The 920792-nt window shown below is 66.0% G+C and carries 783 protein-coding genes, 7 tRNA genes and 7 pseudogenes (1 of these 797 running past the window's edge); 366 read left to right on the plus strand and 431 right to left on the minus strand.

Translation table 11 applies throughout. The annotated features are described in order from the left end of the window. Positions 1-1002: the 3' portion of a dicarboxylate/amino acid:cation symporter gene (locus LO55_RS18300; protein ID WP_071362567.1), read on the plus strand. 348 nt of this gene lie to the left of the window's left edge; 1002 of the gene's 1350 nt are visible here — the last part of the coding sequence; the start codon falls outside the window, past its left edge; the stop codon is at positions 1000-1002. A 26-nt stretch (positions 1003-1028) separates the two neighbouring features. Here LO55_RS18300 and LO55_RS18305 read toward each other — a convergent pair whose 3' ends face one another. Next, positions 1029-1940 (minus strand): LysR family transcriptional regulator, encoded by a 912-nt coding sequence (locus tag LO55_RS18305; RefSeq protein ID WP_071362568.1) that lies wholly within the window; start codon positions 1938-1940, stop codon positions 1029-1031. A gap of 244 nt (positions 1941-2184) precedes the next feature. Here LO55_RS18305 and LO55_RS18310 point away from each other — a divergent pair, with 244 nt between their 5' ends. The 16 genes from LO55_RS18310 (at position 2185) to LO55_RS18385 (ending at position 26057) form a co-directional block, all read left to right on the plus strand. Continuing rightward, on the plus strand, positions 2185-3291 hold the full coding sequence (locus LO55_RS18310) for an acyltransferase family protein (RefSeq protein ID WP_143054554.1): 1107 nt from the start codon (positions 2185-2187) through the stop codon (positions 3289-3291). 346 nt (positions 3292-3637) lie between these two features. Beyond that, entirely contained in the window at positions 3638-6304 is a 2667-nt protein-coding gene (locus tag LO55_RS18315) for a TonB-dependent receptor (protein ID WP_071362570.1), read from the plus strand. 97 nt (positions 6305-6401) lie between these two features. Further along, positions 6402-8318, plus strand: a complete 1917-nt coding sequence (locus LO55_RS27060) for an MFS transporter (protein ID WP_071362571.1) — start codon at positions 6402-6404, stop codon at positions 8316-8318. After that, entirely contained in the window at positions 8315-9559 is a 1245-nt protein-coding gene (locus LO55_RS18325) for an ABC transporter substrate-binding protein (RefSeq protein ID WP_370659611.1), read from the plus strand. The genes LO55_RS27060 and LO55_RS18325 overlap by 4 nt, the downstream gene beginning before the upstream one ends. A 38-nt stretch (positions 9560-9597) precedes the next feature. Then, entirely contained in the window at positions 9598-12159 is a 2562-nt protein-coding gene (locus LO55_RS18330; protein WP_071362573.1) for a family 20 glycosylhydrolase, read from the plus strand. A gap of 87 nt (positions 12160-12246) precedes the next feature. After that, the gene (locus LO55_RS18335) at positions 12247-13542 is read left to right on the plus strand and encodes an ABC transporter substrate-binding protein (RefSeq protein WP_229410175.1); all 1296 of its coding nucleotides are present in this window, start codon (positions 12247-12249) and stop codon (positions 13540-13542) included. Continuing rightward, positions 13514-14221: a response regulator gene (locus tag LO55_RS18340; protein WP_071363851.1), complete on the plus strand. Its 708-nt coding sequence runs from the start codon at positions 13514-13516 to the stop codon at positions 14219-14221. Before LO55_RS18335 ends, LO55_RS18340 begins: the two co-directional genes overlap by 29 nt. A gap of 43 nt (positions 14222-14264) precedes the next feature. Then, positions 14265-15692 (plus strand): ATP-binding protein, encoded by a 1428-nt coding sequence (locus LO55_RS18345; RefSeq protein WP_143054671.1) that lies wholly within the window; start codon positions 14265-14267, stop codon positions 15690-15692. Between the two features lie 74 nt (positions 15693-15766). Then, a complete protein-coding gene (locus LO55_RS18350; protein ID WP_071362575.1) occupies positions 15767-16756 on the plus strand; it encodes a LysR substrate-binding domain-containing protein in 990 nt (329 codons plus the stop codon). Positions 16757-16833: 77 nt separating this feature from the next. After that, positions 16834-17805: a glycoside hydrolase family 43 protein gene (locus LO55_RS18355; protein ID WP_083415418.1), complete on the plus strand. Its 972-nt coding sequence runs from the start codon at positions 16834-16836 to the stop codon at positions 17803-17805. Between the two features lie 82 nt (positions 17806-17887). Further along, complete coding sequence (locus tag LO55_RS18360; RefSeq protein WP_229410176.1) at positions 17888-19183, plus strand: extracellular solute-binding protein; 1296 nt, start codon at positions 17888-17890, stop codon at positions 19181-19183. Between the two features lie 19 nt (positions 19184-19202). Continuing rightward, on the plus strand, positions 19203-20126 hold the full coding sequence (locus LO55_RS18365; RefSeq protein ID WP_071362577.1) for a carbohydrate ABC transporter permease: 924 nt from the start codon (positions 19203-19205) through the stop codon (positions 20124-20126). 8 nt (positions 20127-20134) lie between these two features. Next, on the plus strand, positions 20135-20968 hold the full coding sequence (locus tag LO55_RS18370) for a carbohydrate ABC transporter permease (RefSeq protein ID WP_071362578.1): 834 nt from the start codon (positions 20135-20137) through the stop codon (positions 20966-20968). 30 nt (positions 20969-20998) lie between these two features. Next, the gene (locus LO55_RS18375) at positions 20999-22141 is read left to right on the plus strand and encodes an ABC transporter ATP-binding protein (protein ID WP_071362579.1); all 1143 of its coding nucleotides are present in this window, start codon (positions 20999-21001) and stop codon (positions 22139-22141) included. A gap of 146 nt (positions 22142-22287) precedes the next feature. Then, positions 22288-25059 carry a TonB-dependent receptor gene (locus LO55_RS18380; protein ID WP_071362580.1) on the plus strand — a complete coding sequence of 924 codons (2772 nt, stop codon included), beginning with the start codon at positions 22288-22290 and terminating at the stop codon, positions 25057-25059. 17 nt (positions 25060-25076) lie between these two features. After that, on the plus strand, positions 25077-26057 hold the full coding sequence (locus LO55_RS18385) for a glycoside hydrolase family 43 protein (RefSeq protein WP_071362581.1): 981 nt from the start codon (positions 25077-25079) through the stop codon (positions 26055-26057). A gap of 61 nt (positions 26058-26118) precedes the next feature. On the opposite strand, the gene LO55_RS18390 is transcribed toward LO55_RS18385, so the two are convergent. Continuing rightward, on the minus strand, positions 26119-27087 hold the full coding sequence (locus LO55_RS18390; protein WP_071362582.1) for a phytanoyl-CoA dioxygenase family protein: 969 nt from the start codon (positions 27085-27087) through the stop codon (positions 26119-26121). A 155-nt stretch (positions 27088-27242) separates the two neighbouring features. Further along, a complete protein-coding gene (gene ppk2, locus LO55_RS18395) occupies positions 27243-28163 on the minus strand; it encodes a polyphosphate kinase 2 (RefSeq protein WP_071362583.1) in 921 nt (306 codons plus the stop codon). A 154-nt stretch (positions 28164-28317) separates the two neighbouring features. Here ppk2 and LO55_RS18400 point away from each other — a divergent pair, with 154 nt between their 5' ends. From LO55_RS18400 to htpX, 3 genes are all read left to right on the plus strand, one after another. After that, a complete protein-coding gene (locus LO55_RS18400; protein ID WP_071362584.1) occupies positions 28318-28701 on the plus strand; it encodes a hypothetical protein in 384 nt (127 codons plus the stop codon). 136 nt (positions 28702-28837) lie between these two features. Then, a complete protein-coding gene (locus LO55_RS18405) occupies positions 28838-30421 on the plus strand; it encodes a TerC family protein (RefSeq protein ID WP_005670472.1) in 1584 nt (527 codons plus the stop codon). A 38-nt stretch (positions 30422-30459) separates the two neighbouring features. Further along, the gene (htpX, locus tag LO55_RS18410) at positions 30460-31335 is read left to right on the plus strand and encodes a protease HtpX (protein WP_005670474.1); all 876 of its coding nucleotides are present in this window, start codon (positions 30460-30462) and stop codon (positions 31333-31335) included. Here the strand turns inward: htpX and LO55_RS18415 are convergent. Together LO55_RS18415 and LO55_RS18420 are read right to left on the minus strand one after the other, a co-directional pair. After that, entirely contained in the window at positions 31332-32345 is a 1014-nt protein-coding gene (locus tag LO55_RS18415) for an Lnb N-terminal periplasmic domain-containing protein (RefSeq protein WP_071362585.1), read from the minus strand. The two genes, htpX and LO55_RS18415, sit on opposite strands and share 4 nt — an antisense overlap. Further along, on the minus strand, positions 32342-33718 hold the full coding sequence (locus LO55_RS18420) for a uracil-xanthine permease family protein (RefSeq protein WP_071362586.1): 1377 nt from the start codon (positions 33716-33718) through the stop codon (positions 32342-32344). The genes LO55_RS18415 and LO55_RS18420 overlap by 4 nt, the downstream gene beginning before the upstream one ends. A gap of 101 nt (positions 33719-33819) precedes the next feature. Between LO55_RS18420 and LO55_RS18425 the strand changes: the two genes are divergently transcribed. Further along, a complete protein-coding gene (locus tag LO55_RS18425) occupies positions 33820-35163 on the plus strand; it encodes an MBL fold metallo-hydrolase (protein ID WP_071362587.1) in 1344 nt (447 codons plus the stop codon). 1 nt (position 35164) lies between these two features. On the opposite strand, the gene LO55_RS18430 is transcribed toward LO55_RS18425, so the two are convergent. After that, on the minus strand, positions 35165-35854 hold the full coding sequence (locus LO55_RS18430; protein WP_071363854.1) for a lipid-binding SYLF domain-containing protein: 690 nt from the start codon (positions 35852-35854) through the stop codon (positions 35165-35167). 2 nt (positions 35855-35856) lie between these two features. Further along, entirely contained in the window at positions 35857-37284 is a 1428-nt protein-coding gene (locus tag LO55_RS18435) for a DUF1254 domain-containing protein (RefSeq protein ID WP_143054555.1), read from the minus strand. Between the two features lie 188 nt (positions 37285-37472). Between LO55_RS18435 and LO55_RS18440 the strand changes: the two genes are divergently transcribed. The 8 genes from LO55_RS18440 to LO55_RS18475 all read left to right on the plus strand — a co-directional run bounded on the left by LO55_RS18440 (position 37473) and on the right by LO55_RS18475 (position 45928). Then, positions 37473-38330 carry a Na+-dependent transporter gene (locus LO55_RS18440; RefSeq protein ID WP_177185546.1) on the plus strand — a complete coding sequence of 286 codons (858 nt, stop codon included), beginning with the start codon at positions 37473-37475 and terminating at the stop codon, positions 38328-38330. A 10-nt stretch (positions 38331-38340) separates the two neighbouring features. After that, entirely contained in the window at positions 38341-39285 is a 945-nt protein-coding gene (locus LO55_RS18445; RefSeq protein ID WP_218145986.1) for an HAD family hydrolase, read from the plus strand. Next, positions 39282-41408 (plus strand): hypothetical protein, encoded by a 2127-nt coding sequence (locus LO55_RS18450; protein WP_071362588.1) that lies wholly within the window; start codon positions 39282-39284, stop codon positions 41406-41408. The genes LO55_RS18445 and LO55_RS18450 overlap by 4 nt, the downstream gene beginning before the upstream one ends. Before the next feature lie 133 nt (positions 41409-41541). Further along, complete coding sequence (locus tag LO55_RS18455; protein WP_143054556.1) at positions 41542-41787, plus strand: hypothetical protein; 246 nt, start codon at positions 41542-41544, stop codon at positions 41785-41787. A gap of 28 nt (positions 41788-41815) precedes the next feature. Further along, positions 41816-42826: a DUF1254 domain-containing protein gene (locus LO55_RS18460; RefSeq protein ID WP_071362590.1), complete on the plus strand. Its 1011-nt coding sequence runs from the start codon at positions 41816-41818 to the stop codon at positions 42824-42826. An 11-nt stretch (positions 42827-42837) separates the two neighbouring features. Then, positions 42838-43308 (plus strand): YidH family protein, encoded by a 471-nt coding sequence (locus LO55_RS18465; RefSeq protein ID WP_218145987.1) that lies wholly within the window; start codon positions 42838-42840, stop codon positions 43306-43308. Positions 43309-43339: 31 nt separating this feature from the next. Then, positions 43340-44902 (plus strand): arylsulfatase, encoded by a 1563-nt coding sequence (locus LO55_RS18470; protein WP_071362591.1) that lies wholly within the window; start codon positions 43340-43342, stop codon positions 44900-44902. A gap of 12 nt (positions 44903-44914) precedes the next feature. Continuing rightward, on the plus strand, positions 44915-45928 hold the full coding sequence (locus LO55_RS18475) for a formylglycine-generating enzyme family protein (RefSeq protein WP_083415422.1): 1014 nt from the start codon (positions 44915-44917) through the stop codon (positions 45926-45928). Here LO55_RS18475 and LO55_RS18480 read toward each other — a convergent pair whose 3' ends face one another. Together LO55_RS18480 and LO55_RS18485 are read right to left on the minus strand one after the other, a co-directional pair. Beyond that, positions 45929-46399, minus strand: coding sequence for a glycine zipper family protein (locus LO55_RS18480; RefSeq protein ID WP_071362592.1), 471 nt, complete (start codon positions 46397-46399; stop codon positions 45929-45931). A 9-nt stretch (positions 46400-46408) separates the two neighbouring features. Continuing rightward, a complete protein-coding gene (locus LO55_RS18485; protein WP_071362593.1) occupies positions 46409-47116 on the minus strand; it encodes a DUF3313 domain-containing protein in 708 nt (235 codons plus the stop codon). 127 nt (positions 47117-47243) lie between these two features. Between LO55_RS18485 and LO55_RS18490 the strand changes: the two genes are divergently transcribed. The 5 genes from LO55_RS18490 to LO55_RS18510 all read left to right on the plus strand — a co-directional run bounded on the left by LO55_RS18490 (position 47244) and on the right by LO55_RS18510 (position 53222). Next, positions 47244-49430, plus strand: coding sequence for a patatin-like phospholipase family protein (locus tag LO55_RS18490; RefSeq protein ID WP_083415423.1), 2187 nt, complete (start codon positions 47244-47246; stop codon positions 49428-49430). A 48-nt stretch (positions 49431-49478) separates the two neighbouring features. Beyond that, on the plus strand, positions 49479-50219 hold the full coding sequence (locus LO55_RS18495) for an outer membrane protein (RefSeq protein WP_071362594.1): 741 nt from the start codon (positions 49479-49481) through the stop codon (positions 50217-50219). A gap of 282 nt (positions 50220-50501) precedes the next feature. After that, positions 50502-51188, plus strand: a complete 687-nt coding sequence (locus LO55_RS18500) for a response regulator transcription factor (protein WP_071362595.1) — start codon at positions 50502-50504, stop codon at positions 51186-51188. A gap of 142 nt (positions 51189-51330) precedes the next feature. After that, entirely contained in the window at positions 51331-52080 is a 750-nt protein-coding gene (aqpZ, locus tag LO55_RS18505) for an aquaporin Z (protein WP_071362596.1), read from the plus strand. 236 nt (positions 52081-52316) lie between these two features. Beyond that, positions 52317-53222 carry a PLP-dependent cysteine synthase family protein gene (locus LO55_RS18510; protein WP_229410177.1) on the plus strand — a complete coding sequence of 302 codons (906 nt, stop codon included), beginning with the start codon at positions 52317-52319 and terminating at the stop codon, positions 53220-53222. A gap of 2 nt (positions 53223-53224) precedes the next feature. On the opposite strand, the gene LO55_RS18515 is transcribed toward LO55_RS18510, so the two are convergent. Both LO55_RS18515 and LO55_RS18520 read right to left on the minus strand, forming a co-directional pair. Next, positions 53225-53914, minus strand: a complete 690-nt coding sequence (locus LO55_RS18515) for a trimeric intracellular cation channel family protein (protein WP_083415425.1) — start codon at positions 53912-53914, stop codon at positions 53225-53227. A gap of 83 nt (positions 53915-53997) precedes the next feature. After that, positions 53998-54912, minus strand: coding sequence for an alpha/beta fold hydrolase (locus LO55_RS18520; RefSeq protein ID WP_370659612.1), 915 nt, complete (start codon positions 54910-54912; stop codon positions 53998-54000). Positions 54913-55158: 246 nt separating this feature from the next. Here LO55_RS18520 and LO55_RS18525 point away from each other — a divergent pair, with 246 nt between their 5' ends. From LO55_RS18525 to LO55_RS18540, 4 genes are all read left to right on the plus strand, one after another. Further along, positions 55159-55377, plus strand: coding sequence for a hypothetical protein (locus LO55_RS18525; protein ID WP_071362599.1), 219 nt, complete (start codon positions 55159-55161; stop codon positions 55375-55377). 137 nt (positions 55378-55514) lie between these two features. After that, positions 55515-56054, plus strand: coding sequence for a 2Fe-2S iron-sulfur cluster-binding protein (locus tag LO55_RS18530; protein WP_071362600.1), 540 nt, complete (start codon positions 55515-55517; stop codon positions 56052-56054). After that, positions 56051-57037, plus strand: a complete 987-nt coding sequence (locus tag LO55_RS18535) for an FAD binding domain-containing protein (protein ID WP_071362601.1) — start codon at positions 56051-56053, stop codon at positions 57035-57037. Before LO55_RS18530 ends, LO55_RS18535 begins: the two co-directional genes overlap by 4 nt. Before the next feature lie 11 nt (positions 57038-57048). Beyond that, a complete protein-coding gene (locus tag LO55_RS18540; protein ID WP_071362602.1) occupies positions 57049-59370 on the plus strand; it encodes a xanthine dehydrogenase family protein molybdopterin-binding subunit in 2322 nt (773 codons plus the stop codon). 46 nt (positions 59371-59416) lie between these two features. Here LO55_RS18540 and LO55_RS18545 read toward each other — a convergent pair whose 3' ends face one another. The 3 genes from LO55_RS18545 to LO55_RS18555 are packed head-to-tail and all read right to left on the minus strand — an operon-like array spanning position 59417 to position 61927. Then, positions 59417-60808 (minus strand): pilus assembly protein, encoded by a 1392-nt coding sequence (locus LO55_RS18545; protein WP_071362603.1) that lies wholly within the window; start codon positions 60806-60808, stop codon positions 59417-59419. 1 nt (position 60809) lies between these two features. Next, entirely contained in the window at positions 60810-61427 is a 618-nt protein-coding gene (locus tag LO55_RS18550; RefSeq protein ID WP_177185547.1) for a TadE/TadG family type IV pilus assembly protein, read from the minus strand. 26 nt (positions 61428-61453) lie between these two features. After that, positions 61454-61927, minus strand: a complete 474-nt coding sequence (locus LO55_RS18555) for a TadE/TadG family type IV pilus assembly protein (protein ID WP_071362605.1) — start codon at positions 61925-61927, stop codon at positions 61454-61456. Positions 61928-62016: 89 nt separating this feature from the next. On the opposite strand from LO55_RS18555, the gene LO55_RS18560 reads away from it, so the two are divergent. The 14 genes from LO55_RS18560 to LO55_RS18620 all read left to right on the plus strand — a co-directional run bounded on the left by LO55_RS18560 (position 62017) and on the right by LO55_RS18620 (position 74510). Continuing rightward, positions 62017-63738 (plus strand): sensor histidine kinase, encoded by a 1722-nt coding sequence (locus LO55_RS18560; protein ID WP_083415428.1) that lies wholly within the window; start codon positions 62017-62019, stop codon positions 63736-63738. Between the two features lie 24 nt (positions 63739-63762). Next, positions 63763-64416, plus strand: coding sequence for a response regulator (locus LO55_RS18565; protein ID WP_071362607.1), 654 nt, complete (start codon positions 63763-63765; stop codon positions 64414-64416). A 217-nt stretch (positions 64417-64633) separates the two neighbouring features. After that, entirely contained in the window at positions 64634-64768 is a 135-nt protein-coding gene (locus LO55_RS27195; protein ID WP_267871923.1) for a hypothetical protein, read from the plus strand. Positions 64769-64803: 35 nt separating this feature from the next. Then, on the plus strand, positions 64804-64977 hold the full coding sequence (locus LO55_RS18570) for a Flp family type IVb pilin (RefSeq protein WP_071362608.1): 174 nt from the start codon (positions 64804-64806) through the stop codon (positions 64975-64977). 79 nt (positions 64978-65056) lie between these two features. Then, positions 65057-65632: an A24 family peptidase gene (locus LO55_RS18575; protein WP_071362609.1), complete on the plus strand. Its 576-nt coding sequence runs from the start codon at positions 65057-65059 to the stop codon at positions 65630-65632. A gap of 8 nt (positions 65633-65640) precedes the next feature. Then, positions 65641-66996: a DUF8689 domain-containing protein gene (locus LO55_RS18580; protein WP_229410178.1), complete on the plus strand. Its 1356-nt coding sequence runs from the start codon at positions 65641-65643 to the stop codon at positions 66994-66996. Then, a complete protein-coding gene (gene cpaB, locus LO55_RS18585) occupies positions 66989-67852 on the plus strand; it encodes a Flp pilus assembly protein CpaB (RefSeq protein ID WP_071362611.1) in 864 nt (287 codons plus the stop codon). Before LO55_RS18580 ends, cpaB begins: the two co-directional genes overlap by 8 nt. A gap of 14 nt (positions 67853-67866) precedes the next feature. Continuing rightward, a complete protein-coding gene (locus LO55_RS18590) occupies positions 67867-69309 on the plus strand; it encodes a type II and III secretion system protein family protein (protein ID WP_071362612.1) in 1443 nt (480 codons plus the stop codon). A 2-nt stretch (positions 69310-69311) separates the two neighbouring features. Then, positions 69312-69554, plus strand: a complete 243-nt coding sequence (locus LO55_RS18595) for a hypothetical protein (RefSeq protein WP_071362613.1) — start codon at positions 69312-69314, stop codon at positions 69552-69554. Between the two features lie 17 nt (positions 69555-69571). Continuing rightward, complete coding sequence (locus LO55_RS18600) at positions 69572-70750, plus strand: CpaE/TadZ family protein (RefSeq protein WP_071362614.1); 1179 nt, start codon at positions 69572-69574, stop codon at positions 70748-70750. 17 nt (positions 70751-70767) lie between these two features. Next, positions 70768-72156, plus strand: a complete 1389-nt coding sequence (locus LO55_RS18605) for a TadA family conjugal transfer-associated ATPase (RefSeq protein WP_143054557.1) — start codon at positions 70768-70770, stop codon at positions 72154-72156. Positions 72157-72178: 22 nt separating this feature from the next. Beyond that, a complete protein-coding gene (locus tag LO55_RS18610; protein WP_071362615.1) occupies positions 72179-73153 on the plus strand; it encodes a type II secretion system F family protein in 975 nt (324 codons plus the stop codon). 21 nt (positions 73154-73174) lie between these two features. Then, on the plus strand, positions 73175-74104 hold the full coding sequence (locus LO55_RS18615) for a type II secretion system F family protein (protein ID WP_071362616.1): 930 nt from the start codon (positions 73175-73177) through the stop codon (positions 74102-74104). 190 nt (positions 74105-74294) lie between these two features. After that, the gene (locus LO55_RS18620) at positions 74295-74510 is read left to right on the plus strand and encodes a hypothetical protein (protein WP_071362617.1); all 216 of its coding nucleotides are present in this window, start codon (positions 74295-74297) and stop codon (positions 74508-74510) included. Positions 74511-74576: 66 nt separating this feature from the next. On the opposite strand, the gene LO55_RS18625 is transcribed toward LO55_RS18620, so the two are convergent. After that, positions 74577-75509, minus strand: coding sequence for an IS1595 family transposase (locus LO55_RS18625; RefSeq protein WP_071362618.1), 933 nt, complete (start codon positions 75507-75509; stop codon positions 74577-74579). A gap of 764 nt (positions 75510-76273) precedes the next feature. On the opposite strand from LO55_RS18625, the gene LO55_RS18630 reads away from it, so the two are divergent. The 20 genes from LO55_RS18630 to LO55_RS18725 are packed head-to-tail and all read left to right on the plus strand — an operon-like array spanning position 76274 to position 102595. Then, positions 76274-76855 (plus strand): Pvc16 family protein, encoded by a 582-nt coding sequence (locus LO55_RS18630; RefSeq protein ID WP_071362619.1) that lies wholly within the window; start codon positions 76274-76276, stop codon positions 76853-76855. After that, positions 76852-77661 (plus strand): hypothetical protein, encoded by an 810-nt coding sequence (locus LO55_RS27065; RefSeq protein ID WP_071362620.1) that lies wholly within the window; start codon positions 76852-76854, stop codon positions 77659-77661. The genes LO55_RS18630 and LO55_RS27065 overlap by 4 nt, the downstream gene beginning before the upstream one ends. 17 nt (positions 77662-77678) lie before the next feature. Further along, positions 77679-79277, plus strand: a complete 1599-nt coding sequence (locus tag LO55_RS18640; RefSeq protein ID WP_071362621.1) for a phage tail sheath family protein — start codon at positions 77679-77681, stop codon at positions 79275-79277. Between the two features lie 55 nt (positions 79278-79332). Then, a complete protein-coding gene (locus LO55_RS18645) occupies positions 79333-79791 on the plus strand; it encodes a phage tail protein (RefSeq protein WP_071362622.1) in 459 nt (152 codons plus the stop codon). Between the two features lie 45 nt (positions 79792-79836). Further along, entirely contained in the window at positions 79837-80430 is a 594-nt protein-coding gene (locus tag LO55_RS18650; RefSeq protein WP_229410179.1) for a phage tail protein, read from the plus strand. Between the two features lie 4 nt (positions 80431-80434). Further along, positions 80435-80620: a DUF5908 family protein gene (locus LO55_RS18655; protein WP_071362623.1), complete on the plus strand. Its 186-nt coding sequence runs from the start codon at positions 80435-80437 to the stop codon at positions 80618-80620. A gap of 1 nt (position 80621) precedes the next feature. Next, complete coding sequence (locus LO55_RS18660; protein ID WP_071362624.1) at positions 80622-81251, plus strand: CIS tube protein; 630 nt, start codon at positions 80622-80624, stop codon at positions 81249-81251. 2 nt (positions 81252-81253) lie between these two features. Then, positions 81254-83047 carry a type VI secretion system tip protein VgrG gene (gene vgrG, locus LO55_RS18665; RefSeq protein ID WP_071362625.1) on the plus strand — a complete coding sequence of 598 codons (1794 nt, stop codon included), beginning with the start codon at positions 81254-81256 and terminating at the stop codon, positions 83045-83047. Between the two features lie 7 nt (positions 83048-83054). Continuing rightward, a complete protein-coding gene (locus LO55_RS18670; protein WP_071362626.1) occupies positions 83055-83354 on the plus strand; it encodes a PAAR domain-containing protein in 300 nt (99 codons plus the stop codon). A gap of 1 nt (position 83355) precedes the next feature. Continuing rightward, positions 83356-83766 (plus strand): GPW/gp25 family protein, encoded by a 411-nt coding sequence (locus tag LO55_RS18675; RefSeq protein WP_071362627.1) that lies wholly within the window; start codon positions 83356-83358, stop codon positions 83764-83766. Further along, complete coding sequence (locus LO55_RS18680; RefSeq protein WP_071362628.1) at positions 83763-87515, plus strand: baseplate J/gp47 family protein; 3753 nt, start codon at positions 83763-83765, stop codon at positions 87513-87515. The genes LO55_RS18675 and LO55_RS18680 overlap by 4 nt, the downstream gene beginning before the upstream one ends. Before the next feature lie 7 nt (positions 87516-87522). Beyond that, positions 87523-88320 carry a hypothetical protein gene (locus tag LO55_RS18685; RefSeq protein ID WP_071362629.1) on the plus strand — a complete coding sequence of 266 codons (798 nt, stop codon included), beginning with the start codon at positions 87523-87525 and terminating at the stop codon, positions 88318-88320. Beyond that, entirely contained in the window at positions 88317-88637 is a 321-nt protein-coding gene (locus LO55_RS18690) for a hypothetical protein (RefSeq protein ID WP_071362630.1), read from the plus strand. The genes LO55_RS18685 and LO55_RS18690 overlap by 4 nt, the downstream gene beginning before the upstream one ends. Beyond that, positions 88634-91126: a hypothetical protein gene (locus tag LO55_RS18695; protein WP_143054559.1), complete on the plus strand. Its 2493-nt coding sequence runs from the start codon at positions 88634-88636 to the stop codon at positions 91124-91126. Before LO55_RS18690 ends, LO55_RS18695 begins: the two co-directional genes overlap by 4 nt. 10 nt (positions 91127-91136) lie before the next feature. Then, complete coding sequence (locus LO55_RS18700) at positions 91137-92153, plus strand: contractile injection system tape measure protein (protein ID WP_071362632.1); 1017 nt, start codon at positions 91137-91139, stop codon at positions 92151-92153. Continuing rightward, the gene (locus LO55_RS18705; protein WP_071362633.1) at positions 92081-95668 is read left to right on the plus strand and encodes a contractile injection system tape measure protein; all 3588 of its coding nucleotides are present in this window, start codon (positions 92081-92083) and stop codon (positions 95666-95668) included. Before LO55_RS18700 ends, LO55_RS18705 begins: the two co-directional genes overlap by 73 nt. Positions 95669-95704: 36 nt before the next feature. Next, positions 95705-96787 carry a contractile injection system tape measure protein gene (locus LO55_RS18710; protein WP_143054560.1) on the plus strand — a complete coding sequence of 361 codons (1083 nt, stop codon included), beginning with the start codon at positions 95705-95707 and terminating at the stop codon, positions 96785-96787. Positions 96788-96797: 10 nt separating this feature from the next. After that, positions 96798-98159, plus strand: a complete 1362-nt coding sequence (locus LO55_RS18715; RefSeq protein ID WP_229410180.1) for an ATP-binding protein — start codon at positions 96798-96800, stop codon at positions 98157-98159. Further along, the gene (locus LO55_RS18720) at positions 98159-101002 is read left to right on the plus strand and encodes a hypothetical protein (RefSeq protein ID WP_071362636.1); all 2844 of its coding nucleotides are present in this window, start codon (positions 98159-98161) and stop codon (positions 101000-101002) included. Before LO55_RS18715 ends, LO55_RS18720 begins: the two co-directional genes overlap by 1 nt. An 18-nt stretch (positions 101003-101020) precedes the next feature. Further along, positions 101021-102595: an eCIS core domain-containing protein gene (locus LO55_RS18725; RefSeq protein WP_071362637.1), complete on the plus strand. Its 1575-nt coding sequence runs from the start codon at positions 101021-101023 to the stop codon at positions 102593-102595. Between the two features lie 49 nt (positions 102596-102644). On the opposite strand, the gene LO55_RS18730 is transcribed toward LO55_RS18725, so the two are convergent. Continuing rightward, positions 102645-103712, minus strand: coding sequence for an AI-2E family transporter (locus LO55_RS18730; RefSeq protein WP_071362638.1), 1068 nt, complete (start codon positions 103710-103712; stop codon positions 102645-102647). A 247-nt stretch (positions 103713-103959) separates the two neighbouring features. On the opposite strand from LO55_RS18730, the gene LO55_RS18735 reads away from it, so the two are divergent. The 4 genes from LO55_RS18735 to LO55_RS18750 all read left to right on the plus strand — a co-directional run bounded on the left by LO55_RS18735 (position 103960) and on the right by LO55_RS18750 (position 108469). Beyond that, positions 103960-104817: a hypothetical protein gene (locus LO55_RS18735; protein WP_071362639.1), complete on the plus strand. Its 858-nt coding sequence runs from the start codon at positions 103960-103962 to the stop codon at positions 104815-104817. A 100-nt stretch (positions 104818-104917) separates the two neighbouring features. Then, the gene (locus LO55_RS18740; protein ID WP_071362640.1) at positions 104918-106204 is read left to right on the plus strand and encodes a paraquat-inducible protein A; all 1287 of its coding nucleotides are present in this window, start codon (positions 104918-104920) and stop codon (positions 106202-106204) included. Then, positions 106197-107822 (plus strand): PqiB family protein, encoded by a 1626-nt coding sequence (locus tag LO55_RS18745; RefSeq protein WP_071363863.1) that lies wholly within the window; start codon positions 106197-106199, stop codon positions 107820-107822. Before LO55_RS18740 ends, LO55_RS18745 begins: the two co-directional genes overlap by 8 nt. Next, complete coding sequence (locus tag LO55_RS18750; RefSeq protein WP_071362641.1) at positions 107822-108469, plus strand: PqiC family protein; 648 nt, start codon at positions 107822-107824, stop codon at positions 108467-108469. The genes LO55_RS18745 and LO55_RS18750 overlap by 1 nt, the downstream gene beginning before the upstream one ends. Positions 108470-108473: 4 nt before the next feature. On the opposite strand, the gene LO55_RS18755 is transcribed toward LO55_RS18750, so the two are convergent. Together LO55_RS18755 and LO55_RS18760 are read right to left on the minus strand one after the other, a co-directional pair. Further along, the gene (locus tag LO55_RS18755) at positions 108474-109541 is read right to left on the minus strand and encodes an SDR family oxidoreductase (RefSeq protein WP_071362642.1); all 1068 of its coding nucleotides are present in this window, start codon (positions 109539-109541) and stop codon (positions 108474-108476) included. Between the two features lie 124 nt (positions 109542-109665). After that, positions 109666-111894, minus strand: a complete 2229-nt coding sequence (locus LO55_RS18760) for a TonB-dependent siderophore receptor (RefSeq protein WP_071362643.1) — start codon at positions 111892-111894, stop codon at positions 109666-109668. A 251-nt stretch (positions 111895-112145) separates the two neighbouring features. Between LO55_RS18760 and LO55_RS18765 the strand changes: the two genes are divergently transcribed. Further along, positions 112146-112547: a RidA family protein gene (locus tag LO55_RS18765; RefSeq protein ID WP_071362644.1), complete on the plus strand. Its 402-nt coding sequence runs from the start codon at positions 112146-112148 to the stop codon at positions 112545-112547. Here LO55_RS18765 and LO55_RS18770 read toward each other — a convergent pair. Continuing rightward, positions 112537-113457: a LysR family transcriptional regulator gene (locus LO55_RS18770; protein ID WP_071362645.1), complete on the minus strand. Its 921-nt coding sequence runs from the start codon at positions 113455-113457 to the stop codon at positions 112537-112539. The two genes, LO55_RS18765 and LO55_RS18770, sit on opposite strands and share 11 nt — an antisense overlap. A gap of 240 nt (positions 113458-113697) precedes the next feature. Between LO55_RS18770 and LO55_RS18775 the strand changes: the two genes are divergently transcribed. From LO55_RS18775 to LO55_RS26455, 4 genes are read left to right on the plus strand one after another with little or no spacing between them, the layout of a single operon-like run. Then, positions 113698-116484 (plus strand): type VI secretion system Vgr family protein, encoded by a 2787-nt coding sequence (locus LO55_RS18775; RefSeq protein WP_229410181.1) that lies wholly within the window; start codon positions 113698-113700, stop codon positions 116482-116484. Positions 116485-116497: 13 nt separating this feature from the next. Next, entirely contained in the window at positions 116498-117370 is an 873-nt protein-coding gene (locus LO55_RS18780) for a DUF4123 domain-containing protein (RefSeq protein WP_177185548.1), read from the plus strand. Next, on the plus strand, positions 117364-119832 hold the full coding sequence (locus LO55_RS18785) for a T6SS effector BTH_I2691 family protein (protein WP_071362648.1): 2469 nt from the start codon (positions 117364-117366) through the stop codon (positions 119830-119832). The genes LO55_RS18780 and LO55_RS18785 overlap by 7 nt, the downstream gene beginning before the upstream one ends. An 8-nt stretch (positions 119833-119840) precedes the next feature. Beyond that, positions 119841-120911, plus strand: a complete 1071-nt coding sequence (locus LO55_RS26455; RefSeq protein ID WP_143054561.1) for a DUF6708 domain-containing protein — start codon at positions 119841-119843, stop codon at positions 120909-120911. 78 nt (positions 120912-120989) lie between these two features. On the opposite strand, the gene LO55_RS18795 is transcribed toward LO55_RS26455, so the two are convergent. The 4 genes from LO55_RS18795 to LO55_RS18810 form a co-directional block, all read right to left on the minus strand. Next, positions 120990-121589, minus strand: a complete 600-nt coding sequence (locus tag LO55_RS18795) for a class I SAM-dependent methyltransferase (RefSeq protein WP_071362650.1) — start codon at positions 121587-121589, stop codon at positions 120990-120992. Positions 121590-121640: 51 nt separating this feature from the next. Next, on the minus strand, positions 121641-123044 hold the full coding sequence (locus tag LO55_RS18800) for an APC family permease (RefSeq protein ID WP_071362651.1): 1404 nt from the start codon (positions 123042-123044) through the stop codon (positions 121641-121643). A 226-nt stretch (positions 123045-123270) separates the two neighbouring features. Continuing rightward, positions 123271-124437, minus strand: a complete 1167-nt coding sequence (locus LO55_RS18805; protein WP_071363864.1) for an alpha/beta fold hydrolase — start codon at positions 124435-124437, stop codon at positions 123271-123273. 146 nt (positions 124438-124583) lie between these two features. Further along, on the minus strand, positions 124584-125741 hold the full coding sequence (locus LO55_RS18810) for an acetyltransferase domain-containing protein (RefSeq protein WP_071362652.1): 1158 nt from the start codon (positions 125739-125741) through the stop codon (positions 124584-124586). Between the two features lie 119 nt (positions 125742-125860). Between LO55_RS18810 and LO55_RS18815 the strand changes: the two genes are divergently transcribed. Further along, positions 125861-126805: a 2-hydroxyacid dehydrogenase gene (locus LO55_RS18815; protein WP_071362653.1), complete on the plus strand. Its 945-nt coding sequence runs from the start codon at positions 125861-125863 to the stop codon at positions 126803-126805. A 7-nt stretch (positions 126806-126812) separates the two neighbouring features. Here the strand turns inward: LO55_RS18815 and LO55_RS18820 are convergent, their stop codons facing one another. Next, positions 126813-127565: a siderophore-interacting protein gene (locus tag LO55_RS18820; RefSeq protein WP_071362654.1), complete on the minus strand. Its 753-nt coding sequence runs from the start codon at positions 127563-127565 to the stop codon at positions 126813-126815. 18 nt (positions 127566-127583) lie between these two features. Here LO55_RS18820 and LO55_RS18825 point away from each other — a divergent pair, with 18 nt between their 5' ends. Continuing rightward, positions 127584-128078 carry a MarR family winged helix-turn-helix transcriptional regulator gene (locus tag LO55_RS18825; RefSeq protein ID WP_229410182.1) on the plus strand — a complete coding sequence of 165 codons (495 nt, stop codon included), beginning with the start codon at positions 127584-127586 and terminating at the stop codon, positions 128076-128078. Between the two features lie 20 nt (positions 128079-128098). On the opposite strand, the gene zwf is transcribed toward LO55_RS18825, so the two are convergent. The 5 genes from zwf to LO55_RS18850 all read right to left on the minus strand — a co-directional run bounded on the left by zwf (position 128099) and on the right by LO55_RS18850 (position 137398). Continuing rightward, positions 128099-129577, minus strand: coding sequence for a glucose-6-phosphate dehydrogenase (gene zwf / locus LO55_RS18830; RefSeq protein ID WP_071362656.1), 1479 nt, complete (start codon positions 129575-129577; stop codon positions 128099-128101). 192 nt (positions 129578-129769) lie between these two features. Then, entirely contained in the window at positions 129770-132721 is a 2952-nt protein-coding gene (locus LO55_RS18835; RefSeq protein WP_071362657.1) for a TonB-dependent receptor, read from the minus strand. 156 nt (positions 132722-132877) lie between these two features. Then, entirely contained in the window at positions 132878-134746 is a 1869-nt protein-coding gene (locus LO55_RS18840; RefSeq protein WP_071362658.1) for a glycoside hydrolase family 28 protein, read from the minus strand. Positions 134747-134754: 8 nt separating this feature from the next. Further along, complete coding sequence (locus LO55_RS18845) at positions 134755-135978, minus strand: DUF4861 family protein (RefSeq protein WP_071362659.1); 1224 nt, start codon at positions 135976-135978, stop codon at positions 134755-134757. Between the two features lie 13 nt (positions 135979-135991). Further along, positions 135992-137398 carry a glycoside hydrolase family 88/105 protein gene (locus tag LO55_RS18850; protein ID WP_071362660.1) on the minus strand — a complete coding sequence of 469 codons (1407 nt, stop codon included), beginning with the start codon at positions 137396-137398 and terminating at the stop codon, positions 135992-135994. Between the two features lie 250 nt (positions 137399-137648). On the opposite strand from LO55_RS18850, the gene garD reads away from it, so the two are divergent. The 4 genes from garD to LO55_RS27070 are packed head-to-tail and all read left to right on the plus strand — an operon-like array spanning position 137649 to position 143354. Then, on the plus strand, positions 137649-139190 hold the full coding sequence (gene garD, locus LO55_RS18855) for a galactarate dehydratase (RefSeq protein ID WP_071362661.1): 1542 nt from the start codon (positions 137649-137651) through the stop codon (positions 139188-139190). A 22-nt stretch (positions 139191-139212) separates the two neighbouring features. Next, positions 139213-140040: an NAD-dependent epimerase/dehydratase family protein gene (locus tag LO55_RS18860; RefSeq protein WP_005670577.1), complete on the plus strand. Its 828-nt coding sequence runs from the start codon at positions 139213-139215 to the stop codon at positions 140038-140040. Beyond that, positions 140041-140916 carry an aldose 1-epimerase gene (locus LO55_RS18865; RefSeq protein ID WP_071362662.1) on the plus strand — a complete coding sequence of 292 codons (876 nt, stop codon included), beginning with the start codon at positions 140041-140043 and terminating at the stop codon, positions 140914-140916. It abuts the gene before it with no gap. Next, on the plus strand, positions 140913-143354 hold the full coding sequence (locus LO55_RS27070; RefSeq protein ID WP_083415429.1) for an alpha/beta fold hydrolase: 2442 nt from the start codon (positions 140913-140915) through the stop codon (positions 143352-143354). Before LO55_RS18865 ends, LO55_RS27070 begins: the two co-directional genes overlap by 4 nt. Here the strand turns inward: LO55_RS27070 and LO55_RS18875 are convergent, their stop codons facing one another. The 5 genes from LO55_RS18875 to LO55_RS18895 all read right to left on the minus strand — a co-directional run bounded on the left by LO55_RS18875 (position 143355) and on the right by LO55_RS18895 (position 152352). Continuing rightward, a complete protein-coding gene (locus tag LO55_RS18875) occupies positions 143355-144509 on the minus strand; it encodes a pectate lyase family protein (RefSeq protein ID WP_071362663.1) in 1155 nt (384 codons plus the stop codon). Positions 144510-144577: 68 nt separating this feature from the next. Beyond that, complete coding sequence (locus LO55_RS18880) at positions 144578-147388, minus strand: TonB-dependent receptor plug domain-containing protein (protein WP_177185549.1); 2811 nt, start codon at positions 147386-147388, stop codon at positions 144578-144580. 252 nt (positions 147389-147640) lie between these two features. Next, complete coding sequence (locus LO55_RS18885) at positions 147641-148339, minus strand: FadR/GntR family transcriptional regulator (RefSeq protein WP_005670584.1); 699 nt, start codon at positions 148337-148339, stop codon at positions 147641-147643. Between the two features lie 111 nt (positions 148340-148450). Then, positions 148451-151618: a pectinesterase family protein gene (locus LO55_RS18890; protein WP_071362665.1), complete on the minus strand. Its 3168-nt coding sequence runs from the start codon at positions 151616-151618 to the stop codon at positions 148451-148453. Further along, positions 151615-152352, minus strand: coding sequence for a rhamnogalacturonan acetylesterase (locus LO55_RS18895; RefSeq protein ID WP_071362666.1), 738 nt, complete (start codon positions 152350-152352; stop codon positions 151615-151617). The genes LO55_RS18890 and LO55_RS18895 overlap by 4 nt, the downstream gene beginning before the upstream one ends. Before the next feature lie 184 nt (positions 152353-152536). Between LO55_RS18895 and LO55_RS18900 the strand changes: the two genes are divergently transcribed. The 5 genes from LO55_RS18900 to LO55_RS18920 all read left to right on the plus strand — a co-directional run bounded on the left by LO55_RS18900 (position 152537) and on the right by LO55_RS18920 (position 158274). Next, complete coding sequence (locus tag LO55_RS18900; RefSeq protein WP_071363866.1) at positions 152537-153265, plus strand: FadR/GntR family transcriptional regulator; 729 nt, start codon at positions 152537-152539, stop codon at positions 153263-153265. A 127-nt stretch (positions 153266-153392) separates the two neighbouring features. After that, complete coding sequence (gene kdgD / locus LO55_RS18905) at positions 153393-154304, plus strand: 5-dehydro-4-deoxyglucarate dehydratase (protein ID WP_005670592.1); 912 nt, start codon at positions 153393-153395, stop codon at positions 154302-154304. Between the two features lie 2 nt (positions 154305-154306). Next, a complete protein-coding gene (locus tag LO55_RS18910; protein ID WP_071362667.1) occupies positions 154307-155893 on the plus strand; it encodes an aldehyde dehydrogenase (NADP(+)) in 1587 nt (528 codons plus the stop codon). A 72-nt stretch (positions 155894-155965) separates the two neighbouring features. Further along, the gene (locus LO55_RS18915; RefSeq protein WP_143054562.1) at positions 155966-157360 is read left to right on the plus strand and encodes an MFS transporter; all 1395 of its coding nucleotides are present in this window, start codon (positions 155966-155968) and stop codon (positions 157358-157360) included. Between the two features lie 14 nt (positions 157361-157374). Beyond that, the gene (locus LO55_RS18920; protein WP_071363867.1) at positions 157375-158274 is read left to right on the plus strand and encodes an SMP-30/gluconolactonase/LRE family protein; all 900 of its coding nucleotides are present in this window, start codon (positions 157375-157377) and stop codon (positions 158272-158274) included. Here the strand turns inward: LO55_RS18920 and LO55_RS18925 are convergent. From LO55_RS18925 to LO55_RS18935, 3 genes are all read right to left on the minus strand, one after another. Next, the gene (locus tag LO55_RS18925; protein WP_229410183.1) at positions 158260-159228 is read right to left on the minus strand and encodes a DUF4380 domain-containing protein; all 969 of its coding nucleotides are present in this window, start codon (positions 159226-159228) and stop codon (positions 158260-158262) included. The two genes, LO55_RS18920 and LO55_RS18925, sit on opposite strands and share 15 nt — an antisense overlap. A gap of 128 nt (positions 159229-159356) precedes the next feature. Next, a complete protein-coding gene (locus LO55_RS18930; protein WP_005670599.1) occupies positions 159357-159746 on the minus strand; it encodes a hypothetical protein in 390 nt (129 codons plus the stop codon). 112 nt (positions 159747-159858) lie between these two features. Further along, positions 159859-160746: a LysR family transcriptional regulator gene (locus LO55_RS18935; RefSeq protein WP_071362670.1), complete on the minus strand. Its 888-nt coding sequence runs from the start codon at positions 160744-160746 to the stop codon at positions 159859-159861. Positions 160747-160843: 97 nt separating this feature from the next. On the opposite strand from LO55_RS18935, the gene LO55_RS18940 reads away from it, so the two are divergent. Then, entirely contained in the window at positions 160844-161776 is a 933-nt protein-coding gene (locus LO55_RS18940) for a DMT family transporter (protein WP_071362671.1), read from the plus strand. Here LO55_RS18940 and LO55_RS18945 read toward each other — a convergent pair. Then, positions 161773-162426 carry an MOSC domain-containing protein gene (locus LO55_RS18945; protein ID WP_229410184.1) on the minus strand — a complete coding sequence of 218 codons (654 nt, stop codon included), beginning with the start codon at positions 162424-162426 and terminating at the stop codon, positions 161773-161775. The two genes, LO55_RS18940 and LO55_RS18945, sit on opposite strands and share 4 nt — an antisense overlap. A 28-nt stretch (positions 162427-162454) precedes the next feature. Further along, the gene (locus LO55_RS18950; protein WP_071362672.1) at positions 162455-163912 is read right to left on the minus strand and encodes a M28 family peptidase; all 1458 of its coding nucleotides are present in this window, start codon (positions 163910-163912) and stop codon (positions 162455-162457) included. 385 nt (positions 163913-164297) lie between these two features. On the opposite strand from LO55_RS18950, the gene LO55_RS18955 reads away from it, so the two are divergent. After that, positions 164298-166865 (plus strand): TonB-dependent receptor plug domain-containing protein, encoded by a 2568-nt coding sequence (locus LO55_RS18955; protein WP_071362673.1) that lies wholly within the window; start codon positions 164298-164300, stop codon positions 166863-166865. A gap of 279 nt (positions 166866-167144) precedes the next feature. Here LO55_RS18955 and LO55_RS18960 read toward each other — a convergent pair whose 3' ends face one another. From LO55_RS18960 to LO55_RS18970, 4 genes are all read right to left on the minus strand, one after another. Further along, complete coding sequence (locus LO55_RS18960; protein WP_143054563.1) at positions 167145-167519, minus strand: hypothetical protein; 375 nt, start codon at positions 167517-167519, stop codon at positions 167145-167147. A gap of 9 nt (positions 167520-167528) precedes the next feature. Continuing rightward, positions 167529-167933: a DUF6973 domain-containing protein gene (locus tag LO55_RS26460; protein WP_143054564.1), complete on the minus strand. Its 405-nt coding sequence runs from the start codon at positions 167931-167933 to the stop codon at positions 167529-167531. 272 nt (positions 167934-168205) lie between these two features. Next, the gene (locus tag LO55_RS18965; protein WP_071362675.1) at positions 168206-168583 is read right to left on the minus strand and encodes a hypothetical protein; all 378 of its coding nucleotides are present in this window, start codon (positions 168581-168583) and stop codon (positions 168206-168208) included. A gap of 49 nt (positions 168584-168632) precedes the next feature. Then, positions 168633-168998 carry a DUF6973 domain-containing protein gene (locus LO55_RS18970; protein ID WP_143054565.1) on the minus strand — a complete coding sequence of 122 codons (366 nt, stop codon included), beginning with the start codon at positions 168996-168998 and terminating at the stop codon, positions 168633-168635. Between the two features lie 162 nt (positions 168999-169160). Here LO55_RS18970 and LO55_RS18975 point away from each other — a divergent pair, with 162 nt between their 5' ends. The 11 genes from LO55_RS18975 to LO55_RS19025 all read left to right on the plus strand — a co-directional run bounded on the left by LO55_RS18975 (position 169161) and on the right by LO55_RS19025 (position 183721). Further along, the gene (locus LO55_RS18975) at positions 169161-169949 is read left to right on the plus strand and encodes a ferritin-like domain-containing protein (protein ID WP_071362676.1); all 789 of its coding nucleotides are present in this window, start codon (positions 169161-169163) and stop codon (positions 169947-169949) included. Beyond that, positions 169949-172321, plus strand: coding sequence for a DNA polymerase II (locus tag LO55_RS18980; RefSeq protein ID WP_071362677.1), 2373 nt, complete (start codon positions 169949-169951; stop codon positions 172319-172321). Before LO55_RS18975 ends, LO55_RS18980 begins: the two co-directional genes overlap by 1 nt. A 78-nt stretch (positions 172322-172399) precedes the next feature. After that, positions 172400-174178, plus strand: a complete 1779-nt coding sequence (locus LO55_RS18985) for an alkaline phosphatase D family protein (RefSeq protein WP_071362678.1) — start codon at positions 172400-172402, stop codon at positions 174176-174178. A gap of 119 nt (positions 174179-174297) precedes the next feature. Next, on the plus strand, positions 174298-175707 hold the full coding sequence (locus LO55_RS18990; RefSeq protein ID WP_071362679.1) for a GntP family permease: 1410 nt from the start codon (positions 174298-174300) through the stop codon (positions 175705-175707). A 135-nt stretch (positions 175708-175842) separates the two neighbouring features. Then, a complete protein-coding gene (locus LO55_RS18995; protein ID WP_005670620.1) occupies positions 175843-176802 on the plus strand; it encodes a chemotaxis protein in 960 nt (319 codons plus the stop codon). A gap of 49 nt (positions 176803-176851) precedes the next feature. Next, positions 176852-177793, plus strand: coding sequence for a LysR family transcriptional regulator (locus LO55_RS19000; protein ID WP_071362680.1), 942 nt, complete (start codon positions 176852-176854; stop codon positions 177791-177793). A gap of 142 nt (positions 177794-177935) precedes the next feature. Further along, positions 177936-179348 carry an efflux transporter outer membrane subunit gene (locus LO55_RS19005; RefSeq protein WP_229410185.1) on the plus strand — a complete coding sequence of 471 codons (1413 nt, stop codon included), beginning with the start codon at positions 177936-177938 and terminating at the stop codon, positions 179346-179348. A gap of 17 nt (positions 179349-179365) precedes the next feature. Next, a complete protein-coding gene (locus tag LO55_RS19010; protein WP_071362682.1) occupies positions 179366-180550 on the plus strand; it encodes an HlyD family secretion protein in 1185 nt (394 codons plus the stop codon). Positions 180551-180565: 15 nt separating this feature from the next. Then, complete coding sequence (locus tag LO55_RS19015) at positions 180566-182023, plus strand: MFS transporter (protein WP_071362683.1); 1458 nt, start codon at positions 180566-180568, stop codon at positions 182021-182023. Between the two features lie 49 nt (positions 182024-182072). After that, positions 182073-182600, plus strand: a complete 528-nt coding sequence (locus tag LO55_RS19020) for a TetR/AcrR family transcriptional regulator (RefSeq protein ID WP_071362684.1) — start codon at positions 182073-182075, stop codon at positions 182598-182600. After that, complete coding sequence (locus tag LO55_RS19025) at positions 182597-183721, plus strand: MFS transporter (RefSeq protein ID WP_071362685.1); 1125 nt, start codon at positions 182597-182599, stop codon at positions 183719-183721. The genes LO55_RS19020 and LO55_RS19025 overlap by 4 nt, the downstream gene beginning before the upstream one ends. Before the next feature lie 190 nt (positions 183722-183911). Here the strand turns inward: LO55_RS19025 and LO55_RS26465 are convergent, their stop codons facing one another. The 8 genes from LO55_RS26465 to purU all read right to left on the minus strand — a co-directional run bounded on the left by LO55_RS26465 (position 183912) and on the right by purU (position 193681). Continuing rightward, positions 183912-185294: a PIN-like domain-containing protein gene (locus LO55_RS26465; RefSeq protein WP_143054566.1), complete on the minus strand. Its 1383-nt coding sequence runs from the start codon at positions 185292-185294 to the stop codon at positions 183912-183914. 164 nt (positions 185295-185458) lie between these two features. Further along, complete coding sequence (locus LO55_RS19035) at positions 185459-186961, minus strand: tripartite tricarboxylate transporter permease (RefSeq protein WP_005670634.1); 1503 nt, start codon at positions 186959-186961, stop codon at positions 185459-185461. 6 nt (positions 186962-186967) lie between these two features. Then, on the minus strand, positions 186968-187432 hold the full coding sequence (locus LO55_RS19040) for a tripartite tricarboxylate transporter TctB family protein (RefSeq protein WP_005670636.1): 465 nt from the start codon (positions 187430-187432) through the stop codon (positions 186968-186970). A gap of 160 nt (positions 187433-187592) precedes the next feature. Next, the gene (locus tag LO55_RS19045; RefSeq protein WP_071362687.1) at positions 187593-188567 is read right to left on the minus strand and encodes a tripartite tricarboxylate transporter substrate binding protein BugD; all 975 of its coding nucleotides are present in this window, start codon (positions 188565-188567) and stop codon (positions 187593-187595) included. 257 nt (positions 188568-188824) lie between these two features. Next, the gene (locus LO55_RS19050) at positions 188825-191137 is read right to left on the minus strand and encodes a xanthine dehydrogenase family protein molybdopterin-binding subunit (RefSeq protein ID WP_071362688.1); all 2313 of its coding nucleotides are present in this window, start codon (positions 191135-191137) and stop codon (positions 188825-188827) included. Continuing rightward, positions 191134-192168, minus strand: a complete 1035-nt coding sequence (locus tag LO55_RS19055; RefSeq protein ID WP_071362689.1) for an FAD binding domain-containing protein — start codon at positions 192166-192168, stop codon at positions 191134-191136. Before LO55_RS19055 ends, LO55_RS19050 begins: the two co-directional genes overlap by 4 nt. After that, on the minus strand, positions 192165-192692 hold the full coding sequence (locus tag LO55_RS19060) for a (2Fe-2S)-binding protein (RefSeq protein WP_005670645.1): 528 nt from the start codon (positions 192690-192692) through the stop codon (positions 192165-192167). The genes LO55_RS19055 and LO55_RS19060 overlap by 4 nt, the downstream gene beginning before the upstream one ends. Before the next feature lie 98 nt (positions 192693-192790). Further along, positions 192791-193681 (minus strand): formyltetrahydrofolate deformylase, encoded by an 891-nt coding sequence (gene purU / locus LO55_RS19065; RefSeq protein WP_005670647.1) that lies wholly within the window; start codon positions 193679-193681, stop codon positions 192791-192793. 215 nt (positions 193682-193896) lie between these two features. Between purU and LO55_RS19070 the strand changes: the two genes are divergently transcribed. After that, positions 193897-194394, plus strand: a complete 498-nt coding sequence (locus LO55_RS19070; protein ID WP_229410186.1) for a GNAT family N-acetyltransferase — start codon at positions 193897-193899, stop codon at positions 194392-194394. Between the two features lie 9 nt (positions 194395-194403). Here the strand turns inward: LO55_RS19070 and LO55_RS19075 are convergent, their stop codons facing one another. After that, complete coding sequence (locus LO55_RS19075) at positions 194404-194868, minus strand: hypothetical protein (RefSeq protein ID WP_005670650.1); 465 nt, start codon at positions 194866-194868, stop codon at positions 194404-194406. Between the two features lie 182 nt (positions 194869-195050). Here LO55_RS19075 and LO55_RS19080 point away from each other — a divergent pair, with 182 nt between their 5' ends. Both LO55_RS19080 and LO55_RS19085 read left to right on the plus strand, forming a co-directional pair. Next, positions 195051-195347, plus strand: coding sequence for a putative quinol monooxygenase (locus tag LO55_RS19080; protein ID WP_005670652.1), 297 nt, complete (start codon positions 195051-195053; stop codon positions 195345-195347). A gap of 193 nt (positions 195348-195540) precedes the next feature. After that, positions 195541-196164 carry a PEP-CTERM sorting domain-containing protein gene (locus LO55_RS19085; protein ID WP_071363869.1) on the plus strand — a complete coding sequence of 208 codons (624 nt, stop codon included), beginning with the start codon at positions 195541-195543 and terminating at the stop codon, positions 196162-196164. Between the two features lies 1 nt (position 196165). Here LO55_RS19085 and LO55_RS19090 read toward each other — a convergent pair whose 3' ends face one another. Together LO55_RS19090 and LO55_RS19095 are read right to left on the minus strand one after the other, a co-directional pair. Continuing rightward, the gene (locus tag LO55_RS19090) at positions 196166-196699 is read right to left on the minus strand and encodes an ankyrin repeat domain-containing protein (protein WP_071362691.1); all 534 of its coding nucleotides are present in this window, start codon (positions 196697-196699) and stop codon (positions 196166-196168) included. A 65-nt stretch (positions 196700-196764) separates the two neighbouring features. Beyond that, the gene (locus LO55_RS19095) at positions 196765-197973 is read right to left on the minus strand and encodes an MFS transporter (protein WP_071363870.1); all 1209 of its coding nucleotides are present in this window, start codon (positions 197971-197973) and stop codon (positions 196765-196767) included. Positions 197974-198079: 106 nt separating this feature from the next. Between LO55_RS19095 and LO55_RS19100 the strand changes: the two genes are divergently transcribed. Together LO55_RS19100 and LO55_RS19105 are read left to right on the plus strand one after the other, a co-directional pair. After that, positions 198080-198994 (plus strand): LysR family transcriptional regulator, encoded by a 915-nt coding sequence (locus tag LO55_RS19100; RefSeq protein ID WP_071362692.1) that lies wholly within the window; start codon positions 198080-198082, stop codon positions 198992-198994. 67 nt (positions 198995-199061) lie between these two features. Continuing rightward, positions 199062-199439, plus strand: a complete 378-nt coding sequence (locus LO55_RS19105) for a Rap1a/Tai family immunity protein (protein ID WP_071362693.1) — start codon at positions 199062-199064, stop codon at positions 199437-199439. A 10-nt stretch (positions 199440-199449) separates the two neighbouring features. On the opposite strand, the gene LO55_RS19110 is transcribed toward LO55_RS19105, so the two are convergent. Then, a complete protein-coding gene (locus tag LO55_RS19110; protein WP_071362694.1) occupies positions 199450-201594 on the minus strand; it encodes a TonB-dependent receptor domain-containing protein in 2145 nt (714 codons plus the stop codon). A 271-nt stretch (positions 201595-201865) separates the two neighbouring features. Between LO55_RS19110 and LO55_RS19115 the strand changes: the two genes are divergently transcribed. After that, positions 201866-202177: a c-type cytochrome gene (locus LO55_RS19115; RefSeq protein WP_005670663.1), complete on the plus strand. Its 312-nt coding sequence runs from the start codon at positions 201866-201868 to the stop codon at positions 202175-202177. Between the two features lie 36 nt (positions 202178-202213). Here the strand turns inward: LO55_RS19115 and LO55_RS19120 are convergent, their stop codons facing one another. Further along, entirely contained in the window at positions 202214-203179 is a 966-nt protein-coding gene (locus LO55_RS19120) for an IS1595 family transposase (protein WP_071362695.1), read from the minus strand. Between the two features lie 181 nt (positions 203180-203360). On the opposite strand from LO55_RS19120, the gene LO55_RS19125 reads away from it, so the two are divergent. The 7 genes from LO55_RS19125 to LO55_RS19155 all read left to right on the plus strand — a co-directional run bounded on the left by LO55_RS19125 (position 203361) and on the right by LO55_RS19155 (position 210961). Next, on the plus strand, positions 203361-204083 hold the full coding sequence (locus tag LO55_RS19125) for a hypothetical protein (protein ID WP_071362696.1): 723 nt from the start codon (positions 203361-203363) through the stop codon (positions 204081-204083). Between the two features lie 395 nt (positions 204084-204478). Then, positions 204479-206065 carry a flavin monoamine oxidase family protein gene (locus LO55_RS19130; protein ID WP_071362697.1) on the plus strand — a complete coding sequence of 529 codons (1587 nt, stop codon included), beginning with the start codon at positions 204479-204481 and terminating at the stop codon, positions 206063-206065. Continuing rightward, positions 206062-206472: a c-type cytochrome gene (locus LO55_RS19135; protein WP_083415430.1), complete on the plus strand. Its 411-nt coding sequence runs from the start codon at positions 206062-206064 to the stop codon at positions 206470-206472. Before LO55_RS19130 ends, LO55_RS19135 begins: the two co-directional genes overlap by 4 nt. Before the next feature lie 30 nt (positions 206473-206502). Continuing rightward, on the plus strand, positions 206503-207027 hold the full coding sequence (locus tag LO55_RS19140) for a RidA family protein (protein ID WP_071362698.1): 525 nt from the start codon (positions 206503-206505) through the stop codon (positions 207025-207027). A 62-nt stretch (positions 207028-207089) separates the two neighbouring features. Beyond that, positions 207090-209570, plus strand: a complete 2481-nt coding sequence (locus tag LO55_RS19145) for a TonB-dependent receptor plug domain-containing protein (RefSeq protein ID WP_071362699.1) — start codon at positions 207090-207092, stop codon at positions 209568-209570. 225 nt (positions 209571-209795) lie between these two features. Beyond that, on the plus strand, positions 209796-210497 hold the full coding sequence (locus LO55_RS19150; protein WP_071362700.1) for a pirin family protein: 702 nt from the start codon (positions 209796-209798) through the stop codon (positions 210495-210497). A gap of 68 nt (positions 210498-210565) precedes the next feature. Then, positions 210566-210961, plus strand: coding sequence for an OsmC family protein (locus LO55_RS19155; protein ID WP_071362701.1), 396 nt, complete (start codon positions 210566-210568; stop codon positions 210959-210961). On the opposite strand, the gene LO55_RS19160 is transcribed toward LO55_RS19155, so the two are convergent. Next, positions 210958-211890, minus strand: coding sequence for a LysR substrate-binding domain-containing protein (locus tag LO55_RS19160; RefSeq protein WP_005670667.1), 933 nt, complete (start codon positions 211888-211890; stop codon positions 210958-210960). The two genes, LO55_RS19155 and LO55_RS19160, sit on opposite strands and share 4 nt — an antisense overlap. 162 nt (positions 211891-212052) lie before the next feature. On the opposite strand from LO55_RS19160, the gene LO55_RS19165 reads away from it, so the two are divergent. The 9 genes from LO55_RS19165 to LO55_RS19205 all read left to right on the plus strand — a co-directional run bounded on the left by LO55_RS19165 (position 212053) and on the right by LO55_RS19205 (position 218811). Next, positions 212053-212325: a XapX domain-containing protein gene (locus LO55_RS19165; RefSeq protein ID WP_143054675.1), complete on the plus strand. Its 273-nt coding sequence runs from the start codon at positions 212053-212055 to the stop codon at positions 212323-212325. A gap of 34 nt (positions 212326-212359) precedes the next feature. Then, complete coding sequence (locus tag LO55_RS19170) at positions 212360-213046, plus strand: hydrolase (RefSeq protein WP_071363873.1); 687 nt, start codon at positions 212360-212362, stop codon at positions 213044-213046. 108 nt (positions 213047-213154) lie between these two features. Further along, positions 213155-215041, plus strand: coding sequence for an amidohydrolase (locus tag LO55_RS19175; protein WP_071362702.1), 1887 nt, complete (start codon positions 213155-213157; stop codon positions 215039-215041). Positions 215042-215043: 2 nt separating this feature from the next. Beyond that, positions 215044-215739, plus strand: coding sequence for a YoaK family protein (locus LO55_RS19180; RefSeq protein WP_370659622.1), 696 nt, complete (start codon positions 215044-215046; stop codon positions 215737-215739). After that, positions 215736-216296 (plus strand): TMEM175 family protein, encoded by a 561-nt coding sequence (locus tag LO55_RS19185; RefSeq protein ID WP_071362704.1) that lies wholly within the window; start codon positions 215736-215738, stop codon positions 216294-216296. The genes LO55_RS19180 and LO55_RS19185 overlap by 4 nt, the downstream gene beginning before the upstream one ends. A gap of 64 nt (positions 216297-216360) precedes the next feature. Then, positions 216361-216993 carry a response regulator transcription factor gene (locus LO55_RS19190; RefSeq protein ID WP_005670682.1) on the plus strand — a complete coding sequence of 211 codons (633 nt, stop codon included), beginning with the start codon at positions 216361-216363 and terminating at the stop codon, positions 216991-216993. A gap of 130 nt (positions 216994-217123) precedes the next feature. After that, positions 217124-217588 carry a RidA family protein gene (locus LO55_RS19195; RefSeq protein WP_071362705.1) on the plus strand — a complete coding sequence of 155 codons (465 nt, stop codon included), beginning with the start codon at positions 217124-217126 and terminating at the stop codon, positions 217586-217588. 118 nt (positions 217589-217706) lie between these two features. Beyond that, positions 217707-218186: a helix-turn-helix domain-containing protein gene (locus LO55_RS19200; protein WP_071362706.1), complete on the plus strand. Its 480-nt coding sequence runs from the start codon at positions 217707-217709 to the stop codon at positions 218184-218186. 16 nt (positions 218187-218202) lie between these two features. Further along, positions 218203-218811, plus strand: a complete 609-nt coding sequence (locus LO55_RS19205) for a DedA family protein (RefSeq protein WP_071362707.1) — start codon at positions 218203-218205, stop codon at positions 218809-218811. A gap of 3 nt (positions 218812-218814) precedes the next feature. Here the strand turns inward: LO55_RS19205 and LO55_RS19210 are convergent, their stop codons facing one another. The 7 genes from LO55_RS19210 to LO55_RS19240 form a co-directional block, all read right to left on the minus strand. After that, positions 218815-219738: a diguanylate cyclase gene (locus LO55_RS19210; protein ID WP_071362708.1), complete on the minus strand. Its 924-nt coding sequence runs from the start codon at positions 219736-219738 to the stop codon at positions 218815-218817. Further along, positions 219735-223271: a hybrid sensor histidine kinase/response regulator gene (locus tag LO55_RS19215; protein ID WP_071362709.1), complete on the minus strand. Its 3537-nt coding sequence runs from the start codon at positions 223269-223271 to the stop codon at positions 219735-219737. Before LO55_RS19215 ends, LO55_RS19210 begins: the two co-directional genes overlap by 4 nt. A gap of 152 nt (positions 223272-223423) precedes the next feature. Further along, positions 223424-226882 (minus strand): hybrid sensor histidine kinase/response regulator, encoded by a 3459-nt coding sequence (locus LO55_RS19220; protein ID WP_071362710.1) that lies wholly within the window; start codon positions 226880-226882, stop codon positions 223424-223426. Positions 226883-226884: 2 nt separating this feature from the next. After that, positions 226885-228270 carry an oxygenase MpaB family protein gene (locus tag LO55_RS19225; protein WP_071362711.1) on the minus strand — a complete coding sequence of 462 codons (1386 nt, stop codon included), beginning with the start codon at positions 228268-228270 and terminating at the stop codon, positions 226885-226887. A gap of 47 nt (positions 228271-228317) precedes the next feature. Further along, positions 228318-230567 (minus strand): TonB-dependent receptor, encoded by a 2250-nt coding sequence (locus tag LO55_RS19230; RefSeq protein WP_071362712.1) that lies wholly within the window; start codon positions 230565-230567, stop codon positions 228318-228320. A gap of 287 nt (positions 230568-230854) precedes the next feature. Further along, the gene (locus LO55_RS19235; RefSeq protein WP_071362713.1) at positions 230855-232468 is read right to left on the minus strand and encodes a methyl-accepting chemotaxis protein; all 1614 of its coding nucleotides are present in this window, start codon (positions 232466-232468) and stop codon (positions 230855-230857) included. Positions 232469-232680: 212 nt separating this feature from the next. Next, positions 232681-234285 (minus strand): methyl-accepting chemotaxis protein, encoded by a 1605-nt coding sequence (locus tag LO55_RS19240; RefSeq protein WP_071362714.1) that lies wholly within the window; start codon positions 234283-234285, stop codon positions 232681-232683. A 277-nt stretch (positions 234286-234562) separates the two neighbouring features. Here LO55_RS19240 and LO55_RS19245 point away from each other — a divergent pair, with 277 nt between their 5' ends. Continuing rightward, entirely contained in the window at positions 234563-234922 is a 360-nt protein-coding gene (locus LO55_RS19245) for a hypothetical protein (RefSeq protein WP_071362715.1), read from the plus strand. A gap of 102 nt (positions 234923-235024) precedes the next feature. On the opposite strand, the gene LO55_RS19250 is transcribed toward LO55_RS19245, so the two are convergent. Next, positions 235025-237286, minus strand: coding sequence for an eCIS core domain-containing protein (locus tag LO55_RS19250; protein ID WP_071362716.1), 2262 nt, complete (start codon positions 237284-237286; stop codon positions 235025-235027). A 205-nt stretch (positions 237287-237491) separates the two neighbouring features. Next, a complete protein-coding gene (locus LO55_RS27200; protein WP_267873240.1) occupies positions 237492-237617 on the minus strand; it encodes a hypothetical protein in 126 nt (41 codons plus the stop codon). Positions 237618-237818: 201 nt separating this feature from the next. On the opposite strand from LO55_RS27200, the gene LO55_RS19255 reads away from it, so the two are divergent. Next, positions 237819-238463 (plus strand): TetR/AcrR family transcriptional regulator, encoded by a 645-nt coding sequence (locus tag LO55_RS19255; RefSeq protein ID WP_071362717.1) that lies wholly within the window; start codon positions 237819-237821, stop codon positions 238461-238463. 36 nt (positions 238464-238499) lie between these two features. Here the strand turns inward: LO55_RS19255 and lpdA are convergent, their stop codons facing one another. From lpdA to LO55_RS19275, 4 genes are read right to left on the minus strand one after another with little or no spacing between them, the layout of a single operon-like run. Continuing rightward, positions 238500-239894, minus strand: coding sequence for a dihydrolipoyl dehydrogenase (gene lpdA / locus LO55_RS19260; protein ID WP_071362718.1), 1395 nt, complete (start codon positions 239892-239894; stop codon positions 238500-238502). A 4-nt stretch (positions 239895-239898) separates the two neighbouring features. Next, a complete protein-coding gene (locus tag LO55_RS19265) occupies positions 239899-241239 on the minus strand; it encodes a dihydrolipoamide acetyltransferase family protein (protein ID WP_071362719.1) in 1341 nt (446 codons plus the stop codon). Between the two features lie 4 nt (positions 241240-241243). Further along, the gene (locus LO55_RS19270) at positions 241244-242254 is read right to left on the minus strand and encodes an alpha-ketoacid dehydrogenase subunit beta (protein ID WP_218146018.1); all 1011 of its coding nucleotides are present in this window, start codon (positions 242252-242254) and stop codon (positions 241244-241246) included. A gap of 38 nt (positions 242255-242292) precedes the next feature. Next, complete coding sequence (locus LO55_RS19275) at positions 242293-243525, minus strand: 3-methyl-2-oxobutanoate dehydrogenase (2-methylpropanoyl-transferring) subunit alpha (protein WP_005670714.1); 1233 nt, start codon at positions 243523-243525, stop codon at positions 242293-242295. A 414-nt stretch (positions 243526-243939) separates the two neighbouring features. Here LO55_RS19275 and LO55_RS19280 point away from each other — a divergent pair, with 414 nt between their 5' ends. Further along, on the plus strand, positions 243940-244503 hold the full coding sequence (locus LO55_RS19280; protein ID WP_071362720.1) for a S41 family peptidase: 564 nt from the start codon (positions 243940-243942) through the stop codon (positions 244501-244503). Here LO55_RS19280 and LO55_RS19285 read toward each other — a convergent pair. The 5 genes from LO55_RS19285 to hmgA all read right to left on the minus strand — a co-directional run bounded on the left by LO55_RS19285 (position 244500) and on the right by hmgA (position 250511). Further along, complete coding sequence (locus tag LO55_RS19285; RefSeq protein ID WP_071362721.1) at positions 244500-245852, minus strand: amino acid permease; 1353 nt, start codon at positions 245850-245852, stop codon at positions 244500-244502. The genes LO55_RS19280 and LO55_RS19285 overlap by 4 nt on opposite strands. 259 nt (positions 245853-246111) lie before the next feature. Further along, positions 246112-246813, minus strand: coding sequence for an MBL fold metallo-hydrolase (locus tag LO55_RS19290; RefSeq protein WP_005670722.1), 702 nt, complete (start codon positions 246811-246813; stop codon positions 246112-246114). Between the two features lie 59 nt (positions 246814-246872). After that, complete coding sequence (locus tag LO55_RS19295) at positions 246873-247679, minus strand: TlpA disulfide reductase family protein (RefSeq protein WP_071362722.1); 807 nt, start codon at positions 247677-247679, stop codon at positions 246873-246875. A gap of 66 nt (positions 247680-247745) precedes the next feature. Beyond that, complete coding sequence (locus LO55_RS19300; RefSeq protein WP_071362723.1) at positions 247746-249071, minus strand: hemolysin family protein; 1326 nt, start codon at positions 249069-249071, stop codon at positions 247746-247748. Positions 249072-249203: 132 nt separating this feature from the next. Then, positions 249204-250511 (minus strand): homogentisate 1,2-dioxygenase, encoded by a 1308-nt coding sequence (gene hmgA, locus LO55_RS19305; protein WP_143054567.1) that lies wholly within the window; start codon positions 250509-250511, stop codon positions 249204-249206. Between the two features lie 177 nt (positions 250512-250688). Here hmgA and LO55_RS19310 point away from each other — a divergent pair, with 177 nt between their 5' ends. From LO55_RS19310 to LO55_RS19330, 5 genes are all read left to right on the plus strand, one after another. Beyond that, entirely contained in the window at positions 250689-251597 is a 909-nt protein-coding gene (locus tag LO55_RS19310; RefSeq protein WP_071362725.1) for a LysR family transcriptional regulator, read from the plus strand. A gap of 33 nt (positions 251598-251630) precedes the next feature. Then, positions 251631-252725, plus strand: coding sequence for a 4-hydroxyphenylpyruvate dioxygenase (gene hppD / locus LO55_RS19315; protein ID WP_071362726.1), 1095 nt, complete (start codon positions 251631-251633; stop codon positions 252723-252725). Between the two features lie 110 nt (positions 252726-252835). Then, complete coding sequence (locus LO55_RS19320; RefSeq protein ID WP_071362727.1) at positions 252836-253189, plus strand: CidA/LrgA family protein; 354 nt, start codon at positions 252836-252838, stop codon at positions 253187-253189. Further along, complete coding sequence (locus LO55_RS19325) at positions 253182-253919, plus strand: LrgB family protein (RefSeq protein WP_071363875.1); 738 nt, start codon at positions 253182-253184, stop codon at positions 253917-253919. The genes LO55_RS19320 and LO55_RS19325 overlap by 8 nt, the downstream gene beginning before the upstream one ends. A gap of 67 nt (positions 253920-253986) precedes the next feature. Next, the gene (locus LO55_RS19330; RefSeq protein WP_229410187.1) at positions 253987-255018 is read left to right on the plus strand and encodes a patatin-like phospholipase family protein; all 1032 of its coding nucleotides are present in this window, start codon (positions 253987-253989) and stop codon (positions 255016-255018) included. Positions 255019-255076: 58 nt separating this feature from the next. On the opposite strand, the gene LO55_RS19335 is transcribed toward LO55_RS19330, so the two are convergent. Beyond that, complete coding sequence (locus LO55_RS19335) at positions 255077-255679, minus strand: hemerythrin domain-containing protein (RefSeq protein WP_083415432.1); 603 nt, start codon at positions 255677-255679, stop codon at positions 255077-255079. 345 nt (positions 255680-256024) lie between these two features. Here LO55_RS19335 and LO55_RS19340 point away from each other — a divergent pair, with 345 nt between their 5' ends. From LO55_RS19340 to LO55_RS19360, 5 genes are all read left to right on the plus strand, one after another. Further along, positions 256025-257026 carry a manganese catalase family protein gene (locus tag LO55_RS19340; protein ID WP_005670742.1) on the plus strand — a complete coding sequence of 334 codons (1002 nt, stop codon included), beginning with the start codon at positions 256025-256027 and terminating at the stop codon, positions 257024-257026. An 83-nt stretch (positions 257027-257109) separates the two neighbouring features. After that, the gene (locus LO55_RS19345; RefSeq protein WP_071362729.1) at positions 257110-258018 is read left to right on the plus strand and encodes a ZIP family metal transporter; all 909 of its coding nucleotides are present in this window, start codon (positions 257110-257112) and stop codon (positions 258016-258018) included. Positions 258019-258091: 73 nt separating this feature from the next. Then, the gene (locus tag LO55_RS19350) at positions 258092-258682 is read left to right on the plus strand and encodes a TetR/AcrR family transcriptional regulator (protein ID WP_071362730.1); all 591 of its coding nucleotides are present in this window, start codon (positions 258092-258094) and stop codon (positions 258680-258682) included. A gap of 100 nt (positions 258683-258782) precedes the next feature. Continuing rightward, entirely contained in the window at positions 258783-259499 is a 717-nt protein-coding gene (locus LO55_RS19355; RefSeq protein ID WP_071363877.1) for an SDR family oxidoreductase, read from the plus strand. Between the two features lie 37 nt (positions 259500-259536). Beyond that, a complete protein-coding gene (locus LO55_RS19360; protein WP_143054568.1) occupies positions 259537-260265 on the plus strand; it encodes a hypothetical protein in 729 nt (242 codons plus the stop codon). Positions 260266-260341: 76 nt separating this feature from the next. Here LO55_RS19360 and LO55_RS19365 read toward each other — a convergent pair whose 3' ends face one another. Continuing rightward, the gene (locus tag LO55_RS19365; protein WP_005670752.1) at positions 260342-261685 is read right to left on the minus strand and encodes an MFS transporter; all 1344 of its coding nucleotides are present in this window, start codon (positions 261683-261685) and stop codon (positions 260342-260344) included. Between the two features lie 144 nt (positions 261686-261829). Between LO55_RS19365 and cyoA the strand changes: the two genes are divergently transcribed. Genes cyoA through LO55_RS19405 form a run of 8 tightly spaced genes read left to right on the plus strand, consistent with a single transcriptional unit; the run spans position 261830 to position 269027 of the window. Then, on the plus strand, positions 261830-262837 hold the full coding sequence (gene cyoA / locus LO55_RS19370; protein WP_005670754.1) for a ubiquinol oxidase subunit II: 1008 nt from the start codon (positions 261830-261832) through the stop codon (positions 262835-262837). A gap of 2 nt (positions 262838-262839) precedes the next feature. After that, positions 262840-264849, plus strand: a complete 2010-nt coding sequence (gene cyoB / locus LO55_RS19375; RefSeq protein WP_005670755.1) for a cytochrome o ubiquinol oxidase subunit I — start codon at positions 262840-262842, stop codon at positions 264847-264849. Next, positions 264842-265480, plus strand: coding sequence for a cytochrome o ubiquinol oxidase subunit III (cyoC, locus tag LO55_RS19380; protein WP_005670756.1), 639 nt, complete (start codon positions 264842-264844; stop codon positions 265478-265480). Before cyoB ends, cyoC begins: the two co-directional genes overlap by 8 nt. Next, positions 265477-265854, plus strand: coding sequence for a cytochrome o ubiquinol oxidase subunit IV (gene cyoD, locus LO55_RS19385; protein WP_005670758.1), 378 nt, complete (start codon positions 265477-265479; stop codon positions 265852-265854). The genes cyoC and cyoD overlap by 4 nt, the downstream gene beginning before the upstream one ends. Further along, positions 265855-266667: an SURF1 family protein gene (locus LO55_RS19390; RefSeq protein ID WP_071362732.1), complete on the plus strand. Its 813-nt coding sequence runs from the start codon at positions 265855-265857 to the stop codon at positions 266665-266667. Between the two features lie 58 nt (positions 266668-266725). Then, positions 266726-268081 carry an ATP-binding protein gene (locus tag LO55_RS19395; RefSeq protein WP_005670761.1) on the plus strand — a complete coding sequence of 452 codons (1356 nt, stop codon included), beginning with the start codon at positions 266726-266728 and terminating at the stop codon, positions 268079-268081. Beyond that, a complete protein-coding gene (locus tag LO55_RS19400) occupies positions 268068-268607 on the plus strand; it encodes a response regulator transcription factor (RefSeq protein WP_005670764.1) in 540 nt (179 codons plus the stop codon). Before LO55_RS19395 ends, LO55_RS19400 begins: the two co-directional genes overlap by 14 nt. A 12-nt stretch (positions 268608-268619) precedes the next feature. Further along, the gene (locus tag LO55_RS19405) at positions 268620-269027 is read left to right on the plus strand and encodes a c-type cytochrome (RefSeq protein WP_229410188.1); all 408 of its coding nucleotides are present in this window, start codon (positions 268620-268622) and stop codon (positions 269025-269027) included. Here the strand turns inward: LO55_RS19405 and LO55_RS19410 are convergent. Then, positions 269024-269743, minus strand: a complete 720-nt coding sequence (locus LO55_RS19410) for a ZIP family metal transporter (RefSeq protein ID WP_229410189.1) — start codon at positions 269741-269743, stop codon at positions 269024-269026. The two genes, LO55_RS19405 and LO55_RS19410, sit on opposite strands and share 4 nt — an antisense overlap. A gap of 420 nt (positions 269744-270163) precedes the next feature. Here LO55_RS19410 and LO55_RS19415 point away from each other — a divergent pair, with 420 nt between their 5' ends. Together LO55_RS19415 and LO55_RS19420 are read left to right on the plus strand one after the other, a co-directional pair. Next, complete coding sequence (locus tag LO55_RS19415) at positions 270164-271393, plus strand: cation:proton antiporter (RefSeq protein ID WP_071362734.1); 1230 nt, start codon at positions 270164-270166, stop codon at positions 271391-271393. Then, the gene (locus LO55_RS19420) at positions 271380-272501 is read left to right on the plus strand and encodes a YbdK family carboxylate-amine ligase (protein WP_071362735.1); all 1122 of its coding nucleotides are present in this window, start codon (positions 271380-271382) and stop codon (positions 272499-272501) included. The genes LO55_RS19415 and LO55_RS19420 overlap by 14 nt, the downstream gene beginning before the upstream one ends. A 3-nt stretch (positions 272502-272504) precedes the next feature. On the opposite strand, the gene LO55_RS19425 is transcribed toward LO55_RS19420, so the two are convergent. Further along, positions 272505-273005, minus strand: a complete 501-nt coding sequence (locus LO55_RS19425; RefSeq protein WP_071362736.1) for a MarR family winged helix-turn-helix transcriptional regulator — start codon at positions 273003-273005, stop codon at positions 272505-272507. Between the two features lie 102 nt (positions 273006-273107). Between LO55_RS19425 and LO55_RS19430 the strand changes: the two genes are divergently transcribed. Both LO55_RS19430 and LO55_RS19435 read left to right on the plus strand, forming a co-directional pair. After that, positions 273108-275921: a bifunctional diguanylate cyclase/phosphodiesterase gene (locus LO55_RS19430; protein ID WP_071362737.1), complete on the plus strand. Its 2814-nt coding sequence runs from the start codon at positions 273108-273110 to the stop codon at positions 275919-275921. A gap of 94 nt (positions 275922-276015) precedes the next feature. Beyond that, positions 276016-278493: a penicillin-binding protein 1A gene (locus LO55_RS19435; RefSeq protein ID WP_071362738.1), complete on the plus strand. Its 2478-nt coding sequence runs from the start codon at positions 276016-276018 to the stop codon at positions 278491-278493. On the opposite strand, the gene LO55_RS19440 is transcribed toward LO55_RS19435, so the two are convergent. The 3 genes from LO55_RS19440 to LO55_RS19450 form a co-directional block, all read right to left on the minus strand. Further along, positions 278438-279037, minus strand: coding sequence for a M23 family metallopeptidase (locus LO55_RS19440; RefSeq protein WP_071362739.1), 600 nt, complete (start codon positions 279035-279037; stop codon positions 278438-278440). The genes LO55_RS19435 and LO55_RS19440 overlap by 56 nt on opposite strands. A gap of 11 nt (positions 279038-279048) precedes the next feature. Further along, the gene (locus LO55_RS19445; RefSeq protein WP_071362740.1) at positions 279049-279888 is read right to left on the minus strand and encodes a glucose 1-dehydrogenase; all 840 of its coding nucleotides are present in this window, start codon (positions 279886-279888) and stop codon (positions 279049-279051) included. 100 nt (positions 279889-279988) lie between these two features. Further along, the gene (locus tag LO55_RS19450; RefSeq protein ID WP_071362741.1) at positions 279989-280165 is read right to left on the minus strand and encodes a DUF3606 domain-containing protein; all 177 of its coding nucleotides are present in this window, start codon (positions 280163-280165) and stop codon (positions 279989-279991) included. 181 nt (positions 280166-280346) lie between these two features. Between LO55_RS19450 and LO55_RS19455 the strand changes: the two genes are divergently transcribed. From LO55_RS19455 to LO55_RS19465, 3 genes are read left to right on the plus strand one after another with little or no spacing between them, the layout of a single operon-like run. After that, positions 280347-280667: a thioredoxin family protein gene (locus LO55_RS19455; RefSeq protein ID WP_071362742.1), complete on the plus strand. Its 321-nt coding sequence runs from the start codon at positions 280347-280349 to the stop codon at positions 280665-280667. Continuing rightward, positions 280664-281959, plus strand: a complete 1296-nt coding sequence (locus LO55_RS19460; protein ID WP_071362743.1) for an MFS transporter — start codon at positions 280664-280666, stop codon at positions 281957-281959. Before LO55_RS19455 ends, LO55_RS19460 begins: the two co-directional genes overlap by 4 nt. After that, positions 281956-282444: a GNAT family N-acetyltransferase gene (locus LO55_RS19465; RefSeq protein ID WP_071362744.1), complete on the plus strand. Its 489-nt coding sequence runs from the start codon at positions 281956-281958 to the stop codon at positions 282442-282444. Before LO55_RS19460 ends, LO55_RS19465 begins: the two co-directional genes overlap by 4 nt. Before the next feature lie 55 nt (positions 282445-282499). Here the strand turns inward: LO55_RS19465 and LO55_RS19470 are convergent, their stop codons facing one another. Continuing rightward, positions 282500-283303: a DUF481 domain-containing protein gene (locus LO55_RS19470; protein ID WP_005670787.1), complete on the minus strand. Its 804-nt coding sequence runs from the start codon at positions 283301-283303 to the stop codon at positions 282500-282502. 206 nt (positions 283304-283509) lie between these two features. Next, entirely contained in the window at positions 283510-284802 is a 1293-nt protein-coding gene (locus LO55_RS19475) for an NCS2 family permease (protein WP_143054569.1), read from the minus strand. A 133-nt stretch (positions 284803-284935) separates the two neighbouring features. On the opposite strand from LO55_RS19475, the gene LO55_RS19480 reads away from it, so the two are divergent. Together LO55_RS19480 and LO55_RS19485 are read left to right on the plus strand one after the other, a co-directional pair. Continuing rightward, the gene (locus LO55_RS19480) at positions 284936-286138 is read left to right on the plus strand and encodes a hypothetical protein (RefSeq protein ID WP_071362746.1); all 1203 of its coding nucleotides are present in this window, start codon (positions 284936-284938) and stop codon (positions 286136-286138) included. 397 nt (positions 286139-286535) lie between these two features. Beyond that, positions 286536-287714 (plus strand): glycosyltransferase, encoded by a 1179-nt coding sequence (locus LO55_RS19485; protein WP_071362747.1) that lies wholly within the window; start codon positions 286536-286538, stop codon positions 287712-287714. Positions 287715-287820: 106 nt separating this feature from the next. Here the strand turns inward: LO55_RS19485 and LO55_RS19490 are convergent, their stop codons facing one another. The 5 genes from LO55_RS19490 to LO55_RS19510 form a co-directional block, all read right to left on the minus strand. Next, positions 287821-290166, minus strand: coding sequence for a hybrid sensor histidine kinase/response regulator (locus tag LO55_RS19490; protein WP_071362748.1), 2346 nt, complete (start codon positions 290164-290166; stop codon positions 287821-287823). Positions 290167-290265: 99 nt separating this feature from the next. Further along, positions 290266-290526, minus strand: coding sequence for a hypothetical protein (locus LO55_RS19495; protein WP_071362749.1), 261 nt, complete (start codon positions 290524-290526; stop codon positions 290266-290268). Between the two features lie 85 nt (positions 290527-290611). Beyond that, entirely contained in the window at positions 290612-290881 is a 270-nt protein-coding gene (locus tag LO55_RS19500; protein WP_005670797.1) for a DUF5985 family protein, read from the minus strand. A gap of 4 nt (positions 290882-290885) precedes the next feature. Next, positions 290886-291146 carry a DUF5985 family protein gene (locus LO55_RS19505; RefSeq protein ID WP_005670799.1) on the minus strand — a complete coding sequence of 87 codons (261 nt, stop codon included), beginning with the start codon at positions 291144-291146 and terminating at the stop codon, positions 290886-290888. Between the two features lie 127 nt (positions 291147-291273). Further along, entirely contained in the window at positions 291274-291666 is a 393-nt protein-coding gene (locus tag LO55_RS19510) for a hypothetical protein (RefSeq protein ID WP_071362750.1), read from the minus strand. Between the two features lie 205 nt (positions 291667-291871). On the opposite strand from LO55_RS19510, the gene LO55_RS19515 reads away from it, so the two are divergent. From LO55_RS19515 to LO55_RS19525, 3 genes are all read left to right on the plus strand, one after another. Beyond that, positions 291872-292660: a DNA/RNA non-specific endonuclease gene (locus LO55_RS19515; protein ID WP_071362751.1), complete on the plus strand. Its 789-nt coding sequence runs from the start codon at positions 291872-291874 to the stop codon at positions 292658-292660. 9 nt (positions 292661-292669) lie between these two features. Further along, positions 292670-292933: a hypothetical protein gene (locus LO55_RS19520; protein WP_071362752.1), complete on the plus strand. Its 264-nt coding sequence runs from the start codon at positions 292670-292672 to the stop codon at positions 292931-292933. A gap of 250 nt (positions 292934-293183) precedes the next feature. Further along, the gene (locus LO55_RS19525) at positions 293184-295241 is read left to right on the plus strand and encodes a hypothetical protein (protein WP_071362753.1); all 2058 of its coding nucleotides are present in this window, start codon (positions 293184-293186) and stop codon (positions 295239-295241) included. Positions 295242-295316: 75 nt separating this feature from the next. Here the strand turns inward: LO55_RS19525 and LO55_RS19530 are convergent, their stop codons facing one another. From LO55_RS19530 to LO55_RS19540, 3 genes are all read right to left on the minus strand, one after another. Then, the gene (locus LO55_RS19530) at positions 295317-298187 is read right to left on the minus strand and encodes a M16 family metallopeptidase (RefSeq protein WP_071362754.1); all 2871 of its coding nucleotides are present in this window, start codon (positions 298185-298187) and stop codon (positions 295317-295319) included. Positions 298188-298265: 78 nt separating this feature from the next. After that, on the minus strand, positions 298266-299240 hold the full coding sequence (locus LO55_RS19535; protein ID WP_083415434.1) for a sensor domain-containing diguanylate cyclase: 975 nt from the start codon (positions 299238-299240) through the stop codon (positions 298266-298268). 142 nt (positions 299241-299382) lie between these two features. Continuing rightward, positions 299383-300426 carry a sensor histidine kinase gene (locus tag LO55_RS19540; RefSeq protein WP_143054570.1) on the minus strand — a complete coding sequence of 348 codons (1044 nt, stop codon included), beginning with the start codon at positions 300424-300426 and terminating at the stop codon, positions 299383-299385. Between the two features lie 172 nt (positions 300427-300598). On the opposite strand from LO55_RS19540, the gene queE reads away from it, so the two are divergent. The 9 genes from queE to LO55_RS19585 all read left to right on the plus strand — a co-directional run bounded on the left by queE (position 300599) and on the right by LO55_RS19585 (position 308336). Beyond that, positions 300599-301234 carry a 7-carboxy-7-deazaguanine synthase gene (gene queE / locus LO55_RS19545; protein WP_071362757.1) on the plus strand — a complete coding sequence of 212 codons (636 nt, stop codon included), beginning with the start codon at positions 300599-300601 and terminating at the stop codon, positions 301232-301234. A gap of 15 nt (positions 301235-301249) precedes the next feature. Further along, positions 301250-301693, plus strand: coding sequence for a 6-carboxytetrahydropterin synthase QueD (gene queD / locus LO55_RS19550; protein WP_005670817.1), 444 nt, complete (start codon positions 301250-301252; stop codon positions 301691-301693). Further along, positions 301693-302217, plus strand: coding sequence for a tRNA adenosine(34) deaminase TadA (tadA, locus tag LO55_RS19555; RefSeq protein ID WP_051205216.1), 525 nt, complete (start codon positions 301693-301695; stop codon positions 302215-302217). Before queD ends, tadA begins: the two co-directional genes overlap by 1 nt. 174 nt (positions 302218-302391) lie before the next feature. Beyond that, complete coding sequence (locus tag LO55_RS19560; protein ID WP_071362758.1) at positions 302392-303321, plus strand: alpha/beta hydrolase; 930 nt, start codon at positions 302392-302394, stop codon at positions 303319-303321. Next, positions 303318-304235 (plus strand): muramoyltetrapeptide carboxypeptidase, encoded by a 918-nt coding sequence (gene ldcA, locus LO55_RS19565; RefSeq protein WP_071362759.1) that lies wholly within the window; start codon positions 303318-303320, stop codon positions 304233-304235. Before LO55_RS19560 ends, ldcA begins: the two co-directional genes overlap by 4 nt. Positions 304236-304332: 97 nt before the next feature. Then, the gene (locus LO55_RS19570) at positions 304333-305931 is read left to right on the plus strand and encodes an ABC-F family ATPase (RefSeq protein ID WP_083415435.1); all 1599 of its coding nucleotides are present in this window, start codon (positions 304333-304335) and stop codon (positions 305929-305931) included. A 69-nt stretch (positions 305932-306000) separates the two neighbouring features. Continuing rightward, positions 306001-307140: a quinolinate synthase NadA gene (gene nadA, locus LO55_RS19575; protein ID WP_071362761.1), complete on the plus strand. Its 1140-nt coding sequence runs from the start codon at positions 306001-306003 to the stop codon at positions 307138-307140. Next, positions 307137-308000 (plus strand): carboxylating nicotinate-nucleotide diphosphorylase, encoded by an 864-nt coding sequence (gene nadC / locus LO55_RS19580; RefSeq protein WP_071362762.1) that lies wholly within the window; start codon positions 307137-307139, stop codon positions 307998-308000. Before nadA ends, nadC begins: the two co-directional genes overlap by 4 nt. Before the next feature lie 18 nt (positions 308001-308018). Continuing rightward, entirely contained in the window at positions 308019-308336 is a 318-nt protein-coding gene (locus tag LO55_RS19585; protein WP_005670826.1) for a hypothetical protein, read from the plus strand. Between the two features lie 15 nt (positions 308337-308351). On the opposite strand, the gene LO55_RS19590 is transcribed toward LO55_RS19585, so the two are convergent. From LO55_RS19590 to nadB, 4 genes are all read right to left on the minus strand, one after another. Beyond that, the gene (locus tag LO55_RS19590; RefSeq protein WP_229410190.1) at positions 308352-309386 is read right to left on the minus strand and encodes an alpha/beta fold hydrolase; all 1035 of its coding nucleotides are present in this window, start codon (positions 309384-309386) and stop codon (positions 308352-308354) included. Continuing rightward, positions 309383-310276: an NAD-dependent protein deacetylase gene (locus tag LO55_RS19595; protein WP_071362764.1), complete on the minus strand. Its 894-nt coding sequence runs from the start codon at positions 310274-310276 to the stop codon at positions 309383-309385. Before LO55_RS19595 ends, LO55_RS19590 begins: the two co-directional genes overlap by 4 nt. Before the next feature lie 95 nt (positions 310277-310371). After that, a complete protein-coding gene (locus LO55_RS19600; RefSeq protein WP_071362765.1) occupies positions 310372-311277 on the minus strand; it encodes a DMT family transporter in 906 nt (301 codons plus the stop codon). A gap of 1 nt (position 311278) precedes the next feature. Beyond that, positions 311279-312907, minus strand: coding sequence for an L-aspartate oxidase (nadB, locus tag LO55_RS19605; RefSeq protein WP_071362766.1), 1629 nt, complete (start codon positions 312905-312907; stop codon positions 311279-311281). 162 nt (positions 312908-313069) lie between these two features. On the opposite strand from nadB, the gene LO55_RS19610 reads away from it, so the two are divergent. Both LO55_RS19610 and pnuC read left to right on the plus strand, forming a co-directional pair. After that, the gene (locus LO55_RS19610; RefSeq protein WP_005670836.1) at positions 313070-313564 is read left to right on the plus strand and encodes a pyridoxamine 5'-phosphate oxidase family protein; all 495 of its coding nucleotides are present in this window, start codon (positions 313070-313072) and stop codon (positions 313562-313564) included. A gap of 61 nt (positions 313565-313625) precedes the next feature. Continuing rightward, positions 313626-314195, plus strand: coding sequence for a nicotinamide riboside transporter PnuC (pnuC, locus tag LO55_RS19615; RefSeq protein WP_071362767.1), 570 nt, complete (start codon positions 313626-313628; stop codon positions 314193-314195). On the opposite strand, the gene LO55_RS19620 is transcribed toward pnuC, so the two are convergent. Then, entirely contained in the window at positions 314196-314597 is a 402-nt protein-coding gene (locus LO55_RS19620; protein WP_005670839.1) for a hypothetical protein, read from the minus strand. A gap of 182 nt (positions 314598-314779) precedes the next feature. Here LO55_RS19620 and LO55_RS19625 point away from each other — a divergent pair, with 182 nt between their 5' ends. Together LO55_RS19625 and LO55_RS19630 are read left to right on the plus strand one after the other, a co-directional pair. Then, a complete protein-coding gene (locus LO55_RS19625; protein ID WP_071362768.1) occupies positions 314780-315115 on the plus strand; it encodes a four-helix bundle copper-binding protein in 336 nt (111 codons plus the stop codon). 81 nt (positions 315116-315196) lie between these two features. Next, entirely contained in the window at positions 315197-316360 is a 1164-nt protein-coding gene (locus LO55_RS19630; RefSeq protein WP_071362769.1) for a tyrosine-type recombinase/integrase, read from the plus strand. A gap of 2 nt (positions 316361-316362) precedes the next feature. Here LO55_RS19630 and LO55_RS19635 read toward each other — a convergent pair whose 3' ends face one another. Continuing rightward, the gene (locus LO55_RS19635) at positions 316363-316641 is read right to left on the minus strand and encodes a hypothetical protein (protein ID WP_005670844.1); all 279 of its coding nucleotides are present in this window, start codon (positions 316639-316641) and stop codon (positions 316363-316365) included. Between the two features lie 203 nt (positions 316642-316844). Here LO55_RS19635 and LO55_RS19640 point away from each other — a divergent pair, with 203 nt between their 5' ends. From LO55_RS19640 to LO55_RS19650, 3 genes are all read left to right on the plus strand, one after another. Further along, on the plus strand, positions 316845-318611 hold the full coding sequence (locus LO55_RS19640; RefSeq protein WP_071362770.1) for an amidohydrolase: 1767 nt from the start codon (positions 316845-316847) through the stop codon (positions 318609-318611). Positions 318612-318723: 112 nt separating this feature from the next. Continuing rightward, on the plus strand, positions 318724-320910 hold the full coding sequence (locus LO55_RS19645; protein WP_071362771.1) for a histidine kinase dimerization/phosphoacceptor domain -containing protein: 2187 nt from the start codon (positions 318724-318726) through the stop codon (positions 320908-320910). 24 nt (positions 320911-320934) lie between these two features. Continuing rightward, positions 320935-323418 (plus strand): two-component system response regulator, encoded by a 2484-nt coding sequence (locus LO55_RS19650; protein WP_071362772.1) that lies wholly within the window; start codon positions 320935-320937, stop codon positions 323416-323418. A gap of 3 nt (positions 323419-323421) precedes the next feature. Here the strand turns inward: LO55_RS19650 and LO55_RS19655 are convergent, their stop codons facing one another. Next, complete coding sequence (locus tag LO55_RS19655) at positions 323422-325389, minus strand: PKD domain-containing protein (protein WP_071362773.1); 1968 nt, start codon at positions 325387-325389, stop codon at positions 323422-323424. 79 nt (positions 325390-325468) lie between these two features. Beyond that, positions 325469-327412 (minus strand): PKD domain-containing protein, encoded by a 1944-nt coding sequence (locus LO55_RS19660; protein ID WP_083415437.1) that lies wholly within the window; start codon positions 327410-327412, stop codon positions 325469-325471. Positions 327413-327825: 413 nt separating this feature from the next. On the opposite strand from LO55_RS19660, the gene LO55_RS19665 reads away from it, so the two are divergent. Both LO55_RS19665 and LO55_RS19670 read left to right on the plus strand, forming a co-directional pair. After that, positions 327826-328242 (plus strand): hypothetical protein, encoded by a 417-nt coding sequence (locus LO55_RS19665; protein ID WP_071362775.1) that lies wholly within the window; start codon positions 327826-327828, stop codon positions 328240-328242. Between the two features lie 166 nt (positions 328243-328408). Further along, positions 328409-329266 (plus strand): protein phosphatase 2C domain-containing protein, encoded by an 858-nt coding sequence (locus LO55_RS19670; RefSeq protein ID WP_083415438.1) that lies wholly within the window; start codon positions 328409-328411, stop codon positions 329264-329266. An 845-nt stretch (positions 329267-330111) separates the two neighbouring features. On the opposite strand, the gene LO55_RS19675 is transcribed toward LO55_RS19670, so the two are convergent. The 4 genes from LO55_RS19675 to LO55_RS19690 all read right to left on the minus strand — a co-directional run bounded on the left by LO55_RS19675 (position 330112) and on the right by LO55_RS19690 (position 335233). Next, on the minus strand, positions 330112-331179 hold the full coding sequence (locus LO55_RS19675) for a DNA-binding protein (RefSeq protein WP_071362777.1): 1068 nt from the start codon (positions 331177-331179) through the stop codon (positions 330112-330114). A gap of 158 nt (positions 331180-331337) precedes the next feature. Next, positions 331338-332006 (minus strand): carbonate dehydratase, encoded by a 669-nt coding sequence (gene can, locus LO55_RS25980; protein ID WP_083415439.1) that lies wholly within the window; start codon positions 332004-332006, stop codon positions 331338-331340. A 192-nt stretch (positions 332007-332198) separates the two neighbouring features. Next, complete coding sequence (ppsA, locus tag LO55_RS19685; protein ID WP_083415440.1) at positions 332199-334643, minus strand: phosphoenolpyruvate synthase; 2445 nt, start codon at positions 334641-334643, stop codon at positions 332199-332201. Next, complete coding sequence (locus LO55_RS19690; RefSeq protein ID WP_071362780.1) at positions 334640-335233, minus strand: glutathione peroxidase; 594 nt, start codon at positions 335231-335233, stop codon at positions 334640-334642. Before LO55_RS19690 ends, ppsA begins: the two co-directional genes overlap by 4 nt. A 112-nt stretch (positions 335234-335345) precedes the next feature. On the opposite strand from LO55_RS19690, the gene LO55_RS19695 reads away from it, so the two are divergent. The 3 genes from LO55_RS19695 (at position 335346) to LO55_RS19705 (ending at position 337939) form a co-directional block, all read left to right on the plus strand. Next, complete coding sequence (locus LO55_RS19695; protein WP_071362781.1) at positions 335346-335819, plus strand: bacteriohemerythrin; 474 nt, start codon at positions 335346-335348, stop codon at positions 335817-335819. A 108-nt stretch (positions 335820-335927) separates the two neighbouring features. Next, the gene (locus LO55_RS19700) at positions 335928-337328 is read left to right on the plus strand and encodes an aromatic ring-hydroxylating dioxygenase subunit alpha (RefSeq protein ID WP_229410192.1); all 1401 of its coding nucleotides are present in this window, start codon (positions 335928-335930) and stop codon (positions 337326-337328) included. A 41-nt stretch (positions 337329-337369) separates the two neighbouring features. After that, complete coding sequence (locus tag LO55_RS19705; protein WP_071362783.1) at positions 337370-337939, plus strand: 3-phenylpropionate/cinnamic acid dioxygenase subunit beta; 570 nt, start codon at positions 337370-337372, stop codon at positions 337937-337939. A 31-nt stretch (positions 337940-337970) separates the two neighbouring features. Here LO55_RS19705 and LO55_RS19710 read toward each other — a convergent pair whose 3' ends face one another. The 18 genes from LO55_RS19710 to LO55_RS19795 form a co-directional block, all read right to left on the minus strand. Next, positions 337971-339191 (minus strand): multidrug effflux MFS transporter, encoded by a 1221-nt coding sequence (locus tag LO55_RS19710; protein ID WP_083415441.1) that lies wholly within the window; start codon positions 339189-339191, stop codon positions 337971-337973. Then, positions 339192-340226, minus strand: coding sequence for an aromatic ring-hydroxylating oxygenase subunit alpha (locus LO55_RS19715; RefSeq protein WP_071362784.1), 1035 nt, complete (start codon positions 340224-340226; stop codon positions 339192-339194). Beyond that, the gene (locus LO55_RS19720; protein WP_071362785.1) at positions 340223-341164 is read right to left on the minus strand and encodes a Rieske 2Fe-2S domain-containing protein; all 942 of its coding nucleotides are present in this window, start codon (positions 341162-341164) and stop codon (positions 340223-340225) included. Before LO55_RS19720 ends, LO55_RS19715 begins: the two co-directional genes overlap by 4 nt. Positions 341165-341176: 12 nt before the next feature. After that, positions 341177-342103, minus strand: a complete 927-nt coding sequence (locus LO55_RS19725; protein WP_071362786.1) for a quinone oxidoreductase family protein — start codon at positions 342101-342103, stop codon at positions 341177-341179. Then, positions 342103-342933 carry an SDR family NAD(P)-dependent oxidoreductase gene (locus tag LO55_RS19730; RefSeq protein WP_071362787.1) on the minus strand — a complete coding sequence of 277 codons (831 nt, stop codon included), beginning with the start codon at positions 342931-342933 and terminating at the stop codon, positions 342103-342105. Before LO55_RS19730 ends, LO55_RS19725 begins: the two co-directional genes overlap by 1 nt. 30 nt (positions 342934-342963) lie before the next feature. Then, positions 342964-343794, minus strand: coding sequence for an enoyl-CoA hydratase/isomerase family protein (locus tag LO55_RS19735; RefSeq protein WP_005666971.1), 831 nt, complete (start codon positions 343792-343794; stop codon positions 342964-342966). A 1-nt stretch (position 343795) separates the two neighbouring features. Continuing rightward, positions 343796-344761: a VOC family protein gene (locus tag LO55_RS19740; protein WP_071362788.1), complete on the minus strand. Its 966-nt coding sequence runs from the start codon at positions 344759-344761 to the stop codon at positions 343796-343798. Next, on the minus strand, positions 344754-347210 hold the full coding sequence (locus LO55_RS19745; protein WP_005666967.1) for an efflux RND transporter permease subunit: 2457 nt from the start codon (positions 347208-347210) through the stop codon (positions 344754-344756). The genes LO55_RS19740 and LO55_RS19745 overlap by 8 nt, the downstream gene beginning before the upstream one ends. Position 347211: 1 nt before the next feature. Further along, the gene (locus LO55_RS19750; RefSeq protein ID WP_083415442.1) at positions 347212-348369 is read right to left on the minus strand and encodes a WD40/YVTN/BNR-like repeat-containing protein; all 1158 of its coding nucleotides are present in this window, start codon (positions 348367-348369) and stop codon (positions 347212-347214) included. Between the two features lie 95 nt (positions 348370-348464). Then, positions 348465-349829, minus strand: coding sequence for a DUF1329 domain-containing protein (locus tag LO55_RS19755; protein WP_005666963.1), 1365 nt, complete (start codon positions 349827-349829; stop codon positions 348465-348467). A gap of 23 nt (positions 349830-349852) precedes the next feature. Continuing rightward, positions 349853-351532: a DUF1302 domain-containing protein gene (locus tag LO55_RS19760; RefSeq protein WP_071362789.1), complete on the minus strand. Its 1680-nt coding sequence runs from the start codon at positions 351530-351532 to the stop codon at positions 349853-349855. Positions 351533-351700: 168 nt separating this feature from the next. Then, the gene (locus LO55_RS19765) at positions 351701-352552 is read right to left on the minus strand and encodes an SDR family oxidoreductase (RefSeq protein WP_005666960.1); all 852 of its coding nucleotides are present in this window, start codon (positions 352550-352552) and stop codon (positions 351701-351703) included. 77 nt (positions 352553-352629) lie between these two features. Next, a complete protein-coding gene (locus LO55_RS19770; protein ID WP_005666958.1) occupies positions 352630-353802 on the minus strand; it encodes a thiolase family protein in 1173 nt (390 codons plus the stop codon). After that, the gene (locus tag LO55_RS19775) at positions 353799-354704 is read right to left on the minus strand and encodes a 3-hydroxyacyl-CoA dehydrogenase (RefSeq protein WP_005666956.1); all 906 of its coding nucleotides are present in this window, start codon (positions 354702-354704) and stop codon (positions 353799-353801) included. The genes LO55_RS19770 and LO55_RS19775 overlap by 4 nt, the downstream gene beginning before the upstream one ends. A 10-nt stretch (positions 354705-354714) precedes the next feature. Continuing rightward, on the minus strand, positions 354715-355587 hold the full coding sequence (locus tag LO55_RS19780; RefSeq protein ID WP_005666954.1) for a fumarylacetoacetate hydrolase family protein: 873 nt from the start codon (positions 355585-355587) through the stop codon (positions 354715-354717). Continuing rightward, positions 355584-356678 carry an amidohydrolase family protein gene (locus LO55_RS19785; protein ID WP_005666952.1) on the minus strand — a complete coding sequence of 365 codons (1095 nt, stop codon included), beginning with the start codon at positions 356676-356678 and terminating at the stop codon, positions 355584-355586. Before LO55_RS19785 ends, LO55_RS19780 begins: the two co-directional genes overlap by 4 nt. A gap of 177 nt (positions 356679-356855) precedes the next feature. Beyond that, entirely contained in the window at positions 356856-357548 is a 693-nt protein-coding gene (locus tag LO55_RS19790) for a TetR/AcrR family transcriptional regulator (protein ID WP_071362790.1), read from the minus strand. 39 nt (positions 357549-357587) lie between these two features. Beyond that, positions 357588-358388: an SDR family NAD(P)-dependent oxidoreductase gene (locus tag LO55_RS19795; protein WP_040776565.1), complete on the minus strand. Its 801-nt coding sequence runs from the start codon at positions 358386-358388 to the stop codon at positions 357588-357590. Between the two features lie 100 nt (positions 358389-358488). Between LO55_RS19795 and LO55_RS19800 the strand changes: the two genes are divergently transcribed. After that, positions 358489-359256: a DUF2889 domain-containing protein gene (locus tag LO55_RS19800; RefSeq protein WP_071362791.1), complete on the plus strand. Its 768-nt coding sequence runs from the start codon at positions 358489-358491 to the stop codon at positions 359254-359256. Between the two features lie 49 nt (positions 359257-359305). Here the strand turns inward: LO55_RS19800 and LO55_RS19805 are convergent, their stop codons facing one another. The 5 genes from LO55_RS19805 to LO55_RS19825 form a co-directional block, all read right to left on the minus strand. Continuing rightward, a complete protein-coding gene (locus LO55_RS19805; RefSeq protein ID WP_177185552.1) occupies positions 359306-360937 on the minus strand; it encodes a tannase/feruloyl esterase family alpha/beta hydrolase in 1632 nt (543 codons plus the stop codon). 92 nt (positions 360938-361029) lie between these two features. Next, positions 361030-362262, minus strand: a complete 1233-nt coding sequence (locus tag LO55_RS19810; protein ID WP_071362793.1) for an NAD(P)/FAD-dependent oxidoreductase — start codon at positions 362260-362262, stop codon at positions 361030-361032. 50 nt (positions 362263-362312) lie between these two features. Then, positions 362313-363578, minus strand: a complete 1266-nt coding sequence (locus LO55_RS19815; RefSeq protein WP_071362794.1) for an MFS transporter — start codon at positions 363576-363578, stop codon at positions 362313-362315. A gap of 78 nt (positions 363579-363656) precedes the next feature. Further along, positions 363657-364643, minus strand: coding sequence for a fumarylacetoacetate hydrolase family protein (locus LO55_RS19820; RefSeq protein ID WP_071362795.1), 987 nt, complete (start codon positions 364641-364643; stop codon positions 363657-363659). A gap of 98 nt (positions 364644-364741) precedes the next feature. Next, a complete protein-coding gene (locus tag LO55_RS19825; protein WP_071362796.1) occupies positions 364742-365440 on the minus strand; it encodes an SDR family NAD(P)-dependent oxidoreductase in 699 nt (232 codons plus the stop codon). 146 nt (positions 365441-365586) lie between these two features. On the opposite strand from LO55_RS19825, the gene LO55_RS19830 reads away from it, so the two are divergent. The 6 genes from LO55_RS19830 to LO55_RS19855 all read left to right on the plus strand — a co-directional run bounded on the left by LO55_RS19830 (position 365587) and on the right by LO55_RS19855 (position 370207). Continuing rightward, positions 365587-365985, plus strand: a complete 399-nt coding sequence (locus LO55_RS19830) for a Zn-ribbon domain-containing OB-fold protein (RefSeq protein WP_071362797.1) — start codon at positions 365587-365589, stop codon at positions 365983-365985. Then, positions 365982-367175, plus strand: a complete 1194-nt coding sequence (locus tag LO55_RS19835) for a thiolase family protein (RefSeq protein ID WP_218145988.1) — start codon at positions 365982-365984, stop codon at positions 367173-367175. The genes LO55_RS19830 and LO55_RS19835 overlap by 4 nt, the downstream gene beginning before the upstream one ends. A 106-nt stretch (positions 367176-367281) precedes the next feature. Then, positions 367282-368070 carry an IclR family transcriptional regulator gene (locus LO55_RS19840; protein ID WP_005666932.1) on the plus strand — a complete coding sequence of 263 codons (789 nt, stop codon included), beginning with the start codon at positions 367282-367284 and terminating at the stop codon, positions 368068-368070. 92 nt (positions 368071-368162) lie between these two features. Further along, positions 368163-368378, plus strand: coding sequence for a ferredoxin (locus LO55_RS19845; RefSeq protein ID WP_005666930.1), 216 nt, complete (start codon positions 368163-368165; stop codon positions 368376-368378). Positions 368379-368483: 105 nt separating this feature from the next. After that, a complete protein-coding gene (locus tag LO55_RS19850) occupies positions 368484-369242 on the plus strand; it encodes an SDR family NAD(P)-dependent oxidoreductase (RefSeq protein WP_071362799.1) in 759 nt (252 codons plus the stop codon). A gap of 44 nt (positions 369243-369286) precedes the next feature. Further along, the gene (locus tag LO55_RS19855) at positions 369287-370207 is read left to right on the plus strand and encodes a VOC family protein (RefSeq protein WP_071362800.1); all 921 of its coding nucleotides are present in this window, start codon (positions 369287-369289) and stop codon (positions 370205-370207) included. A 9-nt stretch (positions 370208-370216) separates the two neighbouring features. Here LO55_RS19855 and LO55_RS19860 read toward each other — a convergent pair whose 3' ends face one another. From LO55_RS19860 to LO55_RS19955, 20 genes are all read right to left on the minus strand, one after another. Then, positions 370217-370972: a Crp/Fnr family transcriptional regulator gene (locus LO55_RS19860; RefSeq protein WP_071363881.1), complete on the minus strand. Its 756-nt coding sequence runs from the start codon at positions 370970-370972 to the stop codon at positions 370217-370219. Positions 370973-371024: 52 nt separating this feature from the next. After that, a complete protein-coding gene (locus LO55_RS19865) occupies positions 371025-371954 on the minus strand; it encodes an electron transfer flavoprotein subunit alpha/FixB family protein (RefSeq protein ID WP_071362801.1) in 930 nt (309 codons plus the stop codon). 46 nt (positions 371955-372000) lie between these two features. After that, complete coding sequence (locus tag LO55_RS19870) at positions 372001-372750, minus strand: electron transfer flavoprotein subunit beta/FixA family protein (RefSeq protein WP_071362802.1); 750 nt, start codon at positions 372748-372750, stop codon at positions 372001-372003. An 11-nt stretch (positions 372751-372761) separates the two neighbouring features. After that, positions 372762-376307, minus strand: a complete 3546-nt coding sequence (locus LO55_RS19875) for an indolepyruvate ferredoxin oxidoreductase family protein (RefSeq protein ID WP_071362803.1) — start codon at positions 376305-376307, stop codon at positions 372762-372764. A gap of 65 nt (positions 376308-376372) precedes the next feature. Then, positions 376373-377497, minus strand: coding sequence for an acyl-CoA dehydrogenase family protein (locus tag LO55_RS19880; protein ID WP_005666918.1), 1125 nt, complete (start codon positions 377495-377497; stop codon positions 376373-376375). 33 nt (positions 377498-377530) lie between these two features. Continuing rightward, positions 377531-378331, minus strand: coding sequence for a crotonase/enoyl-CoA hydratase family protein (locus tag LO55_RS19885; RefSeq protein WP_071362804.1), 801 nt, complete (start codon positions 378329-378331; stop codon positions 377531-377533). Further along, positions 378328-379383 (minus strand): acyl-CoA dehydrogenase family protein, encoded by a 1056-nt coding sequence (locus LO55_RS19890; protein ID WP_071362805.1) that lies wholly within the window; start codon positions 379381-379383, stop codon positions 378328-378330. The genes LO55_RS19885 and LO55_RS19890 overlap by 4 nt, the downstream gene beginning before the upstream one ends. A gap of 2 nt (positions 379384-379385) precedes the next feature. Next, positions 379386-380531 carry an acyl-CoA dehydrogenase family protein gene (locus LO55_RS19895; RefSeq protein WP_071362806.1) on the minus strand — a complete coding sequence of 382 codons (1146 nt, stop codon included), beginning with the start codon at positions 380529-380531 and terminating at the stop codon, positions 379386-379388. A gap of 136 nt (positions 380532-380667) precedes the next feature. Next, positions 380668-381975, minus strand: a complete 1308-nt coding sequence (locus LO55_RS19900; protein ID WP_071362807.1) for an amidohydrolase family protein — start codon at positions 381973-381975, stop codon at positions 380668-380670. 122 nt (positions 381976-382097) lie between these two features. Continuing rightward, a complete protein-coding gene (locus LO55_RS19905; protein WP_071362808.1) occupies positions 382098-383372 on the minus strand; it encodes a cytochrome P450 in 1275 nt (424 codons plus the stop codon). 112 nt (positions 383373-383484) lie between these two features. Further along, a complete protein-coding gene (locus LO55_RS19910; RefSeq protein ID WP_071362809.1) occupies positions 383485-384255 on the minus strand; it encodes an SDR family NAD(P)-dependent oxidoreductase in 771 nt (256 codons plus the stop codon). Between the two features lie 36 nt (positions 384256-384291). Continuing rightward, the gene (locus LO55_RS19915) at positions 384292-385440 is read right to left on the minus strand and encodes an MFS transporter (RefSeq protein ID WP_071362810.1); all 1149 of its coding nucleotides are present in this window, start codon (positions 385438-385440) and stop codon (positions 384292-384294) included. Positions 385441-385462: 22 nt separating this feature from the next. After that, a complete protein-coding gene (locus LO55_RS19920) occupies positions 385463-386524 on the minus strand; it encodes a phosphotransferase family protein (protein WP_071362811.1) in 1062 nt (353 codons plus the stop codon). Then, the gene (locus LO55_RS19925; RefSeq protein ID WP_071362812.1) at positions 386521-387795 is read right to left on the minus strand and encodes an acyl-CoA dehydrogenase family protein; all 1275 of its coding nucleotides are present in this window, start codon (positions 387793-387795) and stop codon (positions 386521-386523) included. The genes LO55_RS19920 and LO55_RS19925 overlap by 4 nt, the downstream gene beginning before the upstream one ends. A gap of 21 nt (positions 387796-387816) precedes the next feature. Next, on the minus strand, positions 387817-388554 hold the full coding sequence (locus LO55_RS19930; RefSeq protein ID WP_071362813.1) for an SDR family NAD(P)-dependent oxidoreductase: 738 nt from the start codon (positions 388552-388554) through the stop codon (positions 387817-387819). After that, the gene (locus LO55_RS19935; RefSeq protein WP_071362814.1) at positions 388551-390809 is read right to left on the minus strand and encodes a CoA transferase; all 2259 of its coding nucleotides are present in this window, start codon (positions 390807-390809) and stop codon (positions 388551-388553) included. Before LO55_RS19935 ends, LO55_RS19930 begins: the two co-directional genes overlap by 4 nt. Then, complete coding sequence (locus LO55_RS19940) at positions 390809-391324, minus strand: carboxymuconolactone decarboxylase family protein (protein ID WP_071362815.1); 516 nt, start codon at positions 391322-391324, stop codon at positions 390809-390811. The genes LO55_RS19935 and LO55_RS19940 overlap by 1 nt, the downstream gene beginning before the upstream one ends. A 173-nt stretch (positions 391325-391497) precedes the next feature. Further along, positions 391498-391854 (minus strand): nuclear transport factor 2 family protein, encoded by a 357-nt coding sequence (locus LO55_RS19945; RefSeq protein WP_071362816.1) that lies wholly within the window; start codon positions 391852-391854, stop codon positions 391498-391500. Then, positions 391851-392906, minus strand: coding sequence for a hypothetical protein (locus tag LO55_RS19950; RefSeq protein ID WP_071362817.1), 1056 nt, complete (start codon positions 392904-392906; stop codon positions 391851-391853). Before LO55_RS19950 ends, LO55_RS19945 begins: the two co-directional genes overlap by 4 nt. Before the next feature lie 4 nt (positions 392907-392910). After that, the gene (locus LO55_RS19955) at positions 392911-394185 is read right to left on the minus strand and encodes a cytochrome P450 (protein WP_071362818.1); all 1275 of its coding nucleotides are present in this window, start codon (positions 394183-394185) and stop codon (positions 392911-392913) included. A gap of 179 nt (positions 394186-394364) precedes the next feature. Here LO55_RS19955 and LO55_RS19960 point away from each other — a divergent pair, with 179 nt between their 5' ends. Continuing rightward, positions 394365-395051, plus strand: a complete 687-nt coding sequence (locus tag LO55_RS19960) for a TetR/AcrR family transcriptional regulator (RefSeq protein WP_229410193.1) — start codon at positions 394365-394367, stop codon at positions 395049-395051. On the opposite strand, the gene LO55_RS19965 is transcribed toward LO55_RS19960, so the two are convergent. Both LO55_RS19965 and LO55_RS19970 read right to left on the minus strand, forming a co-directional pair. Further along, positions 395029-396609 carry a phytoene desaturase family protein gene (locus LO55_RS19965; RefSeq protein ID WP_071362820.1) on the minus strand — a complete coding sequence of 527 codons (1581 nt, stop codon included), beginning with the start codon at positions 396607-396609 and terminating at the stop codon, positions 395029-395031. The genes LO55_RS19960 and LO55_RS19965 overlap by 23 nt on opposite strands. A gap of 100 nt (positions 396610-396709) precedes the next feature. Further along, complete coding sequence (locus tag LO55_RS19970; protein ID WP_083415445.1) at positions 396710-397504, minus strand: TetR/AcrR family transcriptional regulator; 795 nt, start codon at positions 397502-397504, stop codon at positions 396710-396712. 191 nt (positions 397505-397695) lie between these two features. Between LO55_RS19970 and LO55_RS19975 the strand changes: the two genes are divergently transcribed. After that, the gene (locus LO55_RS19975) at positions 397696-399327 is read left to right on the plus strand and encodes an ATP-dependent acyl-CoA ligase (protein ID WP_071362821.1); all 1632 of its coding nucleotides are present in this window, start codon (positions 397696-397698) and stop codon (positions 399325-399327) included. Positions 399328-399365: 38 nt separating this feature from the next. After that, positions 399366-399749, plus strand: coding sequence for a VOC family protein (locus LO55_RS19980; protein ID WP_071362822.1), 384 nt, complete (start codon positions 399366-399368; stop codon positions 399747-399749). A 27-nt stretch (positions 399750-399776) separates the two neighbouring features. Here LO55_RS19980 and LO55_RS19985 read toward each other — a convergent pair whose 3' ends face one another. Beyond that, positions 399777-402065, minus strand: coding sequence for a hybrid sensor histidine kinase/response regulator (locus tag LO55_RS19985; RefSeq protein WP_071362823.1), 2289 nt, complete (start codon positions 402063-402065; stop codon positions 399777-399779). Positions 402066-402357: 292 nt separating this feature from the next. On the opposite strand from LO55_RS19985, the gene LO55_RS26470 reads away from it, so the two are divergent. Beyond that, on the plus strand, positions 402358-402846 hold the full coding sequence (locus tag LO55_RS26470) for a TolC family protein (RefSeq protein WP_143054571.1): 489 nt from the start codon (positions 402358-402360) through the stop codon (positions 402844-402846). A gap of 143 nt (positions 402847-402989) precedes the next feature. Here LO55_RS26470 and LO55_RS19995 read toward each other — a convergent pair whose 3' ends face one another. Continuing rightward, positions 402990-403739, minus strand: a complete 750-nt coding sequence (locus LO55_RS19995) for an MBL fold metallo-hydrolase (RefSeq protein ID WP_071362825.1) — start codon at positions 403737-403739, stop codon at positions 402990-402992. A 222-nt stretch (positions 403740-403961) separates the two neighbouring features. Between LO55_RS19995 and LO55_RS20000 the strand changes: the two genes are divergently transcribed. Next, on the plus strand, positions 403962-404771 hold the full coding sequence (locus tag LO55_RS20000) for a TlpA disulfide reductase family protein (RefSeq protein ID WP_229410194.1): 810 nt from the start codon (positions 403962-403964) through the stop codon (positions 404769-404771). 30 nt (positions 404772-404801) lie between these two features. On the opposite strand, the gene LO55_RS27300 is transcribed toward LO55_RS20000, so the two are convergent. The 4 genes from LO55_RS27300 to LO55_RS20020 all read right to left on the minus strand — a co-directional run bounded on the left by LO55_RS27300 (position 404802) and on the right by LO55_RS20020 (position 410251). Then, a complete protein-coding gene (locus LO55_RS27300) occupies positions 404802-406415 on the minus strand; it encodes a methyl-accepting chemotaxis protein (RefSeq protein WP_083415447.1) in 1614 nt (537 codons plus the stop codon). A 302-nt stretch (positions 406416-406717) separates the two neighbouring features. Continuing rightward, on the minus strand, positions 406718-407545 hold the full coding sequence (dsbG, locus tag LO55_RS20010; RefSeq protein WP_083415448.1) for a thiol:disulfide interchange protein DsbG: 828 nt from the start codon (positions 407543-407545) through the stop codon (positions 406718-406720). A gap of 25 nt (positions 407546-407570) precedes the next feature. Further along, complete coding sequence (gene dsbD, locus LO55_RS20015; RefSeq protein ID WP_370659613.1) at positions 407571-409418, minus strand: protein-disulfide reductase DsbD; 1848 nt, start codon at positions 409416-409418, stop codon at positions 407571-407573. A gap of 26 nt (positions 409419-409444) precedes the next feature. Further along, a complete protein-coding gene (locus LO55_RS20020) occupies positions 409445-410251 on the minus strand; it encodes a TlpA disulfide reductase family protein (RefSeq protein ID WP_083415450.1) in 807 nt (268 codons plus the stop codon). Between the two features lie 203 nt (positions 410252-410454). Between LO55_RS20020 and LO55_RS20025 the strand changes: the two genes are divergently transcribed. The 3 genes from LO55_RS20025 to LO55_RS20035 all read left to right on the plus strand — a co-directional run bounded on the left by LO55_RS20025 (position 410455) and on the right by LO55_RS20035 (position 412888). After that, positions 410455-411120 (plus strand): response regulator, encoded by a 666-nt coding sequence (locus LO55_RS20025; protein ID WP_071362830.1) that lies wholly within the window; start codon positions 410455-410457, stop codon positions 411118-411120. After that, positions 411117-412448: a HAMP domain-containing histidine kinase gene (locus tag LO55_RS20030; protein WP_071362831.1), complete on the plus strand. Its 1332-nt coding sequence runs from the start codon at positions 411117-411119 to the stop codon at positions 412446-412448. The genes LO55_RS20025 and LO55_RS20030 overlap by 4 nt, the downstream gene beginning before the upstream one ends. 134 nt (positions 412449-412582) lie before the next feature. Continuing rightward, entirely contained in the window at positions 412583-412888 is a 306-nt protein-coding gene (locus tag LO55_RS20035; protein WP_071362832.1) for a hypothetical protein, read from the plus strand. A 185-nt stretch (positions 412889-413073) separates the two neighbouring features. Here LO55_RS20035 and LO55_RS20040 read toward each other — a convergent pair whose 3' ends face one another. Genes LO55_RS20040 through LO55_RS20060 form a run of 5 tightly spaced genes read right to left on the minus strand, consistent with a single transcriptional unit; the run spans position 413074 to position 419576 of the window. After that, entirely contained in the window at positions 413074-415365 is a 2292-nt protein-coding gene (locus LO55_RS20040; protein ID WP_071362833.1) for a heavy metal translocating P-type ATPase, read from the minus strand. Then, positions 415304-416452 (minus strand): c-type cytochrome, encoded by a 1149-nt coding sequence (locus LO55_RS20045; RefSeq protein WP_071362834.1) that lies wholly within the window; start codon positions 416450-416452, stop codon positions 415304-415306. Before LO55_RS20045 ends, LO55_RS20040 begins: the two co-directional genes overlap by 62 nt. A 24-nt stretch (positions 416453-416476) precedes the next feature. After that, on the minus strand, positions 416477-417337 hold the full coding sequence (locus LO55_RS20050) for a c-type cytochrome (RefSeq protein WP_071362835.1): 861 nt from the start codon (positions 417335-417337) through the stop codon (positions 416477-416479). After that, entirely contained in the window at positions 417334-417966 is a 633-nt protein-coding gene (locus LO55_RS20055) for a cbb3-type cytochrome c oxidase subunit II (RefSeq protein WP_071363884.1), read from the minus strand. Before LO55_RS20055 ends, LO55_RS20050 begins: the two co-directional genes overlap by 4 nt. A 2-nt stretch (positions 417967-417968) precedes the next feature. Continuing rightward, a complete protein-coding gene (locus LO55_RS20060) occupies positions 417969-419576 on the minus strand; it encodes a cbb3-type cytochrome c oxidase subunit I (RefSeq protein WP_071363885.1) in 1608 nt (535 codons plus the stop codon). A gap of 330 nt (positions 419577-419906) precedes the next feature. Between LO55_RS20060 and LO55_RS20065 the strand changes: the two genes are divergently transcribed. Continuing rightward, the gene (locus LO55_RS20065) at positions 419907-421106 is read left to right on the plus strand and encodes a cation:proton antiporter (RefSeq protein ID WP_071362836.1); all 1200 of its coding nucleotides are present in this window, start codon (positions 419907-419909) and stop codon (positions 421104-421106) included. A gap of 156 nt (positions 421107-421262) precedes the next feature. On the opposite strand, the gene LO55_RS20070 is transcribed toward LO55_RS20065, so the two are convergent. The 26 genes from LO55_RS20070 to LO55_RS20195 form a co-directional block, all read right to left on the minus strand. Next, positions 421263-421874, minus strand: coding sequence for a YeeE/YedE thiosulfate transporter family protein (locus LO55_RS20070; protein WP_083415452.1), 612 nt, complete (start codon positions 421872-421874; stop codon positions 421263-421265). Next, positions 421867-422373, minus strand: coding sequence for a YeeE/YedE thiosulfate transporter family protein (locus LO55_RS20075; RefSeq protein WP_071362838.1), 507 nt, complete (start codon positions 422371-422373; stop codon positions 421867-421869). Before LO55_RS20075 ends, LO55_RS20070 begins: the two co-directional genes overlap by 8 nt. 18 nt (positions 422374-422391) lie before the next feature. Next, positions 422392-423771, minus strand: coding sequence for an MBL fold metallo-hydrolase (locus tag LO55_RS20080; protein WP_071362839.1), 1380 nt, complete (start codon positions 423769-423771; stop codon positions 422392-422394). Between the two features lie 218 nt (positions 423772-423989). Next, positions 423990-425723, minus strand: a complete 1734-nt coding sequence (locus tag LO55_RS20085; protein WP_083415453.1) for a bifunctional metallophosphatase/5'-nucleotidase — start codon at positions 425721-425723, stop codon at positions 423990-423992. 170 nt (positions 425724-425893) lie between these two features. Next, complete coding sequence (locus LO55_RS20090) at positions 425894-426319, minus strand: DsrE family protein (RefSeq protein ID WP_071362841.1); 426 nt, start codon at positions 426317-426319, stop codon at positions 425894-425896. 27 nt (positions 426320-426346) lie between these two features. After that, a complete protein-coding gene (locus LO55_RS20095; protein WP_083415454.1) occupies positions 426347-427345 on the minus strand; it encodes an MBL fold metallo-hydrolase in 999 nt (332 codons plus the stop codon). Between the two features lie 43 nt (positions 427346-427388). Next, a complete protein-coding gene (locus tag LO55_RS20100; RefSeq protein ID WP_071362842.1) occupies positions 427389-427895 on the minus strand; it encodes a GlcG/HbpS family heme-binding protein in 507 nt (168 codons plus the stop codon). Then, positions 427892-428392: a thioredoxin fold domain-containing protein gene (locus LO55_RS20105; protein WP_071362843.1), complete on the minus strand. Its 501-nt coding sequence runs from the start codon at positions 428390-428392 to the stop codon at positions 427892-427894. Before LO55_RS20105 ends, LO55_RS20100 begins: the two co-directional genes overlap by 4 nt. Positions 428393-428402: 10 nt before the next feature. After that, on the minus strand, positions 428403-429005 hold the full coding sequence (locus LO55_RS20110) for a rhodanese-like domain-containing protein (protein WP_229410195.1): 603 nt from the start codon (positions 429003-429005) through the stop codon (positions 428403-428405). A 10-nt stretch (positions 429006-429015) separates the two neighbouring features. Beyond that, complete coding sequence (gene soxB / locus LO55_RS20115) at positions 429016-430728, minus strand: thiosulfohydrolase SoxB (RefSeq protein WP_177185605.1); 1713 nt, start codon at positions 430726-430728, stop codon at positions 429016-429018. A gap of 60 nt (positions 430729-430788) precedes the next feature. Next, positions 430789-431409, minus strand: a complete 621-nt coding sequence (gene soxX, locus LO55_RS20120) for a sulfur oxidation c-type cytochrome SoxX (RefSeq protein ID WP_071362845.1) — start codon at positions 431407-431409, stop codon at positions 430789-430791. 9 nt (positions 431410-431418) lie between these two features. Next, on the minus strand, positions 431419-432216 hold the full coding sequence (gene soxA / locus LO55_RS20125; protein ID WP_229410259.1) for a sulfur oxidation c-type cytochrome SoxA: 798 nt from the start codon (positions 432214-432216) through the stop codon (positions 431419-431421). A gap of 84 nt (positions 432217-432300) precedes the next feature. Further along, positions 432301-432612, minus strand: coding sequence for a thiosulfate oxidation carrier complex protein SoxZ (soxZ, locus tag LO55_RS20130; protein WP_071362847.1), 312 nt, complete (start codon positions 432610-432612; stop codon positions 432301-432303). A gap of 27 nt (positions 432613-432639) precedes the next feature. Then, entirely contained in the window at positions 432640-433101 is a 462-nt protein-coding gene (soxY, locus tag LO55_RS20135; RefSeq protein WP_071362848.1) for a thiosulfate oxidation carrier protein SoxY, read from the minus strand. A gap of 50 nt (positions 433102-433151) precedes the next feature. Beyond that, positions 433152-433586: a pseudoazurin gene (locus tag LO55_RS20140; RefSeq protein ID WP_071362849.1), complete on the minus strand. Its 435-nt coding sequence runs from the start codon at positions 433584-433586 to the stop codon at positions 433152-433154. 54 nt (positions 433587-433640) lie between these two features. After that, positions 433641-434705 carry a c-type cytochrome gene (locus tag LO55_RS20145; protein WP_071362850.1) on the minus strand — a complete coding sequence of 355 codons (1065 nt, stop codon included), beginning with the start codon at positions 434703-434705 and terminating at the stop codon, positions 433641-433643. Beyond that, a complete protein-coding gene (gene soxC, locus LO55_RS20150) occupies positions 434689-436038 on the minus strand; it encodes a sulfite dehydrogenase (RefSeq protein ID WP_071362851.1) in 1350 nt (449 codons plus the stop codon). The genes LO55_RS20145 and soxC overlap by 17 nt, the downstream gene beginning before the upstream one ends. 118 nt (positions 436039-436156) lie before the next feature. After that, complete coding sequence (locus LO55_RS20155; RefSeq protein WP_071362852.1) at positions 436157-436522, minus strand: ArsR/SmtB family transcription factor; 366 nt, start codon at positions 436520-436522, stop codon at positions 436157-436159. A gap of 144 nt (positions 436523-436666) precedes the next feature. Beyond that, positions 436667-437236: a DUF302 domain-containing protein gene (locus LO55_RS20160; protein ID WP_071362853.1), complete on the minus strand. Its 570-nt coding sequence runs from the start codon at positions 437234-437236 to the stop codon at positions 436667-436669. A 142-nt stretch (positions 437237-437378) separates the two neighbouring features. Beyond that, positions 437379-438539: a c-type cytochrome biogenesis protein CcsB gene (ccsB, locus tag LO55_RS20165; RefSeq protein WP_071362854.1), complete on the minus strand. Its 1161-nt coding sequence runs from the start codon at positions 438537-438539 to the stop codon at positions 437379-437381. Between the two features lie 71 nt (positions 438540-438610). Then, a complete protein-coding gene (locus LO55_RS20170; protein WP_083415455.1) occupies positions 438611-439240 on the minus strand; it encodes a class I SAM-dependent methyltransferase in 630 nt (209 codons plus the stop codon). 19 nt (positions 439241-439259) lie between these two features. Continuing rightward, the gene (locus LO55_RS20175; RefSeq protein WP_071362855.1) at positions 439260-439958 is read right to left on the minus strand and encodes an MBL fold metallo-hydrolase; all 699 of its coding nucleotides are present in this window, start codon (positions 439956-439958) and stop codon (positions 439260-439262) included. A 45-nt stretch (positions 439959-440003) separates the two neighbouring features. Then, complete coding sequence (locus LO55_RS20180) at positions 440004-440807, minus strand: sulfite exporter TauE/SafE family protein (protein WP_071362856.1); 804 nt, start codon at positions 440805-440807, stop codon at positions 440004-440006. 27 nt (positions 440808-440834) lie between these two features. Continuing rightward, positions 440835-441272: a YeeE/YedE family protein gene (locus LO55_RS20185; protein ID WP_071362857.1), complete on the minus strand. Its 438-nt coding sequence runs from the start codon at positions 441270-441272 to the stop codon at positions 440835-440837. Between the two features lie 13 nt (positions 441273-441285). Next, a complete protein-coding gene (locus LO55_RS20190; protein WP_071362858.1) occupies positions 441286-441717 on the minus strand; it encodes a YeeE/YedE family protein in 432 nt (143 codons plus the stop codon). Further along, positions 441714-442013 (minus strand): ArsR/SmtB family transcription factor, encoded by a 300-nt coding sequence (locus LO55_RS20195; protein WP_083415607.1) that lies wholly within the window; start codon positions 442011-442013, stop codon positions 441714-441716. Before LO55_RS20195 ends, LO55_RS20190 begins: the two co-directional genes overlap by 4 nt. Before the next feature lie 342 nt (positions 442014-442355). On the opposite strand from LO55_RS20195, the pseudogene LO55_RS20200 reads away from it, so the two are divergent. The 3 genes and pseudogenes from LO55_RS20200 (at position 442356) to LO55_RS20210 (ending at position 445635) form a co-directional block, all read left to right on the plus strand. Continuing rightward, positions 442356-444022, plus strand: a pseudogene (locus LO55_RS20200) (bifunctional protein tyrosine phosphatase family protein/NAD(P)/FAD-dependent oxidoreductase). Between the two features lie 583 nt (positions 444023-444605). Then, on the plus strand, positions 444606-444872 hold the full coding sequence (locus tag LO55_RS20205; protein WP_071362859.1) for a hypothetical protein: 267 nt from the start codon (positions 444606-444608) through the stop codon (positions 444870-444872). Positions 444873-444888: 16 nt separating this feature from the next. Beyond that, positions 444889-445635 (plus strand): hypothetical protein, encoded by a 747-nt coding sequence (locus tag LO55_RS20210; protein ID WP_071362860.1) that lies wholly within the window; start codon positions 444889-444891, stop codon positions 445633-445635. Positions 445636-445638: 3 nt separating this feature from the next. On the opposite strand, the gene LO55_RS25985 is transcribed toward LO55_RS20210, so the two are convergent. The 8 genes from LO55_RS25985 to LO55_RS20240 all read right to left on the minus strand — a co-directional run bounded on the left by LO55_RS25985 (position 445639) and on the right by LO55_RS20240 (position 458364). Continuing rightward, positions 445639-446124 (minus strand): Mov34/MPN/PAD-1 family protein, encoded by a 486-nt coding sequence (locus LO55_RS25985; RefSeq protein WP_083415608.1) that lies wholly within the window; start codon positions 446122-446124, stop codon positions 445639-445641. Continuing rightward, positions 446121-447782 carry a HesA/MoeB/ThiF family protein gene (locus LO55_RS25990; protein WP_218145989.1) on the minus strand — a complete coding sequence of 554 codons (1662 nt, stop codon included), beginning with the start codon at positions 447780-447782 and terminating at the stop codon, positions 446121-446123. Before LO55_RS25990 ends, LO55_RS25985 begins: the two co-directional genes overlap by 4 nt. A 12-nt stretch (positions 447783-447794) precedes the next feature. Then, positions 447795-449042: a nucleotidyltransferase domain-containing protein gene (locus tag LO55_RS20220; protein WP_218145990.1), complete on the minus strand. Its 1248-nt coding sequence runs from the start codon at positions 449040-449042 to the stop codon at positions 447795-447797. 12 nt (positions 449043-449054) lie between these two features. After that, positions 449055-450692, minus strand: a complete 1638-nt coding sequence (locus tag LO55_RS26475) for an SAVED domain-containing protein (RefSeq protein WP_143054572.1) — start codon at positions 450690-450692, stop codon at positions 449055-449057. Positions 450693-451153: 461 nt separating this feature from the next. After that, positions 451154-451423, minus strand: a complete 270-nt coding sequence (locus tag LO55_RS25995; RefSeq protein WP_083415457.1) for a PAAR domain-containing protein — start codon at positions 451421-451423, stop codon at positions 451154-451156. Beyond that, on the minus strand, positions 451424-453247 hold the full coding sequence (locus tag LO55_RS20230) for a type VI lipase adapter Tla3 domain-containing protein (protein WP_071362862.1): 1824 nt from the start codon (positions 453245-453247) through the stop codon (positions 451424-451426). It abuts the gene before it with no gap. Next, complete coding sequence (locus LO55_RS20235) at positions 453244-455511, minus strand: T6SS effector phospholipase Tle3 domain-containing protein (RefSeq protein WP_071362863.1); 2268 nt, start codon at positions 455509-455511, stop codon at positions 453244-453246. Before LO55_RS20235 ends, LO55_RS20230 begins: the two co-directional genes overlap by 4 nt. Positions 455512-455526: 15 nt before the next feature. Beyond that, positions 455527-458364: a type VI secretion system Vgr family protein gene (locus LO55_RS20240; RefSeq protein ID WP_071362864.1), complete on the minus strand. Its 2838-nt coding sequence runs from the start codon at positions 458362-458364 to the stop codon at positions 455527-455529. Between the two features lie 602 nt (positions 458365-458966). Here LO55_RS20240 and LO55_RS20245 point away from each other — a divergent pair. Further along, on the plus strand, positions 458967-459500 hold the full coding sequence (locus LO55_RS20245) for a hypothetical protein (RefSeq protein WP_083415459.1): 534 nt from the start codon (positions 458967-458969) through the stop codon (positions 459498-459500). Positions 459501-459604: 104 nt separating this feature from the next. Here LO55_RS20245 and LO55_RS20250 read toward each other — a convergent pair whose 3' ends face one another. From LO55_RS20250 to LO55_RS20275, 6 genes are all read right to left on the minus strand, one after another. Further along, entirely contained in the window at positions 459605-459790 is a 186-nt protein-coding gene (locus tag LO55_RS20250; RefSeq protein WP_071362865.1) for a hypothetical protein, read from the minus strand. Beyond that, a complete protein-coding gene (locus tag LO55_RS20255; protein WP_370659614.1) occupies positions 459787-462207 on the minus strand; it encodes a heavy metal translocating P-type ATPase in 2421 nt (806 codons plus the stop codon). Before LO55_RS20255 ends, LO55_RS20250 begins: the two co-directional genes overlap by 4 nt. 71 nt (positions 462208-462278) lie before the next feature. Next, entirely contained in the window at positions 462279-462617 is a 339-nt protein-coding gene (gene fdx / locus LO55_RS20260; RefSeq protein ID WP_071362866.1) for an ISC system 2Fe-2S type ferredoxin, read from the minus strand. 337 nt (positions 462618-462954) lie between these two features. Continuing rightward, a complete protein-coding gene (locus tag LO55_RS20265) occupies positions 462955-463677 on the minus strand; it encodes a DUF305 domain-containing protein (RefSeq protein WP_071362867.1) in 723 nt (240 codons plus the stop codon). Positions 463678-463706: 29 nt separating this feature from the next. Beyond that, positions 463707-464375, minus strand: coding sequence for a PEP-CTERM sorting domain-containing protein (locus LO55_RS20270; RefSeq protein ID WP_071362868.1), 669 nt, complete (start codon positions 464373-464375; stop codon positions 463707-463709). Between the two features lie 643 nt (positions 464376-465018). Next, positions 465019-465423 carry a DUF305 domain-containing protein gene (locus LO55_RS20275; RefSeq protein WP_229410196.1) on the minus strand — a complete coding sequence of 135 codons (405 nt, stop codon included), beginning with the start codon at positions 465421-465423 and terminating at the stop codon, positions 465019-465021. 741 nt (positions 465424-466164) lie between these two features. On the opposite strand from LO55_RS20275, the gene LO55_RS26480 reads away from it, so the two are divergent. From LO55_RS26480 to LO55_RS20315, 8 genes are read left to right on the plus strand one after another with little or no spacing between them, the layout of a single operon-like run. Next, on the plus strand, positions 466165-466527 hold the full coding sequence (locus LO55_RS26480) for a hypothetical protein (RefSeq protein WP_143054573.1): 363 nt from the start codon (positions 466165-466167) through the stop codon (positions 466525-466527). A gap of 12 nt (positions 466528-466539) precedes the next feature. Next, complete coding sequence (locus LO55_RS20285; RefSeq protein ID WP_229410197.1) at positions 466540-467958, plus strand: TolC family protein; 1419 nt, start codon at positions 466540-466542, stop codon at positions 467956-467958. An 18-nt stretch (positions 467959-467976) separates the two neighbouring features. Then, positions 467977-469368, plus strand: a complete 1392-nt coding sequence (locus tag LO55_RS20290; protein ID WP_071362872.1) for a multicopper oxidase family protein — start codon at positions 467977-467979, stop codon at positions 469366-469368. A gap of 39 nt (positions 469369-469407) precedes the next feature. Further along, complete coding sequence (locus LO55_RS20295) at positions 469408-469848, plus strand: DUF411 domain-containing protein (RefSeq protein WP_071362873.1); 441 nt, start codon at positions 469408-469410, stop codon at positions 469846-469848. A gap of 24 nt (positions 469849-469872) precedes the next feature. After that, positions 469873-470220 (plus strand): copper-binding protein, encoded by a 348-nt coding sequence (locus LO55_RS20300; RefSeq protein ID WP_071362874.1) that lies wholly within the window; start codon positions 469873-469875, stop codon positions 470218-470220. 60 nt (positions 470221-470280) lie between these two features. Next, the gene (copC, locus tag LO55_RS20305) at positions 470281-470646 is read left to right on the plus strand and encodes a copper homeostasis periplasmic binding protein CopC (RefSeq protein ID WP_071362875.1); all 366 of its coding nucleotides are present in this window, start codon (positions 470281-470283) and stop codon (positions 470644-470646) included. Beyond that, positions 470647-471588, plus strand: coding sequence for a CopD family protein (locus tag LO55_RS20310; RefSeq protein WP_071362876.1), 942 nt, complete (start codon positions 470647-470649; stop codon positions 471586-471588). A 26-nt stretch (positions 471589-471614) separates the two neighbouring features. After that, on the plus strand, positions 471615-472058 hold the full coding sequence (locus LO55_RS20315; protein WP_083415461.1) for a YybH family protein: 444 nt from the start codon (positions 471615-471617) through the stop codon (positions 472056-472058). Positions 472059-472125: 67 nt separating this feature from the next. Here the strand turns inward: LO55_RS20315 and LO55_RS20320 are convergent, their stop codons facing one another. The 5 genes from LO55_RS20320 to LO55_RS20340 form a co-directional block, all read right to left on the minus strand. Further along, positions 472126-473637 (minus strand): calcium-binding protein, encoded by a 1512-nt coding sequence (locus LO55_RS20320; RefSeq protein ID WP_071362877.1) that lies wholly within the window; start codon positions 473635-473637, stop codon positions 472126-472128. Positions 473638-473701: 64 nt separating this feature from the next. Next, positions 473702-474079, minus strand: coding sequence for a four-helix bundle copper-binding protein (locus LO55_RS20325; RefSeq protein ID WP_071362878.1), 378 nt, complete (start codon positions 474077-474079; stop codon positions 473702-473704). Positions 474080-474176: 97 nt separating this feature from the next. Continuing rightward, a complete protein-coding gene (locus tag LO55_RS20330; protein WP_229410198.1) occupies positions 474177-474917 on the minus strand; it encodes a copper resistance protein B in 741 nt (246 codons plus the stop codon). Between the two features lie 716 nt (positions 474918-475633). Then, positions 475634-477502, minus strand: a complete 1869-nt coding sequence (locus tag LO55_RS20335) for a copper resistance system multicopper oxidase (protein ID WP_071362879.1) — start codon at positions 477500-477502, stop codon at positions 475634-475636. 1071 nt (positions 477503-478573) lie between these two features. Next, complete coding sequence (locus LO55_RS20340; RefSeq protein ID WP_071362880.1) at positions 478574-478780, minus strand: heavy-metal-associated domain-containing protein; 207 nt, start codon at positions 478778-478780, stop codon at positions 478574-478576. 171 nt (positions 478781-478951) lie between these two features. Here LO55_RS20340 and LO55_RS20345 point away from each other — a divergent pair, with 171 nt between their 5' ends. After that, entirely contained in the window at positions 478952-480241 is a 1290-nt protein-coding gene (locus LO55_RS20345) for a type II restriction enzyme NmeDI-related protein (protein ID WP_071362881.1), read from the plus strand. Between the two features lie 92 nt (positions 480242-480333). Here LO55_RS20345 and LO55_RS26000 read toward each other — a convergent pair whose 3' ends face one another. Beyond that, on the minus strand, positions 480334-480993 hold the full coding sequence (locus tag LO55_RS26000) for a c-type cytochrome (protein ID WP_083415462.1): 660 nt from the start codon (positions 480991-480993) through the stop codon (positions 480334-480336). Positions 480994-481498: 505 nt separating this feature from the next. Here LO55_RS26000 and LO55_RS20355 point away from each other — a divergent pair. Then, positions 481499-482674, plus strand: coding sequence for a S8 family peptidase (locus tag LO55_RS20355; protein WP_083415612.1), 1176 nt, complete (start codon positions 481499-481501; stop codon positions 482672-482674). 124 nt (positions 482675-482798) lie between these two features. Here LO55_RS20355 and LO55_RS20360 read toward each other — a convergent pair whose 3' ends face one another. From LO55_RS20360 to LO55_RS20385, 6 genes are all read right to left on the minus strand, one after another. Then, positions 482799-484598 carry a 2Fe-2S iron-sulfur cluster-binding protein gene (locus LO55_RS20360; protein ID WP_177185553.1) on the minus strand — a complete coding sequence of 600 codons (1800 nt, stop codon included), beginning with the start codon at positions 484596-484598 and terminating at the stop codon, positions 482799-482801. Next, positions 484595-485287 carry a PepSY domain-containing protein gene (locus LO55_RS20365; protein ID WP_071362885.1) on the minus strand — a complete coding sequence of 231 codons (693 nt, stop codon included), beginning with the start codon at positions 485285-485287 and terminating at the stop codon, positions 484595-484597. The genes LO55_RS20360 and LO55_RS20365 overlap by 4 nt, the downstream gene beginning before the upstream one ends. Positions 485288-485378: 91 nt before the next feature. Beyond that, the gene (locus LO55_RS20370; RefSeq protein WP_071362886.1) at positions 485379-488087 is read right to left on the minus strand and encodes a TonB-dependent receptor; all 2709 of its coding nucleotides are present in this window, start codon (positions 488085-488087) and stop codon (positions 485379-485381) included. Positions 488088-488382: 295 nt separating this feature from the next. Further along, positions 488383-488712, minus strand: a complete 330-nt coding sequence (locus LO55_RS20375; protein ID WP_071362887.1) for a four-helix bundle copper-binding protein — start codon at positions 488710-488712, stop codon at positions 488383-488385. Between the two features lie 85 nt (positions 488713-488797). Then, the gene (locus tag LO55_RS27080; protein WP_229410199.1) at positions 488798-490042 is read right to left on the minus strand and encodes a copper resistance protein B; all 1245 of its coding nucleotides are present in this window, start codon (positions 490040-490042) and stop codon (positions 488798-488800) included. After that, positions 490039-491904 carry a copper resistance system multicopper oxidase gene (locus LO55_RS20385; RefSeq protein WP_071363896.1) on the minus strand — a complete coding sequence of 622 codons (1866 nt, stop codon included), beginning with the start codon at positions 491902-491904 and terminating at the stop codon, positions 490039-490041. The genes LO55_RS27080 and LO55_RS20385 overlap by 4 nt, the downstream gene beginning before the upstream one ends. Before the next feature lie 274 nt (positions 491905-492178). On the opposite strand from LO55_RS20385, the pseudogene LO55_RS20390 reads away from it, so the two are divergent. Both LO55_RS20390 and LO55_RS20395 read left to right on the plus strand, forming a co-directional pair. Beyond that, positions 492179-492634 (plus strand): annotated as a pseudogene (locus tag LO55_RS20390) (HAD-IC family P-type ATPase); the annotation flags it as partial. Positions 492635-492642: 8 nt separating this feature from the next. Then, a complete protein-coding gene (locus tag LO55_RS20395) occupies positions 492643-493023 on the plus strand; it encodes a cupredoxin domain-containing protein (RefSeq protein WP_071362890.1) in 381 nt (126 codons plus the stop codon). 235 nt (positions 493024-493258) lie between these two features. Here the strand turns inward: LO55_RS20395 and LO55_RS20400 are convergent, their stop codons facing one another. Beyond that, on the minus strand, positions 493259-493681 hold the full coding sequence (locus LO55_RS20400; protein ID WP_071362891.1) for a copper-binding protein: 423 nt from the start codon (positions 493679-493681) through the stop codon (positions 493259-493261). 76 nt (positions 493682-493757) lie between these two features. Continuing rightward, positions 493758-493985, minus strand: coding sequence for a hypothetical protein (locus LO55_RS26485; protein WP_143054574.1), 228 nt, complete (start codon positions 493983-493985; stop codon positions 493758-493760). Positions 493986-494464: 479 nt separating this feature from the next. Here LO55_RS26485 and LO55_RS20405 point away from each other — a divergent pair, with 479 nt between their 5' ends. Continuing rightward, the gene (locus LO55_RS20405; RefSeq protein ID WP_071362892.1) at positions 494465-495139 is read left to right on the plus strand and encodes a heavy metal response regulator transcription factor; all 675 of its coding nucleotides are present in this window, start codon (positions 494465-494467) and stop codon (positions 495137-495139) included. Continuing rightward, positions 495136-496560, plus strand: a complete 1425-nt coding sequence (locus tag LO55_RS20410) for a heavy metal sensor histidine kinase (RefSeq protein WP_083415464.1) — start codon at positions 495136-495138, stop codon at positions 496558-496560. The genes LO55_RS20405 and LO55_RS20410 overlap by 4 nt, the downstream gene beginning before the upstream one ends. 325 nt (positions 496561-496885) lie before the next feature. Here LO55_RS20410 and LO55_RS26005 read toward each other — a convergent pair whose 3' ends face one another. After that, positions 496886-497212 carry a CzcE family metal-binding protein gene (locus LO55_RS26005; protein WP_083415465.1) on the minus strand — a complete coding sequence of 109 codons (327 nt, stop codon included), beginning with the start codon at positions 497210-497212 and terminating at the stop codon, positions 496886-496888. Positions 497213-497795: 583 nt separating this feature from the next. Between LO55_RS26005 and LO55_RS20415 the strand changes: the two genes are divergently transcribed. The 4 genes from LO55_RS20415 to LO55_RS27455 all read left to right on the plus strand — a co-directional run bounded on the left by LO55_RS20415 (position 497796) and on the right by LO55_RS27455 (position 504337). Further along, positions 497796-499085 carry a TolC family protein gene (locus LO55_RS20415; RefSeq protein ID WP_071362894.1) on the plus strand — a complete coding sequence of 430 codons (1290 nt, stop codon included), beginning with the start codon at positions 497796-497798 and terminating at the stop codon, positions 499083-499085. Between the two features lie 12 nt (positions 499086-499097). Next, a complete protein-coding gene (locus tag LO55_RS20420; protein ID WP_071362895.1) occupies positions 499098-500657 on the plus strand; it encodes an efflux RND transporter periplasmic adaptor subunit in 1560 nt (519 codons plus the stop codon). Next, a complete protein-coding gene (locus tag LO55_RS20425; protein ID WP_071362896.1) occupies positions 500654-503806 on the plus strand; it encodes an efflux RND transporter permease subunit in 3153 nt (1050 codons plus the stop codon). The genes LO55_RS20420 and LO55_RS20425 overlap by 4 nt, the downstream gene beginning before the upstream one ends. Positions 503807-504004: 198 nt before the next feature. Then, positions 504005-504337 (plus strand): four-helix bundle copper-binding protein, encoded by a 333-nt coding sequence (locus LO55_RS27455; RefSeq protein WP_083415466.1) that lies wholly within the window; start codon positions 504005-504007, stop codon positions 504335-504337. 533 nt (positions 504338-504870) lie between these two features. Here the strand turns inward: LO55_RS27455 and LO55_RS20435 are convergent. Together LO55_RS20435 and LO55_RS20445 are read right to left on the minus strand one after the other, a co-directional pair. Next, a protein-coding gene (locus tag LO55_RS20435; protein WP_370659615.1) for an IS3 family transposase occupies positions 504871-506021 on the minus strand; the annotation gives its coding sequence in 2 pieces (ribosomal slippage) (positions 504871-505778 and positions 505778-506021; 1152 coding nt in all). A gap of 191 nt (positions 506022-506212) precedes the next feature. Then, positions 506213-507471, minus strand: a protein-coding gene (locus LO55_RS20445) for an IS3 family transposase (RefSeq protein WP_229410200.1) whose coding sequence is annotated in 2 segments (ribosomal slippage) — positions 506213-507141 and positions 507141-507471 — 1260 coding nt in all. Because the reading frame shifts where the segments join, the coding sequence is not laid out codon by codon here. 97 nt (positions 507472-507568) lie between these two features. On the opposite strand from LO55_RS20445, the gene LO55_RS20455 reads away from it, so the two are divergent. Next, positions 507569-509497 (plus strand): cytochrome c/FTR1 family iron permease, encoded by a 1929-nt coding sequence (locus tag LO55_RS20455; RefSeq protein WP_071363898.1) that lies wholly within the window; start codon positions 507569-507571, stop codon positions 509495-509497. Between the two features lie 166 nt (positions 509498-509663). Here LO55_RS20455 and LO55_RS26015 read toward each other — a convergent pair whose 3' ends face one another. The 6 genes from LO55_RS26015 to LO55_RS20480 form a co-directional block, all read right to left on the minus strand. Further along, on the minus strand, positions 509664-510035 hold the full coding sequence (locus LO55_RS26015) for a CzcE family metal-binding protein (RefSeq protein WP_083415467.1): 372 nt from the start codon (positions 510033-510035) through the stop codon (positions 509664-509666). A 338-nt stretch (positions 510036-510373) separates the two neighbouring features. Continuing rightward, complete coding sequence (locus LO55_RS26490) at positions 510374-510703, minus strand: hypothetical protein (RefSeq protein WP_143054577.1); 330 nt, start codon at positions 510701-510703, stop codon at positions 510374-510376. Between the two features lie 292 nt (positions 510704-510995). After that, on the minus strand, positions 510996-511496 hold the full coding sequence (gene lspA / locus LO55_RS20465) for a signal peptidase II (RefSeq protein WP_071362901.1): 501 nt from the start codon (positions 511494-511496) through the stop codon (positions 510996-510998). 7 nt (positions 511497-511503) lie between these two features. Further along, a complete protein-coding gene (locus tag LO55_RS20470; protein ID WP_071362902.1) occupies positions 511504-514689 on the minus strand; it encodes an efflux RND transporter permease subunit in 3186 nt (1061 codons plus the stop codon). A 36-nt stretch (positions 514690-514725) separates the two neighbouring features. Then, entirely contained in the window at positions 514726-515973 is a 1248-nt protein-coding gene (locus LO55_RS20475) for an efflux RND transporter periplasmic adaptor subunit (RefSeq protein ID WP_071362903.1), read from the minus strand. 3 nt (positions 515974-515976) lie between these two features. Continuing rightward, positions 515977-517224 (minus strand): TolC family protein, encoded by a 1248-nt coding sequence (locus LO55_RS20480; RefSeq protein ID WP_083415468.1) that lies wholly within the window; start codon positions 517222-517224, stop codon positions 515977-515979. 68 nt (positions 517225-517292) lie between these two features. Here LO55_RS20480 and LO55_RS20485 point away from each other — a divergent pair, with 68 nt between their 5' ends. Both LO55_RS20485 and LO55_RS20490 read left to right on the plus strand, forming a co-directional pair. Continuing rightward, positions 517293-517697 carry a MerR family transcriptional regulator gene (locus LO55_RS20485; protein WP_071362905.1) on the plus strand — a complete coding sequence of 135 codons (405 nt, stop codon included), beginning with the start codon at positions 517293-517295 and terminating at the stop codon, positions 517695-517697. Between the two features lie 104 nt (positions 517698-517801). Next, positions 517802-518869 (plus strand): cation efflux transmembrane domain-containing protein, encoded by a 1068-nt coding sequence (locus LO55_RS20490; RefSeq protein ID WP_071362906.1) that lies wholly within the window; start codon positions 517802-517804, stop codon positions 518867-518869. 164 nt (positions 518870-519033) lie between these two features. Here LO55_RS20490 and LO55_RS20495 read toward each other — a convergent pair whose 3' ends face one another. The 3 genes from LO55_RS20495 to LO55_RS20510 form a co-directional block, all read right to left on the minus strand. Further along, positions 519034-520917, minus strand: coding sequence for an ATP-dependent nuclease (locus LO55_RS20495; RefSeq protein ID WP_083415469.1), 1884 nt, complete (start codon positions 520915-520917; stop codon positions 519034-519036). Positions 520918-521298: 381 nt separating this feature from the next. After that, a protein-coding gene (locus LO55_RS20500) for an IS3 family transposase (protein ID WP_229410200.1) occupies positions 521299-522557 on the minus strand; the annotation gives its coding sequence in 2 pieces (ribosomal slippage) (positions 521299-522227 and positions 522227-522557; 1260 coding nt in all). Between the two features lie 54 nt (positions 522558-522611). Next, on the minus strand, positions 522612-523742 hold the full coding sequence (locus LO55_RS20510; RefSeq protein WP_071362908.1) for an acyltransferase family protein: 1131 nt from the start codon (positions 523740-523742) through the stop codon (positions 522612-522614). A gap of 194 nt (positions 523743-523936) precedes the next feature. Here LO55_RS20510 and LO55_RS20515 point away from each other — a divergent pair, with 194 nt between their 5' ends. After that, complete coding sequence (locus tag LO55_RS20515; RefSeq protein ID WP_071362909.1) at positions 523937-525133, plus strand: tyrosine-type recombinase/integrase; 1197 nt, start codon at positions 523937-523939, stop codon at positions 525131-525133. Between the two features lie 71 nt (positions 525134-525204). Here the strand turns inward: LO55_RS20515 and LO55_RS27390 are convergent, their stop codons facing one another. Then, positions 525205-525444: a helix-turn-helix domain-containing protein gene (locus tag LO55_RS27390; RefSeq protein ID WP_083415470.1), complete on the minus strand. Its 240-nt coding sequence runs from the start codon at positions 525442-525444 to the stop codon at positions 525205-525207. Between the two features lie 211 nt (positions 525445-525655). After that, the gene (merR, locus tag LO55_RS20525; protein ID WP_003131969.1) at positions 525656-526090 is read right to left on the minus strand and encodes a mercury resistance transcriptional regulator MerR; all 435 of its coding nucleotides are present in this window, start codon (positions 526088-526090) and stop codon (positions 525656-525658) included. Positions 526091-526161: 71 nt separating this feature from the next. Here merR and merT point away from each other — a divergent pair, with 71 nt between their 5' ends. The 7 genes from merT to LO55_RS20560 all read left to right on the plus strand — a co-directional run bounded on the left by merT (position 526162) and on the right by LO55_RS20560 (position 530866). Continuing rightward, entirely contained in the window at positions 526162-526512 is a 351-nt protein-coding gene (gene merT, locus LO55_RS20530; RefSeq protein WP_003131974.1) for a mercuric ion transporter MerT, read from the plus strand. Positions 526513-526524: 12 nt separating this feature from the next. Beyond that, positions 526525-526800: a mercury resistance system periplasmic binding protein MerP gene (merP, locus tag LO55_RS20535; RefSeq protein WP_003131987.1), complete on the plus strand. Its 276-nt coding sequence runs from the start codon at positions 526525-526527 to the stop codon at positions 526798-526800. Between the two features lie 71 nt (positions 526801-526871). Continuing rightward, the gene (gene merA, locus LO55_RS20540) at positions 526872-528557 is read left to right on the plus strand and encodes a mercury(II) reductase (RefSeq protein WP_071362911.1); all 1686 of its coding nucleotides are present in this window, start codon (positions 526872-526874) and stop codon (positions 528555-528557) included. Between the two features lie 17 nt (positions 528558-528574). Beyond that, a complete protein-coding gene (gene merD, locus LO55_RS20545; RefSeq protein WP_000995360.1) occupies positions 528575-528940 on the plus strand; it encodes a mercury resistance co-regulator MerD in 366 nt (121 codons plus the stop codon). Then, complete coding sequence (gene merE / locus LO55_RS20550; protein WP_003132004.1) at positions 528937-529173, plus strand: broad-spectrum mercury transporter MerE; 237 nt, start codon at positions 528937-528939, stop codon at positions 529171-529173. Before merD ends, merE begins: the two co-directional genes overlap by 4 nt. Beyond that, on the plus strand, positions 529170-530159 hold the full coding sequence (locus LO55_RS27090) for a DUF3330 domain-containing protein (protein ID WP_071362912.1): 990 nt from the start codon (positions 529170-529172) through the stop codon (positions 530157-530159). The genes merE and LO55_RS27090 overlap by 4 nt, the downstream gene beginning before the upstream one ends. Before the next feature lie 131 nt (positions 530160-530290). Further along, a complete protein-coding gene (locus LO55_RS20560) occupies positions 530291-530866 on the plus strand; it encodes a recombinase family protein (RefSeq protein WP_071362913.1) in 576 nt (191 codons plus the stop codon). A 36-nt stretch (positions 530867-530902) separates the two neighbouring features. Here LO55_RS20560 and LO55_RS26020 read toward each other — a convergent pair whose 3' ends face one another. Both LO55_RS26020 and LO55_RS26025 read right to left on the minus strand, forming a co-directional pair. Then, positions 530903-531238 (minus strand): H-NS histone family protein, encoded by a 336-nt coding sequence (locus tag LO55_RS26020; RefSeq protein WP_083415471.1) that lies wholly within the window; start codon positions 531236-531238, stop codon positions 530903-530905. A gap of 248 nt (positions 531239-531486) precedes the next feature. Beyond that, on the minus strand, positions 531487-532272 hold the full coding sequence (locus LO55_RS26025; protein WP_083415472.1) for a metallophosphoesterase: 786 nt from the start codon (positions 532270-532272) through the stop codon (positions 531487-531489). 128 nt (positions 532273-532400) lie between these two features. On the opposite strand from LO55_RS26025, the gene LO55_RS20565 reads away from it, so the two are divergent. After that, on the plus strand, positions 532401-533045 hold the full coding sequence (locus tag LO55_RS20565; protein WP_083415473.1) for an HAD family hydrolase: 645 nt from the start codon (positions 532401-532403) through the stop codon (positions 533043-533045). A gap of 297 nt (positions 533046-533342) precedes the next feature. Next, a complete protein-coding gene (locus LO55_RS26495; protein WP_143054578.1) occupies positions 533343-533801 on the plus strand; it encodes a hypothetical protein in 459 nt (152 codons plus the stop codon). A gap of 561 nt (positions 533802-534362) precedes the next feature. On the opposite strand, the gene LO55_RS27395 is transcribed toward LO55_RS26495, so the two are convergent. The 10 genes and pseudogenes from LO55_RS27395 to LO55_RS20590 all read right to left on the minus strand — a co-directional run bounded on the left by LO55_RS27395 (position 534363) and on the right by LO55_RS20590 (position 548242). Next, complete coding sequence (locus LO55_RS27395) at positions 534363-534632, minus strand: antitoxin Xre/MbcA/ParS toxin-binding domain-containing protein (protein WP_083415475.1); 270 nt, start codon at positions 534630-534632, stop codon at positions 534363-534365. 454 nt (positions 534633-535086) lie between these two features. Further along, complete coding sequence (locus LO55_RS26500; protein ID WP_143054579.1) at positions 535087-535938, minus strand: hypothetical protein; 852 nt, start codon at positions 535936-535938, stop codon at positions 535087-535089. Between the two features lie 1339 nt (positions 535939-537277). Then, positions 537278-538336: pseudogene (locus LO55_RS20575) on the minus strand (integrase core domain-containing protein). Between the two features lie 183 nt (positions 538337-538519). Continuing rightward, positions 538520-539263 (minus strand): hypothetical protein, encoded by a 744-nt coding sequence (locus LO55_RS27100; RefSeq protein ID WP_229410201.1) that lies wholly within the window; start codon positions 539261-539263, stop codon positions 538520-538522. A gap of 312 nt (positions 539264-539575) precedes the next feature. Next, positions 539576-539986, minus strand: a pseudogene (locus tag LO55_RS27400) (TniQ family protein); the annotation flags it as partial. A 156-nt stretch (positions 539987-540142) separates the two neighbouring features. After that, positions 540143-541165: an ATP-binding protein gene (locus tag LO55_RS26045; RefSeq protein WP_083415477.1), complete on the minus strand. Its 1023-nt coding sequence runs from the start codon at positions 541163-541165 to the stop codon at positions 540143-540145. Positions 541166-541494: 329 nt separating this feature from the next. Next, complete coding sequence (locus LO55_RS26505; RefSeq protein WP_143054580.1) at positions 541495-543141, minus strand: hypothetical protein; 1647 nt, start codon at positions 543139-543141, stop codon at positions 541495-541497. Positions 543142-543565: 424 nt separating this feature from the next. Then, a complete protein-coding gene (locus LO55_RS26510; RefSeq protein WP_143054581.1) occupies positions 543566-544252 on the minus strand; it encodes a hypothetical protein in 687 nt (228 codons plus the stop codon). Positions 544253-545213: 961 nt separating this feature from the next. Beyond that, entirely contained in the window at positions 545214-547007 is a 1794-nt protein-coding gene (locus LO55_RS20585; RefSeq protein WP_143054582.1) for a hypothetical protein, read from the minus strand. Between the two features lie 209 nt (positions 547008-547216). Next, positions 547217-548242 carry a hypothetical protein gene (locus LO55_RS20590; protein ID WP_071362918.1) on the minus strand — a complete coding sequence of 342 codons (1026 nt, stop codon included), beginning with the start codon at positions 548240-548242 and terminating at the stop codon, positions 547217-547219. A 594-nt stretch (positions 548243-548836) separates the two neighbouring features. Between LO55_RS20590 and LO55_RS20595 the strand changes: the two genes are divergently transcribed. Then, complete coding sequence (locus LO55_RS20595; protein ID WP_005670960.1) at positions 548837-549037, plus strand: hypothetical protein; 201 nt, start codon at positions 548837-548839, stop codon at positions 549035-549037. An 82-nt stretch (positions 549038-549119) separates the two neighbouring features. Here the strand turns inward: LO55_RS20595 and LO55_RS20600 are convergent, their stop codons facing one another. Next, positions 549120-550268 carry a glutathione-independent formaldehyde dehydrogenase gene (locus tag LO55_RS20600; protein ID WP_071362919.1) on the minus strand — a complete coding sequence of 383 codons (1149 nt, stop codon included), beginning with the start codon at positions 550266-550268 and terminating at the stop codon, positions 549120-549122. A 378-nt stretch (positions 550269-550646) separates the two neighbouring features. On the opposite strand from LO55_RS20600, the gene LO55_RS20605 reads away from it, so the two are divergent. The 3 genes from LO55_RS20605 to LO55_RS20615 all read left to right on the plus strand — a co-directional run bounded on the left by LO55_RS20605 (position 550647) and on the right by LO55_RS20615 (position 553786). Next, on the plus strand, positions 550647-551810 hold the full coding sequence (locus LO55_RS20605; RefSeq protein WP_071362920.1) for an L-dopachrome tautomerase-related protein: 1164 nt from the start codon (positions 550647-550649) through the stop codon (positions 551808-551810). A gap of 190 nt (positions 551811-552000) precedes the next feature. Continuing rightward, positions 552001-552603 (plus strand): SRPBCC family protein, encoded by a 603-nt coding sequence (locus LO55_RS20610; RefSeq protein ID WP_143054583.1) that lies wholly within the window; start codon positions 552001-552003, stop codon positions 552601-552603. Between the two features lie 10 nt (positions 552604-552613). Next, positions 552614-553786 carry a zinc-dependent alcohol dehydrogenase gene (locus LO55_RS20615; RefSeq protein WP_071362922.1) on the plus strand — a complete coding sequence of 391 codons (1173 nt, stop codon included), beginning with the start codon at positions 552614-552616 and terminating at the stop codon, positions 553784-553786. A gap of 200 nt (positions 553787-553986) precedes the next feature. On the opposite strand, the gene LO55_RS20620 is transcribed toward LO55_RS20615, so the two are convergent. Continuing rightward, positions 553987-554400, minus strand: coding sequence for an Rrf2 family transcriptional regulator (locus LO55_RS20620; protein ID WP_071362923.1), 414 nt, complete (start codon positions 554398-554400; stop codon positions 553987-553989). 412 nt (positions 554401-554812) lie between these two features. Between LO55_RS20620 and LO55_RS20625 the strand changes: the two genes are divergently transcribed. Together LO55_RS20625 and galB are read left to right on the plus strand one after the other, a co-directional pair. Continuing rightward, on the plus strand, positions 554813-556513 hold the full coding sequence (locus LO55_RS20625) for a glycoside hydrolase family 43 protein (protein WP_071362924.1): 1701 nt from the start codon (positions 554813-554815) through the stop codon (positions 556511-556513). Between the two features lie 145 nt (positions 556514-556658). Then, a complete protein-coding gene (galB, locus tag LO55_RS20630; RefSeq protein ID WP_177185607.1) occupies positions 556659-559463 on the plus strand; it encodes a beta-galactosidase GalB in 2805 nt (934 codons plus the stop codon). A gap of 70 nt (positions 559464-559533) precedes the next feature. Here galB and LO55_RS20635 read toward each other — a convergent pair whose 3' ends face one another. Further along, on the minus strand, positions 559534-560127 hold the full coding sequence (locus LO55_RS20635) for a CGNR zinc finger domain-containing protein (protein WP_005670977.1): 594 nt from the start codon (positions 560125-560127) through the stop codon (positions 559534-559536). A 132-nt stretch (positions 560128-560259) separates the two neighbouring features. On the opposite strand from LO55_RS20635, the gene LO55_RS20640 reads away from it, so the two are divergent. Continuing rightward, complete coding sequence (locus LO55_RS20640; RefSeq protein ID WP_218145991.1) at positions 560260-561198, plus strand: alpha/beta fold hydrolase; 939 nt, start codon at positions 560260-560262, stop codon at positions 561196-561198. Between the two features lie 26 nt (positions 561199-561224). Here LO55_RS20640 and LO55_RS20645 read toward each other — a convergent pair whose 3' ends face one another. The 7 genes and pseudogenes from LO55_RS20645 to LO55_RS20680 form a co-directional block, all read right to left on the minus strand. Further along, positions 561225-561683, minus strand: a complete 459-nt coding sequence (locus LO55_RS20645; RefSeq protein WP_071362925.1) for a DUF2721 domain-containing protein — start codon at positions 561681-561683, stop codon at positions 561225-561227. A gap of 105 nt (positions 561684-561788) precedes the next feature. Beyond that, positions 561789-563379 (minus strand): annotated as a pseudogene (locus LO55_RS20655) (alpha,alpha-trehalose-phosphate synthase (UDP-forming)). Positions 563380-563471: 92 nt separating this feature from the next. Beyond that, positions 563472-564401 carry a heme o synthase gene (cyoE, locus tag LO55_RS20660; RefSeq protein ID WP_083415481.1) on the minus strand — a complete coding sequence of 310 codons (930 nt, stop codon included), beginning with the start codon at positions 564399-564401 and terminating at the stop codon, positions 563472-563474. Positions 564402-564527: 126 nt separating this feature from the next. Continuing rightward, a complete protein-coding gene (locus LO55_RS20665; RefSeq protein WP_071362928.1) occupies positions 564528-565208 on the minus strand; it encodes a hypothetical protein in 681 nt (226 codons plus the stop codon). Positions 565209-565349: 141 nt separating this feature from the next. After that, a complete protein-coding gene (locus LO55_RS20670) occupies positions 565350-565823 on the minus strand; it encodes a copper chaperone PCu(A)C (protein WP_071362929.1) in 474 nt (157 codons plus the stop codon). A 34-nt stretch (positions 565824-565857) separates the two neighbouring features. Then, the gene (locus tag LO55_RS20675) at positions 565858-566472 is read right to left on the minus strand and encodes an SCO family protein (protein ID WP_071362930.1); all 615 of its coding nucleotides are present in this window, start codon (positions 566470-566472) and stop codon (positions 565858-565860) included. Positions 566473-566584: 112 nt separating this feature from the next. After that, entirely contained in the window at positions 566585-566941 is a 357-nt protein-coding gene (locus LO55_RS20680; RefSeq protein ID WP_071362931.1) for a DUF2946 domain-containing protein, read from the minus strand. Positions 566942-567223: 282 nt separating this feature from the next. On the opposite strand from LO55_RS20680, the gene LO55_RS20685 reads away from it, so the two are divergent. From LO55_RS20685 to map, 3 genes are all read left to right on the plus strand, one after another. Next, on the plus strand, positions 567224-570439 hold the full coding sequence (locus LO55_RS20685) for a di-heme oxidoredictase family protein (protein WP_071362932.1): 3216 nt from the start codon (positions 567224-567226) through the stop codon (positions 570437-570439). 129 nt (positions 570440-570568) lie between these two features. Further along, positions 570569-570781, plus strand: coding sequence for a ParD-like family protein (locus LO55_RS20690; protein WP_071362933.1), 213 nt, complete (start codon positions 570569-570571; stop codon positions 570779-570781). Beyond that, a complete protein-coding gene (gene map / locus LO55_RS20695) occupies positions 570778-571551 on the plus strand; it encodes a type I methionyl aminopeptidase (RefSeq protein WP_071362934.1) in 774 nt (257 codons plus the stop codon). The genes LO55_RS20690 and map overlap by 4 nt, the downstream gene beginning before the upstream one ends. A gap of 155 nt (positions 571552-571706) precedes the next feature. On the opposite strand, the gene LO55_RS20700 is transcribed toward map, so the two are convergent. The 4 genes from LO55_RS20700 to udk form a co-directional block, all read right to left on the minus strand. Then, positions 571707-572093, minus strand: a complete 387-nt coding sequence (locus LO55_RS20700; RefSeq protein WP_071362935.1) for a DsrE family protein — start codon at positions 572091-572093, stop codon at positions 571707-571709. Further along, positions 572090-572536 (minus strand): glycine cleavage system protein H, encoded by a 447-nt coding sequence (locus LO55_RS20705; protein WP_071362936.1) that lies wholly within the window; start codon positions 572534-572536, stop codon positions 572090-572092. Before LO55_RS20705 ends, LO55_RS20700 begins: the two co-directional genes overlap by 4 nt. A gap of 37 nt (positions 572537-572573) precedes the next feature. Beyond that, positions 572574-572669, minus strand: a tRNA-Sec gene (locus LO55_RS20710). A gap of 32 nt (positions 572670-572701) precedes the next feature. Then, a complete protein-coding gene (udk, locus tag LO55_RS20715; RefSeq protein WP_005671004.1) occupies positions 572702-573379 on the minus strand; it encodes a uridine kinase in 678 nt (225 codons plus the stop codon). Positions 573380-573561: 182 nt separating this feature from the next. Between udk and LO55_RS20720 the strand changes: the two genes are divergently transcribed. Both LO55_RS20720 and LO55_RS20725 read left to right on the plus strand, forming a co-directional pair. Then, complete coding sequence (locus tag LO55_RS20720; protein WP_071362937.1) at positions 573562-575805, plus strand: phosphocholine-specific phospholipase C; 2244 nt, start codon at positions 573562-573564, stop codon at positions 575803-575805. 22 nt (positions 575806-575827) lie between these two features. Then, a complete protein-coding gene (locus tag LO55_RS20725; RefSeq protein ID WP_071362938.1) occupies positions 575828-576418 on the plus strand; it encodes a PEP-CTERM sorting domain-containing protein in 591 nt (196 codons plus the stop codon). Here LO55_RS20725 and selB read toward each other — a convergent pair. The 8 genes from selB to LO55_RS20770 form a co-directional block, all read right to left on the minus strand. After that, positions 576380-578296, minus strand: coding sequence for a selenocysteine-specific translation elongation factor (gene selB / locus LO55_RS20730; RefSeq protein ID WP_071362939.1), 1917 nt, complete (start codon positions 578294-578296; stop codon positions 576380-576382). The genes LO55_RS20725 and selB overlap by 39 nt on opposite strands. 18 nt (positions 578297-578314) lie before the next feature. Then, positions 578315-579766, minus strand: coding sequence for an L-seryl-tRNA(Sec) selenium transferase (gene selA / locus LO55_RS20735; RefSeq protein ID WP_071362940.1), 1452 nt, complete (start codon positions 579764-579766; stop codon positions 578315-578317). Between the two features lie 2 nt (positions 579767-579768). Then, positions 579769-580788, minus strand: coding sequence for a formate dehydrogenase accessory protein FdhE (gene fdhE, locus LO55_RS20740; protein WP_071362941.1), 1020 nt, complete (start codon positions 580786-580788; stop codon positions 579769-579771). 15 nt (positions 580789-580803) lie between these two features. Then, positions 580804-581439 (minus strand): formate dehydrogenase subunit gamma, encoded by a 636-nt coding sequence (locus LO55_RS20745; protein ID WP_071362942.1) that lies wholly within the window; start codon positions 581437-581439, stop codon positions 580804-580806. 10 nt (positions 581440-581449) lie between these two features. After that, positions 581450-582379, minus strand: coding sequence for a formate dehydrogenase subunit beta (fdxH, locus tag LO55_RS20750; protein WP_071362943.1), 930 nt, complete (start codon positions 582377-582379; stop codon positions 581450-581452). A 4-nt stretch (positions 582380-582383) separates the two neighbouring features. Then, on the minus strand, positions 582384-585458 hold the full coding sequence (fdnG, locus tag LO55_RS20755) for a formate dehydrogenase-N subunit alpha (protein ID WP_143054585.1): 3075 nt from the start codon (positions 585456-585458) through the stop codon (positions 582384-582386). A 132-nt stretch (positions 585459-585590) separates the two neighbouring features. Continuing rightward, positions 585591-585944, minus strand: coding sequence for a hypothetical protein (locus tag LO55_RS20765; protein ID WP_143054586.1), 354 nt, complete (start codon positions 585942-585944; stop codon positions 585591-585593). Positions 585945-586091: 147 nt separating this feature from the next. Then, complete coding sequence (locus tag LO55_RS20770; RefSeq protein ID WP_071362947.1) at positions 586092-587969, minus strand: patatin-like phospholipase family protein; 1878 nt, start codon at positions 587967-587969, stop codon at positions 586092-586094. Positions 587970-588322: 353 nt separating this feature from the next. On the opposite strand from LO55_RS20770, the gene LO55_RS20775 reads away from it, so the two are divergent. From LO55_RS20775 to LO55_RS20790, 4 genes are all read left to right on the plus strand, one after another. Then, positions 588323-591325 (plus strand): TonB-dependent receptor, encoded by a 3003-nt coding sequence (locus tag LO55_RS20775; protein ID WP_071362948.1) that lies wholly within the window; start codon positions 588323-588325, stop codon positions 591323-591325. A 70-nt stretch (positions 591326-591395) separates the two neighbouring features. Then, entirely contained in the window at positions 591396-593588 is a 2193-nt protein-coding gene (locus LO55_RS20780) for a beta-glucosidase family protein (protein ID WP_071362949.1), read from the plus strand. Between the two features lie 9 nt (positions 593589-593597). Then, complete coding sequence (locus LO55_RS20785) at positions 593598-594893, plus strand: helix-turn-helix domain-containing protein (RefSeq protein WP_071362950.1); 1296 nt, start codon at positions 593598-593600, stop codon at positions 594891-594893. Next, complete coding sequence (locus LO55_RS20790; RefSeq protein WP_071362951.1) at positions 594890-596458, plus strand: GH39 family glycosyl hydrolase; 1569 nt, start codon at positions 594890-594892, stop codon at positions 596456-596458. Before LO55_RS20785 ends, LO55_RS20790 begins: the two co-directional genes overlap by 4 nt. A gap of 4 nt (positions 596459-596462) precedes the next feature. Here the strand turns inward: LO55_RS20790 and LO55_RS26515 are convergent, their stop codons facing one another. Next, positions 596463-597230, minus strand: a complete 768-nt coding sequence (locus LO55_RS26515) for a hypothetical protein (protein WP_143054588.1) — start codon at positions 597228-597230, stop codon at positions 596463-596465. Between the two features lie 203 nt (positions 597231-597433). Here LO55_RS26515 and LO55_RS20800 point away from each other — a divergent pair, with 203 nt between their 5' ends. Next, complete coding sequence (locus tag LO55_RS20800) at positions 597434-597634, plus strand: hypothetical protein (RefSeq protein ID WP_071362952.1); 201 nt, start codon at positions 597434-597436, stop codon at positions 597632-597634. A 7-nt stretch (positions 597635-597641) separates the two neighbouring features. Here LO55_RS20800 and LO55_RS20805 read toward each other — a convergent pair whose 3' ends face one another. The 6 genes from LO55_RS20805 to LO55_RS20830 are packed head-to-tail and all read right to left on the minus strand — an operon-like array spanning position 597642 to position 608536. Then, the gene (locus LO55_RS20805) at positions 597642-598277 is read right to left on the minus strand and encodes a class I SAM-dependent rRNA methyltransferase (protein ID WP_005671042.1); all 636 of its coding nucleotides are present in this window, start codon (positions 598275-598277) and stop codon (positions 597642-597644) included. Between the two features lie 42 nt (positions 598278-598319). After that, positions 598320-599405, minus strand: coding sequence for an SGNH/GDSL hydrolase family protein (locus LO55_RS20810; RefSeq protein WP_083415484.1), 1086 nt, complete (start codon positions 599403-599405; stop codon positions 598320-598322). Between the two features lie 47 nt (positions 599406-599452). Beyond that, the gene (locus tag LO55_RS20815; RefSeq protein WP_083415485.1) at positions 599453-602323 is read right to left on the minus strand and encodes a glycoside hydrolase family 31 protein; all 2871 of its coding nucleotides are present in this window, start codon (positions 602321-602323) and stop codon (positions 599453-599455) included. Between the two features lie 26 nt (positions 602324-602349). Further along, positions 602350-604023, minus strand: a complete 1674-nt coding sequence (locus LO55_RS20820) for a GH35 family beta-galactosidase (protein WP_071362954.1) — start codon at positions 604021-604023, stop codon at positions 602350-602352. A 20-nt stretch (positions 604024-604043) separates the two neighbouring features. After that, positions 604044-606350 carry a glycoside hydrolase family 95 protein gene (locus LO55_RS20825; protein WP_083415486.1) on the minus strand — a complete coding sequence of 769 codons (2307 nt, stop codon included), beginning with the start codon at positions 606348-606350 and terminating at the stop codon, positions 604044-604046. After that, on the minus strand, positions 606347-608536 hold the full coding sequence (locus LO55_RS20830; protein ID WP_229410202.1) for a beta propeller repeat protein: 2190 nt from the start codon (positions 608534-608536) through the stop codon (positions 606347-606349). The genes LO55_RS20825 and LO55_RS20830 overlap by 4 nt, the downstream gene beginning before the upstream one ends. Positions 608537-608727: 191 nt before the next feature. Between LO55_RS20830 and LO55_RS20835 the strand changes: the two genes are divergently transcribed. After that, complete coding sequence (locus LO55_RS20835; protein WP_071362955.1) at positions 608728-610305, plus strand: aldehyde dehydrogenase (NADP(+)); 1578 nt, start codon at positions 608728-608730, stop codon at positions 610303-610305. 21 nt (positions 610306-610326) lie between these two features. On the opposite strand, the gene LO55_RS20840 is transcribed toward LO55_RS20835, so the two are convergent. From LO55_RS20840 to LO55_RS20865, 6 genes are all read right to left on the minus strand, one after another. After that, on the minus strand, positions 610327-611469 hold the full coding sequence (locus LO55_RS20840; protein ID WP_071362956.1) for a sugar ABC transporter permease: 1143 nt from the start codon (positions 611467-611469) through the stop codon (positions 610327-610329). 16 nt (positions 611470-611485) lie between these two features. Next, positions 611486-613009, minus strand: a complete 1524-nt coding sequence (gene xylG / locus LO55_RS20845; RefSeq protein ID WP_071362957.1) for a D-xylose ABC transporter ATP-binding protein — start codon at positions 613007-613009, stop codon at positions 611486-611488. A gap of 72 nt (positions 613010-613081) precedes the next feature. Continuing rightward, positions 613082-614077, minus strand: coding sequence for a D-xylose ABC transporter substrate-binding protein (xylF, locus tag LO55_RS20850; protein ID WP_143054682.1), 996 nt, complete (start codon positions 614075-614077; stop codon positions 613082-613084). Positions 614078-614160: 83 nt separating this feature from the next. Next, positions 614161-614967, minus strand: coding sequence for a D-xylose 1-dehydrogenase (gene xylB, locus LO55_RS20855; protein WP_071362959.1), 807 nt, complete (start codon positions 614965-614967; stop codon positions 614161-614163). A 150-nt stretch (positions 614968-615117) separates the two neighbouring features. Continuing rightward, positions 615118-616221, minus strand: coding sequence for a LacI family DNA-binding transcriptional regulator (locus LO55_RS20860; RefSeq protein WP_071362960.1), 1104 nt, complete (start codon positions 616219-616221; stop codon positions 615118-615120). Positions 616222-616390: 169 nt separating this feature from the next. Next, the gene (locus LO55_RS20865; protein WP_071362961.1) at positions 616391-618691 is read right to left on the minus strand and encodes an FAD-dependent oxidoreductase; all 2301 of its coding nucleotides are present in this window, start codon (positions 618689-618691) and stop codon (positions 616391-616393) included. 167 nt (positions 618692-618858) lie between these two features. Between LO55_RS20865 and LO55_RS20870 the strand changes: the two genes are divergently transcribed. Both LO55_RS20870 and LO55_RS20875 read left to right on the plus strand, forming a co-directional pair. Further along, positions 618859-620844, plus strand: coding sequence for a peptidase U32 family protein (locus tag LO55_RS20870; RefSeq protein WP_071362962.1), 1986 nt, complete (start codon positions 618859-618861; stop codon positions 620842-620844). A gap of 237 nt (positions 620845-621081) precedes the next feature. Continuing rightward, positions 621082-621819 (plus strand): SDR family oxidoreductase, encoded by a 738-nt coding sequence (locus LO55_RS20875; RefSeq protein ID WP_071362963.1) that lies wholly within the window; start codon positions 621082-621084, stop codon positions 621817-621819. A 12-nt stretch (positions 621820-621831) separates the two neighbouring features. Here the strand turns inward: LO55_RS20875 and LO55_RS20880 are convergent, their stop codons facing one another. The 14 genes from LO55_RS20880 to mltG form a co-directional block, all read right to left on the minus strand. Further along, positions 621832-622530, minus strand: a complete 699-nt coding sequence (locus LO55_RS20880; RefSeq protein WP_071362964.1) for a glutathione binding-like protein — start codon at positions 622528-622530, stop codon at positions 621832-621834. A 105-nt stretch (positions 622531-622635) separates the two neighbouring features. Further along, positions 622636-623235: an NAD(P)H:quinone oxidoreductase gene (gene wrbA, locus LO55_RS20885; protein ID WP_071362965.1), complete on the minus strand. Its 600-nt coding sequence runs from the start codon at positions 623233-623235 to the stop codon at positions 622636-622638. Positions 623236-623357: 122 nt separating this feature from the next. Continuing rightward, the gene (gene lpxO / locus LO55_RS20890) at positions 623358-624257 is read right to left on the minus strand and encodes a lipid A hydroxylase LpxO (RefSeq protein WP_071362966.1); all 900 of its coding nucleotides are present in this window, start codon (positions 624255-624257) and stop codon (positions 623358-623360) included. Positions 624258-624437: 180 nt separating this feature from the next. Then, the gene (locus LO55_RS20895) at positions 624438-624665 is read right to left on the minus strand and encodes a DUF6139 family protein (RefSeq protein ID WP_005671071.1); all 228 of its coding nucleotides are present in this window, start codon (positions 624663-624665) and stop codon (positions 624438-624440) included. A gap of 121 nt (positions 624666-624786) precedes the next feature. After that, on the minus strand, positions 624787-624987 hold the full coding sequence (locus LO55_RS20900) for a hypothetical protein (protein ID WP_005671072.1): 201 nt from the start codon (positions 624985-624987) through the stop codon (positions 624787-624789). A gap of 146 nt (positions 624988-625133) precedes the next feature. After that, on the minus strand, positions 625134-626072 hold the full coding sequence (locus LO55_RS20905) for a class I SAM-dependent methyltransferase (protein ID WP_071362967.1): 939 nt from the start codon (positions 626070-626072) through the stop codon (positions 625134-625136). Positions 626073-626199: 127 nt separating this feature from the next. Further along, positions 626200-626862 carry an ankyrin repeat domain-containing protein gene (locus LO55_RS20910; RefSeq protein WP_071362968.1) on the minus strand — a complete coding sequence of 221 codons (663 nt, stop codon included), beginning with the start codon at positions 626860-626862 and terminating at the stop codon, positions 626200-626202. Between the two features lie 3 nt (positions 626863-626865). Next, complete coding sequence (locus LO55_RS20915; protein ID WP_071363905.1) at positions 626866-627648, minus strand: TatD family hydrolase; 783 nt, start codon at positions 627646-627648, stop codon at positions 626866-626868. Between the two features lie 80 nt (positions 627649-627728). After that, on the minus strand, positions 627729-628166 hold the full coding sequence (locus tag LO55_RS26520) for a GNAT family N-acetyltransferase (RefSeq protein WP_143054589.1): 438 nt from the start codon (positions 628164-628166) through the stop codon (positions 627729-627731). 85 nt (positions 628167-628251) lie between these two features. After that, positions 628252-628773: a GNAT family N-acetyltransferase gene (locus tag LO55_RS20920; RefSeq protein ID WP_071362969.1), complete on the minus strand. Its 522-nt coding sequence runs from the start codon at positions 628771-628773 to the stop codon at positions 628252-628254. Between the two features lie 16 nt (positions 628774-628789). Next, positions 628790-629167 (minus strand): PilZ domain-containing protein, encoded by a 378-nt coding sequence (locus tag LO55_RS20925; protein ID WP_071362970.1) that lies wholly within the window; start codon positions 629165-629167, stop codon positions 628790-628792. 10 nt (positions 629168-629177) lie between these two features. Beyond that, positions 629178-630194: a DNA polymerase III subunit delta' gene (locus LO55_RS20930; protein WP_071362971.1), complete on the minus strand. Its 1017-nt coding sequence runs from the start codon at positions 630192-630194 to the stop codon at positions 629178-629180. A gap of 2 nt (positions 630195-630196) precedes the next feature. Then, positions 630197-630805: a dTMP kinase gene (tmk, locus tag LO55_RS20935; RefSeq protein ID WP_071362972.1), complete on the minus strand. Its 609-nt coding sequence runs from the start codon at positions 630803-630805 to the stop codon at positions 630197-630199. A gap of 141 nt (positions 630806-630946) precedes the next feature. Next, positions 630947-631966 carry an endolytic transglycosylase MltG gene (gene mltG / locus LO55_RS20940; protein WP_177185556.1) on the minus strand — a complete coding sequence of 340 codons (1020 nt, stop codon included), beginning with the start codon at positions 631964-631966 and terminating at the stop codon, positions 630947-630949. Positions 631967-632091: 125 nt separating this feature from the next. On the opposite strand from mltG, the gene ygfZ reads away from it, so the two are divergent. From ygfZ to LO55_RS20955, 3 genes are read left to right on the plus strand one after another with little or no spacing between them, the layout of a single operon-like run. Continuing rightward, positions 632092-633150 carry a CAF17-like 4Fe-4S cluster assembly/insertion protein YgfZ gene (gene ygfZ / locus LO55_RS20945; protein WP_071362973.1) on the plus strand — a complete coding sequence of 353 codons (1059 nt, stop codon included), beginning with the start codon at positions 632092-632094 and terminating at the stop codon, positions 633148-633150. Positions 633151-633152: 2 nt separating this feature from the next. Then, positions 633153-633440, plus strand: a complete 288-nt coding sequence (locus LO55_RS20950; RefSeq protein WP_071362974.1) for a DUF4936 family protein — start codon at positions 633153-633155, stop codon at positions 633438-633440. Then, on the plus strand, positions 633431-634192 hold the full coding sequence (locus LO55_RS20955; protein WP_005671088.1) for an NRDE family protein: 762 nt from the start codon (positions 633431-633433) through the stop codon (positions 634190-634192). Before LO55_RS20950 ends, LO55_RS20955 begins: the two co-directional genes overlap by 10 nt. A 135-nt stretch (positions 634193-634327) precedes the next feature. Here LO55_RS20955 and LO55_RS20960 read toward each other — a convergent pair whose 3' ends face one another. From LO55_RS20960 to LO55_RS20970, 3 genes are read right to left on the minus strand one after another with little or no spacing between them, the layout of a single operon-like run. Then, positions 634328-635233 (minus strand): SDR family oxidoreductase, encoded by a 906-nt coding sequence (locus LO55_RS20960; protein WP_071362975.1) that lies wholly within the window; start codon positions 635231-635233, stop codon positions 634328-634330. 17 nt (positions 635234-635250) lie between these two features. Next, positions 635251-636033, minus strand: a complete 783-nt coding sequence (locus LO55_RS20965; RefSeq protein WP_071362976.1) for an SDR family oxidoreductase — start codon at positions 636031-636033, stop codon at positions 635251-635253. A 38-nt stretch (positions 636034-636071) separates the two neighbouring features. Next, a complete protein-coding gene (locus LO55_RS20970; protein WP_071362977.1) occupies positions 636072-636374 on the minus strand; it encodes a Dabb family protein in 303 nt (100 codons plus the stop codon). Positions 636375-636686: 312 nt separating this feature from the next. Here LO55_RS20970 and LO55_RS20975 point away from each other — a divergent pair, with 312 nt between their 5' ends. Continuing rightward, on the plus strand, positions 636687-638387 hold the full coding sequence (locus LO55_RS20975) for an MFS transporter (protein ID WP_071362978.1): 1701 nt from the start codon (positions 636687-636689) through the stop codon (positions 638385-638387). Between the two features lie 81 nt (positions 638388-638468). Here LO55_RS20975 and LO55_RS20980 read toward each other — a convergent pair whose 3' ends face one another. From LO55_RS20980 to LO55_RS20990, 3 genes are all read right to left on the minus strand, one after another. Further along, entirely contained in the window at positions 638469-640559 is a 2091-nt protein-coding gene (locus LO55_RS20980; protein WP_005671097.1) for a 3-hydroxyacyl-CoA dehydrogenase NAD-binding domain-containing protein, read from the minus strand. Positions 640560-640653: 94 nt separating this feature from the next. After that, the gene (locus tag LO55_RS20985) at positions 640654-640851 is read right to left on the minus strand and encodes a YqaE/Pmp3 family membrane protein (RefSeq protein ID WP_005671099.1); all 198 of its coding nucleotides are present in this window, start codon (positions 640849-640851) and stop codon (positions 640654-640656) included. A gap of 115 nt (positions 640852-640966) precedes the next feature. Continuing rightward, entirely contained in the window at positions 640967-642619 is a 1653-nt protein-coding gene (locus tag LO55_RS20990; protein ID WP_071362979.1) for a 3-(methylthio)propionyl-CoA ligase, read from the minus strand. A 288-nt stretch (positions 642620-642907) separates the two neighbouring features. Between LO55_RS20990 and LO55_RS20995 the strand changes: the two genes are divergently transcribed. The 7 genes from LO55_RS20995 (at position 642908) to LO55_RS21025 (ending at position 647936) form a co-directional block, all read left to right on the plus strand. Then, positions 642908-644302: a protein adenylyltransferase SelO gene (locus LO55_RS20995; RefSeq protein ID WP_071362980.1), complete on the plus strand. Its 1395-nt coding sequence runs from the start codon at positions 642908-642910 to the stop codon at positions 644300-644302. A gap of 52 nt (positions 644303-644354) precedes the next feature. Beyond that, on the plus strand, positions 644355-644750 hold the full coding sequence (msrB, locus tag LO55_RS21000; RefSeq protein WP_005671103.1) for a peptide-methionine (R)-S-oxide reductase MsrB: 396 nt from the start codon (positions 644355-644357) through the stop codon (positions 644748-644750). 10 nt (positions 644751-644760) lie between these two features. After that, positions 644761-645396, plus strand: coding sequence for a septation protein A (locus LO55_RS21005; protein ID WP_071362981.1), 636 nt, complete (start codon positions 644761-644763; stop codon positions 645394-645396). Further along, positions 645393-645686: a BolA family protein gene (locus LO55_RS21010; protein ID WP_005671106.1), complete on the plus strand. Its 294-nt coding sequence runs from the start codon at positions 645393-645395 to the stop codon at positions 645684-645686. Before LO55_RS21005 ends, LO55_RS21010 begins: the two co-directional genes overlap by 4 nt. Before the next feature lie 106 nt (positions 645687-645792). After that, positions 645793-646572: a peptidylprolyl isomerase gene (locus LO55_RS21015; RefSeq protein WP_071362982.1), complete on the plus strand. Its 780-nt coding sequence runs from the start codon at positions 645793-645795 to the stop codon at positions 646570-646572. A gap of 82 nt (positions 646573-646654) precedes the next feature. Next, positions 646655-647431, plus strand: coding sequence for a peptidylprolyl isomerase (locus LO55_RS21020; protein WP_071362983.1), 777 nt, complete (start codon positions 646655-646657; stop codon positions 647429-647431). A gap of 118 nt (positions 647432-647549) precedes the next feature. Continuing rightward, a complete protein-coding gene (locus LO55_RS21025) occupies positions 647550-647936 on the plus strand; it encodes a GNAT family N-acetyltransferase (RefSeq protein WP_229410203.1) in 387 nt (128 codons plus the stop codon). A gap of 9 nt (positions 647937-647945) precedes the next feature. Here LO55_RS21025 and LO55_RS21030 read toward each other — a convergent pair whose 3' ends face one another. The 3 genes from LO55_RS21030 to purL form a co-directional block, all read right to left on the minus strand. Then, entirely contained in the window at positions 647946-649001 is a 1056-nt protein-coding gene (locus LO55_RS21030; RefSeq protein WP_083415489.1) for a S41 family peptidase, read from the minus strand. A gap of 85 nt (positions 649002-649086) precedes the next feature. After that, a complete protein-coding gene (locus LO55_RS21035; RefSeq protein WP_071362985.1) occupies positions 649087-650100 on the minus strand; it encodes a hypothetical protein in 1014 nt (337 codons plus the stop codon). 200 nt (positions 650101-650300) lie between these two features. Further along, a complete protein-coding gene (purL, locus tag LO55_RS21040; protein ID WP_071362986.1) occupies positions 650301-654320 on the minus strand; it encodes a phosphoribosylformylglycinamidine synthase in 4020 nt (1339 codons plus the stop codon). A 210-nt stretch (positions 654321-654530) separates the two neighbouring features. On the opposite strand from purL, the gene LO55_RS21045 reads away from it, so the two are divergent. Beyond that, positions 654531-656162 (plus strand): tetratricopeptide repeat protein, encoded by a 1632-nt coding sequence (locus LO55_RS21045; protein ID WP_071362987.1) that lies wholly within the window; start codon positions 654531-654533, stop codon positions 656160-656162. Positions 656163-656168: 6 nt separating this feature from the next. Here LO55_RS21045 and LO55_RS26745 read toward each other — a convergent pair whose 3' ends face one another. Next, positions 656169-656480 (minus strand): hypothetical protein, encoded by a 312-nt coding sequence (locus LO55_RS26745; RefSeq protein ID WP_177185557.1) that lies wholly within the window; start codon positions 656478-656480, stop codon positions 656169-656171. Between the two features lie 163 nt (positions 656481-656643). Here LO55_RS26745 and LO55_RS21050 point away from each other — a divergent pair, with 163 nt between their 5' ends. Continuing rightward, positions 656644-657018 carry a hypothetical protein gene (locus LO55_RS21050; RefSeq protein ID WP_005671120.1) on the plus strand — a complete coding sequence of 125 codons (375 nt, stop codon included), beginning with the start codon at positions 656644-656646 and terminating at the stop codon, positions 657016-657018. A 19-nt stretch (positions 657019-657037) separates the two neighbouring features. On the opposite strand, the gene LO55_RS21055 is transcribed toward LO55_RS21050, so the two are convergent. Further along, positions 657038-660640: a hydantoinase B/oxoprolinase family protein gene (locus LO55_RS21055; protein WP_071362988.1), complete on the minus strand. Its 3603-nt coding sequence runs from the start codon at positions 660638-660640 to the stop codon at positions 657038-657040. Positions 660641-660748: 108 nt separating this feature from the next. Here LO55_RS21055 and LO55_RS21060 point away from each other — a divergent pair, with 108 nt between their 5' ends. Then, entirely contained in the window at positions 660749-662248 is a 1500-nt protein-coding gene (locus LO55_RS21060; protein ID WP_071362989.1) for a bifunctional ADP-dependent NAD(P)H-hydrate dehydratase/NAD(P)H-hydrate epimerase, read from the plus strand. Positions 662249-662253: 5 nt separating this feature from the next. On the opposite strand, the gene LO55_RS21065 is transcribed toward LO55_RS21060, so the two are convergent. Beyond that, a complete protein-coding gene (locus LO55_RS21065) occupies positions 662254-662982 on the minus strand; it encodes an ABC transporter ATP-binding protein (protein WP_051205201.1) in 729 nt (242 codons plus the stop codon). Here LO55_RS21065 and LO55_RS21070 point away from each other — a divergent pair. After that, positions 662981-663607: an arylesterase gene (locus LO55_RS21070; protein ID WP_071362990.1), complete on the plus strand. Its 627-nt coding sequence runs from the start codon at positions 662981-662983 to the stop codon at positions 663605-663607. The genes LO55_RS21065 and LO55_RS21070 overlap by 2 nt on opposite strands. 15 nt (positions 663608-663622) lie before the next feature. Beyond that, positions 663623-664678 carry a tRNA 2-selenouridine(34) synthase MnmH gene (gene mnmH / locus LO55_RS21075; RefSeq protein WP_071362991.1) on the plus strand — a complete coding sequence of 352 codons (1056 nt, stop codon included), beginning with the start codon at positions 663623-663625 and terminating at the stop codon, positions 664676-664678. Here the strand turns inward: mnmH and LO55_RS21080 are convergent, their stop codons facing one another. From LO55_RS21080 to LO55_RS21135, 12 genes are all read right to left on the minus strand, one after another. Further along, positions 664679-665074, minus strand: coding sequence for a hypothetical protein (locus LO55_RS21080; RefSeq protein ID WP_071362992.1), 396 nt, complete (start codon positions 665072-665074; stop codon positions 664679-664681). 197 nt (positions 665075-665271) lie between these two features. Continuing rightward, on the minus strand, positions 665272-667191 hold the full coding sequence (locus tag LO55_RS21085) for a SurA N-terminal domain-containing protein (protein ID WP_083415490.1): 1920 nt from the start codon (positions 667189-667191) through the stop codon (positions 665272-665274). Positions 667192-667310: 119 nt separating this feature from the next. Then, positions 667311-667387 (minus strand) — tRNA-Asp (locus tag LO55_RS21090). A 26-nt stretch (positions 667388-667413) separates the two neighbouring features. After that, positions 667414-667490: transfer RNA gene (locus LO55_RS21095), tRNA-Asp, on the minus strand. Between the two features lie 82 nt (positions 667491-667572). Then, on the minus strand, positions 667573-667884 hold the full coding sequence (locus LO55_RS21100) for an HU family DNA-binding protein (protein ID WP_162819654.1): 312 nt from the start codon (positions 667882-667884) through the stop codon (positions 667573-667575). 167 nt (positions 667885-668051) lie between these two features. Continuing rightward, positions 668052-670466 (minus strand): endopeptidase La, encoded by a 2415-nt coding sequence (gene lon / locus LO55_RS21105; protein WP_071362993.1) that lies wholly within the window; start codon positions 670464-670466, stop codon positions 668052-668054. A 272-nt stretch (positions 670467-670738) separates the two neighbouring features. Then, complete coding sequence (gene clpX / locus LO55_RS21110) at positions 670739-672007, minus strand: ATP-dependent Clp protease ATP-binding subunit ClpX (protein ID WP_005671144.1); 1269 nt, start codon at positions 672005-672007, stop codon at positions 670739-670741. A gap of 182 nt (positions 672008-672189) precedes the next feature. After that, positions 672190-672813, minus strand: a complete 624-nt coding sequence (gene clpP, locus LO55_RS21115; RefSeq protein WP_005671146.1) for an ATP-dependent Clp endopeptidase proteolytic subunit ClpP — start codon at positions 672811-672813, stop codon at positions 672190-672192. A 70-nt stretch (positions 672814-672883) separates the two neighbouring features. Further along, complete coding sequence (gene tig, locus LO55_RS21120) at positions 672884-674224, minus strand: trigger factor (protein WP_005671148.1); 1341 nt, start codon at positions 674222-674224, stop codon at positions 672884-672886. Between the two features lie 31 nt (positions 674225-674255). Next, positions 674256-674342 (minus strand) — tRNA-Leu (locus LO55_RS21125). Positions 674343-674585: 243 nt separating this feature from the next. Further along, the gene (locus tag LO55_RS21130) at positions 674586-677675 is read right to left on the minus strand and encodes an efflux RND transporter permease subunit (RefSeq protein WP_071362994.1); all 3090 of its coding nucleotides are present in this window, start codon (positions 677673-677675) and stop codon (positions 674586-674588) included. Continuing rightward, complete coding sequence (locus tag LO55_RS21135) at positions 677672-678811, minus strand: efflux RND transporter periplasmic adaptor subunit (protein WP_083415491.1); 1140 nt, start codon at positions 678809-678811, stop codon at positions 677672-677674. Before LO55_RS21135 ends, LO55_RS21130 begins: the two co-directional genes overlap by 4 nt. Positions 678812-678953: 142 nt before the next feature. Between LO55_RS21135 and hpnC the strand changes: the two genes are divergently transcribed. The 6 genes from hpnC (at position 678954) to LO55_RS21160 (ending at position 683917) form a co-directional block, all read left to right on the plus strand. Further along, positions 678954-679763: a squalene synthase HpnC gene (gene hpnC, locus LO55_RS21140; protein WP_071362995.1), complete on the plus strand. Its 810-nt coding sequence runs from the start codon at positions 678954-678956 to the stop codon at positions 679761-679763. A gap of 108 nt (positions 679764-679871) precedes the next feature. Then, a complete protein-coding gene (hpnD, locus tag LO55_RS21145; RefSeq protein WP_071362996.1) occupies positions 679872-680705 on the plus strand; it encodes a presqualene diphosphate synthase HpnD in 834 nt (277 codons plus the stop codon). Continuing rightward, complete coding sequence (hpnE, locus tag LO55_RS21150; RefSeq protein WP_071362997.1) at positions 680692-682107, plus strand: hydroxysqualene dehydroxylase HpnE; 1416 nt, start codon at positions 680692-680694, stop codon at positions 682105-682107. The genes hpnD and hpnE overlap by 14 nt, the downstream gene beginning before the upstream one ends. A 31-nt stretch (positions 682108-682138) precedes the next feature. Next, positions 682139-682288 carry a hypothetical protein gene (locus LO55_RS26750; RefSeq protein WP_177185558.1) on the plus strand — a complete coding sequence of 50 codons (150 nt, stop codon included), beginning with the start codon at positions 682139-682141 and terminating at the stop codon, positions 682286-682288. Positions 682289-682305: 17 nt separating this feature from the next. Continuing rightward, the gene (locus LO55_RS21155) at positions 682306-683103 is read left to right on the plus strand and encodes a DUF1700 domain-containing protein (RefSeq protein ID WP_071363910.1); all 798 of its coding nucleotides are present in this window, start codon (positions 682306-682308) and stop codon (positions 683101-683103) included. Between the two features lie 19 nt (positions 683104-683122). Next, positions 683123-683917: a head GIN domain-containing protein gene (locus tag LO55_RS21160; protein WP_229410204.1), complete on the plus strand. Its 795-nt coding sequence runs from the start codon at positions 683123-683125 to the stop codon at positions 683915-683917. A 217-nt stretch (positions 683918-684134) separates the two neighbouring features. Here LO55_RS21160 and LO55_RS21165 read toward each other — a convergent pair whose 3' ends face one another. Further along, positions 684135-685352: a YeeE/YedE family protein gene (locus LO55_RS21165; protein WP_071362999.1), complete on the minus strand. Its 1218-nt coding sequence runs from the start codon at positions 685350-685352 to the stop codon at positions 684135-684137. An 86-nt stretch (positions 685353-685438) separates the two neighbouring features. On the opposite strand from LO55_RS21165, the gene arfB reads away from it, so the two are divergent. Further along, a complete protein-coding gene (arfB, locus tag LO55_RS21170) occupies positions 685439-685834 on the plus strand; it encodes an alternative ribosome rescue aminoacyl-tRNA hydrolase ArfB (protein ID WP_071363000.1) in 396 nt (131 codons plus the stop codon). Positions 685835-685843: 9 nt separating this feature from the next. On the opposite strand, the gene LO55_RS27105 is transcribed toward arfB, so the two are convergent. The 5 genes from LO55_RS27105 to LO55_RS21195 form a co-directional block, all read right to left on the minus strand. Then, a complete protein-coding gene (locus tag LO55_RS27105; protein ID WP_229410205.1) occupies positions 685844-686047 on the minus strand; it encodes a hypothetical protein in 204 nt (67 codons plus the stop codon). A 180-nt stretch (positions 686048-686227) separates the two neighbouring features. Beyond that, positions 686228-687409: a tetratricopeptide repeat protein gene (locus tag LO55_RS21180; protein ID WP_083415492.1), complete on the minus strand. Its 1182-nt coding sequence runs from the start codon at positions 687407-687409 to the stop codon at positions 686228-686230. Positions 687410-687479: 70 nt separating this feature from the next. Continuing rightward, a complete protein-coding gene (locus LO55_RS21185) occupies positions 687480-688595 on the minus strand; it encodes a YsnF/AvaK domain-containing protein (RefSeq protein ID WP_071363003.1) in 1116 nt (371 codons plus the stop codon). A 24-nt stretch (positions 688596-688619) separates the two neighbouring features. Then, positions 688620-689042 carry a YsnF/AvaK domain-containing protein gene (locus tag LO55_RS21190; RefSeq protein WP_071363004.1) on the minus strand — a complete coding sequence of 141 codons (423 nt, stop codon included), beginning with the start codon at positions 689040-689042 and terminating at the stop codon, positions 688620-688622. A gap of 114 nt (positions 689043-689156) precedes the next feature. Continuing rightward, the gene (locus tag LO55_RS21195; protein ID WP_071363005.1) at positions 689157-690407 is read right to left on the minus strand and encodes a TIGR03862 family flavoprotein; all 1251 of its coding nucleotides are present in this window, start codon (positions 690405-690407) and stop codon (positions 689157-689159) included. Positions 690408-690544: 137 nt separating this feature from the next. On the opposite strand from LO55_RS21195, the gene LO55_RS21200 reads away from it, so the two are divergent. From LO55_RS21200 to dctP, 5 genes are all read left to right on the plus strand, one after another. After that, positions 690545-690943: a hypothetical protein gene (locus LO55_RS21200; protein WP_071363006.1), complete on the plus strand. Its 399-nt coding sequence runs from the start codon at positions 690545-690547 to the stop codon at positions 690941-690943. Then, entirely contained in the window at positions 690940-691143 is a 204-nt protein-coding gene (locus LO55_RS21205) for a helix-turn-helix transcriptional regulator (RefSeq protein WP_005671186.1), read from the plus strand. The genes LO55_RS21200 and LO55_RS21205 overlap by 4 nt, the downstream gene beginning before the upstream one ends. Next, on the plus strand, positions 691140-692099 hold the full coding sequence (locus LO55_RS21210; RefSeq protein WP_071363007.1) for an alpha/beta fold hydrolase: 960 nt from the start codon (positions 691140-691142) through the stop codon (positions 692097-692099). Before LO55_RS21205 ends, LO55_RS21210 begins: the two co-directional genes overlap by 4 nt. Before the next feature lie 13 nt (positions 692100-692112). Further along, positions 692113-692331, plus strand: a complete 219-nt coding sequence (locus LO55_RS21215; RefSeq protein WP_005671190.1) for a hypothetical protein — start codon at positions 692113-692115, stop codon at positions 692329-692331. A gap of 230 nt (positions 692332-692561) precedes the next feature. Further along, positions 692562-693602: a TRAP transporter substrate-binding protein DctP gene (gene dctP / locus LO55_RS21220; protein ID WP_071363911.1), complete on the plus strand. Its 1041-nt coding sequence runs from the start codon at positions 692562-692564 to the stop codon at positions 693600-693602. A gap of 31 nt (positions 693603-693633) precedes the next feature. Here the strand turns inward: dctP and moaD are convergent, their stop codons facing one another. The 6 genes from moaD to LO55_RS21250 form a co-directional block, all read right to left on the minus strand. Continuing rightward, positions 693634-693891 (minus strand): molybdopterin converting factor subunit 1, encoded by a 258-nt coding sequence (gene moaD, locus LO55_RS21225; protein WP_071363008.1) that lies wholly within the window; start codon positions 693889-693891, stop codon positions 693634-693636. Positions 693892-693898: 7 nt separating this feature from the next. Further along, on the minus strand, positions 693899-695170 hold the full coding sequence (locus LO55_RS21230; RefSeq protein WP_071363009.1) for a molybdopterin molybdotransferase MoeA: 1272 nt from the start codon (positions 695168-695170) through the stop codon (positions 693899-693901). Then, complete coding sequence (gene thrC, locus LO55_RS21235; RefSeq protein ID WP_071363010.1) at positions 695170-696645, minus strand: threonine synthase; 1476 nt, start codon at positions 696643-696645, stop codon at positions 695170-695172. The genes LO55_RS21230 and thrC overlap by 1 nt, the downstream gene beginning before the upstream one ends. 147 nt (positions 696646-696792) lie before the next feature. Further along, on the minus strand, positions 696793-698181 hold the full coding sequence (locus LO55_RS21240) for an L-serine ammonia-lyase (RefSeq protein WP_071363011.1): 1389 nt from the start codon (positions 698179-698181) through the stop codon (positions 696793-696795). Between the two features lie 89 nt (positions 698182-698270). Continuing rightward, on the minus strand, positions 698271-699233 hold the full coding sequence (locus LO55_RS21245) for an NAD-dependent epimerase/dehydratase family protein (protein ID WP_071363012.1): 963 nt from the start codon (positions 699231-699233) through the stop codon (positions 698271-698273). A 25-nt stretch (positions 699234-699258) separates the two neighbouring features. Beyond that, complete coding sequence (locus tag LO55_RS21250; RefSeq protein WP_071363013.1) at positions 699259-700461, minus strand: glycine C-acetyltransferase; 1203 nt, start codon at positions 700459-700461, stop codon at positions 699259-699261. Positions 700462-700697: 236 nt separating this feature from the next. Here LO55_RS21250 and LO55_RS21255 point away from each other — a divergent pair, with 236 nt between their 5' ends. The 3 genes from LO55_RS21255 to LO55_RS26530 all read left to right on the plus strand — a co-directional run bounded on the left by LO55_RS21255 (position 700698) and on the right by LO55_RS26530 (position 703151). Further along, positions 700698-701273, plus strand: coding sequence for a helix-turn-helix domain-containing protein (locus tag LO55_RS21255; protein ID WP_005671205.1), 576 nt, complete (start codon positions 700698-700700; stop codon positions 701271-701273). Positions 701274-701586: 313 nt separating this feature from the next. Continuing rightward, complete coding sequence (locus tag LO55_RS26525; protein WP_143054590.1) at positions 701587-702504, plus strand: DUF4747 family protein; 918 nt, start codon at positions 701587-701589, stop codon at positions 702502-702504. Beyond that, positions 702501-703151, plus strand: coding sequence for a hypothetical protein (locus tag LO55_RS26530; protein WP_143054591.1), 651 nt, complete (start codon positions 702501-702503; stop codon positions 703149-703151). Before LO55_RS26525 ends, LO55_RS26530 begins: the two co-directional genes overlap by 4 nt. A 181-nt stretch (positions 703152-703332) precedes the next feature. Here the strand turns inward: LO55_RS26530 and LO55_RS26050 are convergent. The 5 genes and pseudogenes from LO55_RS26050 to LO55_RS21280 all read right to left on the minus strand — a co-directional run. Next, positions 703333-703629, minus strand: a pseudogene (locus tag LO55_RS26050) (prolyl oligopeptidase family serine peptidase); the annotation flags it as partial. A gap of 167 nt (positions 703630-703796) precedes the next feature. Beyond that, positions 703797-705965 carry a prolyl oligopeptidase family serine peptidase gene (locus LO55_RS21265; protein ID WP_177185559.1) on the minus strand — a complete coding sequence of 723 codons (2169 nt, stop codon included), beginning with the start codon at positions 705963-705965 and terminating at the stop codon, positions 703797-703799. Positions 705966-706177: 212 nt separating this feature from the next. Next, positions 706178-707602: a tetratricopeptide repeat protein gene (locus LO55_RS21270; protein WP_071363015.1), complete on the minus strand. Its 1425-nt coding sequence runs from the start codon at positions 707600-707602 to the stop codon at positions 706178-706180. Between the two features lie 124 nt (positions 707603-707726). Next, positions 707727-708392 (minus strand): 3'-5' exonuclease, encoded by a 666-nt coding sequence (locus LO55_RS21275; RefSeq protein WP_071363016.1) that lies wholly within the window; start codon positions 708390-708392, stop codon positions 707727-707729. Positions 708393-708433: 41 nt separating this feature from the next. Next, positions 708434-709699: an Hsp70 family protein gene (locus LO55_RS21280; protein ID WP_071363017.1), complete on the minus strand. Its 1266-nt coding sequence runs from the start codon at positions 709697-709699 to the stop codon at positions 708434-708436. 184 nt (positions 709700-709883) lie between these two features. On the opposite strand from LO55_RS21280, the gene LO55_RS21285 reads away from it, so the two are divergent. From LO55_RS21285 to cphA (LO55_RS21295), 3 genes are read left to right on the plus strand one after another with little or no spacing between them, the layout of a single operon-like run. Beyond that, positions 709884-710795 carry an isoaspartyl peptidase/L-asparaginase gene (locus LO55_RS21285; protein WP_071363913.1) on the plus strand — a complete coding sequence of 304 codons (912 nt, stop codon included), beginning with the start codon at positions 709884-709886 and terminating at the stop codon, positions 710793-710795. After that, complete coding sequence (locus LO55_RS21290) at positions 710792-711670, plus strand: cyanophycinase (protein ID WP_071363018.1); 879 nt, start codon at positions 710792-710794, stop codon at positions 711668-711670. The genes LO55_RS21285 and LO55_RS21290 overlap by 4 nt, the downstream gene beginning before the upstream one ends. Next, complete coding sequence (gene cphA / locus LO55_RS21295; protein ID WP_071363019.1) at positions 711667-714255, plus strand: cyanophycin synthetase; 2589 nt, start codon at positions 711667-711669, stop codon at positions 714253-714255. Before LO55_RS21290 ends, cphA (LO55_RS21295) begins: the two co-directional genes overlap by 4 nt. A gap of 516 nt (positions 714256-714771) precedes the next feature. Here the strand turns inward: cphA (LO55_RS21295) and cphA (LO55_RS21300) are convergent. From cphA (LO55_RS21300) to bcaP, 5 genes are all read right to left on the minus strand, one after another. After that, a complete protein-coding gene (gene cphA / locus LO55_RS21300; protein WP_071363020.1) occupies positions 714772-717405 on the minus strand; it encodes a cyanophycin synthetase in 2634 nt (877 codons plus the stop codon). 89 nt (positions 717406-717494) lie between these two features. After that, positions 717495-718949, minus strand: coding sequence for an iron-containing redox enzyme family protein (locus tag LO55_RS21305; RefSeq protein ID WP_083415494.1), 1455 nt, complete (start codon positions 718947-718949; stop codon positions 717495-717497). A gap of 146 nt (positions 718950-719095) precedes the next feature. After that, on the minus strand, positions 719096-720871 hold the full coding sequence (locus tag LO55_RS21310) for a thiamine pyrophosphate-requiring protein (RefSeq protein ID WP_071363022.1): 1776 nt from the start codon (positions 720869-720871) through the stop codon (positions 719096-719098). Positions 720872-720966: 95 nt separating this feature from the next. Further along, on the minus strand, positions 720967-721581 hold the full coding sequence (locus tag LO55_RS21315) for an isochorismatase family protein (protein WP_071363023.1): 615 nt from the start codon (positions 721579-721581) through the stop codon (positions 720967-720969). A gap of 111 nt (positions 721582-721692) precedes the next feature. Further along, positions 721693-723090, minus strand: a complete 1398-nt coding sequence (bcaP, locus tag LO55_RS21320; RefSeq protein WP_071363024.1) for a branched-chain amino acid transporter BcaP — start codon at positions 723088-723090, stop codon at positions 721693-721695. 373 nt (positions 723091-723463) lie between these two features. Between bcaP and LO55_RS21325 the strand changes: the two genes are divergently transcribed. After that, positions 723464-725473, plus strand: coding sequence for a GGDEF domain-containing protein (locus LO55_RS21325; protein ID WP_229410206.1), 2010 nt, complete (start codon positions 723464-723466; stop codon positions 725471-725473). On the opposite strand, the gene LO55_RS21330 is transcribed toward LO55_RS21325, so the two are convergent. Next, positions 725470-727464 carry an MHYT domain-containing protein gene (locus tag LO55_RS21330; RefSeq protein WP_071363025.1) on the minus strand — a complete coding sequence of 665 codons (1995 nt, stop codon included), beginning with the start codon at positions 727462-727464 and terminating at the stop codon, positions 725470-725472. The genes LO55_RS21325 and LO55_RS21330 overlap by 4 nt on opposite strands. A 143-nt stretch (positions 727465-727607) precedes the next feature. Here LO55_RS21330 and LO55_RS21335 point away from each other — a divergent pair, with 143 nt between their 5' ends. Then, positions 727608-728237 (plus strand): class I SAM-dependent methyltransferase, encoded by a 630-nt coding sequence (locus tag LO55_RS21335; RefSeq protein ID WP_071363026.1) that lies wholly within the window; start codon positions 727608-727610, stop codon positions 728235-728237. Positions 728238-728329: 92 nt separating this feature from the next. On the opposite strand, the gene LO55_RS21340 is transcribed toward LO55_RS21335, so the two are convergent. The 7 genes from LO55_RS21340 to LO55_RS21365 all read right to left on the minus strand — a co-directional run bounded on the left by LO55_RS21340 (position 728330) and on the right by LO55_RS21365 (position 732071). Next, the gene (locus LO55_RS21340; protein WP_071363027.1) at positions 728330-728776 is read right to left on the minus strand and encodes an STY0301 family protein; all 447 of its coding nucleotides are present in this window, start codon (positions 728774-728776) and stop codon (positions 728330-728332) included. 12 nt (positions 728777-728788) lie between these two features. Further along, entirely contained in the window at positions 728789-729226 is a 438-nt protein-coding gene (locus tag LO55_RS26055) for a BPSL0067 family protein (RefSeq protein ID WP_083415495.1), read from the minus strand. Between the two features lie 480 nt (positions 729227-729706). After that, a tRNA-Val gene (locus LO55_RS21345) sits at positions 729707-729781 on the minus strand. A gap of 163 nt (positions 729782-729944) precedes the next feature. Beyond that, positions 729945-730019: transfer RNA gene (locus LO55_RS21350), tRNA-Val, on the minus strand. Positions 730020-730056: 37 nt separating this feature from the next. Next, a complete protein-coding gene (gene dnaQ / locus LO55_RS21355) occupies positions 730057-730764 on the minus strand; it encodes a DNA polymerase III subunit epsilon (RefSeq protein WP_071363028.1) in 708 nt (235 codons plus the stop codon). A 73-nt stretch (positions 730765-730837) separates the two neighbouring features. Beyond that, positions 730838-731305 carry a ribonuclease HI gene (rnhA, locus tag LO55_RS21360; RefSeq protein ID WP_005670352.1) on the minus strand — a complete coding sequence of 156 codons (468 nt, stop codon included), beginning with the start codon at positions 731303-731305 and terminating at the stop codon, positions 730838-730840. Further along, positions 731283-732071, minus strand: coding sequence for a class I SAM-dependent methyltransferase (locus tag LO55_RS21365; RefSeq protein ID WP_005670350.1), 789 nt, complete (start codon positions 732069-732071; stop codon positions 731283-731285). The genes rnhA and LO55_RS21365 overlap by 23 nt, the downstream gene beginning before the upstream one ends. 26 nt (positions 732072-732097) lie before the next feature. On the opposite strand from LO55_RS21365, the gene gloB reads away from it, so the two are divergent. Then, on the plus strand, positions 732098-732898 hold the full coding sequence (gloB, locus tag LO55_RS21370; RefSeq protein ID WP_071363029.1) for a hydroxyacylglutathione hydrolase: 801 nt from the start codon (positions 732098-732100) through the stop codon (positions 732896-732898). A 49-nt stretch (positions 732899-732947) separates the two neighbouring features. Here gloB and aceB read toward each other — a convergent pair whose 3' ends face one another. Continuing rightward, a complete protein-coding gene (gene aceB / locus LO55_RS21375; protein WP_071363030.1) occupies positions 732948-734537 on the minus strand; it encodes a malate synthase A in 1590 nt (529 codons plus the stop codon). Between the two features lie 171 nt (positions 734538-734708). Between aceB and LO55_RS21380 the strand changes: the two genes are divergently transcribed. Then, on the plus strand, positions 734709-735614 hold the full coding sequence (locus LO55_RS21380; RefSeq protein ID WP_005670344.1) for a LysR family transcriptional regulator: 906 nt from the start codon (positions 734709-734711) through the stop codon (positions 735612-735614). Positions 735615-735722: 108 nt separating this feature from the next. On the opposite strand, the gene LO55_RS21385 is transcribed toward LO55_RS21380, so the two are convergent. The 4 genes from LO55_RS21385 to LO55_RS21400 all read right to left on the minus strand — a co-directional run bounded on the left by LO55_RS21385 (position 735723) and on the right by LO55_RS21400 (position 739088). Then, positions 735723-735926, minus strand: a complete 204-nt coding sequence (locus LO55_RS21385; RefSeq protein ID WP_005670341.1) for a cold-shock protein — start codon at positions 735924-735926, stop codon at positions 735723-735725. A 342-nt stretch (positions 735927-736268) separates the two neighbouring features. Next, positions 736269-736640, minus strand: a complete 372-nt coding sequence (locus LO55_RS21390; protein WP_005670338.1) for an Hpt domain-containing protein — start codon at positions 736638-736640, stop codon at positions 736269-736271. A gap of 9 nt (positions 736641-736649) precedes the next feature. Beyond that, on the minus strand, positions 736650-737300 hold the full coding sequence (upp, locus tag LO55_RS21395; protein ID WP_005670336.1) for a uracil phosphoribosyltransferase: 651 nt from the start codon (positions 737298-737300) through the stop codon (positions 736650-736652). Positions 737301-737396: 96 nt separating this feature from the next. After that, entirely contained in the window at positions 737397-739088 is a 1692-nt protein-coding gene (locus tag LO55_RS21400; RefSeq protein WP_071363031.1) for an isovaleryl-CoA dehydrogenase, read from the minus strand. A 348-nt stretch (positions 739089-739436) separates the two neighbouring features. Between LO55_RS21400 and LO55_RS21405 the strand changes: the two genes are divergently transcribed. Together LO55_RS21405 and LO55_RS21410 are read left to right on the plus strand one after the other, a co-directional pair. Continuing rightward, positions 739437-741188 carry a putative bifunctional diguanylate cyclase/phosphodiesterase gene (locus LO55_RS21405; RefSeq protein ID WP_143054593.1) on the plus strand — a complete coding sequence of 584 codons (1752 nt, stop codon included), beginning with the start codon at positions 739437-739439 and terminating at the stop codon, positions 741186-741188. Next, positions 741185-742702 (plus strand): HDOD domain-containing protein, encoded by a 1518-nt coding sequence (locus tag LO55_RS21410; protein ID WP_071363032.1) that lies wholly within the window; start codon positions 741185-741187, stop codon positions 742700-742702. Before LO55_RS21405 ends, LO55_RS21410 begins: the two co-directional genes overlap by 4 nt. Positions 742703-742756: 54 nt before the next feature. Here LO55_RS21410 and aroC read toward each other — a convergent pair whose 3' ends face one another. Continuing rightward, a complete protein-coding gene (gene aroC, locus LO55_RS21415; protein WP_005670328.1) occupies positions 742757-743851 on the minus strand; it encodes a chorismate synthase in 1095 nt (364 codons plus the stop codon). A gap of 203 nt (positions 743852-744054) precedes the next feature. Here aroC and LO55_RS21420 point away from each other — a divergent pair, with 203 nt between their 5' ends. Continuing rightward, complete coding sequence (locus LO55_RS21420) at positions 744055-746301, plus strand: EAL domain-containing response regulator (protein ID WP_071363033.1); 2247 nt, start codon at positions 744055-744057, stop codon at positions 746299-746301. 59 nt (positions 746302-746360) lie between these two features. Here LO55_RS21420 and LO55_RS21425 read toward each other — a convergent pair whose 3' ends face one another. After that, complete coding sequence (locus tag LO55_RS21425) at positions 746361-746813, minus strand: CBS domain-containing protein (RefSeq protein WP_005670324.1); 453 nt, start codon at positions 746811-746813, stop codon at positions 746361-746363. Positions 746814-747013: 200 nt separating this feature from the next. On the opposite strand from LO55_RS21425, the gene LO55_RS21430 reads away from it, so the two are divergent. The 3 genes from LO55_RS21430 (at position 747014) to LO55_RS21440 (ending at position 750255) form a co-directional block, all read left to right on the plus strand. Further along, positions 747014-748324: an O-acetylhomoserine aminocarboxypropyltransferase gene (locus tag LO55_RS21430; protein WP_071363034.1), complete on the plus strand. Its 1311-nt coding sequence runs from the start codon at positions 747014-747016 to the stop codon at positions 748322-748324. Between the two features lies 1 nt (position 748325). Then, positions 748326-749135: an alpha/beta fold hydrolase gene (locus LO55_RS21435; RefSeq protein WP_071363035.1), complete on the plus strand. Its 810-nt coding sequence runs from the start codon at positions 748326-748328 to the stop codon at positions 749133-749135. 85 nt (positions 749136-749220) lie between these two features. Then, positions 749221-750255: an alpha/beta hydrolase family protein gene (locus LO55_RS21440; protein ID WP_071363915.1), complete on the plus strand. Its 1035-nt coding sequence runs from the start codon at positions 749221-749223 to the stop codon at positions 750253-750255. 25 nt (positions 750256-750280) lie between these two features. Here LO55_RS21440 and LO55_RS21445 read toward each other — a convergent pair. Together LO55_RS21445 and LO55_RS21450 are read right to left on the minus strand one after the other, a co-directional pair. Then, positions 750281-750829, minus strand: a pseudogene (locus LO55_RS21445) (cytochrome-c peroxidase); the annotation flags it as partial. 196 nt (positions 750830-751025) lie between these two features. Continuing rightward, positions 751026-752435: a YihY family inner membrane protein gene (locus LO55_RS21450; RefSeq protein WP_071363036.1), complete on the minus strand. Its 1410-nt coding sequence runs from the start codon at positions 752433-752435 to the stop codon at positions 751026-751028. Positions 752436-752506: 71 nt separating this feature from the next. Here LO55_RS21450 and wrbA (LO55_RS21455) point away from each other — a divergent pair, with 71 nt between their 5' ends. The 14 genes from wrbA (LO55_RS21455) to LO55_RS21520 all read left to right on the plus strand — a co-directional run bounded on the left by wrbA (LO55_RS21455) (position 752507) and on the right by LO55_RS21520 (position 769709). Then, a complete protein-coding gene (gene wrbA / locus LO55_RS21455) occupies positions 752507-753118 on the plus strand; it encodes an NAD(P)H:quinone oxidoreductase (RefSeq protein WP_005670314.1) in 612 nt (203 codons plus the stop codon). After that, positions 753118-753519, plus strand: a complete 402-nt coding sequence (locus LO55_RS21460; RefSeq protein ID WP_071363037.1) for a DUF2069 domain-containing protein — start codon at positions 753118-753120, stop codon at positions 753517-753519. The genes wrbA (LO55_RS21455) and LO55_RS21460 overlap by 1 nt, the downstream gene beginning before the upstream one ends. Continuing rightward, positions 753512-754933: an FAD-binding oxidoreductase gene (locus tag LO55_RS21465; RefSeq protein WP_071363038.1), complete on the plus strand. Its 1422-nt coding sequence runs from the start codon at positions 753512-753514 to the stop codon at positions 754931-754933. Before LO55_RS21460 ends, LO55_RS21465 begins: the two co-directional genes overlap by 8 nt. Before the next feature lie 13 nt (positions 754934-754946). After that, positions 754947-755375 carry a DUF4124 domain-containing protein gene (locus tag LO55_RS21470; RefSeq protein WP_071363039.1) on the plus strand — a complete coding sequence of 143 codons (429 nt, stop codon included), beginning with the start codon at positions 754947-754949 and terminating at the stop codon, positions 755373-755375. Then, on the plus strand, positions 755363-757912 hold the full coding sequence (locus tag LO55_RS21475) for an FtsX-like permease family protein (protein ID WP_071363040.1): 2550 nt from the start codon (positions 755363-755365) through the stop codon (positions 757910-757912). The genes LO55_RS21470 and LO55_RS21475 overlap by 13 nt, the downstream gene beginning before the upstream one ends. Continuing rightward, positions 757912-758979 (plus strand): lipocalin-like domain-containing protein, encoded by a 1068-nt coding sequence (locus LO55_RS21480; protein ID WP_071363041.1) that lies wholly within the window; start codon positions 757912-757914, stop codon positions 758977-758979. The genes LO55_RS21475 and LO55_RS21480 overlap by 1 nt, the downstream gene beginning before the upstream one ends. 42 nt (positions 758980-759021) lie before the next feature. Then, positions 759022-760869, plus strand: coding sequence for an ABC transporter transmembrane domain-containing protein (locus tag LO55_RS21485; RefSeq protein WP_071363042.1), 1848 nt, complete (start codon positions 759022-759024; stop codon positions 760867-760869). A 157-nt stretch (positions 760870-761026) separates the two neighbouring features. Continuing rightward, positions 761027-763048, plus strand: coding sequence for a methyl-accepting chemotaxis protein (locus tag LO55_RS21490; protein ID WP_071363043.1), 2022 nt, complete (start codon positions 761027-761029; stop codon positions 763046-763048). 71 nt (positions 763049-763119) lie between these two features. Continuing rightward, positions 763120-764235 (plus strand): threonine aldolase family protein, encoded by a 1116-nt coding sequence (locus tag LO55_RS21495; RefSeq protein ID WP_071363044.1) that lies wholly within the window; start codon positions 763120-763122, stop codon positions 764233-764235. A gap of 4 nt (positions 764236-764239) precedes the next feature. Then, positions 764240-765034, plus strand: coding sequence for a thymidylate synthase (locus LO55_RS21500; RefSeq protein WP_071363045.1), 795 nt, complete (start codon positions 764240-764242; stop codon positions 765032-765034). Beyond that, the gene (locus LO55_RS21505; protein WP_071363046.1) at positions 765031-765528 is read left to right on the plus strand and encodes a dihydrofolate reductase; all 498 of its coding nucleotides are present in this window, start codon (positions 765031-765033) and stop codon (positions 765526-765528) included. Before LO55_RS21500 ends, LO55_RS21505 begins: the two co-directional genes overlap by 4 nt. Then, entirely contained in the window at positions 765528-766160 is a 633-nt protein-coding gene (locus tag LO55_RS21510) for a DUF4337 domain-containing protein (RefSeq protein WP_071363047.1), read from the plus strand. The genes LO55_RS21505 and LO55_RS21510 overlap by 1 nt, the downstream gene beginning before the upstream one ends. Before the next feature lie 174 nt (positions 766161-766334). Further along, entirely contained in the window at positions 766335-768593 is a 2259-nt protein-coding gene (locus LO55_RS21515) for an arginine/lysine/ornithine decarboxylase (protein ID WP_071363048.1), read from the plus strand. 147 nt (positions 768594-768740) lie between these two features. Beyond that, positions 768741-769709, plus strand: a complete 969-nt coding sequence (locus tag LO55_RS21520; RefSeq protein ID WP_071363049.1) for an IS1595 family transposase — start codon at positions 768741-768743, stop codon at positions 769707-769709. A gap of 149 nt (positions 769710-769858) precedes the next feature. Here LO55_RS21520 and dcd read toward each other — a convergent pair whose 3' ends face one another. Then, the gene (gene dcd, locus LO55_RS21525) at positions 769859-770425 is read right to left on the minus strand and encodes a dCTP deaminase (protein ID WP_005670287.1); all 567 of its coding nucleotides are present in this window, start codon (positions 770423-770425) and stop codon (positions 769859-769861) included. A gap of 168 nt (positions 770426-770593) precedes the next feature. Between dcd and LO55_RS21530 the strand changes: the two genes are divergently transcribed. After that, positions 770594-770839 (plus strand): hypothetical protein, encoded by a 246-nt coding sequence (locus LO55_RS21530; protein WP_143054594.1) that lies wholly within the window; start codon positions 770594-770596, stop codon positions 770837-770839. 8 nt (positions 770840-770847) lie between these two features. Here LO55_RS21530 and LO55_RS21535 read toward each other — a convergent pair whose 3' ends face one another. From LO55_RS21535 to LO55_RS21545, 3 genes are all read right to left on the minus strand, one after another. Continuing rightward, positions 770848-771639 carry an alpha/beta fold hydrolase gene (locus LO55_RS21535; protein ID WP_083415497.1) on the minus strand — a complete coding sequence of 264 codons (792 nt, stop codon included), beginning with the start codon at positions 771637-771639 and terminating at the stop codon, positions 770848-770850. 62 nt (positions 771640-771701) lie between these two features. After that, positions 771702-772277, minus strand: coding sequence for a peptidase associated/transthyretin-like domain-containing protein (locus LO55_RS27110; protein WP_229410207.1), 576 nt, complete (start codon positions 772275-772277; stop codon positions 771702-771704). A 337-nt stretch (positions 772278-772614) separates the two neighbouring features. After that, a complete protein-coding gene (locus LO55_RS21545; RefSeq protein WP_071363052.1) occupies positions 772615-773184 on the minus strand; it encodes a Spy/CpxP family protein refolding chaperone in 570 nt (189 codons plus the stop codon). A 133-nt stretch (positions 773185-773317) separates the two neighbouring features. On the opposite strand from LO55_RS21545, the gene LO55_RS21550 reads away from it, so the two are divergent. Beyond that, positions 773318-774004 (plus strand): response regulator transcription factor, encoded by a 687-nt coding sequence (locus LO55_RS21550; RefSeq protein WP_005670278.1) that lies wholly within the window; start codon positions 773318-773320, stop codon positions 774002-774004. A 1-nt stretch (position 774005) separates the two neighbouring features. Further along, positions 774006-775403: a sensor histidine kinase gene (locus LO55_RS21555; protein ID WP_071363053.1), complete on the plus strand. Its 1398-nt coding sequence runs from the start codon at positions 774006-774008 to the stop codon at positions 775401-775403. 13 nt (positions 775404-775416) lie between these two features. Here the strand turns inward: LO55_RS21555 and LO55_RS21560 are convergent, their stop codons facing one another. The 8 genes from LO55_RS21560 to LO55_RS21595 form a co-directional block, all read right to left on the minus strand. Beyond that, entirely contained in the window at positions 775417-777768 is a 2352-nt protein-coding gene (locus LO55_RS21560; RefSeq protein WP_071363054.1) for a DNA internalization-related competence protein ComEC/Rec2, read from the minus strand. 62 nt (positions 777769-777830) lie between these two features. After that, entirely contained in the window at positions 777831-779501 is a 1671-nt protein-coding gene (locus LO55_RS21565; protein ID WP_071363055.1) for a T6SS immunity protein Tli4 family protein, read from the minus strand. Continuing rightward, entirely contained in the window at positions 779498-781204 is a 1707-nt protein-coding gene (locus tag LO55_RS21570; protein WP_071363056.1) for an esterase/lipase family protein, read from the minus strand. The genes LO55_RS21565 and LO55_RS21570 overlap by 4 nt, the downstream gene beginning before the upstream one ends. Then, a complete protein-coding gene (locus LO55_RS21575) occupies positions 781201-784023 on the minus strand; it encodes a type VI secretion system Vgr family protein (RefSeq protein WP_083415498.1) in 2823 nt (940 codons plus the stop codon). The genes LO55_RS21570 and LO55_RS21575 overlap by 4 nt, the downstream gene beginning before the upstream one ends. A gap of 141 nt (positions 784024-784164) precedes the next feature. Next, positions 784165-784965 carry a TatD family hydrolase gene (locus LO55_RS21580; RefSeq protein ID WP_071363057.1) on the minus strand — a complete coding sequence of 267 codons (801 nt, stop codon included), beginning with the start codon at positions 784963-784965 and terminating at the stop codon, positions 784165-784167. Positions 784966-784968: 3 nt separating this feature from the next. Then, the gene (lolD, locus tag LO55_RS21585; protein WP_071363058.1) at positions 784969-785670 is read right to left on the minus strand and encodes a lipoprotein-releasing ABC transporter ATP-binding protein LolD; all 702 of its coding nucleotides are present in this window, start codon (positions 785668-785670) and stop codon (positions 784969-784971) included. Then, complete coding sequence (locus LO55_RS21590; protein ID WP_071363059.1) at positions 785663-786928, minus strand: lipoprotein-releasing ABC transporter permease subunit; 1266 nt, start codon at positions 786926-786928, stop codon at positions 785663-785665. Before LO55_RS21590 ends, lolD begins: the two co-directional genes overlap by 8 nt. A gap of 38 nt (positions 786929-786966) precedes the next feature. Further along, on the minus strand, positions 786967-788250 hold the full coding sequence (locus tag LO55_RS21595) for a lipoprotein-releasing ABC transporter permease subunit (protein WP_071363060.1): 1284 nt from the start codon (positions 788248-788250) through the stop codon (positions 786967-786969). A 159-nt stretch (positions 788251-788409) separates the two neighbouring features. Between LO55_RS21595 and LO55_RS21600 the strand changes: the two genes are divergently transcribed. Then, the gene (locus LO55_RS21600) at positions 788410-789426 is read left to right on the plus strand and encodes a hypothetical protein (RefSeq protein WP_071363061.1); all 1017 of its coding nucleotides are present in this window, start codon (positions 788410-788412) and stop codon (positions 789424-789426) included. Between the two features lie 19 nt (positions 789427-789445). Continuing rightward, positions 789446-791149 carry a single-stranded-DNA-specific exonuclease RecJ gene (gene recJ / locus LO55_RS21605; protein ID WP_071363062.1) on the plus strand — a complete coding sequence of 568 codons (1704 nt, stop codon included), beginning with the start codon at positions 789446-789448 and terminating at the stop codon, positions 791147-791149. On the opposite strand, the gene LO55_RS21610 is transcribed toward recJ, so the two are convergent. After that, a complete protein-coding gene (locus tag LO55_RS21610; RefSeq protein WP_005670255.1) occupies positions 791146-791904 on the minus strand; it encodes a YdcF family protein in 759 nt (252 codons plus the stop codon). The genes recJ and LO55_RS21610 overlap by 4 nt on opposite strands. 145 nt (positions 791905-792049) lie before the next feature. Here LO55_RS21610 and LO55_RS21615 point away from each other — a divergent pair, with 145 nt between their 5' ends. Continuing rightward, positions 792050-793162, plus strand: a complete 1113-nt coding sequence (locus LO55_RS21615; protein ID WP_005670253.1) for a metallophosphoesterase — start codon at positions 792050-792052, stop codon at positions 793160-793162. 3 nt (positions 793163-793165) lie between these two features. Here the strand turns inward: LO55_RS21615 and LO55_RS21620 are convergent, their stop codons facing one another. Continuing rightward, positions 793166-794254, minus strand: a complete 1089-nt coding sequence (locus LO55_RS21620) for an MBL fold metallo-hydrolase (protein WP_071363063.1) — start codon at positions 794252-794254, stop codon at positions 793166-793168. A 338-nt stretch (positions 794255-794592) separates the two neighbouring features. Between LO55_RS21620 and LO55_RS21625 the strand changes: the two genes are divergently transcribed. The 3 genes from LO55_RS21625 to LO55_RS21635 are packed head-to-tail and all read left to right on the plus strand — an operon-like array spanning position 794593 to position 797295. Continuing rightward, on the plus strand, positions 794593-795756 hold the full coding sequence (locus LO55_RS21625) for a sialidase family protein (RefSeq protein WP_071363064.1): 1164 nt from the start codon (positions 794593-794595) through the stop codon (positions 795754-795756). Next, positions 795756-796469 carry a hypothetical protein gene (locus tag LO55_RS21630; RefSeq protein ID WP_071363065.1) on the plus strand — a complete coding sequence of 238 codons (714 nt, stop codon included), beginning with the start codon at positions 795756-795758 and terminating at the stop codon, positions 796467-796469. Before LO55_RS21625 ends, LO55_RS21630 begins: the two co-directional genes overlap by 1 nt. A gap of 4 nt (positions 796470-796473) precedes the next feature. After that, positions 796474-797295, plus strand: coding sequence for a hypothetical protein (locus tag LO55_RS21635; RefSeq protein WP_071363066.1), 822 nt, complete (start codon positions 796474-796476; stop codon positions 797293-797295). 46 nt (positions 797296-797341) lie between these two features. Here the strand turns inward: LO55_RS21635 and LO55_RS21640 are convergent, their stop codons facing one another. Beyond that, positions 797342-797785, minus strand: coding sequence for a YybH family protein (locus tag LO55_RS21640; protein WP_071363067.1), 444 nt, complete (start codon positions 797783-797785; stop codon positions 797342-797344). Between the two features lie 124 nt (positions 797786-797909). Between LO55_RS21640 and LO55_RS21645 the strand changes: the two genes are divergently transcribed. Genes LO55_RS21645 through LO55_RS21655 form a run of 3 tightly spaced genes read left to right on the plus strand, consistent with a single transcriptional unit; the run spans position 797910 to position 799369 of the window. After that, positions 797910-798347: an antitoxin Xre/MbcA/ParS toxin-binding domain-containing protein gene (locus tag LO55_RS21645; RefSeq protein WP_005670241.1), complete on the plus strand. Its 438-nt coding sequence runs from the start codon at positions 797910-797912 to the stop codon at positions 798345-798347. Between the two features lie 3 nt (positions 798348-798350). Continuing rightward, the gene (locus tag LO55_RS21650) at positions 798351-799037 is read left to right on the plus strand and encodes an RES domain-containing protein (protein WP_071363068.1); all 687 of its coding nucleotides are present in this window, start codon (positions 798351-798353) and stop codon (positions 799035-799037) included. An 11-nt stretch (positions 799038-799048) separates the two neighbouring features. Next, positions 799049-799369, plus strand: coding sequence for a DUF2288 domain-containing protein (locus LO55_RS21655; RefSeq protein ID WP_005670238.1), 321 nt, complete (start codon positions 799049-799051; stop codon positions 799367-799369). Between the two features lie 48 nt (positions 799370-799417). Here LO55_RS21655 and LO55_RS21660 read toward each other — a convergent pair whose 3' ends face one another. Beyond that, on the minus strand, positions 799418-801430 hold the full coding sequence (locus tag LO55_RS21660; RefSeq protein ID WP_005670237.1) for a bifunctional 2',3'-cyclic-nucleotide 2'-phosphodiesterase/3'-nucleotidase: 2013 nt from the start codon (positions 801428-801430) through the stop codon (positions 799418-799420). Between the two features lie 123 nt (positions 801431-801553). Here LO55_RS21660 and prfB point away from each other — a divergent pair. The 3 genes from prfB to lysS all read left to right on the plus strand — a co-directional run bounded on the left by prfB (position 801554) and on the right by lysS (position 804904). After that, a protein-coding gene (gene prfB, locus LO55_RS21665; RefSeq protein WP_143054595.1) for a peptide chain release factor 2 occupies positions 801554-802658 on the plus strand; the annotation gives its coding sequence in 2 pieces (ribosomal slippage) (positions 801554-801634 and positions 801636-802658; 1104 coding nt in all). Between the two features lie 15 nt (positions 802659-802673). After that, complete coding sequence (locus LO55_RS21670) at positions 802674-803339, plus strand: HAD family hydrolase (RefSeq protein ID WP_005670235.1); 666 nt, start codon at positions 802674-802676, stop codon at positions 803337-803339. Positions 803340-803365: 26 nt separating this feature from the next. Further along, the gene (lysS, locus tag LO55_RS21675) at positions 803366-804904 is read left to right on the plus strand and encodes a lysine--tRNA ligase (protein WP_005670234.1); all 1539 of its coding nucleotides are present in this window, start codon (positions 803366-803368) and stop codon (positions 804902-804904) included. 162 nt (positions 804905-805066) lie between these two features. On the opposite strand, the gene ppnN is transcribed toward lysS, so the two are convergent. Beyond that, positions 805067-806473 (minus strand): nucleotide 5'-monophosphate nucleosidase PpnN, encoded by a 1407-nt coding sequence (gene ppnN / locus LO55_RS21680; RefSeq protein WP_005670233.1) that lies wholly within the window; start codon positions 806471-806473, stop codon positions 805067-805069. Between the two features lie 323 nt (positions 806474-806796). On the opposite strand from ppnN, the gene LO55_RS21685 reads away from it, so the two are divergent. Further along, on the plus strand, positions 806797-808245 hold the full coding sequence (locus LO55_RS21685; RefSeq protein ID WP_441293279.1) for a peptide MFS transporter: 1449 nt from the start codon (positions 806797-806799) through the stop codon (positions 808243-808245). Positions 808246-808305: 60 nt separating this feature from the next. Here the strand turns inward: LO55_RS21685 and LO55_RS21690 are convergent, their stop codons facing one another. After that, the gene (locus LO55_RS21690) at positions 808306-809205 is read right to left on the minus strand and encodes a LysR substrate-binding domain-containing protein (protein ID WP_071363070.1); all 900 of its coding nucleotides are present in this window, start codon (positions 809203-809205) and stop codon (positions 808306-808308) included. A 105-nt stretch (positions 809206-809310) separates the two neighbouring features. Here LO55_RS21690 and LO55_RS21695 point away from each other — a divergent pair, with 105 nt between their 5' ends. Next, positions 809311-810222: an NAD-dependent epimerase/dehydratase family protein gene (locus LO55_RS21695; protein ID WP_071363071.1), complete on the plus strand. Its 912-nt coding sequence runs from the start codon at positions 809311-809313 to the stop codon at positions 810220-810222. Between the two features lie 54 nt (positions 810223-810276). Here LO55_RS21695 and LO55_RS21700 read toward each other — a convergent pair whose 3' ends face one another. Beyond that, positions 810277-812547 carry an OPT family oligopeptide transporter gene (locus tag LO55_RS21700; RefSeq protein WP_071363072.1) on the minus strand — a complete coding sequence of 757 codons (2271 nt, stop codon included), beginning with the start codon at positions 812545-812547 and terminating at the stop codon, positions 810277-810279. A 192-nt stretch (positions 812548-812739) separates the two neighbouring features. Between LO55_RS21700 and LO55_RS21705 the strand changes: the two genes are divergently transcribed. From LO55_RS21705 to LO55_RS21745, 9 genes are all read left to right on the plus strand, one after another. After that, complete coding sequence (locus LO55_RS21705) at positions 812740-815181, plus strand: penicillin-binding protein 1A (RefSeq protein ID WP_229410208.1); 2442 nt, start codon at positions 812740-812742, stop codon at positions 815179-815181. Between the two features lie 163 nt (positions 815182-815344). After that, positions 815345-815704, plus strand: a complete 360-nt coding sequence (locus LO55_RS21710; RefSeq protein WP_071363074.1) for a DUF1428 domain-containing protein — start codon at positions 815345-815347, stop codon at positions 815702-815704. A gap of 133 nt (positions 815705-815837) precedes the next feature. After that, positions 815838-816230 (plus strand): phosphonate transporter, encoded by a 393-nt coding sequence (locus tag LO55_RS21715; protein ID WP_071363917.1) that lies wholly within the window; start codon positions 815838-815840, stop codon positions 816228-816230. A gap of 6 nt (positions 816231-816236) precedes the next feature. Beyond that, positions 816237-817058, plus strand: a complete 822-nt coding sequence (locus LO55_RS21720) for a hypothetical protein (RefSeq protein ID WP_071363075.1) — start codon at positions 816237-816239, stop codon at positions 817056-817058. Further along, positions 817048-818838 (plus strand): putative bifunctional diguanylate cyclase/phosphodiesterase, encoded by a 1791-nt coding sequence (locus tag LO55_RS21725; protein ID WP_071363076.1) that lies wholly within the window; start codon positions 817048-817050, stop codon positions 818836-818838. The genes LO55_RS21720 and LO55_RS21725 overlap by 11 nt, the downstream gene beginning before the upstream one ends. Positions 818839-818935: 97 nt before the next feature. Continuing rightward, positions 818936-819199, plus strand: coding sequence for a hypothetical protein (locus LO55_RS21730; RefSeq protein WP_143054596.1), 264 nt, complete (start codon positions 818936-818938; stop codon positions 819197-819199). Between the two features lie 123 nt (positions 819200-819322). Continuing rightward, positions 819323-819589 (plus strand): hypothetical protein, encoded by a 267-nt coding sequence (locus tag LO55_RS21735; RefSeq protein WP_005670219.1) that lies wholly within the window; start codon positions 819323-819325, stop codon positions 819587-819589. Positions 819590-819693: 104 nt separating this feature from the next. Then, a complete protein-coding gene (locus tag LO55_RS21740; protein WP_071363078.1) occupies positions 819694-820677 on the plus strand; it encodes an HDOD domain-containing protein in 984 nt (327 codons plus the stop codon). Beyond that, complete coding sequence (locus LO55_RS21745) at positions 820678-821676, plus strand: 5'-nucleotidase (protein WP_071363079.1); 999 nt, start codon at positions 820678-820680, stop codon at positions 821674-821676. On the opposite strand, the gene LO55_RS21750 is transcribed toward LO55_RS21745, so the two are convergent. After that, on the minus strand, positions 821630-822949 hold the full coding sequence (locus LO55_RS21750) for a GDSL-type esterase/lipase family protein (protein WP_071363080.1): 1320 nt from the start codon (positions 822947-822949) through the stop codon (positions 821630-821632). The genes LO55_RS21745 and LO55_RS21750 overlap by 47 nt on opposite strands. 75 nt (positions 822950-823024) lie before the next feature. After that, the gene (locus LO55_RS21755) at positions 823025-823696 is read right to left on the minus strand and encodes a class I SAM-dependent methyltransferase (RefSeq protein ID WP_071363081.1); all 672 of its coding nucleotides are present in this window, start codon (positions 823694-823696) and stop codon (positions 823025-823027) included. A 144-nt stretch (positions 823697-823840) separates the two neighbouring features. On the opposite strand from LO55_RS21755, the gene mfd reads away from it, so the two are divergent. The 4 genes from mfd (at position 823841) to LO55_RS21775 (ending at position 830213) form a co-directional block, all read left to right on the plus strand. Further along, positions 823841-827287, plus strand: coding sequence for a transcription-repair coupling factor (gene mfd / locus LO55_RS21760; RefSeq protein ID WP_071363082.1), 3447 nt, complete (start codon positions 823841-823843; stop codon positions 827285-827287). A gap of 14 nt (positions 827288-827301) precedes the next feature. Continuing rightward, complete coding sequence (gene serB, locus LO55_RS21765) at positions 827302-828150, plus strand: phosphoserine phosphatase SerB (protein WP_071363083.1); 849 nt, start codon at positions 827302-827304, stop codon at positions 828148-828150. Positions 828151-828334: 184 nt separating this feature from the next. Then, positions 828335-829654: an SGNH/GDSL hydrolase family protein gene (locus tag LO55_RS21770; RefSeq protein ID WP_083415500.1), complete on the plus strand. Its 1320-nt coding sequence runs from the start codon at positions 828335-828337 to the stop codon at positions 829652-829654. A 94-nt stretch (positions 829655-829748) separates the two neighbouring features. Beyond that, positions 829749-830213, plus strand: a complete 465-nt coding sequence (locus tag LO55_RS21775; RefSeq protein ID WP_071363084.1) for a hypothetical protein — start codon at positions 829749-829751, stop codon at positions 830211-830213. Positions 830214-830294: 81 nt separating this feature from the next. Here the strand turns inward: LO55_RS21775 and LO55_RS21780 are convergent, their stop codons facing one another. Continuing rightward, a complete protein-coding gene (locus LO55_RS21780) occupies positions 830295-831695 on the minus strand; it encodes an aminotransferase-like domain-containing protein (RefSeq protein WP_177185560.1) in 1401 nt (466 codons plus the stop codon). Between the two features lie 135 nt (positions 831696-831830). Here LO55_RS21780 and LO55_RS21785 point away from each other — a divergent pair, with 135 nt between their 5' ends. Further along, a complete protein-coding gene (locus tag LO55_RS21785; protein ID WP_005670196.1) occupies positions 831831-832067 on the plus strand; it encodes a hypothetical protein in 237 nt (78 codons plus the stop codon). A 62-nt stretch (positions 832068-832129) separates the two neighbouring features. On the opposite strand, the gene LO55_RS21790 is transcribed toward LO55_RS21785, so the two are convergent. The 4 genes from LO55_RS21790 to LO55_RS21805 all read right to left on the minus strand — a co-directional run bounded on the left by LO55_RS21790 (position 832130) and on the right by LO55_RS21805 (position 834694). After that, complete coding sequence (locus LO55_RS21790; RefSeq protein WP_005670194.1) at positions 832130-832516, minus strand: cupin domain-containing protein; 387 nt, start codon at positions 832514-832516, stop codon at positions 832130-832132. A gap of 137 nt (positions 832517-832653) precedes the next feature. Beyond that, positions 832654-833043: a hypothetical protein gene (locus LO55_RS21795; RefSeq protein WP_071363920.1), complete on the minus strand. Its 390-nt coding sequence runs from the start codon at positions 833041-833043 to the stop codon at positions 832654-832656. A gap of 53 nt (positions 833044-833096) precedes the next feature. After that, on the minus strand, positions 833097-833915 hold the full coding sequence (locus LO55_RS21800; protein ID WP_071363085.1) for a Mut7-C RNAse domain-containing protein: 819 nt from the start codon (positions 833913-833915) through the stop codon (positions 833097-833099). A gap of 23 nt (positions 833916-833938) precedes the next feature. Further along, positions 833939-834694, minus strand: coding sequence for a DUF72 domain-containing protein (locus LO55_RS21805; protein ID WP_071363086.1), 756 nt, complete (start codon positions 834692-834694; stop codon positions 833939-833941). Positions 834695-834825: 131 nt separating this feature from the next. Between LO55_RS21805 and trxC the strand changes: the two genes are divergently transcribed. Beyond that, positions 834826-835263, plus strand: coding sequence for a thioredoxin TrxC (trxC, locus tag LO55_RS21810; protein WP_071363087.1), 438 nt, complete (start codon positions 834826-834828; stop codon positions 835261-835263). Positions 835264-835361: 98 nt separating this feature from the next. Then, a complete protein-coding gene (locus LO55_RS21815) occupies positions 835362-835724 on the plus strand; it encodes a DUF4870 family protein (RefSeq protein ID WP_005670185.1) in 363 nt (120 codons plus the stop codon). Between the two features lie 34 nt (positions 835725-835758). Here LO55_RS21815 and LO55_RS21820 read toward each other — a convergent pair whose 3' ends face one another. The 4 genes from LO55_RS21820 to phaC form a co-directional block, all read right to left on the minus strand. Further along, positions 835759-836922, minus strand: coding sequence for a cystathionine beta-lyase (locus tag LO55_RS21820; RefSeq protein ID WP_071363088.1), 1164 nt, complete (start codon positions 836920-836922; stop codon positions 835759-835761). A 32-nt stretch (positions 836923-836954) separates the two neighbouring features. Further along, entirely contained in the window at positions 836955-838403 is a 1449-nt protein-coding gene (gene rimO / locus LO55_RS21825; RefSeq protein WP_229410209.1) for a 30S ribosomal protein S12 methylthiotransferase RimO, read from the minus strand. Between the two features lie 99 nt (positions 838404-838502). Continuing rightward, a complete protein-coding gene (phaR, locus tag LO55_RS21830) occupies positions 838503-839069 on the minus strand; it encodes a polyhydroxyalkanoate synthesis repressor PhaR (protein ID WP_005670179.1) in 567 nt (188 codons plus the stop codon). 206 nt (positions 839070-839275) lie between these two features. Then, positions 839276-841042, minus strand: a complete 1767-nt coding sequence (gene phaC / locus LO55_RS21835; protein WP_071363089.1) for a class I poly(R)-hydroxyalkanoic acid synthase — start codon at positions 841040-841042, stop codon at positions 839276-839278. On the opposite strand from phaC, the gene LO55_RS21840 reads away from it, so the two are divergent. After that, complete coding sequence (locus tag LO55_RS21840; RefSeq protein ID WP_177185483.1) at positions 841041-841346, plus strand: hypothetical protein; 306 nt, start codon at positions 841041-841043, stop codon at positions 841344-841346. The genes phaC and LO55_RS21840 overlap by 2 nt on opposite strands. A gap of 26 nt (positions 841347-841372) precedes the next feature. On the opposite strand, the gene pgeF is transcribed toward LO55_RS21840, so the two are convergent. After that, on the minus strand, positions 841373-842164 hold the full coding sequence (gene pgeF, locus LO55_RS21845; RefSeq protein ID WP_071363090.1) for a peptidoglycan editing factor PgeF: 792 nt from the start codon (positions 842162-842164) through the stop codon (positions 841373-841375). Then, positions 842161-843255: an RluA family pseudouridine synthase gene (locus tag LO55_RS21850; protein WP_071363091.1), complete on the minus strand. Its 1095-nt coding sequence runs from the start codon at positions 843253-843255 to the stop codon at positions 842161-842163. The genes pgeF and LO55_RS21850 overlap by 4 nt, the downstream gene beginning before the upstream one ends. A 64-nt stretch (positions 843256-843319) precedes the next feature. Here LO55_RS21850 and LO55_RS21855 point away from each other — a divergent pair, with 64 nt between their 5' ends. After that, a complete protein-coding gene (locus tag LO55_RS21855) occupies positions 843320-844159 on the plus strand; it encodes an outer membrane protein assembly factor BamD (protein ID WP_005670171.1) in 840 nt (279 codons plus the stop codon). A gap of 54 nt (positions 844160-844213) precedes the next feature. Here the strand turns inward: LO55_RS21855 and yaaA are convergent, their stop codons facing one another. Beyond that, the gene (yaaA, locus tag LO55_RS21860; RefSeq protein WP_071363092.1) at positions 844214-844984 is read right to left on the minus strand and encodes a peroxide stress protein YaaA; all 771 of its coding nucleotides are present in this window, start codon (positions 844982-844984) and stop codon (positions 844214-844216) included. 36 nt (positions 844985-845020) lie between these two features. On the opposite strand from yaaA, the gene LO55_RS21865 reads away from it, so the two are divergent. Together LO55_RS21865 and LO55_RS21870 are read left to right on the plus strand one after the other, a co-directional pair. Next, positions 845021-845476: a putative toxin-antitoxin system toxin component, PIN family gene (locus tag LO55_RS21865; RefSeq protein WP_071363093.1), complete on the plus strand. Its 456-nt coding sequence runs from the start codon at positions 845021-845023 to the stop codon at positions 845474-845476. 30 nt (positions 845477-845506) lie between these two features. Beyond that, positions 845507-846664 (plus strand): pyridoxal phosphate-dependent aminotransferase, encoded by a 1158-nt coding sequence (locus LO55_RS21870; protein ID WP_071363094.1) that lies wholly within the window; start codon positions 845507-845509, stop codon positions 846662-846664. Positions 846665-846667: 3 nt separating this feature from the next. Here the strand turns inward: LO55_RS21870 and LO55_RS21875 are convergent, their stop codons facing one another. The 16 genes from LO55_RS21875 to LO55_RS21955 all read right to left on the minus strand — a co-directional run bounded on the left by LO55_RS21875 (position 846668) and on the right by LO55_RS21955 (position 861771). After that, on the minus strand, positions 846668-847144 hold the full coding sequence (locus LO55_RS21875; protein ID WP_071363095.1) for a hypothetical protein: 477 nt from the start codon (positions 847142-847144) through the stop codon (positions 846668-846670). Between the two features lie 116 nt (positions 847145-847260). Continuing rightward, complete coding sequence (gene paeA / locus LO55_RS21880) at positions 847261-848592, minus strand: polyamine export protein PaeA (protein ID WP_071363096.1); 1332 nt, start codon at positions 848590-848592, stop codon at positions 847261-847263. Between the two features lie 174 nt (positions 848593-848766). Continuing rightward, entirely contained in the window at positions 848767-849123 is a 357-nt protein-coding gene (locus LO55_RS21885) for a translation initiation factor Sui1 (protein WP_071363097.1), read from the minus strand. Next, entirely contained in the window at positions 849113-849310 is a 198-nt protein-coding gene (locus LO55_RS21890; protein WP_071363098.1) for a type II toxin-antitoxin system antitoxin, read from the minus strand. The genes LO55_RS21885 and LO55_RS21890 overlap by 11 nt, the downstream gene beginning before the upstream one ends. 12 nt (positions 849311-849322) lie before the next feature. Then, on the minus strand, positions 849323-850219 hold the full coding sequence (locus tag LO55_RS21895; protein WP_005670155.1) for an SPFH domain-containing protein: 897 nt from the start codon (positions 850217-850219) through the stop codon (positions 849323-849325). A gap of 81 nt (positions 850220-850300) precedes the next feature. Then, the gene (locus LO55_RS26755; protein ID WP_177185561.1) at positions 850301-851563 is read right to left on the minus strand and encodes a TonB C-terminal domain-containing protein; all 1263 of its coding nucleotides are present in this window, start codon (positions 851561-851563) and stop codon (positions 850301-850303) included. A 72-nt stretch (positions 851564-851635) separates the two neighbouring features. Continuing rightward, positions 851636-852652, minus strand: a complete 1017-nt coding sequence (locus tag LO55_RS21910; protein WP_083415503.1) for a tetratricopeptide repeat protein — start codon at positions 852650-852652, stop codon at positions 851636-851638. Then, positions 852649-853539 carry an ExeA family protein gene (locus tag LO55_RS21915; protein WP_071363101.1) on the minus strand — a complete coding sequence of 297 codons (891 nt, stop codon included), beginning with the start codon at positions 853537-853539 and terminating at the stop codon, positions 852649-852651. Before LO55_RS21915 ends, LO55_RS21910 begins: the two co-directional genes overlap by 4 nt. Next, complete coding sequence (mshL, locus tag LO55_RS21920; protein WP_071363102.1) at positions 853539-855344, minus strand: pilus (MSHA type) biogenesis protein MshL; 1806 nt, start codon at positions 855342-855344, stop codon at positions 853539-853541. Before mshL ends, LO55_RS21915 begins: the two co-directional genes overlap by 1 nt. A 14-nt stretch (positions 855345-855358) precedes the next feature. Further along, positions 855359-855706 carry a hypothetical protein gene (locus LO55_RS21925; protein ID WP_229410210.1) on the minus strand — a complete coding sequence of 116 codons (348 nt, stop codon included), beginning with the start codon at positions 855704-855706 and terminating at the stop codon, positions 855359-855361. Then, complete coding sequence (locus LO55_RS21930) at positions 855703-856377, minus strand: type II secretion system protein GspM (RefSeq protein ID WP_071363104.1); 675 nt, start codon at positions 856375-856377, stop codon at positions 855703-855705. Before LO55_RS21930 ends, LO55_RS21925 begins: the two co-directional genes overlap by 4 nt. Further along, positions 856374-857021: a hypothetical protein gene (locus LO55_RS21935; RefSeq protein WP_071363105.1), complete on the minus strand. Its 648-nt coding sequence runs from the start codon at positions 857019-857021 to the stop codon at positions 856374-856376. The genes LO55_RS21930 and LO55_RS21935 overlap by 4 nt, the downstream gene beginning before the upstream one ends. After that, on the minus strand, positions 857018-857950 hold the full coding sequence (locus tag LO55_RS21940; protein ID WP_071363106.1) for a type IV pilus biogenesis protein PilM: 933 nt from the start codon (positions 857948-857950) through the stop codon (positions 857018-857020). Before LO55_RS21940 ends, LO55_RS21935 begins: the two co-directional genes overlap by 4 nt. Positions 857951-858145: 195 nt before the next feature. After that, positions 858146-858625 carry a type II secretion system protein gene (locus LO55_RS27205; RefSeq protein ID WP_071363107.1) on the minus strand — a complete coding sequence of 160 codons (480 nt, stop codon included), beginning with the start codon at positions 858623-858625 and terminating at the stop codon, positions 858146-858148. 198 nt (positions 858626-858823) lie between these two features. Further along, positions 858824-860056 (minus strand): type II secretion system F family protein, encoded by a 1233-nt coding sequence (locus LO55_RS21950; protein WP_071363108.1) that lies wholly within the window; start codon positions 860054-860056, stop codon positions 858824-858826. An 11-nt stretch (positions 860057-860067) separates the two neighbouring features. Further along, positions 860068-861771, minus strand: coding sequence for a GspE/PulE family protein (locus LO55_RS21955; protein WP_071363109.1), 1704 nt, complete (start codon positions 861769-861771; stop codon positions 860068-860070). Positions 861772-862072: 301 nt separating this feature from the next. On the opposite strand from LO55_RS21955, the gene LO55_RS21960 reads away from it, so the two are divergent. Continuing rightward, a complete protein-coding gene (locus LO55_RS21960) occupies positions 862073-866176 on the plus strand; it encodes a response regulator (RefSeq protein ID WP_071363110.1) in 4104 nt (1367 codons plus the stop codon). Between the two features lie 11 nt (positions 866177-866187). Continuing rightward, entirely contained in the window at positions 866188-867126 is a 939-nt protein-coding gene (locus LO55_RS21965; RefSeq protein ID WP_005670125.1) for a diguanylate cyclase domain-containing protein, read from the plus strand. A gap of 7 nt (positions 867127-867133) precedes the next feature. Here LO55_RS21965 and LO55_RS21970 read toward each other — a convergent pair whose 3' ends face one another. The 11 genes from LO55_RS21970 to LO55_RS22020 form a co-directional block, all read right to left on the minus strand. Beyond that, entirely contained in the window at positions 867134-867589 is a 456-nt protein-coding gene (locus tag LO55_RS21970) for a MaoC family dehydratase (RefSeq protein WP_071363924.1), read from the minus strand. Next, entirely contained in the window at positions 867589-868122 is a 534-nt protein-coding gene (locus LO55_RS21975; protein WP_083415505.1) for a MaoC family dehydratase, read from the minus strand. The genes LO55_RS21970 and LO55_RS21975 overlap by 1 nt, the downstream gene beginning before the upstream one ends. Next, positions 868119-869363: an acyl-CoA dehydrogenase family protein gene (locus tag LO55_RS21980; RefSeq protein ID WP_071363112.1), complete on the minus strand. Its 1245-nt coding sequence runs from the start codon at positions 869361-869363 to the stop codon at positions 868119-868121. Before LO55_RS21980 ends, LO55_RS21975 begins: the two co-directional genes overlap by 4 nt. Positions 869364-869370: 7 nt before the next feature. Next, positions 869371-870573 carry an acyl-CoA dehydrogenase family protein gene (locus LO55_RS21985; RefSeq protein WP_071363113.1) on the minus strand — a complete coding sequence of 401 codons (1203 nt, stop codon included), beginning with the start codon at positions 870571-870573 and terminating at the stop codon, positions 869371-869373. A gap of 128 nt (positions 870574-870701) precedes the next feature. Continuing rightward, a complete protein-coding gene (locus tag LO55_RS21990) occupies positions 870702-871442 on the minus strand; it encodes a PEP-CTERM sorting domain-containing protein (protein ID WP_143054599.1) in 741 nt (246 codons plus the stop codon). Positions 871443-871805: 363 nt separating this feature from the next. After that, positions 871806-874109: a carboxy terminal-processing peptidase gene (locus LO55_RS21995; protein ID WP_005670109.1), complete on the minus strand. Its 2304-nt coding sequence runs from the start codon at positions 874107-874109 to the stop codon at positions 871806-871808. Positions 874110-874291: 182 nt separating this feature from the next. Continuing rightward, positions 874292-874870: a hypothetical protein gene (locus LO55_RS22000; RefSeq protein WP_071363115.1), complete on the minus strand. Its 579-nt coding sequence runs from the start codon at positions 874868-874870 to the stop codon at positions 874292-874294. 7 nt (positions 874871-874877) lie between these two features. Beyond that, positions 874878-875429 carry a thymidine kinase gene (locus LO55_RS22005; RefSeq protein WP_071363116.1) on the minus strand — a complete coding sequence of 184 codons (552 nt, stop codon included), beginning with the start codon at positions 875427-875429 and terminating at the stop codon, positions 874878-874880. Positions 875430-875527: 98 nt separating this feature from the next. Next, positions 875528-876055: a sugar O-acetyltransferase gene (locus LO55_RS22010; RefSeq protein ID WP_307188256.1), complete on the minus strand. Its 528-nt coding sequence runs from the start codon at positions 876053-876055 to the stop codon at positions 875528-875530. Positions 876056-876122: 67 nt separating this feature from the next. Continuing rightward, the gene (locus tag LO55_RS22015; RefSeq protein WP_071363118.1) at positions 876123-878366 is read right to left on the minus strand and encodes a penicillin acylase family protein; all 2244 of its coding nucleotides are present in this window, start codon (positions 878364-878366) and stop codon (positions 876123-876125) included. 23 nt (positions 878367-878389) lie between these two features. Beyond that, positions 878390-879238, minus strand: coding sequence for a ParB N-terminal domain-containing protein (locus LO55_RS22020; RefSeq protein ID WP_083415506.1), 849 nt, complete (start codon positions 879236-879238; stop codon positions 878390-878392). A gap of 149 nt (positions 879239-879387) precedes the next feature. On the opposite strand from LO55_RS22020, the gene LO55_RS22025 reads away from it, so the two are divergent. The 7 genes from LO55_RS22025 (at position 879388) to paoC (ending at position 887792) form a co-directional block, all read left to right on the plus strand. Then, positions 879388-879474 (plus strand) — tRNA-Leu (locus tag LO55_RS22025). 841 nt (positions 879475-880315) lie between these two features. After that, entirely contained in the window at positions 880316-880561 is a 246-nt protein-coding gene (locus LO55_RS26535) for a hypothetical protein (RefSeq protein WP_143054600.1), read from the plus strand. A 407-nt stretch (positions 880562-880968) separates the two neighbouring features. After that, positions 880969-881817, plus strand: a complete 849-nt coding sequence (locus tag LO55_RS22040) for a universal stress protein (protein ID WP_071363121.1) — start codon at positions 880969-880971, stop codon at positions 881815-881817. A gap of 28 nt (positions 881818-881845) precedes the next feature. Further along, positions 881846-883654, plus strand: a complete 1809-nt coding sequence (locus tag LO55_RS22045) for a PHA/PHB synthase family protein (protein WP_071363122.1) — start codon at positions 881846-881848, stop codon at positions 883652-883654. A 322-nt stretch (positions 883655-883976) separates the two neighbouring features. Next, positions 883977-884630, plus strand: coding sequence for an aldehyde dehydrogenase iron-sulfur subunit PaoA (gene paoA, locus LO55_RS22050; protein ID WP_071363123.1), 654 nt, complete (start codon positions 883977-883979; stop codon positions 884628-884630). Further along, a complete protein-coding gene (locus LO55_RS22055; protein ID WP_005670083.1) occupies positions 884627-885580 on the plus strand; it encodes an FAD binding domain-containing protein in 954 nt (317 codons plus the stop codon). Before paoA ends, LO55_RS22055 begins: the two co-directional genes overlap by 4 nt. Positions 885581-885584: 4 nt before the next feature. Next, positions 885585-887792, plus strand: coding sequence for an aldehyde oxidoreductase molybdenum-binding subunit PaoC (gene paoC, locus LO55_RS22060; protein WP_071363124.1), 2208 nt, complete (start codon positions 885585-885587; stop codon positions 887790-887792). Between the two features lie 40 nt (positions 887793-887832). Here paoC and LO55_RS22065 read toward each other — a convergent pair whose 3' ends face one another. The 3 genes from LO55_RS22065 to LO55_RS22075 all read right to left on the minus strand — a co-directional run bounded on the left by LO55_RS22065 (position 887833) and on the right by LO55_RS22075 (position 889521). Beyond that, on the minus strand, positions 887833-888807 hold the full coding sequence (locus LO55_RS22065; RefSeq protein ID WP_071363125.1) for a sensor domain-containing diguanylate cyclase: 975 nt from the start codon (positions 888805-888807) through the stop codon (positions 887833-887835). A 99-nt stretch (positions 888808-888906) separates the two neighbouring features. After that, a complete protein-coding gene (locus LO55_RS22070) occupies positions 888907-889116 on the minus strand; it encodes a hypothetical protein (RefSeq protein WP_005670080.1) in 210 nt (69 codons plus the stop codon). Further along, a complete protein-coding gene (locus tag LO55_RS22075) occupies positions 889117-889521 on the minus strand; it encodes a hypothetical protein (RefSeq protein ID WP_071363126.1) in 405 nt (134 codons plus the stop codon). A gap of 122 nt (positions 889522-889643) precedes the next feature. Here LO55_RS22075 and LO55_RS22080 point away from each other — a divergent pair, with 122 nt between their 5' ends. Further along, the gene (locus LO55_RS22080) at positions 889644-890324 is read left to right on the plus strand and encodes an SOS response-associated peptidase (RefSeq protein ID WP_071363127.1); all 681 of its coding nucleotides are present in this window, start codon (positions 889644-889646) and stop codon (positions 890322-890324) included. A gap of 74 nt (positions 890325-890398) precedes the next feature. Here the strand turns inward: LO55_RS22080 and LO55_RS26065 are convergent, their stop codons facing one another. From LO55_RS26065 to LO55_RS22100, 4 genes are all read right to left on the minus strand, one after another. Next, positions 890399-891781, minus strand: a complete 1383-nt coding sequence (locus tag LO55_RS26065; protein ID WP_218145992.1) for a right-handed parallel beta-helix repeat-containing protein — start codon at positions 891779-891781, stop codon at positions 890399-890401. A 242-nt stretch (positions 891782-892023) separates the two neighbouring features. Then, entirely contained in the window at positions 892024-893175 is a 1152-nt protein-coding gene (locus LO55_RS26540) for a right-handed parallel beta-helix repeat-containing protein (protein WP_071363128.1), read from the minus strand. A 333-nt stretch (positions 893176-893508) separates the two neighbouring features. Next, complete coding sequence (locus LO55_RS22095) at positions 893509-894660, minus strand: right-handed parallel beta-helix repeat-containing protein (RefSeq protein ID WP_071363129.1); 1152 nt, start codon at positions 894658-894660, stop codon at positions 893509-893511. Between the two features lie 336 nt (positions 894661-894996). Next, positions 894997-895479, minus strand: coding sequence for a hypothetical protein (locus LO55_RS22100; RefSeq protein ID WP_071363130.1), 483 nt, complete (start codon positions 895477-895479; stop codon positions 894997-894999). A 221-nt stretch (positions 895480-895700) separates the two neighbouring features. On the opposite strand from LO55_RS22100, the gene LO55_RS22105 reads away from it, so the two are divergent. Continuing rightward, positions 895701-896072 carry an Lcl C-terminal domain-containing protein gene (locus tag LO55_RS22105; protein ID WP_005670069.1) on the plus strand — a complete coding sequence of 124 codons (372 nt, stop codon included), beginning with the start codon at positions 895701-895703 and terminating at the stop codon, positions 896070-896072. 23 nt (positions 896073-896095) lie between these two features. Here the strand turns inward: LO55_RS22105 and LO55_RS22110 are convergent, their stop codons facing one another. After that, positions 896096-897538, minus strand: coding sequence for a M20/M25/M40 family metallo-hydrolase (locus tag LO55_RS22110; protein ID WP_005670068.1), 1443 nt, complete (start codon positions 897536-897538; stop codon positions 896096-896098). 112 nt (positions 897539-897650) lie between these two features. Then, on the minus strand, positions 897651-898787 hold the full coding sequence (locus LO55_RS22115) for a metallophosphoesterase (protein WP_071363131.1): 1137 nt from the start codon (positions 898785-898787) through the stop codon (positions 897651-897653). 257 nt (positions 898788-899044) lie between these two features. On the opposite strand from LO55_RS22115, the gene LO55_RS22120 reads away from it, so the two are divergent. From LO55_RS22120 to LO55_RS22140, 5 genes are all read left to right on the plus strand, one after another. Next, complete coding sequence (locus LO55_RS22120; protein ID WP_229410211.1) at positions 899045-899461, plus strand: glycine zipper 2TM domain-containing protein; 417 nt, start codon at positions 899045-899047, stop codon at positions 899459-899461. A 99-nt stretch (positions 899462-899560) separates the two neighbouring features. Then, the gene (locus LO55_RS22125) at positions 899561-900523 is read left to right on the plus strand and encodes a protein kinase domain-containing protein (protein ID WP_071363132.1); all 963 of its coding nucleotides are present in this window, start codon (positions 899561-899563) and stop codon (positions 900521-900523) included. Continuing rightward, positions 900520-902871 (plus strand): FtsW/RodA/SpoVE family cell cycle protein, encoded by a 2352-nt coding sequence (locus LO55_RS22130; RefSeq protein ID WP_071363133.1) that lies wholly within the window; start codon positions 900520-900522, stop codon positions 902869-902871. Before LO55_RS22125 ends, LO55_RS22130 begins: the two co-directional genes overlap by 4 nt. Next, positions 902841-904418 (plus strand): hypothetical protein, encoded by a 1578-nt coding sequence (locus LO55_RS22135; protein WP_071363134.1) that lies wholly within the window; start codon positions 902841-902843, stop codon positions 904416-904418. The genes LO55_RS22130 and LO55_RS22135 overlap by 31 nt, the downstream gene beginning before the upstream one ends. Before the next feature lie 8 nt (positions 904419-904426). Continuing rightward, positions 904427-904897: an SH3 domain-containing protein gene (locus LO55_RS22140; protein WP_071363135.1), complete on the plus strand. Its 471-nt coding sequence runs from the start codon at positions 904427-904429 to the stop codon at positions 904895-904897. On the opposite strand, the gene LO55_RS22145 is transcribed toward LO55_RS22140, so the two are convergent. From LO55_RS22145 to LO55_RS22155, 3 genes are all read right to left on the minus strand, one after another. Then, positions 904898-905680, minus strand: a complete 783-nt coding sequence (locus tag LO55_RS22145; RefSeq protein WP_071363136.1) for a hypothetical protein — start codon at positions 905678-905680, stop codon at positions 904898-904900. It abuts the gene before it with no gap. A 45-nt stretch (positions 905681-905725) separates the two neighbouring features. Next, complete coding sequence (locus LO55_RS22150) at positions 905726-906448, minus strand: MarC family protein (RefSeq protein WP_071363137.1); 723 nt, start codon at positions 906446-906448, stop codon at positions 905726-905728. 119 nt (positions 906449-906567) lie between these two features. Further along, positions 906568-907053: a GNAT family N-acetyltransferase gene (locus tag LO55_RS22155; protein ID WP_071363138.1), complete on the minus strand. Its 486-nt coding sequence runs from the start codon at positions 907051-907053 to the stop codon at positions 906568-906570. 108 nt (positions 907054-907161) lie between these two features. Here LO55_RS22155 and LO55_RS22160 point away from each other — a divergent pair, with 108 nt between their 5' ends. The 3 genes from LO55_RS22160 (at position 907162) to LO55_RS22170 (ending at position 911134) form a co-directional block, all read left to right on the plus strand. Further along, a complete protein-coding gene (locus LO55_RS22160; RefSeq protein WP_071363927.1) occupies positions 907162-908427 on the plus strand; it encodes an MFS transporter in 1266 nt (421 codons plus the stop codon). A 62-nt stretch (positions 908428-908489) separates the two neighbouring features. After that, on the plus strand, positions 908490-909473 hold the full coding sequence (locus LO55_RS22165; RefSeq protein WP_071363139.1) for a PP2C family protein-serine/threonine phosphatase: 984 nt from the start codon (positions 908490-908492) through the stop codon (positions 909471-909473). A gap of 116 nt (positions 909474-909589) precedes the next feature. Beyond that, positions 909590-911134, plus strand: coding sequence for an FHA domain-containing protein (locus LO55_RS22170; protein ID WP_071363140.1), 1545 nt, complete (start codon positions 909590-909592; stop codon positions 911132-911134). 233 nt (positions 911135-911367) lie between these two features. On the opposite strand, the gene LO55_RS22175 is transcribed toward LO55_RS22170, so the two are convergent. The 7 genes from LO55_RS22175 to LO55_RS22205 form a co-directional block, all read right to left on the minus strand. Then, positions 911368-912258, minus strand: a complete 891-nt coding sequence (locus tag LO55_RS22175; RefSeq protein ID WP_071363141.1) for a pirin family protein — start codon at positions 912256-912258, stop codon at positions 911368-911370. A 45-nt stretch (positions 912259-912303) separates the two neighbouring features. Continuing rightward, positions 912304-914556: an SUMF1/EgtB/PvdO family nonheme iron enzyme gene (locus tag LO55_RS22180; RefSeq protein ID WP_071363142.1), complete on the minus strand. Its 2253-nt coding sequence runs from the start codon at positions 914554-914556 to the stop codon at positions 912304-912306. A gap of 10 nt (positions 914557-914566) precedes the next feature. Next, positions 914567-916621 (minus strand): coiled-coil domain-containing protein, encoded by a 2055-nt coding sequence (locus LO55_RS22185; protein WP_071363143.1) that lies wholly within the window; start codon positions 916619-916621, stop codon positions 914567-914569. Positions 916622-916766: 145 nt separating this feature from the next. After that, entirely contained in the window at positions 916767-917777 is a 1011-nt protein-coding gene (locus LO55_RS22190) for a hypothetical protein (protein ID WP_071363144.1), read from the minus strand. Continuing rightward, complete coding sequence (locus tag LO55_RS22195; protein ID WP_229410212.1) at positions 917774-918880, minus strand: hypothetical protein; 1107 nt, start codon at positions 918878-918880, stop codon at positions 917774-917776. Before LO55_RS22195 ends, LO55_RS22190 begins: the two co-directional genes overlap by 4 nt. Before the next feature lie 25 nt (positions 918881-918905). After that, the gene (locus LO55_RS22200; RefSeq protein ID WP_229410213.1) at positions 918906-919466 is read right to left on the minus strand and encodes a hypothetical protein; all 561 of its coding nucleotides are present in this window, start codon (positions 919464-919466) and stop codon (positions 918906-918908) included. After that, positions 919463-920773: a hypothetical protein gene (locus LO55_RS22205; protein WP_071363146.1), complete on the minus strand. Its 1311-nt coding sequence runs from the start codon at positions 920771-920773 to the stop codon at positions 919463-919465. Before LO55_RS22205 ends, LO55_RS22200 begins: the two co-directional genes overlap by 4 nt. Positions 920774-920792 lie beyond the last annotated feature (19 nt).

The raw sequence follows: 920792 nt of genomic DNA on the forward strand, positions 1-920792 counted from the left end.
ATCAGCAACTACACGGCAGCCGCGGCGACCTCCGGCGGCTTCGTCGACTTCCTGCTGGCGATGGTGCCCACCAGCGTGATCGATGCCCTGGCCAACAACAATATTTTGCAGATCCTCGTGTTCGCGACCATGTTCGGCATCGCGCTGTCGCATATGGGACGGCGCGCGAAGCCTGTCGTCGACGTGCTCGAGGCGTTCAGCAGCGCGATGTTCGTGGTGGTCGGCATGGTGATGCGCATCGCGCCGATCGCGGCCTTCGGCGCCATCGCCTTCACGGTCGGCAAGTACGGCCTCGAGTCACTGGTCTCGCTGGGCCAGCTGATGGCCTGCATGTACCTGACCTGCGCCGCCTTCGTGGTGTTCGTCCTGGGCGCGATCGCCCGCGCGGCGGGTTTCAGCCTGTGGAAGTTCTTGCGCTACATCCGGGACGAACTGCTGACCGTGCTGGGCACCAGCTCGTCGGAGTCGGTGGTGCCGCAGCTGATGCACAAGCTCGAACACCTGGGCGTATCCAAGCCCGTGGTCGGTCTGGTGGTGCCGTCGGGCGTCACCTTCAACCCCGACGGCCAGTGCATCTACTACACCATGGCCGCGATCTTCATCGCCCAGGCCACCAACACGCCGCTGTCGCTGGTGGACCAGTTCGTGATCCTGGGCGTGCTGATGGTGACGTCCAAGGGTTCGGCGGGCGTGACCGGATCGGGCTTCATCACCCTGGCTGCGACGCTGGCCTCGATGGGCAACATCCCGGTCGCCGGCATGGTGCTGCTGCTGGGCGTGGACCGCTTCATGTCGGAAGCGCGCGCCATCACCAATACCATCGGCAATGCCGTGGGCACGGTCGCCATCGCGCGCTGGGTGGGGGCGCTGGACCGTCCGCGCATGCAGCGCATCCTCGACGGCCACGAGGCTGCGCCGCTGGCCAGGGAGCCGGGCGAGGCGCCGGAAGCGGTCGAGCTCAACCTGGTCGGCGTGCCGGCCACTCACAAGGCCAGCGCCTGAGCTGATGCCGTCCGGTGCGCCGCCGCTCAGGCCGGCGTCGCCGCGGCAAAGGCGTCGGCCACGAAGTCGACGAAGGCGCGCACCCGCGCCGCCGTCTGCAGCTGGTGCGGATAGACCGCGTAGATGTCGGCCGGCGGCGTTTCCCAGTTGGGGAGCACCTGGCGCAGCCTGCCGCTTTCCAGGTAGTGCGCGATATTCCACTCCGCCCGCATGATGATGCCGTGACCCGCGAGCGCCCAGTCGACGGCGATCTCGCCGTCGTTGGTGCTCAGTGGGCCGCGTACCTTGACGGTCTCGGAGCGCGTTCCCGACTTGAGGTGCCAGATGCCGTAGCCTTCCGCTCCCTGGCGAATGCCGATGCAGCTGTGGCGGGCCAGGTCGTTGGGCACGCGCGGCGTACCGCAGCGCTCCAGGTAGGCGGGCGCCGCGCACAGCAGGCGCCGGTTCGAGGCGATGCGGCGCGCGATGACACGGGTGTCGGGCGGTTCGCCGAAGCGGATCCACACATCGCAGGCATCTTCGACCAGGCTCGGAGGGTTGACCGTCAGTTGCAGCTGGATTTCGACGTCCGGGTAGCGCTGGTGGAAGGACGAGATCAGCGGCGCGATATGGCTGCGGCCGAAGCCGAGCGTGGCATTCACCCGCAGTAGCCCCTTGGGGGCGGTGCTGGCGCTGGTGATCATCTGTTCCATGTCCGCGATGTCGCCGAGGATGCGGCGCGAATGGGCGAGGTACATCTCGCCTTCGACCGTCAGGCCGATGCGGCGCGTGGTCCGCTGCAGCAGGCGCACGCCCAGGCGTGCCTCGAGTTGGGCCAGGCGCTTGCTGACGCCCGCGGTCGTGAGGTTCAGCTCGCGCGCCGCGGCCGACAGGCTGCCGGCGCGCACCAGCAGGCTGAAGAACGACATCTCGGAAGGGGCATTGGAAGGTGTCGACATTCTTGACTCAAATTTGACAATGCCGCGACCTTAGCACCATCTTCAAACGGCAACAAGGTGCATCTTCGGCGCCGGACGCCGTGAACGCCGTGTAAGGAAGTGTAAGCGCCATCTCTTTGTGCGCGGTAGGGATGTCTCGTGAAATCAATGACTTGCGCTTTGCGGGGCGGGCGAAGGGAGGGGCATTGCAGCGCGCCGCGACGTCATGCTACGGTGGATCCGTCATGTCAAACGGAAACGCCAGATGCCACCCTCGACCATTTCACGCAATCTCTCGATCGACGTCCTGCGGGGTCTGACCCTGGCCCTGATGATCGTCGTAAACACCCCCGGCAGCTGGGGCGCGCAATATGCGCCGCTGGTGCACGCGCCATGGCACGGCTATACGCTGACCGACCTCGTGTTCCCATCCTTCCTGTTCGTGGTGGGCTGCGCGCTGCGCCTGAGCATGAAGAAACTGGCGGCCATGGACGATGCGCGCTTCCTGCGCACGGTGTTGCGGCGCGGGGCCCTGATCTTCCTGTGCGGCTTCCTGCTGTACTGGTTCCCGTTCTTCACGCCGGACGGCGCCTTCATCCCCTTCGAGGAGGTGCGCATCATGGGCGTGCTGCAGCGCATCGGCCTGTGCTACCTGGTTGCGGCCCTGGTCGTGCGCCACGGCGGCGTGCGCGGCGCACTGGCCGCCGGCGCCGTCCTGCTGCTCGGCTACTGGTGGGTGCTGTGGCAGCTCGGCGACTATACCCTGGCCGGCAACGCCGTGCGCATGCTCGACCTGGTCGTGCTGGGCGCCTCGCACATGTATGCGGGCGACGGCATTCCCTTCGACCCGGAAGGCATCCTCAGCACCGTGCCGGCCGTCGTCAACGTCCTTGGCGGCTACCTCGCCGTCGCCTGGATCGAGCGGACGGGCCGCAGCCTGCGAACCGTGGCGGCGCTGCTCGCGGCCGGCGCCGCCTGCATCCTGTTCGCCCACGGCTGGGACGCCGCCTTCCCGATCAACAAGAAGCTGTGGACCAGCTCCTACGTCGTGGTCAGCATCGGCTGGAACCTGGTGTTGCTGGCCGTGCTGGTGTGGGCCATCGACTTGAATGGGCTGCGCGCCGGGACCGCCTTCTTCGATGTCTTCGGCAAGAACACGCTGTTCATCTACATGCTGTCGACGCTGGGCGTGGTGGCGCTGGTGCGCCTGCGGGTGGGCGACATGTCGCTGTACCAGTGGCTTTACCAGCGGGCGATCCTGCCCTGGACCGAGCCGGTCCTGGCGTCCTTCCTGTTCGCGCTGGGATACATGCTGGCCTGCTGGATCGTGGCGTGGGCGATGGACCGGCGCGGCGTCTACGTCAAGCTGTAAGTCGCTTGTTGCAATTGCGGCACAGCGCTCTGTAATGAATTGTAAGGATTTGAATACTTGTCTCGCGTGAAATCCCAGGCGCTGGGGATTTCGCGGCGAAAAATCCCGCGCAACGTAAAGAAGTGTAAGCGCCGGGATGGGGCTCGTGAGGAAAATGTATAAAAATCAGGCGCTTATGAATATTCCGGCGCGTCCGGCGGCCTCGTTTGGCCTGTCCTGGCAACGGTGCTACTGTCAAAACATGCAACGAAGAAAGTAGAAACGACCGCAGCAGACAGCAGCACACAGGCAGGTGGGATCACTCGAGATGACGGCATCACCGTCGCGCTACCAAAAGGAAAACAGCATGCTTGAATCGAACCGCAGGAAGACCTTGATCAGTTCGGCCGTCGCCGGCGCCCTGGCGCTGCTCGCGGCGCCGGGTTCAGCGCAGGAGGCCGCGGCGCAAGTCCCGCCGCCGAATCCGGACACCATCCAGGAAGTGATGGTCACCGCCACCCGCTACAGCACCTCGCTGCTGAAGACCCCGGTCGCCGTGTCCGCCGTGACCCAGGAAGAACTCACCCGCAAGGGCGTGGTCAACATCAAGGCGCTGACGGGCGACATCCCGAACCTGCAGCTGGGCGGCGCGGTCGACGGCAGTTCGGGTGTGCAGATCGCGATTCGCGGCGTCTCGAACTCGGACTTCACCGAGATCGGCAACCCGGCCGTCGGCCTGCACGTGGCGGGCATCTATTCGCCGCGTCCGCAAGGCGCGCTGGCGCTGCTGTTCGACCTGGACCGCCTGGAAGTGCTGCGCGGCCCGCAGGGCACGCTGTTCGGCCGCAACTCGACCGGCGGCAGCATCAACATCATCCCGAACAAACCGGTCCTCGATAGCGACGAGGGCAATGTGATGCTGGACGTCGGCAACTACAACCAGCGCCAGCTTTCGGTCGTGCAGAACATCCCGGTCAACGAGCGCTTCGCGCTGCGCCTCACCGCCAGCGGCGTCAAGCGCGACGGCTGGATCGACCAGACCCGCGACGACTACGACGTCCACATGCCCTCGAAAGGCTTCTACGCCGACGGCATTCCCGACACCGACCAGCGCCTGAACCGCGACGTCGACAAGAGCGACTACTACACCAACCGCGACCAGTGGGCAGCGCGCATATCCGGCCTGTGGAAGGTGACGAACAACCTGCAATGGCTGCTGGCGTTCGAGAATTACCAGAACAACGATGCCGGCGACATCGCCATGAAGGATTGCGACCAGGCGGCCGGCACGCCTTATGCCTGCACGGGCGGCAAGTACAGCGTGGCGATCAACATCCCGGGCATCACCGACATGTCGATCCGCACCGCGCGCTCGAACCTGGTATGGAACGTCAATGCGCAGACCGACGTGGAGTACAGCTATGCGCACGCGATCCAGCGCCGCTTCCAGCAGCAGGACAGCGACGGCGGCTACCACCCGATCGAGGCCGACGTCGACGCCACCGCCTGGGCTATCGGCGACCGCTGGCCGGTGTACGATAACGGCACCTATACGCTGGCCTCGAAGTTCGCTTCCGATGTACACGAGCTGCAGCTGCGCCAGAACTTCGGCGGCTTGCGCTACGTGGCCGGCCTGTTCTACATGAAGGAAAAGAACACCCTCGATTACGGCCAGGACTTCCGCGGCGGCGGCCCCAATGGCTACCCGACCGCGAACTTCTACCACCAGCCGCACCGCATCTCGGAGTCGAAAGCCGTCTTCGCCCAGGCCGATTGGGAATTCATCCCCAAATGGACGCTGACCGTCGGGGCGCGCGCAAGCCGTGACGAGCGCGAGGACGCCAACGGCCAGTTCTGGGAAGCCTACGGCACCGACTATTTCAACGGCCTCTACACGCCCGGTGCGCCGGGCACACCGGGCTGGCAGGGCATCGATTCGAGCATGCTGTTGCCGGGCATGGGCGCCTATTACGGCAGCGGCGCCTTCCCGGCCGCAGCCTCGATCAGCAATCACAAGGACTCGTGGCGCAAGACCACCGGCCGCCTGGGCCTGACCTGGCAGCTTGATACCCGCACCATGTTCTACACCTCGCTGTCGACCGGCTACAAGGCCGGCGGCTTCAACGACCGCTTCAACCTGTGCGGCAATATGCTGGACCCGAACGGCGTGCCGTACGACTGCGCCACCGGTCCGAGCGGCCCGCAGTATTCCTTCCTGCCGTACAGCCCGGAGACCGTCACCAACCTGGAATTCGGCTACAAGGGCAAGATGCTGGACGACCGCCTGACCCTGTCGGCCACCCTGTTCTACAGCCGCTACAAGGACATGCAGATGACGGGCCAGCACACGGTCGGCCAGAACAAGCGGCCGTGCGCCGCCGACAACCCGGGCTGCAACGCCGTGATCAGCTGGTGGTCGACCCGCAATATCGGCCGCGCCAACATCAAGGGGCTGGAACTCGAAGGGCAGTACCGCCCATGGCGCGACGCCCGCATCACCTATTCGGCTTCGCTGCTGTCGGCCAAGGTGGCCGACTACCACACCTTCAGCGACGACCTGGGTTGCGGCTCGCGCCTGGCCCAGGGCATCACGCCATGCCCGGATTACTACTCGGGTCCCGACACCGCGCTGTCCCAGTTGCGTCCCTACGATGTGGTCGGCAATCGCCTGCCGTACTCGCCGCCGCGCACGATGAACCTGAGCTTCTCGCAGGACTTCCACTTCAGTAATGGCTGGATGCTGACGCCGTGGATCCAGGCGCGCTGGCAGGACAAGATGTTCTTCAACCTGCGCAACCTGGACGAGGCCCACCTGTCGAGCGTGCAGGGCGCTTATGCCCAGGTGGACGGTTCGCTGCGCCTGAATGGGCCGGACGGCGACCGCTTCCCCTGGTATGCGGAGCTGTACGTGCGCAACGCCTTCGACAAGCGAGCCAAGACCTGGGCCGGCATCGGCGGACCGGACGAGCGCTTCCTGCTCGCGTCCTATAACGATCCGCGCATGTTTGGACTGCGGGTCGGCACGTCCTGGTAATCTCCGGTAGCAGTAGATGGGAGGACGCAGCCGCGCGCCGGAGACCGCGCGGCCACGCTCCTGGAACAAGAAGCATTGATCGAGGCGAAGGCAAGGAATGGCCAATCACAACAAACAACGCATGCACCTGTTCTTCCTGACGGCGATCTGCGGCCTTGGAGGGCTGCTGTACGGGATCGACATCGGGATCATCGATCCCGCCTTGCCCTATCTGCACCGGGCCACCAGCCTGACCGAGGGCCAGCTGTCGCTGGTGGTGGCGGCCGTGATGGCCGGCTCGATCCTCGGCTCGGTGGTGGCCGGCATGCTGGCCGACTGGCTGGGGCGCAAGCCGATGCTGGTGGTGAGCGCGCTGCTGTTCGTCGGCAGCGTCACGGTGATCTACCTGTCGCAATCCTTCGTGCCGCTGCTGCTGGGGCGCCTGCTGCAGGGCCTGTCCGGCGGCGTGATCGCGGTCGTGGTGCCGCTGTACCTGGCCGAATGCCTGCCGGCCGACCGGCGCGGCCGCGGCCTCGCCCTGTTCCAGTTTGCCCTCACGGCCGGCATCGTGCTGGCCGCCTTCATCGGCAACCACTATCTGGGCAATGCCGAGCTGGCGATCCAGGCCGCCGGCAGCGACGCCGCCGCGGCGACGGCCGCCGCCGACCACGCCTGGCGCAGCATGTTCATGGCCGTGGTGTATCCGGGCGCGCTGTTCCTGCTCGGCTGCCTGTTCGTGGCCGAGTCGCCGCGCTGGCTGATGCGCCAGGGACGCGCCGACCAGGCGCGCGCCGTGCTGGGACGCTTGCGGCCGGCCAGCGCCTGCGCGCTTGAAGCCGACGAGATCCAGGCCTCGCTGGCGGAAGAACGCGCGCGCCCGAAGCTCTCGCGCGGCGCGGCGCTCACCGAGATGCTGACCGAGCGGCGCTACGTGCTGCCGTTCGTGCTGGCCTGCGTGATCCTGGGCTGCAACCAGGCGACCGGCATCAACTCGCTGCTGCAGTTCATGTCGACCATCCTGCAGCATGCCGGCCTCGATCCGGTGAGCGCGGCCAGCCACGGCACCGCGATCAAGATCCTGAACATGGTGATGACGGTCGGCGCCATCATGCTGGTCGAGCGCAAGGGACGCGTCTTCCTGCTCAAGATCGGCACCGCCGGCATCATGGTCTCGCTGTGCCTGCTGGCGTTGCTGTTCCACCGCTTCGAGTCGCAGCGGGTCGACGTGCATGCCGAGGTGGCGGCGCTGGTACGTGATAATGCGCTAGACCTCAACCTGGTCGACGCCAGGCTGGGTCATGCCGCCGGCCCGGCGCAGCTGACGATCCTGTACCAGTACGGCGATGCGCAGCAGGTGGCCGAAGCGTATACGCCGACCGCCGAAGCCCGGGCGGTGCTGGCGCGCGAGGCGGCGCTGGCGGCAACATTGCCGCCCGACCAGCGCGCACTGTTGGAAGGGGCGCGCGCCGCCTGGGCCGGCCGCGGCGCTGCGTCCGCACTGGACGCAGCCCAGCAGATGATCGCGAGCCTGCCGGCCGAGGCCCGCGCCACGGTCGATGCCGCGCGCCGGGTGTACATGGCCCAGCGCGTATCGGTGCAGCCGCCGAAGGGCGCGCCGGCCGGCGTGCCTCTGGAGATCGTGCGCGCCACCGTCGGTCCTACGCCGGACGAGGGCAGCGGCCAGCTGGCGGCCGTGTTCATCGCCTTCTTCATCGCCTCGTTCTCGATCGGCCCCGGCGTGTGCGTGTGGCTGGCCCTGTCCGAATTGATGCCGACCCGGATCCGGTCGGTGGGCATGGGCGTGGCGCTGCTGATCAACCAGGGGACGGGCACGCTGATCGCCGGCGCCTTCCTGCCGATCGTCGGCAATTTCGGCTACCACATGATGTTCCTGTTCTGGGCCGCATGCACCGCCATCTACTTCGTCACCGCCACCTTCTTCCTGCCCGAGACCCGCGGCAAGTCGCTCGAAGAGATCGAGCGGCTGTTCGCGGCGCCCAAGGCCAAGCGCGGCGCGGCGGGACAGCACGGGTGAGAGGGATCCTTTACGGCATGCTCGGCGCGCTGCTGGCGGCTCTGGCGCTGCCGGCAAGCGCCGGCACACTCGTGATCGAGAGCTGGCGCGTGGACGACAAGGCCTTGTGGGAAAACGTGCTCCTGCCGGCCTTCGCACGCCACCATCCCGACGTCACGGTGAAGTTCGCGCCGACCGCGCCGACCGGCTACGACGTGGCCGTCGGCGCACGCCTGGCCAGGGGTACGGCGGGCGACCTGATCGCTTGCCGGCCGTTCGACGTGTCGCTGGCCTTGTATCAGGGCGGCCACCTCGATCGCCTGGACGGCAGGCCAGGCCTGCAGAATTTCGACCGATCGAGCCTGGTGGCCTGGCAGACCGACGACGGCAAGGATACTTTCTGCATGCCGGTCGCTTCCGTCATTCACGGCTTCTTCTACAACAAGGACATCTTCCGGCGCCACGACCTGCAGCCGCCGCGTACGGTGGATGATTTCTTTCGCGTGCTCGACGTCCTGAAAGAGGCGGGGGTGACGCCGCTGGCGCTGGGAACGGCCGAGCAGTGGGAGTCGAGCCAGATCGTCTACACGAGCATCGGCCCGAATTTCTGGCGTGGCGAAGAGGGGCGCAAGGCCCTGATCGCCGGGCGCGCCAGGCTTACCGACCGGCCCTATGTCGACGCGCTCGATTTCACCGCGCGCCTGGGCCGTTACCTGCCGGTGGGCGCCGCAAGACAGACCTATGCGGCCAGCCAGGCCAGGTTCGCGTCGGGCGGCGCGGCGATCTATCCGGCCGGCTCGTGGGACATCGCGCACTTCAGCCGCACGCCCGGACTGGCGCTGGGCGTGTTCCCGCCGCCGCTGCCCCGTGAGGGCGCCGCCTGCCATATCTCGGACCACATGGACCTGGGGCTGGGCGTGAACCGCCATTCGAAGAATAAGGAAGACGCCTACAAATTCATCGCCTGGGTCGGGTCGCAGGAATTCGCCGACCTGTACACCAACCGGCTGACCGGGTTCTTCACCCTGTCGCACCACTTGATCGCAGTGCGCGACCCGGTGGCCAAGCAGATGGCCGAATGGCGCAAGCGCTGCGCGTCGACGATCCGGATTAACGCCCAGGTGCTCAATCGCGGCCAGCCGAGCATGGAAGTCGAACTGTGGAACGTGACGTCGCAGGTATTGAACGGGAGCCTGGCGCCGGGTGATGGCGCCGTCAGGCTGCAGAACAGGGTCGAGCAAGGCCGACCAGGGCAAAAATGATGTGGACGAGCGCGCATCGGCGCAATAAGGAGACACTCTTGGGTAAGACAACGATGGTTGGCGGCGCTGTGGCGTCGACCCTGATGGCGGCCATGATGGCCTTCGCGCTGCCGGCGACGGCGCAGGAAGCACAGGCTGCGGCGACATCCGCCGGCGCCGTGGCGAACGGCGCCAGGCTGCACCTGCAATGGGAGCTGCGGCGCCCCGTGGCGGACGCACAGCTGCCCAAGGGGACGTCGCCGGCGCGCTTCACCCTGACCAACCGCGACACCCGGGCCTTGCCGGCGCACGGCTGGTCGCTGTACTTCAATGCGATCGACCGCATGCCCAAGGGCGTGCAGTCGAACGGCATCCTGCTCGAGCAGATCGCCGGCGGCCTGTTCCGCCTGTATCCCGGTCCCGGCTTCAAGGGGCTGGCGCCGGGACAGACAGTCGCCTTCGATTACCAGCATTCGGATTCGGTCTACACCTCGTCAAAGGCGCCGTCAGGCCCTTACCTGGTGTACGACGCCGCGCCGGATACCGGTGTCGCGCTCGCCTACAGCGTCGTGCCGCTGGCGCAACCGCCGCAGGCCGGCGTCAAGGACAGCCCGCACTCGCTGGTCACCCCGCAGGATACCTACCAGCGCAATGCGCGCGCCGCGCTGCTGCCCGCGTCCGCCGTGCCGAAGGTCTTGCCGACGCCATTGCAGCTCGATGCCGGGAAGGGCGCGCTGGCGCTCAAGGGCAAGCCAAACGTGGAGGCGTCATCGAAGCTGGCCAATGAGGCGGCGCTGGCGCGTTCCTTGTTCGCTGCAGACCTGCCGGCCAGCGGCGGTCCTTCGCTGCGCCTTTCCGTGGCCAGCGTGCCCGGCCAGAGTTCGCCCGAAGCCTACCGCCTGACGATCGCGGCCGATGGCGGCATCGCCATCGTCGGCAACAGCGCGGCCGGCGTCGCCCACGGCCTGCAGTCACTGCGCGACCTGATGCCGCTGCCGGGGACGAAGTCGCCGGCGCTGCCTGAGCTGACCATCGTCGACGCCCCGCGTTTCGGCTATCGCGGCTTCATGCTGGACGTATCGCGCAATTTCCACGGCAAGGAGACCGTGTTCAAGTGGCTCGACCTGATGGCGCGCTTCAAGCTCAACAAGTTCCACTTCCACCTCACCGACGACGAAGGCTGGCGCCTCGAGATCGCCGGCCTGCCCGAGCTGACCGACATCGGCGCGGTGCGCGGCCATGCCGCCAGGCCCGGCGTGCGCCTGCAGCCGGCCTACGGTTCCGGCCCCGACCCGAAGGACGCCAGCGGCAGCGGCTATTTCACGCGCGACGAGTACAAGGAAATCCTGCGCTACGCCCAGGCGCGCCATATCGAGGTGATTCCCGAGATCGAGATGCCGGGCCACGCGCGCGCCGCCGTGCAGGCGATGGAGTCGCGCTACCACCGCCTGAAGGCGGCCGGCGACCCGGACTACGCCAAATATCTTCTCAACGACCTCGAAGACCGCTCGGTGTACAACTCGCCGCAGCTGTTCGGCGATAACGTGATCAACCCGGGCCATGAGTCGACCTACACCTTCATCGCGCACGTGGTGGACGAGGTGGTCAAGCTGCACCGCGAGGCCGGCGTGCCGCTGTCGACCATCCATATGGGCGGCGACGAATTGGCCCACGGCGCCTGGGAAAAGTCGCCCGTCAGCGCCGCCATGATGAAGAAGCACAATCTGGAGACCGTGGTCGACCTGTGGGATTATTTCTATGACCGCGTCGAGGGCATCCTGCGCAAGCACGGCCTGTTCATGTCAGGCTGGGAAGAGCTGGCGGCGCGCCAGACGATGCTCGACGGCCGTCCGAAGCTGATCCCGAATCCGCGCTTTCCGCAACGTGGCTTCTCGGCCTATGTGTGGAATAACACCACCGGCAACGAAGACCTGGCCTACCGCCTGGCCAATGCCGGCTACGACATCGTCCTGACGCCGGTGACGCGCATGTACATGGACATGGCCCACAACGCCAATCCCGATGAACATGGCGTGAACTGGGGCGCCTACGTGGAGCTGGACACCGTGTACGACTTCATCCCGCTCGACATCAACAGGAATGCGCCAGAAAGCGCGCGCATCGGCAAGGACCGCCTGACCGACTACGGCAAGCGCCGCGTGCGCGGCCTGCAGGCCAACCTGTTCGTCGAGACCGTGCGCGACCCGGCCCGCATCGACTACCTGGTGATGCCGCGCCTGGTGGCGGTGGCCGAGCGCGGCTGGGCGCCTGACCCGGCCTGGGCGCGCGAGAACGATCCGGCCAGGGCGCACGTGCTGCACCGCGCCGCCTGGACCGGCTTCGTCAACGCCCTCGGCCAGCGCGTGCTGCCGCGCCTCGACCTGGACGGCTCGCGGGTCGCTTACCGGATCGCGCCGCCGGGGATGGTCGAGGAGGGCGGGCAGGTGAAGGTGAACCACGTCCTGCCCGGGATGCTGCTGCGCTACACCGTCGACGGCAGCACGCCCAGCGCGAGCAGCCCGGTCGTGAACGGCCCGATCGCGGCGCGCGGCACGATCCGCGCCGCCGCCTTCGACCGCAACGGCAGGATGGGCGAGGTTGCCACCATCGAGCGACGCTAGCGCCCTGGCCGCCCTTGCGATATAGTCGGTGCTTTCAGCGGGATCGTGGTGATGGCGTCGATGAAGAAAGTGGCCTGGCCTGGTGTCATGAGGTGGGCGTTGGCCCTGGCCTGCACCTGCGCCGCCGTCCCTTCTGCCGCCACGCCATCCGCCGACGGACCCGGCCTGCAGGTGCTGCACTGGTGGACTTCGGCCAGCGAACGCAAGGCCGCCGACCTGCTGGCGGCGCGCCTGGCCGACGAAGGCATCGCGTGGCAGGACGCCGCGATCCCGGGCGGCGCCGGTCTTGGCGCCGGCAAGGTCCTCAAGGGCAGGGTGCTGGCCGGCGATGCGCCCGAAGTCACCCAGCTGATCGGCCCGTCGATCGCCGAATGGGCCGACCTGGGCCTGCTGCTCGAACTCGACAAGGTCGCCGATTCTGACGATTGGGCCGGCTTCCTGTTCCCGACCATCCGCCAGCTCGTCGTGCACCGTCGCCACGTGGTGGCCGCGCCGCTCGGCATCCATCGCGTCAATACCCTGTATTACAACCGCCCGCTGTTCGCCCGCCTCGGCTTGACGCCGCCCGTCACCTGGCGCCAGTTCGAGGACGTGGCGCGGCGCCTGCGCGCGGCCGGCGTGGCGCCGCTGGCCCAGAGCAGCGAGGCCTGGCAGGTCGCCGCCCTGTTCGAGAACCTGGTGCTGGCCGAGAGCGGGCCGGCCTTCTACCGCGAACTGTTCGTGCAGCGCAGCCCGGCCGCGGCGGCGGACCGGCGCACCCACGAGGCCTTGCTGCGCCTGCGCACCATCAAGGGCTGGCTGCAGGGCGAGATCGACGAGCGTCCCTGGCCCGAGGTGGTGCGCCGTTTCGCGCGCGGCCAGGCCGGCATGATGATCATGGGCGACTGGGCCAAGGCCGAATTGGCCGAGTTCAAGGCGCTGCCGGACCGCGACTTCGGCTGCGCGGCGGCGCCGGACACCGCCGGCTACCACCTGTACAGCGTCGACACGCTGGCCATGTTCGCGGGCGACTACCGCCAGATGGCGGCCCAGGAAAGGATGGCGCGGCTGATGGTGGCCCCAAGCGTGCAGGCCGGCTTCAATGCGCTCAAGGGCGGGGTGCCGGTGCGGCGCGACGCCGACCCCGCCGCCATGGACAGCTGCGCGCGCCAGTCGTGGACCGTGTTCGCGCGCGGCGCCGCTGTCCAGGCGCCCAGCCTGGTGCACCGCATGGCGCTGGACGAAGCGAGCCGCGAGGCCGTCATCGCCGAGGTGCACCGGTTCTTCCTGGACGACCGGGTGCCGCCGTCCCAGGCGCAGCGCCGCCTCGGCGCGCTGTTCCGGCTATTCAATCTCAAACCTCTTGGAGTGGCAGGTGCGCAAGATACTGATCGTGGACGATGACCAGAAGACCCGGGAACTGCTCAAGACCTACCTGGAGAAGAACCAGTACGAGGTGATCCTGTCGCATGACGGCGAGAGCTTCCTGGCCGCGCTGCAGGCCCAGCCCGAGGGCTTGTGCCTGGTGATCCTGGACGTGATGCTGCCCGATACCGACGGCTTCATGCTGTGCCGCCAGGTGCGCCAGCGCTCCAACGTGCCGATCATCATGCTCACCGCCAGCTCGGACGAGACCGACCGCATCGTCGGCCTCGAACTGGGCGCCGACGACTACATCGCCAAGCCCTACAGCCCGCGCGAGCTGCTGGCGCGCATCAAGGCGATCCTGCGCCGCTCGGCGCAGGACGCGCCAGCCGCGCGCTATTACCGCTTCGTCGGTTTCACGCTCGACCTCACGGAGCGCAAGGTGCTCGATCCCGACGGCGTCCAGGTGGCGCTGACCGGGCTCGATTTCCAGCTGCTGAAGTATTTCGTCGAGCACCCCGGCATCGTCCTCGACCGCGGCCTGCTGTGCGAGGAAACCCGCGGGCGCGACGTCGGGCCGACCGACCGCTCGCTCGATGTCCAGGTCAGCCGCCTGCGCCTGCGGCTGAACGACGACGGCAAGCAGCCGGCGCTGATCAAGACCGTGCGCGGGGCCGGCTACGTGTTCTCGGCCGACGTCAGCGTGTCGAGTGCGTAGCCGGCTCCAGCGCTGGGTGCCGGCGTCGCTGCTGGGACGCCTGATGCTGGTGATGGCGGCGGGCCTGCTGGTGACGCAGGTGGCGGCCAGCGCGATCTGGGCCAGCCAGCTGCGCTACAAGTCGCAGGTCGAGACCCAGTCGGCCGCCAGGTACGTGGCGCACAGCGCGGCCGGCGCGATCCGGTTCTTTCGCAGCCTGCCGCCGGCCTATCGCGCGCTCATCATCCAGCAGTTGCGCGAGATGGGCGGGACGCGCTTCTTCGTCAACCTGAACCACGCCTACGTGCCGATCGAGCAGATCGCGCCGCATCCGCTGGCCGACAAGGCGATCGCCACGGTGGCCGCCACGCTGAAAGGCGACCTGCCGAATTCGCCGGGCTTCCGGCTCGCCTTCGCCTGGCCCGACCGGCTGGTGGTGGCCGAGCACGACGTGCGCCTGGAAGACCTGCCGAACGCCTGGGTCCAGCATGTGCTGCTGCTGCAGCCCGATCCGGCGCCGATCCTGGTGATCCAGACCGAGATCGAGCCGGGCAACTGGCTATACCTGGCGGCGCTGATGCCGAACCCGTACTTCCTGAGCGGCAGCGATCCGTTCAGCTGGGACCGCTTGATGCCCCAGGCGCTGTCGCTGGCCGTCGTGCTGCTGCTTTGCCTGCTGGTGGTGCGCTCGATCACGCGCCCGCTGGCCGCGCTGTCCGACGCCGCCGCCGCCGTCGGCCAGGGCCAGGACGACGCCAGAGCGCCGCTGCCCGAAACCGGCAGCCGCGAATTCGTCAACACGGCGCGCGCCTTCGGGGCCATGCGCGAGCGGATCGCCCGCTACATCGAGGACCGCGAGCGCCTGTTCATCTCGATCTCGCACGACCTGCGCACCCCGATCACGCGCCTCAAGCTGCGCGCCGAACTGCTCGACGACGAGGCCTTGCGCGACGACTTCGAAGAAGACCTGGATGAACTGGACATGATGGTCAAGGGCGCGCTGCAGTGCGTGAAGGACAGCGACATCCACGAGAACCCGGCCCGGATCCGCCTCGACGCGCTGCTGGGACGGTTGGTCAGGAGCGCGCGCCTGGCCGGCCACGAGGTGCTCTACCAGCCGTCCGGCGTCGACGTGCGCGGCAAGCCGCTGGCGCTCAAGCGCGCATTGGGCAACCTGCTGGACAACGCCCTGTACTACGGCGCCCGGGCCGAGATCGCGGTGCGCGAGGAGCCGGGCAGCGTCGTGGTCGAGGTGCGCGACCACGGGCCGGGCGTGCCCGAGGACGCGCTGGCCAGCCTGTTCGACCCTTATGTGCGGCTGGCCCATGGGCGCGAGCGCAACGATGGCGGCATGGGCCTGGGGCTGGGCATCGCGCGCGGCATCGTCGAGGCCCACGACGGGCGCCTGGAACTGCGCAACCATCCAGAAGGCGGCCTGGTGGCGCAGGTAAGGCTGCCCGCGCGCAGCCAGGCGGCCGTTGCCGCCGCGTGACAGAACCAGACATTATTTGACGCCCGCGCGCGCAATGCTTTAGGATTAAAAAAACGACAATTGGCCAATGCGGCATGCGCGACGCATCCTCGACCCGGTTCATCCGTTTCCACCTCAAGACGCGCCATCTGGTGCTGCTGGTCGAGCTGGGGCGCCACGCATCCATCCTGCATGCCGCCGAAGCGGCGGGGCTGACCCAGCCCGGCGCCTCGAAACTGATCGGTGAGCTCGAGCATGCCCTCGGCGTGCCCTTGTTCGAACGCCTGCCGCGCGGCGTCGTCGCCACTTGGCACGGCAAGATCCTGATCCGGCGCGCCGGCGCGGCGCTGGCCGAGATGGACGCCGCCCACCAGGAAATCATGCAGGGCCTGGCCGGCGTCGACGGCCGCGTGTGCATCGGCAGCGTGCTGACGCCGGCCGTGGCCTTGCTGCCGCAGGCGGTGCGGCTGCTCAAGGAGCGCAGCCCGCGGGTGCAGGTGGCCTTGACGGTCGAAGCCAGCGAGACGCTGGTCGAGACGCTGCGCGCCGGCGACTTCGACATCGTGCTCGGCCACGTGCTCGATCCCGCGGCCGGCGCCGAACTCGACTTCGAGCCGCTGGCCGACGAGCCGCACGCGCTGGTGGTGCGCGCCGGCCACCCCTGGCTGGCGCGCGCCGACCTGGCGCTGTCCGACCTGGCCGGCGCGGCCTGGATCCTGCCGCCGCCGTGCCGCCTGCGCGAGCAGCTGATGGCCCTGTTCATGGGCAATGGGCTGGAGCCGCCGCAGGACGTCGTCGAGACGGCGTCGCTGCCGCTGGTGCCGCAGCTGCTGGCCGACGGCGAGCGCGTGGTCGCCTTGCCGCCCGAACTGGTGCGCGCCCAGCTCGACGCCGGGCAGCTGGCGCTGCTGCCGTTCGACCTCGGGCTGCGCGCCGACGTCTATGGCATCGTCACGCGCAAGCGCCATCACCTGTCGCCCTCGGCCGAGGCGATGCTGGGGGCGCTGCGCGAAGCGGCCGGCGTGGCGCGCCGCGCGCGCCAGATGAATACGGAATTGGCATATCTCCCGCGCGTTTCGTTATAGGAAACGGGCGGTGGGCGTTCGTATGATGCCTGTCACCACACGAGCAGCCGCCCACGGCGCCGAGGAGACAGCCATCCATGGACTACCGCTTGCCACTTTGCCTGGCCGGCCTGTGCGCGGCGCTTTTGCCGCTGCCGGGCCAGGCCCAGCGCCACTCCCAAGGCGCCAGCTCGCTGGGCGACTTTCCCGACCCATTCGTGCTGCCGCACGACGGCGGCTACTACGCCTACGCGACCAATGCCAACGGCAAGCACGTCCAGTTGCTGCATTCGGCCGACCTGCAGGCCTGGCGCGCGCTGCCCGATGCGATGCCGGCGCTGGCGTCCTGGGTGCGCCAGCCGGTGCCGCACGTATGGGCGCCCGAAGTCGTCAAGCTCGGGGAGCGCTACGTGCTGTACTACACGGCGCACGACCGGACCACCGACCGCCAGTGCGTCGGCGCGGCGCTGGCGCGCTCGCCGCGCGGCCCCTTCGTCGACAGCGCCGCCGCGCCGCTGATCTGCCAGGCGGCGCTGGGCGGCACCATCGACGCCAGCCCGTTCCAGGACGGCGGGCGGCTCTACCTGTACTTCAAGAACGACGGCAACTGCTGCAAGCAGCCCACCCATATCTTCGCCCAGGAGCTGAGCCCGGACGGCGTGGGGCTGGTGGGCCAGCCGGTCAGGCTGCTGACCAACGGGCGCGCATGGGAGGGCAAGGTGATCGAGGCGCCGACCATGGTCCTGCGCGACGGCCGCTATACGCTGCTGTATTCGGCCAACGATTTCGGCGACGGCTCGTATGCGGCCGGCCACGCCAGCTGCGCCGGTCCGCTGGGGCCGTGCCAGCCGGTGGGCGACGGACCGTTCCTGAAAAGCCGCCCCGAGGTGGCGCTGGTGGGGCCGGGCCACCAGTCGGTGTTCCGGGCCGGGGGGCGCGACTACATCGCCTATCACGCCTGGGAACTCGAGCGCGATGGCAGTCGCGGCAAGCGGCGTTTCCTGTATATCGACAGGCTCGATTGGGTCGACGGGGCGCCGGTGGTGCGGGGACCGACCCTGGTGCGGTGAGCACGCGCCCCAGGCGTGCCGCGGCGCCGGGCGATTGCGGTCCATAATGTCGGCAGTGCGCAACCAGACGACAGGAGACAGGGTGACAGAGCGCAGGAGATTTCTCGCGGCTTCGATCCTGCTCGGATTGCCGGCGGCGCGGGTAGCCGCGCAGGCGCCGGTCGAGATCCGCATGTGGACGCTGCTCAGCGGCGGCGACGGCGCGCGCATGCGCGCGCTGGTCGAGGCCTTCAATGCCAGCCAGGGCGCGGCGCGCGTGGTCAGCACCACGCTGAAATGGGGCGAGCCGTTCTACACCAAGCTGATTACGTCGTCGGTGGTGGGCGAGGGGCCGGACATCGCCACCATCCACCTGTCGCGCCTGCCCAACCTGGCCGGCGGCGGCGTGCTGCGGCCGATCGGCGAGCACGAACTCGCGGCCGCGGGCCTGAAAGGCGGCGATTATTTTCCGCGCCAGTGGGAAAAATCGCGCCATGCCGGCGCCAACTATGCGATCCCGCTCGACCTGCATCCGCTGGTCCTGTATTACAACAAAACCCTGGCGGCCACGGCCGGGTTGCTCGACGACGCCCGCCTTCTGAAGCCGATCGAGGGGTATGCGGCCCTGAGCGCGGCCTTTCGCGGCGTGAAGGAGAAAAGCGGCAGGGCGGGGCTGGCGATGGAGGCCAGCCAGAGTTCCTACGCGATCTGGCGTCTGTGGGTGTCGCTCCTGGCGCAGCGCAAGGCGCCGCTGATCGAGGACGGCCGCTTCGCGTATGGCGCGGCCGGCGTCGAGGAACTGGCCAGGGTCAGCGCCTGGTTCACCGGCGGCTATGCGCAGGCCGGGCTGGATTACCCTGCCTCCACCAGCCAGTTCATGGGCGGCGGCGCCGGCTTCATGATCAACGGCGTGTGGGAGGTGCCGGAACTGGTGCGCGCCACGCGCCAGCGCACGCTCGGCTTCGAGTACGGCATCGTGCCGCTGCCGCGCCTGTACCAGGACGCCAGCGTGTGGACCGATTCGCACGCGTTCGCGATTCCCGCCAACGAAGGCAAACCGATGGCCGCCGCCAAGGTGCGCGCGGTGCTGGCCTTCATGGACTTCGTGAGCCGCAACTCGATGGGCTGGGCCGAGGGCGGCCACGTGCCGGCCTACCGTCCGGTGGCCGAGTCGCCTGCGGCGCGCACCCTGATGCCCAACGCCCTGTATGCCGGGGCGACCGCCAACGTCGTCTATGATCCGGACGGCTGGTATATGGGCGCCGCCGGGCCGGTCGAGGCGATGGCGTCGAAATACCTGCCCGGGGCCTTGTCCGGGCAGCTGGCGCCGGCACGGGCGCTCATCATGTTCGAAAAAGAGGCGTCGCGCCTGCTGCGCAAGCGGCCGCCCCGTTACTGATAAAAGAGAAGGCAATCCGATGCTCAAACGCGCAGCGAGTACAGACCTGTCCCGGGCCGCGCCGCCCGGCGCCGGGCGCGCCGAGGGCCTGCCCGCGGCGCTGCTGCTGGCGCCCTTCGTGCTGGTCTTCGTGCTGTTCTTCCTGGGTCCGGCGGCCCAGACCTTCTGGCTCAGCCTGACCGAGAGCAGCCTGACCCGCACCAGCGCCTTCGTCGGCGTGGCCAACTATGCGACCCTGGTGCGCGACGAGGCGTTCTGGGCCTCGCTCGGCCACACCTTCTATTTTTCGCTGCTGACCGTGATCCCGCTGACCGCCCTGGGTCTGCTGATGGCGTTGCTGGTGCACCGCTTCGTGCGCGCGTCGAGCTGGCTGCAGGGCGCGTTCTTCCTGCCCTATGTGTTGCCGATCTCGGTGATGACCCTGATCGCCGACTGGATGCTGCAACCGTCGTCGGGCGTCATCAACCACATCGTCGGCGGCCAGCGCGCCTGGCTGGCGGACGTCGACTGGGCCATGCCGATGGTGGCGATCGGCACCATCTGGTGGACCGTGGGCTTCAATATGCTGATGCTGCTGGCCGGCCTGCGCAATATCCCGGCCGAGCTGTACGAAGCGGCGGCGCTGGACGGTGCGCGCGGCTTCACCCTGTTCCGCGCGATCACGTGGCCGGCCCTGCGGCCGGTGGTCGGCACTGCGCTGCTGCTGCAGCTGATCGCCTCGCTCAAGATCTTCGGCCAGACCTATATCCTTACCACCGGCGGTCCGTTCAACACCACCCGCGTGACCCTGCACTATATGTACGAAACCGCGTTCACCCAGAGCGACGCCGGCTATGCGGCGGCGATCGCGATGGCGTTCATGACGGTGGTCATCGCGCTGTCGCTGCTGCAGGTGTGGCTGGGCCGCTCGTGGCAGCGGGCGCGCAGCGGGAGGGGGACATGAAGCGTGGCATGAGGCATCCGTCCCAGCTTGGCTGGAGCATCGTGGCCACGGCGTCGGCCTGCATGCTGGCGGCGCTGTGGGTCTTTCCGCTGCTGTGGGCCCTGTCCACCGCGCTGCGGCCCGAACTCGAAACCGTGTCGGCCACCTTCCACTGGCTGCCGCGCACCTGGACCGTGGAGGCCTTCGCCAAGACGCTCGGCGCCGGCAACCTGCCGCGCTGGCTGTTCAACAGCGCCCTGGTGGCGTTGCTGGTGACGGTGGTGACGATGGCGATCAGCCTGATGGCGGCCTACGCCTTTTCGCAGCTGCGGTTCAGGGGGCGCTCGCTCCTGTTCGGCAGCGCCATGCTGGCCTTCCTGCTGCCGTTCGAGGCCTTGCTGGTGCCGCTGTTTCGCACCATGCACCAGCTCGGGCTGATCAACAGCTACGCCGGCCTGGTGCTGCCGCAGGTGGTCTCGCCGGTGGTGATCTATGTGTTCAAGCAGTTCTTCGACGCGATTCCGGCCGACTTCCGCGAGGCGGCCGTGATGGATGGGGCAGGGCCCTTGCGGGTGCTGTGGAGCGTCTACCTGCCGATCTCGGGCAACATCGTGTGGGCGATGGCGATCGTGACCTTCATCGGCGCCTGGAACAACTTCCTGTGGCCGTTCATCATCGTGACGTCGAACGAGATGATGACGATTCCGCTGGGCCTGACCCAGACCTACGACGCCTTCGGGGTGCGCTATGCCCAGTTGATGGCGGCGGCCCTGCTCGGGGCGCTGCCGGTGGCGCTGGCCTACGTGGCGTTCCAGCGCCGCGTGACCCAGGGCTTCCTGGCCGCCAGTGGCCTCAAGGGCTGAACGAAAGAGAATGATGAGCAGAGGCAGAACATGGCATCGGTAAGCCTGCGCGGCATCCGCAAGCGCTTCGACGACAACCTCGTGATCAAGGACGTCGACCTGGAGATCCTGGACGGCGAGTTCGTCGTCTTCGTCGGCCCGTCCGGCTGCGGCAAGTCGACCCTGCTGCGGATCATCGCCGGCCTCGAAGACGTCAGCGAGGGCACGCTGGAGATCGGCGGGGTCGTCAGCAACGCGATCGAGCCGGCCCGGCGCGGCATCGCGATGGTGTTCCAGAGCTACGCCCTGTATCCCCATATGAGCGTGTTCGACAATATGGGCTTCGCGCTCAAGCTGGCCAGGGTGCCGAAGGCCGAGATCCGCGCGCGGGTGGAGCGCGCCGCCGAGATCCTGCAGATCGGCCATCTGCTCGAACGCAAACCCAGGGCGCTGTCGGGCGGCCAGCGCCAGCGGGTGGCGATCGGGCGCGCCATCGTGCGCAAACCCGAGGTCTTCCTGTTCGACGAGCCGCTGTCGAACCTGGACGCCGCGCTGCGCGGCCAGACCCGGGTCGAACTGGCGCGCCTGCACCGGGAGCTGGGCGCCACCATGATCTACGTCACCCACGACCAGGTCGAGGCGATGACCCTGGGCCAGAAGATCGTCGTGCTCAATGGCGGCCGCATCGAGCAGGTGGGCAGTCCGTTCGAGCTGTATGAACGTCCGGCCAACCGTTTCGTCGCCGGCTTTCTCGGCTCGCCGCGCATGAATTTCTTCGACGCGACCCTGGTCGCGGCCCAGGCCCGTGGCGCAACCGTCGAGCTGGCGCACGGCGCGAGGGTGCAGGTGGCGGCCGACGCCACGCGCGCCAGGGCGGGCGACAAGGTGGTGCTGGGCGTGCGTCCCGAACACCTGCAGATCGTGCGCACGGGCGAGGGCGGCGGCATCGGCGCCAGCGTGGCCCTGGTCGAGTACCTGGGCGACGTGACCCTGGTCTACGCGCACCCCGACGGCGGCGGCGACATGGTGGCGCTCAAGTGTGACGCCGACACCGCGCCCCCTAGCCCCGGCAGCCGCGTGACGCTCGCTTTCCCGGCCACCCGCGCCTTCCTGTTCGACGCCGACGACCGGGCCTTCACGCCCGGCTGGGCCGACAGCGCCGTCGCCACTGGCGCGCGCGAATCCATGCCATGACGATTTCGGATAGCTCGCGCGCGTTTCGTTATGGGTGACGCGGGTGGCGCGCTCTTAGTATGTGTCACGGCCCCAAGTCGGCAGCGACCGGCGGGGCGGGCGACGGGACCGACGAGGCCCCGCGACCACTACAACAGGAGACAGGCATGAACCGATCGAACATCAAGCCGATCTGCGCGGCCATCATGCTGCTGTCGGCGCACGCCGCGCCGGCGCTGGGGCAGTCGGGCCAGGAAGAGACGGCGGACACCGTGACGCCGCCCGTATCCGAACCGATGCGCGGCGCTACCGCCGTCGTCGAAGTCACCGGCCTGCGCCAGAGCCTGCGCTCGGCCGAGACCATCAAGCGCGACGCGGTGCAGGTGGTCGACGCCATCAATGCCGACGACATCGGCAAATTTCCCGACCGCCAGGCGGGCGACGCCCTGCAGCGCGTGGCCGGCGTGCAGGTCGGACGCGACCGCGGCCAGACCGATACCGTCATCATCCGCGGCCTGCCCGACGTCGCCACCACGCTCGACGGCAACGAAATCTTCACCGCCGCCGGCCGCCGCCTGTCGTACCAGGACTTGCCGGTGCAGTCGATCGGCGGCATGGAGGTGTACAAATCGGCCACCGCCAACCAGTTCGAGGGCGGCATCGCCGGCGCCGTCAACATCCGGCTGCGCGCGCCGTTTGACAGCAAGGGCTTCACGGCCAGCGGCTACATCGAGGACCGCCTGCAGCAGACCAATGGCAGCGAGGCGACGAAGGACCGGCACAATCCAGGTGGCGGCTTCCTGGTCAGCAACCGCTGGCAGACCGGCGTCGGCGAGATGGGGGCGCTGTTCGACGTCGCCGTCAACCGCGAGAACTGGGCCTATCCGGTGCAATGGGTCGACCGGCCGACCAATGTGTTCGCGGTGCGGCCCGACGGCAGCGCCACCCGGCTGGGCGAGCGGCCGCCGTTCGCGCTGGGCGAGGGCGAGGTGCTGGGCCAGTTGCCGAACATCGGCGGCATCTACAATAGCGGCCAGCGCGAGCGCCAGAGCGTGCACGGCGCCTTCCAGTGGAAGATCAATCCGCGGCTGCAGGCCAGCGCCCAGTATCTGGGCATGGGCTACCAGGGCCGCAATGCGGTCAACTACATCCTGAACATCGTCACCTGGGCGCCGCGCCTGACGAACGTGGTGCTGGCCCCGCAGGGAGAACATTGCAACACGCCGATGGGCGCCATCTGCCCGATCCTGGCGGCGGACGCGCCGGCGGCCCGGTTCGGCGGCGCCTATGACTGGGATCCGTACGCCGCCACCAGCACCTGGGGCCAGAACGAGCGCACCACCACGCATTACCTGAACCTGGGCCTGAAGTACGCCGACGGACCGTTGACGGTCGATTCGCAACTGGGCTACACCCGCTCGAAGTTCGTCAACGACACGGTGATCGTCGACCAGCAGGCGCCGGGCGCCAGTTCGAGCGTGTTCGCGTCCGGCGCCGACGGCCACGGCGGCTACAACACGGTGACCACGCCGGGCAGCGCCAACGCCTTGCGCGACCCGGGCCAGTTCGTGCTGCGCGGCCTGGTGCAGAACTGGAACGAGCAGGCCGGCTCGCAGTTCCAGTGGCGCTCGGACGCCACCTGGCGCCTCGGCGGCGACGGCATCTTCAGCGCCTTGCTGGGCGGCGTGCGCCTGTCGACGCGCAAGGCCAGCTACCACGGCGCCGAGGGCCATGCCGACTTCACGGGCGCGCTGCGGCCCACGCCCCTGGAAGCCTTCGGACCGTCGTTCCAGCAGCTGTCGCCGGGCCTGGACCGCCTGGGCGGGCCGTGGATGACGCCCTCGGCCGACTTCCTGATCGACCACGCGCACCTGGTGCGCGAAGGCTACGGCGTGGGGCCGGGACGGGTGCCCGAAGACCCGACGCGCCTGTTCGACCAGCGCGAGCGCAGCGCCACGCTGTACCTGGCCGCGCGCTGGGACACCGAGCTGGCCGGCATCGACATCAGCGGCGAGGCCGGCGCGCGCGTGGTGCGCGTGAATCGCGAGCTGCGCGGGCAGACCCGCATCGGCGACGCGATCTCCGACGTTGACCTGTCGACCTACGAGACCAACTACCTGCCGAGCGCCTCGGCAATCATCGGCTGGACCGACGTCTGGCAGTCGCACCTGTCGGTCGGGCGCACCATCACGCGGCCCAACTTCAGTTCACTGAACCCGGCCCTGTCGCTGGTGCCGCCGACCGTGAACGCGCCCGGCAGCGGCGGCGCCGGCAATCCCTACCTGAGCCCGACCCGCTCGACCAACCTGGATGCGACCCTCGAATACTACTTCCAGAACAACGGCTATGCCCAGCTGGCGCTGTTCCATCGCGACATCACCGGCTACCTGCAGAACTTCACGCTCGACGAATCGATCGGCGGCCAGGTCTACCGGGTGACGCGCCCGCAAAACTCGGGCCAGGGCACGCTGCGCGGCGCGGAATTCGGCATCCAGAAGTTCTTCAACTTCCTGCCCGGCCCGTGGAGCGGGTTCGGCGCGCAGTTCAACTATACCTGGATCGACGGCGACAACGAAAGCAAGACCGCCTTCGACAGCGACGCCTTCACCACCACCGCGCTGGTGGGCGTGGCGCGCCAGAACTACAATGTGGCGCTGCTGTACGAGGGCAACGGCATCACCGGCCGCCTGGCGGCGACGCGCCGCGGGGACTATGTGGAACAGATCGCCGAACCGCCGTTCAACCAGGACCGGGTGGTCAAGGCCACGACCTTCGTCGACCTGAGCATCGGCTACGAACTCGATCCACGGCTGTCGCTGCAGTTCGACGCGATCAACCTGACCCGCGCCAGGTTCCAGAGTTCGCTCGGCCCCTACCAGCCGCGCGACATCCGCTACAACCCCACGACCTATGGCGTGAGCCTGCGCTTCAAGATGTGAGCCGCCCAGGAGAGACGATGCAGCGAAGCTACCAGAACCCGGTATATCCGCAGCCCATGGCCGACCCCTTCGTGCTCAGGCACGAGGGCGTCTATTATGCCTACGGCACCGGTCCCGCCGGCGCCGACGGCCGCCAGGTCCCGGTGCTGCGCTCGAACGACCTGGTCGCGTGGGAGTCGCTGGGCCATGCGCTGGCGCCGAACGGCGACACCGACTACTGGGCGCCCGAGGTGGCCTGTCATGAAGGCCGTTTCTACATGTACTACTCGTCGGGGAGCGCGCCCGAGGGAACCGACCAGCGGCTGCGGGTAGCGCTGGCCGATCACCCGGCAGGCCCCTTCGTCGACAGCGGCGCGCTGCTCGTGCCCGACCAGCCGTTCTCAATCGACGCCCATCCTTTCCGCGACCGCGACGGCCGGTGGTATTTGTTCTACTGCGTCGATTTCCTGGAGCCCGACGGTGACCAGCGGGTCGGCACCGGGATCGTGGTCGACCGCCTGCTCGACATGCGCACGCTGGCCGGGGAGCCGCGCGTGGTGGTGCGGCCGCACCACGACTGGCACCTGTTTCGCAAGGGCCGTCAGATCCATGGCGCGGTGCGCGACTGGCATACGGTGGAGGGCGCCGCGGTGCAGGCGCGCGACGGCGCCATCTACTGCTTCTACAGCGGCGGCGCCTGGGAGCGCGAGAACTACGGCATCAGCTGGGTGATGGCCCCCCATCCGCTCGGCCCCTACCGGCGCCCGGCGGGCGACGCTGATGCGCTCCTGATGCGCAGCCGTCCGGGCCTCGTCGTCGGCCCCGGACACAACAGCTTCACCAGTTCGCCCGACGGCAGCGAGACCTGGATCGTGTATCACGCCTGGGACGTCGGCCAGAGCGCGCGCCGGATGTGCATCGACCGCCTGGAGTGGGATGGCGGGCGGCCGTTCACCGGCGGCCCGAGCGCGACGCCGCAGGCCGCGCCTTCAGTGGACGCAGGCGACGTCGGCACATAGGCGCCCCCGGGCGCGTTCTCGCCCACGGCGGCGCGCCCGCCGCGGCGCGCGCCGTGCAGGGTCAGATCCATTGCACCGGATGGTCGAGGGTGTCGGGCAGGTAGGTCAGGTATTGCACCATGCGCGGCAGCGCGCCGCGGTTCGGCGTGGCGCAATGGGGCAGGGCCTGGTGCCACAGGATGAAGTCGCCGGCCTGGCCCGGCACCGGCGCCGGCTCGAGGTCGCGCAGCGCCCAGTCGCGTGGATGAACGCCCGCCGGCACGCGCGCCAGCCAGTCGGCAAGGCGCCGGTGAAAGCCGGGAACGCAGTGGAAAGCGCCATCGAGCGGCCCGCAATCGCCGAGGTACAGCAAACCCTGCAAGCGGAACGGCATCGGCAGGCACAGGCTTGCGTCCCAATGCAGCGGGCTGCCGTGGAAACGCCAGGAGTCCGACTCGGGCGGGTTGAAGCTGACCTTGTCGATCGACGGATAGATCGCCGTGGCGCCATACAGTTGTTCGCAGACCCGGCGCACCAGCGGCGCTGCGCGGTTGGCGGCCAGCGCAGGATGGTCGTAGAAGTCGAGCATCATGCCGCGCTTGCCGGGATGCTCGCGATACCAGGAACCGGGATCGTCGGCGCTGGCCCCGAGAAAATCCCAGATCGCCTGGCGCGCCGCCTCGCACTGCGCGCGCGGCACGACGCCCGGCAGCACGAGGTAGCCATGGCGGTCCCAGAATTGCCGCTGGTCCGCCGACAGCGGGCCGCCGTCCGCGCACGCGCCTGGGTCGTGGGCGGCGGGCGGTGGGCGGCCGTGCGCCAGCAACCAGGACTGGAACGCCGCGCGGCCGGGGCGCTCGTGATACAGAAACTGCAGGGCGGTCTCGATCGAGATGCCGCGCCGGTACAGTGCCCGCACCTGGCGCTGCCAGTCCGGCCCGCTGGCCGGGCCATGCGTGCCGACGCTGTTCTCCCGCAACGCTTCGAGCGCGGCCTCGTCGTCGTCCAGCTGAGTAGAAAAATTTGTCTCGAGATACTCTTGCAAGGTCATCAGTCCAGTCCAGGAAGTCCCGTCCCACCCCGCCAGCGCCTTCGGCGCAACGGGATGGCCACGCAGCAAGTCGATCTGGAGCTTAGCAAAAAAGACAGGCCCAGGACAGGAGATCGTCGACCCGCTTTACCAGCCTGCTGCGTGCCGGCCGGTGCCTAGAACACTTCCGGCACGATGATCTCCGGCGGCACCGGCCGCCGCACGTAATCGTCGTGGTACTCGCGTTGAGGCAGCTCGATCGCCGGCCGCTCGACCTCGACATAGGGCATCTGCTGCAACAGGTGATGGATGCAGTTCAGGCGCGCGCGCTTCTTGTCGACCCCTTGCACCACCCACCAGCGCGCCTCTGGAATATGCGTGCGCTCGAGCATGATTTCCTTGGCCCGCGTGTATTCTTCCCATCGCCGGCGCGATTCCAGGTCCATCGGGCTTAGTTTCCACTGTTTTAGTGGATCGTGGATGCGGCTCAGGAAGCGCGCGTTCTGCTCCTCGTCCGAGATCGAGAACCAGTACTTGATCAGCTGGATGCCGGAGCGCACCAGCATGCGTTCGAACTCCGGCACGGTCTGGAAGAATTCCTCGTACTGGGCGTCGGTGCAGAAGCCCATCACGCGTTCGACCCCGGCGCGGTTGTACCAGCTGCGGTCGAACAGCACGATCTCGCCCGCCGCCGGCAGGTGCGACACGTAGCGCTGAAAATACCACTGGGTGCGCTCGCGGTCGTTCGGCGCCGGCAGCGCCGCCACCCGGCACACGCGCGGATTGAGGCGCTGGGCGATGCGCTTGATGACGCCGCCCTTGCCGGCGGCGTCGCGGCCCTCGAACAGGATCACGACCTTGTGGCCGGTGTGCACGACCCAGTCCTGCAGCTTGACCAGCTCGGCCTGCAGGCGGAACAGCTCATGGAAATACTGGCGCCGGGCTTCTTTCTCCTGCTCGCTGCGGGTGGGCGCGGGCAGCAGCGTGTCGGAATCGAGGTCGCGGTCGTCGAGTTCCAGTTCGAGCTCTTCGTCGTAGCTGTCGGTGAGGTCGCGCTGTACGCGCTGGTTGAGGTCGGTGGATTGGGCGGCGGGCATGGCGGCCTCCTCTGGAATCGGATGTTGGACGGTGGACGATCCATTCCAGTCTAGCGTCGTTCCGTGTCACCGGCATGACGGCGTCCTGCTGCATGAGCGGAACGGAGCTGAAGCGACATGCTATACTGGCGCCGTTCCGACTCTCGCACCGTATATGAGACGATTTTTCGTCATCTGCCTGACCCTGTTGCTCCCCCTGAACATGTTTGCCCTGGCCATGGCCGCATCCGCGATGCAGCCCGCCGCAGCGACGGAACACGTCACACCTTCCGAAGTCCTCATCCACACGGCTGCGCTCGAGACCGATGCCGCCGTGCCGCTGTTCGCCGACGCCTACCTGGCGGGCGGCTACGATTGCCAATCCGCCTGCGACATCGATCCCGATGAACCGCCGGCCGGCGCCGACGTCCACGACTCCGTGCACGAAGAGCTCGGCCTGCAGCTGTCCGGCCTGCCGGGCGGGGCGATCGCGCCCCCGTCGCCGCCGCGCGCCAACCATTCCTCGTTCCCGCCGCTAAAACCCCCGCGCAAGCCCTGAGGGCCTGCCTTCGCCGCAGTCGCGGCGCCCCTGGCCGATCACGATCCTTGCATCGCGACGCGCGTCGATCCGACCGCGCCGCCGTGCCCGCGATCGCGGCCGCGACACACTTTTAGCAAAATAACGAGGTAACACCATGGAATGGCTATTCGACCCGGCAATCTGGGCGGGTCTGCTCACACTCGTTGTCCTGGAAATCGTCTTGGGCATCGACAACCTGATTTTCATCGCGATCCTGGCCGACAAGCTGCCGCCGCACCAGCGCGACAAGGCGCGCCTGATCGGCCTGACCCTGGCCATGCTGATGCGCCTGGGCCTGTTGACCATCGTGTCCTGGCTGGTGACGCTGACCACGCCGCTGTTCGCGCTGGGGCCGTGGTCGCCCTCGGGGCGCGACCTGATCCTGCTGCTGGGCGGCGTGTTCCTGCTGTTCAAGGCCACGGTCGAGCTGCACGAGCGCCTGGAAGGCGTGACCCACGTCCATACCCAGTCGAAGGTGTATGCCAGCTTCGGCGCCGTGGTGGCGCAGATCGTGGTGCTGGACGCCGTGTTCTCGCTCGACGCCGTGATCACCGCGGTCGGCATGGTCGACGAACTGGGCGTCATGATGGCGGCCGTGATCATTTCGATCGGCGTCATGATCCTGGCGTCCAAGCCGCTGACCCGCTTCGTCAACGCGCACCCGACCGTGGTCGTGCTGTGCCTCTCCTTCCTGCTGATGATCGGCCTGTCGCTGGTGGCCGAGGGCCTGGGCTTCCACATCCCGAAAGGCTATCTGTATGCGGCGATCGGCTTCTCGATCCTGATCGAGACCCTGAACCAGTTCGCGCGCCGTAACTTCCTCAAGAACGAGGCGCGCCTGCCGCTGCGCGACCGCACCGCCGACACCGTGCTGCGCCTGATGGGCGGCAAGCGGCGCCAGGATGCCGAGCCGGACGGCCAGGACGAGCAGATCGACGAGGCGCAGGCCTTCGGCGTCGAGGAGCGCAATATGGTCAGCGGCGTGCTGACCCTGGCCGACCGCTCGATCCGCTCGATCATGACGCCGCGCTCCGAGATGTCCTGGGTCAACCTCGACGACGAGGCCGACGCCATCCTGCGCCAGCTGCAGGAGTCGCCGCACAGCCGGATGCCGGTCGGCCGCGGCCAGCTCGACAACCTGGTCGGCATCGCCCGCACCAAGGACCTGATCAGCCAGCTGGTGCTGCAGGCGCGCATCGACGACGTGGTCGACGACGGCAATGGCGCCACTGGACCAATCCGCAAGCCGATCCTGCTGCCCGATACCGCCGGCGTGCTCAAGGCCATGGACACGCTCAAGCGCGCCCACGGCCAGCTGGTGCTGGTGACCGACGAATTCGGCATCGTCCAGGGCCTGTTGACCCCGGTCGACATCCTGGAAGCGATCGCCGGCGAGTTCCCCGACGAGGACGAGCAGCTGGCGATCCAGCCCAAGGGGCCCGGCGAGTGGGAAGTCATCGGCACCGCCGACCTGCACCAGCTGGAGCAGGTGCTGGAGACCGGGGGGCTGGTCAGCAGCGACGACGACTACACCTCGCTGGCCGGCTTCCTGCTGGCGCGCTTCGAGAGCTTGCCGGAGCCCGGCCAGGAGATCGAGATCGACGGCCTGCGCTACCGCATCCTGAGCGTCGAGGAGCGCCGCATCGCCAGGGTGCTGGTCCGGCGTATCGCGGCCGACGATGCCGCGCAGGCCGCCTGAACCCGTTTTTTTACCGTAACCGTACCAAGAAGGACATCATGAAACGTACTCTGTTGTTTATCGCGACCAACCTGGGCATCATGCTGGTGCTGGGCATCACCGCCAGCCTGCTGGGCGTGAACCGCTTCCTCACCTCGAACGGCCTGGACCTGCCCAAGCTGCTGATGTTCGCCGGCCTGATGGGCTTTGGCGGCGCCTTCATTTCGCTGCTGCTGTCCAAGCCGATCGCCAAATGGTCGACCGGCGCCCGCGTCATCGCCCAGCCTTCGAATCCGACCGAGCAGTGGCTGCTGAACACGGTGGCGGCCCAGGCCCAGCGCGCGGGCATCGGCATGCCTGAAGTGGCCATCTACGAGGGCGAGCCGAACGCCTTCGCCACCGGCGCGACGAAGAACTCGTCGCTGGTCGCGGTGTCGACCGGCCTGCTGCAGTCGATGACCGAGCAGGAGGTCGAAGCCGTGCTGGCCCACGAGGTGGCCCACATCGCCAACGGCGACATGGTCACGCTGACCCTGATCCAGGGCGTGGTCAACACCTTCGTGATCTTCCTGGCGCGCATCGTCGGCTACTTTGTGGACGGCTTGCTGCGCAAGAATGACGAGGAAAACACCGGCCCCGGCATCGGCTACATGGTCACCGTGATCGTGTGCGAGATCGTGTTCGGCATCCTGGCCAGCATCATCGTGGCCTGGTTCTCGCGCCAGCGCGAGTTCCGCGCCGACCGCGGCGCCGCCAGCATCATGGGCCAGCCGCAGCCGATGATCGCGGCCCTGCGCCGCCTGGGCGGCATGGCCGAGGGCGAGCTGCCGAAGAACATGAGCGCGTTCGGCATCTCGGGCAAGGGCGGCGCGCTGGCGCTGTTCTCCAGCCATCCGCCGATCGAGGAGCGGATCGCGGCCCTGCAGGCGCGTTAATCGTTCGGGGCGATGCCCGGCACGCCGGCGCGGATGGCGCGCGAATAGTCGTCGGCGTCGCGGTCGGACTTGCGGGCGCGGGCATTGATGTGGCCGCGTTCGCGCAGCACCGCATACGGCAGGCCCGCGGTGAGCGCGCCCTGGTCGTAGGCATATTCGGCGAAATGGCCGGAGGCCAGCAGCCGGTAGTCGAGCGGCAGCGTCGGGTCGATATGGCGCGCCAGTTCGAACAGGATCGTGGTGCAGTTGCTGGTCAGGGTGTTGTAGAACTCGGGCTGGCCGCGCAGCCGTTCGGCGCGCGCCAGGTAGTCGAGCAGCACCGAGCGCAGCTGCGCCGGCGTCGCGCGCAGCCGGTACAGGTAGACCTGCTCGCCGCGCGCATTGCTGCGCGTGCGGATCAGGTCGCGCTCGTCGGCGGCGACGATCACCTGCTCGAACTTGCGGAAGAATCCGCCGAGCGCCGAGAACGTTTCGTCGCGTTCCTTGCGGATCTCGAGCGAGAACACCAGTCGCTGGCCGTCGCTGAAGCCGAACGACACCAGCGTGTGGGCGATGTGCGGCCCCATCCAGTACGACAGGATCAGGTCGGCCGACTCGAGGCGCGACAGGTCGTAGCGCCGGGTTTCCCAGCGCGGCGTGTAGTCGGTCTCGGTGCGCCACTCGAAGGCGCGCACATTGCGCAGTTCCAGGCGGTCGCCGTCCACCGTCGATTCCAGCAGGCGCGCCACGTCGTCGGCCCATGGGCGATCGTGCGACGGCGCGAGCGACTGCCACCATCCCAGCAGCGCGAGCGCCGCCAGCGCGCCGGCCAGCAGCAGCCTGCGTTCGTGCCGCCAGCCCGGCGTGCGCGCCAGGACCAGCGCCACGGCCAGGCCGAGCAGGGTCCAGGCGCCGCCCAGGGCCAGCGCGAGCGCCGGCGCCAGCTGGAACCACAGCGCCAGCGCGCCCCAGGCCGTCGCGGCCACGACCGCCAGCGCCGCCAGGCTCCTGGCCAGCCGCTTCCAGTTCACTGCGCTTCCTTCGCCGCTGGCGGTTCGGGCAAGAACCAGTTCAGCAGCAGCGCGCACAGGCCGCCGGTGGCGACGCCGGATTCGAGCACATTGCGCACCGCGCCCGGCATATGGGCCAGGAATTCGGGCACCTGGGACACGCCCAGCCCCAGCGCCAGCGAGACCGCGATCACCAGGAGCGCGCGGCGGTCGAGCGTGACGCTGGCCAGGATGTTGATGCCGGCAGCGGCGACCGCGCCGAACATGACCATGGCGGCGCCGCCCAGCACCGGTTCGGGCACCGCCTGGATCACGCCGGCGACCGCGGGAAACAGGCCCAGGATCACCAGGAACAGGGCGATCCACATGCCGACGTGGCGGCTTGCGATGCCGGTCAGCTGGATCACGCCGTTGTTCTGGGCGAAGATCGAACTGGGGAAGGTGTTGAAGATGCCGGCCAGCAGGGAGTTGGCGCCGTTGACCAGCACCCCGCCCTTGATGCGCGCCATCCACAGCGGCCCTTCGACCGGCTGGCGCGAGACCTTGCTGGTGGCCGTCACGTCGCCGATCGCCTCCAGCGAGGTGACCAGGTAGATGACGATCATCGGGATGAACAGCGACCACGAGAAGCCCAGGCCGAAGTGCAGGGGCGTGGGCACCTGGAACAGCGGCGCCTCGTGCATGCCGCTGAAGTCCAGACGGCCCATCCAGCCGGCCAGCGCATAGCCGACGCCGAGTGCAATGACGATGGCGGCGCTGCGCATCCAGACCACCGGCACCCGGTTCAGGATCACGATGATGGCCAGCACCACGCCGGACAGCAGCAGGTTCTCGCCGTTGGCGAAGCTGCCGCCCGCCATGGCCGCATAGCCGCCGCCCATGCTGATCAGGCCGACCTTGATCAGGGTGAGGCCGATCATCAGCACCACGATGCCCGTGACCAGCGGCGTGATCAGGCGCTTGACGAAGGGCAGCACGCGCGAGACGCCCATCTCGATGAAGGAGCCGGCCACCACGACGCCGAAGATCGCCGCCATCACCGCCTCCACCGGCGTGCCCTGCTTGACCATCAGGGCGCCGCCGGCGATCAGCGGGCCGACGAAATTGAAGCTGGTGCCCTGCACGATCAGGAGGCCCGCGCCGAACGGACCGAAGCGGCGGCATTGCACGAAGGTGGCGATGCCGGAGACCACCAGCGACATCGAGACGATCAGGTTGGTGTCGCGGCTCGATACGCCCAGCGCCTGGCAGATCAGCAGGCCCGGCGTGACGATGGGGACGATGATGGCCAGCAGGTGCTGCAGGGCGGCCAGCATGCCGAGCAGCGGGGGCGGGCGGTCGTCGAGGCCGAGGATCAGTTCCGGGTGGGTCTGCTGGGAGTGCGGTGTCGACATGGGGAACGGCTGGCTGAGTAAAGAGGCGATTCTACAGGCAGACGGGCGGCGCGGGCGGCCGGCGTTGTAGAATGCGCCCTTTCACGGGGAGAGAGCAGGGCATGGCGGAGCTGACGATATCCAGGATCCTGCACGCGGGGTATGTCTTCGAGTGCGAGGGCAGGCGCATCGCCTTCGACCCCATCTTCGAGAACCCGTTCAGCCGCAACTGCCATGCCTTCCCCGAGGTGCGCTTCGACCTGGAGGCCATCCGGCGCCAGCGTTTCGACGCCGTGTTCATCTCGCACTTCCACGACGACCACTGCTCGCTCGACAGCCTCGACCTGCTGGAGCGCGCCACGCCGATCCATCTGTATTGCCAGTTCGAGGCGCTGTTCGACATGCTGCGCCAGCTGGGCTTCACGAACGTGCACGCGCTGGCGCTGGACCAGGCGGTCGAGGTCGGGCCGTTCACGGTCATCCCGCGCGAGGCGATGGATATCGACGTCGACTCGATGTTCCAGGTGCGCGCCGCCGGCATGAACGTGCTGAACGTGGTCGACTCCTGGATCGACGACGACACGCTGGGCCAGCTGGTCGCGCAGGGGCCGTGGGACATGGTGCTGTGGCCGTTCCAGACGATGCGCGAGCTCGAGGTGCTGGCGCCGTCGCGCCACGCCGCGGCGCCGCCCGGCCTGCCCGAACAGTGGCTGGTCCAGCTGCGCGCGCTGGCGCCGCGCTACATCGTGCCGAGTTCCTGCCAGTTCCGGCAGGAGCCGTGGTCCTGGTATAACCGCGCCTTCTTTCCGATCTCCTACGCCCGCTTCGCGCACGAGGTGGGAGCGGCCTTGCCGGAGGCGCGGGTGGTGCGCCTGAACCCCTCGGTGTCGGTGCGTCTCGACGCCGCCGGCCTGCACCCGGCGCCGCCGCTGGTGTGGGTCGTTCCGGTGGGCGAGCAGGACGTCGATTACGCCTATGCCGGCAATGCCGCGCCCCCGTCCACCGGCGAGATCGCGCGCCATTTCGCGCCGTTGAACGCGCAGGAACAGGCGCGCGTGACCGAATACTGCCGCCGGGAACTGGTGACCAGGTATGGCGACATCGAAGCCGGGTCGGTGTATTTCGACCGGCCCCGCATCTGGCGCCTGTCGCTGTTCGACCATGCGGGCGGGGCCTGCCACTATCATTATCGCCTCGAAGGCGACAGCGCGGAACTGCTGGACGGCGCCGCCGGCCCGCTCGGCTGGAGCACCGAGGTCCCGGCCGCCAAGCTGTATGCGGCGCTCGAGCTGGGCGAGTCGCTGACCTCGATGTACATGCGCATCAATGACGAGCGCTTCGCGCCGGATGCCGAGCGCGAACTGATGGATGCCGACGTGGTCGACGATCCCTTGATCCGCTGCCTGTTCGGCGATACCTTCGGCGCCTACCAGGCGGCCCAGCTGCGCCGCCTGCTGGCGCGCTAGCTCACTCGCCCACCGCGCTCGACGCCACCCGGGCCAGCGACTGGCCATGGGGGTTGCTGACGCTGTGCGAGACCAGGATGTCGACCGGCGTCGCCGCCCGGCCGTAATAAGCGTGGTTGCGGCCGTCATCGACCGAGATGACGGTGCCGTCGAGGTTCAGGCCGCCGTACAGCCCTTTCGAACGGGTGTACACCACCATGTCGGCATTGATCGGCGCCCCCGTGCCGGCGCCGACCGGGCCGGCCGCGACGCTCACGTCGCCGCCGAGCTTGAACGACGTCGACAGCAGCGAATTGACGCCTTTCTCGCTCATTATCAGGGCCACCATCTCGGACGCCTGGGCGCCGGCCTGCAATCCCACCGAGCCCGCGGCGATGCGGTAGAAGGCCGGGCCGGCCCAGGTTTCGCCATCGCGCGAGATGAGCACCGCCGAGCCGCCCGAGCCGCCCACGATGAAACCGGCCTGCACGATCTGGGGGCTGATCAGCACCGCCTTGGCGCTTCCGACGTGCTCGCGGAACCAGGTCATGTCGGGGTCGCGCACGAAGTTGGCCAGGGTGGCCTGGGCCGCGTCGACCTGGGCCTGGGTTTCGTCGCGGGTCGGCTGACTCGTGCAGGCGGCGAGCCCGAGCGCGGCAACGGCGGCGATTACGCAGCTGCGCCGCGTCGTGTTGTGCAATGATGTCGGCATGATCACCTCGCAGGTGGCGGTAGGGTGGGGAGCGGCTCGAAGTCGCCCGGCTTCCAGGCGCCGTCGAAGGCGGCCGGTTCGGGTCCGTAGATACGAAAGTAGGCGAACCAGCCCTGGCCGGGAATGGTCTGGATCCACTGCGCCTCGTGGCCGGGCGGGGCGTCGGGGCCGAAGCGCAGCTCGGCCACGTCGTCGCGGGCGGCGCCAGCCAGCTCGAACAGCGAGCGCAGCGCGGCCTTGCCCTGGGCGGTGGCGACCTGGCTGCGGGTGCCCGCGTCGTACACGGTCACCGACCAGAACAGCTTGCCGGGCACCGGCTGCGGCACCCGCAGGCGGTAGTGACGGCCGCCGTCCAGCCAGGCGCCGCCCGCATCGCGCAATCCAAGCCAGTACACCGAGCCGCCGCCGGCGCTGCGGCGGAACATGGCCGGCGAGGCGGCGATGGCCTGGAAGAACCATTTGTCGCGCGCATGGGTGTCGGTGTAGTCTGGCGTGTCGAAGGAACCGTTCTCGAAGCGCAGCGCGGCCCATTCCCACCGGCGGTCGGGCCAGACCACGCGGTCGGGACGGCGGTCGGCGAAGGACAGCACCCGCATCTGGGCGCAGCCGGCCATGGCGGCATCGATCAGTATGCCGCGCATGCGCGCGTCGGGCGCGAAGGGCGCGCCGCGCGTGATGCCGAGGGCGGCCAGCTCGCCATAATGTTCGCGCCAGGCGGCGAGCGGCGGCTCGGCGCGCACCACGGCGGCCAGCGTTTCCCAGAAGCGCAGCGTGTCTTCCCAGGCATGGGGCGTCGAATCCTGCGGTGCGGGCGTCATGTCGAGCCACTCTGGCGTGCGCCATTGCGCGTCCGCCCGCAGCGGATGGACCTGGATCCGGCGCAGCAGCGCGAAGGCGCCGGCGACGTCGCCATCGACCGGCAGGGCGCGCGCGGCGCCGATCACGCCGAACGAGGTGGCGCTGGCCACGTGGTAGCCGTCCGGGATGTCGCCAGCGTAGCCGGGCGGCAGCAGCAGGTGGCGGCCGCCCATGCCGGCGTCCGGTCCGGGGATGCCGATATCGGCGATCGGGCGCTGATTGATGTCGATCACGGCGCCGACCAAGGGGCCGGGCGGCAGTTCGAGCACCAGCGGGCCGGCGCGCAGGTCGAGTGGGATCGCGCCGTAGGGCGTGTCGGAGTTGAGCGTATAGCCCACGTGGCGGGGCTGGGTATCCATCAGTCCGAATACCCGGTTCGGCGCGAGCCCGATCCTGGCATTGCTCTCGACGATGGCGGCGCACGACACCGTTGGGTAGAACACGCGGTACAGTTGGAGGGCACGCGCCATGTCCATGTCGTCATAGGCCTGGCGCACCGTCTGTGGCGTCGGATAGCCGCCGTCAACATCGTAGGCCGACGCCATCAAGCCTGCCTTGCGCTTCAGATCCATCGTTCATCCTTTCGCGGCGGATTGCCCGGGCAGCACAGCCTAACGCCACCGCGCACGCCGGCGCTATTGGACTTTCGTCCAACACGGTCATTCCTTGGGACCATGGTCCAATGCCGCTGCGCGGCCGCCGCGGCTAACATCGATGGACGGTCGGCGCACCGGTGACCGGGCGCTGTATGGGAGACGATATGGACTTGCTGCACGAACTGGTGGCGCTGGCCCTGCACGCAAGCCTGCTGCTGCTGGCGCTGGGCATCGGCCTGGACATCGCCAAGGGCGACGGCCTGTACGTATTGCGCCGTCCGCGCCTGCTGCTGCGCGCCCTGCTCGCGGTGGTGGTCGTGGTGCCGCTGGTCGCGGCGCTGCTGGTGGCGCTGCTGCCGCTGAAGGAGTCGGTCGAGATCGCGATCGTGTTGATGGCGGTGTCGCCCCTGCCGCCGATCGTGCTGGCCAAGGAGATCCGCTTCGGCGGGCGCAAGCCCTACGCCTATGGCCTGCTGGTGGCGGTCGCCTTGCTGTCGATCGTGACGGTGCCGGCGGCGGTGGCGATCCTGGCCTGGCTGTTCGACGCCCACGCCGCGGTGGCGCCGCTGGCGGTGGCGCAGCTGGTGTTCGTGTCGCTGTTCGTGCCGCTGGGGCTCGGCCTGGGCCTGCGCGCGCTGGCGCCCGGCCCGGCCGTGCGCGCCGCGCCGTTGGTCGGCAAGTTCGCTTTCGGCTTGCTGGCGCTGGCCTGCCTCCCGGTGCTGGTGACCGCGGCGCCCGAGCTGGCGCGCCTGGTCGGCGACGGCACGGTGCTGGTGATCCTGGCCGTGGTGCTGGCGGGCCTGGTGGCCGGCCACCTGCTGGGTGGGCCGGAGCCGCACGACCGCGTCGCGCTGGCGCTGTCGTGCGCGACCCGCCATCCCGGCATCGCGATGCTGGTCGCCAGCGCCAATTCGCTGGGCGAACAGGTGCGGGCGACGGTCCTGCTGTTCGTCGTCGTCGGCCTGCTGGCGGCGCTCCCTTACCAGCTCTGGCTGCGGCGCCACGCGCTGGTGCCGCAGTGAGGAGAAGACGATGACGCCCGTGCTGCCATCCTGGACCGACGGCCCCGCCCGCGACGGGATCATCGATTTCGTGCGGCGCGTGACGGACGAGGAATCGAGCGCCCACGTGCCGCCTTCCGGCCGGATCGCCGTGTTCGACAACGACGGCACGCTTTGGTGCGAGAAACCCGGTCCGATCCAGGCCGAATTCCTGTTCCGCCAGCTCGCGCGCATGGCCGAGCGCGACCCCGCGCTGGCCGCGCGCCAGCCGTGGAAAGCGGTGCTGGCGCGCGACTATGCCTGGCTGGGCGCCGCCATCGAACGCCATTACCGGGGCGACGACACCGCCCTGCACGCCATGGTCGACGGCCTGTTGCAGTGCTATGTCGGCCTCAGCACCGACGACTTCGCGCGCGCGGCCGGCGACTTCCTGCGCGGCGGGCGCCATCCCGAGCTGGGCCGGCCCTATCTCGAGTGCACCTACGCGCCGATGACGGAGCTGCTGCACTATCTGGCGGGGCACGGCTTCACCAATTGCGTCGCCAGCGGCGGCACGCGCGACTTCATGCGCACGGTGACCGAGGAGGTGTATGGCATCCCGCCCGAGAACGTGGTCGGCAGCTCGGTCGCGCTCGAGTACCGCGAGGACGTGGGCGACATCGTCCACACCGCCGCGGTCGAGGTGTTCGACGACGGGCCGATGAAGCCGGTGCGCATCTGGAGCCGGCTGGGACGGCGTCCGATCTTCGCCGCCGGCAACGCCAACGGCGACATCCAGATGCTCGATTACTGCGCGCGCGGCCCTGGCGCCTCGATGTGCCTGCTGATCCACCACGACGACGCCGAGCGCGAATATGCGTACACCGGCGGCGCCGAAGAAGCCTTGCTGCGCGCGGCGCGCGATGGCTGGACCGTGGCGGGCATGGCCGGCGCCTGGCGCACCGTGTTCGCGCCGCCCGCGGGAGCGTTGCAATGAAGCCCGGCTCCAGGCCCTGGCCGACGCTGGCGCTGCTGGTGGCGCTGGCGCCCAGCCTGTCGTGCGCCGCGCAGGGACCGACCGCGTTGCAGGACAACCCGCAGGCGCGCGTGGGCGATGCTGCGCCGCAGGAGCCCGCGCGCTGGCCGCGCCAGGTGCGCGCCGGCGCCGTCACGCTCACCATGTACCAGCCCCAGCTCGACGCCTGGGATGGCGCGCGGCTGCAGGCGCGCGCCGCCGTCGGCGCCAGCGCCGGCGAGCCGCCGCGCACCCGCTACGGCGTCGTCACGCTCGAGGCCGACACCCTGGTCGACAAGGGCACCCGCAGCGTGACCCTGGTGCGGGCCCGCATCGTGCAGTCCGAGTTTCCGTCCGCCTCCGCCGCCGAGAAGGGCGCCTGGGAGGCGGCGATCCGCGCCGAACTCGAAGGCCGTTCGCGCACCATCGAACTCGACCGCCTGGAGGCGGACCTGCAGGCGCTCGGCGCCGGCCGCGCGAGCGCGCAGGTAGCCCTGCGCAACACGCCGCCGCGCTTCGTGTTTTCCACCGTGCCTGCGATCCTGGTGGGCATCGACGGCGCGCCGGTCTACCGCCGCCTGGCGGGGCTGCCGCTCGAGCGCGTGATCAATACCCGGCCGTTGCTGCTGCGCGATGCGCGCGGCGTGCACTACCTGAAGATCTTCGACGGCTGGATGAGCGCCCCAAGCCTGGACGGCCGTTGGAGCGTGCTGGCGGCGCCCGGCGCCGACCTCGAACGGGCCTGGCGCCAGGTGGCGGACGCGCACCTGGCCGATCCCTTGAGCGGCCAGGCGTCGCCGGACGATCCGGCGCCGCGCCTGGCCGCCGGCGCGCCGGCGCTGGTCTTCGCCACCGCGCCGACCGAGCTGGTGGTGACCGAAGGCGCGCCGCGCTATGTGCCGATCGCCGGCACGCGCCTGCTGTACGTCGACAACACCACCGGCAACGTGTTCAAGTCGACCCTTGACAGCCGCACCTATGTGCTGGCCTCGGGGCGCTGGTTCCGCGCGGTCGACGAGGGCGGACCGTGGGAATACGTGGCGCAGTCCGCGCTGCCGCCCGATTTCGCGGCGATTCCCGACGACAGCGCCAAGGAAAACGTGAAGGCCTCGGTGGCCGGCACCGCCCAGGCGCGGGAGGCGGCGATCGCGGCCGCCATTCCACAGACGGCGACCGTGCAGGTCGCCCAGACTACCTTGCCGACGCCGGTGTTCGATGGACCGCCCCAGTTCCGGCCGATCGCCGGCACCGCGCTGCGCTACATCGTCAATACCGCCACCACCATCATCGAGGCCGGGCCGGCCAGCTACTACGCGGTGCAGGACGGCGTCTGGTTCACCGCCAGCGCGCCCGCCGGCCCGTACCGGGTGGCGACCAGCGTGCCGTCCGAGATCTATGCGATCCCGCCCGAGTCGCCGCTGTACTTCGTGACGGCGGTGCGCATCTACGGCGTCGACGACGGCAGCGTGACGGTCGGCTACACCCCGGCCTACCAGGGCGCCCTGGTCGATCCCGGGAGCGGCGTGGTGGTCTATGGCACCGGCTATGCCTACCAGCCCTGGATGGGCAGCTACTGGTATGGCGTGCCGGTCACCTACGGCTATGGCGCGTCGGTGGCCTATACGCCCTGGACCGGCTGGGCGGTGGCGTTCGGCCTGGGCTGGGCCTGGGGCGCGGCCGTCTCGTCCTGCGGCTGGGGCTGGGGCCCGTATCCCTACTGGGGCGCGTGGGCGGCGCCGGCATGGGGAGGCGCAGCCTATGGCGCGCGCGGCGGGGCCGTGGCCTGGGGCGCGCGTGGCTGGGCCGGCTATACGGGGAATATCTATTCGCAGTGGGGCAGCCGCGCCAGCGTGGGCCGCGCCGCGGGCGGTTTCGATGCCTGGAGCGGCAACGCCTGGGCCAGCCGGGTCGGCTCTTCGTACAACTCGCGCACCGGCGTGGCCACCGCCGGCCAGCGCAGCGCGGTGCGCAATGTGTATACCGGCGAGTTCGCGGCCGGCGCGCGCGGCGTGGCCCAGGGGCCGCGCGGCGCCGTGGCCGCCGGCGGAAGGGGGTCGCGGCCGACCCCGCGCGCGGCGTCGCCGCCGCCGGCCGGCGCGGCGTGATCGCCGACCCGGTCGGCGGCAGGGCGGTGCAGGGGGCAAGCGGCGTGGTGGTCGACCGCGCCAGCGGCCAGGCCGAACGGGTGGCCGGCGCACGCGGCGCCGGGGGGGCGCGGTGGCGCGGGTCGGCAACGACATGTACGCCGGGCGCGATGGCCAGGTGTATCGCAATACCGGCGCCGGCTGGGAGCGGCACGGCGCCCAGGGCTGGAGCGCCGCCGAGGGCAGGGCAAGCCAGGGCGCCGCGACGATGCGCCAGCGGCTCGACGGCGACCGCGGCGCGCGCCAGTTCGGCGAAATGCGCACCCGGAACTTCGAACGCTCCTCGATGAACCTGCAGCGCAGCTTCGGCGGCCATCGCGGCGGCTTCCGGCGGCGCTAGCCACGACCAAGCGAGTGCGGAGACATCCATGAACAAGCCAGTCACGCCCAACCTGACGCGCGCCCAGCCGTTGGCGGTCACGATCGACAACTTCACGCGCGCCGAGAGCGATATGTATTTTGCGTCGACGATCAAGCTGGCCGGCGGCATCGGCCGGTTCGACCACCGGCGCGAGCTGATGCCGATCGATGCGCAGACGGTGGTGCGGGCCAACCGCGACACCCTGTATTCTGCCGCCGTGATCGACCTCGACGCCGGGCCGGCGACGGTCATCCTGCCCGATGCCGGCGCTCGCTTCATGTCGCTGATGGCGTTGGACGAGGAGCAGTACGCCTTCGGCGTCTGGTATGGCGCCTGCGCCGTGACGTTCACCCGCGAGCGGGTCGGCACGCGCTACATGATGGCGGCGGTGCGCACCCTGGTCGACCCCACCACGCCGGGCGACTTCGGGCGCGCGCACGCGCTGCAGGACCGGATCGCGATCGAACAGCCACGCACGGGACGCTTCGAGGTTCCGGACTGGGACGCGGCCAGCCAGGGCCGGGTGCGCGACGCACTGACCTTGCTGGGCGCCAGCCTCCCGGATTCGCGCCGCACCTTCGGCACCCGCGAGCAGGTCGATCCGGTGCGCCACCTGGTCGGCACCGCGGTCGGCTGGGGCGGCAATCCCGAACGGCACGCGCTCTACCTCGGCGTGACGCCGCGGCGCAACGACGGCCGCACCGTGCACGCGTTGCGCCTGGGCGAGGTGCCGGTGGACGGCTTCTGGTCGATCAGCGTGTACAACGCGCGCGGCTACTTCGAGCCGAATGCGCGCGACGCCTACACGGTGAACGGCTACACGGCGCAGCGCGAGGAGGACGGCACGGTGCTGGTGCAGTTCGGCGGCTGCGGCGATGGGAATGAGCATCGCAATGGCAGGGCCGCCAACTGCCTGCCGGTGATGCCGGGCTGGAACTACACAGTGCGCCTGTACCGGCCGCGCGCCGAACTGCTGTCCGGCGAATGGACCTTCCCGCCGGCCGAGCCGGTGGAATGAGAGCGTGCGCCATGGACACCGTCAGCGCGCCGCGCGGCGCCAATCCCTTCGACGATCCGGCGGTCGAGCTGTCGGCGCGCCGCACCGGCATGTCGTTCCAGCGCACCCGCATGAGCGCCGACCGCACCTTGATGTCGGTGATCCGCACTTCGCTTTCCTTGATCAGCTTTGGCTTCACGATCTTCCAGCTGTTTCTCAAGCTGGCCCAGGCCAAGGTGCTCGAGGAGGGCGGCGGGGTGGCGCGCGGCTTCGGGGTGTCGCTGGTGCTGCTGGGGATCGCGATGCTGGTGTGCGGCATCGGTTTTCACGTGGCCTTCATGCGCGGCCTGCGCAAGGAGCGGCGCGAGATGGCGGCCGAGGGCCTGATCCATGCCCAGAGCGCCTTTCCGGTGTCGCTGACGCTGATTGTGGCGCTGGCGATGCTGCTGATCGGCCTGTTCGCGATCGGGGACATGGTGATCGGCTTCGGACCGGTCGCCTGATTTTTCATTCACCACTACGAGGGAGAGCACGATGGCAAAGACATCGACATCCTCCGGCGCCAGGCCGAACATCCTGGTGATCTGGGGCGACGATATCGGCATCACCAACCTGAGTTGCTATTCGGACGGCCTGATGGGCTACCGGACGCCGAACATCGACCGCATCGCCAACGAAGGCATGCGTTTCACCGACTGCTACGGCGAACAATCCTGCACCGCGGGACGCTCGTCCTTCATCACCGGCCAGAGCGTGTTTCGCACCGGCCTGTCGAAGGTCGGCATCCCGGGCGCGCCGGTCGGCCTGCGCGTCGAGGACCCGAGCATCGCCGAGCTGCTCAAGCCGCTCGGCTATGCGACTGGCCAGTTCGGCAAGAACCACCTGGGCGACCGCAATGAATTCCTGCCCACGGCCCACGGCTTCGACGAATTCTTCGGCAACCTGTATCACCTGAACGCCGAGGAAGATCCCGAATCGCCCAACTATCCCAAGGCACAAGACTTTCCCGAGTATCGTGCGCGCTTCGGCCCGCGCGGCGTGCTGCGCGCCTGGGCCACCGACGAGGAGGACACGACCATCCAGCCGCGCTGGGGCAAGGTGGGCAAGCAGCGCATCGAGGACACCGGCCCGCTGACGGTCAAGCGCATGGAGACCTGCGACGACGAGTTCGTGGACGCCGCCGAGGACTTCATCACGCGCAAGCACGACGAAGGCCAGCCGTTCTTCTGCTGGGTGAATACCACCCATATGCACCTGTTCACCCATCCCAAGCCCGAGAGCGTGGGCCAGGCCGGGCGCTGGCAGTCGCCTTATCACGACACCATGATCGACCACGACCGCCACGTGGGCCGGCTGCTCGACCTGCTCGACAAGCTGGGCATCGCCGACGACACCTTCGTCATGTACAGTACCGACAACGGGCCGCACATGAACACCTGGCCCGACGGCGCGATGACGCCGTTTCGCAGCGAAAAGAACACCAACTGGGAAGGCGCGTTCCGGGTGCCGATGGCGGTGCGCTGGCCGGGACGCATCCCGGCAGGCGTGGTGTCGAACGAAATCGTGCAGCACCACGACTGGCTGCCGACCTTCCTGGCGATGGCCGGCGAACCGGACATCGCCAACAAATGCAAGGCCGGCCACCAGGCCGGGGACAAGCGCTTCTGCGTGCACCTGGACGGCTACAACCTGCTGCCCTACCTGACCGGCGAAGAGGACAAGTCGCCGCGCAAGGGGTTCATCTACTTCTCGGACGACGGCGACCTGGTGGCGCTGCGTTTCGACAATTGGAAAGTGGTGTTCATGGAGCAGCGCGTTCCCGGCACCCTGCAGGTGTGGATGGACCCGTTCATCCCCTTGCGCATCCCGAAGCTGTACAACCTGCGCACCGATCCCTTCGAGCGGGCCGACATCACCTCCAATAATTATTGGGAGTGGTACACCCACACCGCCTACCTGGCGCTGTCGGCGCAGGCCATCGTGAGCGAATTCCTGGAGACCTTCAAGGACTTTCCGCCGCGCCAGAAGGCGGCGACCTTCACGATCGACCAGGCCATGCAGAAGATGACCGAGGCCGCGAGCGGCGCCTATCACTGACGAGGAGCACCCATGCAGGAAGGAGCAATCCCTGCGGCCGCCGGCGTCGACCGCCGCGCCGCCTACCTGGCGGCGTCCCCGGCGCCAGGCCCGGCGCCGCAGCCGGGCCTGGCCTGGGTGCCCGGCGGGCAATTCGAGATGGGGTCGGGCCGCCATTATCCCGAGGAGGCGCCGCCGCACCCGGTGCGGATATCCGGCTTCTGGATGTCCGCCACCACCGTCACCAATGCCGAGTTCGCGCGATTCGTCGACGCCACCGGCTATGTGACGATGGCCGAGCGCGATCCCGACCCGGCGTTGTATCCGGGCGCCTTGCCCGGCATGCTGGTGCCGGGCGGGATGGTGTTCTTCAAGCCGCCGGGGAGGGTCGACCTGCGCGACATCGGCAACTGGTGGGCCTATGTGGGCGGCGCCGACTGGGAACATCCGCGCGGGCCGGACAGCACGCTGGACGGCCTGGACGAGCATCCGGTGGTGCAGGTGGTGCACGAGGATGCGCTGGCCTATGCGCGCTGGGCCGGGCTGGACCTGCCGACCGAGGCCGAATGGGAATTCGCGGCGCGCGGCGGCCTGGACGGCGCCGATTACGTGTGGGGCGCCGACTTCATGCCGGACGGCGCGCCGATGGCCAATACCTGGCACGGCGAATTTCCCTGGCAGCGGCTGGCGCCCTCGGTTGCCGGCGGCACGATGCCGGTACGCGCCTTCGCGCCGAACGGCTACGGCCTGTACCAGATGGCGGGCAATGTCTGGGAATGGACGGCCGACTGGTACCGCACGCGGCATCCGGCAGCGGCGCACAAGGCCTGCTGCGTGCCGCTGAACCCCCGTGGCGGAGCCCGGGACGGCAGCTATGAAACTGGCCAGGACGGTGCGCTTCCCAGGATCGCGCGCAAGACCATCAAGGGCGGCTCGCACCTGTGCGCGCCGAATTATTGCCGGCGCTACCGGCCGGCGGCGCGCTATCCGCATCCGCTCGACACCGCCACCTGTCACCTGGGTTTTCGCTGCATCCTGCGCGCGTAGTTACTCGACCGTATAGCCGCGGCCCCGCATGCAGGCATGGTAGGCGCGCCGGTATTCGTCGATCGCGGCCTGCTGGGCGCCGGCGCTGGCCGCATTGCGGTCGGCCTGGTTCTGGCGCGCGCGGTGGCCACCGGCGATGGTGCCGACCCCGGCGCCGATGGCCGCACCTTCGCCGGCGTCGCCGCCGATCGCGCCGATGGCCGCGCCGCCGAGCGCGCCGCGCAGGGCGCCGCGCACCCGCTCGCCGCCGCCAACGGCCGGGCCGGTCTCTTGCGCTGGCGGCTGGGACGCGACCGCGGCCGGATCGATCCCGGTCTGCTTCCTGGCCCAGGTGTGGCACTCGCCGTCATCGCGATCCTGGCGCGCCTGGCTCTGGCCCTGGGATGGATAGGCGATCGGACGCTGGGCCTGGGCGACTGTCGCAGTGACGGCCAACAGCAGCGCCCAGGCAAGATGTCGCGTGAGAGCCATGGCGCGCTCCTATTCGTCGGCGCTGACCCCGGCCGCCGCCGGGCTACGCACCTCGTCGAGGCGACGGCGGAAGCTGCCCGCCCAGTAGTCGCTGATCGATTGCAGCTCGGTCCAGGTGATCTGTTCGCCCTGCGGCAGGGTCTTGTCGCCGCGCCGGGTGGCGGTGGCGGCGATGACCCGCCGGCCGTCCGGCGCCAGGGCCTCCATCTCGGCCGTCATTTCGACCAGGCGCGGCGAGGTGCCGGCGACGGCGCGCCCGGCGTTGTACAGCGCCTTGATCGGGATGAAGTCGCTGGCGCCGGTCGGCGGCTTGACCGCCTGCACATTGGTGATCGCGATGCGCACGCGCAGCACGTCGGGGCCAGGGGTGGTCACGACCTGGTAGGCGGGCGCCAGCGCCCGCTGCAGCGACTGCTGGAAATCGGCGCTCATGCGCGCGATCGCATCGGGCGCGGGTGGGGGCTGGCCGGGCGCCGGCGCGGCCAGCACCTGGATCGGATCGAGCAGCAGCTTGGTGTAGCGCGTGTAGTCGACCGAGCGGTCGACGTACAGCTCGACGCCGTCACGGTCGGGCGCCGGCTTGAGCTGGGAATAGTCGCCCAGGAAGCCCGAGCGCTGGGCCTGGGCCGTGCCGACCTCGCCAGGTTCGGTGGTCTGGCTCGATTGGCAGCCTGCCAGCGCAATGGCCACGAGCACTGTGCCGATGGAAGTTTTCATTTGAAAGATCCCTCAAAAGTCTGATGGCCATCGTTATCTTGGGCGAATCGCGGGAACAAGCCTATAGTCCTTTGGTCCTACCGCAAACCTGATCGACGGCCACGACAGTACAAAGGACTCAAGGACAATGACGGCGAGCACCCGCCTGCGCCTGGCGTTCATGCTGGCGCTTTCTTTCGGCTTGGCCTGGCCCGTGGCATGGGCGCAGCCGGGGCCGCGCATCGGCCTCGTGCTGGGCGGCGGCGGCGCGCGCGGCACCGCCCACGTCGGCGTGCTGGAGGTGCTCGACGCCTTGCGGGTGCCGGTCCATTGCGTTGCCGGTACCAGCATGGGCTCGCTGGTCGCGGGCGCCTGGCTCGGCGGGCTCACGCCGCCGCAGATGCTCGAGCGCATGGGCAAGGTCGACTGGCACGACCTGTTCGACGACGAGACGGCGCGTGGCCAGACCAACTACCGCGAGCGGCGCCTGGCGCAAAGCTATTATCCCGGCCTCGAGGCCGGCATCACCCCGGATGGCCTGCGCATGGCGCGCGGGCTCGTCGGCGGCCAGAAGATCAAGCTGTTCTTCAACACCCTGGTCGGCGCCGACCGCGGCGAGCGCACCATCGAGAGCCTGCCGCTGCCGCTGTCGATCGTGGCCACCGACATCGGCACCGGCGAGCGCGTCGTGTTTCGCAGCGGCGAACTGGCGGCCGCCATGCGCGCCAGCATGAGCGTGCCGGCGGTGCTGGCCCCGGTGGCCTACAAGGGACGCTACCTGGTCGACGGCGGGCTGGTCGACAACCTGCCGGTCCTCGAGGCGCGCGAGCGCTGCCAGGCCGACGTCATCATCGCGGTCGACGTCGGCTCGCCGCTGCTGCAGCCGCAGCAGGTGCAGTCGCTGGCCAGTGTGTCCTTGCAGATGATTAATATTCTGACGGAGCAGAACGCCCAGGCCTCGCGCGCCCAGCTGGGCCCCGGCGACATCTATATCCAACCCGACCTCAAAGGCATCACGGCGGCGGATTTCGGGAAATTCCGCGAGGGCGCCGCGCGCGGCAAGGCGGCGGCCGAGGCGGTGGCGCCCCAGCTGGCGCGCCTGGCGCTGCCGGCCGCCGACTACGCGGCGTGGGCATCCCGCCTGCGCGGCCCGGCGCCGTCGGCGCCGCTGATCGACGGCGTCCAGATCGCCGGGCTGCGCCATGTGAACCCGGTCCTGGTGCGTGAACACCTCGATATCGCCCCCGGCCGGCCGCTCGACACCGCCCGCCTCGAGGACGGCCTGGCCCGCGTGTATGGCGAAGGCGACTTCGAGAGCGTCGACTATGCGCTGCTGGGCACCCGCGCGCGGCGCATCCTGCAGGTCACGCCCACCGAGAAGAGCTGGGGGCCCGATTACCTGCGCTTCGGCGTCGACCTGCAGGCGTCGAACAAGGAAAACGACTTCGCGCTGCGCGCGGCCTACCACCGCAAATGGCTCAACCGCTTCGGCGGGGAATGGCTGACCGGCGTTCAGATCGGCGAGCGCGCCATTTTGTTCACCCAGTTCTACCAACCGATCGAGGCGCGCCAGCGCTTCTTCGTCCAGCCCGCGCTGGCGGTGGCGCGCGACCGCCTCAATGTGTACCAGGACGACAGCCGCATCGCCGAATACCGCTTGCGCAGCCGCGGCGCCAGCCTCGGGCTGGGCGTCAATGCCGGCACCGTCGGCCAGCTGCGCCTGGAACGCACGGTGCGCGAGATCGATGCGACCGTCGAAACCGGGGCGGCGACCTTGCCGGCCGGCGACTCGACCCTGCGCGGCTGGCAGCTTGTCGCCGACCTCGACCAGCTCGACAGCGCCTTCTTCCCCAGCCGCGGCTGGTCGGCGCGTGCCGCCTGGTTTCGCCACGACCACGGAAACTACAGCCGCCTGGCGACCGAGCTGCGCGCTGCGCGCGTCTGGGGACCGTACGTGATCAACGGGCGCCTGCACTACACCGGTTCGACCAGCGGGCGGCTGCCGCTGGCCGATGCCGCCGCGCTGGGCGGCTTCCTGAACCTGTCCGGCTATGTGCGCAACCAGGTGCTGGCCGACGACGTGCGCTTTGCCAGCCTGCGCGGCGAGAAGATCATCGGCCGCATGCCGCTGGGCCTGCACGGCGACCTGCGCATCGGGCTGTCGCTCGAGGCGGGCAGTGCGCGCAATCGCTTCACCGAGACGCGGCTCGACGGCTGGCAGGCGGCCGCGTCGCTCTACCTGGGCGGCATGACGCCCCTGGGCCCGCTGTACTTCGGGGCCGGGCTGGCCCAGGGTGGCCGCTCGTCGCTGTACCTGTTCATTGGTTTGCCTTGATGCGCCGCGATCCTTCCCGACTTTATCTGATGACAACCGGAGGCTGGCATGAACATCCGTTCCACGAGCAAGACGGCAGTGGCGCTGGCAAGCTGTGCGTTGTTGACGGCATTGGCCACCCCCGCCGCCGCCCAGGCGCAGGCCGGGGAGGGCTGGGCCTACGAATTCTCGCCCTATCTGTGGGCCGCCGGCCTCGACGGCGCCACGACGGTGGGGGACCTGTCGATCGAGAGCAAGCACAGCTTCTCCGACTTGGTGGACAAGGTCGATTTCGGCGTCACCGGCGCTTTCGAGGCGCGCAAGGGGCGCTGGGGCGTCCTGTTCGACGCTATCTACATCAAGCTCTCGGACGACGTCGGCACCGCCCGCGGCACGGTCGATGTGGAAGCGGTGCAGCAGATGTATACGCTGGGCGGCGCCTGGCGTGCCCTCGAGGGCACCACGCCGGTCGACCTGATCGCGGGACTGCGCTTCAATTACCTGAAGCCGACGCTCGGGCTGGGCGGCGTCGAGCGCGCCCAGAGCAAGGACGCGCTCGATCCGTTTATCGGGGTGCGCGGACACTATCCGCTGGACCCGCGCTGGACCCTGGTCGGCCACCTCGATGCCGGGACCTTCGACGGCAGCGACTATGCCTGGCAGTTGCTGGTGGGGGCCAGCTATGCCTGGCGCCCGGACCGTTCGCTCAAGTTCGGCTACCGCCAGCTCAAGACCAGGTACAGCGGCGAGCGCATCGACGTCGACACGACAATGCAGGGCCTGTACGTCGGCGTCGGCTTCCGCTTCTGACGCGAGATTTCTACAATGGAAATGCGATCAACACCGGATCGCGCGGCAACAGCGAAGTCATACGACCGCTTTAACCTCAATTGGTTTCGCTGGAGGCTGGCTAAGCGCACTCGATGTTTGTGACATATCAAAGATGCCAAGTGTCCTTCCGTGCGCGGGTTGAGGGGCATCTAGAATCGTCTGCACCGCGCTTGCATGCGCAGGATGATGGTTGACGGCGGATGGCGCTGGCCACGCACTACGGCGGCGGCTTCCGGTCCATTCTCGCAGCGGGAGTTGCCTATGCATACGATCGAACCCCTGACCTATCTTGTCGATGGCGATGCCGGGGCGCTGAAGGACATGGCGTGCCTGCTGCAGGCCGCGGGCCTGCGCGTCGCCGCCTTCGACCGCACCGACGGCTTCCTGCAGGCCCACGATCCGGCCACCCCCGGCTGCGCCGTGATCGATGTGCGCAGTCCAGGCCTGAACGGCATGGACGGCATGGACGGAATGGACGGCCTGGCGCTGCTGGGCGAACTGCAGCAGGGCGGCGCCGAGCGCGCCATCGTGTTCGTCGCCGGCGGCGGCGCCAGCGATGTGGCGCTGGGCGTGCGGGCGATGAAGGCCGGCGCCGTCGACTTCCTGATCAAGCCGCTCGAGGCGGATGGCTTCATCGCCGCAGTGCGCCATGCGCTGGCGCGCGACGCCCATGAGCGGGCGGTGCGGCTCGAGCTGCAGCGCATCCGCGCCCACCTCGACACCCTGACCCGGCGCGAGCAGCAGGTGCTGCGCCATGTGGTGTCGGGCCGCCTCAACAAGCAGATCGCGTTCGACCTCGGCATCGCCGAAAAGACCATCAAGGTGCATCGCGCCCGGGTCATGGAAAAGATGGGCGCGACGTCGCTGGCCCAGCTGGTGCGCGAGACCCTCGAACTCGAGGCGGGCGCGGTGTTCGCTGCCGACGGCGTGGACAAGGACGCCGGCTGAGGGCGGCCGCGTCCGGCCCCGGCCCCGGCCCCATGCGCCGCATCGCCCTTTGGTCCAATAGGCGCTTGCCATCGGCCAGCGCAGGATGGCGATCCGCAGGCGCGCGCCGTACGTGCGCCCGGCACGATGGGGGAGGAGCGTCATGTTGAACAAACTCTTGGCCGAGTTCATCGGCACATTCTGGCTGGTGCTGGGCGGCTGCGGCAGCGCCGTGCTGGCCGCCACCTTTCCCGAGGTCGGCATCGGCCTGACCGGGGTCTCGCTGGCCTTCGGCCTGACCGTCCTGACGGCGGCCTATGCGCTCGGCCCGATCTCGGGCGGCCATTTCAATCCCGCCGTGTCGGTGGGCCTGTGGGCCGGCGGACGCTTCCCGGCGCGCCACCTGGCGCCCTACGTCGTGGCGCAGGTGGCCGGCGCCGTGCTGGCCGCGGCCCTGATCTATGTGATCGCGAGCGGCAAGGCGGGCTTCGACGTCCAGGCCGGCTTCGCGGCGAATGGCTATGGCGAGCACTCGCCGGGCGGCTATTCGCTCGGCGCGGCCTTGGTGTGCGAACTGGTGATGAGCTTCATGTTCGTGCTGGTGGTGCTGGGCGCGACCCACCAGCGGGCGCCGGTCGGGTTCGCCGGCATCGCGATCGGCCTGGCCCTGGCCCTGGTGCACCTGATCAGCATCCCGGTGACGAACACCTCGGTCAACCCGGCGCGCAGCACCGGCCCGGCGCTGTTCGTCGGCGGCTGGGCGATGGCCCAGCTGTGGCTGTTCTGGCTGGCCCCCTTGCTCGGCGGTGCGCTGGCCGGGGTGCTGTACCGCAAGGTGCTGCAGCGCGAACCGGTCGAGCCGTCGGTTACCGGCCAGCTGGAACCGGGCCTCGGTCTCGGGGCGCGCACCTGACTTGCTCTCGCTTCTGCTCTCACATCCGCTCTCACTTTTTAGCCTAGGGGAAATAGCGCCGAAAATATTCCTGACATTGACGCAGATTAAGCACTACAATCGTCATGCATCCTGTTATGACGATGCACCGTCAGCGCCCGCCCTTGTGCGGGCGCTTGTTCGTTGTGCCTCGCATGCAGCTGGCATATCCGCCCCGGCGGATATGGCATCGCGGGTCTGGCTCGAAAGGAAGCGGCGTGCAATCCGAGATCAAGTCATCTGTCATGGAAGCGATCGGCAACACCCCGGTGGTCAGGCTCGGCCGCGTGTTCGCGACCGCCAATGTGGTGGCCAAGCTGGAATTCATGAATCCCGGCGGCAGCATCAAGGACCGCATGGTGCGGGCGATGCTGCGCAAGTTGCCGCCGGAGGCCGGGCGGGTGGTCGAGGCGTCTTCCGGCAACACCGGCGCGGCCCTGGCGATGGCCAGCGCCGTGCTCGGCCTGGACTGCGAGGTCGCCGTCCCGGTCGCCACCAGCCGTGAAAAGATCCGGCGCATCGAAGCCTATGGCGCCACGGTGCGCGTATGCGACGCCGAACGCGGCCCGGACTACCAGGAGACGGCCCTGGACATCGCGCGCCGGGGCGGCGCCCACCACCTCGACCAGTATCGCTCGAGCCTGAACAGCCAGGCGCACTACGGCGACACCGCCCCCGAGCTGTGGTCGCAGATGAAGGGCGAGATCGACGTCTTCGTGTGCGGCGTCGGCTCGGGCGGGACGATCTCGGGCATCGGGCGTTACCTGAAGGAGCGCGATCCGTCGATCCGCGTGATCGGGGTCGAGCCGCTGGATTCGGCCTACCGGAAGCTGGTCACCGACCTGCCGGCGAACGGCGAATTCTCCAGCGCGATCGAGGGCGTCGGCAAGGGCTGTCCGTCGCCCGTGTTCGATCCGACGGTGGTCGACGACGTGGTCCAGGTGCCGGACGAAGAAGCGCTGGCCTGGATCCACCGGCTGGCGCGCGAAGAGGGCATCCTGGCCGGCGGTTCGAGCGCCTGCGTGGCGGCGGGGATCGCCCGCCTGCTGCCGCAACTGGGCAATGCCCGTGTGGTGACGATCTTTCCGGACTCCGGCGCGTTCTACCTGTCGAAGTATTTCTAGGCTCAGCGGCCGTCGCGGCCGGCGTCCTTGTCTGCCTCCGCCGGTTCCGGCGCGCGCGCCGTCGGCAGGTGCCAGCCGTAGCGGATGGCGGCCAGGCGCAGGCCGAAGCACAGGGCGGCGCCGGCCAGCGCGGTCGGGGTGCTGGGCAGCCCCAGGGCGTCACCAAGCACCACCACGGTGGCCCCGGCCAGGGCGGCGACGGCGTAGATGTCCGACCTGAACACGGCCGGCACGTTCGACAGCAGCACGTCGCGCGCGACGCCGCCGCCGATGCCGGTCAACATGCCGAGCAGCGCCGCCATCACCGGCTCCAGGCCGAACACCAGCGCCTTCTGGGCGCCGGCGACGCAGAACAGGGCCAGCCCGGCGCCGTCGAATATCAGCACCGGGTGGCGCAGGCGGTGCACGGCGGGCGACCAGAAGAAGATCGCCACCCCGGCCAGCAGCGACACGCCCAGGTAGCGCCAGTCGGTGAAGGCGGCCGGCGGCGTGGCGCCGATCAACAGGTCGCGCACGATGCCGCCCGAGGTGGCGGCGACGAAGGACAGCACCAGCACGCCGAACAGGTCGAGCTGGCGCCGCATACCGGCGGTGGCGCCGCTCAGGGCGAACACGAAGGTGCCGACCAGGTCGAGCGTCAGCACCAGGGTCTTCATGGCGGCGCCCATGTCGAGGGCGGAAACGGGGAACACGGCGTACCTCTGAACATGAAAGGTGCAATCCGCACCGAGGATGCGGATTCTATAGCACCGCGCCCATCCGCGCCCGTCAATGCTCAGCCGCGCACGAAGGCCAGCAGGTCGGCATTGACCTGATCCTTGTGGGTGTCGGTCAGGCCGTGTGGCGCGCCCGGATACACGATCAGCTGCGCGTGCGGCACCAGGCGCCTGGAGGCGCGTCCGGCGGCGTCGATCGGCACGACCTGGTCGTCGTCGCCGTGGATGATCAGGGTCGGGATCGTGAATTTCTTCAGGTCTTCGGTGAAGTCGGTCTCCGAGAACGCCTTGATCGAGTCGTAGGTGTTCTTGTGGCCGCCCAGCATGCCCTGCATCCACCACGACTGGATCAGCCCTTGCGAGACCTTCGCCCCGGGCCGGTTGAAGCCGTAGAACGGGCCGCTCGGGATGTCCAGGTAGAACTGGGCGCGGTCGGCCAGCTGGCTGGCGCGCAGGCCGTCGAACACCTCGCGCGGCAGGCCGCCCGGATTGACCTCGGTCTTGAGCATCAGCGGCGGCACCGCCGAGATCAGGCCGGCCTTGGCGATGCGTGCGGTGCCGTGGCGGCCGATATAGCGCGCCACTTCGCCGCCGCCCGTCGAGAAGCCGAACAGCACCGCGTCCCTGACGTCCAGGTGGTCGAGCAGCTCGGCCAGGTCGTCGGCGTAGTGGTCCATGTCGTTGCCGTCCCACGGCTGGCTCGAGCGGCCGTGGCCGCGGCGGTCGTGGGCGATGCAGCGGTAGCCCTGGCCGGCGAGGAAGATCATCTGCGATTCCCAGCTATCCGAGTTCAACGGCCAACCGTGGCAGAACACGATGGGCTGGCCGCTGCCCCAGTCCTTGTAATAGAGTTCGACGCCTTCCCTGGTGGTGTAGATGGCCATGTAAGTTTCTCCTTGGTATGAATGTGGTGAACGGGAACAGTGGGCGACTGGGCTTGCCGCGCCTGCAACATTGAGTAGACGCGAATTCACAGCGCGGCGATACCTGCCTGAAGGAAGAGCCGGCAGCCACACGATCGGTGGTGGCGGACGCGGGCAGCACCGCCGGCGTGGTTGCGCAGTCCTGTGTCGCAGCCCCGTGTATTTACTGCTTGTCGCGCGGATGGCGAACGCTCAAGGTAGCGAAGGATGGATTCTTTACTGGCGCAGCCGCCCGCGCTGCACTACATTGAGACAAGGCGGGCGCCGTAGGCCGGCCGCATCGAATGGAGCGAACCGATGAACCTGTCGAAACCCGGGGCGAACCAGCGCGGGACGTCGTCGCGCCGGCAAGCCGGCGGCGCCATGCCTGGGCGCCCGGACCCGCACCAGGAAGCCGCGCTCGATGAAGCGCTTGCCGAATCCTTTCCCGCCAGCGACCCCGTGGCGGTCTCGATCAGCACGGCGGCTCCGGACGCGAAGCGGCGCATTGCACGATCCTCCGAACGCCCATCCTGAGTCCCAAGCGTGCGCCTTTTCGGCACGGCTGACTCTACACTTGGTACTCGTTATCGGCGCACCTACGGTTACTTTCCCGCATGTTCTTCAGCACGATGTGCAGGCAGGCGACCGCCACCCGAGAAGGAGTCTCTACCGTGTCGACCACCATCACCATCAACGGAAACGCCGTTGCACTGCCAAGCGACCCGCGCGTTTCCCTGCTCGACTTCCTGCGCGAGCACCTGCACCTGAGCGGCACCAAGAAGGGCTGCGACCAGGGCGCCTGCGGCGCCTGCACCGTGCTGCTCGACGGCGAGCAGCGCATCCTGTCCTGCCTGGCGCTGGCCGTGCAATACCAGGGCCGCGCGATCACCTCGGTCGAGGGGCTGGCGGGCGACGGCCAGCTGCACGCCCTGCAGCAAGCATTCATCGAACATGATGGCTTCCAGTGCGGCTATTGCACGCCAGGGCAGATCTGCTCGGCGCTGGGCATGGAGGCCGAGCTGCGGCGCGGCGTGCCGAGCTACGTCACCGACGACCTCGGCCTCGAGACGATCGCGCTCAGCGAAGAAGAAGTGCGCGAGCGCATGAGCGGCAACCTGTGCCGTTGCGGCGCCTACAACGGCATCGTGGCCGCGGTGACCGAACACCATGTGCAGCTGCACGCCAGGGCGCCGGCCGGGGAGGCGTCATGAACCCGTTCACCTTCGCCCGCGCCCAGGACGTGCAGGACGCCGTGCGCCAGGGCGCGGCGGCGGGCAGCCGCTATCTTGGCGGCGGCACCAACCTGGTCGACCTGATGCGCGAGACCATCGAACGGCCGGCGCAGCTGGTCGACGTCAGCGGCCTGTCGCAGCAGATCGACGAGCGTGCCGACGGCAGCCTGCTGGTCGGCGCCGCCGTCAGGAACACGGCGCTGGCCGAACACCGCGCGGTGCGTACGCGCTTTCCGCTGCTGGCGCGCGCCATCGCTTCCGGCGCATCGGGCCAGATCCGCAATATGGCCACCGTCGCCGGCAACGTCCTGCAGCGCACCCGCTGCGCCTATTTCTACGACCGCGAGGGCGCCCACTGCAACAAGCGCAATCCGGGCGAGGGCTGCGACGCGCTTCAGGGCGTGCACCGCATGCATGCGGTGCTGGGGGCCTCCAGCGCCTGCATCGCCACCCATCCGTCCGATATGTGCGTGGCGCTCGCCGCGCTCGACGCCGTGGTCCACCTGCAGGGCGTGGGCGAGGCACGCCAGGTGCCGTTCGCCAGCTTTCACCTGCTGCCGGAAGACCATCCCGAGCGCGAAACCGTCCTCCAGCCCGGCGAACTGATCACGGCGATCGAGATCCCCGCGCTGGCCTTCGGCGCCAACTCCACCTACCGCAAGGTGCGTGACCGCGCCAGCTATGCGTTCGCGCTGGTGTCGGTGGCGGCCGCGCTCGAGGTCCGGGACGGGGTGGTCAGCGACGTGCGCCTGGCCCTGGGCGGCGTGGCGCACAAGCCGTGGCGCGCCGCGACGCTGGAGCAGATGCTGCGCGGCCAGCCGGCCGACGCGGTCCATTTCGAGGCCGCGGCGCGGGCCGAAATGGCCGACGCCAAGCCCTTGCGCGACAACGCGTTCAAGATCCCTCTGGCCCAGCGCACGATGGTGGCCGTGCTCGACCGCCTGGCCACCGTCCATTCCTGAGGAGCTCGAGTATGAAAATCGTGCAGAACATCCAGAAGGCCGGGCAGGCGATCATGCAGAAGGCGGTGGCGCTCGCGCCCGACCGCTACGTCACTGGCGGCAAGCCCGATCCGCTCGCTTCCAGCGACGATCCGCTGATCGGCGCGCCGGTGTCGCGCCTCGACGGCCCCGTCAAGGTCAGGGGCGAGGCGAAATATGCCGCCGAGTTCGCACCGGCCGGCATGGTGCATGGCGCCCTCGTGTACAGCACGGTGGCGAAAGGACGCATTGCCGCCATCGACGTCGCCGGGGCCGAGGCGGCGCCCGGCGTCGTGCTGGTGATGAGCCACCTGAATGCGCCGAAGATGCAGCCGCCGCCGCTCCTGATGCGCGAGCCGCTGGGAGGCAGCGGGGATGCGCTGCCGGTGTTCCAGGACGACCGCGTGCACTGGAACGGCCAGCCGGTGGCGGTGGTGCTGGCGCAGACGCGCGAGCAGGCCGACCATGCCGCATCCCTGGTGCGCGTGCGCTACGCGGCCGAGGACGGGGTGACTTCCATGGAAGCCGCGCGCGCGGCAGGCGCGACAGTGGCCGAGTTCATGGGCGCGCCGCTGCAGGACATCATCGGCGACGCCGAGGCCGCGCTGGCGTCCGCGGGGCAGCGGGTCGATCTGGTCTACCGGACTCCGCGCCAGAACCATCACGCGATCGAGCTGCACGCGGTGACGGTGGCCTGGGAAGGCGACGTCCTACGGGTCCACGACTCCACCCAGGGCGTCGTCAACGCCGCCTTCACGCTGGCCCAGGTGTTCGGCATCGCGCAGGAACAGGTGCGGGTGACGTCGCCCTTCGTCGGCGGTGGCTTTGGCGGCAAGCTGGTGTGGCGCCACCATCTGCTGGCCGCCGCCGCGTCGAAACTGTCCGGCAGGCCGGTGCGCATCATGCTGTCGCGCGAAGGCGTGTGCCGCGCCGTCGGCGGCCGGACGACGACCGAGCAGCGGGTGGCCATCGGCGCCGACCGCGACGGCCGCTTCGTTTCCCTGATCCACACCGGCGTCGCCGTGATGACCGAATACAATGCCATGCCCGAGCCGTTCATCCACAACGCACGGGTCCTGTATGCGGCCCCCGCCATGAAGCTCGAGGTGCAGAAGGTGACCATGAACATGGTCGCCAACGTCCCGATGCGCGCGCCGGGAGAATCGGTGGGGTCGTTCGCCCTCGAGAGCGCGGTCGACGAGCTGGCCGACCAGCTGGGCATCGACCCGATCGTGCTGCGCCGGCGCAACGAGCCGGTGCAGGACCCGATCGAGGGCACGCCGTTCTCCTCGCGCCACCTGATCGAAGCCTATCGCGCCGGCGCCCAGGCCTTCGGCTGGCAGGAGCGGCACACGAAGCCGCGCATGCGGCAAGAGGGCGAATGGCTGGTCGGCCTGGGCTGCGCCAGCGCGGTCTTTCCCTACTATCGGATGGAAGGCGGGGCGGCCCGCATCGTGCTTTCTCGCGACGGCCACGCACGGGTGTCGGTCGGCGCGCACGAGATGGGCATGGGCACGGCCACGGCGCAGACCCAGCTGTGCGCGGTGCGGCTGGGGCTGCCGATGGAAAAGGTGAGTTTCGGCTACGGCGACTCGGCGCTGCCGGGCGCGGTGCTGGCCGGCGGCTCGCAGCAGACGGCCGTGGTCGCTGCCGCCGTCAAGGCGGCGCACGCGGCGCTGTGCGCCGAGCTGCTCAAGCTGGCCGGCCGCGAGTCGCCGCTGGCGGGCTTGAAGCCGGAACAAGTGCGCTCGCGCGACGGCGGCCTGTGCAAGGCCGACGATGCCGAGCGCTGGGAAAGCTACGCCGACATCCTGGCGCGGGCCGGCCGCGACGAGGTGGAGGTGACGGCCAAGGCGCCGCCGTCGCAGGAAAGCGAGCACTGGTCGATGCATTCCTATGGCGCGATCTTCTGCGAGGCGCGGGTCAACGTCGTCACCGGCGAGCCGCGCGTGACGCGCCTGCTCGGTTCCTTCGACGTCGGCCGCATCCTCAACGCCAAGACCGCCGCCAGCCAGTTGCGCGGCGGGATGATCATGGGCCTGGGCGCGGCGCTGATGGAAGAGACGCATCTCGACGAGCGCAACGGGCGTGTGGTCAATGCCAGCCTGTCGGAATACCACGTGCCGGCCCACCTGGACGTGCCGGAGGTCGAGGTGATGTGGCTCGACATTCCCGATCCGCATGCGCCGGCCGGCATGCGCGGGGTCGGCGAGATCGGCATCACCGGCACGATGGCGGCGATCGCCAACGCCATCTACAATGCCTGCGGCAAGCGGGTGCGGGAGTTGCCGATCACGCTCGACAAGCTGATGTGAGCGGGCGGTGAGGGGCGCCCCGGTTGCTGCCGGGGCGCCTCGGGGCTTATTTCGAGATGCGCAGGATGGCCGATGCCAGGCGCGAGAAGCAGGGCGTCAGGTCGGCGTCGGTGGCGGCGTAGCAATACATGCCGACCGGCTGGTTGGCGTTCTGGCAGCGCTTCGGTGCATCGACGGCGTTGGCCATGCACTTCAAGACCATTTCGCCCGTGTTGGCGGTATCGTAGGCGCCGGTTGCTTTCAGGGCCGCACCCATGCCGAGCGTAAAGACGACGATCCCCTGGTCGCGTGCGCTGGAGGCGATGGCTTCCGCCAGGTTGCGCGAGGCGTTCTCCACGTTGCGCCGGTATTGCGCGCTGGTGGCGCTGTTGGTGCTGGCGATGTCGGCTGTCACCTCGCGCGGCGTCTTGGTCACGATCTGGAATTCGCGCTTGGTCGTATCGTTGGGGGTGCGCGGATCGTTGTGCGCGTTGTACCAGTCCGGCAGGCGTCGCGCCGCATAGGCGCTATTGCGATAAATCCTGCAGCTTTCCTTGATGACCACGTTGTCGCTGTCATCCATTTTGCTCAAGCCGAACGTGGCGCCGCCGCTGTCCAGGGTGCCGGGTATGTCGCGTCCCAACGTATCCTTGCAGTCGGCGGCATTGGTGAACGACAGGTAGGAGCCGAACGCGGTCGGCGCGCCATCCGAGAAGAAGACGATGACGCGCATGGTAGAGCGGTTCGCGAGGGGCACCAGGTTGAGCTGTTCGCGTGCGTTCCACATGCCTTCCACCGATGCGGTGCCACCGGTGAATACGTAGCTGTTGATCTTGGCATTCATCGTCGTGCGATTGAAGCCACGCGTCGAGGGGTTGATGGCCACGTCGGTCTCCGCTCCGGAGGCAAAATGCACCAACGCCACCCGATCTTGCGTGACATTGAACTTGCTGAGGAAGCTGCGCGCCGAATTGCGCACCGTCGTCGCCGAATCGCTCAGCGAACCCGAGGTATCGATCACCAGCGCCATGTCCAGGTCGTTGCGGATGGTCTGCGCCGCCGCCACCGGGGTCAACGACTCGAAGCCCATCACCTGCATGATCGATACCGGCATCTTCGCATCGGCGTCGACGTCGATGATCGCCTGGCCACCCTTGAAGGTCACGTTCGTGCTCAGGATCCTCGGCGCGGAGAGCAGGTAATTGGTGGGGATATTGGCCGCGAAGAAATCCGCCGCCGCGGCGCGCGCGCTGGCGGTCTGCTCGGCCTGGTTGTTGCCGGTCGTGACGGCGCGGGCGCCAGCCAGGGCGGCCGAGTCGACCGCCGCGTTCAGGCGCGCCTTGATGAGATAAGCCAGGCCGGCATCGATGGTCAGGCCGACCACGCCGAGCAGGACGAGCATGGCGATGGCCACCATGATGGCGACAGCGCCGCGCTGTCGGAGAAGAATCGGACGCATATCAGAACACGCTCATGGAATACAGGTCGGGCCCGAAGGTGGGCAGGGCATCCTTGCGGAAGGTAAATGCGCTGACGAGCATGTCGAACTTGTAGAAAGTCTCGACCACGTAGACGATCTCTCCATCGTCGAGTTTGCCCGTCAGTATGGACACGGTCGGTCGCGACGCGCTGCTGATGCTGCTGCACTTGCCGGCGCTGTTCCACGAGCCGCAGGCATAGACGCGGCTGGTGGGCTGGTAAGTGCTCTTTCGCGCGCCGAGGTTGCGCGCGGCGTCGTCCCAGCGGTACTGGTCCAGCACCACGCTGCGCGTTCCGCCGGTCCCGGTCACGCCCATCACGCGCGTAATGTACATCATCCCTTGCTGATTGACATTCAGTGGCGGCGCGCTGGACATCACCGCGTAAATGATGTCCTGGCTGCCATCCTCGAGGTCGGTGCCGCCGCGCGCCACCAGGTTGGCGCCCTCGCGCCCGATATTGGTCATGATGATGTTCGCCTGCAGTGCCCGGGCGCCGTCGATGGCGCACAGCGCCAGGATCACCAGCATGGGCAGCAGCAGGGCAAGCTCGACCGCCGCAACGCCGCGCTCGGATTTGCGGATTTTCGGTACAGTCATGACGGATTTGCGCATTCTGAATTGCGTCATGGGAATATCTCATTACGCATGGTGGCTGCGACGGAGAAGCGGTAAGTGCCATCGGTGAAAAAGCTCGACAAAATCGGTGTCGTCACCGGCCAGCTGCAATCGAGCTGGATCACGAGGATATCGCCGGGTGCGCCGAACATGCCCTTGCCGTAGGTCGTATATTTGGTGCCATTGACCGAGACCTGGGGCGCCGTGCGGTCGAACATCCCGATCGAGTTGTCGCGGATCCTGGCGACGACGACGTTGGGATCGGCAGTCTGCCCGGTGATGGCGTAGCGGCCGCCTTCGCGCACCGCATACTGCATCGTCAGGGTCGCGAAGAACATCATGCTGAGCTCGATGATCGCGACCAGTACCAGCAGGAACACCGGTGCGATGATCGCCATTTCGACGATTGTGGCGCCGGACTGACGTCGGGGAAGGGAATACATCGTCATCCAGTAATTTTTACGGAAAGTATAACTTGGCATGCGGTAAGCTTCGGGGATTCTACAGGGCAAAAATCATTTCCCGCATCGCTTTTAGAAAGGATTCAACGCCGCTGTCGGCGCCGCACAACATGAATTGGCTAGCTAGCATCGTTCCCTCCTTCCTTCGTTCAACGGTCCGCGCGCGCGCGGCCCAGTCGAGCGCCGAGCAGCGTGTGGCCTCCGCCGACGCCGAAGTGTGGATGGTGTTCGGCATGCGCGTGCTGCTGGCGGTATCGGCGCTGCTCACCCTGTATATCGGGCCGGGCGGCGTGACGGTCTCGGGAGAATGGACCTGGGCCGTGTTCGCGGCCTATGTCCTGCACAGCCTGACCCTGCTGGCGATTGCCGGCTACCGCGCCGGCTTTTCGCACGGCCCGCTGGTGTACTGGATCGACATCGCCTGGTATGGCGTGATCGTCTGGGCCAGCGGCGGCAGCGCCAGCCCCTTCTTTTCGTTCTTCTTCTTCGCCATCCTGGCCGCCTCGTTCCGCCACGGCTTCGACGCCGGTGCCAAGCTCACCCTCGGTTCGGTCGGCGTTGTGGCGCTGTCGGTGCTGGCGGCGCAGGGCCTGGCGTCGCTGCACATCCTGCTGCTGCGCGCGACCTTCGTGCTGGCGCTCGGCTATATGGTCGCGTTCTGGGGCGGATTGGCGGTCGACCAGCGCCGGCGCCTGGCGTTGCTGCGCGACGTCAGCCGCCTGTCCAATCCGCGCTTCGGGGTGCAGCACACCCTCGACTCCCTGATGGAAAAGATCCTGCGCTTCTACGGCGCCGACAGCTGCGTGCTGCTGATGCAGGACAGCCATGAGCGCTGGGTGATGAGCACCGCCCACCATCCAAAGAGCGCGCGCGCGATCAGCCGCAGCCGGCCGGACGAGGCCGACATCGAGCCGCTGCTCGGGCTCGAGGATGGCGCCAGCCTGTACCAGGCGCCGCCGCGCCACTTCGGCCTGTTCGTGCTGGGCCGGGCCACGGCGCTACACCAGGGCAAGGACACGCGCGAGTGGCGCCGGGCCGATCCCGATGCCTGCGGCCACGTCGCCGACCTGCTCGATGCCGAGGGCTTCATCAGCGCCACGCTGCCTCTGCGCAAGGGCAGAGGCCTGATCATCGTCACCGGCGCGCGGCTCAAGCGCAGCGATGCCAGTTTCCTGAAACACATCGTGCAACAGGCGTTCCCGGTCATCGAAACCATCGACCTGCTCGACCGGTTGGCGTCGGAAGCGGCGCTTCGCGAGCGCCAGACCATCGCCCGCGACTTGCACGACAGCACAATTCAGCCGTATATCGGCCTGCGCCACGCGGTGGCCGCGATCCGCAACCAGGCCGGCGACGACAGTCCGGTCGCGCCCGAGCTGGACCGCCTGATGGCGATGTGCTCGGGCGTGATCGGCGACATGCGCGACTTCGCCCAGCGTTTTCGTAGCGGGCGCCAGGAAGAACCGGAACTGCTGATCGCGCTGCGGCGCCAGCTGCGCCAGGTGGAAACCTTCTATGGCCTGGACGTGATGCTGGAAATGCATGCCGACAGCGGCATCAACGACCGCATGGCGGCCGAGGTGTTCCAGATCGTCACCGAAGGCATCAGCAACATCTGCAAACATACGCGGGCGCGCACGGCCGGCGTGGTGGTCGAAGAAGAGGGCGGTCTGCTTGCCATCGATATTTTCAACCCGGCGGCCGTGGCCGGACAGGCCGCGGCGCCTTTCGTGCCGCGCTCGATCGCCGAGCGGGTCCAGGGCCTGGGCGGCAAGCTGGAGGTCGAGGCCGACGGCCGCCAGACCCTGCTGCGCATCCGCATTCCGATCTGAACACGCCAAGTTTCAAGGAGAACCATGACCATTCGTATCCTGCTGGTCGATGACCATAAAACCATGTTGTGGGGCCTGGAGCGCCTGATCCAGGCCGAGGGCGACGCCTTCCAGCTGGTCGGCAGCGCCAGCGACGGCGTCGAGGCCAAGGCCTTGTGCGCCGAGTTCAAGCCCGACATCGTGCTGCTGGATCTCGACCTGAAAGGGAGCAGCTCGATCGACTTCCTGCCGGCGCTGATCGAGAACGGGACCAGCAAGGTCGTGATCCTCAGCGCCAACCGTGACCAGGCGACGCTGGCGGCGGCGGTCAAGGCCGGCGCGCGCGGCGTGGTCAGCAAGGAGGCGCCGACCGACGACGTGCTGGCGGCCGTGCGCAAGGTGCATGGCGGGGAATTGTGGCTCGATCAGACGCTGATGCAGGCCCTGCTGGGCCAGCTGGTGGCCCCGAGCCCGAAGGCCGATCCGGAAGCCCAGCGGATCGCCTCGCTCACGGCGCGCGAGCGCGAGGTGATCGGCATGATCGTGCAGGGCAAGGGCGCCCTGAACAAGGACCTGGCCGAGCGCGCCTTCATTTCCGAGCGCACGCTGCGCAACCACCTGACGACGATTTACCAGAAGCTGGACGTGGCGAACCGCCTCGAATTATACGTTTACGCCACCAAGCACGGCCTGTCCTGACCGTATGCCCGCGGGCGCCCTTCCTGGGCGCCCGCTCCCTCGCTGTCGTCCCCCTCCCACACGGCGTCTAGGACATATGTCCTAGGCCGCCACGGCAAGAAGTCCCCCTCAAAAAGGTAGTTTTGACGGATGGCAACAAAACGGCCGATCCGTAAGATTCAACTCATGCGCTGCGTATCGATTCATGCGGTACGGCGGCAAGAGGACAGGAGCGAACGTGTACGACAAGGAAGATAACCCGGAGCAGCATTACGAAAGAAGCGGCAGCCCGGCGATGTCGTACCTGGTCCTGAGCGTCCTGCTCGCAGTCGTCTGCTTCATTGCGGCGCTGGCCGTGTGGACGAGCGCATAAAGCCCAACTCATTTATATCACTGAAAGGAACTACCATGAACTTCATCGCCAACCTGATCAAAGAAGAAGACGGCGTCACCGCAATCGAATACGCACTGATCGCCTCGCTGATCGCCGGCGTCATCATCGCCGCAGTCACCACGCTGGGTGGCAACATCAGCACGCTGTTCACCAACCTGGCCGCGAAGATCAAGCAGCCAGCAGCCTAAGCGACATCCCGCCGCCCGACGGCGGCCCCGATCCGGCACGGTCTTTCCGTTGCCGGATTTTTTTTGACCGGAGCCCAACTTGACAACCCTGCCACTCCTGCTGCTGCTTGCCCTGCTCGGCGCCGCCGTCTGGCACGACGTGCGCGCGCGCCGCATCCCGAATGCCATCGTGTTTCCCGGCATGCTGGCGGCGTTCGCGCTGCACGCGCTGGTGCCGCAGGGGGAGGGCCTGTTCGGACCGCAGGTAGGCGGCCTGGGCCTGCTGCAGTCGCTGGGCGGCTGGGGCCTGGGGCTGGCGCTGCTGCTGCCGATGTATGCGCTGCGCCTGATGGGCGCCGGCGACGTCAAGCTGCTGGCGATGGTGGGCGCTTTTGTGGGCGCCGGCCAGATCCTGACCGTGGGCCTGGTCACGCTGGTCGCCGGCGGCCTGCTGGCGCTGGCGTTCGCGGCATGGCAAGGCAGTCTGCGCCGTCTGGTCGGCAATGCGTACCATATGGCCATGCACAGCGCTTTTTCGGCGCTGGCAGGCAGCATCGCCGCGCCGGTCACGCCGCCGGAGGCAGCCAGCGGCCGCCTGCCGTACGCGGTGGCAATCGCCGTCGCCACGGTCGGCTGCGTGCTGTGGATCCGTGTGCACGGGGAGCTGCCGTTGTGAACCAGACCGTGAGCAACAACCTCCTGGCCCCGGCCGACAATCGCGCCCCGCGCACCGTCGACGAGACCGGCCTGCCGTTCCTGTTCCTGGCCGAACTGATCTCGAAAGTGCTGTTCCAGCGCGGCCAGTTGCGCCTGGCCGAACTGGCCAGCCACCTGAAACTGAACGTCAGCGTGATCGATCCGCTGGTGGCCTTCCTGCGCGCCGAAAAGCTGTGCGAGATCGCGCGCGTCGGCAACAGCGGCACCGATGCCGATCTGTCGTACATCCTGACCGACGCCGGCCGCGCGCGCGCCGCCAATGCGGTCGCCCGCAACGCCTATGCCGGTCCGGCGCCGGTGACCCTGGCGGCCTATACCGCCCAGGTGCAGGCCCAGAGCGTGGCGGCGATGCAAGTGACGCGCGCCGCCATGGCCGCCGCTTTCGAAGGCGTGGTGGTCAATCCGCGGGTCCTCGACCAGCTGGGCGCGGCGATGAATTCGGGCCGCGCGATCTTCTTGCACGGCCTGGCCGGCAGCGGCAAGACCTACCTGGCCGAGCGCCTGCGCGACCTGCTGGTCGGCACGATCTCGGTGCCGCACGCCCTGATGGTGGACGGCGAGGTGATTCCCTTCTTCGACGCCGTGCAGCACGTGGCGGCCGACGAAGGCGTCGCCACGGGCCTGGGACTGGATCGCGGCAGCGCGCCGGACGCGCGCTGGGTGCGCGGCGTGCGCCGTCCGGCGGCGCTGGCCGGCGGCGAGCTGACCCTGGACATGCTCGACCTGCGCTTCGACCCGCATACCCGCCTGTACCAGGCCCCGCCGCACCTGAAGTCGAACAATGGCATTTTCATCATCGACGACCTGGGGCGCCAGCGCTGCACCCCGGAAGCCCTGATGAACCGCTGGATCGTGCCGATGGACCGCAGCGTCGATTACCTGACCCTGCACACCGGCCACAGCTTCCAGATTCCGTTCGACGTGATCGTCGTGTTCTCGTCGAACTTCGTGCCTCAGCGCCTGTCGGACGGCGCTTTCCTGCGCCGCCTGGGCTACAAGATCGAGGTGCCGGCGGCGTCGCTCGATGAATACGCGACGCTGTTTCGCCAGGCATGCGCCGGCGCCGGTGTGACGTTCGACGCCGCGGCGTTCGACTACCTGCTGGCGCGCCATGGCGAGCGCAAGGTGCCGCTGCTGGCCTGCTATCCGCGCGACCTGGTGCGCCAGCTGCGCGACCTGGCGCGCTACGAAGAGCGCGCCCCCGAATTGAACCGCCAGACCATCGACTGGGCCTGGGACAACTATTTCGCCGCCGGCGCCCCCGGCCGCCCCTTGGAGCTTGAGCGCCGCGAACGCGGCGCCGTGGAGTACGACAATGCGTAAATCTGTAACGAATTCGCGGGCATTCCTGATCATCGGCGTGGCCCTGGTGCTGGCGCTGGGCGCGGTCGTGATGGCCGCCAAATGGATGGGCGAGCAAGGCCCGTCCGGCAGCCGCGTGGTGGTGGCGGTCGCCAACATCAACCAGGGCTCGCGCCTGGCGCCCACCAGCCTGCAACTGGCCGACTGGCCGGCGACCTCGGTGCCGCCGGGCGCGATCCTTGATCCCAAGGCACTGGAAGGCCGCATCGCGCGCGCCGAGATCCTGGTCGGCGAGCCTGTCACCGAATCGAAGCTGGCGCCGAAGGGCACCCTGGGCGGCCTGTCGGCCGTGGTCAGCGCCGGCAAGCGCGCCATGACGGTGCGCGTCAACGACGTGGTCGGCGTGGCCGGCTTCGCGCTGCCCGGCAACTACGTCGACATCCTGGTCAACCTGCAGGCTACCGGCAGCGACCTGGCCGCTTCGCCGTCGATTTCGAAGATCGTGCTGGAACGGATCCTGGTGCTGGCCGTGGCCCAGGAATCGACGGTCGACGACAGCAAGCCGCGCGTGGTGAACGCCGTCACGCTCGAACTGACCCCGGACCAGGTCGAAAAGCTCGACCTGGCGCGTTCGATCGGCGAACTGTCGCTGGTGCTGCGCAACCAGGTCGACCCGCAGCCGGCGGCCACCACCGGCGCCACCCGCGAGTCGGTGCTGGGCCTGCCCGAGCGCAGCCCGGCGCCGGCGCCTGCGGTCGCCCACGAACCTGCCCATGAACCGGCGCCGCGTGCGGCAGCCCCGGTGCGCCAGAGCGCGCCGCGCGGCGACGGCGTGCTGGTGATCCGCGGCCTGGACGCCGCTTCGCAAAGCTTTTGATTGAAGACCCCATCATGAATCCATCGTTCAATAAAACCCTGCTGGTTTCGAGCCTGACCCTGGCGCTGGCGGTGCAGGCCGGCCTGGCATCCGCCGCCGACTGCATCGACCTGCGCAGCGAGGCCGCTCCGCGCCTGGAGCTGGTGCGCGGCAAATCGGTCATCAAGCGCTTCTGCGCGCCGGCCAGCCAGGTCACCGTGGGCGACCCGCAAGTTGCCAACGTGGTGGTCCCGAATTCGGGCGAGGTGGTGATCGTGGCGCGCAGCGTCGGCACCACGAACCTGATCGTGTCGGGCCGCGACAAGAAGTCGACCGTGATCGACATCGCCGTCGGCGTCGACACCTCGGCCCTGCGCAGCCAGTTCGACACCCTGTTCCCGCAAGAGAAGGACGTGCGCATTGGCAGCAGCGGCAACGCCCTGATCCTGTCCGGCATGGTGAGCGACGCCGCCGTTGCCAGCCAGCTGGTGGAGCTGGCGACCGCCTTCCAGGAGATCGGATCTTCCGGCGCCGAGTCCAACAGCGGTGCGGGCAGCCCGTCGCCGGCCGGCGTCGGCGCTCCCGCGGCCGCAAGCGCCGGCGGCGCGGCGCAGTCGGCTGGCGCCAAGGTGCTCAATATGCTGTCGATCGCCGCCCCACAGCAGGTGATGCTCGAAGTGAAGATCGCCGAAGTGTCGAAGTCGCTGGTCGACCAGCTGGGCGCCAAGGCGGGCTACACCAAGACCAACGGCAGCTGGACCTATGGCGTCGTCTCGAGCCTGCTGAGCGGCGGCGCCGGCTCGCTCGGCGGCGTCGGCGCCGGCATCAAGGAACTGACGATCGACGGCGAAAAGCGCGACGGCCTGGTCAAGATCCTGGCCGAGCCGAACGTGATGGCGGTGAGCGGCCAGGAAGCGAGCTTCCTCGCCGGCGGCAAGATCTTCATTCCGGTCGCCCAGTCGTCCGGCGGCGGCACGCCGATCATCACGCTCGAAGAGAAAGAATATGGTGTCGCCGTGAAGTTCACGCCGACCGTGCTGGCCGGTGGCCGCATCAACCTGCGCGTGGCGCCGGAAGTGTCGGAACTGAACCGCGAAGGCATCGGCATCTCGACTGGCGGCAGCGGCAACGCGAGCGCGATCCTGCCGTCGTTCACCACCCGCCGCGCCTCGACCACGGTGCAGCTGCTGGACGGCCAGAGCTTCGCCATCGGTGGCCTGATCCGCAACAACGTGACCAGCAACATCAAACGCTTCCCCTTCCTGGGCGAAGTGCCGGTGCTGGGCACGCTGTTTCGCAGCAGCGACTTCCAGAACGACCGCACCGAGCTGGTGTTCATCGTGACGCCGCGCCTGGCCAAGCCGATGGAAGCCGTGCCGGCGCTGCCGACCGACCACTACGTGCAGCCGAGCCGCACCGAGTTCCTGCTCGGCGGCCAGCATGAAGGCAAGCGCGCCACTTCCACTTCGAAGGAATGATCATGAAAACCATCCTGTGCGCCAGCCTGCTGGCCTCCCTGGGCATCCTGGCCGGCTGCGCCACCGAGGGTCCTGCCACCAATGGCGACAGCGTGCGCGCCATGATCGCGAGCCAGACGGTGCCGCCGCAGCCGCGCGTGGAGCGGGGCAGTGACGCCCGCGCCGCCGTCGCCGCCTATGCCAATTACCAGAACTCCTACGTGACGCCGACCTCGCAGGGCGACGCCAGCGCGTTCGGCAAATAAGAGACCAGAGAGCCACCATGAAGATCGCAGTCCTTTCGCGCGACGAGCGCCACCTGATCGAGCTGTCGCGCCAGTTGCGCGCCCGGCCGGGCAGCGACGAAGTCGACATGATCGCCGGCACCGCCGCGCGCCTGTCGACCATGGCCGACGAGGCCGTGCCCGACCTCCTGATCGTCGATGCGCCGCGCGCCGACGAAGGCGAGCTCGACCAGCTGGAGCGCCTGGGCCACCTGTTCCCGCGCATGGCCTTCATCGTGCTGTCCGAAGACCAGTCGCAGGACTTCCTGCTGCGCGCGATGCGCGCCGGCGTGCGCGAGGTGCTGGCGGCCCGTCCGCAGCCCGCCGACCTGATCGCGGCGGTCGACCACGTGGCCGAGAAGCTGGGCAGCCAGGGCGCGGCCCAGGGCCGGGTGCTGGCCTTCATCTCGTGCAAGGGCGGCAGCGGCTCGACTTTCCTGGCCACCAACCTGGCCTATGCGCTGAGCGCCGGCGGCGCCAAGCGCGTGGCGCTGATCGACATGAACCTGCAGTTCGGCGACGCCTCGCTGTTCGTCTCGGACAGCAAGCCGCTGGCCACGCTGTCCGACGTCGCCACCCAGATCCACCGCCTGGACCCGTCCTTCCTATCCTCGAGCATGGTCAGCGTCACGCCGAACTTCAGCGTGCTGGCCGCGCCGTCCGATCCGGCCCACGCCAGCGACGTCAAGCCCGAGCACATCGACGCCATCATCAAGCTGGCGCGCCGCCAGTACGATTTCATCGTGCTCGACGTCGGCCGCAGCCTGGACCCGGTCAGCATCCGCGCGCTGGACCATGCCGACACGATCTACCCGGTGCTGCAGACCACCTTGCCCTACATCCGCGACGGCAAGCGCCTGTTGACGGTGTTTCGCAACCTGGAATACGGCAGCGACAAGGTCGAGCTGATCGTCAACCGCCACGACAACAACAGCGACATCCGCCTGAAGGACCTCGAAGAGGCGTTCGACACCACGCAGCTGCGCACGATGCCGAACCACTACGACGCCGCGGCCAAGTCGGTCAACCAGGGCGTGCCGGTCACGCGCCTGGCGCCGGACAGCCAGCTGAGCATGGCCTTGATGACCATGGCGCGCGGCCTGACCGGCGAAGCCGCGCCGGTGCACAGCGCGGGCCTGATGGCGCGCCTGTTCAAACGACGCAAGACAGACGTCTGAGATAGAGAAAGACCGACATGAACACGATGCCCCCATCCTCCCTGCGTGAACGCCTGGCCAGCATGAACGGCGGCGCCGCCACGAGCATTGGCGCCGGCGCCATCGCGCGTCCGGTCGCCCAGCGCGGCGGCCCGATCGACAACCGCGCCTACCACCAGCTCAAGGCCCGCATCCACGAGGCGCTGCTCGACCGCGTCGACCTGGAAAGCATGCAGCGCCTGAACCAGGACCAGATCCGCCAGGAGCTGCGCCTGCTGGTCGAACGCCTGCTCGAAGAAGAGATGGTCGTCATCAACGACGCCGAGCGCAAGACGCTGACCCGCGACATCCAGAACGAGATGCTGGGTTTTGGCCCACTGGAGCCGCTGCTGGCCGATCCGAGCGTGTCGGACATCCTGGTCAACACCCACAAGCAGGTCTACGTCGAGCGCCGCGGCAAGCTGGAACTGACCGACGTCACCTTCACCGACGACGCCCACCTGATGAAGATCATCGACAAGATCGTCTCGCGCGTGGGCCGCCGCATCGACGAATCGAGCCCGATGGTCGACGCTAGATTGCCGGACGGGTCGCGCGTGAACGCGATCATCCCGCCGCTGGCGATCGACGGTCCGGTGATGTCGATCCGCCGCTTTTCCGCCGATCCGCTGCGCCTGGCCGACCTGGTCTCCTACGGCAGCATGACGGCCGACATGGCCGAGGTGCTGCAGGGCCTCGGCAAGGCCAAGGTCAACATCCTGATCTCGGGCGGCACCGGCAGCGGCAAGACCACCATGCTCAACGTGATCTCGGGCTTCATCAGCCATAGCGAGCGCGTGGTGACGGTGGAAGACGCGGCCGAGCTGCAGCTGCAGCAGCCGCACGTGGTGCGCCTGGAGACCCGTCCCGCCAATATCGAGGGTAAGGGCGAAGTGAGCCAGCGCGCGCTGGTCAAGAACGCGCTGCGCATGCGCCCCGACCGCATCATCCTGGGCGAGGTGCGCGGCGAAGAGGCGATGGACATGCTGGGCGCCATGAACACCGGCCACGAGGGCTCGATGGCGACCATCCACGCCAACACCCCGCGCGACGCCCTGACGCGCCTTGAAAACATGATCAGCATGGCGGCGCCGAACCTGCCGCCGAAAGCGATGCGCCAGCAGATCGCGTCCGCGGTCGGCGTGGTGGTGCAAGTCTCGCGCCTGACCGACGGCAAGCGCAAGGTGCTGTCGATCTCGGAAGTGACGGGCATGGAAGGAGAGGTGATCACGATGCAGGAGATCTTTACCTTCCGCCAGACCGGCGTGGCCGACGACGGCGCCGTGATCGGACAGTCGAGCGCCACCGGCGTGCGCCCGCATTTCGCCGAGCGCCTGCGCACCTTCGGCGTGAACCTGGCGCCGCACATCTTCGAGCCGCGCTTCTAAGCCCGCTGAGCGAAAAACCCACATGGACACCACCTTCATCCTGTTCATCCTGATGCTGTTCGCGGCCGTCATGCTGCTGGTCTGGGGCGTGTACGCCGCCTGGCAAGCGAGCCGCGACCCCGAGGCCGAGCGCGTCGCGCGGCGCCTGCGCAGCGTCATCAAGAGCGATACCCGCCAGGAAGACGTCACCATCACCAAGGATCGCCGGCTGTCCGACAATCCCGAGCTCGAGCCGCTGCTGCGCCGCCTGCCGCTGGCGCGCCGCCTCGACCGCATGCTGGTGCAGGCCGGCAGCGGCCAGCTGGTGGCCTCGCTGCTGGCCGTGTGCGCCGCCTGCTTCGGCGCCGGCCTGGTGGCCGCGCTGGCGCTGCGCCTGCCGCTGCCCGCGGTGCTGGGCTGCGCTGTTGGAGCGGCCGGCCTGCCGCTGCTGCGCCTGGCGCGCGCGCGCGACCAGCGCATGGTGCGCTTCGAGCGCCAGTTGCCCGAGGCGCTGGACATGATGGGCCGCGCGATGCGGGCCGGCCATGCCTTCCCGACCGCGCTCAAGCTGGTGGCCGACGAAGTGGCGGCGCCGCTGGGCGAGGAATTCAAGACGGCCTTCGACGAAGTGAACTTCGGCGTCTCGATGGCCGATGCGCTGAACAACCTGGCGCAGCGCGTGCCGAGCATGGACTTGCAGTACTTCGTGGTCGCGGTGCTGATCCAGCGCGAGAGCGGCGGCAACCTGACCGAACTGCTGTCCTCGATCTCGGGCATCATCCGCGACCGCCAGAAACTGGCCGGCCAGGTGCGCGTGCTGTCGGCCGAAGGGCGGATCTCGGCCTGGGTGCTGTGCCTGCTGCCGTTCGGCGCCGGAATCATGATGTACGCGGTCAATCCGGAGACGATGGGCGTGCTGGTAAACGATCCGGTGGGGCGCCAGCTGACTGGCGCGGCGCTGGGCATGATGGCTTTCGGGGTGCTGGCGATCCGCAAGATCGTGCGCATCCGCATGTAAGAACTTTCAGGATTCAACAAGATGACGATGCCTCAAATCGTGATGCTGGCGGCGATGTTCGTGCTGGTCTTCGGGATCGCCGTGGCGGCCATGCTGCTGCTGACGCGCGACCCCGTGAAGGCGCGCCTGGTGGCGCTCGACGAACGCGATACGCCCCGCACGAGCCGCGCCGACGGCTGGAGCGTGCGCCTGGCGCGCCTGGCCGAGCCGCTGGCGAAGCTGTCGGTGCCGGCCGAGGGCTGGGAAACCTCGCCGGTGCGGCTGCGCTTCATCAACGCCGGCTGGCGCGCGCCGTCGGTGCCGGGCCTGTTCCACGCCGGGAAGACCGCGCTGACGATCGGCCTGCCGCTGATGGTGTATATCGCGCTGCCGCACCATAACGAACGCCCGCTGGTGCTGACCTTCCTGTACCTGGTCGGCTCGGCCGCCATCGGCTACTACGTGCCGGACGTTGCGCTCAAGCGCCGGATTGCCAACCGCCAGCGCGAGATCTTCGAAAGCTTCCCCGACGCGCTGGACCTGATGACGGTGTGCGTCGAGGCGGGCCTGGCGATGGACGCGGCGCTGGCGCGGGTCGGCAACGAGATCGGCCTGAAAAGCCCGGTGCTGGCCGAGGAGCTGCAACTGGTGACGCTGGAACTGCGCGCCGGCAGCAGCAAGGAGAAAGCACTGCGCAACCTCGCGCTGCGCACCGGCGTGGAGGACGTCGACGCGCTGGCCAAGATGCTGATCCAGGCCGAGCGCTTCGGCACCAGCATCGGCACCGCGCTGCGCGTGCAATCCGAACAACTGCGCACGCGGCGCCGCCAGCTGATCGAGGAAAAGGCGGCCAAGATCGCGACCAAGCTGTTGTTCCCGCTGATCTTCTGCATCTTCCCGGCGCTGTTGGTCGTGCTGCTGGGACCGGCGGTGTTGCAGATCATGCGGTCGGTGATGACGGTGGCGATTTGAGTGTCCGATAGGGCGGGGAGGGGCACCATCAGCGGCGTCATAGTGCGATAAGCCTCATACACAGGGCGTATGACTGGATCGTGACAAGATAGTTGATATGTGAATGACGTTTATCATGGATCGCAATTTGATTTCTATCTTGGAGAGCCCATACTGGAGTCATACCAGCTCACACACGAAAGAGAACATCATGTCCACCTTGTCGCTCCGTCCATCCTTCGCAGCCCAGCTGTCGGCCTTCGCCACCACCCTCGCCAACTTCGTGCGTGCGAAGGCGGCGCCAGGCGCCGTCGCGCGCGGCGCCGATGCGAACGACGTCTGGGCCCTGTACCGCATGACCCGCGGCGCCGACGCCGTTTCGCCGGCGGTGGCCCGTCGCCTGGAAGCGCACGCGCAGTCGAAATAACCCACTGCAGCGCTTGGTCAACAACGCCCCGCCCAGAGCGGGGCGTTTGCTTTGGCGCTGTCATCGTTATCTGTTGATGAATCCGAATGCAATACGCAGCAATTGCTCGACAGAAGTGACTCGCCCACCATCAAGGGCCCGCTGCCAGCCCAGATAATTGGGTAGCCAGCGCGACGCCACGCCATGGAAGCGCGTCAGCCATTCCTTGAAGCGCCGGTGGTAGGCGTTGACGTTTTGCACATGGATGGCGCCCTCGGTGCCGTTGCGGACTCGTTCCCCAGCACCGAGGTTGACAGCCTGGTGTGCGATGCCATGGGCACAGGCGAAGGCGGAGTAGGCGGCGTTGGCATCGGTGACCAGCAGCGCTTGCCGATCGAGTTTCGGCAGCAGGTGCCTGACCAGCTGGACCACCTTCAGGGCGCCGCGTCCGGTCACGGCGTCGATGGTCAGGCCGCTGCGGTCGCGCGCCACCAGGATGCAGTCGAGATGATGCGAGATGCCGCGCAGCGCGGCCCTGCCGCCGCGCTTGCGCGGCTGGCGATCCAGCTTGCGCGAACCTTTCTGCGATTCGAGCAGGAACATTTCATCGGCCTCGACGATGCCGGCCAGGCGCTCCGGCCGGTCGTCCTTGGCCCGGTCGAGGAAGCGGTGACGCCAGCGGAAGGTCGTGTTGCGGTGCACGCCGACACGCTTGGCCGCAGCGCGGAGCGTGCGCGAATCGAGCACCGTGTCCAGATAATCGAGCCACTTGCTCTTGTGCCTGAGCCGGGCCAGCGGCGTGCCTGTCAGGTCGTTGAAGGTGCGGCCGCATGCGCAACAGCGAAAGCCCTGCAAGTCGTTGGCCTGGCCATGCCGGTGGCAACGCTCGCAGGCGCAACGAGGACAGCGCCTCGCGCTCGAGCGGATGTCGCCGATGAGGGCGATCACCCTGTTGAGCCCGTCTACAGGATGCAGTGCCGCCCGCTGGGCAAACAGCTTCTCAAACTTCGGCGCTTGCATGGCGCGCTCCCCGATCGATGGCGACCGGGATTGGACCGCGGGTCAGCTCAGCAGTTCAGTGCTCATCCATATCTAACGAGTACAGCGCCTTTGCTTTTGTTGTCAGGGTTGTGCTTAGAAAAAGTAGGGAGGTTGAGCTGAATCAATGGAAATTGATGGGCGGCAATTGTAGCAATCGGCTTCTTGAATAGGGACGCTCGTGCCGACTTGTACGGCAATCAATTTATTGGCGATAAATGAAAGTCCGTTATTGGACATACATGTTCGCGATATTGAATCCATGACGTGCGCGCGTCCTGGTGAATATTCACATTCAAATGCGAATGTCGGCGGGTCGAATCGACATTCTCGTGACATTCTCACCCTGAGGGCTGGGTAAATATCGAATCAGCGGCAATATCGCAGGCTGCGGGGCGCCCTTACGCGCGTGAAGGATAGCCGAGCCAGGTCATCGCTGACAAGCCATTTTTTAGCAACGTGGCATAAAAAATATCTGCAAAGTATGTGGAGTTTTTTCTCCGCAGCATGCATGATTAATGCCTGTGCCATCGTTGATTCCACTCAAAAACGAAATCGGCTGCCGGCAATCTTCAGTGATTGTGGCATTGCCGTGGAATTCAGTTTGCACCTATAAATATAAGCGGTAATTACATAGTGCGGTGCCGGATGCGATGCAACGGCCAAAGCGCATATACAGGGATGTCTTTCGGCAGGGCGTCAAGCGCTCGCCGGGGAATGATGACGGCCGTTTGTTCAGGAAGTATATGATTGACCGCGCAATCAGTCAGATAGCGGCGCAACTCAACGAATACCTGAGAGGCCTGCTGGGAACGTCCGAAGATGTCGTCGTCGTCTCGAACCTGCTGGGGCCCGATGGCTCGCCGGCGCCAAACGTTAATAATCGGGTGATCCTGTTCCTGACCTCGATCGAGAAGGATACGGTGTCCCAGCGCCTGCCCGAAGTCCGCAGTACGGCATTTTCCGCCTCCCAGCCGCTGTTCCTGAATATCTACCTGATGGTGGCGGCCAATTTCACGGGCGCGAATTACCCGGAATCCCTGAAATTCCTGTCGCTGGTCATTGGATTCTTCCATCGCCAGCCAGTGATCGATCACGCCAATTCGCCCGATCTCGACCAGCGGATCAGCAAGCTGGTGCTGGACATCGAGAATACCTCGCCCCAGGCCATGAGCAATATCTGGGGCGTGCTCGGCGGCCGTTACCTGCCGTCGGTGCTGTACCGCGTGCGCATGGTCGCCGTCGGCGGCAATGACGTTCAGGGCCGGATCTCTCCAGTCACCGCGCCGGATGCGGCCGCCAGCTATCGCCCGGAGAGCGCCGCATGAGCGCCTACCGCGCGTGGTTTCGCTTCGATGTCGAGCATGCCTACTATGGTGGCCGCTTCGGTGGCTGGCGTGCGTTGCCGGACGAGCCGACCGGCCGTGTGCTCAAGCGCGCCGGCGCCCTGATGCGCCAGGTGGACGGCGGCGTCATGGTGCTGATCCCCGAGCATGGCTGGGAGCTGCTCAATGCGCAGGACGACGCCGCCCTGATGTTCGAGGTGCGGGTCGACGATCCGCTGTTCGGCGCCTACACCTTGCTCCAGCCGGCGCGGGGCCAGGCGCTGCTGGCGGACAGCCGGCGGGCGGTGAGCGAGCCGTCCGGCGCGTGGCGCCTGCATGCCGGCGAGCTGCTGGGCGAAGAGGCGCTGGTGCCGGACCTGCCGCGCCAGCCCGGCGCGCCGCGCCCGGCGCTGCTGCTGCGCATCGAGCCACCGCTGCCCTGCATGCCGCCCAGTGGCTCGGCGCCACGCTACGTCGTGCGCCTGGGCGCCGCGGCCAGTCACTGGAAGTATTACCTGATGGACGGACTCGCCGAGCGCGCGCTGTCGATCGTCGACCTCGACGACGAGGTGGAGTTCAGGCGCGTCGATGGCGCCGGCGTGGATGGCCGCAGGGCCGCCGTGTTCGTGTCCGACCGCGCGCTCGCGCTGCGGGAACGGTCGGCGCGCCGCTTCCAGCTGCGCGAGCAGGCGGCGTTCGGCGACAAGGTGCTGATGAAGAGATTGCCCGTGGCGTGCGCGGGCATCCGCCGCAAGGCGGAGGTCGATGGGCACGCGGTGCTGGTATCGGAAATTTTTGTCAATTATTAACTTGCGGAGCTGAGGACGTGGCATACAAAACCCCTGGTGTATATATCCTAGAGAAGGACGCCTTCCCGAATTCGGTCGTGGAAGTGGCCACCGCCGTCCCGGCGTTCATCGGCTATACCGAAAAGGCCGACAACAAGGGCACGACGCTGAACCGGAAGGCCTGGCGCATCACCTCGATGACCGAATTCATCGACTACTTCGGCGGTCCGCCGGCGGCGCGCTTCAACCTGGCCGAAGTCGACCTGAAGGATGCGGGCGAGGACGACGTGGTGGTGCCCGATCCGGCCAACCCGGCCGGGCCGCGCAAGGCCTACCGCATGAGCCAGGGCAGCGGCGCCTACCTGCTGTACTACAGCATGCAGCTGTTCTACCAGAACGGCGGCGGTCCCTGCTACGTGGTGTCGGTGGGCGGCTACGGCGACGCGATCGAGGCCGATCCGATCGTGGCCGGACTGGACGTGCTGCGCAAGGAACAGGAGCCGACCATGGTCGTGGTGCCTGACGCGATGCTGCTCAAGGGCACCGAGGAGAGCGCCGGCGCGACCGCGATCAAGGTGCAGCAGGCCGTGCTCCAGCATTGCGGCGAAGTGATGAAGAACCGTTTCGCCATCCTCGACGTCTACGACGGCTGGCGCGACCGCAAGGACCCGGCCGGCGACCCGATCGCGCAGTTCCGCGATGCGCTGGGCGTGAACAACCTGCACTTCGGCGCGGCCTACTATCCGTGGGTCGACACCACCATCGTGCCCGAGACCGCGCTGAGCTTCCTGAACCTGAACGACAAGGGCCTGCTCAAGACCCTGCTCACGGCCGACATGAAGCTCGATCCGGCCAACGCGCCGGCCGATCCGATCCCGCGCAAGGGCTTCGACGAGAAGGTGGCGGCGGTGAACAACCTGGACGCCACCTGGGAGATCGACGGCAAGCGTTACCAGAACGAGTCCGAGGTCGCCAAGGGCCAGCTCGACCTGCACCAGCTGCTGGCCAAGTTCAGCCCCCTGTACGCGAGCCTGATGGGCCGCCTGGCGCGGCGCCTGAACCGCCTGCCGCCGGCGGCGGCCATGGCCGGCGTCTACACCAGCGTCGACAACGGCCGCGGCGTGTGGAAGGCCCCGGCCAACGTCAGCCTGAATTCGGTCATTGCGCCGGTGGTCAGCATCAGCCACGCCGAGCAGGAAGACCTGAACGTGACCACCTCGGGCAAGTCGATCAACGCGATCCGCGCCTTCATCGGTTCGGGCGTGCTGGTATGGGGCGCGCGCACCCTGGACGGCAACAGCCTCGATTGGCGCTACGTCAACGTGCGCCGCACCATGATCATGCTCGAGGAATCGCTGCGCCTGGCGATGGCGGCCTACGTGTTCGAGCCGAACACCGCCAACACCTGGGTCACGGTCAAGGGCATGGCAAGCAACTTCCTGACCGGGATCTGGAAGCGCGGCGGCCTGGCCGGCGCCTCGCCGGGCGACGCCTTCAGCGTGTTCTGCGGCCTGGGGGAGACCATGACGGGGGAAGACATCCTCGAAGGCCGCATGAACATGACGATCCTGGTCGCCCTGTCGCGCCCGGCCGAGTTCATCGAGATCACCTTCCAGCAGCAGATGCAGAAGTCGTAAGCCCGCGGGCCGCGACACCCAACCACCTTATTGAACATAGCAAAGCGAGGATACGATGGCAGACGACGGTTCCGCACAATCCAAGAACCTGTGGCCCCTCCCCAAGTTCTATTTCGAAGTGAAATGGGACTCCGAAGTGATGTCGTTCCAGGAGGTCAGCGGCCTCCAGGTCGAGATGGAAGAGCTCAAGTACCGCGCCGGCGACAGCAAGTCGTTCGGCGTGATGAAGATGCCGGGCATGATGAAGGTCGGTAATGTGACCATGAAGAAGGGCGTCTACAAGGGCGACAACAAGTTCTGGGACTGGTTCAACGAGATCAAGATGAACACCATCAAGCGTAAACCGGTGACCATCAGCCTGCTCGATGAAACCGGCGCCCCGACCATGGTCTGGACCCTGCTCAACGCGTTCCCGATCAAGATCACCAGCACCGACCTGAAGGCGGAAGGCAACGAAGTGGCGATCGAGACCATCGAGATCGCGCACGAGGGCCTGACCATTGCCAACAGCTGATGGTGATCGCATGCCGATGATGCACGATGAGAAGGAGACGGCACAGTGACGGATGATGTCAAGATTCCACCCGCGCCGCCCCCGCCGCCTGGCCTTGCGCCGTCGCCCCGGTCCATCCCGGCGGCGCGTGGCGGCGTGACCGTCAGCAGCCTGCAGACGCAGATCCTGGCGCGTACGCTGCGCGCAGAGCATGCCAACTTGCCGCCGGTGGCGTTTTCGTTCCGGGTCGTCTTCGCGGAGAACGGCTTGAAAGACGAAACCAGCTTCCAGGAAGTGTCGGGCATCGGCGGCGAAATGCAGGTCGAGGAAGTGGTCGAAGGCGGGGAGACCCGTTTCGTGCACCGCTTGCCGACCGGCGTGAAATACAAGCCGCTGGTGCTCAAGCGCGGCGTGGCGCCGGCGAAGTCGGCGCTGGCCACCTGGTGCCGCGCGACGCTCGAGGGGGGACTGGGGCGCCAGGTCAGCACCGTGCCGCTGACGGTCTACCTGCTCGACGAGGAGGGCAATCCCTTGCGCGCCTGGCTGTTCGCCGACGCCTATCCGACCCAGTGGGAGATCGGCAATTTCGATGCGATGAACAATGCGGTCGCGATCGAGACCATCACCCTGAGCTATACCTATTCCACCCGACTCCTGTAACAGCATGGCCATTGAAATCCGCAATCTGTCGATCTCCTCGAAGATCGTCCAGCGCCAGGCGTCCGAGCCGGATGCCGAAGGCAAACCGGGCGCTGCCTCGAAAGAAGACTGCTGCAAGCCGCCGTCCGACTGGCGCGTCGAGTGCCGGCGCATGATCCAGGAGCTGCTCGAACTGCAGCGGGAGCGCTGAGATGGCCGCCAAACAGCGGTTCAAGATCAGCGGCTGGGATATCGCGACGTCGAACGCCCGCAGCGGCACGCCATTCGAGGCGCTGATCAACCCCAGCACCTATACGATCGAACGCACGGCGCGGATCACCGGGGATGGCAAGTGCGATGGCAGGGTAGGCGAAGCGCTTTCCTTCGACGACCTGGTGCTGGACGGCACCGGTGTGGTGGCGACGCAGAGCGTCGAGCAGCAACTGGCCGACCTGCTGGCCGTGGTCCGGTTCAAGCCCAGTGGCGCCAACATGGCCTATCCTGTGCTGGAGCTGGTCTGGGGCACGCTGTACTATCTCGGTCGGGTGACCAGCCTGACCACCAAATACACGCTGTTCGCGCCGGACGGCACGCCATTGCGCGCGCGCGTCTCGATGAAGATCGAGGAATACGTGCCTCTCACCGCCAAGGCGACCGAGCGCGCGGCCAAGGCGGTGACCAGAAGGCAGCAGGAGGTCGGCGCCGGCATGCGCCTGCCCGAACTGTGCTTCGCCGCCTACAGCGATCCGGGAATGGCTGCCGCGGTCGCGCGGTTCAATGGCCTGACCTCGATACGTAACGTGCCGGCGGGAACTTCAATCAACTTCCCACCCAAGGCTTGAACATGGCTCAGTCTCCACTCGACAACAGCGAAGGCGACATCCAGGTTGCGATCACCTGCGATGGCACGGCGCTGCCCGACGCGGCGCGCATCCTCACGCTCGAAGTCACGCACGCGGTCAACCGCATCCCCTCGGCCCGGATCGTCCTGCTCGACGACAGCGAGGTCGATCCCGCCCTGCGCATGGCCCTGAGCGACGGCGACCTGTTCAAGCCGGGGGCCGCAATCGAGATCACGGCCGGCCATGGCGGCGCGGCCGACGTCATCTTCAGCGGCATCGTGATCCGCCACGGGGTGCGCATCGGGCCGTTCGGCCGCAGCAGGCTGGTGGTCGAATGCCGCGACAAGGCGATCAGGATGACGGTCGGCCGGCGCAGCGCGAACTTCGTCGACATGAGCGACGACGCGATCCTGTCCAAGCTGATCAAGGCGCACGGCCTGGAGGCGAGCGTCGCGTCGACCACCGTCACCTACAAGGAACTGGTGCAGTTCGAGGCCAGCGACTGGGACTTCGTGCTGGCGCGGGCCGAGGCCAACGGCCTGGTCGCGCTGGTCGACGCCGGCAAGGTGACGCTGGCCGCGCCGGACACCTCGACCGCGGCCGCGCTGGCGGTCAAGTACGGCGCCGACCTGCTCGAGTTCGACGGCGACATCGACGCCAGGAGCCAGTTGTCCGCGGTGGGCGGCGTGGCCTGGGATCCGTCCACGCAGGACGTGGTGGAGCAGAGCGCCAGCCCGGTCACGCTCAACAGCCAGGGCAACCTGGACGGCGCGACCCTGGCCGGCGTGCTCGGACTCGACAATTTCCGCCTGCAGTCGGCGGCGGCGCTCGACAGCGAAGGGCTGAAGGCCTGGACCGCGGCGCGCCAGATGCGCGCCGGGCTGGCGCGCCTGCGCGGCAGGCTGCGCTTCATCGGCAGCGCGCTGGCCAAGCCCGGCGCCTTGCTGACGGTCAGCGGCGCCGGCAAGCGCTTCGACGGCGACGCCTGGCTGTCCAGCGTGACCCACATGATCGCGGACGGCGACTGGACCACCGAGGCCGAGTTCGGGCTGGCGCCCGAGACGCCGTCGGAACGCGGCGAGCTGGGTGCGCCGCCGGCATCGGGCCTGACGGCCGGCGTGTCCGGCCTCCAGGTCGGGGTCGTCACGAAGCTCGACGCCGACCCGGAATCGCAGTACAAGATCCAGGTGTCGCTGCCCGTCACCAAGGCCGAGACGGCGGGCGTATGGGCCCGCCTGGCCGGTTATTACGCCTCCGACGGCATCGGCAACTTCTTCATCCCCGAGATCGGCGACGAGGTGGTGCTGGGCTTCCTGAACGCCGACCCGTCGCACCCGGTCATCCTCGGGAGCCTGTACAGCAGCAAGCGCAAGGCGCCTTGCGAACTCACCTCGGACAACTTTACCAAGGCCATCGTCACGCGCAGCAAGCTGAAGGTGGAGTTCGACGACGACAAGAAGTCGGTCACGATCACCACGCCCGCCGCGAACAGGATCGTGCTGAGCGACGACGCCAAGTCGATCCTGCTGCAGGACCAGACCGGCAACAAGGTGACGCTGGACACCGGCGGCATCACCCTCGACAGCCCGAAAGACATCGCGATCACGGCCAAGGGCAAGATCACGCTGGACGCGGTCGGCAACGTCGCGCTGTCGAGCAAGGCCGATATCAAGCAGGATGCCCTGAACATCGCCAGCACCGCCAAGGTGGCGCTCACCGCCAAGGCTTCGGCCAGCGCCGAACTGTCCGCCAGCGGCCAGACCACGGTCAAGGGCGCCCTGGTCATGATCAATTGAGGACGCCATGCCACCTGCCGCCCGCCTGACCGACATGCACGCCTGCCCGATGGTGACGCCCGGCCTCCCGCCGATCCCCCACGTCGGCGGGCCGGTGGTCGGCCCCGGCGTGCCGACAGTCCTGATCGGCAAGCTGCCGGCGGCCGTGGTCGGCGACGCCTGCGTCTGCGTGGGACCGCCCGACAGCATCGTCAAGGGTTCCGCCACGGTGCTGATCGGCGGCCGTCCGGCGGCGCGCATGGGCGACACCTGCGCCCACGGCGGCAGCGTCGTGATCGGCTGTCCGACCGTCCTGATCGGGGGCTGAAGTGGGCGCAGCGCGCAAGACGCCATCCTTCCTGGGGACCGGCTGGGCGTTTCCGCCGCAGTTCGGCCGCGACGGCCGCGCCGTCATGGTGTCGGACGAACGCGACATCCGCGAGAGCCTGGGCATCCTGCTGGCCACGCGGCCGGGCGAGCGCGTCATGCATCCGCGGTATGGCTGCAACCTGCACGCACTGGTGTTCGAGCACGTCAGCGAAAGCGTGGTGACCGAGATCCGCCAGGCGGTCCTGCAGGCGATTGCGCGCTGCGAGCCGCGGGTCGAGGTCGAGCGCGTGCTGGTGTTGCCCGGGCCGGACGCCCACGGCGTGCTGCCGATCGAGGTCGTGTACCGCATCCGCGCCACCAACACCCGGTCGAACCTGGTCTATCCCTTCCATGTGGAAGCCGCTTCATGAGCATGCGGGAGGGGCTGGCGCAGCATACGCGCCTGCTGGCGGCGCTGGCGCCGCACTACATCGACGTCGATGAGCTGAGCCAGGCGCAGTTGATGACGCTGGCCTTGCACTACGCCGGGCTGGTGCGCTTCGCCACCGAAGCGCCGCCGGCCGACTGGGACCGCACCTGGCGCGATTACTTCGGCGACGACGAGACGCTGGTGATGGCCGAGATCCTGTCCCTGCGGGTGCACCGCAATCGCGCCGGCTTCGACGCCCTGGTCGACCGCGCGCTGGACGGCATGGCGCCGGCCGGCGTGCCGGCGGAGACCGGCGGCTCGCCGATCGTGTTGCTAGCAGCGATGGTCGAGCGGCTCGAAACCTGGTCCGGGGCGCTGCTCGCGCGCGGCAGCCCGGTCGGGATCGACCTCAGCACCCTGATCGCTGGCGTGCTGGAGAACCTGCCGCCGTCGCTGCGGCGCGCGCTGGCCTACCGCGCCGCGCACCCCGAGTGGAATGCCGGCCGCGACGCGCCGGCGCTGGTGGCCCAGCTGAGCGCGATGCTGGGGCTGGCGCCCGGTGGCGCGGTGCGCGACGACGAGCTGCGCGCCCTGTGCCGCACCTGGTTCAACCAGCTTGCCAAGGCCATCGAGATGGTCCAGCGCGGCGCCGCCCAGCGCCTCGAGCAGAGCCTGTCGAGCGGGGTGCACGACCCCGGCGCCGGCCTGCTGCTGGCCTTCGTCCAGCTGTACCGGCGCGCCCAGGACGCGGCCAACACCCTGACCGAACGCCACCTCGACTTCTACTACGACCGCGTGCTGCGCATGCGCCCCAAGCCGGCGGAAGTCGATTCGACCTTCCTGGTGTTCGCCCCGAGCGCGCCGGGCGCGCGCGCCGCGGTGCCAGCCGGCGCCGCGTTCCTGGCGCCGGCCGGACGCCAGGCGGGCGACCTGGTGTTCGCGCCGCGCGAACACCTGACGGTGGGCGACGCGCGACTGCGCGCGATGTTCACCCTGTTCTGCGAGCGCAATCCGCTGACCGCGCCCGAGAACGCGCTGTCGGAGCAGCGCCACGGCCGGACCAAGGGCTACCCCACCGCCTGCCGCCTGGCCAGCCTGCCGGTGCTGGAGCCGGACCAGGCGCTCGAGCGGGCCAGCCTGGCGCCGCGTCCGCTGTTCGGGGCGCCGCGCACCGCCACCAGCGCCGCCCCGGGCCAGCCCGCGCGCCTCGGCTTCGCCCTGGCCAGCAACGTCCTGGCCATGCGCGAGGGCGAGCGCAGCGTGCACGTGACCCTGCTGCTGGGCGCCCAGCGCCACGCCGCGGCGGACGACGAGACCCTGGGCGGGCGGCTGGCGCGGCTGGCCGTCCAGATGCGCGAATCGCAGGCCGAGGTGCGCTACAAGGTGCTGCGGCGGATGTTCACGCTGGCCTTGACCGGCGCCGACGGCTGGATGGCGGTGCCGGCCTACGGCGCCACCTTCGAGCCGGCCGGCGCGGGTGTCCAGGGCGGCGTCCCCGACGCGCTGCACATCCATTTCACGCTCGGACACGAGGCCGGCGCCGTGGTCCCGTACGATCCGGCGCTGCACGGCCCCGGCGTGACCGGCGCCTGCCCGCTGCTGCGCTTCGAGCTCAATGGCGAGGGTTACCTGTATCCCTACGGCCTGCTGCGCGGCCTGCCGATGGTGCGCGCCCAGGTCGACGTCAGCGTGCGCGGGCACCGCTCGCTGGCGCTGTACAACCAGATGGGCGCGCTGTCGCCCGCGGCGCCGTTCCAGCCTTTCGGCCCGTTGCCGGCGCACGGCGCCTGGCTGGTGGTCGGCAGCGCCGAGACGGCCTGCAAGCGCCTGACGGCGGCCGAGCTGGCGTTCGAGTGGGGCGGCCTGCCGCAGGTGGCCGGCGGGCTGCGCGCCTGGTATGGGGGCTATGACGGCGAGCCGTTTCGCGACGTGCGCTGCACCGTGGCGGCGCTGGCCGACGGGCGTTGGCAGCCGGTCGAGACCCAGGTCCAGGCGCGCCCCACCCAGGTCCTGTTCGCCGACGGCATGGCGTCGGGCGGCCGGCGCCATGCCGTCGGCGCCTGCGATGTGGTCAACCTGGGGCCGGTGCTGCACCTGGCGCGGCCGCCGGCGCCGGGCCGCTGCGCGCCCGACCAGCCGTTCGCGTGGGAACCGGGTGCCAGCAGCGGCTTCTTCCGCCTCACGCTCGATACGGGCGAATTCGCCTTCGGCCACCGCGACTATCCTTACCAGCTGGCGCGGGTGCTGACCCGCAACAGCCAGTGGCGCTACCGGCGCGAGCCGCGCGCGCTGCCCAATCCGCCGTACACGCCGACGGTGGAGACGGTCGCGCTGCATTACGCCGCCACCAGCACGATCGGGCCGACGCCGGCGGCGTCCGGCGAGGCGCTGCTGCGGCTGCATCCCTTCGGCTGGGAAGCGGCGCGCGGCGGCAGCGAGCACGGCGACCTGCTGCTGCCGTCGATCGACTATTCCGGCAACCTGTACCTGGGCCTGAGCGCGAGCGCGCTGGACGCGCCCCTGACCCTGTTCTTCAACCTGGTCGAGGACGCGCTGCCGATGTCGGGCCAGCACGCGCGCGACATCAGCTGGGCCTACCTGGCCGGCAACCGCTGGATCGCGCTGCCGCCCCATGCGGTGCTGGGCGACACGACCCAGGGCTTCATCCGCCCCGGCATCGTCGCGCTGGCGTTGCCGCCGGATGCGGGGAGCGACAACACCATCATGCCGCCCGGGCTGGTCTGGTTGCGGGTGTCGTGCGAGGATGAGTTGAACCGCTTCTGCCAGCTGTACTCGGTGCATCCGCACGCGCTGCAGGTGTGGCGGGCCGCGGACGACATGACGGCCGGGATGCCAGAGCGCATCGCGGCGGCCACGATCCGCCGTCCGCGCCAGGCGATCCCCGGCCTGGGGCGCGTGACCCAGATGACGGACTCCGGCGGCGGGCGGCTGCCCGAGAGCCGGGTCGAGCTGCGCCGCCGCAGCGCCGAGCGCCTGCGCCACAAGGGACGCGCGATCGTGCCGGACGACTACGAGCGGCTGGTGCTGGAGCGCTTCCCGGACATCGACCGCGTCAAGTGCTTTCCCAACCTGTCGCTGGCGCTCCGGCCGGACGGCGGCGCCTGCCCGGGACACGTGCTGGTGGTGGCGCTGCCGGCGTTCGCATCCAGCGGCCACCTGGGCGCGCCGCCGCGCCTGAACGGCGACATGGTGGCCCGGGTGCACGCCTTCCTGGCCGCGCGGGTCGGCGCCGACGTGCGCCTCGAGGTCGCCAATCCCTTCTACCAGCGCATCCAGGTGCGCTGCAAGGTGCGGCTGGCGCCGGGACTGGACCATGGCCGCCACGTCAACCTGCTCGACCGGCTGGTATCGGACTTCATCTCGCCATGGCGCCCGGCGGGCAACACCAGCCTGTTCGGCTGGACCTTGCGCCAGCATGACGTCGAAGCCTTTCTGCTGGCCCAGCCGGGGGTGCTGGGCGTCGGCGAATTCTCGATGCTCAGCGTCAGCGACGCCGGGCGCGACCGGTACACGCTTACCGACACCGCGGCGCCCGGCCGCAAGGGCGAACCGGCGCCCGACGTGACGCCGCGCTATCCGTGGAGCGTGGCAGTGCCGATCCGGCGCCACGCGATCCTGGTGGCCGACAGCGAACAGTCGCGCGTGGCGCAGCGCACCGGCATCGGCAAGCTGGAAATAGGCAGCACTTTCATCATTTCATCCGAGACCGACAATGACCAAGCGAAATAGAGACACGTTGAAGAGGCGCTTCGGCGACGGCGAAATGCCATCGGCAGGCGACTTCAGCGACCTGATCGAATCGGTGCTGAACATCCACGACGACGGCATCGCGCACAACGAGCGCGATGGCCTGCGCCTGACCCAGATCAGCGGCAACAGCCGGGTCCTCAGCCTGTACGGCGCGGTGGAGGAAGAGAGCACCGCCTGGGCGTTCGGGCTGGATGGGCGCACGGCGCGACTGACGCTGGACGCGACGCGACGCAGCGGCGCGCCCGCCGACATCGATGCCGACGACGAGACGGACGGCGGCGGCCACGCCGTCCTGACCCTGCTGGCGCCGGACGGAAACGGGCGGATCGATGGCCGGATCGGCGTCAATACCCTCCATCCGCGCCACCAGCTGGACGTGGACGGCGTGGTGGCCAGCAGCGGCCGGATCGGCGCCGCCGGCAGCCGGCCGGCGCCGGCGGACGCCGAGTGGCACACCATCGGCGGCCCCTACCAGGGCTGCACCGCGCTGGAAGTGACGGCCGGCGCCGGCCGCCGCGACTCCGGCAAGTACGCGCTGATGCATGCGTTCGCGCTGCGCGCCTTCGACGCCAAGGGCGAGATCACCTATCATCAGGCGCATTACGGCTCGCGCCGCCACCGCCTGCAGCTACGCTGGCTGGACGACAAGACGGTGCCGGGCAACTACCACCTGCAGCTGCGGGTTGGCTGCCCGTATGGCGAGAACACCCGCATCCAGTACCATCTGACTTCGCTGTGGCTGGACCCGCGCATGGACGGCGGCGCCGCGCAGGAGCAGGCATGAACGGCCGCAGCGATGGCGCGGCGCGTTTCTCCCTGCGGCTCGCGCCGCGCCAGGCGCGCCTGGTGGCCGAGGCGCTCGGCCTGCGTCCTTACGCCCAGGTGCAGGCGCTGATGGCGCGCCTGGAGGAGTGGGCCAGGGCGTGGCGCGCCGAAGACGATGCCGGCCTGGTGCTGGATGCGGGCGAGCTGGCGCTGGTGGTGTCGGCGCTGTCCGACCTGCCGTACCGGCGCGTGCACGTGCTGGTGCGCGGCCTGGAGGCCCAGCTGGCGGCGCTGCGGGCGCAGGCCGGCCGGCCCGCGCTGGAGCCGCTGGCATGACGTCCCCGATGGCCAGCGGCGTGCCGGACGACGCCAGCTTCGACGCCCTGCGCAGCGCCGGCATCGCCGCGCTGCAGCGCCTGTGCGGCGAACTCTGGACCGACTTCAACCTGCACGATCCGGGCGTGACCACGCTCGAGCAGCTGGTCTACGGCCTGACCGACCTGGCCTACCGCGCCGGCTTCGACATGGCCGATTACCTGGCGGGGCCCGACGGCGGCATCGACTACGCCGGCCTGGCGCTGTATCCGCCGGAGGAAATCCTGCCGGGGGCTCCGCTCACGATCGAGGACTATCGGCGCCTGCTGTACGGCGAGATCCCGGAGCTGGCCGACGTCTGGATCCGCGCCGAGGGCGGCGGCTTGCTGGCGATCGACGTGCTGCCGGAGCACGACGGTCCGGCGCTGGAGTCCGGCGCCGCGCGGGACGCGGTGGACGGGGCCGCGCTGAGGCGCCGGGTGCGCCAGGTCTATGCGGCCCACCGCGCGTTGGGCGCCGACCTGGCCCGGGTGCGCGTGCTGCGCCCGCGCGCCTATTACCTGCGCGGCGAGATCGACACCTGGGGCGAGCGCTCCCAGGCCGAGGTGCTGGCCCAGATCCTGTTCGACTGCGGCCGCTACCTGTCCTCGGGCCTGTCGGCGCGGCGCCTGCGCGACGTGATCGTCCTCGACTGGAGCCCGGAGCGCGTCTACGACGGCCCGGCCACCCGCCACGGCCACGTCGAGGCGCTCCCCGTGGCCGAGGGCGATGCGCCCGTCACCGTGAGCGAACTGATCGGCGTGATCCAGAAGATCGACGGCGTGCGCCGCATCCGCGCGCTGTCGATCGTGGACGCCCACCTGCGCCCGGTGGCGGCGATCCCGCGCGACCGCGCCGACGGCGCCTGCGGGGTGCTGGCCTTTCCCGCCGGCGAGGACCTGGCCGAGCTGCTGCGGGTGCAGCCGGAGCAGGGCATCGAGTATGGCGTGAGCGAACAGACCATCCCGCCGGCGCCGGCGTGGCGCAGCGCCAACCGCCTCCTGTACGAGGAGGCCAGGCTGGAGCTGGCCAAGCTGCGCTTCGAGCAGCAGGCCTTCCGCGCTGACGACGGCGGCGCACGCACGCGGTATGCGCTGCCGTCCGGGACCCGCCGCGAGCTGCACGCATATTATTCGGTCCAGCACGAGTTCCCCGCCGTGTACGGGATCGGCAAATACGGCCTGCCCGACAGCGCCAGCCCCGCGCGCAAGGCCCAGGCGCGCCAGCTGCAGGGCTACCTGTATCCGATGGAGCAGCTGATGGCGAACTACCTGCAGAACCTGCAGGACTTCCCGCGGCTGTTCGGGCTGGGGAACGAGGACGCGCGCAGCTATGGCTCGCAGTACCTGGACGGCCCGGCGGCGCCGGGCCTGGACGCGCTGTACCGCGCGTCGCCGGACGCCACGCGCGCCCGCCTGGCGCGCGTGCTGGGGCGCCAGGACGAGCACCTGGAGCGCAAGGGGCGGGTCTACGACTACCTGCTGGCGATCTATGGCCAGGCCTTCCCGCAGACCGCGCTGCGGCGCTTCAACCACTACCACCCGCACGACACCGACGCCTGGCTGCTGGATGCCAAGCGGCGCCTGCTGGCCCAGCTGGTCGACCTGAGCGCGGGCCGCGGCAGCGGCGCCGACTACACCCTGGCGCCGGACGCGCCCGCCGCAGTGGCGCCGCTGGCCCGGCGCGCCGCCATCCTGCTCGGCTTCGACGGCGGCGAGCGCCTGCGCAGCCTGTGCCCGGAGCAGCGCCTGGTCGAACAGGACGCGGCGGAGCAGGGCGCCGTGGCGCCGGAGGCCCCGGACGACTGGCTGCCGCTGCCGCCCGCGGCCGGCAGGACCGAAGCGCCGCCGGCGCGGCTCCCGGCGCGCCGTGGCGAGATCGACGAAGGCTGGTTCCGCGACGGCGCGCTGCTGTCCAACTACCGGCTGGCGCGCAGCGGCGGCGCCTATCAGGTGCATGTGCGGGCCGGGCCGCGCTGGCGCCTGCTGGCCAGCTATGGCCGGCGCGCCGAAGCGGTGGCGGCGGCCCATGCGGCGGTGGCGGAACTGGCGGCCCGGAACCGGCGCTGCGAGGGCATGCACGTCGTCGAGCACGTGCTGCTGCGGCCTGGCCTGGGGCGCGAGGTCGAGGAACTGCGGGACGACGATGGCCTCGGCAATCCGGCCTTCTACGCGGCCCACGTCAGCGTGGTCCTGCCGCGCTGGACCTTGCGCTGCGCCGACCCGGCTTTTCGCAATTTCGTCGAGGAGACCGTGCGCGAGCATTGCCCGGCCCACATCCAGCCCGGCTTCCTGTGGCTCGGCCCGTCCCACATGGCCGAGTTCGAGCAATTACAGGACGCCTGGCGCGGCGCGCTGCGCGACTGGCACGCCGCCGACGAGGATGCGCGCGCGCGCCACGCCCGGTCCCTGCACGACGCGGCCGGCGCGCTGGTGCACTTCCTGAGCGCGCACCGCACGGAGCCGGCATGAGGCAGGCCCGATGAGCGCCCCGCACCTGATCGAACGGCTCGACGTCGCGTTCGAGTTCGACGCGCCGGATCCTGCGCTGCAGGACGAACAGCAGTTGCTGCGGCTGGTCAGGGAGTCGCTGCTGTCGGTGCTCGACGAGGTGATGGACGCCTGCGACGAACCCGGCGCCGTCCTGGTGCTGCCGTCGCTCGCGCTGGACCTGGGCATGATCGAGCGCCATGCGCTGCGCGAACAGGCGCCCGCGCGCCTGCGCGCGCTGCTGGAGGATGCGCTGGCCGCGGCGCGCCAGCAGGCGCGGCTGGCTGCCGCCGTGCCGCCGGCGCGCGCCATGGACATGGATGTGGCCGGGGGCGACACCCCGCGCCTCGGGAGCGCGAACGACCACGCGCTGGCGCGGCTGGCGGCCTTCCTACGCAGCGGGCGCCTGGGCTGGGATGCGCCGCTGGGGCGCGGCGACCTGCACGTGGAATGGCTGGACCGCCTGCTGGACGCGACGCCCGGGGAGCTGGTGCGGATGCTGGCCGGCGCCGTCCGCCAGCCGGATGCCCTGCTGCGGCTGGCGCGGCAATTCCCGCCACGCCAGCTCGAGGCGATCCTGGAGCTGGCGGCGCCCGGCCAGGCGCGCGCGCTGCTGGCCTGGCGCGCGGCGGCCGCAGCGCCGGATGTGGCGTGGACCCGGGTGCTGGGGGTAGCGCTGGGGGCGGCGGCGCCGGCCGCCGCGCTGGCCATGGTTTGCGCAGCGCTCGGGGATCCGCGCGCGGCGCTGGCGCCGCTGGACGGCGAACGGCTGGCGGTGTGGTGGCGGCGCGGCGAACGCGATGCCGGGGCCGAGGCGGTGCTGGAGCGCTTGCTGGCGGGCGGCGGCGTGGCCGCGGCGGCCGGACGCGACGGCCTGGCGCGCGCGTTGGGGCGGCGCTGCTGGAGCCGGACGCCGCGCGCCGGCTGGCGGGCGCCATGTCGTCGCGCCTGCGCGAGCGCCTGCTGCGCTTTCTGCTGCCATCCGGCGCCGCGGGCCTGCTCGCGCTGATGACCGACGTCGAGCGGCAACTGGTGTCGCGGGTGGGCGACCGCCGCCGCGCCGCCGAGGCGCATGCGCGCTGCTGGCTGGAGCTGCTCGCGGCCGCCTTGGACGGCGCGGGCGTCGTGATGCGAAACGATGTGGTGCGCGCGCGGCTGCTTGCGGTGCTGGATGCGGCGGTGCTGGATGCGGCGGAGCTGGAAGCGGCGGCGCCGGAGCGCGGCCAGTTCGCCGCCCCCGAGGGCGCCGCGCCGGACGAGCTGGCGCAACTGGCGGCCTTCCTCGAGCGGGGCCGCTTCGAGGACGCGCCGGCGCTGGAAGTCTCTCTGCAGGGCGCGCTGCACGTCACCTTGCTGGAACGCCTGCTGGAACGCGCACGCCGCGGCCGCGCGCCGCGCGAGGCGCTGCTGCGGATGCTGGCCGCGACGCTGGCCAGCCCACGGGCGTTGCGCCGGCTGCTCGGACAGTTCCCGCAGCGCCAATTGGCCGGCATCGTGCATGTGGCCATGCCCGGACAGGCGGCTGCGCTGTTGGCGTTATTGCTGGAAGCGCAGGACGGCGCGCGCCTGGACCAGCCGGCGCTGGAGGACGACGTGCGCGACGCCTGGGGCGGCCTCGTGCTGCGCGCGCTGCGCGAAGGCTGGCCGGCGGCGTTCGGGGCGGCGCATGACGCCGGGCAGGAGGACGCGCCGAATCGTGCGCAGCCGGCCGGGCTGGAAGCCTGGTGGCGCAGCGGCCGCTTCGATCCGGCCGGCGCCGCACGGCTCGACGCGTTGCTGGCCACGGTGGAAACGGAAGGCGTGGAAGGGCGCGCGCGGGCGGCGCTCGCGGCGGCCGTGGCGCGCGTGCTGTCCGCTCCCGACGGCGCGCTGCGGCTGGCGCGCGCGCTGCCGGAACGCCTGCGCGAATCGCTGATCCGCTTCGCACTGCCCGGCCTGGCGCCACGCGCGATCGCGCTGATGCAGCGGCTGCGCGCGCATCATGTCCAGGCGCCGGAGAGCTGTATCGAGGCCTGGGCGCGGCTGTTGACGGCGTGCCTGGCGCCGCCGGTGTCGGCGGCCGCCGTGCAGGCCCTGTGCGAACGGCTGGATACCACGCTCATGCCGGCGCCGGCGCGGCTGGAAGCGCCGGGCGCGCCCCTGGAGCAATTGCCGCTAGACGAGCTGGAGGCGTGGTGGCGTGCCGGCCAGGCCGACCCCGCGCGGGCCGCGCGGATGGAGCGGATGCTGGCGCTGGCCACGGCGGTCGGTGGCGACGGCGGCCCAGGCGCCGGGAGGCCGCTGGCAAAGGCGCTCGTCGCCGCGCTGGCGCGCACGGTGGCCTTGCCCGAGGGGCCACGGCGTCTGGCGGCGGCCCTGCCCGAGGAGCTGGGCATCGCCTTGCTGTGGTTCGCCGTGCCGGCGCTGGCGCCGCGCCTTGTGGCCTTGTTGCGGCGCCTGGGCCGGCGTCGCGCCTCCACGCCGGACGCATGGCGGGATTGCTGGTCTCAGGTGTACGCGCTGTGCCTGGGGCCGGCGCCTTCCTCGGCAGCGGTGGATGCCTTGTGCCGGCGCCTGGAGGATGCCGCAACCCCGCCGGACGCGGCGCCGCGCGCGCGCGACGCGAACCCCGGGCGCCGGCGCACGAAGGGCGCGCTGGACGGATTCGCAGCCTGGTGGCGTTCGGGGCACGCCGATCACGGCCGCGCCGCCCAGCTGGAACGCCTGCTGGCGGTCGGGGCGGCCGGTATGGCGGGTTCGCCGGATGCGGCGCAGGCGGGGGAACTGGAGGGCGCGCTGGCCGCGGCGCTGCAGCGCACGCTCGCCTCGCCGGGCGGCGCGCGCCGGCTCGTGTCCGCGATGCCGGTGCACCTGCGCGAAGCCTTGCTGGCGCGCCTTGCCCCCGCTTTCGCGTCCGCCGTGATCGTGCGCCTGCATGCGCTCGCCCGGCAGTTGGCCTTGGCGCCGGGCGCCGCCGGCCCGGCGCCGGGCCTGCATACGCTGTCGTGGGCACAAGTGTTCGAGGCCTGCCTGTCGCCGACGGCGACGGCGGCCTCGGTGCAGGCCTTGTGCGCGCGGCTGGACGAGGTCGTCGGCCGGGTTGCGCGCCACGACCAGGATAGGGCGCGGGAGGGTAGGCGGGAGCGGGCGCCAGGCGGAACGGCGGCGCGGCATGGCGCTAGCGCCCTCGAGCGCCTTACGGCCTTCCTGCGCAAGGGGCGCCTGCTGGGAGCGCATGCGGCGGCCAGACCGGCCGGCCAGCAGCATGGGCCGGACGCAGAGGTCCATGTGGCGCTGCTCGACGGTTTGCTGGCGTCGCCATCGCTGCAGCCGCTGTGGCGCATGCTGGCCGACGCGCTCGCGCGTCCGGCGGCGGCGCGGCGCATGGTGGAACAGTTCCCCGAGCGGCAGTTGCGCGACGTGCTGGCGCGGGCGACGCCGGTCCTCGCCGTGGCGCTGTGTGCGCTGGCGGACGAGCTGCAGCGTTCGGGTCTCGAGGCCGGCGTCGCGCCGCGCCGGTTGCGCCTGCTGCTCTGGCCCGCGCTGCTCGGCGCCGCCGTGCGCGCCGCCGCCGGGCTCGCGCCGCTGCCGCCGCTGAAGGCGCTGCGCGCGCAAGCGCTCGACCGCCTTGCCGTGCCGCCGGACCAGACGGGCGCTGAGCAGGATGGCGCGCAGTGGCTGGCGCGCATCGCCGGCCATCTCGAGCGGGATGGGCGCATCGCACCCGCGCGCCGCGCCGACATGATGGAAGCGATCGCGGCGGCGGCCCGGGCCAGCGGCGGCGCGCAGGCCTGCCTGCGCGCGGTGATGGAAGTCCTGGAGCGAGGCGCGCCGCTCGACCTCGAAGCGATCGTCCGGCAACGAGGCGCGGCGGCTCCGGAAGCCTCGGTGGCGGCGCGCACGGCAAGCGAGCCGCGCAGCGCCATGGTCGCGGCGCTGCCGGCTGCCGGCGGCGGTCCGCCACCGCCCGCCGCAAGGAGGCCCGCGGTCGTTCCGGCGCCAACGGCGGGCGCTGGCGACGACACGCCTGGCCTGCCGGCCGGCGAGCGCATCGCCCTCGGGAATGCCGGCATGGTGCTGATGGCGCCCTACCTGCCGCGCCTGTTCGGCATGCTGGGCCTGGTGGCAGACGGCGCCTTCGTCGACCTCGATGCCGCCGGGCGCGCCGCGCACCTGCTGCAATTCGCGGTGTCGGGCGCCAGCAGCACCCCGGAGTATGCGCTGCCCCTGAACAAGCTGCTGTGCGGCCTGCCTTTGGCGACCCCGGTCGTCGCCGGCATCGCGCCGACGCCGGCCGAGCGCGAGACGATCGAGGGCCTGCTCGAGGCGATGATCGCCAGCTGGAGCGCGCTGGGACGCACCTCGGTGGAGGGGCTGCGCCAGTCCTTCCTGATGCGCGACGGCGAGCTGGCGCTTGGCCCCCAGGGTTGGGAACTGTCGGTCGTGCGCGGCCCCTTCGACGTGCTGATGGACCGCCTGCCGTGGAGTTTTTCGATTGTGCGCTTTGCCTGGATGCCGGCGCCGGTGCACGTGACCTGGCATTGATGTGGTTGAACAGTAGAAATGAAAAGGATGACGGATATGGAAAAGACAACAGATCACGCCGATATGCGTGGCGCGCCTGGTAGCGCAATGCTCGCCGCGCTGCTGGCCGCCGAGGACGGGCCGCCCGCGCCCGCATGGAGCGCGTTGCTGGAAACACGGCCGGAGGAGGTGCTGCGCGTCCTGCGCGCGGCGCACCGCCGTCCCCTGTGGCGGGCGGCGCTGCGCGCCGGCTTGCCGCAGTGGATGCTGGCCGACCTGGTCAACCTGTCCCGTCCCGAGCTCGGCGCCGCGGTGCGCCGCATCGTGGAACGGCGCGAGGCCATCGCCCATCTGCTGGGAAGCGGATGGCAACGCGCGCTGTGGGGCGGCGCTTTCGAGCTGGCGGCGCAGCGGACGCTGCGCGCCGCTTCCGACCTCGAAAGCGCGTGCATCGAGGTGCTGCGTGCGGCAACCGGCCCGCATGCGCAGGCCCAGGAAGCGCTGCTGGCGGCGTGGCGCGGCGCCGCGCCGCTGGCTGCGCCGGCCGAACCGCCCCCCGCGCAAGCCGACGCGCCTCCCACGCCGGCGCCGGTGGCCGGTGCGCCCGCCGGGGACGACGGGCGGCTCGCGCAAGAAGGTGAATTCATTTACCTGGGCAATGCCGGCCTGGTCCTGCTCGGGCCCTTCCTGCAGCGCCTGTTCGCCATGCTGGGGTTGACCGCAGGCCCGACATTCGTGAGCGCGGCCGCCGCCGGGCGCGCAGTGCACCTGCTGCAGCACGTGGCGACGGGAGCGAGCGACGCGCCGGCGCGCGCGCTGCCGCTCAACAAGGTGCTGTGCGGGCTGGCGCCGGAGGCGCCTGTCGCGGCCGACATCGTGCTCACGCCGGCCGAGCGCCAGGCGACGGAGGAGATGCTGAAGGTCTTCATCGCCCAATGGCGCGGCTTGGGGAACACCTCGGCGGACGGGCTGCGCAGGGGGTTCCTGATGCGCGAAGGCCGGCTGGAGCCGGACGCCCAGGGCTGGCAATTGCGGGTGAGTCCCGCGCAGATGGACATGCTGCTGGACCGCCTGCCCTGGGGTTTCTCGAACACGCATCTGCCGTGGATGGCGGCGCCGGTGCGCGTGCACTGGCGCTGAGGGGAAACCGGTGAACCCGCCAAAGATGGCGCAGCCGATGTTGCAGGCCAATGCGGCCGCGCTGGCGCGCGAGGCCGACTGGTTCGGCAGGGTGCTGCACGCGCGCTTCACCCATTATTTCGGCGACGGCGGCGCGCCGTGCGTGCTCGAGGCGCCGCCCGGGCTGGACGGCGACGGCTCCGAGTATGCGGCGCTGGTAAGGGAGCTGGGGTTCGGCATGGAGGAGCGCCTGGTGCTGCTGCTGGCGCTGCTGCCGCATATCCGGCCGCAGGCGCTCGACCTGTTCTTCACCCAGAACAAGCTGCAGGGCCAGCGGTTCACCGAGTTCGGCGGCTGGCGCGGCAAGACCCACGAGGGCTTCCTGCCGACTTGCGAGACCGCCGCCTTCCTGCTGGCGGGCGACGACCTGGCGCAGCGCTTCCGGGTGCTGGCCCTGTTCGACGACGACCATCCGCTGGTGCGGGGCCGCATCGTGCGCCTCGAGCATCCCGCCGCCGGCGAGCCGCGGCTTGGCGCGATGCTCAGCCTGGCCCCGGAATACCTGCAGCGCTTCACCACCGGCGCGCGCCACAAGCCAGACTACGACCGCCAGTTCCCGGCCAAGCTGATCACGACCCGGCTCGGCTGGGACGACCTGGTGCTGGCGCCCGAGGCGCGCCACGACGTCGAGAGCATCGGCCTGTGGATCCGCGAGTCCGGCAAGCTGCTGGAGGAGTGGGGCCTGGAGCGCGCCGTCAAGCCGGGCTACCGCTGCCTGTTCTACGGGCCGCCCGGCACCGGCAAGACGCTGACGGCGACGCTGATCGGCGCCAGCGCCGGGGTCGACGTCTACCGCATCGACCTGTCGATGATGGTCTCGAAGTACATCGGCGAAACCGAGAAGAACCTGGCGAACGTGTTCGACCAGGCCCAGGACCGGCGCTGGATCCTGTTCTTCGACGAGGCCGACGCGCTGTTCGGCACCCGCACCGAAGGCAATACTTCGAACGACCGCCACGCCAACCAGGAAATCGCCTACCTGCTGCAGCGGGTCGAGGATTTTCCGGGCGTGGTGATCCTGGCAAGCAACCTGAAGGCGAATATCGACCAGGCCTTCGCGCGCCGCTTCCAGAGCGCCGTGTACTTCGGCATGCCGGACGCGGCCCAGCGCCTGCGCCTGTGGCAGGGGATGTTCCGGGATCCGCGCCGGCTGGGACCGGACGTCGATCTGCGCGCGCTGGCCGAGGGCTACGAGCTGGCTGGCGGCGCCATGACCAACGTGGCGCGCCATGCCGCCATCAGCGCCACGCGCCAGGGGCGCGACCACGTGACCCAGGCCGAGCTGCTCCTGGGCGTGCGCAAGGAAATGATCAAGGAAGGAAAGACATTCTGATGAAGCCGATCGCCATCGTCATCCACATCGTGCTGGCCGCCGCCCTGCTGGGCGCGGGCGGCGCCGGCGCCCAGGGTAGCGCGGTGAAGCCGGGCCCGGCCGCCGAGCGCGCTCCGGGTCCGGCCTACGCCGACGCCGCCGGAAGGACCCTGCTGGAGCGTCTCGCAAGGCCGGAAGCGGCGCACGCCTTCCGCCAGTACAATGCCGCCAACAGCCGGCGGATCCAGGATCACCTGGCAGTTGTCTATGGCAAGAATCCTCACTACAGGCGCGACGCCGGCGGCCCTGGTCTTCCGCTGCGCGACAGCATCGTCGGCCCGGTCACGCTCAAGTGGCTCGCCCGGTTCTGCCTGGACTACGGCATCGTCGCGAGCGCCCCCCACTTCGAGCGCACCGTGGTGGCCTCGCTGGAGCAGGTGGCGCGCATCGTCGAGGCCCTTCCGGAATGGGACCAGGTCCTGTCCAGCGCCGCGTTCCAGGCGTGGATCGACGGCGGGCAAAGCCCGGACCGGATACGCAGCCTGCAGCTGCGGCGTTCGGGCGACGCCTCGCAGGTGATCGCCCTGATCGAACAGTTCCAGCGCGAGCGCGCGCAGGCGCCGGCGGCGCGCCGCTTCACCGCGGTGACGCAGACCTTCGGCTACGATTCTGAACGGCGCAAGCGCAGCGCCGACCCGGTCCAGATCGCGCAACTTGTCGAGAAACTGTCGGGCCGTCCGCCCGAGCAAGCCCGGCCGTTCGAGGAAGACGTGCGCGGCGCATTGGACGGAAGCGAGGTGCCCGACGAGATGATGGCGGTGGTCAAGCGCTACTCGCGGATGGACGCCTACCTGGTGCAGGATGAGCTGCTGCTGCAGTTGCGTCGCGAAGGACTTCCCGGGGAGGCGATGATCGAGCTGAGGGACGCGCTGGAAGGCGAGGAGTTCCCCAGCCAGCAGGACTTCATGGACAGGCTGCGCGAGATCTCCGTGGCAAGCGGCCAGCGCGACGCGCTCGAGCGCCATCGGCTTGCGATCGTGCGCGGCGCGCGCGTGGACCGCTATCGGGTGCCTGCCACCCTGGCGGACAGCCTGGCCGCGGACGCGCCACCGGAGGTGGTGTCGAAGATACTCGGCGGATTCGAGAAGATTGCGTATCCGACCCGTGGGCTGTTCGATGCCGCCCTCGGCTGGCAAGTGCGGCGCGCGCTCGGCATGTGCGCGGCGCCGCCGCGCAACAAGCAGGGCGAGGTGGTGGAGGACTGGGTGCTGCAGGGCGCACTGCGCGCCGGTCCCGACCCCGATCCCGACGATATCGCCGCGCTGGGCAAATTGATGGAGAACGATCCGGAGCTCAGTATCGATATCAGCACAATCAAGAGACTGCGCGCCAAGCAGGGCGAATGCGCGGACGAGGACCTGCTCGAGGCCGACGCGCAGGTCTACCGTGTGACCCGGTTCGTGGAGCAGCTCCTGCACAGCAGGATGGATCTCGAGGTCCTGAACCGCATGCCTACCCCGGCGCAGCGCACCAGCGGATGGGCGCCGAACGGGTGCCGTTGCGCGCGCCCGGAGCGGGATGGCATGAGCTATGGATTCTTCCCCTTGTGGCTCGATGCCGGCGAGCGGCAGATCGATTTCGGCGCGCTGACGCGCATTGGCCTGTACGGCGTGACGGTCGACGACGACGGTCGGCTGCGCGGCCCCAGGGGCATGGAGGCGCTCGATCTGCCGGACCACCTGGCGCAGATGCTCAGCGAGGCGCACCGCCATGACGTGAAGGTGGACTGGGTGCTGACGCGCGACTGGACCGGGTGGCGCACGCAGGCGCCCGACCGCAAGAGCAGGCTCCTGGATGCCTTGCGCGTCGAAATCAGGACCCTGCTGACGCAGGCGCATCCCGGTAACGGCCAGACGATGACATGGCTGGCTTCGCTCGGCCGCGATCCTGGTCCGACCGGTGGCGACGGCGTCGTGCTGCACTTGCGCGGTTTTCGTGACATCGACAGGGAGCTGTTCAAGAAATTCCTGAAGGATCTGTCCGAAGATCTGGGCCGGATGGAGGGGCCACGGCGCAGGCTCAGTCTCGCGGTCGACTACGACGATCTTGTCGAGGCCGGTCCGGAAGGCTTCCGCTACCTGATCGAGATGATCGAACACATCAATCCCCTGGAAAAGGACGAGGCGTTCGCGTCGAGCGGCAGGCAGATGCTGGGCGACATGCCGATTCTCACCTTCATCCCCGAGCCGACCCAGTACAGCAAGAAGTCGCTGCGTACCGCGATCCAGAATGCGCTGCACGGCATCCAGGCCGCGCGCCTGCAGTGGGCGGTCGTGCCGGTGGTCCAGTATGACCGCGTGGGCTCGGCCCAGCTGGCCGACGACATCGTGTTCGCGGCGGCCAACTACCATGGCATCGGCTTCTGGCCGCTGGCCTTCGCCGATCCGGACGCGGGTTCACGGTTGAAGACGCCCAGGGACGCCAACCTGCTGCTTGCCAACTACCTGCAGCCGTTCGGCGACCCAACGTCGAGGATCAGCTATCGGGCCAGCTACCTTTGCCCGCACCGCCTGCGGCTGCGCTGGCTGTTCTGGGGATCGCTGGCGCTGGCGGTGGGCGTGGGGGCGGTTTACTTCAATTGTCGCGGTTGCAACGAGCGGGTCGACAACAGCGGCCTGTACTTCGCCGGCATGGTGGCCGTGCTGGTCCTGCCGCTGCTGATCCTGTCGGTGCTGGTGGTGAGCGATCCGCTGCTGACGGCGTATTCGGAATTCACCTTGGCGCTGTACGGCACCGGCGGCATCGTGGCCGCCGTGCTGGTGGCGCGTCATTACTTCAAGAAGTCGCGCCGCAAGCTGCCGTAAGGCGGGCACGACGCGGGAATGATCTTTATCGACAGGGGCAATGCCATGCGAGACCGTCAGCAATCACCGCAGCGAACGGAAGTCGAGACCGGGGGCGTCCAGCAACCACATACCGGCGCCGTGGCGCACGCCCCGGCTTTCGTGGACAAGCGCGCATCGGCGGTGGTGCAGGGCAAACTGGTCGACATGATGAACGGCAGCCCGCGCCTATCGCGGCAACCGGCGCTGAGCGACGCGATACACGACAGTCCGAGGATGGTGGGGAGCGGTCGTCGAACCAGATCGCTGGCAGAGGGAAAGCCCAACGATACCGGCCTGCCTGATCGGCTGAAGTCCGGAATCGAGTCGCTGTCCGGGATGAGCATGGATCATGTGAAGGTCCACTACAATTCGCCCGAGCCGGCACGGTTGCAGGCGCATGCTTACGCACAAGGCAGCGAGATCCACGTGGCGCCGGGACAGGAGCGGCACCTGCCGCACGAAGCCTGGCATGTCGTCCAGCAGGCCCAAGGCCGGGTTCTGCCGACGATGCAAATGAAAGCAGGTGTGAACCTCAATGACGATGTCGGGCTGGAGCGTGAGGCCGATGTCATGGGGGATAAAGCTCTGCAGATCAGTTCTTCTCCCACACGGTGGCCGGTTGGGTTGCCGTACCTGCGCGCGGCGGCCTCGTTCGGCGCGGAAGTGCAGTTGGTCAAGACAGGCAAGCGGTCGTTGACCGACTACCTGGCCTCGCACCAGGGTAATGGCATGGCGGACGAAGACGATGAAGACCATGAACCCGACCCTGGACTCAAGCGCGTCAAGATTGCGTCCGACGATAGCAGCGACGAGGATGCCGACGTCGAGGATAATGATAGCGACTCGGCATCGTCGGTGGACTATGGCGAGTTCATGCGGCGCTCACGCGACAGCAAGAAGAAGTTCCACCGCAGGACGGCAACCGCTTTCGCCACGTTCAGCAATATCAAGGACAGGGATGGCAAGCTGAAGAAGAAACTGGCGGGGCCGCACATTCTCAGTCATGTCGCCACCGACGTCGGGTTCGGCGCGATCGAGCCGAGTGGCCGAGGGTACCAGCCCTTGTTCGGCACGCATGTCATTCCGACGCCGAAGCAGGCCAACTCGTTGTTGAAGTCACAGGCGCCAAGCGATCCGACAATGGCGAGCGCCTACCGCAAGCAACGTCACCAGCACATCCACAGCTACACCGATGCCTATCGCACGGCCGAAGGCGACCCGTTCAATCTCGCGTACGCCGCGGCGGCGCGTGAGCTCAGTCCCAATGCCACATACAACTTGCATACCGGCAGTTATACCGCAGATGAGATCAAGGGCAAGGGTGAGCGCAGAACGAATGCATACACCGACTTCCAGGCCATTCACGATGCGGACTGGAAGCCGGACGATCCGCTGCCCGATGGCTTGAAAAATATCGATGCTCCCTCGACTGGAGGCTCGGACACGATGAGGCGATCGGCCGAAATATCAGCCGGACAGTTCGTCCAGTACTGCTTCGGCATACGTCCCCGGCGGGCCAGCTTCTCCGGCAGCGAGCTGTCCAGCACGGACAGCGAAAGCGATTCCGACTAGTTGCCGGGGTAGCAGGAAGCAGCGCCGAAGAAGAGGACGGCGAGCCCCGCTAGCCCTGCCCGGGCTCGTGAAATTCATCGGCCCGCGAGAACAGATCCCACGCCGCGATGAACAGCGCCGCAATCACCGGCCCGATCACGAAACCGTTCAGCCCGAACAAGGCCATCCCGCCCAGCGTCGACAGCAGGATCACATAATCGGGCAGCTTGGTGTCCTTGCCGACCAGGATCGGGCGCAGGATGTTGTCGACCAGGCCGATCACCAGCACGCCATAGGCGGCCAGCACGACGCCCTGCCAGATGTCGCCGGTGGCCAGGAAGTAGACCGCCACCGGCGCCCACACCAGGGCGGCGCCGACCGCCGGCAGTAGCGACAGGAAGGCCATCACCACGCCCCACAGCAGCGCGCCGCTGACGTCCAGCGCCCAGAAGATCAGGCCGCCCAGCGCACCTTGGGCCATCGCCACCAGCACATTGCCCTTGACCGTGGCCCGGATCACCGTCGTGAAGTTCTGGAACAGGCGGCCCTTGTATTCGCTTGACAAGGGCACCGCGCGCTGGATGCGCGCGGCCAGGATGCGGCCGTCGCGCAGCAGGAAGAACAGCAGGTACAGCATGATGGTCATGCTGACCACGAAGTCCAGCGTGTTGCGGCCGATATTGAGGGCGTAGTGCGCCGTCGCCTGGCTGATCTGGGCCGCGCCTTCGGTGATCTTTTCCTGCAGCGAAGCCAGGTTCGTCAGTTCGAAACGCTCGAGCAGCGAAATCGCCCAGTCGGGCAGCGCGCGGATCACCAGATTGAAATAAGAGGCGAAATTGACCTGGCCGGCGCTGACCCGGGCGTAGATGGCGGTGACTTCATTGATCAGCGACGAGGTGATCAGGGCCAGCGGCAACAGCACCATCAGGATGATCACCAGCAGCGAGAGCAGGGCGGCGAGCGTCGGGCGCCCCTTGGTCGCGCGCAGCAGGCGCGATTGTAGCGGCGCGAACAGGATGGCGAACACCACGCCCCAGAACACGGCCCCGGAATAGGGCAGCAGCACCCAGAAGAAAGCGATCGTCACGATCGCCAGTAACAGAAGGAAGGAGTTCTGAGGCAGCGTGTATTGCTTCATCGGCGGGGTGGAAATAGTTGATGTTTCCTGATGATAAACCATGCCATCGCGGCTACGGCCGCGATTTGCGTGCCGCGGTACGCCAGCTAACACATGTTTCGAGTTTTGGTCGATTGTCGCTTGTTGACCACAAAGTCAGTTCAATCGTGCGCATTGTTTAAATGACATCTTGCGATAATAAATGTCGCCGCGTCAAGACATAGTCTGGCGGGCAATTGAATAACATTTTTTATCGGAGAGTCCCCCCATGTCCCGCACCGCGCCGCGCACCACCGTGTCCACCGTTCACACCACACTCGTCTCGGCCCTGAAGGGCGCCATCCTGCTGGGCGCGGCAAGCGCCGGCATGGCCCAGGCCCAGCAGTCGCCGGCCCTCGACCGCATGAGCATCTCGGCCGGCGCCTTCTATGCCGAACCGAAGATCCACGTGGGCGGCGATACCCGTTATGGCCGGGTCGACACGCCCGACGAGGAAATCGACGACGTCACCCTGCCGCGCGTGAAAGCCGAGATGCTGATCGGCGATAGCCATGGCCTGTCGTTCGACTACTTCCGCTTCGACGAGGACTGGGCCGGCAGCGCCAGCGGCGACACCGTCTACGAAGGCCGCCCGGTCAGCGGCACCATCAGCGCCAACGCCGACCTGCGCCTCGAAATGGCCCGCTTCGCCTACAAATGGTGGATGGGCAAGGAAAAGAACGCCTTCGGCGTCGGCCTGGGCGCGGCCTACCTGCGCGCCAAGATCTCGGGTTCGGGCGAGGCCAACCTGAGCGCGTCGAATCCGGTCGAGAATTACTCCTGGAGCGGCTCGGCCGAGGGCAGCGACAGCGTCTGGGCGCCGACCGTCGAGCTGGCATGGCGGCATACGCTGAACGAGCAATGGCGTTTCTACGCCGAAGCTTCGGGCATCAAGAAGAATGGCGGCACGGTCGAGGGGCATGTCTGGAACGGTTCCGTCGGCGTCGAGTGGTTCCCGCACAAGAACGTCGGCCTGGTGCTCGACTACAACGTCCAGAAGATCGACCTGCACCGCAATGGCGACCGCACCGCCGATCTCGACCTGAAACTGAAGGGACCGTCGGCCTTCGTCAAGGTCCGCTTCTGAGCGGCGAAGCGCACGCGATTCCGCGCCGACTGCACGCTCAATTGCTTCCGGTCATAATACATAGTGCGAAAGCACTAATGTAGCAGAGCGAGGAGAGCGATTGAGCGCGGAGCATCTGATCGGTTGTCATGATTGCGGTTGCCTGTATCACCGGGAGCCGCTGAACTCGTGCGAGCGCGCGCGCTGCGCGCGCTGCCGTCACGAGCTGTACCGCTGGCATGCCGGCGGGCCGCTGCGGCGCGCCGATTCGCTGGTGGCGCTGAGCCTCGGCGCGCTGCTGGTCTACCTGCTGGCCCAGAGCTTCCCGATCGTCACGCTCGAGATGGGCGGCATGACCTCCGGCGCGACCCTGCTGCAGGCCGTGGGCGTGCTGTGGAACGAAGGGATGCAGGTGATCGCGGCGATGGTGCTGTCGTGCGCGATCGTCTTCCCCGGCCTGGAACTGGCGTCGCTCCTGTACGTCGCCGTCGGCCTGCGCCGCGGCCGCCGCGTCCCGGGCTTCAACATGGTGCTGCGCGTGGTGCAGGGCGCGCGCCACTGGGCCATGACCGAAGTGCTGATGATCGGCATCCTGATCACGGTGATCAAGATGACCAGCATGGCGCGGGTGGTGCCCCATCCCGGCTTGTTCGCCTTCGGCGTGCTCACCATCCTGTGCGCGCTCGTGATGCGCTACGAACCCAAGGCGCTGTGGGAACTGGCGGACCGCCTGGCGCCGCGTCCGAACCGGGATGCGGCCGCCGATGCCGTCGCCCACGCTCCCGGCACGCTGGTCTCCTGCGGCGCCTGCGGCCTGGTCAACGGCCAGCCCTGGCAGCGCGCGAAGAATGGCGCGGCGCACTGCCGCCGCTGCGGCGCCGCGCTGCACCGCCGGATCCCGAACAGCATCGGCTGGACCTGGGTGATGCTGGCCGCGGCCACCTTGCTCTACGTGCCGGCCATGGTCCTCCCCGTCATGTACACCCGCACGATCGGCGGCGGCGCCGAGGGCGACACCATCATGAGCGGGGTGGTGCTGTTCTGGAACACCGGCTCGCCTGGCCTTGCCATCATCATCTTCATCGCCAGCGTGGTGGTGCCGGTCTCGAAGCTGGTGGCGCTGGCCTGGCTCAACGCCACCGCCCAGCTGCGTTCGCGCGCCGCGCCGCTGGCGCGCACGCGCGCCTATCGCGTGGTCGAATTCGTCGGCCGCTGGTCGATGCTCGACGTCTTCGTGGTCACGCTGACCGTGGCGCTGGTGCGCTTCGACGCGCTGGCCACGATCACCGCGGGGCCGGGCGCGATCGCCTTCGGCTGCGTCGTGATCGTGACCATGGTCGCTTCGCACCAGTTCGACCCGCGCCTGATCTGGGACCCTATTGAATCGAATGGAGAACGACATGTCTGAACAGGACGGCGCACGACCGCCGCAGGGGCCGGCGGCCCCGGGGCCCACTTCGCCCGACGTCGACCGCCCGAGCCGCTGGCTGCCGTCGCTGATCTGGCTGATCCCTTTGCTGGCGGCCATCATCGGCGCCTGGCAGGTGGTGCAGTGGATGACCAACAAGGGCCCCACGGTGTACGTCTATTTCGCCACCGGCGAAGGCCTGGAGGCGAACACCACCCGGGTCAAGTACAAGGACGTCGACATCGGCCGCGTGGTGTCGGTGACGCTGGCCGAGGACGGCAACCGGGTGGTCGCCAAGATCGAGATGGTCAAGGAGGCCGACCGCTTCACGGCGAAGGATTCGCGCTTCTGGGTGGTGCGCCCCCAGATCGGCGCCAGCGGCGTGTCGGGCCTGGGCACCTTGCTGTCCGGCCCGTACATCGGCGCGGCGCCCGGCACGTCGGAGGATTCCAGCAATGCCTTCACCGGCCTGGAGACGGCGCCGCCGATCCCGATCGGGCTGAAGGGGAGGGAGTACCTGCTGCACGCCGACACCCTGGGCTCGGTGGCGCCCGGCTCGCCGGTCTATTTCAGGCGCGTGCGCGTGGGCCAGGTGGCCAAGGTCGAGCTGGACAAGGCCGGCCAGGGCATCGACATGTCGGTGTTCGTCGAGCAGCCGTATATCGGCTTCGTCGGCATGGACACGCGCTGGTATCACGCGAGCGGCGTCGACCTGCGCCTGGACGCGAGCGGCCTGAAGCTCAATACCCAATCCCTGGCGGCGCTGGCCACCGGCGGCATCGCCTTCGAATCGACCGACGGCAAGAAGCCAGGCGCGCCCGCCCCGGCGGGCAGCCGCTATCGCCTGGCCGAAGACCGCGCCGCGGCCTTGCGCCCGCCGGACGGCCCGGCCACCAGCGCCGTGCTGTACTTCGACCAGACGCTGCGCGGCCTGGCGCCGGGCGCGCCGGTCGACTTCCGCGGCGTGGCGCTGGGCGAGGTGCGCAGCGTGGGCATCGAATGGGACCGCGAGCGGCGCCGCTTCAATATGCCGGTGACGATCGACATGTACCCGGGGCGCCTGGGCCAGGACTTCATGAATGCCCTGAACCAGGGCCGCGAAGGCAAGGACATGATGGGCATGATGGTGGGCCGCGGCCTGCGCGCGCAGCTGCGCAACGGGAACATCCTCACCGGCCAGCTGTATGTGGCGCTCGACTTCTTCCCCAACGCGGCCAAGGCCGCGATCGGCCAGCAGGGCGAGCTGGTGGTGCTGCCGACCGTGCCGGGCCAGCTCGACGAGCTGCAAAGCCAGGTGGCGCGCATCGCCAACAAGCTGGACAAAGTGCCGTTCGACGAGATCGGCGCCAACCTGAATCGCACGCTGGCGCAGGCGAACGCGACCCTGGCGCGCCTCGAAGGCGAGGTGCTGCCGGAGATGACGGGCACGCTCAGCGCCGCTAAAGGTACCTTTGCGCGCGCCGAGAACCTGCTGGCGCAGGATTCGCCGCTGCAGTCCGACCTGCGCCAGGCGCTGCAGGAAGTGACGGACACGATGGCCAAGCTCAATGCGCTGGCCGATTACCTCGAACGCAATCCGCAGTCGATCATCCGCGGCAAACCCCAGGAGAAGAAGTGATGACCTCGTTCCGTTTCCCTCGCCGCGCCCTGGCCGCGACTGCCTTCGCCGCCGTGCTGGGCGCCTGCAGCAGCACGCCGGTGGACCGCTTCTACACGCTGAGCGGCGGCCCGGCGACGGCCACGCCGCCGGCGCGTGGCGCCGCGCCGCTGTATTTCGAGATGCGGCCGGTGACGGTGCCGGCCCAGCTGCGCCGGCCGCAGATGGTGGTCAGCACCGGAGAGGGCACGATCGACCTCGAGGAACACCACCGCTGGGCCGGGCCGCTGGCCGAGGAGATCGGCAACAGCCTCTCGCTCGGGATCGCGGCCCGGCTGGGCGGGGTGGACGTCTACCGCAGCGCGGCGCCGGACGGCAGCACGCTGTACCGGATCGGCGCCGACGTCCAGCGCTTCGAGTCGCGCCCCGGCAGCCTGGCCCTGCTCGACGTGGTGTGGAGCGTGCGCCGGCTCGATGGCAAGCAGGTTGGCGGCCCGATGCAGACTTGCCGCAGCGTGTTCCAGGAACCGGTGGGGATGGGCCACGACGCCCTGGTGGCTGGCCACCGGGCGGCGCTGGACAAGCTCTCGGCCACGATCGCGCAAGCGGTGCGCGCCCAGCAGGAGGGGCAGGCCGGGGGACCGGCGCCGGCCTGTCCAGCCGGCTGAAACGTCAGGGAATCAGGCGTTCGGCGCGCAGGCGCGCGAACAGGTCGTAGAAGGAATCGTCGGTGGCCTGGTAGGCGGTGAAGCCCAGGCGCCGGCTGTTGGCCATGTCGGTCATCACTTCCAGCGGTCGGCCCAGGTCGAGGTCGGTATGCCATGGCGAGGCCAGGCGATCCAGGTCGGCTTCGACCAGGCCGTGGCGCGCGGCGATCTCGCGCCACACCGCGTGGTCGTTCGCCATCGCCGCTTCGAGTGGCTGGATGGCGCCGTTGAAGCCCGCCGCTTCCACACCGAAGAAGGCGGCCAGCTTTGGCCACAGCCAGCTCCAGCGGAACACATCGCCATTGACGATATTGAAGGCTTCGTTACGCGCGGCGTCGGTGTCGGCGGCCCAGACCAGCTGTCTGGCCAGCATGCGCGCGTCGGTGACGTCGGACAGGCCATTCCACTGCGCCGCGGAACCCGGGAACTGGAACGGGCGCCCGGTTTCCTTGCAGATGGTCGCGTACACAGCCAGGGTGGTGCCCAGGTTCATCGCATTGCCGACCGCCAGGCCGATCACGGTGTGCGGGCGGTGCACAGTCCAGGTGAAGCGGTCACGCTCGGCCGCGGCATAGACCTCGTCTTCCTGGGCGTAATAGAAATTCTCGAGGGGCAGGCGCGGCTGGCTTTCGCGCAGCGGGGTGTCGGGCAGGGTGCCCGAGCTGGCGTAGGCTTCGAACGGGCCCAGGTAGTGTTTCAGGCCGGTCACCAGCGCGACGTGGCGCACGCTTTTCTTTGGCGCCAGCGCGTCGAGCAGGTTGCGCACCAGGGCGGCATTGACGCGGATGTTCTCGGCTTCGGTGTCCTGGCGCATCCAGGTGGTGATGAAGACGTGGGTCGGCGCGACGTCGGCCAGCGCGGCGCCCAGGGCTGCGGGGTCGAGCAGGTCGGCGGCCACGTGGCGCACGGCGGGCAAGTCTTGCGGGGCGCGGCGCGACAGGCCGACCACGTCCCAGCCCGCGGCCAGCAGTTCGCGCGCGACATGGTTGCCGCCGATGCCGGTGACGCCGACGACCAGTGCGGTTCGTTTCATGTGTTTACTCCCGATGTGACAATTGAACCTCATTCTACCGGCTGGGGGAAATCGGCGCGCAGGCCCAAAAGAAACGGGGCGCCGCATCGCTGCGGCGCCCCGTCCCGGTCGTCACTTCAGGCTATCAGAAGCGGTAACGCAGGGTCAGCGAGGTGTTGCGCGGCGCACCATAGGTGATCTGGTTGTAGGCGGCGAACATCGCGAAGTGGGTCTTGTCGGTCACGTTGTTGACGTTCAGCTGGGCCGAGAGCTGCTTGGTGAACTCGTAGCGCGCCATCAGGTTGACCAGGGCGAACGAATCTTGTTCCATGCGGCCGTCGATGCCCGGCGCCACGGTCGCGTCGACCGTGTAGGTGCTGCCTTCCCAGTTGACGCCGCCGCCGACGGTCAGCTTGCTCCAGGCGCCCGGCAGGCGGTAGCTGGCGAAGGCGCGCAAGGTCTTGCGCGGATAGATCGAGTTGAAGTCGACGCCGGTTTCGTCCTTGGCGCGGAAGATCGCGTAGCCGATGTTCGCGTTCAGGCCCGGGATGATTTCGCCCGAGACGTCCATCTCGATGCCCTTGCTGGTGGCGCCGTCGACCGCACGGTAGTAGGCTTCCGGCAGCAGCGGACCGGTCGGACCGTCGCGGTCGATCATGCCGGCGGATTGCGCCAGGCCATCCTGCTTCAGGTGGAACACGGCCAGCGACGCGTTCACGCGGCGGTCGAAGAATTCGCCCTTGATGCCGGCCTCCGACGCCTTGCCTTCGATCGGATCGAGCAGATTGCCGTTGATGTCCTTGTTGTTCTGCGGCTGGAAGATGCTGGTGTAGCTGGCGTACAGCGAATAGGTGTCGTTCAGGTCGAACACGAGGCCGGCGTACGGGGTGATTTCGTTGCTGTACTTGATCGCGTACGGGTCTTGCCACTGGCCTCCGCCTTCCTTCTCGTACTTGGTCACCCGCGCGCCGACGATCGCCTTGAGCTGGTCGGTGACCGAGAAGCGCGCCATGCCGTACAGGCCTTGCTGGGTGGTCTCGCTGGTCTCGTAACGCGCCTGCGGGCCCCAGACCGGCGCCGGGTAGCTGGCAGGGTCCCAGTTGTTGAAGTCGGCGACCGGCGGTGCGAAGCCGTCGGCCGTGGTCGGGAACTCGGCCAGGCGGTTGTTCGCGTAGAAGTCGGTGTTCGCGTGCAGGTAGCCGACGGCCGCCTGGTGCTCGCGGCCGAACAGCGAGAACGGCCCGCTGGCGTGGACGCCGAAGTCCTTCTGCTTGGTCTGGATCACGTAGGAGCCGGCGAAGGCGCCCAGACCGGCGCCGCTGACGCGATCCGGCACGCCCGACAGGTACAGCAGGCGCGAGTCGCCGTCGCGGGTGGCGTCGGTGTAAGTGAAACGCAGGTTCCAGCCGTTGGCGAAGCGGTGTTCGTAGTCGGCGAAGAAGTTGTCGTACTGGTTGTCGTAGCCGGCCCACGGGGCAGCGGTGGTCAGCGAGCGGTTCTCGGGGATGAGCGATCCGTCGGTATAGCGGTAGGGCAGGCCGCCCCACATCGGGCCGCGCGGGCTCATTTTCTGGCGGCTGAAGCCGGCCGAGAAGGTGCCGTCACGGCCGATGTCGGCTTCGACCGTGGCGTAGAAGGTGCGGTCCTTGTTTTCCAGGTAGCGGATCCAGCTGTCGCCTTCGCCGTACTCGCCGACGAAGCGGCCACGCACGCTGCCCGATTCGTTCAGCGGGGTCGAGACGTCAGCCATCACATGGCGCTTGTCCCAGCGACCGACGGTGGCTTCGATGCGGCCGCCCAGCTTCTTGCTGAAGGCGCGCTTGCGCACCAGGTTCAGCGCGGCCGACGGCGTGCCTGCGCCGGTCATCAGTCCGGTGGCGCCGCGCACCACTTCGACGCGGTCGTACAGGGCCAGGCTGCCCAGCACCTCGCCGGCGCTCCAGGCGGCGTCCCAGGTGGTCGGGATGTTGTCGATCTGCAGGTTGGTGACTTCGAAGCCGCGCGCCGTGAAGCTGCCGCGGTGGGTTTCGTACTGGTTGACCGAGACGCCGGTGACGTTGTTGGCGACGTCGGTGATGGTCTGCAGGCCCTGGTCTTCGATGCGTTGCTGGGTGATGACCGAGACCGACTGCGGGGTGTCGCGCAGCGACATGTCGAGCGGGGTCGCGGTGCGGGTGCGGCCGATGGTGTACGAACCGACGTCGTCGGCCAGCTTCTGGGCCTGGACCTGCACCTGCGGCATCGAGGTGGTGCCAGCCGCGGTATTGCTGGCCTCGGTGGATTGCGCCTGGGCGACGAAGGGGAGCGCGAGGCCCACACAGACCGTCAGGGTCTTCAGTTTATGACGTCCGGTGGCGCTGACCTGCTTTTCCATCTTTTTTCCTGTTTTTAACGATGAGTGGGTGGCGGACCAGCGCTCCATGAGCACGCGTCTGCCTACGACAATGAAATGCGACTACGAATGATAACGATTCTCATCTATTTATGTCAATGTATGACAATGACAAAGCCGCTAGGGCAGCGGATTGTGCAACTTTGTGGATGGTATTGGCAGCGATCGGGGCTGTATCCCGGTGACGGAAGGGGCTAAGCTGGCATCACTTCAGAAACAGAAAGGATAGGCACATGGACAAACCGGAATTCTTCGTCACCCCGGGCTACGGCGAGATGTTCTACAAGAAGCTGGGCTATTCGCAGGCAGTGAAGGTCGGCAACCGGGTCGAGATCTCGGGACAGGGCGGCTGGACCGACGACCTGCAGTTCCCGGAACGGCTGGAGGACGAGATCGAACTGGCCTTCAAGAATGTCGAGCGCGTGCTGGCGGCGGCCGGCGCCACCTGGGAACACGTGATCCACGTGAATTCCTACCACGTGGGCGGCTTTCCTCCCGAGACCAACGAGACCATGGCAAGGTTGTTCCGCCAGTACATGCCGAACCGGGCGCCGATCTGGACCGAGCTGGGCGTGCAGGAGCTCGGCGCCCCGGACATGCGGATCGAGATCCGCGTGACCGCGATCATCGAGTAAGCAGCCTGCCGCCAGGGTCGCCCTGGTCGCGGAAGGTGTCGATCAGCCAGTCGACGAACACCGTGAGCCGCGCATTCTGGTGGCGGTTCGGCGGGTACAGGATGTGGAAGGGCATGGCGGGGCGGCTCCACTCCTGCAGGACCGGCGTCAGTTCGCCGGCGTCGATCGCCGGCTGCACCATGCGCGTGAAATGCTGGCCGATGCCCAAGCCGGCGCGCAGCAATGCCAGCAGGCCGTTGCCGTCGTTGGTGGAGAGCTCGCTGGCCTCGATGTCCAACCGCTCTTCTGCGCGTTCGAAAACCAGCGGATTCGGCTTTGTCGTCGCTGCGAAGAAGTAACCCAGGCGCACGTGCTGCGCGAGGTCGGCCGGCGTGCGCGGCGTGCCCGCCCGTTCCAGATAGGCGGGCGAGGCATAGGTGCCGTAGTGCAGGTCGAGCAGCTTGCGGCCGACCATCGACAACTGCTGCACGTCGCCGGCGCGGATCACGCAGTCGACGCCTTCGCCGACGATATTCGCGGGGCGGTCGCTGACGCCGAGCGCCAGGGTAATGTCCGGATATTCCCGATGGAAGGCCGGCAGCGCCGGAATCAGCAACGAGGTCGCGAACGAGGCCGGGGCATCGACCCGCAGATGGCCGCGCGGCTTGCGCTTCTGGCCGCGCATCGCATGGTCCATCGCGTCGAGCTCGGCGAGCAGGCGGACCGACTGCTGGTAGTAGGCCATGCCTTCGGCCGTGGCGGCCACCGTGCGCGTCGTCCGGTGCATCAGTTTGTTGCCGAGGTGGACCTCCAGATCGCCGATCAGCTTGCTGACCGTCGAGCGGGGCAGGCCCAGCTGGTCCGAGGCGCGGCTGAACGAGCCGGTGTCGATCACGCGGGCGAAGGCGCGCATGGCCAGGAGCTGGTTCATGGGTAACGATGAATGTCCGGAATCTGCATAGGTGAGAATTATCCACGAAGCTGGATAGTGTCGGGAATCTCCGTCGTACGGATGGAAAAGCTTGTCCGTAATTGCATGAGTTTTCTCAAGGGCATCGGCTCGCATGTCGCGTGTAATTCCGAATGTTTCCCGCGCTCCATATAGACATCGGAAGTTCTCCGCGGTCGATGGGCGCCGCACGGAGGACTCATGCCGACACCAGGGACAGCCTTGCTTGCATCGCTCGTTGACTTTACACAAGACACCCGCCTGCTCGCGCTGCACACGCCTGCCGGTCCGGCACTGCTGGCCGAATGCGTGCGCGGCGAGGAAACGATCAGCGCCGGATTCCGGTTCAGCATCGACGCGCTGTCGACCGATGCCCATCTGTCCTTGCGCAGCCTGCTCGCTCAGCCAGTGCTGCTGCAGTTGCTCACCGCTGAATCGCGCGACACCCATCGCGCCTTTCATGGATACGTGACGGCGGCCGAGCTTGCGGGATCGGACGGAGGTTTTGCCCGATACCTACTGACCGTCGAGCCATGGACTGCCTTCATGGCGCTTGGACGCGACAGCAGGGTCTTCCAGGACATGGACGTCATCGACATTCTTGAAACCCTGTTCAGGCAATACCAGGGCAAGGCAAGACTGGATCCGGCGTGGAGGATCGAGGTGGCCGATCAGGCCGTCTACCCGAAACGAAGCCTGACCACCCAGTATCAGGAGAGCGATCTGGCGTTCGTCGAGCGTCTCATGCTCGAGGAAGGGCTGTTCTACTATTTCGAACACGAGGGCAATCCCGGCAGCCCGTCGCGCGGGATGCATACGATGGTCATCGGCGACCACAACGGCGTGTTCCGACGCAACAGGCAGGCGCTCGTGGACTTCACCCGGCCTGGCGCGGTCATGAAGGCCGACAGCATCGACCGCTGGCGCACCGAAGCGAAAATGCTTGCCAATGCGATCGACCTGGATACCTGGGATTATCGCGCCGCCCAAACGCGGCCGGTGAACGCCGATGAGTGGAATGCGGATGGGCCGCCGCTTCGCAGTCGCGACATGCCGGGGGTGTATGCCTATCCGAACCGCGCCCAGGGCAATCGCCTTGCCGAGGTCCAGTTGCAAGCCTTGCAGGCGCGTCGTGTCGTGCATGTTTGCGCCGGAACGGTGCGCACCCTGATGCCGGGGACAACATTCACCTTGCGTGGGCATGCGTTATTCGATCGTGAGCAGAACGACGAGGCGCGCACCTTTCTCGCAACCCGCGTCGTTCACCTGATGCACAATAATCTACCCGCGCAGCTGCGCGGCGAGGTCACCGACCTGCTCGGAGCCGGACCTACCGCAGGCATGCTGCTCACCGAGCGCGAGCTGCAAGCGGTCGGCGCCCAGAAAGTCGAGCGGCCCCTGTATCGCAATTACGCCGAAGCGATCCTGGCCAGCACCCCATATCGCAAGAGCGGCACCGACGATTTCGGCCAGTTGCTTCATCCACGACCAATGGTCCATGGGCAGCAGACGGCGATCGTGGTCGGCCCGCCGGGATCGTTGGTGCATACGGATCGCGATCATCGCATCAAGGTGCAGTTTCACTGGCAACGCGGGACGGCCAGCCACAGCCGCCTGGAGCACCCTGCGCCGGCCGGGCATACGGGCGCGCCAGCCAACGACATGGCCGGCACCTGGATCAGGGTGGTGGCCCCGGTGGCAGGAGCCAACTGGGGAGCCAGCTTGGTTCCCAGGGTCGGGCAAGAGGTATTGATCGATTTTCTGGATGGGGATATCGACCGGCCGGTGGCCATTGCGAGCCTGTACAACGGCCGCGGGCAGAAGGATGCGCAACATAACCAGGTGCATTGCGGTGGCGGTGCTGCGACCGGCAACGCGCCGCCATGGTTCGCCGGCGATGAAGGCGGCCATGCGCATCCAGCGGTGCTGTCCGGGATCAAGTCGCAGGCGATGCACGGCAGCCAGCTCGGTACGGATGCCTACGGTCAGCTGGTATTCGACGACAGCGCGGGCCAGTCTGGCCTCGGCCTGCAGCGGCACCAGCGCGCGCATGATGGCGTGGCGGAACTCAATCTTGGCTACTTGCGGCACCGGGCCGACAACCAGAGACTGGAAACGGTTGGCGCCGGCGCCGAGCTGAAGACCGCGCATGCCGCCGCACTCAGGGCCGGCGGCGGCCTGCTGCTGGCCGCCGGAGCGCAGCACGGCGCGCGCGACCAAATGGGTTCGGCCGCGCGCGAGGAGATCGAGAAGTGTTGCGAGCTGCAGGACGACTTGGCCAGGCGTGCCCGTGACCATCAGGCGGTGCTTGCAGGCGAGCCGGCGCAGGATGCGTTGCCGGCGCTGGCCGCGCTGCGCCAGACCTCCGAATCGCTGGCTGGCACGGCAGCGGGGCGATCCGGTTCCGCTGGCGGCGGATCGAGTCGCGCGACCGCCTACGGCCAAGCCCACCTGCAGCTCTGGAGTCCGGCAGGCATTGTCGCGGTCTCACCGGCGAACGTCATTCTGGCGGCAGAACAGACCGGGGCGCTGACCGCGGGCGAAGACGTCGGGATCCTGGCGCAGGGGACCATGTCGATCATGGCGGCCGCCGGAATTAGTATCTTCAGCGACGGCAGGGCGGACGACAAGTCGCGACCCCTCCAGGAAACCGGAATGAAGTTTCACGCGGCTAGTGGTCGCCTGAGCCTGCAGAGTCAATCCGGGGCAAGCCGGTTCGTTGCCGACAAATCGGTCACAGTAGCCAGCATCGCCAAGTCGGTGACGGTGCGCGCACCGAACAAGCATGTGTTGTTGACTGCCCAGGGCGCCTGCATCCGCCTGGAGGGAGGCAATATCGAGGTGCATGCGCCTGGCAAGGTCGAGTTCAGGGCCGGCAAGAAGGAACTTGGCGGGCCGCAGAAAGCGTCTTCCGAGACCAGGCTACCGCAGCCTGGGGAGCTGAAATTATGCGAGATGCGTGCGACCGGTGCGGCGGCGGCAGGCGACAGCATCGTGCCGGTCGCTTGATATGGACGGCGCCATGCCTTCGCACATCGATGAATTGCTCAGTGGGCATGCTTATGGCGTGGTCGATGCCACGATGCGTGCGCTGGTGCCCAAGGGAGTCCGCGTCGCGCCGCTGGTGCCGCGCAGATTGACAGGCAGCGCGCATTTGATGCCTGCCTTGATCGACCTGAAGTCCGGTCAGGAATCGGCGCTGCGGGACCTATTTGCCGGCACCGATGACACTGGTCCTGGCTTGAAAACCGACGTCGTGGCGGTGATGCTGAAGACGACAATCGGCATGGAGGAAGTCGAGCGGCGTTGGAATGCCATGCAGCTCGCTTCCCCTGATGGCAAAAAGTTTGTTTGGCTGCGCATGCATGACCCGCGCGTCCTCCATCAGCTATTCCGCATTCTTTCGCCTGCCCAGTGTCGCCACATGTTCGGACGGATCGATGCCATCAGATATCGGATCGATGATGAATGGTTGGAACGAGAGATTGGAGCGATTACAACGCGGCCAGGCCCCGGCCGTGCCGATGAGGCGCCAGCGTACAGGGACTGGGCACGTATCGCTCGCATTGGGATCGTGAATCGCGCACTACGACGTGCGGGCATACGGGATGCCGCAAGGCTGGATGTTTGCAGCGGAACAGCCGAGGAGGCCCTGTGTCGTGGGGCCGCGCGATATGGGCTGCTGGAGGCCGAGGATCTTACCGAGTTCGCGTTTCGCGCCTTGGTGTGCTGCCCCGGCTTCGATGACGACCCTTGCGTCGCGGCCGCTATAAGACAACACGCCGCAAGCCGCAACGATTCCTATTTATCAGACCATTTCGCGCTGATCGCCCCGGATGTCTGGCGCGCCTTGCGCGAGGCTGCCTTGCCGGAAGATCGGAGACTGTCATGCTAGCGTCAAAGAAATGCGAGTTCTGTGACAAGCGCGGTTTGCCCCTGTTGCTCGTGCGTGATGCGGTCGTGCCCGCGCGCGCAGGAGCGCCGGAGACGAAAGGCCCGCCGATCGCATTGCCGTCCACGACTGCCCACTATACCAAGCGGCTGCTGCGCAGTGGTTATGTCAACGTATATGACGAAGCGAGGCAGCGGTGGGACTGCTATTTCGTGACACCGGAAGCGCTTCTCTACAAGCTTACGCTGACGTCGATTCTCGGGTCTCTGCTCACGCCAACCGGACCATTCAACTGCACGATCGAGGGCCATCGCGAAGCCGCAGGCTGTATCACGATTTCTGATCCGGCCAATGCTACCTCGGTATGGATCGGATTCAGCGATACGCTCTGGACCCCGAATGTGCGCAAGGCGAATGAGGACCGGGAACTGCGCAGGCGGCATATGGTGGAGGTGGATGTCCGCAGCGTCATGGCGGGGAAGCGAGGGCCGCACGATTCGATCCGGCAGGTGGAGGCGGTCGTGGCGGAGTATTCGCTGCCTTCGCCTCGCATCAAGCCACTGATCGATGCGAGTCCATTCCGATATTGTGCCTGCTTCGGCGGCGGCGAGAAGCTGGTGAAGGAGTTCGAGGACATTCGGACAGGAAAAGGATTGATTGTGACGGTGCCTGACCCTGCCGGCATAGTACAGGAGCTGGCGTTCCTGATGACGCATTTGCTCGAGGCGTTCATTGCGAAAAATCCCACCGACCAGAGGAATCTTGCCGCAAGTGCGGGCATTGATCAGATAAAAGCTTCGATCGTTGGCAAGGCCGAAACGGCAGAGATCGAGGCTGCACGGATGGCGGCATCGAGAATGGAAGCGGTCAACCCTTTAGGACATGTTCTGTCGGAGTCAACACGTAACAAGACCTCGAATGTGCGAGAAGTCACGGCCAGTGAGCTTGATCGAGCCACAGCGTCGGCATGGTCTAAATACGGCAGGAAATTCGATGACGCTGCGCGGCAGAAATGGCGGGTGGAATTCGATGCGAAGCTCAAGGCATTCGATGAAAAATCGATCGCACCGTTGGCTCTGCGCCATGTGGAATGGTTCAAGAGTGCAGCATTCACGGATTATTTTGAGTTCAATTATGATCCGTCCAACGCATTGTGTGGAGTGGCTTATACCAATGTCGTGACCGGCTGTATCGCCGGGACCCAGGATAAAGCCTGCTGCAATAAATTATATGTAGAACTCCTTCAGGGAAATTTTCACGATAAAAAGAATGTTCTTTTGAGGGCATCTATCCTTAACCAGTCTGCAGTTGCTGAGTCGATAGAGGAATCTTCAAAAATCGCTCTCGATAGTCGGCAAATACCATGGGACAGTCTGTTCGAAGTTTACAAGGCTGCAATGGAAGCGCTTGATGATAATTCCACAAATGGGCTTGCACTGTATATTGCGCAAATATCCGGTCCAGTGGCCCGGATCCTGGGTAAAGTCGTGGATGGCCGTCCCGGCTTTCATAAGGCCTTGATGATGTTGGGGTTTATCTCTGGAGATGCCGTCACCGTCTTCGAAATTAGTGGGAAGCGATCGCAGTTCGTGAGGTATCTCGCAAAGCAGATGTTACGGACGAGCGGTGCGGTGATCAGCGAGAATCAGCTGCGGGCGGCAGTAAGCCTCGAGTTGGAGCGCCTCCAAATACGCGGCATGAAAGTTGAAGGAAGCAGAAAATTGCGTTGGGTGGTCAGCGCCGACCGCGCCTCTATCGAGAACCTGACCAGCGGTATGAGTCGAGTTGCACAAGAAACGCAGCTGAAGTCTAGTCTGCGATCGGTGGAGCAACTGGAGTCGCTTCGCCTGGAGCGCTGGCGATCGGTAATTAATCAAAAAGTTCGGTGGGGCGTGGTGACGGCAATCCTGCAGACTGTTTGTCTGACAAAAATATATGAAGATGAAGAAATGGGCCTCGCGAATGAAAGGCAAGATGCTCGCTGGCGACGGATAGCAGGGATTAGTGGCTTGGTCGGGACAACATGTGAGGTCATTGGGAACGCTCTGAAATCTCGCGTACGACAGGGACTTCGCTTTGGGCGAGAATTTATCTCACTAGCGGCAAAGGTTCTAACATTCGTTGGGAGAGTCGCCGGCGCGGCGGCAGGTATGATCCTGGCGGCACTGGACACGGCCAAAGCGTTCGAAGCGAGCAAAGAAGGTGGCTCCGGTTTGCTTATTGCCGCGTATTTAACATCTGGAATCGGAGGCTTATGTCTGACCGTGGCAATCGTTTTCGGAGCTGCATTCCCGGTAATCGTCGCACTTGTGGCGTTGCTGGTGGCCGTTGGGATATTCATTGAGTTCATTAAAGATGATCCTTTGCAAGACTGGCTGGAGCGGTGTCCATGGGGGGTGCTGCCGAATCAACGCTATCTGGATATGAAAATCGAGCAAGAGCAGCTTGCACAAGCCTTTAAGTGAGTTTGTGAATGAACTATTTCGGATTATTCCCCGCATACAAAGTTAATCGACGCCTTAGTGATAACGAAATGAAGCGTCGGTTAGTGCAAAAGCAACGATTGGATGTTGAGCCGCGTTCTCAGTTGTGTGTAATAAAGATGAACTCAACATTCCTCGAATCTGTTGATAAATGGTATGGCTGGCGCGGAGGAATTTTACTATTTTTGATTCCTGCAACGGCTATACCTTTGTGGATGCTGGGTGGGATGGTGTGCATAGCAGTCTCGAGAGCTGATGGGTGGAACCTGCGGCCTTATGATGTCGAGATTCTATTAATAACAGCGGTGATTACCATCCCGACGTTTCTTGCAGGGATTTGGATTCTGCTTAAGGATTGCTTTTCTTTCACACATTATCCGATGAGGTTCAATCGTAAGAAGCGAGTCGTCCACGTGTTCCATACAGATGGCACCGTCAGTACAACACCTTGGGATGAGATTTATTTCACATTAGGTCACATGAAGGGGTTGCACGAATGGGAGGTCCGGGGGCACATCCTTGAACCAAATACCTCGACTATAAAAAAAACGTTTGCTTTAAGTTATACAGGACCGTTGAAGGCGCATGATGTCAACCCGGGTGTGAGCGGTCCATCCGAGTACGACTTTATTCGGTCGCATTGGGAATTCATCAGACGTTACATGGAAGAGGGGCCTGAGGAAGTTTCGAGCCAGGTTCAGTTCTGTATGCCGTTGGATGGCCGCAGAGAGAGCATCCGCGTGGGGACTGAGCGAGTATTTGCAAATTTCGCTTCGGTGCCACTTGTGCTATACGTCGTGACTTGGCCGTTGTGTGCGCTTATCAGCCTGTTTCGCATCTTCGCAATGCGAACCAGTAAAATTCCTGTATGGCCAGATGATGTCGAGGAAGACTGCAAGATAGAAGTTGGCGATCCGTATGCCATCATCGGCGACGAGAATGGCGACAGAGTCGCCGTGTATCCTGAAGCAGCTGCAGCAGCGGGAGTCGAATTCCGTGAGCCTGTGGAGGTGGCCGGACATTTACGATCGAGAATTGGAATCACCAAAGTTACTAGGTGAGATGTCAAGCAGCTTTGAGCACAGCATGACTAGCTTTGCGGTTGGAGCCCCACTTCGGGGCTCTCGTCCGTTGTTAAATCAAGCGACTTCTTTCTTGTTCGCCTCAGTAATTGTCCAGTAATAAATCGTCCGGCCATCCACCTCGACCGTCTTTTCCGCCGGCCATTCCGACCCCATGTCGAAGGCATGCGACACCACGCGCGTCCCCACCTTGAGCTGCTTCCACAGCTGCGGACGCAGCTTGGCGTTAATCGTCGGCAGCAGGTACAGGGTCACCACGGTGGCGGTCGAGAAATCGGTCTTGAACAGGTCGCCCACACGGAACTGGGCGCGGTCCGAGACGCCGGCCTTCTTGGCGTTTTCCTTGGCTTCCGCGATGCGCGTCGGATCGATGTCGATGCCGGTGCCGCGCGCGCCGCGTTGCTTGGCGGCGGTGACGACGATGCGGCCGTCGCCGCAGCCCAGGTCGAACAGGGTGTCGTTCTTGCCGACCTTGGCCAGGTCGAGCATCTTGTCGACCACTTCTTGCGGGGTCGGCACATAAGGCACGTCGAGGCGCGGCGTGGCGGCGGTGGCCGCGGTGGCCTGGGCCAGCGCGCGGCCGAACGGGAACATCATCAGGCCGGTGGCGGCGGCGGTGGACAGCAGCAGGGTACGACGGCGAGGTTGCGGATTCATCAGCACAGCTCCTTGGGTCAAGTGGACTTGGGGGGATAAAACGCTTGGTATTTATTGTTCGCTCTTCGAGCGCAGCAGCAGCAACAGCACGACACCGATGGCCAGCACGGCGACGCCGATCCAGGCGGCGTTGAGGCCGCCGAGCTGCTGGCTGTACACGTAGGACAGGCTCGACCACAGCATATAGGCGCAGCTCGCGCAGAACAGCAGCGGCAACACCGGATACAGCGGCACCTTGAACGGCCGCGGCGTATGCGGCTCGCGCCGGCGCAGCACGAACAGCGAGATGCCGGTGAGCAGGAAGAACAGCCAGAACACGGGCGCCGTGAATTCGACCATGGCCTTGAAGCCGCCGCCCAGCGCGGCGCCGGTCGCGACCAGGGCCAGGGCGGCCACGCATTGCACCGTCATGGCCACCGTCGGTGTGCCGCGCTCGCTGTCCCACTCGGCCAGGCGGTCCAGCTTTTTCCAGTCGAGGCCGATCGCGTAGCTGGTGCGGGCGCCGACGATCATGGTGGCGTTGATCGATGTGAGGGCCGAGACCGCCACCAGCACCGAGATGATTTTTTCGCCGGCCGGGCCGAAGACGACCTTCATGACGTCGGCCGCGACCGCCTCGGAGGCGGACATGCCTTCCATGCCGAGCACCTTCCAGTACGCCCAGGTCACCATCAGGTAGAGCACGGTGATGACGACGATGCCCATGGTCAGCGCCTTGACCATGTCGCGCGGACCGCCGCGCATCTCGGCGCTGATGTAGGCGGCCTCGTTCCAGCCGCCATAGGTGAGCAGGACGAAGACCATCGCCATGCCGAGGGCGGCAGTGGCCGGGCCGGATGCGGCGGCGGCCGTCGCGCCGGCCGCCGGTGCGGGCGCCGGGTCGGTGAACAATGCGGCGGCGCCGACGATGAGCAGCAGGCCGAGGATTTCCGCGACCGTCAGGAAGGTCTGGGTGCCAGTACCGGTGCGGATGCCGCGCAGGTTGAGCGCAGACAGGCCCACGATCACGGCGACCGCATATACGGTGCTGCCCCAGCCGGCCGGCAGCATGCTCAAGGGAACCGCCTGCTGCATGTAGTCGCCGAAGACGAAGCCGAGCAGCGCGATCGAGCCGGTGGTGATCACCGAGAAGCGCGCCCAGCCGAACAGGAAGGCGACCGAGCGGCCATAGGCGCGGTGCAGGTAGTGATAGTCGCCGCCGGCATGCGGATACGAGGTGGTCAGCTCGGCGTAGCACAGGGCGCCGATGAGCGAGACCAGGCCGCCCATGATCCACAGGGTGAACATCGCCGTGGCCCCGCCGCTCATGCTGGCGACCAGCGACGGGGCCTTGAAGATGCCGGCGCCGATCACGACGCCGACGATGACGGCGACCGCTTCGCGCAGGCCGATGGTGGGGCGGGGGCGGGTGTCGTGAGGGGCTGAGACAGTGCGCTGCGCTTCTATGGCATCCATGTCGTGATCGGTTGGGCACGTCTGCGGCCGGGGTCGCGTCGCGCTTGGTTGCACATGGGGAGCCTATAAATACACTATCGCTCACCCGCTTTTCGGTACTGGATGTTATCCAGACCGCAGAGCAGATGGCGCGCGATTGAATTGCTACAAAGATAAATACAGTTTGGTCCGCAGGGTGCGGCGCGCTGGTCGATGCAAGGGCGCGGCCGAGGGCCGCGCCATGCCATCAGTCCGATGCCGGAGAGGCGCCGGACGTCACCGCCGGCAACGCCGGCTTGCGTTCTTGGTTCGAGGCATTCGCCAGCGCGGGCGAGCCAAGCCACTCGAAGATGGCCGGCCAGATCGCGGCGTGCGCGCTGCGCCCGACCAGCACGCCCACGTGCTGCAGGTTGACGCCGACGTCGCCCTGGTATTCGAGGACGTGCTTGCGTTCGCTGCCGGCGGCCTCGTGGAAAGGCAGCACGGACTCGGGTGGAATCACCTTGCTGCGGAAGTCGACCACGCACAGCAGCGGCGCGCGCAGGTCGCGCGGGCCGATCGTGCGGCCCCCGATGTCGAGCCGGCCCTGCATGAACTCGTCGTTGCGGTACAGCGATTCGACGATTTCAGTGAACAGCCGGCCGGGCAGCGGAAATTCGTCATGGGTCCAGCGCTCGACCCGCATGTGGGTGGCGAGCGCCTTCGGGTCGAGCAGCGACAGCCAGCGGTCGGCGATGCGCTCCCACTGGAAGGCCTGCGGTTCGGCCATGGCGCTCATCATGTTCAGGTAGACGCCCGGCACGTGGCGGAAGGCGTCGGCGATGCCGCGCGCGTGCGGGGTGGCGTTGACCAGTGGCGAGAAGCAGCAGCTGGCCTGCTCGAAGTGCAGCGGCGACTCGAGCAGGATGGTCGCGGCCACGCGTTCGGGGTGCATGCAGCTGTAGATGGCGGCCAGGATGCCGCCCAGCGAGTGGCCGACGATCGTCAGTCGTTCTTGCCCGCTGTCTTCCGTGATCGCGCGCTGGCAGGCCGACAGCATGCGGTCGCCGTAGTCGTCCAGGCCGACGTCGCCGTCGCCGTCAGGCATCGGCAGCCATTCGGCCAGGTAGACCCGGTAGCCGCGTTCGTTCCAGCGCTGCACCACGCTGATGTCGGGCGCCAAGTCCCAGATATAGGCGCGCTTGATCGGCGCCGGCACCAGCAGGACCGCCGGGCCGCCGCCCGGGGCGTCCTGGAAGCGGTGCAGCCTGAGGCCGGGCTGCTCGAGGATCACGGTGGACGGAGTCTGTTGCGGCCCATAGCCGGCGCGTTCCAGCATCTTGCCGCGCGCCTGGCGGCTGCGGTCCATCTGCTTGAGGGCCTGTGTTCCGAGGTCTCCGAAGGCCCCGAGGTTGTTCCAGTTGCTGGCGTACATGGATGGCGATCCCGTCGAATTGGCGATCACGAGACTCTACGCCAACTACTGCCCGGCTCCAACCGCGCACGCTTCGAATCGCGAGCCGGTTTGCGCTAGGTAAAACTTTGCACGAACAGAACTAGCCGAACGGAATCGAACCAGGTTCACAGATACTTGACCCAGGCCTTGCCGCTCACGCGCTTGTAGTGTCCGAAGCGTTTCGTCGGCCAGTACAGCAGCGCCGCCAGCACAACGGCGCCGACCCAGACCTGCCATACCTGCGTGAAATCCGCGCGCGCCACGCCCAGCACGCCGGCCGCGATCCTTTGCGCGGCCAGCAGCAGGTACAGGTGCAGGGTGTAGAAGAACAGCGGCGCGCCGCCGAACACCGCCGCCACCCGCACCCAGCCGGCATCGACCCGCTCGATCCAGGCCAGCGCCAGCAGGCCGACGCCCAGGGTCAGCAGCAGGAAGTCGAGCGAGGGCGGGTATTTAGTGAAGTTCAGCCACGCCATCGCGCTGCGCAGCAGTTCGTCCTGCGGCGCCCACGGCAAGGTCTCACCATAGATGTTCCAGGTGCGCAGCACCAGCAGCAGGGCCAGGCAGCCCAGGCCGCCGGACACCAGTCGGCGCCGGCGCAGCGCGGGATCGAGGGCGCGCGCGTACAGCGGGCCGCAGGCATAGCCCAGCAGGATCACGCCGATCCAGGCCAGCAGCGGATAGCTGATGCGCACCCGCACCGGTTCCTCGAGCAGGTAACCGCGCTGTTCGAGGATGGTCCAGGCGGTAGCAAGCCAGGAGCCGGGTTCGAACGACAGCCCGGCCAGCGCATTGTGGCCGCCGACGATGACGACCCCGAGCGCCGCCAGCAGCGCCAGGGGCAGGCGGTGCAGCAGGGCCAGCGCCAGCATCGACAGCCCGATGGCCCAGATCACCTGCAGGTAGACCGTATGCGGCGTGAAGCTCCCGGTCCAGGCGAAGTTGATCACGACGATCTCGAGCAGGATCAGGAAGGCGCCGCGTTTGGCGAGAAAGCCGGTGGCGCTGCGCGGCCCGCTCGCCGGATTGGCGTACAGCCAGGCCGACAGGCCGGTGAGGAACACGAACATCGGCGCGCAGAAATGGGCGGCCAGGCGCGAGAAGAACAGGCCGGGATCGGTCGCGGTGACGTCCATCGGGTCACTGACCTGGTGCTGCAGGAAGAAGGTCTCGCGGACGTGGTCCACCGTCATCAGGAGCATGACCAGGCCGCGGGCGACGTCGATGGAGGCGATGCGCGTGCTTGCGCCGTGATGTGGAAGGGGGGAGGCACTCGTATTCATGTCGGTCGGGATTGTACGGGAAGCCGGCCACCGGCGAGAAAAAAAGCGGCCGGCGCATGGCTCGCTCGTCTGGCATACTGGACCCATCCATATTCAGTGACGAGGCAGGATATTTACCGATGAAGCCAGAGATTCTCGTGTTGGGCAGCGTGTGGTCGCCGGAGGTGCGCGCCCAGGTGGAGCAGGCGTTCCAGTGCCATTTCGTGCCGGCGATTCCGGTCGCCGGAGACCCGGATTTCCAGCGCATGGCCAAGGGCATCCGCGCCGTCCTCACCACCGGCACGGTCGGCGTCACGCCGGCGCTGGTGGCCAGCCTGCCGGCGCTCGAGATCGTGTCGGTGCATGGTGTCGGCGTCGACGCGGTGCCGCTGGCGCTGCTGGCGCAGCAGGGCGTCCACGTGACCAACACGCCCGACGTGCTGACCGACGACGTGGCCGATTTCGCCGTCACCTTGCTGTTGTCGGCCGTGCGCCGCCTGCCGCTGCTGGACCGTTACGTGCGCGCCGGCGCCTGGCCGGCCAAGGCGCCATTGACCCAGGCGCGCAGCCTGAAAGGCAAGGTGGCGGGCATCGTCGGCTTCGGCCGTATCGGCCAGGCGGTGGCGCAGCGCCTGCAGGGTTTCGGGATGGAGATCCGCTACCACCAGCGCAGCGCCGGGCCGGCGCCCGAGCGGCGCAGCAGCTCGCTGCTGGCGCTGGCGGAAGAAAGCGATATGCTGGTGCTGTGCATGCCGGGCGGCGCCGAGACCCGGCACATGATCGGGCTGGATGTGATCGAGGCGCTGGGCCCGGAGGGCACGCTGGTCAACATCGCGCGCGGCTCGGTGGTGGACGAGGCGGCGCTGGTCGCGGCCCTGCAGGACGGGCGGCTCGGCGCGGCGGGGCTGGACGTGTTCGAGGATGAGCCGAACGTGCCGGCGGCGCTGTTCGCGCTCGATAACGTCGTGCTCACGCCCCACGTCGGCAGTTTTACCGTGGAAGCACGGCGCGCGATGGGGCGGCTGGCCGTGGCCAATCTGCTGGCCCACTTCCATGGCGAGCCGTTGCCGACGCCGGTCCTGTAGTCGAGGCTCAGTCCAGGTGCTCGTGGTGGTCGGCCACGCCCTGCTTCCAGTAGGCCGAGATGCGCGCGGCCTGGCGTGGCAAGCCTTTGTCGATCAGGAGCTGGCGCACCTGCGCCATCAGCGAGGCCTCGCCGCCGCCCCAGGCCAGGCCGGCGCCGCTGTGCAGCGGCAGGTCCTTCAGCGCCTGCAGCAGTTCGTCGTTCGACGCCACCCAGTGGACGTCGGCATTGGCCTGGGTGGCGAGTTCGCGGCGGTCGGCCGCGTCCACCAGCAGCACCACCTGGGCGCGGGCCTGCGGCGGCAGCTCTTCCAGGCGGCGGCTCACCGCCGGCAGCGCGCTGGCGTCGCCGACCAGCAGGTGCCAGTCCATCACCAGGGGCAGGATCATCGAGCCGCGCGGGCCGCCGATGATGGCCTTCGAGCCCACCTGCGCATTGCGCGCCCACTCGGCGGCGCCGCCATGGCCGTGCAGGGCGAACTCGAGATCGACTTCGCATGCCTGGCGGTCGAAGCGGCGTGGCGTATAGTCGCGCCGAACCTGTTGCCCATCAGGGCCGTCGAACATGAACTTGACGTGGTCGTCGAAGGACAGCGAGTTGAAATCCGACAGTGCAGCGCCCTTGAAGGTGATGCGGGCAAAGCCGGGGCTGATCTGCTCGATGCGCGCGACTTCGACCTCGCGTATCTTGAGGTCGTGGCGCACGCGCTCGATGGAGGGGATCAGCGCCGGAATATCTGTGGGAATGTGGGATTCAGACATGCTACACTCCAGAATTAGTTGATAGTATCCACCATTATGCGAAAAGAAGTTGATAGAGTCAACCAAAACCACGGCAATCGTGCGGACGATCCCCTGGAGGCGATGCACGCGATCGTGCATCTCTACCGTTCACGGCAGTTGCGCGGTTTGCGCAGCGGGCCGCACGAGCTGGCGCATATGGAGATGAAGGCGCTGGGCTATTTTGCCCGCCATCCCGGCGCCACACAGAGTGATCTGGTGGCGCATTCGGGAAGAGACAAGGCCCAGGTGGCGCGTCTTATCCGGGTGCTGCGCGAAGCGCAGCTGCTGGAGGCCGCCGCCGACGAGCAGGACCGGCGCAGCACGCGCCTGACGCTCAGCGCGGCCGGGCAGGAAGTGTTTGCGGGATTGCACCGCCAGAGCGGCGCATTGGGGGAGGCGGCGCTTGCCGGCCTGTCCGAAGATGAACAGGCCCAGCTGATGGCGCTGCTGGCGCGGGTGCGCGCCAATCTGGAAGGACAGCGGGCGGATTAGCCCGCCCGGTCGTCCGGCGATTACTCGACCCAGCCGAAGCCGTCGCGCGCCAGTAGCGCGAACGACTCCGCCGGACCCCACGAGCCGGCCGCATACGGATGCGGTTTCTCGTTCAGGGTTTCCCAGCCGTTGATGATCGGCTCGACCCATTCCCAGGCCGCTTCCAGTTCGTCGCGGCGCATGAAGTGGGTCAGGCGGCCGCGCACCACGTCGATCAGCAGGCGCTCGTAGGCTTCGGCGCGGCGCTGCTGGAAGGCCGATTGCAGGTCGAGGTTGAGCGCGACCTGCTGCATCTGCATGCCGCTGCCGGGCTGCTTGGCGAAGATCTGCAGCTTGATCGCTTCCTCGGGCTGCAGCTCGATCACCAGGCGGTTGGCGACGCCGCCCGGGGTTTCCGGGAACAGCGGGAACGGCGGATTGGCGAATTCGATGACGATCTTGGACGAGCGGCGGGCCATCCGCTTGCCGGTGCGCAGGTAGAACGGCACCTTCGACCAGCGCCAGGTGTCGATGTGCGCGCGCAGCGCCACGAAGGTCTCGGTGTGGCTCTGCGCCGGCACGTTGCTCTCTTCGTGGTAGCCCTTGACCTCCTGGTTGCCGCTCACGCCGCGCGTGTACTGGCCGCGCACGGTGTCGCGCGCGATGTCGGCCAGCGTCATGCGGCGCAGCGAGCGGATCACCTTCAGCTTTTCGTCGCGCACCGCGTCCGGCGACAGCGAGGTCGGCGGCTCCATGGCGACGATGCACAGCAGCTGCATCAGGTGGTTCTGCACCATGTCGCGCATCGCGCCGGCGCTGTCGTAGAAACCGGCGCGGCTGCCCACGCCCACTTCTTCGGCCACCGTGATCTGCACGCTCGAGATGTTCGGCGCGCGCCACAGCGGTTCCAGGATCGAGTTCCCGAAGCGCAGCACCATCAGGTTCTGCACCGTCTCTTTACCCAGGTAGTGGTCGATGCGGTAGATCTGCGATTCGGCGAAGTGCTTGCCGACCGCCTCGTTGATCTCGACCGCCGAGGCCAAGTCGCGGCCCAGCGGCTTCTCGAGCACCACGCGCGCGTTGGCGTCGACCAGGCCGGTGGCGGCCAGTTTGTCGCAGATGGTGGTGAACAGCGCCGGCGCGGTGGCAAGGTAGAACACGCGCTGGGCGCCGTCGCGCGAGGCGGCCTTCAGGGTGTCGAAGATCTCGGCGTTCGAGACGTCCAGACGCACATAGACCAGCAGGTCGAGAAAGCCGGCCCAGCTTTTTTCGTTGAAATTGGCGGCGCTGATGAAGGAGCGCGAATGTTCCTCGACGAAGGCCAGATAGGCGGCGCGATCGTAGTCCTGGCGGCCGGTCGACAGGATGCGGGTCGACGGCGGCAGGTTACCGTGCAGGAAGGCCATGTACAGGGCGGGCAACAGCTTGCGCATGGCAAGGTCGCCCATGCCGCCGAAGATGGTCATGTCGAGGGGAAGGCCGTCATTGTGCTGATTCGCTTGCTCGTTCGAGGTGCTCATGTCTCTTTCGCTGACAGGTTGTATAGATCGCTTGCGTCGTGCGCTCGCCTGAAATGGTCTTTGATTGTAGCCTACATGACCGAATAAAGTCTGGCAAAAGCGGCAAGCTTGCCGTCGCCGGCGGGTGAACCTACGGCGGAACGAAAAAAAGCCCGCGCAAGCGCGGGCCGCAAAGCCACCAGGATGTAATACTCAGAACTTGTAGCGCAGGCCGAACAGATACTCGCGGCCGGTCACGTTGTTCACCACCACGCTGTCGCGTGCGCGGCTGATGAACTGGTCGTTTTCCTCGTTGGTCAGGTTGACGCCTTCGAGCGTGAATTCGAGGTTCTCGTTGACCTTGTACGACAGCGACAGGTCGACGTTGAAGGTTTCGTTCTTGCCCTCGACGTCGTTGTTGTTCTGGCCCGGCACGCGGGTCACGAAGCCCGAGCGCTTGGCGCCCGAGATGCGCGCGCTGAACTTGCCGTCGTCATAAAAGAAAGTGGCGTTCCACGATTTGGGCGACAGGTTCAGCAGGTCGTCGGTGATGGTGGCGCCGCCGGTCGGCGAGACCAGGTATTCGATCTTCGAGCTCACCTTGGTATAGTTCAGCAGGGTGCCGAAGTTCTTGCCCCAGCCCGGCAGGAAGGTGAACGGCTGCTGGTAGCTCAGCTCGAAGCCTTTCAGCTTGCCGCCATCGGTATTGACCGGCAGCGTCTGCTGGAAGACTTCCTCGCCCGTGAAGTTCGCCGGCAGCAGCGACAGCGGCAGGCCCGAATCCTTGAACGCCACGTTGGTGCGCAGGCTCTGGATATAGGTGTCGATGTTCTTCTGGAACAGGCCCAGGCCGACGAAGGCCTTGTTGGCGAAGTAGTACTCGAAGCTGCTGTCGAAGGTCTTGGCGCGGAACGGCTTCAGGAACGGATTGCCCGAGTTGATCGACAGGTTGCCGGTGGTGGCGATGCTGCCGCCGGGCGACAGGAAGCCCAGTTGCGGACGGGTCATCACCTTGGCCGCGCCGAAGCGCACGATGAATTCGTCGGTCACGTTGGCGGTCAGGTTGAACGATGGCAGGGTGTCGGTGTAGTCGTGCTCGACCTTGACCTGGGTGCCGCCGCCGGCCGCCTGGTAGCCGATGGTCTCGAGGTCGGTCTTCACGTAGCGCACGCCGATGTTGCCGCGCACCGGAATATTCCACAGGTCGTGGCGGAACTCGCCCATCAGGTAGACGCCGTCGCTCTTCTCGGTCACCGAGCGGTTGTTGCCGCGCGCATTGCCGTTCTCGATCGACGACAGCGTGAAGTCGCCCGGGCCGCCGGCAGGGCCGCTCTTGATGCAGTTGCAGTAGATGTCGTAGGCGGCGGCGATGGCCTGCAGGTTCGGCACCACCCAGCCGGTCGCGTTCCCGGCCGGCATGCCGAGCTGGCTGCCGAAGCCGGTCATATTGGTGGTCAGGCCGGTCGCGCCGGCCGGCGGCGCGAAGATCGTGTCGTTCTGGTTCACGCGGCGGAACTCATAGGTGTCCGACGTGTACTTCTTGCTGTTGACGCCGCCCTTGAAGGTCAGGTTGTCGCTCGCTTCCCACGCCAGGTCGAACTGGGCGACGTTGTTGACGTTGTCGGTGCCTTGCGGACGGATGCGGATCTCGCTGGTGGTGGTGTTCGGCACGGTGGTCGGCTGGGTTCCGCTGGCGACCTGCGGCACGCCGATCAGGCCCAGTTGACTGCCGTTGACGTCGAACGGATAGCTGATGACCGGGCGACGGCTGTCGCCGCGGAAGTCGATGCTGTAGCCATCCACGTTCAGGGCGTCGAGCGTGACCGTGGTCTGGACCGGATTGCGGAACTTCGATTCGGCGCGGCCGTACCTGGCGCTCATGCTCCAGGTGTCGCTCAGCTTGTGCTCCAGGGTCAGCGTCGGCTGGGTGAAAGTGGTCTTCAGTTCGTCGAAGCGCTGCTCGGAGCGGATGTCGACGTTGTCGTAGCGGCCGTACAGCAGCGAGCCGTTCGGCGCGTACTGCGCTTCGAGCACGCCGACCTGCGGCTTGCCGCCCTGGCTGGCGCTGCGGCTGAACGAGGTCGCCTGCAGGAAGTCTTCCTGGCGGGTCGCATCGAGCTTCGAGTACAGCATGTCGAAGGTGAGCAAGGTGCCGCGTTGCGGACGCCATTGCACCGAGCCGGTCAGGCCCAGGCGGTCCTGGTCGTGGGTCAGGCGGCCGTAGCGCGGCAGGCGCGGATGGAAGTTGTTCGGGTCGCTGGCGGCGTTGTAGGCGGCGATGTTCTCTGGCGTGCCGGGCAGGCGATCGGCGCCTTGCGCGGCCGGGCCGCAGGTGGTCGCGGTCGAGTTGCTCGGATTGGCGGCCATGCCTTGGGGCGCGCACCAGCCGCCCGAGGATGGGCCGTTATCCCAGCGCACGGTGCTGAAACCGTCTTCCAGCACGCGGCGCTTGGAGTAGGCGCCCGAGAACAGCACGCCGACCTTGCGGTCGAAGAAGGTGTTCGAGACCATGAAGGCCGCGCGTGGGTCGGTTTTTTCCGAGCCGTCGTTGTACTTGCCCTTCAGGGCGACGGTGGCGTTGAAGCCGCGCAGGTCGAACGGGCGCAGGGTCTGCAGGTCGACGGTGGCGCCGAGCGAGCCTTCGTCGACGTCGGCCGAGGAGCTCTTGCGCACCGTCAGGGCGCTGAACAGTTCGGACGCGAACACGTTGAAGTCGAAGCCGCGGCCGCGGTTGGTGCCGCCCGAGCTGTCGGTGCCGCCGGTGGTGGCCAGGCCTTCGATGCCGTTGATGCGCACGCGGGTGAAGTCCTGGCCCAGGCCGCGCACGGTGATGCTGCGGCCTTCGCCGGCGTCACGATCGATCACGACGCCCGGCACGCGCTGCAGCGACTCGGCCAGGTTCGTGTCCGGGAACTTGCCCATGTCTTCCGACTTGATGACGTCGACGATGCCGTTGTCCTGGCGCTTGGCGTTCAGCGCGCTCTCCAGCGAGGCGCGCAGGCCGGTCACGACCACGGTCTGGGCGTTGACGGTGTCGGCGCCAGTCGGCGTCGCGGCTACCTCCTGGGCAAAAGCCGGGCCGAGCGAGAGCGCCGATACCGAGGCGGTGCCGAGCAGGCACAGGGTCAGTTTGCGCAGGACTGCGCGGTGCGGGGTGTGATTCATCTTGTCTCCGTGCGTTTTTATAGCGGCGCGTTCAGGTGATCGGCCGGTGTTGCATCTGGGATCTGGTCAGGCCAGTTTTGTAATTCTATGGCAACCTAACGACTTTTGGTCAGGCCAAAGTAAAAATATTTACGAATTGGCCTGACCTGATGACGCTTAACCCTGGGTGGATAGGGTTTGCTTGTAGCGTTTGCCTGCGATGGTGACGTTAGCGAGCGTGATGGCGACGGCGTTGTGCAGGAACCACGGTTTGGCCGCATTGCGCGGCGTGCCGAAGTCCGAATCGCTGATGCGCACGCGGGCGATCGGCGCGATGGCGGTGCCCGGCTTGCCGTTGAAGCTCGACGCGACCGGTCCCAGCAGCACGAAGGCCTGGTAGCACGAGAAGCTGCCCTTGCCGGTATCGACGTTGGACGTGCGCACATTGCTGATCTCGATATCCGACACTTGCGGCGGCCGGATGCGCATGGTGTCGTCGCCCGGCACGTAGTCGCAGTCGATCGTGATGATCGCGCCCGCGGTCGATGCCACCGGCTCCCTGATCTCGCGCGCGCCCGGCAGCGGCTTGTACAGCATCGGCTCGGTCGCCACGCCATGCGGCAGCGTGACGTCACGCACGTACAGGTGGCGCAGGAAGCCGCCCCGGTTCATATTGGTCTTGAGCCGGATCGCGGTGTTGAGCGGGTCGTCCTTCCAGTGGATGTTGCGAAACTCGAGCTTCTCGGCATACACGTGCTCGATGCCGCCGGCCATCTCGCTGCCCAGGGTCACGCCGCCATGGCCGCTGTTCATCACGCAGTTGCGGATCACCACATTGCGCGTCGGTCCGTGGCCGGTGTCGAGGTTCTTGCCCGACTTGATTGCGATGCAGTCGTCGCCGTTGTTGAACAGGCAGTCGTCGACCAGCACGCCGTCGCAGGACTCCGGGTCGAAGCCGTCGCTGTTCGGTCCCAGGCTCTCCATGTTCACGCGCCGGATTAACAGGTCGCGGCAATCGACCGGATGGTGCAGCCAGAACGGCGCCGCGTTCACCTGGTAGCCCTGCAGCAGCACCTTGCTGCATCCGATCAGTTCGATCATGCACGGGCGCAGGAAGTGCCCGTGGCCGAACACGCGCTGCTCGACCGGCACGCCGGCTTCGGACAGCGCCGGCAGGTAGCGCGAATCGGTCTGCCAGCGGCCGCCTTCGCCCTGGATGGCGGCCTGGCGCTGCGCATCGATGCCGGGAACCACCTGGTCGAGCGGCGGGTTGTTCGGGTTCGCATGGACCTCGGTGCGTTTGCGCACCGGCTTGCCGCGGCCCTTCCAGTCCCACCAGCATTCCGGCTGGTCGGCAAACCCCGCCTCGAACGGCACGCCGCCCTGGCCGTTGAGGATGCTGGTCCAGTCCTCGCCGGTGAGGGCGATATTGGTCTGGTTGAGCGCATACACCATCGGCGAATAGTTCAGGCAGTCGTTGCCCTGCCAGCGCGACAGCACCAGCTTGCCGTTCTCGCCGCAGTCATGCTCGCCGTGGCGCGCGTAGTGGGCCGGATTGGCGGCGAAGTGCACCCGCGCGCCGGCGGCCAGGTGCACGTGCACGTTCGAACGCAGCATGATCGGCCCGGCGCAATACCACTCTCCCTTGGGGATGACGACCCGGCCGCCGCCCTTGGCGTGGCAGGCCGCGATCGCCGCGGCGATCGCGGGATGGCAGTCCGTGGAGCCGGGCGCCGGCGTGTCGAGGGTGCCCTCGACCAGCGATTCGGTCTGGCCCTTGACCTTCACCAGCGCGCAGGGCCGGGCGCCATGCGCGGTGATGGGGAAGTCTTCATCGCGGAACACGAGGGGCGTGGCGAAGCGGGCCACGATGTCGGCCGCGCGCTGCCATGGATCGGGGCGGGCGGCATTGGCCAGCGCGGCAGCGGCGGCGGCTGCGCCATCCTGGTGGGCACGGGCGAAGCTGGCGGCGCCGAGGCCGGTCATCATCAGCGAGGCGGCGGGGACGGTGCGCAGCAGCGCGCGTCGTTTGGCTTGGAATGGCATGTCGCTCCTTATCGTTGTTTTGCCAAGTTCACGCGCACCGGGCTGGCGTCGCGCGCGGCCTGGTCTTGCGCCACCTGCTGCCACCTGGCGCGGCTGGTGATCTCGCCGGCGCGGCTCCAGGCGCCGCCGGCGTAGTAGCGCAGCGGCTGGCCGGGCGTGGCCGTGGCGTAGATCAGTTCATTGAGCGGGTCCTGGGCGAAGCCCTCGGCCGCCGGCAGCACGACGGCGGTGCCGAAGGCGTCGTTGCTCTTCTGCTCCACCCATTGCAGCAAGACCTTGCCGTCGCGGCCGACCTGGATCTTCGGATCCTGGCCCTTGTCGCCCGGCGTCTTGTTCAGGCCAATGGCGACGGTGAGCGCAGCGGTGTCTCCGGGCGTCGTGGTGAAGGTGCTCTCGATCCGGTCCAGCCAGTGGCCGGCATCGACCGTGAAGCGCTTGACCTCGCTGACCTGGCGGCCGCCCGCATCCCATGGCGCGTAGTGGAGCTCGAACACGGCGCGGATCGGGCCGTTGGCCAGGATTTTGTAGCTGGCCCAGTTCACGCCCGTGTGCAGCGTCTCACCGATCCAGATGCCGCTACCGCCGGCGCCGCGGGACTTGCCGACGTTGTACATGTCCATGCCTTCGCCCTGGTCCTTGTGGTAGTGGTCATGGCCCTTGTTGTACCAGCGGTCGACGATCGGATAGTCGACCCGCTTGAACCACAGGTCCAGGCCACTGGTCACCAGCACTTCCTTGACCACGCCCGCGGGCGCCGGCGCGGCCAGCGCCGGGCCATAGGTGCGGTGCGCAACCTTGTCGTTCTCCCAGGCGAAGTCGTCGAGGCGCTCCGGGACGTGGCGCGCGAAGGCCTTGACCGGGAACGGCGGCGCCACGCCGTCGATGCGCTCGATGGTGAAGCTGGCGCTCTTCTCGCCGGCGGCGAAGCTGTGCTGGAACAGCAGCTCGCCATAGGCGATGCCTTCGTTGTTCGGGTCTTTCGCCTGCGGCGCGATATTCGTCACCTGGTGCGGCAGCACCCGGCCGCGCGCGTCCTTGACCGCGATCTTCTGGATCATGGCGCCGGGCAGGGCGGCGTTGACGTCCTTCCAGGCGATCGCGATGGTTTCGGACGGGCGCGCGATCGCCAGGTCGTGCTGCACGCTGACGTTGACCTTGTCGGCCGCCTGCGCGGCGCAGGTGGACAGGACGAGCGGCGCCCCCAGCAGGCTTGCCAGTACGAGTCGTTTCATGGTGTCTCCCGGATCAGTGGTGTTCGCGGTAATCGGTCTTCCCGCCCTTGGGCAGGTAGTGGTAGGTGCGGACCTTGTGCTGGATCTCGAACGCCGGGTTGCTCACCAGGCGGATGATCTCGGCGCCAGCCAGCAGCATCGGACCATAGCCGTGCAGGGCGTCGACGCTGGTCGGGCGATGGTAGTAATAGACCATGTCGCTGGCCAGGGTCGTGCCGACGCAGGTGCCTTCGACCTGGCCCAGCGAATTGATGCGGGTCGACAGCGCGTTCCAGCCGGTCTGGGCGATCGAGCCATAGGTGGTGGCGCTGATCCAGCCTTCGTTGACCGCATGCGCGAACACATAGGTGAAGATGGCGCTGGCCGAGGTCTCGAGGTAGGAGTCGTTCCGGTCCAGCATCTGGTGCCACAGGCCGCTGCCGCTTTGCAGCTCGGCGATGCCCCTCAAGGAAGCGCGCAGCTGGGCCAGCACCTTCGGATAGCCGGGGTGGTCCTTCGGCAGCACGTCGAGCAGGTCGGACATCGCCAGCACCGCCCAGCCGTTGGCGCGCGCCCAGTAGAAGCGCGGCGCGTCGGGGTGATTCGCGTGCCAGCCGTGGGTGTACAGGCCGAGCTGCGGGTTGAACATGCGGCTCGACATCCCGATCACGTTACCCACGGCATCGTCGAAGTAGGCGCGCTCGCCGGTCAGGCGGCCCATCTCGGCCAGCGCCGGGATGCTCATGTACATGTCGTCGGCCCACAGCGAAACCTCTTGCGGACGCTTGCGCGCCATGGTGCCGTCTTCCAGGCGGAACTGGCGTTTATAGACCCAGTCGCTGCAGGTGTCGATCATGTTCTTCAGGTCGGGGCCGACCCTGGCGAAGCGGGCGCGGATCAGGGCCGCGCACATCGAGCCGCTGTCGTCGAGCGAGCGCGGATCGAGGAAGCGCGAGAAGCTGTTGGCGCGCTCGAGCTTGAACTTCTGTTCCTGGGCGCGGAAGTAGGGAAGGGTGTCGTTGAAGAACTGGAAGTGACGGCGGGTCATGCTGGTGAAGCCGGCGTCGCCGGTGACCTGCGCCGCCTTGAGCAGGCCCGAATGCACCACGCCCATCTCGTACACCTGGATGCCGTAGTCGCCGGCGCTGCGCTCGAAGACCGCATCCGCGACCGGGTTTTTCAGGTCCGTGATCGGCTGGCCGGTGCGCTTGCTGACGATGCGCGTCGGGGTGGCGCGGTCCATGAAGGCCCGGATCGACTGCAGCTGGGCGGTGACTTCGGCCACTACCGGCTTTTTATACGGAATCGGGTAGGTGCCTTCGCCCGGATCGCCCAGGTTGCCGTTGTCGGGATTGCGGTATTTGCCCTCTGCCAGGGCGGGTCCGCAGGCGAGCGCGCAGCCCAAGAGCGCTGCAAGCAGGTGCAGGGTGTGGCCTTTCATGTGTCTCCAATCGCTTTGTTGTATTACCGGATATCGGCATGTGCTTCAGCTACCGTACTTCTAGTATTGCTGGCTTGCATGGTGCAGGTCCAGGACTTCGTTACCGCCTTGACACTGCTTATCTTGCGTTTTGGTCAGGCCATTCTAATTTGGTCCGGCCAAAATCGCAAGGTGGACTAGCCGCATTCGATTTATTTATGGCATACTAAAAATGACCCTCCCCAATCAGCCAAGAGACAGGCAAAGAGACATGAACCACCAAGTTCCGCGCACCATCCGCATGCAGGCCAGCGACAACGTCGCGATCGTCGTCAACGACGGCGGCCTGCCCGCCGGCACCGCATTCCCGGACGGCCTGGTGCTGCTCGAAGGCGTCCCGCAAGGCCACAAGGTGGCGCTGACGGATTTGCAGGATGGCGACGCCGTGATCCGCTACGGCGTGACCATCGGCTATGCCGACGGCGCGATCGCGCGCGGCAGCTGGGTCTCGGAACGCGTGCTGCGCATGCCGGCCGCGCGTTCGCTCGACGACCTGCCGATCGGCACCCACGCCGTCGATGCCGGGCCGCGCCTGGAAGGCTTCACCTTCGAGGGTTACCGCAACAAGGATGGATCGGTCGGTACCCGCAACATCATGGCGATCACCAGCACCGTGCAGTGCGTGTCGGGCGTGATCGACTACGCGGTCAAGCGCATCCGCGAAGAACTGCTGCCGCGCTACCCGAACGTCGAGGACGTGGTCGCGCTCGAGCACGTGTATGGCTGCGGCGTGGCGATCGACGCCCCCGGCGCCGACATCCCGATCCGCACCATCCGCAACCTGTCCAGGAACCCGAACTTCGGCGACAGCGTGATGGTCGTGAGCCTGGGCTGCGAGAAGCTGCCGCCGGCGCGCCTGTTCCCGGCCGGCGCCATCCCAATCGGCAACGCCGCGCCGTCGGTGGTGACCCTGCAGGACCAGCAGCACGTCGGCTTCATGTCGATGATCGATTCGCTCATGCGCACCGCCGAGCAGCACCTGCAGGAACTCAACGCGCGCCGCCGCGAGACCTGCCCGGCATCCGACCTGGTGGTCGGCGTCCAGTGCGGCGGCAGCGACGCCTTTTCGGGCGTCACCGCCAACCCGGCGGTGGGCTTCGCCACCGACCTGATCGTGCGCGCCGGGGGCGCCGTGATGTTTTCCGAAGTGACCGAGGTGCGCGACGGCATCGACCAATTGACGGCGCGCGCGTCGAGCCCCGAGGTGGCGCAGGCGATGGTGCGCGAGATGCAGTGGTACGACGATTACCTGGTGCGCGGCGGCGTCGACCGCAGCGCCAACACCACCCCCGGCAACAAGAAGGGCGGCCTGTCGAATATCGTGGAAAAGGCCATGGGCTCGATCGTCAAGTCGGGCAGCACCGCCATCACCGGCGTGCTGTCGCCGGGCGACCGGCTGCAGCAGAAGGGCCTGATCTATGCCGCGACGCCGGCCAGCGACTTCATTTGCGGCACGCTGCAGATGGCCGCCGGGATGAATGTCCACATCTTCACCACTGGCCGCGGCACGCCCTACGGCCTGGCCGCGGTTCCGGTCATCAAGGTGGCCACCCGCACCGAGCTGGCGCGCCGCTGGCACGACCTGATGGACCTCGACGCCGGCAGCATCGCCAGCGGCGACGCCACCATCGAGGACGTCGGCTGGGAGCTGTTCCGCCTGATCCTGGACGTGGCCAGCGGCCGTAAAACCTGGGCCGAGCACTGGAAGCTGCATAATGCGCTTGCGCTGTTCAATCCGGCGCCCGTGACCTGAACACCTATTATTGGAGACCCGAATGACCGCTGCAGTACAAAACAAGACCGGCAAGCCTTTCAAACGCATCCTGCTGACCGGCGCCGCCGGCGGCCTGGGCAAGGTGCTGCGCGAGCGCATCAAGCCCTGGGCCGAGGTGGTGCGCCTGTCCGACGTGGCCGAGATGGCCCCGGCCGGCCCCGGCGAAGAAGTGGTCCAGTGCGACCTCGCGGACAAGGAGGCCGTGCTGGCCTTGCTCGACGGCGTGGATGCGGTGCTGCACTTCGGCGGCATCTCGACCGAGAAGCCGTTCGAACCGATCATGCAGGCGAATATCCTCGGCGTGGCCAACCTGTACGAAGCGCTGCACAAGGCCGGCACCCGGCGCGTGGTGTTCGCGAGCTCGAACCACGCGATCGGCTACCACCCGGTGACCACGGTGCTCGACGCCGATTCGCCGACCCGTCCCGACAGCTACTACGGCCTGTCGAAGGTCTTCGGCGAGCAGATCGCCCGCTACTACTATGACCGCTTCGGCATCGAGACCGTCTGCGTGCGCATCGGCTCGAGCTTCCCGGAGCCGGCCAACAAGCGCATGATGAGCACCTATCTGTCGTACGACGACCTGACCGAATTGCTGCGCTGCTCGCTGTTCGCCCCGCGCGTCGGCCACACCATCGTGTATGGCGTGTCCGACAACGACAGTACTTGGTGGGACAACCGCCTGGCCTCGCACCTGGGCTACAAGCCGAAGGACAGCTCGGCGAAGTTCGCCCACCTGTTCCCGGATTCGTCCGAGTTCCCGGCCAGGGACGACGTGACCACGATGTACCAGGGCGGCAAGTTCCTGCTCGACGGTCCGCAGTACTGAATGGTCGAGCGCATCGTCATGCGCAACGCCAGCCTGCTGGCCGAGATCGTCCCCCAGGTCGGGGGCGGACTGGCGCGGCTGGACTGGCTCGGCTCTGGCGAACCGGCCCCCTTGCTGCGCGCCTTGCCGGCCGATGCGCCCGGCGTGCCGACGCCGTCGCAGCTGGCCTGCTTCCCGCTGCTGCCCTGGTCCAACCGCATGGCGCCGTCGGGGTTCGCGTTCGAGGGCCGGCAATACGTGCCGGCGCCGAACCGCGCCGGCGAGCCGTGCCCGATCCACGGCGACGCCTGGCAGCAGGCGTGGCAGGTGACCGAACGTTCCGACACGGCCGTGCGGCTGACGCTGGCGCGGCCCGGGGCAACGCCATTCTCCTACGATGCCGGCTTGCGGTACTCGTTGGATGGCGCCGCGCTGGTGGTCGAGGTCGAGGTGCGCAACACGGGCGCCGCCGCGCTGCCGTTCGGGATCGGGCTGCATCCATGGATGCCCGATCCGCACGGCGCGAGGCTGCAGGCCGGCGCCGCCGGGGTGTGGTTCAGCGGCCCGGACAAGCTGCCGCGTGAGCGCCGCGCGGCGCCGGCGCACTGGCGCTTCGATGCGCCGGGCGCGCTGCCGCAGGACGGGGTCGACCACGTGTTCGACGGCTGGCCGGGGCAGGCGCGCATCGCCTGGCCGGCGCGCGGCGTGGCGCTCGAACTCGACGCCGACATGGACTGCTTCATCCTGTATGTTCCGCCGGGGCGCGATTTCTTTTGCTTCGAGCCGGTGGATCACCCGATCAATGCGCACAATCTGCCGGGCCGACCCGGCCTGACCGTGGTCGCCCCTGGTGCGACATTGCGGCGGCGCTGCGCCTTCCGCGGCGCGTCCCTATGAGACAGACTTCCCGTGCCGCCGCACTGGCGCTGGCCGCGGTGCTGACGCCGGCCAGCGCGCAGTCTCCCTATAACGCCGAAACCACCTACCGCAAGCTGGTGCGCGACTACCCGCAGATCCGCATCGCCAGCGCCGAGGCCCCGGCGCCGGTGCGGGTGCGCAAGGACCTGGTCTATGCGCGCCGCGCCGATCTGGCGCTGGCGCTCGACCTCTACCTGCCCGCGCCCGATGCCAAGCCCGCGCCGCTGGTGCTGCTGGTGCACGGCGGCGGCTGGGGCAGCGGCGAGCGCGCGAATATGGCGCCGCTCGCGGCGCGCCTGGCGGCGCGCGGCTATGCCGCCGCCACCGTCAGCTACCGCCTGTCGGGCCAGGCCCGCTATCCGGCCGCGATCGACGATGTCAAGGCGGCGCTGGACTGGCTGCGCACGCGCGCGGGCGAGTTCGGCGTCGACGCGGACCGGATCGCGCTGGCGGGCGGTTCAGCCGGCGGCCAGATCGCCGCCCTGGTCGGCATGACGAATCCGCATGACGTGCGCGCCGTAGTCAATATCGATGGCCTGTCCGATTTCACCTCGCCCGAGGCGCTGCGCCACGAGGACGATCCGGCCAAGAAGCCATCGGCGGCCGGCGCCTGGTTCGGCGGCCGTTACGCCGAGAAGGCGGCGCTGTGGCGCGACGCCTCGCCATTGACCCACGCCGGCAAGGACAGCCCGCCGGTGCAGTTCATCGTCAGCGGCGTGGCGCGCTTTTCCAGCGGGCGCGAGGCGCTGGCGGCCAGGCTGGCCGCGCACGGCATCGCGACCGACACCGTGGCGCTGGCCGGCGCGCCGCATTCGTTCTGGCTGTTCGATCCCTGGTTGGCGCCGACGGTCGACGCCATGGACCGCTTTCTGAGTCAGCAGCTGGGCGCCATGCCGGCGCGTGCGCCGTGGTCGGCCGACCTGGGCGATGGCAGCTACCGCAACCCGATCCTGCATGCCGATTATTCCGATCCGGACGCGATCCGGGTCGGGGAACGCTATTACATGGTCTCGTCCAGCTTCGCCAACGCCCCCGGCCTGCCGCTGCTGACTTCCAGCGACATGGTCAACTGGGAGCTGGTCGGGCATGCGCTGCCGCAATTGACGCCGCAGGCGACTTTCGCGACGCCGCAGCACGGCAAGGGGGTATGGGCGCCGAGCCTGCGCCACCATGACGGGAAATTCTGGATCTTCCATCCCGATCCGGACCATGGCGTCTACGTCAGCACCGCCATCGACTTCGCCGGACCCTGGAGCACGCCGCACCTGCTATTGCCCGGCAAGGGCATCATCGACCCGGCGCCGCTGTGGGACGACGATGGCCGCGCATGGCTGATCCACGCCTGGGCCAGGAGCAGGGCCGGCTTCAACAACGTGCTGACCCTGCGCCGCATGGCGCCGGACGGCCGCAGCCTGCTCGACGGCGCGGGCCGGGTGATCATCGACGGCAACCGCCTGCCGGGCTACCGGACCCTCGAGGGTCCCAAGCTGTACAAGCGCGACGGCTGGTACTACGTGTTCGCGCCGGCGGGCGGCGTCGAGCATGGCTGGCAGTCGGTGTTCCGTGCGCGCCGCATCGAAGGCCCGTACGAAGACCGGATCGTGATGGAGCAGGGCGCCACCGAAATCAATGGCCCGCACCAGGGCGCCTGGGTCACGACGCCGCAGGGCGGCGACTGGTTCTTCCACTTCCAGGACCGGCGCGCTTATGGCCGCGTGGTTCACCTGCAGCCGCTGCGCTGGATCGACGGCTGGCCGCTGATCGGCGAGCCATCCGCCAAGCCGGGCGTGGGGCAGCCGCTGCGCGAACACGCCAAGCCGGTGGCCGGAGACTTCGCCCGGCGCGAGCCGGCGGTCGGCGACGAATTCGACGGCCCGGCCCTCGGCCCGCAATGGCAATGGGCCGCCAATCCGCAGCCCGGCTGGCATGCGCTGCACGCGCGCCCCGGTTTCCTGCGCCTGTTCGCGCAAGTGGCGGCGCCGGTACGGCAGCTGCCGTCGGTGCTGACCCAGAAATTCCCGGGTCCGGCGTTCGGTGTGACGGCGAAGGTGGAGTTACGCGCGCGGCAGGACGGCGACCAGGTGGGGCTCGGCGTGATGGGCCTGGCCAGCGACTGGTTCGGCGTGCGCCGCGTCGACGGCCAGCCGCGCATGGTCGGCGTGCGCTGCGGCCAGGACGGCGCCTGCGCCGAGACGGTCGGACCCGTATTGCCTGCTTACGCGGTCACGCTGCGCATGCACGTAACGCATGGCGCCCGGGTATCGTTCTCGTACAGCACGGACGGCCTCCAGTACATGTTCCTGGGCGAACCTTTCGACGCCACCATGGGCCGTTGGGTCGGCGCCCAGGTCGGCGTGTTCGCGACCGGAACGCCGGGCGCCTACGCGGACCTGGATTACGTCCGCATCAATCCCTGATCACTTGCCGGCGCCCGCGTGCCCGCGCACATGCGCCGGGACGGCGGCCGCGGGCAGCGGCGCGAACGCATAAGGCACCTCGAACGCTGGCGCGGCATCCACGCCGCAGCCGGCCAGCGGCGCGCCGTTCAGCAGCGAGCCGGTGTCGCTGAAGCTGCCTGCGTCCGCCCCCTGTGCGAACGGCTTCACCGCGTCGGTGCAGCCGCGCGCATTGGCCACCTCGAAGACGTTGGCTTGAGAGACGATGCGCGCATGCCTGGCCACGCCGACGCTGTAGTCGTGGCGGTAGGCCGGTTGCTTGCGGTCGCCGACGTGGTAGTTGTTGAACAGGTGGACCTGGCCGAAGCGCACCCGCGGCGCGCGGCTGGCAATGAATTCGAACAGGTTGTTGCTGACGGTGATGCGCAGATGGCCGGCATCGCCTTCGGCCCGGTCGCTGGCGCCGATCAGCGTGTTCTTGGCATGCAGGGCGAAATGGTTGTACGAGACGGTGACGTAGTCGCTGGCGTCGCGGATGTCCAGCGCGCCATCGTGGCACTGCCGGGTCTTGCCGTCCACGACCGGCAGCGTGTCGTCGGTCAGCGGGGCGTCGGTGAAGCTGTTGCGGTCGACCCAGACGTGGGTGGAGGCGACGATGGCGATGGCGTCGAACTCGGCATTCCAGTTGCCGTCGCCGTCCTTGGGGTCCCAGCGCGGCGCGACGTCGCAGGGATTGCGCAGGTGCAGATTGCGGATGATGACCTGCGACACCCTGGTCACCGTCAGGTGGGCGTTGACGAAGCCGGATCGCGGCCCGAGCCCGACCAGGGTGGTGTCGCCCGGCAGCGCGACCCGCCCACGCCTGGACTGGTCCGCATGGTCGGCGAAGGGCCGGCCTTCGCTCATGTCGATCACGCCGTCGACCTGTACGATGCGGCTGCCTGCTACCGACTTGCCGAGCGCCCGGCGCAGCTGGGCGGCGTCGGTGACGGTGAAGACGTTGGCGGCCGGTGCGTCGGCGCCGCCGCGGGTGCCGCCGGCCTGGGCCGCCCAGCCGTCGGGCGGCGCCGCCTGGCGCGACAAGGGGACGAAAGCAGCAGCGCGCGGCGCGTCGCCGGCGCAACCGGCACCGCTCGCGGCGAGCCACAGGATCAGGAACTTGGACAGGTGCTTCATGGCGCTCCAGGATACGTCGTTACCTCCACCGGAGGTAACGACTTTTCGCGCAGGCGAGAACGACGGGCTTAGAACGTGTAGTCGGCGCGCAGCGTGAAGGCGCGGCCGATCGGCTTGGCGATGTTCTGCGCGAACACGACGCGCGAGGACAGGCGCTGGTTCGACAGCGGCGGATCGGTGTCGAACAGGTTGTTCACGCCGGCGCCGAGCTTGAAGTTCTTCGACACCTTGTAGGTGGTCGACAGGTTGTACACGCGATAGGGCTCGATCACGTTGTAGAACGGCTGGCCCGGTTGCTGGGTCGGCAGGGCGTTGGTGTCTTCGTAGCTCGACGTGTACTGCTGCGTCAACTGGGCGAAGAACGGGCCGTAGCTCCAGTTCACGCGCGCCTGGTGCTTCCACTTGAAGATATACGTGTTGGCCGAGGTCGAGCCGGTGGACAGGGCGCCGATGCGGCCGACGCTGTCGACCCATGGGCTGCCTTCGTCGTTCTGGCCCTCGTAGCGGTCGGTGTAGGTGCCGTCCATCGAGAAGCCGAAGCGGCCCCAGTGCGCGGTCGGCACCAGGTAGTTCAGGCCGATGTCGACGCCCTGGGTCTTCAGGCCGCCCATGTTCAGGCGGGTCTTCGTGATGTACGCCAGCGTGCCGTCGGGATTACGCACGAACAGGTCGCTGTAGCGGTCCAGGTTGTCGAAGATCGAGTCCTCGTTGATCTGGGCGATCGTGCGCTTCATGTCGATCTTCCAGAAATCGACGGTCGCCACGAAGTTCTTGACTGGTTCGATCACGAAGCCGACCGTGTAGGTCTTCGACTTCTCCGGTTCCAGGTCCGGATTGGCGCCGACCAGCGTCGTCAGGCGCGTGTTGCAGACACGTTCGGCGTCCAGGCCCAGGCCGGCGAAGCGCGGATCGGTGGTCAGGGAGCCGGAGCCGGCCACGTTCGGGGTCGGGCCGGGGCACAGCAGCGGGTCGTCCCAGCTCGAGGTCGAAGGCTGCAGGCTGCGCGGCACGCCGTACAGTTCGGGCAGGGTCGGGGCGCGGAAGCCCGTGCTGACGGTGCCGCGCACCATCAGTTCCTTCATCGGCTGGTAGCGGAAACTCGCCTTAGGATTGAAGGTCGAGCCGAAGTCGCTGAAATGGTCGCCGCGCACCGCGAAGTTCAGGTTGAGCGCTTTCGTGACCGGCGCATCAAGTTCGGCGTACAGGCCCGAGACGCGGCGCGCGCCGCTCGGGTTGTTGCCCGGCGTGCCATTGACGCGCCATACCACCTCGTCGCCGATCATCGGCACGTTCTCTTCGTAGGTCTCGCGGTGCCAGTCGCCGCCGACCGCCAGTCCCAGAGCGCCGCCCGGCAGGTCCATCAGGGTGCGGCTCAGGTTGAAATCGACGCCGTAGTAGCGCACGTCGGCCTTGCGGAAGACTTCACCGTCGGCCGAGATGCTCTCGAGGTAGGCGCGGCCGGCTTCGTCCTGCGCGCCGAAGGGGTTCAGGATGCCGTTGGCGACGCCCGCATACACGGCCGGCGTGCGCACGAAGTTTTCCTTGAAGCCGCTGTCGCGGTGGCTGTAGCCGTAGGAAGCGCCCACGCGGTAATCCCAGGACGCGACCTGGCCCTCGTCGGCGACCACCAGGCGGTGGTTGGTCTGCACGTCGTGCAGCTTGACCGGGCCCAGTTCGTCCAGGCTCCAGGTCAGCGCCAGGTCTTCGCCATTGAGGCCAGCCACCGCCGGCACGCCGCCGCTGCCGCCCGGATACCATTTGCTGGCGGACGTCATCATCAGCGGGCGGCGCGAGGCCGTCAGGCGGTCATAGTCGGTATTGTTGCCGAAGGGCTGGGGCCCGCTGACGGCGTCGATGTACGAGCGCGCCAGGTTCAGCTCCACAGTGAGCATCTTGCCTTCGCCGTGCGCCAGGCTGGCCTTGGTGAACAGGGTGACCTGCTGGTTCTCCGGCAGCAGCTCGGGATAGATGCTCGGATCGGTGATGCAGGTGTTGCCGCCGTTGGCGTTGGTGCGGGTCGACGGCACCGTGGTCTGGGCCAGGCCCGGCGCCACGCAGCCGTTCGCGAAATAGGGATTGCCCGTGATGTTGGCCGAGCGCCCATTGCGATAGATGGTGAAGTTGGCCGGCGAGGCGGAGCCGCCCGAGGTGTTCGAATTGAACGGCGTGCCGCCCAGCGAGGCGAGCTTCGCGGCATCCCAGATCTGCGGCCGGTCGCGCTGCAGCAGCGAGTCGCGGCGCTGGGCGCTGAAGGCGGTGTAGACGTTCCAGCCATCCCTGGCGATGTCGCCCTTGCCGGCCACGATGGTGACGCGCTTCTGGTCGCCGCCGCCGGACTGCTGCGGCTGCACGGTGCTGGCGTGCAGGGTCACGTCCGTTACCTGGCGCCTGGTGATGAAGTTGACCACGCCGGCGATCGCGTCGGTGCCGTACAGGGCCGAGGCGCCGTCGCGCAGCACTTCGACCCGTTCGATCGCGGCCATCGGGATCACGTCGACATTGACCGAGCTTGCGCCGAGCGCCTCGTTGGCCAGGCGGCGGCCGTTGAGCAGCACCAGGGTGCGGTTGGTGTTCAGGCCGCGCATATTGATCATGGTGCCGCCGCCACCGCCGCCCACCGGTTCGTTGGTCGCGGCCACGGTCAGGGCCACCGCGACTTCGGACATCGTGGTCAGGCCCTGGTTGACCAGTTCCTCGGCCTTGTAGGTGGTCAGCGGCAGCGCGTTCTCGGTCGCCAGCCGCTTGATCGAGGAGCCGGTCACCTCGATGCGCTGCATCGGCGCTTCCTGCGCCGCGGCGAGGTTGGCCAGGGTCATCGTCGCGAATGCGACGGCCGAAAGGATGAAGCGGGGTTGCTTGGTCGTGCGAAGGTTGTTCACTGCGTGTCTCCTGCCTGTAGTCGTCGAATGCGGCCGGATGTGCCCCCGGCTCGCCCGCATGTGTGCCCCGGTTCCGCCGGGTCGTCGATGATTGGTATGGAAACAATTCTACTTTGGTCAGACCACTTTGGCAATCTGGACGTGCCGGAATTTAATCCGGTCTAACCTTTGCGGGTAGGATGGGCGAGCGACCGCCCGCGCGGAGCGCGCGGGGCAGGAAACGGCGGCGCAGGAAAGGGCGGGAGGGGCGGGTCAGCCGCGCGAGAAGGTGCGGGTGACGCGGTCAAGATGGGCGCGCATGGCCTGGCGCGCGCCGGCGACGTCGTGGGCGGCGATCGCGGCGAAGATGTTGCGGTGGTCGATCAGCGTCTGCTGGCGCAGTTCCTCGGTCTGGAAGTGTTCCTTCAGCTTGTGCCACAGCGAGCCGCGCTGGCTCCACAGGTATTCGATCACGCCGACCATCGCGCTGTTGCCGGTGGCGCGCGCGATCGCGAGGTGGAAGTTGCGGTCGGCCGATTCGTTGCCGCTGCGGTCTTCGTGGTGCTGCTCCATCTCTTCGACCGCCACCAGGATGGCGTCGATCGCCGAATCGCTGGCGTGCTTCGCGGCCAGCGCCGCGACCTCGACCTCGATCAGGCGACGCGCGGCCAGCACCTCGAACGGGCCGGGGCCGGCGGTGGGCACGTCGGCCTTCGGCGCGACGTCTTCGCTGACGTACACTCCCGAGCCGCCGCGCACTTCGACCTTGCCGCTCAATTCGAGCGCGATCAGGGCCTCGCGCAGCGAGGTGCGGCTGACCCCGAGCTTGGCCGCCAGCTCGCGCTCGGCCGGCAGGCGCTCGCCGGCGCGGATGTTCTCGGCGCGGATCAGCTCCTCGATCCTGGCCGAGACGACCCGATACAGCCGCGGCTCGGTGGTGCTAGGTTCATTCAGCGCTGGGGTCTTCTTCATCGATCGGTTCGTCCTGGATTATTGGCAGCGGGCGCCAAAACTAGCGAATCTTAGTTTGGTATGGTTAATGTTGCAAGTGGACGGGTAGATATTGTGGCGCGCGCCGGCCGCCTAGGGCTGCGGGTTCCAGCCGCGCCCCGCGAACACGGCGGCCCGGGTCGACAGGCGGGCGGCCTGTTCGCCGTCGAGCATGATGCCGCCATAGCTGCGCGCCCGACCGTCCGGCCCCCGGTTGCCGTATTCGCGCCATCCGCCTGCGGCCGGATTCGGCGCCGGCCGCCGCAGCCAGCCGTCGGCGGCGATGTGCGGGCCGACGCTGCAATCGATGAAGGCGACGTTGTCCCAGGTGTTGGCGGTGCCGGGCGAGCGCGCCAGGTAGGCGCTGCCGTCCGCCGGCAGGTTGCCGGCTGGCCCGGGGCCGCGGGTCAGGCGCGAGCGCAGGAAGACGAAGCCCGGTTCGGCGGCGCCGATCGTGCGCGCCTGCACGATGTAGCCGCCGCTGTCCGGGCGGGCGCTGTCGCCGATGCTGCGGATTTCGCTGTCCTCGAACAGCGCGGCGCGGTTGTTCCCCCAGATGAAGTCGACGTTGCCTTCCACCAGCGACTTGTGGAACCAGGCATAACCGGTCAGCTGCAGCGTATCCTGCTCGCTCAGGAAGTGGGCGTTGCGCGCCATCAGGCGGCCGTCGCGGCTGCTGAAGAACAGCGTCTCGGCCTGCGGCGAGTGGCCGTCGGTGCGCAGGGTGCTGTTGTGCAGGGCGATGTCGCGCAGGTCGAGCAGGTCGCTGTCCTGGACCAGGAACAGCGCGCGCCCTCCCAGCAGCCCGGGCGCGCCGGCTTCCTGTCCGGCGCCGGAGCCGGGGTTGAGGGTGTCGCTGTTGGCGGCGCGGATGACGGTCGATTCGCGGCTGGCGCCGCGCAGGGTGAGGTTGTCCTTGTCGCGCAGGTACAGCAATTCGGGATAGACGCCGTCGGCCACATTGACCGTGAGCGCTTGCGCGCGCGGCAGCGACATCGCGTAGTCGAGCGCGCCCTGCACGGTGCGGAAATGCGACCGTCCCTCGGCGGCCACCGTCACGCTGTCGCCGACCGGGCGGTGCGGCGTGGTGCGAAAGCGCCAGCGCGCGCCGTGGAACGCCGCGCCGCGCACCAGGCGCGCCTCGGCCAGCGCCTCGTACTCGGTGTCGTACTCGAGCGCCTGCGGCAGGCGGGCGCGCAGTTCACCGTCGACGATCCGCAGATCGTGCTGGCGCACCAGGCGCCGGCGCGGCGCGGGGCCGATGGCGGCCACCGTCTCGCCCGGGCGCACCACGGCGACCAGCAGGCCGTCGCGCTTGCGCAGTACCCGGATGCTGCCTTCCCCGGTCAGTTCGGCGCCAGGCGTCAGGGCCAGGCGCAGCGGCGTGTCGGGCGGCACGCCACGCTCGCCGGTCCTCGGATGGGTAGCGACGCTCGTGGCGCCGCGCGGCGCGATGAAGCGTTCGCCGACCACGACGTCGAAACTGGCCTGGGCCCACGGATCGCCGGCGCTGCGCATGGTGACCGCGGTGCGGCCGGCCGTCAGCGGGGTCACGCGCACGGCGCCGTGCGCGATGGCGACGCTGGCGATGCGCGGATCGGCGCTGACCGCCGCGAAGCGGGCGGCCCCGCCAATGGGGACGTCGGCGGCCGGGTCGCCGGCCTGCAGCAGGATGCGCCCCACGGCGACCTGGGCGTAGAGGCGCGCCGGCGCCGCGTCAAAGGGGCCGCCGCGCAGGTCGAGCAAGCGGTGCGCGCCCGCCTCCCAGTCGAGCGGCCGGGTGGCCGCCAACGGTTCGGCCAGCGCGGTGGTCACGCGCTCGCCATCGATCAGCGCCGCCAGTTGGTCGGCGTCGGCGGCAAAGCCCAGCACCAGCGGCATGCCGCTCGGCACGGTGCGGCGCCGTATCTGCTTCAGGCGCTGCACCTGGCCGCCGCGTGCGGCGAGCAGCTCGACCTGCAGCGTCTTGCCGCCGTCGACCAGTTGCAGGCTGGCGCCTTGCCAGTCGCCGTTGGCGGCGCGTCGGGCGCGCAGCACGAATGGCGCGCCGGTCGACGGCGCGATGCGCGCCTCCACGAGGGCGCCGGCGGCGTCGCCGGCGCCTGGCCGCGGCCCCGCATTGGCGCGCACGTGGGCCGGCACCTGCGACGCCGGCAGCGCCGTGTACGAATACGGGACGCGCCAACCGGCGTCGCCGCCATGAGGGCAGTCATCCAGCGGCTGGCCATTGAGCAGGGAGCCGGTGTCGACGAAGACGCCGGGACTGTGCGCCGGGTCGCGCACCAGCTGGCTGCAGGCGCTCGCGCCGGCCACGTCGAAGGCATTGGCGTCGGAAATCAGGCGCGAGGCATGCGCCACGCCGATGCTGTAGCCGTGGCCATAGACCGCGCGTCCGCGCTCGCCCACATAGTAATTGTTCAGCAGGTGGACCTGGCCATAGCGCACCCGCGGGGCGCGTTCGGCGACGTGCTCGAACAGATTGCCCTTGAGCGTGATGCGCAGCCGCCCGCGGTCGCCGGTGAAGCGGTCGCCGGCGCCGATCAGCATGTTCTTCTCGTGCTGGGCGAAATGGTTGTAGGTGACGCTGACCAGGTCGGATCCCTGGGTGATGTCGAGCGCGCCATCGTGGCATTGCTTGCGCTTGCCGTTCTCGACCGGGGCGCGGTCGTCGGTGTCGGGCGAATCGGTGAAGCTGTTATGGTCGATCCAGACATGGCGCGCGTCGCGCACCGTGATGCCGTCGAATTCCGAGTTCCAGTTGCCCTTGGCGCCGTCTCGCGGATCCCACTGCGGCGCCACGTCGCAGGGATTGCGGATCGCCAGGTGGCGCACGATCACCTGTTCGACGCCGGCGACCAGCAGGCTGGCGTTGACGAAGCCGGCGCCCGGCGCCACGCCAATCAGGGTGGTGTTCGATGGAAGGCGCACGGCGCCGCGCCGGGCCTGGTCGTCGTGGTCGCGGAAAGGCCGGCCTTCGCTCATGTCGATGGTGGCCGCCACGCGCACGATGCGCGCCGGCGCCGATGCCTCCAGCGCGGCCACCAGCTGGGCGCGGTCGGCCACCGTGTAGACGTGGGCCGGGCTGGCGAGGGCGCCGCCGCGGGTGCCGCCTTGTTGGGCGGCCCAGCCGTCCGCCGGAGCATGCTGGCGCTCGGCGATCGGGCCCGGGATGGGGGCGGCTGCGAAGACGATGGCCGGGACCAGCGAAGCCAGGGCGAAGGCCGGGAGGAGGGTGGCGACGACCGCGCGCGCGCCGCTCATTGCGCGCTCCACGCGGCAGTGCGGGCCTCGGGCGCGAACGCCGGGGCGAGGGCCGGGACCTTGCGCAGCAGTTCGCGTGCGACGATCTCCGAAAAGCGCTGCGCGCCCAGCGGGCCGACGTGGGTATGGTCGAAATTGGCGCCGGCGCGCGCCAGCTTGTCCGCTTCCCGCGGTCCCATGGCCTGCACCGCAGCCAGCGACAGCGCATTCAGGTCGACCAGCGGCGTGCCGGTCGCGGCAGCGATCCTGCGCACCGTGCCGGCCCATGGCGCCAGGTCGTTCTGTACATAGCCCTGCCTGAAGCTGCGGCGCGTGAGCGGGGTCACCAGCACCGGCAGCGCGCCCAGTGCGCGCGCTTCCTCGACGTAGCGGGTCATATTCGCGGGAAACTCGGTCGCATAGTCGGTGGAGCGTCCGGGTTTGCCCGGCTGGTCGTTATGGCCGAACTGGATCAGCACATAGGTGCGGCGGTAGCCGGCTCCCTGGCGCAGCAGGCCGGTCACCTCATCCCAGCGGCCTTCGGCCCTGAAGCTGCCCGAGCTGCGCCCGCCGCGCGCCAGGTTCAGGCAGGCCGTCTCGGGGGTGAGGCGGGCGCACAGCGCGTCGCCATAGCCGGTGCTGCTGGCCATGGTCGAGTCGCCGACCAGGATCACGCGGTCGTGCGCCGGCGGCGCCGACCAGGCGGCGCCGGCCAGCAAGAGGGTAAGCAGGGGGAACAGGCGGACCGACGGCATGGAGTCTCCAGTATTTCTTTTTTGATACCCGATTCTAGTTTGGTCGGGCCAATATCGCAAGGTGGTTGTACCACGCAGCTGTCGCGTACCGACACTATGCAGATAGGATGTCAGACAACTGATATATGTGGCAACCGACCCTTCGCGTATAATCCCGCCATCCCATCCAATCCAGCGAATGACCATGACTCTTCCCCAACGCAAGCACCGCAGCCTCGCCCAGGGCGTGGTCGAGCATATCAGCGGCACCATCCGCCAGGGGGCGCTCAAGCCGGGCGACAAGCTGCCCACCGAATCGTCGCTGATGACGCAGCACGGCGTCAGCCGCACCGTGGTGCGCGAAGCGATCTCGCACCTGCAGGCGGCCGGCCTGGTGCAGACCCGGCACGGCATCGGCACCTTCGTGATCGAGCGGGCGCAGGCCGGGCTCGGGCTCGACGCCGAGCACATCCTGACCCTGCGCGACGTGCTGTCCATCCTCGAGCTGCGCATCGGCGTCGAGACCGAGACGGCAGGGCTGGCTGCGAGCCGGCGCAGTGAGGACCAGGTCGACGAGCTGGCCGGCGCGCTACTCGAGATGCAGCAGGCGATGGCCGAGGGCAGGTCGGCGGTGGATGCCGACAAGCGCTTCCACCTCCTGATCGCCCAGGCGACCGGCAACCGCTATTTCGTCGACATCCTCGAGCAGCTGGGCAACGCCATCATCCCGCGCGCGCGGCTGGACACGCCGAAGCTGGAACAGGACAAGCCGGCCGACTTCCTCGAGCGTGTCAGCCGCGAGCACGACGATATCTTCCGCGCCATCGAGCGGCGCGATTCGGAAGCGGCGCGCGCGGCGATGCGCACCCATCTGTCCAACAGCCGCGAACGCCTGGTGCAGGCCCAGCGCCGCCTGGAGGGAACCCTCAACTAAGCATTTGCCGCACATTTTGCTTGCGGTCGACCCGACTAGGTTGTACGATGACTTACAACTTGATTTTAGCGAATGACTTATCGCTACTCTTTTTCGTCCAACACCTAGACCCACGGAGACCTCAGCAATGCAACCAAATGAACTCAAGCAAGTCCTGTCGCACGGCCTGCTGTCCTTCCCGATCACCGACTTCGACGCGCAGGGCGAGTTCGATCCGAAAGGCTATGCCGCGCGCCTCGAATGGCTGGCGCCGTTCGGCGCGACCGCGCTGTTCGCGGCCGGCGGCACCGGCGAATACTTCTCGCTGCACGGTGAAGAATACGGCCAGATCATCAAGACCGCGGTCGACACCTGCGCCGGCGTGGTGCCGATCCTGGCCGGTTGCGGCGGCCCGACCCGCACCGCCATCGCGCACGCCCAGGAAGCCGAGCGCCAGGGCGCCAAGGGCCTGCTGCTGCTGCCGCACTACCTGACCGAAGCCAGCCAGGACGGCCTGATCGCCCACGTCGAGGCGGTGTGCCGCTCGGTCAAGATCGGCGTCGTGGTCTACAACCGCGCCAACTGCCGCCTGACCCCGGATTCGCTGGCCAAGCTGGCCGACCGCTGCCCGAACCTGATCGGCTTCAAGGACGGCAACGGCGACATCGAACTGATGGTCTCGATCTGGCGCAAGCTGGGCGACCGCTTCAGCTACCTGGGCGGCCTGCCGACCGCCGAAGTGTATGCCGGCGCCTACAAGGCACTGGGCACCCCGGTCTACTCGTCGGCCGTGTTCAACTTCGTGCCGCAACTGGCGATGGACTTCTATCACGCCACCGCCGCCGGCGACACCGACACCACCAACCGCCTGATCGACGAGTTCTTCCTGCCTTACCTCGAGATCCGCAACCGCAAGGCCGGCTACGCCGTCAGCATCATCAAGGCGGGCGCCCGCCTGGTCGGCCACGGCGCCGGCCCGGTGCGTCCGCCGCTGACCGACCTGACCGCCGAAGAAGACGCGATGCTGCTCGACCTGCTCAAGAAGAACGGAGTGCTGTGATCATGACGATTCTCGGTGAAATGATCATTGGCCAGCAGTGCGTGCGCGGCACTGCGGGCGAGGCCTTCGGCTTCAACCCGTCCACCCGCGCCAACCTGGAGCCGGGCTTCGGCCAGGCGACCGGCGACGACGTCGAGCGCGCCTGCGCGCTGGCGGCCCAGGCCTTCGACCCTTACCGCGCCTTGCCGCTCGAGCAGCGCGCGCGCTTCCTGGAAGCGATCGCCGAACAGATCCTGGCCGTCGGCCCGGCACTGATCGAGCGCGCCATGCTCGAGACCGGCCTGCCGCAGGCGCGGCTGGAAGGCGAGCGGATGCGCACCGTGAACCAGCTGCGCCTGTTCGCCAAGGTGGTGCGCGACGGTTACTTCTTGGATGCGACCATCGATAGCGCGCTGCCGGACCGTGCGCCGCCGCGTCCCGACCTGCGCCTCTCCAAGATCGGCCTCGGCCCGGTCGCCGTGTTCGGCGCCAGTAACTTCCCGCTGGCGTTCTCGGTGGCCGGCGGCGACACCGCATCAAGCCTGGCGGCCGGCTGCCCGGTCGTGGTCAAGGCCCATGCCGCCCACCCGGGCACCTCGGAACTGGTCGGCCGCGCCGTCCAGCGCGCGGCCAGGGAAGCCGGCATGCCGGAAGGCGTGTTCTCGATGCTGTATGGCGACGGCCGCACCGTCGGCCAGCAGCTGGTGGCGCACCCCGCGATCAAGGCGGTGGGCTTCACCGGTTCGCGCCAGGGCGGCACCGCGCTGATGCGCACCGCCGCCGGCCGTGCCGAGCCGATTCCCGTCTACGCCGAAATGAGCAGCGTGAACCCGGTGTTCCTGCTGCCGGCCGCGCTGCAGGCCGGCGGCGCCGGCCTGGCGCAGGGCTTCGTCGATTCGCTGACGCTGGGCGTCGGCCAGTTCTGCACCAACCCGGGCCTGGTGTTCGCGCTCGAAGGCGCCGACCTGGACGCCTTCGTCAAGGCGGCCGGCGAGGCGCTGGCGGGCAAGGGCGCCGGCACCATGCTCACCGCCGGCATCCACGAGGCCTACAACAGCGGCGTGGCGAAGTTCGGCCAGGTCGAGGGATTGCAGCTGGTGGCGCAAGGAAGTGAACAGGGCGCGGGCTGCGCGGCGCGCGCCGCGCTGTACCTGTGCGATGCCGACACCTACCTGGGCAATGCGGCGCTCGAAGACGAAGTGTTCGGCCCGGCCGCGGTGCTGGTGCGCTTCAAGGACGCCGATCAGTTGCTGCGGGCGGCCGAGGCGCTGCACGGCCAGCTGACTGCCACCGTCCACGCGCAAGCCGCCGACCACGGCCTGGCCGGCGCGCTCTTGAGCATCCTGGAGCGCAAGGCGGGCCGGGTGCTGTTCAACGGCTTCCCGACCGGCGTCGAAGTGTCGCACGCGATGGTCCACGGCGGCCCGTTCCCGGCCACCAGCGACAGCCGCACCACCTCGGTCGGCGCCAGCGCGATCGACCGCTTCCTGCGGCCGGTGTGCTACCAGAACGTGCCCGCCGACCTGCTGCCGGAAGCGCTGCGCGACGAGAACCCGCTGGGTCTCGCGCGCCTGCTGGACGGCGCCTTGCAAGCTGGAGGGAACGCGTAACGCCGTAAGTTTCTGTCGCAGCACCAGCCGGGGGAGACACCGGCTGTTTTAACTTGTAAAGAACTGATCACCATGAATCAGCAAGTCATCGACCTCGCACCGGCACGGACGGTGGTGGGCAAATATCGCTGGACGATTTGCGCACTGCTGTTCTTCGCCACCACCATCAACTACCTGGACCGCCAGGTCCTCAGCCTGCTGGCGCCGATGTTGTCCGCCGAATTCGGCTGGTCCAACACCGACTACGCCAACATCGCGGCCACCTTCCAGTTCGTCTACGCCATCTCGATGCTGTTCGCCGGCCGCGTGATCGACCGCATGGGCACCAAGCGCGCCTACGTGCTGGCCATCGTGGTCTGGTCGCTCGGCGCCGTCGCCCACGCCTACGCGATCTGGCTCGGCGAGGCGGTCAACACCGTGTTCACCGCCATCGGGCTGGCCGTGGTGCCGGTGTCGATCGCCGGCTTCATGATCGGCCGCGCGGTGCTCGCCATCGGCGAAGCCGGCAACTTCCCGGCCGCGATCAAGGCCACCGCCGAATACTTCCCCAAGCGCGAGCGCTCGTTCGCGACCGGCATCTTCAACTCGGGCGCCAACGTCGGCGCCATCCTGGCGCCGTTGACGGTGCCGGTGATCGCCGAGTTCTGGGGCTGGCAGGCTGCCTTCATCGTGATCGGCGCCATCGGCTTCGTCTGGATGGGCGCCTGGATCTGGCTGTACGACGTGCCGGAGCGTTCGGCGCGCGTCGGCGCGGCCGAACTGGCGTATATCAACAGCGACGCCGGCGTCAGCCCGGCGGCGGTCGACAACACCCGGGTGGCCAGGAGCTCGTGGTTCAAGCTGCTCGGCTACCGCCAGACCTGGGCCTTCGTCGCCGGTAAATTCCTGACCGACGGCGTGTGGTGGTTCTTCCTGTTCTGGCTGCCGAAGTACATGTCGGCGCAATACGGCATGTCGGCCACCGCCATGATCCTGCCGCTGGCGGTCCTGTACAGCATGACGATGGTGGGCAGCATCGGCGGCGGCTGGCTGCCGACCTACTTCCTGAACCGCGGCGCCGACATCTATCACGGCCGCATGCGCGCCATGCTCCTGATCGCCCTGTGCCCGCTGGTGGTGCTGCTGGCGCAGCCGCTGGGCTACCTGGGCTTCTGGATTCCGGTGATCCTGATCGGCATCGGCGCCTCGGCCCACCAGGCCTGGTCGGCCAACCTGTTCACGACGGTGTCGGACATGTTCCCGAAACACAGCGTCGGCTCGGTGGTCGGCATCGGCGGCATGGCCGGCGGCCTGGGCGGCGTGCTGCTGACCAAGCTTGGCGGCTGGCTGTTCGACTATTATGGCGCTCTGGGCCAGCTGTCGACCGGTTACATGATCATGTTCTCGATCTGCGCGCTGGCCTATCTGGTGGCCTGGTGCGTGATGAAGGCGCTGGTGCCGCAGCACCGTGAAATCAAGGACCTGTAAGGATGGCGATGGAAATGGACATCGTCGCCGGCGTGCACTGCGCGACCGGCGAGAGCCCGATGTGGCATGCGGGGGAGCAGGCCTGGTACTGGGTCGACATTCCGGCCCGCCGCATCTGGCGGCGGGACCACGCCAGCGGGGAATTGCGCCGCTGGCTGGCGCCGGAGATGGTGGCCTGCATCGCGGCCGCCGATGCTTCCTGCGGCGGCGGGCTGGTGGCCGGGATGGAGAGCGGGATCTTCCACCTCGACCTGCACGACGATGGTTCGGTCGGCGCTCGCCGGCTGGCCGCGCCGGCGGCAAGCGAGCTGGGTGAGGGCATGCGCTTCAACGACGGCCGCTGCGACCGCCAGGGGCGTTTCTGGAGCGGCACCATGTTCATGGACATGGGCGCCGCGCGCGCGATCGGCGGCCTGTATCGTTATTCCGGCCGTGACGGCCTGCACGGGCCGGTGGTGTCGAACATGCTGACCCAGAACGGATTGGCCTGGTCGCCGGATGGGAAGACGATGTACCTGTCCGACTCCCATCCCAAGCGCCGCATGGTCTGGGTCTACGACTACGACGTCGACGCCGGCCTGCCGCATGGGCAGCGGGTGTTCCTCGACCTGAACGGCCAGAAGGGCCGGCCGGATGGCGCCGCGGTCGACGCCGACGGCTGCTACTGGACCTGCGCCAACGATGGCGGCGTGGTGCAGCGCTACACCCCGGCGGGCAAGCTCGATCGGGAGATTGAACTGCCGATGGCCAAGCCGTCGATGTGCGCCTTCGGCGGGCCGGATCTCGATCTGCTGCTGGTGACCTCGATCGATCCCGCAGGCGGCGGCAACCCGGGCGGGGATGCCGGCGCGGTGGTGGTGCTGCGCCCTGGCGTCAAGGGCATGGCCGAGACGCCGTTCTCACCGGATGCCTGATATTCCGAGCTGGGCCGCGTGCCGGCGCAGGAATGCCAGGTGGGCGTCGCGGGCCGCGGGACCGTCGTAGGGCAGGATGGTCCACAACTCCGACGCCCGCATCGCCTCGCCGGGCGCCAGCCTGACGTAGGGCGCGTGCACTTCCAGCTCCAGCATGCCTTTGTCCGCCGCGCGAGGGTCGATGTCCTGGTACAGCTCCACCTGGCCCTGGGCCGGGTGGATCGCCGCGCGCGGCTGGTGGGCGAACTGGATCACCAGCAGCTGGCCGTCGCGGAATGCCGCCAGCCAGCCGCTCGAGGGCTGGACGAACAGCTTGCCTTTGCGCGCGGGGTCACCCGGCGCCGGCAGGTCCAGCGACAGCAGGCCGCCTTCGAGCGTGTAGCGCAACGCACCGGCCGGCTCGATCCGGACATCGTCCGGCGCCGCCACCGGCACATAGGCCATCGTGTGCGCCGGCACGCGCGTATTGAACCAGATGTCGCGTCCGGCCTGTTTGCCGCTGCGGTTGGTTGCTTTGGCTTCCAGCCGCAGGCTGTGCGGCTTGTCCGCGACCAGGGCGTAGCGCTTGCGCAGCTGGATGCCGGACACGGGACTGGCCGGGCTGTCGAGCACGATTTCGTCGCGCTTGCTTTCCGCCAGCGTGTACTTCGCAAGGCTCAGCCAAGGGTCCGGAGGCCAGGCCGCCTTCGCGGCGGCGCGCGCCGGATTGACGTCCTGATGCACCCACCACTCACTTTGTGGCCCGATCCAGACTTCGTGTCCCTGGTAAGGCACGTGGCCGGACGCCGCATTGGGTATGGCGTCGGGTGCGCCGGCGGTTTCGTCGACGAGCAGGAAATTGGGTTTGCCTGCCAGTGCGAACGACAGCAGCCGGCCACCGGCCGACTCGGCGATTCGCGCCTGGACGACGCCATTGTCGAGACGGTGCGAGAGCAGCTGCGAGGGCGGCTGCAAAGCCGCGTGCGCGGACGCGAGGGAGATAAGGCAGAGACAGGCGAGACGGCTCGCCTGGACGGATGAGAACAAGCCGCGCAGCCGGTTACCCGGCCACGCGGCTAGTCTGAAACGATGACGCTGGACGATTATTTCGAAGCGTCCTGCATTTTTTCGCCGGCGCGTTCGACGCTGCGGCCAGCAGCGGCGGTGGTGTCGCTGACGGCTTCCTTGGCTTCGGCGGCGGCTTCACGCGACTCCTGGCGCACTTCGGCGGTGGCGTTGTCGATGCGGTCGCCGGCGCGCTCGGCAGCGGCTTCGGCGCGGTCGCCGGCGGCTTCGATGCGGTCGCCCGCACGTTCGGCGGCGGCGTCGGCGGCGGCCACGCCTTCACGGGTTTCTTCGGCCACGGCGCGGCCGGCATTGTCGACAGCGGCGCCGGCTTCTTGCGCTGGGCCCATATTGTCGTTCTTGTTGCAGCCGGTGGCCAGGACGGCGACGGACAGCATGATGGCGGACAGGGCGAAGGTGGTTTTCATGGTGTGCTCCTTAAAATAAATGTTGTCGTTTAGCTTACACCTGCTGCTAATTTTTTGACTCACGCCACGACCGCAATCGTGCGCGACGAAGCCATTACAACATTTCCAACACTCATCCGCTGTGCGCTAGATAACGTAACAACGTTTCCGCATGCGGACTCAGGGTATTCGGATCGGCGAAGCACACCCGAAGTTCCCGGTTGGCCCAGGCGTCGTCGAGCGACACGATGCCGACCGGCAGCTCGCGCGCGAAGCGGCTGGCGGCGGTCTCGGGCAGCATGGCGATCCCGGCGTCCTGCGCCACCAGCTGGGCGATGGCGTCGAAGCTGGGCGCGCGCACCCGCACCTTGAGCGGGCGCCCGCTCTGCACTGCGCGCGACTCGACGAAGTGCTGCATCGGGCGTTCGGCGGGCAGGCAGACGAAGGCGAACTCGAAGGCGTCGCGCAGCCGGGTGGCGGGGCGCGCTCCCAGCGGGTGGCCGTTCGGCACCAGCAGCACCAGGCGGTCGGTGCGAAACGGCAGCGAGATCACGTCGCCGGTCGCCACGTTGCCGTCCAGGATGCCGATCTCGATCTCGCGGGCGCGCACCGCCTGCAGGATGTCGCGGCTGGTACGTTCCTCGAGCTGCAGGTCGACTTCTGGATGGTCGCCCAGGAACACGCCCAGCGCGGCCGGCAGGAAGGTGCTGATCGCCACCGTGGTGCCGGCCAGGCGCACCGCGCCGCGCTGCGGCCCGCGCAGCTCGCGCACGGTATCGCGCAACTGCTCGACCTCGCTGACCACGCGCGCCGCGCGCTCCAGGATGAAGCGGCCGGCCGGCGTCGGCGCCATCCCGCCGGCCGAGCGGGTAAACACCACGATGCCGCAATCTTCCTCGAAGCCGCGCAGGCGGTTGCTGGCGGCCGACAGGGCGATCGGGAAACGCTCGGCCGCCTTGCTGAGGCTTCCGGCGTCGGCGATGGCCAGCAAGAGGCGGAGATCGGTCAGGTCGACGTGCATGGGGTTTCTCGTATCGCGAAGGCAGAGTCCAGGAGTGACGTATTCTAGCGCGGATGCTTTCGCGGCAGAATAAGGTCTTTGCCGCCAACATCCGATCATGAGTTCAACCCAAGCAGTTCTTCGCAGCTGGTCCCAGGATGGCCGCCTGTACGCGGTGCTCGCCGCCGCCGGCTTCAGCATGAAGGCGGTGTTCGTCAAGCTGGGCTATGCGGCGGCGCCGGTCGATGCGCTCACCCTGCTGGCCTTGCGCATGGGCTTCGCGCTGCCGTTGTTCCTGTGGCTGGCCTGGCTGGCGCGCGACCGCGCCGCCGAACCGCTGTCGGTGAAGGACGGGCTCCACATCGCCGTGCTGGGTTTTCTTGGCTACTATCTTTCCAGCCTGTTCGACTTCTATGGCCTGGAAACCATCACGGCGGGCCTGGAACGGCTGATCCTTTACCTGTACCCGACCCTGGTCTTGCTGTTCCAGGTCTGCCTGACGCGCCAGCGGCCATCGGGCCGCACCTTGCAGGCGCTCGCGATCTGCTACCTGGGCCTGGGCATCGGCTTCGTGCACGACCTGCAGGTGACCGGCTGGAGCCGCGAGGTGATGGTGGGATCGGCCTGGGTGTTCGCCAGCGCGGTCACCTACGCCGTGTACTATCTCGGCACCGGGGCGCTCGTGGGCCGGATCGGCTCCATGCGCCTGGCCGGCCTGGCCGGCAGCGCGTCCTGCGCGTTCGTGCTGGGGCACTTCGTGGCGGCTGGCGACCTGGCCGCGCTGCCGGCGCTGCCGCCCGCGGTCTGGCTCAATGCCGGCTTGATGGCACTGGTGTCGACCGCGCTGCCGATCTACTGGCTGGCGCTGGCCATCGGGCGCATGGGCGCGCCGCAGGCAGCCGCGGTGGGTAATCTGGGGCCCGTGCTGACCGTGTTCGCTTCATGGCTGCTGTTGGGCGAACCGTTGTCGTTATATCAGTTGGGCGGGCTGGCGCTGGTGATTCTCGGGGTGGCCCGGCTCAAGCCGGCGCCGAAAAAGGTCGCCGCCTAGTCGAACAGGCCGGCGCCGTTCCAGCGCGGAAGCGGGCAGGCGGCGCGCGCCGGGATGGCCTTGGCCGCATGGACCGATCCCAGTGCGCGCAAAAGGCGCGGAAAGGCGCGGCAATAGCTGGACTGGATGCCCGCCAGGCGCGCCAGCTGGGCGTACTCGACCACCGCGCCAGGCGGGACGGCGTCCAGCACCTGGGCGATGCGCAGGCGCCAGTCGTCCGGCCACGACGCGAAGCCTTGACCGAGATTGCGCACCGGATCGCCCGGACGGATGACCCCGCCCTCGACCACGCGCGCCAGCACGCCGCGCCGGGCGCCGATCCTGGCCGCCAGCCGCTCGCCGTGCAGATCGAGCCGGCCGCAGGCTTCGCAGGCGAACATCAGCCGCACCTTGGCCTCGGCCCCGATCTGCAGCACAGTGCCGGAAGGCAGACGTTCGACGTCGTCGTCGAGCAGGATGTTTTCGCGCAGCGCCTGCGGCGCGAGCGATAGGGCGGCGTAGCCGGCACGTGAAGCCAGCAGCAACTGGCGCGGGGACAGCGGATCGAGATGGCGGTCGCCTTCGGCGCCGCTGCCCGCGATCAGCCGCATGCCGTCGACCCGCAGCGGCGCGGGCGCGCCGGGAGGGCGGATCGACAGGGCGGCGATCACAGGGCCGGCGCCAACGCGGACGCCGACATCACGGCGCCGCGTGCAGCGCGCGCGCCGCCTCGCGGTACTTGGCGGCGTTGGGGACGTCGGTCCACGCCGGCTTGGCCGCGTCGTTGGCGATGTCCTGCAGGGCCAGGGCGATCATGCGGTTCACGCGCGCCATATTGTCGTAGTCGATCTTGTCCCAGGTGTCGTCCTTGCCGTGGTAGTCGGGGAAGCCGAAGGCCACCGCCAGGGTGTGCGCCGGCACGCCGGCGTCGGCCAGGGCCTGGTTGTCGCTGCGCGCGAAATAGCGGTCGCTGTTGGTCGGATGCTTCCAGAAGCGGATGCCGGTGCGCCCGGCGGCGCGCTGCAGCGTCGTGCCCACGGTGGAGTAGTCGAAGCCGGTCATGGTCGCCGACGAGACCTGCGGGCCCTCGCTGTCGTCGGTGCGGCCCAGCTGCTCCAGGTTCAGGTTCATCACGGTGTCCTTCAGCGGGAACACCGGGTGCTTGGCATAGTAGCGCGAACCCAGCAGGCCGAGCTCTTCGCCGAACAGGGCGACGAACACGATGCTGCGGCGCGGGCGTTCCTTCTGCGCGGCCATGGCGGCGGCGATCTCGATCATCGACACGGTGCCGCTGCCGTCGTCGTTGGCGCCGTTATAGATTTCGCCGTCGCGGATGCCCAGGTGGTCGTAGTGGGCGCTGAGCATGACGTAGGTATTCTTCAGTTGCGGATCCGATCCGCGCAGGACGCCGATCACGTTGCGCAGCTTGACCGGGCTGACGGCTGGCGCCACCACCTTGGCCGCGACGCTTGCGCCACCCTGTTCGAGCGTGGCGGCGATGTCGGCCGCGTGCAGCAGCACGACCGGCGGGCCGTCCTTGGCCACCGGCTGGCTCGGGTCGATCAGCCAGCCGCCCTGGGTGCGGCCATGGCGGCGTTCGCGGTCGATCATCAAGACCAGCGCGGGTTTGCTCTGCAGCTTCGATTTCAGCACGCCGGCCGCGCCCGGGATCGCCGCCGCGGGCACGACCAGCACCTTGCCGTCGGCCGCGCCCTTGTCGTCCAGCGCCGCCTGCCATGGCATGAACACGGCCGGCGTGTTCCCGAGGGTGACCGGGTCGACGAAATTGGCCGAGGCGCCGCCGGCCGGGACCTCGATCGTCTTGCCGCCAGCCTTCACCGTGAGCGTGATGTCCTTTTCGCCGCGCTTCGCGTACTGCCAGTTGGCGCTCTGGTAGTAGCCGTCGTCGCCGGCCGCTTCGAGCCCGGCGCGGCGGAACTGGGCGGCGATGTACTCGGCCGCCAGGTCGACGCCGCGCGACGGCGTGCCGCGGCCCTCCAGCAGGTCGGACGAGAGGAAGGACAGGTGGCCGCGCAGCGAGTCGGCCGAGATGTGGCTGGTGAGCGCATCAGGGGCGGACGCGCGGGGCGCGTCAAGCTGGGTCGCGCAGCCGGCGAGGGCGAGGCTGAGGCCGAGGACAGGGACAAGGTGACGCATGCGTTGACTTCCTTGGGTGGAAAAAATGGCAATATGACATGTCGGGCTAGTGCGGTCAATCGCCCGGTCGACAGGGCGTTTCGATGGCGATTTGCATAAGCTTGTATTTATTTATTCGTTTGGCATGGCATTTCCGCCCGGTATTATGCGTCTTCCACAGCAATTCAACGATTATTCGGTCATGACACATTCGCAGCATCCTGCTTCACGAACCCGCACGGCGCACCTGCCGGGCAAGGCCGGGTCGTGCTGTCGAATGTCGCGCAACTGATCGCCTGATCCATACCGCCGTCTTCCGCACCCGTCCCTCGAGGATGGGGCAGGAAGCGCACGCCCGCGGCGACGCCTGGAGCGCCGCCGCGGGAAGACCACCACCAGGAACACCATGCACAAACCGCTCGCTATCGTCGTGGCGCTCGCCGCCGCATTCTCGCAACACGCCGTCGCCCAGGACATCGAAAAAGTCGTCGTCACCGGCTCCAACATCCGCACCACGCAAAAGGAAGGCGCCAGCGCCGTCCAGGTCATCTCCGCCAAGGAGCTGGCCGCCACCGGCAAGGCCAGCATCGCCGACGTGATCCGCTCGATCTCGGCCAACAGCGGCAACAGCTACAACGAACAGTTCACCGGCAGCTTCTCGGCCGGCACCGCCGGCCTGTCGCTGCGCGGCCTGGGCCAGAAGAACACGCTGATCCTGGTGAACGGCAAGCGCGTCAGCCCCTACGCCACCGCCCAGAACCTGCAGGAAGTCTTCGTCGACCTGAACAGCCTGCCGATGGCGGCGGTGCAGCGCATCGAGGTGCTGAAGGACGGCGCCTCGTCGGTCTACGGTTCGGACGCCGTCGCCGGCGTGGTCAACATCATTCTCTACAAGGAGTTCAAGGGCACCGAGATCAGCGCCCAGGTGGGCCGCTCCACCGAAGGCACCGGCCAGGACGACAAGAGCGTAACCCTGCAGTCCGGCTTCGGTTCGCTGGTCGAGGATGGCTACAGCGTCGTGTTCTCGCTTGATGCCCAGTGGCGCGACAAGCTGCAGCAGGACCAGGTGGGCTGGATGGCTGGCAGCGACTTCCGCGGCAATCCGAACGGCACCCTGGCCTGGGTGCCGACCAACTACGTCAACAACGACCCGACCCAGTGGCTGGGCGGCGCATCCGGCGCGAATGCGGGTCCGCTGGCGGTCCAGCCCTACGGCGAGATCACGCCTGGCCGCAGCGGTAACGTCCTGGCCTACAACCCGGCCACCTACAAGACCCTGATTCCGGGCATCCAGCGCGCCCACGCCTTGCTGCGCGGCACCGTCAAGCTGGGCCAGGACCATGAAGCCTACGCCGAAGTGCTGTACGGCCGCTCGCGCGCCGACCAGACCTTCAGCGCGCCGCTGACCGTCGGCACCGGCCTGCGCGCCTGGAACGACGCCACCCAGCAGCTCGACAACATCAACGTGGTGCTGCCGGTCGGCCATCCGAACAATCCCGGCGCCACGCTGCTGCCGTTCAACGCCACCCTGTTCGACCTGGGCCCGCGCATGAAGCAGGGCCGTGTGGAGTTCTTCCGCGTGTTGACCGGCGTGAAGGGCTATGCCGGCGGCTGGGAATACGACGCCTCGGTCGGCCACTCCGGCAGCGAGCTGAAGGAAACCGTGCAGAACTTCGTCAACCGCTACGAGTTCGAGAAGGTGCTCGCGGACGGCAGCTATGACTTCGTCAACCAGGCCAACAACAGCGAAGCAGTGCGCAACCGCCTGCGCCTGTCGACCTTGCGCCCGGCCGAGTCGAAGCTCACCACGGTCGACCTGAGCGCGACCCGTGAACTGGCGCAGCTGCCGGCCGGGGCGCTCGGCTTCGCCGCCGGCGCCCAGTGGCGGCGCGAAGAGATGGATTCGCAGACCTCGACTGCGGTGCTGTCGGGCACCGAGCTGCGCCCGGCGATCAACATCATCGACGGCAGCCGCGACGTGGCGGCGCTGTTCGCCGAGCTCAACGTGCCGGTGCTGAAAGACCTGAGCGTCAACCTGGCCGGCCGCGGCGACCATTACGACGACTTCGGCAGCGCCTTCTCGCCCAAGGCCAGCGTGCGCTGGCAGGCGGCGCCGTGGCTGCTGGTGCGCGGCACGCTGTCGCGGGGCTTCCGCGCGCCGTCGCTGCCCGAGATCACGAATTCGACTTCGGTCAGCTACGGCAACGTGGTCGATCCGCGCGATCCGATTTCGCCGACCCAGGCGCGCGGCATCACCAATCTGACGATCGCCAACCCCGACCTGTCGCCGGAGCGTTCGACCAATGCCAACTTCGGCATCGTGCTGGCCCCGAACAACCGCACGAGCCTGGGCCTGGATTTCTACCGCATCCGCACCGAGGGCGTGATCGGCACCGAATCGGCCGACAACATCATCGCCAACGAAGCGACCGCGCCCGGCAAGATCGTGCGCGACGCCCAGGGCCGCATCCTGACCCTGTACCGCCAGTATGCCAACCAGGGCAACCGCGTGGTGTCGGGCTTCGACGTCGACCTGCGCCACGTGCAGCCGCTTGCCGCCTACGGCAAGCTGACCCTGAACGCGCAACTGAGCCGGGTGCTGTCGTTCGAACAGCCGCTGGCGGTCGGCCTGCCGCTCACGGAAGGCGCCGGCAACAACTACTTCGGCTCGATTCCGAAGTGGCGCGGCGTGACCGGCCTGACCTGGGACATCCAGGACTGGAGCAATACGCTGGTGTGGAACTATGTCGACGGCTACGACCAGACCACCCGTCCGGGCGAGCGCGTCAAGCCGTACGCTACCTTCGACCTGAACCTGGCCTGGAAGGCGACCCAGGCGGCCACCGTCAGCTTCATCGTGCATAACCTGGGCGACAAACGTCCGTCGTGGGATTCGTCGACCGCCTTCTTCGACTACACCCAGGGCGATCCGCGCGGCCGGGTGGCGTCGGTGAAGGTCAATTACCGCTTCTGATAGACGTTTCCAGGCGCTGATGCGAAGCGGTTGCGGTCGACTCGGGAGCCGCTTCGCGCCATTCAATTTCTGGGGCGGGCCGCTCCGGCTCGTGCAGGGTGTGACGATATGGGCGAGGGGACCTTGAGTTTGCGCGGGCGACTGGACAAGCCGGGGGAGTCAGGTGTACGCGCATTTGTTCAGGCAGGTGCAGGGGCACTGGTTGCCTTATTCGACTTTCAGGCAACTGGAGGTGGCGAAGCCGAGTTACGCTGGCAGATATGCGAGTGAAATCAGCCTTCATTCCACCTCGGGCAGGAAGAATACTCTGTCAACTTCCCCATTGTATTTGTCGGTTTCAAATACCAGCAAGTAGCCTTTTCCGTACATGCTCTCGACGGTCGTTGGCCCGACAAAATAGGCTGGGTTTGTATCGTAATCATAGTAACCCGTCGGCGCGCCAAGCAGCGCAACTACTTCTTTACGATGAAAGCTGGTGACGTCATGTTTCCTGAGGAGCGAAGCAGTCATCTCGCCACGCTGCAGATCCGTGGCGGTTGCCCAGGTTTCAGCGGTAAACTCACGCGCCCCCAATTTGCTGGCTTGATCTTCGACTGATTTCCAGCAGCCGGAAAGTAGGATCGAAAGCAATAAAATCTGTGCCCAGGTTGGCATCTGGTCATCTCACTGGCTGAGTACTTTTAACCGGCCGGACCGTAAAGCGCTAATGCAAAGTTGGCCGAGTAATTGATTCGACGTGGGAATACGGCCAATGCTCAGACCGACTGCATTGTTATGCAGATCCATGGCTTTTTCCTCAGGTGGGTTCTCCGGGAAATCTTCGTGCGCCGAAGTGTATCTGAGCGCATTGTTATAGCCTATCTCGCGACAAAGAATTGCAGACCAGAAGCAGTGGCGAAACGCGTCGCCCTGGCCGTTGTGGTCGTGCCTGCCAAATAGTCTCTTCGTCTCGTCGGTCGCAGTACGCGCTGCCTCGTCGATCAAGGTCGCATGCTCTGGGTACATCATTAAATATACTTTCTCGCTCCTGCTGAGATTCCAAATTTTTATGAGTACCGATGCGGGCATTCTAAGAACTCCTGGAACGAATCAACGTTTAAGTGTTCCATGCGTCGCGAAAGTGTCATTTGGCGTCCCTCAAGAGAATGCAATGAAATTGAGTAAAGCTTGAGAGGCCTGTGCCCAGGCTTGCACGCTGAATTCGCGGTCTCCGAGCTTGCGTGCCTGGCGTTCGACCGAGTACCACCAGCCGTGCGCGAGTGTCAGCAGCCCAATCATTGCGGCCAGTAAGACAAAAACCGGGCGACGTTGTGCCATCTGTCGGGTGTGACTGGTTTTGATTACTTCACTTCGGGAACGAAATGAACGCGTTCGATCCGGCCGTTGGTCTGGTTTGCTTCAAACACCCATAAATAGCCCTTTCCATGAATACTGGTGACGGTATCTGGCCCGACAAAATAGGCTGGATTATTATCGTAGTAGTAGTAGCCTGTGGCTGGACCCAGTATCTTTTCGATCTGGCGCCGGTCGAGGGCGGTAGCGTCATACTGGCGCAGGAATGACGCGGTCATCTGGCCACGCTCGATCCGCGATGCAGTGGCCCATGATTCAGGCGTGAACTCTCGCTCTCCCAGTTTGATTGCTTGATCAAGGGCTACGTCCGGCGAGCACGCTGAGAGGAAAAGCACTGCGGAAAGCGCGGTGAGGACGGGTCGCATGGTTTCATCCTAGCGTTCGATGATCTTGAGTCGTCCAGTGCGGAGTGCATCAACGCATCGCAAGATCAGTATCTGATTCGGACCTCCGTAGCGGGCCGATACTCAGTCCGACGGCGTTATTATGCAGGTCCATCGCCTTCTCGGCCGGTGGATTGTCCGGAAAAGCTTCGTGCGCATTCGTGTACCGCAATGCACCGGCATACCCAATGTCTCGCGCGAGAAGTGCGGACCAAAAACAGTGTCGAAACGCGTCCCCCGGCGTATTGCGGCGGCTTCCTGGAAACCGCAGTTCGCTTTCGAGCAGTGCGCGCTGCGCGGATCGCTTGATTACCGCCGCCTGCTCGGGAAACAAGGCGAGATGAATTTTTTCACTTGCCGTCAGCTTCTGGAACAGTTCCGCATACGTCGTTGTCATATTAGTTTCCTTCTATGATAGGCGGTAAGAGTATTTCATGCCCTGTCGTATTCACTCTTGGTCATGCTCAATCCGTACGCTGGCCCGGCGCGTCAGAAATCAGCGGCACAGGCGCTAAACGAATTGAGTAAAATGCCGTCTTTCGCCAGTACAGATCACACCATGGAACTCCGCGCCGCCGCGCTGTACGCGCTGCTCGAAACCGACCCCGCCACCAAGGCCCAGGCGGTCGCCGCCTTGAGCGCCGCCTGCAAGGCCGGGAACGTGCGCATCGACACCGCCACCGCGCTTGCCGCGCCCGCCGGCATCCCCGGCCGCCCGGCCCGCCCCGAACTGGTGCCGCCGCTGCAGGTCGGACGCCGCTCGATGGCCACGCCCGAGGGGCGGGCCATGCTGGTCCACGCCCTGGCGCACATCGAATTCAATGCCATCAACCTGGCGCTCGACGCGCTGTGGCGTTTCCATGGCATGCCGGAGCAGTATTACCTCGACTGGCTGCGCGTGGCCGACGAAGAGGCGCTGCATTTCACGATGCTGAGCGCGCACCTTGGCACGCTTGGCCACGCCTACGGCGACTTCCCCGGCCACGACAGCCTGTGGGAGATGGTGGCCAAGACAGGGGACGACGTCATGGCGCGCATGGCGCTGGTGCCGCGCACCCTGGAGGCGCGCGGGCTCGATGCGATCCCGCCGCTGCGCAAGAAGATCGCCCAGGCCGGCGACCTGGCCGCGGCCCAGATCCTCGACCGGCTGCTGGTGGACGAAGTAGGGCACGTCGAGATCGGCAACCGCTGGTACTTCAGCCTGTGTCATGAACGGGGACTGGAGCCGATCGCCACCTACGACGAACTGACCGTGCGCTACAAGGCCCCGGTCCTCAAGGGACCGTTCAACATCGAAGGCCGGCGCCAGGCCGGCTTCACCGAGGCCGAGCTGCAGCGCTACCGCTGATGGACACTGGTGTGGAAACTGGCTTCTTGTTGACGCGCCACTGGCGCGACACCGGCGCCGGCTGCGAGGTCGAGTTCTGGCTCGCCACCGACGCCGGGCCGCGCCGCCTGCGCCTGCCGGTGCAGAAGCCCGTAGCCTTCATCCCGGAAGAGCAGCGCGCCACTGTCGAGCAGTTGCTGAGCGATGAACGCGGCTGGGAGCTGCGCCCGCTCGACCTGCTCGATTTTCGCCACCGGCCGGTCGCCGGCCTGTACTGCCGCAAGTACCGCCAGCTGCTGCGCATCGAAAAACAGCTGCGCCAGCACGGTCTCGACGTGTTCGAGGGCGACGTGCGCCCGCCCGAGCGCTACCTGATGGAGCGCTTCATCACGGCGCCGGTGAGCTTCGCCGGCACGCTGGTCGATGGCGATCCGCTGCTGCTGGTCGACGCCGTCCTGAAGCCGGCGCCGGGCTACAGGCCGGCGATCCGCACCGTCTCGCTCGACATCGAAACCACCTTCCAGGGCGAGCTGCGCTCGATCGCGCTCGAGGGCTGCGGCCAGCGCCAGGTCTATATGCTCGGGCCGCCCAATGGCGAGGACGGGGAACGCGATTTTGAACTCGACTACTGCGACACCCGGCTCGAACTGCTCGACCGCCTGGAAGAATGGTTCATCCGCCACGACCCCGACGCCATCATCGGCTGGAACCTGATCCAGTTCGACATGCGGGTGCTGCAAAAGCATGCCGATCGTTTCAACCGCCCGTTGCGCCTGGGCCGCGACGGCAGTGCGATCGAGTGGCGCGAACATGGCGGCAAGCAGGAGCATTACTTCATCTGCATCGCCGGTCGCCTGGTCATCGACGGCATCGATGCGCTCCATTCGGCCACCTGGAGCTTCCCGTCCTTCAGTCTCGAAAACGTGTCGCGCGCCTTGCTGGGCGAAGGCAAGGCGATCGACAACCCGCACGACCGCATGGCCGAGATCGACCGCATGTTCGCCGAGGACAAGCCGGCGCTGGCCTGGTACAACCTCAAGGATTGCGAGCTGGTCACGCGCATCTTCGACAAAACCAGGCTGATGGCCTTCCTGCTGGAGCGCGCCAGCGTGACCGGGCTGGCGGCCGACCGCAGCGGCGGTTCGGTGGCGGCCTTCGAGCACCTGTACATGCCGCTGCTGCACCGCCAGGGACGGGTGGCGCCGAACATCGGCGACGTCGCCGGCGCCGACAGTCCCGGCGGCTTCGTGATGGATTCGCGCTCCGGCCTGTACGATTCGGTGCTGGTGCTGGACTACAAAAGCCTGTATCCCTCGATCATCCGCACCTTCCTGATCGATCCGCTCGGCCTGGTCGAAGGCTTGCGCGAGCCCGAGGACGCCACGGTGCCGGGCTACCGCGGCGGGCGCTTCTCGCGCACCAGGCACTGCCTGCCCGGGATCGTGACCCAGGTCTGGGCCGGCCGCGAAGCCGCCAAGCGCGAGCACAATGCGCCGCTGTCGCAGGCGCTGAAGATCATCATGAACGCCTTCTATGGCGTGCTCGGCACCACCGGCTGCCGCTTCTTCGACCCGCGCCTGGCCTCGTCGATCACGATGCGCGGCCACGACATCATGCACCGCACGCGCGAGCTGATCGAGGAGCAGGGCTACCAGGTGATCTACGGCGACACCGATTCGACCTTCGTCTGGCTCGGGCGCGAGCATGCCGAAGGCGATGCGCGCCGCATCGGGCAGGCCCTGGTCGACCACGTCAACGGCTGGTGGCGCAACCACTTGCAGGCCGAACTGGGCATCGAGAGCGCGCTCGAACTGGAGTACGACGTGCACTTCCGGCGCTTCCTGATGCCGACCGTGCGCGGTTCGGACGAAGGCAGCAAGAAGCGCTACGCCGGCCTGGCCGCGAGCGCCGACGGCGGCGAAGAGATGGTCTATAAAGGCCTGGAGACGGTGCGCACCGACTGGACTCCGCTCGCGCAAGCCTTCCAGCAGGGGCTCTACGAACGCATCTTCAAGGGCCAGCCCTATGAAGACTATGTGCGCGAGCTGGTCGCGCGCATGCTGCGCGGCGAATGCGACGACGATCTCGTCTACCGCAAGCGCCTGCGCCGGCCGCTGGAGGAGTACCAGTGCAACGTCCCGCCGCACGTGCGCGCCGCGCGCATGGCCGACGAGCACCACCTGCGCCAGGGCCGCCCCGCGCTCTACCGCAAGGGCGGCTGGATCCGGTATGTGATGACCTTGAACGGCCCCGAGCCGATGGAAGCCCGCCACGGCGCCATCGACTACGAACACTACCTCACGCGCCAGCTCGAACCGGTGGCCGACGCCATCCTGCCCTTCCTGGGCGACAGCTTCGCCAATCTCACCAGCCCGCAGCAGACGCTGTTCTAGCAGTTCTTGTCGCCCTGTCACGCGTTGGAAACATCGGCTCGCTAGACTGCCGTCACGTTTTCAACAGGAGGGGACCACGTGGACCGTCGGGGCTTTTTACGTAGCAGCGCATACTTCACCGTCGCCGCCGCAGGCGGCTTGCTTGCCGCCTGTGGCGGTTCGGACGACACGCCGCCGCTGGGCAGCTTCACCTTCCCGCTGGGCGTCGCCAGCGGCGATCCGAAGGAGGGCAGCGTCGTGTTCTGGACCCGTTGCGCGCCGGAGAGCGGCAGCGAAGCGGTCGAACTGCGGCTCGAAGTGGCGATGGACGCCGCCTTCACCCAGGTCGCCGGCGTGGTCGAACTGAACGCGCTGCCGACCTATGACCATACGGTGCGCGCCAAGCTGACCGGCCTGGCCCCAGCCACCCTGTATTACTATCGCTTTCGCGCCGGCGCCGACCTGAGCCCGGTGGGAAGGGCCAGGACCGCGCCGGCCGCCGCCAGCACCCCGGCGCAGGTGCGCTTCGCCTGGATGACCTGCCAGGACTGGAGCGTCAACCACTGGGCCGCGATGGGCATGATGGCGGCCGAGGAACTCGATTTCATCGTCCACCTGGGCGATTATGTCTACGAGACGGTCGGCGCCGACTTCCAGTCGGGCCGCGCCGAGCCGGCCCATACGCGCATCGACCTGCCCGACGGCGTGACGATCGCGGGCGGCGCGCGCTACGCCAATACCCTGGCCGACTATCGCACCTTGTACCGCACCTATCGCAGCGATGCGCGCCTGCAGGCGCTGCACGCCAAATGCCCGATGATCGTGATCTGGGACGACCACGAGTTCTCGGACGATTGCTGGCAAGACCACCAGACCTACGACAACGCCAACCAGCAGCAGACGTCGCGCCGCCGCAATGCGACCCAGGCCTGGGCCGAATACATGCCGGTCGACTGGGGCGACGTCTCGTTCGACCTGAACAAGGCAGGCCACGACAATATCCGCATCTACCGCGACTTCCGCTTCGGCGCCCTGATGCACCTGGTGATGACCGACCAACGTTTGTACCGCGACGACCACGTGGTCAATGAAGCGGCCTATGCCGGCATGCTGCAGGGCGACCCGGTGGCCGGTGACGATTCGATCGGCTCGCGCTACTTCGTGCCGCAGCCGCTGCTGGCCCGGTTCGAGGCCGGCGCCAGGACCGCGCTGGGCCGCAATCCGGGCCTGCTGGGACCGACGCAGACCCAGTGGTGGAAGGACACCATGCAAGGCTCGACGGCCACCTGGAAGGTATGGGGCAATGAAGTGACCCTCAACCGCATGTGGCTCGACATGCGCACCATGGCGCCGCCGCCGTACGACAACCTCTACATCGTGAATGCCGACGGCTGGGATGGTTATCCTTCCTATCGCGCCGAGATGCTGGGCCACCTGGCCAGTAACGACGTCAAGAACGTGGTGGCGATCACCGGCGACCTGCACGCCTTCCAGTGCGGCGTGATCTACGACAGCAACGATCCGCGCAGCGGCCGGCCGGTGGCGGTCGACTTCGTCGCAGCCGGCATCAGCAGTTCCTCGTTCTACCAGTACCTGCGCGCCGGCGCCGGCAGCACGCCGCTGGCGCCGCTGGTGGCCACGCCGCAGGGCTTCGACCAGGTGCTGCGCATGAACAATCCCGCCTTTGCCTACGCCGACCATGACGCCCAGGGCTATGCGGTGGCAACCGTCACGCCGGCGACGTTCAGCGTCGTGTTCACCAAGGTCAAGCCGCTCGATGCCAATGGCGCCGCGCCGGCCGCGCCGCTGGCCAAGCGCACCCGGATCACGCTGGCAAACGGCTCGACGACGCCGCGCGTGGAGGACAACGTCGCCTGAACACAGCGTGCCGATGCCGCCTGCATAAACGCACACGACATCGGCGCAAACGCTGTCCCACGGCCGCGCTCCCTTTCTATAATGATGACGTCCTTGCACGCCATCGCCATGGAGTCGTCTTGTCCTTCCTGATCGTCCTGGCCGCACTGGCCTTCCTGATGTTCGCCGCCTACCGCGGCTACAGCGTCATCCTGTTCGCGCCGGTCGCCGCCCTGGGCGCCGTGCTGCTCACCGACCCGGCGCAGGTGGCCCCGGTCTTTTCCGGCATCTTCATGGAAAAGATGGTCGGCTTCGTCAAGCTGTACTTCCCGGTGTTCATGCTCGGCGCGGTGTTCGGCAAGGTAATCGAACTGTCGGGCTTTTCCGAGTCCATCGTGGCGGCGGCGATCCGCTACATCGGCGCCGCGCGCGCGAATGCCGTCATCGTCGCCGTCTGCGCCTTGCTCACCTATGGCGGGGTGTCGCTGTTCGTGGTGGTGTTCGCGGTCTATCCGTTCGCGGCCGAACTCTATCGGAAAAGCGACATCCCCAAGCGCCTGTTGCCGGGGGCGATCGCGCTGGGCGCCTTTTCGTTCACGATGGATGCCTTGCCCGGGACTCCGCAGATCCAGAACATCATCCCGACCACCTTCTTCCAGACCACCTCGTGGGCCGCGCCGGTGCTGGGCACCCTGGGAGCGCTGTTCATCCTGGCGGTCGGGCTGACTTACCTGGAGTGGCGGCGGCGCGCGGCCGCCGCCAAGGGGGAGGGCTATGGCACGTCGCTGGTGAACGAACCGGAGCGGGTGGAGACCAGCGCCGGCGGCTTGCCGCATCCGCTGCTGGCGGTGGCGCCGCTGCTGCTGGTGGGCGTGGCCAACTTTGCCTTCACCCGCATGATTCCGGTCTGGTATGGCGGCGACAGCCACACGGTGCCGCCCGAGATCCTGCCCGGCATCGCCACGCCGGTCACGACGACGATCAAGACCGTGACCGCGATCTGGGCGGTGCAGGCGGCGCTGCTGCTGGGGATCCTGTTCGTGGTCGCGACCGCGTTCACGCGCGTGGCGAAGCGCTTCGCCGACGGCAGCAAGGCGGCGGTGGGCGGCGCGCTGCTGGCGGCGATGAACACGGCGTCGGAGTATGGCTTCGGCGGCGTGATCGCGGCGCTGCCCGGCTTCCTGGTGGTGAGCGACGCGCTGCGCAGCATTCCGAATCCCCTGGTGAACGCGGCGGTCTCGGTCAGCGCGCTGGCCGGCATCACCGGCTCGGCCTCGGGCGGCATGAGCATCGCGCTGGCCGCGATGTCCGACGTCTTCATCCGCGGCGCCGAGAGTGCCGGGATACCGCTCGAGGTGATGCACCGGGTGGTGGCGATGGCCAGCGGCGGCATGGACACCCTGCCGCACAACGGCGCCGTGATCACCTTGCTGGCGGTGACCGGCCTGACCCACCGCGAGGCCTACCGCGACATCTTCGCCGTCACCCTGATCAAGACGGCGGCCGTATTCTTTGTCATCGGCGTATATTACGCCCTCGGTCTCACGTGACAATTCGTGGTTTTTTTGCACCTGTTCCCGCAAAATCAGCAAGGCTTATGGCTTGTATTGACCCAAGAAAGAGCCACGCGACTACAATGAGTTCCGCAATGGTTTCCGTGAAGCACTATTAATCCAGGATGGAACATGAAATCGGTACAACAAGAAGTCGACGAACGCAGCAACCTGACCGGCACCAACAAATTCGAATTGCTGTTGTTCCGCCTGGGCGGTGACGAGCAGGGCAACCATAACGAGCTGTTCGGCATCAACGTCTTCAAGATCCGCGAGATCGTCGCCATGCCCGAGATCACGGCGGTGGCCGGCGCGCCGCAGCACGTGCTGGGCGTGGTCAACCTGCGCGGCCAGATCATCCAGGTGCTCGACCTGCCGGGCATCACCGGCGTCAAGCCCAAGACCGGCCTGAACATCATGCTGGTGACCGAGTTCGCGCGCACCACCCAGGCCTTTGCCGTCGAGAGCGTGGAAGAGATCGTGCGCCTGGACTGGAGCCAGGTCATGACCGCCGAGCACAGCGCCGGCAGCGGCATGGTGACCAGCATCGCGCGCCTGCCCGAGCAGGATGGGCAGCCGGCGCGCCTGGCCCAGGTGCTGGACGTCGAGACCATCCTGCGCAACCTGAACCCGAACCAGGAGCGCGAGAACATGGAGCAGGCGGTGGGCGCCAAGATCGTGATCAAGCCGGGCGCCGTGATCCTGGCGGCCGACGATTCGGTGGTGGCGCGCGCGCTGATCGAGCAGGGCCTGGACGCGATGGGCCTGCCCTACATCATGACCAAGAGCGGCAAGGAAGCCTGGGACCAGCTGGGCACGATCGCCGCCGCGGCCGAAGCCGAAGGCCGCACCGTGTACGACCGCGTGGCCATGGTGCTGACCGACCTCGAGATGCCCGAAATGGACGGCTTCACGCTCACCCGCAACATCAAGTCGAGCAACCGCTTCGGCAACCTGCCGGTGGTCATCCACTCTTCGCTGTCGGGCACCACCAACGAAGAACACGTCAAGAACGTGCGCGCCGACGCCTATGTGGCCAAGTTCTCGGCCGAAGACCTGTCGCGCACCCTGCGCAAGGTGCTGGGCGGCTGATCCTGCCCCGGGGATCACATGCCAGTTGCCGCAATGATATGATGCGGCCGTGATCCCCGACCTTTCCCACTTACTGATCCTCGACAGCCTGCTGCGCGAGGGCAGCCTGACCCGCACCGCCGAACTGCTCGGCATGACCCAGCCCACCGTCAGCCGCGCGCTGGCGAAACTGCGGCGCCATTTCGGCGACCCGCTGTTCGTGCGCTCGGGTCAGCGCATGCAGCCCACCTCCCGCGCCCTCGAACTGGCCGGCCCGGTGGCGGCCGTGCTGGACGCGGCGCGCCAGCTCGAAGGCGGCCCGGCCGCCTTCGATCCGCTCAGCGCCACCCGTTCCTTCGGCCTGTACATGGTCGACGGCGCGGTGGTGAACATCCTGCCCCAGTTGCTGGACGGGCTGGCCAGGCTGGAGAACGGCGCCGCTGGCCTGCAGCTGCGCAGCGTGCACATCGATCCCGGTTCGCTCGAGGCCCAGCTCGAACGCGGCCATATCGACCTGGCCATCGGCCGCTTTCCGCACCTGCTCAACAACATCCGCCAGCGCAAGCTGTGGGACGACGAATACGCCTGCCTGATGCGGCCCGGCCATCCGTGGGCCGGGCAACTCGACCGCGACGCCTGGCTGACCCACCGCCACGTGCTGATCGAGATGGAGCACACCAGCCACCACAACGTGGCCGTGACCCGCAAGCTGGAAACGCTGCTGGAGCCCACCCGCATCCTGTGCCATGTGCCGAGCTTCACCTCGGCGGCGCACATCGCGCTGCATACCGATGCCATCGCCACCATTCCGCTGCGCCTGGCGCGCCCGCTGGCGCGCGACCTCGGCCTGACGCTGGCGCCGATGCCGGTCGAGCTGCCGCCGCTGCAGCTGGCGCTGTACTGGCACGAGCGCAGCCACCGCGACCCGGCCAACCGCTGGCTGCGCGAGTTCGTGCTGACGACCTTGACCAATACGCTGGGGGCCGGGACCGGTTATGCAGATTCTGCATGATGTCCATGCCGCTTATGGCATGGCCTAAATAACTCAGAGCAACTATGCTTCGGCTATCCCTGTATTTTTGCCGAGGCACACCATGCTTCAATCCCTTTCCGCGCCAGGCCGGTGTCCGACCCGCCTGGCGCTTGTTTCTGCGATGCTCGTACTCAGCGGCTGCGTGTCGATGGGCGCGCAGCCGCAATTGGCCCGCCTGAACCAGGACGCGGCCGCGAATTCATCGCGCGCTATTGGGTCGTTGGCGACCGGGACCGCCGCCTGGCCGGCCCAGGATTGGTGGCGCGCCTATGGCGACCCCCAGCTCGACCGGCTGGTGGAGGGCGCGCGCGACGCCAGCCCGACGATCGCCGGCGCGCTCGCGCGGGTGCGCCAGGCGGCGGCCCTCGAAGGCCTGGCCGCGGCGAGCCTGGGGCCGCAGGCCAACGCCTCGGTCCGTTCGGCGCGCCAGCGCTACAGCGAGAACGGCAGCGTGCCCAAGCCGCTGGCCGGCAGCTGGCAGTGGGTCAACGACGCCAGCCTCAACCTGGGTGTCGAACTCGATTTCTGGGGCAAGAACGCGGCCAGCGTGGCCGCCGCCGCCGGCCGCGTCAATGCGCGCCAGGCCGAAGCCCAGGCCGCGCGCCTGGCGGTGTCGACCGCCGTGGTGCAGGCCTACCTGCGCCTGGACCACCTGTATGCGCAACGCGACCTGGCCGAGCAGGAGCTGCGCCAGCGCAGCCGCATCCTCGAGCTGGTGCAGCAGCGCGTCTCCGCCCAGCTCGACAGCAAGGCAGAGCTGAAGCAGGCCGAGATCGGCGTGCCGGCCGCGCGCGGCCAGATCGCGGCGCTGGACGAGGCGATCGCGCTGACCCGCGGCCAGATCGCGGCCCTGGGGGCGCAAGGCCAGGACGCGGCCGAATCGATCGCCCGTCCACGACTGCGGCTGGAGCGCCCGGCGGCGGCGCCGGCCGACGTGCCGGCCGCGCTGCTGGGCCGCCGTCCGGAACTGGTGGCGCTGCGCTGGCAGGTCGAGGCGGCCAGCGGCGAGATCGACGTCGCCAAGGCGCAGTTCTATCCGACCGTGAACCTGAGCGTGTCCGGCGGCCTGGCCAGCCTGGGCTTCGACCGCCTGCTGCAGGGCGGCAGCCGCAGCTTCGCGGCCGGTCCGCTGGTGACCCTGCCGCTGCTCGACGGCGGCCGGCTGCGCAGCAACCTCGCCGCGCGCAACGCCGAATTCGACGTCGCGGTCGAGAACTACAACGCCGCCGTGATCGATGCGCTGCGCGACGTGACGGCGCAACTGACGTCGCTGCGCTGGCTGGGCGAACGGGTGCGCGAGCAGGACCAGGCCCTGGCCGCCGCCGAACAGGCCTATGAGCTGGCCGAGCAGCGCTACCGCGCAGGGCTGGGCAACTTCGTGCAGGTCCTGATCGCCGAAACCCAGGTCGTGGCCCAGCGCCGCGCCCAGGCCGAGCTGGACGCCCGCGCCTACGAGCTGGACGTGAACCTGGTGCGCGCGCTGGGTGGCGGCTACCAGGCCCCGTCCGCAAGGCCCGCGCTGGCCGCGCATTGAACAATCGAGAGAACGCTATGGACACCAATAATACGAACAACGCTCCCCAGGGCCGCCGCAAGGGCGCGCTCGGCCTCACTGTCGGTCTGACCGCGGCCGTGCTGGCCGCGGCCGGCGGCATCGCCTGGTCTTCGCCCGAGGTGCTGGGCATCGGCTGGAACAGCCAGCACACCGAAGACGCCTACGTCGAGGGCAACCTGGTGCAGGTGACCCCGCAGGTCGCCGGCACCGTGACCCGCATTGCTGCCGACAACACCGATTTCGTGCGGCCCGGCGACGTGCTGGTGCAGCTCAACGAGGTCGACGCGCGCCTGGCCCAGGACCGCGCCGAGGCGGCGCTGGCCAAGTCGGCGCGCCAGGTGCGGGCCCAGTTCGCCGGCGTCGAGCAGCTGCGCGCGACGGTCGCCCAGCGCGAGGCCGATCTCGGCAAGGCCGCCAGCGACCTCGAGCGCCGGCGCAAGCTGGCCGACACCGGCGCCGTGTCGGGCGAGGACATCCGCCATGCCGAAGACGCCGTGGCGGCCGCCCGCGCGGCGTTGACGGCCGCGCGCCAGCAGGTCGGCTCGGCGCTGGCCCTGGTCGACGGCACCACGGTCGAAAGCCATCCGGACGTGCAGGCCGCGATCGCGCAGCTGCGCGACGCCTCGCTGGGGCTGGCGCGCACCACGCTGGCCGCGCCGGTGGGCGGCATCGTGGCGCGCCGCAACGTCCAGATCGGCCAGCGCGTGGCGCAGGGCACGCCGCTGATGGCGATCGTGCCGCTAGACCAGATGTGGGTCACCGCCAACCTGAAGGAAACCCAGCTCAAGGACGTGCGCATCGGCCAGCCGGTGGCGGTGACGGCCGACGTGTACGGCAAGGACGTCGTCTTCCATGGCCGCGTGGTCGGCCAGGAAGCCGGCACCGGCAGCGCCTTCGCCGCCGTCCCGGCGCAGAACGCGACCGGCAACTGGATCAAGGTGGTGCAGCGGGTGCCGGTGCGCATCGCGCTCGACCCGGCCGACCTGGCGCGCCATCCGCTGCGCCTGGGCCTGTCGATGAAGGTGGCGATCGACACCAGCAGCAAGCAGGGCCTGAGCCTGATGCAGGCCGGCGCCGCGCGCCAGCAGTACAAGACCGTCGTGTTCGAGACCGAGTCGCATGGCGCCGAGGAGGCGATCCGGCGCGCGCTCGGTCACCCGGGCGCGGTGGCGTCGCGTTGATGGAAAGGGCAGGCGATGAACGCCCCCGCTAAGCTTGCGATTCCACGTCCGGCGCTGCTGGCCGCGATCTTCGTGTTCAACTTCATCGAGTTCCTCTCGACCGGCATGACGGTGTTCGCGGCGTCCGCCATCATGGGCCACGTCGGCGCCTCGCCCGAGGAATACGCGACCGTTTCGGCCCTGTATGCGGCAGTGGCGGTGCTGTCGATCTCGCAGCTGACGGTGATGGTGCAGCGCCTCGGCTGGCGCAACTACCTGCTGGGCGGCGTGGTGTTCTACATGGTCGGCGCCTGGATCTGCGCGGGCAGCGGCAGCGTCGCCGCCTTCGCCGGCGGCCGGCTGTTGATGGCCATCGGCGGCGGCGTGTTCATGACCGCCTCGCGCATGATGGTGAACCTGATACCGCCGTCGCCCCAGCGCCTGCAGGGCATCGCGGCCTTCGGCGGCGCGCTCTCGCTCGGCCTGGCGCTCGGCCCGCTGGCCGCGGCGAAATTCATCGGGCACGAAGCCTGGGGCGGGATGTTCCTGCTGCTGGCGGCGCTGGCCGCGATCGGCGCCGGCATCGCGGCGCGCTGGCTGCCGCTCGGCGCCGACACGCTGGACGGCACGCCGACGCGCCTGCACGTGCCGGATGCGATCCTGCTGGGCGGCGGGGCCGCGATCACGCTGTTCGCCCTGCAGCACCTGACCTACGACTGGCATGGCGGCCAGCGCGGCGCGCTGCTCGGCCACCTGGCGCTGGGCCTGGCCTTGCTGCTGGCCTTCGGCCTCGTCAAGGCGCGCCGCCACGAACCCTTCCTGCACCTGAACATCCTGGCCAGCGCGCGCTATCGCCTGGGCCTGGTCATCTTCGCGGTCTGCTACGCGGTGCTCGGGATGGTCAATACCCTGTTGCCGCAGGCGGTGCAGAAGGGCCTCGGCATGGGGCTGGAACAGGCCGGCGTGCTGCAGGGCGTGGGGCTGCTGTCGACCTTCGTCGTGTTCGTGGTGATGCTGCAGATGGTCAAGCGTAATCCGCATCCGACCAGGTTCTTCGTGACCGGCTTCCTGATGCTGGCGGCGCTGGGCTGGCGCTTCGCCACCCTCGATCCGCGCGCCAACGCCTGGGATACGGTGATGTTGTGGATGGGCCTGTTCGGCGGCTTCCTGACGCTCGGCATGGCGACCGCCGCGATCCACTCGTTCAAGGATCTGCAGGCCGACAACGTGGTGTTCGCGCACGCCCAGCAGCTCAAGAACATGCTGGGGCAGGTGGGCCTGGCGCTGGGCGTCGGCGTGACCAATATCGCGCTGCAGGAGCGCACGGCCCTGCATTCCTCGCGGCTGGCCGAGAAGGCCGGCGCGATCGGCGACGGCGGCCTGGAACTGGCGCGCCAGGCCGGCCTGCTGGCGAGCCAGGACCTGTTCTGGATCGTGATGGGGGTGGGCCTGGCCGGCGCCGTGCTGCTGACCATGCAGCGCCGGTTCGACTAAGGGGGCAAGCGTGCGCCCTGGGGTAAAACGATCGTTTTACACTGGGGCCATGGATACCAACCTAGCACTCCTTGCCATTGCCGAGCGCCTGTTCTACGAACACGGCTACATGGCCACCAATATGGACACCCTGGCGCGCGCCGCCAGGATGTCGAGCCGCACCCTCTATAAACATGCCGGCAGCAAAGCCGCGCTGGTGGGCGAGGTGCTCGCTGCGCGCGACCGGCGCTTCTTCGAGCAGGTCGATGGACTCGACGTGCGCGCGCTGTTCGCCGCGCTGGCCGGCTGGATCGCGCACGAAGGGGCGCGCGGCTGCCTGTTCCTGCGCATCCTCGGCGAGACCGGCGGCGCCGAACCGGCGATCGTGGCGGCGGTGCAGGCGCACAAGGCCAGGCTGCGCGAGCACGTCGCGCGGATCGTCCACGCCGACCTGGGCCGCGCCGAGGCGGTGCTGGCCGGGCGCATCGTCCTGCTGTTCGAGGGCGCGGTGGCGGCCAGCGCCTGGCAGGGGGCAAGCGCGATCGAGGCGGCGTGCGGGGCTGCCGTGGACCTGGTTGCGATGGCGCGTGCGGCGTGAAGCAGACCCTCGCTCTCGGCGTCACCGGCTTCGGCCTGATCGCGGTCTGCTACGGCTTCGCGCGCTTCGCCTTCGGCCTGTTCCTGCCCGCGATTTCGGCCGATTTTGACCTCTCGTCCTCGCTGGCGGGGATCATCTCGGCGGGGTCCTTTCTTGGATTTTGCCTGGCGATCGTGCTGGCGGCCTGGCTGACCGAACGCCGCGGGCCGCGCTTCGTGGCGGTGGCGGCAGGGGTGTCCGGCGCCGCCGGCATGATCGGGATCGCCAGCGCCGCGTCGCCCGCCTGGCTGGCCGTTGCGGTGATCGTGGCCGGTTCGAGCACCGGCCTGGCGTCGCCGGCGCTGGCCGCGGCCGTCACGGCGATGCTGGCGCCCGCCAGGCACGACACGACCAACACCTTCATCAACGCCGGCACCAGCGCCGGCGTCGCCTTGTCCGGCCCGGTGGCGGCGCTGATGGGGGCCGAGTGGCGGCTGGCCTATGCCGGCTTCGCCGGCGCGACGCTCCTGATGGTCGGCGCGACCCTGAAGGTGCTGTCCGCCGGCAACCCGCGGCCCGCCGCCGCTGCGCCGCTGCTGCCCCGGCTTTCGCCCGACCTGATGCGGCTGGCCGCGGCCGCCGGCCTGAGCGGAGCGGCGAGCACCGTGGTCTGGAGTTTCGGGGCCGACCTGCTGGAGGCCAATCTCGGCTGGAGCGGGCGCCAGGTTGGCATGCTGTGGACCGTCATGGGGTGCGCGGGCGTGGCCGGCGCCATGGCCGGATCGCTGATCGCCCGCTACGGGATGCGCGCGGTGCACCTTGTGTTCCACGTCGCGCTGGGGCTGGCGGTGGCCGCGGTCGGCCTGGATGGCGCGCCGCCGTGGCTGGTGTTCATGGGCGGCGGCCTGTTCGGCGCGGCCTATCTGATGCTGACCGGCGTCTATCTGGTGTGGAGCATCGCGGCGCTGCCCGCGCGGCCCGCCACCGGCGTGACCCTGGCCTTCTTGGCGCTGGCGGTGGGCCAGACGCTGGGCGCGATGGCGTTTGGCTTCGTCATGGAGCGCGCTTCGGCGAACTACGCGGTGGCGGCGTTCGCGGCCCTCGCGCTCGCTGCGGGCGGTATTCGCAGACCTCTGAAATAAAGCTAACGCACGAGCGATGCTGGCGGACGCGAGATAGGGTTCGTTCGAATGGCAAGTTTAGCGCCTGTTTCAACTTGAATTCCTGCTTAAGTTTCAGTTCTTGGACAGCTTCTTCGAGGTCAACGTCTAGCTGGCGAAATCATATGAAGATTTGATATGTAGTGACTAAAATACAGCGTTCTATACCAAGCTATAGTGAGCGAACTGAGAACTCATCTACGACATTAACTGCCCCATTGCTAACGTCGAGGAAGACGGTGGATTGGATTTTTTGTTTGTGCATAATTTCGAGCAGCCTGGTAAACAAATCTTGATTATCACCAAATGCAAAGTCAGCTAGCGCAACCCCTTCGAGCACCACAAGAATGTACTGAGAAATGTCATCAAATAATTCGGTTGCCGCAATTTTTGCAGCTGTAAGTGCCAACTGTTTTACTTTAATAATTTGATAGATTGCCGTGATTTCTCCGCCGTCCTCAACCGCAATGTCGACTCCCAATCCTGCAGTCAACATTGATGAAGGATGCCTATGCTGGACCCACTCTCGAACAATTTGCAAGTCTGAGAAGTCGAGTTGATTGAATGATGATTTTCCTTGATGAACTCCAATTGACCTGCTGCGTTTAGAAACAAGAGTAAGTTGATAAAGGGATGATGTCTCGAGAGTGCTTTGCTTAACTTGTTCAAGAGTCTGATCGGCCACAGCTACGGCGAATTGTTTACGGGCATGTTCAAGGAATTGATCCGGGGTATATATCCAGAATCGACGCGCTGCAGTTTCTCTCAGAAATTCTTCAATTAATGCAGGATGAGGGCCGAGGCGTTGTCCAGATTTTTCACTTATCCACCAGTCCTCTTTTACATCGGCTGTTACAAAAATGATGTTCCTGAGCTGCTTGTCTTTAACATGCTGGATAATCTGTCGCCAGATAATTAAGTCCCCGTGCTTGGCCTCGTAGCGAAGGCCACGGTCAAAATACGCCTCTCCCTTTTTTTGATCCGAAAATCCAGGGGGAATTGAGGATGTATAACGATCCGCAGATCCAGTGCATAGTTCATCCAAAGCAGTCTGGTTTGGAGGAGGTGGTCCAACATTTCCAGTTAATAGCTTGGAAAGACGCAACGCGATCGGGTCGTCAAGGCTGACTTGTGGCAGCTTTCTCTTAGCTGCTTCAAGCGCGACGTCTAGCTGCGCGTGAGCGCTCTGAAGTTGCTCTAGGATCTTAGGTAAATCATCAATCCCAGTATTCCACTTTTCAAACTGCATAGCGTTAACTCGTGAAATGATCTCATTAGAGTTAGATAAGGCAGTTTTCTTCAAGTCCGCGATATTCTTCGACGCAGCAGAGATCTTGCTAAATCTGTTCCGATGAAACTCGAGAGCCACTTGGTAAGGAATCCAAATCCGCTGCGCGATTTTTTCAAGAACGACTAGAAATTCCTCTCTTGCTTGTTCTGGTAGTGCATATGGTTCTAATAGGACATTGGTATCAAATACAAAACAAGCTTCACTCCAGAAGGACTCAGTATCTTGTGGGCTGAATCGATAGTATCCAGGAAAGAGATCTCGCATAGCTTTTGTCCAAGAGGATTGAATATCGCGAATAGTAATGACGGATTGCCGTGGGATGCCGGCAGTTTTGATTAAAGACTAGCTTACAACTCTCCCGCCACTTTAAAGCGAAAAAGGCCCGCCGCAGCTGAAATGCTGTTGACGGGCCACATCCAATTAGGGCATCAGTCTTCCTGGAACGCCTCTTCGCGCTTCTTGCGCAGCGACGGCAGCAGCACCACGATCATCGCCGCCGCGGCCAGGCCCAGCATCACGCCCGAGATCGGACGCTCGATGAACACCATCGGATCGCTGCGCGACAGCAGCAGGGCGCGGCGCAGGTACTCTTCCATCATCGGGCCGATGATGAAGCCGAGCAGCATCGGCGCCGGTTCCAGCTCCAGCTTGGCGCACAGGTAGCCCAGCAGGCCGAACAGCGCCATCAGGTAGACGTCGAAGTTGCTGTTGTTCAGGCTGAACACGCCGATCGCGCAGAACATCAGGATCGCCGGATACAGCAGCTGGTAAGGCACCATGATCATGCGCACCCAGATGCCGATCATCGGCAGGTTCAGCACGACCAGGAACAGGTTACCGATCCACATCGAGACGATCAGACCCCAGAACAGGCCGGGCTGCTCGGTCATCACGGCCGGACCCGGCTGGATGCCCTGGATGATCATCGCGCCGATCATCAGCGCCATCACCGGGTTCGACGGAATGCCGAGGGTCAGCATCGGGATGAACGAGGTCTGGGCGCCGGCATTGTTGGCCGCTTCCGGGGCCGCCACGCCTTCGATCGCGCCCTTGCCGAACTGCGCCGAGTTCTTCGACACCTTCTTCTCCAGCGAGTAGGAGGCGAACGACGCCAGCATCGCGCCGCCGCCCGGCAGGATGCCGAGGATCGAGCCGAGGCCGGTCGCGCGCAGCACCGGGGCGATGATGCGCTTGAAGTCGTCCTTGCTCAGCATCAGGCCCTTGACCTTCTTCATCACCAGGTTGCGCGACTCGTCGTGCTCCAGGTTGCGGACGATCTCGCCGATGCCGAACATGCCCATCGCGACGATCACGAAGTTGATGCCGTCGGCCAGCTGCGGCAGGTCGAAGGTGTAGCGCGCCGAGCCCGAGTTGACGTCGGTGCCCACCACGCCCAGCAGCAGGCCGAGCAGCACCATGCCGATCGCCTTGAGCAGCGAGCCGCTGGCCAGGACCACCGAGGCGACCAGGCCGAGCACCATCAGCGAGAAGTATTCGGCGGGGCCGAATTCGAGGGCCATGTCGGCCAGCGGCGGCGCGGCCAGGGCCAGCAGCACGGTGGCGACCGAACCGGCGAAGAACGAGGCGATCGCCGCGGTGGCCAGCGCCTTGCCGGCGTTGCCGTTGCGCGCCATCTGGTAGCCGTCCAGGGCCGTCACGACCGACGAGGATTCGCCCGGCAGGTTGACCAGGATCGCGGTGGTCGAGCCGCCGTACTGGGCGCCATAGTAGATGCCGGCCAACATGATCAGCGCCGATTCCGGCGGCAGGCCGAAGGTCGCCGGCAGCAGCATGGCGATGGTGGCGATCGGGCCGAGGCCCGGCAGCACGCCGACCGCGGTGCCGACGAAGACGCCGACCAGGCAGTAGAACAGGTTTTGAAGCGTGAAGGCCGTTTCGAGGCCGAGGGCGAGATTGCTGAAGAGTTCCATATTCTATTAATTCCCACCGAGCCAAGGACCAAAGATAGGCATCGGCAAGCCGAGCAGCTTGACGAACAGGCCCACCGCGAACAGGGCGCCGCCGACGGCCAGCGCCACGGCCTTGCCCAGATTAAATTTCTGGCCGGCGTAGCTGCTGATCAGGATCAGCAGGAAGGCCGCCGGCACCAGGCCCGCGTCGCGCACCAGGAAGCCGAACAGCAGCACGGCCACCAGCACCAGCGACAGCTCTTTCCAGTACAGGCGGCCGATCGGCTCGCCCTGGCGGAAGAAGGAGCGCAGCAAGGAAGCTGCGCCGACCAGCGACAGCAGGCCGCCGAGGGCGGTCGGGAAATAGGCCGGGCCCATGCGTCCGGCCGTGCCCATTTCATAGTCCTGGCCGATGACGATGGCGCTCAGGCCGAAGAAGAGAAAGACGATGCCACTCCAAAAATCCTTTGGGTGGCGTATGAATGCTGGCACGTGGTGGTCCCCTTTTTTGTGATGCAAATGCGGTGATACAGATGCAATGGTTCGAAGTGTGTTTCAACTACGGTGCTGCGGGTGCGGCAGGTACGACAGCTACAACAAAACGCACCGTCCCGGTGGAGCCGGCACAGTGCGTGATATCAGATGCTCATGCTCAGTCGGCGAAAGCGCCGGCTTTCTTGATGATCGGACCCCACAGGTCGATCTGCTGCTTGAGGTGGGTGCGCAGCGCTTCCGGCGTCGCCTGGTTGGTCGGCACCGGCTCGGTGCCCAGGTCGTTGAAGCGCTTGATCACGTTCGGATCGCGCAGCGAGGCGCGCAGGGCGTTCGCCAGCGCATCGACGACCGGCTTCGGCGTGCCCTTCGGCGCGTACAGGCCGTGCCAGACGCCGACTTCGAAGTTCGGCAGCGCGCCGGAGGCCAGGGTCGGCAGGTTGGGCAGCGACGGCACGACGGTCTTGGTGGTCACGCCATAGGCCTTGATCTTGCCGCTCTTGATCTGGCTGGTGGTGTTGGTGGTCTGGTCGCACATGAAGTCCACCTGGCCGCCCAGCAGGTCGTTCATCGCCGGGCCAGTGCCCTTGTAGGGCACGGTGGTCAGCTCGACGCCCATTGCGGTCTGCAGCAGCATCCCGCACAGGTGCGAGGCCGAACCCAGGCCGGCGTGGGCGTAGGTCACCTTGTCCTTGTTGGCCTTGACGTAGGTGATCAGCTCCTTCATGTCCTTGGCCGGGAAATTGCCGCGCGCGACGACGGTCATCGGCACGTCGGTGATCAGGCCGATCGGCTCGAAGCTGGTGATCGCGTCGTACGGCAGCTTGCGGTACAGGGCAGGGGCGGTCGACTGGCCGATGTGGTGCAGGAACAGGGTGTAGCCGTCGGGAGCGGCCTTGGCCGCGCGCGCCGCGCCGATGGTGCCGCCGGCGCCGCCGACGTTCTCGATGATGATCTGCTGCTTGAGGGTGGTGCCCATCGACTGCGCCACCAGGCGCGCGACCGTATCGGTCGGGCCGCCGGCCGCGAACGGCACGATCATGGTGATGGTCTTGTTGGGGTAGTTCTGGGCCTGGGCCAGGCCGCTGCCGAAAGCGGCCAGGCACGCGACAGCGCACAGCATCTTGAGCTTCATGTTTGTCGTCCTCGTTATCTCGTTCTTGGTATGGGATGGCAGTGCGCACCTTTGCGGTGCGTCGCTGCGCTCTAGCGTTGTCTTACGCAGCTAGGGTTGTACCAGTAAACATATTGATATGCAACTACGTGGAAATACGTATGTCGCATGGGTGTGACGAGGTTCAGTAAAAGCTGTACAGCCGAAGGCGAAAATTCGAAAATGACAACGCCGACGGCGGTGGCCGTCGGCGCTTCGATGCCGTCGAGAGACTCGGGTTACACCGGCGCCTGCACTGGCAGTTCGCGATCTCCCATCAGCAGCTTGGCCGGGGTCATCGGCGTGGTGCGCAGGCGCTTGCCGGTCGCGTGGAAGATGGCGTTCGACACCGCCGCCGCCACGCCCACGATCCCGATCTCGCCCACGCCCTTGGCGCCGAGCTGCTTGCTCACGATGCGGTCGTCCTCTTCCACGAAGATCACGTCGATGTCGTGGATGTCGGCGTTCACCGCCACGTGGTATTCGGCGTAGTTGTGGTTCATGAAGCGCCCGTACCTGTCATCGGTATGGGTTTCTTCATGCAGGGCCTGGCTGATGCCCCACACCACCGCGCCGCTGATCTGGCTGGCCGCCGTCTTGGCGCTGATGATGCGCCCGGCCGCGACCGCGCTCACCACGCGGGTCACGCGCACCATGCCCAGCTTCTCGTTGACGCGCACCTCGCAGAACACGGCCGAGTGCACCGCGCGCGTGTACTTGCGCTGCTTGAGCATCTGCGGCGTCATGAAGAATTTCTCCTCCAGGCGGTCGAGGTTGGCGTCGCGCAGCACGGCGGAGAGTTCGACCCGCTGCGCCGGATCCTTCTTCAAGAACACTGCGCCGTCGCCGAACTCGACGTCGCGCATGCGCGCCTTGGCCAGCGGCGAATCCTGCATCGCCGCCGCCATCTTGAGCAGCTGCTTCTTGAGCTTCTCGCAAGCGCCATGCACGCCCGAGCCAACCGTGGCCATGTGCGACGAGCCGCCTTCGATCGGCGCCATCGGCAAGGTCGAATCGCCCAGCTGGAAGGTCACCTGCTCGAGCGGCAGGCCAAGCTGTTCGGCGGCGACGATCGACATCGCGGTATAGGTGCCGGTGCCGATGTCGGTCGCGGCGCTGCTCACCACCAGGCGGCCATCGGCATGCAGCACGGCGGAGACGCGCGCCACCATCACCAGCGAATCCCAGATCCCGGTCGCCATGCCCCAGCCGACCAGCTCGTCGCCGTCCCGCATCGAGCGCGGCTCGAGCGGACGCTGGTCCCAGCCGAAGCGCTCGGCGCCCTGGCGGTAGCATTCGCGCAGCTCCTTGGTCGAGAACGGCTTGTCCTCGATCGGGGCGACGTCGGTGTAGTTCTTCAGGCGCAGGGCCAGCGGGTCCATCTTGAGTTCGTACGCCAGCTCGTCCATCGCCACTTCGAGCGCGTGCACGCCGTGGGCGGCGCCGGGCGCGCGCATGTCGAGTGGCGTGAATCGATCGTGCGCCACCACCTGGTAGCCGAGCTTAATGTCGGGACAGGCGTACAGCTGGCCGGACCAGTTGACGATCACTTCCACGTAGTCCTCGAGGCGCGAGGTTTCCTGGATCGCCTCGTGCCAGATCGCCTTGAGCGTGCCGTCATGGTCGGCGCCCAGGCGGATGCGGTGCCAGGTCTCGGGACGGTGGCCGAAGCTGAACATCTGCTGGCGCGTGAGCACCACGCGCACCGAGCGTTTCAGCTGCAGCGCGCCCATCACGGCCAGCGGCAGCTGGTACTGCGGACGCAGGCCGGAACCGAAAGCGCCGCCCACGTAGGGATTGCGCACCGTCACCTTGTCCTTCGAGATGCCGAAGCCGTGCGAGACGTACCAGCGGCTGTTCTGCGAGCTCTGGGTCTTGTCGTAGATGGTCAGGTGGCCATCCTCGCCATAGATCACGGTGGAGGCAAACATCTCCATCGGATTGTGGTGCTCGACCCCGTTGTAGTACTGCGAGTCGACCTTGACCGGGGCATTCGCGAACGCCTTTTCGCCGTCGCCGGTGCTGCTCGGCGGCGTGAAGCCGGCCTTCATCTTGCGCGGCTCGTAGGCTTCGTCCAGGCGTTCCAGGTGGTTGGTCTCGTGCTCGTCGACGTCGTAATGCACGCGCACCAGCTGGGCCGCGTGGCGCGCCGCCTCGAAGGTGTCGGCGATCACCAGCGCGACCGGCTGGCCGCTGTAGAAGATCTCGTTCGAGAACAGGGGCCGGAAGGGCGAGCCGGCGGGCGCGGTCATGTCCTTCCAGGCGATGTCGAAGGAGCGCATCTTGGGGCGGTTCTCGTGGGTCATCACGGAAATCACGCCATGCGCGGTGAGGGCGTCGACGGTGTCGATGCGGGTGATGCGGCCCTTGGCCACGGTGCTGCTGACGACGACGCCATAGCACAGGTCGGGCGCGAACACCTCGGCCGCGTACTGGGCCTGGCCGGTGACCTTGGCGCGGCCGTCGACGCGCGAGACGGCCATGCCGCTCTTGACGCGGCCGGTGCCGGCCGGCGCGCTCGGCGCACGCAGTTCTGGAATCAGGTCGGTCATGCTCGGTCTCCTTCTGGATGGCGGTCGCTGCCGCTGGCGATGTCGGTGCCGCGGGCGGCGCTGGTCAAGGCCTGGACGATGGCGTTCTTCGCCAGCGCCGGCTTGAAGTCGTTCTGGCCGAAGCTGCGCGCGCCCTGCAGCATGGTGTCGGCGGCGGCGGCGAAGGCTTCCTCGCCGGCCGCCTTGCCCACCAGCTGCGCTTCGGCCGCTTCGATCCGCCATGGCTTGTGGGCGACGCCGCCGAGCGCGATGCGCGCAGCCTTGATCGTGCCGTCGGCATCGAGGTCGAGGGCGGCCGCCACCGACACGAGCGCGAAAGCATAGGACAGGCGGTCGCGCACCTTGATGTAGGCGCTGTGGGCGATGAAGCGGTCGGCCTGCGGGACGGTGATGTGGGTGATCAGTTCGCCCGGCTGCAGGGTGTTGTCGATCTCGGGACGGTCTTCCGGCAGGCGGTGGAACTCGGCGAAGGGGATTTGCCGCTTGCCGCTGCTGGACTGGACGTGCACGGTCGCGTCCAACGCGCGCAGGGCCACGCACATATCGGACGGGTGGGTCGCGATGCAGGCTTCGCTGGTGCCCAGGATCGCATGCTGGCGGTTGACGCCATCCCTGGCCGGGCAGCCGGTGCCGGGCTCGCGCTTGTTGCAGGCGGTGCCGACGTCATAGAAGTAGACGCAGCGGGTGCGCTGCATCAGGTTGCCGCCATTGCTCGCCATATTGCGCAGCTGGGGCGAGGCGCCGGCCAGGATCGCGCTCGACAGCAGCGGAAAGCGCGCGCGCACCAGCGGGTCGTAGGCGGTGTCGGCGTTGCGGGCGAGGGCGCCCAGCAGCAGGCCGCCGTCGTCGCCGACCTCCACCTTGTCCAGGCCGAGGCCATTGATGTCGACCAGTTGCGAAGGGCGCATCACGCCTTCCTTCATCAGGTCGAGCAGGTTGGTGCCGCCCGCGATCGGGCGCGCTTCGCCGGCGCTCAAGGCCGCCAGCACGCCGTCGAGGTCTTTCGATTGGGTGAAGGTGAATGGATTCATGCGAGCACCGCCCCGGTCGTGAAGGCGGGCTTGTCGCCGCTATCTTTCTTGCGCAGGTCCATCACCTGGACCACGGCGTCCGCGATCTGCGGATAGGCGCCGCAACGGCAGATATTGCCGCTCATGAGTTCGCGCACGTCGTCGCGCGACCTGGCCTGGTCCTCGTTCATCAGGCCCACGGCCGAACACAGCTGCCCAGGGGTGCAGTAGCCGCACTGGAAGGCGTCGCAGTCGATGAAGGCTTGCTGGATCGGGTGCAGGTCTTCGCCGTTGGCCAGGCCTTCGACCGTGGTGATCTCTTTACCGTCCTGCATGACCGCCAGGGTCAGGCAGGAATTGATGCGCTTGCCGTCCACCAGCACCGTGCATGCGCCGCATTGTCCCTGGTCGCAGCCCTTCTTGGTGCCGGTCATGCCTGCGCGCTCGCGCAACAGGTCAAGCAAGGTCACCCAGGACTCGACGTTGAATTCGCGGTCCTGCCCGTTGATACGCAGGCGGACCGGATACTGCTGGTGAAGTTCCATGGTCATTCCCCTTTATGAGAAGCCATGACCTTACCCGTGCAGCCGGGTGCGTCACGGTTAGGTGACGCACCTATTCTTGAGGTAACTTGTTATTTTGCTCAGGGACCGCGGAATACCACTGTTTTGTTGCCGTCGACAAAGACGCGGCGTTCGATGTGGAACTTGACCGCCGCCGCCAGCGCCAGGCACTCGTTGTCGCGGCCGACGCGGGTCAGCTGGTCGACCCGGTAGTTGTGGTCGACCCTGGTCAGCACCTGCTCGATGATCGGGCCCTCGTCGAGATCGGGCGTGGCGTAATGGGCCGTCGCGCCGATCAGCTTGACCCCGCGGTCGAAGGCTTGCTGGTAGGGTTTGGCGCCCTTGAAGCCCGGCAGGAAGGAGTGGTGGATATTGATGCACTTGCCGGCCAGGCGCCGCGCCAGCTCGTCCGACAGGATCTGCATATAGCGCGCCAGGATCACGAGTTCAGAGCCGGTCTCCTCGAAAATCTCGAACAGGCGCGCCTCTTGCTGCGTCTTGTTGTCCTTGGTGACCGGCAGGAACACGAAGCGGATGCCTTCGCGTTCGACCATCGGGCGCAGGTCGAGGTGGTTCGACACCACCGCCGTGATCTGCATGTTCAGTTCGCCGTTACGGCGGCGGTACAGCAGGTCGTCCAGGCAGTGGTCGGTCTTGGAGACCATGATCACGGTGCGCACCGGATCGAGCGGATCGAACATCTTCCACTGCATCTCGAGGCGGCCGGCGACCAGGTCGGCGAACTCGCTGCGGATGCGGTCGATCGGTGGGGAGTTTTCTTGCTGGCGAAACACGGCGCGCATGAAGAAGCGCGCGGTCGAATCGTCGTCGAACTGTTCCAGCGCGCAGATATAGCAGTCGCGCTCGGCGAGGAAGGTCGCCACGGCGGCGACGATGCCGGTGCCGGCCGGGCAGCTGGCGTTGAGGATGTATTCGATGCGGCCGGCGGGCGCCGGGGCGATGCTGCTCATGGGTGATTCCTGTCGGTTAGGGGCTGGATGCGAAGTGCCCGTCCGTCACGCGACACCGGCCAGGTGGGACGGCGGCAGCTCTGGTTTCCGGCGCCGCCGGGTCGGCAGCGCTGGCAAGGCGATGTTGTCAGAATGTATAGAATGATGGATGTGGCCGATGTCGTCAAGCGTGCATGTCAGGCGTGCTACCATGCGCGCTTTTTTCCAGGGTTCCGATGCCGACGCCAACGCATATCCGTCCGATGCTGTTCGCCGATCTCGATGCCGTGCTGCGCGTGCAGGCGGCCTGCTATCCGCCGGCGATGCAGGAAGCGGCGCCCGTGGTAAAGGCGCGGCGCGATGTGGCGGCCGCCACCTGCCTGGTCGCATGCGACGCCGACGGCGTGTGCGGCTACCTGTTCGCCTACCCGTCGCGCCTGGGGCGGGTCACCGACCTCGGGGCGGCGTTCGAGATCGCGCCGGACGCCGACACGCTGTACCTTCACGACCTGGCGGTCGATGCGCGCGCGCTCGGGCGCGGGCTGGCGCGGGCGCTGGTGGAGCGCTTGCTGGACCTCGGCCGCGACCTGGCGTTGTCCCATGCCGCGCTGGTGTCGGTGCAGGACAGCACGCGCTTCTGGCGCGGCTTCGGCTTCGCGGCGCGGGCCACCGGCGATGCGGGCCTGCTCACGTATCCGGCGGGCGCGCTCTACATGGCGCGCCCGCTGGCCTGACGCACTGGATCATTCGACGCGGCGCACCTTGGCCGAGGCGTTGGTGCCGTCCACGCGCATGAAGATGGTGCCGAACAGATTGCGTTCCATGCTGACCTTGACGTCGGTGCGCGGCGCCAGGACCGCGTCGCTGCCGTCGATGACGCGCCACACCTGGCCGTTGGCCAGGCGGATCCGCGAACCCGGGCCCCAGCCTTCGAAGCTGCCCACGATGGTGCTCTGCACCGACTGGGGCTGCTCCTCGCGCTGTTTCACCGCTTCCATGCCGAAGTTTTGCTCGGCGCGGGCCGCCGCCACCGGCGCACCGGCCGCCTGCGCGGCTGCCGCGGGACTGGCCGCGCCAAGGGGAATCGCGTCATAGCAGGCCACGCGCGCCGCGACGTCGCTCACGGCGCGGCATTTCAGGAGCGCGGCGTCGTTGGCGAGCGCGGAACCGGAGGCAAGGAGCAATACGGCAAGAGGCAGGGCTTTCATCGGAATCCTAGGTAGTGGTGGAAGCTCGCCCGCGGGCGGGGCCGGGGCGGCTACGATTATAGGGGATGAGCATGCCGGAGTGGAAATCGCGGGCCGGCCGGCAGATGCGCGCGGTTCATCCTATACTGCAGGGCGGCGCCAGGCACTCCCAAGCCATCGCGCCTCCGACACGAAGGAAGAACATGAACCAGCAAGTGACGATCATCGCCACCCTGTACGCCAGGGCGGGCCAGGAAGCCGCGCTCGCGGCGCGCATGCACGCGATGACGATGGAAACCCGCAAGGAAGCCGGCTGCATCCTGTACGAACTGCAGCGCTCGACCGAAGACCCGCGCGAGTTCATCATGGTGGAATACTGGCGTGATGCCGAGGCGGTGGCGCTGCACGACGCCAGCGCGCACATGGCGGCCCTGGTGGCCGACCTGCCGGCGCTGGTCGAGCGCCCGGTGGCGGTGCGCAAGTACACACCCGCCGGCTGAAAGCGGCAGGGCCTCGCCCGCGGCCACGCTTCGGACCTGGTCCGAACGGATGAGCTGTCGAGATATTTAACACTCGCTGCTTCCGTATTGACAATAGGCGAAAAATCTTTCGTCAAATCAAGGAGTTGCCGCCGCGAAGGTCACAGGCCCGGTTCTTGCTCATTCATGGTGAGTAACCATGAGGAGCATGTCGATGTTGCGTATCACCCCGTTGCTGTTCGCGGCCGCACTGCTGGCCCAGCCGGCGCAGGCCGCCGTGACCTATTCCTGGCAGCAGGTCGAGGCATCCGAGTCGATGCCGCCCGGCTTGAACCTGGAGCTGGTGTTTTCCGATGCGGCGGTCGCGCAGGGCAGCCTCTACCTCGATTTCACCAATATGTGCGACCTGGACGGGCCGTGCCTGGATCCCCAGGACAGCCTGCTGTCGCTGCGCTACTGGTACGAAGAGCCGTTCTCGGGCGATTACCGGCACAACTACATCGACTACGGCTACCGCCAGCTGCCGCAGCACTACTATGACAAGATCAGGCTGGACGTGACCTTCCTGCCTGGCGGCGTGCTCAGCGGCGAGATCTTCGCCACCGACGGCAATTCGCACTTCACGCTGGGCAGCACGGGCAGCCTGTTCACGGTGCTGAACGCGCACAGCGACGAGCCGTTCGGCTGCGCCTACGAAAGACCGGCCTGCTCGGGCTCCACCGGCCTGCTGGTGGGCGAGCCGCTCGAGGGCGAGGTGCCCGAGCCGTCCAGCGTGCTGCTCGCCGGCCTGGGCCTGGCCGCGGCCTGGCTCACCCAGCGCCGGCGGCCAGGGCGCTGACTCAGGCAGTCGGCGCCAGCAGCGCCGCGGTGTCGGCCGCGCCCATGCGCTGCGCCGCGTCGAAGGCGCTGACGCCGTCGGCATCGCGCCGTGACGGGTCGGCGCCGTGCTCCATCAGCAGGCGGGCGATCTCGACCCGGTTGAACATCGCGGCGAACATCAGCGCGGTCTTGCCGGACGGTCCCGCATGGTCGGCGATGGCGCCGTGGTCCAGCAGCAGCTTCGTCACCGCCAGGTCGCCCTTGAACGCGGCGCCATGCAGCGGGGTCTGGGAAGCGTCGTTCATGAGTTGCGGATCGGCCCCGTGCTCCAGCAGCACGCGCGCGGCGTCGTGGTGGCCGTGGTAGCAGGCCAGCATCAGGAGGCTGTCGCCGCGTTCGTTGCGCAGATTGGGCGGCAGGCCCTGGGCCAGCAAGGCGCCGAGCGGTTCGGCTTCGCCGGCGCGGGCGTGCTGGAATACCTTGCGCACCCATTCGAGGGTGGCTTCATCGAGTTCCGCCGGCGCGGCCGGCGGGGTGGTGTCATTGGCTTGCATGCATGTTCCTGGTGTCGGTGCGATGCTTGATTAAATCACATCCGGCTGCGACACGCAGGCGCGCTTCAGGCTTGCTGGCGGCTGGCCGTGTGCTCGGCCGCTTCCCACAGCCAGGCCGGCAGGGCCAGCGCCGGCAGCAGCATGCCGGTCACCAGCGCCGCATGCCAGCCATACTGGGCATAGACCCAGCCGCCGAGCGCCGAACCGAGCGCGCCGCCGGCGAAGAACAGGGCGAAGTACAGGCCGTTCAGGCGGCTGCGGATCTCGGCGCCGAGGGCGAACAGCGCGCGCTGGCCCAGCACCAGGTTGGCGGCGACCGCGGCGTCGAGCACGATGGCGGCCACGGCCAGCAGGCCGAGCGCCAGCGGCTTCGAATGGGGAGCGAACAATGGCAGCAGGAAGCTCAGCGCGCCGACCGCCAGCGCGATCGCGGTGGCGCCCAGGGTATGGCCGGCATCGGCCAGGCGGCCGGCGATCGGCGAGGCCACCGCGCCGGCCATGCCGACCAGGGCGAACAGCGCGATCCCGTTCTGGCTCAGGCCGAAGTCGGGGCCGGACAAGGCTTGCGGCGCCACGGTCCAGAACAGGCTGAAGGCGCCGAACAGGCCGGCGTGGTACAGCGCCCGGCGCCGCAGGACCGGGGTGTTGGCCAGCACCGGCCACAGCGAGGCGATCAGCGCGCCGTAGCGCTGGGTGGCGGCCGGCCGGCGCTGCGGCAGCTTGAAGTGCAGCACCACGGCCAGCAGCAGCACCAGCGCCGCGGCGATCCCGAACACGGCCTGCCAGCCGCCGAAACCGGCCAGCACGCTGGCCACCGGACGCGCCACCATGATCCCCAGCAGCAGCCCGCTGACCACCTTGCCGACGGTCTGGCCGCGCGTCGCCTCCGGCGCCAGGTGGGCCGCGAACGGCACCAGCACCTGGGCCACCACGGCGCCCAGCCCGATCGCCAGCGCCGCCAGCAGGAACTGCCAGGCCGTGTCGGCGTTCGCGGCCAGCGCCAGCGCGGCGCCGGTGGCGACCAGGCCGCTCACGATCAGGCGCCGGTTTTCGAACAGGTCGCCCAGGGGCACGATGAACAGCAGGCCGAGGCAGTAGCCGATCTGGGTGAGGGTGACGATCAGGCCGGCGGCGCCCGGAGGCATGCCGAGGGCGGCCCCGATCGGGCCGACCAGCGGCTGGGCGTAATACAGGTTGGCGACGATGATGCCGGCGGCGGCGGCCAGCAGCCGCGTCATGCCGGTCGATATCCGTGCTTCGGTGTTAATTGTCATGGCTTGCTCCTCGATAGGGTAGTTGAACAGTTCCATTCTAGGCAGGCATGAGGCAAAGATAATTAGTGCATAATGCGCACATACAATTCATATAATGTGAACAATCATGGACAAGGTGAAGGCGATGCAGACCTTCGTGCGGATCGTCGAGGCGAACAGCTTCACGAAGGCCGCCGAATCGCTCAACCTGCCGCGCGCCTCGCTGACGGCAACCATGCAGAACCTCGAGCGTCACCTCGGCGCCCAGCTCCTGCAGCGCACCACGCGCCGGCTGTCGCTCACGCAGGACGGTGAGCGCTACTATGAACAATGCGCCGCGATCCTGGCCGCGATCGAGACGGCGGAAGCCGATTTCCTGGGCGTCGACGGGCGCCGCATGCAGGGACGGCTGCGGATCGACCTGCCGGGCGCACTGGGCCGCGCCATCGTGCTGCCGCGCATCGCCGAGTTCCGCCGCGCCTGGCCCGGCATCGACCTCTCCATCGGCATGGGCGACCGCCTGGTCGACCTGACCGGCGAAGGCATCGACTGCGCGCTGCGGGTGGGCGAGCTGCAGGATTCCAGCCTGGTGGCGCGCCGCATCGGCCTGATGCGCTTCGCCGTCGCGGCCACGCCCGACTACCTGGCGCGGCGCGGCGTGCCGGCCTCGCTCGACGAGCTGGCGGGGCACGAGGGCATCGTTCACTTCTCGGGACGCACCGGGCGCGCCTTCGAGTGGGAATTCCAGCAAGCGGATGGGCTGCGCAAGGTCGCCGTGAAAGGGGGGATCGCCATCAACGACGCCGACGCCAACCTGATTCTCGCCTTGCAGGGCCTGGGGCTGATCCAGCTGGCGCGTTACCAGCTGCGCGCGCATGCGGGCCAGCTGGTGGAAGTGTTGGCGGACACGCCGCCGACGCCGATGCCGGTGTCGCTGCTGTACCCGCAGGGACGGATCGCCAATCCACGCCTGCGCGCCTTCGCCGACTGGCTGGCCGAGGTGTTCGAGGCCGACCCGGACCTGCGGCTGGCGCACGATTGAGGGTCCGCAAGCGGCGGCAGGGAGCGGCGCAGCACGATGGAAGGCCGAATGTTCGTCAGGAGCGGCAATGACAGCGTGCGCCTGGATCGCGATCGCCGCCTGCCTTCCCTTGTGGGCGCAGGCATCGATTCCCTACGTTTACCCATTCAATGCGATGAGCGGCCAGGAAGTGATCGAGCACCGGCTCAAGGAACCGAAGAGCCAGCTCGACTACATCAACCGCGAGAAGGTCGAAGCCTACCTCAATGGCATCAAGGACGGCGCCCACGGCCGCGAGTGGTGCCTGGCGCGGCCCGTGCTGCCCGATGAACTGAACCTGGCCGTGGTGCGCCGCCTGAAGGCGACGCGCAAACCGGCCGAACTGAAAGAGAACGCGGCGCCGCTGGTGCTGGCCGAGCTGCGCCGGCGCTTCCCCTGCCCGAAGCCGGGCAAGAAGAAGCGCTGACCGGTGTGCGTCAGAAGTCGACGTTCATCGACACCCACAGGCGCCGGCCATCCATATTGTTGACGTACACGCTGCTGTAGGTCGGCGCCGCGGTCGGCGACGACTGGTAAGGGCGGTAGTCGACGAAGTCCTTGTTGAGCAGGTTGTAGATCGCGGCATTGATCGAGATGGTCGGGCTGAGCTGGTAGGCGGTGCCCAGGTGCAGCATGCCGTAGGCCTTGTAGTCTCCCAGCGTCGCCTTGGCGGCGCGGGTGGCGGCCGAGGTGCCCGGGTCGCGATAGCGCTCGCTGCGGTACTCGGCGCGCAGCCATGTGTTCCATTGCTGCGTGATGTCCCAGGTCAGGCGCGCATTGAACGCGTGCTCGGGCGTGTCGGACAGCGGCTTGCCGGCGCTGGCGCCGCTTTTCTGCTCGCTCTCGGTATAGGTATAGTTCGCGCTCGCGGCCCAGCCGGCGGCGATGGGGAAGCGGGTGGCCAGTTCCAGCCCGCGCGTCACCGCCTCGTCGACGTTGATCGACTGGCCGAAGGCATCGACGTTCGGCCAGTTGCCGAAGCTGACGCAACCCGGGCGGTTGGGCGCCAGGCGGTAGGAACAGTTCAGCAGGCCGGTGCCGCTGGTGATCTTGTCCTCGAACTCGTTGTTGAACACGGTCGCGTTGGCGGTCCAGCCGGCGCCATTGTCGAAATAGGCGCCGAGTTCAGTGGTCACGCTGGTCTCGGGTTTCAGGTTCGGGCTGCCGACCAGGGGAATCGTGCCCTGGCCGCCGAAGCCGTTGATGCCGGGCGAGAGCTGCTCGACGCGCGGCGTCTTGTAACCCTTGCTGATGCCGCCCTTGAAGGTCCAGCGCGGCGACGCCGTCCACACCAGGTAGGCGCGCGGACTGGTCTGGCCGCCGAAGATGCTGTGGTCGTCGTAGCGCGCGCCGAGGGTCAGGGCCAGGCGCTCATGGAAGCGCCATTCGTCTTCGAGGAACAGCGCCTTTTGGGTGAAAGCGAATGCTTCGGGCGCGACGCCGTCGATCATCTCGGCATCCCAGTGCTGGGCGCCGATGGTGGTCAGGTGATTTCCCCATGGGACCATCAGCTTGGTGTCGAACACCTTGCTTTCGACTTCCAGCGTGCGCGCGCTGCCCGCCACCATGCCCGGGGTGCCGGGCGGGATGGTGCGGCCGATGGTTTCGGTCTGGTTGACCATATAGCTGCTGTCCCAAGTGCCGAACGGCAGGCGCGCCTTGTAGGCCAGGGTCGCCTGGTCGCGGTTGTACTTCTGTTCGGGGCCGTAGCCGCCCTGCACGCTCTGGGTGCCGACCTGGCCGCGCGAATTGTCGTAGGTCTGGCGGGTGCGGTCGGCGTCCAGGGTGAATTCGTGGTAACGGTTGGGCGTGAACGCCAGCCGCGCGCCGACGTTGTCGACCTCGGCCTTGACCGGGTTGGAACCCATGTTCAGGTTCACTTCGCCGTTCTGGTTGTCGTAGCTGAGCGTCGCTTCGTCGCGGCGTAGAACGCTGCCGCGCAGCGCCAGGCCCAGCACGTCGCTGGCGATCGGACCGTTGAGGTAGAACTTGGCGCCCTTGACGTCGCCGAACCTGGATTCCTCCTGCAGGGTGTAGTCGGCCGACACCGTGCCGCCCCACTGCTTGCCGACCTTGCGCGTGATGATATTGATGACGCCGCCCATCGCATCCGAGCCGTACAGGGTCGACATCGGACCGCGGATGATCTCGATGCGTTCGATCGCGCTGACCGGCGGCATGAAGCTGGTCGAGGTGCCGCCGAAACCGTTCGGGGTCACGTTGCCGGCCGCGTTCTGGCGCCGGCCGTCGATCAGGATCAGGGTGTAGTCGCTCGGCATGCCGCGCACGCTGATGTTCAAGCCGCCGGTCTTGTCGCCGGCGGCGGCGACGTCGATGCCTTCCACGCTCTCCAGGGCCTGGGCCAGGTTGCCGAAGCGTTCCTGCTCGAGCTGTTCGCGGGTCAGCACGGTGATCGAGGCCGGCGCTTCGCGGATGGTCTGCTCGAAGCCCGAGGCCGAGACGACGACGGTCGCCATGTCGGCCGGGACCGCATTGGCATGCGCGGCGAAGGGCAGGGCGCCGATGGCGAGGCTCAGGAGCGAACGGCGCAGCAGCGGGGCGTGAAGGGTTGGGGTAGGCATCATTTATCCGTAGTTGTAGTTAAGAGCGTGTATTTACAGGTGTAAAGATATGTAAAGAGGTCAGGCCGGCAACATTCTAAACACAAATAAGAATCATTCCCATTCTTATTTTTAACCATGCCGGATGGATGAGGAAGTCAGATAGGGCTATCTCTGCCGGTGGTCGCAATGAAGACCTGTTGTCGGCTATCATGCCGGGTGCGCCAGGGACGAGGCTGTCGGTCCCCGGCCACAGCGCCCCATTGTCATTACAGCCCATCGAGGAGTACACATGAAAAAGACCATGATCCTGGCCGCGAGCCTTGCCGCCGCCGCCGCCATCCCTTCGGCCCACGCCAGCGCCGACCTGGCCAAGGCCAAGGCCTGCATGGCCTGCCACACCGTCGCGAGCAAGCTCGTCGGCCCTTCGTACAAGGACGTCGCCGCCAAGTATGCGAAGGATGCCGGCGCCGAAGCGCGCCTGGCGCTGAAGATCCAGAAGGGCAGCAGCGGCACCTGGGGCCCGATTCCGATGCCGGCCAACCCGCAGGTCAGCGATGCCGAGGCAAAGACGCTGGCCAAGTGGATCCTGGCGCAGAAATGACGGCGCTGTTCGCGTTATTTCGGCATGCGGCGCGGATCAGTCCGCCTTGACGGCGGCCTTCAGTAATTGATGCGGCGTGGCCGGGCTGCCCACGTCGAGCACTCGCCGCCAGCCCGAGTAGTGGGCCAGATACCGGCTGGCGACGCCGTTGAAACGCGCTAGCCAGCGCTTGAAGCGGCTATGCCAGCCATTCATATGGTTCAGGTGGACCGCACCGCGCGCCCGTTCGCCAGCGCGCAGGTTGATGGCTTCGTGGCGGATGCCATGATGCTTGGCAAATGCACGATAAGCGGCGGCGCCGTCGCTGATCAGCCAGGCGTCCGGCGCCAGCACCGGCCCCAGGCACTGGTCGAGTTCGGCGAGCGAGACCGGCCCGCGCCCGCAATGGAAATCCAGCGTCGGGCCGTCGCGCTCGCAAGCGACCAGCAGGCAGTCATGGTCGCGGCCGACGCCGCGGTGGCGAGCCACGCCACCCCTCTGCCGTGGCGGCCTGGTCAGCTTGCGCGACCCTTTTTGCGACTCCAATAGATAGGTCTCGTCCGCTTCAACCACGCCACCCAGGCGCGCCGCGCGCTCATGGATGAACCCGGCCACCATCCGGTGACGCCAGCGAAAACTGGTGGTACGGTGCACCTGGACGGCATCGGCGCTGGCGCGCACGGTGCGTGAATCGAGCAGGCACTGCAGGTAATCGAGCCAATGTTCTTTCTTGCGCAGGTGTGCGAGCGGGGTCCCGCTCAGGGCGTTGTAGCTGCGCCCGCAAGCCAGGCAGCGCCAGCGCTGCAGGCCACTGGCTTGCCCACAGCGGTGGGAACGTGCGCCGCCACAGCGAGGACAGCATTTTCCGATGGCCGCCTGTTCGATGAGCGCGATGCAGTCAGCCACGGCGTCTGCTGCGTCGTCGACCGTAGCCAGCCAGGCACGTAATCGTGAGCGTTCTTGAAGGTCCAGCGAGACGCCGCGCAAGGCGGCAAACAAGGTATCGAAATCCAGACTGTCCATAGCCGCCTCTTCGGGATGACTCGACAGTGCTGAGACCGGGCTGGGCCAGGAAGGTTCGCTGAAATAACGCGAACAGCGCCGAAATGACCGACCGGCGGCGCCGTCCGGCGCCGCCACCGCGACCGCGCCACTGGCGCGGTCCTTGCATACGGGCGAGGCACCTGAACGACGGGACCCGTCCATGTTCCTCCCCAACGACGTCATCGAGTACCTGGACGCTCCCGGCCGGCCGCTCCGTATCCTGTGGATCGACCCGGCCGGCATCCAGGCCTATACCTATGCGCTGGGCAGTCCGGGGGCCGTGCCCCGGCCGGTGTCCCTGCGCGTCCTGTACGCGGCGGTGCGCGAGCGGCGCGCGCGCCTGCTGCTGCCCGATCCCTGGCGCGCCGCCAGCCCGCCGGCGGCGCCGTCCGACAGCCAGCGGCGCCGGCAGCTGAAGGCCTGGGACGTGGTGCGCGCGCTGCACCTCGACCTCCCGGCGCTGTACCTGCCGCGCGAGCGCGCCGCCATGCTGGCGGCATGCAGTGTTCAGCACGGCATCGCGCCCGCCAGCATCATGCGCTACCTGCGCCGCTATTGGGAACGGGGCCAGACCATCGATGCGCTGCTGCCCGATTACGCCAACTCCGGCGCGCGCGGCAAGACGCGCGAGGTACGCGCGGGCGTCAAGCGCGGCCGGCCGCGCAAGGGCGCTGTAACGGGCGCGAACATCGACGCCGCGCTGCGCGCGCTGTTCCGGGACGCGGTGGCGCGCTACGCGGCGACGCACCGCAGGTTCTCGCCGGCCGCGGCCTATCGCCAGATGCTGACCGAGCACTTCGGCGATGCCGCGCCCGGCGCCATCCCGAGCTACGGCCAATTCAGCTACTGGATCGTGCGCGACGGCCTGCTGCCGCCAGCCTGACGGGCTGCCGCCGCCCGGCACGGTGCATCGATTATTTCCACATCCCAATAAGGTGCGGCCTGACGCCACCGCGGTGCATGGCCGTGTCGGCGGACGCCGGGGCGGTTGATGCCCGCGGTATCCGGCCTGCACCGCTGTCGGCGCTGGTAAATGTAAATACTGTTTGCGCCGTCACAAGACATGCCGCCCTTACAACCCTTGTACATACGAATGTGACACCGATCAAGCCAAATTCTGTATGCATAAATTGGCTTACAACCGACTGACATTCGGGCCGTGGTTAAATAATCTCTATTTTGTCTGGATTTTATAGCGCGAAATTCCCCCTCTGGTGGCATAGCGATTGCTGTGAGGTCACTTGTCCGAGTTCCTGACAATGACATGTGGAGGTGTGGATGAGCGTTGTGACGTCGCCGCTGACCCGGCGTGCTTTCCTGTACCGCGCGGCCGCCGTTGGCGGCTCGGCGCTGTTGTTGAAGTCGATGAATGCGTGGGGCATGGGCATCGCCTCGAAAGTGACGGCGCCGCCGCCGCTCACGGGGAGCGGCAAGGGCATCAAGGTCGCGGTCCTCGGCGCCGGGCTGGCCGGCCTGAGCGCGGCCTACGAGTTGCGCAAGCTTGGTTACCGGGTGCAGGTGCTCGAGGCGCGCCCCTACGCCGGCGGACGCTGCCAGACGGCGCGCCGTGGTTTCACGCTGCGCGAGCTCGGCGGCGAAGAACAACAGTGCCGCTTCGACCGCGGCCACTACATCAATCACGGACCGTGGCGCATCCCGCTCGACCACCAGTCCACCCTGCATTACGCCCGCGAATTCGCGGTGCCGCTCGAAGTGATGGTGAACGAGAACGACCACGCCTGGGTCTACCTGGAAGAGGGCGGGCCCTTGTCGAAACGGCGCCTGCGCGGCGCGCAGATCAAGGCCGACATGCGCGGCCACGTCGCCGAATTGCTGGCCAAGTCGGTCCAGTCGCGCCAGCTCGACGTTCGGCTGAGCAGCGAGGACCAGATGCTGCTGCTCGACTACCTGGCGCGCGAAGGCGCGCTCGGCGCGGGCGACCTGGCCTACAAGGGCCGCAGCGGGCGCGGCTACGCGACCAATCCCGGCGCCGGCCTGGTGCCGGGCGCCGGCACGCCGTCCGACCCGCTGGCCTTCGGCGACCTGCTCGCGGCCAAGGTGGGCAAGGTGTACAGCGCGGTGCAGGAGTTTCCGATGCACGCGACCATGTTCCAGCCGGTCGGCGGCATGGACCGGATCCCGCAAGCCTTCGCCAAACGCCTGGGCGACACGATCCGCTACGGCGCCGAGGTGCGGCGCATCCGCCAGGACGCGGCCGGCGTCACCATCGACCTGCACGACACCGCCAGCGGCCGGGCCTCGAGCCTGAAGGCCGACTATTGCCTGTGCACGCTGCCGCTGTCGGTGCTGCGCATGATCGACACCGATTTCTCGGACGGCTTCAAGACGGCGCTCAAGGCGGTGCCCTATGCCCCGGTCGGCAAGATCGGCCTGCAGATGGGGCGCCGCTTCTGGGAAGAGGACGATCACATCTACGGCGGCCACGTGCTCACCGATCTGAAGGGCATCAACACGATCTCGCTGCCGTCGAGCGGCTGGCAGCAGCGCAAGGGCGTGGTGCTCGGCTACTACAACTATGCGCTCGACGCCATCGAAGTCAGCGCGCTGACTCCCGCGCAGCGCGCCGAGTTCGCGCTGGCGGCCGGCGAGAAGATCTTTCCCGCCTATCGCAGCGCCTACGAGAACGCCTTCTCGGTGGCCTGGCACCGGGTGCAGTACAGCCTGGGCGGCTGGGCCGAATGGAACGAGGCGGCGCGGCGCAGCGCCTATCCGCTGCTGCTCGAGGGCGAGGGCAGGGTGCAGCTCGCCGGCGAACACCTGAGCTACCTCACCGGCTGGCAGGCCGGGGCCATCGAATCGGCCTGGCAGCAGATCGAGCGGTTGCACCGGAGGGCGAGCGCATGAAGCCCATGCTCAATCAATGGGCGCTGGCCGCCTGGCTGTGCGCGGGCGCGGCCTTGGCCCAGACGGCGCCGGCGCCCGCCGACGGCAAGACCCTGTTCGCGAAGAACTGCGCGGCCTGCCACCAGGCCGACGGACGCGGCATCCCCGGCGCCTTCCCGGCGCTGGCCGGCAGTCCGCTGGCCATCGGCGCGCCGGCCGAGGCGGCCGAGGTGCTGCTCAAGGGCCGCGGCGGCATGCCCGACTTCAGCGGCAGTCTCGATGACGCCGACATCGCGGCGGTGCTGAGCTATGTCCGCGCCAGCTGGGGCAACCGCGCCGCCCCGGTCACGGATACCGAGGTCGGGGCGCAGCGCCTGTCACTGCAACTGCCGCCCGCCAGCCGCAACCGTTTCGGCAACAAGCATTGAACGTTTCCACCCGCCACGAAAGGCTTGCCCATGAAGATAGTCGACCGCCGTTCCGCCATACGACTCGCCACCTCGCCGCTCCTGCTTCCATTGTTGCTGTCCTTGCTGCCGGCCGCGGCCGGCGCCCAGGACATCGTCCGCCACAAGATCCCGAACTCCGATTTCCCGATCGCCCAGGCCGTGAGCGTGCCGGGCAACGCCACCATCCACTTCATCAGCGGCCAGGTGCCGCCGATCGTGCACAAGGAGCGCGATCCGAACACCATCGCGGCTTTCGGCGATACGCGCACCCAGACGGTCGGCGTGCTGCAGCGCATCCGCGACATCCTGCAAGGCATGGGCCTGGGCATGGGCGACGTGGTCAAGATGCAGGTGTTTTTGGTGGGCGATCCGGAGCACGGCGGCCGCGCCGATGTCGCCGGCTTCATGGCCGGCTACACCCAGTTCTTCGGCGGCGCCCAGCCGAATCTGCCGGCGCGCGCGGTGATGCAGGTGGCGGCCCTGAGCAATCCGGGCTGGCTGGTGGAGATCGAAGTGGTCGCCGCGAAGAAGTAGGCAAGCAAATCGGGAAGCAAGCAAGGCTGTTCTCGTCTAACAATTCCAACTAGGGGAAACACATGGTCAAGGGCTTTCTTCATACCGGCATCGCCGGCCTGCTCACCTGCGGCATCTGCGTCCACGCCGCCGCCGAACCCGGCCCGGACGCCGGGCGCGACGAAGACAACGCGCCCGCGCTCGATGCCGCCGCCTCGGGCGTTGCCAACAGCGGCGTGGTGATCGTCACCGGCACCCGCGCCGCCGGCCTCACGGTCGAGAACAGCGCCTCGCCGATCCAGGTGCTGGACGCGGCTTCGCTGGGCCGCACCGGCCAGCCCGACCTGATCCAGGCGCTGTCGCAGAACCTGCCTTCGCTCAACGCCCAGGCCTTCGGCAGCGACATGGCGAACATGACGCTGTCGGCGCGCCTGCGCGGCCTGAGCCCGAACAACACGCTGGTGCTGGTCAACGGCAAGCGGCGTCACGGCACCGCCAACCTGGCGGTGCTGGGCGGCCCTTACCAGGGCGGGGCGGCGGCCGACCTGAACTACATTCCGGTGGCGGCAATCGACCGCATCGAGGTGCTGCAGGACGGCGCCGCCGCGCAGTACGGCACCGACGCCATCGCCGGTGTGATCAACATCATCCTCAAGTCGAACAGCCGCGGCGGCAGCGCGAACGTCAACGGCGGCGGCTATATGGACGGCGGCGGCCATACCGGCGACGGCATGGCCAATATCGGTCTGACCCCGTTCGCCGACGCCTTCCTGAGCCTGACCGCCGAGACCAAGTATCACGGCTTCTCGAACCGCGGCGGCATCGATCCGCGCGTGGTCGACCCGGCCACCGTGGCCGCCATGCCGGCGCTGGTCGACGCGCCCGGCTACCCCTACCTGAACAAGATCCAGGGCGACGCCCAGTATCGCCAGCACATCGCCGCCGCCAACTTCGGGGTCGACTTCGGCAGCGACACCTCGCTGTACAGCTTCGCGACCTATGGCAAGAAGGAAGCGCGGGCCTGGGAGAACTACCGCATGCCGGACCGGCTGCCGCAGATCTATCCCTTCGGCTTCAGCCCGCAAGAGACCTTCGACGAGGAAGATTACGCCTTCACCCTCGGCGTCAAGGGCCGGCTGTTCGGAACCTGGAACTGGGACCTGTCGAGCACCTACGGCAAGGACGTGGCCAAGCTCGGCGTGGCCAATTCGGCCAACGTCTCGCTGTACACCGACACCGGCGCCACGCCGCTCGAGTTCAAGGCCGGCGAGTTCCGCGCCAGCCAGTGGGCCAACAACTTCGACCTGAGCCGCGAGTTCGACGTCGGCTGGGCCACGCCGCTGACGCTGGCGCTGGGCCTCGAACACCGGCGCGACACCTACGAGATCGTGGCCGGCGACGCCGCCTCGCGCTACAAGGAAGGTTCGCAGTCGTATCCGGGCTTCTCGCTCACCGACGCCGGCAGCCACAGCCGCAACAACAAGGCCGCCTACGTCAACCTCGCGGTCCAGCCGTTGCCCGGCTGGACGGTGGACATCGCCGGCCGCTACGAGCGCTTCAGCGACTTCGGCAACGCCAAGGTCGGCAAGCTGACCAGCCGCTACGACTTTTCGCCGGCGGTGGCGCTGCGCGCGACCTACAGCAACGGCTTCCGCGCGCCGACGCTGGCCGAGTCCTACTATTCGGCCACCAACGTCTCGCCGCGCAGCGCCTTCGTGCAACTGGCGCCGAATTCGCCGGGCGCGCGGCTGGTGGGCATCGACGGCCTCAAGCCCGAAGCCTCGACCAATATCAGCGCCGGCCTGGTGCTCAACCCGCGCCCCGGCGTGGCGATCACGCTCGACGCCTACCAGATCACGATCCGCGACCGCATCGTCGGCAGCGGCGCGCTGTACGGCTCGGGCGGCGCGGTCAATGCGCCGGCGGTGACCGCGGCGATCCTCGCCAACGGCAACGTGCTCGACCCGACCGTGGTCCAGACCGGGATCAACATCTTCTCCAACGCGGTCAATACGCGCAGCCGCGGCATGGAGGCGGTGGCCACCATGAGCAGCAACTACGGCAGCTACGGGCGGGTCGACTGGTCGGCCGCAGCCAACTACAACCACGTCGAGGTCATCAAGATCAACCAGGCGCCGCCCCAGCTGCAGCCGCAGACCCTGCTCGACGAAACCGCGATCTCGCACCTGGAGACGGCCTCGCCGCGCATGCGGGTGAACCTGGGCGCGCTGTGGAAGGTGGGCGCCTGGACCGTCAACCTGCGCGAGAACTACTTCGGCAAATCGTCGGAACAGTTCTCGTCGGACGGCTCGGTCTACTATGAAAACAGGATCAAGCCCAAGCTCTTGACCGACCTCGAGGTGAGCTACCAGTTCAGCAAGGCGTGGACCCTGTCGCTGGGCGCCAACAACCTGTTCAACGAGTACCCGGACATGGTCAATCCGCTGGTGCTGGCCGAGCAGCGCGCCAACCTGGACAACGGCGCGGTGACGATCTACCCGGCGTTCTCTCCCTTCGGCATCAACGGCGGCTATTACTATGCGCGCGCCAGCCTGAAGTTCTGATAGAGAGAGATGTACCAGCGGACGGCGGCGGGGACGCCGCCATCCGCTGGTTTCTAGCCCATGTTCGAAAATTTCGATGAAAGGCTGTGAAATTATCCGTTTTTCAAGTCCTCGTGGCGCGAGCATAATGACTCCATCGCATCGAACACAAGACGGATCGGCCGGCGGATTCCCCGCCCTGGCGATCGAGTGGATCGATGATCACCACCACGAAAGGATGACACCATGTTGAACGTACGTAAAAGCAATGAACGCGGCGGCGCAAGCTTTGGCTGGCTGGACTCGAAGCACACCTTCTCCTTCGGCCACTACCACGATCCCAAGCACATGGGCTTCGGTCCGCTGCGCGTCATCAACGAGGACAAGGTGCAGCCCGGCCGCGGTTTCGATTCGCACGGCCACCGCGACATGGAGATCATCTCCTATGTGCTCGACGGCGCGCTGGAACACAAGGACAGCATGGGCAACGGTTCGGTGCTGCGCTACGGCGACGTGCAGATCATGAGCGCGGGCTCGGGCGTGGTGCACAGCGAGTACAACCACTCCAAAACCGAGGGCGTGCACTTCCTGCAGATCTGGATCATGCCGAACGTGGGCGGCGCCGAGCCGCGCTACGAAGAGAAGCACTTCGACACCGCCGACAAGACCGGCAAGCTGCGCCTGATCGGATCGCCCGACGGCCGCGACGGCTCGGTTTCGATTCGCCAGGATGCCGCCCTGTATGCGACCATCCTCGATGGCGACGATCAGGTCGAGCATGCCCTGGGCGCCGGCCGCCAGGCCTATGTCCACGTGGTGCGCGGGCAGTTGACGGTCAATGGCATCTCCCTGGAAGGCGGCGACGCGCTGAAGGTGACCGGTGAAGAGGCCGTGACCCTGGCCCAGGCCGCCGGCGCCGAAGTATTATTGTTCGACCTGCCGCAATAAGCAGCCGCGTCATACGCCGCCCCGCCAGCGGGGCGGCGCCGGGAACACCACGATAACAGGAGACCACCATGCAAGTGACGACCACTCGCGGCAACGACAAGCTGCAATACAAGATCCGGATCGGCAAGCACGAGCTAATCGCAGACGCTCCCGAAGCCTTCGGCGGCGACGCCAGCGGTCCCGAGCCGCACGATCTCCTGGCCGCCTCCCTGGCCGCCTGCACCGCGCTGACCGTGACGATGTATGCCATACGCAAGGGCATGCAACTCGACGACGTGCGGGTCGCCATCGACCATGGCCAGCAGGACGGCGCCTACGAGCTGCGCCGCCACATCGAATTCGTCGGCCAGCTGAGCGCGGACGAACGCGCGCGCCTGCTCGACATCGCCAACAAGTGCCCGGTCCACAAGACCCTGTCCGGCACGATCCACATCCACACCGACGCGGTTCAAGCGACAAACTAAGCCCCCGCAGGCCCGGCGCAGGGGTCGGGCAGCATGCGGGCAAACGTCGCGCCGGTCCGCATGCGCTCGATCCACCACTTGAGCGCAGCGCCATCCTCGCCGCTGCGCCAGGCGAGATAGAAGGTCTCGTCGGCCTTCGGTTCCACCACCTGTTTTTCGACCAGCAATCCCTGGTCGATGGCCGGTCGCGCCCATGCCTCGGGCAGGAAGCCGAAGCCGAGGCCCTGGACCTGGAACTCGTATTTGGTGCGCATATCGGGCACCGCCAGCGTCTCCTGCCCGAACAGCAGGCCGACGGTGCGCGCGCCGAGCACGCGCGCCGAGTCCGAGACCGAGATCGCCCGGTAGGGCAGCAGGTCGGTCTTGTCGAGCGGATGCGCGAGCCGCGCCAGCGGATGGTGCGGGGCAACGGTGAACACGAAGGCGCTGGTGCCGAGCGGTTCGGCGGTATAGCCGCCGCCCGACGGGCCCTCGCCGGCGGCGCCCACCAGCAGGTCGACGCGGCGGTCGAGCAGGGCGTCCCAGGTGCCCGACAGCGACTCGCGCACGATGCGCAGCCGGGTCTGGTCGGCCACGCCATAGAAGGCTTCGATGTCCGGCTGCAGGGCGCCGCTCGATAACACCGAATCCATGCCCAGGGCGATCTCGGTCTCCCAGCCCGAGGCCACGCGCCGCACCCGCGATTCGAGGTCGCCCGCGGCGCGCAGCAGGTAGCGGCCTTCCTTGAGCAGTTCCTGGCCGGCGGGGGTGAGCGTCACCTTGGGGCCGAAGCGGTCGAACAGGCGCACGCCCAGGTCGTCCTCGAGCTTGGAAACGGTGTAGGAGATGGTCGATGGCACCCGGAACAGTTCTTTCGCGGCCCCGGCGAAGGAACCGCGGCGGGCGATGGTTTCGATGATCTGGAGGGCGTCGAGGCTGAGCTTGAGCAATTGTCTGTCCCATGGTGCGTGATGGCGCCATGGTAGCGCCAAGGCCCGCTCCGCACCAAGCCCCCGGCTGCTGAAAATAGCAATCTGATTCTATCGCCGCGGCGATGGTCTAACGATACTGGAATGAATGGGCGCCGGTGCGGCGTCACCCGCGACAAGGAGCTGAACATGTATCTGATTTCACTGGGCGCCGGCATCCTGGCCGGCCTGTTGTACGGCCTGATCAACGTACGCTCGCCGGCGCCGCCCGCCATCGCGCTGGTCGGCCTGCTGGGCATGCTGATCGGCGAACAGATCGTCCCGGTGGCCAAGCGCCTGATGGACGGCGCGCCGGTCACCGCCAGCTGGTTCGCCAGCGAATGCAAGCCCAAGATCACCGGCGTCGCCGCCAAGGCGCCGGAACCCGGCGTCAATGACGGCCGGCGCCAGGGCTGATCCGTCAAGTTTCATCACCAACAAGGAGAACATCATGAGCAATCCAAAACTCGAAGTCCTGACCCCGCAGAATTCGCAGCTGATCATCATCGACCACCAGCCGCAGATGGCCTTCGGCGTGCAGTCGATCGACCGCCAGACCCTGAAGAACAACGTCGTCGGCCTGGCCAAGGCGGCCAAGGTGTTCGACATCCCGACCACGATCACCACGGTCGAAACCGAATCGTTCTCCGGCAACACCTATCCCGAGCTGCTGGACGTGTTCCCGGGCCAACAGGTCCTGGAGCGCACCTCGATGAATTCCTGGGACGACCAGAAGGTGCGCGACGCGCTCAAGGCCAGCGGCCGCAAGAAGGTCATCGTGGCCGGCCTGTGGACCGAAGTGTGCAACACCACCTTCGCCCTGTGCGCGATGCTCGAAGGCGAGTACGAGATCTACATGGTGTCGGACGCCTCGGGCGGCACCAGCAAGGAAGCCCACGACATGGCCATGCTGCGCATGGTGCAGGCCGGCGTGGTGCCGGTGACCTGGCAGCAGGTGCTGCTCGAGTGGCAGCGCGACTGGGCCCACCGCGACACCTACAACGCGGTGATGAAGATCGTCACCGAGCACTCCGGCGCCTACGGCATGGGCGTCGACTACGCCTACACCATGGTGCACAAGGCGCCGGCGCGCGCCCAGGGCACGCACGAGGTGCTGGCGCCCGTCCCGGCCCGTTGATCGGCACGCAAGCATAGAAGTTCTCGCCGCCGCACGCCCTCCAAAGCGCGCGGCGGTTGCCGCAAACCCGCCGGACGCGTCGCGCCCGGCGACATTTGGAGTACACGCATGAACCAAGCACAGTCCAGCGCGGGCGCGCAATCGACCCCGCCGCTCATCCTGATCAACGGTTGCTTCAACACGATCGACCGCGAACAGCCCCAGGCCAGCGCGGTCGCCATCCAGGACGGCCGCTTCCTGGCCGTGGGCGACACCGACTACGTGATGCGCCACCGCCGCGACGGCAGCCAGGTGATCGACCTCAATGGCCGCACCGTGGTGCCCGGCCTGAACGACTCGCACCTGCACCTGATCCGCGGGGGGCTCAACTACAACCTCGAACTGCGCTGGGAAGGCGTGCCGTCGCTGGCTGACGCCCTGCGCATGCTGAAGGAACAGGCCGACCGCACGCCGCATCCGCAATGGGTAAGGGTGGTGGGCGGCTGGAACGAATTCCAGTTCGCCGAGCGCCGCATGCCGACTCTCGACGAAATCAACGCCGCCGCGCCGGATACGCCGGTGTTCATCCTGCACCTGTACGATCGCGCCTTGCTCAATCGCGCGGCCCTGCGCGCGGTCGGCTATACGAAAGACACGCCGAATCCCCCGGGCGGCGAAATCGTGCGCGATGGCGCCGGCAACCCGACCGGCATGTTGATCGCGCGTCCGAATGCGATGATCCTGTACGCCACCCTGGCCAAGGGCCCCAAGCTGCCCTATGACCTGCAGCTGAACTCGACCCGTCAGTTCATGCGCGAACTGAACCGCCTGGGCCTGACCAGCGCGATCGACGCCGGCGGCGGCTTCCAGAACTACCCCGAAGACTACGCCGTCATCGAGGAACTCGACAAGGCCGGCCAGCTCACCATCCGCATCGCCTACAACCTGTTCACCCAGAACAAGGGCCAGGAACTGGAAGACTTCCAGCGCTGGACCGGCATGGTGACGCCGGGGCAGGGCAGCGACTACTACCGCCACAACGGCGCCGGCGAGATGCTGGTGTTCTCGGCGGCCGACTTCGAGGATTTCCTGGAGCCGCGGCCCGACCTCGATCCCGGCATGGAAGACGAGCTGGAACGCGTGGTGCGCCACCTGGTGGCCCAGCGCTGGCCGTTCCGCCTGCATGCCACCTATGACGAATCGATCTCGCGCATGCTCGACGTGTTCGAGAAGGTCAACCGCGACATCCCGTTCGACGGCCTGCACTGGATGTTCGACCACTGCGAGACCATCACCCAGCGCAATATCGACCGCGTCGCCGCGCTCGGCGGCGGCATCGCGATCCAGCACCGCATGGCGTTCCAGGGCGAGTATTTCGTCGACCGTTACGGCGCCGACGCCGCCAAGGCGACGCCGCCGGTGAAGAAGATGCTGGAAACCGGCGTGCCGGTCGGCGCCGGCACCGACGCCACCCGCGTGGCCAGCTACAACCCGTGGACCTCGCTGTACTGGCTGGTGACCGGACGCACCGTCGGCGGCCTGCCGCTGTACGGCAGCGCCGGCCACCTGCCGCGCCAGGTCGCGCTGGAACTCTGGACCGCGGGCAGCGCCTGGTTCTCCAGCGAGCAAGAGCGCAAGGGGCGCATCCGCGAAGGCATGCTGGCCGACCTGGCCGTGCTGTCGCGGGACTTCTTCAGCATCGACGCCGAAGAGATCAAGGCGATCGAATCGGTGCTGACCGTGGTCGGCGGCCGTATCGTGTACGGCGCCGCCGAATTCACCAGCCTCGGACCGCCGCCAATTCCCGTGTTGCCCGAGTGGTCGCCGGTGAGCAAGGTGCCTGGCCATTGGAGGAAGGTCGAGCCGCAGGCGCAGCAGAAGGCGCTGCCGCACCAGTGCAGCGGCCCATGCGGCGTGCATGCCCACAGCCACGATACCGCGCGCCGTTCGAACATGCCGGTATCCGATTTCAGCGGCTTCTGGGGCGCGCTGGGTTGCAGCTGCTTCGCGTTCTGATGATGGCCGCTACTCCAGTTCCATCGCGCCTGCAGGGTTTCAATATGGGCTTCCTCGGCGGCTATGTCGACACCCTGGGCTTCATCGGCCTGTTCGGCCTGTTCACGGCCCACGTCACCGGCAACTTCGTGCTGCTCGGCGCTTCGCTGGCCGATCCGGCGAACATTCCGTCGCTGCTGAAGATCCTGGCCTTCCCGGCCTTCATCCTCGGCATCGCCGCGGCGCGCCTGCTGGTGGCGTCGTGCGAGCGGCGCGGCGTCGATGCGCACCGGCCCTCGTACCTGCTGCAGCTGGTCCTGCTGATCGGCTTCATGGCCTGCGGCATGCTGTCCGAGCCGGTGGCGCGCGACATGTCGGCGCTGGCCATGGCGGCCGGCCTGCTCGGCACCGCGGCGATGGGCGCCCATAGCGCGGCCAGCAAGCTGCTGCTGGCCCACCTGGCGCCGACCTCGATGATGACCGGTAACGTGACCCAGTTGGTGATCGATACCGTCGACCAGCTGCGCGGCGCCGGCGACGCCGCCACCACGGCGCGCTGCAGCAAGTTCTTCTGGCCGCTGTTCGGCTTCGCGATCGGCTGCGCGGCGGGCGCCTTCCTGTTCCTGGCGGCCGGCTTCGTGGCGCTGATCGTGCCGGTGGCGATCCTGTGCCTGCACCTGCTGCGGCCCGGCCTGGACGGCGCTCGGGCAACGGCATGACCAAGACCCGCCTGGAGGCGTTCAGCGACGGCGTGATCGCCGTCATCCTCACCATCATGGTGCTGGAGCTGACGCCCCCGCACGGCACGGCCATCGGCGACATGCTGGCGGTCGTGCCGGGCTGGTTGCGCTATGCCCTGAGTTTCGTCTACGTCGGCATCTACTGGGTCAACCACCATGCGCTGTTCGAGCGCGTGGAACGGGTCGACTGGGCGACGCTGTGGGCCAACCTGCACCTGCTGTTCTGGATGTCGCTGATCCCGTTCGTGACCGCCTGGGTGGCCGAACACCCGACGGCCCCGGCGCCGGTGGCCCTGTACGGCGTGGTGCTGTTCCTGTGCTCGGTGTCGTTCATGCTGCTGTCGTGGCGCCTGGGGACGCTGGCCGGCCTGGATCACGCCCACACCTGGCAGAACGCCAAGAACCGGCTGTCGCTGGCCATGTACGCGCTGGCGGTGGTGGTGGCGCTGTGGCACCCGCCGCTGGCGGCGGTGATCCACGTGCTGCTGGCGGCGCTGTGGCTGGTGCCGAACCGGATCGAACGCGGGCAGTCCTGACTGGACGCCGCGTGGCGGCGCTGGCATGATGCCGTCGCCAGCCAAGAACAAGAAGAGGAGCACCGTGAACAGTCAACAGCGCACCATCGACGTCCTGATCGCCGACGACCATCCCCTGATGCGTGAGGGGATCGCGGCGGTGATCTCCAGCCAGCCCGACATGCGGGTGGCGGGCGAGGCGGCCGACGGCCTGGAGGCCGTCGCGCTTTACCGCAAGCTGCGGCCCGACGTCACCCTGATCGACCTGCAGATGCCGCACCTGAACGGCATGGATGCGATTGCCGCGATCCGCGCCGAATTCCCCCAGGCCTGCCTGGCCATCCTGACCACCTTCCGCGGCGACGCCCGCGCCATGCAGGCCATCAAAAGCGGCGCCCAGGGCTACCTTCTCAAGAGCTCCCTGCGCAAGGAACTGACCGACGCGATCCGCATGCTGGCCGCCGGCCACCGCTACATCCCGTCCGAGATCGCCGGCGAGCTGGCGCGCCACCTGGGCCAGGAAAGCCTGACGGTGCGCGAGCTGCAGGTGCTCGAATTGATCGCCCGCGGCAACGGCAACAAGCAGATCGGGGCCGCCCTGAACCTGTCCGAGGACACGGTCAAGGGCCACCTGCGCAGCATCATGGACAAGCTGGGCGCCAATAATCGCACCCATGCGGTGACCATCGGCATCGAGCGCGGGTTCCTCGAAATCTGACCGGGACTGACCGCGACAGCAGATTTCTGCAATACGGCCGGGCACTGCGTTTGCCAGAATCGATGACGGTTGCGGCGCCGGACTGCCCGGTGTGCACACCGACTTCGATAACGAACCTGGAGCACGCAGAATGAGCAAGAACCCTACGCTTAGCAAGAAAACCGCCAATCATGGCGTCCCATGGGAATCCATCTACGGCTACAGCCAGGCGGTGCAGGTCAAGGACGTGGTCTACCTGTCCGGCCAGCTGGGGCACGACAAGGACGGCCAACTGGTCGCGCCTGCGCCGCTCGACGCCCAGGGCCGGCCAACTGACTTCGGCGGCATGGAAGAACAGATGCGCCAGACCTACCGCAATGTGGTCGACCTGCTGGCCCGATTTGGCGCGACTCTCGACGACGTCGTCGAGGAAACGCTGTACGTGCTGGACGTCGACGCTGCCTTTGCCGTGGCAGGCAAGGTCAGGAAAGAATTCTACGGCATGGACCAACCACAATGCGCGAGCAATCTCATCGGCGTTACCCGCCTTGCATTGCCGCCACAACTGATTGAGGTAACCTTCCGAGCGGTACTCCCGGACGCCGGCGCGGCCTGAACCCGCCCCCCCACTTTAGTGGGGGTAGGCGGGGGCCCTATCTTGTCTGTGCAACATCTCCAGCGGGCGGCAACATTCTGCCCAGATCGTCTCGAACACGACCACCCTGGAGAGCACCATGCAGACCGCGCTATCGATCCCCGTCGCCCTTTCTTTCCAGCCCGCCGCCGGGGGCCAAGCCGCCCAACCCTGCCACGGCGGCCTGCCGCGCTGGCAGGTCAGGCGGATCACTGACTACATCGACGCCAACCTGGGCGCCACCCTGCGCACGGCCAGCCTGGCGGCGACACTGGGCCTGAGCGTCAGCCATTTCACGCGCGCCTTCAAGCACAGCGTCGGCGTGCCGCCGCGCATGTACGTGATCCGGCGCCGGCTGGCGGCGGCCTGCGAGGCGATGGTCAGCTCGGACACGCCGCTCACGACCATTGCCCACGCCCACGGTTTCTGCGACCAGTCGCATTTCACCCGCACCATCCACGAGGTGATCGGCCTGTCGCCCCACGTCTGGCGCTGCCTGCACCGGCCGGGCGTCGGCGTCGATCCGTACGAAAGCGAACAGAAGCGCACGAACGAACTGGATATGGTGGAGACTGCCTAACCAGTGGGGGTGCCCCGTGTTCGATTTCATTACCGAGTTCATGCAGAGCGGCGGCTATCTGGCCGTATTCGCCTTGATGGCGCTGGAAAACATCTTCCCGCCAATCCCGTCCGAGCTGATCATGCCGTTCGCCGGCTTCGTGGCGGCGCGCGGCGACCTGAACGTGATCGGCGTGCTGATCGCCGGCACCGCCGGCTCGGTGGCCGGGGCTTTGCCCTGGTATTACGCCGGCAAGGTCTACGGCAAGGAGCGCCTGGAAAAATTCGCCGACAAGCATGCGCGCTGGATGACCGTCACCCACGGCGACATCGAGCATGCGATGGAGTCATTCGAGAAACATGGACGCAAGGTCGTGCTGTTCGGACGCCTGATCCCGGCCATCCGCACCCTGATCTCGGTGCCGGCCGGCCTTGCCGGCATGCCGATGGGGCAGTTCCTGCTGTATTCGACCGTCGGCTCGCTGGTCTGGACCGGCATCCTGACCGGCGCCGGCTATATGCTCGAAAGCCAGTACGAACGGGTGGCGCAGTATGTCGATCCGGTGTCGAAGGCGATCCTGATCGGCCTGCTCGGCTGGTACCTGTACCGCGTGGCGACCTTCAAGAAGCGGGCGAAGGCCCAGTAATCTTCAGACCGCGGCGCCGCCGTCGCGCCACCAGACCTGGTTGCGACCGTTCTGCTTGGCGCGGTACAGCTGGGCATCGGCCGCCTCGAACAGCTCGGCTTGCTGTTCGTCGCTGTCCGGATCGAGCGTGGCGCCGCCGATGCTCACCGTCAGCAGCGGCGCCACGCTCGACGCCTCGTGCGCGATGTTCAGGGCGGCCACCGCCTCGCGCACTTCTTCCACCATCCGGCGCGCCTCGAGCGCGTCGGTGTCGGGCATCAGGAGCAGCAATTCCTCGCCGCCGTAGCGCGCCGCCAGGTCGCCCGGGCGGCGCATGGCGGCGCCGGCCACCCGCGCCACCGAGCGCAGCGCGCGGTCGCCGGCCGGGTGGCCGTAGCGGTCGTTGAACTGCTTGAAGGCGTCGATGTCGAGCAGGGCCAGCGACAGCGGCCGGCTCGAGCGCCGCGCGCGCTGCCATTCGAGGTTGTACATCTCGTCGAAGCGGCGCCGGTTGGCCAGTTCGGTCAGGCCGTCGATGTTCGCCAGCCTTTCCAGCATGCGGCGCTGGCGCACCACCTGCAGGTGCAGCGCCACGCGCGCCATCACCACGGTCTGGTTGAATGGCTTGACGATGTAGTCCGAGGCGCCCATCTTGAGGCCGTTGGCCTCGTCTTCGGGGCGGTCCAGGCCCGAAATGAAGATCACCGAGATATGGGCCGTGCGCGGGTCGTCGCGCAGGCTGCGCAGCACCGCGTAGCCGTCCATGTCGGGCATCATCACGTCCAGCAGGATCAGGTCGGGCAGGTGGCGCGCGGCGCGCTCCAGGGTCTGGGCGCCGTTACGGGCCAGCAGCACCGTGTATTCGGGCTTGAGCAATTCGCCCAGCACTTCGCGGTTGATGGCGTCGTCGTCCGCCACCAGGACTTTCTGCGTCTCCACTACGTTCATCGGCTGCTTTCGAGGCTGAGGCTATGACTGAGGTCGAGTTGCGTCGCCAGCGCGGACAGCGGCGCCAACGCGGCAGCATACTCGATATCGGCGACCGCGCGCCGCACGCCATCGAGCGCGGCGTCGTACAGGTTCGGGTCGACGCTGACCGCGAGCAGGGCCTCGAGCTGCGCCAGCGCGTCCTCGGCGCGCGCGTCGTCATTGCGCAGGTGGCGGTCGAGGCGCGCGATGACGGCCGCCAGGGCCTCGGGATCGCTCGGTTTCGGCAGGGTGGCGGCGGCCAGCTGGGCCAGGCCCGCCAGCACCGATTCGGCGGCCGTCACCAGCGCCGGCACCTGGGTGCCGACCCGTTCCAGCTGGCCGGCGCGCAGGTCCTGCTCGAGCCGGCTGGCGGCGCCGGCCAGCTCGAAGGCGCCGACGTAGGCCGCGCTCGACTTCAGGTTGTGCGCCAGCGCCTGCAGGCGCGGGTGGTCGCCCGCCGCCAGCGCATCGCGCAGGATGCGCGGCGCGGCGGCGTATTCCCGCACGAAGCTGCCGGCGCGCTTTTCCAGGCGGCGGCGCTGGCCGTCGACCTTGTCCAGCGCCAGTCGCCAGTCGATGCCGGGCACCGCCGGCAGCGCCGCCGCCGCGGGGTCCGGGTCCCGGCCCGCGGCCTGCGGCGCGGCGGCGCTCTGGCTCCCCTCGGGCGCCGGGCGTCCCTCGAGGCGCACCGGATCGATCCACTTGAGCAGGGTGCAGAACAGCAGGTCGGGATCGATCGGCTTGGTCACGTGGTCGTTCATGCCGGCCAGCCGGCTCAATGCGCGGTCGCTGGCCAGCGCATGCGCCGTCATGGCCACGACCGGCAGTTCGCGCAGGCGCGCGTCGAGGCGGATCTCGCGGGTGGCCGTGAGGCCATCCATCTCGGGCATCTGGATGTCCATCAGCACCAGGTCATAGTCGCCGGCGCGCGCCATGCGCACCGCCTCCACGCCGTTGAAGGCGACGTCCACCTGCATGCGGGCGGCGGCCATGAATTCGAGCGCCACCTCGCGGTTGTTGGCATTGTCCTCGGCGAGCAGGATGCGGGCGCCGTCCAGGCGCGGCAGGTCGGCCATGGCCGGCAAATATTTTTCCATAGGTTCGAAGGGGCCGAGCTGCGGGTGCAGGGCTTGCAGCAGGCTGTGATAGAGCAGGGCGGGACCGACCGGCTTGTGCAGGAAGGCGTCGACCGGCAGTTCGCCTTCCTCTTCCATCACGGTCTCGCGGGTGCAGGCCGAGATCATCAGGATCGCGGGCGGCGGGCAGTCGTGCCCGTGTTCTTGCGCACAGCGGCGGATGCGGCGGATCGTCTCCATCCCGTCCAGCCCCGGCATCAGGTAGTCCATCAGCACGACCTGGTAGGGCTGGCCGGCGGCCTCGGCGCGGCCCAGCAACGCCAGGCAATCCTCGCCCGAAGCCGCGGCGTCGGCGCGCATGCCGAGGCCGGCCAGCATCTCGGACAGCGCGCCGCGGGCGCTGGCGCTGTCGTCCACCACCAGCGCGCGCACGTCCTGCAGCAGGGCCTGGCACACGGTGGAGGCGGCCGCCGCCTGGCCGTCGGCGATCCCGAGCGGCACGCTGAAGGTGAAGCGGCTGCCCTTGCGCGGCGCGCTGCGCACCGCGATGTCGCCACCCATGAGCTCCACCAGCTGGCGCGAGATCGACAGGCCGAGGCCGGTGCCGCCATACTTGCGGGTGGTGGAACTGTCGGCCTGGCTGAACGACTGGAACAGGCGCCCGATGGCTTCCTCGGTCATGCCGATGCCGGTGTCGCTGACCGAGAACGCCAGCGTCACGCGTCCGGCCACGGTCTTGACCGCTTCGACCGCCACCACGATCTCGCCATGCTCGGTGAACTTGACCGCGTTGCCGGTCAGGTTGATCAGGACCTGGCCCAGGCGCAGCGGGTCGCCGACCAGTTGCGTCGGCACGCCCGGCCCGACCCGGAACACGAGTTCGAGGCCCTTGGCCTCGGCCTTCACCGCGGTCAGGCTGGACAGGTGTTCGAGCAGCTCGTCCAGGTCGAACTGCACTTCCTCGAGGTGCAGTTTGCCGGCCTCGATGCGCGAGAAGTCGAGGATATCGTTGATGATGCCCATCAGGTGCTCGCCCGCGCCGAGAATCTTGCCCAGGTAGTTGCGCAAGGCGGGCGCCGGCTCGCTCATCAGGGCCAGCCGGCTCATGCCGATGATGGCGTTCATCGGGGTGCGGATCTCATGGCTCATATTGGCCAGGAATTCGGACTTCATGCGGGTGCTGGCTTCGGCGCGCAGCATCGCTTCCTGGATCGCCTTGGTGCGCAGGCCCAGGATGCGCATGAACACCAGCATGTCGAAGGTGCTGCCGAACACCAGCGCGTGCATGGTCCAGAAGTTGGCCGGCAGCCTGCCGTTGATCAGCTGGGCGGTGATCAGCGCGCAGGCGAAGGCGCCGGCCCAGCCGATCAGGAAATAGGTGCCGACCATGTCGCCGGAACGGGCGCGGCGGAAGGCGCCGGGCAGGCCGAGCAGCATCGGCATGATGCCGAGCGTGCCGACGATCATGACCAGGTAGCGATGGCTGATCAGGCCGAAGCCGAAGCCGAGCGCCGTCACCACGCACAGCGCCGCCAGCGTCTTCATCAGCAGACTGAAGATGCGGTCGCGCCCGGGGCGGGCCAGCGACTGCTCGACGAACAGGTAGGCGCCGCATGAGGCCAGGATCGAGGCGAGGCCGGCCCCGTGTTCGAGCAGCCAGGCGTTGCCGGGCCAGACGTACTGGCCGGCGATGCCGAACCAGGCGGCCGAGTACACGGTGACCCCGGCCGCCAGCAGCGCGTACTTGCCGAACAGGTGGTCGCGCAGCGTGATCCATTGGCCGATCGCGTACAGGAACAGGGTGATGCGCAGGCCAAGCAGCAGTCCTTGCAGGATCTGCTCGCCCAGCGCCTCGGGCAGCACGGCGTGCGGCTGCATGAAGGTGATCGGCAGGATCTTGGGGCCCACCGAGCGCACGCGCAACAAGACCGTGTAGTCGTTGCCCGGTGTGAGGCGCAGCAGGGCGCCGGGCACCCGGCCGGCGAGCGATTCGCCGGATGGCGCCTGCATGCGGCCCAGGCTGGCGACCTTTTCCAGGCCTTCCGGGCGGGCCAGGTAGACGTCCAGTTCGTCGAGCAGCGCGTAGTCGACCTGCAGCACCCAGCCATTGGTGGCGTCCTGCGGCACCGTCACCGGGATGCGCAGCCAGGTGGTCCCGGGCAGCATGCCCAGGCTGGCATGGGCGGTGCGCGGCCGCTCGAAGCGCTGCGGCGCCGCCAGCGCGGCCGCCGCGTCCAGGCGGCTGTCCGGGTCGTGCAGGACGGTCACGGCGGCCCAGGCCTCGATCACCTGGGCGTCGCGCGCCAGTTGCAGCGGCGCCGCCTGCGCCGGCCGCGCGCAGAGCACCAGGAGGGCGAGCAAGAGCGCGAGCGTCAACGCCAGGCGCGGGAAGGCGCCAGGGACCGGGCGATGTGCGGCGGATGACGTGGAGGCCATGAATCTTTCGGTAGAGGCGGCGGGCGAACCGCCCGGCAGTCTAGCAGGAAGGCTCTGCCGTGGACAGTGATAATGCAACCCCGGACCGGCGCGCCGCGGCGCGCGGTAGCGCGACCCGGTACCGCGCCCGTGGCCGGCGCGCCGCCGGGGCCTCAGGCGCGGCTCCCGGCCCGGGGCGCGAGCTGCCCCGCCAGGCGCGCCAGCGGCGCCAGCGCGGCGCCGTATTCCACCTCGTCGATCGCGCGCCGCAGCGGCGCCAGTTCCTGCGCATAGGGGCCGCCGGCCAGCAGCGCCTCGAGCTGATCGAGCGCGTCCTCCGCCCGCGCGTCGTCGGCGCGCAGCCAGGCTTCGAGGCGGGCGCACACCTCGGCCAGCGCCTGCGGATCGGCCGGCTGCGGCCGGCCGCCGCCCGCCACCTGGGCCAGGCCGGCCAGCACCGGTTCGGCGGCGGCGATCAGCGCCGGCACCTGGACTCCGATCCGTTCATGCAGTCCGGCGCGCAGGTCCTGGTCGAGGCGGCCGGCGGCGGCGGACAGCGCGAAGGCGCCGATATAGGCGGCGCTCGACTTGAGGTTGTGCGCCAGCGACTGCATGCGCGCATGGTCGCCGCCGTTCAGGGCCTCGCGCAGGATCTCGGGCGCATTGCCGTACTCGCGCACGAAACTGCCGGCGCGTTTCTCGAGCCTGCTGCGCTGGCCGTCGACGTTGTCCAGGGCCAGGCCCCAGTCGATTCCCGGCACCGCCGGCAGGGCGCGCGCGGTGGTCGCAGGCGCCGCCGGCGCCTGTGGAACGTGCGCGATGTGGCGGCCGACGAGGCGGGCCGGGTCGATCCACTTGAGCAGGGTGCAGAACAGCAGGTCGGGGTCGATCGGCTTGGTGACGTGGTCGTTCATGCCGGCCAGGCGGCTTTGCTCGCGGTCGCTGGCCATGGCGTGCGCCGTCATGGCCACGATCGGCAGCGCGCGCAGGCGGGGATCCTCGCGGATCGCGCGCGCGGCGGCGTGGCCGTCCAGCTCCGGCATCTGGATGTCCATCAGCACCAGGTCGTAATCCCCCTCGCGCGCCATGCGCACCGCCTCCACGCCATTGAAGGCGACGTCGACCCGCATACGCGCCGCCGCCATGAAGTCGAGCGCGACCTCGCGGTTGTTCGCATTGTCCTCGGCCAGCAGGATGCGCGCGCCGTCCAGGCGCGGCAGGTCGGCCATGATGTGCGGCGGCATACGCTCATCGGCGCCGTCGTCGACGCCGTCGCGCGCCGGCGCGGCGTGCGGATGCAGCACCTGCAGCATGCTGTGGTACAGCAGCGCCGGTCCGACCGGCTTGTCGAGGAAGGCGTCGACCGGCAGTTCCCCGGCCGTCTCCAGCACCGCCTCGCGGCCGACGGCCGACACCATCAGGATCGCCGGCGGCGTGGCCCCGGCCACGCAGGCGGGGATGCGGCGGATGGTGGCGACGCCGTCGAGGTGGGGCATCAGGTAATCCATCAGCACGATCTGGTAGGGGCGTCCTTCGGCCTGGGCCGCGGCGAGCATGCGCAGGCACTCCTCGCCCGAGGCGGCGCTGTCGGCCTGCGCGCCGAAGGTGACCAGCATCTCGCACAGCGCGGCGCGCGCGCTGGCGCTGTCGTCGACCACCAGCGCGCGCAGGTCGGTCAGGATCGCCGGGCGCAGCGCGCCGGCGTCGCCCTGGCCGTCGTCGAGCCCGAGGGCGACGGTGAAGGTGAAGCAGCTGCCGGCGCCGGGCGTGCTCTGGACCGAGATCCGTCCTCCCATCAGCTCGACCAGCTGGCGCGAGATCGACAGGCCCAGCCCGGTGCCGCCATACTTGCGGGTGGTCGAGCTGTCGGCCTGGGTGAAGGAGTCGAACAGGTGTTCGAGCTGGCCTGCGGTCATGCCGATGCCGGTGTCGCTGACCGAGAACGCCAGCATGACCCGGCCGTCGGCCGCCGCGCCCGGGCGGACTTCGACCGCGACCACGATTTCGCCGCGTTCGGTGAACTTGACCGCGTTGCCGGTCAGGTTGATCAGCACCTGGCCCAGGCGCAGCGGATCGCCCACCAGCCGTTGCGGCACGCCCGGCCCGACCCGGAACACCAGTTCGATGCCCTTGGCGTCGGTTTTCACCCCGATCAGGTTCGACAGCTGCTCGAGCATCTCGTCGAGCGAGAACGGCGCCGCCTCCACCGACATCTTGCCGGCCGCGATCTTCGAATGGTCGAGGATGTCGTTGATGATGCCCAGCAGGTGTTCGCCGGCGCCCAGGATCTTGGAGACGTAATTGCGCAGCCTGGGGTTCGGATCGGCCATCAGGGCCAGCCGGCTCATGCCGATGATGGCGTTCATCGGGGTGCGGATCTCGTGGCTCATATTGGCCAGGAATTCGGACTTCATGCGCGCTTCGGTCTCGGCGCGCTGCATGGCCTCGCGCAGCGCCTTGGCGCGCAGGCTCAGGATGCGCATGAAGACCAGCATGTCGAAGGTGATCCCGAATTGCAGCGCGTGGGCGGTCCAGAAATTGACCGGCACCTCGCCGGCGGCGATCAGGGTCTGCGTGATCGTGCCGCCGTAGCTGGCCACCCAGCTGATGAGGAAATAGGCGCCGATCGCGTCGCGCTGGCGCATGCGCCGAAATGCCGCCGGCACGCCGAGAAGCATCGGGACCGCGCCGATGGTCGTGGTGATGAAGATCATCGGAAGGTAGCCGATCCAGTCGAACGCCCACCCCACGCCGGTCACTGCGCAGATCGTCGCCCCGCTGCGCATGATGATCCTGAAGATGCGGTCCTTGCCGGGCCGGGCCATGATCTGCTCGACGAACAGGTAGGCGCCGACCGAACCGATCATCGAGGCGATTCCCATCATGTGCGCGCTGAACCACAGGTGCTCGCGCCACAGGAACTGCTCGGCGGTCCCGTACCAGCTCGCGAGGTAGACGGTCAGGCCGCCGATGAACAAGGCATATTTGAGGAACAGCGCGTCGCGCAGGGTGGCCCACTGGCCCAGGCTGTAGACGACCAGGCAGGCGGCGATGCCGAACAGGAGCCCTTGCAGCATCTGCTCCTTGAGCGAGGCGTGGTGGAAGGCATCCTCGTGATAGAAGGTCACCGGCAGCAGCTTGGGGCCGCGCGATTCGATCCGCACCAGCAGCGTGTAATCCCGGCCCGGGGCGAGCTTGAGGGCGACGGCCGGCACCCGGCCCTTGAGCGCCCCTTCCATGTCCTGGCGGCGGCCGGCGGCGGCCAGCTTTCTCGGCTCCCCGCCTTCGACCAGATAGACGTCGAGGTGTTCGATCACGGCGACATCGAACTCGACTACCCAGGCCGAAGGCGCATCCGGCGCGACCCGGAACGGAATCCGGATCCAGCTCGGCGCCGGATTCAGGCCCAGCGTGGCGTACGCCTTGTCGGGCGCCGTGAAGCGCTCCGGCGCGGCCAGGACGGCGGCCGCGTCCAGGGCCTTGCCGGGGTCGCGCAGCAGGCTGGCCGCGGGCCAGCCTTCGACCGCCGGCGTGTCGGCGGCCAGGATCGCCGCGCCGGCGCCGGCAGCGCCGGCGCCGGCGCACACGAAGAGGCAGAGCGCCAGGCCGACGAAGATGGACAGCGCGCGCATGCTCAGGCCGCCCGTTTGTCCGCGTCGGCGCCAGCGCCCGCCGCCGGCGGGGCGCGGTGCCCGGCCAGCCTGGCTTCGAGCCGGTTCAGCCAGCGCGGCGCGCGCGGGTCGTGGCGCCACTGGCCGAGCGCGTCGTTCAGCCTTCCCAGCAGCGCGTCGGGCAGGCGCAGGGGCCGGGTCTGGTCCATCAGGAAGCGGGTCACCAGGCGGTAGCCGAAGGCGCGCGTGAGCATGCGACTGATCGAGAAGCCGGGCACAGCCAGGCGCACGAGGGCGTCGACGGCGCGCACCAGGCCCAGGCCAGCCGTGAACACGAGCCGCGACAACAGCGGCTGGCGCCGGTTCAAGCCGAGGTCGGCGCTGGCGTCGCGCCCGCACAGGTGGCGCGTGAGCAGGGTCGGGAAGGGCTTGAACAGGCGCAGGGGGATTTCGTCCTCCATCGCGCGCATCAGCGCCGCCGCCAGCGCCGGGCGCGGATCCGGCGCGCGCGCCAGCTCGCGTCCGCGCGCCTGGATGTCCAGGAACGCCTGCTGCGCCTGTGCCATGGTGTCGGGCATCAGGGAGCGCTCGATGCCGAGCATGTGACCCAGGACGTTCCAGGCATGCAGGTAGTCTTCTTCGTCCTGGCGCTCCAGGCCCAGGCCCAGCTTGCGCAGGCTGCGCAGGAACACATAGTGGAAGGTCAGCAGGGTGTAGGCCAGCTCTTCCTGGTTGCACGGCAGGCCGTTGCGCGCGGTGTCCCAGCCGTGGGCATACAGCGTGTGATAGATGCCGCCGCCGGCGGGGAGCAGCGGGCGCACGGGGCCGGCGCCGAGCGAGTCGTCGGGCGAGCCGCGCAGGATCAGGTGGCGGATGGTGGCGTGGATCAGCCTGACCTTCAGCGCCTGGGCCACGCCGGCGCCCTCGCGGCCGGTCAGCCCGCCGGCGAGCATGACGGGGAAGATCATGGCGGCGGTGGAGCGCACCCGGTAGTCGGTGTGCGCCTCGAGCTGGCCGGCCGCGTGCAGCACCGCCGACAGGTCGGGCAGCACGTAGCATTCGGGCAGGCTGGCGCAGAACAGCAGGGTGCAGGACAGCATGCTCATGTCCATGAACAGGCTTTCCGCGCGCGCGATGCGCGCCGGCTCGGCCCACCCGGGCAGGGCCAGGCAGGCGGCGAGGTAATCCTTCAGCGCCGCCCCGGCGCGCGGATCGAGGCCGGGCCCCGGTTCCCAGTGCGCCAGGGCGCCGTTGCTGTCCCAGCGCGCCAGCTCGCGATTGACCGCGGCGATGCGCTCGGCCAGCTGGTGCGGACCTTCGGCCCCGGCCAGCATGCCGGCGACGGCGAGATCGGCGGGCGGGTCGGCCCGCATGGACGGGGACGGCGGATGGGGTGCATCGCGGTGCATACGGTCTCCTGGTGCGGCGGTGGGAAGCGTCGGAACGCGGCCCCGGGTCAGAATCGCCAATCCAGGCGCAGGTCGGCGGTGCGCGGCGCGGTCGGCGTGGCCATCCCGAAGCTGTCGATCAGCGACGGCCGCACCGAGTTCTCGAGATTGCGCACGCGCGCCAGCAGGCTCCAGTTCGCGGCCATCGGCTGGTAGCGCAGGGTGGCGTCGGTCGTGGTGTGGGCCGGGATACGGTATTCCAGCAGGTTGCTCGGGATCGTGATCGCGTATTCGGCGCTGCGGCGCGCGAACACGCCGGCATGCAACTGCCCGCCCAGGGCCTGGAAGCGGTGCTCGTAGCCCAGGGTGTAGACGTGGCTCGGCGTGCGGTCCAGCTTGCGGCCGGCCCAGGACACGCCGGCGGTCGGCCTGTAGACGGCGTAATGGGCGTCGAGGAAGGTGGCGCCGTAGCGCAGGCGGCCGTTGGCCCCGACCCGCAGCTCGCCGTCGAGTTCCAGGCCGCGCGAGCGGGCCTGGCCGGCATTGCCGGTCAGGAGGCGCGGCGCGCCCGAGACGATCGCATTGCTGCTCAGCTGCAGGTTGGTGTAGTCGTAGTAGAAGGCGGCGGCATTGAAGCTGAGGCGCCCGTCCAGCAGGCGCGACTTGAGGCCGGCCTCCCAAGCGCGCAATTCCTCGGGCTGGTAATACAGGTAATCCGGATCGACCGCGGCGGCGGCCGGGCAGGCGACGCCGCCAACGTCGGCGCCGGCCACGCAGCCGTCGTTGAAGCCGCCGGCCTTGTAGCCGGTCGCCAGGCTGCCGTACAGCAGCGTGGTCGGCGCCAGGTCGACTTCGACGCCCAGGCGCCAGGTGGTGCGCGCGGTGGACAGCGCGGCGGCGTTCGGCAGGCGGCGGTCGGTGGCCGGATTGAACACCGGTCCCTGCTGGAAGTCGGTCGAGCCGACGCGGTCCTTGTCGTCCTCGGTGCGGCGCGCGCCGGCGGTCAGGCGCAGCGCGTCCAGCACGCGCCAGGTCAGCTGGCCGAACACGGCGCGGCTTTCCGCCCGGGTGTGCAGCGGGAAGGAGTAATACGGCGGCAAGCCGACCGGCCGCAGGCCCTGGAACGCATACGAGGTGTTCGAGTCTTCGCTGAAGTAGTACAGGCCGGCTTGGGCGCTGAGCGGACCGCTGCCATTGGTGGCGACGCGCAGCTCGTGCGAATCCTGTTCGTTGTGGCCGTCGTAGTCGTTGACCACGCCGAGGGCGACGGTCGGGGCAACGCGGTAATAGTAGTTCTGGCGGATCGCCTGGTCGAGCTTGCGGTGCGAACCCAGGTAATACACGGTGGCCGGACCCAGGTTCCAGCTCAGGTCGGCCGACAGGCCGCGTGCGCGGCGGTCGTGCCAGCCCTGCACCGGCGTCATGTTCGGCGGGCGGAAGCTGTTCGTCAGCCGCTCGTCGGTGGTGCTGTCGCGCCAGACCGGCCGGCCGCTGGCCACGCCGGTGAAGAAGTTGGTGTCGGGGACCATGCGGTCGTTATTGCCCTCGGTCTGGCCATGGTCGTAGCGCATCACCAGGGTGGCGTCGCGGTTGAGCTGGAGCCTGGCGCTCAGGCGCGCATCGCGTTCGTCGCGGTCCATCCCGGGGCGGTGCGGCGTGCCCTGGCCGTTCTTCAGGAACGGATCCTGGCGCAGCTGGCTGACCGCGGCGCGCAGCGACAGCGCATCGTTGACGGGAACGTTGATCACGCCGTCGACCTTGCGCCTGCCGTAGGTGCCGGCCTCGAGGCCGAGCGCGCCTTCCAGGCGGTCGGTCGGCGCATTCGAGATCACGTTGACCAGGCCGGCGGTGGTATTGCGGCCGTACAGCGTGCCCTGCGGGCCGCGCAGCACTTCGATGCGGTCGACGTCGAGCAGGTTGGCGCTCTGGCCGGCCGGGCGGGCGATATAGACGCCGTCGAGCATGAAGGCGGCCGACGGGTCGCCCTTGTCAGTGGTGTCGTTGTTGCTGATGCCGCGGATCGTCACGCGCAGGCCCGAGAAGGCCTGGTCGATGTGCACGTTCGGCAGGCGCGGGCCGATATCGGCCGGGCTGATGGCGCCGAGGTCGCGCAGTTGTTCGCCGCTGACGACGCTGACCGCGACCGGGGTGCGCGACGCCAGCGCGGCGGTGCGCTGGGCGGTGACCACGACCTCCGGCACGGCCGAATCGTCATTTTGGTTGGGGGGGACCTGCTGTGCGTGAGCGATGCTGCAGACGATGCCGGATACCGCCGCGACCAGCAGCTTCCGGGCTGGTCGGACCTGCTTTGCTTTCATGTAAAACTCCCTGTCTGGACCGATACTCACCCGTCCTGGGTAAGCCATCCTCAACTGTTCTATTTTGGCAAATAAAATTGCGCCAGAGGATGCAAAGTCTGCCAGTCTAGCAGCACATGATTACAGGCAATAGGCCCGGAAAGAGATATTGAACAGAATGCGACGAGAATGCAACGCTCGCCTGTCGGGGGTCTGGTCAAGAAGCCAACGGAATGCGCCGGACAGTCTTGCGTGGGCTGCATCGCGCGGTCGGCCCCGGCAGCGCCGCGGACCGACCGCCGGCCCAGTCAGGCTGCCAGGACGGGACGCGCGGCAGGCGCGGCGCGGCGGGCATGCGGCGCCGCGGCGGCGCCTTGCTCCAGGCGGAAGGTGCCGACCACGGCCGACAGCTGCGCCGCCTGGTCGCGCATCGCATCGGCGGCCGCCGCCGCCTCTTCGACCAGGGCCGCGTTCTGCTGGGTCACCCGGTCCATCTCGACGATGGCGGTATTGACCTGCTCGATGCCGGCGCTCTGTTCCTCGCTGGCAGCGGCGATCTCGCCCATGATCACGGTCACCTGCTCGATGCTGTGGACGATCTGTTCCATGGTGGCGCCGGCGCGCGCCACCTGTTGCGTGCCCTGCTGGACCTGGCTCACCGAATCGTCGATCAGGCCCTTGATTTCCTTGGCGGCGGCGGCCGATCGATGGGCCAGGGTGCGCACCTCGCCGGCGACGACCGCGAAGCCGCGGCCTTGCTCGCCGGCGCGGGCCGCCTCGACCGCCGCGTTCAGGGCCAGGATATTGGTCTGGAAGGCGATGCCGTCGATGACGCCGATGATGTCGACGATGCGCTGCGACGCGGCGTCGATGCGGCCCATGGTGCCGACCACGTCGGCCACCATCTTGCCGCCTTCGCCGGCCACGCCGGCGGCGTTGGCGGCCAGGCCGTTGGCGCGGCGCGCGTGTTCGGTGTTCTGGCGTACGGTCGAGGTGAGTTCTTCCATCGAGGCCGCGGTTTCTTCCAGCGAGCCGGCCTGCTGCTCGGTGCGGCTCGAGAGGTCCTGGTTGCCGCTCGCGATCTCGCCGGAAGCGGTGGCGATGGTGGCGGTGCCGTCGCGCACCTGGCCGACGATGGCGGCCAGGCTGGCGTTCATGCGCGACAGCGCCGCCATCAGCTGGCCGACCTCGTCGCCGCGCTCGAGCGCCTGGCGGCTGAACTGGCTGGTCAGGTCGCCGCCGGCCACGCGTTCGGCCACATCGAGCGCCTCGCGCAGCGGCGCCGTGATCGAGCGGCTGATGAACCAGGCGCAGGCGGCGCCCAGCAGCAGGGCCGCGCCACCCAGCGTGAACAGGATCACGCGGGTGCTGGCATAGGACGCCAGGATCGACTGGGCGACGCCGTCGGCGGCGCTGATCTGCATGGCGGCGAACTTGTCGACCGTGGCCAGGTAGGACACGGTGCGCGGGCTCAGCTGCTCGCGGTAGATCGCGTCGAGACGGGCCTGGTCGCCTGCGCGCTTGGCCTGGAACAGGGCGTCGCGCGCGGCCATATACGCCAGGCGCTGTTCCTTGACGAGCATGAACTGCTCGCGCACGGCGGGATTGCGCAGCGACTCTTCGATCTCCTTTTGCAGCACGTTGGAGCGGCTGGTGATCGCCTGGCGGCGCGGGCCGATCACGTCGAGGATGCCGGCGTCGACCGCGTAATAGACGGTCTCGTTGATGGCGCTGTTGATCTCGATGTTGCGGCGCCATTCGGCGACGCTGCGCTGGTTCTTGATGCTGGTATTGACCAAGCGGTCGGTCAGGTCGGCCGCCGACTGCATGCGCGTCAGGGCGGTGGCGCTCATGGCGAGCAAGAGCACGAGAACGATGGCAAAGCCGATGCCCAGGCGGGCGCCGATATTGAGTTTTTTCACGAGGGTAATTTCCAGGCGGCTTAGGGATCCAGGCTGACCGCGCACGCGGCCAGGCCGGACTGGCGCCCCGCATGCGCTCCCGTGAGGAAGCCCACATGCGGCGCCAGATCGAAGGCCCTCAGTATAACCCGCAAATCCAGCAAAGCAATTGCTGTGCGGCAAATTTGCAACATACGGGAATTCCGACGTTGCAATTGCATGTACCCGGCCGGTCAGCTGAGTGCCGGCAGCGCGGCGCGCTCCTGCCGCTGTCGCGGCGCGGTCCTGGCGGCGTCACCGTTTCCGAGGCGGAAAGTGCCGACCACGGCCGACAGCTGCGCCGCCTGGTCGCGCATCGCATCGGCCGCGGCGGCCGCCTGTTCGACCAGGGCCGCGTTCTGCTGGGTCACCCGGTCCATTTCGGCGATGGCGGTATTGACCTGCTCGATGCCGGCGCTCTGTTCCTCGCTGGCGGCGGCGATCTCGCCCATGATCACGGTCACCTGGCGGATGCCGTCCACGATCTGCCCCATGGTGGCGCCGGCGCGCGCCACCTGCTGCGTGCCTTGCTGGACCTGATGCACCGAGTCGTCGATCAGGCCCTTGATTTCCTTGGCGGCGGCCGCCGAGCGGTGGGCCAGGGTGCGCACCTCGCCGGCGACGACCGCGAACCCGCGCCCTTGCTCGCCGGCGCGAGCCGCCTCGACCGCCGCGTTCAGGGCCAGGATATTGGTCTGGAAGGCGATGCCGTCGATCACGCCGATGATGTCGACGATGCGCTGCGACGAGGCGTCGATGCGGCCCATGGTGCCGACCACCTCGTCGACCATCTTGCCGCCTTCGCCGGCGACGCCGGCGGCGCTGGCGGCCAGGCCATTGGCGCGGCGCGCGTGTTCGGTGTTCTGGCGCACGGTGGAGGTGAGTTCCTCCATCGAGGCCGCGGTTTCTTCCAGCGAACCCGCCTGCTGCTCGGTGCGGCTCGACAGGTCCTGGTTGCCGCTGGCGATTTCGCCGGACGCCTGCGCGATCGCCGCGCTGCCGTCGCGCACCTGGCCGACGATGGCGGCCAGGTTGGCGTTCATGCGGCCCAGCGCCTCCATCAGCTGCGCCACCTCGTCGCGGCCCTGCGCGTCGACCCGGCTGCCGAGGTCGCCGTCGGCCACGCGCTCGGCCACCTCGACCGCCTGGCGCAGCGGCGCCGTGATCGAACGGGTGATGAACCAGGCGAAGCCGGCGCCGAGGATGATCGCGGCCACGGCGAGCACCAGCAGGATGATGCGGGTCTCGGCGTAGGAGGTCAGGATGGTGGTGCCGACCGCGCCGGTGGCAGTGCTCTGGCGGTTGGCGAACTCTTCCAGCGCGGCTTCGAAGGCCCGGGCGCGCGGCACGAACTGGACGTTATAGGCCTGTTCGAGGCGGGCCGGGTCGCCCGACAGCTTGGCTTCGAGCACGGCGTCGCGGGCGCCGTCATAGGCGCCGCGCAGTTCCTTGGCGCGGTCCAGGAAGACGCGCACCTTCATGTTGAGCAGGTTGGCGTCGACGTCGGCCTGCAGGGCTTCGGCCCGGCGCACGTTGTCGCGCAGGCGCGGCGCGAGTTGCGCGACCACGCCAACGTCGCCCGCATGGTAGACGGCGTCGATCAGGGCGTCATTGACCTCGACCGCCTTGCGCCATTCGGACACCGTCTGCTGGTTCTTGGTGCTGGTATTGACGAGGCGGTAGGTCAGGTCGCCGGCCGTCTGCATGCGGGTAAGCGAGGTGGCGGCCATGGCGAATAGCAGGGCAAGCACGACGGCAAAGGCAAGCCCCAGGCGGGCGCCTATCTTCAGGTTCTTCACTGGATATTCCTTCTTGGTTGGCGGCGCGGCCGCCGTGGCGCTCGCGTAGGGCGAGACGGAGGCGGGGCCGATGCATAACAAGCATCAATCGAGATGCCGAAACCAATAGTGTATCGCAATAATCGGATTTATGTTGCCGTGCAGCATCAAAGTGTGACGAATCCGTATCGGAACGGGTGCGCGCGCAGTCCTACAGCGCGCGAAGTCGCCCGCCTATTGCCGTCACAGGCTCACCGGCTAAGATGGGGCGACCATTATTGAACACGAGGAGATCGCCATGTCGACGCACAACGAAGGCAAGGATGTGAAGGGCCGCAGCTGGGACCAGGTGACCGATGGCACCACCAGCGCGGCGACGATGGGCGCCGGCGCGACCGGCGAGGTCGGCGCTAGCGCCGAGCGCAAGGATCCGGCCCAGCGCCAGGGCGATGGCGCAATGCAGCAAGGCAGCCGGGGCAGCCAGGCCGGCCGCACCGACGACCTGTTGGCCGGCGGCGCGAACGACGAGCAGTCCGACCGGGGCTTCCAGGGTGACGGCAACCGTCAGTCGGGTCCTATGGAAAATAGTCAGGCCGAGGCAGGCGCGGCCAAGGCCGACGACGATGAGTACGACCAGGGGACGGCCCGGCGCGATTAGAGCCTGTAATCGGTCCTTCCCAGTCGGCGCGCCGCTCGCCAGCGCGCGCGCCGGAAGAATGGTCTATTGTTGGACACCTTTTAGGGCTGGCAGTCAGTGACTTCAAGCCCAATTCAAATTGTATTTATATCTGAGTATCCAGCCGAGCGTTTGGCCGTCCATCGACTGCACCTTGTCCACCGCATGGAGAAGGACGATTGCTCCATTGACCAGAAGATGCTGGCCAGGCAAGACGTCGGGTACCTGGTTGAAGGTAGTCGCGTTGATATGAAGTTCTCCGCCTGAAGAACCTTCGATAAGGCGATCGTATTTGCCCTTCATGTCCACGAATTGACGGTTTTTTGCTTCGATTTCATCGGCCTTGTCCGGATTCGCCTGTTGAAATTCCGGAGTGGCCTGTTCGATGGCCATCTCATAATCGGCTGCATAACGTTCGGGCGGCTGGAGTTGTTGTGACCCATCCCCCTTGGCAGGCGAAAAGAAAAACTGAGGACTTTGTTCTTGTTTGATTTCTTCAGCTTTTTCTTTCAGCGCATCCACCCATCCCTTCGCCATCACGAGATAATGAATCGCCATGCCAAGTTCCGTGGCATCCTGGCGCGCAAGATTGATGTAGTTTTCGATTCCTGGCCGGGCCGTCTCGAGAAACGGCCGGAAATCCCTGGTGTCCGTCAAGGCGCTCACCGTTGAAGTCAGATCAAGTAATGCGAGTGCTATCTCGCCGGCTGCTGACCGAATGAGTTTGTTGGCTGAAGCGCGGATGACCTGATGATCCTTGGTAAGAATCGTTTGCGCAATTTCAGCTTCCGACCCAAGGTCTTCGAAATTCTTCGACAGGAGCGAGACGAGATCGGGGGCACTGATATCCTCCCGTGGGTACCATTGGAGACCGCTGGCGTAAGTCCCGTGCGATAGCATTTGATTGGCGTCGACGATCACACCATGGTCCATCGAGAAAGGGGCGCCAAGGGTCGGACTGGTCGTGGCGCCAAGATGCCCGGACGGCACATGTACAGGCGCACCAATATTCGACTGGGAGAATTTTGCGCTAAGCGACCATTTGTCAGGAATACGACGCGGAATCTTCAGAACGTGATTGTCCGGCTTGCTCGATTGAGCGATGATGCCGCGTTTTTTCAAATGCGCGACAGTTACCGAGTAGTCGGGCGGATAGTCGACCGACACCGACACCTGGTAGCTGAATCCCTGTTTTGCAAACGCAGCAATCCCGCTTTCAACCCCTGAGTAAGCAGGGGTGTTGAAGGTCGACACTTGCGGCGCCAGATTGCCGTATACAAAGGAGTCGATTTTTTTCCCTATCAGCTGATCTCCGACCAGGTGGCCTGCATCATAAAATTTTTGCATATCGGCACCCTGCAGGATGCGCTGCTCGGCACGTGCCATCGCCGTGACCTTGCTTAGAACACCGTCTTTGGCGCGATCGCCATCGCGAATCGTGTTCTGGTCGATCGTGGCGGTCACGGTCCTTGGCCTGACCGCCGACATCGGTTGGCTACCCGGTAAAAGCTGTGAATTTCCAGGTTGACCAGTGTGGTCCTTGATGACACCCGAAGGGGTAGGCAACTGATCGGTAGTGCACACCATGCGTTGGACGGGTTCGGTGGCATTTCGCGTGCCGGGATTTTCGGGCTGACCGCCCGACAGGCGAAACGCGTCGGCGTGCCGGCTTGCCATGCCGTCGGCGGTCTCCTCCGGCGCCCCTCCTGTTGCGCTCTGGCCGCCCCTGAACCGCACGGCTTCCTCGCCCATCGTGTCGGCCTCGCTTTCCAGTACAGGATCATCATTCACCAAACCTGCTTTCATCTGCAGGGTGGGCCGAACCCGGCCTTGAGCTTGCTGCACGACATGCCACGCCTCGTGCGGCAAATGATGCTGCTGGCCCGGTCCAAGATGAATTTCGCTACCCTGGGCATAAGCAAGTGCCTGTAACTGAGCAGGCTTGTTCGAGTTGTAGTGCACCCTGACGTGATCCATGCTCATGCCCGCGAGCGACTCGATTCCCGACTTTAAGCTGTCAGGCAGGCCGGTGCGGTTGGCCCGCCGCTCTCGCCGTGCGGGCGGTAGAGCGGCTGACATCGCATCGTCCTCCTGGAAAAGGCTGGTCTCGTCAAACAAGCCATCCATCTCGCGGCGCTGCGCCACGATGCGCGGACTCTCGTGGATCGCGACGGCGACCGCGCGCTGCTGCAACACACGCGGGCTGTTGTTCCACAGCGCGGGCAGTTCACTCTGCGCCTGCGCAACTGCCCGGTTGTCAGCCAGGACCTGCCCTTGCCGGGGGGTAGCGGCGGCTTCCGTCCCCACAGTATCGGCGTCGATTCGTGGCTGCGATGATGCTTGCATGGATTGCCTCCGTCACAGTGGCGTTATCGGACATAACTGCGCAATCATAAACGCATTTTGTACGGTCTTGACTCAGCGGTTAGATGGTGGTGATGTTTTTTGTCGCCACTGTGCTCGACACTTTCAAGGGCCTGGCACCTGGCCCGCCGGACGCGTCAGCCGCGCTAGCAGCAGTCGTTCGCTACGGAGCGGCTCCAAGGCCGCCTCAGGCCGCCACGCGGCGCGCTTCGGCGGCATCGACGTTGAAGCGGGGGATCAGCGCGGAATCGGTCACCGGCAGCATGTAGCCGCCCGCGACCGGCTCGAGCCGCGGGCCGGGCCGATCGACCATGAACACGCGAAAATGGCGAGACAGCCAGGATCGGAGGCGGCTTTCATGGAAAGGTTTCGGCAGCGGGGCGGCACGGAAGGCGCGATGATCTCACCTCGCACGGCAGGCGGCGCGAAGCATTACCCGGCCAGGCGCCGGGCGCGTTTACCGACATTCGTCGCTTTTTGATAACTGACGGCAAGTTTGTGTCAAAATGTGGCGATGAACCACGAGCTCTCCAATACGCCCGCGCTGACGCGGTCCTACCGCGGCCAGTCGCAGGAGCAGCGCCGCGCCGAGCGCCGCGCCCGTCTGATCGAGGGCGCGATCGCCGTCTACGGCGAGCGCGGCTACCACCAGGCGACGGTGAAGGCGGTCTGCGAAGCGGCCGGCCTGACCGAACGTTATTTCTATGAGTCCTTCGCCAACAGCGAGGCGCTGCTGATCGATTCCTACAATACCGTGACCTACGCGGTGCTGGGCGAGATCCTGCGCGCCGGCGAAGCCGCCGGGCGCGGCCGGGTGGGGCGTTCGCGCGCCATGCTGCACGCCTATTTCGCGGCCCTGCAGCGCGAACCGCAGTCGGCGCGCGTGTTCCTGGTCGAGATCCGGGGCGTGAGCCGCGCCGTGGACCAGGCGTTCGACGCCTCGCTGCGCGCCATCGGCCGCGACGTCGCGCGCCTGCTGGGCTCGAGCGCCGCGAACGATGAATTGCTGCAGGCGGGGGTGATCGGCGGGGTGATCCACATTGCCCTGCGCTGGATCGAGGACGGCTACCAGCCGCCGATCGAGCGCGCGGTCGAGACGGCGCTGCGCCTGGGCACGGCCCTGGCCGCGCCGCCGCGCAGGCGCGTCCGGCCGGCCTGAGCATGAACGCCGCCCCGAGCGGGGCGGCGCGCCGGTTCAGATGTGCAGGGCGTGGCCGAGCGCGCGCAGCGCGGCTTCCTGCACCGCTTCGCCCAGGGTCGGATGGGCGTGGATCGTGCGCGCGACGTCTTCCAGCTGGGCGCCCAGCTCGATCGACTGGGTGAAGCCGGCCGCCAGCTCCGACACGCCGACGCCGACCGCCTGCCAGCCGAGGATCAGGTGGTTGTCCTTGCGCGCGACCACGCGCACAAAGCCGTCCGTGCCCTCGATCGTCATCGCGCGGCCGTTGGCGCTGAACGGGAAGCTGGCCTGAATGGCGTCGATGCCGGCGGCTTGCGCTTCGGATGGCGACATGCCGGCCACGACGATCTCCGGATCGGTGTAGCACACCGCCGGAATCGCCGCCGGCTGGAACCAGCGGCGCTTGCCGGCGATGATCTCGGCCACCATCTCGCCCTGGGCCATGGCGCGGTGGGCCAGCATCGGCTCGCCGGTGAGGTCGCCGATCGCCCACACATTGCGCATCGACGTGCGGCATTGCTCGTCGACCTTGACCGCGCGGCCCGCCATGTCGAGCATCAGGTTCTCGAGGCCCCAGCCGGTGGTCGCCGGCTTGCGGCCGACGGCCACCAGCACCTTGTCGGTTTCCAGGTAGGCCTCGACGCCGGATGCGTCGCGCACTTTCACCCGTTCACCCTCCATCCCCAGCACCGAGGTCGCCAGGCGCAGCTCGACCCCGAGTCGTTCGAGCGACCTCGCCACCGGCTTGACCAGGTCGGCGTCATAGGCCGGCAGGATGCGCTCGGCCGCTTCGACCACCGTCACTTGGCTGCCCAGCTTGCGGTAGGCCGTGCCCAGCTCGAGGCCGATGTAGCCGGCGCCGACCACCACCAGGCGGCGCGGCACGCTGTCCTGGGCCAACGCCTCGGTGGAGGAGATCACCGGCCCACCGAACGGCATGAACGGCAGCTCGACCGCCTGCGAACCGCTGGCCAGCAGCAGGTGTTCGCAGCGGATGCGCACCGTTTCCTGGCCGTCGGCCTCGACTTCGACGGTCTTGCCGTCCAGGACCCGCGCCCAGCCGTGCACCACGCGCACGCCCTGTTTCTTCAGGAGGGCGCCGACGCCGCCGGTCAGGCGCTTGACGATGCCGTCCTTCCAGGCCACGGTGCGCGCCAGGTCGATCCTGGCGCTGTCCACGGTGATCCCGAGCGGCGACTCCTGGGCCGCGTAGGTGGCGGCCTTGTGGAACTCGTCGGCGGCGTGGATCAGCGCCTTCGACGGGATGCAGCCGACGTTCAGGCAGGTGCCGCCGGGGTTCGCGCGCTCGACCACGATGGCCGGGATGCCCAGCTGGCCGGCGCGGATGCCGGCCACGTAGCCGCCGGGACCGCCGCCGATGATCAATAATGTCGTGTTGATCGTCTCCATCGGCTCACTCCACGAACAGGGTTGCAGGGAACTCGAGGTAGCCGCGGATCGCCTGCACGAACTGGGCCGCCACCATGCCGTCGATCACGCGGTGGTCGAACGAGGACGACAGGTTCATCATCTTGCGCGCCACCATGGCGCCATCCCTGATCACCGGGCGGTCGACGATGCGGTTGACGCCGACGATCGCGACTTCGGGGCGGTTGATCACCGGCGTGGTGACGATGCCGCCCAGGGCGCCCAGGCTGGTGATCGTGATGGTGGAGCCGGTGAGTTCGTCGCGCGTGGCCTTGCCATTGCGGGCGGCGTCGGCCAGGCGCGCAATCTCGGCTGCGCTCGACCACGGGTCGCGCGACTCGGCGTGGCGCACCACCGGCACCATCAGGCCGTTATCGGTCTGGGCCGCGATGCCGATATGGGCCGCGTCATAGGTGGTGAGCAGATTGTGCTCGTCGTCGTAGCGCGCGCTCATCATCGGGAACTCGCGCAGGGCCAGCACCACGGCGCGCATCAGCAGCGGCAGCAGGGTGAGTTTGCCGCGCTCCGCCCCGTAGCGGGCGTTGAGCTGCAGGCGCAGCGCTTCGAGTTCGGTGACGTCGACTTCTTCCACGTAGGTGAAGTGCGGGATGTTGCGCTTGGCTTCCTGCATCTTCTCGGCGATCTTGCGGCGCAGGCCGATCACCTGCGTCGCATGTTCGCCATGCTGCTCGGCGTAGCGTTCATCGGGGCCGCCATTGGCCGCGCCGCCGCGGTGGCCGGCCACGTGGGCGTCGAGGTCGGCGTGGGTGATGCGGCCGGCCGGGCCGCTGCCGGCCACGAACTGCAGCTCGACGCCCAGGTCCCAGGCGCGCTGGCGCACGGCCGGCGCGGCCAGCGGTTTTTCGCCCTCGACACGCAGCTGGGGCGTGCCCTTTGACACTGGTGCCGGACGTGCGGCCGGCGCCGGCCGGGAGGCAGGGGCGGAGACAGGGGCAGAGGCGGGCGCCGATACTTCATTGGCCGCCACGGCCTCGAGCTGCGGCTCGGCGACTTCTTCGGCCGGCGCGGCTGCGGCGGCCGTCTTGACCGGTTCCTGGACAGCCTTGTCCTTCTGGTTGCCGGCGCCTTCGACCTCGAGGCGGATCAGTTCCGCGCCCACGGCGAGCGACTGGCCGATCGCGCCGCCCAGGCTCGTGATGGTGCCCGCGACCGGCGACGGGATCTCGACCGTCGCCTTGTCGGTCATGACGTCGGCCAGCACCTGGTCTTCTTTTACGACGTCGCCTGGTTGGACGTGCCAGGCCACCACTTCGACTTCGGCGATGCCTTCGCCGAGGTCGGGCATCTTGATGACGTGAATACCCATTGAATCAACCCTCCATCACGCGTTTCAGGGCCGCGCCGACACGGTCGGGACCCGGGAAATAAGCCCATTCCTGCGCATGCGGATACGGGGTGTCCCAGCCGGCGACGCGCCCGATCGGCGCTTCGAGCTGGTAGAAGCAGTGCTCTTGCACCAGCGCCGCCAGTTCGGCGCCGAAGCCGCTGGTCTGCGTCGCTTCGTGTACGATCACGCAGCGGCCGGTCTTCTTGACCGAGGCGACGATGGTGTCGAGGTCGAGCGGCCAGATGCTGCGCAGGTCGATCACCTCGGCATCGACGCCGGACTCGCGCGCCGCCGCTTCGGCGACCCAGACCATGGTGCCGTAGGCCAGCACGGTGACGTCATTGCCGGGGCGGACGATGGCAGCTTTATCCAGGTCGACGGTGTAGTAGCCCGTTGGGACTTCGCCCTTCGGATGGCCGGACCAGGGCACGACCGGACGGTCGTGGTGGCCGTCGAACGGCCCATTGTAAAGACGTTTCGGTTCCAGGAAGATCACCGGATCGTCGTTCTCGATCGAGGCGATCAGCAGGCCCTTGGCGTCGTACGGGTTCGAGGGCATCACGGTGCGCAGGCCGCACACGTGGGTGAAGAAGGCTTCGGGGCTCTGGCTGTGGGTCTGGCCGCCGTAGATGCCGCCGCCGCAGGGCATGCGGATCACCATCGACGCCGTGAATTCGCCGGCCGAGCGATAGCGCAGGCGCGCCGCCTCGGACACGATCTGGTCGGTCGCCGGATAAAAATAGTCGGCGAACTGGATCTCGACCACCGGGCGCAGGCCATAGGCGGCCATGCCGACCGCGGTGCCGACGATGCCGCCTTCCGAGATCGGCGCGTCGAACACGCGCGACTTGCCGTACTTTGCTTGCAGCCCGTCGGTGACGCGGAACACGCCGCCAAAGTAGCCGACGTCCTGGCCATACACCACGACGTTGTCGTCGCGTTCCATCATCACGTCCATGGCCGAACGCAGGGCCTGGATCATGGTCATCGACATCGATGCGATGTCCTTGGGTTGATCGTCTCGTGCCATCCTCATACTCCCAACTGCTGACGCTGACGGCGCAGGTGCTCCGGCATGTCTTTATAAACGTCCTCGAACATGGTCGCGGCGCTCGGCGCGCGCTCGTCGCCCAGGGTGCCGTGGCTTTCGGCTTCCTTCTGCGCGGCCAGCACTTCGGCTTCGAGCTCGGCGTGCACGGCCTCGTGCTCGGCATCCGACCACCAGCCCAGATTCGTCAGGTACTGGCGCAGGCGCGCGATCGGGTCGCCCAGCGGGAAGCGGGCATAGTCGTCGGCCGGACGGTAGCGCGATGGATCGTCCGAGGTCGAGTGCGGGCCGCCGCGGTAGGTGACCCATTCGATCAGGGTCGGACCGAGATTGCTGCGCGCTCTTTCGGCGGCCCAGCGCGAGGCCGACAGCACGGCCAGGAAGTCGTTGCCGTCCACGCGCAGCGAGGCGATGCCGCTGCCGATGCCGCGGGTGGCGAAGGTCACGCTCTCGCCGCCGGCGATCGCCTGGAAGCTCGAGATCGCCCACTGGTTGTTGACCACGTTGAGGATGACCGGCGCGCGGTACACATGGGCAAAGGTGAGGGCGGTCGAGAAATCGGATTCGGCGGTGGCGCCGTCGCCGATCCAGGCCGACGCTATTTTCGTGTCGCCCTTGATGCTTGACGCCATGGCCCAGCCCACCGCTTGCGGGTACTGGGTGGCGAGGTTGCCGGAAATGGTGAAGAAGCCGGCCTCGCGCACCGAATACATCACGGGCAGCTGGCGGCCCTTGAGCGGATCGCGCTCGTTGGACAGCAGCTGGCAGATCATGTCGACCAGCGGTACCTGGCGCGCCATCAACAGGCTTTGCTGGCGGTAGGTCGGGAAATTCATGTCGCCGTCGCGCAGGGCGAGGGCGTGGGCGGTGCCGATCGCCTCTTCGCCGAGCGAGACCATGTAGAACGACATCTTCTTCTGGCGCTGGGCGATCACCATGCGCGCGTCGAAGATGCGGGTCTTCATCATGGTGCGCAAGCCGAAGCGCAGCAGCTCGCGGTCGGGTTCCTCGGCCCAGGGGCCGACGGCGTTGCCGTGCTCGTCGAGCACGCGGATCAGTTGTTGGGCGATGTCGCTTGTCTCCAATGGAGCGACATCGATCGGTGGACGCCGGACCGAACCGGCAGCGCTCACCTGGAGAAACGAAAAATCGGTCTTGCAGCCCGGGCGGCCGGTAGGCTCCGGTACGTGCAGCGACAGAGGATTGCTCTGGCTCATATTATGCTTTCCCTTTTGAGGTGTTTTGCAGCAAGAGGCATCATAGACCTTTACTTGACGTTTACGTCAACTGCGCGAAACTATTTTCATATTGCTGTGCACCATAGAAAGCCGCCATTGCTTGCCATTGCGGGTGGGGTTGCCTGGATTGGCGCGACTGCGGCGGTTCATGCGGCATGGGTGCGCCGCACAGCGCTGGGGTGCACGGATGACAATAGAGCATTGAGCGGGCAGGTCGTTGGGCTTGGCTAAACGGACGCACGCCTATGCGTGCCCGGGCGGCGTTTGGCCGCATTCGTCGCCCAATCGTGCATTTCGTCGCAAACCGCATGCCGTGCAGAAAGGGCGGCGGTAGCATGCGTGCATTCCCGATGAGCTGACCGACAAGGCTACTTTAAGCACGCTGGGCGGGCGGTGCTGACGGTCGACACCTTCGGCCTGGCCGATCCCGCGCCATTCCTGGCGTTTACGCGCGACGCCTTCGCCCGCATCCGGGCGCAGGGTGTGACCAGCCTGGTGATCGACGTCAGCAAGAACGGTGGAGGCGACGACGTGGTGTGGCTGGACGGCTTGATGCCGTATCTGGCCACGCAACCCTACCGGACCGGCTCGACCTATCGCGGCCTGGCGCGCGCTCCAGCGGGTGCGCCGGCCAAGCCCATGCAGGGGGAAATCGCGACCTGGCGCCAGCCGCAGCCGGACAATCCGCTGTGCTTCGCGGGCAAGACCTATGTGCGGATCGGGCCTGGAACGTATTCGTCCGCCATCCTGTTCGCCAACGTGATGCACGATTTCGGCTTCGCGACCCTGGTCGGCGCGGGCGGCGCCGCCAGGCGCTCGCAATCAGGCGGCATCCGCGACGTCGCGCTGCCGCATACGGGCCTCACGCTGACCCTGCCGCGCTTCATCCTCGACCCGCCTTCCGGCAGTGCGCCGCGGTCGCTGCTCGAAGGGGATGCGCCAGGCCCAGCCAATTAGCGGGTCTTGCGCCGCTCGCGCAGCCAGTAGCCCACGCCAAGCACCGCCAGCCATACCGGAATCAGGAATACCGAGATACGCAGGCCGGGCGTCAGCAGCATCACGACCAGCAGGAGGGCGACGAATCCCAGGCAGACGTAGTTCGACAGCGGGAACCAGGGGCTGCGGAAGCTCGTCTTCGCGCCGAGCTGGTCCTTGCTGCGTCGAAAACGCAGATGGCTCCACGAAATCATGGCCCAGTTCAGGACCAGGGCGGTCGTGGCCAGCGTCATCACCATGCCCAGCGCCTCGCGCGGCAGGAAATAATTGATCAGGATCGCCGAGCCGGTCGCCACGGCCGACACGCCCAGCGCCACCAGCGGCACGCCGCGGCGGTTGGTGTACTTCAGCGACGCCGGCGCATTGCCCTGTTCGGCCAGGCCGAACAGCATGCGGCTGTTGGCATACACGCAGCCGTTGTACACCGACAGCGCGGCGGTCAGCACGACCAGGTTGAGGACGTTGGCGACCCAGCCGCTGTCGAGCGCCTGGAAGATCAGGACGAAGGGGCTGCCGCCCGTGACCACCTTCTGCCACGGGTACAGCATCAGGAGCACGGCCAGGGCGCCGATGTAGAAGATCAGGATCCGGTACAGCGCGTTGTTGGTGGCGCGCGGGATCGTGCGCGCCGGGTCGTCGGCTTCGGCGGCGGTGATGCCGATCAGCTCCAGGCCGCCGAAGGAGAACATGATCACCGCCATCGCCATCGCGAGGCCGGCCACGCCGTGCGGGAAGAAGCCGCCGTGCTGCCATAGATTGGCCACGCCGGCCTCGGGGCCGGCGCCGCCGCCCACCAGCAGGTAGACGCCGAACACGATCATGCCGACCACCGCGACCACCTTGATCACGGCGAACCAGAATTCCATTTCGCCGAAGGCCTTCACGTTGAGCAGGCTGATGCAGTTGACCAGCACGAAGAAGCCGAGCGCCGAGACCCAGGTCGGCAGTTCCGGGAACCAGTATTGCATATAAATGCCGAGCGCGGTCAGCTCGGCCAGGCTGACGAGGATGTACATCACCCAGTAGTTCCAGCCCGAGACGAAGCCGGCCCAGCGCCCGCAATACTTGTCGGCGAAGTGGCTGAAGGAGCCGGCCACCGGCTCGTCGACGATCATCTCGCCGAGCTGGCGCATGATCAGGAAGGCGACCGCGCCGGCGATCGCATAGCCCAGCAGCACCGAGGGGCCGGCCATCTGGATGGTGGAGGCGATGCCGAGGAACAGGCCGGTGCCGATGGCGCCGCCGAGGGCGATCAGCTGGATGTGGCGGTTCTTCAGCCCGCGCTTGAGTTCGTTGTGCCCGTCGGCCATGGTCCGTCTCGTGGTCTTGCCAGAAAGACAGGGATTCTACTGCATCCTTTGGGCCAGGCAAACCTGCGCCGCCAAGTGCGGGCTCGGGCTATGCTGGCGGCAACGGCATGTCGCCGATCACCAACGAGGAGAAACCATGCGCAAGATGATCATGATGGCCCTGGCCGGGCTGATCTGGAAACAGTTTCAAACGAAGGTCATGAAGCGCCCACCGGCGCCCAAGCGCACCTGGCGCTACTGATCCGTCGCGTTTCATCCGTCATACGCTGTGCGGCAGGCCGAGGTTGCGGTTTGCCGGCACGGCGACGTCCATCATGCGCGGGCGCGGCAGGTCGAGCGCGGCCATCAGGGCGATGAAGTCGTCGCGGCTGCGGTTGGCCAGGCGCGCATTGTGGCGCCGCTCCCAGCCGATGGTCGACACCGACTGGCCCTTGTAGTCGTGGCCCGGCCACACCCGTACGTGGTCGTCCAGGGCGAACAGCTTGCGGGTGACGCTGTCGTACAGGCTCTCCGAACTGCCGCTCTGGAAGTCGGTGCGACCGCAGCCGTCAATGAGCAGGGTGTCGCCGGTGAACAGATTGCCGCGCCATAGATAGCACATGCTGCCGGCCGTGTGGCCGGGCGTGTGGATCACGGCGATGTGCTCGTGCAGGCCGAAGCGGACCTGGTCGCCATCTTGCAGCTGGACTTCGGCCGGCGGGATGTCGCAGCCGCTCGGCACGCAAGCCTTGGCGCCCGTCTGCGCGCGCAGGCGGCCGGCCGAGGTCACGTGGTCGGCATGGGCATGGGTTTCCAGCACATGGGTCAGGCGCAGGCCGAGGCGCTCCACATGCGCCAGGTCGCGCGTGAAATGGCGGTCGACCGGGTCAATGATGACGGCATCAATGCTGCCCGGCGCGGCCAGAATATAGGTGAAAGTCGACGATTCGGCGTCGAACAGCTGGATCGGATTGACTTGCATAGACATCTCCTCGGTTGCCGCGCTGTTGTACCACAAGTCGCCGGCGGCGGGTAGGCGCTTCAAGGCCGCAGGCTGGTCAGCTTGTCCTTCAGCGTCGCCTCCGACAGCTCGCCGACGTGACGCAGGCGCAGCTTGCCGTCGGCGTCGTAGAACAGGGTGGTGGGATAGCCGGCGGCGCCGGTGCGCGCCGCGACCTGGCCGGCCGGATCGATCACGACGTTCTGCAGGCGCAGCTGCTGGGTGGCCAGGAAACGCCGCACCACCACGCTGGACTCGCCCTGGTTGACGAACACGAAGCCGATGTCCGGGTTGGCCTGCTGCGCCGCCTGCATGGCGGGCATCTCGCGCCGGCATGGTGGACACCAGGTGGCCCACAGGTTGACCACCAGCGGGCGACCCGCCAGGCTACGGAGCGGCACCTCGCTGCCGTCGAGCCGGCGCACCATCAGGTCCGGCATCGGCGGACGCGGCGGCGCCAGCGCCTGGGCCGCCACCAGCCCGCCGATCCAGACCGCGCCGCCTGCCAGCACGCTGGCCAGCAGCGGACGGCGCAATTCGGCGCGGCGCCGCGTCAGTTCGGCGCCGATCACGCAGGCGACGATCAGGCCGGCCACCGGCTCGAAGCCGCCGTCGCGGATGTCCAGCGCGCTCCATGGCGCCTTGATGTAGATGTCGTGGTGCTTGAGGACGAACACGGCGCGCGCGGCGACGAAGCCCGCCACGATCATCCGCCACAGCACCGTGCCGGCGTCATGGCCGCGCCGGCGGCGCAGCCAGTCGGCCGTGGTGGTCGCCGCCAGCAGGGCCAGCACGACCAGCGCCGCCGACAGCGGAATGATGAGGGGGCCGAGCCTGACGACGTCCATGCCGATCCTTGTGCGGTTCAAAGCACAAGTATACTTGCTCGCCGCGCGCGGCGCGCCGGACCGTGGTCAGGTCTCTTCGGCGACCGGTTCCGGCGTGGGCAATTGCTGCACCAGGATGCGGTCGATGCGGTTGCCGTCCATGTCGACCACTTCGATCCGGTAGCCGTCCCATTCGAAGAACTCGGACGTCTTTGGGATGTAGCCGAACTGGTACAGCACGAAGCCGGCCAGCGTGTGGTACGCCCCGGTGCCTTCGTCCGGGAAGCGCACGTCGGTGTTCATCAGGTCACGGAAGCGGTCGAGGTCCACGCCGCCGTCGAGCAGCCAGCTGCCGTCCTGGCGCTGCACCGCGTCCGGATCGTTCTCTTCGCCGATCACGGTGACGTCGCCCACCAGGGCGCTCATCACGTCGGACAGGGTCACCATGCCCTGGATGTCGCCGTACTCGTCGACGATCAGGGCCAGTTCGGCGCGGTTCTTCTTGAACAGCTCGAGCAGCACCATCGCGCTCACGGTCTCGGGCACGAACAGTATATCGGACACCGCGTGCTCGATATTGACCGCCTCGAGCGAGCCATGGCGCACCGACTGCGCCAGCAGGTCGCGCACCTTCACGTAGCCCAGGATCTGGGCGCGGTCGCCGCGGTACACGGGAAAGCGGCTGTAGTTGTGGCAGCTGATGAGCTCCAGTGTGTCGCGCCGCTCGGCGTCGAGGTCGATCATGACCAGGTCGACCCGCGGCGTCATGAGCGCCTTCAGGTGGCGGTCGTCCAGGCGCAGCGCGCGCGAGACGATGTCGTACTCGGTCTTTTCGAACAGGCCGGCGTCGGTGCCTTCCTTGAACATGCCGGTGATGTCTTCCTCGGTCGGCGCTTCTTCCTTGGCGTCGTGGATGCCGAACAGGCGCACGATCGCCTCGGTGGTGAGCGACAGCACCTTGACGAACGGCGACATGATCACCGACAGCATGTTCAGCGGCGGGGCGATCAGGGTCGCCATCGTCTCCGGATGGCGCATCGCGATGCGCTTCGGTACCAGCTCGCCCAGGACGATCGAGACGAAGGTGATCGCCAGCACCACCACGAACAGCGCGATCTCGTAGGCGTAGGGCGCCAGGAAGCCGATGGTCTCGATCTGCGGCGTCAGGCGCGACACCAGCGAGGCTTCGCCGAAGGCGCCGGTGAAGATGCCGATCAGGGTGATGCCCACCTGGACGGTGGACAGGAAGTGGCTGGGATTGTCGGCCAGCGCGATCGCGGTGCGGGCGCCGCGGCTGCCTTCTTCGGCGCGCCGTTCCAGGCGCATGCGCTTGGCGGAGACGAGCGCGAGTTCGCTCATCGCGAACACCCCGTTCAACAGGATGAGAACGAGGATGATCAATATGTCTGACATGCTGGGCTCTTGCCCCATGACCGGTCGTGCCGGGCCGTGGCCGGGCAGGCCACCATGGCCTGCCCGCGAATCATGGCATAAATGACAAAATGCGGGAACACCGCTGCGTGCGCTGCGCGCTTCACTGCCGGCTCAAGGCTCGAGACGGAAGTGCTTGCGGATGCCGGCCCAGCACTGCTGGTAATCGCCCTGCAGCTGGGGCGAGGCCAGCGCCTGCGCCGTCGGCGCCAGGGCGGCGCGGGTCTCGAACATGAAGGCCATGGTGTCGCCCACCTTGTGCGGGCGACTGGTATCCAGGCTGCTGGCCTTGTCGAAGGTGGCGGCGTCCGGACCATGCCCGCTCATGCAGTTGTGGATGCTGGCGCCGCCCGGCACGAAGCCCTCGGCCTTGGCATCGTAGGCGCCGTGGATCAGGCCCATGAATTCGCTGGCCACGTTGCGGTGGAACCAGGGCGGGCGGAAGGTGTCCTCGGCCGCCAGCCAGCGCGGCGGGAAGATCACGAAGTCGATCGTGTCCACGCCCGGCGTGTCCGACGGCGACTGCAGCACCAGGAAGATCGACGGATCGGGGTGGTCGTAGCTGATCGAGCCGATCGTATTGAAGTGGCGCAGGTCGTATTTATAAGGCGCGTAGTTGCCGTGCCAGGCCACGACGTCCAGCGGCGAGTGGCCGATTGGGGCGCGCCACAGGCGGCCGCCAAACTTGCTCACCAGTTCGAAGTCGCCTTCCAGGTCTTCGTAGCGCGCGCTCGGCGTCAGGAAGTCGCGCGGGTTGGCCAGGCCGTTGGAACCGAGCGGGCCCAGGTCAGGCAAGCGCAGGAGGGCGCCGAAGTTCTCGCAGATATAGCCGCGCGCCGCGCCGTCGGGCAGCAGCACCTGGAAGCGCACGCCGCGCGGGATCACGGCGATTTCCTGCGGTTCGACCTCCAGCAGGCCCAGCTCGGTCGCGATCGACAGCCGGCCAGATTGTGGTACGAGCAGCAATTCCCCGTCCGCGTTATAGAAATAGCGGCCATCCATGCCGCGATTGGCCGCGTACATATGGATGGCGCAGCCGCTCATCGATTCGGGCGAGCCGTTGCCGGCCATGGTCACCCAGCCGTCGATGAAATCGGTCGGAGCATGAGGCATCGGCAATGGGCCCCAGCGCAGCTGGTTCGGGGGGACGGGCGTATCGAAACGGCCCATCAGGCGCGGGGCATCCAGGGGCACGAAACTGCCATGCACCGCCGCCGGGCGGATGCGGTACAGCCACGAGCGCCGGTTGTGGCTGCGCGGGGCAGTGAAGGCGGTGCCGGACAGCTGCTCGGCGTACAGGCCATAGGCCACGCGCTGCGGTGAATTGCGGTGCCGGGGCAGGGCGCCGGGCAGGGCTTCGGTGGCGAACTCGTTGCCGAAACCGCTCATATAGGCTGACGGATGGCCGGGCTCGTGGCTCATGGGGTCTCCTGGACGGTGGATAGCATCTTCGATGGCGCCACTCTAGAATAATCCGCCATCTTTTACGAGATGAATAGATAAATGTAGACTATTCATATCATCAATATTACTGTCGGGCGAGCGCCGGGATGTGGACAATGCGTGTCACGCCGGTCCGGCCGGCAGCCCGGGAAATCCATGATCGAAGCACACGATATAGACCTGAACCTGCTCTCGGTGTTCCAGGAGGTATACAGGGAGCGCCAGATCTCATCGGCCGCCCGGCGCCTGGGGCTGTCGCAGTCGGCCGTGAGCAATGCGCTGGCGCGGCTGCGGCGCAGCTTCGGCGACGAGCTGTTCGTGCGCACCGCCAGCGGCATGCAGCCCACGCCGCTGGCCAGCCAGATGGCCGAGCCGATCGGGGCGGCGATGGCGCAGGTGGCGCTGGCCCTGAACCAGCGCAGCCGCTTCGAACCGGGCACCAGCAACCGGCGCTTCATGCTGGCCATGACCGACGTCGGCGAAGTGTATTTCATGCCGACGCTGATCGAGCGCTGCCGCCAGCTGGCGCCCCACGTCGAGATCAGCTCGGTGCGGGTGGGGACGCTGTCGCTCAAGGAAGAGATGGAAGGCGGGCGGGTCGACCTGGCGGTCGGGCCGTTCGAGGACGTGTCCGAGGCGCTGTACCAGCGCCACCTGTTCCGCCAGCCGTTCGTGGCCATGTTCCGCAAGGGGCACCCGCTGGCGCGCGGCGAACTGACCCTCGAGCGCTTCGCGCAAGCCGAGCATCTGCTGGTGGACGCGGCCGACAGTCCCTACGACCGGGTGAACGCGGCGCTGGCCAGGGCCGGCATCGGACAGACAACGAAATTCCGAGTGCCGCATTTCACCGCGGTGCCGTATATCGTGAGCACGAGCGACCTGGTCGTGACGGTGCCGCAAAAACTGGCCGAGCGCGCGGCCGTGCCGTTCGGGCTCGAATGGGCGACGCCGCCGCTCGACCTGCCGCCGCTGCAGACGAATATTTTCTGGCACCGCCGCTTCAACCAGGATCCGGGCAACCAGTGGTTGCGCGGACTCCTGGCCGACGTGTTCGCGGAAACGTGAGTCAATAACAATGCTTAACTAAAGGAAGAGACAATGGCAGACCTGTTCGACAATCCGATGGGCCTGATGGGCTTCGAGTTCGTGGAGTTCGCATCGCCCACGCCGGGCGTGCTGGAGCCGGTGTTCGAGGCGCTGGGCTTCACCAGGGTGGCAACCCACCGCTCCAAGGACGTGGCCTTGTTCCGCCAGGGCGGCATCAACTTCATCGTCAACAACGAGCCGAAGAGCTATGCCGCGTATTTCGCGGCCGAGCACGGCCCGTCGGCCTGCGGCATGGCCTTCCGCGTCAAGGACGCCCACAAGGCTTATGCGCGCGCCCTCGAACTGGGCGCCCAGGCGGTCGAGATCCCGACCGGCCCCATGGAACTGCGCCTGCCGGCCATCAAGGGCATCGGCGGCGCGCCGCTGTACCTGATCGACCGCTTCGACGAGGGAAAATCGATCTATGACATCGACTTCGAGTTCATCGACGGCGTCGACCGCAACCCGGTGGGCCATGGCCTGGCCATCATCGACCACCTGACCCACAACGTCTACCGCGGCCGCATGTCCTACTGGGCCGGATTCTACGAGAAGCTGTTCAACTTCCGCGAGATCCGTTACTTCGACATCAAGGGTGAATATACCGGCCTGACCTCGAAGGCGATGACGGCGCCGGACGGCAAGATCCGCATTCCGCTGAACGAGGAAGGCAAGGCCGGCGGTGGTCAGATCGAGGAATTCCTGATGCAGTTCAATGGCGAGGGCATCCAGCACATCGCACTGCTCACCGACGACCTGATCGACACCGTCGACAAGCTGCGCGCGGCCGGCGTGCCCTTGATGGCGCCGCCGCCGGACACCTATTACGAGATGCTCGACGAACGCATTCCGGGCCATGGCCAGGATGCCGAGGCGCTGAAGGTGCGCGGCCTGCTGCTGGACGGCGCCGTGAAGGACGGCCATGCGCGCCTGCTGGTGCAGATCTTCGGCGTGCCGCAACTGGGGCCGGTGTTCTTCGAGTTCATCCAGCGCAAGGGCGACGACGGCTTCGGCGAAGGCAACTTCAAGGCCTTGTTCGAGTCGATCGAGCGCGACCAGGTCAAGCGCGGCGCGATCGCCGGGGCGCACGCGACGGCCGAAGCCTGACGCTTTGCGTGGCCGGCGTACGCACGCACGGCCGCGGGATTTGCTATCCTGTACACTTTTCGGCGGCCGGGTGCGCTACGCGGCCGCCGTCCTGCGTCAGGAGTAGAGGTATGCTGGCTGCGTTCGCGGTCCTGTTGTTGTTCCAGTGCCTGGGCGAAGGCATCGTATTCGTCTTCCATCTTCCCTTGCCGGGGCCGGTCGCCGGCATGCTGCTGTTGATGGCGGCGTTGCTGGCCATGCCGAAGCTGCAGGCGCTGGTCGAGGGGGCCGCCAATACGCTGCTGTCGCACCTGTCGTTGCTGTTCGTGCCGGCCGGCGTCGGCATCCTGGTCGCCGCCAGCAGCGGCAGCGGCCACTGGATCGCGATCCTGGCCTCGCTCGTGGGCAGCACCGTGCTAGCCCTGGCCGTGACCGGCCTGATCCTGCGCGGGATGGACAATGGGAGCAGGGATGGCGATGCCTGATTTCGCCGAGTTCAGCCATTTCTGGGTCTACCTTTCCGCCTCGCCGCTCCTGGGCCTGACCATGACCCTGTGCGCCTACCTGGCGGCGCAGCGCATCCTCGCCTTGTGCAAGGCCTCGCCGCTGGCCAATCCGGTTGCGATCGCGGTCGCCCTGATCGTGGCGCTGCTGTGGCTCACCGGGATGTCCTACGAGCGCTATTTTGCCGGCGCCCAGTTCGTCCACTTCTTACTCGGCCCGGCCACCGTGGCGCTGGCGGTGCCGCTCGTGCGCCAGCTGCCGCGCCTGCGCCGCGCGGCCTTGCCGCTGGGCGCCGCGCTGCTGGCCGGCAGCGTGACGGCCATCGTGTCGGCCGTGGTGGTGGCGCTGCTGCTGGGCGCGACGCCGGAGCTGGCATATACGCTGGGACCGAAATCGGCCACCTCGCCGATCGCGATGGCGGTGTCCGAGCGCCTGGGCGGCATCCCGGCGCTGACGGCCGCGCTGGTGATCGCGACCGGCATCTTCGGCGCCGTGTTCGGACGCTATGTCTTCATGCTGCTGGGCGTGCGTTCGGACGCCGCCTGCGGCTTCGCGCTGGGCCTGGCCTCGCACGGCATCGGCACGGCGCGCGCCTTCCAGGTCAGCCCCGAGATGGGCGCCTTCGCCGGCCTGGCGATGGGCCTGAATGGCGCGCTGACCGCGCTGCTGGCCCCGTGGCTGGTGCCGCTCGTGATGGCCTGGATGTCCTGAGGCTACGCTGCGCCGCAACATCGGGCGCCGCGTTAAGCTCGCTCCATCAATCACGATGGAGCAGATCTTGACGACTTACAAGACGATCAGCCTCGCCATCCAGGGCGGGGGCACCTACGGCGCCTTTGGTTGGGGTGTGCTCGACCGGCTGCTGCAAGAGGACGACCTGGTCATCGACGCCCTGAGCGGATCGAGCGCCGGCGCCATCAACGCGGTGGTGCTGGCCGACGGCTACGCGCGCGGTGGCGGCCGCGAGGGCGCGCGCCGCGCCCTCGACCGGTTCTGGCGCACCCTCGGCAGCGCGGCGGTCCTCAGTCCGCTGCAACGCACCCCGCTCGACCGCATGGCGCCCACGTTTACGATGGAATTCTCGCCGGCCTACCACCTGCTGGAGATGATGGGGGCGCTGATGGGGCCGGTGCGTGAAGGTCCGCTCACACTCAATCCTCTGCGCAACTTCCTCGCCAGCATGATCGACTTCGACCGGGTGCGCGACTGCGAAGAACTGCAATTGTTCGTCGCCGCCACCAATGTGCGCACCGGCACCGGCAAGCTGTTCCGGCGTCAGGAAATGGACGTGCAGCGCCTGGTGGCCTCGGCCTGCCTGCCGACGGTGTTCGCGGCGGTGGAGGTGGAAGGGGAGATGTACTGGGACGGCAGTTACGTCGCCAATCCGCCGCTGGACCCGCTGATGCGGCACTCGACCGCCAGCGACCTGATCATCATCCAGAACAATCCGATCGCGCGCAGCGACATGCCGACCAATATCGCCGACATCGCCAACCGCTCGAACGAGATCGCGTTCAACATCAGCTTCGTGCGCGAGGTCAGCGCGCTGCGCTACCTGAACGGCTTGCCCGACGAGGTCCGCGGGGCCGGCGCGGCGCCCAACAGCAAACACCTGCACCTCATCAGCGGCAACGACTACCTGCAGGATCACGGCATCTCGGCCAAGATGAATGCCGAGATGCCCTTCCTTCAAATGCTGCACGACCGGGGCGTCGAGACCGCCGACCTCTGGCTCAGGGAGCAGGGCGCCCATCTCGGGGTCAAGTCGACGCTCGACCCGATGCCGGTGTTCTTCCCGGATCAGATCTGAATGTAAAAACGCCGCCGGTCTCGCGAGCGGCGGCGTTATCGGCAAGCGAAACAGGCGATCAGGTATTCGCCGGCTGCGTCTTCCAGGTATTCTTCTTCGGCTTGAGCGCGAACGCCGCCAGCAGGGCGCCGGCCACGCCGACCACCATCGCCGCGGTGCTGCCCGAGAAGCCGACGAGGTGTTCCTTGGCCAGCTTGCCGGCCTTCGGTCCCACCAGCTGCATGCGGCGGCGCGTCATCTCGGCGCCCATCTCGGCCAGGCGCTGCTTGCCCAGGATCGCCTCGGCGTCCGGCAGCAGCTTGGTTTCTTCCTCCGCCACGTGGTGCATCACGTCGCGCATCAATTCCATCACCAGGTCGTCGTGGCGCGGATCGGCGCCCGAGGTGGCGCGCAGCTCGGCGATCAGGCGGCGCATTTCGTCGTGCTCGGGCTCGGCCTCGTGGATGAAGGGCTCGCTGCCGTCGCGCCGGCGCATCACCGGGTAAAAGATCTCTTCCTCGAGCGTGGCGTGGATTTCCAGGCCGTCACAGATGGTATCGGCCAGCGCCTTCTTGACGGTCGGGCTCTTGTCCTTGGAGTACTGGTGGAAGGTGACCATCACGTGCGAGTGGTCGAAGCGGATCATGTCTGTAATGCTTGGGCTCAGTTGCTTGAGATTCATGGTAATACCCCCGTTCGTGATTGTTTGAACAATATGGTAGACCGGCCCCGCCACCGATGACTGTAGGAGCGCGTGCCGGAGGCGTGTCAGTGACCGGCCCACCCGGGCGCACGCATGAGACGGCAGATGGACTTGACTCGGGGATTGTTTATTTGGAATAACAGATTGTCACATTTGTCCTACAAGGACACGGGAGTGCTCCTGACGGTCAATCCATTGTCGACCTGAGAACATGGGGTCATTGAGCTACCGGTCCCGGCGGTAGCCTATCCATTGGCAGTGCACGCAGGTCGCGTGGCTGCCGAGGTTGATACGAACCTTCCACTTCAATCGGAGATACCTGTCATGTTTGCACACAACAAGCGCTTGCAATATACAGTCCGTGTCAGCGAGCCGAACCCGGCCCTGGCGAACCTCATGCTCGAGCAGTTCGGCGGACCGCAGGGCGAGCTGGCCGCGGCCATGCGCTACTTTACCCAGGCTGTCGCCGAAGACGATCCAGGCCGCAAGGACATGCTGTTCGACATCGCGACCGAGGAGCTGAGTCACCTGGAGGTGATCGGCCACATCGTCGCCATGCTGAACAAGGGCGCCAAGGGCCGCCTGGCCGAAGCCATCGACACCGAGGCCGAAATGTACCGCGCCATTACCGGCCCGGGCAACGACAGCCACATCACGCAAGTGCTGTATGGCGCTGGCGCTCCGCTGACCAACTCGGCCGGCGTGCCATGGACCGCCGCCTACATCGACTCGATCACCGAGCCGACCGCCGACCTGCGCTCGAACATCGCCGCCGAGGCGCGCGCCAAGATCGTCTATGAGCGCCTGATCGCGCTGACCGACGACCCGGGCGTGAAAGAAGCGCTGGGCTTCCTGATGACGCGCGAAGTGGCGCACATGAAGTCGTTCGAGAAGGCGCTGTACGCGATGGAGCCGAACTTCCCACCGGGCAAAATGCCTGTGGTGCCGGCGTTCGCCAGCGTTTACTACAATATGTCGCAGGGCCCGGGCGAGGTGCGCGGCGCCTGGAACCAGGGCGCCGACTGGGACTTCATCAGCGACCGCGAGAAGCAGATGGCCGTCGACGGCGGCTCGGGCGAGGCCGAAGTGGCCCTGCCGACCGGCGACATCGACGTGCTCAAGCAGATGGCGATGCGCACCATGTCCGACCCCTCGGCCACGCCGCGTACCGGCTCCGAATTAGGCATGATGCAATCGGCAACTGGTGGTACGATGGGTGGATCGGGCGGTAATGCCATGGGCGACGCCAATGTCGGTTCCAAGGGCGGTCCGCTCGACGATACCGGTGTCGGCAACCCGATGGGCAGCGGCAAGCCGCTGAAGTAATACCCGCCTCGTAGTACGGCCGCGCCGGCGGCCGCCCACGCGGGGAGCGGGGCGGCCTGGCGCGGTCTTTGACAGGAATATGCATGGATATCCAAACCGACAAGAGCAACCACCCTCGTGGCCTTCCGCGCTGGCTGACCCCACGCCGCGCCATCGGTTTCGGCATCTGCGCCATCGGCTTCCTCGTCCTGCTCGGCAGCATGATCGAGCAGATCATGAATGCCAATCCCAAGATGCTGGCGGCGCTGGCGGGCGGCAGCACGGCGGCGGCGGCGACCGCGCTGGGCACCCTGCCGGTCCTGTTCGCACAGAATTTCACCAAGCGCACCTACGATTGCTTCCTCGGCTTCGGCGCCGGCGTCATGCTCGGCGCCACCGCGTTTTCCCTCGTGATCCCCGCCCTGAGCGCCGCCAAGACGGCCGGCGCCGGTAACTGGGAATCGAGCCTCATGGTCGGCGCCGGCATCATGTTCGGCGCCGGCGCCATCCTGCTGCTCGGGCGCGCGGTGCGCACCGAGGGCATCCTGTCCAACGAGCCCGACAAGGTGTCGCTGCGGCGCGCCTGGCTGTTCGTGTGGGCCGTGGCGCTGCACAACCTGCCCGAAGGCCTGGCCATCGGCGTGGCCTTCGCCGGCATCGACGTCGAGAAAGCCACCTCGCTCGCCACCGGCGTGTCGATCCAGGACGTGCCCGAAGGCCTGGTGGTCGCCCTGGCGCTGCATGCCGTCGGTTACAGCCGCCTGACCGCGGTCGCCATGGGCGTGGCCTCGGGCCTGGTCGAGCCGATCGCCGCCGTGTTCGGCGTGGCCCTGATCGGCATCTCGGCCGGCCTGCTGCCGTATGCGCTGGCCGCCGCCGCCGGCGCCATGCTGCTGGTGATCGTCAACGACGTGATCCCCGAATCGCGCCAGTCGGGCAACGGCACCCAGGCCAGCATCGCGCTGATCTTCGGCTTCATCCTGATGACGGTGCTCGACACGGCGCTGTCCTAGCATTCGCCCACCGTTGACCATCGTGGTGGGATGATCGTAGCATGCGGATCATCCCACACACGGCAAGCACGGCATGACCATCCCCTCCAAACGGGAACAAACCCATCAGCGCATCCTCGAGGTCGCGGCGCGCGCGTTGCGGCGCGACGGTTTCGCGGGCGTCGGCGTGGCCGACGTCATGAAGGGCGCCGGCCTGACCCACGGCGGCTTCTATGCCCACTTCGACTCGCGCGAGGCGCTGCTGGTCGAGGCGCTCGAGCATGCCGATGCGGCGTCCACGGACAGTCTCGATCGCCGCACCGCCGCCTTGCGCGCGAACGGCGCCTGCCCGCTGGCCGCGCTGGTCACGGCCTACCTGTCCGAAGAACACCTGGCTGCCCGTGAGTCGGGCCTGGGCTGCGTGGTCGGCGCGCTCGGCTCGGAAATGGCGCGCCAGGAAACGCCGCTGCGCGAGGTCGCGCGCAGCCGCATCGAGCGGCTGGTGCGGCAGGTCCAGGCGGCGCTGGAAGAAGAAGGGCGCACCGACGCCGCTGGCCCGGCCCTGGCGCTGGCCGGCGCGATGGTCGGCGCCCTGCAGATCGCGCGCACCTTCGGCCCCGGCCCGCAGGGCGGTGCGATGCTGGCGGCCAGTCGGGACGCCTTGCTGGCCCAGTACGGGCGCTAGCGTCGCCACATCCAGCCCTGTCAGTACGCAGCCCATTTTTCTGGACTAGAATATGATGATCGTCATATTCCATGACGCCGCCAACCAGAAAGGGATAGCCATGCAACTCGACAATGCCACCGTCCTCGTCACCGGCGCCAACCGTGGCCTGGGCCTCGAATTCGCGCGCCAGGCGCTCGCGCGCGGCGCCAGGAGGGTCTATGCGGGGGCGCGCGATCCCGCCAGTGTCACCCTGGCCGGCGTCACCCCGGTCCGGCTCGACGTCACCGATCCAGGCAGCGTGGCGGCGGCGGCGCGCGAGCTGGGCGATGTCGACCTGGTCATCAACAACGCCGGCATCGCCCATTTCCAGCAGGTGCTGGCCGATGGGGTCGAGGACTCGCTACGGGCGATGCTGGAGACGAATGTCTTTGGCATCCTGGGCATGAGCCGGGCTTTCGCGCCGGTGCTGGCCCGTAACGGCGGCGGCGCCTTCCTGAACGTGCTGTCGGTGGCGAGCTGGATCAGTTCGCCGATGCTGGCGGCCTACGGGGTGTCGAAGTCGGCGGCCTGGGGGCTGACCAATGCGCTGCGCAACGAGTTGCGCGGGCAGGGCACGCAGGTGCTGGCACTGCACGTGGGCTTCATCGACACCGACCTGACGCGCGACATTGCATTGCCCAAGCTGGCCCCGGCCACCGTGGTGGAGCGCGGCTACACGGCGCTGGAGGAGGGCGCCGACGAAGTCATGATCGACGAACTCACCCAGGCGGTGAAGGCCGGGCTGTCGCGCGTTCCAGGCATCTACACCGAAGAGGTCAGGCGCAACAATGCGTGAGTAATGGACGGTCCGGCGCCGGCTATACTCGGGCCATATGCCCCCAACCCGACCACCGCGCCAGGATCCGGACAGCCGCCTGGCAGGCCTTGCCCTCACCTTGCTGGTCCATGCGGCGCTGGTGGCCGGCTGGCAGCAGGCGCGCAAGCTCCGCTTGCCCGAGCAGGGCGAGGCGGACTTCGTCCAGTGGGTGCAGGTCGAGCCGCGCTTGCCGGAGGCGGTGGTTGCCGAGACGGCCCCTGACCGCCCGCGCGCGCATGCCGCGCCACGACCCGTGGCATCTTCCGCGCCGCCTACGCCGGCACGAGAAGCCATTGCGGCCCCCGTTCCGGCCGAGGCCGTGGCTGCGCCGGCGCCGGCGCCGACGACAGAACCGGCTGCCGGCGCTGCGCGCCAGATGATCGAGCAAGCCATGCGCGACGCCGGCGCCATGGACCGCGCCGTGCGCAAGGACAGCAAGCCGACCATCGTCGCCCCGCCGGACAGCCCGCAAATCCGCATGGCGAACAAATTCAGGGAAGCCGCCGCGCTGGCGCCGAACAAGTGGTACGAGGCGCCCAAGATCGTGGAACTGGTCAACGATGGCGGCGATGGGGCGCGCCGTTTTCGCGTCCTGACGGCCCTCGGCATCTATTGCATCACGGAGCGCTCGCCGGCCACCAGCATCGACATGATCGAAAAGCACGGCAAGCAGCGGATCACGAACTGCGGCCATGAACACGAGCAGCCGGCCAACCCCCAGGAATGGCGTACGGCGCGCGACTGAGTCGCTCCGCGATGCGCCCCCATAAAAAAACGACGGCCCCGCAGGGCCGCCGTCATATCACGTCAAGCGACAGGCATCAGTCGCGAATCTCCAGCTTGCGGTTCAGGCTCAGCGCCGCCAGCGAGACGACCGCGCCCGACAGCAGGTACAGGCTGACGTAGCCCAGGCCGAAGTGGGCCGACAGGCCGAGGGCGACCAGCGGTGCGAAGGCCGCGCCGACCAACCATGCCAGGTCGGACGTCAGGGCCGCGCCGGTGTAGCGGAAACCCTTCTGGAAGTTCGAGGTGGTCGCGCCCGCCGCCTGGCCGTAGGAGAAGCCGAGCAGGGTGAAGCCGATCAGGATGAAGGCGTTCTGGCCGCCGGTGCCGCTATTGATCAGGAACGGGATCGAGGCCGAATACAGGGCGATCAGCGCCGCCGCGGTGCCGAGGGTGGTGCGGCGACCGAGCTTGTCGGCGACGATGCCCGAGATCAGCATGGCCACCGCAGCGAGGCCGGCGCCCCACATCTGGATGTGCAGGAATTCGTCCATCGGACGGGTATCGTAGAGCTGGATCCACGACAGCGGGAACACGGTCACCAGGTGGAACAGGGCGTAGCTGGCCAGGGCAGCCATGGCGCCGATGGCGATATTGCTGCCTTGCTTGCTCACCAGTTCGCCGACCGGGGCCGGATCGAGGTGGTGCGAATCGAGCAGGCGCGAATATTCGGGCGTGCTGGCCAGGCGCAGGCGGGCGAAGGTGCCGACCACGTTGATGGCGAAGGCCACGAAGAACGGGAAGCGCCAGCCCCAGGTCAGGAAGTCTTCTTCGGCCGTATAGGTGATCAGGAAGGCGAAGATGCCGGCCGCGATCACGAAGCCAAGCGGTGCGCTCAATTGTCCGAGCATCGCGTACCATCCGCGCTTGTTCTCGGGTGCGCTGAGCGCCAGCAGCGACGGCAGCCCATCCCACGAACCGCCCTGGGCGAAACCCTGGGCGATACGCAGGCCCGCCAGCAGGATGATCGCGGTGGCGCCGATTTCACTATAGCTCGGGAGCATGGCGATGACGACGGTGCTGGTGCCCATCATGAGCAGCGAGATGCCGAGCTTCATGTCGCGGCTCCAGCGCTTCTGGATCGCCATGAACACGACCGTGCCGATCGGGCGTGCGATGAAGGCGAGGGCGAAGATGGCGAAGGAATACAGCGTCGCGTCGAGACGGTCGGCCCACGGGAAGAAAATGGCAGGGAAGACGAGCGCCGACGCGATTGCGTACGTGAAGAACTCGAAGTATTCCGCCGCACGGCCGATGACCACGCCGACGGCGATGTCGCCGGGACTGACGTGGGCATCCCTGGCATTGATGTTGCGAGCCCCGCTGTGCGGGTGTGTGATTGGAGCGGCCCCTGCGCCGCCGTACGTCGTCGTGCTTTGCATATTGTGTTCTCCAGAGAAGTCGACGGTCGCCACTGTTGTTGAAATTGCATTCCGGCAAAGGTGGGACAATGTGTCCAATGTTCTTCGGCGACCGTTGGCATTACAGTAGCATGTTCTCCTTCCATGTAACGTTAGATACCTAGCATGATTCCTAAAATTGTCCGCCGCGGACTCCCATTACTTCCGCTTGCAGCGCTGGCCGGCTGCAACACGGTCGTCATGAATCCCACCGGCGATATTGCGAAGCAGCAGGCCGATCTGATCACCATATCGGTTGTGCTGATGTTGTTGATCATCGTCCCTGTGATGATCCTGACTGTCCTGTTCGCCTGGCGCTACCGCAAGAACGCCAACGCGAAGTACGAACCCGATTGGGACCACTCGACCAAGCTCGAGCTCATCATCTGGGGCGCGCCGCTCCTGATCATCATCGTCCTTGGCCTGATCACCTGGGTCAGCACCCACAAGCTCGATCCTTACCGTCCGCTCGAACGCCTGGACGAACACCGTCCGATCCCGGCATCGACCAAGCCGCTCGAAGTGCAGGTCGTGGCGCTGGACTGGAAATGGCTGTTCATCTATCCGGAGCAGGGCATCGCCTCGGTCAACCAGCTGGTGACCCCGATCGACACCCCGGTGCGCTTCAAGATCACCGCCTCGACCGTGATGAACACCTTCTATATCCCGACCCTGGCCGGCATGATCTACGCGATGCCGGGCATGGAGACGGAACTGAACGCCGTCCTGAACAAGACCGGTGACTACCGCGGCCTGTCGGCCAACTTCAGCGGCGACGGTTTCTCGCACATGAAGTTCGCCTATAAAGGCGTCACCAACGAAGAGTTCAACACCTGGGTGCAGGAAATGAAGGCCAATCCGGCCGTCCTCGATCGCGCCGACTACCTGGTGCTGGAAAAGCCGACCGCCAAGGAGCCTGTGCGCCACTATGGCCAGGTCGAGCCGGCGCTGTTCAACCGTGTCGTCAACCGCTGCGTGGCGGAAGGCAGCATGTGCATGAACCAGCAGATGCACGAAGACGAGAAGCGCAACCAGATGGCCGCCGCCATCCGCCAGCAATCGCAGGGCGGCAAGTCGCAGTTGGCGGAAGCGCTGGAAATGTGCGTCGCTCCTATTAATACCTTGATGAAGTAATCATGCAAGAATCATTCGACTTGACGAAGTTCATCTTCGGTCGGCTGGGCTGGGACGCGATCCCGCTCCATGAGCCGATTCTGATCGCTACCTTCGCAGGCGTGATCGTCGGCGGCCTGGCCCTCGTGGCCATCCTGTCGTACTTCCGCCTGTGGGGCACCCTGTGGAAGGACTGGATCACCAGTATCGACCACAAGAAAATCGGGATCATGTACATGATCCTGGGCCTGATCATGCTGCTGCGCGGCTTCGCCGACGCCCTGATGATGCGCGCCCAGCAGGCGATCGCCTTCGGCGACAACGCCGGCTTCCTGCCGCCGCACCACTACGACCAGATCTTCACCGCCCACGGCGTGATCATGATTTTCTTCGTGGCGATGCCGTTCGTGACGGGCCTGATGAACTACGTGGTGCCGCTGCAGATCGGCGCGCGCGACGTGGCCTTCCCGTTCCTGAACAACTTCTCGTTCTGGATGACCACCATGGGCGCCGTGCTGATCATGGCATCGCTGTTCGTGGGTGAGTTCGCACGCACCGGCTGGCTGGCGTATCCGCCGCTGTCGGGCATCCTGGCAAGTCCGGGTGTCGGCGTCGACTACTACATCTGGGCGCTGCAGATCGCGGGTGTCGGCACGACCCTGTCGGGCGTCAACCTGATCGTCACCATCATCAAGATGCGTGCGCCGGGCATGGACCTGATGAAGATGCCAGTCTTCACCTGGACCTCGCTGTGCACCAACATCCTGATCGTGGTCACCTTCCCGATCCTGACCGCCGTGCTGGCCATGCTGGGCATGGACCGCCTGCTCGACACCGCGTTCTTCACGAGCGACCGTGGCGGCAACCCGATGATGTACGTCAACCTGATCTGGATCTGGGGTCACCCGGAAGTCTACATCCTGATCCTGCCGGCCTTCGGTATCTTCTCCGAAGTCGTCTCGACCTTCTGCGGCAAGCGCCTGTTCGGCTACACCTCGATGGTGTACGCGACCTGCGTCATCATGGTCCTGTCGTACCTGGTGTGGCTGCACCACTTCTTCACCATGGGTTCGGGCGCCAGCGTCAACGCGTTCTTCGGCATCACGACGATGATCATCTCGATCCCGACCGGCGCCAAGATCTTCAACTGGCTGTTCACCATGTACCGCGGCCGTATCCGCTTCGAACTGCCGATGATGTGGACCGTGTCGTTCATGCTGACCTTCGTGATCGGCGGCATGACCGGCGTCATGCTGGCCATCCCGGCGGCCGACTTCGTGCTGCACAACTCGCTGTTCCTGATCGCGCACTTCCACAACGTCATCATCGGCGGTGTCGTGTTCGGTATCTTCGCCGGTATCAACTACTGGTTCCCGAAAGCCTTCGGCTACAAGCTGGACCGTTTCTGGGGCCTGGTCTCGTTCTGGCTGTGGTCGATCGGCTTCTGGGTCGCGTTCACCCCGCCGTACATCCTGGGCTTCATGGGCTACACCCGTCGCGTCAGCCATTTCGACGATCCTTCGGTGCAGTGGCTGTTCCAGATCTCGTTCGTGGGCACGCTGATGATCGCTGGTGGTATCGCCGCGCTGCTGATGCAGGTCTATGTCAGCTTCCGTGACCGCAACACCGCGCGCCTGCGTGACTTCACCGGTGATCCGTGGGAAGGCCGTACGCTGGAATGGTCGACCTCGTCGCCACCGCCGGACTACAACTTCGCGTTCACCCCGGTTGTGCATGACAACGACACCTTCGCCGACATGAAGAAGAACGGCTATCGTCGTCCGCTGAAGGACTTCGTGGCGATCCACATGCCGAAGAACACCGGCGCCGGTTTCGTGATCTCCGCGATCTCGTGCGTGGTCGGCTTCGGCATCATCTGGCACATGTGGGCGCTGACCGTGGCTTCCTTCGTCGTCATGATGGCCGCGATCATCATCCATACCTTCAACTACAAGCGCGACTACTACATTCCGGCCGAAGAAGTGGCCCGTACTGAAGCAGAGCGCACCCGTATGCTGGAAAGCCATGTCTGAACTTAAAGCAACTGTAACCGGCGGCAGCGTCGCCGACGACGTGAGCGGACGTTACTTCGTCCGCGACCACCACCCGGAGCAGGGCACGCTGCTGGGCTTCTGGCTCTACCTGATGAGCGACTGCCTCATCTTCGCGTCCCTGTTCGCGACCTACGCGGTGCAAGGCCGCTCGTACGCCGGCGGTCCGACCGGCGCCGAGCTGTTCGAGCTGCCGCTGATCGCGCTGAACACCGCGTTCCTGCTGGTGTCCTCGCTGACCTTCGGCTTCGCCATGATCGCCGCGCAAGCGAAGAACCTGGCCAAGACCCGCATGTGGCTCGTCGTGACCGGCATCCTGGGCCTGGCCTTCCTGTGCGTGGAAATCTATGAGTTCCAGCACCTGATCCACATGGGCGCCGGTCCGCAGCGTTCGGGCTTCCTGACCGCGTTCTTCGCGCTGGTCGGCACCCACGGCCTGCACGTGACCTTCGGCTTCATCTGGCTGGTGACCCTGTTCTTCCAGTTGGGCAAACACGGCCTGACCCCGGAGAACTTCCGTCGCCTGTCGTGCCTGTCGCTGTTCTGGCACTTCCTGGACCTGATCTGGATCTTCGTCTTCACCTTTGTCTATCTGATGGGAGTCCTGCCATGAGCGACCACCACGACCACGGCCATCATGGCCACGACGTCTACGTGACGCACTACAGCGCCAAGGACTACATGATCGGCTTCGCCCTGTCGGCGATCCTGACGATCATTCCGTTCTGGCTGGTGATGGGCAACGTGCTGGCGCCAGAGACCACCAAGTGGGTCATCCTGGCCTTCGCCGGCGTGCAGCTGATCGTACAGATGATGTACTTCCTGCACCTCAACTCGAAGTCGGAAGGCGGCTGGAACATGATGGCCGCCATCCTGACCATCGTCATCCTGGTCATCGTGCTGGCCGGTTCGATCTGGGTCATGCATCATATGAATTCCAATATGATGCCTGGCATGGGTCCGAACAGCACCCACGACATGACCTAAATGGCAGCAGTGCACGAACAGCCGGCGGCGCCGGCGCATCCTCAGCGCTCCGCCTTCGCGCGGCGCGCCCTGGCGGTGGCGGCCCTGCTGCTGTTCGTGCTGTTTGCCGGCCTGGGGACCTGGCAGGTGTTTCGCCTGCAGTGGAAACTGGACCTGATCGAACGCGTCGACGCACGCGTTCATGCGGCCCCCGTTGCGCCGCCCGCGGTGGCGCAATGGCCGCAAGTCTCGAAAGAGTCCGACGAATACCGGCGCATACGCCTGTCGGGCCGCTATCTCTACGAATTGACCACACCGGTGCAAGCGCTGTCCGATCTCGGCGCCGGTTTCTGGCTGCTCACGCCGTTCTGCACGGAAGAGGGCCACATCGTTCTCATCAACCGCGGTTTCATTCCGTCGAGCGGCAATATCGCGCAGCAGTACCCGGCCAACAAGGCCGCTGGCGACCCGTGCGCGGCCGCCGCTGGCGCGCCGGTCGCGGTCACCGGCCTGCTGCGCATCGCCGAACCGAAAAGCGGTTTCCTGCGCGACAACGACCCCGTCAACAACCGCTGGTACGCGCGCGAAGTCGGCGCCATCGCCGCCGCGCGCGGCCTCGATCCTGCGAAGGTCGCGCCGTTCTTCGTCGACGCCGGCAAGGGCCAGGACCCGAAGGACGCGCCGGAAACGGCGGTCGGCGGCCTGACCGTGATTTCTTTCCCAAATAATCACCTCGTCTACGCGCTCACTTGGTATGCTCTGGCCCTGATGGTGGCCGCCGCCACGTGGTGGGTCGCCCGCTACGAGGCCAGGCGCGGCGCCACCGACGATTGAAGCGGCCGGCGCACGCCGAACCGCAGCACGGACCGCAGCTCAGACATAACGGGTTTTGATGCAATCTCCGCTGGATTTCTTCGCCAGGGCGGCGCGCTCGTCGCCGTCCGCCGCCGCCGCCAACGTCGAGTTCGCGGCCGGCCACAAGAACATGCTGCAGCTGATCGAGCTGCGCTGGATCGCCGTCATCGGCCAGATCACCACCATCGCCTCGGCGATCCTGATCTTCCGCATCGAGCTGCCGCTGGTGCACATGCTGCAGGTACTGGCCTGCCTGATCGCCTTCAACGTCGCCAGCCACCTGCGCTGGCACGAGCGGCGCCCGGTGTCCAACGGCGAGATGTTCCTGGCGATCCTGGTCGACGTCTCCAGCCTCACCGTGCTGCTGTACCTGTCGGGCGGCACCACCAATCCGTTCGCCTTCCTGTACCTGCTGCAGGTGATCGTCTCGGCCGTGCTGCTCGACGTGCTGTGGACCTGGAGCATCGTGCTGGTCACGATCGCCTGCATGGCCGGCCTGGCCATCTATGCCCAGCCGCTCGCGCTGCCGTTCGACCATGCGCGCGGCATCGGCAGCCTGTACGTGCAGGGCCTGCTGGTGTGCTTCGCGCTCAACGCCGCGCTGCTGGTGATGTTCATCTCGCGCATCTCGGACAATGTGCGCGACAAGGCCACCCAGCTGGCCGCGCTGCGCCAGCGCGCGGCCGAGGAAGAACATATCGTGCGCATGGGCCTGCTCGCCAGCGGCGCCGCCCACGAACTGGGCACGCCGCTGTCGACGGTCTCGGTGATCCTGGGCGACTGGAAGCGCATGCCGGCCTTCCGCGACGACCCCGAACTGCTCGAAGAGCTGACCGAGATGCAGACCCAGCTCAAGCGCTGCAAGGCCATCGTCAGCGGCATCCTGCTGTCGGCCGGCGAGGCGCGCGGCGAGTCGGCCGAACGCACCACCGTCAGCCGCTTCCTCGACGAGCTGGCCGAAGGCTGGGAGGCCAGCCGTCACGTGCGCACCTTCATCTACAATAACCGGATCGCCGAAGACCTGCCGGTGGCGAGCGACTCGGCGCTGCGCCAGACGGTCGACAACCTGCTCGACAACGCATTGGAAGCCTCGCCCGACTGGGTCTATATGGATGCCCACATCGACGAGCGCACCCTGGTGCTGACCGTGTTCGACCGCGGCCCCGGCTTCGCGCCCAGCATGCTGGCCCACTTCGGCAAGCCGTATCACTCGACCAAGGGCAAGCCCGGCGGCGGGCTGGGGCTGTTCCTGGCGGTGAACGTCGTGCGCAAGCTCGGCGGCACGGTCACGGCGCGCAACCGGCGCCACGACGAGGGCGGCGGGGCCGAGGTATCCGTGCGCCTGCCCCTGGCCGCGATCGAACTAGAGGAAACAGACGATGCAGAATCCTGAGCCGTTGCTGCTCATCATCGAAGACGACGAAGCCTTCGCCCGCACCCTGAGCCGCTCCTTCGAGCGGCGCGGCTACCGCGTGCTGGGCGCCACGGGTCATGACGAGGCGCAAGCCCTGCTGGCCCACCACAACCCCGGCTACGCCGTGGTCGACCTGAAACTCAAGGGCAATACCTCGGGCCTGGCCTGCGTGCAGCTGCTGCACGAGCACGACCCGGACATGCTGATCGTGGTGCTGACGGGCTTTGCCAGCATCGCCACCGCGGTCGAGGCAATCAAGCTGGGCGCCGTGCAATACCTGGCCAAGCCGTCCGACGCCGACGACATCGAGGCCGCCTTCGGCCACGTGGCCGGCAGCACCGACGTCGAGGTCACCAACCGCTCGACCTCGATCAAGACCCTGGAGTGGGAACGCATCCACGCGGTGCTGGCCGAGACCGATTTCAATATCTCGGAGGCGGCGCGGCGACTGGGCATGCACCGGCGCACGCTGGCGCGCAAGCTCGAAAAGCAGCGGGTCAAGTAGGTGCGTACCCCCATGGCCATGCTGGGTCTGGTGCTGGCCCTTGGCGGCTGTGGCCGCAGCGATACCGCAGCCGATGCGAGCGTGGCCGCCGCTGGCGCGCCGTCGGCGGCCCGGATCGAGGCCGGACGCAAACTGTTCGCGCGCTGCGCCGGCTGCCACCAGGTCGGGCCGAATGCGGGCACCATCTTCGGACCGCATCTCAATGACGTGCTCGGCCGCAAGGCGGGCGGCGTGGCCGGCTACGCCTATTCGCCGGCGCTGAAGGCGTCGGCGCTGGTGTGGGACGAACGCAACCTGGCCGCCTTCATTCGCGATTCGGAGGCGGTGGTGCCCGGAAACAAGATGCGCTTCATGAATTTCATGAGCGAACAACAGGCTAGCGACATCGTCGCCTACCTGGCCACGCAGGACGGACGTTAGCCGCCCAGCTTGCTGAGCGCGAACGCCGCCAGGAAGCCGGCGGCCACGATCAGGCCGGCGAAGTCATGGGTCTCGTCGAACGCTTCGGGGATCATGGTGTCGACCACCATCGCCAGCACGCCGCCGGCGGCCACGGCGGTGGTCGCGGCCAGCATTTCGGGCGGAAAGCGGTGGAACACGGTGTAGCCGAGCAGGGACGCGAGCCCCGACGCCACCGCGATGCCGGTCCAGACCCCATAGATATGGGCCGCCGAGCGGCCCGCATGGCGCATGCCGGATGCGCTCGACAGGCCTTCCGGCAGGTTGGACAGGAACACCGCCGCGACCACCGCCACGCTGACGCCTTTGCCGCCCAGCAGCGACAAGCCGATCACGATCGATTCCGGAATGCCGTCGAGCAGGGCGCCCACGGCGAGGGCGGCGCCGCTGCCTTCCTGCCGCGCGGTCGCCAGGCGCGCCGCCGAGCGCTTGCGGTGGCGCGCGCCTTTTCGCGCCAGCCGCCAGTTCGCGGCGGTGTAGAACAGGGCGCCGAGCAGGAAGCCGCCCGCAGTGGAAGCGAAGCCGCCGGTCGCGATCGCCTCGTCCATCAATTCGAACGACAGCGCCGAGATCAGCACGCCGCTGCCGAAGGCCATGACGGCCGCGACAAGCCGTTGCGGCACCTTGAAACGCACCCCGATGAAGGCGCCCAGGAGCAGGGCGGCACCCGCCAGCAATCCCCAGCATCCTGCCTCTAGCCACCCCGGCAATGTCTCCAAAGCACCTCCGAATATTTCATCCATGATAATATTTTCGCGCACATATGGTGCGCACGAACGAGTGAACAAAGGGATTCCCACCTTGACCGGCGGGTAGGGGCGCCTATCGCCTGTCTGTACATTCGCACAAATAGGGTTGCCACGATTATATTTTTCGTGCAGTATAGCTGGGTGGCAACCGGTAGCGTCCGGATGCCCGATCAGCGATGAGGCGGCTCAACCCGTTTCTTTTCGCCCCCCGCATCCGTCGGGGGGCATTTTTCGACACGCGGCGCAGCGTTCCCACATCTGCCGCGTCTGGCGCTCCCCGCGCCGAATCGGACCATCGTGCCTGCGCGGCTCCCTGCCGCCGGTTGGCGCGTCCCACCGGAGGATTGGATGAGCGAGCTGCTTTCACTCACGCATGCGCTGGCCTGGCCGCTGGCGCTGACGCTGGCCTGGATGACGGGCGAACTGCTGTACCGCTGGGCCAATGTGCCGCGTATTTCCATCTATGGCTTGTGCGGCTTCGTGTTCGGCAACCTGTCGAGCGGCTATCTGCCCCCGGCCCAGGCCGACAACTTCATGATGCTGGCCAACCTCGGTTTCGGCCTGATGCTGTTCGAACTCGGCTACCGCATCAACCTGCGCTGGCTGCGCACCAATCCCTGGCTGCTGCTCACCTCGCTGCTGGAGGCCGGCCTGACCTGGGCCGCGGTGTATTACGTCTCGCGGATCTGCGGTCTCGCCGTGCTGCCGGCCTGCCTGCTGGCGGCCCTGGCCATGGCCAGCTCGCCGGCCGGCCTGCTGCGCATCGTCAACGAGCAGGGCGGCGGCGGCCAGGTGACCGAGCGCGCCATGCACCTGACCGCGCTGAACTGCGTGCTGGCCGTGTTCGTGTTCAACGTGACGGTGGGCTTCGGCGTGTTCCAGACCTCGGGCGACGTGGTCCACGCCAGCTGGACCGGCCTGGTGGTGCTGGCGGCGTCCAGCGGCCTGGGCGCGGCGCTGGGCTGGCTGCTGCCGCTGTGGCAGCGCGTGGCCGGCCATGTGCGCAGCAATTCGACCCTGACGTTCGCGGTGTTCGTGTTCCTGCTGGTGGCGATCACCCATGTGCTGAAACTGTCGCCGGTGCTGGCGGCGCTGACCTTCGGCCTGGTGGCGCGCCACCGCCGCGTCACCCTGAGCCCGGCCCAGCGCAATTTCGGCGCCCTGGGCGACCTGCTCACCGTGCTGCTGTTCTTTTTTGTCGCCACCACCATCGCCTGGCAACCGACTGCCGAAGGCCTGATGCTGGGCCTGTTGCTGCTGCTGGTGCGCGCGCTGGTGAAAGTGGCGGTCTGCACCGCCACCGCGCGGGTGTCGGGCATCTCGGCGCGCAAGGGCGCGCTGACCGGGGTGGCGATCATGCCGCTGACCGTGTTTGCCATCATCCTGATCGAGCAGACCCGGCGCTCGGGCGTCGACCTGTTCGACACCCTCGCGCCGCTGGCGCCGCTGGCCGCGATGGCCATGATCCTGGAGGTGCTGGCGCCGATCCTGACCCAGATCGCGCTGACCGGCGCGCGCGAGTCGGGCTTCGCCAAATATAAGAATGTCGTGAAGGAGGACAAGGATGCCGCTGCCTGAATTTGCGCGCTCGGAACCGCTGACCATGGGCGTCGAGCTGGAGTTGCAGCTCGTCGGCCTGTCGGATTTCGACCTGGCCCCGGCCTCGCCGGACATGCTCGACCTGTTGGCGCGCGCGCCTTTCCCGGGCGCCGTCACGCCCGAGATCACCGAGAGCATGATCGAGATTAACAGCAGCATCCATACCGGCTATGCGCCGCTGGTGGACGAGCTGCGCCTGATCCGCGACACCCTGCTGCGCGCCGGCGACCGCCTGAACGTGGGCGTGTGCGGCGGCGGCACCCATCCGTTCCAGCAATGGACCGAGCGCCGCATCTACGAAAAGCCGCGTTTTCGCGAAGTGTCGGCGCTGTACGGCTACCTGGCCAAGCAGTTCACCGTGTTCGGCCAGCACGTGCACATCGGCTGCGGCAGCGGCGACAACGCCCTGTTCCTGCTGCACGCGCTGAACCGCTACATCCCGCACTTCATCGCGCTGTCGGCCTCGTCGCCCTTCCTGCAGGGCAGCGACACCCAGTTTCACTCGTCGCGCCTGAATTCGGTGTTCGCCTTCCCGCTGTCGGGCCGCGCGCCGTTCCTGCTGAAATGGGAAGATTTCGAGCGCGATTACTTCAGGCGCATGGAAGACACCGGCATCGTGCGCAGCATGAAGGACTTTTACTGGGACCTGCGCCCCAAGCCGGAATACGGCACCATCGAGCTGCGCGTCTGCGACACCCCGCTCACGGTCGAGCACGCGGCGGCGCTGGCGGCCTACCTGCAAGCGCTGTGCAGCTACCTGCTCGCTGGCATGGATGCGCCGCCGCGCGAGGACGACTACCTGGTCTACAACTACAACCGCTTCCAGGCCTGCCGCTTCGGACTCGACGGCAATATCGTGCTGCCGCAGGAGCACCAGCAGGTCACCCTGCGCGACGATATCCTGGCCACCCTGGCGCGCATCGCGCCGCATGCCGAGCAGCTCGGCTCCAGCGCCGCGCTGGCCCACCTGGCCCGGGTGACGAAGGCGGTCGGCGACGCCGAACAGCTGCGCATCGTGCATGAGCACGAGGGCAGTGTGGAAGCGATGGTCAATCTGGCGTTGGGGAAATTCCGCGGCGAGGTGTAGACGCTAGGATTGGCTCAGCGGGATCTTGCCTGCCGCCTCATCCGCATCCAGGCGGGCGATGAGGGTCGCCAGGTCCTGTTCCAGGCGCAGCAGGGTCGCTTCGTCCAGCGTCGCCAGCGCGCTTGGCAGCACGCCGGCCGCCGGGCCGGGGACGCGGCGCAGCACTTCCTGACCTGCCGGCAAGATGCGCAGCGCGACGTTGCGCCGGTCCGCGCCTTCGCGCGCCGCCGCCACATAGCCGCGCTCGACCAGGCCGCGCACCAGGTTGCTGGCGGTCGACTGGTGGATGTCCATCGCGCGCCCCAGGCTGGTGGCGCCGATGCCCGGCTGGCTCTCGATCACCGACAACGCCCAGACCTGGGCTCCGCCCAGGCCGGCGTCACGCTCGAGCTGGCGAAAATGCGTCTTGACGGCATTGAAGACGATACGGAACTGGCGCAGCACGCGCTGCGGCGGAGCGTCGCTGGGCGCGGGCAGGGATTCTGGATTGGGTTCGTGCGGCATGGGCGAGATGATAATGCAACAGGCCGCATAACGGGGCCGGCCGCACCGTTTTTTTGGGCCCGGGGTTCACCCTAAACCGCTGTTCTGCGCTAGCATCGATTCATGCGCAACGCATCCGCCAGCCCTGGTGTTCCGGAACGCGGCCTGTCCCGGGCCGCGATAGGCACCTGCCTGCTCGGCCTGGTGCTCACGTCGCTGCTGTGCGGCACGGTGCGCAAGATGGAATACGATCGTGCCCATGCCGAATTCGACCAGCGCGCCGTGGTGCGGGTCGCGGCCGTCACCCGCGCCTTCGCCGAGGCCACCGACGCCGCGCGCGCCGTCAACCTGTTCTTCCGCGCCTCGACCGAGATCACGCGCGAAGAGTTCGACGCCTTCGCCCAGCCGCTGGTGGCGCGCCACGGCTACATGCAGGCGATGATATTCCAGCGCTTCGTGGGCGACGCCGAGCGCGCCGCCTTCGAGGCCCAGCGGCGCGCCTTCTGGCCGGGCTTCGAGATCCGCGAACGCGTCAAGACCGCCGGGCCCGCCCTGACCCGGGCCGGCATGCGCTGGCGCTACCTGGTCAACGACTACGTGGCGCCGATCGTCGGCAATGAGGTGGCATTCGGCTACGACGCCTGGTCCAACCCGCCGCAGCGGGTCGATACCCAACGCGCGATCGACACCGGCGATCCGGCCGCCAGTCCCATCATCCCCCTCCTGCAGGGCGGCGGCGCCCGCCACGGGATCCTGATCATCCTGCCGGTCTACCGGCCCGGCACCAGGCCTTTGGCGACGCCGGAGCGGCGCGCGGCCGTGGTGGGCGCCACCGAGGTGGTGATCGATGTCGCCCAGCTGGTGGGCGGCACCCTGGAATCGGTGCGCCTGCTCGACGACGACAATTTCGCGCTGTCGCTGCGCGGCCCCGACGCCCTCGGCAACGTCGTCACCGCCTACCAGCATGGCAGCCTGGCCGCGCCCGAGGGCTGGTGGGAGCGCCTGCTGGACGGCATGAACCTGCGCCACGTGGAAGCGTTCGAGATCGCCGGCAGTCCGTGGCAGGTGGTGGTCGAGGAACAGCCGCCGGCCCTGGGCGCCCACATGGCCGAGCTGGTGGCCATGGTGCTGGGGCTGATCCTGAGTTTCGCCGCCGCCGGCCTGGTGCAGCAGCGGGTGGCGCGCACGCGCCGCATCGAGGCCCTGGTCGAGCAGCGCACCGCGGCGCTCGAGCGCGCGACCGGCTCGCTGCGGCTGTACGAGCGCGCGATGGAGGCCAGCGCCAATCCGATCCTGCTGGTCGACGCACAACAGCCGGGCTACCCGATCGAGTACGCCAACCCGGCCTGCGAGCGCACCTTCGGCTATCCGGCGCGCGAACTGGCCGGCCAGCCCCTCAAGCTGCTCGCCGGCCTGGACGCCGACCAGCCGGAAGTAGCAGAACTGCGGCGCGCGCTGCATCAGCAGCGCGAGGAACACGCGCTGATCACGGCCCACACCCGCGACGGGGTGGAGCTGATCAGCGACGTCTACGTGGCGCCGGTGCGCCGCGCCGACGGCCAGGCCGGACATTTCGTGGTCACCGTCTACGACGTCACCACCGCCAAGCGCTACGAAGCCGAGCTCGAACGCCATGCCCACTATGACACGCTCACCGGCCTGGCCAACCGGTCCCTGCTGTCCGACCGCATCGAGCGCGCCACCGCCAATGCCGGCGGCATGCCGGTATGGACCGTGCTGCTCGACTTCGACCACTTCAAGCTGATCAACGATACGCTCGGCCGGCGCGCCGGCGACGAGGCGCTGCGCATGCTCGCGGCGCGCATCAAGGGCGCGCTGCGGCCGGTGGACACCGCGGCCCGGGTCGGCGGCGACGACTTCGTGCTGGTGCTGGTCGGCGTGGCCGACGAGCGCCAGGCCGCGGCCCGCATCCAGCAGGTGCGCGAGGCGGTGAGCGAACCGATCCACCTGGCCGGCCAGCGCCTGGTGCTCAGCTGCAGCGCCGGCGTGGCGGCGTTCCCGGCCGACGGGCTGGACGCCGACACCCTGGTCAAGCACGCCGAGATCGCGATGTACCGCGCCAAGGCCATCGGCCGCAACGGCGTGCAGTTCTACGCGCCGCACATGAACGCCCAGGCCTTCGACCGCCTGGCCCTGGAGAGCGCGCTGCGCCATGCGCTGCAGGAAGACCAGTTCGAGCTGCATTTCCAGCCGCAGGTCGACCTGGCCACCGGCTGCGTGGTCGGCAACGAGGCGCTGATCCGCTGGCGCCATCCGCTGCTGGGCACGGTGCGCCCCGACCGCTTCATCGCCCTGGCCGAAGAGACCGGCCTGATCGTGCCGATCGGCGCCTGGGTGCTGCGCACCGCCTGCCGCCAGAACCGGCGCTGGCAGCGCGCCGGCCTGGGGCCGCTGCGCATCGCGGTCAACCTGTCGGCGCGCCAGTTCGCCGAGCCGGACCTGGTCGACACCGTGGCCCAGGTGCTGGTCGAGACCGGGCTGGCGCCGGCCTCGCTCGAGATCGAGCTCACCGAAAGCATGATGATGGCCGACGCCGACGCCGCCATCCGCACCATGGAATGCCTCAAGCGCATGGGCGTCAAGCTGTCCATCGATGATTTCGGCACCGGCTATTCGAGCCTGCAATACCTCAAGCGCCTGCCGGTGGACGTGCTCAAGATCGACCGCTCCTTCGTGCAGGATATCGTGGGCAACCCGGACGGCGCGGCCCTGGTCGACGCCATCATCTCGCTGGCCCACGGCCTGCGCATGCAGGTGATCGCCGAAGGGGTGGAGACGATCGAGCAGCTCGACTACCTGCGCGGCTGCGGCTGCGACGAGGTCCAGGGCCACGTCTACAGCCGGCCGCAGCCGGCCACGCGGGTCGAGGCGCTGCTGCGCGCGGGGAGAGTGGAGCCGGCTGCCAGCACCGCCTAGGCCGCTCGCGTCAGCGCGCGTCCCGTGCCGTCGCGGCGGTCGCGGTCAGCTATACTTGCCCACATTGTTACCTTGATCAGGGCAGGAATAGCGAGTGGACCAGAAACAGAACAACGAGAACACGGAAACCGCGGACAGCGCGCCAACCGTGCAGCAACGCATCAAGCAAGTCTCGCGGCACCTCGCCCGGCGCCTGCTGGCCGGCGCCTCGACCCGGGCCGGGGCCCTCAAGAGCGGCGCCCGTGCGCGCCTGCACGGCCGGCCGCTGCCGGTCAAACTGGCGCTGATCTCGCTCTGGAGCCTGGCCGCCGGCCTGATGGCGATCCTGGCCTGGCTGCTGATCCTGATCCCGTTCACCCCCGGCATCGACGACCTGGAACAGGTCAGCCGCTCGCGCCCGACCGTGATCCTGGACGCCGGCGGCCGGCCGCTCGGCACCTTCGAGAAAGGCCTGCAGGAACGCGTCCGGCTGTCGCAGGTGTCGCCGCACGTGGTCGAGGCGCTGATCTCGACCGAAGACCACCGTTTCTACCAGCACCACGGCGTCGACTTCAAGCGCGTGGCCGGCGCGCTGTGGGCCAGCCTCAAGGGCGACCCGCAGGGCGGCTCGACCATCACCCAGCAGCTGGCGCGCAATATGTTCCCGCAAGAGATCGGCCGCGCGCGCAGCGTGAACCGCAAGATGAAGGAACTGATCACCGCGATCAAGATCGAGAACACCTACAGCAAGACCCAGATCCTCGAAGCCTACCTGAACACCGTGCCTTTCCTGTACAACGCCTACGGCATCGAGATGGCGGCGCGCACCTATTTCGGCAAGCCGGCTTCGCGGCTCGACGTGCTGGAGTCGGCGACCCTGGTCGGCATGCTCAAGGGCACCCATTACTACAATCCGGTGGCCAACCCCGAGCGCTCGCTGGCGCGCCGCAACGTGGTGCTGGGCCAGATGCGCAAGCATGGCGCCTTCGACGACAAGCGCTACGCGCAACTGGTCAAGCGCCCATTGCGCCTGCGCTTCGCGCGCCTGCCCGACCGCAGCGGCAAGGACGACCATTTCACCCATCACGTGCGCAAGTGGCTGCTCGACTGGGCCGATGAGAACGACTACAACCTGCAGCTGGACGGCCTGGTGGTGCGCACCACGCTCGACCCGGAACTGCAGGCGGCGGCCGAGCGCGCGGTGCGGCGCCAGGCCGACATCCTGCAGGCGATCGCCGACGTCGAGTGGGCCAATCCCGGCCTGCCGCGTTCGACCGCCACCGCCACCTATACCGCGATCCGCCCGAACATCGCCCCGTTCTCCTACTACTGGATCACCAATGCGCGCGTGCTGGACGCTTTCGTGCGCGAGAGCGGCGCCTACCGCAACGCGGTCGAGGAGGGCGAGGAACCGGCCGCCGCGCTCAAGCGCCTGAAGGCTGATCGCGGCTTCATGAACGAACTCAAGAGCGCCAAGTCGCGCCTGGAAGCCGGCTTCGTCGCAGTCGACCCGGCCAGCGGCGAGGTCAAGGCCTGGGTCGGCAGCCGCGACTTCGAGCGCGACCAGTACGACCACGTGGCCCAGGCCGCACGCCAGCCGGGATCGACCTTCAAGCCCTTCGTCTACGGCGCCGCGCTCGAGCGCGGCATCCCGCCCGACCAGGCCTACCGCGACGTGGTGCTCGAATTCAAGGGCGACGACGGCAGCGTATGGAAACCCACCGACATGGACGGCAACAGCGGCCGCTCGATGCCGATGCGCGACGGCCTGGTGTTCTCGAAGAACACGATCACCGCCCAGGTGAGCCAGGATGTGGGCATCGGGCCGATCGTGCGCCTGGCCCAGGGCCTGGGCATCCGCCAGAGCCGGCTGCACGCGGTGCCCTCGCTGGCCCTGGGCACCAGCCCGGTCACCCTGCTCGAGATGGTGAGCAGCTACGCCACCATCGCGGCCCTGGGCGAGTACCGCACGCCGATTTTCGTGCGCGCCATCGAGGACCGCGAAGGCAACGTCATCGCCGATTTCGGCGTCGGCCAGCCCGAGCGCGCGATGTCGCGCGAGTCGGCCGAAGCGCTGATCGACATGCTGCGCGGCGTCGTCACCCGCGGCACCGGCAACGGGGTGCGCAGCCGCTTCGGCATCCGCGGCGACCTGGCGGCCAAGACCGGCACCAGCCAGAACAACCAGGACGGCTGGTTCATCATGATGCACCCGAACCTGGTGGCCGGGGCCTGGGTCGGCTTCAACGACAACCGCGTCACCATCCGCAGCAGCTATTGGGGGCAGGGCGGCCACAACGCGGCGCTGGTGGTGGGCGACTTCTTCCGCGGCGCGTTCGACGCCGGCAGCCTGGACGCCCAGGCCACGCTGCCCGGCTGGCGCGCGCCGGAGCCGCGCCGCTACGTGGAGGAAGAAGAGCCCGAGGAAATCTATATCGACGAGGCGGTGGAGGTGGCGCCGGAAGGCGGCCCCGAGGAGATCGAGATCCCCCTTCCGCTGGAACCCAGCGAGGTCATCGAGCCGCTCGAGGCCGCGCCTATCGCGCCGCCGACCTCGGCGCCGGTCCCGGTGCCGCTTCCGCCGGAGCTGTAGCCGGGGCCGGAGCGGCGATCAGGGCCGGATCGGCCTTCAGCAGCGGATAGGGGTTGATGGCGCCGCCGGTGTCGTACACGCCGTAGTGCAGGTGCGGCGGCGTGCCCTTGGCATTGCCCGTATCGCCGACATAGCCCAGCACCCGGCCGGCCTCGATGCGCATGCCGGGTTCGACGTCCGAATAGCCGTCGAGATGGGCGTAATAGTGGCGCTGGCCGCCGGGTCCCAGCACCCAGACCACCAGGCCGCCGAGGCGGTTGGTGCCCACCCGGGTCACGATGCCTTCGGTGCTGGACACGACCGGCGTGCCGCGCCTGGCGAAGATGTCGATCCCTTCGTGCTTGCGGCCTTCGCTGCGCGCGCCGCCCCAGGTGTCGCGCAGCGCGCGTGGACGCACGCCCTCGACCGGCACCGGCAGCGCCTGGGGCTTGGGCATGGCCGCCAGGCGCATGGTGTACAGGGCGCGCTCGATGTAGGGCTCCAGCAGGCCATACGCCAGCACCAGAAAGACGGCGACGAACAGGGTGCGCAGGAGAGCGGCCATCCAGCGCCCGTCTACAGGATCGGCGTGCCGCCGGTCACGGCGATGCGCGCCCCCGAGATATAGCTCGCTTCGTCGGACGCCAGCATCACGAACACCGGCGCCACCTCTTTGGGCTGGCCGGCGCGCTTCATCGGCACCTGGCTGCCGAAGTTCTCGACTTCTTCCGGCGGCATGGTCGACGGGATCAAGGGCGTCCAGATCGGCCCCGGCGCCACCGAGTTGACGCGGATGCCTTTGTCGGCCAGCAGCTGGGCCAGGCCGGCGCTGAAGTTGGCGATCGCGCCCTTGGTGGTGGCGTACGGCAGCAGGGTGGGCTTGGGATTGTCCGAGTTGATCGAGGTGGTGTTGATGATCGAGGAGCCGGGCGCCATGTGCTTCACCGCCGCCTTGCAAAGGTGGAACATCGCGGTGATGTTCACCTTGAAGGTGTAGTCCCATTCGTCGTCGGGGATCTCGTCGAGCGAGTCGTGCGACATCTGGAAGGCGGCGTTGTTGACCAGCACGTCGATGCGGCCGAACTCGGCCACCGCCTTGTCGATGATGGCGCGGCAATGCGCGCGGTCGGCGATGTCACCCGGCACCAGGATGGCGCGGCGGCCGGCTTCCTCGACCAGGCGCGCCGTTTCCTTCGCGTCGTCGTGCTCGTCGAGGTAAGAGATCAGGACATCGGCGCCCTCGCGCGCGAAGGCCAGCGCAACCGCGCGGCCGATGCCGCTGTCCCCGCCGGTGATCACGGTGGCCTTGTCCTGCAGGCGGCCGGAACCGCGGTAGCTCGTTTCGCCGTGGTCGGCTTGCGGGGTCAGCTCGGCTTCATGGCCGGGCGGTTGCTGCTGTTGCTTCGGAATATCCATCGTGTGCTCCATGTCTGGGTGCGAAGGGTAGGGAAATGAACGGGCAATAGAGAGCACGGACCGGCAGGCGGCCGGTCCGCGCGATCGAGCGGGAAGCGGTTCAGCGGCCGAGGTGTTCGCGCACCGCGCTGGCGCTCACGCCGACCTGGTCGACGGCGCGCTGCAACTCCTCGCGGGTCACGCCCAGCGCCTCGGTCCAGTAACGCACCTCGTGCTCTTCGTGCATATTGATGCGGGAACGGTCCTGCTGACCGCGTTTGTTCAAGTCATCCGACATGATGTGCTCCTGATTAGACGATGAGTCACAGGGTGACAGCCTCGGGAGCCAGGTTCCGTTAGGTGCCACACGCTGGAGGGAGATCGGGCAGGCAAGAGCGCGGCCTGGCGCGCCGGCATGCCAGGCGGCGCGTTTTGAGGTACGCTTGCGGTATTCGAATAGCAATAAACTAGGAGACTCCATGGCTGCCCCCTACGCTAGCAACCAACCCGAACGCAGCGCCATCGACGCCACCCAGGGCCTGGTCGCCCTCGACTTCGGCGCCAACTGGTGCGGCTATTGCCGCGCCGCCGAGCCGCTGATCGACCAGGCGCTGGGCGACTATCCGGCCGCCCGCCACATCAGGGTCGAGGACGGCCCCGGCCGCCCGCTGGGCCGCTCGTTCCGCGTCAAGCTATGGCCGACGGTGGTGGTGCTCAAGGATGGCCAGGAAGTCGCGCGCGTGGTGCGTCCGGTCGACGCCGACGCGGTGCGCCAGGCCCTGGCCCAGGCGGGTGCATGAGCGAAGCCACGCTGGAAGGCCGAGCTGCGGGCAACAAACCCCGCACCGTCCTGTTTGCAAGCCTGATCGGCACCACGATCGAGTTCTACGATTTCTACATCTATGCCACCGCCGCGGTGCTGGTGTTTCCGCGCCTGTTCTTCCCGGCCGCCGACCCGGGCGCGGCGGTGCTGCAGTCGCTGGCGACCTTCGCCATCGCCTTTTTCGCGCGGCCGGTCGGCTCGGCCGTGTTCGGCCACTTCGGCGACCGCATCGGCCGCAAGGCGACCCTGGTCGCGGCCCTGCTCACGATGGGCCTGTCGACCATCCTGATCGGCCTCTTGCCCACCTATGCCCAGATCGGCGTGGCGGCGCCGCTGCTGCTGGCGCTGTGCCGCTTCGGCCAGGGCCTGGGCCTGGGCGGCGAATGGGGCGGGGCGGTGCTGCTCGCCACCGAGAACGCGCCGCCGGGCAAGCGCGCCTGGTACGGCATGTTCCCGCAGCTGGGCGCGCCGATCGGCTTCTTCCTGTCGGGCGGCGTATTCCTGCTGCTGGGCGAGCTGATGAGCGACGAAGCCTTCTTCGCCTGGGGCTGGCGGATTCCCTTCCTGGCCAGCGCCCTGCTGGTGGCGGTGGGCCTGTACATCCGCCTGAAGATCACCGAAACGCCTGACTTTCAAAAGGTGCTCGACCAGAAGGCGCGGGTCAAGGTGCCGATGGTGGCGGTGCTGCGCGACCACCGCCGCGCGCTGCTGCTCGGCACCCTGACCGCCTTGTCGACCTTCGTCATCTTCTACCTGATGACGGTGTTCGCGCTGAGCTGGGGCACCGCGCAGCTGGGCTACACGCGCCAGGAATTCCTGGTCCTGCAGCTGTTCGCGGTAGTGTTCTTCGCGCTCACGATCCCGCCGTCGGCGCTGCTGGCCGACCGCCGCGGACGGCGCAGCGCCATGATGCTGGTGAGCGCCGCGATCGCCGTGTTCGGCCTGCTGTACGGGCCGCTGTTCGGCGCCGGCGGCTGGGTCGCGGTGACGCTGTTCATGGTGCTCGGCATGTGCCTGGTCGGCTTCACCTACGGCCCGCTCGGCACCTTGCTGGCCGAGATGTTCCCGCCCGAGGTGCGCTACACCGGCGCCTCGCTCACCTTCAACTTCGCCGGCATCCTCGGCGCCTCGGTGGCGCCCTATATCGCCCTGTGGCTGGCCACGAACCACGGGCTGGAATACGTCGGCTATTACCTGAGCGGCGCGGCGCTCATCAGCCTGGCCGCCCTGGCGCTGGCCAGGGACCTGGCGCCGTCGCCCGCCAGGTGAGCGGGCGCAGCTTCGGACGTCTCGCGGCGCGCTCTCCCTCGGCCGACGACGAGGCTTTCCTCGAGGCGCTCTACCTCGACTCCCGCCCCGACCTCGGCGCGCTGCCGGTCCCGCGTGGCGTCATCGAGGGCATCGCGCGCCACCAGCGCGCCATGCAGGTCGACGATTATGCGCGGCGCTTCGCCGCGCCCGAGACCTGGCTGGTGACCGAAGAGGAGCGCCCGGTAGCGCGCATCGTGCTGGCCGAAGAGGCCGGCGCGCTGCGCGTGGTGGACCTGTCGGTGGCGCTGGCCGCGCGGCGCAAGGGCATTGCCCGGTGTATCCTGCGCGCGCTGCAGCAGGAACGCGCGCGCGTCACGCTGCGTGTGCGCAGCGGTAACCTGGCCGCACGCCGGCTGTACGGGGCGCTGGGCTTCACGCTCCTGCACGCCGACGACGCCGCCATGGAACTCGAGTGGCGCCGGACGGGAGCGCATCCGGAATAAGGCTCGCGGCGTCCGCGAAGTGCGCCAGGCGATGGCCTGGCGCAGGTGGGGTAGCTTAGAACGAATAGACCATCGTCAGCGAGGTCTGGGTATCGGTGTTCTTCTTGTCTTCCGGGACGTCGCTGTCGTTGCGCACGCTGAAGCCGGCCTTCATCTGCATGCTGCCGTTGATCTTGGTGCTGAGCGACGTTTCGGCCACCGAGTGGGTGTTGCCGGTGCCTTTCTCGACGCTGACGGTCTGGGCGAAGAAGGCCGATGGGCTGACCTGCCAGCGGAACTGGGCCGCGCTGCGCACCGTCATGCCGCGTTCTTCTTCCTCGTTGTCGCGCTTGCCGACCGAGTAACCCGGACCGATCTCGACGTCGAGCGTCTTGTCGGGCGCCGTGTACCAGCGCGAGCCGTAACCGATGCCGACCGTCGAGTACTTCCGATAGGCGCCGAACCGGTCGTCGGTGTGGGTGGCCAGCACGAAGGCGCGGCGGCCGTCGCCCAGCAGCTTGAGCGAGGCCTTGGCCGAGGTGGCCCAGCGCTGCGCCGAGCGGCTCTTCACGGGCTCGCCGAACTCGTCCTCGTACTCGTCTTCCTTGAAGTAGCCGCTGGCGATGAATTCATGGCTCCAGCGCGCGGTCTCGTGACGGGCGTCGATCTTGCCCGTGACCGAGGTGCCGTTGGTATTGCCCGAGGTCGTGATCGCGCCGAGTTCGGCGGAGGTGAACCAGCCGCCGTCGGGAATCGCCGGCATCGCAACGGTGAGCGGCGCATGGACGTCGCCGACTTGCGGAAGGTCCGGAGCGGCGAGCGCCACACCGGGGAGGCCGGCCAGGGCCAGCGCCAGGATCGAAAATGGTTTCATCAGCATCTAAGCGGTCGCATGGGCTGCGCCGTACCGCGTGGCATGCGCAGGGCGACCGGCCCATCGTTCGTGGATCGTGCGCGACCGTGGTGATAGCCGCGAGTTGGCGGACATTGTAACGCAAAGACAGCGCGATGCGATGCAATCGGGCATGAATGGGCGCTTGTTTAGTCAGTAGCGGCGCGAACGACCGGTCACTTTTATCGAGCGACTCAGGTGCCGACGTAGACGATCTTGAAAGCGAACAGCGCCGCGATCACCCACACCACCGGCTTGACCTCGCGCGCGCGGCCGGTCAGCAGCTTGAGCACCGCATAGCTGATGAAGCCGAAGGCGATGCCCTCGGCGATCGAATAGGTGAACGGCATGCCCAGGGCGGTGACGGCGGCCGGGATGCTCTCGGTGCTGTCGCCCCATTCGACGTCGCCCAGGTCGGACAGCATCAGGCAGGCCACGAACAGCAGCGCCGGCGCGGTGGCGTAGGCGGGCACCACGGCCGCCAGCGGCGCGATGAACAGGCAGGCCAGGAACAGCGCGGCCACGGTCAGGGCGGTGAGGCCGGTGCGCCCGCCGGCCTGCACGCCGGACGCGCTTTCCAGGTAGGCGGTGGTGCTCGAGGTGCCCAGCACGCTGCCGGCGACGATGGCGCCGCTGTCGGCCAGCAGCGCCTTGTTCATCCGGTCCATCTTGCCCTCGACCAGCAGGCCGGCGCGGCGCGCCACGCCCATCAGCGTGCCGGTGGCGTCGAACAGCTCGACCAGGAAGAACACCAGCACCACGTTCAGGATGCCGGCGGCGAGGGCGCCCGGGATGTCGAGCTGGAACAGCGTCGGTTCGATCGACGGCGGCAGCGAGAACAGGCCCTGGTAGGTGTTCCCGCCGAAGAAGAAGCTGAGCACGGTCACCAGCACGATGCCGATCAGGATCGCGCCGCGCACGCGCAGGCGGTCCAGCGCCACGATGGCGAAGAAGCCGACGATCGCCATGATCGCGGCCGGCTGGTGCAGGTCGCCGGCCTTGACCAGGGTGGCTTCGTTGGCCACCACGATGCCCGCATTCTTGAGGGCGATCAGGGCCAGGAACATGCCGAGGCCGACCGTGATCGCGACCCGCATCGAGCGCGGGATGCCGTCCACGATCATGGCGCGCAGGCCCACCATCGTGACCAGGATGAACAGGCAGCCCGAGATGAACACGGCGCCCAGCGCCGCCTGCCACGGGATGCCCATGCCCAGCACCACGGCGTAGGCGAAATAGGCGTTCAGCCCCATGCCGGGCGCCATCGCGATCGGGTAGTTGGCGTACAGGCCCATGATGGCGGTGCCGCCGGCGGCCACCAGGCAGGTGGCGACGAACACCGATTCCTTCGGCATGCCGGCGTCTCCCAGGATCGAGGGGTTGACGAAGATGATGTAGACCATCGTCAGGAAGGTGGTCAGTCCGGCCATCATCTCGGTGCGGATGTTGGTCTTGTTTTCGCTGAGTTTGAAGAGTCGTTCGAGCATGGGGGACTTTCTGGATTCGTTTTTTGCCCGAAGCATAACACCGGCACACGCCGCTTGCAGCCCGCGGCGCTACGCCGGGCCGCGCGGCGGTGTTACCATGCCGGCTCGAACCTCCATCTATTTTGTCCACACTATGCCGAAGAACAAGCGTCCCGCACCCCGCACCTCGAACAACACGCGCGAACCCGACACCGATGCCCAGGCGCGGCTGATGGCCGACATGGCCCTCGAGATCGCCGAGCGCGAGGACGAAGCGGCGCAAGGCGGCGAGCAGGCCGAGGCCCTGGCCAGCCTGGTGCGCAAGGCGATCCGCAAGAAGCACGACGAGGTGCTGTACGAAGCGATCGAACTGGCGCGCTACACCGATCCGCTGGCCTGCCGCCTGCTGCGCGCGCGCGTGGAAGAAGAAGCCGCCACCCTGCGCATCCGGCGCGAAGACGGTCCGGAAGTCGAGATCGACGCCTTCCTGGTGCCGCTGTTCGTGCGCAGCCGCGGCGGCCTGGACGGGCGCGAGAACTTCCAGGATCTTGACGCCTTCGAGCGTCTCTCGGCCAGCTTCCAGGAGCACGGCCTGGACAGCAAGGGCGCGAAGGTGGTGCTGCTGCAGCATGCCTACGACCTGGCCGAGATCGATCACATCGCCTACGGCACGCTGCACCAGATGCTGCGCGAAGCCGCCGCTTCGCTGCTCGAAAAAAAGCTGCAGCCGGCGCCGACCATCGAGGCCAGCATGCGCGGCTGGACCGGCGAGCCGGTGGCGCCCGACGAGACGGCGCTCGAGCTGCGCTTCCTGCTCGGCTTCTCGCTCAAGCGCGCCGACGATCCGTTCTACCGGGTGCCGCAGGACGAAGCGGGCAGCGACGCCTATTTCGCGGCGCGCATGGCGCGCTACCGCGCCTGGACCGAGGCCGTCGCCCCGCTGGTGGCGCGGCTGCTCGCGCGCGAGCCGGACCGCCTGGAGCTGAACTTCCTGTACCAGGACCTGTTCTACGGCGCCAAGGAGCAGGGCGTGGCCGAACTGGCGACGCTCGGCGTGCTGGCCGAGGCCAAGCGCCTGCTGGCGGCCAAGGACCTGGCGCCCGACGCGGTGCACGCCGCGGTGGCGCCGCTGGACATGGGCGAGCACGTGGTCCTGCGCGCCAACCTGTACGCGCTCGACGGCGGCCAGCCGTGGGGCACCGTCGAGAAGCCGGTCGACCTGGCCGCCGACCTGGCCGCCGAGGTGGACGAATTGTGCGATGCACTACTGGCGCTCGGCCTGGAGGGCGTATCGATTGCCGCCGGGTTCAGCGCCGACGGGCACGCCGAAGGCGCCGAGCCTTATCACCCCGCCTGACGCCCCGTTTTCGAACCGTCCGCAACGCCCCACCGCCCCCCGATTTCGGCCGTCGGGGCGGTAAACCGGCGATTTCGGCCCCCGATTTCAGTGCAAACAGTAAAGTTTTTGCCGTTTTTTCGTAGTGGATTTTCCTGTGTTGGTGTAGGAGGCCCCTTACAAAAAATTGCCTCCCAGACGGACTCTCCCTATGAGGCCCAGCAGTAGGGCGGCAATATTTAGTTACATCTGGTGCAATGTTGCTCTGCACAACTGAAAATATTAGGAAAATTGCATGATACGATTCCGTGGTCAGACCGGCTTCCCGGGCGCCGCCACGGCCTTGTGAGAGAGAGAGGGACCGGTCCGGTTTTACTTGCCAACTACTAGAACGCCGCCGAGGCGAAAGGAAATCGACATGCCGACCCTGATCGTGTTTTGCCATCTCCGCTGGGATTTCGTGTTCCAGCGTCCACAGCACCTGATGACCCGCCTGGCCGAACACTACAACATCCTCTTCATCGAAGAGCCGATGCACACCGAGGGCGAGGCACGCCTGGAAAAGACCGACGTCGCACCGAACATCACCGTCTGCCGTCCGCACACGCCGATCCAGCAGTTCGGCTTCCACGACGACCAGCTGCCGACCCTGCAGGCGCTGCTGGCCAACCTGGTGCCCAAGGACGAGGCGCCGATCGTCTGGTTCTACACCCCGATGGCGCTGCCGCTGCTGCAGGTCTTCAAGCCGTCCAAGGTGATCTATGACTGCATGGACGAACTGGCCATGTTCAAGAACGCGCCGAAGCAGCTGCTGCAGCGCGAAAGCGCGCTGCTGAACATCGCCGACGTCGTCTTCACCGGCGGCCCGAGCCTGTACCAGTCGAAACGCGACCGCCACGCCAATGCCCACTGCTTCTCGAGCAGCGTCGACGCCAAGCACTTCCGCCAGGCACAGGATCGCGCCATCTCGCACCCGGACCAGGCCCATATCGCGCATCCGCGCCTGGGCTTCTACGGCGTGATCGACGAGCGCTTCGACGTCGACCTGGTCTCGAGCATGGCCGACGCCCATCCGGACTGGCAGATCGTGCTGGTCGGCCCGGTCGTCAAGATCGACCCGGCGACCCTGCCGAAGCAGCCGAACGTCCATTACATGGGCCAGCGCACCTATGACCAGCTGCCGCAGTTCCTGGCCGGCTGGGACGTCTGCCTGTTGCCGTTCGCCATGAACGATTCGACCAAGTTCATCAGCCCGACCAAGGTGCTGGAATACATGGCGGCCGAGCTGCCATGCGTGTCGACCCCGATCACCGACGTCAAGGTGCCGTATGGCGACGTGGTGGAAATCGCCGAGTCGCACGGCGACTTCATCGCCGCCTGCGAGCGCCAGCTGGCGCTGAGCGACGACGCGCGCCAGGCCATGGTGCAACGCATGCGCGAAGTGGTGGCCGGCACCTCGTGGGACCTGACCGCCAGCCGCATGCACGAGCTGATCGGCAACGCCGTCCCGGGCAACAAGGTCGAACGCTTCTTCGCCAACAGCCAGGAAGCGGCGCGCGCGCCGGCGGACACGCTGCCGGTCGCGCAGGTCGGTTGATTGGATTGGGCCGGTCGAACCCGGCCTGAACACGTCGTCCCGGCGCAGGCGGGGACGACGTTCCGGACTCCGGCAAAGCGCCGGGTCCCGCCGTACGGCAGTAGCTTCACACTCTCCTGAGCACTTCCTCGATCGCCTCCACCGTCGCCGGCTTGGTCAGGTGTTCGTCGAACCCCGCCGCCTTCGTCCTGGCCCGGTCGGCTTCTCCGCCCCATCCCGTCAGCGCCACCAGCCGGATGCCCGCCAGGCGGGCGTCTTGCCTGATCGCCGTCGCCACTTCGTAGCCGGACATGCCCGGCATGCCGAGGTCCAGGAACACCACGTCCGGCATCAGGCTGGGCAGCATGCGCAGCGCCTGGCGGCCGTCGTTGGCCACCGGCGCGCGGTGGCCCATCATATTGAGCAGGGCGGCCAGGGTTTCGGCCGCGTCGCGGTTGTCGTCGACCACCAGCACGCTGCGCCCCGTCGGCGCGGCCTCGGGCGCCGTTCCGGTCGTCCCGTCCTCGTCCGCGAGCGCCGCATGCGCAGCGGCGAGCAGCGGCAGGCGCACCGTGAAGACGCTGCCGGCATTGGTGCCGGCGCTGGCGGCGCTCACGCTGCCGCCGTGCAGCTCGACCAGGCTGCGCACCAGCGACAAACCGATGCCGAGCCCGCCGGATCCTGGCTGCTGCGCCTGACCGACCTGGGTGAACATGCGAAATACCTCTTCCAGCGCCTCGGGCGCGATGCCGATCCCGTTGTCGGACACCGTCACCAGCGCCTGCTCGCCGTCGCGCCTGGCCTCCAGCGCGATGCGTCCGCCCTTGGGCGTATAGCGCGCCGCATTGTTCAGCAGATTGCTCACCACCTGGGTCAGGCGGGTCGGATCGGCGTCGAGCACCAGGGCTTCGTCAGGGAGGCGCAGGTCGAAAGCGTGGCGCCCCGCCTCGATCAGCGGCATGCTGGTCTCGACCGCGGCCGTCAGGACCGTCGCCAGCTCGACCCGCTCGCGCCGCAGCTCGACCTGGCCGCGCGTGATGCGCGCCACGTCCAGCAGATCGTCGACCAGGTTCACCAGGTGGTCGAGCTGGCGCTCCATGATGTCGTGCACGCGGCTGACCGCATCACGGTCGGCGGGCGAGCGGCGGATGAACTGCAGCCCGCTGCGGATCGGCGCCAGGGGATTGCGCAGTTCGTGCGCCAGCGTGGCCAGGAACTCGGTCTTGAGACGGTTGGCCTCGGACAGGTCGGCCGCCATGCGGCGCAGCGCGGCGTCCGCCCGGCGCCGTTCGGTAATGTCGGTAAACAGCACCGCGACCCGGCGCCGCTCGGGCGGACCCAGCCGCGTTGCGTGCACGTCGTACCAGCGGTGCAGGCCGCGCGCCTCGTTCTCGAAGCGCACCGCCTCGCCGGTTTGCGCCACCCGGCCATAGGTGTCGAACCAGTGCTGCTCGTGGTTGGGCACCAGCTGGCGGATCGTCTTGCCCACCGCATCGAGCAGGCCGGTATGCTTGACGAAGGCGGGATTGGCCTCGACGAACAGGTAGTCGCAGGGCTGGCCTTCACTGTCGTAGATCATGTCGATCACGCACAGGCCTTCGTCGATCGAGTCGAACACGGTATGGTAGCGCTCCTCGGTGGCGCGCAGCTGCTGCTCGGCCTCGCGCTGGCGCGTGGCGTCCATGACCACCCCGTGCACCTCGCACGGCGCGCCATGGTCGTCATACTCGACGTGGCCGCGCGCGATCATCCAGCGCCAGCCGCCGGCGTCCGCCCGGATGCGGTAGGTGGCGGCATAAAGGCCTTCGCCGTCGATCGCGGCATTGATCTGCGCCACCGTCGGTTCGATGTCGTCCGGATGGAAGGCCGCCAGGTAGGTGGCGAGCGGCGCGTCCAGGCGCCGCTCCTCTGCAACCCCGAACAGCGCCGCCATGCGGGCGTCGGCCCGGACCCGGTCTTGCAGGATGTCCCACGACCAGATGCCAAGCTCGGCGGCCTCGACGATGCGTTCCAGGCGCGAACGGGTCTGCTCCAGTGCCGTCTCCGCCCGCTGCCGCTCCTCCTGGCTGTTGAAGGCCTCGATATAGAAACGCGCCTTGGCGCGCAGGATGGTGGGGGAGAGCGGTTCGGTGAGCACGGCGATGGCGCCGGCGTCGTACAGCAATTCCTGGGGGAAGGGCAGGGGTTGCGGCAGGCCGAGCGCCACGATCGGCGTGCGGCTCGAACGGGGATTGGCGCGCACTGCGCGAATGGTGTCGAGCATGCCCTCGGCGTCGCCCGAATAGCCGACCAGGATCAGGGCGAAGTCGCCCATGCGTGCCTGGTCCAGGCCGCCCGCCTGGGTGGTCGCCCGGACGATGACCTGGTCCAGCTCGCGCGAGACCTGGTTGACGATCGGGTCGTCGATCGCGCGCTTGCAGATGAAGAGGACGCTCCGGTGGCTGGCGTGAGGAATGGTGTCGATCAAGGACATCGTGGCCCGAACATATGGTTATGGTTATTTCGGCAATCTAAGTGTGTCGCCGGGCCATGTCAATGATTTTGCGCCGTTCCGGTGCGCCGGCGTCCCCCGTCACGATTTGTCCGGCACCTGCTGCGAGGGCACGGGTGTGCGCAGCGCCTCTGGAACGGCGTCGGCGATGCCCTGCGACGGTGCCTGGCCGATGCGGCGCGCCTCGTCGGAGTGCTGGTCGAGGTTCACTTCCTCGGCCACGTCGAAGCGGCCGTCCTCGGCGCCGTCATCGCCCGGCAACAGGTTGTCGGAACGGTTGTCCTGGCCTCCGGCGGGAACCGGGACGTCCTGCCCGTGGTCAGATTGATCGGGAGCGCTCATGTGGACCTCCATGAAATGGTAGACATGGGCCGATTATGGCGCAGGGCCCCTGCGCCGGGCGCACGCGAGCGTCGCGTGCGGGCGCCTACGGGCCCCGCTTTTTGCGCGGCAAATTCTTTTCCAGGATGGCCCACAAGATCAAGCCATAGGCCAATAACCGGATCAGGTAGTGCAGCGGCGAATCCTCGCCGCCGCCGTCGCGCAATACCGCATACACGCGGTGCAGCCCTTCGATCGCGAACGACAGGGCGAAATACAGGAAGAAACGGTCGCCGCTGGCGCGCCAGAAGCGCAGGAAGAACAGGGCGATGATCAGGGAAGCCATGGCAATGGCGCCGGCCAGCAGATTGGTCATCGCTTCAGTCCTTCTCGTAGATCAGGCCGTAGAGCAGGAGCAGGCAGGCCACCAGCGCGCTCGCCTGGCGCCACGGCAGCAGGTCGACCTGGGTGGGAAACACGACCTTGTCCAATAACAGCAAGAGATTATTCAAGGTCATGCCCGCGAAACAGGCGCCGCTCCAGAACAGCAGCCGCAGCCGCGTACGCCGGTAGCCGGCGAACAGCAGCACGGCGCAGGTCAGCGCGGTCAGCATGCAGAGGGTATAGATCACTTCGCCCATATCACATCGTCCCGAAGGGTATGCTCATCATTCTTGTCGGCGCTCGGCGCCCGCTCTTTGCGTCTGATTCTGTGTCTGACTACGACATCTAGTTTATTGCATACGGACCACTGGCCACGCCTTCCTCTCATTCGTCCTTGCGCAGGCGGAAAGCGTCGGCGAACTGCTGGGCCTGGCGCTCGAGGCTGGAGTGGATCAAGTGGGTGACCTCCACCAGGTGCCGGGCATACAGGTCGGCCAGGCGATCGATCCGTTCGCACAGGGCCTCGCTGACGGGCTCGTAGCGATAACAGTGGGCGGCCGGCGGATCGCAGGGCTGCGCGATGCCCGCCTTGCATAGATCGGACAGCAGCTGGCCCGCCACGCGCTCACGGATATAGAGCCGGCTGGCCAGCATGGCGCTTTCCCACTGCTGGGTGGGGTCGGCGCGCAGCAGCAGCAAGGCTTCCAGGAAGGGCACGGAAGGAACGCTCGTCAGGACGAAACGGCGTAGGTCTTCCGGGATTGGCGGGTGGGTCATTCGTGGCGAACTTGTTTCCCAAATGGAAAATCTTATTGAGAAAGCGATAATTTTAAAACATTCCGTGAGGAATTGCTCATGCAATCGTGCGCACCCGGTGCGCAGTGTCATGGGTATCGCCGCGTGCGCCGATCGATGCAAAGTTAATGCTCAGGAACACCTGCTCAGCTAAAATGCCCGCTTTCTTCACCATTGCCGTTCAATCATGCTTCGCTCCACCCTGGGCAGACTTCTTGCCCGCCTCGCCGTCGCCGGCGCCTTGCTGTCCACCGGCGCGGCGCAGGCCGACAGTTGTCCTGTCCACTACCTCGACGGCCGCGCGCCCGAGATCCACAACCAGAAACTGGCGAAGTCCACGCGCGAGCTGTGCTACGGCGTGTTCGGCGTCATGCATTCGGGCGTGACCCGCACGCCGCTGTGGTCGGCCGAATACGTGCGCGCCGATAACCTCAAGCGGGCCCAGGGCCTGGACCGCGACGACAAGTTCCACGCCGAGGGGCGCCTGCCGCGCGGCCAGCGCGCCGAGCTGTCGGACTATGCGCGCAGCGGTTTCGATCGCGGCCACCTGGCGCCGAACGCCAATATGCCCGACCGCCGCACCCAGCGCGAGAGCTTTTCGCTGGCCAATATGGTCCCGCAAGACCGCGACCACAACCGTCACATCTGGGCGCCGATCGAGGGCGCGGTGCGCACCATGGCGAAGAAGGAAGGGGAGCTGTACGTGATCACCGGCCCGGCCTTCCTCGGCGCCAGCCTGAAGAAGGTCGGCAACGTCATCGTGCCGAGCCATCTGTACAAGGTGGTGTACAGTCCGCGCCAGAAGCTGGCCGCGGCCTGGTTCACCGAAAACCGCGCCGATGCGCCGATCAATGTGGTGCCGGTCGCCGAGCTGGAACGCATCGTCGGCATCGAACTGCTGCCGTCCCTGTCGGCAAAGCAGAAAGAACGCATGCTGCGCCTGCCCAAGATCAAGCAGCGCAAGAACCGATCGTAAAGGAACGCCATGAGCAAGAAGAAACCAACCTCGTTCACCCCGTTCGCCAACGAAGCCGACGTCGCCGGCATCGGCGACCTGATGCTGGAAAACCGTGTCGACCGCATCACGATCTCGGGCGACGTCGACCTGACCGCCGACGTGCCCGGGCTGGACAAGGCGCGCCGCCTGCACGCGCTGCTGGGCGAGATCGTGGCCGCGCTCGAGGCGCGTGATCTGCCGGACGCGCTGCCGCCGCCCGAGGTCAAGACCATCGACAACCCGTTCGCCTGAGCACGGCGCACCGGCTCCGGTGCGCTATCCATGCCGGGCGCCCGCCCGGCATTCCGCCCCCTGTCGTCCTGCGCCTACGTGCTCATCCGTAGGTGGTCCGACGCCGCATTTCGCCTTGTTCTGACATGATCTTTCCAACGGTCAATGGTGTGCGAGCCCCATCAGTATTGGAGTAATCTTGACAACAAAGCGCAAACGAGCGGCAGTCTCGTCGCCGGCGCCAGTACCACCATTTTTCGGAGGAACGACCATGCAACATACCCTTGTCGCGGTGTTCGACAACCGCACCGATGCGCAGAACGCCATGAACGAACTGCTGTCGTCGGGCTTTACCCGTACCGACGTCCGCCTGTCCAACGCCGACCCGACCGGTCAGACCGACAGCGTGTCCGGCCGTTCCGACCTCGACACCGAACGCAGCGCGGACGGTGACACCGGCATCACCGCCAGCATCAAGAATTTCTTCAGCGACCTGTTTGGTTCGGATAATGCGGAACATGTGAGCCGCTACGAAGGCGCCGTCACCCGTGGCCACCACGTGCTGACCGTGGTCGCCGCCTCGCTGCCGGAAGTCGAGCGCGCGGCCGACATCGTCGAGCGCTACGGCCCGACCGACATCGACGAGAATGCCACCGGCACGCCGGACATCGCAGCGGGCGGCATCAGCGCCGGCGCCATGCGCATGGGCAGCAGCTCCGGCATGCAGCAATCGTCGTCGATGTCGGCCCAGTCGGGTACGCTCGGCAATGCGCAGGCGGCATCGACGCCCAAACTCGACAATCCGGGCGACCGCGCGCTGTTCCAGCAAGGTTCCCTGAACCAGGGCCAGACCGTGGGCGGCACCCACCAGGAATCGCTGGGCAGCAGCGGCCTGACCGCCACCGGCGGCACTTCGCTGCAAAGCTCGACGCTGCGCGACGACCCGCTGCAGAATGCGCCGCTCGAAGGCAGCCAGCAGGGCGGCCTGGCGGCCGGCAGCGCGCAGCTGGACAACGACCGCATCGCCGCCCAGGGTTCGAACCTGGGCAACACCGCAGCGTCGGGCAGCACCTCGTCGATCCAGGGCTCGGCCCTGGAAGGCTCGATCCGCAGCGACTCGCTGCAGCGTGACACCCAGACCGGCTCGCTGGCGGGCGGCAGCGCCAGCCTGGACAAGCAGCGCAGCGGCGTGCGCATTTTCTCGCGCGGCCAGTCGGACGCCGCCCTGGGCCTGGGCGGCAGCGCGGGTTCGGCGTCGAGCGCCATGGGTTCGTACGACGACGATACCTACTATCGCAACCATTTCAACACCACCTACGGCGCCACCGGCGCGTCCTACGACGACTACCTGCCGGCCTACAGCTACGGCAGCGAAGCCGCGCGCAGCGGCCGCTACACCAACCGCGCCTGGGACGACATCGAAACCGACCTGCGCAGCGACTGGGACAGCCGCCACGCCACCGGCGGCGAGCCATCGACCTGGGAAAAGATGAAGGCCGCGGTGCGCCACGGCTGGGAACGCATGACCCGCGACGATGACGACGACCAGTACCGCAGCCACTACGACAGCACCTATGCGAGCAGCGGCACGAAGTTCGAAGAGCTGAAACCGGCCTACGCCTACGGCAGCGAGATGCGCCGCAGCGAGATGTATCGCAACCAGCCATGGGACGACGTCGAGGGCACCCTGCGCACCGGTTGGGACAACCGCATCGACGGCACCCGCGACTTCAGCACCACCGGCAGCGACACCAGCGAGCCGTCGACCTGGGATCGCGTCAAGAACGCCGTCCGCCACGGCTGGGACCGCATGACGGACGACAATGACGACGACGTCTATTACCGCAACCACTGGAACTCGACCTACGGCGCCGCCGGCGGCTCGTATGACGAGTACCGCCCGGCCTACAGCTACGGTTCGGAAATGGCGCGCAACGACCAGTACCGCGGCCGCAGCTGGGACGCGGTCGAGACCGACCTGCGCAGCGACTGGGATCGCCGCTATCCGGGTGAGCAATCAACCTGGGACAAGATGAAGTCCGCCGTGCGTCGCGGCTGGGACCGCATGACCGACGGCGATAACGACGCCTACTACCGCAACCACTGGAATTCGGTGTATGGCGCCACCGGCGAGGCGTATGACGAATACCGTCCGGCCTACAGCTACGGTTCGGAAATGGCGCTCAACGACAAGTACCGCGGCCGTCCGTGGAACGACGTCGAGACCGACCTGCGCAGCGACTGGGATACCCGCTATCCGGCCGACCAGTCGACCTGGGAAAAGATGAAATCGGCCGTGCGTCACGGCTGGGATCGCATGATGCGATAAGCCCGCACCTCGGGAAATGAAAGCGGCGCCCTCGGGCGCCGCTTTTTATGGCACTACACGTGTTGCTCTACCGGTTCACCTGGCGAACACCTGCGCCGCCGGCGTGATGGTCACCGCCTCCGGCTTGATGTTCAGCTTCATCGAGCCGATCTGCTGGTCCTCGTCCAGCAAGGCCTGCGGCTTGTTGGCGTCGTACTTGATCGGCGAGAAGGCGTCGCTCACCAGCGCCTGTTTCAGGCCGGCCGCATCCTTGGTGATGATCACCACCGACAAATTCTTGGCCGACAGGTGCTTCCTGATCGCCGCATTGACGTCGGCCGCGCTCAGCTTCGACAGGGCGTCGCGCATCATGGCGGTGAAGTCCGGCGTGCCGTACCACTGCGAATCGAGGGCATAGCCCAGCTGCTGGTCCTGGGTCGCGGTCATCACGAACACGTTCTTCAGCAGATAGTCGCGGGTGGTCTCGAAGTCGGCCTGGCTGATGCCGCCGTCGACCATCTTGCCCAGCTCGTGCAGCGCCACGCGCAGCGCGAAGTGGCCGTTCTGCGGCGCCACCGGGCGGATCCAGACCTCGAACAGCTGCGCCTTGCGGCCCAGGTTGGGGTTCGGGAAGAACTGGAACATCCCGCGCGGGAAGGCTTCGATATACGCGTAGTCGCCATAGTTCATGCCGCGCTCTTCGCGGATGCGCTGGTACAGGTGGGCGCTCGAGGAGCGGTGTTCGCCGAACCAGGTCTTGGCCAGCCACAGGGAGGCGAAGTCCGGGTGCTTGCGCGTGACCTCGAGCGGCAGGCCGAACGAGATCGCGGTGGCGCGCGTGTTCTTCTCGACGATTTCCACTTCCAGGCCATTCGGCATGCGGCCTTTCGGCACGCCCGTCGCGGGGAGACCAGCGCCTTGCGGCAGGCGCGCCAGCTGCGCCTTGAGCGAGGCCGTCATCGCATCCGACACGTCGCCCGAGATGCCGACCTTCACCGCGCCCTGGGTATACGCCTTGGCGTAGAAGGCCTTCACGTCATCCAGCGTGATGGCGTCGATGCCGGCGACGGTGCCGAGCACCGGATGACCGTAGCCGGTGCCGGCGAACACATTCGCTTGCAGCCGCTCTTTGCCGAATTCCTCCTCGTTGTTGTCCTTCAGGTCCAGCACCAGCGCGTTGCGCTGGGCGTCCTTCAGGCGCCGGAAATCTTCCTCGCGAAAGCCCGGGTCCACCAGCAGGGGCATGGCGATGCCGAGGAATTGGTCCCAGTTGTCCTTGTGGATGGTGCCGGTGAAGGTCGTCATCTCCTTGTCGGTCTGCTCGGTGAAGCTGCCGGCCATCGGGAACAGCGACTTGGTCACCTCGTCGATCTTGCGCTCGCGCGAACCGCTCGCCGCCACCATCGCGGCGGTGAGGGCGGCCAGGCCTTCCTTGCCCTTCGGGTCGTGGCTCGATCCGGCGGCGAACAGCAGCTTGAAGCGGATCTGCGGCAAGGCCGACTTCTGCACCAGCACGTCGAACTTCGCATCAACCTCCCGAGGGGCGAACGATGCCAGCTTCGGCAACGCTTCGATGCCCTTCGGCAGCGCCTCATGCGACAGGGTGGTGACCACCATGCTGTCGTCGACCAGGTATTTGCGGGCGGCGGCCTGCAGGTCGGCCAGCGTCAAGCTGTCGATCGCGCGGTAGTACCCGTTCAGGGTGCCGTAGGAGCGCTCGAAATGCACGTAGGACGCCAGCGTCGAGGCGATCGCCTCGGTGTTGTCGAGCGAGCGGATCAGGCCATACTTCTGGGCCGACTTGGCCGCTTCCAGTTCCTGGCTGCTGACCGGTTCGTCGCGCAGTTTCGCCACCGTCTGCAGGATGGCGTCGCGCACCATCAATGCGTCGGCTGGATTCTTCACGCGCGCGCCGACGGTGGCCAGGGTCGGATCGACCCGGTTCGGGGTGAAGTCGAACAGCTGGTCGACCTTTTGCTCGTCCTGCACCAGGCGCTTGTACAGCGGCGAGGTGCGCCCGAACGACAGCGACAGCGCCATCGACAGCGCCGCCTGCTCCTTCTGCCGGGCGACGAAGCTCGGGGCGCGCCAGGCGACCGTCACCAGCGGCAAGGTCGGGGTCTGCCAGGCCACGTGGCGGTACTGGGCGCCGCGCGGCGCGGGTTCGACCGGCACGTTCGAGGTGAAGGCGCCGCGCTTCCAACCGGCCCAGTACTTCTCGACCATGGCGATCGCCTTCGACGGTTCGACGTCGCCGGCGATGATGATGGTGGTCTTTTCGGGACGATACCAGCGGTCGAAGAAGACCTTCGAGTAATCATACTGGTTGGGCATGTCCTCGATGTCCTTGAGGAAGCCCATCGTGGTGTGCTTGTAGGTGTGGGTGGTGTAGGCGGCGTCGCGCTGCACCTCGAACAGCTTCGACATCGGGTTCGCGCTGTTCTTGTTGTATTCGCCCAGCACGGCGCGCGATTCGGTCTTGAAGGCCGCGATCGGATACGACAGGTGCTGGAAGCGGTCGGCCTCGACCTTCAGCACCGTTTCCAGGTCCTGCTTGGCGAAGGTGGTGTAGTAATTGGTGAGATCGTCGCTGGTATACGCGTTCTGGCGCGCGCCGGCCTTCGTGATCACTTCCTGGTATTTTTCGGGCGGGTAGGTCGGCGTCCCGCGGAACATCATGTGCTCGAAGAAGTGGGCGAAGCCCGACTTGCCCGGTTCGACTTCGTTGCGCGACCCGGTCTGCACCGGGATGTGCACCGAGACCAGGTTGGGGAAGCCGGTCGGCACCACGATGACCTTCAGCCCGTTGGGAAGCAGTTTTTCGGTTGCCTTGAATGGCAGCACGTCACCACCGGTGGCGGCCTTGGCGGCCGTGGGGGTGGCCGACGCCGCATGGACGGCGCCCGCCACCAGCACGCCGGAAATCAATGTCGCGAGCGTGGTGCGCGACAGGGTCGATTGAAACACAATGTCTCCTTGGGAAATAGACAATCGCGAAGGATAGTCTATCCACCAAGGAATGAACAGCCGTAGGAATACCCGTCTTTACGCGGCTTCCGTCATCGGCAGGCTGATGCGGTTGCGACCCAGGTGCTTGGCGCGGTACAGGGCGGCGTCGGCGATCGCGACCAGCTGGCTGGCATGGTTGTCGGGCCCGGCGATCGCGGTGGCGGCGCCGATCGACACCGTCACGTGGCCGGCGGCGAAGCGGCACGGCAGTTGCAGCTGTTCGACCCGGCAGCGGATGCGCTCGGCCACGATGGCCGCGCCTTTCAGCGACTGGTTGGGCAGGATCACGGCAAACTCCTCGCCGCCGTAGCGCGCCACCAGGTCGTTGGCCCGCATCTCGCTGGCCACGGCGCGCGCCACCCGCTTCAGGCACTCGTCGCCGCCCAGGTGGCCATGGGCATCGTTATACGCCTTGAAGTTGTCGACGTCGACCATCAGCAGCGACAGCGGCTGCATCTGGCGTAGTGCGCGCGTCCATTCCGCATGCAGGGTGTCGTCGAAGCAGCGCCGGTTGGCCAGGCCCGTCAAGCCGTCGCGCGTGGCCAGCTGCTCGAGCGCGATCTGCGCCATCTTGGCGTCGGTGAGGTCGCGCAGGGTCTCGACCACCGCCGACAGCTGGCCCCTGGCATTGAAGATCGGGCTGGCGTCGGCCGCCAGGTAGCGGCGCCGGCCGGCGCGCGGCATGTCGCACCAGCTCTCGATCGACAGCGGACCGGGACAATGGCCCTCCACGCCAGGGGGCGGCCGGACCTCGTCGCGCCGGCCCTTGAGCACCAGGTCGGCCAGGGTGGGGCGCTGGATCTCGTAGAAACTGCGCCAGTGGTCGCCGGTGCCGAGCACTTCCGGCGCCGGCACGCCGGTCAGCTCCTCGCAGGCGCGGTTCCAGATCATGACGCGGGCGTCGGTGTCCAGCACGAAGACCGGCACCGACAGGCTTTCCATCAATTGCCCCACGAATGCCACGTCCTGGACCAGGGCTGTCGGGCCTGTGCCGGTGCTGGGTGCGCTCATGAGCCGTCCTCTGTGGTTGCGGTGTCGGAGAGCGACAACCGGTGAGTTGCCGCTAGGGACCGATTCTGCAACCTGCGCAGGATCACGCCATTGATTTTCAGCAAGGACAATGGCGAGGTGGCATTTTGCAACGCTGGGCGCGTCAGGCAACCTTCGCCATGATGGCGGGGGCGCCCGGCGCCGGGGCGTGGACCGGCTCGTGGAGGGAGTTGCGTAGTGGATCTTGCACCACACTGCGCACCGGCACCGAAAGCAAGCAGCGGGCGCGGCGCTCGCCGGTGGCGACCATCCGCAACACGCCGCCCATGGCGCGGATATGCTCGACCAGCTCGGCGGGCAGGGCGGCGACGTCGTCCACCGAGCCGGCGCAGCCGTCGATCTCGAGGCCGAGCGTGCTGGCCCCTTCTAGCAGCCGCACATGCAGCTCGCATTTCTGCTCACCCTCGTGCCCGCGCTCCTGCGCATCACCGCCATGGCCGATCCTGCGCGCGGCGCCGGCCAGCACGTCCTGCAGCACGCGGAACACGGCCAGGCGCGCCGCGCGGTCCTGGCCGGCGCGCGAACTCGGATCGACGCCGGCCTCGAAGCGGTAGCGCAGGCCGTGGCGGTGCGCATGCTCGGCCAGGCAGCGCTCCAGCGCCTGGCGCAGGCGGTCTTCCGGATGGGCGCCGCGCAGGCCGCCGGCGACGGCGCGCACCGCCTGGATGGCGCCGTCGATGCCGGCCAGCGCGCGGTCGACGCGGGCCAGCAGGAGCGGAGCAGGCGTCGCCTGGGCGCAGTCGCGCAGGCTCGCCATGTCGTCGCGCAGGCTCGACAAGCGGCGGCCCAGCTCGGCCTGCAACTCGCTGCCGATCCGGGTCCGCTCGCCTTCGCGCACGCCTTCGTGCTGGCGCACCAGGCGGCACAGCACGTCGTGGTTGTCGGCCAGCGCCTGGTCGGCCTGGCAGCGCGCCTCGCGCTCGGCCTCGAGCTGGTGCTGCAGCGCGCGCGCCCGTTCATCGCTGGTGACGCTGCGGCGCAGGCCGATATAGGCCAGGACCAGGGCGGCCAGCGTGACCATGATGCAGGCCAGCACTTCCGGCGCCGCGCTGCGCCAGGGCAGCGGCACCAGCGCATGCGCGTCGCCGGCCTCGGCGCGGTGAGCAAGCAAGCACATCGACACTAGGAGAACCGAAGACTTTTTCATGAGTCGCCCTCTTACCGGATTCGGAACATTCCGTAGGACCATACCGCCGTCCTGCTGTAGGAATATTGTTTCTTCTCAAGCAGCTGTTATGCGACACGTTTTGTGGAACGGCAGCAACCGCAGCGTCACGGCGCCCGGCGCGCTATAATGGAAGGTTGACGAGAGGCTTACCGTGACTTACAGCATCAAAGAGATCTTCTACACCTTGCAGGGCGAGGGCGCCCATGCGGGGCGGCCGGCCGTGTTTTGCCGGTTTTCCGGCTGCAACCTCTGGACCGGGCGCGAAGCCGACCGCTTGAACTCCGTGTGCCAGTTCTGCGATACCGATTTCGTCGGCACCGATGGCGAACGCGGCGGCAAGTTCAAGGAAGCGGACCTGCTGGCGGCCGAGATCGACAGCCTGTGGCCAGCCACTTATCCGGCCAGCAAATACGTGGTGTTCACCGGCGGCGAACCGCTGCTGCAACTCGACCGTCCCCTGATCGACGCCATGCATGCGCGCGGCTTCACCATCGCCATCGAGACCAACGGCACCCTGCCGGTGCCGGAAGGCGTGGACTGGATCTGCGTCAGCCCCAAGATGGGCTCGACCCTGGCGGTGCATAAAGGCAGCGAGATCAAGGTCGTCATCCCGCAGGTCGGGCAAGACCTGGCCGCCTATGAAGGGCTCGATTTCGAGCATTTCTATGTGCAGGCGATGGACGGCCCGCTGGCCGCCCGCAACCTCCAGCTGGCGATCGAGACCTGCCGCGCCAACCCGAAATGGAAGCTCAGCCTCCAGACCCATAAACTTCTTCAGATTCCTTAAAGATCCACACGCAGCATGTTGACCATTACCCGCAAGCTCGAATTCGATGCCGGACACCGGATTCCCGACCACAAGAGCCAGTGCCGCAACCTGCACGGGCACCGCTATACCCTTGAGATTACTCTGACGGGCCAGGTGATCGATTCCGACGGCAATTCCGACAATGGCATGATCATGGATTTTTCCGACGTCAAGGCCCTGGCTAAGCAGCACCTGGTCGACGTGTGGGATCACGCCTTCATTGTGTACGAAAAGGATGACAAGGTGCGCGAGTTCCTGGCAAGCCTGCCAGACCACAAGACGATCGTGATCGACCGCATCCCGACCGTCGAGAACCTGGCCCAGGTGGCGTTCGACATCCTGAAGGCCGTGTTCATCGACCGCTACGGTACGGGCCTGCGCCTGCACAAGCTGGTGCTGCACGAAACCCCGAACTGCTGGGCCGAGATCACGGAATGATGCCGGATTCGACCCTCCAGGCCACCGGGAACGCTTCGCCGGATGCGGCGGCCGGGCGCTATATGGGGCTGGCCCTGGCCCAGGCGCAATTGGCCTGGGACCGGGGCGAGGTGCCGGTCGGCGCGGTCGTGGTCAAGGATGGCGAGGTCATCGCGACCGGCTTCAACCAGCCGATCAGCGGCCACGACCCGACCGCCCATGCCGAGATCGTCGCCTTGCGCGCCGCCGCCGAAAAACTGGGCAATTACCGGCTCCCGGGCTGCGAGCTGTACGTGACGCTGGAACCCTGCATCATGTGCTCGGGGGCGATGATGCATGCGCGCCTGGCCAAGGTGGTGTACGCGGCGCTGGACCCGAAGACCGGCGCCTGCGGCTCGGTCGTCGATCTGTTCGCCGAAGACAGGCTGAACCACCACACCGCCGTGGTCGGCGGCGTCATGGCGGAGGAGGCGAGCGCCTTGCTCAAGGCCTTTTTCGTGGAACGCCGCAACGCGGCGCGCAAGCCCGCCGCCATCCAGGGCTGACCGGGAAGGGCGCTCCCAGCCGCATTCCATCAGGCGGAGCGCCATCCGCGCCAATTAGCTGTTATGCTGTTTTCAAGTCGCCATGACGGCACGGCCGTCCGACCCTAGGGATGTGAACCACGAACAGCATCGGCGCCAGGCTGGCGCCACATTACGCGCTCCTGACCTGCCGTCATGCCCACCCTCCACGCCAATGGCCTGCGCATCGCCTTCGACACCGCGGGCGACCCCAAAGCCGCGCCGCTGCTCCTGATCCACGGCCTCGGCATGCAGCTGACCAACTGGCCCGACGACTTCGTCGAAGGGCTTGTCGAGCTCGGCTTTTACGTGATCCGCTTCGACCACCGCGACTGTGGCCTGTCGACCAGGTTCGAACAGGCCGGCACCCCGAACCTCACGCTGGCGCGCATCAAGGCCGCCCTGGGCTGGCCGCTGCGCTCGCCCTATGGCATCGAGGACATGGCGGCCGACGCCCTCGGCGTGCTGTCGGCGCTGGGCGTGGCCCGGGCCCACCTGGTCGGCGTGTCGGCGCTGGGCGGCATGATCGCCCAGCAACTGGCGGCGCGCCACCCGCAGCGGGTGCTGAGCCTGACCTCGATCATGTCCACCAGCGGCCGGCGCGGCCTGCCTGGGCCGGGCGCGGCGGTGCGCAAGGCGCTGGCCAGCCATCCCGCCGATCCCACCGATCTCGACAGCGTCATCGAGCACGCCGTCGGGCTGCTGCGGCTGCTCGGCAGCCCGTCCTATCCGACCCCGGACCGGCAGCTGCGCAAGCGCGTCACGCGCTCCATGCGACGCTGCTATTGCCCAAGCGGCAGTGCGCGCCAGATGCTGGCGCTGCTTGCCGCCGGCGACCGCAGCGCGCTGCTGCCGGCGATCTCGGCGCCGACCCTCGTCATCCACGGCGCCGCCGATCCGCTGCTGCCCGTGGCCTGCGGCCGCGACGTGGCACGCCACATCGATGGCGCGCGGCTCGAGATCATCGAAGGGATGGGCCACGACCTGCCGCCCCAGCTGGTCGAGCGCATCCTTGCCTTGATCGACTCCCATGCGCGGGGTAAGATGTTGCCAGATTCAACACCCCGGCTCTTCGTCAAACAGTGATCACTTCCCGTCCCGGCATCGCCATCGTGGCGCCAGCCGGCTGCATTCCCGAGCCATCGGCGCTCGAACGCGCCATCGCGCGCCTCGAAGGGCAGGGCTTCCTGGTGCGTAATTACTACGACCACAGCTGCACCCACCAGCGCTTCGGCGGCACCGATGACGCACGCCTGGAACAATTGCACGCCGCCGTGGCCGATCCAAGCGTGCATCTCATTATTGCCCTGCGCGGCGGCTATGGCATCAGCCGCCTGCTGCCGCGCATCGATTTCGAGGCGATCGCCGCCAGCGGCAAGATCGTGGTCGGCTTTTCCGACCTGACGGCCCTGCACATGGGCCTGATGGCGAAGGCGGGCGGCCTGAGCTATGCCGGGCCGATGATCGCGGGCGACTTCGGTGCGCTCGAACCGGTCGCGTTCACGCTCGACGATTTCTGGGCCTGTCTGGCCGGCCCGACGCACACGATCACCGAGCGCATTGCCGGCAATCCGCCGCTCGACGTGCGCGGCGCCGTCTGGGGCGGCAACCTGGCCATGATCGGCGCCATGGTCGGCACGCCGTATTTTCCGCGCATCGACGGCGGCATCCTGTGGCTCGAAGACATCGCCGAACATCCGTACCGCATCGAGCGCTTGCTGCTGCAACTGATGCAGGCCGGCGTGCTCGAACGCCAGCAGGCGGTGATGCTGGGCGACTTTTCGGGCTATCGCCTGGGGCCGATGGACAATGGCTACGACTTCGACGCCATGCTGGCCTATTTGCGCCAGACCCTGCCGCTGCCGGTATTGACGGGCCTCTCCTTCGGCCACATCGAGCGCCGCGTCACCATTCCGTTCGGCGCCCAGGGTCACCTGGTGTCCGATGCCGACGGCTTCCGCCTGACCTTGTCCGACTATCCGACCCTGCGCCGCATCTGATCCGCGCGCCACTGTCCGGAATCCACCCTTATTCGCCTGGCAAGGCGCAGAATGGTAGAATAGCCGGTTAATCAAATATGCTTTTTGGGGTAATACAGTGCTATCCACAGCCAATATCACGATGCAATTCGGCGCCAAGCCGCTGTTCGAGAACATTTCCGTCAAATTTGGCGAGGGCAACCGCTATGGCCTGATCGGCGCCAACGGCTGCGGCAAGTCGACCTTCATGAAGATCCTGGGCGGCGACCTCGAGCCGTCCGCGGGCAACGTCAGCCTCGATCCGGGCGAGCGCCTCGGTAAGCTCCGCCAGGACCAGTTCGCCTACGAAGACGTGCGCGTGCTGGACGTCGTCATGATGGGCCACACCGAGCTGTGGAACGCGATCGCCGAACGCGATGCGATCTACGCCAACCCGGAAGCCACCGACGACGACTACATGAAGGCCGCCGAGCTCGAAGGCAAAGTGGCCGAATACGACGGCTACTCGGCTGAGGCGCGCGCCGGCGAACTGCTGCTGGGCCTGGAAATCGCCACCGAGCTGCACCAGGGCCCGATGAGCGCCGTGGCGCCGGGCTGGAAGCTGCGCGTGCTGCTGGCCCAGGCCCTGTTCTCGAATCCGGATATCCTGCTGCTCGACGAACCGACCAACAACCTGGACATCAACACGATCCGCTGGCTGGAAAACATGCTCAACGAGCGTAATTCCACCATGATCATCATTTCCCACGATCGTCACTTCCTGAACCAGGTCTGCACCCACGTGGCCGACATGGACTACGGCACCCTGAAGGTCTATCCGGGCAACTACGACGACTACATGCTGGCCTCGACCCAGGCACGCAACCAGCAGCTGGCGAACAACGCCAAGGCCAAGGAAAAAGTGGCCGAACTGCAAGACTTCGTGCGCCGCTTCTCGGCCAACAAATCGAAGGCGCGCCAGGCGACCTCGCGCGCCAAGCAGATCGACAAGATCAAGATCGAGGAATTCAAGCCTTCTTCGCGCGCCTACCCGTTCGTGCGTTTCGAGGGCGAGAAGAAGCTGCACCGCCTGGCGGTGGAAGCCGAGAACATCTCGAAGGCCTACGAGCGTCAGTTATTTAAAAACTTCTCGATCATGGTCGAGGCGGGCGAGCGCATCGCGATCATCGGCGCCAACGGCGCGGGCAAGACCACGCTGCTGCGTTCGATCGGCGGCGACCTGTGCGGCCTGCAGCCGGACACCGGCCGCGTGAAGTGGGCCGAGAACGCCAATCCGGGCTATATGCCGCAGGATCCGACCGAGGAATTCGCCAGCGGCGAAACGCTCACCGACTGGATGGGCAAGTGGACGCAAGAGGGCGACGACGACCAGGCCGTGCGCTCGATCCTGGGCCGCCTGCTGTTCGGCGGCGACGAAGTCAAGAAGTCGGTCAAGGTGCTGTCGGGTGGCGAGAAGGGCCGCATGATGTACGGCAAGCTGATGCTGGGCCGTCACAACGTGCTGCTGCTGGACGAGCCGACCAACCACATGGACATGGAATCGATCGAATCGCTGAACATCGCGCTCGACAAGTACGCCGGCACCCTGATCTTCGTCTCGCACGACCGCGAGTTCGTGTCCTCGCTGGCCACCCGCGTGATCGAGATCCGCGAGCACGACGTAGTCGACTTCCAGGGCAACTACGAGGAATACCTGCGCAGCCAGGGCATCGACTGATCGACAGGTAGACATCGATTCGAAGGAGGGCGGGGCCCCGGCCCCGCCAACGCGAGGAGACGCGCGAGCATGAATGCCGTGACAGCACCAATCAAGACCTATGAATACGACCGGCCCCAGGCCGGCATGGCCTGCACCGCCGAGGCCTGGGCGAAAGTCCCGAACGCGCCGGAAATGGCCGAGCGCGCCGAACTGAAGGACCGCATCCGCCGCCTCCTGAAAGAAAAGGGCGCCGTGCTGGTGGCCCACTACTACGTGGACGCCGACCTGCAAGACCTGGCCGAGGAAACCGGCGGCTGCGTCTCGGATTCGCTGGAAATGGCGCGCTTCGGCCGCGACCATCCGGCCCAGACCCTGGTGGTGGCCGGCGTGCGCTTCATGGGCGAGACCGCCAAGATCCTCAGCCCCGAGAAGACCATCCTGATGCCCGACCTCGACGCGACCTGTTCGCTCGACCTGGGCTGCCCGGCCGACGAGTTCGCGGCCTTCTGCGACCAGCATCCGGACCGCACCGTGGTGGTGTACGCCAACACCAGCGCCGCCGTGAAGGCGCGCGCCGACTGGATGGTGACCTCGTCGATCGGCCTGGACATCGTGGCCGAGCTGCACGCCCAGGGCAAGAAGATCCTGTGGGCACCCGACCGCCACCTGGGTTCCTACATCCAGGCCAAGACCGGCGCCGACATGCTGCTGTGGCAGGGCTCCTGCCTGGTGCACGACGAATTCAAGGGCATCGAGCTCGACCTGCTCAAGGCCGAATACCCGAACGCCAAGGTGCTGGTGCATCCCGAGTCGCCGGCCAACGTGGTGGCCCAGGCCGACGCGGTCGGCTCGACCACCCAGCTGATCAACGCGGCCCAGACCATGGACGCGACCCACTTCATCGTCGCCACCGACAACGGCATCCTGCACAAGATGCGCATCGCCGCCCCGGGCAAGACCTTCATCGAGGCGCCGACCGCCGGCAACAGCGCGACCTGCAAGAGTTGCGCGCACTGCCCGTGGATGGCGATGAACGGCTTGCGCAATCTGGCGGAAGTGCTGGAATCGGGCGCCAACCAGATCCACGTCGAGCCAAGCGTCGGCCTGCAGGCGAAACGCGCGATCGACCGCATGCTCGACTTCGCCGCGGCCAAGCGCGCCAAGGCGCTGCCCACCGGCAAACTGGAAAACAATGCCCCGATGTTCTCGGGGGTAGGACCCGCATGACCACACTGAAGAACCCACACGCCCAGTTCGACGACAAGCTGCAAGCCGCCTTCGAGCAGAACATCCTGGCTGCGCTGCTGGAAGACGTCGGCACTGGCGACCTGACCGGCAAGCTGGTACCAAGCGACACCCGGGTGACGGCGCGCGTCATCGTGCGCGAAGCGGCCGTGCTGTGCGGCGCGCCATGGTTCGAGGGCCTGATGCTGGCGGTCGACCAGGATACCGAGATCGACTGGCACTACGCCGAGGGCGACCTCATGGCGCTTGACTCGACGGTGTGCACGATCCGCGCCAATCCGCGCTCGCTGCTCACCGCCGAGCGCGGCGCGCTGAACTTCATGCAGCTGCTCTCTGGCGTGGCGACCGCCACCCGCCGCTACGTCGACGTCATTGCGGGCACGAATGCCGCGATCCTCGACACCCGCAAGACCTTGCCGGGCCTGCGCCTGGCGCAGAAATACGCGGTGCGCGTCGGCGGCGGCAAGAACCAGCGCATGGCGCTGTATGACGGCATCCTGATCAAGGAAAACCATATCGCGGCGGCCGGCGGCGTGACGGCCGCGCTGCAGGCGGCGGCCAGGCTGGATTCCGGCGCGCCGGTGCAGATCGAGGTCGAGACCATCGCCCAGCTCGAGGAAGCGCTGGCCGGCGGCGTGAAATCGGTCCTGCTCGACAACTTCGACCTGGCGCGCATGCGCGAAGCGGTCGAGGTGAATGCCGGCCGCGCGCTGCTGGAAGCCTCGGGCGGCATCAATATGGAGACCGTGCGCGCGATCGCCGAAACGGGCGTCGACCGCATCTCGATCGGCAGCCTGACCAAGGACGTGCGCGCGACCGACTACTCGCTGCGCATCCTGTAATCCCTCATCACGACATCCATGACGACTACCAAGTTGAAACGTTCGCTCGGCTTTCGCCTGTTCTGGCTCGGCTTCGGCCTCTTGCTGGGCGTGCCCCAGCTCCTCGACGGCATCATGTACGGCATGAAGGGCGAGCTGTTCTTCGGCATCGGCATGCTGCTGGTCGGCATCCGCGGCTTCCTGCGCCCGGTCGTGCTGGGCCGCGCCATGGCGCTCAAGCGCGACGATTCGGCCGAGGCGTCCTCGATCGGCTCGACCACGGTGCACGCCGTGCTGTCGCTGGCCATGGCGGGCAGCCTGATCGCCGGCCTGGCGATCAAGCTGGGCAATAGCTGATTCTACGCCCGCCGTCTACACCCCGCTCTCGCCGGCCGCCGCGGCCGTGTTCTCGCGCGCGGTCGGCAAATGCGCCGGCACGCCGACCTGGGATGCGATCGCATCGATCGCTCCCAGCACCTTGCCCGGCTCGGCGTAGTGCAGCATATGGCCCACCCCGGGCGTGACCGACAGCTCGCTGTGGCGCAGCGCCGCGTGCAGTCGCTCGGCATTGCGGGCGCAATCGCAGACGCCATCCTGGGTGCCCGACAGGATCTGTACCGGCACCTTCAGCCGGCCATAACGCCGCGCCAGCGACATCGCGGCCGGCACCATCAGGCTCGAATCGGCGGCGTTCGCCCGCAATTGGGCCGGCCGCAACACCATCCACGGCGACATCTCGCGGAAGCGCTCCGATACGGGTAATGGCGCGAACGCGCGTCCGGCCGCGGCTGGCCAGATCAGCCGGCCGGCCAGCGGCGCCACCGTATAGCGCAGCGCGTCGCCCACCAGCGGCAGGGCCGGCGGCGCGCCGACCATCACGTCCATGCGCAGGCTCGGATAGTAGTAGCCCGAGACCAGCACCAGTCCGCGCACGAAGTCCGGCACCTGCAGGCCCATCGCGAGCGCCACCAGCGTGCCCCAGGAGTGGCCGGCGACGATCGCGCTGGCGACCTGCAGTTCCTGCAAGGCGTGGTGCAGCAGGCGCGCCTGCCGGTCGGGTGTCCAGACCGTGCTGCGCGGCCGCTCGCTGTAGCCGAAGCCGGGGCGGTCGAAGGCGATCACCCGGTAATGCTCGGCCGCGGCGTCCAGCACGCCGCTACGCTCCCAATCGGTCGCGTCGACGCCATTGCCGTGCAAGAGCACCAGCGCCGGCCCGGTTCCGCGCTCCAGGTAATGCAGGCGCACACCGTCGACCGTGATGAAGCGGCCGGCGGGAGGATGCGCCTGTTCGGCGCGCCGGGTCCTGGCGCGCACGAACAGCCACGAAGCCAGAAGGCCGATGCCGGCAAGCGCGGCCCCGGTCGACAAGCGGCGGCCGGAGCTTGCGCCGCGAAGATTCGATGTCACATGGTCCCCCTATGGTCGATGAGGTCGGATGGCGGCGCAGGCCGGTTCGCGTCCAGCAGTTGCGCCACCTGCGGCAGGATGTGTTCGGCCGAGGCTTCGAGTTTCAGCGCCAGCATGTCGTCGGCGCGGGTGCGGCCGAGGTTGATGGCGGCGATCGGCTTGCCCGCCGCCTGCGCCAACCGGCAGAAGCGAAAGCCCGAATACACCATCAGCGACGAGCCGACCACCAGCAGCGCATCGGCCGCCTCCATCTGCGCCAGCGCGCAGGCGGTGCGCGCCGGCGGCACGTTGTCGCCGAAAAAAACGACGTCGGGCATCAAGACCCCGCCGCAGTGCACGCACGCCGGAATGGCGACGCCGGTGACGGCGTCCGGATCGAGCGCCGCGTCGCCATCCGGCAGCGGCGTGGCCATCGCCTGCAGCAGGGCCGGGTTGGCGAACTCCAGTTGGGTCTGGACGAAGGCGCGCGGAAAGCGTGCATCGCAGGCCAGGCAGCTCACATAATGGATATTGCCGTGCAATTCGAGCAGCGCGTGGCTGCCGGCCTGCTGGTGCAGGCCGTCGACGTTCTGGGTCAGGATGAAACCGAGCTTGCCGGCCGCCTCGAGGGCGGCCAGCGCCCGGTGCCCGTCGTTGGGCCGGGCGCGCGCCAGCAGCGGCCAGCCGACCATGCTGCGCGCCCAGTAGCGGCGCTGGACCGCCACGTCGCGCCGGAACTCGGGCCCCTGGATCGGCAGGCGGCCGCGGCGTACGCCGTCACGGTCGCGGTAATCGGGGATGCCGGAAGCGGTCGACAGGCCGGCGCCGGTCAGGACCAGCGTGCGCGGGTGCCTGGCCAGGAACGCGGCCAATGCCCCGACGCCCTCGTGAATGCTGAGACCTTCTGCCATGCCGCTCCTTCCTCCAATGCTTTCCTCCCATGCATGGGATCGTAACATCGGCCATCCGGACGCCACACACGATTCCCCGGATCAGCGCGCCGCGCTCACCTGGCGGATACGGCGATCCCGCCAACGATCATCCCGAATGCCAGCACATGATACAGGTGCGGCGCCTCGCCGAGAAACGCGGACGACAGCAGCGCCGTGAACAGCGGCGTCAGGTTGATGAAGAACGCGCCCAGGCTCGGCCCGGCGCGCTGCACGCCCGCGCCCCAGCAGCGCATGGCGATGATGGCCGGCCCGATCGCCACGTACAGCAGGGCGGCGGCGAGCGGCCAGCTCCAGGCGATGTGCACGTCCTTGACCGCCCATTCGCCGCCGGCCAGCGCGCCCGACCACAGCACGCCGAACCCGACCTGGGCCAGCAGGAAGGCGGCCCAGTCCGCGCGCAGCGCCGGCACGTCCTTTTGCTGCATCAGCAGCCAGCTGTAGAACGACCAGGCGATGGTGGCCAGGATCATGTACAGGTCGCCCGCCACCAGCCGCAGCGCCGCCAGCTCGGCCAGCGAGCCGCGACACATCACGACCAGCACGCCGGCGATCGACAGCGCCGCCCCCACGACCTGCTTGCGCTTGACCGGCACGTTGAAGAACAGCCGCCCGACCAGCAGCATCCACACCGGCACGCCGGAGGCGACCAGGGTCACGTTGATCGGCGACGAACTTTGCAGCGCCAGGTATTGCAGCGAGTTGTACAGGCCGACGCCCAGCAGGCCGAGCATGCTGTAGCGCTTCCAGTTGGCCAGCACGCCGTAATCGGCGCGCAGGACGGCCCGGCCCAGCGGCAGCAGGACGGCGAGCGCGATCGACCAGCGGATCAGGTTGAGCGTCATCGGCGGCACCGCGTCGCGCACCAGGCGTCCGACGATGGCGTTGCCGGCCCACAGCACGGGCGGGACGGTCAGGAGCAGGGCGGTGGCCGGGGTCAGCCGATAGCCGGGCGTCGACATCTCAGCCGCGCCGCGGCGTCAGGACGCTCGGCAGCGCCTTCGGCAGCGTGTCCGGGAAGTCGCGCGAATAATGCAGGCCGCGGCTCTCGTGGCGCGACAGCGCGCTCTTGACGATCAGGTGCGCCACCTCGACCAGGTTGCGCAGCTCCAGCAGGTCGGGCGTGATGCGGAAGTTGCGGTAGTACTCGTCGATCTCTTCCTTGAGCAGCTTGATGCGGTGCTCGGCGCGCTCGAGGCGCTTGGTGGTGCGCACGATGCCGACGTAGTTCCACATGAAGCGGCGCAGCTCGTCCCAGTTGTGGGCGATGACCACTTCTTCGTCGGCGTTGGTGACGCGGCTCTCGTCCCAGGCCGGCAAGGCCGGATGCTCGACCGGGGTGCTGGTCGCGATGTGCTCGGCGCAGGCGCGGCCCACCACCACGCATTCCAGCAGCGAATTGCTGGCCAGGCGGTTGGCGCCGTGCAGGCCGGTGCAGGCAGTCTCGCCCACCGCATACAGGCCGGGGATGTCGGTGCGCCCGGCCAGGTCGGTGACCACGCCGCCGCAGGTGAAGTGCACGGCCGGCACCACGGGGATCGGCTCGCGCGTGATGTCGATGCCCAGTTCCAGGCAGCGCGCGTAAATCGTCGGGAAGTGCTCCTTGAGGAACTCCGGGTCCTGGTGGCTGATGTCCAGGTCCATGTGGTCCAGGCCGCGCTTCTTCATCTCGAAGTCGATGGCGCGGGCGACCACGTCGCGCGGCGCCAGCTCCCCCCGTTCGTCATGGGCCGGCATGAAGCGGGCGCCCGCAAGCGGGCCGGCCTCTTGCGGCAGCTTGAGCAAGCCGCCTTCGCCGCGGATCGCCTCGGTGATCAGGAACGATTTGGCATAGGGGTGGTAGAGGCAGGTCGGGTGGAACTGGATGAATTCCATGTTCGACACCCGGCAGCCGGCGCGCCAGGCCATGGCGATGCCGTCGCCGGTGGCGGTGTCGGGATTGGTGGTGTACAGGTAGACCTTGCCGGCGCCGCCGGTGGCCAGCACCGTGTGTTCGGCCTCGAAGGTCAGCACCTTGCCGCTCTCGATGTCCTGCACGTACAGGCCGTGGCAGCGCGGCTGGCCGACCAGCGACGGCGCGCCGGCATGGATGCCGTCGGGGCCCAGCTTGTCGGACGTGATGACGTCGATCGCCACATGGTGCTCGAACAGCGCGATGTTCGGGTGCGCGCGCACCTTCTGTTCGAGGGTCACCTGCACCGCATGGCCGGTGGCGTCGGCGGCGTGGATGATGCGGCGCTGGCTGTGGCCGCCTTCGCGGGTCAGGTGGAAGCCCAGTTCGGCCGTGGCGTCGCGCGTGAACGGCACGCCCTGGTCGATCAGCCATTCGATGGCGGCGCGGCCATGCTCGACGATATAGCGCGTGGCGCCTTCGTCGCACAGGCCGGCGCCGGCGACCAGGGTGTCGTCGATGTGCTGGTCGTGACTGTCGCCCGAATCGAGCACGGCGGCGATCCCGCCCTGGGCCCAGCTGCTCGCGCCATCGAGCAGTGCCCGCTTGGAGATGATGGCGACCTTGCGGGTCTGGGCCAGGTGCAGGGCAACGGACAGGCCGGCCAGGCCGCTGCCGACGATCGCGACGTCAAATTTCATGGCAATGTCAAATTTGTACAGAGGCATCACTATAAGCGATTTGTCATCCTCACGTCAGGCTCGCCGTCAGGCTTGCCGAGGGCCGCCACTGTACGGCTGCGCACCGAAAGGCGCGGCCCGGCCGTCTAGGATGGGGTTTTACTCATCCATCAAGGACACGCCATGACCGCAGACCGCCACCACGCAGCCGCGCTCGCCGACCGGATCGGCTCGATGCGCTTCGCCATGTTCACCTTCCGCGACGGGTATGACCACCTGGTCAGCCAGCCCATGACCAAGCAGGACGTCGACGCCGAGGGCGGCCTCTGGTTCTTCGTCAATTCCACGACCGAGCTGTGGGACAGCATTGCGCACCAGCCCGAGGTCAACGTCAGCTTCGCCGACAACGAAAACAGCACCTATGTGTCGGTCAGCGGCCGCGCCGAGCGCGTGGTCGACCGCGCGCAAGTCCAGGCCCGTTGGAATCCGATGGTCCAGGCCTGGTTCCCGGCCGGCCCGGAAGACCAGCACGCGGTGCTGGTGCGGGTCGATCCGCACGCGGCCGAATACTGGGATTCGAACGACAGCAAGATGGTGCGCCTGTTCGCCATGGCCAAGGCGGCCGTGACCGGCACCCAGCCGGACGTGGACGGCGAGCACGGCACCATCAAGCTGTAGTTCTTGCAGTAGGGCACATACGTGCCTTACAGTAGCGCTCCCGAATTCTGGAGCGCATACGATGACCAGCCCGCTCGAACTGGCGGCCAACGCCTTCACGGCCGCCGCCATCCTGCTGGCCGGCCGCAACAACGTCCATACCTGGTGGACCGGCATCGTCGGCTGCGCGCTGTTCGGCCTGCTGTTCGCCCGGAACCGGCTGTATGCCGACGTCGTGCTGCAGATGTTCTTCGTCGGCACCGGGGTGTTGGGCTGGTGGCGCTGGTTGCGCGGCAATAACGGCGCGCCGCTGCCGATCACCCACGCCGGCTGGCGCAGCCTGGCATGGATGATCCCGGCCGGGATCGCCGCCACCGCCGCCTACGGCGCCTTGCTGCACTTTTACACGAACGCCTACGCGCCCTTCATCGATTCGGCGGTGCTGGTGTTCAGCGTCATCGCCCAACTGCTCATGATGCAGCGCCGGATCGAGAATTGGCCGGTCTGGCTGCTGGTCAATACGATCGCCGTGCCGCTGTACTACAGCCGCGGGCTGCACCTCACGGCCTTTCTCTACCTGTGCTTCTGGGTCAATGCGATCGTGTCCTGGGTCTGGTGGACCAGGCTGGCCAGACGCGAAGCCGGCGCCTGATCAGGGCTGGGTCGGCGGCAAGTCCCTTTCGTCCTGGTTGCCGCCCGTCTCGCGCGCCCCCAGCCCGGTTTCCCTTGGTCCCGCCTGGCTGGCGCGGGTATCCTGGGCGCCCGGATTGGCATGGGTCATGGCCGCATCCACCGACTCGGTGCGCGGCGCCGCGTCGCGCGTCTCGACGTTGGTGGCGGCTGCGTCCGGCGCCGTGTCTGCCGTGCCGTCGGGCGCGTTGACGTAGGGTCCCGATTGGTTGCGGGTGAGGCCCGGTCCGCCGTTGCCGCCGGTCTCGGTCTGGCTCTCGTGGCTGGGCGTGGCGCCTTGCTGGCCGCTGGTCAGGCCGCCGACGCCGACGGTCACGCTGCCGTCGTCGGGTTTGCCCTGGGGTGTCGATGTGGACTGGGTCATCTGCGCCTCCTGTCGAGTTGGTGTGTGATGCGCAATTGTGACGCTCCGGGAGCGGTGCGGGTATCGGCGGCGGTGGGCAGGCGCTGTAGGAGGGTGGCGCATGAGCATGCTCGCAGGTATCGTGCGCGAGCGCCGCGGGTCGAATGCTAGGGTAGCTCCATCGACCATTTCTGGAGACTGCCATGGAAAAACCTGACTACGCCGCCTGCATCGCGGCCTGCAATGCCTGTGCCGACGCCTGCGACCGCTGCGCCGCCGCCTGTTTGAGCGAGGAAGACGTCAAGATGATGGCGCGCTGCATCGCCCTCGACATCGATTGCGCCCAGCTGTGCCGCCTGGCGGCGGCGGTCATGGCGCGCGGCGGTGAGATCGCCGCGGCGCTGTGCGGGGTGTGCGCCGAGGCCTGTGAGCGCTGCGCCGGGGAATGCGCACAGCACCCGATGGACCACTGCCAGGCATGCGCGGCCGCCTGCCGCGCGTGCGCCGACGCCTGCCGGCGCATGGCTGCGGCCGCTTGATACGGATCTGTCCGATATCCCTTCCTGAGCCGGAGACGTGGTGCTATACTGTATATTCATACAGTTCTTTATCGCACCACCATGCCCGTCTTCCTGCCGATCGACCTCGACCCGCTGCCCACGGAACATCCGGACCGGGCAGCGGCGAGTCGTCCGGACACGGGCATCTTCTCCGGCGTGCACGACGAACCGGTCACCTCGGCCCGCAACGACGCCGAACTGGCGCGCGAATACATCTCGCATGGCGAACTGAGTGCCAAGTCGATCGCCAACCTGCAGAAAGAACTGTACCGCTTCCTGACCTGGTGCCGCGAAGAAGCGCAGAAGACCTTCCAGCAGCTGAACGTGGCCGACCTGAACGCCTACAAGGAGTTCATCCGCAACCCGCCGCCCGAGTGGGTATGCACGACCAAGTGGCCGCGCAACGACCCGCGCTACCGCCCGTTCTCGGGCCCGCTGTCCGACACCAGCCGGCGCCAGTCGATGATCGCCATCAAGGGCTTGCTGGCGTTCGCCGAGCACACCGGCTACCTGCGCCGCAATCCGGCGCGCCTGGTGCGCAATGTGCGGGCGCCGCATGCCGGCCGCATCACGCGCTACCTGACCCCGGCCGCGCTGGCCTATGCGCTGGCCGCGGCCGAGGCGCGCGACGCCGATTCCGACGCCGCGGCGCGCCAGCGCGCCCGCGACCGCTTCCTGCTGATCGCCTTCGCCCAGACCGGGGCGCGCCTCAATGAAATCGTCGGCGCGCGCATGGGTTCGATCTACAGCGAGGGCGACGGCCGCTGGTGGCTGGACGTCCTGGGCAAGGGCAACAAGCCGCGCCGGCTGCCGGTGCCGCCGGCCACCCTCGCAGCCTACCGCGACTACCGGCGCGCCTTCGGCCTGCTGGAACAGACCAGCCGCGGCGACCACATGCCGCTGGTGCTGTCGAGCCGCACGCGCGACCACGTGCGCGTCACCGACGAAGCGGCCTCCGAGGCGCTGAAGGCGATCTTCCAGCTGGCCGCCAGCGAGGCGGCGGCCCGGGGCGACGGCGACAGCGCCGCCATGCTGCGCCAGGCGTCGCCGCACTGGCTACGCCACAGCATGCTGACCAACCACGCCAACAGCGGGGTGCAGCTCAAGACCCTGCAAGACACCGCCGGCCACGCCAATATCGCCACCACCGCCGGCTATCTGCACAAGACCGACAAGGAACGCCACGACGAGATCCTCGGCGCGGACGGCAAGGGCATCCTGTAGGGTCAGACCGGGATCGACGAGGTCCCGCCGTCCGAGCTGCCGTAATTCTGCAACTCGTCGAGTGACAGACGGCGTTCGTTGAGCGCCGTCACGATCGAACCCAGCTGTTCATCGTCGGGCTGGATATAGACGATGCGTTGCTCGAGCAGGTTGTCCCAGTAGGGCGTGTAGGGCACGGCGGTCTCGGTCATCACCTTTGCCTTGAAACTGCCATCCTGCAGCTCGCCGACCAGGGTAATGCGCGCGGTATCGGGGACGGTATTCTGGACCGTGATGTTCATGCTCATCCTTTGAGTGATCAGTTCGTGTGGAGCCATTGTGACGCAGCCAGGGATTGCATGCACGCCGCCGGGCGCCTGCCGTGCGCACCCTGGCCGGGTGGAACGATCGATGGTATCGAATGCCATCGTCAAAATTATCCGCTTTTCAACATTGGCGACGGCGACCGATACTGGACGCTGCTCAACCAACAAGGAGTCAAGCAATGAATCCACTCGCGCTCGCACTGTTCGCCGCCGGACTACTGACCGCCGCGACTGCCGAGGCCCAGGCCGACCTGATCGTCACCAACGGCAAAATCGCCACCATGGCCGCCGAGGGCGAATTTGTCCAGGCACTGGCGGTCAAGGATGGCAAGATCGCCGCCGCCGGCAGCAACGAGCGCGTGCTGCGCCTCAGGCAGAAAGACACACGGGTCGTCGACGTGGGCGGGCGCACCGTGATTCCGGGCCTGAACGATTCCCACACCCACGTGATCCGCGCAGGCCTGAACTACAATATGGAAGTGCGCTGGGATGGCGTGCGCAGCCTGAAGCGGGCGATGGAGATGCTCAAGGAACAGGCGGCGCGCACGCCCGAGGGCCAGTGGGTCAAGGTCGTGGGCGGCTGGAGCGAGCACCAGTTCGCCGAAAAGCGCCTGCCCACCCTGGCCGAGATCAATGCCGCGGTGCCCGACAAGCCGGTCTTCATCCTCTATTTATATGGCAAGGCCTTCCTGAACCGGAAAGGCATCGAGACGCTCGGCTATACCAGACAGACCAGGTACCTCGACGGCGAGCTGGAAATCGACGCCGCCGGCAAGCCGACCGGGCTGCTGCTGGCGAAGCCGAACGCCATGATCCTGTACTCGACCCTGGCCAAGACCAACAAGCTCGACCGCGCCGACCAGCGCAACTCGACCCTGCACTTCTACCGCGACCTGAACCGCCTGGGGATGACCAGCGCCGTCGATGCCGGCGGAGGCGGCCAGGCCTATCCGGACGACTATGGCGTGACGCTCGAACTGGCGAAAGAGGGCAAGCTGACGGTGCGCACCGCGTACTACCTGTTCGCGCAGAAGGCCGGCAAGGAGCTGGAAGACTACGAGCGCTGGATCAGGATGACGAAGCCGAACCGCAACGACCACCTGTTCTATGCCAACGGCTTCACGACCGAGGGCGCGGGCGAGAACCTGGTCTCGAGCGCCGCCGACTTCGAGAACTTCCTGGAGCCGCGGCCCGACCTGCCGCACCATATGGAAGACGAGCTGGAGCGCGTGGTCACCCTGCTGGTCAAGAACCGCTGGCCGTTTCGCATCCACGCCACCTATGGCGAAAGCATCGAGCGCGACCTGGCGGTGATCGAAAAGGTCAACCGCAGCACGCCCCTGGCCGGCCTGCGCTGGATCGTCGACCACGCCGAGACGGTGACCGACGAGCAGCTGAAACGCATCAAGGCGCTGGGCGGCGGGGTGGCGGTGCAGAACCGCATGTACTTCCAGGGCGAGGCCTACCGGGCGCGTTATGGCGCCCAGACCCGGCAACTGCCGCCGATCCGCAAGATGCTCGAGCTCGGCCTGCCCGTGGGCCTCGGCACCGACGGCACGCGGGTGAGCAGCTACGGCCCCTGGCCGTCGATCTACTGGGCGGTCACCGGCAAGACCGCCGGGGGACTGTCAACCTGGCAGGCGAAAGACGTGCTGTCGCGCCACGAAGCCTTGCAACTCATGACCCGCGGCAGCGCCTGGATGAGCGGCGAAGAAGACGTCAAGGGCCGGCTGGTCGTGGGCCAGTACGCCGACTTCGCCGTGTTGCCGCAGGATTATTTCACCATGGACGTCGAGAAGATCAAGGACCTGGAAAGCCTGCTGACGGTGGTCAACGGCCAGGTCGTGTACGGCGCCGGCCAGTTCGAAACCCTGTCGCCGGCGCTGCCCGCGGTGTCTCCGGCCTGGAGTCCGGTGACCCGCTTCGGCGGCTACCAGAACCGCTGACCCTGCTTGTATCGGGAGGCGCGGCGGCGTAGGGTGGAGCCACCAGGAGGGCAAGCCCATCGCCCCATACTCCTTCCGTCGCCGCGCGCCGACCATCCGTCAATGGCTGGCCTTGCTGCTGGCGGCCTTCATCGTCCCGACCACGATCGCGGTGGTCGCGCTTTTCCTGCATTCCTATGGCCGGGAGCGGGCCGGCATCGAACGCGCCTCCCAGGACGTGGCGCGGGCGCTGATGCAGGCAATCGACCGCGAGCTGAGCAGCGCCCAGGCCGCCCTCCAGGCGCTGGCGACCTCGCCCAGCCTGGACGCCCACGACCTGCGCGCCTTCCACGCACAGGCCATCGAGGTGCTGCACGCGCGGCCCGGCAATGTGCTGGTGGCCGCCGATACCAGCCTGGACCAGGTGATCAATACCGGCCTGCCGTTCGGCGCGGCGCTGCCGCGGCATGGCAACGCGGAGCAGGTGCGGCATGTGTTCGCGACGGCCCGGCCGCAGGTATCCGACCTGTACGTGGGGCCGACCGTCAACCGCCTGCTGAGCAGCGTCGACGTGCCGGTGGTGCGCGACGGCCGGGTGCGCTACGTGCTGTCGATGCAATACTTCGGCGAGCGCCTGGGCGCCATCCTCGAGCGCCAGCGGGCGCCGCCGGGGGCTACTGTGACGATCTACGACGGCAAGGCGCGCATCGTGTGGAGCAGCCGGGCCCGTCGCGCCGAGGTCGGCCGGCGCGCCAGCTCGGCCCTGGCGGCCGGTTTCGCGCTGGGGCCGGAAGGCACGGTCGATGAACCCGGGCAGGATGGCGCCGGCCTGGTGACCGTGTTCAGCCACTCTTCGCTATCGGACTGGACGGTGGCGATCGCCCTGCAGCGCAGCGTGCTCAACGCCAGCCTGTGGCGCGCGCTGGAATGGATCGTGGTGGGCGGTTGTGGCTTGCTGGCGCTGGGGGCGGCGCTGGTGGCGCTGATCGGCACCCGCATCGAGGCGGCGTTGCGCGGGCTGGTGCGTCCCGCCATCGCCCTCGGCCACGGCGAGCAGGTGGTGCTGCCGCCGCTGCCCCTGGACGAGGCGCTGGACGTCGGCCATGCCCTGGTCCAGACCGCGGCGCTGCTGCGCGAACGCACCATCCAGCGCGACGAGGCCGAGCACGCCGAACGGGTGCTGCGCGAAGCCAAGCGCGCGGTCGAGCGCAGCGAAGCCTTCCTGCGCGGGATCTTCGAAGAAACGCCGGACGGCATCCTGCTGGTCGGTCCCGGCGGCCGGGTGACCCGCGCCAATGTCCAGGCCGAGCGCATGTTCGGCTACGCCGCCGGCGCGCTGGAAGGGCTGGCGCTGGATGCGCTGCTGGTGGAGAGCGGCCCGACGCCGGCCTCGGTGTACGAGCGCATGCGGGCCGCCCCGGCCCGGAGCAGCATGGCCGGCACCACCCACCTGCGCGGCCTGCGCCGGGACGGCCCGGCCTTCGCGGCCGACGCAATGGCCAATCCGCTGCCCGAGCGTGCGCTCCTGATCGTGACCGTGCGCGACGTCAGCGCCGGCTGGGAACAGGAAGAAGCGCTGCGCCAGGCGCTGGACGACAAGAGCACCTTGCTCAAGGAGCTGTACCACCGGGTCAAGAACAATCTGCAGCTGATCATCAGCCTGTTCAACCTGCAGGCGCGCACGCTCAGGGATGGTCGTGCCCAGCGCGCCCTGTCCGAGGCCGCCAACCGGGTACGCGCCATGTCGCTGGTGCACGAGCGCCTGTACCAGTCGCGCACGCTGGGCACCATCCGCCTCGACGACTACGTGCGCGAGCTGTGCGACCAGCTGGCCAGCGCCAATGGGGCCGACCGCCGCGGCATCGCCCTGGCGCTCGAGGTGGCGCCGGTCGACGTCGGGCTGGACCTCGCTGTGCCGCTGGGCCTGCTGCTCAACGAACTCGTCTCGAACAGCCTCAAGCACGCTTTCCCGGCCGGGCGGCGCGGCACGATCCGGGTGACGCTGGCGCCGGACGCCGGGGAGGGCGCCGATGCCAGCGAGCAGATGCTGCGGCTGACCGTCCACGACGATGGCATCGGCCTGCCGCCGGACGCCGAACGAACTTCTCCCCAGACGCTGGGTCTAAGACTAGTTGCCGCCTTGAGCGAGCAGTTGCATGCGGAGCTGGTATTCGAAAATCGCGACGGCGCCTGCGTCATGCTCGTCTTTCCTGCCCCGGCCAACGGCAGGCGCGGCCCCGACCACGCGGCGGATACCTTGTCCCGGCACGCGGCCACCCATCGCACCCATGATCGCACCTACACAGCGGCGCCCGAATAGGCCGCCACCGACCCAGGAACCCGTATGCTGCAATCCCTCCCCGGCGCCGCGCAGGACGCGCCGGCCCTGCTGGTGGTCGAGGACGAAGCCGTGGTCGCCATGGACATCGCCGGCCAGTTGCGCGACATGGGTTACCGGGTCTGCGGCTGCGTCGACAATGGCCGCGACGCCATCGCGCGGGCGCGCGCCGACCGGCCCGACCTGGTGCTGATGGACGTGGTGCTCAAGGGCGACATGGACGGCATCGCGGCGGCCGCCGCCATCGGCGCCGAACTGCAGATCCCGATCCTGTTCCTGACCGCCTACAGCGACGACCAGACCGTCGACCGCGCCGCCGGCGCCATGCCTTACGGCTATCTGACCAAGCCGTTCCAGGGACGCGAGCTGCGCGCGGTGATCGAGGTCGCGCTGCGCAAGGCCGAGGTCGAGCGCGCGCTGCGCGACAAGGAGCGCTGGCTCAGCTCGGTACTGCACGGGGTGGGCGACGCCGTGATCGCCCTTGACGCCGACGGCCGGGTCGGCCTGGCCAACCCGGCCGCCGAAAGCCTGCTCGGCGCCGAGATCTTGCGCGGACGCAGCGCCGCCGAGGTCGTGCGCCTGGAGGACGATGCCGGGGGGACGGTCGGACTGGCGCACCACGATTGCACGGCGCGCAGCGGCGCGGCGATGCTGGTGACCGGCGCCGGCCAGCGCATCCCGGTCGATTATTCGGCGGGCCCGATCTGCGACGAACGCTCCCACCCGATGGGCACGGCGATCGTGCTGCACGACGAGCGCGAACGGGTGGCGGCCGAGCTGCGCCTGGCGCACAGCGAGCAGCGCTTTCGCAGCGCCTTCGACAATGCGCCGCTCGGGCTGGCGCTGGTGGACCGCGACAACCGCTACGCCCGCGTCAACCGCGCCATGTGCCGCCTGCTGGGCGCGCCGGCCGAGGCGCTGGTGGGCGCCGTCCAGGACGCCTTCGGCGACAGCGGCGACAATGCGATCGAACGCGAGTACCAGCAAGACCTGCTGGCCGGGCGCAGCGACGCGGTCCAGTACGAACGACGCTACCGGCCCAGGGACGGGCGCACGGTATGGGCGCTGGTGTCGGCCACCTTGCTGCCGGCCGACCACGAACCGCAGCACTTCCTGATCCAGGTGAACGACGTCACCGAGCGCAAGCGGGCCGAGGAAGAACTGGCCCACCTGGCCCACCACGACGCCCTGACCAGGGTCGCCAACCGCGCCATGCTGAGCGAGCAGGTCGAGCGCGAGCTGGCCGTGGCGCGCCGCCGCGGATCGCGCCTGGCGGTGGTCTTCATCGACCTGGATTATTTCAAGCACATCAACGACACCTATGGCCACGAGACCGGCGACGTGGTGCTCAAGGAGCTGGCGAGCCGCCTGGCCCACAGCGTGCGCGCGATCGACATCGTCGGGCGCCTGGGCGGAGACGAGTTCGTGGTGGTGCTGTCCGAGGTGTCCGACGCGCGCGATGTGGTCGCCCTGACCGACAAGCTGCGGCTCGAATGCGGCCGCCCGCTGCACTTCAACGGCCACGAGGTACGCCTGGCGGTCAGCATGGGCGTGAGCCTGTTCCCCGACGACGCCCGCGATTTCCGCACGCTGCTGCGCTTCGCCGACAGCGCGCTGTACCAGGCCAAGGGAGAAGGCCGCAACAACGTCCAGTTCTACCGGCCCGAACTCACGGCGCGCATGGAAATGCGGGTGCGGCTGGGGGCCGGCCTGCGCACCGCCCTCGAGCGCGGCGAACTGGAGATGTTCTACCAGCCGATCGTGGCCCTGGCCGACGGCCGCCCGGCCGCCGCAGAGGCATTGCTGCGCTGGCACCATCCCGAACTGGGCCTCTTGATGCCCGACCTGTTCCTGCCGATGCTCGAAGAATCGTCGATGGCCGAGGAGATCGGCGCCTGGACCATCCGCGAGGCCTGCCGCCAGGCCGCGCGCTGGAACGCCGACGGCGGCGCCGGCCTGCGCATCGGCGTAAACGTGACCGCGGCCCAGTTCAAGTCCGGCCGCCTGGCGCCGGTGGTGGAGGCGGCGCTGCGCGCCACCGGACTGGCGCCAGGCCGCCTGTGCATCGAGATCACCGAGCAGAGCCAGCTGGCCGACACCGGGCAGACCCGCGCCACCCTGGCCGCGCTGAAAGACCTGGGCGTGCTGGTGGCGATCGACGATTTCGGCACCGGCTACTCGTCGCTGGGCTACATCAGCCGCCTCAAACCCGACGAACTGAAGGTCGACAAGTCGCTGGTGACCGACGTCGACACCGACGCCGAGCGCGCCGGGGTGGTGGTGGCCGCGCTGGCCATGGCGCGCAGCCTGCGCCTACTGGTGGTGGCCGAAGGCGTCGAGACCGAAGCCGAGCAGGCCTTCCTGCAAGCCCACGGCTGCGACATGGCCCAGGGCTTCCTGCATGCGCGGCCGATCCCGGCGCCGGAGTTCGAGGCATGGCTGGCGGCGGCCGGCCGGCCGAGGGGCGCCGGCGGGGCGCCGGCGCATTGATCCTCAGTGCGCACCCAGGCTCACCCTGCTGCCGGCGATGAGCGGGGCGCCAGGCGTGCCGGCCGCCGCGCCCGCGTCGCCGGCCGCATTGTCGTAGTCGAGCACCTCGGCTCCGGTCACGGCGTCGCGGTGCGTGATGCGCACATGGATGCGGCTGGCGTCGGCGGTTGCCCCGTCCCGCACCACGCTCAGGGCGAAGCGGTAGCCATGCCGTCCATTCAGCACCCCGCTGCCTTCATAGCGCACGCCTGCCGGATCGTGGGCCAGGGCGTCGTAGCCGCCGCTGTCGAATTCGATGCCCGGCGCGCTGAAGCGGATCGCGGCCTTGCCGCCACCGTGGGAGGCGTCGCCCGCGGAGTGGAAAGAGAAGCGGGCGATGCCGGCGTCGTGGGACGCGAGCCGCGACGCGCCGCGTGGCGACAAGAAGCGGCCATCGCCGGCGAGCACGATGCCGGACTCGCCCACGACGACCGTCGACTGCGCCACGCTGCGCTCGCCCCCGGTGTCACTCACCGTCAGGCGGACCTTGTACACGCCCGGCGTGCTGTACGTATGTTGTCCGCTGACGCCGCCGCTGCCGCGCGCCGAGGCGACACTGCCGGCGCTGGTGTTGCCGTCGCCCCACGACCAGCTTGCTGTGTGGGCATCGCGTACATCCCCGTCCCTGAACACGGCCGCGAACGTCAGCAGGGCGCCGGGCCGCGCCACGCCCTGGGTCTTGATGGACCCGATCACCGGCGGCGCCTTGCGGCAATCGCCCGGCACCAGCAGCACCAGCGCCCTGGTAGTGGTGCTGGCGACGATCGAACCGTTGTCCGAAACCGCAAGAGCCTCATCGAGTTCAAACCCGTCCGGAGCGTCCCTGAGACGGGTGTTCAGGTCGACCAGGCCCCCGGCACGGGTCCAGACGAAGGCGCGGGCGTTGAACCGGCCCACGACCTGGCCGTGCTTGTTGACGTCGCGGGCGCTCGAGTCGTCGACGCCCGGGGTGCCGAGCAGACGCGGACCGCCTTTGGGGGTCCACACGAAGGCAATGACCTTGCCCGGCCCGACCTCGCTTTCTCCTACCACCATGTCCTTGTCGTTCATTTTCAAGGCCCAGGCATCGCCGGGCACCTTCAGATCGGTCGTGCCGATGGCGGACGTCCAGAAGAATGCGGAGCGAGAACTGGATTGACTGGGTGCGAACGCGCCGTTGCCGACAATGTGCCCGGCCGCGTTGATGTCGGCCGCACGCGACCACGGGAACTGGTTCAACAGTAGCGGCTGCGGCGCCGGCCCCAGCGTCCACCGTGTCGGGACGAAGTAGTTGTATTCGAGTGGCGCCGGGATGTTGCTGAAGCCGACCACGACGCCGGCATCGTTCATCGCGGTCACGCGGGCGCGGCTGTTCAGCGTGCCCAAGCCACGCATGCCGAGACCGGGAATCCAGCGAAAGCCCTGGTCGGGGCCGTCCGCGGAAAACCGGGCATCGCCCGCGACGATGCCCAGGTTGTTGATCGCCCGACCCTCCGAGTAGTACATCCCGGGCGGGTTCAGGTTGACCATCCCCGTCGACTCGCTCCAGCGATAGGCATAGTATCCGGCGCCCATCGGTTCCAGGAAAGAGGTGCCGGTCACCTGTCCGCGATCGTTCAGCGCGCGAGCGCTGGTGTAGATCGCACCGTTGTTGCCGACCAGCGTACCGAGGTCGCGCACCCTGACGCCATCGTACAGCCTGGCGCGCGTGACGCCGATCGCGACAACCTCGGTGAGCGCCACCTGGCCCTTGGCATTGATGTCGGCGTAGGAATGGGCTTCCGCGGACAGCGGGATGATCCGATAGAGGACCTTTGCCGAAGGGGGAAGGGCACCGGCGCTCAGCGCCGTCGAGATCGACAGGCACAGGATCGCGACCGGATAGCGCAGCCGGCGCGTGCGGCTGCGGCGCTGGTGGCGAATGAACCGGGCGGCATTGGTGTTCGCTTGCATGTGATCCTCCTGACAAGTAAAGTTTGCACCGTCTGCGATGCGGGCGCTGTCGGGGCGGACCGCTAACGGGGCGAGACCGCTAACGGGGCGAGACCGATAAGGTGCTTCCACTTTCCACGACACTGCCTTCGACCGGTCCGGCTCCCGCCGCCCCGTTGTCGTAGACCACCACGCCATCGCGCGCACCGGTCTTGCGCTGGACGATCCGGATGTGGAACCGATCCCGCACTCCGGCAGCCCACCCGCCTGCGCTCATCGTGAAGTCGTAGCCGTTCTCGCCGTTGACGGCGCCGCTGCCCTGGATGCGGACCTGGCCGCCCTCGACCGACTGGGCCAGGATGTGCGTGCTCTCGAACCGCAGGCCGACGGTGTTGAAGCGCACGCTGGCGCGTTGCGGCTGGGCGGGGTCGCCGAGGAAGGCATAGGTGGCGCGTGCGGCGTGTTTTTGCGCAGCGGCGGCGGCGTCCGGCGCGGACATAAAGGCGCCTTCGCCGGCGATATGGGCGCCGGCGCCGCAGACTACGATCCTGCGCTCGGCCGTCACCGTCTTGCCGCCGCTGTCGCGGATCACCAGGCGCACCGTATAGATGCCGGCCTTGCGGTACACGTGCTGCCCGCTGACGCTGCCCGCGCCGTGCTTCGCGCTCACGTTCCCGGCTTCGCTCGCGCCGTCGCCCCAGGTCCAGGTGGCGCTGTGGGCGTCACGCGGGTCGGCGTCCTTGAAGTCGACCGAGAACGAGAGCAGGGCGCCGACCCGCGCCGGGCCGGCCACCTGGATCGGTCCGGCCACCGGCGCGGCGTTGTGGTCGCCGCGCGGCGCCAGCAGCACCAGGCCGGTATTGGCCAGGGCGACGATCGCGCCGCCGTCCGAGATGCTGCGCGCGCTGCGCAGCACCAGTCCCGGCGGCGCGCCGGGGACGCGGGTATTCAGGTCGACCACGCCGCCGGCGCGGGTCCAGACGAAGGCGCGGCTTTCGAGGTCGCCGACGACCTGGCCGGCATTGTTGACGTCGCGCGGGACGCCGTCGACCCCGGCCCCGGCGAATTCGACCAGGCCGCCGGCGCGGGTCCAGGCCAGCGGCCGCGTGGACTCGAACGGGTCTTCGACGACGCCGATCACCAGTCCCTTGTCGTTCAGGCGGCCAGCCTCGGATTGCTGGCCGCTGCCGCTGCCCAGGTTGACGATGCCGTCCTGCCGGCTCCAGAAGAAGGCGCGGTCGCCATCCTGGCCGGGGAAGGTCGACGTGCCGGTGATCTGGCCGACAGCATTGATGTCGGTCGCGTCCGATCCGCGACTGGAAAAACTCGTGAGCGGCACCACGCCTTCGCTGCGGGTCCAGCGAAATGGCAGGCCTTCCGGGTCGCCGCTCGGGACGCCGACGAAACCCACCGCCGTGCCGGCGTCGTTGATGTCGTTGGCGCTCGAGACGCTGGCGCCCGGCGTCAGGTCGACGATCCCGGTCTGCGGCGTCCAGTGGAATGCATGCCGCGCCGTCTGGCCCGGCTCGCCGAACCACGCGCGCCCGACCACGTGGCCCTTGTTGTTGACCGCGATCGCCACCGAATCGGCGCTGCCGGCCGGATCGAGGTCGATCATGCCGGCGCCCCTGGTCCACCTGAAGGCGTGGGTGGTGGCGTTGCCTGGGGTGAACTCCGACGCGCCCACGACCTGCCCGTGGTCGTTGAGCCCCACCGCATAGGCGTTGGCCCCGCCCAGCGTGCCCAGCTCGCGCACCTGTCCGGCATCGTACAGGCGAGGGCGGAACACGCCGTCGCGGGTCTCCGTAAAGACCACCTGGTCGCGGTTGTTGATGAAGCCGGTCGCGCCGAGGTCCGGGGAGAGCTGGATCACCTGATAGCTGGTGCGCGCCGCCGGTCCGCCGGCCGCGGACCCAGTCGCCACGGCAGCGACAGTGCCGGCGACGACGACGAACAGCACTCCCAGGCGTCGCGGCCAGGAAGGCAGGGGGGACGCGTCCTTGCGGCAAGCTGCAACACCGCCTTTGATATTGTCAGTGCTCATGGAACTCTCCTGAATGGTGGGAGGGTGAAACCGAGATGCGCTCGCCAGTCAGCCGCTCGTCAGCGCGCAGCCTGACGGCCCGCGTTTATCGCGGCAGTGGCGACCTCGACCTGCCGTCTTACCGACGAGATGGAGCCCTTGTTGTCGGTGACGGTGCGCGTGACGGTGCGGAGCGTGGCGGCAGCGCTCGTTATTATTCTTGGTCGCATTGTTCCTCCTGATCAGTTTGATGCGTCAGGTCAAGATGCAGCCTGGGAAGAGGTGCTAGAGGGGACGTACCGGATCAGCTTAGGACGTTCGACGAGGTCGCCTCTGGGCGATATCAACTGCTGTGCTGGTCGGCGCGAGCCTGGTGGAGGACCGGTTGACGCAATCAGGGTAGCCTTCGACGCTTATTTCCGGCCGAGGCGAACTTGCTCAAAAATGCCTTCCTCTACGACGGGACCACGGTCACCGACCTCGATCCAGACGCGGGGAACACCTTGGGCTACGACATCAACAACGCGGGGGAGGTCGTCGGCGTCGCTGACGACCGCGCGGTCCTGTACGCGGACGGTGGGCTGTTCGACCTGAATACGCTCATCGACCCCGAGGCCGACTTGCTGCTGAAGTCCGCCGACGACAGCAACAACCAAGGGCAGATCCTGGCGCATCGCTGCGACCGTTCCGGCGTATTCTGTTACGGGTCCGTGTTGCTGAATCGCGTGCCGGTTGTTGCCGAGCCTTCGGCAGCCATGCTGCTGTTAGCGGGGCTGGCCCTGATGGCGGGGCGGCGATGCAGGATTGCGCGGCAAGCCATCTACGACATTGCGGCACGCCGTGCTGCTTGACAAATTCAGCGACTAACTCGTGGCAAATGCGACAGCATGCAGGCCTTAATCTAACTCGACATTAGCATATATATTGTCGAGTGAAATGCGGGAGAGGGTCGATGCGCTTGTCTTCCGCTTCCCGCGCGGGTAGAGTCCTCCGACAAATAATAACCCGGCCACGTCCGTGAAGATCACCTATATCTCTGCAGGAGCAACATCCCACCGTAACGACGACCATGTGGCCGTCTTCGAGCATGCCGGCGCCACCGACATCCTCGTGATCGATGGCGGCACCTCGGTGACCGAGCGCGATTACCTCGATCGTGTTCATGGCGACGTCACCTGGTTCGTGCACGCCTTCACGGCGGCGCTGGAGCAGGAACTGGCGCCCGGGCGCAGCCAGCAGGAATGCGTGCATGCCGCGATCGACGTGGTCCGCGCCAGGTTCGAGGAAATGATCGGGCCAGGTGCGATGCCGCTGCATGCATGGCCGATCGCGGCCATGACCTGGCTGCGCATCGACGAGCGTGACGGCGTCCAGCGCGCCGCGTTGTACAGCCTCGGCGACTGCACGAGTCTGCTGCGTACGGCGGACGGCAGCTGCAGCGATCTCGATCCGTTTGTGAATCCACAGGATGCCGTGCTACAGGCCGAGATCGCGAAACTTCGCACCGAAGGCGTCACCGATCCCGAACTGCGCCGCGAACGCATGCTGCCGATGCTGCGTGCGCGACGCGAGTTCCAGAATACCCAGCCGGCGCCGACCGTCCTGTGCCTGCGTCCGAACGGTGCATTCCAGGCGCGCGTGCGCAGCCTGGACCTGGAGCCCGGAACGAGCCTGTTGATCATGACGGACGGCTTTTATCGGCTGGTCGATCCTTATGGCCGCTACACGGATGGCGCGCTGGTGGATGCCTGTCTTGAACGGGGATTGCCGGCGATGCTGGACGAGCTGCGGACGCATGAATCGGTCGCCGGCGGGACTGGGGTACGTGCGGTCAAGGTGGCGGACGATGCGTCGGCGGCGGTTTGGGCGGTGTAGCAGTTGGTGGATTCCAGGCCGTGGACGTATTGACGCAGGAGTGGGTGCCCCGGCTTTTCAGCGCACGTAATCTTGGCCGCCACGGAGGGCATTTAACATAATATAGATTATGCGAAGTTTGCCCTGGGCAGCCTTCCGATCGACGTGCAGGCCTGATTACTCGCGCCGAAGCGCTCCAAACTAATTCTATGCACGATCTTTCGATTTTGCGGATATTTGCGGGAAAAAGGTTGATTCCGCCTCAAGTACTCACTTTTAGTTTAACTTGGCTCGTCGCCTCCAGTCTTTTATCGCTTCGTGGCGATAGTTTTAGTTTCGAGATTTTTTCTAAAATTGACTTGGTGCGCCCTGCGCACGAGTAATCACTTTAATTCTGCCTTATACGCATATGATTAATTGTAAATAGGTGACGGAGTACTTTAGTACAGTTGTCTGGACTAACGACGCAAAGTACGGTGAAAGCAGTCTCTAGACGCTTTTACCTCCTGTTTATACGTCGTGATTAACTTCCTTTCCCGACCATCAGATCGGGCGATAAGGATGTTTTCGAAATCGACTGGGAGGGTCGTCGACTCCTTTCCCAGCAATGCAGAAAGTTACGGGGGAGCACCGCGATGGTTGTTGTCTTGCGGAACAGTCATACACCTTCCTTTCATTGGGGTTAAGCAGAGCGGATACATGAATTGCTGATCTTAACCATATGGCAACTCGGACTTGCGATGGAATGACCGTTTCGACAACTGAAAACGGACGTTTTCAGCGGCTCAGTGCCGCGGGCCCTCCTCTGAGAAGAAATAGACCAAGCGCTTAAAACTTCTTGTCTTCGTTCCCTGTATCCGACGCATTCATGTAGCTGGCTTTGCTTTAGACCTGCGCGCGGCGCTGATTTCCCCCTGTCGACTTGGTTTGGAGACACGTTTGGACGTAGACGGGCGACGATTTAGCTGCTCACGAAGCACCTCCGCGCGAGCTCGCTCGACCGCGATTTGCGAGGTCAAATCCGATGTAATGGATTGCAATTGCTCGACCTTGTCTCTAGCAATATTCCTCTCATTGGTAGCTGCTTTCAGGTTATCTTTGAGCGCGGAAAAGTCTCTGTCCCGCTTCGCCCCTTCGATCTGCGATTGCGTCAGCTCGGACTGGAGTCGCTGCAACGATGCCGCAGACAGGCTCCGCTCTGACTCAAGGGCCTTCTCCATTTTATTCACGGCCGTGCGTTCACGATCAATTTCGACCAGGGCGCGATGTTCCAACGCTGCGTAGCGCTCCTCGGCTTGCGCAATCCGTGCCGTAACTCGCTCAATTTCCGCAGCGTGTTCGGCACGGATTGCCTGAAGCTGCCGCCCGGCTTCCGAAACAGCTTGGCGAGCATCAGCTAGCTTTGCATTCATCTCGGCAGCTGCCGAAGCACTAACAGCCGCTTCTTCACGCAAGATCGCGTTTTCTCGCGAAGCAGCCTCCAGTTTTGCAGAAAGCACCTGCAGTTCTCGATCGGCGTTATCGAGTTGATCCTGGACAGTCTGTTTATCTCGAAGCGCCAAGTCACGTTCGTGTGCCGTAGTCTGCCGAAATTCGTCGAAAGACTGATTCGCCGAGGCCTGAGCCGAGCTCCAGAGCTTCGACACTAGGTCGCCGGCAGCCTGCGCCAGGTCGTTAGGCAGACTGGGTTGCCCCAGCTCTACTTTGCCTGACCGGCGTAGGTCGCCCCAGAAACCGCGCAGCGCTTCAGTTGGAGCCGACATGCTCCCTTTACGGACTAGCTGATACAGCTTATTCGCCGTCGGTGTAATGCCGTATCGGAAAAACATGACGATGCACACCTCCCTATAGAGGTCAGGGGTGCGTGGATACGCAGCCCGCAGGCTTTCCACGTCCTCCTGCAGGGCAGTGTCCAGATCGTTTCGCTCTAGCATGAGGCTCTCCTGATTGCGCAATATTACTACATAATACGTAATAATTTGGGTCCCCTACCCTGAAAATATGACATTACTTCTATAATGTCGAATATCTTATGCTTTCCGTCAGGGTGCCATAACGTGCATTTGCCACAGACTCACCTCTCATCTGGTGGCTACGGAACATCTGGTTTGCAACGCTTGGTAACCATTGCTAATGCATTGCGATGCCCCTCCTCCCAGTTTCCTGGACCGCTCAGACCTTGACCAATCTGATGGAGTAAGCCATCGCATACATCGTAGACAAGTCCATGTACTTCAAATCTCTGCCCACGGGCCCAGGCCCGGCGCACAATGGTCGTGCGACAGACATTCGCCACCTGTTCGACCACGCTGAATTCACACAGGCGGCGCGCGCGTTCCTCGTCACCCGAAAGTGCACCAAGCAACGAAGCATGGTGCAGAGCGATGTCCTCCACATGACGCAACCAGTTATCGGCCAGTCCTACCGATCGTCGCTCTGCAACCGCCTGGATGCCGCCACACCCATAGTGGCCGACTACCATGACGTGCTCGACCTTCAACACTTCGATCGCATACTGAAGCACAGACAGGCAGTTCAGGTCTGTGTGTACCATCAGGTTGGCGATATTGCGATGAACGAAGACCTCGCCAGGACGCAAGCCAAGGATTTCGTTCGCCGATACCCGACTGTCGGAGCAGCCAATCCATAGATAACGCGGCGCCTGCTGCCTCGCCAGGCGTGCGAAGAACTGGCCGTCCTCCTCCAGCATTCGTTCCGCCCAGGAGCGATTGTTTGCGATAAGTTGAGCTAGACTGGACATCGTTACCTGCCTCCCAAGTGTTAGGGTTGGTGAATCGTCCGCGAAGCGCCACCGATCGCGGCGGTTAGCTGCTGCGCTACCGCGTCCGAAGTGGTCCATGTCACGCGGCGATTCTACCCAGCACGCTGGGCCTTCAGCCTGCAAGGAACGCTCGGCGTCCAAGCCGGCCCTCTCCGGAATATGCGAGCGCTCTTACTTCATCGCCAAGCTCTGCCAAGTCGCGATTACTGAGTCCGGATTCAGCGACATCGATTTAATGCCCTCGTCTACCAGCCACCGGGCGAAGTCCGGGTGGTCCGACGGCCCCTGGCCGCAGATGCCGATGTACTTGCCCTGTGCGCGGCATGCCTTGATCGCCAGCGACAGCATGGCTTTCACTGCCGGGTCGCGCTCGTCGAAGTCCTTGGCCAGCAGCTCCATGCCGGAGTCGCGGTCCAGGCCCAGGGTCAGCTGGGTCAGGTCGTTCGAGCCGATCGAGAAGCCGTCGAAGTACTGCAGGAACTGCTCGGCCAGGATGGCGTTGGACGGCACTTCGCACATCATGATGACGCGCAGGCCGTTCTCGCCGCGCTTCAGGCCGTACTTGGCCAGCAGCTCGATGACCTTCTCGGCCTGGCCCAGGGTGCGCACGAACGGAATCATCAGCTCGACGTTGGTCAGGCCCATCTCGTCGCGCACGCGCTTCATGGCCATGCACTCCATCTCGAAGCTTTCAGCGAAGTCCTCGGCCAGGTAGCGCGCGGCGCCGCGGAAGCCCAGCATCGGGTTCTCTTCGTCCGGCTCGTAGCGCGAACCACCGATCAGCTTCTTGTACTCGTTCGACTTGAAGTCGGACAGCCGCACGATCACCGGCTTCGGCCAGAAGGCCGCGGCGATGGTGGCGACGCCTTCGGCCAGCTTGTCGACGTAGAAGGCGCGCGGCGAGGCATGGCCGCGGGCCACCGACTCGACTGCCTTCTTGAGGTCCGCATCGATGTTCGGGTACTCGAGGATCGCCTTTGGGTGCACGCCGATGTTGTTGTTGATGATGAACTCGAGCCTAGCCAGGCCGACGCCGCCGTTCGGCACCGACTGGAAGTCGAAAGCCAGCTGCGGGTTGCCGACGTTGAGCATGATCTTGGTCGGGATCGGCGGCAGTTCGCCGCGTGCGACTTCGGTGACCTCGGTTTCCAGCAGGCCGTCGTAGATCTTCCCTTCGTCGCCTTCGGCGCACGAGACGGTGACAAACGTGCCGTCCTTCAGGGCCTCGGTGGCGTCGCCGCAGCCGACCACGGCCGGCACGCCCAGTTCACGCGCGATGATCGCCGCATGGCAGGTACGGCCGCCGCGGTTGGTGACGATGGCCGAGGCGCGCTTCATCACCGGCTCCCAGTTGGGGTCGGTCATGTCGGCAACCAAGACGTCGCCCGGCTGCACGCGTTCCATCTCGCTCGGGTCGTGGATCACGCGCACCGGGCCGGCGCCGATCTTCTGGCCGATCGCGCGGCCGGAGGTCAGCACGGTGCCCGAGCCCTTCAGGCTGAAGCGCTGCTGGGCGTCGGTGGCTTTTTGCTGCGACTTCACGGTTTCCGGACGCGCCTGCAAGATGTAGAGCTTGCCGTCGCGGCCATCCTTGCCCCACTCGATGTCCATCGGACGGCCGTAGTGCTGCTCGATGATGACGGCGTACCTGGCCAGCTCGACCACTTCGGCATCGGTCAGCGAATAACGGTTGCGCATCTCGATCGGCACGTCGACGGTGCGCACCGAACGGCCGGCCTTGGCTTCGCTGGTGAACTCCATCTTGATGAGTTTCGAGCCGATGTTGCGGCGGATGACCGGCAGCTTGCCCTGCGCCAGCATCGGCTTGTGGACGTAGAACTCGTCCGGGTTGACGGCGCCCTGCACCACGGTCTCGCCCAGGCCGTAGCTGGAGGTGACGAAGACCACGTCCTTGAAGCCGGATTCGGTATCGATGGTGAACATCACGCCGGCCGCGCCGGTATCGGAACGCACCATGCGCTGCACGCCGGCCGACAGCGCCACTTCGGCGTGGGTGAAGCCTTTGTGGACGCGGTAGGAGATCGCACGGTCGTTGTAGAGGGAAGCGAAGACGTGCTTCATGGCTTCCAGCACGTTGTCGATGCCGACCACGTTCAGGAAGGTCTCCTGCTGGCCCGCGAAGGACGCGTCCGGCAAGTCTTCGGCGGTGGCCGAGGACCGCACGGCAAACGAAACTTCGGTGTCGGAATCGGCCACCAGGCGCTCGTAGAAGGCGCGGATTTCCTGCTCCAGGCGCGGCTGGAACGGGGTGTCGACGATCCACTGGCGTATCTCGGCGCCGGCGGCGGCGAGCGAACGCACGTCGTCGATGTCGAGGCCTTCGAGGCGGGTGGCGATACGCTGGCCCAGCGAGGGGCCGCCATCGGAATGGTCGAGGAAGTCACGGAAGGCATCGGCCGTGGTGGCGAAACCGCCCGGCACACGCACGCCAGCGCCGGCCAGCTGCGAGATCATCTCGCCGAGCGACGCGTTCTTGCCGCCGACCGACTCGACGTCGGTCATGCGCAGTGTTTCAAATGACGCCAGGTAAACGCGGCGCAGTCCGTTAGTCGAAGGATCGGGCTTTGTCCGCCCTATATTAAACAGCTCAGTCATGCTTGCTCACCTTGTACATGATTGGACTTGCGATCGGCATTGATTTCCAGCTCGCGCTCGACCGCCTCGACAAGCACCGGGTGATCGGGTGCGACGTCCGGGCTGAAGCGTGCGGCCACACGGCCGTCACGTCCGATCAGGAACTTTTCGAAGTTCCAAAGTACGTCTGCAGGGTCGGACTGCTGGTAGCCATAACCCGCCAGCCTGGCACGCATGGCGCCGTTTGCCGGATCGATCGCTTGCGGCTGCAGGCGTGTCAGCGCGCCGTACAGCGGATGTTGCGCTGGGCCGGTAACCGCAATCTTCTGCCCGAGCGGGAAGTCGACACCGAACTTGGTCTCGCAAAACTGGGCGATCGTTTCGTTGTTGCCAGGCTCCTGGCCGCCAAAATCGTTGGCGGGAAAACCCAGCACGACGAGGCCGTCTGCGCGCCGGTCCGCGAACAGCTTCTCCAGGCCTTCGTACTGCGGCGTAAGCCCGCACTGGGATGCCACGTTAACCACCAATACGACTTTCCCGGCATAGCCGGCCAGCGTAGCTTCGCTGCCGTCCATCAGCCGGAACGGTATGTCGACGACTTGTGTTTCCATCTTTGGACACTCCTCTCTGATTGCAATTGCGGATAAGCTGTAAAGCTATGCTACCATTTTGCTAGACACTTTTAGCAAAAGTGTCACATCTTTTAATTGGGAGGTCGATTAAATGGCAGCGAATAGCGAAGAGAACTTCACCTGGTCCGACCGGTTCCTGATTGGCCACGAGGCCATGGACGCTACCCACCGCGAGTTCGTCGACATTGTCGGCGCCATGTTGTCGGCGCCCGACAGGGAACTCGGCCGGCTCCTCGATACTTTCGCGGACCACGCCGAACGCCACTTCGAGGAAGAACGCAAGTCGATGCTCGCGACCGACTTCCCCGCCGCCCAGTGCCACATCGACGAACACAGCGCCGTGCTTGCCTCGGTACACGAAGTACGCGCACTCATGGCGGCCGGAGGAAACGAAGCGACCTGCCGCGCCCTTGCGCGCGAACTGAGCCGCTGGTTCTCCGGCCACGCCGACTACATGGACGCCTCGCTCGCCCAATGGCTGGTGAAGAAGCGCACCGGCGGCATTCCCGTCGTACTGCGCCGCAGCAAATCCCCGGACGCACCGGTGGAGCCGGCCCAACACTGATCCGCGTGCGTCAGGTTCCGGCTAAATAAATTTGTTGGGATCGCATCCATTTGTTGAACATACTTCTTATTTGTGTACAATTAAGAAGCGGGCAAAACAAAGGAGACAATGATGCACCAGAATGCCGAAACGAGACTGCGGGACGGGACAAGGATCTCGGACCTGATCAACCACGAAACACGCGAGGTCAAGGTACGGACCCTGTCCGATCCGGAGTTGTACGAACTGGAGATGGAGCGGATTTTCGCCAAGACCTGGATCTTCCTGGGCCACGAGACCGAAATTCCGAACAAGGGCGACTTCATCACCCGCGACATGGGTTCCGATGCCGTCATCGTCGCACGTGACCGCGACAACGAGATCCACGTTTCCCTGAACGTCTGCCCGCACAGGGCCATGAAGGTGCAGACGCACGACGCCGGCAATACCAACGTCCACATGTGCATCTACCACGGCTGGGCGTTCAAGCCGAACGGCGACTTCATTGGCGCGCCGGTCGAGAAAGAATGCATGCACGGCAACATGACGCCGAAGGACCAGCTGGGCCTGAAAAAAGCGCGCGTCGCGCTGTACGGCGGCCTGATCTTCGCTACCTGGAACATCGAAGGCCCGAGCCTCGAGGAATTCTTCGGCGACGCCAAGTACTATTTCGATACCCTGTTCCTGCGCACCAAGGGCGGCCTCGAGGTCCTCGGCCCGCCGCAGCGCTTCCGCCTGAACGCCAACTGGAAAACCGCCTGCGAGCAATCGGCCGCAGATGGCTTCCACACCCTCACCCTGCACCGCTGGCTCGCTGAGGTCGGCCCTTATGCGAAGAAGCCGGACGCTGAGGGCAAGGGCGCCGACCTGTCGCCCGAGATGTACGGCAGCGAAGTCTGGACCGACCACGGCCACGCCATGCGCTGCATCGACCTGGACCGCAAGATCGTGCGCCTGACCGGCAAGGATCCGGCCGAGCTGTCGCCGGTCGAGCGCCTGAAGGCCCTGCCCCCGCCAGGCATTACCCCCGAGATGGTTTCCGAACTGCTGGAACGTTTCGACGACGGCCAGCTCAAGCTGATGTCCTGGCGTCCGCCGCAGGTCGGCGGCTTCTTCCCGAACGGCCTGTTCGAGTTCATCTACCTGCCGCAGCCGGACGGCACCATCGTCGGCGCGTGTGCGCTGCACGCCTACATCCCTAAGGGACCGGACAAGCTCGAGTTCATGAACTGGATCTTCGCCGAGAAGGATACGCCGCCGGAACTCAAGGCGCGCATGCTGCGTCAGTCGGTCCAGATGCTCGGCACCTCGGGTATGGTGGAGATGGAAGACTCGGATACCTGGCCGCACCAGACCGAGGTGGCCAAGGGCGCGGTCAGCAAGACCCTCACCCTGAAGTACCAGGCCAAGTTCGACAAGGGCGCCCCGGAAGGCTGGCCTGGCCCCGGCCATGTGGGTGACGGCTTCACGAAAGACGACACCCAGTGGGCATGGTGGAAGTACTGGCACGAGCTGATGACCGCGGAATGAGCACTCAGCCCGAAACCACACAACACCATCAGGAGACTCACATGGAAAAGAATCCGCTCGAACCGACGCCGCTGCCGCCTTCGGTGCGCGCCAACCGGGTCGCCATCGGCAGCCAGGTGTACAACGACATCGTCGAATTCATGTACGACGAAGCCGAATACTTCGACACCCTGCGCCTCCGCGACTGGATCGCAATGGTCGCCAAGGACATCGAGTACACGGTGCCGCTGCGCCATACCCGCGCCACGCGCGACCAGGACAAGTCGGTCGTGCGCACCGTGCAGCACATGTTCGACGACTACCGCTCGATCATGCTGCGCGTGATGCGGGTGATGGACACGCGCAGCGCCTGGGGTGAGGATCCGCCCTCGCGCACCAAGCACATGGTGTCGAACATCCGCGTCTACCGCACCGACAAGGAGAACGAGTTCAAGGTCCACAGCTACCTGTTGCTGACCCGCAACCGTTTCGACAACGACAAGTTCGACCTGATCCCGTGCGAACGCCACGACGTGATCCGCAAGACCGACGAAGGCTACCTGCTGGCGCGGCGCGAGATCATCATCGACCAGGCGGTGCTGGGAACGCCGAATCTCGGCATCTTCCTGTAAGCGCCCATACTTCCGAACCCGCCCGCCGCCATCAGGCGCCGGGCGGGTTTTTCTTTGAAAAGCGCAGGGCGGCAAGCACGCCCGCGCCGGCACACAGCCACAAGCCCGCGGCGCCGCAGGCCAGCGACATCGGCGAACCCCACATCATGGGCGCGAGCAGGGCCGCGAGGACCGCATTGAAGCTGGTCTGCACGAACAGCTGGACCGACGAGCCCATGCCGCGGCGCTCCGGGACGCAGTCCAGGCCGCGGATGGTCATGGCCGGGATCGCCAGCGACATCCCGAGGTTGAAGACGAACAGGTAGGCGACATACCAGCCTGCGCGACCGGGCGCCACCCAGGCCACCGCCAGGTTGTAGCAGTTTGCCGCCGCCATCAGGGCGAACGCGGCCGCCATCGTACGCCCGAAGGACCAGCGTACCGCCAGCCGTCCCGCCAGTGCCGAACCGACCACCAGCCCGGCCGTCGCCGGACCGAACAGCCAGATGAAGTCGCCCTCGCCGAGGCCGAGGTGGGTCATCACGAACACCGGCGCCGACAGGACGTAGATGAAGAAGGCCCCGAACATCAGCGCGTATGCCAGCGTCCAGGCCATGAAACCGCGGTCGCGCAGCAGCGCGAGGTAGCCGCGCCCGAGGTCCGCCACGTCGAACGGCCTGCGCGCCTGTGGCGGCAAGGTTTCCGGCAGGCGCAGCGCCACCGCCGCCAGCAGGCTGGCAGCCAGCAGCGCCAGGAACAGGAACACCGAGCGCCAGCCGAAGGCGATCTGCAGCGCGCCGCCGACCAGCGGCGCGATCGCCGGGGCAAGCCCGAAGATCATCACCACCTGCGACATCATGCGCCGTGCCAGCGGCCCATCGTGTAGGTCGCGCACTACCGCGCGCCCGATGACGATTCCGGCGCCGGCCGAGAATCCCTGCAGCGCGCGCAACGGCCATAGTTGCTCCACGGCGGTGGCGAAGACGCAGCCCAGCGAGGCCAGTGCATAGACCGCCAGGCCCCATAGCACCACCTTGCGCCGGCCGAAGGAATCCGAGATAGCTCCATGCCAGAGCGACATGAAGGCGAAAGCGAAGAAATACACCGAGATGGTCTGCTGCAGCGCGACCGCGTCGGTGTGCAGAACAACAGCCATCTCGCGGAAGGACGGCAGGTAGGTATTGATCGAGAACGGTCCCAGCATCGCCAGCCCGGCCAGGATCAGGGTGATCCCGAAGGTGCCCGGCGCAGCTGCCGTGGACGCGGCCCGCACTCAGGCCTTCATGCCGAGCAGCCGCGAGATGTCCGTCGCCGGATCGGCGTCGGCGCCGTAGCTGAAGTCGCCCTGCTGCTGGCGCTGCGCCAGCCGCGCCAGCAGCACGCGGTAACGGTTGCCCGGCGCGTCGAAGCGCGAACTCAGGTCGCGCCGCTGGCCGGTGTCGAAGTAACGCGCGTTCTGCGGGCGCAGCACCGAATTGTCTTGCGGTTGGATGACGTAGGAGATGCGCGGCATCAGCCAGCGGAACGGCGCCGGCGCATGCACCGTATAGTTGGTCTGGTCGACCCGGCTGCGGTGTCGGCCGACGGGGACGAAGGGCTGCACGTTGGGAATCGCATAGCCCGGTTCGAAGCTGGGGTAGGAAATGCAGAGGTTGTTGCGCAGGTGGACGTGCAGCACCGCGCGCAGGTCCTGGTATTGCGCGCGCACGCCGCCGATCCAGCGCATCACCGGCGCCACCGACTTGCGCGTCACGATACGGGTGCGCGTCAGCGTTTCCGAAGTCGAGCTGAACTCGACCACGTCGCTGTCGGAGCGGCCATCGCCGATCGTATTCGCATGCAGGAAATCCGCATGGGTCAGGTCGATCAGGTTTTCGACCGACAGCGGCGAGGACGCATCGAAGCGCACCGAGCGCTGGGTGTAGCGCGGAATGCCGATGCCGTCGGCCGGCAGGAAGGGAATCAGCGGAATGAGCTGTTCGTGCGCATTGTCCGGATTGCCGTACCAGACCCACACGTAGCCGTAGCGCTCCCGGACCGGGTAGTGTCCCGATCCACCAGTGAAGGCGGTCGGCCGGCGGCCCGGCTGCCCGGGCAGTTCCGGATGCAGCTCGGCGGCGCGCACGCGGCCCTGCTCGCGCCACAGGTAGACGTCCTGCGCGTGAATGATCCGGCGCACCGGGCGGCCGGCGATGTCGGCGCTGTAGGCCACCGGGAACCAGGTATCGCGCAGGTCGATGTTGCCCGGCACCCAGTCGCGCTTTTCGTCCGGCGCGGCAAAGCGCATCCCCTTGTCTTCCGGCTTCATGCCAGGCTCCTTTCCTGCGCGGATGGCACGACCGGCCTGCGATCGCGCGAGGGCGCGACTTCCAGTGCGGCGACGGCGCGCCCGTCGATCATACTCTTGACGGCAAACGGCGCACTGCCGGCAAGCCGGCGCAGGCGCCAGCCCAGCGGCGCGTCCCCCGCATGCGCGTGGGCGAACCCGCGCCATGCCAGGCTGGTGGTGCTGCGGCGGTTGGCGCTGGCGGCGACCAGTACCGTCACCAGCGCGCGCTCGCCGGCGTCCAGCAGCTCCACCATGAGGTCGCCGCCAGCCAGCGGGACCCGGGTGCGGACCAGCAGCGGGTGGTCGCGCACGAAGGCCGGTCCGATGCCCTTGCCCTTCCAGACGGCGCCGCGGTCGAGCACCAGATGGCGGCCGTCGCGGCGTGGATCGCCCAGGAAGAAATCGGTGATAGCGACGCCCGGGAAGTCCAGCAGGCATTCCGGCCCGTCGAGCATGACGTCGAGGTATTCCTCGAAGGCGATACCCGCCACGGCGGTTCCGCTGTACTCGCGTCCGCCCGCGCGGTAGGCGGCTGCCGGCAGCGGGGCATCCGGTTCGCCGGCGCCCGCGCCCTCCCCCAGCAGGACATGCACGAAACCGTTCAGTTCCGCGACCGGGTAAGCCTGTGCCACGGCGGGCGGAATCTTCTCCTCGCGCCGCAGGTTGGGGATGTCGGTACATTTTCCGCTTGCGCCGTCGAAGGTCCAGCCGTGGTAAGGACACTGCAATCCACCCGGCTTGACCAGCCCCGGCGACAGCGGCACGCGCCGGTGCGGGCAGCGATCTTCCAGTGCGAAGGCCTCGCCCTCGTTATTCCGGAACAGGGCCAGCTGCCGGCCGTCGCACACCGCCGCCAGCGTCTTGCCCGGCGCCAGCTGCTCCGACAGCGCCACGATCCACCATTGTCCAGCCGTCATCGGCACGCTCCCTCAGTCGCGCAGGCGCGCGGTGATCTTCGCATGCGGCCCGCTGGCCTGCGCTGCCCAAGCCTTGCCTGCGTCGTCGAAGGCGAAGTCGGCGTAGTCGACCTGGATGTCCTGCTCGCGCGCGATGCGCAGCAGCCGTTCCCAGATCGCACGGCGGTCGGCCGGCGGACGCTGGCCGGTACCGATGCACGACAGGGTGCGGAACAGCAGGTCGGCGATGTCGAGGTTCACCTGGCGCCCGGCCCCGGTGCCGATCGTCATGATGCGCGCGCCCCAGCGCGTGGCCTTGAGCGCATTGATCATCGGCTGGCCGCAGACCAGGTCGAGTACCACGTCGAAGCCCTCGCCGGCGGCCGCCTTGAGCGCCGCGACGTCGTCCGCGCCGCCCAGCACCACGACCTCGTCGGCGATGCCGCGCTCCTTCAATCTAGCCAGCGCCTCGGCCGAGCGCGCGGCCGCCACCACCCGACCGGCACCGAGATAGCGCGCCAGCTGCAGGGCGATCTGGCCGAGCGTGCCGGTGGCGCCCAGCACCAGTACCTGCTCGCCCGGCTGGATCCTGGCCTGCTCGAGCGGCACCAGGGCGCCGGTGGCGGCGATGCCCATCGTGATGGCGGTGCGATCGTCGACATCGTCCGGAACCTCCCACACTTCCTCGGCCGGCACCAGGGTGCGCTCGGCCCAGGCGCCGTAAGGCAGCACCGAGCGTTCGCCGAAGTAGACCCGCCGTCCGTCAGGCGCCCGTCCGACGCCCTCGCCGCGGATCACGCAGGGGTATTGCACGCCGAGGCGGTAGGCGCCCAGCACGTCCCAGCCGCCCAGGCCCGCCGTGTCGACCTCGATCAGCACCGCGCCGTCCTGCGGGCCCGGCTCCGGGAATTCGCCGACGACGGGGGCGGCGCCGCGTTCATGGATGATGGCGGCCCTCATCACATCCCCTTCGCGCCGGTCTGCGCAAACAAGGCCTTCATCGCCACCAGCGATGGGGTGTGGCTGCCGAAGCCGCCGTCGGCCACCAGCGTGGTGCCGGTGACGAAGGCGGATTCGTCGGATGCCAGGAAGGCGACCACGTCGGCGATCTGGCGCGGCGTTCCCAGCTCGGGGGTCAGGTGGTTGTCGCGCAAGATGTCGAGCAGCGGCGCCGGCATGCTGCTGTGCGCATTCTCGGCCGGGGCCAGGCCGATCTGCAGCGCGTTCGATCGAATGCCCTGCTTGCCATATTGCGCCGCGACGGAGCGGCTCAGCATGATCAGGGCTGCCTTTGACGCCGCGTAGGCGGACAGCGACAGGTCGCCCTGCACACCCAGGCCCGAGGTGACGAAAATCACCGAGCCCTTGCCGTTCTTGAGCATCTCGCGGATCGCGTATTTACTGCACAGCATGGCGCCGCGCAGGTTGACCGCCATCGCACGGTCCCAGGCCTCGACGTCCATGTTGATCACGTCGCGGTCGCGCTGGCGCTGTTCCACGCTCAGCACTGCGGCATTGTTGTGCAGGATGTCGACCCGGCCGAAGCGGCCGACGACCGTTTCGACCATGTTGCGCACCTCGGCCTCGAGGGAAACATCGCACGGCACCGCAAGCGCCTGCCCGCCTTGATCCTCGATCTGCGCCGCTACGCGCCGTGCGGCATCGCCGTCGATGTCGACAATCGCCACCTGCGCTCCATGCCCGGCGAGCACGCGCGCCGCTTCGGCGCCCAGTCCGTTTCCGGCGCCGGTCAGGATGGCGACCCGGCCTTCCAGTTTCTTGTTATGCATCTTGCTGTCTCCGTCAGGTAGGCCGCGCTTCTAGCGGCCGGTGAATTGGGGCGGCCGCTTCTCGCTGAAAGCCAGTGCGGCTTCCCGCGCGTCCTCGCTCGGCTTGAGCATCGCGAACAGGTCCAGCTCGAGGTCGAGGCCCTGGCGCAGTTCGAGCTCGAGGGCGCTGCGCGCCGCGCGCTTGACCGACAGGGTGGCGGCGGGTGCGCGCGCCGCGATGCGCAGCGCGAAGGCGCGCACTTCCTCGACCAGCGCGCCGGATTCGCTCGCGATGCGGGTGACCAGTCCGATATCCCTGGCGGCCCGGGCATCGAGCCGCTCGCCGGTGAGCAGCAGGTCCATCGCCCGCCCCGGGCCGACGACGCGCGCCAGGCGCTGGGTGCCGCCGCCTCCCGGAATCAGGCCGAGCGCCGTCTCCGGCAGGCTGAAGATAGCGTCGGGCGCCGCGAAGCGGATGTCGCAGGCCAGCGCCAGTTCCATGCCTCCGCCCATGCAGTAGCCATGGACGGCCGCGATGACCGGCTTCTGCACGGCGTCGATCGCCTCGATCCAGCGCGCGCCCTGCATCCGGCGGCGCACCTCGATGGCGCTCTCGGGGGCGCGTTTTTCCTTGATGTCGGCGCCGGCGCAAAAGCCGCGCTGTCCGTCGCCGCGAATCGCGATGACGCGCACCTCGGGGTCGGCGTCGAGTTCGCGCAGCGCCTGCGGCACGCCCTGGCGGATGTCGTCGTTGATGGCATTGATCTGGGCGGCACGGGTCAGCACCACCCAGGCCAGCGCGCCCTCGCGTTCGATGGCGACGGCGCTGTTGACCACGGCCACTGTGGCGGCGGCTGTCGGGTTCTGGTCGAGCACGTCCATGTCAGGCTTCCTCGAACTCGATGAGCTGCCCGCGCAGCTCGGATGCGTCGATCCGGATCAGCGGCTTGCCATCGGCCGATTCCGACTCCTCGACCCAGGTGAATCTGGTGCCGCGTTCGCGCAGGTCCTCGGCCTTGGCCGCCAGGTTATTCACCGCGATGCGGATGTAATACAGGCCCGGGCCCCAGTTGTTCAGGTAATGCGCCGCCGGGGTGTTCCAGGCGGTCGGCTGGATTACGTGCAGCGCCGCGCTGTTGGCCACCGTGAACGGCATGATGGCGCGGCGCTGGCCTTCGCGGCCGAGCAGTTCCACCCCGCCCTGCGGTTCCCAGTCGAGGTTCTTCGAGCAGCAGCGCAGCGTGTGGTCGAGGTCGCGCACCAGGAAGGCGCGGGAGCTGACGCGCACCATGTCGCCCGGACGCGGATCGCGCGGCTGGGCCGGCGTTGCAGCGAAGGTTTCCGGCGGCATCTGCAGCGGCTCGGTCGGCATCACTTCGATGCACAGGCCGCCGTCCACTTCCGGGGAGTAGCGCGGCCGCTCGGGGGTGGCGCCGAGCCACAGGCGGTCAAAGGGCATCTCCGGCGTGCGCTGCGCCATGCGGAAGGCCAGGCCGCGGCGCATCAGCTTGTCGACGAAGGCATCGAACTTCGGCCCTTGCAGCGCCAGCACGACCGAATGGGTCAGCATCGGGCGATGCCGTCCCTGGTAGTCCTTGAGGCTCTCGAGGAACTCGTGGAACATCGGGTCGCCCGGGTTCTCGTAGTCCAGGTGCCATTGCGGCTCCAGGCGCGTCGGCGACACGGCCAGCGACTTGTGCACGCGCAGGAAGTGCGCGATGTACGGGTGGTTGTCGAAGGCCTGGCGCCAGTTCGGGTGGCTGTGCACGCCGAGCTTCTTCACCAGCAGTTCGGTCATGCCGTCCGGGTCGGGCAGCATCATGTCGGCTGACAGCAGCAGGTCAAACATAGTTCTTCTCCAGTGTTGGGGTCAGGCGCGCATCTTCACGTGCGCTTTTTGGATTGAGCAGGAAGTACGACAGGGCCGGCGTCAGCATCAGCGCCCCCAGCATGTTCCAAAGGAACATGAAGGTCAGCAGGATGCCCATGTCGGCCTGGAATTTGATGGGCGACCAGGCCCAGGTGACGACGCCGGCGGCCATCGTCAGGCCGACCAGGGCCACCACCTTGCCGGTGAAATCGAGCGAGCGGCGGTAGGCCGCGCGCAGGCTGTCGCCGCGGCGCTGGCAGGCCACCTGCACGGACAGCAGGTAGAGCGCGTAATCGACGCCCACCCCGACGCCGACCGCGATCACCGGCAGGGTCGCGACCTTCAGGCCGATCCCGAGCCAGACCATCAGCGCCTTGCACAGGATGGTCGTAATGACCAGCGGGATCAGGGCGACGATGGTGGCGCGCACGCTGCGGAAGGTCACCAGGCACAGCAGTGCGGTCGAGCCGTACACCGCCAGGTACATCGTGATGATGCTCTTGCCCACCTCGATGTTGGTGGCGGCCTCGATGCCGGCGCTGCCGGCGGCCAGCAGGAACTCGACAGGTTCCTTGGCGCCGGGCGCGGTGTTGTTGAGCTGCGCATAGCCTTCGGCGGTCCTCAGAATGCGGGCCACGGTGTCGGCCTTGTGGTCGGCCAGGTAGGCCACCAGCGGCGATACCGAGCAGCTCTGGTTGGTGATGTCGGGCGTGGCGATGGCGGCGGCCGACATCGCGCCGTCGGTGATCGACTGGTTGCGGCTGATCGTCAGCCACTTGCCGCTGCCCTCGGTCATGGCGGCGGTGGTGAAACGCACCGTCTCGGCCAGCGAAGTCGTGGTCTGCACCGCCGGGTCGGCGCGCAGCAGCTGGGCCAGGCCGTCCATCCGGTTCAGCGCCGACACCAGCCGGCAGCCTTCGTCGGCGGTCTTCATGATGACGACGAACTGGTCGCTCGACAGGCCGTAGTGCTGGGTGATGTAGGCGTTGTCGCGGTTGTAGCGCGAATCCGGGCGCAGCTCGGGCGCGCCGGCGTCGAGGTCGCCGATGCGCAGGTCCTGCATCACCACCGCCGACACCGCCGTCACGGCTAGCGCCACGCCGATCGTCGGAATCGCCCAGCGCCGTTCGGTCAGGCGGTCCAGGCGCGCCCATACCCTTCCCAGCACCGAACGGCCCTGGGCCATTTCCTGGTCTTCCTCGAGCGCGCGCTGGGCCGCCTTCGGGCTGATGCCGATGTAGGACAGCGCCACCGGGATCAGGAACAGCTTGGTGAACACCAGCACCGACACGCCCATGCTGGTGGTGATCGCCAGGTCGCGGATCACCGGGATGTCGATGATGATCAGCACCGCGAAGCCGACGATGTTGGCAAGCAGGGCCGTCACGCCGGCGACGAACAGGCGGCGGAAGGTGTAGCGCGCCGCCACGTAGCGGTGGGTGCCGCGGCCGATGTCCTGGATGATACCGTTCATCTTCTGGGCGCCGTGCGACAGGCCGATGGCGAAGATCAGGAAGGGCACCAGGATCGAATAAGGATCGAGTTCGTAGCCGAGCAGCTGCATCAGCCCCAGCAGCCAGACCACGCCGAGGACGGCCGCGCTCACCAGCAGCGCGGTGCTGCGCAGGCAGCGCGTGTACAGGTAGACGAACACGGTGGCGATCGCCACCGACACGGCGAAGAACAGCATCACCGACTTCAGGCCTTCGATCAGGTCGCCGACGATCTTGGCGAAGCCGACGATGTGGATGCCGACCTTGTCGCTCTCGTAGCTGCGGATCTTCTGTTCCAGCTGCTGGGAAAAAGCGCCGTAGTCGAGCGCTTCCCCGGTTTTCGGGTCGGTGTCGAGCATCGGCGCGACGATCATGCTCGACTTCATGTCAAGCGCCACCAGGCGGCCGATGATGCCGGCCTTGGCGACGTTCTCGCGCAGCTTGGCCAGTTCGGCCGGGCTGCCGTCGAACTGGGCCGGCATCACCGCGCCGCCGGTGATGCCGTCCTCGGTCACCTCGCGCCAGCGCACGATCGGCATCCAGATCGACTTCATCCAGGAGCGGTCGACGCCCGGGATCATGTACAGGTCGTCGTTCACCTTGCGCATGACCTCGAGGAAGGCCGGGTCGTAGATGTCGCCGGTCTTGTTCTCGACCACGATGCGCACCGTGTTGCCGAGGCCCGGAAGCTGGTCCTTGTAGGCCAGGTAGTTCTGGATGTAGGGGCTGCCGAGCGGGATCATGCGCTCGAAGTTGGCGTTGACCTTGATCCGCGTCGCCGAGTAGCCGAGGAACAGGGTCGCCAGCAGGCAGGCTAGCAGCACCAGGATGCGGTTGTTGAAGATGACCCGCTCGAGCAGGTTGCCCGAGCGGCGGTCGAAGGATTGCAGGTCCCGGATCACGGGCATGCGCGGCTGTTCGCTGTGGGCGGCCATGTCAGTTCTTCCCCATTCTTGCGGCATCGGCGCCGCAGCCCGGCAGCTTCGCTAACCGTGCACCGCCGGTGCCGGCCAGGGCGACCTGCCCGCTTCCGGCGGGCGCGGCGCCGAATATTTCGCCATTGCGGGCTACCTGCGCATCGGCAGTGGCGCCGCCGCGGTGGATCAGGACCTGGCCGGCCTGGGTCACGAAGGCCAGTTCGCCGGGTGCGCAGGCAAACGCGCCCACGACGGTTGCCTGGGTGCCCAGCGCCAGCGGCTTCCAGGCCGTCCCGCCGTCGGCGCTGAGGTAGGCGTTGCCGCGCAGGCCGAAGGCGACCAGCCCGGCCTCGTTCGAGGCCAGGCCGAACCAGGTGCCGCCGTAAGGCGTCGCGACCTCGACGAAGCGGCCCGCGGCGCGGTCGAGCCTGCGCAGCAGGCCCTGTTCGCCGGCCAGGTACAGCTTGCCGTCGGCGGTCTGCTCGAGGGCATACAGGTGCATGCGGCGGTCGTTCCCGGCCTTTTCCAGCCAGGGTTCCCAGGTCTTGCCGCCGTCGCCGGTGCGCAGCAGCAGCCCGAAGGCGCCTGCCACGAAGCCTTCGCCGTCGGCGCCGATGCGAATGTCGAGGAAGGGGTAAGGCAGCACGCCGGGCGTCGCCGACAGCGCCGCCGCGCGCGCGACTTCGTCGACGATCGCGGCGGCGTCCGCGACACCCATCGCGACCTGGGCGCGATAGTGCTTGTCCAGCACGGCGAGCAGGGTGCGTCCATCAAGGACCCGGGTCCAGGTCTGGCCGGCATCCAGGCTGCGCAGGACCACGCCGTCATGCCCTACCGCCCAAGCCAGTTTTGGACCGCTGAACCGTACGTTCGTCAGATCCGAGGAGACCGGCACGACGGCCTGCTTCCAGGTCTTGCCGGCATCTTGCGACACCAGGATGGTTCCGTGTACGCCCACCGAAATCGCGCTGTCGCCCTGGACTGCGATGCCGGTCATGGGCCGCTTGAATGCGGCCGCCGAGCGCTCGGCCGGCCTGTCCAGGACTTCCGCCCTGGCGGGAAGCGCGGCGCCAAGGACGGCAGCGCAAAGGATCGCCGCGCGGGTCGTCATCGACGCGCGGCACGGCGCCGGGGCGTGGCGCCCCGGGCCGTAGGAAAAGAGTTTGAAGCTGTTCACCGGAGACTCCGTGGTCGTGCATGTATCTAGACGGCTGCCGCGCCGCCGCTGCAGCCTGCAGGCGGCGGGCAGCACTCGCGGAAAACGGCGCTATATCAGCGCGCGGTTTCCTTCGCCACGATGGTCTCCGGGTTCAGGTCGCGGTTCGAGCGCGGCTTGGTCACCACGGCATAGCCGCCGACCAGGCCGTCGTTGACCAGCGCATACATGCCCTTGTTGAAGTCGAAGATCACGTTCTTCACGGTGTACGGCGCATCGACGTCGTACAGCTGGATCATCGAGTTGAAGATCGAGCGGTACAGCTGGCCGCTGCGGTCGTAGGCGTCGTACAGCATGGCGCCGTAGCTGTCTTCATCGATGTAATAGGTACGCTTGGCGTAGGCGTGGCGGAAGCCCTGCTTCAGGGTCGCCTCGACCACCCACATGCGGTGCAGCTCCCAGCGCCAGCAGGCCGGGTTCGGGTACTTTTCCTTGAACTGCTCCTCGACGCCGCAGCCGAAGTACAGCTTGTAGGCGTTGTAAGGCACGTACATTTCCTTCTTGCCGACCAGCTTGAAGTCGAAGCGGTCCATCTGGCCCGAGAATACGAACAGCTCGTCGAACAGCGTGACGCCGCCCATGCTGGCCACCGGGGTATCGTAGGAGAACTCGGGCGCGAGCTTGATGCGGCGCTGGCCCGGCGCATAACTCCAGGCGCGGCGCGGCTTCTGGGTCGGGTCGAGGAAGTCCATCAGGCCGGTGACTTCGCCCGCCTTGCGGATCGGCGCGCTGGTGACCGAGTAGGTGCGCCAGTACATCTGCTCGTCGCGGCCATCCAGGTCCTCGTGGTAGTACGGCGTTTCCTCGAAGGTCTGCTGCTGCGAGGTCATGACGGCCTTGCCGCTGGCGTCGACCACCCACGAGCGCGAGGACCGGGTGGTGGTGTCGGCCTTGTAGCGCAGCTGCTGGTTCCACATCATCTCGTTGCCGGTCTTCGCGATCGGGAACGGGATGCCGCCGCGGCAGGCCTGGTCCACCGCCAGGCCGCCCTTGGCGGTCTTGCAGCTGGTCGCATTGCGCACCGTCTTGGCCAGCACGCGCTCCGGCACCGCGGCGGTGCGATGGGTCGGGTACACGTCCATGTAGAAGCCCGAATGCTTCTTGAACAGCTCCTTCTGGCCGTCGGACAGCTTGTCGGCATGCTGCTGGTAGTTCCTGGCGTCGATGCGCAGGACAGGCGCCTCGTCCTTGAACGGGTCGGCCCAGACGCCGCTGCCCGCCTTGAAGCCGGCCGGCGCCTTCTGCAGGCCGCCGGTATAGGCCGGGATGGTGCCTTCCTTGTTGCCGGCCTTGACGGCGCCGAGCTGGGTCAGCGTGCTGCCGAGCTGCTTGGCCTCGTCGGGGGTGACCTGGGCCTGCGCGCCGCTGGCCAGGCCTGCCAGCCCTGCCAGCGAGCCGATGATGAGTCGCTTGATGTTCATGTCGAGTCTCCTGTTTGCGGCGCTTAGAATGCCGTCTTGAAGGTAAAGGACAGCCAGCCGCGGTCGATGACGCCGACCGACGAATTGCTGTGGGCCGCGCCCCCGGTGATCCGTCCGTTCAGCTCCCGGACGGGCAGCTTGCGGTCGGCATAGAGGAGCGAGAATTCATACTTCGATGCGTAGGTGGCGGTGGCGCCGATCGACCAGCGCAGCTCGCCTTCGGTGCCGCCGCCGGAGGACGGGGCGTTGCCCGAGATCCCGTAGGTGGCGCTCACCGGCACGGACAGGTCCCACGAAGGCAGCACATTCAGGTACTGCGGGGTGAAGCGCAAGGCCATCAGCCATGCGTCCTTGGTCGAGCAGCCGTCATCCTTGGTGCCCGAGCGGGCCACGCTGGTGCGCGAATCCACGCAGCTCGCCGCCCCCACCGAACGGTACAGCGCCGGGTTGGTGGTGACCTCATCGAGACGGTTATAGGCCAGTTCAGCGACCAGGGTGCCGGTCGCCCACAGCGGTGTCGCCGGCAGCATGTAGATGCCATTGACGACCGCGTGCCAGGTATCGCCGCGCGCGCCGGTCGGCGTCGTGATCGAGGACGGCGTATTCAGGGCGCCGTTTTTGCGATACGACAGTTCCGCGCCGACCGCCACGGTTTTGATCACGCGGCTGAAGCTCAGGCTGTACTGATCAATCTTGTCCGGGTACACGAAACGTGCCTGGGTCGGCAGCGGGCCGCTGAAGTTCAGCAGCTGCACGCCCAACTCCGGCGAGTAGTCGTCGAAGCGGCGATAGTAGGCGCCGAAGCTCGATTCGATCGCCTCGACGTTCAGGCGCGCACCGACGCCCCAGTTGCCGTGGTCGCCCGGCTTGCGCGCCTCGATCATCTGCGCCGCCACGCCCGGGATCGGGAACACCAGGTAATCCGACGAGGGTGCGGTATCGGCGCCCATCAGATAGGTGCCGGCATGCGGGACCCGGGTCGGCTTCCACTCGTAATAGTACTGGCCGACCAGGGTCAGATTGTCGGTCACCTGGGCGCTCAGCGCCACCTGGCCGATCGGCAGGAACACTTCCTTGGTCTCGACGCCCGGATTGATCGCGGCCTTGACGCCGTCCACCGGAGACTGGGCATAGGAAATCGCATGGGCGCCGAGCAGCAGCCCTTCACCCCAGACATTGGTCTGGCGGCCGACCTTGATGTTCAGCGGCACCGGCCCCAGGTCGACATTGCCCCACACGAAGGCGTCGAGGATCTCGCCGGACGGCCCGTTCACGTAGCGCTTCACCTCATTGTTGTACCTGCCGTTGCGGTAAGCGGTCAAGAGGCCGGCGGGCGAACGCACCTCGTGGTCGTCATATGCTTCGTCGTACCAGCCGGCGGCCGACACCCGCGCGCCGATCTTGTTGCGCCAGCTGACGTCGAACTCGGTCAGCACGTCGACGCGGTTGGTCACCATGTCGTGCTTGTCGAACTTCGAATCGCCCTCGTCGTAGATGTAGTTGCGCAGCAGGCGGCTATCCTGCCCTTCCATGCGGACGCCGCCGGTGTAGCGGATCGTGGCGTCGAGCCGCATCTTGATATCGGGATTGGCGACGATGATTTCGGCTGCCGACGCCGGGACGGCGCAGGCAAGTGCGGCGGCTGCCGCGATGGACCGCACCGCGTGACGGGTGTGGCGATGCATACCGCTTGCTTGGTTCATGGACCTGTCTCCTGTTATAGCGGTTGAACCGCTTTTATTGAATCGTTCAGCACTGCCAGATTGTCATTCCAGTGAACCGTGCTGCTCGACTGTCTTCGGCCCAACGGAAACGAGACGCGTGATGCAAATTGATTGTAGCGCGATTAATCGCGGAATTCTACTATTCGATTAGGATTCTGTATCTAGAATCACGCGATTCTTGGCCATTTCGGCGAATTCGCGCTTGAGCGTCGGGTAGTAGGCGATCTGCCCCTGCAGGCCGCCCGAGATGTCGATCGATGCGGCGCTGATGAAGGAGGCGTAGTCGCTGGCCAGGAACAGCGCCATGCCGGCCACGTCCTCCGGCTTGCCGAAGCGTCCCAGCGGCACCACCTTCAGCGCCATGGCGTCGAACTCCGCGCGCGAGACGCCGGGTCCGACCTCGCCGTAGTGGCGGTCCCACTGGCCGGTATCGATCCATCCCATGTTGAGCGAGTTGACGAGGATGTTGTCCCTGGCGAGCGACATGCCGAGCGACTTGGACAGCGCCAGGCAGGCAGCGCGGTTGATGACCGAGGGGATGCCGTCCGGCGTCGGGATGGCGCCGGCCAGGGCGTTGATCTCGATGATCCGCCCCCAGCGCTGGCGGCGCATGTGCGGCACCACCGCCTGCACGAAGCGGAAATGCCCCATTTGCAGTATGTTCGCGTGCTCGAGGATCTGTTCCGGCGTGAGCGTGTCGAGGTTGCCCCCACGCCCCTGCCCCGCATTGTTGACCAGGACGTCGACGCCGCCCCAGGTCGCGGCGACTTCCTCGACGAAGGCCTTGACGCCAGCCGTATCGGTGACGTCCACCGCGCGCGCGATCACGGACTGCGCCCGGGTCGCCAGTTCGCGCCCGGTAGCCTCGATCGCTTCCAGGTTGCGGGCGCAGACGGCAACCCGCGCGCCCTCCGCCGCGAAGCTGCGCGCGATGGCCAAGCCGATGCCGCGCGAAGCACCGGTCACGATCACCCGCTTGCCGCTCAGGTCGATGTGCATTGCTGTCTCCTCGTTGTAGGTGCTGCTTCTTGCGGCGGCCGGTTCTATGCCGGCCTGCCGCACCGTGTCTGCCTGTGCTAGAGGCGCTCGATCAGCGTGGCCGTTCCCATGCCGCCGGCGCAGCAGATCGCCTGCAGGCCGTAGCGCGCGCCACGCCGTTCCAGCTCGTGCAGCAGCGAAGTCATGATCCGGGCTCCGCTGGCGCCCAGCGGATGGCCGAGCGCGATCGCCCCGCCGTTGACGTTGAGCTTGTCGTGCGCCACGCCCAGCTCCTGCGCCCACATCAGCGGCACCGGCGCGAAGGCTTCGTTCACTTCGAACAAATCGATGTCGTCGACGCCCAGCCCGGTCTTCTCCAGCACCTTGCGGGTGGCGGCCACCGGGCCGGTCAGCATCAGGGTCGGATCCGAGCCGACCGTCGTGAACGCGCGGATGCGCGCCCGCGGTTTCACCCGCAGGCGGTCCACCGCAGCGCCGGACATCAGCAGCAGGACTGCGGCGCCGTCCGAGATCTGGGACGAATTGCCGGCCGTGAGCTTTCCGTCGTCGCGGAAGCTGGCCTTGAGGGTGGCGAGCTTTTCGACATTGCTGCCCGGACGGATGGTTTCGTCGGCCCCGAAGCTGTCCGGCGCCGGCTCGGCATAGGCGGTGTCCTTCAGGCTTGCAACCGGCACCGCCACGATCTCGCGCTCGAACCACCCCGCGGCGGCGGCGGCGGCGGCGCGACGGTGGCTCTCGACGGCATAGGCGTCGAGCTGTTCCCGGCCCAGCCCCCACTTGTCGGCCACCCGCTCGGCCGCCTCGCCCTGGCTGGTCAGCTCATACCTGGCGGACGCCAGCGCGCCGAAGGCCTCGCCGTAGATTTCACGGTTGCCGCCCATGCGCACCCGGCTCATGTTCTCGGCGCCGCCCGCGACCACCACATCGGCGGCGCCGGCGGCGATCAGGCCGGCGGCCATGTGCACGGCCACCTCGCCCGAACCGCACTTGCGGTCGATCGTCAGGCCCGGGATCGCGGCCGGCCAGCCCGCGCCCAGCACCGCCGTGCGGGCGATGTTGGCCGACTGTTCGCCCACCTGGGTGACGCAGCCGAAGATGACGTCGTCCACCTCGGCGGCGTCGATGCCGGCGCGGGCGACCAGTTCGCCCAGCAGGTGGGCGCCCAGGTGGTCGGCGCGCACGCCGGCCAGGCTGCCCTTGTATTTACCGACCGGGGTACGGATCGCTTCGACGATGTAGATGTCGTTCATAGGTTGCTCGCCTTCAGGCCCGAACCCGGCACGCGCTGCCCGGCCGCGTCGTATTGGTACACCCCGTGCCCGGTCTTGCGGCCGTGGCGTCCGGCGGCGACCATCTTGATGATCAGCGGGCACGGGCGGAACTTCTCGCCCAGCGTCGAATGCAGGTAACGCAGCACCGACAGGCGGGTATCCCAACCGGTCAGGTCGCCCAGTTCCAGTGGGCCCATCGGATGGTTGAAGCCCATGCGCAGCGCGGTGTCGATGTCCTCGGCGCTGGCGGTGCCCTCCTGCAGCATCCACATCGCCTCGTTGCCGAGCATCGCCGACATGCGGCTGGTGGTCAGTCCCGGCGATTCGTTGACCAGGATCGAGGTCTTGCCGATGGCCTCGACCCATTCGCGCGTCAGCGCGACGGTGGCAGCATCGGTGGCGATGCCGAGCACCAGCTCGACCAACTTCATCTTGTGGACCGGATTGAAAAAGTGCATCCCGATCACCCGCTCCGGATGCGGCACCGATGCCGCGATCTCGGTCACCGACAGCGCCGAGGTGTTGGTCGCCAGCAGCGCACCGTCAAGCAGAAGCGGCACGGCCTCGGCCAGCACCGCCTTCTTGACCGCCAAGTTCTCGGACACGGTCTCCACCAGCAGGCTGGCCCCTGGCGCGCCTTCGGCCAGGGACGTGTGGATCGTCAGGCGCGCCTTGGCCGCCTCAGCCACGTCCGCCGCAAGCTTGCCGAGCTTGACGCCCCCGTCAAGGATCGCATGGATATTCTGGAGCGCCTTCTCCAGCGCCTGGCCATTGCTGTCGACCAGGCGGGTCGCGAAGCCGCTGCTGGCAAAAGCGTGCGCAATGCCGGTGCCCATCAGGCCGGCGCCGACCACCACCACGGATTGGTTCTTGTCGATCATGTTTGTCTCCTCATGCGCCGGGCCGGGGCCCGACGAGGTTGCAGATGGTGCCGATACCTTCGACGCTCGCTTCCACCACGTCGCCCGGCTCCAGGTACACGCCCGTGCCCTGCCCCACGCCCGCGGGCGAACCGGTGAACAGGATGTCGCCGGCGGCGAAGCTCGAACGGGCCTGGACAAAACGCACCAGCTGCGCCACATCCCAGGTCATTTCCGCCGTGCTGGCATCCTGGCGCACCTGGCCGTTGACCTTGAGCGTCAGGCGCAGCTGCGGACTGCCGGGCCCGAACTCGTCGCGTGTGACGATCCACGGACCGACCCCGGTGCTGCAATCCTGGCTCTTGGCCGCGAACAGGTCCATGCCGATGCCGGCCGGGCCGCTACGCTGCAAGTCGCGCGCCGAGACGTCGTTGCCGACCGCGTAGCCCAGCACGGCGGCGAGCGGGTCGCCATCAACGATCGCGGCGTCACCGATGACCACGACCAGCTCGACTTCGTGATCGAGCTCCTTCGTCAGCGGCGGGTAGCGGATCGGATCGTTCGCGCCGATCAGGGCGCCATAGGCTTTCAGGAAAGCGATGGGTTGCGGCGGCGTCTTGAGTCCGAAGTCGGCCGCAAGGTGCTTGGCATAGTTGGCGCCGGCCACCACCACGCGGTTGACCGGTTCAACCGGCGGCAACAGGCGCACGCCGGCCAGTGACCGAGCCGGACCGTCGATCGGCAGCGCATCCTCGCCCGCCGCGGCGCGTCCGGCGGCAATCGCGCGGGTCAGTGCGGGGCCCCAGTCTGCAAACGCGCCGGCGATCGGGCGCACCAGCGCCGCCTCGCTGTCGACCAGCGCCCAGAACGGCGCACCGCCGTCGGTGCAGCGTGCGATCTTCATGCTGCCAACGCCGCTGGCTTGACCGGTTCGACCAGGGTGGCCGGATCGATGTGCAGCAGCTCGCAGGCATTCTTCCAGCGAATCTTCTGCAGGTCCTCGTCGGAAATGCGCAGGCCGTCGGTCAGGTCGTGGCGGACGGCGTCGCTGCCGCCGAAGTTGGAGCCGTACAGCACGCGGTCAGCGCCGATGATCTCGATCATCGCCTGGCGCATCGGCAGCTCGTGCAGCTCGACGTCGAAGTAGAAGTTCTTCAGGTAGTCGAGCACCGGCTTCTTGTTGTGCGCGACGTCCAGGTTGGGATTGGTCTGCGCCAGGCGCCCCAGCTGGTAAGGCACAAAGCCGCCGCCGTGGGTGATGTACACCTTGAGGTTCGGGAAGCGGTCGAACACGCCACCATTGATCATGTTCCAGAAGCACTTCGTCTCGTCGTAGTTCATGCCGACGATGGCGGTGGTTTCGTAGCGGTCGGTATTGGCATCTTCGCCCCAGGTCACCGACTGGTTATAGCCGTGCACGAACATCGGCAGGTCGAGGTCGCACAGTGCTTCCCAGACCGGATCCATCTCGGGCGAGTCGAATTCCAGGCCGCCGAAGTTGGCGCCGCCCGCAACCAGGCCCTTGGCGCCCAGCGTGGTGCAGGCGCGCCGGATTTCCTTGGCCGCCTCGATCGGCGCGTTGAGCGGCGCATGCGCCCAGGCCATCAGGCGGTTCGGGGCCGCCGAGCAGTATTCGGCCAGCACGTCGTTGACCTTGCGTGCGAAAGGCACGCCGAATTCGGGCTCGGCCCAGTACATGTAGCAGTGCGACGGCACCGACACCACCTGGGCGCTCTGCCCTGCAGCGTCCATGCCGGCCAGGCGGGTCTTCGGATCGGCCCAGCGCGCCAGGTACTGGTTGATGTCGAGGGTCTTGCCTTCGGCACGGGCCTTCTGCAGGGCCGCACGACGTTCGGGCGAGCCGAGCGACAGGATCCAGTGGCCGACGCGCAGCTTGATGTCGCCATCCGGGCGCTGTTCGAAGAACGGGCCCCAGTGCGGGTGCTGGTTGTAGTAATCGGGGTGGGGGGCGTGGGCGTGAAGGTCGATGAGCATGTGGTGTCTCCCTGTGACGATTGGTTATCCCGACAGCAGGCGCATTGGCAGGACACATCGGCCGGCCAACGGCACGGCCAACCCACAAGCAACACATGTCTCCATCCCGCGGCACTCGGTCGGTGCTTTTGCATCGGGACCTATATTGCCAAAGATAGACAGAAATGGCAAATGTGTTTAACTTTTATTTTTCGCGTCGTCGCGCGACTGGCACTCGACGATCGAATACAGGAAGGCGACAATGCGCTGCACCCCGTCTTCGGGACGCTTGTTGGGCACCACCAGCTCGCTCAGCACGCAGCGGATCAGGAGCTCGCAGATCAGTTTTCGGTCGGTGCGGATGCCCAAGCGCCGGTCCCAAGAATCGAACACGATGCGCATCAGGTCGTCGATACGCACCAGCGATTCGTTGAACAGGCGGCCGAACAGGCGCAGCGTGTACTCGGGCGCGGCGCGCAGGAGCAGGCGCGCCTGGCCATGCGCCGCATAGTCGTCGAGGTAGCGCACCAGCGCATGGAAGCGCGCGCCCGGCTCGGCATAGGGCGTCACCGCATCGGACATCGCCTGCTGGAACGAGGCCCGCTTGTGGCGTGCAAAGGCGTCAAGCAGCTCTTCCTGCGAGGCGAAATAGCGGTAGAAGGTGCCGCGCGAGACCCCGGCCAGCGCGCAGACATCGAGCACGGAGATGCGCTCCGATCCCTCGCGCAGCACCATCTCTTCGGTCGCCGCGAGGATCGACGCGATGGTGGTTTCGGCGCGGCGGTTTCGCCTGCCATCGGCGCTGGTGCTGGCGAGGTTGCTGGTGACGTTGCTGGTGACCTTGCTGGTACTGGTGATGTTGCTGACGCTGGCGCGCCTGACTGACTGCATGATTGGTGCTTTCCTGTGAATCGCCGCCCGTGGCGGCTTCTAAGTTTCCCGCACCGGCACGTTGGCCGGTCTCGAGTTGTAGCCGGGCAGGTGCAGGCCTCCGTCCACGTGGAAGGATTCCCCGGTCACGTAGCGCGACATGTCGCTGGACAGGAACACCACCACCGGCCCGATGTCCTCTTCCGGGTCGCCGCAGCGTCCGAGCGGACGCATGGCGGCCGCCCGTTCGGCGAATCCCGGGTTCTCGGCCGCCAGCTTGTGGAAGGTGGCCCCCATCGCGGTCGGCGCGATCGCATTGACGGTGATGTTGAAGCGCCCCCACTCGGCCGCCGCGCTGCGGGTCAAGCCGACGATGCCGGCCTTGCCGGTGTTGTAGTCGGCATGCAGCCAGGCGCCCAGCTCGACGTCGATCGAATAGAAGTTGACGATCTTGCCGCCGCCGCGCGCGCGCATGTGCGGCAGGGCCGCGCGCATCGCCCACCAGGCCGCCTTGATGGTCGAGGTCAAGGTCTGGTCGAGCATCTCGTCGGTCTTGTCCTCGAGGAGGATGTTCGGGGTCGGCACGAAGGCGTTGTTGACCAGGATGTCGAGGCCGCCGAAACGCGCCACCGCCGCGTCAATCGCGGCCAGCACCGATTCCTTGCGCAGCACGTCGGTGTGCACGAACAGCGCCCGTCCGCCCAGCTCCTCGACCTCGCGCGCCACCTGGGCGCCGCTGTCGCGGTCGATCTCGGCAATCACCACCGCGGCGCCTTCGCGCGCGAAGCGGCGTGCCACGCCGCGCCCGATGCCGCCGCCGGCACCGGTAATCAAAGCCACCTTGTCATTCAACAGTCCCACGCTAGTCTCCTCGTTATCGAACATATGCCCACATAGGTTCTTATACAGATTGTCTGTTATTGTACACATTAGTGCCAACAACCCATACCAGGAATTACACATGCAGCGTTTTCGCAGGCGAATCGAAATGGCGGGCCGCCATGACCGCCAGGGCGGACAGGTACGCGCCGTACTGGAGGATGACTTCCACCACTTCCGCGTCGTGGTCGACCACCAGGGCGGGCAAGTGACCGCGGTGCGCGGAGAAGCGCCACGCCACCCGTTCACCGCCTGCCCGGGCGCAGCGCCGGAACTGCAGCGTCTGGCCGGCATGCGCCTGGACGACATCGCACATTCGGTCAACCTCTACACCGATGCGACCCAGCAGTGCACCCACATGTTCGACCTTGCCGGCCTGGCCGTCGCCGCCGCCGCGCGTGGCGATTGCGCGCGGCGCTACGACATCGAGATTCCGCGCCACATCGATGGCTGTACCCATGCCTTTCTCGAACGCGATGGCCGGCTGCTGCTCGACTGGTCGGTCGAGAACAGCACCATCCTCGGGCCCGATCCCTATACCGGCATCGACATGCGCCAGGGCATGGCGCGCTGGGCCCTGGGCACCCTCCCCGCCGAGGAAGCGGAAGCGGCGCTGGTGCTGCGCCGCTGTGCGCTGATTTCCCTGGGCCGGCTGAAAGACATCGACAAGGAACCTCATGCCCACCTGACAGGCCGCTGCTACGCGCAGCAGCCACACCGGGCGCCCCAGGCGATCCGCATGGTCGGCTCGACCTGGGACTTCACGAAAAAGCCGGAGGCGCTGTGCGGCGACGACCAGGCCTGGCTCGCCGACTTCGACAGCGCCACTGTTCCCGAAGGATCTGCCTGAAGTTAGCCGTCCCGCGCATGCGCCCAGGACGGCTGCATGCGCGCCTCATTCAGGATGACTTGCAGTCCCAATTCGCCGCATTGTTGACGTCCAGGCCGCCCGGGTTCGCTACCCCGCCACGGAATACCGCGCGTTGCGGAGACGGACAGAGCAGGAAACTGCGCGCCGGGAGTGCGGCACCGGCTGCGCGGTTGCCGATCAACTGGGCCGGCGCCTTTCCATTTTCCACCCAGTCGACCAGCGCCGGCAGCGCCTGGGCCGCTACGTCCTGCGCACCGATGCCGCCACCGCAGTGCTGCGTACCGGGCACTTCGAACAGTTGGGCCATCTGGGACAACTTGGCCTGCCCACCCTGCGCCGCGGCCAGGTCAGCGTAGAAGCGCCGGGTGTCGGTCAGGGAGATGCCATTGTCGGCCGTGCCATGCCAGAACAACATCTTGCCGCCGCGCTGGAAGAAGGGGTTCAGGTTGGCCACCTTGATGTTTCCCGATGCGGGGTAGACGTTCTTGTACATTGCGTTCCAGCCATTGACGTCGAGGCTGTCGGCAAAACTGAATCGCGTGGCAAAGTCGTAGGTCGGGCCGAACATGCCGCGCGAGGTCGTATCGAAGACCAGGTAGCTGGCAGGCGGCAGGCGCCCGTCCGCCGGATTCATCGACCACGGCGGAGGCGTGGTGCCGAACATGAAGGCGGTCCACCCGTTCGGGTTCCCCAGCGTGAAGCCGGGATAGGTCTGTCCAAAGTCGTCCATCCCGTCCACCACGATGCGCAGCAATCCCTGCTGGGCCGGGGTGAACAAGGCCCACATCGACGCGTCGATGGATACCTTGCCCGGGTCGGAGATCAGGCCATCGACGGCACCGTCGGCCCCGTCGAATTTCTGCAACAGTGCGGCGTCAAGTGCTTGCAGCTGCGTTGGCGAGATCCAGGCATCGGGATGGTCGATCAGGTACTTGCTCACCTTGCCGAACATCACCTGGTTGTTCACGTTGAGGCCGGGCGCCCCCACGACCACGCCGTCGAAATCGTCCGGGTAGATGGAGGCTGCCACGAGGCCCATGCGCCCGCCGCCGGAGCAGCCATCGAAATAGCGGTACATCTTGCGGTTGGCGTTGGCGGCATCCTTCAGGCCATAGTAGGCGCTCACCAGGGATTGCGTGGCGGCGGAGCTGACATGCACGCCGCGCTGGTCGTAATCCGTGGCCTTGGTCCGGTCGGCGGCGAACATCCAGTTCAGCCCGGGCGTTGGACTACCGGCATCGCTCCCGGCAAACGCGTAGCCCTCGGCCAGCAGTTTCTCGTCGGGCGCAGGAATGAATCCGGCGGAGCCGCCTTCGCCTGCGAAGAAGTAGCGCGCCTTGAACGACTGCGGCATGGCCACAACGAACCTGACCTGATTGCTGGTAGCCGCCGGGCCTTGCGTGGTGACATGGCCGTCGACACGGCAGTAAGAGGCGCCGTTGGATGCGGTGACCAGGGAAGCCGCAGTCAGGGTCGCGCCGGCGGCGCCCGCCTGCAGGCTGCTGGTGCTGCAGGACAGGACAGGCGCCAGAGGCCGGGTCGATGGCGTCTGCGCCACTGGCGCGTCCTTGCCATCGCCCCCACAGGCCGACAACAGGGCCGCCGCCAGCACGAGGGAACAGGGAACGCCCGGGACTTCCGATACGGATTGATTGCTCACGTTTGTCTCCACTTTCTCTGCTTGTTGTTGGAATAGTGTGATTCGACGAGCCTTGGGCCTGCGGCATGGCATGGGCAGGCAAACTGCATGCATCAGCGGTTGGCCACCTCCCATTCCTTCAGGTCGAAGCCGGGCGCGGCCGCCACCGCCGGGGTGAGCGCGGGCGGGCGCGACAGGATCTTGCGCGCCGCCATGTGGTCGCCCGCGCGGCAGCACGACTCCACTGCCAGCAGCTGCTCGCCGCGGAAGCACAGGACCGACACCTGGCCGGCGGCCGGATCCCCAAGGACCACATGGTTGTCGGCGCACAGCGCCAGGCCGGCGATCTGGAGCTTCAGGCTGCCCTGGTCGGTCCAGAACCACGGCAAGGCGGTATACGGAGCGGGCTTGCCCACCAGCCGCGCGGCGATCAGCTTGCCCTGGTCGCAGGCGTTCTGCACCGATTCGAGCCGGGTCAGCTGCGACCCGTTCTGCAGGCAGGGGAAGGCCGCGACATCGCCGAGCGCGGAGATGTTCGGGTCGGAAGTCAAGAGGCTGGCGCTCACCTTGATGCCGTTGTCGATGTTCAGTCCCGCTTCCAGCGCGAGCGTTACGTTCGGCACCACGCCGATCCCGTACACGACCAGGTCGGCCGGCAAACGCCGTCCGTCGGCCGTGATGACCGCCACCGCCCTGCCGTTGTCGCCCTCGATTTCCGATACTGCGCTGCGGAAGTTGAAATGCACGCCCCAGCTTTCGTGGGCGTTGCGGAACACCTCGGACATCTGCGGCGAGATGGCGCGCGCCATGGGCCGTTCGCCCAGCTCCAGCACCTCGACCGCGGCCCCTTCGGCCGCCGCCACCGCGGCGAACTCCAGGCCGATGAAGCCGGCGCCGATGACGACCACCCGGCGCGCCATCTTGAGCAGCGGCGCCACCGCGTCGGCATCGGCCCGCGTCTTGATCCCGAACACGCCCGACAGGCCGGCCCCGGGCACCGTCAGCGGGCGATTGTGGGCGCCGGTGGCCAGCACCAGGTGGTCGTAGTCGAGCGCCGCGCCGGAGGCCAGCACCAGCCGCCGGTTCTGGCGGTCGATCGCCATCCCCCGGTCGGCCAGCAGCTCGATGCGCTGCTCGGTGTAGAACTCCTCGGGGCGGAACTGCATCGCCGTCGCACTGATCTTCCCCAGCAGGAAGGCCTTCGACAGCGGCGGGCGCTGGTAGGGTAGCCAGGGTTCGTCGTTGACCAGGGCGATGCGCCCCGCGTAGCCTTCCTGGCGCAGGGACAGCGCCACCTGTACGCCGGCGTGCCCGGCGCCGGCAATCACTACGGATTGAAGCGACATGTTGGTTTCCTTACAAGATGGAGTGCGGGCCCCGTTGGGGGCCCGGCAGGTCAGGCGCGCGCGGCCTGCGGCTGCACCGCAGCCCGGGGACCGCGGCCCAGCGTCAAGAGCATGGCGGCGCCGGCGAGCGTACTGGCGGTGCAGTAGGTGAGCATGGCCCCGTAGCCGCCGGTGGCGCTGAACATCGCGGCGAAGGCCAGCGGTGCGCCGGCCGACGCCACCGTGATCAAGCCCTGGTGCAGGCCGAAGATGCGCCCGTAGTCCTTCAGCCCGAAATAGCGCGCCATCAGGAAGGCGGCGATGTCGAATTCGGCGCCGGCGCCGAGTCCCGCAAGCGCCGCCGCGAGGCTGAGCATGGCGATATCGTCGTTCCCGGACAGGAAGATCATGGTGCCGATCGCAGGCAGCGCCAGGCTGACGGCTGCCACGCCCGGCGGCCACAGGCGGTCGAGCAGGTAGCCGACCACCAGGCGGCCCAGCACCAGCGCGATGCCGAACCAGGCGAACACCTGGGCGGCCGCGCCGGCATCCAGCCCACGGTCGCGCAGCATCGGCACCGTGCTCGTGACAACACCCATCACGGCCGAGACGACCAGGCACAAGGCCAGGTTGCAGATCCAGTACTTGGGCGAGGCCAGCGCCTCGCGGAAGGCCATTCCCGTGAGCGGGGCCGCTACGGCGGTCCCCGGTTTGGCAGCGGCTGCCGTCGCCGGCAGGCGGAACCAGGCGAGTGTGAGCGGAATGCCGATCACGACATTGACCAGCGCCAGGATGACGAAGGGCGCCTGCCAGCCCCAGTTCGCCACGCCCCATGCAAACAGCGGCGGCGTGACCGCGGCCGTGATGCCGGTACCGGACAGGCCCAGCGCCAGCGCCAGGCCGCGGTTGCGCAGGAACCAGAGGTTGAGCAGCTGGGTCCAGGTCACGGCCAGCGCGCCCATGCCCACGATCGGCAGCAAAAAGAATGCCGCGTACAGGGTCCACACCGAACCGCCGATCTGGGTCGTGGCCAGGTAGCCGAGCGCCATCGTCAGCAGCGACACCACGGTGACGCGCTTGATGCCGAAGCGCAGGTTGAGCCAGCCGACCAGCTGCAGGCCGACCACCGCGCCGCCGAACAGGAAGCTGATCGCCGCCTGCAGCGCCGGGCGCTCCCAGCCGAATTCGGCCTGCAGCGGGATCACCAGCACGCCGAAGCCGTACAGCAGGGCGGCGTTAATGCTGATCATGATGCCGGTGATGGCAAGCAGCAGTACGCGCCAGGATTGCTTGAACTCGGCGAAGTCGATCGCCGCGCCGTTCTTTGTTGCGACCATGATTGTCTCCTGTTAGGTCGTGGAAGCGGCACCCCCGCTCTGCGGCAGGTAGCACCGGCGTGACTGTTGCTGTGCCGCTCAGGGCAGCCGGATTCTCGTGCGCAGGGTGCCGATGCCCTCGACCTCGAGCTCGATGACGTCGTCCGGCTTCAGGTAGCGCAGCTGCTCGAGGCCGCAGCCGTTGCCCACCGTGCCCGAACCGAGCACTTCGCCGGGATACAGGGTTTCGGAGCGCGAGATATGGGCGATCAGGTCCTCGAACTGCCAGCGCATGTCGCGCGTCGATCCCCTGCCCCACTCTTCGCCGTTGACGCGTGCGACCATGGTGAGGTCATATGGGTCGGGCAGCTCGTCGACGGTGACCAGGCAAGGCCCCATCACGTTGCCGGTGTCGAAATCCTTGCTCTTGGCCGGGCCGAGCATGCCGCCCATTTCGACCGCCTGCGTATCGCGGGCGCTCATGTCGTTGAAGATCGTGTAGCCGACGATGTAGTCGCGCGCCTTCTCGCGCGGGACGTCCTTCGCCTTGCGCCCGATGTAGCAGGCGAATTCGAGTTCGAAGTCCATCGCCTTGCTGTAAGCTGGCCAGATCACGTCCTCGTCAGGCCCGATGACGGCGAAGCGGTTGCACTTGTAATAGATGGGCTGGCGGTTGAAGGTGGCGACCACGCGCTCGTCGGCACGGGTGCTCATCTGGGCCAGTGCTTCTTCCGGATTCGGGAGGTGGGCGACCCGCGCGCGGCGGGCTGCGGCGAAGCTCTGCTTCAGGTGTAGTTCGAAACAGGAGCAGTCGCGCATCTGGGGCGGCGGCTGGATCGGGGCGCACAGTTTCACGGACGCGCGCTCGATCACCGCAGCGCTCGGCGCCAGCGCCACCATGCGGCGCGCTTCCTCCATCGCTTCCGGTCCCGCCTCGACCAGGGCCAGGATGCTGCTGAACGCCGGCCAGGCACCGAGACCGGTGCTCCTGGCTGCGATGCTCAGGTCGACGATGGCGCTGTCCGATTCGATCAGCGCGCCGGGGCGCATCGCGCCATGTTCGTCACGGTAGGTAACGAGTCTCATTGCTTGTCTCCATGGGGCCGGTACCGCCGCTGGCGGCCTGGCCCTCCTTGTGGTGGATCGGGCGCCCCTGCGGGCGCGCTGCTTGCCGGCCCTGCTTTCTAGACCCGGCCGTTCACCGGGATGCAGGCGCCGGTCAGCGCCGAGGCGTCGCCGGACAGCAGGAAGGCGATTACCGCCGCCAGCTGGCTTGGGGCCACCCAGCGGCTGGCGTCGGCGTCCGGCATGTCGGCACGGTTCGCCGGGGTATCGATGATGCTCGGCAGTACCGCGTTGACGGTGATGCCGCGGTCTTTCAGTTCCTCGGCCAGGGCTTCGGTCAGCCGCGCCACCCCGGCCTTGGAGGCAGCGTAGGCGCCCATGCCCATGCCGGCCTTGTGCGCCGCCGCCGCGCCGACATTCACGATGCGCCCGGCGCCGCGCGCCAGCAGGTGCGGCAGCGCAGCGCGGCAGCTGGCCACCGCGGTGCGCAGGTTGGTGTCGTACATGCGGTCCCAGGAAGCGAGCGCGCCGCCTTCGACCGTCTCCCAGGTGAAGCCGCCCGCGACATTGACGATGCCGTCGATCCCGCCCAGCGTTTCGCGTACCTGCCCATAGGCTGCCTGGCAGGCCTGTTCGTCGGCCAGTTCGACGCCGCCGAGCGCAAGCGCGCCGGCGGGCAGGCCGCTCGGGGGTGCGGGTGCGCGGTCGAGCAGCGCGACCCGCGCGCCGTCGGCATGGAGGCGCTGCGCGACGGCGCGGCCAAGCGTGCCGAAGCCGCCGGTGACGACGATGATGCGGTTGTCGAGTGGTGTGGGCATGGCTGGTCTTTCCGATCGGGTCAGGTAGCAAGGGCAGCAATTGCAGGAACTTGCTGAAAACTTTAAACAGATTTTCCAATTCTGTCTACATAGTTGTAGAATCGTCTCATCGAAAACGGCAGCGTACTGACCCGAAAGTCCAACCCATGACAAGGAAACTCCCGGCGCTCACTCCGGACAACAGCGCCTTCTGGCAAGGCGGCGCGCAGCAGGAGTTGCGCATGCACCATTGCGACGCCTGTGCACGCTTCTTCCACCCGCCGGCGCCGGTCTGCCCGCAGTGCCTGGGCGCCGAAGTCGGCCCCAGGCCGGTGTCGGGCCGGGGGACAGTGTTCACCTATACCGTCAACCACCAGCCCTGGCGCCCCGACCTGAAAGAACCCTACGTGGTGGCCATCGTCGAGCTGGCGGACCAGGCCGGGCTGCGCTTCGTCACCAACATCGTCGGCAGCCCACCCGCCGAGGTACACATCGGCATGCCGGTGCGCGTGCGCTTCGAGCAGGTCGAGGATGTCTGGCTTCCCCTTTTCGAGAAGGCGGCATGATGTTCGACCGGATCTACGAAAAAGACGTCGCAATCAGCGGCATCGGCCAGTCCGAAGTCGGGCGCCCTTCCGGCAAGTCCGCGATGCGGCTCACGCTCGACGCCTGCCTGGAAGCGATCGCGGACGCTGGCCTGAGTCGCGACGACATCGACGGCGTGTCATGCTGGCCCGGCGACAACAACAACGGCGATGCCTTCTCCCCGGTCGGTCCCAATGCGCTTATCGGCACCCTGGGCCTGAAGGTCAACTGGTATGGGGGCGGCTACGAGGGACCGGGGCCGCTGGCCGGCGTGATCAACGGCGCGATGGCGATCGCGGCCGGGCTGTGCCGCCATGTGCTGGTGTTCCGCACCATTACCGAAGCGACCCGGCGCCAGACCGACAAGGGCGCCAGCGCGCTCACCAACAAGACGGTCGGCCGCGACAACAGCTTTTTCTGGCAGTGGTACACCCCCTTCAACGTGCTCTCGGGGGCCAACCTGATGGCGATGTATGCGCAGCGCCACTTCCACGAGTACGGCACCACGCCGGAACAGCTGGCCCAGATCGCCCTCACCTGCCGCGCCAATGCCGTACTCAATCCGAAGGCCGTGTTCCGCACCCCGCTGTCGATGGACGAGTACATGGCCTCGCGCATGATCTCGACCCCGCTGCGCATGCTCGACTGCGACGTGCACTGCGACGCCTCCACCGCCATCATCCTGTCGCGGGCCGACGCGGCGGCGCACGGCCCCAATCTGCCGATCCGCATCGAGGCGATCGGCGCCGCGCTGCACCAGCCATGGTCCTGGGACCAGATCGACCTGACCGCGATGGCCACGCGCGACGCCGCCGACATGATGTGGGCGCGCACCGATCTCAAGCCTGCCGACGTCGGCACTGCCCAGCTCTACGACGGCTTCTCGATCCTGACCATGATGTGGCTGGAAGCCCTGCGCCTGTGCCCGCGCGGCGAGAGCGGGCCCTTCGTCGAGGGCGGGCAGCGCATTGCGCTCGGCGGCGAGATGCCGGTCAATACCAACGGCGGCCAGCTCTCCGGTGGGCGCACCCACGGGCTCGGCTACGTCCACGAGGCCTGCACCCAACTCTGGGGACGCGGCGGCACGCGCCAGGTGGCGCCCCATCACGCTTCGGTGGTGGCGTCCGGCGGCGGGCCGCTGGCCGGCAGCCTGCTGCTGGTAAAAGACTAGCACGCCACGCGCGCCGTCCTTGCCGCTCAATCATTCTGACTTTAGAATGATATTTTAGAATGCGATCGGTGGCCGCAGGGCTCGCCCTTCGCTTACCGGAGCGCGCATGGCAGTAGATAACAGCAACGAAGAGCGTCCCGACACGTCGACCGGCGTGACGGTCAAGCCGGTCGTCAATGCGATCCGCATCCTGCGCTTCCTGACGACGTCCGGCTCCCCGGAGCGGGCGGCCGACATCGCGCGCGAACTGGAGATCAACCCCAGTACCTGCTTCAACACGCTGCGCACCCTCGTCGCCGAGGAGATGCTCGACTTCGATCCCCTGTCCAAGACCTATACCACCGGCCTGGGCCTGGCCAAGCTGGTCGAGCACCTGGTCACCCAGGGCCAGCGCCTCGATGTGGTGCGGCCGCTGATGCAGGAATTCGCGGCGGCCCACCACGTGACGGTCACCTTGTGGCGCCGCATGGGGAATGACCGCATCGTGCTGGTCAGCGCAGAGACGAGTCCCGGGGACCTGCGCATCGACATGGCGATCGGCCAGCGCCTGCCGGTGCTGATGGGCGCCAGCGGACGCCTGTTCGCCGCCCAGCTCGGCCTCGACGACACGCGCCTGCGCGCTGCCTTCGACAAGGTGCGCTGGGCACGCCCGCTCGCGTTCGAGGACTACCGGCAGCAGGTGGCCGACGCCCGCGAGAATGGCTGGTCTGTCGACGACGGATATTTCTCGGCCGGCATCCTGGCGGTGGCGGCGCCGGTGAACGATCGCAGCGGCGCCATCGCCTACGCCATCTCGGCCGTCACCTTCCGCGGGCAGTACGACCGCGACGGGGTGGAAAAGCTCGGCGAGCTGCTGCGCAAGCTGGCCTCCAAGGCCGGCAACATCCTGTTCTAATCACCCGCACACAAAACGTGACAGATTTTCGATTTGTGTGCATAATCGTCTCACAGACCCCAGCGGTCGGATAATTATTAAAGAGACGAATCATGAGCGAACATCAGCTTCACCGCGTCATCATCGAACGCAGCAAGTGCTGCGGCTATGGCCTCTGCGCCGCCCTCTGCCCTGAAGTCTACAAGCTCGACGCCGGCGGCATCGTGTACGTCGACAACGAGCTGGTGCCGGACGAGCTACTGGAAGCGGCGCGCGAAGGCGCCGCCGCCTGCCCGGCCGAAGCCATCGCGGTCCAGGCGCCTGCCTGAATCTCAACCCTGGCGGTCCACGCCATGGGTATGCCCGACATGCGGCCAATCGCGCGCCGCATGCGGCGCCTGCGCGGGTGGCCCGCTTTCCTGCGGGGATGATCCATGAATAGATTAGCTGGAAAAGTTGCCCTGATCACGGGCACCGGTGGCGGCCAGGGGCGCGTCGCGGCCCTGCATTTCGCCCGCGAAGGCGCCACCGTGGTCGGCTGCGATGTCGATCGCGCTGCGCACGAAGAGACCGCGCGCCTGATGGCGGCCGAGGGCTTTACGCTGCATGGCAATGCGCCGGTGGATCTTGGCGACCATGAACAGGCAAGGCGCTGGGTCGAGTCAAGCGCGGAGGAACTCGGCCGCATCGACATCCTGTACAACAATGCCTCGGCTGCGAAGTTCGGCGGGGTCGGCGACATGTCGATCGAGGACTGGCACTACACCATCCGTAACGAACTCGACCTCATTTTCTTCACCACCAAGTACGCATGGCGGCACCTGTCGGTGCGCGGCGGCGTGGTGATCAACATCGCATCCACCGCCGCATGGGGCGGCTCGAAAGCCGCCGGGATCAGCGCGCACAGCGCCGCCAAGGGCGCGGTCGTTTCCTTCACCCGGCAGCTGGCGGTCGAAGGCGCGCCGCTCGGCATCCGCGCGGTCAGCATCAGTCCAGGCTTCGTCAGGACGCCCGGCACCGCCGCCTTCGTCGACAATCCGGTCACGCGCCGGATCATCCTCGACGGCGTCCTGCAGGACCGCCCCGGCGAACCGGAGGAAGTCGTGTCGCTCGCCCTGTATGTGGCATCCGACGAAGCGCGCTTCATGACCGGCTCCGACCTGGTGGTCGACGGCGGCCTGCTCGCCATCTAGTCCGGCGCACCGATCACACAACAACAGTAGGAGGAGGAAGACACATGGACATCATCGGCATCGGCTACCTCGGGTTCGAAACCGCGAACCTGGATGCATGGCGCGAATACGGCCCGCAAGTGATGGGCTTCCAGATCGGCGCCTCACCCGAGGGCGATCTTGACTCGCTGTACTTCAGGATGGACGACCGGCGCCATCGCATTGCTTTCCATCCGGGGAAGATCGACCGCCTCGCCTACATCGGCTGGGAAGCCCGCGGCAAGCTGGAATTCCAGGCCGCCGTCGAGCGCTTCCGCGAACACGGCATCGAAGTGACGGTCGCGGACGAGGCGCTGCGCGAGCGCCGCGGCGTGAAGGAACTGGTGCGCTTCCGCGATCCGGTCGGCTACCAGCACGAGCTGTTCTATGCCCAGAAATGGATGCCGCGCTCGTTCCAGCCCGGCCGCCCGCACGGCGGTTTCGCCTGCGGCCAGCGCGGCGTCGGCCACGTGGTCGTGATCACCCCCGAATACACGCCGGAACTCGAGCACTTCCTCACCGGGATCATGGGCATGCGCTATTACGGCGCCGGGGCTGGCAAGGGCAAGACCGGCTTCTTCCGCGCCAAGCTCAACAATCACACCAGCCACGACATCGCCTACGGTTTCGGGCCGGGCAAGGCCGGGGTCCAGCACGTCGGCATCACGGTCAATTCGGTGCGCGACGTCGGCGAAACCTATGACCTGGTGCGCAAGAAGGGGCTGCAAATGATGATGACCCTGGGCCAGCACGTCCAGGATCCGCATATGTCCTTCTATCACTTCACGCCGTCCGGCTTTGCCATCGAGTGCATCGCCGAGCTCGAGCCATGGCACGACGACGGCTACGAGCTGAACCCGGAAAAGCTGTCGACCTGGGGACATGAGCTGGTCGGGCCGATCCTCGGCACCAGCGTGCGCACGCCGGAAGAGATCTTCGAGCGCTGAGCGCGCGCGTCAGGAGCCCTTGACGAGCTTCTGCAATGCGTCCGGCTTGATGATGATCAGCCGGTTCGCATCCTTCTGCACGATGCCCTGCTGGGCCAGCGCGGCCAGCGCCCGCGTCACGGTCTCGCGGCTGGTATTGATCATGTTGGCGATGTCCTGGTGGGTCGGCAGGTTCTCGACCACCGCCGGGGCGCCAGGGTCATCCTGCTTGTTCTTCTGCATCAGCACCAGGTAGGTGTAGATGCGCTTGGCCGTGTTGTTAATGCTCAGCAGGGATCGGAACTCCGAGTCACGCTCGATCTTTTCGGCCAGGTGCCGGAGCATCCCCATTGCCACCGAGGGCGAGTGCGAGAACAAGTGCAGCGCGGTGGCCGCCGGCAGGAAGCCCACCAGCGCCTCGGAGATCGCGACGATCGATGCCGTACGGGTGGAATTGTTGATCAGCGCGATCTCACCGAAGAAATCCCCCGGCGCCAGCATGCGCAGGCCGATCGCCCGCCCGTCCTCGGTGACGTTCACCACCTGCAGCTGCCCTGAGAGCAGGAACAGCAGGCCATCCCCATGCCCACCTTTTTGCAGCACGATGTCGCGCTTGCCGTACTGGCGGATACGGATTTCCTGCTTGACCAGCGCAATCTCCTCGTCCGACAGGCCGGCAAGAAGCGGGATTTTACGTAAGTGGATCTGTACCTGGCGCTCCTGGGGCGCGCTGGAAGTCTGGCCTCCGGGAGGAAACGGAAGGGCCGATGCGGTGCTTGCGCTCATGTCGTATTCTGGCAGATTGCCGATGAGCGCGCCGCGCCCATCGGCCACGGGTTCATCCAATTTCCGTGACAAGCTGCGGCACGACTTCGAACAGGTCGCCCACCAGGCCGTAGTCGGCCACTGAGAAGATCGGCGCTTCCGGGTCCTTGTTGATGGCGACGATGGTCTTCGAGTCCTTCATGCCGGCCAGGTGCTGGATCGCGCCCGAGATGCCGACGGCGATGTACAGGGTCGGGGCGACGATCTTGCCGGTCTGGCCGACCTGCCAGTCGTTCGGCACGAAGCCTGCGTCGACTGCCGCGCGCGAGGCGCCCATGGCGGCGCCCAGCTTGTCCGCCAGCGGCTCGAGCAGCTTGAAGTTCTCGGCCGAGCCGATGCCGCGGCCGCCCGACACGATGATCTTGGCGGCGGTCAGTTCCGGACGGTCCGACTTGGCCAGCTCGCGGCCGACGAAGGCCGACTTGCCGACGTCGCCGACGGCGGCGATCTGCTCCACCGCGGCCGAACCGCCGGTGGCGGCACTGTCGAACGCGGTGCCGCGCACGGTGATGACCTTCACGCTGTCGCCGGACTGCACGGTGGCGATGGCGTTACCGGCGTAGATCGGGCGCTCGAAGGTGTCCGGCGATTCGACCTTGGTGATTTCCGAGATCTGGGCCACGTCCAGCTTGGCGGCCACGCGCGGCAGGATGTTCTTGCCGTAGGCGGTAGCCGGGGCCAGGATGTGCGAGTAGCTGCCGGCGATCGCCAGGATCTGCTTGGCGACGTTCTCGGCCAGGCCGTCGGCGAAGTGCGGCGCATCCGCGACCAGCACTTTCGAGACGCCGGCGATCTGCGCGGCGGCTTCGGCGGCAGCGCCGCAACCGGAGCCGGCGACCAGGATGTGGACCTCGCCGCCACACTGGGAGGCAGCAGTCACGGTGTGGTGGGTAGCGCCCTTGAGGGAGCCGTTGTCGTGTTCAGCGATAACGAGTGCGACCATGTTCTTTTCCTAACGATGGAAATAAGCGGTATGCGGCAGGCCGCGATCAGATGACTTTGGCTTCGGTGCGCAGCTTCTGCACCAGGGTCGCCACGTCCGGCACCTTGACGCCGGCCGAGCGCTTGGCCGGCTCGGTCACTTTCAGGGTCTTCAGGCGCGGGGTCACGTCGACGCCCAGGTCTTCCGGCTTGATGGTTTCCAGCGGCTTCTTCTTGGCCTTCATGATGTTCGGCAGCGTCACGTAGCGCGGCTCGTTCAGGCGCAGGTCGGTGGTGACGATGGCCGGCAGGCTCAGCTGCACGGTTTCCAGGCCGCCGTCGACTTCGCGGGTCACGGTCACTTTCCCGTCTTCCAGCACGACCTTCGAGGCGAAGGTGGCCTGCGGCCAGCCCAGCAGCGAGGCCAGCATCTGGCCGGTCTGGTTCGAATCGTCGTCGATCGCCTGCTTGCCCAGGATAATCAGCTGCGGCTGTTCCTTGTCGGCCAGCGCCTTCATGATCTTGGCCACGGCCAGCGGCTCGGTCTCGACGCTGGTCTCGACCAGGATGCCGCGGTCGGCGCCGATTGCCATACCGGTACGCAGGGTTTCCTGGCACTGGGCGCTACCTACCGACACCGCCACCACCTCAAGGACCTTGCCGGCCTCCTTCAGGCGCACGGCCTCTTCCAGCGCGATCTCGTCGAACGGGTTCATCGACATTTTGACGTTGGCGATATCCACGCCGCTGCCGTCGGATTTGACGCGGACCTTGACGTTGTAGTCGACCACGCGTTTGACGGGTACCAGTATTTTCATGCAAATCTCCTTCAGGCTTTTTGTCGTTGGGGTACGGGCGCGCCATACTGCGCCATCAGCTGCGCGCGCCTTGCGTCGGCCACGTCCATGGCCTTTTCCTTCACATGGCCGTAGCCGCGAATCTTTTCCGGAAGCCGCGCCAGTTCGAGCGCCGTCTCCATGTGCTCGTCCGTCAGCGTCTCGCAGAACAGGGCAACCAGCGCAAGATAGTCCTCGACCAGCTGGCGCTCGCGGCGCCGCTCGGCAGTCATGCCGAACGGATCCAGCGGCGTGCCGCGCAGCCAGCGCAGGCGCGCCAGCAGGCCGAACACCGGCATCATCCACGGGCCGAAGCGGCGCTTGGCCGGCCTGCCGTCCGCGCCTGGCCGCGCCAGCAGCGGCGGGGCCAGGTGGAAGTTGAGCGTGTAGTCCCTGCCCGGCTCGCCTTCGAACTGCGCGCGCAGGGCTGCCAGGAATTCGGGCGCGCTGTGCAGGCGCGCCACTTCGTACTCGTCCTTGTAGGCCATCAGCTTGGCGAGATTGCGCGCCACTGCCTCGGTCAGCGGCTGGCGGTGCTGACCAGGAAGAGCCGCTTCGACAGCGCGCAGGCGCGCCACTGCAGCCCGGTAGCGCTGCGCATAGGCCTCGCCTCCATAGCTGCGCAAGAGCTGGGCGCGCTCCGCGACCAGGCGCTCCAGCGTTACCGGCATGTCTACCACGACCGAGGCCGTCTCCTGCGCTCTGCGGCTCTCTACAAGTGCCGACGGATCGTGGGCCGCGAGACGGCCCATCTCGAAGGCGCGCCCGTTCTTCTCGACCGCCACCCCATTGAGCTCGATGGCGCGCAGCAGCGCCTGACGCCCGAGGGGAATCCAGCCCTTTTGCCAGGCGTAGCCGAGCAGCAGCGGGTTGGCGAAGATTGCGTCGCCGAACAGGCGGGTGGCGAGCGCGTTCGCATCGACGAACTCGCAGGCCTCGCCCACGCTCGCACGCAGGTCCGCTTCCGCGCTGGCGCCGGGGAAGCGCCAGTCGGGGTTCGACAGGAAGGCCGCGGACGGCACGGCCGCGCTGTTCACCACGGCGCGCGTGCGACCGCGCCGGACCCGCGACAGCGCGTCGAGCGAGGCGGCGACGATCGCATCGCAGCCGATCAGCACCGCCGCGTCGCCGGTAGGAACCCGCGTCGCATGGATCAGGCTTGTCTTCGCGGCGATCTGGATGTGGCTGAGCACCGCACCGCCCTTCTGGGCCAGCCCGGTGATGTCGAGGACCTTGACGCCCTTGCCTTCCAGGTGAGCCGCCATGCCGAGCAGGGAGCCGATCGTGACGACGCCGGTGCCGCCGACGCCGGGGACCACGATGCCGCACACGCCATCCAGGGCCGGCAGGGCAGGCTCCGGAATTTCCGCTGCCGGTACGGCCTTGGTTTGCGGACGGCGCAACTGCGCTCCCTCTGCCGTCACGAAGCTCGGGCAGAACCCGTTCACGCAGGAGAAGTCCTTGTTGCAGGAGCTCTGGTTGATCTTGCGCTTGGTGCCGAGCGGCGTCTCCAGCGGCTCCACCGACAGGCAGTTCGACGCTACCGAGCAGTCTCCGCAGCCCTCGCACACCGCCGCGTTGATGTAGGCGCGGCGCGGCGGATCGGTGGCCTCGCCGCGCTTGCGGCGCCGCCGCTTCTCGGTGGCGCAGGTCTGCTCGTAGATGAGCACCGACACCCCGGCCGTGTCCCGCAGTTCCAGTTGCAGTGCATCGAGTTGGTCGCGGTGGTGGACCGTGACGGCGGCCGGCAATCCGCTGCGGTCCGCATATTTTTCCGGCTCGTCGCTCACCACCAGTACCCGCGGCGCGCCTTCGCCGGTGACCTGCTGGGCGATCTGGGCCACCGTCAGGGTGCCGTCCACCGGCTGGCCGCCGGTCATCGCCACGGCGTCGTTGTACAAGATCTTGTAGGTGACGTTGGCCCTGGCCGCGATCGCCGCGCGCACCGCCAGCAGGCCGGAATGGAAGTAGGTGCCGTCGCCCAGGTTCACGAACACGTGGCGGTCGCTGGTGAAATGCATCTGCCCGAGCCAGCTGACGCCCTCGCCCCCCATCTGGCTGACGGTCTCGGTGCGCCGGTCCATCCACAGCGCCATGTAATGGCAGCCGATGCCGGCCAGGGCGCGCGAGCCTTCCGGCACACGGGTCGAGGTATTGTGCGGACAGCCGGAACAGAACCACGGCTTGCGCTCGGCCGTCACCCGCGGCCGTGCCGCCTCGCGCTCCTTGGCCTCGATGATGGCGATGCGCGCATCGATGGCCGCCTGCAGGTCGGCGGGCAGCTCGGCCTGGCCGAGACGGCGCGCGATCGCCTTGGCGATCAGCGCCGGCGACAGTTCGTAGCGGGCAGGCAGCAGCCACTGCCCGCGCGGCGCCGACCATTCCCCGCCGGCGCCGGCGCGCTCGTCGAACTTGCCGTAGACACTCGGGCGCTCCGCGTGCGGCCAGTTGTACAGCTGCTCCTTGATCGCATATTCCAGCACCTGGCGCTTCTCTTCCACTACCAGGATCTCGCGCAGCCCCGACGCGAACTCCTGGACGTCATCGGCGTGCAGGGGCCAGACGCAGCCCACCTTCAGGATGCGGATGCCGATCCGCGCGCAGGCGGCGTCGTCGATGCCGAGGTCGACCAGCGCCTGGCGCAGGTCGAGATAGGCCTTGCCGGCCGCGACGATACCGAAACGGGCCCTTGGTGCGTCGACCACCACCCGGTTCAGGCGGTTGGCCCGAATGTAGTCGAGCGCCGCATACCACTTGTGGTCGACCAGCCGCGCTTCCTGCTCGAGCGGCGCGTCCGGCCAGCGGATGCCCAACCCGCCTTCCAGCGCCGGCGCCGGGGGCAGCACGATCTGCAGGCCTTCCGTGTCAATCTCCACCGAGGCGGAGGACTCGACCACATCGGTGACGCATTTCATCGCCACCCACAGGCCCGCATGCCGGCTCATCGCCCAGCCGTGCAGGCCATAGTCGTGGAACTCCTGCACGCTGGACGGATACAGCACCGGGATGCCGCAGGCAACCAGCAGGTGTTCGGACTGGTGCGCCACGGTGGAGGACTTGGCCGCATGGTCGTCGCCAACCAGCATCAGCACCCCGCCCTTGGGAGACGTGCCTGCCGAGTTGGCGTGCTTGAGGACGTCGGCCGAGCGGTCGACACCCGGCCCCTTCCCGTACCACATGCCGAACACGCCGTCGCGGGTAGCGCTTTCGTACAGGTTCACCTGCTGGGTGCCCCATACCGCGGTTGCGGCGAGGTCTTCGTTCAGGCCGGGCTGGAACACGACGTCGTGCTGTTCCAGGTGCTTCTTCGCCTTCCACAGCGCCTGGTCGAGTCCGCCGAGGGGCGAGCCGCGGTAGCCGGAGACATAGCCGGCGGTGTTCAGCCCGGCACGCAGGTCGCGCGCCTTCTGCAGCATCGGCAGGCGTGCCAGCATCTGCACACCGCTAAGGAATATCTGCCCCTTGTCGACGGTGTATTTATCGTCCAGGGTGACGGCGCGCAGCGCAGCGCCGGCGGCAGGGCTAAGGGGCGAGTTCATGGCGGGCCTCGGTCGGGAATATCAATGAAAAGATCGTGGAAAAGTAGTGCGCCGTGAATTCGGAGCTACAGAGAGCGCGCAATGATCTCTTTCATGATCTCCGAGGTGCCGCCGTAAATCCTGGCGACGCGCGCATCGACCCACGCGCGGCTGATCTTGTATTCGCTCATGAAGCCGTAACCGCCATGCAGCTGGAGCAGCTCGTCCAGCACCCTGCCCTGCATTTCCGATCCCATCAGCTTGCACATGGCGCCCACTTCGGCCGACAGTTCGCCGCGCATCGCCTTGGCCAGGCAATCGTCGACGAATACCCGCAGCATCGTCGCCTGCGCCTTGCACTCGGCCAGCTTGAACTTGGTATTCTGGAAATCGAACACGGTCTTGCCGAACACCTTGCGCTCGCGGACGTAGGCCAGCGTGTCCTCGAGCAGCGCATCGATCGACGCGGCCGCGCGCAGGCCGATGATGGTGCGCTCCCACGCCAGCTGGTGGGTCAGGTAGCCGAAGCCCTTGTTCTCCTCGCCCAGGCGGTTCGCGGCCGGCACCCGCACTTCGTCGAAGAACAGCTCGGAAGTGTCCTGCCCTTTCAGGCCGATCTTCTCGAGCAGCTTGCCTTTCGAGAATCCGGGACGGTCGGCCTCGACGCAGACCAGGGTGAGCTCCTTGGCGCCCGGATCGAGCTTGGTGGCGGTGACCATCAGGTCGGCGTTGCCGCCGTTGGTGATGAAGGTCTTCTGGCCGTTGATGACGTAGTCGTCGCCGTCGCGTCGCGCGCTGGTGCGCATCGAGCGCAGGTCGGAACCGATGCCCGGCTCGCTCATCGCGATGACGCCGATGGTCTCACCGCTGACCATCTTGGGCAGCCAGCGCCGCTTCTGCTCTTCGCTGCCGTAGGCGACGATGTAGGGCGCGACGATTTCCGAGTGGGTGGTGAAGCCGATCGCGGTGGCATTCACCCGCGCCAGCTCCTCGATCATCACGGCCGAGTGGCCGAAGTCGCCGCCGGCGCCGCCGTACTCCTCGGGCACGGTGGAGCACAGCAGGCCCACTTCGCCCGCCTTGCGCCACACCGACTTGGGGACGATGCCTGCGTGCTCCCACTCCGCCAGGTGGGGCACGATTTCGTTCTCGATGAACCGCCGGGCCATCTCGCGGAACATGTGATGGTCTTCGCGAAAAACACTGCGCATGCTGCTTCTCCTGATTCTGGGTAGTGCGTGGGCCTAGCGCCCCTGGTATCGCGGTTCGCGCTTGCCGAGGAAGGCGGATACTGCTTCCGCATGGTCCTCGGTGTGGTGGGCCAGCGCCTGGAAGGCGGCCGACATCTCCAGCAGCGAGTCGAGGCGCATGTGCTGCCCTTCGCGCAGCAGCCGCTTGGTCAGGCGCAGCCCGTGCGACGGGTTGGCCGCCATGCGCCGGGCAATGGCGAGGGCGCTGGCTTCCAGTTCAGCGGCGGGCACGACTTCCGTCACCAGCCCCCAGGCCAGGGCGGTCGCGGCATCGATGGTGTCGCCGGTGAGCGCCATCAGGCTCGCCTTGGGCATGCCGACGATGCGCGGCAGCAGCCAGGCCCCGCCGTCTCCCGGTACGATGCCCAGCTTGACGAAGCTTTCGGCGAATTTCGCGGTGTCGGCCGCAATGCGCACGTCGCACATGCAGGCCAGGTCCAGGCCGGCGCCGATGGCAGGCCCGTTCATGGCGGCGATCACCGGCACGTCCAGCGTGTACAGGCACAGCGGAATACGCTGGATGCCGTTGCGGTAGCTTTCGCTCACTTCGTAGGGCGAGCCGGCGAAGATGCCGCCGCGCTCGGCCATGTCCTTGACGTTACCGCCGGCGCAGAAAGCCGGGCCGTTGCCGGTCAGGACCACCACCTTGATGCCGCGGTCCGCCCGCACCATCGCGCACATGTCGACGAACTCCTGCATCTGCGACGGCGCGCTCAAGGCATTGCGGGTCTCGGGACTGTCCATGCGGACGGTCAGGATGGCGCCATCGCGCTCCAGGATCAGAAAGGGTTTCATGAGCGCTGCTCCATCAGGGTGTCGAAATGGCCGTCGGTCACGCCGGGCCAGAAGCCTGCCGGCCCGGCGGCGCACACGGCCCTGCCAAGTTGCTGCGACCACGCGGTCGCAGATCCGAATTCGCTGCGCCAGGACCACAGGCGGCGGGTGCTCAGGTGCAGCACATGCTCATGGGTGAACCCGATCGCGCCGTGGACCGCGTGCGCGACGCCGGCGCCGATGCCGGCCGCCTCGGAAGCGCAGATCTTGGCGGCGATCGCCGGCAGCCGCACGATGCGCGTCTCGGCCGCCGCGAACGCGGCTTCGGCCGCCATGACCGTCGCCGCGGCGTGCTCGGCGAGCAGCGCGGCCTGGTGCTGGATGGCCTGGAAGCGGCCGATCGGCTTGCCGAACTGGACCCGTTCGGAGGCATAGCCGGTCGCCATCTCCAGCACGGCTTCGAGCGCGCCCGCGATCTGGGCTGCACGTATCATCGCCCCGCCAAGCAGCAGCACGTCCGTTGGCCAGCCCGACGGCAAGGGTGCGTGCGCGGCCGGCGCCACGTCCTGGAACAGCAGCGTGGCACGCGGCTCCGACGCCGTATTCGCGCTGTCGCGGCGCTGCGCCGCCTCGGTCGGCAGCAGGACGACCGCGGGCTCGCCCCCGCCCGTCACGGCCACCACGAAGGGCACCGCCCCGCCCCAGGGAACCTCGGCTGCCTCGCCGCTCACGACCCCGCCATGCAGGCGCAGCGAACCGGATGCGGCGATGCTGACCGCGCCCGGCGCCGGCGCCAGCCCTGCCGCGCCGAGCAGCCAGTTGGCCAGCATCGCCTCGGGCAGCGGCAGCGGCAGGTTATGGCGCCCGGCCAGCCGGACCACGCCGCACACGTCGGCCCAGCCGGCCCCGGCGCCGCCCAGCGATTCGGGCGTCAGGGCCAGCGGAAAGCCGGACTCCTCCACGGCCGCCCACATCGCGTGCGGCCAGGCCCCGTCTTCGCATGCCAGCACCGCTGCGGGGCTGGCCAGGTCGGCGAACAGGCGCTCGACCGTAGAATCGAACAGTTGTCTCATGATTAACGCATTCCCATTCCGCGCGCGATGATCCCACGGAGAATTTCGCGCGTACCGCCGCGCAGTGAAAATGAAGGGGCCTCCTGGGTCAGGTAGGCCAGCACCCGCGCGTGCTCGGTCGAGCCGCGCGTGGCCGGCGCCACGTCCAGCAGCAGCTGGGCGAGTTCCGGTATGTCCTGCTCGAAGCTGGTGCCCAGGTCCTTGACCACCGAGGCTTCCCAGGCGGGGTTATGACCGGCGGCCAGCTGCGCCGTTACCGCCAGCGACATCTGGCGCAGGGTGAACAGGCGCGCCGCCAGGCGGCCGATCTCCTTCGCCTGCAGCGCGTCCGGCTGCCTGCCGACCTCGGCGACCAGGGTCTCGAGCAGGGTGATCGAACTGAGGAAACGCTCCGGACCGCTGCGCTCGAATGCCAGCTCGGCCGTCACCTGCGACCAGCCCTGCCCCTCGGTCCCGATCAGGGCATCGGCGTCCAGCATCAGCCCGTCGAAGAACACTTCGTTGAAATGGGTCGCGCCGGTCAGGTCCTTGATCGGGCGGATCGTTATGCCCGGCAGGGTCAGGTCGATGATGAACTGCGACAGCCCCTCGTTGCGTTTGCTCTCCGGATCGGTCCTGACCAGTGCGATCATGTAGTGCGAGCGGTGGGCATTCGTGGTCCAGACCTTCTGGCCGTTGACCACCCACTTGTCGCCTTCCCGGCGCGCACTGGTGCGGATCGAGGCCAGGTCGGAACCGGAATTCGGCTCGCTCATGCCGATGCAAAAGAAACGCTCCCCGCGGCAGATCGCAGGCAGGTGGAAATCCTTCTGCGCATCGGTGCCGTAGTGCAGGATCTGCGGACCGCTCTGGCGGTCGGCGAACCAGTGGGCGGAGACCGGGGCGCCGGCCGCCAGCAGCTCCTCGATCACCACATAGCGGGCAAAGGGACTGGCGTCGGCGCCGCCATAACGCTTCGGCAGCGCCATGCCGATCCAGCCGCGCTCACCGAGGCGGCGGCTGAACCCGGCGTCGAAGCCCATCCAGGATTCGGCACGCCGGGTGGGCGGATAATCTGCCAGGGCCTCCGCAAGGAAGCGGCGTACCTCGGCGCGAATGGCTTCGGCCTCCGGTGGGATGGGACTGAACTTGAACTGGTCGATGGACATGGTCGGTCATGCGAAGGAGTCGATCCGCCTGAACCGCGCGGCCGCACGCATCCGGCGCGGCCTCGGGGCCGCGCGGAGACGCCTGCTTGCGACGTGGACAGGACTCAGGGGAGGCGCTTCCCTCCCCGGCAGATGCTCAGAGCGCGGTCTGCGCGTCGGCGGCGGCGAACATCTTGTTGATGTCGCCCGAGGTGACCGGACGCTGGGGATCGCGCTCCGGCGCCGCGCCGCCCAGCCCCAGGGCCGGCTCGATGCTGACGTGGGTGGCCTGCGCCTTCAGTGCGCCGACGGTGCAGTTCTCGCGTCCGAGGATGGCGAAAGGATCGTAGGAGAACTCGCGCATCGCGTTCAGGTGCGTGATCTTGTTGATGACCTCGTCCGACAGGTGCTGCGCCTGGCTCCAGAACACGTTCGCCGAATTCGGCCAGGTGCAGTCGGAGTGCGGGTAGTCGCATTCCCAGGTGACCTTGTCGACATTGATCGAGTCGAGGTTCTTCAGCCCGAACGCATCCTCGATGAAGCAGGTGATGATGTGTTCGTTGAAGATGTCGCTCGGTTTCTTGTTGCCGAAGTTCGAATTGGTCCACTCGTGGTGATGGCTGTGGGTGAAGTCGGCGCGCTCGAGCAGGTAGGGAATCCAGCCGATGCCGCCTTCGGACAGGGCCATGCGCAGCTTCGGATACTTCTTCCACATCGGGGCCCAGATCCAGTCGGCCGCGGAGTTGGAAATCGAGATCGGCATCGAGGTGATCCAGGCGTCGATCGGCGACTCGTCCGAGGCGTGCGCCGCCTTGACGCCGGTGCCGATGTGGCAGCAGATGACGACGTCGTTGTCGGCACAGGCTTTCCACAGCGGATCCCAGTGGGCGTTGTGGATCGACGGATAGCCGTGCACGGTCGGGTTGTCGGACAGGGTCAGCGCATGCACGCCCTGGTCCGCGAGGCGCTTGACCTCGGCGGCGGCGGCCTGCATGTTCCACCAGGGAACCATCATCAGCGGAATGAAGCGGCCCGGCGCCGCGTTGCACCAGTCGTGCAGGTGCCAGTCGTTGTAGGCCTGGATGGCGGCGAGGCTGACCTCGCGGTCGTTCATCACCTGGAAGCGCTGGCCGGCAAAACCGGGGAAGGTCGGGAAGCACAGCGAGCCCAGCACGCCGTTGGCGTTCATGTCATCGACGCGCGCCTTGATGTCCCAGGTACCGCGGCGCATTTGCTCGTAGGAAAGCGGCTCCATGCCATATTCTTCCTTCGGGCGGCCGACCACCGAGTTCAGCCCCATGTAGCCGGTCGCCTTGTCTTCGAACACCCAGACGTCGCGCCCTTTGACGGTTTCGACTTTCGGCTGGCGGCCCTTGAATTTGGCAGGCATGTGGCGATCGAAAGCGCCGCGGGGTTCGATCACGTGGTCATCCACGCTAACGAGGATCAGGTCTTCATATTTCATCGTTGTCTCCGAGGAAGGTGTTCGCTTAACCAGCGTTTGGTTTTCTCTGACTTCATTCTAGAACAGAAATCCAGATTTATTAAACACTTTTTTCCAATCTGTTCATTAAATGAGCCAAAACCTCAATCCCATACCACGTGCACGTGCTTCGGCCCACGTAGCTGGGCGCCGGTGATCTGCGGCGGCGGCATGTCCGGATCCAGGCGCAAATTCGGCATCAGGTCGAGGATGGCGTTCACCGCCACTTGCAGCTCGGTCTTGGCGATGAACTGGCCGATGCACATATGGGGGCCGAAACCGAAGCCGAAGGATGGCTTGGGCTTGCGGTCGATATCGAACTCCTCGCTGTTCTCGAAGGCGTCCTCGTCGCGGTTGGCGGAACTGACGATGCACTGCACCATGGCCCCCTTGGGAATGGCCATGCCGGCCAGTTCCAGGTCTTGCGCGGCCTGGCGCACCTTGAACGTCGCCACCGGCTCGAAACGGATCGCCTCGTCGATCGCCTTGGGCACCAGGCTGCGGTCGCTGCGCACGCGCTCGAGCAGTTCAGGGCGCTGGAGCAGCAGGGTCATGAGGGTGCCGAAGGTCCGGGTCGTGGTTTCGGCGGCGGCCGGCAGCAGCGAACGCACGAAGGTGGTCACTTCGTGGTCGTCGAATTTGCGGCCGTCGCTCTCGGCGCGGATCAGGCGGCTGATCAGGTCATCGCCCTGGGCGCCGTTGCGGCGCACTTCGACCACCGCCTCGTGGGTCGCGTCATAGAGCGACTTGGCCGCATTCATGGCCGCCTGGCGCGCCAGCGCGGCCTTCTCGGCGTCGACCTGCGGGCCAGCCAGGATCGCCAGCGCCCATGCCGCATACTGCTTGATCTTTTCCGGGTCGTTGCCGGGGAAGCCGATCAGGGCGTAGATCAGGCGGATCGGGAAATACAGGCCGAACTCCATCAGGTCGGCCTTCTTTTGCGGGACCAGTCCAAGCAGGAATTCATTGCGCACGATCGGGTCCATCTTCGAATCGCGCCAGCTGTTGACCACCTCGGGCATGAAGATCGGCTGCAGCAGTGCCCGCGCCTTCTTGTGCGCCTCGCCATCCATGCCCGTGAGGATCAGGCCATCGAAGAAGGCGCCCAGGCCTTCGGCGATGAAGCCGCTGGTGTAGTTGGCGGCATCGCGCAGCACCGCCATGGTTTCCTTGTACTTGAACACCGTAAAGGTCGGCCGGTTCGGGTCAAGCCCGGCGATGTTCGGTACGCCGAGCCTGCCCATGAAGTTCTCGGCGATGATCGGCGAGTTCCTGCGCATGTCGCGGTAGATCGCATGCAGGTCGACGTTCTCGCCTCGGTAATTGTCGGCCACGCCCGTGTAGGCGCTCTCGAGACTCACTTCCTTCACACTGCTCATGTTGTCATCCTCCAGTTGTCGCCGGCCTTGGACCGGCGTTTATTGAACACTTTTGCAGATAGTGCTCTATTTCTGGAGAATTGCCAAGCGATTCACGCCATGCGCGCTTGCCTCAAGGAATCATCAGCCCGCCGTCCACGGCGAGCGTCTGGCCGGTGATGAAGCGCGCGCCTTCGCTCATCATGAAGACGACGAAGGGCGCCATGTCACGGTCCGGGTCGCCCAGTTTGCCGCCCAGTGGAATCAGGCCGGCCATCATGCTGTCGTGGGCCGCCAGCGCCTGCGCGTCCATGCGCGCCCGGTGCGCTTCGTACATCGGCGTCCACATGCCCGGCGCGGCCGCGTTCACGCTGATGCCGTACTTGCCCCATTCCTTGGCCACGGTACGGGTCCAGCCCAGCACCGCCGCCTTGGCGGCAGAGTAATGCGCACAGCCGGGCAAGCCCATGACGCCCGCCGCGGAACCGAAGTTCAGGATCCGCCCACCTTGCGTGCTCAGGTAAGGGAACGCCGCCTGGTTGGTGTTGAGCGTGCCGCGCGCATTCACGTCGAACATCAGGTCCCAGTCGGCGTCGCCGATCGACTCGGCCGGCGCCGCGCGCTCGATCCCGGCGATGTTGATGAGTCCATCGAGCCCGCCGAGCCATGCGGCTGCAATGTCGAAGGCGGCGTCGACCTCGGCGCGCCGCCGCACGTCGCAGCGGAAGTAGCGTGCCGCGCCGGGGCCCACGCCGTCCGCGCGCGCCGCCTCCTCGCTGCCGGCCGCGTCGTTGACGTCCATCGCGGCCACCCGCGCGCCCGCCGCCACCAGGCCGCGCAGCACGCTGGCGCCGATCCCGCCGGCCGCGCCGGTAACGATCAGCCTTCTGCCATTCAGTTCCATGCTTTCTCCTTCAGGTAGGTGCGTCCATCGATCGATTCAGCTTGCGGATGGCCGGATGCGCCGCGCCTGGAAGCCGCCCATCCCGAGCGCCGCGGACATCAGCCAGAACAGGACGGTGGCGCCGGCGGCCGTACCGACGGCGCCGAACAGCAGCGGCATCGCCGCCATCGAGGTGTGGATCGCCATGGAGCGCAGCGCCAGCGCTTCGCCATGGCGTCCGGGCGGTGCGACGTCGTGCAGCGACGCGAGGATCGCCGGCTGCACCACACCCAGAGCGACACCGAGCACGGCCGCGCAGGCGGCCATGGCCCAGCCGCTGTGCAGCAGCGGATACGCGCCGAATACCGCGCAGGCGAGCAGCATCGCGCCGGCCAGCAGGGTGCCGCTCGCCATGCGCCCGGCAAGCAGCGGCATCAGCAGCCGTACCAGCATCGAGGCCGCCGCGTAGGCGGCGAGCACGGCGCCCAGCGCCGAGGCGCTCAGGCCGCGCTCGACGCCGAGCAGCGGCAAGGCGAAGCCGTGCACGTCCCAGCAGAGCGAGACCAGCCAGCTGACCAGCAGCAGGCGGCGAAACGGCGCCTGGCGCAGCAGGTCCCAGGCGGAAGCCTGGTGCTTCCTCGGCGCGGCAAGCGCGGCCTGCGCTTCGGCCGGCACCGCCTGCGCTGCCAGCAAGGTCGCCGCCGGAAACAGCGCCAGCGCCAGGAAGGCTGCTGAAAATCCCGCCTTGTCGATCAGCACGCCGGCCAGCATGGGTCCGACCAGGCCGGCGATCGCGGGCGCCAGCGCGATCCAGCTGAAGACGCGCAGGCGTCCGGCATCGCTGCCCGCAAGCCGGCTTGCGCTGCGCTGGATCGCGATCATCCCGAATCCGGAGCCCGCGCCGCTGAGGGCCGCGGCGGCGCACAGCGTGAACAGGCTGTGCGATGCGGCAGCCAGCAGCGTCCCTGCCAGGGCGCAGCAGGCCGCGATGCGTACCGGAAGGTGGTAGCCGCGCCGGTCGGCCAAACGCCCGGCGGGCAAGGCCAGCAAGGCGGGGAAGACGGCGAACATCGTCATCACCAGCCCTACCGACCAGGCCGACCGACCCAGCGCCAGAACGCCCAGCGGCGCGGCCAGCCGTACCCCTTGGACGCAGGCGTGCAGGCCGACCTGGCACGCGACCATGGCCGCCAGCGCAGCGTTCATGGACGCTGCGGGAACCGGACCGCTAGGCATGGCTCCCCTCGATCGATGACAGCGCTTGCCCGAGCAGGCGTACCGCCGAAGCGTGGTGCCGGGCGCCGGTGCCACGGTCCGCCAGGCCGGCGCAGGAGCGCGCATGGCTGGCTTCGAGCATGATCCCCAGCTTGAAGCGCGCCAGCGCCACGTACCAGTCGATCGCCGACAGGTCGCGCCGGCTGCCTTCGCGGTAGCGCTCCACCAGTTCGGCGCTCGATGCCAGTCCCTGCGCCGGCGTGATGCGGATCGTCCCGGCGCCGCGTCCCGCGGCATCCGGCCAGGTCGCCACCAGCCACCCGAGGTCGAGCAGCGGGTCGCCGACCGTCGCCAGCTCCCAGTCGATGATCGCGGCGAGCACCGGACGGTCGTTCCTGAACATCACGTTACCGAGATGATAGTCGCCATGCAGCAGGCCGGGGCTGAAGTGCGTGGGCACCCGTTCGCCCAGCCACTGCGCCACCTCCGCCACGCCGGGCAGCGATGCTGGCCCCGGCCATCCGGCGTACTGCCGGCACCCATCCAGGTGACGCAACCAGCGCGGAACCTGGCGCTCGAGGAAGCCGTCGGGCTTGCCGAAATCATCCAGGCCGACCCGGCAGGGGTCGATCTCGCCGAGTCGCAGCAAGCCGTCCACCATCGACAGACCCATCTCCCGGCGCCACGCGGCACGTTCGGCGTAGCGCCCGCGCAAGGGATTCGGGGTGGCCGTGAAACCGTCCACGGGGGCCATCAGGTAGAACGGCACACCCAGCACGGCGGCGTCGGCGCAGGACGCCACCAGGGACGGATGCGGGACCGCGCGGCCGGCCAGCGCCTGCAGCAGGCGCGCCTCGCGCAGGAAGCCGCGCTGGACCTCGACCGGCGCGCCCTGGCGCGGGCAGCGCAGCACGTAAGCCTGTCCGGTGCCGCGCTCGAAGCGCAGCAGCACGTTCTGCGTCCCGCCGGTGAGCGCGGTAACGCGCCGCAGCTGCCCTGCCCCGATTCCCTGCGCATCCATCCAGCGCGCCAGCGCATCCAGGTCGGGCCTGCCCTCGTGGGTCGCGCCGCTCATCCCAGCACCGGTCGGAATTTTTCCGCGGCGGCAGCGGCGGCGGTCGGGCGATGGTAATCGGGGAACAGGTCGTCGCAGGCTTCGTAGTCACGCAACAGCTGGCGCGCGACAGTCACCTTGTGCACCTCGGTCGGCCCATCGGCCAGGCCCATCTGGTAGGCGCGCACGATCAGGCCGACGAAGGGCATCTCGGTCGAGACGCCGATCGAGCCATGCACCTGCAGCGCACTCGAGGCGATGTCGTGCAGGACCCGGGGCATGGTCGCCTTCACGGCGGCGATGTCCTTGCGTACTTTCTGGTAGTCGTGATACTTGTCGATGCGCCAGGCGGTCCGCATCACCAGCAGCCGGAACTGCTCCAGCTGGATCCAGGCGTCCGCGATCTTCTCCTGCACCATCTGCTTGTCCGACAGCAGCGAGCCCTGCGTGCTGCGCGACAGTGCGCGCTCGCACAGGGCGTCGAGCGCGCCCTGGGCCTGGCCGATCACGCGCATCGCGTGGTGCACACGCCCGCCGCCCAGGCGCACCTGCGCGATGGCGAACGCGGCGCCCGGTTCGCCCAGCATGCACTCAGGCCCGACCCGCACCCCGGCGAAATTCAGGTAGGCGTGGGTGGCCTCCGGGTCGTCCGCGACCCCGACATTGCGGATGATCTCGATTCCCGGCGTATCGGCCGGCACGACGAACATGCTCATGCCCTGGTAGACAGGCGCATCCGGATCGGTGACCGCCATGACGATGAAGAAGGCCGCGTAGCGCGCGTTCGATGCGAACCATTTTTGTCCGGTGATGACCCAGCCGTCACCCTCCCTCACCGCGCGCGAGGTGAATACCTTGGGGTCGGCGCCGCCCTGCGGCTCGGTCATGGCGAAGCAGGAGACGACCTCGTTGGCCAGCAGCGGCGCCAGGAAGCGCGCCTTTTGCTCCGCCGTGCCGTAGGCCGCCAGGATTTCGCAATTGCCCGAATCGGGCGCGTGGGCGCCGAAGACGATCGGCGCGAACAGCGCGCGCCCCAGGATCTCGTTCATCAGGCCGAGCTTGACCTGCCCATAGCCGGCACCGCCCAGTTCCGGCCCGAGGTGGCAGGCCCACAGGCTGCGCTCGCGCACCTGCCGCTGCAGCGGGCGCACCAGCAGGTCGAAGCGCGGATCGTGGATATTCCACGGGCTGCCCAGCACGTGCTCGAGCGGCGCCACCTCCTCGCGCACGAATTGCGCCATCCAGTCCAGCTCCGCCTGGAATGCCGCGTCGGTTTCAAAATCCCATGCCATCTCAGTCTCCCGTGTCCAGTCTCATGCAAGCAGCAGGCCGCCGTCGACCAGCAGCGTCTGGCCCAGCACGTAGGCCGCCAGCGGCGACGCCAGGAACAGCGCCGCACCGGCCATGTCGGCCGGCGTGCCGAGGCGGCCCAGCGGTATCTTCCTGAGCGAGGCTTCGAGCCGCTCAGGGTGGTCGGTGGTCACCCGGGTCAGCTTGGTGGCGACCAGTCCCGGTGCGATGCCGTTGACCCGGATGCCGTCGCGGGCCCAGGCTTCGCCGAGCGTGCGGGTCAGGCCGAAGGCGCCGGTCTTCGAGGCGTTGTAGGCCGGCGTGCCGACCGTGGAATGGAAGGCCGCCGCCGAGCTGACGATGATCATCGATCCGCCTGCGCGGGCGAGCATGTCGTGGAAGCGGTCGCCGCAGGCCATCAGGCTGACCAGGTTCACGTTGACGACCTCGCGGAACGCGGGCAGCTTGAATTCCTCGCGCCGGTAGCGCACGATGCCCTGGGCGCATACCAGCACGTCGAGACGGTCGAAGGGCAGCGCCACCGTGGCGATGGTGTCCGCATCGGCAACGTCGACCCGGGCGTAATGCAGGCCTTCGAGGTCCGAGCCGGACTCGCCGGCGTAATCCGCGGCGCGCGGCCGCGTACCCCATACGTGCACCTCGGCCCCGCGCGCACGGAAGGCCTGGGCAATGCCATTGCCGATGCCGCTGGAGCCGCCGACGACGAGTACGGTCTTCCCGGTAAAATCGAGTTCGTTCATGGAATTCCTGTGGATGGGTTCATCAGCACGGTCAGCCCCTGGCGCTCCAGCGCAGCGACCTGCGCCGGGCCGAGCCCGAGGCCTTCCCAGACCTGGGCGCTGTGTTCGCCCAGCGCCGGCGGCGCACGGTCCAGTTTCAATGGCAGGTCGCCGAAGTCCCAGAAGGCGCCGACCTGTTCGAGTTCTCCGTACACCGCGTGGCGGTAGCGCGCATGCAGGCCGGCCGCAGCGCATGCCGGGTCGTCGAGGAAGGCCGCGCCCTGCGACTCCAGCACCGGCTCGGCCGGCACCGCCGCGCCACGCAGTGCCGCCAACGCTTGCTCGCGCGGCTGTGCGGCGAACCACGCCTCGCGCTCCCCGGCCGTCTTGCCGGCCAGCCGTGCCAGGGCATCCTGTTCGTGCGCATCGCATGCCGCCAGCGCGAGCCAGCCGTCGCTGCAGCGGTACAGCCGGTGGTCCGGCGACAGCCCGGTCTGGCCCGCGTCGAGCTGCGCGACCGGGGTGATCGCGCCGTCGGGCAGCATGACGGCCTCGGCCGCCGTCAGCAGGGTGGCGCCGAGCAGGGACGATGCCACCATCTGCCCCTCCCCTGTCTCGAGCCGGCGGTAATGCGCCAGCAGCACGGCAAACACGGAAGACAGCGCGGCCAGGTAGTCGCCCACGCCGAAGCGCAGCCACATGGGCGGGTTGCCCTGGCCGCCGCATTCGACCTCCCAGCCGCAGGCGGCCTGCATCAGCTGGTCGAAGCCGGGCCAGTCCTTTTGCTCGCCCTCCGGTCCATACGAACTGATGTGGCAGTACACCAGCGCCGGATTGATCCGGCTGAGTGCCGCATGGTCGATGCCCAGCTTGCGCGCGGCCGGCAGGCGGATGTTGTGGTGCACGACGTCCGCCCAGCGCACCAGTTCTTCGAGCGCCTCCTGTGCGCCGGCTTCGCCGAGCTTGAGCGCGACCCCCAGCTTGCCGCGCTGGGTGCCGGCGAATATCCGCTCCAGCCGGCGCATGGCGTCTCCCGCCGGCGGTTCGACCTTGATGACTTCCGCGCCGAGGTCGGCCAGCAGCATCGTGGCGAACGGGCCTGCCAGGTAGGCGCCGAGGTCGAGCACCTTCATTCCGGCCAGCGGCGGCAGTGGCGTGCCGACCGGCTGGGCCCTCACCGGCGCGGCCGATGCCCAGGAAGGCGTCGACGCTTCGAGGCTGGCCAGCGGCCCGCGCAGCCTGGGCGGCGGCTGGGTCAGGTAGGAAGGCCCCGGCTGCCGCACCCGGCCCTGCGCACGGTCTTCGATCTCGACCACGTAGCCGTTTGCGCGCGCCTGGGCACTGGCGTAGATCGCGCCGAAGGGTGCTGCTACCTGGGCCGCGACATCGTGCTCCCAGAAGTGGCGCACCCAGTCGCCCGCCGGCCGGGTGGCCATGATGGCCTTGTTGGCGCCGAAATTGGGTGCCACGTGGCTGGGCGGGTACTTGGCGTTCTCCGCCGCCGCGGCCTCCGGCCCCATGGCGGCCAGCGCTTCCGCCATCCAGGGGGCCTTGTCGGGCGAGTAATGCACGTGCACCCATGCGCCGTCGGCGCAGCGGTGCAGCGGGATCGGCGTGTCCTTGGACAGTCCCTTGGCGAACACCGGCGTCGGGCGTTCCGCCCGCGACCAGTGCATGCTCATCGGGGCGAGCGCCGCCTGCGCCAGGCTGGTATGCGCGGCGCCGCCGTGACCGTCGCGCCGGCGTGCGACCAGGCGTGCCATCACGCCGATGGCGCTGAACCAGGCCGCGAGCCAGCCGGCGAAAGGCATGCGCACGAACACGGGGCCGGGGCGGTGGCCGGGCTGCTCGTCCAGTAGTCCAAGCCGCGCCAGCACCAGGGTCTCGCGCGGCGGCGCCTCGGCCAGCGGGTGCTTGCGCGGCCAGCCACCGATCGCCGACACCACCAGCTGCGGATTCAGGGCTGCCAGCGACGCATCGTCCAGTCCATGCGCCGCCGCCTGGTCGGGGGTGAAGTCGTGCAGCAGCACGTCGGCGCCCGTCAGCAGTCCGGCCAGTGCGGTCTTGCCGGCCTCGGTATCCAGATCGAGGGCAAGCCGCTGTTTGCCGCGGTTGAGTACGGAGAACAGAACCGACTCGGCATCGTCCGTCATCGTGGGCGTTTCGATGCGGATCACCTCCGCGCCGGCCTCGGACAGTTGCAGGCCTGCCGCCGGCCCCGCGATGCCGCTGGCGATTTCGATCGCGCGGACCTGGTGGAGGATCGGCCTGTCCATCACGCGTCCTTCTCGTAAGCCTGCTGCACGTAGGTCATGCGCCCGCCCGCCAGCATCAGCGCGCAGAACATGTTCAGTTCGACGATGTCGGGGATGCTGAAGTGGCGCTTGAGCGTATCGAACACGGCATCGTCGATGGCCATGTAATCGGCGGCAAACAGCTCCGCATAGCGCAAGGCTGCCTGTTCCGCCGGGCTGAAGCGCGCGTCGCCGGATGCCAGGCAGGCGATGTCCTCCTCGCTCACCGCATCATCCTTGCGGGCCAGCTGACAGGCCTTGCACGTCGTGATGGAAGCGATTTTCAGCCGCACCAGTTCGCGCAGACGTCCCGGCAACAGGCCGCGCGAATGGATTGCCTCGAGCGTGGCGAGCCAGGCTTCGGCGAGCTCCGGGCGGTGGGCCCAGACCTGCACCGGGACAGTCGAGCTGAGCATCCGGCTGGCGCGTCCACGCTCGACGGCCGCAGCCAGCGATGGCGGGAAGCCGGCGAGCGGAACGGTTGGCAAGCGCGTCATGGCCGTCTCCCGCCGGCACGCCAGCCTGCACACTGCAGTAGCCCGGTCATCCATGTCTCCTGTGCCGCTGTCGCTCGGACGATCTGGCGCGGCCTGAATTATTGTACAGAATGTCTATTTCTGTTCAATATATACAGGTTTCCGGAAATTGTCGACTGACTTCTGCGGTGGACTCAGGACCTGTCGATGAAATAGCGCACGTGCAGCCGCCCTTCCCCGTCGAAGCGATAGAGCTCGATCGTTTCGATGGCGCGCTCCGTTCCCCTCACCAGGTTGCGGTTATGGCAGGCGGCTTCGTTTCCGTTGACGATCAGCGCCACTTCTTCGATGGCGATGGCGGCGTTCTGCCTGGCCCACATCGCGTCCAGCACCGGCCAGCCGTCGGAAGCGTGCTGGCCGACGTACTCGATGCTCAATCCGGCCGGAGCGGCCTCTCGGTAGGCCGACAGGAAACCCGCCTTGTCGCCGGCGTTCCAGCATGCGGCCTGGGTGTGGAGGAAGCGGCGGATGGCATCCGTGTCCATGCTCATGGGGATTCTCCTGTGGGCGGCAGGTCGGCGCCGGGTAGGTCGCGGGCGCTGCCGTTGCGGCGGTCGGTTTCGCCCCAGCCGAGGGAGCGGTCCGGCTCGCGTGTATCGCCGGCGCGGCGCCAGCGCCCTTCCTGCTGCGCGGTAATCGGGAAGCCTCCCACGAAATCGACCATTTCGCCCTTCGGATCGGGCACGAAGTCCCAGCGCTCGGCGCCGTCCAGGACGATATGCGCACTCTCCACGAAATACGAGCCTGGTTTGTGGACGACCTGTCCCTCGATGTCGGTGGTGCAGCGGACGTCCCCTTTGTGGTTCTGGAAGATGGCATAGCCCAGCTTCCCGTGCCCGACCATGAAGGAACCGCTGTCCCAGCTGCCGTCGGTATACACGGTGGCGAAGGTCCACCAGATCACGTGCATCTTGTTGTTGACCACCAGGTCCTTCTGGAAGTGGATCGCTCCGCCTTCGGCCATCCAGGCCTGGTCGAGGGTGATGATGCCTTTCACCGGCCGCCCCTCGCAGGTGCCTGCGACATCGTACAGTTGCGACACGTAGAAGGTTCCCCAGTCGCGGCCCGGCAGATACCACTGCATGCCATCCCCGAGCAGTTTGCCGGCAAGATCGAACAGACCCTCCTCCTTCCAGCTGAACTGCGTTCCGGAAGCGGTCAGGCGCCATGGCTTGCCTGGTTCGCCCTCCAGGCTCGACCAGCCGGCAACTCCATTATCCAGCCAGCGCTGCGGGAACATGGTAAGTGCCTGCCCGCCGCTCTTTTCCTTGTCGATGCGGATGTGCCTGCCGTCGCCGATCCGGGTCGACTGGTAGATGAACTTGGTCGGGTTCGGGCTGCTGCCGGGCGCATTCAGGGCCCGCACGAAAGCGTAGATCTCGCCCTCGCGGTCGCGCACGCAGCCGAAGGGCATGTGCTTGGTCAGCTTCAGGCCGAAATGGTCGCGCAGGTCGGCCAGGCCCTCGCCGGTGACCTGCTGGGGAGCGACCAGGCACTGGTAGTCGAAGTCGGCCCGCTGTGGAATCGTCTTGAAGGTCTTCATGGCTTCAGTCCCAGATGACGTGGACGTGGGCGGCGCCACGCAGCTGGGCACCTTCGATGACCGGCGGCGGCTGGTCCGGATCCAGGCGCAGGTTCGGGAACAGGTCGAGCAGCGCATTGACGGCGCAGTTGAGCTCCATCTTGGCGACGAACTGGCCGATGCACATGTGGGGACCGAAACCGAAGCCGAACGACGGCTTGGCGCGGCGGTCGATGTCGAACACGTCCGGACGCTCGAACACTTCCTCGTCACGGTTGGCCGAGGCCACCATGCACTGGATGAAGGACCCCTTGGGTATCGTTACGCCATGGAACTCGACCTCCTTGGCCGTCTCGCGGACCTTGAAAGTCGCCACGGGCTCATAGCGCACCGCCTCGTCGATCAGCTTCGGCACCAGGGCGCGGTCGGCCCGGACGCGCTCCAGCAGCCCGGGGGTGCTCAAGAGCAGGGTCATCATCGAACTGAAGGTGCGGGTCGTGGTTTCGCCCGAGGCAGGCAGCAGCGAGCGCACGAAGGTGGTCACCTCGTGGTCGTCGAGCATGCGCCCCTCGTGCTCGGCGCGCAGCAGGCGCCCGATCAGGTCATCCCCTACGCTTCCCGCGGCGCGGCGTTGAACCACCACCGCATGGATGGCGTCGTACAGCAGCTTGACCGCGATGCCGGCATTGCGACGTGCTTCCACCGCCTTGCCCGGATCAATCTGGTTGCCGCCGACCATGGCCAGGGCCCAGGCCGCATACTGGCGGTACTGCTCCGTGTTATCGGTCGGGAAACCCATCAGCGCATACATCTCGCGGATTGGGAAACCGAGGCCGAACTCCATCAGGTCGGCCTTTTTCAGCGGCACCATCGGCTCGAGGAAGTCCTTGCGGATGACGGCGTCGATCTGGTCGCGCCATTTGTTTACCGTCTCGGGCATGAAGGCCGGCTGCAGCAGCGCGCGCACGCTGCGGTGCTGCTCGCCGTCCATCGCCAGCACGATCAGGCCGTCGAAGAAGGCGCCCAGGCCTTCGGCAATGAAGCCGCTGGTATAACTGTTGGCGTCGCGCAGCACCGCCATCACGTCCTGATGGCGGAACAGCGCGAAGGTCGGGCGCGTGCCCTGCTGCATCCCGGCATTGGTCGGCACGCCGAACTGTTGGATGAAGTCGCCCACGAAGATCGGCGAGGTGGCGCGCGCCGCGCGGCAGGCGGCATGCAGGTCGCCCTTGCCCTTGTAGGTTGCGGAGACCGAGGAATAGGCGCTTTCCAGGTCGAGGTCGGCAATATCTGTGCTCACGCTTGTCTCCTTTAGACTTGAACATTTATTGGAATGATGTTCACATAGTAGCCGGGGCCGGCACGATCCGGACGGCTCCGGGCGCCAACTTTGTTTGACCCCGAGTCAAGCGCCCTGTGTTCAGGCCGGGGAACCCACATCTCGAAGACGACACCATGGACGAGCAGCCCAGCACTTGTATGCCCTTGAAGGCTTTACCGAACAAGCGCGACACGCTCAGGCGCATCGCGGAGGCGGCGCGGTGCGAATTCGTCAGCAAAGGGCTGGCCGATGCCCGGGTCGATGACATCGCCCATGCGGCCGGGGTGACCAAGCAGCTGGTCTACCATTATTTCCGCAGCAAGGAAGAGCTGTTCGCCTGTGTGCTGGACGACTCCTCGGCGCAGGCCATGAATGCGCTGGTGACGCTCGAGCTGGACCACCTGCCACCGCGCGACGCGCTGCGCGCGCTGCTGCAGCGGATGGTCCAGCCTTACCACGAGGGTGCGCTCAGCAGCCTGGCCCAGGAAGGCGTCCGCTTCCACGAAAGCCGCATTACGCCGCGCAACAGTTTTACGGAGCTGGCCCCGCGCCTGAGGGGCAAGATGAAGGAGACGATCGAGCGCGGCATCGCCAGCGGCGACTTCCGCGCCGACGTCGATCCCGACATGCTGCTGGCGCTGGCTGCACTGGCAACGACCGGCGCCTGGGTCAACCGCTATACCGTGTCGACCCTGTGCGGCCTGGACGTGGCCAGGGCACCGGATGCCGACGCATGGCGCCGCTTTTCGGTGGAGTTCGTGCTGTCGGCGCTCGAACGCGAGCGCAGCAGCCGGCACCCGCTGGTGCGCGACGCGGCCCCGCTCAGCGCGCCAGGTAGCGGCTGACCCGGCGCGCGGCGATCCGTCCCGGCAGCCCGTTGATGCCGCCCCCAGGGTGGACGCCGGCGCCGCCGAGGAACAGGCCGGCCACCGGCAAGCTGTCGCCACCCAGCCCCGCGGCGGGACGCATCAGGGCGCTGCGCGCCGGGCTGGTATCGATGTGCACGACGCAGCCCCGGTGGACCCTGAGACGTTCGGCCAGGTCCGGCGCCGCTTCGATCCGGCGCCCAATCTCGTATTCCCTGAGACCGTCCATATACTGGGCCGCATGGTCAACCACCTGTTGCCCGACCGCGGCGCGGATCGCGTCCCACCCCTCCCGCGGCTCGACCGGCATCGCCACCGGATAGAGGTAGGCCACGTCCTGCCCCGGCGGCGCCTGGCCCGGATCGACGGCGCTCGGCGCGGTAATCCACATATAGGGCAGCGGCGACACCTCGCCGCGCGCGGCGGCGCGGAAGTTGTCCAGCACCGCGTCGGCAGTGCCGATCAGGAGCACGCTCTTGCGCAGGCTGAGCCCGTCCGGCCGCATCGCTTCATGGCGGCTGTAGCCGACCTGCCCCGAGAGCGCGACATCGACTTTCAATGGCGATGCGCCATGGCCGTTCGCCGGGGCCAGCGCAACGCGGGTCAGGGTGCGGCGGTCGAGCGCGCCGGGCGTGACCATCTCGAGCGCCATTTTCGGGTGGATCGAGGCGATCACGGCGCGCGCGCCGATCACTGCGCCGCTTTGCAGGCGTACGCCCTTTGCCACGCCTTCCTGTGCCAGGATTTCGGCAACCGGGGCGTCGAGCATGATCTCTCCACCGAGCTCGCGCAGGCGGGCCGCCAGCGCGTTCGACAGCGTCTGCATCCCGCCCGCCGCCCGCCCCAGGCCGAAGCGGTGGATGAAACCGAGCAGGGCGAAATAGATGCCGGTGGCCTCGCCCGCGATCGGACCGGCCGCGCCCAGCAGGCAGCACAGTGCGGATTGGGTCACCGGGTGCTCGAAGCGCTCCATGATCGAGGTATAGGCGGGGCTGCCGATCAGCGCCATCAATTCAGGCTTGAGAGCGCGGTTCTTGAACATCGCACGAAACGCCTGCCATTTGGCGCCGACATTGCGCTGGGCCGGATCGACCCGCATCATCGGGATCGCCACGTCGATGAAGGCGTTCACCAGCTTCATCAAGCCAAGGAACTCGTCGGCGTCGCGTGCGGAGAAGCGCCGGATCTCGGCCGCCGTCTCCTCCGCGCTGCGGCCGAACACCAGGGAACTGCCGTCGGGGTGGAGATAGACGTAGCCGGGGCTCATCTCCACCTGGCGAAAGCCATGGCGCTCGAGCTGCAGCTCCTGCGGCATCATCGGGTGCACGCGCAGCGACATCAGGTCGAGCGCGCATGGGTGGATGAGATGCTGGGGGGCCTCGGGAATCAGGTAGCCGCTGGATGCCATGCCGCCCACCTTCTCGCGGGCTTCGACGACCACCACCTTGTTCCCTGCTTCGGCGAGATAGCACGCGGCTGCCAGCCCGTTATGCCCACCTCCGACGATCGCCACGTCGTATTCGCTTGTCGCTGCCATGCTGTCTCCCGGATATCGTTTTGATGTCCGCAGGATTGAAGCACATGGCCGGACGCAAGGTCCGAAGAACGGTTTTACCTCAGGTAAAACCTGGGCTTGCTCAACGGCGCGCGACGCGGCCCGACAGCAGCATGATGACGAAGCGCTCGATCCGCCGCATCAGGTTGCGGCGGTCCGCACCGGAAGGCACCAGCACGTCGCTCAGGATGAAGCGCACGATCAGCTCGCAGATCAGTTCGCGGTCGAGCGTGATGCCGCGCCGTTCTTCCCAGGCGTCGAATGTCACCGACAGCACATCCTGGAAGCGATGCACCGAATCGTGGAAGATGCGCTGGAACCAGCGGCTCGCATATTCCGGTGCGACCAGCAGCAGGCGCCGTGCGCGGCTGCGTTCCAGGTACTCGTCGACAAAGTTCAGCACGGCCTGGAAGCGCTCGTCCGGATCCTCGTAGGGGCACACGGCTTCGATCAGGTGGGCATGGAACTGGTCGCGCTTGTGGCGCGAGAATGCATCGAGCAGGTCGTCCTGCGACGAGAAGTAGCGGTAGAAGGTGCCGCGCGAGATGCCGCTCTCCTGGCAGACGTCGAGGATCGAGATCCGTTCGGCGCCGGATTGCAGGATGATTTCTTCCGTCGTGGCGAGGATCTTGGCGATCGTATCGCCGGAGCGCTTGTTCAGTTTGACCGGCACGGCCCCGCTACGTACAGCCGGCGGCTTCTTTGCCTTCTCGGCCGGCGCAGTGCTCTTTACGGCCTTGAGCTTGTCCGGTCCGGGTTTCGCGGACGCCGCCTTCGGCCGGGCGCTTGCCGCCGCCGCGGCGCTGGCGCTCGACGCGCGCTGGCTTGCCGCCTTCACGGCGGTCGCCGGCTTCCTGGGTTTGACGGCAGTCGTCATCGATTCACTCCGCTAAGCGCATTTTTTTCGAACCCGGATTGTAACGTAAGGCCAACTCCATTAGAAGCGTGCATGCGGGCCAACATCGCATTTCTTTGACACTTTTCACGAATCTGTTTATATTCATCAAACAAACGAACGCAAGGGATTTCCGCAGGCCATCCGCCGGGCGTCCCGACAAAGGAGACAACATGGCTGGAATGGGCAATCCCGAGACCTGGTCGCTCGGGCAGCAGGACACCGTCATCGCCGCGCTCGACCGGGCTGTCGCGGCCCATCCAGAGCGGGTACTCTTCGACTTCGGTGGCGAACTGAGCACCTATGGCGAGTTTGATCAATTATCGACACGACTGGCGCATTCGCTGGCGGGACTGGGCCTGAAGGCGGGCGACACGATCCTGACCATGCTCGACAATAATATCGATGCCGTCACCGGATGGATCGCCGCCAACAAGCTGTGCGCGGTCAGCGTTCCGGTCAACACGGCACTGCGCGGCGAGTTCCTGCGCCACCAGATCGCCGATGCGCGCGCCCACATCGTCATCTGCGAGGCCGATTATGTGGAGCGCATCGCTCAGGTGGCGGACGGCCTGCCGGACGTCACCCTGATCCTGTACCGCGGAGCGCTCGCCGCCCGCCCGCCCTGCCCGGTGCGCATCGATTCGCTCGACGAACACCGCGGCAGCTGCGACGACCCGATCACGGTCAAACCTGCGCCATCCGACCTGGCATGCATCGTCTATACCTCCGGCACGACGGGCCCGTCGAAAGGGTGCATGCTCAGCTATAACTACATGTGCAACCTGGCGCGGCTCCAGCTTCGTGCAGGGCCGGCGACCGACAAGGACGTCACGATCACGCCCCTGCCGCTGTTCCACATGAATGCGATGTGCGTGGGCGTGCTGGCGAATATCATGGTCGGCGCCCGCGTGGCGATCGTCCCGCGCTTCTCGGTGTCGAACTTCTGGCCGGAAGTGGAGCGAAGCGGCGCGACCATCGCGTCCATCCTCGGCGGCATGGGTGGTTTGCTGGCGCAGGCGCCGGACAGCGAGGCGATGCGGCGCTGCCTGGGCCAGATCCATACCGTGCGCGGGAATCCGTTTACCGAGGAAACCAAGCGTATCTGGCGCGAACGCTTCGGCGCGCGCCAGGTCGGCGGCAACGGCTATGGCCTGACCGAGGCGAGCGTCATCACCTCGCTCGCCGCCGGCGAATACGCCGCGCCTGGCTCATCCGGCAAGCGCATCCCCGACTTCGATGTGCGCATCGTGGACGATCTCGACCGTGAGCTGCCGGCGAATACGCCCGGCGAGATCGTGGTGCGGCCGCTGCGGCCCGACATCATGTTCATGGGCTATTGGGGACGTCCTGCCGATACCATGAAGGTAATGCGCAACATGTGGTTCCACTCTGGAGACATCGGCAAGTTCGACGAAGACGGCTTCTTCTACTTCGTCGACCGCAAGAAGGATTACCTGCGCCGGCGCGGCGAGAATATTTCCAGCTTCGAGATGGAGTCGGCATTCGCTGCACATCCCGAGATCGAGGAAGTCGCCGTCCATGCCGTCCCGTCGGATAAAGGGGAGGACGACGTCAAGGTAACGGCAATCCTGAAGCCGGGCAGCAGCCTGCAGCCGGAAGCCCTGTTCCACTGGGCGGTCGATGCGGTGCCGTACTACGCCCTGCCCCGCTATATCGAATTCCGCGCGTCCATGCCGAAGAACCCGCAAGGCCGGGTCCTGAAATACCAGCTGCGCGACGAAGGCTGCACCGATGCCACCTGGGATCTCGAGCGGACCGACATCAAGGTCAGCAAGCGCTAGTCAGGCAGCATCGATCACACCCCTTAACAGGAACGAAAATGAGCATACTCACCCACTTCACGCTCGGGACGCATGACCTTGAGCGTGCCATGAACTTCTATGACCAGGTGCTGGCGCCGCTGGGATTCACGCGCCTGCTGAAGGTCGACGGCCGGATCGCAGGCTGGGGGCTTGCTGCGCCCCAGTTCATGGTGGGTTATCCGCGCAACGGAGAGCCGGCGACGGCAAGCAACGGCCTGACCATCGGCCTTGCCGCACCCAGCCGTGCCGCTATCGACGAATTCCACCGCCGCGCGCTTGCGCTCGGCGCCAGCGACGAAGGCGCTCCGGGCCCGCGCCCCTTTGCGCCCAATGCCTATGCCGCCTATATCCGCGACCTCGACGGACACAAGATCGCCGCTTCGTGCCGCCAGCCCGGCTAGGCGGACAGCAAGCACTGAGGCGGCCGGCTATGAGCCGGCCAACAATTTGTCGATTGCTTCGAAACCGATGGGTTTCACGAGATGGGCTGCAAAGCCCGCCGCAGCGCTGCGCTCCTTGTCGCCCTCCTGCCCGAAGCCGCTCAACGCGACAAAGCGTGCCTCAAGATTGTGTCCGGTCTCTCGCATCAAGCGAGCGAGTTCATGCCCGCTGATCCCGGGCAGTCCGATGTCAAGAACGGCAAGGTCCAGCGGCTCCTGGATGAAGATTTGCAGTGCCGCCTCTGCGGTATGGGCGGTTTTCACCTCATGGCCGCAGGCGCCGAGCCCTTCGCTCAAGGTGTCGGCGGCGTCGACATTGTCATCGACGACCAGAATGCGCCAGGGTTTTCCGGAATGCCGCATGCCCGGGAGGGGCAGCGCATCCTGGGCCGCTCCGGGGGCCGAGGTCAGCGGTAAGCGTACCGTGAAAGTACTTCCTTTCCCTACGCCTTCGCTCTGCGCCACCACACGTCCTCCATGCAGCTCCGACAAGTTCTTTACCAGTGCCAGGCCAATCCCGAGTCCGCCGACAGAACCATGCAGCTTTCTCTCTCCCTGGACAAAAGGCTCGAATATGTGTGGCAACAGGTCTGCCGACAGTCCAGTGCCGTTGTCGGCAACCTCGATCTTGAGTGCCTCATTCTCGATGCCGGCGCGCAGGGAGATCTCCGCTGCCGAAGGGCTGTAACGAGCTGCATTCGTGAGAAGATTGGAGACGATTTGCGCCAGGCGCGCCGGATCGCCATACCATTGCAGCGAGACGATATCGACATGCAGGCGCTGCTGTTTTTGCGCGATGAGCGGCATCACCATGTCGACAGCACCCGTCAACACGTCGTGGACGTCGACGATTTCTTTCCGCAATTCGACCTTGCCCCGCGTGATGCGCGAGACATCGAGCAGATCGTCGACCAGACGTGTCAGATGGGTCACCTGGCGGCGAATGACGACCTGTTCACGCTCCGTGTCACCCTTACGAATCTGCATCAGGTCCAGGGCGGTGACGATCGGCGCGAGCGGATTGCGCAATTCGTGGCCAAGCAGCGCGAGGAACTCGTCCTTTGCGCGGGCGGCCTCCTGCAATTCGACATTCAGTTTTTCGACCTGGGTACGCGACTCGACCTGGACGGTGATGTCCACTGCGATCACCATCAGACCGTACACCTCGCCTGAAAGCGTCCGCAAGGGCGAGAGGTTGTAGGTGAAGTACCGGTCGTCGAGCGCTCCACCGTTGCGGTGGATCTGTACCAGCGTCGGCTGCGAAACGAAGGGTTGCCCGGCTCGGTAAACCTCCTTGAACTTCACATGGACGGGCGAGCCCTCCAGTTCAGGAAACACATCCAGGAAAGGCTTGCCCACCATCTGATCGGCCGGCCGGCCGCTCACCATCGCGTACATCGAATTGACCAGGTGATAGACGAGTTCTTCTCCGATCATGACGGCCGTTCCGACCGGCGCATCCAGCAGCAGGCGGTCGCGTTCGGCTTCCACAAGCCGGCGCAATGCTTCGCTATCAACGCGATGGCGCGCACTTGCTACCAGCACCGTGAACTGTTCGAGAAAAAGGCGGTACGCAGCATTGCGCGCAACCCTTGGTGACAGCGCGAAGCACACGGCGAGGTCGACCGGGACCCCGACATCAGGCGCCGTGATGCGCGCCGCGAGCGGCGCCGCCATGGCTTCTTCAGCCGCCGCGTCGAGCGGCATGAGTTTCGCATTGTGGATGTCGTGCGGATTGAATGCGACCGCCTGTTCGACCGCGGTGTTCAGCTCATCCACTGTGTGTGCGTCCGCCAATTGCTGGCGCAAGAAGTCCAGTGTCTGCTGGCGCCGCGTGCTGACATTACGCTCAGTCGTTTCCTCGGACAGGAGCAGGACGCCGCGAACCGCAGCCGCGTCATCCCGGACAGGCGTGAACGAATAGGTCCAATACGTATCTTCGATCCAGCCATCCCGTTCGATACTGTATAAAAAATTCGAATAGACAGTCGAAGGACCGCCATCCAGGACAAGCTTCACCAATGGACTGATCGATGCCCAGCCGTACTTCCAGCTATTCGCAGCAGGCTGACCGAGTGCTATCGGGCCTTCGCCACCATCGACACGCGGCGCGTAAGCGTCGTTGTAAATCTGTAGGCAATCCTCACCCCACCATATGACCATGGGTTCGGTGGAATCGAGGATCAAGGTAAGAAGAGCTCGTAAACTGGCCGGCCACTGTTCAGCCGGGCCGATTGGCGTCGATGCCCAATCATGCTCCGCTACCAGTCTACGCATGCCCTTTCCATGGACCCGTGGAGCGAGCATCTCACCGCTTGCTCTTGGGGGGCTTGTCGATGCTTGTGTAGGCATTTGGGGGGGCTGGGCTTTGGAAAAGAGCGAACGCTGTGGACGACTGCACATTGTACCTAAGTAATCGCCCAGTTCGATTCCTCGCAGTAGTGAGAACGGCTGGTCGCGATGAGTTGCCGGTCACCGTGCCAAGCAAATAGCCCCTGAAAGGACACGTGCTTGACGAACTAGGCGAGGACGGGACTCGGACCCGTCCAGACGGCTCCGCAGGCGTTACGTGACCACTCCGCGTACGTCAATTTGTTCGATCAGACATTATTCTTATAATGTCGAATCATGGGCAGCCGAAGCCATTTCAGTGTCGGTATTGACTGCAACTTGGCGTAAGCCGTGGCGGGCCGCGCCAGCAGTTCGCCATGCCGACCTGGATAGCGCGCACGTCGCGCGCGACATGGCGGCCGCGCAGTACCGCAAGACCGCGCAGGCCGCGTTTCGCGGAGTCGTCGGCTGTCTTGCCGCCCGCGAGACCTTCGGTGCCGCACTGGATGCGCGTCGCGGCAACATCGCGGAACAGCGACGGCGTCTACAACTCGCCCAGATTTCGTATCGCAGCGGCACCAGTGACTATCTGAGCGTGCCCACCGCCGGAATCGGCCTGTACAACGCCGAGATTGCGCTTATCGCCCTACAGCAGCAGCGCCTGGCTGCGATGGCGAGCTGGGGGCGGATGGATGGAACGAAGCGGCGATTCGCCGCCGCACGCTGACCTTGGCAAGGACATCCCGCTCGCGCGGGCTCATGAACACCCACGAATACCGGACTCAATCTGCTTCTTGTCACCAGACTGCCACTTCATTCGTCGGTGTTTTCCCATGACATACATCGGTCGCCCGATCCTATATCGGCGGATTATCCTTGCGGACTCTCGGTCATCTGCTGGCAGTACTTGCTGAGATTCTCCGGCAGATCAGACGGACACACGCCGCATTGCTTATTGCCGGGGACCGCATAGTCGATAAACTTCGGATATGGCAGGTCGAGCCCCGCCATGATCTGCCGGAATTCCTCGATCGAGCGGTCCGCACCGAGGCGAGGATTGCGCTCCTTTTCCTGCATGACGGAAGACACCCACCTTTTCTGATAATCGTGCGCCGGATAGACGAGCGTTTCATCGGGCAGCGCAAACAGCTTCCCCCGTACGCTGTGATAGAGCGCAGCCGAATCGCCCTGCTGGAAGTCAGTGCGCCCGCAGGCTTCGATCAACAGGGCGTCACCCGTGAAGACGCGGTCCCCGAGCACATAGGCGAAATGACCCGACGTATGGCCCGGCGTATGCAGGGGCTGGAATTCCATGGAGCCTACCTTGAAAGGGGTCCCCTCTTCCAGCTGAACATCCGCACAGTCAACGCGTTCCGCTGCTGGCGCTGCAATTCGGCTCCCCACCTTGTTCTTCAGCTCCAGCGCCGCCGTGATGTGGTCGGCGTGGACATGGGTGTCGATGCTGTATGCAAGTGTCAGCCCCAGGCGCCGAAGCTCCTCCAGGTCACGATCGATGGTCACGATCACAGGATCGATCAATACCGCTTGCCCGGTTTCCGGACAGCCGATCAGATAGGTGTAGGTGCTGGACAAGGGCTCAAAAAGCTGTCGGAAGATCATGCGGCTTCTCCTTCTGAAGACAAGGGCGCACGTGCCCTCGGTGCCCGCAGTATAGAAGACCAATGAGGTTTCCGGCGCGCGCTGCCACCACGATACAGCCGCGTTCGATTGCTAATGCTGCATTAATCCGCGCGCTTTAGCATTCCCTGGCAAGCGGTCCCGAAGCCATGACACGGCCGCTGCATGACGGACGTGCCAGGCTGTCCTTTCAGGAGCGCAGTAGTGGACAAATTCAACGTAGGCAGTTGGGGAATACCGGCGCTGGCCATCCTCGCCAGCGCTGCTGTCAGCTGGTGGTACCGGCGCAGGCGTGGCTGGCACAGCTGGCCGGCAGTATGGAAAACGATTCTGGGCGGCTTGGTCGCCGCCCGGATCACGTTCGTACTTCAGAATGCACCGGAGTATGCTGCCGAGCCGCTCTCGATCCTGGACTTCAGTGACGGTGGATTCTCCGACACGGCTGGCATCCTGGTGGCATTCATGCTGGGCGCGCACCTGACGGCCAGAACTAACACGCCGCGCCGGCCGGTCCTCGCCGCGGTCCTTAGTGCTGGCGTGGTCTGGATCGGCGGCGCGATCGCCATGCTTGATTTCGGACCGCCCAGCACGCCGGTGCCGCTGGTCGAACTGCGGCGGCTCGACGGCACACCGGTGCAACTACAGACCCTGACCGACAAGCCGATGGTGGTCAACCTGTGGGCGACATGGTGTCCGCCATGCCGGCGCGAGATGCCTGCGCTGCAGGATGCCCAGAAGCGCCATCCCGGCATCACCTTCGTCTTCGTCAACGAAGGTGAGGACGCGGCGACGATCACGGCGTTCCTGGCGCAGCAGAAGCTGGATCTCGACAACGTACTTACCGACCGCGCCCGGGAACTGGGGCGCCGTACCGGATCGTTTGCCATGCCGACGACGCTCTTTTATGGCAAGGATGGCCGGCTGTTCCTGCGTCACATGGGTGAGCTCGACCGTGACGGCCTCGACAGGCGCCTGGAGATGCTCGCAGCGCCAGCGACGGGGTTCAAGCGCTGACCACTTGCCGGCGCAACCCGCAGCGACCGATTACCCCGCCATCGCTGGCAGGTTGAGACGGGACGTGCGCGCAGTCCCGCCGTCCAGGCGCAGCGAATGTGCAACCGGCTCCGGGACGAGCTTGAAGGTGCTGACCACCGCCAGCAGCTCCTGCGCCTGCACCTGCATCGAATCGGCCGCCGCGGCGGCTTCTTCGACGAGCGCCGCATTCTGCTGCGTGACCTGGTCCATTTGTGCGATGGCCTGGTTGACCTGTGCGATCCCCGCGCTCTGTTCCTGTCCGGCGAGCGTGATCTCGGCCATGATGTCGGTGACGCGCTTCACGCTAGCGACGACCTCGGTCATGGTATCGCCCGCGACATTGACGAGTTTGCTCCCAGCATCGACCTTGCCTAGCGAGTCGCCAATCAGCGCCTTGATTTCCTTGGCCGCCGCCGCGCTGCGTTGCGCCAGGTTGCGGACCTCGGATGCAACGACCGCGAAGCCGCGACCCTGCTCGCCCGCGCGCGCCGCTTCCACCGCTGCATTCAGCGCCAGGATATTGGTCTGGAATGCGATACCGTCGATCACGCCGATGATGTCGGCGATGCGCCTGGCGGCCTCGTTGATCGCACCCATCGTGCCGACTACCTCCCCGACCACCTGCCCGCCCTTCAGCGCCACTTCCGACGCCGTCGTCGCCAGTTCGTTGGCATGTCGGACGCTCTCGGTGTTCTGCTGCACGGTGCTGGTGAGTTCCTCCATCGAGGCCGCAGTCTCCTCGAGGGAGCTGGCCTGCTCTTCGGTGCGCGCCGACAGGTCCAGGTTGCCCGCCGCGATCTCGCCTGACGCAGTCGTGATCGTATCGGTACCGTCGCGTACCTTCTGCACCAGCATGGCAAGGCTCTGCTGCATCTGGCGCATGGCGAACATCAGGCTGGTCCGGTTGCGCTCGTCATCGAGGGCAATCTGCACGGTCAGGTCGCCGGACGCGATCGAACCGGCAATGCTCGCGGCATAGTCCGGCTCACCGCCAAGCTGGCGGGTAATGCTGCGGGTGAGCCAGAACGCGACGGCGCCGCCGGCAAAGACGGCGAAGGCGGCAAGTACAAGGCTCAGCGTGGACATCGTTTGCGTACGTGCGATCAGTTCGCTCTTGACCTGCTCTGCCGCCGTGTTTTTCTCCTTAAGAATCTTCAACAGCTCCGCACGCATTTCACGCCATACCGGGGTTTCCTCGCTATTCAGTATCATGGCGCTGGAGACGGCATCGGTCTTTACCAGTCCGACGATACGATCTTGTACCGCAGCACGCTGCTGCTGAAGGTTTTCCAGCTTCGCCAGCGCTGCATCCGCGGCGGCATCGTGCTTCGCGAGTCCACGGGCGGATTTCAAGGCGTTGCCGAAATCCTTTCGTGCGGCCGCGAGGTTCTTGTAGCCGATTTCGTTATCAGGTGCGAGGATAATGTTGCGCAAGGCTTGCCCCATCTGCAGGCCCTGGGCGTACATCGTGTTTGCCTCTCCCAGAAATGCCTGGTCCTGATCGACAAAGCTGCCGAAACGCGAGCTTGCATCGCGCATCCCCGTAATAGCAACAGCCAGAGCGACCGCGAACAACATAAAGACGATAGCCATACACAAGGCCATCTTGTTTCGTAATTTCATCCATCCCTCTCAAATATGTAGGTTCACCGTGTGCACAAACAGTTAGCGGGATTATCTATGGAAACAAATAATTCCACGAAGAAATAATGAGGGCTTCGGGTTCATTTTTTGTGGAATGATGCTGCCCTACAACAAGCCTTTGTCAACACCAGACGAACGCCGACAGGCTGCATCCCCTGGAGGAACAGGCAAAACCGGTCGACGAGCGAGCTGTCATGCACACACTTACGCGGGGGGAATCAGCTTATGACGAATCCTCTGCTTGAGTAGGAAGGACATGCTTGTTCAACCGCTGCGGCCGCTTACTTGAATTTGGCCAGCGCCGGGTCGGTCACTGCTTGCTCCGGCAGCCCGGTGATGGACGGCAGCTCCGACAGACGTGGCATCCCGCTCTTCACCTGGACCTTGCCCTGCTTGTCACGCCAGACCACGCCAGGGGTACCGGCAATGCCGAAGCCATCCATCAGCTCTCCGTTGCGGCGGATCGACGCCGCCACCGACGGATGCGACTGCTCGGTCTTGCCGGCATCCGGCTTCCACGGCTTGCCGTGGTTTTCCTCCATGCGCCGGAAGGCTGCGGTTTTGTCAGGTGCTGCCAGTACTTCGATCGCTTTCGGCATGCTGGTCGGACCAAGCGTCGCGACCGGGATCCAGCGCACCTGCAGCCCGGCCGCTTCGTATGGCTGCACTGCCCGCCACATGAAATGGCAATATGGGCAATTCGGGTCGACGAAGGCGTAGATGACGCTCTTCGGATGTTTGATGCTGCCCTCGGCGATGAAGGCCGATTTCTCCAGCTGCGCGAACGCGGCTGAAAAATCCGGTTTGGGGATGTACATGTCTTCATGCTGGGCCGACAGGTTCTGTCCGCGCTCGTCGATCAGCGCTCCCGCTACCAGGGTCTTCCCGTCCGCCGTGGTGTACACCAGCGAATAGCGGGCTCCCTGGGACAACACCCAGCCCGTGAGCCCGGAGCCCGCCGGAAATTGCTTCACTACCTTGACGCCGGCGTCCACGGCGCGCTCGAGCGCCGGCGGGGTCTGCTGGGCGGCAAGGGCCCCCGTGTTGAGGAATGCTACTGCGAGAGCGGCCATTACCGTGGCTGGAAGTGCGAGTTTGTATGCCTGCATGTTGACTCCAATGGGGATGTGTTATTCAAGGCTGGGAGGCCGCTTGCGCGGCCTCGGCCTTGCGCAGCGAAGCGAGGAAGGCATCGGCGTTCTCGTAGCCGATGACCCGGGTGTTGCCGAGCTCGCGGCCGTCGGCACCGAAGAAGATGATTCCCGGCGGCCCGAACAGGCCGAAGCGTTTGAGCAGGGCCTGATCGGCCGCATTGTTGGCGGTGACGTCGGCCTGGAGCAGCAGCATCTGCCCGAAACGCGCTTGCACCCGGGGGTCGGAGAAGGTGAAACGTTCCATTTCCTTGCACGACACGCACCAGTCCGCGTAGAAGTCCAGCATGACGGTCTTGCCGGGGCTGCCTGCAAGGATGGCATCGAGCTCTTCGATCGAGCGTATGCGCTGGAACGGTGTCTCTGCATGCGCCTCGGCCGTAGCGAACGGCGCCAGGGGATCGCTGCCGCCGGCGGCCAGCCCGGCCAGTTGCGTCAGGCCGAGCACACCAGCGACCAGCCCTGCCGCTACCGCGAACGGACGGCGCGGACGCGGCAACAGCAACGACGCGGCATAGCCGGCGCCCAGCAGGCCCCAGCCCAGCATCAGGGCCCGGGACGGCAGGACCGGCGCGGCGATCCACAAGGCGCTGCCCAGCATCAGCACGCCAAAGAAGCGCTTGACGCCGGCCATCCAGGCACCGGCGCGCGGCAGCAGCGTGCCCGCCGAGGCCCCGACCAGCAGCAGCGGCACGCTCATGCCGACGGCCATGGCGAACAGCGCGCTGCCGCCGATAAATGCATCCCTGGTCTGGCTGATGTACACCAGCGCGCCCGCGAGCGGCGCAGCGACGCAGGGCCCGACGATCAGCGCCGAGATGGCCCCCATGGTGAATACTCCCGCATGGGTGCCTGCACCCTGGCGGTTGGACGCCCCCGCAAGGCGCGACTGGATCGCGGCGGGCATCTGCAGCTCGAACACGCCGAACATCGGCAAGGCCAGCACGACCATCAGCAGGGCGAACCCGCCCAGCACCCAGGCATTCTGCAGTGCCGCCGCCAGGCCTTCGCCCGCCAGGCCCGCCGCCACGCCCACCGCGGTGTAGACGATCGCCATGCCGAGCGAATACGACACCGACAGTGCCAGGCCCCGCGAGCGCGACGCGGAACCCTTGTCGCCGACGATGATCGAGGAAAGGATCGGCAACATCGGCAGCACGCAGGGCGTGAACGACAGGCCAAGGCCCAACAGCAGGAACATCGGGACGATGACTGCCAGCTGGCGGCTGCTCAATGCACGTTCGATGCGTCCGATGTCGTTGTCGTTCGATAGCGTGCCCTCCGGCGCGCCAACCGCCGGCTGAGGGCCTGCCTGCGCCGCAGCAGCGCTCGGGTTCGCCCCCGAGCCGCCGGCAGCGGCCAGGACCGCAGTCGATGCCATCGGCGGGTAGCACAAGCCCTTGTCGGAGCAGCCCTGCGAGGTGGTCTTCAATGTGAAGCTTCCGTTCCCGTCCACGGGAACGCGAACCTTGACGATGCCTCGGTAGGTTTCCATCTCCTTCTGGAAAGTCTCGTCGAAATGCTTCTCGCCGGTCGGAAAGACAGGCTGTCCAAGCCAGGTCTGCCCGGCTTCGAAGGCGAAGCGTTCGCGGTACATGTAATAGCCCGGTGCGATGTCGAAGCGTACTTCGGCGGTTCGTCCGTCGAGCATGCGGGCGCTGAAGCGGAACGCCTGCTCGGGTGGCAGGAAATCGTCGTCGGCGGCCGCCGCGCCGCCGGAGGCTGCAAGCAGCACCGCCGCAAGAAGGGCCGGCAGCAGCGCACGCAACCACCGGCGCAATCCGGATACCGTCTGTGAAAAGAAGACCATACGTTCTCTCCTGTTGTTCATGGATGTCGCGGTCGCGGGTTTGCGGCTCAGCGTTTGCTGCGCAACGCGGCCAGGTGTTCAGCAAGCGTGGCGCTCGAAACCTCGCCCATCCGCTTGTCGACGAGAATTCCGTTCGCGTCGAAGAACAGCGTGGTCGGCAAGCCCGGGGCCCCCGCTGCCTTGGCGAGCGCCCCGCCGGGGTCGCGCACCACGTTCCGCAACGGCAGGCCCTCGGCCTTCAGATAGGCCCGCACCGTGGCGCTGTCCTCGCCCTGGTTGACGAACACGAAGTTCAGGTCGCTGGCTTCCCGCTGCGCCTTGCCGAGGGCAGGCATCTCACGCCTGCAAGGCGGGCACCAGCTGGCCCACAGGTTGACGACCATCGGCTTGCCGGCAAAGGCGGTCAAGGGAACAGCGCGTCCATCAAGGTCCACGACCGTTACGTCCGGTACGGCCTGGCGCTCGGTGGCCATGCGCACCAGCCCGTTCCCGGCGATCCAGATGAACAGGCCGGCCCAGACAGCGCTGACGATCGCGGCGCGCTGCTCGGCCCTGCGCCATGCCAGGAGGGCGCCGATGATGACGGCTGCCGTGAACCCCGCCACAGGCGCCAGCCCGCCGTCGCGCAGGTCCGGCAGCCGCCATGGTTCTTCCGCATACATGGGCCAGTAGCGGGCGACAAAGACGATGCGCGCCACCAGCAGCGCCCCGGCGATGATCAGCCAGAGCGAGCCTTCGGCCCTCACGCCGCGCGCGGCCGCGACCCGGTTGCCGATCGCGGAACCGAGGATGATCGTCGCGAAAATGACCAGCAGTTGCGCAGGCAGGGCGAGCGGGCCGAGTGTGACAGTCATGATGGTGTGCTTTCCTGTGGCTGGCGCCGGCCCGAGGGGCCGGTCCGACGCCTGGCGAATACAGCCATCCTATTTGCTGCCGATTAGCACCACGTTAACGAATCGCGCGAATCGCCGAGGCGCCGCTTCGCCACATCCGTTAATCGCGGCATAACCATGTAGCGCTAAGATGGAGGTCCCTTCATTCATTACCCGGATTAGCCATGCGTGTACTCGTCATCGAAGACGACGAACTGGTCGCCAGTGGCATCCTTGCCGGCTTGCGCCTGTCGGGAATCGGGGCCGACCACGTCGCCAATGCCTCGCAAGCGGAAATCGCCGTGCAAACCGGCCGCTTCGACGTCCTCCTCCTCGATCTCGGCCTGCCGGATACGGACGGGCTCACGCTGCTCAAGCGCTGGCGCGGCGCAGGCAAGGACTGGCCGGTGCTGGTCCTGACTGCGCGCGACGACGTCCAGGACAAGGTGGCCGGCCTGCGCAGCGGCGCCGACGACTACCTGGTGAAGCCCTTCGAACTCGAGGAACTGGTCGCACGGCTGCATGCCCTGCAACGGCGCAGTGCCGGCCGTAGCGTCGACCGCATCGAGCACGGCCCCCTGGCCTTCGATCCGGCCACCCAGGTGGTGACGCTCGATGGCACTCCGGTCGAGCTGTCGCGGCGCGAGCTGGCCCTGCTCCAGGCCTTGCTCAACAGCGGACAGCGCATCCTCAGTACCGACCAGGTCAAGGACAGCCTGTATGGGCTCGGCGATGGCGTCGAAAGCAATGCCCTGAACGTCCATATCCACCACCTGCGCCGCAAACTCGGGCCGAACATCGTCGAGACCGTGCGCGGCCTTGGCTACCGGCTTGGCAAGGCAGGAACGTGAAGACCTTGCGCCTGCGCCTGCTGGTCACCATCGGCGCCTCGTTCGCGCTGTTCTGGACCCTGTCCTCGGTCTGGACGCTGGTCGACCTGCGCGACGAGTTCCGCGACGCACTCGATGAGCGGCTTGCTGCATCGGCACGCATGGTCGCCGCGCTGATCGCCGACTCGCCCCATCTTTCGGTGCAGCCGGGCTCGCGCGGAGCCAGCCCCATCCCCTACCTGGTCCGAACCGACAACGTGGCCTGCGAGATCCGGCTGCTGCGGGGCGGCATCGTGGGCCGCACCGAGAACAGCCCGGAGCGCCTCGGCCTCGCGTCGCCCGGCTACCGGACCCGCGTCATCGATGGCGTTACCTGGCGCAGCTACACCATCGAGCACAACGGGATGCGCATCACCACGGCCGACAAGGTGGAGCGCCGCCAGCAATTGTTCCGCAATATCGCCTTCGCCACCTTCGTGCCTTTCCTGGTCGCCATGGCCGCGACCCTGGTCGCGCTCTGGTTCGCCGTACGTCATGGGCTGCGCCCGCTCGAACGGATCCGCGTCGCGCTCGAAGCGCGCGAGCCCGGGGCGCTCCACCCGCTGCCCGCGCAGGACCTGCCGCACGAGCTCAGCCCGCTGGTAACGACCGTCAATGGACTGCTGGCCAGGATCGAAAGCACCATCGAGCGCGAACGGCGCTTCACCGGCGACGCCGCGCACGAATTGCGAACCCCGCTCACCGCAGTGAAAACCCATCTCCAGGTTGCCCGGATGAGTGGCGACGGACCGGACACGGCGGTCGCACTCCACCAGGCCGAACGCGGGGTGGGCCGCCTGCAGGGCATCATCAACCAGCTCCTGATGCTGGCGCGCGTCGAGGGCTCGGTGTCATTCGACGACGACGAGCGCCTGCAGGCCGCCGCAATCGCGGAGCAGGTCCTCATGCAACTTCCGGCCCAGCAGGCAGCCAGGGTGTGCGTTCGCGCCGAAGGCGGCGAGGCCCGCATCCTACGGATACCTGCATCCCTGGCCGTGACGGCGCTGCGCAACATCCTCGACAACGCCTTGCGTTATGGCGACGCCGAGGCGATTGTCGTACTACGAATCGTGCAGCGTGGGGGGATGGCTGGCTATACGGTGGAAGACCAGGGCAGCGGCATGAGCGACGCGGAAATTGGCAGGGCCGGACAGCGCTTCTGGCGCAAGGGCGGCGGCCAGGGCAGCGGCCTGGGCCTTTCGATCGTCAAGGCGATCGTGGCGCGCTACGACGGGAGCTGGAAGCTCGAACGCCGCGATGGCGGAGGGCTGGTTGCGCACCTGGCCTTTCCGGCCGAGCAAAACCCTTGAAAGCCGCAACCTGGTCGGCTTTCCTGACGCGCGCCTGCAGTTCACCTGTTGTCATAGATTAGCAGGTACGTATGCAGTCTGGAGCGCCGGGTCACAGGATCCGGTTCTTTATCATTGACACGAAAGGAAACGACATGAACAAAATCTCGACAATATTGGCCGTGGTACTCATTGGCGCAGGCGCGCCGGCCCTGGCCATGGACGACATGAAAAAGGGCATGAAGATGGATATGAAGATGATGGACACGAACGGTGACGGCGCCATATCAAAAGACGAGTTCATGAAACATCATGAGATGATGTACGACAAGATGAAGAAAAATCAGAATGGAACAGTCGACCTGAAAGACATGTCGATGATGGGGCACCACAATATGAACATGATGGGCAAGGAAAAGTCGAAGGACGGCGCCAAGCCGATGGAGGGGATGTCGAAATAACAGCGATGTCCTTCGCTGGAACCGGCGAATAAGTGGTCGCATACGCCCCCGGGCGGGTGGCGTATCGCAGGCCACGAGAGCGCGCAAACCCTGGTCAGTTCTCCATGCTATCCCGATCGGATGGGCTTACGGTCGGGCTGCATGGCTCCGCTCGCTGCAGCCGGTGCGCACGAAAGCTCCTGCGTTTATGGGCCGCGTCGGGCACGCGGCGCATCTGTTCCCGACAGCAGCCGTCCCGAATTCAGCAGCACGCTCAGACTGCTGGCCAGCATGGCACAAGCAGCGGCGACCGGGGTGACCATGCCGCTCGAGGCGAGCCCCAGCACGGCGACGTTATACACCATGGAAAATGCCAGGTTCTGGCGTACCACCCGCATGGTTCGCCGTGCATGGCGCCACGCCACCGCAACCTGCTCCACGCCGCCGCTCGCGATGACAATTCCCGCCGTTGCCACCGCAGAAGGCGTGGCGCCCTGCACCGCGACCCCGCAGTCTGCAGCAGCCAGAGCGAGCGCGTCGTTGACGCCGTCGCCGACGAACACCACGGGGCCATCTGCCTTCTCGAGCACCTTCACCTTATCCTCCGGCAGACAATGTGCATGGACAAGGGCTGATTCAAGGCCGACGGCTTCGGCGACCGGGGCCGCGGCGGCAGCACTGTCACCCGTCACCAGGCGGATGCGTATACCGGCGTCGGCGAAACTGGCCAGCGCGCTGGCAGCGTCCGCCCGTATACGGTCTCGCAAGAGGATGGCGCCGATCCAGGTGCCGTTACGCGCGACTTCGACCCTGGTGCAGCCCCGCTGCACGCCTGCCGGCACGATCACGCCCTGCCCCTCGATGAAGGCGGCGCTGCCCACCATTACTGTCTCGTGCCCGTCCTTGCTGCGCCAGGTGCAGCCGCGCGGATGGCGCAGCGCCCGTCCCTCCCCGCCGCTGCCAGTGCCTGAGGCGTCGGCCGCCGTGCGGATTGCGCGCGCCACCGGATGCGCAATGTCCGCTTCTACGCGCGCCGCCAGCGCCAGCACCTCGGACGACGCGGCATGGGGCGAACCCAGCACTTCCTCCACCTCCAGCATGCCCTCGGTCAGCGTGCCGGTCTTGTCGAACAGGATTTCCCGCGCCCCTGCCAGTGCCTCGAGCGAAGCGGGATCGCGCAGCAGGATGCCCTGGCGTGCGCCGCTGGCGGTCGACGCGGCATACGCCAGCGGTAGCGCCAGCCCGACAGCACAGGGACAGGCGGCGACCAGCACCGACAGGGCGCGCAGCGCCGCCTGTACCGGTTCGACGCCCGCGCCCAAGCCCAGTGCGAAAGTGCCCCCCGCCAGTACCAGCGCGCCCGGCACCAGCCAGCGCGCGAAGCGTTCCGCCTGCATCGCGGCGACGCTCTTCGTACCAAGCAACTCGAGCATGCGCACGCCGATCCGGTCGATGAAGCGCTGGCCCCAGGCTTGGTCGACGCGCAGCACCAGGCGCGACGACAGGTTGACGGAGGCGGCAACGATGCTGTCGCCGGGCGCTACGGGCATGGGAGCGGACTCGCCGTTGACGATCGCCGCATCCACTTCGCCCTCGCCTTCGACGACCGTACCGTCGACCGCCACGCGCTCGCCGGCATGGACCAGCACCATGTCGCCGGGACAGACCCGGTCGGCGGCGACATCCACCGGGACCCCATTGACGCCGAGCCGCCGCACCGTCTCCGGTACCGCCTGGCGCAAGGCGTTCACCGCCACCGAGTTGCGGCGCCGTGCCTGCAGTTCGATCAGGCGACCGCACAAGAGGAAGCCCACCAGCATCGTCGCGGTGTCCGCATACACGTCGGCGCTGCCGCGTAGCAGCGACCATGCCGAGAGAAGGCAGGACGCCAGGACGCCCGTCGACACCAGCGCATCCATGCCGGGTACGCCGGCGCGCAGGGTGCGCCAGCCGGCCCGATAGAAGGCCAGGGCCGACCAGGTCACGACCGGCAGCGCGGCCAGGCACGAGGCGAGCGCGATCCACCATCCGGCCTGCGAGGCCGCGAGTCCGGCATCGAAATACAGCGCCACCGAGCCAAGCATGCTCCACATCCCGAAGAAGACGGCCACCGCCAGCCGCATCCAGACGGCGCGCGCCTGTGAGTCGATTTGCCGTTCCATCTCCTGGGACTCGACCAGCGGGACAATACCGTAGCCAAGCCGTTCGACCCGGGCAAACAGTTCGTCGAGGTCGATCCGGTCCGGGTCCCAGCGCACCAGCGCCGAGCCGCCGGCAAAGCTGGTGCTGGCCGCGGTCACGCCGGGAGAACGCGCAATCGTGCGCTCGACGGCCAGTGCACAGCTGGCGCACCACATGCCCTCGATGCTGACGACCATGCGGCCGGCGCGGCGCAGCGCATCGCGGTCGATGCCGGCGAAGGCAAGTCTCAACGCTTCAGCCCTTGGTTGCGGCGACGATGGTGGCGCGGGCGACGCCGACGCCAAGGATCTTGCCATTCACTTCCTTGCCGTAGTAGCTCTTTTCCTTGTTGTGGAAACGTACTCGCGCCTCTTCGATCGTCCCGGTCTGACGTGGATCCTTCGGCCTCTCATGGCTGTTAATGTAGGCAGCGGCATCCCAGGCATCCTGGTCGGACAGGCTGTACGGCTTACCGAGCGGCATGTTGGCCTTGATGAAGCCCGCCGCGGTGTCGATGCGCGCCATGCCGGCCCCCCAGTTGTAGGCTTCCGGTCCCCACAGCGGCGGGAAGCGCAGCTTGCCGCTCTCGTCCTTGCGGCCCTGGCCGTCGACGCCGTGGCACAGCGCGCAATTCTGCGCGTAGACCTTGGCGCCGCGCGCATGGTCGTAGCCCTGCGGCGTTTCCTTGACCTTGATGTAGCCCCCTCCGCGCATCTGCTCGCCGGTTGGCGCGCCGTCGGCAAGCCAGTACATGTAGATCATCAGGTCCTTGTAGATGTCGTCGCCCGGCGGCGGCGCCTTGCCGGCCTCGGAGGCCTGCGCGTTCATCGAATAGTTGAAGCAACCATTGATGCGCTCTTCCAGCGTGTTGACCTTGTTGTTCTTGGCGCGGTATTTCGGGTACTGCACATAGGCGGCCCACATCGGCGCCGAATTCTCGCGCCGTCCCGCGTCGAGGTGACACTGGGCGCAGGCCATGCTGTTGCCGACATAGCGCTGGGCATACTGCGGCGTGTGGATGAAGATATCGCGGCCGCGCCGGATCGCGTCACCCTCCGGACCGTCCGGCATTTCGGATTCGAGCGGCGGTACGAAGTAGCCGTCCGGACCCGTCGGCTGCAGTGGTGCGGCCACCTTGCCTTCCTTGTCCTTCTTGCGCTCGGCGCGTGCGGCGAGCATTTCCTGGCGCGCTTTCGCCTCGGCTGCCTCGCGCGTCAGCGCCGGCGCCGGCGTATCGGGGGTAAATCCGGCCATCGTCTGGAATCGCTGCCAGGCGCCGGTCTGGACCACCAGGGCCCCGAAGGCGAACAGTACCAGGCCGCCTCCGGCCGCCGCAGCCATGCGGCGGGCCGTGCTGCCCAGGGTATACGGTGATTTGGTCGTGGTTTTCTTCGCGTCGTTCATATCGTGTTCAAGAGCGCATTGCCATCACAGCGGTGGGGTGGAAGTGGCACCGGCCCGGGCCGGCATGGCCGGTGCCGGCATTGAGCCGAGGTAGTCGGACACGGCGCGCATGTCGTCCGGATTCATGCGCCGGGCAACATCGTCCATCAGCTTCTGCGGCGAGTTCTTGCGTTCGCCCGCGTGCCAGGCGGCCAGCTGCGCGAAGATGTAGTCGGGTTGCTGGCCCGCCAGCGCCGGGAAGCCGGGCGCGACGCCCTCTCCGTTCATGCCATGGCAGGAGAAGCAGGCCGGTACGTTGGATTTCCAGTCGCCCTTCTCGGCAATCAGCTTGCCGCGTTCCAGGTTGCCGCCCAGGCTGGGCGCCAATGTGGCACGCAGTTCGATGCCGGCATAGTAGCGCGCCAGCTTCGCGATGTCCTCGTTGCTCAGGGCGCGCGCCACGAAAGCCATCGATTCATTGTGGCGCAGGCCGGAGCGGAAGTCTTCCAGCTGCTTGGCCAGATAGGCGGCCGGCTGGCCGGCCAGGCGCGGCGTGCTGAGGCCGCCCTCCCCGGCCGTCCCGTGGCAGGACGCGCAGCTCCAGGCCTGGCCCGTGCCGGCGGAAACCGCCTGCAGGGTTGCCGGGTCGGCGTCGGCCAGGCCGCGCACGTGGCGTGGCGCCGCCGCTGCCATGGCTACGGCGGCCGTCCTGGCGCTCTGCTGGTTCTGCTGCTGCCCACGGCGTTGCGCCTGGTACTCCGACACGTAGGTGAGCAGGCCCCAGAACGCCAGCGCGAACACCAGCGCGACCACGAACAGGGGAATCGGACGCGTCCGCTCCCACGGATCGAAGGCTTCGTCGACCTGCGCTGCTGCCGGGTTCTTGGCCGGATCGTTCTTGTTCATCGCTGTTCTCCCTTCGACAATGCATAGCCTTCGTCACGGACGGCCTGGCCCGCCGGCGCTGCCGGATAAGTGCGCTTGAGTCCCTGAAGGTATGCCGCCAGGTCGAGCGCTTCCTGGCGCGCCACCACCACCTCCCCCTGCGGCTGGTATTCCGGCGGCAGCTTGACGACGACGTCGCCCGGCGCCGCCTGCTTCTTGCGCTCGAACAGGTAAGGATAGGCCGGCATGATGCTCCAGCCGAAGATCGCGCGCGGCTGGTACAGGTGGGTCAGGTGCCAGTCACGGCTCGGCAGGCGCGCTCCTACATTGAGCAGGTCGGGGCCGGTGCGCATGGTGCCGAGCTGGTGCGGACGGTCAAAGGCAAAATCGGCCGACGTTGGGGCGCGGCCCCAGCCTTTCGACAGGTCGGCCAGGGTCTGGCCGGCCGCGCGCGGCTGCTGACTGTGGCAATAGACGCAGCCCTGGTTGATGTACTGCTGGCGCCCGGCCAGCTGCTGCGGCGTATAGTCCGCCAGTCCCGGCGCAGGGGCCTGGTCGCGGATCTGCGCGCCCGGGATCACCACCAGCATCAGGGTCGCGAATGCAAGGATGGCAATGGCGCCGACGAAAATCGGAATGAGGCGGTTCATGATCATGCTCCGGCAGTGGCGGTTGCTGGCGCCTGGCCCGCAATGGCCGTGCGCTGGGTGCCCTTGCCCATCAGGAGGGCGGCGATATGGAAGGCGAACACGAGATGACCCAGGGTCATCAGGGTCCCCCCGAGCGAGCGTGCCTGCAGATAGGGCATCGTGCCGCGGGTGACAGCTTCGAACGAGCGACCCGGTTCGAGCAGGCCCATGCCCTGCAGCCAGCCGCCGATCGACACGGCGAAGAAATACACCGAGAAGCCGCCGACCACCAGCCAGAAGTGCAGCTTGAGCAGACGCGGCCAAGGCCAATCGCGCCCGGTCAGGTAAGGCAGCATGTAGTAGAACGCCCCGAACAACACCATGCTGGTGAAGCCGTAAGCGCCCAGGTGGGCGTGGCCGACCGTATAGTGCGTGAAGTGGGTGATCGAGTTCACCGGGCGCAAGGCTTGCAACGATCCCTGGAACGAGGACAGCGTATACATCAGCGCGCCCAGCGCCACGAAGCGCAGCGCCACCGACTGCTTCAACGCCCACGCATTGCGGGCCACCGTAGTGTGCTGATTGATCGCCACGGCGATCACCGGGATGAACATCATGACGCTATGGACGATCGACAGCGTTACCAGCCAGGTCGGCACCGGGGCGCCGATCAGATGGTGGATGCCGACCTGGCTGTAGAACAGCGCCAGGCCCCAGAAGCCGAGCAGCGACAGGCTGTACGAATACACCGGCTGGCCGACGATCTTCGGAATCAGGTAATAGGCCGTCCCCACGCCGAGCGGGGTCAGCCACAGGCCGAGCACGTTGTGCGCGAACCACCAGTTGACCGTGGCCTGCTGGACGCCGGCGTGCAGGCCCGGCAGGTTGGCGATGAAGTACAGGACCGGGAACCATACCAGGCCGCCCAGGAAGTACCAGCCCGACACGTAGATATGGTGCGACTTGCGGTGGCGCGCCGTCATCACCAGCGGAAAGGCCAGGCAGGCGCCGCCGACGGCGAGCAGCAGCCCGATCTGCCAGGGGATTTCCAGCCATTCGACGCCCTGGGTGTAGCCGAGGGCGATGGCGGTGACACCCATGGCAACGCCGATGGTCCAGAGCATGGCGCCGAACATCGCAACACGTGGGTAACGCAGTGGTGTATGGAAGATGCGCGGCACGATCCACAGCGCCGAGGCGATGCCGGCCACCGACAACCAGCCGTAGGCAACCAGGTTCAGGTGCATGGTACGCATGCGGCCGAAGGTCAGCGGCGCGTGCTCCACCAGCCAGTCCGGCAGGTGCAGCTTGAGCGAGGCGATCACGCCGAAGACCGAGCCCAGCACCAGCCAGAACGCCGCCACGGCCGCCATCAGTAGCACGGTGCGGCGTCCGGCGATGTCGATGCGCTCGCGGATCACGTCGAAGCGGTGGGCGTGCGAGCCCTCCGGCGCGCGGCCGAAGGCGGTGGTGTCGTCGGGAGCGCCGGTCTCGCCCGGCTCGAAGATCGTGGAGGCATCGCCTTGCGACAGCGCGAACTGGCGGCGGGCGATGGCCCAGATCAGGAAGCCGAGCGCGGCAAGCGATGCGGTAAAGCTCAGCGCGAGCAGTAATCCGATAGTGATGGGCATGAAATTGAAATGCGTGGTGGGCTGCGCCAGTGACGGCACAGACAAGTTCATCGGGTTTGCACAGAGGGAGCGCTGCGGAAACGGCGAGGCCTCCCTATGTTGACCAGAGCCGATATTTAGTATGAGCAATTTTCTGTAGCGGATAGCAATGCTATGCACTACGGATTAAGGCAGGATTAAGGAAGTTGCTGGCTGTGGCTTAATTGATGGGTCTGAGGTGATCGCAAAAAACGAGGCAATATTTTCTTGCCAGGATTTGAACAAGCACACCATACTCGCGTCTCGCGTACTGAACCGACTACATCAACAAGAAACGACATAGACGCAGCAATGGGCACGACTGAAATCTTCCTGATCGCCATGGCGATCATTGTGAGCATTCCCTACCTGATCTGGCGTTTGGGCGACACGGACTATTACGCCCCGCTGGTCGTAGTGCAGATCATCACCGGCATCCTGCTCGGACCTGGCATTCTGGGCAGTGTCTTCCCCGAATACTATGGCTTCGTATTCAATTCCGATGTGATCCAGTCGCTCAATGGAATTGCATGGTGGGCCGTGATGATCTTCGTGATGATCGCCGGCATTGAACTCGACCTGAAAGCCGCCTGGGCACATCGCCGCGAGAGCCTGATCACTGCGTCGCTCGCATTGGCAACCCCGCTGCTGTTTGGCGGTATCGCCGCGCTCGGCATGCTGGGCTACGCCGGCTGGATCGGTCCGAAGGCCGAGGGCTGGCAGTTCGTGCTGGGCGTCGGCATGGCATGCGCCGTCACCGCCCTGCCAATCCTGATTTTGCTGATGGAAAAACTGGAGATCCTGCGCCAGCCGATCGGGCAACGCATCCTGCGTTATGCAAGCCTGGACGATATCGCAATCTGGGGCGTGCTGGCGATGATTCTGCTGGAATGGGACCGCGTCGGACGTCAGCTCGGATTCCTGGCTGTGTTCGCCCTTGCCACCGTGTTGTTCCGTAGACTGATGGTGAGATTACAAGAGCGCGACCGCTGGTACGTCAGCCTGATCTGGCTGACGGCCTGCTCCTTCTCCGCCGACTGGGCCGGTCTGCACTACATGGTTGGCGCCTTCCTGGCCGGTGCGGTAATGGACGCGCATTGGTTCGACCAGAAGCAAATGGATTTGATGCGTCATCACGTGCTGCTGGCCATCATGCCGGTGTTCTTCCTGTCCACCGGCTTGCGCACCAACTGGGCGATGGGCGGACCGGCGGTATTCCTCGTCGCCGCAGTGTTACTGCTCGCCTCGGTGAGCGGCAAGTTGGCCGGCACCCACATCGCCGGGAAAATCCTCGGGTGGGGTCAAGGCGAAGCGTCCATCATCGGCTGGCTGCTGCAGACCAAGGCACTGATCATGATCATCTTCGTTAACATCCTGCTGGACAAGGGCATCATTACCAGCGAAACCTTCACCGCCCTGTTGCTGATGGCCGTTGGCAGTACCATGCTCACCGTGCCCGTGGTCTACCCCAAGTTGCGGCGCGTCGCCGCTTTGGTGTTCAAGACAGGTTAAAAATCCGCACGAAGCTGCCAGATACCGTCCAAGCACAATCCTCGTTTGCATCCAGGAAGCACGACCTGCCAATCGCACGCGATGCCAGGCCCATGGCCCGGGGTATCACTGCAACGGCGGATGGCCGCGTTCATCCTCGATCACGAGGTTTTCGAATCAAGGAAAATAAAGGTACAGCAGCCACAGCGCCACACCCAGCAAGGGTGCGAACACGATCAGGAATGGGGTCGTACGCACCCCAATCAGATCAGGGAGCTGGATGCAGCCGCGGTCACCCCAGGCCAGCACGTTCGTGCTGAGTTTTTTTGACAGTTCGGCAAACAGGTAGCTGCCCGCCAGGAGTCCGGCGATTCCGGCGACGGCGTCCAGATTCCCCTGTCCCAAGGCTGCAGCCCCGGTTCCCGGGCAATACCCGATCAAGGCAAACCCGGCTCCGAAGACCAGGCCGCCGATGACATTGGCCGCATACTTCGTGGGTTTGAGCTGTAGCTTTACCAGCCCGAGAGCGTGCATGGCGAAAATGCCGATCATCCCGACAAGAATAGCCGCCAGCATGATTTTCATGACCGTGAAATCGGTGAGCAGAAGCGCGCCCAGTAGAACGTCGTACTTGGCAACGCCGCCTTTCTGCAACAGGAAACCGAAGATAATCCCGAAAAGGAGGCCCAATGCGAGCTGCTTGGGCGAATCACTTTTCTCCGCCCCGCTGTCCGTGCTTTCACGGGGCGTGGCGCCGTTGGGACCGGCTTTTGCAGATTTGCTATCCATACATCACCTGCGCGACCAGGGTCCCGCCCGCGAAGAAGCAAGCCAGCGCAATCCACGACCCGACCGACAATTGCAGTGCGCCGCTGATCCCATGGCCGCTCGTGCACCCGCCTGCAAGCCGCGCCCCGAACGCCATGATCACTCCGCCAAGGAAAGCGACCGACAGACGCAGCGCTACCGAATTTCCGAAATGCGCCTCCCACAGCGGCGGGATCACGCTGGCATTGAATTCGCCACCGGACATGGCGGCGAAGAAGGCCCCGAGGACGATGCCGAAAGCGAGCATGACTTCCCACTCGACTTTGGGAACCTTGTCCTGATAGAACGCCAGTGAATCGGTGTGTTTCCTGGAGACCAGGTAGCCCAGCATGCCTGCCATGCGTGCGAACGCGGTCGACACGCCCAGCGGTTTGCTGGAAAAGTAAAACGTCGCCATCGAGAGGACGCCGATAAGGGCGCCAACAAGGTAGGGATTCCATGCACCGCCAGCCGTGTTCATGTCCGTCTCCTCCGCACCTTAGTCGACCTGGTTCCTGTTCAATGGCAGCCCGAGCTTGTCCCATGCCGTGATGCCGCCCAGCATGTTATAGACGTTCGTATACCCGTTACGCCGAAGAATACTGACCGCAAGCCCGGAGCGGTGTCCCACGCTGCAGTGGGCGACGATCCGGCGATCCTTGGGAATCGCGGGCAGGTTTTCTTCGAGATGGCCTACGAAGGTATGGTATGCGCCCGGTATGTGTTTCTCTTTCCACTCCATGTCGTCGCGCACGTCCAGGATAGTCAGGTCGCCGTCCTTATTCCAGAGTGCAGCCTCGCTGGCACTCGTCGTGCCCAATGCTTCGATAGGCAAGCCCGCTTCGCGCCATGCCTCGACCCCGTTCACGAGCACTCCCTCGACGCGGTCGATGCCGATGCGTGCAAGCTGTGCGATTGCCACAGGCGCCTTGGCGGGCTGCTCCACGATCAGGAAAACTGGTGTCTGTTCGTCTGCGAGCCAGCCGCCGAAGGTGGACAGACCCTCCAGCCAGACGTTGTACGAGCCCTGGATGTGTGCGCCTGCGAAGGCATCGGGCGAGCGGGTGTCGATCACTATCCCTCCCCTGGCGCGTTCCTCGAACGCCTTCGGCAACAACACGCGATCGTCGGGAGACGCGGGTACGGGCCGTCCGGCCTCCAGGTTGACCACTTCCATGTGCGAGAAATACGGAGGCCGCGGCAGATGCTCACCGGCCTTCTGCGCCATGAACTCCGCACGGGTTTTCATGAATACAGGATTGGTCGCGCGTTCGATGCCCAGTGTCGACTCGTCGCGCTCGGAGATGTTGCCCCCGCAGGCAGATCCCGCCCCGTGTGCCGGCAGCAGGATCGCCTGGTCGCCGAGCGGCGCCAGTTTCTGGTGTATCGAATCGTAGAGCAGGCCCGCGTTCTCTGCGGTTTTTTCCGGGTCCGACAGGTCAGTCCTTCCGGTATCGCCCACGAACAGGGCATCTCCGGTGAACACGCCCCAGCACTGGTCGCCGGCGTCAGCGGGATACACCGCATAGGACATGCTCTCGGGCGTGTGTCCCGGGGTGGCGAGTGCGACGAAGCGGGTCGTCCCCACCGTAAATTCTTCTCCATCCCCGACCTGCACATCGACGCGGCCGAACAGGGGATGCTTGCCCGCCAATATCCTGGCGCCGGTGAGTTCCGCCAGGCTCGCGGAGCCGAACTCGAAATCCTCCTGGCGATGCGTTTCGATGCAATACGCAATGCTCAAATCGTTGTCGCGTGCCAGCTGCAGGTACTCTGCCACGTCCCTCCGGGGATCGACGACCACTGCAAGCCCGTTACCGCATCCGAGTACATAGGCGTTGTGGCCCAGTCCTTGCGTTTTTACCCGTTGAAAAAACATGGTTCCGTTCCTTTCGTCGAGAGTCAGTCATGCCTGACGGACGACTGCGATTGCCGTCGTCACTATCGCACAGAGTGCGGCCAAGCCGCGCACGTGTTGGGGCCATCGTTTTCCCCGTGGCCTTGCCTGAGTGTCGCGACCCGGGATTAACTGCACGTTAACGTGCGGGACGTGAAATGGCTATGCCCGCAGGGACTATCTTGGGAGCCCTTTGCTGCTTACCGGGCGACAGTGCCCAGCGGCTGAACCTCGACGATGCCGTGGTCTCCGGCCGGAAGCGGCTTGACCAGACGGATGCGGTCCAGCTGAAGGCCGCCCTTCGTCACGCGCTGGTGCGGCAGGGAGTCCAGATACATCTTCACAACGTCGGTGCCGTCGAGCGGCGCGCCCGTCTCGTCCTTCACCACCACGACGCCTTTGGCCGGCAGCCGGTTGATGAGGGCCGGAATCTTTTCGTACCAGAGCCCGGCCACGGTATAGGTCGCATCCATGCGCATCGGCTCGCCATTGATGCGCATATTGCTGACGCGCGAACCCTGCGGCGCCTGCGGGTCGAAGTCCGCCGTCAGCCCGCTGACGCCCGCGGTCCAGCCATTGATCCATTCACCGGGCCGGGCCTGCGTGTTCTGGGGATTGCCCTCGAGTGCCTTCTTGATCTGCATGCCGGTCAGCTCGCCGCGTGCGATCTGGGCTCCCACCGGCAGGAAGTGGTACAGATCCTCGAGCTTGATCGGCCCGGGCGCCACCGCCGTGCCATAGCGAAAGCCCGTGATCATGCCAAGCTGCGCCCTGCCCTGGCGCCGGAAGGCATCGGTCAGGAAGTCGTGCGAGGAACCCTCGATCACCGCCGGCATGCGCTCGTTGCTGAAGTTGCTGCGGTGCAGCGGCACTTCCGTCTGTCCGACCACGGTATCGATCGGGTAGCGCAGCGATGCGCCGCTGAAAGGGTTGGCAATGGCGCCCGGCCTGAACGCCGGACCGCTGACCAGCGGCGCCCGTACCTGCGCGACCATGGCGGCGACCCGCTTGTCTTCAGCCAACCGCTCCGTGATCCTGTGCGACACGTAGCGCTTGTCGGCGACCACGCCCTTGTTCACCCGCACCCTCAGCTCGCCCACCACCTGGCCGTCCATGCCCTGTTCCACGATCAGGGTGCCATTGCGGGAGACCACGGGCCTGGGCGTGATTTCATGCTTGTCCGATGACAGGATCACGTCCACCCCGGGAATGGCATCAGCCAGCGTCAGGTTGCCATGCAGCCCGAGTTCGGAAATCACCACGACCAGGTCGACATCCTGCGCACGCACTTGCTTCACATACTTCGCATACTCTTCCTTGCCGTCCGTGAAACGCAGGCCTGCCGTGACCTTCTGGTCGCCCGCCTGCGGGCCGCGGTCCGATGTAAAGCCGATGATGCCAACCCGCAGCCCGCCGACCTGCTTGATGAGGTAGGGAGGCGCCACGCTCTGTCCATTCTTTGCTTCCAGGCCGGGGTAGTTGTCGTAGTACAGGTTCGCGATCACGGGGTTCCAGCGCGCTTTCGCCTGGGGACCCGTGAAGTACGACAGGAATCTGCCTGCCCCGTACACGTAATCCCAGTTGCCGGGCGCATAGGCGTCGAAATGGAAGGCGTTGAGCACCTCGATCATCGCTTCCCCCTTGGTGAACAGTGCCTCGGCCCCGCCGTGCAGGGTATCGCCCGTGTTCACCAGCAAGGTCTTTCCGGGATGGGCGCGGCGGATCCGTTCGACCAGCGTGTAGATGCGCGCAACGCCACCTTCCGTTCTTCCCGCCGCGTCGCTGCGCACGCTGGCATGCGGCACGAGGTGGCCATGCAGGTCGCCCATGTGAATCAGGGTTACCTCGCCCGTACGGTCCGAGGCGCTCGCCTGCGCTCCCATGCCGAAGACCAGGCCGGCGAAGGCAAACATCGCTGCTTTATGCAATTTCATTCGAAGCTCCTTGAGTGGGACTGCCCCGCGCAAGGTTCAATGAGGACCTGCGCTGGAGCGTTTCCCAATCGTAGGAGACCGCGATTAAGGCAGCGTTACCGGCCGTAAGGACATGCCGACAACGTAGTCCTGCCACCAAGCAGCGCCCGCTACCAGGGAGGCGCCGGATTTCATGGCTTGATGTAGGCGTACCCTTCCTGCGACTGCAGGCGCGCAAGCTCCGCGACACCGGACGGCACCACGGTCGCTTCCGGCATCACCCGCTTGCGATCGATCTTGCGCCCTTCCAGGGTGTTATTGCATACCCGGAACTGTACCTTGCGGTTCGAGAGTTCCTGGACCACGGCGTCGTAGGGATTGCCGTTCTTGTCCTTGGCGTCCTCGAGCAGGAAGTCGATCCCGGCGCCGTGCGTGACCACGACGATGCTGGCGTTCGGACTGGCGTTCAGGTGGTTACGGATGTTCCCGAGCGCCTGCATGGCATTGCTCGCGTCGCTGATGTGGTACACGACTTTCTCGGGCCGCCCGGCGGCGGAGGCGGCGCTCGCGGCAAGGCTCAGGAACAGTACGACGGCGATTGCACGAAACAGTTTCATATGGTCTCCTTTGAATGGTAAGCGGCCTTACTTCTGCTGCAGGCTTTCCCGCTCCATGAGCAGGAAGGTCCCGTAGGCGTTGATCCGGTTGGCCTGCGCGAACGCAGGATAGCGCGCGTACGCACTCCAGTCGACCTTGGCATAGGCTTCGTCGAAGGTCGCCAGTTCCGCGACCGCTTCGCCCATTACCTTGCGCAGGAAGACCAGGTAGGAGCGGGTCAGCGCGAGATCCCTGCCAGGGTCGCGCGACACATCGCCGTGGCCGGGCACTACGACGGCCGGGGCCAGCACCAGCATGCGATCGAGCGCGCCGAGCCACACGCGGCTGTCGGCATCGCCGACGAAGGGCAGCCGGCCGGTGAAGAACAGGTCGCCGGCGAACAGCAGGCGGTCTTCCTCCACAAGCAGCATGATGTCGTCCGGCGCATGGGCGCCACTCGTGTCGATCACCTGGAAGTGCAGTCCGCCCATCTCGAACGCGATCGGCTTGCCTCCCGGGAAAGCGAGCCAGCGGTCCGCCGGCAGCAGGCGCGTGCGGCCGTCGACCCATGGCTTGAGGGATTCCTTGCGCTGCGCCAGGCGCAGTGCCGCGGTATCCGAGGCCAGGTAGGCGCGGCCCTGCTCGTGCGCCCAGATCTCGGCGCCCGCCGCCTTGAATGCCTGCAGGCCGTAGAAATGGTCGGCGTGGTAGTGGCTGACGATCACGCGGCGGATCGGCTGCTTCGTCACGCTGCGGATGGCCCGCACCATCGCCTCGCCAAGTGCGGGCGTGCCGAGCGCGTCGAAAACCACCACGCCGTCTCTGGTAACCACGAAGCCGGCGTTCGACATGAAGCCTGCGTTGGCGTCGTCGGCCATGCCGGAGTGTCCCCTGAACATGTAGGCGTGTGTACTGATCTTGATGGGCTGCAGCACCGGGAGCGGCGCCGCGGTGGCGCCAGTTGCCAGCCAGGACGCGATGGACAGCACCAGCAGCGCGCGCCATGCCATGTGCAGGAATGCCGCAGTGGTTTGAATCGATTGCATGCTCGGGTCCTATTGCGCATGATGGCGCATGTCAGAAAACGGGTCAGAAATTCAGGTCCTCGGCCACCGCAGCGATGCCCGCGCGTGCGCAGGCATCGTCGGCGCCGCCGCCGGGTGCACCGGAAATGCCGATCGCGCCCAGCAATGCGCCATTCGCCTCGATCGGAATCCCGCCGCCGACTGCCAGCGCCCGCCGGATGTGCCGGATCCCGCTCGCTTCGCCCCCCTCCCTGGTGGCCAGTGCCAGGGCCGTGGTAGCCATCCTGAAACTGGCGGCAGTCCATGCCTTGTCGGTGGCCGCTTCCACGGTATGGCTCCCCGCGAGGCGGTCACGCAGCAGTACCTGGACCTGGCCGCCGCGGTCAGCCACCGCCACCGCCACCTGGTATCCGGCCTGGCGGCATGCGGCCAGCGCGGCCTGGGCGGCCCGCAGGGCCAGCTCGGGACTCATCAAGGTGACGGTGTAGGTGGCAGGCGCCGGCGCCTGCGCCGCCACGGGGCCGGCGTTCAGCGCCAGCAGCAGCGCGCCGCCAAGGATCCGCAGTCTCATTTGCTTCTCCTGCTGTCGGATTCGGCCAGCGCGCGGCGCGCGCCGGCCAAGGCTTCGTCAAGATAGGCACCGTACATGCCGGCGACGTCCCCGCCCTCCAGCACCGGCGCCAGCAGTTTGCCGCGGCCGTCGACGACGGCCACGCTGGGCGCCACCCGGATGCCGTAGCGTGCCGCCAGCGCCTTGCCGCTGCTGGCCTTCCCGTCGAAATCCTGCAGAGGTATGGTCGACGCCAGGCCGGCTTCGCGCACGATGGGACGCCGCCCCGGTTCTCCTTCGCGCGCCAAGGGCAGGAGATAGTTACGGCGCACCGTTTCGCAATAGCTGCATTCGGGCAGAGAGAACAGTATCACGACGGGTACGCGGCGCCGGGCGGCATCGCGGCCGTCCGCGGCAAGATCATCCGCCGCCGGCAAGGCCGTGTGCTGCGCCACCGCGCCACTACTGGCCGCGCAGGCTGCAAGCAGCGCCAGGTGCAGGACGGCGCGCAGGGGCATCCCTGCACGTTCAATAGGACGGAAAATAGGCACGCGCCTTGCCCAAGTCGTAGGACCACGGCAGGCCGGCGTTCTTCCAGCCGTTCAGGATGCGCTGTCCCTGTTTCTCGCCCGACGCCACGGCATCGCCTTCGAAGCCGTCGACGACCGTGTACACGGATGTGTAGCCCAGTTGGCTCAGCAGGTTCGCCGCACGCGCGCTGCGATCGCCCGAGCGGCAGATCAGGAGCACCGGCGTATCCTTGCCGAGTCCGGCCGCCTGCAGGCGGCGCGCCAGTTCCGGGCCGAAGTCGCTGTTGACATCGAGCCGGAATCGGTTCGCCTTGTCGTCCCAGGGGGCATCCTCCGGGTGTTCGACATAGGGAATATTGGCATCCACCACGGTCGGCAGGCCGACGTAGGCGACTTCGTAGCGGGTCCGCACGTCGACGAAATAGGCGCGCGCGCCAAGTTCGCGCTTCATCGCGTACGCTTCGCGGGCATCGAGGTAGCGCCCTGCCGTGGTCTGCTTGTTCTTGGGCACCGCACCCGCCTCGACCGCCCAGGCATGCGCGCAGGCCAACACCGCCAGCGCGGCCGCCAGTGCCCTTCCCTTCCCGATTATCATCGTCATCGTCGTCTCCTCAGGCCATGACGCCTGGATTGCCCTGCACGCCGATCAGGCGTGGCGTGTTCAGCTTACGCGGCTTGACGACTTTCTCGGAACGCAGCCACTGCGCCACCACGTCCCATACCGGCTCGCCGGAAGCGCCTTCCGCCACCGGCGCCCAGCCGGCCACCTTGTAGGTCTTCCCCGCCTCGAGCAGCTTGCCGCCCAGGCGCATGTCGCTGATGCGCGCGCCCATCGGCGCCGTGGGATCGATCGCGTAGGTCATGCCGCCCACCCGCACCATGTCGCCGCCCTGCTGGTAGTAGGGATCGGGATTGAACAGGTTGTCGGCCACGTCTTCCAGCACGGTCTTGATGGTCGCGCCCGTCATCGCGGTGAGCGTGGAATGCGAGTACGTCGTGGCAGTCTGGTCCATCAGGTGTTCCATCAGGATCGGACTGTCCGGCAGCAGCGTCGTGCCCCAGCGGAAGCCTGGCGAGAAAGCCAGGTCCGCGCCCTTGACCGCCATCAGCGCGTCGACGATGAGCTGGTCGAAGGTGCCGTTGAAATTGCCACGCCGGTAGAGCGTGCCTTCGGTAACGGCCAGCTTTTCGTTCAGGCGGGCCTCGTAGGGCTTGCGGATCTTCGCCACCAGGGCGGCCATGTCGCGGTCGGCCGGCAGGAAATTGGAAAACACCGGCAGCAGGCGGTACTGGAATGCCTGCACCTTGCCGCCGCGTACATCGAAGTCGAGCACACCCAGGAACTTGCCGTTGCTGCCGGCGTTGGTCACCAGGGTCTTGCCGCCGCCGTTGCTGACGATGACAGGCGCCGGAATGCCGTCATGTGTATGGCCGCCCATGATCGCGTCGATCCCGCGCACGCGTGACGCCATCTTCAGGTCGACGTCCATGCCGTTGTGGGACAGCACCACCACCGCTTTCGCCCCCTTGGCGCGGGCCTCGTCCACCATCTTCTGCATGTTCTCTTCCTGGATGCCGAAGCTCCAGTCGGGAACCAGGTGGCGCGGGTTGGCGATCGGCGTGTACGGGAAAGCCTGCCCGATGATGGCCACCGGCACGCCGTTCATTTCCTTGATCACGTAGGGCGGGAACACCGGATCGCCGAAGTCGTTCGTCTTGACGTTCTGAGCCACGAAATCAACCTTGCCCTTGAAGTCCTTGCCGACGATTTCCTGCACCCGCTTGTCGCCCAGCGTCATTTCCCAGTGCGCCGTCATGACGTCCACGCCCAGCAGCAAGCCGGCATCGACCATGTCCTGCCCCTTGGTCCAGAGCGCCGTGCCCGACCCCTGCCAGGTGTCGCCGCCGTCGAGCAGCAGCGCACCCGGGCGCTCCGCCTTCATCTTCTTGACCAGGGTGGCCAGGTGGGCGAAACCGCCGACCTTGCCGTAGGTTCGCGCAGCCCGCTCGAAGTCGAGTGCCGTGAACGCATGTGCCTGCGGCGTGTGCGGCGCCACCCCGCTTGCCTTGAGCAGGGCCTCGCCGACCAGGTGCGGCATGCGTCCTGCGGCTTCCCCGAGGCCGATATTGACGCTCGGCTCGCGAAAATAGACCGGCATCAGCTGCGCATGACAGTCGGTAAAATGCAGGAAGTGGACGTTGCCGAAGCGCGGCAGGTCGTAGAGGGCGGCCGGCGACGGCGCCGCCAGGGCGCCGCGGGAGCCGAGCAGCATGCCGCCAGCGGCGGCAATCCCGAGCAGTTGCGCGAATTCGCGCCGATTCATACCCATGCTAAGTCCTTGGTACTGTTAGCCGGCGGGTAGCCTTGCTCCCGCCGCAGTGGTTCACTGGTTGACAGGCGACGCCGGATCGAGCAGCAGTGCCATCACATCCTTGATCTGGGCTTCTGTCAGGATGCCGCTATGGCCGAAACGCGGCATGTTGGAACAGGCTGTATAAGCCTGGGCGTTATAGATTTTTCCCCATGTGTACTTGAGCATCTCGTCGCTGCTGCCGCGGATCTTGCCATAGTTGTAGAGGCTCGGCCCGATGTTGCCGAACGAGATCTCCTGCTTCGAGATCTGGTGGCATGCGTAGCAGTTGCCGCCATTGATGCCGCCGACTGCATCGGACGACTGCATGCCGCGCCCGTTCTGGGCGATCTTCTCGCCCTCCTTCCAGTCGCCCAGGTACTTACCGTCGGCGGGCTGGCGGATGTTCTTCATCTGTGTGGCTTCGATCCGGGCCGCGACTTCGGCCGGGCGCTCCTGCGGATACTGGCTGCAGAGCTGCTGGGCTTCATCCTGGCTGGTGACCCGCTCCAGCGTCGCCGGCCCCTTCGAACGGAAGTCCTGCTTCAGCAAGGCGAGCGCGGCCTGCCGGTAATCGGGCTCGGCAGCGACGGTTGCGCAGCCGGCGGCAGCGGCTCCCAGCACGACGATCAGCGTTGTTTTCAGTGTTGTCATGCTGGCCTCCTATCGTTTCAGTGCGGGACCGGCGTACACGCCGCCGTTCGCGTTTGTCGCAAGGAACATGGTGATCGCGGTGATCGCCTCGGATGCGTACATCGGCTCGGGGAAACGCTGCTGCCGGAAACAGTCGTTCAGGCGGTGCTGCATGGTGCGCACCTCCCCTTGCGAGACGCGATAGGCAGGCCAGGTCGTGTAGGCTGCCTGTGCATTCGCCTTCTCCAGGATGTTCGGCAGCTCCTGCAGGCGGATGCGCTGGCCCGAGGTCGAGTGGCAGGTGGCGCAGGCGAAGTCATGTGCGCCGCCGCGATAGAAGAACAGCTGCTTGCCCGTCTCGTACGCCAGCTTTTCCTTCGGATGCCGGGTCGACACTGCCATCGTGACGCCCCGCGACTCGGCCGTGATGTACGCAACGAGCGCTTCGATATCCGACTGCTTGCCGGTCGAGCCAAAGGGCGTCTTCATGGCCTCGTCCCTGCTGAGTCCTTGCAGGGTCATCCGGCAATGCAGCAGGCGTTGTTCGAGATCCATGACCTTGTCGACGTCCCTGAAGTAGCGCGGCAGTTCGGCGTAGGCGCCCTTGAGTACGCCTGGCCCCTTGCCGAAGTCGCATCGCTCCAGCGATACATTCTTCGGGCCCGTTTTCTTCTTCCACAATTCTTCACCGCGCATTTCCCACAGCTCGGCGGGATTGCCGTCGGCCAGCATCTGGCGGTATTTGGCGATCTCGTCGGTTGCCGACGATTGCGCCAGCGCCGTGGCGCATAGCGCCAGCAGCGACGCTGCGACGAAACCGGAACGCATTCTGGTCATGGCTGTCTCCTCTTGATATGTCTGCGCGGTCTGGCGCCGCGCATGCCTGCGCCCCGGCACGGGGCCCCTCGTGCGTCAGGTGATGATGCCTTCGTCGGTACGAGTGTCGCCTGCGCTGTCGACCCAGGTCACGCTGACCTTGTCGCCCTTGGCGGCGCCCTTGAATTTGAAGGCCAGGAACGGATCCTTCGATACCGAGGGGCCGAAGTTCGCGTCCAGCACGACCTTGTCCTTGACCTTGGCAACGAGTGTCTTGATGTAATGAGCCGGAATCACTTTGCCGGTCGCATCCTTGCGTTGCCCGGTCTCCATGTCATGTCGCATCAGGACTTTCACCTCGACCGTGTCGCCGGCCAGGCTGGCGCGAATACGCATTGGATCTGCCATGTTCTTTCCTTTCAATAGCTTGATTGATCAGCCGCCGCAGCCGCCGAGCGTGACCTTGATTTCCTTGCTGGCGACCAGCCACTTGCCGTCGGCGCGCACCAGCGCGTGGACGTTCGAGGTCGCTCCCATCTTGACCCGCGTGGTCACGGCCGCCTCGGTGCCTGCCGGGATGTTGAAGCTGGCCGACATGGCGCTCGGATTCTTTTCCACCAGGACCGCCATGAAATCCGTGTTCGGCGCCTTGCTGGCGATCGATACCGGCACCACGGCGCCGTTTTCGGCGATGTCCGGTCCGGTGATCGACACGTCGGAGCTGACCGTGAACTTGTCGCCGCCCAGTTCCTTCACCGCCGCCTCGAGGCTCTTGGCGTCGAAAACTTTCTGGCTCCATTCGGCCGCGAACACGTCAGCCGGTTTCAGCACCCCTGCGGCAAAGGCCGCCCCCAGGATTGCGCTGATGCGCATGACATTGCGTCGCTGTTGATTCATACCATCCTCCAATTGTTGAAAACGCTTTGCCGCCATAACGGCATGCATGCTCACTTCACCTGCGCCATGTACTTGTCGAGACGATCCTTGCTCATGACGAAGGACTTCGACAGGGCGTCCGCACCTTTCTTCGCTTCGGCCAGATTGACTGGCTTGCCGACCTGGATCACGCCAACCATGGCCATCATCTTGTGCGGCTCGCATACGTAGACGTAGACCCCTTCCTGGTCGAGCTTGACCGAGATTTCCTCGTCCGGCTTGCCTTTCCAGGCGGCGGCGCCAGCCGGGGTGACGACCGAGGCGCTGTTGTGCGACGCATCGACCTTGATGAACTTGACCGTATCGCCCTTGGCGACCTTCAGGAAGCCCGGCTCGAAGACCATGGTGCCGTCCTTGCCGGTGTTGAGCATCTTGACCTGGTGCTCGGCGGCCATCGCCCCTGCGCAGGCGATCGACAGGATGAGTCCGCTTACGACATGTTTCATATTGCTACGTCTCCGTTAAGTATTGTTAACGGTACGGCTTGCCGCCGTACCGGTTTATTGCGGGGCCAGAATCCAGCCCACCAGAACCTTGAGGTCCTCCTCCTTCACATGGGCCTGGGGAGGCATCGGGACCGCCCCCCAGGCGCCGCTGCTGCCCTGCCTGATCCTTTCGGCCAGACGCACGGACGCGCCGGCATCGTCCTTGTACTTCGCGCGCACCGCGGCGAAGCTCGGGCCCATGACCTTGTTGTCGATGCCGTGGCAAGCCAGGCAGGCGTTCGACTGCAGCAGTGCGGTCGGGACAGCGCCGGCCGGGGCCTTCGCCGGTGCTACCGATGTTGCCGGCGCCGCAGCCGTGCTGGCGGCGGCGCGGGTGGCGGGCGCGGGACGGGTGGTATCGACGCCGCGGGTGGCGCCGAAACCGCGGGTCTGCAAGGCCAGGTTGCCGTGGGCATTGCGCGCCGCTTCGGGCAGGGTCGAACGGGGCGCCGGATCGACCGGGCAGTCCTTCATGCATGCCACGCTGCGCACGTCGGGCTTGCCCTTGACATCCCACATCCCGTGCTTGGTCACCATCCCATTGCGGTTAGGCATGCGTGCCTGGGCCTGCGCCATCGTTTTATCGGAGAGCACGAAGTCCTCGGGAATGATCTCGCCCATGTTCAACAGGTAGGCGGTCACCGCGTAGACTTCGTCGGTGGTGAGCGACTTCGGCGCGGTCCAGGGCATGGCGCGGTTGATGTAGTCCCAGAGCGTCGAGACCGTCGCCACTTTCATCAAAGTGGTCTTTTGTGGCTGGCGGCCGTTGGCGAGCGCGGCCACCCGGCCGGTCTTGACGTCTTCCGCCGTCGTGCCGCCGACCAGCGGCGTGAATACCTCGTTCGATTCGCCGAAGGTGCCATGGCAGGAGGCACACTTGCCTTCCCACACGACCTGGCCGGCAGCGACGGTCCCGGAGCCTTTCGGCAAGCCCTTGAAATCGGGCCGCACGTCGATATCCCATGCCGCCACTTCCTTCGGGGTTGCCGGACGTCCCGGCAAGGCCTGGGGACCGGCGACCACGGCGGCGGCGGCGGCCGCCAGCAGCGCACCCGCCGCGAGCTTAATAGACCTGGACATTCGACACCTCCCCCGATTGCGCCACTTGCCAGGACTGGATCGCATTGTTGTGATAAATCGAGCGCGTGCCGCGCACTGCGCGCAGCTCGTTGATCTTTGGCTGGACATAGCCGGTATCGTCGATTGCACGCGATTGCAGGATTGCCGGCGCGCCGTTCCATTCCCAGTCGATGTTGAAGCGGGTCAGGCATTTGCTCAGCACCGGCGTCTCCAGCCGTGCCGTGCGCCAGTTGCGTCCGCCGTCGACCGAGACGTCGACCCGCTTGACCTTGCCGCGCCCGGACCAGGCCAGGCCGGTGATGTTGTAGAAGCCAGTGTCCAGCAGGCGCTGGCCGGCCGACGGCGTGGTGATCACGGACTTGCATTCCTGGATCGACGTGTACTGGCGATAGCTGCCGTCGGGCATGGCGTCCATGTAATGGATCGCCTCGTCCTTCGTCGCATATGGCTGGTCTCCAACCTCGATACGGCGCAGCCACTTGACCCAGGAAACACCCTGGATGCCCGGCACGACCAGGCGCAGCGGGTAGCCGTTCTCCGGACGCAGCATTTCGCCATTCATGGCCCAGGCGACGATCACGTCGTCGAGTGCCCTGTCGATCGGAATGGTGCGCGTCATCGAGGAACCGTCCGCGCCTTCGGCAAGCACGACCTTGGCCTTGCGCTTGTCGTAGCCGCAATCTTCCAGCAGCACCGACAAGGGCACGCCCGTGAACTCGCTGCAGCTCAGCATGCCGTGCGAATACTGCACAGACGGGACAGCGACATTACCCCACTCCATGGCGGTATTCGCCCCGCACTCGATGAAGTGCATGCGCGACACCGAGGGCATGCGCATCAGGTCATCCATCGTATAGACCTTCGCCTGTTTGACGAGGCCGTTGATCATGAAGCGGTGCTTGCCCGGGTCGATGTCATGCCATCCCTGATGGTGGCGTTCGAAGTGCAGGCCCGATGGCGTAATGATGCCAAACAGGCCCTGCAATGGAGTAAAGGCCACGGAAGCCGCCGAGACGCGAGTCAGCCCGGGAGATTCCCGGCGCTGCAGATTGGCCTCGAACTGGGACGGCATCCCGTAAGGCGCCGAGGCGACCGGCTTGCCGAGTGTGCGTGCATGCTCGGGCAGCGTCAGGATGTTCGGATCGCCCTCGCCCGCCTGGGCCAGGGCTCCACCACTTGCCATTGCAGCACTGGCTGCGAGAAAGCTGCGGCGCAGGAAGCCACGCCGCTCCTCGTTCAGGCCATGCTCGTTGATGTCATTGATCAGAGAGCGCTCGACAAAATTTTCTGGCGCCTTCACTACACGACCGAACTTGCGAATCGGGTTACCCATCTACTCCATCCTTGCGATGAACAATAAAACATAACGGCATGCGTATATGCGTATATGCCTATATGCGCATATCATCATAAAATGACTGAGCAGCTGCCAATTTACCTGCCGTATGGCCTTAGCTACCCGTCATGAAATTTTCGATCGCTGCCTGGTCTATCTGGCGGCTTTTCTTGACCTTCTCCGCCATGTGGTTGCATACGGTCCGGCACAAGGCGATCGTGTTCTGGTCTTCGATTCTGTAGTACACCTGAGCGCCATCCCTACGGCGTCCCAGAATGCGGGCACGGTACAGCATGTTCAGCTGGCGCGAGACGTTTGCCTGGTTGGCCCCGAGCTGCGTCACGATCGCACCAACGGACCGCTCGCCATTGCACAGGGCATGCAGGATCTTCAAACGTGTTGGTTCGGAGAGCAAGCTGAAGTAATTCGAGACTTGTTCGAATACTTCTGCCATCTCCTCCTTGTCGAGATCAACATCCATTGCTTGTCCGTGCGCTTCAGTTATGAGCTTATGTATTTATAAGCATATAACCATTAAGATAGATTCGGTGCAAGACATTTCGATGCTGCAAAGCGGCAAACAGCGTCATAACCTGCTCTGCACCACTGGCAAAACGACCGAGGCTTAGAACTCCCCATTCGCAGCGCGATCAAGCATTTTCAGCATGGTTGCACGCACCCGCGTGACTTTCGCACGGAGTTCGGATGGCATCGGTCGCCCCAGTTTGATCAGGATGTCCATGTCCATCGCATAGATCCAAAGGCCGTCCTGCTGCTCCACGACGGCAATCCGGCACGGCAGGAACGCCGCCATCGCCGGACTGAAATCGACGATCGCCCGTGCAGTATCTGGATCGCAGTACGAGTAGACTTTGAGGAACTTCTGGGCCTGTCCGGTGCGCAGCGCCAGTTCGTTGGAGAGAAACAATTCACCAACCGGTCGGAGGTTGTCTTCTGCAGCGACGCTTGTGAAGGCTTCTTCGATCTCCTGGATCGACACGCCAGGCGCCACCTTGCGTGACCAGGTGGCTGCCACTGCGGCGTCACCGCCGGCATCGACCCACTTGCCGAATACCGTGGCAGCTTCGCGTGCGGCGCCCGGTTCGGCGCGCGCGAGCACGCCCAGGGTATTGCAGCCCGACATCGCAGCTGCAAGCGACATGACAAGCGTGATATGGCGGATGGAGGAATGCATGGGCTTGCTCAAACGGGAATCTTGCCAGCAGCATATTCTTCAGGCAAGACCTGCGCAAGTAAAGCTTGCATGGCCCCATCCGCGAACGCGACCTTGCTGGACATTGACACGGGCATACCTACGGCAGGACCGCTACCGTTCGTCACAGCTCCCCATACGAGTGCAGGCCCGACAGGAACATGTTCACGCCAATGAATGCGAAGGTGGTCACCAGAAGACCTACCACCGCCCACCATGCCGCCACGCGGCCGCGTAGTCCGTTCATCAGGCGCAGGTGCAGCCAGGCCGCGTAGTTGAGCCAGACGATCAAGGCCCAGGTCTCCTTCGGGTCCCAGGACCAGTAGCCGCCCCAGGCTTCGGCCGCCCACAAGGCGCCGAGGATGGTGGCGACGGTGAAGAAGGCGAACCCGACCGAGATCGATTTATGCATCACGTCGTCCAGCACCTCCAGCGAAGGCAGGCGGTCGGCCAGGATGCCGTGCGATTTCAGCAGGTAGGCGCAGCCGACCATGGCGGCCAGCGCGAAAGTGCCGTAGCCGATGAAATTGGCCGGCACGTGAATCTTCATCCACCAGCTCTGCAGGGCCGGCACCAGCGGCTGGATCTGGGCGGCGTCGCGCGACACCGTATACCAGAGCAGGAAGACGACCGCGGCGGCGATGATCAAAAGGACGAAGGCGCCCAGCTGGAGCGTGGCGTAGCGCTCTTCGTAATACAGGTGGAACAGCGCGGTGATCAGCGCGAACAGGATGAACACCTCGTACAGGTTCGACACCGGAATGTGGCCGATATCTGCCCCCATCAGGTAGGACTCGAACCAGCGCACCGCCAGGCCGGTGAAACCCAGGACCACGGCGGCCCAGCACAAGCGCGAGCCGAGCGCACTGCTGGCATGCGAGCGCGCCAGCATCCCGATCCAGTAGAACACGGTCGAGAACACGAACAGCACGCTCATCCAGAGGATGGCCGACTGGCTCGACAGCATGTATTTCAGGAAGAAATTTTGTTCCGCCGCTGCCAGTGAACCGTCGTAAAGTGACACGGCCCACAAGGACAAGAGCGCAGACAGCGGGAACAGCCAGCGCACCGGCTTCCAGTGCCAGCCGAGCGCGGCCAGCGTCGGCGCGGTCAGCAACAGGATCACGCGCTCGTAGCCATCCATGAAAGCGGCATAGCGGTTCAGCGCGAACAGCGCGGCGGCCAGCAGGCCGACGCCGAACATCCAGTCAAAGCCCGTCAGACGCCGAAAATAGCCGGGCGTCTCCTTGTAGACGGCGCCCGGACTTGGTTGGGATGCTTCCATGCTTGTCTCCATTAATCGTTTTTATCAATGTGTGTTGTTGGCGCAGACCGGCAGGCTGCCCCACGTCGCGACTACAGGGCTTTTCTGCCGACCAGGCCGATGAGTGCTGAACGCCCTGCATGTTGCGTTCCTTCGGCCAGGTTTGCCTCGTAATTCAGGAGCTCGACGATGTCCAGTGAGCCGAGTTCCACACGCAGTATTTCCTCGGTATAAAGATTCTCCAATACCCCAGGGCCTCCTGTCTTGTAGTCGAGTTGCCTGGGCGTATATCCCTGCAAAATCAGGATGCCGCCCGGCTTCAGCGTGCTGATGATGTTTGCGAACAGGCGCGCCCGCATGGGCGGGTCGGCAAACTGAACGAAGATCGCCGCGACCACGTCGTAAGATGCCGGCTTCCAGCGCCAGGCATCGCAATCGGCGATGTGGAAGTCGACCGCCACCTGTGCATCGCCGGCGAGCCGCCTGGCCTTGCCGACCGCCACCGACGAGACATCGAACGCGTCCACGCTCAAGCCCTGGCGTGCGAGCCAGACGCTGTTCCGGCCCTCCCCGTCTGCGACCGCCAGCGCCCGCATCCCCGGCCGGAGCAGGTGCCCCTGGCTGGCCAGGTAGTCGTTGGGCGCCGTTCCGAAGAGAAATTCGGGTGAGCCGTATCGCTGGTCCCACAGGCTTGCCGCCTTTGCCGCTGCATCTTCCGTCATCACAACCCTTGTCCATGCGTCAGGCACTGTGCGGCAAACCCAGGTTCTGGTTTGCCGGTACGGCGACATCGATGCGCTTCGGTTTGGGCAGATTCAGCTCGGCCATCAACTGGACGAACTCCTCGCGGCTGCGCTTGGCCAGGCGCGCGTTGTGCTGCTTCTCCCAACCGATCGTCGATACCACCTGCCCCTTGTAGTCGTGCCCCGGCCACATCAACATGTCGTCGGGAAGCGAGAACAGCTTCTTCGTCACGCTGTCGAACAAGGCATCGGCGCTGCCGCTCTGGAAGTCGGTACGGCCGCAACCGTTGATCAGGAGGGTGTCGCCGGTGAACACGTTATTGCGCCACACATAGCTCATGCTCCCTGCGGTATGGCCAGGCGTATGCAATACGAGGATTTCTTCGCCGCCGAAGCGGATCACATCGCCGTCATTCAACTGGACGTCAGCGGGCGGGATGCCGCAACCGCTTGGGACCGCGGCCTTGGCGCCGGTCAGCTCGCGCAGCTTGCCGGCGGAGGTAACGTGGTCCGCATGGGCATGCGTCTCGAGGACGTAAGCCAGCTTCAGGTCGAGGCGCCGCAGGTGCGCCAGGTCGCGTTCCCAATGTTCGTCGACAGGATCGATCAGCACTGCCTCGCCGCCGGCCTGGGTTGCAAGAATATAGGTAAAAGTCGAAGACTCGGTGTCAAACAACTGAATCGGTCTGAGATGCATGGAGGTTCTCCTTGAAACAGGATGAGCGCCGCATGGCGGCTCGGGTTATCGGTACAGTACCTTGGCGATCATGCCCACCGCGACGAGCGCCGAGACGGCGGCGAAGCCAATCTGCAACTGGGGCCCGGCCAAGCGGTCCGATACGATGCGGCCACCCAGCATGCCGGCCAGTGCCCCGGCGGCGAACGGGAGTGCCACCGGCCAGCTCATCGAGCCGGCGATTGCGCTCGAGGCAACTCCCGTCACCGACACCAGTGCGATCACCGCGAGCGAGGTCGCCACGGTCGACTGCATATCCAGGTTGGTATAACGCTGCAGCGCCGGCACCATCACGAAACCGCCACCGACACCAAGCAAGCCGGAGAGCAAGCCCGCAACCGTGCCGGAAAGCGCGAGCGAACGCGCGCAGCGCGCCGTCCAGACAAAGCGGCCTGTAGCGCCGTCACGCATGCACGGCTGCTCGAGGTCGACAGGGTCCTGACGGACAGCCTGCTTGGCCGTGGCGCGCCGAAATGTTTTGAAAGCCACAAACAAGAGGACGAGTGCGAACAGTACGCTCAGCCAGCGATTGTCGATACGGTTCGCAAGCCATAAGCCGACCGGCGACAACAGCATCCCTGTCACCGAAATCAGGACGGCGGCCCGATAGCGTACGATTCCGGCCTTCAAGCCGAGGATGGCACCGAGGGCCGCGGCCATGCCGACCGCCATCAGGCCGATCGGACCGGCCTGGGCAACTCCCATCTGCATGCCGAAGACGAGGAGCGGCACCGCGAGAATGCCGCCGCCGGCACCGGTCAGCGCGAGGACCACGCCGACTACCAGACCCAACCCCAGGCTGATCAGCATGACGTCGCCCCCGCCTTCGCGCTGCGATTACGCATGCTGCTTCCCAGTGGCAGTGGGCAGGCGCTCCAGCAGTTCGAAGATCGCCATTCCAGCCAGTAGAGCACCAGTGAAAATGAGCGGTTTCTCGCCACCGCCGACCAGCGACACCAGCGCCGGCCCCGGGCAGTAGCCCGCCAGGCCCCAGCCTACCCCGAAGGTCAACCCGCCGAACACCAGCCGCCGGTCGATCTGCGTGGCGGTCGGCAAGCGCATCGCATCGCCTAGCAGCGACTTCTTGCGCCCGGCGGCAAAGTGGAATGCGATCAAGCCAACTGCGATCGCGCCACCCATGACGAATGCCAGGGAAGGATCCCAGCTACCCGCCAGGTCAAGAAAATTCAGGACCTTCGCCGGGTCGGCCATGCCCGACACGAGCAGCCCGATACCAAAGATCAGCCCGACGATCAATGCCATTACGATCTGCATGAGAATTCCCTCCTTAAGCCATCAGGTGGCGTACGACATACACGGTGACGAAGCCGGCCAGCATGAAGCTCGCCGTGGCGACCAGGGAACGCGGCGAACGCCGCGACAGTCCGCAAACGCCGTGGCCGCTGGTGCAGCCTGCCCCATAGCGCGTGCCCAGTCCAACCAGCAATCCGGCGACAACCAGGGTCCCGGTGCCGGCTTCGATGCGGGCCTCCGGCAAAGTGGCGAACATCCCGTACACCAAAGGCGCACCAAGCAGTCCCGCCAGAAATGCGATACGCCAGGCAATATCACCGCGCAGCGGACGCAGTAAACCACCAAGCACGCCGCTAATGCCGGCAATCCGGCCGTTGAACAGTACAAACAGCGCGGCCGAGAGTCCGATCAGCAAGCCGCCGAACAGCGACGCCCACGGCGTGAATTCGCTCCAGTTGATGGTCATGATTTACTCTCCTTCATCGGTTTACAATACAGCCCGTACAAGACTTCCATCACGGCCATCGCTTCCCTGCTCGCTATGCTGTAATAGATCTGCTTGCCCTCGCGGCGGGTATGGACCAGCTGCTCGTCGCGCAGCACGCCAAGCTGTTGCGAGAGTGTGGGCTGGCGAATGCCGGTCAAGGCTTCCAGCTCGCTGACACAAAACTCTCCTTGTGTCATCTGGCAAAGCAGCAGCAGGCGGTCGATATTGCCCAGTGCCTTTAACAGGCCGGAGGCCTGCTCTGCAGCACGGCGCATCGACTCGATATCGATGCCATCGGCAGGACACAGCCCCGCTTCTTCATCTTTCTTTAACATCTTGGCCACCCATTAAAATACATTCTTATAGTATATCGCATCTCAAACTATCTTCAAGTATATTGTTACCTATGTCGGTGACCCGCGACATCGTGTGCGCGTGCCGGGTTGGGAGTCAGACGTATGCTTTGACATGGCGCGTGAATCGCTGCAGGTGAATTGCTCACTTGATAGCTGATAACGCACCCTCATCCGCATGGCCAGGCAGCAGCGTTCCTTCTGTCGGCCTTGAACTCGTAAGCGTTTTGGTCAGCCGGCAAACTCAACCATCCAGGAGATCCCATGAAATTCAAACAGCTCAGCCCGGACCTCGCGGTCTCGCAACAAATTCAACTCGAGGATATCCCCGCCTTGGCGCAGGACGGTTTTCGTTCGATTATCTGCAACCGGCCCGACGGCGAAGGACCGGACCAGCCCGCTTTCACCGAAATCGAGCAGGAAGCTGCCCGCTTCGGAATGGAAGCACGGTATCTGCCGGCGGCGCCGGAAAATGTCACCGATGCCCATGCGGTCGCGTTCAAGCAATTGATGGCCGAGTTGCCAAAGCCGGTACTCGGCTATTGCCGCACCGGACGGCGCTCGACGTCGATGTGGGCGCTTTCCCGGGCGGGCGAGGAATCCCCCTCCAGGCTGTTGGAGGCGGCGTCGCAGGCCGGCTACGATCTCGGCGCACTCGCACCGCGCCTTGAAAAAAAATAGAACGGAGCTAGACAATGCCCACATCACATGAGGTGCTCATCGTCGGTGGCGGCGCGGCCGGGATTGCAGTCGCGGCCAGTCTGCGGGCGCGCCTTCCCGGCATCGACATCGCCATCGTCGAACCTGCCACCACCCACTTTTACCAGCCCGGCTGGACCATGGTCGGCGCCGGAATTTTCAAGGCCGGCGATACCGCGCACGACATGGCTTCGGTCATGCCGCGTGAGGTTCGCTGGATTAAAGCCGCAGCTGCCGAGTTCGCACCGGAACGGAACGCCGTGGTGCTTGCCGACGGCAGCGAGGTGGCTTACCGCAGCCTCGTGGTGTGCCCGGGCTTGCAGCTCGACTGGCAAGGCATCGAGGGCCTGGTCGATGCGCTCGGCCGCAATGGCGTCACGTCGAACTACCGCTTCGACCTGGCGCCCTACACCTGGGAACTTGTGCAGCAGTTGCGGCGCGGCCGCGTCCTGTTTACCCAACCCGCCATGCCGATCAAGTGCGCTGGGGCGCCCCAGAAAGCGATGTATCTGTCGGCAGACCACTGGAGACGTGCAGGTGTGCTTGACGATATCGATATCGACTTCTGCTCTGCCGGCGCGGTGCTGTTCGGTGTCGCGGACTATGTACCGGCACTCATGGAATATGTGCAGGCCTACGGAATCGGGCTTAACTTTGGCGAGAACCTGACTGCGATCGACGGAGAGCGCAAATGCGCTACTTTCACCCGGACAGGGGCTAACGGGACCAAGCAGACGGTAGTCAGGGACTTCGACCTGATCCATGTGGTACCGCCACAGGTCGCCCCCGATTTCCTCCGCAGCAGCCCCCTGGCCGACGCTGCCGGGTGGGTTGATGTTGATCCTGCCAGCTTGCGGCACCGCCGCTACGACAACATTTTTGCGCTTGGGGACGCATGCAACACGGCCAACGCCAAGACCGCTGCTGCCGCGCGCAAGCAGGCACCGGTAGTGGCGCACAACCTCCTCGCGCAACTGGGTAAGGTCCAGGGGACGGCAAGCTACGACGGCTACGGTTCCTGCCCACTGACTGTGGAACGGGGCAAGATCGTCCTGGCCGAATTTACCTATGGCGGCAAACTTGCGCCGAGCTTCCCACCCTGGCTGATCGACGGCACCAAGCCGTCGCGCCTGGCCTGGCACCTGAAAAAGGACGTCCTGCCGTCACTGTACTGGGAGTGCATGCTCAAAGGGCGCGAGTGGATGGCACGGCCACGGACATCACAAACCTGACGCTGGGACGGCGAGCGCTTCAGCTCAGTGGCGCTCGCTTGTCAGGGAAAGCTGGAATCGTGTGAATCAAAAACATCTCGGCAACCGTGGCGAAGTCTGAGCCAACGGTTCTGGCACTTGGCGACGCTCTTTCGCAGCTTGGCTTCACCGATCCGATTGCCGAGCCAGAGTAGGCGTGCATCGTTCATGTCGTTCTCGACCACTACATGGAACTGATCTGGCGGCGGCTCTTCAACTGCCTGAGTTCGCTCGACAAGGGTTCGAGCCGCTCGCGTAGCCGCTTTGGCTTTCACAGTAGCGACCTCCCTGCCCTGTCGTTGCATCGCGTTATCGCATCAACTTGCCTCGCCCATCTTCGTACTCCCAAACGACGGATATTTTATGGGGACGTGGTCCAGCAAGTTCGAGCGCGCAGCGGGGGAGTACCGCTCGTATCCGACAAGGCCTTGAAACACTACTATTAAGCTTCTGGGCCCAGGGGGTGTCTTGGGCCCGTATTACCCATGGTAGAGTAATATCTTGGTGGAGCCGGTTGCACAGCCACCTGTGGTCGCCGATAAGCCAGTAACGAATAGTTCAAATCATGGACAAGACTAAGGTGAAGTACCGCTTCACGAGAGTTAATAATTCGGTCGCTGCGTTCCAAAGTAGCAACCGCGCGAGCACTGATGCACTCACTGCGCTACTCCGCTGGAAGGCCGGTTCCGCTGGGCGGGATTTTGTGAAGCTCGTCGACGAGGATGACTACATCGATGTCGAGGTCACATGCGACCCCAATGACAAGGGCGCCGGAGAACAACTTGAGATGGAATCCGACAAGGTGGGCGTTGAAAGAAACGTTCTGACGTAAGCTGGCACTGCTGAATATGAGTGAAGCAAAGTCCGCATACCTCCTTAACGTCGTGGAGGTCGACCGCGACAAGCGTGTTCGTTGCCAGGCCGAGGGATGTGGGCACTCGGTCTACGCCCGCATTCACATCTTGCTGGTCGATGGACAGTTCCAGGTATTGGGCGGCAACTGTTTCCAGCGCTTGTATGGCCGGGGCTTGCAAGATGCAAAGTCGTACTACGGCGGTTCCGCGGGCTCGCCAACCCAGCTGGATGACGACATGAGACTGCTGCTTGCAACGAACACCGCAGAGTTCGTCGAGCGGTTGGAAACCTGGAGGCTCGAACTCGAGGCGTTAACGGAAACCAGGCGAGCTCTGGTCCAGAACAACGCCGATCGTCCTGCAATGCATGAGGAGGTTACGCCTGCGGCCGCCGGAGGCGAAGGCACCTCTCCTGGCCAACGGAGGCCACTAAGCACGGCTGGATTGCATCCATCGCGCTTCGTGTACGTTTTCGATGGTCCATCGGCGGCCGCGTACGAAGGCCGAGCAGTGCTTCGGTGGCAGTGGATCAAGGACAAAGCAACCATTGCTTCGCGTCTGGCCACATACAAGGCGAACCCAGTTCCAGGCACAAACCAGGACTTCGTAGTCAGGTGCTATAAGCAATTTGAGCACAAGACGCCGTACCTGTTCGCTCTCGCCGTAGAGCAGGTTCATTTTATGCCGAAGAAAAACACTCTGCGGGCGCTTGACGAGTTAGGGCTGATCGAACACGTCTAACATTCAGGCCTCGCGCAATCTGATCCAGTTCGAGTGATTGTTCGTCCGCGCCAACCACACGGCAAGGTTGAACGGTTGGCCCTTGTTTCCAAGAATGACAAGCAGGAAGCCGGTCATTTGCCCATCGAATTCGTTCAGGAAGTCTTGTGCCGTCGCTCGGTCTTGTCCCGAGGGCGCGGGATTTGCCTCTGGATGGGTATGCCATAGTCCTACGGCGTGACGCTGCTCCAGAAAATGCCGATGCCTGTCATCCGTCGCCTGTCTTGCATCAGGTACGAATGCGTGCCTTCGCCGCAAATCGCTAGTGTAAGGCCCAGTAGCATGCGAGATGATTACGGCCGTGTCTTGTGGTGTCGGACTGAACAGTTGTCCCCCTGCTTCACGCTGGAACCAGCGCGTTTGGGCATGCTCGTACATGTGCGCAAGCACAGGCGCGTCGAACAAGACATAACCATGATTATCCGGAAGATAAAACAGTCGGCTGCTCATGACCATCGTCTCTCAATTAGCACGCCATCTTGTTCTGCTGCAGACTGCGCCCAATCACGGAGCTTCAGGCCTGGAAGTTGTGCGTCGAGGAACCGCTGTCCTCGTACCCAACTACGCACGTAGGAGCTCGATACATCGCCGTCGATTAGCTGCAGTGCTGCCTCTGCAACAAGAGCAATGCCATAGTTGGCTTGCACCGGCGTATAGCTCTGGAACTGGCTGCTGCACCCGGGCTCATTATGTATGACGGTATCGGGCCAGTCGACGGCCTGATACCCCATCAGGCGATCTGGCAGGCCATTGAGCCAGTAGTCAGTGTCCTTCAGCACGCATGCGTGTGCAGCAGCGACGTACGGCTCGAACCAACCGATCAGAAGATGGCGAGGATGGGCTAGTCTCGCGGACTCAAGGGCTGACCTCACTTCTGGCTCGCCGGTAAAGTCCAGGACCACAGTGACTTCAGCGAGTGTGGAACGTTGAAGCCATGCTTCCGCAGACTCGCTCGTACCACTCAACTGGCACGATGGGACTGAGCGGCCGACGTGCGCGGCCACACTTTTGGCCTTTGGGTAGCCCAACATGTCGGCGCCAAGCAGATGTCGGCCGATATTGGGAGAGGAAAGGTAGTCCGGATCAACTATCGTGATTTTTCCCACTCCACTGCGAGCGAGCAGGTCGATAACGGCGCTGCCAAGAGAACCAGCCCCGAGGACAAGAACGTGGGATTGCTGACGATCTAATACTTGTGGATGTTGCGCACGTCCGCAAGTCCAGGAGGGATCCATCCGCTCCACCCCCAACGGCAGAAGTCGGAGTGTAGGATAGGCACGCTTCGTTTTGTGCTTGACAACACGCGTTGGCGGCCCGCCAGGTAGCAGAAACGCATATGTGCATGTTGGAGCCCTTAAAAGGACGACACGGTGCAAGGTGCGGCGCTTAGCTATCTGTTCGAACTGGCGATACTGGGCCGCGGTCAGTCGGCCCTCCAGCAACAGACTGACGTCAGCGAGAGTTGTGGGCCATGTCGCCGGCGTATACGGGTAGTCGATCGGCACGTCCGCAACCACGGCGTTCGACACTTCAGTCGCACGCGGCCCGAGCGATGCGACGAAACGTGAGGCCAGCGCTTCGTCGTCGTTCACAATGAGCGCGCGCGAAGGTTGCACGAGCCGTGCAGTAAGCACGCGCGGCTCACTATGGCGCACTGCAAAGGTGTAAACCCGCTTTATTGCATCGACTTCCGACGCCGCCCGGCTGACGTTTATTGACCAATAATTTGCTGTTTCCCTCTCAAAATCTCCGTCGAGCCGACCGGACAGCCAAGGGAGAAGAAATTCCTGCTCAAAAAGATACAACATCGCGCCCACTCGCTCTTCCATAGAGGCGCCGCTAGCGGGACCGGCATCGCCCGAAAAGCACAAGTCTGCAGCGGAATCGATGTGAGGAACGCGTAAGACGGCGTCTTTCGAAAGCTGTATGCGCGCTCGCGCCTCAGGAAAATTTGCGGGCAATACTAACCATGCGCCTGCGAAAGCACGCTCGGCCGGCATCGCAGGGAGCGCGAGTGCGAATTTACGCTCGCTGCGTGTGCCCGCCGTCCTCGTCTCCGCCAGCAGAAGCGGATGGCTTTTCAAAAAATGATCGAAGGGACTGGTCACGTGCAACTCAACTTAGGCGAGCCCCCGACCTGGGCGAACCGGTTGAACCTGTCGAGGCTGTGCGGGCGCAAGCCCGGTGAATATTCCCTGGGTTGCAGCATTTGGCAAGGACGCCCCTTCGCACCCAAAGGTCTTCTGGACACGCTTGCGGACCTCTGCTGGTTCGGATGCCCCGAGAATGTATGTCAAGTCTGTGACCAGCAATCTGCACCAGCTCTTGAATGCCTGTGCACGTTGCCCTTCATCGGTATTCCAGCGCTCGGCGAAGTTCTCCCCATGAACTGTCGGGTTGGCGATGACATACTGACCGTTATGGCATTCGACCATCGCAGGCAGCAGCACCGCAAGGTCGGCGAGAAGCTCGACTGGGTGGTTGTAGAGGCGATGCTGGTCGGCGAGGCCGGCGTAACACTGCGTCAGGAGCGTCACGATGATGACCGAGATAGGTTTGAATTCCGCTGTTATATGCCCGCGGCGAACAGCCATGCAACGGTGACGTTTGAACAGACGGATCGCTACACGCAAGGTATCCGACAGCGGCACCTCCTGGGACGGGACAGGCCGGATGTCGGCGCGCTGCGCCGTGGCCTCTGCCTTTTGGAGAGGCTGAATGAGAAGCTGACGTCGTGCCTGTTCGTTCACCCATGCCGCGAAGCCGGCCGGATTCGAGGTTTTCCACTTTCCAGAAGGTCGATCAACTACTGCCAACGCGGTCGCTTCGTAGCCGGTTTCGGGCCGGTACTGAATATCACCACGCTGGCCAAGGGGTATCTTTGCTAGGGGCGCCGACGGAGTAAAGTCGATGTAATATCCCTTGTTCGGGAAGTTGATACGCCAGCACCGGCTCTTCTCTTGCGGCTCATGGCCTTCGAGCGCAGCTCCAACGTCTTCAAAGAACTGCATTGGGTCCTGTGCCTCTACCCGCGACAGGTCAACTTCGCAAACCGCGTCCACGTCAAATCGCTCTGCTGTCGGAGCCCGTACCAAGGTCTTTGTGTTCGTGGATCCTTGAGGCGCGATTGTGATAGCATCCGCTGGCCAGCGCAGGCGCTCAACAAGGAGCTCCCCCAGATCTTCGTAACTCCTTGCCGCTTCCTCCACCAGAGCCGGATCGACGGTGATGTGCTTGTTCACGACATCGAGCTCCCTTGCCCAGACATCGAACACATCTGTACCGTACTGGCGGAATGCCTTCTCGAGCGAATCGCTGCGGGACTGTGATGCCGACTCGACGAGCAGGCTAAACTTAGTTGTGGACATTGAGTTCTCCTATTAGCGCAACTGGATGCTGGTAGTTCGACCATTTCCGGGCGCCACACCATCGGTGGCCTGTTGGCCATCGATGATCAGCGCCGGCATGAACGATGCGGCGTGATGCGGGCGGTCATGGATGATGTATTTGCAGTGATGTCCGGGCTGTAGAAGCTGGCCGAAGCGAAAGAGCGTACTGGCCGGAGCTATCGGAATCAGGTGTACTTTTGCAGCGCGCATGCTGTCCTGGATGACAGCAATCGCTTGACGGGCAATCGCCGTAAACTGCTCGAGATCGTCAGGATGGCCAATGCACGCGTTATTCGGAGCTGTGGCACGCAACCGGATCCAGGGAACGGTGTTCTGGCGCACCGCCTCCTGCAGATGCGAAGGAAGCGCCTGCTCATCCAGCGAAGCCGTCAACTCAATCGAGAGCAATGCTTCCGTCGAGCCGACTCGGCTCTCCCCCTCCAGATAGAATTCGCCTGCTGGCTTGGGCCTTGCAGCGCTATCCCAACACCAGGTACCACGATGACGGTGATACTGGAACACCTCGACCTTTCTGGCCTCGCCGACCATCCGGCCTGTCAGCAACAGCAGGGGCATTGAGTGCAGCGGGAAGACCGACAGTACCTCGGCATAATCTTCCTGCTCCCGGTGAGCGATAAGTTCTCGCATGAATGCGTCCAGTTCCAGGGCATGCTCATGCAGTAAATGCCGCCAGAAATCCGGCTGAGTGCGATCATCTCGCTGCGTGCGCCTTAATGGATAACGGACCGACGGCAGGGAAGCAAGACTACGTTCCAACATGGCTTGGCGAATGTCTCGTTCCGAAGCCTGTGACCACACGCCCGCGACATTGGCGAGTATCGCCATCGCCTTCGAGCGCGGGTACGTCAGGCAATCAAGAGATCGCCGGACCATATCCACGTGTTCCCGGCGCATCTCACGTAGCAGTGGAACCGAAAATCCATCTGGATCGATCCGGTCGATCAGGCGATGGTGCCCATCGCACATGAGCATGACGTTTTCCGGGTCGTCCGATAAACGGTACGAATCGGTATTGCAGCCACGCGGCCCATCTGGATCAGCTGCGACAATATGGGCCAAATACCCGACAGCGGCAGATGCTGTCGTCAATGATGTCCTGCCGAGGTCCATCCCGCATCCACGGAACATGCATCGTCCGGCAGCATCGTGCCAGACCCGTCGGCTGCCGGGGGCAGAAAGAGGCTTACCTCGCCCAATGTCGAACATTGCTGCCCGTGCCTTCAGCCAGTGCTTGATGTCCGCCTCGTCTGCACTGATTGCTGCCTGACTCCAGCCAGCCTCAGGCTTGATTGCGTCTCGCAGGATGGGTTCGGACAGTTCCAGTCGACGCAAACGCCCTGCACGTGCAATAAGTCGAAGTGTCTTCTTGGAGTCCCCCTCTGGGTCTGCTGAATACAGCTCGTCGGGCTCGCCGTCGCTATAAAACGCACACCGGTGCTTCGCATACACCATCGTAACAACGTGCTGTTCCCTATGGCTGCGCTTCAGCCATTCATTTACATCACTGTCACTAAGCATTCTGGCCGTCACACTCGACGGACGACTTAGTTCGGCGGCAACAACCGTGTTCGTAAAATTGTTCTGGAAAGAGGGAGTTGCTAACCTCATCAATTTCTCCAACGCATTTAGCGGACGTGTGATGCTTAACAAGAACCTTATGAATGCTTACGCGACGCGTAGTTTCGCCTTGCCATTTTGAAATTAGCAAACCGCTACGCAGGAAGGACTCAGTACGCGGAAGTGCCATATCTAGTGTCATAGGGCGCAATGGTACTAGATGTAGTACGTATTGATTATACGCTACTTTAACTTAATTTCTACCGGGAACAAAGAAAAACTGTATGGTTGTACAGTTAAAGACCTGACGTAGTGCTTCCTCTCGTTCCGCCTTGCGACTGGCGGGCGGCGACGGCGCGGTGGGTGTGGACGGAGAACGGCCGGGAAAGGCTGCATCCATCCAGAAAATGATGCGAGCCCTGCGTTGGTCTGCAATGAAAGGCCGCGGGTTTTGCGGAGGTCAGTTGGCGACCGCGAGACTTATCGTCCCTACGCTCCTTCTCGTGCGGACTCTATCTCGCAGTACTGAAGAACCTGGAACTTGAAATGAGCTTCGCACCACAGCTAAGCCTGTCGCCGTCGAAGGCGAGCTGCTTGCCGTTGATGAGGTGATGAGGCGATCCAGTCACAATCGTACATTCGCTGTGTCCAGGGATCGGGCAACTGCAGGCGTCTCCGACGCACGCCACCGGTACGCCGCCGATCTTGAAGTGGGTGGCACTGCTGCTGACTACCTTACCGCCGTGTGAGGTGGCATCGCCTAACCGGATAACGTTCCGCATTCATTGTTCTCCCTGTTTCGTGGCTGGTGCTTCGTTCTTACCCAAGACTTCGCCGACCGTTGGCGATCTGTAGTTCTCGGGATCGATCGCTGGCTTGACCTGATGCTTGAACACGTTCCAGTGTTTCTGCGCCTTGCGCCGCTCCTCGGTTGGCGGGCTGATGAAGACAATGCTGGCCCCGGTCGGGTCACGCAAGTTGATGGCGGCCGACGGTCCACCTTCGATGTAACTGCCCATGACGCCGATCGCCATCTGCATGAAGAAGCTTGCCGCCCCGGTGTTCCCTAGCCTCCTGTCCGTGTTGATGAACTGGGCAGTCTTGCCAGTGTCGATTTCCGGTCCGCCCTGCGCCGCGTATTGATGCAGTACGCCTTCCATCGCCACCAGGTGGTCGACGATGTTGTCAAAGGCTGCGATGATCCTAGCCGGTCCTTTGGTGCGTTCGGTGTCCGACAGGGTTTGCAAAGCCTTGTGCCAGCCGATTTCCAGCAGCTTCTGGCGCGCGTCGCGCCGGCTTACCGGCTTGCCCTGCTCGTCCTCGAACTTGACGAAGACCGGCCGGTGGATGAATCCAAGCGACGGCAAATTGTCGAACGCCTTCATCTGTTCGTGGTTCCACGGAAGCGGAAACCACGGCGTTGGCTTCCAGTCCTTCGGGGGATGGTTGGCCCAGCGCTTGAATGCGTCGACGAGCGGACTGCCGTCCTTTTTGTCGAAGACCGGGCGCGTGGCGAAGGCGGCTGCTGCTTGCAACCATTCCACCACCGAAGGTTGACGATCACTGCTGAATCTCTCGGTATGGGCCGTCCTCTCGGGCTTAGGGACGTCCTGCATAAGTTTGAAGTACATACGTCGCAGGTTCTCCTGCAGGTAGTCGTTGTCCGGGTCGTCCCACACGTAGGGCCGCAGCGGCTCGACCCGCTCGCGCCGGGCCAGCACGAACACGGCGGTCGCGTCCGGCCGCTCTGGAATGTAGTAGCCATCCGTCACGAGCGTAGGCGTGCCGGGGCGGCGATTGCTGTCGCGTGTGGCCATGTCGTCATTGGACAACAGCACCAGGTAGGGCAGATCGGGGTACTTGTCGAAGAACGCGAACGCCTGCTCCAGCAGCTGGTCCGGACGCTCGCTGAGCTGCCAGGGTCCGGTGACGAAGAGGTGCCAAGCCATGCCAGTGCCTTCGGCGCCGGCGGCCAGTCCCGCTACCGGCTGGATATCGCTGGGTTGATGGGCGGGGTTTTCGGTCGGAATACCGGCATACATGCTCGGCACGCCCCAGAACATCGGAGACGGTTCGACACCGTTCTCCAGTGCGTCCAATGCCCGGCTTCCCGAATCGCCAATCTTGTCATTTCCTGCCCACTCATACTTCTTTGGATCTGTCTCGCGTATGCTGCTGTGCGGACTCCCTCGTTGAAGCGCATCCCACAACTTGCCCTGCCGGTACTTCTCGTAGGTGACGCCCAAGCCCAGCACCTCGAGCACGTATTCGCGGCGAGTCTTCTCGGTGCGCGCGGCAGCTTCCTGGTCCTTGAGCTGCTGCGTCTTTAGCCTCCACTCCTGCTCGCGGGCATTCGCGGCGAACGAATCCTTGACCCATTTGCCTCCGAACAGGACCACGATCAGCAGCAAAGGCACGCCGAACCAGCGTATTCTGTCCATCGTCGTCTCCACCTCAACATTAGCAACCTCCGGATGCAGCACGAAGTATTCAAACGCGACCCACAGCACGAACAGGAGTGGAAACGCCACCACTGCGCCCAAGACGTATTTCCAGGCTGTCGGTCGCCGAAATTCCCCTGGGTCTGCGAGCGCGTCGCTGTTCATGATTTTTCCTTCGGCGGAGTCGCCTGGCTCACGCGCTTGCCCGTGGTCGTTTCCGAGACCACGATCTCCCACAACCTGCCCGTCAGGACCGGCAGACATTTCGGAAGCGTGCCGTCGCTGTAGTAGTCGACGTTGCCCTCGATGATCTGCCGGCGCCAGTCGGGTTCGCATTCGAAGTAGTCGCTGAAGAGCTCCAGAAACTTCGGCCACATGAGAATGCCCTTGCGGAATAGGCCCCACGGGGCCGGCTTTTTCAACCGCCAGTCAGCCACGGCGCACAGGTAAGCGTGGAACTTCGGATGACTGGACGCCTTGCCACTGCCGATTGCGACGTCATACGCGGTCACATTGCGGTGGTTCGCCGGGCTGTCGTAAATCGCGCTATGGAATGACTTCTCACCCAGCTCGTGCTGCCAACGCTTGCGCGCGGCATTGGGACTTTCCATCACATATGCCACCACCGTGCCGTCGGTCCTGCGGCTGGCACTGAGAATCGTGTAGCTGTTATCGGGACTAGCGTCGTTTGGATGCTTCGCTTCGTTGTAGACTGCTTGCATCCGTTGACACTCCAGCTTCGATAACCTTCCAGGCTTGGTATCAACGCATGCAGCGGCCACCGGGGGAGAAAGCTCTTCCAGTTTGGTATCCATGCCACCGGCCGCGGTAACCGCGATGGCTGCAGTTATCGGATCGACTTCCTCGCTCGGTCCCCTCTTGTTCAACGGAGCCTGGGCCAGACGCGAGCTGGCCGGAATCATGTCCGGTGCGATCTGGTTGCCCCGCAGGTCGGCCTTGTACGGTGGATGCAGCGGCTCGCCGTTAATCCGGCGGATACCCCACCTCTGCGCCTCGGGTTTGTCTGTCTGGTTGATTGGCCACGTGGCCACCGGGAGCTTTTCGCGCAAACTGCGCGCGCTCGCGGCGACGTGTGCATGGCCGTCTTCGTCCTTGATGCATAGCGCAAAATCGTGGGGTGGCTGTCCTATCAGTACCGGAACGGTTTTCCCGGTGCGTGGATCAAGCCGATGCTTCGCAGTAAACACCCTTTGAAAGAAGCCGGTCCCGAGTTCGTCCATAGGTTTGCGGGTCACGATTGTGTGCCGGGGCTGATAGCCGGCCTTGCTCACCGCATAGCCGGAATGGACCAGCGGCTTCAATGAGACGGTGTGGAGATAGTCGGGCACCCCCTGCCAGCCGATGCCGCGCATGTTATCCAGGGCGACAGTCATGTCTTCCGGGCAGAAGTAGAGGTATACCTTTCCGCGGTTGTCTCGGTCCCCTTCGGGTTGCCAGCAACTGGCAACCATGCCAGCGTTGTCACTCTCGTTGATCTTGAAAAAGGCTCGAGCGCCTGCCTTGGACTTCGCCACGCCGGTCACGATGTTCACCAGCGTCTGCAGCCTTGCGTGCATGCTCTGGCGACCATCGAGCAGCTCATAGTCGGCCTCAGTCATCGCCGCATCCTTACCGCCACGGAAGAAGGTCAAGCCCTTCATCATGAGGCTCATTTCCTCTTCCAGACTGTAGGGCGGGTGGGTCAGGATCAAGGTGTCGGCCGTACGTTCACCTCGCTCCATCAGAAGAGCTTGCGCGAGAAGGCTCAGCAGGCAGCCTTGACTGTGTGCAACGATACTGACCGTGTCCTTCGGCTCGAACTTGCGGATCATGCTAATCAGGGCTGCAAGGCGCATTGCTGCCATTACCATGTACATGCGCCCTGGGCCGGTCTTGATTGGCCTGAGCGCATCGCCTACCGGGTCGCCGGCGGCGTAGACGCCGCGGTTCCACATATCTGGCAAGGTCGAGGTCGCGTTGCCGAATGGGCCGCCTCCCTTGGATAGGTCCTTGTCGAGACGGGTACCGTAACGGTCAGTCTTCTGGCCGTGGACAGTCCTTGTCTCGAGGCGAAGTTCCCTGTAGCCCCAGTAAAACGGGATCACAGGGCTATCGGTGTCCGGTGTCGGTTTGCGCTTGAAAAACACGTCGTCGGGGTCCTGCTCCAGTTTCTCCTTATCCGTCTTGGTTGGGAGCCGGTATTCGGCGGGCCTGAAGTAGCGGAATAGTCGGTCTTGCAGTCCGGCGCAGAGGCCCTCCTCCGCCGCGCTGTAGCCCATGCCGACATCGTTGACCCCGTGAACGAGGATGATATTGCCGGGCAGTTCACGCGGCACTTCAATCACTTTATCCCTGACGCGGCTGCACTGGAGAACGGCACTCTCGCGTTTGGCGACATACTCGATCTTCGGATAGGGCTTCTCCGCCATGTCTCCTCCTGGAGGCTACTTGTCGCCACCGCCACGCAGCAAACCGATGTCGGCCAGGTGCATCGCTTCACGCGCAATCAGTTCGGACTTACCATCGGCGCCGCTACGCGCCTTCATACTCGACCCATCGCTCAGCGATATATCCATGCTCGCGTCCCGGACGATTCCGCCCATAACCGGCTCGCCGTTTTCCGTCCGGCTTGAAGGCGGGTAGCGCAGCTCGAACTTCTGGTCCGCTCCTTCGCTGTTGAAGGTCGGACGCAAAGGCGTCATCGTTTCCGGTCCATCGTAGAGGTAGTCGGGTGCATGGAACTGGATGGGATGCTTGCTGCCGATGACAAACACACCCTCACCCATCCGGATGAAGGAGCCGTCGCCCACCACCAGGTGCAGTGCCTTCGCCGAGACGGTGACCACGCCGTCGCTGGCGGTCAGCTGCATGTTCTTGCCCGAGTCGATACTGGCGTCATCGTGCTGGCTCTGGAGGACTAGCTTGCCGTTATGGGCGATTGCGTTCAGCCCGCCGTGCTGTGCGAAGATCGACACCCCCTTGCCGGCATTGACGGTGAAGCGCTGTCCAGCTGCAAGCTGCAGGTGCTGCTGCGCGACCGTGTCGATGTTCCTAGCCGAGTAGCTGACGATGGCTTTGGAGCTGGCAAAGCCGATGCCGGCCGGCGACGTCACGCCGATCACCGGCTCCCGTGGCGCAGTCGCGTTCGGCGCGGTGTTGCTGCCATCTTCCCAGTTCTTGAATCGTGCCAGCAGTTCGTCCTGTTCCTTGGCGTCAGCCTGCACGCCATTGTGTTCGGCCGCATAGTTCCCGAGAGACGCGAAGAGCTCGCCACACTCGCGCATCATGCCGAGGAACTCGCCCCGTTCCAATTGGCCGCCCTTGGAGGTGGCGGCACCCAAGAGCTTCCACGCGCTCAGGAAGATCCCACGCGCAGCGTGCAAGGCGATCGCTTCACTGGTGCGCAGCTCGGCACCCTCGCCTCTCGGTGCGGCCTGGCCGTCCTGCCGCAACTCGGTGAGGAAGCCGAGATTCAGCTCGGTCGTCGCATGGTCGCTCGCGAGTTGGGCGCTGATCTCTCGTGGCGTGTCGTCGAACCGTAACTGGTTCCCGCGGTGGCCGTGCACTTCGCGGCTGCGCAGGCCCGATTGATACCTCGTGGCAGGCAGTGCCGCTTCGTGTCGAAACGCTGGGGGAGGCGCAACGGCGTTGTAGAGCTGGCCAACGATGATGGGTTTGTCCGGGTCGCCCCCTGCCCAGTCGACCAGCACCTCGGTACCGACCGGCGGCAGCAATCGGGCGCCGCATTGCGTGCCGCTACCGGGACCGTTGCCGGCCCAGTTCGAGGCCACACGGACCCACGCCGAGTCTCGATCGGAGCCGGAAGCGCCGGCGCCATTCGCATGGACATGATCCTGCGCCCGTGCTGCTGGAAAGCGCACCTTCACCCGACCAATATCGTCGCACCACACGTCCTCGCCGGGTGGGCCAACCACGATCGCGGTTTGAATTTGGGGGCGCCTCAGGACGCGACGCGGCGGAACGATGCGCACACCGCGCCGGACGCAGGAAAAGCGCGTCTTGTAGCCGGCTTGCTCCAGGCTGCCGCCTGCTTGAATGCCGTCGTCGTCCTGCTTCCAGCCATTCCGGTTGAACAGGCGCTCGACTCGGGCGCTGATGTCGACCGGCAGGTTGTTGTGAGCCACTATTCGCTGCTCGGTGATGACGAATTCCCGTTCCTCCTGCGGATGCAGGTCAATCTCCGGATGCCCCACGAGACTGAACCACTCACCGACAGCCAGGTCACGCACACCCCCTTCGCCGTGAAAGGACTTCGAGACGTACTCGAAGCGCGCCATCTGCACGTCGCCTAGCGCCGTCAGATCCAGCGCGGTGTCGCCCAGGTGTGGCGCCGCGACGTAGTACTCTTCCAGCCCTGCCGCCAACCGGTTGCCAAGCTCGCCCTGATTCGCCTGGGACTGGGATTGCGCGGTCGTGATTGGCGTTGCGGCGGGATTCTTGTAATCCGGGCTGTACACAGAGAATCTGCCGGGCTGCAGGTTGCGCTCGGCACTCCAGTCCGTGATGGCGTCACGCTCTTCGGTCGCGGCATCCCGGTGGAAGCGCACGCTCCCCGCTTCGTTCTGGTGAAGGCAAGCCGGGTCGTCGAAGAGCACCAGAGTGTGTCCGATTGCATTTCTTGACTGACTGCCGCCGCCCTCCCGATCGGGAAGCCCCGGACGGAAGAACCAGGCGATCCCGCGCCGCTGCATCAGGCGGCGAAGGAAAATTGCATCCGATTCGTTGTGCTGCATGGTGAATTCACGCTGCGGCAGCCTTCCGTTCAATAGGCGCGCATTGATTTCAAGGTCGAACGTGGCCGCAAGAAGCGGATTGTTGGAACGCCACTCCGTGATGAGGGTCTCGACGATGTCCAGTTCGCTCATGTTTCGGAATATTCGCGTATTCACGCGGTTTTCCATCACCGACAACGCGTCGCGCATGACCAGCTGATAGGTTGCCAGTCCACCGTCGCTCTGGCCAGACAAGGCGCCGGTAACGATGCCGCACAGCCGGCGCAATTGCCCTCTGTCCGTGACGATCTGCAGCTCCGCAGGCATCCCGATGAAATTCTTGAGGGCGAGGGTTGCGCTCTCGGCGACGCACAGGATCCGAAACTCGAAACCGCCACATATTGCTTCGTGACCGGTGATCTTCTGGGCTAGCAACTGTCCATCCGGCTTGTCCCCAGCATGGTCCAGCATCAGCCGGATTGGCCTGTTCTGTGTCGAAAGGAGATGCTGGGCCAGGTCGGCAATTCGCGCGGTGTCAAACTCTGCCATATGTTGTTTCCCTTTACGGGCTTCCCGCCCATTTACTGACGGGAAAGGGATTATGTTTATTCTTCTACTAAGGAAATACTGCCAACTTCGCTCTACGATTCGTAAACACGAAAGCAGGATTATTAGTGTGCCAATGTCCCTGTATGCTGTGGCGCCGCAAGTTGCACGAGACCCGCGGTCCCGCGTACTCCAAGGTATCGAGTGTCAGACCAGGCGGTCTCGACAGTCAGTACCGTCGAGCCATCGGAAGTCCAACCGGAGGACATTCAGAATCGACTTAACTAGCAGTAGTATCCGCTAAGCAACCTTACATACATTGCTCAAGAGCAGTTTGGGAGAGGAGTTAGGACAGACGGTGCTACTTACGAACAACACTGGATAGCGGAGGATGGCGAATCATTCGCAAGATGAAGCGATATACGGTTTTTAGCGCCGAACTTTCGGCCACAAACTAACCAATACTCACAACTCGCGACGTGCTGCAGAAGCAGTGGCCCTTTGCTCAGCTACCGTAAGAAATTAGTCTTTGCTACACTAGCAGTCAGCAATAGCGGGCTATTGGTCGAGCTGGTCGCTTTTTCATCTTGTAAGGAGGTTCTGGTTTGCGAGTACCCGACATCGAACTGACCGAGCGAGAAACCGATCTCCTGGACCAAATCAGGTTTCGCAATCCGTCGCATGATGAGCTCCGCGCATCCCTCATGCCAATGGCTGCCCTGACCGAGTCCTTATTGGAACGCGGAGCGATCCCAGAAGTGCGGCTTTTATACTTCACAGATCCCGCGCGCAATCCAGGAGGGCGCGGGAAATCCCGTCAGCAGGTTTTCGAGAATAACGGCACTTCAGGTACTGAAATCTATGCTCATGGGAATTTCTTGAAGTTTCTCGAATACTTCATTTATGGCCCTGCTCTTCCGCCGAATATCGTTGCGAAATTCAAGGAGGCCATGGCGTTCTCCGGGTATTTGACCTATGGGGACATCAACGACCTGGCTCCTGCTGCACGTGCCACTGTGCGATCAGCGCGGCTTAATCCTCACGAGGCCGCGGAAGAATTCCACAAATTAGCGCTTGAGTGCGGCGCAATGCCGTCTGGGGCCGAGAGTATCCGGAAGTCGGTCCTCGCCGTGCGCTAAGCGCCTAGCCTCCAGCGACCCGCCCCTACGACCGGACGAGTGGTCCTCGCGCGCCTGAGCACATTGTGACGCCGCCGTACTCGGACGATGAGCGAAATGGCGCCCTACCTGCTCTTGCCAGCCCTGCCAGGCTTTCTTCTGCCACGCGTATTGGCTTCTTTCGTCCGGCCTTTGCGACCGCGACGTCGCTGGACCTCGCCGTAAGCGATGAACCCGGCCGCGATGATGCCAAAGATGACCCCGACCAGTACCGTCAGATCCCGCATCTCGTCCGTAACAACCAGGTTCATGTGGTACTTCCCCTCAAGCGCAGTGCATTACCGATCACCGAGACCGAACTCAGGCTCATGGCCAGCGCGGCGATCATCGGCGATAGTAGCTGCCCGGTAAAGGGATAAAGCAGACCTGCGGCCAGCGGAATTCCCATGGCGTTGTAAACGAAGGCAAAGCCGAGATTCTGCCTCATGTTGCGCACAGTCTCCAGCGAAAGAAGTCGCGATCGCGCAATTGCACGCAAGTCGCCCTTGATGAGTGTGACGTGCGCCGAATTGATCGCGACGTCAGTACCGGTACCCATTGCAATCCCAACATCCGCTTTCGCCAGCGCCGGAGCATCGTTAATGCCATCGCCGGCCATCGCCACTACCTTGCCCTGTTGCTGCAGCCGTTCGACCAAGGCCAGTTTATCCTGCGGCTTGACCTCTCCATAGACGTCGGAAATCCCGAGCTTCGACGCGACCGCCTTCGCCGTGGTCACGCCATCTCCAGTCGCCATCACCACCGTCATGCCGGCATCGCGCAGCGTCGCCAGTGCTTCCGGCGTCGTCGCCTTGACTGGATCGGATACTGCGATCAGGCCGACAAGCTTTCCCTCAAGTGCCAGGTACATGACGCTTGCACCGACTTGGCGAAGCTCTTCCGCGGCCTTCTGTAGTGGCGTCCAGTCGACCTTTTCGGTGTCCATGAGCGCCGTATTGCCCAATGCTACCCGCTCGCCCTGCACTGTGCCGCGTACACCGATCCCACTGGACGATTCGAAGGTTTCAGGCTTGTGCAGCGGCAGATTCCGCCTACGCGCTTCCGCGACGATGGCGTGTGCCAGCGGATGCTCGCTCCCCTGGTCGATACTTGCCGCGATCCGTAGAACATCCTCTTCCTCGAACCCGGGCGCAGCGATCGCCCGGTCGAACGCAGGTTTCCCTTCCGTGAGCGTGCCGGTCTTGTCGACGATGATCGTATCGACCTTGCGCATCGCTTCGATCGCTGCGGCATCGCGGAACAGCACGCCCTGGGTGGCGGCGCGGCCTGTCGCGGCCATGATCGACATCGGCGTCGCCAGGCCCAATGCGCACGGGCAGGCGATGATCAGGACCGCAACGGCGTTCACGAAACCGTAGACCCAGCTGGGCTCTGGCCCGAACAGTCCCCAACCGATCAAGGTAAGCAGCGCGACAGCCACGACGACGGTGACGAAATAGCCGGCGACCACGTCGGCCAAGCGCTGCATGGGCGCCCGCGAACGTTGGGCCTGCGCGACCATCTGCACGATCTGGGACAGCATGGTCTGCGACCCCACCCGTTCGGAGCGAATGACGAGACTGCCGCTCGTATTGATGGTTGCGCCGATGACCTTGTCGCCGGGGCGCTTCGTCACCGGAAGCGGCTCGCCAGTGAGCATGGCTTCATCCACTGCGCTTTCGCCCTCCAGGACCACCCCGTCAACGGGCACCTTCTCGCCAGGCCTCACCCGCAACGAATCGCCGATATGGACGTGCGAAAGCTCGATGTCTTCTTCGGTGCCGTCGGCGCGAATCCGTCTGGCCGTTTTGGGTGCAAGGCCGAGCAAGGATTTGATCGCCGCCGACGTCTGCGAGCGTGCGCGTAGCTCGAGGATCTGACCGAGCAGGGTCAGCGAAACGATGACGGCGGCGGCCTCGTAATAGACGCCGATACGGCCGTGCATCGCGAAGTTCGACGGAAACAGGCCCGGGAACACGGTCGCCACCAGGCTGTAGCCATACGCCGCGGCGACCCCGATACTGATCAAGGTCCACATATTGGGGCTGCGATTCTTGAACGACTGCGCACCACGGACAAAGAAGGGCCACCCAGCCCACAGGACGACAGGCGTGCTGAGGACGAGTTCGATCCAGCTCTGGTAAGCAAGACCACCGCTAAAGATCCGGTGTCCTGCCATCGCCAGGATGGTGACGACGACCGTCAGCGGCAGCGTCCACCGGAAACGACGGCGGAAGTCGTCCAATTCCGGATTCTCTTCATCCTCCAGCGACGGCAGCATCGGCTCCAGGGACATTCCGCATATCGGACAATTGCCCGGGGTGGCTTGCTGGATTTCCGGATGCATCGGGCAGGTGTAGATCGTCCCTGGCGGCGCCTCGGGCATAGCCGCCGGGGCGCTTTTCTCCGCATAGCTGGTGGGACTGGCGCGAAACTTGTCCATGCACTTCACGCTGCAGAAGTGATAGAGGACTCCGTCGTGCTCGACGCGCCGATCCGGCCGGTCAGCAACGCTCATGCCGCATACGGGATCGGTATAGGGCTTATCGGACGCAGCAGTCGGATGATGCTGGGATGCGCCGGCCATGCCTCCGTCGGGGGCGGCGTCGACGGCGTGATGCCCGTGCGCGTGGTGGCATTCGTGGCCCTTCTGCTGGTGACCGGCGTGATCATGCACTTCATGTTTCATGGCAGCTCCAGTAAAAAACGATTGTCCTCGCGCAGCCCCGCTTGTCGCAAGCGGTGCGCGACCTGTGATGTCTATCCGTTTTCCTTGGCGTGATTCAGGGAATACCGCGGGATCTCGACCGTAAGATCCGTCTCCGCGACGATGGCCTGGCACGACAACCGGGACAAGTGCTCCACGCCCCAAGCCCGGTCAAGCATGTCTTCCTCATCCTCGCTCGCTTGGGCGAGGGACGAGAATCCCTTCTTTACGATGACGTGACACGTCGTGCAGGCACCAACCTTTCCGCATGCGTGCTCGATGTCGACGTCATTTTCCAGCAGCGCGTCGCAAATGCTGGTGCCGGGAGCGACCTCGATCGATGCGCCGGAAGGCGCGCACTCCGGATGCGGTAGTACGGTAATTCTAGGCATGCGCCAACTCCTTTCCGGCACCTGGACTGCGATACCGGCAGAACAGACAGCGTGGCGTCGCTGGCGTCTCGTCCGAATCGGAGAGCGCACTCTCTGCCTGCTTCGTACGCGCGAAGTCGTGCAAGGCTGTACTGGGCGTTGCGGCCATGCGCTCGTCTGAGCTGTGGGCCTCGCGGCGGGTGGACTCATACATAAATTGCCTCTGGAAAGTGGACTATTCCACTGTAAACCTTCCAATGATGGAAAGGTCAAGCGGAATTTCTGCTGAACGAAGGCGCAGGTAGCGGCATTCCTGCCAGGTTGAAGCGGCTTCGCAGCCGCTTCAACCCATCTCCGGTCAGAACTCGTTGTCCTTCCGCTTGTCACCTGTCATCGGTACAAAGCCGCAGTCCGAGTAGCGCTTACACAGCATCTCCCGCATGTCGTTGATGCCGTTCTTCTGGACGACCACGATGTTTTCGCAGTAGCGCCGCAACCCGTCATGGTTCAGGTCGCTCTTGACCGTGCAGTGCAGGCTCGGCGCAAGCGCACCCAGGTGATGGTTGCTGAAGGACCTCAGGAAGACCTGGTTGAACTGCGTCCCGGCCGGCGTCGCCTCGAGCATGGCAATCATGCGTCGGCCGTCCGCCGTGAGCTGTGGCTGATAATGGATGCCGTACCACTCCCTCAGGAATCGCTGGGCACGGCCGATCTCCTCGCGCTGCTCACGGTTTCCCATACGCGCCATGGACTTGATCTCGTCGTCGCTCGCCTTTGCCGGGGTCGCGTTGAAGCCTGGCGTCGGTGACGTCCCCTCCTGGGGGGCTACGACCTGCGCGTCACGGGTCAGGTCCGTACCGGCAGCCAGTTCGGTCATCCGCAGGGCGGAATAGTGGTGATTGATAATAAAGACGAGGTAATTCTTTTCAAACTGTGCGGTCGCTCCCCTGCCCGGTCCGTCGGCGTGGGCCACGCCGATGGCAGGCACGAGCAAGCTCAGGCCCAGTCCGAGATTGCGCACCAGCGCGCGGAGGTTGCGGACAACGGAAGAACGGTCGGAATGATTGGTTGCGGTGTTCATGTTGGCTCCTTTAGACACAATAGAACGATTCATTTAGCCGAGGCGAAGGCAAGCCCTCGCCGGCGCCGTACTGCGCAGGCGGCGATGCCTGCCCCCACTAGGAACATCGCGTATGCCGATGGTTCCGGCACAGCAAGGACAACATTGTTTGCGGTCGCCCAGTAGACATTTCCTTGCTCGCCAATGGTGCGCAGCGCTACCTCGGTCAAGGGGCGGGTCGACAGGAATCCGAGGAACGAGGTGGGTGCCGATCCATCCAGGGTGTAGCTTGCGATACTTGATCCGTCCATCGCCGTGAGCTCGATCGTTCGTCCGGGTACATAGCCGCCATAGGCATCGGTCGCGAAGAAGCTCCCGCCAAAGCCGAACACCCCGGGTGAAAACGCGTTGAAGCGCACGGCATCGGCGGCAAGCGTCGGCGCCAGATAGACGTCGCCTTCATTCATCGCTGGAAAGAAACCACCTTCTCCCGGTCCCGCACTGACCCGATACCCGTATGCACCCGCGGTACGTGAGAGCTCGGCATCCAGTTCAGAGGCTGGAAGGTCGTCGAAACGGTCGGTTCCGGACGCCGACACTGCCGACAGGAACATTGCCTCGTCGGTAAAAATAGTGATATCGGCACGTGCCGGGACCACGACAGACAATAGCAGAGCCGCCAGCAGAGCCGGCTTGGGCAATGCATTGTTGCTTTTCATGTTCTACCTCATTGCTCAGTTGTTCATGCGAACGCCACCGTGCCCGCGCAGAGAAACACGGACCTGCAGCTTCGAAGGAGAGATCAAATACCTTGCGGCCTCGTATCGCTTGCGAACGGCGACGCGAGGACGGCACGATGCAATGCGTCAAGAGCGCGGAGGCGGATCGAGGACGGGGGGGATGAAATTGGAAAAGGCGGCCTGGAAGGAATGCGACCGCTCGGAAGAAGTGGAAGGTGCGCCCAGCGGTGTGGATGAGGGGATAGGCGCGTAGGGAACGTTAAAGTGCGAGCAACAGAGCGACTTCGATTTGCAACAGCTTCCATCGCTGCTTTCTGGCACGTCGGAGCGCATTTGCGGGCAATCATCCTTATGGGCCCGGGCATCTGTCTTCACGACCTGCAGTTCAGCCTTCAAGTTGTGGCATGTGACAGCCGCGGTTGCGTACCCATGGTACCCGACCAACAGACACAGCAAACACCAGGCTATCTTTCGGAAGGCGGCAGTCATGCCAAAAACTGTAGCATCTGCTTTGATGTACCGCTGTCCGATACGGAGTGGCAAGCTTTCTTTGCGGAAAAGACCTGACGAGGCGATCGCGGCACCGGCGTCTAACCCTTACACCGGTGCCGTGGCCCGGCCCCTACTTGCCCGATGCCTGGTGTTTCGACAGCCATTGGTCGAGTTTTTTGATTTCCTTAGTCTGGTCGGAAATCACCTTCTTGGCCATTGCCTGCATCTGCGGATCCTTGCCATTCTTGAGCTGGGCCTTTGCCATGTCGATGCCGGCCTGGTGGTGCGAACGCATCATCATGGCGAAGTCGTGATCGTGATCACCGGTCATCTGCATGCTCGACATCTTCTGGTGCATGGCCTCCATCGACTGCATCATCTCGTGACCAGGCATGCCCTGGTGCTGCCCCGCCTGGCCAGACGCGGCGCCATGCTGTGCGTGCTGCCCCGACTGCGCAAACGCGTTCACTGACACACCAGAAACAAGTGCAAGCGCACCGGCCATGAGAGCAATACGGGCCCGGATTTTCTTCATGTTCGTCTCCTCGAACGAAATTGATCACCGTGCGACGCCGAAAAAACGCAGCACGTCCATTCGCGATTCGGGATGAAGTCCGATGAGGCATGCTGTGCGCTAACGCACCCTGTCAGTACATCTCGTCGACTAGCCGTGCCTGCCGCCCTGACTTTGGTCAGCCTTAAGGGCTGCTCCAGCCAAAAATGTCGTGCTATACTCACGGCAACTATGAACCGCGCAATTAAGACATTTCTGGTTTGGCTCCTGCTGGCCGTGCTTCCTCTGCACGCGCTTGCGGCCAATCGTATGTCCTGCGGCCCGGTTCACCAGCAGTCCAGCCAGACTTCGATTAATCTGGACATGCAGTCCCCCGAGCACATGGCCGATGCGCACGCTCATGACGGTGGCGAGCATGCAAGCCAATCGGACGACTCCCTGGTCGGCGCCGATTTGACAGACTCCAAGCCAAGCAAGAAACCGCACTCCACCTGCAGTGCATGCTCCGCGTTCTGCCTGGGCGCCGTTGCGCCACCCTCCACTCACTTCGCTGTCCCGGCTTTCGACGGCTCCGACGCAGTCGTCGTTGCGCCTGCGGCATTTGCCGTTGGCTTCATCCAGGACGGCCCCCGACGCCCTCCGCGGCACCAATCCGCTTAATCGTAACAAGAGGTGACCCGCTGCCCTTTGGCGGCGCCGTCATCGCTCTTGAGCAATCGTGCGTGCCCGTGCACGCCCTGTTACCGATTTTGAGGATTGTCCATGACCTCCAAGCTTTTGGCCGCCGCTATTGGCGTCCTGCTGGTCCTGCCGATGTACGCGCACGCCCAGCAATCCCGTCCGCTGCCAGACCCTGCAGACCCCGCCGTGGCGGTGCCACCGACCGTGTACGAATCGGTCATTCCCAGTCGTTCGCCTGCACCGCAGGACGGCCAGACGACGCCCGATAAATCCTGGCGCGCCGCAAACGATGCTGTTGCGGGAGTGCCGAGCCACGCGGGGCATGGTGCTCACGGCGGTGAGCAGAACCACCACGGCCACAACGCGGCGCCGGCTCCGTCCGCGCCCGCCACGCCAGCGAAGCCGGCCAATCCGGCGCCTGTGGATCACAGCAAACATCATTAAGCCGAACAGATAATGACAACAAAGCTTTCTATTCCTGCACTGCGCGCCGTTGCGGCGGGCGCCATGCTCCTTGCGTTGACCGGTTGCGCAACGTTTTCCAAGGACGGCGGCCTGGACGCTGTTTCGGCCTTGACCGCCGAGCGCACCGGCCAGGACATTCGCCTGCCAAAGGCAAATGCCGATGGCGCGGCCATCCAGGACGAGCTGAATCAGCTGCTGAAACAGCCGCTCACCGCCGACAGGGCGGTTCGTGCCGCCCTGCTCAACAACCGTGGCCTGCGTGCCTCGCTCGCCGAACTGGGTGTCGCCGAGGCCGACCTGGTGCAAGCCGGCCGCATGGCCAACCCCGGTTTCAGCTTTGGCCGCATGTCCGGTGGCGGCGAGACCGAGATCGAGCGCAGCGTCATGTTCGACCTCGTCGGGCTCGTCACCATCCCGATCCGCCGCGATATCGAGTCGCGTCGCTTCGAGGGCGCCAAGCTGGCCGCGGCAACCGAAGCGGTCCGGTTGGCGGCAGACACCCGCAAGGCCTACTTCAATGCCGTCGCGGCAGTGCAGTCGGCGCGCTACGCGGAACAAGTCCGCGAGGCAGCCGGCGCGAGCGCCGAGCTTGCGCAACGCATGGCCAAGGTCGGACACCTGAGTGCCCTCGACCAGGCTCGCGAGCAGGCATTCGCAAGCGAAGCCTCGACCCAGCTGGCGCGCGCACGCCACAACGCGACGGCGGCGCGCGAGCAGCTGGCGCGGCTGATGGGGGTGTGGGGCGAGAACACGGCCTTCCGGCTTCCGGACAGGCTGCCGGACCTGCCGGAGGCCCCGCGTGAGGCGGGCAGTATCGAGTCGCTCGCCATGCAGCAGCGCCTCGATGTGCGCCTGGCAAAGCTCGGCACCGAGTCGACCGCGCGCGCCCTGGGTCTGACGAAGGCAACCGGCGTCATCAATGTGCTCGAGGCTGGCTACGTCAACTCGAGCAAGTCCGGTTCGCCGCGGGAGAACGGTTACGAGATCGAGCTAGCCCTGCCGATCTTCGATTGGGGAGGCGCACGTGTCGCGAAAGCCGAAGCGCTGTACATGCAATCGGTCCACCGCACGGCCGACACCGCCATTAGCGCTCGCTCCCAGGTCCGTGAAGCCTACTCCGCTTACCGCACCACCTATGACGTCGCCAGGCAGCATCGGGACGAGCTGGTCCCGCTGCGGAAGAAAATCTCCGAGGAGTCCCTGCTTCGCTACAACGGCATGCTCATGAGCGTGTTCGAACTGCTGGCCGACGCGCGCGCACAGATTGCGGGCGTGAATGCGGCGATCGACGCCCAACGTGACTTCTGGATCGCCGAAACGGATCTGCAGGCCGCCATCACCGGCACCGGCGGTTCGTCGATCTCCATGGCTTCCACCACCGCGGCCACCGAAGCCGCCGCGGGACATTAAACAAGGATTGAATCAGCAATGAGTTCTCGTCGAGATTTCTTCACTGGCGCAGCCGCCCTCGTGGGCGCAGGACTGGTCAGCCGCGCTGGCGCGGCCACCCTCCCGGAAGCGCCGATCATGACCAGCGCCGCCACGCAGCCGCCACCGCCACCGCCCAACGGCCGCCCCTATAACCCGGTCGTCACCCTGAACGGCTGGTCGCTGCCCTGGCGCATGAACAATGGCGTCAAGGAGTTCCACCTGATCGCCGAACCGGTCGTCCGCGAGATCGCGCCCGGCATGAAGGCCAACCTGTGGGGCTACAACGGACAGAGCCCCGGGCCGACCATCGAGGTCGTCGAAGGCGACCGCGTGCGCATTTTCGTGACCAACAAGCTGCCAGAGCACACCAGCATCCACTGGCATGGCCAGCGCCTGCCCAACGGCATGGACGGCGTCACCGGCCTGAACCAGCCCGGGATCCAGCCGGGCAAGACCTTCGTGTACGAGTTCGTCGCTCGCCGCCCCGGTACCTTCATGTACCACCCGCATGCCGACGAGATGGTGCAGATGGCGATGGGCATGATGGGCTTCTGGGTCACGCACCCAAAGAACCCGGCCCATCACAAGGTCGATCGCGATTTCGTCTTCCTGCTGAACGCCTATGACATCGAGCCGGGCAGCTATACGCCCCGCGTCAACGAGATGCTCGACTTTAACATCTGGACCTTCAACAGCCGCGCCTTCCCGGGCATCGACACCATGAACGTGCGCCAGGGCGACCGCGTGCGCATCCGCGCCGGCAACCTGACGATGACGAATCACCCAATCCACCTGCATGGCCACGAATTCGAGGTCACCGGCACCGATGGCGGCTGGACCCGTCCGGAGTCGCGCTGGCCGGAGGTGACGACCGATATCGCCGTAGGCCAGATGCGCGCCATCGAGTTCATCGCGGACGAGCCGGGGGACTGGGCCTTCCACTGCCACAAGTCGCACCACACCATGAACGCGATGGGACATGACGTGCCGAACCTGATCGGCGTCGACCATCGGGGCGTGGCCGAGAAAATCACGAAGCTCGTTCCCGACTACATGGTCATGGGTGAGAAAGGCGGCTCGATGGGCGACATGGAGATGCCGCTGCCGGAAAACACGCTGCCGATGATGACCGGCCAGGGACCGTTCGGTGGCGTCGAGATGGGCGGCATGTTCACGGTGCTCAAGGTCCGCAAGGATCAGAAGCCGGGCGACTACAAGGATCCGGGCTGGTACAAGCACCCCGCCGGCACGGTGGCGTACGAATGGAAAGGCGAGCCGCCAGCGGCGGTACGCAACCAGAGTGGGGGCGGCCAGTCCATGCCCGCCACGAAGCCTGCAGACATCGAGGTAACTGTTCGTAAGCCGACTGGCCACCAGGGCCATCACTAACTAGAGTATGACCCAACCAGAGTACCAAAGGAGTCTCTCATGAAACGATTATTACGTCAGACCGCACTCGCCGCTGCGTTGTGCACACCTGTGTTTGCGATGGCGGCCGCCCCGGTCGTCGAGGTATTCAAGAGCGAATCCTGCGGCTGCTGCGCGGCCTGGGTGGATCATCTGAAGGCCAACGGCTTCGCTACCAAGGTGTCGAACGTCGCCAACCCGTCGGACTACCGCGAACGGGGTGGTATCCCCAACGAGCTGGGCTCGTGCCATACCGCGATGGTGCGAGGCTATGCGATCGAAGGGCACGTGCCGGCGGACGACATCAAGCGGTTGCTGGCCGAAAGGCCAAAGGCAAAGGGACTGGCAGTACCCGCGATGCCGCTCGGCTCCCCCGGCATGGAAGGTCCGCGCAAGGACCCGTTCGACGTCCTGCTGGTGCAGGCCAATGGCAAGACCAAAGTTTTCAAACACTACAACTGAACCAACCCAACGAAAGGAACGACGATGAACGCATTCTCGAAACTGACCCTGGCTATCGTCATGAGCGCCGCAAGCTCTGTCGCATTCGCGCAGGACTCCCACGCAGGCCATGGCGCGGCGCATGCGGGCCACGAAGCGCCGGCATCGGCGGAGCTGACGGATGGCGAAGTGAAGAAGATCGACAAAGAGGCCGGCAAGATCACCTTGCGCCACGGCGAAATCAAGAACCTCAACATGGGCGCGATGACCATGGTCCTGCGCGTGAAGGACGCGAGTATGCTCGACCAGGTCAAGGTGGGCGACAACGTCAAGTTCGCAGCCGACCGGGTGAACGGCGCCGTGACCATCGTACAGATGCAGAAAGCGCAGTAAGCACAACCTGTCCCATCACCTAGCCCTGCGCACAGTGCGCAGGATATTAAGGAGAAAGAAATGAACATCAAGAACCTCGTTCTTGCCGCAGCCGCAGCCGTGGCGACGATCGCAGCTCCAGCTGCCCTCGCCCACGCAAAACTGTTGGCCTCATCCCCCCAGGCCAACAGCGTCGTGAGCACCGCACCGGCCGAGGTGCGCCTGCAGTTCAATGAGCCCCTGGAACTGCCCTTCAGCAAGGTCAAACTGGTCGACGAGAAAGGGGCGGTCGTGGAGCCGTCGAAGATCGCTGCCGACCCTGCCGACGCGAAGGCGCTGATCGCCACCACGCCGGGGCTGCACGCGGGGGCCTACCGCGTGCAATGGACCACAGTCACCCGCGATGGACACAAGGTCAAGGGCGAATTCTCGTTCCAGGTGAAGTAATTGGAGTCGGATTTCGCGTCCGCGCAGCGCGCCGTCACCGCTTTTCTGAACCTGTCGCTGGCCGTACTGGTCGGGGCCAGCGCCGCAACGCTCTGGTTGCGCACCAGGACCTCCCCGTGGGCGCGCGCCATGCTGCCGCGCCTGCGGACGGCCCTGCTGGCGGGAACTGGCACGGCGATACTGGCCTATGTCGCCATTCTCTGGATCGAGGCGGCGTCGATGGCCGAAGTCCCGCTTGCCGAAGCATGGCCCGCAGTGCGGTCACTCATCACCGGGACACACTTCGGGCTCGCGTGGATGATCGGCGCTGCCGCGCTTGTCGTGGCGGGGGCGGCCTCCGCCGCTGGCGCGCGCTTCCAGGCAGCCGCAGCGACATCCGCAGTCCGTATCGGGGCGATCGGCGTGCTGCTCTACAGCCGCAGCATGGTCAGCCACGCCAGCGCTGCTGGCGACTTCACCTGGGCCGTCGCAGCCGATTGGGTCCACCTGGTGTTGATCAGTATCTGGGTGGGAGAAGTGATCGTGGCGGGCTTGATCACCTTGCGAGTCCTGCCTGACGCCGCATCAGGGAGCCGGGCCGACTGCGCCCTCTATGTCGACGCCCTCTCGCGCAGCGCGACCGTCGCCCTGGTCGGCATTTTCGCGACCGGTGCGATCAGCACCTGGCGCGTGCTGGAAAGCCCTGCGGACCTGTTCGGCAATCCTTACGGAACGACCTTGCTCATCAAGGTCGGGCTGGTATTGTGCGCGGCGGCGCTTGGTGGGTTCAACCGCTTCGTTGTCATGCCTGCCTTGCTGCGCTCCCTGCAACAGCAAGGGCAAGAGGCGCGCGCTGCCGGCGGCCTGTTTGCACGCGTGCTGCAGGTCGAGGCAATCGTCCTTGTCGCGGTGCTCATCGCAGCAGCCTTCCTGACCTCAACTTCGCCACCTATGGCGTCCTAAACAATAACTATATCCAAGGAGTACACGTGTTCAAGAAATCACTGGCAGTTATTATCCTGGCCACCGGCTTGTTCGGTATCCATGCAAGCAGCTTTGCAGCGTCGCCCAAGGAGACCCTTGCGGCTTTCCATGAAGCGCTTGTCAGCGGCGACAAGACGAAGGCGCTCGCGCAGCTGTCTCCCGAGATTGCGATCTATGAAGCCGGCTACGTGGAACGCTCGCGCGACGAATATGCGAGTCATCACCTCGGCGGCGACATGCAGTTCGCCAAGAGCTCGACCCGGAAAGTACTGAAGCAGACCGAACGCATCGATGGCAACACTGCGGTCGTTTGGGAAGAAACGGAGACGACCGGAACCTCGCGCGGCCAACCGGTGCACGTGTTCGGCACAGGCACCGCCGTCCTCGAGAAGAAGGGCGACGATTGGTTGATCGTGCACGTGCATTGGTCCTCGCGCAAGGCGAAGTGACATTGGGAAGGCGGGCGTTGGCTGCCCGCCTTTCTGCCCGACCTCACTGGGTCGGGCGGCCACCGCATCAGAAAATGTAGCCTGATCCGACAGTACTGATCCCTGCGATAAACGCCGGCTCTTCGTTGAACATGAAGTCGGACTGGCGCAGGTCGACCTTGTAGACTCCCTGCAGCAGTACCGAGCCGTCCGCGGAACCATCGCCATCGGTATCCCATGAGATGAGCGCGCCGGCGTCGACGTCCCGTACCGATACCTGCTCCGGCAGGATGTCGATGAACGCGATGTGATCGAAGGCGCCCTGCGCCGCCCCCCTGGCTTCGAAGTCGAGCACGATATCGTGGCCGCTGTCGGGCATCACCATGAACGCATCGGCGCCTGTGCCGCCGCGGATGGTATCGTTGCCCATGCCGCCTTCGATCATGTCGTGGCCGGCACCGGCGTCGATCGTGTCGTCCCCTTCCGCCCCCATCACCTCGTCTTCCTCGTCGCCGCCGGCAAGCCGATCGTTGCCCATGCCGCCATCAAGGCGGTCCGAGCCCGCGCCGCCGTCCAGCTGGTCGTTACCGGCGTCTCCCTGGAGGATGTCGTTGCCGCCGTTACCGAACAGCCGGTCGTTGCCGTCGCGACCGAACAGCTGGTCCCAGCTCGCACCGCCATCGAACCGGTCGGCGCCGTCCGTGCCGACCTTGACGGTATAGTGTTCGTCACCAGTGAAGTCGAAGCCTACCGGCGTGTCGCGCCGGAGCATGGCGTCGGCGATACGGTCGAACGCCGGGTTCGCACGGTCCGAGCCTGCGATCGCCGGACCTTCCTGGCTCATGGTCGCTCGCTCGGGCGTTGGCCCATTGGCGGGGCGCGAGGATGGCGGAAGCTCGGGAGAATCGGCGAACATGAAGTCGTCCTGCGACAGCTCGGCCTTCGTCACCCCGTTGAGCAGCACCGAGCCGCCCTTCCAGCTGATCCTGACGCCTTCGACCGTATCGGCGAAGGACAGGTCGCCCCAACGCAGGCCACTGATCGCCAGGTGGTCGAACATGCCTGGGCCAGCCGTGAAATCCCGGATCACGTCGTTGCCGCTGTCGGGAGAGATCATGAAGGCGTCGGCGCCACGGCCGCCGATCAGGATGTCGTCGCCCGCTCCGCCGTTGAGGTCACCGTGCCCATCGCCCTCGTCGAGGATATCGTTGCCCATGCCGCCCATCAGCCCGTCGGCTTCCGCGCCGCCGAACAGCCGATCGTTGCCCATCCCGCCCACCAGGCGGTCGCCGCCGTCGCCGCCGACCAGCAGGTCGGCCCCGGCATCGCCGAACAGGTCGTCCTGCCCCGCGCCACCACCCAGCGAATCATTGCCGCCCAGCCCCCACAAGTAGTCGCGTGCTTCGCTACCCTGGAATGCATTGGAGGAGCCGGTACCGACACGGATCGCATAATCGTAGGGTGCTTTGCCGGCGTCGAAATCGAAGGAAATGCCGTCAAACCGGGACTGCTGCGCCGCGACCCGCTCCAGCGCGCGCTCACCTGCGTCCTGCAGGCGCGCTTCCAATCGGTCTCTTGCTGTATTCATATTGTTTGCCATAATCTGTTCTCCTGAGATTGGACTTGCTCGGTGTTAAGGGCCGACGGACGCCGGCCCCCCCTGCTCAGTGGGATGCCGCGTGGGCGCCGGTTGCGGTCCCGGCGCCGGAACCAGACTGGGCCATGCTGCGGCACTCCTGAGCACAGCGGCGGCAAGCCGCGGCGCAGTCCTGGCAATGCTGCGCCTGGTGCTGCGCACACTCGTCCGCACAGGCTTCGCAAATGTCGGCGCACAGCTGGCACACCTGCATGGCGTGCTCGCTCGACCGGCTCATGAGTTGTGCGGCCAGGCGGCACATCGCCGCGCATTCATTGTCCAGCTCGATGCAACGGGCCATCATCTTCGGATCCGGCTCCTGCAGGCAGGCGGCGGCGCAGCTGTCGCAGGCCTGGGCACAGTCGTAGCAAGCCTGGATGCAAGATTGAAACTGATTCTGGTTCATGATCTTTCTCCTTGAAGTTCATTGACAGGTCGCCTCTTCCAGGACGTCGCGCGCCTGTCTGACGCGTCGAATAGCGATCCTGATGCTCCGCGTGGGATCAGAACCAGAAACGGACGCCGGCCACCGCCTGCACCTCGCTCCTGTCTCCTCCCCGCTGCCGCGTGATGTCCGCGGTCCTTCCGAACTGCCTGCTCCAGGTCACGCCGAGATAGGGCGCGAACTTCCGCGTGATCTCATAGCGCAGGCGCAGGCCGGCATTGATGTCCGAGAGCCCGCTTCCGGTCCCGCGCTCGGGGTCGGCGCGACTGTACAGGTTGGCGCCGATCTCGGGTTCGAGGATCAGGCGCGGTGTGAACAGCACCTCGTACTTGGCGTTCAGCCGCGCCGCAAGTCCGCTTCCTGGTCGCCAGTAGGCCGTGGCTTCGGTCTCGAACCAGTACGGCGCCAGGCCCTGCACACCGAAGGCGAGCCAGTCCCGGCTCTTGCCCTCGCCGCTGTCGTGCCGGATGCCAAGCTGGGTACTCCAGAAGGTCGCGAATGCCCGGTCCCATAGCAGCTCGGTACGCGCCGCTTCCAGCGTTCCGCCCCGCCGCTCCCCCTCGAACTTGACCCACGCCTTGTTGTAGTCGTTGCCGTACCACGCCTCGAGCTCGACATTCTGCCCGCGCTCGCCATCGCCCTTGGCTGCCTCGGCCTTGTCCACCAAGACTTTCCAGAACGGCGCGTTATCGTTCATCTCGTGGTTGCCAAGGTGCGCAAACTGTGTGCCTTCGTTATAGGCGCTGGGGTCGCGCGCATCAGCCGGCGGCGGGCCACCCTGCATCCGGCCCATCTGCATGCCATGTCCTCCGCTGGACTGGCCCGTTTGCGCCATTCCCGCGCGGGTGGACGTGGCCGGCGCTGCATCTGTGGCCGGGTGGCCCATCGCCGCATGATCCATGGCGGGCGCCTGTACCGCTCCGGCCTGTCCCTGGCGGGCAGGTTGTGGCTGAACAGGCATGGTATGCCCTGCCTGAGCGCCGTGTCCCTGGTGCTGGCTGTCTTGCCCGGATTGGACCGCCGGCGGCGGGGCAGGATGATCGTGTGTGGAAGCACCTTGTAGGGGCGCGCTCGGTGTGGGAACAGGACTGCCGTGTCCCATCGCAGCATGATCCCCGGGGTGCGCCTGCCCGGATACCGCCGGTGCGTGCGATGCCGCTGGCTGTGCAGGCATGGCGTGCCCGGCATGGCCACTATGTTGTTCCTGTGGCTGGTCCTTCTGCCCGGACTGGACGGATTGCTGCTTGCCTGGCTCGTTGGAGCGCTTTGCCTTGGCCTGTTTCGGGCTGGCATCCCTCTGTGGCCGCGCCTGCGTTTCTTGAGACGCGGTGCTGCTTGTGGATGCGGGGCTGCCATGCCCCATCGCTGCATGATCGACGGCGGGCTGCCCGGGAGCGGGCGCCTCGCTGGACTGGCCGCGTCCTTCCGAGTCCGGAATGGCTTGTGCCGCGGCGTTTTGCGACAGCAGCAAGACAAGTACCAATGCGCAGGGAATCGGTCGCTTCGACTGGTTTTTCATGATACGACGACCTCCCTGAACATGCCGGCTTCCATGTGATAGATGAGATGACAGTGGAACGCCCAATGCCCGGGTGCGTCGGCGGTCACGCGGAAGCTGACGCGTTGGGCTGGTTGCACGTTGATGGTGTGCTTGCGGACCTGGAACTGGCCCGATTCCGATTCAAGCTCGCTCCACATGCCGTGCAGGTGGATCGGGTGATTCATCATTGTGTCGTTGACCAGGACGACCCGCAGGCGCTCCCCATACCTAAAGCGGATGGGCAGGGACTCCGAGAATTTCTGGCCGTCGAACGACCACATGAAGCGCTCCATGTTCCCCGTCAGGTGCAGCTCGATCTCTCGGGACGGTTCGCGCGAATCGATAGGGCCGCCAATGGTCCGCAGGTCGGCATAGGTCAGCACCCGGCGCCCGTTGTCGCGCAGGTTAACGCCGGGGTCGTCCAAGTTCGTCCTGGGCATGTCGACGTGCATGTCGACGCCTGGACCGTATTCGGTGCGTGCGTGGGTCACCTTAGGCGGCTGCACCGGGGTGGCTGCTGGCGACGCCATCTGTGCATGGCCTGCGTGCGCAGCTTCCGCCGGCATTGTCTGCTGTGCCTGGCCCTGCGCCATCGAATGCATGCTGTGCGCCGCTGCGCCTGCTGTGGCTGGTGCCGCGGCGCGATTCATGGCCGGCATCGCTGCACCATGCGCACCATGCGCGCCTCCCATGGCCATGGCCCCCATCATGTCGACCATCGTGAGCCACTTTGCTTCATCGATGTCCGGCACCGGGGCCTGCATGCCAGGACGTGGAGCCAGCGTCGCGCGTACCGATCCCGAGCGCCCGATCGATTGGGCGAAGATCGTATAAGCCCGGTCTTCGGCAGGCTCGACAATCACATCGTAGGTTTCGGCAACCGATATGCGGAATTCGTCCACTGCAACCGGTTCCACATCCTGTCCGTCCGCAGAGACCACCGTCATTTTCAATCCAGGAATGCGGACGTCAAAAATCGTGGTGGCGGCCCCGTTGATGAACCGAAGCCGCACTTTCTCGCCTGGCCGGAAAATCCCCGTCCAGTTCTTCTCCGCGGTGGCGCCGTTGATCAGGAAGCGCAGCGCGCCGCTGATGTTCCTGCTGGCCGTCACATCGCTGAAGTCGGTCGGCATCATGCGCATCTGGTTCCACATCTTGCGCTTGTCGACGGCGGCCGCGAATCCCATGCGCTGGATGTCCTGCACAAACTCGCCAAAGGTCGGCTGCTTGTTGTTGAAGAAGTCGCTCATCTTCTTCAGGTTGGCCATCACACGTTCAGGCTTTTCATCGGTCCAGTCCGAGAGCATGACGACATGATCCCGGTCAGCCCGGACCCGGTCTGCCCCCTTGGGAAGGATGACGATCGGGCCGTACAGCCCGGTTTGCTCCTGGAATCCCGAATGGCTGTGATACCAGTAGGTTCCCGTCTGCTTCACCTCGAAGCGGTAGGTAAAGGTCTGGCCCGGGGCGATCCCGGAGAAACTCAGCCCGGGTACGCCATCCATGTCTGCCGGCAGCAAGATGCCATGCCAGTGAATCGAGCTGACCGTTGGCAAGCGGTTCGTGACTCGGATCGTGACGGTGTCGCCTTCGTTCCAGTACAGCGTCGGTGCCGGCACTTGGCCATTGACGGCGGTGGCGATCCGCTCGGCGCCGGTGTAGTTGACGGGCGTGGGCCCGATGACGAGATCGAACTCGGTGCCACGCAGGCTTCGCCGGTCCGCTTGCTGTGCAAATAGCAGACGCGGGCTCAATCCTGCCAGGCCTGCTGCGGCGCCGAGTCCCTGCAGAAAACGGCGGCGCCAGTTGCTTGTGCAACTGTCGCCTATTTCAAAGGCATTCATGTAACTCTCCAGTCAAAAAGGGAAAACCTGTTTTCGAGCGGGACGATGGAATCCGCCCCGCATCATCTGCCCGCCTCGCCAATCGTTGGCCGCGCACAGCAGGACCGCCGCGCAATCGCACGAGCTCACAATTTCGGCTACGATGCCACCGCACACGCGGCGGCACGACGGCGAAGGCCAGCAGGTGCTGGGCAAGCAGGTTGAAGTCGTAGTTGCGCCTCGGAGATGCGCTGCTCCGCATCACGACGAGGGGGATGAGCTAGCGCGAGGAGGTCGTTCAAGACGGGCTGGGAATTGCCCGGTGAAGGAAGAAACGGAGGGTGAACGCAGCGTTTCCGCAGGTTCTTGCGCTGCAGTCATGGCAATGAAAGGCGGCGGAGCATAGCTGCCGATACAGCATCCGGAACACTTTCCGCAGCTCGAACTCTTATGGCCACCCATGTTCGCACAGGCACCATCGGGATCGGTCGCCTTTGCCGCCGCCGTAGCAGCGTCAGCGTGTGTTTTTTTGCCAGACAGATCGGCGCCTATTCCATGCTCTTCGTGTGCCAACGAGCGAGCGGTGTCCACTGCCAGAGCATGATGCGCCATGCCGCACTGATACCTCGTCACCCCCGCGATGCTCTGTATCGGCAGGGTAACGAACAGCAGGCACAAAAGAAATGTCCGTAGGCTGTGGCGCATGTGATGAATTTAACATGTCCCGTTTCATGTAATGCGCACGTTTCCCTTCGGCAGTAGCTGTCATTGCTAGTGCGGCGCAACCAAGTGGTATCAAGCGGTCTCGCTACCCCGCATTAACTGCTCGCTCATCTGCTTCGTGAACCACCCAGATTTTGTAGGGGCTTCATTTGAGAAAACGGAGCTAGGAAGGAGCAATCGAAGCATTCCCCGATGTCATCGGGTACTTTGCCCATGGTCAGTGAAGCGAGCAGCAAGTGCGAATTGCGGTGGCGGCGACCACGCCGATTATGGCCAAGATCGGCTGCGCGCCTGAAACGTTGCGCCTTCAGGTACGCCAGCAGGAGCGTGGGACGGGCCAGCGTCCGCCTTCACGAAAGCCGGGGCGGCTCACTGGCTCGCTACCTGGGACGCCGGGTATCCGGCAGAGCTAATCTTGTTGACAATTGCTTCCGGGCTCGCCGTACTCTCGACATGAACCAAGCGGTCTTTCAGCAGCACCTCCACTTTTGCGTTCGGATCCAAGGCCTGCACTGCACGCGTAACCCGGGCGGCGCAACCGCCGCAGGACATTTTTTCTACCTTGAGCTCGTACATATCGTACCTCCTGTTTGTTTGCTCTATACGTACTTTAGACCTTCCCATCATGGGAAGGTCAAGCACTACCTGCAACGATGTCCCAGGCGGACATGCCTGACAACCACGCAGTCATTGCCGCCAAACGAACAGACCGCTACACTTGTCTTTCCTGAAAGATATTTATAGCGTATGAGCTCTTCTACACTGGCGGTTGCCAACAATAGGGTCGCCGACTTGATCCACCAATACAAGCAGGACGCCGAGTCGGTCTACAACACCTGGTTCATCGGTAGCGAGGATCGCATGAAAGCCTTCCGCTCGATCCGGCGCGGCGTTATCGACACCGTCCAGGCAATTTCGAAAGGCAGCTTCGGAAACGATTTCCGCGGTTCGCCACTCGAGGATGTACTCTGCGCGATCACCGAGCAGAAACAGATGTTCGAAGGGGCCGCCCATCCCTTCTATTGGAAACCGAAGCTGCGCATCCCCGACATCTACGAGAGCGAAGCGAACCAGCGCAGGTTCGGCAGCTTCCTGTCGGCCTGCCTGAATGCCACGCGAGAGGAACAACTGCTTGCCGAGATGAGCCGTCTGGCCGAAGCCGGCATCAAGGGGCTGGGCCCGGCGGCGGCCACGATTCTTTACTTTCTCCATCCCACTCTGATCCCGCCTTTCAACACCGCGATCATCAACGGCTTTAATGCGCTGTTTGGAACGAAGCTCAAACTGGGCTGCTGGCACAGCTACCTGGCCATGCGGGAAGCGATCGTCGAGGTCAACAATCAGCACAGGCAGCTATTGTCGAAGGATCTCGGTGCGTTCGCAGGACTCCTGTTCGAAATCGGTACGGGACGAATCGCCACCGCGGGCAATGCAGACGCGACCCTGGCTGCGCTCCAAGAAAAAGCCGCCAAGGCTAACAAGCGCCGGCACGAACAGGTGCTGGCGGATCAGGCCGGCGTATCCGAGCACACACGCATGCAGCACCTGCTGATCCGCCTGGGCCGCGCACTGAAGTATCGCGTCCACGTCGCGCGTAATGACCGGCATCATTCCTTTGCGGGTGAGGCATTCGTCCTGGCGACGACCGATAAGCTGCCGGACATCGGCGCCCAGGATGAAGTCATGAATACGATCGGCTTGATCGACGTGTTGTGGCTGAGCGAGGACGGCGAGCACATCGTGTGCGCCTTCGAAATCGAAAAGAGTACCTCGATTTACTCGGGCATCCTGAGGATGAAGGACCTGGCCCAGTCCTTGCCGGAGCAGGCATGTCATTACTACATCGTTGCCCCGGATACCCGCGAACAGGAAGTGATCGCCCAGCTCAGCCGGCCATCATTCAAACAGGAAGCTGGCGATGTGCCGGTCATGTACATTCCCTTCGGCCTGCTTGCCCAGCATTGCGAAGCCCTGTGCATGTTTGGCAGCGACCTGCATGTACTGCGCAAGATCGCGCGAGGCAAGGCCATCATTTGACCGCCAGGCGGACCTGTCCATGGTGAGTATATGGGATCGTTCTCGGGATAAATCTGAACCGCTGACCCATAACAGTGCATTGAGGTCCCAGTTCAATGCTCCTCGCCTGCTTGATGCTCATGCGCACGGGGCTTGCCCTCAGGCGAAGGCTTCACGTCGTCTGTTTTGGCGTGTCCTTTCATGGGACCTTCAGCAGCATCGTGCATCTCTCCAGAAGGTGCTCCCGCATGAGAATGGCCACTGCTGCTTTGGACCAGCGCTTCGTAGCTTTCTTTGTTCAGGTCCGGCAATTTCTGGAGCAAAGAGACCAGGTTCCAGATGTCGGCATCGTTCATGCTCTTTCCCCAGGCAGGCATCCCCGATGCCTTGATGCCGTGCTTGATGCTCCAGAACGCTCGTGATGGCTCGACCCGGGTGTTCGACAGGTTCGGCGGTGCAGGATATAAACCGCGACTGAGTTCGGTTTCTCCCATCCCAGGCGACAGGTGGCACTGCGCGCACATCGCGTCGTAGTTGCCAGCCCCCTTAACGAGGGACGCACGATTTGCAAGGTCGGGCACCTTGACGTTCGCTGCCCGTGCACGGACGGACTGTTCACGCACAAAATTGATTGCCGCATACACTGGACGTGAGTGAGGCGCATCAGCTGCAACATTGAAGGCGCCGGACCAGGCGATTGCAAAGGCTGCGAACAGAAGAATTGCTGCTATCGCGACAGTAATGGCAGCGGTCTGTTTAACGACTGGTTTCATTTTGTGCCTCCTTTCACTGTTTGACAACTAAGCACCCGGGGAATCAGCCACGCCCGCGACGTCGGCACATCCGCCGGCTTCTGGCCGCGCGTGGCGGCCGATTCTCGAACCTGGCCAGGCGCCTATTCCAGGGATGTCTTGTGGGCTGGGTGTTTTGCTGCACGTCTCAACAGGAGGGCGCCCCGATAGTGGTCTCGAGCATGGCCAACGTCAGGACTCCAAGTGTTGCCGCAGCCGTACTGCATTAGAAGCCTTTGACGCGGTAAAGACCGTACGTTGACGCACTCGTGCGCGGCTCCGTGGCGGTCGACGTCCGAATTGTGGGCATGGGAGCTCCTAAGGTCTCATGCAGGGCAACGCAGGAAGTGCTTGGCTGACTCATCGCTAAAAAGCTTGATGCCAGTCAATGTTTTTGGCATGCGCCGAGCGAGCGTACACCATAGCATTCACCAAGTACACGCAGCCGCGCTGCGAAGGCGCGGGCGGTGCGTCAGGGAGAAGGCAGATGAAATACATCGTTCTACGCATAAATGTTGACAGCGGTCCTCTGAAAACTGGCAAAGGCCGCATTGAACCTCTTGAGGCGCTTGACGTTGGTATCGTTAAGCTCGGCATCGAGGATATCGCGTCGACAGCCTACGCCAGCTTCTTGCGCGACCCTGGCGTATCGGCCGTTGCCCCATTGATGCCGGTAAAACTGATCGTACCGCTGGCGCCCTCGGCCACGGGAACCGATGCGAATTGGGGTTTGCAAGCCATCGCTGCAGATACGAGTCCCTTCTCCGGTCGTGGCGCCCGTATCGCAGTCCTCGATACCGGCATCGATGCGACCCATGCTGCGTTCGCAGGCGTCGAGCTGACCCAGGTGGACTTCACCGGCGACGGAAACGGTGATGGCAACGGGCACGGTACGCATTGTGCGGGCACGATCCTCGGGCGCGACGTGGACGGCAAGCGGGTCGGCGTTGCACGCGGTGTGCAGCAGGCATTGATTGGAAAAGTCCTGGATTCGGCCGGTCAGGGGGACTCCGCCCAGCTGTTTCAAGCCCTGATGTGGGCAATGCAAAATGGGGCGCATATCGTCTCGATGTCACTGGGGTTCGATTTCCCCGGCATGGTCGCGCGTCTAGCGAATCAGGAGGGGTGGCCAGTCGATCTGGCCACCTCGAGTGCGCTTGAAGCTTACCGGGCGAACCTGCGCATGTTCGATGCCATTATGGAACTCTACAACGCGCAAGCCGCATTTGGCTCGTCCCCACTCGTCGTCGCCGCTGCCGGCAACGAAAGCCGCCGCGACCTCGACGCCAGCTACCGTCTCGCGGCTTCGTTGCCGTCTGCCGCCACGCACGTGATCTCGGTCGCCGCGGTTGGCCAGGCACTGGACCGGTTTTCCGTGGCGCCGTTCTCGAATTCGATGGCGACGATTGCGGCGCCAGGTGTGGACATTCGCTCAGCCCAACTTGGCGGAGGATTGGCCGCGCTGAGCGGGACCAGCATGGCCTGCCCGCACGTCGCGGGCGCATGCGCATTGTGGTGCGAAGCAATCCAGACGCGTGGGCAAACGCCCACTTCGCTCCTGGTACAGTCGCAACTGATGAGCACAGCCAAACCGGACGTGTTCGCCAGCGACACGGACGAGCAGGATGTCGGCGCCGGCCTGGTACAGTGTCCGCTCGCCTAGTCCTGGGGCATATCCCGTAATTCCTCCCGAGGTCACGTGCGCGGGTCGTGGAGGAAGGCAAAATGAGGCGTTCCGGCGGTCGACGACACGGAGCACAAGGAATAGCCCTAGCGATCTTCGTCCTTCAGATCTTGAAATCGTCGTAGGCGATGTTCGCCTCCCCGACTCCAAGACTGCGCAACATTGCCAGGGTACTCGACAGCATCGCCGGCGGGCCGCAAACGTAGAACTCGAGCGAGGCGATGTTCGGGTGCGTACGCAGCAGACCCTCCAGCGCGGCTTCGTGTACCAGTCCTGCGGGCGCGCCGTTTACTGCCTCCTCCGACAGCACCAGGTGCCAGCGGAAGTTCGGGTGTTTCGCTGCGAATGCCTGCATCTCGTCCACATACGGCGCATCGCGCCGGCTGCGCGCCCCGTACCAGAAGTGCAGCGGCTCGGTGGCACCCTTTGTCAGGAGCTCATGGATCATGGCGCGCAATGGCGCCATCCCGGCGCCGCCGCCAATGAACACTTTCTCACGCGCCCCGGGCTTCAGTGCGAAATCGCCGAATGGTCCGCTGAAGCGAACTTCGTCACCGACCTTGAGCGTGTACATGTAGCCTGATCCCCTGCCCGGTTGTTTCCCAGGCATGAAGCGGACCAGGAAAGTCAACTGCGAGCCGGCACATTCCACCGGTACCGATATCGAATACGACCGTCGAACGGGCGTCTCATTCGCAAGCGTCGACAGCACAACTGCGGCACGCCAGTCCTCCTGGTGCTCCTCGGGGACATCCAGCTGGCTGGCCTCGCGTGCGTACGCGGGCACGTGGATCTGGACATAGGCGCCCGGCCGGCATTCCATTTGGTCCTGCGGGCGCACTGTGATCTCCCGCAGGAACGGCGTCACCGGCTTGACGCTGGTGACCACCCCTATGCGTTCGGCAGACGACGCAAGGGTGTTCCCGACGTCGACGTCGAGACTGCGCGTTACAGGAAGGTTACAGGCCAACCTGTACCCGGCCGCGAGCTTCTGCGGCGACAGCAGTGCGCGATCCGCACCCGTAGGTTCAGGCGCCTGTCCAACGCATCGTACTTCACACAAACCGCAGCTTTGGCCGCCGCCGCAGTTCGACGGCAACTGCAGGCCCGAGCGGGCGAGCGCCTGGAACACGGTATCGCCCTGAACCGCCTCGACCGCGCGATGCATCGTGCCATGAGCGTCGACCAGGTTGACGGTACGGCGCCGCCGCCAGCGGCTTGGAACGAATTCCGCGAGCCGCACGCTGGCGAACAGCAGCCAGACACCGCTCAAGGCCATCCACAGTCCGCCGATCGCACTGGAGACAAGCAAGGGATTGTTGAAATTGGTCCTTTCGCTGTAGTCCATGATGTGGAGCATCCAGAACAGGTCGAACAGGCGCCAGGTGCTGTTCCTGTGTTCGAGCACCGTTCCCGACAGGCTGGAGACATAGACCGAGGTCTCGTCGGCGTCGTCGAAGTCGACGCGCCAGACGGGCTCCTTGTGTTTGCGGGCCTCGAGTGTGAAGTTCAGCAGGCGCGGCACTCCGGCTTTCCCGCTTCCGGAATAGGACGCACGCGCGATCTCCCCTGCCAGGCTGGCGTCCACCGCCACCGCATTGCCGTCCGCTGCGCTGACCATCCAGCTGCGCTTGTCGTTCTGCAGCCGGTACACGGGCCGGTCGAGCACCCAGCCGGAAGTGATCGCCATGACGTTTTCCCGGCTGGCCGCAAGCACCGCGTCCGTGCTGAGCACATCCTTGGGCCACGCGGGCGGCGCCGGTGGCCTGGTGCGGAACTCACGTCCCTGCACCTTGTTCGCGTCGAGCAGGCTCATGACGACGCCGCTCGACATCCACAGCAGGAACTGGATCGCCAGGATCACCCCCACCCACTTGTGCAAACGTCTCATCCAATGGCTCATGCCTGCTTCCTCCGGTTGAAGCTGTAGAAGAGCAGCCATGCGCCGCTGATGGCGAACAGCAGGCCAGTAATCGACGCCGTGCGCAGCAGCGTGTTGTTCACGTTCTCGCGTTCCTCGTAGTCCATGATGTGGAACATCCAAAGGAAATCGAACCATCGCCAGAGTTCATGACGCCGGGCCACCAGGTCGCCGGTATACGGGGAAAAGTAAAGCGTCGTCTGTCCGGGCTCGTCGTAGTGGACGGCCCACAGCGGCACCGGGCGCGCTCCGACCTCCTGGGGCGCCTTGGTCACCCATTCGACGCCCTTGATACTGCCCTCGCCCACGTAGGCCGCATCGGCCAGGGCGATGATCTGGTCGCGATCGAGCGGGCTGATCTTCTCGCCGCTGACGGCGTCCACCAGGCTCGTTTGCTTGCCCTGCTTGACTTCATAGACTTCCTTGCCGAGCAGGTTTTTCATGCGGACGGCCGTAATGCCCGGGTAGGCTTCGTGCAGGCTAGCCTGGCTGATACGGGCGGCGGACGGGTTAAGCCTTTCGGTCGGGACGTGGGCCAGGTGGTCGCCGTGGACGACTTCGAGCGGGACCACGACCATGTAGAGACCGCTGATCATCCAGAGCAGCGCCTGCACCCCGATGACGAGCCCGATCCATTTGTGGGCGCGTCGCACCCAGAAAGCTAATTGCATAGTTATTGTTGTAATGAATAGGTTACCCGGTCAGCCGGGCGAGCCGGAGCGAAGCATACACGCTCGCGGGCCGCCCGGCATCATTGAATGGCTAGAACTTGTAGCCCAGGCGAACGTGCCAGCGACGCCCCAGCAGGTCGTAGGTCATCGTATCGGTGTTCCCGTCCGTCCAGCTCTGGATATACGGGGCACGCTTGTCGAACAGGTTGTCGACCCCAAACGAGACCGCCATCGCCTTGTTGAACGCATACTTCACGCTGGCGTTGTGGTAGGCGATGCTCGGTGCACGTGAACCGATGTCTTCCGGTGCGGCATTGATGTCCTCGGCCTTGCCGATGTACTGGACCGTATAGGAACCCGACCACGGTCCGCTGGACGAGGTCAGGGACGCCGTCGACCGCCACTTGGCATAGCTTCCGCGTCCGCCCGTGATCTTGCCGGCGTACTCGATGACCTCGCCGCCAGGGAATGGCGTCACGTCGAAGCGGTTGAGGCGGGAGACGTCGGCCGTGAGCGACGAGGCCCATCCGAACAGGCTGAAGTCATACATGGCGCCGAAATCCAGGCCGGCGACCTTCTGCTGCGCGGCGTTCTCCGGCTGCGACGACAGGAAGTTGATTTCGCCGGTGCGCGGATCGCGGGTGAAGCTCGACGGCCGGCAGAAGATGTGCGACAGCCCTGGCGAGTTATAGCAGACCGACAGCTTGGTCGAGCCCGGTACCGTTTCGATGGCGTTGTCGATCTCGATGTTGAAGTAGTCGAGGGTCAGGGTTAGCGCCCTGGACGGGGTCCAGACTAATCCGACCGTGAAGGTGTCCGCCTCTTCCGGCTCGAGCTTCTGGTTGCCGCCGCCGGTCGTCAGGATCGATGGACCGAATTGCCTGTAGCCGACCGGGACGCCGGACGCCTGGCAGTTCTTGTAGACCGCCGAGTTCGGGTCGAGGGTATTCCAGTTGTTGCACGGGTCGGTCGTCGTCAGGTTGCCCTCGGAGACCCCGCCGAACAGCTCCGGAACGTTCGGGACACGGAAGGCCGTCGACCGGTTTGCGCGCATCTTGAGCGAAGGGATCACCTGCCAGTCCAGGCCGAGCTTGTAGGTTCCCTGCGAGCCGAACAAGCTGTAGTCGGAGTAGCGGGCGGCGGCATTCATGGTCAAGGACTGCACCAGCGGCAGCTTGGCCAGCAAGGGGACGGAAAGCTCGGCGAATATTTCGCGCGCGCTGTACTCGCCGGCGATCGGGTCCATGGCAGGAGTATTTGCCGCGCCAGACACGATCAGGCTGTCCGGGTCGCGCCACCCCTTCTCGCGGCGGTATTCGAAACCGGAGGCGAATCCTACCGGTCCCGCCGGCAGCGAGAACAGCTCGCCGCTGACGCTGGCGTTGAAGCTCTTCTGGTCGTTGCCGCCGTGGTCGCGGGTCGTGAAGTGGATGTACTCCAGCACCGCCGGGCTCAGGTTGCCGTAGCCGAGGTAATTGCCGCAGGGGGCGGCGGTCGGGCTCTTGCCGCAGGTCGCGGCGTTCAGGGTCGCATCCACCCGGTCGAGGTTGATGATGTTGGTCATCCCGTCCACGCCCGTGTTACGCCCCCAGTTGAGGGATGCCGACCAGTCCCACTTCTCTCCCAGCGCGCCTTTCAGGCCGGCGACGATGCGGAAGGTATTCGTCTCCTGGAAAAAGTGGCGCGGTCCCACCTCGGCAACCCGGCGGCGCTCCAGCGTCAGGTTCTGACCGGTCGGGTTGGTCGGGTGGCTGGCCGCGATCTCGATCGGGCGGTAGACGCCGATCGCGCCTGGCGTCGCCAGCTGCCTGGACTTGCGGTTCGTGAACATGAGTTCGGTGAACATGTCGACGCTATCGGTCAGGCGTGTGTTACCGAAGGCGCTGACGCCGATCCGCTTGATCGGGTTGACCGCGTTCAGGAAGGGGTTGCTGTTGTAGGCGTGCTTGGCTGCGCTGTAGGTTTCGAAGCCGCGCGGATTCCCGTTCGGGTCCTGGTTGAAGTTGACCCGGCGGCCGTCGGCCAGCCGGGCACGGCCGCCGATGGTGGACGAGCTGCCGGAACAGACCAGTTCGCCTTCATCCTCGAACAGCGAGCACGGCGCGCGCGACGCGAGGTTCACCTCGCCGCTTTCCGAATAGTTCAGCGACGCCATGAGCGAACCGCGCTCACCACGGCTACCCCAGACCAGATCGGCGGATTTCTCGTCCCCGTCGCCGCGCTCGGTCCTGCCGAACCGGACCGATGCCTCGACGCCATCGAAGGCCTTCTTGGTGATGATGTTGACGACACCCGCGACGGCATCGGCCCCGTAGATGGCCGATGCTCCGTCCTTCAGCACCTCGATCCGTTCGATCATCGCCACTGGAATCATGTTCAGGTCGACGGAGCTATTGGCGCCCGTACCGCCGGACACGACACGGCGTCCGTTCAGGAGCACCAGGGTGCGGTCGATGCCCAGGCCGCGCAGGTTGACCTGCGTCGTGCCGTAGCCATTGCTGGTCCAGTATGCGCTGGTCTGGTTCCCGGCCGTGCCCGCCGATGACGGCAGCCGCTGGAGCAGCGTCTCGACCGAAATCGCGCCGGAACGCTGGATGGTTTCGGCGTCGATGACGGTCACGGGACCGACGCCGGTCAGTTGTTCCTGCCGCAGGTTGATCCGGCTGCCGGTGATCTGGACCCGCTCCATCCCGCTTACCTGGGTGTTGTCGCTGGTGGCGGGCTGTTGCGCCTGGGCACTCTGCTGCAGGACCAGCAGTGCGAGCGCGGCTGTCGTTCTTGGGACGTATTTGTGAACCATTTACCCTCCGGGGTTATTTTTGTAAGAGCTATGAAACCGCAACGTTTAGGGCTTCAGGTCGCGGCACATGGTGGGATGAAGCGAGTCACTCACGGCTTGTATATACAATTAAGCCGCACTTTTAATGTAACGCGGTTTCTGCAAGTAAGCAATAAAGATACGTTTTTACAACAATCCTCCGTATAAAATTTAAGAACGAGCGAATACACCGGCGCAAATTCGCGCCGCCACAAAATTCCTTTGCTGCGGCTAGGGGAATCCGCTCCCTAACCGCCCTTCCCTACTCAAATCGCGATCATGCCGCAAGCATCCTGCGGCATTCTTCCGCGCACCTGCGGCAGGCCGCGGCGCACGCCTGGCAGTGCTCCATCTGATGCTTGCTGCACTCTTCCGCACACATCTCGCACAGTGCGGCGCAGGCCTCGCAGACGATCTTGGCTCCTTCGCCACCCCGTGCCATCGTGGCGGCGGCAACCCGGCAAAGCTGCGCGCAATCGATATCGAGAGCGATGCAGCGGGCCATCATTTTCACGTCGTCCTCCTGCAGGCAGGCGGCGGCGCACATGTCACATGCATCCGCACAGTCATTGCAGGCCTCGATACAGGTTTCGTGTTGCTGGTTCATGGCGTTCTCCTTGAACAAGTTGGTCTAGGTCTCTATCAGGACAAAACTCTCGCGCGCTGCGGAACGATGCCGCTTGCCGGTCAAGTCAGAACCACAGGCGCACGCCCGCTACCGCCTGCACTTCGCTGGGGTCGCCACTCCGCATGCGCGTGAAATCGGCGGTTTCTCCGAACTGCCGGTTCCAGGTGACGCCGATGTAAGGCGCGAACTTGCGCGTGATCTCGTAGCGCAGCCGCAAACCCGCGCTCAGGTCGGAGACACCCTCGCCCGTCCCACGCTCGGGATCCGCACGGCTGTACAGGTTCGCGCCCAGCTCAGGCTCGAGGATCAGTCGCGGCGTGAACAGGATTTCATATTTCACGTTGAGGCGTGCCGCGAATCCGCTCCCCGAGCGCCAGTACGCGGTGGCCTCGGTCTCGAACCAGTACGGCGCCAGGCCTTGGACGCCCACGGCCAGCCAGTTCTTTCCTCCACCTTCGCCGCCGTCGTGCCGCACGCCCAGCTGGGTACTCCAGAATGGCGCAAATGCCCGGTCCCACAGTAGCTCGGTGCGGGACGATTCGAGGGAACCATCCCGGCGCTCTCCCTCGACCTTGACCCAGGCCTTGTTGTAGTCATTGCCGTACCAGGCCTCGGCCTCGAGGTTCTGACCGTGTTCGCCATCGCCCCTCGCCGCTTCCAGCTTGTCGACCAGTACCTTCCCGAACGGAGCGTTGTCGTTCATTTCGTGGTTGCCGAAGTTCGCGTGTCGGGTTCCCTCGTTATAGGCGTTCGGATCGCGGGCGTCGGGCGGAGGGTTGCCTCCCTGCATGGGCCCCATTTGCATGGCATGGCCCGCCATACCGCCACCCGTCCCGGACGCGTGTTCCTGGCCAGCGCTTCCTGCTGCGGGGACTGCACCGTGTCCCATGGCTGCGTGATCCATGCCGGGCGCGGCCGTGGATGTCGGCTGGGCCGGTGGCTTCGTGGGAGCGGCTGGTTGTGCCGCGTGGCTCGAATGGCCGGTTGCGTGACCCTGGTGTTGCGCCGCCGGCGCCGGCGGGGCCTCCTTGGGCGGCTCTGCCGTGTTGCCATGCCCGGCATGGCCAGCATGCCCAGCTGCCGGTGCATTCGACGGGGCCGGGTCGGTCGGTGCCTGTTGCGACGTCTTCTTGCCGGCCGGCGCGGGCGTACCGTGTCCCATTTTGGAGTGGTCCATGGTCGACATGTCGTGGCTGCCGGTCGACTGCGGCGGCTGGGTTGGAGCTGTCGTCTGCGCTGCGGCGTTCGCTGCAAGCAGGCACGCCAGCACGAGCGCGCGAGGCGCAGGTTTAATCGATGGATTTTTCATGATACGACCACCTCCCTGAACATCCCGGCTTCCATGTGGTACAGCAGATGGCAGTGGTAAGCCCAATGGCCTGGCGCATCGGCCGTGACCCGGTAGGTGATCCTTTGGGCCGGCTGTACATTGATCGTGTGCTTGCGGACCTGGAATTTCCCGTCGGGCGATTCCAGTTCGCTCCACATGCCGTGCAAGTGGATCGGATGATTCATCATCGTGTCATTCACGAGCACGATGCGCAGACGCTCCCCGAAGCGGAAGCGGATCGGCAAGGATTCGGAGAACTTCTGGCCATCGAACGACCACATGAAGCGTTCCATGTTGCCGGTGAGGTGAAGCTCGATCTCCCGGCTCGGTTCCCGTGGATCGACCGGCCCGCCGATCGTGCGCAGGTCGGCATACGTCAGGACACGTCGGCCGTTGTCGCGCAGGTTGACGCCGGGGTCGTCGAGGTTGGTGCGCGGCATATCGACGTGCATGTCGACGCCCGGCCCGTATTCGGTGCGCGCATGCGTCACCTTCGGCGGATGGCCCGCGGTCGGCGCGGCGGCCGTAGGCATCTGGGCATGCGCGGCATGCGGGTCGGTTTGCGTTGCCATCGGCATGTCGTGCCCCTGATGCGCGGCACCTGCCGTCGCTGCCGGTGGCGATGCGCCCGCCTGCTGTGCATGTCCACCCATCGCATGGCCGCCCGTGGCGGAGCCATGCATGCCTGACATGGCCATTGCTCCCATCATGTCAGTCATGCTGAGCCATTGGGCCTCGTCCATGTTCGGTACGGGAGCCAGCATTCCCGGCCGCGGTGCGAGCGTGGCCCGGACGAAACCGGAGCGTCCGATCGACTGCGCGAAGATCGTGTACGCCTGGTCCTCTCGCGGTTGGACGATGACGTCATAGGTTTCGGCGACCGAAATCCGGAACTCGTCGACAGTGACGGGTTCCACGTCCTGTCCGTCCGCGGAGACGACGGTCATTTTCAAACCCGGGATGCGCACGTCGAAGATGGTCGTCGCGGCGCCGTTGATGAAGCGCAGGCGGACTCGTTCACCGGGGCGGAACAGGCCGGTCCAGTTCATCTCCGCGGTGGCGCCGTTGATGAGGTAACGCAGTGCCCCGCTGATATTCCGGCTGGCCGTCACATCGCTGAAGTCGGTCGGCATCATGCGCATCTGGTTCCACATCTTGCGCTTTTCCACGGCGGCGGCGAATCCCATGCTCCGCACGTCGCTGACGAACTCGCCGAAGGTGGGTTGCTTGTTGTTGAAGAAGTCGCTCATCTTCTTCAGGTTGGCCAGCACCCGCTCCGGCTTCTCGTCCGTCCAGTCCGACAACATGACGACATAATCGCGATCGGCCTGGACGCGCTCCCCGGCTTTTGGCAGGACGACGATCGGGCCGTACAAGCCGAGCTGTTCCTGGAACGCGGAATGACTGTGGTACCAGTACGTACCGCTCTGCTTGACCTCGAACCGGTAGGTGAAGGTCTGTCCGGGCTGGATCCCGGCAAAGCTCAGCCCCGGCACGCCATCCATGTCGGCCGGGAGGAGGATGCCGTGCCAATGGATCGAACTGACCGTCGGCAGACGGTTGGTAACCCGGATCGTGATGGTATCGCCTTCGTTCCAGTAGAGCGTGGGCGCCGGCACCTGGCCGTTGACCGCGGTGGCGATACGATCTGCTCCAGTGAAATTGACAGGAACCGGCCCGATCTCGAGATCGAAACTGGTGCCGCGTAGATTGCGCCTGTCCTGCGCGGCAAACAGCGCGCTTGGGCTGAAACCCGCGAGGCCTATCGCTGCCCCCAGCCCTTGCAGGAAACGGCGCCGCCAGCTGCTTGTGCAGACGTCAGTAACTTCTGAACGTTTCATATGGTTCTCCGATTCGAAATGCGACTTCTGGCGCAGGAATCTGCGCGATTCGGCCCCAAACGTTCCCATGCCGGTGACCAGGGACGCGGATACGCCTGCCCCGCGGCGGATAGCCACCGGGACACGACTCGGTTATTTGATCTGATTTGTTTGAACGCGTGCCCGGTCAGGATGACTCCTTCGTGCAGGCGCGAGCGCGGACACGGGCGGGTCTCCCGGTAATCAGGAACGCATCGCCGGCGCTAGCCGTGAAGGATTACGCCGCGATTGACGCGGCAGTGCGTGGGGGGCGCTCGATCCGGGCGGGAACATGGCCGGTGAGGGAAAAGTGGATGTCGTCAAACGGCTGCAACAAGAAAAGAAAGTCGTGGCGATGGTGGGTGACGGGATCAACGACGCCCCTGCTCTCGCGCAGGCTGATATTGGCATCGCAATCGGTACTGGCACTGATGTCGCCATCGAAGCGTCCGATATCACGCTGCTCAAGGGCGACTTGCGAGGCGTTGTCAATGGTATCGCGCTGTCACGTTCAACGATGCGTACCATCAAACAAAACCTGTTCTGGGCATTCATCTATAACGTGTTGGGGATTCCGGTTGCTGCAGGTGTCCTGTACCCGTTTACCGGCTGGCTTTTGTCGCCGATTATTTCCAGCGCTGCAATGTCGCTGTCAAGTGTTTCAGTTGTTGCCAATAGCTTGCGCCTGCGGCGCTTTAAACCTGAAATATAGGAGGAAATATGGATAGCGCCGAGATAACCGTCGTGGTTAGTGAACTGCTTTTGATTGCTTTCGTGTTGTGGTACTTCTTTGGAGAGCGTAAGGCTGTCGCGGCCTCGACTACGGAGAGTGGTGTACAGGAGATCAAAGTGACCGTGAAAGGGGGGTACTCGCCCGATGTTATCGTCGTCAGGCAGGGAAAGCCGGTACGCCTTGAATTTTATCGGGACGAAACTGCTTCTTGCAGCGAGCAAGTCATCTTTGGTGATTTCGGCATCGCGAAAAATCTGCCGGCATTTAAGTCAACAGCGGTTGAGCTCAATCCGGACAAGTCTGGCGAGTTCACGTTCACGTGCGGAATGAATATGATGCGAGGGAAATTGATAGTGAACTCCCCTTAGAATGCCTGGTTATTGTTGCGAGAGATAGGGCACTTACTTACGCCAGTAGGCTCCGGGTGGACTGTTCATGATTGCTCAACAAAGCACTCTCGGTTTCCGACATCGCAAGCAAGAGTTTTTTGCCGGGCGGAGCATCGATCTTGTAAGCTTTCGTGATGCTGCCCCATACCCGGGCTGGATGCAGCAGGACGCTTTCCGCAGGGATTGCGCCTCTCCAGCCCGGGCTGTGCCGGGATTACTTAACTGCAGAAACAGTATAGACTGTCCCCTGTTGCGTGAACTCGACGTCAACTTTTTTGTCTACCGTCAGCTTGTCAAAAAGCGCCTTGTCCTTGACCGCGAACGCCATTGTCATCGCGGGCCACTGCAGACTTTTAACAGGACCATGGGCCAAAGTGACTTTCCCATTTGCCGGGTCAACCGCTTTCACGACCGCCGAAGCGGTGTGGACGGTTGTATCGGCCGCGCCTTTGGCCTTGTCGTCCGACATCATGTTCTTCATCATTTCTTTGCATTTTTGCTTGTCCATACCACTCATATCTTTCATTTCCATGCACTTCTTATGGTCCATGTTCATCATGCCGCCGCTATTCTGAGCGAAAGCAGCAGCAGAAGCAGAGAAGGCGGCGATGACAGCAAGTTGGGCAATGCGTTTCATAATAGTATCCTTTTAGATATAAATTAATTTCTTGACAGGTGCTTCAAGATAAGTCTTCATTGAAGCGAAGTGCTGTTCAATCAGACCTTATATTCGTTTCGTGGCAAGGTTTTGTTGTTTGCTTTGCTACAGCGGCTTGATTGGACTGTTGTTGGTGCTTGTTTTCTTGAGCTTGGGCTTGGCGCCAGCGTTCGGCTGCAACTTTTCTACCATGCTCAATTATTTGCCAGTCAGGGCCTGCGAAAGCCGGGTTGCCTGCTCCGATTAGGGCAGCGCCCACGAGCGAAATTAGCATCTTTTTCATATTCAAACCGTTCCAAGTAGTTGAGCGAAGACACATGTTCTGATTTGCATTGCAGTGCAAATCGACTGCATGGATAGATCATAGCGGAACGTAACTGACTGGAGGATTACCTGCACATTACGATGATGTAATGTATAAGGAGGGCTCTGACGACGCGGCCTGTTCAACCTTGTCGATCTGGCAGCAGCAACATGAATTCCTTTCCGCAAGTGCGAGCTCGACGTTGGTTTAGGGAGCCGCAACCAGCATCGAAGCTAGTCAGCGCAGTGATCTTATCCCGCTGCCGGTGCCCATCCACACGCTCAGCCATCCGTTGTGCAACAATGTCGTGACTTCGAGACGGTTGCACAAGCCGATTCAGGAAGACAAATTGTCATTTTCGTGTTGGTAGTTTGTTTGAGTGCAGTCCTCGGAACCTGTAGCTTTCTCTACAGTCCTCAATAAAATGACCGGCCAACACATGGAAAATTGAAATACATATGAAGATTCTTATTGTGGAAGACGAGCCTCGGGCGGCTCAGTACATCTCTCAAGGGTTAACTGAGCAAGGCTATATAGTCGAAACTGCGCTCAATGGGATAGACGGACTGCATCACGGTGTTGAGGGGGAGCACGACTTGATTTTGCTTGATGTCATGCTTCCCGGTGTCGATGGGTTCGCGTTGTTGTCCGCATTACGAACGGTTAAGCAAACGCCTGTGTTGATGTTGACCGCGCGCGGAAACACTGACGACAAAGTCAAGGGTTTTGATCTGGGCGCCGACGATTACTTGGTCAAACCCTTCCAGTTTCCGGAATTGCTCGCCCGTGTGCGCGCTTTGCTGAAGCGTGGCAACGTCGTTCCATTGGACCACATTCTACGAGTAGCTGATCTGGAAGTAGATCCTGTTAAACATCGAGCAGTTCGAGGCGGCAAAACCATCGACCTTTCTGCGAAGGAGCTCGCTTTGCTCGTCATGTTCATGCGGCGTCGCGGTGAGGTTTTGTCACGAACGCAGATTGCTTCCCTCGTTTGGGATATCAACTTCGATTCTGACACAAATATTATCGATGTCGCCGTCAGGCGGCTTCGCGCGAAAGTTGATGAACCATTTACGGTCAAGCTTATACATACCGTGCGCGGCGTAGGGTATGTGTTCGATCCACGCCCATGATCGCACGCAGTCTGACATCGAAGCTAGCAATGCTCGTCGGCTTACTTGGCCTGATCCAGGCAGTGGGCGTGGTGGTGTTTTCTTACGCCACCATTTCTTCGAAGATGGGTGAGCAGAGGCGCCAGGTGCTTAAAGTCGCGTTGGCGGAAGCTCGTACCATACTGGGTAACAATGGAAGCCTGGACACACTTGGATCGGTCGCGCATCGCCTTGCCGATCTGGTGTCGAGGCATGACGGTCTGCACGCGGCAGTGGCGCGGCCCAATAACTTTTCTGCTTTGATAGCATTTAGTCCTGTTGGCCTGCAATCGCTTGCTCGTCTACGGGATGATACCTGGGGCGTGGATGCTTTTTTGGATTGGCGGTCAGCCCCTTCAGGCGATCCGATGCTCTCAGTGGTTACGTCAGGCACAGTGACCAACGGAGAGCAATACGTCCTGATCCTGACGGTTGATCGTACTGCTGACGAAGAACTACTCTTGAACTTTGTAATGGTGGCAGCTGGTGCAGCCCCTTTTGCGCTCGCACTTATGTCGCTCGGAGCGTGGGCTATTGTCAACGTTGGATTAAGGCCGCTCAACCGATTTCGCGATGCAGCGATTTCAATGTCCGCGAGGAATATTCCAGATCACATCAATCCCGACGGGATGCCCCGCGAACTGGAGCCCCTCTGTCTCGCATTCAATGGCATGCTGGACCGTGTAGAGGACGGTGTCCGCCGTCTGTCCCAATTCTCAGCCGATTTGGCACATGAGATGCGCACGCCATTAGGGATCCTGCTCGGCCGCACCCAGGTTGTGTTGTCGCAGCCTCGGACACACGAGCAGCTTGTCGAGTTGCTGGAACAGAATATCGAAGAGTTGGAGCGGCTGACCAGGATTGTCGCAGACATGCTGTTCTTAGCGCAGACCGACAACTCAACTTCGCACCTGGGCATAACGATTGTTGACTTGGCCGATGAGGCCCGCAAGGTCGTGGAATATATAGAGCTCGTGGCGCACGAGCGCGATATCGATTTTGTCGTGGAAGGAGAAGGAAAAGTGCTTGCGGACGTCGGGTTGGTCGACCGTGCGATTACTAATCTGCTGTCAAACGCTGTCCGGTACGGCAATCCCAATAGCACCGTTGCGATCCGAATAAGAACGGCCGACGAGAGGGTTGAACTCGCAGTTACCAATACCGGGGCCCCTGTCTCCGCAGAGCATCTTGGCCGGCTTTTTGACAGATTTTATCGGGCCGACTCGGCCCGCTCGCGCGAAGCCGGCGGAACAGGCCTCGGCTTATCAATTGTCCAGGCGATTATGACGCTCCATGGTGGGTACGCCGCAGCTGGTAGTCACGCCAACGGGATGATTACCTTCACTTTGAGCTTCCCGTTACCAACAGCGGCAGTTCGAGAGAGTTCCCCGGCGCCTGAATAGCCTTCCAGCACACGTTTCCGCACAGCTGCTCATCCGATTCGAATCGATACTACGGCCTGGCACCGAATCCCAGTTAATGAGGCAGCCATCGAAAGCGCATGCAGCTCAGCCGAGCCCTGAGCCGATGATCAGCGGCATCGGGTCACCGATGGCGACTTACGAATCAAAAGTAATCCTAAAAGCTCTGCCGGCCATTTCGCGCCGGACCCGCGTGGTCCTGTCGAAGGTAACCACGCGGTCAGCACTATTTGCTGGCGTCCGGCAATGAAATGGGCACGACAGGGCGAATGAGTGGTCACGTTAACCGTACATCCACGAACGCCACTCAACCGAAGTACAGCGGATTCGGCGCGACGTACACCCGGACACCGCTAGCAGCGGTTTCAGTCGGGGCGATGTCGGACAAGTTGATTACGCCCTCACGGGTGGGAATATTAAAGGTCCACTCAAAAACATTCCCATTAACATCTAAGCGGACAGTTTCACCATCGTGAACATTGATCGCCCTTGTATTTGGCGAAATTTTAATCACCCGGGATGCGGTACCTTCCTTGGCGGGATGGCCGTAGGTAATCGGCCGGGAGTTGTCAGATGCGGCTGCACCAGCGCTGATACTGACAGAGAGAGCGAACAGGATTGCGGCAAACTTCATGGTAATTCCTCCTTAGCGGTAGCAACATTGACTGAGGTGCTTAGCTTATCGGTCGCCGTCTGACGCCGTGATGACGATCTCGTTACAGATGTGTAATGACCTGCTCCGCCGGAGCTCATCGGCGTCGCCGATGGTATGACAAAGTAGAAAGTTCATTGTGACTGTGTCGTAGACATTCATTCGGACTAAAGCCGTTGTGATTCGTGTGATTTCTCACATGCAGGTTCGAACCACACGATTGAGTTTTCACGTCTGGCAAACAACTTGCCAGCCAAGCATATTTTGGCTTCTTACGCCCTGAAATGCGTAGCAACCATGGCGGTTGCGACTGTAGAGGCAGAATCGATACTGATCTTGCTCCGCTTGCCCCGACCGATTCGGGAAGTTGCGCCGCTTGATGTCAGAAGGCTGAAACAACGCTGAAGCCCATGGTTGAACTACATTACGAAATCGTAATGAAGCGGTAACGTTTTTGATAGGTTATGCAAACTAAGATCAGGCATCGTTAGGAACCGTGCCTGGCTCGTGGCCGACCGTCAGCGATCTGGCCGACTTGCAACCCTAACGTAATGGACAAACAAACATGAACTTAGCTCAAATTGTGACAGGACCGATAATTCTTGGCTTGCTCATCGCCAGCACGAGCCTGCCGGCCGAGGCTGCCGATACCGCATTGACACTGAAAGGGGCGCAGAAGGTTGCGATTGACCGGTCACGACTTCTGACCTCGAAGGACTATGCTGCTGCCGCTGCGCGCGATATGGCAACCGCAGCGGGCGAGCTTCCCGACCCGGTATTGAAAGTTGGGATCGACAACCTTCCAGTGGAAGGTGTGGAGCGCTTCAGCTTGGGCCGTGAATCGATGACCATGCGTCGAATAGGCGTAATGCAAGACCTCCCACGCGCAGAAAAACGCAGACTGCGATCGCAGCGCTTCGAGCGTGAGGCCGAGAAGTCGCTTGCAGAGAAGGCGGCTTTGGCGGCGACAATTGAACGCGATACCGCTGTCGCCTGGCTTAGCCTTTACTACGCGCAACGTATGGCCGCGCTAGTGTTGGAACAGCTCGAGCAGGCAAAACAGGAGCTAAAGGCCATCGAGGCAGCGTACAGGTCCGGCACCAGTACGCAGGCTGAGATTCTCAGTGCGCAAAGCAATTTGTCTCAACTCGAGAATCAGAAAAGCGAAATCGAGCGTCGCTTGCGCGACGCGCGCATCGCACTGGCGCGTTGGGTCGGTGAGGCCGCTCAGTTACCGATCGCCGGCGAGCCTAACATTCACGAGGTTCGGCTTGATCTTGCCAACATTGAACGGGAGCTAAACCATCATCCCGAGCTTGCCGTGGCAACCAAGCAACAAGAGATCGCCACAGCCGAAGCGAATCTGGCCCGGGCTGATCGAAAAGCCGACTGGAGCGTTGAGTTAGCCTTCCAGCAGCGCGGCTCAGGCTATTCGAACATGGTTTCGTTAGGCGTTTCGATCCCCCTGCAATGGAACCGAAAGAATCGCCAAGACCGTGAACTGTCGGCAAGGCTGGCACAGGTTGAGGAAGCAAGAGCAGTTCGTGACGAAATGCTCCGGGCCCACGTAGCAGAGCTCGAGGCCATGATCAATGAATGGAAGACTAATCAGGATCGCCATGCACGCTATGTGCGTGAGCTCATCCCATTGGCGCGCTCGCGCGTCGACGCGCAGATGGCTTCTTACCGTGGCGGTAAGGCATCCCAAGCGGAAGTGCTAGCGGCAAAGCGTGAAGAGACGCAAATGCAACTTCAAGCGGTGGAACTGGAAACGGAAATCGCCCGACTGTGGGCGCAAATCAATTTTCTTGTTCCGAATACATCTCGCTTACATACCCCTTCCGTTTCGAACTGATCAGGACTCAATATGAAACTCAAACCGATCGTTATAGCCGCGCTGCTTGTGGCTGTTGTGGGAGCAGGCGGCTATGGCCTGTATCACCTGGGCATGCAAAATGGGATGAAAATGAGCGCGCCCATGGGCAGCGCCGCTTCTGGCCCAAAGACACAAGTCGACCAGAATACCGATCCCGCCACGGGACGGAAGGTGCTCTACTGGCACGATCCAATGGTTCCAGGGCAAAAGTTTGATAAGCCAGGCAAATCGCCCTTCATGGATATGGAACTCGTCCCGGTATATGCGGACGAAGTTAGCGACGACGGATCTGTATCGATCAGCCCGCGTGTTCAGCAGAACCTGGGGATCCGGGTGGCGGAAGTGACATCCGAGACTCTTGCCCCGACCGTCGAGGCGGTTGGCAGCGTGGCCTACAACGAGCGTAACGCAGAGCTCGTTCAAGCGCGCGCCGAAGGCTATGTCGAGAGATTGTTCGTGCGGGCGCCCCTTGATCCCGTCAAGAAAGGGCAGGCTCTGGCAGCGCTGTACGTTCCGGATTGGGTTGCGGCTCAAGAGGAGTACCTGGCCGCGCGAAAAATGGGGCCGAGCGCTCCCGGCGGACTGGTCGATGCTTCCCGTCAGAGGATGCGCTTGGCTGGAATGACCGAGGATCAGATCGGACGCGTGACCGACAGTGGACGGGTGCAACCGCGCATTACCATTAGCGCGCCGATCAGCGGAGTGGTCTCCGAGCTGACTGCACGCGAGGGCATGACTGTCAGCTCAGGCGCTCCTCTGTTCAAACTCAACGGATTGGCCACCGTATGGGTCAACGCAAACGTTCCTGAATCGCTCGCCTCACATGTCCGGCCGGGCGCGCTGGTCGAGGCTAGGACAACCGCTTTACCGGGGCTAGTACTAAAAGGGAAAGTCAGCGCTATCCTCCCTGAGGTTGACCCAACAACACGCACTTTAAACGCACGAGTGGAATTGGCAAACCCCGGCAATAAGCTGGTACCAGGCATGTTCGCTACCGTGAACTTCACACCTGCGGCGCGTACTGCCGCCTTGACGGTGCCGTCTGAGTCCCTTATCCGAACTGGCAAACGCAGTGTCGTGATGGTGTCTCTGGGCGATGGAAAATTTAAGCCAGTCGAGGTCGAAACTGGGGTTGAAACGAATGGCCGCACTGAAATTGTCAAGGGACTGGAAGCAGGACAACAAGTTGTTGTGTCTGGCCAGTTTCTTATCGATTCGGAATCTAGCCTGAGGGCGACGGAAACGCGTTTGGGTGACGCCGGGGCGTCTCCCGAGGCGAAACCGGCCGATGCAACCCATCGTGGCGAAGGAAAGATCGAAAGCATCCAGAAGGAAGAGATCACTATTTCGCACGGCCCGGTCCCTAGCGTGCAATGGCCAGCGATGACGATGGGCTTCAAGGTGCCAGCAGGTGCTGCACCCTACCCTGTCGCCGTTGGTGACAGCGTGAGCTTCAGGTTCAAGCAAACCAAGGATGGTGCTTACGAAATCGTCGACATCTCGAAGATCGGCCAATCGAACATGGGCACAATGAAGGGCTCGAAGAAATGATTGCCAAGCTGATTCGCTGGTCCATCGCCAATCGTTTTCTGGTTCTGCTGGCGACTTTGGCCATCACTGGGTGGGGCATATGGTCGGTTCAGAAAACCCCGCTCGACGCACTACCAGACCTGTCTGATGTACAGGTGATCATTCGCACCCCCTACCCGGGCCAGGCTCCGCAGATCGTGGAGAACCAGGTTACCTATCCGCTGACAACCACGATGTTGTCGGTTCCTGGAGCCAACACCGTTCGCGGGTACTCCTTCTTCGGGGACTCGTTCGTCTACATCCTGTTCGAAGACGGGACCGATCCGTACTGGGCGCGCTCCCGCGTGCTCGAGTATCTCAGTCAGGTCCAATCCCGCCTGCCGCCACAGGCGAAACCGTCGCTCGGACCCGACGCGAGCGGCGTCGGCTGGGTTTATGAATATGCGCTCGTCGATCGCACCGGCAAGCTCGATTTGTCCCAGCTACGTGCCTTGCAAGACTGGTTCCTCAAGTACGAGCTGAAGACTGTTGCAAACGTCTCAGAAGTTGCAAGCCTTGGCGGTATGGTGCGTCAGTATCAGATCGTGCTCGATCCAGAAAAAATGCGTGCGTACAACGTGGCGCACGGGATGGCAATCGAAGCGGTACAGAAAGCGAACCAGGAAGCTGGTGGATCCGTCCTCGAGCTCGGTGAAGCCGAATACATGGTGCGGGCCACCGGTTACCTCCAGTCTCTCGAGGATTTTCGCAAGAATCCGCTCATGGTCGCCGCCGGCGGCATTCCGGTTCGGTTGGGTGATGTCGCCCATATCCAGCTAGGGCCCGAGATGCGGCGGGGTATTGCCGAGCTTAATGGTGAAGGCGAGGTAGCTGGCGGCGTGATCGTCATGCGCTCAGGGAAGAACGCGCTCGAGACGATCGAAGCCGTCAAGACGAAGCTCGAATCGCTGAAAGCGAGCTTGCCCGCCGGTGTCGAGATCATCCCCACCTATGATCGCTCCGCCTTGATCACCCGCGCTGTCGCGAATCTGCAGGAAAAGCTGATTGAGGAATTTATTGTCGTGGCTGTCGTCTGCGCGATCTTCCTCTTCCATTTGCGCTCGGCGCTGGTTGCTATCGTCACTCTGCCGATCGGCATCCTGATCTCCTTCATCGTGATGCACTACCAGGGCGTCAATGCCAACATCATGTCACTAGGCGGAATTGCAATCGCGGTCGGCGCGATGGTCGACGCGGCAGTGGTGATGATCGAGAATGCGCACAAGCACCTAGAAGCGTGGAACCACCGTCATCCAGGCAAGACTTTGCAGGGAGAAGAGCGATGGAGAGTCATTGGCGACGCCGCCGCCGAGGTCGGCCCGGCCCTGTTCTTCTCACTCTTGATCATTGTTCTGTCTTTCATTCCCGTATTTACGCTGGAAGCGCAGGAAGGCAGGCTGTTTTCTCCCCTGGCATTCACGAAGACGTATGCAATGGCCGCGGCCGCGGGGCTGGCAGTAACCTTGATTCCTGTCTTGATGGGCTACCTGATCCGTGGCCGTATTCCAGACGAACATAAGAACCCGCTTAACCGGCTGTTAATTGCGCTATACCGCCCGCTTCTCGAGGCTGTGCTCAAGTCTCCAAAGGCTACGTTGGTGGCTGCTGCGGTGGTGGTCGCCATTACCGTTCTGCCGATGACCCGCCTCGGAGGTGAGTTCATGCCCCCGTTGGATGAAGGCGACCTTTTGTACATGCCGTCGGCGCTGCCGGGCCTGTCTGCCGGCAAGGTTTCGCAGCTGCTGCAGCAGACCGATCGCTTGATCAAAACCGTTCCCGAAGTGCAAAGCGTCTTCGGCAAGGCCGGACGTGCGGAAACGGCGACCGATCCAGCTCCACTGGAAATGTTCGAAACGACCATCCAGTTCAAACCACGTGATCAGTGGCGACCGGGCATGACGCCCGACAAGCTGATCGAGGAGCTCGACCGCGTGGTCAAGGTCCCGGGTTTGTCCAACATTTGGGTACCGCCGATCCGAAACCGTATCGACATGCTGGCGACAGGGATCAAGAGCCCAGTCGGTGTCAAAGTTGCGGGAACGGACCTGCAAGTCATTGACCGAATCGCAGGAGAAATCGAAACGATCGTCAAAGGGGTCCCTGGCGTGTCTTCCGCTCTCGCCGAGCGCCTTAGCGGTGGTCGCTACATTGACGTGAACATCGACCGGGATGCAGCTGGACGCTATGGGCTGAACATCGCTGATGTTCAGAGTATCGTGTCCTCTGCAATTGGCGGCGACAACATTGGCGAGACGGTCGAAGGCTTGCAGCGCTTCCCTATTAACTTGCGCTATCCGCGCGAGTATCGCGATTCGGTCGAAAAATTGCGTCAGCTCCCTGTGCTTACGCCGCAGGGCGCGCAGATTCGCTTGGGCGACGTCTCGACGATTCGAATTACCGACGGGCCGCCAATGCTCAGAAGCGAGAACGCGCGTTTATCTGGTTGGATTTATGTCGACATCCGCGGCCGGGACATGAACTCGGTTGTCCGGGATATGCAGAAGGCGGTAGGCGCCAAGGTCAAGCTACCCGCTGGCTATTCGGTGTCTTGGTCCGGGCAGTTTGAATACATGGAGCGCGCCAGTGCAAAACTTAAAGTGGTGGTTCCGGCCACGCTATTGATCATCTTCGTCTTGCTATACCTGACCTTTAAGCGTTTTGACGAGGCGGTATTGATCATGGCGACGTTGCCATTCGCCCTTGCCGGCGGCATCTGGCTGCTATGGGCGCTGGGGCATCATCTCTCCGTTGCCAGTGCGGTCGGCTTCATTGCCTTGGCGGGCGTTGCGGCCGAGTTCGGCGTCATCATGCTGCTCTACTTGAAGCATGCATGGGAAGACCGTATTGCCGCGGGCAAATCTTCAGAAGCAGACCTGGTTGATGCCATTCGCGAAGGAGCGGTGTTGCGGGTACGCCCGAAGGCCATGACCGTCGCAGTGATCATCGCCGGCCTCATACCGATCATGGTCGCCGGCGGCACCGGTTCGGAAATCATGCAACGTATTGCCGCTCCAATGGTCGGTGGAATGATCACTGCCCCGCTGCTGTCAATGTTCGTGGTGCCAGTCGTTTACCTCATGATGCGCCGCCGAGAAATTCGCCGCGTAGCTGCCAAGGCAGCACACGCATAGCGCATGTGCCTTGGTTGTCTGCTAACGACTTTTACGCAAGCGGAAGATCGGTTGAAATAGATGATGGGCGGTGCTACTAGCGCCGTCCCACCCAAAAGTCAGATCTAGAGCAGCGGCGAATCTCCTAGGGATGCCAACAAGCTGCCTTGTCCTGATAGAGGCATTTTGTTTATCAATCAATCTCAAAGGAGAACTACCATGCAGAACCAACAGTATTCCTCGTGCGTTGAAGCCTGTAATGACTGCGCAGACGCCTGCGATATGTGTGCAGGTGCGTGCTTGAGCGAGAACAATGTCCAAGGTATGGCGCGGTGCATTAGCCTCACCGTCGACTGCGCGCAAATCTGCCGACTCGCCGCTGGCGTGATGGCCCGTGGTGGAGAAGCTGCCAAGGCGCTATGCGAAGCCTGCGCCGCAGTTTGCGACCTGTGCGCCGACGAGTGCAGCAAGCACCAGGAAGAGCATTGCAAGGCATGTGCTGACGCGTGCCGACGCTGCGCAGCTGAGTGCCGCCAAATGGCGGCGGCATAATTTTCCTGGAACTGCAGACGCCATCACAGCGTGCCCAGATCATTGGGCTTCATCAATCAGATGTAGTGATGAGACGTAGGCGATAAGGCTCTGCTTCGATTGTAAAAGTTCGGTGGTCAGTCATTTACATGCCATGTTCAGGGCTGGCACGCCGAACCTGTCGCAAAAAAGCAAGAGCCCCGCGGGCTGTACGGCCGCGATGTGCAAGACCTCAGGTGTCTCCACTTAGGCAACCCTATTGGAGGAGCGCGACGTGAATGCCAACGACCAGACGTTCGAAAACTGTCTAGCTGAACTCCTTCAGCGAGCGTACGCGAACGAGGACATGGAGGTGGCTGAGCATCTGCTCCGGGCACTGGAAGTTGTAGTACGCAGAAGCGATACGGCTGGCGACGTAATTGATCGACTTCGAGGCCAAGCAGGAACCGATCAATCGTAGCTTCCCGTAGCCACTCAGATCACCAGCGGATTGCAGTCGCAGGCAGGTGAGCCGTTTGGTGTACCGGAGAACGTACTGAATCGCCACCATTTTCCTAGATACTCTGCAGCCGTAAAAAATGCTGCTTTTCAAACTCGACTGGCGACAGTCGTTCATTGAAGCTGTGGCGCCGCTTCGGATTGTAGAACATCTCGATGTAGTCGAAGATGTCCTGCCTAGCCTCATCGCGTGTCGCATAGACCTTGCGGCGAACTCGCTCTCTTTTCAGCAGTTGAAAAAAGCTCTCGGCAACTGCGTTGACGTGGCAGTTACCGCGCCTGCTCATGCTCTGTACCAGGTTGTGTGATTCGAGGAAGTCGCGCCAGTCGCAACTGCTGAATTGACTTCCTTGATCGGAATGCACCAGAACCTCGGTCGTCGGTTTTCGACGCCATACCGCCATCAATAAGGCACTCATCGCCAGCTCTTTGTCGATACGCGAACTCATCGACCAACCGATGACCTGCCGTGAAAACAAGTCGATCACCACGGCTAGGTATAGCCAGCCTTCGTAAGTGCGCAGGTACGTAATGTCCGTTACCCAGACTTTGTTTGGCTCGATCACATCGAATTGGCGCTGCAAATGGTTGGGCGCCACGACAGAAGGCGCTCCATCGTTTTTATACTTGCGCTTGGCGTAGCCAGTTTGAGATCGAATTCCTTCGGTGCGCATCAGGCGATGAACCCGATTGATGCCGCACCGTTCGCCGAGCTCTTGCAGATCGTCGAAGATCTTGCGATACCCATACACCGCGCCGCTTTCCAGCCACAACTGCTTGATGTGTCCAAGCAGGCGCCGATTTTCCTTTGCACGCAGGCTTTCGGGATTAACGCGCCAAGCGTAGTAACCGCTGGGATGAAGTTTCAGCATCTTGCACATGCGCTGAACCGAAAACATCGCTTGATGCTGATGAATAAAGGCGTACCTTACCCTGACGTCTTGGCAAAGTACGCCGCGGCCTTTCGCAGGATGTCGCGCTCCTCGGTGACGCGCTTGAGCTCGGCCTTCAGGCGTTTTACCTCGTCGGCCTGTGCGTCCTGTGCCTTGCGCTCATCCTCAGGGACGCTGTAATGCTTCGTCCAGGCATAGATGCTATGAATGCTCACCCCAAGCCGCTCGGCTACCTCGGCCGCTGGGTGCCCACGATCGGTCACTTGCTTGACCGCCGCGATCTTGAATTCTTCCGTGTACCGCTTTCCACTCATGTTGACTCCTTTGCCTAGAATTATGGCTCAGAAATATCTAGTGAAGTGGTGGCGATTCAATCGAAGTCAGCCGAGGTTCCGCTTAGCGGTTAGAACTGAGGTCGAAATGGCTTGACCTTCAAGTAGCTTGAAGGTATTAGATGAAAGACTCCTCTGATCTTGCCCCGCTTTTCCCGGACACGGCCTGATGCTTAGTTAGCGTCAGTTTCCAGAGCCTGACGGCGTCGCTCTTTCCTAAACATGCGTGGCGACTTGTAGCCGAGCGCAGAATGCGGATGCACCTCGTTGAAGTGCCTGAATGCGTCGGGCAATTGAGCCAACACGGCGGCGCCGCTGCCACGGTCCATGCCGCCGACGTAATCACGCTTAAACGTGTTCACGAAGCTCTCTGCCATGCCGTTCGACTGCGGGCTATTCACCGGCGTGTGCACCGGCTTGATGCCCAGTTCATGCGCCAAGGCGTGCGTTTCGATGGCCCGGAAAGCGCCGCCATTGTCACTCAAGAACTCAACGGTAATCGCCCGCTCGTCGGTACTGCCGAAACGCGTCTCCACGGCCTCGATCATCATGTCACGCACCGGTTCACCAGGCAGGCCGCGGCCGATCCAGGCACGCCAGGCGATGATCTCACGGTCACAGCAGTCCTTCATGAATACGCCAGTGACCACCTCGCCGTTGTCGCAGGCGATTTCGAAGCCGTCCGAGCACCAGCGCTGGTTCGATTCCTCTACCATCACTTTGCCATCGTGAGTGCGGCCGCTATCACTACGCCTAGGCGATTTCGGCAGCAGCAACCCCTGCTGCTTCATCAAGCGGTACATTCGCTTGTGGTTCACGGGACGCAAGCCCATCAGGCTTCGCGTACGGTTCACCAAGGCGCCGGCACGGCGATAGCCGTAGGTCGGCAGCGCCGTAATCTCAGCGCGTACAGCGTCGACAATCATCGCGTCGGCTACAGGATCGAGCTTGACGACAGTACGCTTATCGACCCAGTCTACGGGTCGGGCAAGAAGGTCAATTACGTGCGAGCGCGCTACACCGAGGACAACGCAGACAGGCTTTACTGCCCGTCCTTGTCCAATAAGGGTGAGCGCGCAATCCACTTTTTTTCGCGAGCCAGCTCGACCGCTTCTCGCAGGATCTCCGCCTCCATCGTCTTCTTGCCCAGCATGCGCTGCAGTTGCGCGATCTGGGCACGTGCCGCCGCCAGCTCGCTTGCTGGCACGACCGATTCACCTGATTGCACCGCCACCAGGGCGCCTTCTCGCTCGAGCTTGCGCCAGTTGAACAGCTGGCTGGCACTGATGCCGTGCTTGCGGGCTACCAACGATACGCTCATACCCGGTTCGTACGTCTCCTTGACCAGCGCAGCCTTTTCCTGCACTGACCAGCGGCGGCGTCGCTCTTCCGACACCGTCACGACCTCGATGGTTTGGTTGTTTCTAGTCATACTCACAGTCTTATTCCTATCCGTAAGGATACAGCATCGACTGTGTCTGGTGAATCAAGGGGCTATCTCACCTCTACATTTGGTCAGGTTTTTCATTATGAAGTACCCCATTTGGCGTTGGTTCATTTACGTCGCGGCTCTCGGCAGCTTCCTGGCTGGCACGGCACATGCAGAATCCAAATTGTCCGAACCGCAGGTCAGGCAGCTCTGGCAGTTGCTCGATTATGTCGCTGTAGACTACCCCGGCGCCGTCCAGAATGGAGCGGTCATCAGTGGAGCTGAGTACGGAGAAATGCGGGAGTTCACGGCGCGGGCGCAGAGTCAGGTGCAGTCCTTGCCTCCTCATCCATTGCACTCGGAACTGGCCGCAGCTACCGCAAGTCTGAAGGACGCGGTCGAACGCAAAGACAGCCCTCAGCGTGTGGGCCAGCTTGCCCGGGAAGCGAACCGGCTGCTCCTTCAGGCGTATCCCTTTCCTGTAGCACCGCGCGCCATGCCCGACCTGGCCCGTGGCGCCGCGCTGTACCAGGCGCAATGCGCTTCATGCCACGGCGCGAACGGCGCCGGCGACGGCGCTCTTCCGGCAACGCTCGACCCGAAGCCGATCGCCTTTACAGATGAGGAAAGGGCTCGCTCCCGTTCTCTCATGGCCCTTTACCAGGTGATCAGCCAGGGTGTCGACGGCACGTCGATGCCGGCGTTTGCCAACTTGTCCGAGCACGACCGCTGGTCCCTGGCGTTCTTTGTCGGTTCCCTGTCTTTCAAGGACGCCGACATTGAAGCGGGGAAGGCTGCATTCGCACGAGATGAAGCCCCCGGCGCGGCGCTTCCTGACATGACCGCCCTTGTCACGACGAGCGAAGAGGAGCTGGCGAAGGCTATGCCACCAGCCACTGCGCGAGCAGCGCAGGCGTACGCGCGCACTCACCCCGACATTGTCCGGGAACAGCAGGAACGCAAGGGGATCGCCCTTGCGCGCAAGCTGCTGCAAGAGAGCCTGGGCGCTTTGAAGAATGGCCAGCGCGCGGCCGCCACCGATCTTGCCTTGTCGGCCTATCTGGACGGCTTCGAGCCACTCGAGGCGACGCTGGACGCGACCGACCGCCAACTCCTGGTCGATGTCGAGCGAACGATGCAATTGTACCGGGGCGCAGTCGCGCGGGGTGACGTGGAAGGCGCAAGCGGATACGCACAGCAACTGGACGCGTACTTCATACGGGTCGAAAATGTAACAGGCGCCAAAAAGACTGATGCCACAACGGTGTTCGTGGGCGCGCTGACCATTCTCCTGCGCGAAGGTGTCGAGGCCTTGCTGATCGTGATCGCCATGGTTGCGTTCCTGCGCAAAGCAGAACGTCCCCAGGCGCTGCGCTACGTGCATGCGGGCTGGATCTCGGCATTGGCCGGGGGCGCGCTGACCTGGCTGGTAGCCACGTACGTGGTCAGTATCAGTGGCGCCAGCCGTGAGGTGACAGAAGGTCTGTCCTCGCTCTTCGCGGCGGCGGTACTGCTGTCGGTCGGCCTGTGGATGCACCAGAAAAGCCAGGCTGGACAGTGGCAGGCCTACCTGAAGCAGCATCTCACGGCAGCGATGGAAAAGCGCTCGGCATGGGCCATGTTTGCCCTGGCCTTCATCGCGGTGTACCGTGAGGTCTTCGAAACGGTCCTGTTCTATTCAGCGCTTGCAGCCGACGGCAACGGCCCTGCCCTGATGGGAGGATTCGTAACGGGCTTGGTCCTGCTGTCGATTCTTGCCGTCATATTCCTGCGCACGAGCGCACGCATGCCTATCGGTAAGTTCTTTTCATACAGTTCAGTATTGGTCGCCGCTCTGGCAGTTGTCCTGGTCGGCAAGGGGATCGCAGGCCTGCAGGAAGCCGGGTGGTTGATGGCCACGCCAATACAGGGGCCGCGCTTGCCTGTTCTTGGCATTTACCCGACCGTCCAGACCTACATCGCGCAGGCAGCCCTGCTTCTTGCGACCGGGCTAGGCTTCGGTCTTAATCTTCAAAAAGCCCGCAAATAGCGTCGGGATACGTCCGGCCGGCGGAGCATGCGCGGCCGGGTGCTGGAGATTCTGTTTGTTGCGCCTCCAGCTTGAAAGCCAGGAACTTGGCGGGTCCGGTCGGCGTCGTAATCGTCGCCGACCGGACCTACTCGTTAATCAAGCTGACATGTATGAATACTTGAATTCAATTTGCATACATCGGATTCTCCTCCACGTAGATCGTTATATCTGCCGCGCCGGGCAGGAGTTTCGACAGTGGGATCAAGGGCAGACCCAGCGTATCGAATGTCCAGGTGATACTGCGTTCGCCATCGACGATGCGTACCGTTTCGAGCCGGTGTACTCGTACGGACCTGGTCTTGCCTGTTCCAAGCTTGATGACCCGATCAGGTGTGCCAGCCGATTCATAGCCATGTGGCGCCTCGCGACCGGCTCGTGGCTGTACTTGCGAGTTGCCGTCTTTGGCAGCCGGCATGGCTTGCGCGGCCAGAGGCGCTGAAGTGCTGGCAAACACAAAGAATGACAAAGCGAATACATAAGACAGGTTCGGTTTCATTGCTGTTTCCTTTTTTATTGATCAGTAAATCGTATAGATGAGAAAATTGGACTAGCCTGCTGGAGTCCAGCTAGCTGGCGACTTGCACTCGCGCGGCGACCAATCGCGTTGCCGGGTATTCCACGCACGATACGTACACGCAGAGCCCCGCAGTGCCGGGGCGTGATCAATGCAGGTAATCAAGCGAAAACCGCGACCGGAATCAAAGCAATAGGGTCAGGACGGTTCCCAGCCGCGAGCCACGCCAAATCAGCAAGGTTGGCGCGTATGCTCGTCATGCGCTCTCCCTTGCCCTCTGACAAGAACTCGCTACATGCCAAGCAATGCTCAGGAACGTGCTACTTGGGTCGGATCGGACTGTCGAATACTGGGGATTGATACAAGGAGGAGGCAAAAGGCGGGACGGGAAGTGAAATCGGCCGAAGGAAGTCGTCCTTCATGCGCGACGATGTATCGAATTGCGGGAGGTCACATACGGTCGTACAGAGCAGGCCGCAACCTTGCTCGTACAGACCAACCGTATCCTGCTCATGGACATCGCTGACGCCATTGAGACCGACTGACAAATCAACTGAAGAATACTTGGCAAGTACAACGCAGCCGCCTGCCGCCCAGACTGACTGAAGCGGCAAAAGAGCGATGAGCAGGACGAGGAGGACTTTCTTCATTCAATTTCAATTGCTTGTCAGGCTATCTCGGCTGACTGTGTGCGGTCCATCCACCCGTTCAAGAACGTGGTATCAGCATAGACAGGGTCGCGTTGTGATGTACTATAGTGCAAAAATATCCACATTACTGCTTGGGTGCTCCCGGCCAGCTCAATGTTCGTTTAGGCGCTTTGCTGGAAAAACTTCGTCCTGAACTGCGTCAATGGTGCGGATTAGCGCAAAGACGAACTGTAAAAATAAAATTCGGCCAGACGCGCAAACAGGCAAGGCCGGTCGCTGAGGATATCGATAATCACGTTTTGTCTGGCGCCGAGGCCGCTGAGGAGGAACCGAACAGTGCATGCAAAACGATGACCGCCGCACCAACAGTGATGCCGATATCGGCGATGTTGAATGCTGGCCAGTGGTACGTGCCCGCATATAGGTCAATCCAGTCGACAACGCCCATGCGTGCGGTGCGGTCGACCAGGTTTCCAATTGCACCGCCAAGTATGAGCGCCAATGCTGCTCTCTCCGTGGCCGTCGCCGCCGGCTTCCTGATCATTTGAATGATCAATACCGACGCCAGCACGGCCACAAAGATGAACAGGTAACGTTGCCACCCGCCCGCCGTGGCGAGAAGGCCAAAAGCCGCTCCCTGGTTGATAACATGGACGATGTTCAACGACGGCAGCAGCTCAACCTGCTGGCCGTAGGCCAGCCGATCCACGACCTGGGCCTTCGTGACCAGGTCGGTGGCGGCGATCAGCCCGGCGCCCAGGACGGCAGAGAGCGGTGAAAGATGTTTGGCCATGGTTCCGTCAAATGCCTTCCGCTACGTTCTCTGCCGGGCGGGCAAAGCGCTGGTACAGCGTCGGCAGCACGAACAGCGTCAGGATCGTGGCCGAGATCAGCCCACCGATGACCACGGTCGCCAGCGGCCGCTGCACCTCGGCCCCGGCGCCTGTCGCCAGTGCCATCGGGACGAAGCCCAGTGATGCGACCAGGGCCGTCATCAACACGGGCCGCAGCCGCCGCAATGCGCCTTCGCGAACGGCTTGCGCCCACGGCAATTGTTTCGCCAGGTCGTCGATCGATCCCGCCATCACCAGTCCGTTAAGGACGGCAACGCCGGACAGCGCAATGAATCCGACGGCGGCCGAAATCGAGAATGGCAGCCCACGCAGCCAGAGCGCTGCAATCCCGCCGATCAGGGCCAGGGGCACACCCGTGAAGACGACTGCGGCGGCGCGCCAGGAACCGACGGCCGAATACAGCAATACGACGATGAGCGCAAAGCAGGCCGGTACCACGACGGCCAGGCGCATCCGCGCGCGTTCCAGGTTCTCGAACTGCCCGCCCCAGGTCAGCCATACGCCGGCCGGTACCCGCACGTCCGCATCGATACTTGCGCGCGCCTCGCTGACGACGCCGGCAATGTCACGGCCGCGCACATTGGCCTGGACGACCACGCGGCGCTTGCCGTTTTCCCGGCTGATCTGGTTCGGTCCCTTGGCCGTCTCGAGTATCGCCACCGATCCCAACGGAACGAAGCTGCCGCTCGGCGTCAGCACCGGCAGCAGGCGCAAGGCTTCCACATCGTTGCGGGTCTTTTCGCCCAGTTTCACCACGACGTCGAAACGCCTGTCCCCCTCATAGATCGACCCGGCCTCGCGGCCGGCAATGGCTGCGGCCAGGGTGTCGTGCACGTCCTGGGCGGTCAGGCCGACCCGTGCCATGGCGTCGCGATCCAGCCGGACATCAAGCAGCGGAAGCCCCTGCACCTGCTCCACGCGGACGTCTTCCGCGCCCTCGACCGCGCGCAGTTTTGCCGCGACCTGTTCCGCAGTGCGGAGCATGGCGTCGAAATCGTCGCCATAGACCTTGACGGCGATGTCGCCACGCACGCCGGCCAGCAACTCGTTGAAGCGCATCTGGATCGGTTGGGTGAGCTCGTAGTTCTGGCCCGGGATGCCAGCGACCGCTTTCTCGATCTTTTCGACCAGCTCGGCCTTGCTCATCCGTGGTTCCGGCCACTCCGAGCGGTCTTTCACGATGACAAAGGTATCGGTGATGTTCGGCGGCATCGGGTCGGCTGCCAGTTCGGCTGTACCTGTTCTTGAAAACACCAGCTTCACCTCGGGCAGCTTGCCGACCGCCTTCTCCACCGCAAACTGCATGGACTGGCTCTGCTCCAGGGAAGTGCCCGGAATGCGTGCCACCTGGAGCAGTACGTCCTGCTCATCGAGCGTCGGAAGAAATTCCTGTCCGAGCGTCGTGAACAGGCCGAGTGCGCCCGCGAAACCGACCGCGGCCAAAACGCCGGTCAGCTTGGGCCGTGCGAGAGCACGGTCCAGCCATGGTGCGTACGACGAGGACACAGCCTTGACCAGCTTGTTTTCCTTTTCATCGACATGGCGCGAGAGCCAGAGCGCGATCGCGGCCGGCACAAACGTGAGCGAGAGGACGAAAGCGAAGACCAGTGCGAGAATCACCGTCACCGCCATCGGTGCGAACATCCGGCCTTCCACCCCTTGGAACGTCAACAGGGGCACGTAGACGAGAATGATGATCGCCTGGCCGTAGACGCTTGGCCGGATCATTTCGCGTGCGGCGGCGGCGACGGTCTCGAGCCGCTCCACCTTGGTCAATATCCTGCCGGTCGCATGCTGGCGTTCCGCGATCCGGCGCAGCGCGTTTTCCACGATGATGACCGCGCCGTCGACAATCAGGCCGAAGTCCAGCGCGCCCAGGCTCATCAGGTTTGCCGACAGCCCCGCTTCGAGCATGCCCGCGGAGGTCATCAGCATCGTGACCGGGATGACCGCCGCGGCGATCAGTGCCGCGCGCAAGTTTCCGAGGAGTGCGAACAGCACGGCGATCACCAGCAGCGCACCCTCGGTAAGGTTGGTCGCCACGGTCTTGATGGTGGCATCGACCAGCCTGGTGCGGTCAAGCACGGGCCGGATCAGCAGGTCCGGCGGCAAGGAGCGCGCGATCTCTTTCAGGCGGACATCCACCGCGGCGGCAACCGTCCGGCTGTTCTCCCCGATCCGCATCACGGCGGTACCGACGACGACCTCCTGCCCGCCTTCGGATGCGGATCCGAATCGCACTTCCTGTCCCATGCCGACGGTGGCGACGTGCGAAACCAGTACCGGCGTGTCGCTACGGGTCGTGATGACGGTCTTCGCCAGTTCCTCGGCTGACGTGATGCGCGCGTCGGCCTTGACCGTCAGGGCTTCCCCGTTCTGAACGACCACACCGGCGCCGGCGCTCGTGTTATTGCGCTCGAGCGCTTCGCCCAGCATGGTCAGGCTGATCCCCAGGGCTGCCAACCGCTGCGGATCGGGCGTGACCACGTACTGCTTGACGTAGCCCCCAATGACGTCCACGCCTGCCAGCCCTTCGGTATTCTTGAGCTGCGGTGCGACGATCCAGTCCTGCACCGTTCGCAGGTAAGTCGCTTTTTCGGCAGCACTGCGCAGCACTTCGCCTTCTAGAGTGACATAGCTGCCATCGGCCTGCAGCCCAGCCGCCGGCCCCGCTTTCGGGGCAGGCTTCGAGGCGTATTCGACCGTCCACATGTAGACGTCGCCGAGCCCGGTCGCGATCGGGCCCAGGCTTGCGGTAGCGCCTGGCGGCAGCGAGCGCTCGACGGCGCGCAGCCGTTCAGCCATCTGCTGGCGCGCGAAATAGATGTCCGTACCGTCCTTGAAGACGGTAGTCACCTGCGCAAACCCGTGCCTGGTCAGCGACCGGGTGGATTCCAGGCCAGGTATCCCGGCAAACGCCGTTTCGATCGGATAGGTGATCTGCCGTTCCACGTCGGTCGGCGCGAGCGCAGGTGCAACGACGTTGATCTGCACCTGGGTGTTGGTGATGTCCGGTACTGCGTCGATCGGCAGGCGCGTCAGCGCAAGTGCCCCCAGGATCGACAGGAGGATTGTTGCGATGAGCACATGCCACCGCCGCGCAACGGAAAAGTTGACGATACGAGCAATCATGGTTGGGTGTCCTTCAGGAGCTGTCGAGTGAAGAGATCAGTCATCGTCTCCCGCCTCTCCTTTTCCGTGCTCCGCCTTCAGCAGATACGTATTGCTGACCGCAACCTGTTCGTTGCCTTCCAGGCCGCCCATCACCTTGACGTAGCCGGCCGCGTTACCGCCGAGGACAACGTGCTTGATCGCGAATCCGTCTTTCTCCCGAACGAATACGCTGGGCCTGTCCTCGACGGTTTGCACAGCCGTCCGTGGAATGGCCAGTTGCGTGCCGCCGGCGCTCCCTTCGAGCGCAATCGATGCCCGGACCGTTTCCCCGATACGCCACGCGCCGCGGCCGTTCGACAAGCGTGCAATGGCTCGTACCTGGCGGGTCGCGGGATCGAGGACACGCGAGACATGCGTGATACGGCCCGTGCCCGTGCGGCCGTCGGTCGACACGTCCACCGTCGTGCCCACGGCGACGCGGGCAGCGTCGTCCGGCGAGAGCGAAAGTTCGGCAGCCAGCTCGTTGAGGTCGGCGACCTCGAAAAGATGGGCGTCCGGTGCGACGATGTCGCCCAAGGCGATCTGTCGTGCCGTGACATTGCCCTTGATGGGCGAGCGCAGCATCAACCGATTGAGCTGTCCCCCGCTGCTTGCGCCTGCGGCAGCGAGCTGCTGCTCGGCCAGGCGAAGACGGGTGCGTGCTTCTTGCGCGGCATTGCGCGCAATCTCGAACTCCTGCCGCGAGGTGACTTTTTCGCCGTACAGACGCTCTTCGCGTGCAAAATTGGCCTGCGACAGTTCGTACTGCCGCTTGGCGATCTCGACGTCGGCCCTGAGCTGGGCGACGTCACGGCTTTCAATCACGGCAAGCACGTCGCCACGAGCGACCGGGTCGCCAAGGTTGCGCCGGATCTCGACCACCCTGCCCCCTACGGCGCTCGAGACGACCGCTGCATGCTTCGGATCCGCCGCGATGACTGCCGGCGCCTCGACGGCCCCGGCGAACGATTGCCGGACCGGCATGACCTCGATTCCTGCCGCTTTGATCTGCTGGTCCGACAGCGCGACAAAGTCTTCCTTGGCTTCGGCCTCGCCGCCTTCTTTCTCCGCAGCTTCGCCCCGCTCTCCGGCCTCGCCCCTGGATTCGCCTTTCTCGGCCTTTTCGGCCTGTTCGCCTTTGGCATTCGCGCTTTGTCCGCCATGTTCGGCAGCTTCTTGACGGCTGGCCGTTTCCGGCTTGGGCGAGCATGCGCTCAAGAGGATCATCGCGGCACACAGGCCCGATCGGAATACCGCTTGCATGGGTCAGTCCTTATAAATTGGAGAGTTGGAACCTTGTAGCCGAGCCAGACGCGCCCGAGCCGTATGAAGTGCTGCGAGCGCATCGACCGAGCTTTCGCGGGTTTCGGCCAGCGAGCGTTCGGCCTCGATCAATTCGAGTTGCGGGAATTTTCCCTCGGCATAACCGATCCTCGCGATACGTGCCGCTTCTTCTGCCGCTGCCAGTGCGGGGCCGTTGGCGGCGCGTGCAGCCGCCAGTGCGTCGGCCACCTCGGCTTCTGCCTGTGCAGTGGACTGTTCGACTTCCAGTACGACGGCGCGGCGCACGGCGGACGCGCGATCGAATTCCGCCCGGGACCGCGCAAGCGCGGCGCTGCCCTGGTTGAACAATGGCAGGGGGACGGACAGGCCCAGCACAGCTGCCTTGTCGGAGGTTTCGCCATACCGGCGCATGCCGGCGGTCAGCGTGACGTCCGGTATCCGCTCACGCCTGGCCGCATCGACGCGAGCCTCTGCAGCGGCCAGTTCCGCCTCCGCCGTCGCAATCGCCAGCTGCTGCCGCGCCGGCGGTGCCTTCTCGCTCCCTTCGATCTGCTCAAACCAGGCGGACGCTATCGCGAACGGCATTGGCGCGCCTGTCAGCCGTGCGATCGTTTTCTGCGCCAGCTCGGCGGCACGCATTGCCTTTCCCAGGCGAACCTCGGAATTAATTCGTAGCACGTCCGCCCGTTGCTCTTCTATGGGAGATGCTTTTCCGGCCCGTACCCGCTCGCGTGCCGCGTGATGCGCGCGTTCGGCCAGCTCATGACCGGCTTTTGCGATCGCAAGGTAGCGCTCACTGGCGGCAAGGTTAACGAACGCCTCGGTGATCTGGAACGTCAGTTCGGCTTCAGCGGAGCGCGTACCAACGTCGGCAGCAGCGCGCTCGGCCTGGGCCACGCGTAGCCGGGCGCCCCGCTTGCCTCCCAGCTCCAGGGGCATCGACAGCGAAACCGTCTTTTCTCCCCCGCCGAAACCGGAATAGCGACCCGACCCCATCACATTTTCCGCTTCCACGGAAAGTGTCGGATTCGGCCGCAGGCCGGACAGGCGCACATTGGCGTCTGCGGCCCGCAGTGCTGCGTCGGCGCTCTGCAATTGCGGCGCCTGGGCGCGGGCTCTTGCAACGGCGTCGGCAAGCGTCAGTGCCGTGCCTTCGGCAAAGGCAGGACCCACAGCTGCGCACATCGCCAGCAAGGCTGCGGTGACACAGAAGTTCATCTTGGTGCGCATGATCGAATTCGCTTGACGGATTGGTAAATGAACTTTATAAACCTTGAAGCCACTTTAAGGTCAAGCACATGTCACGCACTTTTACGATAGGCCAGCTGTCAGCTGCGGCGCAGACTCCTGCGGCGACGATTCGCTATTACGAAAAAATCGGCTTGCTCGATTCCCCATCCCGGACCGGCAGCAACTATCGGCTGTACGGCAACGCGGATGTGGCCCGCCTGAGCTTCGTTCGCCGTGCACGGGAAATCGGCTTCACGATCGATCAGGTACGTAGTCTGCTGGCGTTTTCCGACAACCGCGATGGCGACTGCTGTGCCGTGACTGCGCTGACCGAGCAGCATCTTGCCGAAGTCGAGCAGAAGATCCGGGACCTCAACTTATTGAAGGACCACCTTTCCCGTTTGCTCATTTCATGCCGGGGCGGTCGGTTTTCCGACTGCAGCATCATCGGTGCCCTGTCACCTCAGCAATAGATTACTCCCCCGGCTGGAGCCGCTCCTCACGTGGTGAACACGCTTGACCTTGAAGCGGGTTGAAGCTTTATCCTTCGAAAATATCTGTTCGAAGGCTCATCGTCATGACACAAAACCAAACCCCTGCGGCAGCCCGCCTCGAAACCGAACTGTTTGTCTCCAAGATGGACTGCCCTTCAGAAGAGAATCTGATTCGGATGGCCTTGGGCAAAGTCTCGGGCATCGACAACATTGCCTTCGACCTCAACGCCCGCACCGTGACTGTGCTTCACCATGGGAAAGCGGATGCCCTTGTGGAGGTGCTGCAGCCCTTGCGGCTGGGTGTCGAGTTGCGCGGTTCTCATCCAGCCAAGCCGAAAGTCCACAGCAAACGTATGCTGAGTACCCTCGGGATTCCCAAGATGGACTGCCCTTCCGAGGAGAACATGATCCGCATGGCACTGGCGGATGTCGGCGGAGTTCAGTCCCTGAACTTTGACCTCGCCCAGCGGCAGCTCCACGTTGCGCATACGGGAGAAGTCGATCCCATCCTTCAGAAGCTGGCCCCACTCAAGCTCGGCGCCCATCTGATCGGGTCGCAACTGGATTCGTCCCAGGAGGAAGCCAGTCCAGACAAGGCCGGCGACGCGTCGGAAGCGAAGACGCTCAGGCTGCTGCTGGCTATCAACGCCATCATGTTCGTGGTCGAGCTGGGATGGGGACTGGCCGCAGAATCAACCGGTTTGGTCGCTGATTCATTGGACATGTTTGCGGACGCCGCTGTGTACGGCCTGGCCCTGTACGCGGTAGGCAGGGCCGCTGCGCTGAAGACGCGCGCGGCACACCTGGCGGGCTGGCTCCAGCTCGTGCTCGCGCTGGGCGCCCTCAGTGAAGTGGTCCGCCGGGCCTTCTTTGGAAGCGAACCAGAATCGGCCCTGATGATGGGAGTTGGCGCGGTAGCCCTGGTAGCGAACGTTGCCTGCCTGGTGTTGATCGCAAAGAAACGCGATCGCGGGGCACACATGAAAGCAAGCTATATTTTCTCGGCGAATGACGTCATCGCAAACATCGGCGTGATTGCTGCTGGCGCACTCGTCACTTGGACCGAATCGCCTTATCCCGATCTGATTGTCGGCACGATAATTGGTGTGATCGTTCTTTCGGGTGCACGTCGCATCCTGAAGCTGAAGTGAGCATGCTGCCGACAGGCCTGGCCTGGTAACGGGGAATGAGGCCACGCAGCGAAAGAACGTACTTCTGATGCACTGTTGTTCACGTCAGGTCACAGCTTTCATGGCACGCGCTATCCCATATCGAGATAGCGTGCCGCGGCCTGTTCCTGAATTTCCGCTGTCCGTTAGATCGACTGGTCGGCAGGGCTACCGGCTTCGCCAGCAATCGCAGCGACAGCAGCTTCGACCGCTTCTGCAGCGTCGACGACATCCAAGGTTTTTAGATAGACCGACACCGCACTCCCAAGCTCATCCTGCGTTCCCCACCTGAGGGTTCCTGCAGGGGGCACGCCCTTCCCCTCCACGAGGCACGACAGCAATTGGCTTACTTTTGCTCTGCCGTGCTCATTTTTCCTGACCTTCTCCCACGCTGCATAGGGCTTTTCACCCTTAGCTGGCTTGCCGAACATGGCAACCTCGAAGTTGGGAAGTGAAGCAATGACGACTGCGCCACCTGGCGCTTCCGCTGCAATGTCCTTGATCTGCTGGTTTGCGGCCCAGGCGGGGTTCTTTGCTTCGCCTTTCTTGGTGATGATTGTCGGGGTATCGGCGTCGTGAAGTACGGCATAAGGGTTACCGAACTGATTCAGGATCTTGCACAGCGCCACGATCGTGTACTTGCCACGTGCCCGTACAACGTGCACGTCCTTGAATCGATCCTTTTCTGCCTGGATGATCTCCTTGAATGCCGAATGCTCGGTGTCACCCTCTACCACAACCGTACGTCCGCCGAAGAAGAACTCGGCCACATGCGGATCGTACATGTTGAGCAACTTGAGCTCCTCCTTTTCGTCAGCACTCAACTTTGCCTTCGTCGGGCGATAGATCGTCGTCCCTGTCACCTTGCCTCCTGTATCGCGCTCAACCCGCACAATCGACGTGTTGTCGCGAGAAAGATCGATGAATACAGGCGAATGCGTCGTCACCATCACCTGCCATTTCTTTGTGGCCGGCAGCGAGTACAAGACATTGCAAGCATCGCGAATAGCGTTCGGGTGCAGACACATTTCAGGCTCGTCGAGCAGCAGCAGGTGGGGCCGGTCGGACACCGCTTCCCCCTTTTTGGCTGGTAGTCGTTTGTGTTCAGCCAGGATCCGAAGCGCTGTCCAGAGCAGAGTGCGACGCGCTCCGCTTCCTTGGCGTTCAAGGGACGACTGATAGCCATCATTTGGGCCCATCCTGAGCGAGGGCGCATTCTTGAACAACGAGATCGCTTTCTCTACGTCGTCCTCAGCCCGGGCGTCCAGTGTGATTGCGTAACCCGGGAATACCTCAGCAAGCGATTCGTTCAGGCTCTTCTTTACATCATCGATGGCATTCGCTGCTGTTTCAGCCACTTCCTTTTGTAAAGTCTTCACCGAGTCTAGCAATTTTTCATATGAACTCTTCTCTTGCCCCTCCTCGCTTTTGGACGAGGTAACCTCTTTCACCCTTTGCTTGATTGCTTCCTCGAGAAGACCGACGATCGCTGCGGCTTGTGTAGCCGGGTTATCGAACGCTTCAATACGATGGGGCTCCGGCCGATTGACCTGGGCTACGCCTGGTGCCCCCCACGGGCCATGCGCGTCATCCCAGCTGCCCTTTTCAACGTTGAACCCCACCTTCTTCGGTGCGCCCTCTTCCCGCCACGTCCAGCGTTCCCGCACATGCCTCTCTCCCGATGGCTTGGTGTCGATCCAGTGCGCGGCTGGCGGCTTGCTGTCCTCATACAAGACAGTTTCTAACTCGATCGTGGGGATAGCCTCGGAGCCAGGCTCAGGCAAAACGCCATTAGGAAAATCATCGATGTGTAAATTCCCGGCTTTGCCACTCTGCATCACTACCTCGTAAGCCCTCAGGATAGAGCTCTTTCCGGCGTTGTTCGGTCCTACCAGAACAACGATTTCATCCAGTTCAATCGTTACTGGAGTCTCTCCGATACAGCGGAAGTTCGAGATGGTCAGTTTGTGTATACGTGCTCGTGGTGCAGTTTCTTGTTCATCGTTCGCCAGTTTTTTCGCCGTTGCCATCCCCGCTCGCCCCCGATATATCGTTGTCGTCTCCGCAGGTTGCAGCCTGCACTAATGACAACTATACATAATGACAAGTTCTCAGATGGCAACGTTTTGTAACGAAAGAGTGAATTCGTGCTAGGTGATTCGTTAATTCTTCTGCTAAGTCTCGCGCTCGGCGCCCCTGACTGCGCCCCGGCGCGGGGCGTCTGCGCCACCTTGTTGAGGCACAGTAATTCAACTAGCGCCGCCATATAAAAGTATGGCCCGAGAGCTAGCTGAGCCATTCCTCATGTCGGCGGCACTGCTACAGTATTACGCCCTGACGGGACGTCCACGAGCATACAGAACCGTCTTGAGCCTGATCTTGCCCCGCTTTTCCCGGACACGGCCTGATGCTTAGTTAGCGTCAGTTTCCAGAGCCTGACGGCGTCGCTCTTTCCTAAACATGCGTGGCGACTTGTAGCCGAGCGCAGAATGCGGATGCACCTCGTTGAAGTGCCTGAATGCGTCGGGCAATTGAGCCAACACGGCGGCGCCGCTGCCACGGTCCATGCCGCCGACGTAATCACGCTTAAACGTGTTCACGAAGCTCTCTGCCATGCCGTTCGACTGCGGGCTATTCACCGGCGTGTGCACCGGCTTGATGCCCAGTTCATGCGCCAAGGCGTGCGTTTCGATGGCCCGGAAAGCGCCGCCATTGTCACTCAAGAACTCAACGGTAATCGCCCGCTCGTCGGTACTGCCGAAACGCGTCTCCACGGCCTCGATCATCATGTCACGCACCGGTTCACCAGGCAGGCCGCGGCCGATCCAGGCACGCCAGGCGATGATCTCACGGTCACAGCAGTCCTTCATGAATACGCCAGTGACCACCTCGCCGTTGTCGCAGGCGATTTCGAAGCCGTCCGAGCACCAGCGCTGGTTCGATTCCTCTACCATCACTTTGCCATCGTGAGTGCGGCCGCTATCACTACGCCTAGGCGATTTCGGCAGCAGCAACCCCTGCTGCTTCATCAAGCGGTACATTCGCTTGTGGTTCACGGGACGCAAGCCCATCAGGCTTCGCGTACGGTTCACCAAGGCGCCGGCACGGCGATAGCCGTAGGTCGGCAGCGCCGTAATCTCAGCGCGTACAGCGTCGACAATCATCGCGTCGGCTACAGGATCGAGCTTGACGACAGTACGCTTATCGACCCAGTCTACGGGTCGGGCAAGAAGGTCAATTACGTGCGAGCGCGCTACACCGAGGACAACGCAGACAGGCTTTACTGCCCGTCCTTGTCCAATAAGGGTGAGCGCGCAATCCACTTTTTTTCGCGAGCCAGCTCGACCGCTTCTCGCAGGATCTCCGCCTCCATCGTCTTCTTGCCCAGCATGCGCTGCAGTTGCGCGATCTGGGCACGTGCCGCCGCCAGCTCGCTTGCTGGCACGACCGATTCACCTGATTGCACCGCCACCAGGGCGCCTTCTCGCTCGAGCTTGCGCCAGTTGAACAGCTGGCTGGCACTGATGCCGTGCTTGCGGGCTACCAACGATACGCTCATACCCGGTTCGTACGTCTCCTTGACCAGCGCAGCCTTTTCCTGCACTGACCAGCGGCGGCGTCGCTCTTCCGACACCGTCACGACCTCGATGGTTTGGTTGTTTCTAGTCATACTCACAGTCTTATTCCTATCCGTAAGGATACAGCATCGACTGTGTCTGGTGAATCAAGGGGCTATCTCAAGCCATTCTCGAACACGGTAGGTGTTGGCTTCGAACGGTAGGTGGAACAGGTAAGCGCCGGCAACAATCACAAGATACAGGATCAGATACACCAGCATATGTATGGGCCTCTGTGAATCGAGCTTGCCGTCTCCAAAGAATGGAGCAGCAAGATGCAGTAACGCCAGCATAAACGGAATGTGCAGCACATACAGGGTGAACGAGAACTCCGAGAAGAATCGCCCCGCCCGGTTCACCCAGTCGGTAAGGCGGCCACGCGCACGCTGGAACTGCATGCTCGACAGGAAGACCACAAAGACCACGCTGAACAGCAAGTACTGAACAAAACTGTCTACGGCGATGTGGCTTTTCCCCTTCAACCGAATGAAGACTGCGGCAGCGACTAGGCCAAGGAATAATGCCCAGCGCAGCAATGGGCCACATTCAATGCGCACGCGTGAGAATGCTGCCCCCAGGAGCCAGATCGAGAAGTACAGCAGGATCGCTTCGTTCAGCAAATGCACGATTGCGGCGACCGCCAGCAGTATCAGGAGCCGATGAAATGTCGACCGCGTGCGAAACAGCATCACCAGCAGCGGGAACAGCACGTAATACCAGGTCTCGTTCGACAGACTCCACAACGGGAAATTCCCGCCGAACTCAGGCACGACGATATTCTGTAGCCCGACGAGGTTACCGACCAACGCCGCCGCCGAGTACGCGTTATCGAGAGCAAACGATGGTCGCGCAGGATCGAGCGTGGCTGTCGCCACACCAAACAAGAGCATTGCACCGAAGGTAGGTATCAGCACAATCCACAGCCGGGTTACCCTGTCGACCGCGTAGTTCGCGATGGCGTGCTGCGTATCCAGACGGTTCAGCAGGCTGCCACCGACCAGCCAGCCGCTGAGCACGAAAAATACGATCACCGCCAGATACGCGAAGCCGGTAGCGAAGGCCAGTCCCTGGAATGCCAGCGACGGGTCCTGGACGGTGCCGAACCCGGGATAGACCTGGGCGCGCAGGTGAGCTGCCGCAACTTGCAACGCAGCCAAGCCTCGCAGAAGCGAAATGAGCATAGAGTGCCATTGGTCTTCGGACAGGTTCGCGCGCTGAAGCAGTGTGATCTTTGGCATGGCTGAAGTCCGGGTGTCGAGGTTTACCCATCCTAAGGCCCGACCAAACTTAACGATCTGATAATGGACAAGCGCCTTGGATTCGTGCTCCAGCGCTGGGCGTCAATCGCCGCGCCTGTGGCACCGTGATTCACTCGTTTAATTCGCCCTGGTTTCCTATAATCGGCAGACAATCCTTTAACCCTCCCCTCCTTATGCCTGATTCGAACAGCATCCTTGCCACCGCATACTCCGTTGCGCCCCTTGAATTTGTTGTGGTACCAGCACATATCGATGGCTCAAACGGAAGCAACCGGGCACACGGCGGCACGCGCCAGATCCGTGCGGATAACGATATCGATGCGATCAAGGCTTGGCTGGCACGTTTTTTGGATAAGCAGACCACCTTCGATAACTATCGCAAGGAAGCCGAGCGGTTGCTGCTGTGGTCCACGCTGCAACTCGGTAAGCCGCTTTCATCGCTGACCCACGAGGATTGGCTCGTTTATCAAGGATTCCTGCGTGATCCCAAGCCAGCCAGCCGGTGGATTAGCGCCGAGGGCCGCAAGTATTCGCGAAGTCATCCCGGGTGGCGACCTTTCGCCGGGCCGCTGTCGGCATCAAGCCAGCGTCAGGCCGCAGTTATCCTCAACACCCTCTTCTCCTGGCTTGTCAACGCGGGTTACCTGGCCGGTAATCCACTTGCGCTCTCACGTGAGCGTCGGCGCCGGCCCCAAGCAAGGGTTACCCGATATCTTGATGATGAAATGTGGCACGAGGTCAAGATGACGGTCGACACGATGCCGCGAGAAACACCACGCGAACGCGAACGCTACTTGAGGTTGCGTTGGCTTGTTTCGCTCTCCTATGTTTGCGGGTTGCGCATTTCTGAGATTACCAGCAACAGCATGGGCGGATTTTTTCGCCGACGCGACCGCGACGGCGAAGAGCGATGGTGGCTGGAAGTGCTCGGAAAGGGCGACAAGGTGCGCATCGTGCCGGCAACCGACGAGTTGATGGTAGAGCTGGGCCGCTACAGACGTGAGTTGGGACATTCAGCGTACCCTGTACCCGGGGAGTCCACGCCGCTGCTGCTGCCGATCGGGGGGCAACTGCGGGCGATGACACGTGGCGGCGTGCACGAAATTTTCAAAGTGATTTTTGCCCAAACCGCCGATCGACTTAGTCAGCGTGGTCCCGAGTACGCTGCGGCTGCCGCCCGGATGACTCAGGCGTCAGCCCACTGGTTGCGACATACGGCAGGTTCCCATATGGCGAACAATGATGTCGATCTTCGGCACGTGCGCGATAACCTCGGGCACGAGTCGATCAGCACGACGAATACCTACTTGCATTCTTCGGACGACGCTCGCCATGCCGAGACAGAGAGCAAGCACAAGATCGGATGGTAACCTGTGGTTCATCGTGATCCTGGCGATCCGATGAACGCGAGACCCAGCTTCAGCTGGTTGAGGGTACTGAACTATGCGTCAGGGTCTTGTTCGACCAGTTCCTGGGTGAGTTGAATCAATCGCACTGGCTCCAGCTTTAAGGCAGCTGCGAGCCTGAAGAGTACACGCACAGTCGGCTGCCGCTCGCCGCGCTCCATGAGGCTGACAAATGTCCGGTCTATCTCTGCAGCGTGGCCTAGTTCCTCTTGCGTCATACCGACTTCCTTCCGCACTACCCGCAAAACTTTACCGAACGCCAGTCCTGGATCCAAAGAATTCTCCCGATTGCATAGGAGAAATCATGTCTCTGCTGTATCATTTCGTCTTCGGACTATAGTCATCATTTTGGCGGCGCAGAACCAGAGTCGCCTTACGCAGCTTCCGGGCTATTGGGCGCTGCACGCCTCCCTGCCTAATTTTTCAACGATGTCAACCAGCTTTCCTTTTCTCGGGTTCGTCTCAGAAAACGGAAAATAAAGCACGCTAAGGCATAGCCGAACCTGCCAAGCTTGCTCCACCCTGTAGTGACGCGATCAGCGGGCAGGAAACGTTCCCCCTTCGCGCATGGCAGGCGCACACCAACTCAGACAGCACGGCCTCCATGCGCGCCAGGTCAGCCATTTTCTCGCGCACGTCCTTGAGCTTGTGCTCGGCCAGACTGCTGGCTTCCTCGCAATGGGTGCCATCCTCCAGCCGCAGCAGCTCGGCGATCTCATCCAGGCTGAAGCCCAGCCGCTGGGCTGATTTCACGAAGCGCACCCGCGTTACATCGGCCTCGCCATAGCGGCGGATGCTGCCATAGGGCTTGTCAGGCTCCAGCAACAAGCCCTTGCGCTGATAGAAACGGATGGTCTCCACATTGACCCCGGCCGCCTTGGCGAAAACGCCAATGGTCAGGTTCTCCAAATTGTTTTCCATATCGCTTGACTCCGTACATGAGTACGGAAGTAAGGTTACGCTATCCAATTTCAATTCGAAAGGACAAGCGCATGTCTGAACCAAAAACCGGGCGCGGCGCGCTCTTCACTGGAGGGCTTGCCGCCATCCTCGCCTCGGCTTGCTGCCTCGGGCCGTTGGTTCTGATCGCCTTGGGGTTCAGCGGCGCTTGGATCGGCAACTTGGCGGTGTTGGAACCCTATCGCCCCATCTTTATCGGCGTGGCGCTGGTGGCGTTGTTCTTCGCCTGGCGGCGCATCTACCGGCAGGCAGCGGCCTGCAAACCGGGTGAGGTCTGCGCGATTCCCCAAGTGCGAGCTACTTACAAGCTCATTTTCTGGATCGTGGCCGCGCTGGTTCTGGTCGCGCTCGGATTTCCCTACGTCATGCCATTTTTCTACTGATCGGAGTTCACCATGAAGAAACTGTTTGCCTCCCTCGCCCTCGCCGCCGTTGTTGCCCCCGTCTGGGCCGCCACCCAGACCGTCACGCTGTCCGTACCGGGCATGACCTGCTCCGCCTGCCCGATCACTGTCAAGAAGGCGATTTCCAAGGTCGAAGGCGTCAGCAAAGTTGACGTGACTTTCGAGACACGCCAAGCGGTCGTCACCTTCGACGATGCCAAGACCAGCGTGCAGAAGCTGACCAAGGCAACCGCAGACGCGGGCTATCCGTCCAGCGTCAAGCAGTGAGTCACTGAAAACGGCACCGCAGCACAACGGACGTCATTGTCTGGCGCCACAAACGATAAAGGATCTGTTGCATGACCCATCTAAAAATCACCGGCATGACTTGCGACTCGTGCGCGGCGCACGTCAAGGAAGCGCTGGAAAAAGTGCCAGGCGTGCAGTCGGCGCTGGTGTCCTATCCGAAGGGCACAGCGCAACTCGCCATCGTGCCGGGCACATCGCCGGACGCGCTGACTGCCGCCGTGGCCGGACTGGGCTACAAGGCAACGCTAGCCGATGCGCCACTGGCGGACAACCGCGTCGGACTGCTCGACAAGGTGCGGGGATGGATGGCCGCCGCCGAAAAGCACAGTGGCAACGAGCCCCCGGTGCAGGTAGCGGTCATTGGCAGCGGTGGAGCCGCGATGGCGGCGGCGCTGAAGGCCGTCGAGCAAGGCGCGCAGGTCACGCTGATCGAGCGCGGCACCATCGGCGGCACCTGCGTCAATGTCGGCTGTGTGCCGTCCAAGATCATGATCCGCGCCGCCCACATCGCCCATCTGCGCCGGGAAAGCCCGTTCGCTGGCGGTATTGCGGCAACTGTGCCTACGATTGACCGCAGTAAGCTGCTGGCCCAGCAGCAGGCCCGCGTCGACGAACTGCGGCACGCCAAGTACGAAGGCATCCTGGGCGGTAATCCGGCCATCACCGTTGTGCACGGTGAGGCGCGCTTCAAGGACGACCAGAGCCTTACCGTCCGTTTGAACGAGGGTGGCGAGCGCGTCGTGATGTTCGACCGCTGCCTGGTCGCCACGGGTGCCAGCCCGGCGGTCCCGCCGATTCCGGGCTTGAAAGAGTCACCCTACTGGACTTCCACCGAGGCCCTGGCGAGCGACACCATTCCCGAACGCCTTGCCGTAATCGGCTCGTCGGTGGTGGCGCTGGAGCTGGCGCAAGCCTTTGCCCGGCTGGGCAGCAAGGTCACGGTCCTGGCGCGCAATACCTTGTTCTTCCGTGAAGACCCGGCCATCGGCGAGGCGGTGACAGCCGCTTTCCGTGCCGAGGGCATCGAGGTGCTGGAGCACACGCAAGCCAGCCAGGTCGCCCATATGGACGGTGAATTCGTGCTGACCACCACGCACGGTGAATTGCGCGCCGACAAACTGCTGGTTGCCACCGGTCGGACACCGAACACGCGCAGCCTCGCGCTGGACGCAGCGGGGGTCACTGTCAATGCGCAAGGTGCCATCGTCATCGACCAAGGCATGCGCACGAGCAACCCGAACATCTACGCGGCCGGCGACTGCACCGACCAGCCGCAGTTCGTCTATGTGGCGGCAGCGGCCGGCACCCGTGCCGCGATCAACATGACCGGCGGCGATGCGGCGCTCGACCTGACCGCAATGCCGGCCGTGGTGTTCACCGATCCGCAAGTGGCGACCGTGGGCTACAGCGAGGCGGAAGCCCACCACGACGGGATCGAGACCGACAGCCGCACCTTGACCTTGGACAACGTGCCGCGTGCGCTCGCCAACTTCGACACACGCGGCTTCATCAAGTTGGTTATCGAGGAAGGCAGCCATCGGCTGATCGGCGTACAGGCGGTCGCGCCGGAAGCGGGTGAACTGATCCAGACGGCGGCTCTGGCCATTCGCAACCGCATGACGGTGCAGGAACTGGCCGACCAGTTGTTCCCCTACCTGACGATGGTCGAGGGGTTGAAGCTCGCGGCGCAGACCTTCAACAAGGATGTGAAGCAGCTTTCCTGCTGCGCCGGGTGAGAAAAAGGAGGTGTTCAATGAACGCCTACACGGTGTCCCGGCTGGCTCTTGATGCCGGGGTGAGCGTGCATATCGTGCGCGACTACCTGCTGCGCGGATTGCTGCGCCCGGTGGCGTGCACACCAGGCGGCTACGGCTTGTTCGATGACGCCGCCTTGCAACGGCTGTGCTTCGTGCGGGCGGCCTTCGAGGCGGGCATCGGCCTCGACGCGCTGGCGCGGCTGTGCCGGGCGCTGGATGCGGCGGACGGCGACGAAGCGGCCGCGCAGCTTGCCCTGCTGCGTCAGTTCGTCGAGCGTCGGCGCGAAGCGTTGGCCGATCTGGAAGTGCAGTTGGCCACCCTGCCGACCGAGCCGGCACAGCACGCGGAGAGTCTGCCATGAACAACCCCGAGCGCTTGCCGTCCGAGACGCACAAACCGATCACCGGCTACCTGTGGGGCGGACTGGCTGTGCTGACTTGCCCCTGCCACCTGCCCATCCTCGCTGTCGTGCTGGCCGGCACAACCGCCGGTGCTTTCCTCGGCGAGCATTGGGTCATCGCGGCGCTCGGTTTGACCGGCCTGTTCCTTCTGTCCCTGTCGCGGGCGTTGCGGGCATTCAGGGAAAGAGAATGAGCGCTTTCCGGCCGGATGGATGGACGACGCCGGAACTGGCCCAAGCGGTCGAGCGCGGGCAGCTTGAACTGCACTACCAGCCCGTCGTCGATCTGCGCAGTGGTGGGATTGTCGGCGCGGAAGCCCTGTTGCGCTGGCGTCATCCGACGCTTGGACTATTGCCACCGGGCCAGTTCCTGCCCGTGGTCGAATCGTCCGGCCTGATGCCTGAAATCGGCGCTTGGGTGCTGGGCGAAGCCTGCCGCCAGATGCGTGACTGGCGAATGCTGGCATGGCGACCGTTCCGGCTGGCCGTCAATGTTTCGGCGAGCCAAGTGGGACCGGACTTCGACGGGTGGGTAAAGGGCGTGCTGGCTGATGCCGAGTTGCCCGCCGAGTATCTCGAAATCGAGCTGACCGAATCGGTCGCGTTTGGTGATCCGGCGATCTTCCCCGCCCTGGACGCCTTGCGGCAGATCGGTGTGCGCTTCGCCGCCGATGACTTCGGGACGGGGTATTCCTGTCTGCAACATCTGAAGTGCTGCCCAATCAGCACGCTCAAGATCGACCAATCGTTTGTCGCCGGGCTCGCCAACGACCGCCGCGACCAAACCATCGTGCACACCGTGATTCAGCTTGCGCACGGGCTGGGCATGGATGTGGTGGCTGAAGGCGTGGAAACATCGGCGAGTCTTGATCTATTGCGACAAGCGGACTGCGACAAAGGACAAGGCTTCCTGTTCGCGAAGCCAATGCCGGCGGCGGCATTCGCCGTCTTCGTCAGTCAATGGAGGGGTGCCACCATGAATGCAAGTGACTCGACCACCACCAGTTGCTGCGTGTGCTGCAAGGAAATCCCGCTCGATGCCGCCTTCACCCCGGAAGGCGCGGAATACGTCGAGCACTTCTGCGGGTTGGAGTGTTATCAACGCTTCGAAGCGCGTGCCAAGACAGGGAACGAAACCGATGCCGATCCGAACGCCTGCGACTCGCTACCGTCAGATTGAGCCATACCCTAACCTGATGTCAGGCCAGCCTAAATGGCTTAGTCAGGATAGAGTGCGATTCTTAATTTCTTGACAGGTGCTGCGAAGGGTCATAGAGTTGCCCTGACACTTTCGCCACTTGGAGACCTATCTTGCATGGTCAACGTATCGGCTACATCAGGGTCAGCAGTTTCGACCAAAATCCGGAACGCCAACTGGATAACGTCCAGGTGGATAGGCAGTTCATCGACAAGGCGTCGGGAAAGGATACTCTGCGGCCGCAGCTCGATGCCATGCTGTCATTCGTGCGCGAGGGAGATACGGTGGTGGTGCACAGCATGGACCGGTTGGCCCGCAATCTGGACGACCTGCGCCGCCTAGTGCAGCATTTCACCAAGCGAGGCATCCGCATCGAGTTCGCGAAGGAGTGCCTGACCTTCACTGGCGAGGATTCGCCGATGGCGAACCTGCTGCTATCGGTGATGGGGGCTTTTGCCGAATTCGAGCGGGCGCTGATCCGGGAGCGGCAGAGAGAGGGGATCGCGCTGGCCAAGCAGCGCGGCGCATACCGCGGGCGTAAGAAAGCCCTGGTGGATGACCAAGTTGTCGAGCTGCGCCGCCGCGCGGGTGCCGGCGAGCCAAAAGCCACGCTTGCTCGAGAGTTCGGCATCAGTCGGGAGACCCTGTACCAATACCTCAAACCCGTACCTCAGCTCCCAGAGGCTTAACGCCCGATTTTTTCCGTTTTCCCTGCTCACCCCTACTTAGCTTTGAATCCTGAAATCGTCTAGGGTCTTTCCTTCAGAAAGGCCTTCTGCAATCCACTTTGGCTGGCGTCCTCGCCCAGTCCAGGTTTGGCTATCGTTACCAGCGTTCTTGTAGCGCGCTTGAACTTTCTGCCCCTTGCCACCATCGGTTTTGCCCCTACCTGTAGCGAGAAGTTCTTCTACCGATACTCCTGCCTCTTGAGCAATCGCCAAAATTTGGTCGCGCGCCCTTTGCAAAACTAGTTTTTGGCGGTTTTTGATTTCTCTTTCAATGTCATGCTGCAGGCCCTTCAGTTCACTAAAGTTGTAGCTCGACAGATCGATATTTGCCATTGACGACGCCCTCAAAGTTAAGTAGATTTGTTCCTGCCCTAATCCATTCTGCTACGCGGCCTGAGTTAATTCGACTAATTACGAACGTAAGCAGGCTCTTAATGCAAGAAAACTAGATCTTAATGGGAGCTCAGCATAAACGCGAATGCATAGCCTTAGCAAGACAATTCTGTGGCCACTGAACAAATGCAGTCATGAGCTGCATTGAACACCGCGAGCCGGCCCATATAGTGCAGACAGGGAAGACGTTAGAGTTCTAGCTCCACAATGAAATTTGGATCAAATTCTTGGTTCTCAGCACCGTTATTCCGCATGCGATATCCGAGAGGGTTGGCTACAACACGACATCCCTCTACTTCATAATCGAAACTACAATGCGTATGGCCATGTATCCAAACGTTAGCTTTCACTATTAAGTCGTCCAGGTTCGAAGCGAACGCAGCCGAGACTGGGTCTGCTACGTATTCAGGAGCGACCGAGCGCATTGAAGGCGCCATGTGGGTGACGACAACGGTACGCCCAGTAAACGGTTCACCAAGTTTCTTTTGAAGCCAAGCTCGTTGTGCGGTGTGCAGACGAGCAGTGTCTTGCGGATGCAGTTTCCTATACCCGGCAGTTGCGACCTTGATACGTTGGTAGTCATTCATTGCTGTTCGAGCGTCAAGCATTGCACTCCACTTGCGATCCGGACTAAATAGGGCGAAGTCGGTCCAAAGAGTAGCACCTAAAAAACGAACGCCTTCATAAACGTATTCTCCACAATCAAGAAAGTGTACATTAGGGTAACGGAAGCATTCTGAGGCGATTGACTCTCCTGTTTTCTCAATCGCTTCCCCATAAAATTCATGGTTCCCAGCAACGTAGACTACAGGTAATCCTGAAAAAATTTCTGCAGCCCATGAAGGTGCACGAGATTTTGTGTGAATGTCACCGGCAAGAATAACGACGTCAGGGCGACTGATCGATACATCGATTCGAGGCACATGATCGCGCCAAACCTCCAAATGAAGATCAGATAAAACTAACAACCTCATCTTGATCCCCGCACCTCATTTGCCCGATTTCTTGTAAGTGTGCAACTCGCTTTTGGTATAGGTACGACTCGGAAAAGCAAAATTACCTCCAATATATATTCTGTAAACATACTCACCGCTGAAAACAAATGGAAAAAATGAATAGTCGCTCGGTAAAAGTCATTCTGTTTGATGTCTACGGTACCCTTATCAAAATCTTCGACAAGCGTACACCTTTTCGTCAACTTATCCAAATTGGCACGTACCAAGGCAGGATGCCTAGTCCCAGCGACGCCGCAATGCTTATGGGTCAACCTGTAAGCTTGCTTGAAGCCAGTGACTTGTTGGGGATTCGATTGACAAACGCGGATCGTAAGCAACTCGAACTTGACTTGCAAGCCGAAGTCGAATCTATCTCTCCATTTGCGGACACGTTACCCGCGCTCTATGATTTGAAAAACCGCGGGTACAAACTAGGACTCTGTTCTAATCTCACCCTAGAGTATGCCGAACCAGTCTCGAGGGTGCTGCCCCCAGTATTTGACGCTTATGTCTGGAGTTTCGACGCAGGCGCGATCAAGCCAAACCCAGTGATCTATGCACATGCCTGCCGGCAACTGCGCTGCTTACCTGGCGATGTTCTAATGGTTGGCGATACTATCGGAGCCGATGTCGAAGGACCACGGGCGTTCGGGATGCAAGCCTTATTGCTGGACCGCAAACAACACTTGAGCTCGAAAAGTTCGCTCTCTTCGTTGTTGGAGCTATGCGAGATGGTTGAACGCCTAGTCTAAGTGAACGCTGGATTGTGGCCAACGACCGAGGCTCCTTATACTTCGTATAGATCGGTCGCCGCGAGTTCGATAACGTCTGCGTTCGGCCAAAAGCGGTCGCTCGGCCGCGACCGCTACTGGAAACTAGGGAACATTGCCACAAATTTTATGGCATGGCTGAGAACACAGATCTTCGTGTATCCGATAGGATTAGCAGGCCTTCACGCGATAATTTTCTTGGCACCATGTGTTTGCTATAACATTTCCGTTTTCGGATCCCAGGCCACGCTTATCGCCCTTCCAATACCGGAGCGTTCCTTGATAATTTTTCTTGACACAGAGTTCACAAGCTTCGAAGAGCCATACCTGATATCGATCGGCTTAATAGCTGACGAGAACGAGCTTTATTTTGAACTAGCTGGAATTTCACATGAAATTTGTGCGCCTTTTGTTCAGGCCAACGTCCTACCTCTGCTTACCGGGCCTGTGCTGAAACCAATAGAAGGCGCTGAACAGTTGGCTGCCTTCCTGTCACTGTGCGGTCCTGAAGTCACCTTCTTTTGTGATGCGCCACGTTACGATATAACGTTGCTCACCCCGTTCTTACCGAGTGGATTGCGTTGGAACTATGCGGTTCCATCGTTCCAAGATGCTGCGTGTGAAGGTCTTTTCGAACGTACCCGTAAAAACGCGTTTGCTAACGGTCTTCGTCGACATCATGCTCTTGATGATGCAAAAGCCATAGCGGCAGCATGGGCAGCAACACGTCGAATTTAGCGGTAGCGTGACCGTCTGCAACGGGTCTATTGTGTTGAAAAACTCACGAGTAAAAATGACGCTGAGAGGCAAATCTGCCAAATAAAGTACAAACCATACCTGCTGGAGCTGAGCTATATTAGCTGAAAGTCGTTGTCGCGTGCTCAAAGACATTCAGCACCCAATGCGGCGCTGCAGCCAGGACATGTGCGAGTTTTTGAGTCGATGAGGTTGCCTCCACACTAACTCGACGTAATGCATGATTGAATGCCGTCGCCGAACAACTACATATTGGGCAGAGTGTACCAAAGCTTTAACGTTGCGTGTCGGCGGTTGACTTAATTGCGCTTTTGTCGATTGAGTTCAAACTTAGCGCCAGATCATTGATAATTTCGTGCAAAAATTTTATCTCCTGCATGGAGGCCTCTCGTGCGAACCGCCGGAGCGCCCGTTCCAGATCCGGCGACATGGAAACGCTGCTCATTCCTTTCTGGCGCGCGGAAAGTAGCCGGCCCAGTTCAGAAAAAAACTTAGCACTGCGTTTCAGTCGGAGTAAATAAGCGCCCTCGTTTGACACCCTCTTCATAACTCTTCTTTATTAACCTTAGATTGCAACCGTAGCAGTACCGATTCGACGAACTGAGCATTCGATGAAAGCACATCCATAGGTCTTTGGTCACCAAGCGCGAGTGCGGGCGTTAGCATCCACTCAACAGCGGCGGTCTCGTTATTTAAAACACGACTAGCTAGAGCCACGAATGGTAGGCCTTGAAGGAAACCAGTCAATGGAATTGGGCAGGCGTCTATCGAAAGCACCGTTGGGTTTGAAAATCGCGACTTCCTTGCCACCATAATCTCCTATTACGTCATTTGATTCGCTTGCTAAGGTGCGGACTTAGAGACTGCAGTCTTGCCAACAGCCTTTCGTCCCATGTTAGACGACAAATTCGAAAAGAGATACGCTGTCCCACAAGCATAATTTCATCAAATACCGCCCAGCTCTTGAAATGTTCTTGACTTGGTCTTGAGGTATCGACAATCTCGATTGATGCCACAGCCCTTCTAGCCTCATCCAATAGTACTTTCATGTCTTCGAAAGCAAGATTTGGGAGCCCTGCAAGATCACAAAATTCCTTTACCGATATTGAGTGAGTCCGTCTGCCCTTCCGTATTTCAGCTAATTTCACTGCTGTTTTCAGAACACATAAGGATCTCGCCGTTAACCCTTCTACGTCAATCTCCGTGATAATTACCTCAGCCATCCATACCCCAGCTAAACACAAGACAAAATTTAAACAGCGGCGGGCTACGTAATGGCTAAAAAGCGTTCGCAGAACGTCGAAGAAACGACATTTTGACTTACTTCGAGGATCGAATTCTCACTCGTGCTCTCTAGGCTGTCGCGTGGTTCCGCAAATGAAACGGTTCGCACCTGCTTCCTTAGCAACTCTGTAAGTAAGGGTACCATATCGTTTTTGCTGGCATCGTTGATGTTCTTTTTGAATGCCCGATTCCCAAACGCTTTGCGCAATTCAAGAATTAGACGAGGGGGAGAGAGAAACGCCAACAGCTTCTTTACTAGCTTAAAGATCTCCAGCTCTTCATTTCTTCCAGCGATAACCCCGTTTTTCGCTAGAATCTCCAGGAAAACACCTGTACACTCGTGTTGAATCAACATTAAACGTAAGCGTTCCCTATCAGACAGCTTACTTGAATCGAGGTTGCTGCACAATAAAGTCAAGATGCTACGTTTATCCAATTGCCCGCCTCCGCGACCAATAGTCCAGCAGACTTGTGTTAAATCAAATGTGATCGGTGCATCCAGTGCAGCGCCAATATTGAATGCAAACAACGAGGATTTAGTATTTGGCGCCAGAACACGATTGACGTACAAACTTGAATAGATTTTCTCAACAAGCGTACGTGTCGAAGCTAATTTTCGCTCGCAGGAGGAAAAACTGGGTAATTCGCCGGCGCCCCAGCTTTTTCCGGCACTCAATAAAACACAGTAAAAATAAAAACTATCTAGAAAACCTAATCGGGAAATATCGACAAACTGATGACTCGCCTGTATCCGGCATAAGGCCTTCTCGATCAGGTCGGCGCGCGAGTTTAGTAACTTAGCGGTCGCCTTGAGGTTAAGCGTGCGGTAACTCATTTCAAATTTCTATCCAGATATTACTCAATCGCACAAAAAACTGTCCAATGCTTAATCTACAGACGTCGCGCTTACCCAGTTGGGCGCGGACTCCCTGATGAGACAGATTAGGATCTAAAACTTTATTTTAATCTTGTAGGGTTAGCTATATCTCGATGTGCTAATTTCGGTTGCAAGATGTATTATTCGGCAACTATGCGGTATCACCATCGCACCAGTTACCGCATGAAGCTGTATGAAGCCGCACGAACCAATATTAGGCTGCTGAATCGAGTTGCTACTAGAACCCATGGCCGTGCGCCTGCACGGAACCTGCTGATCCCACGTACTTTGCGTACTACGGTAGACAACCTTCTTGCCTGCCTGGTGGAATGATTGCGTCGCTCGTACGGCACGGACAAAAAGTTCTTTTGTTGGATAGAAGGTCACAGTGCATAAGATTGCTTTCGCTGCCAAACGCATGCAAAGCTCGCGTGTTGCATCATCGACAAGAAGTGAACACAAAAACCTGTCAGCCTAAAGTAGAGGTACGCATGGACCTACTACTGTCACAAATGTAGACTATAGTCCGAAGACATAATAATACAGCACAGCGACGATTTCTCCAAAAGGAGAAATTGTGGATATAGGTCTAGCATTTGGAAAAGTACTTCGACAGGCTCGAACCGAGGCCCGACTTACTCAGGAGCAAGGAGCACACTGCGGATCTCGATCGAACTTTCATCAGCCTCGTAGAACGTGGCGAGCGACAGCCTACTATCCGGGTTGTTTTCAAACTGGCAGCTGCGGTGGTCACGACTAAAAGTCACTTGAAAATATTCACTGAAAAGCTGGTGGAGGCTGACTAATGGCTGTGTACGCTAACAAAGCTTTCTACTACCCCCAACAGATGAGAGCACAGACAAGCAAAAAAAACGCTTCATTACCGTCGCCCGGTCGCCCATGTCAACCGCGCAATCCTCACAAGCAATGAAGCCACCCCAGAGTTCGCTCAACGACCAGCGGCATTGAGCAAGCAATTCGCAGAAGTCCACGTCGTAGCGCGCATTCGTGGCGAGATGGCCCGCTGGCGCAGCCAAGCCCAATGTGCTCGTGAAGGAGATGGACGATCAGCTTGCACCATCCCTTGCTGTTTGCACGTGCGTCCGAATAACCATTACGGCTTGACCGATTCAGTAAAGGGCCTGAGCAGCCGCACACCAGCAACAGTCAAGCATCGAGTGGAGCCAACCTCAAAATAACGGTACCCTCGCTTGTCACTGCATAAAAAGGTTGGACGGGTCAAGGAAACGCACGAGTCGGGGATGATCCGCTTGGTTTTTTTGGACGGCCTGCAGAGTTAATTTTTAGCGTTTTGTAGATTCGGTTTTCGGCCTGCGCTCCTGTTTTGGCGGGCGAACGCTGCCGGTGTCATGTCGAGGGCCATGTCAGGCCGGTTCTCATTGTCGTCCCTTCGCCAGGCTTCGATGGTGCTTGCGCCTCGATCATTGAGGTGAAACAGTGGACGTTCAGACATTTATCACGGGAACCCCCCGTTGAACGTTTCGATGTGGCTGTTGCCGGTGGGCGTGCCAGGGTGGCTGAAGTCAATGTTGGTCTGATGGTGGTAGGCCCACAGGTCAAGCGGCAGTCCTGTTAACTCGCTGCGTTTGTCGACAACAGGCAAGTTGGGGTGCTACGCTGCGCGGCCAAGCGGTTCAACTCGCGAGTAAAACCTCGACAATGGTCAGAGAGCGGACTTGCTGCCGTCGGCCAACTGGTTGGCCACAGAATCCATGTTCCCTAGTTGGGCCTACGCGGCGTGATACGACTGACCCGACCGACGGCCATCTTGCGCTGTTTCGGCCGCTTGGAGCGTAGCTGCAGCTGTTCCTTGCAGTAGAGACTGTAGGTCTGGTTTTTCTCTAGCTCCCAGCCGTCGCGCTTGAGCAATACGTGCAGGCGCCGGTCGCCGTAGCGCACGCGCACCTGTGCAAGCTTGCGAATGCGTCTCCGTAATGCCGCCTTCGGATCCTTGACGCCGCGGTAGCATTGGACGCTTGGTGCCTGCTTGATCAGTCTGCAGGCCCGCTGCAGAGAGAGACCGTAGTGCTCGGATACGTACTGTACTACTTTTCGCTCCAACGCGGACCACCCCAACTTTTATGTGGCGACATCATGCAAATTGCTTTGTCGAGGCTCATCTCCGCGACCGGCATTTTGAGTCAAGCATTTTCCTTTTGGAGTTGCCGCGGTTCCTTAACTTGGTCCAAATGCAGGCAAGCATATTGCTTTCCCACCGCCTAAACGTCTGCTCGGAGACTCCGACTTGCCGAACAATTTCGGCCGCCGGTATTCTCAGTTCAGCCTGCTTTACAATCGACACGATCTGCTCGACTGTGAATCGTTTTACCGTCATGGCGCCTCCTGTTGCAAGGTTAAGTTGCGACGAAAAACTCACATTGATGAGTGTCCAGCATTCCTAAAGCAGGTCAAATAGACGTGATCATCACCGGATGAAAGTCGTACTCGCGCTCCGTTAGGCGGACAATCTAACGCTCGTATCATTGAAAGTGTGGGTTCACAAAGGCTATTTCCATATTCAAACCGTAGGCCAACGAAATTCATCGGGATACTTTTCAGGCGCTTCACATGGTAAGTGAACCGGGTCAACTCCAAGCCGAGTGCCGCGCTTGTACGGAGCAAGTGGAAGGCCAGGTATAGTCGGAAAAAAGACAACGCCGCACATATGGTGCGTTGCGTCGACGAACAATACTTTCGCGACTGTCGACTCTATCGGAAAACGAATAGACCTAACTTGTAGCTTGCCATTTTTCCTTGAGCGCTCAATCGTCCAGTACAGAGAGGCAAAAATTCCCAAAAAGACCGCCCGCCACGCCAGCAAAGGCTCCCTACCCTGGTAAGTGTACAAACAATCGGACAGACGATAATCGAACTTAAATGCAGTTACGCTTAACCGTGCAAGTATGCTCTGTCTGCATATAGATGATTCAAACATGGCTCGCATCATGTGATATGCCAAGAATGAGGAGGGCCATTGGCCAACCGCAATCGTATCGCACATTTCCTCAATCGGATCGAGGTCTAGCAATGGATTATTACGGCCCAAGCTTTCCGTTATCCAGACTTGCAGCATACGCAGTGTTGCAGTGTAAACCACTAATGCGCGACGGCGCCGGCTCGTATTAACGTTGCGTGGACTAAGACGCGAATAACGTTCTGAAAAGCGCATCTTTATTTTCCATGACAGCGCAGAAATTTCTCCAAAAGCCATGGGGACAAGGTCGTTTACTTTATACCCTCCCTTTATCAACAGCCCTTCCATAAATCGTCGTGGCCGGCACCAAACACTAAGACGATCGCTACCGTAGCAATAGTCCTCCTCAATTTTCCTAAGGCATGTTAACATGGACTCGCTATTTGCTGCCCACTGCGCAAGTTTAATAAAGGCTTGGCCTGATTCGCCTAATTCACATCGTAGGTCAAGATGGCTCTCAATACTGACTGCCACCCCTGCTATATCGCGGCCACACGACGAGCATTTGTAGCGCAGACTTATCACTGCGTCGTTCAAACGATAGCTGCAGTTCCCGAAACAGGCATTACACGAAACGCACCGACTGGTGAGCAGACAACGATGAATTGGGCAAACGGAGAGCTTTTCTAACTGATGCCAGTAAGAATGATATCCACCACCGAAACAAACGGGACAAATCTTTAGTTGCCGACTAAAGAATATGTGTGTCAAACCGCGAAATTGGTGTAAGACCTTCAATTCGTCTGAAAGGGGCGCATGCCATCCGAATTGGGTAACAAGCTTATTACTACTCATCCATTTCGGAAGCAAAAACGAATCGCTATTGGTACCAATCTGCTTACCGATAATCAGGCGCTGGATAGCTTTTGGGCTCAGAAGATTTCGCCATGAAATACGGGTTATAACGCTAGCAAAAGACTCGAAGGGCAACGGTGTAAGATCTTTTCCAGTCAGCAAAGTCGCCACTGGCGAGATTGAAGCCGAAGATTTCACAAGCATGTCTTTTCTCATAGAAAATCTAAATAGATTTGAAACTGGCGAGGGCTACATCCAGCGCGAGCGCACTGGCACGTTCCTGCTTATGCCCTAGCCAGCGTCCAGTGTGCACGCTGACATTTATTTCGTCCCGATGTCGACCCGGCCGCATTTTTCGAAATTGAGGATCGCCTAAGTTCTAATTCTAGTGTTGCCCTTTCTCGCGCTCATGTACGCCATCGCTTTCGTTAACGCCGCATATTCAATGGCGGCCTCCCATGCACCCTCTGGAACGATCATTCCAGGCTCGTCGAATAGCACCAGGTCCGTGAGATAGCTTCGCACAGCACTAAACATTTGCCGTGCAGGAATTTCTGACCCAAGTTTAAGCCCTGCCGGCTTTGATGTCTCAATAGAACTTAAAAAGCTGCTTACCTGATTCTTCAGGCGGAACCCGGCAGCATAAGCTAATGGGAAAAAGAATTCAGTCCAAGTAACCCCAGTGCCAAAAGGAAATATCTGATTGTCGATTCCTTCAAAAATCTCTTCCAGATCATGGCTACCACGATATGCCCTGAAAGGTACAATCCGTATGGCGAACCGTCCGATCAGGTCCAACCTTTGCATTCTTATAAGTTTATCGACTAGCTGACTAAATTCGGGATCCTGACCAATCAAGATTGTTACAAGCTTAACGTTTTCTTGCGCCAAATCGTTGTAAACGTCCTTAAGGAAATCAAAGTCCGTCACATCCATTGCGTTTGCTTCGTCCACCAACAAAAGAATCATACGCTCCCCGTGTAGACGAGCCGAATCAATCAGAGAATTTACAAGTATTGCCCTTAGATCGAAAGTTTCGCCCCTTACATTATGATGCCCGACTGTGGCCAAGAAATGCTTAAAAAAAGCTCTAATTGATGGAATAGACTGATTATGGGTATCGTGACGATAAATTGCGACCCTTGGGAACTGCTCACGCAGGGTGCTCTCTATCATCTCAAGGGCGCAGCTCTTACCTACGCCACTTTTTCCAATGAAAACGAGCCCGGATTCACGCAGAAGGCATGACTTCCGCGCCATCGTAGCGACCTCGCGAATCGGTGCAGTTGGCAATAGGACTGAACCCGTTATTAAAGGGTGACTATTGAATAGTTCTTTCCTTCCCTCATTACTCAACACTTCTTCTCGCGACATCGCCGTGAACTGGTCTTTCATAATCTGTCCTTGTGATTATTATTTCGATAGGTAGTTGTCTGCTCAGATGCTTACATAGTAAGCTCTTAGTCACCACACGGCCCGTATATTAACTTAAGCCTCTTTCGCCTACAAAGTCAGGACAAGCACGTATAGATTCCTAGATCTTCGGCCAAAGCTCCGACTTCACCTTTCAGCCCCGTTGGCATAGAAGCGCTCGAATGAGTACGGATAACCATCAAACTATTTCCACTTCCCTGTTCAGTAAATTGTTCTCTTGTGAAGCTATGATAATATTCTCTTCATAAATTCCGCCTACTCAAAATTCCAAGAAATTTAATGATCTTTGGTTATCCGTTGCGCGTATGGGGTTTGATAACCAACGGGCCGAATAGTCCAAATGGATCTTCCTGGGGATAAGATGCAGGCTTGGAATGCTCATTTGACTTGCGGACTATATCTTTTTTAGTCACGCCAGCAACTTCAGATTCCACTCCTTTATTTAGACCATGATTTGATTCTAGGTTTGGCACGTCCGTTGTGCCATTCTTTGAAATTGGGGACGCATCTGCGTTGGAATTTCGCTGTATATTCGTATGCATTCGCGCAAGGCGTAGAGCATCGGAGGCGGCCTTCTGTCGTTTTCGTGACTGTTTCTCAATCAGTTCGGTGGCCTTTTCCTCAACAAATTCCTCCATCAGATCCGTGTGATCGGACTGCGATCTTTTTGATAGGCCGGTGCGGTTGAAATATTTTCGGTCTCGCCAAGATGCGTTACTAAATTCCCATCCTTGTCCTGGATGCATAAAACCAAGCGATTCTCCCGTTTCCTTTATCGTTGCCTGCACTTCACGGCACAATCGGCGATTTGTGTAGCTGATAAGTTTCTTTCCTATCAACCCATACATTTCCGACAGTTTTTCGTTCGTATGGCGGACCCTATCAAGCTTGAAATAAGGTCGTTCGTTCTTCTCTAAATTACCTCTAACGGTCACTTCCTGCACATGATAGAGTATGCGTTCGCCGCGCCTTTCCTCGTTTGGCAGCGGTTGTGGGAGGAACGGAAGTCCTTTTTGCTGCAGCGCCAACGAAAGGGCCTTGACGGGTGCCGTGAACTGATTATGTTCGTTTTCTGAATTATTGTATTCTCTAATACACGACCAAATAATACTCTCGAGATCAGAAATCTTTATTTTAAATTTGACGGCTTCTTTGTTTGGATTACTAACACGAGGATCATTGGGGCCTGATCCATGTGTGAATGCTGTGCGCTGCAATCCTTTAGAAGTCAACTTACCGATTATATTTTCAATCAAGTGGCGCCGCCACCATGAGTACACAGGGCCGAAATTCACAGCACATCCGACAACCGATATTAGATTATCTACGGTATCGGATGCGAGATTCGCCCAACCATTATCCATTTTCATCGCGGCAAAACACTGCCAATCTAGTTCAGGCAAAAAATGTCGAACCAAAAAGAGCTTATTACCTGGCGCAGAACTCCTACTGCCAACATTCGAGCGATTCGCGTCGCCAATTATTGCGGAAGCGATCGTCTCTAATGCATCATCTGCACTGGGTGTCGCTTCTAAGGCTACATGTAAACCAATAATTCCACTTGATCTTTCATCCGCTAAAAGCCCAATATGCCATCTCTGAACGACGATATCCTTCTCTTCACCAAATTCGTTTTCGATTGATATCGTACTAGCAGCATCTACCTTGTGGTAATCCAGCTGGACAATAGTGAAGGGGGTTCGAGCCCTTATGAGCGCGGACACTCCTCTTCCTATCGCGTGGCGGCCCAGCGCGGCTTTTCCACGCCCGCTACCTCCGGCCCTGCCATGAAGAATCTTTTTGCAATATTTTCGAAGACTTACGGAGCCGTGATTTTTTTGGTTAAAAGGCCACTCTAGTGATGTCACGCCGAGTTCGCTTAACCGCCGCTTGAATAGACGATGAATGGCTGAAAAATCGAAACTCTGGTTCTTCATCGCTGCGTGCGACCCGCGTACATCTAGACATGCGGATTGGATCTCCAGTTCAAGTTCAGGAAATCGCATAAAGGTTGCTGTTAAGGCTCCAGCAAATCCACCTCTCCCTCCAGCACCTCCCCGGAAATCGGCCGTCCTTGTATAAGCTTGTACACGAAACCCAGGGATTAGCGCATAGAATCCATAGATCCCTCCTGTTTGGTTGATCGTTAGGCACCTCTTAATCAAACGCAGTATCTCGCCTTTCTTAAATCCGCATTTGAGGCAGATTGTTTCATACGAGTCCCCAGCGGCATACATTATCAGACTCTCACGCCTGGATTCGAATTTTGCTCTGATCTCACTTGTGAATATCGCGATGTCCGGGGCCGGCCATAGCGACAAATCCGAGTGTGCTACTGGGATAGCATCACGGCTTCGCCCACTACTCATCTCTGCACCTATTTAATTGCGTGACCGGAGTCAGATGAGATTTCGAAAGGTCGGCTGTAATGATCCCGGCCTGCAGTGCGCGCGCTACGCTAGCAAGCATTCTCGCTCGATCAACACCCTCGCTATCAAGTAATAAGCTTAATGGAATCTGCTTATTCTGCCGAAAAAAGCTGAGCAAGATTTCATCTTCGTTTCCGCAAAAAAGATGTCGGCATCTGTTAATCATCCCGCACAAGTTTAGCCAGTTCTCGAACAATACATAACTGCCCAGCAAATCTTTGTCAGTGACAATTCGATAAATACCAGGAAAAACGGGTCGCATTACCTGGTGTACACGGGCAACCATTGTTGAAGTTTTTCCCCGTCCGCGAATTGACTGGAAATCGATCCATTCAGTCGATCCGTTTGTTAGCTGCACTTTTATTGCCGGGGTAAAAGATTGGATTGTTCCTTCGACGCAAACATCTATTTCCATATCGTTAATTTGATAGTTTTCGACGTTCACATCGCCTTCAATAATTACGGCGTACATGAATACCATGTCCCCTACGAAGACAACCCGTTTCCTATTCTTTGGTGACTGGAAGTGCCAGATGTTCGCGACGCTAGCTCCGCGCTTTTTAGCAGCCTGCATTGGAGTGCTAGAGGTGCTTACCCTAAGACGTTTGGTGTTTAGCATAGGAAATTTTCTAGACTGAGTTAGGTAAAGTGTCAGCCCCGAAATTTACCACCTCGACAATCATAAAATTTGCCCACACTACAACGATATCGAAAATATTAAACTTGACTATAGAGCAACTTTTTGGTATATTACGCGTGCGAGTATTATTTAATAGTTTAGGCGGTATGTTATAAACTTTATGTTAAGCTCTTTAGCAACATAAGCTGCCCGCGGAATGGTCTGAGAGTAGCCTTAGCTCAGTCAACAGCCCATTGAAGTCATCCATTTCCCATCCGAAATTGCCCAGCCATTGCCGGTCTTCTTGGTGGTTTATTCCGCAGGGTTCATATGCTTCGCGCGTCGTATGTCGCAAATGGGATTCCGCGAGGAGCAAATACATGCTTTGCGCTTACGGTATTAGTTTAAGAGCGCCCCTTGCCCACGCATTTAGTTTCAAGCTCTTTTAAACTAAAAACGTTATCGTTCGCCGAACAAATAGCTACTATTGCGGGAGGTAGGGAATGCAGGTAGAGGTACATGGGATAGCTTTGTCAGCGGTGACAAGAACGTGTTTTGAACATAGAATTAGTTTGGAGCGCTGCCGAGCCTGCTGCTTTCAGCAGCGTGCCTGGCAATTTGTTCGAGGCGCAGCTGGTCCTTCAGGCTTGCCAGGTTCTGCTCAGCCGAGGCCTAATTTTGGAACACGTCCTCCATGGTTGCCGCACGTCGCCCAGCTGCGATTCCAGCGCAGCCTGGGCATGCTCATGCGCTTCCTGCAGTTCCGCCGTTCGCGCGCGCACAACTTCAACCTCAGTGTCGGCTTCAGCTTGAAGTTAATCCGCAAGCTGGGTTACCAAGACAAAACGGCGTCACTCTCACGAGCTTTGTGACCGTTCTCCGCGGCCTGAATCCCCACGAATCGTTGTGGATTGCTGTCAATAAACATCCACGTCCGAGTGCTAGGTAACCTCATCTCGGCCTACAGGATTGGAAACGTCAGCTCCGCTCCATTGACGTCGAAGATCCGGCACCCACCAACGGTGATGCTCCATTTCTCTTTCACGCTCAGATAGCTATTCATTGCAAACAGCAATTGGCGCCCCGGATGCAAGGGATTCTCATTGTCCTGCTTCCCGACCAGTTCCATCAGTACGCTTGACAGCCTATTCGGATCATCAAGGGGCAAACCGTCAAGATCGAGATTCATGATGTCAATCCTCTCTTTCGAATAACTGGTAAGCTGGCCACGTAACAGATTGCGGAAGGTATTCCATTCATAGAATGCCACACCATTTTTCAACGCAAAATCGAGGTTTTCAATCGTATGAATAACGATAAATCCCGTGTTCTCTTCAAGGAACCGGTGGTCGACCTTTGCCAAGAACGTAGACGACACTCCAGACTCTTTCAGGGATGCGCGAATCCGTTCTAGGAAAACCGGATCGCCGAACTGCGCCCTGCTACCGAGTAGCTGATCTACGGCCTTGTTGAGCTGCTTGTTTTTCGCATATTCGTCGAGCTCATCGCGGAAGTATGGCAGCAGACTTGCAACCCGGTGCTTGATCTGGCAAAAGTAGAGCCGCTCAAGGGTTTCATCGGCGACGATCAAGTCGATGTCATACTTTCCTTCCTTCTCCGATTTCGCTGTGACCTCTTGTCCATACCGATAGCGCGCAGTACCCACCCGCTTGTTCAGGTAGGCGGGTATGTATTTTTTGTCGAACCAGTCGCCGCGTTTCGTCATCTTGGCGAGCATGGGATTCAAGGACGAAATCAGCCCATACTTCAGGCCCAGCATGCCCATGCGAAGTGTGTCTGGGCCGGATCGAACGATGAGCGCTTCGCCCTCGCGAGCACTCTCAGACTCGGCGAAAAGTTCGTCCAGTTCGCTGTGCAGGAAACCGGCCGCGTAGATGGACCCGACCGGATAGTCCTGAGGTAACGCGGTGTGGTTGCCGGCGATGACATCCGGAACCTTTAGCTTCTGGAAGTCGGCATAACTCATGAGATACAGATAGCAGATCAGTTCCGTCCGTCGCGCCAGCCGGGTGTAGAGGGCCTTGTCGACGGAGTAAATCATATCCACGAAATCCCCGTGAAATGAAATGGTTTTGTCGAGCGTATTCTCGACAAAACCGACGAACGCTGGGTGACGCGCGCGAACGCCCTGCTCTAGTGAGGCGCCATTCGCGCATAAGGCCGAGTGCACCGCCGTCCGTAGCATGATGTCGGCAATATTGCTGTGAAAGCTCCAATGGTGCCCGAACCAGTACAGACGAATGGCCTCCAGGATCGGCTCCTCGTCGGCAAGCTGATAAGGAATGATGCCTTTGCGAGGAACGACGATGCCTGCGAGCACCCATAGACAAAAACACGATAGCGCGTAGAGCGAAATGAAGGCTGCCTGATCCTGAGGTGAGAAAGACTGGAACGACTGCCCTTCCTTTAAAAGGTCTTCAACGGCTTGGCCGACGAAACTGTCGTGCATCTCCAGCAGCCGTGATTGAGCATGCTCCATTTGAGTGGGGCTGGTCACAACGAATGCGTCAAGCGCGACATAACGAAATCGTAGCCCCAGAAATCGTGCTTTGGTGCCGGGTTGGATACGCGACCGGCAGTAACGCTGCACTTTCGCAAAACGGACGAAAACATCACGCGGAATGTGTGGTTTCAGAAGGTCAAGGTCGCAGTGCCAAGGCAAATACATCAGCTGCCGACCGATCGTCCAGGCATCACCGGTCAGGCGTTTTTCCAGATATTCAAGCAAGTACATGAACCAGAGCCGTTTAATTGAATGAGGGAACCCGACAGTCCCGGCCACTCGGGATGCCATTCCCGCATTCTACTTTTTTTGTCTGCAATGACTATCGGCCAGGGTGCGGCAGGTATCCTTATTGGTGGCATGTTAGCGAGAATTTGCGCGGCATTGCGCAGCCGATGAACTCATGCGATGAACTGCCAGGCATTGTCAGTGCCAGTTGGTCACGTACTTTTGGCAATCGGGGCGAGTAGCTGCTCCTTGAATCTGTCCTTGACCCACTCGTTGTAAATGTGGACAAACTGCATGGTCAAGACCTTGAACTTATTGGCATTCGCACCCGAGGCCACGTAGTGCATCAGCTCATGCTGCCCGGGGCCGAATTCCGATTCCCGTGGACTGCGTTCCGTGAGTCCCAAGTTAATGTCCCGGGTCGCATGCTCGCCAAAGATCGCCTTGAACAGGAAGTGATGTGCCTCGGGCGGTCGCCCGCTGACAGCGTGCAGGACGTCGCTGAAGTCCACGCTACTGCCGCCTCCGTGAACCTCGCGGAAATCATGCGTTAGTTTCGTGCGCATTACTCCGTACAAGGCTGTGCCCTCCTTGCTGCCAGAATAGTCAGACAGGTTCTTCTGCCAGGCCCCGGAAAGGAAGGGATTGGCGCCGAAATGCAAAGGCAACTGGGCGTCGAGGACCTGGTACACTTCGTTAACCAAATCCTGGTCGAGCAGCACGTTCGGTTTGCTTTTCACAGCGGCGGCAATCCTCTGGCCCAGTGTCTGGTACACGGCGGTCACCGCCCGGGTGGGGTGTCCGAAGTTACTCACGACCGACTGTATGCTGGCGTCGGCGGACGTGAATGCAGCCTTTTTTAACACCTCCCACGTATACGGATTCGGGGCATCGGCAGGATCGGACGTTTCTTCTTCCATCTCGCTATCGTCATCGTCCCCGCTGTTACGGTGTTCAATGGCCTCCGCCCGCGCGTCCTCCACCGTATAGATTTCATCCTCTTCATTGTGCAGCTCCTGGACGTATTTCCGCTGTTTGCCCGTCAGGCCATTCATGACCTTCGTGGTTTTTGCCAGCGTTCCAGGCTTGTAGCCTTCAACGACCCGTTGAACAACAGGGCCCCCGCGAACGGCGTCGCCCAGCGCCCGTTGCTGTAGCACGCGCGGGCTGTTATCGATCATTTCGCCGAGTTTGCGTTGCGCCACCGCCGTAGGCCGGTTGTCGACCAATCTCGCCATCGAAGCGCTTTTGATTTGGACGGCATCAGGGTCACTTCTTGACTGGAGTGGTGCTCGCATGTGGCGACCTTGGATGAATGGACTTATCGATCAGGTTACTTAATGATAACCCCATTTTGCCTTTACTCGGCCTCGAATCAACTTCTCTCGGGTCGTCGAAACAGCCTTTCGTCCTTTACCCCTGCAGACAATCTGTCGTCAGCGCCAAAAATGCGCTTGTTCAATGTTGTCGCTAACGGGATCCATCGTACGCTGCACCGGGCCAAATCGTCACGTCAGCAGTTGCGATTCAAAATCGAGAAGCGTGGTCTGACGGAGGTTGACGCCTGCATTTCTCGCTGGCCCAACTCAGCCGCTCGGTGCCAACAGCAGTATCAAGGCTGTGGAATTCAGCCATTCAGCCGGCATGAAAACGCATCTACACCCACATCCCATTCTCAGCACATTGACGCTCACCGTATGTGCATGAGATTTTCAAGAATATCTGAAGCCCGAGGCGCCCATGCTTGCGAAGACATTCAAGTCAGGGTTGGCGTATGCGCTGATATTTGCAGCAGTCCCCCGTCGAGCATCAACCTCTTCAAGGAGCAATGGATGAACAAGAAACTGGCTACCCTGCTGTTTGCTATTGGTATCGGCGCCAGCACTTCGGTGTTTGCGTGGCAGGACGTTGAAGCGTGCGTCCGCGGCTGCGGCCAGGTACTGGACGCCTGCCTGCAATTGAGCACGAACGCCGAGGAATCGGCGCACTGCCGGCAAGAGTTCAACGAGTGCAGGGACTGGTGCGGCTTCTAAGGTCGCTGGCAAGACATGCCGTCCGGATGGGCGGCATTTTCCGGCACACGTTTTCGACTATCGTCGGATGCGCCCTGCTCCGCTAGGAACCAGGATGCAGAATCACCTTGGTCCAGCCGTGATCGCGCACGTCGAAGTGCTTGTAGGCGTCCGGCGCCTGGTCCAGCTTCAACTCATGCGACACGATGAACGAAGGTTTCGCTCGGCCGGCGTGGATCAGGTCGCGTAGCTGCCGGTTGTAGGCCTTGACGTTGCACTGGCCGGTGGCGACGCGCTGCCCCTTGAACCACAGCTTGCCCCAGTCGAGCGCGATCTTCCCTTCCTTTTCGAGGGCGTCCGGGCCGTTCGGGTCCTCCGGCACGAACACGCCCACCACGCCGATCCCGCCGGTGAACTTGACCGAGTTGACCAGGTTGTTCATCGTGAGATTGGGCCGCTCTTGCCGGTGATGGTGGTGGTCGTGGCACTGGTAGCCGACGCACTCACAGCCCACGTCCGCGCCCTGCCCATGGGTCAGGTCCATCACCCGCTGCACCGGGTCTTCCTTGGAAAAATCGATCGCGATCGCGCCGATCGACTCGGCCAGCTTGAGCCGGTCGGAGTGGCAGTCGACCACCATCACACTGCACGCCCCCTTGATCATCGCAGAATGCGCGGCCATCAGGCCGACCGGTCCGGCGCCGTAGATCACCACCGCGTCGCCGGGCTTCATGCCGGCCAGTTCGGTCGCGTGCCAGCCGGTCGGGAAGATGTCGGCGCACATCACGTAGTCGGACTGCTTTTCCTCGGCGTCGGGCGGCAGCTTCAGGCACATGAAGTCGGCCCAGGGCACGCGCAGGTATTCGGCTTGCCCGCCCTGCCATGGTCCCATGTCGGCGAAGCCGAAAGCGCCGCCGGCAAGCCCAGGCTCGTTCGCCTTGAGGCAGTAGGCGGTCAGGCCGCGTTCGCAGTTCCTGCAATGCCCGCAGCTGATATTGAAGGGCATGCAGACCCAGTCGCCGGGCTTGAGCCGCTCGACCGCGGGACCGACTTCCATGACCACGCCGAGGTTCTCGTGGCCGAAGACGCGGCCCTGCTCGAAGTCGGTCCGCCCCTCGTACATGTGCAGGTCGGAGCCGCAGATGTTGGTGCTGGTAATTCGGACGATGGCATCCGTCGGACGTTCGATCTTTGGATCCGGCACATCTTCGACGGCCACCTGGTTGGGGCCTCGATAGACAACAGCTTTCATAGTCCACTCCTTGAGCTGCCAGGAAATAGCCTGCCCTGCGTGACCGAAGACGACACGTGGCAATCTGTTCCGGCAGTGGTTGGCGATATCCGCGAAAGGCGCCCGCGGGACCATCTGCCTGCCGCCGACGCATCGATGGTCGGTGGCAGAAGCGACACAGGTTAGACACGCGTTCGCCCCATCGCAAGCGGCGATTCGATTGAAGCGAGCACAGCCGAGTCGTTTTTTTTCGACGTGTTCACCAACGCGCGAAACGTCCTTGCGGGGTGGTGGGCTCCGATGTAGCCTTCCGCATTCACATGATCCGCCGGATGTCGGCGACGTCCAGGCTCTCGGGGTTCTTGCAGCGCACGCTGCTGTCTTCAGAAAGGAAGCGTCATGCGAATTACCACCACGTTTCTCGCGCTCGTCCTTGCCGGCGCCGGCTGGTCAGCCGCCATGGCAACGGCGCAAACCGAGGTGTCCGCCGCGCAGCCCGAGCACCGCCGGGCCGCCACGACGCTGCAGCAGGCTGCCCAGTTCGAACACCAGGTCACTGGCGTGACCGTCAGCGAACGGGGCCGGCTGTTCGTCAATTTCCCGCGCTGGACAGAAGATGCGCCGGTCTCGGTTGCCGAGGTCATGAAGGACGGCAGCCTGCGTCCTTATCCCAACGAGCAATGGAATGCCTGGCGCAACGTCCGGCGCGACGAGCTCGATCCCGCGCAGCACTGGGTTTGCGTGCAAAGCGTGGTCGCCGACGGCCGCGGCAGCGTATGGGTGGTCGATCCGGCGGCGCCCGCCGTGGACGGCCTCGTGCCGGGAGGACCGAAGCTGGTGCGCATCGATCTGGCGACCGACCGCGTGGCGCAGGTGATCCGGTTCGGCCAGGACGTCGCAATTCCCGGCTCCTACCTCAACGACGTGCGCTTCTCGCACGACGGCAGGCATGCCTTCCTCACCGATGCCGGGCAGCGCGGCGCACTGGTCGTGGTCGACCTGGCCAGCGGCAAGGCGCGCCGGGTGCTGGACGGCCATCCGTCCACCCAGCCCGAAAAAGGCGTGGTGGTGCGCACCGACGGCAAACCGCTGCGCTATCCGGACGGACGCCCGGTGCTGTTCGCGGCCGACAGCATTGCCCTGTCGTCCGACGGCGCCTGGCTGTACTGGAAGGCGCTGACCGGCACCACCCTGTATCGCATCCGGAGCGCGGCGCTCATCGGACAGGGCCTGGCCGGAGAAGACCTGTCGAGCCAGGTCCAGCCCTACGGCCAGGTCGGGCCGACCGACGGCCTCTGGATCGGGCGCGGCGCCGACATCCTGTACCTCACCTCGATCGAGGACAACGCCATCAAGGCGCGCAGATTGTCCGAAGGCCCGGCCGGCGCAGTGCGCACGGTGCTGCAGGACCCGCGCCTGCGCTGGCCCGACACCTTCAGCGAGGGACCGGACGGCAGCCTGTACGTGACCACCTCGCGCATCCAGGATTCCGCATTCTTCAACCGGGAGGCGCCGCTGGCGCTGCCGACCCAGTTGTGGCGCCTGCCTGCGCCGCGCAAGTGACATCCTCATGCGGCGCTCCGGCGCCGCCAACCTGCAACCAGTCCGCTCGGCGGGCAATCAGCAAGGGAGTTCAATCATGGCAAGCAGACACTCTGCCGCACCACCGGGCACGGCATCGCGAGCGGGTTCACACGCTGGGCCGTCGCACAATCTTGGCTGGATTCCCATCGCGTTGGGGGGCGCAGCCATCGTGGCCGGACTCGGCGGCCGCAGGAGAGGCGCCGCGGCGCTCGCGCTGAGCGCGGTCGCCGGCGCGGGCGCGCTGGGCGCGCTGCGCAGCACGCAGACCGGCCGGGTAAATGCCGGCGGCGCCCCGGAGGTCGAGCGCTCGATCACGATCGGCAAGAATGAAGACGAACTGCGCCAATACTGGCAAGACCCACGTACGCTGCCGCAGATCATGTCCGGCTTCGCGACCGTGCACGCCACCGGCGAAGGCCGCATGCACTGGAAGATCGAAGGTCCGCTCGGCCGCGCCTGCGAATGGGACACCGAAACGGTGGGCCATTCCGGCGCGGGCATGGGTTGGCGCGCGCTGTCCGATGGCGCGGTCTCGAACGAGGGGTGGATCCGCTTCCACCCCGCCCCGGCCGGTCGCGGCACCGTCGTGACGCTGCGCCTGCGCTTCGAGCCGCCGGGCGGCGCGCTCGGCGAGTGGCTGTTTGAATTGCTGGGCACCGTACCCCTGCGCCTGGTCGCCGATGGCGCGCTCAGGCGCTTCAAGAACCTCGTCGAAACCGGCGAGATCCCAACCACCGCGCGCCAGCCCGCTGCTCGCGCCAACACACACTGAAGGACAGGCCATGCGAGCACTTTACTGGAACGGCGTGAACGACCTGCGGGTCGGCACGGTGAAGGACCCCGAGATCGTGAATCCCCATGACGCCATCCTGCGCGTCAGCCTGTCGACGACCTGCGGCTCGGACCTGCACTTCATCGACGGCTATATCCCGAGCATGAAGGCCGGCGATGTGATCGGCCATGAGTTCATGGGCGTGATCGAGGAAGTCGGCCCGGCGGTCAAGCGCGTCAGGAAGGGCGACCGCGTCGTCGTCCCCTCGTTCATCGTTTGCGGACAATGCTGGTACTGCCAGCATTCCCTTTACTCCCTATGCGACAACACGCACCCGAAGCCCGAGCTGCAGGAACCGCTCCTTGGCGGCTATCCCACGGCCGGCATCTACGGCTACACCCACGCCTTCGGCGGCTACGCCGGCGCGCACGCGCAATACGTGCGCGTGCCGTTCGCCGACAACGATTGCTTCAAGGTCCCCGACGGGGTGGCCGACGAGACCGCGTTGTTTCTGTCGGATGCGGCGCCGACCGGCTATATGGGCGCCGATTTTTGCGACATCCAGCCAGGCGACACGGTCGCCGTCTGGGGTTGCGGCGGCGTGGGCCTGATGGCGCAGCAAAGCGCGCGGTTGATGGGCGCCGAACGGGTGATCGCGATCGACCGCTTCCCCGAGCGCTTGCAGATGGCGCGCGCGCACGCCGGTTCCGAGACCATTGACTACACGCAGGTCGACAGCGTGCTGGACGTGTTGAAGGAAATGACGGGGGGACGCGGCCCCGATGCCTGCATCGACGCGGTGGGCATGGAGGCGCACGGCACCGGGCCCCAATACGCCTATGACCGCGTCAAGCAGGCGCTGCACCTGGAGACCGACCGTGGACAGGCCCTGCGCGAAGCCATCATGGCCTGCCGCAAGGGCGGCACGCTGTCGGTGCTCGGCGTCTATGGGCTGATCGACAAGTTCCCGATGGGCGCCATCATGAACAAGGGGATGACGGTGCGCACCGCCCAGCAGCACGGGCAAGCCTATATGGAGCGGTTGCTGACTCATGCACAGAAAGGCGAGCTGAACCCTGCCTATCTCGCCACGCACCGCTTTTCGCTGGAAGACGCGCCGCGCGGCTACGACATGTTCAAGCACAAGAAGGACGGCTGCGTGCGCGCCGTGTTCGCGCCGTAACGATTGACTTGGCTTGACTGCCACTCGTGGAGTGCCGGAATCTTTATCTCAAGGCACTTCACGGGCGTAGCGCTCGGTTTTCCCGGCGCGAGGCGGGAACGCGCGGATACCGTCACTCGACGAAATGCAATATGACTTAACCGCCACTCCACCAGTGGCGATTTGCTCTTGCCGCCAGCGACCTGCCCCGGGCGATCCAGTCAAGCATTCGGCGGCGGCATGAAAGCCGACAGCTTGACCTGGCTGAACTCCCGCAGCAAGGCGCCCGCCGCCTGCGCCATCGCCACCTCGAGCGCGCCATTGATCGCCTGTTCCTGGGCGCAGCCGGGATGATCGACATTCGCGCCAATGGCGAAGATCACCGGCTCCTCGAGCGCCTCGTAGACATCCAGCATCGTGATGCTGTCCGGGTCCACCGACAACACCCAGCCACCATTGCGTCCCGCCGTCGATTGCACATAACCCGCATCGCGCAAACCACCCATCATGCGGCGGACCAGGACCGGATTGGTGTCCAGCACGACGGCCAGCTCTTCCGAACTCGTCGTGCCCTTGCGTCCGTGTATATGAACCAGCGCATGCAGCATGCGCGCCAGCCTGAAATCAGCTCTCATCGATATCCTCCTCACGCCAGCATACCGCAACTCCGAAAGTATCGGAATAGCCGGCCGCAATCGCTACTCCAGAAGTTCCTGTTTATCAGACTGCGTGGCCGCGCGCCTTCCCACCCGGTCGCCTCGATTGCCGCCTTTTCTCTTGGTAGCCATGGTGGGTAGTGTTAGTTCATCCGTAGTCTGCGGCTACGAGGATAATTTGTTGGGTTGGTTGGCATGTTGGTTAGTTACGTTTTTTAATGCGATGAAACAGCGCACCCTTTCAAGCCACTCATTTCAGATGCCTGAACATTGCAGTCTGATATTTATTGAACGACAATGATTGCGCAATCATCTGGCGACGATCCCTTTTCGCTCTCTCTGTCCGCTCCACGAGGCCCACCCGCGCGGGGCCACTTTTTTCAAGGTCATCATGATTTCTCCACGTACCCTGGCAGGCCTGGCATCGTTGGCCGCACTGGCGGCCTGCTCCACTCCGGGCGGCCAACCCGATGTCGACGCCATATCGCCACAAGCCGCCCTCTTCGAACGCTTCAGCTACGATGGACGGTCGCAGGAAACGGCGACGCCCAGCGCCACCCAATACCGCAACCCGATCCTGTCCGGCTACTACCCCGACCCTTCCGTGCTGCGCGTGGAAGACGACTTTTACCTGATCAACTCGTCGTTCACGAACTTCCCCGGCCTGCCGCTGTTCCACTCGCGCGACCTGAGTACCTGGACCCAGGTCGCCAACGTGATCACCCGCCCCTCGCAGGCGAACTTCCAGGGCCTGCGCTCGTCGCGCGGCATCTACGCCCCCGACATCTCGTACCACAAGGGCGTGTTCCATGTGGTCACCACCTGCGTCGATTGCGGCGGCAATATGGTCATGACGGCCACCAGGCCGGAAGGCCCCTGGTCCGAGCCGGTCAAGCTCGCCTTCGGCGGCATCGATCCTTCGCTGTTCTGGGATGCGGACGGCAAGGTCTACCTGGTCGGCAACGACGCGCCGGCCGAGAAGCCGCGCTACGACGGCCACCGCGCCATCTGGGTCCAGGAATTCGACCCGGCCGCGCTGGCGGTCAAGGGCGAGCGCACCCTGCTCGTCAACGGCGGCGTCGACATCGCGGCCGAGCCCAGCTGGATCGAAGGACCGCACATCTTCCGCCGCGGCGCCTACTACTACCTGATCGCGGCCGAGGGCGGCACCGGCGACAACCACTCCCAGGTGGTGTTCCGCTCGACCAGCGTGCGCGGCCCGTTCACGCCCTATGCGCACAATCCGATCCTCAGCCAGCGCAAGCTCGATCCCGCGCGCCCGAATCCGGTGACCTCGGCCGGCCACGCCAAGTTCGTCCAGACCCCGGATGGGCAATGGTGGGCGACCTTCCTGGCCACCCGCCCCTACCGCGACGGCATGTACAACATCGGACGCGAAACCTTCCTGCTGCCGGTCAGCTGGAAGGACGATTGGCCGCTCGTGCTCGAGGACGGCAAGGCGATTCCCTTCGTCGCCGCGCGGCCGGCGCTGCCGGCGCAAGCGCGGCCCGCCTTGCCGCTGTCCGGCGACTTCGCGTATGTCGACGAATTCGACGGCGCGCGCCTGTCCGACGCCTGGATCGGCGTGCGCACCCCGGCGGCGCCGTTCCACCGCCTGGAAGCGGGCCGCCTGGTGCTGGAGCCGCGCGGCCGGCTCGGCGACCTGGAAGCCACGCCCGCCTTCCTCGCGCGCCGCCAGCAGCATCACATCGCCACGGTCGCTACCCGCCTGCGCTTTCGTCCCGCCCGCGAAGGCGACCGCGCCGGACTGGTGGCCTACCAGAGCGACGCTTCGCACCTGTTCTACGGGATGACGCGGATGGGCCAGCGCGACGTGCTGGCCCTGACCATGCGCGACAAGGACGACGCCGACCGCCTGCTGGCCAGCGCACCCGTGGACGGCGACGCGATCGACCTCGAGATCCGCTTCGATGGCGGGCGCATGGACTTCTTCTACAGCGCCGGTGGCGTGCGCCGCGCGCTGCGCGCCGGGGTCGATGCAAGCTTCCTGTCGACCAGCAGGGCCGGCGGATTCACCGGCACGATCGTCGGCCCTTACGTCTGGCGCTCCGGCGCGACAGGTCCGGACTAGTCGTATTGACAGGCTCCACCGAGTCTTAACATATCTTGTTATGCGCTACCATTTTAAGTTAAGCAATGGTAGGCTTATCGGATAACGTGCCTTGCACATAACAATATCGACAGGAGGAGACTTGGAACGACATCCGCCAACATTCATGGCAGGCAGCCGCGCGCCCCGCGCCCTTGGCGCTCCCATTGCCGCCTGCCTGCTGGCCGCGGCGCTCGGCACGACGCTGGCGACACCCCCGGCCGCCGCCCAGCCGAGCGTGCAGGCCGCGCCATCCGAAGGCCGCCAGCGCATCGACTTCAACGACGGCTGGCGTTTCACCCTGGGCGACCCGGGCGGCGACTCGGCGCCCTACCTGTATGACGTACGCCCCGAGGTCAAGAAATCGGCCGACGGCAAGGATGCCGACGCGAGGCCCGATCAGGCGGTCCGGGTCGAGCGCGGCGGCGTGGCCCTGCTCAAGCCATGGATACTCCCGAGCGGCAATGCCTTCATCAAGGATCCGGCGCGCCGCCATGCGCGGCCGGCGCTTGACCCGGCCATCGACGCGCCGTACGCGCGCCTGGGCTTCGACGACAGCGCCTGGACTCAGGTGCGCCTGCCGCACGATTGGGCGATCGCCGGCCCCTTCCTGGAAACCGGACCGTATGGCGGCATGGGCCGCCTCAAGACCTGGGGGCCGGCGTGGTATCGCAAGACGCTCGCGCTGAGCGCGGCCGACCGCGGCAAGCAGATCTTCCTCGACGTCGACGGCGCGATGGCCTATGCCAGCGTCTGGGTCAATGGCCGGCTGGCCGGCGGCTGGCCCTATGGCTACAACTCGTTCCGCATCGACCTGACTCCCTACGTGACGCCGGGCGCCAGCAACCAGGTCGCGATCCGCCTCGACAACACGCCCGAATCGGCGCGCTGGTATCCCGGCGCGGGCCTGTACCGCAACGTCTGGATCACCAAGACGGCGCCGCTGCACGTCGGCCAGTGGGGCGTGCAGCTCACCACGCCGCGAGTGTCGAAGCAATCCGCCCAGGTGGCCTGGCGCGTCACCCTCGACAACAAGGGCGCCGCGCCGGTCAAGGCGGAGGTCATCACCGAACTGCTGGAGCTCGACGCCCAGGGCAGGCCCACCGGCCAGCCGGTGGCGCGCGTGACGTCTCCCGCGTCGACGGTCGCGCCGGGCGCCAGCGCCAGCGTGGACGGCACGGCGACCCTGGCCAGGCCGCGCCTGTGGGGGCCGCCGCCGACCCAGCAGCCCAACCGCTACCTGGCCGTGACCACGGTGCGCCAGGATGGCCGCGTGGTCGACCGTGTCGAGACGCCGTTCGGCATCCGCACGCTGCGCTTCGACGGCAAGGAGGGGGTGTTCGTCAACGGCGAAAAGATCGTGCTGCGCGGCGTGAACAACCACCACGACCTCGGCGCGCTCGGCGCCGCCTTCAATGTGCGCGCGGCCGAACGCCAGCTCGAACTGCTGCGGGAGATGGGCGCCAACGCCGTGCGCATGGCCCATAATCCTCCCGACCCGCAACTGCTCGAACTGACCGACCGCATGGGCATCCTGGTGGTGGACGAGGTGTTCGACTCGTGGCAGCGCAAGAAGACGCCGCTCGACTTCCACCTGATCTTCGACGACTGGCACGAGCAGGACCTGCGCGCGATGATCCGGCGCGACCGCAACCACCCGTCGATCATCATGTGGAGCATCGGGAACGAGGTCGGCGAGCAGTACACCGACCACGAGGGCGCGGCGCTCGCGCGTCGCCTGCATACGATCGCGCGCGACGAAGACCCGAGCCGCCCCACCACCTTGTCCATGAACTACGCCAAGCCGCACATGCCGCTGCCGGCGGAGGTGGACATCATCAGCCTGAACTACCAGGGCGAAGGCATCCGCCAGGATCCGGAGTTCGAGGGCACCGACCGCATCCGCACGCCGCCGCAGTATCCGGGCTTTCACCAGGCGTTCCCGGACAAGGTGATCCTCACCAGCGAATCGGCGTCGGCGTTCAGCAGTCGCGGCGTGTATTTCTTCCCCGTCCATCCAACCGACAGCTCGATCGTGCGCGATGGCCGCGGCGGCGACTCGACGCTGCAGCAGGTGAGCTCCTATGAGCTCTACGCGGTCGATTTCGGCTCGTCGGCCGACAAGGTGTTCGCCTCGCTCGACCGCCATCCCTACGTTGCCGGCGAATTCGTCTGGACCGGCTTCGACTACCTGGGCGAACCGACCCCGTACTACGGCGCGCGCAGTTCCTACACTGGCATCCTCGACCTGGCCGGCTTCAAGAAGGACCGCTTCTGGCTGTACCAGTCGCGCTGGCGTCCGAACCTCAGGATGGCCCACATCCTGCCGCACTGGACCTGGCCGGAGCGGGTCGGCCAGGTGACGCCCGTGCACGTGTTCACCTCGGGCGACGAGGCCGAGCTGTTCGTCAACGGCAAGTCGCAGGGCCGCAAGAAGAAGGCGCCGTTCACCTACCGCCTGCGCTGGGACGAGGTCAGGTACGAGCCGGGCGAGGTGCGTGTGGTGAGCTACAAGGCCGGCCAGGAATGGGCGCGCGCCAGCGTGAAAACGGCGGGCGCAGCGGCTGCGCTGCAGGCCGGCGCCGATCGCACGACGATCGCCGGCGATGGGCGCGACCTGGCGTTCGTCACCGTGCGCATCGCCGACAAGGCCGGCGTCGATGTGCCGCGCAGCATGCAGCGGGTGCGCTTCACGGTCGAGGGCCCGGGCGAACTGGTGGCCACCGACAACGGCGACCCGACCAGCTTCGAACCGTTCCCGTCGGCGGAGCGCGCCGCCTTCAACGGGCTGGTGCTCGGCATCGTGCGCGCCAGGCCGGGCGCCAGCGGCCCGATCACGGTGCGGGTGACCGCCGAGGGGCTGGCGCCGGCGTCGGTGACGCTGCAGGCACAGCCGGCGAACGGCCCGACCCAGGCGCACCGACGGCCGTGATCACCCTGCAAGCGCGGCCTCCCGCCAACCGCAACGCATGCAGTTGCAATCAGCGCTGCACGCCGATGACTCAAGCCGTGGCGCGGGTGCGTTTGCGAAACTCGGCCGCCTTGTGCCGGTTGCCGCACAGCGCCATGCTGCACCAGCGCCGGCGGTGCGACTTGGTGCGGTCATAGAACCACAGCACGCAATCGGGATGCTCGCACTGGCGCACATACTCGAACTGTCCGGTGGCCAGCAGCTGCGCCACCGACTCGGCCACCTGGCCCAGCGCCTGCCGCGGCGACGGCGCGGGTAGCCGGCGCGCGAGCCGGGGGCCGTCCTCGCCCCACTCCAGCACCGGCGCCGACTGCATCGCCGCCAGGTAACGATTGATCCGATCCGGACTGCCCCGCTCTCCCTCCTTGCGCCGCTCGACGAGTTCGCGTGCGATCGACCTCAACTCCCTGGCGTCCCGTAACAGCCCATCCCTGGCCGCCTGGTCGCCCGCTTCGCCCGCATCGATGCCGCAGCGCCCCAGCCAGCGCGCTACATCATCCCAACTGCCCCAGAAATCGACGTACTGCCCGCCCTTGCCGGCTTCGGTATTGAGCAGATCGAGCGCCGGGTGATCGGCGATGAGCAGCGGTTCGCTCAAGGCCGCCTCTTGTGTGTTGTCAGCCATGGTCTTCCTCTTGCAATAACCATCAACATTATACTTGAACGGTTACTTAAAGCATGCCATACTGGATTCATAACCCCTGAAAGCCATCGTTGATGGTTACTTCAATAACCCACCTCATACAGGGAGCTCGTCATGAAAAGCATATTGAATCCACTCTTGATGGCAGCCGCAATCGGCAGCGCCGGCGCTGCCCCGGCTGCGGAACAGGCGCCCGTCGTGCGCTACGACACGATCCAGGCCGGGGGCGTCGACGTGTTCTACCGCGAAGCCGGCCCGAAAGACGCACCCGCCGTCCTGCTGCTGCACGGCTTCGGCGCCTCGTCGCACATGTTCCGCGACCTGATCCCGCAGCTGGCCACCGGCTACCATGTGGTCGCCCCCGATCTCCCCGGCTTCGGACTGACGAACACCGGTAAGTCCTTCAGGTACACCTTCGACAACCTGGCCGACGTGATCGACGCCTTCGCCGCCGCCAAGGGCCTGCAGCGCTATGCGATCTATGTGTTCGACTACGGCGCGCCGGTCGGCTGGCGCCTGGCGGTGCGCCATCCCGAACAGATCACGGCGATCGTGAGCCAGAACGGCAATGCCTACGAAGAAGGCCTGAGCCCGGGCTGGGCGCCGATGCGGGCCGCCTGGGCCGATCCGACGCCCGCGAACCGCGAGGCGTTGCGCAAGTTCAATACGCTCGACATGCTCAAATGGCAATACGTGGAGGGAGTGAAGGACACGTCAAGGGTGGCGCCCGACGGCTATCTGCTGGCCCATGAGGCGATCGCGCGCATCGGCGTGGATCCGCAGATGGACCTGCTGGTCGACTACGGCACCAACATCAAGCAATACGCGCAGCTGCACGAGTTCTTCCGCCGCCATCAGCCGCCAACCCTGGCCATCTGGGGCAAGAACGATCCCTTCTTCCTGCCGCCCGGCGCCGAGGCCTTCCAGCGCGACAATCCAAAGGCCGAGGTGCGCTTCCTGGACACCGGCCACTTCGCGATCGAGACCCACGGCGCCGAGATCGCGCGCGCGATGCGCGACTTCCTGGACCGCCACCTGGGCGGGCGCCGGTAGACCGACGCGCCGGCCGGCCCTGGCCGCTACTGCGCCGCGGCGCCGCAGCCGGCCAGCACCTTCAGCTGCTGCGCGCGCATGAAGCTGCAACAGGTCACGATCTCGCGCATCAAATAGACGAAGCCGACGATCAGCGTCAGCATCCCGCCCACGAAGCACAGGGCGATGTAGCGGTCGAGCGGCAGGTCGGTGGTGTCTCCCAGGAACAGCATGGCGATCACCACGCACACCAGCAAGCCGCAGGCGGTGCTGGCGGTGATGCCGACGTTGATGAGGCGGGCACGGTAATACAGGCTGAGCAGTTCAGTCACGCATTCGTTGTCCGGCTGCGCCTTCAGGCGGTCTTCCAGCACCCGGCTGCGGTCGATCAGGCGGCCCAGGCGGTTGGTCAGCACGACCAGCATCGTGCCCACTCCTGCCAGCAGGAACACCGGCGCGATCGCCAGCTGGATGGCTTCCCCGATATCGCTGAGCTGAAGGTTCATTAGAGCGCGGCAGTGTCATCTTGATTGGCCTGCCGCCAGTGTAGCAGCACAGCAGGCCGCGATCGACCGCCGTCGCGCCTTGTGGGGCATCCGCCCGTCCGATCGCTAGGCAGCCCGCTGCCCGAGCCGGGCCAGGGCCGGACGAGCGCCGCGGCCGGCCGCGATCCGCATGCCGTCGCCCAGCAGGCGGGCTGCCCAGCCGAAGACCGTGTTCTGGCTCACCACGCCGCGCATGGCGCGCATGCGGGTCATCTGTTCCTGGGGCGACATGTCCAGCGCGCGTCCGATGGCGCGGGCGATGCCGGCGATGTCGCGCGGCTCGACCAGCAAGGCCTGCTCCAGTTCGGCCGCGGCCCCGGCCTGGCGGCTGAGCACCAGCGCGCCGCGCAAGTCATTGCGCGCCGCCACGAATTCCTTGGCCACCAGGTTCATCCCATCGTGCAGGCTCGTGACCAGGCACACGTCGCTGGCGCGGTAGCAGGCGCTGACGGTGGCCGCATTGGCGCTGGCGGCATGCAGCACCACCGGCCGCCAGGCGCCATGGACGGCATGATGACTGAAGCGGGCATTGATCCTGTCGGTCAGCGCCTTCACCTGGCGCGCCGATCTGCAGCAAGGTCACCTGGCCCAGCAGTTCCGGGCGCCCCTCCAGCAGCAGTTCGAAGGCCTGCAGCCTCTCGGGAATGCCCTTGGTGTAATCCATGCGGTCGACGCCGACCAGCAGGCGCACTCCCGGCGCGATGCCGAAGCGGCGCCGGACCTCGTCGCCCAGGCCGGGCGCGGGCAGCTCCTGGCGGCCGGGCCAGGCGATCGAGATCGGATAGGCGTCGACGTGGGCGACGCCAATGTCCTGTGCGCAGGCGGCGCGCGCCAGCTGGAAGTTGGCCAGGTCGGCCGGGGTCTGCAGGCCGACCACGGTGCTGGCCATCAAGCCCGCCATCACCTGTTCGCGCCACGGCAGGCGCGCCAGGCGCTGCGGCGCCGGGAACGGAATATGCCAGAACAGCACGATGACCGCCTCCGGCAAGCGCTCGCGCACCATCTGCGGCACCAGCGCCAGGTGATAATCCTGGACCAGCACCACCGGACGCGCGCTCGCGGCTTCGGCCACCACGGCCTCGGCGAAGCGGCGGTTGACCCGCACGTAATGCTCCCAATCGGCGGCGCGGAAGGTCGGCTCGACGTCGGTGCGGTGGCATAGCGGCCACAGGCCTTCGTTGGACAGGCCGTCGTAGTAGCCGGCGACTTCGTCCTCGTCCAGCCACAGGCGGCGCAGACGGTAGGGTGCGTCCAGGTATGGCTTGCGCACATGGTCGCGCTCGTCGCAGGTGGCGCGGTCGGCGTCGCCGCTACCGTGGGCGATCCAGCAGCCGCCCTCCTTGGCCAGCACGGCTTCGAGCGCCGTGACCAGGCCGCCGGCGGGACGCTGGGCCGCGATGCCGTCCGGCGTATGGGAATGGATGCATGGCGCCCGGTTCGAGACGACGATCAGGTCGTCGCCACAGCCCAGCTGCTCGAGCAGGCGCGCCAGGTCGGCGCTGTCGCGCACGTCGTCCGGCGCGAGGAGGCCAGCCGGCGGTTGATGGTTACGGCCGTGGCGGCCATCGCCGGGCAGCTGCTCTGGAAGATGGGTCGGTAGATGCGCTGGATTGCCGCGCACCCGCGTGGTGGGGTGGGTTTGGTATCTCGCTGTCATGCAAACAGCTTAATATGTTAACGTTCCCACCCACCGTGCGCCAGCGTACTCAAACTGACAATTTACTCAAAAGCAACTCAAAGTCGGAAAATTCAGACCGGAATATAATGGTCCAGCAGCAGCGCCGCGAACAGCAGCGCCAGGTACATGATCGACCAGGCAAAGGATTTGCGGGCGATCCGGTCGCTGTAGCGCTTGTGGACCAGCCAGCCGTAGCGCAGGAACACGGCGTTCAGCGCACAGGCGGCCACCAGGTAGACCACGCCGCTCATCCCCACCGCCCACGGCAGCGCGGCGCCGGCCGCCAGCGCCAGGCTGTAGCGCCACACCTGCAGGCCGGTGTGCGCCATGCCGTGCGTGACCGGCAGCATCGGCAGGCCGGAGCGCGCGTACTCGTCACGGCGGTACATCGCCAGCGCCCAGAAGTGCGGCGGCGTCCACAAGAAAATGATCAGGACCAGCAGCCAGGCTTCCAGCGGCACCGTATTGGCGACCGCGGACCAGCCCAGCGCTGGCGGCATCGCGCCCGCGAAGCCGCCGATCACGATATTTTGCGGGGTGTTCGGCTTGAGCAGCAGCGTGTAGATGAAGGCGTAACCGACGAAGGTCGCCAGGGTCAGCCACATCGTCAGCGGATTGACCCGGGTATACAGCAGCGCGGCGCCGGCGCCGCCCAGCACCAGCGAGAACACGACGGTGTGCAGCGGGCTCAGGCTGCCGCTGGCGGTCGCGCGGCGGGCGGTGCGCGCCATGCGGGCGTCGATCCGCGCTTCGAGCAGGCAGTTGACTGCGAAAGCGGCGCCGGCCAGCAGCCAGATGCCGGCGCCGCTGAACAGCAGCACGCTCCAGCCGGGGAAGCCCTCGCTGGCCAGCAGGCTGCCGATGACGGCGCAGAACACGGTCAGCATCGTGACGCGCGGCTTGGTCAGCGCCCAGTACTGCGAACAATAACGGGCCAGGCCGGCAGCGGCGCGGTCGCCCAGTTCCGCCGTTTCTACATCTACAACTTTAACGTTCGACATGATCGCTCGACCGCGGTGCGACAATGGCGGTCCTTTACCCAAAACCCGACATCCTAGAGGAAATCGCGGCGCAGACAAACGGGCAAAATGTCTCAGTTGCCGTACATGCCATGCAATCCAGGCCGGCTAAGCCGCTTCTTCAGGCACTACCGCGGGCCCATGCACGACGCCGGGAACCGGTTTTGCCGGCATCTGATGCATGAAAACCACATGCTGGACCATGCACAGCGCGACATAGCCAAGCAGCTCGCACAATTCCTCGAACGTCTGGGCGGTGGGAATCACCCTGTCGAGATGACAAGACATATGGCCCTCGGCGCAGGTCGATCCCATGGCAGTCGCCAGCAGGACCACCAGGGTGACCCACGGCAGGCGGTGGGAAAACGCGGCCCGCAGCGGCCCGTCGATCCGGTAGTACAGGGCGCTGAGCACCAGCCAGGCCAGCAGCACGGCGGCGCCGGGCTTGACCAGCGGCTCGATCTGGAGCGCCGTCGCGGCCATGGTCTCGCCGGCAGGGCCGGACAGCCATGCCCTCCCCCAGCTGAGTTCGCGCCCCGCCAGCAGCAGCCAGACCGGCGCGGCCCACAGCGCCAGCATGGCGACGCGCGCCGGCCGGGCGCGCAAGTACATCAGCAGCGCCAGCACGCAGCCGGCGCCCAGCACCAGCACCTGCAGGCTCTCCAGCAGGCCGCCCTCGCGCGACCAGGTTGCCGGCAGCACCAGGCTGGCCGGATAGCAGGCGGCCAGCGCCGCCAGCAGCGCCCATTCGCCGCGTCCGGCCGGCGCCCATGAAGGACTTCGTCGCATAAGCGCTCCATTCGCATGAGGCCGCGGCTCCCTGTCGGGAGGCCCGTCGGCAATCAGACGATTGTACGAAGCGCCATCACGCGCACGATTGGTTTACGGGGAAATCCTACCGGAGGTTGTTGTTTTCAGGTCAAGTACCGCTCAGTGGCCTGCGTGGGCCGGCTTGGCGGCGCTGTTCAGGGCTTTCACGGGCGCCTTGATCTCGACCTGCTCGCGCTTGCCGTCCTTGCCCTCGAATACCAGCGTCAGCGGCACCGTATCGCCCTCCTTCACCTGGGCTTTCAGGTTCATCATCATGATGTGATGGCCGCCCGGCTTGAGCTCCACCGTTTTGCCGGCGGGCAGCTCGACCGACTGCACCTGGCGCATGCGCATCACGTCGCCCTGCATCGCCATCTCGTGCACCTCGACCGTCGGGGTCAGCGGCGAGCTGACCGAGACGAACTTGCTGTCCTTGGCGGCCTGGAGCTGCATGAAGGCGCCGGTCGCCTTCTGTTGTGGAACGGTGGCGCGCACCCAGGCGTCCTTGACGATGACGTTGGCCTGGGCGTGGGCGGAACTTGCGACGGCGGCCAGCATGGCGGCGGCGGCGACGGTGCGGATGAAGTGCTTCATGGTGTTCTCCTTGAATGGTCTGGATTGGCGGGGCTCAGGCGGCATGCAGCAGCTTGCGCACGTCGGCAGCGTACTCGATCGCCGACTGGCTGTGCGACAGTTTCAGGCGCAGCTTGCCCTTGGTGTCGTAGGCATAGGTGACCGAGGTATGGTCGACGGTGTAGGAATCGCCGGTCGGCACTTTCTGGTAGATCACCTTGAATTCCTTCGCGGTCTCGGCCAGGCGCTCCGGGTCGCCGTACAGGGCGAGGAAGGTCGGATCGAAGGCCGCCGTATAGGCGTTCAGGACCTCGGGCGTGTCGCGCTCCGGATCGACGCTGATGAACAGCACCTGCAGGCGGTCGCCGTCCGGCCCCAGCAGGGCCTTGACCTCGGCCGCGCGCGCCAGCGCGGTCGGGCACACGTCCGGGCACTGGGTGAAGCCAAAGAACACCAGCACGACCTTGTCCTTGAAGTCGGCCAGCGTGCGTTCCTGGCCGCTCGGATCCTTCAGGCGGAAATCCCGGCCGAAATCGGCGCCGGTGATGTCGGCGCCGTTGAAACTGACCGAACTGCCCATGCTGCAGCCGGCCAGCGCGCCCAGCGCGAGGACCGCGCCGGACAGCACGAAGGCGCGGCGCGAGGGATGACGTGAAACTCGTTGATGCATCTTGCTACTCCTGACTACTTGTACGTTGAGCGCGACCTGCGGGCGCGTCCCCATGGGCCACGCCGCGCTGCGCGCGTAAAGACCGCGCCGACCTTGCGCCGGCGCGAGAACGTCAGGAGTGCGCGGGCGGCCCGCGTGGCGGAAGCGGTGCGCCGGCGGTGGCGGCGACGTGAAAGACGGCGGGCACACGCACCACCGCGGCGGCCAACTGCGGCGGCACAAGGCATGGCGTCGCCAGCGGCGGCGGCGCGGCGGCGGGCAGGCACAGCGGGCAGTCGAGGGTATGCCCCCTGGGGTGCACGGCGGCGCCATCGCGGTCGACGAGGACGACCTTGACGCCACCGTCGGCGCATACCAGCGCCATGGAAACCGGCTGCACCATGGGTGCGGCGCTGGCGGCGCCCAGGGTAAGGACGAACCAGGCCAGGACCAGACGGACCAGCATCGACGATGTGCGCAGGATGTGCATGACCTTCGATTATTGGTGATGACTTCCACTCCCGTCAACGGCAAGCTGCATCCAGGATCGCTTTCATCGTGTGAATCATGACGCATGCGCTTGACAGGTATTGACGTGCCGGATATCTTAACGGCAAAAAGTTGCCCCAGAGCAATTAACCCTTGGTATCAAGGGGGAGGTACCAGAAGACGGCCACAAGGCACGCGGAAAAGGCAAGGCTTGCGCGGTGCGGATGGCGGTTGCCGCCGGCGCAGGAATCCCAATCAAGAATGGTTAACCAAGGAGTATCAAATGAACCTACTGCCTCGCGGGCAGTCCTCAGGCCGCTACCGCATGCCCGGCCTCGCACTCGCGCTCACGGTATTGCTTGCCGGTTGCGGTGGTGGAGATGGCGAATCGCCCATGTCTTCCATGCACAGCGCCAGCAAGAGCCTGTTCAATGTCTTTTCCGCAGCGGCCGAGGGCCCGGAAATGCCCCTCACCCCGAAAGCCGCCAACGCCACGTCGCGCGAGCGCGACGACCTCGACGCCAGGTTCGCCATCGACGGCGATCGCAACACCCGTTGGGGCAGCCGGTTCACGGATGACCAGGACTTCACGCTCGAGTTCGCGCAGAACGTGGTCATCACCCGGGTCCGCATCGACTGGGAGAACGCGCACGCGCGCAAGTACGCGCTGCAGGTTTCCGAGGACGGCGACAACTGGACCACGATCAAGACCGTCAACGACAGCCAGGGCGGCGTCGAGGACCTGACCGGCTTCGCCGGCGAGGGCCGCTACCTGCGCGTGAAAGGCATCGAGCGCGCCGGCCAGTATGGTTATTCGATCCTCGAGATCCAGGCCTTCACCGGCACCCCGTCCAACCCCGACGCGCCGACCGAGCCCGCTCCCGAGATCCCGGTCGACCTGAGCAAGCCGGGCGTGCCCGTCAAGCCGGCCGGCGCGAGCTCGTCGCGGCCCGAGAACGGCGGCCTGGGCGCCTCGATGGCGATCGACGGCAAGCCGAACACCCGCTGGGCCAGCCACCAGGACGATGGCAATGGCGGTTGGATCCAGTTCGACTTCGCCGCACCGACCCCGATCGGCTACATCAAGCTCAATTGGGAGAATTCCTACGCGAAGCAGTACAAGCTGCAGACCTCGAACGACAACGTCAACTGGACCGACCTGCGCATCGTCGACAAGGGCCAGGGCGGCGTCGAGGAATTCTTCAACCTCAATATCGTCGCCAGGCACGTGCGCCTGCAGGGCCTGATGCGCGCCACGCAATATGGCTACTCGCTGTGGGAGGTCGAGTTCAAGACCCCGGGCAGCGACAACACCATCCCCGCGCAGCCGACGTCGGCGCACGCTTTCCCGGCCAACGGCAACGGCTGGACCCCTCTGCCGGGCTCGAGCGACGCCCTCGAGTCGCTCCAGTTCACGCTGGCGGACGGCACCCTGGTGACCCGCTTCGGCGTCCGCGTCCAGGACCGCCATGGTCGCGAACGCGGCGAGGAGTGGAACGAGATCGGCTACGGCCCCAACGAGACGGTCGACCCCGCCACCGGCCTGCCGCGCGACAAGGGCCCGGGCCGGCACCTGACCTTCGTGCCGCAGTACCACCAGAACCGCACCTGGGGCGTGGAGATCATCGACCGCAGCCGCGTGCCGAACAACACCCGTCCGGTCCTGATCGTCAACCAGTACACGCAGGTGGACTTCCGGCCGGGCGAAGTGGCATTCTTCCGCGGCTTCGACCGGCCGGGGGTCACCGGCTTCGGCTGGATGAATCCGGGCCAGCTGGTCAACGACAAGGTCGCGATGTGCCCGGCGACGCCCTACCCGCGCAACAATACGCTGTACAACGCGAACCTGGCCAACGGCGACTGCGCCCTGCAGCACTGGAACTATCCGGGCCACGCCGAACTGAACGCCGACGGCTTCCCGAACGGCCGCAGCGTCCCGGCCAGGCCGCTGGTGGCCGGCGACGTGGTCGAGATCTCGCCGTCGATGTTCTCGACCACCGCGGCGATGCAGGCCAAGGGCGACTTCGGCGGCATCCGCTACTACTCGAACGAGTGGACCTATGTGGTCGGCCAGGGCCTGCGTCCGTGGTATGGCGTGCAGCCGCGCCTGATGAACGCGCCGCTGCCCCTCGACACCCTGTCGGGCGGCATCGGCTCGGTGTCGTACAACTACAGCGACAACGGCAGTTTCATGTTCCAGCAGCCGCACAACAACACCGGCATGCAGAACATGCAGCGCTTCGTCGAAGGGCGCCGCCTGGTGCACACCAACTTCACCACCGGCAAGCACAACGAGCCGGGCAACGATCCGCATCCGAACATCGCCGGACTCCAGGGCCAGCGCTTCAACCAGGCCGCCTGTATCGCCTGCCATACGGGTAACGGCCGCAGCCCGGCGCCCGAAGTGGGCCGGCGCCTGGACACCATGGCCGTGCGCGTGGCCACGACCGCGGCCGATGGCGCCCAGCTGCCGCACCCGACCTATGGCACGACGGTGCAGATGAACGCCTCCACCGCGGCCGGCACGCCGCAGAACTGGGGAGGCGTGCGCGTCAAGGAGTTCGACACGCGCACGGTCAAGCTCGCCGACGGCACCGACGTGCAGTTGCGCAAGCCGGTGCTGGTGTTCGACGGCCCGACGCCGGACACGGTGTCGCTGCGCGCGGCCCAGCCGATGATCGGCGCCGGCCTGCTCGAAGCGGTGCCCGAGGCCGACATCCTGGCGCGCGTGCGCAGCACGCCCGACCAGGACGGCGTCAAGGGCGTGGCCAACTTCGTGTTCGATCCGGAGACCGGCGCGGTGCACCTGGGCCGCTTCGGCTGGAAGGCCTCGAAGGCGACGCTGCGTCACCAGACCGCCAGCGCGCTGCTGCAGGACATGTCGGTGACCTCGCCGGTCTATCCGAACCGCAGCTGCGACAGCAACCCGGCCGGCTGCGCCACGGCGCCCAAGGAGCGCGGCATCTCGGAAGCCGACCTGAAGCAGATCTCGAACTACCTGGCCCTGCTGGCCGTGCCGGCCCAGCGCAGCCTGCCGAGCGGCTTCCCGAAAGGCGTGTCGCCGATCGAGGAACTGGACGTCGACACCCGCCAGGTCGCCGCCGGCGCCAAGCTGTTCGAAGCCATGCGCTGCGTGGCCTGCCACACCGCCTCGATGAAGACCGGCTCGAACCACCTGTTCGCGGAACTGCGCGACCAGACGATCCGTCCTTACACCGACCTGCTGCTGCACGATATGGGGCCTGGCCTCGCCGACGACTACAAGGAAGGCCAGGCCAGCGGCCGCATGTGGCGCACGCCGGCGCTGTGGGGCCTGGGCTACACCGAAAAGGTGCTGGACCGCGAAGGCGCCGTCGGCTACCTGCACGACGGCCGCGCGCGCAACCTGACCGAAGCGATCATGTGGCACGACGGCGAAGCCGCCGCCGCGCGCAACCGCTTCGCGAAGTTGAACAAGGCCCAGCGCGACGAGTTGATGGCCTTCCTGCGCTCGCTGTAAGCTGAACGCGGCAAGGCCAGGATGAATGGCGCCGGGAGCGATCCCGGCGCCGTTTTTCATGGACACCGCCTTGACGCAATATATGGAACGTATATACTCAACATACGATTCATATATTGGAGTATCGCCATGGGCATCGTCAACATCGAGGACGACCTGCACGACCAGGTCCGCCTCGCCACCAGGGTTTCCTGCCGCTCGATCAATGCGCAAGCTGCGTTCTGGATCAAGGTCGGCATGCTGTGCGAAACCAATCCCACCCTCAGCTTCAACGAGATCGTCACGCGCGAGCTGGCCGCCGCCGGCGTGTCGGCGCCGCCCCTCACCCTCAGCGCGGCATGACCAAGCAACCGCATGAGCTGGCGCTGATGGCCGAGTCGGGCCGCCTGCTGGCGTCCGTGTTCGGGATGCTCGACCAGCTGTCCCTGGCCGGCATGACGACCCTCGAGGTCGATACGCTCGTCGAGCGCTTCATCGTCGATGAACTCGGCGCACGGCCCGCCAGCAAGGGCCAGTATGACTACGGTTTCGTGCTCAATTCCTCCATCAACCACGTGGTCTGCCACGGCGTGCCGTCGACGACCGACGTGCTGAAGGATGGCGACATCGTGAACTTCGACATCACGCTCGAAAAGAACGGCTATATCGCCGACTCCAGCAAGACCTATCTGGTCGGCCAGGTCGGCCTGGACGCGCGCCGGCTGGTGCAGACCACCTACGAGGCGATGTGGAAGGGCATTCGCGCGGTGCGGCCCGGCGCCACCCTGGGCGACGTCGGCTGGGCCATCGAGCGCCATGCCAAGAGGAATGGCTGTTCGGTGGTGCGCGAGTATTGCGGCCATGGCATCGGCCGCGAGATGCACGAGGAACCGCAGGTGCTGCACTTCGGATCGAAAGGAACCGGGCTGAAGCTGCGTGAGGGCATGGTGTTCACCATCGAACCCATGCTCAACCGGGGTGGACGCAGCGTGCGCACCGAGGATGATGGCTGGACGGTGGTGACGCGCGATGGATCGCTGTCGGCGCAGTTCGAGCACACGGTGGCCGTCACGGCCACGGGCGTCGCGGTGCTGACCCTGCGTCCCGAAGAACGCGCGATGATCGCCGCCTAGAACCTATCCCGGTAGGTGGCGGGAAGCTGGTGGCGATGCATGGCGAGCGTGGGCAAGGCGCGAGGAGGCCGCATGGCTAGCCATGCAACGACGAGTAACGCAGCGCACGTTCGTCAGGCGCGCCAGAAGCGACTGCCACCTACCGGGATAGGTTCCTAGAACACCAGCATGCGCCAGCCCGGCGCGCTGCCTTGCTCGACGAACGAGACCATGCCTTCGACACCGGCGCATTGCGGGGCCAGCATGGCGCGATCAACGCCGCTGGCATGCAGCGCCTGGGTGCAGGCGCGGATCTCCACGCCAAGATCAAGGCTGGCCTCCAGGTGACGTGCGATCGCCCACTGTTCGGCGCCGAAGCCGGTCAGGCGCGCCGCATTGTCAGCCAGCAGCCACTGGACCGACTGGCTGGAAAACAGCATCTTGACCCGCATGTCGAGCGCCGCCGCGGCCTGCGCGGTCATGAAGGGCGTCGCGAGCAGTTCGGGCCGTGTCAGGTCGCACGACCAGACCAGGATGGCCAGCCCGCGCTGCTCCTGGCTCACGGCTTGATCCAGTCGTCGATCGGCTCGAGCCGCATGCGGCGCTCGGCCTGTTCGGCCAGGGTGGCGCCATGCGCCAGCCGGGCACGGTCGCGCTCCCAGTCGCTGGCCTGGACCACGGAGATCCAGCCCTTGCCGTACGGGTCCTGGTTGATGAGTTCGGGCTTGTCTTCGAGCAGCTCGTTGATCTCGACCACCGTGCCGGAAACCGGCGTCTTGATCGTCACCACCGTCTTGCTCAGCTCGACGACGCCCATGGTCTTGCCCTGCTCGAGCTCGGTGCCGACCGACTTCGGCCGGCACATATAAAAGTAATTACCGCTGATCTTGACGCCGAAGGCGCTGACGCCGACCTGCATGCGGCCATCGCCCAGGTCACGGCACCACATATCGTTCTCGAGATCGAAATAGCAGTCGTCCGGATAGTCGAAGCCGAGAATGAGCATGGTGTTGGTTTGGGGAAGGATCTAAGGGGCAACTGCATGGCGGAAGGATGCGGGAGTCGAACCCACCCGGCGACGCATGGCGCCACCAACTGGGTTTGAAGCCCAGCCGCCCCACCAGGGACGATTTCCTTCCGATGAGCACGCATTTTACCGCGTGCGGGCAATTCAATCCAGTGCCGGGCTGGAACGACGCTCCAGGATCTGCAGTTTGCCGAGCACGCTCGCCACTTTGGTGGTGATGACGTCGATCGCCGGGCCGTTGGCGCCGTGCGGCAGGATCATGTCGGCCTTGCGCCTGGTCGGCTCGATGAACTGCTTGTGCATCGGACGCACCGTGTCCAGGTACTGGCCGACGATGCTGTCCAGCGAACGGCCACGTTCGGCGACGTCGCGCTGCAGGCGGCGGATGAAGCGCACGTCGGGCGCGGTGTCGACGAAGATTTTCAGGGACATCATGTCGCGCAGGTCGGCATCGTACAGGGCGAACAAGCCCTCGATCACGATCACCGGGGCCGGCTTGACGGGAATGGTCTGGTCGGTGCGGTTGGACACGGTGAAGTCATAGATCGGCATCGCGATCGATTCGCCGTTGCGCAAGGCGCGCACGTGCTCGACCAGCAACGGCCAGTCGAAGGCTTGCGGGTGATCGTAGTTCTGCTCGCGCCGCTCTGCCATGGTGAGATGGGTCTGGTCGCGGTAGTAGTCGTCCTGCATGACGACGGAGACGAGATCGGCGCCGAACGACGACAGCACTTGCTGCGTCACCGTCGACTTGCCACTGCCGCTGCCGCCGGCGACGCCAATGACGAAGGGTACAAAAGGTTGCGAAGGATTCTGATTCATCCCGCCATGATACCGGAGCGGCGGGGGTTTCGACAGGGGCGACGCGGGTTCGCGCGCCCGCGTGTCATGACATCGTCATGCACGTCGCTTACCTTGGCGAAGTTGCAAGCCATGTCGGCACGACAACACACAGCGGCACAGTTTGTTGCCCAATCGCAATCGAACATTTCCGGACAGATCTCATGACTTCACGCCGCAGATTCCTGAGCAGCAGCGCCCGCGCCGGCATCGCCGCCGCCACCTACGCCGCCTTCCCGCCCGCCATCCAGCGCGCGCTCGCCATCCCCGCCAACAATGCCACCGGCACCATCCGCGACGTCGAGCACGTGGTGATCCTGATGCAGGAAAACCGCGCCTTCGACCATTACTTCGGCACGCTGGCCGGCGTGCGCGGCTTCGGCGACCGCTTTCCGATTCCGCTACCGGAGAGCCGCAACGTGTGGCAGCAGCGCATGGGCAACGGCAACCTGATGATGCCCTTTCACCTCGACGGCAGCAAGGGCAACGCCCAGCGCGCCAACGGCACGCCGCACGACTGGCTCGACAGCCAGCTGGCCTGGGACAACGGCCGCATGGACCAGTGGCCGCGCTACAAGAATCCGATCTCGATGGGCTATTTCAAGGAGAGCGAAATCCCCTTTGCCTTCGCGCTGGCCAATGCCTTCACCCTGTGCGACGCCTACCACTGCGCGATGCACACCGGCACCGACGCCAACCGCTCGTTCTTCCTGACCGGCACCAATGGCGCGGTGCCGACCGGCCGGGCCTTCGTCACCAACGAGTGGGATGCGATTGACGGGGTTCCTGGCGGCGTCGATACCGGCTACACCTGGACCACGTACGCGGAGCGTCTCGAGCAGGCCGGCGTCAAGTGGATCAGCTACCAGAACATGCCCGACGAGTGGGGCGACAATATGCTGGGCGCCTTCCGCCAGTTCAGGCGCGCCAATATCGCGTCGGGCTACCCGGTCTCGAGCGGCGGCGCGCCTGGCCAGCCCTACACGAATACCGGCCAGTCGCTGCCCTATAAAGCCTATGACGCGGCGACCGACAACCCAAACAATCCGCTCTACAAGGGCATCGCCAACACCTTGCCGGGCACCCGGCCCGAGCAGTACCTGGACGCCTTCAGGCGCGACATCCGCGAGGGCAAGCTGCCGCAGGTATCGTGGATGAACGCGCCATCGATCTACTGCGAGCATCCAGGCCCATCGAGTCCGGTGCAGGGTTCCTGGTTCCTGCAAGAAGTGCTGGACGCCCTGACCGCCAACCCCGAGGTCTGGAGCAAGACCGTCCTGATCGTCAACTTCGACGAGAACGACGGCTACTTCGACCACGTGCCCTCCCCCTCGGCGCCGTCACCCGACGGCAAGGGCGGCTACGCCGGCAAGTCCACGCTGGCGCCCGGCGACCTGGCGCACGAGTACTATACGCATCCGCGGCCGCCCGGCAGCACCAAGCAGCCGGCGCCGGACGGCCGCGTGTACGGCCCTGGCCCGCGCGTGCCGATGTACGTGATTTCGCCATGGAGCCGCGGCGGCTGGGTCAACTCGCAGGTGTTCGATCACACCTCGGTGCTGCGCTTCCTCGAAGCGCGTTTCGGTGTGAAGGAGCCCAACATCAGCCCGTTCCGCCGGGCGGTATGCGGCGATCTCACCAGCGCCTTCAACTTCGTCTCGCCCAACGACGAGGCGCTGCCGGTGCTAACAGGGCGCAAGACGAAGAGCGAGGCCGACGCCCTGCGCGCCTCCCAGCAACGGCTGCCGCAGATCCCGGCGCCCGCCGCGCCGCAAATGCCCGTCCAGGCCACGGGGACGCGCCCCTCGCGCGCGCTGCCGTACGAGCTGGCCACCACCTGCGAGGTGCAGCCGGGCGCCACGATGGCAGCGGCGCGGGTGGCGCTGAACTTCATCAACACCGGCCGCCAGGGCGCGGTGTTCCATGTCTATGACCGCAAGAACCTGGCGGCCATCCCGCGCCGCTACACGGTCGAAGCGGGCAAGTCGTTGTCGGACGTGTGGACGCCGGCGGTCGGCGGCGCCTACGACCTGTGGGTGCTGGGGCCGAACGGCTACCACCGTCATTTCACCGGCAGCGCGCTGCGCGCCGTGGCGGCCGGCCAGCCGCGGCCCGACGTCCAGGTGCGCTGCGACGCCGCTGTCGGCGAACTGGTGCTGCGTCTGGTGAACACCGGCGCGGCGCCCTGCACCTTCAACCTGGGCGCCAACGCGTATGCAGCGCTACGGCAACAGCACACGCTGGCGCCGCGCACCGAACTCACCGTGCGCATCCCGGTGGCGGGCAACGATTACTGGTACGACTTCAGCGCCACCGTCTCCGGCCAGCCCGACTACCTGCGCCGCTTCGCCGGCCGCGTCGAGACCGGCCGCCACACGGTCAGCGACCCGGCGCTGGGCCGCATCTAGACAACCATCGAAAGGAATTCTCATGCAATCGATCATTCGCAACTTGGCGGTCGGCGCCGCCATCGCGCTGTGCGCTCCGTTCGCCGCGGCCGCGGTGCTGGACTTCGACGACATCGTTGGCCCAGACGGCTTCGCCGCCGTGCCCGGCAACTATGGTGGCCTGGACTGGTCGGCGTCCGGCCTGAATGTCTTTACCGCGCAAGGAGCGCCTTTCACGCCGCACTCGGGCCTGGGCCAGGTCACGACCGACTGGATCGACGGCGGGCCGATCGCAAACACCATTCGCTTCCTGGCGCCGACAGTGTTCAATGGCGCCTGGTTCTCGGGCTATGAGGACAGCAGCGTAACCTTCGACCTCTACTTCGCCGGCCGACTGGTCGCCAGCTCGGATGCGCTCCAACTGTCGGGCACGTCGGCTTTCCTCGATGCAGGATGGGATGGCGCGATCGATTCGGTGGTCGTGCGGACCGGCGCCCAGGGTTCGTACGCGATGGACGACTTCAGCTTCGTGGATCCGGCGCAGGTGCCGGAGCCGGGCATGCCGGCCCTGATGCTGGCCGGCCTCGGCGGCCTTCTAATCCTTCGGCGGAAACAGCAAGGTCCCCGGCCGTAACAGGTGCACGTCGCCGACCCGGCGCAAGAAGCCGATGCGGTCGAAGAATTCCAGGATCTGGATCGCGCGCTTGCGGCCCAGGCCGGTCTCGTCGCGGAAACGCCCCGCCGTGACCTGACCCTGGGCATCTTCGCGCGCCAGGCGCCGCACCAGGTCGGCGGCCTCCTGCATCACGGCCGGGTGGTAGAACAGGTCCTTGACCACCTGGTACACGTCGCCGCCGCGCGCCATCCGGCCCAGCACCTGGCGCACCTGGACTTCGGGCAGGCGCGCGGTCTGGGCGATGTCGCGCACCCAGGGTGGATCGAAGCGGCCGTCCAGCAGTTTCGGCAGCGCGTGTTCGGCCACCACCTGCTCGGCCGCGCGCAAGGCCACGCCATGCTCCGGCAGGTGCAGGAAGCCGTTGCGGCGATTGACGCTGCCGGTCGCAATCATGTGTTCGGTCAGCTGCAGCCACAATGCCTCCGGCATGCGCGGGGCGGCCAGGCGGCGCGCGCGCAGCAGGTCGGGGCCGATCTCGTCCGGGTATTTCGCGTGGAAGTCGCCCAGCGCGCGCAGCAGGCCGGCTTCGTTTTCCTGCAGGCGGGCGCGTGAAATCAGCCATTCGCCGCCGGCGCCGACCACGATGTCCGGCACCGCGTCCAGGTCGAACGGCCAGCGCGCCAGGCCGCTGCTCCTGAGCCAGGTCGCGCCGTTGACACCATACGGCGCCTGGGCCAGCGCGCCCAGCAGGCGGGTCATCGGCTCGATCGCGCGCTGGGTCTCCAGATAGGCCAGGCGTTCCGGCGTCTGGCGGTAGCGCACGGGTCCCAGGGGATCGAGCACCGAGCCGCCGGCGATGGTGCGGATCGCCGAGGCGTCGCGCAGGATGAAGCGGTCGCCGTGCCAGACGTTGGCCGGCTTGTGCAGCACCAGTTGCGCCGGCGCCGCCGCGCCGGGCGCGATCGAAGGCTGGCCCAATATGGCCACGGTGGCCAGGCAATCCTGGGTCGCCGCATGCAGGTGCACCAGGGTGCCCGAGCGCAGCGCGCGCTCTTCGGTGGCCGCCACCTGCAGCCAGACGTCGATGCGCTGCGTCGTCAGCGCGATCGCCGGGTCGCACAGCACCTGGCCGCGCAACTCGTCGCTGCGTTCCAGGCCGGCCAGGCCGACCGCGCAGCGCTGGCCGGCGTGGGCTTCCTGCGCCGCCCTGCTGTGCACCTGCAGGCTGCGCACCCGGTATTCCCTGTCCGGCGCGGCGGCCAGCGACAGGCCGTCGCCGATGCCGACCTTGCCGCTCGAGACGCTGCCCGCGACCACGGTGCCCACGCCGTCGAGCGTGAAGGCGCGGTCCAGGCCCATGCGAAAGCCCGCGCCGGGCACGCCGTCGATGGGCGCCGCATGCAGCTCGCGCACCAGCAGCGCGCGCAAGGCGTCGATGCCGTCGCCGCGGATGCTCGACACCTGCAGCACCGGGTAATCCTCGAGGCCGGCGCTGGCCAGCAGGCCGGCGACCGCCGCCTCGGTCGCGCGCAGGCGCTCGGCGTCGACGCGGTCGATCTTGGTAATCACGGCGGCGCCGCGCCGCACGCCGAGCAGCGACAGGATGGTCGCGTGCTCGATCGTCTGCGGCATCGGACCGTCGTCGGCCGCGATCAGCAAAAGGCCGAAATCGATGCCGCTGGCGCCGGCGACCATCGTGCGCACCAGCTTTTCGTGGCCCGGCACGTCGACGAAGCCGATCCGGGCGCCATCCTCGAGAGGCATCCAGGCATAGCCCAGTTCGATGGTGATGCCACGCTTTTTCTCTTCCGGCAGGCGGTCGGCGTCGATGCCGGTCAGCGCGCGCACCAGCGCGGTCTTGCCATGGTCAATGTGTCCGGCGGTGCCGACGATCATGCGAAATCCTTTAGGTTCTTATGCTTCGACGAGTGCCGCGCGCAATACGCCCAGTTGCCCCAGCAGCTCGGCCGGGTCGTCGACGCAGCGGCAGTCGAGCAGCAGGCGGTCGTCGGCGATGCGGCCGATCACCGGCAGCGGCAGCGCGCGGAGCGCTTCGGCCAGCGCGTCGAGCGCTGTGCCCATGCCACGCTTGCTGGAGAGGTTCGGCGCGATCGCCAGCCCGCTCGACGGCAGGCGGTCGATCGGCAGCGAGCCGGAACCGATCTGGCTCAGCATCGTCTCCAGCGTCACCGTATAGCGCGGCGCCAGCGCCTCGCGCAGCGGCGTCAGGATGGCGTTCGCGGTGGCGCCCACCTGCTCCTGGGTGCGCGTCAGCCAGCGCAGGGTCGGCAAGTCGCGCACCAGCAGCTCGGGCTGCAGGTACAGCCGCAGCGTCGCTTCCAGCGCCGCCAGCGGCAGTTTCGACAGGCGCAGCGCGCGCTTCATCGGGAAGGTGCGGATGCGGGTGACGAATTCCTTCGAGCCGACGATCAGGCCGGCCTGCGGCCCGCCCAGCAGCTTGTCGCCCGAGAAGGTGACCACGTCGCAGCCGGCCGCCAGCATCTGCTGCGGCGTCGGCTCCTGCGGCAGGCCGTATTTGCCCATGTCGATCAGCGAACCGCTGCCCAGGTCGCTGACCAGGGCCACGCCGCGGGCGCGCGCCAGGGGGGCGAGTTCCGCCTCCGACACCGCGCTGGTGAAGCCCTGCACCGCGTAATTGCTGGTGTGAACCTTCAACAGGAGCGCGGTGCGCTCGTTGATCGCGCGTTCGTAGTCGGCCAGGTGGGTGCGGTTGGTGGTGCCGACTTCGACCATGTGGGCGCCGGCGCTGGCCATCACGTCGGGCATGCGGAAGGCGCCGCCGATTTCCACCAGTTCGCCGCGCGAGACGATCGCTTCGCGTCCGCCGCCCAGTGCCGCCAGCGACAGCAGCACGGCGGCGGCGTTGTTGTTGACCACGGTCGCGGCTTCGGCGCCCGTGATCTCGCACAGCAGGCCTTCGACGATGCTGTCGCGGTCGCCCCGGCTGCCCCTGGCGAGTTCGTATTCGAGGTTGTTCGGGCCGGCCATCATCGCCACCAGGTGGTCGATTGCCGCTTGCGGCAGGACGGCGCGTCCGAGATTGGTATGGATGACCGTACCGGTCAGGTTGATCACCCGGCGCATGTTCGGCGCCAGGCGGTCGGCGATACGCCCGGCCAGCATCTGGCCGAGCGCCTCCGGCAACAGCGCGCTCGCGGGGAGCGCGCCGGCCAGGGCCTGCGCGCGCAGGTTGTCCACTTGCGCGCGCGCTTCCAGCGCGACCAGGGTATGGCCGTGGCTGGAAACCAGCGCCTGCACGGATGGCAGGCGCAGCAGTTTATCGATCGAAGGCAGATCCTTGACTGTCGCCTTCGAGCCGTGGACCACGGACTCGTCAAGCGACATGGTCAGTTCCTCGTTCGTTCGTCGGACTCGCCAGCGTCCTCTTCGCCGCCCGTGAGCAGCAACAAGTTGACGCCATGCGGCTGGAAGCCTGCTTCGGACACCAAAATATCCAGTGTCAGCGTGGCCACGTCGTCGGCCACCGGATCGACGTGGAGATCTCGCTCCATGCGCACGATCTTGAGGTAGTGGCCGCACTCGTCGCAGGTTTCGGCCTGGACCGATGCCTGCGCCGTATCTTCCTGCGCGCCATCGGTGGCCACCGCCTGCAGCGAGTGGTAGTGGATGCCCTTGGTGGACTGGCAGTGGCTGCACTTGACCCGCACCATATGCCACTGTGTCGAGCACAGAGCGCAATTGAGGTAGCGGAAGTTGCTGCCGCTGGCGTCCAGCCTGGTGACCGACGAGGTCGGCAAGCTGCCGCAGCACGGGCACAGGGTCACGTCGAGCGTGCGCCCGAACGGTTCCTGGCGCGCCGCGCCGTGGGTCTGCTGGATCGCCAGCACCATATGGGTCCAGTAGACCTGCAGGCCGGCCGCCACCAGCGGCGCCGCGCTCATGTCCAGGCCGGCCGCGCCTTGCAGCAGCAGTTCGGCCTGGCCCTCGAGGTGGGCGTCGTCCTGGGCCAGCAAGGCCTGCACGGCCGCCTGGGCCGGGCTGCCCGCGAGGCGCGGGGCCAAGAGCTCCAGCATGCGGCGGAAAGCCGCACGCCAGGCCGGGTCACGCGGCCACAGCGGCGCCGGCAGCGGCGCCTGGGCGGCGCGGCCGGCGGCCAGCAAGTCGTCGCCGCTCGGCAGCGCGACTTCCGGGTAGTCCTGCAGGACTTCATGCTGGACGTGCGCCAGTTCGGCGGCGAACAGCAGGAAGTCGCGCATCGCATGCCCGGCCGCCAGCTCGCGCAGGCGGGTTTCACGGGTGGCGAACAGCTCTGCCCGCACCGGGAGGTGCAGGTAGGGCATCTGCTGCCCGGACCGGACCGCGATTTCTTCCGGGCTGAGCAGCGGTGTTGCTTTGGTAACACTCATAGAGCAGTGAAGTCCTTAACGTTTCTTGCGCGAGGTATTGTCTTGCGTGACTTCCTTATACCACAGCGGATGGTGCGACTTCGCCCAGTCCTCGTGCACGGTGCCACGGGTCATGGCGCGGAACGAGCCCTTGACCCAGATGGCGGCGTACACGTGGATGATCACGCTCAGCACCAGCGCGAACGCTGCCACTGCATGGACCAGCATCGCGGCGCGGCGCAGCGGAATCGAGAAGAAGTCCGCGAACCACGGCTGCCAGAACATGAACCCGGTGATCAGGAGCAGCACGAGGCTGATCGCGAACACCCAGAACACGCCCTTCTGGCCGGCGTTGTACTTGTGCACCGGCGGCATGCCGTGCTCGTCGCCGGTGGTCACCATGCGCGGCGCCTTCTTGACCCATTCCGTATCGGACTTGGTCCAGAAGTTGTCGCGCACCACGGCGAAGAACAGGAACACGAAGCCCAGCACCATGAACAGCCCGAAGAACGGGTGCAGGATGCGGGTCCACTGTCCACCGCCGAAGAAGGCGCTGAAGAAGTACATCGAAGGATGGAACAATGCCAGCCCGGTCAGTCCCGCGCAGATGAACAGCAGGGCCACGGCCCAGTGGTTCATCCGCGTGCGGTCACGATAGCGAGTGATAAACATGTTCTTCTCCTTAAACGCGCGTATCTTCGCGCTGGTCTGCGTCGGGCGTCGGCTGCACCGGCGGTTCGTCCACATGGGTCTCGATCGGACCCACTTTCATGTAGTGGAAGAAACCGGCCACGGCGGCGCCGATCATCGCGGCCACGCCCAGCGGCTTGGCCACGCCTTTCCACAGCGCCACGGTCGGGCTGATGGTCGGGTTTTCCGGCAGGCCGGCGTACAGGTTCGGCTTGTCGGCGTGCTGCAGCACGTACATGACGTGCGTGCCGCCGACGCCGGCCGGATTGTACAGGCCCGCGTTCTGGTAACCGCGCTCCTTCAGGTCGACCACACGGTCGCCCGCGTATTCGATCATGTCTTCCTTGGTGCCGAAACGGATGGCGCCAGTAGGACAGATCTTCACGCAGGCAGGCTCCATGTTCACTGCCACGCGGTCCGCGCACAGCGAGCACTTATAAGCCTTCGAGTCCACCTTGCTGATGCGTGGCACGTCGAACGGGCAGCCGGCGACGCAGTAGCCGCAGCCGATGCAGTTCTCGCTGATGAAGTCGACGATGCCGTTGGTGTACTTGACGATCGCGCCCGGCGCCGGGCAGGCCTTCAGGCAGCCCGGTTCGTCGCAGTGCATGCAGCCGTCCTTGCGGATCAGCCACTCCAGGCGGTCACCTTCGTCAGGCGTCTGGGTGACGACTTCCGAGTACTTCATGACCGTCCACGACTGCGGCGTCAGGTCGCGCGGGTTGTCGTAGGTGCCGTGGGTTTCGCCGACTTCGTCGCGCAGGTCGTTCCACTGCATGCACGCCACCTGGCATGCCTTGCAGCCGATGCAGCTCGAGACGTCGATCAGCTTGGCGACTTCCGCCTTGTGGGTACGCGCCACCGGCGTCGTCGCGGTCGTTGCCGACCGCTTCGCGATATCGAGAGATTGAAGCGAAGACATGGTATTAAGCCCTTTCGATATTGACCAGGAACGACTTGAACTCAGGCGTCTGGGTATTCGCATCGCCCACGAACGGGGTCAGCGTGTTCACCAGGAAGCCCGGCTTGGTCAAACCGACGAAGCCCCAGTGGTTCGGCAAGCCCACCGTATCCACCTTCATGCCATCGCAGTCGAGCTGCGGAATACGCTTGGTGACGACGCACTTGGCCTTGATGTAGCCGCGCATCGACGACACCTTGACCATGTCGCCATTGGCGATGCCCTTGGCCTTGGCCAGCTCTTCGCCGATCTCCACGAACTGCTCCGGCTGGATGATCGCGTTGCTGCGCACGTTCTTGGTCCAGTAGTGGAAGTGCTCGGTCAGGCGGTAGCTGGTCGCGACGTACGGGTAGTCCTTCGCGGTGCCGAATGCTTCCATATCGCCCTTGAACACGCGCGCCGCTGGGTTGGCACGGGCTTTCGGGTTCTTCGGATGCATCGGGTTGACCGGGAACGGCGACTCGAACGGCTCGTAGTGCTCCGGCAGCGGGCCTTCGGCCATGCCGGTCGGCGCGAACATGCGGGCCACGCCTTCGGCCGTCATGATGAACGGCTGCACGCGGTCCTCGTCGCCCGGATTGGCGTCGGGACGCATGTCCGGAATGTCCGAACCGGTCCAGCTGGTGCCGTTCCATGCGATCAGGTTGCGATGCGGGTTCCACGGCTTGCCGGTCTTCGGATCGGCCGAGGCGCCGTTGTACAGCACGCGGCGGTTCGCAGGCCATGCCCAGGCCCAGCCCAGCGTGTTACCCACGCCATACGGGTCGGCGTTGTCGCGGTTGGCCATCTGGTTGCCGGCCTCGGTCCAGGCGCCGGCATAGATCCAGCAGCCGCTGGCGGTGGTGCCATCGTCGCGCAGGATGCCGAAGCCCGGCACCTGCTGGCCCTTCTTGAGCAGCAGCTTGGACGGATCCTTCGGATCGTACAGGTCGACCAGCGCCTTGCCGTTGAACTCCTTGGCGAGTTCTTCAGCCGACGGGCTGTGCGGGATCTTGTACGGCCAGGCCAGGTTCACCATCGCGTCAGGGAAGGCGCCGCCATCCTTGATGTAGGCGTTCTTCATGCGGGTGAACAGGTCGGCGATGATCTCGATGTCCGGCTTCGATTCCCACGGCGCTTCGGCGCCCTTCCAGTGCCACTGCAGCCAGCGCGACGAGTTCGACAGCGAACCGTCTTCCTCGGCGAAGCAGGTGGTCGGCAGGCGGAACACGGTGGTCTGGATCGCCGCGCTGTCGACGTCGTTCGACTCGCCGTGGTTCTTCCAGAACTCCGACGTTTCCGTGTTCAGCGGGTCCATCGTCACCAGGAACTTCAGCTTCGACAGGCCGGCGATGATCTTCTTCTTGTTAGGGAAGGAACCGACAGGATTGAAACCCTGGCAGATATAGCCGTTCATCTTGCCCTGGCCCATCAGTTCGAAGGCCTGCAGCACGTCGTACAGCTTGTCGATCTTCGGCAGGTAGTCGAAGGCCCAGTTGTTTTCTGCGGTCGCGGCATCGCCCCACCAGGCTTTTTGCAGGCTGACGAAGAACTTCGGATAGTTCTGCCAGTAGCTCATCTGGTTCGGACGCAGCGGCTTGAGCGCGCGCGGCTTGTAGTAGGTCTCCAGATCCTGCTCGTTGTCGGTCGGCAGGGACAGGTAGCCCGGCAGCGAGTTCGACAGCAGGCCCAGGTCGGTCAGGCCCTGGATGTTGGAGTGGCCGCGCAGTGCGTTCAGGCCACCGCCGGCGACGCCGACGTTACCCAGCAGCAGCTGCATGATGGCGCCGGTACGGATGATCTGGCTGCCCTGGCTGTGTTGGGTCCAGCCCAGCGCATACATGATCGTCATGGCGCGGCCCGGCACGGCGGTCGACGAGATGTACTCGCAGACTTTCAGGAATTGCTTGACCGGGGTGCCGGTGATCTTGCTGACTTGCTCAGGGGTGTAGCGCGAGTAATGGCGCTTCATCACCTGCAGGACGCAATTCGGGTCTTGCATGGTCGGATCGACCTTGGCGTAACCGTCTTCGCCCATGGCGTAGCCCCACGACTTGTTGTCGTAGCGGCGCTTGGTCTCGTCGTAGCCCGAGAACAGGCCGTCCTCGAACTGGAAGTCGGGACCGACGATGAACGACGCATTGGTGTAGCTCCGGACGTATTCGGTCTGGATCTTGTCGTTGCTCAGCAGATAGTTGATGACGCCGCCCAGGAAGGCGATGTCGGAGCCAGCGCGGATCGGCGCGTAATAGTCGCTCATGGCGGCCGAACGCGTGAAGCGCGGGTCGACCACGACCAGCTTGGCTTTATTGTGATGCTTGGCTTCGATCACCCACTTGAAACCGCATGGGTGAGCTTCGGCGGCATTGCCGCCCATAATCAGTACTACATCGGCATTCTTGATGTCAACCCAATGGTTGGTCATCGCGCCACGTCCGAACGTCGGGGCCAGACCGGCCACCGTAGGTCCGTGTCAAACGCGAGCCTGGTTATCGAAGACGAGCATGCCCATCGAACGCATCGCTTTGTGCGTGATGTAGCCCGTTTCGTTGCTCGCCGCGGACGCACACAGCATACCGGTGCTGGTCCAGCGGTTGACGAGTTTGCCTTCGGCGTTGTTGACCACGAAGTTGGCGTCGCGGTCGTCCTTCATCAACTTGGCGATGCGCGACATCGCTTCGTCCCAGGACACGCGCTTCCATTCCTTGCTGCCAGGCTCGCGCACTTCCGGGTACTTCAGGCGGTTCGGCGAATGCACGAAGTCGAGCAGGCCCGCGCCTTTCGGGCACAGGGTGCCGCGGTTCACCGGATGGTCCGGGTCGCCTTCGATATGGATGATGTCCGAGGTGACGTTCTTTGCGCCGTCGCCGATGCTGTACATCAGCAGGCCGCAGCCCACCGAGCAGTACGGACACGTGTTGCGCGTCTCCTTGGCCTTTGCCAGTTTATAGTGCCGGGTCTCGGCCATTGCCGGCAGCGGCGAAAAGCCGAGCGCGACGATAGTAGACGCGGCCAGTCCCGCCCCGCTCACGCGGAGGAACTGCCTACGATTCATGCCCATCTAGGTTCTCCTACTAGTAATGGATTGCGCACGCCGCAAAAGGATCTGCCGGGGTCTAGGCCCCGGCATCTTTGCCGATCGCGACGTTGCCACGGTCAGTGGCGTGCGCGCCTTGCTACGTCGCCGGTCGTGTTACCTGGCCGGCGGCGTCGTTGCCTGGGTGGCGCCATCGCCACCGGTTGGTTCCGAAGCTCCGCTGTCGCGGGGCTTTTCTGCATCCTGTCCTGCCACCACGCCGCCGATCGCGGTGCCGCCTTCGGCCGGACCGGTGCCCGGGATCGTCGACGGCGACGTGGCCGGCTCGGCCACGATCGCAGCGTGCGGATCGGGGTTCTGTGCGGCGACCGCCGCAGGCGACGCCGGATCGGACGGCGCCGGCGAGGCCTCGACTTCAGGCTTCTTGTTACAAGCCGACAGGGCGAGCACGGCGGCCAACACGCCAGCGCTCAGCAGGGTGCGATTCTTGAAATACATGTTATGGTGCATTGCAATATCCGTTGACTTTGAGATATATGAGAAATATATATGAAACGATGAGCTCTACAAATAAGTATTTTACGCAATGTATACAATTTCTGCGTGACATTAGGTGAGAATTGTCCCGCGATTGTCGTGCTAACCTCAGCGCGCCCGCTAATGTAAAGACGCCTCGCCGCCATCGCCCTTGCGCGCGGCGCGCCGGCGCGCCGCGGACGGCAGGTCCGCCTGCGGCCGTTCGCCCTCGTGTGCGCCGGCCGGTGACGCCGTCCTTGCGGCGACATCGAGCAGGCGCGTCTCGCCCAGCCGCCACCCCTCCTCTCCCATGCGCAGCAGGGTGCGCCCCTTCATCCGCACCAGTTGGCCCTCCACCTCGGCTTCGCTCGCATGCCAGCGCAGGCTGGCCCGGGCCGCGCCTTCGATCGTGATCACGTCCGGCGCCACCAGGCCGCCGGCCATGCGCGCATGCCCCGGCAGATACGGCATGGCCTGGGCCAGGCGCTCGCTCGGCCTGGCTCCCATCATGCCCACCTGTTCGGCCAGCGCCTGCCACAGCGCGTCGGATTGCGCGCGTAGCGCCAGGTAGCGCCGGACCTGCTCGCGTCCGTGCGCCAGCAAGGCCTGGGCCAGCTGCGGGTCACGGTCGAACTTCGAGAACAGTCCCAGCTCCTTGCGCACTGCGGCGCCGACCGCCTCGCCGTCGAGCACGATGCGCACCACCTCGATCGGCTTGTCGTGGGGACGCGAGCGCTGGCCCGGATCGTCCAGCCGCCCGTTCACGGCTTCGATGAAGGCCACTTCCTGGTTCAGCGACAGGTTGCCGGACAGGGTGTCGCGACGATGCCACAGTTCGTCGCCCGACTGGGCGTTGCCCGGGCCAGCGACCTTGCCGCTGAAGTCGTAGCGGTCCTGGTTGATCTGCAGGATCCACAGTCCGTCCGGCTTCTTGGCCGGATCCACGCCCGACGAGATGAAATTCTTGATCGGCGGGTTTTGCGAGAACAGGCCGTCCCAGCACGCCATGCGGCGCGGCTCGTCGGTTTCGGGGTCGAGCGCCTGGATCGATTGCGCCATGAAGACCCACGGCAGCGAGGCCGAGGCCACCACCGCGTCGAGGGTGATGCCGGCGTCGATCGGCGCGCGCTCCGAGCTGAAGGCAACGAAGGCGCCGCTGTCGATGTCCACCGCGCCGACCAGCAATTGCGGCAGCGCCCGGGCGGCGTCGCGCACCGCCTGCGCCAGGCGGCCCAGGGCGTCCGCCTCGAAGCGCAGCTCGGGCAGCTCGAGGGTCTCGAAGGTGGTGCGCAGCAAGGTGCCCGGCGCCAGCCGGTGCGCCCGCGACCAGGCCGCGATCCAGCCGCTGGACGCCAGCCGCGCCCGCAGGTCGTGCTCGATCGCGGCCTGGCGCGCCTGCAGCCGTTCGCGCTCGCGCGCGCTATCGGCCATGCGTTCCTCGAGGGCGATCGCCTGCCAGCGTTTGATTTCTTGCGGAATGCTGCAAAAGTCGCCGATGGCCCCGACCAGGTCGAAGTCGACGTGCGGCGCGATCGACTCGCGCAGCTGGAAGTAATGACCGCGGATCCAGCCGCCCAGCGGCGGATACATCGTGGTCAGCATCGGCCAGGTGGCGGTGGCGAAGCGCTCGATCTCGCGCAGCGGCGACAGGTAGGGACTCAGCTTCAGGTCGACCTGGGTCAGGCCGCCGACCCACTGGCCGATGTCGTTCAGCAGGCGTTCACCGGGCGCGCTGGCGCAGTTCGCATCCCAGAAGCGCTCGAGCCCGGCCCTGGCGGCCTCGGGGCCGCCCAGCAGGTAGCCATACCAGGCCAGCAAGGCGCTGATGGCGCCGCCCGAAGTGCCGCTGATGCCGGTCAGCTGCAAGATGTCGGCAGCCCCGTCCGCCAGCGCCCGCCCGCGCGCGGACGCCAGCTCGGCATTGCGAAACTGCGGCAGCAGCACCGGCAAGGCGCCGGCGGCATAGGCCGCGTGGCTGCCGCCGCCCTGGCAGGCGATGGCGATGTTTTTGATAGGCATGATCTCCTCCCTCGTCCAGATCGACAATCGAGGCAGGCATTCGCCCATGGATGAAGTGCCAGGCACCGGTAAACGCCGGCCTGTCGCTTTTAGGCAGTTGGCGGCGCGCACAGTTCCATGTCCGGCCCGGCGCCAGCCCGGAAACGTCGCGTCATGATAACGATTTCATCAAAACCGCAACGTTATCAATAAATATTTACGACAAGCCCATTCAGCCAATGATTGCGCCTAACATTAGGTGTTATATTTACTGACAGATTGCGCGATTGCCATCGTCCGGCGGTCGCCGATCCCGGCAGCACCAGATAAGGGACCCCATAGATGGGTTCTTCAAACAAAGACGGAGACACAATATGAGACAGTTGAACAAGTCGGCCATTGCCGTGGGCGTCGCACATCTGTGCTGCTTGTCCGCGGCTTTTGCTCAGCAAGCAGCGCCAGCGGCGAGCGCCGCTCCCCAGGTGGTCACGGTCACCGGCCAGCGCGCCGCCCTCGACAGCGCCCAGCAGCTCAAGAAGAACTCGGACGAAGTGGTCGATTCGATCGTCGCCGAAGACATCGGCAAGCTGCCCGACAAGTCCATCACCGAAGTGCTGCAGCGCATTCCCGGCGTGACCATCGACCGCACCATGTCGCGCGCCGACCCCGAGCACTTCTCGGTCGAAGGTTCGGGCGTGTCGATCCGTGGCCTGAGCTGGGTGCGCTCGGAGCTGAACGGCCGCGATTCGTTCTCGTCGACCGGCGGCCGGGCCCTGAATTTCGAGGACGTGCCGCCCGAGCTGATGGCCGGCGTCGACGTCTACAAGAACCCGTCGGCCGAGCAGATCGAGGGCGGCATCTCGGGCCTGGTCAACCTGCGCACCGCCCTGCCCTTCGACATCAAGGGCCAGCGCATCTCGGGCAGCATCGAAGGCACCTACTCCGAGCTCAAGAAAGGCAAGACCCACCCCGCCGGCTCCCTGCTGTACTCGAACCGCTGGCAGACCGGCATCGGCGAGATCGGCGCGCTGGTCAACTTCGCCAGTTCGCGCAGCGTGACCCGCACCGACGCCTTCCAGGTCGAGCCGTATTACCCGGTCGCCGGCGCCGAACCCGGCCGCACCGTCTGGATCCCCAAGGGAGCGCAATGGCGCACGCTGGACTTCGACCGCAAGCGCCAGGGCGCCTATGGCGCGCTGCAGTGGAAGAAGGACAATACCCTCAAGAGCCACCTGACCTGGTTCCGCTCCAAATACGATATGCGCTGGGACGAGAACGCGCTGTTCTCGGCCGAGGGCACCCCGACCAACCTGCGCGTGACCAACGGCGTGTATGACGCCAACGGCGCCTTCCTGAGCGGGACCATCACCAACCCGACCGCCGGCAGCATCGAGTACGCCAACAATGCGCGCACCGCGACGCGCGACTCGGTCACCACCGACATCGCCTGGAACGTCGAATGGAAGCCCTCCAGCAACTGGACCTTCACCTCCGACTTCCAGCACGTGAAGGCGCGCTCGGAAGGCTTCGATTCGACGGTGGCCCTCGGCACCCTGATGCCGGAACTGAACCTCGACGTCACGGGCCCGCTGCCGCGCATCACGTTCAGCCCGGCGCAGGCCGCGGCGATGAGCGATCCGAATAACTTCTTCTGGGCCTTCTCGCAAGAGCACCTGGACCGCAGCGTGGCCGAGCAGAAGGCGTGGAAAGGCGACGTCAAGTACGACTTCGACCACCCGGTGCTGCGCGACCTGCGGGTCGGCGTGCGCCTGACCGACCGTGACGCCAAGACCATCAATTCGAACCCCAACTACCACTGGGTCGGCATCTCGCAGCGCTGGATGATGCCGTGGCAGATCAACAACCTGGCCTACCTGAGCGACCCGCGCTTCCAGGCGCCGACCACGGTCAACCAGTTCAACAACTTCTTCAACGGCGACGCCAGCGTCCCGGCGATCATCTTCCCGGCGGCGTCGGTCACGGCCGGCTTCCCCGGCAGCTATGCCCAGCTGCACAGCTTCCACGACATCCTGTGCGCCGAAGCCGGCAACAGCTGCACGCCATGGGCCCCGGCCGCCTTCGGCGAAGCCAACCCGTCGGGCGACAACGAGCAGGCGGAAAAGACCAAGGCGATCTATGGCCAGCTGCGCTTTGCCTTCGACGACCTGCGCTTCCCCATCGACGGCAACGTCGGGCTGCGCTACGTGAAGACCGAATCCGATTCGTACGGCTACACCGTGTACAACTCGACCTTCATCGTTCCGCCGGGCGGCACCACCGGCCTGCCGGTGCCGGTGATCGCGCCGTTCGCCGGCCGCGAGGACTATGAGAACAGCTACCACAACTGGCTGCCGAGCCTGAACCTGCGGCTGAAGGCCAGCGACGAGCTGCAGTTCCGCTTCGCCATCGGCAAGGGCATGTCGCGGCCGAACTTCGACCAGCTGCAGGCCTATACCACCCTGAGCCAGAACGTCAGCAGCACGACCACCGGCACCGGCGCCGGGCAGGTCACCAACGTCACCTCGGTCGGCCATACCGGCGAGGCGATCGGCAATCCCATGCTGCGTCCGGTCACCTCGCGCAATATCGACCTCACCGCCGAATGGTATTTCGCCAAGGCCGGCTCGCTCACCGTCGGCCTGTTCGACAAACGCCTGCGCGACATCATCATCAAGCAGAGCCAGTCTTATCAATTGACCGACTCGGCCGGACGTGCAATCGATTTCACCGTCGCCACGCCGGTGAACGGCGCGCGCGGCAGCGCCCGCGGGGTCGAAGTCGCCTACCAGCAGTACTTCGACCGCCTGCCGGGCTGGCTCGCGGGCTTCGGGGTGCAGGCCAACTACACCCACGTCAAGACCAAGCGCGACCTGTACAGCCCGGTGTTCTCGCCGTGGTGCACGGCCGGCAACAACGCCGCCAACCTCAACCTGAACCTGAACGGTTGCGATACCGACGGCCGCACCTTCGGCGACTTGCCGCTGGAATACATGTCGCGCAACTCGTATAACCTGGCGCTGCTGTACGACCGCGGTCCATGGTCGGCGCGCCTGGCGTGGAGCTGGCGTTCCAAGAGCCTGCTGGGCAATAACAACAACGGCACCAACGGCACCAATGGCGTCGACACCAATCCGGACAGCCCGACCTTCGGCCAGAACGTGGTGGCCTGGGGCTTGCCGATCTGGGCCGACGACTACGGCCAGCTCGACGGCGGCGTCAGCTACAAGTTCAACGACAACTACCGCATCGACTTCCAGGCCCAGAACCTGACCGACGCCAAGTACAAGCAGATCATGACCCATCACGTCGGCGACAAGGGCCGCGCGTGGTTCGTGACGGGGCCGCGCTACAGCGTGCGTCTCGGCGTGACGTTCTGAGGTCGCGAACCGGCCACGCTTCCGTCCAGGGCGGCGCGGCCATCAAACAAGAACACAAGGAGACAAGAGTATGCAGCATGCTTTGCCGAACGCCCGCTGGGCCATTGCCCTCGCCGCCGCCTGCGCCGTCCAGTGCGCGCAAGCCGCACCCGACGCCGCCCAGCAACGGGCGGCCAAGCTGGTGAGCCAGATGACCATCGACGAAAAGATCGGCATGGTGTTCGGCCAGTTCGGCGCCGAATTCCAGGGCAAGCAGCCCCCTGGCGAGGCGCTGGTGCAGTCGGCCGGCTATATCAAGGGCATCGAGCGCCTGGGCATCACGCCGCAGTGGCTGACCGACGCCGGCATCGGCGTCGCCTCGCAGCCGGGCAAGCAGACCCGCGAGCGCACCTCGCTGCCGGCGGGGATCGCCACCGCCGCCACCTGGAACCCGGCGCTGGCCTACAAGGGCGCGGCCATGATCGGCAAGGAGGCGCGCCTGTCGGGCTTCAACGTGATGCTGGGTGGGAGCGTCAACCTGGCGCGCGAGCCGCGCAACGGCCGCAACTTCGAATACACCGGGGAAGACCCGCTGCTGGCCGGGATCATGGCCGGCGAGCAGATTCGCGGCGTGCAGTCGAACCACGTGATCTCGACCGTCAAGCACTATGCCTACAACGACCAGGAAACGGGCCGCAACCACCTGAACGTCAAGATCCAGGACGCCGCCGGGCGCATGTCCGACCTGCTGGCCTTCCAGATCGCCATCGAACGCGGCAACCCGGGCGCCGTCATGTGCTCGTACAACCGCATCGGCGGCGTGTACGGCTGCGAGAACGACCACCTGCTGAACAAGGTGCTCAAGCGCGACTGGGCCTATCAAGGCTATGTGATGTCGGACTGGGGCGCCGTGCATTCGACCATCCCGGCGGCGCTGGCGGGGCTGGACCAGCAGTCCGGCTACCCCTTCGACAAGTCGCCCTACTTCGACGGCGCCCTCAAGGAAGCGGTGCAGAACGGCCACGTGCCCGAGCAGCGCCTGGACGACATGGTGGCGCGCATCCTGTGGGCGATGGGCACGCATGGCGTGCTGGACCACCCGGTCAAGGTGCGCGACAAGGAGATCGACTACAGCGCCCACGCCCGCATCTCGCAGGAAGACGCCGAGGAAGGCATCGTCCTGCTCAAGAACGCGGGCAATGTACTGCCGCTGGCCCCGGGCTTGAAGCGCATCGCCGTCGTCGGCGGCCATGCCAACAAGGGCGTGCTGTCCGGCGGCGGCTCGGCCCAGGTCTATCCGCGCGGCGGCATGGCGGTGCCGAACGAGGGACCGCAGGCCTGGCCGGGGCCGATGGTCTATCTGCCCGGTTCGCCGATGCAGGCGCTGGCCCGGCGCAGCAAGGCGAAGCTCGACTGGCATGACGGCAAGGATGCCGCAGCCGCCGCGAAAGTCGCCGCCGGCGCCGACCTTGTGCTGGTTTTCGCGACCCAGTGGACCTCGGAGGCGAACGACGTGCCGAACCTGTCGCTGCCGAACGCCCAGGACGCGCTGATCGCCGCCGTGGCCAAGGCCAATCCGCGCACGGTGGTGGTGCTGCAGACCGGGACCCCGGTGACGATGCCGTGGATCGATCAGGTGGCGGGCGTGGTCCAGGCCTGGTATCCGGGCACGAACGGCGGCGAAGCGATCGCGCGCGTGCTGAGCGGCGAAGTCGACGCCTCGGGACGCCTGCCGCAGACTTTCCCGCTGTCCGAGAACCAGCTGCCGCGGCCCAAGCTCGACGGCCTCGACCTGCCCAAGGACAGCCGCTTCGACGTCGACTACGACATCGAGGGCGCGGCGGTCGGCTACAAATGGTTCGACCTGAAGGGCCACAAGCCGCTGTTCGCCTTCGGCCACGGCCTGTCGTACACCAGCTTCACCCACACCAACCTCAAGGCCGAGGCGGCAGACGGCGGCATCCAGGTGAGCTTCGACACCCTGAACAGCGGCGCGCGCGCCGGCAAGGCCGTCCCACAAGTCTACGTGTCAAAGGTCGGCGCCGGCTGGGAAGCCCCCAAGCGGCTGGGCGGCTGGGACAAGCTGGCCCTGAACGCCGGCGAGCGGCGCGCCACCAAGATCGCGCTCGATCCGCGCACGCTGGCGGTGTTCGATGCCGGGTCGAACAGCTGGAAGATCGCGGCCGGCGACTACCGCGTGATCCTCGCCACGGCGGCCGACGCCCCGGTGCAGGAAGTGACCGTGCGCCTGCCGGCGCGCGAGTTCGCGGCCGGCGCACGCTGACGGCGCGCCATGCACGCCTTCCGACAGCGGGCGCTGCTGGCCTTCCTGGCGCTGCTCGCGCTCAGCCTGGTGCTGGGCATTGCCGGCTACCGGCGCAGCTTACCCGAAGTCGCGCTCCTGAGCGGCCCGGGCGACGGCCAGGCGGCCTGGCGCGTCCGCCCGGACGTCGACGCCTCGGCCGGCGGCGCCTCCAGCGTGCGGGTGCTCGACGACGGCCGCCGCCTGCGCATCGCGCTGAACGTCGCCAGCGGCACGGCCTATCCGTACGCCGAAGCCAATCTGTTCTTCCTGGGCCCGAGCGGCGAGCCGGCGCACGCCGACCTGACGCGTTACGCATCGGTGTCGTTCATCGCCACCTGCGCGCCGAAGAATACCCTGTCGCTGGTGGCGCCGACCTTCGAGGAAGGGTTGTCGCGGCGCGGCGACCCGGCCAGCTACCGCGCGCCCTCGAGCTTCTTTTCCTGCAGCGAGCAAGGCAGCCGGATCGAACTCGACCTGACGCGCATGGAGACGCCGCAATGGTGGTTCGCCCAGGCGGGGCTACCGCTGTCGCGCCAATCCTACCGCCTGGACCAGGTGCCCAAGCTGGCCATCGGCAGCACCTTCCAGACGCCGCGCGACGTGCCGCTGGTGGTCGACGTCAGCAGCCTGACCCTGCATGGGCGCGACCTGCGCTGGATCCTCGCGCCCGGCGTGGCCCTGCTGCTGGCCTGGGCCGGCTTCGGCCTGTGGCTGTTCCGTGCGCATGCGCGGGCGCTGCGCCTCGAGCTGCAGGACAAGCTGCAGAAGGACTTGCCGATCGTGGCCTACCAGCAGCTGTCGCTCGAACTCCCGCTCGCGCCGCGGCGCGACCGCGAGAAAGCGGCCATCCTGCAGGCGATGGCGAGCCGCTATGCCGAGGCCGACCTGGACCTGGACGCCGTGGTCCAGGCGGCCGGCGTCAACCGCAACAAGGTCAACGAGATCCTCAAGGCCGAACTGGGCTTCACATTCACCGGCTACCTGAACAAGCTGCGCCTGGCCGAGGCGGCGCGGCTGCTGGCCGAGAAGGGATCGGCCACGGTCTCCGAGGTCGCCTACACGGTCGGCTACAACAACGCCTCTTACTTCAACAAGCTTTTCAAGGAGGAGTATGGGTGCACGCCGAAGGCGTTCCGCGCCTCGCTGGCCGGCGCCCCGGGCATGGCGCCTGAACCTGACACGTCCGGCACGATTGCTTCAACTATCCGCATGGCGCATGCCATGGCGGGTGGCGCACCGTATGCTGGCGCTTCACCAGGCTCACCACGGGAATTCGATCCATGAGACACACGCCACTCGCCCGGGCCTTGCTGGCCGCGGCGCTCATCTTGCCTCTCGGCGCGCTCGCGCAGCAGCGCAGCATCGACGTCGACGTCACCCAGGTCCAGGGCAAGCTCGATCGCATGTTCAACCTGTCGGTCGGCGCCGGGCGCGCCAACGAAGGCTTGCGCGCCGACTGGCAGCAGCAACTGGCCGAGATCCGGCGCGACGCGGGCTTTCGCTACATCCGCTTCCACGGCCTCCTGACCGACGACATGGGCGTGTACAAGATCGACGCCCAGGGCAAGGAACAGTACAACTTCCAGTACATCGATGCGTTGTTCGACTACCTGCTCTCGATCGGCATCAAGCCCTTCGTCGAACTGGGCTTCATGCCGAATGCCATGGCCAGCGGGACAAAGACTATCTTCTGGTGGCGCGGCAACGTCACGCCGCCGCGCGACTACGGCCAGTGGGAGCGCCTGATCGAGGCCCTGACGCGGCATTGGACCGAGCGCTATGGCAAGGAGGAAGTCGCGAGCTGGTACTTCGAAGTGTGGAACGAACCGAACCTGGACGGCTTCTGGGCCGGCACCCAGGACGAGTACTTCCGGCTGTACGCCCACGCGGCGCGCGCCATCAAGCGTGTCGATTCCTCCTACCGGGTCGGCGGCCCGGCCACGGCCGGCGCGGCCTGGATTCCAGAAATGATCGCCTACGCCAACCAGAACAAGGTGCCGCTCGACTTCGTCAGCACCCATTCGTATGGCGTCGGTGAAGGCTACCTGGACGAATTCGGCACCAAGGGCACGGTCCTGAGCCGCGACGACATGGCGGTGGCCAGCGACGTGCTCAAGAACCGCAGGGAGATCGCGGCCTCGGGCATGCCGAAGCTCGAGCTGCACTATACCGAATGGAGTTCGTCGTACACGCCGGCCGACCCGACCCACGACAGCTATCACCAGGCCGCCTACATCCTGAAAAAGCTCAAGCAGAGCAGCGGCGCGGTGCAATCGATGTCGTACTGGGTGTTCACCGATATCTTCGAAGAGCCCGGTCCGCGCTTCGAGGCCTTCCACGGCGGCTTCGGGCTGATGAACACGCAGGGCATCAAGAAGCCGGCCTATTTCGCCTACCAGTTCCTGAACCAGCTCGGCCACACGGAGCTCAAGAATGCGGACAAGGATTCCTGGGCGACCGTCGACGACAAAGGCAATGCCCAGGTCCTGCTATGGGACGTGACCCAGACGCTGCCCGACAAGGTCAACAACCAGCAGTTCTACATCAAGGACTTGCCGCCGAAGGCCAAGGGCCAGGTCGCCGTGACGCTGCGCGGCCTGAAGCCGGGCGCCTACGCGCTGACGGTGTCGCAGGTCGGCTACAAGCAGAACGACGCCTTCACCGCCTATATCGGCATGGGCTCGCCAAAGCAGTTGACCCGGCAGCAGGTCGCCACGCTCAAGGCGCAAGCCACCGGCATGCCGTCGCAGCAGAAGACGGTCACCGTCGGCGCCGATGGCCGCCTGGCCACCAGCCTGCCGCTACGCGAGAACGACGTCTACCTGCTGCAGTTCGCTCCAGCGAAATGATGGGTCAGCCTTTCGCCAGGATGGCGGCGATCGCCGCATCGGCGCGTTTGTAGAAGGCCGGCCATTCCTGGTCATAGCTTGCCCGCGCCTTTTGCGTGAGCGCGCTTCGCGAGGTGAACATGTGCAGCACGCTGCCGTCGCGCTGGACGACGACCTCGGGCGTGACGATCTCTGACTCGATGACCTTCTCGCCAGGGTTCTTCACGATCGGCGCGAAACGGTTGGGCACTTCATAGACCTGGACCCGGCCGTCCGCCCCCTGCTTGACGTGGATGATCTTGGTCTCACCCGGTCCCATCGCGTCGCGCAGCCGCACCACGCCGGCATGCGCCTCGCGCGCGGCGCGGACATCGAAGCCTCTTTGCAGCATGTCGACCACGACGCCGAAACCGCCAAGGTATTTCCCGATGGCCGGGTCGATCGGTTGCGGCCGCTGGAGGCCTTGCCACGCCATGCCGAGCATGTCGACGACGGTCGCGCTATCGAGACCGGCCGCAACGACGGCCGCCGGAGCCTTCGCCAGGTCGGGCGCGGGAGCGGAAGTGTCTGCCGGCTCGGTGGGCGCTGTCTGACCGGCCCCGCCAGGCCCGCCAGGTCCGCCATCGGGGATGCGCGGGGATGTTTCCGGACCGCCGGCGGTATTGCTTGATGACTGCTGCCCAGGCTTTCCGCCCGCATTGGCCGTTGACTGCGGCCACCAATCGAATGCTGCGCAACCCGACAGCCCGAGGATCGAGCCGACGAGCATTGTGCGCGCCAAGAGCAATTTCATCGCGACCTCCCTGAATCTGCGTCGATAGAGAGCGTATGATGACGCGCACCGCGAGCGGCTTTTTATATCTATAACAAGCCGCAGACCGGTTAGCCCGTCCTCGCCGTGAAGCATTGGCGTCGATGTACGGCTACGTTAGAATCGTGCAACGCTGATCGCTCCAATCCAGCGTTCACTGATCACGCAACATTACGGGAAAAAATATGGCAAAGAAGGAAGAAGAACTGGACGAAGAAACCTTGGCGTTCATCGGGTGGTGCATCGAAGTGGAAGGTTTCCTGGTCGCCGGTGGCGCCACCGTCAAGCAGGCCCAGGATCACATCGAAGAACAGATCGAGTGGTTCACCGACCAGTTCTACGATTCGCTGACGCCCGAAGAGGCGGCGAAGGAAGCGCTGGCCTGAACCCGGTTCAGCGCGGGTAGGTGAAGCCGGTGCGGATATCCATCGGCGCCAGGCTGTCCCGGGTGCGCACCATCAGGCGCTGCGGCGGCTCCTCGCCGGCCAGGGCGCCGGGCGCGAACGGCAAGCCTTCGGCCTTGCGCACCAGCGCGTCGCAGCGCTCGTAGACGTTGGGGCAGCCGGTGGCGGCCAGCAGCGCCTGCACCACCGGCACCTTCCACAGGTCGACGCCGCCGGCGTTGAACTGGCAGACCAGGTAGCCGTCCGGGCCGCCATAGCCCTGCACCACCAGGCCGGGCAGGCCATCCTTTTCCCCGTCGACCAGCTGGACCAGCGCATCCGGTCCGACCGCGCGCCAGGTGTCAAGCCGCCGTTCGATGGCGGCCTGCACCCGGCGCTTGATGAGCGCATGGTCGACCGCTTCATCTTCGCGCAAGGTCCAGACGCGGGCCGCGATCTGCGACCTGGCGTTGTAGGCGGCGCGCGCCAGGAAGCGGCGCGACGACGACTGCACCAGCGCCGTCACGCCGATCTTGTTGCGCTCGTGCGGCTTGCCGTCGACTTTGTCGATCGCGGACTGGTAGATCCAGGGGTCGCCGGCAAGGATCGCTTGTTCCTTGCCCTGCTTGATGGTGATGATGAGCATGTGCGGCTTTCGTAACGAAGCCCGGCATGATACAGCACCGCCCTACCACCCCACTCTTTGGCGCACGAAAGCGGTCAGCAAGTCCGCGTTCGCCTGGTGCTGCGCCACGCGCGGGTGCTTGCCATAACCCGTGAACGGAAAGAACAGCGTGTCGATGCGCGCGTCACCGGCCGAGCGCAGGTTCCTGACGGCGGTCTCGACATACCCTGGCCAGGGCGATCCGGCCCTGGTCGCGTCCATGCTGCCGAGCGCGCACACGATATACGCCTTCGGATACAGCGACCTGACGCGCGCGACGAAGGCCTGGTAGGCCGCGATCCGCTGCGCCTCATCGGGCTCGGGCTGCAGCTTGTGGTCGCGGCCGATCAGCCAGCTATCGTTCTGCATCAGGTTCACCACCACCACGTCGGGCGTCCAGCGCGAAAAGTCCCAGCGGCTGTCGTTGTCGCCGACCGCGCTCAGCTGGTCGTAAAAGTCCGGCATCGTGAACGGGAACCAGCTGATCATGATGCCGATGCCGCCCTGCGAGGTGAAATGCGCTTCGGCGCCGAGCTGGCGGGCGGCGATCGCGGCGTAGGACCGATAGTTGTTCTTGTCCTTGCCGTGATGATCCTCGCCATCGTCGGGCGCCTCGTTGCCCATGCCGCTGGTGATGGAATCGCCGAAGAACTCGATCCTCCGGCCCGGCCTGGCCGGCGGCGCCTGCAATGCCGCCTTGTCGTCCAGCGCCAGGCCGAGGAACACGGTGGCGCCCTCCTCGCCCTCGGTGCGCTTGATGAGCAACACCCGATGCACGCCGGGCGCGAGCCCGTTGGCCACGAGGTAGCTCTTCTTCCCCTTGTCGAGCTGCAGGATGATCGGCCGCCCGGTGTCGCCGTCGAGGAAGACGTTGTAGTAGTTCTTGCCGTGCTGGTCGTCGAGGACGATGGACAGCGAGGTGCCGGTGAAGGTGGCCGCCACCGACGTGCCCGGCCAGCTCAGCACCGGCGCGCGGCGGTCGCTGAAATCGATGCGGCCCGTGTACTGCAAGTGCTGGTGGTCGGGCGCGACCGTCTCGAGCGCATGGGCGGGCGCCAGGTGGAGCAGACCGGCCAGGGCCAGGCAGGCCGCGTAAGAGAAGATGTTCATGGGTGTCGACTGAAAATGCCGGGCACGCGCACGTGCCCGGCGGGTAATCACAGCTTGATGCTCACCGGCTTGCCCTCATACACCACCGACTTGTCCGACGCATCCATATCGGTCGCGGTCGACACCCCCGGCTTGATGACGCGCACGCGGAACTCGCGCTTCTCGACCATGCCCTGGTAGCGGCCGACGCGCTCGCCGATCTGCACCACGCCGGCCTTGTCGTCGTAGCTGATCGGGATGCGGCTGGCTTCGCCGCGCTGGTAGGCGTTCGTCACGCCGTCGTCCTCGTACAGCGTCGCCAGGCCATTGGCGCCGGCATACACGAACAGCGTCAGCGGCGCATCGGGCTTCTCGTCCACGTACTGGGTCACGGGACCGGCGGTGATCACCGATCCCGCCTTGACGAACAGCGGCATGCGCTCGCGCGGCGCCTGGATGGTGCGGGTCGCGCCGCCCCGGTGGCGCTCGCCGGTATGGAAGTCGTACCAGTCGGCGCCGGCGGGCAGGTAGACCTGGCGCTGGCGCGCCTTGTACTCGTACACCGGCGCCACCAGGAACGAGGGACCGAACATGTACTGGTCCTTGACGTTCTTGGCCTTGGCGTCGCTCGGGAAGTCCATTGCCAGGCCGCGCATCATGGTGCCCGAGCGGTAATGGGTGTCGGAGGCGATCGTGTAAATATACGGCATCAGGCGGTAGCGCAGCTTCAGCCACCACACCATATTGTCGCGCATGGCGTCGTCGCCGGCGGCGATGTTATAGATCTCGCGCTTGACCACCTCGCCGTGCGAGCGGAACAGCGGCGTGAAGGCGCCGAACTGGAACCAGCGGTGGTTCAGCTCGCGCCACTCTTCCATGTCTTCCGGATTGGCCGCGGCGCGGCTGGTAACGCGGTTTTCCTGGGCCGAGCCGACGTCGCCGCTCTGGAACCGCACTTCCTGGGCATAGCCGCCGATGTCGTGGGTCCAGTTCGGGACGCCCGACATCGACATATTGGTGCCCGACGCGATCTGGTCGTACAGATTGTTCCAGCGCCCCACCGTGTCGCCGCTCCACACCGCCACGCTATTCCTCTGGATGCCGGCAAAGCCCGAGCGCGACAGGATGAACTGGCGCTTGTCGGGCTGGTCGCGCTTGAGGCCATCGATCATGGCGCCCGTGCTCACCAGGCTGTAGGGATTGAAGGTGATCTCGCCGGCGCCGTACACGGTCGGTCCGATCAGCTGCTTGAAGTCTTCCAGCCGGCTGTTCGACAGCACGTCGGGTTCGGTATTGTCCATCCACCATGCGTCGAAGCCCAGGTCGACCAGCTTGGTCTTGAGCTGGCGGTAATAGATCTCGCGCGCCTCCCTGGTGTACGGATCGTAGTGGCTGTTCAGGTAGCCCTTGCCGACCCAATCGCGCGAGCCGTTCTCCACGTTCTTGGTCCACATATAACCTTTCGATGCGAGCTCCTTGTAGTTGTCGGTATTGGCGTAGAACTTGCCCCACACCGACAGCATGATGCGCGCATTCTGCTTGTGGACGGCGTCGACCAGGCCTTTCGGATCAGGGAAGCGGGTCTTGTCAAAGTCGTGCGAGCCCCAGCCATCCTCGGGCCAGTAGAACCAGTCCTGGACGATGTTGTCGAGCGGCCAGCCGCGCTCGCGGTATTCGCCCAGGGCGTCGAGCAGCTGCTGCTGGGTCTCGTAGCGCTGGCGCGACTGCCAGAAGCCGTAGGCCCATTTCGGCATCATCGGCGCCTGGCCGGTCAGGTGGCGGTAGCCGGCGATCGCGCCGTCCATGCTGTCGGCGCTGATCACGTGGTAGTTGATCGCCTCGGCGATCTCGGACGACATGGTCAGCGAATGGCGCTCGGGCGCCGGCAGCGGGTTGTTGTGGGTGATCGCCACCATGCCGCCCGACGGCTTCCATTCCAGGTGCAGCTTGACCGGCTTGTTCTTCTCGAAGCGGACCTCGAAGTTGTGGTACCACGGGTTCCAGCCCATGCGCCACACGTCCATCACTTCCTTGCCGTCCACCGTCAGCCTGGCGTAGTCCGAGGAATAGAGCTGCATCTTGTGCACGCCCGGCTTGTCGCTGCTCATCGTGCCTTCCCACACCACGCGCACGTTCTTGAGGTCCTTGGCCGGCTTGAGCTCCTTGGGCCAGTTCTCGTCCACGTCCTTCAGGTACTGGTAGTCGATGTCCTTTTCCTGGCGCGTCAGCGCCAGCTTGCCGTCGACGTAGTAGCGCGCGGTCAGGCCGGCCTGCTTGCCATCAAGGCTGCGCAAGACCAGGTCGCGCGACATGTGGTCATAGGGCGTGGCGTCGCCGAAGCGCGAGATCGAATTGTTGTCCCACAGGAGGCCATAGCCCTTGTCCGATACCACGAACGGCACGGCGGCGATCATATTGTGCTGGGCCAGCAGCACGTCTTCGCCGTTGTAGTTCATCTGGTTGTTCTGGTGCTGGCCCAGGCCGTAATAGGCATCCTTTGTGCCGTGGTTGAAGCCCTGCTTGATCGCCAGGAAAGGCTTGCCGCCGACGTCGACCGGCTGCATCGACTCGGACGCCTGGGCCAGGAAACGCTTGCCGGCCGCGTCGAAGAACTGGACCTGGCCGTCTTTCAGGGACACGGTGGCCGAGATCTTGCCCGCCTTGAGCTGGACGTTGTCCGTCGCGGGCGTGACCGTGAACGCGCATTTGTCGGCGCACGGCGTCGCCACCGTCATGAGCGAGGGCGTGAGCGTCCTGTTCTCCTCGGCGAGCTTCACGACCTGGATGATGTTGTCGCTCATCAGGTTCAGGCGCACCACCTTGGCGCCGCTATCGGGCCGCACTTCGATGCCGGTGGCGGTCTGTTGAAACGTGCCCGCATGGGCCTGGAGCCCGGAGGCGAGGAACAGCGCCGCGGCTGCCACCTGTGTCATACGCATTTGCATATCTCCTGTCTTCATCGTTGTTATTCCTGGTACGTCCCGAGCCTGACCTTGAGCACCACCGGCGCCGCCGGCAGGTTAAGGCCATAGTCGGTCTGGTCGCCGTTCCAGTTGCGCTCCATGACCCAGCGGCCATGGGCATCGAAACGGCCCTCCTCCACCCGCCCCAAGAGCGAGGGCTTGCCCGCGTTCGCGCCATCGCCCGCGAACTTCACGCGCGCCTGCTGGCCGACGAGCACGAACTCGTTCTCGCCGACCTGGGCGATCGCCACCCCGCCGCCGGGCTTCTCGGTTCCTTCCTTGAACTCGCTCTTGTCCTTCAGGTACTGGCGCTCGCCGAACTGGAATTCGCGGAACGATACGGTCGCCTTCCAGCCCTGCAGCGCCACCGTCTGCGGCGCGCGGTCGTCGCCCTCGGCCACGCCGTGGGTGCGGCCCTCGAAGGCCCAGCGCGCCCACTGGCGCTGCATCGGCGCGAACAAGCCATACACGGTGGCGAAGGGTTCGACCATGCGGCGGTCGGTGAACTTCGAGCCCAGCGGGTAGTTGCTGTAGTCGAAGTAGTCGAGCCCGAACGGCGCCACGCCCAGCGCCCCCATGCCGAGGATCTGGTACACGTAGCGCGCATAGCCCGCCGCATTGCCCATCTCCGGCACCATCAAGGCGTTGTCCGGCCGCTGGTACGATTTCAGCACCGCCGTCACCTTGTTCGATTCCGGCATATAGATGTCGGGCGCGGCCAGGTCGATGTGCGGCGCCGCCGCCTTGTAGATGTCGATCACGTCCCAGGTCGGCCCGCCGCTGGCGAAGTTCGCTTTCCACGGCGCCGCCGGCTTGCCGTCGAGCGAAGGCTCGCGCAGGGCGGCGTTGACGAACATCGGCAGGTCGTACACCGCGCGCCCCGCGCTGGCGATCGACTCGATATAGCTGGCGATGGCCCAGGAATGGAAGTACTGGTCGGCGTAGTCGCCATACACCTGGCGCCAGCTGCCCTGGGTCACGCCCGCCACCTTCGGCTTCTGGCGCGCCAGCACCGCGGCCGGCACCTGCTGGCGGAAGGCCGCCTCGGCGCGTTCGCCATGGTCGCGCGGGACGCCATAGGTGCCCACCTCGTTCTCGACCTGCACCATGATCACGGTGCGGTGGCCGCTGTCGATCTTCCTGATGTGCTCCATCATCCTGACGAAGGCACGCCGGTCGGCCGCCAGCGTCTGCTCGCCGAACGGCGAATGGCTGTAGACCGTCTTGCCGTCCTTGTCCTTCATGCGCGGGAAGCGCCGGTTGTCGAACTTGACCCATTCCGGCAGGTAGCCCGGCCCCGTGTTCTTCCAGGTGCCGAACCAGACGATGACGAGCCTGATATCGTTTTCACGCGCCTGCGAAACGAGGGTGTCGAGGAAGCTGAAGTCGAACTCCCCTTCCTTGGGCTCCACCTGTTCCCAGGCGACCGGCATCTCGAGGGTATTGGCGTGCGCGTCCTTCAGCGCCGCCCAGACCTTGGGCAAGGCGCCCGGATAGTTGCTGGAGTTGTGGGCCTGACCCGCGAGCATCAGGAACGGCGCGCCGTCCACCATCAGGGCGTGCCGGCCATCCTTTTCGACGAGGCGCGGCAGCTCGGGATCGGCCGCCGCCGCGCCGGCGCTGGCCAACAACAGGCAGAGGCGCGCGAGCCTGCGGGCGAGTGGTTTCAGGGTCATGCTGTTCGTCTCCTTCGTTGTCATTCTTGTCGTTGGCGCAACTGCGCCGGGTCCAGGCTGCGGCTCTGCCCTGCCGCCAGAGCGATCTCGATGAGTTTCGCGCCGTAGCGGACCTTGACGGGACCGCCGTTACCGGCCACCGCACGCACCGTGGCGCCCTGCAAGCGTCCGTCAGCCCAGCGCAGGTCCACTTCATACCCGCCACGCGCGCGCAATCCCTTCACCGCGCCGCGCGCCCATGCCGACGGCAGCGCCGGCAACAGGTGCAGTTCGCCGCCCTGCGACTGCAGCAGCATCTCGGCGATCGCCGCCGTGGCGCCGAAATTGCCGTCGATCTGGAACGGCGGGTGGGCGTCGAGCAGGTTCGGATAGGTGCCGCCGGCGTTGTTATGTTCCGAAAAGACGCCGGCCTGTTCGGCCGCGCGCGCGCCCGGCGCCGCCAGCAGGCCGCGCAGCATGCGGTGGGCGCGCTCGCCGTCGTGCAACCTGGCCCAGAACGCCATCTTCCAGGCCATCGACCAGCCGGTGCCGGCGTCGCCGCGCGCTACCAGCGTGCGGCGCGCGGCCCGGGCCAGGTCCGGCGTGCGCAGCGGATCGATCTGGCGCCCGGGGAACAGCGCGAACAGGTGCGACACGTGGCGGTGGGTGTCGCGCGGCGTGTCGAGCACCGGGTCCTTCTTCTCGTCCAGCCATTCGAGCAGCTGGCCCCAGCTGCCGATGCGCGGCCCGGCCAGGCGGTCGCGCATGGCGGCTAGCTGCGCGCGCAGCTCCGGATCGGCCCGCAGGATGCCGGCCGCCTCGACCGTGTTGTTGAACAGGTCCCATACGATCTGCTGGTCGTAGGCGACGCCATCCTCGACCGGGCCGTGCTCCGGCGACCAGCCCTGCGGCGCGACCAGCCGCCCGTCCGGCAGCTCTTTCAGGTAGTCTTGCCAGAAGACGCTGGCCTCCTTCATCACCGGATAGGCCACCTCGCGCAGGAAGCGTTCGTCGCGGTTGAAGGCGTAGTGTTCCCAGAAGTGCTGGGCGTACCAGGCGTTGCCGGTCTTGTTCCACAGGTAGCCCATGGCGCCGAAGGGATTCGACTCGGTGCGCAAGGTCCAGCCGCGCACCGGCTGGCCATCGGCGCGGCGGAATTCCCCCGCGGTGGCGCGCCGCCATACCGGGGCCATGCCGTTCACGAAATCGAAGAACGGCAAGGCCAGCTCGCCCAGGTTCGTCACCTCGGCCGGCCAGTAATTCATCTGGATGTTGATGTTGGTGTGGTAATCCGCATTCCACGGCGGCGTGAGGCTGTTGTTCCACAGGCCCTGCAGATTGGCCGGGAGCGAGCCGCGCGAGCTGGAAGCCAGCAGGTAGCGGCCGTACTGGAAATACTGGGCCTCGAGTTCCGGATCGCCGCCCGCCTTGGTATAGGCCAGCAGGCGTGCATCGGTCGGCAGCGCGCGGCGCGCGCCCGGCGTCTGGCCCAGGTCGATGGCCACGCGCTGCATCAGGCGCCCGAAATCCGCGACGTGTTCCTCGAGGAGCGCCGTTGGCGCACGCGCCGCGGCCTGGTCCACCTGTGCGGTCACGCGCGCCAGCGGATGCCCGCCTTCGAAGCGGCGCGCGGCGTCGAGCACATAGCTGGTGCCGGCGCCCAGGATCAGGGTCAGGCCGTCGGCGCCCGCGAAGGCGATGCGCTCGCCGTCGGCGACCAGCTTGCCGCCATCGCTGATCACCTGCGCCTGGCTGGCGTAGGACATCACGTTGCCGCTCGGCGCCTGGTCGGGCAGTGCTAAGCCGGCAAGCGTGCCGGTCGCATGCAGCCGGCCGTTGGCCACGGCGAGATGGGCGCCGTGACGGTCCGTCAGGGACACGGCGCCGCTGTAGCGGCCGGGCCGGTCGGCAGTCAGGCGCAGCACGATCACCTGGGCCGGGAAACTTGCCCAGGCTTCGCGCCGGTAACGCACGCCGCCATGCGTATACGTCACCGTGTGCACGCCGCGCCCGAGGTCGAGCGTGCGGCGGTAGTCGGTCACCCCGCTTTCGTGGCCAGGCAGCTCGACCAGCAGGTCGCCGAAGGGCTGGAAGGCGCCCATGGTCTTGTCGTCGCCGGTCCACAAGGTGATGTCGTTGAACTGCAGGTGTTCGCGGCCCGGCTGGCCGAACACCATGGCGCCGATGCGGCCATTGCCGATCGGGAGCGCCTCTTTTTCCCAGCCCTGGTCGTCGTCCCGGGCCGGCCGGTCGTAGCGCAGCACCATCTCGGGCGCGGCGGCGCTGATTGCCGCCAGCGAGAAGGCGCAGGCGCCCAGCAGGATGCGCAAGCGGGAGAACATCTTCATATCGGTCCTGGCCTTCCATAGACGATGCCGCGGCCGGCGGTGCTCATGTAGACCACGCCAAAGCGGTTCATGTCGCCGACGATGAAGTGGCCGTCGCCGGGGCCGCCGTACTGGTGGGCGTCGTCGTTGATGCGCTGCCAGCTGCGCCCCAGGTCGAGCGAACGGTGAACGCCGCGCACGCCCTTGACGCTGCCCCAGATGTAGACTGTCGGCTCGCGCTTGCCCGGTGCGGCCTTGCCGAAACCGACCGCGCCGCAGTAGCCGACGCCGGCCAGCGGCGCGAAGCTTGCGCCGCCATCGCGCGAGCGCACCAGGCCGCCGTCCTTGAGCGCCACCCACAGGTCGCCCTCGCGGCCCGGCAACGCACGAATCAGTCTGGAGCCGCCCGGCGGCAGGCTGGCGCGCGGCGCGAAGCTGGCGCCGCCATCTACGCTTGCCATCAGCGCCTTGTCGTCGTAGGCGTAGAACGCTTTCGGGTTGACCGGATCGGCGACCGCGCGCAAATCGCGTCCCGCCAGGCCCGCCACCGGCGTCCAGCTGGCGCCATCGTCGGCCGAGCGGTACAGGGTCGCCGATCCCTGCGGCGCATGCACGAGGGTCGCCCCGTCGCTCGACATCGCGACCCGCCCGCGCTTGCCCTGCAGCGTCGGCGTCCGGGTCCAGGTGTCGCCGCCGTCGCGCGTGACGAGCATGGCGTCGCCCACCCGCACCATGCTGCCGGGACGGCGGGCGGCGCCATCGAGCCCGGTGGTGGTGCCGATCTCGGGCCGGTGGATACGGCCCGGGCGCGCCGGGTCGTCGTGCACGAAGCCGTCGTAGTCGCCGATGGCCGAGACCAGCGGCGCGCCCGGCAGGCTGACCAGGCCGAGCGGCACCGTCTCTTCCAGGCCCTTCACGGTGAAGGTCCAGGTGGCCGGCGTGGCATCGATGTCGGGCGTGCGGAACACGCCGTTGCCGGACGTGACCCATACCGCGCGCGGATCGAGCGGATCGAATTCGACCGAGCCGGCCCAGTGGATCGCGTGACCCTCGAGCCAGGGCACGCCGGCAGCGTCGCGCCGGAAGCCGCGCGCGATGACGTCGACCCAGTTGGCGCCGCCATCGTTCGACACGAAGACCCGGTCGCCGCGCGCATCGCCCTGGGCGATGAAGGTATTGATGGTGGAGACCACCAGCCGCCTGGGATTTCCCGGGTCGACGCTGACGCCGGCGAACGGCCGATTCGATCCCACCGGCGTCACGTTGCGCCAGGCGCCGCTCGCGATCGTGTATTGCCACACTTGGCCGCGGTCGATCGGCTCGCTGCCGCTCTTGTCCGGGTGCGGCCCGGCGCCGTTGGCATACGTGATGTACAGCTTGCCGGCGCCGTCGAAGGCCGCGCGCTGCGGCATCAGGCCGGTCGGGCTGGCCGCCACCGGCACGAAGGTCGCGCCGGCATCGTCGCTGCGGTACAGGTTCGGGCCGACGCTGCCGAAGCGCGACACGCCGACGAACAGCCGCTGCGCGCGCCCCTGCCTGACGCTGGCGGGGTCCGGCAACACGATGGTCAGGCCGACGTCGTTGGGCGTCGTGGTCACCGCTAGCGCCGGGTTGCGCTGCCAGGTGCGCCCACCGTCGGCGCTTTCGAACAGGCCATCGCGGCGCGAACCCAGGTACAGGCGCTTGCTCGGCCCCGGATCGACGGCCAGCCGTTCGCCGCCCTGCCGTCCGAAGCCGTTGCCGTGGGTCTTGAACTGGCTGCTGACGTCGACCACGTCGAAGCTCTTGCCGTAATCGGTCGAGCGCAGGATGGCGGTGCGGCCGCCGTTCAGGTAGGCGATCCCCGCCAGCAGCCACACATTGGCGGCGTTGTCGGGGTCGATCGCCAGCGCGTCGATGCCCAGCAAGCCCGTCTGGTCCTCGCCCACCCAATCGAGCAGCGGCGTCCAGCGGCCTTCCCTGGCGCGCCACAGGTAGGCGCCGCCGACGTCGGTGCGGGCATAGGCGATGCCCGGTTCGCTGCGGCTCGGCACGATCGCGGTCACGAAACCGCCGCCGCCGATGGCGACGCTGTCCCAGACATAGCCCGCGCCGTTCGGGACGACGGGGGCGGCCATGGCAGCGGCGGCGACGCACACGGCCGCAACCACACCCAGGACCCTGCGCCAACCCATGCCGGGTCGACGGGCGATCGTGGTACGCATCATGTCTCCTGCCTGTATTTATTATTGGCTTGCTGGCAACCATGCTAATCAATACACGAGGCGCGTGCAACTAAAATGTTCGCGCTAACAGAAAACGTTATCATTTGGGCTGATTGTTTTATCGCCGATCCCGCAGCAGCGTCTGATTGCGTATGACATCAACGACCCCATCACATCCAACCAGGAGACCCACAATGAATATCAGCGGCGAAATGATCATCGGCCACCAGATCCTGCGCGGCGGCGCCGGCGCCGTGCGCGCCTACGACCCCGCAAAGAAGCAAAACCTGGAGCCCGAGTTCGGCCTGGCCACGCCTGCCGACCTGGCCCGCGCTTGTGAACTGGCCGATGCCGCCGTCGAGCCGTATCGCGCCCTGCCCCTGGAACAGCGCGCCCGCTTCCTGGAGACGATCGCCCAGCGCATCCTCGACCTCGGCCCGACGCTGATCGAGCGCGCATCGCAGGAAAGCGGCTTGCCGGCGGCCCGCCTGGAAGGCGAACGCGGCCGCACGGTGAACCAGCTGCGCCTGTTCGCGAAAGTCGTCCGCGACGGCCACTTCTTGGAAGCGACGCTGGATTCGGCCCTGCTTGACCGCACCCCGCCGCGCCCCGACCTGCGCATGCGCAAGATCCCGCTCGGCGCGGTCGCCGTCTTTGGCGCCAGTAACTTCCCGCTCGCGTTCTCGGTGGCGGGAGGTGACACCGCATCAAGCCTGGCCGCCGGTTGCCCGGTCGTGGTCAAGGCCCACAACGCCCACCTCGGGACCTCGGAGCTGGTCGGCAAGGCGGTACTGCAGGCGGCGCTCGAATGCGGCATGCCGGAAGGCGTGTTCTCGCTGCTGATCGGCGAAGGGAACCAGATCGGCGGCGACCTGGTGAGCCATCCTGCGATCCGCGCCGTCGGCTTCACCGGCTCGCGCGCGGGCGGCCTGGCACTAAGCCAGATCGCCGCGAAGCGCAAGGAACCGATTCCCGTGTACGCCGAAATGAGCAGCATCAACCCGGTCTACCTGCTGCCGGGCGCGCTGGAGGCCGGCGGCGCCAAGCTGGCCGGCGCCTTCGTCGATTCGCTGACCCTGGGCGTCGGCCAGTTCTGCACCAACCCGGGCCTGGTGATCGGCCTGGCCGGCCCGCAGCTCGACGCCTTCCGCGACGCCGCCGCCGCCGCGCTGCAGCTCAAGCCGGCCGGCACCATGCTCACGGCCGGCATCCATCAAGCGTATGACAACGCCATCGGCAAACGCGCGGGCGTGGGCGGCGTGCAGCTGGTGGCGAACGGCAGCCAGGAAGGCCCGGGCTGCGCCGCGCGCGCCGCCCTGTATCAGTGCGACGCCGCGACCTTCCTGGCCAACCCGGCGCTGGAAGAAGAGATCTTCGGACCGGTGTCGCTGATGATCGCCTGCCGCAACGAGGACGAGATCCTGGCCGTGACGCGCCACCTGGAAGGCCAGCTGACCGCCACCGTGCACGCCGTCGAGAGCGACCATGCCCTGGCCGGCGCGCTGCTGCCGCTGCTGGAGCGCAAGGTGGGCCGCATCCTGTTCAACGGCTTCCCGACCGGCGTCGAGGTGTCGTATGCGATGGTGCACGGCGGGCCGTTCCCGGCGACCTCGGACGCGCGCAGCACCTCGGTCGGCGCGACCGCGATCGAGCGCTTCCTGCGCCCGGTGTGCTACCAGGACGTGCCGGCCGGCCTGCTGCCGGATGCGCTCAAGGACGGCAATCCGCTCGGGATCGTGCGCCTGGTGGACGGTGAAGTGAAGCTGGCGTAACCGCCACCGCGTGGCCGCGCGCTAGCGGGTATTGCTGCGCGTGGCCACGTCCAGCCACACCGCCAGGGTCAGGATCAGGCCCTTGACGATCATCTGCCAGTAGGCGTCGACGTCGAGCATCGACATGCCGTTGTCCAGGCTGGCCATCACCAGCGCGCCGACCAGCGCGCCATGCACGGTGCCGGCGCCGCCGCGCATCGAGGTGCCGCCGATGAAGCAGGCCGCGATCACATCCAGTTCGGCCGACACGCCGGCCGACGGCGAGCCGGCCGCCAGGCGCGCGGTGTTGATCAGGCCCGCCAGCGCGCACATCAGCCCCATCAGGCCGAAGATCCACAGCTTGACCTTGCGCACGTCGATGCCGGACAGGCGCGTCGCCTCCATATTGCTGCCCACCGCATAGATGCGGCGGCCGAACACGGTCTGGCGCGCGATGTAGCTGAACACGCCCAGCAGGGTCAGGAGGATCAGCACCGGCAGCGGAATGCCTTCGTAGCTGTTGAAGGTCGAGATCAGGCCGACCAGCACCACGCCGACGAGAAGCACACGAAACACCGAACGCCACAGCGCGATTACCGGCAAGCCGTGGCGCGCCTGGTTGACCCGCTGGCGCCAGGCCAGCACGCCGGCCAGCGCGAACAGCAGCACACCGAGTCCGATGCCCCACGCCGGCGGCAGATAGGCCTGCCCGATCTGCTCGAAGCCGGGCGAGACCGGCGCCACGGTGGCGCCGTCGGTCAGGCCCAGCACCACGCCGCGGTAGGCCAGCATGCCCCCGAGCCCGACGATGAAGGACGGTATGCCGGCATAGGCGGTGAGGTAGCCGTTGAGGAAGCCGCACAACAGGCCCGCGCCCAGCACCACCGCGATCGACAGCGGCAGCGGCATGCCGTGGGTGACGTCGAGCACCGCCGCCATTCCGCCCAGCAGGCCCAGGAGCGAACCGATCGACAGGTCGATCTCGCCGGCGATGATGACGAACACCATGCCGCAGGCCAGGATGCCGGTGACCGACATCTGGCGCATCAGGTTCGAGACGTTGCGCGCCGAAGTGAAGCCGCCCTCGGTCATCCAGTGGAAGAAGGCCCAGATCAGGGCGACCGCCACCAGCAGCGCCAGAATTTTATATTGGGTGAACAGCCGCTTGAGTGTCGTTGTATCCATGGGGGTTATTTGCTTGTCAGGCCTGGCCCAGGGCGGCGGCCAGCACCGTCTCCTGGCTCAGGCCATCGTTGAGAAAATCGCCGCGCAGCCGGCCTTCCTGCAACACCAGCACGCGGTCGGACACGCCCAGCACCTCGGCCAGTTCGGACGAGACCATGACGATGGCGATGCCCTGGGCCGCCAGCTCCAGCATCAGGCGGTAGATCTCGAACTTGGCACCGACGTCGACGCCGCGCGTCGGCTCGTCGAGGATCAGCACCTTGGGGCCGGTGAGCAGCATCCTGGCCAGCACCGCCTTCTGCTGGTTGCCGCCCGAGAGCGCGGTGATCGGCAGCGCGGGGCTGGCGGTCTTGAGCGCCAGGCGCGCGATCTGTTCGCCAATCGCGCTGGCTTCCTCGCCGTCGTCGATGCGGGTGAGGTGCGCATAGCGCTGCAGCACCGACAGCGTGATGTTCTCGCCCACCGACAGGTCGCGCACGATGCCGTGGTGCTTGCGGTCCTCGGGCACCAGCGCGAAGCCGGCGCGGATCGCCTTCAAGGGGTCGGCGGTATCGACCCGCCTGCCCTCGAGCCAGACCTCGCCCTCGTGGCGGCCTGGATAGGCGCCGAAGATCGCCGTCACCAGCTCGGTGCGGCCGGCGCCGACGATGCCGGCGATGCCCAGGATCTCGCCGCGCCGCACCTGGAACGAAACGTCGTCCACCTTCTTGCGGCGCGGGTTCTCGGGGTCGTAGCAGGTGATGTGGCGCGCCTCCATCACCACCTCGCCGATGGCATGTGGCAGCGATGGATACATCTGGTTCATCTCGCGCCCGCACATCTGGGCGATGATCCGGTCCACGCTCATCTCGGGCATCGGCGTGGTGGCGATGTGCTTGCCGTCGCGGATGACGACGATGGTGTCGCAGATGGCCGCCACCTCCTCGAGCTTGTGCGAGATGTAGACGCAGGCCACGCCGCGCGCCTTCAGGTCGCGCACGGTCTCGAGCAGCACGTCGATCTCGGAGGCGCTGAGCGAGGCCGACGGCTCGTCCAGGATCAGCAGGCGCGCGTTCTTGTTCAGCGCCTTGCCGATCTCGATCAGCTGCTGGTGGCCGCCGCCGTAATGCTTCACCGGCAGCACCACGTTCACGTCCGGCAGGCGCAGGCCGCGCAGGATCTCCTCGGCGCGCCGGTTCATGGCCGGATAGTCGAGCCGGCCGCCGGGCAAGGTGATCTCGTTCCCCAAAAAGATATTCTCGGCCACCGACAGCTCGGGCACCAGCATCAGTTCCTGGTGGATGATGATGATCCCGGCCTCTTCGGTCTCGCGCACCGAGCGCGCGCGGAGCAGCTGGCCGTCCCACAGGATCTCGCCATCCCAACTGCCGTGCGGGTAGACCGCAGACAGCACTTTCATCAGCGTCGACTTGCCGGCCCCGTTCTCGCCGCACAGGCCCACGCACTCGCCCGGCCGGATCGCCAGGTCGATGCCGTCCAGCGCCGGCACCCCGTCGAATCGCTTGGCGATTCCCTTCATTTCAAGCAGATAGCCCGACATCGCACCACTTCCCAAGGCGTGAAAAAATCCCCGGACCGCAGACGCGGGCCCGGGGAAAGGAGAGATTCGGATTTATTTGCCGGCCAGCTGGCCCTGGGTATAGAAGCCGTCCTTCACCAGCAGGTCGACGTTCGACCTGGTCAGCAGGATCGGTTTGAGCAGCACGGTGCTGACCTGCTTGTAGCCGTTGTCGAGTTGGGCGTTGTAGGCCGGCTTTTCATTGCGCACCAGCTGCACGGCGAGGGTGGCGGCGCTGGTGGCGATGGTCTTGAGCGGCTTGTAGACCGTCATCGCCTGGCTGCCGGCGATCACGCGCCGCACCGCGGCCAGGTCGGCGTCCTGGCCCGACACCGGCACCTTGCCGGCCAGCTTCTGCGCGGCCAGCGCCTGGATCGCGCCGCCGGCGGTGGCGTCGTTGGACGCGACCACGGCGTCGATCTTGTTGCCGTTGGCGGTGAGCGCATTCTCGACGATCGACATCGCCTCGGATGCGCTCCAGTCCTTGACCCATTGGCGGCCGACGACCTTGATGTCGCCCTTGTCGATCAGCGGCTGCAGCACCTTCATCTGGCCTTCGCGCAGGATCTTGGCGTTGTTGTCGGTCGGCGCCCCGCCCAGCAGGTAGTAGTTGCCCTTCGGTTTCAGGCCGACGATCGACTGCGCCTGCAGCTCGCCCACCGCCTTGTTGTCGAACGAGATGTAGGCGTCGACGTCGGCATTGAGGATCAGGCGGTCGTACGACAGCACCTTGATCTTCGCCTTCTTCGCTTCGCGGATCGCGTTGTTCAACACCGTGGCGTTGTAGGGCACGATCACCAGCACGTCGACGCCGCGCGAGATCAGGTTCTCGATCTGGGCGATCTGGCGCTGCTCGCTGGCGTCGGCCGACTGCACATAGACCTTGGCGCCGAGCTTTTCGGCGGCGCCGATGAAGTAATCGCGGTCGCGCGTCCAGCGCTCGAGCCGCAGGTCGTCGATCGAGAAGCCGATCCTGGGATTCCTGGCGTCGGCCATGCCCGGGCCGGATGCGAACAGCAGCGCGCTGCCGAGTGCGATGGCGATGCCCATCTTCGTGAAGCGTTGTTTCATCGTTGTCTCCTTTATTGTCGACGCTCGCTCGCGCGATGCGCCGTATTGACATTCTATTCGCGTCACGCGCCGTACCAGCCGGCGTCGACGAAGTATTCGCGGCCGCTGCAGCGGCGCGCATTGTTCGACGCCAGGAACAGCGACAGCGCCGCCACGTCCTGCATCTCGACCCGCGCCGGCAGGCACTGGCCGGCCAGGATGCGGTCTTCTTCGGCCGGCGTATGCCACAACGCTTGCTGGCGCGGGGTGCGCACGGCGCCGGGCACCACGGTGTTGACACGGATATGGTCAGGCCCCAGGTCGCGCGCCAGGGCGCGGCTGAGGCCCTCGATCGCCGCCTTGGCCGTCATGTACAGCGCCAGCTCGGTGTGCGGCAGATGCCAGGAAATCGAGCCGACATTGAGGATCACGCCGGCCTGCTGGCGCCGCATCGAACCGGCTGCCGCCTGGGCGCAAAAGAACTGGTGACGCAGGTTGACCGCCATCCGGTCTTCCCAGTACGCCGGCGTCACGTCCTCGATGCGGTGGCGGTCGTCGTTGGCGGCGTTGTTGAGGAGGATGTCGATGCCGCCGGCCTCCCGCTCGATGGCGGCGAAACTCGCGGCGAGCGCATCGAGGTCGGTCAGGTCGCAGTGCAGGAAGCGCGGCGCATGTGGGGCGGCGTGAAGCGCGCCGGCCAGCGCCTGGCCCGGGGCATCCGCGATGTCGAGGAACCAGACCCGCGCTCCCTGGCCGACGAAGGCCCGGACCAGTTCGCTGCCGATCCCCGAGCCGCCCCCGGTGATCACGACCCGCTTGTCGCGCAGGTCCGGATAGGTCGCGTAGACCTGCGTCGGGGCGCCCGGCGTAGGGTCGGCATGTGCCGTCATGGTCGTCTCCAGATTATTCTGAGTATTATGGATGCGAAGAACAGCCCCTTAACAGGAGTGTTAGCGCAATCATCCCAGTCTAATGGGCGCCTTCGACGGTTGTCAACGAATTATTGAAATGGATTTCACAGCGGCCGGATTTGCCGGATATCAGCGCGCTTTCGCCACCGACGGCAGGCGTGCCGGCGGACGGATACGGGGGGCGGCGTCGGACTGGCGGCGCACCAGTTCGAAGTCCATGTGGGTCTGTTCCGGCTCGGCCGGTTCGTCTTCGCGCAGCGCGCGCACCCGGCGCACCAGCGCCTGCACCGCCTCGCGCGCCATGCCGGCGATCGGCTGGCGCACGGTGGTCAGTTCGGGCCAGATCGTGGTGGCCAGGGCGGTATCGTCGAAACCGGTGACGGTGAGATCGCCCGGCACGTCCAGGCCCAGGCGGTGCGCGACCGCCACCGTGGCGGCCGCCATGTCGTCGTTGCTGGCGAAGATCGCCGTCGGCCGTTCCGCCAACCCCAGCAACTGCTCGGCCGCGTCCAGGCCCGAGCGGTAGGTGAACATGCCCTGCACCACCAGCTCGTCGGAGGCGTCGGCGCCCTTCTCGGCGATCGCCGCGCGGTAGCCGTCAAGACGGCGCGCGCTGGCGGTCTGGTTCGGATGGCCGACGATGAAGCCGATGCGCTGGTGGCCCAGCGCGATCAGGTGCCGCGCCATGTAGCGCGCCGCCTCGTAGTCGTCGATGCTGACGGCGCCGACGCCGGGTGCCGGCGAGCCGCAGGCCACGACCACCGCCGGAATCCCCGCCTTGGCCACGCACTCGAGCACGGCCACGCTGTCGCACAGCGGCGGCGGCAGGATCACGCCATCCAGGCCGTTGTTGATCAGGCGCTGGGTATGCTCGATCTCATGGTTGCCGGCCTCGCACTTCTCGACGAACAGCTGGACGTTGTTGAGGCCTGACTGGTTGAGCAGGCCGACCAGGAATTCGCTCAGGTAGGCGGCGCTCGGATTGCTGTACAGGAAACCGACGCGGATCGGCTTGGAGCCGGCCAGATTGCGCGCTTCCTGGTTAGGGGTGTAGTTGAGCGCCGCGACCGCCTCGGCCACCTTGCGCCGCGTGCTTTCGCGCACAAGGCTCTTGCCGTTCATGACCCGCGACACGGTCATCGCGGACACGCCGGCGAGCCTGGCCACGTCCACCATGGTGGGCTTGCCCTGCTCCATCGATTCGCGGACGGCCTCGATGCTCGTTTTGCTCATGTCGGTGAATTTCTTTAGAAGTTAGTAATGTTGGCCGATGTTAGCATAGTTACGGATTTGCCATCGGGACCTGTTCCGATTTTGCCGGTAAGGGTCGATTCCTAAGCGAAACAGGAAAAATGTGCGCGGCGTTTGCGCTAACATGCCGCCACAAATTGCGATCATAGCGCTAGCCGCGCTGCGCCGCGAGCGCCTCGCGGGCCGCCGCCTGGCCCTCTTCCATATGGCGCGCGATCGTCAACGCCGAAAAATCATAGTCGCGCGCCGCCGTCTCGCATTCGCTCCCCTTGCGCACGATCCGGGTGATGCTGGGCGCGGCATCCTTGTCGCCCATCAGCTGGATATAGGTGGGCCACTGGCGCACCTGCTCGGCCTGTTCCGGCGCGGTAGCGTAGGCCAGGATGCCCTCGACCAGCTTGCGAAAGTCGCGCACCAGCGATTGCTCGGCGCTGTCGCGCCGGATGCGCTCGGCGAACACGATCTCGTCGCGCCGCCCCAGCACTTCCATCAGGCTGGTGGGCAATGAACCTGTCTCTGGGTATAGGTCGACGATGAAAATGCGCTTGCGCGCCGTGCCCGAGTGCTCCAGCAACAGTTCGAGCGGCGAATTGCTGATGATGCCGCCATCCCAGTAGTGCTTACCGTCGATGGTAGTCCAGGGAAAGCCCGGCGGCAGGCTGCCGCTGGCCAGGATGTGGTCGGCGCTCAGGTCGTCGACGTAGCTGTCGAAGATTTCCAGGCGCGCCGTCTCGACATTGACCGCGCTGACCAATAGTCGTACCGCACTCGATTTCAGCGTCCCGAAATCGACGTAGCGTTGCAACAGTTCCTTGACCGGGGTCGGATCGTAGAAGCTGGTCCAGGAGAGCGGTTCCATGCCCATGAAGATGCCGTTCCAGCGCGGCTTGAAGAAGGCCGGCACGCCGAAGGCGAGCGTCTGCCACGAACCGAGCAGGCGGCGCGCCCGGTCGTCGAGCAGCGCGTGCGCCGCCTGCGGCACGTCGAGCGACAGGCGGCGCCAGAAATCCTCCAGCGCGGCGGCGGCATGGCCCGGATTGGCGGCCATGATGACCCCATTGAAGGCCCCGATCGACACCCCGGCGATGACGTCGGGCTGGATGCGCGCGTCTTCGAGCGCCCGCGCCACGCCGCATTCGAAGGCGCCCAGCGCGCCGCCGCCCTGCAGGATCAGCGCGGTCTGGCTGGGGATGCGGGTGATGGAAAAATCGGGCTCGTGCAGGCGCTTGCAGGCCCAGCCGATATTGGTGCGGTAGCGGATCAGCGACTCGATCGCGCGCGTCTCGATGGCCGGCCGCCCCGTGGAAAACAGGGCGCGCGGCACCTCGTGGTCCAGATACAGGCAGGCCCAGGAGCGGGTCTCGGGGCGGCCCAGCCGGGCATGCTGGTGGCCGGCCTCGGGATGGCCCAGGAACTGGAAGCCCTGGCCGAACAGCTCGCAAGAGAAATACGGCACCTCGTCGTAGCGCAGCCGCATGCCGAGCATATTGCGCGCCGCCAGCCGTCCCTGCTTGACCGCGTTGTCCCAGTGCTCGATGCGGTGGCGCAGGCGAAACACGGGGTCGGTGAAATTGGCGACGTCTCCCGCCGCCCACACCAGCGGATGCGAGGCTTGCAGGTACTGGTCGACGCACACGCCGTCGTCCAGCGCCAGGCCGCTGCCTTCCAGCCAGCCGAGGTCGGGCGCGACGCCGATGCCGACTCCGACCAGTTCGCACGGCAGCCGGCGCCCGCCCTCGGTGACGACCATCTCGACCTGCCGCTCGCCATGGAAGGCGGCGACCGTATCGGCCAGCACGTCGACGCCCTGGCCGGCGTAGAGCGCGCGCAGGTAGTCGCTGATGCCGTGGTCGTGCAGCTTGTCGAACAACATGCCGTGGCGCGCCAGCACGGTCACCCGCATGCCCTTGCGCGCGAAGGCCGCCGCCATCTCGAGGGCGATGAAGCCGGCGCCCACCACCACCGCCCGCGCCGCGCCCTCCATCGCGCCGCGCAGAAGCCGCGCTTCGCTGGCCGTGCGCAGGTAGTGGATGCCGGGCAGCCCGGCGCCCGGGACGTCGAGATGCACGGGACGCACCCCGGTGGCGACCAGCAGCCGGTCATAGCGGATGGCGCCGGCGTGGTCGGTGCGCACGATCTGGGCGTCGGCATCGAGGCCGGTCGCGCGCACGCCGGACAGCAGCGTCACGCCATTGTCGTGAAAGTATTCAAGCGGCAACACCGTCGCCAGCGGCGGCGCGGCGTCGCCCTCCAGGAAGCGGGTCGAGAGCTGCGGCCGGTGATAAGGCGGGTCGCGCTCGTCCGCCACGATGACGATGGCGCCCTGCGCGCCCTCCTGGCGCAGCGTCTCGGCGGCAGTGGCGGCGGCCAGGCCGCCGCCGAGCAGGAGGTAGCTGGCATGCCGCCCGTGCTCCTGCACGGCCGGCTCCGGGGTATGTGGCTGATCGGCCATCGGCCATCCTTTCGCAAGTGGCGTCGATGCGGGTTGGACCGCGGCCGGGCTGCGGCGTTCGCTCGACCGCGAACGAAGATGGTTCCATGCTGACAACGCGCCACGCGAGGCATGACGCGCAGGCGCCATCTCGCTATAATCTCGTCCTTCGCCCCAAAGGAAAACCCATGTCCCTGCTTGCCCACGAGCTCGAATTGCTCTCGCCCGCCAAGACCGCCGAGATCGGCCGCGAGGCAATCCTCCACGGCGCCGACGCCGTGTACATCGGCGGACCGGCCTTCGGGGCGCGCCACAACGCCAGCAATCCGCTGGAAGACATCGCCGCGCTGGTCAAGTTCGCCCACGGCTACCGCGCGCGCATCTTCGTGACCATGAACACGATCATGCACGACAGCGAACTCGACCTGGCGCGCAAGCAGATCTGGCAGCTGTACGAGGCCGGCGTGGATGCGCTGATCATCCAGGACCTGGGCCTGCTCGAACTCGACCTGCCGCCGATCCAGCTGCACGCCAGCACCCAGTGCGACATCCGCGGCGCGGAGAAGGCGAAATTCCTGGGCGACGTCGGCTTTTCGCAGCTGGTGCTGGCGCGCGAGCTGACGGTCGAGCAGATCCGCAAGATCCACGCCGCCACCGACACGCCGCTCGAATACTTCGTGCACGGCGCGCTGTGCGTGGCCTATTCGGGCCAGTGCTATATCTCGCACGCCGACACCGGCCGCTCGGCCAACCGCGGCGACTGCTCGCAGGCCTGCCGCCTGCCCTATACCCTCTCCGACGGCCAGGGCCGCGTGGTCGCCTACGACAAGCACCTGCTGTCGATGAAGGACAACGACCAGAGCCGCAACCTGGAAGCGCTGGTCGATGCCGGCATCCGCTCGTTCAAGATCGAGGGGCGCTACAAGGACATGGGCTACGTCAAGAACATCACCGCCCACTACCGCCTGCTGCTGGACGAGCTGCTCGAGCGCCGTCCGGAGTTCGCGCGCGCCGCCAGCGGCCGCACCCGCGTGATGTTCACACCCGACGTCGACAAGAACTTCCACCGCGGCCACACCGAATACTTCGCCCAGGGCCGCCTGCCGGACATCGGCGCCTTCGATTCGCCCAAGTATGTTGGCGTGGAACTGGGCATCGTGGCGCGCCTGAACGGCGACAGCTTCGACATCGTCACCAATGCCCCGATGGCCAATGGCGACGGCCTGAACTACATGAACAAGCGCGCCACGTGCGGCATCCAGGCCAACCGCGCCGAAAAGCTGGGCGAGGAACCGGACGGCCAGCGCTGGCGCGTGTTCCCGAACGAGCCGATGCCGAGCCTGGCCGGCCTGAAGGTGGGCACCGTCATCCACCGCAACCGCGACCATCAATGGGAAGCCACGCTCAGTAAGAAGTCGTCCGAGCGCAAGGTGGCGATCGACCTGATCCTGAGCGAAGTGCCGGGCGGCCTGCGCCTGGACGTCGTCGACGAGGACGGCATCGCCTCCGGCGCCGAGGCCATGCTCGCACTGGAGCCGGCCCAGCAGGCGGCCCAGGCCGAAGCCGGGCTGCGCGCCAGCCTGGCCAAGCTCGGCAACACGATGTTCGAGGCCGGCCACGTCGCGCTGCAGCTGAGCCAGCCGTGGTTCGTGCCGAGCGCCGCCATCAACGCCCTGCGCCGCGACGCCATCGCCGCGCACGAGGCCGCGCGCCTGGCGGCCTGGGAGCGCCCGCAGCGCAAGGCGCCGGTGGAACCGCCGCCGGTCTACCCGGAAACCCAGCTCAGCTACCTGGCCAACGTCTACAACGACAAGGCGCGCGCCTTCTATCACAAGCACGGCGTGCAGCTGATCGACGCGGCGTATGAAGCGCACGAGGAAGCCGGCGAAGTGTCGCTGATGATCACCAAGCACTGCCTGCGCTTCTCGTTCAACCTGTGCCCGAAGCAGGCCAAGGGCGTGCAAGGCGTGCAGGGCCAGGTGAAGGCCGAGCCGATGACGCTGGTCAGCGGCGACGAGAAATACACGCTGCGCTTCGATTGCAAGCCGTGCGAGATGCACGTGGTCGGGGCCATGAAGACCAACATCCTCAAATCGCCGCCGCCGTCGAACGTGGCCTACACCCCGCTGACCTTCCACCGCCAGCGTCCGCGCGAGCAGGCGCCGAAAGCGTAGAAACGTCGTTCCCGCGAAGGCGGGAACCCAAGTGCTGCAACGTCGTCGCAGCGCTGACAGAAATGTGGTTCCCGCCTTCGCGGGAACGACGGCCGGGCTGCTCATCGCTTGATGGTATTGCCCCGTTACACCATTTTCACTTCCGGACGATCGTGCAATCCGCAGCGATTTTTCGGCATGGGCGGCGCGGGCGTGCGCGTCCATACTGGCTCCACTGTCCACACAACGGAGCCCACCATGAAAGACCAACTGTCCAAAGTCGTCCTGATCACCGGCGCCAGCAGCGGCATCGGCGAAGCCACCGCCCGCCATCTCGCCGCGCTCGGCCACCGCGTGGTGCTGGGCGCGCGCCGCACCGAACGCCTGGTGGCGCTGGCGGCCGACATCCGCGAAGCCGGCGGCAAGGCCGACGTCGCCCAGCTCGACGTGACGAGCCTGGAAAGCATGCGAGAATTCGTCGACTTCGCCCTCGAGCGCCATGGCCAGGTCGACGTGTTGATCAACAATGCGGGCGTGATGCCGCTGTCGAAGCTCGATGCGCTCAAGATCGACGAATGGAACCGCATGATCGACGTGAACATCCGCGGCGTGCTGCACGGCATCGCCACCGTGCTGCCGGGAATGCAGGCGCGCCGCTGCGGCCAGTTCATCAACATCGCCTCGATCGGCGCCTACACCGTCAGCCCGACGGCGGCCGTCTACTGCGCCACCAAGTTCGCGGTGGCCGCCATCACCGAGGGCCTGCGCCAGGAAGTGGGCGGCGACATCCGCGTGACGCTGGTCTCGCCCGGCGTGGTGGAGTCGGAACTGGCCGATTCGATCTCGGACCCGCTGGCGCGCGACACGATGCGCGAATTCCGCAAGGGCGCCATCAAGCCGGAAGCGATCGCGCGCGCCATCGCCTTCGCCATCGAGCAGCCGGCGGACGTCGACGTCAGCGAAATGATCGTGCGGCCGACGTCCAGCCCCTACTGATCCGAAGCCGAGTCAGGACGGGATCTTGAGTCCCTTCCTGACCGAGGGGCGCGCCAGGAAACGCTCCAGCGCGTCCCTCACATTACCGAAGTCTTCGGCGCCGATCAGGTCTTCCGCCTCGTAGAAGTTCAGCAAACCATTAATCCAGGGGAATACCGCGATGTCGGCAATGGTGAAGTCGTTGCCCGCGATCCAGGTATGCTGCGCCAGCTGCGCGTCGATCACGCCGAGCAGGCGGCGCGATTCGGCCACGTAGCGGTCGCGCGGGCGCTTGTCCTCATAGTCCTTGCCGGCGAACTTGACGAAGAAGCCGAGCTGCCCGAACATCGGCCCGACACCGCCGATCTGGAACATCACCCACTGGATGACGCGGTAGCGTCCCGCCGCATCCTGCGGAATCAGCTTGCCGCTCTTCTCGGCCAGGTAGAGCAGGATCGCGCCCGATTCGAACAGCGCCAGCGGCTGCCCGTCCGGGCCGTCCGGATCGAGAATGGCGGGAATCTTGTTGTTCGGGTTCAGCGACAGGAAGGCCGGCGAGTTCTGCTCGTCCTTGGCGAAGTCGACCTTGTGCGCCTCGTACGGCAGGCCGATCTCTTCGAGCATGATCGGGATCTTGACGCCGTTCGGGGTCGGCATCGAATACAGCTGCAACCGCTCGGGATGGGCGGCCGGCCATTTCTGGGTGATGGGAAAAGCGGAAAGCTTGGTCATGTCGTTGGCGCCTCATCGAGCACCGCCGTGGCGGCAGAGTTCCACGATACCAAAGATTCAATGTGCCCGCTGCGCACTTGGCTGCAGCGGGCGGCATCGCATCGATCAGCCGAACAGCTTGTTGGCGGTCTTGGCGATGAGTTCGCCCTGGTGGCGGGCGCCGCCCAGGTCCTTCTCGCTCGGCTGGCGCTGGCCCTGGCCACCGGCGATGGTGGTGGCGCCATAAGGGCTGCCGCCAACGATCTCGTCCAGCGTCATCTGCTCCTGGTAGCTGTACGGCAGGCCGACGATGGTCATGCCGAAGTGCAGCAGGTTGGTGATGATCGAGAACAGCGTGGCTTCCTGGCCGCCGTGCTGGGTCGCGGTGGAGGTGAAGGCGCCGCCCACCTTGCCGTTCAGGGCGCCACGCGCCCACAGGCTGCCGGTCTGGTCGAGGAAGGCCGCCATCTGGCCCGGCATGCGGCCGTAGCGGGTCGGCGCGCCGACGATGATGGCGTCGTAGTGCTCCAGCTCGGCGACGGTGGCGATCGGCGCGCCCTGCTCGAGCTTGAAGTGGGCGCCCTTGGCGACGTCCTCGGGGACGGTCTCGGGAACCCGCTTGACGTCGACGGTCGCCCCCGTGCTGCGCGCGCCCTCGGCAACGGCGTTTGCCATCGTCTCGATGTGGCCATACGTCGAGTAATACAGTACCAGTACTTTTGCCATCGACTTCCTCCATGTGTGGGATTCGGGACGGCCATTGTAGCGACAATGGCCGAACGCCCGTTTTCGGGACCACATGGATTGTGCAGGCGCGGCTGCCTGCGCGCACTAGGCCTTAAGGCGGATCAGATCCAGTAGATGAAGGCGGCCAGCGCGATGACGAGCAGCACACGGGTGATGTTGTAGGCGGTCTTGTTCCAGGCCTTGAAGCGGCGGCGGTACTGCCCGGCGTAGAAGGAAATGCGGAACAGCTTGCTCACCAGGCCGACCTGGTCGCCGGTTTCATTCGGCGAGGCGGCGGCGGTCATCACGGTGCGGCCGAACCAGCGGTTGAAGGCCTGCATCCAGCGGTAGCGCATCGGGCGCTCGACGTCGCAGAACAGGATCACGCGGTCGCTCTCGCTGCCGTTGATCGCCCAGTGGATGAAGGTTTCGTCGAACACGACGCCCTGGCCGTCGCGCCAGCTGTGGCGCTCGCCGTCGACGTCGATGAAGCAGCGGTCATCGTTCGGCGTGGCCAGGCCCAGGTGGTAGCGCATCGAGCCGGCGAACGGGTCGCGGTGCGGATTGAGCTTGCCGCCCGGCGGCAGCTCGGCGAACATCGCCGCCTTGACCGAGGGGATCGATTGCAGCAGCGCATAGGTTTGCGGGCACAGGCGCTCGGCCGACGGGTGGCTGGCGTCATACCACTTAAGGTAGAAGCGCTTCCAGCCGTTCTTGAAGAAGGAATTGAAGCCGGCATCGTCGTTCTGCTCGGCCGCCTTGATCTTCTTGAGCGCGAGCAGGTTCTCGGCTTCGGCGCGGATGATCGGCCAGTTCTCTTGCAGGCGCGCCAGTTCGGGGAACTCGCTCACCGGGATGAAGGGCGTGTTCGGCACCTTCGAGAACTTGTGCATGAAAATATTGATCGGCGCCATGAACGACGAGTGGTCGAAGATCTGGCGACGCAGTGGCAGGCGCACGCGCCCGCGGAAATGGATGTGCAGGATAGACAGAATATAGAAACCCACCACGACCCACTTCATCACATCCTCCATCGCAGCCATGGGAGTGGCTGGCCTTCTTGATCAAGGACGCAGGATACCACATCGGCTGCTGGGCCGTGGCGGCCCCGCCGACTCGCTGGGGAGGGAGGGTGGCGCCGGCGCACGGGCCGCATGGCCCGCCTGCCGGCGCTGGCGGTGGCAATACCCGCCAGGAAAATGTCAGTGCAGTACCGACGTCATCGCATAACCTTTTTCGGCGATCTGGCCGTTGAGGTTATCGATGTCGAAATCCGCGATCTGGTCGGCATTGTCGTCGACCTCGAAGGCGCGGGCTTCGATCTCCCAGTCGGTATTGGTGGCTTCTTCGGGAATGTTCTTCGCTTCGGGCACGGCCAGGTACGAGAACTTGCCGTCGTGTTCGGCTCTGCGGTAAATATCCAGGCGCATAGTCATTTTCCTCTATTCAATGCGCGCTTTCCGGATGAAAGCACGCAGCTCCACAGTAGAAGATCAAGTGGCCATAGTCTGTTATCTGCCGAACACTTTGCCGAATACCCGAGCAGGCGCGTCAGCGCGCCGGATTGTGTCCAAGCACCCGCGCGGGCAGCATGACGATCGCGCGCAGCAGGCCGAACACGGCGTCGACGCCAATGCCAAGCAGACGGAACGGCAGCAACAGCAGCCACACCACAGGATACAGCACCAGGGCAAGCAGCGCGATTGGCCAGCACAGGAACAGCAGCACCAACCATACCAGGAAACTCAGCATTGTCATTCTCCATGAAGAAGCATCATGGTGAATGTATGCCGAAAGAGGGAATGGGGACAGCGGCGTGCGATAAACGGGGGAAATGGCGGCCCGAACGGTCGCCGGAAAGGATGAGCGGACCGACCGGTCCGCCCATGGTTGCGGCATCAGGCGAAGGTGGCCGCTTCCTCGACCGCCGGCGCGTGCGCCCCGGTTTCCGCCTGCTCGGTCACGACCTCGACCTGGATCGACGCTTGCAGCGACGGGATCGAACCACCGGCGCGGTAGGCGAAGGAGATGCGCAGCAGGTCGCCGGCCTTGACCTCGACCGCGCGGTACAGCGGCAGGGTCATGTAATGGTTGAGCCAGTCGATCGTGGTCGCCTGTTCCTGCACGATGGCCAGCACGTTCTTGGTCACGAAACGCATCGCGTTCAGGGTGCCGCCCTGCTCCGCCACCAGCGAGCCTTCCCAGGCGATCAGGCTGTCGACCGGCTGGCTGAAATCGAGGATGCTGTACACGGCGGGTTGGGCCAGCTCGACCGTGCCTGGCTGGACCACGCCGGTTTCTTGGAACTGCACGATCGGGGCATAGAAGCCGTCGAAGTCATACGCCTGCTGGATCGGCTGGGCCGCCATGATCACGGCTTCCGGCATGAACAGCGGCAGCGGACCGCCGAACTTGGCCAGGTAGCGGCGCTTGAACGATTCGATTACCTCGACCTGTTTTTCGCGCAGCATGCCGACGTGGATCATCTCGCAGATCACGACGTCGACTGGCTCCGGCGGCAGGTAGTCGAAGGCGTCGGCGTGGATCACCTCGACCTTGTGGCCGTTCGGGTTCATCGCCAGGAAGCGGCGCGCTTCCTGCACCATGTCCGGGTTGAACTCGACGCAATACACTTTCGAGGCGCTCTGGGCCGCGAAGAAAGAAAGGACACCAGTGCCGCCGCCCAGCTCCAGCACTTTCGCGCCGGGGAACACGGAATAATGGATGGCATTCTTGAAGCTGTGCATCCGGTTCTGGTCCATCAGCATATTGTGATGATAGTGGACTGGAATGAACTGCCCCAGGTAGCAGCTTTCGATTTCGCGTTCGTTGAGCATGGGTATCCTTGTTGGTCGGTGGTCGTTAAACCGTAGACACATTATGGATACCATTGCCCTTGCGCAATTGGTCGAGCTAAGCGCGTTTTACCGTCCAATTCAGGAGCGAATTGTCACGCGGACAGGATCAGCGGGCTGGAACAGTGAGCTCCCTGGCCAGTTCGTCGCGGCCCGCCTGCTTGGCGATCTGGGCCGCGGTATGCCCTTCCGTGTTCTTCAGCACGGTATCGGCGCCGCGGGCGACCAGCAGCCGCGCCGTCGCGTCCTTCCCTTCGCGCGCCGCGAGCATCAGCGGCGTGAAGGCGCCGCTGGGGCGCGGCGACACCGCATCGACCTTGGCGCCGTGATCGATCAGCAATTGCGCGATCTTGTCGTCCCCGCTGGCGGCGGCGTAGTGCAGCGCGGTCCAGCCCGGCTGGTTGACCTTGGCGCCTTTTTTCAGCAGCGCGCGGACGACCTCTTCATCGCGCTTGAAGGCGGCCATCATCAGCGCCGTATTGCCGTTGACCGCCTTGCGCTCGAGGTCGGTGCCCGGATGGCGCAGCAGTTCAAGGATCACCTCGCGCGCGCCTTCGCGGATCGCCAGCACTAGGGCCGGCTCGCCGCCCAGGGGATTGAGCTCGTTGGCATTGACGACCGCGCCGACCATCTTGCGCACCGTGCTGGCGTCATCCATCTGCACGGCGCGGAAGAAGGAACTCACCTGCTGCGGCGTGGGTGGCTCGACGGCGTGGGCGCCGGCGATCGCGGCAAACAGCAGGCTGGTGGCAAGCAGGCGGCGGATCGGCACGGGTCAGCTCCTGGCGGTCTGGAACAGATTGAAGAAATTCTCGCTGGTGCGGTCGGCCACCTCGCGCAGCGAGACGCCCTTGAGCGTGGCGATGTACTCGGCCACATGGGCCACATAGCCTGGCTCGTTCATCTTGCCGCGGAACGGCACCGGCGCCAGATACGGCGAATCGGTCTCGATCAGCATGCGCTCGAGCGGCACGGCTTGCGCCACCGCCTGCAGCTCCTTCGCGCTTTTAAAGGTGACGATGCCCGAGAACGAGATGTAGAAGCCCTGGGCCATGGCGGCCTCGGCCACGGCCAGCGATTCGGTGAAGCAGTGCATGACGCCGGCCACGCCTCCCGCATCCGTGCCGGCGCCCTCTTCCTTCATCAGGCGGATCGTGTCCTCGCTGGCAGCGCGGGTGTGGATGATCAAGGGTTTACGGGTTTCGCGCGAGGCGCGGATGTGCACGCGGAAGCGCTCGCGCTGCCATTCCAGGTCGCCTTCGAGCCGGTAGTAATCCAGGCCGGTTTCACCGATGGCGACGATCTTGGGGTGGTTGGCCAGCTCGACCAGCTGCTGGACGGTCGGCTCCGGCGTGTCTTCGTAGTCGGGATGGACGCCGACCGAGGCGAAGATGTGGGGGTGTTGCTCGGCCAGGGCGAGCACTTGCGGGAAGTCAGGCAGGTCGACCGAGACGCACAGGGCGTGCGTCACCTTGTTCTCGGCCATCTTGGCCAGGACTTCGGGCATGCGGGCTGCCAGTTCCGGGAAATTGATGTGGCAATGGGAATCGATGTACATCCTGCCATTGTAAAGCCAGCCGGCGCAGTATGCCATCCGGCCGCATTCGCGCACGTAGACGGCCCAACTACGGCACCTGCCTATTGCTCCGCTAGCGCCAATAATTTGCTAGTTAGTATATCGATCGAAACAAGCCAATTTCGATCGTTGCGATAGCTCGCAAAACCATACTTGCGTACAAAATTCTGGATGCTTGGTTGCGGGTTCGTTTGCTCTATACCGATCGACGTGACGTTATATTGATCTGCTAGCTCGACAAGTTTCGCGAGCAATGCGGTTCCGTGCCCGCGACGCTGCTGTGCAAATCCTATACGGGCAATCACGACAGAATCACGTGGCCAAAATCCTCCTGGCCTAAACCGTAAGTACAGGTCAGCTGCCTTGCGGTTGACACTAACGGTCGGGGGCATTCCAGACGCGCACCTCCGCTTGTATCCGAATTGTTGACGACAGAACATATCGATATCATCAGAAAAAGCATCGAATCCTTCACTTGGTGTTTGCAAGCGATTACTCAATCAACGACTCCTTCCGGCAATCCGACATGACACGATGAAGAGGCTGGATACATGACACATCTGCCTCTCCCCGCATGAATTGCTCTTAATCGACGACGCGCTTTCCGAGGATGATCAGGTCGCGCTCGATCCCATCCAGATTGGCCACGCGCGGGAAATTGGCCCAAGTCTCGAACCCGTATTTGCGGAACAACGCCAGGCTCGGCTGGTTATGACCAAAAATGAACCCGAGCAAGGTATGCACCTTGACCTCGGGCGCAAACGCCATCGCCAGCTCCAGGCAGTAACGTCCCAGGCCCTTGCCGCGTGCGCTTTCGGCGATATAGATCGACACTTCGGCCGTGCCCGAATAGGCCGGACGACCATAGAAGTTCGAATACGACAGCCAGCCCAGCACTTCGGGATGCTCGCTCTTGTCCTCGGCATCGTGGATCACCCACAGCGGACGGCGATCCGGCGTATGGTCGTTGAACCACGCTTCGCGCGATTCGACCGTAATAGGTGCGGTGTCGGCAGTGACTTCGCGCGAAGCGATGGTGGAATTGTAGATGTCGACGATGACCGGCAGGTCGTCGCGTCGGGCCAGGCGATGAACGTAGGATGGCATGAAACGGGTGTGGTGGTTACAGGGTATGGGTTGCGCGCGACGACCGCAGCGCCGCGCCGAGGATTTCTTCGATGCGGGCCTTGGCGCGCTGTCCGGCCTCGTCGGCCGGGAAATGCACGCCGATGCCTTGCGCCTTGTTGTTATTGGCGCCGCTCGGCGTGATCCAGGCCACGGTGCCGGCGATCGGGTATTTGTTCGGGTCGTCCATCAGCGCCAGGATCAGGTAGATCTCGTCGCCGATCTTGTAAGGTTTGTTGGTGGGCACGAACATGCCGCCGTTTTTCAGGAACGGCATGTAGGCCGCGTACAGCGCCGCCTTTTCCTTGATCGCCAGCGACAGCACCGAAGGCCGCGGGGCCTGGGCTGCATTCGTCTCTGGCTGGGTGACGCTCATCGTGGTCCTTTCATGTGCAGCACGCAGTGTACTCAAGCAGCATATCTTCGACAAACAATTTTGCCGATAAAGGATGATCCGCCACAGCCCGCCGCTCGTTCACGGCCTTGATGACGCGCAGCAGGCCTGGCGTATTGACGCGGCCGGCCAGCGCCGCCAGCTCTTTCTGGTAGCGTGGGTAGTAGCGGATATTGCCCGACAATTTGTACGAAAACACATCGTACAGCCAGCGCTGGGTCCAGGACACCAGGGCCGGCAGCTCGGCCTTGGCCAGCTTCTCGGCGGCGCGCAGCGCAAAATCGGGCGCCGGCCGCGCCAGGAATTGCAGCAGCGCCTCCATGTCGTCGCGGCTGCCGTTGCTTGACTCGCCCAGGGCCGCCAGCGGCGCGCCGCCCTGCTCGCGCAGCCAGCTGTCGGCGTCCGGCACGCCCTGCTCCTTGAGCCAGGCCAGGGCTTCGTGGTGCGAAGGCATCGGCAGCGCGAACTTGCGGCAGCGCGACAGGATCGTCGGCAGCAGGCGGTCGAGGCTGTTGGAAGACAGCAGGAACACGGTACCCGGCGGCGGTTCTTCCAGGGTCTTGAGCAGCGCATTCGACGCCGGCATGTTCAGCGCCTCGGCCGGATACAGCACCACCACCCGCAAGCCCTGGCGGTGGGTCGAGATGTTCATGAAATCCGACAAGTTGCGGATCTGCTCGATCTTGATCTCTTTCGACGGCGCCTTGGTCGATTTCGACTTGGCGCCCGCTTCGCCGTCCTCGCCGTCGGCCGGCAGATCGTCTTCGAATGCCTCCGGCCGCACGCGGCGGTAATCCGGGTGATTGTGCTGCACGAACCAGCCGCAGGACGCGCAGGCCCCGCAAGCATGGCCGTCAGGCCGCGGACTCTCGCACAGCAGGGCCTGGGCAAACGTCTCGATGAAGTCGGCCTTGCCGGTGCCGGCCGGGCCATGGAACAGGATCGCATGCGGCATGCGCGCGCGCATCTGCTGCAGCTGGGACCAGGCGGCCCCTTGCCACGGGTACATCGTCACAACAATTTCTCCAGAACTTGGGCCAGGCTGGCCTGGATATCGGCAATGCTCCTGGTCGAGTCGACCACGACGAAGCGCTCCGGGAACTGCTCCGCGCGGCGCAGGTATTCGGCGCGGCATTTCGCAAAGAAGTCGGCCTGCTCGCGCTCGAATTTATCGAGCGTGCGCGTCGCGTCCAGGCGCTGGCGCGCCACTTCGAGCGGCACGTCGAACAGCAAGGTCAGGTCGGGCTGCAGTGCGGGATGCACCCAGGCTTCCAATGCTTCCATCTTGGCGCGCGGCAGGCCGCGGCCGCCGCTCTGGTAGGCGAAGCTGGCGTCGGTGAAACGGTCCGACAGCACCCATTTGCCCGCGGCCAGATTGGGCGCGATGACTTGCGCGATGTGCTCGCGCCGGCTGGCGAACATCAGCAGCGCTTCGGTTTCCAGGTGCATCTTTTCGTGCAACAGCAAGTCGCGCAGCTTTTCGCCGAGCGGCGTGCCGCCCGGTTCGCGCGACGAGACGATCTGCTTGCCGCGCGACGCCAGATAATCGGTGACGAAGCCGATGTGGGTCGATTTCCCGGCCCCATCGATGCCTTCGAATGTAATGAACTTGCCCTGCATGTGCTGCCTTACTTCTGGGGACCTCGAAAAACCTGCTGCGCGTTGCATTTTCGGTCTGCGATGCTCGCTGTACTCAAGTACAGCTGCGCTTCTCAACCGAAACTGCCGCCGCTCGCGACGGTTTTTCGAGGTCCCCTTGTGTTAGTGGGATTCGGTAAGCGGCTGATTCATGATGCCACGCTGGAAACGGTTGACCGCCCGGTTATGGTCCAGCAGGTTGTTCGAGAAGTGGCTGGTGCCATCGCCGCGCGCCACGAAATACAGCGCCGGGGTCTCGGCCGGTGCGAGCGCCGCGTTCAGCGACTGCAAACCAGGCAGCGCGATCGGCGTCGGCGGCAGGCCGCTGCGCGTATAGGTATTGTAAGGGGTATCGGTCAGCAGGTCCTTCTTGCGGATCTGGCCCGCAAAGGCCTCGCCCATGCCGTAGATCACGGTCGGGTCGGTCTGCAGCAGCATGCCGGTACGCAGGCGATTGACGAACACGCCGGCGATCATGTTGCGCTCGCTCTTCTGGCCCGTTTCCTTCTCGACGATCGAGGCCATGATCAGCGCTTCGTACGGCGTCTTGTACGGCAGCTCCTTGTTGCGCTTTTCCCAGGCCGCGTTCAGGTGCTCCAGCATCGCCTGGTGCGCGCGCCGATAGATCTCGATTTCCGACGAGCCCTTGGCGAACAAATAAGTGTCTGGGAAGAACAAGCCTTCCGGCTCCTTGAACTCGGTCGAGATCTTGCCCATCAATTCCTGGTCGGACAGCTTGACCGTGTCGTGCTTGAGGCGGTTGTGCGAACCGATCGCCTGGCGCATCTGGCGGAAGGTCCAGCCTTCGATGATGGTGATCGCTTCCTGCGCGAACTCGCCGCGCACCAGCTGGGTCAGCAGGCCGCGCGGACTGGTATTCGGTTTCAGTTCATAGCTGCCGGCCTTGATGCGCGCGGCGTCGCCCGTCAGGCGCGCCAGCAGCACGAACATGGTCGGGTTGATCGGCACGCCGGCCGCCACCATCTGCTGCGCGCTCGCTGCGACACCGCTGCCGGGATTGATCGTGAATTCGATCGGCTCACCGCTGGTCGTGAGCGAGTGCTTGGCCCACCAGGAAAATCCGCCTGCGGCTGCTAGCGTGACCACGACGCCGGTAACGAGTAATTTTTTTATGAATGCCATGTGGTGTGTGCGGGTACGAACGTGGATGCTGGTGCGGATTGCGGCGCTCCCGGCGCGATTTCCCCGACAACTCTATAATGAGGCCGTAATGATAAAGCCTAATTGCCAAAATATTTCGGATTTTCATGAGTAACTGGACTGATCACCTCGCCACGCATGGCGCCCGCTTCCATCTCGACGAAGCCACCCAGGTCGAGGACTTCGGCCAGCCCCTGGAGATTGACGCACTCGCGGCCGGCTTCGTCGCCACCGTGACCGACCAGGGATTGATCGCCGTCGCCGGCGAAGAAGCCGCGAAATTCCTGCATGCGCAGCTCACCAACGACGTCGAGCACCTGCGGCAAGACGAAGCCCGCTTCGCTGGCTTCTGCACGCCGAAAGGCCGCCTGCAGGCGAGCTTCCTGATGTGGCGCGACCTTGATACCGTCTATCTGCAGCTGCCGCGCGCGATCCAGGCGCCGCTGCAAAAACGCCTATCGATGTTTGTGCTGCGCAGCAAAGCCAAGCTGCGCGACGCCACCGACGAAGCGCCGTTCGCGGCCGTGCTCGGCCTCGGCGGCGCTAGGGCGCAGGCGGCGCTCGGCCGCTTCGTCAATACGCTGCCAGGCGCGCCGATGGGCAAGACCAGCGGCGAGTTCGGCACCGTGCTGCGCCTGAACGACGCCTTCGGCGCGCCACGCTACCTGTGGCTCGCCTCGACCGAGGCAGCAAGCGCTGCCCTGCCGGTATTGAAGGAAGAACTGGCCCTGGGCGGCAACCAGGCCTGGCGCCTGGCGACGATCCACGCCGGCGAGCCGCAGGTGAGCGCCGCCACGCAGGAGCAGTTCGTGCCGCAGATGGTCAACCTCGAGCTGCTGGGCGGCGTCAATTTCAAGAAAGGCTGCTATCCGGGCCAGGAAATCGTCGCGCGCACCAAATACCTGGGCAAGATCAAGCGCCGCACCGCGCTGGCCGGCATCGAGAATGCCGCCGCCCGCGCCGGCGATGAAGTGTTTTCGGTGGCCGACCCCGACCAACCCTGCGGCATGGTCGTCAACGCCGCGCCGAACGGCCGCGGCGGCGCCGACGCGCTGGTCGAGATCAAGCTGGCCGCGCTGGATGAAGAAGTGCGCCTGGGCTCGGCCGGCGGCGCACCGCTGCGTTTCCTGCCCATGCCCTACAGCCTCGACGCGGTCGACGACTAGCGATGGTCGACCTCTACGTCTACTACAAGGTGCGCAGCATCGATGCCGCCCGGCTGGCGCCGCTGGTGCATGCCATGGCGCGCCGCCTGGAGCAGGATGCCGGCGTGCGGGTGGCGCTCAAGCGCCGCCCCGAAGACAAGGACGGCCTGCAGACCTGGATGGAAGTCTATCCGGGCGTGACGGAGGGCTTCGAAGCGGTATTGGCGCAGGTCGTCGACGATGCCGGCATCTCGCCGTATCTCGCCGGGCCGCGCCGCCTTGAAATTTTCACGGACCTGCCATGTGCCTGATCGTCTTTGCATGGCACGTCGTCCCCGGCGTGCCCGTCATCGCGGCCGCCAACCGCGACGAGTTCTATGACCGCCCCGCCACGCCGGCCGGCCCCTGGCCGCAGGCGCCGCATGTGATCGCGGGCCGCGACCTGCAGGGCGGCGGCAGCTGGATGGGCGTGTCGCTCACCGGCCCCAACGGCCCGCGCTTCGCGGCGCTGACCAATATCCGCAGCCCGCAAGAACGCCGGCTGGATGCGCCGTCGCGCGGCGCGCTGGTGGCCGACTACCTGCGCGGCGAGCTCGATGCGGCGGCCTACGTGGCCGAACTGGCGGCGCGCCCCGACCTGTACAACGGCTACAACCTGGTGCTGGGCGACGGCGAGACCTTGTACTGGTACTCGAACCGCGGCAAGGACGATCCGCGCAACGGCCAGCCGCTGGAGCGTGGCCGCATCTACGGCATCTCGAACGGCCTGCTGGACACGCCCTGGCCCAAGGTGCTGCGCACCAAGGCGCAATTCGCGAGCCTGCTGTGCCAGGGGGCGCCCGAGGATGCGTACTTCGAGATGCTGGCCGACACCACGCGCGCGCCGGACGTGCGCCTGCCCGAGACCGGCGTGCCGATCGAGATGGAACGCATGCTGTCGCCGGTATGCATCGAATCGCCCGAGTATGGGACGCGCACCTCGACCGTGGTCAAGCTGTATCGGGATGCGGCGCCGGAGTTGCATGAGCGGGTGGTGCAGCCGGGGGTTGTCGCTGCAGCGTGAGACGTGGGGTGGACGGCCTCGCCGTCCACGCGTTCAACTTAGGGCGATGTTGCGATAACCCTCGCCTGGATTGAACGCGTGGGCGGGGGACCCGCCCACCCCACGATCTCGTGCCAGTCGATCTCGCCGCCAACGCTACCGCCTTCCTTTCATCCCCGCCTTCAAGATCTCCTTCAAATGCGGCGTCGCCGCATACGGATCGGCCGGCTGCCGTGCATGCACCAGCGCGTCCATGCGCTCGGCCACCGCGCCCAGCGCCTGGGGGTGCGAGAACACATAGAAGCGCTCTTCGCGGATCGCGTCGAACGTCAGGCGCGCGACGTCCGCCGCCGACACCTTGCCGGAGCCGACCGCTTTTTCGGTGAGCGCCTGCGCCGCCATCTGGCTCGCGGTCATGATTTCGTCGGTGCGCAGTTCGTCCGGCCGGTGGCGGTGCGATTGCGCGATCGCGGTCGGGATGAAATACGGGCACAGCACCGAAGTCCCGATCGGCGCGTCGACCAGCTTGAGGTCGTGGTACAGGGTTTCGGTGAGCGAGACCACCGCATGCTTGGAGACGTTGTAGATGCCCAGCGCCGGCGAATTGAGCAAGCCCGCCATCGAGGCGGTATTGACGATCCAGCCGCGATAGCCAGGGTCCTGCGCGGCGCACTCGAGCATCGTGCGCGTGAACGCGCGCACGCCGTGGATCACGCCCCACAGGTTGACACCCAGCACCCACTCCCAGTCTTCCTCGGAGTTCTCCCACACCAGGCCGCCGGCGCCGACGCCGGCATTGTTGAACACCAGGTGCACCGCGCCGAAGCGCGCCATCGCCGAATCGGCCAGTTCCTGCACGTGCTCGCCCTTGCGCACGTCGCACACCATGGCCAGCACCTCGGTCTGCTTCGCCAGTTCATCCGCCGCCTTTTCGAGAGCCTTGGGCTGGACATCGGCCAGCACCAGCTTCATGCCGAGGCTGGCGGCCAGGTTGGCGAACTCGCGCCCCATGCCGCTGGCGGCGCCCGTGATGGCCGCAACCTTTCCGTGAAACTCGTCCATTTTTGCCCCTCCCTAAACTAGACCGCCGTCACCCCGCCATCCACCGCCAGCACCTGCCCGGTGATGTGCTTGCCGGCATCCGAAGCGAACAGCACCACGGCGCCCTTCAGGTCTTCATCGTCGCCCAGGCGCTTCAATGGGGCCGCGGCCGCCAGCCCGTCGACGCCATAGGCGGCGAGCACGCCCTTCGTCATCTTCGACGGAAAGAAGCCAGGCGCGATCGCGTTGACCGTGATGCCGTAGCGCCCCCACTCGCCGGCAAGCGTACGGGTGAAATTTACCACCGCGCCCTTGGACGTGTTGTACGCCAGCGTCTGCATCGCGTCGGGCGGGTTGCCGGCCAGGCCGGCGATCGACGCGATGTTGACGATGCGGCCGTAGCGGCGCGGGATCATCGACAGCTTGCCGACCGCCTGCGACACCAGGAAGACCGAGCGCACGTTCAGGTTCATCACCTTGTCCCAGGCCTCGAGCGGATAGTCCTCTGCCGGCGCGCCCCAGGTGGCGCCGGCGTTATTGATCAGCATATCGACGTGGCCCAGGCGCGCGATCGCCGCCTCGACCAGCGCCTGCGCCTGGCTCGGGTCGGACAGATCGCCCGCGAAGCAGCTGGCCTCGATGCCGAGCGCGTGCAGCTGGGCCACGGTGGCGTCGAGCTCCTCCTGCTTGCGCGACGAGATCACCAGGCGCGCGCCCTGCTCGCCGAGCGCCTGCGCCATTTGCAGGCCGAGCCCGCGCGAGCCGCCGGTCACGATGGCGGTCTTGCCCTTCAGTGAAAACAACTCCTGGGTGGTGCGCATGGGGTCTCCTGGTTGTCGTTATCGGAAAGCTGTGCGGCTCAGACCTCGTAATCCATGCACTGGCGGCCTTCGCGGATGGCGCCGATGAACGGCACCACGGCCTGGTGGGTTGGATGCTTGATGTAAGCCCCGAGCGCGGCGCGGTCGGCGAACTCCGAATACAGCACCACGTCATAGGTCGCTTCGAGATCGGGCTGGGCCAAGGTCACCTCGAAGGTCAGGATGCCCGGCACGACCGTCGCGCACTCGTCCAGCCGGCGCTTCATCTCGCGCGCATTGGTCGCGCGATCGGCGCCTTCGGCCTGTTCCTTCAATTTCCACATCACGATGTGCTTGATCATTCCGTTTCCTGTTCTATTCATTGAGGGTGAGTGCCTTCCCGGACGTTGCCGCAGAGGGAAGCCGGTCGAGCATAGCATAGCGGCAGCACGACCGTTCGCGAAGAAATGTCGATTTCATCATGGGGATTAAATAGGAGGATTCTCTCCTATGAACGGGGAGTAGTCCGACACGGAAAAGCGGAGCGCGAGAGTGCGCTTGTAAGCCGTGTGTAAGCTGGATGCAAGATTCGCGTAAGGTTTCGGGCGCACAGTGAAGTTAGCTGACCAACAATCAGCATTTCCGGTTACACAAAATTAATTACGGAGACACCCATGGCTATCACACCCGGCAATACTGTCGGAGGACAAGCTGCACCGACCTCCGCCGGACTTACCAAGGAAGAGCGCAAGGTCATCGCCGCCTCTTCCCTCGGCACCGTTTTCGAATGGTACGACTTCTATCTCTACGGTTCGCTCGCTTCCATCATCGCCAAGCAGTTCTTCATCGGCGACCCCAGCACCACCTTCATCTTTGCCCTGCTCGCCTTCGCCGCCGGCTTCATCGTGCGCCCGTTCGGCGCGCTCGTGTTCGGCCGCCTGGGCGACATGATCGGCCGTAAGTACACCTTCCTGGTGACGATTTTGCTGATGGGCGCCTCGACTTTCCTGGTCGGCATCCTGCCGAGCTACGCCCAGATCGGCATCGCGGCGCCGATCATCCTGGTCACCCTGCGCATCCTGCAAGGCCTGGCGCTGGGCGGGGAATACGGCGGCGCCGCCACCTACGTGGCAGAGCACGCGCCGCACGGCAAGCGCGGCCTGTTCACGGCCTTCATCCAGACCACGGCCACGATCGGCCTGTTCCTGTCGCTGCTGGTGATCCTGGGCACCCGCACCCTGACCGGCGAAGAGGAGTTCCAGGCCTGGGGCTGGCGCATTCCGTTCCTGATCTCGGTGATCCTGCTCGGCATCTCGGTCTGGATCCGCATGTCGATGAACGAGTCGCCGGCCTTCGCCAAGATGAAAGCCGAGGGCAAGACCTCGAAGGCGCCGCTGTCCGAAGCCTTCCTCAAGCCGAAGAACGCCAAGATCGCCCTGCTGGCCCTGATCGGCCTGACGATGGGCCAGGCCGTGGTGTGGTACACCGGCCAGTTCTACGCCCTGTTCTTCCTCACCAAGACGCTCAAGATCGACGATCCGACCGCGAACATCCTGATCGCGATCGCGCTGCTGCTGGCGACCCCGTTCTTCATCATCTTCGGCGCGCTGTCGGACAAGATCGGCCGCAAGTGGATCATCCTCGGCGGCTGCGTGATCGCCGCCGCCACCTACTTCCCGATCTTCAAGGCCATCACCCACTACGGCAACCCGGCGCTCGAAACCGCGATCAAGACCTCGCCGGTCGTCGTCGTCGCCGATCCGAACACCTGCAGCTTCCAGATCGACGCCACCGGCACCAAGAAATTCCCGTCCTCGTGCGACATCGCCACGCGCATGCTGACCGCCGCCTCGGTGAGCTACAACCGCGTCGACGCGCCGGCCGGCACCGTCGCCACCATCAAGATCGGCGACACCGAGTACCGTTCGTTCAACGCCGTCATGACGCCGGATAACCTCAACTTCGACAAGGCCTCGCTGGCCAGCGAAGCGGCGCTCAAGTCCGAAGTGACCGGCGCCCTGAAGGCCGCCGGCTATCCGGACAAGGCCGATCCAACGCAGATCAACAAGCCGATGCTGGTGGTCTTCCTGTTCATCCTGGTGCTGTACGTGACCATGGTGTACGGCCCGATCGCGGCAATGCTGGTCGAGATGTTCCCGACCCGCATCCGCTATACCTCGATGTCGCTGCCGTATCACATCGGTAACGGCTGGTTCGGCGGCCTGCTGCCGACGACGGCCTTTGCGCTGGTGGCGTTCAAGGGCGATATTTATTACGGCTTGTGGTATCCGATCGTCATCGCGCTCATCACCTTCGTGATCGGCGCACTGTTCGTGCGGGAGACCAAGGACAACAATATCTACGCCAACGACTGAGACCGCGAGCGCAGAAAGAATAATGCCGCTGGCTATCCAGCGGCATTTTTTTTCGAACCGACCGACTCCCGCAGGCTACTCTCAGCCGTTGAAGCCCTGCCCCAGCGACGCCAGGCGCGCCAGCAGCGGCGCCGGCTGCCACGCCTCGCCCTGGCGCCCGCGGGCGAACCCTTCGACCGCCTCCAGCACCTTCGGCAAACCGACACTGTCCGCGTACAGCATCGGTCCGCCCCGGTGCAAGGGGAAGCCATACCCGCTCAGGTACACCATGTCGACGTCGGAAGCGCGCAGCGCGATGCCCTCCTCGATGATCCGAGCGCCTTCGTTCACCAGCGCATACACCAGGCGCTCGACGATCTCCTCGTCGGCAATGGCACGCCGCGACACGCCGATGTCGGCCGAATGGCGCACGACCATGTCGTTCACCGCCTCGGACGGCAATGCCTTGCGTTCGCCCGCGCGGTAGTCGTACCAGCCGGCGCCGGTCTTCTGCCCGAAACGCCCCTGTTCGCACAGCAGGTCCGGCAGCTTCGAATAGGTGAAGCCCGGCGACTCCAGCGCGCGGCGCTTGCGGATGTGCCAGCCGATGTCGTTGCCGGCCAGGTCGCTCATGCGGAACGGCCCCATCGCGAAGCCGAAGGCCTCGATCGCGCGGTCGACCTGCTCCGGCAGCGCGCCTTCTTCGAGCAGGAAAACCGCCTGGCGCAGGTACTGCTCCAGCATGCGGTTGCCGATGAAGCCGTCGCACACACCGGAGACCACGCCGATCTTCCTGAGCTTTTTGGACAGCGCCAGCGCCGTGGCCAGCACGTCCTTGCCGGTGCGGGCGCCGCGCACGATCTCGAGCAGCTTCATCACGTGCGCCGGGCTGAAGAAATGCAGGCCGATCACGTCCTGGGGGCGGCGCGTGAAGGCGGCGATCCGGTTGACGTCGAGCGTCGAGGTATTGGTGGCCAGGATCGCGCCCGGCTTCATCACCTTGTCCAGCTCGCGGAACACGAGTTCCTTGACGCCGATGTCCTCGAATACCGCCTCGACCACGATGTCGGCCTGGGCGATGGCGTCATACGACAGCGTGCCGGTCACCAGCGCCATGCGCTGCTCGAGCTGCTCGGGCTTGAGCTTGCCCTTGCTCACGCCGCTCTCATACAGCTTGCGCATCGCGGCCAGCCCCTGGTCCAGGGCGTCCTGCTTCGTTTCGAGGAGCGTCACCGGAATGCCGGCGTTGGCGAAGTTCATGGCGATCCCGCGGCCCATGGTGCCGGCGCCGACCACCGCCGCGCTCGCGATGCTGCGCAACGGCGTATCGGCCGGCACGTCCGGCACCTTGCCGGCCGCGCGTTCGGCGAAGAAGGCATGGCGCAGCGCCTTCGATTCGCTCGTCGTGGTCAGTTGAATGAAACGCTCGCGCTCGAAACGCAGGCCGTCCTCGAACGAATCGGCCGTCACCGAGGCGGCCACCGCCTCCACGCAGGCGCGCGGCGCGGGGAACGGCCCGGCGGCGGCATCGACCTGGGCCCGTGCGGAGGCCAGGAACCCGGCGGCGTCGGGGTGCTCGACCACGCGGTCGCGCACCTTCGGCAGCGGACGCAGGTCGGCGATGCGCTCGGCGTAGGCGATGGCGGCCGGCAGCAGCTCGGCGCCCGCCTGGAACACCTCGTCGAACAGCGGCGTGCCGGCCAGCTTTTCGGACAGCATCGGGATCCCGCCAAGAATCATGCCCAGCGCCTTTTCCAGGCCGAGCACGCGCGGCAGGCGCTGGGTGCCGCCGGCGCCCGGGATCAGGCCCAGCTTCACTTCGGGCAGCGCGATCTGGGCGCCCGGCAGCGCCACGCGGTAGTGGCACCCCAGCGCCAGCTCCAGGCCGCCGCCCATGGCCACGCTGTGGATCGCCGCCACGACCGGCTTGGAAGAGCCCTCGACCACCCGGATCAGCGAGTGCAGGGTCGGCTCGGTGAGGGCCTTCGGAGAATTGAATTCGCGGATGTCGGCGCCGCCCGAGAAGGCCTTGCCGGCGCCGGTGAGCACGATCGCCTTGACCGCCGGATCGCTTTCTGCCGCCTGCACGCCCTGCACGGCGGCGCTGCGGGTCGCGAGCCCCAGGCCGTTGACCGGCGGGTTGTTCAGGGTGATGACGGCAACGCTGCCGTGGACCTGGTAGTCGGCGCTCATGTCTCTCGTTCTCCTTGTAGGTGGTGCTGGATGAGCCATCCACTATACCGCAGAAAATGCACGAGCGTACTATTCAGGCAACGGCCGGCCGGGATCAGAAATCGCGCTGCTGGCGCGCCCGCTCGATCTTCTGGTCGGTCTTGTACTGGCTCAGGGCGTAGACGGCCCAGATGGCGGCCGGCAGCCAGCCGATCAGGGTGATTTGCAGGATCAGGCAGATGATGCCGGCGATCGGGCGGCCGATGGTGAAGAAGGTCAGCCAGGGAAGAATGAGGGCGATGAGCAGGCGCATGGAGAATCCTGTGAGCGAAAGTTGTCAAAAGTGATAACAGTCTACCTGTCCGTGCGCGCTCGCCGCGCCCTGTTGGCGCCGCCCGCACCGCATGCGGCCGAGACCTGCCATCGCGTCAGGCAGCCGGCAACCGATGCCCCGCATACGTCTCGCGCAATTTGTTCTTTTGGATCTTGCCGGTCCCGCCCACCGGCAGGCTGTCGGCGAACACGACGTCGTCCGGCGTCCACCACCGCGCCACCTTGCCGGCGAACCATCCCAGCAGTGCCTCGCGGCTGACCTCCATGCCGGGCCGGCGCACCACCACCAGCAAGGGCCGCTCGGCCCATTTCGGATGCTGCACGCCGATGCAGGCCGCCTGCAGCACCGCCGGGTGCGACATCGCCACGTTTTCCAGGTCGATGGTGCCGATCCACTCGCCGCCCGACTTGATCACGTCCTTGCTGCGGTCGGTGATCGCCAGGTAGCCATCGGCATCGATGGTGGCCACGTCCCCGGTCGGGAACCAGCCGTCCTGCAGCACGTCGCCGCCCTCGCCCCGGAAATACCCGGACACCACCCACGGCCCCTTGACCAGCAGGTGGCCATAGGTCGCGCCGTCCCATGGCAATTCGGCGCCGTCGTCGTCGACGATCTTCATGTCGACGCCGCAGATCGCGTGGCCCTGCTTCCTCAGCACCGCGCGCTGCGCCTCCTGCGGCAAGCCGGCATGCCTGGCCAGCGGGGTGCAGGCGGTGCCAAGCGGCGACATCTCGGTCATGCCCCAGGCGTGCACCACCTGCACGCCCAGCCGGTCGATGAGCAGGTCCATCAGCGCCGGCGGACAGGCCGAGCCGCCGATCACGGTGCGGCGGAAGGTCGAGAACCGCAAGCCGCCCTCCAGCACGTGGTTCACCAGGCCGAGCCAGACCGTGGGCACGCCGGCCGAGAAGGTCACGCCCTCGGCCTCGAACAGCGCGTACAAGGACTTGCCGTCCAGCGCCGGCCCCGGGAACACCAGCTTCGCGCCCACCAGCGGCGCCGAGTACGGTAAACCCCAGGCGTTGACGTGGAACATCGGCACCACCGGCAGCACCACGTCGGCGCTCCCGATGCCGAGCGCGTTCGGCAGCGCCGACGCATAGGCGTGCAGCACGGTCGAGCGGTGCGAGTACAAGGCGCCTTTCGGGTTACCGGTCGTGCCCGAGGTGTAGCACAGGGACGCCGCCGAACGCTCGTCGAACTGCGGCCAGTCGTAGTCGTCCGACGCAGCCCCGATCAGCTCTTCGTAGCACAGCAGGCCGGGAATCGCGCCGGCGGGCGGCATGTGCTCGCGCCCGCACAGGGCGACATACGCTTTGACGGTCTTGCACTGGCGCGCCATCGCCTCGATCGCCGGCAGGAACGTGAGGTCGAAGAACAGGACGCGGTCTTCGGCGTGGTTGACGATGTAGGCCACCTGCTCGGGATGCAGGCGCGGATTGATCGTATGCAGCACCGCGCCCGAACCGGACACGCCGTAATACAGTTCCAGGTGCCGGTAGCCATTCCAGGCCAGCGTGGCGATGCGCTCGCCCATGCCGATCCCCAGCGCCGCGAGCGCGTTGGCCAGCTGGCGCGCACGGCGTGCGCAATCGCGGTAGGTATAGCGGTGCAGGTCGCCCTCGACGCGGCGCGAGACGATCTCGGTGGCGCCGTAATGGCGCGCCGCGAACTCGAGGATGCCAGAAATCAGCAGCGGTTGATCCATCATCTGGCCTTGCAACGGACTCATTGGGTGCTCGTGCATTGGGTCTCCGTGATTAGAATGGCAGCGTGGAAAGTGTCGTCCCCGCATCCTGCGCCCGTCAACCGGATTCGATGATGCACCGCATCAACCCATTGAGCCAGATCGGCCATCAGCGGTTACCGGATGTAACGCCGGCCCACACCGCACCGGTGCGCGAATAGAATCGGCCGGGTGCGGTAAAATCCCGCCAATCTTGACCACTTTGCCACGGACACTGCCATCACTGCCGACGAACTTCCACTGAACAATTCGTTCAGCGAATTGCCCCCGGCGTTCTACACGCGCCTCATGCCGACGCCGCTGCCCTCGCCGCATTTCATTGCGGCGAGCGCTCCTGCTGCCGCCCTGATCGGGCTGGATGCGGCCGATCTCGCGCGCCCCGACTTCGTCGAGGTGTTCACCGGCAACAAGGTCGCGGCGCGTTCGCAGCCGTTGTCCGCCGTGTATTCCGGCCACCAGTTCGGCGTCTGGGCCGGCCAGCTGGGCGACGGCCGCGCGATCACGCTGGGCGACATCGCCACGCCGGACGGCCCGATGGAGCTGCAACTGAAAGGCGCCGGCCGCACGCCGTATTCGCGCATGGGCGATGGCCGCGCCGTGCTGCGCTCGTCGATCCGCGAATTCCTGTGTTCCGAGGCCATGGCCGCGCTCGGCATTCCGACCACGCGCGCGCTGATGGTCACCGGCTCGCCGCAGCAGGTGGCGCGCGAGACCATGGAAAGCACCGCCGTGGTGACGCGCATGGCGCCCACCTTCGTGCGCTTCGGCTCCTTCGAGCACTGGGCCTCGCGCGGGCGCGAGGCCGAGCTGAAAACGCTTGCCGATTACGTCATCCGCCAGTTCTACCCGGAGTTCCTGGGCGCCGCCAACCCGTACAAGGAGCTGCTGGCCGAAGTCACCCGCCGCACCGCGCGCATGATCGCGCACTGGCAGGCGGTCGGCTTCATGCATGGCGTGATGAACACCGACAATATGTCGATCCTCGGACTGACGCTGGATTACGGCCCGTTCGGCTTCATGGAAGCGTTTGATGCCAAGCACATCTGCAACCACACCGACCAGGGTGGCCGCTACTCCTACGCCAACCAGGTCCCGGTCGGCCACTGGAACTGCTATGCGCTGGGCAATGCCCTGCTGCCGCTGATCGGCGAGCCCGAAGTGGCTGAAGAAGCCCTGGACGTCTACCGCCCCGAGTTCGGCCGCCAGCTCGACACCCTGCTGCATGCCAAGCTCGGCCTGAAGGAGACGCGCGACGGCGATGCGGCGCTGTTCGACAATATGTTCACGCTGCTGCAGGACAACCACGCCGACTTCACGCTGTTCTTCCGCCGCCTGGGCGAGCTGAAGCTCGAGGAGCCGGGCGCCGACGAACCCCTGCGCGACCTGTTCATCGACCGCGCCGCCTTCGACGCCTGGGCCGCCGAGTACCGCGCCCGCCTGCGCCAGGAAGGCAGCAGCGACGCGGCCCGGCGCGAAGCGATGCACGGGGTCAATCCAAAGTACATCCTGCGCAACTACCTGGCGCAGATCGCCATCGAACAGGCGCAGAACGGCGACTTCGGCGGCGTGCACAAGCTGCTGGCCGTGCTGGAACGCCCGTTCGACGAGCAGCCCGAGAACGCATCCTATGCGGCCCTGCCGCCGGACTGGGCGGCCCACCTCGAGGTGAGCTGCTCGTCCTGAGCCCGCCCCGGGCCTCATTTGCGCCTGGCCTCTCACACCACGAAAGAGAATCATGACCGACAAAGTGACCAAGACCGACGCCGAGTGGCGCGAGCAGCTCGACCCGATCGAATACCAGGTGACGCGCCACGCCGCCACCGAGCGCGCCTTCACCGGCAAGTACTGGGACCACCATGAACACGGCATCTATCACTGCGTGTGCTGCGACACCCCGCTGTTCGAATCGGACACCAAGTTCGACTCGGGCTGCGGCTGGCCCAGCTACTTCACGGCGCTCGACCCGGAAAATGTGATCGAGAAAGTCGACCGCAGCCACGGCATGGTGCGCACCGAAGTCATCTGCGGCGTGTGCGACGCCCACCTGGGCCACGTGTTCCCGGACGGCCCGCCGCCGACCGGCCTGCGCTACTGCATCAACTCGGCCGCCATGCGGTTCGAACCGATCTGAGGGTGGCGCAGTGAAGAAATTTCTGTTCGATCTGTTCCCGGTCATCCTGTTCTTCGGCGTCTACAAGTACGGCGACAACAACCAGGACTGGGCGCACCGCATGGCCGTCGAGTACCTGGGCGCCCTGATCGCCGGCGGCGCGGTACCGCCGGCGCAATCGGCGATCCTGCTGGCGACCGCGGTGGCGATCGTCGCCACCGCGCTGCAGGTCGGCTACCTGCTGGTGCGGGGCCGCAAGGTCGACAATATGCTGTGGCTGTCGATGGCCGTGATCCTGGTTGCCGGCGGCGCCACGATCTATTTCCATGACGACCTGTTTATCAAATGGAAGCCGACCATCCTGTACTGGGCCTTCGCCGTCGCCCTGCTGGTGGCGCAGGTGTTCTACAAGAAGAACCTGATGCGCTCCGTGATGGAGGCCAATATCAAGCTGCCCGATCCGGTGTGGAACCGGCTCGGCTACAGCTGGATCCTGTTCTTCGCCGGCATGGGCGTGCTGAACTTGTTGATGGCCTTCGTGGTCTTCCGTAACGATACCAGCGCATGGGTCAGCTTCAAGCTGTTCGGCTTTACCGGCATCATGTTCGGATTCATCGTGATCCAGATGATGATGCTCTCAAAATACATCAAGGAGGAAGAAGCATGACCACTGCAACCAGCAAAGGCGACCGCGAAGCACGCCTGCGCGCGATCCTCGAGGCCGAGCTGGCCCCGGCGTCGCTCGAGATCATCGACGACTCGCACCTGCACGCCGGCCATGCCGGCGCGGCCTCCGGCGGCAGCCATTACACGGTCAAAATCGTGTCATCCCGCTTTGAAGGCCTCAAGCTGGTCATGCGCCATCGTCTTGTGTATGATGCCGTTCACGATATGATCAACAAGGCGGAAATCCACGCGCTCGCCATCAACGCGACCGCGCCTTCCGAGCTGTCCTGAGTGTCGGCTTCAGGCAGTTTTAAGTAATGTGCCCGACAATTGTCACTGCTAGTCACAAGAATTAATCTAATCTCGTCCAGCAACTATCCCCGCTACAGGAACACACATGACCTTTAAGCCAGCTCGCCTGCTGTTAACCCTTGTCGCCGTTGCGTCGGCTCCCGCTTTCGCCCAGAACCTCGCAGTGGTGAACGGCAAGGCGATCCCTTCGTCGCGCGCCGATGCCGTCGTCAAGCAGGTCGTGGCCCAGGGCCAGGGCCAGGATTCGCCGCAACTGCGCGAAGCCGTCAAGAACGACCTGATCGCCCGCGAAGTGCTGATGCAAGAAGCCGTCAAGCAAGGCTACGACAAGAAGCCCGAAGTGCGTGAAGCGCTGGACAATGCCCGTCAGTCGATCGTCGTCAACGCCCTGGCCCGCGAATACATCACCAAGAACCCGGTGAGCGACGCCCAGATCAAGGCCGAGTACGACAAGTTCAAGGCGCAGACCGGCGACAAGGAATACCATGTGCGCCACATCCTGTTCACGACCGAAGACGAAGCCAAGGCGGCCATCGGCAAGCTGAAAGGCGGCGCCAAGTTCGAAGACCTGGCCAAGACCTCGAAGGACACCGGCACCGCCAGCAACGGCGGCGACCTGGACTGGGTGACCCCGAACGCCCTGCCGCCGGAATTCTCGGCCGGCTTCACCAAGCTGCAGAAAGGCGCGATCACCGACGTGCCGGTCAAGACCAACGCCGGCTTCCACGTGATCAAGCTGGACGACACCCGCGCGGTCAAGCTGCCGTCGCTGGAAGAAGTCAAGCCGCAGATCGCCGACACCCTGGCGCAAGAGAAGCTGCGTGACTACCAGGAGCAAATGGTCAAAAAGGCAAAGGTGCAGTAATATGTGCTGTCGCCGGCGCTGAGCATGCGCCGGCTTTCGTCGCCTGCGGCGATACTTTTCGTGTTTATATAGGATCTCAACAATGATTTTGAAGCCAGCCCGCCTGTTGTTAGCCATGACCGCATTGGTTGCCCTGCCTGCACTCGCGCAAAACGCTGCAACCGTCAATGGCAAGGCGATCCCGCAAGCGAGGGTCGACCAGCTGGTCAAGCAAGTCGTCGCCCAGGGCCGCGCCACCGATTCCCCTGAGCTGCGCGATGCGATCAAGAAAGACCTGATCAGCCGTGAAGTGTTGATCCAGGAAGCCGACAAGCAGAACATCGGCAACCGCGCCGACGTCAAATCGGCCATCGACAACGCCCGCCAGAGCATCATCATCAATGCGATGCTGGCCGACTACGTCAAGAAGAACCCGGTCAAGGATGCCGAGATCAAGGCCGAGTACGACAAGCAGAAGGCCATGATCGGCGACAAGGAATACCACGCCCGCCACATCCTGGTCGATTCCGAAGCCGACGCCAAGGGCATCATCGCCAAGCTGAAGGCCGGCGGCAAGTTCGAAGAACTGGCCAAGCAGTCGAAGGACGGCAGCGCCCAGAACGGCGGCGACCTGGGCTGGGCAAGCCCGGCGACCTACGTGCCTGAGTTCTCGAAAGCCATGGTCGCCCTGCAAAAAGGCGCCATCACCGAGACCCCGGTCAAGTCGCAGTTCGGCTTCCACGTCATCAAGCTGGAAGACGTGCGCGCGACCAAGGTTCCGCCGCTGGAAGAAGTCAAGCAGCAAGTCGCGGAAGGCCTGCAGCAGCGTCAGCTGGCTGCCTACCGCGAAAGCCTGGTCAAGAAGGCCAAGGTGCAGTAATCGCTGTCCAGCCGTCTCGAAGAGCGCTCCTGTGGGGGCGCTCTTTTCTTTTGTGCGAGTACGAATGCGCTCATCTCTTCCCGTCTTCCGGCGTGCGACCGCCGCCGATATCCCGCAGATGTCCCGCGTCCGTTTATCGGTGTCCGAGAACCGGTTGCGCGACCCAGCGCGGGTCACGCCACGGATGTATGAAGATTTCCTGGGAAAGGATGGCCGCGGCTGGATCGCGCAGGTCGATGGCGTCACCGTCGCGTTCAGCTATGCCAACCGGCTCGATGGCTCGATCTGGGCGCTGTTCGTCGATCCCGCGCACGAGGGCAAGGGGCTGGCGAAAGCCCTGCTCGGCCTGGCGACGGCGTGGCTGTTCGAGCTGGGCTTCGCCGAGATCACGCTCGACACGGGCGCCGGCACGCGGGCCGACCTGTTCTATGCGCGCCAGGGCTGGACCAGGGGCGACGCCGGCGCTGCCGACGTGCGCTACACCCTGGCGCGTCCGATACCCTGAGTACCAGCCCTATCCCTGCTTGTCGACTTCGGCCAGGCGCTTGCGCAGCAGGTCGGCATGCATGGCGTCGCGCGGCTTCTCCAGCAGCGCCTTCAATGCCAGGCGCTGGGCCGTACGCAAGGCTTCGTCCGCCGCGACCGGCACGTCCGGGATCACGCCCGTGCCTTCCCAGTTCGATTTGCTGATCGGATTGACCGCCCGGCCGCTCGGAATGAAGACCGAGAGATGGGGATGCAGGCGACGCACGCCGCCTGGATGCGCGCCGCCGCCGGTCGTCTCGCCGACGAGCGTTGCACGCTTCAGCTGCTGCAAGTTGTAGCCGAATTCCTCCGCAGCCGAGAAACTCTTCTTGCTGGTGAGGACATAGATCTTCTTCTGCCCCCCGAAGCGCTTGCCCGGCACCTCGTCCTGGGTCCAGAACGACTCGCGGAGCCCACCCTCGCGCCAGACCAGGTCGTTGAGGTGGGTGCGCTTGTCGAACAGATAGCTCGACATGAAGGCGACCGTTTGCGCGTCGCCCCCGCCGTTACTGCGCAGGTCGACGATCAGGGCATCGGTGTCGGCGACCACCTGCATCGCGGCGCCGATGATGTCCCTGGCGAAGTCGACCGACGCGAACGTCCGCAGGTCGATATAGCCGATGTTCCCCGGCAGTGTCTCGATCTTGCGCACGCCGAAGTTCGAGGCCCTGTCGTGCTCAAACATCATCTTTTCCATCTCGGGCGTCGGCTCGGGAGGAATGTCCGGGAGCGGCTGGACACTGACCCTGACCCTCAGATGGCCATCCCTGGTTGACTCGCGCAGGTCGGCGCTCAGGACGCGCGCCAACTCCTCCAGCGTCGCTATGTCAGTATACGCGCCGCTCTTCTCCTTCGCCTCCAGGCGCTCGACGACCAGTTTCGCCTTGTCCGGAAAAACGTATTGCTCGTCCATCGCCTGGGCCAGCTCGCGGACGACGCCGGCGCGAGTCGCGGCGTCGACCCGGATACCGTCGGGAGCCGCGTTCGCGGCAGTGGAAAGAACCATGATCAGTGCGCATAAGGGACGAACGACGAACATATTCATGGTCTCCAATCCTTGTTGAGTTCGACACAGTGTATATCGCGCCGGCGAAAAAAACGCCTCAGGAGAGGCGTTTATGATTGCTGCATCAAACGGTCAGACCTGACGCTCGATCCGTGACCTTCACCGTTATTGACGGATGAGCGGCATCAGTTCTTCCACCTACAGTTCCAACCTGCTTGTCGTTAAGATAAAAATTGAAGTTGGTCCCTGATGAGCTACTATTTTGTTTTGGCGCCAACACTAGCCCGATGACGATACTGACGATGAGAAGGACCGAGATGCCTAATGCGCTGAGACCCGCCCACCGGGAACTAGGCTCGCCTCTCTTGACATCTTCCCAGACGCCTTTCACGACGTTCGCAGCAGCGGTATCGACTATACGGATCCCACGCTCAATCTCCGGATAATGCTTCAACACGGTCTTATAGTCGCCGTGCGCCAGCTGACGCGTTGCGAATGCCGCAAGCAGCAGGATCGAGCCGAAATCGGTACAGGATTCTCGCAGTTTCTCTTGCGCTGTCGTTAACGCAGCGACGGTAACTTGCTCAGCGGACGGGAGTTTTTTAAATTTCTGCCTTCGGTTCCAACGCGATTTCCGATGCCTCGGAACCTCGCCAATTCGCGCATCCGCCAAGCTCAAGCACCAGCACAGGAAGCGGAAAACTTGCGCGTCTTTCGTCCCTTGTGGGAACTTACTCTGCCAGGATTCGGACACCGCCCTCTCGGCGATTAAATAAGACTCGTGTTCTGCTGGGTTCAAGTGAAGGATAATGGTGTTGTACGACACCCTCAGCTTGGACCAATACGGAAGGAGTTCGCTGGCAAGCTCTTCCTCAAGTGACTTTGAAGGAGTTTTAGCCGGTACCGGGGCGGGGGTCGCTTTTGACTTGATCGAAATCCTTCCGACAATCAAATGGATGCTGCCGCCAAACTCCGCGACCGCCAGCCGGAGTGATTCAACCCATGCCTTCCTGAACTCGGTAACCTTGGCTGCTTTGTCAGAGTAATATTTGAGCGCGGCGAACAAAGCCGTCACTGCCGTGACAAATGTTGCTGTAGCCGCAGGGATATTCGACGCGATAATCGACAAAACAGACATCTGGATCTCCGGGCTAAAATCCAGATTATTTCATAGAAGCATGCTCGAACATCTGCCAGAAATGTTAGTAGATAAAATTACCCACCTTGAATAAGCCCCAGAATGCCAAATTCCCGTGAGTTCCGGAATTGGAAATGAGAAAGTAAGCGGACCAAATAAAAACGCCTCCGAAGAGGCGTTTTCCATATCAGTTAAACCGATCAGCCAACCCACTTGCGCGCATTGCGGAACATGCGCATCCACGGCGACTCGTCACCCCACGATTCCGGCGCCCACGAATGCGTCGCGGCGCGGAACACGCGCTCGGCGTGCGGCATCAGCACAGTAAAGCGGCCGTCATCGGTGGTGACCGAGGTCAGCCCGCCCGGCGAGCCGTTCGGGTTGAACGGATAGACCTCAGTCGCCTGGCCGCGGTTGTCGACGAAGCGCATCGACTGGTTGACCGCGCTCAGGTCGCCGGTCAGCGAGAAGTCGGCGAAGCCTTCGCCGTGGGCGATGGCGATCGGCGCCTGGGTGCCGGCCATGCCCGCGAAGAAGATCGACGGCGAATCCAGCACCTCGACCATGCCGAAGCGCGCCTCGAACTGCTCCGACTTGTTGCGGGTAAACTTCGGCCACGCATGCGCGCCCGGGATGATCGATTTCAGGTTGCTCATCATCTGGCAGCCGTTGCAGACGCCCAGGCCGAAGGTGTCCTGGCGCTGAAAGAACTTCGCGAACTGCTCCGAGAGCTGCGGATTGAACAAAATGGTCTTGGCCCAGCCCTCGCCCGCGCCCAGCACGTCGCCGTACGAGAAGCCGCCGACGGCGATGATGCCGTGGAAGTCGTCCAGCTTGGCGCGGCCGGCGATCAGGTCGCTCATGTGGACGTCGATCGCGGCGAAGCCGGCCTGGTGCATCACCCACGCAGTCTCGATATGCGAATTGACGCCCTGCTCGCGCAGGATCGCCACGCGCGGGCGCACGCCGGTCGCGATGAACGGCGCCGCGACATTGTCCGCCAGGTCGAAGGTGATCTTCGGCTGCATGCCTGGGTCGGTTTCGTCCAGCAGGCGGTCGTATTCCGAATCGGCGCACGCCGGGTTGTCGCGCAGGCGCGCGATGCGCCAGCTGGTCTCGCTCCACAGGCGGTGCAGGCTGCTGCGCGACTCGTTGTAGATCACTTTCGCATCACGGGTGAACTCGATCGCGCCGCGGTCGTTGAGCTTACCGATGATGTGGCTGCAGGCGCCCAGGCCCTGGTCGCGCAGCACGTTCATCACCGCGCTCTTGTCGTCCGCGCGCACCTGGATCACGGCGCCCAGCTCTTCGGAAAACAGCGCGCGCAGGGTCATCTCGTTGCGGCGCTCGGCCACCTGGCCGGCCCAGTTCTTGGCGTCGCCCCAGTCGGACGCGTGCTCGCCTTCCATGGTCAGGATGTCGAGGTTAACCGACACGCCGGTGCGGCCGGCGAAGGCCATCTCGGTCAGCGTGGCGAACAGGCCGCCGTCCGAGCGGTCGTGGTAGGCCAGCAGCTTGCCGTCCTTGTTCAGCTGCTGGATCGCGACGAAGAAGGCTTTCAGGTCTTGCGGCGAATCGACGTCCGGCACCGAGTCGCCCAGTTGCTGGGTGACTTGCGCCAGGATCGAGGCGCCCAGGCGGTTCTTGCCGCGGCCCAGGTCGATCAGGATCAGGGAGGTTTCGCCGCTGTCGGTGCGCAGTTGCGGGGTCAGCGAACGGCGCACGTCGGTAACCGGCGCGAACGACGACACGATCAGCGACACCGGCGAGATGACGGCCTTGTTCTGGCCTTCGTCGTTCCAGGTGGTGCGCATCGACAGCGAATCCTTGCCCACCGGGATCGACACGCCCAGCGCCGGGCACAGTTCCATGCCGACCGCCTTGACGGTGTCGAACAGCGCCGCATCCTGGCCAGGCTGGCCGCAGGCGGCCATCCAGTTGGCCGACAGCTTGATGTCCGAGATGTCGTCGATGGCGGCGGCGGCGATGTTGGTGATCGCCTCGCCGACGGCCATGCGGCCCGAGGCGGCGGCGTCGATCACGGCCAGCGGGGTGCGCTCGCCCATCGCCATCGCCTCGCCCACGAAGCCTTCGAAGGCCATCGCGGTGACGGCGCAGTCGGCGACCGGCACCTGCCATGGGCCGACCATCTGGTCGCGCACGCTGGTGGCGCCGACAGTACGGTCGCCGATGGTGATCAGGAACGATTTATCGGCCACGGCCGGGTTCAGCAGCACGCGACGCGCGGCTTCCGGCAGCTCGATGCCGGTCAGGTCCACCGGCGGGAAGACGTGCTGGACGTGTTCGACGTCGCGCAGCATCTTCGGCGGTTTGCCGAGCAACACATCCATCGGCATGTCGACCGGCGAATTACCTTCTTGCTGGTCGATCAGCTTCAGCTGGCGCTCTTCGGTGGCGGTGCCGACCACGGCAAACGGGCAGCGCTCACGCTCGCACAGCGATGCAAATTTTGTAAGGTCATCAGGCGAAATTGCCAACACATATCGCTCTTGCGACTCGTTTGACCAAATTTCCTTTGGCGCCAAGCCACTCTCTTCCAGCGGCACCTTGCGCAGGTCGAAAATCGCGCCGCGCTTGGCGTCGTTGACGATTTCGGGGAAGGCGTTCGACAGGCCGCCGGCGCCGACGTCGTGGATCGAGATGATCGGGTTGTCCTCTCCCAGCTGCCAGCAGCCGTTGATGACTTCCTGCGCGCGGCGTTCCATCTCCGGATTGCCGCGCTGGACCGAGTCGAAGTCCAGGTCGGCGGTGTTGGTGCCGGTCGCCATCGACGAGGCGGCGCTGCCGCCCATGCCGATGCGCATGCCCGGGCCGCCGAGCTGGATCAGCAGGCTGCCGACCGGGATCTCGTCCTTGTGGGTGTGCCGGGCCGAGATGTTGCCGATGCCGCCGGCGATCATGATCGGCTTGTGGTAGCCGTAGACCGCGTTCGCGGCGCCGACGTTCTGCTCGTAGGCGCGGAAGTAGCCGCCCAGGACCGGACGGCCGAATTCATTGCTGAAGGCGGCGCCGCCGATCGGACCGTCGATCATGATCTGCAGCGGCGAGGCGATGCGCTCCGGCTTGCCGTAGACGGCGTCAAGACGCTCGCCCTTGGTCACGTCCGATGCGTTTTCCCACGGACGCTGGGCGTCGGGCAGCAGCAGGTTCGACACCGTGAAACCGGTCAGGCCCGCCTTCGGCTTGGCGCCGCGGCCGGTCGCGCCCTCGTCACGGATCTCGCCGCCGGCGCCGGTCGAGGCGCCCGGGAACGGAGAGATCGCGGTCGGGTGGTTGTGGGTTTCGACCTTCATCAGGGTGTGCACCAGCTCGGTCGACGCGCCGTATTCCTGGCCGTCGCGCGGGAAGAAGCGGGTGACGGTGGCGCCTTCGATGATCGACGAGTTGTCGCTGTAGGCGACCACGGTGCCGCGCGGATTCAACTGGTGCGTGTTCTTGATCATGCCGAACAGCGATTTGTCCTGCTTGACGCCGTCGATGATCCAGTCGGCGTTGAAGATCTTGTGGCGGCAGTGCTCGCTGTTCGCCTGGGCGAACATCATGAGCTCGACGTCGGTCGGGTTGCGCTGCGCCTTGGTGAAGGCGTCGTGCAGGTAGTCGACTTCGTCTTCCGACATCGCGAGGCCGAGTTCGGTGTTGGCGCGCACCAGCGCGTCGCGACCATCGCCCAGCACATCGATGCTTTCCAGCTGCTTGCCTTCGAGTTCGTTGAACAGGTGCTGGGCGTCGTCGGCGCTGCGCAGCACCGATTCGGTCATACGGTCGTGCAGCAGCGCGCTGACGACTTCCAGTTCCTCGCTGCTGAGCTTCTTGGCGGCGCCGATGCTGCTGCCCAGGATGCCGCTCTTGAGGACCACGGTGTAGCCGACGCCGCGCTCGATGCGGTGCACGTGAGCCATGCCGCAGTTGTGGGCGATGTCGGTCGCCTTCGAGGCCCATGGCGAAATCGTGCCCAGGCGCGGAATGACGAAGAACTCCTCGGTCACGCCCTCGTACAGCGTTTCGGCCGCCGGCTCGCCATAGGTGAGCATGGCCGACAGACGTTGCGTATCGTCAGTGGAGAGCGGCGCGCTGGTGTCGATGAAGTGGTAGAAGCGTCCCTGGACGGCGGCGATCGACGGGGCGACGGCTTGCAGTTGGCTCAGGAGGCGTTGGCTACGGAAGGCGGACAGGGCATTGGAACCCGGCAGAATCAACATGGCTTGGACAGTCGTTGATGCAGCGTGGCTGCTAGGGTGGAAGATAGCCCGCTATTATACAGTGTTGCACTATGGTCGGGCCCTCGGCCGACTGACAATATGGCACTGCAGTTTCCTTGATCGGATTGAAACTTGCCGGTATCTTTACGGTAGACAATATTTAAACGCGCCCCTTCCGCGTGGCGCCGGATGACCTGGACGAGAGCGACGATGCAAGAGAATGGAAACCTGGCGGTGCTGGTGGTCGACCCGAACCCGGGAATGCGCACCAGCCTGCAGAACATGCTGAACCTGGCGGGCATCAACAAGGTCGAGTATGCGATCAACGCCAACACGGCCATCCGCCAGCTGCAGCGGCGCGCCTACGACGTCATCCTGTGCGAGTACGACCTGGCCGGCGGCAGCGGCGAAGGCCAGGACGGCCAGCAGTTGCTGGAAGACCTGCGCCACCACCGCCTGATCTCGGCGTCGACGATCTTCATCATGCTCACCTCCGAGGGCGTCCACGACAAGGTGGTGAGCGCGGCCGAACTGACGCCGACCGACTACGTCCTCAAGCCCTTCACCGTGGAGATGCTGAGCGGGCGCATCAAGCGCGCACTGGAGCGCCGCGCCGCCCTGCTCCCGGCCTGGCAGCTGGCGGCCCAGGGCAAGCCGCGCGAAGCGATCGCCGCCTGCCGCGACGGCGCTGGCGCCCAACCGCGCTATGGCGCCGACTTCGCCCGCATCCGCGCCGAATTGCACACGAGCCTGAACGAGCACCACGAGGCCGCCGCCGTCTACCGCGAAGTGCTGGCCGAGCGTCCTCTCGGCTGGGCGGCTTTGGGCATGGCGCGCGCCCTGTTCGCGCTCGACCAGGTGGACGACGCCCGCACCATCCTCGAAGAACTGCTGGCCGCCAATCCGCGCCTGATGGCCGGCTACGACCTGCTGGCGCGCTGCCTGGAGGCGAGCCACGAGCCGGAGCTGGCCAAGAAGGTGCTCGAAGACGCGGTGGCGATCTCGCCGCACGTGGTGCGGCGCCTGCGCAAACTCGGCGAAGTGGCGCTCGCGGCGGGCGACGTCGATGGCGCCGAAAAATCGTTCCGCCAGGTGGTGACCAAGGCCCGCTATTCGGAGTTTCGCAATCCCGAAGACCACGTCAACCTGGTCAAGGCGCTGGTCACGCGCGACGACCTGCTCGGCGCGACCGGCGTGGTGCGCGACCTGGAGCGCTCGATGCGCGGCAACCCGGCGGCGGACGCCTGCCGCGCCTATGCCAACTCGCTCGTGCTCGACAAGAGCGGCAACGCCGGCGCCGCGATCGCCGAGCTGCAGGCGGCGGTGACGGCGGTGCGCGCCGGCGGCGCGACCTCGCCCGGCCTGCGCATGGACCTGGCCAAGGCGTGCCTGGATCACCAGCTGGACGAGCAGGCCTCGAACGTCATGCTGACGGTGATGAACGAGTCAGGCAGCGGCGTCTCGGTCGACCAGGCGATGCACGTGTTCGTCAATGCCGGCCGCACCGACATGGTCGAGGGCATGGGCCAGCAACTGCGGGCGCAGGCGCAGATCCTGCTCGGCGTGGCCGACGAGAAGCGCAATATGGGCGACGTGCGCGGCGCGGTGCAGACCCTGCTCGAAGCGCTGCACATCGCGCCGCACAATCTGCAGGTGATGGTGGCCACCGCCGGCGGCATCCTGCGCCAGGTGAACGAGCTGGGGTGGGATCACCCGCTGGGCGACACGGCGGCCCAGCTGCTGGAAGGGATTCGGGCGCAGGATGCGCAACATCCAAGGTTGGTGGCGTTGACCGATGAGTATCAGGCGGCGCGCAGGAAGTATGGTATTGCCACTGTCTAGATTACATCACGGGTCGGGCATGCCGCGATAACTGGATGGGACGGCCATTCCCGGCCAATGGCGGTCGTCCTTGACCAGACCGTGACACATGCTGGTCGAGACGATCTCGCCACTGGCCAAGTCCCGGCACGCCCACATATTGCCACGGTGATTGAAGTTGTCCCAGGCAACGCCGACCATGGCGAGCGGTGCTGCAGCGCCGGGCGCCCGGGCACCCGCATTGGCCGCAGACGGCATTTCAGGCTTCGTAGTGCCACACGCACCCAACAAGCCGCATACGGCGAGCAGAGCGAATCGTGGGATTGATTGCTGCGACATGCATTTCCTCTATGTCCGGAAGCGTTTATCGGTGCGGCTGAGTTCAAATCATCGCCTTCCCGGCCCGCCGCCCCTATCGTCGTAGCAATTCCTTACAACTCCACCGCCAACGCCCGTCCGGCAAGGGACTAGAATGAATCATCGTCCCCGATGAGGGTCTGCCATGAACTTGCAGATCAAAGGCGCGGCGAAACGCCTGACTTTTTCGCTCTTGCTGGCATGCGGTCTCGGAGGCTGCGTGGCCTACGGACCTCCGTATGCGACCTACGATGGCGCCTACGTGCCCGCTGATGGCTACTCCAGCTATTCGGCCTATCCCTATTACGGCGCCTATCCCTACAGCAGTCCTGCCTACGCCTATCCGCCAGTCACGCTCGGCCTGGGCTTCTCGTACTACGACCGCGGCCCGCGCCACTACGGGCACGGCCATCACCACGGCAGGGGCCACTATCATGGCGGCCACGGGTGGCGTGGCCACCATGGCGGACATGGCGGCCACCGCCACGGCGGCCACGGTCGCGGTCACCAGCGGCGCTGAGCAAACCGGGCAAATCGGATCAGGCAGGTTCCCCGTACCCGCCCCCGCCCGGCGTCTCGATCACGAACACGTCGCCCACGCCCATATCGGTCTTGCCGATATGGCCCAGCTCTTCGACCTGGCCATCGGCACGTTCGACGCGGTTGCGCCCGCGCTGGGCCGCCTCCCCGCCCGCCATCCCGAACGGCGCATGGATACGGTTGTTGGACAGGATCGCCGCCGTCATCGGCTCCAGGAAGCGCACCTTGCGCACGCCGCCATTGCCGCCCCGCCAGCGACCCGCTCCGCCCGATCCGTGCCGGATCTCGTAGCTTTCCAGCCGCACCGGGAAGCGGAATTCCAGGATCTCCGGATCGGTCAGGCGCGAGTTGGTCATATTCGTCTGCACGACGTCGGTGCCGTCGAAGCCCTCGCCCGCGCCCGAGCCGCCGGAGATGGTCTCGTAGTACTGGTAGCGCGCGTTGCCGAAGGTGAAGTTGTTCATCGTGCCCTGCGCCGCCGCCATCACGCCCAGCGCGCCGTACAGCGCGTTGGTGATGCAGGTCGAGGTCTCGACGTTCCCCGACACCACCGAGGCCGGATAATGCGGGTTGAGCATCGAGCCGGGCGGGATGATGACCTTCAACGGTTTCAGGCAACCGGCGTTCAGCGGAATCTCGTCGTCCACGAGCGTGCGGAACACATACAGCACCGCCGCCATGCACACGCTCGACGGCGCATTGAAGTTGTTCGGCAGCTGGCCTGACGTGCCGGTGAAATCGACCTGCGCGCTGCGCGTGGCCTGGTCGACCCGGATTGCGACATCGATGTGGGCGCCGTTATCGAGCTCGTAGTGGAAGCTGCCGTCCTTGAGCGCCGAGATCACGCGCCGCACGGCTTCTTCCGCATTGTCCTGCACATGGCCCATGTAGGCGCGCACGACGTCCAGGCCGAAGTGCGCGACCATCTTGCGCAGCTCCTCGACGCCCTTCTGGTTCGCCGCCACCTGGGCGCGCAGGTCGGCCATGTTCTGGTCGGGATTCCGCGCCGGGTAGCGCGCACCTTGCAGCATCGCGCGCGCTTGCGTCTCGCGCAGGACGCCATCGAGGCCGTCGACCAGCTTGAAATTGTTGATCAACACGCCCTCTTGCTCGATGTGATCCGAGTCGGGCGGCATCGAGCCCGGCGTGGTGCCGCCGATGTCGGCGTGGTGGCCGCGCGAGCCGACGTAGAACAGGATTTCCTGCCCCGCTTCGTCGAACACCGGCGAGATGACGGTCACGTCCGGCAAATGAGTGCCGCCGTTATAGGGATCGTTGAGCACGTAGACGTCGCCCGAGCGCATGCGACCGGCATTCTCGCGCATCACGGTCTTGATGCTCTCGCCCATCGAGCCCAGGTGCACCGGCATGTGCGGCGCGTTCGCGACCAGGTTGCCGTCGTGGTCGAAGATCGCGCAGCTGAAGTCCAGGCGTTCCTTGATGTTGACGGAATAAGCCGTGTTCTGCAGCCGCAAGCCCATCTGCTCGGCGATCGACATGAACAGGTTGTTGAAGATCTCGAGCATCACCGGATCGGCCGTGGTGCCGATCGCGCGCCGTTCCGGCAGCGCTTCCACCCGTTGCAGCACCAGGTGATTGTAGCTGGTGACCTGCGCCTGCCAGCCCGGCTCCACGATCGTGGTCGCATTGTCTTCGGCGATGATCGCCGGGCCGCGCACCACGTGTCCGGGCTGCAGCGTGCGGCGGGCGTAGATGCCGGTGTCGTGCCACTGCGCGCCGCTGTACATGCGCACGGTTTCCTGCGGCGCCGGGGCAGCTTCCTTCGCCATAGCGCCTGCCGGTTGCTCGGGCGGCGCATCGGACTGCCCGATCGCTTCCACCGACACGGCTTCGACGATCAACGCACGCGACGGCATCAGGAACGAATAGCGGCGTTTATACGCCTGCTCGAACTGCGCCTGCATCGACGCCACGTCGTCGAACTGCACCACCAGCGCCGAATCGGTGCCCTCGTACCGCAGGTGCACGCGCTCGACCAGGGCGATGCGGCCAGGCTCCACGCCTTGATGCAGCAACTGGCCACGCGCCGACTCGCCGAGCGCCGACAGGCGCGCTGCCAGCGCATCGCGCGCCGCATCCGACAGTTTCTCTTCGACCGCCTGCTCGCGCATCGCGGTCTGGTCGGCCAGGCCCATGCCATAGGCCGACAGCACCCCGGCCAGCGAGTGGATGAACACGGTCTTCATGCCCAGCGCATCGGCCACCAGGCAGGCGTGCTGGCCGCCGGCGCCGCCGAAGCTGGTGAGCGCGTAGTCGGTGACGTCGTGGCCGCGCTGCACCGAGATCTGCTTGATCGCATTGGCCATATTGCCGACCGCGATCTGGATGAAGCCCTCGGCCACGGCTTCCGGCGCTGGACGTTCGCCGGTAGCGGCGCCGATCTGGTCCGCCATCTCGTCGAAGCGTGCCCGCACCGCATCCGCATCGAGGGCTTCGTCCCCGCCCGGTCCGAACAGGCGCGGGAAGTAATTCGGCTGCACCTTGCCCAGCATCACGTTGCAGTCGGTGACAGCGAGCGGTCCGCCGCGGCGATAGCTGGCCGGCCCCGGATTGGCGCCGGCGCTGTCCGGCCCCACGCGATAGCGGCTGCCGTCGAAATGCAGGATCGAGCCGCCGCCGGCCGCCACGGTATGGATGCTCATCATCGGCGCGCGCATGCGCACGCCCGCGACCTGGGTCTCGAACACGCGTTCGAACTCGCCCGAGAAGTGCGACACGTCGGTCGAGGTGCCGCCCATGTCGAAGCCGATCACGCGCTCGAAGCCGGCCAGCCGGCTGGCGCGCACCATGCCGACGATGCCGCCGGCCGGGCCGGACAGGATGCTGTCCTTGCCCTGGAAGGCGCGCGCATCGGTCAGGCCGCCGTTGGACTGCATGAACTGCAGGTTCACGCCCGGCAGCTCGCCCGCCACCTGGTCCACATAGCGGCGCAGGATAGGCGACAGGTAGGCGTCGACCACGGTGGTATCGCCGCGCGCGACCAGCTTCATCATCGGACTCACCTCGTGCGAGACCGACACTTGGGTAAACCCGATCTCGCGCGCGATGCGCGCCACCTGCGCCTCGTGGGCTGTATGGCGGTAGCCGTGCATGAACACGATCGCCAGCGAGCGCAGGCCGGCGTGGAAGGCCTGCTGCAGGCCGGCGCGCGCGGATGCCTCGTCCAGCGGCAGCACGACGTCGCCGTGGGCGCCCATGCGCTCGCCGATCTCGATCACCTGCGCATACAGCAGCTCGGGCAGCACGATGTGGCGGTCGAACAGGCGCGGCCGGTTCTGGTAGGCGATGCGCAGCGCGTCGCGGAAGCCCCGCGTGATGGCCAGCGCCGTCGGCTCGCCCTTGCGCTCGAGCAGCGCATTGGTGGCCACCGTGGTACCCATCTTGACGGCTTCGACGCTGGCCGCCGGCAGCGGCTCGCCCGCCGCCACGCCCAGCAGGTGGCGGATGCCGGCCACGGCGGCGTCGCGGTACTGTTCGGGATTCTCGGACAGCAGCTTGTGCGTGACGAGTTGTCCATCCGGGCGCCGCGCCACGATGTCGGTGAAGGTGCCGCCTCGGTCGATCCAGAACTGCCAGTCCATGCCTTGCTCCTGCTGTAACGGTGAAACGCCTATTGTAGATCGGACGGCGCGACAACGTTGGCGGAAATGCACGACAATCAAACCTGTCCCTCACGACCAGACACGAGCATGGAACGACATCTTTACACGGTCGCGCAACTGCGCGCCATCGAACAAGCAGCCTACGCCGGCCTGGCGCCGGGCATCCTGATGCAGCGCGCCGGCAAGGCTGCCGCCGACTTCGCCCTCGAGCTGCTGGGCGACCGGCGCGACCGGCCGGTACTGGTGCTGGCCGGCCCCGGCAACAATGGCGGCGACGCGCTCGAAGCCGCGGCCAACCTGGCCGAGGCCGGCGTCGACGCCACCGTCCTGCACCTGCCCGGCCGGCGCGACGCCTCGGCCGAGACGGCGGCCGCCTACGAGCGCGCCCGCGCCGGCTCGGTCGGCTGGATCGACATGCTGCCGCCCGGCGCCGAATGGGGCCTGGTGATCGACGGCCTGTTCGGCATCGGGCTGGAGCGACCGGTCGACGGCGACTACCGCGAACTCGTGGTCGGGCTCGAGACGATCCGCTGCCCGATCCTGGCGCTCGACGTGCCGAGCGGGCTGGACGCCGACACCGGCGCCGTGATCGGCCCGGACGGCATCGCGGTGCGCGCCACGCACACGATCACCTTCCTCGCCGACAAGCCCGGGCTGCACACGGCCGATGGCCGCGACCATGCCGGCCAGGTACGGGTCGACATGCTCGGCGTCGGCGTCGATGCGCTGCCGCGCGCGACGGCGCGCCTGAACGGCTTGCCGCTGTTCGCCGGCCGCTTCACGGCGCGCCGCCACAACAGCCATAAAGGCAGCTTCGGCGACGTCGCCATCGTCGGCGGCGCCCACGGCATGGCCGGCGCGCCGGTGCTGTCCGCACGCGGCGCGCTGTATGCCGGCGCCGGCCGCGTCTTCGTCGCCGCGCTGGGCACGCCGCCCGGCTACGACAGCAGCCAGCCCGAGATCATGTTCCGCGCGGCCGACGACTTCGATTTCCTTGGCCGCACCCTGGTGATCGGCCCCGGCATGGGCGACTCGGCCAATGCGATCCGCCTGCTGGCCAAGGCCCTCGACAGCGACAGCCCGCTGGTGATCGACGCCGATGCGCTGAACCTGATCGGCGCGAGTCCCGACCTGCAATCGCGCCTGGCGCAGCGCACGGCGCCGGCGGTCTTGACGCCGCATCCGCTCGAAGGCGCGCGCCTGCTCGGGATGACCGCGGCGGTCGTGCAATCGGACCGCCTGGAAGCGGCGCGCGAAATGGCGCTGCGCACCAACGCGACGGTGATCCTGAAAGGGTCGGGCACGGTGATCGCGCGGCCCGACGGCGAGGTGCTGGTCAACCCCACGGGCAACGCGGGCCTGGCGACGGCGGGCAGCGGCGACGTGCTGGCGGGGATCTGCGGCGCCTTGCTGGCGCAGGGTTGGCCGGGATGGGAGGCGGCAGCCGCGGCCACCTGGGTGCATGGCGCTGCCGCCGACGCGCTGGTCGACGAAGGCGTCGGCCCGATCGGCATGACCGCCGGCGAGCTGCCGGCAGCCGTGCGCAAAGTAGTGAACCGGCTGGCGAAGGATGCCGCCGGCGGTTGACGGTTTTATTCGACCAGGCGGCCGGCCGCAATGGTGATGGTCCGGCCGCAACGCGCCGCCATGCCCGGATCGTGGGTCACCAGCACCAGGGTCGAGCCGCGTTCGCGATTGAGCTCGAACATCAGCTGGATGACGGATTCGCCGGTGGCGGCATCGAGGCTGCCGGTGGGTTCGTCGGCGAACAGCAGCGGCGGCTCGGTGACGAAGGCGCGCGCCAGCGCAACGCGCTGCTGCTCGCCGCCAGAGAGAAACTTGGGATAGTGCTTCAGGCGGCTGGACAGGCCGACCCGGCCCAGCATCTCGGTCGCCTTCTCGCGCGCGCCGGCGTCGCCGCGCAGTTCGAGCGGCAGCATCACGTTCTCGAGCGCGGTCAGGTGGGCCAGCAGCTGGAACGACTGGAACACGAAGCCCAGCTTGGCCTTGCGAAAGGCGGCGCGGCCGTCCTCGTCGAGGGCGAAGATATCGGTGCCATCGAGTAGCACAGTGCCGGAGGACGGCGTGTCGAGGCCGGCCAGCAGGCCGAGCAAGGTCGACTTGCCGGAGCCGGATGCGCCGACGAGCGCGAGCGTCTCGGCCGGTTGCACGGTAAAATCGACGTTTTGCAGGATGGTGAGCTCGCCGCTGGCGTCGGCCACCTTCTTCGACAAACCGCTTACCTGGATCGCGGGCGGACGGCCTGCATGAACGCCGGCGTCGCTGACGCCGTTTTTGAATGCCTCGGGATGATCACGCATGCTAGCTTTTCTTAAAAATTTGACTGTCGTCGCTTTCCTCACCTTGGCCGCGACGGCGAGCGCCTATTCTGCACCAAAATCGGTGCTCGTGGTGGGCGACAGCCTGTCGGCCGAGTACGGCATCGCGCGCGGCGCGGGCTGGGTGGCCCTGCTGGAACAGAAACTGCAACGCGAGAAAATCGACGCCAAGGTGGTCAACGCCAGCATCAGCGGCGAGACCACCAGCGGCGGCCGCGCGCGCCTGCCGGCCCTGATCAAGCAGCACCGGCCCGACATCGTCGTGATCGAACTGGGCGCCAACGACGGCCTGCGCGGCTTGCCGGTGCCGTCGGCCGAAGCGAATCTGCGCGCCATGATCGCCATGGCGCAAGAGACCAGGGCGCGCGTGCTGCTGGTCGGCATGCGCATGCCGCCGAACTACGGGCGTGCATACACCGAACGCTTCTTCAATATGTTCGAGAGCGTCGCCAAGTCCACCAAGTCGCCGCTGGTGCCGTTCATGCTCGAAGGCGTGGCCGACAAGCCGGCGCTGTTCCAGCAGGACCGGCTGCATCCGACGGCCCAGGCGCATCCGATCATCCTCAACAACATCTGGCCGCAGTTCGCGGCGCTAATCAAGAAATAAGCTTTTTCAATGAGCATGAAGTATCCGGAAGTCCTGGGGTTCGACGCCCTGCTGCCGCAACTCGACGGATTCGATGCGATCATCGACGCGCGCAGCGAGGCCGAGTACGCCCTCGACCACATTCCCGGCGCGATCAATTGCCCGGTCCTGAACGACGAGCAGCGCATCCAGGTCGGCACGCTGTACAAGCAGGTCGGCGCGTTCGAAGCCAAGAAGGTCGGCGCGCCGATCGTCGCCCACAATATCGCGCGCCACATCGAAACGCTGTTCGCCGACAAACCGCGCGACTGGCGTGTGCTGGTGTATTGCTGGCGCGGCGGCAACCGCAGCGGCGCGATGGTGCATATCCTGGCGCGAATCGGCTGGCCGGTGGCGCAGCTTGAAGGCGGCTACAAGGCCTATCGTGCCCACGTGAGCACGGCGCTGGAGAATCCGCCCGAACTGAATTTTCGCGTCGTATGCGGCACCACCGGCAGCGGCAAGAGCCGCTTGCTCGAAACGCTCGACGGCATCGGCGCCCAGGTGCTCGACCTGGAGAAGCTTGCGGCCCACCGCGGCTCGGTGCTGGGCCACCTGCCGAACGAACCGCAACCGACTCAGAAGATGTTCGAAAGCCTGGTGTGGGACAAGCTGCGCCGCTTCGACCCGAGCAAACCCGTGTTCGTCGAGTCCGAGAGCAAGAAGGTCGGCAACCTGCGCGTTCCGGGCCTGGTGATGGAGCGCATGCGCGCCTCGCCCTGTATCGCCGTCAACCTGTCGCGCCCGAACCGCGTGCGGCTGCTGATGGAAGACTACGAGCACTTCTGCGCCGATCCGTCGGCCCTCAACACCCAGCTCGATCACCTGGTGCAGCTGCACGGCCGCGCGCAGATCGATGCCTGGCATGCGATGGCCAACGGCGGCGAAATGGCGGAACTGGTCGACCAGCTGCTGGCGCAGCACTACGATCCGGCCTACCTGCGCTCGATCGACCGCAACTTCGTGCGTTACCCGCAGGCCGACGTCCTGACGCTGGACGACATCGCGCCGGACGACTTTCTGCAGGCGGCGCGCCGGCTGCACGCCGCCTAGCTAACTGGGTGCGCGACTGCGGTAGAAGTCGTCGCCGACGATCGCCCGCACCCGCTCGAGATTCCAGTACTCGGTGATGGCGTCGGCCGTGACGATCAATCCCTCGGGAGGGACCGCAGCGCCTGCCTCGCCCTGGAGCTCGAGCTGGATCATTACCTGCGCCCCGGGAGCGCCGGCCTGCCTGACGCAGCGCTGGATCGCCAGGGCGACTTCCGGTGTGAGAAAGGCCTGGGAAGACACGCAGAGCTTCTGGTTGTGGCATCCCCAGTCGTCGTCGACCACCCAGAAGTCGGCGTGCCCGAAAGCGTTTTCGTCGCCGAACCACTTGCAGGTGAGGACCAGGGCGTCATACAGGCGCTGCCAGCCCGGGTCGACCGAGTCCTCGTCGTCGTCCACGTAGTTCTCCTTTCGGCGTCAAAGAGTTTGTCTCGTCATCATGGCGCAGCCAATCATGTTATTGACCTTCCACTTTTTGCAGAGTTCCTCCGTACGCTATCGTTCGCTGTCAGGACGCGCCTGACCGGGACAGGCCGCTACAACGCAAAAAGCCCGGCTGCTCGCGCAGCCGGGCTTTTTGTCGTCCGACGATCTACTTACTGACCGTCGGTATTCGCGCCGAGTTCAGTCGGATTGACGTTGATCTTCACCTTGGCCTTGGCCTTGAGCGCTTCGACGTAGTCATACATCTGCTGCTGGCCCACCAGGTTGCCGATCTGGTCGGATTCCTGCTTGCGGCGCGCCGTATCCGGCTGGGCCGGTTGCGACACCTTGCCGATGCGGTAGACGCCATACCCCTGGCCCGGCACCTCGACGCCGACATAGGCCGGCAGCTTGGTCACGTCGGCCTTCAGCACGGCGATCGCGGCGGTCTGGTTGATGGCCGGCTCCTTGGTGCGCGACACGCTCACAGGCGCGCCGAAGCCGGTGGCGTCGCCCGATGCCTTGGCGGCGTTCAGCTTCGCTTCGCCGGCGGCGCGCGCCAGGCGGCCCGCTTCTTCCAGGGTCACGCGCTGGCGGATCTGCGCTTCGACTTCAGCCAATGGACGCTTGGTGGCCGGACGGAACTCCACCACGCGGCCCGACACCAGCACGCTCGGCGCCACTTCGACCGCTTCGGTATTGCGCTTGTTCTTGATCGCGTCGGCGCTGAACAGGGCGGCCAGGAACTTGGCATTGTTGATCGGCGAGTCGCCCAGCGCCGGATTCGGCGTGCGGGTCAGGTTGTCGGCGGTCTGGATCTGCAGCTTGAGCTTGTCGGCGACCGGCTTCAGGCTCTCGGACTGGTCATACGCGGTCTCGCTGAACACGCCGGCCAGTTCGGTGTACTTTGCCGCCATCTTCTGCTTCTTGAGGTCGGCGGCGATGTCGCCCTTGGCGTCGTCCAGCGAGCGCTGCGACGACGGCTTGACGCCGGTGACCTTGATGATGTGCCAGCCGAATTCCGACTGCACCAGGCCGCTCGTCTCGCCCTCTTTCAGCGCGTAGATCGAATCCTCGACCGACTTCACGAACAGGCCTTTCTCGACCACGCCCAGGTCGCCGCCCGACTGCGCCGAGCCCGGGTCTTGCGAATTGGCCTTGGCGATGGCGGCGAAGTTGTCCGGATTGGCGCGGACTTCGGCCAGCACCGATTCCGCCTTCTTCTTCGCGGCAGCCTGGTCGGCGGCGCTGGCGTCGCGCGACACGGTGATCAGGATGTGGCTCGCGCTGCGCTGCTCGGGCGTGGTGTAGTTCTTGAGGTTCTTGTTGTAGTAGTCGGTGACTTCGGCGTCGGTCACCTGCACCTGGTTCTCGACGGTCGACGCATCGAACACGACGTACTCGGCCTTCACCTGCTCAGGGATCTGGAACAGCTGCGCGTTCTTGTCGTAGTAGGCCTTGACCATCTCGTCGGTGACCTTCACCTGCGGCAGATAGGTCGACAGCGGGAACAGGACCTCTTGCACTTCGCGTTCCTGGTCGTTGATGTCCGACAGGCGGTTGGCCACGGTGCGCGGCGCGAAGGCGGTGGCCTGGATCGAACCCGACAGCTGCTGCACGGTCAGGTCGCGGCGCAGGCGCTGGTCGAACATCTCGGGCGTCATGCCCTGCGCCGCCAGCGCGGCCTTGTAGCCTTCCATGTCGAAGCCGCCGTCCGGCAGGCGGAACTGCTGGATGTCCATGATGGTCTTCTGCAGGGTCGCATCGCTCACGCTCATGTGCGCGCGGTTGATCTCGGCGTTGATGGCGCGCTCGGCCACCAGGTTGTTCAGGATCGCCTGCTTGGCTTCCGAGGTCTCGAACAGCTTCTGGTCGAACTGCGCGCCCATCGCCTGGCGCGCCTGGTCGATCTGGCGGCGCTGCGCGTCTTCCCATTCCTGCTGCGTGATCTTCTGGCCATCGACGGTGGCGACACCGGCGCCGCCATCGTTGCTCTGGTAACTCTCCATCCCCACGAACACGAACGAGGGAACGATCAAGAGCAGCAGGATCCCGTACATCCAGCGCTTGTGGGTCCGAATAAATTCAAACATGGTCAGCCATTCAAGGTTGAGAATGCATTAACAGCACAAGTTAAAAAAAAAGGCGAACTCGCGTTCGCCTCTTCTCGTTTCGAGGCGGCTCTGAGAGCTGCCCCTATCTTACTGAATTCTGGCGGAGCGGACGGGGCTCGAACCCGCGACCCCCGGCGTGACAGGCCGGTATTCTAACCAACTGAACTACCGCTCCAGACTTTCGTCATCGCGTTTATTTGGTGGCGGAGCGGACGGGGCTCGAACCCGCGACCCCCGGCGTGACAGGCCGGTATTCTAACCAACTGAACTACCGCTCCAGCAAATAAACACTACAACAAGCACCAGGATGGATACGACGTTATCCTGTTGCTTTCTACGCTTGTCATCGCGAAGAAGGCATTAGTTTACAGCATCTTTCAGCGCTTTACCAGCCTTAAATTTCGGAACCTTCGCAGCCTTGATCTTGATGGGTTCCTTGGTGCGTGGATCGCGGCCGGTACGCGCTGCGCGCTCGCCCACGGTGAAGGTGCCGAAACCGACCAGCGTGACGCTGTCGTTCTTCTTCAGGCTTTCGGTGACCGCTTCGATCATGGCGTCGAGTGCACGCGTCGCCGAGGCCTTCGTAATGTCCGCGGACTTCGCGATTTCTTCGATCAGTTCTGTCTTGTTCACTCGTTTCCTCGTTTTCGTTCGTGACGCACACCGCGCCATTGCTGCAAAAGTGCAAGCGCATATTAAACAAGGGCAACATAGGGATGTCAAGCGAGGCGGGTCGAGGGCGGCTTCGGTCGATCGGCAACGGCGCCCGTCAATACAGGCGGTACAGGCAAAAAAACAGGCGCCGCATGGGCGCCTGATTCATGAACTACGCGACGTGCTTAGTGCTTGACCACTTCGCCCTGCCCTTCGCTCGGGGCTGGCGCCACAGCGACCGCAGGCACGTCGGACAGCGCTTCCGGCTGGCGCTCCAGCGCCACCTCGAGGACCTTTTCGATCCAGCGCACCGGCACGATCTCGAGCTTGTTCTTGACGTTGTCCGGGATCTCGGCCAGGTCCTTCACGTTCTGCTCGGGGATCAGGACCGTCTTGATGCCGCCGCGATGCGCCGCCAGCAGCTTCTCTTTCAGGCCGCCGATCGGCAGCACTTCGCCGCGCAGCGTGATCTCGCCCGTCATCGCCACGTCGGCGCGCACCGGGATGCCGGTGAAGGCCGAGACCAGCGCGGTCGTCATGCCGATGCCGGCGGACGGACCGTCCTTCGGCGTCGCGCCTTCCGGCACGTGGATGTGGATGTCGGTCTTCTCGAACACTTCGTTCTTGATGCCGAAGCGCTGCGCGCGCGAACGCACCACGGTGCGGGCGGCCTCGATCGATTCCTTCATCACGTCGCCCAGCGTGCCGGTGCGGATGATGCCGCCCTTGCCCGGGACATTGACCGCTTCGATGGTCAACAGGTCGCCGCCGACCTCGGTCCAGGCCAGGCCGACCACCTGGCCGATCTGGTTGTCCTTCTCGGCCACGCCGAAGTCGTAGCGGCGCACGCCCAGGAATTTATCCAGGTTCTTGGCGCTCACGATCACGCGCTTCTCGGCCGCGGTCGAACCCTTCTTCAGCAGCAGCATCTTGACCACCTTGCGGCAGATCTTCGACACTTCGCGCTCGAGCGAACGCACGCCGGCTTCGCGGGTGTAATAGCGGATGATGTCGCGGATCGCCGACTCTTCGACCTTGATCTCGTCTTCCTTCAGGCCGTTGTTCTTCATCTGCTTCGGCAGCAGGTAACGCTGGGCGATCGAGGTCTTTTCGTCTTCGGTGTAACCCGACAGACGAATGACTTCCATCCGGTCCAGCAGCGCCGGCGGGATGTTGAACGAGTTCGAGGTCGCCACGAACATCACGTCCGACAGGTCGAAGTCGACTTCCAGGTAGTGGTCCGAGAAGGTGTGGTTCTGTTCCGGGTCCAGCACCTCGAGCAGGGCCGACGACGGGTCGCCACGGAAGTCCGCGCCCATCTTGTCGATCTCGTCGAGCAGGAACAGCGGATTGCGCACGCCGACCTTGGCCAGCGACTGCAGCACCTTGCCCGGCATCGAGCCGATATAGGTGCGGCGGTGGCCGCGGATCTCGGCTTCGTCGCGCACGCCACCCAGCGCCATGCGCACGAACTTGCGGTTCGTGGCGCGCGCAATCGACTGGCCCAAGGACGTCTTGCCAACACCAGGAGGACCGACGAAGCACAGGATCGGGGCCTTCAGCTTGTCGACGCGCTGCTGCACCGCGAGGTATTCCAGGATGCGTTCCTTGATCTTGTCGAGGCCGTAGTGATCCTGCTCGAGCACGTTCTCGGCATTCTGCAGGTCGACGGTCACCTTCGACTTCTTCTTCCATGGCAGCGACACCAGGGTGTCGATGTAGTTGCGCACCACGGTGGCTTCGGCCGACATCGGCGACATCAGCTTGAGCTTGCGAATCTCGGCCTGGGCTTTTTCCATGGCTTCCTTCGGCATCTTGGCGGCGATGACTTTCTTCTCGAGCTCCTCGATGTCGGCGCCCTCTTCGCCTTCGCCCAGCTCCTTCTGGATCGCCTTGACCTGTTCGTTCAGGTAGTACTCGCGCTGCGATTTTTCCATCTGGCGCTTGACGCGGCCACGGATGCGCTTTTCGACCTGCAGGATGTCCAGTTCACCTTCCAGCTGGCCGAGCAGATGCTCCAGGCGCTTGGCGACATTGAAGATCTCGAGGATCACCTGCTTTTGCTCAAGCTTGAGCGGCAGGTGGGCGGCGACGGTATCGGCCAGGCGGCCGGCGTCGTCGATGCCGGCCAGCGAAGCCAGGATCTCGGGCGGAATCTTTTTATTCAGTTTGACGTACTGGTCGAACTGCTGGACGATCGCACGGCGCATCGCTTCGACTTCGGAATCGTCGCCGATTTCCGAATTGAGCGGCGTGAGGTCGGCCACGAAATGGGTGGCGCCATCGGTAATATTATCGATGCGCGCGCGCTGGGAACCTTCCACCAGCACCTTCACGGTGCCGTCCGGGAGTTTCAGCATTTGCAGAATATTGGCCACGCAGCCGATCTCGTAGATGTCTGCGGCTGAGGGTTCGTCCTTGGCGGCGGCCTTCTGGGCAGCCAGCATGATGCTCTTGCCCTGCTCCATTGCGGCTTCGAGCGCCTTGATGGATTTTGGACGGCCGACGAACAGAGGTATCACCATATGCGGGAACACAACCACATCGCGCAACGGCAGAAGCGGCAGCGTCGTTTGCTCGGTTAATTTCGAAGTTGTCATGGCATACCTTATAGAAAGCGTGTTGCTGAACTTGGGCGCTGGGCAGTGAAAACACAAGGGCCACCCAGTGAAAATATTTTCTACAAGTAAAAAAGTTTCAACTTGTCGAAGAATATAGCCGTTCCAATAAAAGTGCCGTTAAAAACGAAAAAGCCACCGCGCGGCGCGCCGCGAGTGGCTTTTCGATTGAAGCCGAAGTCTTTTATTGAGATTGATTGTACCTAGTTAAGTCCGCACGGCAAGCCTTTTTGTAGCGTGCGTGCGGGCTTTTTTCAGTTCTCTCCCGAAGCCTTCGCGGTTTCGCTATAAATCAGCAAAGGTTTCGCGCCATTCGTGATCGTATTTTCATCGATGACGACTTTCACGACGTTTTGCTGGCTTGGCAATTCATACATCACGTCCAGCAGCGCGTGCTCGAGAATCGAACGCAGGCCGCGCGCGCCGGTCTTGCGCGCCAGCGCCTTCTTGGCGATCGCGTGGAGGGCGGCGGGACGGATTTCCAGCTCGGCGCCTTCCATCTCGAGCAGCTTCGAATACTGCTTGATCAGGGCGTTCTTCGGCTCGACCAGGATCTGGATCAGCGCTTCTTCGGTCAGTTCCGACAGCGCGGCGACCACCGGCAGGCGGCCGACCAGCTCGGGGATGAGACCGAACTTGATCAGGTCTTCCGGCTCGGCTTCGAGCAGGATCTCGGCGTTGTAGTCGTCGTTCTGGCTCTTGACCGTGGCGCCGAAACCGATGCCGCTCTTGACCGAACGGTTCTGGATCACCTTGGCCAGGCCGTCGAAGGCGCCGCCGCAGATGAACATGATGTTGGTCGTGTCGATCTGCACGAAATCCTGGTTCGGATGCTTGCGGCCACCCTGCGGCGGCACCGACGCCATCGTGCCTTCGATCAGCTTGAGCAGCGCCTGCTGCACGCCTTCGCCCGAAACGTCGCGGGTGATCGATGGGTTGTCGGACTTGCGCGAAATCTTGTCGATCTCGTCGATGTAGACGATGCCGCGCTGCGCCTTTTCGACTTCATAGTTGCAGCTCTGCAGCAGCTTCTGGATGATGTTCTCGACGTCTTCGCCGACATAGCCGGCTTCGGTCAGCGTGGTCGCGTCGGCGATCACGAACGGCACGTTGAGCATGCGCGCCAGGGTCTGGGCCAGCAGGGTCTTGCCGGAGCCGGTCGGACCCACGAGCAGAATATTGCTCTTGGCCAGTTCGACTTCGTCTTTCTTGCCCAGGTGCTTGAGGCGCTTGTAATGGTTGTACACCGCCACCGACAGGATACGCTTGGCCGTTTGCTGGCCGATCACGTACTGGTCGAGCAGTTCGGTGATTTCGTGTGGCGTCGGCAGGTCGGACTTGGCGCCCGCCACCGTTTCGACGTTCGACGTTTCATCGCGGATGATGTCGTTGCACAGGTCGATGCATTCATCGCAGATGAACACCGACGGTCCCGCGATCAGCTTCTTGACTTCGTGCTGGCTCTTTCCGCAGAAGGAGCAGTACAGAAGTTTTTCGCCGCTGGAGGATTTTTTGTCTGACATGGGGGCAGGACTCTATTGAATTGCTGTGAATATAACGCTTATACACGTACGCAACAAGTGCGAATGTTACACGCTGACGAGGCAGCGCAACTTGTGCACGTACGAACATGCTACCCGAAATAAAAAACAAACGCCCGAACGTGATCGCGTCCGGGCGTTTTTTTCCAACACCTCTAAGAGGTTCAGGCTTGGCCGCGGCTGGTCAGGACCTTGTCGATCATGCCATATTCGACGGATTCTTCCGCAGACATGAAGCGGTCGCGGTCGGTATCCTTGTGGATCTGCTCGATGCTCTGGCCGGTGTTGTCGGCCATGATGCGCGCCAGGCGCTCGCGCAGGTACAGGATTTCCTTGGCCTGGATTTCGATATCCGACGCCATGCCCTGCGATCCGCCCGATGGCTGGTGGATCATGACGCGCGAGTTCGGCAGCGAGAAGCGCTTGCCCTTGGCGCCGGCGGCCAGCAGGAAGGCGCCCATCGACGCGGCCAGACCGGTGCACAGGGTCGAGACGTCGGGCTTGATGAAGTTCATCGTGTCGAAGATCGCCAGGCCCGCCGAGACGGAACCGCCCGGGGAATTAATGTAGAGCGAAATATCCTTGTCAGGATTTTCACTTTCCAGGAACAGCATCTGGGCGACGATCAGGTTCGCCATCTGGTCGTTGACAGGGCCGACCAGGAAGATCACGCGCTCCTTCAAGAGGCGCGAATAGATGTCATAGGCGCGCTCGCCGCGGCCACTCTGTTCGATCACCATCGGCACCATGCCGAGTGCTTGTGTATCCAATGCCGGATTACGAATCATACCTGTCTCGTTCCTTATAAAGAGGCCATTGAAAAAAATGCCGGCCCTGGAGGCCGGCAAGTTCGATTCTTTAGGCCTGTGGGACGCTGCCCATCAGTTCATCGAAAGCGATGGTCGTGGTCGACACTTTCGCCTTGCCGAGTACATAGTTGACGACGTTTTCTTCCAATACAAGAGCTTCGACTTCACCCAGGCGACGACGGTCGCTGAAGTAGTACTTCAGGACTTCTTTCGGATCTTCGTAGCTTTGCGAGAAGTCTTCGATCTGGGCCTTCACCTGCTCTTGGGTAGCTTGCAGGTTGTTGTCGGCGACCAGTTGCGACAGGATCAGGCCCAGGCGCACGCGGCGCTCTGCCTTGTCCTTGAACATCTCGGCCGGGAATGGCAGCTTGGACACGTCCATGCCGCGCTGCGCCATGTCCTGGCGGGTCATTTCGGCCAGGCGTTCCGAATCTTGCTCGATCATGACTTGCGGCACGTCCAGTTCGGTCGACTTGACCAGGGCGTCCATCACGGCTTCCTTGTTACGTGCTTTGACACGGGCGCGCACTTCGCGTTCCAGGTTGACCTTGATGTCTTCGCGCATTTTGTCGATCGAGCCGTCTTCGATGCCCAGCGATTGGGCGAATTCGGCGTCGACTTCCGGCAGGTGCGCCCACTCCAGGGCCTTCAGGGTGATGGTGAACTCGGCGGTTTTACCTGCCACGTCCTTGCCATGGTAATCCTCAGGGAAGGCCAGCGGGAAGGTCTTGCTTTCGCCGACTTTCAGGCCCACGGTCGCGGCTTCGAATTCCGGCAGCATGCGGCCTTCGCCCAGCACGAAGGCGTAGTCTTCAGCCTTGCCGCCAGCGAATTCGACGCCGTCCAGGGTGCCGACGAAGTCGACGGTCACGCGGTCGCCGTTGGCAGCCACGGCTTCGCCGCCGGTGCCGTGCTCGCCTGCTTCACCCTTGGTGTGGTAGTGCACGCGCTGCTTGCGCAGGATGTCGATGGTCTTGTCGATCTCGACGTCGCTGACGTCGGTCGAGACGGTTTCGACTTCGACGGCAGCCAGGTCGCCGATCACGACTTCCGGGTACACTTCGAAGGTGGCGTCGAAGGACAGGGTGCCTTCAGGCGCATCTTGCTTCGGTTCGATTTTCGGGAAACCGGCAACGCGCAGTTCGTTCTCGACGGCGGCGTCGTTGAAAGCGCGGCCGACCTTGTCGTTCAGCACGTCGGTTTCGATCTGGTAGCCGTACTGGGCAGCGACCATCTTCAGGGGCACTTTACCTGGACGGAAGCCCGGCGCGCGGGCCGTCTTGGCCTGCTGTTTCAGGCGCTTTTCGACTTCGGTACGGACGTCAGCGACCGGAAAAGAGATCGTCAAGCGACGCTCGAGTTTACCCAGGGTTTCGACTGCAGTTGCCATTGTAAAAATCGTCCAAAAAAATAATTATTCGTGGTGCGAGGAGGGGGACTCGAACCCCCACACCATTGCTGGCGTCAGGACCTAAACCTGGTGCGTCTACCAATTTCGCCATCCTCGCTCAGGATTGCATAATTGCCACAAAAACAAAGGACGACCGACAGTGAAACCGGCCGCCCTGCACTCCAATGTTTAGGGGCTACAACTTCAAACGATTATTTTACTGGAATTTCTGACACTATTGGGCATCATTTTTAGGAGTGCGGGGTATCGCGCAAGGAATCTTGCAGCTCATCCGTATATCGGACGCGTGGACGGCGAACCCGCCCACCCTGCCCCGTCCACCCTGCCCCGCCCACGCCAATCACGACTCCGGCTTCTTGACGCGGAACCACGTCGCATACAAGGCCGGCAAGAACAGCAAGGTCAACGCAGTCGCCACGATCAGGCCGCCCATGATCGCCACCGCCATCGGTCCCCAGAACGTCGACCTCGACAGCGGGATCATGGCCAGCGCCGCGGCGGCGGCCGTCAACAGGATCGGCCGGCAACGCCGCACCGCCGATTCCACGATCGCATCCCATGGATGGCTGCCATTGGCGATGTCATGCTCGATCTGGTCGACCAGGATCACCGAGTTGCGGATGATCATCCCGAACAGCGCGATCACGCCAAGATTGGCGACGAAGCCGAACGGCCGATCCAGGATCAGGAGCGCCATCGCCGCACCCGCCACGCCCAGCGGACCGGTGAGGAACACCAGCAGCGAACGCGAGAAGCTGTGCAGCTGCAGCATCAGCAAGGTAAAGGTGATGAACAGCACCAGCGGCACATTGGCCATGATCGAGGCCTCCGCCTCGGAGCTGTCGGCCGCGGCGCCCTCCACCGTCACGCGGTAGCCGGCCGGCAACTTAGACCGGATATCGGCGAGCTTGGCATCGACCTGGTCGGTCACGGTCGGCCCCTGGATGCCCTCCACCACGTCGGACTGCACCATGATCGCCCACTCGCGGCCTTCGCGCCAGACCACGCCCGGCTCCCACACGAACTGCACCCGCGCGACCTGGCTGATGGTGACGGCGCGTCCGCCGGCGGTCGGCACCAGGGCTTCCTGCAGGCGCGTGATGGTCGAACGCTCTTCCAGCGGCTGGCGCACCACCATGTCGATCAGGCGGTTCGATTCGCGGAACTGGCCGATCGGGGTGCCGCTCAAGGTGGTCTGCACCACGCGCCGCACCTGTTGCGAGGTCACGCCCAGCGCGCGCAGCTTGTCCTGGTCGAGGTCCAGGCGCAGCACCTTGACCGATTCGTTCCAGTTGTCGTTCACGCCCAGCGTGTTCGGATTAGCGGCCATCACGTCCTTGACCCCGTCGGCGATGGTGCGCACCACGCCGATGTCCGGGCCCAGCACCTGGAACTGCACCGGGTACGGCACCGGCGGCCCGTTCGGCAGCAGTTTCACGCGGCCACGCACCTCCGGGAAGTCGGTCTCGAACACCTCGATGATCTCCATGCGCAGGCGCTCGCGCGCCTCTGTATCGACCGGGAGCACCACCAGCTGGGACACGTTCGACTGCGGGAAGATCTGGTCCAGCGGCAGGTAGAAGCGCGGGCTGCCGGTGCCGACGTAGCTCGTCACGCTCTGCACCCCCTCCTGCTTGGCCAGGAAGGCCTCGAAGCGCTTTACGACGGCTTCGTTGGCGGCGAAGCTGGTGCCTTCGGGCGACCACATTTCCACCATCAGCTCGGGGCGGCTCGAATCCGGGAAGAACTGCTTCTCGATGAAATTAAAGCCGAACACGCCCAGCGCGAACACGCCCAGGCTCAGCGCGATCGTGGTTTTCCTCCACTCGACGCAGCGGTTCACCAGGCGCCGGAAGCGCTGGTAGCCGGGCGTATCGAACACGTCGTGATGACCGCCCTCGCCGGCGGCATGCGGCTTGACCTTCAGCAGCAGGAAGCCGATATAAGGAGTAAACGTGACAGCCACGACCCACGAGATCAGCAGCGCCAGCCCGTTCACCGAGAACATCGTGAACGTGTACTCTCCCGCGGCCGATTCGGCCAGGCCGATCGGCAGGAAGCCCGCCGCCGTGATCAGGGTGCCGGTCAGCATCGGCATCGCGGTCGAGGTGTAGGCGAAGGTGGCCGCCTCGAAGCGGGACAGACCCTCTTCCATCTTGCGCACCATCATCTCCACCGCGATGATGGCGTCGTCCACCAGCAGGCCGAGCGCGATGATCAGGGCGCCCAGCGAAATCTTGTGCAGCGAAATGTCCAGCATGCGCATGAACAGGAAGGTGATCGCCAGCACCAGCGGGATCGACAGCGCCACCACCAGGCCCGGATACACGTCCACGCGCCACTTCGGCTTGGTATGCAGGCCCAGGGCCAGGAAGGACACGATCAGCACGATCACCACCGCCTCGATCAGCACCTTGACGAACTCGCCGACCGAGGCCGTCACCGCCTGCGGCTGGTCGGCCACCCGTTCGAGCTCGATGCCGACCGGGAGCTGGGAGCGGATGCGCGCGACCGTCTCGCTCAAGCCTTCGCCCATGGTGATGATATTGCCGCCCTTTTGCATCGACACGCCCAGGCCGATCACTTCCTTGCCGTTGAAGCGCATCTTCTCCGCCGGCGGATCCTGGTAGCCGCGCTTGACGGTGGCGAAGTCGCCCAGGCGGAAGGTGGTGCCGCCGGCGCGCAATTGCAGGTCCTCGATCTGGCCCAGCGTGCGCAGCGCGCCCGTCACCCGCACCTGCAGGTTGTCGCTCGGCGTCACCAGCACGCCACTGGCTTCGATCTCGTTCTGGGTCGCGATCTGGTTGACGATCTGCTCGAACGGCACGCCCAGCTGGGCGAACTTCTTGCTCGAGAATTCGATATACACTTTCTCGTCCTGCACCCCGAACTGCTCGACCTTGGCCACCAGCGGCACGCGCAGCAGCTGCTGGCGCACGAAGTCGGCATAGTCGCGCATCTCGGCGTAGGTGAAGCCGTCGCCCGACAGCGCGAAGATGGAGCCGTAGGTGTCGCCGAATTCATCGTTGAAGAACGGTCCGATCACGCCCTGCGGCAGGGTGCCCGCGATGTCGCCGATCTTCTTGCGCACCTGGTACCAGGCCGGCGAGGTTTCGGACGGCGGCGTCGATTCGCGCAGCTCGAGGATGATGGTGGTTTCGCCCGGCTTGGAAAAGCTGCGGATGGTGTGGATATAGGGCGTCTCCTGGAGCTTGCGTTCCAGCGGGTCGGTCACCTGCTCGGCCATCTGCAGCGCGGTGGCGCCCGGCCACACGGCGCGCACCACCATCGCCCGGAAGGTGAAGGGCGGATCCTCGTCCTGGCCCAGCTCGAAGTAACTGAGGATCCCGAACAGCATGCAGGCGGCGATCAGGAAACGCGTGAGCGGAATGTGCTCCAGCGCCCAGCGCGACAGGTTGAAGCCCTTCATTTGCGGCCCTCGCCGGATACGAGCGCTTCGGTGTCCGCGCGGCGCGAGACGTCGGCGGTGAGGATGCGCACCTTCTGGCCATTCTTCAGCAGGTTGACGCCGGCGGTGACGACTTTCTGGCCGGCGGCGACCTGGCCCGAGACCAGCACGTCATTGCGCACCTGTCCGACCACCTGCACCGGCACCAGCTTGACGGCGCCGTTCTCGACGATCCAGACGGCGCTGGCGCCCTTCTGCTGCACCAGCGCGGTCAAGGGCAGGCGCAGGCCAGCCGCGCCATTGCCGCTTGTCGCCAGTTCGACCGTCGCGGTCATGCCCAGCCGTACTTCGGCGCTCTCGGGAAGCGCCACTTTCACCGTATAGGTACGGGTGGCCGGATCGGCCACCGGCGACACCTCGCGGATCTTGCCGGGGATCGCCACGGCCTCGTTGGCCCACAGGCGCACGGTGACGTCGCTGGCAGCGCGCAGCTGACCGACCTTGTCTTCGGGGATGCCGATCACCACTTCCTTCTCGACCGTGCGCGCCACGCGCACCACCGGGCTGCCCGGTTGCACCACCTGGCCCACTTCGGCCTCGATGGCGGTCACCACGCCGTCGGCGTCGGCCGTCAGGCTCGTATAGTTGGACTGGTTGGCCTGGCCGCGCAGGCCGGCGCGGGCGGCGTCGACATTGGCCTGGGCCGCCTTCAGGGCGCTTTGCTTGGTGTCGAGCACGGCCTGGCTGACGAAATTCTGTGCGCGCAGGTCGACGTGGCGCTTGTAGTCGGCGCGCGCCAGATCGCGCTCGGTCTCGGCCGCGCGCAGGGTGGCCCTGGCCTGGGTTTCGGCCAGGCGCAGGTCTTGTGGGTCGAGCCGCATCAGCACGTCGCCGCGCTTGACGGTGGCGCCGACGTCCACCTTGCGCTCGACGATCTTGCCGCCGACCCGGAAACCGAGCTGCGACTCGTAGCGCGGGCGCACGTCGCCGGAGAACTCCAGGCGCTCTCCCGCGCTATCGACGGCCAGGGTGGTCACGCGCACCGGACGCACGTCTTCGGGCGGCGGGGCGGGTTTGGAACAGGCGAGGAGCGCGGCGGCGGCAAGCGGCGCCAGCACGGCCGCGCGCAGGGCGGAAGAAGAAAATCGGGAAAACACAGTGGCAATCCTTTGGCTGATCTTGCGGCGTCTCGGGCCGGAGCTGGCTGCGCATGAGGGGTACATGAGCGCCAGTTTGTATTCCAGCAATTATAATCATGCAAATAGATAAATCAGATGACTTTAGAGTCATCCGTCCAAAATGGCCGTAGACCACTACGAAAACTTTCCTGTCGCCTCGATCCTGCTGCCGCGCCGCCTGGTGCCTGCGGTCGAGGCGATCTATGCCTTCGCGCGCAGCGCCGACGACCTGGCCGACGAAGGCCATGCCACGCCGGATGAGCGGCTGGCCGCCCTTGAAGCCTACGAACGTGAATTGGACCTGATCGATGTCGGCGCGACGTCGTCGCATCCGATGTTCGCCCGCCTGGCCGGCGTCGTCGCCCAGTATCGCCTGCCGCTGGACCCGATGCGCGACCTGCTGTCGGCCTTCAAGCAGGACGTCGTCACCCAGCGCTATGCCGACTATGCCAGCCTGCTCGATTACTGCCGCCGCTCGGCCGATCCGGTCGGACGCCTGATGCTGGCGCTGTACGGCGCCGACGACGCCCATAACGTGCGCGACGCCGACGCCATCTGCAGCGCGCTGCAGCTGACGAACTTCTTGCAGGACGTGGCGATCGACCTCGAGAAGGGCCGCATTTATCTTCCGCTGGAGGACCTGGCGCGCTTCAAGGTGAACGAGGCGGCGCTGCGCGCCGGCACGGTCGACGCGCCGTTCCAGGCCCTGATGCGCTTCGAGGTCGAGCGCACCCGCGCACTGATGCTGTCCGGCGCCCCGCTGGCCAAGCGCCTGCCGGGCCGGATCGGCTGGGAGCTGCGGATGGTGATCCAGGGCGGCCTGCGCATCCTCGACCGCATCGAACAGGCCGGCTACGACGTGTTCCGGCGCCGTCCGGTGCTGTCGGCGCCCGACTGGTTCATGGTCGGCTGGGGCGCATTACGTATGTAATAACCCTTCGGGCAACCCCGATTTCACGCTCATCGGATAAGATAGCGGATTGACAGCGCGCCGGGCCCCGGTCCGGCCGCGCCCCGACCAGCATTTCACGACGATTTCATGTCTCCAGACGAATACTGCCAGCAAAAGACCGTCCAGAGCGGCTCCAGTTTCTACTACAGCTTCCTGTTCCTTCCGCCCGAGCGCCGGCGCGCGATCACGGCGCTGTACGCCTTCTGCCGCGAAGTCGACGACACCGTCGACGAGGCCACCGACGGCTCGGTGGCGCGCATCAAGCTGGCCTGGTGGCGCACCGAGGTCTCGAAGATGTATTCGGGCACCCCGACCCACCCGGTGATGCTGGCCCTGCAGCCGCACGTCGCCACCTATCACCTGGAAGAAAAACACCTGCTGGCCATCGTCGACGGCATGGAGATGGACCTCGACCAGAGCCGCTACCTCGACTATCCGGGCCTGCAGCGCTATTGCTGGCACGTGGCGGGCGTGGTAGGCATCCTGTCGGCCAGCATCTTCGGCTACACCAATCCGCAGACCCTGGCGTATGCCGAAAAGCTCGGCCTGGCGTTCCAGCTGACGAACATCATCCGCGACGTCGGCGACGATGCGCGCAAGGGCCGCATCTACCTGCCGGTCAACGACCTGCAGCAGTTCGGCGTCACCGCCAACGACCTGCTCAAGCTGCAGCACAGCGACAAGTTCGAGGCGCTGATGCGCTTCCAGGCCGAGCGCGCGCAAGCCATCTACGACGAGGCCCTGGCCCTGCTGCCGAAGGAAGACCGGCGCGCCCAGCGTCCCGGCCTGATGATGGCCGCCATCTACCGCACCCTGCTGGACGAGATCCAGCGCGACGGTTTCCACGTGCTCAACCAGCGCATCTCGCTCACGCCGCTGCGCAAACTGTGGCTGGCGTGGAAGACCTATGTCCGCACCTAGCATGCGGGTTGCGGTTGCCGGCGGCGGCTGGGCCGGCTGCGCGGCGGCGGTCGAGCTGGCGCGCCAGGGCTGCCAGGTGACCTTGTACGAGGCTGCCCGCAGCCTGGGCGGGCGCGCGCGCGGCGTCGAAGTGCGCGGCGTGGAACTGGACAATGGCCAGCACATCCTGCTGGGCGCCTACCGCGCATCGCTGCGCCTGATGAAACAGGTGGGCGTCGACGAAAAGACCGCATTCCTGCGCCTGCCGGTCCAGATGCGCTATCCCGCGGGGGGCGACGGCATGGACTTCGCCGCGCCGCGCCTGCCGGCGCCGCTGCACCTGGCGTTCGCCCTGCTGCGCGCCAAGGGCCTCGAGCGCGCCGACAAGCTGGCCCTGGCCCGCTTCAACAGCGCCGGGCGCTGGATGGGCTGGCAGCTGAACGACGACTGCACGGTGCTCGAACTGCTCGAGCGTTTCGACCAGACCGAACGACTGACACGCTTGATGTGGCGCCCGCTGTGCATCGCGGCGCTGAACACGCCGCCCGAGCGCGCCTCGGCCAATGTGTTCCTGGCGGTGCTGCGCGACAGCCTGGGCGCCAGCCGGCGCGCGGCCTCCGACATGCTGCTGCCGCGCTTGGCGATGGGGGCGCTGTTCCCGGAACCGGCCGGCGCCTGGCTCGAACGCCAGGGTCGAGGTCATTCTGTGCGCCTGGGCGTGAAGGTCGCGGGCATCAAGCGCGAGGGCGACGGCTGGCTGGTGGAGCCCGGCGGCGACCTGCCGGCCGAGCGCTTCGACGCGGTGGTGCTGGCCACACCGGCGCCGGTGAGCGCCGCGCTGCTGGCGGGGCTCACCGAAGCCGCCGGGGTGGCCGGCCAGCTGGAAGCCTTCACCCACGAACCGATCGCCACCTGCTACCTGCAATACGCGCCGGGCACCCGGCTCGCGCTGCCGTTCTACGCGCTGCTGGACGACCCTGCGGCACACCGCTGGGGCCAGTTCGTGTTCGACCGCGCCCAGCTGGATGCGGCCCAGGACGGCCTGCTGGCGGTGGTGGTGAGCGCCGCCGGCGACGCGGCGAACCTGCCGCGCGAGCAGCTGGCAGCCGCCATCGCCTCTCAACTGGCCCAGGATTTCGGACGGCCGGAACTGGCGAATCCGACCTGGACCCAGCTGATCACTGAGAAACGCGCGACCTTCAGCTGCACACCCGGACTAGTGCGGCCAGGCAACACCACCGCCCTGCCCGGTCTGGTGCTGGCCGGCGACTACACGGCCAGCGACTACCCGGCCACCCTGGAAACGGCGGTGCGCAGCGGCCAGGCGGCGGCGACGGCCATCCGTGCCTACGGCGCCCTGCCCCGCGAAAAGCGCAGCCTGTCGCACACCCATGGCGCCGCATCAGGCGATTCCGTAAGGTAGCAGCATCAAAACCTTTCTTATGGAAATGACTATGAAACCCCGTCTCGGCCTGCACGCCGTTGCCATCCTTGCCATCGTGGCGCTGAGCACCCTGGTGCTGGTCAAGCCCGAACTGATCGGCGGCTCGGCGCATGCAACCGTCCTGGCGATCGGCTCGATCCCGGCCCTCGGCCACCATTGACGGAGCGCCGCAACGACATGGGCAAGCTGGAATACCTCGACGCGCTCAAGCGGGCCCTGATGGGCCTGCCGCCGGAAACCCAGGCCAGGACCCTGGCCTGGTACGAGCAGCGTTTCGTCGACGGCAGCGCCGCCGGCCGGCCGGAACACGAAGTGGCGGCCGAGCTGGGCGATCCGCGCCAGGTCGCGGTCACCCTGCGCACCAGCGCCCACCTGGCCGACCTCAAGGATGGCAACAAGGACAAGAAACCATCTGGCAATGTCGCGCGCACCGTCGTCTCGGGCATCGGCCTGTTGATTTTTAATCTATTCATGCTGATCCCGGCCGCGGTGTTCGCGTCGCTCCTGATGTCGCTCTACCTGTCCGCCTTCGGCGTCTACGTCTCGGGCATCGCCGTGACCGCCAGCGGACTGGCCGGCTCGAACGAGCTGATCCTGAGCGCCCCGCTGACCCGCATGGTGATCAGCGACGATGGCGAGCCGGTCGAGTCGCAGACCCGGGTCACGATCGGCGCCAACGGCATCCATGTGTTCGACGAACCGGCGCCTGCTCTCGATGAGGACACCCCCGAGACGCGCACCGAGCGCGACGACCGCAACTCGCGCTTCATGCGCGGGGCCGAGGCGGTGGCGGAGCGCAAGATCCAGATCACGACCGAGATGGATCCCGGCTCGCGCAGCACGCAAGTGGCCTTCGGCTGCGCGCTGATCCTGGGCGGCATCGCGCTGTTCCTGCTGTCGATCGTGCTCACCAAATACACGCTGCTGGGCATCCGCCGCTACGTGAACATGAACCTGTCGCTGCTGAAGGGATAAGGACACCATGCGCGCCTTGATGAAAGTCGGACTCGCCCTGCTGCTGCTGGCCGCCGTGCTGGTGGCGCTGAGCTACAGCATGCTGCGCGCCAACGGCACCACCAGCATCACGGAGCGCCGCGCTGTGTCGCAGGACACGCGCAGCGTGCCTTCCGGCGTCGAGGTCGTCGAACTCGACGGCCCGATCGACCTGAATTTGCGCTACGGCGCCACGCCTGCGCTGCAAGTGAGCGGCGAGCAGCGCATGCTGGGCAATGTCGAGGTGACGGGCGACGGCAACGTGCTGCGCATCGGCATTCGCGGCATGGTGCTGCGCCACCGCGAACCGCTGGTGGTCGACCTGACCCTGCCGGCCTTGCGTTCGGTCCGGATCGACGGCAGCGGCGACAGCAGCATCAACGGCTTCTCGGGCGACGAGATCGAGGTGCAGTTGAATGGATCGGGCAGCGTGCGCTTCAACGGGCGTTTTCGCACCGCCAAGGTGGGCCTGACCGGCAGCGGCGACCTCGACGTGAATGGCGGCGCCGCCATGGACCGGGTCGAGACACGCCTGATGGGATCGGGCCGGATCACCGTGGTCGGCACCGCGCGCGAGCTCGACGCCAGCACCACCGGCTCGGGTCACCTCGACGCCGAGCACCTGCGCGCCGAGGAGGTCACGGTGAGCCAGAGCGGCTCGGGCGACAGTGCGGTGCAGGCGCGCAGCAAGGTGAAGGTGTCGCTCAGTGGCAGCGGCGATGTCGAGGTATATGGAAATCCGGGTGAGCGCAGCATCAGCCGGGCGGGTAGCGGGAGCGTCAGCTACCACGATTAGCCGGCTGGACTACCCTGGAGTTAAGCCGAAGCGCCTTCCGAAGTCAGCGTGAAAACGTCGTTCCCGCGCAGGCGAGCTTTTGCGCTGGCGGCTGCGCACACTTGGGTTCCCGCCTGCGCGGGAACGACGTGGTTTGCCCTATGAAGTGGCTTGTTTCAAGTTCCCGAAATTATTCCGGACACTTGCGCGCGGCGGCGGGAGGGACGGACAAGACCGATCAGCAACCGCCCAGCTTCACCCGCTCCACTTCGAGCCCGAACAACGGCCGCAAGCGCGTGCCGACCACGTTCCCGATGAACGCGACCACCAGCCACAGCCAGCCATGCAGGCTGCCCGAGATGATGCCGCTGAAATAGGCGCCGATATTGCAGCCGTAGGCCAGGCGCGCGCCGTAGCCGAGCAGCAGGCCGCCGACCACCGCCGCGACCAGCGAACGCAGTGGCAGCTTCCACACCGGCGCATAGCGGCCGGCCAGCGCCGCCGCCAGCATCGCGCCGAGCACGATGCCGATGTCCATCACCGAAGTCACATCCTTCCACACCGGCGCGGCCAGCGCGGCGGCGTTGGCGCCGCTCGACCAGTAGGTCCAGCTGGCGACGTCGATGCCAGCAAGGGCTGCCGCCTTGGCGCCCCACAGCGCGAACGCCGAGGTCACGCCCCACGGACGGCCCGACAGGGCCAGGGTGGCGAAGTTGAGCACCACCAGCGCCAGCGCGCCGGCCACCAGCGGCCACGGACCGCGCAGCCAGCGCGCGCCGCCGGTCGGCTGCGACTGCGTCGCGACCAGCCGGCCGTGACGACGCTTCTCGACCACGACCGTGACGGCCGCGATCAGGGCGAACACGAGCAGGTTCAGCGCCAGCGCCGGGCCCAGGCCCAGCTCCTTCACCGCCGACAGCGGCGGCAGTTGCGGCATCGCGGTCCAGAACGGCATGTGGGCGGTGCCGATCAGCGAGCCGACGATGAAGAACAACAGCGTGACGATCATGCGCGTGCTGCCGCCGCCGACCGTGTACAGCGTGCCCGAGGCGCAACCGCCGCCCAGCTGCATGCCGATGCCGAAGATGAAGGCGCCGACGATGACGGACGTGCCGGCCGGCTGCACCAGACCGGTGACCGGGTTGCCGAACAGCGTGCCGCCGGCGAGCGCCGGGAAGAACAGCACGACGCCGACGGCCAGCATCAGCATTTGCGCGCGCAGGCCCTCGCCGCGGCCGTCGGCGATGAACACGCGCCAGGCCGAGGTGAAGCCGAAGGCCGCGTGGTACAGGGCGACGCCGAGCAGCGCGCCGACGATGTAGAGCGCGGCCTGGCGCGGACCGACGACCTGCGTCAGGTACCAGGCGCCAAGCACGATGAGCAGGAATGCGACGCCGAAGGGCCGCAGGTTGATGTCGGCGCGTCGTGCGCCGGACAAGGATGCAGAATTGGTCATGAGTGACGAAGAAGTTGAGACGGAACCCTCTATTCTCTAATATCTTCACTTTGTTTGCAGGCCGCCGGCCGGTTTACAATGACGCCATGGCCGTTATCAATCCTCTCGAAGTCGAGTTCAGCGCAATCCGGGCCCAGGGTCCGGGAGGCCAGAACGTCAACAAGGTCTCGTGCGCCGTGCATGCGCGGTTCGACATCGGCGCCTCGTCGCTGCCGCAACACGTCAAGGATCGCCTGCTTGCCACGAGCGACGCGCGCATCACGCAGGAAGGCGTGCTGGTGCTCAAGGCGCAGCAGTCGCGCAGCCTGGAACAGAACAAGGAGGACGCCCTGCGCCGCCTGCAGGAGCTGGTCGACAAGGCCGCGGTCGTGCCGCTGACGCGCCGCCCGACCCGGCCGACGCGTGGGTCGCAATTGCGGCGCCTGGACGCCAAGGCGCGCAGCAGCCAGACCAAGGCCTTGCGCGGCAAGGTCAGCGACTGATCTTCGCCTTCAGGCCTGGAGCGACGCGAACCACGCTGCGTAAGGCGTATTCGCCACCATCCGCCGATTGAGATCCGGCGCGCCATCGGTCCACCATACCGGCCCACGCTCTCCCAGGGCGCGCTTGGCTGCGTCGACCGCCTGGCGCGCGGCCCGCTCGGCATTGCCATCGCGCGCCTTCAGGGCGGCGCCGACGTCCCGGCGAGCCTTCATGAGCTGGTCGACCAGCTGTTGGCGCTCGTCCGGCGCAAGGCCGGGATTGCTGGCTCGCCACAAGCGGCCCGAGACGACGAAGTACCTTCCGTCGGGCGTAGTCGGATGTTTGTCAGGTGAAGGCATGGCCGCACTATACCCAAAGGCGACATGCGCGGCCGTTCGCTTCCTGCCAATCGATCAAGGCTGCAGGCCGTAGCGGTCGATGAACCCTTTGACGCCGCCTGGATTGGCGGCCAGCCATGCGTTCAGCGCCGGCCGATACGACTGGCGGAACATCAGCAGCAGGATCGCCGGCTCCAGCTGCCCATCCTTCGCCAGCGCCTGCATCTGCAGCAAGGCGGGGTCGGTCACGCGCTGGTCGCCGAGCGCCTTGGTCTCGTCCATCACCTTCAGGGCGGTGCGCCACGCGCCCAGTTCGATCTCGTACGGCGATTTTTCGGCGGCGCTCTCCGACTGGCGCTGGTTGGATTCGCTCATGCCGAGCAGCAGCCGCATCGCGTAGTTCGGGGTGTCGGCCTGGCCGGCGGCCGACTCGTCGATATGGATCATGAACTTGCCGTCCGCCTCCTGCGCCACGCGCACGCCACGCCTGAACGCCAGCGGCTTCAATGGCAGGCCGGCGGCGGCGCGCAGCCTGGCCAACTTGCCCCAGCTCGGACGTTGCGACGGATCGGCCGCGATCGACGCATACAGGGCTGATTCGGCCTGGGTGCGCTGGCCCTGCGCCAGCAAGGCGTCGGACAGGAAGCGCCACGCCTGCGCATTTTGCGGTTCGATCTCGGTGGCGCGCCGGAACAGCGCCTCGGCGCGCGGCCAGTCCCCCTGCATGAAGTAACAGTCCGCGGCGCCCACCCAGGCGCTCGACGTCTTCGGGTCTGCCTCCATCGCCGCTTCGTACTTGAGCAGGGCTTCCTTGGGTTTGCGCTGCGCGAACAGGGCCGAGCCTTCGGCCAGCAGCTTCGCGGCGCGCGGATTCGGCGTGTGCAGGGGCGACGGGCCGTCGTCGTCCAGCATGCGCAAGACCTCGTGCGCGATCGGATCGTCGGCGGCGAGCGTGGTCGCGCGCTCGGCCAGGGCGCGCGCCGTCTGGCGCACCTGCGCCGCCTTGTCCTTCGGGGCCACGCTGGACAGTTTGAGCATCAGGCCGGCCTGCAGCGACACCGGCAGCGAGGCGTTGGGGTCGGCCTGCTGGGCGGCCTTGTACTTGTCCAGCGCTTCCTGGTATTTGCCCTGCCCCTCGAGCACGTGGGCGTCGCGCACCAGGGTATGGCATGGCTCGCCGCATTGCATGGCGGCCGACGCCGCGGTGGTGAAGAACGCCAGCAGCGCAGGCAATAGCAATGCACGGAGGGATGTCATGGGCGGCCAGGCGACAAAATACCCATGTTACCGCGCCGCCCGCCTCCCGTTATTCACCGAATGTCACGGCTCATGCGTCGTATTTGCCCGTCATGCGGTCCCACCCGTGTCGTACGGCCGACTTCATCTTTTCCCAGGTCGAGGCGCCGCCCGGGCGCGCTTCCCAGTCGGTACGCAGCTCGGGCTCGATCTCGTCCCATTGACGGCCCGTGTACCTGCCGCTGCCCGCCACCTGCGAACCGTAGAGATAGGCCGGCGCATAGTCGTCGTACGCCCCGCCGCTGGCGCCATAGGTGAGCTTGAAATGCTCGCGATAGTAGCGCTCGTCGTCGGACATGCCCGCGCCAAGCCGCTCGACGTCGACCTCGGTGTGGCGCACCGTGTCGTCGATCTGCTGCTGGCGTTCGCTGACCTGCTTGCCGATCGAGACTTCCTCGGTGATGCGGGCGGATTTCTCGACCACGGCTTCCTCGGCGCTCTCGCGCATCTCGATGGTCTGCTCCTTGAAAGCCGCCGCGTCGCTCGGGCTGATCGGCTGGTCCACCTTGCGCCGCTGGACGTCGACGTGTTCCTCGCGCAGGCCGATGGTTTCGTGCACCGGGACCTCGACGATGCGCGAGAAGATGCGCATGCCGCCGCGCTGGACTTCGCGCTTGCCGACCCGCAGCTGCTCTTCGACCACCGGGATGGTCGCGCTGGCCGCGCTGGTCGATACGTCGCGCTGCAGCGAGGCGCTGCCCGATGCGCCCTGCAACTGGCCGGATGCCGACTGGCTCGATGCCGCCGCACCCGGCGTCGCCCCTTGCCGTGGCCCGGCGCCCGTCAGCAATGCCCCGGCGGTGCCGACGCCATCCGAATGCTCGTCGATGTCGACCGGCCCGAAGGCCTCGACGACGTCGGCGGCGCGCTCGACGTCGGGCAACGTCTCGGCGCTGAGCGTCACCACGTGCTGGCCCCGCGCGAGCGCGCCTTCGTAGCGGCTCGCGTGGTGCTTGTCCTCGTCGCCGAACAGGTCCTGGAAGAAGTGCTTGACGCTGCTGCCGATGCCTTCGGCGGTGGTGGCGCCGCCAGCATTGGCCTCGGACAGCCGCACGCTCTCGCGGCTGAAACCGGAAGACAGCAGCTGGTCGTACGCGCTTTGCGCGTCGGTACGGTTGTCGAAAACCGCGACTAGCGTATGGTGCATGATGAGCCTCCTTGGGTGATGACTTCAGGCGCCCGGATCGCCGGCCTCGTCGAAGCGCTCGACCTCGACCCGTTCCGCCTTGAGCGAAACGGTATCAAGGTGACGCTCCTCGTGCCGGACCCGGGTGATGTGCAGTTCTTCCTTGATGCGGACCTTGCGCTCGACCACCAGCACTTCCTCGAGCACGGGAATGACCAGGGTGTCGCCTTCATGGCGGTGACCGGGCGCCTCGTCGGCGCCGACGATGCGGTCCACCGGGACATGTTCGACGCGCAGCTCCTCGCGCAGCAGCCGTTCGTCGATGGCGACGGGATGTTCGGTGACGGTCTTGTGGATGCGTACGCCGCGGCCGGTGTCGACCATGCGGGTGCCGACCGCGAGCTGCTCCTCGACGACAGGAATGCGCACGGGCTCCTGTTCGCTCGGCTCGATAGGCGTGCTGGACATGCTCCGCTCCTGGACAAGGCTGCGAGAAGAACGACCCAGCCTACGCCAATCCACGAACGGCATGCGCACCGTTGGCGTTCACGTTGGCGTTCACGTTGGCGTTCAATTACCCGCTCAGGCGCCGGCCCGCTCCAGCCAGGCCAGCGCATCGCGCCCTGCGGCGCGGCCGCTGGCGAAGCAGGCGGTGAGCAGATAACCGCCGGTCGGCGCTTCCCAGTCGACCATCTCGCCCGCCACGAACGTACCTGGCAGCGCGGCCAGCATTGCGGTGTCATCCGCCAGCGCATCGAAGCGCACGCCGCCCGCGCTGCTGATCGCCTCGTCGATCGGGCGCGCCCGCAGCAGCTTGACCGGCAGGCGCTTGATGCCGGCGGCCAGGCGAACGGGGTCGGCGTATTCTTCGCGCGACAGGCATTCGTGCAACAGCCCGGCCTTGACGCCCTTGATGCCGAGCCGGCTTTGCAGGTGGCTGGACATCGAGCGCGACCCGCGCGGGCGCGTCACCTCGTCGAATACCCGCCCGGCATCGTGGTCGGGGGCCAGGTCGAGCCACAGGGTGGCGCCGCCGATGCGCGCGATCTGGTCGCGCAGCGGCGCCGACAGCGCGTACACCAGGCTGCCCTCGACGCCGCCCCCGGTGATGACGAACTGGCCCTTGCGCCAGGCGATTGCGCCATCCTGGTCCTCGCAACCGGCGGCCACCGTGAGCAGCGGCGCGCCGGCGTAGCGGCTGCTGAAATGCGTGCTCCAGCCGACGTCGAAGCCACAGTTGGCGGGCGCCAGCGGGGACAGCGCGACCCCGCGTTCGGCCAGCAGCGGCTGCCAGGCGCCGTCCGAGCCGAGCCGCGCCCAGCTTGCGCCGCCCAGCGCCAGGATCGTGGCCTCGGCCTCGACCAGCAACTCCCCTTCCGGCGTGGCAAGGCGCAGCCGGCCATCCTGCCAGCCCAGCCAGCGATGGCGCATGTGAAAGCGCACGCCGGACTCGCGCAGGCGGTGCAGCCAGGCGCGCAGCAGCGGCGCCGCCTTCATCTCGCGCGGGAAGACCCGTCCCGAGGTGCCGACGAAGGTCTCGATGCCCAGGTCGTGGATCCAGGCGCGCACCGCGTCGGCGTCGAATCCTTCAAGCCAGCGCGCCACCGCGTCCTGGCGCGCCCCATAGCGCCGCACGAAATCGGGATAGGGTTCGGAATGCGTGATGTTCATGCCGCCCTTCCCCGCCAGCAGGAACTTGCGGCCCACGCTGGCCATCGCATCGTAGACGTCGACCTGCGCGCCGCCTCGCGCCAGCACCTCGGCCGCCATCAGCCCGGCGGGGCCGCCGCCGATCACGGCGACACGCTTGGAGGAAAGGGAAGAGTGGGTCATGACGGTGCGGGGTACGGAAAAGATGGACCCGCATTGTAGTCGAGTTCGGGCAGCCAGCGAGGATGTAAAGGTTGCTTGACATAGGGCCACGGCACGCCTACGATGTAAAGCATCCTTTACTACGCGAGGGCGAGACGATGACAGCGAACACGCATGAACGACGGGTCGGCAAGGCGTACCTGAGGGAGCTGGGCATCTCCTTCGCGGTATATGCGATCCTGCTGGTGGCGTCGATCCTCTACGGCCGGCCGATGGCAGAAGGCGTGCCGCGCACCCTGGTCCTGCTGTCGCCGATGCTGGGATTCTGCCTCATGCTATGGGCCATCGCGCGCCACCTGGACCGGGTCGACGAATACCTGCGCCGCTACCTGCTCGAATCGTTCGCGCTGGCCGCCGCGCTCACCGCCGGGCTCACCTTCAGCTATGGCTTCCTCGAGACCGCCGGCTATCCGCGCCTGTCGATGTTCGCGGTCTGGGTGGTGTTGTGCGTGGCCACCGTCCTGGTCTGCGCGGTGCGGGCGCTGCGCCAGCGATGAAGAACCGCATCCGCGCGCTGCGCGCCGAACACGGCTGGAGCCAGGCCGACCTGGCCGAACGCCTCGACGTCTCGCGCCAGAGCATCAACGCGATCGAGACCGGGCGCTACGACCCCAGCCTGCCGCTCGCCTTCGCCATATCACGGTTGTTCGGCCTGCCGGTCGAAGCCATCTTTTCACCCGATCAGGAGACCGCATGAAGAAAGCTCCCCTGTTGTTCGCACTCGCCGCACTGGCTGCCAGCGCCGCTTCCATCGCCCAGGCGCAGGCCGCGCCTCCAGCCGCGCCAATCGTCAACCGTTTCGCCGCCACCATCGAACCGGCCGAGCGCTTCGAATCCGGCGGCCTGCTGGTCGAGCGCCACGGCAGCCGCGGGCGGCCGGTGATCCTGGTCCCCGGCCTGGCCAGCGGTCCCTGGGTATGGCAGGAAACGATCCGCCAGTTCAAGGACGAGTTCACACTGTACGTGGTCACCCTGCCCGGCTTCGACGGCCGCCCGGCGCCGGGCGCGACGTCCGACTGGGCGCCGTTCGAAGGCGCGCGCGCCGCCCTGCGCGGCCTGATCGCCGAGCGCAAGCTGGACAAGCCGGTCATCGTCGGCCACAGCCTGGGCGGCACGCTGGCCTACGCCGTGGCGCAGGACCTCGGCAACGGCATCGGCGGCGTGGTGGCGCTGGACGGCCTGCCGGTCTTCCCCGGCACCGAGAACATGCCGCCGCAGCAGCGCCCGCAGGCCGCGATCAACGTGCGCAACCGCATGGCGGCCAGCCGACCGGATGCCTACACCGCCGAACAGCGCCAGTACATGCGCGGCCAGGGCGTGCTCGACATCGGCAAGGCCGACGACATCACGCCGCTGCTGCTGCGCAGCGACCGCGAGGCGGTCGGCGCCTACGTGGCCGACCTGCTGGCGCTCGACCTGCGCCCGGGGCTGTCGAAGATCAGCGCCCCGGTGCTGGTCGTGGCGCCGTTTTACCAGTACGATGCGGCTCAGGATGCGCTGACGGTGAACGACAAGGTCGAGCATTACCGGATGCTGGTCGATGGGACTCCCTCGGTCGAGGTGGTGCCGATCGCGCCGTCGCGCCACTTCCTGATGATCGACCAGCCGCTGGCGCTGGCCGGCATCCTGCGCCGTTATTTCGACCGCCGTTGAAAGGAGTCATTCCATGCGTCCTGGGTCACAGTCATACCTCCACTGGATCGGCCAGTACCTGCTGGCCGCCGGCACCATGTTCCTGCTGCTGTGCGCAATCGACCTGATGCGCGGCGACAGCCTGGCCCACACCTGGGGCCCGACCCTGCTGTGGTCGCTGGCCGCGGCCGCCATCTTCGTCGCCGCGCGCTGGCGCTCGGCCAGCCAGGCCATTACCGACAAGGCCCGCTGACGCGACCATTCTCCACGATGGATCAAGGCCGGTTCCAGCGGCCTGCGCGATACTGCCGCGTTGGCGCCGGTCTACGTTAACCGCATGCCTTTGTCATAGCTGCAATATTCCGCTTGACATGCGGTGTGGCAGGAATATTCTTGTACACGCCAGCGTGAACGATGGCGCCCGCTCGACGAGGTCAGCCACGATTCGCCCGGCAGTCCGTTAAAACATCTTGGAGGATGTATATGTCGGTAATCAACCGGTCGTTTACGACCCGCAGGGCAATGCTGGGCGCGATCGCGACCAGTCCCCTGTGGATGCAGTCCGCCTGGGCCCAGCCCAGCAATCTCAGGATCTCGCACCAGTTCCCCGGCGGCAGCATCGCCCAGGGCGATTTTCGCGACCGCCTGTGCCGCATGTTCGCGGCCGAGGTCGAGAAGCGCACGCGCGGCAGCCTGAAGTTCTCGATCCACCCGGGGTCGGGCCTGATGCAGCCGAACGCCCAGTTCGGCGCGCTGCGCAGCGGTTCGCTCGACATGGCCCTGGTGCCGCTGTCGTATGCGGGCAGCGAGGCGCCGGAAGCGAATATCGGGCTGATGCCGGCGCTGGTCACGTCCTACGATCAAGGCTATGGCTGGAAGAACGCCCCGGTCGGGCGCGAACTGGCGCGCATCCTGGGCGAACAGGGCCTGGTGATCGTCAGCTGGATCTGGCAGGCCGGCGGGGTCGCCTCGCGCGGCGCTCCGATCCTCAACCCCGAAGATGTGCGCGGCCTGAAGGTGCGTGGCGGCTCGCGCGAGATGGACATGCTGCTGCAGGACGCCGGCGCGACCGTCGTCAGCCTGCCGTCCAACGAGATCCACGCCGCCATGCGCAGCGGCGCACTGGATGCGGCCCTGACCTCGTCGACGTCCCTCATTTCCTTCCGCCTGCAAGAGACGGCCCGCTCGCTGACCACGGCGCGCGGCGGCTCGTACTGGTTCATGTTCGAGCCGCTCCTGATGTCGCGCACCGTGTTCGAGCGCTTGCCCAAGCCGCAGCAGGAAGCCATCCTCAAGGTCGGCGCCGACCTGGAGGGGTTCGCGATGAAGATGGCGCGCGTCGACGATGCCGAGGTGGTGTCGGTCTACCGCGGCGCCGGCGCGCGCGTGGTCGACCTCACTCCGGAAGCCCTGCGCGGCTGGCAGGCGGTGGCGCGCAATACGGCGTGGAAGGATTTCGCGGCGCGTAACAGCAATTGCGCGAAATTGATGGCGTTGGCGGAGCAGTCGATCGCGGCCTTGTGATGGAACAGCCGGCCCCAGCGGCCGGCCGCCGTCAACCGCCAGTCACGGGCGGGAAGAATGCCACTTCGGCGCCTTCGCCGAGCGGCGTATCGGCGCCGCACATGACCTGGTTGCACGCCATGCGCACCGCACGTTCCGGCGCAAGGGCCTCGGCCCACACGCCGCCGCGTGCGCGCAGCAGTTCGCGCACGCCGCCCACCGTCGCGACATCCGGCGGCAGGTCCAGTTGCTCCTGCGCGGCGCCCACGGCTTCGCGCAGCGCGGCGAAGTATTTCAAACTGATCTTCATGTCTTTCCTAATGCTGTAGTTCGGCGAACGGGATGAAGCGCACCAGGTCGCCCGCGGCGATGCGGTTGCCCGCCGGGTTGTCGACCAGGCCGTCGCCCCACACCGTCGAGGTGAGCACGCCCGAGCTCTGGTTCGGGAACAGGTCCAGTCCCCCGGCCGCGTTCAGGCGCGCGCGCAGGAATTCATTGCGGCGGTCGCCCTTGGGCAGGTCGAAGTCGGCGCGCACCGTATATCCCTTTGGCTCGACCTGGCCCGTCACGCCCTGCAGGCGCAGCAGGAAAGGCCGCACGAACAGCAGGAAGGTGACGAAGCTCGAGACCGGGTTGCCGGGCAGGCCCAGGAAGTAGGTAGCGCCAGTGGCGCTGCTTACGCTCGATCCGTCTTCGCGGCGCACCTCGCCGAACGCCAATGGTTTACCCGGCTTGACCGCGATCTGCCACATCGACAGGCGCCCTTCCGCTTCCACGGCGGGCTTGATATGGTCTTCCTCGCCGACCGAGACGCCGCCCGAGGTGATGATCAGGTCGTTCTCGCGCGCCGCCTCGCGCAAGGTGGCGCGGGTCGCCTCCAGCGAATCGGGGACGATGCCGAAGTCGCTGATCTCGCAGCCGAAGTTCTCCAGCAGGCCGCGAAGCGTAAAACGGTTCGAGTTGTAGATGGCGCCCGGTTTCAATCCCTCGGGCGGCACGTCGCCCGGCATGGTCAGCTCGTCGCCGGTGAAGAACACGGCCACGCGCAGGCGCCGCCGCACCGGCAGGCTGGCCAGGCCGCTTGACGCCGCCAGCCCCAGCGCCTGGCTGCGCAGGCGGCTCCCCGCCGGCAGGATCACGGCGCCGGCGCTGATGTCCTCGCCCTTGCGGCGGATCCACTCGCCGGCGCGCGGCGCATGGTGGATGGTGACGCTGTCGCCGACCGCCTCGGCCTGCTCCTGCATCACGACCGCATCGGCGCCCGGCGGGATCAGGGCGCCGGTGAAGATGCGCGCCGCGGTGCCGGGCTCCAGTTCATGGCCGACGCTGCCGGCCGGGATGCGCTGGCTCACCTTGAGGGTCGCGCTGCCGCTCGCGCAATCCGCCGCGCGCACGGCATAGCCGTCCATCTGCGTATTGTCGGCCGACGGCACGTCGATCGTCGCCAGCTGGTCCGCGGCCAGCACGCGGCCGTTGGCCTCGAGGGTCGCGACGGTCTCGACCTGCTCCACCGGCCGCGCGGCCTCGAGCAGGAAGTCGAGCGCTTCGCGCACCGACAGCATGGGGGCTTTCTGTACCGGTGCGTTCATCACAGCCCCGTGTGCTCGGCGATGTAGGCCTTCATGCGGACGACGTCGGCCGGCATGACCACGAAACGCTGCGGCAGCGACTCGATGTCCTCGAAGCCGGCGGGACGCTCGGCGTCCTGGCCCAGCGCCTCGAGGATGGTTTCGTTGAACTTGGCCGCCAGCGCGGTCTCGAGCACGATCATCGGCACGCCCGGCTGCAGGTGTTCGCGCGCGACCTTGATGCCGTCGGCGGTGTGGGTGTCGATCGTGATGCCGTAGTCGTCGGCGACGTCGCGGATCGTGGCCAGGCGGTCGGCATGGGTCGAGCGGCCGGACAGGAAGCCGAACTTCGCCACATCCTTGAATTCGTCGCCATCGCTGCCCGGCGCGCCGGACAGGTCGAAACCGCCATGGGTGTCGACCTTGCGGAACAGCGCATGCGTGCGCTCGGCGTCGCGGCCCACCAGCTCGTACACGAAGCGCTCGAAGTTCGAGGCCTTGGAGATGTCCATCGACGGGCTGCTGGTGTGGAAGGTCTCGGCAGGCTTCCTCACGCGGTAGACGCCGGTGCGGAAGAATTCGTCCAGCACGTCGTTCTCGTTGGTGGCGGCCACCAGCTTGTCGATCGGCAGGCCCATCATGCGGGCGATGTGGCCGGCGCAGATATTGCCGAAGTTCCCCGACGGGACCGTGAACGATACTTTCTGGGAGTTAGCGGTGGTGGCCGCCAGGTAGCCGCGGAAGTAGTACACGACCTGGGCCACGACACGCGCCCAGTTGATCGAATTGACGGTGCCGATCTTCTGGCGCGCCTTGAATTCGAGGTCGTTCGAGACCGCCTTGACCAGGTCCTGGCAATCGTCGAACACGCCTTCCACCGCGATATTGAAGATGTTCGGGTCCTGCAGGCTGAACATCTGGGCGGTCTGGAACGCGCTCATCTTCTTGTGCGGCGACAGCATGAACACGCGCACGCCGCGCTTGCCGCGCATCGCGTACTCGGCGGCGCTGCCGGTGTCGCCCGAGGTGGCGCCGAAGATGTTCAGTTCGTCGTTGTTCCTGGCCAGCGCGTACTCGAACAGATTGCCCAGCAACTGCATGGCCATGTCCTTGAAGGCCAGGGTCGGGCCGTTCGACAGCGCCTGCAGCACCAGCTTGCCCTGCGCGCCGTCTTCCAGCACGCGCAGCGGAGTGATGTCCGCGCTCGATTCGTCGGCGCGGGCGTTGCGGTAGACCTCCGGCGTGTAGGTGCGCGCGGTCAGGGCCTTCAGGTCGGCGTCAGGGATGTCGGTGGCAAACTTGCGCAGGATTTCATAGGCCAGTTCGGCGTACGAGAGCTTGCGCCAGGCATCGAGTTCGGCGCCAGTCACCTGCGGGTATTCGGCCGGCAGGTAGAGGCCGCCGTCCGGGGCCAGGCCACCTAACAGGATGTCGGAGAATTGCTGGGGATTGCGTGCTGCGGACGCGCTCGTCGCGCGGGTGGACACATAATGCATACAGTTTGAAGATCCGGTTGGCTCACATTGAAACTTTATTATAGTGGGAGCGGGCGGAAATGTATGCTGTGCTGCAAAAAAGTTGTTTAGGTGAATAAAATTGGGCGGCCGCCTGTCGGGCCGCCCGCAGAATTTCCGGGCCGCGCTTCAGCAGGCCGCGTGGTTGACCGTCACCACGTGGATCGCCAGCCCGCCCAGCGAGGTCTCCTTGTACTTGACCTGCATGTCGGCCCCGGTCTGGCGCATGGTTTCGATCGCGCTGTCCAGGCTCACGAAATGGGTGCCGTCGCCCTTCAGCGCCAGCGAGGCTGCCGTGATCGCCTTGATCGCGCCCATGCCGTTGCGCTCGATGCATGGAATCTGCACCAGGCCGCCGATCGGATCGCAGGTCATGCCCAGGTGGTGCTCGATGCCGATCTCGGCCGCGTTCTCGATCTGTTCGTTGCTGCCGCCCAGCGCCGCCACCAGGCCGGCCGCCGCCATCGCGCAGGCCACGCCCACCTCGCCCTGGCAGCCGACTTCGGCGCCCGAGATCGAGGCGTTCTTCTTGCACAGCATGCCGATCGCGCTCGACGCCAGCAGGAAATCGCGCACGCCCCGCACTGGATCGATCGGCCGGCAGTCCTCCGCGTAGTAGCGCAGCACCGCGGGAATGATGCCGGCGGCGCCGTTGGTCGGCGCGGTGACGACCCGGCCGCCGGCCGCGTTTTCTTCGTTGACCGCCATGGCGTACAGGCTCACCTGCTGCACCGCGTCATGCGGCAAGGCGTTCAGCGGTTGCTGTTGCGCTTGCTGCGCCTGCTTCCACAGGCCGGCCGCGCGGCGGCGCACGTCCAGGCCGCCCGGCAGGCGGCCCTCGGTCACCAGGCCGTGGCAGATGCACTCGCGCATCACGCGCCAGATATTGTCCAGGCCCGCATCCAGTTCTTCGTCGTTCATGCGCGTGCGCTCGTTGGCGCGCAGCATGTGCGGGATGCTCAGGCCATGGCGGCGGCCATGCTCGAGCAGCTGGGCCATCGTGTCGAACGGGTATGGGACCGGCGCCGTCGGCGTCTCGGCCGCGCGCGCCTGGCTCTCGCCGGCCGCGGTGATGAAGCCGCCGCCGACCGAATAATAAATGCGCTCGATGATGCTGCCGTCCTGCAGATGGAGCACGAAGCGCATGCCGTTCGGGTGCTCCGGCAGGGTCGAGGCCTTGTGCCAGACCAGGTTGGTCTTGGCACTGAACGGCACCGGCTTGATGCCCAGCAGGTGCAGCACGCCGTCGAATTCCGCTTCCGCCAGCTTGTCCTCGACCGCGCCCGGGTCGACGTCCTGCGGGGTCTCGCCCATCAGGCCGAGGATCACGGCCTTGTCGGTCGCGTGGCCGACGCCGGTCAGCGCCAGCGAGCCGTACAGGTGGGCTTCGACGCCGACCGCCTGTTCCAGCATCCCGCTCTCGAGCAGGAAGCGGCGCGCCGCCACCATCGGGCCCACGGTGTGGGAGCTCGAGGGGCCGATGCCGATCTTGAACAGGTCGAAAACACTCATGTCCATGCTTGTCTCACTTTTCGGTTCTTATAATGATTGCGGCCTGGCGCGTCGAGGCGGCAGGCCGTTGGATGCGTGTCCTGGCAAGGCGCGGCTTACGCCGCCACGCCCAGGCCCACGTCGATATTCTTCAGCATCGAATCGACCATCTCGTCGACGCCAATGCGCGATTTCCAGCCCCAGTCGGCGGTGGCGCGGCTGTCGTCGAGGCTCTTCGGCCACGAGTCGGCGATCTGCTGGCGGCTGTCCGGCCTGTAGTCGATACGGAAAGCCGGCAGCGCCTTCGTGATCGCGGCGGCCAGTTCGCGCGGGTTGAACGACACGCCCGCCACGTTGTACGACGAACGGATCGCGACCTGCTCGGCCGGGGCTTCCATCAGCTCGATGGTGGCGCGGATCGCATCCGGCATGTAGATCATCGGCAGGGTCGTTTCCGGCCCCAGGAAGCACTCGTAGGTCTCGCCGCGCAGGGCCGCGTGGAAGATCGCGATCGCATAGTCCGTGGTGCCGCCGCCCGGAGGCGACTTGTAGCTGATGATGCCCGGGTAGCGGATGCTGCGCACGTCGACGCCATACTTGCTGTGATAGTACTCGCACAGGCGCTCGCCGGCCAGCTTGCTGATGCCGTAGATCGTGGTCGGATCCATGATCGTGAACTGCGGCGTGTTCTCGCTCGGGGTGGTCGGGCCGAAGGCGGCGATCGACGACGGCCAGAACACCTTCAGCGGCTTGCCCGCTTCGCCACGTTCGCGCGCGATCTCGAGGATGTTCAGCAGGCCGTCCATGTTCAGCGACCATGCCTTCAGCGGCGCCTTCTCGCCGGTGGCCGACAGCATGGCCGCCAGCTGGTAGACCTGGGTGATGCCCTCATCCGCGACCAGGCGCGCCAGGCTGTCCTTGTCCAGCACATTGAGCACGGTATAGCGCGCGGCGCCGTACAGGTTCTTGTCGCCGATGTCCGAGGCGATCACGTTCTGTGCGCCGTGCTTGTCGGCCAGCGCGCTGACCAGTTCACTGCCGATCTGGCCGTTGGCGCCGATGATGAGGATGCGTTCCATGCTGTCTTCCTTGCTTCTATGTAGTTTAATTCTTGATGATGCCCAGCTCTTTGCCGGCTTGCTCGAAGGCCTTCAGCACGGTGTCGAGCTGCTCGCGGGTATGGGCCGCGGACAACTGCACGCGCACGCGCGCCTGCCCCATCGGCACCACCGGATAGAAGAAGCCCGACAGCAGCACGCCCAGTTCGAACATGCGCGCCGCGAATTTCTGCGCGACCGGCGCCTCGAACAGCATCACCGGCACCACCGGGTGGGTGCCCGGCTTGATGGTGAAGCCGATGCGCTCGATCTCCTGGCGGAAGTAGGCGGTGTTCTCGTGCAGGCGGTCGCGCAGCTCGGTCGACTTGGAGATGCGCTCCAGCACCGCCAGCGAGGCGCCGGCGATCATCGGCGCCAGCGTGTTCGAGAACAGGTAGGGACGCGACTTCTGGCGCAGGGTTTCGATGACTTCTTTTTTCCCCGACGTGAAACCGCCCATCGCGCCGCCCAGGGCCTTTCCCAGGGTGCCGGTGATGATGTCGATCTTGCCGATCACGCCGCAATGCTCGTGCGTGCCACGGCCAGTCGCGCCCATGAAGCCGGAAGCGTGCGATTCGTCGATCATGGTCAGGGCGCCGTACTTCTCGGCCAGCGCGACGATCTTGTCCAGCTGGGCGATGGTGCCGTCCATCGAGAACACACCGTCGGTGACGATGATCTTGTGGCGCTTGCCGGCGTCAAGGGCGGCGATCAGCTGCTTCTCGAGGTCGGCCATGTCGTTGTTGGCATAGCGGTAGCGCGCGGCCTTGCACAGGCGTACGCCGTCGATGATCGAAGCGTGGTTGAGGGCGTCCGAGATGATGGCGTCGTTCTCGTCGAACAGCGGCTCGAACACGCCGCCATTGGCGTCGAAGGCGGCCGCGTACAGGATGGTGTCTTCGGTGCCCAGGAAGTTCGAGAGTGCCTGCTCCAGCTCCTTGTGCACGGTCTGGGTGCCGCAGATGAAGCGCACCGACGACAGGCCATAACCGTACTTCTCGAGGGCGGCGGCGGCGGCTTCCTGGGTCTCGACGTCGCCCGACAGGCCCAGGTAGTTATTGGCGCACATATTGATCAGGGTACGACCATCCTGCGCCACCACCTCGGCGCCCTGGCGCGAGGCCAGCACGCGCTCGGGCTTGAACAGGCCCTCGTCCTCCAAGGTCGCGAGTTTTTGCTGCAGGCTGCTGTAGAAAGCTTGATCGCTCATGGTGTTCCCCTGTTCCCTGTTTAATGTGGCTGAACTCGTGGCAAGACCGGCGGCTTGACCGGCGGTCGGCGGATGTTGTACCGTTGGTTCGTTCGATGTAGAAAACTAGTTCGCTATCTCGAACAGAAATTCGATATATTGAATCTTACGCCCAGCCAATGAACTTGGCAAGCGGCTTCCCATATACTTATTAGCAATTTGCATTAGGCAATACCCAGACAGGCAGCCAACGGAAAATGAGTACCACTCTAACAAACAATGCCCCGCCAGAAGTTGGCGCCACACTACAACGCCTGCGGCTGGCGCGTGGCCTGACGCTCGAGGACCTGTCGCGTATCGCTGGCGTGTCGAAGTCGATGCTGTCGCAGATCGAGCGCGAGAAGGCGAATCCGACCATCGCCATCACCTGGCGCCTGGCCAATGCGCTGGGCGTGCAGATCGGCGAACTGCTGTCGTCCGAGGTGAGGACGAGCGACCTGATCCGCGTGGTCGACGCCCACGAGATCCCCACCCTGCCCGGCGCGCATGCCGGCTATTCGCTGCGCATCCTGGGGCCAATGGACCTGGCGGGCAAGTATGAATGGTATGAGCTGACCCTGGCGCCGGGCGGAGAGCTGGCCTCGCAGGCGCACGATCCGGGCACTGGCGAGCACCTGACGGTGATCACCGGCACGGTCGAGCTGGAAGTGGGGAACGAAAAGCGCAAGGTGCGGCATGGGGCGACGGCGCGGTATCCGGCCGATCAGAACCATGTGATCCGCAATACGGGCAAGACCGAGGCGAAGGCAGTTCTCGTCGTTGTGCACCGCTAACTATACGTTGTCAAACTCGATCGCGTCTTTGCGCCAAAATGAAGAGCTATAAATCTGAAGTCAGGTTTAGCCCGCCCCTTACGACGATGTTTGATCCATCCCATTAGGGAAATCGGGATGTGAGCAGCTCTTGCTAATTAGATTCGCAAAAACGTACTGATACAATTTGAGAATCTATGATCATTGCATATGCCCGTTTTTGCATTTACGCAACCGCTTCAATTTGGCACGCAATTTTCCTGGTTGAAAAAACTTTGTTCAGGTAAGCTGTAATTTTAAAACAGCGTTACTACAGATCAGAGGGCAAAAGTTCATGGCAAAATTTCGTGTCTATAATGTTCAGCTGCTTCCCTTAGAGGAGACTACCCAAGAGGTAGGCATTAGAGGTTACAAGACGTTATTTTCAAAGTTTCAATCCCATAACAAAAGGATAATAAAGGAACGTAAAGAAGGTCGATACCATTTTAGGCAGAGTGAAGATATTTTTATTGGTCCGGTTTCAGATTTCACATTCCCGCGGGGTTTCGTTTATGGCGAGTTTGTCCGATATCGAAAGGTTGAGCAGGTCAAGGAACTGGGAACCAAGAGATCGCTTTTCACTGCCGGGCCACGAACTGGTGTAACATCTGAAGAGCGAATCGCTTTCGTCTTTGACGCGCAAAATCACCTCCTCGCGATTGAGGCTCCTGCTTGGCTCCCGCCCTCAAAGGCCTTTGCTGATGCGTTGGCAAATATGTTATCGCCAATAGCAGAGCAAGACTTTCCAGGCTACGAATTAACTATCCATGGCTTGTCGAAGAAATCTGGATTAAATAAGGTCTTCAGCTCGGCAACTGCATACTCAGTAATTGATCTCGACTTGACTTTTAGAAATGGGCACGACACCGAGGAGTTGCTGCAAGAACTGAAAGATACTCGAACGAAGTCTCTTACTGTTCATGCATCTGCTGGTAAAGGTGGACGGATGAACCGCCTCCCGCATTTCGTAAAGGCAATGGTCGTAGCAGCAGCAACTGGCTTAGGAGGAGCGCGGATCACATATTTCGCACCACAGCAAGTCGGGAATAGAATTGTAGAGCGACAACAAGTATATGATACTCGCGATATGCCGGTGACTTTTCAAGTGAATCGAACACAAGCGGCAACAGGTGATGCTATGGAGTTTTATGACAGAATACGCGGGAAGCTTAGCGATATTCATGACGATCTTGACGATGAAGAGGAAGCATGAATAGCCCACAGAAACGGACAATACTGTACGGCCTCTTTAGAAAAATCCCGATTTTAGGAACAATAGTCTCCATACTAAACACTTACGCGTACCGAGGTGATTTTCAAGCAAGCAAGCAGTTCGCAGGCGTTCCAGCCTACGTTAAAGCTTTTTGGCGACCATTCGTTGCTGCATCGGCTTTAACCAGCGTGACTTTACACCCTTGGGTTCAGGCTGCTATATGCGATATACACCCATTCTCAGTTGAGCTGAGCAATTTTTCATCATCACCGGGCGCTTTAACTGTAAGCATTTTCCCAAGCGTGCTTGGCTTTGGCATCGGCGTATACGCATTAGTGTTTGCGATACCTGAACGCTTAGTCCGCGATTTAGATGAAATACTGAGCAAATCTATTGAGAATGGAACTAGAAAACGCGGTTCTGTTTTGGTATTAAACGCAGATTTAGGCTATCCGTTAATGGTTATGGTATTTGCCTTAGCGATCGGCGTTCTGCAACAGGCGCTTCCAAAGACCCCTTGGCTGATCATCGGCGGTTGGTTTGCATTCTGGTATGCTATCGCCTCAACAGTTGAAATTATTGGCGTACTTTTTCAACTAGGCGACCACGCAGTTTTAGAAAAACGTGGAAGCAAGCCAGAAGCATAGACTACGCATTAAAATTTCACTATTAGGTCTCATAGCAATTTCTCATAATACTAAGTACTACGCGCAGTCTTGATGTGGGCTCAAGTACTTGCATGGCCGCCACATAAGTGACTGCGGATATTCCTGGCTATGATTAGCTCATCACCCATCCCAAGATTGGGTGCGGATGATGACTTCTAACTCAGTATGTGCTGCTTATAGCGCTAGACGGGCTGACCATATGCCGCTCACGCGACAGGAAGCCCCAGCGATCGGCGACTTCCTCGATCTGCTTGCCGGTCGGCTTGCCGGCGCCATGGCCCGCCTTGGTGTCGATGCGGATCAGGATCGGCGCCGAACCGGCTTGGGCAGCCTGGGCCGCGGCGGCGTACTTGAAACTGTGCGCCGGCACCACGCGATCGTCGTGATCGGCCGTGGTGACCATGGTAGCTGGATAGCAGGTGCCCGCTTTCAGATTGTGCAGCGGCGAGTACTTGATGTGATTCGCAATACCGGCAAGACCGAGGCGAAGGCCGTATTGGTGGTGGTCCACCGGTAGGCCTGCAAATCTGGCATGAAAAACAGGCATGAAAAACAGCGGCCGCCGGGTTGCCCTGGCGGCCGTTGTCTCGTTCACCCGGCGCAGCGCCGGGTGATCGTTACTACCTAGTGCGAGCCGCCAACCGTCTTGGCAGCATCCTGCATGTGCAGCTCACGCGACAGGAAGCCCCAGCGATCGGCGACTTCCTCGATCTGCTTGCCGGTCGGCTTGCCGGCGCCATGGCCCGCCTTGGTGTCGATGCGGATCAGGATCGGTGCCGAGCCGGCCTGGGCAGCCTGGGCCGCGGCGGCGTACTTGAAGCTGTGCGCCGGCACCACGCGGTCGTCGTGGTCGGCGGTGGTGACCATGGTCGCCGGATAGCAGGTGCCCGCCTTCAGGTTGTGCAGCGGCGAATACTTGACCAGGGCCTTGAACTCGTCAGGATTTTCCGACGAGCCGTAGTCCGAAGTCCATGCCCAGCCGATGGTGAACTTGTGGAAGCGCAGCATGTCCATCACGCCCACGCTCGGAATCGCCGCCGCGAACAGGTCCGGACGCTGGGTGGTGGCCGCGCCGACCAGCAGGCCGCCGTTGCTGCCGCCGCCGATCGCCAGTTTCTTCGGCGAGGTGACCTTGTTCTGCACCAGCCACTCGGCCGCGCCGATGAAGTCGTCGAACACGTTCTGCTTTTGCAGCTTGGTGCCGGCCTGGTGCCAGGCTTCGCCATATTCTCCGCCGCCGCGCAGGTTGGCCACCACGTAGACGCCGCCCATTTCCATCCAGGCCAGGTTGGCCGGCGAGAAGCTCGGGGTCAGCGCGATATTGAAGCCGCCGTAGCCGTACAGATAGGTCGGGTTCGAACCGTCCAGCTTGAGGCCCTTCTTGGACACGATGAACATCGGCACCTTGGTGCCGTCGCGGCTCGTGTAGAACTGCTGGCGGGTCTCGTAGTCGGCCGGGTTGAAGGCGACCTTCGGCTGGCGGAACACGGTGCTCTCGCCGGTCTTGAGGTTCAGGCGGTAGATCGTGGTCGGATTGGTGAAGCCGGTGAACGAATAGAAGGTCTCGGCGTCCTGGCGCTTGCCCGTGAGGCCACCGACGGTGCCGATGCCCGGCAGCGCGATCTCGCGCACCGGCTTGCCTTCGAGCGACACCACGCGCACCACGCTCTTGGCATCCTTCAGGTACTCGAGCACGAGCTGGTTGTTGATGATGTCGGCGCCGGCCAGGGTGTCGGCGGTTTCGGCGGCGATCTCTTTCCAGTTGGCTTCAAGCGGCTTGCTGACGTCGATCGCGACGATGCGCTTCTTGGGCGCGTTGCGGTCGGTGCTGAAGTAGAACACGGTGCCGACATTGTCGATGAAGTCGTAGCCGGCGTCGAAGTTGTCGATCAGGTCGACCACCTTGGCATCGGGCTTGGACAGGTCCTTGTACGAAACGCGGTTCTTCGGCGCGGTGCCCTTGGTGGTGGTGATGATCAGGTAACGGCCATCGTCGGTGGTCTGGCCGCCGAAGCCCCATTCCTTCTGGTCGGCGCGGTCGTACACCAGGGTGTCGGCGCTTTGCGGCGTGCCGATGCGGTGGAAGTACAGCTTCTGGAAGTAGTTGACGTCGGCCAGCTTGGTCGCTTCTTTCGGCTCGTCGTAGCGGCTGTAGAAGAAGCCCTTGCCATCCTTGGTCCAGGCGGTGCTCGAGAACTTGACCCACTTGATGTGGTCAGGCAGGTCCTTGCCGGTGTCGATGTCGCGCACCTTGATCTCGTTCCAGTCGGAGCCGGACGCGGCGATGCTGTAGGCCAGCAGCTTGCCGTCGGGGCTGACCTCGGCGCCGGCCAGGGCGACGGTGCCATCAAGCGCCAGGGTGTTCGGGTCGAGCAGCATGCGCGGCTGGTCGTACAGGTTCTTCAGGGTGTACAGCACGGCCTGGTTCTGCAAGCCATCGTTGCGCGTGTAGAAGTAGCGGCCGCCTTCCTTGCCCGGCACGCTGTAGCGCTCGTAGTTCCAGAGCTGGGTCAGGCGCTGGCGGATCGCCTCGCGCTGCGGGATCTGTGCCAGGTAGGCCTGGGTGACCTTGTTCTGGGCGTCGACCCAGGATTTGGTGTCAGCGCTGTTCGCGTCCTCGAGCCAGCGGTAGGGGTCGGCCACCACGGTGCCGTGGTAGTTGTCGGTCTGGTCGACCTTCTTCGACACGGGATAGGTCAGCGAAGGGCCGGCAGGCGAGCAGCTCTGCCCCATCGCTGGCGCGGCGAAAGCAGCGGCCAGGACGGCGGCGAGCGTGGCGAGTCTCATGTGCATATTCTTCTCGGGCTGTTGAATGATGGTGTGGGCTTGTGGCCGCAGGGCATCATAGCGCGAAATGACATGCTTGAGTATGGCGTAGCTGCCAGGGGCGCCGCTCGCGGCCGGACGCGTATTGACGATGCATGCCACGCGCATGCCAGGTTGCGACGAGCATAAGGAAAACCTCGCTAAACCCCAGCGGAACACGCAGCGCGGTGAGAACGCGCTCATGCGCCGGTGCGCCCGAGCAGCCGGCGTGGACTCGTCTTCGACGCCAGCCAGCGCTCGACCAGGGTCCGCGCCCGGCTCCGCTCGGCCGGGCTCAGCAAGGCGGTAAAGTCGTTGGCCGCCGTGCTGGCGGCCAGCGCGACGTCGGCCGGCGCCGCCTTGTCGAGGCCGCGGCCCTGGCGCGCCAGCCAGGCCCACATGCAGGCCCGCACCGGATTCTTCGCGACGCCGCGCCCGGCGGCGTACAGCCCGCCCAGGTTGTGCTGGGCCGGCGGGTGGTCCTGGCGCGCCGCGAGGCGGTACCAGTGGGCGGCCAGGTTGTCGTCGCGCGGCACGCCTTCGCCGCAGGCATACATGGCGCCCAGGTTGTTCTGGGCGCTGGCGTCGCCCTGCTGGGCGGCGCGCCGGTACCAGGCCGCGGCCAGGGCCAGATCGCGCGGCACGCCCTGGCCCTTGGCGTACAGCAGGCCCAGCGCGAACTGGGCATTGGCGGCGCCGCCCTCGGCGGCCTGCAGGTAGAACTCGAGCGCGCGCGCCGGATCGCGCTGCACGCCGCGACCGCCAGCCAGCATGCGCGCCACCCGGTACTGGGCCTGCACGTGGCCCCGGGCCGCCGCCTGCATGTAGCAGCGCAGCGCGCGTGCGCTGTCGCGCGGCATGCCGCCGCCCGAGAGTAGCCCGCCCAGCACGTACAGCGCCTCGCGTTCGCCGCCGGCCGCCGCGCGTTCGAGCCACTGGATGGCCAGGGCCGGATCGGGGCCGGCGCCGCGGCCTTCGGCATAGGCCACGCCGAGCTGGCGCTGGGCGGTGGGGTCGCCCGCCCCGGCCGCGTGGCGGAACCAGTACAGGGCCTGGGCCGGACTGGGCGCCACGCCCTGCCCGCGCGCATACATTTGCGCCAGTTGCACCTGCGCCGGCACGTGCCCCTGCATCGCGGCCTTGCGGAACCATGCCATCGCCAGCGGGTGGCTGACGTTGACGCCGAGGCCGTGCAGATACCCCTGGGCGAGCTGGGTCTGGGCGCGCGCCATGCCTTGTTCGGCGGCCCGGTAGAACCAGCCGATCGCCGCCTTGTGCGAGCGCGGCACGCCGCGGCCCTTGCGGTACAGGAGACCCAGATTGTGCTGGGCCGAGCGGTCGCCCTGCTCCGCGGCGCGCTGGAACCAGTGCGCCGCCCGCGTGTGATCGCGGCACACGCCGCGCCCGTTGTAGTACATGGCGCCCAGGTGGTTCTGGGCATAGGCCAGCCCCTGCTGGGCGGCGCGCGCCAGCCAGGCGGCCGCTTTGGCCTCGTCGCGCGCGACGCCGTCGCCACGCAGGTACAGCTGGGCCAGGTTGAACTGAGCGTAGGGATTGCCGCCGCTGGCGGCGCGGTGGAACCACTCGTAGGTGGCGGTGCCCTGTCGGGCGGCATCCTCGCTCATCGAAGTCCTCTCGGCGTTCTCAATCCCGTTGTTAAAATTTTAAGGAGAGCGAGGGATTCGGGATTTGCGACCGCACAATCGGACGGTCAGCGGCGCGCGCGCCGCCACGGTTGGGTCAGAAGGCTCAGGCAGCGACGGCGGCCGCGGCAGCCCGGCGCTCGCGCACGGTGGCCGCGTACTTGTCGAGGAAGGCGGGAATCTTGGCGGCCGCGACCTTGTTGATCGAGACCAGCAGCGCCGGCTCAACCTGCTCGATGCCGCAGGTGCGGCCGAGGTGGCGCGCGGCGTGCAGCAGCACGTCGGCGGCCACCTGGGCGTCGGCCTCGGCCCGGTGGGCGGTGCCGCGGAACTCGATGCCGAGCTGGCGCGAGAGCAGGCCCAGCTTGTAGCTGGTCAGGCCCGGGAACAGGCGGCGCGACAGCTTCAGCGAGCACACCAGGCCGGCGTGCGACGTGGCGCGGCCGAAGCGCGCGCCTTCGGCCTTGAGGAACTTCTCGTCGAAGCTGGCATTGTGGGCCGACAGCACGTCGCCGCCGATGAAGTCGAGCAGTTCCGGCACCACCTCGTGAGCCGGCGGCGCGCCGTCGACCATCGCTTGCGTGATCCCGGTCAGCTGGGTGATGAAGGATGGGATCCGCACGCCGCAGTTCACCAGCGAGACGTAGCGCTCCGTCACTTCGCCGCCCACGATGCGCAGCGCCGCCACTTCGGTGATGCGGTCGCCCATCTCGGGCGACAGGCCGGTGGTCTCGAAGTCGAGCATCACCAGCGGTCGATCATAAACACTCATCGTTCCATCCTCTATTGTATGTGCGCGGTCGGGCCGGACCTTCAGCCGAACCGGCGCAGCGCGTCCAGCGCCAGGCCGGTGCCGATGCTGCCGAACAGGTCGCCCTCCACGCGGCGCGCGCCCGGCACCATGGCGCCGATGCGCTCGCGCAGCAGGCCGACGCCGCTCGAACCGCCCGTGAAGAATACCGTATCCACGTCCTCCGGCTTCACCCCGGCATCCGCGAACAGTTTGCTCACCGTGGTCGCCACCTGGTCGACCAGGCCGGCGATGGCCGCCTCGAACTGCGCGCGGGCGACGTCGAGCGTCTCGGGCGGCGCCAGGCGGTCGAGCTGCAGGCGCACCATGTCGGCGTCGGACAGCGCGATCTTGGCGCCCTCCACCTGGATCGCCAGCCAGTGGCCGGCGCGCTCGTCGATCAGGTTCTGCAGGCGCGCGATCTTGCCTGGCTCGGCCGCATCGCGCGCCAGGTCGGCCAGCTGCGTCACGCTCTTGCGCGTGTAGGCCTGGTTGATCGTGTGCCAGGTCGCCAGGTTGAAGTAATAGCTGGACGGGATCGCCGCGCCCGAGCGCAGGCTGCTGCCGTAACCGAGCAGCGGCATCACGCTGGCCAGGCTCAGGTACTTGTCGAAATCGGTGCCGCCGATGTGCACGCCGCCATTGGCCAGGATGTCGTCGCGCCGGTCGCTGCGCGCGGCGCGCTGCGGGCCGAGGCGCAGCAGCGAAAAGTCCGAGGTGCCGCCGCCGATGTCGGCGATCAGGACCAGTTCCTCGCGGTCGATCCGCGCCTCGTAGTCGAAGGCGGCGGCGATCGGCTCGTACTGGAAACCGACCTCCTTGAAGCCGACCGCCTGCGCCACCTCGCGCAGCGTGTCCTCGGCCAGCTGGTCGGCCTGCGGGTCGTCGTCGATGAAGAAGACCGGACGGCCGAACACCGCGCGCTCGAACGGCACGCCGGCCTGGCTTTCGGCGCGGCGCTTCACCTCACCGATGAATTGCGACAGCAGCGCGCGGAACGGCAGCGCGCGGCCGGCGACCTCGGTCTGGCCGTCGATCAGGCTGGTGCCGAGCAGGCTCTTGAGCGAGCGCATGAGGCGGCCCTCGTAACCCTCGAGGTATTCGGCCAGCGCCGCGCGACCATAGCTGACCCGCTCGTCGTCGGCATTGAAGAACACCACCGACGGCAAGGTGGGCTTGCCATCCTCGAGCGTCAGGAGCGCCGTGGGGGCGGAGTGGGTCGTGCCTGGCCGGAGCCAGCCGACAGTGGAGTTGGACGTGCCGAAGTCAACGCCGCAAGCGTGCGCCATAGGAACCTTTATATCGAAGGGGCGGTATGTTACCAGATTTGGATTGCCCTGTAAGCGGCCTCTTACATACACACGGCGGCGCTACCGATATGGTTCAGACGGTTGCTTTTGCATAATGTCTGCTGGTCGCACACGGAGTTGCGCGACCGGTCAAGATAACAATAATGCAAAAGGATTGGACGAGATGAGCAAGCCTCAACAAGCTGGCGCCGTCGTGGTACACGGTGGCGCCGGCGCGTCGCGCGAGAACGAAGATGGCTGCGTTCTCGCCGCGCGCCGCGCATTGGCGCAGCTGGAAGTCAACGGCGAGGCGCTGGACGCCGCCATCGCCGCGGTCAGCGCCCTCGAAGACGATGGCCGCTTCAACGCCGGCAGCGGTTCGGTGCTGTGCCTCGACGGCGCCACCGTCGAAATGGATGCCTCGATCATGGATACCCGCGGCCGCCTTGGCGCGATCGCCTGCGTGCAATCGGTGAAGAACCCGGTGCAGCTGGCGCGCGCGGTGGCCGACACGCCACACTGGCTGCTGGCCGGCGACGGCGCCACGCGCTTCGCGCGCGCGATCGGCATGCCCGAGAGCCTGCCGACGTCGGAACGCCAGCGCGCCGCGCACCGCAAGATCATGACGCAGCTGGCCGGCTCGGTGCCGGTCATGCCGGGCGTGAACAACGCGCTGTTCGAGCGCTTCTGGAACTACAACACCCCGCTGCAGCTGCCCGACGGCGTCGCCTGCGACACGGTCGGCGCCGTGGTGCGCGGCGCCGACGGCCACTTCGCGGTGGCCTGCTCCACCGGCGGCTCGGCGCCGTCGCTGCTCGGGCGCGTCGGCGACACCCCGATCATCGGCAGCGGCTTCTATGCCGGGCCGGAAGGCGCGGTGGCGGCGACCGGCATCGGCGAACACATCGTGCGCCACCTGCTGGCGCGCACGGTCTATGGCTGGATCGCAGACGGCATGCCGCTCGACCGGGCGCTGCAACGCGGAATCGACCTGTTCGCGCCGGAGATCGAAGTCGGGCTGATCGCAGTCAGCCGTCACGACGCCGGCGCCTGCAGCAACAGCGACATGCCTTATTCGAAAATGGTGCAACGATGAGCGAACAAGCGAAACAGAAGAACGGTCACCTGGTCATCATCGGCGGCGGCGAAGACCGCAAGCACGACATGGAAATCCTGTCGCGCTTCGTCGAACTGTCGGGCGGCGCCAGCGCGCGCATCGTGGTGATCACGGCGGCCAGCCAGATCGCCGACGAGATGTGGCACATCTACGACGGCGTGTTCGGCACACTGGGCGTGAAGGAACGCGCCCACCTCGAGATCACCAGCCGCGAAGACGCCAACAGCGAAGACTTCGTGCGCAAGGTGGGCGAGGCCGACGGCATCTTCATGACCGGCGGCGACCAGAAACGCCTGCTGGCCCTGATCGGCGGCACCGCCATGGACGCCGAGATGCACAACGCCCTCAAGGTACGCGGCGCCACCATCGGCGGCACCAGCGCCGGGGCCTCGGCCATGTCGGGGCATATGCTGGCGCAAGGCCGCACCGACCTGCTGCCCGAGAAGGGCTCGGTGAGCCTGGGCGCGGGTCTCGGATTCCTGCACCGCGTGGTGGTCGACCAGCACTTCTCGGAACGCCAGCGCCTGTCGCGCCTGTTGTCGGTGGTGGCCCAGAACCCGTATCTGCAGGGGATCGGCATCGACGAAGACACGGCCCTGATCATCGAGCGCGGGGTCGGCATCGAGGTGGTGGGCGAAGGCGCGGTGACCGTGGTCGACGGCCGCTCGATGAGCACCAACGTGGCCGAGATCAAGGACCGCGCCACGCCGGAGCTGATCGACGTGCGGCTGCACCTGCTGCCGGCCGGCAGCAAATATGCACTGCCCGATGGCCAGGAGCAGACCGGCAAGCGGGTGCCGCCCCAGCTGCTGGACTTCCTGGAAAACGTCACCAAACGGACGACACTGTCATGAGAATCAAGGAAAAACGCCTGCTGCGCGGGCCCAATCTGTACGCCGCCAGTCCGTGCCTGATGGCGCTGGTGGACAACGGCGGCGCCAAGGGCCGCGGCTTTTCCGCGCGCCTGCTCGCACTGCTGCCGGCGTTGCCGCTCGAGGCCGCGGTGCGCCTCGCCGACGACGCGCTGCTGGTCGACGCGCTCGAACCGGTGGTCATGGAGTTGCAGCGCCTGGCCGGCGCCCCGGGTGAGCACAGCGCCACCCTGCCGGTCCTGGGACAGCCCGAGCGCCTCCGCGTGGTATGCGGCTACGCGATCGAGCAGGTGGCCGAGGAAGCGCTGCGCACCGCGATCGCCCTGCTCGAGGCGCTGGCGCTCGACCAGGCCTTCGACCTGGACGCCGCCGTCGCCGAATTGCGCGACACCGCCGAACACCATGCGATCGGCACCAGCACCGGCGCCGTCGTCAACGCCGCCCTGCGGCGCGGCATCCCGGCGCTGCGCCTGCTTGATTCGGCAAACCTGTTCCAGCTGGGCTGGGGCAGCCGCCAGAAGCGGCTGCAGGCAACGATCACCGGCGCCACCAATTCGATCGCGGTGGGCATCGCCAGCGACAAGCAGCTGACCAAGGCGCTGCTCGACGGGGCCGGCGTGCCGGTTCCGGAAGGCGACGTCGTCACCACGGTGGAAGCGGCCCAGCGCCTCGCGCGCCGCCTCGGCCGGCCGGTGGCGATCAAGCCGCTGGACGCCAACCAGGGCAAGGGCGTGACCGTCGACTGCGTCTCCCCTGACGCCGTGGCGCGCGCCTTCGAGTTCGCGCGCAAGCATGGCCGGCGCGTGATCGTCGAGGAATACCTGCGCGGCCGCGACTACCGCGTGCTGGTCACGGGCGGCAAGATCGCGGCCGCCTCCTGGCGCCGTCCGCCGCACGTGACGGGCGACGGCAAGTCGACCATCCGCGAGCTGGTCGAGCTTGAAAACCGCAACCCGGCGCGCGGCGATGGCCACACCAACATCCTCACCAGGATCCCACTGGACGCCCTCGCCGACGAGACGCTGGCCCGGCAGGGATATGACCTCGACACGGTGCTGGCCGATGGCGTGAGCGCCGACCTGCGCGGCAACGCCAACCTGTCGACCGGCGGCACCGCCGAGGACGTGACCGACCTGCTGCCGGAAGAGACGCGCGACATCTGCATCCGCGCCGCGCGCACCATCGGCCTGGACGTGGCGGGCATCGACATCATCTGCGAAGACATCGCACTGCCGCTGCGCGCCCAGCGCGGCGGCATCATCGAGGTCAACGCGGCGCCGGGCATCCGCATGCACCAGTACCCGAGCCGCGGCACGCCGCGCGACGCCGGCGACGCCATCGTCGAGGCGCTGTTCGGCGGCTGCAATGGACGCATTCCCGTGGTGGCGGTGACCGGCACCAACGGCAAGACCACCACCAGCCTCTTGATCGAGCACACGGTGCGCATGGCCGGCCTGCGCACCGGCGTGACCACCACCAGCGGCGTCTACCTGAACGGCCAGCTGGCCTATGAAGGCGACTGCACCGGCTACCATTCGGCGCGCAGCGTGCTGGGCGCGCCGGACGTCGACTTCGCGGTGCTGGAGACGGCGCGCGGCGGCATCCTCAAGCGCGGCCTGGCGTACGACCGCTGCGACGTGGCGGTGGTGCTGAACGTCTCGGCCGACCACCTGGGACTGGACGGGATCGACACCATCGACGACCTGGCGAGGGTGAAGGCGGTGGTGGCCAAGCGCGCCTCGCGCGCGGTGGTGCTCAATGCCGAGGACACGTATTGCGTGCGGATGGCGGCCGAGCTGGCCGACGGCGTCGAGATCATCTACTTCGCGCTGGACGCCGAGGATCCGGTGCTGCTGCGCCATGTGGAGCACGGCGGGCGCGGGGTCTACCTGCAGGATTCGACGATCGTGATCGCGAGCGGCCTGCGCCACGAAGCGCTGATGGACGTGCGCGAGATGCCCTCTTCGCTGGGCGGCCGCGCGCGCTACAACATCGCCAACGCGATGGCGGCGGCGGCGGCCTTGATCGCCTGCGGCTTCGCCAACCACGAGATCGCGGACGGCCTGCGCGGCTTCGTCTCGGACAGCAAGCACAATCCGCTGCGTTCGAACCTGTTCGACGTGGACGGCGTGACGGTGGTGGTCGACTACGCCCACAATTGCGCGGCCTACGCCGCCCTGGCCGAGATGGCGCGCGCGATGACCCCGGGCCGCCTGGTCGGGGTGGTCGCCGCCCCTGGCGACCGCCGCGACGCCGACCTGGTCGACATCGGCCGCACCTGCGCCGCCGGCTTCGACGAACTGGTGATCTACGAATCCGAAAACCGCGGCCGCCCCGCCGGCGAAACCGCCACCCTGCTGGCGCGCGGCGCCAAGCTCGGCAAGATCGACGCCGAGCAACTGCAGGTGGAACTGGACGTGCACCGCGCGATCCGCCTGGGCCTGTCGATGTGCCGTCCGGGCGACGTGCTGGTCTTCGGCTGCGGCTCCTCGATCTCCGAACTGACCGAGGCCCTGCGCCCCACCCGCCCCGACCTCGCGCGCCGCATCGACGCCGCCACGATCTGACCGAACGGCCCTCCCGGGCCGTTTTCTTTCCCCACCTCCAATCAGGGTCAGTGTCGAATTGTTTGACAACTTTTGCTGATGAGCCGTTAAATCGACTCTGACCCTAATTATCTGCGGAGCAATTGGCCAATAATTCGACTCCGACCCCAATTAATTCGCCGGCGTATTTGAGCAATTGCTCAATAATTTGACTCTGACCCTCATTGATTCGGGGCCGGAATTTTTCCCGTTGGGTATCGCTTCCTCAGAAAAGAGGTCGAGAGAGATCAGTGCATTCCGAACCAACTGCCGGCTTAACGCGAAAATGTACGCTGGGAGATAAAAAATAATAAGGGTCAGAGTCGAATTGTTTGACAACTTTTACGGATGAGCCGTTAATGCGACTCCGACCCTAGTTGTCCGCAAAGCTATTGGCCAATAATTCGACACTGACCCTCATTGATTGCTGGGCGAATTTGGGAAATTGCCCAACAATTTTACGCTGACCCTCATTGAGGGACGGCCAGGGCGACCGAGTCAGGTGGTTTGGGCGGCGATCAGGTCGGCGCTTTCGGGGTCGGTGGCGCGGATGGCGTCGACGAAGACCTGGAGCGACGAGCCGCAGGCGAAGACCAGGACGTCGCCCGGCTCGCACAGGCTCAGGCCCAGGCGGATGGCGTTGCCTACCTCGAGTTCGCGGTGCAGGGTGTCCGTCAGGCCGACTGCTTCTTCGGCGCCGGCCAGGATCAGGTCGACCGCTTCGCCCACCGCGCGGCCGCGGCTTTGCGATTCGTAGACCACCAGTTCGTCGAAGCGGGCGCCGCATACTTTGCCTACCTCGCGCAGGTCGCTGTCGCGGCGGTCGCCGGGGGCGGTCACGATGCCGACCAGTTGGCCCGGAAGCATGCCGCGCGCCATGTCGGCCATGGCGGCGTAGGCGGCTGGATTGTGGGCGTAGTCGACGATCACCGTCACGCCGCGCACGTCGAACATATTCGTGCGCAGCGGGTTGGTGCGGCCGTTCGACACGAAAGTGGACAGGCCGGCGGCGATCTGCAGGTGGCTGAAGTCGGACGCCATCAGGGCCGCCGCAGCGGCCAGCGCATTGGCGATGTTGAAGCGGGCCAGGCCGCCGAAGGCCACCGGCATGCTTTCGACCTTGATCACCGCCTGCTGGATATGGCCGTCCGCGATCACCACCGCGCCGTCCTGCAGATAGGCGCCGCGGCCGCCGTCTTCCAGGTGCTTGAGCAGCACCGGGTTTTCGGCATCCATCGAGAAGAACAGCACTTCGGCGCCCGGCTTGACGCGGCGCGCCATCTGCACGCACAGCGCGTCCTCGGCGTTGAGCACCACCGCCTTCGACGCCGATTGCGCCACCACCGCCTTCACCTGCGCCAGGTCCTCGACCGTGTCGACGCCGTCCAGGCCCAGGTGGTCGGCCGCGATGTTCAACACCACCGCCACGTCGCAGCGGTCATACGCCAGGCCGCGCTTGAGGATGCCGCCGCGCGCCGTCTCCAGCACCGCGATCTCCACTTCCGGCGCGTGCAGCACCGTGCGCGCCGACCAGTAACCGGTGCAGTCGCCCTTCACCACCTGCTTGCCGTCGATGAAAACGCCCTCGGTGGTGGTCACGCCGGTGACGCGCCCCGCCATGCGCGCCGCATGCGCGACCAGCAAGGTGGTGGTGGTCTTGCCATTGGTGCCGGTCAGCGCGATCACCGGGATGCGGCCATCGGAAGCGCCCATCAGGCCATCGACGATCGCCTCGCCGGCGTCGCGCGCCTCGCCCGCGCTCGGATACTGGTGCATGCGGATGCCGGGCGCCGCATTGACTTCGATGACGGCGCCGCGCTGCGCCGCCAGCGGCTGGCCGATGTCCTCGCACACGATGTCGATGCCGGCCACGTCCAGGCCGATCTTGCTCGCCGCACGCACGCACAACAGGCGCGTCGTATCGGGCAGCAGGTCGGTCACGTCTTCGGCGGTGCCGCCGGTCGACAGGTTGGCGTTGCCGCGCAACTCGGCCACCACGCCCACGGGCAGCACGCTGTCGAACTCGAAGCCCTGGCGCGACAGCATGTCGGCCGCGTGCTCGTCGAGCGCGATCCGGGTCAGGATCGTCGCGTGGCCGGCGCCGCGCGCCGGATTGGCGTTCTCGATCTCGACCAGCTCGCGGATGGTCTTGACGCCGTCGCCCACTACATGGGCCGGACGGCGGCGCGAGGCCGCGGCCACGCGCCCGCCGGCGACCAGCACGCGATAGTCGCAGCCCTTCACATGGCGCTCGACGATGATGCGGCGCCCGTACTGGCGCGCGAACTCGAAGGCGCGCGCGACGTCGTCCGGCGTATTGCAGTCGACCGTCACGCCCTTGCCCTGGTTGCCGTCCAGCGGCTTCAGGGTCACCGGCCCGTTCAGGCGGCGCGCCGCGCGCTGGGCCGACTCCACGGTGGTGACCACGTCGCCTTCCGGCACCGGCACGCCGGCTTCCTTCAGCAAGGCCTTGGTCAGCTGCTTGTCGCTGGCGATCTTCACGGCGATGAAGCTGGTGTCGCCGGTGGTCGTGGCCTGCAGACGTTTTTGCCGGACGCCCCAGCCCAGCAGGAACAGATTGGCTTCGTCGGTGATGCGCTGCACCGGAATGCCGCGCTCCTGCGCCGCCGCGATCACCGCGGCGGTGCTGGTGCCGATCGCATAACGTCCGGCGATCTCGCGCAGCTCTTCCAGGCGCGGCCCCAGCTCGAAACCTTCGCCGTGCGCCAGCGCCGTCACCAGGTCGAGCGCCAGGTCGAACGCCGGCTCGGCCAGCTTTTCGCAGCTGTAGGCGCACACGATGCGGAACTGCCCCGGACGGCCGTTCACCGGCCGCGTGCGGCCAAAGCTGGCCGGCGCGCCGGCCAGGGTTTGCAGTTCCAGGGTCACGTGCTCGATCACGCGGCCCAGGTAGGTGCCTTCGCGCAGGCGCTGGGCGAAGCCGCCGGGCTGGCCGGCGGGCAGGCGCTCGCCGTGCAGCGACGGCAGCAGCTCGAGCAGCGCGTGGTTGAAGCCGGGCAGGTCCTTGGTGGACTTGCCGTACAGGTCCTGCAGGTCGACCACCGATAGCAGGCATGGCGAATCGGCGTGGACGTTCGGTCCGCGCAGGAAGCGTTGTTCGAGGATTTGCACGTGTGATTTCCTTGTAATAGTCTTATTTGTAGCCACGGCCGGCACGCGCTCTCTATCGCGTGCCGGCCGTTTGTCGCAGTGCGGGCGCTTCAGGCGTCGAACAGTTGCGTGTACATGCGGGTGGCCATCAGGCCCACCGCCGTATGGTGAATCTCCGGCGACAGCAGGCGGCCCAGCAGCTGCATCGCCTCCTGCTTGCCGTTGGCCGCCGCCACCTGCTGCTCCAGCAGGCGCAGCTCGTTATTGGCGTCGGCATCGTCCAGGTTGGCGTGGCGGCGGATCAGGCCGCGCACCGGATGCGCATGGCTGCGCTGCGCCCCCTGCCCCAGCTGATCCAGGGTGCGCTGGCGCGCGCGCGCGGTGAGCACGCGCTGGGCGCTGGCCGGCTTGCCGTCGGCGGTCGAGGTGATCCAGTCGCGCAGCACCTGCAATTCGTAGGCGTTGAACACGCCGAACATCTCGGCCCGCTCGCCTTCGACCAGGCGCCAGAAGCGGCTGTGCTCGACGTCCTCGCCGCGCTTGATCCAGCCGGCGCCTTCGAGGGCGGCCAGGAAGGCCGGGATCTGCGCCGGGTCGGTCAGCCAGTCGTTGACCGAGCGGCCGGCCACGCGGCAGTAATCCGAATGCATGTTCTTGCCCACGCCGCTCTTGGCGGCCAGGATGCCGACCAGTTCGGATTGCAGGTCGAATTCGCCGATCACCGAGGTGGTGCTGGCGCCCAGTTCGTTCAGGCGGTAGCCGTCGACCACGCGCTGCCAGAAGGCTTCGCGGTCGCCGACCTTCGGCATCAGGTCGTGCACCGCCTGCACCGCCTTGCGCGCATGGCCGCTGGCGGCGTTATCGACCGTCACGTGCAGGGTGAAGTAATACGGGTCGATGCCCAGTTCGTTCAGCTCATAGGACGTGATCAACAAGTGCAGCGGCAGCTGTTCGTAGCCCAGGTTGTAGCCGACGACTTCGGGCAGGAAGTGCTCGGCGTGGTGGCCCAGCGCCAGCTGCAGCGCGCCTTGCAGGAAGTGGTCGTCGCCCAGGTCTTCCCAGCTTTCGCAGCCGTGGGTGGCCAGCAGCTTGCGGTACAGCGTCACATGGTTCTTGTCCGGCAGGCCGTCGCCCAGTTCTTCGAGATAGGTCTTGATCAAGGGGTGGAAGGCGACGTCGTCCCACTGGCGCGTCAAGCCATACAGCCAGGCGCCGTCGACCAGCTTGGTCGGGGCCACGCCCTTGATGAAGTACAGCGCATGCGCGCGGCACGAGAAATAGCGGCGCGGCGCGCCGTTCTTGCGCGCCGCGAGGTAGTCGCGGTACTGCTGGCCGACGATCTCGGTGCGCTGTTCGATCCAGGCCTGCAGCTGATCCAGGTTCGCGGGCAGGTCGGACGGCAGCTCGCGCGCGACTGCGATCTGCGCGGCCACGAAGTCCTTGGCCTGCTGGGGCGTCGCTGACGGATCGGCGTACAGCGAAAAGTACAGGTCCTTCGCGCCTTCTGCGGTGGCAAGGGGCGCGGTCTCGACGCGCGGCGCGTCGGCTAACAACATTGGTGTCATGTCTCGCATCGTGAAGTGTCCCATGGACGATTACCGACATTATCCAAGCTGGACCATGTTGCGAAAATCGGTAGGCGCGCTGCGAGGATGTAAGAGAGGGATTACAAAATAATATCTCGCAGCGCAGCAATCGCTTGCCAATTTGCTTATGCCGATGCGTCGCCACCCTGCTGGCGCATGCCGCGTTCGACGTCGGCCGCCTCGGGATCGCCCTTCTCTTGCGCCTGCCGATATTTCTCGGCCTGGGCATCGACGATGTGCGGCGGGAATGGCGGAATATTCGGATCGGACAGCACTTCGAGCACGAACGGCCGGCCGGCCGCCAGGGCCTGGTCCCAGGCCGCTCCGAGCGCGTCCGGATCGTCGACCCGCACGCCGTCCAGCCCCAGCATGCGCGCATACTCGGCATACGAGAAGTCGGGCAGTTGCTGCGACGCCTCGTACTTCGGCTCGCCCTGCATGCCGCGCTGTTCCCAGGTCACGAAGTTCAGGTCGCGGTTGTTCAGCACCAGCACCACGAGCGTGGGATTGGCCCAGTCGCGCCAGTGGCGCGCGATCGTGATCAGGCCGTTCATGCCGTTCATCTGCATCGCGCCGTCGCCGGCCAGGGCGATCACCGGCCGTCCCGGATGCGCCATCTTGGCCGCCATCGCATACGGCACGGCGGAACCCATGGTCGCCAGGCCGCCCGACAGCGACGCCATCATCCCGCGCCGCAGGCGCAGGTGCAGCGCATACCAGGCCGACACCGAGCCCGAATCGCCGGTCAGGATCACGTCTGACGGCAGGCGCGGCGACAGCTCGCTGAAGGCGTGCTGCGGGTTGACCGGCTTGCCCGGCTGGCGCGCGCGTTCGTCCAGCACGCGCCAGCTCTCGGCCACGTTCGACTCGATGCGCGCGCGCCAGGAGCGGTCGTCCTTGCGCCGCAACAGCGGGATCAAGGCGCGCAGGGTCGCGCGCGCATCGCCCGCCAGGTTCACGTCCATCGGATAGCGCAGGCCGAGCATGGTCGCGTCGACGTCGATCTGCACCGCCTTCACGCTGCCTTCCTGCGGCAGGAATTCGGCGTACGGGAAGCTGGAGCCGACCATCAGGAGCGTGTCGCATTCCTTCATCATCGCGTCGCTGGCCTGGGTGCCGATCATGCCGATGGTGCCGGTGCAGAACGGCAGGTCGTCCGGCACCACGGCCTTGCCCAGCAGCGCCTTGGCGATGCCGGCGCCGAGCAGTTCGGCCGCCTCGACCAGTTCGTCCAGCGCGCCATGGGCGCCGGCGCCGGCCAGGATCGCGACCCTGTCGCCGGCATTGAGCAGGTCGGCGGCGGCGCGCAGCGCTTCAAGCGGCGGCACCGCCGCCTCCAGTGCGGCGCCGACGCCCGAGAAGGTGTTGCCGTGTTCGCGCGGCGGATGCGGCACCGCGTCTTCTTCCTGCAGATCGTTGGGGATGATGATGCAGGTCACGCAGCGCCGCGCCCGGGCGATCCGGAATGCGCGGTCGATCAGGTGGCGCACCTGGGCGGCGTCGGTCGCCATCTGCACGAACTCGCCCGCCACGTCCTTGAACAGCGTGACCAGGTCGACCTCTTGCTGGTAGTGGGCGCCGAGCGCGGAGCGCTGCTGCTGGCCGACGATGGCGACCACCGGCTGGTGATCGAGCTTGGCGTCGTACAGGCCATTGAGCAGGTGGATGGCGCCGGGACCGGAAGTCGCCAGGCATACGCCCACCTCGTTGGTGAACTTCGCGTGGCCGCAGGCCATGAAGGCCGACATCTCTTCGTGGCGGCTCTGGACGAATTCGATCGCGTCCTGGCGCCCGAAGGCGGCCAGGATGCCGTTGATGCCGTCGCCCGGATAGCCATAGACGCGCTGCACGCCCCATTGCCCGAGACGCTCGATCAGGAAATCTCCTACGGTGCTGGTCATGCCGGTGTCCTTTCGCAAAGATGGAAAGGCGATCCTAGGACGACCCTGCAGGGACTACCGTGCGCCAGCGTCCAGAGGGGCGCAATCGCGCGGCGTCAAAGACGCGCGCCCAACTCCACGTCGGCCACCAGGCCATGCTCCGACAGCCGCACCGGCACCGCGCCGGCGCCCAGCATGCGGGTCATCGCATGGTCGCCGTCGCCGGGCTGGACGTCGACCGCCCGCATGGCCTCGGCGACGATCAGGATCTCGAAGTCGGCCAGGCCGTCGAGCACGGTGTTGAGCACGCAATAATCGGTGGCCAGGCCGCACACCGCGAGACGCCGGATGCCGCGCGCGCGCAGCGCCGGGGCCAGCCCGGTGCCGCTGAAGGCGGAATACGCATCGACCTCGACCGTGTCGGCCTTGGACACCACGCTGACGTCGTCCGGCAGCGCCAGTTCGGAAGAAAAGCCGGCGCCTTCGGTGCCGGCCACGCAATGCGGCGGCCACGGGCCGCCCTGGCCGGCGAAGGAGCAATGCAGTTCGGGATGCCAGTCGCGCGAAGCATAGACCGGCAGCGCACGCGCCCGGTACAGGTCGATCAGGCGGTTGATCGGCGCGATGACCTGGTCGCCATGCGGGACGCCCAGTTTGCCGCCGGGAAGGAAGTCGACCTGCAGGTCGACGATCAGGAGGGCATCGCCCTGGCCGAGCACGATGGCGCTCATGAGACATCTCCACTTCGAGGACGCGCACGCGGCGTCAAAGATGGCAGATTAACATGAAGCGCCGGCGAGGGCGAGGCGGCGGGCCGGAATGGCCCGCCGTGTGGAGCGGGATTACTGCGGCTTGTTCAGCAGCGAGCGCTGGCGTGCATAACCGAAGTAGACGGCGGCGCCGATCGCCAGCCAGATGGCGAACGCCAGCCAGGTATGCCAGCTCAGGAAGGACATCAGCGCCAGGCAGAACACGATCGCCAGGCCCGGGATCACCGGCACGCCAGGGCAGCGGAAGGCGCGCGGCAGGTCCGGACGCTTCTTGCGCAGCACGATCACGGCGATCGAAACCAGGGTGAAGGCGGCCAGGGTGCCGATGTTCACCAGCTCGGCCAGCACGTTCAGCGGCACCACGGCGGCGATCAGGCCGAAGATGATGCCCACCAGCCAGGTGGCGAAGAACGGGGTGCCGTATTTCGGATGCACGGTCGACAGTTTCGACGGCAGCAGGCCGTCGCGCGACATGGCGAACAGGATGCGGGTCTGGCCGTAGGCCATCACCAGGATCACGGTGCTCATGCCCAGGATGGCGGCCAGGTCGACGAAGCCGGCGACCCAGTTCTCGCCCGCCACCTGCAGCGCCAGCGAGACCGGGTGGTCGACGCCCTTGAAGTCCAGGTGCGGCACGATGCCGGTCATGATCGCGGCGACCACGACGTACAGGATGGTGCCGACCACCAGCGAACCGATGATGCCGATCGGCAGGTCACGCTTCGGGTTCTTGACTTCCTCGGCGGCCGAGGTGACGGCGTCGAAGCCGATGAAGGCGAAGAACACCAGCGCGGCGGCGCTCATCACGCCACCCATGCCGTAGGGCATGAACGGCTCCCAGTTCTCCGGACGGACGTGGCCGACGCCGACGGCGATGAACAGCAGCACGACGCCGGTCTTGATGATGACCATGACGTTGTTGACGCGCGCCGATTCGCGCATGCCCAGCGACAGCATCGCGGTCAGCGCGATCATGATCAGGAAGGCCGGCAGGTTGAACAGGGTGTCGACGCCGGGGCGGGCGCCCGGGGCGGCGGTCAGCGCGTCCGGCAGCACCAGGCCGAAGCCCGACATCAGCGACTGGAAATAACCGGACCAGCCGACCGCGACGGTCGAGGTGGCCAGGCCGTACTCGAGCAGCAGGTCCCAGCCGATCATCCAGGCGACGAATTCGCCCAGGGTGGCGTAGCTATAGGTATAGATCGAGCCGGCAACCGGCACGGTCGAGGCGAACTCGGCGTAGCACAGGGCGGCGAAGCAGCAGGCCATGGCGGCCACGATGAAGGAGATGGTCAGCGCGGGGCCGGCGGTGACGGCGCCCGTGCCGGTGAGCACGAAAATACCGGTGCCGACGATGGCGCCAATACCGAGCAGGATCAGGTCGGTCGGGCCGAGCACCTTTTTGAGTCCGCCCGGCTTGGCGCTGGCCGCCAGCATGGCATCCAGATTCTTGGTTCTAAAAATACTCACTACGTGTTCTCCAATCAAATAGGTGTGTGGTCCCGCGTCTTGTCATTGCGCCGTGCCCGCAGGTCGTGCGGGCACGCTCTCGAGATCCTGCCTGTTGGGCCGGCATGCCTGACTTGAAACCGCTTTTGCTGCACCTGCAAACCGTCAACTTTTTGCAGACGTGCTAATATAACCAGAATGCTGTTGCGAATCAAAGCAATCTGACAAATCTTCTGCAATTTACATGCCGGCAGGGAATTTCTGCTTCTTGAACACAGCCGTTGCGTAAACATCGCAGCCGAGGCCCCCGCGCTTGATTTCCTCAAATCAACATTCGATAATGGGCTGACCCGTCCCGCCCCGCCCTCGCTGCCACGCCCTCGATCCCGCCACCATGACTGTTCCCAATGGACGCCCGTCCCGATTCACGCTGGCGCTCGCGAGTGGCGCACTGCTGGCCATGCTCGCCGGGCCGGCGCCGGCGGCCTTGCAGCCGCATGCGCGGCTGGACGAGATCGCGGCCATGGCCGAGCACGATAATGCGCAGGCACGCGCCATCCTGGTGCAGGAAGGCCCGAAACTGATCGCCGGCGCACCCTACGCGGTGCGCATCCATTACCTGCGCCTGTTGCGACGGATCCAGGCCGATGCCGGGAACTTCCGCGACGCCTTCGAAACCAACGAGCTTATCATCGGCCTGGCCGAGGCCGAACGCGATCCGCTCAATCTCGCGCTGGCCAGCCTGGCGCGGGTGCTGCGCCTGATCGAGAACAACGATCCGGCCGCGGCCCTCGGCCAGCTCGAGGCCCTTGACGCACGCTACCGCAAGCTGGGCAGTCTCGAATTCAGCGCCAGCTCCGAAGGGCTGCACGGCATGGCCTACAGCGCGCTCGGCCAGCACGACCGCGCGTTGCGCCACTTCCTGCGCGCGCTCGACATGGTGCGGCGCCATCCGGACCTGTGGAGCCCGCGCGAAGCCGACATCCGGCTGGCGCTGGCGCGCATGTACGTCAACGCGCGCGATCCGGTCCGGGCGCTCGAGACACTGCGCGAGATCCGCGCCGGCGCGACCCGGCTGCCGCCGCGCACCGCTGCCGCCGTTCACTTTTTCGAGGGTCGGGCCCTGGTGGTGCAGGACGAGCTCGAGGCCGCCCAGCAAGCCTTCGGGCGCGCGCTCGAGCTGGCCCATGCCCACCAGCTGATCGCGCTCGAAGCGAATGTGCTGGGCAATATCGCCGGCGCCCACCTGAAAGCAGGCCGCTACCAGCAAGCCGAGGAAGCGGCGCGTGCCGCCCTGGTCCCGGCCGAGCGCAGCGAAGACCGGATCAGCCTGCAGATGGCGAAGGCCAATCTCGGCTTCGCCCTGTTCGGCCAGGGCCGCCAGCGCGAAGGCTTGCAGCAGGTCGACGCGGTGATCGCAGCGATGCGCAAGGCCGGCGCCATGTCGACCGTCGGCCGCTTGCTGGCCGAGAAGAGCCAGGCGCTGGAAACCGCCGGACGCTTCCGCGAAGCCCTGGCCACGACGCGCGAACGCGAAGCCGTGATCCAGGAACTGGCGCTCGATGAACGCAACAAGGCGATCTCGGCGCTGCAAGAACAGTTCAAGGCGCGCGAGCGCGCCGCCCAGATCGCCGCCCTGCGCCAGGAGAACGCCGTCAAGGATGCCGAGCTGCGCCACCGCAGCCTGCTCCAGACCGCCGCGTCGCTGGGGGCGTCGCTGGCATTGTTCCTGTGCGCCGGCGTGCTGTGGATGTACCGCAAATCGGTGCTCACCGGCCGCCGCCTTTCCGAACTGAACGACGAGCTGGCCTACCGCTCGGCGCACGATCCGCTCACCGGTCTGTTCAACCGGCGCTCCTTCCTCGACCGCATGCGCAGCCGCACCGGCGAAGCGCCGCCGCGCCTGGACTCCGCCGACTGCTTCACCCTGCTCGACATCGACCACTTCAAGCGCATCAACGACGAGCATGGCCACGCGGCAGGCGACGCGGTGCTGGTCGAAGTCGGCAAACGCCTGCGCGCCGCGATGCGCGAATCGGACATGGTGCTGCGCTGGGGCGGAGAAGAATTCCTGGTGTATTCGCAGGGCGTCACCCAGGAGCAGCGCCCGCTGCTGGTCAAGCGCATCCTGGACGCGATCGCCGCCACGCCGATCATGCTGGAAGACGGCAGCGCGCTCCGGGTCAGCGCCACCGCCGGCGCGGTGTCGCTGCCGTTCGCGCCGGATGGCGAGCGCGCCGGCGCGCAAGCCGCGGTCCAGCCCGACTGGGAGCAGGCGATCGCGCTGGCCGACCGCGCGCTGTACAAGGGCAAGGAGGCGGGCCGCAACCGCGGCTATCTGGTGGCCGGCCTGCGCCGTCCGGAAGGCGGCCTGGAACTCGACCTGGTGCTGCCGGGCGCTTAAAGCGAACGCAGCAGGTTGCGGCGGGCGACGATCGCCGCCACCGTCTGCAGCAAGGTCGCCGGGGCCACCGGCTTGGCCAGGTAGTCGTCGAATCCCGCTTCCAGCGCGCGCTGCTGGTCTTCGCGCCGCGAGAACGCGGTCAGGGCGATGGCCGGCACGCCCGCGATCTCGCGATCCGGCAGCGAGCGGATGCGGCGGATCATCTCGAAACCATCCACCAGCGGCATGCCGATGTCGCTGATGACGAGGTCGGGCCGGCGCGCCTCGACCAGGCGCAGCGCCTCGCGCGCGCCGGTGGCGGTCAGGATCGTGGCGTCGCTGGCGGCCAGCACCTGCTGCACCAGTTCCAGCGAATCGAGTTCGTCGTCGATCACCAGCACCGTCATGCCGGCCAGCTCGGGCGGCGTCAGCGGCAGGCCGGCGAGGGGCTCCAGCCGCGCCGCCGGCGCCGCGCCGGGCGCGGCCAGCGGCAGGTGCAGGGTGAAGGTGGCGCCCTGCCCTTCGCCGCGGCTGGCCACGCTGATCGCGCCGCCCTGCAGCTCGACCAGCTGGCGCGCGATCGCCAGGCCCAGCCCCAGGCCGCCGTGACGCCGCGCCGACGAGGAATCGGCCTGGCGGAAGCGATCGAACACATAGGGCAGGAATTCGGGCGCGATGCCGGCGCCGGTGTCGGCCACGTCGATCGCCACCGCGCGCTCGTCGCCTTCGCCATCCATCCGCAGCGTGACCGTCACCACGCCGCCCGGCTCGGTGAACTTGATGGCGTTCGACAGCAGGTTCGACATCACCTGCTGCATGCGCGCCAGGTCGCCGCGCACCGGGCGGGCGCCGTGGTCGATGCTGGCGTTCAGGGCGATGCTGCGCGCCAGCGCCGCCGGACGCGCGGTCTCGAGCGCCGCGTTGACGAAATCCTGGGGCTGGATCGGGGCCGCGTCGATCCGCACCTTGCCGGCCAGCAGGCGGCTCATGTCGAGCATGTCTTCGATCAGCTGCGACTGGGCGCGCGCGTTGCGCTCGATGGTTTCCAGGCCGCGGCGCAGCATGGCGCCGTCGCGGTGGCCCTGCAACAGCAGCTGCGACCAGCCGAGCATGGCGTTGAGCGGCGTGCGCAGCTCGTGCGACAGGGTGGCGAGGAACTCGTCCTTCATCTGGCTGACGTGCTCGGCCTCGACGCGGGCGCGCTGCTCGTCGAGATACAGTTGCTGGCGCTCGGCCGCCGCCTGCAGCGATTCGGCGATCGTGCGGTTGCGCGCATCCAGGCGCGCGTCGAAGATGGTGGCCAGCAGCGCGATGCTGAGCAGGGCCACGGTGGCCACCGTGACCAGGGCCGCCAGGTGATCCTGGTCGACGCCGCCGAGCGCGGCGCGGCACACGCTGCCGGCCTCGAAGTGGGCGGCGGCCATGCCCGTATAGTGCATGCCGGAGATCGCGCCGCCCATGATGACGCTGGCCGCGAGCTGCACGGCGCGCCGCGCGCCGCCGCGGCCGTGATCATCCTCGCGCAGGCGCAGGCCGAGCTGCAGCGCCAGCGCCGAGGCGCCAATCGCGATCGCGACCGACAGCGCGAACAGCCAGGGGGTGTAGGTGATGGCGGGGTCCATGCGCATGCCGGCCATGCCGGTGTAGTGCATGGCGTTGATGCCCAGGCCCATCAGGATGGCGCTCCAGACCAGCTGGCGGCGCCGGAATTCGCGGTGCCGCACATGCCACAGCGCCAGGCCGGACGCGACCACCGGCAGCAGCCAGGAGACGAAGGTGATCAGGGGATCGTAGCCGACCGGGATCGGCAGGCGGAAGGCCAGCATGCCGATGAAGTGCATGGCCCAGATGCCGCTGCCCATCGCCAGCGCGCCGCCGGCAATCCAGAAGTATGGCGCGCGGCCCTGGGCCTGGCGCACCCGCATCGCCAGGCTGAGGGCCGTGTACGACGCCAGGATGGCCACCATGATCGACACGACGACCAGCAGCGGCTCGTAATACCCGTTCACCATTCTATCCCGCTCTTTTTGGATTCCTGTTTTATGATCGGCCTGACGGCGCGCCGCATGCCGGCCGGAGCCAGTGTACACGACCTGGCGGTCGATATCGGGTACGCTTGCACGGCCCGTTCAACGCCTCTTCAGAAGGAAATGCCTTGTCCGACGAACCGACGACCGCCGCGCCTGTCGCCCATGAGCGCCGCGCCCTGCTGCACGGCGCCGCCGTGCTGGCCGGCCTGGCGCTGGCCCCGGCCACGATCCGGCCCGCGCTCGCCGAGCGCCCCCTGCCCAAGGTGCCGTATGTGACGACCCCGCAGGACATCGTCGACCGCATGCTGTCGATGGCGAAGGTCGGCCGCGGCGACGTGGTATACGACCTCGGCTGCGGCGACGGCCGCATCGTGATCTCGGCCGCCCGCAAGTATGGCGCGCGCGGCGTCGGCATCGATCTCGATCCCGACCGCATCCGGGAGGCGCATGCCAACGCGCGCGCGGCCGGGGTGCAGGATCGCGTGCGTTTTCGCCAGGCCGACCTGTTCCGCACCGATTTCAGTCCGGCCAGCGTGGTCATGCTGTACCTGCTGTTCGAGGTCAACCTGCGGCTGATGCCGCAGCTATGGCGCCAGTTGCGGGTCGGCGCGCGCGTCGTCTCGCACGATTTCCACATGGGCGCGCAATGGCCGCCGGAGCAAATCGTGCGCGTGCGCGACAAGACGCTGTATGCGTGGACGATCACGGAGGAGCTCAAGCAGGAGATCGAGCAAAAGCGTCGAGCGCAACCTTGACCAGCGCCAGCCGGCTCGCCGCAACTCCACGGCCTTGTTGCGGCGATATGTCGGACGGGCCGCAGCGATGACGAAGACGACGGCCGCACGCCCTACTTGCACGAAATGGCCGACATGGCATACGGCGGGTTGGCTTTCGAGTCTGTTTCACGCCGATAGGTAACGGTACATTCCTTTGTCGCGCTCGGCAACTTCTGGGCCAGATATACATTGTCTCCGTACGTACAGACCATCCATTTCTCCAGCTGATCGGCGACGCCCCCGGTCAGCGAGAACTTGTGCTCCACCGTGTCGCTCTTCTGGATAACATCACCCTTGAGCACGCCTTCCTGCTCCAGTGGCCCAAGGCGGGCGCCTGCACTGTCGAGCTTCAGCTTGATGTCCGGCAGGTAGGCTCCAGCCCAGCCAGGGGGGGCTTGGACTTTAATCTGGTCGGACATGACTGCCGGAGGACAGACAATGCGCTGTTCAGCTTTCGCCGAACCACAGGACATGCCCACAGCGACACAGGCTACAACGTATAGCAGGTTCAGGTGCATTGGACTCTCCGGTCAGCGTGCAATGGTGTAAAGGGCTTCGGCATTATTGGAGATATCGGGGAAGTCCCCGTTCGAATACATACCACCCCGCCGATACACCGTACGCCTTGCGATCCTGGGCTTTGCCCGCCACTGATCCATCAGGGCTATGCCCATGACACTACAACGACCTGCACTTGTCTTTGCGGCGCAGCTGGTAACCACGCCGTCGTAGAAACCCGCATGCTTGTGGGCTCCAGTGGGATACCTGCCATTCACAAAGGTAGCAACGGCAGTTCCCTGCTCAATATGCCCACCGCGCTCCAGTATGTCGATAACGCGCTCCCCAGGCCTCCAGGTCGATGTATGACCCACGTGCGGAAGAAAGTGTTGGACGAGACGGACACATTCCCCGTTCTCTACTTGATCCTTGCCCTGAAGGGCAGAAACGTTCTGATAAACGTGCGGCATTGAAGTCCCCGAGGTCGCAATACGTCGATGGTATCTGCCGACAGGAAACCTACTCTGAGCAAGCCGACGTTGACCTGATTTTGGTGGCGCTGTACCCGCGATCTGTTGATGGCCCCGAGCGCAATACGCTGCAGCTGCTGGATAGAAGTGGCTCGCCCGCCGTCGAGCGCCCGCTGGCGCCTTCGGCGCCGGAGCGCCCCGGTCGACGGCGCTGGGACAACGACCCGGTGCGCGCTGCCTGGGCGTGGATCAAGCCGGGTTGGGCAGCCCTGCGCGTTGGTCGCTCAGGCAGATCGCTCAGTGGCCGAAAGACAGCTCACTGCCAGCAAACTCGCAATACAGGCGCTGCAATGAGGAAGCACATCTGACCGCTGGAACAAGGCCGCGACGGGGGATAGGAAGGTGGACCGGGATTCATGGCAACGAGTACAGCACAAACGCAAAACGCCCGCATGGCGCGGGCGTTTCGAAGAATCCTGTTGGTGGGAAGTGCAAGTTTCGAACTTGCGACCCCTGCAGTGTGAATGCAGTGCTCTACCCCTGAGCTAACCTCCCAACGAGGCCGTATTATGCCATAGAGTCTTGATTATTCCAAATGGCAATCGACCAACTTATTTGTACCGATGCCGTGATCTCGAAAGAAACACGGCCAGGCAGCGGTACCTGCCACGTTCGCCGAAAACAAAAGGCCAGCATTGCTGCTGGCCCTTGCGAATTCTGGTGGGAAGTGCAAGTTTCGAACTTGCGACCCCTGCAGTGTGAATGCAGTGCTCTACCCCTGAGCTAACCTCCCGAAGCGAGGCGTATTATGGCACAGAATCACTGTCTCGTCACCCCTGCGGAGAATAATTCCTCCACACGCAGCTGCCTTTCACGTTCTTGTCGAGGCCGACCAGCACGTCGTCGTGCGCCGCGAGTTCGTCGGCGCTGGCCGCGACCACGATGATCTCGCCCAGCGGCACCACTTCGAGCGCGTCGCCGGCGTTCGCGCTTTCGACTTCGACGTCCATCGTCAGCGAGTTCTGGCCGCGGGTCATCGCCAGGTAGACGTCGGCCAGCAGCTCCGAGTCGAGCAGCGCGCCGTGCAGCTTGCGGTGCGCGTTCGAGATCTCGTAGCGGTCGCACAGCGCGTCCAGCGAATTGCGCTTGCCGGGATGGAGTTCCTTGGCGTGCACCAGGGTGTCGATCACGCCGCTGCAGTGCTCGACGAACGGCGGCAGGCCGATGCGGGTGAATTCGTGGTTCAGGAAGCCCAGGTCGAACGGCGCGTTGTGGATGATGACCTCGGCGCCCTGCACGAACTCGCGCAATTCTTCGGCGATCTCATGGAACTTCGGCTTGTCGCTCAAGAACTCGGTGGTCAAACCGTGGACGGCGAGCGCCGCCTCGTCCGACTCGCGCTCGGGATTGATATAGCGATGAAAATTATTGCCGGTGAGCTTGCGGTTGAAGATTTCGACGCAGCCGACCTCGATGATGCGGTCGCCCGTGCGAGGATTCAGGCCGGTGGTTTCAGTGTCGAGGACGATCTGGCGCATGATGTTCTACTTAATGAAATGAAGCGGACCGAAGTATAACAAAGCCCGCCCTTGCCTTCCGGCGATGAAAGGCTCAGCGCCGCACCGAGGCGGCGCCGCGATTGGCCAGCACGTCGGCCCGCTCGTTGCCCGGGTGGCCGTTGTGGCCGCGCACCCAGCGCCATTCGACGGCGTGCTGCTGCTGCGCCTGGTCGAGCGCCTTCCACAAGTCGTCGTTCTTGACCGGTTCCTTGGCCGCCGTCTTCCAGCCGCGCGCCTTCCAGCCGTGGATCCATTCCGAGATCCCCTTCTGCACGTACTGGCTGTCGGTGTGCAGCACGACCTTGCACGGACGGTTCAGGACGCCGAGCGCCTCGATCACGGCGCGCAATTCCATGCGGTTATTGGTGGTGTTCGGCTCGCCGCCGAAGATTTCCTTCTCGTGGCCGTTCGAGACCAGGAGCGCGCCCCAGCCGCCCGTGCCTGGATTGCCCTTGCACGCGCCGTCGGTATAAATCTCGACCTGCGTCGCGCTCACTTCATTCGCTTGTTGTTCGCTCATTCCTGTTCGCTGCCGGCACTGCCGCCGGCCGCTTGCTCGCTTTCTTGTTCCATGCGGGACCGATGATGTGCATGCCCTTGACCCGCTTGATCGCATGCACCACGTAGACCGCGCCGAGATACGGCCACCAGCGCGCGCCCGCCGATTCCATCATCGCGAAGCGGCTGAGCCAGTGGGCCGTGCGGCACGGCGGGGCGTAGCAGCCAAAATGGCTGCGCGTCACGCCCAGGTTCAGCAATTTTAGCCAGTCTTTGAGACGCGGCAAAGAAATGAATTCGCCGGACTCGGGCAGGTAGTCGCTCTGCGTGACGCGCCGGAAGCCCTGGCGCATGCCCCACAGGCTGGCCGGGTTGAAGCCGCAGATGATCACCTGCCCCTCCGGAATCAAGACCCGCTCGACTTCGCGCAAGACCTGGTGCGGCTCGAGCGCGAACTCCAGCACGTGCGGCAGCACCACCAGGTCGATGCTGCTGGTGGCGAACGGCAGCTCCTCGAAGTCGACCGCGACCGCGATCTGCTTGCCGCCCGCGGCGAACGCGAGTTCGTCCGCATGCGCCGTGCGCGTCGCCGCCTGCCACTTATTGGGCATGCGGCTGGCCGCCAGCGCATCGAGCTGGGGCACGCCGATCTGCAGCGCGTTGAAGCCGAAGATATCCACCGTGAGCTCGTCCAGGCAAGCCTGCTCGAACGCGCGCACGTAGGCGCCCGCCGGCGATTGCAGCCAGTTGTCGAGCGCTATAATGGATTTTTCGGATGCGCTATCCATGCCACCTCTTTGACCCACGGTTCACCATGACGACTCTTCCCCGCACTCAGCTGGCGGTATTGACGCTTCCTGCCTTTAAAGACAATTATCTCTGGCTCATTCACGACGGCAGCAACGCGGCCATCGTCGACCCTGGCGAGGCCGGACCGGTCAAGGCCGCCCTGGCCGCGCACAAGCTGCGCCTGACCGCCATTTTACTCACCCATCATCATGCTGACCATATCGGGGGTGTGCCGGGCTTGCTCGAGGACTGGGACGTGCCCGTGTTCGGACCGCGCGACGACGGCATCGCGCTGGTGACGCATCCGCTCGGCGAAGGTGAACGCATCGCGGTGCCGGGGCTGGATCTTGCCCTTGACGTGCTGGACGTGCCGGGCCATACGCTGGGCCACATCGCCTACGTGCGGCGCGACCCGGGCGCCCACTGGCTGTTCTGCGGCGACACGCTGTTCGGCGCGGGCTGCGGGCGGCTGTTCGAAGGCACGCCGCGCCAGATGATGGACTCGCTCGAGAAATTCACGACGCTGCCGGACGAGACGCTGCTGTATTGCGCGCACGAGTATACGCTGTCGAACCTGCGCTTCGCCCAGGCGGTCGAGCCGGGCAATGCCGCGCTCGATGCGCGCGTGCTGGCCGATGGCGCCCGGCGCGAGGCCGGCCAGCCGACGATCCCGTCGACGATCGCGCTCGAGAAGGCGACCAATCCCTTCCTGCGCTATCGCCTGCCGCGCATCGCGCACAGCCTGGTCGACGCCGGCCGCCTGCAGCCCGAGGCGACGCCGGCCGACACCTTCGCGGCGCTGCGCGAGTGGAAGAATACGTTCTGAACGAGGCCGCCCCGACGCGTGGACGGCCAGGGCCGCCCACGCGGATGCATCAGATCTCTTCGTACAACGGCAAGGTCAGGAACTCGGCGAATTCGTCCGAGGTCGACATCTGTTCGAAGATCACCGCCGCGCGCTCGTAGCTCGCATGGGTGCCGTCGGCCGCCACCACCTTCACCTTGTCCAGCTCCTCGGGAATCATCGCCCGCACCATGTCCGCCGTGACCTTGCGGCCATCGTCCAGCACACCCTTCGGCGAACGGATCCACTGCCACACCTGCGAGCGGCTGATCTCGGCCGTCGCCGCGTCTTCCATCAGGTTGTGGATCGGCACGCAGCCATTGCCGGCCAGCCAGGCGCCCAGGTAGTGGATGCCGACATTGATGTTGTAGCGCAGGCCGGCTTCGGTGATCGGCGTCTCGGGCTGGAAATCGAGCAATTGCGCGGCCGTCACCTCGACATCCGGACGCTGCTTCTCGAACTGGTTGGGCCTGTCGCCCAGCACCTTGGTGAACTCTTCCATCGCCAGCCCGACCAGGCCGGGGTGCGCGACCCAGCCGCCGTCATAGCCATCCGTGGCATCGCGCGCCTTGTCGGTGCGCACGCCGCCCATCGCGATCTCGTTTTTCTCGGGATCGTTCTTGATCGGAATCAGGGCCGACATGCCGCCGATGGCCGGCGCGCCGCGCCGGTGGCAGGTCTTGAGCAGCAGCAGCGCATAGGCGCGCATAAACGGCGCCGTCATCGTCACCTTGGCGCGGTCGGCCAGGCAGAAGTCGCGGTCATGCTTGAACTTCTTGATGCACGAGAAGATGTAATCCCAGCGGCCGGCGTTCAGGCCGGCGCTGTGCTCGCGCAACTCGTACAGGATCTCGTCCATCTCGAAGGCGGCAAGAATGGTCTCGATCAGCACCGTGGCCTTGATCGTGCCCTGCGGCAGGCCCAGCGCGTCCTGGGTCATCACGAACACGTCGTTCCACAGGCGCGCTTCGAGGTGCGATTCCAGCTTCGGCAGGTAAAAGTACGGACCGGCCCCGCGCGCCAGCAATTCCTTCGCGTTGTGGAACATGAACAGCGCGAAATCGACGATGCCGCCCGAGACGCGCTGGCCGTCGACCAGCACGTGCTTTTCGTCCAGGTGCCAGCCGCGCGGACGCACGATCAGGGTCGCCACCTTGTCCTTCAACTGGTAGGACTTGCCGTTCTGCTCCAGCGAAATGGTTTTGCGGACTGCATCGAACAGGTTGACCTGGCCCTGGATCTGGTTGTCCCAGTTCGGCGTGTTCGAATCCTCGAAGTCGGTCATATAGCTGTCGGCGCCCGAATTGAGGGCGTTGATGACCATCTTGCGCTCGACCGGGCCGGTGATTTCGACGCGCCGGCAAGCCAGCGCAGGCGGGATCGGCGCGATCCGCCAGTCGCCGTCGCGGATATGGGCGGTCTCGGATAAAAAGTCCGGACGTTCGCCGGCGTCGAGCCGGCGCGCCCGCTCTGCGCGTGCGGCCAGCAATTCCTGGCGGCGCGGGGCGAAGGCGCGCGCCAGCCGGACCACGAGTTCGAGGGCTTCCGGGACCAGGATGTTTTCGTAGCCGGGCTTGATTTCGCCCGTGATCTGCATGCCGGCGGGGATGGTGAGGGACATAGAGCCTCCTGAGTTTGATGAACAATGCGTGCGACGCCGCGCCCGCCACGGGCGCTTCTTGGCGTTTGTCTTTGCATCAAGTATATTCACCTGAATAGCGCTAAACCATACAAATTCTCACAGCATCCGTGTGTTTTTGTATCAAATAAGAGGCGGGAACGGGTAAAGAACATGGGCAAATTCACCCAGATGGCGACCTTCGTCGAGGTCGTCGCGCGCGGCAGCCTGTCCGCCGCGGCGCGCGCCGAGGGCATCGCCCCGGCCATGATCGGCCGCCGCCTCGACGCGCTCGAGGCCCGGCTCGGGGTCAAGCTGCTGCAGCGCACGACGCGGCGCCTGGTCCTGACCGACGAAGGCAGCGCCTTCCTCGAGGATTGCCAGCGCATCCTGGCCGAGGTGGGCGACGCCGAGTCGGCCATTTCGGAGCACAGCATGCGCGCCTCGGGCCACCTGACGGTGTCGGCGCCGGCCGGCTTCGGGCGCCAGCACGTGGCGCCGCTGCTGCCCTCGTTCCTGGCCGAACACCGCGACGTCAGCATCAACCTGAACCTGTCCGACCGCGTGGTCGACCTGGTGGCCGAAGGCGTGGACGTGGCCATCCGCATCGCCAGCCTCGACGACTCGAACCTGGTCGGCGTCAAGCTGGCCGACAACCGGCGCGTGGTGGTGGCCTCCCCGGCCTATCTCAAGCGCCACGGCTGGCCGCGCCAACTGGCCGACCTGGCGCGCCACAACTGCCTGCCGATCAGCAGCGAAGGCAGCCAGCGCGGCTGGACCTTCATCGACGACGGCAAGCCGGTGACCCTGAAAGTGGGCGGCAATATGGTGTGCAACGACGGCGCCGTGCTGCATGCCTGGGCGCTGGCCGGCAAGGGCCTGGCCTGGCGTTCGATGTGGGAAGTGGGCGGCCAGATCGCGAGCGGCGAACTGGTGACGGTGCTGGACGACTTCGCCGCGCCCGGCAACGACGTCCATGCCGTGTTCGCCCAGCGCCGCCACCTGCCGCTGCGGATCCGCGCCTTCGTGGATTTCCTGCGCCGCAGCTACGCCGCGCCGGATTACTGGCGCCATTCCTGAGGCCGCAGCCCGCGCCGGAGCCCGAGTCGGCGAGAAGGTCCGCGACGTACAGGCAAAAAAAATCCCCGGCGATTCCGGGGATTTTTATCTCGTAAAGCCCTTGGGCTATTACAGAGGCTGGATGTTCGAGGCTTGCTTGCCCTTCGGACCGGTGGTCACGTCGAACGAAACGCGCTGGTTCTCCTGCAGCGACTTGAAGCCGGTGCTCTGGATAGCCGAGAAGTGCGCGAACAGATCTTCGCCGCCTTCATCAGGGGTGATGAAGCCGAAGCCCTTCGAGTCATTGAACCATTTAACGATGCCAGTTGCCATTACAATTTCCTATTTCGGTTAGTTGGGCTTGCGCCCGTTTCAGATCGTTTGAAGAAGCAAGAAAGAAATGACAGACAGACTGCACTACTACCTCGAACCCAACGATCCCGTATTATACCGAATAAAAGCGACGTGCACCCTCTTCGTTAAATAAAAAAACCGCCTGGCTGCAACGATTCTAAAATTCAATAAATAGGAGAGCGCGCGTTTTTATCCCGTACGAGGGAAAATATAGGCGTAAGACTCGACCAAATGTTTGCGATGAATCAAATTCCGCTCTGCCGCGAGTTTGCGCATGCCGCTTGCGTAGCGCCGCGCGCGAGTGAGGGCACTGGCGAGGGCTCAGCCAAGGGATTTTGGATCGCGATGCGCGACGCGGACGTATTCGTCGAGTTCCGCGCGCCAGGCTTGCCACTCCGTGGCGGCCACCACATCGAAAGCGCGCAACACCCGTAGCCGCTGTTCCAGCAGGCGCGCATGGTGGCCCAGGCCGCGAAAGCCGAAGGTGGCCGCCGAGCCGGCCAGCGTGTGCAGCATGGCCTGCACTTCGCCGGCCGCCGGCGCGACGTCGAAACCCGGCTCGCCGGCGCGCTCCAGTTGCTGCGACAGCGCCGCCAGGCGCTCCATGGTCGACGGCAGCCGCGCCGCGAACTTCTCGTTGAGTTCGGCGAGGCGCGCGAAGAACTGCTGGTCGGCCGGCTGCACGGTTGCCATGGGCGACGCTTACTTGGTGCCGAAGATGCGGTCGCCCGCATCGCCCAGGCCCGGGATGATGTAGGCATCCTCGTCCAGGTGCGAGTCGAGCGAAGCGACGAACAGCTTGACGTTCGGATGCGCGTCCTGGAATACCTGCACGCCTTCCGGCGCCGCCACCAGGGCCAGGAACAGGATCTGCTCGTCCGGCACGCCGCGCTTCTTGAGCACGTCGATCGCGTGCACCGCGGAGTTACCCGTGGCAACCATCGGGTCGCACAGGATGAAGGTGCGCTCGGTGGTGTCGGGCAGGCGCACCATGTACTCGACCGGCTCGTGGGTTTCCGGGTCGCGGAACACGCCGATGTGGCCGACGCGCGCCGACGGCACCAGCTCCAGCAGGCCGTCGCTCATGCCGATGCCGGCGCGCAGGATCGGCACCACGGCCAGCTTCTTGCCTGCGATGACCGGCGCATCAATGGTCACCAGCGGGGTCTTGATCGAGCGCGTGGTCAGCGGCAGGTCGCGCGTGATCTCGTATCCCATCAGCAGCGTGATCTCGCGCAGCAGTTCGCGGAAGGTGCGCGTCGAGGTGTCGTGCTCGCGCATATGCGACAGCTTGTGCTGGATCAGCGGGTGGTTCAGGATATAGAGATTCGGGAAGCGCGGGTCTTGTTTCATGGCGGGATTCAATGGATTCTGTGTGAAGCATGCAAGCGCGCATTATCCCAGCCACACGGCCGTTTGTCCCGGCCTGCACGTGAAAAAAAATGCATTTCATACCACGAGGGCGCGCGCCAGCATCGCCTCCAGGTCGATGCCGGCAGGCAACCGGCCGTAGGCCCCGCCCACCGGCTGCAGTATGCGCGTGAGCAAGAAGGCCTCGCCAACATACGGCGGCGCATGGCGCAGCAGGAGCGCGGCCTGCACCGCCACCACGATCTGCTCGGCCAGCACCCGCGCGCCGGCTTCGTCCGACAGGCGCGCCGCCAGGCCGTCCAGCAGCGCCGCCGCGTGGTCGGCGAAGCGCTCGTCCAGCCCCGCCGCCGGCGCCAGCTCGGCCGCCAGCGCCGCGCGCGCGGCGTCCGGGGACTTGCCGAGCGCGCGCAGCAGGTCCAGGCACATCACGTTGCCCGACCCTTCCCAGATCGAATTGACCGGCAGCTCGCGGTACAGGCGCGCCAATGGGCCGTCCTCGACATAGCCATTGCCTCCCATGACTTCCATCGCCTCGGCCCCGAAGCCGGGGCCGCGCTTGCAGATCCAGTATTTGCCGGCCGCCGTCAGGATGCGGCCCAGCAGCGCCTGGGACGGCTCCTGTCCCTCGTCGAAGCAGCGCGCCAGGCGCAGGGCGAAGGCGGTGGCGGCCTCGGATTCGAGCGCCAGGTCGGCCAGCACGTTCTGCATCAGGGGTTGCTCGGCCAGCGGCCGGCCGAAGGCCATGCGCCCGCGCGCATGGTGCAGCGCATGGCACAGGGCGGCGCGCATGATGCCGGCGCTGCCCAGCACGCAATCAAGGCGGGTATGGCTGCCCATCTCGAGGATGGTCGGGATGCCGCGCCCCGGCTCGCCGATCATCCAGCCGAGCGCGCCGCAGAATTCGACCTCGGACGAGGCGTTCGAGCGGTTGCCCAGCTTGTCCTTCAGGCGCTGCACCCGCACCGCGTTGCGCCGGCCGTCGGCGAGAAAGCGCGGCACCAGGAAGCAGCTCAGGGCGCCCGCGCCCGGGTCTTCAGCCGACTCGTCGCAGCGCGCCAGCACCAGGTGGGCGTCGGCCTGCGGCACCGAATAGAACCATTTGTGGCCGACGATGCGCCAGGCGCCCGCGCCCGCCGGTCCTTCGTCGCGCAGCTCGTCCGCCCCCAGCGGCGTGGCGCGCGTGGTGCTGGCGCGCACGTCCGAACCGCCCTGCTTCTCGGTCATGCCCATGCCGACCAGGGCGCCGCGCTTCTGCGCCACCGGCAAGGGGCGGGGATCGTAGTCGCGCGACAGGATCCTGGGCAGCCACACCTGCGCCAGCCCTGGCGCGCGGCGCAGCGCCGGCACCGCCGCATAGGTCATCGTCACCGGGCACTGGGCACCGTTCTCGGCCTGGCCGAACAGCAGGTATTGCGCCGCCCGCGCCACCTGGGCGCCGGGACGCGGGTCGCTCCAGGGCGCGCTGTGGGCGCCGGCGCCGATCATCAGGCTCATCAGGGCATGCCAGGCGGGGTGGAATTCGGGCTCGTCGATGCGGCGCCCGGCGCGGTCGAAGCTCGCCAGCAGCGGGCCGTGGGCGTTGGCAAGGCGCGCCAGCTCCTGGACCTCGGCGCTGCCGAGCCGCTGTCCGAGCGCCTCGAGCTGCGGCGCCGCCCAGCCGCCGCCCTCGCGCAGCAGCGCCTCTTGCAGCGCCGGATCGCAGGCGTACAGATTGATGCCGCTGAACGCGGGCGCCTGGTTTTCGACTTCGTGGGTGGCGAACCTGTCCATCATCCCTCCTGTGCGCACATCTGCTCGTTGTCAAAGTTGCGGTAAAATGTTGCATTGCGGCATCATAATTGCACGTTATTATGTCGTTACAATCAAGAATAAGCGACAATACACGGTGAGAATCTTGACCCTCCAACAAGCAGGTTAGCGCCAACATGCTTGCCGGGCAAGCAGGCCGCTCAGACCCGATAAGGATGAAATCACCGCATGACTTGTGCTTTCTAATGCTTTGCGGAATTTTTCAGTGATAGAGTCATCCCTGATTTGGTAGACTTGCACGGATTCACATGTGACATCGGCATGACGTGCACGTGCCGCAACGATAAAGCAAGAAAGCTCCTGGACAACATGCACACCAGTTCCTCCGCCGTGCCCCCGCCCCAGCCGGCCGCTCATGTGCACACCGCGGCGCTGCCCGCGGCGCTGCTCGACGGCTTGCTGGAGACGGCCGGCGACGCCGTGTTCCGGGTCGCGCCCGATGGCGCGATCCACGCGGCCGGCACGCGCGCGAAGCAGCTGTCGGGCTTCGAAGCCGGCTGTTCGCTGCTGTCGCTGGCGCACGAGATCGACCAGCCGGCGCTGCGCAATGCGCTGGCCGGCGCCGCCGCCGGCTTTGATGCGGTGCTGGTCGAGACCCGTTTCCGCTCGGGCGAGCGCGACATCTGGTTCGAACTCAGGATCGCGCGCCTGGCCACCGGCGACGCCGCCCCGCTGCTGGTGATCGGCCGCGACATGTCGGTCCAGCATGCGACCGAAGAGCGCCTGCGCCACATGGCGACCCACGACGCCCTGACCGAGCTGCCCAACCGGGTGCTGCTGTCGGACCGGATCCGGATGGTGATCGCCAACGCGCGCCGCTCGGGCCACGGCTTCTCGGTCGCCGCCATCGGCCTGGACGGCTTTAAAAAGGTCAACGACGGCCTGGGCCACCCGCTGGGCGACACCGTGCTGCAGATGGCGGCCGCGCGCCTGCGCCGCACCCTGCGCGACAGCGACACCCTGGCCCGGGTCGGCGGCGACGAATTCGTGGCGGTGCTGCCGGGAACCTTCACCGAGCCGCAGATCAAGCTCGTCACGGGGCGCCTGATGGCGACCCTGCAGTCGCCGTTCGAGGCCGGCGGCCACACGATCTACCTGGGCGCCTCGATCGGCGTGGCGGTCTACCCTGACCACGCCGAAGACGAGGTGCGCCTGGTGACATTGGCCGACGCCGCCCTGTCGCGCGCCAAGGAAACCGGCAAGGGGCGCGCCGTGGTCTACAGCCCCGGCGACCAGGGCCCGCCGCAGCACGACATCTCGCTCGAGGCGGCCATGTTCAACGCGGTGCGCGAGGGCGAGTTCCTGCTGTATTACCAGCCGATCGTGAACGCCAAGAGCCGCATCATCGAGGGCTTCGAGACCCTGATGCGCTGGAAGCACCCGACCCTGGGCATGGTGCCGCCGGTGCGCTTTATCCCGATCGCCGAGAACAACGGCCTGATCAACCTGCTCGGGGCCTGGGCCCTGAAGGCGGCCTGCATGCAGATCCGCCAGTTCCAGGAAGTGGCCGGGCGCGAGCTGTACATCTCGGTGAACATCAGCCCGCGCCAGTTCCGCAGCGACCGCTTCCTGACGGTGCTGGACGACGCCCTGGCGCTGTCCGGCCTCGACGGCCGCCAGCTGGTGCTCGAGATCACCGAAGGCACCCTGATGGTCGACCCCGCGCACGCCGAGGACATCCTGGCGCGCATGGTGGAGCGCCATGCGCGCATCGCGATCGACGATTTCGGCACCGGCTATTCGTCGCTGGCCTACCTCAAGCGCTTCCCGATCTCGGTGCTCAAGATCGACCGCGCCTTCGTGAAGGACCTGCCGGCGTCGAACAAGGACGCCGCCATCTGCAACGCGATACTCGACCTGGCCGGCCACCTCTCCCTGTCGGTGGTGGCCGAAGGCGTCGAAACCCAGGAGCAGCTGGCCTGGCTCGACGACCAGGGCTGCCATTACGTCCAGGGCTACCTGACGGGCAAGCCGATGCCGGCCAACGTGGCCGTCACGGCGCTCAAGGAAAATCTCTATACCGCTCTTCTGCCGGCCGACCACCGGACAGGAAAATCATGACCACACAAGCCAGCATCACGGCCACTGCGCCGGCCCCCAGCCCGCACTCGGCGAAGTCGCAAGCCACCCTCGCCCTGCTGTGGGAGCGCATCCGGCGCCAGGGCGACATGCCGGGCTTTACCAAGGCCATCAGCGCCATCCTGGCCTCGATGCGCGGCGAGGACGAGCGCGACTTCTCGATGACGCAGACGGTGCTGTCCGACCCGGTGCTGACCCAGAAGGTGCTGCGCCTGGCCAACAGCAGCATGTATGCGGCCTTCGGCCAGCACGTCAACACCATCTCCAAGGCGGTGCTGGTGCTGGGCACCGAGTCGATCGGCCACCTGGCGCTCGGCCTCAAGCTGATCGAGGAGCTGAGCCGCAGCAGCCCGGACACCGAGGCCGCCCACGTCGAGATGGAAAAGGCGGTGCTGGCCGGGATGGTGGCGCAGCAACTGGCGGCCGACGCCCGCTCGCGCGACCCGGAAGAAGCCGTGGTGTGCTCGATCCTGCACTCGCTGGGCCGCATGATGCTGACCTTCTACATGCCGGAGCGCTGGACCAGGATGCGCGAGGCGGCCGGCGAAGGCCGCGAAGAGAACGCCGCCCGGGAAGTGCTCGGCCTGTCGCTGGAAGAAGTCGGCCGCGCCACCGCCGCCCATTGGGGCCTGCCGCGCAACCTGGTGGCCGGCATGCGCCGGGTCGAGCCGGGCGAGCGCTTCGAAGGCTTCGCCCACGAGGACTGGCTGGCCGCGCTGGGCAGCATGTCGACCCAGGCCGCCGACGCCCTGTGGGCCGACGACGCGGCCGGCGCCGAAAAGGTCGCGCAACTGGCCGAGCGCTTCGCCCCGATGCTGGGCCTGCCGGCGAGCGGCATCCTGGCCTCGATCGACAAGGCCAAGGCGGAAGCCGCGTCCGACCTGTCGATCGCGCCGCTGGCCAAGCCGGCCGAAAAACGCGCGCAACAGGCCGCGGCCACCAGGAAGCGCATTGCCGGCAACAAGGTCCTGATGAGCGGCGTGGCCGATATGCGCGACGCCGGCGCCACCGCCACCGCCGGCCAGATGATCTCGATGGCCCTCGAGACGATGCACGAGGGCCTGTCGTTCACGCGCTCATTCGCTTTTCTTCGCAACCGGCGCGAAGGCCGCTACTCGGCGCGCCTGGGGCTGGGCGAGGACGTCAAGGCGATGCTGCCGAAACTGGCGTTCGACGACGTCTACGAGCCGAACGTGTTCCACGCCGCGCTGGGGAGCGACCGCGTGATCTTCATCGAGAACGCGCACGACACCAAGTTCGCGACCAAGCTGCCGGGCTGGTGGAAAGGCACGCTGGCCGAGGCGCGCTGCTTCGTGATCATTCCCCTGTCGGCCCACGGGCAGCCGGCGGGCTTCATCTATGGCGACTGGGACGGCACCTTCCCGCAGGTGATCCTGAGCCAGACCGAGTTCTCGCTGCTGAACGACCTGCGCGCGCTGGTGGTGCGCACGGTCGAGCGGCGGCATCAGATGGAAGCGATCGTCACCCGCGTCTGACGCGGCCGCGCGACATGACGGGGTTGGACGGCGAAGCCGACCAACCCACCCCGCTCATGTCAATTTTGGCGTGGCGACCTGCACGTCGCCGCACTGCGCCCGGTTCATCAGCGCGTGGTCGATCAGCACCAGCGCCAGCATCGCTTCCGCGATCGGCGTCGCGCGGATGCCCACGCAGGGGTCGTGGCGGCCGAAGGTCTCGACCGTCGCCGGATTGCCGGCCTTGTCGATCGAGCGGCGCGGCACCCGGATCGAGGACGTCGGCTTGATCGCCAGCGACGCCGTGATGTCCTGGCCGGTCGAGATCCCGCCCAGCACGCCGCCCGCGTGGTTGCCGACGAAGCCCTCGAGGGTCAGCTCGTCGCCATGCTCCGAGCCGCGCTGCGCCACCGAGGCGAAGCCGGCGCCGATTTCCACGCCCTTGACCGCGTTAATCCCCATCATCGCATACGCGATGTCGGCATCGAGCTTGTCGTAGATCGGCTGGCCCAGGCCCACCGGCACCCTGGTGGCCACCACGTCGATGCGCGCGCCGATCGAGTCGCCGTCGCGGCGCAGCTGGTCCATCGCATCCTCCATCCGCTGCAGCAGGGCGGCGTCGCCGGTGGCGGCGAAGAAGGGATTGGCGTGCACGTGTTCCCACCCCTCGAACGGCACGGCGATGTCGCCGAGTGCGCGCATGTACCCCATGACTTCGGTGCCGTACTTCTCGCGCAGCCACTTCTTGGCGACGGCGCCGGCGCCGACCACCGGCGCGGTCAGGCGCGCCGACGAACGGCCGCCGCCGCGCGGGTCGCGCACGCCGTATTTATGCCAGTAGGTGTAGTCGGCATGGCCGGGGCGGAAGCTTTCGGCGATATTGCCGTAGTCCTTGCTGCGCTGGTCTTCATTGCGGATCAGGAGCGCGATCGGCGTGCCGGTGGTGACGCCCTGGTAGACCCCGGACAGGATCTCGACCCGGTCCGCCTCCTGGCGCTGGGTGACGTGGCGCGAGGTGCCGGGCTTGCGGCGGTCGAGCTCCGGTTGGATGTCGGCCTCGCTCAGGGTCATGCCGGGCGGGCAGCCGTCGATGACGCAGCCGATCGCGGGACCATGCGATTCGCCGAAGGTGGTGACGGAAAACAGCTTGCCAAATGTATTGCCGGACATGGTAATGATGAGTTCGGATTGATCGAATTACCATTTTAACAGGCCGTCTGGCAAGCAGAAACGAACATCGAGCGATCGACTGTCGCAAATATGTTTCCTCATGGATATATTTTTCGCTAACATCCCCGGAACGGGCTCTTTCCTTTTTACAATTGCATATATACTGAAGTTATCCATGCCGAGCCAACCTGGAGACGTAGCACATGCCCGCATCGATTACGCCATCAGGACCACTGAAGGATGACAGCGTTACCGACGACCTCGTCTTTGCCGACGAAGCCGCCGCCGCCGCATCCCCGAGTCCAGCATGGCGGATCCTGGTGGTCGACGACGATGCCGACGTGCACTCGACCACCACCTTTGCTCTCGGCAACGTCGAGATGCAGGGCCGCCCGCTGGCCTTCCTGCACGCTTATTCCGCCAGCGAAGCCTTCGACCTGCTGGCGCGTGAACACGATATCGCCGTCATCCTGCTGGACGTGGTGATGGAAAGGGCCGACGCCGGCCTGCTGCTGGTGCGCCGCATCCGCGACGAGCTGGGCCTGCACGACGTGCGCATCATCCTGCGCACCGGCCAGCCCGGCTATGCGCCCGAGATGGAAGCCATCCGCGGCTACGACATCAACGATTACCGCACCAAGTCCGAGCTGACCCGCACCAAGCTGTATACGACGGTGGCGGCCGCGATCCGCTCTTACCAGCAGATCCGGGCGCTCGAGGCCAACCGCATCGGCATGGAACACATCGTCGCAGCCTGCGCCGAGCTGATGAGCCTGCACGGCGTGCGCGACGTGGCGGCCGGCATCCTGGCCCAGGCCGGGCGCCTGGTCGGCCAGCCGCCCGAGGGCGTGCTGTGCACGCGCGACAGCGGCCATGGCCGCCCCGAGACCCTGCGCGCGGTGGCCGCCGCCGGCGCCTGCCGCAACCTCGATGGCCGCGAATTGACCGGCCATTTCGCGGTCGCCGCCGAACGCACCCTGCTCCAGCGCGAGTGCGGCGCCGAGGACGGCCTGCTGAATATGTACTTCCCGGGCAAGGCGGGACGCGATTTCGCGGCCTGCATCCCGCTCGAGCGGCCGATGGACGAGGTCGAGCGGCGCCTGCTGAAGGTGTTCTGCGGCATGGTGGCGGTGTGCCTCGACAACTGCGAGCTGGTCACCAGCCTGAACAAGTCGGCCTTCCACGATCCGCTCACCGGCCTGCCGAACCGCACCCGCATGGTCGAGCTGCTCGAGGCCATCCTGGCCGGCCCGGGCCGCGCGGGCGCGGTGCTGGCCCTGGTCGACCTCGACCATTTTGCCGAAACCAACGACGCCCTCGGCCACCATTTCGGCGACCTGCTGCTGGTCGCGGTCGGCCAGCGCCTGACATCGCGCCTGGCTCCTGGCCTGGAGATCGGCCGCATCGGCGGCGACATCTTCTGCGTGCTGGGCGACGCCGACGCGGTGCAGCCGGTCCAGATCCAGGCCCTGTTCCGCGAATCGTTCCGCATCGACGGCCAGGACGTGCTGGTGTCCGCCACCCTTGGCCTGGTGCGCCTGCCGGAACACGACGGCAGCGGCGCCGACGCCCTGAAGGACGCCGACATCGCGCTCAAGCGCGCCAAGTCGCAGCAGCGCGCCGGCCACTTCTATTTTTCGCGCAGCATGGGCGTCGAGATCCGCGAGCGCGTGCGCATGATGCACGCGCTGCGCAGCGGCTTCCAGCGCGGCCAGCTGTTCCTGCACTACCAGCCGCAAGTCGACCTCGCCACCAACCGCCCGTTCGGCGCCGAGGCGCTGCTGCGCTGGCGCCTGGACGACGGCCGCCTGGTGCCGCCCGACCGCTTCATTCCGATTGCGGAATACTCGGGGCTGATCGTGGAGATCGGCGAATGGGTGCTGCGCCAGGCCTGCGCCGAACTGATGCGCCTGCGCGCGGCGGGTCACCGCGAGTTCACGATGTCGGTGAACGTCTCGCAGGTGCAGTTCCGGCATCCGCACTTCGTCGACATGCTGCAGCGCGCGTTGGCCGACACCGGCGCGCCGCCCGACTACATCGAGCTGGAGATCACGGAATCGATGGCGATGGAAGAGCCGGCGCTGCTGGTCGAGAAGCTGGCCCAGGTCAAGCGCACCGGCGTGTCGATCGCGATCGACGATTTCGGCACCGGCTTCTCGTCGCTCTCGCATCTGCAGCGCCTGCAGGTGGACCGGCTCAAGATCGACCGCACCTTCGTCACCGAGATCACCGGATCGGCGCGCGGCAGCAGCATCGCGCAGATGGTGGTGCAGCTGGGCCGCAACCTGGGATTGTCGGTGATCGCCGAAGGGGTCGAGGACGAGCGCCAGGCGCAGATCCTGCGCCAGCTCGGCTGCCCGCTGGCGCAGGGCTTCCTGTATGCGCGGCCGCTGTCGCCGGAAGGGCTGCTGGAGTGGCTGGCGGGGAATCCGATGACGCGCGCGGCGTGAACGATGCCGCCATCGGCATCGTCATCGATACATCAAGCCAACGTCATTCCTGCGAAGGTTCAATCCGGCGCGTTCTGCTCCGCCGGCCAATCGCGGATATACGCCTTGAGCATGCGGTTCTCGAAGCTTTGCGCTTCGAGCACGGCGCGCGCGACGTCGTAGAACGAGATCACGCCCAGCAGGGTGCGGGCGTCCATCACCGGCAGGTAGCGCGCATGCTTTTCGAGCATGATGCGGCGCACCTCGTTGACTTCGGTGTCCGGGGTCACGGTGATCGGGCTGTCGTCCATGTGGCGGCGCACGGTGCCGGCGCCGACCGAGCCGCCGTTCGCGTGCAGCGCCTTGAGCACTTCGCGGAAGGTCAGCATCCCGACCAGGTCGCCGTACTCCATCACCACCAGCGAACCGATATCGTTCTCGGACATCGTGGTCACCGCGTCGACCAGCGGCTGGTCAGGCGTCACGGTGTACAGGATATTGCCCTTCACTTGCAGGATTTCCGAAACTTTCATGTTCGCCACCCCCGCTTCGTCAATATTGCTGATACTGGATAAATTTGTATAAGGCATAACACCGACTGTAGCCTATGCCCGCCAAAAAATCCAGCGTTGCGCTGCATCATGGTGCGCGCTCGGTGACAAGATGGTGCAGCGCAGATTGCGCAAAGACCCATAACTGCTAGGATGCGCCATCCCTTTGATACGAGTCCAGCATGAGCGCTCCCCGACCTCCCGGTTTCGACACCCTGTCCCTGCACGCGGGCAGCGCGCCCGATCCCGCCACCGGCGCGCGCGCCACGCCGATCCATTTCACGTCCTCGTTCGCCTTCCGCGATTCCGGGCATGGCGCGGCGCTGTTCAATATGGAACAGAGCGGCCATGTGTATTCGCGCATCTCGAATCCGACCAATGCGGTGCTGGAAGAGCGCATCGCGGCGCTCGAAGGCGGCGTGGCCGGCATCGCCACCGCCAGCGGCCAGGCGGCCATGCACCTGGGATTGAGCACGCTGGTGGGCGCCGGCGACCATATCGTGGCCTCGCGCGCGCTGTACGGCGGTTCGCACAACCTGCTGGCCCATACCCTGCGCAGGTTCGGCGTCGAGACCACTTTCGTCGACCCGCGCGACCTCGATGCCTGGCGCGCCGCGATCAGGCCAACGACGAAATTACTATTCGGCGAAACGCTCGGCAATCCGGGCCTGGACGTGCTCGACATCCCGGCGATCGCGGGGCTCGGGCACGCGCACGACCTGCCGCTGATGGTCGATGCGACCTTCACCACCCCGTACCTGCAGCGCCCCTTCGAGCTGGGCGCCGACCTGCTGTTCCACTCGGCCACCAAGTTCCTGTGCGGCCACGGCACCGCGATCGGCGGCCTGCTGGTCGATGGCGGCACCTTCGACTGGCAGGCCGCGCACGAACGGAGCGGCCGCTTCGCCACCCTGTGCGAGCCGTACGACGGCTTTCACGGCATGGTGTTCAGCGACGAGTCGACCGTCGGCGCCTTCGCCCTGCGCGCGCGGCGCGAAGGCTTGCGCGACTTCGGCGCCGCAATGAGCCCGCACAACGCCTTCGCCATCCTGCAGGGCGTCGAGACGCTCGGCCTGCGCATGGAACGCCACGTCGCCAATACCCGGCGCGTGGTCGAGTTCCTCGCCGCGCAGCCGATGGTGGCGTCGGTGTCCTATCCGGAGCAGCACAGCCACCCCGACCATGCGCTGGCGCAGCGTATCCTGCCGAAAGGCTGCGGCGCGGTCTTCACCTTCGAGCTGAAAGGCGACCGCGCGGCCGGCCGCCGTTTCGCCGACGGTTTGCAGGTGTTCTCGCATCTGGCGAACGTGGGCGACGCCAGGTCGCTGGTCATCCATCCGGCATCGACCACCCATTTCCGGGTGCCGGCCGAGCACCTGGCGGCCAGCGGGGTCACTGAAGGCACGTTGCGCCTGTCGATCGGGCTGGAAGACCCGGACGACCTGATCGACGACTTGAAACGTGGCTTGAAACTGGCCGCGAAGGGGGCCTGAGATGCTGCTCGACGTTGATGGTCATCGGGCCTATTGCTATACCGGCGGCAAGGCATTCGACCCAGTCCGGCCGGCCGTCGTGCTGCTTCACGGCGCGCAGAACGACCATTCCGTCTGGGCCCTGCAGAGCCGCGCCCTCGCCCATCGCGGCTACGCGGTGCTGGCGCCGGATCTGCCGGGGCACGGCCGCAGCGGCGGCCCGCCCCTGCAGCGCGTCGAAACGATGGCGGACTGGGTCCTGGCGTTGCTTGCCGCGGCCGGCGTGGAGCGCGCCGTCCTGGCCGGGCACAGCATGGGCTCGCTCATCGCGCTGGAGGCGACCCACCGCGCGCCAGAGCGCGTGAGCGGCCTGGCCCTGCTGGGCGCCACCTACCCGATGCGGGTATCGGACGCGCTGCTGGAAGCCGCGCGCACCGAACAGGACGCGGCCATCGACATGGTCGCCGCCTGGTCGCATGCCTCCTGGCTGCCCGGCCCCTCGACCGCCGGCCCGGGTATCTCCGTGATCAACACCGCGCGGCGCCTGATGCAGCGCATGGCGGCGCGCGGCGCGCCGCAGCTGTTCCATACGGATTTCGCCGCCTGCAATGCGTATGCGAATGGCGAGACTGCCGCCGCTTCGGTTGCCTGTCCGACGCTGTTCGTGCAGGGCATGAAGGACATGATGACGCCGCCGCGCTCGGCGAAGCTGCTGACCGGCGCGCTCCGGCACGGCAAGATCGTCACCGTCGACGCCGGCCACGCGATGATGGCGGAAGTGCCGGATGCGGTGCTCGACGCCTTGCTCGGCTTTGTTGCGATGAGCCGATAACAAGGGAAAGTTTATTTCCGGAGGATGTTCTTTTCCTGTTTTTAGGGGCAATATAAGGCGATTCTTTCCTATTCGGAAAATGACGATGAAATGGATTCGCCGCCTGTCGATCGTCTTGCTCGCCGGGGCCACTGCGTTCGGCATCGCCCTGGTCGGGACCGCCTTGCGCGCCGAGCGCCCGGTTGGATTCGATCTCGTCCGCGTGAACGACACCGATGGCCAGGCATTCGCGGTCGCCATCTGGTATCCGACCGAAGCGCGCGCCTGGCCGACCACCTGGCTCGGCCTCAGGCTGATGGCAGTGGCGCGCGATGCGCCGGTATCAGGACGGAGCTTGCCGCTGGTGGTGATTTCACACGGAAATGCCGGCGGTCCGGGCAGCCACGCAGACCTGGCGCTCGCGCTGTCGGATGCCGGCTACGTCGTCGCGGCGCCCATGCACCTCGGCGACAATCACATCGACCAGAGCGCTGCCGGCACCGTGCCCTGGATCAGCGGACGCACCAGGCAGGTTGGCATCGCCATCGACCATCTGCTCACGATGTGGAGAGGCAGCGCAGCCATCGACCCGGGCCGGATCGGAGCGTATGGATTCTCCGCGGGCGGCGCCACGTTGCTGGCCTCCGCCGGCGCCCGGCCGGACCTGCGCCAGATTGCACGCCATTGCGCCGAGACGCCCGAGTTCGTTTGCCAGCTGTTCCGGGACGGGCACTCTCCGTTGCTGGACCCCAAGGCAGCGCAACTGGGCAACAACTATTCCCATGATCCACGAATCAAGGCCCTGGTCGTGGCGGCGCCCGGCCTGGGCTTCCTGATGGGACCGGATGCCGTGCGGGACGTCCGCGTGCCGGTCCAGCTGTGGAGTGGCGAACAGGATCGGCTCGTCAGCTATGCCAGCAACAGCAAGCCGCTGCGCGATGCGCTGGGCGAGCGCGCACAATTCCACTCGGTTCCCGGGGCCGGACATTTTTCATTCCTGGTGCCGTGCGGCGTCCTGGGACCACCGGCGCTGTGCGACGATGGCGAGGGATTCGACCGGCCAGCCTTCCATGCGCGCATGAACGCCAGCGTCATCGAATTCTTCGACCAGCACCTGAAAGCCACCCCGGCTTCGCTTTGACCAGGACGCCAACCCAGCTGCCCACTCAGTCGAAAGGCTGAGGCCGCTTGGTCGCGTCGCTCGACGGCGGCAGGATCGGCAGCACGACCCGGGGCTGCTCGCCGGTCAGCGTCTTCAGGAAGGCGACCACGTCGGCGATCTCGGCCTCGCTGAACTTCCTGCCCAGTTGCAGGCGGCCCATCGTGTCCACGGCCTGGCCCAGAGTATCGGCCGCGCCGTCATGGAAATAGGGATAGGTCAGCTCGACGTTGCGCAAGGTCGGCACCTTGAAATAGAAGCGGTCGATGTCCTGCTTGGCGACGGCAAAGCGGCCTTCGGCCGTGCTGGTCGTCTTGTAGGCTTCGATCAGCCCCATCTTCTGGAACGAGGCGCCGCCGACGTTCGGACCGTTGTGGCAGGCGATGCAGCCGCTGCTCTTGAACAACCCGTAGCGCCGCAACTCCTGCGCATCGATCGCCGTCTGGTCGCCCTGCAGCCACTTGTCGAAGCGCGCATTGGGCGTGACCAGCGTTTCCTCGAAGGCGGTGATGGCGGACGTGACCTCGTCGATGGTGAGCTTGTCGTGGCCGAATATCGCGTGAACGCCATCTCGCCGGGGTTGGCATCCGCATGGTGTTCATCATCACTCCTGGCTGGAAAGACACGCCCGGTATTGATTTCCGGACAGTGTCTTCAGCCTAAGCGTGAGTGTCGCCGGAGGCAATATCGCCGGCCCGGCCAACGCGTCAAAACATAGCGTGAGTCAAGAAAGCGCCGTCACGACGGCAAGCTCAGCTGGTAGCGCGCGCCTCGATGTCCGCCAGCACGGCATCTTCGGGATCGCCGAAGTGCGCCGCCAGCGTCTGCTCCAGCCCCGCCTCGACCGCCTCCTCGACCTGGCGCGCGAGGTTGCCGACGTCGAGCGCCAGCGGCGTGTCCGGCCCGCCCTCTTCGCGCTGCGCGCCTTCCGCCGCCGCGCAGTCGAACACGAACAGCCGGTAGACGTCGGCCAGGCGCAGGCTCGCCGGATCGGCCAGCAGCACCCAGTTCTCCTGGCTGCCGCCGCGGTTGAAACGCCAGCCGGCCCGCGCCGGGGCGTCGTCCTGCACCCGGCCGACCCAGCCCTCGGCCACCATCCGGTCCAGCAGGCGGCCCAGCTCGTCGTAGCCGATGCGGGTGTGATCGCGGATCGTGCTGCTCGCCACCAGCGCATTGCCGCTCAGCTTTGCGCTGCCGTACAACACCTTGAGCACCGACATCGCGTCGACGAAGGCGCCGCCCGGCGCCGGCTGGTACCACCAGCGTTCATGCTTGACCACCGGCAGCGCCGCCGTCAATACCGCGCCGACCAGCGTGATCATCCAGGTCACGTAGATCCAGACCAGGAACAATGGCAGCGCCGCCAACGCGCCATAGATGATGGCGTAGGTCGGGAACTGGCGGATGAACAGGCCGAAGCCGCGCTTGGCGACCTCGAAGGCGATCGCCGCCGCCAGCGCGCCCCAGAACGCGTCGCGCCAGGCCACCTTGCGGTTGGGCACCACGACGTACAGCAAGGTGTAGCCGGCGGTGGTGACCGCCACCGAGGCCAGGGTGAAGAACAGGGTGCCGAGCAGGGAGGCGCCCTGCTCCAGGCCGCCGGTCACGTCCACCAGTTGCGAGGTGAAACTGATCGACAGGCCGAACAGCAGCGGCCCCAGCGTCAGCAGGGCCCAGTAGACCAGCAGGCGCTGGGGAAGCGGGCGCGGCTGGCGCACGCTCCAGATCTGGTTGAACACGCGCTCGATCAGGCTCATCGTGGCGGCCGTGGTGAACAGCAGCGCCACCGCCCCGAGGGCCGACAGCCCCTTGGCCTTGTCGGCGAACTGCGTCAGGTTGCCGCTGATCGTGCTGGCGATGGCCTTGGGCATCAGGTTCTGCACGAACCAGGCGTCGATCATCTCGCGCACCTGGCCGAAGGCCGGGAACATGGTAAAGATCGCCAGCACGATGGTGAGCAACGGCACCAGGGCCAGGGTCGTGGTGAAGGTCAGGCTGCCCGCCACCTGCGGCAGGCGCTCTTCGCGCAGACGACGCACGGCGAAGCGCACCAGGTCGCGCGCCTCGGGCCAGGTCAGGCCGCGCTCGGCGCCGCCACCCGCGAACTCGCCACTGGCACGCGACAAGCCACTCACCGCCCCGGTCACCGTCTTGTTCGCCATGGTGTTGGATTTACCGTATTCGTCATCGTCGCCAGCATGTCATTTCAACAAACCGCACTATAATACCAAGGATGAACACGACCCCACTGAGCATCCTCGTCCTCTACTATTCGCGCCATGGCGCCACGCGCAAGCTGGCCGAACTGATCGCCCAGGGCATCGACAGCGTGCCGGGGGCCGAGGCCCGGCTGCGCACCGTGCCGCCGGTGTCGTCGGTGGCCGAAGCGACCGCGCCCGGGATTCCCGACCAGGGCTCGCCCTACGTCGAACTGGACGACCTGCGCGAATGCGCTGCCCTAGCGCTGGGCTCGCCTACGCGCTTCGGCAATATGGCCGCGAGCATGAAATACTTCCTCGACGGCACCGCGACCGAATGGGTCAACGGGTCGCTGTCCGGCAAGCCGGCCGTCGTCTTCGCCTCCACCGGCAGCCTGCACGGCGGCCAGGAAGCGACCCTGCTGTCGATGATGATCCCCTTGCTGCACCACGGGATGATGGTGATGGGCCTGCCCTACACCCATCCCGAACTGATGAACACCGCGAGCGGCGGCAGCCCCTACGGCGCGACCCACTGGGCCGGCGTCGATGGCAAGCGCCCCGTTACCGAAGAAGAGCGTACGCTGGCGATAGCGCTCGGTCGCCGCCTGGCAGAGGCGGCCCTGAAACTGCAGGGAAACCGCTGATGGGAACAGGGAAAAAAGTCTTTCACGTGGGAGCGATCGCCAGCCTGATCTGGCTGATCGGCTGGCTGGTCGCCTGGGAAGCCTACGTGGCGCCCCTGCAGCCTGGTAGCTGGCTGCTGGCCCTGAAGGCTTTGCCCCTGTTGTTGCCGCTGCGCGGCGTCATCAAGCGCGACCTGTACACCCTGCAATGGTCGTCGATGCTGATCCTGATCTATTTTGCCGAAGGCGTGGTGCGCGCCTGGGCCGACCAGAGCCCGGCCTCGCGCCACATGGCCATCGGCGAGATCGCCCTGGTCGTGGTGTATTACTTCTGCGCCCTGCTCTACCTGCGCCCCTACAAGAAAGAGGCGCAGCGCCTGGCCAAGGAATTGCTCGACAAGGTCAAAGTGCCGCATGGCTGAGCCGTGCCCCGATGCCCTGCTGGCGCGCTGCCGCGCGATCGCCGGCGACGCCCACGTGATCACCGACGAGGCCGCCATGGCGCCGTTCATGGCCGACTGGCGCGGCCGCTACAACGGACGCGGCCTGGCGGTGGTCCTGCCATCCGACACCGCGCAAGTGGCCGCCATCGTCGCCGCCTGCGCCGCAGCGCGCGTGCCGATCGTGCCGCAAGGCGGGCGCACCGGCCTGGTGATGGGCAGCGTCCCGGACTCCTCGGGCCGGGCCATCGTGCTGTCGCTGCGGCGCCTGAACCGCATCCGCGCCATCGATCCCCTGAACCGCACCATGACGGTGGAGGCCGGCTGCATCCTGGCCGATGTGCAGGCCGCGGCCAGCGAGGCAGGGATGCTGTATCCGCTGTCGCTGGCGGCCGAAGGCAGCTGCACGATCGGCGGCAACCTGTCGACCAATGCCGGCGGCACCGCCGTCCTACGCTACGGCAATACCCGCGAGCTGTGCCTGGGCCTCGAGGTCGTCAACGCTCAGGGCGAGGTCTGGGACGGCTTGCGCGGCCTGCGCAAGGACAATACCGGCTATGCGCTGCGCGAGCTCTTCATCGGCGCCGAAGGCACGCTGGGCGTGATCACGGCGGCGGTGCTGAAACTGTATCCGGCGCCGCGCGCCGCCCTCACCGCGCTGGTCGCCCTCGACTCACCGCGCCAGGCCGTCGATCTGCTCGGCCTGTTGCAGGCGCGCTGCGGGGCGACGCTGACCGGCTTCGAGCTGATGTCCGCCTTTTGCCTGGACCTGGTCGCGGCGCAGTTTCCCGACCTGCCGCGGCCGTTCGCGGATCGGCATCCGCAATACGCCTTGGTCGAGCTCTCGAGCAATGAATCCGATGAACATGCGCACGGCCTGCTGGAATCGGGCATAGGCGAGGCGCTGGAAGCCGGCGCCGCGCGCGACGCCGTGGTGGCGACCTCGCACAAGCAGGCCCTGGACCTGTGGCGGCTGCGCGAACACATCCCGCTGGCGCAGGCGGCGGCCGGCAAAAACATCAAGCACGATATCTCGCTGGCGGTGTCGCGCATCCCCGACTTCATCGCGCGCGCCGACGCCGCGCTGCAGGCAGCTTTTCCCGGCTGCCAGCCGGTGACCTTCGGCCACCTGGGCGACGGCAACCTGCACTACAACGTGGCGCCGCCGGCCGGGGAGTCGCACGCGGCCTTCCTGGAAAACCAGGCGCTGGTCAACCGCATCGTGCACGACCTGGTCGTGGATTCCGGCGGCTCGATCTCGGCCGAACACGGCATCGGCATGCTCAAGCGTGAAGAACTGGCGCGCTACAAGTCGCCGGTCGAACTTGGCATGATGCGTGCCATCAAAGCCGCGCTCGACCCGCTCGGCATCATGAATCCTGGGAAGATACTATGACCAGGAGTCGCGCATGCACCGCTTGCTCTCGATCGCCACGGCCTGCATCCTGTGCCAGGCCCAGGCCGCTGGCGCCATCTACAAATGCCACGAGAGTGGGCGCGTGACCTACGCCGACCGCCCCTGCCCCGGCGCCGGCGCGGAGTTGCCCGTGCGCGCCGCGCCGCCGCCCGATCCCGAAACGCTGGCGCGCCTGGATCGCGCGCGCGACCTGGCCATGGGTATCGACAAGCAACGCGCTGACCAGACCCTGCGCGAAGAACGCGACGGCGAACGCGCCCGGCGCGCAGCGCTGGCCCTGCGCAAGCGCTGCGACAAGCTGCGCCTGCAGCGCCAGTGGCTCGAGGAAGACCTGGCGCGCGCGCGCGGCGACGCCAAGGAGGCGGCGCGGATCAAGGCGCGGCGCCAGGCCGAAACACTGGCGGTGGAATGCCCGGCCTGAGCCGGCTGTCGCGCTGGCTATTGCTCGGCGAATGGCGCGCGCATCCGGTGCGGGCGCTGGTCGCCATCGCGGCGATCGCCGTCGGGGTGGCGATGGGCTTCGCCATCCACCTGATCAACGCCGCCGCCTTCAACGAATTCTCGGCCGCCGTCAAGAGCCTGTCCGGCCAGGCCGACATACGGGTAGAGGGCCGCGAGCCGTTGTTCGACGAATCCGTCTACCCCTTCCTGGCCGAACATCCCGAAGTCGCGCTGGCCTCGCCCATCCTCGAGGTCCAGGCCGGCGTGCCGGGCGCCGACGCTCCGCTGCGCATCGTCGGCATCGACCCGTTTCGCGCCGGCGCCATCTCGCCCGACCTGCTCGGGGTGACGGACGAGGGCCGCCGGCTCGACATCCTGGCCGACGACGCCTTGTTCCTGTCGCCGGCGGCCGAGGCCTGGCTGAACAAGCGGCGCGGCGACACCCTGGTGCTGCGCGCCGGCACCGGCGAAGTCGCCCTGCGCGTGGCCGGCCCGGTGCAGCGCGCCCGCGCCGGCCAGCGCCTGGCGGTGATGGACATCGGCGCCGCCCAGTGGCGCCTCAACCGGCTCGGCCAGCTGTCGCGGGTCGACCTCAAATTGCGCGACGGCGTCGACCGCGCCGCCTTCCAGCGCAATCTCGCCGCCCAGCTCGATCGCACCTGGCCGGGCCGCTTCACGGTCGGCCAGCCGAACGACGCCGACCAGGAAAGCCGTACCGCCAACATGAGCCGCGCCTACCGCGTCAACCTGACCGTGCTGGCGCTGGTAGCGCTGTTTACCGGCGCCTTCCTCGTGTTTTCGACGCAGGCGCTGTCGGTGATGCGCCGCCGCAGCCAGTTCGCGCTGCTGCGGGTGCTGGGCCTCGAACGCGGCCAGTTGCTGCGCCAGGTGCTGCTCGAAGGGGGCAGCCTGGGCGTGCTGGGCGCGCTGCTCGGCATCGGCGCCGGCTACGCTCTGGCGGCCGCCGCGCTGCATTTCTTTGGCGGCGACCTTGGCGCCGGCTACTTCCCCGGGATCCGCCCGCAGGTCGCGTTTACGCCCGGCGCCGCCCTCGTATTCTTCGCGCTGGGCCTGGGCGTGGCCCTGCTGGGCTGCCTGGCGCCGGCCTGGGAGGCGGCGCGCGCGCGGCCGGCGGTGGCCATCAAGTCCGGCGCCGACGAGGCGCCGCTCACGCGCCTGGCGCGGGTCTGGCCCTCGCTCGTGTGCCTGGGGCTGGCCGCGCTGTTCGCCTTCGCGCCGCCGGTGTTCGAGCTGCCGCTGTTCGGCTACCTGGCGATCACCCTGCTGCTGGTCGGCGGCATCGGCCTGATGCCGCGCTTCGCGGCGCTGACCTTCCGCGCGCTCGAAGCCTCGCTCGGGCGGCGCCAGCGCAGTCCGGCGGTGCTGGCGCTGTCGCTGGCGCGCCTGGCCAACGCGCCGGGCCAGGCCTCGATCGCCCTGGGCGGCATCCTGGCCAGCTTCAGCCTGATGGTGGCGATGGGGATCATGGTGTCGAGCTTCCGGGTCTCGGTCGACGACTGGATGGCCCACATCCTGCCGGCCGACCTGTACGTGCGCACGATCGATGCCGGCGGCACCGGCTTCCTGAGCGGCGAGCAGCAGGCCGCGCTGGCCAGTCTGCCCGGCGTCGAGAGAGTCCAGTTCCTGCGCACCCGGCGCGTGTCACTGTCGCCCGAGCGGCCGCCAATCGTCGTCATCGCCCGCGACATCGACGCCAGCGACCCAGCCCGCCTGCTGTACCTGGTCGGTCAATCGGCGCCAATCCCGCCAGGCAGCCGCCCCGCCTGGGTGTCGGAGGCGATGCTCGACCTGTACGGCGCCCGCGTAGGGCAGCGCCTTCGCCTGCCCCTTGGCGGGGCGCAGGTGGAGTTCTTCGTCGCCGGCGCCTGGCGCGACTACGCCAACCAGGGCGGCTCGGTGGTGATCCAGCTGCACGACTACCGCCGGCTGACGGGCGAGCGCGAGGTCACCGACGCCGCCCTGTGGACCGCGCGCGGCGTGGACGCCGCGACGCTGGAAGGCAGCCTGCGCGCGCTGCCGTTCGGCGCGTCGCTGAACCTGATGCGGCCCGGCGACATCCGCGCCATGAGCCTCAAGATCTTCGACCGCAGTTTCGCCGTCACTTACCTGCTCGAGGCGATCGCGATCGCCATCGGCCTGTCGGGCATCGCGGCGAGTTTTTCGGCCCAGACTTTGGCAAGGGCGCGAGAATTCGGTATGCTGCGCCACGTCGGCGTCACCCGGCGCCAGGTCTTGCAGCTGCTCGCCTTCGAGGGCGGGCTGCTCACCAGCCTCGGCGTCGTCGCCGGTTTCGCGCTCGGGCTGGTGATCAGCCTGATCCTGGTGTACGTGATCAACCCGCAGTCCTTCCACTGGACCATGGGATTGCACCTGCCCTGGCCCTTGCTTGGCAGCGTGGCGGCGGTGCTGGTCGCTGCATCGGTTGCTACCGCGCTCGTCTCGGGACGCCAGGCCTTGTCCGGCGGTCCGGTGCGCGCGGTCAGAGAGGATTGGTAATGCGTTTTATTCTGTGTCTGCTGGTGTTGCTGTCGTTGTCTGCCCATGCTGCGGCGCCCGTGTATGCGCCGGTCACCCCGGGCGCCGGCCTGTCGTTCCCGCGCGACTACGGCGCCCATCCGGAGTTTCGCACCGAGTGGTGGTACGTCACCGGCTGGGTCGAGACGCCCGACAGGCGCCCGCTCGGCTTCCAGGTCACCTTCTTTCGCAGCCGCACCGGCGCCGACAATGCGAATCCGAGCCATTTCGCGCCGCGCCAGCTGGTGATCGGCCATGCGGCGCTGTCCGATCCCCAGGTCGGCCGCCTGGTGCACGACGAGCGCAGCGCGCGCGAGGGCTTCAGCATGGCCTGGGCGCGGCCCGGCAACACCGACCTCAAACTCGACGACTGGCGCATGGTCCGCGATGCGGGCGGCGTCTACCGCGTCACCGTCCGCTCCAACCAGCTGACGCTCGAACTGCGCCTGCGCCCGACCCAGCCGGTGCTGGTGCAGGGCCAGGGCGGCTATTCGCGCAAGGGCCCCAGCGCCCAGCACGCGAGCTACTACTACAGCGAACCGCACCTGGAAGTGAGCGGCACGGTCGGCCGCGCCGGCATGGCGGCCACGCAGGTGAGCGGCAGCGCGTGGCTCGACCACGAATGGTCGAGCGAGGCGCTGCAGCCGGACGCCGTGGGCTGGGATTGGGTCGGCGCCAACCTCGACGACGGCGGCGCCCTGATGGCTTTCCAGATCCGCGACCGCCAAGGTGGTAAACTATGGGCGCACGCCACCCGGCGCGACAAGGCCGGCAAGGTGCTGCACTACGCGCCCGAGCAGATCACGTTCGCGCCGCAGACGCACTGGAAATCGCCGCGCACCGGCGCCACGTATCCGATCGCGACCACGATCACCACGGGCGGCCAGGCCTGGCAGGTGGTGCCGCTGCAGCAAGACCAGGAACTCGACTCGCGCCGCTCGACCGGCGCCGTGTACTGGGAAGGCGCGGTCACGATCCAGCAGAACGGCCGCCGGGTGGGCCGCGGCTACCTCGAGATGACCGGCTATGTGCAACCCATGAAGCTTTGATAACAAGAACGATAACAAGAACGACCGACACGCCAAAACACGATGACCACCCGTAACACCAGCAAGACCGACCCAGAACCATCCCGCAAGAGCAGCCTGGCCACCCTCAGGGGCTTGAGCCCCTTCCTGCGTCCCTACCGCCGCCAGTTCCTGCTGGCCGGCATCGCGCTGCTGTTCGCCGCCGGCGCCACCCTGGCGATCCCGGCGGCCTTCAAGCAGATGATCGACCTGGGCTTCGGCGCAGCTTCAGCCAGCGCGGCCGCCGGCGCCGCCGTCGAAGGCGGCAGCCTGGAACACATCAACGCCACCTTCATGGCCCTGTTCGGTGTCGCCGCGGTGCTCGCGGTGGCCACCGCGGCGCGCTTCTACATGGTGTCCTGGCTGGGCGAGCGCGTGACGGCAGACATTCGCAGCGCGGTCTACGGCCACGTGGTGCGCCAGAGCCCCGAATTCTTCGAGACCACCCGCACCGGCGAAGTGCTGTCGCGCCTGACCACCGACACCACCCTGATCCAGACCGTGGTCGGCACCAGCATCTCGCTGGCGCTGCGCAACACGCTGCTGTTCTTCGGCGGCCTGGTGATGCTGTTCGTGACCAGCCCGCGCCTGACCTCCATCATCCTGGGCCTGCTGGTGCTGGTGGTGCTGCCGATCGTGCTGTTCGGGCGCCGCGTGCGCAAGCTGTCGCGCGATTCGCAGGACCGCATCGCCGACGCCTCGGCGGTGGCCGGCGAGATCCTGAACGCAATGCCGACCGTGCAGGCGTTTACCCGCGAGGGCCATGAATCGGGCCGCTTCTCGAAGGAGGTAGAAGGCGCCTTCAGCACCGCGATGCGCCGCATCCGCGCCCGCGCCACGCTCACCATGCTGGCCATCGTGCTGGTGTTCGGCGCCATCGTGTTCGTGCTGTGGCTTGGCGCCCACGCCGTGCTCGAAGGCACGATGACCGGTGGCGACCTGGGCCAGTTCATCCTGTACGCCGGCATCGTGGCCGGTTCGGTCGGCGCCCTGTCGGAAGTGATGGGCGACGCTCAGCGCGCCGCCGGCGCCACCGAACGCCTGCTCGAGCTGCTCGGCGCGCAATCCGAGATCCAGGATCCGCTGCAGCCCAAGCTTCTCCCGGAAAGCACCGCGAACGGCGCCCGCGTGACGCTCGACGACGTGACCTTCGCCTATCCGTCGCGCCTGGACGAAGCCGCCCTGTCGCACCTGGCGCTCGAGATCCGCCCCGGCGAGACGGTGGCCGTGGTCGGCCCTTCCGGCGCCGGCAAGACCACCCTGTTCCAGCTGCTGCTGCGCTTCTACGATCCGCAGGCCGGCAGCATCCGCCTGGACGGCGTCGACGTGCGCGACCTGGCGCTGCAGACGCTGCGCGGCGCGGTCGGCATCGTGCCGCAAGATACCGTGATCTTTTCGCTCGACGCCATGGAGAACATCCGCTACGGCCGCCCGGACGCGAGCGACGACGAGGTGATCGCGGCGGCCAGGATGGCCGCGGCCCACGATTTCATCGAGCGCCTGCCGCAAGGCTACGCGTCGTTCCTGGGCGAGCGCGGGGTGCGCCTGTCGGGCGGCCAGCGCCAGCGCATCGCGATCGCGCGCGCCCTGCTCAAGAACCCGCCGCTGCTGCTTCTGGACGAAGCCACCAGCGCGCTCGACGCCGAATCCGAACGCCTGGTCCAGCGCGCGCTCGAGGCGGCGATGGTCGGCCGCACCACCATCATCATCGCCCACCGCCTGGCCACCGTGCAGCGGGCCGACCGCATCATCGTGCTGGACGAAGGCCGGATCGTCGAATCCGGCACCCACGCCGAGCTGATCGCCCTGCGTGGCGTGTATGCCAACCTGGCGGCGCTGCAGTTCCAGACCCATGCGCCGGTGGCGGCATGACGTCGCGCCCCGGGCAATCCGTAGTATCACGTAGCAATCCATCAAGCTGTTGTTACAGAGCGACCGAGTAGCATTCCAAAACTCACTAAATATTGCGGCAGGAAAAGTTTGCGAGGTATGATCTGGGGTTATATCCCCTTATTTTTCCTCACAATACATGAGCAACCGCAAACTTAGCCCAGCCAGCTGGAATGTTGGCACGCGCATCAGCGCCGTCACCTTTTTGCTGGCCGGCGCCATCATTGCCGCCCTGATCGCGACCATCACCGTCCTGACCTCCGGCATGCTGGAACGGCGCGCCATCGACAGCGTGAGGAACGAGCTGCACGGCGTCTCCAGCACCGTCGAGCTGTTCAACAAGACCGTCAGCAGCCAGGCGGTCAGCTTCGGCCGCATCTTCCGCGCCGGCCTGCCGGGCGACTTCGCGCTCGACGAAGCGACCACCGTCGACATCGGCGGCCGCCAGGTGCCGACCCTGAGCGTGGCCGGCCAAGCGCTCAACCTCGACTTCAGCGCCCCGGACGCCTTCACCGAACGCACCGGCGGCAACGCGACCATCTTCGCCGCGTCCGGCGAAGACTTCGTGCGCGTGTCGACGTCGGTCAAGAAGGAAAACGGCGAGCGCGCGGTCGGCACCGCCCTCGACAAGGCCTCGCCGGCCTACCCGGCGCTGCGCGCCGGCCGCAACTACGTGGGTCTGACCACGCTGTTCGGCAAGCAGTTCATCACCCAGTACGAGCCGGTGCGCGACGCGTCCGGCAAAGTGGTCGGCGCGCTCTACGTCGGGGTCGACATCACCGCCGACGTGGCCGCCCTGAAGGAGCGCATCCGCGCCGTCAAGGTCGGCGAGACCGGCTACTTCTTCGTGCTGTCGTCGGCGCCGAAGACCTATGGCGACCTGATCGTCCACCCGAGCAAGGAAGGCGAGAACATCCTCGACAGCCAGTCGGCCGACGGCCATGCCTTCATCAAGGAAATGCTGGAGAAGAAGGAAGGCACGATCAGCTACGACTGGCAGAACCCGGGCGAGCTCCAGGCACGCGAAAAATTCGCGGCCTATTCCGAAATGAAGGACTGGAACTGGGTCATCGCCGGCGGCACCTACCGCGACGAGATCACCGCCGCCGCGACCGAGCTGCGCAACCGCTTCATCCTGTTCGGCCTGGCGGCGCTCGCCGTGCTGGCCAGCGTGCTGTACTTCCTGGTGCGCGCCACCGTCACCCGTCCGCTGGCCGAAGTGCAGGCGGTCGCCGCCCGCATCGCCGACGGCGACCTGACCGCCCAGGTCAAGGCGCGCCGCGACGACGAGATCGGCCGCCTCACCGGCGCCATCAACGAGATCGGCGCGCGCCTCTCGAGCGTGGTCGGCCAGGTGCGCGACGGCGCCGAGCACATCGCCACCGCCTCGCAGGAAATCTCGACCGGCAACCTGGATCTGTGCAGCCGCACCGAGGAACAGGCGGCCAGCCTGGCCACCACCGCCTCGTCGATGGACCAGCTGACCACGACCGTGCGCCAGAACGCCGACAATGCGCGCCAGGCCGACCAGTTGGCCCGCAGCGCGTCCGAAGTCGCCCAGAAAGGCGGCAGCACGGTGTCGCAGGTGGTGGCGCGCATGGACTCGATTTCCCAGGCCTCGCGCAAGATCTCGGACATCACCAGCGTCATCGACGGCATCGCGTTCCAGACCAATATCCTGGCGCTGAACGCGGCCGTGGAGGCGGCGCGCGCCGGCGAACAGGGCCGCGGCTTCGCGGTCGTGGCGAGCGAGGTGCGCAACCTGGCCCAGCGCTCGGCCGCCGCCGCCAAGGAGATCAAGGTCCTGATCGAAGCGTCCAACAGCGAAGTCGATGCCGGCAGCCAGCTGGTCGCCCAGGCCGGCGTCACGATGCAGGAGGTTCTGGACAGCGTGCAGCGCGTGACCGACATCATGTCCGAGATCAGCAGCGCCAGCCAGGAACAGACGCAGGGCATCGAAGAGATCAACCGCTCGGTGGTCGAGATGGACACCGTGACCCAGCAGAACGCGGCCCTGGTCGAAGAGGCCAGCGCCGCCGCCCAGGCCATGCACGAGCAGGCCGACGCGCTGGCGCGTTCGGTGCGCCGTTTCCGCCTGGCCGACGAACGCGAGGTCGCCGCGCTGGCGGCGCCGAAGCGCCGCGCGCTGATCGAAAACTGATTCACCGCGCGGCTCTTTGAACCGCGCCGGCGGCGGTGTACAGTAACGGGCTCGCCTTCCAGGAGCCCGTTTTGTCCGACACCGACCTGCAGCCCCGCTGCCACACCATCTTCCCCGGCCATCGCCAGCGGCGTCCGGCCGAACTGTTCGCCGCCATGGCCGCCTGGTGCGAGGAGCACGACGTCGACCACGACGTCTACGGCAACGGCGCCCTGATCCAGGAATTCGAACGCAAGGTCGCCGCCCTGCTGGGCTTCGAGGCGGCCGTGTTCTGCATCAGCGGCACCATGGCCCAGGTCACGGCGCTGCGGCTCGGGGCGTCGGACCGGGGCAGCCGCCTGGTGGCCCTGCATCCGACCTCGCACATCTTCGTTCACGAACGTTCCAACTACCAGATGCTGGACCATTTCCAGGCGCTGTCCGTGGGCGACCGTCACCGCCCCTGGGTCGAGGCCGACCTGGCGGCGGTGCCGGACCGCCTCGGCGCCGTCGGCCTCGAGATCCCGATGCGCGAGATCGGCGGCCAGCTATCAAGCTGGGACGAGCTGGAAGCGATCAAGCGCCACTGCCGCAGCCGCGGCATCCACCTGCACATGGATGGCGCGCGCCTGTGGGAGGCGCAAGCCGGTTATCGCCGCGGCGTGGCCGAGATCGCGGCCGGCTTCGATTCGGTGTACGTGTCGCTGTACAAGGGCATCGGCGGGCTGGGCGGCGCCATGCTGCTCGGCAGCCGCGCCTTCGTGGACCGCTGCGCCGAGTGGTTCCGGCGCCAGGGCGGCAACGTCATCCATCGCTCGCCCTACATCGTGGCGGCGGCGATGCAGTTCGACGAGCGGCTGGCGGCGATGCCGGCGTATTTCGAGCGGACCCGCTTTCTTTACCAGGCCTTGCGCGCGCATCCCGAACTGCGCGTCAATCCCGCCGCGCCTCAATCGAATATGCTGCATGTCCACCTGCCGGTGGACCGCGAACGCGCGCTGGCGGTGCGCGATGCGCTGGCGCGCGAGCACGGCATCTGGATGTTCAACCGCGCCGTGCATGGCGCGCTGCCGGCGTCGAGCGTCGTCGAGATCTACGTCGGCGACAACCTGCTGTCGATGTCCGACGATACGGTGCGCGAAGCGCTGCGGCGGTTTGCCGCGGCACTGGTGGCGAATGCTAAAATGACAGATTCTCCGAAACCGTAACGCAATGCGCCAATATCTCGAATTCATGCGCCATGTGAAAGAGCATGGCGCCATCAAGACCGACCGCACCGGCACCGGCACCCGCTCGGTGTTCGGCTACCAGATGCGCTTCGACCTGCAGCAAGGCTTCCCGCTCCTCACCACCAAGAAGGTGCACCTGAAGTCGATCATCCATGAACTGATCTGGTTCCTGCAGGGCTCGACCAATATCGCCTACCTGAAGGAGAACGGCGTCAGCATCTGGGACGAATGGGCCGACGCCGAGGGCAACCTGGGCCCGATCTATGGCTACCAGTGGCGCAACTGGCCGACCCCGTCGGGCGAACACATCGACCAGATCGCGCAGGTGCTCGAACAGATCCGCACCACGCCCGACTCGCGCCGCATGATCGTCTCGGCCTGGAACGTGGCCGACGTGCCGCAGATGAAACTGCCGCCCTGCCATGCGCTGTTCCAGTTCTACGTGGCCGACGGCAAGCTGTCCTGCCAGCTGTACCAGCGCAGCGCCGACATCTTCCTGGGCGTGCCCTTCAACATCGCCTCGTATGCGATCCTGACCCATATGATGGCCCAGCAGGCGGGCCTGGAGGTGGGCGACTTCGTCTGGACCGGCGGCGACTGCCACCTGTATTCGAACCACATGGAGCAGGTCGAGCTGCAGCTGTCGCGCGAGACGCGCGCGCTGCCGCGCCTCGAGATCAAGCGCAAGCCGGACTCGCTGTTCGACTACCGCTTCGAGGACTTCGAGATCACGGGCTACGATCCGCATCCCGCGATCAAGGCGCCGGTGGCCGTATGAACAGCGCTGCCCGCCTGACCCTCGTGGTCGCGGTCGACGCCAACAACGGCATCGGCCTGGACAACCAGCTGCCCTGGCACCTGCCCGAAGACCTGGCGCACTTCAAGCGCGTCACCCTGGGTAAGCCCATCATCATGGGCCGCAAGACCTTCGACTCGATCGGCCGCCCGCTGCCCAAGCGCCGCAACATCGTGGTCACCCGCAATGCCGGCTGGTCGCACGAAGGCGTCGACAGCGCGGCCTCGCTGGGCGCCGCCATCGCGCTGCTCGATGGCGAGCCGGCCAGCATCATCGGCGGCGCCCAGGTCTTCATCGAAGCCATGGACGTCGCCGACGCCATGATCGTCACCCACATCGACCACGCCTTCCGCTGCGATGCCTTCTTCCCGCCGATCGACCCGGACATATGGATCGAGACCGCGCGCGAAACCCACCGCGCCGAAGAGCAGGGATTCGACTATGCCTTCGTGACCTACGAACGCAAGGCCGCCTGATGAGCGAAGCTGGACGCCCACCGGGCTCGCGCGGCGGCGACGGATTCGCGGCCCGCGTCGCGGTATTGATCGCGGTGCTGGCCACGCTCGGCACCATGTTCGCCTTCCTGGGCACTTCGTCGCACAACGACGCCAGCCTGCACAAGACCCAGGCGGCGATGGAAAAGACCAGCGCCGCCAATGCCTGGAGCCACTACCAGGCCAAGTCGAGCCGCCAGAACCTGGCCGAGCTGGCCGCGACCCTGCCGGGGGTCGACGGCGCGCGCTACCGCGACGAGGCGGTGCGCTACCGCGAAGAGAAGGACGTCATCCGCAAGGAAGCCGAGCGCTGGGAAGCGGCGTCGAGCGCGTCGAACCGCCGCTCCGAGGAAGCCCTGCACCGCCAGCGCCAGTGGGCCGCGGCCTCGGTGGCCCAGCAGATCGCGATCTCGCTGGCCGCCGTCACGCTGCTGGCGCGCCGCACCTGGCTGCTCACGCTCACCGGCGCGGTGGCGGCCTTCGGCATCACGCTGGGGCTGTTCGCCTTCGTGCACGGCAGCGTCACCGCGCTGTCGCCGATCCCGCTGATCGGCGCACTGGCGGCGGCGCTGCTGACCGAGGGCATCCGGCGCGCGGGCCGCAGAATCGACTAGAGTGCGCCACCCTTCCGGAACAGTGGCTAACCTAGCAAAAAAACTTGCACCGGGACCCGCGTTTTCTGCGAAAATCCGCTTCTCATTTTTCTACGGTGCCGTGCGCGGCGGCCAGCTCCCCCGGAATGACCGGCGGACCTGCCGCTTCCACGGCGCTTCGTTTTGGAGCTGTCCATGAAATTTCGTTTCCCTATCGTCATCATCGATGAGGACTTCCGCTCGGAGAACACCTCCGGTCTCGGCATTCGCGCCCTGGCGGCCGCGATGGAACAGGAAGGCATGGAGGTCGTCGGTGTGACCAGCTATGGCGACCTGTCCCAGTTCGCCCAGCAGCAATCGCGCGCATCGGCCTTCGTCCTGTCGATCGACGACGAGGAATTCGGCGGCGGCTCGCTCGAAGAGACCGATTTCGCGCTGACCGGCCTGCGCGCCTTCGTGAAGGAAATCCGTCACAAGAACGCCAACATCCCGATCTATATCTACGGCGAGACGCGCACCAGCCGCCACATCCCGAACGACATCCTGAAGGAGCTGCACGGCTTCATCCACATGTTCGAGGACACCCCGGAATTCGTGGCGCGCCACATCATCCGCGAGGCCAAGGCCTACCTCGACAGCCTGGCGCCGCCGTTCTTCCGCGCGCTGGTCAACTACGCCTACGACGGCTCCTATTCATGGCACTGCCCGGGGCACTCGGGCGGCGTGGCTTTCCTGAAGTCGCCGATCGGCCAGATGTTCCACCAGTTCTTCGGCGAGAACATGCTGCGCGCCGACGTCTGCAACGCGGTCGAGGAACTTGGCCAGCTGCTCGATCACACCGGCCCGGTGGCCAAGTCCGAACGCAACGCCGCGCGCATCTACAGCGCCGACCACTGCTACTTCGTGACCAACGGCACCTCGACCTCGAACAAGATGGTGTGGCACTCGACCGTGGCGCCGGGCGACATCGTCGTCGTGGACCGCAACTGCCACAAGTCGATCCTGCACTCGATCATCATGTGCGGCGCGATCCCCGTGTTCCTGATGCCGACCCGGAATCACCTGGGCATCATCGGCCCGATCCCGCTCGAAGAGTTCACGCCCGAATCGATCGCCCGCAAGATCGAGGCGAATCCGTTCGCGCGCGACGCCGTCAACAAGAAGCCGCGGATCCTCACCATCACCCAGTCGACCTACGACGGCGTGGTGTACAACGTCGAGACCCTGCGCGAAATGCTGGACGGGAAGATCGACACCCTGCACTTCGACGAAGCCTGGCTGCCGCACGCGACCTTCCACGACTTCTACAAGAACATGCACGCGATCGGCCAGGACCGCCCGCGCGCCAAGGAGTCGATGATCTTCTCGACCCAGTCGACGCACAAGCTGCTGGCCGGCCTGTCGCAGGCGTCGCAGGTGCTGGTGCGCGAATCCGAATCGGTCAAGCTCGACCAGGATGCCTTCAACGAGGCCTACCTGATGCACACCTCGACCTCGCCGCAGTACTCGATCATCGCGTCGTGCGACGTCGCCGCGGCCATGATGGAAGCGCCGGGCGGCACCGCCCTGGTCGAGGAATCGATCCTGGAAGCGCTGGACTTCCGCCGCGCGATGAGGAAGGTCGACGAGGACTTTGGCGACGACTGGTGGTTCCAGGTCTGGGGTCCGGATAAGTTCTCGGAAGAAGGCATCGGCACCCAGGACGACTGGATGATCCGCGCCGAAGAGAACTGGCACGGCTTCGGCAAGCTGGCGCCGGGCTTCAACATGCTCGACCCGATCAAGGCCACCATCGTGACCCCGGGCCTGGACCTGTCGGGCCAGTTCGGCGAGACCGGCATCCCGGCCTCGATCGTCACCAAGTACCTGGCCGAGCACGGCGTCATCATCGAGAAGTGCGGCCTGTACTCGTTCTTCATCATGTTCACCATCGGCATCACCAAGGGCCGCTGGAACACGCTGGTGACGGCGCTGCAGCAGTTCAAGGACGACTACGACCGCAACCAGCCGATGTGGCGCGTGATGCCGCAGTTCGCCTCGGCCAACCCACGCTACGAGACCCGCGGCCTGCGCGACCTGTGCACCGAGATCCACACCTTCTACAAGTCGCGCGACGTGGCGCGCCTGACGACCGAGATGTACCTGTCGGACATGGTGCCTGCCATGAAGCCGTCGGACGCCTTCGCCAACATGGCGCACCGGAAAATCGAGCGCGTCGCGATCGACGAGCTGGAAGGCCGCATCACGGCGATCCTCTTGACGCCTTACCCGCCGGGCATTCCGCTCCTGATCCCGGGCGAGCGCTTCAACAAGACCATCGTCGACTACCTGCGCTTCGCGCGCGACTTCAATGAACGCTTCCCGGGCTTCGAGACCGACGTCCACGGCCTGGTCAAGCGCGAAGTCGACGGCAAGCGCGGCTACTTCGTCGATTGCGTGATGCAGGACGCGTAAGCGGGGGCGGGCCCTCCGCCCGCCGAGAGAGGCCCGGAACGATTCCGGGCCTTTTTTTTGGCGCTGTACCCGTTAGATATGGATGAGCATTGAACTGCTGAGCTGACCCGCGGTCTAATCCCGGTCGTCATCGATCGGGAGCGGGCCATGAAAGCGCCGAAGTTTGCGAAGCTGTTCGCCCAGCTGATGCTGCTGAATCAGCATCAGCGCCAACAGGTGCTGGCTGCACTGCATCCGGCAGCCGGGTTCGACCGGGTGATTGCCCTCATCGAGGACATCCGGTCAAAGGGGCGGCGTTGTCCGGATTGCGCCTGCGAGCGTTGCCACCGGCACGGCCAGGCCAACGATTTGCAACGCTATCGCTGCTGCGCCTGCGGCCGCACCTTCAACGACCTGACCGGCACGCCGCTGGCGCGGCTCAGGCACAAGGACAAGTGGCTCGATTATCTGGAAACGGTGCTCGATTCCCGCACAGTTCGCTCCGCGGCCAAGCGTGTCGGCGTGCATCCCAACACGGCGTTTCGCTGGCGCCACCGCTTCCTCGACCGTGTCAAGGACGACCGGCCTGAGCGCCTTTTGGGTATCGTCGAGGGCGATGAAATGTTTTTGCTCGAATCGCAGAAGGGTGCGCGCAAGCTCGATCGCCAGCCGCGCAAGCGTGGCGGCAGGGCCGCCCTGCGCGGCATTTCGCATCATCTCGACTGCATCCTGGTGGCGCGCGACCGCAGCGGCCAGACCATCGACGCCGTCACCGGCCGCGGCGCCCTGAAAGTGGCCCAGCTGGTGAAACACCTGCTGCCGACACTCGATCGGCAAGCGCTGCTGGTCACCGACGCCAACGCCGCCTATCCCGCCTTCGCCCGTGCCCATGGCATCGCACACCAGGCTGTCAATCTCAGCGCCGGCGAACGGGTCCGCAACGGCATCGAGGGCGCCATCCATGTGCAAAATGTGAACGCCTACCACCAGCGCTTCAAGGAATGGCTGGCGCGCTTCCATGGGGTGGCGTCACGCCGCTTACCCAACTACCTGGGTTGGCGGTGGGCGCTCGATGGCGGGCGAGTCACTTCTGTCGAGCAATTGCTGCGCATTGCGTTCGGGGTCATCAACAGATAACGATGACAGCGCCTTTTTTTTCGCGTGTCATCGCAGCGCATGAACGCGACCGACCAGGCTTCCGGCCACGATGCACCGGATCTTCGCTCAGGAGAAGGTGCTGCGCTTCCTGCCGGCGCGCGCGGCGCGCCAGGAAGGCTGATGACCGATCAGGTCTTCGGCAGGGTCACGCCGTGCTGGCCCTGGTACTTGCCGCCACGGTCCTTGTACGAGGTCTCGCAGACTTCGTCGCTTTCGAAGAACAGCACCTGGGCGCAGCCTTCGCCTGCGTAGATCTTAGCCGGCAGCGGGGTCGTGTTCGAGAACTCCAGGGTCACGTAGCCTTCCCATTCCGGCTCGAACGGCGTCACGTTGACGATGATGCCGCAGCGCGCATAGGTCGACTTGCCCAGGCAGACGGTCAGCACGTTGCGCGGGATGCGGAAGTATTCGATGGTGCGCGCGAGCGCGAACGAGTTCGGCGGGATGATGCAGACGTCGCTCTTGACGTCGACGAAGGAGTTCGAATCGAAGTTCTTCGGGTCGACGATGGTGCTGTTGATGTTGGTGAACACCTTGAATTCGTCGGCGCAGCGGATGTCGTAGCCGTACGAGGAGGTGCCGAAGGAGATGATGCGGCGGCCGTCCTGCTCCCGGACCTGCTTCGGCTCGAACGGCTCGATCATGCCGGTGCTCTCCGCCATGCGGCGGATCCATTTGTCGCTCTTGATAGTCATTATTGGTATTCCAGCAGGAAGAAAATCCCGCGATTTTACGCGAAATGCCGGCGCCGGTGCGGGTCGGCGCGCATGCGCCAGGAATATTTGATTGCCCACCGACGCGATGTTGAATACCATAAGTCAATACACTACATGGAGAGTCATATGGTCGTCTCGAAAGTCCCGTTGGTACTGCTCCTGGCCGCCCTCGCCGGATGCGCTTCCCCGCCCGCCACCGAGCAGGCGCCCGCGTCGCCCCCGGCCGCGGCCGCGCAGCAAACCGCCGCCAATGCGCCGCTCGACGAACCGATGACCGGCTCGCGCATCCGCAAGCGCAACGCCGATGGCGGCGACCGCACCGTCAAGACCGTCGGCGCGCAGGACGCGCGCAATGCGCTCGACACCTCCGTCAGGCCGCTCAACAGCAACTGAGATAGCGGCTAGGCCAGCAGCCGCTCGATCATGGCGTGCGCCAGGCGCGCCGTCTCCTGCGGCTTCTCCAGCGGATACAGGTGGCCGCCTTCGATCATCACCAGGTTCTCTCCCACCAGCTTGCGCGTCGCGCCCATGCCGGCCTGGCGCATTTCTTCCGAGCGGGTGCCGGCGATGAAGCCGACCGGCACCGGGAACGGTGCGCGCAGCACCGCATCCATGTGGTGCGGGAGCGTCTGGTAGATGGCCGATTCGACGTCGCGCCGGAAGCGCAGGGTGACGCCCTCCGGATGCGGCGCCAGGCCGTGTTCCAGGTAGTCGTCCAATGCGCCCGGTGCCCAGGCCTGGAAGATCGGCTTGGCGCTGAAGTGCGCATACGCGGCTTCGCGGCTGGGCCACAGCTCGCGGCGCTTGCGGGCGAAGCGCGCCGGCGACAGGCGTTCGCCCCAGCCGGCCAGCTTGGCCAGGCGCCAGCCCAGCGCGCGCCAACCCGCCACCACCGGCGAATCGAGCATCACCACGCAGCGCGCCAGGTCCGGGCGGCGCTTGGCCGCCAGCATGCACAGCATGCCGCCCAGCGAATGACCGACCAGGATCGCCGGCCGGCCATAGCCCTCCAGGTGTTCGACCAGTTCGTCGACCAGCGCGCCCCAGCCGTCGGCGACCGGATGGCGCGGATCGTGGCCGTGCATGTCCAGGGTGCGCACGTCGTAGTGCTCGCGCAGTTGCGCCAGCAGGCGGTTGTAGGTGCCGGCCGGGTAGCTGTTGCCATGGGCGAAATGAAGCAGGGGTCTGGACATGGGGCGCGATCGAATGCGGGAGCGCCCCATTGTAATGTCCAGCGCCGCCCGGCGCTCCGCCTTTAGAAGGAAACGCCTACTACCAGCTCGGCGGTATAGCCCTGGACCGCATTGCCTGTTACGCTCGCCATCTGCAGCGCCGTGCCGTCGCTGAAGACGTTGTCGGTGGCATAGCTGATGCGGGCCAGGTTGCGCACGCTGCTGGCGTAGCCGCTGCTGGCGTAGGCATCAATGAGCGTCGCCTGCGGGAAGGCGAACTGCGAGGTCTTGATCCGGTTGGCCGCGCTGTTGGCCTTGGCCAGGCTTGGATAGACCTCGAAGTGCACGTGCGGCATGCGGCCGTCATAGCAGCCCGGGAAGATGGTCGTGAACGTGACCCAGCCTTCGCTGTCGGCTTCCTGCACGCCGCGCAGGTAGTTCTCGTCCACGATGCCGCTCGAGTACATCGAGTAGCCGCCTTCGCGCGTGCAATGCCACAGATAGACGGCCGCGCCGCCGGCCGCGGCGCAGCCCTGGGTCACGTTCTCGATCTTCAGCCGGATCACCAGCGGCACGCCCTGGGCCACGCCGCTGGCGCCGCCCACGCTGGCGCGAATATCGCTGCGCACGATGCCGGACAGGATCAAGGCGTTGGCCACGCCGTTGGCGTTGCGGTTGGTGCCGTCGCCCGGATAGGGGCCGCCGGTCTCCTCGGGGATGACGGAACAGGCTGCATTGCCTCCCCCCGTGCCGCCGCTCGTGCCGCTGCGGTCGTGGTGGTCGAGGTCGAGATGCCGTAGCCATCGTCGACGCTGCCGCCGCCGCAGCCGGCCAGCGGCATGGCCGCCGTGCTCACGCCGAGACCCAGCCAGCGCAGCGACTGGCGGCGCGTGGCCGGCCGCGCCAGCAGGCGCGCCAGGTCGGCGCCGAGTCCGAGGTGGTGATCGTCGTGCTGGTCGTGATGCTGGTCCGACCCAAGGATGGTGGCCGGGACGCTCATTTGGCGGCCTCGCGCTGCTTGGCGCGCGCGCCCTTCTTGTCGGCCCTGCCCTTGCCGCCTTCGCCGCGCGGCCGGTCGAGCCGTGCGCGCTGCTCGGGCGTGAGCACCGCCTTGATCTGGGCGTCGGTCCGCAGGCGCAGCAATTCCTGGTCGGCGATCGCCTGGCCCAGGGCCTGGGCGCTGGCGGAGGCGCGCGCCTCGTCGAGCTGCGGCGCGCGCGCCAGTTCGCCCAGCGCCTGGCCGGCCTTGCGCTCGGCCTTCTCCAGCTCGCGCCGCTTTGGCGCCTGGGCGTGCAGGATGGCGAACACGCGGTCCTGCTGCGCCTCGCTCAGGTCGAGACCGCGCAGGAAGGGCGGACCGGCGTGCAGGCCTGGTCCGAATGGCGGGAACGGGTCCCTTGGCTCGAACGGGCCGTCGGCGCGGCCGTCCGCTTGCACGACGCCCGGGCCGGCGTCGTGGTCTTCAGCGGGCGGCATCGCTTGCGCCAGGACGGCGGGGGCGGCCAGCAGGCAGGTGGAAAGCAGCGCGGCGGCGCGCAGCGTGGTCAATCTGGTGTGCAGGGTCATCACGGATCCTCCGGTGTCTTGGAGCAGCCATTGTGTGGCGGGCAAGTGTAAAACGCGCCTAAGAGAGGTAAATCCGGGTAAAGCCGCGCCTTGCGGAAAAGACCGCGGCGCGCGACTGCGCTATCCTGTCGCCATGAACCATGTATTGCTTATCGACGACGACGTCGAACTCGTCGGCATGTTCGCCGAATACCTCGAACAGGAAGGTTTCAGGGTCACCTGCGTCCACAACGGCGACGATGGCGCGCGCGAAGCGCTCAGCGGCCGCCACGCCATCGCCATCCTCGACGTCATGATGCCCGGCGCCAGCGGCATCGACGCCCTGCGCCAGATCCGCGCCGCCAGCCGCATCCCGGTCTTGATGCTGACCGCGCGCGGCGACGACGCCGACCGCATCCTCGGCCTCGAACTCGGCGCCGACGATTACGTGGCCAAGCCCTGCACGCCGCGCGAACTGACGGCGCGGGTGCGCGCCATCCTGCGCCGCACCCACGCCCAGCCCGAGAGCAGCCCGGGCGCGACGCTCACGGTCGGCAAGCTGACCATGCATCCCGAGGGGCGGCGCGCCACCTGGGATGGCCAGCCGCTGGACCTGACCAGCACCGAATTCAACCTGCTGGAAGTGCTGGCGCGGAACGCCGGAAAGCCGGTGAGCAAGAACGAGCTGTCCGAGCAGGGCCTGGGGCGGCCGCTGGCGCGCTTCGACCGCAATATCGACGTCCACCTGAGCAGCCTGCGCCACAAGCTGGGACCGCTGGCCGACGGCCGCTCCTGCCTGCAGACCATCTACCGCCAGGGCTACCAATTGATCAAGGAGTAGCATGGGGCGGCTGTTCTGGAAGTTCTTCCTTTGTATCCTGCTGGCGCAGCTGACGGCCACGATCGCCATCGGGGGCGCCTTCTGGCTGCGCGACCAGGCGCGCCAGAAGGCCAGCTCGAGCCTCGATTCCGGCCCGCCGGCCGCGGTCGCCCTCGACGCGGCGTCCGCCACCCTGCGCCACGGCGGCGAAGCCGCGCTGCGCGGCCTGCTGGCCGACCTGCGGCGCCCGCAGTTGTACGTGCTCGATGCGGCGCGCCGCGACCTGCTCGGGCGCGCGGTGCCGGCCGAGCTGCTGAAGGAAGCCGAGCGCCAGCTCGGCAACGGTGAACCGCGCGGCGCCTGGCGCGGCGCGCGGCATCTGGTCGGGCCAAGCGGCGCGCAGTACCTCGCCTTCGTCCCGCGCCAGCCGGGACGGCCGGACGGAGCGCGCGGCGGCCCGCCAGACCCGCTGGTGCCGGCGCTCGACCCCGGCGCGCGCCGGCGCCTCGGCCAGACCGTCGTGATCGGCGCCGCGGTCGTGGCCAGCCTGCTGTTCGCGGCCCTGCTGGCCTGGTATTTTTCGCGTCCGATCCGCGCCCTGCGCAGCGCCTTCGAGGCCGCCGCCGCCGGCGACCTGGCGCCGCGCTTCGGCCCCGCCACCAAGGGCGGCGACGAACTCTCCGACCTGGGACGCGACTTCGACCGCATGAGCGGACGCCTGCGCGCCCTGATGGATGGCCAGCGCCGCCTGCTGCACGACGTCTCGCACGAGCTGCGCTCGCCGCTGGCGCGCATGCAGGCCGCGGTCGGGCTGGCGCACCAGCAGCCGGACAAGTTCGCGACCACGCTCGAACGCATCGAGCGCGAGAGCAACCGCATGGACAAGCTGGTCGGCGAGCTGTTGACGCTGTCGCGCCTGGAAGCCCTTCCCGACGCGCTGCGGCGCGAGCCGGTCGACCTGACCGAACTGGCTGACGGCATCGTGGCCGACGCCCGTTTCGAGGCCGCGCAGCACGAGGGGCGCGAGGGCCAGTCCAGCGCCACCCGCATCCTGATCGAGGCCGAGGGCAGCGTCGGCGTGACCGGCGACCCGGACCTGCTGTGGAGCGCCCTGGAGAACGTGGTGCGCAACGCCGCAAAGCACGGCGCCGACGGCGGCATCGTGACCGTCGCGCTGAGCGCCGGCGGCGGCCTGGCGCGCATCGACGTGCTCGATCGGGGACCGGGCATCCCGCCGGCGGACCTGGCGGCGGTGTTCCAGCCCTTCTTCCGCGCCGGCGCCTCGCGCACCGGCGTCGACGGCCACGGCCTGGGCCTGGCGATCGCCCAGCGCGTGGTGCAGGCCCATGGCGGCGAGATCGTGGCGCGCAACCGCGAGCATGGCGGGCTGCGGGTGACGATCACGCTGCCGCAGGCCTGAAACTGGCGGGGCGTCACCGCCCGTGCCAATAGCGCGCGTGGGTCTCGCGATGGGTCTCGACCCGCAGTTCGTGGCCGAAGCGCAGCGTGACTGCGCCGCGCTCGTCGGTGCGCAGGCGCCGTATCCCGTGCTCGGCGTAGCGCTCATAGACCGCTTTTTTGGGATGCCTGTAGCGATTGCGATGGCCAACCTGGAAGATGCCCAGCGACGGCCCCACCGCCTGCAGGAAGGCGGCGGTCGACGAGGTGCCGCTGCCGTGGTGCGGCGCCAGCAGCACGTCGGCCCGCAACCGCTGCGCGCCCATGCGCAGCAGCGCCGCCTCTTGCGCCGCCTCGATGTCGCCGGCCAGCAGGATCGCCTTGCCATCGGCGCTCACCCGTAACACGCAGCTGCGCGCGTTGGCTTTCAGGCGCGGGTTGGCGTAGCTGGCGGCGTCGGGCGCGAGCATCTCGAAGCGCACGCCGTCCCACTCCCAGCCCTGGCCGGCCAGGCAGCGCTGCCGGCGCGCCGCCATGCGCAGCAAGGGATGCGCCGGCGGCAGCGACGATTTGACCTCCCCTACCTCCAGCGTTTCCAGCACGGCGTCGGCGCCGCCGACGTGATCGAGGTCGCTGTGCGACACCACCAGGGTGTCCAGGCGCCCGATGCCGCGTCCGCGCAGGTAGGGCAGGATGACGCGGGTGGCGCCGCTGGCGCCGGGCGCGTACTGCGGGCCGGTGTCGTACAGCAGGCGGTGGCGCCGGGTTTCGACCAGCAGCGCCATGCCCTGGCCGACGTCGAAGGCGGTGACGCTGAACGCGCCGGCTGGCGGCGCCGTCGGCAGCTGCGTCAGCAGCGGGGTCCAGGCCGCGAGACCGGCCCAGCGCAGCGGCCAGCCGCGCGGCGCCAGCATCCATGCGGCGCCGAGCAGCGCCAGCGCGAGGATCCAGGGCGACGGCGCCGGCGCGGTCCATACCGCCAGCTCGGGCGCCGCCAGCCGCTGCAGGGGCCAGGCCAGCCATTCGATCGCCAGGTGGGCCACGCCCAGGACCAGGTCGGCCAGCGGCGACGGCAGGATGCTGCCGACCAGCGCCAGCGGCGTCACGAACAGGCTGATGACGGGGATCGCCACCGCGTTCGCCACTGGACTGACCAGCGAAATCTGGCCGAACAACAGCAGCGTGAGCGGCGCCAGGCCGATGGTCACGGCCCACTGCGTGCGCGCGGCCACCAGCAGCCCCGCGCGCCAGCCGCGCGTGCGCTCGCCGAGCCGCCCGCTGCAGGCGTACAGGATGGCGGCGACGGCGCCGAAGGACAGCCAGAAACCGGGCCACAGCATGGCCCAGGGATCGAGCAGCACGACGATGCCCAGCGCCAGGCACAGGACGTGCGAACTCGATGCGATGCGGCCGCACCAGAGCGCGGCCGCGACCACCGCCAGCATGTAGAAGGTGCGCTGGGCCGGCACGCCGAAGCCGGCCAGCAGCACGTAGATCAGCGCCACCGCCGCTCCCGCCAGGGCGGCGGCCTTCTGGGCCGGCAGGCGCAGCGGCAGCTGGGCGTCGGTCCAGAACGAGCGGCGCCACAGGCTGGCGACGATCCAGGCCGCGAGGCCCGCCACCATCGTGATGTGCAGGCCGGAAATCGACACCAGATGGCTGATGCCGGTGCGGTTGAAGACGTCCCAGTCGTCCTGGTCGATGCCGCGCTGGTCGCCGATGACCAGGGCCACGATCACGCCCGCGTAAGGCTCGCCTTCGAGGATGGAGAGGATGCGCGTGCGCAGGTAGCCGCGCGCGCGTTCGATCGCGTAGCCGGCGCCCGGGGACCAGTCGTCGAGCCGTTCGTTGCGGCTGCCTGCGGGGCGGACGTAGCCGGTGGCGCGCACGCCCTGTTCCAGCAGCCAGGCTTCGTAGTCGAAGCCATGGGGGTTGGCGTTGCCGTGGGGGCGCTGCAGGCGCACCACCAGGCGCCAGCGTTCGCCGGGGTGGATGAAGGCGGGATCGGCGGCGGCGGCGCCGTACCAGGACAGCACGATCCTGGGCGGGACGGTGGCGCCGCGCGTCTCGGTGTGGGCGACGTCGAAATGGAAGCGCACGCCGCCGTCGAAGCGGTGCGGGAGGCTGGCGATGGCGCCGATGACGGTGATGTCGCGGCCTTCGTCCCTATGTGGCAAGGCATTGTGCAGGGCCAGGTGGGCGGTCAAACCTGCCCAGGCAAACCCAAGAAGTGCGCCCGCGCAGATGACCGTCGGCGCGCGGTCTCGCCATCGGCACGCCAGCACCGCGGCAAGTGCGCACACGAGCAGGTTCGGCGCCGAGGGCAGCGCCGCCTGCAGCTGCATCCAGGCGGCGCCGGCTGCAAACGCGAGGATGGCCAAGCGCATGGCTGAGTGTCTCGATCCTCGTCGCTGTCGACAGGACGGGAAAACCTGGTGGCCGCAACGATCTAGCTGGCCGAGGCAGAATCCGCCGCGCGTACGAGTTGCCAGGCGCTGCGTCGACGGATCAACTCGGTGTGGGCGACGCCATTCCGGCGCGGCAGCGCCTGGAATGTCGCAGCTGGCAGCAGGGCGCCAGCCGCGAACCAGCGGGTGCCGTCCAGCGCCTGGCTGTCTTCACAGCGCCACCAGCCGCTCGCCGGGCACTTCCATCCAGTCTTCGCCACACTCCCGATTGCCATGTCGACATGATTGAAAGGCGCCGCCCCTGCGGGCATATTGCCATGCTCGGAAACGCCCAATGCCTGCTCCAGCCCGGGCGGCTGCGTCTTGCGCTCGCTGTTGCGCTTGTCCACCAGTGCCCATAAAGTCGCGTTCGCACTCTCGTAGCTGGGCTGCACGCCCCGCAAGCGCTGCCACATGGTTTGCTCAGGGAGCAACAGGGCCTGCGGCATGGTCTGGCCCTGCTTCAGGAACTGACGCTGCCCGCCCAGAACGGAAATGCCATTCCCTCCGTCGCCACAGTGCCACCATCCGGTCTGGGGGCAGGTCTCCCCTGCCAGGGCGCTCGTTCCCAGCGCTACCGCGGGACGGTCAGGCTTTGTATTGGCCGCCGGGGCAGCCGGTCTGGGCCGGATACTGGTGACGATGCTTTCCCATAATTCGAACATGGCCTCTTCGGTCAGCGTCGACTGTACCGGCTTGCCGCCAGAAACCGGGTTGACGCCCGACTCCAGTTCGAGCTTCAGGCGCGGCGCGTGGACATCGTCCTGGTTGCCGGCCATCTCCCATTGAAATGAATAGCCGGTCGTGAAATTCGGCTCGCGCGCGCGCAACACCAACTCTTCGCCCAGCAGTCCATTGATCGTGCGCTCGTGCTCACGTAGATGGGAAAACGCGAGCCGCATGAACATCGGAAAACGGGATACCGCTCTTTCGTGGCGTGCCAGCAGGCCAGGCGCCGGGCTGGTTCCCGACATCGAAGACAGGGCGATGTTGACGTCCGGATGACCGGGGATTCCGGCGAACATCACGACCGTCTCGACATTGTCGTGTTCATAAGGGTCCTGGAGAATGATATGTCCAAGACAAAGGCCACTCTCGCTCGGTATTTCCTCGTCAGCAAGTGGCCGGATGCGGCTCAGTATCCTGGTCAAACCGTCGATGTATCTGGGTGCGACCCACTCGATCTCTCCGGTGACGCTCACCCCGGGAAATCGGAGCATGCTGAGAAACTGGAGGTTTTCGCTGTAAAAGTAGCCGTGATCTCCCAGTATTTTCGTGCGCCGCCGATTATGCACGAAGGTTTTTCCGTGCCCTGAGCCAACCGTGAGCTCCTTGCTGGCCTCCAGGCTGGGTTGACCATCGTCGTTGACGGCGCCCGCTATCTCGCGTTCTTCCAGGCGCAAGCGCTCCGCGAACTCCTCCGCGGATTCGGCATTGGAAGTGGAGATATCAAAGCCGCCTATCGCGCCATACCGCATGGTGACCTGTGCATCTGCCGGCAAGTCGATCAGGAAGCGCCCCACGCAGCGCGTCTTCATTTTCTCGGTCATTTTCGCTACCTTCTGCTTGTCGTAGTCCGCCTGCACCGAACTGGCGATCAGCGACATGAGCGCCAGCACGAACGCTGTCAGCCCACACACCCATCGCACTCGCCTGCCGCCGAGCCGCTTCATTTGATTTCCTGAACGATCTTGACGATAAGATGCCGTATCAGGAGGCGCATCGCCTCGGGCTCGAGGCTTTGCTGATGCCGAAATCCGATCGGCGCGAACGTCTGCCTTACATGCGACGAAGGTCCAGCACCGGATTGGACCGGCACGGTCTCGTCACCAGGGGCGTCTTCTGGCCAGACGAAGAAGCGCAGCTGCAGATCCCGCCCCACACGTACCTCGCGGTCGCCGTTGTGTGCAGCCGATACAAGTGTTGCGGCGCGAATCAGCGACGGGGACAGCGCGGTGGGATTGATCGACGGCTCTCGCGCCACCCATCGGACTTGTCCAAAGGCCTTCAATTCCTTGTCCGCACCGTAGAATGCGTAAGTATGCGGGTGGTAGTAGGGTTTCGGCGGCGAATTGCCATCAGCCCCCGTCATCAGCAGTTTCGTATGTAACTTTTCAGCGGCGCCAATTGCCTCGGATATGAGGTCGACAACAGCGATGCCAACCTTACCGTAACGCTTGGCCGGATCGGCAAGTTCCGGATCGATCATGCGATACCAGGATTTCATATCACGATAGAAATCGTAGGGATTACCATCCGGTAGCGATAGCAGGTCGCGCACCTCATCGCGGCGGTTCACCGATCGCATCGACTTGATGACAATCCAGGGCCGGGGATACAGATGGTTCGGCAACAGTTGCAGGGCGCCCGGCGAAACGGCCATGACCGGCGTCGTTTCTGCACTGCTTTCGCCGATGATGTCAGCGATGGCGGCAGCCTTACGATTATCGCCAAAGCCGTTCGTGAAGCGCCCGCCTTCGGTGCCGCATGCAATGCGCCGGTAGGCGACTGGTGCGCCTAGTGCCGGCATCGTGGCATGGATGACCCCGGCAATATCCGGCGCGCTCCCATCCCCGGGTGGACTCAGCCGCGCGCAGGCCCGCGCGACCAGGCCGCCCATCGAATGGGTTATCAGGATCACTTTTTCGCACTGGTGCTTGCGCTCGGTCCAGAATGCCTTGATCGCGTCGATGCGAGTGCGCAGCCGGCGCGCCGAGTCTTCGCACGAATTGAGCCAGTTGTAGCCGAACGCATACACCGGATATTGGTAGGCGGCATATTTCTCCAGCTCGGCCTCCGTCACTTTCTCTATTTTGCGTACGCCCCACGACGACGCCTCGGTCTGCATGACCCTGAGCCAGAAGTGACGTATCTCGCGCGTACCACGAGGCGACAGCTGGAATGTCTTGTCCAGATGGCGCTGCAAATCGACGAGAAGCGCACCGTAAGATCCTGCGTGCACTTCTCCCCAGCCTCTCTCACGCAATACCCCCGGATCGAACACATTCGGTGCGAATGCCAACTCGCCGCCTGGGTCTACTTCGAGAGTGCTGGCGTCCAGGATCCGCTGCCGTTCGGAAGGACTGCGCACAGACCATTTCAACGATTCGAGATAGCCGTCGATATTGCCGCTTGGCGGGCGCCAGGCCGATTCACCCGGCCTCAGGATGTCATCCGCCCTGGGTTTCATGTCGGCCCTGGCCCGCAGATTGGACCCCATGATTCCAGGCACGAGAATCACCGGAATCACCTTGCGCGACCCGATAGTGACCCGGGCCCTCACCTTGAAGGCCGTCGGCGTCGCGACCGTATGCGCTACCAGGCTTCCATCGCGATCGATAGTTGGCTGGGGAATTGGACGGGTCGGCTCCTTCATGCCCGGCCCGCACCGGGATCGTCTGGTTCGTCGTCGGGTAACACGCGGATTTCGATGTCGCCCATCGCGTAGCTGCTCAGGATGCTGGTGCGTCCCTCGTCGTCGGTGACGCCCTGGATGCGCGTGCCGTCTTCGTGGCGCGCGACGTAGCGCTTGCCGCGGGCCGGCAGATTGGTCTGGCGGTCGATCAAGACTACCCGCTCGTCCGTCTCCAGTTCGGTCGCCGGCAGGCGCAGGCCGGCGGGCGTGCCGCCGCCCGGAGACAGATGCTCGACCGAGGCCGCCCTGACCACGTGCTTGCCGCTGCTCTGGTGTGTGATGGTGCCGCCGTCCCAGTCGGTCTGGGTGCCCTGCGATACCACTTTCACCGACGGCGCTTCGAGCTCGATGCCGGTGGCGGCGATCAGGCGGATACGGTTAGAGGACTTGATCTCGATGTCGCCGCGGTGGGTCTCCACCACGATGTCGCCACGGGCGGCGATCAGCTTCATGCCCAGCTCATAGGCGAACATGCTGAGCGCGCGCGAGGCGCGCAAGAAGAGGCTGCGGCCGGTCGCCATTTCGGCGTCGCCGGTCGAGACGATGTCGACCTTGGTCTGGGCGCCGAGAGCGATGCTGTCGTCGCTGGCCAGCACCACGCCGGCCGGGGCATGCACAGCCACCAGCGGCTCGCCCCCCGTTCCCGAACCCGGCGCGACATTCGAGCCGTCATGCCAATGGCGCAACCGTTCGGCCAGCGCATCCAGGCGCGGCTTGGCTTCTTCACTCTCGCCATGGTCGCCCGCCAGCCGCCCGAGCGTGTCCAGCACGCCGTGCATCGCCTCCGCGATCCCGACCAGGCTGGCGCGCTCCAGCTGGGCGCCGGCATCAGTCTGCTTGCCGCCCGCGCTGAGCAGGATGCCTTCGCCGCCGCGCAGCGCGACCGCCTTGTCGCTGCGCAGTTCCGCGCCTTCGCCGCGCGCGCCGGCCTGGCCGTTCGCGCGCGGCTCGGACAGCCAGCCGAGATTGAGCTCGGAAGCCGCATGTTCGCTGGCCAGCTGCACCGCGATCTGGCCCGGCGTGTCGTCGAACAGCAGCTGGCCGCCGCGCGCACCACCGATCTCGCGGCTGCGCATCCCCGACAGATACCGGTTGCCCGGCAACTCCCCTGCCCTGCTGAGCGCCGGCGGCTGCGCACGCTGGTTGTACAGCTGCGACAGGATCACCGGCCGATCCGGGTCACCGCCCATGAAGGCCACCAGCACCTCGGTGCCCACGCGCGGCAGGCCGAGCGTGCCGGCCTGCTGCTGGCTGCCCGGCCCGGCGCCGGCCCAGTTGGAAGCCACCCGCACCCAGGCCGAATCGGCAGGCGTGTCGGACGCGCCGGCGCCGTGCGCATGGCGATGGTCGCTGGTGCGCATGCCGGGAAAGCGGATCTTGACCCGGCCCAGCGCATCGCAATGGACCTCTTCGCCGGGCGGGCCGGTGACGATCGCGCTTTGCAGCTGCGGATGCGGCAGGTCGACCCGCGGGTCGAAGCTGGGCACCAGCGGGATGCCGCGCCGGACCGCGTCGAAGCTGACCCGCACCCGCACCGCATCGAGCGATGGCGGCGTGTCTGGAAAGGCGGCGTCGTCCATCCAGGCGCCCATCAGGCGCCGCACGCGCGCCGCGACGTCGGCCGGCAGGTTGTTCTCGGCCTCGACGTGCAGCGCGGTGATGGTGAAGTCGCGCTCGGCCGCCGGGTGGGTGTCGATCTCGGGATGGCCGCTCAGGGTGAACCATTCGCCGGCGCGCAGGTCGCGCACGCTGCCCTCGCCGTGGAAGCACTTGGTCTCGAATTCGTGCCGGTTCATGCGCACCTGGCCGAGGCGCCAGTGGTCTTCGACGTCGTTGCCGGCATGCGGCATCTCGACCTGGTAGTCGTCGAGGCTGGCGGCAAGCTGGTTGCCGCTGCGGCCCTGGTCGGCCATGCTGCGCGCGGTGGCGGTCATGAACTGGGTGCCGAGCGGGTTGCGGTAGTCCCAGCTGTGGCGCGTGGTGCTGCCCGCCTGCAGGCGGCGCGCGGCGCTCCAGGAGACGATGGTGTCGCGTTCTTCGCTGGCGCCGCCGCGGTGGTAGCGCACGGTGCCGGCGCCGTTGCGCGGCAGCGAGTTGGAGTCGGCGAACAGCACCAGCGTGTGCACCGGCGACGTGTCGCGCTCGACCTCGAGGTTCCGGGTGCGCGCATGGCCGGGGCGGAAGGTCCAGGCCACGCCGCGCCGGCGCAGCAGGCGGCGCACGAAGGCGGCGTCGGACTCGTTGTATTGCATCGTCTGTTCGCGCGGCGGAAACTGACGCATGTCGAACAGCGGATCGAGTTCGTATTCGAAGGCGCTGGCCAGCACGCCGTTCGATTGACGCCATTCGTCGAACAGCACCTGCACGATCTCGAGTTCGTTCTGGTAGCGGAACACGCGACTGTTGACGCGCTTTTCCATGATCGCCAGCGCGTCGCGGATCACCAGCTGGTAAACGCCCAGGCCGCCGTCGTAGTCGCCGGCGCGGGCTTCGGCCACGATGCCGCAGGCGCCGCGCAACTGGCCGCGGTCGGTGACGAACTGGATTTCGGCCGGCAGCGCGATCAGTTCCTTGAGCGGCAGGCGCGGGGTCGAGGCGACGCAGGTGACGACGTATTCGAGGCTGCCGCAGACGGATTCGCTGCCGCTCACCCGCTGCGGCAGCAGGACTTCATCGGCGAGGTGGTCGGCGTGGCCCAGGCGCAGGCGGATCGGCCGGTGCGCCGTCGTCAGCGATTTCTCGTGCTGCAGCATGCGCAGGAATTCGCTCGCGCTGTCCAAATCTGTCTCCTGTCCGGTGATCGCTGAAGTCAGCGTAACTCGTCGAAACAGAATCTTGGCACGGCGGTATCAATTACGGTTTGCTCGCGCTCACAATTGACGAGTGAACTACGTCGAAAACCGATACTCGTGGCTTTCGTGTCAAGGACACAGCGCGGCCAGGCGGGGAATGGCCGCCAGCGAGGCGCGGTAGGCGGCTTCGCGCACCTCGTCCACCCCGATCCCGCGCAATTCGGCCAGGGTGGCGCCGATGCCCGGGAGTTGATCGGGACTGTTGCGTCCCGGATGAATCCAGCTCGGTGCGATGTCGGGCGAGTCGGTCTCCAGCACGATCGATTCCAGTGGCAGCTCGGCCGCCAGGCGCCGGATCTGCAGCGCGCGCGTGAAGGTCATGTTGCCGCCGAATCCCAGGTGAAATCCCAGCTCAATGAAATTCTGCGCCTGCTGGAAACTGCCGTTGAATGCATGGGCGATGCCCCCTGGCGGGCGAATCTGGCGCAGGTGCTTGAGCACCTGGTCTTGCGAGCGCCGCACATGGGTCAGGACCGGCAGGCCGAAGTCGCGCGCGATGCGCAACTGTTCGCGGAAGAACCGCTCCTGCTTGTCGCGCATGGCGGGTTCCTTCAGTTCGGGAATGAAGAAATCCAGCCCGATCTCGCCGATGCCCACGAAGCGCGGGTCGCTCATCGCCTGCTCGACCCGCGTGCGCATATAGGCCAGGTCGTCGTCCCGCGCCTGCGGCACGCAGATCGGGTGTATCCCGAGCGCATAGCAGGCATTCGGGCTGCCGTGCGCCAGGCTGGCCACGGCGTCGAAATTACCCCGCTCGACCGCCACGATCACGATCATCGACACGCCGCTTTCCTGCGCCTTGCGCGCCACGCCAGCGCCGTCACCGCCGTACTCGCGCGCATCCAGATGGACGTGGGTATCGATCCACATGGTTCAGCCTTGCGCCGGCTGCAGGCCGTGTTCCGTCATGCGCAGCACGCGGTCGCAGCGGCGCGCCAGTTCCATGTCGTGGGTGACGATCACGAAGGCGGTGCCGAGGGTGCGCGACAGTTCGAGCATCAGGTCGAAGATGATCTGCGCCGTGGTGTGATCGAGGTTGCCGGTCGGTTCGTCGGCCAGCACGCATGCGGGCTGGGTCACCAGCGCGCGCGCCAGCGCCACCCGCTGGCGCTCGCCGCCCGACAGTTCGCCCGGACGGTGCGCCACGCGCTTGCCCAGGCCCACGCGTTCCAGGATCGCCTGCGCGCGCTCCATCGCGACCGGGCGCTGCTCGCGCCGGATCAGGAGCGGCATCATGACGTTGTCGAGCGCCGTGAACTCGGGCAGCAGGTGGTGGAACTGATAGACGAAGCCCAGCGCCGTGTTGCGCAGCTCGCCGCGGCGCGCCTCGGACAGGTTGGCGAAATCCTCGCCGTGCAGGGTCACCGAGCCGCTGCTCGGCGTATCCAGGCCGCCCAGCAGGTGCAGCAAGGTGGATTTGCCGGAACCGGAGGCGCCGACGATGGCGACGCGCTCGCCGCGGTGGACGGCGAAATCGATGCCGTCGATCACACGCACATTGGCGTCGCCCTGCTTGAAGGTTTTGCCGAGGCTGCGGCAGGCCAGCACCGGGGCGCCGTTGAATGCATCACTCATAACGCAGCGCCTCCGCCGGTTTCACGCGCGAGGCGGCCCAGCTCGGATACACGGTGGCGGCAAACGCCAGCAGCACCGAGATGACGCCGATGACGGCGACGTCCGGTCCATGCAGGTCGGATGGCACGGTACTGATCAAATATATATCTTTGGACAAGAACTCCACTCCCAGCAAACGTTCGATGAACGGAACGATGACATCGATGTTCAGGCTCACCGCCACCCCCATGCCGACGCCGGCCAGCGTCCCCAGCACGCCGATCACCCCACCCTGCACCATGAAGATCTTCATGATCGATTGCGGCGACGACCCCAGCGTGCGCAGGATCGCGATATCGGCCTGCTTCTCGGTCACCGTCATCACCAGGCTCGAGACCAGGTTGAAGGCGGCCACCGCGATGATCAGGGTGAGGATAATGAACATCATCTTTTTTTCGGTCTGTACGGCAGCGTACCAGTTGGCGTTGAGCTTGGGCCAGTCGCGCACCGTCAGGTCACCGGTCATCTGGCCCTTCAGCTGCTCGGCCACTTCAGGCGCCTCGCGCATATTGGCGATGCGCAGGCGCAGGCCGGACGGCGCCGGCAGCCGCTCCAGGCGCTGGGCGTCTTCCACGTGGATGAAGGACAGCGCCGCGTCGAAATCGAAGTGGCCGGCCTCGAAGATGCCGGCGACGGTGAAGCTGCGGGTGCGCGGCACCATGCCGGCCGGCGTCACCTGGCCCTGGGCCAGCACCATCGTGACCTTGTCGCCCAGGCCGACGCCGAGCGCGCGCGCCAGCGCGTAGCCCAGCACGATGTTGAAACTGCCGGGCTTCAGGGCGTCGAAGCTGCCGGCGCGCACCTGGCGCGCCACGGTCGAGACCTTGTCTTCCTCGCCCGGCAGCACGCCGCGCACGATCGACGGACGCATCACGCCGTCGCGCACCAGGAGGCCCTGGGTCTCGACGAATGGCGCCGCGCCCAGCACGTTTGGATTGCGCAGCGCCTCCTGCGCGGACGCGCGCCAGTCGGGCAGACTGCCGGAAGCGTCGAATACCTCGATATGGGCCAGCACCGACAGCATGCGGTCGGTGACCTGTTTCTGAAAGCCGTTCATCACCGACAGCACGATGATCAGGGCCGCGACGCCGAGGGCGATGCCGGCCACCGAGATCAGCGAAATGAAAGAGATGAAGCTGCTGCGCCCGCTGCGCTTGCCGGCCCGCGTGTAGCGCAGGCCGACCTGCCACTCATACGGCAGTTTGTGGATGATGCTCATGTGTTCCCATGATCGGATTGGTGATGACTGCTACGGTGTTATTCATACCTGAGCGCCTCGGCCGGCTTGACGCGCGACGCCGCCCAGCTCGGGTAGATCGTGGCCAGGAAGGACAGCAGCACGGCCACGCCGCCGATCCAGCCGACGTCGCGCCACAGCAGCTCGGACGGCATCTCGCTGATCAGGTAGACCTCTTGCGACAGGAAGTGCACGCCGAGCACGCGCTCGATGGCCGGCACGATGACATCGACGTTCAGCGCCACCAGCACACCCAGGCCGACGCCGAGCAGGCCGCCCAGCATGCCCACCAGCGTGCCCTGCACGATGAAGATCTTCATGATGCCGCGCGGCGAGGCGCCCAGGGTGCGCAGGATGGCGATGTCGGCCTGCTTGTCCTTGACCGTCATGACCAGGGTCGAGACCAGGTTGAAGGCGGCCACCGCCACGATCATGGTCAGGATAATGAACATCATGTTTTTCTGCGACTGCACGGCGGCGAACCACACGGTGTTTACCTTGGTCCAGTCGCGCATGATCAGGTCGCCCCCCATCGACTGCTGCAGCTCGTAGGCCACGCGCGGCGCCTGCTGCAGGTCGGCCAGGCGCAGGCGCAGGCCGAGCGGCGCCGTGGCCCCGGTCGCGGCCTCGGCGTCGACAATGTTCACCAGCGCCAGCGTGGAATCGAATTCGAAGTGGCCGGCCTCGAAAATGCCCGACACCGTCAGCGCCCGCGAGCGCGGCAAGGGATTTTCGCCGGGCGAAGCGGCGCCACCCAGGATGCCGCTGCTGGCCACCAGCAGCGACACGCGGTCGCCGACGCCGACGCCGAGCGACTTGGCCAGCGCACGGCCCAGCACGACGTTGAAGGATCCGGGACGCAGCGAATCGAAGCTGCCTTCCTTCATCTGTTTGGCGACGTCGGATACCTTGGCTTCCTCGGCCGGCTCGACCCCGCGCAACAGGGCCGGCTTCATGACGCCATCGACCAGCAGCATCGATTGCGCATCGAGGAAAGGCGCGGCGGCGCGCACCTCGGGATGGCGCAGCGCATCAGCGCTTGTCGCGCGCCAGTCCGGCAGCGCGCCGCGCGCATCGAAGATCTCGACGTGCGCCAGCATCGAGAGCATGCGGTTGGTGACTTCCTTCTGGAAGCCGTTCATCACCGACAGCACCACGATCAGGGCGGCCACGCCGAGGGCGATGCCGGCCACCGACGCCATCGAGATGAACGAAATAAAACTGTTGCGGCCGCTGCGCTTGCCGGCGCGGGTATAACGCAGGCCGATCTGCCATTCATACGGAAGTTTATGGGTGATGCTCATACAATCCTGTCGGTTCTTGTTCTTTTGGCTGCGCCAACCCGGCAGTTTGCCAGACAAACCACTTTTGTGGCGCGGATTAGCAAAAAACCATGTGCAAACGCCGGCCGGCAAGCCAAGATCAAACCCGCCGGCCGGCCGATTTTGGCCTAAAATAGCGGGATGGCTCATATTACGCTTGTCCTGCCGTTCGCCCTCCCGCTCCCCGAATTCGCTCCCGACCTGGTCCGCGCCCTGCAGGCGCCGGCGCTGGCCGCGCTACTGTCGCGCACGTCGAGCGACCGGCGCGCCCCCAAGGCCGACGTTGCCCACGCCCTGCCGCATGAAACCTGGCTGGCGCGCGAGCTCGGCCTTGCCAACGATGGCCATACCCCGTTCGCCGTGGCCGCCATGCGCGGGTTCGGGCTCGAACCCGGCGCCGGCCGCTGGCACCTCGTCACGCCGGCCCACATCCAAATCGCGCGCAGCCACCTGATGATGGCCGACACGCGCCAGGTGAGCCTGGACGACGCGGACGGCCGCGCGCTGTTCGAGGCCGCCCGGGGCCTGTGCGAAGAGATCGGCCACGAACTGCGCTACGGCGACGCCCACACCTGGTTCCTGCGCGCCGACGACTGGACCGGTTTCGAGACCGCCAGCCCGGACACGGTCGCCAATATGGACCTGACCGACTTCATGCCGAAGGGCGTCGGGGCGCAAGCCTACCGGCGCCTGCAGAACGAGGTGCAGATGGCCTGGCACGCGCACCCCGTCAACGCCGCGCGCGAGGCGCGCCGGCTGCCGGTGGTGAACGCGTTCTGGGTGTGGGGTGCAAGCATGCAGGCGCAGCCGCCTTCGACAACGATGGCCACCTATGCCGTCCCCGGTTGGCTGGCCGCCCTCGGCCAGCAGCGCCTGACGTCGCTCGAACGCCTGGACGGCATCCTGGCGCAGGATGGCCTGCTGGTCGCCGGCAACCTGGGCGAGGCGGCGCTGGCCGCCGACTGGAACGGCTGGCTGCAGGGCATGCAGCACCTCGAAGACACACTGTTCGCGCCGCTGCTGGCTTCCCTCAAGGATGGCCGCGTGCGCGAACTGCGCCTGGTCCTGAGCAGCCGCGAAGGCCTGGCCGAGCACACGACGACCGCGATGGCGCAGCGCAAATTCTGGCGCCGCCCGACATTGGATTCACTCATTTGACAACATCGTTGACCGCATTTTGACGACCTCGACCCGTATCTCCACCCGCCCCTGCCCGTTCCGCATCTCGGAACTGCTGCGCCAGGATGGCGTCCACCCAGTGCTGGCGCGCATCTATGCCGCGCGCGGCCTGGAGCACGTGCGCGAACTCTCGAGCGAGCTGGCGGCGCTGTCCCCACCCTCGGGCCTGAAGCACATCGACGCCGCCGCCGTGTTCCTGGCCGACGCCATCCAGGCCGGCAAGCGCATGACCATCGTCGCCGACTACGATTGCGACGGCGCCACCGCCTGCGCGGTCGCCCTGCGCGGCCTGCGCGCGATGGGCGCCGAGGTCGACTACTTCGTGCCCAACCGCGTCGTGCACGGCTATGGCCTCACGCCCGGCATCGTCGAGATCACCGCGCGCGAAAAGAATCCCGACATCATCGTCACGGTCGACAACGGCATCGCCAGCATCGAGGGCGTGCTCGAGGCCAACCGGCTCGGCATCGAAGTCGTGGTCACCGACCACCACCTGCCGGGCGACACGCTGCCCCCGGCGCGCGTGATCGTCAATCCGAACCAGCCCGAATGCGGCTTCCCCAGCAAGAACCTGGCCGGCGTCGGCGTGGTGTTCTACGTGCTGCTGGCCCTGCGCGCCGAGCTGCGCCGGCGCGGCGTGTTCGACGCCCAGACCCAGCCCAAACTCGACAGCCTGCTCGACCTGGTTGCGCTGGGCACCGTGGCCGACGTGGTCAAGCTCGATGCCAACAACCGCATCCTGGTCGCGCAAGGCCTCAAGCGCATGCGCGCCGGCCGCATGCATCCGGGCGTGGCCGCCCTGTTCCGCGTGGCCGGCCGCGAAGCGCGCTGCGCCTCGCCGTTCGACCTGGGCTTTGCCGTCGGCCCGCGCCTGAACGCCGCCGGCCGGCTGGAAGACATGGCGCTCGGCATCGAGTGCCTGACCACCGACGACGAGGGCCGCGCCTGGGCCATCGCCCAGCAGCTCAACGAGATCAACCTCAAGCGGCGCGAGATCGAGGCCGAGATGCAGGACACCGCCCTGCTGCACCTGGATACCTTCGAGCCCACCAGCGCCAGCACCATCGCCGTGTTCGACGAAGGCTGGCACCAGGGCGTGATCGGCATCGTGGCCTCGCGCCTGAAGGAAAAATTCTATCGGCCGACGATCACCTTCGCCCCGGCCGGCGACGGCTGGATCAAGGGCTCGGGCCGCTCGATCCCGGGCTTTCACTTGCGCGATGCGCTCGACCTGGTGTCCAAGCGCGTGCCGGGCCTGATCGACAAGTTCGGCGGCCATTCAATGGCGGCCGGCCTGTCGATCCGCCACGACGCCTTCGAGCATTTTTGCCAGGCCTTCGAGGCGGTCGGCCAGGCCTGGCTGACCGAGGCCCAGCTCGAGCGCATCGTCGAGACCGACGGGCCGCTGGAAGATGAGTTCTACTCGACCCAGTTCATCGAACTGATGGATGGCCAGGTCTGGGGCCAGGGCTTCGCGCCGCCGGTGTTCTGCGACGAGTTCCGCGTGATCAGCCAGCGCGTCCTGAAGGAGCGCCATTTGAAACTGCTGCTGGAGAAAAACGGCCGCCGTTACGATGCGATCTGGTTCGGGCATCCCGACAGCCTGCCCGAGCGCGCGCGGGTGGCGTTCAGGCTCGATGCGAATGAATACAATGGGGTGACCAAGGTGCAGTTGCTGGTGGAGCATGCCGAAGCGGCCTAGCTCGACTTCAGCCGGTACCAGGCAATCCCGATCAGCTCATACGAGGCATACCACGCGCGCCGCATGCCTTCGGCACTCGGCGCCCAGGCGCCCGCGCCGCGCGCCTGCTCGCCGAAGAACATGGTCGGCGCATCCGTCACCTGCAGCCCGCCGCGCTGGAATACGGTGCGGGCGCGCTCCATGTGCATCGCATCGGTCACCAGCAGCACGCGTCCGACCTTCTCGGGACGCAGCAGCGCGGCGCTGAACATCGCATTCTCGGCCGTATTGCGCGAGCGTCCCTCGACCCAGCGTACCGGAACCCCGAAGTCCTCGCGCAACGCGGCGGCCATCGCATCGGCGAGGCTCATGGCGCCTGGACCTGGCGCGCCGCCGCTGACCAGGATCGGCAGCCCGGTGCGCCGGTGCAGGTGCGCCGCGTAGCGCAGGCGCGCCAGCGCGATATGGTCGGGGATGTCGCGGTCGCCGTATTCCGGCGCCGCCCGCAGGCGGCCGGCCGCCAGCACCACGATCGCCTGCGCCCCGGCCTTTTCCGGCTCGCGCAGCGGGGTCGCCATCGCTTCCAGCGGCCGGACCAGGAAGCCCGCGCCGGCGCCGCTCGACAAGAAGACCAGCAACGCCAGCGCCGCGCCGGCGACGATGCCGCCGGCACGGCGCCAGCGGTGGCGCAGCAGCAGGCCGATCGCGATCAGGAGGAGCAGGCTGGCGGGAGGAAGGATCAGGTTGCGCGCGACCGCGTTAAGCAGTTCTGTCACTGGGGCGATGGTTCATGAACGGGAACAACGCAGTATAAACCCGACACTGACCTAAGGATAATTCCTGGCGACATGCAGATTGCATTCCCGCTATGATTGCCCGGTTCTGGACTACGCTCGCCGGCCCGAACCGGTGTAAGTACGCATGTTTTCACTCATCCTCAACGGCATCGGCACACTGATGCATTTCTACGTGGCGCATCGCCTGTATGCGCTGGCGCCGATACGCACGCGCGTCAAGGCGCGCTGGTGGTGGCTCGGCGCGGTGGTGGTCTGGGCCGTCTACCTGCTCGGCGTGCGCCTGGGCGACGCCGCCCTCGACTGGCGCTGGTGGCCGGGTCAGTTCGCCATGACCTGGCTCGGCATCCTGTTCGTGATGACGCAATACCTGCTGCTGGCCGACCTGGCGACCGGCTTCGGGCTATGGCTGCGCCAGTGGGCGCCAGGGATCCTGGCGGCCGGCGCCATCGCCGGCGTGTCGGTCAGCGCCTTCGCCATCTTCCAGGCGGTGCGCGCGCCCGGCATCGTCGAGCACGAATTGACGCTGGCCGGACTGCCGCAAGCGCTCGACGGCACGACCCTGGTCGCGATCAGCGACACCCACCTCGGCGCCCAGCGCCGCGCCGCCTGGCTCGGCAAGCGGGTCGACCAGATCAATGCCCTGGAACCGGCCGCGGTCGTGATGCTGGGCGACCAGGTCGAGGACGAGCCGATCAACGACGACCAGTTGGCGCCGGTGCTCAAACGCCTGCGCGCGCCGCTGGGCGTGTGGGCGGTGACGGGCAACCACGAATACTACGGCGACGCCGGCGGCACGATCGAGGAATTCTCCGCCGGCGGCGTGCAATGGCTGCGCGACGAGCGGGTCGAGATCGCGCCCGGCCTGCACCTGGCGGGGCTGGACGACATCGGGCGCGCCATGCGCGGCGGCGGTGATATTTACGCCGGACTGGAGCGCACGATTCCGAGCCGCGCGCAGGGCGCCACCATCCTGCTGGCGCACATCCCGGCGCCCGGCCTGGTCGAACGCGCGGCGCGCGAAGGCGTGAGCCTGATGCTGTCCGGCCATACCCACGGCGGCCAGATCTGGCCGTTCAGCTACCTGGTCAAGCGCGAATTCCCGCACCTGGTCGGACTGCACCGCGAAGGCGACATGCAGCTGGTGATCAGCCGCGGGGCCGGCGGCTGGGGGCCGCGCATGCGGCTGTGGCAACCGGGCGAGATCCTCAAGCTGACCCTGCGCGCGCCGCAACCGTGAGTGTCAGCGCGGGCCCGACGCGCGGTAGGTCTCGCCGATCTTCATGACGAAGAATTCGTCATCGGCCACGCCCTGCGCCTTGCGCGCGGTGGCCAGGTCGATCGCGGCCTGGTCCAGCCTCTCCTGCCCCATCGGATACGTCCCCCAGTGCATGCCGACGCTGCGTTTGACGCGCAGCTCGCGGTGGATGCGCACCGCTTCGTCCGGGCTCACGTGCGAATTGCGGTACCAGACCGGCTGGTAGGCGCCGATGCCGATCGCCGCCAGGTCGAAGCCGTCGAAGCGCGCCGCGATGTCCTGGATGTCTTTCGAGTACCCCAGGTCGCCCGAGAAGAAGAAAGAATGCCCCGGGCGCGTCACCGCGAAGCCGCCCCACAGGGTCTCGTTGCGGTCCCACAGCGAGCGCGCCGACCAGTGATGCACCGGCAGCAGGTGCAGTTCGAGCCCCTGGTAGACGGTCTTGTCCCACCAGTCCAGCTTGACGATGCGAGAGCGGTCGCCGCCGGTGACGTTCTTTTCCAGCCACAGGTCCACGCCCAGCGGCGCCACTAGCAGCGGCGGGCCGCCGGCCTGGCGGTACAGCCGGCGCAGCGAGTCGCGCGACAGGTGGTCGTAGTGCGAGTGGCTGATCAGGACCACGTCGATGCGCGGCAGGTCGGCGAGCGCCACGCCCGGCGGCTGGTGACGCTTCGGCCCGGCGAAGGACAGCGGCGAGGCGCGTTCGTCGAACACCGGATCGAACAGCAGGTTCACGCCCGTCCCGGTCTGGAACAGGAAGGTCGCATGGCCGATCCAGGTCAGCGCCGGGGTGCCGCGGTTGGCGTGGATGAAGGCCAGGTCGGGCGCCACCGTCGGAATCGGCGCGCTCGGGGCGCGCACGGATGCGTCCTCGGTCCAGTTCCTGATGCGCGCCGCCCAGCCCTCGAAGAAGCCGAGTGTCGGGCGCTGGTAGGCGGGGTTGTTCGGGTAGTTGTTGGCGAAACCTTCGGGCCGGTGGTGCGGCTTGCTGGAGTCGAAATAAGGATGTTGGTTCGCACACCCAGCCCCAAGCAAGACAAGGATCAGGATGAGTAGTACGGGTAAAGTACGCATGCAGCAGAGTCCGGGCTGTCGAAAACGCAAGTATAGGGGCAGTTGCAGGCGGAGTTGTGGGCTTGTTATCGAGAAATTGCCGATAACTTGGCAAGCTGGCCATGATCTGCCCTTACCTGGCGGTATCCAGCGTGTCATGACGCCTGTCCAGGCATCGATTTCGGACCGATATCGCCTCTGACTGATGTGTTTTCCGTGGCTTTCCGGTACGATAGCGCCTTTTGCTGGCTGGCCATTTAGCGCTAGCAACCCCGCAGCGACATCCTCGCCTCCCGGGACGTTCAATGCTCGAACCCGCGGTGCAGGACGCAAAGCTGGGTTCCCTCTACTGGAAGCGAATGGAGAATCCCCAGATCCCTCAGCCGCGCCCCCGCAATCTCGTCTTGCTCGGCTGTGTGCTGCTCGTGCTGCTCATGATCGGCGCCGAGGGCCTGCGCTGGAGCCGCAGCGCCCACGCCGCCGGCCAGCCGAGCCTGGCCGGCGCCATGCGCGGCGGCCCGGTCACGCTCACCGAACTGTCGAGCACCCATATTCCCGCGCCGCAGGGCATGCCGTCGGCCCACGCCAGCTCGATGACGCCGCTGCCGGGCAACCGCATGCTGGCCTTCTGGTGGGCCGGCAGCCGCGAGAGCGGTCCCGACGTCAAGGTGTATGCCTCGACCTGGGCCAATGGCGCCTGGAGCGCGCCGTGGATGGTCGCCAGCCGCGAGTCGCTCGGCGCCGCGCTCGGTTTCGGGGTGCGCCGCATCGGCAATCCGGTCGCCTGGACCGACCGCGACGGCAAGATCCACCTGTACGTCGTCGCCACCGGCCTGGGCGGCTGGGCGGCGTCGCGCATCGCCCACATCGTGTCGAACGACCAGGGCGCCAGCTTCCGCGTGCGCCGCGTGCTGCCGACCTCGCCGCTGTTCAACACCAGCGCGCTGGTGCGCACCTCGCCGCTGGCGCTCAGCGACGGCGGCTGGTGGCTGCCCGTCTATTTTGAGATCGGCAACAAGTATCCGATGCTGATGGCCTTCGACGCCCAGGGCAACCCGACCTCGCTGGCGCGCATCGGCCAAAGCACCTCGACCCTGCAACCGGCGATCGTGGCGGTGTCGAAGACCGAGGTGCGCGCCCTGCTGCGCGACGACAGCGACGCGCGCCGCATGCAGCACGCGGCCAGCCTCGACGGCGGCGCCAGCTGGCAAGACCTGCCGGCGCTCGACCTGCCCAACCACAATACCTCGATGGCGGCCATTCGCCTGTCCAGCGGCCGGTTCCTGATGCTGCACAACCACGCCGTCGACGACGCCTCGGCGCGGAGCAGGTTGCGCCTGTCGATTTCCGACGATATGCGCACCTGGCGCACGGTGGCCGACATCGCCAAGGGTAAGGCCGGCGACGAATTCTCGTATCCGACCCTGCAGCAGGTCGGCGACGAACTGCACGTGACCTACACCTGGCAGCGCCAGGCGATCGCCCACCACCGCTATCGCATCAACGCCGGAGGACTGATTTGATGAACCTGCCGGATCTCTCGCTGCAAATGCTGTACGGGCGCCTGGGCTGGGCGATCGTCCTCGCCACCCTGGCGTGCGCGCTGTGGCGCCGCTCGGCGCCGATGTCGCGCGTGGCGCTGGCCGCGGTGCTGGCGCTCGCGCTGGCGGCGATGGCCCTGCCGGGCGAACTGTCGCCGGCCTGGTGGCTGGGCCTGGCCTTCCAGTATCCGAGCGGCCTGCTGGTCGGCTGCTGCCTGCTGCGCCTGGCCGAGCGCTGGCATGGCATCCGCCGCAGCGAGGTGATGCCGCAGGCGCTGGCCGGCATGCTGGTGGTCAGCGGCGCCCTGCTGTATCTCGACGCCGTCGGCTTCCTGGCGCGCGGTTTTTATTATGCCGGCTTCGGCCAGGCCGCCGCGCCGCTGCTCGGCATCGCCGCCGCCATCGTCTGTGTCGTGGCCATCATGCGTGGCCATGCGCGCGGGCCGGCGGCAAGCCTGCTCGGCGCGCTCGCGCTCTTCGCGCTGCTGCGCCTGCCGACCGGCAACCTGTGGGATGCCCTGATCGACCCGCTGCTGTGGGCCTGGGCCGTGGCCGTGCTGCTGGCCGCCGCGCTGCGCCGCACCGGACGCCGCGCTTCCGACCGCCTGGCGGAACCCGAACCCGACCCGGTCCAGGCGCCAGCCCCAGGACTGCAGCCGCTGGCGGCCGAACATTTTTCGTCTTTGAAGGAGTAATTTAGTGGTAGATAACAAATGGTACAAGCATCCGGTGATCATCTCGGCCAGCATCATCAACGCGTTCTGCCTGCTGCTGGCCCTGATCTGGGCCAACAATCCGCATGAGCTGTCGCGCCTGCTGGTGGAAGACGGCATCGTCGAATGGATGCAGTTCCTGGCATTCTCGCTGACCTCCGGCCTGCTCGGCTATGTCGCGCTCGACCGCTGGAAGACCGAGGGCTTCAATCTCGGCGTGCTGGTGCTGGCCGGCCTGACCGGCCTGGTCGCCCTGGCCGCGCTGGAAGAGATCAGCTGGTTCCAGCGCATCCTGCAGATCCAGTCGCCGGAATGGTTCCTGCAAAATAACCGCCAGGCCGAGACCAATCTGCACAATCTGGGCTTTGGCAAGGAAAGCCTGCACAAGGCCGTGCTGCTGAAGGTCATCGTCATCACCGGCCTGATCCATAACCTGTTCCTGCCGCTGCTGGCGCTCAAGCGTCCGGCGATCCGCGCCTTCGTCGAGCGCTTCGGCCTGTACCTGCCGCCACTGGCCGCATCGGTGCCGTACCTGATCCTGGTGATCCTGTCGCACCTGCTGGTCGACCATCCGCGCAAGGGCGAGCTGGGCGAGACCTTCGGCGCGGTGCACTATATGGCCACCGTGTTCGGCGCCTATTTCGTCGGCGTCGCCTATGGCAAGAAACCGCTGTTCGAAGGCATCAACGCGCGCCGCGTGTCGGTGCTGTTCACGCTGCTGATGTTCTATCTCCTGATGACGGGCTGGATGCTCAGCGCGGGCGCCGGCGCCGATGCGGCCATCGCCACGGGCCTGGGCGCAGACTAAAGCGTCAACGGGGCGGCGCACGCGTCGCCCCAACTTATCCTCACGACTACTTCCTGCAGTCGCACCCGCGGTCGAACACGACCGCCCATCTCCCCGGCGCTTCCAGCCGCCACACCGTGTTGAAGCTGCCGATGCGGCGGCCGGCCGCATCTCGGATCGGGCCGCTGCTGTAGGCCAACGTGCCCGACTCGACCACTTCCACCTGCTCGGGTTCCCACGAGAACGGCGGCTGCTGGCCGTCGTAGTAGCGGCGCCAGGCTTTCAGCACCGCGTCCTTGCCGCGCTGGGCGTCGCTGCCCGTCATGAACACCGCCTCGCGCGACAGGTAACGGCCGAAGCCCTCGAAGTCGCGCCCCGCCATGGTGGCGGCGAAGGCGCGCTCGTGCGCCAGCACCTGGTTGCGCAAATCATCGTGCGAAACACGCGCACGGCCGGCGGCGATGGCGGCCACCAGGCAGACGACGATCAATGATAGCGAGCTGAGGCGCATTCCGCGAGGTCGAAACTTTGCTATTTGGCAATTGAGCGATTCTGTCACGGGGCGGCCCGCTTGACAACCGCTCCTTGCACGCTATCCTGAAACGGAGTATAACCACTCCATAACCGGAGGAATTATGAGCCTAGCCTACGCCTACCCCAAGAGCCGCTTCGAGCCGGCTACCCTGGTCGACCTCCATTCGCGGGCCGAGCGCGAGCGCTTGTCGCAGTCGGCGCTGAAGGGTTTCTTCCGGCTGGCGACGGCCTGGAACCTGCGCGACGACGATGCGCGCGAACTGCTCGGCGGCCTGTCGTCCTCGGCGTTCTACGACTGGAAGAAGAACCCCGACCGGGTGCTCGAAGTCGACCGCATCACCCGCATTTCTTACCTGCTCGGCATCTATAAAAGCCTGCACATCCTGTACGGCGACAAGCTGGCCGACGAATGGGTCCAGCTGCCCAACACCAACCCCATCTTCGCCGGCCGCACGCCGCTTGCCTTCATGCTCGGCGGCGGCCTGCTCGCGATGCAGAGCGTGCGCCGCCTGCTCGACGCCCGTCGCGGCGGCCTGTAAACGATGGGCAATCTACGGCCACGCCTGACCCTGCTCCGCCAGAACGATACCTGCCGCCTGATCCCCTCGCGCTTCGCCGACATGGAAGACTCGGTGCTGGCGCCGCTGGCCGAGGGCGACGACGTGCTGCGGGACCTGTTCGACCTCGATAACGCCACCAACGACCGCCTGCGCGGCGAGTCCGGGCTGTTGCCGGGCATCGGCGTGGACGAGCTGGTGTTCGGCGTGCCGAACTTCCGCATCATCAATGCCGCCTTTACCTATGCGCGGCCCGAGGGCAGCCGCTTCAATGACGGCGACCGTGGCGCCTGGTATTGCGGCTTCGATGCCGAGACGTCGCTGGCCGAGGTGATCTTTCACAAGACGGTGGAATACGCCGAGATCGGCCGCTTCGACGACAGCGTCACCTACCAGTGCCTGCTGGCCGATTTCAGCGCCAGCTTCCATGACGTGCGCGGCATCGCCGCCTACGAGGACTGTCTCGACCCGGGCAGCTACGTCGCTTCGCAGGCGCTGGCCAGCGAACTCCTCGACGGCGGATCGATGGGCGTCATCTACCCCAGCGTGCGGTACACGGGCGGCACCTGCCTGGCCTGCTTCCGGCCGGCGCTGGTCGGCAATGTGCGCAAGGCGCAGACCTATCGGTTAACATGGGCGGGTTCGCCGCATCCTGCGGTCGAGATTCTTTGAACAGATTCACGATGAAAACCAAACCCGAGAAAGACACCGAACTGCACGACAAGATCAACCGCGAGACCGGCCGCATCAAGTGGAGCGAGCTGGAACGCCACTTCGCCAGCGGCTCGGTGATCTGGGTCAGCGAAGCGCTGGACCTGATCGACGTCGCCCTGCGCATCGCCCACGACGACCGCGACAGCGTGACGCGCTGGATGAACGAGGGCAGTGTGGCCAAGGTCAGCGATGCGCAGGCGCAGGCCTGGTCGGAGGCCGACGAGGTCTTGTGGGCGTCGGTGGTGAGCCCGTTCGTGCTGGTGCAGCCCGAGAAAAAGCAGCTGCATTAAAAAAACGCCGGCAGTCGCCGGCGTCTTTGCTTCACGTTGTTGCTTCGCTTACTTCGACAGGTCCACCGCGTACAAGGCCGTGCCCTTGCCGCTGCCATCGTCGGCCTTCAACTGGCTGACGTTGTCGATCCCCGCCTCCCGCGCCAGCGCGACCAGCTCCGGCGCCGAATGGAACACCACCGGCCCGGCGGTCTTCACCTGGGCAAAGCGCCAGCTGCGCGCCGCGCCCTGCGCCTTGCGGCTCAGTTCCCTGGCATTGCGGATGTAGTCGATCAGGATGTCGCGGTTATTGTCGGGCGAAGCCAGCACCACATTGCTGCCATCCAGGCCCGGGAAATCGCCGCCGCCGCTGGCGCGGTAGTTATTGGTCGCCACCAGGAATTCCTGATTGGCCTCGACCGGCTTGCCCTGGTAGGACAGTTTGCGGATGCGCTCACCCGGCGCGCGCGTCACGTCGATCTCGTAGCTCACGTCGGGCGAGGTGATGGTGTCGAAGTTAAAGCTCGGGAAGCGGCTGTTGACCAGCTCCTGCGCCTCTCGCTTCGCAGGATCGATGGTGTTGAAACGCCCCGCCGCCGTTTCCAGCCACGCCTTCAGGCCCGCGCCGTCGACCTTCACCGCATACAGCGAATTCGGGAACAGGTACAGGTCGGCCGCGTTGTTCAGGGCCAGGTCGCCGGCCGGCACGTCGGTGTAGTCGGCCACGGTCGGAAAACCGGCCTTGAATGGCGCCGTCACCGACAGCACCGGCAGCTTCGCGTACTGCGGCAGGTTGGCCTGGACGTACTTGCGGACATACTCGGCCTGGGCGCGGTTGACCACTTCCAGCGCCGATGGATCGCCGACGTCGGCGAAATAGGTCGTCATGCGAAACGCCGACCTGCCGACCGGCGTCTTGACGTAGGCGATGGTCGCCTCGTGCTCGGCGCGCACCAGCGCCGTCACTTCAGGGTCCGGCGCGACGAAGGTCTTCGGCGCGGTCTGGGTCGAACGCGCCTCGACCACGGTCTTGTCCTTCTCGACCGTCCAGTGCTTGCCGTCCGACTTCAGGTGCAGCTGGACCACGCCCAGATGCTTGCCCCACTGGCTCGGCATCACGGCGGGCACACCGTGCACCAGGCCGCGCGCCTTGTCCACGCCTGGCAGGTTGAACTGGGGCACGCTGCTGTCCTTGTTCGGGAACAGCTGGTGCGAGTGGCCCATCAGCACCACGTCGACGCCCGGCACCTTGGCCAGGTGCCAGTTGGTGTGTTCCATCTTCGGCGAATAGGCCGCGTCGTCGAGGCCCGAATGGCCCAGCACCACCACCAGTTCCGCGCCCTTGTTGCGCATCTCGGGGATGTAGCGCTCGGCGCTGGCCTTGACGTCGACCGGCTTGACGCGGCCCTCGAGCCAGCGCTTGTCCCAGGCCATGATCTCGGGCGGCGTGAAGCCGATGATGCCCACCTTGACGGTGCTCTCGACCTGCTTGCCGTCCTTGCCGGTCGCGACGATCTTCTTGTCGATGATCTTGTAGGGCGCGAACAGCGGCTGGTCGGTCTGCAGGCTGTGGATATTGGCCAGCACGATCGGGAAGTTCGGGCCGGCGCAGGGCTTGGCCTGCGGCGCGACGTCCTTGACCTGGAAGCTGCTGCCCGTGACCTGGTTCAGGAATGGCAGGCCATAGTTGAACTCATGGTTACCCACGGTACCGCCCTCGTAGCCGAGCGCGTTCATGATTTTATAGATGCCCAGCACCTGGTCGCAGGCCGGCGGCTTGACCAGCGCCTGGTAGTCGGCGAAAGCCGTGCCCTGGATCGTGTCGCCATTGTCGAGCAACAGCGTGTTGGCGAATTCCTTGCGCGCCTGCCGGATCAGCGTGGCGGTGCGATCGAAGCCGATGGAGGCGTCCGGCGCCAGCTTGTAGTAATCGTAGCCGACCACGTTCGAATGCAGGTCGGACGTCTCGAGCACGGCCAGCACGGCGGTCGCACCGCTCGGAGCCTGGGTGGCGTGGACGGGAAGGATGAGCAGCAGCGGCGCGAAGGCCATGCCAATCTGGTAACGCAAAATGCGGTTCATGGGGAATCCGGGAAACTAGACGGGGCCGATGATACGGCAGCGGCGACTCCCATGGCAATCCATACGGCCACGTCAGGTATAATCCCCGGTTCGATTCAACCAACCAATGAGACTGCCGAGACCATGGAAGCCGAACGCATCAACGCCATTTCCGCCCTGCTGAACGACCTGACCGGTCGTGAGGCCGAACTTCGGAGGTATCTTTGACTTCGATAAGAAGTCGGAGAAACTAGAACAGGTCAACCAGGAGATGGAAGACCCATCGATCTGGAACGACCCGAAGAAAGCCCAGGAAATGGGCAAAGAGAAGAAGGCGCTGGAAGGCGTCGTCCTCGTCCTCGAAAAGGCCAAGGGCGACCTGGCCGACGCTCGCGACCTGTTCGACATGGCGCGCGAAGAAGGCGACGACGACACCATCGAAGCGGTGTCGGGCGACCTCGATGAAGTGCAGAAAGTCATCGAGGCGATGGAATTCCGCCGCATGTTCAGCAATCCGATGGACCATGCGAACTGCTTCATCGACATCCAGGCCGGCGCCGGCGGCACCGAAGCCCAGGACTGGGCCTCCATGCTGCTGCGTCAATACCTGCGCTACTGCGAACGCAAGGGCTTCAAGGCCGAGATCCTCGAACAGTCCGAGGGCGAGGTCGCGGGCATCAAGACCGCCACCATCAAGGTCGACGGCGAGTATGCCTATGGCCACCTGCGCACCGAGACCGGCGTGCACCGCCTGGTGCGCAAGTCGCCGTTCGACTCGGCCAACGGCCGCCATACCTCGTTTACCTCGCTGTTCGTGTATCCGGAAGTGGATGACTCGATCGAGATCGAGATCAACCCGGCCGACGTGCGCATCGACACCTACCGCGCATCGGGCGCCGGCGGTCAGCACATCAACAAGACCGATTCTGCGGTGCGCCTGACGCACGCCCCATCGGGTATCGTGGTCCAGTGCCAGAATGACCGTTCGCAGCACCGCAACAAGGCCGAGGCCTGGGACATGCTGCGTGCGAAGCTGTACGAGCTCGAACTGCGTAACCGCATGAGCGAGCAGCAGAAACTGGAAGACTCCAAGACCGACGTCGGCTGGGGCCACCAGATCCGCTCCTATGTGCTCGACCAGTCGCGCATCAAGGACCTGCGTACCGGCTTCGAGACGGGCAATACCAAGAACGTGCTCGACGGCGATCTGGACGATTTCATCTCCGCATCCCTCAAGCAGAACGTTTAATAAGGTAGAGCCCCGATGACCACTCCCGCCCGCGCGCTGATCTTCGACATGGATGGCACCATCGTCGACAATATGGACTTCCACACCAAGGCGTGGATCACCTTCTTCGCGCGGCGCGGGAAAGTCATCGAGCCCGATGCCTTCTTTCGCGACACGGCCGGCCGCCAGGGCAAGGAAATCCTGCGCCACTACATCCGCGAAGACCTCACCGACGACGAGCTGGCGACGCTGAACCACGAGAAGGAAGATCTGTACCGCGAGCTGTACGGCCCGCACCGCGCGACCCTCCCCGGCTTCGATGCCTTCATCGAGGCCGGCCGCGCCCGCGGCTGGAAACTGGCGGTGGCCACCTCGGCTTCGCCGGGCAGCGCGCGCTTCATCCTCGACGAGATGGACTTGCGCCCCCGCTTCGACGCGGTGGTCGTCGGCACGGTCGACGTCCCGCGCGGCAAGCCGCATCCGGACGTCTTCCTGAAGGCGGCCGACCGCTGCGAGACGATGCCGGCCGGGTGCATCGTGTTCGAGGACGCGCCGCTGGGCGTGGAAGCGGCGCGCCGCGCCGGCATGCGCGCGGTGGTGCTCACCACCACCCTGCCGGCCCAGGCCTTCGCCGAGTTCGACAACGTGATCGCCGTCGTCAACGATTTCACGCAGCTGGACGTTGAGACGCTGCTGGCCTGAACCAACCAAAACTAGAATCAAATTACATGAACACCGAAAACCAAGAACAGGCTCCACTGCTGGCGGCCGACGAAAACAAGATCATGGCCGAGCGCCGCGCCAAGCTGGGTGCGATCCGCGAGAAAGGCGTCGCCTTCCCCAACGATTTCGTCCCGCAGCACAAGGCGGCCGACCTGGTCGAAATCTATGGCGGCAAGACCCGCGAAGAGCTGGAAGCCGAACCGGTCGCCGTCGTGCTGGCCGGCCGCATGATGCTGCGCCGCGAAGCGGGCAAGAAAGCCGCCTTCGCCACCCTGCAGGATAGTTCCGGCCCGGCGGCATCGGGCCGCATCCAGGTGTACATCGCCCTCGACAACGCCGGCGAGGAAGCCATGGAAGCGCTGCGCAGCTACGACCTGGGCGACATCCTGGGCGTCGAAGGCACGCTGTTCAAGACCAAGACCGACGAGCTGACCGTCAAGGTGACCGCGCTGCGCCTGATCACCAAGGCGATCCGCCCGCTGCCGGACAAATTCCACGGCCTGGCCGACCAGGAGACCAAGTACCGCCAGCGCTACGTCGACCTGATCATGAACGAAGAGACGCGCCGCACCTTCAAGGCGCGCACCGCCGCGATGTCGTCGATGCGCCGCTTCATGGAAAAGAACGGCTTCATGGAAGTCGAGACCCCGATGCTGCACCCGATCCCGGGCGGCGCCGCGGCCAAGCCCTTCATCACCCACCACAATGCGCTGGACATGGAAATGTACCTGCGCATCGCGCCGGAACTGTACTTGAAGCGCCTGGTCGTGGGCGGCTTCGACCGCGTGTTCGAGATCAACCGCAACTTCCGCAACGAAGGCGTGTCGGTCCGTCACAACCCGGAATTCACGATGATGGAATTCTACGCGGCCTATACCGACTACAAGTGGATCATGGACTTCACCGAACAGGTGATCCGCCAGGCCGCGATCGATGCCCAGGGCAGCGCGGTGCTGAGCTACGGCGGCCGCGAGCTCGACCTGTCGAAGCCGTTCCAGCGCCTGACCATCGTCGAGGCGATCGACAAGTACGCGCCGGGCTATACGCCGGAACAGCTGAACGACGCCGAGTTCATCAAGACTGAACTGAAGACCAAATTCGGCGTCAAGCCGTTCGCCACCGCCGGCCTGGGCGCGCTGCAGCTGGCGCTGTTCGAAGAGACCGCCGAAGCGCTGCTGTGGGAGCCGACCTTCATCGTCGACTATCCGGCCGAAGTCTCGCCGCTGGCGCGCGCTTCGGACACCCGCGAAGGCGTGACCGAGCGTTTCGAGCTGTTCATGGTGGGCCGCGAGATCGCCAACGGCTTCTCGGAGCTGAACGATCCGGAAGACCAGGCCGCGCGCTTCCTGGCCCAGGTGGCCGCCAAGGATGCGGGCGACGACGAGGCGATGTTCTACGACGCCGACTACATCCGCGCGCTGGAATACGGCATGCCGCCGGCCGGCGGCTGCGGCATCGGCATCGACCGCCTGATGATGCTGATCACCGACTCGCCGAATATCCGCGACGTGCTGCTGTTCCCGCACTTGCGCAAGGAAGACTGATGGATGAAAGCCGCCGAAAGGCGGCTTTTTTGTTTGTGGCGATGTCGTGGGGTGGACGGGTCTCCCGTCCACGCGTTCAAACATCGTTTGAAGGATGCTCGGTCAATCGACGCCGGTTGAACGCGTGGACGGCAAGCCATCCACCCCACGGATATGCCACCGTTACTGCACGATCGTATAGCAAGGCGTATACGCCTTGCCCGGCAATTTCATGCGGCTCTGCTCGACGAATGACGCAAGCAGCGCATCCATCGGCCCCATGATCTCGGCCTCTCCTTGAATCTCGTACTTGCCGTACTGCTCGATCGCGCGAATCCCCTCTTCCTTCACGTTCCCCGCCACCACGCCCGAGAAGGCGCGGCGCAGGTTGGCCGCCAGCAGGTGGGTCGGAATGCCGCGGTGCAGGTCGAGGTTGCGCATGTTCTCGTGCGTCGGCTTGAACGGCTTCTGGAACTCGTGGTCGATCTTGAGCCGCCAGTTGTAGTAATAGGCGTCGCTGTGCGCCTTGCGGAAGGCCCGCACCTCTTGCACGCCGGCCTGCATCGCGCGCGCCACCGCGTCCGGATCGTCGATGATGATCTGGTAGCGCCGCTGCGCCTGTTCGCCCAGGGTCACGCCGATGAATTGATCGATCTGGGTGAAGTAATCGCGCGCGGACGCCGGCCCCGTGAACACCAGCGGGAACGGGATCTCGGCATTGTCCGGATGCAGCAGGATGCCCAGGATGTACAGGATCTCCTCGGCGGTGCCGGCGCCGCCCGGGAACACGACGATGCCGTGGCCGGTGCGCACGAAGGCCTCGAGGCGTTTTTCGATGTCGGGCATGATCACCAGGTCGTTGACGATCGGGTTCGGCGACTCGGCCGCGATGATGCCCGGCTCCGAGATGCCCAGGTAACGCCCGCTGCCGAGGCGCTGCTTGGAGTGGCCGATGGTGGCGCCCTTCATCGGACCCTTCATGGCGCCCGGACCGCAGCCGGTGCAGATGTCCATCTCGCGCAGGCCGAGCGCATAGCCGACCTTCTTGGTGTAGTTGTACTCGATGCGGCTGATCGAGTGGCCGCCCCAGCACACCACCAGGTTGGGATTGCGCTGCGGCTGCAGCACGTTGGCGTTGCGCAGGATGTGGAACACGGCATCGGTGATGCCCTCGCTGCGGGTCAGGTCGAATTTGGGATTGTCGGTGACGTCGAAATTGACGAACACGATGTCGCGCAGCACCGAGAACAGGTGCTCGTGGATGCCGCGGATCATCTTGCCGTCGACGAAGGCATTGCCCGGCGCGTTGCGGATGTCGAGCTTGATGCCGCGCTCGCGCTGCAGGATGCTGATGTCGAAGGAGGCGTAGCGCTCCAGCAGCTCCTTGCCGTCGTCGATGTCGCTGCCGGTATTGAGCACCGCCAGCGCGCATTTGCGGAAGACATCGTACAGGCCGGCCTTGCCGGTCTCGAGCAACTTGGCCACCTCGGCCTTCGACAGGACTTCCAGCCGTCCTTGGGGCGAAATCAGGGTATCGACCAGTTGCAGGCTTTCGGGTGAAACGAGTGTATCGACTACGTCGTGGGTCATGGTCGGGTTTTCCTCTTCTCTTCTTAGAAACGTTACGGCCTTTACAGCAATATACGCCAAACCGCCCCGGTTCGTGCTCGCCGCACGCCCCAAAATCGTGAGGCGTGCACAGTGCGGTGCACCATCTTCGAACCGTATTAACACATCTGGAAAAAGTTTTCTTGTGATGAAGAATATGCACTAGAATGCGTGCCTATTGGAATGTTCGACCTTCGAATCGCTCCATATAACTATTACTCAGTCATTACATTTTCGGGAGGAACCGCATGAGCGGTGCAGCTACTACACCCGCCAGCCGACCTCTTCCAGAATTCAAGCAGATCATGGGCCATCCAGCACCGCTGTGGATGCTTTTCATGACCGAATTCTGGGAGCGCTTCGCTTTCTACGGCATTCGTTGGGCACTCGTCCTTTACATCGTCGCCCAGTTCTACGGCGGCGACGCGGCCGGCCAGGCCGACGCCAACCTGACCTACGGTTCCTACCTCGCGCTGGTGTATGCCGGCGCCGTCTTCGGCGGCTATGTCGCCGACCGCATCATCGGCTACCAGCGTTCGATCCTGGTCGGCGCCATCTTCATGGCGGCCGGCCTGTTCATGATTTCGATCCCGAACCATGACGTCTTCAAACTGGGCCTGGCGACCATCATCGTCGGCAACGGCCTGTTCAAACCGAACATCTCGACCATGGTCGGCCAGCTGTATGCGCTGAACGATACCCGCCGCGATTCGGGCTTCACCATCTTCTACATGGGCATCAACGTCGGCGCCTTCTTCGCGCCGATCCTGACCCAGATCCTGGCCGAGAAGGTGTTCGGCACCCAGGCCATGCCGTCGTACAAGATCGTGTTCCTGGCGTCGGGCATCGGCATGCTGATCTCGCTGTTCTGGTTCTACGTCGGCCGCAAGTCCCTGAAGGGCATCGGCGCGCCGATCGGCGACCTGGCCAATCCTAAGCGCCTGATCTTCACGATCGTCGGCGCGCTGGTCGTGATCCCGGTCATGTACCTGCTGCTGCAGGCCGGCGCCAACAACCTGCAGATCCTCCTGACCATCCTGTTCGTCGGCCTGGCCGCGATGCTGGTCATGGAAGGCATCCGCGAAGGCAAGGTTGCGCGCGACAAGACCTGGGCCATGATGATCATCTTCTTCTTCAACATCCTGTTCTGGTGCTTCTTCGAGCAGGCCGGCAGCTCGTTCACCTTCCTGGCCGATAATATCGTCGACCGCGACTTCGGCGGCTGGATCTTCCCGGTCGCCTGGTTCCAGTCGGTGAACTCGGTCGCCATCATCGTGTTCGCGCCGATCATCGCCGCGATCTGGGTGATGCTGGGCAAGCGCAACGCGAACCCGTCGATCCCGCGCAAGTTCGGTCTCGGCCTGGTGTTCAACGCGCTGGCCTTCGGCCTCCTGATGTACGCGCTGTCGCAGCTGATCAACGACAACGGCAAGATCCCGTTCTGGACCCTGTTCGCGGTCTACGTGATCCAGTCGATCGGTGAGCTGTGCCTGTCGCCGATCGGCCTGTCGATGGTGACCAAGCTGGCCCCGACCCGCCTGGTGGGCCTGGGCATGGGCGGCTGGTTCCTGTCGACCGGCATCGGCAACAACCTGTCCGGCATCTTCGCCTCGCACGTCTCGGGCGAATCCGGCATGTCGGTCGCGTCGGCACTGGGCGGCTACAGCTTCGGCTTCTGGTCGCTGCTGGGCGGCGGCGTGCTGCTGCTGCTGCTGGCGCCGGTGATCCAGAAACTGATGCACGGCGTGAAGTAAGCGCGTCCTGCTTCATTGAAAACGGCGGCCCGCGGGCCGCCGTTTTGCATTCCAAGCCGCTTATCGGTAGTCGAGATGCGCGCTCATGGCCGCCATCTCGGCCACCATCCACTCGCGGAAACGCCGCACCTTGAGCATGTGTTCCTTGTGCGGATTGGCGAGAAAGCGGTAGCCGTTCGCGAACGGCACGCTGCGGCAAGGGATCAGGCGCAGCGCGCCGGAAGCGATGTCCTGGAACGCGATCCCGTACGGCACCAGAGCCACGCCCTGCCCGGCCACCGCGGCCTGCACCAGCACGCCCCAGTGGCTGTAGGCGCGCGAGAAATCATACTCTCCCTTGAGCGCGCGGTTCTCGTTGAGCAGCTGCAGCCAGGCTTCGGGCGAGTGCACGATCAACAGGCGATGCTCGGTGAGGTCGGCCAAGGTCAGCGCCGCCTGGCCGGGCGCCAGCAGCTCCGGGCTGTAGGCCGGCACCAGCCGCTCGCGAAACAGCACCGTCGGATCGCCGTCCGTTACCGGTCCATAGCGGATCGCGACGTCGGTGCTGTCGGCCTGCAGGTCGACCGGGGCGTCGTTCGAATCGAGCCGGATGTCGAGCTCCGGATACAGTTTCGTGAAACGGTGCATGCGCGGCACCAGCCACTTGATCGCGAACGAGTGGGTGGTGGCGATGCGCAGCACCGCCTCTTCGTCGCCGCTCTGCAAGGCGGTGACCTTGGCGCGCAGCTCGCCCAGCATGCGGGCGGTGGCGATCGCCAGTTCCTGCCCTTTTTCGGTGAGCGCGATGTGGCGCGGATGCCGCACGAACAGCGCGAAGCCGATGCTCTCCTCCAGCTGCTTGACCTGGAGGCTGACCGCGGCCGGGGTCTTGTGCAACTCGTGCGCGGCCAGCTTGAAACTGCCCCAGCGCGCGGCGCACTCGAAGTCGATCAGGCCGGAAAGACTGCGTAAGGCCTTCATTTGGCTCCCATGACTAAGTTTTTCTTATTCATTGACCTGTCTTTTTCTCGTTTGATGAATTGTACTGCCGCTAGGAAAATAGTGGCGATCACACAAGGAAGCGCCATGCCCAAGAATATTCTCGTGATCGGCGGAACCCGGTTTTTCGGCAAGCTGCTGGTGCAGCGCCTGGTCCGGGCCGGCCACCACGTCACCATCGCCACCCGCGGCTACGCGCCGGATCCCTTCGGCGCGCGCATCACGCGCGTCCGGGTCGACCGCCGCAACGAACACGCCATGCGCGCCGCCTTTGGCGGCATGAAGTTCGACGTCGTCTACGACCAGATGTGCTATTCGCCGCTCGACGCGGCGATCTCGAGCCGCGTCTTCGGCGGCAACGTCGGGCGCTACGTCATGACCTCGACCATCGACGTCTACCGCGCGCTGGAACCGCAGTCGCAGGCCTTCGACGAGGAATCGCTGCACGTCGATGCCCAGCCGATCGATACCGCCTATCCATGGCACGATCCGGCGCACGCAACGGGCAGCTATGTCGCCGGCAAGGTGCAGGCCGAGGCTTATCTGTACCGCGCCGGCAGCATGCCGGTGGTGAGCGCGCGCCTCGGCCACGTGCTCGGAGGACCGGACGATTTCACCGGCCGCCTGGCCCATTATGTCGACCTGGTGCGCCAGGGCGCCGTGCTGCAGTACACCAGCGCCAAGGCGCGCACCTCCTTCCTGGAGGCGCGCGAGGCGGCCGACTTCCTGGTCTGGGCCGGCGCCCAGGACTTCACGGGGCCGGTGAACGCGGCGTCCGACGGCGCATTCTCGGCCTACGAGCTGCATGGCCGCGTGGCGGCGGCGCTGGGCGTCGCGGCGCGCACACGCAAGGTCGCCGCGGGCAGTCCGTCGCCGTTCGACCTGCTCACGCCGCTGACGCTCGACACCGGCCGCGCCACGGAACTCGGCTACCGCTTCAGCCAAGCCGACGACTGGATCGACAGCGCGATCCGCCAGCACGACCTGGCCTACGTCTGATCGACTGACCACCCAACACAACGCCGGCGCGAAGCCGGCGTTGTCGTTTCGGGTTCAGGCCTTCTTCGCCTTCTCGCGCGCCACCCAGTACAGCAGCAGCACAATGGCGCCGTACGGAATCATGCTGAGCCAGTTCGCGCTCGCCCCCGCGAAGAAGGGGTTCGAGGCCTGGGCCCAGGCGCCGATCGCGGCGTCGAAGTCGGTGAACACGCCGGCCGTGATGGCGATGATGATGCCCGCCAGCGCGCCGCCGGCGATATAGCCCGAGGCCAGCAGCACGCCCGCGCTGCGGTCGCCCGCGGCCTGGCGCTCTTCCTCATTGAGATGCGCGTTGTGCGGCAGCTTGTTGTTGCGGCGATCGGCCAGCCAGCGCACGGTGCCGCCGATCGCGATCGGCAGGGTCGCCACCAGCGGCAGGTAGACGCCGACCGAGAACGCCAGCGAGGCGATGCCCGCCATTTCCAGCACGATCGCGATCATCACGCCGAACAGCACGAGGGTCCACGGCAGTTCCTGGTCCAGGATGCCCTTGATGATGTAGGACATCAAGACCGCCTTCGGCGCATCGTACTTCTTCACCTCGGTGCCGTCCGGACGCGTGCTGTGGTGGCCGTTGATGCCCGGGTCGACCAGGTACACCACCTTGCCCGCGGCGTCGACGAAGTACTTTCCGGCCGGGCCGCCCACGGTGTCCGTCTTGTGCCAGACCTTATAGGTGTTCGGGTCGTCCTTGGCCTGCGGGCCCTGCAGCTGCGCGGTGTCGGTCAGTTTGGAGGCGTCGACCGCGAGGCCGGGCGCCACCTGCGCCGCCGGCACGTAGACGGTGCCGGCTTCGTTCAGCTTGAGCAGGATCGGTCCCAGGATCAGCGCCGAGGCGAAGGCGCCGCACAGGATCGCATACTGCTGCATGCGCGGCGTGGAGCCGACCAGGTAGCCGGTCTTGAGGTCTTGCGAGGTGGTGCCGGCATTGCTGGCGGCGATGCAGACGATGGCGCCGACCGACAGCGCGGTCACGTAGTACTGGCCGCCGGTCCAGCCCATCACCAGGAAGATCAGGCAGGTGAACAGCAGGGTCGCCACGGCCATGCCCGAGATCGGGTTCGACGACGAGCCGATCTCGCCGGTCAGGCGCGACGAGACGGTGGCGAACAGGAAGCCGAACACCAGGATCAGCACCGCGCCCAGCACGTTCATGTGCAGCGGCGTGGCCAGCGAGATGATGGCGATGATGGCCAGGCAGCCGATCATCACCCACTTCATCGGGATGTCGCGGTCGGTGCGCAGCGACTCGTCGCCTTTCGAACCCTGCCTCACGCCCGCCAGGCCGCCACGCAGGCCGTTCCAGATCGTCGGCAGCGAGCGCGCCAGCGAGATCAGGCCGCCGGCCGCCACAGCGCCGGCGCCGATATACAGGATGTACGAGGCGCGGATGTCGTCGCCCGTCATGTCGCGGATCGGGATCGTGGCCGGCGACAGCGGCACGGTCGCCAGCTCGCCGAAAAACTTGATCATCGGGACCAGCAGGAGCGAGGCCAGCACGCCGCCGGCCGCCATCGTGTAGGCGATGCGCGGGCCGATGATGTAGCCGACGCCCACCAGTTCGGGCGAGACTTCGGCGCCGATGCTGCCGGTCTTGAGCGGCGCGCCGAACTCGAAGTTGATGGTGTCGCGCCAGCCCTTGAACGACACGCTCAGGGTCTTGTACAGGATGCCGATGCCGAAGCCGCCGAAGATCAGCATCGCGCGCCGCTTCGCCGTCTTCATGGCCTCGCTGCCTTCCGCGCTCGCCGAATCGCGCACTTCGCCGGCAGCCTCGCGCGAGACGTCGGTGGCGGCGGCCTTGAGCACCTCGGCGCAGGCCGTGCCTTCCGGGTATTTCAGTTCGCGGTGCTGGTCGACGATCAGCGTGCGGCGCAGCGGGATCATCATCAGGATGCCGAGCAGGCCGCCCAGCACGCCGACCAGCATCACGCGCGAGATCTCGAGGTCGAAACCGAGGATCATGATGGCCGGCATGGTCACGCCCAGGCCGAAGGCCAGCGATTCGCCGGCCGAACCGGCGGTCTGGGCCACGCTGTTTTCGAGGATCGTCGATTCGCGCGCGCCGAGCTTCTTCGCCATGCCGAACAGGGTGATCGCGATCACCGCCACCGGGATCGATGCGCTGACCGTCAGGCCCACCTTCAGCACCAGGTAGAGCGAGGAGGCGCCGAAGATCATGCCCAGGATGACGCCCATGATCAGGGCGCGCGGGGTCATTTCGGGCAGCTGGGCGGTGGCGGGGATATAGGGCTTGAAGCCCACCGGTTTCGAGTCGAATGGCATGGAATTCCTTCGTTGCGGATGCGGCCCGCCATGCCGGCGGCGGACCAAAGCGAGAATATCGCACATGCACGAACGGAAAGAAAGCGCCGATTGAAAGCGATTATAATCGCCCGCTCATGGCCGTAAATATGGCGCAATAGCGAGAGTAAGGCAGTGAGCGACACCGACAAGAAGTCTGGACACCCAATCCGCATGAAACACCTTCGTGCGTTCATCCTGATCGTGCTGGCAACCGTGCTGCTGGTCGGCGCCGGCGCCGTGGTCTACGTGATGACGGCGATCCTGCCCAAGGTGCCGCCGATCGATGCCGTGACCGACTACCGTCCCAAGATCCCGCTGCGCATCTACACCGCCGACAATGTGCTGATCGGCCAGTTCGGCGTCGAGCACCGCGACTTCGTGCCGATCGCGAAGATCCCTCCCATGATGAAGACCGCCGTGCTGGCGATCGAGGACACGCGTTTCTATGAACACGGCGGCATCGACTTCATCCGCGCGCTGGGCGCGGCGCGCGCCAACCTGCGCGGCGGCTTCCGGCAAGGCGCGTCGACCATCACGATGCAGGTGGCGCGCAACTTCTTCCTCACCAACGAGAAGACCATCGCGCGCAAGCTCACCGAAATCGCGCTGGCCTACAAGATCGAGGACTCGCTCACCAAGGACCAGATCCTCGAGCTGTACATGAACCAGATCTACCTGGGCCAGCGCTCGTATGGCTTCTCGAGCGCGGCGCGCAGCTATTTCGGCAAGACGCTCGACCAGCTCACGCTGGCCGAGACCGCGATGCTGGCCGGCCTTCCCCAGAACCCGGCGCGCACCAATCCGGTGTCCAATCCCAAGCGCGCGCAGGCGCGCCAGCACGCCATCCTCAAGCGCCTGCTGGAACTGGGCGAGATCGATGAAGCCCGGTACCGTCAGGCCTTGGCCGAACCGCTGCGCGTCAAGCACGACGCCGGCCAGTCCTTCGACACCCGCGCCGAATACGTGGCCGAGCTGGCGCGCCAGGCGGTCTACCAGCAATTCGGCGAAGACTCGTACACGCGCGGCATCACCGTCACCACGACCATCCTGGCGGCCGAGCAGAACGCCGCCTACGACTCGGTGCGGCGCAACGTGCTGGCCTACGACCAGCGCCATGGCTACCGCGGCCCGGAAGCGCGCATCGTGTTGCCGCTCGACGCCGAGGAACGCGAGGAAGCGATCGTCGACGCGCTGCAGAAGCGCCCCGGCAGCGACGGCCTGCTGCCGGCCGCCGTGCTCGAGGCGAGTGCGCAGGAAGTGCTGGTCGATACGCTGGAGGGCGAAGAAGTCGCCATCCGCGGCGCCGGCCTGAAGTTCGCGGCCAACGCCTTGTCCGCCAAGGCGCGCGAGAACGTCAGGATCACCCCAGGCGCCATCGTCCGCATCAGCAAGCGCACTGACAAAGACAGGGATGGCGACTGGGCGATCACCCAGGTGCCGCAAGTGGCCGCGGCCTTCGTCGCGATCGACGCCGACACCGGGGCCTACCATGCGCTGGTGGGCGGCTTCGACTACAACCTGCAGAAGTTCAACCACGTGACCCAGGCCTGGCGCCAGCCGGGATCGAGCATCAAGCCCTTCGTGTATTCGGCGGCGCTGGAAAAAGGCTATTCGCCGACCACCCGCATCCTGGACGAGCCGATCGAGCTGCCCGGCGCCACGCTCGACACGCCCTGGACGCCGCAGAACGACGACGGCGTGTTCGACGGCGAGGTCACGCTGCGCCAGGCGCTGGTGAAATCGAAGAACGTGCCGACGGTGCGCGTGCTGCGCGCCGTGTCGGTCGACTTCGCCCACCAGTACCTGGAGCACTTCGGCTTCGACCTGGCGCGCCACCCGAAGAACTACACGATGGCGCTCGGCACCGGCGCCGTCACGCCGCTGCAGCTGGCCGGCGGCTATGCGGTGTTCGCCAACGGCGGCTACCGGGTCAAGCCCTACCTGATCGCGCGCATCCAGGACGGCAACGGCGCCGTCATCCTCGAGACCGCGCCGCCCCAAGCGAAGAACGAAGCCAATCGCGCAATCACCGCGCGCAACGCCTTCGTGGTCGACAGCATGCTGCGCGACGTGGCCCGCTTCGGCACCGCCGCCGGGGCCACCAGACAGCTGGGCCGGCAAGACCTGGCCGGCAAGACCGGCACCACCAACGATGCCGTCGACGGCTGGTTCGCCGGCTATGCGGGCAATGTGGTGGCGGTGTCGTGGATGGGCTATGACGAACCGCGTTCGCTGGGCGGGCGCGAGTTCGGCTCGACGCTCGCCATGCCGATCTGGATCGACTACATGCGGGCGGCGCTGGCCAAGGCGCCGCCCGTGGAACGCACCGCGCCCGAGGACGTGGTGCACGACGGCGAAGACTGGATCTACCCGGAATTCATCGACGCCGGCGAGACGCGCACGATCGACATCGAGCAGGCGCCCGTCGAGCAGCCGCTGGACATCCCGCCTGGCAGCCAGGAAGTGCCGCCCGACGCCTCGCCGTTCGACGAACGGCCGGCGATCGAGGCCCTGCCGCCGGTTGCGCCCGCCCCTACGCCCGCCCCCGTGCCCGCGCCGGCCGCCGGGCCACCGCCGCCAAATCCGCCACCGGCGCAAAACCCTTTGTGGTAATCCATGTGGTAATCTCTCCAGTTCCCGGCCAGCAGTCCGACGGCCGGAACAGGTGTGGTCCGCGCACGTTCTCAGCAACACATTCTCAGCAACACATTCTCAGCAACATATTCTCAGCAACACCTCACGCATCACTTCATGCATCACCTCACAGGAGATCATCATGGCGTATGTCGACGGTTTTGTTCTTCCCCTTCCCAAATCGAAACTCGACCAATACCGGGCCCAGGCCGAGCTGTCGGGCCGCGTATGGCGCGACCACGGCGCGCTCGAATACCGCGAATGGATCGCGGACGACGTCAAGCCGGGCGAACACACCTCGTTCCCACAGAGCGTCAAGCTGGAGGACGGCGAGACCGTCATCCTGGCCTGGGCGGTGTATGAATCGCGCAGCCACCGCGACGCCGTGCTCGAAAAAGTGATGCAAGACCCGCGCATGGCCGACATGATGAAACCGGGTGGCGTACCGTTCGACGGCAAGCGCATGTTCTTCGGCGGATTCGAAAACCTGGTCGATCTGTAAGTACCGGGTGTGTCGGAATGGCACGCCGATCGAAAATGTGACGCGACAAAGGCGCGCACGATTGACACCGCGCCTTTTCACATGCCAACATATGTTTCTCATATTCAATAGCCGCGTCCCGGCTTCCGACACCATGACCGTTACGCCCCTCGCGTTCGACGCTCCCGACCTGGCTGCGCGCCTCGACCAATGCACGCCGGAACAGCTCGACGCGCTCGACTTCGGCGTCATCGGCTTCGGCGGCGACACCAACGTCACGCTGTACAACGCCTTCGAATCCCAGGCGGCCGGCCTGTCGCCCCAGCGGGTGCTGGGCCAGCCCCTGTTCACGAACGTCGCGCCCTGCATGAACAATTTCATGGTGGCGCAGCGTTTCGAAGACGCCCAGGAAGACAACAGCGTGCTGGACGACACAATCGACTACGTCCTGACCCTGCGCATGCGTCCGGTCAAGGTCGCGCTGCGCCTGCTGTCGACCCCCGGTGCAAGCCGGCGCTACGTGCTGGTCCAGCGCCAGCCACGGTAAGCCTGGATGAGCCGCGATGCACACGATTTCGGCGCCGAGCACGAGGCGCTGATCCAGTTCCTGTACCTGGCGCCGGTGGGCCTGGTGCAGACGAACGTCCAGGGCGACGTCACCATGATGAACCCGGTCGCGGCCCAGCTCCTGATGCCGCTGTCGCATGACGGCGGCCTGGACAACCTGTTCACGGCACTGGCCAGGGTGGCGCCCGAGCTGCGCGAGCGCACCGCACGGCATGACGAACCCTACGGCAAGATCTGCGACGGCCTGCACGTCTACCTGGAAGCCGGCGCCGGCGCCAGGCGCGCGCCGCAGATCCTGGCGCTCACCCTGCTCAAGCTCGATCCCGAACGCGTGATGGCGGTGATCAACGACATCACCGAACAGGTGCGGCGCGAGCGCCGGCTGCGCCAGAGCGACGCCTGGATGAACGCCATCCAGCTCGGGGTCCAGGATTACGCCCTTGCCAGCCTGGACTTGCAGGGGCGGCTGTGCGACTGGAACGAGACGATCGGGCGCGTCACCGGCTTCGGCCCTGAAACCGTGGGCCGACCGTTCACGATCTTCTACCCGGCCGGCACCATCGCCCTCGAATACCGCCAGGACTGCCTGAGCAAGGCGGACGCCAGCGGGTGGTCGCTCGACGAGGGGCGCCGCCTGCGCGCCGACGGCCGTATGTTCTGGGGTAGCACGCTGATCGCGCCGCTGCCCGATCGCGAGCCGCTGGCTGGAGAATCCGGCGACGGCGCGGCCTATTGCCTGATCCTGCGCGATCTCGGCCAGGCACGCCAGACGAGCGCGCGCAACGAGGAGAACGCCCATGCAGCATGAGCCGGTCGATGCGTACGAAACGCTGGTGCAGTTCCTGTACCGGGCCCCGATCGGGCTGGCGCAGACCACGCTCGACGGCACCGTCGAGATGCTCAATCCGATGGCCTCGAACCTCCTGATGCCGCTCGCCACCGACGCCGGCCTGGACAACCTGTTCGACGTGCTGGCGCCGGTCGCGCCGCAGTTGTCGGCGATGGTCGAGGCCTTCATCGAGCCTTCCGGCATGATCTGCGAAGGCCTGCGCCTGCCGGTCGGCGTGCACCACGCCGCCAGCGGCTCGCTGCAGGTGCTGTCGTTGAACCTGACCAAGCTCGACCCCGAGCGCCTGATGGCCACCGTGGCCGACGCCACCTTCGAAGTCCAGCGCGAGCAGGAGATGCTGTCGCGCCGCCTGCGCAGCGCCGCCCGCACCGACAGCCTGACCCGCATGCCCAACCGCGCGGCGGTGCGCGAAGAGCTGCAACGCCTGCTGGCACGGCCGCAGGACGGACTCGGCTTCGCGGTGCTCACCCTGAACTGCGATCGCTTCCGCCAGCTCAACGACAGCCTGGGCCAGGCCGGCGGCGACCAGCTGTTGATGCACATGGCCGACCGCCTGCGCGGCGCCCTGCGCCCGCCCACCACGATGATCGAGCCGGCCGCCCGCAGCGGCCAGCTGGCGGCGCGCATCGGCGGCGACGAATTCGTCGTGGTGCTGGACGGCCTGCGCGCGCGGCACGACGCCGAGCGCGTCGCGCTGCGCCTGCTGGAAGCACTCGCCCATCCCTATGTGATCGGCGGCCACGAGATCGTGTGCAGCGCCAGCCTGGGGCTGGCCTGGGGGCCGGATGCGCTGGCGCTCGATGTGCACGATGAGCACGATGAGTACGATGAGTACGATCCCGACAGCCTGCTGCGCGACGCCGGCATCGCGATGGTCGAGGCCAAGCGCGCCGGCGGCAACCGCCATGCCGTGTTCGAAGCCTGCATGCGCGAGCGCGCGGCGCGGCGCGCCGACATCGAGGCCGACCTGCGCCAGGCCCTGGCCGAGGAACAGCTGTTCGTGGTCTACCAGCCGGTGGTGCGCCTGCTGCCGGACGGCGGCGTCGATCGCGCCGCCGGCGTCGAGGCGCTGGTGCGCTGGCGCCATCCGCAGCGCGGCGTCGTGCCGCCGGTCGAATTCATCCAGGTGGCGGAAGAGTGCGGCCTGATCGGCGCGCTGGGCGACTTCGTGCTGGCGCGCGCCTGCCGCGACTTCATGGACTGGCAGGCACGCCTTGGCGCCGCGGCGCCGGGCCTGATGGCGGTCAACCTGTCACGCGCCCAGCTCGGCCAGGCCGGCTGGGTCGACAGCGTCGCCGCCGTGCTGGCCGCGACCGGGATGCCGGCCGCCAGCCTGCAGCTCGAAGTCACCGAAAGCCTCGCGGCCCAGGACCAGGACACGCAACTGCGCCTGCACGAGCTGAAGGCGCTCGGCGTCAAGCTCGCGCTGGACGATTTCGGCACCGGCTACTCGTCGCTGTCGAGCCTGCACCTGCTGCCGGTGGACACGGTCAAGATCGACCGCTCCTTCGTGTGCCAGGCCGACACCAGCTCGCACCACCGGGTGCTGATCGAGGCCACCGTGAAGGTCGCCCAGAGCCTGGGCATGACGACCGTGGCCGAAGGCATCGAGACCCGCTCACAGCTCGACGTGGTGCGCGACCAGCGCTGCGACAAGGTGCAGGGATATTACTTCAGCCGGCCATTGCCGGCGGCGGAACTGCTCGACTGGCTCGCCTTGGAAACAGCCACGGCCTGATAAGGTGGATTCCTACAGGGGTATCCGATGTGTTCCTATTCTCGCGTCCCGGCGGCGTTGCGAGAATACAAACATTCAAGCACCCAAGGAGAACACCATGAAACGCACCGTTCAAAGCGCAGTTCTCGCCGGCATGATGGCATTTGGCCTGGCCGCCTGCAACACGACCGACACCACGACCGATTCGATGCGCGGCAGCACCGGCACCGGCGCGGCCACCGGCAGCGGGGTGCAAACCCCGAGCACCAACGGCGGCGCAAACAGCTGGAATTCGGGCGCGAACGGCGCCAGCGGCGTCAATGCCGCCGCGGGCACCACCAGCAACAACCAGCAGACCACGGACATGCCTGTCAGCCGCTGAGTCGCAGCGTCTGGATCAGGCAATGCGTGAGCCTGATCCTACAGGTATTGACGTTGTCTTCCTATTTCATGTGTACGGCTGACCTCGCATGATGAGCAACCTCACCAATCAAGGAGAAGCACGATGAAGACGATCCAGACCGTACTGCTGGGCGGCGTGATGGCCTTTGCCCTGGCCGCCTGCAACACCACCGACTCGACCGGCACCACCAGCGGTTCCTCGTCCATGGGCACGACCCAGGCTGGTTCGACCGGCAACCCGACCGTCGATGCACAGATGGGCATCAGCCCGAACGACGTGCAGAATACCGGTCCGGCCAACGCCACCGGCAGTGCCTCGACCCCGACCAATACCGGTCACACGACCACCGGCTCGAACAACGGCCAGTAAGCGTTGCAACAGCAAACGGCCCGGCGCCGCGCAAGCGGCGGCCGGGCCGTTTGCTGTTCGCTGTAGAATGGAATCATGCCCACTTCGCTGAACTTCGCACGCCCATGAAACGCTGGCTCGCCCGCCTGTTCGGCACGCGCGACGCGGGCGTACCGATCGCCGTTCCTGCCGACATCGCGGGAAATCGTCCCGGCGCCGCCGCCGACGATCCGACACTGGCGCAATTCGACCTCGATCTCGCTTTCTTCCACTGGCTGGCCGGCCCGCACGTGACAGGGCGTCCCGCCCCCGACGGCCCCGTGCTCGACGAGCTGGCGCGCCTGGCGCGCGATCCGCACGGCGCGGCGGCGCTGGTGCCGCGGGTGCCCGCCGTGATTCCGCAACTGCTGCGCAGCCTGCGCTCGGATGCGACGGGCGCCGGCGCGCTGGCGCGCCAGGTGGCCCAGGACCCGGTGCTGGTCGCCGAGGTGATCCGCGAGGTGAACAGCCCTTATTACCAGCCCGCGTCCCCCATCCGCAGCCTCGAGGGCGCGGTGCTGCTGCTGGGGCAGAACGGCTTGCGCATGTTGCTGGCGCGGGTCGCCTTTCGACCGATCATCAGCCAGCAGGCCGGACCGCTGCTGCGGCTGCTCGCGCCGCCACTGTGGCGCCAGTCCGAACTGTGCGCGCAGGCCGCCGGCCTGCTGGCGCCGCGTCACGGGGCCGATCCCTTCGAGGCCTATCTGGCGGGCCTGATGCACAACGTCGGGCTGATGGTGGCCTTTCGCGTGGTCGAGCAGCTGGTGCCGCCGGGCGCCCTGCCCGACGCCGATGACTTCGGCGCGCGCCTGGTGGCGGCGGCGCGCCTGATCTCAGCCCGTATCGCCGACGAGTGGGAACTGCCGCCGGCGATCGGCCACGCGATCGCGCACCCCGCCGACGCCGGCGCCCTGCCGACCCTGCTGCAGGACGCCGACCGGCTGGCCAAGCTGCAGATGCTGGCCATGGGCGGCCAGCCCCTGTTCGTGCGCGCCGTGCTCGCGCTGGCGCCCGAGGCGCGCCACGTCTACGACCGACTCCTCGAACAATCCGACCGACAGGACGCCTGAATGCCCTTTCCCATCGAAGAAAAGCTCGTGATCGGCGTTGCCTCCAGCGCGCTGTTCGACCTGTCCGAATCGCACCAGGTCTATCTCGAACATGGGCCCGACGAGTACCGCACCTACCAGGAACGCCAGCGCGACGTCGTGCTGGCGCGCGGCGTGGCCTTTCCGTTCATCCGGCGCTTCCTCAGCATCAACAAGTGCTTCCCGCAGCAGGCGCCGGTCGAAGTCGTCCTGTTCTCGCGCAACTCGCCCGAGACGGGGCTGCGCGTGATGCGCTCGATGGCCCACTACGGGCTCGATATCTCGCGCGCGGTGTTCATGACCGGCAAATCGCCCTACCCCTACCTGCCGGCCTTCAACGCCGCGCTGTTCCTGAGCGCGAACGAGGAAGACGTCAAGAGCGCGATCGAGGTCGACTATCCGGCCGGCCTGGTGCTGCCCTCGCGCATCGCCGACGAGGAAGACGACATCGAGCTGCGGGTGGCCTTCGACTTCGACGGCGTGCTGGCCGACGACGAATCCGAGACGGTTTACAAGCGCGACGGCCTGGGCGAGTTCCACGCCCACGAGACGCTGCACGTGGCGCGCCCTCACCAGCCCGGCCCGCTGGCCGGCATGTTCCGCAAGCTGGCCATGCTGCAGCAACTCGAAAAGGCCGCCGAGCGCGACGACCCGGACTACCGCCGCATCGTGCGCATCGCCATCATCACGGCGCGCAGCGCGCCCGCGCACGAGCGCGTCGTCACCACCCTGGGCAGCTGGGGCGTATCGGCCGACGAGACCTTCTTCCTGGGCGGGATGGACAAGAGCCGCGTGCTGTCGGTGTTCAAGCCGCATATCTTCTTCGACGACCAGCTCGCCCACCTCGACTCCGGACCCGGCGCCACGATCCCGATGGTGCACGTGCCGTTCGGGATCGCGAACCGGCGCGCGGCCGATACGGTGTCCGCAGCGCCTACAGCCGGGGCAACGCCAGCAGGCGCTCCAGCTCCGGCTGCATAGCCCTGGCCCAGATGGCATAGCCGGCCTCGTTCGGGTGCAGCCAGTCCGGCATCACGTTCGCCGGCAGGCTGCCGTCCGGCGCCAGGAACGCCTTGTTCACGTCGAGGTAGAACACCTGGCGTCCGTCGGCCAGCGCCGGTAGGCGCGCATTGACCTGTTCATTCAGGCGGCGCAGCGGGCCGTCCGCCTTTGCATCGCGCGGGAAGATCGCCAGCAGCAGGATGCGGGTGCGCGGCAGGCGCTTCTTGAGTTCTTCCAGATTGCGCGCGATGCCGGCCGCCGTGATGGCGGGGAAGTCGCGCCGATGCCCCGTGTTGTTGGTGCCGATCAGGAGCACCGCCACCTTCGGATCGATGCCATCCACTTCGCCGTGCTGCAGGCGCCACAGCACGTTCTCGGTGCGATCGCCCCCGAAGCCGAGGGCCAGCGCATGATGGCGCGCATAGTTCTGCTGCCACACCTGCGCGCCTTCCTTTTCCCAGCCCTGGGTGATCGAATCGCCGATGAAGACCAGTTGCGGGCTGCGGCCCTCGGCCACCATGCGCCGGGCCTCTTCCAGCTTCTGCCGGTGGCGCGGCAGCCACCAGTCGGTCGACCACGATTCGTTGAGGGTGTCGGGCGTGACGGCCACCGTGCGCCAGTCGGGGCATGGGGTATTGGGCGTGCCGGCCTGGGAGAACGCCACATTGGCGACGCCGACCTGGCCGCTGCCGGTGCCCTCCAACAAGAAGGGGCGCGTCACCGACCGGAAATCGTCGCCGTCGCGCGCGAAGCACGACATCGACAGCACGATGCGCTGCCAGCCCTTGCCCTGGGCCGCGCGTCCCGGCAACACGTAGGACACGTGGCGCTCGCAGTCGTCGCCGCAACCGACCCGGAACAGGATCCCGCCCTGGTCCAGCGCATCGACCTTGAGGTCGAAGGCCAGGGTGCCGGCCGCCAGGTAGGGCCGCAGGTCGAACGACGGGCCGGCAAAGCGCACGCCGCTTTTCCAGATCCTGTTCCAGCGCAGGGTCAAGGCCTTGCCGCCGCCCGGCCCTTCGCCGCGCGCCAGTTCGATCGCGCTGCCGGGGAATGTGTCGCGGATGCCCGCAGCGGCGTCGACGCGTTCGCCCAGCAGGACATGCTCGGTATCGGGAGCGACCGCCGATATGGTCACGCCCTGACGCGGCGCGCCGTCGAACAAGACCAGGTCGACGGGCGGCGCCGCATGCGCCAGCGCGGGCAGCATGGATGCGATCGATAGGGATACGGCGGCCAGGCCTGCGCGCATGAAGATCTCCTGTATTTATTTTGTGGAAACAGGATCATGCGCGACTTTCAGCCCGACCACAACCACTGCGCTTCTTCAGGCGCGGCAGATCCAGCCGCGAAACACGCCCCCGACATAGAACACGTCGATATCGTCGAAGCCGGCCTCGCGCAGCAGCGCCTCGTCTTCCTGCGGCGCCAGCACCGGCAGGCTGGCCGCGATGCCCTCGCGCCGCTGGCGCGCCATCTCCGGCGCCACCCCGCCGGCCACCGCGAAGGCCTCGTCACGCGCCATCCAGCGCGCGCGTTCTTGCGCCCCCGCCGCGACGCTCATGTGCATGACGACGAAGGGGCTGCCGGGCTTGAGCCGGGCATGGATCGCAGCGAGGGCATGGCGGCGCTCGGCGACCGGCATGAAATGCATGGTCAGCAGGCAGGCGGCGGCATCGAACGGGCCGATTGGCGCGGCGTCGACGTAGCCCTGGTGCAGGCGCACCCGGTCGCCGTGCGCCGCGACCAGTTGCCGCGCCAGCTCGAGCATCGCGGCTGACGGATCGACGCCGTCGAAGGTCCACGCCGGCTGGCCGTCCGCGAACGCCTTCAGTTCCAGGCCGCCGCCGGCGCCCAGCACCAGCACCCGCGCATCAAACGGCGCGCGCTCGGCCAGCAGGACCCGCGCCATGCGCTGCATGTCGGCGAAGCCGGGGACGAATTTCGGCGGGCCTTCGTGGTAGCGCGCCACCATCGCCGGATCGTGAAAATGGGACATTGGATTCCTTATCGGGCTTTTTCGTAACTTATAATATTACGTTAACGGGGTCGATGCAAGCGTCGGGGCGCACGTGAAGGCGATCCATTGCGCCTTCGTCTATAATTGACGCCTACTTTTGACGCGAACGTAACAGCACGCTGCATGCCCTTCGATCTCAAGAAGCACCTCCCCAAGCCAGGTCACCGTTTCGTCCTGCCGCTGGCGCACGGCTCGTCCGACGCCTATGCCCTCGCCACCGCCGCGCTGGCCCTGAAGGCCACCGGCCAGATGCTCACCGTCGTCGTCGCCAATGCGAGCGACGGCCAGCGCCTGCTCGACGAAATCCCCTGGTTTGCCGACGGCAAGCTGTCCTGCCACCTGCTGCCCGACTGGGAAACGCTGCCTTACGACGCGTTCTCGCCGCACCAGGACCTGGTGTCGGAACGCCTGGCCACCCTGCACGAGATCCGCAACGGCCAGTGCGACGTGCTGGTGGCGCCGGCCACCACGGCGCTGGTGCGCCTGGCGCCGCCCTCGTTCCTGGCCGCTTACACCTTCTTCTTCCGCCAGGGCGAACGCCTGGACGAAGCGAAGCTCAAGGCCCAGCTGACGCTGGCGGGCTATACCCACGTGTCGCAAGTGATGTCGCCCGGCGAGTACTCGGTGCGCGGCGGCCTGATCGACCTGTTCCCGATGGGTTCCGTGCTGCCGTACCGGCTCGACCTGTTCGGCGACGAGATCGAATCGATCCGCACCTTCGACGCCGACACCCAGCGCTCGCTGTATCCGGTGAAAGAGGTGCGCCTGCTGCCGGGCCGCGAGTTCCCGATGGACGACGCGGCCCGCACCGCCTTCCGCGGCCGCTGGCGCGAGCGGTTCGAGGGCGACCCGACCCGCTCGCCGATCTACCGCGACATCGGCAACGGCATCGCCTCGGCCGGCATCGAATACTACCTGCCGCTGTTCTTCGAAGAGACGGCCAACCTGTTCGACTACCTGCCGGGCGATGCTCCAGTGGCCCTGGTGGGCGACATCGACGCGGCGATCCAGCGCTTCTGGCTCGACACCGAGTCGCGCTACCGCTTCCTCAAGAGCGACCGTGAGCGTCCGATCCTGGAGCCGCACGAGCTGTTCCTGGGCGCCGAGCAGTTCTTCACCTGCATCAAGCCGCACGGCCGCTGGAATATCGCGCGCGATCCGGCCGCCCCAGCCTCGGAGCTGTCGGCGCCGATCCCCGACATCGCCGTCAACCGGCGCCTGGACGATCCGCTGACCAATCTGCGCGCCTACCTGCAGCGCAGCGACACCCGGGTGATGATCTGCGCCGATTCGGCCGGCCGCCGCGAAACCCTGCAGCAGTACTTCGGCGAATACAGGCTGGAGCTGGCGCCGGTCGAGGGCTTCGAGGGCTTCCGCCAGAGCGACGCCAGGCTCGCGCTGGGCGTGGCGCCGCTGCAGGCCGGCTTCGAGCTGCTCGACGCCGAATCGGGCCACCTGGTCTTCATCACCGAGACCGAGCTGTATGCGGGTTCGGGCCGGCGCGCCGGCAAGAAGAAGCAGGAAGCGACCAGCCAGGTCGAGTCGATGGTGCGCGACCTGTCGGAGCTCAAGATCGGCGATCCGGTGGTCCACATCAACCATGGCATCGGCCGCTACATGGGTCTGACCAGCATGGACCTGGGCGAAGGCGAGACCGAGTTCCTGCACCTGGAATACGCCAAGGACACGAAGCTCTACGTGCCGGTCTCGCAGCTGCACGTGATCTCGCGCTATTCCGGCACCTCGCCCGAGGACGCGCCGCTGCATACGCTCGGCTCGGGCCAATGGGAAAAGGCCAAGCGCAAGGCCGCCGAGCAGGTGCGCGACACCGCCGCCGAACTCCTGAACCTGTACGCGCGGCGCGCCGCGCGCCAGGGCCACTCGTTCGAGTACTCGAGCATCGACTACGAGAACTTCGCCCAGAGCTTCGGCTTCGACGAGACCCCGGACCAGGCGGAGGCGATCAACAACGTCATCAAGGACATGACCTCGGGCCGGCCGATGGACCGCCTGGTGTGCGGCGACGTCGGCTTCGGCAAGACCGAGGTCGCGCTGCGCGCCGCCTTCATCGCCGTCATGGGCGGCAAGCAGGTCGCGATCCTGGCCCCGACCACCCTGCTGGCCGAGCAGCACGCCCAGACCTTCGCCGACCGCTTCGCCGACTGGCCGGTCAAGATCGCCGAGCTGTCGCGTTTCCGCACTGGCAAGGAGATCAACAACGCGATCAAGGGCATGGCCGACGGCACGCTCGACATCGTGATCGGCACCCATAAACTGCTGTCGCCTGACGTGAAGTTCACGCGCCTCGGGCTGGTGATCATCGACGAGGAACACCGCTTCGGCGTGCGCCAGAAAGAGGCGCTCAAGGCCCTGCGCGCCGAGGTCGACGTGCTGACCCTGACCGCCACGCCCATCCCGCGTACCCTGGGCATGGCGCTGGAAGGCTTGCGCGATTTCTCGATCATCGCCACCGCGCCGCAGAAGCGCCTGGCGATCAAGACGTTTGTCCGCAGCGAAGACGGCTCGATCATCCGCGAAGCCTGCCTGCGCGAACTGAAGCGCGGCGGCCAGATCTACTTCCTGCACAACGAAGTCGACACCATCGAGAACCGCCGCGCGATGCTGCAAGAGCTGCTCCCGGAGGCGCGCATCGGCGTGGCCCACGGCCAGATGCACGAGCGCGACCTCGAGAAGGTCATGCGCGACTTCGTGGCCCAGCGCTTCAACATCCTGCTGTGCACGACCATCATCGAGACCGGCATCGACGTGCCGACGGCGAACACGATCATCATGCACCGCGCCGACAAGTTCGGCCTGGCCCAGCTGCACCAGCTGCGCGGCCGCGTCGGCCGTTCGCACCACCAGGCCTATGCCTACCTCCTGGTGAACGACCTGTCGAACCTGACCAAGCAGTCGCAGCGCCGCCTGGACGCGATCCAGCAGATGGAAGAACTGGGCAGCGGCTTCTACCTCGCCATGCACGACCTGGAAATCCGCGGCGCCGGCGAGGTGCTGGGCGAGAACCAGTCCGGCGAGATGCTCGAAGTGGGCTTCCAGCTGTATTCCGACATGCTCAACGAGGCGGTGCGCGCGCTCAAGGCCGGCAAGGAGCCGGACCTGGCGGCGCCGCTGTCGTCGACCACCGAGATCAACCTGCACGTGCCGGCCCTGCTGCCGGCCGACTACTGCGGCGACGTGCACGAGCGGCTGTCGATCTACAAGCGCCTCGCCAACTGCGAGAGCCAGGACCGCATCGATTCGATGCAGGAGGAGTTGATCGACCGCTTCGGCAAGATGCCGGATGCGGTAAAGGCGCTGGTGGAGACGCACCGCCTGCGCATCGCGGCCAAGAGCGTGGGCATCGTCAAGATCGACGCCCATGGCGAGGCGGCCAGCCTGCAGTTCATGGAACAGCCGCCGATCGACCCGATCAAGATCATCACGCTGATCCAGAAGAACCGCCAGGTCAAGCTGGCCGGCCAGGACAAGCTGCGCATCACGGCCAGCATGCCCGACCTGGCGGCGCGCGTGAACCAGATCAAACAGACCATCAAACAACTGCTCGCCTGACGAGAACGACATTCATGACCACGAACCTGGTACTGCAAGGACCGCAGGCTGACCAACAGACCCTCGAACGCCTGGCGCGGCTGGCCAAGCCGCAACGATCGACCGCGCTCGGCGCGCGCTGCCTGCGCGCCGAAGGCGTCGAATACAGCGCCGCGCTCAGGCAGGAGATCGACGCCGCCGCCTTCGATGCCGGCGTCGACGCCACCTTCATCGCGGCCGGCCGCACATTGGCCGACTTCAGGCTGGTGGCGATGGACATGGATTCGACCCTGATCACCATCGAGTGCATCGACGAGATCGCCGACATGCAGGGCCTCAAGCCGCAGGTGGCCGCGATCACCGAGGCCGCGATGCGCGGCGAGCTCGATTTTTCGGAGAGCCTGACGCGGCGCGTCGCCCTGCTCGAGGGCCTGGACGCGGGCGCGCTGCAGCGCGTCTACGACGAACGCCTGCGCATCTCGATGGGCGGCGAAGCGATGCTGCAGGCGGTGCAGGCGGCCGGCCTCAAGACCCTGCTGGTGTCGGGCGGCTTCACCTTCTTCACCGACCGTCTCAAGCCGCGCCTGGGCCTGGACCACACCCACGCCAACGTGCTCGAAGTCATCGACGGCAGGCTGAGCGGCCGCGTGCTGGGCGGCATCGTCGACGCCGAGGAAAAGAAACGCACGGTGCTGCGCGTGTGTGCGGAACTCGGCATCGATCCAGCGCAGGCGATCGTCATGGGCGACGGCGCCAACGACCTCAGGATGATGGGCGTCGCCGGCCTGTCGGTGGCCTTCCGCGCCAAGCCGGTGGTGCGCGAGCAAGCGAATGTCGCCCTGAATTTCTCTGGCCTGGACGGCTTGCTGAACATTCTCGCCTGACCTTTCTGCATTGCTGTTCCTGGGCATCTGCTGATTTTTAGCTGGCAACCCTGCCCATCAGAAATCCGCACGACGCAGCGCAAACAATGTAAGCGACCGTACCCGCGTCGCATGCGCTCTGCGCTATCGTGGACTGGCGCGCGTACCGCGACCGCCAGTTCTCGACCTTTCTCAGGAGCCCGCCATGTCCCTTCCGGATTCCAGTGTCTCCGACTCCCCTGCCATTCCTTCCACGTCGGACCTTCAGGACGATCATGGCGTCGATCGAAGCCGACGACGCATCCTGCTCGGCGCGCCGGTCCTGGCGGGCGCGCTGGCCGCGCCGATGGCCGACGTGCAGGCCCAGGCGGGCCTGCCCGAGCGTTGGAGCGCGTGCTGGGGCTGCGCGCCGGCCGGCCCGCCGCCGTCCGCCTCGCTGCTGACCTTCACCAACCAGACCTTGCGCCTGATCGTGCGCACCAGCCTCGGCGGCAACCGCATCCGCATCCGGCTGTCGAACGAGATGGGCGATACCGCGTTGCGGCTGACCGGGGCCCACGTCGGCCTGCGCGCCGGCGGCGCCGTCGTCACCGCCGGCACCAGCCGCCAGCTCACCTTCGGCGGGCGCACCGCGGTCACGATTCCAGCCGGCGCGCCGGTGGTGTCCGATCCGGTCTCGCTGCCGGTGGCGCCGCTCACCGACCTCGCGATCAGCCTGTATTTCCCCGGCACGGTGCAGGCGAGCACGATCCATAACGCCGCCTACCAGGCCAGCTATGCCTCGACCACGGGCGACTTCGGCGCCCAGGCCTCGCTCCCGGTCCAGCGCGCCTTCGCCTCCTGGCCCTTCCTCACCGAAGTCGACGTCGACCGCGCCGCGCCGGTGCTGGTGGCGGTGGGCGACTCCGTCACCGACGGCGTGGGCAGCACCTCGAACGGCAACCGGCGCTGGCCCGACTTCCTGGCGCGCCGCATCCAGCTGGAGCTCGGCAGCAATCGCATCGGCGTCGTCAACCGCGGCATCTCGGCCAACCGCATGCTGGCCGATACGCCCACCGCCCTGTTGGCCGGCAAGGACTTGCTGGAGCGTTTCGACCGCGACGTGCTGTCCACCGCCGGCGTAGGCGGGCTGGCGGTGCTGATCGGCATCAACGACATCGTCTACAGCCCGTCGTCGGCGCCGATCCCGGTCGACGACCTGATTGCCGGCTACTTGCAGCTGGTGGCGCGCGCCCACCTGCATGGCATCCCGGTGCTCGGCGCGACCTTGCCGCCCTTCCTCGGCTTCGTCTACTACACCCCGGCGCGCGAGGCGGTGCGACAGGCGGCCAATGCCTGGATGCGCAGCGCGCTGCCGTTCGACCTGCTGGCCGACGTCGACCTGGCGCTGCGCGATCCGAACGATCCGCAGCGGCTGCGCGCCGCGTACGACAGCGGCGACCGCCTGCACCCGAACGACGTCGGGTACGAGGCGCTGGCCGCGGCGGTGCCGCTGGCGGCGCTGTCGTCGCTGATGGGCGCCTAGCGCCCTGCCGCGACGGGGCGCCATGTAACAGGGTGTAATTGCATAAGCACACTGCCAGGGTAGCCCGTATGATGGCAGCATCAGGAGGACCGCCATGAAAAATATCGCCATCATTCTCGGGTCACTCGGCCTGCTGGCCGGCTGCGCCGCGCCCGGCCCGACGTATACCTACGCGCAACCGTCCGATCCCAGCCAATGGCGGGTCGTGTCCGTCACCCCGGTGCCGGTCGGCACCGGCGCCCAGGTCGCGGCCTCCGGCCAGGGCGGGGTCGTCACCTCGACGCCGATCGCCACTGCGGCGCCAGGCTCGGGCTGGACGACGACGTCGGTGACGCCGGTCTATCGCACCCAGCAACCGGTGGTCGTGCAGCAACAACCGGTGTGGGTGCAGCAGCAGCCGGTCTATGTGCCGCAGCCGGTGGTCGTCGAGCAGCCGCGCTACTGGTATCCGCCGATCTCGATCGGCCTGGGCTTCGACTTCGGCCGCAGCAGCTGGCATGGTCACCGCCATCGTGGCTGGGGTGCGAGTATCGGGACGCGCTGGCCTTACGGCTGGTAAGCAACAAAGAAGAAACAAAGCCGGCGCATGCCGGCTTTGTCGCCTTTATGCCCGGCTCACTGATCATTGTTGCCTGGGCAGTCAAACCACGGCAGCGCTGAACGACTCCGGCCGCCGCGCAAGCAGATGAGACAGCCGTTGAAGACCCGCCTGCAAACGTCCACGGTCCTTGATGCTGCCCAGGGAAATGCGGATCGCGTTTACGGCTGCGCCGCCGGTGGCGAATGTTTCCGCCGGCGTGACCGCAATGCCCTCGCTGTCGGCCGCCCGCGCCAGCTGCGAGGAGCTCCAGTACGCCGGCAACTCGAGCCAGACATGCAGGCCGTCACCGAGGCCGCGATCGCGCCCCGCCAGGATATCCCGCGCCATCCGCTGGCGCAGGCGCGCCTCGTTTCGCACGCCTTGCATCAATCCATCGGCCGAACCGTCGAGGATCCACTGGGTCGCCAGCGCGGCGCTCAAGGGACCGACCATCAGCGCGAATGACCTCAGCGCGGCCAGGAAACGTTCACGTTCGTGCGGATCGCGGATCAGCACGAAAGCGACACGCAAGCCGGGCGTCAGGCATTTCGACAGGGTCGAGACGTAGAGCACCTGTTCCGGGGCGAATGTGGCGACAGGCGGTGGCGCAGCGTCGGCCAGGAGCCAGTAGGGATCGTCCTCGAGGATGCGCACATTGCAGCGCTGCGCGACCGCGGCGAGTTCCTTGCGCCGGCGTTCCGGCATGGTGACGGCGGTCGGGTTCTGCAGCGTGGGATTGAGGTAGACCAGCCCGGGCCGATGCCGACGGCACGCCTCCTCGAGCATCCCGGGCACCATCCCGTGCCGGTCCGCTTCCACTGTGACGATATGCCGGCCGAACTGGGTCGCGGCGGCGCGCAAGCCGGGATACGTCATCGGCTCCGCCAGGATGACGGCGCCGGGCTCCGTCAGCGCCAGGATGGCGGCGGCAATGGCCGCTTGCGCGCCCGGACAGACGACGAGCTGGCCGGGATCGAGCTGCCCAAACATCGGTGCGAGCCATGTCGCGCCGGCCTTGCGGTCGGCGTCGCTGCCTCCGCCCAGGTGATACGTCATCAGCAATTCACTGTCCGCACTCATCAACACCTGGGACACACCTTGCTTCATCAAATCGTCGAAGTCCACGCCAGCCGGCGGCGGCGGCGTGTTCATGCTCAGATCGAGGATCGGGTTCAGTTCGACTTTCGGCGCCGCGACATACGTGCCCCGGGCGCCCCGACCTTCGAGCAAGTTGCGGCGCCTGGCTTCATCGTAGGCGCGCGTGATCGTCGTCAAATCGACGTGCAACTGCGCTGCCAGCTGGCGCTGCGGCGGTAGACGATCGCCCGGCTTCAGCGCTCCATCCACCAGCGCCGCCTGCAAGGCATCGGCAATCTGTAAAAAGCGGGGTCCGCCGTGCACGGCCAGGCGCGGCAACCAGACTGGCGCATCTTCATCTTGTATGGCTTTCAACTGGGACATTTTGTCTCGATGTATGGAGATTGCTTTCAAGTAGTATGCCTCAACACGCTGGCACCTACGCCATACAAATCAAACGACCCGAGGCTGCGTTCCTCGATTCAGTGTCAAGTAAATAGCCGGGAAGTACTCAACATCATGGAATGGATCCCTGTCGTCTTCGTCATCTTCAAGGGACTCGTGCTGGGCACGGGCATGTTCTTCGCCATCAAATGGCACTACGACCAGGGGAAGAAAGGGAAGATCGAGGAGAGGCGCGCGGTGCTGCGCGCGGCGGCCAAGGTGGCCGCCATCTTCGTGCTGTCGCTGCTGGGGCTGGCACTTCTCACCTACGTCATTGTCACCAGGCTCAGTCTGGACCTGGGCCTGTCATGACGACGGCGGCGAGCGCCGGGAGCGGCTCGCTGCCCTCCCGGTGTTGTGTCGCCTACTGAGCATCAATGCCCGTGCTGACGCTCGTACTCGTCCGCTTCGGCCTTGGTGGCGTGGATGATGCCATCCGGGTGCTCCGGCGGGGTGTACAGGGTGTACAGACGCATCGGCTCGGTCTTCGAGGTATTGATGACGTTGTGCTCGGTGCCGGCCGGAATCACCACGGCGACGCCGTCTTCCAGCTTGTGCTCTTCGCCGTCCAGCAGCGCCACACCCTCGCCCGCTTCGACGCGGATGAACTGGTCGTGGCCATCGTGGTGCTCGAGGCCGATCTCCTCGCCCGGCTGCAGCGTCATGATGACCAGCTGGCTGCGCTTGGTGGTGTACAGCACTTCGCGGAAGTTGTTTCCTGCAAGCGTTTTTTCTTCAATATTGATGCTATAGCCCGACATGGGATTCTCCAGGATGCTGCGCGCAGGAACAAAACCGCGCGCGGTGGTTCACGGGCGGCCGATGCCGCTCTGTCATCGATTGTATAAGAGCCGGACGGTTCGCGTACAGGCCAGGCCCGCAGCGCACCCATTGCGCGTCAGCCTGCGCCAAACAGGTCATGGGCATCGAGGATCGCCCAGGCGATCTCGGGCCGCTCGGCCAGGCGGCGCCGCACCGCCGCCGGCACCGACTGGCGCAGCTTCTTGCACAGGCCCGGACGCTCCTCGAGCACGATCAGGATGCCGCGCACGGTGCGCACCTCATTGGGGCCGGGCGCGATGCGCAGCTCGCTGCCGACGTTCTTGCGGATCAGGTTTTGCACGTGCCGCAGGTCGGCATAGCTGTCGACGCGTTCGATGCGCTCGATCAGCTTTTGCTCTTGCTGGCGCGTGATCAGGAGGGGACGCTGGTCGGCCGCCGGGTCGGCCAGCACCCGTTCGCGCTCGCACACGCAGGCGCCCGGCGGGCATTCGACCCGCAGGGGCATGCCGGCGGTCAACGCCGGAGAATGGGATGAGGCTGCGGCAGAGGTAGTCACGCTCACGGATGGAAGTCGGATTCCTCCGGCGATTCTACATCGGCAAAGTCGTCCAGGGGGTCTTCGCTGCGCTGGCCGACCGCCGCCAGCAGCGCCGCCATGCGCTGGTAGTGCGAACCTTTCCAGTAAACCCGCCGGCAGTTGTCGCAGGTGGTGAAGCTGTCGTGCAACGCGCGCACCGACGCCGGCAGGCGATCGAGCACGCTCGCCTTGTCGACCGCGCTCAGCGGCAGGTTGCAGTGCAGGCAGAGCGAGAACGGACGCGCGCCGCCGGCCAGGTCGAGCCGCCCGAACAGCTCGCGCAGCTGCTGCGGCGGATCGAGGGCGTGGATATAGCAGCCGTGCACGATCGAGCGCCGCTTGAGCAGCTCGCGATCGCGCGTCAGCACGATGCGGTCGTCGCGGTCGGCCAGGTCCTCGACGTGGTCGTCGTGGTAATGGTTGTCATACAGCGTGTCGTAGCCGGCCATGCGCAGCAGGCGCGCCATGCCGCCCAGGTGCGCGTCGGCGACGAAGCGCATGCGCTCGCGCGCGCGCTCGCGCAGCCGCTCCGGCCCCACGCCGCCATGCGGGCCGACTTCCAGCAGCGCGAAGCGCGAATACACGGCAACGTGGTCGCCATCTTCCAGCATCCGGTCGAACCCGCTTTCGGCCCCATTGACCAGCACCATCTCGACCTCGGTATGCGGCACGCCGAGCGCCTCGATCATGTGCTTGGTGGTCGACCGGCGCGCGCAATCGGCGGCGAAGGTGCGGCCGCGCCGCTCGCGCGGCAGGAAATCGCTTAGTTCCTGATAGAAACGAAAAGTCGCGGTCACCATGATGCCAGCAGTATCGCAAAATCCTAATTTACCTGCACGACCTGTCCGTGCATCAATTCCAACGCATTCGGGACGGACGCGCCTTCCGCCGTATTGTCGAAGATGCACCATACTTTGCGCCCCTGGGAAACTAGCGCATCGAATTCGGCGCGCCAGCGTGCGATCTCTTGTTGCGGATAGCGCGAGTAATAGATGCGCGGCGTGCCGTGCAGGCGCACGTAGACCTCGCTGTCGCTGGTGGGCTCGTGCGGTCCCGGCTGGCCGGCGGCCGGATCGGCGATCACGCGGATCACGCCGCACTCGCGCAGCAAGTCCGTGGCCGGCTGCGAGAACCAGCTCGCATGGCGCGCCTCGAAGGCGATGCTGCAGGCAAAGCGCGCGCGCAGGCCATCGAAGAAGGCGTGCGCCGGCGCGTCGGTGAAGCCGAAGCGCGGCGGCAGCTGCACCAGCAGGCAGCCGAGCTTGTCGCCCAGCATGCCGGCTTCGAGCTGGAAGCGGTCGAGCTGCTCGTCGACCTCGAGCAGGCGCGCCTCATGCGTCATGGCGCGCGGCACCTTCACGGCGAAGCGAAAGTCGTCCGGGACGCTCGCGGCCCAGCGGGCATAGGTTTCCGGCTTGTGCGGCTTGTAGAACGAGGAATTGATTTCCACCGTGGGGAAAACGGCGGCATACCGTTCCAGGTGGCTTCCCTCGACGGGAAAAGCGTCGGCACAAGCCTTGGGCAGACTCCAGCCGGCGCAGCCGACGAGCAGGCGCCCGGGCGATTCGGTTTGAGGCATGGGACTTTCGTGGTCGTGTCGTTTCCCCGATTCTATGCAAGTCGGGCCGGGCGCGGCGCATGGCTGAGGCGGCGACGGGATTGCGCGGCGCCGCTTACAATACCGTCATCGCACACCGAAGGAGAACACCCATGAGCGACCCGCTCCACGTCGTCTGCCCGCACTGCGATGCGGTCAACCGCATGCCGCAGGCGCGCCTGCAGGACGCCCCTACTTGCGGCAAATGCTCGCAAGCCATCTTCAGCGGCCGTCCGCTGGATGTCGACAGCGCCCGCTTCGAGCGCCACGTGGGGCGCAACGACATCCCGGTGCTGGTCGACTTCTGGGCCGAATGGTGCGGCCCGTGCAAGATGATGGCGCCGGCGTATGCCCAGGCCGCCCAGCGCCTGGAACCGCGGGTGCGCCTGCTGAAAGTCGATACCGAGCGCTCGCAGGACCTGTCCGCACGCTTCGCGATCCGCAGCATCCCGACCCTCGCGCTGTTCAAGGGCGGACGCGAGATCGCGCGCCAGTCGGGCGCCATGGATGCCGGGCGGCTCGCGGCCTGGGTCCAGCAACATGTAGGCTGAGTCCTTCGTGATTCCGGCCGGCATGACCCGGACCCGCGCGATCGACGCTGCTACAATGGCAACGAACGGGGCCGATCCCGTCCTTATAAGGAGCCACTATGTCGCAAGAACTGGTTTTGGAACGAGGCGTCGAGGACAACAAACAGTGGGCGCGCATCCTGTACGTCATCCACGCGCTGACCTTCTTCTTTTCGCTCGGGATGCTGTCGATCGTCCCGGTGATCATCAACTACATCAAGCGCCCGGAAACCGCGGGGACGATGGTCCACAGCCATCACACCTGGATGATCCGCTCGTTCTGGTGGTACGTGGCCTGGATGGCGGTCGGCGGCGTGCTGTTCATGACCGTGATCGGCATTCCGATCGCCTACCTGCTGTGGTTCGTGGTCTGGGTGTGGAAGGCCTACCGCCTGGTGCGCGGCTTCCTCGACCTGAACAGTAACCGGGCAATGCCGGTTTAAAAACGAATGGGGCCGACCAGGCCCCATTTTCAGTTTACAGCTGGCCGAACGCCCGTTCCAGATCGGCGATCAGGTCGCCTGGCTCTTCCAGGCCAACATTGAAGCGCACCAGCACGCCGGGATCGACCCACTTGTCGCGCAGGCTCTTGATCCGGTACGGCATCACCAGGCTGTTCGGTCCGCCCCAACTGTAGCCGATGCCAAACAGCGTCAAGGCGTCGACCATGCGGTCGACCTGGGCCTCGTCGTAACGCGGATCGAACACGACCGAGAACAGTCCGCCGGCGCCCGTGAAATCGCGTTTCCAGGACGCGTGTCCAGGGCAATCCTCGAACGCCGGATGCAGCACCTTGCTCACTTCGGGGCGCGCCTTGAACCAGGCCGCCAACTCGCGCGCGCTGGCGTCGTGGCGCTCGAAGCGCAGCTTCATGGTCGGCAGGCCGCGCTGCACCAGGTAGGCGTCGTCCGGGCTCACGCCCATGCCGAGCCGCATATGCGCCTGGGCGATGCGGTCGTTCAGCGCCTTGTCACGCGTAATGACCGCGCCCATCAGCAGATCGGCCCCGCCCGACTGGTACTTGGTCAGCGCATGCATGACGATGTCGACGCCGTGGTCGAAGCCGCGCAGCGCCAGCCCGGCCGCCCAGGTGTTGTCCAGCGCGACGAGCACGCCGCGCGCATGGGCCGCCCGGCACAGGGCCGGCAGGTCCGGCACTTCCATCGACACCGATCCCGGCGCCTCGGTCCACAGCAACTTCGTGTTCGGCCGGATCAGCTCCGCGATGCCGGCCCCGATCATGGGGTCGTAGTAGCGCGCCGACACGCCGAAGTCCTGGGTCAGCCAGCGTCCCAGCTCGCGGTTCGGGTTGTAGACGTTATCCGGCAGCAGGACGTCGTCGCCGCTCTTGAGCAGGGCGAAATCGATCATCGCGATCGCCGCCAGGCCCGAGGGCGTCAGCAGGCAATGCGCGCCGCCCTCGATCTCGGCCAGCTTGGCCTCGAGCGTAAACGTGGTCGGCGTACCGTGCAGGCCATAGGTATAGGCCTGCTTGTCGCGCCACTCGGTCGAGCGCATCGCCGCGGTGTTCGGAAACAGCACCGTCGATGCGCGGTGGATGCCGGGCGGGAAGGCATCGAAGCCGCTCGGCGCGACGTAGTCGCTATGGATCAGGGTGGTCTGGATCGACTTCTCGTTCATAGGACTCGCGCGCCGGGGTTGTGATGAATGCTTCAGAGCGGGTTAGCCCACAGGTCGTGGGCGTCGGCGCGGGTCACGACCACGTCGGCGAACTGGCCGACCGCCAGCTTCTGCTTGCCCGGCACCAGCGGACGCTTGATATGGACCACGCCGTCGATTTCCGGCGCATCCGCAGCCGAGCGACCGATCGCTTCGCGCGGGCCGACTTCGTCGACCAGCACGCGCAAGGTCTTGCCGACCTTCGCCTGCAGGCGCTTGGCCGAGATTTCCTCTTGCAGCAGCATCACGCGCGCGCGGCGCTCCTCGCGCACTTCTTCGGGCACCGGATTGGCCAGCTCGTTGGCGGTCGCGCCTTCGACCGGCGAATAGGCGAAGCAGCCCAGGCGGTCGATCTGCGCTTCCTTCAGGAAGTCCAGCAGGTATTCGAACTCGGCCTCGGTCTCGCCCGGGAAGCCGGCAATAAAGGTCGAGCGGATCGTCAGGTCCGGGTTCATGCGGCGCCAGTTGAGGATGCGCTCGAGGTTCTTCTCGCCGCTGGCCGGGCGCTTCATGCGCTTCAACACATCGGGGTGCGCGTGCTGCATCGGGATGTCGAGGTAAGGCAGCACGTGGCCGTCGCCCATGAACGGGATCGCCTGGTCGACGTGCGGGTAAGGATAGACGTAGTGCAGGCGCACCCACGCATCGTACTGGCGCGCCAGCTGGCCCAGCGCTTCGACCAGCTGCGTCATGTGGGTCTTGATCGGACGGCCATTCCAGAAGCCGGTGCGGAACTTGACGTCGACGCCGTAGGCGGACGTGTCCTGCGAGATCACCAGCAGTTCCTTGACGCCGGCCTTGAACAGGTTCTCGGCCTCGAGCAGCACCTCGTCGATGCGGCGCGACACCAGGTCGCCCCGCATCGACGGGATGATGCAGAAGCTGCAGCGGTGGTTGCAGCCTTCGGAAATCTTCAGGTAGGCGTAGTGCTTGGGCGTGAGCTTGACGCCGTGGTCCGGCACCAGGTCGATGAACGGGTCATGCGGTTTCGGCAGGTGCAGGTGCACCGATTCCATCACCTCGGTCACGGCGTGCGGGCCGGTCACGGCCAGCACCTTCGGGTGCACCTTGGTGATGATGTCGTCGCCCGCGGCATCCTTCTTGGCGCCCAGGCAGCCGGTGACGATCACCTTGCCGTTCTCGGCCAGCGCCTCGCCGATCGCGTCGAGCGACTCCTGCACCGCGGCGTCGATGAAGCCGCAGGTGTTGACGATCACCAGGTCGGCGCCGTCGTACGACTTGGCGGTCTGGTAGCCTTCGGCGCGCAGCTGGGTCAGGATCTGCTCGGAATCGACCAGCGCCTTCGGGCAGCCGAGCGAGACGAAGCCGACCTTCGGCGCAGTCACACCCGCGGCTGGCGTCGGGATGACGATGGCTGGGGCTTTCGCGGCGGCCGCGATGCTGCTGGAGTTGGCAGAAGGATTACGACGGAGTTCAGGCATGGGCGGACGACAAATGATTTGGGCAATCCGCGATTGTACCTGAACCCGGGGGCCCGGTGGGAGCGCCGGGCCGGTGTGTTGCAGCGCTGTGCGAAGCGCTTATTTTTTGTCGGTGGGATTGGTCGGCATGCCCGGGAACGGGAAAGCGCCGAACATCGCCTTGCTCTGGTTCTGCATCTGCTCCTGCATCTGCAGGAACAGGTTCTTGCTCTGGTCGATGTAGTTGTTCATCATGCCCTGCATCATCGGGCCCTGGACGTTCATGAACTGGGTCCACATCTCGGGGCTGAACGGCTTGCCTTCGAGCGCGCCGGCGGCGTTGCTGGTGAACTTGTTCTGGATGTCGGTGAAGGCCTGGACGTTCTTTTCCAGGTAGGAACCCATCATGCCCTGCATCGCGTGGCCGTAATAGCGGATGATCTGGGCCAGGACCGAGCTCGAGAACATCGGGACGCCGTTGGCTTCCTCTTCGAGGATGATCTGCAGCAGGATGCTGCGGGTCAGGTCTTCATTGCTCTTGGCATCGACCACGGTAAACTCGTCGGCGTCGAGCACGAGCTGTTTGACGTCGGAAAGCGTAATGTATGAACTGGTCTGCGTGTCGTACAGGCGACGGTTCGGGTATTTCTTGATCAGGCGTTCCGTACTTTTCTTCACACTGCTCATCTCTCGTTCCATAGGTTGCGCCGCGGCTTCGTGAGCCTCGTACTTAGAATTGTGTGCGCCGGCATGGCCGGTTCGTCTCCTGCCCGCCCGCTGCCAGGTCGGCAGTAAACGGACAGCAGACACCATACCATGCAATTGACGCAGGTGCAGCAATTACCAGTTTAATCACTGTCTTAGCTTTTCTGTCAACAAACCAATCCCGCCCCTCAATCGGCACGCGCCTTGACGTAGCGGCCGGGCGCCGGTTCCAGCGCCGTGTACCGCGCATTGCCGGGCGTCGCGGGCGCCGGCACCTCGGCGCCGCCGTGTTGCGCCAGGAATTTGGCCCACTCCGGCCACCAGCTCCCCTTGTGCTCGACCGCGCCGTCGAACCAGGCGGCATCGTCCCTGGGTCGCGACTTTCCGCCGGCTTTGCCGCCCGGTTTGCCAACCTCGTCGTTGACCCAATAGCTGCGCTTGTTCTTCGCCGCCGGATTGATCACGCCGGCGATATGGCCCGACGCGCCCAGCACGAAACGGTTCGCCTTCGGCTTCTTCGGATTGAGCAGCTCCATCGAGGCATACGCAGCCTGCCATGGCACGATGTGGTCTTCCTTCGAGCCGTACATGAACACCGGCGCATCGATCTTGCCGAGGTCGACCGGCACGCCGCACACCGTCAGCGCGCCCGGATTCTTGAGCTTGTTTTCCAGGTAGGTGTTGCGCAGGTACCAGCAGAACATCGGCCCCGGCAGGTTGGTGCTGTCCGCATTCCAGTACAGCAGGTCGAAGGCCGGCGGTTCCTTGCCCTTCAAATAGTTTTGCTGCACATAGTTCCATACCAGGTCGTTTGGACGCAGGGCCGAGAACGTCGTCGCCAGGTCGCGCCCCGGCATCAGGCCGCCGCCGCCCAGGGTCTGTTCGCGCAGCGCCACCTGGGCCTCGTCGACGAACACTTCGAGCACGCCGGTGTCGGAAAAGTCGAGCAAGGTCGTGAGCAGCGTCAGGCTGGCCGCCGGCTGGCGGCCGCGCGCGGCCAGCACCGCCAGCGCGGTGGCGGCGATCGTGCCGCCGACGCAGAAGCCGAACACATGGGCCTTTTCTTGCCCGGTGATGTCGCCCACCACGTCCAGCGCGCGGATCGCGCCGGTTTCGACGTAATCGTCCCAGCGCAGGTTCGCCTGGCTGCGGTCCGGATTACGCCAGGACACCATGAACACGGTATTGCCCTGCTCCACCGCGTAGCGCACCAGCGAATTCTCGGGCTGCAGGTCGAGGATGTAGAACTTGTTGATGCACGGCGGGATCATCAAGAGCGGCACGCTGCGCACGGTCGGCGTGCTTGGGGTGTACTGGATCAGCTGGAACAGCTCGTTCTCGAACACCACCTGGCCCGGCGTGTTGCCGACGTTGCGGCCGACCTCGAAGGCGGATTCGTCCGATTGCGAGATGCGGCCTTTCTGCAGGTCGGCCAGCATATTCGCCATGCCCTTGGTCAGGCTCTCGCCCTTGGTGTCGATCATTTTCTTCTGCGCTTCCGGATTCGTCGCGAAGAAATTGGCGGGCGACATAGCGTCGACCATTTGCTGGACCGCGAACCGGATCTTCTGGCGCTCCCGTGGGCCGGCCTCGACCGCGTCGGCCAGCGCCAGCATGAATTCGGAATTGAGCAGGTAGGAGGCGGCCGAGAATGCCGACAGCGGATGCGCCGTCCATTCGGAAGCCGAGAAGCGCCTGTCATGCAGCTCGGGCGTCTTGCCCGACACAAAATCTTGCCACAGCTGGGCGCCCTTTTTAAGGTAGTCGTCGCGGATCGATTCGAGCTTGAGCGGGTCGATGCCGGCGCCGACGTCTTTCAGGAAACCGGCCAGCGGATTGGCCGAGGCCGGCGGCGGCGTCATGGGCGCCATCTTCATCCAGCCCTCCCAGGCCTTGGGATCGGTAAATTGGGACAGCCAGGTTGCGGCGACAGCTTGCGGGTCAGGCATGTTCATGTGGGCATCCGTTGTTAGAATCTCGTCTCTTCAACCAAAAAAACAGAACATCATGTGGATCGTCGCCATTGCCTGGATATATGTTGTCGTGCTCATGGCGGCGACCGAACCGACGGTGATCGGCGGGATCATGACCTTCGTTTTCTATTGCGCAGTGCCATTATCCATTCTTTTTTATCTCACTGGCGCAAAGCGGCGTCGGCAGCGCAGCCGAACGGCGGCGCAGGGCCCGCGCAAACCGGGGGAGAACGGTGGAACCGGGGATGCCGCCGCCCCATCGGATGCGGATGGTGACGGCGACTGAGCAGTATCGGCCAGGATGCCGATCTGTCACTTGATCCAGATCAAGCTGGCCTGACGGCCGGTGACGCCGTCGCGGCGGTAGGAATAGAAGCGCTCGGGCGCGCTGGCGGTGCACAGGCCGCCGCCATGGACGCGTTCGACGCCGTCGCGCGCCAGCATCAGGCGCGCCAGGGTGAACATATCGGCCAGGTATTTACCCGGACGGCCAGGATAATCACGGAAGCAGGCGCGCGTGGCCTCCCCCGGAATCGCCGCCACGAAGGCGTCCACCACGTCCTGCCCCACCTCGAAGGCGTCGGGACCGATGGCCGGCCCCATCCAGGCGGTGATGTCGTCGGCGCCGGCCGCGCGCATGGCGCTCACGGTCGCGCCCAGCACCCCGCCGGCCAGGCCGCGCCAGCCGGCGTGGGCCGCGCCCACCACCTTGCCATCGAGGTCGGCGAACAGCACCGGCAGGCAGTCGGCGGTCAGGATCGCGCACACGACGCCTGGCGCGGTTGCCAGGCTGGCGTCGCCAGTACACACCGGCCGATCCGGCCCCACCTTCACGGCATCGACCACGTCGGCGCCATGCACCTGGGCGATCCAGGCCGGACGGCCCGGCAGCCAGGCTTGCAGGCGCTCGCGGTTGGCGCGCACGGCGTCCGGGTCGTCGTTCACATGCAGGCCCAGGTTCAACCCACCGCCGCCCTTGCCGTCGTCATACGGCGCGGCGCTGACGCCGCCGTCGCGGCTGGTGGCCAGCGCGCCGACCGAGGCCGGCAGGTCGGGCCAGTCCGGCCAGACCAGGTCGGCGCCGCCAAGCGCTCGATGCGTCATACGCGGTAGGTGACGACGCCGTCGTCGTCATCCTCGTCGTTGATCTCGCTGCCGAAGTCTCCGTCCTGCGGCTCCTCGATGCCCGCCTGGGCGATCAGCGCGGCGAAATCGTCGGCCAGCGGCACCGTCCATTCGCATTGTTCGCCGGTGCCCGGATGCACCAGGCCGAGGCGGCGCGCCTGCAGCGCCTGGCGGTGGAACACCGGCGTCAGGTGGCGCTTGCCATAGACGGCGTCGCCCACCAGCGCGAAGCCCAGCGACTGCATGTGGACGCGGATCTGGTGGGTGCGGCCGGTCTCGAGGCGGCAGCGCACCAGCGACACCGGACGACGATCGAGCTCGCCGGTGACGACGCGCTCGTAATGGGTGATCGCCGGCTTGGCGAACGGGCTGTTCGAGACCGCCATCTTGACGCGGTCCTTGGCGTCGCGCCCCATCGGGCTGTCGATGGTGCCCGAGGCGCGCGGCGTGCCCCAGACCAGCGCGAAGTATTCGCGCTTGACGGTGCGCGCCTGCAGCTGGCGCACCAGGTCGGTCTGGGCGGCCAGGGTCTTGCCTACCACCATCAGGCCGCTGGTATCCTTGTCCAGGCGGTGCACGATGCCGGCGCGCGGCACGCCCACCAGTTGCGGGCAGTGGTGCAGCAAGCCGTTGAGCAAGGTGCCGCTCCAGTTGCCCGAGCCGGGATGCACGACCAGGCCGGCCGGCTTGTTGATGACGATGATGTCGTCGTCCTCGTGGACGATGTTCAGGTCCATCGGCTCCGGCGCGAACGCCGTGTCCTCGGGCGCGGCCTGCGGTTCGACGACGATCGTCTCGTCGCCATAGGCCGTGTCCTTGCCGCGCGCCGGTTTGCCGTCAACCGTGATGTGGCCGCTTTCGAACCATTGCTGCAGGCGGCTGCGCGAGAACTGGGGCACGAGGCCGGCCACCACCTTGTCGAGGCGCTGGCCGCAGTGTTCCTCTTGCAGCGCCAGCGTGATCGGCGACAGGTCGATGCCGGGCGCGGGGGCGAACCCGGCCTCCAGTTCATCGTCAAAGTCAGGGTCAATAGGTAAATCCGCCGAATCCGGCGCAGGAGTTAATATCACGTCAGTCCCATCGGCTATAATCAGCCGTTCGTTGAATCTAGGTAAAACTTCTCTGCAAAAAGCTATGCAAAAAAAATTGTCTGTGTTGGTCGCAACTTGCGCCCTCGTCGGCCTCTCGGCATGCAGTGTTCTGCCGAAGCCTGCCGACGAATCCAAAAACTGGTCGGCGGAGAAATTATACGCTGAGGCGCGCGATGAGATGGCCGGCGGGCACTACGAAGCCGCAATTCCGCTGTTCCAGCGGCTCGAAACCAACTTCCCGTTTGGCGTCTATGCAACGCAGGCGCAGATGGAGATCGCCTACGCCCACTACAAGGCGGGCGACCAGGCCGAGGCACTGGCCGCGGTCGAGCGTTTCATCAAGCTGCACCCGAACCACGCCCAGGTCGACTATATGTATTACCTGCGCGGCCTGGTCAACTTCAACGACCAGCTCGGCTTCTTCAGCTTCGTCTACGAACAAGACCCGACCGAACGCGATCCGCGCGCGACCCGCGAAGCCTTCGCCGCCTTCAAGGCCCTGGTCGACAAGTTCCCGAACAGCAAATATGCGCAAGACTCGATCGAGCGCATGAGCTACCTGATCAACGCGATGGCGCAGTACGAAGTGCACGTCGCCAACTACTACTATCGCCGCGGCGCCTACCTGGCGGCGCTCAACCGCGCCCAGGATGCGGTGACCAACTACAGCGACGCGCCGGCGCGCGAAGAAGCGCTGTTCATCATGATGCGCAGCTACGACAAGCTCGGCATGCCGCTGCTGCGCGACGACACCCAGCGCGTGTTCCTGCTCAACTATCCGAACAGCTACTTCATCAATCCGAACGCGCGCGGCGAAGCGCCATGGTGGAAGTTCTGGGCCAAGAGCGGTCCGAAGCCATCGCCGAAAGACGCGGTCGAATAAGATCGCAGCGCCGGCGCCGTCCAGCGCCGGCGGTCCTTTCGGCTCAGGCCTGGCTCAGGCCTCGATACGGCGGCGGAACACCCATGCGCGCTCCTTCGACGCGCCCGGCTCGTAGGCATAGCCGTCGACGTCGAATTCCTTGAGCTGCTCCGGATCGGTGACGCCACGATCGGCCGCATAGCGCGCCATCATGCCGCGGGCGCGCTTGGCGAAGAACGAGATGATCTTGTACTGGCCGTTCTTCCAGTCCTGGAACACCGGCTCGATCACCGGCGCATCCAGCAACTTCGGCTTGACCGACTTGAAGTACTCGGTCGAGGCCAGGTTGACCAGCGCCGTGGACCCGGTCTCGGCCAGCTGGCGGTTCAGCGCCTGGGTGATGGTCTCGCCCCAGAACGCATACAGATCCTTGCCACGCGCGTTGGCCAGCTTGGTGCCCATCTCGAGGCGGTAAGGATGCATCTGGTCCAGCGGCCGCAGCAGGCCGTACAGGCCCGACAGGATGCGCACATGGCGCTGCACGTACTTGAGCCCTTGCGCGTCCAGGCTCGGGGCGTCGAAGCCGGTGTACACGTCGCCGTTGAACGACATGATGGCCGGGCGCGCCTCGGCATGGTCGGGCTGCCAGTGGGCGTAGCGGCCGACGTTGAGCCTTGATAACGCATCGGACAGGTCCATCAGCTCGCTGATTTGGGCCGGCGAATAATCGCGCAGCACCTCGATCAGTTCCGCGGCCTGCGGGATGAAGTCGGGATTGGTATGTTGCTTGGTGGTCAGGGGCGATTCGAGATCGAGCGACTTGGCGGGGGACAGGACAATCAGCATGAACGAACAAAAATTTTCCGCAAATAAACAAGCCACATGATAACCGCTCCAGCAGAATCCATCGTCATCGACACCAACGTCTTGCTCGACCTGTTCGTGTTCCACGATCCGCGCTGGGCCGAGCTGCTGGCGGCCATCGAGACGAAGCAGGTCGACGCGATCACGCGCGCCGAATGCCGCGACGAATACCTCGCCGTGCTGCGCTACCCGCATCTGCCGCTGGATGAGGCCGGCCGCGAACGGGCCGCGGCCCGCTTCGACGCCCTGCTGCGCCTGGTCGCGCCAGAGGCAAAGCCGATCCGCCTGCCGGTGTGCACCGACCGCGACGACCAGAAATTCATGGAACTGGCGCGCGACGCCGGCGCCGCGGTCCTGATCAGCAAGGACAAGGCCTTGCTCAAGCTGGGCCGCAAGACGGCGCAGGCCGGGCTGTTTCGCATCATGCTGCCGGAAGCATGGCTCAAGGCCAGGGCCGAAGGCACGCTAAAATAGGCACGTCATCTTCACGATCCGTTCTCACCCATGAGCCTTCCTCCGCTGGTTTCCCGTCTGCCCCAAGTGGGCACCACCGTGTTCACCCAGATGTCGCAGCTGGCGCTCGAGCATGACGCCGTCAATCTCGGCCAGGGCTTCCCCGACTTCGCCTGCGACCCGAAGCTGGTCGAGCTGGTGGCCGAGGCGATGCGCGCCGGCCACAACCAGTACGCGCCCATGACCGGCATGCCGGTGCTGCGCCAGGCGATCTCCGCCAAGATCGAGGCGACCTATGGCCACCGCTACGACGCCAACACCGAGATCACCATCACGGTCGGCGCCAGCCAGGCGATCCACACGGCGATCCTCGCCGTCGTGCATCCGGGCGACGAAGTGATCGTCATCGAGCCGGCCTACGACTGCTACGCGCCGGCGATCCTGCTTGCCGGCGGCGTGGTGGCGCCGGTGGCGATGCGCTTCGACGAGACCGGATTCAGCGTCCCGTGGGATGAGGTGGCCGCCGCGGTCACGCCGCGCACGCGCATGATCGTGGTGAACACGCCGCACAACCCGACCGGGACCATCCTGCGCCAGGCCGACCTCGATGCGCTGGCGGCGATCGTCGACGGCACTTCCATCCTGGTGCTGTCCGACGAGGTCTACGAGCACATGGTGTACGACGGCGAGCCGCATGCGTCGGTGTCGCGTGACCCGAGGCTGGCCGAACGCGCCTTCGTCGTGTCGAGCTTCGGCAAGGCCTTCCACGTCACCGGCTGGAAGATCGGCCATGTGGCGGCGCCGGTGGCGTTGATGACAGAATTCCGCAAGGTCCACCAGTACAACGTGTTCTGCGTCACGGCGCCGATGCAGCATGCCATCGCGGCCTACCTCGAAGACCCGGCGCCATGGCGCGACCTGCCCGCCTTCTACCAGGCCAAGCGCGACCTGTTCCGCGCCGGCCTGGCCGGCTCGCGCTTCACCCTGCTGCCGTCGGACGGGACGTATTTCCAGTGCGTGCGCTATGACGCCGTGTCCGACCTGTCCGAGGCGGATTTCGCGCGCTGGCTCACCACCGAGATCAAGGTGGCGGCGATTCCGGTGTCGGCCTTCTACGGCCAGCCGAAGGAATCGCGGGTGGTGCGTTTCTGCTTCGCGAAGAAGGACGCGACGCTGCAATTGGCGCTGGAGCGCCTCGGCCGCCTGTAGGACTCAGGAGCCGCGCTGCGGCTTGGTGGCCATCGCCACGATCGCGGCGCCGGCGGCCACGACCAGCGCGTCCTCGATCAAGCCGCTCTTGGTCTGGCCGATGCGCGCCATCGCCTGCTTGCGCCCGGCCAGGGTCAGGTAGGCCAGCGGCACGGCGGTGGCCACCGCGGCCGCGGCGCCCGCCTTTTCCCTGCCTTTCGGCGCCAGGGCCGCGCCGGCGATCCCCGCGCTCATCACGCGCGCCAGCAGGCCGAGAAAGACGGTGCGGTCGGGCGCGCTCTTCATCTTGTCGCCGAGCAGCTCGCCGACGCCCATCGCCAGCGCGCCATACTTGAAGGTCGGACGGTCCAGCAGGAACAGGTCGCCCGAGGTGCCGCGGCCGGCCAGGCGCGCGGTGGCGATGGTGGCCATGGGCGTCATCGAGCGCGCGCTGGCGACGGCGCCGATCAGGATCGAAGAAAGCAGATTGCGGATAGACATGTAAGGGCTCCTGTGGTTGGTGGCGGCCCGCATCCACGTGCGAGCCGGACCAGCTCAGGCTACCAAAGCGCGCGATATATTGACGCACGGCTCAGCCGTGACGCCGGCGCCCCTGCCTAGTCGGTCAGCGAACCCACCGACAGGGGCGACGTGTCGGCGCGTTCCAGGCGCTTCACCAGCAACTGGTCGATCCGGTAGTGGTCGACGTCGACCACCTCGAAGCGCATGCCCTCATGCTCGACGCTGTCGGTCGGCTTGGGCACCTTGCGCAGCATGTACATCATGAAGCCGGCCGCCGTTTCGTAGCGTTCTTCCTCGGGCAGCGACTGCAGGTCGAGCACCCGCTTCATGTCGGCCACCGGCGTGCTGCCGTCGATCAACCACGAGCCGTCGTCGCGCTGCAAGGTCTGCTGGTCGGCTTCGAGCGGGCTGCCCCAGCGGCCCATGACGGTGACCATGATGTCGCTCAGCGTGATCACGCCGACCACGAAGGCGTATTCGTTGATGACGATCGCGAAGGTTTCCTTGCTCGACCGGAAGCGGTCGAGCATCTCGGACAAGGTCAGCGTGTCCGGGATGATCAGGACCGTGCGGATGGTCAGTTCGCTCAGCTGGAACCTGGCCTGCTTGCTCAGCAGGCGCACCAGGATGTCGCGCGTGTCGACATAGCCGACCACGCGGTCGATCACGCCGTCGCACACCGGGAACTTCGACAGCGAATGGTTGGCGATCTTCTGGCGGATGCTTTCTTCGGGCTCGGTCAGGTCGAAGAACACCACGTTCTCGCGGGTCGTCATGGTCGACGTGACCGTGCGCGATTCGAGCTCGAACACGTTCTCGATGAAGTGCTGTTCCTGCTTCTGCAACACACCGGCCTGGGCACCGGCTTCGACGACGGCCGAGATCTCGTCGAAGGTGATGCGGTCTTCGCGCGTCATGTCGACCCCGAACAGGCGGAACAGCATATTGGCGATCTTGTTCAGTGCCCACGAAAATGGCCGGAACAGGCGGATCACGAACAGCACCGGGCGGATCACGGCCATCGCCGTGGCCTCGGGGGCGATCATCGCCAGGCGCTTGGGCATCAGGTCCGAGAACAGCACGAACAGGGTCGTGACGAACACGAAAGAAAGGGCGAAGGCCACGTTGTCGCGGCCCGGGCCGCTGTAGAACAGCGACAGCCAGTCGAGGAAGAACGGCCGCAGGGCGCCCTCGCCCAGGATGCCGCCGAGGATGGCGATGGCGTTCAGGCCCAGTTGCGAGGCGGCGAAGAAGTCGGCCGACTGGGCCTGCAGCGACATCACCTTCTGGGCCCGCTCGTCGCCGGCCTCGGCCAGCAGTTTCAGCTTGATCTTGCGTGCGCCGGCGAGCGCGATCTCGGTCAACGACAGGAAGCCGGCCGCCAGCACCAGCAGCGCCAGGACAGCCAAATGTTCGAACAGATTCATGGGACACCCGGGGTTTATTATTTGGGTCGCTTTGACCGGGGGAATACGCGCCGCCTCGTCCGCCATGCGCGGATCAAGGCGTGCCGGCCGCGTCCGCAGCCGGCAATCATGTCACTTTAGCACATGGCTGCCCTCTTGACCGCTCCTGCCCGGCGGGCGGGCCGCCGCCGCAGCTCAGCCCCCGGCCCGTTTCGGCGCGTGGCCCAGCTTGGTCAAGGTATCCATCACCAGCTCGCAATGGTCGCCCTGGACTTCGATCACGCCGTCCTTGACGGTGCCGCCCGAACCGCAGGCCGTGCGCAGCTGCTTGCCCAGCAGCGCCAGCGCGACCGGATCGAGCGCCACGCCCTTGACCAGCGTGACCGTCTTGCCGCCCCGCCCTTTCGACTGGCGCGAGACGCGCACCACGCCGTCCCCGACCACACGCGCCGCGGCCGAGCAGGCGCAGGCGGCGACCGGCTGCCGGCAGTCGGGGCACATGCGCCCGCTCTCGGTGGAATAGACCAGGCCACCGCTCGAACTACGTTTCATCTTCCACTCCACCACTCCTGGTTTTTGCTTCCCCGACTTTCACACCGCGGCGGGCCAGGCTCTCGCGCAGCAGGAACTCGATCTGCGCGTTCACGCTGCGCAGGTCGCGCGCCGCGAGACGCTGCAGTTCCTCCCACAGGGCTGGATCGATCCGCAGGGGGAACGCTTTTTTGCCGGGACTTGCCATGCCGTTTCGCTGCTAGTTGTACAGGGTGCCGGTATTCACGATCGGCTGGGTTTCCTTGTCCGAGCACAGCACGACGAGCAGATTGCTGACCATCGCCGCCTTGCGCTCGTCGTCGAGCTCGACGATGCCGCGCTCGGACAGGCCTTTCAGCGCCGTCTCCACCATGCTCACGGCGCCATGCACGATTTTAGCGCGGGCGCTGATAATCGCTTCGGCCTGCTGGCGGCGCAGCATGACCTGCGCGATCTCGGCGGCATAGGCCAGGTGGGTCAGCTTGGCGTCGAGCACCTCGACGCCGGCCGCCTCGAAGCGCGCCTGCAGCTCGCCCTTGAGCGTATCGGCCACCACGTCCATGCCGGCGCGCAAGGTGGTCTCGCCCGGGGCCAGGTCTTCGCCTTCATCGTAGGCATACTGCGACGCCAGGTGGCGCAGCGCCGCTTCGGCCTGGATCGACACATAGCGCTCGAAGTCGTCCACCTCGAACACGGCCTGGGCGGTGTCGCGCACGCGCCAGACCACCGCCGCGCTGATCTCGACCGGGTTGCCGCGCTTGTCGTTGACCTTGAGCGTCGGCGCATTGAAGTTGCGGGCGCGCAGCGACAGGCGGCGCTTGACGTAGAACGGGAAGGCCCAGCGCAACCCTTCGCTGCGGTCGGTGCCGATGTACTTGCCGAACAGGGTCAGGATCGCGCTCTCGTTCGGCTGCAGCATGTAGAGGCCGCTCAGGAGCAACAGGCCCCCGATGCCGACCACCACGCTCGCGAGCAGGAACCACAAGCCGTCCGACGACTCGGCCATCCTCTTGAAGAGATAGGCGGACAACAGCAGCAGGACGATCCCGGCGCAGGCCGCCAGGTAGCCATTTGCCGACGAAAACGCCGATTCACGGCGCGTATGTGCTGCGTGCATGCTTGTCTCCTCGTGTAAATAACATCAAAGTGATATCACTTTAGGATCACGACGAGTTCTTGTCAAGCAACTTGATGACATTTATTGCAAGCGTACGGCGACGTCGAACAGCCAGGTGCGCCGGATCTCGACCACGTCGTACTGCCGCGCCAGCGCCGGCGGGAACGGACCGTAGGGCGCCTGGCTCGCGATGATCCTGCGGATGCCGTCGTCGATCGCCGGCACCCCGCTCGACGTCTCGAACGTGACCTTTTCCACCGAGCCGTCGGCGCGCACCGCCACCGTCACGACCGGCTGCGTGTGCGGCTGCTTCACCGCTTCGCGCACCATGTCCAGGGTCCGGTTCAATTCGATCTTGCGACCCATGGCTTGCGCATACAGGACCAGGTCCTGGTTGGGGTCGGCGCGTCCGAACAGCCAGCCACGGCGCAGGCCGCTGACCGTGGGTGGCGGCACACCCGGCGCACTGCTCGCACGGTCGCGTCCGGCGGCTTCGCGTGAGAGCTGCTCGGCGATCGCGCGCAGCCGTTCGGCGCGCGGCGCCAGTTGCGCGGGAGGGCCCCGATCGCCCGGCCCCTGTTGCGCCGCCTGGCTCGCCTGGGCCTGGGCCTGGGCCTGGGCCTGGGCCTGGGCCTGGGCCTGGGCCTGGGCCTGGGCCTCGCTTGCACGTTCCTGTTCGCGCTGTGCTTGGTCAAGCCTCGCTTGTTCCTGCCGCGCTTGTTCCTGCCGCGCCTGCTCTTGCTGGATTGCTTCCTGGCGCGCGGCCTCGCGCTGCGCCGCCTCCTGTTCCGCCTTCTGCGCCTGCTGCAAGGCTTCGAGACGCTCTGCTTCGAGACGCGCCTCTTCCCGTCGTCGCGCTGCGATCCGTTCGGCCTCCACGCGCGCGCTCGCCTCGCGTTCGGCCTGCTCACGCGCGAGCGCGATCAGCTCGACCTCGCGCGCCTGCTCCGCGGCGTCGCGATCGGGTTCGGGTTCGGCTGCCACCCTTGCAATGGCGTCGCCGCGGGATGGCGCTGGGGCGGGGGGCTCGGCTGCCGGCGGCGGGACCGGCGCGCTTGCTGGCAGCGCAGCCGCCGCCGGCTTGCGTGGAACAGGGGCGGATGGTGCCGGAGGCGCCGGGATCAGCGCTGGCGCGGCAGCGGGCGCCGCAGGCGCCAGCACGATCTGCAGATCGCGCGCCGCCAGCCGCCGCTCTTCCCACGGGAAGCGCAGGCCGGACAGCCCGAAGACTTCCCCTTCCATGGGAATGCCCAATAACAGCACGTGAAGCAGCACGGACAGCGATAACGCCATGCGCATGCGCCATGGCGCCGCTGGAGGGACGAACTGCGTCGATGTGGCCACGTGAGTTTGCAAATAAATGCCAGGGATGAAACGAACCCGGCGATGCTATCACAACAACATGATGGCCGGCCGCTAGCGCTCGAGCTGTCCCAGGCGGCGCTCGACGAAGGCCGTCAGTTCGGGCGACAGCGTCCCGCTGCCCAGCGCCTGCCAGAACGCCGCCACCGCTTCCGGATCGCGCTTCTCGGCCTGCAGCGAGATGCCCAGGCCCATCCACCACACGCCATTGCCCGGCGCGGTGCGCAGCGCGGCCTGGTAATGCCCGGCCGCTTCGCGATGACGGCCTTCGCGCTGCAGCACGCCGGCCAGGAAGGCGTGGTATTCGCCATTGCCTGCCGCATGCGGCAGGGTGCGCGTCAAGGTGTCGAGCGCAGGGCCGCCCCGCTCCAGCTGCAGGCGCGCCAGCAACATCGCCAGCGAAGGCTGGCGCGCGTCGAGGGCCAGCGCCGCCTGCAGCTGGCGCATCGCCTCGTCCGGCCGCCTGGCCTCGATCAGCAGGCCCACCAGGGTTTGCCGCGACGCCTCATGGCGCGGATCGAGCTTCAGGGCGGCCTGCAGGGTCGCGATCGCCTCGGTGACGCGGCCGTCTTCCAGCGCCAGCAACGCGCGCCGGTAGGTGTTCTCGGTGCGCTGCGCCGCCGTCTCGCTGCGGCCGCCCGCGGCGGCGGGCGCCGCCGGCTTGCGTGGCGCGGGCGCGGACGCGGCCCTGGCCGACGCACGCGCGGTGTCCCTGGGCGGTGCCGGTCGAGCCTGAGCCGGTTCCGGTTCGGACTCCGGCGCGGACTCCGGCGCAGGCGGCGACGGTGGCGGCGCAACGTCCACCACTGGCACCGGCGCCGCCACCGGCAGCGCGAGCGCCACAGGCTGCGCGGCCGCAGCCACCGGCGCCTGCGGCTCGCCCATGTCCTGCCAGCCGATCGCGCCGACCGCGGCGACGGCGATCAGCGTCCCGCCCGCCAGCGCGCCACGCATCCACCTCGCCCTCGGCTCCGGCGCCGGCGCCAGGCGCACGTCGGCCGGCAGCGGCGCCGCGCCGGGCTGGCCGGCGCGCGCATCGAGGTCTTGCAGCATCTTGTTGATCAGGCTCATAGCGCCAACGCCCAGGCCAGGCCGGCCGCCGCCCCGGCGACGACGGCGCCCCCTAGCAGCCAGGTCCGGATCGTGCGCGTCACGCCCACCGTGTCGCGCGCGGCGATCGCCACGTGGCTTTTGATCACCTGCTGCTTGCCCTGGCCGTAGCTGAGCATCAGTGCCTTGTGCGCCATGATGTTGACCAGGCGCGGCACGCCGCCACTGGCCTTGTACAAGCCACGGATCGCGGCGCCCGAGAACAGGCGCGCGCCGGTAAAACCGGCCACGCGCAGGCGGTGCGCCACGTAGAAATCGAGGTCGTCGCGGCTCAGCGGGCCGAGGTGATAATGAAAGGTGATGCGCTGGGCCAGCTGGCGAATCGACGCGAGTTCGAGCTTGCGGTTCAGTTCCGGCTGGCCGAACAGGACGATCTGCAGGAGCTTCCTCTTCTCGGTCTCGAGATTGGTCAACAGGCGCAGGGCCTCCAGGCTTTCGACCGGAATTGCCTGCGCCTCGTCGAGGCACAGCACCACGCGCAAGTCCTGGCCGGCCAGCTCGAGCAGGCGCAGGTTGATCGCCTTGAGCAGCTGGTGCTGGTCGACGTCGCGCTCGAGCGGGATTTCCAGCTCGTCGGCCAGCGCCAGCATCAGGGTGCGCGGCTCCAGGTAGGGATTCGGGATGTAGGCGGTGACGAAGCCCTCGCCCAGCGTGGCCATGAACTTGCGGCACAACAGCGTCTTGCCGGTGCCGACTTCGCCGGTGATCTTGATGAAGCCTTCGCCGCCGCGGGTCGCCACCAGCAGTGTGTTCAGCGCTTCCTGCGAGCGCGGACTGCCGAAGAAGAAGCTGGTGTCGGGCGTGATCCCGAACGGCAGCTCGCGCAGGCCGAAGTGCGCCGCGTACATCAGTCCGCGCCCAAAGTACGGCCGCGGCTGCGCGGATCGAGCTGCTCGATGCGGCGGCCGGCGTCGAGCATGTCCTGGCTCCAGTCGCTCGCCCCTTCGACGATGGTCGGCTTGATCAGCACCACCAGCTCACGCTTCTGGCTCGTGCGGTTCTTGTTGCGGAACAGATTGCCCAGCAGCGGGATCTTGTCGGCGCCCGGCAGCTGGTCGGTGTCGCCGCTCGAGGCCTGGCGCATCAGGCCGCCGATCGCGACCACCTGGCCGTCGCGGCCGCGCACGATGCTGTCGAGCTCCGAGGTGCTCGACGCCGCCAGCGGCAGGCGCAGGGTGCCGCCCGAACCGAGGTCGACGTCCTTGTTGACGGTCGTGACCTGGCTTACCGACGGGTGCACGTGCAGCAGAATATTCCCTTTATCGTCGATCTGCGGCGTCACGTCCAGCACCACGCCCGAGAAGAACGGCTGCACCGTCACGCTCGGGCTGACGATAGTGCTGCTGTTGGTGGTGTTGATGTTGTTGGTGATGCCGGTGACGAAGAATTCGTCGGTGCCGATCTTGAGCACGGCCTTCTGGTTGTTGATCGCCGCGATGCGGGGGCTGGACAGCACGTGCACGCTGCCCTGCGACTCCAGGAAGGTGATCAGGGCCGCGAAGTTATTGGTCTGGAAGGCGAAGCCGAACAGCGAGCCGGCCGCGCTGGCCGCGTTCGACAGCGAGAAGCCGGTGCTGGCCGACAGGCCCGAGCCGTTGTTGATCACGGCCGGCTGGCCGCCGCCGTAAGGCAGCGGCGCCAGGTTCGCGCCGGGCGAGATCATGCCGCCCGAGACCCGGTTGGCGGTGCCGCCGCGGAACGAGGCGAACGAGGCCCAGTTGATGCCGCTCTGGTAACTGTCGGACAGTTCCACCTCGAGGATCTTCGCTTCCAGGATCACCTGGCGGTCCACCGACAGCTGGGTCGCCTTCAGGTAGGCGTCGACGTTGCGCAATTCGTCCGGCATGGCGCGGATCACCAGCACGCCGGACTGCGGGCTGACCACCACGCTGCGTCCGCCCTCGAGCGTGCCGACGATGGCGACGATCGATTCCTTCAGGTCTTTCCAGAAGTCGTTGTCGGAGCGGGTCTGGACGTCGGTGCTGTTGAGCTGGCGCTGGCCGTTCAGGTTGTTGCCGTTCTGGCCGTTCTGGCCATTCTGCCCGTCCTGGTTGCCGAAGCCCTGCCCCATCCCGCCGCTGTTGTTGCCGCCGTTGTTACCGTTATTGCCGGCGTCCGCCACCGAGGTCGAGGACACGCGCGTGTTCGACATCCCGCGCCGGCTGGCGGTCAGGTAGTTCACCTGGAACATGCGGGTCTGCATGGTCAGCGGACGGATGCTGATGCGCGCGCCGTCGATCCTGTAGTCGTAGCCGTACATGTCGCGCACCGCTTCCAGCGTCTCGACCAGGGTTACGTCCTTCAGGTTGGCGCTGATATTGCCGCTCACGTCCGGGTGCACCAGCATGTTGTAGCGGGTGCCGGCCACGATCGAGCGGAAGAACTGCTGCGCCGGCACGTTGTTGAAGGCGACGTTGAAGCGCTCCTCGAGCGCGGGCCGCGCCTTCGGCAGCTGGCTGGCCAGGGTCGCGGCCGGCGGCAGCAGCGCATTGGCCACCGCATCGTCGACCGCCGGGCGCGGCGCCGGCTGGCTGTTGGCCTTGGCCATTTCCTGGGCGATGGCGTCGTAGGTGGCGTTCGGCGGCGCGCTCTGGCAAGCGGCCAGCAGCAGCGCCGCGGCCAACGCGCAGGGAGTCGCGAAAAGCTTCGTCATGGTGGAATCCCTTGTCATTTGGCGGCCGGCGTCATGCCCGGCAGCGGCGCATCCATGCGCAGCACCTGGCGTTCGCTGCCGCGCACCAGCACGACCTCGTTGGCGCTGACGCGCGCCACGCGCGCGCCCTTGAAGGTCTCGCCCAGGCGCACCGTCTCGCCGTCGATCACGGCCACGTGACGGCCGCCCGCATGGCGCGCGATCAGCACCGATTGCAGGCGCGGCGCATCGTCGGCGGCGGTGGCCTGCGGCGCGATCCGGTCCATGCCCGGCGGCGGGCGGGTCGGGTCGAGCAGCGCCTGCGCGCTCGCGGGTTGGGCCAGCGCCAGGCAGGCCAGCACGGTCAGGAACAGGTTCTTCACAGCTTCATCCATTGTCGGTCAAGGCTCAGGGTATGCAGGGTGAGCGTCAGGCGCGCGGCGGGATACTCCTCCACGTCGAGCTGGGCGCGGCCCCAGAACATCCGGGTCGGCATCGCATCGAGTGCGCTCATGTAGTCGACCATGTCGAGATAATTGCCGCGCACCGTGACTTCGATGCCGTGGCGGTACAGCAAGGGGGCGGCGGCCGGCGCGGGCGCTGCGGCCGGCGCCGGCGCCCCCGGTCCCGCCAGCGGCTCGACCGGCAAGGTGCGCATCGACACCAGTTTCAGGCGCCCGTTGGCGCGCAGGATGCCGTCGATCAGCGGCCCCATGCGCTCGGGCGGCACCAGGCCGTGCTCGATGGCCAGCAGCTGGTCGCCAAGCTGGCCCATCTCCTGGCGCAGCGCATTCAGGCGCGTGCGCGCTTGCGCGTCGGGGTCGTGCTGGAAGGCTTGCACGCGCCCGGTGATGGCCTCGTCGATGGCCGCCATCCCGGTGCGCTGCTGGGCGATCTGGGCGCGCAGCGCCTCCTGGGCCGCTTCCATCGGCGCCAGCACCAGCGCGTGGCCGAGGAAGGCCAGCAGCGCGCACGCCGCCAGGCACACCAGGGCGCGTTCGCGCAGCGACAGCGCGTCGATGCGCGCGCGCAGGGTCAGGATCCGCTCCTTCATTTGCCCTGCTCCTCAGGCACCGATTGCAGGCTGAATTCGATGTAGGGCGCCGGGCGCGTGGCGGGCTTGCCGTCCGCGTCCGGCGCCTGCAGCGGCGCGGCCTCGCCGATCTGCAGGCTGGCGAACGACTTGCCTTGCATCAGCGGTTCGTGGGTCAGGCGGTTCAGGTAGCCCGGCACCATGGCCGGATCGACCGTGCGGCCCTTGATCCCGATCTGCGCGCCGCCGGCGCCGACCGTCACGCCGGTCAGCCACAGGCCTTGCGCGCTCTGGCGCGCCAGCGCCTTGAAATAGCCAGCGAAGCCGCCCGTGTCGCCCAGTTCGCCGCGCGACAGCGCGCCGGAAATATGGCGCATCGCGGCCAGTTGCGTGTTGGCCTCGGCGATCTGTGCCTCCAGCGTCGCATCCTTCTGGCGCGGGACGAATTCGCGGTTGGCCGACGCCAGGCGCGCCTGGCGTTTCTCGAGCTGGACGGCGCCGCTGTCGGCCTGGCGCCGCAGTTCGGCAGTTTCCATCTTGCCGATGACGGCGAGAATGGCGACGCCGGCGACCACGGCGCCGACCGCCAGCGCGATGGTGGCGCTCGACAGCACCTGCTTCTGCGGCTGGAAGGCCGGATTGAACAGGTTGATCTGTTGCTTCATGCGGCCCCGCCTTCGCGCAGCGCGGCGCCGATCGCGAGAAAGAAACGCTGCTGCTGCGCCTGGTCCGCCAGCGCGGGCGTGCGCGACAGGTCGAATAGCGTGGCCAGGTCGAGCGTCTCGACCGGCGTGTACAGATTGCTCGACAGGTATTCGTCCAGGCCGCTCACGGCCGACGGTCCCAGCACCAGCTTGGCGACGCTGATGAAGGAGTACTGGCGCTCGAAATGGTCGAGCGAGCGTTGCAGCTCCAGCGTGATCTTGTCGAAGGCCTGGTGCTTGCGCTCGTGGTCCGGCTCGAGCAGCTGGGCCAGGGTGACGTCGAAGCGGCGCGACAGGTATAGCTCACCGCGATACGACACGGTCAGCAGGCCGCCGTCGTCGCCGAACGAGAGCATGGCGACGCCGCGCCCTTCCGGCTCCAGCATGGCCGACACGTTACGCTGGGCCATCTCGGGGATGTCGATCGCATGCAGGTCGACCTTGGCGTCGAGGAACAGCTTCTGGCGCGGCTGGATCACGGTGTTGCGGGCGGCGACCGCGAAGATCGATTGCTGGGCGCGCGCGTTGGCGTCGAGCGGGATGTCGAGCACGTCGATGGTGGCCTCGAGCGCCGGGAAATCGAGGATGTCCTTCAGGCGCCAGCGGATCGCCGTCTTCATTTCCTCGCGCGGCACGTTCGGCGCTTCGACGTTGAGGATCTGGTATTCGCCGCCGGACAGCAAGGCGATGCAGTGGCGCAGATGCGCCTGCACGTCGCGCCCGGCCTTCTCGAGCGCGTCGGCTCCGGTCGATCCCGGAAGGAACTGGGCCAGATGCACCAGCGGCTTGCCATCCGGATGACGCTCGACGCTTGCAAGCGCCATGCCATCGCGATGGAGCGCCACGGTCAGCCAGCCATCCCTTCTTTTCGCTTTCTTAAACAAACGCATGCAAGCTGTGTCGGTGATCGTACATTGTCGGCTTTTGAAGACTTGATTATAGACAAGACGCACGCGCCGGAATCGTAAAAAATCGCTGATCCAGCGCAAGTTGGCCGCCGAGTGTGGTCAGAAAGCACAAGCACGCGGACTGTCCATAAACAAAAGGCGCTGCAATCGCAGCGCCCGTCGTGCATCAGGCGAAACTTACTCGCACTTCAGGTTGTTGGCGAGGGCGATGACCGGCGCGGCATTGGCGCTGGCGGCTTCCGTATAAGTGACATGGCAGGTCGTCGCGAGCGCGGAAGGCACGCTCTTCGGCGTGATTTTCAGCACCGTGCCTTCGTCGGCGACGGTGTAGTCATCGGTGCTCAATCCGGCGGCGGCAGCGAGCTCGGTCGATGCATTCGCGTAGCCGGTGGTTCCCATCGGAACGTTGATGCCGCCTTCGACCTGGAACACGCCGTTCTGCGGATTCGGGTTGATCAGGGCACGGCCATGCAGCATGGCCGAGGTCGACGCCAGCGAACCCTTCACTGCGTTCAGGCTCGCGATGCGCGCATCGCCGTTCAGGCCGGAAAACTTCGGCAGCGCGGTGGCGGCCAGGATGCCCAGGATGACGATCACCACGATCAGTTCGATCAGGGTGAAACCACTCTGCGCCTTCTTGTTGAAACTGATTTTCATTCTTTTTTCTCCGTTACGATGGTGGGGACGAGTGGCCGTCCTGCTGAACATGTACTTGCTGCCCAATTCTACCGTGAGAAACCGCAACTTTGATGTCTTGAGAGCAAAAGCATCGCTTAAAAGCAATGTTTCATTGATGAAATTTTAAGTTTGCTCAAGCCGATGCGTTCTTTTTGCAACAGCGCGCGCCGCTTGCGCCTATTTCGGATGGATCGCCGCCTGTCCCAAGTCCCACATCGGCATGAAGATCCCCAGCGCCAGGACCAGCACCATCGCCCCCAGGAAGGTGATCAGGATCGGCTCGATCTGGCTCGACAGCGTCTTGAGCTCATAGTCGACCTCGCGCTCGTACATCTGGCCGATCTCATCCATGAGGTCGTCGATCGAGCCGGTCTCCTCGCCTACCGCGATCATCTGCAGCACGATCGGCGTGAACACATTCGCCGCCGTCGAGGTGCGCAGGATGCTGTCGCCGCGCTCGACGCCGTCGCGCATCTGCTCGATGCGCGAACTCAGATAGGCGTTGTCGGCCGTCTGCGACACCACGGTCAGCGCATGCACGATCGGCACCCCGCTGCGCATCGACAGCGCGAAGCTGCGCGCGAAGCGGGCCATCGTGCCCTTGTGGATGATCTTGCCCGCGATCGGCAGGCGCAGCTTGTAGCGGTCCCACGCCAACCGCCCCTGCGCGGTGCGGGTCCAGGCCCTGAACCCGAACCAGGCCAGCGCCACGGCGCCGGCGATGGCCGGCCACCACTTGACCGTGAAGCCCGAGGTGGCCAGCAGCACACGCGTCATCAGCGGCAATTCGGACCCGAACGACTTGAACACCGAGGCGAACTGCGGAATGACGAAGATGTTGACCACCACCATGGCGATGACCATCGCGATCACCACGAAGCTCGGATAGCGCAGCGCCGTCTTGACCCGCTCGCGCATGTCGCGGTCGAATTCCAGGTGGTCGAACAGGCGCAGGAAGACTTCTTCCAGGCGTCCCGTCATCTCGCCGACCTTCACCATCGACAGGTAGAACGGCGAGAAGCAGCGCGGATGGCGCATCATGGCGGCGGACAATTCCCTGCCCGCGTCCAGCGACTCACGCAGGTCCTTGATCACGCGGCCGAACGCCGGACTGATCGCCGACTCCTGCAGCCCGGCCAGGCCGCGCATGATCGGCACGCCGGACTTGAGCAGCGTATGGATCTGGCGGCTGAACAGCTGCACGTCCATCGACGTGACCTTCTTCTCGAACAGGCGCTCGCGCCAGCCCGGGCCACCGGTAGTGGCGCGCTTGCGGGTGACGGTGATCTCGGTCGGCGTCACGCCGCTGCCGAACAGCTGGTCGGCCACGGCCCCGCTGTCGGCGCCTTCGAGCACGCCCGTTACCTGCTCGCCGCGTCCGTTGCGGCCCTTGTAGGCGAAATATGGCATGGGCTTCTAGATCAGTCGTCCATCTGGTTACTGACCCGCATCGCCTCGGCGATGGTCGAACGCCCTTGCACCGCCAGGCTCACCGCGTGGCGGCGCAGGGTCTCGCCGCGCATCTCGGTGTGGGCGACCTTGAGGAAGTGCCCCGGATCCGGATGATTGACCGCGTCGGTGACGGCGCGCGTCATCTCCAGCAACTCATAGACGCCGGTGCGGCCGCGATAGCCGGTGCCGTTGCAGTGCGAGCAGCCCTTGCCGTGATAAAAGCGCGTGGTCGCGGCATGCTCGCCCAGTTCGGCGCGCAGCCAGTCGACCTCGTTGGCGGCCGGCTGGTAGTCGACGCTGCAGCTCTCGCAGATCACGCGCACCAGGCGCTGCGCCAGCACCGCCTGCAGCGAACCGCTCACCATATAGCGCGGCACGCCCATGTCCATCAGGCGCAGCGGGGTCGAGGCGGCGTCGTTGGTGTGCAGCGTCGACAGCACCAGGTGGCCCGTCATCGCGGCGCGCAGGCCGATGGCGGCGGTTTCCTGGTCGCGCATCTCGCCGACCAGCACGATGTCCGGGTCTTGCCGCAGCGCCGAGCGCAGCACGCGCGCGAACGACAGCTCGATCTTGTCGTTGACCTGCACCTGGTTGATGCCCGACAGGCGGTATTCCACCGGATCCTCGACCGTGATGAGCTTTTTCTCGACCGAGTTCAGTTCTGACAAGGCGCTGTACAGCGTCGTGGTCTTGCCGCTGCCGGTCGGCCCGGTCACCAGCACCAGGCCGTTGGGCCGGGCGACGATGGCGCGAAAACGCTCGACCAGCCGCGCCGGCATGCCGATCGCGTCGAGCCGCAGGTGGGCGGCGACCTGGTTCAGCAGACGCATGACAACCGATTCGCCGTACTGGGTTGGCATGGTCGAGATACGCACGTCGATGCGCTGGTTGCGCACCTTGACCGCGAAGCGGCCGTCCTGCGGCAGGCGTTTCTCGGAGATGTCGAGATCGGCCATCAGTTTCAGGCGCAGCGCCAGCGGCGTGGCCACCTTGAGGTCGGCCTCGGTCTGCAGGTGCAGCACGCCGTCGATACGGAAGCGGATCTGCAGCCGGCCTTCCTGCGGCTCGATGTGGATGTCGGATGCGCGCACCTGGGCCGCGTCGTCGAACACCGATTGCAGCAGCTTGACGATCGGCGCTTCCTCCAGTCCCGGATTGGCGGCCAGCGCGCCGAAGTCGATCGAGGCGTCGCCCAGGTCGGCCTCGACCTCGCGCGCCAGGCCCGTGATCTCGCCGGTGCGGCGGTAGATGCGGTCGATCGCGCCCAGGACCTCGGTCTCGTTGACCACCGCCAGCTCGACGCCTTTTTTAAGCAGGCGCGCGATCTCGTCGTAGGCGAACAGGTCGGTCGGGTCGGATACGCCGACCAGCATCGTCTCCCTGCGGTCTTCCAGCACCAGCGCGCGGAAGCGCCGCGCCGCGGTCTCGGGCAGCAGGCGCACCAGGTCGGCGTTGATGTTGTAGAACTTCAGGTTCAGGTAAGGGATGTCGAGCTGGCGCGCCAGCGCGCCCGAAATCTGGTCTTCGGTGACGAAGCCGCTTTCGACGAATACCCGGCCGAGCTTGCGGCCGGTGCGCTTCTGGTCGGCGAGCGCCTGCTGCAGTTGCTCTTCGCTCAACAGTTTCTGCTGCATCAGCACTTCGCCGAGGCGGACTTTCTCTGGCCTTGCCATACCATCCCTTGGGTTAATTCTTGCAAGAGGGATTTTAATGCCTGAGGGAACAATAGTGATTATCGGCATCGTGCTAGCGCGCGATACTGTCTCGATTTCGCCTCGTTGCCCACGCCTTACGGTAGCAATCCGGCATCTACCGCTGAGTTGATGGCGTTCTATCGGGACAAGATGGCCGATCCAGCATGTTGCAGGGTGAAGACGATGCATGGTGGAATCAAAACAGGCGCTATGCGCCATGGATGGGGCCAGCTAACATGGCGGCTACGCCCCATTACCGTGTTGAAACCAGGAGTCGTCTTTGCCGTTTGCCCGTTTTTCGCTGCCCTCGATCCGCGCCAAGCTCTACATCCTGGTGCTGGCCTGCGCGCTGCCGATCCTGGTCGGCTACATTGCCCTGGCGCGCGACGCCGCCGTGCGCGAACGCGCGCACGTGTCGCGCGACGCGCAGACGGTGGCCGAGGTGCTGGCGGCGGCGGTCGACCGTGACATCGAAAGCGGCGAAACCGCGGCACGGGTGCTGGCCAATACGGCGATGATGGCCAGGGGCGACATGGTCGCCATCCACGGGGTGGCCAAGAGCCTGCTGCGGCCCGACTTCCCGGCCCAGGCCTTCGTCCTGAGCCTGCCGAACGGCATGCCGTTGATTAATACGCGCTACCCCATCGGCGCGCCGCTGCCGCGCGCCGGCAACGAGGACGACATCCGGCGTGTGGCCATGACCGGCAACACCGTGGCGTCCGGCCTGCACCGGCTGGACGACGGCAGCCAGTATGCGCTGTCGGTCGAGGTGCCGATCTGGCACGAGGGCGAGGTGCGCTTCGTGCTGTCGGTGCACCTGCGCCCGCGCCGCATGGCCGAGCTGCTCGACAGCCAGCACCTGCCGGAGGGCTGGATCGCCGGCATCTACGACCGCCACCTGTTGACCATCTCGCGCAGCGCCGATGGCGGCCAGCACCTGGGCTTGCCGATGGAGCCGGCGCTGGCCACGGCCGTGTCGCGCAGTAGCGCCGGCATCGTCGAACTGCCGCGTGGCAGCGACGCGCCGGGCTACGCGGCCTTCGCGCGCTCGCCCGAGCACGGCTGGGTGGTGACGATCCGCTATCCGTACAACGCGGCCGGCGAACTGCTGGGGCAGTCGATGGCCAAGACGGTGGCCGTGATCGCCGTCCTGCTGGGGATCAGCCTGGCCCTGGCCTGGGCCCTGGGCGGCTCGATCGCGCGCGCCGTGCAGGGCCTGGCCGGTCCCGCCGAGCGGCTCGGACGCGGCGAGCCGCTGGTCTTGCCGTCTTCGAGCATCCGCGAGGTTGAGACGGTGGCGCACGCGCTGCGCCGGGTCGACGCCGAGCTGCAGGAACACCGGCGCGGCCTCGAGACGCTGGTGGCCGAGCGCACGCAAGAGCTGGAGCGCTCCAAGGCGCAGCTGGAAACGGTGTATGCCTCGATCCCCGTCGGCCTGTGCTTCATGGACACCGAGCTGCGGGTGGTGATGGTCAACGACTACCTGGCCGACATCAACGGCCGCCCGGCGCGCGACCACGCCGGCCGCAGCCTGCCGGAGCTGCTGGGACCGGTCGGCGAGGAATTCGAAGCGAACTACCGGCGCGTGATCGCCAGCGGCCGGCCGCTGGTCGAGATCGAGGCCACCGGCGACGCACCATCGGCGCCGGGCAGCACGCGGCACTGGATCTCGAGCTACTTCCCCGTGTATGGCCCCGACCACCGGCTGATGGGCGTGAACGCGGTGGTGCTCGACGTCACCGAGCGCAAGCGCCAGCTGCAGCGCGAGCGCGACCACCAGGAGATGTTCCGCGCCCTGTTCGAGGCCGCCGGCGATGCCCACCTGCTGCTGGCCTACGGCGCCAGCTACGTCAGCGCCAACCAGGCGGCGGCCGACCTGTTCGGCTTCGCCACCCCGGCCGCCCTGCTGGAGGAGTCGCCGGCCAGCCTGTCGCCGCTGCTGCAGGCCGACGGCCGCCCGAGCAACGAGGTGGCGCTGGAGCACATGCGGCGCACGCTGGAGGAAGGCCGCGACGCCTTCGAGTGGCTGCACCTGCGCGCCGACGGCAGCGTGTTCCATGCCGACATCCTGCTGACCCGGGTCGACATCGGCGGCCTCGGCATGATGCAGGCCACGATCCGCGACATCAGCACCCGGGTCGCGGCCGAGGCGGCGCTGCGCGCGACCGGCGTCCAGCTCGAGGCGGCGCTGCGCCTGGCCGAACAGGCCAGCCGCGCCAAGAGCGAGTTCCTGGCGAACATGAGCCACGAGCTGCGCACGCCGATGAACGCCATCGTCGGCCTGGCGCGCCTGCTCGAGGAAGGCCGGCTGGGCCAGCGCGAACGCGGCTACGTGGCGCGCATGCGCACCGCCGCACGCTCGCTGCTGGGCATGCTGAGCGACCTGCTCGACTTCTCGCGCATCGAGGCCGGCCAGCTGACCCTGGAGCGCATCCCGCTGCGCCTCGACGCGATCCTGGCCAGCATCGCGGTGCTGCACGGCCCCGGCGCCTGGGCCAAGGGCGTGGAGCTGGCGTTCGCGGTCGATCCGCGCCTGCCGCCATTGCTCGAAGGCGATCCGGTGCGGCTCGAGCAGGTGCTGCTCAACCTGGTCGGCAACGCGGTCAAGTTCACCGAGCGCGGCGAGATCGTGCTGTCGATCGCGCTGCGCGGCGAGGCCGACGGCCAGGCGCGCCTGGCGTTCGAGGTGCGCGACACCGGCATCGGCATCGCCCCCGAGGTGCAGGCCGGCATCTTCGAAGTGTTCTCGCAGGCCGACAGCTCGACCGTGCGCAAGTATGGCGGGGCCGGCCTGGGCCTGTCGATCGCGCGCCGGCTGGTGGAGCTGGCCGGCGGCGCCCTGCGCCTGGACAGCGTGCCCGGCGCCGGCGCCGCGTTCCGCTTCGCGCTGTCGCTCCCGGTATTGGAAGCCGCGCCTGAGGCGCCGGCACCCGAAGACGACGCCCTGCGCGTCCTGGTGGCCGACGACAACGCCAGCGCGCGCGCCGCCCTGGCCGCGGCCTGCGCCGCCTTCGGCTGGCGGGTGGACACGGCGCCCGATGGCGCCGCCGCCCTCGAGACGCTGCGCGGTGCGCGCTACGACATCGCCTTCGTCGACAGCGCCATGCCGGGCCTGGACGGCCTGCCCCTGATCTCGGCCGTGCGCGCGGCGCAAGTGCCCGCGCCGCGCTTTTGCCTGCTGGCGCCCGACCCCGACACCGAGCGCTATGCCGAGCTGGCCGACGAGCTGGGCGTGACGGCCGTGCTGGGCAAACCCTTTACCCGCGCCAGCCTGCGCGCGGCCGTGGACCGGCTGCTGGGCGGCGCCGGGACGGCGCATCCGGTCCCCGCCGGCGCGCCGCTGGCCGGCGCCCTGCGCGGCCTGCGCGTGCTCGTGGTCGAGGACAACCAGATCAACCAGGAAGTGGCGGGCTTCATCCTGGCCCACGCCGGCGCCACGCTCGAGATCGCCGCCAATGGCCGCGCCGCGCTGAGCATGCTGCAGGAAGACGCCGCCTTCGACGTGGTGCTGATGGACTTGCAGATGCCGGTGATGAACGGCTTCGAGGCGACCGCCGCGATCCGCGCCGCCGGCCTGGACCTGCCGATCGTCGCCATGACCGCGAATGCGATGGACGAGGACCGCCAGCGCTCGCTCGACGCGGGCATGCAGGCGCACCTGGCCAAGCCGATCGACGTCGACGCGCTGGTGGCGACCCTGTCGCGGGTAACGCAGCACGGACAGCACACGCCCGCGACAGCGAACGCCGAGCCGGCGTTGCCTGCGTCGCTGCCGCACCTGCCCGGCATCGACCTGAAATCGACCCTGCCGCGTTTCGCCGGCAGCGTCGAGCGCTTCTGCGAGCTGTTCATCCGCTTCGCCGACGGCCAGGCGCAGACCTTCGGCGAACTGCGCGCGCACGTCGAGGCCGGCGAACGCGGCGCCGCCGGCCAGCTGGCGCACCGGCTGCGCGGTGTGAGCGCCAATCTCGGCGCCACCGAAGCGGCCGAGGCGGCCCATGCGCTCGAACACGCGCTGCGCGACGCCGACGACGGCACGGTGCGCCTGCGCCTGGCCGACCTGGCGCGCGCCCTCGATGCCGTGGCCGCGACCGCGCGCGAGCTGGCGCCGCCTGCCGCCCACGACCTGACCCAGGAGTCGGCCCACGACCTACCCGGCATGGATGACGGCGCCACGCTGCACGCTTTGCTGGCGCGCCTGCTCCACTTACTGGAGAATAACAATATGAGGGCGATCGCCGCCGAAGGCGCGTTGCGGCCGGCGTTGGCGCTTGCCGCCGGGCAGCCGGCCGCGGCCGCGCTGGCCGACGCCGTCGCCACCCTGCGCTTCGACGAGGCGGCGCGCCAGGTGGCAGACCTCATGAAGCGAAAGGGAAATCCGTGAGCTGGACCGAGATGGCACTCAATGGCCGCATCCTGGTGGTCGACGATGCGATGGAAAACATCCAGATCCTGCATGCGGCGCTGCAGGAAGAGCAGGAAGTGCTGTTCGCGCTGGATGGCGAGCGCGCGCTCGAGCTGGCGCGCACCCAGCACCCCGACCTGATCCTGGTCGACGCCATGATGCCCGACATGGATGGCTACGCCGTGTGCGCGGCCCTGCGCGCGGCGCCCGAGACGCGCGACATCCCGGTCATCTTCGTCACCGCGCTCAAGACGCCGGAGGACGAGACCCGCGCATTGGAGGCCGGCGCTGCCGACTTCATCACCAAGCCGGTCAACGCGGCGGTGGTGCGCGCCCGCGTGCGCACCCAGCTGACCGTCAAGCGCCAGGCCGACGCCCTGCGCGCGTTGACCCTGACCGATCCGTTGACGGGCGTGGCCAACCGCCGCGCTTTTGATGAGCGCCTGGAAGCCGAATGGCGCCGCTGCGCGCGCGCCGGGCTGCCGGTGGCGCTGATCCTGGCCGACGTCGACCATTTCAAGGCCTATAACGACCACTACGGCCACCAGGCCGGCGACGCCTGCCTGGTGCAGGTGGCGGCGGCGCTGCGGCGCGGCGCCGGCCGCACCCACGACCTGGTCACCCGCTATGGCGGCGAGGAATTCGCCATCCTGCTGCCCCAGCTCGATGCGCTCGGCGCCGAAGGCGTGGCGCGCCGGCTGCTGGCCGAACTGGCCCAGCTCGGCCTGCCGCATGCGGCGTCGCCCACGGCCCCGCACCTGACGATGAGCCTGGGGCTGGCGAGCCTGGTGCCGGGCGATGCGCAAGGCGCCGACGTGCTGGTGGCCAGCGCCGACGCCCTGCTCTACCAGGCCAAGGCGGGCGGGCGCAATCAGTACCGGATGGGCGGCGTGGGCGCGCTCGGCAACGCCGGCGGCCACGTTGCATGATGATGCGTCAGGCGTAGCAGCGGATCAGGAACTCGGCCACGCACACGGGCTTGGCGGCCCCGTCGGCCTCGATCGTCACGTCCCAGGTAAATTGCCAGCCGCCGGCGACCGCATCGGCGCCGCGCAGGGTCCAGCGCCCGCGCACCCGGCTGCCGGCCGGCAGCGGACTCGGGAAGCGCACCTTGTTCAGGCCATAGTTGACGCCCATGCGCATGCCCTCGATCGCCAGGGCGCTGGTGAGCATGGCCGGCAGCAGCGACAGCGTGAGGAAGCCATGCGCCACCGGCTGGCCGAACGGCGACTCGCGCTTGCAGCGTTCGGGATCGAGGTGGATCCACTGGCGGTCGTCGGTGGCTTCGGCGAAGGTGGCGATGCGCTCTTGCCCGACCTCGAACCAGTCGGACACGGCGACTTCGCTGCCGACCCGCGCCGGCAATGCATCGAGTGCGATCGTGGTGGCCATCATTGCTCCCTGGCGGGCCGGCGCCCGTAGAGTCCGATGCCGTCGACCGTGCACACCGGGACGCCGTGCTGGTTGGTGGCGGTCCAGGTCGACCAGACGACGCCGCGATCGGGTTTGCTGGCGGACGCCTTGACCTGGCGCGTGAGATAGCGCACGCGCAGCGTGTCGCCGGCGCGCACCGGCTGCAGCCAGCGCACGCCATCGAGGCCGGGCGAACCCATGCCGTCGGCCGCGCTCAGGAGGCCGTCGACCACCATGCGCATCATCATGCTGCAGGTGTGCCAGCCGCTGGCGATCAGGCCGCCGTACGGCGACGCTTGCGCCGCCCCGGTGTCGACGTGGAAGGACTGCGGGTCGAACGCGCTTGCGAAGGCCAGGATCTCGGCTTCGGTGACGCTGCGCTCGCCCAGGTCGATTTCCTGGCCGGGATAAAAATCTTCGAAATACCAGCGCTTGCCGGCCGGCGCATCGGCCTGGACGTGCGCGCGCGCGTTGACCGCCATGCCCGCTCCCTTGTCTGGTCCTGCCGTCATGCGGCCTCCCGGAATCCCGGCTGCGCGATGAAGCGCTCCAGGTGGTGGTCCATATCGCCCAGCGTCAGTTCGATCGTCGACAGGCGCTTGAAGTAATGCGAGGCCGGCAGCTCGTCGGTCACGCCCATGCCGCCGTGCAGCTGGATGGCGCCCTGGCCGATGAAGCGCGCGGCCAGGCCCACGCGGTACTTGGCGGCCGACACCACGCGCCGGCGTGTCTCGATGTTTGCGGCGGCATCGCGACTGACATTGGCATCGGCCCCGCTACCCGAACGCGCCAGTGCCAGCGCCGCCAGCAAGGCCATCGACCGCGCCTGCTCGAGGTGGATCGCCATATCGGCCATCCGGTGCTGCAGCGCCTGGAACTTACCGATCGGCGCGCCGAACTGCTGGCGCGTCTTGAGGTACTCGAGCGTCGTGTCGAACAGGGCCTGCATCGCCCCCAGCGCCTCGGCGCACAGCAGGCCGGCGCCGTAATCGAGCGCCGCATCCAGAATGGCGCCGCCCTCTTCCACGGCCCCGATCACGGCGTCTGGCCCGACCGCCACGCCGTCGAGCACGACGTTAGCCGCACGCAAGCCATCGAGCGTGCGGTAACCGGTGACGCGCAGCCCGGCGCTGTCGCGCGGCACCACGAACAGGCTCACGCCATCCATGCCCTGCTCATCGCCCCCACTGCCCACACTGCCCACATCGGCTGTGCTCCCCGAGCTCCGCGAGCCCAACGCGCCCTGCGCGCTGCGGGCCGATACGATCAGGGCATCGGCTTCGGCGCCATGCAGCACCACCCGCTTCTCGCCATGCAGGCGGTAGCCGCCGTCGACGGCCTCGACCCGCGTGGCGATCTCGAAGGCGTCGTGGCGCGATCGTTGTTCGCCCAGCGCGCAGGCGAGCTTGACGTTGCCGGCGGCGACCCGTTCGAGCAGCGCACCGTGCCCGCCACCCTGGCGCAGGAATTCAACGCCGAGCACCGTCGCCACATACGGTTCGACCACCAGCCCACGGCCGAGTTCCTGCATCACGCCGAACATGGCGAGGGCGTCGCCGCCGAAACCGCCGTGTTCCTCGGGCACCGGCAGCGCCGTCAGGCCCAGTTCGACCATCGTGGCCCAGGCGTCTGGCGAGACGCCCGGCTCGGAATGGACGATCGCGCGCCGCGCCTCGAAGCCGTAGTCGCGGCCGATCCAGCGCCGGATCGCATCGGCCAGCTGCTGCTGTTCCCCGTTCAGTTCGAAATGCATGCCGTCCTCACAGTCCCAGGATCATCTGGGAGATGATGTTGCGTTGGATTTCGTTCGACCCGCCGTAGATCGACGTCTTGCGGTAATTGAAGTAGTAGCCCGCCAGCGGAGCCGCATCGTCGTCGCCCGCGATGGCGTGTTCGCTCGCGCCGGACAGGTAGGCCAGATCGAAGGGCAGCGCCAGCGGACCGGCCGCTTCGACCATCAGCTCGGTGAGGGCCTGCTGGATCTCGGTGCCTTTGACCTTCAGCATCGACGCTTCGGGACCGGGCGCAGCCTCGCCCCTGGCCAGCACGCGCAGCACCGTCATCTCGAGCGCCATCAATTCGATCTCGAGCGCCGCCACTTTCGCGCCGAACAGGGGATCGTCCAGCAGCGCCCGTCCGCGCTTGCGTTCGCGCAGCGCCAGGCGCTTGACGAAGGCCAGCTCGCGCTTGGAGCGGCCGACGGCGGCGATGCCGGTGCGCTCGTGCCCGAGCAGGTATTTGGCATAAGTCCAGCCGCGGTTTTCCTGGCCCACCAGGTTGGCGACCGGCACCTTGACGTTGTCGAAGAAGACTTCGTTGACTTCGTGGTCTTCGTCGAGCATCGCGATCGGGCGCACGGTGACGCCGGGACTGCGCATGTCGATCAGGAGGAAGGAAATGCCCTCCTGCTTGCGCACGCCGGGATCGGTGCGCACCAGGCAAAAGATCATGTCGGCGTGCTGGGCCAGGGTGGTCCAGGTCTTCTGGCCGTTGACGATGTAGTGCTCGCCCGCACTGTCCTGCTGACGGACGGCGCCCGTCTTGAGCGCGGCCAGGTCGGAGCCGGCGCCGGGTTCGGAATAGCCCTGGCACCACCAGTCCTTGCACGACAGGATGCGCGGCAGGTAATAGTCCTTCTGCTGCTGGCTGCCGAAGGCCATGATCACGGGCGCCACCATATTGACGCCGAACGGCAGCACCTGCGGCGTGCCGGCAAGCGCGCATTCCTCTTCGAAGATGTGGCGCTGCAGCGGTGTCCAGCCCGGACCGCCGTATTCGACCGGCCAGCCGGGCGCGGCCCAGCCCTGTGCGGCCAGGATGCGGTGCCAGCGGACGTAGTCGTCGCGGCTCAGGCGCAGGTGCTGGCGAACCTTGTGCTGGAGTTCAGGGGGAAGATGGGAAGCGAGAAAGGCGCGGACCTGGTCGCGAAAGGCCAGGTCCTCGTCGGAGTAGTACAGGTCCACGTCGTCTCCTTGTTGTTGTCGTCATGAATAGCACGATCGTTCACAAGGATTGTACCTGAAACGGCCGCGCCGCCAAGCATGGTCGGCGCGGTCGATCGGGCTGGACGCCGGGCCCAGCCCGAAGGCGATTACTGCTTGGCGTTGCGGCGACGCGAGAACGCGCCGGCGCCCATCAGGCCAGCCAGCATCAGCGCGATGGTGCCTGGTTCCGGCACGGCGTTGACCTGATCCGGCAATGCGCCGACCTGGTCCTGGACTGGCAGGGTGAAGATCGGATCGGCATCCGGCGCCGGCACGGTCACGTTGCCGCCACCGCTGTCGCTGCCCGAATCCGGCACGGCCGGGCTGCCGCTGCTGCCGCCTGGCGCCGCGCTGCCGCCGCCCGATGTCGCACCGCCACCGCCAACCGCGGCGCCACCGCCACCGCCGATCGCGGCGCCGCCGCCGGCACTACCACCGCCGGCGACTGGCGCGGCAGGCGCCGCGATGCCGCCACCTGCATTCTGGCCAGGCACGATCTTCACGCCGTCGCCGTCGTTGATGACCGACACCGAGTTGCCATAACGGGCTGCGAGCAGGCCATTACCGGCGCTCAGCACGTAGGAGGCGTCGATGCCCTGCTGGACGAAGAGTTTCTGTGCGTCGGCAGACGACAGGCTGGCGCTGGCCTTGCCGATCAGGCTGTCGGTAGTGCCGTGCGCGACGCCGCCGACCAGGCTGACGTCGCTACCGAGCACACCCGAACCGATCACGCTGGTGCCGTTACCGGCGGTCCAGCCATTTTGGAAGCCTGTCGTGGAAACGACTTCTGCCTGGGCTGCGCCGGCGCACGCCAGGAGGGCAGCAACAACGAGGTGACGTGTTGACATGAAGATAACTCCTAAGATAAGTAAGGATTATTATTTTTACAACTACAGAGTTATCGTATCACAAACCAAAAAAACTTAAGTTTTGACCCACCGCAAATCGTGCATACGATCTTACTGTTGAGTACTGGTCATTTCATGCCATCTTTCAGCTATTTACAGCATTCATGTTTTACGCTTCAGCTTGCCTAAAGAACATGGACTTTCGAGAGAGCCGTGCCGCGGCTGGTCGCGGCCTGATAACTTTGCTAGATATTCCAGCAAGAAACGCAGCGGGACCCATTGCTGTGAACGCCGATAAAAAAAGGCCGCACCTGTCACGGTGCGGCCTTTCCCGGTGCGGCCTCTCGCCGCGGTGCTGCGTGCTTACTTGCTTTGAACCACCGTCATATACGGCATCACGCGCGACGCCATCCGGGTATCGGTCTTCAGCATGCCGACCTCGTCCGCCAGGATGTTCGCCGCCTCTTGCAGCAACACGTCCTTGGCATCCTTGGCCGCTTTCTCGGCCGCCAGCTCGGCCTGGAGATCGCGCTCGTCGCCTTGCAGGCCATCGTCCTGGCGCGGGGTGCCGCGCACGGCGACCACCGATTTCTTGGGCTTGGTCGGATCCGGGCCTTCGGCGCGCTTCTCGGCGCTGCCCGGACCGCTGGCCGGCTCGTCCTGGTTCACCGAGACGCCCGCCAGGCGTGCTTCGCGCAGTTTCGAGCGGGCGTCCTGGGCGTCACGCTCCTTGCGGCGCACGGTCTCGTTCAGCGAGATGACGTTTTCCTTGCGCAGCTTCAGCACCTCGTTGATGTCTTCCTGCAGGAACTGGAAGTCCTTGTCGTTGGCGATGCGCTCCTCATGGCGCTTCTGCAGCGGTGCGACGAGTTCCTTGAGGTCGCCCAGCGGCATGTACTGCGCCGGCTTGATCGCCACCCACGGCAACGCATTGTCGTAGGACGATTCGCCAAAGGTGTCCATATCGGTCAGCACCGGGAGCTTGATGTCCGGCGTCACGCCGCGCAACTGGGTAGTGCCGCCATTAATGCGGAAGAACTGGGCAATGGTCATCTTCAGCTCGCCGTAGCGCATCTTCTCGTTCGGCGCAAAGCGGTCGAGGTCGATCAGGGTCTGGACCGTGCCCTTGCCGAAGCTCGGCTCGCCGATCACGAGGCCGCGGCCATAATCCTGGATCGCCGCCGCGAAGATCTCGGACGCCGAGGCCGAACCGCGGTTGATCAGCACGCCCATCGGACCGTCCCAGGCCAGGCCCGGCTTGGTGTCGCTCTCGACCTCGACCCGGCCTTCGGCGGTGCGCTGCATGACGACCGGGCCCTTGTCGATGAACAGGCCGGTCAGTTCGACCGCCTCGGTCAGCGAGCCGCCGCCGTTGTTGCGCAAGTCGATCAGGACGTTGTCGACCTTCTCTTTCTTGAGTTCGGTCAGGATGCGCTCGACGTCGCGGGTCGCGCTGCGGAAATCGCGGTCGCCCTTGCGGCGCGCTTCGAAATCCTGGTAGAAGGTCGGCAGGGAGATCACGCCGATGCGGCGCTCGACGCCGTTTTCCTTGACCTTGATGATCGACTTCTTGGCGGCCTGCTCTTCCATGCTGATCTTGTTGCGCACCATCGCGACGGTCACGTGCTTGGCGTCGACGCCGCCGTCGCCCGGGATCACGTCCAGGCGCACGGTCGAGCCCTTCTCGCCGCGCACCAGCGCCACCACGTCGTCCAGGCGCCAGCCCAGCACGTCGACGAACGGCTTGTCGCCCTGGGCCACGCCGACGATGCGGTCGCCGACCTTCAGCTTGCCGGACTTGTCGGCCGGGCTGCCCGGCACGATCTCGCGGATGATGGTGTAGTCGTCGCGCGACTGCAGCACGCAGCCGATGCCTTCCAGCGACAGGCGCATCGCGATGTCGAAGTTGTCGGCCGAGCGCGGACCGAGGTAGTTGGTGTGCGGCTCGATCGCGGTGGCGTACGCGTTCATGAACATCTGGAACACGTCCTCGTTGTTCAGCTTGCGGATGCGGTTGACGTAGTTGTCGTAGCGCTTATCGAGCGTCTCGCGGATCGATTTGTCGTCCTTGCCCGCCAGTTTGAGGCGCAGCCAGTCGTTCTTGACGCGCTTGCGCCACAGGTCGCGGATCTCGTCCTCGTTCTTGGCCCAGGCCGCCTTCTCGCGGTCGAGCTCCATGGTCTCGTCGGAGGTGAAGTCGAACTTGGTCTTGAGCAGGCCGCGCGCATAGGCCATGCGTTCGGCGAAGCGCTTCTGGTACAGGTTGTAGATGGCGAACGGCGCGGTCAGGTCTTCGTTGTTGATCGCGTCGTCCATCTGGGTGCGCAGCGCGGCGAAGTGATCCAGGTCGGCCTGCACGAAGTACAGCTTCTCGCCATCGAGCCCATCGAAGTAGCTGTCGAAGATCTTGACCGACATCGCGTCATCCAGCGGCACCGGGCTGTAGTGGTAGCGCCCCAGCACGCGCGAGGCCCACAGGGCGGCCTGGGTCTGGGCGGCGATCGGCTTCATCTCGAGCGAGGACGGGGCCGGGGCGGCTTTCTTGGAGTCCGCCGGCTTGGCAGGCGCCGCGGGCGTTGCGATGGCAGCCGATTTCTCGGGCTGTGCGGTCACCACATGGGCGGACATGGCAAATGCCATGGCGGCGATGAGCACGTGCTTCTTCATTCTGCGTTTCTCCGTACGGGATTCCTGCGGATTGCGACATGACCAATATCGATAAGCCAGCCATACCGCGCTTTGCGGTCCATTCTACAGGATAGAACCACGTGCCAGAGGCGGCTTGTCCCGCTTGAAGCGCCGGAATCGCCGGAAATTAAGTCTGCCGTAAGCGATTTTTCGCCAAGTATTTACGCCTTGATAAGCCCCAGGGCGGCATCCTTGAAATACCAGCATGCCAGGACCAGCGCCAGCAGTGGCGCCCAGGGCCAGGAACGGGCCGCCAGCTTCCAGTCGACCGGGGATGGCCAGAATGACAGGAACTGGGGCGCGAGGAAGAACATGATGGCCAGGTCGACCGGCTCGAAGGCCAGCCCCCCACGCGTGCGCCACCATGCCACGCCGAGCGGCACCAGCAGCACCAGCAGCGGCGCCAGCGCGGCCGGGGCGGCGTTGTACCAGCGCAGGTTGGCAAAGGTGACCGAGCCGAGTTCCCAGTTATGGCCACCTTTGGGTCGTTTGATCCGGCGCGGGAAGACGCTCATCCCGACCGGCTCGGCATTGGTCAGCAAGCCCACCGAGAAATGGGCGAGCTCATGGCACAGCGTGCCGGCGGCGGTGAAGACGAAGAAGGCGGGGTGGGCGCTGGAGGCGATCCACAGCAGCACGGCCAGCGCGGCCGACGGGATCAGGTAAACAAGGATGTCGAGCGCGGGCCCGGCCGCGGCGCAGGCGGCGGCCGGAAGCCAGGCGCCGCAAGCGAACGCCATGGCCGGCTCAGGCCGAGTAGAAGCAACGCCCGCAGGCCTGGCGGTAGCTCTCGTTGCCGCCGATGCTGACCTGTTCGCCTTCGCGGATGCGGCGGCCCTGGTCGTCGACGCGGATATTCATGGTCGCCTTCTTGCCGCAGGTGCAGATATTCTTGATTTCCTCGATATCGTCGGCCAGCGCCAGCAGGTAGGCCGAACCGGGGAACGGTTCGCCGCGGAAATCGCTGCGCAGCCCGTAGCAGATGACGGGCACGCCGCGCACCTGGGCCAGCTGGTGCAGCTGGCTGACCTGTGCGCTGGAGAGAAATTGCGATTCATCGACCAGCAGGCAAGCCACGCCAGACACTTGTTCAAGGAAATTAGTGTCGCTATCGAACACCTCGGCATTACGCTGCGCGCCCAGGCGCGAAGTGATCAGGCCGACGCCATAGCGGTTGTCGATCGCCGCCGTGTAGAGCTTGACCTGCTGGCCCTGCTCCTCGTAGTTATGGGCGACCTGCAACAGGGCAGTCGATTTGCCGGCGTTCATCGCCGAGTATCTGAAATAGAGTTTGGCCACTGCCCTGTCCTGCCTTGCTGTGCTTTTGATGCGAAGCTGCGATTATAGCAAGCGGGAAACAGGCGCCGCCAGCCATTCAGCGCCGGACAGGGCCGCGATCAGCCAGATATCGGCTGCGCTGGATTGCCCGCGACATGGGCGCCGGGCGCCACGTCATGGGTCACCACGCTGCCGGCGCCGACGATCGCATCGTCGCCGATCGTCACACCGGGCAGGATGATGGCGCCGCCGCCGATCCAGACGTTGCGGCCGATGGTGACCGGGCGGCCGGATTCGAAGCCGGCGCGGCGCAGGGCCGGGTCGCGCGGATGGTCGGCCGTATAGATGTGCACGCCCGGGCCGATGCGGCAATCGTCGCCGATCGTGATCGGCGCCACGTCGAGGAACACGCAGTCGAAGTTGACGAAGACGCGCGCGCCGAGGGTGACGTGCCAGCCGTAGTCGCAGTGGAAGGGCGGTCGCACGGTCGTGCCCTGCCCCGCGCGCGCAATGCGCTCGCCCAGCAGCGCCTGCCAGCTGGCCGGCTCGCCCAGCGCCGCGTTGTAGCGCGCCAGCCAGGCGGCCGTAGCGTTCTGCTCGGCGCGCAGCTCGGGATCGCTGGCGTGATACGGCATGCCAGCCAACATTTTCTGTTTTTCGCTCAGTTCCACGCAGTCCTTTCAGTAGCGGGCGCAATGCCTGCGGCGGCAGGCCTTACTGCCCGGGATGGTATTTGCGCTCCAGGTTGCGCTCGATGTCTTCCTTGTAGAACAGCACGTCCTTGAACGCGCCGCGCGCATACATCGCCGCCTGGTCATTGAAGTGCGGCGAGCGCGGATCGCCGCTCTGGCCGCCGGCCAGGATGCTCTTGGCCTTGATGCGCGGGCCGAACTCGACCGCCGCAACGAAGCTGTTGCCGCGATCGCCATAGATGCGTTTGGTCTTCTGCTTGGCCGACATGCCGAACGACGCCAGCGAACCCCAGTTGGCCGAGGCGAAAGCCACCGGGATGCTGGGCTTGCTGTCGTCGTACTGCTGGTCGACGTCGCCGCTGATGCGCTGGAAGCGGTTGATCTCGCCCCACGGCGTGCGCCAGTTGCCGAAGTCGGCCTGCAGCCTGTTCGAGGCGCGCACCAGCGCATCGAGACGATCGGCCGGGCTCAGGCGAGTAGCGATATAGTCTACCGCCGGAATGCTTTCGGCACGCGCACGCGCGCCATGCTCCGCCACCATCTCTTGCCCCCAATAGACCGCGAGCGAAGTCGGCACCGAATCGATCGCGTAACGCAGGTTCCAGTCGCGCAGCACGGCGATCTGCTCGAGCAGCGCGGCCTTGCGCGCATCGCTTTCGTGCAGCGCTTCGTAATCGGCCACCACGGCCGGCACCAATGGCTCGAACGCGGCCAGGCGCGTGTCGTAGGACGCCGCGATCAGCCCATCGACGTCGAGCCGTTTCGCCTCCTTGAACACGCGATCGGCGTTGCGGCCACGGGCATTCTCGGGCAGCGACCACATATAGGCCGGGTAGCTGGCGCATTGAGGGCTGCTGCCGGCGCCGGCCGCATTACACGGCCAGTTGTTGGTGTTGGAGATGTAGCCGCTGGCCGGGTTCAGCAGGGTGATCGTTTCCTTGATCTCGTGCAGGCCCTGCCACTCGGTGGCCGGATTGCTGCCGTCGACCGGCTTGGTCCAGTCGAAGCGCGGGTCACGCTTCGGAATGAAATTGCCGTGGAAGTAGGCAATATTGCCCTGCGCATCGGCATACACCGTGTTGTTCGAGGAATTGGTGCGCAGCTCCATCGCCTTGTAGAAGGCGTTGTAGTCGCGCGCCTTGGTGCGGGTATAGGACTGGGTCAGCGCATTGAGCGGGTCGTCCATCATCTTGACCGACACCCACTTATTGCCTTCTTGGCGCACGACCGGGCCGTGATGGGTGAAATAGGCGGTGACGGTGCGGCTGGCCATGCCGCCGTTCGGCGTCTTGTACGGCAGGTTGATCTGCGTGGTGCGCATCCGGCCTTCGTGCTTGCCGTATTTATAGAAGAACTCGCCATCGCGCTCGACCACGGTCTCGAGGTATTCGTCGATCACGTCGCCGCCGCCCGACGTGTGCATCCAGCCCAGCTTGTCGTTGAAGCCCTGGTAGACGAAGAACTGGCCCCAGGTCACGGCGCCATACGCGTTGAGCCCTTCGTCGCTGACCATGTGCACCTCGGGACGGAAATAGAACGAGGTGTGCGGGTTGATCATCAACAGCGCATGGCCGTTGGCCGAGCGCCTGGGGGCGATGGCGAAGCCATTCGAACCGCGCGGCTCGGGATCGAAGCCCTTGTCGACGCCGACGCTGGCGAGCACCGGACGCTTGCCATAGAAACGTTCCAGTTCCTTGAGGTCGATCGACTCGATGTCGCCGCCGATGCTGCCTTCACTGAACGTCAGGGCCATCCACGGCTCGAAGCGGGTCAGCAGCTTCGGTTTGACTTCGGGATGGGTGTGCAGGTAATAGTTCAGGCCATCGGCGAAGGCATTCATCAGGTTCTTCAGCCACACCGGGCTGGCGGCGTACTTGGCCTGCATGTCGGCCGGCTGGATGTACATCTTCATGCGCAGGTCGCGCCAGATTTCCTTCTCGCCCTCGACCTCGGCCAGGCGCCCCATCGCATTGATGTAGTTGAGCTCGATGCGGTTGAAGTCGTCCTCGGCCTGGGCGTACAGCATGCCGAACACGGTGTCGGCGTCGGTGCCGCCATAGATGTGCGGAATGCCCCATTTGTCGCGCAGGATCGTCACCCGTTGCGCGGTCGCCTTCCAGCGCGCGACGTCGGCGGCGCTGAAGGCCTGCGCGGCGGGCGCGGCGCTGGTCGCCGCCTTGCCCTGGGCAACGGCGAGTCCGGGAGCGGTCAGTCCAGCCAGGAGAGCGCCGAGCAGGACCGGCGAGAACGAACGGGGCATGCGCATCTTTGGTCTTCCTTCAGGTCGTGTTATTCGTCGTCCAGGCCGGCATTGGCCAGGCGCTGCTTGAGTCGCTGGTTATCGGTCAGCAGCGTCGCCATGCGGTCCTTCAGGCTTGCCACTTCCTTGCGCAGGGCGGCCAGCTCGTCTTCCGGGTCGAGCTCGACCTTTTCCTTTTTCGGACGGCTGGCCATCTTCTGCTCGCGCACCTGGCGCGCGGCCTGCTGCAATTCCTTGCGGCCACCGGCGACGGCGGCGATCTGCTGCTCTTCGGGCAGCTGCGCCACGTTGGCGGCGGCGTTGATCGAGATGGCGCCGGTGCGCACGGCCTCGCGCAGCTGCGGCGTGGCGGCCTTCTGGATGCGTTCGATCTGGCTGATGGTATTGCTCGAGACGCGGGCCGCGCGGGCGACATCCTCGCGCGTATTCCATGGCGGAGAGGTGTCGTCGGCCGGGGCGTTCTTGTCGCCCTCTTCCGCCGGCGGATTCTCGGCCATGCGCGCAGCGACGATTTCCTTCTTACGCAGGGCGAACACGCCGCGCTGGAAGTCCGACACGCTGCGGCGCGCCAGGTGGTTGTCGATCATCCACAGCATCACATCCTCGAGCGAGGCGAAGTTGTTGTTGTGGACGGTGCGGAACGGAATGCCGTGCTTCTTGCAGATCTCGTAGCGGTTATGACCGTCGATCAGCGTGTCGCGCCAGAGCACCAGTGCGTCGCGGCACCCTTCGGCCTGCAGGCTGCGCTCGAGCGCGGCGTATTCGATGTCGGTGAGCGGGTCGACGAAGGAGCGCAGCTCGTCGTTGATCTTGATGTCCAATTCTTGTCCTTGCGTGGTCTTGCCTGGGGTGGCGCCATGGGCGACGCCGGTTGGCATGCTACACCATCCGGGCGGGGGTTCCAAAGATGCAAGAAATCGTCTGGGAAGGATGCGCGGGCGATCATGCCGCGCTGAGGGCTTATCAGGAGGATAAAGTTGCCGAACTGCTCCGAATTGAGCACGCCTGTGCTAGAATCGCCGGCGTTGCCCGGATGGTGAAACTGGTAGACACCGCAGACTTAAAATCTGCTGCCAGCAATGGCGTGCCGGTTCGATTCCGGCTCCGGGCACCATTATCCACGCACTTTTCGCAGAAAATTCTGGAATGCGAATAGTTCTGCAAAAGCGGATTACTTCCGCAATTCCCGCTTGATTCACAGGCGGCCCGCCTTCTCGCGACCTTCGGCTCGATCCCATCGCCTTTTCCGTCTCTATCGCAGAGACGCCTCTGGATCGATTACGGTCTCTCAGGCACTCATCCGTCGCCTATACTAATGACTATCCCGACAATCGCAAGCCGAAGCCGGAAATAAATCCCGACCATCCGAACCGTAAGGTCCGCACGGAGCACTGCAGTGCTTCCGCTTTCATTGAGGAAATTATGAAGCTTCCTTGTGTATCGATAAGTGTAGACAACGACAGCCTTGTAATTACGCACCAGAAAGAAGGTAGAACCGATCCCCTGAGCGTACCCATCGCGCTTCAAGACCTGGATCAGGACGGCTTCGACGTTGCAGCCAAGAAAATAGGTTCGCTTACTCTTCAACTGCTCAGAAAATGGTATCCGTCAGAGTTCACGCAATGTGACAATTTAAACGATCCGTCCTAATCCTGAAGATGGCGGCGCTGCACGAACTGGCGATCGGCGCCAGCGGCAGAGGCGTGCTGATTCGCATGTACGACACGCTGTACGACCGCCGGCCCGACCTCGAAGGCCTGAATGACTGGCTCAGGCGCTCGGAAGCAGGCAGCGCGCTGGCCGCTTCATCCATTTCGCAACACTCGAGTGACCATGATCAAGAACCCGCTGCATTTACCCGTTCAAGATCTTGCGCATTTACAAGTTGCGTAATACGCTGACCAAGTTAACTTCTGGTGAGCATCATGGGATTTTTCTCGGCATCAAAGTCGGTCTTGTCCACCATCGCGAGCGCGCTGACGACGACCCATTCCTGGCAGTACAACGCATCCCGGGAACAGCGCACCTGCACCTGCTGCGGCCGGCAAGAGGAAATGGTCCTCGACCTGGTCAGCACGAACTGGGAAGTGCTCGCACCCGGCGACCCGAGCGCGCACGCCACCAGGCCGGCGCCCGCCGAGCCACGTCCTGTCGCCGCGCCGGACCTGGCCGCGGCACGCACCCCAGGCGCCTCCACCTGAGCAGAAAACATAAAAAAAGGCCGCTGCCGCACGAAGCAAGCAACGGCCAAGTCCTCGGCAGGGCCGAGATGGAGACACAAGAGAACCGACCACATCGCCGGTAATGACATCAGTATGCGGCCACCCCGCACAGTCACAAGGCCTGAAGGAGGTAATCGCCACCGCGTCCTTGCGTCAGAGCAGTCGTACGCATAAAGGACAATTCTGACTCGCCTTCCTCCCTCCTTCTTTCTTGCTTTTTTGATTCACATCAACCACGCTCCTGACACGCGCCCGGTCCGGGAATAAAGTGGACTTCGAGTAATCCAAGCGTATAGGCCAGATGCCATCCAGGGTCCGCTCCGGTGGCGGATACCGGCACGCCCTATCCGCCCGAGTCCGCTTTTACCGAGAAGAAAGGAACGAGCATGTACAAGACCATCGTGGTTCACGTCGACGGAAGTCCCGAGCAAGAGGCGCGCCTGCGCGCCGGCGCCCTGCTGGCCAACGCCTTCGACGCCCACCTCGTCGGCAGCGCCGCCACCGGCATTTCCTGGTTCGACTATTCCCTGCTGGTCGGCTCGATGGGCGCGCCGATGATGCCCGAATCCGATTTCAACGGCGTGCGCGAGGCGGTCGAGGCGCGGCTGGAAGAATTCAGCACCGCTGTCCAGCGCCATGGCGTGGGCAGTTTCGAGACCCGCATGCTCGAGGATGACGCCCGCTACGCCCTGCTGCTCGAATCGCGCTACGCCGACCTCGTGATCGTCAGCCGCGACGCCGAACCGATCGCCGTGCCGGGCATTCCAGCCCAGGCGCGCGGCTTGCCCGAATACATCGCGCTGCACGGCGCGCGTCCCGTGCTGGTGGTGCCGCCCGGCTGGAAAGAACGGCCCCTGCCCGGCACCGCCGTGGTCGGCTGGGACGGCAGCATGCAGGCGATCCGCGCGATTTCCGCCGCCCTGCCCCTGCTGCGGCAAGCCGATACGGTCAAGCTCACGCTCATCAATCCCGGCGCCATGGCCGAGATGCATGGCGAGGAACCGGGCGCCGACATGGCGCTGCACCTGGCGCGCCACGGGGTCAAGGTCGACGTCGTCATCGAGACCACGCGCAGCAGCACCGGCGAGGCGCTCCTGAAGGTGGCGCGCGAGCACGATGCCGGCCTGCTGGTCACGGGCGCCTTCGGCCACAGCCGCTACCGCGAGTTCGTCCTCGGCGGCGTCACCCGCTCGCTGCTGGCCGGCAGCACGACGCCGCTCCTGATCGCGCACTGAGCGCAAGCGCTAGCCGCGAGCCTCCGCCATGGCGCCCGATACCCGGCCCGGTCCCCGTCCCGATCCCCACCCCGATGCCGCCGGCAGCACGCGCCGGGTCGAAGGCAGCGCCTGGCTCGGCGGCACCCACCGCCATGCGCGGGTCGCCGGCGGCGGCCAGGTCCATGCCGACCTGGTGCTGTGGGCCTGGCTCGGCCGCCTCACCGGCAACCTGTCGCCGGCCGCGCTCGGCATGGCGTGGTTCGACTGGGCCTGCCACCTCATGATGTCGCCCGACAAGCAGCACGAACTGGCGACCGACGCCGTCATCGGCTGGCAGCGCTGGCTCCAATACCTGGCCACGCCGGCCGACGACGCGGTCGACCCGGTGCGGCCATTGGCTCAGGATAAACGTTTCGTCGATCCGGCCTGGAATGCCTCGCCCTGGCGCCAGCTCAGCCAGGGATTCCTGCTGAGCCAGCAATGGTGGCACCGCGCCACCTCCACCGTGCGCGGGGTCGCGCCGCACCATGCCGACGTCGTCACCTTCGTCGCGCGCCAGATGCTCGATTGCGTGGCGCCGTCGAACTTCGTCACCACCAACCCCGTCGTGCAGCGCGCCGTGCTCGCCAGCGGCGGGATGAACCTGGTCAACGGCGCCATGCGCGCCTGGCGCGACGCGCAAGGCCTCCTCGCCGGCAAGCCGCGCGTGGTCAACTACCGGCCGGGGCACGAAGTCGCGGTGACGCCGGGCAAGGTCGTCATGCAGAACCGGCTGATCGAACTGCTGCGCTACGATCCGGTCGGCCCCGCCGTGCACGAAGTGCCGCTGCTGATCGTGCCGGCCTGGATCATGAAGTTCTACATCCTCGACCTGTCGCCGCACAATTCCCTGGTGCGCTACCTGGTCGAGCGCGGACATACCGTGTACATGGTGTCGTGGAAGAATCCGCAGGCCGACGACCGCGACCTCACCATGGACGACTACCGCCAGCTGGGCGTGACTGCCGCGCTCGACGCCATCGTGGCCCAGACCGGCGCCAGCAAGATCAATGCGGCCGGCTATTGCCTGGGCGGCACCCTGCTCGCGATCGCCGCCGCCGCCATGGCGCGTGACCACGACCGGCGCCTGGCCAGTATCTCGCTGCTGGCGGCCCAGGTCGACTTTACCGAGCCGGGCGAGCTGTCGCTGTTCATCGACGACAGCCAGGTCAGCTTCCTGGAGGCCGCCATGTGGCAGCAGGGCTACCTCGACACGCGCCAGATGGCCGGCGCCTTCCAGCTGCTGCGCTCCAACGACCTCATCTGGTCGCGACGCCTGCGCCATTACCTGCTCGACCTGCCCGAGCAGGAGAGCGACCTCATGTCCTGGAATGCCGACGCCACCCGCATGCCCTATCGCATGCATGCCGAGTACCTGCACCGCCTGTTCCTGCGCAACAGCCTGGCCAGCTCGCGTTACCTGGCCGGCGGACGGCCTGTCTCGCTGAGCGACATCGACGTGCCCATCTGCGCGGTCGGCACGCTCACCGACCACGTCGCGCCATGGCGCTCGGTGTACAAGATCATCCCCCTGACCGACACCGAAATCACCTTCATCCTCACCAGCGGCGGCCACAATGCCGGGGTGGTCTCGCCGCCGGGCAGCGCCAACCGCAGCTACCAGGTCGCCGTGCACCGCCATGACGATCCGTACATCGATCCCGACCGCTGGCTGGCGCGCGTGCCCCAGCTCGAGGGCAGCTGGTGGCCCGCCTGGGACCAATGGCTCGTACGCCACGCCGGCAAATATGTGCCGCCGCCGGCGCCCATCCCGGACACCGCACCCGCGCCGGGCGACTACGTCCTTCAGCAGTAGACCGGCCTCGTCCTTACGCTCCAACGGCTGGTCCGCCCTGCCGACCAGCACGCGCGCAGCCTGTGCAGCCTGTGCAGCCTGTGCCGCCTGTGCCGCCCGTGCCGCCATGCCTGCTCGCGTGCTCGCATGTCGGAGCACTCATTTTGACGGCTGATATTTACAGTCAACAACATACTTCAGGTTTCAAGGGAACGCGGCCTTCCCGACAGCTGACTTAGAATCATTTCGACAACTCCGCAAGCCCTTCCACACCTGCCGGCGCCGCCATATTGACGCCGGGTACGGGCGTGGGCAACGCACTCTAGAGAAGGAAGCCACAAGCATGGACCAATTCAGCGACGTCAAGCTCACCCGGCGCGACCTGTTGATCGCCGGCGCGCTGTCGGTATCGACCGCGGCCGTACCGGGAGCGCACGCCCAGGAGGCCGCACCGACGGCTGCCGCAACCACCACTCCCGAGCCGGTCACCACTGGCGTCACCTTCACCGTCAACGGCAAGCAGGTCACCCTGCAGCTGGATACCCGCACCAGCCTGCTCGACGCGCTGCGCGAGCACCTGCACCTGACCGGTTCCAAGAAGGGTTGCGACCAGGGCCAGTGCGGCGCCTGCACCGTCATCATGGACGGCCGCCGCATCAATTCCTGCCTGTCGCTGGCGGTCATGCACGAAGGCGCCGAGATCACCACGATCGAGGGCCTCGGCACGCCGGAGAAGCTGCACCCGATGCAGGCCGCCTTCATCAAGCACGACGGTTACCAGTGCGGCTACTGTACCCCCGGCCAGATCTGCGCCAGCGTGTCCGTGATCGAGGAAATCCGCCAGGGCATTCCGAGCCACGTGACCGCCGACCTGAATGCGAAGCCCTTGCTCTCGGTGGAAGAGATCCGCGAACGCATGAGCGGCAATATCTGTCGCTGCGGCGCCTACTCGAACATCATCGACGCGATCACCGAAGTGGGAGGGGTCAAGGCATGAAGGCATTCACCTACCAGCGCGCCACTTCGCCGGCTCAAGCCGCCCAGCTCGTCGCCCGTACCCCGAACGCCCGCTTCATCGCCGGCGGCACCAACCTGCTCGACCTCATGAAGCTCGAGATCGAGACCCCGACCACCCTGGTCGACGTCAACGGCCTGGGCTTCGACAAGATCGAACCGACGTCGGACGGCGGCCTGCGCGTGGGCGCGCTGGTGCGCAACACCGACCTGGCGGCCGACGCGCGCGTGCGCAAGGATTACGCGGTGCTGTCGCGCGCCCTGCTGGCCGGCGCCTCGACCCAGCTGCGCAACAAGGCGACCACCTCGGGCAACCTGCTGCAGCGCACCCGCTGTCCCTATTTCTACGACACGGCGCAGCGCTGCAACAAGCGCCAGCCGGGCAGCGGCTGCGCCGCCATCGGCGGCTTCACCCGCCACCACGCCGTGGTCGGCGCCAGCGACGCCTGCATCGCGGTCCATCCGAGCGATATGGCGATCGCCATGCGCCTGCTCGACGCCGAGGTCGAGACCGTGAAGGCCGACGGCAGCATGCGCAGCATCCCGATCGCTGACTTCCACCGCCTGCCGGGCAACACCCCGCACATCGAGACCGTGCTCGAACCGGGCGAACTGATCACGTCGGTCAAGCTGCCGAAGCCGCTGGGCGGCGTGCACGCCTACCGCAAGGTGCGCGACCGCGCTTCCTATGCTTTTGCTTTAGTCTCGGTCGCCACCGTGATCCTGCCCGACGGCAGCGGCCGCGTCGCGGTGGGCGGCGTCGCCCACAAGCCATGGCGGGTCGAAGAGGCCGAACGGCAGATGACGCAAGGCGCCAAGGCGGTGTCGGACCGCCTGATGGCCGGCGCCCGCACCACCGAGGACAACGCGTTCAAAGTCGCCCTGGTACACCGCACCCTCGCGGAAGCGATGAACGCAGCGAAGAAAGGCTGATCCCATGAAATTCACCACTCCCGCCACCACCAATCCCATCGACCGCCAGCGCTACGTCGGCCAGCCGCTCGACCGCATCGACGGCCCGCTCAAGTGCACCGGCACGGCGCCCTACGCCTACGAGCACCACAAGGAAGTGCCGAACGCCGCCCACGGGTTCGTGGTCGGTTCCAGCATCGCCAAGGGCCGCATCGCCTCGATCGAGATCGAGGCCGCGCGCCGCGCGCCCGGCGTGCTGGCCGTGGTCACGGCCGCCAATGCCGGCAAGCTCGGCAAGGGCGACAAGAACGTCGCCCACCTGCTGGCCGGCCCCAAGGTCGAGCACTACCACCAGGCCGTCGCCCTGGTGGTGGCCGACACCTTCGAGCAGGCGCGCGCCGCCGCTGCCCTCGTGCGCGTGAAATACGTCGAAGAGAAGGGCCGCTTCGACCTGGCCGCCGAAAAAGACAAGGCGGTCAAGCCGGACTGGGAAGACGACCCGTCCGACTCCAGCGCCGGCAACTTCCAGCGCGGCTTCGATACCGCGCCCGTGAAACTCGACTCCACCTACACCACCCCGGACCAGTCGCACGCGATGATGGAGCCGCACGCGTCCACCGCGCTCTGGGAAGGCGACAAGCTGACGGTGTGGACCTCGAACCAGATGATCAACTGGTGCGTCCAGGACCTGTCCAAGACGCTGGGCATGCCGAAGGAAAAGGTGCGCGTGATCTCGCCCTATGTCGGCGGCGGCTTCGGCTCCAAGCTGTTCCTGCGCGCCGACGCCCTGCTGGCGTCGCTCGGCGCGCGCGCGGCCAAGCGCCCGGTCAAGGTGGCGCTGCACCGTCATCTCATCTTCAACAACACCACCCACCGCCCGGCCACCATCCAGCGCATCCGCATCGGCGCCGGCCGCGACGGTCGCATCACCGCCATCGGCCACGAGTCCTGGAACGGCAACCTGCCCAAGGGCAGCTCGGAAGTCGCGACCCAGCAGACCCGCCTGCTGTACGCGGGCGCCGACCGCATGACCGCGACCCGCGTCGCCCTGATCGATCTGCCCGAAGGCAATGCGATGCGCGCGCCGGGAGAAGCGCCGGGCATGATGGCGCTCGAAATCGCGATCGACGAGATGGCCGAAAAGCTGAACATCGATCCGGTGCAGTTCCGCATCCTGAACGACACCAAGGTCGACCCCGAAAAGCCGATCCGCAAATTCTCCGAGCGCCGCTTCGTCGAGTGCATGCGCATGGGCGCCGAGAAGTTCGGCTGGAACAAGCGCAACCCCAAGCCCGGCCAGACGCGCGAAGGCCGCTGGCTGATCGGCTACGGCGTGGCCTCGGCCTTCCGCAACAGCCCGGTGATGAAGTCGGCGGCGCGGGTGCGGCTTGCGAAGGACGGCAAGGTGATCGTCGAAACCGACATGACCGACATCGGCACCGGCAGCTACACCATCATCGGCCAGACCGCCGCCGAGATGCTGGGCGTGCCGCTCGAGCGGGTCGAGGTGCGCCTGGGCGATTCCACCTTCCCCACCTCCGCCGGCTCCGGCGGCCAGTGGGGCGCGAACAGCTCGACCTCGGGCGTGTACGCCGCCTGCGCCAAACTGCGCGAACTGGTGGCGAAGGAGCTCGGCGTGGCTGAACGCGAGGCCGAGTTCGTGGACGGCACGGTCCGTGCTGGCGGGCGCAACCTGCCGCTGGCGCAAGCCGCCGCCGGCGGCGAGCTGGTGGCCGAGGACACGATCGAATTTTCCGGGGGCCTCGACAAGAAGAACCAGCTGTCGACCTTCGGCGCCCACTTCGTCGAAGTGGCGGTCGACGCGGTCACCGGCGAGACGCGGGTGCGGCGCATGCTGGCCGTGTGCGCGGCCGGCCGCATCCTCAATCCGAAGCAGGCGCGCAGCCAGGTGATCGGCGCCATGACCATGGGTGTCGGTGGCGCGCTGATGGAACACCTGGTGGTCGACAAACGACTCGGCTTCTTCGCCAACCACGATCTCGCCACCTACGAGGTGCCGGTGCATGCCGACATCCCTCACCAGGAAGTCATCTTCCTCAAGGAAGAAGACGAGCTGTCCTCGCCCATGAAGGCCAAGGGCGTGGGAGAACTCGGTATCTGCGGGGTCGCCGCCGCGGTCGCGAACGCGGTCTACAACGCGACCGGCGTGCGGGTGCGCGAGTATCCGATCACGCTCGACAAGCTGATCGAGAAGATGCCGCTGTCCGCTTGACCACAGGCGGCTTCGTCCAGGCGCGCATTCAGGCCGGCATTCAGGCGACGGCGTCCACCTCGTCGCCGTCGGCGACCACGCGATTGCGTCCGCCGCGCTTGGCCGCGTACAAGGCCTTGTCGGCCGCCTCGATCAGCGCTTCCGGCGCGTTCAGGCGCGCGCGGTCGAAGGCGGCGACGCCGATGCTGAGCGTGACCTCCGGATGGTGGGCGGCGGGCGCCTGCTGCAGGCCCAGGCCGGCGACGTGGGCGCGGATGCGGTCGGCCAGCACGCGCGCCTGCTCGAGCGTGGTGTCGGGCAGCACGGCCGCGAACTCTTCGCCGCCGTAGCGCGCCGCCAGGTCGGCCGGGCGCTTGAGCATGCCGGCCAGCTCCTGGGCCACCATGGTCAGGCAGCTGTCGCCCTGCTGGTGGCCGAAGTGGTCGTTATAGGCCTTGAACGAATCGATGTCGACCAGCAGCAGCGCCAGCGCGCCATCGGCGCGCTGCGCGCGGCGCAGTTCGCGCTCCAGCGCCACGTCGAAATGGCGGCGGTTGGCGATGCCGGTGAGGCCGTCGATGTACGACCGCGCGCGCAGCGACTCGGCGTGTTCCAGCAGGCGCCGCTCGCGCACCGCGACGCCGCTCACGTCGCGGATCTCGATCAGGCAGAAGCGCTGGCCGCCGTCGTCGAAGGGCGTGACCGCGACCGCCTGGTCGATCAGAGCGCCGTCGAAGCTGCCCGGTTCGCGCAGCGGGAATGGCGCGCGGTTATGCGAGGGCGGCACGTGCTCGGTGGCGACGCCTTCGAGCAGCGCGGCGAGGATCGCCGCCTCGACGCGCGATCCGCGCAGGTCGGGAAAGACTTCGATCAGCGTGTGGCCCTGCATGCGGGCCACGCCGCGGCCGGAACGCGGCACCAGCCAGCCGTTCCAGAGGACGATGCATCCTTCGTGGTCGAGCACGATCACACCGCAGTCGACGAGATTGAGGACCCGCGCGGGCAGGCTGCTGATGGATTCTGGCTTTTGAGTCACGGATCGGCAGATGTTGAATTTAGGAAACAATTCAAATCATACCGGAATTTCCAGGACCACCGAAAGAAACGCCGGTTGCCGCAGCCGCGCCGGCCGGGGTCAAGGCGGGCTTTGCAGCATGTGCCAGGCCATCGCCACGCAGACGATCGCCACGAAGAACAGCAGGCCGAACACGAAAATGCGCATCGAATTGGCCAGCCCCGTCACGGCGCGGTTGGCGCTGTCATTGAGCTTGCCGCGCCGACGCGCCCCGTTCAGCAACATCGAGATGAAGATGAACAGGGTCGCACAGATCAGTACTACTTTCATTCAGGTTCGCACCGCCACCAGGATCAGGGCCACCACGGCGAGCAGCGCCGACAGGCCGGCGGTCACGCCGAGCCAGGTGAGCTTCTGGCGCTGCACGTCCATCTTGGCGATCAGCTGGGCGTTCTGGTCGGCCAGGTTGGCGATCAGTTCGGAGGCCGAGCGCATCTGGTTGCGCAAGTCGTTCAGCTCCGCGTCGTTCTGTTCGGAACGCGCGATCAGGAGGCCGATGATGTCGTCTTCTTGCGCCGCCATCTCGGGACTCAAGCCGGTCGCCGGGTCCACCGCGCCCGGCTTGCGATTGACCGTGTCCCACAGGCGGCGCGCGCCGGTCGCCACCTGGGGCGCGGCGCTGATCACCTCGCTCCACGGGACGGTCTTCAATACGGTCCACCAGCCTGCTGCCATACCTGCTCCTTGTCAATCGTGTGAGCCCGGAGCATACCATTGCCGGACGGCGCGGCCAAACGCCGCACGCCTGGCGCGCCTGCCGCGTGCTGCCTTGCAGCGGCTTGCGCTAGTATCGAGCCATGTGTGGACGATTTGACCAGAGCCAGACGGCTCGCAACTACGCCAGCGCCATCGGCTGGCTCGACGCGGTGTACGACAGCGAATCCGCGCCGGCCTATAACGTGCCGCCCGGCACTTACCGACCCGTGCTGCACATCCAGGACGGCGAGCGGCGCGTCGACGACGTGTACTGGAGCTACCAGGCGCGCTGGGCCAAGGGCAAGGTGCCGGTGACGATCAATGCGCGCATGGACAAGCTCACCAACCGCTACTGGCGCGGCCTGCTCAAGTCGGGCCGGGCGCTGGTGCCGGCCGAAGGCTGGTATGAATGGACCGGAGAAAAAGGCCACAAGCAGCCGTGGCATATCCACCGCCGGGACGGCGCGCCGCTGTTCATGCTGGCCCTGGCCAATTTCGGCGGCTTTACCGAGAACCGCGCGGAAGCCGGTTTCGTGCTGGTGACCGACGACGCCTCGGGCGGCATGCTCGACATCCACGACCGGCGGCCGGTGGTGCTCGATGCGCGCGACGCCGAGACCTGGCTCGATCCGGCGCTCTCGAGCGAGGAAGCGCTCGAGTTCGCGCGCCGCGCCGCCCTGCCCTCGGATGCATTCGAATGGCACGCGGTCAGCACGCTGGTCAACCGTGCCGGGCTTGGCGGCCCAGAGGTCGTGCAGCCGATCGATACCGAAACCGAATAAAAAATGGCCCGGACGCTTCCACGTCCGGGCCATTCACAGGCGGCGATGCCGCCATCACAAGCGATGAACGCTGCTTATCGCTGATACGCGCCCAGGTCGATGCTGCTGCCACGTGCCTTGCCGTCGATGTCGGTCTTCGGCGCGTAGGTGGCGATGCCGCGGCCGACGGCCGGCGAGCTGGCCGTCAGCTTGTAGTCCGGGGTTGCCGCGGTGCGCGAGTAGCCGGCGAACAGCGGTTCCGAGCTGATGGTGCCGGTATGGGTCAGGCCGTTACGCAGCTGGAAGTTGTAGGTCGTGTTCTTGGTGACCAGGTTGTTTTTATACGTGTTGCCCTTGCCAGTGGTGCCTTGCTCCGAGATGCCGTACTTGTTGTCGTACACGATGTTGTTGTGCACGTGGACGTTGTTGGCGCCCGCCTTCGTGAAGTAGAAGTCGCCGCCACCGACGATGATGCCGAACACCGACGAGCTCACCGTGTTGTTGACGATCTGGAGGTCGGTCGCATCGTGCCACAGGTGGATCGCAGCCGAGCCCACGCGGTAGACGATGTTGTTCTTGATCGTGCCCGAGGTGCTGTGATAGATGCCCTGGACATAGGTGCAGCCGGCCGGGCCGATATCGTGCACGACGTTGCCGATCACGTCGCCCTTGACGCCCTTGTAGTAGCTGTCCACGCCGATCGCCGAGCCGCCCGCGCTATTGCACGGGATCGTCGTCGCCATGTGGTGCACGCGGTTGCCCTCGATGACGTTGTACGAACCGCCGGTGTAGATGCCGAGCACCCATTTGGTGCCGCTGCCGATCTTGCTGCCGTCGACGTCGAAACCGATGATGCTGACGTAGTTGCCGCGGTTGTCCCACGCGGTCTTGTTGGTCGAATTAGCCGGCGGCACGATCTTGGCGCCCCACTTCGTGGTCGAGACCCAGTAGATGCGGCTGCTTGCGGTGCCGCTGGCGGTGGTGCGGATGCCGCCGGCATAGGTGCCCGGCGCCACGAACACGGTGGTGCCGGGCTTGGTCGCGACCTGGGCGGCGCGCGCCAGGGTCTTGAACGGCGCGGCCTTGGTGCCGGCGGCGCTGTCCGAACCGTTCGGCGAAACATAGTAGTTGTACGGCGTGGCCGGGATGCTCGGGCCGGCGACAGGCGCTGGATTGCGCTTCGTATACTCGGCGCTGCGCTTGATCTCCGCTTCGACGGTCGCCAGGCTGACACCGCGGCTCACGGCCTGGGTCCAGTACTGCAGCCCGCCCGCATCGGGCTCACGGCCGAGCAAGGTTAGGTACAGCTGGCGCACTTGTTCCTGGGCCGAGGCGGCGGTGGTGGCGGCTGGCGCCGCGGTTTGCGGGGCCGTGGCGGCTTGGGCCGATGCGGTGGCGGCCAGCAGCAGGGTTGCTGCCGCGGCGACGCGGGTCAGGTTGGTACGGAGGTTCGAGGCGATCATGGTGCTGCTTTTCATCTGAGGTTTCCTTCTAGTCCGGAAAAAAGACCGGGCAATGGAGGGGCCACGCGCAGGGCGCGGCAGTCCACGCGGGACGTGGGCTTCTCCTGATGTGTCGGAGCGGACGGGGCGCATGCGCCCGTCCACGAGATCCGCCAGCTGGCGCTGGCGCGGGTGACGCCGGATGAAGCTGGCCGGGGCTGGCTTCGGTCCGGGTCGGTACTGCAGGGGTTACTGCAGGGGTTGCTGCATGAAGCTGCTTAGTGTTGATAAGCGCCGAGGTCGATGGCCGTGCCGCGCGCCTTGCCGTCGATGTCGGTCTTCGGCGCATAGGTCGCCAGGCCGCGGCCGATCGCCGGCGAGCTGGTCGTCAGCTTGTAGTTTGGCGTTGCCGCGGTGCGCGAGTAGCCGGCGAACAGCGGCTCCGAGCTGATGGTGCCCGTATGGGTCAGGCCATTGCGCAGCTGGAAGTTATAGGTCGTGTTCTTGGTGACCAGGTTGTTTTTATACGTGTTGCCCTTGCCGGTGGTGCCCTGTTCCGAGATGCCGTACTTGTTGTCGTACACGATGTTGTTGTGCACGTGGACGTTGTTGGCGCCCGCCTTCGTGAAGTAGAAGTCGCCGCCACCGACGATGATGCCGAACACCGACGAGCTCACCGTGTTGTTGACGATCTGAAGGTCGGTCGCGTCGTGCCACAGGTGGATCGCAGCCGAGCCCACGCGGTAGACGACGTTGTTCTTGATCGTGCCCGAGGTGCTGTGATAGATGCCCTGGACGTAGGTGCAGCCGGCCGGGCCGATATCGTGAACGACGTTGCCGATCACGTCGCCCTTGACGCCTTTGTAGTAGCTGTCCACGCCGATCGCCGAGCCGCCCGCGCTATTGCACGGGATGGTCGTCGCCATGTGGTGCACGCGGTTGCCCTCGATGACGTTGTACGAACCGCCGGTATAGATGCCGAGCACCCATTTGGTGCCGCTGCCGATCTTGCTGCCGTCGACGTCGAAACCGATGATGCTGACGTAGTTGCCGCGGTTGTCCCAGGCGGTCTTGTTGGTCGAGTTAGCCGGCGGCACGATCTTGGCGCCCCACTTCGTGGTCGACACCCAGTAGATACGGCTGCTTGCGGTGCCGCTGGCGGTGGTGCGGATGCCGCCGGCATAGGTGCCCGGCGCCACGAACACGGTGGTGCCGGCCTTGGTCGCGGCCTTGGCGGCGCGCGCCAGGGTCTTGAACGGCGCGGCCTTGGTGCCGGCCGCGGTGTCCGAGCCGGTGGGCGAGACGTAGAAGTTGTTCGGGGTAGTCGGGATGGTGGCGGCGTTGGCCGACATGGCGGCTGCCAGCAAGGCGACGGCGGCAGCGGCGTGGGTGACGTTGGTACGGATCGAAGCGAAGGTAGCGAAGGTCATAAATGTGTCTTACCCTAATTAAACAATGTAACCCTTTGAGCGCAGGAAACTTCCTAAGTTCAACTTTTTTTAGGAAATTTTTTCTGGGAGTATTAAATGCTAAAGAACAATTTCCCCGTGGAAATTACATACTCGCCAGAAGTGCCCGCGCAGGCGTAGAAAAAGAATGGTCGTGTTGAGGTATGAAAGCAGATCCGCGCTCGGTGCGCGCTGTCCGCGAGACGCGCATGCAAACGCATGCGCAGGGTGGCAATCCCGGCTCCGTCGACGAGGACTGGTTGAGCCGGGACCGCCTAATGCTGCCTGGTGCTGCTTAGTGCTGCTGAGTGCAGCTTAGTGTTGATAAGCGCCGAGGTCGATGGCCGTGCCGCGCGCCTTACCGTCGATGTCGGCAGCCGGGGCATAGGTCGCCAGGCCGCGACCGATCGCCGGCGAGCTGGTCGTCAGCTTGTAGTCCGGCGTTGCCACGGTGCGCGAGTAGCCGGCGAACAGCGGTTCCGAGCTGATGGTGCCGGTATGGGTCAGGCCGTTACGCAGCTGGAAGTTATAGGTCGTGTTCTTGGTGACCAGGTTGTTTTTATACGTGTTGCCCTTGCCGGTGGTGCCCTGCTCCGAGATGCCGTATTTGTTGTCGTACACGATGTTGTTGTGCACATGGACATTGTTGGCGCCCGCCTTCGTGAAGTAGAAGTCGCCACCACCGACGATGATGCCGAACACCGACGAGCTCACCGTGTTGTTGACGATCTGGACGTCGGTCGCATCGTGCCACAGGTGGATCGCAGCCGAGCCGACGCGGTAGACGACGTTGTTCTTGATCGTGCCCGAGGTGCTGTGATAGATGCCCTGGACGTAGGTGCAGCCGGCCGGGCCGATATCGTGCACGACGTTGCCGATCACGTCGCCCTTGACGCCCTTGTAGTAGCTGTCCACCCCGATCGCCGAGCCGCCGGCGCTATTGCACGGAATGGTCGTCGCCATGTGGTGCACGCGGTTGCCCTCGATGACGTTGTACGAACCGCCGGTGTAGATGCCGAGCACCCATTTGGTGCCGCTGCCGATCTTGCTGCCGTCGACGTCGAAACCGATGATGCTGACGTAGTTGCCGCGGTTGTCCCAGGCGGTCTTGTTGGTCGAGTTAGCCGGCGGCACGATCTTGGCGCCCCACTTCGTGGTCGACACCCAGTAGATACGGCTGCTTGCGGTGCCGCTGGCGGTGGTGCGGATGCCGCCGGCATAGGTGCCCGGCGCCACGAACACGGTGGTGCCGGCCTTGGTCGCGGCCTTGGCGGCGCGCGCCAGGGTCTTGAACGGCGCGGCCTTGGTGCCGGCCGCGGTGTCCGAGCCGGTGGGCGAGACGTAGAAGTTGTTCGGGGTAGTCGGGATGGTGGCGGCGTTGGCCGACATGGCGGCTGCCAGCAAGGCGACGGCGGCAGCGGCGTGGGTGACGTTGGTGCGGATCGAAGCGAAGGTAGCGAAGGTCATGAATGTGTCTTACCCTAATTAAACAATGTAACCCTTTGAGCGCAGGAAACTTCCTAAGTTCAACTTTTTTTGAGAAATTTTTTCTGTGGACACTAATTTTTCCGAGGCAATGTATCTATAAAAATGGAATACTCAGCAGTTTCCTACCGAACACGGCAAGCACAGCGTTGCGGGTGTGAGCGAAGCCGGAGAGATGCGCGGCGCGGCGGGCATCAGATACACCAGCGATGCGCCAGCTCGGGAGGTGGGCCGCGACGGGCCGGAGGAAGATTGCTGATGAGCGCGGATGTCTCGGCTGCGCCTGCTGTCGCAGGCGCAAGGGAATGTGAAGTGGTTTTAAGCTGCCGGTTGCTGCGTGGCTTGCTGGCCGTCGGCGCCGGCTACCGCCGGCGTGCCCTGCATTGCAGGATCGGGTGAGGACGCAGCCTCCTGGTAACCGTTGAGATTGAACTCGTTCGATGCCGGGGCGTTGCCTTCGGCAGCCTGAGCGGCCGGCGCGGCATTGGCAACGCCATTGTCCATCGACGCCGGCGCCGGTTCCGGGATGGCCGGCGCTGCGCTGTCGGCCGCCGGTGTGGCGGCGCCAGGCATGGCCGTATCCTGCGCGATGGGCTCCGGCGTTGCCGGGCCGGCGTCGATCGCGCCCGTGGTCCTGGCGCTCGATGCCTCCGTGGTGTCAGTGATCACGGTGGCAGCCAGCAACTGCTGATTGGCGAACTCATCGGTCGTACCGCCGCAGGCGGTGAGCAGGACGGCGACGCTGCAGCACAGCGCGGCTTTGACACGGAATGACGAAGCGAAGGTCACAGGTTTTTTCATCAGGAAGTTCCTTACCTCAATTAAACAATGTGCCCTTTTGAGTGACACTAACTTCCTTAGTTCAAGTCCCTCCAAGAAATTTTTCCACGTGATATCAAATCCCCACGAGACTCATCCTCTTAGAAATTAAACACTCCCATGATCTAGATCGAACCCGGCACGAAACCAAAAGTCGCGCTCAGCAGTCTTATCCCACGGCTACTTAACGCGAGGAGATTTCAATGGGCGAATACATGCAAATCCGGGGCATGCTGCAAGACGGAGAGGAATATGCCGGTCTGATCTTGGGCAAGGAAGAACCCGACTACCACCTGGTCCTGCTGCCAGGCGACTCCTCCGACGTCAGCTGGCCCACGGCCGTGGACTGGGCCAGCGGCCACGGGGGGGCGCTGCCGACGCGGCGCGAACTGGCGCTGCTGTTCGCGAACCTGCGCGAATCGTTCGAGCGCAACTGGTACTGGTCGAGCGAGCCGCACGCCACCCGCGCGCAGCTGGTCTGGGGCCAGAATTTCGCCAGCGGCATCCAGACCATCTATGGCCGGCCCTACCGCGGCCATGCGCGCGCGATACGCCGCATCAGCACAGCGGCCTGAGCCGGCAGCGCGGGCACACGGGGTCAGGGCTTCGGCACGCTGGAGCGGCCGATGTCCTGCTCCATGTTTGCCAGGTACCAGGCGGTGGCGGTCATCAGCGCCACGTGACGGCGCAGGATGTCGGGATCGACCTTGTCCAGGGTGTCGGCCGGCGTGTGGTGATAGTCGAAATAGCTCGAGGTGTCGACGACCGGCGCGAAGCTCGGCACGCCCGCGCGTTCCAGACCGGCCAAGTCGCCGGTGGCCAGCACGTCCTGGCGCTGGAACACATTGGCGCCGATCGGCTGCAACGCCGCTTGCAGCGGCGCGAACAGCTTGACCGACTGCGGCATCACGCTGGCGCGCAGGCCGAAGGGGCGGCCGACGCCGTTGTCGCTCTCGATCGCGCCGAAGTGCTTGCCCGCGTTCGCCTGTTCGGCGGCGAGGTAGGTGCTCGCCCCGCGCTGGCCGTTCTCTTCGTTCATCCAGGCGACGAAGCGGATGGTGCGGCGCGGACGGTAGTCGAGCTTCTTGAGCACGTCGAACACGGCCATCGCGCTGGCGACGGCCGCGGCATCGTCGTGCGCGCCCGGCGACAGGTCCCAGGAATCGAGGTGGCCCGAGACGATCACGATCTCGTCCGGTTTCTCGGTACCCGGCAAGTCGGCGATCACGTTGAAGCTGTCGGCGTCCGGCAGGTTCTGCGGGGTCAGCACCAGCTTCATGCTCAGCGGGCCGCGCTTGGCCAGGCGCGCCATCAGCATCGCGTCTTCCGCCGTCACGGCGGCGGCCGGGATGCGCGCGTTCTCGAGCAGGCCCGACGAACCCGTATGCGGCAGGCGATAGGCGGCGCCGCCGACCGACCGCACCAGCGCGCCGACAGCGCCGAGCTCGGCCGCCATGCGCGGGCCGTTGCGGCGATAGGCCGAACCCTGGCCATAGGCGTGGCCGGCCAGGCCGCGATCGGCCATGTGCTGGTCGAAGGCCACGTCGAACAGGACGATCTTGCCCTTCACTTCGGCGGCGCGGCTCTTGAGTTCATCGAAACTCTTGAGCACCAGCACCGGCGCCACTAGGCCCTCGGCCGGGGTCGCGCCGGAACCGCCCAGTGCGGCCAGCACCACGCGCTGGGTCACGCCCTGCGGACGCCCCGTGTACTCGACCAGTTCGCCCGTCTCGATGCCGCGCACCCAGTGCGGCACCTTCACTGGCTGCAAGGTCACCTTGGCGCCGAGCTTGCGCATCGCTTCCGCCACCTGGGTCACCGCCGCCGCCGCGCCGGGCGAACCGGACAGGCGCGGACCGATCAGGTCGGTCATGTCTTCGGTGCGTTGCCAGGCGTAGTCGCTGCTCATCGCCGTGTCGCGGATCTTGGCGAGGGCGGCGGGATCGTTGCCGGGGCTGGCGGCCAGGGCCGGGCCGCCCAGCAGTGCGGCGGCGATGACGCCCATGGCGGGAAGGTGGTGGAGACGGAAGCTGCGTTTCATGCGGGGAAACCCTTGCTAGTTCGAAAGGATTCAAACGATAGCGCATTCGGCAACTTTCCGCCCCTGTTTTTTGCCGTACGTACAAGCAAGCAATACGGGCGCCGCGCCGCGCTCAGGCCGGCACCAGGCGCACCAGCGTGATCTCGGATGGCGCGCCGAAGCGCTTCGGCGGCCCCCAGTAGCCGGTGCCGCGGCTGGTGTACACCCACATATCGCGCACGCGGTTGAGTCCGGCAACAAAAGGCTGCTGCAGCGGCACGAACAGGTTCCACGGAAAGAACTGGCCGCCGTGGGTATGGCCCGACAATTGGAGGTCGAAGCCGGCCGCGGCGGCCTCCGGCGCGCTGCGCGGCTGGTGCGCCAGCAACACCTTCACGCCGACCCCGGGCGGCGCGCCGTGGACGGCGCGCTGTGGATCGCTCTTGTGCTCGGGGTGGAAATGGTGGGCGGTATAGTCGGCCACGCCGGCGATCATCAGCGCCGCGCCGCCGCGCCGCCGCACCACGTGTTCGTTCATGAGCACCGTCAGGCCCAGGCGCCGCACCTCGGCGATCCACTCCAGCGCGCCGGAATAATATTCGTGGTTGCCGGTGACGAAGAACACGCCGTCGCTCGCCTGCAAGCGCGCCAGCGGTTCGGTATGCATGGCCAGGCGCTGCACGCTGCCATCGACCAGATCGCCGGTGACGGCGATGGCGTCGGCGCCGAGCTTGTTGACCTTGTTGACGATGGCGTTCAGGTAGGGCCGCTTGATCGTCGGGCCAACGTGGATGTCCGAGATCTGGGCGATGGCATAGCCGTGCAGTTCGGCCGGCAAGTCCCGGATCGGCACGTCGACCTTCACCACCCGCGCCACCCGCCGCGCATTGACGTAGCCGACCACGGTCACGGCCAACGCCACCAGCGGCACGGCCAGCGCGCTGCCGTGGGTAATCGCCGGCGTCAGCGCGCCGAAGGGCAGCAGCGCCAGCAATACCAGGTCGCGCAGCAGGGTGGCGACCAGCAGCGACGAGAACAGGCCCATCGACAGCAGGCCGAGCCAGGCGACCAGGTTCGACCAGCGCCGCCGGCGCAGCGAGGACGACATCAGGCCGACCGGCACCAGCGCGCCGACCAGGCCCAGCAGGAGGATGGCGAAGGCATTGCCGGACAGCGTCAGCCCGAGGTCGGGCAGCAGGCGCATGCCGATATAGACCAGCAACAATACCAGCAGGGAGAGGACGACGACGAAGCTTCGGCTGGGGCGCATGGCGGGATTGAATGAGGGTGGTCGTGCCTAGATGGGGCGCCAGACGCTGCTTGCAAGGCAGAATGTTACCGGCTGAGATGCAGTTGTAAAAAACTGTATTAACGAATGGCACAATCGTGCGCCGGGAATATAGTACGTCCATACCCGGTGTCGCAGTCATCATCCCGATCTCCGCCAGGGTACGAGGAAAAACCATGTTGAAATCGACAACCCTTGGTGCTGTGCTGCTGGCCGCTGTCGCGGTATCGCCGGCGGCAATGGCCGGTGATCGTGGTACGAACACGGCCGTTGGCGCGGTGCTCGGCGCCGTCGTCGGCCACACGGTCGGCGGCACCGGCGGCGCGGTCGCCGGCGGCGTGATCGGCGCGGCGGTGGGCAACTCCATCAACACCCGCGACGATCGCCGTCATTATGGCCACCACAATGGCTATAACAACGGCTACTACCAGTCGCAACCGGTGTACGTGCAGCCGCGCCCGGTCTACGTGCAACCACGCCCGGTGTACGTGGAATCGCGCCCGGTCTACGTCCAGCCGCGTCCGGTGTACGTGCAACCGCGCCCGGTCTACGTCGAACACCGCGGCCGCGGTTGGGACCGGCATGACCGCCACGATCGCCATGACCGCTGGGATCGCGACGACCGTCGCGGTCACCACCACGGCCACGGCCGCTGATCCACGCCGATCCAATGAGCCGCGCACCGCGCGGCTTTTTTTCGTCTCCCCTCCGCTAGTCCCACGCATCGGCGCCATGCGCCAGGTTCGGGGGACACCATGTACGAAGCAGGCACCGTCATTTCGCTGGCCGGCGGCCAGTACCGCTTGCGCGAGGCGCTGGCCGGCTCGGCCTATGGCGTCGTGTGGCGCGCCGACAGCCTGCACGCCAACGGCTCCGTGGCCCTCAAGCTGGTCAACCTGGAACAGATGGCGCGCGCGCCCTCGAGCCTGCGCGCGCGCTGGCTGGCCAGCGCCAGCACCGAGATCGCCTTCCTGCGCGGCCTGGCGCCGTGGGACGGCCGTCACATCGTGCGCCTGCTCGACAGCGGCGAGCACGCCGGCATGCCGGCGATGGCGCTCGAGCTGCTCGACGGCGACCTGGCCGGCCACCTGACCCGCGAAATGGCGCTCGGCCGCACGATCGCCCCGGCCCGCGCCCTGGCCTGGATCGGCCAGGTCAACCAGGCGCTGGCCAAGGTCCACGCCAGCGGCTGGCGCTACCTCGACCTCAAGCCCGGCAACCTGTTGCTCGACGCGGCAAGCGATTCGGTCAAGCTGGCCGATTTCGGCACCAACCGCCGCCTCGACGACCTGCGCGCCCACACCTACGCCGGCACCGCCAACTGGCAAGCCCCGGAACAGTTCTTCCCCGACGCCGACGGCTACGCCACCGAGGCGCGCACCGATTATTTCGCCCTCGGCGCCCTGCTCTACTACCTGGTCGGTGGCCGCCTGCTGCGCTACAGCAGCGCCTGCGGCCAGGCCTGGCAGGCGCACGGGCGCGACGCGGCGGCCAGCCTGCTGGCCGAACGCCAGCGACGACCGGCCGTGCTGCAACCGGACGAAGCGGCGCTGTTCGCCAGCCGCCTGGGCCCGGCCGCCGCGCCCGGCCTCGCGCTGCTGCGCGCGCTGGTGGCCGAGCGTCCCGCCGACCGTCCGCGCCACGCGCTGGACATCAGCCGCGCCCTGGCGGACGCCGTCTCCGCCCTGCATGCCGAATCGCTGCGGAGCGCGGCATGAAGTCCGGCACACAGCGCCCGTTCCTCGGCGCCGGCGTGGCCTGGACCCTGCTCGCGCTGCTATGCGCCGTGCAGTTGCTGGCCCTGGTCAAGGCACCGGCCGCCTGGGCCCCATCCGCGATCGCGGTGACCCTCGCGCCGGGCGAATCGGTCATGCTGGGCCGCCAGGAACTGGGCGCGCCGCGCGCCGCCGCGCGCCAGCTGGTGCTGCGGCGCGACCATGACGGCGCCTGGCTGCTGCGCAACGCCGAACCGCGGCAAGCGGTCGTGCTGCGCCGTGGCGATGCGCGCGAGCGCAGCAGCGACCTGCCGCTCGTGGTCGGCCAGCGCATCCAGGCCGGCGCGCTGCGATTGCAGGTGGTCGCGGCGCAAGCCGGACGCGTCACCCTGCACGACGGCGAACAGTCCTGGGACTACGACGGCGCCGCCGTGCGGCGCGACGGCCGGCCGCAGCCCGCCTGTCCCGACACCGGCCTGTCGGCGCGCGCGGTGGCAGCCTGGAACCGCTGGCTGCCGCAAGGCGCGAGCCTGGCCCGCCCATTGAGCCTCGGCGGCCTGCTCTACTGCGGCAACCGCATCGCCGCCGCCGCGATCGAACCGGGCGACGCCGTGCTGCTGCGCCAGGAAGACGGCCGCATCGCGCTGTCGGCGCGCGGCGCCCAGCCGGTGCTGGTGTCCAGCGGCGCCGGCTGGATCGATGCCGCCCAGCGCGAGCTGCCGCTGGCGGACGTGGATGCCTTCGCCGTCGGCCGCACCTTGTTCGCGCTCGAGCACGATGGCGCCACCCTGCGCCTGGCGCCGTCGCGCCAGGTCGCATTATCGGCCGCCCCCTCCAGCCAGTTGCCGGCCGCGGTGACCTGGCGCTGGGAACGGCGCGACCATCTCGCCCTGCCCGCCCCGCCGCCGCTGGCCTGGGCCGCCGCCGGCCTCGTCCTGCTGATGGGCCTTGCGTGCATCGCGCCCTCCCTGCGCCAGCGCAGCATGCGTTCCGATCTCGCACGCCCGCTCGCAGCCAGCCTGCTGGCCTCCGGCGCCATGCTGCTCCTGGTCACCCAGCGCACCGTCGGCGCCCCCGGCGCCGCCATCTCCCTGCTGCTGGCCTGGGCCACGCTCTGGCTCACCCTGCTGTATCCACGCCGCGCCTCGCTGCTGGCCTCCAGCGCCGTGCTGCTGCTCGGCGCCGGCCTGCTGGTGCAGCTCGAGATGGGCCTGGGGGCCGCCGACACCGCCTGGCTGCGCCACTTCCAGAACACCACCGCGCTGCTGGGCCTTGGCCTGCCGGGCGCCCTGCTGCTGCTGTCCTGTTTCGCGCGCGGCGCCGTGTCGCGCCCGGTCACCGAGCGCGTGCTGCTGGCGTTCGCCGCGCTCGCGCTGGGCGGCCTGCTGCTGCAGGTGTGCTTCGGCAGCGAGACCGGCGTGTTCGACATCCAGCCCTTCGAATTCGCCAAGTTCGCCCTGGCCGCGCTGAGCGCGCACTGCCTGGCGCTGGCCGCGGGCGGCGCGCCCCATGGCCGGCGCGACTGGCGCTTCTGGCTGCGCATGGCGGCGCCGGTGCTGCTGTTCATGTTCCTGCTGGCGGCGGCCCTGGTGCGCGTCGACGATTATTCTCCGCTGGTGCTGCTGTTGGTATGGAGCGGCGCCATGCTGCTGGCCTGGTGCGCCAGCCACGGACGGCGCGCCGCGCTGGCCTCGATCCTCGTGGCCGCCAGCCTGCTGGCGGCGGGCGGCGTGACGATGCGCGCCGGCGGCGAGCTGCTCGGCGCCTTCGGCTTCTATCCGGAGCGCTTCCAGGTCTGGAGCGAGCCGACCATCCACCCGCACACCGGCCAGCAGATGCTGCAAGGCAGCCGCGCGATCGTCCAGGGCGGCTGGCTGGGCGCCGACGGGCTGCTCGGCCTGGCGGGGCTGGGCGGCGCGGCCGGCGAGGCGCTGGCCATTCCCGCCATCCAGGACGACTTCGCCCCGTCGTTCCTGCTGCACCGCCACGGCCTGGCGGCGGGCCTGGCCTTGTGGAGCCTGCAGGCGCTGTTCCTGGCGGCGCTGCTGCGCGCCGCCGCCGGCGCCTGGCGTTGCTCGAACGAGGCCAAGGACTTCCGGCGCGCCTGGATCGGCCGCTTCCAGTGCTTCGCCCTGTGCGGCGGCGCGGCCTTCATCGCCGGCCACCTGCTGCTGTCGTGGGGCACCAACCTCGCCATGTTCCCGATCATGGGCCAGCCCATGAGCTTCCTGTCGGCGGGCGGCTCGCACCTGCTGTTTTTCATCTGCCCCCTGCTAGCGTTCGGCATGGCGAGCACCCAATTCAACGAGGAGAGTCAATCATGCCGGTCTATGTCCAACACGAAGTCCTAGGCAAGGTCCAGGATGTGTTCAACGCCGAGGCCCTGTGGCAGGCGCCTGGCCTGGCGCTGTTCTCGCGCCGTCCGCTGCTGCGCGACCTGCTCGAGCGCTCGCCGCGCGAGCAGCGCGGCCGCGCGGCCACCCGCTGCTTCTCGCACGTGACCCTGGTGCTGCCGCAGGACGAGGTCGACGACGACCGCCACCTGACCCGCGGCGCGCGCGTGCGCGACCTGGCGCAATCGCTGGCCGCCCTGCACCAGAAGGATTTCGGCGACCTGCTCGGCGGCGACGAAGTGCGCTACCACGTGCTGGGCAGCGACGACCTCGATCCCGGCGAGGTGCAGGTCAAGTTCGGCCACGCGGTCTACCTGCCGGCGCCGGGAGAACAGGTCCAGTACACCGTGACCGCCTCGCGCGACAGCGCGATCTGGCAGCCGGTGTGCGCCATCTATCCGAACCAGCGCCTGACCCTGGTCGGCCTGGACGCCGCCAACGCCACCTTCGCTGTGCCCGGCTGGCCATTCGGTCTTGACGCCGGCCTGCTGCTGGTGAACGACGGCCCGGGCGCCCCGCTCGAACTGCAGGTGCGTCCGAAGGACAGTTTCGAATGCCACTTCGACGCCGCCAACGGCTACTACGTCCTGCGCGGCAAGGGCGCCAGCGCCCAGCGCCTGCTGTTGAAGATCAGCCGCGCCGGCGCGGGCGCCGCCGCCCGTGCGCAGCCTGCGCCGGCCGCCAGCGCCGCGCCCGTCATGCCGAGCGCGCCGCCGCAGCGCAGCCCCGCGGTGTGGAAGTCGCGCAGCGCCACGCCGCCGCCGGCGGACCTGACCGCGATGCCGCTGGCCGCATCGAGCCCGGCGACCAGGCCGGCGCCGCCGACCGAGCTCGACGCCACCTACGCGCCGGTGGCGCGCCACCGCATCACGCTGGCCGCGCTGGCCCTGCCGCGCCTGAGCCGCTACCGCGAGACCGGCGCCCAGGCGCTCGAGGTCGGCCTTAACGCCCGGTTGCTGCCCAGCGCGCCGGGCAAGGACAGCGTCATCCGCTTCGCGGTCGACGACGCCGACGAGCTGCACGCGATCACCCCGGCTGGCCGCCAGCGCATCGCCGTGCCGTCGCAATTCGCGCCTCTCGACAACGCCAGCATCCGCCTGCTGGCGGTCGAGCAGCAACTGGCCGAGCGCTACAGCGCGCTGCTGGCGCTGCCGGACGGTCCGTCGCAGCCGGCGGCGTCGGGCACGCGCCTGACCTTCGGGCGCGGCATGCCGTCGCTGGGCGCGCTGCGCGTGCTCGACACGCCCCAATTCGTGCGCCAGGGCGACGGCGCCCCGGCCGCCAGCGCCGACCGCCTCGGCCTGTCGCGCAACGCCTTCAGCTGGGAAGCTTCCAGCGACGGCCTGCGCATCGCGCGCCTGTCGCCCACCCAGGCGCTGTACCACCTGGACGAGCAGCTGGCGCTGGTGGCCCAGATCGAGACGGCGACCCAGGAGCAGCCTTATCTGATCCCGCCCGGCCATCACCTGGTGGCCGGACACTACGTGCTGCGCTTCGACGCCTGAGGACCGCGATGGTCATCCTGACTCAGGCGGCCGCCTACGCGCTGGCGTTGGCGCTGACCCTGTGCCTGTGCGCCTGGCTGACCCCGCGCGCCTGGTGGCGGCGGCCGAACGCGCGCGCGCTCGGCGTGCTGGGCGTCGGCACCGCGGCCGGCGGGACGCTGTTGCTGGCCATGTTCGGGACGCCCGCACTGGCCCCGCAGCCCGTGCAGTCGGCGCAGGCGCGGGAGGCGGCAGGGATCGACGTGCCGGTCGCCGGCGCGCGCTACCGCGTGCACGACGCGCTCAACCTGCGCGTGGCGGGCGGGATCGGCGCCGAACGGCTGCTGGTGGTGCCGGCGGGCGCGCGGGTGGAAGCGACCGGCCGCCGCGAGGGCGACTGGTGGCAGGTGCGGGCGACGGTCGACGGCGAGGCGGTCGAGGGCTGGGCCAGCAGCCTGTGGCTGCGGCGAGCCGACGAGGGCCGTGTCACCGGTTCTTGATCAGTCGCGCGCGGTGCGCCAGACCTGCTGCTTGGGCGGCTCTTCGTCGCTGGGGCAGTTGGTGAAGCGTTGGCGGCCGTGCATCTCGATCATCTCCACATTGGTGGTCGGCGCCCGGTTGGTGATGCAATAGGTGCGCCTGCCGGTGATCACCCGGGTGCGGCGCGCGCCGTCGCCGGTGTTGTTCACCAGTTCCTCGACCTTGGGCGCTTCCCACAGCCGCGGCGGCGCCATCGCGCGCGCGTGTTCCATGCCTTCGCGCATGCGGATCTGCGGGCTATCCGGCGGCAGGACGATCAGGGGCTTGTTTTCCTTGCGCAGGGCGCGGTCGATCTCGCCGACGCTGCGCCGCGCATTGGCCAGGATCTCCGCGGCGCCTGGCGGCGCGGCGGGCTGCTCGTCCGCCGCCGTCGGCGCCGGCGCTGCCGATGGCGCCTCCTCCACCGGCGCCGCCGGCGACACCGGGGCGGGAATGCTCCGACCTGGCCGCGACGGAGCGGCTGCGGGCGCAGGCAGCACTTCCTTCACCGGTTCTGGCGCAGCCGGCTCGGCGCGCGGCGGCAGCGTGGGCAGCGTGGGCAGCGTGGGCAGCGTGGGCAGCGTGGGTAGCATCAGCCACTGCATCGCCTCGTCACTCCCCTCCTGCGCCGTCAAAGGCAACTTGCCGGCCATCTGCCAGGCCAGGATCAGGACCAGGTGGACCGCCAGGGTGACGCCGATGCCGGCGAGGCGATCATTGCGCGTGCCGGTCGTCGGCGCGTACGCTGGAAAGATACTGGACATAGGCCAGCAGTATAGCGAGCCAGCCGGGACGCATGCTCACCAATTCTATCCAGCGCCGGCGATCGCCCCGACCGCCGCCATGTGCATCGGCACCGACATCACCTCGAGCAGCAGCTCGCGCAGGCCGTCCCAGACGATCTGCACGCCAAGGCACAGCAGGATGAACGCGGTCAGGCGCAGGAACACCGCGGTGCCGGCTTCGCCGATCAGCCGCAGCAGGTGTTCGCCATAGCGGAACGCGAGATACAGCAGCACGCCGATGACCGCCAGCGCCATCAAGGCGCCGCCCATGCGCGCCAGCGAGAACACGATCTGCGCGTCGTGCAGCGCGACGCCCACCGTGATCGCCACCGCGATCGATGCCGGGCCGCAGCTGATCGGAAACGTCAACGGATAGAAGGCCTGGCGGTAGGCATGGTCTTGCGTATAGGCCTCGGCCAGCGCGGTCCGGCTGTCCAGCGTGGAAGGCGTGGCTCCCAGCAGGCGCCAGGCCACCGAGGCGAGGATCAGGCCACCGCCGACGCGCACGATGGGCAACGAGATGCCGAAGAAGTCGAGCACATACGAGCCGACCAACATCGATCCCGTCATCAGCCAGAACATATTGCGCGCGATGCGGCGCGCCAGCAGCGCGCGGGTGGCGGGCGACGCGCCTTCGGTCATGCTCAGGAAGATCGGTGCGGTGGCGGCCGGATTCAGGATCGGCAGCATCGTCACCAGGACGAACAGAAAACTCCTGGCCGCGGCCAGTATCAACTCGATGGTCATGAAATAGCGTATTGAAGCCCGGCCGGCGGTCGACGATTGCCGCTGGCGGGCCGGGCCACAGGCCCGGACCGCCACTGTACATCATGCCCTGGCGTCGCGGGCACACCGCTGACCAGCGCTCAACCGTGGCCGTCGTCCGCCCACCCCAGCCGCATCGGATTGAAATACAAACCCTTGACGCACTGGGTCGGCGCCACCCGCACGAAGCCGAACGCCTCGTATGCCGGCACCGCATGATTCGACGAGTTGACGGTGAAGTTGCCGTCGCCGCCACGCGCGATGGCCGCCGCCCGCGCCACGTTCCACAGCTTGCGCGCCAGGCCCCGTCCCTGCCAGCGCTTGCCGACGAACAGGTGGAACAAATGGCTGTTGTCGCGGATCGCGATGAAGCCGGCGAGCTGCCCATCGTCCAGCGCCACGTGGTAGACATGCCCCAGCGCCAGGAATTTACGCACGCCCATCTGGTCGTTCTCGGCCAGGAAGGTGGCGGCGCCCTCGCGCGTCGATTCGTGCACGATGAATTCCAGCGCCAGCTCGCGCAGCTGGGCGGCGATGGCGGGAACGAGCAGCGGAATATCGGTGTCGACCAGCGGCCTGATGTCCATGGCATGTATTGACAGTGTTGCGTGGAGCGTAAACATACCACAGCGTTGATTTTCCATAATGCAATTTCATTGACGAGCGAGCCGGCTCCGTCCTACCATGGTTCGACCATGCCGAAAGCCAGCTTCTTCGCCTTATTTTCCCCTGCCGCCGGCACGGTTCCCAGACGCCGCAAGGTGCCCCTGACGCAGCCGCTGCGCCACGCCCGCTACCGCCGCATCTGGCTCGCCAACCTGGTGTCGAACCTCGGCACCTGGGTCCAGACCTTCGCCGCGGCCTGGCTGGTGGCCTCGCTGTCGCAGTCGGCCTCGATCACTTCGCTGGTGCAGACCGCCACCTATGTGCCGGTGTTCCTGTTCGCCCTGCTTGCCGGGGTGCTGGCCGACGCCGTGCACCGGCCCAAGTTCCTGTTTTTCTGCAACCTGTTCAATGCCTTGTGCGCCGGCGCGATGGCCGTGCTGGTCTGGAGCGGCAAGGTATCCAGCGGACCCGTGCTCGCGATCACCTTTTGCCTCGGCATCGGCACCGCCTTCATCTGGCCGGCCTGGCAGGCGGCGCTGTCCGGCCTGGTCGAGCCCGACGAGGTCGAAGCCGCCGCCACGCTCAACAACCTGTCGTACAACCTGTCCGCCATCCTCGGCCCGGCGCTGGGCGGCCTGCTGTTCGGCTGGATCGGGCCGGGCGCCCTGTTCCTGGCCAACGCGGTGTCCTTCATCGGCCTGCTGGCGGTCTATTGGCACTGGTGGCGCGAGGGCGAACCGCAGCCGCGCGCGCGCGAAGGCTTCGGCGCGCGCCTGCGCCTGGGCTTTGCCACCGCCTTCGGCTGCCCGCGCTATCGCCGCATCCTGCGCAATGTGTGTTCGGTATTCTTCGCCACCATCGCCTTCGCCAGCCTGCTGCCGGTGTTCGTGCGCGACGTGCTGCACATGCGCGCCGGCGTGTACGGCACCCTGATGGGCTGCCTGGGCGGCGGCGCGGTGGCCGCGGCCTTCTTCCTGCCGCAGGTGCGGGCCCGGGTCGACCGCACCGGGCTGCTGGCCGGCGCGCTGCTGGTCTACGGCGCCATGCTGCTGGCCATGCCGCATACCCGCTCGCTGGCCCTGCTGGCGCCCCTGATCGTGTGCGGCGGCATGGCGTGGTCCGCCACTGTCTCGACCCTGAACGCGGCGGCCCAGCTGTCCTTCCCGCCCGAGGTGCGCGCGCGCACCCTGTCGATCTACCTGTTCGTGATGTCCGGCGGCTATGCGGCCGGCAGCGTGGTGTGGGGACTGGTCGCCGACGCCTGGGGCGTGCGCGCCGCGTTCGCCGCCGCCGGCGCCTGCGTGGTCATCAACGCCCTGGTCTTGCTGACGGGCGGCAGGAAACATCCGATCTGATCGTGGCTTTCATCCGTCCCGCGAGCGTGTAAAGTGGCGGTATTATCCTGATCATTCTGCCAATGCCAGTCACGCTCGCCGATTTCCGTTTCGCTCCCTGCTTCGACGTCGCGGTCGCGAGCCGTGTCGGTTGCGGCCCGTCCACCCGCGCCGAGAACCAGGACAATTTCGTCGTCATCGATTTCGACGGCCGCGCCTGCCGCCTGCAGGACCAGCAGCCCTGTTGCCTCACCGTGGACGGCTGGCCGGCCGGGCACGGCCGGCTGGCGGTGCTGGACGGCATGGGCGGGCACGGCCATGGCCGCGAGGCGGCCGAGGCGCTGGCGGCGGCCTTGCTGGCGATGCCGGCCTGCGCCACGCCGGCAGAACTGAGCGAGCGCCTGGACGCCATCCACGCCAGCCTGCAGGCGCGCTTCGCCCAGGACGCCAGCGGCGCCGGACGGCCCGGCACCACGCTGACCCTGCTCGAACTGCGGGCCAATGGCGCGCCGCTGCTGTACCACGTGGGCGACTCGCGCCTGTACGAACTCGACGCGGCGCACGCCACGCCCCTCACCGTCGACCACGTGCCGGCCACCGTGGCCGCCCTTGCCGGGCGCCTCGACGAAGCCGACTGGTGGCGCCAGGTGCACGGGCGCCATGCGCCGCAGATCGCCCAGGCGGTCATCCTCGGCAATGCCTTCGCCGACCCGACCCGCCTGTCCGATCCGCTGTTCGCCCTGACCCAGGACATTTTGCCTTGCTGGCTCGCCCACCTGGCCGACCGCCGCGCGCTGCCCCTGCGGCCCGGCGCGGCTTACCTGCTGGCCACCGATGGGTTCTGGTCGTGCGCCCAGCCGGACGGTTTCGTGGCCGGCTGGGCCAAGCTGATGCAGGGCGACGCGGATGCGGTCACCCTGGTCGAGCGCCTGTTCGCCATGTTGGAAAACGATCCACCTGCCGGCCTGCAGCCCGACAATCTGACCGCCCTGGTCGTGCGACCGCTGGCCCGCCATGCGGACGAAACCGTATTGCCGGTGGAAGCCCCCACCAACGCCACCAACTGATCTCATGCTTTAAGAAAATAATGTTGTTAATCAACGAACTTGGTGCGCCGTACGGTTCAAAAACAGCGTAAGCTTGCAATATTGATTTCGACCATTATTTAACTTGTCGCCCTGACATGAACCGCTGCCGCAATCCCGAGCATCCGCACTGCACCGTCTGGGTCCTGCCCGGCGACGCCATGTGCGCGCACGGGCATGCGCAGCCCGAGGTCGACCCGCAGCCAGCGCCACTGGCCGCTGCGCCAGCAATCGGCCTGCCGTCGAGTTTCGACGCCATCACCGCCCTGCGCAGCCGGCGCCCGACCGACATCGGGCCGCCGCCAACGCCGCCCCGGGCCAATCTGCAACGCCCGCAGCTGCACATCAGCGGTTTCGACCCGCGCGCCGCCGGCGGGCGCCAGGCGATCCGCCTCGAGCTGCGCGGCATGCCGATGGATTGCGCGCCCGAAGTGCGCATGCTGGTGCGCTCGGCCCTGCGCCTGCACGGCGGCGAAAGCTATGCCTTCCAGCGCACCTCGCGCGGCGACTGGCGCCCGTTGTTCCTCGAGTTTTCCTCGCGCGGCCTGGAACACGGCCAGTACCGCATCGAAATCGAGCTGCACAGCCATCATCGCCAGGCGCCGGAGTCGAACCGCACCTGGACCTGCTCGCCCGTCATCCTCGTGCCGCGCCAGGACGCGAGCCTGGGCGAGATCCACCAGACCTTCCTCGCCACCCACAAGAACGTGCGCGTGACGGCCGACGACGCCGGCATCGCCCGCGTGCATGCGCCGGGCGGCGGACGCATCGACATCGACGTCAGCGCGCGTAACGCCTCGATCGCCCAGCTCGACTTGGACGGCGGCAGCGGCAAGATCGACCTCGGCATGTCGACCATCGCCTGGGACGAAGACCTGATCGAGATCGACATGCCGGTCGAGGCGGCGCTGCATCCCTGCCCCGGCGCCAAGGCCTGCCTGGTGCACGCCGAGGCCGACTCGGCCACCCAGCGCCACGTGCGCCTGTTCGCGCTCGACGAGTGCGTACTGGGCCGCTTCGAGAGCATCGCGCCCGAGGCCGACCTGCTGCTGGCCCACCACGGCGACACCGGCGCCGACCCTGGCGGCCTGACGCGCCGCCTGTCGGGACGGCACGCCGTCATCCGCCGCAGCCGCAATGGTTTCGAGATCGAGGACGTGTCGCGCTACGGCCTGCTGCTGGACGGCGTCTGGCCCGGCAAGCACATGCCGGTGCAGCTGCGGCTCGGCATGCGGATCGAACTGACGGCCAGCATCAAGGGCATCGTCACGCTCGAGGTGACGGCCTTGATGGCGCATGCGGTGGTGCTGCACCGGCTGGACGCCGGCGCACGCGCCGAGTGCTTTTACCTGATGGCGCCGGACTGCCTGCCTTCTCCAAGCAGGCACCAGCAGGGGTCCAGCATGCCGCGCGCCGTCGCGCTGCCGCTGCTGTTCCACCGCGACGGCGGCTTCTGGCAGCGCGACCGCGACAGCGGACGCGAGACCCCGCTGGCGCCGCAGGCCCAGCTGGGCCGCCTGCAGCAGGCCGGCCTGGGCATCGCGGCGCGCTTCGTGGCGCAGGCTTATCCCGAGGCGCACGGCGGCCACCGTGGCGGCGGCGAACGCCACCATCACGCGCTCACCGTCGCACTCGACGCCTGACGCCGCCTTTCGGGCGAACGCTCAGCCGTGCGGCGGGATCAGGATCAGGAAGACCAGCGCGGCGCCGGCCAATAGTGCGGCCTGCAGGGCGAACACGATCGCCGGCGCCCGCAGATGTTCAGGAATCTTCATTGCTCACCTCCCGTATGCAATAAGCCCACGTTGGTGACCCCAGCTTACGCCTGCCCGCACCGCGTGCGCGCCCGATTGAGCCAAATGAGCCGCGCGGCAAGTCAGTCGTGGCGCCAGGCCGCCGGCAAGGGCGGCAGCGGAATGCGTTCCGTTTCTCCGGGCACCGCCACGAAGCGGTCCGCTTCCCAGTCGTGCGCCGCCTGCTCGATGCGCTCGCGGCTGGACGAGACGAAATTCCAGAAGATGAAGCGCTTGCCGTCCAGCGGCGCGCCGCCGATCACGACGAAGCGCGCGCCCTCGCGCGAACTCACCCGCACCGCCGCGCCCGGTTCGAGCATGGCCATCGTGTTGGCGGCGACCGCTTCGCCGTCGATCTCGATGGCGCCGATCGGCGCGTACAGCGCGGCCTCATCCGGCAGGCGGTCGAGCTCGATGGCGGCGCCGGCGTCGAGGTGCACGTCGAGATACAGCGTGTCGGCGAAGGTCGGCACCGGCGAGGTCCGGCCCAGCGCCGTGCCGACCAGCACCCGCACCCTGGCGCCGTCGAGCTGCACCTCGGGGATCCGGTCGGCCGGCGTGTGGCTGAACGCGGCCGGCGCTTCCTCGTGCTCGCGCGGCAGCGCGGCCCAGAGTTGCAGCCCATGCGTGCGGCGCTTGCGCCCGAGCAGGTCTTCGGGCGTGCGCTCGGAATGCACGATGCCGCTGCCGGCCGTCATCCAGTTGATCGCGCCCGGCTCGATGCGCTGCTCGGTGCCCAGGCTGTCGCGGTGCATGATCGCGCCCTCGAACAGATAGGTCACGGTAGCCAGGCCGATGTGCGGATGCGGGCGCACGTCATGACGCGCGCCGGGTTCGGCCTCGACCGGCCCCATGTGGTCGAAGAACAGGAAGGGGCCGACCGACTGCCTGGCCGCGGCCGGCAGGATGCGGCGCACGGTGAAGCCGCCGCCCAGGTCCTTGTCGTGCGATTTGAAGAGGTGTGCGATGGTCATGGCGGACTCCTGGGCGAGAAGGCAATGCCCGACTGTACACCGGAGCTACAATTCGCGCACCACCCGAAAGCCGACGATATCGTTCGACAGCACGGCCGAGAAGCCGTTGCGCAGCGCCGAGCGCAGGTAGCGCGGGTTGTACAGCCAGGAGCCGCCGCGCAGGATGCGGCGCACCTGGTCGCCGCCCAGTTCCCAGGCGCTGCCGTCGCTCGGGGCGCCCTCGTAGTTGTCGTGCACCACGTCCTGCATCCATTCCCAGACGTTGCCGTGCATATCGTGGAGGCCCCAGGCATTCGGCGCGAACAGGTCCACCGGCGTGGTGCCGTGCCGGAACTCGCCGCGCGGGCCGCCGTTATAGGTGAAGCTGCCGTCGAAGTTGGCTTGCAGGGTCGAGATCGTGTCGCCGACGTTGAACGCGGTCTTGCTGCCGGCGCGGCAGGCGTATTCCCATTCGGCTTCGCTCGGCAGGCGGTAGCGCTTGCCCGTCGCCTCGCCCAGCCAGGCCACGTACTGCAGCGCGTCGAACCAGGTCACGCCGACCACCGGATGCATATCGGTCTGCGGGAAACCCGGGGATTCCCAATTCACCTCGCCATGCTGTTCCCAGCCGCTGGCCTGCACGAAGGCGCGCCACTCGCCGACCGTGACCGGATAGCGGCCCATGGCGAACGGGCGCGCGATGCCGACCCAATGCTGCGGGGTCTCGCGCGCGATCCAGTTCTTTTGCGAGCCGGCCGCCATCGCGATGCGGCGTTCGTGTTCCGGCGAGCCCATCTCGAAGCGGCCGGTCTCGATCAGGACCATGGCCGGGCCGGCGCCGCTGCCGTCGACGAACGGGTCGCGCAGGATGCCGCCGGGGTCCAGCGCCGGCACGGGCCCCGGCGCCGGCGCAGCCGGCGCGGGCTGCACGGACGCATCCTGCTCGGCGGCGCGCGCCTTCTTCTGCTGCGCGATATAGGCCGCCGCGGCCTTGGCCTGGGCCAGCTTGCGCGCGGCTTCCTCCTTGGCCGCCTGCGCCTTCGCCACTTCTTCGTCGCGCTTGGCCAGCAGTTGCTGGCGCAGTGTTTCCTTGCGCGCCAGCCGCGCCTCTTCGGCCGCCGCCCGTTCGCGCCGCTGCTGTTCGCGCAGCTGGATGCGGCGCTGCTCGTCCAGCTGGGCCTGGGCCGCGGCGGCGGCTTGCGCCTCGACCTTGCGGCGCGCCGCCAGTTCGCGCGCTTGCCGCTCTTCTTCGACGCGGCGCGCCGCCTCCTGCGCGGCAAGTTCCTCGGCCGAGGGGCCGGCCGCGGCGCGGATCGCGTCCAGCAGCGCGTGCACCGTGGCCGGACGCCGCGCCGGATCGGCGGCGAAGCCGGCGCGCAGCACGTCCCACTGGCGCGCGCCGAGCGTTTCGGGCACCTGTCCGCCCGGCGCGCCGGGCAACACGCCGGTCAGGAGCTGGTGGATCATCACCGCCACCGCATACACGTCGAGCGTCGGCTCCGGCACGCGCCCCTCGAGCGCCGCCTCGGGCGCGCGGTAGCCGGCCGTGCCGGACGTCGCCGGCGCGTCGAGCGGCGACATGGCGCCGCTGGCGCGGGCGCGCGCGGCGATGCCGAAGTCGAGCAGCTTGACTTCGCCCTTGCGCGTGACGAACACATTGCCCGGCTTGATGTCGCGGTGGACCAGCCGGTGCTTGCCCCAGGCGTAGTCGAGGGCGTCGGCCACCGGGTCGAGCAGCGCCAGCACGCGGGCCAAAGGCAGGCGCGACTCCCGCGCCAGCACGGCGTCCAGGTCTTCGCCTTCCAGGTACTCCATGATGATGAAGTAACTGGACGTGGCCGGATCCTGGGCCCATTCGTAGACACGCACGATGTGCTCGTGCGCCAGGCGGCGCGCGCGCGTGGCCTCCTGGATCAGGAGTTTCGCATGGCTCGCGGCCTGGGTCAGGTGCGGCGGCAGGATCTTGAGCGCGACCTGGGCGCTGTGACCCAGTTCGGCGTGGGTGGCGAGGTCGGTCGCCTGCCACACCTGGCCCATGCCGCCGTGGGCGATCAGGCGCTCGAGCCGGTAGCGGCGGGTCTGCGGGCCGATTTCCTGGCCCGCCATCAGGCCGATCTCGGTGCCCGGACGCGTCGTGAAAGCATCGGGCGCGGGACCAATTTGCGTGCCGGACGCCTGAGGTTCGGCGCCGGCGCGCTCGGCCGGCGTATAGGCCGCGTCCAGGATCGCATTCTTGCGCTGGTCGAACTCCTGACGGCTCAACAGGCCGTCTTCGTGCAGCGCGCGTAGTTCGCGGATCTTGTCGATGGCAGTCTGCATTGCTATTGGATCACGCCGGCAGCGTCGCTCCGCAAGCGGCGCAGAAGCGGTCGTCGCGCCCGGCCGGGTGGCCGTGGACGCACTGGCGCGCGCCTGCGATGCCGGCGGCCAGCGCCGCCTGCGAGGTCAGCGCCGCCTTGTTCACGTCGTTCTGCATGGCCAGCAGGTCGAGCTGGTGGCGCCGGTCCTTGTCGACCTCGAGCTCGCGCCGCGCCTGTTCGGCGGCCACCCGGGCGTCGGCCAGCGCCGCGTCGACCTTGCCGGCGCCGGCCACGCCGGCCAGCGCCGTCAACTGGTCGCCGTCCATGGTCGCATGCACGCGTGTCTTGAGGTAGTCGGCCAGCACGGCCGCATTCGGCGCCTCGCTGAGCGCCAGCTTGGCGGTGTCGTCCATCGCACCCAGCGCTTCGGCACGCGCCATCGCCAGCCGCGCCAGTTCGAGTTCGTGGGCGCGGTCGGCCGCGCGCGCCGCCTCACCGATGCCGGCGCGGCGCTCGTCGGCTTCCAGGGAGACGTCCTGCATCCGCCGCGCATGCGTGGCGTCGGCCTCGATCGTGCGCAGCAGCTTTTCGTGCTGGGCCTGGGCATCGGCGCGGCCGGCGCCGCGGCGCACGCTTTCGATGCGCTGGCGCGCCTGTTCGTCTTCCCATTCCTGCGCCCGCTCGGCCTCGCGCCGGCGCGCTTCATTGGCCAGCTTCAGGGACTGGAACGTGGCCTCGTGCCCGGCCTCGTCGATGTCGCGCAGGCGCCGCGCCGCTTCTTCTTCGCTCTCGCGCAGCCGTACGAGCTCGGCGCGCTGGCGCGCCGCGTCCTCGATCTGGCGCGCCTGCTCGATCTTGTTGCGGATCTGCTGCTGCAGCAGTTGCTGGGAAAAGCGCTGCTGCGCCAGCTGGCGCGCCTGGGTGGCCTCTTGCTGGGCGCTCGCGATCTCGGCGCGCATGCGCACGCCGGCCAGCGCCCGCAGGTGGCGCCACTCGGCCGCCTCGTCGGCGCGCTGCGCGTTCTTGTGCGCCATCTCGTGCTCGAGTTCGGCCAATACCTCGGCCGCGCCATTGGCCAGCGCCTGCTTGCGCGACTCCGCCTCGAGGACGCGGCCATACAGCTCGATCTGGCGCGCCCGCACGCCATGCGCGCGGTCGGCGCCCTGCAGCGAGAGTTCGGCGCGCGCGATGGCGTCATCCTGGCGCAGCTCGGCGCGGCGCAGCCGCAGCCGCCCTTCTTCTTCGCTGCGCTTGATGCGCTGCCATTCCTCGGCCGTGTACAGCTCGTCGAGGTGGCGGCTGTGCGCCAGCTGCACGTGCTTGTCGTCCGCGGCCAGCCACAGGCTGCCGATGCGGGCCCGGTTGGCGTCGTATTTGTCGTGGCGCAGCTCGAAGGTCTCGACCGCTGTCACCGCCAGGCCGTAGCCGGCCAGGAGCGTCTTGAGGCCGCCCTGCAGGCGCTGGTCGAGCTGCTCGCGCAATTGTCCATTGGCCGCCAGTTCGCGGATCGAGCGCGCGCCGATGAACTCGAGCGCGAGCTGGCGCACCGGATGCGACAGCAGCTCACGCAGTTCCAGGGCGCCGATCGTGCCCGGCATGGTCATGAAATGGCGCGCGAAGGCCGGCACGTTCTCGATCCTGACACTCACCGAGAAGCGCAGGGCGACGTCGAGATGTTCGCAGGTCGGGATGTCGTCGAACTCGAACGGCACCGCCAGCGCGCCGGTGCGGGTGACGAGGATCTCGGCGTGCTGGTCGCGCAGCAGGTGGTTCAGGCGGGTGAAGAAGCCTTCGATCTCGTATTCGCCCTGCGGCACCTCGGTGGCCTTGTCGCCTTGCAGGATGAAGCCGCGCGCCGTGGCCGGCACGCGCAGCGTCTTGACGAACAGGCCGGAGAGTTCACGCACGCCGAAGAACACGGCCAGTTCGTCGGGGCCGGGCACCCAGCGGTTCTCGACCAGCACCGGCTTGTTGCGCGGCGCGCCCAGGATCACGCCGCAGCCGGCGCAATAGCGCGCCTCAGGCGCGTTCTTGCACTCGCAGCGCGGGCAAGCGGCGCTTTTTACTGCGAACATCTGCAACATATCCGACTCCGTTCTGTCCTGTACTTCTTGTCACTACCAAAGCAAACCTGCCGGTCCAGGCACTGGATTTTAGCAGGGCCATGCCTGCGGCACGGATCGCTCCCGTGCGCAGGGTGCGATCCGGTCAAACAAATCAACACGCCTGCTAGATGATCCCGATCCGCTCGACGCAGGCCAGGCTGGCGCCGCGCGCGCGCAGGGCTTCGCGCAAGCCCTGCGGCAGGGCCGTTTCCCATTCCTTCGGCAGCAGGACGCGGTCGCCCGCGCCGGCCTCGCGCGCGATCAGCGCGCATTTCGGCGCCAGCGCCTCGACCGCCTCGACCCGTCCCGCATGCCAGGCGCTCGAGCTGCCGGTGGCGATCACCCGGCCGCGCGCCAGGAATTCGCGGCCGCGCGCCATGCGGTCGGCCATCACCAGCGCCAGCTGGTAAGAGTCGCCCGAAAAGCGCGGCTCGCCGAAACGCACCGTGGTGCGCCACTGGCCCTGGCCGCGGCCGTCGAAGTGGCGCGATCCGGCCAGCACCGCCGCCACCTGGGCCTGGCGCACCGCATCCACGTCCGGCACGCTGACCGGATCATCGTCTTCGCGTCCGGCCCTGGCCAGCGGCCGCACGCTGACCTCGACCCAGCCCAGGCCATCGTGTTCGCCGCCGCTGTGCAGCGGGAACCAGGCGCGCGCGCTCGAGATCCCGGCGCCAGGATCGGGCTGGCCGTTCAGCGCGCCCAGGTGCGCCAGGGCGTCGGCGCCGCCCAGCAGCACGCCGTCCGGGGCGCCGGCCAGCCTGCGGCCGTCGATCCGGCCCAGGTGCCAGGCGTCCGACCAGCCGTTGGCCACGACCTCGCGCCTCGGCGCAAAGACGTCGCGCACGACGCGGTCGGCCAGCACCGCCGCCAGTTCCCAGTCGCGGTCCCCGTCGGCCGGCGCCCGGTCCAGGCTCAGCACCACCTGGTCGCGGCTGTCGAAGCGCGGCTCGGTGTGGCGCGCCAGGCGCACCACCTGCTGCATGCGCTCGGCCACGCCGGGCGCGCCCGGCACGCTGCACTTGACGTCGGCGCGCCCGGCGCGCGGGCGGCGCGTGGCGGTGATCGTCAGCATGCCGCCGTCGGCGGCGATGCTGCGGCACTGGACCGCGTTCGCGTCTGCGCTTGCGCTCATGCCTCCTCCAGCTCCACCTCGCGCGCCGTGACGGCGCGCCGCGCGCCGGCCTCGGTCTCGAGATTGGCAACGATGCGGTCGGCCTCGTCGAACAGGGCGTCGAGCGGGCCTTCGCCGGCCACCTTCAGGCGCGCCAGCAGCGCCCATGCCTCGTCCAGCGCGGCGGCGGCGCGCCGGCTGTGGCGCGCGCGCCGCAACTGCTCTTCCTGCGCCAGCGGCTGGCCGGGGGCCGCCAGCTCCAGGGCCGGCATGGTGCCGACCGCCAGGCTGACCAGGTCGAGCCGGCGCAGCAGTTCCTGGTGCTGGCGGAAGCGTCCCTGGTCGGCCGGCATCACCGCCATGCGCACCGCGCACATCAGGCACGGAAGCTCGAGGAACAGGCGGCGCAGCGCGCGCGCATCCTCGCAGGCGGGAACGAAGGCTTGCTGCGGCGCCGGCGCAGCCGCCAACTCCTCCCTGGTCGCGGCGGACGGCTGGACTGCATCGAGCCGCGCGGCCAGGCGCGCGTCGAGCGTGGCCGCATAATCGCGCGCGGCGCCCAGGTCGACCGGCACGCAATCGTCGACCGTCACGCCGAAACGCGTATACATCAGCTGGTTGAAGCCGGTGCGGAAGGCATTCCACTCTTCCAGGGTCGTGCAGGGAGGCAGCTCCAGGTTGCCCTGGGCCAGTTCGCGCTGCAGCGCGGTCTGCGCCAGTTCGACGAACCCTGTCAACTCGACCATGCAGCCGGCCTCGCTGGCCAGGAACAGGTCGAAGCGCTGGTGCGTGGCGCGCGGGTCGCTGGCGTCGATCGCGAAGTGCACCCGCAGGCCGATCTCGGGCGCGCCGGCGAACGGCACGAGCTCGCAGGCATAGGGGCCGGGATGGACGCACCATGCGGTTTCACCCTCGATGGTGGCGATGCGGCTGCCGGCCGCCTGGCGCCGGCTGCGTCCGCCCCGGTCGACCAGCACGGCGGCGCAGCCCGGCGGGACGGTGAGGCCATTCGGCGCCGGCAGCGCGATCGCCGCGCTGCCGAGGCGCGTCGCGTCGAATTCCGGTTGCCGCAGCGGCCGCAGCGTGTTCTGCAATGTACTCTTGAACAGCGAACCTAGCATCATCGTCCTTCCGGGTATGTCCGAACTACTATGTGACTGGATTCACGCCGGGGATGACCTCGAAGCGTGCTCCATGCTGCTGAAAATGCGCCGCGGGCGACGCCGCGAAAGGCCACCGCCCCTCGCACTCGCCGTCGGCATCGAGTTGTCCTTCGAGTACCAGGGCGCCGCGGCCATCGCGCACCTGGATCGCCGGCCGCGCCGCCATCACCCCGGCCGCCCCCGCCGCTTCCGGGTCGAGCTGGACGACCACGGCCAGGCTGCCTGCGGCGTCGACAAAGTGCAGGCGCCACATGCCGTCGTCGGTGCGCAGCAGGTTCAGGGCATTGCCGCTGTCGGCCGCCCGCAACAGGCCGCGGCTGCCGCGCCAGTTGCCGGCCCGCGCCTGCGTGCGCCGGCTGTCCGCCAGGTGGCGCAGGCGGCGCAAGGTCAGCGGCGAGGCTTGCAGCGCGGCGCGTTCGCTCGCCGTCAGGGGCCGGCCGCCGTCCAGCGCCTGCGCCAGCACCGCGTCGGCCAGCACCAGGCGGTCGCCTTCCACCCGGCGTCCCAGCAAGGCGCCGGCCTGCAGCTTGCGATCCAGTTCCGTCATGCCCATCGTCTTTCCTCCTCCATTCCCGCCATCTCGTTCAGGCGCGCAATCGCGGCGTCGCGCCGCTTGCGCAGGGTCGGCAGCGAGATCCCGTCCAGCCCGGCCAGCTGCTGCATCGTCGGCAGCTCGCCGGTCTGCGGATCCAGCCATTCGGACGGATAGCTGTCGTCGAATGGACCGAGCAGCTTGAGATACACCGCCAGCCGCACCGGCAGGGAATCCTGCGCCATCCGGCGCGCCGCCCAGCTGGCGCGGTCCTCGGCCAGCGCCGCCAGCAAGGAATAGTTGGGGGGGAGTGAAACCTGCTCAGCGACCAGCGCCAGGCGCGCGGCTTCCCGCGCCTCGAGCGGATCGTCATCGATCGCGGCCTCGGGTTCGGCCACATCCAGATCGTCCTGCCGCGCCTCCAGGATCAGGTCGGGGCCGGGCGTGCTTCCCCGTTCCGATTCATCCAGCACGCGCCAGTAGTCGTCCAGCCAGGCATGGGCCTGGCTCGCGTCGTGCAACCAATCCTGGTCGCGGTTGGCCGACAGCAGCTCGTATTCGCCGATCTCGCGCAGCATGGCGCCGATCTTGTCAGGACTGTTCTTGAGGCTGGCGAAGCGCTTGGACCTGGTGTGCAACGGGCCGGCCGCGCCGGTATGCACCTCGAGGCTCTCGCTCCAGCGCATGATCCATTCGGGCTTGCAGTCGCCGCTGGTGCGCAGCTGGCGCGCCTCGATCGGCATCGCCACGACCTCGCGTCCCAGGATGGCGCCGACTTGCGGCGCGTGCTCGCGCCAGCCTTCGAGCAGGCGCGCGACCTCGTGCCAGGCGGTATCGAGCATGCGGTAGGCATACATGCGGTTCGGGCTGCACGGACGGCCGCAGGCGGCCTGGTAATTGTCGCTGTCGACCTTGTCGCGCAGGACGGCATACAGGTCGTTGAATTTCTTGCGCAGCAGCGCCTCGCCGCCGGCTGCGTTCCAGAACGCGCCGATGCGCGCATGCTCGGCCGCCACCGCCGCGCACAGCGCGCCCCAGTCGGCCGGGCGCGCCTGCAGTTCGTAGACCAGGGTCAGCGCCAGCTCGCCGCAGGTGTCGCCATAGCTGTTGCCGTCGCTTTTGCTGTACATCTCTGCGCGCGCGCCGGCCGCATCGAGGGCCTGGGCGACCGCGTCGACATAGGCACCGAGCGACTGTTCAGGATCGGGGTCGAGCAAGGTGGCCGGCTTGATCCGGGCGCACGCCTGCAGGGAGCAGTGTCCCAGCAGCTTGCGGACCTGCTCCCAACCGTGCTCCTGATACCGGGTTCCCGGCAAACGCATACCTACCCCATCCTCTGTT

The organism is Massilia timonae (genome assembly GCF_001866515.1).
Classification (GTDB): Bacteria; Pseudomonadota; Gammaproteobacteria; order Burkholderiales; family Burkholderiaceae_D; genus Telluria; species Telluria timonae.

What these genes read in the sequence shown, in the direction of transcription:
- LO55_RS18305 (WP_071362568.1), bottom strand. Translation starts at nt 1,940, where the DNA reads ATGTCGACACCTTCCAATGCCCCTTCCGAGATGTCGTTCTTCAGCCTG.
- LO55_RS18310 (WP_143054554.1), top strand. Translation starts at nt 2,185, where the DNA reads ATGCCACCCTCGACCATTTCACGCAATCTCTCGATCGACGTCCTGCGG.
- LO55_RS18315 (WP_071362570.1), top strand. Translation starts at nt 3,638, where the DNA reads ATGCTTGAATCGAACCGCAGGAAGACCTTGATCAGTTCGGCCGTCGCC.
- LO55_RS27060 (WP_071362571.1), top strand. Translation starts at nt 6,402, where the DNA reads ATGGCCAATCACAACAAACAACGCATGCACCTGTTCTTCCTGACGGCG.
- LO55_RS18335 (WP_229410175.1), top strand. Translation starts at nt 12,247, where the DNA reads ATGAGGTGGGCGTTGGCCCTGGCCTGCACCTGCGCCGCCGTCCCTTCT.
- LO55_RS18345 (WP_143054671.1), top strand. Translation starts at nt 14,265, where the DNA reads ATGCTGGTGATGGCGGCGGGCCTGCTGGTGACGCAGGTGGCGGCCAGC.
- LO55_RS18350 (WP_071362575.1), top strand. Translation starts at nt 15,767, where the DNA reads ATGCGCGACGCATCCTCGACCCGGTTCATCCGTTTCCACCTCAAGACG.
- LO55_RS18355 (WP_083415418.1), top strand. Translation starts at nt 16,834, where the DNA reads ATGGACTACCGCTTGCCACTTTGCCTGGCCGGCCTGTGCGCGGCGCTT.
- LO55_RS18365 (WP_071362577.1), top strand. Translation starts at nt 19,203, where the DNA reads ATGCTCAAACGCGCAGCGAGTACAGACCTGTCCCGGGCCGCGCCGCCC.
- LO55_RS18370 (WP_071362578.1), top strand. Translation starts at nt 20,135, where the DNA reads ATGAGGCATCCGTCCCAGCTTGGCTGGAGCATCGTGGCCACGGCGTCG.
- LO55_RS18375 (WP_071362579.1), top strand. Translation starts at nt 20,999, where the DNA reads ATGGCATCGGTAAGCCTGCGCGGCATCCGCAAGCGCTTCGACGACAAC.
- LO55_RS18380 (WP_071362580.1), top strand. Translation starts at nt 22,288, where the DNA reads ATGAACCGATCGAACATCAAGCCGATCTGCGCGGCCATCATGCTGCTG.
- LO55_RS18385 (WP_071362581.1), top strand. Translation starts at nt 25,077, where the DNA reads ATGCAGCGAAGCTACCAGAACCCGGTATATCCGCAGCCCATGGCCGAC.
- LO55_RS18390 (WP_071362582.1), bottom strand. Translation starts at nt 27,087, where the DNA reads ATGACCTTGCAAGAGTATCTCGAGACAAATTTTTCTACTCAGCTGGAC.
- ppk2 (WP_071362583.1), bottom strand. Translation starts at nt 28,163, where the DNA reads ATGCCCGCCGCCCAATCCACCGACCTCAACCAGCGCGTACAGCGCGAC.
- LO55_RS18400 (WP_071362584.1), top strand. Translation starts at nt 28,318, where the DNA reads ATGAGACGATTTTTCGTCATCTGCCTGACCCTGTTGCTCCCCCTGAAC.
- LO55_RS18405 (WP_005670472.1), top strand. Translation starts at nt 28,838, where the DNA reads ATGGAATGGCTATTCGACCCGGCAATCTGGGCGGGTCTGCTCACACTC.
- htpX (WP_005670474.1), top strand. Translation starts at nt 30,460, where the DNA reads ATGAAACGTACTCTGTTGTTTATCGCGACCAACCTGGGCATCATGCTG.
- LO55_RS18420 (WP_071362586.1), bottom strand. Translation starts at nt 33,718, where the DNA reads ATGTCGACACCGCACTCCCAGCAGACCCACCCGGAACTGATCCTCGGC.
- LO55_RS18425 (WP_071362587.1), top strand. Translation starts at nt 33,820, where the DNA reads ATGGCGGAGCTGACGATATCCAGGATCCTGCACGCGGGGTATGTCTTC.
- LO55_RS18430 (WP_071363854.1), bottom strand. Translation starts at nt 35,854, where the DNA reads ATGCCGACATCATTGCACAACACGACGCGGCGCAGCTGCGTAATCGCC.
- LO55_RS18435 (WP_143054555.1), bottom strand. Translation starts at nt 37,284, where the DNA reads ATGGATCTGAAGCGCAAGGCAGGCTTGATGGCGTCGGCCTACGATGTT.
- LO55_RS18440 (WP_177185546.1), top strand. Translation starts at nt 37,473, where the DNA reads ATGGACTTGCTGCACGAACTGGTGGCGCTGGCCCTGCACGCAAGCCTG.
- LO55_RS18445 (WP_218145986.1), top strand. Translation starts at nt 38,341, where the DNA reads ATGACGCCCGTGCTGCCATCCTGGACCGACGGCCCCGCCCGCGACGGG.
- LO55_RS18450 (WP_071362588.1), top strand. Translation starts at nt 39,282, where the DNA reads ATGAAGCCCGGCTCCAGGCCCTGGCCGACGCTGGCGCTGCTGGTGGCG.
- LO55_RS18455 (WP_143054556.1), top strand. Translation starts at nt 41,542, where the DNA reads ATGTACGCCGGGCGCGATGGCCAGGTGTATCGCAATACCGGCGCCGGC.
- LO55_RS18460 (WP_071362590.1), top strand. Translation starts at nt 41,816, where the DNA reads ATGAACAAGCCAGTCACGCCCAACCTGACGCGCGCCCAGCCGTTGGCG.
- LO55_RS18465 (WP_218145987.1), top strand. Translation starts at nt 42,838, where the DNA reads ATGGACACCGTCAGCGCGCCGCGCGGCGCCAATCCCTTCGACGATCCG.
- LO55_RS18470 (WP_071362591.1), top strand. Translation starts at nt 43,340, where the DNA reads ATGGCAAAGACATCGACATCCTCCGGCGCCAGGCCGAACATCCTGGTG.
- LO55_RS18475 (WP_083415422.1), top strand. Translation starts at nt 44,915, where the DNA reads ATGCAGGAAGGAGCAATCCCTGCGGCCGCCGGCGTCGACCGCCGCGCC.
- LO55_RS18480 (WP_071362592.1), bottom strand. Translation starts at nt 46,399, where the DNA reads ATGGCTCTCACGCGACATCTTGCCTGGGCGCTGCTGTTGGCCGTCACT.
- LO55_RS18485 (WP_071362593.1), bottom strand. Translation starts at nt 47,116, where the DNA reads ATGAAAACTTCCATCGGCACAGTGCTCGTGGCCATTGCGCTGGCAGGC.
- LO55_RS18490 (WP_083415423.1), top strand. Translation starts at nt 47,244, where the DNA reads ATGACGGCGAGCACCCGCCTGCGCCTGGCGTTCATGCTGGCGCTTTCT.
- LO55_RS18495 (WP_071362594.1), top strand. Translation starts at nt 49,479, where the DNA reads ATGAACATCCGTTCCACGAGCAAGACGGCAGTGGCGCTGGCAAGCTGT.
- LO55_RS18500 (WP_071362595.1), top strand. Translation starts at nt 50,502, where the DNA reads ATGCATACGATCGAACCCCTGACCTATCTTGTCGATGGCGATGCCGGG.
- aqpZ (WP_071362596.1), top strand. Translation starts at nt 51,331, where the DNA reads ATGTTGAACAAACTCTTGGCCGAGTTCATCGGCACATTCTGGCTGGTG.
- LO55_RS18525 (WP_071362599.1), top strand. Translation starts at nt 55,159, where the DNA reads ATGAACCTGTCGAAACCCGGGGCGAACCAGCGCGGGACGTCGTCGCGC.
- LO55_RS18535 (WP_071362601.1), top strand. Translation starts at nt 56,051, where the DNA reads ATGAACCCGTTCACCTTCGCCCGCGCCCAGGACGTGCAGGACGCCGTG.
- LO55_RS18540 (WP_071362602.1), top strand. Translation starts at nt 57,049, where the DNA reads ATGAAAATCGTGCAGAACATCCAGAAGGCCGGGCAGGCGATCATGCAG.
- LO55_RS18545 (WP_071362603.1), bottom strand. Translation starts at nt 60,808, where the DNA reads ATGCGTCCGATTCTTCTCCGACAGCGCGGCGCTGTCGCCATCATGGTG.
- LO55_RS18550 (WP_177185547.1), bottom strand. Translation starts at nt 61,427, where the DNA reads ATGACTGTACCGAAAATCCGCAAATCCGAGCGCGGCGTTGCGGCGGTC.
- LO55_RS18555 (WP_071362605.1), bottom strand. Translation starts at nt 61,927, where the DNA reads ATGCCAAGTTATACTTTCCGTAAAAATTACTGGATGACGATGTATTCC.
- LO55_RS18560 (WP_083415428.1), top strand. Translation starts at nt 62,017, where the DNA reads ATGAATTGGCTAGCTAGCATCGTTCCCTCCTTCCTTCGTTCAACGGTC.
- LO55_RS18565 (WP_071362607.1), top strand. Translation starts at nt 63,763, where the DNA reads ATGACCATTCGTATCCTGCTGGTCGATGACCATAAAACCATGTTGTGG.
- LO55_RS18570 (WP_071362608.1), top strand. Translation starts at nt 64,804, where the DNA reads ATGAACTTCATCGCCAACCTGATCAAAGAAGAAGACGGCGTCACCGCA.
- cpaB (WP_071362611.1), top strand. Translation starts at nt 66,989, where the DNA reads ATGCGTAAATCTGTAACGAATTCGCGGGCATTCCTGATCATCGGCGTG.
- LO55_RS18590 (WP_071362612.1), top strand. Translation starts at nt 67,867, where the DNA reads ATGAATCCATCGTTCAATAAAACCCTGCTGGTTTCGAGCCTGACCCTG.
- LO55_RS18595 (WP_071362613.1), top strand. Translation starts at nt 69,312, where the DNA reads ATGAAAACCATCCTGTGCGCCAGCCTGCTGGCCTCCCTGGGCATCCTG.
- LO55_RS18600 (WP_071362614.1), top strand. Translation starts at nt 69,572, where the DNA reads ATGAAGATCGCAGTCCTTTCGCGCGACGAGCGCCACCTGATCGAGCTG.
- LO55_RS18605 (WP_143054557.1), top strand. Translation starts at nt 70,768, where the DNA reads ATGAACACGATGCCCCCATCCTCCCTGCGTGAACGCCTGGCCAGCATG.
- LO55_RS18610 (WP_071362615.1), top strand. Translation starts at nt 72,179, where the DNA reads ATGGACACCACCTTCATCCTGTTCATCCTGATGCTGTTCGCGGCCGTC.
- LO55_RS18615 (WP_071362616.1), top strand. Translation starts at nt 73,175, where the DNA reads ATGACGATGCCTCAAATCGTGATGCTGGCGGCGATGTTCGTGCTGGTC.
- LO55_RS18620 (WP_071362617.1), top strand. Translation starts at nt 74,295, where the DNA reads ATGTCCACCTTGTCGCTCCGTCCATCCTTCGCAGCCCAGCTGTCGGCC.
- LO55_RS18625 (WP_071362618.1), bottom strand. Translation starts at nt 75,509, where the DNA reads ATGCAAGCGCCGAAGTTTGAGAAGCTGTTTGCCCAGCGGGCGGCACTG.
- LO55_RS18630 (WP_071362619.1), top strand. Translation starts at nt 76,274, where the DNA reads ATGATTGACCGCGCAATCAGTCAGATAGCGGCGCAACTCAACGAATAC.
- LO55_RS27065 (WP_071362620.1), top strand. Translation starts at nt 76,852, where the DNA reads ATGAGCGCCTACCGCGCGTGGTTTCGCTTCGATGTCGAGCATGCCTAC.
- LO55_RS18645 (WP_071362622.1), top strand. Translation starts at nt 79,333, where the DNA reads ATGGCAGACGACGGTTCCGCACAATCCAAGAACCTGTGGCCCCTCCCC.
- LO55_RS18655 (WP_071362623.1), top strand. Translation starts at nt 80,435, where the DNA reads ATGGCCATTGAAATCCGCAATCTGTCGATCTCCTCGAAGATCGTCCAG.
- LO55_RS18660 (WP_071362624.1), top strand. Translation starts at nt 80,622, where the DNA reads ATGGCCGCCAAACAGCGGTTCAAGATCAGCGGCTGGGATATCGCGACG.
- vgrG (WP_071362625.1), top strand. Translation starts at nt 81,254, where the DNA reads ATGGCTCAGTCTCCACTCGACAACAGCGAAGGCGACATCCAGGTTGCG.
- LO55_RS18670 (WP_071362626.1), top strand. Translation starts at nt 83,055, where the DNA reads ATGCCACCTGCCGCCCGCCTGACCGACATGCACGCCTGCCCGATGGTG.
- LO55_RS18680 (WP_071362628.1), top strand. Translation starts at nt 83,763, where the DNA reads ATGAGCATGCGGGAGGGGCTGGCGCAGCATACGCGCCTGCTGGCGGCG.
- LO55_RS18690 (WP_071362630.1), top strand. Translation starts at nt 88,317, where the DNA reads ATGAACGGCCGCAGCGATGGCGCGGCGCGTTTCTCCCTGCGGCTCGCG.
- LO55_RS18695 (WP_143054559.1), top strand. Translation starts at nt 88,634, where the DNA reads ATGACGTCCCCGATGGCCAGCGGCGTGCCGGACGACGCCAGCTTCGAC.
- LO55_RS18700 (WP_071362632.1), top strand. Translation starts at nt 91,137, where the DNA reads ATGAGCGCCCCGCACCTGATCGAACGGCTCGACGTCGCGTTCGAGTTC.
- LO55_RS18705 (WP_071362633.1), top strand. Translation starts at nt 92,081, where the DNA reads ATGTCGTCGCGCCTGCGCGAGCGCCTGCTGCGCTTTCTGCTGCCATCC.
- LO55_RS18710 (WP_143054560.1), top strand. Translation starts at nt 95,705, where the DNA reads ATGGAAAAGACAACAGATCACGCCGATATGCGTGGCGCGCCTGGTAGC.
- LO55_RS18720 (WP_071362636.1), top strand. Translation starts at nt 98,159, where the DNA reads ATGAAGCCGATCGCCATCGTCATCCACATCGTGCTGGCCGCCGCCCTG.
- LO55_RS18725 (WP_071362637.1), top strand. Translation starts at nt 101,021, where the DNA reads ATGATCTTTATCGACAGGGGCAATGCCATGCGAGACCGTCAGCAATCA.
- LO55_RS18730 (WP_071362638.1), bottom strand. Translation starts at nt 103,712, where the DNA reads ATGAAGCAATACACGCTGCCTCAGAACTCCTTCCTTCTGTTACTGGCG.
- LO55_RS18735 (WP_071362639.1), top strand. Translation starts at nt 103,960, where the DNA reads ATGTCCCGCACCGCGCCGCGCACCACCGTGTCCACCGTTCACACCACA.
- LO55_RS18745 (WP_071363863.1), top strand. Translation starts at nt 106,197, where the DNA reads ATGTCTGAACAGGACGGCGCACGACCGCCGCAGGGGCCGGCGGCCCCG.
- LO55_RS18750 (WP_071362641.1), top strand. Translation starts at nt 107,822, where the DNA reads ATGACCTCGTTCCGTTTCCCTCGCCGCGCCCTGGCCGCGACTGCCTTC.
- LO55_RS18755 (WP_071362642.1), bottom strand. Translation starts at nt 109,541, where the DNA reads ATGAAACGAACCGCACTGGTCGTCGGCGTCACCGGCATCGGCGGCAAC.
- LO55_RS18760 (WP_071362643.1), bottom strand. Translation starts at nt 111,894, where the DNA reads ATGGAAAAGCAGGTCAGCGCCACCGGACGTCATAAACTGAAGACCCTG.
- LO55_RS18765 (WP_071362644.1), top strand. Translation starts at nt 112,146, where the DNA reads ATGGACAAACCGGAATTCTTCGTCACCCCGGGCTACGGCGAGATGTTC.
- LO55_RS18770 (WP_071362645.1), bottom strand. Translation starts at nt 113,457, where the DNA reads ATGAACCAGCTCCTGGCCATGCGCGCCTTCGCCCGCGTGATCGACACC.
- LO55_RS18780 (WP_177185548.1), top strand. Translation starts at nt 116,498, where the DNA reads ATGCCTTCGCACATCGATGAATTGCTCAGTGGGCATGCTTATGGCGTG.
- LO55_RS18785 (WP_071362648.1), top strand. Translation starts at nt 117,364, where the DNA reads ATGCTAGCGTCAAAGAAATGCGAGTTCTGTGACAAGCGCGGTTTGCCC.
- LO55_RS26455 (WP_143054561.1), top strand. Translation starts at nt 119,841, where the DNA reads ATGAACTATTTCGGATTATTCCCCGCATACAAAGTTAATCGACGCCTT.
- LO55_RS18795 (WP_071362650.1), bottom strand. Translation starts at nt 121,589, where the DNA reads ATGAATCCGCAACCTCGCCGTCGTACCCTGCTGCTGTCCACCGCCGCC.
- LO55_RS18800 (WP_071362651.1), bottom strand. Translation starts at nt 123,044, where the DNA reads ATGGATGCCATAGAAGCGCAGCGCACTGTCTCAGCCCCTCACGACACC.
- LO55_RS18805 (WP_071363864.1), bottom strand. Translation starts at nt 124,437, where the DNA reads ATGTACGCCAGCAACTGGAACAACCTCGGGGCCTTCGGAGACCTCGGA.
- LO55_RS18810 (WP_071362652.1), bottom strand. Translation starts at nt 125,741, where the DNA reads ATGAATACGAGTGCCTCCCCCCTTCCACATCACGGCGCAAGCACGCGC.
- LO55_RS18815 (WP_071362653.1), top strand. Translation starts at nt 125,861, where the DNA reads ATGAAGCCAGAGATTCTCGTGTTGGGCAGCGTGTGGTCGCCGGAGGTG.
- LO55_RS18820 (WP_071362654.1), bottom strand. Translation starts at nt 127,565, where the DNA reads ATGTCTGAATCCCACATTCCCACAGATATTCCGGCGCTGATCCCCTCC.
- zwf (WP_071362656.1), bottom strand. Translation starts at nt 129,577, where the DNA reads ATGAGCACCTCGAACGAGCAAGCGAATCAGCACAATGACGGCCTTCCC.
- LO55_RS18835 (WP_071362657.1), bottom strand. Translation starts at nt 132,721, where the DNA reads ATGAATCACACCCCGCACCGCGCAGTCCTGCGCAAACTGACCCTGTGC.
- LO55_RS18840 (WP_071362658.1), bottom strand. Translation starts at nt 134,746, where the DNA reads ATGCCATTCCAAGCCAAACGACGCGCGCTGCTGCGCACCGTCCCCGCC.
- LO55_RS18845 (WP_071362659.1), bottom strand. Translation starts at nt 135,978, where the DNA reads ATGAAACGACTCGTACTGGCAAGCCTGCTGGGGGCGCCGCTCGTCCTG.
- LO55_RS18850 (WP_071362660.1), bottom strand. Translation starts at nt 137,398, where the DNA reads ATGAAAGGCCACACCCTGCACCTGCTTGCAGCGCTCTTGGGCTGCGCG.
- garD (WP_071362661.1), top strand. Translation starts at nt 137,649, where the DNA reads ATGAACCACCAAGTTCCGCGCACCATCCGCATGCAGGCCAGCGACAAC.
- LO55_RS18860 (WP_005670577.1), top strand. Translation starts at nt 139,213, where the DNA reads ATGACCGCTGCAGTACAAAACAAGACCGGCAAGCCTTTCAAACGCATC.
- LO55_RS18865 (WP_071362662.1), top strand. Translation starts at nt 140,041, where the DNA reads ATGGTCGAGCGCATCGTCATGCGCAACGCCAGCCTGCTGGCCGAGATC.
- LO55_RS27070 (WP_083415429.1), top strand. Translation starts at nt 140,913, where the DNA reads ATGAGACAGACTTCCCGTGCCGCCGCACTGGCGCTGGCCGCGGTGCTG.
- LO55_RS18875 (WP_071362663.1), bottom strand. Translation starts at nt 144,509, where the DNA reads ATGAAGCACCTGTCCAAGTTCCTGATCCTGTGGCTCGCCGCGAGCGGT.
- LO55_RS18885 (WP_005670584.1), bottom strand. Translation starts at nt 148,339, where the DNA reads ATGAAGAAGACCCCAGCGCTGAATGAACCTAGCACCACCGAGCCGCGG.
- LO55_RS18890 (WP_071362665.1), bottom strand. Translation starts at nt 151,618, where the DNA reads ATGAGCGGCGCGCGCGCGGTCGTCGCCACCCTCCTCCCGGCCTTCGCC.
- LO55_RS18895 (WP_071362666.1), bottom strand. Translation starts at nt 152,352, where the DNA reads ATGCCGTCGGTCCGCCTGTTCCCCCTGCTTACCCTCTTGCTGGCCGGC.
- LO55_RS18900 (WP_071363866.1), top strand. Translation starts at nt 152,537, where the DNA reads ATGACTCTTCCCCAACGCAAGCACCGCAGCCTCGCCCAGGGCGTGGTC.
- kdgD (WP_005670592.1), top strand. Translation starts at nt 153,393, where the DNA reads ATGCAACCAAATGAACTCAAGCAAGTCCTGTCGCACGGCCTGCTGTCC.
- LO55_RS18910 (WP_071362667.1), top strand. Translation starts at nt 154,307, where the DNA reads ATGACGATTCTCGGTGAAATGATCATTGGCCAGCAGTGCGTGCGCGGC.
- LO55_RS18915 (WP_143054562.1), top strand. Translation starts at nt 155,966, where the DNA reads ATGAATCAGCAAGTCATCGACCTCGCACCGGCACGGACGGTGGTGGGC.
- LO55_RS18920 (WP_071363867.1), top strand. Translation starts at nt 157,375, where the DNA reads ATGGACATCGTCGCCGGCGTGCACTGCGCGACCGGCGAGAGCCCGATG.
- LO55_RS18930 (WP_005670599.1), bottom strand. Translation starts at nt 159,746, where the DNA reads ATGAAAACCACCTTCGCCCTGTCCGCCATCATGCTGTCCGTCGCCGTC.
- LO55_RS18935 (WP_071362670.1), bottom strand. Translation starts at nt 160,746, where the DNA reads ATGCACGTCGACCTGACCGATCTCCGCCTCTTGCTGGCCATCGCCGAC.
- LO55_RS18940 (WP_071362671.1), top strand. Translation starts at nt 160,844, where the DNA reads ATGAGTTCAACCCAAGCAGTTCTTCGCAGCTGGTCCCAGGATGGCCGC.
- LO55_RS18950 (WP_071362672.1), bottom strand. Translation starts at nt 163,912, where the DNA reads ATGCGTCACCTTGTCCCTGTCCTCGGCCTCAGCCTCGCCCTCGCCGGC.
- LO55_RS18955 (WP_071362673.1), top strand. Translation starts at nt 164,298, where the DNA reads ATGCACAAACCGCTCGCTATCGTCGTGGCGCTCGCCGCCGCATTCTCG.
- LO55_RS18960 (WP_143054563.1), bottom strand. Translation starts at nt 167,519, where the DNA reads ATGCCAACCTGGGCACAGATTTTATTGCTTTCGATCCTACTTTCCGGC.
- LO55_RS26460 (WP_143054564.1), bottom strand. Translation starts at nt 167,933, where the DNA reads ATGCCCGCATCGGTACTCATAAAAATTTGGAATCTCAGCAGGAGCGAG.
- LO55_RS18965 (WP_071362675.1), bottom strand. Translation starts at nt 168,583, where the DNA reads ATGCGACCCGTCCTCACCGCGCTTTCCGCAGTGCTTTTCCTCTCAGCG.
- LO55_RS18970 (WP_143054565.1), bottom strand. Translation starts at nt 168,998, where the DNA reads ATGACAACGACGTATGCGGAACTGTTCCAGAAGCTGACGGCAAGTGAA.
- LO55_RS18975 (WP_071362676.1), top strand. Translation starts at nt 169,161, where the DNA reads ATGGAACTCCGCGCCGCCGCGCTGTACGCGCTGCTCGAAACCGACCCC.
- LO55_RS18980 (WP_071362677.1), top strand. Translation starts at nt 169,949, where the DNA reads ATGGACACTGGTGTGGAAACTGGCTTCTTGTTGACGCGCCACTGGCGC.
- LO55_RS18995 (WP_005670620.1), top strand. Translation starts at nt 175,843, where the DNA reads ATGAAATCGGTACAACAAGAAGTCGACGAACGCAGCAACCTGACCGGC.
- LO55_RS19005 (WP_229410185.1), top strand. Translation starts at nt 177,936, where the DNA reads ATGCTCGTACTCAGCGGCTGCGTGTCGATGGGCGCGCAGCCGCAATTG.
- LO55_RS19010 (WP_071362682.1), top strand. Translation starts at nt 179,366, where the DNA reads ATGGACACCAATAATACGAACAACGCTCCCCAGGGCCGCCGCAAGGGC.
- LO55_RS19015 (WP_071362683.1), top strand. Translation starts at nt 180,566, where the DNA reads ATGAACGCCCCCGCTAAGCTTGCGATTCCACGTCCGGCGCTGCTGGCC.
- LO55_RS19020 (WP_071362684.1), top strand. Translation starts at nt 182,073, where the DNA reads ATGGATACCAACCTAGCACTCCTTGCCATTGCCGAGCGCCTGTTCTAC.
- LO55_RS26465 (WP_143054566.1), bottom strand. Translation starts at nt 185,294, where the DNA reads ATGCGAGATCTCTTTCCTGGATACTATCGATTCAGCCCACAAGATACT.
- LO55_RS19035 (WP_005670634.1), bottom strand. Translation starts at nt 186,961, where the DNA reads ATGGAACTCTTCAGCAATCTCGCCCTCGGCCTCGAAACGGCCTTCACG.
- LO55_RS19045 (WP_071362687.1), bottom strand. Translation starts at nt 188,567, where the DNA reads ATGAAGCTCAAGATGCTGTGCGCTGTCGCGTGCCTGGCCGCTTTCGGC.
- LO55_RS19050 (WP_071362688.1), bottom strand. Translation starts at nt 191,137, where the DNA reads ATGACCGACCTGATTCCAGAACTGCGTGCGCCGAGCGCGCCGGCCGGC.
- LO55_RS19055 (WP_071362689.1), bottom strand. Translation starts at nt 192,168, where the DNA reads ATGAATCCATTCACCTTCACCCAATCGAAAGACCTCGACGGCGTGCTG.
- LO55_RS19060 (WP_005670645.1), bottom strand. Translation starts at nt 192,692, where the DNA reads ATGGAACTTCACCAGCAGTATCCGGTCCGCCTGCGTATCAACGGGCAG.
- purU (WP_005670647.1), bottom strand. Translation starts at nt 193,681, where the DNA reads ATGAGCAGCATCGCCCCGGCGCCCGCCGGCCGCATCGAATACATCCTC.
- LO55_RS19070 (WP_229410186.1), top strand. Translation starts at nt 193,897, where the DNA reads ATGCCGACGCCAACGCATATCCGTCCGATGCTGTTCGCCGATCTCGAT.
- LO55_RS19075 (WP_005670650.1), bottom strand. Translation starts at nt 194,868, where the DNA reads ATGAAAGCCCTGCCTCTTGCCGTATTGCTCCTTGCCTCCGGTTCCGCG.
- LO55_RS19080 (WP_005670652.1), top strand. Translation starts at nt 195,051, where the DNA reads ATGAACCAGCAAGTGACGATCATCGCCACCCTGTACGCCAGGGCGGGC.
- LO55_RS19085 (WP_071363869.1), top strand. Translation starts at nt 195,541, where the DNA reads ATGTTGCGTATCACCCCGTTGCTGTTCGCGGCCGCACTGCTGGCCCAG.
- LO55_RS19090 (WP_071362691.1), bottom strand. Translation starts at nt 196,699, where the DNA reads ATGCAAGCCAATGACACCACCCCGCCGGCCGCGCCGGCGGAACTCGAT.
- LO55_RS19095 (WP_071363870.1), bottom strand. Translation starts at nt 197,973, where the DNA reads ATGACAATTAACACCGAAGCACGGATATCGACCGGCATGACGCGGCTG.
- LO55_RS19100 (WP_071362692.1), top strand. Translation starts at nt 198,080, where the DNA reads ATGGACAAGGTGAAGGCGATGCAGACCTTCGTGCGGATCGTCGAGGCG.
- LO55_RS19105 (WP_071362693.1), top strand. Translation starts at nt 199,062, where the DNA reads ATGACAGCGTGCGCCTGGATCGCGATCGCCGCCTGCCTTCCCTTGTGG.
- LO55_RS19110 (WP_071362694.1), bottom strand. Translation starts at nt 201,594, where the DNA reads ATGCCTACCCCAACCCTTCACGCCCCGCTGCTGCGCCGTTCGCTCCTG.
- LO55_RS19115 (WP_005670663.1), top strand. Translation starts at nt 201,866, where the DNA reads ATGAAAAAGACCATGATCCTGGCCGCGAGCCTTGCCGCCGCCGCCGCC.
- LO55_RS19120 (WP_071362695.1), bottom strand. Translation starts at nt 203,179, where the DNA reads ATGGACAGTCTGGATTTCGATACCTTGTTTGCCGCCTTGCGCGGCGTC.
- LO55_RS19125 (WP_071362696.1), top strand. Translation starts at nt 203,361, where the DNA reads ATGTTCCTCCCCAACGACGTCATCGAGTACCTGGACGCTCCCGGCCGG.
- LO55_RS19130 (WP_071362697.1), top strand. Translation starts at nt 204,479, where the DNA reads ATGAGCGTTGTGACGTCGCCGCTGACCCGGCGTGCTTTCCTGTACCGC.
- LO55_RS19135 (WP_083415430.1), top strand. Translation starts at nt 206,062, where the DNA reads ATGAAGCCCATGCTCAATCAATGGGCGCTGGCCGCCTGGCTGTGCGCG.
- LO55_RS19140 (WP_071362698.1), top strand. Translation starts at nt 206,503, where the DNA reads ATGAAGATAGTCGACCGCCGTTCCGCCATACGACTCGCCACCTCGCCG.
- LO55_RS19145 (WP_071362699.1), top strand. Translation starts at nt 207,090, where the DNA reads ATGGTCAAGGGCTTTCTTCATACCGGCATCGCCGGCCTGCTCACCTGC.
- LO55_RS19150 (WP_071362700.1), top strand. Translation starts at nt 209,796, where the DNA reads ATGTTGAACGTACGTAAAAGCAATGAACGCGGCGGCGCAAGCTTTGGC.
- LO55_RS19155 (WP_071362701.1), top strand. Translation starts at nt 210,566, where the DNA reads ATGCAAGTGACGACCACTCGCGGCAACGACAAGCTGCAATACAAGATC.
- LO55_RS19170 (WP_071363873.1), top strand. Translation starts at nt 212,360, where the DNA reads ATGAGCAATCCAAAACTCGAAGTCCTGACCCCGCAGAATTCGCAGCTG.
- LO55_RS19175 (WP_071362702.1), top strand. Translation starts at nt 213,155, where the DNA reads ATGAACCAAGCACAGTCCAGCGCGGGCGCGCAATCGACCCCGCCGCTC.
- LO55_RS19180 (WP_370659622.1), top strand. Translation starts at nt 215,044, where the DNA reads ATGGCCGCTACTCCAGTTCCATCGCGCCTGCAGGGTTTCAATATGGGC.
- LO55_RS19185 (WP_071362704.1), top strand. Translation starts at nt 215,736, where the DNA reads ATGACCAAGACCCGCCTGGAGGCGTTCAGCGACGGCGTGATCGCCGTC.
- LO55_RS19195 (WP_071362705.1), top strand. Translation starts at nt 217,124, where the DNA reads ATGAGCAAGAACCCTACGCTTAGCAAGAAAACCGCCAATCATGGCGTC.
- LO55_RS19200 (WP_071362706.1), top strand. Translation starts at nt 217,707, where the DNA reads ATGCAGACCGCGCTATCGATCCCCGTCGCCCTTTCTTTCCAGCCCGCC.
- LO55_RS19210 (WP_071362708.1), bottom strand. Translation starts at nt 219,738, where the DNA reads ATGAACGTAGTGGAGACGCAGAAAGTCCTGGTGGCGGACGACGACGCC.
- LO55_RS19215 (WP_071362709.1), bottom strand. Translation starts at nt 223,271, where the DNA reads ATGGCCTCCACGTCATCCGCCGCACATCGCCCGGTCCCTGGCGCCTTC.
- LO55_RS19220 (WP_071362710.1), bottom strand. Translation starts at nt 226,882, where the DNA reads ATGCGCGCGCTGTCCATCTTCGTCGGCCTGGCGCTCTGCCTCTTCGTG.
- LO55_RS19225 (WP_071362711.1), bottom strand. Translation starts at nt 228,270, where the DNA reads ATGCACCGCGATGCACCCCATCCGCCGTCCCCGTCCATGCGGGCCGAC.
- LO55_RS19230 (WP_071362712.1), bottom strand. Translation starts at nt 230,567, where the DNA reads ATGAAAGCAAAGCAGGTCCGACCAGCCCGGAAGCTGCTGGTCGCGGCG.
- LO55_RS19245 (WP_071362715.1), top strand. Translation starts at nt 234,563, where the DNA reads ATGTCGACGCACAACGAAGGCAAGGATGTGAAGGGCCGCAGCTGGGAC.
- LO55_RS19250 (WP_071362716.1), bottom strand. Translation starts at nt 237,286, where the DNA reads ATGCAAGCATCATCGCAGCCACGAATCGACGCCGATACTGTGGGGACG.
- LO55_RS27200 (WP_267873240.1), bottom strand. Translation starts at nt 237,617, where the DNA reads ATGGTCGATCGGCCCGGCCCGCGGCTCGAGCCGGTCGCGGGCGGCTAC.
- LO55_RS19255 (WP_071362717.1), top strand. Translation starts at nt 237,819, where the DNA reads ATGAACCACGAGCTCTCCAATACGCCCGCGCTGACGCGGTCCTACCGC.
- lpdA (WP_071362718.1), bottom strand. Translation starts at nt 239,894, where the DNA reads ATGGAGACGATCAACACGACATTATTGATCATCGGCGGCGGTCCCGGC.
- LO55_RS19265 (WP_071362719.1), bottom strand. Translation starts at nt 241,239, where the DNA reads ATGGGTATTCACGTCATCAAGATGCCCGACCTCGGCGAAGGCATCGCC.
- LO55_RS19270 (WP_218146018.1), bottom strand. Translation starts at nt 242,254, where the DNA reads ATGTCGATGACCATGATCCAGGCCCTGCGTTCGGCCATGGACGTGATG.
- LO55_RS19275 (WP_005670714.1), bottom strand. Translation starts at nt 243,525, where the DNA reads ATGAGCCAGAGCAATCCTCTGTCGCTGCACGTACCGGAGCCTACCGGC.
- LO55_RS19285 (WP_071362721.1), bottom strand. Translation starts at nt 245,852, where the DNA reads ATGGCCGACGGGCACAACGAACTCAAGCGCGGGCTGAAGAACCGCCAC.
- LO55_RS19290 (WP_005670722.1), bottom strand. Translation starts at nt 246,813, where the DNA reads ATGCAAGTCAATCCGATCCAGCTGTTCGACGCCGAATCGTCGACTTTC.
- LO55_RS19295 (WP_071362722.1), bottom strand. Translation starts at nt 247,679, where the DNA reads ATGGACGTCGTCAGGCTCGGCCCCCTCATCATTCCGCTGTCGGCGGCG.
- LO55_RS19300 (WP_071362723.1), bottom strand. Translation starts at nt 249,071, where the DNA reads ATGTCAGACATATTGATCATCCTCGTTCTCATCCTGTTGAACGGGGTG.
- hmgA (WP_143054567.1), bottom strand. Translation starts at nt 250,511, where the DNA reads ATGAGCCACGAGCCCGGCCATCCGTCAGCCTATATGAGCGGTTTCGGC.
- LO55_RS19310 (WP_071362725.1), top strand. Translation starts at nt 250,689, where the DNA reads ATGATCGAAGCACACGATATAGACCTGAACCTGCTCTCGGTGTTCCAG.
- hppD (WP_071362726.1), top strand. Translation starts at nt 251,631, where the DNA reads ATGGCAGACCTGTTCGACAATCCGATGGGCCTGATGGGCTTCGAGTTC.
- LO55_RS19320 (WP_071362727.1), top strand. Translation starts at nt 252,836, where the DNA reads ATGCTGGCTGCGTTCGCGGTCCTGTTGTTGTTCCAGTGCCTGGGCGAA.
- LO55_RS19325 (WP_071363875.1), top strand. Translation starts at nt 253,182, where the DNA reads ATGCCTGATTTCGCCGAGTTCAGCCATTTCTGGGTCTACCTTTCCGCC.
- LO55_RS19335 (WP_083415432.1), bottom strand. Translation starts at nt 255,679, where the DNA reads ATGAATCTCAAGCAACTGAGCCCAAGCATTACAGACATGATCCGCTTC.
- LO55_RS19340 (WP_005670742.1), top strand. Translation starts at nt 256,025, where the DNA reads ATGTTTGCACACAACAAGCGCTTGCAATATACAGTCCGTGTCAGCGAG.
- LO55_RS19345 (WP_071362729.1), top strand. Translation starts at nt 257,110, where the DNA reads ATGGATATCCAAACCGACAAGAGCAACCACCCTCGTGGCCTTCCGCGC.
- LO55_RS19350 (WP_071362730.1), top strand. Translation starts at nt 258,092, where the DNA reads ATGACCATCCCCTCCAAACGGGAACAAACCCATCAGCGCATCCTCGAG.
- LO55_RS19355 (WP_071363877.1), top strand. Translation starts at nt 258,783, where the DNA reads ATGCAACTCGACAATGCCACCGTCCTCGTCACCGGCGCCAACCGTGGC.
- LO55_RS19360 (WP_143054568.1), top strand. Translation starts at nt 259,537, where the DNA reads ATGCCCCCAACCCGACCACCGCGCCAGGATCCGGACAGCCGCCTGGCA.
- LO55_RS19365 (WP_005670752.1), bottom strand. Translation starts at nt 261,685, where the DNA reads ATGCAAAGCACGACGACGTACGGCGGCGCAGGGGCCGCTCCAATCACA.
- cyoA (WP_005670754.1), top strand. Translation starts at nt 261,830, where the DNA reads ATGATTCCTAAAATTGTCCGCCGCGGACTCCCATTACTTCCGCTTGCA.
- cyoB (WP_005670755.1), top strand. Translation starts at nt 262,840, where the DNA reads ATGCAAGAATCATTCGACTTGACGAAGTTCATCTTCGGTCGGCTGGGC.
- cyoC (WP_005670756.1), top strand. Translation starts at nt 264,842, where the DNA reads ATGTCTGAACTTAAAGCAACTGTAACCGGCGGCAGCGTCGCCGACGAC.
- cyoD (WP_005670758.1), top strand. Translation starts at nt 265,477, where the DNA reads ATGAGCGACCACCACGACCACGGCCATCATGGCCACGACGTCTACGTG.
- LO55_RS19390 (WP_071362732.1), top strand. Translation starts at nt 265,855, where the DNA reads ATGGCAGCAGTGCACGAACAGCCGGCGGCGCCGGCGCATCCTCAGCGC.
- LO55_RS19395 (WP_005670761.1), top strand. Translation starts at nt 266,726, where the DNA reads ATGCAATCTCCGCTGGATTTCTTCGCCAGGGCGGCGCGCTCGTCGCCG.
- LO55_RS19400 (WP_005670764.1), top strand. Translation starts at nt 268,068, where the DNA reads ATGCAGAATCCTGAGCCGTTGCTGCTCATCATCGAAGACGACGAAGCC.
- LO55_RS19405 (WP_229410188.1), top strand. Translation starts at nt 268,620, where the DNA reads ATGGCCATGCTGGGTCTGGTGCTGGCCCTTGGCGGCTGTGGCCGCAGC.
- LO55_RS19415 (WP_071362734.1), top strand. Translation starts at nt 270,164, where the DNA reads ATGAGCGAGCTGCTTTCACTCACGCATGCGCTGGCCTGGCCGCTGGCG.
- LO55_RS19420 (WP_071362735.1), top strand. Translation starts at nt 271,380, where the DNA reads ATGCCGCTGCCTGAATTTGCGCGCTCGGAACCGCTGACCATGGGCGTC.
- LO55_RS19425 (WP_071362736.1), bottom strand. Translation starts at nt 273,005, where the DNA reads ATGCCGCACGAACCCAATCCAGAATCCCTGCCCGCGCCCAGCGACGCT.
- LO55_RS19430 (WP_071362737.1), top strand. Translation starts at nt 273,108, where the DNA reads ATGCGCAACGCATCCGCCAGCCCTGGTGTTCCGGAACGCGGCCTGTCC.
- LO55_RS19440 (WP_071362739.1), bottom strand. Translation starts at nt 279,037, where the DNA reads ATGGCCGCTCTCCTGCGCACCCTGTTCGTCGCCGTCTTTCTGGTGCTG.
- LO55_RS19445 (WP_071362740.1), bottom strand. Translation starts at nt 279,888, where the DNA reads ATGGATATTCCGAAGCAACAGCAGCAACCGCCCGGCCATGAAGCCGAG.
- LO55_RS19450 (WP_071362741.1), bottom strand. Translation starts at nt 280,165, where the DNA reads ATGTCGGATGACTTGAACAAACGCGGTCAGCAGGACCGTTCCCGCATC.
- LO55_RS19455 (WP_071362742.1), top strand. Translation starts at nt 280,347, where the DNA reads ATGGCTGCCCCCTACGCTAGCAACCAACCCGAACGCAGCGCCATCGAC.
- LO55_RS19460 (WP_071362743.1), top strand. Translation starts at nt 280,664, where the DNA reads ATGAGCGAAGCCACGCTGGAAGGCCGAGCTGCGGGCAACAAACCCCGC.
- LO55_RS19470 (WP_005670787.1), bottom strand. Translation starts at nt 283,303, where the DNA reads ATGCTGATGAAACCATTTTCGATCCTGGCGCTGGCCCTGGCCGGCCTC.
- LO55_RS19475 (WP_143054569.1), bottom strand. Translation starts at nt 284,802, where the DNA reads ATGCTCGAACGACTCTTCAAACTCAGCGAAAACAAGACCAACATCCGC.
- LO55_RS19480 (WP_071362746.1), top strand. Translation starts at nt 284,936, where the DNA reads ATGCCGAAGAACAAGCGTCCCGCACCCCGCACCTCGAACAACACGCGC.
- LO55_RS19485 (WP_071362747.1), top strand. Translation starts at nt 286,536, where the DNA reads ATGCCGACCCTGATCGTGTTTTGCCATCTCCGCTGGGATTTCGTGTTC.
- LO55_RS19490 (WP_071362748.1), bottom strand. Translation starts at nt 290,166, where the DNA reads ATGTCCTTGATCGACACCATTCCTCACGCCAGCCACCGGAGCGTCCTC.
- LO55_RS19495 (WP_071362749.1), bottom strand. Translation starts at nt 290,526, where the DNA reads ATGAGCGCTCCCGATCAATCTGACCACGGGCAGGACGTCCCGGTTCCC.
- LO55_RS19500 (WP_005670797.1), bottom strand. Translation starts at nt 290,881, where the DNA reads ATGACCAATCTGCTGGCCGGCGCCATTGCCATGGCTTCCCTGATCATC.
- LO55_RS19505 (WP_005670799.1), bottom strand. Translation starts at nt 291,146, where the DNA reads ATGGGCGAAGTGATCTATACCCTCTGCATGCTGACCGCGCTGACCTGC.
- LO55_RS19510 (WP_071362750.1), bottom strand. Translation starts at nt 291,666, where the DNA reads ATGACCCACCCGCCAATCCCGGAAGACCTACGCCGTTTCGTCCTGACG.
- LO55_RS19515 (WP_071362751.1), top strand. Translation starts at nt 291,872, where the DNA reads ATGCTTCGCTCCACCCTGGGCAGACTTCTTGCCCGCCTCGCCGTCGCC.
- LO55_RS19520 (WP_071362752.1), top strand. Translation starts at nt 292,670, where the DNA reads ATGAGCAAGAAGAAACCAACCTCGTTCACCCCGTTCGCCAACGAAGCC.
- LO55_RS19525 (WP_071362753.1), top strand. Translation starts at nt 293,184, where the DNA reads ATGCAACATACCCTTGTCGCGGTGTTCGACAACCGCACCGATGCGCAG.
- LO55_RS19535 (WP_083415434.1), bottom strand. Translation starts at nt 299,240, where the DNA reads ATGAGCGCACCCAGCACCGGCACAGGCCCGACAGCCCTGGTCCAGGAC.
- LO55_RS19540 (WP_143054570.1), bottom strand. Translation starts at nt 300,426, where the DNA reads ATGAAAAAGTCTTCGGTTCTCCTAGTGTCGATGTGCTTGCTTGCTCAC.
- queD (WP_005670817.1), top strand. Translation starts at nt 301,250, where the DNA reads ATGTTGACCATTACCCGCAAGCTCGAATTCGATGCCGGACACCGGATT.
- tadA (WP_051205216.1), top strand. Translation starts at nt 301,693, where the DNA reads ATGCCGGATTCGACCCTCCAGGCCACCGGGAACGCTTCGCCGGATGCG.
- LO55_RS19560 (WP_071362758.1), top strand. Translation starts at nt 302,392, where the DNA reads ATGCCCACCCTCCACGCCAATGGCCTGCGCATCGCCTTCGACACCGCG.
- nadA (WP_071362761.1), top strand. Translation starts at nt 306,001, where the DNA reads ATGAATGCCGTGACAGCACCAATCAAGACCTATGAATACGACCGGCCC.
- nadC (WP_071362762.1), top strand. Translation starts at nt 307,137, where the DNA reads ATGACCACACTGAAGAACCCACACGCCCAGTTCGACGACAAGCTGCAA.
- LO55_RS19585 (WP_005670826.1), top strand. Translation starts at nt 308,019, where the DNA reads ATGACGACTACCAAGTTGAAACGTTCGCTCGGCTTTCGCCTGTTCTGG.
- LO55_RS19595 (WP_071362764.1), bottom strand. Translation starts at nt 310,276, where the DNA reads ATGGCAGAAGGTCTCAGCATTCACGAGGGCGTCGGGGCATTGGCCGCG.
- LO55_RS19600 (WP_071362765.1), bottom strand. Translation starts at nt 311,277, where the DNA reads ATGTCGACGCCCGGCTATCGGCTGACCCCGGCCACCGCCCTGCTCCTG.
- nadB (WP_071362766.1), bottom strand. Translation starts at nt 312,907, where the DNA reads ATGAAATTTGACGTCGCGATCGTCGGCAGCGGCCTGGCCGGCCTGTCC.
- LO55_RS19610 (WP_005670836.1), top strand. Translation starts at nt 313,070, where the DNA reads ATGACCGCAGACCGCCACCACGCAGCCGCGCTCGCCGACCGGATCGGC.
- pnuC (WP_071362767.1), top strand. Translation starts at nt 313,626, where the DNA reads ATGACCAGCCCGCTCGAACTGGCGGCCAACGCCTTCACGGCCGCCGCC.
- LO55_RS19620 (WP_005670839.1), bottom strand. Translation starts at nt 314,597, where the DNA reads ATGACCCAGTCCACATCGACACCCCAGGGCAAACCCGACGACGGCAGC.
- LO55_RS19625 (WP_071362768.1), top strand. Translation starts at nt 314,780, where the DNA reads ATGGAAAAACCTGACTACGCCGCCTGCATCGCGGCCTGCAATGCCTGT.
- LO55_RS19630 (WP_071362769.1), top strand. Translation starts at nt 315,197, where the DNA reads ATGCCCGTCTTCCTGCCGATCGACCTCGACCCGCTGCCCACGGAACAT.
- LO55_RS19635 (WP_005670844.1), bottom strand. Translation starts at nt 316,641, where the DNA reads ATGAACATCACGGTCCAGAATACCGTCCCCGATACCGCGCGCATTACC.
- LO55_RS19640 (WP_071362770.1), top strand. Translation starts at nt 316,845, where the DNA reads ATGAATCCACTCGCGCTCGCACTGTTCGCCGCCGGACTACTGACCGCC.
- LO55_RS19650 (WP_071362772.1), top strand. Translation starts at nt 320,935, where the DNA reads ATGCTGCAATCCCTCCCCGGCGCCGCGCAGGACGCGCCGGCCCTGCTG.
- LO55_RS19655 (WP_071362773.1), bottom strand. Translation starts at nt 325,389, where the DNA reads ATGCAAGCGAACACCAATGCCGCCCGGTTCATTCGCCACCAGCGCCGC.
- LO55_RS19660 (WP_083415437.1), bottom strand. Translation starts at nt 327,412, where the DNA reads ATGAGCACTGACAATATCAAAGGCGGTGTTGCAGCTTGCCGCAAGGAC.
- LO55_RS19675 (WP_071362777.1), bottom strand. Translation starts at nt 331,179, where the DNA reads ATGCTAGAGCGAAACGATCTGGACACTGCCCTGCAGGAGGACGTGGAA.
- can (WP_083415439.1), bottom strand. Translation starts at nt 332,006, where the DNA reads ATGTCCAGTCTAGCTCAACTTATCGCAAACAATCGCTCCTGGGCGGAA.
- ppsA (WP_083415440.1), bottom strand. Translation starts at nt 334,643, where the DNA reads ATGACTGAGCTGTTTAATATAGGGCGGACAAAGCCCGATCCTTCGACT.
- LO55_RS19690 (WP_071362780.1), bottom strand. Translation starts at nt 335,233, where the DNA reads ATGGAAACACAAGTCGTCGACATACCGTTCCGGCTGATGGACGGCAGC.
- LO55_RS19695 (WP_071362781.1), top strand. Translation starts at nt 335,346, where the DNA reads ATGGCAGCGAATAGCGAAGAGAACTTCACCTGGTCCGACCGGTTCCTG.
- LO55_RS19700 (WP_229410192.1), top strand. Translation starts at nt 335,928, where the DNA reads ATGATGCACCAGAATGCCGAAACGAGACTGCGGGACGGGACAAGGATC.
- LO55_RS19705 (WP_071362783.1), top strand. Translation starts at nt 337,370, where the DNA reads ATGGAAAAGAATCCGCTCGAACCGACGCCGCTGCCGCCTTCGGTGCGC.
- LO55_RS19715 (WP_071362784.1), bottom strand. Translation starts at nt 340,226, where the DNA reads ATGAAGCCGGAAGACAAGGGGATGCGCTTTGCCGCGCCGGACGAAAAG.
- LO55_RS19720 (WP_071362785.1), bottom strand. Translation starts at nt 341,164, where the DNA reads ATGACGGCTGGACAATGGTGGATCGTGGCGCTGTCGGAGCAGCTGGCG.
- LO55_RS19725 (WP_071362786.1), bottom strand. Translation starts at nt 342,103, where the DNA reads ATGAGGGCCGCCATCATCCATGAACGCGGCGCCGCCCCCGTCGTCGGC.
- LO55_RS19730 (WP_071362787.1), bottom strand. Translation starts at nt 342,933, where the DNA reads ATGCATAACAAGAAACTGGAAGGCCGGGTCGCCATCCTGACCGGCGCC.
- LO55_RS19735 (WP_005666971.1), bottom strand. Translation starts at nt 343,794, where the DNA reads ATGGACGTGCTCGACCAGAACCCGACAGCCGCCGCCACAGTGGCCGTG.
- LO55_RS19740 (WP_071362788.1), bottom strand. Translation starts at nt 344,761, where the DNA reads ATGTTTGACCTGCTGCTGTCAGCCGACATGATGCTGCCCGACCCGGAC.
- LO55_RS19745 (WP_005666967.1), bottom strand. Translation starts at nt 347,210, where the DNA reads ATGGCCGCCCACAGCGAACAGCCGCGCATGCCCGTGATCCGGGACCTG.
- LO55_RS19755 (WP_005666963.1), bottom strand. Translation starts at nt 349,829, where the DNA reads ATGAACATCAAGCGACTCATCATCGGCTCGCTGGCAGGGCTGGCAGGC.
- LO55_RS19760 (WP_071362789.1), bottom strand. Translation starts at nt 351,532, where the DNA reads ATGAACCAAGCAAGCGGTATGCATCGCCACACCCGTCACGCGGTGCGG.
- LO55_RS19765 (WP_005666960.1), bottom strand. Translation starts at nt 352,552, where the DNA reads ATGCACATCGACCTGAGCGGCAAGCGGGTGATCGTGACCGGTGCTTCG.
- LO55_RS19770 (WP_005666958.1), bottom strand. Translation starts at nt 353,802, where the DNA reads ATGAACGACATCTACATCGTCGAAGCGATCCGTACCCCGGTCGGTAAA.
- LO55_RS19775 (WP_005666956.1), bottom strand. Translation starts at nt 354,704, where the DNA reads ATGATCGACAAGAACCAATCCGTGGTGGTGGTCGGCGCCGGCCTGATG.
- LO55_RS19780 (WP_005666954.1), bottom strand. Translation starts at nt 355,587, where the DNA reads ATGAAGATCGCACGCTGCACCGACGGCGGTGCGCCGTTCTGGGCGCTG.
- LO55_RS19785 (WP_005666952.1), bottom strand. Translation starts at nt 356,678, where the DNA reads ATGCTCATCGACCTTCACGCCCACGCCCCCCACCCCGATTACTACAAC.
- LO55_RS19790 (WP_071362790.1), bottom strand. Translation starts at nt 357,548, where the DNA reads ATGCAGTCAGTCAGGCGCGCCAGCGTCAGCAACATCACCAGTACCAGC.
- LO55_RS19800 (WP_071362791.1), top strand. Translation starts at nt 358,489, where the DNA reads ATGCAGCGTTTTCGCAGGCGAATCGAAATGGCGGGCCGCCATGACCGC.
- LO55_RS19810 (WP_071362793.1), bottom strand. Translation starts at nt 362,262, where the DNA reads ATGTCGCTTCAATCCGTAGTGATTGCCGGCGCCGGGCACGCCGGCGTA.
- LO55_RS19815 (WP_071362794.1), bottom strand. Translation starts at nt 363,578, where the DNA reads ATGGTCGCAACAAAGAACGGCGCGGCGATCGACTTCGCCGAGTTCAAG.
- LO55_RS19820 (WP_071362795.1), bottom strand. Translation starts at nt 364,643, where the DNA reads ATGAGACTCGTTACCTACCGTGACGAACATGGCGCGATGCGCCCCGGC.
- LO55_RS19825 (WP_071362796.1), bottom strand. Translation starts at nt 365,440, where the DNA reads ATGCCCACACCACTCGACAACCGCATCATCGTCGTCACCGGCGGCTTC.
- LO55_RS19830 (WP_071362797.1), top strand. Translation starts at nt 365,587, where the DNA reads ATGACAAGGAAACTCCCGGCGCTCACTCCGGACAACAGCGCCTTCTGG.
- LO55_RS19835 (WP_218145988.1), top strand. Translation starts at nt 365,982, where the DNA reads ATGATGTTCGACCGGATCTACGAAAAAGACGTCGCAATCAGCGGCATC.
- LO55_RS19840 (WP_005666932.1), top strand. Translation starts at nt 367,282, where the DNA reads ATGGCAGTAGATAACAGCAACGAAGAGCGTCCCGACACGTCGACCGGC.
- LO55_RS19845 (WP_005666930.1), top strand. Translation starts at nt 368,163, where the DNA reads ATGAGCGAACATCAGCTTCACCGCGTCATCATCGAACGCAGCAAGTGC.
- LO55_RS19850 (WP_071362799.1), top strand. Translation starts at nt 368,484, where the DNA reads ATGAATAGATTAGCTGGAAAAGTTGCCCTGATCACGGGCACCGGTGGC.
- LO55_RS19855 (WP_071362800.1), top strand. Translation starts at nt 369,287, where the DNA reads ATGGACATCATCGGCATCGGCTACCTCGGGTTCGAAACCGCGAACCTG.
- LO55_RS19860 (WP_071363881.1), bottom strand. Translation starts at nt 370,972, where the DNA reads ATGAGCGCAAGCACCGCATCGGCCCTTCCGTTTCCTCCCGGAGGCCAG.
- LO55_RS19865 (WP_071362801.1), bottom strand. Translation starts at nt 371,954, where the DNA reads ATGGTCGCACTCGTTATCGCTGAACACGACAACGGCTCCCTCAAGGGC.
- LO55_RS19870 (WP_071362802.1), bottom strand. Translation starts at nt 372,750, where the DNA reads ATGAAAATACTGGTACCCGTCAAACGCGTGGTCGACTACAACGTCAAG.
- LO55_RS19875 (WP_071362803.1), bottom strand. Translation starts at nt 376,307, where the DNA reads ATGAACTCGCCCCTTAGCCCTGCCGCCGGCGCTGCGCTGCGCGCCGTC.
- LO55_RS19880 (WP_005666918.1), bottom strand. Translation starts at nt 377,497, where the DNA reads ATGCGCAGTGTTTTTCGCGAAGACCATCACATGTTCCGCGAGATGGCC.
- LO55_RS19885 (WP_071362804.1), bottom strand. Translation starts at nt 378,331, where the DNA reads ATGAAACCCTTTCTGATCCTGGAGCGCGATGGCGCCATCCTGACCGTC.
- LO55_RS19890 (WP_071362805.1), bottom strand. Translation starts at nt 379,383, where the DNA reads ATGAGACAACTGTTCGATTCTACGGTCGAGCGCCTGTTCGCCGACCTG.
- LO55_RS19895 (WP_071362806.1), bottom strand. Translation starts at nt 380,531, where the DNA reads ATGTCCATCGACCAGTTCAAGTTCAGTCCCATCCCACCGGAGGCCGAA.
- LO55_RS19900 (WP_071362807.1), bottom strand. Translation starts at nt 381,975, where the DNA reads ATGAAATATGAAGACCTGATCCTCGTTAGCGTGGATGACCACGTGATC.
- LO55_RS19905 (WP_071362808.1), bottom strand. Translation starts at nt 383,372, where the DNA reads ATGAGCAGTGTGAAGGAAGTGAGTCTCGAGAGCGCCTACACGGGCGTG.
- LO55_RS19910 (WP_071362809.1), bottom strand. Translation starts at nt 384,255, where the DNA reads ATGGAACTGAATGGCAGAAGGCTGATCGTTACCGGCGCGGCCGGCGGG.
- LO55_RS19915 (WP_071362810.1), bottom strand. Translation starts at nt 385,440, where the DNA reads ATGAACGCTGCGCTGGCGGCCATGGTCGCGTGCCAGGTCGGCCTGCAC.
- LO55_RS19920 (WP_071362811.1), bottom strand. Translation starts at nt 386,524, where the DNA reads ATGAGCGGCGCGACCCACGAGGGCAGGCCCGACCTGGATGCGCTGGCG.
- LO55_RS19925 (WP_071362812.1), bottom strand. Translation starts at nt 387,795, where the DNA reads ATGGCATGGGATTTTGAAACCGACGCGGCATTCCAGGCGGAGCTGGAC.
- LO55_RS19930 (WP_071362813.1), bottom strand. Translation starts at nt 388,554, where the DNA reads ATGAACGAACTCGATTTTACCGGGAAGACCGTACTCGTCGTCGGCGGC.
- LO55_RS19935 (WP_071362814.1), bottom strand. Translation starts at nt 390,809, where the DNA reads ATGGACAGGCCGATCCTCCACCAGGTCCGCGCGATCGAAATCGCCAGC.
- LO55_RS19940 (WP_071362815.1), bottom strand. Translation starts at nt 391,324, where the DNA reads ATGACGCGCTTGCCAACCGTTCCGCTCGCCGGCTTCCCGCCATCGCTG.
- LO55_RS19945 (WP_071362816.1), bottom strand. Translation starts at nt 391,854, where the DNA reads ATGAGCATGGACACGGATGCCATCCGCCGCTTCCTCCACACCCAGGCC.
- LO55_RS19950 (WP_071362817.1), bottom strand. Translation starts at nt 392,906, where the DNA reads ATGAAGACCTTCAAGACGATTCCACAGCGGGCCGACTTCGACTACCAG.
- LO55_RS19960 (WP_229410193.1), top strand. Translation starts at nt 394,365, where the DNA reads ATGCCCTTGAAGGCTTTACCGAACAAGCGCGACACGCTCAGGCGCATC.
- LO55_RS19965 (WP_071362820.1), bottom strand. Translation starts at nt 396,609, where the DNA reads ATGGCAGCGACAAGCGAATACGACGTGGCGATCGTCGGAGGTGGGCAT.
- LO55_RS19970 (WP_083415445.1), bottom strand. Translation starts at nt 397,504, where the DNA reads ATGACGACTGCCGTCAAACCCAGGAAGCCGGCGACCGCCGTGAAGGCG.
- LO55_RS19975 (WP_071362821.1), top strand. Translation starts at nt 397,696, where the DNA reads ATGGCTGGAATGGGCAATCCCGAGACCTGGTCGCTCGGGCAGCAGGAC.
- LO55_RS19980 (WP_071362822.1), top strand. Translation starts at nt 399,366, where the DNA reads ATGAGCATACTCACCCACTTCACGCTCGGGACGCATGACCTTGAGCGT.
- LO55_RS19985 (WP_071362823.1), bottom strand. Translation starts at nt 402,065, where the DNA reads ATGCGTAGACTGGTAGCGGAGCATGATTGGGCATCGACGCCAATCGGC.
- LO55_RS19995 (WP_071362825.1), bottom strand. Translation starts at nt 403,739, where the DNA reads ATGATCTTCCGACAGCTTTTTGAGCCCTTGTCCAGCACCTACACCTAT.
- LO55_RS27300 (WP_083415447.1), bottom strand. Translation starts at nt 406,415, where the DNA reads ATGAAATTACGAAACAAGATGGCCTTGTGTATGGCTATCGTCTTTATG.
- dsbG (WP_083415448.1), bottom strand. Translation starts at nt 407,545, where the DNA reads ATGCAGGCATACAAACTCGCACTTCCAGCCACGGTAATGGCCGCTCTC.
- dsbD (WP_370659613.1), bottom strand. Translation starts at nt 409,418, where the DNA reads ATGAACAACAGGAGAGAACGTATGGTCTTCTTTTCACAGACGGTATCC.
- LO55_RS20020 (WP_083415450.1), bottom strand. Translation starts at nt 410,251, where the DNA reads ATGACTGTCACACTCGGCCCGCTCGCCCTGCCTGCGCAACTGCTGGTC.
- LO55_RS20025 (WP_071362830.1), top strand. Translation starts at nt 410,455, where the DNA reads ATGCGTGTACTCGTCATCGAAGACGACGAACTGGTCGCCAGTGGCATC.
- LO55_RS20035 (WP_071362832.1), top strand. Translation starts at nt 412,583, where the DNA reads ATGAACAAAATCTCGACAATATTGGCCGTGGTACTCATTGGCGCAGGC.
- LO55_RS20040 (WP_071362833.1), bottom strand. Translation starts at nt 415,365, where the DNA reads ATGGCAAGATCCTTGGCGTCGGCGTCGCCCGCGCCACCATCGTCGCCG.
- LO55_RS20045 (WP_071362834.1), bottom strand. Translation starts at nt 416,452, where the DNA reads ATGAACGACGCGAAGAAAACCACGACCAAATCACCGTATACCCTGGGC.
- LO55_RS20050 (WP_071362835.1), bottom strand. Translation starts at nt 417,337, where the DNA reads ATGAACAAGAACGATCCGGCCAAGAACCCGGCAGCAGCGCAGGTCGAC.
- LO55_RS20055 (WP_071363884.1), bottom strand. Translation starts at nt 417,966, where the DNA reads ATGAACCGCCTCATTCCGATTTTCGTCGGCGCCATTGCCATCCTTGCA.
- LO55_RS20060 (WP_071363885.1), bottom strand. Translation starts at nt 419,576, where the DNA reads ATGCCCATCACTATCGGATTACTGCTCGCGCTGAGCTTTACCGCATCG.
- LO55_RS20065 (WP_071362836.1), top strand. Translation starts at nt 419,907, where the DNA reads ATGGGCACGACTGAAATCTTCCTGATCGCCATGGCGATCATTGTGAGC.
- LO55_RS20070 (WP_083415452.1), bottom strand. Translation starts at nt 421,874, where the DNA reads ATGGATAGCAAATCTGCAAAAGCCGGTCCCAACGGCGCCACGCCCCGT.
- LO55_RS20075 (WP_071362838.1), bottom strand. Translation starts at nt 422,373, where the DNA reads ATGAACACGGCTGGCGGTGCATGGAATCCCTACCTTGTTGGCGCCCTT.
- LO55_RS20080 (WP_071362839.1), bottom strand. Translation starts at nt 423,771, where the DNA reads ATGTTTTTTCAACGGGTAAAAACGCAAGGACTGGGCCACAACGCCTAT.
- LO55_RS20085 (WP_083415453.1), bottom strand. Translation starts at nt 425,723, where the DNA reads ATGAAATTGCATAAAGCAGCGATGTTTGCCTTCGCCGGCCTGGTCTTC.
- LO55_RS20090 (WP_071362841.1), bottom strand. Translation starts at nt 426,319, where the DNA reads ATGAAACTGTTTCGTGCAATCGCCGTCGTACTGTTCCTGAGCCTTGCC.
- LO55_RS20095 (WP_083415454.1), bottom strand. Translation starts at nt 427,345, where the DNA reads ATGCAATCGATTCAAACCACTGCGGCATTCCTGCACATGGCATGGCGC.
- LO55_RS20100 (WP_071362842.1), bottom strand. Translation starts at nt 427,895, where the DNA reads ATGAGACTGCGGATCCTTGGCGGCGCGCTGCTGCTGGCGCTGAACGCC.
- LO55_RS20105 (WP_071362843.1), bottom strand. Translation starts at nt 428,392, where the DNA reads ATGCCCCTGCGCGCCGTCCTGCACCTGGCGCTGCTTGCAGCCTGCGCG.
- LO55_RS20110 (WP_229410195.1), bottom strand. Translation starts at nt 429,005, where the DNA reads ATGACGATGATAATCGGGAAGGGAAGGGCACTGGCGGCCGCGCTGGCG.
- soxB (WP_177185605.1), bottom strand. Translation starts at nt 430,728, where the DNA reads ATGAATCGGCGCGAATTCGCGCAACTGCTCGGGATTGCCGCCGCTGGC.
- soxX (WP_071362845.1), bottom strand. Translation starts at nt 431,409, where the DNA reads ATGACAACACTGAAAACAACGCTGATCGTCGTGCTGGGAGCCGCTGCC.
- soxA (WP_229410259.1), bottom strand. Translation starts at nt 432,216, where the DNA reads ATGCGTTCCGGTTTCGTCGCAGCGTCGCTGCTGGCGCTATGCGCCACG.
- soxZ (WP_071362847.1), bottom strand. Translation starts at nt 432,612, where the DNA reads ATGGCAGATCCAATGCGTATTCGCGCCAGCCTGGCCGGCGACACGGTC.
- soxY (WP_071362848.1), bottom strand. Translation starts at nt 433,101, where the DNA reads ATGAATCAACAGCGACGCAATGTCATGCGCATCAGCGCAATCCTGGGG.
- LO55_RS20140 (WP_071362849.1), bottom strand. Translation starts at nt 433,586, where the DNA reads ATGAAACATGTCGTAAGCGGACTCATCCTGTCGATCGCCTGCGCAGGG.
- LO55_RS20145 (WP_071362850.1), bottom strand. Translation starts at nt 434,705, where the DNA reads ATGTCCAGGTCTATTAAGCTCGCGGCGGGTGCGCTGCTGGCGGCCGCC.
- soxC (WP_071362851.1), bottom strand. Translation starts at nt 436,038, where the DNA reads ATGGGTAACCCGATTCGCAAGTTCGGTCGTGTAGTGAAGGCGCCAGAA.
- LO55_RS20155 (WP_071362852.1), bottom strand. Translation starts at nt 436,522, where the DNA reads ATGGATGTTGATCTCGACAAGGAGGAGATGGCAGAAGTATTCGAACAA.
- LO55_RS20160 (WP_071362853.1), bottom strand. Translation starts at nt 437,236, where the DNA reads ATGCATTCCTCCATCCGCCATATCACGCTTGTCATGTCGCTTGCAGCT.
- ccsB (WP_071362854.1), bottom strand. Translation starts at nt 438,539, where the DNA reads ATGGAAGCATCCCAACCAAGTCCGGGCGCCGTCTACAAGGAGACGCCC.
- LO55_RS20170 (WP_083415455.1), bottom strand. Translation starts at nt 439,240, where the DNA reads ATGACGGAAGATGCAGCGGCAAAGGCGGCAAGCCTGTGGGACCAGCGA.
- LO55_RS20175 (WP_071362855.1), bottom strand. Translation starts at nt 439,958, where the DNA reads ATGCATCTCAGACCGATTCAGTTGTTTGACACCGAGTCTTCGACTTTT.
- LO55_RS20180 (WP_071362856.1), bottom strand. Translation starts at nt 440,807, where the DNA reads ATGCTGATCAGCCTGGGGTTGGGTCTGGTAGTCGGCGTGGTCCTCGCG.
- LO55_RS20185 (WP_071362857.1), bottom strand. Translation starts at nt 441,272, where the DNA reads ATGCAGATCGTAATGGCATTGATCGTCGGGCTGATCTTTGGTATCGGG.
- LO55_RS20190 (WP_071362858.1), bottom strand. Translation starts at nt 441,717, where the DNA reads ATGACCATCAACTGGAGCGAATTCACGCCGTGGGCGTCGCTGTTCGGC.
- LO55_RS20195 (WP_083415607.1), bottom strand. Translation starts at nt 442,013, where the DNA reads ATGCGCCGTGCTGCAGAGCAGGCCTCCGGCCTGTTAAAGGCACTGGGC.
- LO55_RS20205 (WP_071362859.1), top strand. Translation starts at nt 444,606, where the DNA reads ATGGACAAGACTAAGGTGAAGTACCGCTTCACGAGAGTTAATAATTCG.
- LO55_RS20210 (WP_071362860.1), top strand. Translation starts at nt 444,889, where the DNA reads ATGAGTGAAGCAAAGTCCGCATACCTCCTTAACGTCGTGGAGGTCGAC.
- LO55_RS25985 (WP_083415608.1), bottom strand. Translation starts at nt 446,124, where the DNA reads ATGAGCAGCCGACTGTTTTATCTTCCGGATAATCATGGTTATGTCTTG.
- LO55_RS20220 (WP_218145990.1), bottom strand. Translation starts at nt 449,042, where the DNA reads ATGTCCACAACTAAGTTTAGCCTGCTCGTCGAGTCGGCATCACAGTCC.
- LO55_RS26475 (WP_143054572.1), bottom strand. Translation starts at nt 450,692, where the DNA reads ATGAGGTTAGCAACTCCCTCTTTCCAGAACAATTTTACGAACACGGTT.
- LO55_RS25995 (WP_083415457.1), bottom strand. Translation starts at nt 451,423, where the DNA reads ATGCGGAACGTTATCCGGTTAGGCGATGCCACCTCACACGGCGGTAAG.
- LO55_RS20230 (WP_071362862.1), bottom strand. Translation starts at nt 453,247, where the DNA reads ATGAACAGCGACGCGCTCGCAGACCCAGGGGAATTTCGGCGACCGACA.
- LO55_RS20235 (WP_071362863.1), bottom strand. Translation starts at nt 455,511, where the DNA reads ATGGCGGAGAAGCCCTATCCGAAGATCGAGTATGTCGCCAAACGCGAG.
- LO55_RS20240 (WP_071362864.1), bottom strand. Translation starts at nt 458,364, where the DNA reads ATGGCAGAGTTTGACACCGCGCGAATTGCCGACCTGGCCCAGCATCTC.
- LO55_RS20250 (WP_071362865.1), bottom strand. Translation starts at nt 459,790, where the DNA reads ATGAACCTGGTTGTTACGGACGAGATGCGGGATCTGACGGTACTGGTC.
- LO55_RS20255 (WP_370659614.1), bottom strand. Translation starts at nt 462,207, where the DNA reads ATGAAACATGAAGTGCATGATCACGCCGGTCACCAGCAGAAGGGCCAC.
- fdx (WP_071362866.1), bottom strand. Translation starts at nt 462,617, where the DNA reads ATGCCTAGAATTACCGTACTACCGCATCCGGAGTGCGCGCCTTCCGGC.
- LO55_RS20265 (WP_071362867.1), bottom strand. Translation starts at nt 463,677, where the DNA reads ATGAACACCGCAACCAATCATTCCGACCGTTCTTCCGTTGTCCGCAAC.
- LO55_RS20270 (WP_071362868.1), bottom strand. Translation starts at nt 464,375, where the DNA reads ATGAAAAGCAACAATGCATTGCCCAAGCCGGCTCTGCTGGCGGCTCTG.
- LO55_RS20275 (WP_229410196.1), bottom strand. Translation starts at nt 465,423, where the DNA reads ATGAAGAAAATCCGGGCCCGTATTGCTCTCATGGCCGGTGCGCTTGCA.
- LO55_RS26480 (WP_143054573.1), top strand. Translation starts at nt 466,165, where the DNA reads ATGACCTCCAAGCTTTTGGCCGCCGCTATTGGCGTCCTGCTGGTCCTG.
- LO55_RS20285 (WP_229410197.1), top strand. Translation starts at nt 466,540, where the DNA reads ATGACAACAAAGCTTTCTATTCCTGCACTGCGCGCCGTTGCGGCGGGC.
- LO55_RS20290 (WP_071362872.1), top strand. Translation starts at nt 467,977, where the DNA reads ATGAGTTCTCGTCGAGATTTCTTCACTGGCGCAGCCGCCCTCGTGGGC.
- LO55_RS20295 (WP_071362873.1), top strand. Translation starts at nt 469,408, where the DNA reads ATGAAACGATTATTACGTCAGACCGCACTCGCCGCTGCGTTGTGCACA.
- LO55_RS20300 (WP_071362874.1), top strand. Translation starts at nt 469,873, where the DNA reads ATGAACGCATTCTCGAAACTGACCCTGGCTATCGTCATGAGCGCCGCA.
- copC (WP_071362875.1), top strand. Translation starts at nt 470,281, where the DNA reads ATGAACATCAAGAACCTCGTTCTTGCCGCAGCCGCAGCCGTGGCGACG.
- LO55_RS20320 (WP_071362877.1), bottom strand. Translation starts at nt 473,637, where the DNA reads ATGGCAAACAATATGAATACAGCAAGAGACCGATTGGAAGCGCGCCTG.
- LO55_RS20325 (WP_071362878.1), bottom strand. Translation starts at nt 474,079, where the DNA reads ATGAACCAGAATCAGTTTCAATCTTGCATCCAGGCTTGCTACGACTGT.
- LO55_RS20330 (WP_229410198.1), bottom strand. Translation starts at nt 474,917, where the DNA reads ATGCAGATGGGCCGGATGCAGGGTGGCCCGCCGCCGGCTGATGCGCGC.
- LO55_RS20335 (WP_071362879.1), bottom strand. Translation starts at nt 477,502, where the DNA reads ATGAATGCCTTTGAAATAGGCGACAGTTGCACAAGCAACTGGCGCCGC.
- LO55_RS20340 (WP_071362880.1), bottom strand. Translation starts at nt 478,780, where the DNA reads ATGTACGAGCTCAAGGTAGAAAAAATGTCCTGCGGCGGTTGCGCCGCC.
- LO55_RS20345 (WP_071362881.1), top strand. Translation starts at nt 478,952, where the DNA reads ATGAGCTCTTCTACACTGGCGGTTGCCAACAATAGGGTCGCCGACTTG.
- LO55_RS26000 (WP_083415462.1), bottom strand. Translation starts at nt 480,993, where the DNA reads ATGAAACCAGTCGTTAAACAGACCGCTGCCATTACTGTCGCGATAGCA.
- LO55_RS20355 (WP_083415612.1), top strand. Translation starts at nt 481,499, where the DNA reads ATGAAATACATCGTTCTACGCATAAATGTTGACAGCGGTCCTCTGAAA.
- LO55_RS20360 (WP_177185553.1), bottom strand. Translation starts at nt 484,598, where the DNA reads ATGAGCCATTGGATGAGACGTTTGCACAAGTGGGTGGGGGTGATCCTG.
- LO55_RS20365 (WP_071362885.1), bottom strand. Translation starts at nt 485,287, where the DNA reads ATGCAATTAGCTTTCTGGGTGCGACGCGCCCACAAATGGATCGGGCTC.
- LO55_RS20370 (WP_071362886.1), bottom strand. Translation starts at nt 488,087, where the DNA reads ATGGTTCACAAATACGTCCCAAGAACGACAGCCGCGCTCGCACTGCTG.
- LO55_RS20375 (WP_071362887.1), bottom strand. Translation starts at nt 488,712, where the DNA reads ATGAACCAGCAACACGAAACCTGTATCGAGGCCTGCAATGACTGTGCG.
- LO55_RS27080 (WP_229410199.1), bottom strand. Translation starts at nt 490,042, where the DNA reads ATGAAAAATCCATCGATTAAACCTGCGCCTCGCGCGCTCGTGCTGGCG.
- LO55_RS20385 (WP_071363896.1), bottom strand. Translation starts at nt 491,904, where the DNA reads ATGAAACGTTCAGAAGTTACTGACGTCTGCACAAGCAGCTGGCGGCGC.
- LO55_RS20395 (WP_071362890.1), top strand. Translation starts at nt 492,643, where the DNA reads ATGGATAGCGCCGAGATAACCGTCGTGGTTAGTGAACTGCTTTTGATT.
- LO55_RS20400 (WP_071362891.1), bottom strand. Translation starts at nt 493,681, where the DNA reads ATGAAACGCATTGCCCAACTTGCTGTCATCGCCGCCTTCTCTGCTTCT.
- LO55_RS26485 (WP_143054574.1), bottom strand. Translation starts at nt 493,985, where the DNA reads ATGAAAAAGATGCTAATTTCGCTCGTGGGCGCTGCCCTAATCGGAGCA.
- LO55_RS20405 (WP_071362892.1), top strand. Translation starts at nt 494,465, where the DNA reads ATGAAGATTCTTATTGTGGAAGACGAGCCTCGGGCGGCTCAGTACATC.
- LO55_RS20410 (WP_083415464.1), top strand. Translation starts at nt 495,136, where the DNA reads ATGATCGCACGCAGTCTGACATCGAAGCTAGCAATGCTCGTCGGCTTA.
- LO55_RS26005 (WP_083415465.1), bottom strand. Translation starts at nt 497,212, where the DNA reads ATGAAGTTTGCCGCAATCCTGTTCGCTCTCTCTGTCAGTATCAGCGCT.
- LO55_RS20415 (WP_071362894.1), top strand. Translation starts at nt 497,796, where the DNA reads ATGAACTTAGCTCAAATTGTGACAGGACCGATAATTCTTGGCTTGCTC.
- LO55_RS20420 (WP_071362895.1), top strand. Translation starts at nt 499,098, where the DNA reads ATGAAACTCAAACCGATCGTTATAGCCGCGCTGCTTGTGGCTGTTGTG.
- LO55_RS20425 (WP_071362896.1), top strand. Translation starts at nt 500,654, where the DNA reads ATGATTGCCAAGCTGATTCGCTGGTCCATCGCCAATCGTTTTCTGGTT.
- LO55_RS27455 (WP_083415466.1), top strand. Translation starts at nt 504,005, where the DNA reads ATGCAGAACCAACAGTATTCCTCGTGCGTTGAAGCCTGTAATGACTGC.
- LO55_RS20455 (WP_071363898.1), top strand. Translation starts at nt 507,569, where the DNA reads ATGAAGTACCCCATTTGGCGTTGGTTCATTTACGTCGCGGCTCTCGGC.
- LO55_RS26015 (WP_083415467.1), bottom strand. Translation starts at nt 510,035, where the DNA reads ATGAAACCGAACCTGTCTTATGTATTCGCTTTGTCATTCTTTGTGTTT.
- LO55_RS26490 (WP_143054577.1), bottom strand. Translation starts at nt 510,703, where the DNA reads ATGAAGAAAGTCCTCCTCGTCCTGCTCATCGCTCTTTTGCCGCTTCAG.
- lspA (WP_071362901.1), bottom strand. Translation starts at nt 511,496, where the DNA reads ATGGCCAAACATCTTTCACCGCTCTCTGCCGTCCTGGGCGCCGGGCTG.
- LO55_RS20470 (WP_071362902.1), bottom strand. Translation starts at nt 514,689, where the DNA reads ATGATTGCTCGTATCGTCAACTTTTCCGTTGCGCGGCGGTGGCATGTG.
- LO55_RS20475 (WP_071362903.1), bottom strand. Translation starts at nt 515,973, where the DNA reads ATGCAAGCGGTATTCCGATCGGGCCTGTGTGCCGCGATGATCCTCTTG.
- LO55_RS20480 (WP_083415468.1), bottom strand. Translation starts at nt 517,224, where the DNA reads ATGCGCACCAAGATGAACTTCTGTGTCACCGCAGCCTTGCTGGCGATG.
- LO55_RS20485 (WP_071362905.1), top strand. Translation starts at nt 517,293, where the DNA reads ATGTCACGCACTTTTACGATAGGCCAGCTGTCAGCTGCGGCGCAGACT.
- LO55_RS20490 (WP_071362906.1), top strand. Translation starts at nt 517,802, where the DNA reads ATGACACAAAACCAAACCCCTGCGGCAGCCCGCCTCGAAACCGAACTG.
- LO55_RS20495 (WP_083415469.1), bottom strand. Translation starts at nt 520,917, where the DNA reads ATGGCAACGGCGAAAAAACTGGCGAACGATGAACAAGAAACTGCACCA.
- LO55_RS20510 (WP_071362908.1), bottom strand. Translation starts at nt 523,742, where the DNA reads ATGCCAAAGATCACACTGCTTCAGCGCGCGAACCTGTCCGAAGACCAA.
- LO55_RS20515 (WP_071362909.1), top strand. Translation starts at nt 523,937, where the DNA reads ATGCCTGATTCGAACAGCATCCTTGCCACCGCATACTCCGTTGCGCCC.
- merR (WP_003131969.1), bottom strand. Translation starts at nt 526,090, where the DNA reads ATGGAAAACAATTTGGAGAACCTGACCATTGGCGTTTTCGCCAAGGCG.
- merT (WP_003131974.1), top strand. Translation starts at nt 526,162, where the DNA reads ATGTCTGAACCAAAAACCGGGCGCGGCGCGCTCTTCACTGGAGGGCTT.
- merP (WP_003131987.1), top strand. Translation starts at nt 526,525, where the DNA reads ATGAAGAAACTGTTTGCCTCCCTCGCCCTCGCCGCCGTTGTTGCCCCC.
- merA (WP_071362911.1), top strand. Translation starts at nt 526,872, where the DNA reads ATGACCCATCTAAAAATCACCGGCATGACTTGCGACTCGTGCGCGGCG.
- merD (WP_000995360.1), top strand. Translation starts at nt 528,575, where the DNA reads ATGAACGCCTACACGGTGTCCCGGCTGGCTCTTGATGCCGGGGTGAGC.
- merE (WP_003132004.1), top strand. Translation starts at nt 528,937, where the DNA reads ATGAACAACCCCGAGCGCTTGCCGTCCGAGACGCACAAACCGATCACC.
- LO55_RS27090 (WP_071362912.1), top strand. Translation starts at nt 529,170, where the DNA reads ATGAGCGCTTTCCGGCCGGATGGATGGACGACGCCGGAACTGGCCCAA.
- LO55_RS26020 (WP_083415471.1), bottom strand. Translation starts at nt 531,238, where the DNA reads ATGGCAAATATCGATCTGTCGAGCTACAACTTTAGTGAACTGAAGGGC.
- LO55_RS26025 (WP_083415472.1), bottom strand. Translation starts at nt 532,272, where the DNA reads ATGAGGTTGTTAGTTTTATCTGATCTTCATTTGGAGGTTTGGCGCGAT.
- LO55_RS20565 (WP_083415473.1), top strand. Translation starts at nt 532,401, where the DNA reads ATGGAAAAAATGAATAGTCGCTCGGTAAAAGTCATTCTGTTTGATGTC.
- LO55_RS27395 (WP_083415475.1), bottom strand. Translation starts at nt 534,632, where the DNA reads ATGGTGGCAAGGAAGTCGCGATTTTCAAACCCAACGGTGCTTTCGATA.
- LO55_RS26500 (WP_143054579.1), bottom strand. Translation starts at nt 535,938, where the DNA reads ATGAGTTACCGCACGCTTAACCTCAAGGCGACCGCTAAGTTACTAAAC.
- LO55_RS27100 (WP_229410201.1), bottom strand. Translation starts at nt 539,263, where the DNA reads ATGGAAGGGCTGTTGATAAAGGGAGGGTATAAAGTAAACGACCTTGTC.
- LO55_RS26045 (WP_083415477.1), bottom strand. Translation starts at nt 541,165, where the DNA reads ATGAAAGACCAGTTCACGGCGATGTCGCGAGAAGAAGTGTTGAGTAAT.
- LO55_RS26505 (WP_143054580.1), bottom strand. Translation starts at nt 543,141, where the DNA reads ATGAAGAACCAGAGTTTCGATTTTTCAGCCATTCATCGTCTATTCAAG.
- LO55_RS26510 (WP_143054581.1), bottom strand. Translation starts at nt 544,252, where the DNA reads ATGCTAAACACCAAACGTCTTAGGGTAAGCACCTCTAGCACTCCAATG.
- LO55_RS20585 (WP_143054582.1), bottom strand. Translation starts at nt 547,007, where the DNA reads ATGTACTTGCTTGAATATCTGGAAAAACGCCTGACCGGTGATGCCTGG.
- LO55_RS20590 (WP_071362918.1), bottom strand. Translation starts at nt 548,242, where the DNA reads ATGGCGAGATTGGTCGACAACCGGCCTACGGCGGTGGCGCAACGCAAA.
- LO55_RS20595 (WP_005670960.1), top strand. Translation starts at nt 548,837, where the DNA reads ATGAACAAGAAACTGGCTACCCTGCTGTTTGCTATTGGTATCGGCGCC.
- LO55_RS20600 (WP_071362919.1), bottom strand. Translation starts at nt 550,268, where the DNA reads ATGAAAGCTGTTGTCTATCGAGGCCCCAACCAGGTGGCCGTCGAAGAT.
- LO55_RS20605 (WP_071362920.1), top strand. Translation starts at nt 550,647, where the DNA reads ATGCGAATTACCACCACGTTTCTCGCGCTCGTCCTTGCCGGCGCCGGC.
- LO55_RS20615 (WP_071362922.1), top strand. Translation starts at nt 552,614, where the DNA reads ATGCGAGCACTTTACTGGAACGGCGTGAACGACCTGCGGGTCGGCACG.
- LO55_RS20620 (WP_071362923.1), bottom strand. Translation starts at nt 554,400, where the DNA reads ATGAGAGCTGATTTCAGGCTGGCGCGCATGCTGCATGCGCTGGTTCAT.
- LO55_RS20625 (WP_071362924.1), top strand. Translation starts at nt 554,813, where the DNA reads ATGATTTCTCCACGTACCCTGGCAGGCCTGGCATCGTTGGCCGCACTG.
- galB (WP_177185607.1), top strand. Translation starts at nt 556,659, where the DNA reads ATGGCAGGCAGCCGCGCGCCCCGCGCCCTTGGCGCTCCCATTGCCGCC.
- LO55_RS20635 (WP_005670977.1), bottom strand. Translation starts at nt 560,127, where the DNA reads ATGGCTGACAACACACAAGAGGCGGCCTTGAGCGAACCGCTGCTCATC.
- LO55_RS20640 (WP_218145991.1), top strand. Translation starts at nt 560,260, where the DNA reads ATGAAAAGCATATTGAATCCACTCTTGATGGCAGCCGCAATCGGCAGC.
- LO55_RS20645 (WP_071362925.1), bottom strand. Translation starts at nt 561,683, where the DNA reads ATGAACCTTCAGCTCAGCGATATCGGGGAAGCCATCCAGCTGGCGATC.
- cyoE (WP_083415481.1), bottom strand. Translation starts at nt 564,401, where the DNA reads ATGTCGAACGTTAAAGTTGTAGATGTAGAAACGGCGGAACTGGGCGAC.
- LO55_RS20665 (WP_071362928.1), bottom strand. Translation starts at nt 565,208, where the DNA reads ATGCGACGAAGTCCTTCATGGGCGCCGGCCGGACGCGGCGAATGGGCG.
- LO55_RS20670 (WP_071362929.1), bottom strand. Translation starts at nt 565,823, where the DNA reads ATGAAGCACTTCATCCGCACCGTCGCCGCCGCCGCCATGCTGGCCGCC.
- LO55_RS20675 (WP_071362930.1), bottom strand. Translation starts at nt 566,472, where the DNA reads ATGCATCAACGAGTTTCACGTCATCCCTCGCGCCGCGCCTTCGTGCTG.
- LO55_RS20680 (WP_071362931.1), bottom strand. Translation starts at nt 566,941, where the DNA reads ATGCACATCCTGCGCACATCGTCGATGCTGGTCCGTCTGGTCCTGGCC.
- LO55_RS20685 (WP_071362932.1), top strand. Translation starts at nt 567,224, where the DNA reads ATGAACCTACTGCCTCGCGGGCAGTCCTCAGGCCGCTACCGCATGCCC.
- LO55_RS20690 (WP_071362933.1), top strand. Translation starts at nt 570,569, where the DNA reads ATGGGCATCGTCAACATCGAGGACGACCTGCACGACCAGGTCCGCCTC.
- map (WP_071362934.1), top strand. Translation starts at nt 570,778, where the DNA reads ATGACCAAGCAACCGCATGAGCTGGCGCTGATGGCCGAGTCGGGCCGC.
- LO55_RS20705 (WP_071362936.1), bottom strand. Translation starts at nt 572,536, where the DNA reads ATGCTCATTCTCGGCTTCGACTATCCGGACGACTGCTATTTCGATCTC.
- udk (WP_005671004.1), bottom strand. Translation starts at nt 573,379, where the DNA reads ATGAATCAGAATCCTTCGCAACCTTTTGTACCCTTCGTCATTGGCGTC.
- LO55_RS20720 (WP_071362937.1), top strand. Translation starts at nt 573,562, where the DNA reads ATGACTTCACGCCGCAGATTCCTGAGCAGCAGCGCCCGCGCCGGCATC.
- LO55_RS20725 (WP_071362938.1), top strand. Translation starts at nt 575,828, where the DNA reads ATGCAATCGATCATTCGCAACTTGGCGGTCGGCGCCGCCATCGCGCTG.
- selB (WP_071362939.1), bottom strand. Translation starts at nt 578,296, where the DNA reads ATGATCGTCGGCACCGCCGGACACATTGACCATGGCAAGACCGCGCTG.
- selA (WP_071362940.1), bottom strand. Translation starts at nt 579,766, where the DNA reads ATGTCGCTTGACGAGTCCGTGGTCCACGGCTCGAAGGCGACAGTCAAG.
- fdhE (WP_071362941.1), bottom strand. Translation starts at nt 580,788, where the DNA reads ATGAGTGTTACCAAAGCAACACCGCTGCTCAGCCCGGAAGAAATCGCG.
- LO55_RS20745 (WP_071362942.1), bottom strand. Translation starts at nt 581,439, where the DNA reads ATGTTTATCACTCGCTATCGTGACCGCACGCGGATGAACCACTGGGCC.
- fdxH (WP_071362943.1), bottom strand. Translation starts at nt 582,379, where the DNA reads ATGTCTTCGCTTCAATCTCTCGATATCGCGAAGCGGTCGGCAACGACC.
- LO55_RS20765 (WP_143054586.1), bottom strand. Translation starts at nt 585,944, where the DNA reads ATGCACCATAACATGTATTTCAAGAATCGCACCCTGCTGAGCGCTGGC.
- LO55_RS20770 (WP_071362947.1), bottom strand. Translation starts at nt 587,969, where the DNA reads ATGCCTATCAAAAACATCGCCATCGCCTGCCAGGGCGGCGGCAGCCAC.
- LO55_RS20775 (WP_071362948.1), top strand. Translation starts at nt 588,323, where the DNA reads ATGAGACAGTTGAACAAGTCGGCCATTGCCGTGGGCGTCGCACATCTG.
- LO55_RS20780 (WP_071362949.1), top strand. Translation starts at nt 591,396, where the DNA reads ATGCAGCATGCTTTGCCGAACGCCCGCTGGGCCATTGCCCTCGCCGCC.
- LO55_RS20785 (WP_071362950.1), top strand. Translation starts at nt 593,598, where the DNA reads ATGCACGCCTTCCGACAGCGGGCGCTGCTGGCCTTCCTGGCGCTGCTC.
- LO55_RS20790 (WP_071362951.1), top strand. Translation starts at nt 594,890, where the DNA reads ATGAGACACACGCCACTCGCCCGGGCCTTGCTGGCCGCGGCGCTCATC.
- LO55_RS26515 (WP_143054588.1), bottom strand. Translation starts at nt 597,230, where the DNA reads ATGAAATTGCTCTTGGCGCGCACAATGCTCGTCGGCTCGATCCTCGGG.
- LO55_RS20800 (WP_071362952.1), top strand. Translation starts at nt 597,434, where the DNA reads ATGGCAAAGAAGGAAGAAGAACTGGACGAAGAAACCTTGGCGTTCATC.
- LO55_RS20805 (WP_005671042.1), bottom strand. Translation starts at nt 598,277, where the DNA reads ATGCTCATCATCACCATCAAGCAGGGCAAGGAACAAGCGATCCTTGCC.
- LO55_RS20810 (WP_083415484.1), bottom strand. Translation starts at nt 599,405, where the DNA reads ATGAACATCTTCTCTTACGCGGCCTGCCTGGCCCTGGCCGGTCTGCTC.
- LO55_RS20815 (WP_083415485.1), bottom strand. Translation starts at nt 602,323, where the DNA reads ATGCGTATGACACAGGTGGCAGCCGCGGCGCTGTTCCTCGCCTCCGGG.
- LO55_RS20820 (WP_071362954.1), bottom strand. Translation starts at nt 604,023, where the DNA reads ATGACCCTGAAACCACTCGCCCGCAGGCTCGCGCGCCTCTGCCTGTTG.
- LO55_RS20825 (WP_083415486.1), bottom strand. Translation starts at nt 606,350, where the DNA reads ATGAAGATGTTCTCCCGCTTGCGCATCCTGCTGGGCGCCTGCGCCTTC.
- LO55_RS20830 (WP_229410202.1), bottom strand. Translation starts at nt 608,536, where the DNA reads ATGATGCGTACCACGATCGCCCGTCGACCCGGCATGGGTTGGCGCAGG.
- LO55_RS20835 (WP_071362955.1), top strand. Translation starts at nt 608,728, where the DNA reads ATGAATATCAGCGGCGAAATGATCATCGGCCACCAGATCCTGCGCGGC.
- LO55_RS20840 (WP_071362956.1), bottom strand. Translation starts at nt 611,469, where the DNA reads ATGGATACAACGACACTCAAGCGGCTGTTCACCCAATATAAAATTCTG.
- xylG (WP_071362957.1), bottom strand. Translation starts at nt 613,009, where the DNA reads ATGTCGGGCTATCTGCTTGAAATGAAGGGAATCGCCAAGCGATTCGAC.
- xylF (WP_143054682.1), bottom strand. Translation starts at nt 614,077, where the DNA reads ATGGGCATCGCCATCGCACTCGGCAGCGCGCTGCTGTTCGCATCCGGC.
- xylB (WP_071362959.1), bottom strand. Translation starts at nt 614,967, where the DNA reads ATGACGGCACATGCCGACCCTACGCCGGGCGCCCCGACGCAGGTCTAC.
- LO55_RS20860 (WP_071362960.1), bottom strand. Translation starts at nt 616,221, where the DNA reads ATGAGCAAAACGAGCATCGAGGCCGTCCGCGAATCGATGGAGCAGGGC.
- LO55_RS20865 (WP_071362961.1), bottom strand. Translation starts at nt 618,691, where the DNA reads ATGGCCGATCAGCCACATACCCCGGAGCCGGCCGTGCAGGAGCACGGG.
- LO55_RS20870 (WP_071362962.1), top strand. Translation starts at nt 618,859, where the DNA reads ATGTCCCTGCTTGCCCACGAGCTCGAATTGCTCTCGCCCGCCAAGACC.
- LO55_RS20875 (WP_071362963.1), top strand. Translation starts at nt 621,082, where the DNA reads ATGAAAGACCAACTGTCCAAAGTCGTCCTGATCACCGGCGCCAGCAGC.
- LO55_RS20880 (WP_071362964.1), bottom strand. Translation starts at nt 622,530, where the DNA reads ATGACCAAGCTTTCCGCTTTTCCCATCACCCAGAAATGGCCGGCCGCC.
- wrbA (WP_071362965.1), bottom strand. Translation starts at nt 623,235, where the DNA reads ATGGCAAAAGTACTGGTACTGTATTACTCGACGTATGGCCACATCGAG.
- lpxO (WP_071362966.1), bottom strand. Translation starts at nt 624,257, where the DNA reads ATGAAGTGGGTCGTGGTGGGTTTCTATATTCTGTCTATCCTGCACATC.
- LO55_RS20895 (WP_005671071.1), bottom strand. Translation starts at nt 624,665, where the DNA reads ATGCGCCTGGATATTTACCGCAGAGCCGAACACGACGGCAAGTTCTCG.
- LO55_RS20900 (WP_005671072.1), bottom strand. Translation starts at nt 624,987, where the DNA reads ATGCTGAGTTTCCTGGTATGGTTGGTGCTGCTGTTCCTGTGCTGGCCA.
- LO55_RS20905 (WP_071362967.1), bottom strand. Translation starts at nt 626,072, where the DNA reads ATGCTCAACGAACGCGAAATCGAAAGCTGCTACCTGGGGCAGTTCATT.
- LO55_RS20915 (WP_071363905.1), bottom strand. Translation starts at nt 627,648, where the DNA reads ATGTACATCGATTCCCATTGCCACATCAATTTCCCGGAACTGGCAGCC.
- LO55_RS20920 (WP_071362969.1), bottom strand. Translation starts at nt 628,773, where the DNA reads ATGCCATCCTACGTTCATCGCCTGGCCCGACGCGACGACCTGCCGGTC.
- LO55_RS20925 (WP_071362970.1), bottom strand. Translation starts at nt 629,167, where the DNA reads ATGAGCGTCACCCAGCCAGAGACGAATGCAGCCCAGGCCCCGCGGCCT.
- LO55_RS20930 (WP_071362971.1), bottom strand. Translation starts at nt 630,194, where the DNA reads ATGTACCCGTGGCAAGGGGCCGCCTGGTCCCAGCTGCAGCAGATGCGC.
- tmk (WP_071362972.1), bottom strand. Translation starts at nt 630,805, where the DNA reads ATGCAGGGCAAGTTCATTACATTCGAAGGCATCGATGGGGCCGGGAAA.
- mltG (WP_177185556.1), bottom strand. Translation starts at nt 631,966, where the DNA reads ATGGCATTCATAAAAAAATTACTCGTTACCGGCGTCGTGGTCACGCTA.
- ygfZ (WP_071362973.1), top strand. Translation starts at nt 632,092, where the DNA reads ATGAGTAACTGGACTGATCACCTCGCCACGCATGGCGCCCGCTTCCAT.
- LO55_RS20950 (WP_071362974.1), top strand. Translation starts at nt 633,153, where the DNA reads ATGGTCGACCTCTACGTCTACTACAAGGTGCGCAGCATCGATGCCGCC.
- LO55_RS20955 (WP_005671088.1), top strand. Translation starts at nt 633,431, where the DNA reads ATGTGCCTGATCGTCTTTGCATGGCACGTCGTCCCCGGCGTGCCCGTC.
- LO55_RS20960 (WP_071362975.1), bottom strand. Translation starts at nt 635,233, where the DNA reads ATGGACGAGTTTCACGGAAAGGTTGCGGCCATCACGGGCGCCGCCAGC.
- LO55_RS20965 (WP_071362976.1), bottom strand. Translation starts at nt 636,033, where the DNA reads ATGCGCACCACCCAGGAGTTGTTTTCACTGAAGGGCAAGACCGCCATC.
- LO55_RS20970 (WP_071362977.1), bottom strand. Translation starts at nt 636,374, where the DNA reads ATGATCAAGCACATCGTGATGTGGAAATTGAAGGAACAGGCCGAAGGC.
- LO55_RS20975 (WP_071362978.1), top strand. Translation starts at nt 636,687, where the DNA reads ATGGCTATCACACCCGGCAATACTGTCGGAGGACAAGCTGCACCGACC.
- LO55_RS20980 (WP_005671097.1), bottom strand. Translation starts at nt 640,559, where the DNA reads ATGAGCGCCGACTACCAGGTCCACGGCAGCGTTGCCGTCATCACCCTG.
- LO55_RS20985 (WP_005671099.1), bottom strand. Translation starts at nt 640,851, where the DNA reads ATGCGCCTGCTCATCGCCCTCATTCTTCCCTGGCTGACCTTCTTCACC.
- LO55_RS20990 (WP_071362979.1), bottom strand. Translation starts at nt 642,619, where the DNA reads ATGCACGAGCACCCAATGAGTCCGTTGCAAGGCCAGATGATGGATCAA.
- LO55_RS20995 (WP_071362980.1), top strand. Translation starts at nt 642,908, where the DNA reads ATGCCGACGCCGCTGCCCTCGCCGCATTTCATTGCGGCGAGCGCTCCT.
- msrB (WP_005671103.1), top strand. Translation starts at nt 644,355, where the DNA reads ATGACCGACAAAGTGACCAAGACCGACGCCGAGTGGCGCGAGCAGCTC.
- LO55_RS21010 (WP_005671106.1), top strand. Translation starts at nt 645,393, where the DNA reads ATGACCACTGCAACCAGCAAAGGCGACCGCGAAGCACGCCTGCGCGCG.
- LO55_RS21015 (WP_071362982.1), top strand. Translation starts at nt 645,793, where the DNA reads ATGACCTTTAAGCCAGCTCGCCTGCTGTTAACCCTTGTCGCCGTTGCG.
- LO55_RS21020 (WP_071362983.1), top strand. Translation starts at nt 646,655, where the DNA reads ATGATTTTGAAGCCAGCCCGCCTGTTGTTAGCCATGACCGCATTGGTT.
- LO55_RS21025 (WP_229410203.1), top strand. Translation starts at nt 647,550, where the DNA reads ATGTCCCGCGTCCGTTTATCGGTGTCCGAGAACCGGTTGCGCGACCCA.
- LO55_RS21030 (WP_083415489.1), bottom strand. Translation starts at nt 649,001, where the DNA reads ATGAATATGTTCGTCGTTCGTCCCTTATGCGCACTGATCATGGTTCTT.
- LO55_RS21035 (WP_071362985.1), bottom strand. Translation starts at nt 650,100, where the DNA reads ATGTCTGTTTTGTCGATTATCGCGTCGAATATCCCTGCGGCTACAGCA.
- purL (WP_071362986.1), bottom strand. Translation starts at nt 654,320, where the DNA reads ATGTTGATTCTGCCGGGTTCCAATGCCCTGTCCGCCTTCCGTAGCCAA.
- LO55_RS21045 (WP_071362987.1), top strand. Translation starts at nt 654,531, where the DNA reads ATGCAAGAGAATGGAAACCTGGCGGTGCTGGTGGTCGACCCGAACCCG.
- LO55_RS26745 (WP_177185557.1), bottom strand. Translation starts at nt 656,480, where the DNA reads ATGTCGCAGCAATCAATCCCACGATTCGCTCTGCTCGCCGTATGCGGC.
- LO55_RS21050 (WP_005671120.1), top strand. Translation starts at nt 656,644, where the DNA reads ATGAACTTGCAGATCAAAGGCGCGGCGAAACGCCTGACTTTTTCGCTC.
- LO55_RS21055 (WP_071362988.1), bottom strand. Translation starts at nt 660,640, where the DNA reads ATGGACTGGCAGTTCTGGATCGACCGAGGCGGCACCTTCACCGACATC.
- LO55_RS21060 (WP_071362989.1), top strand. Translation starts at nt 660,749, where the DNA reads ATGGAACGACATCTTTACACGGTCGCGCAACTGCGCGCCATCGAACAA.
- LO55_RS21070 (WP_071362990.1), top strand. Translation starts at nt 662,981, where the DNA reads ATGCTAGCTTTTCTTAAAAATTTGACTGTCGTCGCTTTCCTCACCTTG.
- LO55_RS21065 (WP_051205201.1), bottom strand. Translation starts at nt 662,982, where the DNA reads ATGCGTGATCATCCCGAGGCATTCAAAAACGGCGTCAGCGACGCCGGC.
- mnmH (WP_071362991.1), top strand. Translation starts at nt 663,623, where the DNA reads ATGAAGTATCCGGAAGTCCTGGGGTTCGACGCCCTGCTGCCGCAACTC.
- LO55_RS21085 (WP_083415490.1), bottom strand. Translation starts at nt 667,191, where the DNA reads ATGTTTGAATTTATTCGGACCCACAAGCGCTGGATGTACGGGATCCTG.
- LO55_RS21100 (WP_162819654.1), bottom strand. Translation starts at nt 667,884, where the DNA reads ATGGCGCGGTGTGCGTCACGAACGAAAACGAGGAAACGAGTGAACAAG.
- lon (WP_071362993.1), bottom strand. Translation starts at nt 670,466, where the DNA reads ATGACAACTTCGAAATTAACCGAGCAAACGACGCTGCCGCTTCTGCCG.
- clpX (WP_005671144.1), bottom strand. Translation starts at nt 672,007, where the DNA reads ATGTCAGACAAAAAATCCTCCAGCGGCGAAAAACTTCTGTACTGCTCC.
- clpP (WP_005671146.1), bottom strand. Translation starts at nt 672,813, where the DNA reads ATGATTCGTAATCCGGCATTGGATACACAAGCACTCGGCATGGTGCCG.
- tig (WP_005671148.1), bottom strand. Translation starts at nt 674,224, where the DNA reads ATGGCAACTGCAGTCGAAACCCTGGGTAAACTCGAGCGTCGCTTGACG.
- LO55_RS21130 (WP_071362994.1), bottom strand. Translation starts at nt 677,675, where the DNA reads ATGAAGGGCTTCAACCTGTCGCGCTGGGCGCTGGAGCACATTCCGCTC.
- hpnC (WP_071362995.1), top strand. Translation starts at nt 678,954, where the DNA reads ATGGCCGTAGACCACTACGAAAACTTTCCTGTCGCCTCGATCCTGCTG.
- hpnD (WP_071362996.1), top strand. Translation starts at nt 679,872, where the DNA reads ATGTCTCCAGACGAATACTGCCAGCAAAAGACCGTCCAGAGCGGCTCC.
- hpnE (WP_071362997.1), top strand. Translation starts at nt 680,692, where the DNA reads ATGTCCGCACCTAGCATGCGGGTTGCGGTTGCCGGCGGCGGCTGGGCC.
- LO55_RS26750 (WP_177185558.1), top strand. Translation starts at nt 682,139, where the DNA reads ATGAAACCCCGTCTCGGCCTGCACGCCGTTGCCATCCTTGCCATCGTG.
- LO55_RS21155 (WP_071363910.1), top strand. Translation starts at nt 682,306, where the DNA reads ATGGGCAAGCTGGAATACCTCGACGCGCTCAAGCGGGCCCTGATGGGC.
- LO55_RS21160 (WP_229410204.1), top strand. Translation starts at nt 683,123, where the DNA reads ATGAAAGTCGGACTCGCCCTGCTGCTGCTGGCCGCCGTGCTGGTGGCG.
- LO55_RS21165 (WP_071362999.1), bottom strand. Translation starts at nt 685,352, where the DNA reads ATGACCAATTCTGCATCCTTGTCCGGCGCACGACGCGCCGACATCAAC.
- arfB (WP_071363000.1), top strand. Translation starts at nt 685,439, where the DNA reads ATGGCCGTTATCAATCCTCTCGAAGTCGAGTTCAGCGCAATCCGGGCC.
- LO55_RS27105 (WP_229410205.1), bottom strand. Translation starts at nt 686,047, where the DNA reads ATGAAGGCTCGCCGGGACGTCGGCGCCGCCCTGAAGGCGCGCGATGGC.
- LO55_RS21180 (WP_083415492.1), bottom strand. Translation starts at nt 687,409, where the DNA reads ATGACATCCCTCCGTGCATTGCTATTGCCTGCGCTGCTGGCGTTCTTC.
- LO55_RS21185 (WP_071363003.1), bottom strand. Translation starts at nt 688,595, where the DNA reads ATGCACCATACGCTAGTCGCGGTTTTCGACAACCGTACCGACGCGCAA.
- LO55_RS21190 (WP_071363004.1), bottom strand. Translation starts at nt 689,042, where the DNA reads ATGTCCAGCACGCCTATCGAGCCGAGCGAACAGGAGCCCGTGCGCATT.
- LO55_RS21195 (WP_071363005.1), bottom strand. Translation starts at nt 690,407, where the DNA reads ATGACCCACTCTTCCCTTTCCTCCAAGCGTGTCGCCGTGATCGGCGGC.
- LO55_RS21200 (WP_071363006.1), top strand. Translation starts at nt 690,545, where the DNA reads ATGACAGCGAACACGCATGAACGACGGGTCGGCAAGGCGTACCTGAGG.
- LO55_RS21205 (WP_005671186.1), top strand. Translation starts at nt 690,940, where the DNA reads ATGAAGAACCGCATCCGCGCGCTGCGCGCCGAACACGGCTGGAGCCAG.
- LO55_RS21210 (WP_071363007.1), top strand. Translation starts at nt 691,140, where the DNA reads ATGAAGAAAGCTCCCCTGTTGTTCGCACTCGCCGCACTGGCTGCCAGC.
- LO55_RS21215 (WP_005671190.1), top strand. Translation starts at nt 692,113, where the DNA reads ATGCGTCCTGGGTCACAGTCATACCTCCACTGGATCGGCCAGTACCTG.
- dctP (WP_071363911.1), top strand. Translation starts at nt 692,562, where the DNA reads ATGTCGGTAATCAACCGGTCGTTTACGACCCGCAGGGCAATGCTGGGC.
- moaD (WP_071363008.1), bottom strand. Translation starts at nt 693,891, where the DNA reads ATGAAGATCAGTTTGAAATACTTCGCCGCGCTGCGCGAAGCCGTGGGC.
- LO55_RS21230 (WP_071363009.1), bottom strand. Translation starts at nt 695,170, where the DNA reads ATGAACGCACCGGTACAGAAAGCCCCCATGCTGTCGGTGCGCGAAGCG.
- thrC (WP_071363010.1), bottom strand. Translation starts at nt 696,645, where the DNA reads ATGCATTATGTGTCCACCCGCGCGACGAGCGCGTCCGCAGCACGCAAT.
- LO55_RS21240 (WP_071363011.1), bottom strand. Translation starts at nt 698,181, where the DNA reads ATGGACATGAGTGTTTTCGACCTGTTCAAGATCGGCATCGGCCCCTCG.
- LO55_RS21245 (WP_071363012.1), bottom strand. Translation starts at nt 699,233, where the DNA reads ATGGAACGCATCCTCATCATCGGCGCCAACGGCCAGATCGGCAGTGAA.
- LO55_RS21250 (WP_071363013.1), bottom strand. Translation starts at nt 700,461, where the DNA reads ATGAGCGATCAAGCTTTCTACAGCAGCCTGCAGCAAAAACTCGCGACC.
- LO55_RS21255 (WP_005671205.1), top strand. Translation starts at nt 700,698, where the DNA reads ATGAGTACCACTCTAACAAACAATGCCCCGCCAGAAGTTGGCGCCACA.
- LO55_RS26525 (WP_143054590.1), top strand. Translation starts at nt 701,587, where the DNA reads ATGGCAAAATTTCGTGTCTATAATGTTCAGCTGCTTCCCTTAGAGGAG.
- LO55_RS26530 (WP_143054591.1), top strand. Translation starts at nt 702,501, where the DNA reads ATGAATAGCCCACAGAAACGGACAATACTGTACGGCCTCTTTAGAAAA.
- LO55_RS21265 (WP_177185559.1), bottom strand. Translation starts at nt 705,965, where the DNA reads ATGCACATGAGACTCGCCACGCTCGCCGCCGTCCTGGCCGCTGCTTTC.
- LO55_RS21270 (WP_071363015.1), bottom strand. Translation starts at nt 707,602, where the DNA reads ATGAGCGAGGATGCCGCCCGACAGGGCACCGCCACCTACGAGTGGTTC.
- LO55_RS21275 (WP_071363016.1), bottom strand. Translation starts at nt 708,392, where the DNA reads ATGAGTGTTTATGATCGACCGCTGGTGATGCTCGACTTCGAGACCACC.
- LO55_RS21280 (WP_071363017.1), bottom strand. Translation starts at nt 709,699, where the DNA reads ATGGCGCACGCTTGCGGCGTTGACTTCGGCACGTCCAACTCCACTGTC.
- LO55_RS21285 (WP_071363913.1), top strand. Translation starts at nt 709,884, where the DNA reads ATGAGCAAGCCTCAACAAGCTGGCGCCGTCGTGGTACACGGTGGCGCC.
- LO55_RS21290 (WP_071363018.1), top strand. Translation starts at nt 710,792, where the DNA reads ATGAGCGAACAAGCGAAACAGAAGAACGGTCACCTGGTCATCATCGGC.
- cphA (WP_071363019.1), top strand. Translation starts at nt 711,667, where the DNA reads ATGAGAATCAAGGAAAAACGCCTGCTGCGCGGGCCCAATCTGTACGCC.
- LO55_RS21305 (WP_083415494.1), bottom strand. Translation starts at nt 718,949, where the DNA reads ATGACACCAATGTTGTTAGCCGACGCGCCGCGCGTCGAGACCGCGCCC.
- LO55_RS21310 (WP_071363022.1), bottom strand. Translation starts at nt 720,871, where the DNA reads ATGACCAGCACCGTAGGAGATTTCCTGATCGAGCGTCTCGGGCAATGG.
- LO55_RS21315 (WP_071363023.1), bottom strand. Translation starts at nt 721,581, where the DNA reads ATGAGCGCCATCGTGCTCGGCCAGGGCGATGCCCTCCTGATCGTCGAC.
- LO55_RS21325 (WP_229410206.1), top strand. Translation starts at nt 723,464, where the DNA reads ATGACTGTTCCCAATGGACGCCCGTCCCGATTCACGCTGGCGCTCGCG.
- LO55_RS21330 (WP_071363025.1), bottom strand. Translation starts at nt 727,464, where the DNA reads ATGGTGAACGGGTATTACGAGCCGCTGCTGGTCGTCGTGTCGATCATG.
- LO55_RS21340 (WP_071363027.1), bottom strand. Translation starts at nt 728,776, where the DNA reads ATGCACCTGAACCTGCTATACGTTGTAGCCTGTGTCGCTGTGGGCATG.
- LO55_RS26055 (WP_083415495.1), bottom strand. Translation starts at nt 729,226, where the DNA reads ATGCCGCACGTTTATCAGAACGTTTCTGCCCTTCAGGGCAAGGATCAA.
- dnaQ (WP_071363028.1), bottom strand. Translation starts at nt 730,764, where the DNA reads ATGCGCCAGATCGTCCTCGACACTGAAACCACCGGCCTGAATCCTCGC.
- rnhA (WP_005670352.1), bottom strand. Translation starts at nt 731,305, where the DNA reads ATGAGCGAACAACAAGCGAATGAAGTGAGCGCGACGCAGGTCGAGATT.
- LO55_RS21365 (WP_005670350.1), bottom strand. Translation starts at nt 732,071, where the DNA reads ATGGATAGCGCATCCGAAAAATCCATTATAGCGCTCGACAACTGGCTG.
- gloB (WP_071363029.1), top strand. Translation starts at nt 732,098, where the DNA reads ATGACGACTCTTCCCCGCACTCAGCTGGCGGTATTGACGCTTCCTGCC.
- aceB (WP_071363030.1), bottom strand. Translation starts at nt 734,537, where the DNA reads ATGTCCCTCACCATCCCCGCCGGCATGCAGATCACGGGCGAAATCAAG.
- LO55_RS21380 (WP_005670344.1), top strand. Translation starts at nt 734,709, where the DNA reads ATGGGCAAATTCACCCAGATGGCGACCTTCGTCGAGGTCGTCGCGCGC.
- LO55_RS21385 (WP_005670341.1), bottom strand. Translation starts at nt 735,926, where the DNA reads ATGGCAACTGGCATCGTTAAATGGTTCAATGACTCGAAGGGCTTCGGC.
- LO55_RS21390 (WP_005670338.1), bottom strand. Translation starts at nt 736,640, where the DNA reads ATGGCAACCGTGCAGCCGGCCGACCAGCAGTTCTTCGCGCGCCTCGCC.
- upp (WP_005670336.1), bottom strand. Translation starts at nt 737,300, where the DNA reads ATGAAACAAGACCCGCGCTTCCCGAATCTCTATATCCTGAACCACCCG.
- LO55_RS21400 (WP_071363031.1), bottom strand. Translation starts at nt 739,088, where the DNA reads ATGGACAGGTTCGCCACCCACGAAGTCGAAAACCAGGCGCCCGCGTTC.
- LO55_RS21405 (WP_143054593.1), top strand. Translation starts at nt 739,437, where the DNA reads ATGCACACCAGTTCCTCCGCCGTGCCCCCGCCCCAGCCGGCCGCTCAT.
- LO55_RS21410 (WP_071363032.1), top strand. Translation starts at nt 741,185, where the DNA reads ATGACCACACAAGCCAGCATCACGGCCACTGCGCCGGCCCCCAGCCCG.
- aroC (WP_005670328.1), bottom strand. Translation starts at nt 743,851, where the DNA reads ATGTCCGGCAATACATTTGGCAAGCTGTTTTCCGTCACCACCTTCGGC.
- LO55_RS21420 (WP_071363033.1), top strand. Translation starts at nt 744,055, where the DNA reads ATGCCCGCATCGATTACGCCATCAGGACCACTGAAGGATGACAGCGTT.
- LO55_RS21425 (WP_005670324.1), bottom strand. Translation starts at nt 746,813, where the DNA reads ATGAAAGTTTCGGAAATCCTGCAAGTGAAGGGCAATATCCTGTACACC.
- LO55_RS21430 (WP_071363034.1), top strand. Translation starts at nt 747,014, where the DNA reads ATGAGCGCTCCCCGACCTCCCGGTTTCGACACCCTGTCCCTGCACGCG.
- LO55_RS21435 (WP_071363035.1), top strand. Translation starts at nt 748,326, where the DNA reads ATGCTGCTCGACGTTGATGGTCATCGGGCCTATTGCTATACCGGCGGC.
- LO55_RS21440 (WP_071363915.1), top strand. Translation starts at nt 749,221, where the DNA reads ATGAAATGGATTCGCCGCCTGTCGATCGTCTTGCTCGCCGGGGCCACT.
- LO55_RS21450 (WP_071363036.1), bottom strand. Translation starts at nt 752,435, where the DNA reads ATGGCGAACAAGACGGTGACCGGGGCGGTGAGTGGCTTGTCGCGTGCC.
- wrbA (WP_005670314.1), top strand. Translation starts at nt 752,507, where the DNA reads ATGAACACGACCCCACTGAGCATCCTCGTCCTCTACTATTCGCGCCAT.
- LO55_RS21460 (WP_071363037.1), top strand. Translation starts at nt 753,118, where the DNA reads ATGGGAACAGGGAAAAAAGTCTTTCACGTGGGAGCGATCGCCAGCCTG.
- LO55_RS21465 (WP_071363038.1), top strand. Translation starts at nt 753,512, where the DNA reads ATGGCTGAGCCGTGCCCCGATGCCCTGCTGGCGCGCTGCCGCGCGATC.
- LO55_RS21470 (WP_071363039.1), top strand. Translation starts at nt 754,947, where the DNA reads ATGCACCGCTTGCTCTCGATCGCCACGGCCTGCATCCTGTGCCAGGCC.
- LO55_RS21475 (WP_071363040.1), top strand. Translation starts at nt 755,363, where the DNA reads ATGCCCGGCCTGAGCCGGCTGTCGCGCTGGCTATTGCTCGGCGAATGG.
- LO55_RS21480 (WP_071363041.1), top strand. Translation starts at nt 757,912, where the DNA reads ATGCGTTTTATTCTGTGTCTGCTGGTGTTGCTGTCGTTGTCTGCCCAT.
- LO55_RS21485 (WP_071363042.1), top strand. Translation starts at nt 759,022, where the DNA reads ATGACCACCCGTAACACCAGCAAGACCGACCCAGAACCATCCCGCAAG.
- LO55_RS21490 (WP_071363043.1), top strand. Translation starts at nt 761,027, where the DNA reads ATGAGCAACCGCAAACTTAGCCCAGCCAGCTGGAATGTTGGCACGCGC.
- LO55_RS21500 (WP_071363045.1), top strand. Translation starts at nt 764,240, where the DNA reads ATGCGCCAATATCTCGAATTCATGCGCCATGTGAAAGAGCATGGCGCC.
- LO55_RS21505 (WP_071363046.1), top strand. Translation starts at nt 765,031, where the DNA reads ATGAACAGCGCTGCCCGCCTGACCCTCGTGGTCGCGGTCGACGCCAAC.
- LO55_RS21510 (WP_071363047.1), top strand. Translation starts at nt 765,528, where the DNA reads ATGAGCGAAGCTGGACGCCCACCGGGCTCGCGCGGCGGCGACGGATTC.
- LO55_RS21515 (WP_071363048.1), top strand. Translation starts at nt 766,335, where the DNA reads ATGAAATTTCGTTTCCCTATCGTCATCATCGATGAGGACTTCCGCTCG.
- LO55_RS21520 (WP_071363049.1), top strand. Translation starts at nt 768,741, where the DNA reads ATGAAAGCGCCGAAGTTTGCGAAGCTGTTCGCCCAGCTGATGCTGCTG.
- dcd (WP_005670287.1), bottom strand. Translation starts at nt 770,425, where the DNA reads ATGACTATCAAGAGCGACAAATGGATCCGCCGCATGGCGGAGAGCACC.
- LO55_RS21535 (WP_083415497.1), bottom strand. Translation starts at nt 771,639, where the DNA reads ATGTCCAGACCCCTGCTTCATTTCGCCCATGGCAACAGCTACCCGGCC.
- LO55_RS21545 (WP_071363052.1), bottom strand. Translation starts at nt 773,184, where the DNA reads ATGACCCTGCACACCAGATTGACCACGCTGCGCGCCGCCGCGCTGCTT.
- LO55_RS21550 (WP_005670278.1), top strand. Translation starts at nt 773,318, where the DNA reads ATGAACCATGTATTGCTTATCGACGACGACGTCGAACTCGTCGGCATG.
- LO55_RS21555 (WP_071363053.1), top strand. Translation starts at nt 774,006, where the DNA reads ATGGGGCGGCTGTTCTGGAAGTTCTTCCTTTGTATCCTGCTGGCGCAG.
- LO55_RS21560 (WP_071363054.1), bottom strand. Translation starts at nt 777,768, where the DNA reads ATGCGCTTGGCCATCCTCGCGTTTGCAGCCGGCGCCGCCTGGATGCAG.
- LO55_RS21565 (WP_071363055.1), bottom strand. Translation starts at nt 779,501, where the DNA reads ATGAAGCGGCTCGGCGGCAGGCGAGTGCGATGGGTGTGTGGGCTGACA.
- LO55_RS21570 (WP_071363056.1), bottom strand. Translation starts at nt 781,204, where the DNA reads ATGAAGGAGCCGACCCGTCCAATTCCCCAGCCAACTATCGATCGCGAT.
- LO55_RS21580 (WP_071363057.1), bottom strand. Translation starts at nt 784,965, where the DNA reads ATGTGGATCGATACCCACGTCCATCTGGATGCGCGCGAGTACGGCGGT.
- lolD (WP_071363058.1), bottom strand. Translation starts at nt 785,670, where the DNA reads ATGAGTGATGCATTCAACGGCGCCCCGGTGCTGGCCTGCCGCAGCCTC.
- LO55_RS21590 (WP_071363059.1), bottom strand. Translation starts at nt 786,928, where the DNA reads ATGAGCATCATCCACAAACTGCCGTATGAGTGGCAGGTCGGCCTGCGC.
- LO55_RS21595 (WP_071363060.1), bottom strand. Translation starts at nt 788,250, where the DNA reads ATGAGCATCACCCATAAACTTCCGTATGAATGGCAGATCGGCCTGCGT.
- LO55_RS21600 (WP_071363061.1), top strand. Translation starts at nt 788,410, where the DNA reads ATGGCTCATATTACGCTTGTCCTGCCGTTCGCCCTCCCGCTCCCCGAA.
- LO55_RS21615 (WP_005670253.1), top strand. Translation starts at nt 792,050, where the DNA reads ATGTTTTCACTCATCCTCAACGGCATCGGCACACTGATGCATTTCTAC.
- LO55_RS21620 (WP_071363063.1), bottom strand. Translation starts at nt 794,254, where the DNA reads ATGCGTACTTTACCCGTACTACTCATCCTGATCCTTGTCTTGCTTGGG.
- LO55_RS21625 (WP_071363064.1), top strand. Translation starts at nt 794,593, where the DNA reads ATGGAGAATCCCCAGATCCCTCAGCCGCGCCCCCGCAATCTCGTCTTG.
- LO55_RS21630 (WP_071363065.1), top strand. Translation starts at nt 795,756, where the DNA reads ATGAACCTGCCGGATCTCTCGCTGCAAATGCTGTACGGGCGCCTGGGC.
- LO55_RS21640 (WP_071363067.1), bottom strand. Translation starts at nt 797,785, where the DNA reads ATGCGCCTCAGCTCGCTATCATTGATCGTCGTCTGCCTGGTGGCCGCC.
- LO55_RS21645 (WP_005670241.1), top strand. Translation starts at nt 797,910, where the DNA reads ATGAGCCTAGCCTACGCCTACCCCAAGAGCCGCTTCGAGCCGGCTACC.
- LO55_RS21650 (WP_071363068.1), top strand. Translation starts at nt 798,351, where the DNA reads ATGGGCAATCTACGGCCACGCCTGACCCTGCTCCGCCAGAACGATACC.
- LO55_RS21655 (WP_005670238.1), top strand. Translation starts at nt 799,049, where the DNA reads ATGAAAACCAAACCCGAGAAAGACACCGAACTGCACGACAAGATCAAC.
- LO55_RS21660 (WP_005670237.1), bottom strand. Translation starts at nt 801,430, where the DNA reads ATGAACCGCATTTTGCGTTACCAGATTGGCATGGCCTTCGCGCCGCTG.
- LO55_RS21670 (WP_005670235.1), top strand. Translation starts at nt 802,674, where the DNA reads ATGACCACTCCCGCCCGCGCGCTGATCTTCGACATGGATGGCACCATC.
- lysS (WP_005670234.1), top strand. Translation starts at nt 803,366, where the DNA reads ATGAACACCGAAAACCAAGAACAGGCTCCACTGCTGGCGGCCGACGAA.
- ppnN (WP_005670233.1), bottom strand. Translation starts at nt 806,473, where the DNA reads ATGACCCACGACGTAGTCGATACACTCGTTTCACCCGAAAGCCTGCAA.
- LO55_RS21685 (WP_441293279.1), top strand. Translation starts at nt 806,797, where the DNA reads ATGGGCCATCCAGCACCGCTGTGGATGCTTTTCATGACCGAATTCTGG.
- LO55_RS21690 (WP_071363070.1), bottom strand. Translation starts at nt 809,205, where the DNA reads ATGAAGGCCTTACGCAGTCTTTCCGGCCTGATCGACTTCGAGTGCGCC.
- LO55_RS21695 (WP_071363071.1), top strand. Translation starts at nt 809,311, where the DNA reads ATGCCCAAGAATATTCTCGTGATCGGCGGAACCCGGTTTTTCGGCAAG.
- LO55_RS21700 (WP_071363072.1), bottom strand. Translation starts at nt 812,547, where the DNA reads ATGCCATTCGACTCGAAACCGGTGGGCTTCAAGCCCTATATCCCCGCC.
- LO55_RS21705 (WP_229410208.1), top strand. Translation starts at nt 812,740, where the DNA reads ATGAAACACCTTCGTGCGTTCATCCTGATCGTGCTGGCAACCGTGCTG.
- LO55_RS21710 (WP_071363074.1), top strand. Translation starts at nt 815,345, where the DNA reads ATGGCGTATGTCGACGGTTTTGTTCTTCCCCTTCCCAAATCGAAACTC.
- LO55_RS21715 (WP_071363917.1), top strand. Translation starts at nt 815,838, where the DNA reads ATGACCGTTACGCCCCTCGCGTTCGACGCTCCCGACCTGGCTGCGCGC.
- LO55_RS21720 (WP_071363075.1), top strand. Translation starts at nt 816,237, where the DNA reads ATGAGCCGCGATGCACACGATTTCGGCGCCGAGCACGAGGCGCTGATC.
- LO55_RS21725 (WP_071363076.1), top strand. Translation starts at nt 817,048, where the DNA reads ATGCAGCATGAGCCGGTCGATGCGTACGAAACGCTGGTGCAGTTCCTG.
- LO55_RS21730 (WP_143054596.1), top strand. Translation starts at nt 818,936, where the DNA reads ATGAAACGCACCGTTCAAAGCGCAGTTCTCGCCGGCATGATGGCATTT.
- LO55_RS21735 (WP_005670219.1), top strand. Translation starts at nt 819,323, where the DNA reads ATGAAGACGATCCAGACCGTACTGCTGGGCGGCGTGATGGCCTTTGCC.
- LO55_RS21740 (WP_071363078.1), top strand. Translation starts at nt 819,694, where the DNA reads ATGAAACGCTGGCTCGCCCGCCTGTTCGGCACGCGCGACGCGGGCGTA.
- LO55_RS21745 (WP_071363079.1), top strand. Translation starts at nt 820,678, where the DNA reads ATGCCCTTTCCCATCGAAGAAAAGCTCGTGATCGGCGTTGCCTCCAGC.
- LO55_RS21750 (WP_071363080.1), bottom strand. Translation starts at nt 822,949, where the DNA reads ATGCGCGCAGGCCTGGCCGCCGTATCCCTATCGATCGCATCCATGCTG.
- LO55_RS21755 (WP_071363081.1), bottom strand. Translation starts at nt 823,696, where the DNA reads ATGTCCCATTTTCACGATCCGGCGATGGTGGCGCGCTACCACGAAGGC.
- mfd (WP_071363082.1), top strand. Translation starts at nt 823,841, where the DNA reads ATGCCCTTCGATCTCAAGAAGCACCTCCCCAAGCCAGGTCACCGTTTC.
- serB (WP_071363083.1), top strand. Translation starts at nt 827,302, where the DNA reads ATGACCACGAACCTGGTACTGCAAGGACCGCAGGCTGACCAACAGACC.
- LO55_RS21770 (WP_083415500.1), top strand. Translation starts at nt 828,335, where the DNA reads ATGTCCCTTCCGGATTCCAGTGTCTCCGACTCCCCTGCCATTCCTTCC.
- LO55_RS21775 (WP_071363084.1), top strand. Translation starts at nt 829,749, where the DNA reads ATGAAAAATATCGCCATCATTCTCGGGTCACTCGGCCTGCTGGCCGGC.
- LO55_RS21780 (WP_177185560.1), bottom strand. Translation starts at nt 831,695, where the DNA reads ATGTCCCAGTTGAAAGCCATACAAGATGAAGATGCGCCAGTCTGGTTG.
- LO55_RS21785 (WP_005670196.1), top strand. Translation starts at nt 831,831, where the DNA reads ATGGAATGGATCCCTGTCGTCTTCGTCATCTTCAAGGGACTCGTGCTG.
- LO55_RS21790 (WP_005670194.1), bottom strand. Translation starts at nt 832,516, where the DNA reads ATGTCGGGCTATAGCATCAATATTGAAGAAAAAACGCTTGCAGGAAAC.
- LO55_RS21795 (WP_071363920.1), bottom strand. Translation starts at nt 833,043, where the DNA reads ATGCCCCTGCGGGTCGAATGCCCGCCGGGCGCCTGCGTGTGCGAGCGC.
- LO55_RS21800 (WP_071363085.1), bottom strand. Translation starts at nt 833,915, where the DNA reads ATGGTGACCGCGACTTTTCGTTTCTATCAGGAACTAAGCGATTTCCTG.
- LO55_RS21805 (WP_071363086.1), bottom strand. Translation starts at nt 834,694, where the DNA reads ATGCCTCAAACCGAATCGCCCGGGCGCCTGCTCGTCGGCTGCGCCGGC.
- trxC (WP_071363087.1), top strand. Translation starts at nt 834,826, where the DNA reads ATGAGCGACCCGCTCCACGTCGTCTGCCCGCACTGCGATGCGGTCAAC.
- LO55_RS21815 (WP_005670185.1), top strand. Translation starts at nt 835,362, where the DNA reads ATGTCGCAAGAACTGGTTTTGGAACGAGGCGTCGAGGACAACAAACAG.
- LO55_RS21820 (WP_071363088.1), bottom strand. Translation starts at nt 836,922, where the DNA reads ATGAACGAGAAGTCGATCCAGACCACCCTGATCCATAGCGACTACGTC.
- rimO (WP_229410209.1), bottom strand. Translation starts at nt 838,403, where the DNA reads ATGCCTGAACTCCGTCGTAATCCTTCTGCCAACTCCAGCAGCATCGCG.
- phaR (WP_005670179.1), bottom strand. Translation starts at nt 839,069, where the DNA reads ATGAGCAGTGTGAAGAAAAGTACGGAACGCCTGATCAAGAAATACCCG.
- LO55_RS21840 (WP_177185483.1), top strand. Translation starts at nt 841,041, where the DNA reads ATGTGGGCATCCGTTGTTAGAATCTCGTCTCTTCAACCAAAAAAACAG.
- phaC (WP_071363089.1), bottom strand. Translation starts at nt 841,042, where the DNA reads ATGAACATGCCTGACCCGCAAGCTGTCGCCGCAACCTGGCTGTCCCAA.
- pgeF (WP_071363090.1), bottom strand. Translation starts at nt 842,164, where the DNA reads ATGACGCATCGAGCGCTTGGCGGCGCCGACCTGGTCTGGCCGGACTGG.
- LO55_RS21855 (WP_005670171.1), top strand. Translation starts at nt 843,320, where the DNA reads ATGCAAAAAAAATTGTCTGTGTTGGTCGCAACTTGCGCCCTCGTCGGC.
- yaaA (WP_071363092.1), bottom strand. Translation starts at nt 844,984, where the DNA reads ATGCTGATTGTCCTGTCCCCCGCCAAGTCGCTCGATCTCGAATCGCCC.
- LO55_RS21865 (WP_071363093.1), top strand. Translation starts at nt 845,021, where the DNA reads ATGATAACCGCTCCAGCAGAATCCATCGTCATCGACACCAACGTCTTG.
- LO55_RS21870 (WP_071363094.1), top strand. Translation starts at nt 845,507, where the DNA reads ATGAGCCTTCCTCCGCTGGTTTCCCGTCTGCCCCAAGTGGGCACCACC.
- LO55_RS21875 (WP_071363095.1), bottom strand. Translation starts at nt 847,144, where the DNA reads ATGTCTATCCGCAATCTGCTTTCTTCGATCCTGATCGGCGCCGTCGCC.
- paeA (WP_071363096.1), bottom strand. Translation starts at nt 848,592, where the DNA reads ATGAATCTGTTCGAACATTTGGCTGTCCTGGCGCTGCTGGTGCTGGCG.
- LO55_RS21885 (WP_071363097.1), bottom strand. Translation starts at nt 849,123, where the DNA reads ATGAAACGTAGTTCGAGCGGTGGCCTGGTCTATTCCACCGAGAGCGGG.
- LO55_RS21890 (WP_071363098.1), bottom strand. Translation starts at nt 849,310, where the DNA reads ATGGCAAGTCCCGGCAAAAAAGCGTTCCCCCTGCGGATCGATCCAGCC.
- LO55_RS21895 (WP_005670155.1), bottom strand. Translation starts at nt 850,219, where the DNA reads ATGCACGCAGCACATACGCGCCGTGAATCGGCGTTTTCGTCGGCAAAT.
- LO55_RS21910 (WP_083415503.1), bottom strand. Translation starts at nt 852,652, where the DNA reads ATGAGCCTGATCAACAAGATGCTGCAAGACCTCGATGCGCGCGCCGGC.
- LO55_RS21915 (WP_071363101.1), bottom strand. Translation starts at nt 853,539, where the DNA reads ATGTACGCGGCGCACTTCGGCCTGCGCGAGCTGCCGTTCGGGATCACG.
- mshL (WP_071363102.1), bottom strand. Translation starts at nt 855,344, where the DNA reads ATGACGAAGCTTTTCGCGACTCCCTGCGCGTTGGCCGCGGCGCTGCTG.
- LO55_RS21930 (WP_071363104.1), bottom strand. Translation starts at nt 856,377, where the DNA reads ATGAAGGAGCGGATCCTGACCCTGCGCGCGCGCATCGACGCGCTGTCG.
- LO55_RS21935 (WP_071363105.1), bottom strand. Translation starts at nt 857,021, where the DNA reads ATGAAGCAACAGATCAACCTGTTCAATCCGGCCTTCCAGCCGCAGAAG.
- LO55_RS21940 (WP_071363106.1), bottom strand. Translation starts at nt 857,950, where the DNA reads ATGCGTTTGTTTAAGAAAGCGAAAAGAAGGGATGGCTGGCTGACCGTG.
- LO55_RS27205 (WP_071363107.1), bottom strand. Translation starts at nt 858,625, where the DNA reads ATGAAAATCAGTTTCAACAAGAAGGCGCAGAGTGGTTTCACCCTGATC.
- LO55_RS21950 (WP_071363108.1), bottom strand. Translation starts at nt 860,056, where the DNA reads ATGCCATATTTCGCCTACAAGGGCCGCAACGGACGCGGCGAGCAGGTA.
- LO55_RS21955 (WP_071363109.1), bottom strand. Translation starts at nt 861,771, where the DNA reads ATGGCAAGGCCAGAGAAAGTCCGCCTCGGCGAAGTGCTGATGCAGCAG.
- LO55_RS21965 (WP_005670125.1), top strand. Translation starts at nt 866,188, where the DNA reads ATGGCACTCAATGGCCGCATCCTGGTGGTCGACGATGCGATGGAAAAC.
- LO55_RS21970 (WP_071363924.1), bottom strand. Translation starts at nt 867,589, where the DNA reads ATGGCCACCACGATCGCACTCGATGCATTGCCGGCGCGGGTCGGCAGC.
- LO55_RS21975 (WP_083415505.1), bottom strand. Translation starts at nt 868,122, where the DNA reads ATGACGGCAGGACCAGACAAGGGAGCGGGCATGGCGGTCAACGCGCGC.
- LO55_RS21980 (WP_071363112.1), bottom strand. Translation starts at nt 869,363, where the DNA reads ATGCATTTCGAACTGAACGGGGAACAGCAGCAGCTGGCCGATGCGATC.
- LO55_RS21990 (WP_143054599.1), bottom strand. Translation starts at nt 871,442, where the DNA reads ATGTCAACACGTCACCTCGTTGTTGCTGCCCTCCTGGCGTGCGCCGGC.
- LO55_RS21995 (WP_005670109.1), bottom strand. Translation starts at nt 874,109, where the DNA reads ATGAAGAAGCACGTGCTCATCGCCGCCATGGCATTTGCCATGTCCGCC.
- LO55_RS22000 (WP_071363115.1), bottom strand. Translation starts at nt 874,870, where the DNA reads ATGGCGTTCGCTTGCGGCGCCTGGCTTCCGGCCGCCGCCTGCGCCGCG.
- LO55_RS22010 (WP_307188256.1), bottom strand. Translation starts at nt 876,055, where the DNA reads ATGTTGGCTGGCATGCCGTATCACGCCAGCGATCCCGAGCTGCGCGCC.
- LO55_RS22015 (WP_071363118.1), bottom strand. Translation starts at nt 878,366, where the DNA reads ATGCGCATGCCCCGTTCGTTCTCGCCGGTCCTGCTCGGCGCTCTCCTG.
- LO55_RS22020 (WP_083415506.1), bottom strand. Translation starts at nt 879,238, where the DNA reads ATGCCAACCGGCGTCGCCCATGGCGCCACCCCAGGCAAGACCACGCAA.
- LO55_RS22040 (WP_071363121.1), top strand. Translation starts at nt 880,969, where the DNA reads ATGTACAAGACCATCGTGGTTCACGTCGACGGAAGTCCCGAGCAAGAG.
- LO55_RS22045 (WP_071363122.1), top strand. Translation starts at nt 881,846, where the DNA reads ATGGCGCCCGATACCCGGCCCGGTCCCCGTCCCGATCCCCACCCCGAT.
- paoA (WP_071363123.1), top strand. Translation starts at nt 883,977, where the DNA reads ATGGACCAATTCAGCGACGTCAAGCTCACCCGGCGCGACCTGTTGATC.
- LO55_RS22055 (WP_005670083.1), top strand. Translation starts at nt 884,627, where the DNA reads ATGAAGGCATTCACCTACCAGCGCGCCACTTCGCCGGCTCAAGCCGCC.
- paoC (WP_071363124.1), top strand. Translation starts at nt 885,585, where the DNA reads ATGAAATTCACCACTCCCGCCACCACCAATCCCATCGACCGCCAGCGC.
- LO55_RS22070 (WP_005670080.1), bottom strand. Translation starts at nt 889,116, where the DNA reads ATGAAAGTAGTACTGATCTGTGCGACCCTGTTCATCTTCATCTCGATG.
- LO55_RS22075 (WP_071363126.1), bottom strand. Translation starts at nt 889,521, where the DNA reads ATGGCAGCAGGCTGGTGGACCGTATTGAAGACCGTCCCGTGGAGCGAG.
- LO55_RS22080 (WP_071363127.1), top strand. Translation starts at nt 889,644, where the DNA reads ATGTGTGGACGATTTGACCAGAGCCAGACGGCTCGCAACTACGCCAGC.
- LO55_RS26065 (WP_218145992.1), bottom strand. Translation starts at nt 891,781, where the DNA reads ATGAAAAGCAGCACCATGATCGCCTCGAACCTCCGTACCAACCTGACC.
- LO55_RS26540 (WP_071363128.1), bottom strand. Translation starts at nt 893,175, where the DNA reads ATGACCTTCGCTACCTTCGCTTCGATCCGTACCAACGTCACCCACGCC.
- LO55_RS22095 (WP_071363129.1), bottom strand. Translation starts at nt 894,660, where the DNA reads ATGACCTTCGCTACCTTCGCTTCGATCCGCACCAACGTCACCCACGCC.
- LO55_RS22100 (WP_071363130.1), bottom strand. Translation starts at nt 895,479, where the DNA reads ATGAAAAAACCTGTGACCTTCGCTTCGTCATTCCGTGTCAAAGCCGCG.
- LO55_RS22105 (WP_005670069.1), top strand. Translation starts at nt 895,701, where the DNA reads ATGGGCGAATACATGCAAATCCGGGGCATGCTGCAAGACGGAGAGGAA.
- LO55_RS22110 (WP_005670068.1), bottom strand. Translation starts at nt 897,538, where the DNA reads ATGAAACGCAGCTTCCGTCTCCACCACCTTCCCGCCATGGGCGTCATC.
- LO55_RS22115 (WP_071363131.1), bottom strand. Translation starts at nt 898,787, where the DNA reads ATGCGCCCCAGCCGAAGCTTCGTCGTCGTCCTCTCCCTGCTGGTATTG.
- LO55_RS22120 (WP_229410211.1), top strand. Translation starts at nt 899,045, where the DNA reads ATGGCCGGTGATCGTGGTACGAACACGGCCGTTGGCGCGGTGCTCGGC.
- LO55_RS22125 (WP_071363132.1), top strand. Translation starts at nt 899,561, where the DNA reads ATGTACGAAGCAGGCACCGTCATTTCGCTGGCCGGCGGCCAGTACCGC.
- LO55_RS22130 (WP_071363133.1), top strand. Translation starts at nt 900,520, where the DNA reads ATGAAGTCCGGCACACAGCGCCCGTTCCTCGGCGCCGGCGTGGCCTGG.
- LO55_RS22135 (WP_071363134.1), top strand. Translation starts at nt 902,841, where the DNA reads ATGCCGGTCTATGTCCAACACGAAGTCCTAGGCAAGGTCCAGGATGTG.
- LO55_RS22140 (WP_071363135.1), top strand. Translation starts at nt 904,427, where the DNA reads ATGGTCATCCTGACTCAGGCGGCCGCCTACGCGCTGGCGTTGGCGCTG.
- LO55_RS22145 (WP_071363136.1), bottom strand. Translation starts at nt 905,680, where the DNA reads ATGTCCAGTATCTTTCCAGCGTACGCGCCGACGACCGGCACGCGCAAT.
- LO55_RS22150 (WP_071363137.1), bottom strand. Translation starts at nt 906,448, where the DNA reads ATGACCATCGAGTTGATACTGGCCGCGGCCAGGAGTTTTCTGTTCGTC.
- LO55_RS22155 (WP_071363138.1), bottom strand. Translation starts at nt 907,053, where the DNA reads ATGGACATCAGGCCGCTGGTCGACACCGATATTCCGCTGCTCGTTCCC.
- LO55_RS22160 (WP_071363927.1), top strand. Translation starts at nt 907,162, where the DNA reads ATGCCGAAAGCCAGCTTCTTCGCCTTATTTTCCCCTGCCGCCGGCACG.
- LO55_RS22165 (WP_071363139.1), top strand. Translation starts at nt 908,490, where the DNA reads ATGCCAGTCACGCTCGCCGATTTCCGTTTCGCTCCCTGCTTCGACGTC.
- LO55_RS22170 (WP_071363140.1), top strand. Translation starts at nt 909,590, where the DNA reads ATGAACCGCTGCCGCAATCCCGAGCATCCGCACTGCACCGTCTGGGTC.
- LO55_RS22175 (WP_071363141.1), bottom strand. Translation starts at nt 912,258, where the DNA reads ATGACCATCGCACACCTCTTCAAATCGCACGACAAGGACCTGGGCGGC.
- LO55_RS22180 (WP_071363142.1), bottom strand. Translation starts at nt 914,556, where the DNA reads ATGCAGACTGCCATCGACAAGATCCGCGAACTACGCGCGCTGCACGAA.
- LO55_RS22185 (WP_071363143.1), bottom strand. Translation starts at nt 916,621, where the DNA reads ATGTTGCAGATGTTCGCAGTAAAAAGCGCCGCTTGCCCGCGCTGCGAG.
- LO55_RS22190 (WP_071363144.1), bottom strand. Translation starts at nt 917,777, where the DNA reads ATGAGCGCAAGCGCAGACGCGAACGCGGTCCAGTGCCGCAGCATCGCC.
- LO55_RS22195 (WP_229410212.1), bottom strand. Translation starts at nt 918,880, where the DNA reads ATGATGCTAGGTTCGCTGTTCAAGAGTACATTGCAGAACACGCTGCGG.
- LO55_RS22200 (WP_229410213.1), bottom strand. Translation starts at nt 919,466, where the DNA reads ATGACGGAACTGGATCGCAAGCTGCAGGCCGGCGCCTTGCTGGGACGC.
- LO55_RS22205 (WP_071363146.1), bottom strand. Translation starts at nt 920,773, where the DNA reads ATGCGTTTGCCGGGAACCCGGTATCAGGAGCACGGTTGGGAGCAGGTC.